At 67.3% G+C, this 900,686-nt stretch carries 774 protein-coding genes, 12 tRNA genes, 1 rRNA gene, 2 pseudogenes and 2 riboswitches (1 of these 791 running past the window's edge); of the genes and pseudogenes, 326 read left to right on the top strand and 463 right to left on the bottom strand.

The genetic code is table 11. The features are described 5' to 3' along the window. Both IBX22_RS23505 and murA read right to left on the bottom strand, forming a co-directional pair. A 16S ribosomal RNA gene (locus IBX22_RS23505) occupies window positions 1-388 on the bottom strand; the annotation flags it as partial. Between the two features lie 475 nt (window positions 389-863). Continuing rightward, entirely contained in the window at window positions 864-2,144 is a 1,281-nt protein-coding gene (murA, locus tag IBX22_RS23500; RefSeq protein ID WP_194817646.1) for a UDP-N-acetylglucosamine 1-carboxyvinyltransferase, read from the bottom strand. A gap of 420 nt (window positions 2,145-2,564) precedes the next feature. On the opposite strand from murA, the gene IBX22_RS23495 reads away from it, so the two are divergent. The 3 genes from IBX22_RS23495 to IBX22_RS23485 all read left to right on the top strand — a co-directional run bounded on the left by IBX22_RS23495 (window position 2,565) and on the right by IBX22_RS23485 (window position 5,064). Next, window positions 2,565-3,782, top strand: coding sequence for a globin domain-containing protein (locus tag IBX22_RS23495; RefSeq protein WP_194817645.1), 1,218 nt, complete (start codon window positions 2,565-2,567; stop codon window positions 3,780-3,782). After that, window positions 3,773-4,585: a DivIVA domain-containing protein gene (locus IBX22_RS23490; protein WP_194817644.1), complete on the top strand. Its 813-nt coding sequence runs from the start codon at window positions 3,773-3,775 to the stop codon at window positions 4,583-4,585. The genes IBX22_RS23495 and IBX22_RS23490 overlap by 10 nt, the downstream gene beginning before the upstream one ends. A 98-nt stretch (window positions 4,586-4,683) precedes the next feature. Further along, window positions 4,684-5,064 carry a group 1 truncated hemoglobin gene (locus tag IBX22_RS23485; RefSeq protein WP_194817643.1) on the top strand — a complete coding sequence of 127 codons (381 nt, stop codon included), beginning with the start codon at window positions 4,684-4,686 and terminating at the stop codon, window positions 5,062-5,064. Window positions 5,065-5,125: 61 nt separating this feature from the next. On the opposite strand, the gene IBX22_RS23480 is transcribed toward IBX22_RS23485, so the two are convergent. From IBX22_RS23480 to argS, 23 genes are all read right to left on the bottom strand, one after another. Continuing rightward, window positions 5,126-5,701: a cob(I)yrinic acid a,c-diamide adenosyltransferase gene (locus IBX22_RS23480; RefSeq protein WP_194817642.1), complete on the bottom strand. Its 576-nt coding sequence runs from the start codon at window positions 5,699-5,701 to the stop codon at window positions 5,126-5,128. A 57-nt stretch (window positions 5,702-5,758) separates the two neighbouring features. Beyond that, window positions 5,759-6,181, bottom strand: a complete 423-nt coding sequence (locus IBX22_RS23475) for a DUF2550 domain-containing protein (RefSeq protein WP_194817641.1) — start codon at window positions 6,179-6,181, stop codon at window positions 5,759-5,761. A 213-nt stretch (window positions 6,182-6,394) separates the two neighbouring features. After that, the gene (locus IBX22_RS23470; protein WP_194817640.1) at window positions 6,395-6,772 is read right to left on the bottom strand and encodes a F0F1 ATP synthase subunit epsilon; all 378 of its coding nucleotides are present in this window, start codon (window positions 6,770-6,772) and stop codon (window positions 6,395-6,397) included. A 6-nt stretch (window positions 6,773-6,778) separates the two neighbouring features. Next, window positions 6,779-8,227, bottom strand: coding sequence for a F0F1 ATP synthase subunit beta (atpD, locus tag IBX22_RS23465; protein ID WP_194817639.1), 1,449 nt, complete (start codon window positions 8,225-8,227; stop codon window positions 6,779-6,781). Window positions 8,228-8,250: 23 nt separating this feature from the next. Next, window positions 8,251-9,222, bottom strand: a complete 972-nt coding sequence (locus IBX22_RS23460) for a F0F1 ATP synthase subunit gamma (protein WP_194817638.1) — start codon at window positions 9,220-9,222, stop codon at window positions 8,251-8,253. Between the two features lie 53 nt (window positions 9,223-9,275). Continuing rightward, window positions 9,276-10,916 (bottom strand): F0F1 ATP synthase subunit alpha, encoded by a 1,641-nt coding sequence (atpA, locus tag IBX22_RS23455; RefSeq protein ID WP_194817637.1) that lies wholly within the window; start codon window positions 10,914-10,916, stop codon window positions 9,276-9,278. Between the two features lie 55 nt (window positions 10,917-10,971). Continuing rightward, window positions 10,972-11,781, bottom strand: coding sequence for a F0F1 ATP synthase subunit delta (locus IBX22_RS23450; RefSeq protein WP_194817636.1), 810 nt, complete (start codon window positions 11,779-11,781; stop codon window positions 10,972-10,974). Window positions 11,782-11,800: 19 nt separating this feature from the next. Further along, window positions 11,801-12,361, bottom strand: a complete 561-nt coding sequence (locus tag IBX22_RS23445; RefSeq protein WP_194817635.1) for a F0F1 ATP synthase subunit B — start codon at window positions 12,359-12,361, stop codon at window positions 11,801-11,803. Between the two features lie 5 nt (window positions 12,362-12,366). Continuing rightward, window positions 12,367-12,615 (bottom strand): ATP synthase F0 subunit C, encoded by a 249-nt coding sequence (locus IBX22_RS23440; protein WP_194817634.1) that lies wholly within the window; start codon window positions 12,613-12,615, stop codon window positions 12,367-12,369. A gap of 71 nt (window positions 12,616-12,686) precedes the next feature. Beyond that, complete coding sequence (atpB, locus tag IBX22_RS23435) at window positions 12,687-13,517, bottom strand: F0F1 ATP synthase subunit A (protein ID WP_194817633.1); 831 nt, start codon at window positions 13,515-13,517, stop codon at window positions 12,687-12,689. 269 nt (window positions 13,518-13,786) lie between these two features. Beyond that, on the bottom strand, window positions 13,787-14,236 hold the full coding sequence (locus IBX22_RS23430) for a hypothetical protein (RefSeq protein WP_194817632.1): 450 nt from the start codon (window positions 14,234-14,236) through the stop codon (window positions 13,787-13,789). A gap of 10 nt (window positions 14,237-14,246) precedes the next feature. Then, the gene (locus IBX22_RS23425; RefSeq protein ID WP_194817631.1) at window positions 14,247-15,392 is read right to left on the bottom strand and encodes a glycosyltransferase family 4 protein; all 1,146 of its coding nucleotides are present in this window, start codon (window positions 15,390-15,392) and stop codon (window positions 14,247-14,249) included. Window positions 15,393-15,396: 4 nt separating this feature from the next. After that, entirely contained in the window at window positions 15,397-16,062 is a 666-nt protein-coding gene (locus IBX22_RS23420; protein ID WP_194817630.1) for an L-threonylcarbamoyladenylate synthase, read from the bottom strand. A gap of 28 nt (window positions 16,063-16,090) precedes the next feature. Further along, window positions 16,091-16,963 (bottom strand): peptide chain release factor N(5)-glutamine methyltransferase, encoded by an 873-nt coding sequence (gene prmC / locus IBX22_RS23415; RefSeq protein WP_194817883.1) that lies wholly within the window; start codon window positions 16,961-16,963, stop codon window positions 16,091-16,093. Window positions 16,964-16,971: 8 nt separating this feature from the next. After that, the gene (prfA, locus tag IBX22_RS23410; RefSeq protein ID WP_194817629.1) at window positions 16,972-18,042 is read right to left on the bottom strand and encodes a peptide chain release factor 1; all 1,071 of its coding nucleotides are present in this window, start codon (window positions 18,040-18,042) and stop codon (window positions 16,972-16,974) included. A gap of 108 nt (window positions 18,043-18,150) precedes the next feature. Beyond that, a complete protein-coding gene (gene rpmE, locus IBX22_RS23405) occupies window positions 18,151-18,384 on the bottom strand; it encodes a 50S ribosomal protein L31 (RefSeq protein WP_194817628.1) in 234 nt (77 codons plus the stop codon). Between the two features lie 453 nt (window positions 18,385-18,837). Then, window positions 18,838-18,969: a hypothetical protein gene (locus IBX22_RS37960; protein ID WP_255526461.1), complete on the bottom strand. Its 132-nt coding sequence runs from the start codon at window positions 18,967-18,969 to the stop codon at window positions 18,838-18,840. Between the two features lie 34 nt (window positions 18,970-19,003). Continuing rightward, window positions 19,004-21,082, bottom strand: a complete 2,079-nt coding sequence (gene rho, locus IBX22_RS23400; RefSeq protein WP_194817627.1) for a transcription termination factor Rho — start codon at window positions 21,080-21,082, stop codon at window positions 19,004-19,006. Window positions 21,083-21,407: 325 nt separating this feature from the next. Beyond that, window positions 21,408-22,385 (bottom strand): homoserine kinase, encoded by a 978-nt coding sequence (gene thrB, locus IBX22_RS23395; protein WP_228538926.1) that lies wholly within the window; start codon window positions 22,383-22,385, stop codon window positions 21,408-21,410. 1 nt (window position 22,386) lies between these two features. Continuing rightward, window positions 22,387-23,478 (bottom strand): threonine synthase, encoded by a 1,092-nt coding sequence (gene thrC / locus IBX22_RS23390; RefSeq protein WP_194817626.1) that lies wholly within the window; start codon window positions 23,476-23,478, stop codon window positions 22,387-22,389. Then, complete coding sequence (locus tag IBX22_RS23385) at window positions 23,475-24,818, bottom strand: homoserine dehydrogenase (RefSeq protein ID WP_194817625.1); 1,344 nt, start codon at window positions 24,816-24,818, stop codon at window positions 23,475-23,477. The genes thrC and IBX22_RS23385 overlap by 4 nt, the downstream gene beginning before the upstream one ends. Then, the gene (gene lysA / locus IBX22_RS23380; RefSeq protein WP_194817624.1) at window positions 24,815-26,239 is read right to left on the bottom strand and encodes a diaminopimelate decarboxylase; all 1,425 of its coding nucleotides are present in this window, start codon (window positions 26,237-26,239) and stop codon (window positions 24,815-24,817) included. Before lysA ends, IBX22_RS23385 begins: the two co-directional genes overlap by 4 nt. Before the next feature lie 55 nt (window positions 26,240-26,294). Then, window positions 26,295-27,953 (bottom strand): arginine--tRNA ligase, encoded by a 1,659-nt coding sequence (argS, locus tag IBX22_RS23375; protein WP_194817623.1) that lies wholly within the window; start codon window positions 27,951-27,953, stop codon window positions 26,295-26,297. 94 nt (window positions 27,954-28,047) lie between these two features. Here argS and IBX22_RS23370 point away from each other — a divergent pair, with 94 nt between their 5' ends. The 4 genes from IBX22_RS23370 (at window position 28,048) to IBX22_RS23355 (ending at window position 31,267) form a co-directional block, all read left to right on the top strand. Beyond that, window positions 28,048-28,965: a DUF3105 domain-containing protein gene (locus IBX22_RS23370; RefSeq protein ID WP_194817622.1), complete on the top strand. Its 918-nt coding sequence runs from the start codon at window positions 28,048-28,050 to the stop codon at window positions 28,963-28,965. Next, on the top strand, window positions 28,966-29,664 hold the full coding sequence (locus IBX22_RS23365) for a DUF305 domain-containing protein (protein WP_194817621.1): 699 nt from the start codon (window positions 28,966-28,968) through the stop codon (window positions 29,662-29,664). A gap of 106 nt (window positions 29,665-29,770) precedes the next feature. Beyond that, window positions 29,771-29,843 (top strand) — tRNA-Arg (locus tag IBX22_RS23360). A 482-nt stretch (window positions 29,844-30,325) separates the two neighbouring features. Continuing rightward, a complete protein-coding gene (locus IBX22_RS23355; RefSeq protein ID WP_194817620.1) occupies window positions 30,326-31,267 on the top strand; it encodes a tellurite resistance/C4-dicarboxylate transporter family protein in 942 nt (313 codons plus the stop codon). A 344-nt stretch (window positions 31,268-31,611) separates the two neighbouring features. On the opposite strand, the gene IBX22_RS23350 is transcribed toward IBX22_RS23355, so the two are convergent. Together IBX22_RS23350 and IBX22_RS23345 are read right to left on the bottom strand one after the other, a co-directional pair. After that, the gene (locus IBX22_RS23350) at window positions 31,612-32,904 is read right to left on the bottom strand and encodes a reverse transcriptase family protein (protein WP_194817619.1); all 1,293 of its coding nucleotides are present in this window, start codon (window positions 32,902-32,904) and stop codon (window positions 31,612-31,614) included. 227 nt (window positions 32,905-33,131) lie between these two features. Continuing rightward, window positions 33,132-33,203 (bottom strand) — tRNA-Cys (locus IBX22_RS23345). Window positions 33,204-33,295: 92 nt separating this feature from the next. Here IBX22_RS23345 and IBX22_RS23340 point away from each other — a divergent pair. The 3 genes from IBX22_RS23340 (at window position 33,296) to IBX22_RS23330 (ending at window position 36,941) form a co-directional block, all read left to right on the top strand. After that, the gene (locus tag IBX22_RS23340; RefSeq protein ID WP_194817618.1) at window positions 33,296-33,844 is read left to right on the top strand and encodes a MarR family winged helix-turn-helix transcriptional regulator; all 549 of its coding nucleotides are present in this window, start codon (window positions 33,296-33,298) and stop codon (window positions 33,842-33,844) included. Window positions 33,845-33,972: 128 nt separating this feature from the next. Next, entirely contained in the window at window positions 33,973-35,019 is a 1,047-nt protein-coding gene (locus IBX22_RS23335; protein ID WP_194817617.1) for an Hsp70 family protein, read from the top strand. Window positions 35,020-35,099: 80 nt separating this feature from the next. Then, entirely contained in the window at window positions 35,100-36,941 is a 1,842-nt protein-coding gene (locus IBX22_RS23330) for an FAD-dependent oxidoreductase (protein WP_305082262.1), read from the top strand. A 32-nt stretch (window positions 36,942-36,973) separates the two neighbouring features. Here IBX22_RS23330 and IBX22_RS23325 read toward each other — a convergent pair whose 3' ends face one another. The 5 genes from IBX22_RS23325 to IBX22_RS23305 are packed head-to-tail and all read right to left on the bottom strand — an operon-like array spanning window position 36,974 to window position 42,346. Further along, a complete protein-coding gene (locus IBX22_RS23325; protein WP_194817616.1) occupies window positions 36,974-37,750 on the bottom strand; it encodes an enoyl-CoA hydratase in 777 nt (258 codons plus the stop codon). After that, window positions 37,747-38,643 carry a 3-hydroxyisobutyrate dehydrogenase gene (gene mmsB / locus IBX22_RS23320; RefSeq protein ID WP_194817615.1) on the bottom strand — a complete coding sequence of 299 codons (897 nt, stop codon included), beginning with the start codon at window positions 38,641-38,643 and terminating at the stop codon, window positions 37,747-37,749. Before mmsB ends, IBX22_RS23325 begins: the two co-directional genes overlap by 4 nt. Continuing rightward, window positions 38,640-39,707: an enoyl-CoA hydratase/isomerase family protein gene (locus IBX22_RS23315; RefSeq protein ID WP_194817614.1), complete on the bottom strand. Its 1,068-nt coding sequence runs from the start codon at window positions 39,705-39,707 to the stop codon at window positions 38,640-38,642. The genes mmsB and IBX22_RS23315 overlap by 4 nt, the downstream gene beginning before the upstream one ends. Beyond that, window positions 39,704-40,843 carry an acyl-CoA dehydrogenase family protein gene (locus IBX22_RS23310; protein ID WP_194817613.1) on the bottom strand — a complete coding sequence of 380 codons (1,140 nt, stop codon included), beginning with the start codon at window positions 40,841-40,843 and terminating at the stop codon, window positions 39,704-39,706. The genes IBX22_RS23315 and IBX22_RS23310 overlap by 4 nt, the downstream gene beginning before the upstream one ends. A 3-nt stretch (window positions 40,844-40,846) precedes the next feature. Then, complete coding sequence (locus IBX22_RS23305; protein WP_194817612.1) at window positions 40,847-42,346, bottom strand: CoA-acylating methylmalonate-semialdehyde dehydrogenase; 1,500 nt, start codon at window positions 42,344-42,346, stop codon at window positions 40,847-40,849. A 210-nt stretch (window positions 42,347-42,556) separates the two neighbouring features. Here IBX22_RS23305 and icmF point away from each other — a divergent pair, with 210 nt between their 5' ends. Continuing rightward, window positions 42,557-45,766 (top strand): fused isobutyryl-CoA mutase/GTPase IcmF, encoded by a 3,210-nt coding sequence (gene icmF, locus IBX22_RS23300; RefSeq protein WP_194817611.1) that lies wholly within the window; start codon window positions 42,557-42,559, stop codon window positions 45,764-45,766. 22 nt (window positions 45,767-45,788) lie between these two features. After that, entirely contained in the window at window positions 45,789-46,859 is a 1,071-nt protein-coding gene (locus IBX22_RS23295; RefSeq protein ID WP_194817610.1) for an amidohydrolase, read from the top strand. Here IBX22_RS23295 and IBX22_RS23290 read toward each other — a convergent pair. The 3 genes from IBX22_RS23290 to IBX22_RS23280 are packed head-to-tail and all read right to left on the bottom strand — an operon-like array spanning window position 46,856 to window position 48,574. Then, window positions 46,856-47,218, bottom strand: a complete 363-nt coding sequence (locus IBX22_RS23290) for a hypothetical protein (RefSeq protein WP_194817609.1) — start codon at window positions 47,216-47,218, stop codon at window positions 46,856-46,858. The two genes, IBX22_RS23295 and IBX22_RS23290, sit on opposite strands and share 4 nt — an antisense overlap. 46 nt (window positions 47,219-47,264) lie before the next feature. Continuing rightward, entirely contained in the window at window positions 47,265-48,050 is a 786-nt protein-coding gene (locus tag IBX22_RS23285; RefSeq protein WP_194817608.1) for a helical backbone metal receptor, read from the bottom strand. Continuing rightward, window positions 48,047-48,574 carry a TetR/AcrR family transcriptional regulator gene (locus tag IBX22_RS23280; RefSeq protein WP_309234744.1) on the bottom strand — a complete coding sequence of 176 codons (528 nt, stop codon included), beginning with the start codon at window positions 48,572-48,574 and terminating at the stop codon, window positions 48,047-48,049. The genes IBX22_RS23285 and IBX22_RS23280 overlap by 4 nt, the downstream gene beginning before the upstream one ends. A 61-nt stretch (window positions 48,575-48,635) precedes the next feature. Here IBX22_RS23280 and IBX22_RS23275 point away from each other — a divergent pair, with 61 nt between their 5' ends. After that, window positions 48,636-49,109 (top strand): hypothetical protein, encoded by a 474-nt coding sequence (locus IBX22_RS23275; RefSeq protein ID WP_194817888.1) that lies wholly within the window; start codon window positions 48,636-48,638, stop codon window positions 49,107-49,109. 316 nt (window positions 49,110-49,425) lie between these two features. Here the strand turns inward: IBX22_RS23275 and IBX22_RS23270 are convergent, their stop codons facing one another. Further along, window positions 49,426-50,193 carry an SWIM zinc finger family protein gene (locus IBX22_RS23270; RefSeq protein WP_194817606.1) on the bottom strand — a complete coding sequence of 256 codons (768 nt, stop codon included), beginning with the start codon at window positions 50,191-50,193 and terminating at the stop codon, window positions 49,426-49,428. Then, window positions 50,190-52,976 (bottom strand): DEAD/DEAH box helicase, encoded by a 2,787-nt coding sequence (locus IBX22_RS23265; RefSeq protein WP_194817605.1) that lies wholly within the window; start codon window positions 52,974-52,976, stop codon window positions 50,190-50,192. The genes IBX22_RS23270 and IBX22_RS23265 overlap by 4 nt, the downstream gene beginning before the upstream one ends. 169 nt (window positions 52,977-53,145) lie before the next feature. On the opposite strand from IBX22_RS23265, the gene IBX22_RS23260 reads away from it, so the two are divergent. Both IBX22_RS23260 and IBX22_RS23255 read left to right on the top strand, forming a co-directional pair. After that, a complete protein-coding gene (locus IBX22_RS23260; protein ID WP_194817604.1) occupies window positions 53,146-53,508 on the top strand; it encodes a hypothetical protein in 363 nt (120 codons plus the stop codon). Window positions 53,509-53,565: 57 nt separating this feature from the next. Next, window positions 53,566-54,267 carry an HNH endonuclease family protein gene (locus tag IBX22_RS23255; RefSeq protein ID WP_309234743.1) on the top strand — a complete coding sequence of 234 codons (702 nt, stop codon included), beginning with the start codon at window positions 53,566-53,568 and terminating at the stop codon, window positions 54,265-54,267. A 7-nt stretch (window positions 54,268-54,274) separates the two neighbouring features. Here IBX22_RS23255 and IBX22_RS23250 read toward each other — a convergent pair whose 3' ends face one another. After that, window positions 54,275-55,096: a sulfurtransferase gene (locus IBX22_RS23250; RefSeq protein WP_194817602.1), complete on the bottom strand. Its 822-nt coding sequence runs from the start codon at window positions 55,094-55,096 to the stop codon at window positions 54,275-54,277. Between the two features lie 152 nt (window positions 55,097-55,248). Here IBX22_RS23250 and IBX22_RS23245 point away from each other — a divergent pair, with 152 nt between their 5' ends. Together IBX22_RS23245 and IBX22_RS23240 are read left to right on the top strand one after the other, a co-directional pair. Then, window positions 55,249-55,530, top strand: a complete 282-nt coding sequence (locus IBX22_RS23245; RefSeq protein WP_194817601.1) for a hypothetical protein — start codon at window positions 55,249-55,251, stop codon at window positions 55,528-55,530. Between the two features lie 91 nt (window positions 55,531-55,621). Further along, complete coding sequence (locus tag IBX22_RS23240) at window positions 55,622-56,830, top strand: benzoate/H(+) symporter BenE family transporter (RefSeq protein ID WP_194817600.1); 1,209 nt, start codon at window positions 55,622-55,624, stop codon at window positions 56,828-56,830. Here the strand turns inward: IBX22_RS23240 and IBX22_RS23235 are convergent. The 4 genes from IBX22_RS23235 to pdhA all read right to left on the bottom strand — a co-directional run bounded on the left by IBX22_RS23235 (window position 56,814) and on the right by pdhA (window position 61,757). Then, the gene (locus tag IBX22_RS23235; RefSeq protein ID WP_194817599.1) at window positions 56,814-58,193 is read right to left on the bottom strand and encodes a uracil-xanthine permease family protein; all 1,380 of its coding nucleotides are present in this window, start codon (window positions 58,191-58,193) and stop codon (window positions 56,814-56,816) included. The genes IBX22_RS23240 and IBX22_RS23235 overlap by 17 nt on opposite strands. A gap of 151 nt (window positions 58,194-58,344) precedes the next feature. Beyond that, a complete protein-coding gene (locus IBX22_RS23230) occupies window positions 58,345-59,664 on the bottom strand; it encodes a dihydrolipoamide acetyltransferase family protein (protein ID WP_194817598.1) in 1,320 nt (439 codons plus the stop codon). 12 nt (window positions 59,665-59,676) lie between these two features. Next, entirely contained in the window at window positions 59,677-60,651 is a 975-nt protein-coding gene (locus tag IBX22_RS23225; RefSeq protein WP_194817597.1) for an alpha-ketoacid dehydrogenase subunit beta, read from the bottom strand. After that, window positions 60,648-61,757 (bottom strand): pyruvate dehydrogenase (acetyl-transferring) E1 component subunit alpha, encoded by a 1,110-nt coding sequence (pdhA, locus tag IBX22_RS23220; RefSeq protein WP_194817596.1) that lies wholly within the window; start codon window positions 61,755-61,757, stop codon window positions 60,648-60,650. Before pdhA ends, IBX22_RS23225 begins: the two co-directional genes overlap by 4 nt. A gap of 143 nt (window positions 61,758-61,900) precedes the next feature. Here pdhA and IBX22_RS23215 point away from each other — a divergent pair, with 143 nt between their 5' ends. Further along, window positions 61,901-62,407 carry an Lrp/AsnC family transcriptional regulator gene (locus IBX22_RS23215; RefSeq protein WP_194817595.1) on the top strand — a complete coding sequence of 169 codons (507 nt, stop codon included), beginning with the start codon at window positions 61,901-61,903 and terminating at the stop codon, window positions 62,405-62,407. A gap of 47 nt (window positions 62,408-62,454) precedes the next feature. Further along, window positions 62,455-63,258 (top strand): SDR family oxidoreductase, encoded by an 804-nt coding sequence (locus IBX22_RS23210; protein ID WP_194817594.1) that lies wholly within the window; start codon window positions 62,455-62,457, stop codon window positions 63,256-63,258. On the opposite strand, the gene IBX22_RS23205 is transcribed toward IBX22_RS23210, so the two are convergent. Both IBX22_RS23205 and IBX22_RS23200 read right to left on the bottom strand, forming a co-directional pair. Beyond that, window positions 63,255-63,656 carry a thioesterase family protein gene (locus IBX22_RS23205; protein WP_194817880.1) on the bottom strand — a complete coding sequence of 134 codons (402 nt, stop codon included), beginning with the start codon at window positions 63,654-63,656 and terminating at the stop codon, window positions 63,255-63,257. The two genes, IBX22_RS23210 and IBX22_RS23205, sit on opposite strands and share 4 nt — an antisense overlap. Before the next feature lie 26 nt (window positions 63,657-63,682). Further along, complete coding sequence (locus IBX22_RS23200) at window positions 63,683-64,678, bottom strand: AraC family transcriptional regulator (RefSeq protein ID WP_194817593.1); 996 nt, start codon at window positions 64,676-64,678, stop codon at window positions 63,683-63,685. An 80-nt stretch (window positions 64,679-64,758) separates the two neighbouring features. Here IBX22_RS23200 and IBX22_RS23195 point away from each other — a divergent pair, with 80 nt between their 5' ends. Continuing rightward, the gene (locus IBX22_RS23195; RefSeq protein ID WP_194817592.1) at window positions 64,759-65,616 is read left to right on the top strand and encodes an SDR family oxidoreductase; all 858 of its coding nucleotides are present in this window, start codon (window positions 64,759-64,761) and stop codon (window positions 65,614-65,616) included. A gap of 94 nt (window positions 65,617-65,710) precedes the next feature. Continuing rightward, on the top strand, window positions 65,711-66,931 hold the full coding sequence (locus IBX22_RS23190; RefSeq protein ID WP_194817591.1) for an MFS transporter: 1,221 nt from the start codon (window positions 65,711-65,713) through the stop codon (window positions 66,929-66,931). 38 nt (window positions 66,932-66,969) lie between these two features. Here IBX22_RS23190 and IBX22_RS23185 read toward each other — a convergent pair whose 3' ends face one another. The 4 genes from IBX22_RS23185 to IBX22_RS23170 all read right to left on the bottom strand — a co-directional run bounded on the left by IBX22_RS23185 (window position 66,970) and on the right by IBX22_RS23170 (window position 70,513). Beyond that, window positions 66,970-67,458: a hypothetical protein gene (locus tag IBX22_RS23185; protein WP_194817590.1), complete on the bottom strand. Its 489-nt coding sequence runs from the start codon at window positions 67,456-67,458 to the stop codon at window positions 66,970-66,972. A gap of 198 nt (window positions 67,459-67,656) precedes the next feature. Next, the gene (locus IBX22_RS23180) at window positions 67,657-69,075 is read right to left on the bottom strand and encodes an NAD(P)(+) transhydrogenase (Re/Si-specific) subunit beta (protein ID WP_194817589.1); all 1,419 of its coding nucleotides are present in this window, start codon (window positions 69,073-69,075) and stop codon (window positions 67,657-67,659) included. A gap of 2 nt (window positions 69,076-69,077) precedes the next feature. Next, window positions 69,078-69,395: an NAD(P) transhydrogenase subunit alpha gene (locus tag IBX22_RS23175; protein WP_194817588.1), complete on the bottom strand. Its 318-nt coding sequence runs from the start codon at window positions 69,393-69,395 to the stop codon at window positions 69,078-69,080. Continuing rightward, window positions 69,395-70,513 (bottom strand): Re/Si-specific NAD(P)(+) transhydrogenase subunit alpha, encoded by a 1,119-nt coding sequence (locus tag IBX22_RS23170; protein ID WP_194817587.1) that lies wholly within the window; start codon window positions 70,511-70,513, stop codon window positions 69,395-69,397. The genes IBX22_RS23175 and IBX22_RS23170 overlap by 1 nt, the downstream gene beginning before the upstream one ends. A gap of 280 nt (window positions 70,514-70,793) precedes the next feature. Between IBX22_RS23170 and IBX22_RS23165 the strand changes: the two genes are divergently transcribed. From IBX22_RS23165 to IBX22_RS23155, 3 genes are read left to right on the top strand one after another with little or no spacing between them, the layout of a single operon-like run. Further along, entirely contained in the window at window positions 70,794-71,255 is a 462-nt protein-coding gene (locus IBX22_RS23165) for an HIT family protein (RefSeq protein WP_194817586.1), read from the top strand. Then, entirely contained in the window at window positions 71,252-72,082 is an 831-nt protein-coding gene (locus IBX22_RS23160) for a maleylpyruvate isomerase family mycothiol-dependent enzyme (RefSeq protein WP_194817585.1), read from the top strand. Before IBX22_RS23165 ends, IBX22_RS23160 begins: the two co-directional genes overlap by 4 nt. Next, complete coding sequence (locus tag IBX22_RS23155; protein WP_194817584.1) at window positions 72,082-72,720, top strand: Type 1 glutamine amidotransferase-like domain-containing protein; 639 nt, start codon at window positions 72,082-72,084, stop codon at window positions 72,718-72,720. Before IBX22_RS23160 ends, IBX22_RS23155 begins: the two co-directional genes overlap by 1 nt. Here IBX22_RS23155 and IBX22_RS23150 read toward each other — a convergent pair. Together IBX22_RS23150 and IBX22_RS23145 are read right to left on the bottom strand one after the other, a co-directional pair. After that, complete coding sequence (locus IBX22_RS23150) at window positions 72,717-73,184, bottom strand: GtrA family protein (protein ID WP_309234742.1); 468 nt, start codon at window positions 73,182-73,184, stop codon at window positions 72,717-72,719. The two genes, IBX22_RS23155 and IBX22_RS23150, sit on opposite strands and share 4 nt — an antisense overlap. Window positions 73,185-73,240: 56 nt before the next feature. Further along, window positions 73,241-73,552, bottom strand: a complete 312-nt coding sequence (locus tag IBX22_RS23145; protein WP_194817582.1) for a hypothetical protein — start codon at window positions 73,550-73,552, stop codon at window positions 73,241-73,243. Between the two features lie 208 nt (window positions 73,553-73,760). Between IBX22_RS23145 and IBX22_RS23140 the strand changes: the two genes are divergently transcribed. Beyond that, window positions 73,761-75,119, top strand: coding sequence for an FAD-binding oxidoreductase (locus tag IBX22_RS23140; protein ID WP_194817581.1), 1,359 nt, complete (start codon window positions 73,761-73,763; stop codon window positions 75,117-75,119). Window positions 75,120-75,170: 51 nt separating this feature from the next. Beyond that, window positions 75,171-75,467 (top strand): annotated as a pseudogene (locus IBX22_RS23135) (GNAT family N-acetyltransferase); the annotation flags it as partial. Here IBX22_RS23135 and IBX22_RS23130 read toward each other — a convergent pair. The 6 genes from IBX22_RS23130 to IBX22_RS23105 all read right to left on the bottom strand — a co-directional run bounded on the left by IBX22_RS23130 (window position 75,460) and on the right by IBX22_RS23105 (window position 85,957). Further along, the gene (locus IBX22_RS23130) at window positions 75,460-81,120 is read right to left on the bottom strand and encodes a non-ribosomal peptide synthetase (RefSeq protein WP_194817579.1); all 5,661 of its coding nucleotides are present in this window, start codon (window positions 81,118-81,120) and stop codon (window positions 75,460-75,462) included. The pseudogene IBX22_RS23135 and the gene IBX22_RS23130 overlap by 8 nt on opposite strands. Window positions 81,121-81,142: 22 nt before the next feature. Then, window positions 81,143-81,808: a DUF6875 domain-containing protein gene (locus tag IBX22_RS23125; RefSeq protein WP_194817578.1), complete on the bottom strand. Its 666-nt coding sequence runs from the start codon at window positions 81,806-81,808 to the stop codon at window positions 81,143-81,145. Window positions 81,809-82,314: 506 nt separating this feature from the next. Further along, window positions 82,315-83,475, bottom strand: coding sequence for an acyl-CoA dehydrogenase (locus tag IBX22_RS23120; protein WP_194817577.1), 1,161 nt, complete (start codon window positions 83,473-83,475; stop codon window positions 82,315-82,317). Window positions 83,476-83,613: 138 nt separating this feature from the next. Next, window positions 83,614-84,282 carry a TetR/AcrR family transcriptional regulator gene (locus IBX22_RS23115; RefSeq protein ID WP_194817576.1) on the bottom strand — a complete coding sequence of 223 codons (669 nt, stop codon included), beginning with the start codon at window positions 84,280-84,282 and terminating at the stop codon, window positions 83,614-83,616. Beyond that, window positions 84,282-84,803, bottom strand: coding sequence for a 5-(carboxyamino)imidazole ribonucleotide mutase (gene purE / locus IBX22_RS23110; protein ID WP_194817575.1), 522 nt, complete (start codon window positions 84,801-84,803; stop codon window positions 84,282-84,284). Before purE ends, IBX22_RS23115 begins: the two co-directional genes overlap by 1 nt. Beyond that, window positions 84,785-85,957, bottom strand: coding sequence for a 5-(carboxyamino)imidazole ribonucleotide synthase (locus IBX22_RS23105; RefSeq protein ID WP_194817879.1), 1,173 nt, complete (start codon window positions 85,955-85,957; stop codon window positions 84,785-84,787). Before IBX22_RS23105 ends, purE begins: the two co-directional genes overlap by 19 nt. Before the next feature lie 90 nt (window positions 85,958-86,047). Here IBX22_RS23105 and IBX22_RS23100 point away from each other — a divergent pair, with 90 nt between their 5' ends. Next, on the top strand, window positions 86,048-86,596 hold the full coding sequence (locus IBX22_RS23100) for a GtrA family protein (protein WP_194817574.1): 549 nt from the start codon (window positions 86,048-86,050) through the stop codon (window positions 86,594-86,596). Here the strand turns inward: IBX22_RS23100 and IBX22_RS23095 are convergent. Genes IBX22_RS23095 through IBX22_RS23085 form a run of 3 tightly spaced genes read right to left on the bottom strand, consistent with a single transcriptional unit; the run spans window position 86,593 to window position 89,114 of the window. Beyond that, window positions 86,593-87,900, bottom strand: coding sequence for a HAMP domain-containing sensor histidine kinase (locus tag IBX22_RS23095; protein WP_194817573.1), 1,308 nt, complete (start codon window positions 87,898-87,900; stop codon window positions 86,593-86,595). The two genes, IBX22_RS23100 and IBX22_RS23095, sit on opposite strands and share 4 nt — an antisense overlap. 1 nt (window position 87,901) lies before the next feature. After that, window positions 87,902-88,579 carry a response regulator transcription factor gene (locus IBX22_RS23090; RefSeq protein WP_194817572.1) on the bottom strand — a complete coding sequence of 226 codons (678 nt, stop codon included), beginning with the start codon at window positions 88,577-88,579 and terminating at the stop codon, window positions 87,902-87,904. Between the two features lie 10 nt (window positions 88,580-88,589). Further along, a complete protein-coding gene (locus IBX22_RS23085) occupies window positions 88,590-89,114 on the bottom strand; it encodes a PH domain-containing protein (protein ID WP_194817571.1) in 525 nt (174 codons plus the stop codon). A 167-nt stretch (window positions 89,115-89,281) separates the two neighbouring features. On the opposite strand from IBX22_RS23085, the gene IBX22_RS23080 reads away from it, so the two are divergent. Continuing rightward, complete coding sequence (locus tag IBX22_RS23080; RefSeq protein ID WP_194817570.1) at window positions 89,282-90,235, top strand: acyl-ACP desaturase; 954 nt, start codon at window positions 89,282-89,284, stop codon at window positions 90,233-90,235. On the opposite strand, the gene IBX22_RS23075 is transcribed toward IBX22_RS23080, so the two are convergent. Beyond that, window positions 90,232-91,047 carry a biotin--[acetyl-CoA-carboxylase] ligase gene (locus tag IBX22_RS23075; RefSeq protein WP_309234741.1) on the bottom strand — a complete coding sequence of 272 codons (816 nt, stop codon included), beginning with the start codon at window positions 91,045-91,047 and terminating at the stop codon, window positions 90,232-90,234. The genes IBX22_RS23080 and IBX22_RS23075 overlap by 4 nt on opposite strands. Window positions 91,048-91,184: 137 nt before the next feature. On the opposite strand from IBX22_RS23075, the gene IBX22_RS23070 reads away from it, so the two are divergent. The 3 genes from IBX22_RS23070 (at window position 91,185) to IBX22_RS23060 (ending at window position 93,863) form a co-directional block, all read left to right on the top strand. Next, window positions 91,185-92,825 (top strand): acyl-CoA carboxylase subunit beta, encoded by a 1,641-nt coding sequence (locus IBX22_RS23070; protein WP_194817569.1) that lies wholly within the window; start codon window positions 91,185-91,187, stop codon window positions 92,823-92,825. 79 nt (window positions 92,826-92,904) lie between these two features. Beyond that, window positions 92,905-93,228 carry an acyl-CoA carboxylase subunit epsilon gene (locus IBX22_RS23065; protein WP_194817568.1) on the top strand — a complete coding sequence of 108 codons (324 nt, stop codon included), beginning with the start codon at window positions 92,905-92,907 and terminating at the stop codon, window positions 93,226-93,228. A 5-nt stretch (window positions 93,229-93,233) separates the two neighbouring features. Beyond that, window positions 93,234-93,863 carry a nucleoside triphosphate pyrophosphatase gene (locus tag IBX22_RS23060; RefSeq protein WP_194817877.1) on the top strand — a complete coding sequence of 210 codons (630 nt, stop codon included), beginning with the start codon at window positions 93,234-93,236 and terminating at the stop codon, window positions 93,861-93,863. Here IBX22_RS23060 and IBX22_RS23055 read toward each other — a convergent pair. Continuing rightward, the gene (locus tag IBX22_RS23055; RefSeq protein ID WP_194817567.1) at window positions 93,789-94,616 is read right to left on the bottom strand and encodes a metalloregulator ArsR/SmtB family transcription factor; all 828 of its coding nucleotides are present in this window, start codon (window positions 94,614-94,616) and stop codon (window positions 93,789-93,791) included. The genes IBX22_RS23060 and IBX22_RS23055 overlap by 75 nt on opposite strands. A gap of 166 nt (window positions 94,617-94,782) precedes the next feature. Between IBX22_RS23055 and IBX22_RS23050 the strand changes: the two genes are divergently transcribed. From IBX22_RS23050 to IBX22_RS23040, 3 genes are all read left to right on the top strand, one after another. Then, the gene (locus tag IBX22_RS23050) at window positions 94,783-95,733 is read left to right on the top strand and encodes a sulfurtransferase (protein ID WP_194817566.1); all 951 of its coding nucleotides are present in this window, start codon (window positions 94,783-94,785) and stop codon (window positions 95,731-95,733) included. 128 nt (window positions 95,734-95,861) lie between these two features. Beyond that, window positions 95,862-97,658: an acetyl/propionyl/methylcrotonyl-CoA carboxylase subunit alpha gene (locus IBX22_RS23045; RefSeq protein WP_194817565.1), complete on the top strand. Its 1,797-nt coding sequence runs from the start codon at window positions 95,862-95,864 to the stop codon at window positions 97,656-97,658. 115 nt (window positions 97,659-97,773) lie between these two features. Beyond that, window positions 97,774-98,700 (top strand): patatin family protein, encoded by a 927-nt coding sequence (locus IBX22_RS23040; RefSeq protein ID WP_194817564.1) that lies wholly within the window; start codon window positions 97,774-97,776, stop codon window positions 98,698-98,700. A gap of 160 nt (window positions 98,701-98,860) precedes the next feature. On the opposite strand, the gene IBX22_RS23035 is transcribed toward IBX22_RS23040, so the two are convergent. Both IBX22_RS23035 and IBX22_RS23030 read right to left on the bottom strand, forming a co-directional pair. Further along, window positions 98,861-101,143: a protein kinase gene (locus IBX22_RS23035; RefSeq protein ID WP_194817563.1), complete on the bottom strand. Its 2,283-nt coding sequence runs from the start codon at window positions 101,141-101,143 to the stop codon at window positions 98,861-98,863. Window positions 101,144-101,280: 137 nt separating this feature from the next. Continuing rightward, window positions 101,281-102,807, bottom strand: coding sequence for a serine/threonine-protein kinase (locus tag IBX22_RS23030; RefSeq protein WP_194817562.1), 1,527 nt, complete (start codon window positions 102,805-102,807; stop codon window positions 101,281-101,283). A gap of 146 nt (window positions 102,808-102,953) precedes the next feature. Between IBX22_RS23030 and IBX22_RS23025 the strand changes: the two genes are divergently transcribed. The 3 genes from IBX22_RS23025 to IBX22_RS23015 are packed head-to-tail and all read left to right on the top strand — an operon-like array spanning window position 102,954 to window position 104,327. Beyond that, complete coding sequence (locus IBX22_RS23025; RefSeq protein WP_194817561.1) at window positions 102,954-103,331, top strand: DUF1707 domain-containing protein; 378 nt, start codon at window positions 102,954-102,956, stop codon at window positions 103,329-103,331. Next, window positions 103,331-103,669 carry a hypothetical protein gene (locus IBX22_RS23020; protein ID WP_194817560.1) on the top strand — a complete coding sequence of 113 codons (339 nt, stop codon included), beginning with the start codon at window positions 103,331-103,333 and terminating at the stop codon, window positions 103,667-103,669. The genes IBX22_RS23025 and IBX22_RS23020 overlap by 1 nt, the downstream gene beginning before the upstream one ends. 4 nt (window positions 103,670-103,673) lie before the next feature. Beyond that, the gene (locus IBX22_RS23015) at window positions 103,674-104,327 is read left to right on the top strand and encodes a Uma2 family endonuclease (RefSeq protein WP_194817559.1); all 654 of its coding nucleotides are present in this window, start codon (window positions 103,674-103,676) and stop codon (window positions 104,325-104,327) included. Between the two features lie 5 nt (window positions 104,328-104,332). Here the strand turns inward: IBX22_RS23015 and IBX22_RS23010 are convergent, their stop codons facing one another. From IBX22_RS23010 to IBX22_RS23000, 3 genes are all read right to left on the bottom strand, one after another. Continuing rightward, on the bottom strand, window positions 104,333-105,517 hold the full coding sequence (locus tag IBX22_RS23010) for a hypothetical protein (RefSeq protein ID WP_309234740.1): 1,185 nt from the start codon (window positions 105,515-105,517) through the stop codon (window positions 104,333-104,335). A gap of 112 nt (window positions 105,518-105,629) precedes the next feature. Beyond that, on the bottom strand, window positions 105,630-106,961 hold the full coding sequence (gene lat / locus IBX22_RS23005) for an L-lysine 6-transaminase (protein ID WP_194817558.1): 1,332 nt from the start codon (window positions 106,959-106,961) through the stop codon (window positions 105,630-105,632). Window positions 106,962-107,025: 64 nt separating this feature from the next. After that, the gene (locus IBX22_RS23000; protein ID WP_194817557.1) at window positions 107,026-107,478 is read right to left on the bottom strand and encodes an Lrp/AsnC family transcriptional regulator; all 453 of its coding nucleotides are present in this window, start codon (window positions 107,476-107,478) and stop codon (window positions 107,026-107,028) included. Between the two features lie 79 nt (window positions 107,479-107,557). Here IBX22_RS23000 and IBX22_RS22995 point away from each other — a divergent pair, with 79 nt between their 5' ends. Together IBX22_RS22995 and IBX22_RS22990 are read left to right on the top strand one after the other, a co-directional pair. Beyond that, on the top strand, window positions 107,558-109,087 hold the full coding sequence (locus tag IBX22_RS22995) for an aldehyde dehydrogenase family protein (RefSeq protein WP_194817556.1): 1,530 nt from the start codon (window positions 107,558-107,560) through the stop codon (window positions 109,085-109,087). A 64-nt stretch (window positions 109,088-109,151) separates the two neighbouring features. Then, window positions 109,152-109,225: transfer RNA gene (locus tag IBX22_RS22990), tRNA-Met, on the top strand. A gap of 51 nt (window positions 109,226-109,276) precedes the next feature. On the opposite strand, the gene IBX22_RS22985 is transcribed toward IBX22_RS22990, so the two are convergent. From IBX22_RS22985 to betT, 3 genes are read right to left on the bottom strand one after another with little or no spacing between them, the layout of a single operon-like run. After that, on the bottom strand, window positions 109,277-110,827 hold the full coding sequence (locus IBX22_RS22985; protein ID WP_309234739.1) for a GMC family oxidoreductase N-terminal domain-containing protein: 1,551 nt from the start codon (window positions 110,825-110,827) through the stop codon (window positions 109,277-109,279). Then, window positions 110,824-112,338: an aldehyde dehydrogenase family protein gene (locus IBX22_RS37550; RefSeq protein WP_228538922.1), complete on the bottom strand. Its 1,515-nt coding sequence runs from the start codon at window positions 112,336-112,338 to the stop codon at window positions 110,824-110,826. Before IBX22_RS37550 ends, IBX22_RS22985 begins: the two co-directional genes overlap by 4 nt. Then, a complete protein-coding gene (gene betT, locus IBX22_RS22980; protein WP_194817554.1) occupies window positions 112,331-114,496 on the bottom strand; it encodes a choline BCCT transporter BetT in 2,166 nt (721 codons plus the stop codon). The genes IBX22_RS37550 and betT overlap by 8 nt, the downstream gene beginning before the upstream one ends. Before the next feature lie 138 nt (window positions 114,497-114,634). On the opposite strand from betT, the gene IBX22_RS22975 reads away from it, so the two are divergent. The 7 genes from IBX22_RS22975 to IBX22_RS22945 all read left to right on the top strand — a co-directional run bounded on the left by IBX22_RS22975 (window position 114,635) and on the right by IBX22_RS22945 (window position 123,392). Continuing rightward, the gene (locus IBX22_RS22975; protein ID WP_194817553.1) at window positions 114,635-116,884 is read left to right on the top strand and encodes a molybdopterin-dependent oxidoreductase; all 2,250 of its coding nucleotides are present in this window, start codon (window positions 114,635-114,637) and stop codon (window positions 116,882-116,884) included. After that, window positions 116,881-117,399, top strand: coding sequence for a helix-turn-helix domain-containing protein (locus tag IBX22_RS22970; protein WP_194817552.1), 519 nt, complete (start codon window positions 116,881-116,883; stop codon window positions 117,397-117,399). Before IBX22_RS22975 ends, IBX22_RS22970 begins: the two co-directional genes overlap by 4 nt. 121 nt (window positions 117,400-117,520) lie before the next feature. After that, entirely contained in the window at window positions 117,521-120,013 is a 2,493-nt protein-coding gene (locus IBX22_RS22965) for a nitrate- and nitrite sensing domain-containing protein (protein ID WP_309234738.1), read from the top strand. Then, the gene (locus tag IBX22_RS22960) at window positions 120,010-120,423 is read left to right on the top strand and encodes a roadblock/LC7 domain-containing protein (protein WP_194817551.1); all 414 of its coding nucleotides are present in this window, start codon (window positions 120,010-120,012) and stop codon (window positions 120,421-120,423) included. The genes IBX22_RS22965 and IBX22_RS22960 overlap by 4 nt, the downstream gene beginning before the upstream one ends. An 8-nt stretch (window positions 120,424-120,431) precedes the next feature. Beyond that, window positions 120,432-120,812 (top strand): DUF742 domain-containing protein, encoded by a 381-nt coding sequence (locus tag IBX22_RS22955; RefSeq protein ID WP_194817550.1) that lies wholly within the window; start codon window positions 120,432-120,434, stop codon window positions 120,810-120,812. Between the two features lie 75 nt (window positions 120,813-120,887). Then, window positions 120,888-122,999, top strand: coding sequence for a nitrate- and nitrite sensing domain-containing protein (locus IBX22_RS22950; protein ID WP_309234737.1), 2,112 nt, complete (start codon window positions 120,888-120,890; stop codon window positions 122,997-122,999). A 12-nt stretch (window positions 123,000-123,011) separates the two neighbouring features. Beyond that, the gene (locus tag IBX22_RS22945; protein WP_194817549.1) at window positions 123,012-123,392 is read left to right on the top strand and encodes a DUF742 domain-containing protein; all 381 of its coding nucleotides are present in this window, start codon (window positions 123,012-123,014) and stop codon (window positions 123,390-123,392) included. 37 nt (window positions 123,393-123,429) lie between these two features. On the opposite strand, the gene IBX22_RS22940 is transcribed toward IBX22_RS22945, so the two are convergent. The 3 genes from IBX22_RS22940 to IBX22_RS22930 form a co-directional block, all read right to left on the bottom strand. Continuing rightward, the gene (locus IBX22_RS22940; RefSeq protein ID WP_194817548.1) at window positions 123,430-125,382 is read right to left on the bottom strand and encodes a GMC family oxidoreductase N-terminal domain-containing protein; all 1,953 of its coding nucleotides are present in this window, start codon (window positions 125,380-125,382) and stop codon (window positions 123,430-123,432) included. A 126-nt stretch (window positions 125,383-125,508) separates the two neighbouring features. Then, window positions 125,509-126,348 carry an SDR family oxidoreductase gene (locus IBX22_RS22935; protein WP_194817547.1) on the bottom strand — a complete coding sequence of 280 codons (840 nt, stop codon included), beginning with the start codon at window positions 126,346-126,348 and terminating at the stop codon, window positions 125,509-125,511. After that, the gene (locus IBX22_RS22930) at window positions 126,345-127,289 is read right to left on the bottom strand and encodes a patatin-like phospholipase family protein (protein WP_194817546.1); all 945 of its coding nucleotides are present in this window, start codon (window positions 127,287-127,289) and stop codon (window positions 126,345-126,347) included. The genes IBX22_RS22935 and IBX22_RS22930 overlap by 4 nt, the downstream gene beginning before the upstream one ends. Window positions 127,290-127,357: 68 nt before the next feature. Between IBX22_RS22930 and IBX22_RS22925 the strand changes: the two genes are divergently transcribed. After that, window positions 127,358-127,963: a TetR/AcrR family transcriptional regulator gene (locus tag IBX22_RS22925; RefSeq protein ID WP_194817545.1), complete on the top strand. Its 606-nt coding sequence runs from the start codon at window positions 127,358-127,360 to the stop codon at window positions 127,961-127,963. Here IBX22_RS22925 and IBX22_RS22920 read toward each other — a convergent pair. Continuing rightward, window positions 127,960-128,505, bottom strand: coding sequence for a histidine phosphatase family protein (locus tag IBX22_RS22920; RefSeq protein ID WP_309234736.1), 546 nt, complete (start codon window positions 128,503-128,505; stop codon window positions 127,960-127,962). The two genes, IBX22_RS22925 and IBX22_RS22920, sit on opposite strands and share 4 nt — an antisense overlap. A gap of 57 nt (window positions 128,506-128,562) precedes the next feature. Here IBX22_RS22920 and IBX22_RS22915 point away from each other — a divergent pair, with 57 nt between their 5' ends. The 8 genes from IBX22_RS22915 (at window position 128,563) to IBX22_RS22880 (ending at window position 138,655) form a co-directional block, all read left to right on the top strand. Beyond that, on the top strand, window positions 128,563-133,182 hold the full coding sequence (locus tag IBX22_RS22915) for a DEAD/DEAH box helicase (protein WP_194817544.1): 4,620 nt from the start codon (window positions 128,563-128,565) through the stop codon (window positions 133,180-133,182). Between the two features lie 21 nt (window positions 133,183-133,203). Continuing rightward, window positions 133,204-133,983 (top strand): Fpg/Nei family DNA glycosylase, encoded by a 780-nt coding sequence (locus IBX22_RS22910; protein WP_194817543.1) that lies wholly within the window; start codon window positions 133,204-133,206, stop codon window positions 133,981-133,983. Window positions 133,984-134,098: 115 nt separating this feature from the next. Next, the gene (locus IBX22_RS22905; RefSeq protein WP_194817542.1) at window positions 134,099-134,281 is read left to right on the top strand and encodes a hypothetical protein; all 183 of its coding nucleotides are present in this window, start codon (window positions 134,099-134,101) and stop codon (window positions 134,279-134,281) included. Window positions 134,282-134,348: 67 nt separating this feature from the next. Then, window positions 134,349-135,710 carry a hydroxysqualene dehydroxylase HpnE gene (hpnE, locus tag IBX22_RS22900; RefSeq protein WP_194817541.1) on the top strand — a complete coding sequence of 454 codons (1,362 nt, stop codon included), beginning with the start codon at window positions 134,349-134,351 and terminating at the stop codon, window positions 135,708-135,710. Continuing rightward, window positions 135,707-136,327, top strand: a complete 621-nt coding sequence (locus IBX22_RS22895; RefSeq protein ID WP_309234735.1) for a helix-turn-helix domain-containing protein — start codon at window positions 135,707-135,709, stop codon at window positions 136,325-136,327. Before hpnE ends, IBX22_RS22895 begins: the two co-directional genes overlap by 4 nt. Window positions 136,328-136,420: 93 nt before the next feature. Then, the gene (locus tag IBX22_RS22890; RefSeq protein ID WP_194817540.1) at window positions 136,421-136,621 is read left to right on the top strand and encodes a hypothetical protein; all 201 of its coding nucleotides are present in this window, start codon (window positions 136,421-136,423) and stop codon (window positions 136,619-136,621) included. Between the two features lie 73 nt (window positions 136,622-136,694). Then, window positions 136,695-137,372 carry a response regulator transcription factor gene (locus IBX22_RS22885; protein WP_194817539.1) on the top strand — a complete coding sequence of 226 codons (678 nt, stop codon included), beginning with the start codon at window positions 136,695-136,697 and terminating at the stop codon, window positions 137,370-137,372. Beyond that, window positions 137,360-138,655 (top strand): HAMP domain-containing sensor histidine kinase, encoded by a 1,296-nt coding sequence (locus IBX22_RS22880; RefSeq protein WP_194817538.1) that lies wholly within the window; start codon window positions 137,360-137,362, stop codon window positions 138,653-138,655. The genes IBX22_RS22885 and IBX22_RS22880 overlap by 13 nt, the downstream gene beginning before the upstream one ends. Window positions 138,656-138,662: 7 nt before the next feature. Here IBX22_RS22880 and IBX22_RS22875 read toward each other — a convergent pair whose 3' ends face one another. From IBX22_RS22875 to glpD, 3 genes are read right to left on the bottom strand one after another with little or no spacing between them, the layout of a single operon-like run. Next, on the bottom strand, window positions 138,663-139,046 hold the full coding sequence (locus IBX22_RS22875; RefSeq protein WP_194817537.1) for a VOC family protein: 384 nt from the start codon (window positions 139,044-139,046) through the stop codon (window positions 138,663-138,665). Between the two features lie 4 nt (window positions 139,047-139,050). Beyond that, the gene (locus IBX22_RS22870; RefSeq protein WP_194817536.1) at window positions 139,051-139,332 is read right to left on the bottom strand and encodes a helix-turn-helix transcriptional regulator; all 282 of its coding nucleotides are present in this window, start codon (window positions 139,330-139,332) and stop codon (window positions 139,051-139,053) included. Between the two features lie 39 nt (window positions 139,333-139,371). Further along, window positions 139,372-141,105, bottom strand: a complete 1,734-nt coding sequence (gene glpD, locus IBX22_RS22865; protein WP_194817535.1) for a glycerol-3-phosphate dehydrogenase — start codon at window positions 141,103-141,105, stop codon at window positions 139,372-139,374. Window positions 141,106-141,227: 122 nt separating this feature from the next. On the opposite strand from glpD, the gene glpK reads away from it, so the two are divergent. Further along, on the top strand, window positions 141,228-142,727 hold the full coding sequence (gene glpK / locus IBX22_RS22860; RefSeq protein ID WP_194817534.1) for a glycerol kinase GlpK: 1,500 nt from the start codon (window positions 141,228-141,230) through the stop codon (window positions 142,725-142,727). Here the strand turns inward: glpK and IBX22_RS22855 are convergent. The 4 genes from IBX22_RS22855 to IBX22_RS22840 form a co-directional block, all read right to left on the bottom strand. Beyond that, window positions 142,709-143,902 (bottom strand): PLP-dependent aminotransferase family protein, encoded by a 1,194-nt coding sequence (locus IBX22_RS22855; protein WP_194817533.1) that lies wholly within the window; start codon window positions 143,900-143,902, stop codon window positions 142,709-142,711. The genes glpK and IBX22_RS22855 overlap by 19 nt on opposite strands. A 93-nt stretch (window positions 143,903-143,995) precedes the next feature. After that, a complete protein-coding gene (locus IBX22_RS22850; RefSeq protein ID WP_228538921.1) occupies window positions 143,996-145,138 on the bottom strand; it encodes a hypothetical protein in 1,143 nt (380 codons plus the stop codon). A gap of 73 nt (window positions 145,139-145,211) precedes the next feature. Beyond that, window positions 145,212-146,243, bottom strand: a complete 1,032-nt coding sequence (locus tag IBX22_RS22845; RefSeq protein ID WP_309234734.1) for a hypothetical protein — start codon at window positions 146,241-146,243, stop codon at window positions 145,212-145,214. Between the two features lie 220 nt (window positions 146,244-146,463). Then, entirely contained in the window at window positions 146,464-147,867 is a 1,404-nt protein-coding gene (locus IBX22_RS22840) for an NAD(P)H-quinone dehydrogenase (protein WP_194817531.1), read from the bottom strand. A gap of 218 nt (window positions 147,868-148,085) precedes the next feature. Here IBX22_RS22840 and IBX22_RS22835 point away from each other — a divergent pair, with 218 nt between their 5' ends. Beyond that, the gene (locus IBX22_RS22835; protein ID WP_194817530.1) at window positions 148,086-148,562 is read left to right on the top strand and encodes a gamma-glutamylcyclotransferase; all 477 of its coding nucleotides are present in this window, start codon (window positions 148,086-148,088) and stop codon (window positions 148,560-148,562) included. Between the two features lie 69 nt (window positions 148,563-148,631). Here IBX22_RS22835 and IBX22_RS22830 read toward each other — a convergent pair whose 3' ends face one another. From IBX22_RS22830 to IBX22_RS22820, 3 genes are all read right to left on the bottom strand, one after another. Next, window positions 148,632-149,924 (bottom strand): M20 family metallopeptidase, encoded by a 1,293-nt coding sequence (locus IBX22_RS22830; RefSeq protein ID WP_309234733.1) that lies wholly within the window; start codon window positions 149,922-149,924, stop codon window positions 148,632-148,634. Further along, a complete protein-coding gene (locus IBX22_RS22825) occupies window positions 149,921-151,162 on the bottom strand; it encodes a M20 family metallopeptidase (protein ID WP_194817529.1) in 1,242 nt (413 codons plus the stop codon). Before IBX22_RS22825 ends, IBX22_RS22830 begins: the two co-directional genes overlap by 4 nt. 69 nt (window positions 151,163-151,231) lie before the next feature. After that, a complete protein-coding gene (locus tag IBX22_RS22820; RefSeq protein ID WP_194817528.1) occupies window positions 151,232-151,936 on the bottom strand; it encodes an enoyl-CoA hydratase-related protein in 705 nt (234 codons plus the stop codon). A gap of 104 nt (window positions 151,937-152,040) precedes the next feature. Between IBX22_RS22820 and IBX22_RS22815 the strand changes: the two genes are divergently transcribed. Beyond that, entirely contained in the window at window positions 152,041-152,820 is a 780-nt protein-coding gene (locus tag IBX22_RS22815) for a purine-nucleoside phosphorylase (RefSeq protein ID WP_194817527.1), read from the top strand. Next, window positions 152,821-154,314 (top strand): phospho-sugar mutase, encoded by a 1,494-nt coding sequence (locus tag IBX22_RS22810; protein ID WP_194817526.1) that lies wholly within the window; start codon window positions 152,821-152,823, stop codon window positions 154,312-154,314. 21 nt (window positions 154,315-154,335) lie between these two features. Here IBX22_RS22810 and upp read toward each other — a convergent pair whose 3' ends face one another. Then, complete coding sequence (gene upp / locus IBX22_RS22805; RefSeq protein ID WP_194817525.1) at window positions 154,336-154,959, bottom strand: uracil phosphoribosyltransferase; 624 nt, start codon at window positions 154,957-154,959, stop codon at window positions 154,336-154,338. Window positions 154,960-155,081: 122 nt separating this feature from the next. Between upp and IBX22_RS22800 the strand changes: the two genes are divergently transcribed. The 5 genes from IBX22_RS22800 to IBX22_RS22780 are packed head-to-tail and all read left to right on the top strand — an operon-like array spanning window position 155,082 to window position 158,514. Next, window positions 155,082-155,402, top strand: a complete 321-nt coding sequence (locus IBX22_RS22800; protein ID WP_194817524.1) for a hypothetical protein — start codon at window positions 155,082-155,084, stop codon at window positions 155,400-155,402. 4 nt (window positions 155,403-155,406) lie between these two features. Next, entirely contained in the window at window positions 155,407-156,543 is a 1,137-nt protein-coding gene (locus IBX22_RS22795; RefSeq protein WP_194817523.1) for a C40 family peptidase, read from the top strand. Next, window positions 156,540-156,884, top strand: coding sequence for a hypothetical protein (locus tag IBX22_RS22790; RefSeq protein ID WP_194817522.1), 345 nt, complete (start codon window positions 156,540-156,542; stop codon window positions 156,882-156,884). Before IBX22_RS22795 ends, IBX22_RS22790 begins: the two co-directional genes overlap by 4 nt. Then, window positions 156,881-157,228 carry a YbaB/EbfC family nucleoid-associated protein gene (locus tag IBX22_RS22785; protein ID WP_194817521.1) on the top strand — a complete coding sequence of 116 codons (348 nt, stop codon included), beginning with the start codon at window positions 156,881-156,883 and terminating at the stop codon, window positions 157,226-157,228. Before IBX22_RS22790 ends, IBX22_RS22785 begins: the two co-directional genes overlap by 4 nt. A 26-nt stretch (window positions 157,229-157,254) precedes the next feature. After that, window positions 157,255-158,514, top strand: coding sequence for a primosomal protein (locus tag IBX22_RS22780; RefSeq protein ID WP_194817520.1), 1,260 nt, complete (start codon window positions 157,255-157,257; stop codon window positions 158,512-158,514). 51 nt (window positions 158,515-158,565) lie between these two features. Here IBX22_RS22780 and IBX22_RS22775 read toward each other — a convergent pair whose 3' ends face one another. The 4 genes from IBX22_RS22775 to IBX22_RS22760 form a co-directional block, all read right to left on the bottom strand. Beyond that, entirely contained in the window at window positions 158,566-159,222 is a 657-nt protein-coding gene (locus IBX22_RS22775; protein WP_194817519.1) for a hypothetical protein, read from the bottom strand. A gap of 89 nt (window positions 159,223-159,311) precedes the next feature. Further along, a complete protein-coding gene (locus IBX22_RS22770) occupies window positions 159,312-160,409 on the bottom strand; it encodes an adenosine deaminase (protein ID WP_194817518.1) in 1,098 nt (365 codons plus the stop codon). A 58-nt stretch (window positions 160,410-160,467) separates the two neighbouring features. Continuing rightward, a complete protein-coding gene (locus IBX22_RS22765; protein WP_194817517.1) occupies window positions 160,468-161,757 on the bottom strand; it encodes a thymidine phosphorylase in 1,290 nt (429 codons plus the stop codon). A gap of 96 nt (window positions 161,758-161,853) precedes the next feature. Next, on the bottom strand, window positions 161,854-162,255 hold the full coding sequence (locus IBX22_RS22760; RefSeq protein ID WP_194817516.1) for a cytidine deaminase: 402 nt from the start codon (window positions 162,253-162,255) through the stop codon (window positions 161,854-161,856). 292 nt (window positions 162,256-162,547) lie between these two features. Here IBX22_RS22760 and sdhC point away from each other — a divergent pair, with 292 nt between their 5' ends. From sdhC to IBX22_RS22740, 4 genes are read left to right on the top strand one after another with little or no spacing between them, the layout of a single operon-like run. Further along, window positions 162,548-162,949, top strand: a complete 402-nt coding sequence (gene sdhC, locus IBX22_RS22755) for a succinate dehydrogenase, cytochrome b556 subunit (protein ID WP_194817515.1) — start codon at window positions 162,548-162,550, stop codon at window positions 162,947-162,949. 1 nt (window position 162,950) lies between these two features. Continuing rightward, window positions 162,951-163,382 (top strand): succinate dehydrogenase hydrophobic membrane anchor subunit, encoded by a 432-nt coding sequence (locus IBX22_RS22750; RefSeq protein ID WP_194817514.1) that lies wholly within the window; start codon window positions 162,951-162,953, stop codon window positions 163,380-163,382. A 17-nt stretch (window positions 163,383-163,399) separates the two neighbouring features. Continuing rightward, window positions 163,400-165,166 (top strand): succinate dehydrogenase flavoprotein subunit, encoded by a 1,767-nt coding sequence (gene sdhA / locus IBX22_RS22745; protein WP_194817513.1) that lies wholly within the window; start codon window positions 163,400-163,402, stop codon window positions 165,164-165,166. After that, entirely contained in the window at window positions 165,166-165,939 is a 774-nt protein-coding gene (locus IBX22_RS22740; RefSeq protein ID WP_194817512.1) for a succinate dehydrogenase iron-sulfur subunit, read from the top strand. The genes sdhA and IBX22_RS22740 overlap by 1 nt, the downstream gene beginning before the upstream one ends. A gap of 67 nt (window positions 165,940-166,006) precedes the next feature. On the opposite strand, the gene IBX22_RS22735 is transcribed toward IBX22_RS22740, so the two are convergent. The 3 genes from IBX22_RS22735 to IBX22_RS22725 all read right to left on the bottom strand — a co-directional run bounded on the left by IBX22_RS22735 (window position 166,007) and on the right by IBX22_RS22725 (window position 168,509). After that, window positions 166,007-166,282 carry a hypothetical protein gene (locus tag IBX22_RS22735; RefSeq protein WP_194817511.1) on the bottom strand — a complete coding sequence of 92 codons (276 nt, stop codon included), beginning with the start codon at window positions 166,280-166,282 and terminating at the stop codon, window positions 166,007-166,009. Window positions 166,283-166,977: 695 nt separating this feature from the next. Continuing rightward, window positions 166,978-167,883, bottom strand: a complete 906-nt coding sequence (locus IBX22_RS22730) for a phenylalanine 4-monooxygenase (RefSeq protein ID WP_194817510.1) — start codon at window positions 167,881-167,883, stop codon at window positions 166,978-166,980. An 86-nt stretch (window positions 167,884-167,969) separates the two neighbouring features. Next, window positions 167,970-168,509: a DUF4396 domain-containing protein gene (locus IBX22_RS22725; protein ID WP_194817509.1), complete on the bottom strand. Its 540-nt coding sequence runs from the start codon at window positions 168,507-168,509 to the stop codon at window positions 167,970-167,972. A gap of 146 nt (window positions 168,510-168,655) precedes the next feature. On the opposite strand from IBX22_RS22725, the gene IBX22_RS22720 reads away from it, so the two are divergent. Next, window positions 168,656-168,862: a type II toxin-antitoxin system VapB family antitoxin gene (locus tag IBX22_RS22720; protein ID WP_194817508.1), complete on the top strand. Its 207-nt coding sequence runs from the start codon at window positions 168,656-168,658 to the stop codon at window positions 168,860-168,862. Here the strand turns inward: IBX22_RS22720 and IBX22_RS22715 are convergent. Then, entirely contained in the window at window positions 168,859-170,346 is a 1,488-nt protein-coding gene (locus tag IBX22_RS22715) for an alpha/beta hydrolase (RefSeq protein ID WP_194817507.1), read from the bottom strand. The genes IBX22_RS22720 and IBX22_RS22715 overlap by 4 nt on opposite strands. Before the next feature lie 151 nt (window positions 170,347-170,497). On the opposite strand from IBX22_RS22715, the gene IBX22_RS22710 reads away from it, so the two are divergent. Together IBX22_RS22710 and IBX22_RS22705 are read left to right on the top strand one after the other, a co-directional pair. Then, window positions 170,498-171,181, top strand: coding sequence for a RadC family protein (locus IBX22_RS22710; protein WP_194817506.1), 684 nt, complete (start codon window positions 170,498-170,500; stop codon window positions 171,179-171,181). A gap of 55 nt (window positions 171,182-171,236) precedes the next feature. Next, a complete protein-coding gene (locus IBX22_RS22705; protein ID WP_194817505.1) occupies window positions 171,237-172,157 on the top strand; it encodes an alpha/beta fold hydrolase in 921 nt (306 codons plus the stop codon). A 3-nt stretch (window positions 172,158-172,160) separates the two neighbouring features. On the opposite strand, the gene IBX22_RS22700 is transcribed toward IBX22_RS22705, so the two are convergent. Together IBX22_RS22700 and IBX22_RS22695 are read right to left on the bottom strand one after the other, a co-directional pair. Continuing rightward, window positions 172,161-172,763 (bottom strand): TetR family transcriptional regulator, encoded by a 603-nt coding sequence (locus IBX22_RS22700; RefSeq protein ID WP_194817504.1) that lies wholly within the window; start codon window positions 172,761-172,763, stop codon window positions 172,161-172,163. Beyond that, window positions 172,753-174,273, bottom strand: a complete 1,521-nt coding sequence (locus tag IBX22_RS22695; RefSeq protein WP_194817503.1) for a DHA2 family efflux MFS transporter permease subunit — start codon at window positions 174,271-174,273, stop codon at window positions 172,753-172,755. Before IBX22_RS22695 ends, IBX22_RS22700 begins: the two co-directional genes overlap by 11 nt. 136 nt (window positions 174,274-174,409) lie before the next feature. Between IBX22_RS22695 and IBX22_RS22690 the strand changes: the two genes are divergently transcribed. Further along, window positions 174,410-175,690 carry a D-alanyl-D-alanine carboxypeptidase family protein gene (locus IBX22_RS22690; RefSeq protein ID WP_194817502.1) on the top strand — a complete coding sequence of 427 codons (1,281 nt, stop codon included), beginning with the start codon at window positions 174,410-174,412 and terminating at the stop codon, window positions 175,688-175,690. Between the two features lie 153 nt (window positions 175,691-175,843). On the opposite strand, the gene IBX22_RS22685 is transcribed toward IBX22_RS22690, so the two are convergent. The 6 genes from IBX22_RS22685 to IBX22_RS22660 all read right to left on the bottom strand — a co-directional run bounded on the left by IBX22_RS22685 (window position 175,844) and on the right by IBX22_RS22660 (window position 180,739). Next, window positions 175,844-176,731 carry a hypothetical protein gene (locus IBX22_RS22685; protein ID WP_194817501.1) on the bottom strand — a complete coding sequence of 296 codons (888 nt, stop codon included), beginning with the start codon at window positions 176,729-176,731 and terminating at the stop codon, window positions 175,844-175,846. A 5-nt stretch (window positions 176,732-176,736) separates the two neighbouring features. Next, window positions 176,737-177,078: a hypothetical protein gene (locus tag IBX22_RS22680; RefSeq protein ID WP_194817500.1), complete on the bottom strand. Its 342-nt coding sequence runs from the start codon at window positions 177,076-177,078 to the stop codon at window positions 176,737-176,739. Continuing rightward, on the bottom strand, window positions 177,068-177,592 hold the full coding sequence (locus IBX22_RS22675; RefSeq protein ID WP_194817499.1) for a YbaB/EbfC family nucleoid-associated protein: 525 nt from the start codon (window positions 177,590-177,592) through the stop codon (window positions 177,068-177,070). Before IBX22_RS22675 ends, IBX22_RS22680 begins: the two co-directional genes overlap by 11 nt. 91 nt (window positions 177,593-177,683) lie before the next feature. Then, a complete protein-coding gene (gene yhjD, locus IBX22_RS22670) occupies window positions 177,684-178,712 on the bottom strand; it encodes an inner membrane protein YhjD (protein ID WP_309234732.1) in 1,029 nt (342 codons plus the stop codon). A 44-nt stretch (window positions 178,713-178,756) separates the two neighbouring features. Continuing rightward, a complete protein-coding gene (gene trpS, locus IBX22_RS22665; RefSeq protein WP_194817497.1) occupies window positions 178,757-179,788 on the bottom strand; it encodes a tryptophan--tRNA ligase in 1,032 nt (343 codons plus the stop codon). A 21-nt stretch (window positions 179,789-179,809) separates the two neighbouring features. Beyond that, entirely contained in the window at window positions 179,810-180,739 is a 930-nt protein-coding gene (locus tag IBX22_RS22660; protein WP_194817496.1) for an oxygenase MpaB family protein, read from the bottom strand. A gap of 147 nt (window positions 180,740-180,886) precedes the next feature. Between IBX22_RS22660 and IBX22_RS22655 the strand changes: the two genes are divergently transcribed. Next, entirely contained in the window at window positions 180,887-181,522 is a 636-nt protein-coding gene (locus tag IBX22_RS22655) for a TetR/AcrR family transcriptional regulator (protein WP_309234731.1), read from the top strand. Window positions 181,523-181,525: 3 nt separating this feature from the next. Here IBX22_RS22655 and IBX22_RS22650 read toward each other — a convergent pair whose 3' ends face one another. From IBX22_RS22650 to IBX22_RS22640, 3 genes are read right to left on the bottom strand one after another with little or no spacing between them, the layout of a single operon-like run. Beyond that, entirely contained in the window at window positions 181,526-182,029 is a 504-nt protein-coding gene (locus IBX22_RS22650) for a barstar family protein (protein WP_194817494.1), read from the bottom strand. Next, on the bottom strand, window positions 182,029-182,472 hold the full coding sequence (locus IBX22_RS22645; RefSeq protein ID WP_194817493.1) for a ribonuclease domain-containing protein: 444 nt from the start codon (window positions 182,470-182,472) through the stop codon (window positions 182,029-182,031). Before IBX22_RS22645 ends, IBX22_RS22650 begins: the two co-directional genes overlap by 1 nt. After that, window positions 182,469-183,248 carry an exodeoxyribonuclease III gene (locus tag IBX22_RS22640; RefSeq protein WP_194817492.1) on the bottom strand — a complete coding sequence of 260 codons (780 nt, stop codon included), beginning with the start codon at window positions 183,246-183,248 and terminating at the stop codon, window positions 182,469-182,471. The genes IBX22_RS22645 and IBX22_RS22640 overlap by 4 nt, the downstream gene beginning before the upstream one ends. A 50-nt stretch (window positions 183,249-183,298) precedes the next feature. On the opposite strand from IBX22_RS22640, the gene IBX22_RS22635 reads away from it, so the two are divergent. Together IBX22_RS22635 and IBX22_RS22630 are read left to right on the top strand one after the other, a co-directional pair. Next, complete coding sequence (locus IBX22_RS22635; RefSeq protein WP_228538919.1) at window positions 183,299-184,234, top strand: alpha/beta fold hydrolase; 936 nt, start codon at window positions 183,299-183,301, stop codon at window positions 184,232-184,234. Between the two features lie 88 nt (window positions 184,235-184,322). Further along, window positions 184,323-184,574 (top strand): hypothetical protein, encoded by a 252-nt coding sequence (locus IBX22_RS22630; RefSeq protein ID WP_194817491.1) that lies wholly within the window; start codon window positions 184,323-184,325, stop codon window positions 184,572-184,574. 11 nt (window positions 184,575-184,585) lie between these two features. Here the strand turns inward: IBX22_RS22630 and IBX22_RS22625 are convergent, their stop codons facing one another. The 6 genes from IBX22_RS22625 to IBX22_RS22600 form a co-directional block, all read right to left on the bottom strand. Further along, the gene (locus tag IBX22_RS22625) at window positions 184,586-185,443 is read right to left on the bottom strand and encodes an alpha/beta fold hydrolase (protein ID WP_194817490.1); all 858 of its coding nucleotides are present in this window, start codon (window positions 185,441-185,443) and stop codon (window positions 184,586-184,588) included. Between the two features lie 58 nt (window positions 185,444-185,501). Further along, entirely contained in the window at window positions 185,502-186,764 is a 1,263-nt protein-coding gene (locus IBX22_RS22620) for an acyl-CoA dehydrogenase family protein (RefSeq protein WP_194817489.1), read from the bottom strand. A gap of 27 nt (window positions 186,765-186,791) precedes the next feature. Continuing rightward, window positions 186,792-187,670 carry an SDR family oxidoreductase gene (locus tag IBX22_RS22615; protein WP_194817488.1) on the bottom strand — a complete coding sequence of 293 codons (879 nt, stop codon included), beginning with the start codon at window positions 187,668-187,670 and terminating at the stop codon, window positions 186,792-186,794. Between the two features lie 61 nt (window positions 187,671-187,731). Continuing rightward, entirely contained in the window at window positions 187,732-188,604 is an 873-nt protein-coding gene (locus IBX22_RS22610; RefSeq protein ID WP_194817487.1) for a MaoC/PaaZ C-terminal domain-containing protein, read from the bottom strand. Between the two features lie 22 nt (window positions 188,605-188,626). Further along, entirely contained in the window at window positions 188,627-189,070 is a 444-nt protein-coding gene (locus IBX22_RS22605; RefSeq protein WP_194817486.1) for an SRPBCC family protein, read from the bottom strand. 30 nt (window positions 189,071-189,100) lie between these two features. Next, complete coding sequence (locus IBX22_RS22600; RefSeq protein ID WP_194817485.1) at window positions 189,101-190,306, bottom strand: lipid-transfer protein; 1,206 nt, start codon at window positions 190,304-190,306, stop codon at window positions 189,101-189,103. 377 nt (window positions 190,307-190,683) lie between these two features. Here IBX22_RS22600 and IBX22_RS22595 point away from each other — a divergent pair, with 377 nt between their 5' ends. After that, window positions 190,684-192,336, top strand: coding sequence for a cytosine permease (locus IBX22_RS22595; RefSeq protein WP_194817484.1), 1,653 nt, complete (start codon window positions 190,684-190,686; stop codon window positions 192,334-192,336). Window positions 192,337-192,392: 56 nt separating this feature from the next. On the opposite strand, the gene IBX22_RS22590 is transcribed toward IBX22_RS22595, so the two are convergent. The 4 genes from IBX22_RS22590 to IBX22_RS22575 all read right to left on the bottom strand — a co-directional run bounded on the left by IBX22_RS22590 (window position 192,393) and on the right by IBX22_RS22575 (window position 195,440). Then, window positions 192,393-193,040, bottom strand: coding sequence for a TetR/AcrR family transcriptional regulator (locus IBX22_RS22590; RefSeq protein WP_194817483.1), 648 nt, complete (start codon window positions 193,038-193,040; stop codon window positions 192,393-192,395). A gap of 38 nt (window positions 193,041-193,078) precedes the next feature. Further along, window positions 193,079-194,233 (bottom strand): MFS transporter, encoded by a 1,155-nt coding sequence (locus tag IBX22_RS22585; protein WP_194817869.1) that lies wholly within the window; start codon window positions 194,231-194,233, stop codon window positions 193,079-193,081. A gap of 139 nt (window positions 194,234-194,372) precedes the next feature. Then, on the bottom strand, window positions 194,373-194,837 hold the full coding sequence (locus tag IBX22_RS22580) for a tRNA (cytidine(34)-2'-O)-methyltransferase (RefSeq protein WP_194817482.1): 465 nt from the start codon (window positions 194,835-194,837) through the stop codon (window positions 194,373-194,375). A gap of 57 nt (window positions 194,838-194,894) precedes the next feature. Continuing rightward, window positions 194,895-195,440, bottom strand: coding sequence for a carboxymuconolactone decarboxylase family protein (locus tag IBX22_RS22575; RefSeq protein WP_194817481.1), 546 nt, complete (start codon window positions 195,438-195,440; stop codon window positions 194,895-194,897). Window positions 195,441-195,567: 127 nt separating this feature from the next. On the opposite strand from IBX22_RS22575, the gene IBX22_RS22570 reads away from it, so the two are divergent. The 4 genes from IBX22_RS22570 to IBX22_RS22555 all read left to right on the top strand — a co-directional run bounded on the left by IBX22_RS22570 (window position 195,568) and on the right by IBX22_RS22555 (window position 197,151). Next, a complete protein-coding gene (locus tag IBX22_RS22570) occupies window positions 195,568-195,972 on the top strand; it encodes a RidA family protein (protein WP_194817480.1) in 405 nt (134 codons plus the stop codon). Window positions 195,973-196,109: 137 nt separating this feature from the next. Next, window positions 196,110-196,355, top strand: a complete 246-nt coding sequence (locus IBX22_RS22565) for a DUF3017 domain-containing protein (protein ID WP_194817868.1) — start codon at window positions 196,110-196,112, stop codon at window positions 196,353-196,355. A 4-nt stretch (window positions 196,356-196,359) separates the two neighbouring features. Then, on the top strand, window positions 196,360-196,707 hold the full coding sequence (locus IBX22_RS22560) for a helix-turn-helix domain-containing protein (RefSeq protein WP_194817867.1): 348 nt from the start codon (window positions 196,360-196,362) through the stop codon (window positions 196,705-196,707). Between the two features lie 129 nt (window positions 196,708-196,836). After that, window positions 196,837-197,151 carry a hypothetical protein gene (locus IBX22_RS22555; protein WP_194817479.1) on the top strand — a complete coding sequence of 105 codons (315 nt, stop codon included), beginning with the start codon at window positions 196,837-196,839 and terminating at the stop codon, window positions 197,149-197,151. A 1-nt stretch (window position 197,152) separates the two neighbouring features. Here the strand turns inward: IBX22_RS22555 and IBX22_RS22550 are convergent, their stop codons facing one another. After that, window positions 197,153-198,289 (bottom strand): homoserine O-acetyltransferase, encoded by a 1,137-nt coding sequence (locus IBX22_RS22550; protein ID WP_194817478.1) that lies wholly within the window; start codon window positions 198,287-198,289, stop codon window positions 197,153-197,155. Between the two features lie 48 nt (window positions 198,290-198,337). Further along, a riboswitch (SAM riboswitch) is annotated at window positions 198,338-198,448 on the bottom strand. 109 nt (window positions 198,449-198,557) lie between these two features. Beyond that, window positions 198,558-199,262, bottom strand: a complete 705-nt coding sequence (locus IBX22_RS22545; protein WP_194817477.1) for a TetR/AcrR family transcriptional regulator — start codon at window positions 199,260-199,262, stop codon at window positions 198,558-198,560. 150 nt (window positions 199,263-199,412) lie between these two features. Between IBX22_RS22545 and IBX22_RS22540 the strand changes: the two genes are divergently transcribed. Together IBX22_RS22540 and IBX22_RS22535 are read left to right on the top strand one after the other, a co-directional pair. Beyond that, entirely contained in the window at window positions 199,413-200,906 is a 1,494-nt protein-coding gene (locus IBX22_RS22540) for an MFS transporter (protein ID WP_194817476.1), read from the top strand. A gap of 286 nt (window positions 200,907-201,192) precedes the next feature. Then, complete coding sequence (locus IBX22_RS22535; RefSeq protein ID WP_194817475.1) at window positions 201,193-202,416, top strand: NADP-dependent isocitrate dehydrogenase; 1,224 nt, start codon at window positions 201,193-201,195, stop codon at window positions 202,414-202,416. A gap of 136 nt (window positions 202,417-202,552) precedes the next feature. Here IBX22_RS22535 and IBX22_RS22530 read toward each other — a convergent pair whose 3' ends face one another. The 8 genes from IBX22_RS22530 to IBX22_RS22495 form a co-directional block, all read right to left on the bottom strand. After that, window positions 202,553-203,944, bottom strand: coding sequence for an FAD-dependent oxidoreductase (locus IBX22_RS22530; protein WP_194817474.1), 1,392 nt, complete (start codon window positions 203,942-203,944; stop codon window positions 202,553-202,555). Window positions 203,945-204,022: 78 nt separating this feature from the next. Further along, entirely contained in the window at window positions 204,023-204,292 is a 270-nt protein-coding gene (locus IBX22_RS22525) for a DUF2798 domain-containing protein (RefSeq protein WP_194817473.1), read from the bottom strand. Window positions 204,293-204,435: 143 nt separating this feature from the next. Next, entirely contained in the window at window positions 204,436-204,669 is a 234-nt protein-coding gene (locus IBX22_RS22520; protein WP_194817472.1) for a DUF167 domain-containing protein, read from the bottom strand. Beyond that, complete coding sequence (locus tag IBX22_RS22515; protein WP_194817471.1) at window positions 204,623-205,594, bottom strand: DUF4349 domain-containing protein; 972 nt, start codon at window positions 205,592-205,594, stop codon at window positions 204,623-204,625. The genes IBX22_RS22520 and IBX22_RS22515 overlap by 47 nt, the downstream gene beginning before the upstream one ends. A 31-nt stretch (window positions 205,595-205,625) precedes the next feature. Then, window positions 205,626-206,192, bottom strand: coding sequence for a TIGR03086 family metal-binding protein (locus IBX22_RS22510; RefSeq protein ID WP_194817470.1), 567 nt, complete (start codon window positions 206,190-206,192; stop codon window positions 205,626-205,628). Between the two features lie 90 nt (window positions 206,193-206,282). Further along, window positions 206,283-207,356, bottom strand: coding sequence for a M48 family metalloprotease (locus tag IBX22_RS22505; RefSeq protein ID WP_194817469.1), 1,074 nt, complete (start codon window positions 207,354-207,356; stop codon window positions 206,283-206,285). A gap of 77 nt (window positions 207,357-207,433) precedes the next feature. Further along, a complete protein-coding gene (locus tag IBX22_RS22500; RefSeq protein WP_194817866.1) occupies window positions 207,434-210,802 on the bottom strand; it encodes an error-prone DNA polymerase in 3,369 nt (1,122 codons plus the stop codon). 52 nt (window positions 210,803-210,854) lie between these two features. Beyond that, window positions 210,855-211,322, bottom strand: a complete 468-nt coding sequence (locus IBX22_RS22495) for a hypothetical protein (RefSeq protein WP_194817468.1) — start codon at window positions 211,320-211,322, stop codon at window positions 210,855-210,857. Between the two features lie 156 nt (window positions 211,323-211,478). Here IBX22_RS22495 and IBX22_RS22490 point away from each other — a divergent pair, with 156 nt between their 5' ends. Next, window positions 211,479-212,450: an SDR family NAD(P)-dependent oxidoreductase gene (locus tag IBX22_RS22490; RefSeq protein ID WP_194817467.1), complete on the top strand. Its 972-nt coding sequence runs from the start codon at window positions 211,479-211,481 to the stop codon at window positions 212,448-212,450. 45 nt (window positions 212,451-212,495) lie between these two features. Here IBX22_RS22490 and IBX22_RS22485 read toward each other — a convergent pair whose 3' ends face one another. Further along, a complete protein-coding gene (locus tag IBX22_RS22485) occupies window positions 212,496-212,996 on the bottom strand; it encodes a hypothetical protein (protein WP_194817466.1) in 501 nt (166 codons plus the stop codon). A 26-nt stretch (window positions 212,997-213,022) separates the two neighbouring features. Further along, window positions 213,023-213,895 (bottom strand): VOC family protein, encoded by an 873-nt coding sequence (locus IBX22_RS22480; RefSeq protein ID WP_309234729.1) that lies wholly within the window; start codon window positions 213,893-213,895, stop codon window positions 213,023-213,025. An 86-nt stretch (window positions 213,896-213,981) separates the two neighbouring features. Between IBX22_RS22480 and IBX22_RS22475 the strand changes: the two genes are divergently transcribed. Further along, complete coding sequence (locus IBX22_RS22475) at window positions 213,982-214,926, top strand: Lrp/AsnC family transcriptional regulator (protein ID WP_194817464.1); 945 nt, start codon at window positions 213,982-213,984, stop codon at window positions 214,924-214,926. Here the strand turns inward: IBX22_RS22475 and IBX22_RS22470 are convergent. The 3 genes from IBX22_RS22470 to IBX22_RS22460 all read right to left on the bottom strand — a co-directional run bounded on the left by IBX22_RS22470 (window position 214,923) and on the right by IBX22_RS22460 (window position 216,928). Next, the gene (locus IBX22_RS22470; RefSeq protein WP_194817463.1) at window positions 214,923-215,078 is read right to left on the bottom strand and encodes a hypothetical protein; all 156 of its coding nucleotides are present in this window, start codon (window positions 215,076-215,078) and stop codon (window positions 214,923-214,925) included. The two genes, IBX22_RS22475 and IBX22_RS22470, sit on opposite strands and share 4 nt — an antisense overlap. A gap of 120 nt (window positions 215,079-215,198) precedes the next feature. After that, a complete protein-coding gene (locus IBX22_RS22465; protein ID WP_194817462.1) occupies window positions 215,199-216,107 on the bottom strand; it encodes a sucrase ferredoxin in 909 nt (302 codons plus the stop codon). Window positions 216,108-216,133: 26 nt separating this feature from the next. Next, window positions 216,134-216,928, bottom strand: coding sequence for an alpha/beta hydrolase (locus IBX22_RS22460; protein WP_309234728.1), 795 nt, complete (start codon window positions 216,926-216,928; stop codon window positions 216,134-216,136). A gap of 904 nt (window positions 216,929-217,832) precedes the next feature. On the opposite strand from IBX22_RS22460, the gene IBX22_RS22455 reads away from it, so the two are divergent. Next, window positions 217,833-218,531 carry a class I SAM-dependent methyltransferase gene (locus tag IBX22_RS22455; RefSeq protein WP_194817460.1) on the top strand — a complete coding sequence of 233 codons (699 nt, stop codon included), beginning with the start codon at window positions 217,833-217,835 and terminating at the stop codon, window positions 218,529-218,531. 403 nt (window positions 218,532-218,934) lie between these two features. On the opposite strand, the gene IBX22_RS22450 is transcribed toward IBX22_RS22455, so the two are convergent. Together IBX22_RS22450 and IBX22_RS22445 are read right to left on the bottom strand one after the other, a co-directional pair. Continuing rightward, window positions 218,935-220,548 carry a DNA polymerase Y family protein gene (locus IBX22_RS22450; protein ID WP_194817459.1) on the bottom strand — a complete coding sequence of 538 codons (1,614 nt, stop codon included), beginning with the start codon at window positions 220,546-220,548 and terminating at the stop codon, window positions 218,935-218,937. 445 nt (window positions 220,549-220,993) lie between these two features. Then, entirely contained in the window at window positions 220,994-221,743 is a 750-nt protein-coding gene (locus IBX22_RS22445) for a hypothetical protein (RefSeq protein ID WP_194817458.1), read from the bottom strand. Window positions 221,744-222,119: 376 nt separating this feature from the next. Between IBX22_RS22445 and IBX22_RS22440 the strand changes: the two genes are divergently transcribed. Continuing rightward, window positions 222,120-223,268 carry a serine/threonine-protein kinase gene (locus tag IBX22_RS22440; protein ID WP_194817457.1) on the top strand — a complete coding sequence of 383 codons (1,149 nt, stop codon included), beginning with the start codon at window positions 222,120-222,122 and terminating at the stop codon, window positions 223,266-223,268. 10 nt (window positions 223,269-223,278) lie between these two features. Here the strand turns inward: IBX22_RS22440 and IBX22_RS22435 are convergent, their stop codons facing one another. Continuing rightward, complete coding sequence (locus IBX22_RS22435; RefSeq protein WP_194817865.1) at window positions 223,279-223,914, bottom strand: response regulator transcription factor; 636 nt, start codon at window positions 223,912-223,914, stop codon at window positions 223,279-223,281. A 93-nt stretch (window positions 223,915-224,007) separates the two neighbouring features. Next, window positions 224,008-225,393: an ATP-binding protein gene (locus tag IBX22_RS22430; protein WP_194817864.1), complete on the bottom strand. Its 1,386-nt coding sequence runs from the start codon at window positions 225,391-225,393 to the stop codon at window positions 224,008-224,010. Window positions 225,394-225,726: 333 nt separating this feature from the next. On the opposite strand from IBX22_RS22430, the gene IBX22_RS22425 reads away from it, so the two are divergent. From IBX22_RS22425 to IBX22_RS22410, 4 genes are all read left to right on the top strand, one after another. Continuing rightward, window positions 225,727-226,383: an MspA family porin gene (locus IBX22_RS22425; RefSeq protein ID WP_194817456.1), complete on the top strand. Its 657-nt coding sequence runs from the start codon at window positions 225,727-225,729 to the stop codon at window positions 226,381-226,383. Between the two features lie 325 nt (window positions 226,384-226,708). Then, window positions 226,709-227,386 carry an MspA family porin gene (locus IBX22_RS22420; RefSeq protein ID WP_194817455.1) on the top strand — a complete coding sequence of 226 codons (678 nt, stop codon included), beginning with the start codon at window positions 226,709-226,711 and terminating at the stop codon, window positions 227,384-227,386. Window positions 227,387-227,450: 64 nt separating this feature from the next. Then, complete coding sequence (locus tag IBX22_RS22415; RefSeq protein ID WP_194817454.1) at window positions 227,451-228,977, top strand: PspC domain-containing protein; 1,527 nt, start codon at window positions 227,451-227,453, stop codon at window positions 228,975-228,977. Further along, window positions 228,970-229,173 carry a hypothetical protein gene (locus IBX22_RS22410; protein WP_194817453.1) on the top strand — a complete coding sequence of 68 codons (204 nt, stop codon included), beginning with the start codon at window positions 228,970-228,972 and terminating at the stop codon, window positions 229,171-229,173. Before IBX22_RS22415 ends, IBX22_RS22410 begins: the two co-directional genes overlap by 8 nt. Before the next feature lie 61 nt (window positions 229,174-229,234). Here IBX22_RS22410 and guaA read toward each other — a convergent pair whose 3' ends face one another. Next, complete coding sequence (guaA, locus tag IBX22_RS22405) at window positions 229,235-230,815, bottom strand: glutamine-hydrolyzing GMP synthase (protein ID WP_194817452.1); 1,581 nt, start codon at window positions 230,813-230,815, stop codon at window positions 229,235-229,237. A gap of 150 nt (window positions 230,816-230,965) precedes the next feature. Here guaA and IBX22_RS22400 point away from each other — a divergent pair, with 150 nt between their 5' ends. Continuing rightward, on the top strand, window positions 230,966-231,760 hold the full coding sequence (locus IBX22_RS22400; protein ID WP_194817451.1) for an alpha/beta fold hydrolase: 795 nt from the start codon (window positions 230,966-230,968) through the stop codon (window positions 231,758-231,760). A 132-nt stretch (window positions 231,761-231,892) separates the two neighbouring features. Here the strand turns inward: IBX22_RS22400 and IBX22_RS22395 are convergent, their stop codons facing one another. Together IBX22_RS22395 and guaB are read right to left on the bottom strand one after the other, a co-directional pair. Beyond that, window positions 231,893-233,053, bottom strand: coding sequence for a GuaB3 family IMP dehydrogenase-related protein (locus tag IBX22_RS22395; protein WP_194817450.1), 1,161 nt, complete (start codon window positions 233,051-233,053; stop codon window positions 231,893-231,895). Between the two features lie 154 nt (window positions 233,054-233,207). Beyond that, a complete protein-coding gene (guaB, locus tag IBX22_RS22390) occupies window positions 233,208-234,752 on the bottom strand; it encodes an IMP dehydrogenase (RefSeq protein ID WP_228538918.1) in 1,545 nt (514 codons plus the stop codon). A 197-nt stretch (window positions 234,753-234,949) separates the two neighbouring features. Between guaB and IBX22_RS22385 the strand changes: the two genes are divergently transcribed. Then, window positions 234,950-235,363, top strand: coding sequence for a DUF5319 domain-containing protein (locus IBX22_RS22385; RefSeq protein WP_036533470.1), 414 nt, complete (start codon window positions 234,950-234,952; stop codon window positions 235,361-235,363). A gap of 135 nt (window positions 235,364-235,498) precedes the next feature. Here IBX22_RS22385 and IBX22_RS22380 read toward each other — a convergent pair whose 3' ends face one another. The 3 genes from IBX22_RS22380 to IBX22_RS22370 form a co-directional block, all read right to left on the bottom strand. Further along, on the bottom strand, window positions 235,499-236,578 hold the full coding sequence (locus tag IBX22_RS22380) for an anti-sigma-D factor RsdA (RefSeq protein ID WP_194817448.1): 1,080 nt from the start codon (window positions 236,576-236,578) through the stop codon (window positions 235,499-235,501). Beyond that, window positions 236,571-237,149, bottom strand: a complete 579-nt coding sequence (locus tag IBX22_RS22375; RefSeq protein ID WP_194817447.1) for a sigma-70 family RNA polymerase sigma factor — start codon at window positions 237,147-237,149, stop codon at window positions 236,571-236,573. Before IBX22_RS22375 ends, IBX22_RS22380 begins: the two co-directional genes overlap by 8 nt. A 160-nt stretch (window positions 237,150-237,309) precedes the next feature. Next, the gene (locus IBX22_RS22370) at window positions 237,310-238,137 is read right to left on the bottom strand and encodes a hypothetical protein (protein WP_194817446.1); all 828 of its coding nucleotides are present in this window, start codon (window positions 238,135-238,137) and stop codon (window positions 237,310-237,312) included. 619 nt (window positions 238,138-238,756) lie between these two features. Between IBX22_RS22370 and IBX22_RS22365 the strand changes: the two genes are divergently transcribed. The 3 genes from IBX22_RS22365 (at window position 238,757) to IBX22_RS22355 (ending at window position 240,273) form a co-directional block, all read left to right on the top strand. After that, a complete protein-coding gene (locus tag IBX22_RS22365; RefSeq protein ID WP_194817445.1) occupies window positions 238,757-239,050 on the top strand; it encodes a WhiB family transcriptional regulator in 294 nt (97 codons plus the stop codon). 403 nt (window positions 239,051-239,453) lie between these two features. After that, entirely contained in the window at window positions 239,454-240,029 is a 576-nt protein-coding gene (locus IBX22_RS22360; protein ID WP_194817863.1) for a sigma-70 family RNA polymerase sigma factor, read from the top strand. Window position 240,030: 1 nt separating this feature from the next. After that, a complete protein-coding gene (locus IBX22_RS22355) occupies window positions 240,031-240,273 on the top strand; it encodes a hypothetical protein (RefSeq protein WP_194817444.1) in 243 nt (80 codons plus the stop codon). A gap of 161 nt (window positions 240,274-240,434) precedes the next feature. On the opposite strand, the gene groL is transcribed toward IBX22_RS22355, so the two are convergent. Both groL and groES read right to left on the bottom strand, forming a co-directional pair. Beyond that, complete coding sequence (gene groL, locus IBX22_RS22350) at window positions 240,435-242,045, bottom strand: chaperonin GroEL (protein ID WP_194817443.1); 1,611 nt, start codon at window positions 242,043-242,045, stop codon at window positions 240,435-240,437. A gap of 89 nt (window positions 242,046-242,134) precedes the next feature. Further along, window positions 242,135-242,434, bottom strand: coding sequence for a co-chaperone GroES (gene groES, locus IBX22_RS22345; RefSeq protein WP_194817442.1), 300 nt, complete (start codon window positions 242,432-242,434; stop codon window positions 242,135-242,137). 543 nt (window positions 242,435-242,977) lie between these two features. Between groES and IBX22_RS22340 the strand changes: the two genes are divergently transcribed. Continuing rightward, window positions 242,978-244,459 (top strand): Hsp70 family protein, encoded by a 1,482-nt coding sequence (locus IBX22_RS22340; RefSeq protein WP_194817441.1) that lies wholly within the window; start codon window positions 242,978-242,980, stop codon window positions 244,457-244,459. Window positions 244,460-244,556: 97 nt separating this feature from the next. Further along, entirely contained in the window at window positions 244,557-245,183 is a 627-nt protein-coding gene (locus tag IBX22_RS22335; RefSeq protein ID WP_194817440.1) for an RDD family protein, read from the top strand. On the opposite strand, the gene IBX22_RS22330 is transcribed toward IBX22_RS22335, so the two are convergent. From IBX22_RS22330 to alr, 8 genes are all read right to left on the bottom strand, one after another. Further along, window positions 245,109-245,528 carry a pyridoxamine 5'-phosphate oxidase family protein gene (locus IBX22_RS22330; protein ID WP_194817439.1) on the bottom strand — a complete coding sequence of 140 codons (420 nt, stop codon included), beginning with the start codon at window positions 245,526-245,528 and terminating at the stop codon, window positions 245,109-245,111. The two genes, IBX22_RS22335 and IBX22_RS22330, sit on opposite strands and share 75 nt — an antisense overlap. 71 nt (window positions 245,529-245,599) lie before the next feature. Then, window positions 245,600-246,643 (bottom strand): tRNA (adenosine(37)-N6)-threonylcarbamoyltransferase complex transferase subunit TsaD, encoded by a 1,044-nt coding sequence (gene tsaD, locus IBX22_RS22325; RefSeq protein WP_194817438.1) that lies wholly within the window; start codon window positions 246,641-246,643, stop codon window positions 245,600-245,602. Continuing rightward, the gene (gene rimI / locus IBX22_RS22320) at window positions 246,640-247,164 is read right to left on the bottom strand and encodes a ribosomal protein S18-alanine N-acetyltransferase (RefSeq protein WP_194817437.1); all 525 of its coding nucleotides are present in this window, start codon (window positions 247,162-247,164) and stop codon (window positions 246,640-246,642) included. The genes tsaD and rimI overlap by 4 nt, the downstream gene beginning before the upstream one ends. Then, complete coding sequence (tsaB, locus tag IBX22_RS22315) at window positions 247,161-247,844, bottom strand: tRNA (adenosine(37)-N6)-threonylcarbamoyltransferase complex dimerization subunit type 1 TsaB (protein ID WP_194817436.1); 684 nt, start codon at window positions 247,842-247,844, stop codon at window positions 247,161-247,163. The genes rimI and tsaB overlap by 4 nt, the downstream gene beginning before the upstream one ends. A 155-nt stretch (window positions 247,845-247,999) precedes the next feature. Further along, window positions 248,000-248,446, bottom strand: coding sequence for a tRNA (adenosine(37)-N6)-threonylcarbamoyltransferase complex ATPase subunit type 1 TsaE (tsaE, locus tag IBX22_RS22310; RefSeq protein ID WP_375540260.1), 447 nt, complete (start codon window positions 248,444-248,446; stop codon window positions 248,000-248,002). Window positions 248,447-248,506: 60 nt separating this feature from the next. Then, complete coding sequence (locus IBX22_RS22305; RefSeq protein ID WP_194817435.1) at window positions 248,507-248,701, bottom strand: DUF4236 domain-containing protein; 195 nt, start codon at window positions 248,699-248,701, stop codon at window positions 248,507-248,509. 51 nt (window positions 248,702-248,752) lie between these two features. After that, window positions 248,753-249,850 carry an alpha/beta fold hydrolase gene (locus IBX22_RS22300; protein ID WP_194817434.1) on the bottom strand — a complete coding sequence of 366 codons (1,098 nt, stop codon included), beginning with the start codon at window positions 249,848-249,850 and terminating at the stop codon, window positions 248,753-248,755. Between the two features lie 73 nt (window positions 249,851-249,923). Beyond that, on the bottom strand, window positions 249,924-251,054 hold the full coding sequence (gene alr, locus IBX22_RS22295) for an alanine racemase (RefSeq protein ID WP_194817433.1): 1,131 nt from the start codon (window positions 251,052-251,054) through the stop codon (window positions 249,924-249,926). A 111-nt stretch (window positions 251,055-251,165) separates the two neighbouring features. Between alr and IBX22_RS22290 the strand changes: the two genes are divergently transcribed. Next, window positions 251,166-251,585 carry a hypothetical protein gene (locus tag IBX22_RS22290; protein WP_194817432.1) on the top strand — a complete coding sequence of 140 codons (420 nt, stop codon included), beginning with the start codon at window positions 251,166-251,168 and terminating at the stop codon, window positions 251,583-251,585. A 59-nt stretch (window positions 251,586-251,644) separates the two neighbouring features. Here IBX22_RS22290 and IBX22_RS22285 read toward each other — a convergent pair whose 3' ends face one another. Both IBX22_RS22285 and IBX22_RS22280 read right to left on the bottom strand, forming a co-directional pair. After that, window positions 251,645-253,111, bottom strand: coding sequence for an NAD(P)H-hydrate dehydratase (locus IBX22_RS22285; protein WP_194817431.1), 1,467 nt, complete (start codon window positions 253,109-253,111; stop codon window positions 251,645-251,647). A 113-nt stretch (window positions 253,112-253,224) separates the two neighbouring features. Further along, window positions 253,225-253,434 carry a DUF4177 domain-containing protein gene (locus IBX22_RS22280; protein WP_194817430.1) on the bottom strand — a complete coding sequence of 70 codons (210 nt, stop codon included), beginning with the start codon at window positions 253,432-253,434 and terminating at the stop codon, window positions 253,225-253,227. A gap of 84 nt (window positions 253,435-253,518) precedes the next feature. On the opposite strand from IBX22_RS22280, the gene IBX22_RS22275 reads away from it, so the two are divergent. After that, complete coding sequence (locus IBX22_RS22275) at window positions 253,519-253,935, top strand: plastocyanin/azurin family copper-binding protein (protein WP_194817429.1); 417 nt, start codon at window positions 253,519-253,521, stop codon at window positions 253,933-253,935. 12 nt (window positions 253,936-253,947) lie between these two features. Here IBX22_RS22275 and glmS read toward each other — a convergent pair whose 3' ends face one another. Further along, complete coding sequence (glmS, locus tag IBX22_RS22270) at window positions 253,948-255,825, bottom strand: glutamine--fructose-6-phosphate transaminase (isomerizing) (RefSeq protein ID WP_194817428.1); 1,878 nt, start codon at window positions 255,823-255,825, stop codon at window positions 253,948-253,950. Between the two features lie 36 nt (window positions 255,826-255,861). Between glmS and IBX22_RS22265 the strand changes: the two genes are divergently transcribed. Then, on the top strand, window positions 255,862-256,719 hold the full coding sequence (locus IBX22_RS22265; RefSeq protein ID WP_194817427.1) for a dienelactone hydrolase family protein: 858 nt from the start codon (window positions 255,862-255,864) through the stop codon (window positions 256,717-256,719). A gap of 10 nt (window positions 256,720-256,729) precedes the next feature. Here IBX22_RS22265 and IBX22_RS38320 read toward each other — a convergent pair whose 3' ends face one another. The 4 genes from IBX22_RS38320 to IBX22_RS22245 all read right to left on the bottom strand — a co-directional run bounded on the left by IBX22_RS38320 (window position 256,730) and on the right by IBX22_RS22245 (window position 259,894). Beyond that, entirely contained in the window at window positions 256,730-257,365 is a 636-nt protein-coding gene (locus IBX22_RS38320; protein ID WP_309234727.1) for a 2OG-Fe(II) oxygenase, read from the bottom strand. A gap of 231 nt (window positions 257,366-257,596) precedes the next feature. Then, window positions 257,597-257,974 (bottom strand): hypothetical protein, encoded by a 378-nt coding sequence (locus tag IBX22_RS22255; protein WP_194817425.1) that lies wholly within the window; start codon window positions 257,972-257,974, stop codon window positions 257,597-257,599. 18 nt (window positions 257,975-257,992) lie between these two features. After that, window positions 257,993-259,504: a WXG100 family type VII secretion target gene (locus tag IBX22_RS22250; RefSeq protein ID WP_194817424.1), complete on the bottom strand. Its 1,512-nt coding sequence runs from the start codon at window positions 259,502-259,504 to the stop codon at window positions 257,993-257,995. Window positions 259,505-259,558: 54 nt separating this feature from the next. Next, window positions 259,559-259,894, bottom strand: a complete 336-nt coding sequence (locus IBX22_RS22245; protein WP_194817423.1) for a hypothetical protein — start codon at window positions 259,892-259,894, stop codon at window positions 259,559-259,561. A gap of 312 nt (window positions 259,895-260,206) precedes the next feature. Between IBX22_RS22245 and IBX22_RS22240 the strand changes: the two genes are divergently transcribed. The 3 genes from IBX22_RS22240 to IBX22_RS22230 all read left to right on the top strand — a co-directional run bounded on the left by IBX22_RS22240 (window position 260,207) and on the right by IBX22_RS22230 (window position 262,963). Next, window positions 260,207-260,989: a hypothetical protein gene (locus IBX22_RS22240; protein ID WP_194817422.1), complete on the top strand. Its 783-nt coding sequence runs from the start codon at window positions 260,207-260,209 to the stop codon at window positions 260,987-260,989. A 47-nt stretch (window positions 260,990-261,036) separates the two neighbouring features. Next, entirely contained in the window at window positions 261,037-261,963 is a 927-nt protein-coding gene (locus tag IBX22_RS22235) for a hypothetical protein (RefSeq protein ID WP_194817421.1), read from the top strand. A gap of 181 nt (window positions 261,964-262,144) precedes the next feature. Continuing rightward, window positions 262,145-262,963 carry an SDR family NAD(P)-dependent oxidoreductase gene (locus tag IBX22_RS22230; RefSeq protein WP_228538917.1) on the top strand — a complete coding sequence of 273 codons (819 nt, stop codon included), beginning with the start codon at window positions 262,145-262,147 and terminating at the stop codon, window positions 262,961-262,963. Window positions 262,964-263,009: 46 nt separating this feature from the next. Here IBX22_RS22230 and IBX22_RS22225 read toward each other — a convergent pair whose 3' ends face one another. After that, complete coding sequence (locus IBX22_RS22225) at window positions 263,010-263,318, bottom strand: DUF6802 family protein (protein WP_194817419.1); 309 nt, start codon at window positions 263,316-263,318, stop codon at window positions 263,010-263,012. 103 nt (window positions 263,319-263,421) lie between these two features. Next, on the bottom strand, window positions 263,422-263,613 hold the full coding sequence (locus tag IBX22_RS22220; RefSeq protein WP_194817418.1) for a PspC domain-containing protein: 192 nt from the start codon (window positions 263,611-263,613) through the stop codon (window positions 263,422-263,424). A gap of 230 nt (window positions 263,614-263,843) precedes the next feature. On the opposite strand from IBX22_RS22220, the gene IBX22_RS22215 reads away from it, so the two are divergent. Both IBX22_RS22215 and IBX22_RS22210 read left to right on the top strand, forming a co-directional pair. Further along, a complete protein-coding gene (locus tag IBX22_RS22215) occupies window positions 263,844-265,487 on the top strand; it encodes an ABC-F family ATP-binding cassette domain-containing protein (RefSeq protein WP_194817417.1) in 1,644 nt (547 codons plus the stop codon). Between the two features lie 163 nt (window positions 265,488-265,650). Continuing rightward, entirely contained in the window at window positions 265,651-266,094 is a 444-nt protein-coding gene (locus IBX22_RS22210; protein ID WP_375540275.1) for a hypothetical protein, read from the top strand. 42 nt (window positions 266,095-266,136) lie between these two features. Here IBX22_RS22210 and IBX22_RS22205 read toward each other — a convergent pair. The 7 genes from IBX22_RS22205 to IBX22_RS22175 all read right to left on the bottom strand — a co-directional run bounded on the left by IBX22_RS22205 (window position 266,137) and on the right by IBX22_RS22175 (window position 274,357). Then, window positions 266,137-266,214 (bottom strand) — tRNA-Met (locus tag IBX22_RS22205). A gap of 14 nt (window positions 266,215-266,228) precedes the next feature. Continuing rightward, window positions 266,229-266,921: a hypothetical protein gene (locus IBX22_RS22200; protein WP_194817416.1), complete on the bottom strand. Its 693-nt coding sequence runs from the start codon at window positions 266,919-266,921 to the stop codon at window positions 266,229-266,231. A 474-nt stretch (window positions 266,922-267,395) separates the two neighbouring features. After that, a complete protein-coding gene (gene glmM / locus IBX22_RS22195; protein ID WP_194817415.1) occupies window positions 267,396-268,772 on the bottom strand; it encodes a phosphoglucosamine mutase in 1,377 nt (458 codons plus the stop codon). Between the two features lie 157 nt (window positions 268,773-268,929). Then, a complete protein-coding gene (gene rpsI, locus IBX22_RS22190; RefSeq protein WP_375540259.1) occupies window positions 268,930-269,445 on the bottom strand; it encodes a 30S ribosomal protein S9 in 516 nt (171 codons plus the stop codon). Continuing rightward, window positions 269,442-269,885, bottom strand: coding sequence for a 50S ribosomal protein L13 (gene rplM / locus IBX22_RS22185; RefSeq protein WP_194817414.1), 444 nt, complete (start codon window positions 269,883-269,885; stop codon window positions 269,442-269,444). The genes rpsI and rplM overlap by 4 nt, the downstream gene beginning before the upstream one ends. 181 nt (window positions 269,886-270,066) lie before the next feature. Further along, entirely contained in the window at window positions 270,067-271,563 is a 1,497-nt protein-coding gene (locus tag IBX22_RS22180; protein WP_228538916.1) for a hypothetical protein, read from the bottom strand. A gap of 64 nt (window positions 271,564-271,627) precedes the next feature. After that, window positions 271,628-274,357: an FHA domain-containing protein gene (locus IBX22_RS22175; protein WP_194817413.1), complete on the bottom strand. Its 2,730-nt coding sequence runs from the start codon at window positions 274,355-274,357 to the stop codon at window positions 271,628-271,630. Between the two features lie 135 nt (window positions 274,358-274,492). Between IBX22_RS22175 and IBX22_RS22170 the strand changes: the two genes are divergently transcribed. Continuing rightward, a complete protein-coding gene (locus tag IBX22_RS22170) occupies window positions 274,493-275,920 on the top strand; it encodes a metallopeptidase (protein ID WP_309234726.1) in 1,428 nt (475 codons plus the stop codon). Here the strand turns inward: IBX22_RS22170 and IBX22_RS38315 are convergent. Continuing rightward, on the bottom strand, window positions 275,917-277,182 hold the full coding sequence (locus IBX22_RS38315) for an FHA domain-containing protein (RefSeq protein WP_194817411.1): 1,266 nt from the start codon (window positions 277,180-277,182) through the stop codon (window positions 275,917-275,919). The two genes, IBX22_RS22170 and IBX22_RS38315, sit on opposite strands and share 4 nt — an antisense overlap. A gap of 163 nt (window positions 277,183-277,345) precedes the next feature. Between IBX22_RS38315 and IBX22_RS22160 the strand changes: the two genes are divergently transcribed. From IBX22_RS22160 to IBX22_RS22105, 12 genes are all read left to right on the top strand, one after another. Continuing rightward, window positions 277,346-278,551, top strand: coding sequence for a hypothetical protein (locus IBX22_RS22160; RefSeq protein ID WP_194817410.1), 1,206 nt, complete (start codon window positions 277,346-277,348; stop codon window positions 278,549-278,551). Between the two features lie 76 nt (window positions 278,552-278,627). Next, entirely contained in the window at window positions 278,628-279,845 is a 1,218-nt protein-coding gene (locus tag IBX22_RS22155) for a hypothetical protein (RefSeq protein ID WP_194817409.1), read from the top strand. An 8-nt stretch (window positions 279,846-279,853) separates the two neighbouring features. Next, entirely contained in the window at window positions 279,854-281,077 is a 1,224-nt protein-coding gene (locus tag IBX22_RS22150; RefSeq protein WP_194817408.1) for a hypothetical protein, read from the top strand. 9 nt (window positions 281,078-281,086) lie between these two features. Beyond that, window positions 281,087-282,649: a serine/threonine-protein kinase gene (locus IBX22_RS22145; protein ID WP_194817407.1), complete on the top strand. Its 1,563-nt coding sequence runs from the start codon at window positions 281,087-281,089 to the stop codon at window positions 282,647-282,649. Window positions 282,650-282,686: 37 nt separating this feature from the next. Then, entirely contained in the window at window positions 282,687-283,910 is a 1,224-nt protein-coding gene (locus IBX22_RS22140; protein WP_194817406.1) for a hypothetical protein, read from the top strand. Next, on the top strand, window positions 283,910-285,085 hold the full coding sequence (locus tag IBX22_RS22135) for a hypothetical protein (protein WP_194817405.1): 1,176 nt from the start codon (window positions 283,910-283,912) through the stop codon (window positions 285,083-285,085). Before IBX22_RS22140 ends, IBX22_RS22135 begins: the two co-directional genes overlap by 1 nt. 47 nt (window positions 285,086-285,132) lie before the next feature. Beyond that, window positions 285,133-286,365: a hypothetical protein gene (locus IBX22_RS22130; RefSeq protein WP_309234725.1), complete on the top strand. Its 1,233-nt coding sequence runs from the start codon at window positions 285,133-285,135 to the stop codon at window positions 286,363-286,365. 7 nt (window positions 286,366-286,372) lie between these two features. Next, on the top strand, window positions 286,373-287,569 hold the full coding sequence (locus tag IBX22_RS22125; protein ID WP_194817404.1) for a hypothetical protein: 1,197 nt from the start codon (window positions 286,373-286,375) through the stop codon (window positions 287,567-287,569). A 17-nt stretch (window positions 287,570-287,586) separates the two neighbouring features. Further along, the gene (locus tag IBX22_RS22120; protein ID WP_228538915.1) at window positions 287,587-288,813 is read left to right on the top strand and encodes a hypothetical protein; all 1,227 of its coding nucleotides are present in this window, start codon (window positions 287,587-287,589) and stop codon (window positions 288,811-288,813) included. Between the two features lie 102 nt (window positions 288,814-288,915). Further along, complete coding sequence (locus IBX22_RS22115; protein ID WP_194817403.1) at window positions 288,916-290,532, top strand: serine/threonine-protein kinase; 1,617 nt, start codon at window positions 288,916-288,918, stop codon at window positions 290,530-290,532. 418 nt (window positions 290,533-290,950) lie between these two features. After that, the gene (locus IBX22_RS22110) at window positions 290,951-291,283 is read left to right on the top strand and encodes a WXG100 family type VII secretion target (protein WP_194817402.1); all 333 of its coding nucleotides are present in this window, start codon (window positions 290,951-290,953) and stop codon (window positions 291,281-291,283) included. A gap of 34 nt (window positions 291,284-291,317) precedes the next feature. Beyond that, window positions 291,318-291,605, top strand: a complete 288-nt coding sequence (locus IBX22_RS22105; protein ID WP_194817401.1) for a WXG100 family type VII secretion target — start codon at window positions 291,318-291,320, stop codon at window positions 291,603-291,605. A gap of 74 nt (window positions 291,606-291,679) precedes the next feature. On the opposite strand, the gene IBX22_RS22100 is transcribed toward IBX22_RS22105, so the two are convergent. Continuing rightward, window positions 291,680-293,170 carry a type VII secretion-associated protein gene (locus tag IBX22_RS22100; RefSeq protein ID WP_194817400.1) on the bottom strand — a complete coding sequence of 497 codons (1,491 nt, stop codon included), beginning with the start codon at window positions 293,168-293,170 and terminating at the stop codon, window positions 291,680-291,682. After that, window positions 293,167-297,219: a type VII secretion protein EccCa gene (gene eccCa, locus IBX22_RS22095; protein WP_194817399.1), complete on the bottom strand. Its 4,053-nt coding sequence runs from the start codon at window positions 297,217-297,219 to the stop codon at window positions 293,167-293,169. The genes IBX22_RS22100 and eccCa (IBX22_RS22095) overlap by 4 nt, the downstream gene beginning before the upstream one ends. A 173-nt stretch (window positions 297,220-297,392) precedes the next feature. Here eccCa (IBX22_RS22095) and eccD (IBX22_RS22090) point away from each other — a divergent pair, with 173 nt between their 5' ends. The 3 genes from eccD (IBX22_RS22090) to IBX22_RS22080 all read left to right on the top strand — a co-directional run bounded on the left by eccD (IBX22_RS22090) (window position 297,393) and on the right by IBX22_RS22080 (window position 300,838). After that, on the top strand, window positions 297,393-298,859 hold the full coding sequence (gene eccD, locus IBX22_RS22090) for a type VII secretion integral membrane protein EccD (protein WP_194817398.1): 1,467 nt from the start codon (window positions 297,393-297,395) through the stop codon (window positions 298,857-298,859). A gap of 41 nt (window positions 298,860-298,900) precedes the next feature. After that, window positions 298,901-300,271 (top strand): type VII secretion-associated serine protease mycosin, encoded by a 1,371-nt coding sequence (mycP, locus tag IBX22_RS22085; RefSeq protein WP_194817856.1) that lies wholly within the window; start codon window positions 298,901-298,903, stop codon window positions 300,269-300,271. 93 nt (window positions 300,272-300,364) lie between these two features. Continuing rightward, entirely contained in the window at window positions 300,365-300,838 is a 474-nt protein-coding gene (locus IBX22_RS22080; protein ID WP_194817397.1) for a hypothetical protein, read from the top strand. Here the strand turns inward: IBX22_RS22080 and eccB (IBX22_RS22075) are convergent. Next, the gene (gene eccB, locus IBX22_RS22075; protein ID WP_194817396.1) at window positions 300,835-302,322 is read right to left on the bottom strand and encodes a type VII secretion protein EccB; all 1,488 of its coding nucleotides are present in this window, start codon (window positions 302,320-302,322) and stop codon (window positions 300,835-300,837) included. The two genes, IBX22_RS22080 and eccB (IBX22_RS22075), sit on opposite strands and share 4 nt — an antisense overlap. Before the next feature lie 112 nt (window positions 302,323-302,434). Between eccB (IBX22_RS22075) and eccE (IBX22_RS22070) the strand changes: the two genes are divergently transcribed. Beyond that, window positions 302,435-304,093 carry a type VII secretion protein EccE gene (gene eccE, locus IBX22_RS22070; protein WP_194817395.1) on the top strand — a complete coding sequence of 553 codons (1,659 nt, stop codon included), beginning with the start codon at window positions 302,435-302,437 and terminating at the stop codon, window positions 304,091-304,093. 71 nt (window positions 304,094-304,164) lie between these two features. Here eccE (IBX22_RS22070) and IBX22_RS22065 read toward each other — a convergent pair whose 3' ends face one another. From IBX22_RS22065 to IBX22_RS22055, 3 genes are all read right to left on the bottom strand, one after another. After that, entirely contained in the window at window positions 304,165-304,725 is a 561-nt protein-coding gene (locus IBX22_RS22065; protein ID WP_194817394.1) for an NADPH-dependent FMN reductase, read from the bottom strand. 161 nt (window positions 304,726-304,886) lie between these two features. Further along, window positions 304,887-305,930 carry an NAD-dependent epimerase/dehydratase family protein gene (locus IBX22_RS22060; RefSeq protein WP_194817855.1) on the bottom strand — a complete coding sequence of 348 codons (1,044 nt, stop codon included), beginning with the start codon at window positions 305,928-305,930 and terminating at the stop codon, window positions 304,887-304,889. Between the two features lie 136 nt (window positions 305,931-306,066). After that, the gene (locus IBX22_RS22055; RefSeq protein ID WP_194817393.1) at window positions 306,067-306,876 is read right to left on the bottom strand and encodes an S-methyl-5'-thioadenosine phosphorylase; all 810 of its coding nucleotides are present in this window, start codon (window positions 306,874-306,876) and stop codon (window positions 306,067-306,069) included. 105 nt (window positions 306,877-306,981) lie between these two features. On the opposite strand from IBX22_RS22055, the gene IBX22_RS22050 reads away from it, so the two are divergent. After that, entirely contained in the window at window positions 306,982-307,947 is a 966-nt protein-coding gene (locus tag IBX22_RS22050) for an EamA family transporter (RefSeq protein ID WP_194817392.1), read from the top strand. Window positions 307,948-308,053: 106 nt separating this feature from the next. Further along, window positions 308,054-308,374, top strand: a complete 321-nt coding sequence (locus tag IBX22_RS22045) for a metal-sensitive transcriptional regulator (RefSeq protein WP_194817391.1) — start codon at window positions 308,054-308,056, stop codon at window positions 308,372-308,374. A 19-nt stretch (window positions 308,375-308,393) separates the two neighbouring features. Here the strand turns inward: IBX22_RS22045 and IBX22_RS22040 are convergent, their stop codons facing one another. From IBX22_RS22040 to infA, 16 genes are all read right to left on the bottom strand, one after another. Continuing rightward, window positions 308,394-309,299, bottom strand: a complete 906-nt coding sequence (locus IBX22_RS22040) for a TAXI family TRAP transporter solute-binding subunit (protein WP_194817854.1) — start codon at window positions 309,297-309,299, stop codon at window positions 308,394-308,396. A 26-nt stretch (window positions 309,300-309,325) separates the two neighbouring features. Then, window positions 309,326-310,963 (bottom strand): HAMP domain-containing sensor histidine kinase, encoded by a 1,638-nt coding sequence (locus tag IBX22_RS22035; RefSeq protein WP_194817390.1) that lies wholly within the window; start codon window positions 310,961-310,963, stop codon window positions 309,326-309,328. A 40-nt stretch (window positions 310,964-311,003) separates the two neighbouring features. Next, entirely contained in the window at window positions 311,004-311,663 is a 660-nt protein-coding gene (locus tag IBX22_RS22030) for a response regulator transcription factor (protein WP_194817853.1), read from the bottom strand. A gap of 137 nt (window positions 311,664-311,800) precedes the next feature. Next, window positions 311,801-313,195 carry an MFS transporter gene (locus IBX22_RS22025; protein WP_194817389.1) on the bottom strand — a complete coding sequence of 465 codons (1,395 nt, stop codon included), beginning with the start codon at window positions 313,193-313,195 and terminating at the stop codon, window positions 311,801-311,803. A 176-nt stretch (window positions 313,196-313,371) separates the two neighbouring features. Then, window positions 313,372-314,322 (bottom strand): nitrilase-related carbon-nitrogen hydrolase, encoded by a 951-nt coding sequence (locus tag IBX22_RS22020; protein WP_194817388.1) that lies wholly within the window; start codon window positions 314,320-314,322, stop codon window positions 313,372-313,374. A gap of 90 nt (window positions 314,323-314,412) precedes the next feature. Then, window positions 314,413-315,399 carry an AraC family transcriptional regulator gene (locus tag IBX22_RS22015; RefSeq protein ID WP_194817387.1) on the bottom strand — a complete coding sequence of 329 codons (987 nt, stop codon included), beginning with the start codon at window positions 315,397-315,399 and terminating at the stop codon, window positions 314,413-314,415. Window positions 315,400-315,426: 27 nt separating this feature from the next. Next, the gene (locus IBX22_RS22010; RefSeq protein WP_194817386.1) at window positions 315,427-316,383 is read right to left on the bottom strand and encodes a helix-turn-helix domain-containing protein; all 957 of its coding nucleotides are present in this window, start codon (window positions 316,381-316,383) and stop codon (window positions 315,427-315,429) included. 409 nt (window positions 316,384-316,792) lie between these two features. Then, window positions 316,793-317,620, bottom strand: coding sequence for an LLM class F420-dependent oxidoreductase (locus IBX22_RS22005; protein ID WP_194817385.1), 828 nt, complete (start codon window positions 317,618-317,620; stop codon window positions 316,793-316,795). Window positions 317,621-317,688: 68 nt separating this feature from the next. Then, a complete protein-coding gene (gene truA, locus IBX22_RS22000) occupies window positions 317,689-318,546 on the bottom strand; it encodes a tRNA pseudouridine(38-40) synthase TruA (protein WP_194817384.1) in 858 nt (285 codons plus the stop codon). Window positions 318,547-318,663: 117 nt separating this feature from the next. Continuing rightward, the gene (gene rplQ, locus IBX22_RS21995; RefSeq protein WP_194817383.1) at window positions 318,664-319,170 is read right to left on the bottom strand and encodes a 50S ribosomal protein L17; all 507 of its coding nucleotides are present in this window, start codon (window positions 319,168-319,170) and stop codon (window positions 318,664-318,666) included. A 52-nt stretch (window positions 319,171-319,222) separates the two neighbouring features. Next, a complete protein-coding gene (locus IBX22_RS21990; protein ID WP_067785162.1) occupies window positions 319,223-320,281 on the bottom strand; it encodes a DNA-directed RNA polymerase subunit alpha in 1,059 nt (352 codons plus the stop codon). Window positions 320,282-320,385: 104 nt separating this feature from the next. Further along, window positions 320,386-320,991 (bottom strand): 30S ribosomal protein S4, encoded by a 606-nt coding sequence (gene rpsD / locus IBX22_RS21985; RefSeq protein WP_194817382.1) that lies wholly within the window; start codon window positions 320,989-320,991, stop codon window positions 320,386-320,388. A gap of 21 nt (window positions 320,992-321,012) precedes the next feature. Beyond that, on the bottom strand, window positions 321,013-321,426 hold the full coding sequence (rpsK, locus tag IBX22_RS21980; protein WP_194817381.1) for a 30S ribosomal protein S11: 414 nt from the start codon (window positions 321,424-321,426) through the stop codon (window positions 321,013-321,015). A 9-nt stretch (window positions 321,427-321,435) separates the two neighbouring features. Continuing rightward, window positions 321,436-321,807: a 30S ribosomal protein S13 gene (rpsM, locus tag IBX22_RS21975; protein ID WP_194817380.1), complete on the bottom strand. Its 372-nt coding sequence runs from the start codon at window positions 321,805-321,807 to the stop codon at window positions 321,436-321,438. A gap of 205 nt (window positions 321,808-322,012) precedes the next feature. Next, complete coding sequence (gene rpmJ, locus IBX22_RS21970; protein WP_011207363.1) at window positions 322,013-322,126, bottom strand: 50S ribosomal protein L36; 114 nt, start codon at window positions 322,124-322,126, stop codon at window positions 322,013-322,015. Between the two features lie 135 nt (window positions 322,127-322,261). Further along, complete coding sequence (infA, locus tag IBX22_RS21965; protein ID WP_003418601.1) at window positions 322,262-322,483, bottom strand: translation initiation factor IF-1; 222 nt, start codon at window positions 322,481-322,483, stop codon at window positions 322,262-322,264. Window positions 322,484-324,288: 1,805 nt separating this feature from the next. On the opposite strand from infA, the gene IBX22_RS38545 reads away from it, so the two are divergent. Beyond that, window positions 324,289-325,977 (top strand): AAA family ATPase, encoded by a 1,689-nt coding sequence (locus tag IBX22_RS38545; RefSeq protein ID WP_375540274.1) that lies wholly within the window; start codon window positions 324,289-324,291, stop codon window positions 325,975-325,977. Between the two features lie 6 nt (window positions 325,978-325,983). Here the strand turns inward: IBX22_RS38545 and IBX22_RS21955 are convergent, their stop codons facing one another. Together IBX22_RS21955 and IBX22_RS21950 are read right to left on the bottom strand one after the other, a co-directional pair. Next, window positions 325,984-326,565: a GNAT family N-acetyltransferase gene (locus tag IBX22_RS21955; RefSeq protein WP_194817379.1), complete on the bottom strand. Its 582-nt coding sequence runs from the start codon at window positions 326,563-326,565 to the stop codon at window positions 325,984-325,986. 22 nt (window positions 326,566-326,587) lie between these two features. Continuing rightward, complete coding sequence (locus IBX22_RS21950) at window positions 326,588-327,397, bottom strand: GntR family transcriptional regulator (protein ID WP_194817378.1); 810 nt, start codon at window positions 327,395-327,397, stop codon at window positions 326,588-326,590. A 258-nt stretch (window positions 327,398-327,655) separates the two neighbouring features. Here IBX22_RS21950 and IBX22_RS21945 point away from each other — a divergent pair, with 258 nt between their 5' ends. Next, window positions 327,656-328,072: a DUF4254 domain-containing protein gene (locus tag IBX22_RS21945; RefSeq protein WP_309234722.1), complete on the top strand. Its 417-nt coding sequence runs from the start codon at window positions 327,656-327,658 to the stop codon at window positions 328,070-328,072. Window positions 328,073-328,144: 72 nt separating this feature from the next. Here the strand turns inward: IBX22_RS21945 and eccCa (IBX22_RS21940) are convergent, their stop codons facing one another. The 3 genes from eccCa (IBX22_RS21940) to eccD (IBX22_RS21930) are packed head-to-tail and all read right to left on the bottom strand — an operon-like array spanning window position 328,145 to window position 335,171. Continuing rightward, window positions 328,145-332,263, bottom strand: coding sequence for a type VII secretion protein EccCa (gene eccCa / locus IBX22_RS21940; RefSeq protein WP_194817376.1), 4,119 nt, complete (start codon window positions 332,261-332,263; stop codon window positions 328,145-328,147). 3 nt (window positions 332,264-332,266) lie between these two features. Beyond that, window positions 332,267-333,691, bottom strand: a complete 1,425-nt coding sequence (gene mycP, locus IBX22_RS21935; RefSeq protein ID WP_194817375.1) for a type VII secretion-associated serine protease mycosin — start codon at window positions 333,689-333,691, stop codon at window positions 332,267-332,269. A gap of 1 nt (window position 333,692) precedes the next feature. Beyond that, window positions 333,693-335,171, bottom strand: a complete 1,479-nt coding sequence (gene eccD, locus IBX22_RS21930) for a type VII secretion integral membrane protein EccD (protein ID WP_194817374.1) — start codon at window positions 335,169-335,171, stop codon at window positions 333,693-333,695. Between the two features lie 135 nt (window positions 335,172-335,306). Here eccD (IBX22_RS21930) and eccA point away from each other — a divergent pair, with 135 nt between their 5' ends. Continuing rightward, complete coding sequence (gene eccA, locus IBX22_RS21925) at window positions 335,307-337,124, top strand: type VII secretion AAA-ATPase EccA (RefSeq protein WP_194817373.1); 1,818 nt, start codon at window positions 335,307-335,309, stop codon at window positions 337,122-337,124. Between the two features lie 58 nt (window positions 337,125-337,182). On the opposite strand, the gene eccB (IBX22_RS21920) is transcribed toward eccA, so the two are convergent. Further along, window positions 337,183-338,628 (bottom strand): type VII secretion protein EccB, encoded by a 1,446-nt coding sequence (eccB, locus tag IBX22_RS21920; RefSeq protein WP_194817372.1) that lies wholly within the window; start codon window positions 338,626-338,628, stop codon window positions 337,183-337,185. Between the two features lie 96 nt (window positions 338,629-338,724). Between eccB (IBX22_RS21920) and eccE (IBX22_RS21915) the strand changes: the two genes are divergently transcribed. Then, window positions 338,725-340,497 carry a type VII secretion protein EccE gene (eccE, locus tag IBX22_RS21915; RefSeq protein ID WP_194817371.1) on the top strand — a complete coding sequence of 591 codons (1,773 nt, stop codon included), beginning with the start codon at window positions 338,725-338,727 and terminating at the stop codon, window positions 340,495-340,497. Between the two features lie 30 nt (window positions 340,498-340,527). On the opposite strand, the gene IBX22_RS21910 is transcribed toward eccE (IBX22_RS21915), so the two are convergent. The 21 genes from IBX22_RS21910 to IBX22_RS21810 all read right to left on the bottom strand — a co-directional run bounded on the left by IBX22_RS21910 (window position 340,528) and on the right by IBX22_RS21810 (window position 416,759). Continuing rightward, window positions 340,528-340,965, bottom strand: coding sequence for a hypothetical protein (locus IBX22_RS21910; RefSeq protein ID WP_194817370.1), 438 nt, complete (start codon window positions 340,963-340,965; stop codon window positions 340,528-340,530). After that, on the bottom strand, window positions 340,965-341,627 hold the full coding sequence (locus tag IBX22_RS21905) for a hypothetical protein (protein ID WP_194817369.1): 663 nt from the start codon (window positions 341,625-341,627) through the stop codon (window positions 340,965-340,967). The genes IBX22_RS21910 and IBX22_RS21905 overlap by 1 nt, the downstream gene beginning before the upstream one ends. Further along, entirely contained in the window at window positions 341,611-342,738 is a 1,128-nt protein-coding gene (locus tag IBX22_RS21900; RefSeq protein WP_194817368.1) for a hypothetical protein, read from the bottom strand. The genes IBX22_RS21905 and IBX22_RS21900 overlap by 17 nt, the downstream gene beginning before the upstream one ends. A 146-nt stretch (window positions 342,739-342,884) precedes the next feature. Beyond that, entirely contained in the window at window positions 342,885-343,166 is a 282-nt protein-coding gene (locus IBX22_RS21895; protein WP_194817367.1) for a hypothetical protein, read from the bottom strand. A 28-nt stretch (window positions 343,167-343,194) separates the two neighbouring features. Next, complete coding sequence (locus IBX22_RS21890; protein ID WP_194817366.1) at window positions 343,195-343,494, bottom strand: WXG100 family type VII secretion target; 300 nt, start codon at window positions 343,492-343,494, stop codon at window positions 343,195-343,197. A gap of 91 nt (window positions 343,495-343,585) precedes the next feature. Next, window positions 343,586-344,374, bottom strand: coding sequence for an ESX secretion-associated protein EspG (locus tag IBX22_RS21885; RefSeq protein ID WP_194817365.1), 789 nt, complete (start codon window positions 344,372-344,374; stop codon window positions 343,586-343,588). Then, window positions 344,371-345,354, bottom strand: a complete 984-nt coding sequence (locus tag IBX22_RS21880) for a PPE domain-containing protein (protein ID WP_194817364.1) — start codon at window positions 345,352-345,354, stop codon at window positions 344,371-344,373. Before IBX22_RS21880 ends, IBX22_RS21885 begins: the two co-directional genes overlap by 4 nt. Window positions 345,355-345,369: 15 nt before the next feature. Next, the gene (locus tag IBX22_RS21875; protein ID WP_194817363.1) at window positions 345,370-345,666 is read right to left on the bottom strand and encodes a PE family protein; all 297 of its coding nucleotides are present in this window, start codon (window positions 345,664-345,666) and stop codon (window positions 345,370-345,372) included. A 12-nt stretch (window positions 345,667-345,678) separates the two neighbouring features. Then, window positions 345,679-347,028 carry a hypothetical protein gene (locus tag IBX22_RS21870; protein ID WP_194817362.1) on the bottom strand — a complete coding sequence of 450 codons (1,350 nt, stop codon included), beginning with the start codon at window positions 347,026-347,028 and terminating at the stop codon, window positions 345,679-345,681. Further along, window positions 347,028-347,351, bottom strand: a complete 324-nt coding sequence (locus IBX22_RS21865; RefSeq protein WP_194817361.1) for a type VII secretion target — start codon at window positions 347,349-347,351, stop codon at window positions 347,028-347,030. The genes IBX22_RS21870 and IBX22_RS21865 overlap by 1 nt, the downstream gene beginning before the upstream one ends. A 140-nt stretch (window positions 347,352-347,491) precedes the next feature. Then, window positions 347,492-347,803, bottom strand: coding sequence for a YbaB/EbfC family nucleoid-associated protein (locus IBX22_RS21860; RefSeq protein ID WP_228538914.1), 312 nt, complete (start codon window positions 347,801-347,803; stop codon window positions 347,492-347,494). 1 nt (window position 347,804) lies between these two features. Beyond that, window positions 347,805-348,119 (bottom strand): hypothetical protein, encoded by a 315-nt coding sequence (locus tag IBX22_RS21855; protein ID WP_194817360.1) that lies wholly within the window; start codon window positions 348,117-348,119, stop codon window positions 347,805-347,807. 50 nt (window positions 348,120-348,169) lie between these two features. Further along, window positions 348,170-348,967: an ESX secretion-associated protein EspG gene (locus IBX22_RS21850; protein ID WP_194817359.1), complete on the bottom strand. Its 798-nt coding sequence runs from the start codon at window positions 348,965-348,967 to the stop codon at window positions 348,170-348,172. Next, the gene (locus IBX22_RS21845) at window positions 348,964-350,619 is read right to left on the bottom strand and encodes a hypothetical protein (RefSeq protein WP_194817358.1); all 1,656 of its coding nucleotides are present in this window, start codon (window positions 350,617-350,619) and stop codon (window positions 348,964-348,966) included. Before IBX22_RS21845 ends, IBX22_RS21850 begins: the two co-directional genes overlap by 4 nt. Before the next feature lie 108 nt (window positions 350,620-350,727). Further along, entirely contained in the window at window positions 350,728-351,528 is an 801-nt protein-coding gene (locus tag IBX22_RS21840; protein ID WP_194817357.1) for an ESX secretion-associated protein EspG, read from the bottom strand. Next, entirely contained in the window at window positions 351,525-353,669 is a 2,145-nt protein-coding gene (locus IBX22_RS21835) for a hypothetical protein (protein ID WP_194817356.1), read from the bottom strand. Before IBX22_RS21835 ends, IBX22_RS21840 begins: the two co-directional genes overlap by 4 nt. Before the next feature lie 209 nt (window positions 353,670-353,878). Then, window positions 353,879-354,535 (bottom strand): hypothetical protein, encoded by a 657-nt coding sequence (locus IBX22_RS21830; protein WP_194817355.1) that lies wholly within the window; start codon window positions 354,533-354,535, stop codon window positions 353,879-353,881. Beyond that, entirely contained in the window at window positions 354,535-413,958 is a 59,424-nt protein-coding gene (locus tag IBX22_RS21825; protein ID WP_194817354.1) for a sigma-70 family RNA polymerase sigma factor, read from the bottom strand. Before IBX22_RS21825 ends, IBX22_RS21830 begins: the two co-directional genes overlap by 1 nt. A 17-nt stretch (window positions 413,959-413,975) precedes the next feature. Continuing rightward, window positions 413,976-414,476 carry a YbaB/EbfC family nucleoid-associated protein gene (locus IBX22_RS21820; RefSeq protein ID WP_194817353.1) on the bottom strand — a complete coding sequence of 167 codons (501 nt, stop codon included), beginning with the start codon at window positions 414,474-414,476 and terminating at the stop codon, window positions 413,976-413,978. 87 nt (window positions 414,477-414,563) lie between these two features. After that, entirely contained in the window at window positions 414,564-414,881 is a 318-nt protein-coding gene (locus tag IBX22_RS21815; protein ID WP_194817352.1) for a hypothetical protein, read from the bottom strand. 285 nt (window positions 414,882-415,166) lie between these two features. Then, on the bottom strand, window positions 415,167-416,759 hold the full coding sequence (locus IBX22_RS21810) for a hypothetical protein (protein ID WP_309234721.1): 1,593 nt from the start codon (window positions 416,757-416,759) through the stop codon (window positions 415,167-415,169). A 405-nt stretch (window positions 416,760-417,164) separates the two neighbouring features. Here IBX22_RS21810 and IBX22_RS21805 point away from each other — a divergent pair, with 405 nt between their 5' ends. Then, window positions 417,165-417,857 (top strand): response regulator transcription factor, encoded by a 693-nt coding sequence (locus IBX22_RS21805; protein WP_194817351.1) that lies wholly within the window; start codon window positions 417,165-417,167, stop codon window positions 417,855-417,857. 41 nt (window positions 417,858-417,898) lie between these two features. Here IBX22_RS21805 and IBX22_RS21800 read toward each other — a convergent pair whose 3' ends face one another. From IBX22_RS21800 to IBX22_RS21780, 5 genes are all read right to left on the bottom strand, one after another. Next, window positions 417,899-418,786, bottom strand: a complete 888-nt coding sequence (locus IBX22_RS21800; protein ID WP_194817350.1) for a type IV toxin-antitoxin system AbiEi family antitoxin domain-containing protein — start codon at window positions 418,784-418,786, stop codon at window positions 417,899-417,901. Between the two features lie 231 nt (window positions 418,787-419,017). Beyond that, window positions 419,018-419,290, bottom strand: a complete 273-nt coding sequence (locus tag IBX22_RS21795) for a hypothetical protein (RefSeq protein WP_194817349.1) — start codon at window positions 419,288-419,290, stop codon at window positions 419,018-419,020. A 38-nt stretch (window positions 419,291-419,328) separates the two neighbouring features. Further along, a complete protein-coding gene (locus tag IBX22_RS21790; protein ID WP_194817348.1) occupies window positions 419,329-436,632 on the bottom strand; it encodes a hypothetical protein in 17,304 nt (5,767 codons plus the stop codon). A 14-nt stretch (window positions 436,633-436,646) separates the two neighbouring features. Beyond that, window positions 436,647-437,147, bottom strand: coding sequence for a YbaB/EbfC family nucleoid-associated protein (locus tag IBX22_RS21785; RefSeq protein ID WP_194817347.1), 501 nt, complete (start codon window positions 437,145-437,147; stop codon window positions 436,647-436,649). Next, window positions 437,144-437,452: a hypothetical protein gene (locus tag IBX22_RS21780; RefSeq protein WP_194817346.1), complete on the bottom strand. Its 309-nt coding sequence runs from the start codon at window positions 437,450-437,452 to the stop codon at window positions 437,144-437,146. The genes IBX22_RS21785 and IBX22_RS21780 overlap by 4 nt, the downstream gene beginning before the upstream one ends. 100 nt (window positions 437,453-437,552) lie before the next feature. Between IBX22_RS21780 and IBX22_RS21775 the strand changes: the two genes are divergently transcribed. The 4 genes from IBX22_RS21775 to IBX22_RS21760 all read left to right on the top strand — a co-directional run bounded on the left by IBX22_RS21775 (window position 437,553) and on the right by IBX22_RS21760 (window position 440,827). Beyond that, window positions 437,553-438,329, top strand: a complete 777-nt coding sequence (locus IBX22_RS21775) for a class I SAM-dependent methyltransferase (RefSeq protein ID WP_194817345.1) — start codon at window positions 437,553-437,555, stop codon at window positions 438,327-438,329. A 26-nt stretch (window positions 438,330-438,355) separates the two neighbouring features. Continuing rightward, entirely contained in the window at window positions 438,356-438,787 is a 432-nt protein-coding gene (dtd, locus tag IBX22_RS21770; protein ID WP_194817344.1) for a D-aminoacyl-tRNA deacylase, read from the top strand. Window positions 438,788-439,013: 226 nt separating this feature from the next. After that, window positions 439,014-440,561 carry a hypothetical protein gene (locus tag IBX22_RS21765; protein ID WP_194817343.1) on the top strand — a complete coding sequence of 516 codons (1,548 nt, stop codon included), beginning with the start codon at window positions 439,014-439,016 and terminating at the stop codon, window positions 440,559-440,561. 74 nt (window positions 440,562-440,635) lie between these two features. Continuing rightward, on the top strand, window positions 440,636-440,827 hold the full coding sequence (locus IBX22_RS21760; protein ID WP_194817342.1) for a hypothetical protein: 192 nt from the start codon (window positions 440,636-440,638) through the stop codon (window positions 440,825-440,827). 152 nt (window positions 440,828-440,979) lie between these two features. Here IBX22_RS21760 and IBX22_RS21755 read toward each other — a convergent pair whose 3' ends face one another. Then, window positions 440,980-441,867 carry an LLM class flavin-dependent oxidoreductase gene (locus IBX22_RS21755; RefSeq protein WP_194817341.1) on the bottom strand — a complete coding sequence of 296 codons (888 nt, stop codon included), beginning with the start codon at window positions 441,865-441,867 and terminating at the stop codon, window positions 440,980-440,982. 51 nt (window positions 441,868-441,918) lie between these two features. Continuing rightward, on the bottom strand, window positions 441,919-442,902 hold the full coding sequence (locus tag IBX22_RS21750) for a S9 family peptidase (RefSeq protein WP_194817340.1): 984 nt from the start codon (window positions 442,900-442,902) through the stop codon (window positions 441,919-441,921). Between the two features lie 49 nt (window positions 442,903-442,951). On the opposite strand from IBX22_RS21750, the gene IBX22_RS21745 reads away from it, so the two are divergent. Continuing rightward, window positions 442,952-443,482 carry a helix-turn-helix domain-containing protein gene (locus IBX22_RS21745; protein ID WP_194817339.1) on the top strand — a complete coding sequence of 177 codons (531 nt, stop codon included), beginning with the start codon at window positions 442,952-442,954 and terminating at the stop codon, window positions 443,480-443,482. A 62-nt stretch (window positions 443,483-443,544) separates the two neighbouring features. Here the strand turns inward: IBX22_RS21745 and map are convergent, their stop codons facing one another. The 9 genes from map to rpsH form a co-directional block, all read right to left on the bottom strand. After that, window positions 443,545-444,345, bottom strand: a complete 801-nt coding sequence (map, locus tag IBX22_RS21740; RefSeq protein WP_194817338.1) for a type I methionyl aminopeptidase — start codon at window positions 444,343-444,345, stop codon at window positions 443,545-443,547. Window positions 444,346-444,349: 4 nt separating this feature from the next. After that, on the bottom strand, window positions 444,350-444,895 hold the full coding sequence (locus IBX22_RS21735; RefSeq protein ID WP_194817337.1) for an adenylate kinase: 546 nt from the start codon (window positions 444,893-444,895) through the stop codon (window positions 444,350-444,352). Continuing rightward, window positions 444,892-446,214: a preprotein translocase subunit SecY gene (secY, locus tag IBX22_RS21730; protein WP_194817336.1), complete on the bottom strand. Its 1,323-nt coding sequence runs from the start codon at window positions 446,212-446,214 to the stop codon at window positions 444,892-444,894. The genes IBX22_RS21735 and secY overlap by 4 nt, the downstream gene beginning before the upstream one ends. 138 nt (window positions 446,215-446,352) lie before the next feature. After that, entirely contained in the window at window positions 446,353-446,796 is a 444-nt protein-coding gene (rplO, locus tag IBX22_RS21725) for a 50S ribosomal protein L15 (protein WP_194817335.1), read from the bottom strand. Between the two features lie 2 nt (window positions 446,797-446,798). Further along, window positions 446,799-446,978, bottom strand: a complete 180-nt coding sequence (rpmD, locus tag IBX22_RS21720; RefSeq protein ID WP_194817334.1) for a 50S ribosomal protein L30 — start codon at window positions 446,976-446,978, stop codon at window positions 446,799-446,801. Then, a complete protein-coding gene (gene rpsE, locus IBX22_RS21715) occupies window positions 446,978-447,643 on the bottom strand; it encodes a 30S ribosomal protein S5 (RefSeq protein WP_194817333.1) in 666 nt (221 codons plus the stop codon). Before rpsE ends, rpmD begins: the two co-directional genes overlap by 1 nt. 31 nt (window positions 447,644-447,674) lie before the next feature. Further along, a complete protein-coding gene (gene rplR / locus IBX22_RS21710; protein WP_228538913.1) occupies window positions 447,675-448,082 on the bottom strand; it encodes a 50S ribosomal protein L18 in 408 nt (135 codons plus the stop codon). 2 nt (window positions 448,083-448,084) lie between these two features. Beyond that, window positions 448,085-448,624 carry a 50S ribosomal protein L6 gene (gene rplF, locus IBX22_RS21705; RefSeq protein WP_194817332.1) on the bottom strand — a complete coding sequence of 180 codons (540 nt, stop codon included), beginning with the start codon at window positions 448,622-448,624 and terminating at the stop codon, window positions 448,085-448,087. Between the two features lie 14 nt (window positions 448,625-448,638). Further along, entirely contained in the window at window positions 448,639-449,037 is a 399-nt protein-coding gene (rpsH, locus tag IBX22_RS21700; RefSeq protein WP_194817331.1) for a 30S ribosomal protein S8, read from the bottom strand. A gap of 441 nt (window positions 449,038-449,478) precedes the next feature. Between rpsH and IBX22_RS21695 the strand changes: the two genes are divergently transcribed. Continuing rightward, on the top strand, window positions 449,479-449,997 hold the full coding sequence (locus tag IBX22_RS21695) for a GtrA family protein (RefSeq protein WP_194817330.1): 519 nt from the start codon (window positions 449,479-449,481) through the stop codon (window positions 449,995-449,997). Between the two features lie 73 nt (window positions 449,998-450,070). Here IBX22_RS21695 and IBX22_RS21690 read toward each other — a convergent pair whose 3' ends face one another. The 6 genes from IBX22_RS21690 to IBX22_RS21665 form a co-directional block, all read right to left on the bottom strand. Further along, window positions 450,071-450,310, bottom strand: coding sequence for a hypothetical protein (locus IBX22_RS21690; RefSeq protein WP_194817329.1), 240 nt, complete (start codon window positions 450,308-450,310; stop codon window positions 450,071-450,073). A gap of 191 nt (window positions 450,311-450,501) precedes the next feature. After that, window positions 450,502-450,687 carry a type Z 30S ribosomal protein S14 gene (locus IBX22_RS21685; protein ID WP_194817328.1) on the bottom strand — a complete coding sequence of 62 codons (186 nt, stop codon included), beginning with the start codon at window positions 450,685-450,687 and terminating at the stop codon, window positions 450,502-450,504. A 4-nt stretch (window positions 450,688-450,691) separates the two neighbouring features. Continuing rightward, the gene (rplE, locus tag IBX22_RS21680; RefSeq protein ID WP_194817327.1) at window positions 450,692-451,258 is read right to left on the bottom strand and encodes a 50S ribosomal protein L5; all 567 of its coding nucleotides are present in this window, start codon (window positions 451,256-451,258) and stop codon (window positions 450,692-450,694) included. A gap of 1 nt (window position 451,259) precedes the next feature. After that, a complete protein-coding gene (gene rplX, locus IBX22_RS21675; RefSeq protein ID WP_194817326.1) occupies window positions 451,260-451,577 on the bottom strand; it encodes a 50S ribosomal protein L24 in 318 nt (105 codons plus the stop codon). A 1-nt stretch (window position 451,578) separates the two neighbouring features. Beyond that, window positions 451,579-451,947 carry a 50S ribosomal protein L14 gene (rplN, locus tag IBX22_RS21670; RefSeq protein ID WP_194817848.1) on the bottom strand — a complete coding sequence of 123 codons (369 nt, stop codon included), beginning with the start codon at window positions 451,945-451,947 and terminating at the stop codon, window positions 451,579-451,581. Window positions 451,948-452,188: 241 nt separating this feature from the next. Next, window positions 452,189-454,042 (bottom strand): ABC transporter ATP-binding protein/permease, encoded by a 1,854-nt coding sequence (locus IBX22_RS21665; protein WP_194817325.1) that lies wholly within the window; start codon window positions 454,040-454,042, stop codon window positions 452,189-452,191. A 183-nt stretch (window positions 454,043-454,225) separates the two neighbouring features. Between IBX22_RS21665 and IBX22_RS21660 the strand changes: the two genes are divergently transcribed. The 5 genes from IBX22_RS21660 (at window position 454,226) to IBX22_RS21640 (ending at window position 457,661) form a co-directional block, all read left to right on the top strand. Further along, window positions 454,226-454,513: a hypothetical protein gene (locus IBX22_RS21660; RefSeq protein ID WP_194817324.1), complete on the top strand. Its 288-nt coding sequence runs from the start codon at window positions 454,226-454,228 to the stop codon at window positions 454,511-454,513. Further along, window positions 454,510-454,905: a PIN domain-containing protein gene (locus tag IBX22_RS21655; RefSeq protein ID WP_194817323.1), complete on the top strand. Its 396-nt coding sequence runs from the start codon at window positions 454,510-454,512 to the stop codon at window positions 454,903-454,905. The genes IBX22_RS21660 and IBX22_RS21655 overlap by 4 nt, the downstream gene beginning before the upstream one ends. A 21-nt stretch (window positions 454,906-454,926) precedes the next feature. Further along, entirely contained in the window at window positions 454,927-456,015 is a 1,089-nt protein-coding gene (locus IBX22_RS21650) for an MAB_1171c family putative transporter (protein ID WP_194817322.1), read from the top strand. A gap of 131 nt (window positions 456,016-456,146) precedes the next feature. Beyond that, window positions 456,147-457,088: an ABC transporter substrate-binding protein gene (locus IBX22_RS21645; RefSeq protein WP_309234720.1), complete on the top strand. Its 942-nt coding sequence runs from the start codon at window positions 456,147-456,149 to the stop codon at window positions 457,086-457,088. 9 nt (window positions 457,089-457,097) lie between these two features. Beyond that, on the top strand, window positions 457,098-457,661 hold the full coding sequence (locus tag IBX22_RS21640; RefSeq protein ID WP_194817320.1) for a hypothetical protein: 564 nt from the start codon (window positions 457,098-457,100) through the stop codon (window positions 457,659-457,661). On the opposite strand, the gene IBX22_RS21635 is transcribed toward IBX22_RS21640, so the two are convergent. Beyond that, window positions 457,600-458,574, bottom strand: a complete 975-nt coding sequence (locus IBX22_RS21635; protein WP_194817319.1) for a DUF6545 domain-containing protein — start codon at window positions 458,572-458,574, stop codon at window positions 457,600-457,602. The genes IBX22_RS21640 and IBX22_RS21635 overlap by 62 nt on opposite strands. Window positions 458,575-458,694: 120 nt before the next feature. On the opposite strand from IBX22_RS21635, the gene IBX22_RS21630 reads away from it, so the two are divergent. Then, complete coding sequence (locus tag IBX22_RS21630; protein WP_194817318.1) at window positions 458,695-459,408, top strand: siderophore-interacting protein; 714 nt, start codon at window positions 458,695-458,697, stop codon at window positions 459,406-459,408. Here the strand turns inward: IBX22_RS21630 and IBX22_RS21625 are convergent. Both IBX22_RS21625 and IBX22_RS21620 read right to left on the bottom strand, forming a co-directional pair. Beyond that, complete coding sequence (locus tag IBX22_RS21625; protein WP_194817317.1) at window positions 459,383-461,134, bottom strand: ABC transporter ATP-binding protein; 1,752 nt, start codon at window positions 461,132-461,134, stop codon at window positions 459,383-459,385. The genes IBX22_RS21630 and IBX22_RS21625 overlap by 26 nt on opposite strands. Then, window positions 461,131-462,972, bottom strand: a complete 1,842-nt coding sequence (locus tag IBX22_RS21620) for an ABC transporter ATP-binding protein (RefSeq protein WP_194817316.1) — start codon at window positions 462,970-462,972, stop codon at window positions 461,131-461,133. Before IBX22_RS21620 ends, IBX22_RS21625 begins: the two co-directional genes overlap by 4 nt. 153 nt (window positions 462,973-463,125) lie before the next feature. Here IBX22_RS21620 and IBX22_RS21615 point away from each other — a divergent pair, with 153 nt between their 5' ends. The 3 genes from IBX22_RS21615 to IBX22_RS21605 all read left to right on the top strand — a co-directional run bounded on the left by IBX22_RS21615 (window position 463,126) and on the right by IBX22_RS21605 (window position 466,837). Further along, the gene (locus IBX22_RS21615; protein WP_194817315.1) at window positions 463,126-463,563 is read left to right on the top strand and encodes a TIGR03667 family PPOX class F420-dependent oxidoreductase; all 438 of its coding nucleotides are present in this window, start codon (window positions 463,126-463,128) and stop codon (window positions 463,561-463,563) included. A gap of 68 nt (window positions 463,564-463,631) precedes the next feature. Continuing rightward, window positions 463,632-465,866, top strand: a complete 2,235-nt coding sequence (locus IBX22_RS21610; protein WP_309234719.1) for a hypothetical protein — start codon at window positions 463,632-463,634, stop codon at window positions 465,864-465,866. 35 nt (window positions 465,867-465,901) lie between these two features. Then, window positions 465,902-466,837, top strand: coding sequence for an RluA family pseudouridine synthase (locus tag IBX22_RS21605; protein WP_194817314.1), 936 nt, complete (start codon window positions 465,902-465,904; stop codon window positions 466,835-466,837). Here IBX22_RS21605 and IBX22_RS21600 read toward each other — a convergent pair. Continuing rightward, the gene (locus tag IBX22_RS21600) at window positions 466,834-467,232 is read right to left on the bottom strand and encodes a hypothetical protein (protein WP_194817313.1); all 399 of its coding nucleotides are present in this window, start codon (window positions 467,230-467,232) and stop codon (window positions 466,834-466,836) included. The genes IBX22_RS21605 and IBX22_RS21600 overlap by 4 nt on opposite strands. A 217-nt stretch (window positions 467,233-467,449) precedes the next feature. On the opposite strand from IBX22_RS21600, the gene IBX22_RS21595 reads away from it, so the two are divergent. The 3 genes from IBX22_RS21595 (at window position 467,450) to IBX22_RS21585 (ending at window position 470,516) form a co-directional block, all read left to right on the top strand. Further along, the gene (locus IBX22_RS21595) at window positions 467,450-468,193 is read left to right on the top strand and encodes a CPBP family intramembrane glutamic endopeptidase (protein ID WP_309234718.1); all 744 of its coding nucleotides are present in this window, start codon (window positions 467,450-467,452) and stop codon (window positions 468,191-468,193) included. Between the two features lie 165 nt (window positions 468,194-468,358). Then, window positions 468,359-469,912 carry a hypothetical protein gene (locus IBX22_RS21590; RefSeq protein ID WP_194817311.1) on the top strand — a complete coding sequence of 518 codons (1,554 nt, stop codon included), beginning with the start codon at window positions 468,359-468,361 and terminating at the stop codon, window positions 469,910-469,912. Window positions 469,913-470,018: 106 nt separating this feature from the next. Then, complete coding sequence (locus IBX22_RS21585; protein WP_194817310.1) at window positions 470,019-470,516, top strand: hypothetical protein; 498 nt, start codon at window positions 470,019-470,021, stop codon at window positions 470,514-470,516. Between the two features lie 51 nt (window positions 470,517-470,567). Here the strand turns inward: IBX22_RS21585 and IBX22_RS21580 are convergent, their stop codons facing one another. Further along, window positions 470,568-472,769 carry an MMPL family transporter gene (locus tag IBX22_RS21580; protein WP_194817309.1) on the bottom strand — a complete coding sequence of 734 codons (2,202 nt, stop codon included), beginning with the start codon at window positions 472,767-472,769 and terminating at the stop codon, window positions 470,568-470,570. A gap of 29 nt (window positions 472,770-472,798) precedes the next feature. Beyond that, the gene (locus IBX22_RS21575; protein WP_194817308.1) at window positions 472,799-473,227 is read right to left on the bottom strand and encodes an EXLDI protein; all 429 of its coding nucleotides are present in this window, start codon (window positions 473,225-473,227) and stop codon (window positions 472,799-472,801) included. A 216-nt stretch (window positions 473,228-473,443) separates the two neighbouring features. Between IBX22_RS21575 and IBX22_RS21570 the strand changes: the two genes are divergently transcribed. The 3 genes from IBX22_RS21570 to IBX22_RS21560 are packed head-to-tail and all read left to right on the top strand — an operon-like array spanning window position 473,444 to window position 477,097. Continuing rightward, window positions 473,444-474,628 (top strand): MFS transporter, encoded by a 1,185-nt coding sequence (locus IBX22_RS21570; protein WP_194817307.1) that lies wholly within the window; start codon window positions 473,444-473,446, stop codon window positions 474,626-474,628. A gap of 33 nt (window positions 474,629-474,661) precedes the next feature. Beyond that, a complete protein-coding gene (locus tag IBX22_RS21565; RefSeq protein WP_194817306.1) occupies window positions 474,662-475,477 on the top strand; it encodes a phosphatase in 816 nt (271 codons plus the stop codon). 51 nt (window positions 475,478-475,528) lie between these two features. Next, a complete protein-coding gene (locus tag IBX22_RS21560) occupies window positions 475,529-477,097 on the top strand; it encodes an esterase-like activity of phytase family protein (protein ID WP_309234717.1) in 1,569 nt (522 codons plus the stop codon). A gap of 6 nt (window positions 477,098-477,103) precedes the next feature. On the opposite strand, the gene IBX22_RS21555 is transcribed toward IBX22_RS21560, so the two are convergent. From IBX22_RS21555 to rpsJ, 14 genes are all read right to left on the bottom strand, one after another. Beyond that, window positions 477,104-477,595 (bottom strand): NUDIX hydrolase, encoded by a 492-nt coding sequence (locus IBX22_RS21555; RefSeq protein WP_194817305.1) that lies wholly within the window; start codon window positions 477,593-477,595, stop codon window positions 477,104-477,106. Window positions 477,596-477,672: 77 nt separating this feature from the next. Then, on the bottom strand, window positions 477,673-478,122 hold the full coding sequence (locus IBX22_RS21550) for a PIN domain-containing protein (protein ID WP_194817304.1): 450 nt from the start codon (window positions 478,120-478,122) through the stop codon (window positions 477,673-477,675). Next, entirely contained in the window at window positions 478,119-478,370 is a 252-nt protein-coding gene (locus IBX22_RS21545; protein ID WP_194817303.1) for a ribbon-helix-helix protein, CopG family, read from the bottom strand. Before IBX22_RS21545 ends, IBX22_RS21550 begins: the two co-directional genes overlap by 4 nt. A gap of 131 nt (window positions 478,371-478,501) precedes the next feature. Then, on the bottom strand, window positions 478,502-478,774 hold the full coding sequence (gene rpsQ, locus IBX22_RS21540; RefSeq protein ID WP_194817302.1) for a 30S ribosomal protein S17: 273 nt from the start codon (window positions 478,772-478,774) through the stop codon (window positions 478,502-478,504). Further along, entirely contained in the window at window positions 478,771-479,010 is a 240-nt protein-coding gene (gene rpmC, locus IBX22_RS21535) for a 50S ribosomal protein L29 (protein ID WP_194817301.1), read from the bottom strand. The genes rpsQ and rpmC overlap by 4 nt, the downstream gene beginning before the upstream one ends. Beyond that, window positions 479,010-479,426 (bottom strand): 50S ribosomal protein L16, encoded by a 417-nt coding sequence (gene rplP / locus IBX22_RS21530; RefSeq protein WP_040704375.1) that lies wholly within the window; start codon window positions 479,424-479,426, stop codon window positions 479,010-479,012. Before rplP ends, rpmC begins: the two co-directional genes overlap by 1 nt. A 4-nt stretch (window positions 479,427-479,430) precedes the next feature. After that, window positions 479,431-480,237 carry a 30S ribosomal protein S3 gene (gene rpsC / locus IBX22_RS21525; protein WP_194817300.1) on the bottom strand — a complete coding sequence of 269 codons (807 nt, stop codon included), beginning with the start codon at window positions 480,235-480,237 and terminating at the stop codon, window positions 479,431-479,433. Continuing rightward, complete coding sequence (rplV, locus tag IBX22_RS21520) at window positions 480,238-480,639, bottom strand: 50S ribosomal protein L22 (RefSeq protein WP_194817299.1); 402 nt, start codon at window positions 480,637-480,639, stop codon at window positions 480,238-480,240. After that, entirely contained in the window at window positions 480,636-480,917 is a 282-nt protein-coding gene (gene rpsS, locus IBX22_RS21515) for a 30S ribosomal protein S19 (RefSeq protein ID WP_019045020.1), read from the bottom strand. Before rpsS ends, rplV begins: the two co-directional genes overlap by 4 nt. A gap of 15 nt (window positions 480,918-480,932) precedes the next feature. Next, window positions 480,933-481,772, bottom strand: coding sequence for a 50S ribosomal protein L2 (rplB, locus tag IBX22_RS21510; RefSeq protein ID WP_194817298.1), 840 nt, complete (start codon window positions 481,770-481,772; stop codon window positions 480,933-480,935). Window positions 481,773-481,805: 33 nt separating this feature from the next. After that, entirely contained in the window at window positions 481,806-482,111 is a 306-nt protein-coding gene (rplW, locus tag IBX22_RS21505; protein WP_030522697.1) for a 50S ribosomal protein L23, read from the bottom strand. After that, window positions 482,108-482,782 (bottom strand): 50S ribosomal protein L4, encoded by a 675-nt coding sequence (rplD, locus tag IBX22_RS21500; RefSeq protein WP_194817297.1) that lies wholly within the window; start codon window positions 482,780-482,782, stop codon window positions 482,108-482,110. The genes rplW and rplD overlap by 4 nt, the downstream gene beginning before the upstream one ends. Beyond that, on the bottom strand, window positions 482,779-483,447 hold the full coding sequence (rplC, locus tag IBX22_RS21495) for a 50S ribosomal protein L3 (protein WP_194817296.1): 669 nt from the start codon (window positions 483,445-483,447) through the stop codon (window positions 482,779-482,781). The genes rplD and rplC overlap by 4 nt, the downstream gene beginning before the upstream one ends. Before the next feature lie 14 nt (window positions 483,448-483,461). Then, on the bottom strand, window positions 483,462-483,767 hold the full coding sequence (gene rpsJ, locus IBX22_RS21490) for a 30S ribosomal protein S10 (RefSeq protein WP_003938093.1): 306 nt from the start codon (window positions 483,765-483,767) through the stop codon (window positions 483,462-483,464). 463 nt (window positions 483,768-484,230) lie between these two features. Between rpsJ and IBX22_RS21485 the strand changes: the two genes are divergently transcribed. Beyond that, window positions 484,231-484,707, top strand: coding sequence for a hotdog fold domain-containing protein (locus IBX22_RS21485; RefSeq protein ID WP_194817295.1), 477 nt, complete (start codon window positions 484,231-484,233; stop codon window positions 484,705-484,707). Between the two features lie 132 nt (window positions 484,708-484,839). Beyond that, the gene (locus IBX22_RS21480; RefSeq protein ID WP_194817294.1) at window positions 484,840-486,039 is read left to right on the top strand and encodes a lycopene cyclase family protein; all 1,200 of its coding nucleotides are present in this window, start codon (window positions 484,840-484,842) and stop codon (window positions 486,037-486,039) included. A gap of 38 nt (window positions 486,040-486,077) precedes the next feature. Here the strand turns inward: IBX22_RS21480 and IBX22_RS21475 are convergent, their stop codons facing one another. From IBX22_RS21475 to IBX22_RS21465, 3 genes are read right to left on the bottom strand one after another with little or no spacing between them, the layout of a single operon-like run. Next, complete coding sequence (locus IBX22_RS21475) at window positions 486,078-486,941, bottom strand: ABC transporter permease (RefSeq protein ID WP_194817293.1); 864 nt, start codon at window positions 486,939-486,941, stop codon at window positions 486,078-486,080. Next, window positions 486,938-487,762, bottom strand: coding sequence for an ABC transporter permease (locus IBX22_RS21470; RefSeq protein WP_194817292.1), 825 nt, complete (start codon window positions 487,760-487,762; stop codon window positions 486,938-486,940). Before IBX22_RS21470 ends, IBX22_RS21475 begins: the two co-directional genes overlap by 4 nt. After that, on the bottom strand, window positions 487,762-488,763 hold the full coding sequence (locus IBX22_RS21465; RefSeq protein ID WP_194817291.1) for an ATP-binding cassette domain-containing protein: 1,002 nt from the start codon (window positions 488,761-488,763) through the stop codon (window positions 487,762-487,764). Before IBX22_RS21465 ends, IBX22_RS21470 begins: the two co-directional genes overlap by 1 nt. Before the next feature lie 274 nt (window positions 488,764-489,037). Between IBX22_RS21465 and IBX22_RS21460 the strand changes: the two genes are divergently transcribed. From IBX22_RS21460 to IBX22_RS21450, 3 genes are all read left to right on the top strand, one after another. Then, entirely contained in the window at window positions 489,038-490,555 is a 1,518-nt protein-coding gene (locus IBX22_RS21460) for an aldehyde dehydrogenase family protein (RefSeq protein WP_194817290.1), read from the top strand. Window positions 490,556-490,681: 126 nt separating this feature from the next. Then, window positions 490,682-492,286 (top strand): lipase family protein, encoded by a 1,605-nt coding sequence (locus IBX22_RS21455; protein ID WP_194817289.1) that lies wholly within the window; start codon window positions 490,682-490,684, stop codon window positions 492,284-492,286. A 7-nt stretch (window positions 492,287-492,293) separates the two neighbouring features. Next, complete coding sequence (locus IBX22_RS21450) at window positions 492,294-493,292, top strand: hypothetical protein (protein ID WP_194817288.1); 999 nt, start codon at window positions 492,294-492,296, stop codon at window positions 493,290-493,292. Here IBX22_RS21450 and IBX22_RS21445 read toward each other — a convergent pair. After that, window positions 493,245-494,495 carry a TetR/AcrR family transcriptional regulator gene (locus IBX22_RS21445; RefSeq protein ID WP_194817287.1) on the bottom strand — a complete coding sequence of 417 codons (1,251 nt, stop codon included), beginning with the start codon at window positions 494,493-494,495 and terminating at the stop codon, window positions 493,245-493,247. The genes IBX22_RS21450 and IBX22_RS21445 overlap by 48 nt on opposite strands. A gap of 132 nt (window positions 494,496-494,627) precedes the next feature. Between IBX22_RS21445 and IBX22_RS21440 the strand changes: the two genes are divergently transcribed. After that, complete coding sequence (locus tag IBX22_RS21440; protein WP_194817286.1) at window positions 494,628-495,428, top strand: enoyl-CoA hydratase-related protein; 801 nt, start codon at window positions 494,628-494,630, stop codon at window positions 495,426-495,428. A gap of 66 nt (window positions 495,429-495,494) precedes the next feature. Further along, window positions 495,495-496,523, top strand: coding sequence for an SDR family oxidoreductase (locus IBX22_RS21435; RefSeq protein ID WP_194817285.1), 1,029 nt, complete (start codon window positions 495,495-495,497; stop codon window positions 496,521-496,523). Here the strand turns inward: IBX22_RS21435 and IBX22_RS21430 are convergent. The 3 genes from IBX22_RS21430 to IBX22_RS21420 form a co-directional block, all read right to left on the bottom strand. Beyond that, a complete protein-coding gene (locus IBX22_RS21430; RefSeq protein ID WP_194817284.1) occupies window positions 496,520-497,767 on the bottom strand; it encodes an Nramp family divalent metal transporter in 1,248 nt (415 codons plus the stop codon). The genes IBX22_RS21435 and IBX22_RS21430 overlap by 4 nt on opposite strands. Window positions 497,768-497,867: 100 nt before the next feature. Then, complete coding sequence (locus tag IBX22_RS21425; protein ID WP_194817845.1) at window positions 497,868-498,860, bottom strand: alpha/beta hydrolase family protein; 993 nt, start codon at window positions 498,858-498,860, stop codon at window positions 497,868-497,870. Window positions 498,861-498,955: 95 nt separating this feature from the next. Next, window positions 498,956-515,707: an amino acid adenylation domain-containing protein gene (locus tag IBX22_RS21420; RefSeq protein WP_375540258.1), complete on the bottom strand. Its 16,752-nt coding sequence runs from the start codon at window positions 515,705-515,707 to the stop codon at window positions 498,956-498,958. A gap of 369 nt (window positions 515,708-516,076) precedes the next feature. On the opposite strand from IBX22_RS21420, the gene IBX22_RS21415 reads away from it, so the two are divergent. After that, window positions 516,077-516,619, top strand: coding sequence for a hypothetical protein (locus tag IBX22_RS21415; protein WP_194817282.1), 543 nt, complete (start codon window positions 516,077-516,079; stop codon window positions 516,617-516,619). Between the two features lie 4 nt (window positions 516,620-516,623). Here IBX22_RS21415 and IBX22_RS21410 read toward each other — a convergent pair whose 3' ends face one another. The 5 genes and pseudogenes from IBX22_RS21410 to IBX22_RS21390 form a co-directional block, all read right to left on the bottom strand. Beyond that, window positions 516,624-517,121, bottom strand: a complete 498-nt coding sequence (locus tag IBX22_RS21410; protein ID WP_194817281.1) for a hypothetical protein — start codon at window positions 517,119-517,121, stop codon at window positions 516,624-516,626. A gap of 100 nt (window positions 517,122-517,221) precedes the next feature. Next, window positions 517,222-538,896 (bottom strand): annotated as a pseudogene (locus IBX22_RS21405) (non-ribosomal peptide synthase/polyketide synthase); the annotation flags it as partial. Window positions 538,897-539,145: 249 nt separating this feature from the next. Beyond that, complete coding sequence (locus IBX22_RS21400; RefSeq protein WP_194817279.1) at window positions 539,146-546,426, bottom strand: non-ribosomal peptide synthetase; 7,281 nt, start codon at window positions 546,424-546,426, stop codon at window positions 539,146-539,148. 233 nt (window positions 546,427-546,659) lie between these two features. Next, window positions 546,660-547,643: a LuxR C-terminal-related transcriptional regulator gene (locus tag IBX22_RS21395; RefSeq protein WP_194817278.1), complete on the bottom strand. Its 984-nt coding sequence runs from the start codon at window positions 547,641-547,643 to the stop codon at window positions 546,660-546,662. A gap of 62 nt (window positions 547,644-547,705) precedes the next feature. After that, window positions 547,706-548,530, bottom strand: a complete 825-nt coding sequence (locus IBX22_RS21390; RefSeq protein WP_194817277.1) for a M23 family metallopeptidase — start codon at window positions 548,528-548,530, stop codon at window positions 547,706-547,708. A 278-nt stretch (window positions 548,531-548,808) separates the two neighbouring features. Here IBX22_RS21390 and IBX22_RS21385 point away from each other — a divergent pair, with 278 nt between their 5' ends. Then, window positions 548,809-549,837 (top strand): nitronate monooxygenase family protein, encoded by a 1,029-nt coding sequence (locus IBX22_RS21385; RefSeq protein ID WP_194817844.1) that lies wholly within the window; start codon window positions 548,809-548,811, stop codon window positions 549,835-549,837. A gap of 84 nt (window positions 549,838-549,921) precedes the next feature. After that, a complete protein-coding gene (locus tag IBX22_RS21380; RefSeq protein ID WP_194817276.1) occupies window positions 549,922-550,314 on the top strand; it encodes an SCO5389 family protein in 393 nt (130 codons plus the stop codon). Between the two features lie 412 nt (window positions 550,315-550,726). On the opposite strand, the gene IBX22_RS21375 is transcribed toward IBX22_RS21380, so the two are convergent. The 3 genes from IBX22_RS21375 to IBX22_RS21365 all read right to left on the bottom strand — a co-directional run bounded on the left by IBX22_RS21375 (window position 550,727) and on the right by IBX22_RS21365 (window position 554,079). Beyond that, window positions 550,727-552,364, bottom strand: coding sequence for a long-chain fatty acid--CoA ligase (locus tag IBX22_RS21375; RefSeq protein WP_194817275.1), 1,638 nt, complete (start codon window positions 552,362-552,364; stop codon window positions 550,727-550,729). 129 nt (window positions 552,365-552,493) lie between these two features. Then, window positions 552,494-553,615 (bottom strand): cation diffusion facilitator family transporter, encoded by a 1,122-nt coding sequence (locus IBX22_RS21370; RefSeq protein ID WP_194817274.1) that lies wholly within the window; start codon window positions 553,613-553,615, stop codon window positions 552,494-552,496. A gap of 77 nt (window positions 553,616-553,692) precedes the next feature. Beyond that, complete coding sequence (locus IBX22_RS21365) at window positions 553,693-554,079, bottom strand: metalloregulator ArsR/SmtB family transcription factor (RefSeq protein WP_194817273.1); 387 nt, start codon at window positions 554,077-554,079, stop codon at window positions 553,693-553,695. Window positions 554,080-554,216: 137 nt separating this feature from the next. Between IBX22_RS21365 and IBX22_RS21360 the strand changes: the two genes are divergently transcribed. Both IBX22_RS21360 and IBX22_RS21355 read left to right on the top strand, forming a co-directional pair. Further along, window positions 554,217-555,359, top strand: a complete 1,143-nt coding sequence (locus IBX22_RS21360; RefSeq protein WP_194817272.1) for an acyl-CoA dehydrogenase family protein — start codon at window positions 554,217-554,219, stop codon at window positions 555,357-555,359. A gap of 87 nt (window positions 555,360-555,446) precedes the next feature. Beyond that, a complete protein-coding gene (locus tag IBX22_RS21355) occupies window positions 555,447-555,635 on the top strand; it encodes a hypothetical protein (protein WP_194817271.1) in 189 nt (62 codons plus the stop codon). A gap of 5 nt (window positions 555,636-555,640) precedes the next feature. Here the strand turns inward: IBX22_RS21355 and IBX22_RS21350 are convergent, their stop codons facing one another. Continuing rightward, complete coding sequence (locus tag IBX22_RS21350) at window positions 555,641-556,801, bottom strand: hypothetical protein (RefSeq protein WP_194817270.1); 1,161 nt, start codon at window positions 556,799-556,801, stop codon at window positions 555,641-555,643. Window positions 556,802-556,920: 119 nt separating this feature from the next. Between IBX22_RS21350 and IBX22_RS21345 the strand changes: the two genes are divergently transcribed. From IBX22_RS21345 to IBX22_RS21330, 4 genes are all read left to right on the top strand, one after another. Continuing rightward, complete coding sequence (locus IBX22_RS21345) at window positions 556,921-557,268, top strand: hypothetical protein (protein WP_194817269.1); 348 nt, start codon at window positions 556,921-556,923, stop codon at window positions 557,266-557,268. 72 nt (window positions 557,269-557,340) lie between these two features. Next, entirely contained in the window at window positions 557,341-557,820 is a 480-nt protein-coding gene (locus IBX22_RS21340) for a MarR family winged helix-turn-helix transcriptional regulator (protein WP_228538912.1), read from the top strand. Between the two features lie 87 nt (window positions 557,821-557,907). Further along, window positions 557,908-558,228, top strand: coding sequence for a multidrug efflux SMR transporter (locus IBX22_RS21335; RefSeq protein WP_194817268.1), 321 nt, complete (start codon window positions 557,908-557,910; stop codon window positions 558,226-558,228). Between the two features lie 30 nt (window positions 558,229-558,258). After that, window positions 558,259-558,657 carry a multidrug efflux SMR transporter gene (locus IBX22_RS21330; protein WP_194817267.1) on the top strand — a complete coding sequence of 133 codons (399 nt, stop codon included), beginning with the start codon at window positions 558,259-558,261 and terminating at the stop codon, window positions 558,655-558,657. Window positions 558,658-558,721: 64 nt separating this feature from the next. Here the strand turns inward: IBX22_RS21330 and IBX22_RS21325 are convergent, their stop codons facing one another. Beyond that, window positions 558,722-559,198 carry a DUF1772 domain-containing protein gene (locus IBX22_RS21325; RefSeq protein ID WP_194817266.1) on the bottom strand — a complete coding sequence of 159 codons (477 nt, stop codon included), beginning with the start codon at window positions 559,196-559,198 and terminating at the stop codon, window positions 558,722-558,724. 35 nt (window positions 559,199-559,233) lie between these two features. Then, complete coding sequence (locus IBX22_RS21320) at window positions 559,234-559,875, bottom strand: hemerythrin domain-containing protein (protein WP_194817265.1); 642 nt, start codon at window positions 559,873-559,875, stop codon at window positions 559,234-559,236. Window positions 559,876-559,985: 110 nt separating this feature from the next. Between IBX22_RS21320 and IBX22_RS21315 the strand changes: the two genes are divergently transcribed. The 5 genes from IBX22_RS21315 to IBX22_RS21295 all read left to right on the top strand — a co-directional run bounded on the left by IBX22_RS21315 (window position 559,986) and on the right by IBX22_RS21295 (window position 566,568). Continuing rightward, entirely contained in the window at window positions 559,986-563,324 is a 3,339-nt protein-coding gene (locus IBX22_RS21315) for a BTAD domain-containing putative transcriptional regulator (protein ID WP_194817264.1), read from the top strand. Between the two features lie 256 nt (window positions 563,325-563,580). Continuing rightward, the gene (locus IBX22_RS21310; protein WP_194817263.1) at window positions 563,581-564,498 is read left to right on the top strand and encodes an NADP-dependent oxidoreductase; all 918 of its coding nucleotides are present in this window, start codon (window positions 563,581-563,583) and stop codon (window positions 564,496-564,498) included. A gap of 51 nt (window positions 564,499-564,549) precedes the next feature. Continuing rightward, on the top strand, window positions 564,550-564,975 hold the full coding sequence (locus tag IBX22_RS21305) for a DUF4267 domain-containing protein (RefSeq protein ID WP_194817262.1): 426 nt from the start codon (window positions 564,550-564,552) through the stop codon (window positions 564,973-564,975). A gap of 206 nt (window positions 564,976-565,181) precedes the next feature. Beyond that, the gene (locus IBX22_RS21300) at window positions 565,182-565,838 is read left to right on the top strand and encodes a type IV toxin-antitoxin system AbiEi family antitoxin (protein WP_194817261.1); all 657 of its coding nucleotides are present in this window, start codon (window positions 565,182-565,184) and stop codon (window positions 565,836-565,838) included. Further along, entirely contained in the window at window positions 565,819-566,568 is a 750-nt protein-coding gene (locus tag IBX22_RS21295; RefSeq protein WP_194817260.1) for a nucleotidyl transferase AbiEii/AbiGii toxin family protein, read from the top strand. The genes IBX22_RS21300 and IBX22_RS21295 overlap by 20 nt, the downstream gene beginning before the upstream one ends. Window positions 566,569-566,688: 120 nt before the next feature. Here the strand turns inward: IBX22_RS21295 and IBX22_RS21290 are convergent. Together IBX22_RS21290 and IBX22_RS21285 are read right to left on the bottom strand one after the other, a co-directional pair. Continuing rightward, window positions 566,689-566,759 (bottom strand) — tRNA-Arg (locus tag IBX22_RS21290). Between the two features lie 103 nt (window positions 566,760-566,862). Continuing rightward, window positions 566,863-566,935 (bottom strand) — tRNA-Gly (locus IBX22_RS21285). A 244-nt stretch (window positions 566,936-567,179) separates the two neighbouring features. Between IBX22_RS21285 and IBX22_RS21280 the strand changes: the two genes are divergently transcribed. The 3 genes from IBX22_RS21280 to IBX22_RS21270 all read left to right on the top strand — a co-directional run bounded on the left by IBX22_RS21280 (window position 567,180) and on the right by IBX22_RS21270 (window position 568,923). Beyond that, window positions 567,180-567,521: a hypothetical protein gene (locus tag IBX22_RS21280; RefSeq protein ID WP_194817259.1), complete on the top strand. Its 342-nt coding sequence runs from the start codon at window positions 567,180-567,182 to the stop codon at window positions 567,519-567,521. 12 nt (window positions 567,522-567,533) lie between these two features. Next, window positions 567,534-567,992 (top strand): hypothetical protein, encoded by a 459-nt coding sequence (locus IBX22_RS21275; RefSeq protein ID WP_194817258.1) that lies wholly within the window; start codon window positions 567,534-567,536, stop codon window positions 567,990-567,992. Between the two features lie 709 nt (window positions 567,993-568,701). Further along, window positions 568,702-568,923, top strand: coding sequence for a hypothetical protein (locus IBX22_RS21270; RefSeq protein WP_194817257.1), 222 nt, complete (start codon window positions 568,702-568,704; stop codon window positions 568,921-568,923). 596 nt (window positions 568,924-569,519) lie between these two features. On the opposite strand, the gene IBX22_RS21265 is transcribed toward IBX22_RS21270, so the two are convergent. The 4 genes from IBX22_RS21265 to IBX22_RS21250 all read right to left on the bottom strand — a co-directional run bounded on the left by IBX22_RS21265 (window position 569,520) and on the right by IBX22_RS21250 (window position 572,910). Next, window positions 569,520-569,592: transfer RNA gene (locus tag IBX22_RS21265), tRNA-Arg, on the bottom strand. A gap of 61 nt (window positions 569,593-569,653) precedes the next feature. Beyond that, window positions 569,654-570,358: a DUF1542 domain-containing protein gene (locus IBX22_RS21260; protein WP_194817256.1), complete on the bottom strand. Its 705-nt coding sequence runs from the start codon at window positions 570,356-570,358 to the stop codon at window positions 569,654-569,656. Between the two features lie 69 nt (window positions 570,359-570,427). After that, window positions 570,428-571,897: an NAD(P)/FAD-dependent oxidoreductase gene (locus IBX22_RS21255; protein WP_194817255.1), complete on the bottom strand. Its 1,470-nt coding sequence runs from the start codon at window positions 571,895-571,897 to the stop codon at window positions 570,428-570,430. 77 nt (window positions 571,898-571,974) lie between these two features. Continuing rightward, on the bottom strand, window positions 571,975-572,910 hold the full coding sequence (locus IBX22_RS21250; protein ID WP_194817254.1) for an alpha/beta hydrolase family protein: 936 nt from the start codon (window positions 572,908-572,910) through the stop codon (window positions 571,975-571,977). Here IBX22_RS21250 and IBX22_RS21245 point away from each other — a divergent pair. Both IBX22_RS21245 and IBX22_RS37955 read left to right on the top strand, forming a co-directional pair. Then, window positions 572,909-574,144, top strand: coding sequence for an MFS transporter (locus IBX22_RS21245; RefSeq protein ID WP_255526454.1), 1,236 nt, complete (start codon window positions 572,909-572,911; stop codon window positions 574,142-574,144). The genes IBX22_RS21250 and IBX22_RS21245 overlap by 2 nt on opposite strands. Beyond that, window positions 574,093-574,500: an MFS transporter gene (locus IBX22_RS37955; protein WP_309234716.1), complete on the top strand. Its 408-nt coding sequence runs from the start codon at window positions 574,093-574,095 to the stop codon at window positions 574,498-574,500. Before IBX22_RS21245 ends, IBX22_RS37955 begins: the two co-directional genes overlap by 52 nt. Here the strand turns inward: IBX22_RS37955 and IBX22_RS21240 are convergent. Further along, window positions 574,478-575,143, bottom strand: a complete 666-nt coding sequence (locus IBX22_RS21240) for a C40 family peptidase (protein WP_194817253.1) — start codon at window positions 575,141-575,143, stop codon at window positions 574,478-574,480. The genes IBX22_RS37955 and IBX22_RS21240 overlap by 23 nt on opposite strands. 330 nt (window positions 575,144-575,473) lie before the next feature. Here IBX22_RS21240 and IBX22_RS21235 point away from each other — a divergent pair, with 330 nt between their 5' ends. The 4 genes from IBX22_RS21235 to IBX22_RS21220 all read left to right on the top strand — a co-directional run bounded on the left by IBX22_RS21235 (window position 575,474) and on the right by IBX22_RS21220 (window position 580,766). Beyond that, complete coding sequence (locus IBX22_RS21235) at window positions 575,474-576,181, top strand: ParA family protein (protein WP_194817252.1); 708 nt, start codon at window positions 575,474-575,476, stop codon at window positions 576,179-576,181. Then, a complete protein-coding gene (locus IBX22_RS21230; RefSeq protein ID WP_194817251.1) occupies window positions 576,181-577,080 on the top strand; it encodes a ParB N-terminal domain-containing protein in 900 nt (299 codons plus the stop codon). Before IBX22_RS21235 ends, IBX22_RS21230 begins: the two co-directional genes overlap by 1 nt. Window positions 577,081-577,394: 314 nt before the next feature. Next, entirely contained in the window at window positions 577,395-579,725 is a 2,331-nt protein-coding gene (locus IBX22_RS38310) for a galactose oxidase-like domain-containing protein (RefSeq protein ID WP_194817250.1), read from the top strand. A 30-nt stretch (window positions 579,726-579,755) separates the two neighbouring features. Continuing rightward, window positions 579,756-580,766, top strand: coding sequence for an adenylate/guanylate cyclase domain-containing protein (locus IBX22_RS21220; protein WP_194817249.1), 1,011 nt, complete (start codon window positions 579,756-579,758; stop codon window positions 580,764-580,766). Here IBX22_RS21220 and IBX22_RS21215 read toward each other — a convergent pair whose 3' ends face one another. Then, entirely contained in the window at window positions 580,767-580,919 is a 153-nt protein-coding gene (locus IBX22_RS21215; RefSeq protein WP_194817248.1) for a hypothetical protein, read from the bottom strand. Between the two features lie 124 nt (window positions 580,920-581,043). On the opposite strand from IBX22_RS21215, the gene IBX22_RS21210 reads away from it, so the two are divergent. Beyond that, complete coding sequence (locus IBX22_RS21210) at window positions 581,044-581,805, top strand: RluA family pseudouridine synthase (protein WP_194817842.1); 762 nt, start codon at window positions 581,044-581,046, stop codon at window positions 581,803-581,805. A gap of 137 nt (window positions 581,806-581,942) precedes the next feature. Beyond that, entirely contained in the window at window positions 581,943-582,773 is an 831-nt protein-coding gene (locus IBX22_RS21205; protein WP_228538911.1) for a metallophosphoesterase, read from the top strand. Window positions 582,774-582,776: 3 nt separating this feature from the next. Here the strand turns inward: IBX22_RS21205 and IBX22_RS21200 are convergent, their stop codons facing one another. After that, window positions 582,777-583,835 carry an AraC family transcriptional regulator gene (locus IBX22_RS21200; protein ID WP_194817247.1) on the bottom strand — a complete coding sequence of 353 codons (1,059 nt, stop codon included), beginning with the start codon at window positions 583,833-583,835 and terminating at the stop codon, window positions 582,777-582,779. 117 nt (window positions 583,836-583,952) lie between these two features. Here IBX22_RS21200 and IBX22_RS21195 point away from each other — a divergent pair, with 117 nt between their 5' ends. The 4 genes from IBX22_RS21195 to IBX22_RS21180 all read left to right on the top strand — a co-directional run bounded on the left by IBX22_RS21195 (window position 583,953) and on the right by IBX22_RS21180 (window position 589,444). After that, the gene (locus IBX22_RS21195; RefSeq protein WP_194817246.1) at window positions 583,953-585,449 is read left to right on the top strand and encodes an NAD(P)/FAD-dependent oxidoreductase; all 1,497 of its coding nucleotides are present in this window, start codon (window positions 583,953-583,955) and stop codon (window positions 585,447-585,449) included. Window positions 585,450-585,731: 282 nt separating this feature from the next. Then, window positions 585,732-587,837, top strand: coding sequence for an ATP-binding cassette domain-containing protein (locus IBX22_RS21190; RefSeq protein ID WP_309234715.1), 2,106 nt, complete (start codon window positions 585,732-585,734; stop codon window positions 587,835-587,837). Then, window positions 587,834-588,571: an energy-coupling factor transporter transmembrane protein EcfT gene (locus IBX22_RS21185; protein ID WP_194817244.1), complete on the top strand. Its 738-nt coding sequence runs from the start codon at window positions 587,834-587,836 to the stop codon at window positions 588,569-588,571. Before IBX22_RS21190 ends, IBX22_RS21185 begins: the two co-directional genes overlap by 4 nt. 243 nt (window positions 588,572-588,814) lie before the next feature. Further along, window positions 588,815-589,444: an ammonium transporter gene (locus IBX22_RS21180; RefSeq protein WP_194817243.1), complete on the top strand. Its 630-nt coding sequence runs from the start codon at window positions 588,815-588,817 to the stop codon at window positions 589,442-589,444. A 62-nt stretch (window positions 589,445-589,506) separates the two neighbouring features. Here the strand turns inward: IBX22_RS21180 and IBX22_RS21175 are convergent, their stop codons facing one another. Beyond that, window positions 589,507-590,667: a lipase family protein gene (locus IBX22_RS21175; RefSeq protein WP_194817242.1), complete on the bottom strand. Its 1,161-nt coding sequence runs from the start codon at window positions 590,665-590,667 to the stop codon at window positions 589,507-589,509. A 512-nt stretch (window positions 590,668-591,179) separates the two neighbouring features. On the opposite strand from IBX22_RS21175, the gene IBX22_RS21170 reads away from it, so the two are divergent. Together IBX22_RS21170 and IBX22_RS21165 are read left to right on the top strand one after the other, a co-directional pair. Beyond that, on the top strand, window positions 591,180-591,818 hold the full coding sequence (locus tag IBX22_RS21170) for a cysteine hydrolase family protein (RefSeq protein ID WP_194817241.1): 639 nt from the start codon (window positions 591,180-591,182) through the stop codon (window positions 591,816-591,818). A 150-nt stretch (window positions 591,819-591,968) separates the two neighbouring features. Further along, on the top strand, window positions 591,969-592,823 hold the full coding sequence (locus IBX22_RS21165) for an aldo/keto reductase (protein ID WP_194817240.1): 855 nt from the start codon (window positions 591,969-591,971) through the stop codon (window positions 592,821-592,823). Here the strand turns inward: IBX22_RS21165 and IBX22_RS21160 are convergent. Beyond that, on the bottom strand, window positions 592,804-593,922 hold the full coding sequence (locus IBX22_RS21160) for an NAD(P)-binding domain-containing protein (protein ID WP_194817239.1): 1,119 nt from the start codon (window positions 593,920-593,922) through the stop codon (window positions 592,804-592,806). The two genes, IBX22_RS21165 and IBX22_RS21160, sit on opposite strands and share 20 nt — an antisense overlap. Window positions 593,923-594,044: 122 nt before the next feature. Between IBX22_RS21160 and IBX22_RS21155 the strand changes: the two genes are divergently transcribed. Genes IBX22_RS21155 through IBX22_RS21140 form a run of 4 tightly spaced genes read left to right on the top strand, consistent with a single transcriptional unit; the run spans window position 594,045 to window position 598,576 of the window. Further along, window positions 594,045-594,773 carry an enoyl-CoA hydratase gene (locus IBX22_RS21155; protein WP_194817238.1) on the top strand — a complete coding sequence of 243 codons (729 nt, stop codon included), beginning with the start codon at window positions 594,045-594,047 and terminating at the stop codon, window positions 594,771-594,773. A 12-nt stretch (window positions 594,774-594,785) separates the two neighbouring features. Beyond that, the gene (locus IBX22_RS21150; protein ID WP_194817237.1) at window positions 594,786-595,937 is read left to right on the top strand and encodes an MBL fold metallo-hydrolase; all 1,152 of its coding nucleotides are present in this window, start codon (window positions 594,786-594,788) and stop codon (window positions 595,935-595,937) included. Between the two features lie 49 nt (window positions 595,938-595,986). Beyond that, the gene (locus IBX22_RS21145) at window positions 595,987-596,205 is read left to right on the top strand and encodes an antitoxin (protein WP_194817236.1); all 219 of its coding nucleotides are present in this window, start codon (window positions 595,987-595,989) and stop codon (window positions 596,203-596,205) included. A 46-nt stretch (window positions 596,206-596,251) separates the two neighbouring features. Beyond that, complete coding sequence (locus IBX22_RS21140; RefSeq protein WP_194817235.1) at window positions 596,252-598,576, top strand: ATP-dependent DNA ligase; 2,325 nt, start codon at window positions 596,252-596,254, stop codon at window positions 598,574-598,576. A 42-nt stretch (window positions 598,577-598,618) separates the two neighbouring features. Here the strand turns inward: IBX22_RS21140 and IBX22_RS21135 are convergent, their stop codons facing one another. The 6 genes from IBX22_RS21135 to IBX22_RS21110 are packed head-to-tail and all read right to left on the bottom strand — an operon-like array spanning window position 598,619 to window position 605,456. After that, window positions 598,619-598,933 carry a hypothetical protein gene (locus tag IBX22_RS21135; protein WP_194817234.1) on the bottom strand — a complete coding sequence of 105 codons (315 nt, stop codon included), beginning with the start codon at window positions 598,931-598,933 and terminating at the stop codon, window positions 598,619-598,621. Further along, window positions 598,930-600,417, bottom strand: coding sequence for a carboxyl transferase domain-containing protein (locus IBX22_RS21130; protein ID WP_194817233.1), 1,488 nt, complete (start codon window positions 600,415-600,417; stop codon window positions 598,930-598,932). The genes IBX22_RS21135 and IBX22_RS21130 overlap by 4 nt, the downstream gene beginning before the upstream one ends. A gap of 13 nt (window positions 600,418-600,430) precedes the next feature. Beyond that, window positions 600,431-601,033 carry an ATP/GTP-binding protein gene (locus IBX22_RS21125; protein WP_194817232.1) on the bottom strand — a complete coding sequence of 201 codons (603 nt, stop codon included), beginning with the start codon at window positions 601,031-601,033 and terminating at the stop codon, window positions 600,431-600,433. Beyond that, window positions 601,014-601,388 carry a DUF742 domain-containing protein gene (locus IBX22_RS21120; protein ID WP_194817231.1) on the bottom strand — a complete coding sequence of 125 codons (375 nt, stop codon included), beginning with the start codon at window positions 601,386-601,388 and terminating at the stop codon, window positions 601,014-601,016. Before IBX22_RS21120 ends, IBX22_RS21125 begins: the two co-directional genes overlap by 20 nt. A 7-nt stretch (window positions 601,389-601,395) precedes the next feature. Continuing rightward, the gene (locus IBX22_RS21115) at window positions 601,396-601,809 is read right to left on the bottom strand and encodes a roadblock/LC7 domain-containing protein (RefSeq protein WP_011207200.1); all 414 of its coding nucleotides are present in this window, start codon (window positions 601,807-601,809) and stop codon (window positions 601,396-601,398) included. After that, a complete protein-coding gene (locus IBX22_RS21110; protein ID WP_194817230.1) occupies window positions 601,806-605,456 on the bottom strand; it encodes an ATP-binding protein in 3,651 nt (1,216 codons plus the stop codon). Before IBX22_RS21110 ends, IBX22_RS21115 begins: the two co-directional genes overlap by 4 nt. Window positions 605,457-605,758: 302 nt before the next feature. Between IBX22_RS21110 and IBX22_RS21105 the strand changes: the two genes are divergently transcribed. The 6 genes from IBX22_RS21105 to IBX22_RS21080 all read left to right on the top strand — a co-directional run bounded on the left by IBX22_RS21105 (window position 605,759) and on the right by IBX22_RS21080 (window position 611,529). Further along, window positions 605,759-607,762, top strand: coding sequence for an AMP-binding protein (locus tag IBX22_RS21105; protein WP_194817229.1), 2,004 nt, complete (start codon window positions 605,759-605,761; stop codon window positions 607,760-607,762). A gap of 111 nt (window positions 607,763-607,873) precedes the next feature. After that, window positions 607,874-608,257 carry a hemophore-related protein gene (locus IBX22_RS21100; protein WP_194817228.1) on the top strand — a complete coding sequence of 128 codons (384 nt, stop codon included), beginning with the start codon at window positions 607,874-607,876 and terminating at the stop codon, window positions 608,255-608,257. Window positions 608,258-608,304: 47 nt separating this feature from the next. After that, the gene (locus IBX22_RS21095) at window positions 608,305-609,003 is read left to right on the top strand and encodes a response regulator transcription factor (protein ID WP_194817227.1); all 699 of its coding nucleotides are present in this window, start codon (window positions 608,305-608,307) and stop codon (window positions 609,001-609,003) included. After that, complete coding sequence (locus IBX22_RS21090; RefSeq protein ID WP_194817226.1) at window positions 609,000-610,334, top strand: HAMP domain-containing sensor histidine kinase; 1,335 nt, start codon at window positions 609,000-609,002, stop codon at window positions 610,332-610,334. The genes IBX22_RS21095 and IBX22_RS21090 overlap by 4 nt, the downstream gene beginning before the upstream one ends. Window positions 610,335-610,380: 46 nt before the next feature. After that, the gene (locus IBX22_RS21085) at window positions 610,381-611,082 is read left to right on the top strand and encodes a YafY family protein (RefSeq protein WP_194817225.1); all 702 of its coding nucleotides are present in this window, start codon (window positions 610,381-610,383) and stop codon (window positions 611,080-611,082) included. A 69-nt stretch (window positions 611,083-611,151) separates the two neighbouring features. After that, the gene (locus tag IBX22_RS21080) at window positions 611,152-611,529 is read left to right on the top strand and encodes a VOC family protein (protein ID WP_194817224.1); all 378 of its coding nucleotides are present in this window, start codon (window positions 611,152-611,154) and stop codon (window positions 611,527-611,529) included. Window positions 611,530-611,616: 87 nt separating this feature from the next. Here the strand turns inward: IBX22_RS21080 and IBX22_RS21075 are convergent, their stop codons facing one another. Then, window positions 611,617-612,738 (bottom strand): citrate synthase 2, encoded by a 1,122-nt coding sequence (locus IBX22_RS21075; protein ID WP_194817223.1) that lies wholly within the window; start codon window positions 612,736-612,738, stop codon window positions 611,617-611,619. 152 nt (window positions 612,739-612,890) lie between these two features. Here IBX22_RS21075 and pdxH point away from each other — a divergent pair, with 152 nt between their 5' ends. Then, the gene (gene pdxH / locus IBX22_RS21070; protein ID WP_228538908.1) at window positions 612,891-613,619 is read left to right on the top strand and encodes a pyridoxamine 5'-phosphate oxidase; all 729 of its coding nucleotides are present in this window, start codon (window positions 612,891-612,893) and stop codon (window positions 613,617-613,619) included. A 34-nt stretch (window positions 613,620-613,653) separates the two neighbouring features. Here pdxH and IBX22_RS21065 read toward each other — a convergent pair whose 3' ends face one another. Further along, window positions 613,654-614,820 carry a transposase gene (locus IBX22_RS21065; RefSeq protein ID WP_228538907.1) on the bottom strand — a complete coding sequence of 389 codons (1,167 nt, stop codon included), beginning with the start codon at window positions 614,818-614,820 and terminating at the stop codon, window positions 613,654-613,656. Window positions 614,821-615,120: 300 nt separating this feature from the next. Here IBX22_RS21065 and IBX22_RS21060 point away from each other — a divergent pair, with 300 nt between their 5' ends. Both IBX22_RS21060 and IBX22_RS21055 read left to right on the top strand, forming a co-directional pair. Then, window positions 615,121-616,425: a citrate synthase gene (locus IBX22_RS21060; RefSeq protein ID WP_194817220.1), complete on the top strand. Its 1,305-nt coding sequence runs from the start codon at window positions 615,121-615,123 to the stop codon at window positions 616,423-616,425. A 33-nt stretch (window positions 616,426-616,458) separates the two neighbouring features. Next, window positions 616,459-616,818 (top strand): FKBP-type peptidyl-prolyl cis-trans isomerase, encoded by a 360-nt coding sequence (locus IBX22_RS21055; RefSeq protein ID WP_194817219.1) that lies wholly within the window; start codon window positions 616,459-616,461, stop codon window positions 616,816-616,818. 50 nt (window positions 616,819-616,868) lie between these two features. Here IBX22_RS21055 and IBX22_RS21050 read toward each other — a convergent pair whose 3' ends face one another. Beyond that, a complete protein-coding gene (locus tag IBX22_RS21050; protein WP_194817218.1) occupies window positions 616,869-618,044 on the bottom strand; it encodes a hypothetical protein in 1,176 nt (391 codons plus the stop codon). 71 nt (window positions 618,045-618,115) lie between these two features. Further along, on the bottom strand, window positions 618,116-618,691 hold the full coding sequence (locus IBX22_RS21045) for a hypothetical protein (RefSeq protein WP_228538906.1): 576 nt from the start codon (window positions 618,689-618,691) through the stop codon (window positions 618,116-618,118). 142 nt (window positions 618,692-618,833) lie between these two features. On the opposite strand from IBX22_RS21045, the gene serC reads away from it, so the two are divergent. The 3 genes from serC to IBX22_RS21030 all read left to right on the top strand — a co-directional run bounded on the left by serC (window position 618,834) and on the right by IBX22_RS21030 (window position 622,330). Further along, window positions 618,834-619,958, top strand: a complete 1,125-nt coding sequence (gene serC / locus IBX22_RS21040; protein WP_194817216.1) for a phosphoserine transaminase — start codon at window positions 618,834-618,836, stop codon at window positions 619,956-619,958. Window positions 619,959-620,182: 224 nt separating this feature from the next. Further along, a complete protein-coding gene (gene sepH, locus IBX22_RS21035; protein WP_194817215.1) occupies window positions 620,183-621,331 on the top strand; it encodes a septation protein SepH in 1,149 nt (382 codons plus the stop codon). 252 nt (window positions 621,332-621,583) lie between these two features. Further along, window positions 621,584-622,330 (top strand): DUF6928 family protein, encoded by a 747-nt coding sequence (locus IBX22_RS21030; RefSeq protein WP_194817214.1) that lies wholly within the window; start codon window positions 621,584-621,586, stop codon window positions 622,328-622,330. Window positions 622,331-622,332: 2 nt separating this feature from the next. Here IBX22_RS21030 and IBX22_RS21025 read toward each other — a convergent pair whose 3' ends face one another. Then, window positions 622,333-622,617, bottom strand: a complete 285-nt coding sequence (locus IBX22_RS21025; RefSeq protein ID WP_194817213.1) for a DUF2537 domain-containing protein — start codon at window positions 622,615-622,617, stop codon at window positions 622,333-622,335. After that, window positions 622,614-623,417: an RNA methyltransferase gene (locus IBX22_RS21020; protein ID WP_194817212.1), complete on the bottom strand. Its 804-nt coding sequence runs from the start codon at window positions 623,415-623,417 to the stop codon at window positions 622,614-622,616. Before IBX22_RS21020 ends, IBX22_RS21025 begins: the two co-directional genes overlap by 4 nt. Before the next feature lie 99 nt (window positions 623,418-623,516). Here IBX22_RS21020 and IBX22_RS21015 point away from each other — a divergent pair, with 99 nt between their 5' ends. Beyond that, window positions 623,517-624,722: a GNAT family N-acetyltransferase gene (locus IBX22_RS21015; protein ID WP_194817840.1), complete on the top strand. Its 1,206-nt coding sequence runs from the start codon at window positions 623,517-623,519 to the stop codon at window positions 624,720-624,722. 48 nt (window positions 624,723-624,770) lie between these two features. Then, window positions 624,771-625,184 carry a YccF domain-containing protein gene (locus tag IBX22_RS21010; RefSeq protein WP_194817211.1) on the top strand — a complete coding sequence of 138 codons (414 nt, stop codon included), beginning with the start codon at window positions 624,771-624,773 and terminating at the stop codon, window positions 625,182-625,184. A 3-nt stretch (window positions 625,185-625,187) separates the two neighbouring features. Here IBX22_RS21010 and IBX22_RS21005 read toward each other — a convergent pair whose 3' ends face one another. After that, a complete protein-coding gene (locus IBX22_RS21005) occupies window positions 625,188-625,625 on the bottom strand; it encodes a MarR family winged helix-turn-helix transcriptional regulator (RefSeq protein ID WP_194817210.1) in 438 nt (145 codons plus the stop codon). 62 nt (window positions 625,626-625,687) lie between these two features. Between IBX22_RS21005 and IBX22_RS21000 the strand changes: the two genes are divergently transcribed. Then, on the top strand, window positions 625,688-625,927 hold the full coding sequence (locus tag IBX22_RS21000; protein WP_194817209.1) for a DUF2530 domain-containing protein: 240 nt from the start codon (window positions 625,688-625,690) through the stop codon (window positions 625,925-625,927). On the opposite strand, the gene IBX22_RS20995 is transcribed toward IBX22_RS21000, so the two are convergent. After that, the gene (locus tag IBX22_RS20995) at window positions 625,924-627,972 is read right to left on the bottom strand and encodes a neutral/alkaline ceramidase (RefSeq protein ID WP_194817208.1); all 2,049 of its coding nucleotides are present in this window, start codon (window positions 627,970-627,972) and stop codon (window positions 625,924-625,926) included. The two genes, IBX22_RS21000 and IBX22_RS20995, sit on opposite strands and share 4 nt — an antisense overlap. Before the next feature lie 128 nt (window positions 627,973-628,100). Between IBX22_RS20995 and IBX22_RS20990 the strand changes: the two genes are divergently transcribed. After that, on the top strand, window positions 628,101-628,727 hold the full coding sequence (locus tag IBX22_RS20990; RefSeq protein WP_228538904.1) for a TetR/AcrR family transcriptional regulator: 627 nt from the start codon (window positions 628,101-628,103) through the stop codon (window positions 628,725-628,727). A gap of 3 nt (window positions 628,728-628,730) precedes the next feature. Here IBX22_RS20990 and IBX22_RS37525 read toward each other — a convergent pair whose 3' ends face one another. Both IBX22_RS37525 and IBX22_RS37520 read right to left on the bottom strand, forming a co-directional pair. Further along, window positions 628,731-632,030 carry a sacsin N-terminal ATP-binding-like domain-containing protein gene (locus tag IBX22_RS37525; protein ID WP_228539244.1) on the bottom strand — a complete coding sequence of 1,100 codons (3,300 nt, stop codon included), beginning with the start codon at window positions 632,028-632,030 and terminating at the stop codon, window positions 628,731-628,733. Beyond that, complete coding sequence (locus IBX22_RS37520) at window positions 632,027-633,442, bottom strand: DUF3027 domain-containing protein (RefSeq protein WP_309234714.1); 1,416 nt, start codon at window positions 633,440-633,442, stop codon at window positions 632,027-632,029. The genes IBX22_RS37525 and IBX22_RS37520 overlap by 4 nt, the downstream gene beginning before the upstream one ends. A gap of 17 nt (window positions 633,443-633,459) precedes the next feature. Here IBX22_RS37520 and IBX22_RS20975 point away from each other — a divergent pair, with 17 nt between their 5' ends. The 3 genes from IBX22_RS20975 to IBX22_RS20965 are packed head-to-tail and all read left to right on the top strand — an operon-like array spanning window position 633,460 to window position 636,629. Beyond that, window positions 633,460-634,233, top strand: coding sequence for a glutaminyl-peptide cyclotransferase (locus tag IBX22_RS20975; protein WP_194817207.1), 774 nt, complete (start codon window positions 633,460-633,462; stop codon window positions 634,231-634,233). A gap of 58 nt (window positions 634,234-634,291) precedes the next feature. Continuing rightward, entirely contained in the window at window positions 634,292-636,040 is a 1,749-nt protein-coding gene (locus IBX22_RS20970) for an MFS transporter (RefSeq protein WP_309234713.1), read from the top strand. Then, window positions 636,033-636,629: a DUF2771 domain-containing protein gene (locus IBX22_RS20965; RefSeq protein ID WP_194817206.1), complete on the top strand. Its 597-nt coding sequence runs from the start codon at window positions 636,033-636,035 to the stop codon at window positions 636,627-636,629. The genes IBX22_RS20970 and IBX22_RS20965 overlap by 8 nt, the downstream gene beginning before the upstream one ends. A gap of 81 nt (window positions 636,630-636,710) precedes the next feature. Here the strand turns inward: IBX22_RS20965 and IBX22_RS20960 are convergent, their stop codons facing one another. Beyond that, on the bottom strand, window positions 636,711-637,136 hold the full coding sequence (locus tag IBX22_RS20960) for a cold-shock protein (protein WP_194817837.1): 426 nt from the start codon (window positions 637,134-637,136) through the stop codon (window positions 636,711-636,713). A 157-nt stretch (window positions 637,137-637,293) separates the two neighbouring features. Between IBX22_RS20960 and IBX22_RS20955 the strand changes: the two genes are divergently transcribed. Beyond that, window positions 637,294-637,524: a hypothetical protein gene (locus IBX22_RS20955; RefSeq protein WP_194817205.1), complete on the top strand. Its 231-nt coding sequence runs from the start codon at window positions 637,294-637,296 to the stop codon at window positions 637,522-637,524. Window positions 637,525-637,892: 368 nt separating this feature from the next. Next, window positions 637,893-638,510, top strand: a complete 618-nt coding sequence (locus IBX22_RS20950; protein ID WP_194817204.1) for a resuscitation-promoting factor Rpf1 domain-containing protein — start codon at window positions 637,893-637,895, stop codon at window positions 638,508-638,510. A 121-nt stretch (window positions 638,511-638,631) separates the two neighbouring features. On the opposite strand, the gene IBX22_RS20945 is transcribed toward IBX22_RS20950, so the two are convergent. Beyond that, entirely contained in the window at window positions 638,632-638,820 is a 189-nt protein-coding gene (locus IBX22_RS20945) for a hypothetical protein (protein ID WP_194817203.1), read from the bottom strand. Window positions 638,821-639,018: 198 nt separating this feature from the next. Here IBX22_RS20945 and IBX22_RS20940 point away from each other — a divergent pair, with 198 nt between their 5' ends. Further along, the gene (locus IBX22_RS20940; RefSeq protein WP_194817202.1) at window positions 639,019-641,307 is read left to right on the top strand and encodes a helicase-associated domain-containing protein; all 2,289 of its coding nucleotides are present in this window, start codon (window positions 639,019-639,021) and stop codon (window positions 641,305-641,307) included. Here the strand turns inward: IBX22_RS20940 and IBX22_RS20935 are convergent. After that, window positions 641,304-641,789 (bottom strand): hypothetical protein, encoded by a 486-nt coding sequence (locus IBX22_RS20935; protein WP_309234712.1) that lies wholly within the window; start codon window positions 641,787-641,789, stop codon window positions 641,304-641,306. The genes IBX22_RS20940 and IBX22_RS20935 overlap by 4 nt on opposite strands. A 281-nt stretch (window positions 641,790-642,070) precedes the next feature. On the opposite strand from IBX22_RS20935, the gene IBX22_RS20930 reads away from it, so the two are divergent. Next, entirely contained in the window at window positions 642,071-642,895 is an 825-nt protein-coding gene (locus IBX22_RS20930) for a hypothetical protein (RefSeq protein ID WP_194817200.1), read from the top strand. Here the strand turns inward: IBX22_RS20930 and IBX22_RS20925 are convergent. From IBX22_RS20925 to IBX22_RS20895, 7 genes are all read right to left on the bottom strand, one after another. Further along, window positions 642,892-644,286, bottom strand: coding sequence for a M1 family metallopeptidase (locus IBX22_RS20925; RefSeq protein ID WP_194817199.1), 1,395 nt, complete (start codon window positions 644,284-644,286; stop codon window positions 642,892-642,894). The two genes, IBX22_RS20930 and IBX22_RS20925, sit on opposite strands and share 4 nt — an antisense overlap. A gap of 78 nt (window positions 644,287-644,364) precedes the next feature. Beyond that, entirely contained in the window at window positions 644,365-645,003 is a 639-nt protein-coding gene (locus tag IBX22_RS20920; protein ID WP_194817198.1) for a LysE family translocator, read from the bottom strand. Between the two features lie 29 nt (window positions 645,004-645,032). After that, window positions 645,033-645,701 (bottom strand): DUF3239 domain-containing protein, encoded by a 669-nt coding sequence (locus tag IBX22_RS20915; RefSeq protein WP_194817197.1) that lies wholly within the window; start codon window positions 645,699-645,701, stop codon window positions 645,033-645,035. Between the two features lie 40 nt (window positions 645,702-645,741). After that, window positions 645,742-647,400 (bottom strand): DNA repair helicase XPB, encoded by a 1,659-nt coding sequence (locus IBX22_RS20910; protein WP_194817196.1) that lies wholly within the window; start codon window positions 647,398-647,400, stop codon window positions 645,742-645,744. 191 nt (window positions 647,401-647,591) lie between these two features. Next, a complete protein-coding gene (locus IBX22_RS20905; protein ID WP_194817195.1) occupies window positions 647,592-648,683 on the bottom strand; it encodes a 3-deoxy-7-phosphoheptulonate synthase in 1,092 nt (363 codons plus the stop codon). A 233-nt stretch (window positions 648,684-648,916) separates the two neighbouring features. Further along, entirely contained in the window at window positions 648,917-649,825 is a 909-nt protein-coding gene (locus tag IBX22_RS20900) for a hypothetical protein (RefSeq protein ID WP_194817194.1), read from the bottom strand. 97 nt (window positions 649,826-649,922) lie between these two features. Next, window positions 649,923-650,393, bottom strand: a complete 471-nt coding sequence (locus IBX22_RS20895; RefSeq protein ID WP_194817193.1) for a carboxymuconolactone decarboxylase family protein — start codon at window positions 650,391-650,393, stop codon at window positions 649,923-649,925. Between the two features lie 130 nt (window positions 650,394-650,523). Here IBX22_RS20895 and IBX22_RS20890 point away from each other — a divergent pair, with 130 nt between their 5' ends. Then, complete coding sequence (locus tag IBX22_RS20890; RefSeq protein ID WP_194817192.1) at window positions 650,524-650,688, top strand: DUF5993 family protein; 165 nt, start codon at window positions 650,524-650,526, stop codon at window positions 650,686-650,688. 4 nt (window positions 650,689-650,692) lie between these two features. Continuing rightward, window positions 650,693-651,400, top strand: coding sequence for a disulfide bond formation protein B (locus tag IBX22_RS20885; protein ID WP_194817191.1), 708 nt, complete (start codon window positions 650,693-650,695; stop codon window positions 651,398-651,400). On the opposite strand, the gene IBX22_RS20880 is transcribed toward IBX22_RS20885, so the two are convergent. From IBX22_RS20880 to IBX22_RS20865, 4 genes are all read right to left on the bottom strand, one after another. Continuing rightward, on the bottom strand, window positions 651,379-652,263 hold the full coding sequence (locus IBX22_RS20880; protein ID WP_194817190.1) for an oxidoreductase: 885 nt from the start codon (window positions 652,261-652,263) through the stop codon (window positions 651,379-651,381). The two genes, IBX22_RS20885 and IBX22_RS20880, sit on opposite strands and share 22 nt — an antisense overlap. Before the next feature lie 15 nt (window positions 652,264-652,278). After that, entirely contained in the window at window positions 652,279-653,409 is a 1,131-nt protein-coding gene (locus IBX22_RS20875; RefSeq protein ID WP_194817189.1) for a triacylglycerol lipase, read from the bottom strand. 169 nt (window positions 653,410-653,578) lie between these two features. Then, complete coding sequence (locus IBX22_RS20870; RefSeq protein WP_228538902.1) at window positions 653,579-654,082, bottom strand: trans-aconitate 2-methyltransferase; 504 nt, start codon at window positions 654,080-654,082, stop codon at window positions 653,579-653,581. A gap of 44 nt (window positions 654,083-654,126) precedes the next feature. Next, a complete protein-coding gene (locus tag IBX22_RS20865; protein WP_194817187.1) occupies window positions 654,127-654,690 on the bottom strand; it encodes a GNAT family N-acetyltransferase in 564 nt (187 codons plus the stop codon). A 66-nt stretch (window positions 654,691-654,756) separates the two neighbouring features. Here IBX22_RS20865 and IBX22_RS20860 point away from each other — a divergent pair, with 66 nt between their 5' ends. Continuing rightward, window positions 654,757-655,653: a sigma-70 family RNA polymerase sigma factor gene (locus IBX22_RS20860; RefSeq protein ID WP_309234711.1), complete on the top strand. Its 897-nt coding sequence runs from the start codon at window positions 654,757-654,759 to the stop codon at window positions 655,651-655,653. 46 nt (window positions 655,654-655,699) lie between these two features. Here the strand turns inward: IBX22_RS20860 and IBX22_RS20855 are convergent, their stop codons facing one another. Then, window positions 655,700-655,909: a hypothetical protein gene (locus tag IBX22_RS20855; protein WP_194817185.1), complete on the bottom strand. Its 210-nt coding sequence runs from the start codon at window positions 655,907-655,909 to the stop codon at window positions 655,700-655,702. A 175-nt stretch (window positions 655,910-656,084) separates the two neighbouring features. On the opposite strand from IBX22_RS20855, the gene IBX22_RS20850 reads away from it, so the two are divergent. Further along, window positions 656,085-657,260, top strand: a complete 1,176-nt coding sequence (locus tag IBX22_RS20850; RefSeq protein ID WP_194817184.1) for a pyridoxal phosphate-dependent aminotransferase — start codon at window positions 656,085-656,087, stop codon at window positions 657,258-657,260. On the opposite strand, the gene IBX22_RS20845 is transcribed toward IBX22_RS20850, so the two are convergent. Together IBX22_RS20845 and IBX22_RS20840 are read right to left on the bottom strand one after the other, a co-directional pair. Further along, on the bottom strand, window positions 657,257-657,916 hold the full coding sequence (locus IBX22_RS20845; protein WP_194817183.1) for a trimeric intracellular cation channel family protein: 660 nt from the start codon (window positions 657,914-657,916) through the stop codon (window positions 657,257-657,259). The two genes, IBX22_RS20850 and IBX22_RS20845, sit on opposite strands and share 4 nt — an antisense overlap. Before the next feature lie 80 nt (window positions 657,917-657,996). Continuing rightward, the gene (locus tag IBX22_RS20840) at window positions 657,997-658,641 is read right to left on the bottom strand and encodes a LysE family translocator (RefSeq protein WP_194817182.1); all 645 of its coding nucleotides are present in this window, start codon (window positions 658,639-658,641) and stop codon (window positions 657,997-657,999) included. A gap of 165 nt (window positions 658,642-658,806) precedes the next feature. Here IBX22_RS20840 and IBX22_RS20835 point away from each other — a divergent pair, with 165 nt between their 5' ends. From IBX22_RS20835 to IBX22_RS20820, 4 genes are all read left to right on the top strand, one after another. Beyond that, window positions 658,807-659,220: an SRPBCC domain-containing protein gene (locus IBX22_RS20835; protein ID WP_228538901.1), complete on the top strand. Its 414-nt coding sequence runs from the start codon at window positions 658,807-658,809 to the stop codon at window positions 659,218-659,220. 105 nt (window positions 659,221-659,325) lie between these two features. Beyond that, entirely contained in the window at window positions 659,326-661,776 is a 2,451-nt protein-coding gene (locus IBX22_RS20830; RefSeq protein ID WP_194817180.1) for a glycerol-3-phosphate 1-O-acyltransferase, read from the top strand. After that, window positions 661,773-663,218, top strand: a complete 1,446-nt coding sequence (locus IBX22_RS20825) for an HAD-IB family hydrolase (RefSeq protein ID WP_194817179.1) — start codon at window positions 661,773-661,775, stop codon at window positions 663,216-663,218. The genes IBX22_RS20830 and IBX22_RS20825 overlap by 4 nt, the downstream gene beginning before the upstream one ends. A gap of 114 nt (window positions 663,219-663,332) precedes the next feature. Further along, complete coding sequence (locus IBX22_RS20820) at window positions 663,333-663,776, top strand: DUF6069 family protein (protein WP_375540273.1); 444 nt, start codon at window positions 663,333-663,335, stop codon at window positions 663,774-663,776. A gap of 60 nt (window positions 663,777-663,836) precedes the next feature. On the opposite strand, the gene IBX22_RS20815 is transcribed toward IBX22_RS20820, so the two are convergent. The 3 genes from IBX22_RS20815 to IBX22_RS20805 all read right to left on the bottom strand — a co-directional run bounded on the left by IBX22_RS20815 (window position 663,837) and on the right by IBX22_RS20805 (window position 665,306). After that, complete coding sequence (locus tag IBX22_RS20815; RefSeq protein WP_228538900.1) at window positions 663,837-664,556, bottom strand: polyprenol monophosphomannose synthase; 720 nt, start codon at window positions 664,554-664,556, stop codon at window positions 663,837-663,839. Window positions 664,557-664,673: 117 nt separating this feature from the next. Beyond that, window positions 664,674-664,850, bottom strand: coding sequence for a hypothetical protein (locus IBX22_RS20810; RefSeq protein ID WP_194817177.1), 177 nt, complete (start codon window positions 664,848-664,850; stop codon window positions 664,674-664,676). Between the two features lie 75 nt (window positions 664,851-664,925). After that, the gene (locus tag IBX22_RS20805; RefSeq protein WP_194817176.1) at window positions 664,926-665,306 is read right to left on the bottom strand and encodes a nuclear transport factor 2 family protein; all 381 of its coding nucleotides are present in this window, start codon (window positions 665,304-665,306) and stop codon (window positions 664,926-664,928) included. A gap of 82 nt (window positions 665,307-665,388) precedes the next feature. On the opposite strand from IBX22_RS20805, the gene IBX22_RS20800 reads away from it, so the two are divergent. Next, complete coding sequence (locus IBX22_RS20800; protein ID WP_194817175.1) at window positions 665,389-666,021, top strand: winged helix-turn-helix transcriptional regulator; 633 nt, start codon at window positions 665,389-665,391, stop codon at window positions 666,019-666,021. Window positions 666,022-666,078: 57 nt separating this feature from the next. Here IBX22_RS20800 and IBX22_RS20795 read toward each other — a convergent pair. The 4 genes from IBX22_RS20795 to IBX22_RS20780 all read right to left on the bottom strand — a co-directional run bounded on the left by IBX22_RS20795 (window position 666,079) and on the right by IBX22_RS20780 (window position 667,165). Further along, window positions 666,079-666,155: transfer RNA gene (locus tag IBX22_RS20795), tRNA-Phe, on the bottom strand. A 67-nt stretch (window positions 666,156-666,222) separates the two neighbouring features. Further along, window positions 666,223-666,296: transfer RNA gene (locus IBX22_RS20790), tRNA-Asp, on the bottom strand. A 29-nt stretch (window positions 666,297-666,325) separates the two neighbouring features. Next, window positions 666,326-666,398, bottom strand: a tRNA-Glu gene (locus tag IBX22_RS20785). Window positions 666,399-666,499: 101 nt separating this feature from the next. Next, a complete protein-coding gene (locus IBX22_RS20780) occupies window positions 666,500-667,165 on the bottom strand; it encodes a TetR/AcrR family transcriptional regulator (RefSeq protein ID WP_194817174.1) in 666 nt (221 codons plus the stop codon). Between the two features lie 826 nt (window positions 667,166-667,991). Here IBX22_RS20780 and IBX22_RS20775 point away from each other — a divergent pair. Further along, a tRNA-Lys gene (locus IBX22_RS20775) sits at window positions 667,992-668,064 on the top strand. Window positions 668,065-668,454: 390 nt separating this feature from the next. Beyond that, on the top strand, window positions 668,455-669,423 hold the full coding sequence (locus IBX22_RS20770) for an acyl-ACP desaturase (RefSeq protein ID WP_194817835.1): 969 nt from the start codon (window positions 668,455-668,457) through the stop codon (window positions 669,421-669,423). Window positions 669,424-669,539: 116 nt separating this feature from the next. Here the strand turns inward: IBX22_RS20770 and IBX22_RS20765 are convergent, their stop codons facing one another. After that, the gene (locus tag IBX22_RS20765) at window positions 669,540-670,181 is read right to left on the bottom strand and encodes a hypothetical protein (protein WP_228538899.1); all 642 of its coding nucleotides are present in this window, start codon (window positions 670,179-670,181) and stop codon (window positions 669,540-669,542) included. A gap of 168 nt (window positions 670,182-670,349) precedes the next feature. Between IBX22_RS20765 and dusB the strand changes: the two genes are divergently transcribed. From dusB to phoU, 3 genes are all read left to right on the top strand, one after another. Beyond that, window positions 670,350-671,471, top strand: a complete 1,122-nt coding sequence (dusB, locus tag IBX22_RS20760; protein ID WP_228539236.1) for a tRNA dihydrouridine synthase DusB — start codon at window positions 670,350-670,352, stop codon at window positions 671,469-671,471. Between the two features lie 316 nt (window positions 671,472-671,787). Beyond that, window positions 671,788-674,079 (top strand): LCP family protein, encoded by a 2,292-nt coding sequence (locus IBX22_RS20755; protein WP_309234710.1) that lies wholly within the window; start codon window positions 671,788-671,790, stop codon window positions 674,077-674,079. Window positions 674,080-674,147: 68 nt separating this feature from the next. Further along, a complete protein-coding gene (gene phoU, locus IBX22_RS20750) occupies window positions 674,148-674,816 on the top strand; it encodes a phosphate signaling complex protein PhoU (protein WP_194817173.1) in 669 nt (222 codons plus the stop codon). Between the two features lie 72 nt (window positions 674,817-674,888). On the opposite strand, the gene pstB is transcribed toward phoU, so the two are convergent. The 7 genes from pstB to IBX22_RS20715 form a co-directional block, all read right to left on the bottom strand. After that, window positions 674,889-675,665 (bottom strand): phosphate ABC transporter ATP-binding protein PstB, encoded by a 777-nt coding sequence (gene pstB / locus IBX22_RS20745; RefSeq protein WP_194817172.1) that lies wholly within the window; start codon window positions 675,663-675,665, stop codon window positions 674,889-674,891. A 9-nt stretch (window positions 675,666-675,674) separates the two neighbouring features. Then, window positions 675,675-676,580, bottom strand: coding sequence for a phosphate ABC transporter permease PstA (gene pstA / locus IBX22_RS20740; RefSeq protein ID WP_194817171.1), 906 nt, complete (start codon window positions 676,578-676,580; stop codon window positions 675,675-675,677). Further along, window positions 676,580-677,584 (bottom strand): phosphate ABC transporter permease subunit PstC, encoded by a 1,005-nt coding sequence (gene pstC / locus IBX22_RS20735; protein ID WP_375540257.1) that lies wholly within the window; start codon window positions 677,582-677,584, stop codon window positions 676,580-676,582. Before pstC ends, pstA begins: the two co-directional genes overlap by 1 nt. 93 nt (window positions 677,585-677,677) lie before the next feature. Further along, a complete protein-coding gene (gene pstS / locus IBX22_RS20730) occupies window positions 677,678-678,790 on the bottom strand; it encodes a phosphate ABC transporter substrate-binding protein PstS (RefSeq protein WP_194817169.1) in 1,113 nt (370 codons plus the stop codon). A gap of 226 nt (window positions 678,791-679,016) precedes the next feature. Further along, window positions 679,017-679,952: a hypothetical protein gene (locus IBX22_RS20725; RefSeq protein ID WP_194817168.1), complete on the bottom strand. Its 936-nt coding sequence runs from the start codon at window positions 679,950-679,952 to the stop codon at window positions 679,017-679,019. 76 nt (window positions 679,953-680,028) lie between these two features. Further along, entirely contained in the window at window positions 680,029-680,919 is an 891-nt protein-coding gene (gene mshD, locus IBX22_RS20720; protein ID WP_194817831.1) for a mycothiol synthase, read from the bottom strand. Window positions 680,920-681,028: 109 nt separating this feature from the next. Further along, entirely contained in the window at window positions 681,029-681,787 is a 759-nt protein-coding gene (locus tag IBX22_RS20715) for a response regulator transcription factor (protein ID WP_194817167.1), read from the bottom strand. Between the two features lie 191 nt (window positions 681,788-681,978). Here IBX22_RS20715 and IBX22_RS20710 point away from each other — a divergent pair, with 191 nt between their 5' ends. The 7 genes from IBX22_RS20710 (at window position 681,979) to IBX22_RS20680 (ending at window position 686,702) form a co-directional block, all read left to right on the top strand. After that, a complete protein-coding gene (locus IBX22_RS20710) occupies window positions 681,979-682,794 on the top strand; it encodes an LmeA family phospholipid-binding protein (protein ID WP_194817166.1) in 816 nt (271 codons plus the stop codon). Beyond that, window positions 682,791-683,228: a thioredoxin family protein gene (locus IBX22_RS20705; protein ID WP_194817165.1), complete on the top strand. Its 438-nt coding sequence runs from the start codon at window positions 682,791-682,793 to the stop codon at window positions 683,226-683,228. The genes IBX22_RS20710 and IBX22_RS20705 overlap by 4 nt, the downstream gene beginning before the upstream one ends. Window positions 683,229-683,577: 349 nt before the next feature. Continuing rightward, a complete protein-coding gene (locus tag IBX22_RS20700; protein ID WP_194817164.1) occupies window positions 683,578-684,060 on the top strand; it encodes a DUF4395 domain-containing protein in 483 nt (160 codons plus the stop codon). A gap of 29 nt (window positions 684,061-684,089) precedes the next feature. After that, the gene (locus IBX22_RS20695) at window positions 684,090-684,923 is read left to right on the top strand and encodes a sulfurtransferase (protein ID WP_194817163.1); all 834 of its coding nucleotides are present in this window, start codon (window positions 684,090-684,092) and stop codon (window positions 684,921-684,923) included. A 5-nt stretch (window positions 684,924-684,928) separates the two neighbouring features. Beyond that, window positions 684,929-685,234 carry a DUF1416 domain-containing protein gene (locus tag IBX22_RS20690; protein WP_194817162.1) on the top strand — a complete coding sequence of 102 codons (306 nt, stop codon included), beginning with the start codon at window positions 684,929-684,931 and terminating at the stop codon, window positions 685,232-685,234. A 180-nt stretch (window positions 685,235-685,414) separates the two neighbouring features. Further along, window positions 685,415-686,140, top strand: a complete 726-nt coding sequence (locus IBX22_RS20685; protein ID WP_194817161.1) for an FABP family protein — start codon at window positions 685,415-685,417, stop codon at window positions 686,138-686,140. A 331-nt stretch (window positions 686,141-686,471) separates the two neighbouring features. Further along, on the top strand, window positions 686,472-686,702 hold the full coding sequence (locus IBX22_RS20680; protein WP_194817160.1) for a hypothetical protein: 231 nt from the start codon (window positions 686,472-686,474) through the stop codon (window positions 686,700-686,702). Here the strand turns inward: IBX22_RS20680 and IBX22_RS20675 are convergent. The 5 genes from IBX22_RS20675 to IBX22_RS20655 form a co-directional block, all read right to left on the bottom strand. Further along, window positions 686,668-688,356, bottom strand: a complete 1,689-nt coding sequence (locus IBX22_RS20675; RefSeq protein WP_194817159.1) for an ATP-binding cassette domain-containing protein — start codon at window positions 688,354-688,356, stop codon at window positions 686,668-686,670. The two genes, IBX22_RS20680 and IBX22_RS20675, sit on opposite strands and share 35 nt — an antisense overlap. Before the next feature lie 190 nt (window positions 688,357-688,546). Beyond that, window positions 688,547-690,448, bottom strand: coding sequence for a thiol reductant ABC exporter subunit CydD (gene cydD, locus IBX22_RS20670; protein WP_194817158.1), 1,902 nt, complete (start codon window positions 690,446-690,448; stop codon window positions 688,547-688,549). Between the two features lie 3 nt (window positions 690,449-690,451). Next, window positions 690,452-691,501, bottom strand: coding sequence for a cytochrome d ubiquinol oxidase subunit II (gene cydB, locus IBX22_RS20665; RefSeq protein ID WP_194817157.1), 1,050 nt, complete (start codon window positions 691,499-691,501; stop codon window positions 690,452-690,454). A gap of 9 nt (window positions 691,502-691,510) precedes the next feature. Beyond that, window positions 691,511-692,974: a cytochrome ubiquinol oxidase subunit I gene (locus IBX22_RS20660; protein ID WP_194817156.1), complete on the bottom strand. Its 1,464-nt coding sequence runs from the start codon at window positions 692,972-692,974 to the stop codon at window positions 691,511-691,513. Between the two features lie 111 nt (window positions 692,975-693,085). Continuing rightward, window positions 693,086-694,006, bottom strand: coding sequence for an aminodeoxychorismate lyase (locus IBX22_RS20655; protein ID WP_194817155.1), 921 nt, complete (start codon window positions 694,004-694,006; stop codon window positions 693,086-693,088). A 167-nt stretch (window positions 694,007-694,173) separates the two neighbouring features. Between IBX22_RS20655 and IBX22_RS20650 the strand changes: the two genes are divergently transcribed. The 4 genes from IBX22_RS20650 (at window position 694,174) to IBX22_RS20635 (ending at window position 697,328) form a co-directional block, all read left to right on the top strand. Then, window positions 694,174-695,331, top strand: a complete 1,158-nt coding sequence (locus IBX22_RS20650) for a folate-binding protein YgfZ (RefSeq protein WP_194817154.1) — start codon at window positions 694,174-694,176, stop codon at window positions 695,329-695,331. After that, window positions 695,331-696,005: an MOSC domain-containing protein gene (locus IBX22_RS20645; protein ID WP_194817153.1), complete on the top strand. Its 675-nt coding sequence runs from the start codon at window positions 695,331-695,333 to the stop codon at window positions 696,003-696,005. The genes IBX22_RS20650 and IBX22_RS20645 overlap by 1 nt, the downstream gene beginning before the upstream one ends. Beyond that, a complete protein-coding gene (locus IBX22_RS20640; RefSeq protein WP_194817152.1) occupies window positions 696,002-696,952 on the top strand; it encodes an asparaginase in 951 nt (316 codons plus the stop codon). The genes IBX22_RS20645 and IBX22_RS20640 overlap by 4 nt, the downstream gene beginning before the upstream one ends. Window positions 696,953-697,127: 175 nt before the next feature. Continuing rightward, the gene (locus IBX22_RS20635; RefSeq protein WP_194817151.1) at window positions 697,128-697,328 is read left to right on the top strand and encodes a DUF3073 domain-containing protein; all 201 of its coding nucleotides are present in this window, start codon (window positions 697,128-697,130) and stop codon (window positions 697,326-697,328) included. Window positions 697,329-697,477: 149 nt separating this feature from the next. On the opposite strand, the gene purM is transcribed toward IBX22_RS20635, so the two are convergent. The 6 genes from purM to purF all read right to left on the bottom strand — a co-directional run bounded on the left by purM (window position 697,478) and on the right by purF (window position 706,080). Beyond that, window positions 697,478-698,557 carry a phosphoribosylformylglycinamidine cyclo-ligase gene (gene purM / locus IBX22_RS20630; RefSeq protein WP_194817150.1) on the bottom strand — a complete coding sequence of 360 codons (1,080 nt, stop codon included), beginning with the start codon at window positions 698,555-698,557 and terminating at the stop codon, window positions 697,478-697,480. A 128-nt stretch (window positions 698,558-698,685) separates the two neighbouring features. Beyond that, window positions 698,686-700,404 (bottom strand): ABC transporter ATP-binding protein, encoded by a 1,719-nt coding sequence (locus tag IBX22_RS20625; protein WP_194817149.1) that lies wholly within the window; start codon window positions 700,402-700,404, stop codon window positions 698,686-698,688. Then, window positions 700,397-701,365 carry an ABC transporter permease gene (locus IBX22_RS20620; RefSeq protein WP_228539234.1) on the bottom strand — a complete coding sequence of 323 codons (969 nt, stop codon included), beginning with the start codon at window positions 701,363-701,365 and terminating at the stop codon, window positions 700,397-700,399. Before IBX22_RS20620 ends, IBX22_RS20625 begins: the two co-directional genes overlap by 8 nt. Window positions 701,366-701,460: 95 nt before the next feature. After that, on the bottom strand, window positions 701,461-702,510 hold the full coding sequence (locus tag IBX22_RS20615) for an ABC transporter permease (RefSeq protein ID WP_375540272.1): 1,050 nt from the start codon (window positions 702,508-702,510) through the stop codon (window positions 701,461-701,463). Between the two features lie 77 nt (window positions 702,511-702,587). Continuing rightward, window positions 702,588-704,186 (bottom strand): ABC transporter substrate-binding protein, encoded by a 1,599-nt coding sequence (locus IBX22_RS20610; protein WP_194817147.1) that lies wholly within the window; start codon window positions 704,184-704,186, stop codon window positions 702,588-702,590. A 328-nt stretch (window positions 704,187-704,514) separates the two neighbouring features. Next, complete coding sequence (gene purF / locus IBX22_RS20605; protein WP_194817146.1) at window positions 704,515-706,080, bottom strand: amidophosphoribosyltransferase; 1,566 nt, start codon at window positions 706,078-706,080, stop codon at window positions 704,515-704,517. Between the two features lie 166 nt (window positions 706,081-706,246). On the opposite strand from purF, the gene IBX22_RS20600 reads away from it, so the two are divergent. Next, on the top strand, window positions 706,247-707,572 hold the full coding sequence (locus tag IBX22_RS20600; protein WP_309234707.1) for an ABC transporter permease: 1,326 nt from the start codon (window positions 706,247-706,249) through the stop codon (window positions 707,570-707,572). Here IBX22_RS20600 and IBX22_RS20595 read toward each other — a convergent pair. Continuing rightward, window positions 707,566-708,096, bottom strand: coding sequence for a helix-turn-helix domain-containing protein (locus IBX22_RS20595; RefSeq protein WP_194817144.1), 531 nt, complete (start codon window positions 708,094-708,096; stop codon window positions 707,566-707,568). The genes IBX22_RS20600 and IBX22_RS20595 overlap by 7 nt on opposite strands. A 57-nt stretch (window positions 708,097-708,153) precedes the next feature. Here IBX22_RS20595 and IBX22_RS20590 point away from each other — a divergent pair, with 57 nt between their 5' ends. Then, window positions 708,154-708,801: a dihydrofolate reductase family protein gene (locus tag IBX22_RS20590; RefSeq protein WP_194817143.1), complete on the top strand. Its 648-nt coding sequence runs from the start codon at window positions 708,154-708,156 to the stop codon at window positions 708,799-708,801. A gap of 15 nt (window positions 708,802-708,816) precedes the next feature. Here IBX22_RS20590 and IBX22_RS20585 read toward each other — a convergent pair whose 3' ends face one another. From IBX22_RS20585 to IBX22_RS20575, 3 genes are all read right to left on the bottom strand, one after another. Then, window positions 708,817-709,212: a sterol carrier family protein gene (locus IBX22_RS20585; protein ID WP_194817142.1), complete on the bottom strand. Its 396-nt coding sequence runs from the start codon at window positions 709,210-709,212 to the stop codon at window positions 708,817-708,819. A gap of 10 nt (window positions 709,213-709,222) precedes the next feature. Continuing rightward, window positions 709,223-709,801 carry a CPBP family intramembrane glutamic endopeptidase gene (locus tag IBX22_RS20580; protein ID WP_228538895.1) on the bottom strand — a complete coding sequence of 193 codons (579 nt, stop codon included), beginning with the start codon at window positions 709,799-709,801 and terminating at the stop codon, window positions 709,223-709,225. A gap of 89 nt (window positions 709,802-709,890) precedes the next feature. Next, entirely contained in the window at window positions 709,891-711,642 is a 1,752-nt protein-coding gene (locus IBX22_RS20575; protein WP_194817140.1) for an alpha/beta-hydrolase family protein, read from the bottom strand. Window positions 711,643-711,839: 197 nt separating this feature from the next. On the opposite strand from IBX22_RS20575, the gene IBX22_RS20570 reads away from it, so the two are divergent. Beyond that, window positions 711,840-712,127, top strand: coding sequence for a YiaA/YiaB family inner membrane protein (locus IBX22_RS20570; protein WP_194817139.1), 288 nt, complete (start codon window positions 711,840-711,842; stop codon window positions 712,125-712,127). A gap of 61 nt (window positions 712,128-712,188) precedes the next feature. Here the strand turns inward: IBX22_RS20570 and purL are convergent, their stop codons facing one another. Beyond that, the gene (purL, locus tag IBX22_RS20565) at window positions 712,189-714,483 is read right to left on the bottom strand and encodes a phosphoribosylformylglycinamidine synthase subunit PurL (RefSeq protein WP_194817138.1); all 2,295 of its coding nucleotides are present in this window, start codon (window positions 714,481-714,483) and stop codon (window positions 712,189-712,191) included. 328 nt (window positions 714,484-714,811) lie between these two features. On the opposite strand from purL, the gene IBX22_RS20560 reads away from it, so the two are divergent. Continuing rightward, the gene (locus IBX22_RS20560) at window positions 714,812-716,047 is read left to right on the top strand and encodes a glycosyltransferase 87 family protein (protein ID WP_194817137.1); all 1,236 of its coding nucleotides are present in this window, start codon (window positions 714,812-714,814) and stop codon (window positions 716,045-716,047) included. Here the strand turns inward: IBX22_RS20560 and IBX22_RS20555 are convergent. The 3 genes from IBX22_RS20555 to IBX22_RS20545 all read right to left on the bottom strand — a co-directional run bounded on the left by IBX22_RS20555 (window position 715,999) and on the right by IBX22_RS20545 (window position 718,857). After that, the gene (locus IBX22_RS20555; protein ID WP_194817136.1) at window positions 715,999-717,288 is read right to left on the bottom strand and encodes a M18 family aminopeptidase; all 1,290 of its coding nucleotides are present in this window, start codon (window positions 717,286-717,288) and stop codon (window positions 715,999-716,001) included. The genes IBX22_RS20560 and IBX22_RS20555 overlap by 49 nt on opposite strands. Window positions 717,289-717,311: 23 nt before the next feature. Continuing rightward, on the bottom strand, window positions 717,312-718,274 hold the full coding sequence (locus tag IBX22_RS20550; RefSeq protein ID WP_194817135.1) for a nitrilase-related carbon-nitrogen hydrolase: 963 nt from the start codon (window positions 718,272-718,274) through the stop codon (window positions 717,312-717,314). A 148-nt stretch (window positions 718,275-718,422) separates the two neighbouring features. Then, window positions 718,423-718,857, bottom strand: a complete 435-nt coding sequence (locus IBX22_RS20545; RefSeq protein WP_194817134.1) for a MarR family winged helix-turn-helix transcriptional regulator — start codon at window positions 718,855-718,857, stop codon at window positions 718,423-718,425. A gap of 63 nt (window positions 718,858-718,920) precedes the next feature. On the opposite strand from IBX22_RS20545, the gene IBX22_RS20540 reads away from it, so the two are divergent. Next, window positions 718,921-719,997 (top strand): substrate-binding domain-containing protein, encoded by a 1,077-nt coding sequence (locus IBX22_RS20540; protein ID WP_194817133.1) that lies wholly within the window; start codon window positions 718,921-718,923, stop codon window positions 719,995-719,997. 48 nt (window positions 719,998-720,045) lie between these two features. Here IBX22_RS20540 and purQ read toward each other — a convergent pair whose 3' ends face one another. Then, on the bottom strand, window positions 720,046-720,723 hold the full coding sequence (gene purQ, locus IBX22_RS20535) for a phosphoribosylformylglycinamidine synthase subunit PurQ (protein ID WP_194817132.1): 678 nt from the start codon (window positions 720,721-720,723) through the stop codon (window positions 720,046-720,048). Further along, a complete protein-coding gene (gene purS / locus IBX22_RS20530; RefSeq protein ID WP_054816548.1) occupies window positions 720,720-720,953 on the bottom strand; it encodes a phosphoribosylformylglycinamidine synthase subunit PurS in 234 nt (77 codons plus the stop codon). The genes purQ and purS overlap by 4 nt, the downstream gene beginning before the upstream one ends. A 94-nt stretch (window positions 720,954-721,047) precedes the next feature. On the opposite strand from purS, the gene IBX22_RS20525 reads away from it, so the two are divergent. Further along, window positions 721,048-721,692: an MBL fold metallo-hydrolase gene (locus IBX22_RS20525; protein ID WP_194817131.1), complete on the top strand. Its 645-nt coding sequence runs from the start codon at window positions 721,048-721,050 to the stop codon at window positions 721,690-721,692. Here the strand turns inward: IBX22_RS20525 and IBX22_RS20520 are convergent. Next, the gene (locus tag IBX22_RS20520) at window positions 721,689-723,050 is read right to left on the bottom strand and encodes a dipeptidase (RefSeq protein ID WP_194817130.1); all 1,362 of its coding nucleotides are present in this window, start codon (window positions 723,048-723,050) and stop codon (window positions 721,689-721,691) included. The genes IBX22_RS20525 and IBX22_RS20520 overlap by 4 nt on opposite strands. 295 nt (window positions 723,051-723,345) lie before the next feature. On the opposite strand from IBX22_RS20520, the gene IBX22_RS20515 reads away from it, so the two are divergent. Then, window positions 723,346-724,716 (top strand): glutamate decarboxylase, encoded by a 1,371-nt coding sequence (locus IBX22_RS20515; protein WP_194817129.1) that lies wholly within the window; start codon window positions 723,346-723,348, stop codon window positions 724,714-724,716. Here IBX22_RS20515 and IBX22_RS20510 read toward each other — a convergent pair whose 3' ends face one another. Continuing rightward, window positions 724,717-725,418 carry a DUF2334 domain-containing protein gene (locus IBX22_RS20510; RefSeq protein ID WP_194817128.1) on the bottom strand — a complete coding sequence of 234 codons (702 nt, stop codon included), beginning with the start codon at window positions 725,416-725,418 and terminating at the stop codon, window positions 724,717-724,719. Window positions 725,419-725,624: 206 nt separating this feature from the next. Here IBX22_RS20510 and IBX22_RS37515 point away from each other — a divergent pair, with 206 nt between their 5' ends. The 3 genes from IBX22_RS37515 to IBX22_RS20495 all read left to right on the top strand — a co-directional run bounded on the left by IBX22_RS37515 (window position 725,625) and on the right by IBX22_RS20495 (window position 726,789). After that, the gene (locus IBX22_RS37515; RefSeq protein WP_228538894.1) at window positions 725,625-726,029 is read left to right on the top strand and encodes a type II toxin-antitoxin system Phd/YefM family antitoxin; all 405 of its coding nucleotides are present in this window, start codon (window positions 725,625-725,627) and stop codon (window positions 726,027-726,029) included. Further along, a complete protein-coding gene (locus tag IBX22_RS20500) occupies window positions 726,026-726,424 on the top strand; it encodes a PIN domain-containing protein (RefSeq protein ID WP_194817127.1) in 399 nt (132 codons plus the stop codon). Before IBX22_RS37515 ends, IBX22_RS20500 begins: the two co-directional genes overlap by 4 nt. A gap of 71 nt (window positions 726,425-726,495) precedes the next feature. Then, window positions 726,496-726,789, top strand: coding sequence for a hypothetical protein (locus tag IBX22_RS20495; protein ID WP_194817126.1), 294 nt, complete (start codon window positions 726,496-726,498; stop codon window positions 726,787-726,789). A 51-nt stretch (window positions 726,790-726,840) separates the two neighbouring features. On the opposite strand, the gene IBX22_RS20490 is transcribed toward IBX22_RS20495, so the two are convergent. The 6 genes from IBX22_RS20490 to IBX22_RS20465 all read right to left on the bottom strand — a co-directional run bounded on the left by IBX22_RS20490 (window position 726,841) and on the right by IBX22_RS20465 (window position 733,889). Continuing rightward, a complete protein-coding gene (locus IBX22_RS20490) occupies window positions 726,841-728,988 on the bottom strand; it encodes a S9 family peptidase (RefSeq protein ID WP_194817125.1) in 2,148 nt (715 codons plus the stop codon). Between the two features lie 53 nt (window positions 728,989-729,041). Beyond that, on the bottom strand, window positions 729,042-729,995 hold the full coding sequence (locus tag IBX22_RS20485) for an alpha/beta hydrolase family protein (RefSeq protein ID WP_194817124.1): 954 nt from the start codon (window positions 729,993-729,995) through the stop codon (window positions 729,042-729,044). A 117-nt stretch (window positions 729,996-730,112) separates the two neighbouring features. Then, a complete protein-coding gene (locus IBX22_RS20480) occupies window positions 730,113-730,541 on the bottom strand; it encodes an HIT family protein (RefSeq protein WP_194817123.1) in 429 nt (142 codons plus the stop codon). A gap of 37 nt (window positions 730,542-730,578) precedes the next feature. Continuing rightward, window positions 730,579-732,000, bottom strand: a complete 1,422-nt coding sequence (purB, locus tag IBX22_RS20475) for an adenylosuccinate lyase (protein WP_194817122.1) — start codon at window positions 731,998-732,000, stop codon at window positions 730,579-730,581. A 3-nt stretch (window positions 732,001-732,003) separates the two neighbouring features. Next, window positions 732,004-732,645, bottom strand: coding sequence for a TetR/AcrR family transcriptional regulator (locus IBX22_RS20470; RefSeq protein ID WP_194817121.1), 642 nt, complete (start codon window positions 732,643-732,645; stop codon window positions 732,004-732,006). Window positions 732,646-732,776: 131 nt separating this feature from the next. Continuing rightward, a complete protein-coding gene (locus IBX22_RS20465) occupies window positions 732,777-733,889 on the bottom strand; it encodes a pyridoxal phosphate-dependent aminotransferase (RefSeq protein WP_228539226.1) in 1,113 nt (370 codons plus the stop codon). A gap of 132 nt (window positions 733,890-734,021) precedes the next feature. On the opposite strand from IBX22_RS20465, the gene IBX22_RS20460 reads away from it, so the two are divergent. Further along, window positions 734,022-734,972, top strand: a complete 951-nt coding sequence (locus IBX22_RS20460; RefSeq protein ID WP_309234704.1) for a M23 family metallopeptidase — start codon at window positions 734,022-734,024, stop codon at window positions 734,970-734,972. Window positions 734,973-735,024: 52 nt separating this feature from the next. Here the strand turns inward: IBX22_RS20460 and purD are convergent, their stop codons facing one another. After that, window positions 735,025-736,296 (bottom strand): phosphoribosylamine--glycine ligase, encoded by a 1,272-nt coding sequence (purD, locus tag IBX22_RS20455; RefSeq protein ID WP_194817118.1) that lies wholly within the window; start codon window positions 736,294-736,296, stop codon window positions 735,025-735,027. 110 nt (window positions 736,297-736,406) lie between these two features. Here purD and IBX22_RS20450 point away from each other — a divergent pair, with 110 nt between their 5' ends. Both IBX22_RS20450 and IBX22_RS20445 read left to right on the top strand, forming a co-directional pair. Next, the gene (locus tag IBX22_RS20450) at window positions 736,407-736,784 is read left to right on the top strand and encodes a PH domain-containing protein (RefSeq protein ID WP_194817117.1); all 378 of its coding nucleotides are present in this window, start codon (window positions 736,407-736,409) and stop codon (window positions 736,782-736,784) included. Between the two features lie 20 nt (window positions 736,785-736,804). Further along, window positions 736,805-737,230, top strand: a complete 426-nt coding sequence (locus IBX22_RS20445; RefSeq protein WP_194817116.1) for an HIT family protein — start codon at window positions 736,805-736,807, stop codon at window positions 737,228-737,230. Window positions 737,231-737,281: 51 nt separating this feature from the next. Here the strand turns inward: IBX22_RS20445 and IBX22_RS20440 are convergent. The 3 genes from IBX22_RS20440 to IBX22_RS20430 form a co-directional block, all read right to left on the bottom strand. Continuing rightward, window positions 737,282-737,353, bottom strand: a tRNA-Thr gene (locus tag IBX22_RS20440). A 115-nt stretch (window positions 737,354-737,468) separates the two neighbouring features. Beyond that, complete coding sequence (locus tag IBX22_RS20435; RefSeq protein ID WP_011207082.1) at window positions 737,469-737,711, bottom strand: MbtH family protein; 243 nt, start codon at window positions 737,709-737,711, stop codon at window positions 737,469-737,471. A gap of 150 nt (window positions 737,712-737,861) precedes the next feature. Next, on the bottom strand, window positions 737,862-738,695 hold the full coding sequence (locus IBX22_RS20430; protein ID WP_194817115.1) for an alpha/beta fold hydrolase: 834 nt from the start codon (window positions 738,693-738,695) through the stop codon (window positions 737,862-737,864). Window positions 738,696-738,796: 101 nt separating this feature from the next. On the opposite strand from IBX22_RS20430, the gene IBX22_RS20425 reads away from it, so the two are divergent. The 4 genes from IBX22_RS20425 to IBX22_RS20410 all read left to right on the top strand — a co-directional run bounded on the left by IBX22_RS20425 (window position 738,797) and on the right by IBX22_RS20410 (window position 743,015). Next, window positions 738,797-738,988: a hypothetical protein gene (locus tag IBX22_RS20425; protein ID WP_194817887.1), complete on the top strand. Its 192-nt coding sequence runs from the start codon at window positions 738,797-738,799 to the stop codon at window positions 738,986-738,988. A 112-nt stretch (window positions 738,989-739,100) separates the two neighbouring features. Beyond that, window positions 739,101-740,660, top strand: a complete 1,560-nt coding sequence (locus IBX22_RS20420) for a trehalose-6-phosphate synthase (protein WP_194817114.1) — start codon at window positions 739,101-739,103, stop codon at window positions 740,658-740,660. Window positions 740,661-740,814: 154 nt separating this feature from the next. Next, complete coding sequence (locus tag IBX22_RS20415; RefSeq protein WP_309234703.1) at window positions 740,815-741,492, top strand: response regulator transcription factor; 678 nt, start codon at window positions 740,815-740,817, stop codon at window positions 741,490-741,492. Further along, window positions 741,492-743,015, top strand: coding sequence for a cell wall metabolism sensor histidine kinase WalK (locus IBX22_RS20410; protein ID WP_194817113.1), 1,524 nt, complete (start codon window positions 741,492-741,494; stop codon window positions 743,013-743,015). Before IBX22_RS20415 ends, IBX22_RS20410 begins: the two co-directional genes overlap by 1 nt. A 16-nt stretch (window positions 743,016-743,031) precedes the next feature. Here the strand turns inward: IBX22_RS20410 and IBX22_RS20405 are convergent, their stop codons facing one another. The 12 genes from IBX22_RS20405 to IBX22_RS20350 form a co-directional block, all read right to left on the bottom strand. Beyond that, complete coding sequence (locus tag IBX22_RS20405) at window positions 743,032-743,523, bottom strand: h domain protein (protein WP_194817112.1); 492 nt, start codon at window positions 743,521-743,523, stop codon at window positions 743,032-743,034. Continuing rightward, the gene (locus IBX22_RS20400; RefSeq protein ID WP_194817111.1) at window positions 743,520-744,287 is read right to left on the bottom strand and encodes a hypothetical protein; all 768 of its coding nucleotides are present in this window, start codon (window positions 744,285-744,287) and stop codon (window positions 743,520-743,522) included. The genes IBX22_RS20405 and IBX22_RS20400 overlap by 4 nt, the downstream gene beginning before the upstream one ends. Next, window positions 744,284-745,699 (bottom strand): MCE family protein, encoded by a 1,416-nt coding sequence (locus IBX22_RS20395; RefSeq protein WP_194817110.1) that lies wholly within the window; start codon window positions 745,697-745,699, stop codon window positions 744,284-744,286. Before IBX22_RS20395 ends, IBX22_RS20400 begins: the two co-directional genes overlap by 4 nt. Continuing rightward, the gene (locus IBX22_RS20390) at window positions 745,696-746,919 is read right to left on the bottom strand and encodes an MCE family protein (protein WP_194817109.1); all 1,224 of its coding nucleotides are present in this window, start codon (window positions 746,917-746,919) and stop codon (window positions 745,696-745,698) included. The genes IBX22_RS20395 and IBX22_RS20390 overlap by 4 nt, the downstream gene beginning before the upstream one ends. Further along, a complete protein-coding gene (locus tag IBX22_RS20385) occupies window positions 746,919-748,160 on the bottom strand; it encodes an MCE family protein (protein ID WP_194817108.1) in 1,242 nt (413 codons plus the stop codon). Before IBX22_RS20385 ends, IBX22_RS20390 begins: the two co-directional genes overlap by 1 nt. Then, window positions 748,157-749,230: an MCE family protein gene (locus IBX22_RS20380; RefSeq protein ID WP_194817107.1), complete on the bottom strand. Its 1,074-nt coding sequence runs from the start codon at window positions 749,228-749,230 to the stop codon at window positions 748,157-748,159. The genes IBX22_RS20385 and IBX22_RS20380 overlap by 4 nt, the downstream gene beginning before the upstream one ends. Next, complete coding sequence (locus tag IBX22_RS20375; protein WP_194817106.1) at window positions 749,227-750,255, bottom strand: MCE family protein; 1,029 nt, start codon at window positions 750,253-750,255, stop codon at window positions 749,227-749,229. The genes IBX22_RS20380 and IBX22_RS20375 overlap by 4 nt, the downstream gene beginning before the upstream one ends. 1 nt (window position 750,256) lies before the next feature. Further along, window positions 750,257-751,447, bottom strand: coding sequence for an MCE family protein (locus tag IBX22_RS20370; RefSeq protein ID WP_375540271.1), 1,191 nt, complete (start codon window positions 751,445-751,447; stop codon window positions 750,257-750,259). Window positions 751,448-751,456: 9 nt separating this feature from the next. Then, the gene (locus IBX22_RS20365; RefSeq protein ID WP_194817105.1) at window positions 751,457-752,308 is read right to left on the bottom strand and encodes an ABC transporter permease; all 852 of its coding nucleotides are present in this window, start codon (window positions 752,306-752,308) and stop codon (window positions 751,457-751,459) included. A 4-nt stretch (window positions 752,309-752,312) separates the two neighbouring features. Beyond that, on the bottom strand, window positions 752,313-753,077 hold the full coding sequence (locus IBX22_RS20360; protein WP_194817104.1) for an ABC transporter permease: 765 nt from the start codon (window positions 753,075-753,077) through the stop codon (window positions 752,313-752,315). A gap of 294 nt (window positions 753,078-753,371) precedes the next feature. Further along, the gene (locus IBX22_RS20355) at window positions 753,372-754,274 is read right to left on the bottom strand and encodes a 3-oxoacyl-ACP reductase (RefSeq protein WP_309234701.1); all 903 of its coding nucleotides are present in this window, start codon (window positions 754,272-754,274) and stop codon (window positions 753,372-753,374) included. Window positions 754,275-754,318: 44 nt separating this feature from the next. Then, window positions 754,319-754,507: a ferredoxin gene (locus IBX22_RS20350; protein WP_194817103.1), complete on the bottom strand. Its 189-nt coding sequence runs from the start codon at window positions 754,505-754,507 to the stop codon at window positions 754,319-754,321. Window positions 754,508-754,661: 154 nt separating this feature from the next. Between IBX22_RS20350 and IBX22_RS20345 the strand changes: the two genes are divergently transcribed. Beyond that, window positions 754,662-755,855, top strand: a complete 1,194-nt coding sequence (locus IBX22_RS20345) for an acyl-CoA dehydrogenase family protein (protein ID WP_194817102.1) — start codon at window positions 754,662-754,664, stop codon at window positions 755,853-755,855. Between the two features lie 16 nt (window positions 755,856-755,871). After that, window positions 755,872-756,975, top strand: coding sequence for an acyl-CoA dehydrogenase family protein (locus IBX22_RS20340; RefSeq protein WP_194817101.1), 1,104 nt, complete (start codon window positions 755,872-755,874; stop codon window positions 756,973-756,975). Between the two features lie 54 nt (window positions 756,976-757,029). Here the strand turns inward: IBX22_RS20340 and IBX22_RS20335 are convergent, their stop codons facing one another. Next, window positions 757,030-757,572 (bottom strand): cupin domain-containing protein, encoded by a 543-nt coding sequence (locus IBX22_RS20335; protein WP_194817100.1) that lies wholly within the window; start codon window positions 757,570-757,572, stop codon window positions 757,030-757,032. 30 nt (window positions 757,573-757,602) lie between these two features. Between IBX22_RS20335 and IBX22_RS20330 the strand changes: the two genes are divergently transcribed. Beyond that, entirely contained in the window at window positions 757,603-758,076 is a 474-nt protein-coding gene (locus IBX22_RS20330) for a MarR family winged helix-turn-helix transcriptional regulator (protein ID WP_309234700.1), read from the top strand. On the opposite strand, the gene IBX22_RS20325 is transcribed toward IBX22_RS20330, so the two are convergent. Further along, a complete protein-coding gene (locus IBX22_RS20325; protein ID WP_194817099.1) occupies window positions 758,073-758,657 on the bottom strand; it encodes a TetR family transcriptional regulator in 585 nt (194 codons plus the stop codon). The two genes, IBX22_RS20330 and IBX22_RS20325, sit on opposite strands and share 4 nt — an antisense overlap. On the opposite strand from IBX22_RS20325, the gene IBX22_RS37510 reads away from it, so the two are divergent. Together IBX22_RS37510 and IBX22_RS37505 are read left to right on the top strand one after the other, a co-directional pair. Next, window positions 758,611-758,934: an FAD-dependent monooxygenase gene (locus tag IBX22_RS37510; protein WP_309234759.1), complete on the top strand. Its 324-nt coding sequence runs from the start codon at window positions 758,611-758,613 to the stop codon at window positions 758,932-758,934. The two genes, IBX22_RS20325 and IBX22_RS37510, sit on opposite strands and share 47 nt — an antisense overlap. Next, window positions 758,856-759,044: an FAD-dependent monooxygenase gene (locus tag IBX22_RS37505; RefSeq protein WP_228539214.1), complete on the top strand. Its 189-nt coding sequence runs from the start codon at window positions 758,856-758,858 to the stop codon at window positions 759,042-759,044. Before IBX22_RS37510 ends, IBX22_RS37505 begins: the two co-directional genes overlap by 79 nt. A gap of 22 nt (window positions 759,045-759,066) precedes the next feature. Here the strand turns inward: IBX22_RS37505 and IBX22_RS20315 are convergent, their stop codons facing one another. Both IBX22_RS20315 and IBX22_RS20310 read right to left on the bottom strand, forming a co-directional pair. After that, entirely contained in the window at window positions 759,067-759,903 is an 837-nt protein-coding gene (locus IBX22_RS20315; protein WP_194817098.1) for an acyl-CoA thioesterase domain-containing protein, read from the bottom strand. Between the two features lie 85 nt (window positions 759,904-759,988). Continuing rightward, window positions 759,989-761,638, bottom strand: a complete 1,650-nt coding sequence (locus tag IBX22_RS20310; RefSeq protein WP_194817097.1) for an acyl-CoA synthetase — start codon at window positions 761,636-761,638, stop codon at window positions 759,989-759,991. A 96-nt stretch (window positions 761,639-761,734) separates the two neighbouring features. Between IBX22_RS20310 and IBX22_RS20305 the strand changes: the two genes are divergently transcribed. Beyond that, entirely contained in the window at window positions 761,735-762,511 is a 777-nt protein-coding gene (locus IBX22_RS20305) for a crotonase/enoyl-CoA hydratase family protein (RefSeq protein WP_194817096.1), read from the top strand. A gap of 73 nt (window positions 762,512-762,584) precedes the next feature. On the opposite strand, the gene IBX22_RS20300 is transcribed toward IBX22_RS20305, so the two are convergent. Next, window positions 762,585-763,001 (bottom strand): VOC family protein, encoded by a 417-nt coding sequence (locus tag IBX22_RS20300; RefSeq protein ID WP_194817095.1) that lies wholly within the window; start codon window positions 762,999-763,001, stop codon window positions 762,585-762,587. Between the two features lie 210 nt (window positions 763,002-763,211). Between IBX22_RS20300 and IBX22_RS20295 the strand changes: the two genes are divergently transcribed. Next, window positions 763,212-764,207, top strand: a complete 996-nt coding sequence (locus tag IBX22_RS20295) for a sigma-70 family RNA polymerase sigma factor (RefSeq protein WP_194817094.1) — start codon at window positions 763,212-763,214, stop codon at window positions 764,205-764,207. Between the two features lie 87 nt (window positions 764,208-764,294). On the opposite strand, the gene fadD8 is transcribed toward IBX22_RS20295, so the two are convergent. After that, complete coding sequence (gene fadD8 / locus IBX22_RS20290) at window positions 764,295-765,902, bottom strand: fatty-acid--CoA ligase FadD8 (protein WP_194817824.1); 1,608 nt, start codon at window positions 765,900-765,902, stop codon at window positions 764,295-764,297. 48 nt (window positions 765,903-765,950) lie between these two features. Continuing rightward, window positions 765,951-766,985 (bottom strand): LLM class F420-dependent oxidoreductase, encoded by a 1,035-nt coding sequence (locus IBX22_RS20285; protein ID WP_194817093.1) that lies wholly within the window; start codon window positions 766,983-766,985, stop codon window positions 765,951-765,953. 204 nt (window positions 766,986-767,189) lie between these two features. On the opposite strand from IBX22_RS20285, the gene IBX22_RS20280 reads away from it, so the two are divergent. From IBX22_RS20280 to IBX22_RS20265, 4 genes are read left to right on the top strand one after another with little or no spacing between them, the layout of a single operon-like run. After that, entirely contained in the window at window positions 767,190-768,113 is a 924-nt protein-coding gene (locus tag IBX22_RS20280; protein ID WP_194817823.1) for a Zn-ribbon domain-containing OB-fold protein, read from the top strand. 13 nt (window positions 768,114-768,126) lie between these two features. Further along, window positions 768,127-769,161 carry a thiolase domain-containing protein gene (locus tag IBX22_RS20275; RefSeq protein ID WP_194817092.1) on the top strand — a complete coding sequence of 345 codons (1,035 nt, stop codon included), beginning with the start codon at window positions 768,127-768,129 and terminating at the stop codon, window positions 769,159-769,161. Next, window positions 769,158-770,330 carry a thiolase domain-containing protein gene (locus IBX22_RS20270; protein WP_194817091.1) on the top strand — a complete coding sequence of 391 codons (1,173 nt, stop codon included), beginning with the start codon at window positions 769,158-769,160 and terminating at the stop codon, window positions 770,328-770,330. The genes IBX22_RS20275 and IBX22_RS20270 overlap by 4 nt, the downstream gene beginning before the upstream one ends. Before the next feature lie 3 nt (window positions 770,331-770,333). Then, window positions 770,334-770,747 (top strand): nuclear transport factor 2 family protein, encoded by a 414-nt coding sequence (locus IBX22_RS20265; RefSeq protein ID WP_194817090.1) that lies wholly within the window; start codon window positions 770,334-770,336, stop codon window positions 770,745-770,747. Window positions 770,748-770,823: 76 nt separating this feature from the next. On the opposite strand, the gene IBX22_RS20260 is transcribed toward IBX22_RS20265, so the two are convergent. Continuing rightward, window positions 770,824-772,092 (bottom strand): cytochrome P450, encoded by a 1,269-nt coding sequence (locus IBX22_RS20260; RefSeq protein ID WP_194817089.1) that lies wholly within the window; start codon window positions 772,090-772,092, stop codon window positions 770,824-770,826. Between the two features lie 147 nt (window positions 772,093-772,239). Here IBX22_RS20260 and IBX22_RS20255 point away from each other — a divergent pair, with 147 nt between their 5' ends. Next, complete coding sequence (locus tag IBX22_RS20255) at window positions 772,240-773,406, top strand: steroid 3-ketoacyl-CoA thiolase (protein WP_194817088.1); 1,167 nt, start codon at window positions 772,240-772,242, stop codon at window positions 773,404-773,406. 361 nt (window positions 773,407-773,767) lie between these two features. After that, window positions 773,768-774,184 (top strand): helix-turn-helix domain-containing protein, encoded by a 417-nt coding sequence (locus IBX22_RS20250; protein ID WP_011207048.1) that lies wholly within the window; start codon window positions 773,768-773,770, stop codon window positions 774,182-774,184. Between the two features lie 266 nt (window positions 774,185-774,450). On the opposite strand, the gene IBX22_RS20245 is transcribed toward IBX22_RS20250, so the two are convergent. The 5 genes from IBX22_RS20245 to IBX22_RS20225 form a co-directional block, all read right to left on the bottom strand. Continuing rightward, window positions 774,451-775,482, bottom strand: a complete 1,032-nt coding sequence (locus IBX22_RS20245; protein WP_228538892.1) for a hypothetical protein — start codon at window positions 775,480-775,482, stop codon at window positions 774,451-774,453. Next, window positions 775,479-775,994, bottom strand: a complete 516-nt coding sequence (locus IBX22_RS20240) for an ImmA/IrrE family metallo-endopeptidase (RefSeq protein ID WP_194817087.1) — start codon at window positions 775,992-775,994, stop codon at window positions 775,479-775,481. The genes IBX22_RS20245 and IBX22_RS20240 overlap by 4 nt, the downstream gene beginning before the upstream one ends. An 11-nt stretch (window positions 775,995-776,005) precedes the next feature. After that, complete coding sequence (locus IBX22_RS20235) at window positions 776,006-777,310, bottom strand: hypothetical protein (RefSeq protein ID WP_194817086.1); 1,305 nt, start codon at window positions 777,308-777,310, stop codon at window positions 776,006-776,008. A 235-nt stretch (window positions 777,311-777,545) separates the two neighbouring features. Beyond that, on the bottom strand, window positions 777,546-778,457 hold the full coding sequence (locus tag IBX22_RS20230; RefSeq protein WP_194817085.1) for an SDR family oxidoreductase: 912 nt from the start codon (window positions 778,455-778,457) through the stop codon (window positions 777,546-777,548). Between the two features lie 30 nt (window positions 778,458-778,487). Beyond that, window positions 778,488-779,267, bottom strand: a complete 780-nt coding sequence (locus IBX22_RS20225; RefSeq protein WP_194817084.1) for an SDR family oxidoreductase — start codon at window positions 779,265-779,267, stop codon at window positions 778,488-778,490. Window positions 779,268-779,336: 69 nt separating this feature from the next. On the opposite strand from IBX22_RS20225, the gene IBX22_RS20220 reads away from it, so the two are divergent. From IBX22_RS20220 to IBX22_RS20195, 6 genes are all read left to right on the top strand, one after another. Beyond that, window positions 779,337-780,101 (top strand): enoyl-CoA hydratase family protein, encoded by a 765-nt coding sequence (locus IBX22_RS20220; RefSeq protein WP_194817083.1) that lies wholly within the window; start codon window positions 779,337-779,339, stop codon window positions 780,099-780,101. After that, window positions 780,102-780,977, top strand: coding sequence for a CoA transferase subunit A (locus tag IBX22_RS20215; RefSeq protein WP_194817082.1), 876 nt, complete (start codon window positions 780,102-780,104; stop codon window positions 780,975-780,977). After that, entirely contained in the window at window positions 780,974-781,732 is a 759-nt protein-coding gene (locus IBX22_RS20210; protein ID WP_194817081.1) for a CoA-transferase subunit beta, read from the top strand. The genes IBX22_RS20215 and IBX22_RS20210 overlap by 4 nt, the downstream gene beginning before the upstream one ends. Continuing rightward, a complete protein-coding gene (locus tag IBX22_RS20205) occupies window positions 781,729-782,820 on the top strand; it encodes a nitronate monooxygenase family protein (RefSeq protein ID WP_194817080.1) in 1,092 nt (363 codons plus the stop codon). Before IBX22_RS20210 ends, IBX22_RS20205 begins: the two co-directional genes overlap by 4 nt. Window positions 782,821-782,946: 126 nt before the next feature. After that, the gene (locus IBX22_RS20200) at window positions 782,947-783,216 is read left to right on the top strand and encodes a type II toxin-antitoxin system Phd/YefM family antitoxin (RefSeq protein WP_228538891.1); all 270 of its coding nucleotides are present in this window, start codon (window positions 782,947-782,949) and stop codon (window positions 783,214-783,216) included. Continuing rightward, complete coding sequence (locus IBX22_RS20195) at window positions 783,213-783,479, top strand: Txe/YoeB family addiction module toxin (RefSeq protein WP_305082261.1); 267 nt, start codon at window positions 783,213-783,215, stop codon at window positions 783,477-783,479. Before IBX22_RS20200 ends, IBX22_RS20195 begins: the two co-directional genes overlap by 4 nt. A 54-nt stretch (window positions 783,480-783,533) precedes the next feature. Here the strand turns inward: IBX22_RS20195 and IBX22_RS20190 are convergent, their stop codons facing one another. Beyond that, the gene (locus IBX22_RS20190; RefSeq protein ID WP_194817078.1) at window positions 783,534-784,292 is read right to left on the bottom strand and encodes an SDR family oxidoreductase; all 759 of its coding nucleotides are present in this window, start codon (window positions 784,290-784,292) and stop codon (window positions 783,534-783,536) included. A 102-nt stretch (window positions 784,293-784,394) separates the two neighbouring features. Here IBX22_RS20190 and IBX22_RS20185 point away from each other — a divergent pair, with 102 nt between their 5' ends. Continuing rightward, entirely contained in the window at window positions 784,395-785,303 is a 909-nt protein-coding gene (locus tag IBX22_RS20185; protein WP_194817077.1) for a helix-turn-helix transcriptional regulator, read from the top strand. 1 nt (window position 785,304) lies between these two features. Here IBX22_RS20185 and IBX22_RS20180 read toward each other — a convergent pair whose 3' ends face one another. The 5 genes from IBX22_RS20180 to IBX22_RS20160 form a co-directional block, all read right to left on the bottom strand. Beyond that, window positions 785,305-786,486 carry an acetyl-CoA C-acetyltransferase gene (locus IBX22_RS20180; protein WP_194817076.1) on the bottom strand — a complete coding sequence of 394 codons (1,182 nt, stop codon included), beginning with the start codon at window positions 786,484-786,486 and terminating at the stop codon, window positions 785,305-785,307. A 13-nt stretch (window positions 786,487-786,499) separates the two neighbouring features. Further along, entirely contained in the window at window positions 786,500-787,120 is a 621-nt protein-coding gene (locus IBX22_RS20175; RefSeq protein ID WP_194817075.1) for a TetR/AcrR family transcriptional regulator, read from the bottom strand. 76 nt (window positions 787,121-787,196) lie between these two features. After that, window positions 787,197-787,928, bottom strand: a complete 732-nt coding sequence (locus tag IBX22_RS20170) for a hypothetical protein (protein WP_194817074.1) — start codon at window positions 787,926-787,928, stop codon at window positions 787,197-787,199. A 251-nt stretch (window positions 787,929-788,179) separates the two neighbouring features. Next, window positions 788,180-788,974, bottom strand: a complete 795-nt coding sequence (locus tag IBX22_RS20165) for an SDR family oxidoreductase (protein WP_194817073.1) — start codon at window positions 788,972-788,974, stop codon at window positions 788,180-788,182. Next, window positions 788,975-790,165, bottom strand: a complete 1,191-nt coding sequence (locus IBX22_RS20160) for an acyl-CoA dehydrogenase family protein (protein WP_194817072.1) — start codon at window positions 790,163-790,165, stop codon at window positions 788,975-788,977. A gap of 76 nt (window positions 790,166-790,241) precedes the next feature. Between IBX22_RS20160 and IBX22_RS20155 the strand changes: the two genes are divergently transcribed. The 6 genes from IBX22_RS20155 to IBX22_RS20130 all read left to right on the top strand — a co-directional run bounded on the left by IBX22_RS20155 (window position 790,242) and on the right by IBX22_RS20130 (window position 796,705). Next, the gene (locus IBX22_RS20155; RefSeq protein ID WP_309234699.1) at window positions 790,242-791,798 is read left to right on the top strand and encodes a FadD3 family acyl-CoA ligase; all 1,557 of its coding nucleotides are present in this window, start codon (window positions 790,242-790,244) and stop codon (window positions 791,796-791,798) included. Next, window positions 791,795-792,667 (top strand): enoyl-CoA hydratase, encoded by an 873-nt coding sequence (locus IBX22_RS20150; protein ID WP_194817071.1) that lies wholly within the window; start codon window positions 791,795-791,797, stop codon window positions 792,665-792,667. Before IBX22_RS20155 ends, IBX22_RS20150 begins: the two co-directional genes overlap by 4 nt. After that, window positions 792,668-793,810: an acyl-CoA dehydrogenase family protein gene (locus IBX22_RS20145; protein WP_194817070.1), complete on the top strand. Its 1,143-nt coding sequence runs from the start codon at window positions 792,668-792,670 to the stop codon at window positions 793,808-793,810. Continuing rightward, window positions 793,807-794,838, top strand: coding sequence for an acyl-CoA dehydrogenase family protein (locus IBX22_RS20140; protein ID WP_194817069.1), 1,032 nt, complete (start codon window positions 793,807-793,809; stop codon window positions 794,836-794,838). The genes IBX22_RS20145 and IBX22_RS20140 overlap by 4 nt, the downstream gene beginning before the upstream one ends. After that, a complete protein-coding gene (locus IBX22_RS20135) occupies window positions 794,835-795,887 on the top strand; it encodes an acyl-CoA dehydrogenase family protein (RefSeq protein ID WP_194817068.1) in 1,053 nt (350 codons plus the stop codon). The genes IBX22_RS20140 and IBX22_RS20135 overlap by 4 nt, the downstream gene beginning before the upstream one ends. Before the next feature lie 68 nt (window positions 795,888-795,955). After that, window positions 795,956-796,705 carry a DUF427 domain-containing protein gene (locus IBX22_RS20130; RefSeq protein WP_194817067.1) on the top strand — a complete coding sequence of 250 codons (750 nt, stop codon included), beginning with the start codon at window positions 795,956-795,958 and terminating at the stop codon, window positions 796,703-796,705. Here IBX22_RS20130 and IBX22_RS20125 read toward each other — a convergent pair whose 3' ends face one another. After that, window positions 796,706-796,954 carry a hypothetical protein gene (locus IBX22_RS20125; protein WP_194817066.1) on the bottom strand — a complete coding sequence of 83 codons (249 nt, stop codon included), beginning with the start codon at window positions 796,952-796,954 and terminating at the stop codon, window positions 796,706-796,708. A 104-nt stretch (window positions 796,955-797,058) separates the two neighbouring features. After that, entirely contained in the window at window positions 797,059-798,384 is a 1,326-nt protein-coding gene (locus tag IBX22_RS20120; RefSeq protein ID WP_194817065.1) for a hypothetical protein, read from the bottom strand. Window positions 798,385-798,798: 414 nt separating this feature from the next. Here IBX22_RS20120 and IBX22_RS20115 point away from each other — a divergent pair, with 414 nt between their 5' ends. After that, window positions 798,799-799,329, top strand: coding sequence for a hypothetical protein (locus tag IBX22_RS20115; RefSeq protein WP_194817064.1), 531 nt, complete (start codon window positions 798,799-798,801; stop codon window positions 799,327-799,329). 27 nt (window positions 799,330-799,356) lie between these two features. Continuing rightward, window positions 799,357-799,767, top strand: a complete 411-nt coding sequence (locus IBX22_RS20110; RefSeq protein ID WP_194817063.1) for a cupin domain-containing protein — start codon at window positions 799,357-799,359, stop codon at window positions 799,765-799,767. Here the strand turns inward: IBX22_RS20110 and IBX22_RS20105 are convergent, their stop codons facing one another. Then, complete coding sequence (locus IBX22_RS20105) at window positions 799,768-800,097, bottom strand: hypothetical protein (RefSeq protein WP_194817062.1); 330 nt, start codon at window positions 800,095-800,097, stop codon at window positions 799,768-799,770. Then, a complete protein-coding gene (locus tag IBX22_RS20100) occupies window positions 800,097-801,302 on the bottom strand; it encodes a Rieske 2Fe-2S domain-containing protein (protein WP_194817061.1) in 1,206 nt (401 codons plus the stop codon). The genes IBX22_RS20105 and IBX22_RS20100 overlap by 1 nt, the downstream gene beginning before the upstream one ends. Before the next feature lie 198 nt (window positions 801,303-801,500). Between IBX22_RS20100 and hsaA the strand changes: the two genes are divergently transcribed. Genes hsaA through hsaB form a run of 4 tightly spaced genes read left to right on the top strand, consistent with a single transcriptional unit; the run spans window position 801,501 to window position 805,055 of the window. Then, window positions 801,501-802,670 carry a 3-hydroxy-9,10-secoandrosta-1,3,5(10)-triene-9,17-dione monooxygenase oxygenase subunit gene (gene hsaA, locus IBX22_RS20095; protein WP_194817060.1) on the top strand — a complete coding sequence of 390 codons (1,170 nt, stop codon included), beginning with the start codon at window positions 801,501-801,503 and terminating at the stop codon, window positions 802,668-802,670. 11 nt (window positions 802,671-802,681) lie between these two features. Further along, the gene (hsaD, locus tag IBX22_RS20090) at window positions 802,682-803,563 is read left to right on the top strand and encodes a 4,5:9,10-diseco-3-hydroxy-5,9,17-trioxoandrosta-1(10),2-diene-4-oate hydrolase (protein ID WP_194817059.1); all 882 of its coding nucleotides are present in this window, start codon (window positions 802,682-802,684) and stop codon (window positions 803,561-803,563) included. Window positions 803,564-803,565: 2 nt separating this feature from the next. After that, a complete protein-coding gene (gene hsaC, locus IBX22_RS20085; protein WP_194817058.1) occupies window positions 803,566-804,474 on the top strand; it encodes an iron-dependent extradiol dioxygenase HsaC in 909 nt (302 codons plus the stop codon). After that, window positions 804,471-805,055: a 3-hydroxy-9,10-secoandrosta-1,3,5(10)-triene-9,17-dione monooxygenase reductase subunit gene (gene hsaB, locus IBX22_RS20080; protein ID WP_194817057.1), complete on the top strand. Its 585-nt coding sequence runs from the start codon at window positions 804,471-804,473 to the stop codon at window positions 805,053-805,055. Before hsaC ends, hsaB begins: the two co-directional genes overlap by 4 nt. Window positions 805,056-805,109: 54 nt before the next feature. Here hsaB and IBX22_RS20075 read toward each other — a convergent pair whose 3' ends face one another. Continuing rightward, entirely contained in the window at window positions 805,110-805,343 is a 234-nt protein-coding gene (locus IBX22_RS20075; RefSeq protein ID WP_228538888.1) for an acyl carrier protein, read from the bottom strand. 77 nt (window positions 805,344-805,420) lie between these two features. Here IBX22_RS20075 and IBX22_RS20070 point away from each other — a divergent pair, with 77 nt between their 5' ends. Continuing rightward, a complete protein-coding gene (locus IBX22_RS20070; RefSeq protein WP_194817055.1) occupies window positions 805,421-805,822 on the top strand; it encodes a YdeI family protein in 402 nt (133 codons plus the stop codon). On the opposite strand, the gene IBX22_RS20065 is transcribed toward IBX22_RS20070, so the two are convergent. From IBX22_RS20065 to IBX22_RS20045, 5 genes are all read right to left on the bottom strand, one after another. Continuing rightward, the gene (locus IBX22_RS20065) at window positions 805,819-806,340 is read right to left on the bottom strand and encodes a hypothetical protein (protein WP_194817054.1); all 522 of its coding nucleotides are present in this window, start codon (window positions 806,338-806,340) and stop codon (window positions 805,819-805,821) included. The two genes, IBX22_RS20070 and IBX22_RS20065, sit on opposite strands and share 4 nt — an antisense overlap. Before the next feature lie 113 nt (window positions 806,341-806,453). Then, a complete protein-coding gene (gene dmpG / locus IBX22_RS20060; protein WP_194817053.1) occupies window positions 806,454-807,500 on the bottom strand; it encodes a 4-hydroxy-2-oxovalerate aldolase in 1,047 nt (348 codons plus the stop codon). Between the two features lie 12 nt (window positions 807,501-807,512). Continuing rightward, window positions 807,513-808,421 carry an acetaldehyde dehydrogenase (acetylating) gene (locus IBX22_RS20055; RefSeq protein WP_194817052.1) on the bottom strand — a complete coding sequence of 303 codons (909 nt, stop codon included), beginning with the start codon at window positions 808,419-808,421 and terminating at the stop codon, window positions 807,513-807,515. 28 nt (window positions 808,422-808,449) lie between these two features. Next, window positions 808,450-809,235, bottom strand: coding sequence for a 2-keto-4-pentenoate hydratase (locus IBX22_RS20050; protein ID WP_194817051.1), 786 nt, complete (start codon window positions 809,233-809,235; stop codon window positions 808,450-808,452). 1 nt (window position 809,236) lies between these two features. Further along, window positions 809,237-810,838 carry an FAD-binding protein gene (locus tag IBX22_RS20045; protein WP_194817050.1) on the bottom strand — a complete coding sequence of 534 codons (1,602 nt, stop codon included), beginning with the start codon at window positions 810,836-810,838 and terminating at the stop codon, window positions 809,237-809,239. 105 nt (window positions 810,839-810,943) lie between these two features. Between IBX22_RS20045 and kstD the strand changes: the two genes are divergently transcribed. After that, a complete protein-coding gene (gene kstD, locus IBX22_RS20040; protein WP_194817049.1) occupies window positions 810,944-812,626 on the top strand; it encodes a 3-oxosteroid 1-dehydrogenase in 1,683 nt (560 codons plus the stop codon). 42 nt (window positions 812,627-812,668) lie between these two features. Beyond that, window positions 812,669-813,529 (top strand): MaoC family dehydratase, encoded by an 861-nt coding sequence (locus IBX22_RS20035; RefSeq protein WP_194817048.1) that lies wholly within the window; start codon window positions 812,669-812,671, stop codon window positions 813,527-813,529. 90 nt (window positions 813,530-813,619) lie between these two features. On the opposite strand, the gene IBX22_RS20030 is transcribed toward IBX22_RS20035, so the two are convergent. Beyond that, window positions 813,620-814,408 (bottom strand): hypothetical protein, encoded by a 789-nt coding sequence (locus tag IBX22_RS20030; protein WP_194817047.1) that lies wholly within the window; start codon window positions 814,406-814,408, stop codon window positions 813,620-813,622. Window positions 814,409-814,484: 76 nt separating this feature from the next. After that, window positions 814,485-816,551, bottom strand: coding sequence for a CocE/NonD family hydrolase (locus IBX22_RS20025; protein WP_194817046.1), 2,067 nt, complete (start codon window positions 816,549-816,551; stop codon window positions 814,485-814,487). Between the two features lie 143 nt (window positions 816,552-816,694). On the opposite strand from IBX22_RS20025, the gene IBX22_RS20020 reads away from it, so the two are divergent. Genes IBX22_RS20020 through IBX22_RS20005 form a run of 4 tightly spaced genes read left to right on the top strand, consistent with a single transcriptional unit; the run spans window position 816,695 to window position 818,824 of the window. Then, a complete protein-coding gene (locus tag IBX22_RS20020) occupies window positions 816,695-817,354 on the top strand; it encodes a TetR/AcrR family transcriptional regulator (RefSeq protein ID WP_194817045.1) in 660 nt (219 codons plus the stop codon). Between the two features lie 51 nt (window positions 817,355-817,405). Continuing rightward, window positions 817,406-817,672, top strand: coding sequence for a type II toxin-antitoxin system RelE/ParE family toxin (locus IBX22_RS20015; protein WP_194817819.1), 267 nt, complete (start codon window positions 817,406-817,408; stop codon window positions 817,670-817,672). After that, entirely contained in the window at window positions 817,665-817,958 is a 294-nt protein-coding gene (locus tag IBX22_RS20010) for a helix-turn-helix transcriptional regulator (RefSeq protein ID WP_194817044.1), read from the top strand. The genes IBX22_RS20015 and IBX22_RS20010 overlap by 8 nt, the downstream gene beginning before the upstream one ends. A gap of 17 nt (window positions 817,959-817,975) precedes the next feature. After that, window positions 817,976-818,824, top strand: a complete 849-nt coding sequence (locus IBX22_RS20005) for a hypothetical protein (protein WP_228538886.1) — start codon at window positions 817,976-817,978, stop codon at window positions 818,822-818,824. A 5-nt stretch (window positions 818,825-818,829) separates the two neighbouring features. Here IBX22_RS20005 and IBX22_RS20000 read toward each other — a convergent pair whose 3' ends face one another. From IBX22_RS20000 to IBX22_RS19970, 7 genes are all read right to left on the bottom strand, one after another. Continuing rightward, on the bottom strand, window positions 818,830-819,285 hold the full coding sequence (locus IBX22_RS20000) for a hypothetical protein (protein ID WP_194817043.1): 456 nt from the start codon (window positions 819,283-819,285) through the stop codon (window positions 818,830-818,832). After that, entirely contained in the window at window positions 819,282-820,556 is a 1,275-nt protein-coding gene (locus IBX22_RS19995; protein WP_194817042.1) for a DUF58 domain-containing protein, read from the bottom strand. Before IBX22_RS19995 ends, IBX22_RS20000 begins: the two co-directional genes overlap by 4 nt. Further along, the gene (locus IBX22_RS19990) at window positions 820,553-821,557 is read right to left on the bottom strand and encodes a MoxR family ATPase (RefSeq protein WP_194817041.1); all 1,005 of its coding nucleotides are present in this window, start codon (window positions 821,555-821,557) and stop codon (window positions 820,553-820,555) included. The genes IBX22_RS19995 and IBX22_RS19990 overlap by 4 nt, the downstream gene beginning before the upstream one ends. A gap of 15 nt (window positions 821,558-821,572) precedes the next feature. Then, window positions 821,573-822,067, bottom strand: coding sequence for a hypothetical protein (locus tag IBX22_RS19985; RefSeq protein ID WP_194817040.1), 495 nt, complete (start codon window positions 822,065-822,067; stop codon window positions 821,573-821,575). Further along, window positions 822,064-822,978 (bottom strand): DUF4129 domain-containing protein, encoded by a 915-nt coding sequence (locus IBX22_RS19980; RefSeq protein WP_309234698.1) that lies wholly within the window; start codon window positions 822,976-822,978, stop codon window positions 822,064-822,066. Before IBX22_RS19980 ends, IBX22_RS19985 begins: the two co-directional genes overlap by 4 nt. Window positions 822,979-823,139: 161 nt before the next feature. Beyond that, window positions 823,140-824,096, bottom strand: coding sequence for a cell division protein ZapE (gene zapE / locus IBX22_RS19975; protein WP_194817038.1), 957 nt, complete (start codon window positions 824,094-824,096; stop codon window positions 823,140-823,142). A gap of 74 nt (window positions 824,097-824,170) precedes the next feature. Beyond that, window positions 824,171-824,608: an NUDIX domain-containing protein gene (locus tag IBX22_RS19970; protein WP_194817037.1), complete on the bottom strand. Its 438-nt coding sequence runs from the start codon at window positions 824,606-824,608 to the stop codon at window positions 824,171-824,173. 118 nt (window positions 824,609-824,726) lie between these two features. Here IBX22_RS19970 and IBX22_RS19965 point away from each other — a divergent pair, with 118 nt between their 5' ends. Next, window positions 824,727-825,785 (top strand): agmatine deiminase family protein, encoded by a 1,059-nt coding sequence (locus IBX22_RS19965; RefSeq protein ID WP_228538885.1) that lies wholly within the window; start codon window positions 824,727-824,729, stop codon window positions 825,783-825,785. A gap of 109 nt (window positions 825,786-825,894) precedes the next feature. On the opposite strand, the gene IBX22_RS19960 is transcribed toward IBX22_RS19965, so the two are convergent. From IBX22_RS19960 to IBX22_RS19935, 6 genes are read right to left on the bottom strand one after another with little or no spacing between them, the layout of a single operon-like run. Further along, window positions 825,895-827,070, bottom strand: a complete 1,176-nt coding sequence (locus tag IBX22_RS19960) for a lipid-transfer protein (protein WP_194817035.1) — start codon at window positions 827,068-827,070, stop codon at window positions 825,895-825,897. Beyond that, window positions 827,067-827,477, bottom strand: coding sequence for a MaoC family dehydratase (locus IBX22_RS19955; protein WP_194817034.1), 411 nt, complete (start codon window positions 827,475-827,477; stop codon window positions 827,067-827,069). The genes IBX22_RS19960 and IBX22_RS19955 overlap by 4 nt, the downstream gene beginning before the upstream one ends. Further along, on the bottom strand, window positions 827,474-828,433 hold the full coding sequence (locus tag IBX22_RS19950) for a bifunctional MaoC family dehydratase N-terminal/OB-fold nucleic acid binding domain-containing protein (RefSeq protein ID WP_309234696.1): 960 nt from the start codon (window positions 828,431-828,433) through the stop codon (window positions 827,474-827,476). Before IBX22_RS19950 ends, IBX22_RS19955 begins: the two co-directional genes overlap by 4 nt. Window positions 828,434-828,480: 47 nt before the next feature. Beyond that, window positions 828,481-829,650, bottom strand: coding sequence for an acyl-CoA dehydrogenase family protein (locus tag IBX22_RS19945; RefSeq protein WP_194817032.1), 1,170 nt, complete (start codon window positions 829,648-829,650; stop codon window positions 828,481-828,483). Then, on the bottom strand, window positions 829,635-830,699 hold the full coding sequence (locus IBX22_RS19940) for an acyl-CoA dehydrogenase family protein (protein ID WP_194817031.1): 1,065 nt from the start codon (window positions 830,697-830,699) through the stop codon (window positions 829,635-829,637). The genes IBX22_RS19945 and IBX22_RS19940 overlap by 16 nt, the downstream gene beginning before the upstream one ends. Window positions 830,700-830,715: 16 nt before the next feature. Then, the gene (locus IBX22_RS19935) at window positions 830,716-832,791 is read right to left on the bottom strand and encodes an acyl-CoA dehydrogenase family protein (RefSeq protein ID WP_228538884.1); all 2,076 of its coding nucleotides are present in this window, start codon (window positions 832,789-832,791) and stop codon (window positions 830,716-830,718) included. Between the two features lie 197 nt (window positions 832,792-832,988). On the opposite strand from IBX22_RS19935, the gene kstR reads away from it, so the two are divergent. The 7 genes from kstR (at window position 832,989) to IBX22_RS19900 (ending at window position 840,028) form a co-directional block, all read left to right on the top strand. Further along, window positions 832,989-833,639 (top strand): cholesterol catabolism transcriptional regulator KstR, encoded by a 651-nt coding sequence (gene kstR, locus IBX22_RS19930; RefSeq protein ID WP_194817029.1) that lies wholly within the window; start codon window positions 832,989-832,991, stop codon window positions 833,637-833,639. 270 nt (window positions 833,640-833,909) lie between these two features. Beyond that, window positions 833,910-836,480, top strand: a complete 2,571-nt coding sequence (otsB, locus tag IBX22_RS19925; RefSeq protein WP_194817028.1) for a trehalose-phosphatase — start codon at window positions 833,910-833,912, stop codon at window positions 836,478-836,480. A 208-nt stretch (window positions 836,481-836,688) separates the two neighbouring features. Then, window positions 836,689-837,555, top strand: coding sequence for a metal ABC transporter solute-binding protein, Zn/Mn family (locus IBX22_RS19920; RefSeq protein WP_194817817.1), 867 nt, complete (start codon window positions 836,689-836,691; stop codon window positions 837,553-837,555). Window positions 837,556-837,560: 5 nt separating this feature from the next. Next, on the top strand, window positions 837,561-838,448 hold the full coding sequence (locus IBX22_RS19915) for a metal ABC transporter ATP-binding protein (protein WP_194817027.1): 888 nt from the start codon (window positions 837,561-837,563) through the stop codon (window positions 838,446-838,448). Then, complete coding sequence (locus IBX22_RS19910) at window positions 838,448-839,314, top strand: metal ABC transporter permease (protein ID WP_194817026.1); 867 nt, start codon at window positions 838,448-838,450, stop codon at window positions 839,312-839,314. The genes IBX22_RS19915 and IBX22_RS19910 overlap by 1 nt, the downstream gene beginning before the upstream one ends. Before the next feature lie 71 nt (window positions 839,315-839,385). Next, window positions 839,386-839,595 (top strand): hypothetical protein, encoded by a 210-nt coding sequence (locus IBX22_RS19905; RefSeq protein ID WP_194817025.1) that lies wholly within the window; start codon window positions 839,386-839,388, stop codon window positions 839,593-839,595. Window positions 839,596-839,647: 52 nt separating this feature from the next. Continuing rightward, window positions 839,648-840,028, top strand: a complete 381-nt coding sequence (locus tag IBX22_RS19900; RefSeq protein ID WP_194817024.1) for a hypothetical protein — start codon at window positions 839,648-839,650, stop codon at window positions 840,026-840,028. A 10-nt stretch (window positions 840,029-840,038) separates the two neighbouring features. Here IBX22_RS19900 and IBX22_RS19895 read toward each other — a convergent pair whose 3' ends face one another. After that, on the bottom strand, window positions 840,039-843,191 hold the full coding sequence (locus IBX22_RS19895) for a BTAD domain-containing putative transcriptional regulator (protein ID WP_194817023.1): 3,153 nt from the start codon (window positions 843,189-843,191) through the stop codon (window positions 840,039-840,041). A 197-nt stretch (window positions 843,192-843,388) separates the two neighbouring features. Here IBX22_RS19895 and IBX22_RS19890 point away from each other — a divergent pair, with 197 nt between their 5' ends. Next, window positions 843,389-843,796: a hypothetical protein gene (locus tag IBX22_RS19890; RefSeq protein WP_194817022.1), complete on the top strand. Its 408-nt coding sequence runs from the start codon at window positions 843,389-843,391 to the stop codon at window positions 843,794-843,796. A 111-nt stretch (window positions 843,797-843,907) separates the two neighbouring features. Further along, window positions 843,908-844,306 carry a hypothetical protein gene (locus IBX22_RS19885; RefSeq protein ID WP_194817021.1) on the top strand — a complete coding sequence of 133 codons (399 nt, stop codon included), beginning with the start codon at window positions 843,908-843,910 and terminating at the stop codon, window positions 844,304-844,306. Between the two features lie 62 nt (window positions 844,307-844,368). On the opposite strand, the gene IBX22_RS19880 is transcribed toward IBX22_RS19885, so the two are convergent. After that, complete coding sequence (locus IBX22_RS19880; RefSeq protein WP_194817020.1) at window positions 844,369-844,890, bottom strand: hypothetical protein; 522 nt, start codon at window positions 844,888-844,890, stop codon at window positions 844,369-844,371. A gap of 227 nt (window positions 844,891-845,117) precedes the next feature. Between IBX22_RS19880 and IBX22_RS19875 the strand changes: the two genes are divergently transcribed. Both IBX22_RS19875 and IBX22_RS19870 read left to right on the top strand, forming a co-directional pair. Beyond that, window positions 845,118-846,287, top strand: a complete 1,170-nt coding sequence (locus IBX22_RS19875; RefSeq protein WP_194817019.1) for an acyl-CoA dehydrogenase family protein — start codon at window positions 845,118-845,120, stop codon at window positions 846,285-846,287. A gap of 56 nt (window positions 846,288-846,343) precedes the next feature. Next, a complete protein-coding gene (locus IBX22_RS19870; RefSeq protein ID WP_194817018.1) occupies window positions 846,344-847,153 on the top strand; it encodes an enoyl-CoA hydratase/isomerase family protein in 810 nt (269 codons plus the stop codon). Between the two features lie 3 nt (window positions 847,154-847,156). Here IBX22_RS19870 and IBX22_RS19865 read toward each other — a convergent pair whose 3' ends face one another. The 6 genes from IBX22_RS19865 to carD form a co-directional block, all read right to left on the bottom strand. Beyond that, entirely contained in the window at window positions 847,157-847,435 is a 279-nt protein-coding gene (locus tag IBX22_RS19865) for a DUF4190 domain-containing protein (protein WP_194817017.1), read from the bottom strand. Between the two features lie 59 nt (window positions 847,436-847,494). After that, a complete protein-coding gene (gene rlmB / locus IBX22_RS19860; RefSeq protein ID WP_194817016.1) occupies window positions 847,495-848,469 on the bottom strand; it encodes a 23S rRNA (guanosine(2251)-2'-O)-methyltransferase RlmB in 975 nt (324 codons plus the stop codon). Then, window positions 848,469-849,869 carry a cysteine--tRNA ligase gene (cysS, locus tag IBX22_RS19855; RefSeq protein ID WP_194817015.1) on the bottom strand — a complete coding sequence of 467 codons (1,401 nt, stop codon included), beginning with the start codon at window positions 849,867-849,869 and terminating at the stop codon, window positions 848,469-848,471. The genes rlmB and cysS overlap by 1 nt, the downstream gene beginning before the upstream one ends. A 66-nt stretch (window positions 849,870-849,935) precedes the next feature. Next, window positions 849,936-850,400 (bottom strand): 2-C-methyl-D-erythritol 2,4-cyclodiphosphate synthase, encoded by a 465-nt coding sequence (ispF, locus tag IBX22_RS19850; protein ID WP_194817014.1) that lies wholly within the window; start codon window positions 850,398-850,400, stop codon window positions 849,936-849,938. A gap of 2 nt (window positions 850,401-850,402) precedes the next feature. Beyond that, window positions 850,403-851,167, bottom strand: coding sequence for a 2-C-methyl-D-erythritol 4-phosphate cytidylyltransferase (ispD, locus tag IBX22_RS19845; protein ID WP_194817013.1), 765 nt, complete (start codon window positions 851,165-851,167; stop codon window positions 850,403-850,405). 6 nt (window positions 851,168-851,173) lie between these two features. Further along, window positions 851,174-851,662 carry an RNA polymerase-binding transcription factor CarD gene (gene carD, locus IBX22_RS19840; RefSeq protein WP_040686206.1) on the bottom strand — a complete coding sequence of 163 codons (489 nt, stop codon included), beginning with the start codon at window positions 851,660-851,662 and terminating at the stop codon, window positions 851,174-851,176. Between the two features lie 421 nt (window positions 851,663-852,083). On the opposite strand from carD, the gene IBX22_RS19835 reads away from it, so the two are divergent. Further along, complete coding sequence (locus IBX22_RS19835; RefSeq protein ID WP_309234694.1) at window positions 852,084-852,767, top strand: hypothetical protein; 684 nt, start codon at window positions 852,084-852,086, stop codon at window positions 852,765-852,767. An 88-nt stretch (window positions 852,768-852,855) separates the two neighbouring features. Next, window positions 852,856-854,352: a DNA repair protein RadA gene (gene radA / locus IBX22_RS19830; RefSeq protein ID WP_194817012.1), complete on the top strand. Its 1,497-nt coding sequence runs from the start codon at window positions 852,856-852,858 to the stop codon at window positions 854,350-854,352. 4 nt (window positions 854,353-854,356) lie between these two features. On the opposite strand, the gene IBX22_RS19825 is transcribed toward radA, so the two are convergent. Together IBX22_RS19825 and IBX22_RS19820 are read right to left on the bottom strand one after the other, a co-directional pair. Next, window positions 854,357-855,040 (bottom strand): hypothetical protein, encoded by a 684-nt coding sequence (locus IBX22_RS19825; protein ID WP_194817011.1) that lies wholly within the window; start codon window positions 855,038-855,040, stop codon window positions 854,357-854,359. A gap of 115 nt (window positions 855,041-855,155) precedes the next feature. Next, window positions 855,156-855,779, bottom strand: a complete 624-nt coding sequence (locus tag IBX22_RS19820; RefSeq protein ID WP_194817010.1) for a carbonic anhydrase — start codon at window positions 855,777-855,779, stop codon at window positions 855,156-855,158. 96 nt (window positions 855,780-855,875) lie between these two features. Here IBX22_RS19820 and IBX22_RS19815 point away from each other — a divergent pair, with 96 nt between their 5' ends. Then, window positions 855,876-856,751 (top strand): A/G-specific adenine glycosylase, encoded by an 876-nt coding sequence (locus IBX22_RS19815; RefSeq protein WP_194817009.1) that lies wholly within the window; start codon window positions 855,876-855,878, stop codon window positions 856,749-856,751. Here the strand turns inward: IBX22_RS19815 and IBX22_RS19810 are convergent. Further along, complete coding sequence (locus tag IBX22_RS19810) at window positions 856,748-857,488, bottom strand: alpha/beta fold hydrolase (protein ID WP_194817008.1); 741 nt, start codon at window positions 857,486-857,488, stop codon at window positions 856,748-856,750. The genes IBX22_RS19815 and IBX22_RS19810 overlap by 4 nt on opposite strands. 66 nt (window positions 857,489-857,554) lie before the next feature. Here IBX22_RS19810 and IBX22_RS19805 point away from each other — a divergent pair, with 66 nt between their 5' ends. From IBX22_RS19805 to IBX22_RS19790, 4 genes are all read left to right on the top strand, one after another. Further along, window positions 857,555-857,866 carry an antibiotic biosynthesis monooxygenase gene (locus IBX22_RS19805; RefSeq protein WP_194817007.1) on the top strand — a complete coding sequence of 104 codons (312 nt, stop codon included), beginning with the start codon at window positions 857,555-857,557 and terminating at the stop codon, window positions 857,864-857,866. Between the two features lie 100 nt (window positions 857,867-857,966). Beyond that, window positions 857,967-858,095: riboswitch (cobalamin riboswitch) on the top strand. 30 nt (window positions 858,096-858,125) lie between these two features. Continuing rightward, window positions 858,126-858,320, top strand: coding sequence for a CbtB-domain containing protein (locus IBX22_RS19800; RefSeq protein WP_194817006.1), 195 nt, complete (start codon window positions 858,126-858,128; stop codon window positions 858,318-858,320). Beyond that, window positions 858,311-859,063 (top strand): CbtA family protein, encoded by a 753-nt coding sequence (locus tag IBX22_RS19795; RefSeq protein ID WP_194817005.1) that lies wholly within the window; start codon window positions 858,311-858,313, stop codon window positions 859,061-859,063. The genes IBX22_RS19800 and IBX22_RS19795 overlap by 10 nt, the downstream gene beginning before the upstream one ends. Before the next feature lie 35 nt (window positions 859,064-859,098). Next, complete coding sequence (locus tag IBX22_RS19790; protein ID WP_194817004.1) at window positions 859,099-859,596, top strand: hypothetical protein; 498 nt, start codon at window positions 859,099-859,101, stop codon at window positions 859,594-859,596. Window positions 859,597-859,658: 62 nt separating this feature from the next. On the opposite strand, the gene IBX22_RS19785 is transcribed toward IBX22_RS19790, so the two are convergent. From IBX22_RS19785 to IBX22_RS19770, 4 genes are read right to left on the bottom strand one after another with little or no spacing between them, the layout of a single operon-like run. Then, entirely contained in the window at window positions 859,659-860,099 is a 441-nt protein-coding gene (locus IBX22_RS19785) for an OsmC family peroxiredoxin (protein WP_194817003.1), read from the bottom strand. Window positions 860,100-860,151: 52 nt separating this feature from the next. Beyond that, window positions 860,152-860,604 (bottom strand): SRPBCC domain-containing protein, encoded by a 453-nt coding sequence (locus IBX22_RS19780; protein WP_194817002.1) that lies wholly within the window; start codon window positions 860,602-860,604, stop codon window positions 860,152-860,154. 17 nt (window positions 860,605-860,621) lie between these two features. Then, window positions 860,622-860,942, bottom strand: coding sequence for a multidrug efflux SMR transporter (locus tag IBX22_RS19775; protein WP_194817001.1), 321 nt, complete (start codon window positions 860,940-860,942; stop codon window positions 860,622-860,624). A 1-nt stretch (window position 860,943) separates the two neighbouring features. Then, window positions 860,944-861,591 carry an FMN-dependent NADH-azoreductase gene (locus IBX22_RS19770; protein ID WP_194817000.1) on the bottom strand — a complete coding sequence of 216 codons (648 nt, stop codon included), beginning with the start codon at window positions 861,589-861,591 and terminating at the stop codon, window positions 860,944-860,946. 100 nt (window positions 861,592-861,691) lie between these two features. Here IBX22_RS19770 and IBX22_RS19765 point away from each other — a divergent pair, with 100 nt between their 5' ends. Further along, on the top strand, window positions 861,692-862,300 hold the full coding sequence (locus IBX22_RS19765; RefSeq protein WP_194816999.1) for a TetR/AcrR family transcriptional regulator: 609 nt from the start codon (window positions 861,692-861,694) through the stop codon (window positions 862,298-862,300). Here the strand turns inward: IBX22_RS19765 and IBX22_RS19760 are convergent, their stop codons facing one another. Together IBX22_RS19760 and IBX22_RS19755 are read right to left on the bottom strand one after the other, a co-directional pair. Next, on the bottom strand, window positions 862,301-863,149 hold the full coding sequence (locus IBX22_RS19760; protein WP_194816998.1) for an ABC transporter permease subunit: 849 nt from the start codon (window positions 863,147-863,149) through the stop codon (window positions 862,301-862,303). It lies immediately after the preceding gene. Next, window positions 863,146-864,045 carry an ABC transporter ATP-binding protein gene (locus IBX22_RS19755; RefSeq protein WP_194816997.1) on the bottom strand — a complete coding sequence of 300 codons (900 nt, stop codon included), beginning with the start codon at window positions 864,043-864,045 and terminating at the stop codon, window positions 863,146-863,148. The genes IBX22_RS19760 and IBX22_RS19755 overlap by 4 nt, the downstream gene beginning before the upstream one ends. Window positions 864,046-864,153: 108 nt before the next feature. On the opposite strand from IBX22_RS19755, the gene IBX22_RS19750 reads away from it, so the two are divergent. Continuing rightward, a complete protein-coding gene (locus IBX22_RS19750) occupies window positions 864,154-865,470 on the top strand; it encodes a histidine kinase (RefSeq protein WP_309234693.1) in 1,317 nt (438 codons plus the stop codon). Between the two features lie 16 nt (window positions 865,471-865,486). Further along, a complete protein-coding gene (locus IBX22_RS19745; protein WP_194816996.1) occupies window positions 865,487-866,149 on the top strand; it encodes a response regulator transcription factor in 663 nt (220 codons plus the stop codon). Window positions 866,150-866,225: 76 nt separating this feature from the next. Here IBX22_RS19745 and IBX22_RS19740 read toward each other — a convergent pair whose 3' ends face one another. The 19 genes from IBX22_RS19740 to ftsH all read right to left on the bottom strand — a co-directional run bounded on the left by IBX22_RS19740 (window position 866,226) and on the right by ftsH (window position 884,787). After that, window positions 866,226-866,897, bottom strand: coding sequence for a hypothetical protein (locus tag IBX22_RS19740; protein WP_194816995.1), 672 nt, complete (start codon window positions 866,895-866,897; stop codon window positions 866,226-866,228). A 204-nt stretch (window positions 866,898-867,101) separates the two neighbouring features. Next, window positions 867,102-869,663 carry an ATP-dependent Clp protease ATP-binding subunit gene (locus IBX22_RS19735; RefSeq protein ID WP_194816994.1) on the bottom strand — a complete coding sequence of 854 codons (2,562 nt, stop codon included), beginning with the start codon at window positions 869,661-869,663 and terminating at the stop codon, window positions 867,102-867,104. 347 nt (window positions 869,664-870,010) lie between these two features. After that, complete coding sequence (locus tag IBX22_RS19730; RefSeq protein WP_194816993.1) at window positions 870,011-870,667, bottom strand: DUF1772 domain-containing protein; 657 nt, start codon at window positions 870,665-870,667, stop codon at window positions 870,011-870,013. Between the two features lie 140 nt (window positions 870,668-870,807). Further along, complete coding sequence (locus IBX22_RS19725; RefSeq protein WP_228538882.1) at window positions 870,808-871,398, bottom strand: FHA domain-containing protein; 591 nt, start codon at window positions 871,396-871,398, stop codon at window positions 870,808-870,810. Between the two features lie 222 nt (window positions 871,399-871,620). Further along, on the bottom strand, window positions 871,621-871,980 hold the full coding sequence (locus IBX22_RS19720; protein ID WP_194817813.1) for an Lsr2 family protein: 360 nt from the start codon (window positions 871,978-871,980) through the stop codon (window positions 871,621-871,623). Window positions 871,981-872,131: 151 nt separating this feature from the next. Next, window positions 872,132-873,598 carry a lysine--tRNA ligase gene (gene lysS, locus IBX22_RS19715; RefSeq protein WP_194816992.1) on the bottom strand — a complete coding sequence of 489 codons (1,467 nt, stop codon included), beginning with the start codon at window positions 873,596-873,598 and terminating at the stop codon, window positions 872,132-872,134. Window positions 873,599-873,798: 200 nt separating this feature from the next. Next, on the bottom strand, window positions 873,799-874,230 hold the full coding sequence (locus IBX22_RS19710) for a rhodanese-like domain-containing protein (protein WP_194816991.1): 432 nt from the start codon (window positions 874,228-874,230) through the stop codon (window positions 873,799-873,801). Continuing rightward, entirely contained in the window at window positions 874,230-874,790 is a 561-nt protein-coding gene (locus IBX22_RS19705; protein WP_194816990.1) for a cysteine dioxygenase family protein, read from the bottom strand. The genes IBX22_RS19710 and IBX22_RS19705 overlap by 1 nt, the downstream gene beginning before the upstream one ends. A 170-nt stretch (window positions 874,791-874,960) precedes the next feature. Beyond that, window positions 874,961-875,755 (bottom strand): type III pantothenate kinase, encoded by a 795-nt coding sequence (locus IBX22_RS19700; RefSeq protein WP_194816989.1) that lies wholly within the window; start codon window positions 875,753-875,755, stop codon window positions 874,961-874,963. 27 nt (window positions 875,756-875,782) lie between these two features. Further along, window positions 875,783-876,202, bottom strand: a complete 420-nt coding sequence (gene panD / locus IBX22_RS19695) for an aspartate 1-decarboxylase (RefSeq protein ID WP_194816988.1) — start codon at window positions 876,200-876,202, stop codon at window positions 875,783-875,785. Window positions 876,203-876,214: 12 nt separating this feature from the next. Beyond that, window positions 876,215-877,120: a pantoate--beta-alanine ligase gene (panC, locus tag IBX22_RS19690; protein WP_194816987.1), complete on the bottom strand. Its 906-nt coding sequence runs from the start codon at window positions 877,118-877,120 to the stop codon at window positions 876,215-876,217. Further along, a complete protein-coding gene (locus tag IBX22_RS19685; RefSeq protein ID WP_194816986.1) occupies window positions 877,120-878,055 on the bottom strand; it encodes a Rossmann-like and DUF2520 domain-containing protein in 936 nt (311 codons plus the stop codon). The genes panC and IBX22_RS19685 overlap by 1 nt, the downstream gene beginning before the upstream one ends. A 139-nt stretch (window positions 878,056-878,194) precedes the next feature. Then, window positions 878,195-879,214, bottom strand: a complete 1,020-nt coding sequence (locus IBX22_RS19680) for a DUF6779 domain-containing protein (RefSeq protein ID WP_194816985.1) — start codon at window positions 879,212-879,214, stop codon at window positions 878,195-878,197. Window positions 879,215-879,284: 70 nt separating this feature from the next. Further along, a complete protein-coding gene (locus IBX22_RS19675) occupies window positions 879,285-879,755 on the bottom strand; it encodes a DUF3180 domain-containing protein (protein ID WP_194817812.1) in 471 nt (156 codons plus the stop codon). Next, window positions 879,752-880,294: a 2-amino-4-hydroxy-6-hydroxymethyldihydropteridine diphosphokinase gene (gene folK, locus IBX22_RS19670; protein WP_194816984.1), complete on the bottom strand. Its 543-nt coding sequence runs from the start codon at window positions 880,292-880,294 to the stop codon at window positions 879,752-879,754. Before folK ends, IBX22_RS19675 begins: the two co-directional genes overlap by 4 nt. Continuing rightward, the gene (gene folB, locus IBX22_RS19665) at window positions 880,291-880,656 is read right to left on the bottom strand and encodes a dihydroneopterin aldolase (protein WP_194816983.1); all 366 of its coding nucleotides are present in this window, start codon (window positions 880,654-880,656) and stop codon (window positions 880,291-880,293) included. Before folB ends, folK begins: the two co-directional genes overlap by 4 nt. A 38-nt stretch (window positions 880,657-880,694) precedes the next feature. Next, entirely contained in the window at window positions 880,695-881,570 is an 876-nt protein-coding gene (folP, locus tag IBX22_RS19660) for a dihydropteroate synthase (RefSeq protein WP_255526441.1), read from the bottom strand. Between the two features lie 44 nt (window positions 881,571-881,614). Continuing rightward, window positions 881,615-882,223 carry a GTP cyclohydrolase I FolE gene (folE, locus tag IBX22_RS19655; protein ID WP_194817810.1) on the bottom strand — a complete coding sequence of 203 codons (609 nt, stop codon included), beginning with the start codon at window positions 882,221-882,223 and terminating at the stop codon, window positions 881,615-881,617. Window positions 882,224-882,423: 200 nt separating this feature from the next. Continuing rightward, entirely contained in the window at window positions 882,424-884,787 is a 2,364-nt protein-coding gene (ftsH, locus tag IBX22_RS19650; protein ID WP_194816982.1) for an ATP-dependent zinc metalloprotease FtsH, read from the bottom strand. A gap of 422 nt (window positions 884,788-885,209) precedes the next feature. Here ftsH and IBX22_RS19645 point away from each other — a divergent pair, with 422 nt between their 5' ends. Continuing rightward, window positions 885,210-886,064 carry a hypothetical protein gene (locus tag IBX22_RS19645; RefSeq protein WP_309234692.1) on the top strand — a complete coding sequence of 285 codons (855 nt, stop codon included), beginning with the start codon at window positions 885,210-885,212 and terminating at the stop codon, window positions 886,062-886,064. 53 nt (window positions 886,065-886,117) lie between these two features. Here IBX22_RS19645 and IBX22_RS19640 read toward each other — a convergent pair whose 3' ends face one another. Next, window positions 886,118-886,918 (bottom strand): DUF1266 domain-containing protein, encoded by an 801-nt coding sequence (locus IBX22_RS19640; RefSeq protein WP_228538880.1) that lies wholly within the window; start codon window positions 886,916-886,918, stop codon window positions 886,118-886,120. A 189-nt stretch (window positions 886,919-887,107) separates the two neighbouring features. Here IBX22_RS19640 and IBX22_RS19635 point away from each other — a divergent pair, with 189 nt between their 5' ends. Then, entirely contained in the window at window positions 887,108-887,365 is a 258-nt protein-coding gene (locus tag IBX22_RS19635; protein WP_194816979.1) for a DUF2277 family protein, read from the top strand. On the opposite strand, the gene IBX22_RS19630 is transcribed toward IBX22_RS19635, so the two are convergent. Continuing rightward, window positions 887,366-888,652, bottom strand: coding sequence for a CdaR family transcriptional regulator (locus IBX22_RS19630; RefSeq protein WP_194816978.1), 1,287 nt, complete (start codon window positions 888,650-888,652; stop codon window positions 887,366-887,368). It abuts the gene before it with no gap. 151 nt (window positions 888,653-888,803) lie between these two features. Here IBX22_RS19630 and IBX22_RS19625 point away from each other — a divergent pair, with 151 nt between their 5' ends. The 3 genes from IBX22_RS19625 to IBX22_RS19615 all read left to right on the top strand — a co-directional run bounded on the left by IBX22_RS19625 (window position 888,804) and on the right by IBX22_RS19615 (window position 892,445). Next, the gene (locus tag IBX22_RS19625; RefSeq protein WP_194816977.1) at window positions 888,804-890,363 is read left to right on the top strand and encodes an aldehyde dehydrogenase family protein; all 1,560 of its coding nucleotides are present in this window, start codon (window positions 888,804-888,806) and stop codon (window positions 890,361-890,363) included. Beyond that, window positions 890,363-891,196, top strand: coding sequence for an SDR family oxidoreductase (locus IBX22_RS19620; protein ID WP_194816976.1), 834 nt, complete (start codon window positions 890,363-890,365; stop codon window positions 891,194-891,196). The genes IBX22_RS19625 and IBX22_RS19620 overlap by 1 nt, the downstream gene beginning before the upstream one ends. A gap of 370 nt (window positions 891,197-891,566) precedes the next feature. Beyond that, window positions 891,567-892,445, top strand: a complete 879-nt coding sequence (locus IBX22_RS19615; protein WP_194816975.1) for a LysR substrate-binding domain-containing protein — start codon at window positions 891,567-891,569, stop codon at window positions 892,443-892,445. 4 nt (window positions 892,446-892,449) lie between these two features. Here IBX22_RS19615 and IBX22_RS19610 read toward each other — a convergent pair whose 3' ends face one another. Continuing rightward, a complete protein-coding gene (locus IBX22_RS19610) occupies window positions 892,450-893,883 on the bottom strand; it encodes an amidase family protein (RefSeq protein ID WP_228538879.1) in 1,434 nt (477 codons plus the stop codon). Between the two features lie 165 nt (window positions 893,884-894,048). Here IBX22_RS19610 and IBX22_RS19605 point away from each other — a divergent pair, with 165 nt between their 5' ends. The 3 genes from IBX22_RS19605 to IBX22_RS19595 are packed head-to-tail and all read left to right on the top strand — an operon-like array spanning window position 894,049 to window position 899,602. Further along, complete coding sequence (locus IBX22_RS19605; RefSeq protein WP_194816974.1) at window positions 894,049-896,700, top strand: serine/threonine-protein kinase; 2,652 nt, start codon at window positions 894,049-894,051, stop codon at window positions 896,698-896,700. Continuing rightward, window positions 896,697-898,898: a protein kinase gene (locus IBX22_RS19600; RefSeq protein ID WP_309234691.1), complete on the top strand. Its 2,202-nt coding sequence runs from the start codon at window positions 896,697-896,699 to the stop codon at window positions 898,896-898,898. Before IBX22_RS19605 ends, IBX22_RS19600 begins: the two co-directional genes overlap by 4 nt. Beyond that, window positions 898,895-899,602 carry a cyclase family protein gene (locus IBX22_RS19595; protein ID WP_194816973.1) on the top strand — a complete coding sequence of 236 codons (708 nt, stop codon included), beginning with the start codon at window positions 898,895-898,897 and terminating at the stop codon, window positions 899,600-899,602. Before IBX22_RS19600 ends, IBX22_RS19595 begins: the two co-directional genes overlap by 4 nt. Window positions 899,603-899,607: 5 nt before the next feature. On the opposite strand, the gene IBX22_RS19590 is transcribed toward IBX22_RS19595, so the two are convergent. Next, complete coding sequence (locus tag IBX22_RS19590; protein ID WP_194816972.1) at window positions 899,608-900,540, bottom strand: DMT family transporter; 933 nt, start codon at window positions 900,538-900,540, stop codon at window positions 899,608-899,610. A gap of 57 nt (window positions 900,541-900,597) precedes the next feature. Further along, on the bottom strand, window positions 900,598-900,686 hold the final stretch of the coding sequence (gene hpt, locus IBX22_RS19585) for a hypoxanthine phosphoribosyltransferase (RefSeq protein WP_194816971.1). Its footprint extends 469 nt past the window's final position; the window shows 89 of its 558 coding nt (coding positions 470-558); its start codon lies beyond the right edge, outside the window — the gene reads right to left on this strand; it ends in the stop codon at window positions 900,598-900,600.

Raw genomic sequence — 900,686 nt, 5'->3', positions numbered from 1 at the left:
CGCTGCATCAGGCTTTCGCCCATTGTGCAATATTCCCCACTGCTGCCTCCCGTAGGAGTCTGGGCCGTGTCTCAGTCCCAGTGTGGCCGGTCACCCTCTCAGGTCGGCTACCCGTCGTCGCCTTGGTAGGCCATTACCCCACCAACAAGCTGATAGGCCGCGGGCCCATCCTGTACCGATAAATCTTTCCACTCCAAGACATGCATCCTGGAGTCATATCCGGTATTAGACCCAGTTTCCCAGGCTTATCCCGAAGTACAGGGCAGATCACCCACGTGTTACTCACCCGTTCGCCGCTCGTGTACCCCGAAGGGCCTTACCGCTCGACTTGCATGTGTTAAGCACGCCGCCAGCGTTCGTCCTGAGCCAGGATCAAACTCTCCGTTGAAGACTCTCAACCAACCCCGAAGGGTTAATCAGAAGAATAACTAGAGTCCGAAAACCTAGCAAAGCCAAACACCAGCAAAAAGATTTGCTGTTGTTAAATGTCCGATCCCGTCAACCGGGGGGTATGAGGAATCGGAACCAATAATAATATTGGCACTGACATTCATCGACACACTATTGAGTTCTCAAAGAACACACGCACACACATCCGCCACTCGATCTCTCGGGGGTTTCAGCGAGGCAACTTGAACAGCTTAGCTCAGCCAGTCTCCCAGATCCAAATCCGGGGTTCCAGTCGAGCTAGTGTGATCGTCAGGCGCTCCTCGTACGACCTCGTGTCCCTCGCTCAGCGTCTCCGCTCAGCCCCGGGTTGGTGTCCGTGTCGCTCTGACTCGATAAAAGTTACGTGGCGCGATGATCAATGTCAAATCGCCTGGTCAAGACCATCTTTCAGCGATACCGCGCCGCGCACAAGGTCAATTGGCGGCGCCGACGCGCTCCACCTGACCACCCAGCGCCTGCAACTTCTCGACGAAGTTCGGGTAGCCGCGGTCGATGTGGAAGACGTCGTGCACTTCGGTGACACCGTCCGCACACAGGCCGGCCAGTACGAGACCGGCGCCGGCCCGAATGTCGGAGGACCACACCGGCGCACTCGACAACCGCGGAATCCCGCGCACCACAGCGTGATGCCCGTCGGTCCGCGCGTCGGCGCCGAGCCGGATCATCTCTTCGACGAAACGGAAGCGGGCCTCGAAGATGTTCTCGGTGATCATCGAGGTGCCGTCGGCGATCGCGGCCAGGCCGATGGCCATCGGCTGTAGATCGGTCGGGAAACCCGGGAACGGCAGCGTGGAGAAGTTGACCGCGCGCGGCCGCTCCTGCTGCACGACGCGAAAACCGTCCACATCGAAGGAGATTCGCGCGCCGGCCGAACGCAACTTGTCCAGCACCAGCGAAAGATGCTTCGGGTTCACGCCGGTGACCTTCACATCGCCCATCGTCATGGACGCGGCGATACCCCAGGTCGCGGCGACGATGCGGTCGCCGATGACGCGGTGGTCGGTCGGCTTCAGGCTCTTCACACCCTGGATGGTGAGCACGGACGTGCCCGCGCCGCTGACCCGCGCGCCCATCCGCACCAGCATGTTGCACAGATCGACGATGTCGGGCTCGCGCGCGGCGTTGTCGATGACCGTCTCCCCCTCGGCGAGCACCGCCGCCATGAGGATGTTCTCGGTCGCGCCGACCGACGGGAAGTCGAGACGGATACGCGCGCCCTGCAATTGGTCGGCCTGGGCCACCACACAGCCGTGCTCGATCTCGCTGGTCGCGCCGAGTAGACGCAAACCGGTCTGATGCATGTCGAGCGGGCGGGAGCCGATGGCGTCACCACCGGGCAGCGCGACAACAGCGCGCTTGCATCGCGCCATCAGCGGCCCGAGCACGCAGACCGAGGCCCGGAACTGGGTCACCGCCGGGAAGTCGGCGTGATACTTCGGCTCGGCCGGAGTGTTGATGGTGACCACCGAACGATCGCCCGGGGCGTCGTCGGTAATGGTGACCTCGCAGCCGAGACCACGCAGCACCTCGGCCATCAGGGGCACATCGAGGATGTCGGGGCAGTTCGTGATCGTCGACGTCCCCTCCGCCAGGAGGGCAGCGGCCATCAGCTTGAGGACGCTGTTCTTGGCGCCACCCACCGTGACCTCGCCGACGAGCCGATTGCCCCCGGTGACCAGAAACCGTTCACTCACGCCCGCACCTCGCTGGCGCTCGGTTCCGGCATGAGCGACGCTGCTGTGCCCATGGTTCCCTCGCTTCGCTCACTCACACGGGTAGCTTATCCGCGCCCGACACAGCACACGCGTGTGTACGCGATCCCGGTGCACTGCTGAGCGGTTTGCGTGAAATGCGCTCGCTCGTTCCGAAGCCGAAGGGACTGTAAATCCGGGCCTCTCGTTCTGCGACACGCGTCCAGTTGGACTACGCTACCGGCGAGTCAGTTCGCTCGATGTCGACAGACCAATCCGCGGCGCAATGCGCCCACCCTGGTGTCGGCCGAGGTCGAAACCCCTACCGACACCACAGGATCGAGGACTTTTCCGTTGATCACCGGCATACCGGGTCGAGCAGTCCGACCCGGCGCTCTCCTATCCACCGCCTGCTGAGCCGCTATGGATATCCCCGCACTCCAAACGAGTTGGCGCGACGTCGAGAAGGTCGGCGACGAAGCGGTCTTGTACTTCTACTCACACCTGTTCATGGCGCACCCCGATGTGCGGGCCATGTTCCCGGTGTCGATGGCCGCGCAGCGCGGCAAGTTCTTCGCGGCGCTCGGGCGCATCGTCAGCAATGTGGACAAGATCGGCGCCGATCCGAGCTTCGTGCAGCAACTCGGCCGAGATCACCGCAAGTTCGAGGTCGTTGCTGATCATTACCCCGCCGCCGGTGCGTCACTGCTCGCGACCCTGCAGTACTTTCTGGGCGCGGCCTGGACCGACAGCCTCGCGGCGGATTGGGCCGAGGCCTACGGCATCGTCGCCAAGCTGATGGTGGTCGCCGCCGAAGACGACGAGGCGACCTCCCCCGCCTGGTGGGAAGCCGAAGTCATCGGAACCGACCGCCGCAGCATCGATGTCGCGGTGCTGCGGATTCGCCCGACCGAGCCGTACCCGTACGTGGCCGGCCAGTCGATGGCCCTCGAGATTCCGCAGCGACCCAAATTGTGGCGGTACTACACGCCCGCGAACGCGCCGCGAGCCGACGGCACCATCGATCTGAATGTGCAGATCGTGGCGGGCGGGCACGTCAGCGCGCCGCTGGCCCGGGAGATCCGGCCCGGTGACACGGTGAAGCTCGGTGCGCCGATCGGCACGGCGCTCACCCTGACCGACGAGCTGCACGGCGACCTGCTGATGATCGCCGGCGGCACCGGCCTCGCGCCGATGAGCGCGGTCATCGAACAGCTCGACGCGGACTGGCGGGAAACCGGCCGGACCACGAATGTCCATCTGTTCCACGGCGTCCGGACGCAATGGAACCTCTACGAACACCACTTCCTCAGTGAGATGGCCGACACCCGGCCGTGGTTCCGCTACACCCCGGTCGTCTCCGAGGATCCGACCTACCCCGGCGCCAAGGGTGTGGTCGGAACCGTCGCCACCCAGGCGCACCACTGGCAGGGCTACACCGCGCTGGTATGCGGATCCACACCGATGATCGAGCACACCACCACCGAGCTGGCCGCGGCGGGCATGCCGCGCTCGGCCATCAGATTCGAACAGTTCGACACGGTCGCGGAGCCAGAGCCCGCAGCGGCCGAGGCACTGGCAATGACCGGTGCCGACACTATTCCGGCGGGGACCGGACATGAGGTGACCACATGGCGCTGAAGCCACGCGATATCGAGAAGGCGAAGTTCAAGAGATCGGCGCTGGGCCGGCGCGGATACGACGAGAACGACGTCGAAGAATTCCTGGAGCGGGTCGCGCGCGAGGTATCGCGGCTCAATGCCACCAACAAGCGGCTCAGCCAGCAACTCGAGTTCAGCGGTGAGAAGTCGCTGCTGTCGGACAACGACTACCTGGCTTCCCGGGTCTCCGATCTGGAACGCCAGCTCGCGATGTACAAGTCCTCGACGCCCGCGGACACGTTCACCGTGGAGCAACTGCGGTCCGACCTCGCGGCGGTGCGCCGGGAGAACCACCAGTTGCGCGAGGAAGCCCAGCACGACCTGCTCGGGGTGAATATCCGCGCGGTGAACATGCTGAGCCAGGCGCAGCTGTCGGCGGAGTCGACCGTGGCCGAGGCCGAGGTCTACGCGCGCGAACTCGTCGCGGCGGCGCGGCAGCAGTACGCCGACATTCTGCGGCAGGCGCAGGAGTCCGCGGCGCAGGCCGCCGATGGGATCGCGTCGCTCACCACGGTGCCCAAGGGCGCTCCGGAGCCGGCGCCCGCGGAGATCGAATACATCCGCACCTACGCGCAGATCGCGCAGAAGCAGATGCACACGATCGTCGAGGCGCTGTTCAGCGAGATCGACAAGCTCGGGGAGCCGAAAGCCGCCCAGCCGCAGAAGGCTTCGCGACCGGTGCAGGCCGAGATCTCCATGCCTCCCGAGGTCGTGGACAAGCCCGCGCCGGTGTCGTACTGGAACCCGGCACAGCTCACCTCCTCCGACGACTTCAGCCACTAGCTCCGCCGCATCCAGGCTGCGAATTGAAATCGCTTGCGCTACAGTGCTTTTCGATTCGCGGCCGAGGTTCGAAACGGCCACGACGAATTGAGAAGGGGATGCCTGCAATGGCGGATTCCATTTATGACCAGATCGGCGGGGCCGAGGCCGTCGCCGCTGTCGTCGACGATTTCTACGTCCGGGTGCTGGCCGACGAACAGCTCGCCGGCTTCTTCACCGGGGTGAACCTGTCCCGGCTCAAGGGCCTGCAGGCGGAGTTCTTCTGCGCCGCGCTCGGCGGGCCGCAGACCTACACCGGCGCCCCGATGCGCGACGTGCACCAGGGCCGCGGCATCGGACAGGACCACTTCAACCTGGTCGCCGGACATCTGGTGGACGCGCTGACCGGCGCGGGCGTGCCGAAGGAACTGGTGGATCAGATCATCGGGGCGATCGCGCCGCTGTCGGATGACATCGTGAGCGCGGGCGTCAACAGCTGACAACGAGAAAGGCCCGTTCATCTTCCGGGATGAACGGGCCTTTTGTCGTTTCAGCACACGGCTACTTCTTCTCGCCGCCCGGCTTCCAGAGCACGTCGCCACCCGGATTGGTGACCCGGCTGAGGATGAACAGCAGATCCGACAGGCGGTTCAGGTAGCGCGCGGGCAGCGCGCTGGTGTCGTCGGGATGCGCGTCCACCGCTGCCCAGGCCGAGCGTTCCGCACGCCGGGCGACCGTGCGCGCGGTGTGCAGCAGTGCCGCCAAGGGGGTGCCGCCGGGCAGAATGAACGAATTCAGCGGGGCCAGTTCGGCATTGAACTCATCACACCAGCCTTCGAGGCGGTCGATGTAGTCCTGGGTGATGCGCAGCGGCGGATATTTGGGCTCGGCCACGACCGGGGTGGACAGATCCGCGCCCGCGTCGAACAGGTCGTTCTGCACTTGGCGCAGGACTACGAGGATCTCGGGTTCGGGATTGCCCAGGGCGACAGCCACGCCCAGGGCGGCATTCGCCTCGTCACAGTCGGCATAGGCCGCCAGCCGGGGATCGTTCTTGGAGACCCGGGAGAAATCGCTGAGACCGGTGGTCCCGTCATCGCCGGTACGCGTGTAGATCCGCGTCAGGTGCACGTTCACAACACTCAGCGTAGTGCTTGGATCCCGGCGTTCGCCGGGATGACGGAGGGGCCGCGCTCAGAGCCCGCCGAGGCGACGGGTGCGATCCGACGGACGGGACTCGACCCAGGATAGGAAGGCCGCGCGAGCGCCACGATCCAACGCGATCTCGAAGCCGCCGTGGGTATCGGACACACCGGTGACGATGATTTCGTCGGTCATGATGTCGTACTCGTCCCCGACCGGTCCGCGACGTTCACCGATCTCGATGCCCTGCCGGCGGATCACGGAATCAGGGCCCAGCTTCAAGCTGGTGAGTTTGTAGAAGACGAGGCGATCCTCGTCATAGCGGATCAGGCCGTGCCGCCAGCCCTGGCCGCCGTTGGCGGGGAGGACACGGAGTAGGGCGGAGGTGCCGCCGCGGCGCAACATGACCAGGCGGTAGGTAGAAATCAGGGCGAGCGCGACCAGCAGCAATACCAGGGTGATCAGAACAATCATCCCGGTCTGCAATGCGGTCCGTCCTTTCGACCGGCCACCCTGTGAGGTCGCCGTTACCCATCCGTTGCGATATTCAAACACGAGTCTACAAAGGGGCGGCCACGGGGGCGGCCCGAAAAACATTGTCGGCGGCGAAGATAGCCTTCGCCGCCGACAAGCCCATTCAATTATGGATCCCGGCGTTCGCCCGGACTGCGATTACCGTCGCCCTGGTCAGTGCTCGGCGAGCGCTTCGACCGCGCGCACCTGAGCCTGAGCCACAGTCCGGTCCTCCTCGGAGGCCTCCGCGTCGGCGAGCACCTTGCGGGCCGCGTCGACATCGACCTCACCGGCGAACTCGGCGGTCTCGGCCAGCACCCGGACCGTATTGGCCGTGACGGAGAAGAACCCTCCGTGCACCGCCGCGACGATCCGCTCACCGTCGACCGGGACGATGGTCACGGTGCCACCCTCGACCAACTGGCCGAGCAGCGGCTCGTGGCCCGGCATGATGCCGATCTGGCCCTCGGTGGTCTGGGCGCTGACGAACGAAGCCTGGCCGGACCAGAGCCTGCGTTCGAGAGCGACGAGATCAACTGACATCTCAGCCATGGATGACTACTTTCCGGCGATCTTCTTCGCGGCTGCCTCGACGTCGTCGAGACCACCGCAGGAGTTGAACGCCTGCTCCGGGAAGTGGTCGAACTCGCCCTTGCAGACCCGATCGAAGTCGTCGATCGTCTGCTCCAGCGGCACGACCGAGCCCGGCTGACCGGTGAACTTCTCGGCCACGATGAAGTTCTGGCCGAGGAACTTCTCCAGACGACGGGCGCGGCCGACGAGGACCTTGTCCTCTTCGGAGAGCTCGTCCATGCCGAGGATGGCGATGATGTCCTGCAGTTCCTTGTACTTCTGCAGGATCCGCTTGACCTCGTTCGCCACCGCGAAGTGCCGGTCACCGATGATCGAAGCCTCGAGGATACGAGAGGTCGAGGTCAGCGGGTCGACGGCCGGGTAGATGCCCTTCTGCGAGATCGGGCGGGAAAGCTCGGTCGTCGCGTCCAGGTGGGCGAAGGTGGTGGCCGGCGCCGGGTCGGTGTAGTCGTCGGCGGGGACGTAGATCGCCTGCAGCGAGGTGATCGAACGGCCACGGGTCGAGGTGATGCGCTCCTGGAGCTCACCCATCTCGTCCGCCAGCGTCGGCTGGTAACCCACGGCAGAAGGCATACGACCCAGCAGGGTCGAGACCTCGGAGCCGGCCTGGGTGAAGCGGAAGATGTTGTCGATGAACAGCAGCACGTCCTGGTGCTGCACGTCGCGGAAGTACTCGGCCATGGTCAGGGCCGACAGCGCGACGCGCATACGCGTGCCCGGCGGCTCATCCATCTGGCCGAACACCAACGCGGTGTCCTGCAGCACGCCCATCTCTTCCATTTCCAGGAAGAGGTCGGTGCCCTCACGGGTGCGTTCACCGACGCCGGCGAACACCGACGTACCGGAGAAGTTCTTCGCGATACGGGTGATCATTTCCTGGATCAGAACGGTCTTGCCGACACCGGCGCCACCGAACAGACCGATCTTGCCGCCCTTGACGTACGGGGTCAGCAGGTCGATGACCTTGATGCCGGTCTCGAGCATCTCGGTCTTGCCTTCGAGCTGATCGAAGCTCGGGGGCTTGCGGTGGATGCCCCACTGCTCGCCGTCCCGGCCCAGGCCCGGGCTGTCCAGGCAGTCACCGAGGGCGTTGAACACGTGGCCCTTGACGAGGTCACCGACGGGCACCGAGATCGGCTTGCCGGTGTCGGAGACGCTCGCGCTGCGGACCAGGCCGTCGGTCGGCTGCATCGAGATGCAGCGGACGATGCCGTCGCCGAGGTGCTGGGCAACCTCGAGGGTCAGCGTCTTGGCCACCGACTTCAGAGCGATGTCGGCGTGCAGAGCGTTGAACAGCTCAGGGATCGAGCCGCGCGGGAACTCGACGTCCACGACGGGGCCGATGACCCGGACGACGCGGCCTGCGGTGCCACCGGTCCGAGCCGTGTTGTCTTGAGAGACAGCTGCGGTCATTGGTTAGTTTCTCTTCCTGCGCTTTAGTCGCGGTCGCCGCTCGCGGCCAGCGCGTTGACGCCACCCACGATTTCGCTGATTTCCTGCGTGATCTGGGCCTGACGCACCGAGTTCGCCTCGCGCTGCAGCACACTGGCCAGCTCGTTGGCGTTGTCGGTGGCGGCCTTCATTGCGGTGCGCCGAGCCGCGGACTCGGATGCCGCTGCCTCGAGCAACGATGAGTAGATACGCGTGTTGATGTACTTGGGCAGCAGAGCCGCCAGCAGCACATCGGCGTCGGGCTCGAATTCGTACTGGGCCTTGATGTCAGCGGTCTCGGAATCCGAGAAGCTGTCCTCGCCCAGATCGAAGCTCTCTTCGATGAAGCTGACCTGGATCGGCGCCAGCCGGCGCACCTCCGGGGTCTGCGTCAGCATCGAGACGAACCGGGTGTAGACGACATGCAGTTCGTCGACACCGGCGATGGCGCCCTCACCGTTGGGTGCGGGCACCTCGCCGTCGGCTCCGGCCATGAACGCCTCGACCAGGTGGTTGCACGCGGCCGACGCATCGACGTAGGTCGGCTGCTGCGAGAACCCGGTCCACGCGGCCACCGGCGGACGGCTGCGGAAGGTGTAGTACGTGAGGCCCTTGTTGCCCATCACATACAGCACCGGCTCCTTGCCCTCGTTGCGCAAAGTGGTCATCAGCTCTTCGGCGCGCCGGAACACGTTGGAGTTGTATCCACCGCACATGCCGCGGTCACTGCTGATCACCAGAACCGCTGCCCGGCGCGGGTTTTCCCGCTCGGTCAGCAGCGGGTGCGCCAGGTTCTTCGACGCGCTCGCCAGCTCTGCCAGTGCCTTGGTGATCTCCTCGGCGTACGGCTTTGCGGCCGTGACCCGGGCCTGAGCCTTGGTGATACGCGAGGTCGCGATCAGCTCTTGGGCCTTGGTGATCTTCTTGGTCGAATTCACACTGCGAATGCGGGAGCGCAATTCACGCAAGCTTGCCATTGGTCACCCTCCCTTCATTCGCCAGTTCCGAATAGCGCATCAGCTCGTCCGACTTACTTCTCGACGTGCTTGCGGGTGACCGACAGCTTCTCGACCTCTTCGTGGTCGAGCTCGCCGGCCTCCGCCTCGTTCACCACACGACTGCCGTCCGAAGCGAGGAAGCCCGCCTTGAACTTGTCGGTCGCCGACGTGATGGCCTCGGCGTTGTCGCCGTCGAGCGGCTTGGCGCCACCCTGCAGCGAGTCGAACGCGTCCTGGGCGTTGCGGTGCAGGTCTTCGAGCAGCTCGCGGCTGAAGCGACGGATGTCGCCGACCGGAACCGAGTCGTAGTAGCCCTTGTCCACCAGGAAGATCGAGATGACCTGGTCCTCGACCGAAACCGGCGAGTACTGGTTCTGCTTGAGCAGCTCGACCCAGCGGGCGCCGCGCTCGAGCTGTGCCTTGGAGGCGGCATCCAGGTCGGAGGCGAAGGCGGAGAACGCCTCCAGCTCACGGAACTGGGCCAGCTCCAGACGCAGCGAACCGGCGACCTTCTTCATGGCCTTGGTCTGAGCGGCGCCACCGACACGGGAGACCGAGGTACCGACGTTGATCGCCGGGCGGACACCCTTGTTGAACAGGTCGGACTCGAGGAAGACCTGGCCGTCGGTGATGGAGATGACGTTGGTCGGGATGAACGCCGAGACGTCACCGGCCTTGGTCTCGATGATCGGCAGACCGGTCATCGAGCCCGAGCCCATGGCGTCGGACAGCTTCGCGCAACGCTCCAGCAGACGGGAGTGCAGGTAGAAGACGTCACCCGGGTACGCCTCACGGCCCGGCGGGCGACGCAGCAGCAACGAGATGGCACGGTAGGCCTCGGCCTGCTTGGTCAGGTCGTCGAACACGATCAGGACGTGCTTGCCCTGGTACATCCAGTGCTGGCCGAGGGCCGAACCGGTGTACGGGGCCAGCCACTTGAAGCCGGCGGAGTCGGAGGCCGGAGCCGCGACGATGGTGGTGTACTCCATCGCGCCGTGCTCTTCCAGCGCGGCCTTGACGCCCGCGATGGTGGAACCCTTCTGGCCGATGGCGACGTAGATGCAACGCATCTGCTTCGCCGGGTCACCGGAATCCCAGTTCGCCTTCTGGTTCAGGATGGCGTCGATGCAGACGGCGGTCTTGCCGGTCTTACGGTCACCGATGATCAGCTGACGCTGGCCGCGACCGATCGCGGTCAGGGCGTCGATGGCGGTGATACCGGTCGCCATCGGCTCCTCGACCGGCTGGCGCTCCAGCACGCCCGCGGCCTGAAGCTCGAGCACGCGACGCTCTTCGGCCTCGATCTCGCCCAGGCCGTCGATCGGCTGGCCGAGCGGGTTGACCACACGACCGAGGAACTTGTCGCCGACCGGAACCGAGAGCACGTCACCGGTGCGCTTGACTTCCTGGCCCTCTTCGAGCTCGGCGAACTCGCCGAGGATAACCGCACCGATCTCGCGGTCCTCGAGGTTCAGCGCGACACCGAGCACGCCGCCCGGGAACTCGAGCAGCTCGTTGGCCATTGCCGAAGGCAGGCCGGAGACGTGCGCGATGCCGTCACTCGCGTCGGTGACCGTACCGACTTCTTCGATAGAGGTCTCGGGGGTGTAGCTCTGTGTGTAGCTCTCGATCGCGCTACGGATCTCGTCGGAGGAGATCGTCAGCTCCGCCATGTTCTTCCTGCTCTCGCTGTGTGGGTCTCGAATGTCGGGGGGTGGGAGGCCGGGCTCAGGCGAGCTCGCGGCGCAGCCGCTCCAGTCGGCCGATGGCGCTGCCGTCGATCACGTCGTCGCCGACGCGGACAACCAGCCCGCTCAGCAGATTCGGATCGACCTCGACGTGCACTGCGACCGGCTTGCCGTAGATGCGCTGCAGGGAGCCGGCCAGCCGGTCCTGCTGCTGCTGGGTCAGCTCGATCGCAGCCTGCACATGCGCGACAATCTGTTCGCGCCGGGCGGCCGCCAAGTCGGACAGTGCGTCGAACGCGTCACCGATGCTGATCTTCTGCCGCGTGACGGCCTGTTCGGCGAGGGTCACCGTGATGTCGGTGGCCTTGCCGTTCAGCAACCGGGCGATCAGTTCGCGCTTGCCCTGTGCGGGCTTCGAGCGATCCGACAGTGCCTGCTCCAGTTCGGGGCTGTCGGCGATGATGCGACCGAGCCGGAACAGCTCGTCCTCCACCGCGTCGAGCTTGCCGCTGTCGGCCGCCGACTCCAGCAACGCTTCCTGCCCGAGCAACACCAGGGTGTCGACCAGATCGGCGGTGCGGGACCAGTCCTGGGCGACGGCGGTGGTCAGCACTGCCTGTGTGGCAGGACTGACCTTGCCGCCGAAGACCCGCTCGCTGAGCTCGGCTCGCGCCGAACCAGGCACCGACACGTCCGCGAGCGCAACACGCAGCGAACGCTGTTCGTCCAGCACGGCGACAACGGCGAACAGTTCAGAGCCCGTCGTGGCGGCAACGCTGTCGCTTCCGGTCAGGGCGGCGCGCAGCGCCTCCCGGGACCGGGCGCTTGCCTCACGGCTCGCTGCGTACATGCTTCTCACTTTCGCGTCGTTACCTTCCGACCCCGATGCCGGCATTCGACTCGTCGAGTTCGGTCAGGAACCGCTCGATCGATGCCGCCTGCTTGGCTTCGTCCGAAACCGACTGACCGATAACCTTCTCGGCCAGATCGACGGCCGTACGGCCGACTTCCGAACGCAGCTCGTTCTGGATCTGCTGGCGCTGGGCTTCCAGCTGGCTGTGGCCGGCGGCCACAATGCGATCGCTCTCGGCCTGGGCCTCCGAGCGCATCTGCGCCAGGATTTCCTGCCCCTGAGTCCGGGCTTCCTCACGGATGCGCGCGGCTTCCAGGCGAGCGTCGGCCAGCTGCTGCTTGTACTGCTCGAGTGTCTGCTGGGCTTCTTCCTGCGCGACCTCGGCGCGGGCCATTCCGCCCTCGATCTTCTCGGCACGCTCGTCCAGCACCTTCATCAGGCGCGGAACGACGTACTTGTAGAAGACGATGCCGATTACAAGCAGGCAGACTGCCGACCAAAAGATGTCATACAGCTCGGGAACGAGGGGATTACGATCCTCCCCCGCAGTCGCCGCGAGCACAGTCATGCCGGTCATCGCAATCAGAAGATGAAGCCGGCGACGAGGCCGATCAGGGCCAGCGCCTCGGTGAACGCGATACCGAGGAACATGTTGGTCCGGATCGTGCCCTGCAGCTCGGGCTGGCGGGCGATGCCCTCGATGGCCTTACCGACCACGATGCCGACGCCGATGCCGGGGCCGATGGCAGCCAGGCCGTAGCCGATGGCGCCGTAGCCCTTGACCTTTTCGCCGGTGGTGGCGGCTTCCTGGGCCAGGTACGCGAGGCTCATGAGTTTCTTTCCCTTTCTGTTGCACACACCGCCGGTCGGCGGGGAGCAGGTATCCAGTCGTAAGTTGTCGGTCAGTGAGAATCTGCGTGCTGCGCGAGCCCGATGTAGACGGCGGTCAGCAGGGCGAAGACGTACGCCTGCAGGAAGACCACCAGCAGTTCGAACAGCGTGAATCCGAGGCCGGCCAGCAGCGAGAACGGCGAGAAGATCTTCATCCACGCTACGGCGTCGAAGAGGAAGAACTGCGTCGCGCTGAAGAACAGGACCAGCATGATGTGGCCCGCCAGCATGTTCGCCATGAGTCGGACGGTCAGAGTGAACGGCCGGAGCACGAAGGTCGAGATGAACTCGATCGGGATCAGCAGCAGATGCAGCGCGGGCGGAACATTCGGAACCACGATGGAGCTGCGCATGTACTTGAGGAAGCCGTACTTCTTGATGCCCACGTAGTTGAAGGTGACGTAGGCGAGGACGGCCAGTACCAGCGGCATGCCGATGCGGGCGTTCGACGAGATGTTCAAACCCGGAATGACACCGGAGAAGTTCAGAAAGAGGACCGTGAAGAAGATGGTCGCGATGAGCGGGAAGAACTTGCGTCCGGATTCTTTACCGAGAACCTCGTCGCAAATCTGCTCCTTCACGAAGAGCAAGCCGTATTCGGCAACGTTCTGCAAGCCGCGCGGGACGATCTTCGGGCTGCGGAATGCCAGCAGCATGAAGCCGAGTAGCAGCGCCGTCATCAAGATGCGGACGAGCATCAAACGGTCGAGTTCGAAGAACGTTCCCTCGAACAGCACAGCTTCAGGGAAAAAGTCATCTAGCGAAGGCGCATGGAACTCGCCCGCCGCCAAAGTGGTGACGCTCAGCGTTCTCTCCCGTGTTCGGGCCGCGGGTACGGTCATATCCCGCGGTTCGATCGGACATTGACGATCAATTTGGGTCGACTAGGTCGGCTCGAAGTTCGTCAGCAGCTGAGCGGCAAACCGCTTGGGCGTCTGTACGTGTGTCGGCGACATCGTCGACATGCAGAACCGAAGCCCTCCGGGCCCGGTACGGCAGTAAGCATAGCGGCACTTGGCGGGATCTTGGTGACCCCCCCTACCTTGGGTGCTTGCTTACCAACACTTTACCAAGTTATCTACGACGCTGTGTAGGGGGGTGAGCATTTTTCCTACTCGCTGGTATCGGAGTCGCCCGCCGGGGTGGTCACATACGGAACCTTTTGGCGGAGAACGCCGTACGTCTCGGCGCCCAGAACGATCAGCAGCGCACCCACCACGGTGAGGAACAAAGCCACGCGGTTGTAGAAGTCGAATTGCTGCAGCACGGCCACCACCAACAGCACCACGAGCAGCTTGCCAACCCAGCTGACCAGGATGATCAGGCCCGCGGTGCTCGGCGGAAGCTTGGCGCCGAACAGCACCACGGCGGCCGTCGTGAGGATGAATCCGCCGCCGATCGCGGCGCCGATCAGGGCGCCCCACAGGCCGGGCATCCCGGCCGTCGCGGTCCCGATCGCGACGGCGAGCACGACCAGGACGGCCAACCCGACGAGGCCGTAACGCAGCGCCGACTTCAGCGGGGCGTCGGGTCCGGGGATCGGCTTCGGAGTAAAGGTCACGCCGAAAACTTTACCCGGGCGGCTGGTGCCCCTCGGCCGCCTCCCCGCGCCGCAGGCCCGGCACGGCGGTGACGATCAGGGCGAAAAGCAGGCCGGCGGCCATCAGCAACACCACCACCGTGCGGTCCATCAGCGAACTTCCGACCGCACCGAAAGCCAGCACGCCGACCCATAAATAGATGAGCAAAACCACACGCCGCTGCGAATGACCGATCTGCAGCAGGCGGTGATGCAAGTGCATTTTGTCCGGAGTCGAAAAACTCACGCCGGCCCGGACCCGGCGCACGATCGCCAGCACCAAGTCCAGGACCGGAATGAACATCACCGCGCCGACCAGCAGCAGCGGTGAGAGCAGACCGACGATGTCGCGCGGCCCGAAACCTTGAAGTGGAATCCGGCCGGACGCACTTGTGGACGCCGCGGCGAGCACCAGTCCGATCAACATGGAGCCGGAATCACCCATGAAAATCCGGGCGGGCGAAAAATTGTGCGGCAGAAATCCCAGGCACGCACCCGCCAAAGCGGCGGCGAGCAACGCGGGCGGATAGGTGTCGACCGAGCCGCCCTGTTCATTCATCAAACCGACAGCAAACACGAACACCGCACCGGCGCAAATCAATCCGAGCCCCGCGGCGAGACCGTCGAGGCCGTCGACGAAGTTCATCGCATTTACGAGCGTGACCGTCACCAGGACGGTAACCAGGCCACCCTGCAGTGCATCAAGCGAAATTGTCGAATTGCTGAACGGGTTGTAAATGCTGTACCAACTCAGCCCCATCACCGCCATCACGCCGGCGGCGGTGACCTGACCTGCGAATTTGGTGAGCGCGTCCAGGCCCCAGCGGTCGTCGACAATGCCGACCAGCACGATGATGGTGGCGGCGACGAGCACCGCCGGAATATCGGGCGCGTAGTCGAATCCCCGGCGCAGCGCGGGCAATTGGTGCGCGAAAAGCACCGCCGCCACCAGACCGATGTACATGCCGACGCCGCCCATCCGCGGGATCGGCTTGACGTGCACGTCCCGCTCGCGGGGTACAGCAACCGCGCCGAAAGCGATGGCGATGGTCCGGATTCCGCCGGTGGCCAGGAACGTGACAGTGGCCGAGATGAGCAGCACGAGCAATAGCTCGCGCAGCGGCACAACAGCACTCATCCGATCACCGGGCAGCGGGACTGGTGAGTTCGTCCGGCTTCATCCCGAGCACCTCGGCGATTTCGGCCACCGGCACCGCGCCCTCACGCAGGATCCGCGGCTGATCGGAGGTGAGGTCGACGATGGTGGAGGCGACGGCATGATCAGCGGGTCCGCCGTCGAGATACACATTGACCAGCGAACCGAGCTGATCGCGCGCCTCGGCCGCGGTCGTGGCGGGCGGCTGCCCGGACACATTGGCGCTGGACACCGCGAGCGGGCCCACCTCACGCAGCAACTCCAGCGCGACCGGGTGCAGCGGCATCCGCAGCATCACCGTTCCGCGCGTATCACCGAGGTCCCAGGCCAGCGAAGGCGCTTGCTGCACAACAAGACTCAGGCCGCCGGGCCAGAACGCCCGGATCAGCTCCCGAGCCTGCGGACGCACCGAGAACACCAGGCCATCGATGGTGTGCCAGGAACCGACCAGCACCGGCACCGGCATGTCCCGCCCACGCCGCTTGGCCGCGAGCAGCGAACTCACCGCGGTCGAGTCGAAGGCATCGGCAGCCAGGCCATACAGCGTGTCGGTAGGCAACACCACCAGCCGCCCGGACTTCAGGGCGCTCGTCGCTGCGGACAGTCCGGCGGCGCGCGAGTCGGTATCCGCGCAGTCGTAGACGGTACTCACGGCCCCATCCTGTCACGGGGCCTGAGAGCTAAGTACGGGTGGCTACTACGAAGCGGGGTTTTTCGGCGAGGTCGAGGTGTTCGGCGATATCGGTGAACTGGCCGGATTCGGCGAGGAGTTTGGCGGTGGCGGAGCCGTTGGTGTCGTCGTGTTCGATGGCGAGGGCGCCGGCGGGGCGGAGTAGGCGGGTGATCACGGGGATCATCGGGCGGATGACGTCCAGGCCGTCCGTGCCCGCGAATAGGGCGCGGTGCGGATCGTGTTCTGCCACTTCGGGATCCAGCTGCGCGCCGGCGGGGATGTAGGGCGGGTTGGAGACGAGCAGGTCGACGCGGCCGCTCAGGTCGGTGAGCAGGTTTGGGTCGGTGGCGTCGTCGGCGTAGAGGGTGATCGCGGTGTCGCCGGCGGCGATGCGGTCGTCGGCGTTGCGGCGGGCCCATTTCACGGCGTCGGGATCGATTTCGACGGCGTGCACGTCGGCGTCGGGGCGGGCGTGGGCGATGGCCAGGGCCAATGCGCCGGAGCCGGTGCACAGGTCGACGACGATCGGCTGGTGGTCGTGTGGCAGCGCCTCCAGCTGGGCGAGGGCCCAGGCGAACAGGACCTCGGTCTCGGGGCGCGGGACGAAAACGCCTGGGCCGACGGCGAGGTCGATCGCGCCCATAGCGGCAACACCGGTGAGGTGCTGCAGCGGGACGTGGTGCGCGCGGTGGTCGACCAGCGCGCGGAAGTCGGCGAGCAGGTCGGGTTCGACCAACGGAACCAGTGCCAGGCGGGTGCGTTCCACTCCGAGCAGGTGCGCCGCCAGCTGTTCGGCGTCGGCGCGCGGGCTGTGGATGCCCGCGGCCGCTAGTGCCTCGGTGGCTTCGTTGATCGCCGGGCGTAGAGCCACCCGGCGCACCTCGCTCATTACTCCGCCGCCATGCGGGCTTCGCGGTCCGCTTTGCCGAGCGCGTCGAGCAGGGCATCCAGTTCACCGTCGAGCACGGCGTCCAGATTGTGTGCCTTGAATCCGACGCGGTGATCGGCGATGCGGTTTTCCGGGAAGTTATAGGTGCGGATGCGCTCGGAGCGGTCCACGGTGCGGATCTGGCTGGCCCGGCCCGCGGACGCTTCCTGCTCGGCCTGCTCTTCGGCGAGCAACTGCAGACGCGCGGCGAGCACCTGCATGGCGCGCGCCTTGTTCTGCAGCTGGGAGCGCTCGTTCTGGCAGGTCACCACGATGCCGGAGGGCAGGTGGGTGATGCGCACGGCGGAGTCGGTGGTGTTGACGCCCTGACCGCCCTTGCCGGAGGAGCGGTACACATCGATGCGCAGATCGGTTTCGTCGATCTGCACCTCCTCGACCTCGTCGGGTTCGGGGTAGATGAGCACGCCCGCGGCGGAGGTGTGGATACGGCCCTGCGATTCAGTGACCGGCACGCGCTGCACCCGGTGCACACCACCCTCGAACTTCAGGCGCGACCAGACGCCGTCGCGGGCCGCGTCGCGACTCTTGATCGACAGCGTCGCTTCCTTGTAGCCGCCCAGTTCGGTGTAGGTGGCGCCGAGCACCTCCACCTTCCAGCCGTGCCGTTCGGCGTAGCGGATGTACATGCGGGCCAGGTCGGCGGCGAACAGCGCGGATTCCTCGCCGCCTTCGCCGGACTTGACCTCGAGCACGACGTCGTCGCTGTCGTGCGGGTCGCGCGGGGCGAGCAGGTCGGCCAGCGCCGCTTCCAGCTCCTCGGTCTGGCGCCGCAGCTCGGGAATCTCCGTGGCGAACGCCGGATCGTCGGCGGCCAGCTCCTGGGCGGCGGCGAGATCGTCGTGCGCGGCCTTCAGTTTGTTGTACGTGGACATCACCGGGGCCAGCTCGGCGAATCGCTTACCGACCCGGCGCGCGGCGCCCGCGTCGTTATGCAGCGACGGATCGGCCAACTGGGTCTCCAGGCCCTGGTACTCGGCCAGAATGTCGTCGATCGCGGACGGCTGCGTCATGATGCTTCCTTGTCTATTTCTGCAGTGCGGGGGCCTCTGGCATTGTCTTTGCCAAGAAATGCACCGACGCCCGGTCTGCATATGCAGGACCGGGCGTCGGGGAGGAAGCTAGGAGGCGTCTTCGGCCTTCTTGCCCGCACGCTTGCCGTAGCGAGCCTCGAAGCGGGCCACGCGGCCGCCGGTGTCGAGGATCTTCTGCTTGCCGGTGTAGAACGGGTGGCACTGCGAGCAGACCTCGACGCTGATGTGTCCGGACTCCTTGGTGGAGCGAGTCTGGAAGGTGTTGCCACAACCACAGACGACGGTGGTGTCGACGTAGGTCGGGTGGATTCCTGCCCTCATGGGTGTCCTTTCAAAATGGCCGCCGGGTCGCCCGCGAAGGAGCGTGAACCGGAGCCGACTAGGCGGGATTGTCTGCCGATGGGCAGACGCACAGCGATCCAGTATGCCAGAACCGCCGCTACGCTGCCAAAACGCCCCCTGCCTCCGGTCTATTCCCGGGCCAGGTAGGCCCCCCTCCTCCACCGCCCCAGAAAGTGCGGGCACGCAATTGGAGCGCTCTTACGGGAGCCTAAGACGGGTAGTTCGCTACTCAAGAATGCGAACACAGCTGTTCATAGAGTTTGGGGCCTGGAGGACAAGAGCACACCGGCGTGCCGACGACAGAGGGGAGAACGATATGAACAGCCGCATCGCCTTGGCGGTCTTCGGGTTGTTGACTCTCGCTGTCGCGGTGGGCTGGTTCGCGGTACCGGAGGCCACCCCCGTTTATTCGACAGCGGAAACAGTCGCCTACTACCAGGCCGAGCCCGCCGCCTCGGGCGACACCGTCAGCCCGGCCACCATCCTGCTGACCTTCATGATCTCCGGAGCCGCGCTGATCGGGCTGTTCTTCTTCCGCCCGAATACACCGAAAGGGCCTCGCATGCGCGAGACCCTTTCGGTGACAGTCGAGTTCGTACTACTCGTCGATCGCGCCACCCGGCGCTGTCTTGCTGACCGACATCAGGAACTCCAGGTTGTTCTTGGACTTCTTCAAACGGTCGATCAGCAGATCGATCGCCTGATGCGAATCCAGGCCGGACAGTACGCGGCGCAGCTTGTGCAGCACGGCCGCCTCGTCCGGGCTCAGCAGTAGCTCGTCCTTACGGGTACCGGACGGGTTGACGTCCACCGCGGGGAACACGCGCCGTTCCGCGATCTTGCGGTCCAGCTTGAGCTCGGCGTTGCCGGTGCCCTTGAACTCCTCGAAGATCACCGTGTCACCGGTCGAACCGGTCTCCACCATTGCGGTGGCGATGATCGTCAGCGAGCCGCCGTTCTCGATATTGCGCGCCGCGCCGAGGAACCGCTTGGGCGGGTACAGCGCGGTCGAGTCGACACCACCGGAGAGGATGCGGCCCGAAGCCGGCGAGGAGTTGTTGTACGCGCGGCCCAATCGGGTGATCGAGTCGAGCAGCACGACAACGTCTTTGCCCATTTCCACCAGGCGCTTCGCCCGCTCGATGGCGAGCTCGGCGACCGAGGTGTGATCCAGCGGCGGCCGGTCGAAGGTGGAGGCGATGACCTCACCCTTCACCGAACGCTGCATGTCGGTGACCTCTTCGGGACGTTCGTCGACCAGCACAACCATGAGGTAGACCTCGGGGTTGTTGATGGCGATCGCATTCGCGATGTCCTGCATGATCGTGGTCTTACCCGCCTTCGGCGGTGACACGATCAGCGCTCGCTGGCCCTTACCGATCGGCATGATCAGATCGATCACCCGGGTGGTCAGCTTGTTCTGCTGAGTCTCCAGGCGCAGCCGCTGATTCGGGTAGAGCGGGGTGAGCTTGTTGAACTCAGGACGCCGCTTGGCGCTGTCGACGTCACTGCCATTGACCGTGTCCAGACGCACCAGCGGATCGAACTTCTGACGCTGGTTGGTCTGCTCGCCGTCACGCGCCGCACGCACCGCACCTGTGATCGCGTCACCGCGGCGCAGGCCGTTCTTGCGGACGAGGTTCATCGACACGTAGACGTCGTTCGGCCCGGCCAGGTAGCCCGAGGTGCGAACGAACGCGTAGTTGTCCAGCACATCGAGGATGCCCGCGACCGGCTGCAGCACGTCATCCTCGCGGATTTCGAACTCGCGCGCCTCGCTGCCACCACCGGGGGCGCTGCCCTCGCGGTCACGCCCACGACGCCGCTCGCGGAAACGACGGCCCCGGCGGCCGCGGCCGCCTTCCTCGTCGTCGCCGCCACGGTTGTCGCGGTCGCGATCCTGGCCGCCACGGTTCTCGCTGCCACGGTTGTCGCGGTCGCGATCCTGACCGCCACGGTTCTCACCACGGTTCTCGCCACCACGGTTTTCGCCACCGCGGTTGCCGCTGTTGCCATTTCCGTTCTGGTTGCGCTCGCCCTGGCTACGGTCACCGGACTGGTTGCGATCACCCGATTGGTTGCGCTCCCGGCGACGCTCGCCCTGTTCGGCATCCTGCTTCGGCTCGTCACCACGCGCCTCGGCGTTCTCGCCGCCGGATCGCGCCTGGTCACGGCCGCGCCGCTGCCGACCACGGCCCCGCTGGCCGGATTCCCGACCGGCGTCCTCGGAGGCATCGCCCGGCGCGGCATCCGCCGGAGCGGCTTCGGTTTTCGCAGCCTTCGCCGGAGCAGCCTCGGGAGCGGCGGCGGCTTCGGGAGCGGCGACCTTGGGCGCCTCGGCCGGGGCCGCAGGCGTCACGTCGAGGGTCGCCTGCTCGGCCTTCGCTTCGCTACGCGCGGACTTTTCGGCCTTCTCGGCTTTCGCCGGGGCCGCCTTTCCAGCCTGATTTTCCTTGATGGCGGCGATCAAATCGCCTTTGCGCATTCCGGAGGTGCCTCGGATTCCGAGCTCCCCCGCAAGCTGGCGCAACTGCGGCAACAACATTCCAGTCAGCCCCGATCGTGCGACGTCGGTGTGTTCGCTCATCTTCGCAATCTGTCCGGATTCACTTTCGCGACCCGAGTTACTTGGGTTGTTTTCCACCCCGGGCGTCGCGAGCAGGTCCGTATCTGTCACGGAATTCCTTTCCTTCCCTCGACTGCCGTGTGCTGTTTCGAGGGTTCGTCCCGCAGTCCGGGCACTGTGCCGGACTCGGATGCCGTATATCACCTGCTCCACCGAACCCGGCGGTTACGCCACCGGTTGTGCAGGGCCCAACTCCAAAAAGGTGGGAGAGATCATTCCAGTTGCGCAGCTACGCAGCACCTCCATGGCCTGGAGGCTCGAGCCTGGAGCCTGCTGGAGCGATTGCCCTGATGAAGCACCGGCGTCTGATGCGCACGATGTACGGACTTGCCCAGGATAGCTGGATAGTGTGAAGCACGGCAAGGCAGACTCGCCGTTAGCTGACCTGGACTCCCTCGGCGAGTCCAGGCTCGACCACTCGAAGGCCGTCCGCGGCCGCGAGTTCGGCCAATTCCGCGGGGAATTCGCTGGTACACAAGGCCAGCACGGTCGGCCCGGCGCCGGAAACGGTGGCCGGAATTCCGGCTTCCCGCAAACGCGCGATCCAGGCCGTGGTCAACGGCAGCGCAGGGGCTCGCTGAGCCTGGTGCAGACGGTCCATGGTGGCGGACATCAGCAGGTCAGGGCGCTCGGTGAGGGCCACGACCGCGAGCGCGGCACGGCTGACATTGAACGCGGCGTCGCCGTGCGGCACGGTGTCGGGCAGCAAACCTCTGGTGTGCGCGGTGGACGAGCGCTCCTCCGGAATGAGCACCACCGGACGCAGTGTCGGATGGGCGTCCAGGCGCACGGCGCGATAACAGCGACCGTGCGAGCTGTCGGCCTCGACCGCGGATTCGGTCCAGGACACGACGATGCCGCCGAGCACGCTGGCCGCCGCGTTATCGGGGTGGCCTTCGAATTCCGAGGCCAGCTGCACCTGTTGCTCCAGGTCCAGACCCAGCTCGGGGTCGAGTTTCGCGGCCAGCGCGCTGCCGGCGGCCAGCCCGCCGACCACCGCGGAGGCCGAGGAACCGAGACCACGGGAGTGCGGAATCACGTTGTGGCACACCACATCGAGGCCGTCGGCCCAGACGCCGGCGGCCTCCAGGCCGCGCTCGATCGCGCGCACGACGAGATGCGAAGGGCCCCAGGGCACGTCATCGGCGCCCTCACCCTCCACCCGGATCGTAAGGCCGGAATCGGTAGTGCGCACCTGGATCTCGTCGAAGAGGCCCAAAGCCATTCCGAGCGAGTCGAATCCGGGACCGAGATTGGCGGTGGACGCCGGAACCCGTGCGGTGACGGCGATTCCGGGGGGCAGGGTCCGAACCCGAGCGGGGTCCGGAGCCAATTGGGTGTCGCGCGAGTTCAACTCAGGCCAGCTCGAGTTGGCGGGCGACGGCGACCGGGTCCACCGCGACAGCCTGCACTTCCAGCAGGCCGAGCAGGGCGGTGTCGGGGTCCTTGAGGCCGTTGCCGGTGACGGTGCAGACGACGGTGAGACCGGAATCCAGCCAGCCCTCCTTGCGCGCCGCGAGCACGCCGGCGACCGAAGCGGCCGAGGCGGGCTCGACGAAAACACCCTCGGTGGCGGCGACCAGGCGGTACGCCTCGAGGATTTCCTCGTCTGTGGCCGCGCGGAAGACGCCGCCGGACTGCTCCTTGGCCTCCATCGCGCCGTTCCAGGATGCGGGCGCGCCGATCCGGATGGCGGTGGCGATGGTCTCCGGGTTCGACACCGGGGCGCCGTTGACCAGCGGCGCGGCACCGGCGGCCTGCACGCCGAGCATGCGCGGCAGGCTCGTGGTGACGCCGTCGGCGTAGTACTCGCGGTAGCCGCGCCAGTACGCGGTGATGTTGCCGGCGTTGCCCACGGGCAGCGCGTGCACATCGGGGGCCTTGCCGAGCACGTCGCAGATCTCGAAGGCCGCGGTCTTCTGGCCTTCGATGCGGGCCGGGTTGACCGAGTTCACCAGGCCGACCTCGGGGAAGTCGGAGGTGACCTTGCGGGCCAGCTCGAGGCAGTCGTCGAAGTTGCCGTCCACCTGGATGATCTTGGCGCCGAGCATGACGGCCTGGGCCAGCTTGCCCATCGCGATCTTGCCCTGCGGGATCAGCACCGCGCAGCTCATGCCGGCGCGGGTGGCGTAGGCGGCGGCCGAGGCCGAGGTGTTACCGGTGGACGCGCACAGCACAGCCTTCTGACCGCGGTATTTCGCGTCGGTCATGGCCATGGTCATGCCACGGTCCTTGAAGGAACCGGTCGGGTTCGCGCCTTCGACCTTGAGGTACACCTCGCAGCCGGTCAGCTCCGACAGGTGCGGTGCGGGGACCAGCGGGGTGCCGCCCTCGAACAGGGTCACCGGCTCCCAGTCGGCCGCACCTTCGAGACGGTCACGGTATGCCGCAATCAGACCCGGCCAGCGCGAGTGCACTTTCGACTGCGGTGCGACGGGGATGCTCATTCCTCGGTGCCTTCCAATCTCAAAACGCTGGTCACGGATGTGACGGATTCCATCTCCGCCAGCGCGGCGACGGTGTCCGCGAGCGCCGATTCCAGGGCGTGGTGGGTGACCACGACCAGGCGCGCACCCTCGCCGTGCCCGGCCTGGCGGACGGTGGAGATGCTGACCCCGTGGTTGGCGAATTCACCCGCGACCTTGGCCAGGACGCCCGGGACGTCTTCGACCTGCAGGTTCACGTGGTAGCGGGCGGGTGTGTCGCCGATCGGCGCGATCGGTAGCTCAGCATAAACCGATTCGCCCGGAGCGCGGCCACCGTAGAACTTGTTGCGCGCGGCCATCACCAGATCGCCGAGCACCGCGGAGGCGGTCGGGGCGCCGCCGGCGCCCTGCCCGTAGAACATCAGGCGGCCGGCGTTCTCCGCCTCGACGACCACGGCGTTGAACGCGCCGGTGACCGCGGCGAGCGGGTGCTTGCGCGGGATCAGCGCCGGGTAGACGCGCACCGAGATGCGATCCTTGCCGCCCTCCGCCGCGGGCGGGTTCCCGGGCACACGTTCGCAGATGGCCAGCAGCTTGACCGTGCAATCCAGCGCGGAGGCGGTCTCCAGATCCTCGGAGGTGATCTTGGAGATGCCTTCACGGTAGACATCGGCGGCGGTCACGCGGGTGTGGAACGCCAGCGAGGCCAGGATCGCGGCCTTGGCGGCGGCGTCGTAGCCCTCGACGTCGGCGGTCGGATCGGCCTCGGCGTAACCCAGGCGGGTCGCTTCCTTGAGGGTGATCTCGTAGTCGGCGCCGGTCTCATCCATCGCGGACAGGATGAAGTTGGTGGTGCCGTTGACAATGCCGACCACCTTGTTCACCCGGTCGCCGGACAGCGACTGGATGAGCGGGCGCACCACCGGGATGGCGCCGGCGACGGCGGCCTCGAAGTACAGGTCGGCGCGATTGCGCTCCGCGGCGGCGGCGAGTTCGCCGGTGTAGTCGGCCAGCAGCGCCTTGTTCGCGGAGATCACGGACTTGCCCGCGTTCAGCGAAGCCAGGATCAGGCTGCGGGCCGGATCGATACCGCCCATGACCTCTACGACCAGGTCGACATCGGCACGCGCGACGAGCGCTTCGGCGTCGGTGGTCAGCAGTTCGGCCGGAAGCCCGCGGTCCCGCTCCAGGTTGCGCACGGCGACACCGCGCAGCACCACCGGAGCACCGACGCGCGACCGCAGGTCATCGGCGTGGTCCCGCAGAATCCGCACGACCTCGGTGCCGACATTGCCCATACCGAGCACCGCGACACCGATCGGACGATCGATGCCCCAGGTCTCGTTTCTCTGTTCGGTCACTGTTCCACCTCCAGGCTGAGCAAATCCGCCACCGTTTCCCGGCGCAGAATCAAACGCGGCTGACCATCCCGGACGGCGACGACCGCCGGACGGGTCAACTGGTTGTATCGGCTCGACATCGAATAGCAATACGCACCGGTCGCCGCGACGGCGATCAGATCGCCGGGGCCGACATCGGCGGGCATCCAGGTGTCGCGGATGACGATATCGCCGCTCTCGCAATGCTTTCCGACGACGCGCGCGACCACGGCGGGCGCGTCCGAGGACCGCGAAACCAGGCGGCAGTCGTAATCGGCCTGGTACAGCGCGGGCCGGATGTTGTCGCTCATGCCGCCGTCGACGCTGACGTAGCGGCGGCGGTTGCCGCCGTCGAGCGAGACGTCCTTGATGGTGCCGACCTCATAGAGGGTGACGGTGCCCGGGCCGGCGATGGCACGGCCCGGTTCCACCGCGATCTCCGGGGTGGGCAGACCAGCGTGTGCCGCTTCGGTCTCGACCAGGCCGCGCAGCTTGCGCGCGAACTCGTCCAGCGGCGGCGGATCATCGTTCGGCAGGTACGAAATACCAAGGCCGCCACCGAGATCCAGCGTCGCGATCTGCGCGGTGCGCTCCACGCCGAACTTCTCGATGGCTTCGCGCAGCAGGGCGAGCAGGCGGCGGGCGGCGATCTCGAAACCGTCGATCTCGAAGATCTGCGAGCCGATGTGCGAGTGCAGGCCGACCAGGCGCAGGTTGTCGGCGTCGAATACCCGGGCCAGCGCCTCCATGGCGTCGCCGCCGGAGATGGAGAAGCCGAACTTCTGATCCTCGTGCGCGGTCGAAATGTATTCGTGCGTATGGGCTTCCACGCCGACGGTGACGCGGATCAGGACATCCTGCACCACACCGGCCGCACCGGCGACGGCTTCCAGGCGCTCGATCTCGTACAGCGAGTCGAGCACCACGTGGCCCACGCCCGCGGCCACCGCGGCCTCGAGCTCGGCGACGGATTTGTTGTTGCCGTGCAACGCGATTCGCTCCGCCGGGAAACCCGCGTGCAGCGCGATGGCGAGTTCGCCGCCGGAGCACACGTCCAGGGACAGGCCCTCGTCGCGGATCCAGCGCGCGATCTCACCGCACAGGAAAGCCTTGGAGGCGTAGTGCACCCGGGCGTTCGGCCCGAAGGCGCGCACCATGTCGCGGCAGCGGGACCGGAAATCGTCCTCGTCCACCACGAACAGCGGGGTGCCGAACTGCTCGGCGAGGTCGGCCACGGGGACACCGGCCAGGCTGACCACACCGTCGTCGCCGCGAGAAGCGTTGCGGGGCCACACATTCGCGGGCAGCGCGATCATCTGCTTCGGATCGCTCGGGCGCTCCGGAAGATTCGGGGCGTGCGGGATTTCGGCATGCCGGGGTCCAGCGGGATGTGCGCCGCTCACTTCTGTTCCTTTCGGGGGTTCACGAGTGCGCGCGCGCACTTCGATAGGTGTGCGTTCACATCCGCTCCGGTGCGCTCACACCCAGCAGGGCGAGGCCGTTGGCCAGCACCTGACGGGTCGCCTTGACCAGCTGCAGCCGGGCGGCGTGGCGCGGGGTGACGGGTTCGTCGCCCTTGGGCAGCACGCGCATATCGTCGTCGGACTGGAACGGGTGGTAGGCGCCGGCCACTTCTTCCAGGTAGCGCACGACGCGGTGCGGTTCCCGCATGTCCGCGGCGGTGGCCACGACGCGGGGGAACTCGGCCAGGACGCCGATCAGCTTGGTCTCGCGTTCGGCGGTCAGCAGGCCGAGATCCACTGGCACCGAAGCGAATTCGAATTCCGCCGCGTTGCGGGTGATGCTGCAGGTGCGGGCGTGCGCGTACTGCACGTAGTAGACCGGGTTGACGCTTTCCTGCTTGGTCCACAGGTCCAGGTCGATATCGATGCTCGAGTTCACCGAGGAGCGCACCAGCGAATACCGCGAGGCGTCGACGCCGATGGCCTCCACCAGGTCGTCGAGCGTGATCACCGTGCCCGCGCGCTTGCTCATCTTCACGGCGGCGCCGTCTTTCACCAGGTTCACCATTTGGCCGATGAGCACCTCGACGGTGTCCGGGTTGTCGCCGAACGCCGCGGCGGCGGCCTTCAAACGGCCGATGTAGCCGTGGTGGTCCGCGCCCAGCATGTAGATGCACAGGTCGAAGCCGCGCGACCGCTTGTTCTGGAAGTAGGCGATGTCACCGGCGATGTAGGCCGAGGTGCCGTCGCTCTTGAGCACGACACGGTCCTTGTCGTCGCCGTACTCGGTGCTGGCGATCCACCAGGCGCCGTCCTTCTCGTACAGATTGCCCGAGGCCTTCAACTCCGCGACGGCGTTGTCGACCGCGCCGGAGGCGAACAGCGAGCTCTCGTTGAAGTAGACGTCGAAGTCGCAGCCGAAATCGTGCAACGTCTTCTTGATGTGGGCGAACATCATCTCGACGCCCTCGCCGCGGAACAGTTCGTGGCGTTCCTGCTCGGGCAGGCTCGCGGCGTCCGGGTGCTGCGCGACGATCGCGTCGGCGATCTCGGTGATGTAGGCGCCCGCATACCCGTCCTGCGGGGTTGGGGCGCCGGTCGCGGCTGCGACCAGGGAATTGGCGAACCGGTCGATCTGCGCGCCGGCGTCGTTGAAGTAGTACTCCCGGGTCACCGCTGCGCCCTGAGCGGACAGAATCCGGCCCAGCGCGTCACCGACGGCGGCCCAGCGGGTGCCGCCGAGGTGGATCGGGCCGGTCGGGTTCGCCGAGACGAACTCCAGGTTGATCTTGGTGCCGGTCAGCGACTCGCCAGTGCCGTAGCCGGCGCCCGCTTGCAGGATCTTCGCCACGATCGCGCCCTGCGCGGCAGCGGCCAGCCGGATGTTCAGGAAGCCCGGCCCGGCGACGTCCGCGGCGTCCACACCGTCGGCTTCGGCAAGGGCACTGGCAAGCCAGGTAGCGAGCTCGCGCGGGTTGGTTCCGACTTTCTTGGCAACCTGCATCGCCAAATTCGTGGCATAGTCACCGTGTTCCGGATTACGGGGGCGTTCCACACTGACCTCGTCGGGCAGGACCGCAGGGTCCAGTCCACGTTCGACAAGCACCTTCGCGGCGGTTGCGCGAAGGAGAGATGCAAGGTCAGCTGGAGTCACGAGTAACTATCCTATGGTCTGGGCAGGTGAACACCTTCGGGCGGGCACCGCGCAGCACTAGCGGAATCATCACGTCGAGAGAGCACAACGAGCGATGCCGAGTAGTAAGAGCGCCTCGAAATCGGCCAAGGCCGTCCGAGCCGCCGGGAAGGCTTCACCTTCCCTCCGCAAGGGGGGCGGCAGAGACCAAGTTCGACCCAAGCGCCAGATCCCGTGGCTGGCCATCGGTGCCGCCGCGGTAATCATCGCATTGGTCGGCGCCCTGGCCTACAGCCTGGTCCCGAAGTACCGCGAGCAGGCCGAGCTCGACAAATACACGCCGAGCGCGGAGAAGAAGGACCCGTCCGAGCAGATCCCGGGCGTGGTGAAGAAGGACTACGCCCAGGGCGCCGGCAAGCACATCCAGCCCACCCAGCGCGTGGCCTACGACACGACGCCGGCCTACGGCGGACCCCACGATTCGTCCTGGGCCGCCTGCACCGGTGTGGTGTACAGCAAGCCGATTCGCACCGAGAACGCGGTGCACTCGCTCGAGCACGGCGCGGTGTGGATCACCTACAACCCCGACAAGGTCGACGGGGCCGGGCTGGACGTCTTGAAGCGCAAGGTCGAGGGCAAGCAGTACACGATGATGTCGCCCTATCCCGGGCTGGAATCGGCGGTTTCGCTGCAGTCCTGGGGTCATCAGCTGAAGCTGGACGATCCGAACGACAAGCGCGTCGGGCAGTTCATCACCGCGCTGCGGCAGAACCCGTACGGCGTCTACCCCGAGATCGGCGCGGACTGCTCCAATCCGTACTTCGACCGGGACAACCCGGCGCCGTTCGATCCGGCGCCGCCGGGCCCGGACGCGGTTCCGGTGGACGGCACCGGCATCCCCACCGATCAGAGTGAGCTCGGCGGCGCCGGTCAGCCCACCATTCCCGGTGTGCCGAACATTCCGGGCCTGACCGGTGTGCCGACCGCACCTGCGGCGCCCATCGAACCCGTGGCACCCCCGGCGACGCAGTAGATGACGGCCGACAGCGAAACCGAGTCCGGATTCCGGACGCAGGTGCGGGGCCAGCGGACCGCACTGCTGGTCCTGGGCGTCATCGGGGCGATCCTGCTCGGTTTCGCCGTCGGCACCATGGCGCGCATCCCGCTGGACGGCGCGTCCGAACCCGATCCGGGCGCCGTCGACATCGGCTTCACCCAGGACATGTCCGCGCATCACGCGCAGGCGGTGGAAATGGCGGGCGTGGCATTGCTCCGCTCCACCGACAACGATGTGCGCCGGCTGGCCTACGACATCATGACCACCCAGCAGGCCCAGGTCGGCCGCATGCAGGGCTGGCTGCAGCTGTGGGGCAAGCCCGCCCAGAGCGTCGACGGCTATATGGCCTGGATGACCGAACCGTCCGCCGGACATCACGGCGGCGCGGCCACCGCCGCCCAGCACACCGGTCCGATGGCGACCATGCCCGGCATGGCCACCGCCGAAGAACTTGCCGCCCTGCGCCAGGCCCCCGAGCTGGACACCATGTTCCTGCGCCTGATGCTGCGCCACCACCAGGGCGGGCTGTCGATGATCCAGTACGCCGCCACACACGCGGAAACCACCGCCGTGCGCACGCTGGCGGAAACCATGGGCGGAACCCAGCAGAACGAAGCCCAGCTGATCACCCGCATGCTCACCACCCGCGGCGGCACCCCCCTCCCCCTCAACTGATCGCGAACTCCCCGGCCCGCCCTCCTTTTTGGCGGTAGGCCGGGGATGCGATACGCTTTCCCCGCCCGATCGGACGCCCTCCCGGCGCCCGATCGAGAACTATCCCGCCCTCGTAGCTCAGGGGATAGAGCGTCTGCCTCCGGAGCAGAAGGCCGCAGGTTCGATTCCTGCCGAGGGCACCGTTCCTCTCGTGCTTGGCTCATGCTCATCAAGAGCATGAGCCATTCTCGTTTCACTCGAATTTTGTGGGGGTGCAACCCCCACAACCCGCCCGGCGGGCTTCGCCCCCGGACCCCCGTTCACTTGCCGCGGATCACGGGCGGGCGGGGTCTGAGCTGATCAGCCTGCCCGGGGTCCGGCAGGGAGTCGATCCTCAGCCGCGTCCGAACCAGCGGCGCCAGCCGCGCCTAGCTGAAATGCTTTCGTCGGGCCAGCTCGGCGCCAGGTTGATGATGGCGAAAACTCTTCCGCCGCTGCGACTTACGCCCCGGCTCGGCCGCACCGACTGTTCCCCAACGCTGAATCCGTCTGGCTACGCCGATAAGCGACGGCGAGCGTCCGCGGTCGGCACGGGTCGGGTCGTCGCTGGCTATCAAGGCATCTTGGGGCTGTTGCCGACGTGTTGCTTGACCGGGGGTAGTGGGCGGGTTGAGATGGCGGGATGACACAGCAGTGGTGGCGGGAGTTGCCGCCGGCAGCGGGGGCGTTTGTTATGGCCACCGGGATTCTGTCGGTTGGCCTGCATCTCATGGATTTCGAGGTGGCGTCTTGGGTTACCCTCGCTCTCGCCGGCGGGGCGTGGGTGGTGTTGGCGGTCGACTTCGGGACTCGGTTGCTCGGGGATCACTCGCGTTGGGAGACCGAGGCTGCGACTGCGCCCGCGCTGACGGGGGTTGCTGCTACGACGGTGTTGGGGACTCGGCTGTCGTTGGCGGGGTGGCAGTGGGGGGCGGTGGTGTTGCTTGTGGTGGCGGTGGTGGCGTGGCCGGTGTTGCTGGGGTTTGTGGTTCGGCATTGGGGTAGGCGGATGCCGGGGGCCGCGTTTTTGGTTTGTGTTGCGACGCAGGGTGTTGCGGTGCTCGGTGCCACGCTGGCGCAGGCGGGGCGGGGTGGGTGGCTGATGTGGGTTGCGCTGGGGTTCTTCGGAGTTGGGATTCCGCTTTATGTGGTGGCGTTCGCGCATTTCGATGTCGCCCAGGTCTGGCGGGGGGCGGGGGATCAGTGGGTGGCGGCGGGGGCGCTGGCTATTTCTGCGCTCGCGGCTTCGAAACTCGCTGCGTGGCAACACTGGACGGGGGTTGGGCACACCGTGCTGCGGGTGGTCACGTTGGTTCTGCTCGGTCTCTGTCTGATGGGGTATGTCGTGTTGCTGGCGGCCGAGGTCTTCAACAAGCGGCCTGGTTACAACATCCGGCGCTGGGCGACCGTCTTTCCGCTCGGCATGACCGCGGTGGCTACCCTCTCCACCGCCGCCGCCCTGAAGATTCACCCGCTGCACGACCTCGGTGCGGTGCTGCTGGCGGGGGCCGCAGTCGTCTGGGTGATCGTCTTCGCGGAGCTGCTCTGGACATCGTGGGCGAAAACGCAGGGTTCTCGCGCGTGATCTATACCGAACTGCTCTTACCAAGTATCATTGCTTTGTCACGAAAGTGATGCCGAGCGGTGGGACGCCGCTGACACGACGCCCCACCTGGTGGGTTTACCTAGCCCGCACTCGGCGGACCAGGTAGATGATGATTACCCCGGCTGCTACGGCAACACTGACGTACGCGGTGCCGTAGCTGACCGGGGTCTCTCTCTCCCGGCGATGTTTCGCCATCCCCACCACCTCCTTCCTGGGCGCGATGTCAGACCAAGTCCATCGCCCCTCGGCAGGAGGTACAGCCACAATACGTCTTGGCTATGACAGAAGTCCTTGGAACAGAGCAGATTCCAGTGACTCGGTAGCTATTTCGACCAGTCGACCTGGTCCGCCATGGCGAGGAGACGGTCGCGGCGAGCTGGGCTGGTCTCGCCGACCCAGGAGATCAACCCGTAGACGTGGGCGCGGAAGTCGTTGTGGCCGTCGCGGTTCTGAGTGGCAGGGCCGGTGCGCAGGCAGTTGTGCAGGAGGGCGCGCAGGGCGTCGTAGCGGTCGCGTGGGACTGCGGGGTGGGTGTTGATGACCAGGCCCGCGAGGATCTGGCGCTGGTGCGGGCGGCGGATGCGGGTTTTGCCGGGGCGAATCGAGAAGCCTTCGGACTTCGCGATTTTGGTTGCCAGCCAGATGGTCCGACCCGGGTCGAGGTCGCTCTTACCGGAGATGGCCAGGTCGTCGGCGTAGCGGGTGTACACGAGACCATGCTGGGTCGCGTAACCGGCCAGACGGCGGTCCAAGCCGTGCGCGATGAGGTTGGCGAGGCGGGGTGAGGTCGGTGCGCCTTGCGGTAAGTGGCGGGCGCGCAGGAGGTTTCGCTGGTTGAAGTCGAGGGTGCGGAGTTCGGCGACCGGGGTGGCCGTGGTGCACAGGTCGGCCAGGACTTGGGCGACCGTGGGCGAATATCCGCAGGCTGCGAATACCGCACGGACTCGCGCGACGCCGATACTGGTGAAGAAATCGCGCAGGTCTACCCGGACAACGACTTCCGCGCCGGCGTGCGGTGCGGCGAAGGTTGTTGCACTGCGACCCTTTTCGAAGCCGTGACAGGCTGGGTGCGCCGGGATTTCGCTCAGCACGCGATGCAGGATGCGCCGCTGGATTTCGCGCAGGCGGACCTTCGGAGCCTCGACGAGGCGGACGCCGCTTGTTTTCGGCAGTTGCCGGTATCGATAGTGGGACAAGGGTTGTGCGGCACGACGGAGCCAGTTGCCGTGGTCGGCGAACCATTCGAGTTCGGCCGGTGTGACATTGAGCAACGCGCACAGCGCCGCGAGATCCGGAATGTCCACCGCACCGAAACGCGTACGCGCAGGCTGTGTTCGGGGAAGTTCATCGGCCAGCTCGTCGGCGGCGGGCGGAAGCGACACGACGATCGTCGCCAATTTCGGCAACTCCGCCAGGAGCCGTTGGAGAGTTCCGACCGGATCGAGTGGTTCGCTCGGCATCAAATCCGTGACCCGGCGCGCCAGTTCCTCGGCCCGGCCCGGTTCGACGATCTCCGCGAATGCCTCGGCCAGGTTCGACCGGCTCCACTCCGCACCGAGGAACTCGAAGGAGTAGGCCAGTTCCCGGGCCAGATCGGGCGGAACAGCACCGCTCATGAACGGAGAAATGCGACGGCGGCGAGGCGACCAGAACCCTTCGTCCTTCGTACCAAGATGCACGCGGAGCGTGCCCTGTGGTTTCGGACGCTGTGCCCAACTGACCTGCCTGACCCAGGGGTTACCCCTGAGACGGGTCGCATCGACCCACACTCGCCTCGCCGCTGTCGCACCGGAATACCCTGGCACACCCTGCACTCCGAGTCACCTCGGAGCTGCAGGCCTAGAGCGAGCGGCGGGAATCGAACCCACGTAAACGGCTTTGCAGACCGCTGCCTAAACCTCTCAGCCACGCCCGCCTCGCCTATCACTATCCCGTTTCGCGACACCGCGGCCCACAGTTGCGCTCACCGTGATTCGATTCCCGGATCGGCATGGAATGATCGGGTCCATGTCCCGGCCACGCCCGCTTCCGCTCGACCCGATCGAGGAGGCACACCGTCAGTGGGTCGGCCACGGCTGGGGCGCGGTGGCCGACGGCATGGCCGCAGTGACGTCTCTGGTGCGCGCGCAGCAAATTGTGATGGCCCGGGTCGACGAAGCGCTCAAACCAACCGGTCTGACTTTCTCGCGCTACGAACTGCTCGCCCTGCTGAGCTTCAGCAAGACCGGCGCGCTGCCGATGGCCAAGGCCAGCGCGCGCCTGCAGGTGCACCCCACCAGCGTCACCAACACCGTGGATCGCCTGGAGGCGGCACAGCTGGTGCAACGCGTTCCGCATCCCAGCGACCGCCGAGCCACCCTCATCGAAATCACCGAGGCGGGCCGGAAACTCGTCGCCGAGGCGACCGGGGAACTCAACGCGAAGGTGTTCGCCCAGCCCGGCCTGCCCCCGGATCGCCTGCACACCCTGTTGCAACTGCTCGCGGAATTCCGGCACGCCGCCGGTGATTTCGATACCGGCGACGAGCAGGCCCGCTGGACCGCTCGAGATCATTGACCGGCAATCGAACTGGACAGTCCCCTACGCGGCCGGATCGGCGTGTCCATAACGTTCCGGCATCCAACTAGCGAATTCCGCGGGCGCGCACCTTGGCAGCAGCCCGGAAAAGGTCCACCATGGAGCGCATGGTGCTGGTCTTGGGGGTATCGGCAGGCGCTGGTGGCGCCCGCGCGGTATTGACACATTCCGATCAGCCACATCTCCCGCCGATCGACCGCTGCCGCGTGCCCCGCCGGGCCGGCGGCGGAGTCGAAGAAGCCGTCTTCGAAGCGATCCGGCAGATGCGCCGATCGGCCGACCGGCGCGACGAACTCATCACCGGAACCGCGGTGACCTGCCGCTGCCCGCTGCACGCCGACGCCATCCGGGCCGCCGCGGGTTCCACGCCCCTCACCATCGTCTCCGAACCCGTTGCACAGCTGCGCTATCTGCGTTTCACCGGCCAGCTGCCCGAGGACGGCACGGTGCTGCTCTACGACCTCGGCAGTTCCGGCCTGACCATCACGCACTCGGACTGCCGCACCGATTCCGTACTGTCCAGCAAACGCAGCACGGTGCTCGGCGGCGATGGTTTCGACGCGCTGCTGCGCTGGCAGCTGGCGCGGGACGGCGTCCTCACCGACAAGATCACCTGCCGCCGGCACCGCGAGGCGCTCAGCGTCGACCGCGTGGTCACCGCGATGGACGACAATTCCGGCGGCCGCGCGGTGCTCACCCGCAGCGATATCGCCGAGCTGTGCGCCGCGGGCATCCACCATTCGGTGTCCTTCGTGCACCAGACGATCGAGCAGACCGAGACGCCGCCCGGAGCCATCGTGTTGCTGGGTGGTTGCGTCCGCAGTCCGAGCATCCAGGAAACGCTCGCCGAACTCATCGATCTGCCGATGATCTACGACCCGGAGCCCGAGGCGGTTTCGTCCCGTGGTGCGGTGCTGCTCGCCACCGGACGTCCGGCCGCGGAGCTGCGCACCACTCGCGCCAAACTGAGCGACCTCACCCCGGCGACCGTCGACCGCCGCAAACTCATTGCCGCACTTGCCGTCACAGCCGCGCTCGGCGCCACCATCGCGGGCGTACTGGCGATGGACCGCGATTCGTCCTCCAGCCACGACGGCACCCCACCCACCCCGGTCGAGGTCGTGGGCATTCCGCCGGTGGATTCCTTCCGATAGCTCCTTCCGCGCGCCGAACGGCAACCAGCACTATTTGCTATTAGTTTGCTGCGTATGCCTGAAGAAAAGGTGCGCTAGCCATGGCGTGGACACGCAGACAGATCCTGGCCGCGGGTGCGATGTTCGGCGCTACGGCCACGCTCGGTACGACCGCGGGACGCGCCACCGGCGCGCCTGGGCCCCATCGCGATACCGCCCTGTGGGACCGCTGCCTGAGCAGCGCCCGCGACATCCTCACCCTCGACGAGAACCACAACGACCTGAAGACCGGTTACCTGCGCAGCCTCATCGACGGGCCGCGCATCACGACGACCCCGAAGCAGGTGCTGGTGGTCGGCGCGGGCATCGCCGGGCTGAGCGCGGCTCGAATCCTGCAACGCGCCGGGCACGAGGTCACTGTGCTGGAGGCCGCGCGGGATCGAGTGGGCGGGCGCTGCAAGACATTTCGCGGCATGTGGGCCGACAGCACCTTGCATGCGGAGGCCGGCGCGATGCGGCTGCCGTCACAGCACGTGCTGGTCTCGGCCCTCGCCGACGACCTCGGGTTGCGGCGGCGGCCGTTCCATCTGATCGATGTCGCGGCCGAGCACGCGGCCGGTCCCCCGCTGGCGCCGCGGGTGGAATACGTCTCCTCGTCCGACCCCGGCGACACCTGGACAGGCGTGGGCCCCGACATCGCCTATGTCCCACCGAAACCGGTCGGGAACCGGCCGATCACCGTCAACGGCGTCACCGCCGCCAAATCCGCGTACCTGACCGGCCCGTCCGCGGTGCATTCGAGTTTCGGAGTCACCGGTGATCTGCTGCGCCGCACGGCCCGCGCCATGCTCGACGAGGCCCTGCTTCCGCTGACACAGCTCTACGCCGCGGTCCATCAGCAGAGCGAACCGTCGCGGTCGGCCACCGAATCCCGCGCGGAGGCTCTGGCCGACCTGCTCTACCGCTACGACAACTACTCACTGCGCCGCTGGCTGGTGGAAGAGGCGGGCTGGAACGAGGCGGATATCGACGCCGTCGGCACCATCGAGAACCTGACCTCACGACTCCCCCATGCCCTGCTGCACCAGCTCGGCACGTCTGCGGATCTGGCTCCCACCAACACTTTCTGGGAACTGACCGGGGGCACGGACACCCTCACCACCGCATTGGCGGCCGAGTTGACGCCCGGCACGATCGTGCAGGACCGCCGCCTGATCGAGGCCGACACCTCCGGCTCCGGCGTGCGCCTGATCTGCACCAGTCAGGACGGCGACCCGCTGGATCCCGACGATCGCCACGAGTACACCGCCGACGCCGCGATCATCACGGTGCCGTTCACCGGTCTGCGGTACGTCGGATTCACACCGCAGTTGTCACCGGACAAGCGCCGGGCCATCGCCGAACTGCACTACGACGCGGCCACCAAAGTGCTGCTGGAATTCGACGACCGCTGGTGGGGACCGAGTGTCGGCGGCGGCGCGGTCTCCGACCAGGCGAACCGGTTCACCTATTTTCCCTCGCACACCCCGCCGGGTTCGGCCGGTGGAATCGTCCTCGCGTCCTACACCTGGGCCGACGACGCCACCGCCTGGGACGCCGTCCCGCCCGACCAGCGCCCCGGCCGCGCCCTCGACGGTCTACTGGATACCTTTGTCCCCCACGGAATTTCCGCCGAATCGATCACCGGCTCCTATACCGGTCACTGGGCCACCGAATCCTGGATGACCGAGCCGCTGGCCTCCGGCGAGGCGGCGGTGTTCATGCCGGGTCAGGCCGCGGAATTGAGCGCCGCGATCCGTGTCCCCGAAGCCGGCGGCCGCCTGCTCTTCGCCGGTGACCACACCAGCCACAAGCACGCCTGGATCGAAGGCGCGCTGGAATCGGCCTGCCGGGCCGCCGCCGAAATCGGGGGGCTGCAAACAGCCGCGGCACCGCCATTGTGAATGGCGGTGCCGCAGTTGGATTTTCGCGAAGGTCAGCGGTGGTTGAAGTCCGCCGGCCGCTTCTCGACGAAGGCGGTCATGCCTTCCTTCTGGTCCTCGGTGGCGAACAGCGAGTGGAAGACGCGGCGTTCGAAGCGCAGGCCCTCGCCGAGGGTGGTTTCGAAGGAGCGGTTCACGGCTTCCTTGGCGATCATGGCCGAGGGCAATGACATCGAGGCGATGGTTTCGGCGACCTCGAGGGCGGTGGCGACCAGGTCGGCGGCCGGAACAATGCGCGAGACCAGGCCCGCGCGCTCGGCTTCCGCGGCGTCCATGTTGCGGCCGGTGAGGATCAGGTCCATGGCCTTGGCCTTGCCGACGGCGCGGGTGAGGCGCTGCGAGCCGCCCATGCCGGGGATGACACCGAGCTTGATCTCGGGCTGGCCGAACTTGGCGGTGTCGGCGGCGAGCAGGATGTCGCACATCATGGCCAGTTCACAGCCGCCGCCGAGGGCATAACCGGCGACCGCAGCGATGAGGGGCTTACGGAAGGCGGTCAGACGGTCCCAGCCGGCGAAATGGTCGGTGAGGAACATGTCCATGTAGGACTTGGTCTGCATTTCCTTGATGTCCGCGCCCGCGGCGAAGGCCCGCTCGGAGCCGGTAAGGACGACCGCGCCGATCTCGTTGTCGTTCTCGAGCTCGTCGAGGGCGGCCGAGATATCGGCGAGGACCTGCGAGTTCAGCGCATTGAGGGCCTTCGGCCGGTTCAGCGTGATGAGGGCGACGCGGCCCTTACGCTCCAGCAGAATGGTCTCGAAGTCACTCACGCCTGTTCTCCCTCGGATCGCTTACGGATATCGGTGACGATAGCCGAGAAGTCCTTGCCCGATTCCGCCTGGTTGAACCGGTTGTAGATCTCCGCAGCGAGCTGACCGACCTGACCGTCGACGCCATTGGCCTGCAGCGCGTTCGCGGCCAGGGTCAGGTCCTTGGTCATGAGCGCGGTGGCGAAGCCGGGCTGGTAGTCGTTGTTGGCCGGGCTGGCCGGGACCGGGCCGGGCACCGGGCAGTAGCTGGTCAGCGCCCAGGACTGGCCGGAGGCGGTGGAGACCACGTCGAAGAACTTCTCGTGGGTCAGGCCCAGCTTCTCGCCGAGCACAATGGCCTCCGACAGCGCGACCATGGAGATGCCGAGCAGCATGTTGTTGCAGATCTTGGCGGCCTGGCCGACGCCGGAGTCACCGCAGTGCACCACCTTGCCGCCCATGACCTCCAGCACGGCGAGGCCGTCGGCGAAGGCATCGGCCGCGCCGCCGACCATGAAGGTCAGCGTGCCCGCGGCCGCGCCCGCGACGCCACCGGAGACCGGCGCGTCCAGGACTCGATGTCCCGCTGCCACAGCACGTTCCGCCGCTTCCTTGGCATCGGCGACATCGATGGTGGAGCAATCGATGAACAGCGTGCCGGGGTTGGCGGCCGCCAGCACCTCCCCGTAGACATCGAGGACCAGCTTGCCGTTGGGCAGCATGGTGATCACGATGTCGCGGCCGGTGGCGGCGGCGACGGCCGAATCCACCACGGTGGCACCGTCATTGCGCGCCTGCACCTGCGCGGCCGGTACCGGGTCGAAGGCGAGCACCTCGTAGCCCGCCTTGACCAGGTTGGCGGCCATCGGGCCGCCCATATGGCCGAGGCCCAGGAAGCCGATCTTCTTGCTCATTCGCTCAACCCCAGTTCCTTGTCGCCCAATTCGGCGAAGTACGCGTCGACCTGCGCCTCGGTCACCTCGGTCAGCGTCGCGGGAGACCATTGCGGGTTACGGTCCTTGTCGATCACCTGGGCGCGGATGCCCTCGACGAGATCGTGCGAGGACAACGAGGCGATGGAGACGCGGTATTCCTCGTTCAGCACCGCCTCCAGGCTCGGCAGGTCGCGCGCGGTACGCAGCGAACGCAGCGTGACCTTCAGTGCCACCGGCGATTTCGAGAGCACATCGACGGCGGCCTGGTTCGCTTCCGGCGCATCGCTTGCCTGCAAACGGGCGACGATCTCCTCGACGGTGTCCGCGTTGTAGCAAGCGTCGATCCACGCCTGCCGGGCGATCAGACCGGATTCCGGTGCGGCCGTGGCGAATTTGGCGATGGCGATCTCGGCGGTCTCGGTCCGCAGCGTATCCAGCAGCGCCGGAATGTTTTCCGAGGCCACGTAGTAGTCCGCGAACCCGGCGGCGATGGCGTCGCCCGCGGTCATCCGGGCGGTGGTGAGCGCGACATGCGTGCCGAGCTCGCCCGGTGTACGCGAAAGCAGGTAGGTGCCACCGACATCCGGGATGAAACCGATCCCGACCTCGGGCATACCGATCTTGGAGCGTTCGGTGACGATGCGGTGGCTGCCGTGCCCGGACAGGCCGACGCCGCCGCCCATCACGATGCCGTCCATGACGACCAGGTACGGCTTCGGGTAGCTGCCGATCAGCGCGTTGAGGATGTACTCGTCGCGCCAGAACACGCCGGTCGGCGAATCCGCGTCGGCGGCACCGGACTTGGCGTCGTGGTGGATGGCGACGATATCGCCGCCCGCGCACAGCCCACGCTCCCCCGCACCGGTGACGACGACCGTGCGTACCTCGTCGTCGGTGGCCCAGGCGCGTAGTGCGGCCAGAATCTCCAGCGCCATCGCATGATTCAGCGCGTTGATGGCCTTCGGCCGATTCAGCGTGATCAAGCCCAGCCCGTCGCGCTTGTCGATCAGGACCTCGGCGGTACCTTCTGTTCGCTCGCTCATGCCGCTCCTACCACTGAGCGGGCGACAACCACCCGCATGATTTCGTTGGTGCCCTCGAGGATCTGATGCACGCGCAGGTCCCGGACGATCTTCTCCAGCCCGTATTCCGCCAGATAGCCATACCCGCCGTGCAACTGCAGCGCCTTGTTCGCCACCTCGAAACCGGCGTCGGTCGCGAATCGCTTCGCCATGGCGCACAATTCGACCTTGTCCGGCGCGTCGGCGTCGAGCGCTCCCGCGGCCCGCCACAGTAGCGTCCGGGCCGCCTCCAGTTCCGTGCGCATATCCGCCAGCTGGAACTGCAGCGCCTGATTTTTCAGCAGCGCCTGCCCGAAAGCGTTGCGCTGGGCCAGGTACGGCACGGTCTTGTCGAGCGCCGCCTGTGCGCCGCCGACCGAGCAGGCCGCGATATTCAGCCGCCCGCCGTTGAGCCCGTTCATGGCGATCCGGAAACCGTCGCCCTCGGCGCCGAGCCGGTTCGCGGCGGGGACGCGAGCGTCCTCCAGGATCACCTGACGGGTCGGCTGCGCGTTCCAGCCCATCTTCCGTTCGTTCGGACCGACCGACAGGCCGGGCGTATCGGCGGGCACGATGAACGCCGAAATACCGCGCGCGCCTTGCTCTCCCGTGCGCACCATCAGCACGTAGACGTCGTTGGCGCCCGCACCGGAGATGAATTGCTTGGCGCCGTTGAGGATGTAGTCGTCCCCGTCGCGCACCGCCTTGGTGCTCAGCGCCGCCGCGTCGGAACCGACGCCCGGCTCGGTCAGTGCGTAGCTGGCCAGCTGTTCCATCGAAGTCAGCTGCGGCAGCCACCGATTGCGTTGCCGCTCATCGCCGTAACTGTCGATCATCCACGCCGCCATGTTGTGGATGGAGATGTAGGCGGCGATGGCAGGGCAGCCGGTGGCCAGCTGCTCGAAGATGCGCACGGCGTCCAGGCGGCGCAGTCCCGAGCCGCCGACATCCTCGCCGACGTAGATGCCACCGAGCCCGAGCGGCCCGGCTTTGCGCAGTACGTCTACCGGAAAGTGCTTCTGCTCATCCCATTCCAGCGCGTTCGGCGCCAGGAACTCGTCGGCGAAGCCGCGCGCGGTGTCGCGGATCGCCTTCTCGTCGTCATCCAGTTCGAACATGGGTCAGTCCATCGTCGGGATGACGAACGCGTTGGACTCCTTCATGCCGGAAGGCCAGCGCTGGGTGACGGTCTTGGTCTTGGTGTAGAAGCGGATGGAATCCGGGCCGTGCTGATTCAGATCGCCGAAGCCGGAACGCTTCCAGCCACCGAAGGTGTGATAGGCGATCGGCACCGGGATCGGCACGTTGATGCCGACCATGCCGACCTGCACGCGCGCCGCGAAATCGCGGGCGGTGTCACCGTCGCGGGTGAAAATGGCGACGCCGTTGCCGTATTCGTGCTCGTTGGCCAGGCGCAGGGCCTCTTCGTACTCCTTGGCGCGCACGATGGCGAGCACTGGGCCGAAGATCTCCTCTTTATAGATCCGCATCTCGGCGGTGACGTTGTCGAAAAGCGTTGCGCCGGCGAAGTAGCCGTCCTCGCCGCCCTCGACGGTCAGCCCGCGTCCGTCGATGACCAGCTCGGCCCCCTCATCGATGCCGATCTGAACATAGGAGTTGACGCGGTCCACACCGTCCCGGCCGACCAGGGGGCCGAAGTCGGCGCCCGGGTCGTCGGAGCGGCCGACATTGAGCTTGTTCACGCGCTCGATCAGCTTCGCGCGCAGGCGATCCGCGGTCTCCTCGCCGACCGGCACCGCCACCGAGATCGCCATGCAGCGCTCGCCCGCGGAGCCGTAGCCCGCGCCGATCAGCTGGTCGGCGACGTCGTCGAGATCGGCGTCGGGCATCACGATGGCGTGGTTCTTGGCGCCGCCGAAGCACTGCGCGCGCTTGCCGTTCGCGGAGGCGGTCTCGTAGATGTACTGCGCGATCGGGGTGGAGCCGACGAAGCCGACCGCCTTGATGCGCGGGTCGTGCAGCAGCGTGTCGACGGCTTCCTTGTCACCGTTGATCACGTTGAACACACCGGCCGGCAGACCGGCCTGCAGGAATAGTTCGGCCAGGCGCAGCGGCACCGAGGGGTCGCGCTCGGACGGCTTGAGGATGAAGGCGTTGCCGGTGGCCAGCGCCGGACCGGCCTTCCACAGCGGAATCATGGCCGGGAAGTTGAACGGGGTGATGCCCGCGACCACACCGAGCGGCTGCCGCATGGAGTACACGTCGATGCCGGTGCCGGCCGATTCGGTGTACTCACCCTTGAGCAGATGCGGGATGCCGCAAGCGAATTCGATCACCTCGAGGCCGCGCTGGATATCGCCCTTGGCGTCGGCGATGGTCTTGCCGTGCTCCGAGGAGAGCAGCGCGGCCAGCGAATCCATCTCGTCCTGCACCAGCGTCAGGAACTTCATCAGCACCCGGGCCCGCTTCTGCGGGTTGAACGCGGCCCACACCTGCTGCGCCGCTTCGGCGTTCGCGATCGCCGCTTCGACCTCGGACTTGCTCGCCAGCGGCACCCGGGCCTGCACCTGGCCGATGTTCGGATCGAACACGTCGCCGAAGTTGCCGGAGGTGCCGGGGACGTGCTGCCCACCGATGAAGTGCGTGAGTTCGCGAACCATGCCAGTCCTGTCTCGTAAGTCGACGCTGTTCAGCCCGGTACGACTGATCTGCGGCCATCCTATAGTTGGACATCCAAGTAAATAGCTGGAGTGTGACCCATCACACGCCCACCTGGTCGGCGCGCGCCCGCTGGCGGAGTGACCCGCGTCACCGTAGGATTAGTTGGACGTCCTAGTATTGGGCGTTCCGCACCCCTCTCGGAGGTAGCCGTGCCCGACCTGCACCAGCCCAAGCACCCCGTTCGCTTCGTGACGTCGGCGGCCCTGTTCGACGGGCACGACGCGGCGATCAACATCATGCGGCGCATCCTGCAGGCGCAGGGCGCCGAGGTGGTCCACCTAGGGCACAACCGGGCGGTCAGCGAAGTGGTCGACGCGGTGCTCACCGAGGACGTCCAGGGCGTCGCGGTCAGCTCGTATCAGGGCGGCCATGTCGAGTACTTCGAATACCTGGCGGACGCGCTGCGCAAGGCCGGCGCCGGGCATGTCCGGATCTACGGTGGCGGCGGTGGCGTGATCGTCGCCGAGGAGATCACGCGGCTCGCCGACGCCGGGGTCACCATCTTCTCCCCCGAGGACGGCCAGCGACTCGGCTTGCCGGGCATGATCAATCAGCTGATCCGCGATTGCGACCGCGATCTGGCCGAGGAGCCGCCCGCGCTGGATGCGGTGCTCACCGGGGAACGGTCCGCGCTGGCCCGCGCCATCACCTGCCTGCAGGAGGACACGCTGCCCGCGCCCGATCGGCAGGCGCTGGACGAGGCGGCCGCCGCGCGCACCGTTCCGGTGCTCGGCATCACCGGGACCGGCGGGTCCGGAAAGTCCTCGCTCACCGATGAATTGGTGCGCCGGTTGCGCTCGGATCAGCAGGACAAGTTGCGGGTGGCGATCCTGGCGGTGGATCCGACGCGGCGGCGCGGCGGTGGCGCGCTGCTCGGTGACCGGATCCGGATGAACGCGCTCGACGGCGATCACATCTTCTTCCGTTCGCTGGCCACTCGCGGCGGGCGTGAGCTGCCGGAGAACATCGACGGGATCGTGAACGCCTGCAAGGCAGCAGGTTACGACCTGGTCATCCTGGAAACCCCCGGCATGGGCCAGGGCGACGCGGCGGTCACCGAGCACGTCGACGTGTCGCTGTATGTGATGACCCCGGAGTTCGGCGCGGCCTCCCAGCTGGAGAAGATCGACATGCTGGATTACGCGGATGCGGTGGCGATCAACAAGTTCGAGCGTCGCGGCGCCGCCGACGCGCTGCGCGACGTCTCGCGGCAGCTGCTGCGCAATCGGGAGGATTTCACCGCGAAGCCGGAGGACATGCCGGTCTTCGGCACCAGCGCCGCCACCTTCAACGACGACGGGGTGACAGCGCTCTATCAGCACCTGACCACATTGCTGGCCGAGCGAGGGCTGGCGCTGGAGCCGGGCGTGCTGCCCCGGGTGAACACTCGCGCGTCCACCCGGTTCGCGCAGATCATTCCACCGGCGCGGGTGCGGTATCTGGCGGAGATCGCCGAGGCGGTGCGCGACTATCACGCGGAGACGGCACGGCAAGTCCTTGCGGCACAGCGGGTTCAGCGGCTCGAGCTGGTGGCCTCGGAGCTGCCGGAGAATCCGGAGCTGGCAGCGCTGCTCGAGCAGGCCCGAGATGATCTCGGCGGCGCTGATGCCGAGCTGATCGCGCAGTGGCCCGCGCTGGCCGAGTCCTACCGGGGCGAGGAGCAGGTGATCAAAGTACGGGACAAGGAGATCCGTACTGCGCTGCGCCGGGAAACATTGTCCGGCAACAGCATTCCGCGCGTGGCACTCCCCCGGTTCACCGATCACGGTGAGCTGCTGCGGTTCCTGCGTGCGGAGCACCTGCCGGGCCGATTCCCGTTCACCGCCGGAGTTTTCCCGTACAAGCGCGATGGCGAGGATCCAGCGCGGATGTTCGCCGGCGAAGGTGACCCCTTCCGCACGAACCGTCGTTTCAAGGTTCTCAGCGAACACGCCGAGGCGAAAAGGCTTTCCACCGCCTTCGATTCGGTGACGCTCTACGGTCACGACCCCGCCGAACGACCCGACATCTACGGCAAGGTCGGCACCTCCGGGGTCTCGATCGCCTCGCTCGACGATATGAAGGCGCTCTACGACGGTTTCGACCTGACCGCGCCGTCGACCTCGGTCTCGATGACGATCAACGGTCCCGCCCCGACGATCCTGGCCTACTTCCTCAACACCGCGATCGATCAAGCGCTGGAACGGTTTACCGCCGCCGAAGGCCGAGAGCCGACTGAAGCGGAGGCGGCAGACATCCGCGCCCGCACCTTGGCGACCGTGCGCGGCACCGTGCAGGCCGACATCCTCAAAGAGGATCAAGGCCAGAACACCTGCATCTTCTCCACCGAGTTCAGCCTGCGGATGATGGCCGACATCCAGGAGTGGTTCGTGCGCAACAGCGTTCGCAACTTCTACTCCGTGTCGATCTCCGGCTATCACATCGCCGAAGCCGGGGCGAACCCGATCAGCCAGCTGGCCTTCACCCTGGCCAACGGATTCACCTATGTGGAGGCCTATCTCGCGCGCGGGATGGACATCGACGATTTCGCGCCGAACCTGTCGTTCTTCTTCTCCAACGGCATGGACCCGGAGTACTCCGTCATCGGCCGGGTGGCCCGCCGGATCTGGGCGATCGCCATGCGAGATCGGTACGGCGCCAACGACCGTTCGCAGAAGCTGAAGTACCACATCCAGACCTCCGGCCGCTCGCTGCACGCGCAGGAGATGAATTTCAACGACATCCGCACCACCCTGCAGGCGCTCATCGCGATCTACGACAACTGCAACAGCCTGCACACCAACGCCTATGACGAAGCGGTCACCACGCCCACCGAAGAGTCGGTGCGCCGCGCCCTCGCGATTCAGCTCATCATCAACCGGGAGTGGGGCCTGGCGATGAACGAGAACCCGCTGCAGGGCAGCTTTCTCATCGATGAGCTCACCGACCTGGTCGAGGAGGCGGTGCTGGGCGAGTTCGAACGGATCAGCGAACGCGGCGGTGTGCTCGGCGCGATGGAGACCGGTTACCAGCGCGGCAAGATCCAGGACGAATCCATGCGCTACGAGCAGCGCAAGCACGATGGGTCGCTGCCGATCGTGGGCGTCAACACCTTCCGCAATCCGCACGGCGAGCCGCACCACGTCATCGAACTGGCGCGTGGCACCGAGGCGGAAAAGCAGTCGCAGCTGGAGCGGGTTCGTGAGTTCCAGAACCGGCACCGCGATCCGGCGCACGAGGCGCTGGCCCGCCTGGAATCCGTTGCGCGGACCGAGGACAACATCTTCGAGGTCCTGATGGACGCCGCGCGCGTCTGCACGTTGCAGCAGATCACGGATACGTTCTTCCGCGTCGGCGGCCAATACCGGCGCAATGTCTGACCGCCCTGTGTGACAATCGGACATGGATCTAGCAGGTATTCGGATCATCGACACGCACGTACACCAGTGGGATCCGTTCACGACCCCGAGAGATTTCGGGGGAACGGCGAAACTCTTCCGGTATCTGCCGATTTCGGTGGATGTGGCCAAGAAGCTCGCACCCAAGCGGGATATGGACTTCACCGGGGATCCGACGGCGTACCTGAACAAGTATCTGCCGTCGGACTATCGGGCCGACGTGGCCGACATGCCGATCGACAACTTCATGCACATGGAGGTCGAGTGGGCCGGGAAAGGACCACTGGGTAAGGCCGAGGAAACCAAGTGGGTCGCGAATCTGCCTACTCCGGAGGAACTTCCGCTGTGCGGGATCATCGGTAGCGCCGATCCCGCCGCGCCTCAATTCTCCGAACTGCTCGACGCGCATCAGGCGGCCTCGCCACTGTTCCGGGGTATCCGCACGATGGTCGGACACCATCCCGACCCGGGCGTGCGGTCCTTCAGCAAGGTCGAAAGCGCCCTCACCGCACCGGCTTTCCTGGATGGCTTCGCACATCTGGCCGAGCGCGGGCTCTCCTTCGACGCCTGGGTGTACTCGCACGCGCTGCCCGATGTCACGGCTTTGGCCAAGCGATATCCCGAGGTGACGATCATCCTCGATCATCTCGCCACGCCGGCAGGTCTTTTCGGTCCGGTCGGCAAGCGCACCGGCAGCAATCCGAGCAAACGCCGGGAGCTGTTCCTGCGCTGGCGTGACGATTTCGCCGAACTGGCCGGCAATGCCAACGTCGTCACCAAATGCAGCGGTGCGATGATGCCGATCCTGGGACACCCGGTGCCGCCGCGCGGCACCTCCACCTCGGTGGCCGAGCTGCTCGACCGGATCGGGCCGCTGGTGCAGCACGCGCTCGAGGTCTTCGGCACCGAGCGCATGCTGTGGGGCTCCAATTACCCGGTGGACAAGCCGATTACCAGCATCGAGAACAGTGTGCGGACCATCGCCGAGGCGGTGACCGGGCACGGCGGCGGGCAAGCCGAACTCGAGCAGGTCTTCCGGAGCAACGCGCAGCGGGTGTACCGGCTCGCGGTCTAGGCGACCAGCGAGGTCACCAGCAGCCACAGCACGCCGCTGATCAGGACCAGGTTCGACCAGAACACCGCGGCCAGGACGATCTCGGTCCACAGCCGTTTATTCGGGACTACCTCGGTGCCCCAGGTGGATTGGTTGTCGGCCAGCTCCACGACACTGAAATAGACGCCCCACAGCAGGATCTGGTGACCGGCACAGAGCAGGGCGAGCAGGCGCGCGCCGATACTCGGTCCGGGCACGAATAGGAAGGCGAAGAGCACCGCCAGGAACGTGCCGAACAGCAGGATCGTGAGCCAGGGCGCGGCGTACTCGAACACCCGGTGCCAGAGGGTGGCGAGACGTCCGGAACGGTGCCGGAGCATGGTTCCAGTGTGCGCGAGGATCGCTGCGCGCGGGACGAATTGCTGGTCAGCGGACTGTGGCGGCGGCGAGTTGCGCGGTGAGGGCGGCGCGGGCCGTGGTCAGCGACGGGCCGTACCAGGTGAGGCTGCGGCCTTCGACCAGCGCGACCGGGATACCGGGAAAGGCGTCCGGGCCGTCGGTTTCGGTGAAGACGTACGGCTCGTCGGGGAGCACCGCGAGGTCGATGCCGCGGGTCAGCTCGTCCTCGGTGACGCGCGGATAGCGGTCGGGGCCGGTGGCGTGCACCAGGTCCAAGCCGAGACGGCGGGCCAGGTCGGCGGTGAAGGTGTCGCGGCCGACGACCATCCACGGATTGCGCCAGATCGGGATCACGGCCGTGCGGAGGTCTATGGGTGGTGTTGCGGCCCAGGCCTTTTCGGATTCGCTCAGCCAGGCCGGGACATCAATTCCCAGGGCGAGGGTGAACAGTCGGGCGAGGGCGGTGATGGCTTCGTCGACGGACTGAATCTTGGTGACCCACACCGGAATTCCCGCGTCCCGCAACCGTTCGACATCGATGCGGCGGTTCTCCTCCTGATTGCACAGCACCACATCGGGTGCGAGTTCGACGATGCGGCGGAGGTTCGGATTCTTGGTACCGCGGACCCGTTCGACGTCGAGATCGGCTGGGTGCGTACACCATTCGGTCGCGCCGACCAGGACTTCCGGGCAGGTCAGCGCCACCGACTCGGTGAGCGAGGGCACCAGCGAGACCACCCGCCGCACCGGCCGGGTCAGCGGAACCGCGCCGCCCAGATCGTCCTGCGCCCACCGCGCCTGCCGGGAATTCATTTCAGGATCCGCTCACAGAGCACCCGCAGTTGCTCAGGCGGGACTTCCGGCATGATGTTGCCCGCCCCGAGCACCAGCAGGTACAGGATCTGCGCGGTCTGCTCGGCGTCGGGCTCGGCATAACCGCACGCCAGCAACAGTTCTCGGAGAAATCCGAGGCGGGCCGCGTCGACCCGTTCCTTGGCGGCGGCCGCGACGGGGTCATCCAGCGCCCAGGCCCGGATCGCGACTTCCAGCCGCGCGGGTTCCGCGTCGGCGAGCACCAACTCCAGCAGCAACTGCAGCCGGGCGCGCGCGTCGAGGTCGGCGGCCGCTTCCACCTCACGGATGTAGCGCAGCGTGTGCAGCTCTTCGAAGTGCGCGAGCAGCGCCTTCCGGTACCCGGACATGCTCGAGAAGTGGTGATAGAACGACCCGGTACTCAGCCCGGCCGAGGCCACCAGTTTGTCGATGGTGAGGCCGTGCGCGCCCGCGGTCCCGAGGATCGCGAGTCCGGATGTCAGCCATGAGGTCTTGCCCGCCACGCCCTCGATTCTATAACATAACTTTTGTTCTGTTCTGAGAACCTCACCTCTGGAGGTCGCGATGACCGCGATGACATCCACTACCCACCGCACAATCGCCTGGGCCGGGCCCGTCCACACCGTGGGCGCCGGGTTGCTGGGCTTCATCGGGCTGGCGCATCTGCTGGTGGTGCACGCGTTCAATCCCCAGGACACAGCCAGCGAGGAAGTCGTCAACGAACTGTCCAGGAACACCGCCTCGCCGATGTTCGAAGGCGGGCGGGAGGTCACCGTGTTCGATCTCAATACCGGCTACAGCGTGGGAATGGGCCTGTTCGCACTGCTTTTCGGCGTGCTCGCAGTGGTCGCCGCCCGGCGTGCCCCGGAGTTGCTCGAGCGCTGGTCACTGTTCACCGCGGTGTGCACCGCGACCGCCGCGGGCACCTTCTGGATCGCATGGCTGTACTTCCCCGAACTGCCGATCGCGGTATCGGGCCTGGCCACGGCATGTTTCGCTGCGGTGCTGGTCGCCGGGCCGCGCGCCAAGGTCTCGTAGCGATTGCTCGCAGGTCGCTCGAAAGGGCCAGCGCAAGGGCAGCGAATGGACAGTAAACGGGCAGTTCCCCGGCCGAGCCCACGGCGCACACTGAGACATGGCACCCGGCGTCGGGAAGTCCCGGCCCACATCGCACCGGGCAGGGATCCAGCCAGACAAAGCCCGGGAAGCGTAGTCGGCCTCGGCTCCGGGTGCCTGGCGAGCAATCACTTGCCCCGGTGAGTGCATCCGCCATCCCACGGACGCCAGGTCCACTGCCCGCATCGGGATCCGCAGACACCGGATGCGCGGGCCTGGCGTCCCGGGGATGGCTGGGTCAGCGATCCAGCAGGGCGTAAAGGTCGCGCAGTTCGCGCAGGCCCGCCGCGGCGGCCGGTTCGTCCTCGCAGCTCATGCGCATGGCGCGGCGAAGCAGCGTGGGGTCGAGATCATCGAGCGCGGAACGGAATTCGAGTTTCGGCAGATCGGGTAGCACCGCGTTGTCGCCGTAGGGGTCGGCGGATTCGACCGGTTGCGGGTCGCGCTCGATCCCGGCGATCAGGGTGTCCAGGTCAAGGCCGCGCAGGGTCAGGATCTCGCGGGGGCGCTCGTCGAGGCGTTCGGCCAGCAGATAGCAGACCGCGGCCACGTGTTTACACGGCCAGCCCGGATCCGGGCAGGTGCATTCGAAATCCAGGTCGGCGGCGGTGGTCGGCAGCAGCAGCGGGCCCAGACCGGTGGGCAGCGCGCCGCCGGCGATGTCGGCGAGCATGCCCGGCGCGGTGCGGATGGTGTCGATCAGCATTTCCAGCTCCTCATCGCGCAACGCGCGGACGGTGAACACCGCGGTGAACGGACGTGGCTGGCTGCCTTGCACTTCCGCGGTCACCGCGCCCGGTTCGATGCGGTAGCTGACCACCTGGCCGGAGCGGGCGTAGGTGCGGCCTCGGGCCAGCCGGCCCGGTTCGGCCATGGCCTCCACGGATTCGATCAGGGCTTTGCCCCACCAGGTGCGGCCGAAACCGCCACGGCGGCTGCGGGCTTCGACACCGCCCCGGACGGGGAGGCGCTTGCCATACTTGCTGAAATCCTCCGCCGGGCTCATTCGCCGACCGCCTCCGCACCGAGGGTGAACAGTTCGCGCAGTTCATCGGTGCTCATCTCGGTGATCCAGTTCTCCCCCGCGCCCACCGCCAGCTCGGCGAGATGCCGTTTACCGTTGATCATTTCGTCGATGCGCTCCTCGATGGTGTCGACGCAGACCAGCTTGCGCACCTGCACATTGCGCTGCTGGCCGATCCGGAAGGCGCGGTCGGTGGCCTGGTTCTCGACCGCCGGGTTCCACCAGCGATCAAGGTGCACAACATGATTGGCGGCGGTGAGGTTGAGACCGGTGCCGCCGGCCTTGAGCGAGAGCAGCATCAACGGCGGGCCGTCGGCGGACTGGAAACGCTCGACCATGGTGTCGCGCCGCTTCTTGGGCACACCGCCGTGCAGGAACGGGACCTCGGTGCCGAACCGCTCGACCAGGTACGGGGCAATGATCTCGCCGAACTCCCGGAACTGGGTGAACAGCAACGCTTTCTCGCCGTCCGCGAGGACGGACTCCAGCACGTCCTCGACCAGGGCGAGCTTGCCGGAGCGGTGGTTGCCGCGCAGCAGCACGCCGGAACCGTCGCCCAAGAAATGCGCGGGATGGTTGCAGACCTGCTTGAGGCGGGTCAGCGCGCCGAGCACGGCGCCCTTGCGCGCCATGCCTTTCGCGCTCTTGATCTTCTCCAGCATGTCGTCGACGACCGCCTGATAGAGCGCCGCCTGCTCCACGGTCAGGTTGGCGCGCACCGTGATCTCCAGCTTCTCCGGCAGATCGGAGATGACGGCGGGATCGGTTTTCAGGCGGCGCAGCACGAACGGCTGGGTCAGGAAACGCAAGCGGGAGATGGCGTTCTGGTCGCGTTCGCGTTCGATCGGGACGGCGAAGCGGGCCCGGAAGGTCTGCGGGGTGCCCAGCAGTTTCGGCTGCGCGAAATCCAGAATAGAGCGCAGCTCCTCGAGACGGTTCTCGACCGGAGTTCCGGTGAGCGCCAAGCGATGCCGGGCAGGCAGGGCGCGGGCCGCGCGGGCCTGCCGGGTGTTCGCGTTCTTGATGTGCTGGGCCTCGTCCAGCACGATGCGCTCCCAGGGCTGGCGGCGGAATTCCTCGACGTCGCGGGCCAGCAGCGCGTAGGTGGTGATCACCAGATCCGCTTGCGCCACAGCGGCATCCAGCTCCGCGCCGGAGCGGCGGCCCACCCCGTGATGCACCAGCACCCGCAGGTCCGGGGCGAACTTTTCCGCCTCGCGTTGCCAGTTGCCGACCACCGACATCGGGCACACCAGCAGCGTCGGTCCTGGATCCGACTGCTCCGCGCCTTCCCTTTCGTGGAGCAGCAGGGCCAGCACCTGAATGGTCTTGCCCAGGCCCATGTCGTCGGCGAGCACTGCCCCGCAGTTCATGCGGTTCATGGTGGCCAGCCAGGCCAAGCCGCGCTCCTGGTAGGGACGCAACTGAGCCTGCAGGCTGACAGGTGCCGCAATCGGCTCCGGATCATGTTGGCGGTCCAGGATTTCGGCGGCCCAGCCGGTGGCGTTGACCTCCGTGACCGGGACCTGGGCGACGCGTCCGCTCGCGAGCTCACCGAGCATGTCGGCCAGGGTGATCGGGCTGGTATCGGTGTGCGCGGCGACATAGCGGGCCGCGGCCGCGAGCACCTTGTGGTCGGCCTGCACCCATTCGCCGCGCAGCTGCACCAGATCCGATTTCGAGCGCACCAGGCGTTCCATCTCGGCTTTGGTGAGGACCGTGCCGCCGAGCGCCAATTCCCAGCGGTAGGAGACCAATCCGCGCATGCCGACGGCGCTTTCGGCGGCCGGAACGGCGCTCGAGACCTCCAGGCGCATGGACGGTTCGGTGATGTTCCAGGCGCGGGGCAGCAGCAACTTGATGCCCGCGGCCCGCAAGGCGTGTGCGCCGTGTTCGACCAGGTCGGCCACCACCGCGGTGGGCAGCAGGAGATCCATGGTGTGGCTGTCGGTGGGCAGGTCGCGCAATCGCGGATAGGCCCGCCGTGCTTCCGCCAGCTTCTCGGCGGCGGTGTGCACCAGGCTCGGGTCCCCGCCGTGCAGCGGAACGGGAGCCGGCGCTTCGCCCTCGGTGCGCAGGCAGACCTCGAGCCGCCAGAGCACGAGTTCGTCGTCTTCGTCGCCCTCGGGTTCGAGCAGGCGCAGCACCAGTTCGGGTTCGTCGACGGTGAGGCTGGCCCGCCAGCGCTCCAGCATCTCCGACAGTTGATGGCTGCCGGTTTCCAGATCGGTGTCGCCGATGAGTGCTGCCAGCAGCGGATGGGTGAGCGAGGGAGAATCGATGAGCTCGCTGACGATCGGGTCGGTGAGTTCGCTGACGAGGTTGTCCAGTACCGCTGCCGGGCGGCCCGCTAGGCGCAGGGCGGCGGGCATCGCGACCGCCAATTCCGCGAGCCACGCCCGCTGCCGGGCACCGCCGATCAGTCGCCAGCGCACCCACCACTGGCCGTCCTCCCGGCGCAGTTCCGGCACCACGCGCCCCGCGCGGGCCCATCGTTCGATCCCGGCGGCGACGTGGGCCAGGAACCGCAGATCCCCGGCAATCTCGGTGGCGGGCAGTCGTTGCCGCAGCACGGACACCGCGGCGGACGGTGCCAGGGCGTGGGCCTGCACCTTCGTCGGCTCGCCGGCCAGCAGGACCTCGGCGCGATGCCGCCACTTCGAGGAACGCAGCACGCTGCCGAGCGGGTCCGGCAAATTTCCGGGCGCCACTGTGTCGGTCCACAGCAGCAACCCGGAACCCGGCGACCACAGCCCGTGCAGCATCCGCTCATCCAATCAGGTGGCACCGACAGCATCCAGCCCGCGTCAGGGAATTTCCGGGACTCTGGATTTCTCGGTCCAGGCAGCCCATAATTGAATATCCGCTGGTCATAGCATCAGAACCGCAAACTCGCGGTAATTCCCCCAGCCTCAAGAAAGGCAGGGCAGCAGCATGACGATTCTGCTCCAAGTTCTCGAGCAGAGCTTCACGCCGACAACTCCGTGGGAGCGGCGCAAATTCACCTTCGTCGATGCCGGAAAAATCGTCGGCATGCGCCTGGACGGGCAGTCCGGTGTCTGGCTGGATCTGTCCCGCCCCGGTGAATCCCAGCGTCTGGCCCGCACACCGACGCCGGGCGACGCCATCACGTTCCTGCTCACGACATTCGCGAAGATCGCCGAATGCCAGGAACGCGGCGGCTCGTGGGTGATCGGGCACGACGGATCCCGGCACCACACCATCCAGGCCACCCGATTCCCGCCGCGGGCGGTCGAGGTAGCCGAGGACGAACTGCTGACCAGGGCCTGGCTGTAATCGGTTCGCACAGCTGGGTTGCTCTGAATGTCAGTGCCTATGAGTACAACTGGGTCCGTGCGCACAGGCATTCGAGGGTCGCTGGTGGTGGCGCTGGTGCTCGCCGCGGTGGGCTGCGCCGAACTCGACGGCGCCCCGGTCGCGCCCGCACCCGGCAGTCCCACCCGGGCACAGGTCGAGCAGCTGCTCGCCTCGGTGCGGGTGATCGCGCAACGGCCACACCCCGGCGGTTACCAGCGGGGTTGTAAAACGGGGCAGGCCTGCGTTTTCGGGGAATCGTGGACCGACGATTACGACGGCCCCGGCGGCCACGACGGGTGCGACACCCGCAACAACGTGCTGGCGCTACAGCTCGCGGAGGTGGCGTTCCGGCCAGGCACGCGAGATTGCGTTGTGGTGTCAGGCGCCCTTGACGATCCGTACACCGGACGGCGCATCAGCTTCAGCAAGGAAGGCGCGCGGGACGTCCAGATCGACCATGTCTACGCACTGGCCGCCGCCTGGGATATGGGGGCGGCGATGTGGCCGCCGGAACGGCGCGTGGTGTTCGCCAACGACGTCGACGTCAACCTGCTGGCAACCGACGCGGGCACCAATCAGTCCAAGGGCGACAGCACTCCCTCGGAGTGGCTGCCGCCCGCTCGGGCCAATCACTGCTTCTACGCGGGCAAGTATTTGACGGTCGCGGTGCGGTACGACCTGCCGATCACGGCCGCCGACAATGCGGCCCTGACCGGAATCGCTCGCACCTGCCCGTAATCCGCGGTTATTCGGCGCCGACGGCGACGGGGCGTTTCGGGTCGTTGGACCATTGGGACCAGGAGCCCGGGTAGAGGGCCGCGTCGATACCCGCCGCCGCGAGAGCCGCGATCTGATGGGCGGCGGTGACGCCGGAGCCGCAGTAGACCGCGACCGGACCCGTCCCGAGACTGGTGAAGCGCTCCAGCAACTGGTCAGTAGTGCGGAAACGTCCCTCGCCGTCCAGGTTTTCGGCGGTCGGGGCACTGACCGCGCCGGGGACGTGGCCCGCGCGCGGGTCGACCGGCTCCACCTCGCCGCGGTAGCGCTCGCCGGCGCGCGCGTCCAGGAGCAGGCCGTCCCAGTTCGCGATCGTGTCGGCGTCGACGACCGACATGTGACCCGGACTCAAGCCGACATCACCGGGTTCCGGATCCGGCTCGGTGCCCGTCGCGAGTTCGCCGCCCGACTGCTCCCAGCCGGGCAGGCCGCCGTCGAGAATGCGCACGTCGGCGATGCCCGCCCAGCGCAGCAGCCACCAGGCGCGGGCCGCCGCCATGCCGCCGGTCGCGTCGTAGACGACGACCGCGTCACCATTGCGGATGCCCCAGCTACGTGCGCATTTCTCCAGCTGCGTGAGCTCGGGCAGCGGGTGCCGGCCGCGCGCGGGCGAAGCCGGTGCGGCCAGTTCGGTTTCCAGATCGACGAAGACCGCGCCCGGGATATGACCGTCGAGGTAGTGCTGCGGACCATCCGGATCACCCAGCGCCCAGCGCACGTCCAATAACCGAACCCGCTTGTCCGCCAACGCTTCTCGAAGCTCCACCGGCGAAATCAGTACGGCGCCCAACCCAGCTCCTCGTGTCGAAGTCCGCGATACCGCAACTGCTACGACCCGATGCTACGGCCCCGGCGCGGGGTCACGGGCGATCACGGTGGATCCGAGAAGCGGCCCGGGCACATCATGTGCGGATCGGCGGCAGCTGCGGCAGGATTCGGGGCGTGAATGCTCCTGCGGCTGGACCCGTTTTCGACGTCTTCGATGTGCTGAATGGAGTGGTCGACCTGCGGTCGTATCCGCGTCGCATCCTGGTGATCAATGTCCGGCAAACCGTCACCGCGGCCTTCGGCCCCAAGCAGGTCGAGCGAGCGTTACTGGAGCCGATCATCCATCTCACCAACGGCATCGAGTTCCTCGAAACCCAGGGGTGGCAGCTGGTCAGCGTGGTCAACCGCGAGCTCGGCGAGTGGTGCTACCCGTTGGCTTTCCTGCGCCGGACCTGATTTCGCCGGCATGGGCTGGCCTGGTTATTTCAGGCCAGTTTCGGGGGACTGGACGGGGACACCGGGCTGCGGCGCGGGCAGGATACGGGCAATGTCCGAGGTTTCCGCTCCGTCCGAAACGGTTGTCCAGCCCGACGCCGGAGTGGGGGTTGGGCAGCCGATCGGGGCCGGGGTGGTTACCGCGCTGGTGGGGTTCACCAGTTCCTTCGCGGTGGTGCTGGCCGGGTTGACGGCGGTGGGGGCCAGTTCGGCGCAGGCGGCGTCGGGGCTGCTCGCGTTGTGCCTGACGCAGGCGGTCGGGATGCTTCTGCTGAGTTATCGGTATCGGATGCCGATAACTCTGGCCTGGTCGACGCCGGGGGCGGCGCTGCTCGCGAGTACCGGTGCGGTGGCGGGAGGTTGGGCCGCGGCGGTGGGAGCGTTCGCGCTGACCGGGGTGTTGATCGTGGTCACCGGGTGGTGGCAGCGGCTCGGGAAGTTGGTGGCCTCGATTCCGGTGGAGATCGCGCAGGCGATGCTGGCCGGGGTGCTGCTGCCGCTGTGTTTGGCGCCGGTGCAGGCGATTCGGGTGAGTCCGGCGGTGGTGGTGCCGGTGATTCTGGTCTGGCTGGTGTTGCAGCGGTATGCGAAGCGGTGGGCGGTGCTCGCGGCGTTCGTCACCGCGGCCGTCGGGGCCGGGATCAGCATCGTGGTCGAGCATCGGCATCTGGATGTCTCCGCGCTCGCGCCGACGGTGGAATTGACGCTGCCGCAGTGGAATTGGCAGGCGATGGTCGGGGTGGCGATCCCGCTGTACATCGTCACCATGGCGTCGCAGAACATTCCGGGGACCGCGGTGATGAAGTCGTTCGACTATCAGGTGCCGTGGCGGGCAGCCATGACGGTGACCGGGATCGGTACCGTGCTCGGTGCGCCGGCGGGCGGACATGCCATCAACCTCGCCGCCATCAGCGCTGCGCTGTCCGCCGCACCGGCCGCCCATCCCGACCCGAAGCGCCGTTGGATCGCGGCCTACACCGCGGGCGGGATGTATCTGCTGCTCGCGCTGAGCTCGGCCGCCCTGGTCGCGGTAGTCGCCGCCGCACCCAAGGGAACCTTGGAAACCGTTGCGGGCCTCGCTCTTCTGGGCACGCTGGCCGCCGCTCTCGCCGGGGCGCTCCGCTCCGAACAACACCGCGAAGCCGGGATCGTCACCTTTCTGATCGCGGCCTCCGGTGTCGGCTTCCTCAACATCGGCGCGGCATTCTGGGCACTACTCGCCGGACTGGTCGTCCGGCAGGTCATCAAACCCCGGGCTTGACCTCCGAACCTGTTGGTTCGGTCGCGGGGACTGGGGCGGGCGGGGTTTCGCCGCGCGCCAAGGCACCGAGTTTCGTGTGATTGAAGAGCAGGTTGAGCACGAAAGCTGTTCCCGCACCCAGGGTTACGCCGCTGGTCAGGAGAATTTGGGCGGAGGACGGAAACTTGGTGAACATGTCCCCCGCCATTTCCGGGAGCAGGCCGACACCCACCGCGGCGGCGACGATGGTGGCGTTGATGCGATCGGAAAGGTCTGCGCGCAGCAGTGTTTGGACGCCCACGACGGTGACGGTCGCGAACAGCACCAGGCCGACGCCGCCGACCACCGGCTTCGGTACCGCCGCCACGACCGCACCGATGCGCGGCACTACGCCGAGCACGATCAGGATCACGCCGCTGACGGCGGTCACATAGCGACTGAAGACGCGGGTGGCGGCGACCGAGCCGACGTTCTGATTGAAGATGGTGTCGACGAAGGCGGTGAAGATGCCGCCGAGCACGCCGGACAAACCGTCACCCACCAGGCCGCGCGCCAAATCGCCCTTGCTGACGGGCTTTCCGGTGATCTCGCTGAGCGCCAGCATGCTGGCCGTGGACTCTGCGAACACCACCGCCATGACGATGCTCATCGCCACCACCGCGGTCACCGGGAACTCCGGGGACCCGAAATGGAACGGCTGCGGCAGCCCCACCCACGCGGTCTGCCCGATACCCTCGGCGCTGACCAGCCCCATCGGGATGGCGATGACAATGCCGACTGCCAGCGCGATCAGCACCCCGAGCTGCGACCACACGCCACGCCCGACGCAGATGAACCCGACCGCGATCAGCACGACCACGGCGGCCAATCCGATATGCGACGGCGAAGCGAAGGCCGGCGCCTTCGGGTTCGTGCCGATGATCAGCCCCCCGGCCACTCCGATCAGCGACACACCGACCACGGTGAGCACGGTCCCGGTGACCAGCGGCGGAAAGAACCGCACCACCTTCGCGAACGGATAGGCCAGCGCGACACCGACCACACCACCCACCAGCATCGATCCATAGACCGCTTCCAGCCCATACTCCTTGGCGATCAGGATCATCGGATTCAACCCGACGAACGTCGCCCCGCAGATGATCGGCAGCCGTGCCCCCGCGAGCTTGCCCACCCCCAAACTCTGGATAACGGTGATGATCCCGGCCACCAGCAGGTCGGCGCTGATCAACAGCCCCACCGTCGCCCGGTCCAGCCCCGCGGCCGCCCCGAACACCAGCGGCACCGTGATGCACCCGGTGTACATGATCAAAACGTGCTGGATACCGAACGCCAACTGCTGCCCGAACGGCAACCGGGTATCCACGGGATGCGCTGCTACTGCCATGTACAAGAGTTATCCGCCACGCGTTACGCCCAGCGCACATCATGTTTCCCGTACGTGAAGTCCCGGTATATCTCAGCCCGAACCCGCACACTGTGAGTACTACTTGCACACCCAGCCGCACTGGGTGTGCAAGTAGTCCAAATCCCAGAGGTCAGCTGCGGCTGAGCAGGGTCAGAGGATCTTCCAGGAGGCCGGCGACGGTGGCCAGGAAGCGGGCGGCGAGTTCGCCGTCGACCATACGGTGGTCGAAGCTGAGGCCGAGGGTGGTTATCGAGCGGATGGCCAGTTCGTCGCGGAAGACCCAGGGGCGCTTGGCGATCGAGCCGAGGCAGAGGATGGCGGCCTCGCCGGGGTTGACCAGGGGGACGCCGATGTCTACGCCGAAGACGCCGACGTTGGTGATGGTGAAGGTGCCGCCGCGCAGGTCGACGGGGGTGGCGTTGCCGGAGCGGGCGGTGTCGGCGAGCCAGGCGAGTTCCTTGGCGAGGTCGCGCAGGCTGGCCGAATCGGCGTCTTTGAGGTTGGGGACCAGCAGGCCGCGGTCGGTGGCGACGGCGATGCCCAGATTCACGTAGTGCTTGGTGATGATGAGCTGGTTGGCTTCATCCCAGGCGGCGTTGATGGCGGGGAAGTCCGTGATCGCTACCAGGACGGCTTTGGCGACCAGGGTGAGCGGGGTCAAGGTCAGGCCGTTGAAGGCTTTTGTGGTGCGCAGATGGTCGAGCAGTTCCATCGACGCGGTGCAGTCAAAGGTGACGAAGGTGCTGGCCTGCGGGATGGTGCGGGCACTGGCCACCATGGCGGCCGCGGTGCGTTTGCGGACGCCGCTGATCGGGGTGCGTTCCTCGCGGTCCGGTGGGCGGATGAGGCCGCCGTGCTGCCGCCCGCCCGAGCGGGGGTCGGAGCTCTGCGCGCCGTCTTCGGTGTGGGCAGCGGACTTTCGTGGTTGCGTGACCGGTACGGCGCTGCGCACATCCTCGACGGTGACCGCGCCCTCCGGGCCGGAACCGGCGACGTACCAGAGGTCGATGCCGAGCTCCTTGGCGAGCTTTCGGGCGGCGGGGGTGGCCGCGGCACGGGCGCTCGGTGCGTCCGAGTTCTGTTCCGGGACAGCATTTTCTGGGCGATCACGCTTGCGCCGACGCGAAACCGTTTCACCCTCCGGCCCGTATCCCACCAGCACCGAGGTGCGGCCGCTCGCGCCGTTCTCCGCGGGCTTCGCCTGATCACTGCGCACCCGGATGAGCGGCGCACCGACCTCGACGGTCTCCCCCGGCTCGGCCAGCAGCTCGACGACTACACCGGCGAACGGGGACGGCAACGCCACCACCGCCTTGGCCGTCTCCACCTCGGCGATGGTCTGGTTCAGCTCGACGGTGTCACCGACTGCCACCGCCCAGGACTGTAATTCGGCGTCGGTGAGGCCTTCACCGAGATCCGGTAGCCGGAATTCCAGCACATCGTCGGGCACAGAGGACACCTCTCAGGCGGCGAGCGATCGATCGACCGCGGCGAGGATGCGGTCGGGGTCGGGCAGGTGGTGTTTTTCGAGCTTAGCCGGGGGGTAGGGGATGTCGAAGCCGCCGACGCGCAGCACCGGAGCTTCCAGGTGATAGAAGCAGCGCTCGGTGATCCGGGCCGCGATCTCCGCGCCGAGGCCGCCGAACACCGGAGCTTCGTGCACCACGATGAGCCGGCCGGTCTTGGCGACCGATTCCTCGATGGTGTCGAAATCGATCGGCGAGAGGCTACGCAGGTCGATCACTTCCAGCGAATGCCCTTCCTCCGCAGCGATTTTCGCCGAGGTGAGCGCGGTGGCCACGGTGCCGCCGTAGGCGACGATGGTGGCGTCGGCGCCGGCGGTGCACACCCGCGCCCGATCCATCGGCAGCTCCGGTTCCACATGGAAGTCGACGTCCGCCTTGTCCCAGTAGCGGCGCTTCGGCTCGAAGAAGATCACCGGGTCGTCGAGCGCTATCGCTTGGCGGACAAGGTGATAGGCGTCGGCCGGGTTGCTGGGCGCGACCACCCGCAGTCCGGCGGTGTGCGTGAAATACGCTTCCGGCGATTCGGAGTGATGTTCCACCGAGCCGATTCCACCACCGAACGGAATGCGAATCGTCAAGGGTGCCTTGACTTTCCCCTTGGTGCGGTAGTGGATCTTGGCGACCTGGGAAACGATCTGGTCGAAGGCCGGGTAGACGAATCCGTCGAATTGGATCTCGCACACCGGCCGGTACCCGCGCAGGGCCATCCCGAAAGCCGTTCCGATGATGCCGGATTCGGCGAGTGGCGTGTCCACCACCCGGTTGTTGCCGAAATCCTTCTGCAGGGTATCGGTGACCCGGAACACCCCGCCGAGGCGTCCGATGTCCTCGCCCATCAGCAGGACCTTCGGGTCGTCCTCCAAGGCTTTGCGCAGGCCGGCGTTGAGCGCCGCGGCGAAGGTGGTGATCATGCGCGAACTCCTTCTTGCACAGGTTTTTCCCCGGGATCGCCGGTCAAGTACTCCAGGTACTCCTGCCGCTCGGCGGTGATGAGTGAGTGCGGGGTGGAATAGACGTGGTCGAACAGCTCCATCGGCTCGGGATCGGGCATCTCGATGGTGGCGCTGCGGATCTGGTGCGCGACCGCGTCGGCCTCGGCGCTGACGGCACGCTCGAAATCGTTGTCGTACAGTCCTTCCCGCTCGAGCAACCGGCGCAGCCGGTCGATCGGGTCGCGGCGCTTCCACTCCTCGGTCTCGGCGGCGGCACGGTAGCGGGAGGGATCGTCGGCGGTGGTGTGCGGGCCCATCCGGTAGGTCATGGCCTCGATGAACGACGGGCCGCCACCGGTGCGCGCCCGCTGGATCGCCTGCCGGGTCACCGCCAGCACCGCGAGCACATCGTTGCCGTCGACCTGGACGCCGGGAATCCCGTAGCCGTAGGCGCGCCGCACGATCGGGGTCGCACTCTGCACGCGAACCGGCGCGCTGATCGCCCAGCCGTTGTTCTGGCAGAAGAACACCACCGGCGCACTCCAGCTCGACGCGAAACCCAGCGCCTCGGCGATATCGCCCTGGCTGGTGGCGCCGTCGCCGAAGTAGGCGATGGTCGCGATCTCGGCGCCGTCGAGGTGGGCCGCGTAGGCGTAGCCGGTGGCGTGCAGCCCTTGCGCGCCGACGACGATGTTCGGGTTGGTCATGCGCACCACGTTCGGGTCCCAGCAGTGGTGAGCGACGCCGCGCCACAACCGGGTCAGCTCGCGGGGGTTCACGCCGCGGCAGTAGGCGACGGCGGCTTCGCGGTAGCTACAGAACACGTAGTCGTCGGGGTGCAGCGCGCGGGCGGAGCCGACCTGGGCGGCTTCCTGGCCCAGCATCGGGGGCCATAAACCCAGCTGGCCCTGCCGTTGCAGCGCGGTTGCCTCGGTATCGATGCGGCGGGTGACCACCAGGTCTTGATACAGCGCCCGTAATTGTTCGGGGCCGACGTCGGCGACCAGGGCGGCATGCTCCCGGTCCAGGACGCGGCGGCCGTCGGGCTGGATCAACTGGACCGGATACGCGAGCTTTTCTGGCATAGGGATCGCCTCCTACCAACTGGCGCAGAGCATTGTGTGCTCTTAATCACAGCATGCCCTTTCGAGCGAAGTGCGCAAGTGGTCAATATTGCCCTGAGCAGAATGCTCAAAAGTCGGCAGTACTGGAATGTCATACTGCGCATATGTCCAGTAGAGAACCCACCGACCCGACTTTGGACGCCACCGACGCGCGCCTGTTGCTCGAACTGGTGGCCAACCCGCGCGCCACCGGCGTGGAGCTCGCGACCCGGCTCGGACTGTCCCGCAATACCGTCCAGGCGCGGCTGGCGCGCTGGGAGGCGAGCGGGGTGCTCGGCAGTTTCGAACGACGGGTGCGCCCGCGCGCACTCGGCTATCCGCTGTCGGCGTTCGTGGCGGTCGTCGTCGATCAGCATCAACTGGACGCGGTGGTGGAGGCCCTGGCCGAGGTGCCGGAGGTGACCGAGGTGTGCGGCATGACCGGGCTGACCGATCTCACGGTCCGGGTGGTGGCGCGCGACGCCGACGACCTATATCGGATCGCCGGGCAGATCCTCAAAATCCCGGGCGTGGAACGAACCAACATGGCGCTGGTGATGCGGGAATTGGTGGGTCCGCGCACCGCACCGCTGCTCGATCGCCTCGCGGCCGGAAATCGCGAGAATCCCTGACCTCGAGGGTGCTGCCGCGCGCTCCCGGTCGGCGTTAAGGTGCGCGGGTGGACATTTCGGGCAAGGTTGCGATAGTTACGGGCGCCGGAGCGGGGATCGGCGCGGCATTGGCGCGGCGGCTGGCCGATGGCGGGGCTCGGGTGGTGCTCGCCGATCTGGATGCGGCCGGGGCCGCTCAGGTTGCCGCATCGATCGGGGCGAACGCGGTCGCCGTCGGCGGTGATGTGGCCGACGAGAAGGTGATTCAGAGTCTGATCGATCGCGCGGAGTCCGAATTCGGCCCCGTGGACCTGTATTTCGCGAACGCGGGTATCGGCGGTGGCCCAGGGCTGGACAGCACCGACGAACAATGGTCGGCCGCACTCGAAGTCAACGTGCTCGCCCATGTGCGGGCCGCTCGGCTGCTGACTCCGGGCTGGCTGGAGCGGGGCAGCGGGTATTTCATCGCCACGGCATCAGCGGCGGGCCTGCTGACCCAGATCGGTTCCGCCCCATACTCGGTCACCAAGCACGCGGCCGTCGGGTTCGCCGAATGGCTGTCGGTCACCTACGGGGACAAGGGCATTCGCGTCAGCTGCGTCTGCCCGATGGGCGTGGACACCCGCCTGCTGCACGGCGATCTGATCCCCGGCAGCCCCGAAGCCGCGGAACTCGCCGTCAAAGCCGTGAAAACCGCTGGGGCCGTGCTCACTCCGGAACAGGTCGCGGAGGTGGTGGTCGCGGGCGTGGCGGCGGAGACCTTCCTCATCCTCCCGCACCCGGAGGTCCTGAAGATGTACCGCCACAAGGGCTCCGACTACGACCGCTGGCTGGAGGGCATGCGCCGCTTCCAGGCGATGCTGCGGGGTTAGGCGTCGTCCGCGACGACCAGCGTCGCCGCGGCGGTGCGGATGACCTCGGGGATCTCGATCGGCTTACGGGTGTCGGAATCCACGTATACGTGCACGAAGACGCCGGTGGCGGCGAGTTCCAGGGTGCCCTCGGCATCGCGGAAGATCGCCAGGTCGTAGGTGATGCTGGAGCGGCCGAGGCGGGAGATCCGCAGGCCGACCTGCAACTGGTCCGGGAAGCTGAGGGAGCCCAGGTACTGGCACGAGGTCTGGGCGACCACGCCCAGCGCGGGCAGATCCCGGATGTCGGTGCCGGTGGCGTGCATCAGCCAGGCGTTGACCGCGGTGTCGAAGTACGAGTAGTAGGTCACGTTGTTGACGTGGCCGTAATGGTCGTTGTCGGCCCACCGCGTCGGCATCGGCCACAGGACCGGATACTGCTTGCTCACCCGGCAGACGATAGCTCAGCCGGGGTCGTACCCTGCCGGTGGTCGCGCGGGCTCACCCCGAAGTGCCGTTTGAACGCCGCGCTCAACGCGAAGGCGCTGCCGTAACCGACCTTGCCCGCGATCGATTCGATGGTCGCGTCGGTCTCCTGCAGCAGGTCGGCGGCCAGGGCGAGCCGCCATTCGGTGAGGAACGCCATCGGCGGCTCGCCGACCAGATCGGTGAACCGGCGGGCCAGCGCCGCGCGGGACACCCCGACGGCTTCGGCCAGGCTCGCGACGGTCCAGCCGTGCGCCGGGTTGTGCTGCAGCAGGCGCAGGGCCTTGCCGACCAGCGGGTCACTGTAGGCGTGGTACCAGGCGGGGGCGTCGTTGCGGGCGAACCAGGCGCGCAGCGCGGCGATCAGGACCAGGTCGAGCATGCGGTCGAGCACCGCGCTCTGGGCGGGTTCGTCCTTGGTGGCTTCGTCGGCGAGCAGGTCGAGCAGGCGGGCGTCGAAATCGCCGTGCGGCAGCACGATGATCGGCGGCAATGCCCGCAGCAGGCGCTGGCTGGCCGCGCCCGCGGACTCGTAGGTGCCGGTGACGACCATGGTGGCGCCGTCCGGGTCGGTACCCCATTGGCGGGTGCCGAGGCTCAGTGTCTCGCAGAGGATTTCACCGTCGGGGGTCTTGGTGACCTGGCCGGGGTGGATGATGATCTGCGGCGCGGTGGCCGGGTCGTCGGCGACCGTATATGGCTGCGGTCCACGGAAAATCGCGACGTCGCCGGCGGCGAGCTGCCGCGGACTCGTCGAATTCTGCCCGGCGGCACCGGTATTCGCGCCCCGCTTGGGCGCGTCCGGCACGATCCAGGCGGTACCGCGGATCATCGACACCACCGTCAGCGGCGCCTCGTCCTCGATACGCAGCGACCACGGCGGATCCAGCAGTGAGCACATGACGAAAGCACCTCGGGCGCGTGGCCCTTCGAGCAGGCTGGCTAGCGCATCCACACCTCCACCTTAGACGCACGCGCATGATCATGAGCGGCTCGACTATGTCGAGTCCGGGCCCGCGGCGATGTACTTGAGCCATGACATTCAACGACGCAAACCAGCCCCAGATCCTCGTCACCGGCGGCACCGGCAAGACCGGAGCCCGCGTGGCGGCCCGCCTCCAGCAGGCCGGTCACCAGGTCCGGATCGGCTCCCGCACAGCGGAAATCCCCTTCGACTGGACCGACCGCGACACCTGGTCCGCGGCACTGTCCGGCATCGACACCGTCTACGTCGCCTTCCAGCCCGACCTCGCCGTGCCCGGCGCGCCCGATGTCATCCAGGCCTTCACTACCGCCGCGAAGAACAGCGGTGTGGGCAAGCTGGTGCTGCTCTCGGGCCGCGGCGAACCCGAGGCCGTGGAGTGCGAGGAGATCGTGCAGCAGTCCGGCCTCGACTGGACCATCGTCCGCTGCAGCTTCTTCGCCCAGAACTTCAGCGAAGGCGCCTTCACCGACTACATCCTCGGCGGCCACGTCGCGCTCCCCAACGGCGACGTCCCGGAACCGTTCGTGCACGCCGACGATATCGCCGACGTCGCGGTCGCCGCGCTCACCGGCGAAGGCCACAGCCGGGAACTCTACGAACTCACCGGCCCCCGCGCCCTGACCTTCGCCGAGGCCACCGCCGAGATCGCCGAGGCCACCGGCCGCGACATCGCCTTCACCCCGATCACCCGCACGGAATTCGTTGCGAGCCTGACCGAATACCAGGTTCCCGCCGATGCCGTCAGCCTGCTGGACTACCTGTTCGGCACCATCCTGGACGGCCGCAACTCCGCCCCCGCGGACGGCGTCCAGCGCGCACTCGGCCGCGCCCCCAAGGACTTCCGGGCCTACGCGGCCGAAACCGCCGCCAGCGGTGTGTGGTCCGTCGAAGAAGCACCCGTGCGCTGAGCAGAACTCGAATGCGGCGGTCCCGCCCTGCGCAGGCGGGCCGCCGGTCGGCGCTTCCACCTCGGCGGATTTCCCGGGTCGGTACCGTCGAGTGATGCTGGATTCGATGATCGAGCGTCCGATGCGGCGGGCCCGGGTGGCGGTGTTCACGGTGTTCGCGCTCAACGGGTTCCTGCTGGCACTGTGGGTGGTGCACATTCCGGTCATCACCGACCGGACGGGCGTCGCGAAATCCACTCTGGGGACTTTCATCCTGATGCTCGCGGGCGCGGGGATCATCGGGATGCGGATCGCGGGCCCGCTGGCGGATCGGTTCGGCAGCCGCACCCTGGTCGGTGCGGCCGCCGCGATCACCGCCGCGACGGTCATCGGTCCCGGGTTGGCCACCGGGCCGGTCGCCCTCGCCATCGCGCTGGCCTGCTTCGGTTTCGGCAACGGAGCGCTCGACGTCTCGATGAATACCCAGGCCGTGCACGTCGAGCGGGCGTATGGCCGGCCGATCATGTCGGCCTTCCACGCCCTGTTCTCCGCGGGCGGTTTCCTCGGCTCGGTGCTCGGCGCCGCCGCCCAGCGTGCCGACTGGGATGTGCGTCTCACGCTCGGCGTGGCGGCGGTCGCCTGTTTGGCGCTCACCGCCGCGCTGGTGCCGCTGCTGCTCCGCGATACCAGCTCGACCACCCCGGAGGTCGTCGCCGACGGCAGGCCCGCACCTCAGGACGAAGCGGAACCGACCGGGTGGAGCCGGGTGCCGGAGCGCACCCGGAAAGTGATGGCGCTGGCCTTGATCGCGTTCGTGTTGCTGCTGTGTGAAGGGGCCGCTGCGGATTGGAGCGCCTTGCAGGTCCGCGAACACCTGGATGCCGACGAAGCTACCGCCGCACTGGCTTTCGCGGCTTTCTCGTTCACCATGACCGCGGGCCGTTTCGCCACCGACCGCATCGCGGGCGCCTTCGGCCGCGTGGCGGTGGTCCGCTATGGCAGTCTCATCTGCGCGGTCGGCCTCGGTGTGGTCATCGCCTCTCCGTGGGTCCCACTGACCCTGCTGGGCTGGGCCCTGTGCGGTATCGGCCTCTCCGGCGGTATCCCCCAAATCTTCACCGCCGCAGGCAATCTCGGCTCCAGCACCGCCGCCACCGACATGTCCCGCGTCTTCAGCCTGGGCTACCTGGGCCTGCTCGCCGGTCCTGCCATCATCGGCTGGCTCACGGCGCTGGTCCCCCTCACCACGGCTCTCGCCGCCCCGCTCCTGCTCCTGCTGCTGTGCAGCTGGAAAGCCGGAGTCGTGGCACCGCCGAAATCCAAGATCAGCGCGTGAGGCGGAGTTCCATCAAGCCGACGGCGCAACGACGCAGATTACTTCGGGGCGCCCAGGCAGAGGGTGATCGGCTCCGGCTCCGGGTAGAGGTAAGTGTTCTGCTCGGAACCCACAGGTCCGCAGGCCGAGCTGGCGGCGACGCCCCGCACAATCTTGTCGACCTTGAAGTCCGCGGCCGCGGTGCATTCCACCTTGATAGTCGGGCGGGACCGGCCGCCCGCGAAGCAGTCGCCTTCCTCGGCGTTCAGGCGCAGGCAAAGGGTGTATCCCCGCCTGCCATCCCGGTGGTAGCTGGTGTAATCCGCTGTCGCGCAGTCCGAATCGGCTCCGTCGAGCTGTTCCGCGACGACATAGTTGGCCTCGGGATCGCCGCAGTCCGCGAGCTCGAACTCCGCGGCCGCACTGCTGCCCGACAAAGTCCCGCACTGGCCGACCTCGGCCGGCTTGCCGGTCGCGTACACCAGCCAGACCACACCGGCGATCAGAAAGAGCACCACCGCCGGCGCGAGCACCTTCAGCCAGCTCATCACCTGCTCCCGTGTACTGCTCGGCACGGGCGGCGGGAAAGCGGGCGGATATCCCTGGTACGGACCGTGATTCACCGGTCCGGGGTGACCTTGATACGGGAAATTCGGCGGCGTGGTCATGCGTCTCTCGGGCAGCTCTCGGAACATACGACAGCGGCCCCCCGCTCGCGAAAGCGAAGGGCCGCCTCGTAAAACGATCTACAGCGCTTTCAATTCCTCGGTGACCGCACCGACGGACTTCTTCGCATCACCGAACAACATCGAGGTGGTGTCGGCGTAGAACAGCGGGTTGTCGATACCGGCGAAACCGGAGTTCATCGAACGCTTCAGCACGATGACGCTCTTGGCCTGATCCACATTCAGCACGGGCATGCCGTAGATCGGGCTGGAGGCGTCTTCGCGCGCCGACGGGTTGGTAACGTCGTTGGCGCCGATCACCAGGGCCACATCGGTGCGGCCGAATTCGCCGTTGATGTCGTCCATTTCCTTCATCGCGTCATAGGACACCTCGGCCTCGGCCAGCAGCACGTTCATGTGCCCGGGCATACGACCGGCGACCGGATGGATGGCGTACTTGACCTCGACGCCCTTGGCTTCGAGCAGCGCCGCCATCTCCTTGACCGCGTGCTGGGCCTGCGCGACGGCCATGCCGTACCCGGGCACCACGATGACCTGGTTGGCGTAGGCCATCTGGATCGCGGCGTCGGCGGCCGAGGTGGCCTTGGCCTGCTTGGCCTCGCCGCCACCGGCGCCGGGCGCGGTACCGCCGCCGCCGAACCCGCCGGCCACGATCGCCGGAATGGACCGGTTCATCGCCTTGGCCATCAGGTTGGTCAGGATGGTGCCGGACGCGCCGACGATCATGCCCGCGACAATCATCGCGGTGTTGTTCAGCGCCAAACCGGCTGCGGCGGCGGACAAACCGGTCAGCGCGTTCAGCAGCGAGATGACCACGGGCATGTCGGCGCCACCGATCGGCAGCACCACCATCAGGCCGAGAATGCCGGCCGCGACCAGCAGCAGCACCATCCACCACCACGGCGCGCCACCGTCGGCGGCGCCGATTCCGATGACGACCGCGGCACCCACCGCGACGACGAGCAGCAGCAGATTCAGCGGCTGCTGCAGCTTGCCGACACCGATCGGGCTACCGGGCAGGATCTCCTGCAGCTTGCCGAACGCGATCAGCGAGCCCCAGAACGAGATCGAGCCGATGATCGCCGCGAACAGCGAACCCACGATGATGTGCACGGTCGGCTCTTCGCCGTGTTTGAAGGCGGAAAAGCCGGTGGTGTCGAGGAACTCGGCCCACGCGATCAGCGCGACCGTGCCACCGCCGACGCCGTTGAACGCGGCGACCAGCTGCGGCATCGCGGTCATCTTGGTGCGCTGCGCGGGCGGCACGCCGAGCGCGACACCGACCACCAGGCCCGCGACGATCAGGATCCAATTGCTGGTGTCGCGCACCGAGATCAGCGTCGCGACCACCGCGAGGAACATGCCCACCGCGGCGATCCAGTTGCCGCGCACCGCGGTCTTCGGCCCGGTCAGGCCCATCAGGCCGTAGATGAACATGCCGAAGGCGATGATGTAGAGAATATTGACGAGATAATCCATGGCTACTTCTCCGCCTTCTCGACCGCGGCGGCCTTCTTGCCCTTGAACATGGCGAGCATGCGGTCGGTCACCACGAAACCACCGATGACGTTCAGGGTTCCGAAGACCAGCGCCACGAACAGAATGATCTGGATGCCGATGGAGGGGTCCTCCATCTTGCCCAGGGTGACCAGCGCGCCGAGCACGACGATGCCGTGAATGGCGTTGGTGCCCGACATCAACGGGGTGTGCAAGGTGTTGGGCACCTTGGAGATGACGGCGAAGCCCACGAACCCGGACAGCACCAGGATCGCGATATTGGCCAGAAGTCCGGTGTACATCAGGCGTCCACCTCACGAGTAACGCAGGAATCGGCGAGCACCTGGTCTTCGAAGTCGGGGACGAGCTTGCCGTCCACCAACATCAGTTCCAGCAGTGCCGCGATGTTTTTCGAGTACAGCTCCGAGGCGTGCTCGGGCATGGTCGCGGGCAGGTTCAGCGGCGAGCAGATGGTGACCTCGTGCTTGACCGCGGTCTGACCGGGCTCGGTCAGCTCGCAGTTGCCGCCGGTCTCACCGGCCAGGTCGACGATCACGCTGCCGGGCTTCATGCCCTCCACAGCGGCGGCGGTGACCAGGCGCGGAGCTGGACGGCCGGGGACGAGCGCGGTGGTGATCACCACGTCGAAGCCCTTGATCGCATCCTCCAAAGCCTGCTGCTGCTTGGCCTTTTCCTCGTCGGTGAGCTCGCGGGCGTAGCCGCCCTCACCAGCGGCGTCGATGCCGAGGTCGAGCCACTGCGCACCGACCGAACGCACCTGATCGGCGACCTCGGGCCGCACGTCGTAGCCGGTGGTGCGCCCGCCGAGCCGCTTGGCCGTAGCCAGCGCCTGCAGACCGGCGACACCCACGCCGAGCACCAGCACGGTCGCGGGCTTCACAGTGCCCGCGGCGGTGGTGAGCATCGGGAAGAAGCGAGTCGATTCCGAGGCCGCGAGCAGCACGGCCTTGTAGCCGGCGACGTTGGCCTGCGAGGACAGCGCGTCCATCACCTGGGCGCGCGAGATGCGCGGGATCGCCTCGACCGCGAAGGCTTGCACGCCCGCGGTTTTCAGCGCGCCGATCTGATTCTCGGCGTTGCGCGGCGCGAGGAACCCGATCAGCGTCTGCCCGTCGGACAGCTTCGCCACCTCGGCGTCGGAGGGCGGGGCGACCTTGACGACCACCTCGGCCGACCAGGGGTCGCCGATGCTCGCCCCGGCCGCGACGTAGGCCTCGTCGGGGATGAGCGCGCCGAGTCCGGCGCCGGCCTCCACGACAACCTCTACGCCCTGCTTGACCAGGGACGGAATGATTTTGGGCACCAATGCGACACGTCGTTCGCCCGCGGTGGTCTCGCGAACGACTCCGACACGCGCTCCGCGCGGCGACGAATCGCCTACGTTTTGCGTTGTCTCCACTTGTCAGACTTCCTTACTCGAACTGGCTCAGCGTTACCTACGACGAGTTGCTGGTGGGCAACTACGCCGCCAAACGAGGGCTGGACGATGCTACTTGTGAGTAAGTTCGCCCAAATCCTCGCAACTGTACCCGGGTTGCAGTGAGGGTAGTTGAGATGCCCATCACAAGCAGTGTCCGAAATCCGCTGAATGGGCGGTTCACCAGGTCAGGACTGCCCAGCGTGACGCGCATCATGCCGTGGACTGTCGAGTTCCCGTCGTACGCCGTATGGTCTGGCTCGTGAAGGATTGCGTCTTCTGCCGCATCGTGGCGGGTACCGCGCCGGCGACAAAGGTCTACGAGGACGACACCCTGTGTGCGTTTCTCGACATTCGGCCCATCGCCCGCGGTCACACACTGATCATTCCCAAGGCGCACGCCGCCGAACTCGAAGACCTCGACGCCGAAACCGGGGCGCGCATCTTCCGCGCCGGACACCGGCTGGCGCTGGCCATGCGCCGCAGTACCCTCGCCGCCAACGGCGCGAATCTGGTGATGAACGATGGCAAGGCCGCCTTTCAGACCGTCGCGCACGTGCACCTGCATGTCATCCCCCGCCGCAACGGCGACAAACTGAGTTTCGCCAAGGGGTTGCTGCTGCGCCGCCCGCATGATCCGGAGGGGACCGCCGCCGCGATCCGCACCGGAATCGCCGCGCTGGCAACCGAAGACACCGACCCCGTGGAAGGGACCCAGGCATGACGCTGGATCGAGCCGAGCTGACCACACTGCTGTCGCAGCAGTGGGACGCCATCGCCGCGCTGGTCACCGATCTGCCCGAAGACCGCTGGCGCACACCGTCGCCGCTGCCCGGCTGGACGGTGTTCGACGTGGTCGCGCATGTAGCCGGCACCGAATCCTGGCTGCTCGGGGAGCAACCGCCGCAGCATGATCCGATGCGGCCCAAGACCGATGTACGGACGCTGCCGCATGTGCGCAACGAGATCGCGGTGCTCAACGAGATCTGGATCGATCGGCTGCGGCCGCTGTCCGGCGCTCGGTTGTTCGAACTCTATGACGAGGTGACCGACCGGCGGCGGAAAGCGTTGTCGGAGATGAGCACCGAGGCCTGGACCGTGCCGACGCAGTCACCGATCGGGCAGGTGCCCTACGGGCGGTTCATGCGAGTGCGGTTATTCGACTGCTGGATGCACGAACTCGACCTGGCCGACGCGCTCGGCGTCAGCGTCGAGGAGGGCGGCAAGCGGGGTGCGGTGGCATTCGAAGAATTCCTTGTCTCCGTGCCGCGCGCGGTCGGCAAACTCGGCAAAGCCCCGGAAGGTTCCCGGATCTTGTTCGAACTGACCGGCCCGCATGCCCGGCCCCTGCGCATTCAGGTCGCCGGGCGAGCCGGCTACGTGGACGCCTTCGACGAGCCCCCCACGGTGCAGATCCGTTTGGACTCCAGACTTTTCGTGCGTCTGGGTGGCGGCCGGGCCACCGCTGACGAACACCTGGACGAGATCGAGATCAGTGGCGACGAGGAGCTCGGGAACAGGCTGGTCCGCAGTCTGGCCTTCACCCTCTGATGCGGCTGTTCCTGGCCAGCTATCGATTCGGGGCGCACGCCGACCGGCTCGCCGCGTTAGTGGGCGAGCCCGGACGGGTCGCGGTGATCCCCAACGCCTGTGACGCCTGGCCGGATGCCTGGGAGTCGGCGGTCACCAGCGATTTCGTGCCGCTGCGCAAGCTCGGATACACGCCGGAGGTGCTGGATCTGCGCGACTTCCTCGCGCAGCCAACGGAACTGGAGCGGGCACTGCGGGAGTTTCCGCTGCTGTGGGTGCGCGGCGGGAACACCTTCGTGTTGCGTGCCCAATTCGCCCGCAGCGGAGCCGATGTCGTGCTGCCCCGGCTGCTGGCCGAGGACGCGCTGGTCTACTCGGGGTACAGCGCGGGCGCCTGCCTGCTGACGCCGGATCTGCACGGACTGGAATCCAGTGACGACCCGGCCGAGGTGCAAAGCGCCTGCGGGATCGAAACACGCTGGGATGGACTGGGTTTGGTCGACCACCGAATCGTCCCGCACGTGGGTTCGGACCTCGATCCCGCCGACTTCGGCAATCGGCTCGTCGCCGACTACCGGGCCGCCGGGATCCCGCACTGGCCCCTCACCGATGACGGTGTGGTCGTCGTCGACGGGGACCGTCTGGAAGTACTTCCCTAGCGGCGGAACACAACCCAGCGCAGCGCCGAGTACATGTAGACCGCCTCACAAGCGCCCGCCAGCAGCCGGGACAGGCGATAGTCCAGGCCGAGGGCCGTCAGGCCGGTACCGACGCCGAGGATGAAGGCCAGGTAGTTGATGATCACGACCACGACGTAGACCGCGGCCTGCTTGCCGACCGGGGCGTGCGAGTGGAAGTTGAACGTCCGGTTCAGCACGAACGCCAGGCCGAACGCGCACAGATATCCCACGGTGATCGACAACCACAGCGGCAGGCCGAGCCCGCTGCGGCACAGCGTGAGCAGGGCCAGATCGACCGCGAAGGTGAAGCTGTTGATCAGCGCGAAGCCCAGGAAGGTCGGGGCGACAAAACGATTCAGGCCCCACGGCAGCCGGGCGACGGCCGCCGCGCAGGCCCGGGTGAACCGGTCCGCGAGGGTGTCGGTGGAAGCCGTCTCGAGCACAGGTCCACGCTGCCAGCGTGAGATGACGAGAAGGTGAGCAGCGAGCAAACCCGGGCTCAGCCGATCTGGCCCAGCGGCTCCGGGCGGTCCAGCGCCGACCATGCCATCAGCCAGCGCCGCCGGGTCACATCGTCGGAATCGCTGAGCAGCGCGTCCAGCAGCAGCCGCGGGTCACCGCGCCACTGGTCGCCGATGGTCGTGAGCGCGTCCTTGCCGAACAATCCGGACCGGTCGAGCGCGGTGAGCCACTCCCCGAATTCCCCCGCGTGGATGCGCCGCAACGCCGAGACGTCGACGCTGCCCTCGGCGAACTCGTCGGCGAAGAGCGCGGCCACCGACTCGCGGTAGTTCGGCGATTCGGCCTGCATCACGGTGATCCCTCCCGGTCGCGGCGCACGCGCGCGCCACTCGATCTCTCAGCGGTCCCCCGACCCTGAACCGGGAATTCCGACGTCGCGGTTTCCGGCGCTCCACCGGGCCACTCGCACAGCACATCCCGGCACCACCGTAACCGGGTCGGCGATTTCCGGTAAGCCCACAATTCGACCGTCCCCGCGAGCGACTAGCGTTTACCCCGTGGACCTGCATGACCTGATCGACCGGCTCCCCGACGGCACCGTGCTCACCGACCCGGATCTGCTCGCGTCCTACCGGCAGGACCGGGCGCTGGATCCGGAGGCCGGCACAGCGCTGGCGGTGGTGCGGGCGCGCACGACCGAGGATGTGGTCGCCACACTGCGGTGGGCGAGCGAGCACGGGGTTCCGGTGGTGCCGCGCGGTGCGGGCTCGGGGCTCTCGGGCGGGTCGACCGCGCTGAACGGCGGGATCGTGCTGTCCACCGAGCGGATGCGCGACATCACCGTCGACCCGGTCACCCGGACCGCGGTGGTGCAGCCGGGCCTGTTCAACGCCGAGGTGAAGCGGGCGGTCGCCGAGCACGGGCTGTGGTATCCGCCGGACCCGTCGTCGTTGGAGTTCTGCTCCATCGGCGGCAACGCCGCCACCAACGCTGGCGGCCTGTGCTGTGTGAAGTACGGCGTGACCACCGACTACGTGCTCGGCATGGAAGTCGTTCTGGCCGACGGCAAGGTGGTGCGACTCGGCGGTCCGCGGCTGAAGGATTCGGCGGGGCTGTCACTGACCAAACTTTTCGTCGGCAGCGAGGGCACGCTCGGCATCATCACCGAGCTGACGCTGCGCCTGCTGCCCGCGCAACCGCCGCAGAGCACCGTTGTCGCGAGCTTCGCGACGCTGACCGCGGCCACCGAGGCGATTCTCGCGATCACCGGCACGCTGCGCCCGTCCATGCTCGAATTCATGGACTCGGTCGCGATCAACGCGGTCGAGGACGAGATGCGAATGGGCTTGGACCGCAATGCCGCCGGGCTGCTGGTGGCCCGTTCCGACGCCCCCGGCGAGTTCGCCGCCCGGGAAGCCCAGATCATGCTCGAGGCCTGCGAAAAGGCCGGAGCCACCGAGGTTTTCCGCACCGATGACGCCGAGGAAGGGGAAGCCTTCACCGCCGCACGGCGTTTCGCCATCCCGGCGGTGGAGAAGATCGGCCCGCTGCTGCTCGAGGATGTCGGCGTACCGCTCCCCCGGCTCGGTGACCTGATCACCGGCATCGCCGCCATCGCCGCCCGCAACGACGTGCTGGTGTCACTGATCGCGCACGCCGGCGACGGCAACACGCACCCGCTGATCGTGCACGACCCCACCGACGCCGACAACACGGCGCGGGCGCACAAGGCGTTCGGCGAGATCATGGATCTGGCCATCGAACTCGGCGGCACCATCACCGGCGAACACGGCGTCGGCCGTCTGAAGAAGGCCTGGCTGCCGAACCAACTCGGCCCGGATGTGATGGACCTGACTCGTCGCATCAAGGACGCGCTGGACCCACAAGGCATCCTGAATCCGGGTTCCATCCTCTGACCTACACTCACGGAGCAAAACCCGTCCGCAGGACTTACCCACCCCGAGGAGTTCGCTCATCTCATGACCACCAGGCTCGAGCACAATGTCGCCGACACCCGTTTCGAGATCTACATCGACGACACCCTCGCCGGGTACGCCGACTACGCCGAGCGTGAAGGCGCGAAAGTCCGCGACTTCCACCACACCATGACCTTCCCGGAGTTCCGCGGCCAGGGCGTGGCGGCGAAGGTGGTCGAGTTCGCGCTCGAGGATTCGCGCGACAAGGGCTTCTCGATCGTCCCGACCTGCTGGTATGTCGAGAAGTACATCGCCGAGCACAAGGAGTACGCCGACCTGGTCAGCTGATCGGCTCCGCCAGGTGCGCCGCGAGGATCGGACCGATGACGGCGTTGGCTGCGGGGGTGGCCATTTTGTGGTGCTCGAACCCGGTCTGATGGTCGATGATCTCGCCGGTGATGTAGGGGCGCCAGGTGACGACGTTCGGGGTGTAGTCCGGGTGAGCGTTGTTACTGCTGAAGAAGATCAGGTCGCCGTCGAAGGGTTCCGGACGGTAGGAGGCGGCCTGGCGGATCAGGTTTCGGTAGTCGGTGTAGAGGTTTTCCAGGTCTTTCGCGGTCAAGGTGGACAGCGTGCTCGCCGATTCGCGCAGTAGTTCGGCGGCGCGGGCAGTCAGCGGCCCCAGCCTGGCGGGTGTGGGCGGCGCGGCATCGGGTTCGCCTGGGGTGTAACCGATTTCGGCTGGGTCGAGGCCGCCGAATTCCACCAGCAGTACCTCCGGTGGCGCCAGATACTGGGCGCTTTCGGGTTCGGGGTCGGCGCGGCCGTCCATCAGGACCAGGGTCGATACCGCCTCGCCGCGCCGCTGCAGCTCCACCGCGAGCGCGTGCGCGATGGGGCCGCCCGCGGAGTAGCCGAACAGCCGGTAGGGGCCGTGGGGCTGGGTGCGCTGGATCTCGTCGGCGTAGTAGGTGACCCGCGCCGCCAGGGGCTGTTCCGGTTCGGGGCCGCGAATCCCGGGCGATTGAATGCCGTACACGGGGTAGTCGCCGTCCAGATGTTGCAGCAAACCCGCATAGCCCCAGGCCAATCCGATGGCGGGGTGCACACAGAACAGTGCCGGGCCGGTGCCGCGCGGGCGCAACGGCAGGACGGTGCGCAACGCCGGATCCACCTCCGGGCGTTCCTCGGTCATGCGCCGCGCCAGCGCACCGGGGGTCGGATCGCCGAACATCCATTGCATCGGCATCGGGAAGCCCAGGCGCGCACGGATTTCGGTGATCAGGCGGGTGGCGACCATGGACGTGCCGCCGAGTTCGAAGAAGTTGTCGTCCAGGCCGATCCGGTCCGCGCCGAGCACCGCCTCGAAGGCCGCGACGATCGCCTGTTCGGCCGGGCCGACCGGTGGCCGGTACGGAAGATCGTTGCGGTGCACGGGCATCGGCGGGGCGGGATAGACGACGGTGCCGGGTGGCGCGGTGACATCCAGATCGTCCACGACCAGGGCCGGGTTCGCGGTGAGAATATCGAGGAGGTGAACGAACCTGTCCGCCATGGTTTGTGCGGTCGCGGGCTCGAACAGGTCGAGCGCGAAGGTGAGACTGCCGGTCATACCGGTGGGTGCACCGTGCTCGTCGACCTCCTCCGCCAGCATCCATTCGAGGTCGAATTTCGCTCCCACCGTGGGCTGCGGGAGGGGACGGATATCGATGCCGGGCAGGCTGACCGGTTCCCGGTCGAAGTTCTGGAACACCAGCAGCACCTGGAACAGCGGGTGGTGCGCGGTGGAGCGGGCCGGGGCGAGGTGTTCCACCAGTCGTTCGAAGGGCAGGTCGGCGTTGCCGAAAGCATCGAGGTCGACGTTCTTGATTGCCGCCAGGACACTTTCGAAACTCTGGCCGGACTCGATCCGGCTGCGCAGCACCAGGGTGTTGACGAACATGCCGACCAGGTCGTCCAATTCGCCATCGCCGCGGCCCGCGACCACCGAACCGATGGCCACCTCCGGTCCACCGGACAGCCGGGCCAGCAGCACGGCGAGCGCGGCATGGGCGACCATGAAGGTGCTCGCCCCGTACCAGCGGGCGGTGCGCTGAATCTGCTGTCGCACAGTCGAATCGATCGCGAATTCGACCCGGCCCGCGCGATGGGTCAGGACCCGCGGCCGTGGGTGATCGCTGGGCAGCGCCGACACCGCGGGGATGCCGTGCAGGGTGGCACGCCAGTAGTCGAGTTGCCGATGCGCCACACTCGCCGGATCGCGGTCCTCGCCCAGCAATTCGTGCTGCCACAGCGCGTAATCGGCGTATTGCAGTGGCAGCGGCGGCCATTGCGGTTCGACGCCGGCGCGGCGGGCGGCGAAGGCGACCATGAGGTCACGCGTCATGGGTGCCAGCGACCAGCCGTCGGAGGTGATGTGGTGCAGCACGACCACCAGCACCGATTCGCGGGGCGTCATCCGCAGCAGGGCGACGCGCACCGGTAGTTCGGTGGTCAGGTCGAAGCCGGTGGCGGTCACGCGGGCCACCTGGTCGCCGATCTGTGCGGAGTCGATCTCCGAGATCGGCATACCGACAGCGGGTTTCGGGAGGACGTGCTGGTAGGGCTCGCCGTCGGGGCCGACCGGGTAGCTGGTGCGTAGCGCCTCATGGCGGGCCAGCACGTCGATGATCGCGCAGTGCAGGACCTCTGGATCCAGCAGGCCCGAAAGTCGCACGGCGATAGGCACATTGTAGATAGGTGAACCGGGGTCGTATCGGTTGAGGAACCACATGCGCCGCTGCGCCGCCGACAGCGGGATTCGTGCCGGCCGGATGCGTGGGCCGGGGCGCGGGCCCCGCCGCGTGCCGGCGCTACGCACGGCCTGCGCGAGCTCGGCCACCGTAGGTGCGTCGAAGACCGTCCGGACCGAGATCCGGGTGCTGAGCTCCGCGCCGAGCCGGGCCACGCACCGAATCGCGATCAGCGAATTGCCGCCGAGGGCAAAGAAATTGTCGTCCCGGCCGACGCGCGGAACGCCGAGGAGTTCACCGAAGGTATCGGCGATGGCGCGTTCGGTGCGAGTGGCCGGCGGGCGGTAGCGGCCGGACCGGACCTCCGGTGCGGGCAGCGCACGGCGGTCCAGTTTGCCGTTGCCGCTCAGCGGGAGCTCCGTCAGCACGGTGATCGTGCTGGGCACCATGTGCGCGGGCAGCCTGCGACCACAGAACTCGCGCACCGCCGCTACATCGATTCGGTTGCCCGGCTGGCTATCTCGGCGATGATGGAGCACGACGTAGGAGGCCAGCACCATCGTGTCGGCCGCACCGGCCCGCGCCACCGTCACCGCCGCTTCCACCTCGGGATGGGCGGCCAGCACCGCGTCCACCTCACCGGGTTCCACCCGTACACCACGCAGCTTCACCTGGAAGTCGGTGCGCCCCACATACTCCAGGATCGGTGCGCCCCCCTCGGTCGAGGCTTGCGCGTGCCAGCGGACCAGGTCTCCGGTGCGGTACATGCGGTCGCCGGGCGCACCGAAGGGGTTGGCCGCGAATCGTTCGGCGGTCAGCACGGATCGGCCCGCGTACCCGCGGGCCAGGGCAGGCCCGGCCAGGTACAGCTCGCCGGGCATGCCCAGCGGCACCGGACGCAGCCGACGGTCGAGGACCAGCATGACCATCCCGGGCACCGGGTTGCCGAGGCCCGAGAGTTGGCCTACCGCCATGGGTTCGGTGAAGGTCGCGGCGATCGTGGACTCGGAGGGCCCGTAGGAATTCAGCAGCATCCGGCCTGCGGCGAAACGGGCCACCACCTCCGGTGGACAGGCCTCGCCACCGGTGGAGACCGCCTGGATCCCGTCGAGGGCGCCCTCGGGCAGCGTAGCGAGCACGGCCGGTGTGGAACACAGGTGGGTGATGGCGTTTTCGGCGATCACGGTGGCCAGGTCGGAGCCGGTCAGCACCTCGCCCTCGGCGATTACCAGGGTCGCCCCCGCGGTGTAGGCCACCAGTAGTTCCAGCAGGGCCGCATCGAAACTCGGGTTGAGGCAGTGCAGGACCCGGGAACCGGGCTCGGCTCGGTAGGAATTCCGCACGGCGGCAACGAGTCCCGCCAATCCGGCATGGGTTACGTTGACGCCCTTCGGAACACCGGTCGAGCCGGAGGTGAAGACGATATACGCCGAGTGGCCGGGATGTGGCGAGGGCGGTTGCCACGAAATATCGAGGGCGCGGGACAGATCCAGCTCGTCGAGCAGGATCCACCGCACGTCCGAAGGCAGGGCCGCACGGTGCGCGGACACCGTAATCCCCAGCCGTGCACCGGATTCGGCGGCCATCCGCGCGATCCGCTCGGTCGGGTTGCCCGTGCCGACGGGCACATAGGCGGCACCGGAGCGCGCCACACCCCAGAACGCGACGACACCGTCCACCGATCGGGGCAGCGCGACCAGCACACTGGACTCCGGGCCCACGCCGAAGCCGGCGAGGGTGTGGGCGAGACGATCGGCCTGGACATCGAGTTGGCCGTACGTCAGGACCCGGTGCGAGCCGGGTGTGACCACCGCCGGGGCATGCTTGCCCACCGCCCGCATGCCCTCGTTCAGCAACTCGGGAAGCAGTTTCGGTGGGGGTGCCGGGTCGCCGCGCATTCCTTCGAGCAGCCGAATTTCGTCGTCCAGAAAGCAGTTCAGTTCTCGCACCGGGGTTTCCGGGCCCGCAAGGAGCAGCGACCGGAACATTCGCAGGAAACGCTGATGATGCCTGGCCAGCGAAACCTCGTCGTACAGGTCGGGGTTGGCGTGGAAGTCCAGATGGAGCGGACTGTGCGCGCCGTGCTGGTAGAAGTTGACGAAGAGGTCTTCGATGGGCCCCGAGGTCAGTACCTCCAGGTCGGTGTCGACGCCGGTGAAGTCGACCTCGGTCGGGAAGAGCGCGATGTTCACCACCGGCCCGACCACTCCACGCCCACCCGCCGCGTCCGGGTCGGCGGCCGCACGCATCTCCTCGTAGCGAAAACGCTGATGCCGCAGCGCACCCGACACCTCGAGCCGAATGGCATCGAGCACCTCGCCGACGGTGCGGCGCTCGGTGACGTCCAGACGCAGGGGCACCATGTTGGCGAGCATTCCGCCCGAGCGCCGCAGCATGGCGGTGGTGCGCCCGGAGACCGGCAGGCTCAATACCACTTCCGGCAGGCCGGTCAACCGGCCGTAGTAGGCGGCGAGCGCGGCCATCACCAGGGCGGGCGTACCCACACCGAAGCGCTCCCCGGCGGCCACGAGCAGCTCGGTATGCCCCTGCGACAGCATCATTCGATGCTGCTGCGCCAGCGCCCGCGCGGGCGCCGCCGCTTCGACCAGGCTGCAGCGCTCGGGCATCCCGGCGACCCGCTGGGCCCAGTAGGCGGCATCGGAATCGAATCGGCTCGACGCGCGATAGTCCATCTCCGCGCGATAGACCTCGTAAAGATCAGCCGCCGCAGCAGGTTTCGGCTCCACCCCCGCGAGTTCGGCGTTGTAGATCTCGGCCACCCGGTACAACATCGTCACCGAGCCGAACCCATCGAGCGCCACATGATGGATGCGCGAGTACGACAGCACCCGCTCCGGCCCGACCCGTAACACCGCGATCAGTGCGAGTCGATCCGCCGAAAGATCTATCGGCGCAGCCACATCCGAGCGCATCCAGGCCATGGCTTCGGCCTCCGGATCGGCTGCGGCACGCAAATCCCGGTAAATGACCAGCGGCTCCTGCCGCGTGTCCACCACCTGATGCGGACCATCCGCGCGCTGCACCAATCGCACCAGCACCGAACCTATTTCGCGTCCCGCCCGGCGGGTGGCCCGCAACAGCGTGTCCACCTCCAGTGGCCCGCGCATCTCGATGTATTGCGCCTCGTACAGCGGCACCTGCGGGTCCAACTGCTGGGCGTACCAGAAGCCGAGCTGCGCGGGCCCCAGCGGAAACTCGGTGCGGATTCCGGAATCCGAGCCGCGGGTAGACGAAAATCCGTGCGTCATCAGGTGTTCCCCCCAAAAAAATCTAGTCGGCGCGACGCGGTCCGGCATGGACCGGTTTGCCATTGGTCCGGCCGGGCGCGGCAGGCGCCGGGTCGGGTTGCAGTTCATAGGCCGCGACGTCGCTACCCTGCGGCGCGGTCAATCGGCTCACCACGGCGTGCCGCACGTGCGCGGGCAGGCTGGGCGCGAACTTCTTCACGTAGGCCGTCATCCATTCCGGCCGCGCCAGCAGGAACGGGAAGTCGGTGGTCATCATGGTCCGCACCACCAGCATCGCGATCGGCGCATCCAACGGCCGAAAGTCCTTGTTCCACAGTCCGGGCTGGTCGCAGCCGGGATAGAACTGGCCGAGCATGGTGCCTTGCGCAACGAACTCGGTCTTGAGTTCCGCGTGCAGCTCATCGATGAGCGTGTAATCACGCACATCGGGCAGCACGGTGATCAGCGTGCGCAGCACCGCCGCCCCGCCCTCGGTGGGCGGCAACTCGGGAAAAAGCTCCAGCGCGTCGGCGAGCACCTGCCGCACGAATGACGGCCGCGGTTGTGCGCCGGGGATCTGCCCGATCCACATCAGGTCGCGCCGGATTGATGGTCCGACATATGGGCACACGGGCCCGTCCCGGCCGAGCGCGGGCGTGTGCTCGGTCAAATGATCTTCGGCCCACCCGCGGACAATATCCACCGTCACTCTCGTGAATGGGCAGGGTAAATCGCTCATGGACAGCGGGATCCAATTCATCCCCGACCGCGGTCCGATAACGATCTTGGTCATACGTCACCTCGTCACGTTACGAAGTCGAGTATCCACCCTTCTGATGCCGATTCACACCCATTATCAGGTCCCTAATTTTGGGGGCAGGGATTCGCAAAATTCGCCGACCGGAATCTGTAACGCGCCGCCAAGTTTTCTCGAAATACTCAGAATGGCCAGGTCACTGGCCATCTCGCGGCCAAGGTCATTTCCTGCCGTATTCCCTAACCCCGCAGGGGTTCACCCGCGCTACCGACTCGGTAAACCATTGTCTTCGCAGCGCTGGAACTGCTTTAGAAGGACACGAATAAAGAACTTATCGGCATCGGAATTATTGCGCTCCCGCAACGTTCGAGATCCGGGCACAAAAAAACCGAGTGGCCCGAGACTAATTCGCCCCGGACCACTCGGTCGGAAAGCTGATTGCGCAGCCGAACCTGGGCTCAGCCGCGCAGCAGCGCGCGCGACATGACGACGCGCTGGATCTGGTTGGTGCCCTCGTAGATCTGGGTGATCTTGGCGTCGCGCATCATCCGCTCCACCGGGAAGTCGGTGGTGTAGCCGGCGCCACCGAACAGCTGCACCGCGTTGGTGGTGACCTCCATGGCCACATCGGAGGCGAAGCACTTGGCGGCGGCGGAGATGAAGCCCAGGTTCTTCTCGCCCCGCTCGGCGCGGGCGGCCGAGGTGTAGACCATCAGGCGCGCGGCCTCGATCTTCATCGCCATGTCGGCCAGCATGAACTCGGTGTTCTGGAAGCTCGCGATCGTCTTGCCGAACTGCTTGCGGTCCTTGGTGTAAGCGATCGCGGCGTCCAGGGCGCCCTGCGCGAGACCGACGGCCTGCGCGCCGATGGTCGGGCGGGTGTGGTCCAGGGTCTGCAGTGCGGTCTTGAAGCCGGTGCCCGGCTCGCCGATGATGCGGTCGCCCGGGACCTTGCAGTTCTCGAAGTACAGCTCGGCGGTCGGGGAACCCTTGATGCCCAGCTTGTGCTCGAGCGGTCCGACGACAAAGCCCTCGTCGTCCTTGTGCACCATGAACGCGGAGATGCCGTTGGCGCCCTTGTCGGCGTCGGTCACCGCCATGACGGTGTACCAATCGGACTTGCCGCCGTTGGTGATCCAGCACTTGGAGCCGTTGAGGATCCAGCCCTCGCCGTCCTGCTTGGCGCGGGTGCGCATGGAGGCGGCGTCGGAGCCGGCCTCACGCTCGGACAGCGCGTAGGAGGCCATTTTGCCGGCGACGAGGTCGGCGAGCACCTTCTGCTTCAGCTCTTCCGAGCCGTTCAGGATCAGGCCCATGGTGCCGAGCTTGTTGACCGCGGGAATCAGCGAGGAGGAACCGCAGACGCGGGCGACCTCTTCGATCACGATGCAGGTGGCGACCGAGTCGGCGCCCTGGCCGCCGTAAGCCTCGGGCACGTGCACGGCGTTGAAGCCGGCGGCGTTCAGCGCCGTGAGCGCCTCCTGCGGGAAGCGGGAGTTGCCGTCCACATCCTTGGCGTGCGGGGCGATTTCCTTCTCCGCCAGCCCGCGGATCGCCGCGCGCAGTTCGTCGTGGAAGTCCTCGAGCTTGAACAGATCGAAATCCGGGTTTCCCGCCATGGGGGCACACTCCTGGGTCGTCAACGCAGAGCTTGCTGAAAGTTAGTAGGCACTGAGTGCCATGTTAGGTTCGAGTATACGCGTGCGCTTGGGAACTACATGCAGATTCTTCGTGGCACTGAGTGTCAGTTCACACGTTTAATCAGATTCCAGCGTACCCAGCTTGCGCGCCACAAGATCGGCTACCTGCCGTGACGGCATGTCCCGCGGAAACACCGCGACCACCATCTCGTCGGCGGAGCGCGCCGCCCCCGGCCCGCGCGGAATCGCCGCCAGCTCCACCCGCAAATCCGCGGCCCCCGCATCCGACTCCCCGCGCACCATCCGCCGCAGCAGATAGTTGTGCGTCGCCGTCACCGCGGCCGTGAACTGCACCCGCGCCAGATCCGGCGACTCCGGCAACCGCTCCCGCAGATAATCGGTGAACAACCGCTCATACCGGAACACCGTCACGATCTCGCGTTCCCGCAACGCCGGCACCCGCCGCACCACCCGATACCGCCGCGCCGCGATCTCCCGCCACTGCGTGAACCGCTCGAACACCCCCACCACCGCCGCGCACACCGCATCCCACGGATCCCCTTGCGCCGCCGCCAAATCCGCCGCCGCCCGCGCCAACTGCGACTCGTGATCAGCGAAGATCACATCCTCCTTCGACCGAAACTGCCGAAAGAACGTCCGCCTGCTGATCCCCGCGGCCTCCGCGATCTCGTCGACAGTCGTCGCCTCATACCCCTTCTCGGCGAACAACCGCAACGCCTGATCCACCACCGCCAGCCGGAACTGCGCGGCGTCGTCGGTGCTCATTAGCCCAGGAGTTTGGTGCGGAGGGCCTGGTCCTTTTCGAGGACCATTTTTTCCAGGCCGGCTTGGAATTGCTCCATGCGGGAACGGAGTTCGGGGTCGTGGGCGGCGAGGATGCGGACGGCGAGCAGGCCCGCGTTGCGGGCGCCGCCGATGGAGACGGTGGCTACCGGGACGCCGGCGGGCATTTGGACGATGGAGAGCAGGGAGTCCATGCCGTCGAGGTATTTCAAGGGGACGGGGACGCCGATGACCGGGAGGGGGGTGGCGGAGGCGACCATGCCGGGGAGGTGGGCGGCGCCGCCGGCGCCCGCGATGATGACCTGGATGCCGCGGCCGGCGGCGTCGCGGGCGTAGTCGAGCATGCGCTGGGGGGTGCGGTGGGCGGAGACGACGCCGACCTCGAAGCGAATACCGAACTCCGCCAAGGCTTCCGCGGCGGCTTCCATGGTGGGCCAGTCGGAGTCGCTGCCCATGATCAGGCCGACCTGCGGTCCAAGATTACTCACTGGTGGGGGTCCCATCCGTCGGTCCAAACCGCGTGCGACATCCAGTGCGCCGCTCGCTCTGCCTGCTCTCGCACCACCGCGACGTCGTCGCCGAGCACGTTGATGTGCCCGATCTTGCGGTCCGGGCGTTCGCTCTTGCCGTACATGTGCACCTTCGCCTGCGGCAGTCGCGCGAACAGGTGGTGCAGGCGCTCGTCCATCGACATCGCCGGCGCCTCGGGCGCGCCGAGGATGTTGGCCATCACGGTGACCGGGGCCAGCGGGCTGGTGTCACCGAGCGGGTAGTCGAGGACGGCGCGCAGATGCTGTTCGAACTGGCCGGTGCGGGCGCCGTCCATGCCCCAGTGGCCGGAGTTGTGCGGGCGCATGGCGAGCTCGTTGACCAGGAGTTCGCCGTCGTGGGTTTCGAAGAGCTCCACGGCCATCGCGCCGACGACGCCGAGTTCCTTCGCCAGGTTCAGCGCCAGCAATTCGGCTTGCGTCTCCTTGGCCTCGGACAAGCCCGGTGCGGGCGCGATGACGACGGCGCACTGACCGTTGCGCTGCACGGTTTCGACGACGGGCCAGGTCGCGGCCTGACCATAGGGCGAGCGCGCCACCATGGCCGACAGTTCGCGCTTCAGGTCCACCTTCGCCTCGGCCAGCAACTGCACGCCGCGCGCGAGCTGCTCGGTCACGATGGTCTCGGTCGCCGCGGCGTCCTCCGGCATCCACACTCCGCGCCCGTCGTAACCGCCACGCACCGCCTTCAGCACGAACGGCCAGCCGTGCTCGTCACCGAAGCGCACCGCATCGGCCACCGTGGTCACCGCGGTGAACGCGGGCACCGGCAGACCCAGCCCGGACAGCTTGACGCGCATCGCCAGCTTGTCCTGCGCGAACACCAGCGCGGACGGCGGCGGTTGCACGTTCACGCCCTCGGCGACCAGCGCTTCCAGATGCTCGGTCGGCACGCCTTCGTGATCGAAGGTGAGCGCGTGCGACCCGGTCGCCGCTTTGCGCAGCGCGGCCAGATCGGTGTGGCTGCCGAGCACCACCTCGGGGCTGACCTGAGCGGCCGGATCATCGGGATTCTCGGCGAGCACCCGCAGCCGCTGCCCGAGCGCGATCGCCGCCTGGTGGGTCATCCGCGCGAGCTGACCGCCACCGACCATGGTCACGGTGGGCATAGCAGATTGATCGGAGAATCGTGCGGGGGTCACGTCACGGAATCTTGTCATGTCGGGAGGGAATGATCGCTACCGGTACACTCGATCCTTGTGTCATTCGTCGACGGCGTGGTCAACGTTCTCCCCAGACCCCTGGCGGAGATCGCTTTCCGCCACCACGAGCTGATCAAGTTCGCCATCGTCGGGGGCATCACGTTCGTCATCGACAGCGGCATCTTCTACTTCCTGAAGCTGACCGTGCTGACCGAGAAGCCGGTCACCGCCAAGATCATTTCCGGCGTCATCGCCGTCATCGCGTCCTACATTCTCAACCGTGAATGGTCGTTCCGGAACCGGGGCGGACGCGAACGTCATCACGAAGCCCTGCTGTTCTTCGGCGTCAGCGGCGTCGGCGTGGTGCTGAGCTTCCTCCCGCTGTGGGTCTCCAGTTACGTCTTCGACCTGCGCGTTCCCGATGTCAGCCTGATGGTCGAGAACATCGCCGACTTCATCAGCGCGTTCGTCATCGGCAATCTGCTGCAGATGGCGTTCCGGTTCTGGGCCATGCGGCGCTGGGTCTTCCCCGACGAGATGAACCAGCTGGTCGAGGAGTTCGAGGACGAGTTCCTGATCGAGCAGGAGCAGCTCGGCCACAGCTAACGCGGTTCCGGAATCACCGCGTTCGATATCCGCGGCGCCGAAGCGCCCAGGAACACCGCGAACAGGGCCGGCCTGCGCCGCTGCAGCTCCAATCGCCCACCATCGGCCTCGATGAGTGCCCGGGCCAGCGCAAGGCCCACACCGGTCGATCCACCGGCCGAGAAACCACGATCGAAGATGTGTGGCGCGAGCTCGTCCCGCACGCCCTCGCCCTCGTCGGCGACCTCCACACACACCAGTGGCTCGCGCGCATTCCCGGGGCGGACCGTGCGCACCGATACCGTGCAGGTCCCGCCGCCGTGCATCAGGGCGTTGTCGACCAGCACCGCGACCGCCTCCCGCAGCCGTTGCGCGGTGATCGGCGCCGTCAGCATCTTGTCGCCGGTGAGGACCAGCTCCCGGCCCACGTCACTGAACGGATGCCGCCATTCCGCGACGACACCGCGCAGTTCGTCCATCACCGGGATCGGATCGCGGTCCGCGGCGTCCTCGTCGCGGGAGGCGCGCACCAGATCGTCGATCGCCTCGGTGAGCCGGTCGACCTGCGCCATCGCCTCCTCGGCCTCGTGCACGACCTCCGGATCGGTGTGCGTGGACAACTCGTCCAGGCGCAAGCGCACCGCGGTGAGCCGGGACCGCAACTGATGCGAGACATCCGCGACCAGTGCGTGCTCGCGCTGCAATCGTCCGGCGATCTCCACGGTCGCCGAGTCCAGCACATCGGAGACGCGATCCAGTTCGGAGATGCCGTGCCGGCGCGGATCGGGCCGGAAGTCACCCATCGCCAGCCGCGCGGCCCGCGCCGCCACATCGCGCAGCGGATCGGCCACCCGGCGCGCGGTCACCACCGCGACCGCCACCGCGGCACCCAGCGAAGCCAGCACCGCCAGCGCCACCGCCGCGACCGCCTGCCGCTGCTTGGCGTGCATCGGCCCGCTCGGCACCTCCAGCCGCAGTGATCCCGAAATGCCCATGGCCAGCGACTCCATCAGCGGATCCGCGACCGCGTCGGCGCCGATATCGATCCGCGAGGCACTGTCCTGTGGGGTCGGATAGACGATGGTGAGCTTGCCGTCCTTGGGCACCAGCGGCCGCACCGTCCGGATATCGAGGCCGCCGCGCACCAGGCCGTCGGCCTGCTCCTGCGCGATCACCTCCACCGCGATCCGGTCCAACCGGCCGCGCAGATCGGTACGGGTGATGTCCTCCACCCACAGCCACGCCGTATAGGTCAGCGGCACACCGAGCACCACCGTGGTGATGGTCAGCACGGTGAGCATGGACCGCAGGATTCGGCGGCGCACGTCAGTCGGTGTTCAGCCGGAAACCGACACCGCGCACGGTGACGATGCGGCGCTCCGCCATCGGTCCCTCGTCGCCGATCTTGCGGCGTAGCCACGACATGTGCATGTCCAAGGTCTTGGAGCCGCGCAATTCCGCGTCGCCCCAGACCTCGCGCAGGATGGTCTCGCGCGGCACCACCTGACCGGCCCGGTCGATCAGCACCTTGAGCAGTTCGTATTCCTTGTTGGCCAAGCCGATCTCGACGCCGTTGACCATGACCCGGCGCGCGGCCGGCTCCAGCCGGATCCCGCCGACCTCGACCGCTTCGTCGCCGATTCCGCTGCGGCGCAACAGGGCTCGCACCCGGGCCAGCAACTCGGCGAGCCGGAACGGTTTGCCCACGTAATCGTCGGCGCCCGCGTCCAGCCCGACGACAAAGTCGACCTCGTCGGTGCGCGCGGTGAGCATCAGCACGGCGAGATCGGCGCCGCGGGCACGGACCTGGCGGCACACCTCGAGCCCGTCCATCCCCGGCAACCCGAGATCGAGGATGAGCAGATCGTGCCCGCCCTCCAGCGCGCGCTGCAGTACGGCGGGGCCGAAACTCTCGACGGTGACCGAGTACCCCTCACGTCCCAGCGCCCGGGAAAGCGGTGCGGCGATGGCCTCGTCGTCCTCGGCCAGCAGTACGGCGGTCATAGGGAATAGGTTACGGTCCCCGATGCCCGACGCCGTTGTGGCGCTCCTCATCGAATACCTGGTGATAGAGGAGATTGTGCACCTCCTGCACCTGCGGGATGTCGTCGAACTCCAGCGGCTCCTCCGACGAGGACCCGATGATCAGGGTGCCGGTGCCCAGCAGCCGGTCGCCGAGCCCGTGCCGGAACTGCACACTCGAGATCCGGCTCATCGGGATATCGATGCCGGAGTGTGTGAGCACGCCCTGGCGCACCAGCACGCGGCGATCGGTGACGATGAAGTGCGTCGACTTCCACGCCAGCATGGGCGCGATACTGCGCCAGGCCAGAATCGCGATCCACAGCGCCAGGATCACCAGCAGCACCACCGTGCGCGCGGAACCCTCGACCTTCCGGGAGGCAAGTCCCCCAACGAATCCGGCGACCGCGGTGGCCAGGACCAGCGTCACGACGGGCCAGAACAGCATCTTCCAATGCGGATGCCGATGCAGGATGAGCTGCTCATCCGGTGCCAGCGCCTCCTCAGGGGAACCCATGATCGAACCCTACCGCTCGAAGATGCCAGAATGCCTGACACCGACCCCGGCGTGCTGCACAATCGTTCCCCTGCGACGGTCGATCTCGTTCGCGTCGGCAAGCTCTTGCACTTCCAAGTTCTGTCCTGCTCCTAAAACCATGCTCGACAACGACCGTGGAGGCGTGTGTGACCAGGGACCTGACCCAGCTGGAAATCCTCACCGAACTCGAGCCGGTGGCCGAGGAAAACCTGAACCGGCACCTGTCCATGACCAAGGACTGGCATCCGCACGACTACGTCCCGTGGGACGAGGGCCGCAACTTCGCCGCGATGGGCGGAAACGATTGGGACCCTGAGCAATCCCAGCTGAACGAGGTCGCCAAGGCGGCCATGATCACGAACCTGCTCACCGAGGACAACCTGCCCTCCTACCACCGGATCATCTCCGAGGCCTTCGACAACGGCGGCGCGTGGCGCACCTGGGTCGGCCGCTGGACCGCCGAGGAGAACCGGCACGGCATCGTGATGCGCGACTACCTGGTGGTCACCCGCGGCGTGGATCCGGTCGCGCTGGAGAACGACCGCATGGTGCACATGACCAATGGCGTGCATTCCCCGGAGAATTGGGGCGGGTTCCTGCTCAACATCGCCTACGTCACCTTCCAGGAACTGGCCACCCGGGTCAGCCACCGCAACACCGGCAAGGTCTGTCACGACCCGATCGCCGACCGCATGCTGCAGCGCATCGCCGCCGACGAGAACCTGCACATGATCTTCTACCGCAACCTGTGCGGCGCCGGCCTGGATCTGGTGCCGGACCAGGCGATCGAGGCGATCACCATCATCCTGGAGAATTTCGTGATGCCCGGTTACGGCATGCCGAACTTCCGCCGCAACGGTGCGCTGATGGCCAAGCACGGCATCTACGACCTGCGCCAGCACCGCGAGGAAGTGGTGCTGCCGGTGCTGAAGAAGTGGAACATCTTCGAGCGCAACGACTTCAGCGCGCGCGGCGAACAGGCGCGGGACCGGCTCGGCGTCTATCTGGAGAAGCTGGAGCAGGACGTGCTCAAGTTCGAGGAACAGCGCGACCGTTTGCTGGCGCGTGAAGCGGCCCGCGGTTTGCAGCCGGTGTCTTAATACTCGGCACGCAGGTGGGTGACGTCGCCCGCCGAGACGGCCCGGTCGCCGATCAGCAGGCGGCCGTGGTCGTCGACGCCGGCGGCGACCCCGGTCAGCACTTCGCCGCCCGGAAGTTCGGCGCGTACCTCGGCGCCGATGGTGGCGCAGCGTTCGCGGTAGGCCTCGATCAGGCCGGTGGTGTCCCAGCCCGCGGCGCGCCAGGTGTCGAAGCGGCGTGCGAATTCGGTGAGCAGGGACCGCACCAGCAGGGTGCGATCGATCTCCTTCGCACCCGCCAGCAGCAGCGAAGTCGCGTGCGGCACCGGCAGTTCCGACTCGGCGAGGCTCACGTTGACACCGACGCCGACCACCACCGCAGGCTCCCCGCCGCCCGATGCCACTTCGGCGAGGATGCCCGCGACCTTGCGGCCGCCGATCAGAACATCGTTGGGCCACTTCAAGTTCGCGTCCACGCCCGCCGTCGAGCGCAGCGCGTCCACCACCGCGACACCGGTCAGCAGAGGCAGCCAGCCGAGCACCTCCGGGGCGATCCCGCGCAGCCGCACCAGCACCGACATAGAGATCTGCGCCCGCGGCGGACTGACCCAGGTGCGCGCGTGCCGCCCGCGCCCGGCCTCCTGCGCTTCCGCGAGCAGGACCGCCTGATCGATACCCGGTTCGCCCGCGCGGGCGATCAGGTCGGCGTTGGTCGAGCCGGTCGACTCCACCACCTCGACCTGAGAGAAGAACGACAGCTCGGGCGTTTCGGCGACAGCGCGCCGCAGTTGCTCGACATCCAGCGGCGGGCGGTCAACGGAAGGCGTCTGCACAACGGGAACGCTACTCGGCGACCAGGAACTTTCCGTTATTGATAGGCCCAGAACATGATCTAGCTGCGCTTTTTATACTCACGGGTAAGCACTACTCAGTTAGTGAGGGCGACTGTCACTGGTTACACTCCGGAGCCATGACGAGTGTCCAGCAGCAGTCCGCGCAAGATCCGGCGGACTCCCCCGATATCCACACCACCGCTGGGAAGCTGGCTGACCTGCGGAATCGTCTGGAAGAAGCCCAGCACCCGATGGGTGAGGCCGCGGTCGACAAGGTGCACGCCAAGGGCAAGATGACCGCCCGCGAACGCATCCTGGCCCTGCTCGACGAGGGTTCCTTCGTCGAACTCGACGCCCTGGCCCGGCACCGCAGCGTGAACTTCGGCCTGGAGAGCAACCGCCCGCTGGGCGACGGCGTCGTCACCGGCTACGGCACCATCGACGGCCGCGACGTCTGCATCTTCAGCCAGGACGTCACCGTCTTCGGTGGCTCGCTCGGCGAGGTCTACGGCGAGAAGATCGTCAAGGTGATGGACCTGGCCCTGAAGACCGGCCGTCCGCTCGTCGGCATCAACGAGGGCGCCGGCGCGCGCATCCAGGAGGGCGTCGTCTCGCTCGGCCTGTACGGCGAGATCTTCCACCGCAACATCCAGGCCTCCGGCGTGATCCCGCAGATCTCGCTGATCATGGGCCCGGCCGCCGGTGGCCACGTCTACTCCCCCGCGCTCACCGACTTCGTCGTCATGGTCGATGGCACCTCGCAGATGTTCGTCACCGGCCCGGACGTGATCAAGACCGTCACCGGCGAAGACGTCACCATGGAAGACCTGGGTGGCGCGCACACCCACATGACCAAATCCGGTGTGGCGCACTATGTTGCCTCCGGCGAGCAGGACGCCCTCGACTACGTCAAGGATCTGCTGTCCTACCTGCCGAGCAACAACCGCGCCGAGGCCCCGCGCTTCCCGGCCACCGACCCGATCAACGGCGCCATCGAGGAATCGCTGACCGACGAGGACCGCGAGCTCGACACGATCATCCCGGACTCGCCGAACCAGCCGTATGACATGCACGAGGTCATCCGCCGGCTGCTCGACGACGACGAGTTCCTCGAGGTGCAGGCCGAGCGCGCGATGAACATCATCGTCGGCTTCGGCCGCGTCGACGGCCGCAGCGTCGGCATCGTCGCCAACCAGCCCACCCAGTTCGCGGGCTGCCTCGACATCGACGCCTCGGAGAAGGCCGCGCGCTTCGTGCGTACCTGCGACTGCTTCAACATCCCGATCATCACCCTGGTCGACGTGCCCGGCTTCCTGCCCGGCACCGGCCAGGAATACAACGGCATCATCCGGCGCGGCGCCAAGCTGCTCTACGCCTACGGTGAGGCCACTGTGGGCAAAATCACGATCATCACCCGCAAGGCCTACGGCGGCGCCTACGACGTCATGGGCTCCAAGCACATGGGCGCCGACGTCAACCTGGCCTGGCCCACCGCGCAGATCGCCGTCATGGGCGCCTCCGGGGCCGTCGGCTTCGTGTACCGCAAGCAGCTGGCCGAAGCCGCCAAGAGCGGCGGCGACGTCGACGCGCTGCGGCTCGAGCTGCAGAATGAGTACGAGGACACCTTGGTGAACCCGTACGTGGCCGCCGAGCGTGGCTACGTCGACGCCGTCATCCCGCCCTCGCACACCCGCGGCCAGATCGTGTCGGCGCTGCGGCTGCTGGAACGCAAGATGGTGACGCTGCCGCCGAAGAAGCACGGCAACATCCCGCTCTGATCGAGCGATAATTCCCGGGAAGCCGCACACTGGGAATTTCGGGAGACGCCGTGAAGCGCTACAGAGAGGATCTGGCACTGTGACGACCGTGGCAGAAGAAGATGTATTGACCGCCGTCGAGTTGGATCTCACAGTCGAGGAAATCGCGAACGAGGCCGAGGTCACCGCGGATGCGGCAGCCGAGACCCCGGCCGCGGCCGACCAGTCGCTGTTCCGAATCGTCAAGGGTTCGCCGACCGATGCCGAGGTCGCGGCGCTGGTCTGCGTGCTGACCGCGGCCGCGAACAGCGGCGGGGTGGCCGACTCCGGCCCGCAGGACATGTGGGGCCGTCCGACCATGCTGCATCGCGGGACATCTCCGTTCTCCCCGTACGCCTATCCGCAACTGTCACACCTGCGTTGAGCGAGCTGAAGCTCGTACTAGGTTCCGCGTCCCCCGCCCGCCGGGAGGTGCTCCGCTCCGCGGGCATCGATCCGGTGGTGCGGGTTTCCGACGTCGACGAGGACGCTCTCCAAGCCGCCTTGCCCGCCGATTCGGCTCCTGAGGTAATCGTTGTCGAGCTCGCGCGCGCGAAAGCGGAGACGGTCGCCGCCGCCGCGGATCTGCCCGCGAATTGTGTTGTCGTCGGCTGTGATTCGATGCTGCTGGTGGACGGTGTGCTGCAGGGCAAGCCGCACACCCCCGAGGTGGCGCGGGCGCGCTGGGCCGACATGGCCGGGCGCAGTGCCGATCTGCTGACCGGGCACTGTGTGCTGCGGGTCCAGGACGGCACGATCACCGCCTCGGCGGTCGATTGCAGCTCCACCACAGTGCATTTCGCGAAGCCGGACCCCGAGGAACTCGACGCCTACATCGCCACCGGCGAACCGCTGCAGGTCGCGGGCGCGTTCACCCTAGACGGGATGGGCGGCTGGTTCGTGGACCGGATCGAAGGCGATCCGTCCAGCGTCATCGGGATCGGATTACCACTGCTGCGCCGACTGCTTGGCGACGTTGGGGTCGGAGTTGCGCAGCTGTGGGGCCACGCGCCCCGCTGACGGCGTCGCCAGTGTCGGCTCTTCGGCACCCGCGTCGGCTCCGACCGCGACGGGAGTGACGTCACGGCGGGTGATCATCTCCAGGTGGGCCACGCACAGTTCCGGCTCCACGAACGGATGCAGCCGGGCGCTGATCGTGCCCCGGCCGCCGTTGCGGTCCAGCACTTCCTCGATCAATCCCAGATGCACGCCGCACACCACCTCGGAGTGGGTGCGCGCCAGCTCGCGCAGCGGGCAGGCCGTCATCCGGATCTCCACCTGCTCCTCGGGCCCACCCGTCGCCCGACCACCACCCCCCACGGAATCGCGAAGCGATGCTGCGTCTTTGGCCGCGTCCCGTTCCGGGGCGAAGCCGAGCTCCGAGAGCAGCGTCATGGTGACGTCTTTGGCGTCCTCGAGGGTTTCCACCCGGTGATCACCGGCGTCGAGCTTGGCGCCCCAGGCCCGGCCCGCGGTGATCGCGGCATCTGAGCGGCGGCGCGGATCGTTGCCCAGCTGGTCGGCGAGCACCTGCGCCAGCTCCTGATAACCCACCGAACGCTGCACGGCGCTGTAGCCGATGCGCGGACGGCCCCGGCCGCGCGGGGGTTGCTGGAACTGGCGCACCAGGGATTCCTTGGTGAGCACATCCAGGTGGAAGCGGACCGTGGTGACGTGCTGTCCGGTAATTCTGGCCAGTTCCTGGGCATCGAGAGGCTCGCTGGCGCCACGTAGGATCGCGAGCAGTCGCCGTCGCGGCCACGAATCGGACATAGCTCACCCCTCCTCCCGGGAGACTTTATCGGATGTGGGTGCGATTTATTCGCCCATTCAGCCGATTTGTGATCTGAAACGAGATTCACTCACGCAGCACACTTACCATCGTTATGCAGCACGAAACGCCAAAACCGCCGTCTACCTCGCATGAAGGACCCTCATCGTGCCCGTCGCCCCGGACCCAGCGCCCAACTTCGCAACTTTTGCACATCCTCACCGACTAGTAACCACAGAGTGGCTGTCGGCAAACATCGGCGCGCCGGGGCTGAAGATCATCGAGTCGAACGAAGACGTCCTGCTGTATGACATCGGTCACGTTCCCGGCGCCATCAAGATCGACTGGCGTGGCGATCTGAGCGATCCGGTCACCCGCGACTACATCGACGGCGACCGCTTCACCGAGCTCATGCGCGCCAAGGGAATCCAGCGCGACGATACCGTGGTGATCTACGGCGACCGGGACAACGCGCAGGCGGCGCACACACTGTGGCTGTTCACGCTGTTCGGCCACGCGGACGTGCGACTGCTCGACGGCGGGCGGGCGGGCTGGTTGTCCGAGGAACGCGACACCACCTTCGACGTCACGTATCCGGTGCGCAGCGACTACCCCGAGGTGCGGCGCGACGACAGCATCGCGCGCGCCTTCCGCGACGACGTACTGGCGCATTTGGGTAAGCCGGCCGCCGGCGATCGCTTGCGGGGCGCTCGAAAGGGTCTGCTCGACGTGCGCGCCGCCGAGGAATACGCGGGTGAGGTCGCGCCGAAACCGGACAGCCCGGAGGCCTCCGCCCTGCGCGGCGGCCATATCCCCACCGCGCGCAATGTCGAATGGACCCGGGCCATCGGCGCCGGCGGCCGCTTCCGGTCCCGCGCCGAACTCGATGAGATCTACGGCGACTTCACCGATTCCGACGATCTCATCGTCTACAGCCGCATCGGCGAGCGCTCCAGCCTGAGCTGGTTCGTGCTGACCTATCTGCTGGGGTTCGGCGCCGTGCGCAACTACGACGGTTCCTGGGCCGAATGGGGAAATTCGGTGGGGATGCCGATCGTCAAAGGCACTGAACCCGGCGAAGTTCCGGTAGCAGCCAAAGCAACGGGCAAGCGGCGCTAGCTCACATAGCGTATGCAGGTGTGATGTGCGACCTACTGCCGAGTAGGGCTATCCGAGTTCCGGATCTATTGGCACACTGCCTACACTCGCCCGAGACGTAAGTTGTCATTGCAAACCAGGAGGCTTCAGTGCCCAGCCATGCCAGCGCGCGGATCACGAAGGTCCTCGTAGCTAACCGAGGCGAGATCGCCGTGCGCGTGATCCGGGCGGCCAAGGACGCCGGAATCGGCAGCGTCGCGGTCTACGCGGAACCGGACGCCGATGCCCCCTTCGTGAAGCTCGCCGATGAAGCCTTCGCCCTGGGCGGCCAGACCTCGGCCGAGTCGTACCTCGTGTTCGACAAGATCCTCGATGCCGCCGCCAAGTCCGGCGCCGACGCCATCCACCCCGGCTACGGATTCCTCTCCGAGAACGCCGAGTTCGCCCAGGCCGTCATCGACGCCGGGCTGATCTGGATCGGTCCGTCCCCGCAGTCCATTCGCGATCTCGGTGACAAGGTCACCGCCCGCCACATCGCCGAGCGCGCCAGCGCGCCGATGGCCGCGGGCACCAAGGATCCGGTCAAGAACGCCGACGAGGTCGTCGCCTTCGCCAAGGAATACGGCGTGCCGGTCGCGATCAAAGCCGCCTTCGGTGGCGGTGGCCGCGGCATGAAGGTCGCCCACACCATCGAGGAGATCCCCGAGCTGTTCGAGTCCGCCACCCGTGAGGCGATCGCCGCCTTCGGCCGTGGCGAGTGCTTCGTCGAGCAGTACCTGGACAAGGCCCGCCACGTCGAGGCGCAGGTCATCGCCGACAAGCACGGCAACGTGGTGGTCGCCGGCACCCGCGACTGCTCGCTGCAGCGCCGCTTCCAGAAGCTCGTCGAGGAAGCCCCCGCCCCGTTCCTGTCCGACGCGGTGCGTGCCGCGATCCACGAATCCGCCAAGCGGATCTGCCGTGAGGCCGGTTACTACGGCGCCGGCACCGTGGAGTACCTGGTGCAGGGCGAGACGGTGTCCTTCCTCGAGGTGAACACCCGCCTGCAGGTCGAGCACCCGGTCACCGAGGAGACCGCGGGTATCGACCTGGTACGCCAGCAGTTCCGCATCGCCGAGGGCCACGAGCTTTCCATCAAGGAAGATCCCACCCCGCGCGGCCACTCCTTCGAGTTCCGCATCAACGGTGAGGACGCCGGCCGCGGCTTCCTGCCCGCCCCCGGCCCGGTCGCGGTGTACCGCGAGCCGTCCGGCCCCGGTGTCCGCGTGGACTCCGGCGTGGTGCAGGGCAGCGTGATCGGCGGCCAGTTCGACTCCATGCTGGCCAAGCTGATCGTCACCGGCGAGAACCGCGACCAGGCGCTGCAGCGTGCGCGTCGCGCGCTGGCCGAGTTCGAGGTCGACGGTCTCGCCACGGTCATCCCGTTCCACCGGGCCATCGTCTCCGATCCCGCCTTCGTGGGTGACGGCGAGAAGTTCGACGTCTACACCAAGTGGATCGAAAACGAGTGGGTCAACTCCGTCGAGCCGTTCACCCCGGGTGCGGTCGCCGCGGACGAGGACGAGGATCTGCCCCGGCAGAAGGTCGTCGTCGAGGTCGGTGGGCGTCGCGTCGAGGTGTCGCTGCCCGGTAACTTCACCGTCGGTGGCGGTGCCGGCGGCAACGGCGCCGGTGCGATCCGCAAGAAGCCCAAGCCGCGCACCCGTGGCGGCGCCGGCGGCGGTGCGGCCTCCGGTGACGCGGTCACCGCGCCCATGCAGGGCACCGTGGTCAAGGTCGCCGTGGAAGAGGGCCAGTCCGTCGAGGCGGGCGATCTCATCGTGGTGCTCGAGGCGATGAAGATGGAGAACCCGGTTAACGCGCACAAGGCGGGTGTGGTCACCGGCCTGTCCGTGGAGGCGGGCGCCGCGATCACGCAGGGCACGGTTCTGGCAGAGATCAAGTAAGTCATACCGACAACCAGCTAGAGCGGGCGTGGACGTCAAGTCCACGCCCGTTCTTGCGTTTGGGTGGGTAGAGGGACGACAAGACCGCCTCCAGGCTCGACGGTATGGTGGTCCGGTGACCAGCTCCAATGTTGCCGAGGTGATCCGGGGGCGTAGTGCCTCGGGTAGTCGTGCGGACGGGAACCGGCTGGTGCTCGTCATCGAGGGTGGGGGTAGTCGCGGGGTTTTCGCCGGTGGGATGGTGTGTGCGCTGGAGGAGCTCGGGCTCGGGGGGATCTTCGACGCGGTGTACGGCACCTCGGCGGGGGCGCTGAACGGGGCGTGGTTCTTGTCGGGTCGGGTGGTACCGGGGATGCGGACCTGGACCGATCCTGCGATCTTGCGGCGCACCGTGGATTCGGCGCGGATGCTGCGGGGGCGGCCCGCGTTCGATCTGAATTGGCTGGTCGATCAGGTCTACGATGGGATCGAGCCGATGGATTTTCCGGCGATCCTGGACAACCCCACTACTTTTCATCCGATCGCCACGGATATCCGCACGGGCCTCGCGGTGGACCTGCAGCCGTTCATAGTGGACAAACTCTCCTTGCAGACTGCGTTGCGCGCCTCCGCCGGGCTGCCGATCCTCGCTGGTCCGCCTGTCCCGCTGGGTGATTCACACTATTTCGATGGTGGTCTCGCCGAGTCGGTGCCGATCCGTATCGCGGTGCGCGACGGGGCGACGCATGCCCTGGTGCTGCGCACCCGCCGGGTTGACGAACCCCGCCCGCCGGTTTCCGTCCTGCACCAGGTTCTCGGCGGTGGCTACCTTCGACTGCGGGCGCCGGGTGCGTACCGCGCCTGGACCACTCGGCCGGACCAGCAGACCGTCGAGGACGAATTTCTCACCGGGCTCGGACCTACGGCGCTGCAGATCCATCCGCCCGCGGGCTCCCCCGACATCGCCAGCGCCTCGCGTGACACCGATCTACTCACCGCCGCGCTGGAAATCGGTCGTCACGCTGTCCTGGATGCCCTGGCCGAAACCGTCCGCGCCGCCTGATAATCGGCTTGATCCGAGCAGTCCGACGTGCACGCCGGACCGGGGCGCCAACTTCGGACCTATAGCCCAGCCGGACTGCGAAGACCTCCGGCACCCAATGCCGTGGCGCGTGTGGCGACCACCGAACACGCCCTGGAATCAGGACTCGTGAAACCGGCCGTCAGGTCAGAGCGACGGAGGCGCCGCCGGAGAACGGGGAGTCGTGCAGGGCGAGGCGACTCGGGGTGGCGCTGTCCGGAATGTCGAAGACCAGTTTGCCGGTGGCCGACTCGCCCGGTTCCAACTTGATGGTGTTGCGGTGCTTGTTGCCGCCCTGCAAGAAGGTGGCGAGCAGGTGCGGGTCGATCTGGTTTCCGTTGTCGTCGAACAGCTTCTGCCCGAACGGGGTGAACCATTTCGCCTCGTCGGAGATATTACGCACGGTCAGGGTGACGATCAGGAACGAACCGGCGGCTCTCTGCGAGCCGACCTTCCGGACCCCGGATTCGATATTGCCGACCGCGAATTCGAACTTCCCGTCGCGCACGGCGGCACCGGCGGGCGCGACCTCCGGTTCCGGTTCCGGCTGCGGCTCGGGTTCGGGGCTCGGCTCCGAGATCGCGGGCGGGTTGCCCACGGTCGAGCCACTGCTGCCGGAACCGCTGTTGGCGATCAGCGCGAAACAGCCTGCGGCGAAGGCGAACGGGGCCACGAAGATGATCACCAGCGCCCAGATCGTCTTGCGGAGAACACCGCGCTTGCGACGTGGGGCAGGGCGCGGAGGCGGAACGGCGGAGCCCGGTCCGCGTGACGGCCACACCTGGCCGCGCTTACGCACCGCCGCAGACCGCACCGGCTCTACCGGCCGGGCCGCTACGGGAACCAAGGCCGCGGGGCGAACTGGCTGCACAGGACCGATCGGCCGCGAAGGACGCACCTCGACACCCCGGCGCCGCAGATACCAGCGTCGCCGCCCACCTCCGGCTTCGAGCGCTGCCAGCTGGACCGGCGCCGCCCCTGCCATCGTCTGAGCGCGGGTCGGCACCAGGTTGCCCACCAACGTCTGAGCTCGAGTCGGCAGCGGGTTGCCCACCGACGTGTGGCCACGTGCCTGGGCACCGGTTGACGTCTGTGCGCGGGTCAGCGCTGGGCCACCAGCCAACGTCTCAGCGCGAGTCGGTGTGTGCGGGCGGGCCGGAGGCTGGGCGGGCGCCTGAGCACGCGCCGACGTCGGGCTCGATGCGGAGGACGTCTGTGCGCGAGTCGGCGACGGGCCACCAGCCAACGTCTCAGCGCGAGTCGGTGTCTGGCGGCGGACGGGAGTCTGGGCGGGCGCTTGAGCGTGCGTCGGCGTCGGGCTCGATGCGGGGGACGTCTGAGTGCGAGTCGGCGACGGGCCACCTGCCGACGTCTGAGCGCGAGTCGGTGTCTGGGCGGGGGCCGGAGGCTGGGCGCGCGTTTGAGCACGCGTCGGCGACGGGCTGGATACGGGGAGGGCCTTGGTCCCCGAGGGGCCGATTGGGGGCGGCGCGGTGGGCGCCGCGATGATCGGCGCTGCGACGGGCCGGATGGGGGTGCGCTGGACGGTTTCGCGCCTGGTCGGGGGAAGTCCGGGTGCTGGAAGCACTTTCGTCGGATGCGGGCTGCTGTCGCGGGCTGGAGTGAGGGCCGCGGCCGCGGCGGTGGCGAATTCGCCGGCGCTGGCGTACCGGTCGGCTGGGTCCTTGGCCATACCGCGGGCGATGACCTGGTCGAGGGCGGCCGGGATGGCCGTGTTGCGGATGGCCGCGCACGGTGGGGCGGCCATCAGGTGGGCGTGCATCTGCTGGGCCGGGTCGGTGTCGCCGAATGGGCGCGCGCCGGTGAGACATTCGTAGAGGACACAGGCCAGGGAGTACACGTCGGCGCGGGCGTCGCAGGAGGTCCCGGTGAAGCGCTCCGGCGCCATGTAGGCCAGGGTGCCGATCGCCATGCCGGTGGCGGTGACGCCGGACGCACCCAGGCTGCGCGCCAGGCCGAAGTCGATGAGGTAGCTGAAACCGTCCGGGCGCACCAGGATGTTGGACGGCTTGATGTCGCGGTGCACCAGCCCTTGACCGTGTGCGGTGTCCAGCGCGGTGGCGACCTGGCCGACGATGTCGACCGCGGTCCGTACCGGGAGTTCACCGCAGGCCAGGCGGGCCGCGAGATCGGTACCGTCGACGTAGGCCATTTCGATGAACAGGCGGCCGTCGATCGCGCCGTGGGCGTGGATCGGGACGATGTGCGGATCACGCAGCGCCGCCGCGAGTTCGGCTTCGCGCTCGAAGCGGACGCGGTAGGTGGCGTCCCTGGCATGCTCCGCGGCAAGAAGTTTCAAGGCGACGTGATGGCCGGTGCTGGTGGCGGCGAGCCAGACCTCGCCCATGCCGCCCTTGCCGAGCAGCCGTTCCAGCCGATATGGGCCGAATCGAACAGCGCCCATCCGCCACACCTCCCCGTGCTCGATGCAGCCGGTCCGACGGCCCGCCCGGCCTTTCTCGGAGCCTAACCCCGGTAGGTCACAAGAAATAGCACGAACACCTGTGAGCTGGCTGACGTGCGCCGAATCGGCAGGGCGGTCTACTTATTCGGTTTGGGCTTCCCGTTCCCGTGCCCGTTCCCGTTGCCATTGCCGTTCCCGTTGCCATGGCCCGGTTTGTCGGGTTTGTCCTCCACGGGTTTGGGGTTGTTCGGCTGCTCGACCGGCGCCAGCGCAGGCGACCAGATCGCGATCTGGCCGCCGATCTGGGTGCAGGACAGGGCGATCCCCTCGGCGGAGGCGCCGTTGCTGTCATACGCGGGATCACAGGGCTGGCCGATGACCGGGACGACCGGCGCGGTCGACCGCGGCAATACGGTCGGCTCCTGGGTCACCGGCACCGGGGCCGCGACCACCGCCGTTGTCGACAGCGCGGAGGTCACCGCCGGCCGCGGCGCGACCGATGGCGAGGAGCCCGCCGGCGCCGGGGCGCGGAGCACCACCTCCGATGTCGCGGGCGCGGCATCGATTTCGGCGGCCCCGTCGGATCGGTTGGCCGACCACAGCACCGCGCCGGCGATCGCCAGCAGCACGGCAGCGGTACCGGCGAGCAACTGTTCCCGGCGATGCGTGACCGACTGGGGTGCCGCTGGCGCCGGCGACGCGGGTTCGGTGGTCGCCGACGACTTCCCCAGAACATGCACATCCGTCTCGGGAGTTAACAGCCCCGGCCAGGCCAGGCGCTCCTCGTCCGGTGCGCCGGTCGCGACGAACGGTGCGACGGCCGCCGCCAGGCGAGCGGTGGTTTCCGGCGTCGTGGCGCCGACCGCCTCCTGCGCCGCCCGCGCCAGTTCCGCCGCACTGGCGAATCTTTCGTCAGGCTCCTTGGCCATTCCGCGGGTGATGACCTCGTCCAGCGCCTCGGGGACGGCGAGGTTGAAATCCGAGGCCCGCGGCGGCGGCATCCGCAGATGCGCATGCAGCTGCTGGGCCGGATCGGTGTCACCGAAAGGTCTTCGCGCGGTCAGACATTCATAGAGCACACAGGCCAGCGCGTAGACATCGCAGCGGGCGTCACCGCCGCCGGTGAACCGTTCCGGGGCGAGGTAGGCCAGCGTGCCGATGACTCGCCCGGTGCCGGTGATGGCGGTCTGGCCCGAGCGATAGGCGGTGCCGAAATCGATGAGGAAGGCGAACCCATCGCCGTCGACCACGATGTTGGACGGTTTGACGTCGCGATGCACCAGCCCGGTGCGATGCGCGGCATCGAGGGCCGCCGCGGTCTGGGTGACGAGGTCGACAGCAACACCCGGGGTCATCGAACCTTCGCAGGCCAGCAGTGTCGCCACATCCGCCCCGACGATCAGCTCCATATCGATGAACAGCCGGTCGTCGAGTTCACCGAACCGGTGGATCGGCACCACATGCGGGTTGCGCAACGCGGCGGCCGCGCGGGCCTCCCGCTCGAACCGCTGCCGATATTTCGCATCGCAGCTCAGTTCCGGCGCCAGAATCTTCAGTGCCACAAGACGTTCGGTCTCGGTGTCATGAGCCAGCCACACCTGCCCGGTGCCGCCCCGCCCCAATGGACGCTGCAGCAGATACGGGCCGAAGGACATGTCCCCCATGACGAACTCCTCGCGCTTACCTCTCACGGAGGAGCTACCCGCTCGCTCGTATTCCAAGCTCGAGACCGGGAATCTACCGACATTCATTCGGTTCTACCCCCGGTTTGGTGGACATAGTCGATCCCCGGGAGCGTTAGCCTTTGTCTATGAGCGAGGTTCCCGAAGTCCGCATCGGCACCGCCGAACGCGAGCAGGCGATGCAGCGGCTGTCCGACCATTTCGCGGCCGGGCGGCTCAGCGTGGCGGAATTCGACGAGCGCAGCGCCGTGGTCGCGGCCGCGCTCACCCGCGGTGACCTGGAACCGGTCTTCGCCGACCTCCCACCCGACCAGGTCAGCCTGGCCAAGACGCCCGCCAAGCAGAAGTCCGGTTTCCTCGACGACTGGCCGGAACGAGTCATGGCCGCCATCCCGATCATCGCCGTCATCCTCTTCTTCGCCACCGGCAGCTGGCTGTGGTTCCTGGCCATCCCGCTCTGTGGCGCCCTACTGATCGGCAAACGACGCAGCGAGGACAACGACTGATGGAACCCATCGAAATCAACGCCGGCAACTGGTATCTCCGCGCCCTGCGCGCCGACGAACGCATCGACGACCGCCCCGCCCTCGCCGCCGGCGGCATCACCGACCCCGACTACGTCACCCGCCGAGCCACCCAGTGGGACAACGAAATCCACTACTCCTGGGCCGTCTGCGAACCCACCACCGCCGAAATGGTCGCCGAAATCGGCGTCACCCCCACCGCCGACGGCGAAGCCGAACTCACCGGCTGGGCCCGCGAAGGCTACGACGCGGCCCTCGAAGCCGGCCTGACCACAGTCCGCCGCTTCGCCGAGGGAGCCTTGGGCTTGCGGATAGCATGAGGTCATGGCGATTCCGCACACCGAGCGGCCCGATCTCCCGGAGTATCTGACCTGGGAGCAGTTGGAGCGGCTTCCGGAGGAGATCGCCGAACAAATCGAACTCTGGGATGGACGTGTGGTGTGGCTCCGGCGCGGCCCCGGTGAGCATCAAACTTTCACTCGCCGACTGACCAACGAGCTCGAGCGGGCTGCGCGGAAGTCGATGGCGACCGAACCGGAACAGTGCTGGAGGGTCAACCTCGAGACGAATGTCTTCATGAGCCCCACCGGAAAGTCGAACTTCCTGACGCCGGACTTCGTCGTCCATCGGTGCCTTGATGGTCCGTACCAGGACCTGCGCGCCTCGGATGTCGTACTGGTCGGAGAAGTCCTGTCCCCCTCCAACACTCAATCCGATCTGGAAGCCAAGAAAGGCCGATACGCGAGCGTCGGGATTCCCTGGTACTGGGAGGTTTCGCTGGATCGCGACAGCAGCGCGATCGCGATGGTCCGGGCTTACGCGCTCGAAGTCGAGCACGGCCGCCTGACCGAGGGGGTTCGCCCGCTACGTCCGGCGAACTATCTCGCAGTGCGCGAGTGGACGCCCGCCGATCCCGGGGGAATCGAATTCGATTTCCCGTTCCCGATCACCATCCCCTGGACCGACCTCGAGTTCTGACCCGATCAGCGCATGACTCCCGTGTGCCCGGTGGAGTAGCGGCCGGGCTGGGGCCAGATGGTGAGGCCGTGGGCGCCGGTGCCGACGGGGATGCGGGCCAGCAGGTTCCAGTTGGCGATGTCGATGGCGTAGACCTCGCCGTGGTGGCGGCCGGAGACCCAGAAGACGTTGCCGTCAGCGGAGATGTTGCCCATGTCGGGGCTGCCGCCGCCGGGGATGAACCATTTGTGGACCAGTTCGTTGCGGGCGAAATCCCAGACGGAGATGCTGCCTTCGTGGCGGTTGGTGATGAGCATCTGCTTGGAATCGCGGGTGACGTAGAGGCCGTGGGCGCCGTGGCCGGTGGGGATGAAGCCCTTGCTCTCGAAGGTCAGGGCATCGAAGGTGTAGAGGCCGTTGGCTGTCATGTCGGCGACGAAGAAGGTCAGGCCGTCCGGGGACAGTTTCACGTCCTGCGGTTTGTCGGAGCGGCTGGGCAGGTCGATGGTCTTGACCACCGCGCGGGCGGCGACGTCCAGAACCAGCATGCGGCCGATGAATTCGCAGCTGGCCAGGGCGAAGCGGCCATCGGCGGTGAAGTCCATGTGATCGACGCCCGCGCAGTCCGGGACTGCGACAGCGTGCTTCTTCTCCCAGGTGCGCGGGTCGTAGAAGTCCAGTGACTTGTCGGCTTCGGCGACGACGAGCGCGTACTGGCCGTCGGGTGTGTAGTACATGTTGTAGGGGTCGCGGACCGGGAACGGCTCGCCCGGCTTGCCGGTGCGCGGGTCGATCGGGAGCAGGCTGCCGCTGCCGAGGGGCAGGTCGTTGGTGACGTAGAGCGTCTGCATGTCGTAGGAGGGCACGACGTGCTGGGGTTCGTCGCCGCCCGCGGAGAAGGTGTCGATCACCTGGAAGGTCGCCGGGTCGATCACCGACACCGTGTCCGATTCGCTATTGGGCACATAGACCAGCGTCCGGTGGTCCGCCACCGACGGATGCAGCTCACGGTTGGCGGCGTACACGTCGGTCGGTGACAGCGGCGGCGGCATGCCCGGCAACAGATTGGCGATGTGCGCGGGCGGTGCAGCGCTGCTAGCAACCGTCGAGCGCGTGGCATCGGCGGCCGAGCCCGAGGCACCGGCGCACCCGCTCGCGACAACCAGCGCGACTACCGGGCAGAGGATCATAGCTGCACTACGTCGGTTCACGCGCGGCACCGGACGTGGGTGCGGTAAGGACGGGACGCCATGGGTGCGAAGCGTAATGGCGGAGTCCAGATTTCAGACTCCGCCATTCCGGGCAAATATCAAGCAATTGGCCTTAGATCGCGGACAACACCCGATCCAACGCGTCCACCGCGGCGTCCAGTTCGGCGACACTCACGGTGAGCGGCGGCCGGAACCGAACACCACGCTCGCCCGTACCGAGGATCAGCAGATGCTCGCGTTCGCGCAGCGCGGTCAGGAGTTCGTCGCGCAATTCCGCCGACACCAGCGTGATCGCGCACATCAGCCCGCGCCCGCGCGGTTCACTGACCCGCGGATGTGCCGCCGCCAGCTCCTCCAGCCGGCGCAGCAGGTGCGCGCCGAGCTCTCGCGACCGCTCGATCAGCCGATCCTGTTCCAGCACTTCGAGAATGCGGCGGGTGCGCACCATATCGGTGAGGTTGCCGCCCCAGGTGGAGTTGAGCCGGGAACTGACCGCGAACACGTTGTCGGCCACCTCGTCGACGCGACCACCGGCCATGACGCCGCACACCTGGGTCTTCTTGCCGAACGCGATGACATCCGGTTCCAGCCCCAATTGCTGGTAGGCCCAGGTGGTTCCGGTCATCCCGACCCCGGTCTGCACCTCGTCGAGAATGAACAGCGCGTCGTTCTCGTGACACAGCTCCTGCATCGCGCGCAGGAATTCCGGCCGCATGTGCCGATCGCCACCCTCGCCCTGGATCGGCTCGGCGATGAAACAGGCTATGTCGTGCGGGTTTTCGGCGAACGCCCGCCGTGCCTGCTCCAGCGCCTGCGTTTCGGCCAGTTCGACCTCGCGACCGGCGGTCAGGTACGGGGTGTCGATGCGCGGCCAGTCGAACTTCGGGAATCGTGCTGTCTTCACCGGGTCGGTGTTGGTCAGCGACATGGTGTAGCCGGTGCGCCCATGGAACGCGCCTGTCAGATGCAGCACCTTGGTGCCGAGTTCCGCTGAGCGGCCATGGCTTTCGTTGTGCCGGCTCTTCCAGTCGAAGGCGATCTTGAGCGCGTTCTCCACCGCCAGTCCGCCGCCGTCGATGAAGAACAGGTGCGGCAGCCGCGGATCACCCAGCACGCGCGCGAAAGTGTCCACGAAGCGGGCCATTTCGACGGTGTAGATGTCGGAGTTGCTCGGTTTGTTCAGCGCGGCGGTGGTCAGTTCGGCGCGGAACTCGGCATCGTCGGCCAGGGCCGGATGGTTCATGCCGAGCGCGTTCGAGGCGAAGAAGCCGAACATGTCCAGATAGGTGGTGCCGTCACGTTCGTCGACCAGGCGGCAGCCGCGCGAATTCGCCAGATCGAGCACCAGGTCGAAGCCGTCGGCGAGGATATGCGCCGACAAGATCTCATGTACCCGGGTAGCGGGGGTGACCGCACCTCGGGTTTGCTCCAGTTCGAGGGTCACACCGGTAGGGTACGTAAAAAATCCGTCAGGATCTACAACATTTCGGATTAATTACCGTAAACCGCTACCTGTCGTAGAATGTCTGCAGAATGATGGTGCTTCGAGTTCTGACGTTGGCGGTCGCCCTGATCTCCTGCAGCAGCTGCTCCAAGTGCCGCGGTGAGGCCACCCGCACCAGCAACACGTAGCTCTCGTCGCCCGCGACGGAGTGGCAAGCCTCGATCCCCGGGATATGTTGCAGGACGGCAGGCGCGTCATCGGGCTGCGACGGGTCGAGAGGAGTGATCGCCACAAATGCCGAGAGCAACTGGCCCAGTGCTTCCGGATCGACGTGCGCGCTGTAACCGCGAATCACTCCGCGCGCCTCCAGCCGTCGCACCCGCGACTGCACCGCGGACACCGACAGACTGGCCTTCTCGGCCAGGTTCGACAGAGTGGCCCGGCCATCGGCCATCAGTTCACGAATCAGCAGTCGATCAGTGTCATCGAGTACGGGTCTTGCCGGTGTATCCGCCATCAGGGAAGGCTAACCCGGCGGACGCGACTCGGGGCACGAAAAGGCGACTGCGCGACAGAAGGCTACAGCGGAGCAAACGATGACAAACACCATCGGTGACCAGCTCACCAAGGAACTGACCGAGCGCGCGGCGACGCTGCTGCGTGGATTCGGTGCCGAAATCCCCTCCCCCGGAGAGTTGTCCGCGCGCACGCCGATCACCGGCGGCACGCTACTGACCTTGCCAGCCGACTCCACGGCTGCCGTCGACAACGCAATCAGCCGCGCCGCCAACGCTTTTCAGTCCTGGCGCACAGTGCCTGCGCCCGCGCGGGCGGCCCTGGTGCGCCGGCTCGCCGAGCTCCTGAGCGAGCACAAGACCGAACTCGGGGACCTGGTCACGCTGGAGGCGGGCAAGATCGGGCCCGAAGCCGTCGGTGAAGTGCAGGAAATGATCGACATCTGCGAGTTCGCCATCGGTTTGTCGCGTCAGCTCTACGGCTACACGATGCCCTCGGAGCGCCCGGGCCACCGGCTGATGGAAACCTGGCATCCGCTCGGCGTGGTCGGCGTGATCTCGGCATTCAACTTCCCGGTCGCGGTATGGGCCTGGAACACCGCATTGGCGCTGGTCTGTGGCGATACCGTGGTCTGGAAGCCCTCGGAGACGACCCCGCTCACCGCGCTCGCCTGTCACACCCTGCTGCGCCGGGCCGCCGCCGATGTCGGCGTGGATCCCGAAGTGCACCAACTGATTCAGGGCGGCGCCGAGGTGGGCGCCCGGCTGGTCGACGACGAGCGGGTAGCGCTGGTGAGCGCGACCGGCTCGGTACGCATGGGCAAGATCGTGGCCCCGCGGGTGGCGGCGCGCTTCGGACGGTGCCTACTCGAGCTCGGTGGCAACAATGCGGCGATCGTCACGCCCTCGGCCGATCTGGAGCTCGCGGCGCGCGGCATCGTGTTCTCCGCGGCGGGCACGGCCGGGCAGCGGTGCACCACGCTGCGGCGCCTGATCGTGCACGCCGATGTGGCGGGCCCGCTGCTGGACCGCATCGCGAAGGCGTATGACCAACTGCGCGTGGGCAATCCACTCGACGACGGCGTACTCGTCGGGCCGCTGATCAACCAGCAGTCCTACGACGGCATGCGTGCCGCGCTGGACCGCGCCCTGGCCGACGGCGGCGAATTGATCTGCGGCGGTACACGAGTCGACGACTTCGGCGAGGACGCGTTCTACGTGCGCCCGGCCGTCGTCCGCATGCCCGCGCAGACCGCGGTCGTCCGCGAGGAGACCTTCGCCCCCATCCTCTACGTCCTCACCTACCAGGACCTCGACCACGCCATCGAGCTACACAACGGTGTGCCGCAAGGCCTTTCGTCCTCCATCTTCACCGCCGACCAACGCGAGGCGGAACGCTTCCTGGCCGCGGACGGTTCGGACTGCGGCATCGCCAACGTCAATATCGGCACCTCGGGCGCGGAGATCGGCGGCGCCTTCGGCGGCGAGAAGCAAACCGGCGGCGGCCGCGAATCCGGCTCGGACTCCTGGAAGGCCTACATGCGCCGAGCCACCAACACGATCAACTACTCCGCCGATCTCCCCCTGGCCCAAGGCATCCAGTTCGGCTGAAACCCCTCCCGACCAGGCGATTAGGCACTCCCCCCACCCCCTGTGTAAGGTTGTGAATACCCAACGCGGGGTGGAGCAGCTCGGTAGCTCGCTGGGCTCATAACCCAGAGGTCGCAGGTTCAAATCCTGTCCCCGCTACTACGAAAAAGGCCCGGAACCATTGGTTCCGGGCCTTTTTCATTCCGTCGATCAGCGGGCCGCGGTGACCAGTTCGGCACAGCGTTCGCCGACGAGCATTACGGTGATGTTCGGGTTCACTGTGGTGTGGGCGGGGAAGACCGATGCGTCGGCGACGCGTAGGGCGGTGATGCCCTTTACGCGCAGTTCCGGGTCCAGGGGGCTCATCGGGTCGTCGGGTGCGCCCATTCGGACCGTTCCGACCGGGTGGTAGACGGTGTTGTGGGTGCGGCGGATGTAGTCGGCGAGTTCGAGGTCGGTTTGGGCATTCGGGCCCGGGTACAGTTCGCGGGCTACCCAAGCGGACAATGGTGCGGCTGAGGCTATTTCGCGGGCCTTGCGGAGTCCGGCGATCATTACGCGGAGGTCGTGGCCCTCGGGGTCGGTGAAGTAGCGGGGGTCGACACGGGGCTTGTCGCGGAAGTCGCGGGAGCGCAGCCGGACGGTGCCGCGGGAACGGGCCTGGGTGACATTCGGGGTGAGACAGAAGGTGTTCTCCGAGGTCGGGTAGCCCTGGCGCAGCGTGTGCATGTCGAAGGGCACGCTGCCGTAGTGCATCATCAGGTCCGGCCGGTCGAGGCCGTCGACGGTCGTGGTGAAGATTCCGGCCTCCCACCATTGCGTCGAGGTGCGCACCATCGGCCGGGTCGTCTCGAAACCGATGAGGCCCTCCGGATGGTCCTGTAGGTGCGCGCCGACGCCGGGTGAGTCGGCGAGCACGTCGATTCCGTTCTCGCGCAGGTGTTCCGCCGGTCCGATGCCCGAAAGCATGAGCAGCTTCGGTGAGTCGATGGCGCCGGCGGAGACGATGACCTCGCGGCCGGCCGAGATGCGGGTGGTGCGGCCGAAGGCGTTGTCGGTGATGTCGACGCCGACGGCGCGGCCGTTCTCGATGACGATCCGCTTGGCCCAGGAGCCGGTTCGGATCGTGAGGTTCGGCCGGTCCAGAATCGGGTGCAGGTAGCTCACCGAGGAGGAGGCGCGGGTGCCGTCGGCGCGCCGGTTGATCTGGAAGAAGTTGGCGCCGTTGACAACTGTTTGCCCCGAATTGAACTCGACTCGTGGAATACCAACGGCCGCACAGGCATCCAGCAGGGCGACGCCGCACGGGTCGTCCGGCGGCACCGTCATGATGTGGACGGGTCCGCTGCGGCCGTGGTGATCCCCGGGGGCGTCGTTGGTTTCGATCCGGGGGTACAGCCGATACACCGAGTCCGAACCCCAACCGGTGCAGCCGTGGTCGCGCTCCCAGGAGTCCAGGTCCTCGCGCGGCGCCCAGAACGCGATGCAGCTGTTGTGCGAGGAGCAGCCGCCGAGCACCTTCGCGCGGGCGTGCCGCATGAAGGAGTTGCCGTTCTCCTGCGGTTCGATGGGATAGTCCCAGTCGTAACCCGATTCGAGCAGCTCCATCCAGCGGTCCAGCCGCAGGATGGCGTCATCGCCGACATCGGACGGTCCGGCCTCGAGCAGGCAGACCGTCACCGACGGGTCCTCCGACAACCGCGCCGCGACAGCCGCGCCCGCGGAACCGCCGCCCACGACCACATAGTCGTACTCGTTCACTTCCGCTCCCCTCGCTCGGCGAACCAGCCGGTCACGCCCGGCCGGAGGTTCTCGTAGACGTGCTTGGCCTCGCGGTACTCGTGCAGCCCGGACGGACCGAGTTCGCGCCCGACGCCGGAGTGGCCGAATCCGCCCCATTCGGCCTGCGGCAGATAGGGCCCGAAATCGTTGACCCACACCGTGCCGTGCCGCAGCTTGGCGGCAACGCGGCGGGCGCGGGCGGCGTCGCCGGACCACACCCCACCGGCGAGGCCGTACTCGGTGTCGTTGGCGATGGCGACGGCCTCGTCCTCGGTCGTGAACGTCTCGACGGTGACGGTCGGCCCGAACGCCTCGTCGTGCACGCACGCCATATCCCTTGTGGCGCCGTCGATCACGGTCGGCGGGTAGAACCAGCCGTCGTCGAGGCTGCCGGAACCCTGGTCCCCCGTGGCGAAGGCGCCGCCGGTGCGGATGACGGCGCCCTCGGCGCGCGCCTGCTCGACGTAGGCGTGCACCTTGTCCCGGTGGGCGGCGGAGATGAGCGGACCGGTCTCGGTGCCCGCGGCGAACGGCAGCCCGAGCCGGATCTGCTCGGCCCGCCGCACCAGCTCGTCGACGAAACGGTCGTGCACCGAGGCTTCGATGACGAGTCGCGCACCGGCCGAGCACACCTGGCCGGAGTGCAGGAACGCCGCGTTCAGGGCATTATCGACCGCGGCAGCCAGCCGTTCGCCGGTGTCGCAGGCATCGGCGAAGATGACATTGGGGTTCTTGCCGCCGAGCTCGAGGGCCACCTTCTTGACGGTCGCCGCCGCCTCGCGGGCAATGACTTTGCCGGTGGCCAGGCCGCCGGTGAAGGAGACGAGGTCGACGTCCGGATGCGCCGACAGCGGAGCGCCGGCGGTGGCGCCCGCGCCGAGCACCAGGTTGGCCACGCCCGGCGCCACGCCGAGGTCGTCCAGTACCGACAGCAGCAGGATCGCGGTGTGAGGTGTCAGCTCCGCCGGTTTGAGCACGAACGTATTACCCGCCGCCAGCGCCGGCGCGATCTTCCAAGCCGCCTGCAGCAGTGGGTAATTCCACGGCGTGATGAGCCCGCACACCCCGACCGGCTCGTACACGATCCGGGAGTCGATGTCCGGTGAGCCGGCGTCGACGACGCGGCCGCCGTCCTCGGCCGCCAGCTTGCCGAAATACCGGAAGCAGTTCGCGATGTCGGACATGTCGATGTCCGACTCATAGGGCCGCTTTCCGGTGTCGAGGGTCTCGGCGCGGACGAACTCGTCGCGGCGCGCCTCGATCCCGTCGGCGACCCGCAGCAGCAGGTCGCCGCGCTCCGCCGCCGAAGTTTGCCGCCAGGAGCCGCTGTCGAAGGCCCGGCGGGCGGCGGCGATGGCCGCCTCGGTGTCGGCGGTCCCCGCCTCGGCGACCACCCCAACAACGGAATTATCTGCTGGGCAGCGGATTTCGCGGGTCTCACCGGATAGGGCGGCGCGCCAAGCGCCGTCGATGTACAAAGTCTCACTCATGCCTGGATGTCCCTTCAGAATTGCCGTCGGCGCTCGGTTTCGACTCGTGGTGTTCGGTCGCCGAGCGGCGCAGGTGCAGATATCCGAGATGGCGTTCGTATTGGTCGAGGATGTCGCCGATGACCTGCTCGCGGCTGTAGCCATTGAGCGAATAGCCCTGCGAACCCTCCGTCAGATACACCTCGCAGCGGAAGTAGCGGTCGGCGGAGCGTTGCGACAGCACCGCGTAGGTCGGTGTCGGCGCCGAGACCGGCCAAACGCAGTACTCGAACCCGGGCTCGGTCGCCTGGTCGACGAGCAGCCGTGGCGACGGTATGTCCTCGTGGCGGGCGGACTCGTCGACGGTCGCGTTGACACCCGCGCGCGCGAACTCCGCGGCGACCTCGTGCATGGCCGGAACGACGGTGTTCGCGACGAACTTTCGCGTCGACACCGCTCCCGGGTACTGGATGGTGGCGAGCAATCGGCGGCGCCAACTGCCCAGCTCCGACGGCCCGCGCCCGACCGCGATCGCCTTCGGCAGCGTCGTGCGATAGCTGTCGAGCTTGAAGGACTCGTTGCGCACCGCCCGCAGCAGCGCGATACCGATCAGGGCGAGGATGAACGAGAACGGCAGCCCCATGATGATGGTGGCGTTCTGCAGGGTCTTGATCGACCCGCTCGCCCCGGCGAACAGCATCGACAGTGTCAGCAGGCCGATCGCCGCCGACCAGAAGATGCGCACGCCGCGTGTGCAGTCGGCCATCGGGTCGGCCAGCTTCGAGGTGAAGTTACCCATGACCAGCGAACCCGAGTCGGCGCTCGTGACGTAGAACAGCAGGCCGGTGAAGGTCGCGATACCGAGCAGCAGCGTCGCGCCCGGGTACTGCTCGAGCAGCGAATAGAACCCGACCTCGGCCTGCGCGGCCGTGGTTTCGGCAAATGCGGTGTCGTCCCGGGCGAGTTCCAGCGCGCTGTTGCCGAAGACCGAGATCCACACCACGACGAAACTGAACGGCACGACGAGCACGCCGAAGATGAACTGCCGCAGGGTACGGCCGCGGGAGATGCGCGCGAGGAACAACCCGACGAACGGCGCCCACGCCACCCACCACGCCCAGAAGAACAGTGTCCAGGAGTCCATCCACGTGCTCGGTGCGTTGGCGGTCTCCGGATTGCGGTCCCACGCGAAGGTGTCCAGCGTCCGGTCGAAGAACGTCGAGAGGTAGTCACCGATGTTCTGGGTGAGCCCGTTGAGCAGGAAATCCGTGTGCCCTGTCACCAGGATGTAGACCAGCAGGACGATCGCCATGATCACGTTCAACTCCGACAGGAGCCGAATACCCTTGTCGACGCCCGTTGTCGCCGAGATCGTCGTGATGGCGACCGACAGTGCGATCAGGCCTATCTGCGCGGCCTTGCCCTGGGGGACCCCGAACATCTCGTGCAGGCCGTAGTTGAGCTGCACGATGCCGATGCCGAGCGAGGTCGCGATGCCGAAGATGGTGCCGAGCACCGCGGCGATGTCGATGGCATCGCCCCAGCGTCCTTCCACCCGCTTGCCGAAGATCGGGTAGAGCGCCGCGCGGATGGTGAGCGGCAGATTGTGCCGGAAGGCGAAGTAGGCCAGCGCCCCGCCCATCAGCGCGTACATCGCCCAGCCGGTGATGCCGTAGTGGAAGATCGTCCAGGTCGTGGCCTCGCGGGCCGTCGCGTTGGTCCCGGCCGGCCCGGTGGGCGGGTGCAGGTAGTTGTAGACGGGTTCGGCGACCGAGAAGAACATCAGGTCGATGCCGATACCGGCGGCGAAAAGCATTGCCGTCCACGAGAAGAGGCTGTATTCGGGGCGGGATTCGTCCGGGCCCAGCCGGTAGCTCCCGTATTTGCTGGCACCGAGGAATACGACGAGACCGACGAGGACGGTGCCGAGAATGAAGTACCACCAGCCGAACCAGGTGGAGATGAAGGTTTTGACCTCACCGACCACCGACTCGGCGCTGGTGGGCGAGGCAAGCGCCCAGATCGCGAAGGCCAGCACGATTCCGGCGGAGGCGAGGAACACCGGTTTGTTGACCGACCCGCGGCTCGCCTCGGGGTGCGACGTGCCGACGGTTTCCCCTGGTCCGCCGCTGTCGGCGGACCCGGTTCCTGATGGCCTGACTCCGGTCGGCTCATTCATTCGACGAACGATAACCCGCTGAACAATGTTTGCGGCCCGTTAGCCCAGTGCCGGGCGTGTGTCGCTCGGCCGCTTCGGGTCCGGACGAATTTCGCCGAGTTAGTAGCGCAAGTGAACTTACTTGCCTACGCTCATCGCATGACGGAGTGGCAGCCAACGGCGTGCATCCTGTGTGAGTGCAACTGCGGCATTCAGGTGCTGCTCGGGGCAGATGGGCGCTCCTTCGAGAAAATTCGCGGCGACAAGCTGCATCCGGCGTCCGCGGGTTACACCTGCAACAAGGCGCTGCGGCTCGATCACTATCAGAACGGGCGCACCGGGCGGGTGACCACGCCGCTGCGCCGCCGGGCCGATGGCGAGTTCGAGGAAATCGATTGGGAGACAGCGATCTCCGAGATCACCGCGCGGATGCAGGAGATCGGGCTGCGCTACGGCGGTGAATCGATCTTCTATTACGGCGGTGGCGGGCAGGGGAATCACCTGGGTGGCGCGTACGCACCGGCGACGATGGCGGCCTTCGGGATGCGGTATCGGTCCAGCGCGCTGGCGCAGGAGAAGACCGGTGACTTCTGGGTCGGGGCGCGGATGGCGGGGCACCCGATCCGGGCCGATGTCGAGCATGCCGAGGTGGCGTTCTTCATCGGCAAGAATCCCTATCAGTCGCACGGGTTTCCGCGGGCGCGAACGGTGTTGAAGGAGATCGCCCGCGATCCCGGACGGTCGATGATCGTGCTGGATCCGGTGCGCACCGAGACCGCGGAACTCGCCGACTTCCACCTGCAACTGCGGCCCGGGACCGACGTGTACCTGCTGTCGGCGATGGCCGCGATCCTGGTGCGCGACAACCTGATCGACGAACCGTGGCTGGCCGAACACGCCGACGGCGTCGCGGCGGTGCTCGCGGTCCTACGAGCGGTGCCGATCGAAAAGTACTGCGCCATCGCCGATGTCGACCTGGACCTGGTGACACGAGCGACCCGGCGGCTGGCCGAGGCGGCGTCCGTGGCGGCGCTCGAGGATCTCGGCGTGCAGATGAACCGGTACTCCACGGTGGTCAGCTACGTCGAGAAGCTGGTCTGGCTGCTGACCGGGAACCTGGGCAAACCCGGTACCCAGTACGCGTTCACCGGGTTGGCCGCGCTCGGCCACGATCGCGGGCATCCCGCGGGCGAAGGGCCGCGCAGTCCGGTCGCGGGCGCGCCGATCATCAGCGGTCTGGTGCCGTGCAACGTGATCACCGAGGAGATCCTCACCGATCACCCCGCCCGCTATCGGGCGATGTTCATCGAAAGCAGCAATCCCGTGCATTCCCTGGCGGATTCGGCGCGGATGCGCGCGGCACTGGAAGCGCTGGAACTGGTGGTGGTCGTCGACGTGGCGATGACCGAAACGGCGCGCCTGGCCGACTACGTGCTGCCGGTGCCCACCCAGTTCGAGAAGTACGAGGCCACCTTCTTCAATTTCGACTTCCCGCGCAACATCTTCCATCTGCGGCATCCGGTGCTGCCCGCACCGGCGGGCGTGCTCGCCGAACCGGAAATCCACGCCCGCCTGGTCGAGGCCGCCGGCGTGCTCACCGAGGCCGACTACGTGCCGCTGCGGGCCGCGCTCGCCCAGGGCCGGGAGGCCTTCGCCATGGCTTTCCTCGGCATCCTCGCCGACCCGAGCAAGTCGAAACTCGTTCCGGTGCTGCTGTATCGGACGCTGGGACCGACCCTGCCGGACGGCGCCGCGGCGGCCGCACTGCTGTGGGCGGCGGCCTACAACTGCGTGCGCAAGTTCCCGGACAGTGTCGAACGAGCCGGGTACGGCACCGGATTGGCGGCCGGTGAGCGCCTTTTCGACGCCATCCTGGCCGGTAAGCACGGCATCGTGATCACCGAGGACGACTACGAGGTGACCTGGAGCAGGTTGCGCGGCAACAAGATCCAGCTCCATCTCGAGGACCTGCTGCAGGTCGTGGCGACCCTGCCCGAGCCGTCCGACGAGCCCGGTGAGTGGCCGTTCGTACTCTCGGCGGGCGAACGCCGCGCGTTCACGGCCAACACCATCGTCCGCGATCCGGCTTGGCGGAAGCGGGACAGCGCCGGGACACTGCGCATGAGTAGTTCCGACGCCGAGCGTCTGGGCTTGGATCCGGGTGACCTGGTCCGCGTCACCACCCGCCGCGGCAGCACCGAGGTCCCGGTGGAACCCACCGACCGTATGCGCCCGGGGCACCTGTCGCTGCCGAACGGTTTCGGCCTCTCGGTCACCGACCCCGACGGCGTCACCGTCACCACCGGTGTCGCCCCCAATGAACTGACCGAATTCGACTCCCGCGACGAATGGGTCGGCACCCCGTGGCACAAGTACGTGCCCGCCCGCCTGGATACCGTTGGCGCATGAAACGCACGACTTTCGCCGACTGGCCGTGCACCGTGGCCCGCACGGTCGATCTCATCGGCGATTGGTGGACACCGCTGGTGCTGCGGGAGGCCTTTTACGGAGCGCGCCGCTTCGAGGAGTTCGAGCGCGTGCTCGGCCTCAGCCGGAATGTGCTGACCCAGCGCCTGACCCGCCTCACCGAGGAGGGTCTGCTGGAACGGGTCCGGTACCAGGACCGTCCGCCGCGCCACGAGTACCGCTTGACCGACAAGGGCCGTGACTTCTTCCCGGTCATCGCCGCCATGATGCGCTGGGGTGACCGCTGGCTGGCTCCGGACGGTCCCCCGATCGTGCTGCACCACGACACCTGCGATCACGACACCCACGCCGAGGTGGTCTGCGCCCACTGCCGTGAGCCGTTGCGTCATCCGGAGATGTCGGCCCGGCTGGGTCCCGGCTTTCCGGACCGGCTGCATGAACGCGCGCTCGCCCTCGGTCGATTCGACGACCCGGCCGCACCGCGTGACCTCGAATGAGGCTTGCCGCACTGGGGCCAGCCCAGTGCGGAAGATGTTGCAGCTGTGAACTTTCAATGATTAAGTTTGCTGGAACCACTGGTTAGTGGGCGCGTATGCCCGGGAGTAGGCAAGACATTCGGTGATCGGCAGTAGATTCCCCCGCATATCCCCGGCGCACCTCAGCCGGACCGTTGGCGTCCGTACCCGGCTGCTCGCGATCGTGCTGATTCCGAGCATCGCGCTGCTGGCCACCGGTATCGGCGGCGCCGTCTACCTGGTGCGCGACGGCCAGAAGGCGAACGACTGGGCTGAGCTGGCGGACGCGACGGGCAAGCCGGTGGCCCTGATGGTGCAGGCCTTTCAGGAAGAGCGCCGAATCTCGTTGCTGCACCTGGCCGGTGACGGCACCGCGGTGGCGCATCTGCCGGCCGCCCGCAAGCAGTCCGACGTGGCGCTGGCGGCGGTGCACGAGGGCGCGGTCGCGGCACGCAAACTGCGCCCCGACACCAAGGACGAGCTCGACGACTACCGCAAGCTCTTCGACAAACTGACACAGCTACGCGGCGGCATCGACGCCCGGATGGTCCCCACCGCCCTGGCCTTCGATGCCTTCAACAAGGTCATCGACACCGTTTCGCTGGTGGTACTGCTCGCCGCGGACATCGCGCCCGACGCGAAAGTCGCGGTGGAACTCTACAAATCGACGCACTTGCTGCGGGCCGCGGAATCGCTCTCCCGCATCACCAGCCTCGGTTCGGTGGCGCTGCTCACCGAACAGCTGCCCGCCGCCCAGATCCCCGAGCTGGCCCGCTACATCGGCGACGCCCGCGGCGAGGTCTCCTACCTCAGCTCGGTCCTAACCGGCGCGCGGCAGGAGGAGCTGAAGCAGCTCGTCGCCAGCACCGAATGGCAGCGCAACGTCGCGATGGAGAACGCGCTCGTGCAGCGCGGCCCGGTGGCGCCCAAGAGCAATACCACCACGCGCACCAGCAGAACCGAGCCCGCGGCACTTCCCATGGACGTCACCGAATGGCAGCAGGTGGCGGGCCATGTCCGCGGCGGACTGCTCAAGGTGTGGGTCGACCAGACGACCGACGCCCAGACCGCCGCGCAAGAGCTCGGCGCCCGACTCGCCAAGCGATCCATGCTCGGTGGGGCCGCGGTGCTCGCTGTCACCCTGATCGCATTCCTCGCGGCCTTGCTGCTGGCCAATCGATTCGTCGGCCGGATGAAACGACTACGCCGCGACACCCTGGAACTGGCCGACGAGCGACTACCGGAGACCATCCGCCAGCTCAGCAGCGGTCAAGAGCTCGACGCGGTCGACGAGCTCGCGAAACTGGATTACGGCGCCGACGAAATCGGCCAGGTCGCCGATGCTTTCAACCGTGCGCATCACGCCGCCGTCTCGGCCGCGGTCGCCGAATCGAAGACCCGCGCGGGCGTGAACGCGGTGTTCCTCAATATCGCGCATCGCAGCCAGGTGGTCGTGCATCGCCAGCTGGTGCTGCTCGACAAGGCCGAGCGGGAGGAAGAGGACCCGCAGCGCCTGGATCTGCTGTTCCAGCTCGATCACCTCGCCACCCGGTCCCGGCGCAACGCCGAAAACCTGATCATCCTCGGCGGCGAACAGCCCGGCCGGAAATGGCGCAACCCGGTGCCGCTGGTCGACGTGATCCGCGGCGCGGTCGCCGAAAGCTTGGACTACACCCGGATCGATATCGGTCAGCTGCCGCAGACCCAGATCACCGGCAGCGCCGTGGCCGACATGATCCATCTGCTCGCCGAGCTGGCCGACAACGCCACCGCCTACTCGCCGCCGGAAGCCAAGGTGGAGATCACCGGCAATCTGGTCGGCAAGGGCGTCGCGGTCGAGATCTCCGATCAGGGTCTGGGCATGTCCGTCGAGGAGTTCGGCGAACGCAACACGCTGCTGGCCAACCCGCCGGACTTCAGCGTCGCGGCGCTGTCCAGCGATGCCCGTCTCGGCCTGTTCGTGGTCGCGAAACTCGCTTCACGGCACGGTATTTCGGTGCGGTTGGCGGAATCCGACTACGGCGGCGTGAAAGCGATCGTGCTGATCCCGGTGGCACTGACCACCAGTGAGCTGGAGCCAGGTCCGAGCGCGAGCCGTCCGGCGTTGACCGGCGGCGCCGAGTACGCGCTCACCGGCCAGGTCGCCGCCGTCGGGAAGTCCGGCAGCTTCGACGCGTTCGGTACGGGTGGAGTGATCGGCGGGGCCGAGCTCCCGGCCCGGACCAGCGGGCTCGTCCGCTCGGAGGCCTACGGCCAGAGCGCAGCGAGCTCCGGCGAAGGTCCGGGCACGGGGCAGCTCCCGAGCTTCGGCCCGCGCGAGTCCGCCGGTCTCGACCTGCCCGCGATCTCGAATCCGGCGGAAACCACTGGGCGCCACCAAAAGCCGGATCTGCCGCGGCGGCGCCGCACCACCGCCGGCCCCGCCGAATCCACTCCGGCCCTGCCCGAGCCCCCGCCGACGCCGCGCCAGCGCTCGGCCGAGGAAGCGCGAAACCTGATGTCGGCCATCGAGAACGGCACCAAGCAGGGTCGCTTGAACCGGGTCGATTCCGACCAGACTCCCAGCAATCCCGATCTCCACGAAGGGCGGTGGTGACGATTTCCGTGTCACGTAATCTCGACTGGCTGCTCGACGATCTCTTACAGCGGCTGCCCGATGTCCGCGACGCCGTTGTGCTGTCCACCGACGGGCTGCTGCTCGGCAAGAGCAGCCCGATGGACCGTTCGGATGCCGAGCGCTTCTGCGCGATGGCGTCCACGCTGCACGGCGTGGCCCGCAGTGCCGGAACGCATTTCGACGCGGGCGGCGTCTGCCAGACCGTGGTGGAGCTGGACCGGGCCGTGCTGTTCATCACCGCCGCGGGCGCCAACGCCTGCCTTGCGGTGCTGACCTCGGAGACAGCGAATCTCGGTATGGTTGCTTACGAGATGAACCAGACCGTGCAGCGGGTCGGCAGCCACCTCTCGGTGGACCCCAGACCCCAAGCTCTCGATCAAGTGGGTTAGAGGCAGTCATGAACAGTCCGCGTGAGTCCTGGTACGACGACGAAGCCGGGCCCGTCGTCCGGCTGTTCGCGGTCACCCGCGGTCGCTCGGACACCCGCCGGACCGACATCGACATGCTCACGCTGGTGGTCACCTCGCCGTATGGCGCCCTGCGCCGCCACGAACCCGAGTACGCCGCGATCGTGCGCCTGGCTCAGACGCCGCAGTCGGTGGCCGAGCTCGCCGCGCAACTGCGCTTGCCGATAACGACCACCAAGATCCTGGTGGGAGACCTGATCGGGGACGGCGTGCTGGACTTCCGGGCACCGGTCGCCACGGCCGAGAACGGCGCGGGCACAAGCGATGTCACCATGCTGCGGGCCCTACTGGAGGGCATCCGAGCGCTGTAACCAGCTTCGAAGTTTCTCAACATTCTCCAAAGTTTTCGATTGGGCCGCCGCGCCCAGAAGTAGGCAAGTACATCGGTGATCGGCAGTAAATTTCCCCGCATTCGCGCTCCGCGCACAGTCGGTGTCCGCACCCGATTGCTCGCCATCGTGCTGATCCCGAGCCTGGCGCTGCTGGCCACCGGCATCGGCGGCGCCACCTACCTGGTCCAGGACGGCCGCAAGGCCAACCGTTTCGCCGAATTGGCGAGCGGCACAACGGCTCCGGCGATCATGATGGTCGAGGCGTTCCAGGAGGAACGCCGGATCTCGCTGCTGCACTTGGCCGGTGACAACAGCGCGGCGCCGCTTTTGCCCGCCGCCCGCAAGCAATCCGACCTGGCGCTGGCCGCGGTCGCGGCCCAGGGCGAAGCGGTCTCCGAGCTGCGACCCGACCTGGCCAGCAATATCGACGGCTACAACGAGCTGTACAAACAACTTCCGGGGCTGCGCGGCGGCATCGATGTCCGCGCGCTCCCGGCGCCACAGGTCTTCGCCGTGTACAGCCAGATCATTCAGGTCATCACGCTCGCTTCGCTGCTCGCGGCCGAAGTCGCCCCGGACGCCGGGGTCGCGGTGGAGCTCTACAAGGCGGTGCACGCCCTGCGCGCCGCCGAGGCGGTCTCCCGGACCAGCAGCCTGGGCTCGGTCGCGATCCTCACCGAAGAGCTGGCACCGGAAACACTGGCCGAGCTGAGCGGCTACATCGGCGACGGTCGCGGCGAAATCGCCTATGTCGGCTCGGTTTTGACCGGCGTCCGGCTCGAACAGTGGAAGCAGCTCACCGGCAGCCCGGAATGGCAGCGGGTAGTCGCGATGGAAGACGCGATGCTGCAGCGCGGGCCCGTCCCGGCCGTCGACCGCAAGGCCTCCGACATCGAACTGCCCATGGATGTCACCGGATGGCAGACCGCCGCGGGCAAGGTGCGCACCGATCTGCTGCAACTCTGGGAGGACCAGAGCGCGGATGCGCATGTCACCGCGACGAACTCCGGTAACCGCATCTCCCGGGACTCGATTCTCGGTGGCGCGGCGGTCTTTTCGCTCGCCCTGCTCGCCTTCATCGCGGCCTCATTGCTGGCCAACCGGTTCATCGGACGGATGAAGCGGCTGCGCCGCGACACCCTCGAGCTCGCCGACGAACGCCTCCCCGAGACCATCCGCCAGCTCAGCAGCGGCCAGTCGGCCGGAGCCGGCGAGGTGGCCAAGCTGGATTACGGCACCGACGAAATCGGCCAGGTCGCAGACGCTTTCAACCGCGCGCACGGCGCCGCCGTCGCGGCGGCGGTCGCCGAATCCCAGACCCGGGCCGGCGTCAACGCGGTGTTCCTCAATATCGCGCACCGCAGCCAGGTGGTCGTGCACCGCCAGCTCGGCCTGCTCGACCAAGCCGAACGCGAGGAAGAAACCCCCGAGCGTCTGGACCTGCTCTTCGAACTCGACCACCTGGCGACCCGCGCCCGGCGCAACGCCGAGAACCTGATCATCCTGGGCGGCGAACAGCCCGGACGACGCTGGCGCAACCCGGTGCCGCTGATCGACGTGATCCGCGGCGCGGTCGCCGAAAGCCAGGACTACACCCGGATTCACATCGGCCGCCTGCCCGACACCCAGATCACGGGCACCGCGGTGGCCGACGTCATCCACCTGCTCGCCGAGCTCGCCGACAACGCGACCGCGTACTCGCCGCCGGAGTCGCGGGTCGAGATCACCGGCAATCTGGTCGGCCGGGGCGCGGCCCTGGAGATCTCCGACCAGGGCCTCGGCATGTCTGCCGAGGAACTCGCCGAGCGCAACGCGGTGCTGGCCGACCCGCCGGACTTCAGTGTCGCGGCGCTGTCCGGTGACGCCCGGCTCGGCCTGTTCGTGGTCGCCAAACTGGCGGTCCGGCACGGTATTTCGGTGCGGCTGTCGGAGTCCGACTACGGCGGCATCAAAGCTATCGTGCTGATCCCGTCGGAGCTCACCGCCCCGGAGATCACTTCCGCTCCGCCACAAGGCTTCCAGGGCCTCGGCAGCTTCTCCGGCGGCAGCGCTTACGCCGAGCCCGCCGGCATCACCACCGCACCCGAACAACCGGCGGCGCTGACCCAGCGTCCCGGATTGCCTCGGCGCCAACGTACTACCGACACCTATCCTGGAAACTCATGAACGCTGTAAGACATGAATGATCCGCACGAATCCTGGTACGACGACGACGCCGGGCCCGTCGTCCGATTGTTCGCGCTGACCCGCGGCCGGTCCGGTAGCGCGCGCACCGACGTCAATATGCTGACGCTGGTGGTGACCTCGCCGATGGGGCGGCTGCGGCGGCATGAACCGGAGTACGCGGCGATCCAGCACCTGGCCCGGACCCCGCAGTCGGTGGCGGAGATCGCCGCGCATCTGCACCTGCCGATCACGACCACCAAGATTCTGGTGGGCGATCTGATCGGTGACGGCGTGCTGGACTTCCGTGCGCCGGTGGCGACGCCGGAAAGCGGCACGGGCACAAGCGATATCACCATGCTGCGGGCGTTGCTGAAGGGTATTCAGTCGCTGTAGAAAAGGCCGGAACGAGATGCTCGTCCCGGCCCTCCCGTCACTTCAGCCGTGCGACAAGCCGTTTCGCGTTCATGTACGCGATCGCCTCGATCGTCACCATCGGGTTCACCCCGGACGATGTCGGGAAGCAAGACGCATCGGCGACAACGATATTCGGCACGTCCCAGGTGGCCCCGTCGGGATCGGTGGCCGAGACATCGCGCGAACCACCCATCCGCGCCGAGCCCATAATGTGCAATGCGCCCATGCTGCAGCGACCCGGAGCGTAGCCCGCGGCGCGCGCCGCAGCCTCGAATTCGGCATGCGAGCCGCGGACACCGGGCTCGTAGGACACACCGGCCTGGTGCGAGGACGTGATCGTCTTCGCCCCGGCGGCCTCCAAAATCTCTGCCGCACCGACAATTCCGCGATGTACGTGCGCGGCGTCGCGTGCCGACACCACATACTTCACGATCGGCTCACCGGCTTTGTCCAGCGCCACGCTGCCGTGGTCGCGATCGCGGGTGATCACCGCGACCGCCGCGGTGTGCGCCAGATTCCGCATGAAGGCGCGGTGTTCGGCGGACCCACGCCAGCTCACCAGCCCCATGATCGGACCCGGGTGCAGCGGCATCGTTTCGAAGATGACGCCGTAACCGGCGCCGTCCAGGTCGCTGTGCTGCCGGGACAGCCGGGTCTGCAACCCGCCCTCCCACGGCCGGATCTCCTCGTCGAAGGTGCCGAACACGGCGGTCGCCGGATGCAGGCGGAGATAGTCGCCGATGTTCTTGTTGCGCAGTCCCGAACGGCGCAGCAGCGCCGGAGTCTGGATGGCGCCCGCGGCGACCACCACCGCCTTGGCCCGCACGGTGATCTCGTGACCGGCGGCGGTCACCGCCCGCACGCTCTCCGCGTTGCCCGCCTTGACCTCGATGGAACGCACATCGGCTCCGACGACGAGGCGCGCGCCCTTGGCGGCCGCGTCGGCCAGCCAGGTCTTGGTCACCGACTGCTTGGCGCCCAGCCGGCAGCCGGAACCGCAACGGCCGCATTCGATCCCGGCATCGCAGGCATCGGTGACATTGCGGGGCAGCGTGCCGACGTCCCAGCCCAGTTTCTGCAGGCCACGTTCGAGCACGCTCTCCCGGCCGGACAGCGGTGACCGGTCGAAGTTGACGCCGAGGCGGCGCTCCACCGCCGTGAGCGCGTCACCGAACTCGTCGGTGTCGAACTGCTTGGCGCCCAGGCTCGCCCATTCGGCGCGCACCTCGTCGGGCGTGCGCACCGAGGTGCTCCAGTTGACGACGGTGCCGCCGCCCAGGCAGCTGCCCGCGCCGAGCGACATCTGACCTTCGGCGGTGGACACCGGCCCCGGCGCGTAGAACTTCGCCATCGCCTCGAAATCGCCTTGGCCGAAGTCTTTGTCGTCGAAGTATTCGCCGCGCTCCAGCACCACGACATCGAGCCCGGCCTCGGCCAGCACCGCGGCCGCGGTACCGCCACCGGCGCCCGAGCCGACGATGACGACATCGCAGTCCAGCGTGGTGTTCTCGGTCGGACGCAACGGCGTCAGCGCGGGCTTCGGAGCGGAGTCGAGCGCGCCGGGCGGAGCTGGGTAGCCCATCGCCTGCCACATCGGGTTGCCCTGCGGCCCGGCCTGACCGTAGTACGGGAGCAGCGCGGAAGCCTTGAGCGCCTGGAACATCGCGCGCATCGCGCCGATCCGCGAACCGCCCAGGCGCAGCAGCATGCGCTCGCGGTCGGCCACGGACCGGGCCGAGAAGCGGCGCGGACTCATGCCGGCCAGCACGCCGAACAGCGGTGAATCCCACAGGCCGAGTAGGGTGGTTAATTGCTTGGCGTCTTCGGGGCGCGGGCCACGGGCGATCATCTCCAGCACGGCGTCGGCGACCGCTCGCTCACCGGCGCCGGGTAGGCCCGATCCGTCACCGGGAGCGAATGTTTCGCAGATCATTTCCAGCGCCGCGCGCTGGCGTGCCGTAACTTCCATGGCGTCTCTTCCCCAAACCGCAGTCCAGAATCACGGCTCACATAGAGCCGCCGAATACGGACCATACTCTGGGTTGTTATCGCCGTAAAGCCGAGTCGCAGCGTTGATTTGGGCCTTACTTTTTGTTCACTTGGTGATGGAACGAACCTGCTCTTCGTACTTGGCGCGGACCTCGGCGTCGGCGGGGTGCAGAGCGCGGTCGCCGCCGAAGAGCTTGCGCACCAGCTGCACCGCCCGCTCCGGGGTGGCGGCCAGCGCCACATCCAGCGCGCCGAGGTAATTCGGCACGGCCACTTCGGCTTTGCGGGTGTCGCAGGTGCCGACGATGGCCTCGGCCACGTCCTCCGGATCGACGGTGGGCATGCCCTTGCCGAGCGCCATGCCGGAGGACAGCCGGGTGCGCACGGCCGAGGGCAGCACCGTACTGACGCTGACGCCGTGCTCGGCGAACTCCAAACGCGTTGCGGCGGACAGGCCGACGGCGGCGAACTTGCTCGCGTTGTAGACCGCCAGGCCGGGCACCGGCAGCTTGCCCGCCAGCGAGGCGACATTGACGACGTGGCCGTGGCCGCGCTCGATCATGCCGGGCACCACCGCGCGCATGCCGTGGATGAGGCCCCAGACATTGATGTCCATGGTGGCCTGGCCGACCGCGTCGGGTTCGTCGAGGAACGCGCCCGCGGGCATGACGCCCGCATTGTTGACGAGGATGTCGACCCGGCCGAGATCGGCGACCGCCTTGTCCCACTGGTCGCGGGCGCGCACATCGAGTTCCACAGCCCGCGCACCGATTTCGGCGGCCGCGGCTTCGGCGGCGGCGGTGTCCACATCGGCGATGACGACATCGGCGCCCCGGTCGGCGAACAGACGCGCGGTGGACTGCCCGATGCCGCGCCCGGCGCCGGTGATCAGCACCCGCGCGTGCTTCAGGTCGATGGCGGGGTAACCGTGGCCGAGGATCCTCATGCGAAAACTCCTTGTTCGAGCGCCGCGCGCGTGCTGCGCAGGCTGTGGCGGAACGTGTCCAGGCGGCGGCTGCCGTCCATGAAGTTGGGGCCCATCACCGCGAGATCCTCGGCGGTGGCGCCGAGCAGCAGCACCTTGGTGCCCGCGGCGCGCAGTGCGGCGATCTCACCGGCGAGCTTGGCGCTCATCCGGTTTCGCATCTGCCGTTCCAAGAAGTGGCCCGCGCTGGTGGCCGGGATCCGGCCCGCCGAGGCCATCGGCGCGAGCACCACCACCTCGTCGAGGCCCTGTCCGGCAAGCAGATCCACCGAGGCGGTCGATCCGGCGCCGCCGTCGATGAAGCGGCGGCCGGCGATCGGCACCGGCGGCAGCCAGCCGGGCACGGCCCAGGAGGCGCGCAGGGCTTCGCCGAGCGTGGCGGCGGGCGCATCGGGGGAACCGAACGGAACCCGTTGTCCGGTGGCGTAATCCATGCTCACCAGCCAGGTCGCCGGATGTGGCACCCAGGTGCGGCCGGGGTTGAGCTGCTCGGCCAAGCGCTGCAGCCAGCTCGCGTCACCGCCGCCGACCGGCAGCAGGCCGCTACCCGCGGTGAGCAACCGCTGGCCGGACGGCGCGCGCAGCGGCAGCAGCGGCGCGCCCAGGCGCGGCTTCGGCAGCGGCGGGAATTTGCCGGGGCCGGAGCGCATGTGCTCGGTCAGGATCGGATTCGCGCTGCTCCCCTCCTGCATCGCGACCAGCTCGTCGACGGAGATTCCGCTGCCCAGCATGGTCACGTACTCCGCGCCCGCCGAGGTGCCGATCATCAGGTCGGCCGTGCGCGGATCCCAGTCCAGCACGTCGCGCACGGCGGCCAGCGCCCCCACGATCCAGGCCGCACCGATGGTGCCGCCACAGCCGATGGCCAGGCCACGTCGCTGTGACCCGTTTTCGTTACCCATGGTTCCGACACTAACAGAATTCAAATACTAACGGTATCTGGAATCTACTAGTACGTAGAATCGCTGACATGGCCCGACTGACCCGCACCGAAAGCCAGGCGCGCACCCGCGCCGATCTGGTTGCGACGGCGCGCGACCTGTTCCTGACCGAGGGATACGCGCGGACCAGCCTGGAGCGGGTGGCCGAGGCGGCCGGCTACTCCAAGGGTGCCGTGTACTCCAACTTCCGCACGAAGAAGCAGCTGTGCCTGGAAGTCCTCGACCTGATCCATGCCACCAAGTTCGAGGAGGTGACCGAATTGGTGTCCACCGCCGACAGCTTGGAGAACCGGCTGGCGAAGCTGCAGGAATGGGCCGAACGCACCCTCGGTGATGTCGGCTGGACCATGCTCGAATTCGAGTTCGCCACCGTCGCCCGGGATGATCCGGAGCTGCAAGCGGCCTTGGTGTCCAGCCTCGGGGCGGTGCGCGGCGCCGTTGCCGCGCAACTACAGACCCTGACCGATTCGCTGGATATCGAGTTGCCGATGTCCGCGGAGGACGCGGCCACCTCGGTGCTGAGCCTCGGCCTCGGGCTCGGCATCCAGCGCGCCATCGATCCGACGATCTCGGCGCGGCTCATCACCGATGCCGTACGCATGCTCGTCACCCTCGGCGAACGCGCCCGGGCCTAGCTGGCGAAATGTACCGTCCACTCGCCGCGGTAATGCAGGCGGGTGACATGGCCCGGCGGAATATCGATGCGCCAGAACGATTTCGGCGGCGCGTCCAAGGTGACCAGCAACGCGGCGCGGACGACGGCCGGATGCGTGACCGCGACGGTGGACATGCCCTCCGAGGCGATCTCGGTCATCCATAATCGGGTCCGCGCGATCACCTCGCAGACCGATTCGCCGCCGTGCCCCTTGAACGTCGGGTTGGTGAGCCAGGCGTAGAGCTCATCCTGCGGGACCGACATGAGTTCCCCGCCACGCCAGGCGCCGGCGTCCAGGTCGCGGAGGCGGTCGTCCTCCTCGCCGGGTAGGCCCATCAGTGCGGCGGTCTCGACGGTTCGTCTTTCCGGTCCGGTGAGCACGCGCGCCGCGGTCAATCGCGTGACGGCGGCGATGGCGCGGCGGCCGGCCTCGGTCAGCGATTCGTCGACTGGAAAACGTGCTTTTCGCATCGCCTCGGTCATGCCATGGCTGACCAGGTCGAGTCTGAGCACCTTTTGCACGACTGGAAGCGTACGGCTATCGGTTAGTTGTCGGTGGCCGGGTGCAGACTGAGGTACATGGCCAAGTTGTCGACTGCTGGGTTCTCTCCGGCGACTCGTGAGTGGTTCGACGGTGCGTTTCCCGCGCCGACGTCTGCTCAGCTCGGCGCGTGGCAGGCCATTGCCGGTGGGGAGCACACGCTGGTGGTGGCGCCGACCGGGTCGGGTAAGACGCTGTCGGCGTTCCTGTGGGCGATCGACCAGCTTGCCGGGCGGGAGGAGCCGGTCGCGGGGACTTCGGTGCTATATATCTCGCCGCTCAAGGCCTTGGCCGTGGATGTGGAGCGGAATTTGCGGGCGCCGCTGGTCGGGGTCACCCAGACCGCGAAACGGCTGGGGTTGGATCCGCCGGAGATCACCGTCGGGGTGCGCTCGGGCGATACCAGTGCGAAGGATCGCCGGTCCATGCAGCGGACACCGCCCGACATTTTGATCACCACGCCCGAGTCCTTGTTTCTGATGCTCACCTCGGCGGCGCGGGAGACGCTGCGCACGGTGGGCACTGTGATTGTCGACGAGGTGCACGCCATCGCGGGCGGTAAACGCGGTGCGCACCTGGCGTTGTCGTTGGCGCGGCTGGATCAGTTGACGGAGCGGCCCGCGCAGCGGGTCGGCCTGTCGGCGACGGTGCGGCCGCCGGAGGAGGTCGGGCGGTTCCTGGTCGGGAACGCGCCGATCACCATCGTGAATCCGCCCGCGCCCAAGACCTTCGATCTCTCGGTGCGGGTGCCGGTGCCGGACATGACCGATCTCGGAGATTCCGATCAGCCCGGGTCGATCTGGCCGCATGTCGACGAATCGATCGTCGACCTGGTGCTCGAGCATCAGTCCTCGATCGTGTTCGCGAACTCGCGGCGGCTGGCCGAGCGGTTGACCGCCCGCTTGAACGAGACCTACGCCGAGCGGCTCGGCGACCCGGTGGCGACCGACCATGCCGCACCCGCGCTGATCGGTCCGACCACCGAGGTGAACCACGGTGCGAGCCCGCTGCTCGCGCGCGCCCACCACGGTTCGGTGAGTAAGGAGCAGCGCGCGCTCATCGAGGACGACCTCAAGAGCGGGCGGCTGCGCTGTGTGGTCGCCACCTCGAGTCTCGAACTCGGCATCGACATGGGTGCGGTGGATCTGGTCGTGCAGGTGGAGGCGCCGCCTTCGGTGGCGAGCGGGCTGCAACGCGTCGGACGAGCCGGACATCAGGTCGGTGAGATCTCGCGCGGTGTGCTGTTTCCCAAGCACCGCACCGATGTCATCCACTGCGCGGTCGCCGCCCAGCGCATGCTCACCGGGCAGATCGAAGCGCTGCAGATCCCCGCCCATCCGCTCGACATCCTCGCCCAGCAGACGGTCGCGGCCTGTGCGCTGGAACCGATCGATGTCGATGCCTGGTTCGACACCGTGCGCGGCACCGGCAGTTATTCCGCGCTCCCCCGCTCGGCCTACGAATCCGTGCTGGATCTGCTCTCCGGGCGCTACCCCTCCGACGAATTCGCCGAACTCCGGCCACGATTGGTCTGGGACCGGGACGCGGGCACCCTCACCGGCCGGCCCGGCGCGCAGCGGCTCGCCGTCACCTCCGGCGGCGCGATCCCCGACCGCGGCATGTTCGCGGTGTACATGGTGGGTGAGAAGAACTCGCGCGTCGGCGAACTCGACGAGGAAATGGTCTACGAATCCCGCGTCGGCGATGTCTTCGCGCTCGGCGCCACCAGCTGGCGGATCGAGGAGATCACCTTCGACCGCGTGCTGGTGACCCCGGCCTTCGGGCAACCGGGCCGCCTACCTTTCTGGCACGGCGACGGACTCGGCCGTCCCGCCGAACTCGGTGCGGCCCTGGGCGAATTCATCCGCAAGGCCGGTAAATCCGGTGACAGCGGCCCGGCCGATGAGCTCGTGCGCACCGCGGGTTTGAACGACAACGCGATCGCGAATCTGTTCGCGTTGCTCGACGAACAGCGCACGGCGACAGGACATTTACCCACCGACAAGACGCTGGTGGTGGAGCGGTTCCGGGATGAGCTGGGCGACTGGCGGCTGGTGCTGCATTCGCCCTACGGGTTGACGGTGCACGCACCGTGGGCGCTGGCGATCGGGGCCCGGTTGCAGGAGCGGTTCGGGGTGGATGCCACACCGAACGCCTCCGACGACGGAATCGTGGTGCGGCTCCCCGACACCACCGACGACCCGCCCGGCGCCGAGCTGTTCGTCTTCGAGCCCGACGAGATCGACGACATCGTCACCGAACAGGTCGGCGGCTCAGCGCTTTTCGCCTCCCGCTTCCGCGAATGCGCGGCCCGCGCCCTGCTCCTGCCCCGGCGCGATCCGGGCAAGCGCGCACCGCTGTGGCAGCAACGCCAGCGCTCGGCGCAGCTGCTGGATGTGGCACGCAAGTTCCCCGATTTCCCGATCCTGCTCGAGACGGTGCGCGAATGCCTCCGCGATGTCTACGACCTCCCCGCCCTGCGCGACCTGCTCGGCCGCGTCGCGCGCCGCCAGCTGCGCCTGGTCGAAGTCGAGACCGCGACCCCGTCCCCCTTCGCCAACGCCTTGCTGTTCGACTACATCGGCCAGTTCATGTACGACGGCGACAGCCCGCTCGCCGAACGCCGCGCCGCCGCCCTGTCCCTGGACTCCAGCCTGCTCGCCGAACTACTCGGCCGCGTGGAACTGCGAGAGTTGCTCGACGCCGGCATCCTCGAGGAGGTCGAGCGCGAACTACAGCGCCTCACCCCCGAACGGCGCGCCCGCGACGCCGAAGGATTAGCCGACCTGCTGCGACTACTAGGACCGCTGACTCCGGCAGAAGCGGGAGCACGCTGCGCGCTCGGCCCTGTTGGTTCACATGATGGCGGAGACACACTCGTCGAGGACTCAGGGCAGCCCGGAGATACTCCTGGCGCTGAGGAAGACACACCCGCCGAGGACCTGGGAACGGTCGGCGCACACCATGAATGGTTCGCCAGTCTGCTGAAAGCCCGTCGTGCACTGGAGGTTTCGTTCGCAGGGCGCACTTGGTGGGTCGCGGTCGAAGACGCGGCCCGGTTGCGCGATGCGCTAGGTGTGCCACTGCCCATCGGCACCCCGGCGGCCTTCATCGAACCGGTTCCGGACCCGCTGGGCGACCTTGTCGGCCGCTATGCCCGAACGCACGCCCCGTTCTCCACCGAGGCGGTCGCCCAGCGCTTCGGCCTCGGCGCTGCCGTCGCGGGTACCGCACTGCATCGTTTGGTGACCGAAAAACGCGTGGTGGAAGGTGAATTCACGCCCGCCGCCAGCGGCTCGGAATGGTGCGACACCCAGGTGCTGCGCCGACTCCGCCGCCGCTCGCTGGCTGCCGCTCGTCACGAGGTCGAGCCCGTCGCGATCACGGCGTTCGGCCGCTTCCTGCCCTCCTGGCAGCACATCTGCAGCGGTGAACTGCGCGGCGTCGACGGCGTCGCGACCGTGGTGGAACAGCTTGCGGGCGTACCGATTCCGGCCTCGGCATGGGAATCGCTGATCCTGCCCGCCCGCGTCCGCGACTACTCCCCCGCGATGCTCGACGAACTGATGGCCACCGGAGAGGTGATCTGGTCCGGGCATGGCTCGATCACTTCGAAGGACGGCTGGATTGCCCTGCATCTGACCGACCAGGCCCCCTTCACTCTCGCACCTCCGGACGACATCGAGCTCACCGAAAGCCATACCGCGCTGCTCAACGCACTCGGTGGTGGCGGCGCGTACTTCTTCCGCCAGCTCTCCGACTCCACCGGGCTGCTCGACGACACCGCCGCGGCCGCCGCACTGTGGGACCTCGCGTGGGCGGGCGTTGTCGCGGGCGACACCTTCGCCCCGGTCCGCGCCTTGCTTTCTGGGACGACGCGCACCACCACGGCCCATCGCACGCCACGCCGCGCACCGCGCGGGCGCGCGTTCCTGCCGCGGCAGACCCTGCCGACCCGCTCCGGCCCGCCCGCGGTCGCCGGACGGTGGTCGCTGCTGCCGGATCGGGTGTCGGACAACACCGTTCGCGCCCACGCCACCGCGGACATGTTGCTGGAGCGCTACGGCGTGCTGACCCGCGGCTCGGTGCAGAACGAAGGTGTGCCCGGCGGATTCGCCCTGATGTACCGGGTCCTCACCGAGTTCGAGGACCGCGGGCGGTGCCGCCGCGGGTATTTCATCGATTCGCTCGGCGGTGCACAGTTCTCCACAACCGATGTGGTGGACCGGCTGCGCACCTTCGACACCGACCGCATCCGCGCCGCCGACGGCAGACAGCGACCGCCCGAGGCTTTGGCGCTGGCCGCCTGCGATCCGGCCAATCCGTACGGCGCGGCGCTGCCCTGGCCCAAGGGTGACGGCGACAGCGGCCATCGCCCCGGGCGCAAAGCCGGAGCGCTGGTCGTCCTCGTCGACGGTGACCTGGTGCTCTACCTGGAGCGCGGCGGCAAGACCCTGCTCACCTTCACCGAGGACCCGGACGCCCGCCAGGCCGCGTCCGCCGCGCTGGCCGGGCTGGTCCGCACCCGCCGCGTCGACTCCCTCGTCATCGACAAGGTCGATGGGGAAACCGTGCACGGCAACACCTTCGCCACCTTCCTCACCGAGGCGGGTTTTTCCGCGACCCCGCGCGGTCTGCGGCTGCGGAGCCGGCCATGATCCGCTCGGTACGGTTGTCCCATGCCTGAAGGCGACACGATTTTCCTGGCGGCGCACCGGCTGCGGCTGGCGCTGGTCGGGAAGACGCTGGTGCGCAGCGATTTCCGGGTGCCCCGGTACGCGACGGTGGATCTGGCGGGTGAGCTGATCGAGGAGGTCGGCAGCTACGGCAAGCACCTGTTCATCCGCACACCCCAGGTGAGCATCCACACCCATCTGAAGATGGAGGGAATATGGCGCACCTACTGCATCGGTGAGCGGTGGACGCGCCCCCGCGTGCAGGCCCGGGTCGTGCTCACCACCGACGACACCGAGGCGGTCGGTTTCGATCTCGGCAAGGTGGAGGTGCTGCGCCGCTCCGAGGAGCACACCGCCATCGACCATCTGGGCCCGGATCTGCTCGGGCCGAACTGGGATGTCACCGAGGCGGTCCGGCGGCTGGAGTCGCATCCGGCGCAGCCGATCGGGGTGGCGCTGCTGGATCAGCGCAATCTGGCGGGCATCGGCAATATCTTCCGCAGCGAAGTCTGTTTCCTGCGGAAGGTGCATCCGGCGACACCGGTGGCCGAGGTCCCCGATCTGGTCGCGCTCGTCAACGAGGCGCACCGGATACTCGGCAAAGCCGCGCACGAACCACCCCGGCGCCCGCTGGTGTACGGCAAGCAGCGACGCCCCTGTCCGCGCTGTGGCGCCACCATCATCGTCCGCATGCTCGGCGACTCCGAGCCCGCCGACCGCATTTCCAAGCGCGAGCGCGGCATCTACTTCTGCCCGCGCTGCCAGCCGGAGCCGGGCGGGTAAACCACCCATTTCGCTCGCGTGCGATGTAATTTGCCGTCGCATTGCTAACACCGCGCCCTCGCATCCCGACAGCATCTGTGGCTATCGGAATTCAACAGCGTAGGAGCAGGCGGACATGTTGCGGCACTCGGCAGTGAGCCGACGCCTCGCGATTGCCGCGCAGCTCGTCGTCGCGGTGCTCGCGCTCGCCGCGACGGTGGTCTTCATCTATCTCCTGCTGCAATCCGCGCCGTCGCCGGGCACCTCGGAGGCGCCGCGCCCCGCGATCACGCAGGGACATCCTCACCGCAGCATGTGAAACCCTTGACGACTCAACCGAATCCGCTTAACTTACATCTCGTCAGTTACGACGAGGGAGTGACGCCATGGGCGATCCAAGGCGATATGTGGTCATCGGCGGCGGACTGGCCGGACTCGCGTCCGCGGTCTGGCTCGCGGAAGCGGGCAAGCAGGTAACGCTGCTGGAACGCCGCGGCAGACTGGGCGGCCGGACGCACGCGATGAAAGCCGAGGCCGTCGACGATCTACCCGACAACGGCCAGCACGTCATCGCCAGCGGCTACGACCACCTGTTCCGCTATCTGGAAAGCGTCGGCACCCGCCACTACGTCGCGTTCCCGCACGGGGCCACGCTGCGCTGGCCGGACGGCCGCAAGGTCGCCATGCGCACCAACGGACTGAGCGCCTGGCGCACCTTCACCGGCGCCCATCCCGACTCCAGCCTGCTGGACCGATTGCGCGCCGCCGTCGCCACCACCCGCCTGGGCTGGCAGTGCCTCAACCAGCCCGCAGATCTCGCCGACATCACCTCCGAGCAGTGGTTCCAGCGCATCGGCATGCCCGCCAAAGCCCGTGAGGCACTGTGGGATTGGCTTGCCCTCGGCGTCGCCGCGGAACCGGTGCAGCAGGAGTCGGCGAAGGTCCTGGCCGACGTGCTCGCCACCGGAATCCGGCTCGGCATGAAGCACCGCCGGCCGGTCACCATCGGCTACCCCACCACCGACCTGGACACGCTCTACATCACCGGCGCGAAGGAGGTCTTCGCGCGCCACGGCGTCGAGGTCCGCCACCGCGCGGTAGCGCGACGCATCAACATCGCCGACGGTCACGTCACCGGGGTGGCGCTGGCCGACGGCACCGTCGTCCCGGCCGACGCGGTGGTGTGCGCGGTACCCAACTCCAATGTCGGGGGTCTGCTCGACGATCTGCCCGAGCACGCCGAAATCTACGCCGCCGCACAGAAACTCGGCTACACCCCGATCGTCAGCACCAACCTGTACCTGGACCGCCCGCTCGGCACCGAAGCCGAATTCGAGGCGCTGATCGGTGGCGGCGGCGTCATCGACGAGGTCTTCGACCGCCAGCGCATGACCGGCCGCAGCACCGACAAAGCCTGGCTGTACTGCCTGACCACCAGCGGCGCCTACGAGCAGATCCACAAGAGCCACGACGAGGTCGTCGCCGAGCAGATGGCGCTGCTGCGCCGCTACTATCCCGCCGCCGCCGAAGCGAAAATCGTGCAGGCACAGGTGGTTCCGATGCCGAAGGCGACCTTCTCCCAGATCGTCGGCACACACGGGCTGCGCCCGGACCAGCGCACCTCCATCCCGACCCTGGTGCTGGCCGGCGACTGGACCGCCACCGACTGGTCGGCCACGATGGAAAGCGCCGTGCAGAGCGCTGCGCGGGCGGTGGACCTGCTGCTCGAGTTACCGTCTGTGCCGTGACCACGCAGCGCGCTACGGCAGCGCCCGCAAAGAAAACCGGTAAGCGGCGAATGCCGGCGGCCGAACGGCGCGCCCAACTACTCGATGTGGCACGGGATATCGCGGGCGCGGAGGGATTCGCCGCCGTCACCATCGAACGGGTGGCCCGCGAATCCGACGTCGCTCGCGCCCTGATCTATCAGCAGTTCACCGATCTGTCGGGTCTGCTGACCGCGCTGCTGGACCGCGAGATGGGCATCGCGCTGGCGGGCGTCAGCAGCGTCGACCTGGACATCGACGACGTCGACGCCCTCGCCCGCGGCATGCTCACCTACTTGCACGCCGCACCGACCAGCTGGCAGATCATGCTCAGCCCGCCCGATGGCGGCCCCCCGGGCCTGCGCGAACGTCTGGAGCTGGGCCGCACCTACGCCCGCGAGATCGGCGCCCGGCACCTCTCGCGCTTCGCCGGTGTCACCGTCGACCCCGCTGGCGCGACCGAGCGAATCATGCTGTGCGCCATCGAGGAACTCGCCCGCCTGCACCTGGCCGACCCGCAGCGCTACCCCGACGAGCTTTTCCTGTCTTACATCCGCGCGCTCACCGGCTGGGCGGTCTCCGTGGAAACCGGTCGCTGACCTGCCCTTTCGCGACCATCATGAAATTCTCACGGTCGGATTGGTTTTCTTTCCCCAGCGCGGACAACCCGCGCCGGAACGAGAGGAAATCCCATGAAGATCAAGACCGCGATCGTCGCCGGAATGCTCGCCCTCGGCACGGTGGCCGCCGGCGCAGGCGCCGCCAACGCGACCTACATCGGCACCTACGCCACCTACGAAGCCTGCGCGGCCGACGGCCAGTCCTGGTACACCGGCGGCACCCAGTGGGAGTGCGTCGCCTACAACGACGGCTGGGATCTACACACCTACTGATTCGCGCACGCCGAGTGGCTCACGGGGGTCGAGCCACTCGGCCGCAATTTGAAATAGCCTATTCTCTGACCTCGTGCGTGTATTGGTGGTGGAGGACGACGAAGGTCTCGGGCTCGAAATCGCGGCGGGGCTGCGGTCCGCCGGATTCGCCGTCGATCTCGCGAACCACCTCGCCGACGCGGATTTCAAGATCTCGGTCAACAGCTACGACTGCCTGGTCGTCGACCGCGGCCTGCCCGACGGCGACGGCCTCTATCTCGTAGCGGCGCAACGCAACCGGGGCATGCGGGTGCCAGTGCTCATGCTCACCGCCCGCGACGCCATCGCCGACCGGGTCGCCGGATTCGAGCACGGCGCCGATGACTACCTGGTCAAGCCGTTCGCCCTGGCCGAACTGGTGGCCCGGGTGCGCGCCCTGTGCCGCCGCCGCGAACAACCCGCACCGGCTCGGATCGTGCTGGGTGACATCGACATCGACCTGCCGCGCCGCCGGGTGCAGCGCGCGGGCATCCTGCGCTCGCTCAGCCCGAAGGAGTTCGCGGTGCTGGAACTGCTCGCCGCCCGCGCGGGCAGCGTCGTCTCGCGCAGTGAGCTCATCGAATGCTGCTGGGACGAAATGGCCGAACCCGCCTCGAACGTGGTCGACGCGGTCATCGCGCAACTGCGCCGCAAATTGGGCGCGCCGCCGGTGATCGAGACCGTGCGCGGCGCCGGCTTCATGATCGGAAGTACTGAAACATGCGCACGCTGAGTCCCGCGCACCAGATCTCCAGCGGCACGGCGCGACCCACCGTCGCCCGGATGCGGCGTACCCGCTGGCAGTTGACCGGCTTGATCACGGCGGTCACCACCGTCTGCCTGATCGTTCTCGGTGTCGTCGCGGCGGTCATCGACGCGCGCTCCCGGGACCAGTCCGTGGACGACGCGGTCAACCGGGTCGCCACCGGCGTGAGCCGCAGCATCACGCTGGACACCGACGACGTGCTCGACCTCAGCGATGTGAAGTCCTACGACCTGGCCAACGGCGAGACCGCGGTGCTGGTGGTGGGCAAAGGTCCCGACGGCAAATGGAGCGAACTCTTCGGGCACCTACGGTCCTGGCTGCCCCGCGAAGACGTCGCCTCCGGCATCGTCGACGACGCGATCCTGGCCGAGGACAGCATCTTCCGCGACGGCGTGGACAGTCAGGGCCGCGCGGTCCGCCTGGTCGCGCAGCCGCTGTTCTGGGAGGACTCCGAGGTCGAGGCGGTGGTCTTCGCGGGCACCAATCCCACTACCTTCGACCGGGATCGGGCGCTGCTGGTGTGGGGCCTGATCATCGGCGGCCTGCTGCTGGTGCTCTGTTCGGCGGTCGCGGCGCACTGGCTATCCGGGCGCAGCATGCGCCAGGTCACCGTGATGGTCGACGAGCAGGAGAAGTTTCTCGGCGACGCGGCGCACGAACTCCGCACCCCCTTGTCGACACTGCGCTTGGTCACCGAACCTCGCCGCCGCAACCCGCACGAGATCGAGCGGGCACTGATCGAAGCGCGCGGGCTCGGCGACCGGATGGAACGGGTCGTCTCGGGCTTGCTGGCCCGCGCTCGCATGCAGTCCGGCACGGCCGACATGGAACGTGTGCAGCTACTGCTGGATCAGCTGACCGAATCCGTGGTCGAGGGGTTCCCGCACGCGAACGTCATGATTCAGACCTTTCCGAGCGTCGTCGTCGGCGATCCCGGCCTGCTCGGCCTGGCCATCCGAAACCTCTTGGAGAACGCCATCACCCACGGCGCGGTGAACCGCGGCTCTCCCGTCGAGGTGCATGTCGCCGACGGCCGGGTCAGCGTCCGCGATCACGGTCCGGGGCTGAACCCGCAGCTGTCGAGCAGCCCCTTCGAACGCGGCGTCACCGCGGGCCGGGGCAGCGGCATCGGACTGGCGCTGGTGGCCTGGATCGCCGAATTGCACGGCGGCGCGGCCACTATGGAGCCCGCGGCCGGCGGCGGCACCATCGCCACCCTCACCCTGCCGCCACCGCCGATGTCGTCCTGACCGCGCTTCAGGCGTCGACGATCTGGATGAAATTGCCGCAGGTGTCATCGAACACCGCGGTGGTTACGTCCTCCATCTTCAAGGGTTCCTGCGTGAACTGGACCCCGAGTCCGCGCAGGCGCTCGAATTCGGCTTGCACATCGTCGACCGCGAATTGGGTCGCGGGAATCCCGTCCGCTCGCAGCGCCGCCTTGAAGGGGCCGACGGCTGGGTGTCCTGAGGGCTCGAGCAGCAACTCGGTGCCCTTCGGGTCCTCCGGCGACACCACCGTCAGCCACTTGTCGTCGCCGATCGGGACGTTGTGTTTCACCTGGAATCCGAGCACCTCGGTGTAGAACCGCAGGGCCTGGTCCTGATCGTCGACGAAGACGCTTGTTATCGAGATCCGCATGTCATCAATCCTTTTCGGGTGTCCCGAGCCAGCGGTCGGCGAGTCCGCGCAACGGCGCCGTCTCGAGGTAGTGGAATTTAGAACGGCCGTCGCGGGTGGCGCGGACCAGGCCTGCCGCCTCGAGCAGGTCGAGATGCTGCGAGATGGCCTGCCGCGAGGAGCTCAGCCCGTGCTTCATGGTCAGCCGGGTGCAGAGCTCGAACAACGTCTGACCGTCCCGGTCGGCCAATTCGTCGAGAATTGCCCGCCGGGTCGGATCAGCCAACGCCTTGTACACGTCACCCACAGGGCAACGATAGGCAAGTATTTACTTGCATGTCAATGCTCAGCCGTCCGAGGGCACGGGCTCCAGGATCTGCGGGCGCGGCTCGGGGGCGGCGATGCGCAGCGCGTCAGCCGCGGCATCGTCGGGCTGGGTCTGGGACTGGATCTCGGCCTCGACCCGGGCCAGATAGGTGCGGATCTCCCGATCGATATCGGCCTCGTCCCAGCCGAGCATCGGCGCGACCAGCTGCGCCACCTCCTCGGCACAGTCGCGGCCGCGGTGCGGGTACTCGATGGAGATGCGGGTGCGGCGGGCCAGGATGTCGTCGAGATGCAGCGCGCCCTCGGCGGCCGCGGCGTAGACCGCCTCCACCCGCAGATACGACGGCGCGTCCGTAATCGGTTGCAGCAGTTCGGGATAGCCGTCGGCCAGCGCGATCACCTCGTCGATGAGCGAGCCGTAGCGGTTCAGCAGATGCTTGATCCGGTACGGGTGCAGGCCGTATTCCTCGCCCAGTTGCACCGTCTGGTTGACCAGCGCGTGATAGCCGTCGGCGCCGAGCAGCGGCACCTTCTCGGTGATCGACGGCGCCACCTTGTCCGGAATGTCTTGCGCCGCTTCGTCTACCGCGTCGTAGGCCATCACCCGGTAGGTGGTGTACTTGCCGCCCGCGATCGCGACCAGGCCGGGCGCGATGCGCGCGACCGCGTGTTCGCGGGAGAGCTTGGAGGTGGAATCGTTCTCCCCCGCCAGCAGCGGCCGCAACCCGGCGTACACGCCGTCGATGTCCTGGTGGGTGAGCGGGGTGACCAGCACCTGGTTCACGTGGTCGAGCAGATAGTCGATATCGGCCTTGGTCGCCGCCGGGTGCGCGAGGTCGAGATTCCAGTCGGTGTCGGTGGTTCCGATGATCCAGTGCGCGTCCCACGGAATCACGAACAACACCGAGGTGGGCGTGCGCAGAATGATCGCGGCCTCGCTGATGATCCGGTCGCGCGGCACCACGATGTGCACGCCCTTGGACGCGCGCACATGGAAATGCCCTCTGGTGTGCGCGAGCGACTGCAGTTCATCGGTCCAGACGCCGGTCGCGTTGATCACCACATGGGCATGGATCTCACCGGTGGTGGCGTCGTCGCTGTCGCGGATCTTCACGCCGACCACGCGATCGGCCTCCCGCAGGAAGCCCACCACCTGGGTGGAGGTCCGGATGACCGCGCCGTAGTGCGCGGCGGTGCGGGCCACGGTCATGGTGTGGCGGGCGTCGTCGACCACCGTGTCGTAGTAGGTGAGCCCGCCGATCAGCGCGTCACGGCGCATGCCGGGGGCCAGTCGCAGTGCGGCCGAACGGGATAGGTGATGCTGTCCCGGAACGGATTTCGCACCGCCCATGCGGTCGTAGAGCAACAGTCCGGCAGCCACATAGGGCCGCTCCCAGACCCGATGGGTGAGCGGGTAGAGGAACCGCAACGGCTTGACCAGATGCGGCGCGAGCGAGGACAGCGCGAGCTCGCGCTCCTTGAGCGCCTCGCGCACCAGCCCGAACTCCATCTGCTCCAGGTAGCGCAGGCCGCCGTGGAACATCTTCGAGGACCGGCTCGAGGTCCCCGAGGCCAGATCCCGCGCCTCGACCAGCGCCACCCGCAGCCCGCGGGTCGCCGCGTCCAGCGCGATGCCCGAGCCGACCACACCACCGCCCACCACGACGACGTCGAAGTGTTCCTTGCCGAACCGCTCCCACGCCTCACGGCGCTGCTGCGGGCCGAGGAACTGGGTTTCCGGTTTCTTGGTCATGCTCGACTCCTCGTTCTGGGGGTCCACTGCGCAAGATCGAGCTCCGGCTACAGGCTATGCGAGGAACCCGTGTCGCCACGATCTTGACGCGCGGACTCCGGAACGTTTAGTAACCTGCACCAATGCGTCGCTATGTGGCCGCCATCGATCAGGGCACGACTTCGTGCAGGTGCATCGTCTTCGACCGGCAGGGCCGCGTCGTCGGGGTGGCCCAGAAGGAGCACGAGCAGATCTTTCCGCGCGCCGGCTGGGTCGAACACGACCCGGAGGAGGTCTGGCGCAACACCGAGCACGTCATCGGCGAGGTGCTGAAGAAGCACGACCTGACCGCCGGCGACATCGCCGCCGTCGGCGTGACCAACCAGCGCGAGACCACCGTGGTGTGGGAGCGGGCCACCGGTAAGCCGATCCACAACGCCATCGTCTGGCAGGACACCCGCACCGGCAAGCTCGTCACCGAGCTCGGCGGCGACGCGGGTCCCACCCGCTACGCCGAGCGCACCGGCCTGCCGCTGTCCACCTACTTCGCCGGGCCGAAGCTGCGCTGGATCCTCGACCACGTCGAGGGCGCGAAGGAACGCGCCGAGGCGGGCGAACTGTGCTTCGGCACCATGGACAGCTGGGTGCTGTGGCACCTCACCGGCCTGCATATCACCGACGTTACCAATGCTTCCCGCACCATGCTGATGGATCTTCGTACGCTGCAATGGGATTCGGAGATCTGCGCGGAATTCGGCGTCCCGGAAGCCATGCTGCCCGAGATTCGCAGTTCCTCCGAGGTCTACGGCGATATCGAATCCGGTGCGCTGCAAGGCGTTCCGGTCGCGGGCATCCTCGGCGACCAGCAGGCCGCCACCTTCGGCCAGGCCTGCCTATCCCCCGGCGAAGCCAAGAACACCTATGGCACCGGCAATTTCATGCTCCTGAACACCGGCACCACCCCGATCGTCAGCAAGCACGGCCTGCTCACCACCGTCTGCTACCAGCTCGGTGACCAGCCCGCGGTCTACGCCCTGGAGGGCTCCATCGCGGTCACCGGCTCGCTGGTCCAGTGGTTCCGCGACAACCTCGGCATCATCTCCTCCGCCGACGACATCGAACCGCTCGCGCGCAGCGTCGAGGACAACGGCGGCGCCTACTTCGTCCCCGCGTTCTCCGGCCTGTTCGCCCCGCGCTGGCGCCCGGATGCCCGCGGCATCATCGCCGGGCTCACCCGGTTCGTCAACAAGGCCCACCTGGCCCGCGCCATCCTGGAATCGACCGCTTTCCAAACCCGCGAGGTGGTCGACGCGATGCGCGCCGACGCCGAATCCGAGCAGCTGGATCTGGAACTCACCACCCTCAAGGTCGACGGCGGCATGACCGACAACGACCTGCTGATGCAGTTCCAGTCCGACATCCTCGACGTCCCGGTGGTCCGCCCGGTGGTCAAGGAAACCACCGCGCTGGGGGCCGCCTACGCCGCGGGCCTCGCGGTGGAATTCTGGGCGAACACCGATGACATCCGCGCGAACTGGGCCGCCGACAAGACCTGGGAACCGGCCATGCCCGAAGCGGATCGGGAAGAGCGCCTGAAGGAATGGAACAAGGCCGTCGAGCGCACCTACAACTGGGTCGACTGACCGTCGACGGCCCCGGCCAGCCGGTCCACGGCCACCGCCAGGGTTGCCGGGTCGGAGTTGGTGAAGCAGAGGCGCATCGAATTCTGGTGGCCGGTGGTCGCCGCGAAGGCGTAGCCCGGAACGTAGGCGACGCCGGCGTCGAGGGCATGCGGCAGTAGGGATTCGGCGTCGGTGCCGTCGGTGAAGTCGGCCCAGACGAACATGCCGCCGGTGGCGTCGGTGCAGACGAGGCGGTCGCCGAAGCGATCTCGCAGGGCGTGCACCAGAGCTTTGGCGCGGGTGCCGTAGGCATTGCAGACAGTGGCGATATGGGCGGCCAGCCAGGATTCGTCGGACAGCAGGTCGGCGGCGATCTGCTGGGTGAGGGCCGAGCCGCAGAGGTCCGCGCCCTGCTTCAGGAGTTCGACGCCGCGGAAGACGTTGGGCGGAGCGATCATCCAGCCGGTGCGCAAGGTGGGGGCGATGATCTTCGAGGAGCTGGATAGGCGGATCACGTTGCGGGAGTAAGTCGCGACGGGCTCCGGGGCGGGGCGATCGAACCAGAGTTCACCGTAGGGGTCGTCTTCGATGACCCAGAAGCCGTGCGCGTCAGCGAGTTCGGCGAGGGCGCGGCGGCGAGCGGAGCTCATGGTGACACCGCCGGGGTTGTGGAAGTTGCTGACCGTGTGGACGGCAGTGGGCCGTTCGCCGGACGCGAGCAACTCGGCCAGCAGATCGACGCGCATACCCTCGGAATCCATGGGCAGGGCGATGATTCGAGCGCCCGCGGCCCGGAAGACTTGCAGTGCACCGACATAGGCGGGGTCTTCGACGACGACCAGGGCGCCGGGATCGAGCAGGACCTCGGCCAGCAGCGACAAGGCCTGCTGGGAACCGTGGGTCACGAAGACCTCGTCGCTGCCGACAGGGCGGCCCAGCCGGGCAGATTCGCGCTCGGCGAGCACCGCGCGCAGCGGACCCCAGCCCGGAGATTCGGTGTACTGCAGGCAAGCCGAGCCGGCGAGGGCGTTCTCGGCCGCTTCGGCGATGCGTTCGCGGGGCATCAGGTCCGCGTCGGGCAAGCCGCCGGCCAGGCTGATCACTTCGGCGCGGGCGGTCAGCTTCAACAGATCCCGGATTACCGAACTCTGGAGGCCGCCAAGTTTTTCCGCCAAGGCTGGAGTGGTCGGTGGCATGCGAGAACCTCCCTGGTGACGCCGGTATCAGCGTCACCAGAGTCGCATAATCTGACCAGGATGTGAAATGGCTTTCTCAGTATATGAGACTACTCAGGGGCGTTCCTTGATCGCGAACCAGAGGATCTTGCCGTCGCGGTTGGCCGTGATGACGGTCTGGCGGTAGACCGTGGTCGTGCCGTCCGGACGGTGCTCGGTCAGATCCACATCGAAGGCGTCCGGATGCACCTCGGTGATGCGCAGGCAGTGCGTGGTGCCGAACGGGATCTGCTCGTTGATCGCCTTCTGGATGATGTCGGCGGTGGAGATGTTCTCCGCGTCCGGCGCCACGAAACCGCGCACCTTCTCGCCGCTGCGTTCCACGTAGAAGGCGTACTGGAAGCCGAGGATGGCGCCCGGCCCGCTGGTGGTGTTGCCCGCGCCGTTGCCCACGGTCACCTTGCCGTCGGTGCTGGCCGGGCAGCTCAGCGCGGCCGTGGTGGTGGGCGGCGGGGCGGCCGTCACCTTGCCGTCGTCGGCGCCGCCGGGGTTGCGGTTGAGCGCGATGATGGTGGCTACCAGCCCGATCACCACCGCGAGCGCGCCCGCGAGACCGAGGGCGATCCAGCGGCCCTTGGAGCTCGAAGCGGGCGGCTTGGCCACCGGAGCGCCGGGAGCCAGGCGCTGGGCGATGGGGTCGTCGGCCCAGGACATGCCGGAGGCGCGGGACGAGGTGGCGGGTTCATCGTCGTCGTCGAGGTTGTACTCGGTGGCCGGGGTGGTCCACCACTGCTCGCGTTCGGCAGACGGCGCGACCGGCGTGGCCGCCGCCGGCGTCTGGTAGCGGGTCGTGGCAGCCGAGGACGGCTCGGCGCCGACCTCCGGACCGAAGTCGGCGGGCGCCTGCGGCTGCGGGTGCGCCGGCGTCTCCGGCGCCCGATAGGTCGGCGTGGACGGGGGCGTGGACGTCTCACTCGCCGGTCGCCACCCCAGATCCGGCTGATCGGGCGCGGGCTGCACGGTCCAGCGCGGACCGGTCTGATCCAGCGGCGGACCGCCGAACTCCTCGACGGGCGGGCCGAAATCGTTGACCGGCGCACCGAAGTCGTTGACGGGCGCGCCGAAATCGCCTACCGGAGGACCGAAGTCATCCACCGGCGGACCGAAGTCATCCACCGGCGGCCGTCCCCCTAGCGGAGGCCCGAATTCCGACCGGGACTGGCCGGACTCGTTGTCCTTTTCACCCTCGGAGCCCACAACCAATCCTTTCCCCGGGACACACGTGTGGGGCGGTCGCGAACGACCGCCCCACCCGTTGAAACAGCTCGGTTCAGTACTGGACCGAACCACCCCACTGAGTGGTGACACCGCCGACGTTCACCGTCTGTGGCGTCACGTCGCCCGCCGGGATAATCGACGGCAGTGTAACGCGCGCGGCGGCCTCGAGGGCAGCGGCTCCGCCCGGCTGTGCCGCGATCCACTGCTCGACCGCGGCCTTGGCGGCGTTGGCCTGGGTGGTGTCCAGGACGAAGGAGTTCTTGTTGTCGGCCAGGCCCTCGCCACCGGTGTAGCTGGTGATCTTGATGCTGTTGGCGTCCAGGTACTCCACCGCGACACCGGCTTCACCGGCACCGGTGGGGGTGCGGTAGCCGATGGTGCCGACGTAGCCGGCCTGGTTGTTGAAATGGTGGGTGTTGGCCACGAAACCGGGCAGCAGTGCGCCACCGTCGACGTTGGCTCCGACCTCGGTGCGCGGGCCCTCCATCTCGACGACGGGCGCGGCGGGCGCGGCCTGTAGTCGCGGAGCCTGCCAGCGCGGCGGCTCCTGCACCAGATTCTCCGGCGAATCCGGCTGCACCGCGGGGACATTCGACTGCGGCTTGGGCTGAACGGTGCCCGGCTGCGCGGGCGTGCCCGGCTCGGCTGGCTTCGGCGCGTTCGGGTCGGCCGGATCGACGGCGACGGCCGGCAGGTCCTCGGCCTTCTGGCCCGGCACCGGCAGCGGGGCGACGCGCGGGGTGGTGACACCCGGCTGGGTCGGGGCGGCCAGCTTCGGATCCTTCTTCGGATCCGGCTTCACCTCATCGGGATCCGGGGTGGTGATGCCCGGCTGACTCGGAGTCGGCTTGCTCGGCTGCTGTTCCTCGGTGGGCGCGCCCGGCTCGGGAGCGGTGGTCTCCGGGGTGGGCTCGGTGGTGCCCGGCTGGGCCGGGGCGGGTGCGGGCGTGGTGGGGGTGGTCGGTTCGTTCGGAACAGCCCCGGCCGGCGCCGCGAGAAGAGTGGCCACGACAGCGGCAGCCGCCAGCGGCATCGAAGTGCCCGCCACCGCCCGCTGCGCCCCGTTCGGCTTACGGTGTTTCACTTTTCGCAATCCCTTTCGCACACGATCCCCGACGACCCGTGGGCCGTACGCCGTTCCTGTGGTGAAAGGACTTGCTCCCCCGCAACAGCAACCACGCGACCGCCCGCCGATCGCATCTCTGCGGGGAGTCAACCATAAGATCGTGGTATAGGCAACGCGACGAAATCCCCGCAGCGCCAAGCACACTGGGTAAAGTGCCGCGGGTCACCTCAAGAGAGTGTTAATCCAGGTCGTCGTGGCGCATCAGCTGGCGTGCCGCCTCGGTGACCGAACCGCTCAGCGAGGGGTATACCGAGAAGGTCTGGGCCAGGTCGTTGACGGTCAGATTGTTCTGCACCGCAAGGGCGATCGGCAGGATCAGCTCCGAGGCGATGGGCGCGACCACCACGCCGCCGATGACCACACCGGTCGCGGGGCGGCAGAAGATCTTGACGAAACCCCTGCGCAGTCCGGACATCTTGGCCCGCGGGTTGGTGTTCAGCGGCAGCATCACCGTGCGCGCCGGGACCTCGCCGTTGTCGATGGCGGTCTGGCTGACGCCGACGGTGGCGATCTCCGGGCGAGTGAACACCGCGGAGGCAACGGTTTTCAGCCGAATCGGCACCACGCCCTCACCGAGCGCGTGGTACATCGCGATACGGCCCTGCATGGCGGCCACCGAGGCCAGCGGCAGCAGACCGGTGCAGTCGCCGGCGGCGTAGATGCCGGGCACCGTGGTACGCGAAACCCGGTCCACGCGAAGGTAACCGCCGCGGTCGAGCTCGATGCCGACGCGCTCGATGCCCAGGCCCTCGGTGTTGGGGGTCGAACCGACCGTCATCAGCGCGTGCGAACCGGTGACCGTGCGCCCGTCCGACAGCTTCACCACGATGCCGTCGGCCGTGCGCTCCACGGCGTCGGCGCGCGCGTGCTTGACCAACTCGACGCCACGCTCGGCGAGCGCGTCCTCCAGCACCAGCGCCGCGTCGGCGTCCTCGCCGGGCAGCACCCGGTCGCGGCTGGAAACCAGCTTCACCTGCACGCCCATCTCGGTGTACGCCGAGACGAATTCCGCACCGGTGACACCGGACCCGACTACCACCAGCGTCTCGGGCAGCTCCTGCAGGTCGTAGAGCTGACGCCAGTTCAGGATGCGCTCGCCGTCGGGTTCGGCGCCGGGCAGCACGCGCGGGCTGGCGCCGGTGGCGATGAGCACCACTTCGGCTTCGATGATCTGCTCGGTGCCGGTGGCGAGCTTGGCCAGCACCCGGTGCGCGGCCAGCGGCCCACCGGCATCCAGGATCTCACCGCTGCCCTGCAGCACCGACACCCCGGCGGCCTGCAACTTCGAGCGGATATCGGCGGACTGGGCCAGCGCCAGCGCCTTCACGCGCGCGTTCACCTCGGGCATGTCCACGGTGGCCTGCTCCGGGTCCAGCGTGATGCCCAGATCCTTGGCGCGGCGCAGCGAGGTGCGCACGCCGGTGGAGGCGATGAAAGTCTTGGAGGGCACACAGTCCCAGAGCACGCACGCGCCACCGATGCCGTCACAGTCGATCACCGTTACCGACGCCCCGTGCGCCGAGGCCACCAGCGCCGCCTCGTAACCGGCAGGGCCGCCACCGATGATGGCAATGCGGGTCATGGGTTCCTCCGCTCGAGCAGTCGACCGGGATCTCCGGTGCTGACCCCTACCACGTTATCCGGCGAGCGCCCGGCAACCTTATAGACCCCGAGCTCGCTCCCGGGGGACGGCCCCCGGACCCCCGACAGGCCGCCGCCACGCCGCGCCCCGCGCGGGAAAAAACACAGTCTGGGCCGGATACGGGCGGTAAGGGTCCATTATTGGCTACCCTTTGCTACGTGCCGATCTACGCCGCTTACGGGTCGAACATGGACTCGTCCCAGATGCTCGAGCGCTGTCCGCACTCCCCCATGTCCGGAACGGGCTGGTTGGAGGGCTGGCGGCTCACCTTTGCCGGCGACGATATCGGCTGGGAAGGGCCGCTGGCCACGGTCGTCGAGGACCCGGGATCCCGGGTATTCGTGGTGCTCTACGACGTGTCCCCGGAAGACGAGCAGAGTCTCGATCGCTGGGAGGGTTCCGATTTCGGGATCCACAAGAAGATCCGTCTGCGAGTCACCCGCAATCCCAACAACACCGCTGAAACCACCCTGGCTTGGTTGTACGTCCTGGACGCCTACGAGGGCGGCCTGCCCTCGGCCCGCTACCTCGGGGTGATCGCCGACGCAGCCGAGAAGGCCGGCGCCCCCGAGGATTACGTGCACTCCCTGCGCACCCGCAACAGCAAGAACGTCGGCCCCGGCACCTTCGGGTAGACAACTCCGAAAACCACCGAAGGCCGCCCTCCTGGATCAGGAAGGCGGCCTTCGCCGTGTCAAGGGGATCTAGCCGGCTTGGAGGATGATGTTGCTCAATACCCGCACGCCGACCGACAGAGCTCGCTCATCGATGTCGAAAGTCGGCTGGTGCAGATCCAGTTGCTCGCCCCGACCGGACCAGACGCCCAGGCGCGCCATCGCACCCGGCACCTCCTCCAGGTACCAGGAGAAGTCCTCGCCGCCGCCGGACTGCATGGTGTCGGCCAGCGCGTCCGGGCCCAGGGCACGGATCGCGGACTCGAACATCCGGGTGGACTGCTCGTCGTTGACCACCGGCGGCACGCCGCGCCGGTAGTTCAGCTGGTACCGCACGCCCGTCGGCGCGAGCAGGCCGTCGACGATCTCGTGCACCATCGGCTCCAGCAGCGACCAGGTCGCGTGATCGCCGGTGCGGACCGTGCCGGTGAGCATGCCGGTCTGCGGAATCGCGTTGGGCGCCTTGCCCGCCGAGACCGCACCCCACACCATCACGGTGCTGGTGCGCGGGTCGATGCGGCGGCTGAGCAGACCTGGCAGGCCGGTGATGACGGTGCCGATCGCGTAGACCAGATCGCTGGTCAGGTGCGGGCGCGAGGTGTGCCCGCCCGGCGAATCCAGCACCAGCTCCACGGTGTCGGCGGCGGAGGTGATCGCGCCGACCCGGATGCCGACCCGGCCCACTTCCAGACGCGGGTCGCAGTGCACCGCGAAGATCCGGTCCACGCCCTCCATCGCGCCGGCGGCGACCATGTCGATCGCGCCGCCCGGCATGACCTCCTCGGCGGGCTGGAAGACGAACCGCACGCCGACCGGCAGATTCATCTCCGAGAGCGCGAGCGCGGTGCCGAGCAGGATGGTGGTGTGCGCGTCGTGCCCGCAGGCATGCGAGACACCCGGCACGGTGGAGGCGAAGGACAGACCGGTGAACTCCTGCAACGGGAGCGCGTCCATATCGGCGCGCAGGCCGATGCGCGGCCCGTCGGCCGGGCCGATGTCACAGATCAGGCCGGTGCCGCCGGGCATCTTCTGCGGATTGAGCCCGGCCTTGGTCAGCCAGGAGGAAACGAACTCGGTGGTGCCGAACTCGGTGCGCGACAGTTCCGGGTTGGCGTGAATGTGGCGGCGCCACCCGACCAGGTCGAACGCGTGCTCGGCCAGCCAGGCGTCCACGGCGGCGCGGCCGGCGGCCACGGTGTCGATGACGGCGCGCGGCCCCTTCGGCGTGCGTAGGAACGCCTCCGCGGCATCCACGCCGGCCACCATGGCCTCGTGACCTGCCGCGGTCCCCGTCACCGGGCTCGACCCGCCGGTACTACTCACCGAAACTCCTCCTGTCGTTGAACCAGCCGTTGCAACAACCTGTCTCTCTGTACGTCATCGCGAGCTATCGCCACAGCGGTACGCGCGAGCGCGATCGCACCGTCGAGAACGGCGCGATCCGCCGAGGCATTGATGCTCGCCGCGGCGAAACCGGGCTGATGCGTCACCGCCCCATCGGCCTCGATGCCGATAACCGGGTGGATGCCCGGAATGACGTTGGTGACATTGCCCATATCCGTGCTGCCGAGCGGTCGCTGCGCCTCGAGTTCCGGTGCGATCGGCACCCGTCCCAGGTCGGCGATCTGCTCGCGATAGGCACACAGTAGTGCCGGATCAGGCGTCAGCTCGGTATATGTCGGTGCGAGCGTCCGGATTTCGTGGGTGCAGCCGGTCGCGAGGGCGCCCGCCTCGAAACAATCCGAGCTGCGTCGCATCAGTTCTTCGAGGGATGCGGAGTCACCTGCGCGTAGGTAATACAGCAGTTCCGCACGTCCGGGCACGATGTTCGGGGCTATGCCACCGTTGCCGACTATACCGTGAAGTTGCTGGCCCGGCCGGATATGTTGACGCAGCAAACCAATCGCAACCTGCGCGACGGTGACCGCGTCACCGGCGTTGCGGCCCAGTTCGGGGGCGGCGCTGGCATGCGCTTCCACGCCGTGGAACACCACCTCGATATCGGCCAGCGCCAGCGAGTGCGCGCCCGCGATATCCCGGGGCCCGGGGTGCACCATCATCGCCATCGCGACATCGTCGAAGACGCCCCGATCGAGCATCAGGACCTTGCCGCCGCCACTCTCCTCGGCCGGGGTGCCGAGCACCAGAATGGTGAGGCCCAGATCGTCCGCGAGCTCCGCGAGACCGAGGGCCGCGCCCACCGAGGCGGCGGCAATGATGTTGTGCCCGCAGGCATGTCCCATGCCGGGGAGCGCGTCGTATTCGGCGCAGAGCGCCACCGTCAGCTCGCCGCTGCCGTAACTGGCGCGGAAGGCGGTGGGCAGATCGGCGACACCGGTTTCGATGTGGAAACCGCGTTCGGCCAATGGCTCGATGGTCTTGGCGGCGCTGCGGTGCTCTTCGAACGCCAGCTCGGGTTCGGCGTGAATGCTGTGTGAGAGATCGATCAGTCGGCTCGCGGCCGCCTTGATCGCGACATCCGATCGAGTGCCATCCACCGGAATACGCCCGGCGTCGAGCTCGCCGGGCGACTCATGATGACCGCTGCGCGGTGATGGCATGGAACACAGTGTCGCACTGGTGTGCAAATCGGGCACGGGTAGCGGCCCGTGCCCGGGTCCGGCAGTGAGTTATCCGGCGGCGAACGCCAGGTTCTCCGGGGTGGTCTTGACCGCGAGGCCGTCGAGAGCCTGGGCGTGCAGCGCCCGCTTGATGACCGGCAGGTTCGGCTTGCGGTTGCCGGACAGTGCCGCGGCACGCGCGATGGCGGTGCTCAGCAACGCTTCGGCATCGGCTTTGTCGTCCACGATGCCCGCGGCGATGGCCTGGTCGGCCGCGAAACGGTGGCCGGTGGTCATGGCCAGCACACACACCTGGTTGGTCAGGCGCTCGGTCAGCAGCGCGTTCATGCCGATGGTGAAAGGCATGCCCAGGTTCACCTCGGGCAGGCACCAGAAACCGCGATCGGCGCGCATGACGCGGAAGTCGCAGGAGGTGGCCAGCATCGCGCCCGCACCGAAGGCGTGGCCGTTGAGCGCGGCGACGGTCGGCATCGGGAAGGTCAGCAGCCGGGTGTAGATCGAGTGCACGCGGTCCAGGTACCAGTGCATCTGGTCCAGATTGCCGAACAGCCAGTCGGTGTCGAGGCCGTTGCTGAAGAACTTGCCGGTCGCGGTGGTGACCAGTGCGGCGGGCCCCTCCGACGCCTCGACCTCGTCGAGCAGGGCGTGCACCTGATCGATCCAGTCCGGGTGGAAGCGGTTCTCGTTGTCTGTCTGGCCCTCGGTTCCGAGGTACAGGACGAACACATCACCTTCACGTTCCAGGTACGGCATGCGTGCAGACTATCCCGGCTCGCGGCGCTCCCCTACTCGTGGGTAGCAAGTTTTTCGGAAGTGGGGGCGGGCACGGGTGATGCGACCCGACTATCGTGACTTTCATGCTTGCCGAAGAGGCCGCTCAGGCGATCGCCGAACGTACTGGAGTCCACCGCCACCGGGTCGCGGTGGTGCTCGGATCGGGCTGGCAGGAGGCGGCCGCGGAAATCGGCACGCCCACCGCGTCGGTGCCGATGCCGGAGCTGCCCGGGTTCGGAACACCCAGCGCGCAAGGCCATGTCGGGATGGTGCATTCGGTGCCCATGCATGACAAGTCCGTGCTGCTGCTGATGGGACGTCAGCATTTGTACGAGGGCTATCAACCCGCCGAGGTGGTGCATCCGGTGGCGGCCGCGATCGCGGCGGGCGCGGAGATCGTGCTGCTCACCAATGCCGCGGGCGGAATCCGCGCTGGCCTCGATGTCGGTGAGCCGGTATTGATCAGCGATCACCTCAACCTCACCGGGCGCACGCCGTTGGCCGGGGCCACCTTCGTCGATCTGGTCGACGCGTGGGATCCCGAATTGCGGGCGCTGGCACGTGAAGTCGATCCCAGCCTGACCGACGGCGTCTACGCGGGGCTGACCGGTCCGCAGTACGAGACCCCGGCCGAGATCCGGATGCTGCGCACCATGGGCGCGGATCTGGTCGGTATGTCGACGGTGCTGGAAGCCATCGCCTGCCGGGCGCTGGGCGCACGGGTGCTGGGCATCTCGCTGGTCACCAATCTGGCCGCGGGCATCTCCGGCGCGCATCTGTCCCATGCCGAGGTGCTGGCCGAAGGACAGGCCGCCGCACCGCGCCTGGGCAAACTGATGCGTGGCGTGCTGGAGCGGCTGTAGATGCTGCGGTTCGGCACGGCCGGTCTGCGCGGTCCGCTGCAGGACGGCCCGGACGGCATGAACGTGGAGACGGTGTCGCGGGCGACCGCGGGACTGTGCGTGTGGTTGCGCGGGCGCTGCCTGGGCGGCGGCACGGTAGTGGTGGGGCGCGACGCCCGGCACGGCTCCGCCGAATTCGCCACCGCGACCGCGGAAATCTTTGCGGCGGCGGGTTTTCCGGTGCTGCTGCTGCCGGAACCGGTGCCCACGCCGGTGGTCGCCTACGCGGTCCGTGAGCTGGGCGCGGTGTGCGGGGTGCAGATCACCGCGTCGCACAATCCGCCCGCCGACAACGGGTACAAGGTGTACCTCGACGGTGGTTCGCAGTTGATCGCGCCCGCCGACGCCGAGATCGAACGCTGTATCGAGGCCGTCGCCGAACCCATCGAACGGCTGCCCGTGGTTCCCGCCGACGACGATCTGGTGCGGCGCTACCTGAATCGAGTGGGGCGGCTGCGCGAGCTGATCGGCGGGACCGGAGCCCGCGCCGATATCCGCATCGCCCTGACCGCGCTGCACGGCGTCGGCGGCGCGATCGCGGTGCAAGCGCTTGCGGCAGCGGGCTTCACCGATGTGCACGTGGTGGCCGAGCAGTTCGAACCGGACCCGGACTTCCCGACGGTCGCGTTCCCGAACCCGGAGGAGCCCGGCGCCACCGACCTGCTGCTCGCGCTGGCCGAAAAGGTCGATGCCGAGGTGGCGATCGCGCTCGACCCGGATGCCGACCGGTGCGCTGTCGGGATCCGCGGGCCTGCGGGGTGGCGGATGCTGCGCGGAGACGAAACCGGTGTGCTGCTTGCCGATTGCGTGCTGGGCACGGCGGCTCCGGACTCGTTGGTGGCCACGACAATTGTCTCCTCGCGGCTGTTGTCCAAGCTCGCGCCCGCCCGCGGCGCCCGCTACGCCGAAACCCTGACCGGCTTCAAATGGCTGGCCCGCGCCGGCGACCGCCTCGCCTATGCCTACGAGGAAGCGATCGGGCACTGCGTCGATCCGTCCGCGGTGCGCGACAAGGACGGTATTTCCGCCGCCGTGGTCACCGCCGACCTGGTCGCGCGCCTGAAGGCCCGTGGCCGCACGCTCCAGGACGAACTCGACGACTACGCACTGGAATTCGGCCTGCACGCGGGCGCACAGGTGTCCTTGCGCCTGCCCGATGTGACCGCTGCCGCCGCCGTAGTGGGTCGGCTGCGCACCGACCCACCCAGCGAAATCGCGGGCGAGCCGGTGAAATACACCGATCTGCTCCAGGCTCGGGGCCGAATGCACACCGACGCACTGGTTTTCGAAGGCACTACCTTCCGGATCGTGGTCCGGCCGTCCGGCACGGAGCCGAAGCTGAAGTACTACCTGGAAGTCGTCGAGCCCGTCCCGGAGCGCGCCGCCCTCGGCGCGGCGAAAGCCGCCGCCGCGGAACACCTCTCACGACTGCGAGAATTCACTCGGAATTCGTGATCCGGAGCGATCGGTATCCGCTCAGCGGGGGCCGAATTGGCGGTCGCCCGCGTCACCCAGGCCCGGGACGATGTAGGCGTTCTCGTTCAACCCCGCGTCGACCACGGCGGTGACCAACCGCACCGGCAGGCCCGAATCTGCCAGCGTGGCAACGCCTTCCGGAGCGGCGACGACACAGACCGCGGTGATGTCGGTGGCGCCGCGCGCGACGAGCAGCTCCAGGGTGTGCCGCATCGAGCCGCCGGTGGCCAGCATCGGATCGAGCACATAGACCGGCAGGCCCGCCAGGTCCTCGGGCAGCGACTGCATGTACGGGACCGGCTGATGGGTGTCCTCGTCCCGGGCGATGCCGACGAAACCGACCCGGGCATCGGGGATCATCTCCACGGCCGCGTCGATCATGCCCAGCCCGGCCCGCAGCACCGGTACCAGCAGCGGCGGTTGCGCCAGCCGCACACCCTCGGTGAACGCCACCGGGGTGGAGATCTCGAAAGTGGTGACCGGGGCCTCCCGCAGCGCCTCGTAGATCAGTACCCGGGTCAGATCACGCAGGGCGGCACGGAAGGCCGCGTTCGGGGTCCGCGCGTCGCGCATGGTGGTCAGCAAGGCGGCGGCAAGTGGGTGCTCCACGGTGTGCGTACGCATGCCGAAACGATAAGGTCGTAGAAAGTTTTTTTCGACCAGCTGGAACCGATTCACAAGGCCGCGCGTCGAACTAAGTGGATGACGTACTCTGCCTGGGAAGAAACGGATGGGGGAAGCACTAAATGGCTAAGAACTTTTCGGCCGACGCCGAGGGCATCGCCACCTACAGCGCGACCGCCGAGGTGATGGCCACCGAGATGACCGCCGCGGCCGCGAGCGCGGCCGGCGGGAACCCGGCGCTCCTCGGTCCGATCATGGGGTTGATCGGCGGTGATTTCATGGCCGCCTATGCCGCGGCGCATGCCGGGCAGGTCGCCACCATCGCACAGCTTTCGGCGGTGCTGTCGAGTATGGGCCTGGCCACGGGGACCGCGGCCGCCGCGATCACCGAGCAGGACCTGAGCGCCGCGGCCGGATTCAAGTCCGCCGACCTGGACGGGTGATCCGGTGATCGACATCAATCTGCTGGCCCAGCCACTGATCAACCTGCTGAGCAGTTTCGGCTCCGGCGTGATCCCGTCCGGCGGCCCGTCCGACTCGCTGACCTCGGCGTCCTCCGCCCTCGAGCAGCTGCATCTGCTGGGCAAGAACAGCATCAACCAGCTGAACACCGCGCTGGACGGCGCCACCGCCGACTCCGCCACCGCGAAGGCGCTGCGGGTGCAGACCTCCTCCGCCCAGACTTCGGACCTGCTGACCGAGATGGCCACGGTCGTCAATCAGGCCGCCGCACAGGTCGAGACCGGTCAGAAGGAACTCGACACCGTCGTCCAATCCTTCGTCAGCAACGCGACCAGCCTGCTGCCCACCCTCACCACCCCGGTCGGTGTGACGGCGCTGGTGAGCACGGCGATCGATCACCTCAATCAGGGCATCGGCGTGGTCAACAAGACGCAGACCGAGCTGAATACCTCGACCGCGAGCATGAAGGAGCTGACGCCGGCACCGTCCACCACGCCCGCGTCCACCAACACCAACCTGCTCTCCACCGCCAAGTCCGCACTGGACAGCTTGACCAGCGGCACCGGCGGCCTGGCCAACACCGCGCTGAGCACCGGCACGTCCTTGCTGACCAGCGCCACCAAGGGCTCGACGAGCAAGACCGCGACCTCGACCCCGAGCAGCTCGAACACCTCGACCGCCAAGCAGAACACCGGCGAGGTCAAGACCGAGAAGACAGAGAATGGCGGCGTGAAAATCACTCTGCCGGACGGCAGCGTGGTGGAGGCGCCGAACGAGAAGGCCGCCAAGGCGGTCACCTCGGCCCTGTCCGCCGTCGGCACGCCGTACGTATGGGGCGGCAACGACCCGAAGAACGGCATCGACTGCTCGGGCCTGACGAAGTGGGCCTACAGCGAGGCCGGCGTGGAACTGCCGCGCCTGGCCCAGGAACAGCACATCGGAAAACAGCAGATCTCGCCCGGTGACCTGCAGCCCGGCGACCTGGCCGTGTGGGACGGCCACGTCGCCATGGTGGTCGGCAACGGGCAACTCGTCGAGGCCGGCGATCCGGTCTCGGTCAGTTCCATCCGAACGGAGAACATAGGTATGGAGTTCTACGGCTTCTATAGGCCTACCGAATGAGCCAGCCGCAGGAGATCCCGAACGTCACCGTGGCGGCCAGCCAGAATCGGTCCGGCACCATCGCGGTGCGCGCCACCGACCAGGGCATGCCGGTCGAGATCAAGTTCGAGCGCAGCGAATACCGTTACGGCGCACAGGCTCTCGCGGCCGAGATCCTGCGCCTGACGAAGCGCTCCGCGATCGCCGCCCGGGCCCGCCGCCGCGAGGTGCTGGCCGAGACGGGCATGTCCCCCGAGGTGCTGGACAAGCTCGGCTTGCCCACCCGGCAGCAGGCGGTCGACGAACTGGACCGGATGGACGACGAGGACACGGGTCCTACGAGCTGGATGAGGCCGGTATGAGTGCCGAGATGGACGCGCTGGTCGCCAACGCGACGGCGAAGCTGGAGGCCCTCGAGGCCGCGCTGTACGGCCTCAAGCAGGTGCGCGGGGCCTTCACCACCGAGGACGGCGCGGTCAGCGTCGAGGTGGACAGCGACGGCGCGCTGACCGGGCTGAAGCTGTCGGAGGCGGTCACTTCGATGGCGCCGGCCGACGTCAGCCAGCTGATCGTGTGGGCCTGCCGGCAGGCAGCGGAGGACGCCGGCGGGCAGCGCTCGAACGTCATTGCCGCACTGAACGAGTCGTTCGCACCCGCCGCGGAGGCCACTCCGGGGTCCGTTGGGGGCGGTCGAGATAGTGCCTGACGCGGCGAGTCGTTAGGCTTCCGCTCATGGCTTCTGGAGACATCGTCCCGATCGAGCTCGGCCTGACCGACGGCGATCTCGTCACACTGTGGGCACCGCGCTGGCGAGACGGTGACGACGAGTGGGAGGCGTTCCTCGGACACGAGGATTCGCTCTATGGTTTCGAGTCGGTCGCGGAGCTGGCCGCGTTCATCCGGACCGACTCCGACAACGACCTCGTCGACCATCCCGCGTGGAAGGTCGTCGCCGGTCTGTCGGCGGCCGAACTGGAGCCCGAGGATACGCACTCCTACGATCTGGTCGCGGTGCCGGAGCTGGCGGCCGGTGATCCCGATATGGACACCGTCGCCGAGCTCGAGGACACCCTGTCGATGGTGCGCAACATCGGTGAGGTGTGCGAGCTGGAAGTCGTCACCAAGTTCTTCGGCTCGCATCCGGCGCTCGGCGCGCTGGCCGCCGGTGCGAGCTTCTTCGCCGACCGCGAGGGCGAGGAGATCTGGGACCAGATCGGCGCCGCCATCGTCAAGGATTGGGACAACGTCCTCGACGCCGTCGACTCGGTCGTCTCGGTCCCCGAGGTCGACAAGGCGGCCGTGGCGGTCGCCGAGGCGGAACTGCTCGCTGCCGAGGAGAACGTCGTCGACGCCGACGACGTAGCCGACAGCGAAGAGGAAGAAGAGTTCGAAACCGTCGACCTGACCAAGGACGACGAGGACGAGGAAGAAGACGAGGACGACTCGTTCTGGCACGAGGTCGGCATCGACCCGGTCAAGATCATCACCTCCGAGAGCACCTACTTCACGCTGCGCTGCTATCTCGACGACGAACCGATCTTCCTCGGCAAGGACGGCACCATCTCGGTGTTCGGTAGCGAGCGGGCCCTGGCCCGCTACCTGGCCGACGATCACGAGCACGACCTGTCCCGGGTGAGCACCTACACCGATGTGCAGACCGCGGCGGTGGACGGTTCGCTCGAGGTCGAGGTGACCGACGAGAACGTCTACGTGCTGCCCGGTCTGACCGAGGATCTGGGCGAGGGCCCGGGCGCGGTCGACTTCGAGCAGCTCGAACTGGCAGTGGAATTGTTCACCGACGCTTCCGATTACGCCGAGGACGACGCGGTCGAGCAGGCGCTGGCGGTGTCCACCCCGCTGGGCTGGTATGTGTCCTACCTGCTCAACCCGGATCCGACCCGGATGGCGCCGAACCCGCCGTTCGACGCGGAATCCAAGGCGTGGCGCGAACTCGAGCGCAATTTCGAGTCGCGGCTCGACCCGCAGAAGTAGCAGATCGTTCGAGGAGCCCGGCCCCATATCCAGGGGCCGGGCTCTTTCGCGTCAGCGGAGGCGGATCCAGATCTGTTCGGCGCGGCCGAGTAGGCGGTGGTCAGAGCCGTAGATGGCGGTGGAGGCGTAGGACTTGCGGCCCTGGTCGCCGTGGTTCTGGCCGATGACGACGCATTTCTCGCCGACTGCGGGGAGGTCGAAGACGGTTGCGGTCATCGAGCCGAGGAGTGCGGGGCGTTCGAACATGGCGTCCAGTGACCAGCCGCCGGGGCAGTCCATGGCGGCCCACAGCAGGGGGGTGTCGATGGGCAGGGTGTCGTCGGGTGACCAGGGGGCGGCGACCAGTCCCTCCGATACTGGTCCGGCTTCGATCCGCAGCCCATCGGTGCGGGCGCTGCCGCAGACGAAGCAGGACGCGAACATCTCGTTGGCCTGATACGAGCTGGATGCTGCCTCGGCCGTTCCGTATGGAACCGCTTGCGGCACATCGCGTTCGAACGCACCGGGGCGAGATTCGGCGATCAGCGTCGCCCCGTCGAAGAGCTTGCCGTCACTTAGTTGCAGCGGTGTCTCCAGCGGAGGCTTGTTCCGCAGCATCACAGTCACTGCGGCGTCGGGGTGTTGCTCCGCCAGCAGTCCGCCCACGTAACCGCCGTTTCCGGAGCCGGGCGGCCCGTTGAAGCGACGTGAAATCTGCAATGCCGTCATGTTCACCCACGCTAGATCCTTCGCTTCGCTCAGGATGACAGGGGTTGTCGTCCGAGCGCAGCGAAGAATCTTCCCGCGGCCCGGCGGCGTTAACCGAGCAGCACCGCGTAACCGGGCTTGATGATGTCGTCGATGATGCGCAGACGTTCCGGGAACGGGATGAACGCCGACTTCATCGCGTTGATGGTGAAGCGCTCCAGATCCGACCAGCCGTAACCGAAGGTCTGCACCAGCTTCAGCATCTCCTGGCTCATGCTGGTGTCGCTCATCAGGCGGTTGTCGGTGTTGACGGTGACGCGGAACCGCAGCCGGGCGAGCAGGTCGAACGGGTGCTTGTCCAGGGACGGCACCGCGCCGGTCTGCACGTTGGACGACGGACACAGCTCCAGCGGGATCCGCTTGTTGCGGACATAGTTCGCGACCAGGCCGAGCTGTGCGTCCTCGATGGCTCCGGGCACCTTGATGTCATCGGTGATCCGCACACCGTGGCCCAGGCGGTCGCAACCGCAGAAGGCCAGCGCCTCGTGGATCGACGGCAGGCCGAACGCCTCACCGGCGTGGATGGTGAAGTTCGCGCTGTTGGCCCGCATGTATTCGAAGGCGTCCAGGTGCCGGCTGGGCGGATAACCGGCTTCCGCGCCGGCGATATCGAAACCGCCGACACCCCGATCGCGCCACCGCACCGTGAGCTCGGCGATCTCGCGTGAGCGCGCCGCATGCCGCATGGCGGTGAGCAGGCAGGTCACCACGATCGGGTGCCCGTCGGCGGCCGCGAGCTTCTCGCCCTCCCGGAAACCGGCGAGGGTGTGCTCGACCACCTCGTCCAGGGAGAGGCCACGTTCCAGGTGCTGTTCGGGGGCGAAGCGCACCTCGGCGTAGACGACACCGTCCGCGGCGAGGTCCTGCGCGCATTCGCTGGCGACGCGGCGCAGCCCCTCGGGGGTCTGCATGACCGCGACGGTGTGGTCGAAGGTTTCCAGATACCGTTCCAGCGAACCGCTGTCGGCGGCGTCCCGGAACCAATTGCCCAGGGTGACGGCATCATTGGCGGGTAGTTGGTCGTAACCGCAATCGGCGGCGAGCTCCAGCACGGTCGCGGGCCGCAGACCACCGTCGAGGTGATCGTGCAACAGCGCCTTGGGAGCTTGGCGGATCGAGGCAAGCGTCAAAGGCATCGGTCCTGTCATGTACACACGCTAGCGCTCGCCGCCCCTTCCGGCACCCCGGTTCGTGTGGGTGATCACATCATCGGGCGATCCGGTCCAGAAGTACCGGCGGCGCGGTCTTCTGGTCCAGGTCGCCGATGTCGATCGCGGCCGTCAAGGCGGACTGCGCGCCCGCGAATGCTTCCGGGGTATCGCTGTGCAGCGTGAGCAGAGGTTGGCCCGCGGTAACGGAATCGCCGGGCTTGGCGTGCATTTCGATGCCCGCGCCGAATTGCACCGGGTCGCCCTGGCGCGCCCGGCCCGCGCCCAGCCGCCACGCGGCGATGCCGACGCCCATGGCGTCGAGGCGGGTGAGCACGCCGTCACGATCGGCGCGCACGACCTCGGTGTGCCGCGCCCTGGGCAGCGCCGCATCGGGGTCGCCGCCCTGGGCCTTGACCATCGCACGCCAGTGGTCCATCGCGCGGCCGTCCGCGAGGGCAGCCGCGGGATCGACATCCAGGCCCGCGAGCGCCACCATTTCCCGGGCCAGCGCGATGGTCAGCTCGACGATGTCGGCGGGACCACCGCCCGCGAGCACCTCCACCGATTCGGCGACCTCGAGCGCGTTGCCCGCGGTGCGGCCGAGCGGGGTATCCATCGAGGTCAGCAACGCCACGGTCCGGACACCGGAATCAGTGCCCAGTTCGACCATGGCCGTAGCCAATTCGCGCGCGTCCGCCAGGGACTTCATGAAGGCGCCGGTTCCGACCTTCACGTCGAGCACCAGTGCCGCGGTGCCTTCGGCGATCTTCTTGCTCATGATCGAACTGGCGATCAGTGGAATGGACTCGACTGTCCCGGTGACGTCCCGTAACGCGTACAGCCGCTTGTCGGCCGGAGCCAGATCCGCCCCGGCCGCGCACACCACCGCACCGATCTCCGGGTCCGCCAGCATCTCCCGCATCCGCTCGACCGAGACATCGGCCCGCCATCCCGGAATCGACTCCAGCTTGTCCAGCGTCCCGCCGGTGTGCCCGAGCCCCCGCCCGGACAGCTGCGGCACCGCGGCCCCGCACGCCGCCACCAGCGGCGCCAACGGCAACGTGATCTTGTCCCCCACCCCGCCGGTCGAATGCTTGTCCACGGTCGGCCGCGGCAGATCGGTGAAATCCATCCGGCTGCCGGAGGCGATCATCGCGGCCGTCCACCGCGCCGTCTCCCGCCGCGTCATCCCCCGCCACACGATCGCCATCGCCAACGCGCTCATCTGCTCGTCGGCGACTTCGCCTTTGGTGAATCGATCGATCACCCAATCGATTTGGGCATCCGAGAGTTCCCCGCCATCCCGCTTGGCCGTAATGATCGAAACCGCATCCACCGCCGTCATCCGGCCAGTCTCGCACGGGACACCCGCGGGCACTGGTCCTTGCCGGTGCCCTCCGATAGCCTCGCTGCATCATTCGTTCGGAGCGAACTGCTGAGCCTAGAGCTGCCCGGCGTCCAGGTCGTCTGGGCCGAAGGCGTCGGGCAGTAGCTCGCGCAGCGGCTTGGCCCCGGCTCTGTGGTCGACCAGAAGGTCGGGTCCGCCGTGTTCGTAGAGCAGCTGACGGCAGCGGCCGCAGGGCATCAGGATTTCGCCGCGGGAATCGGTGACGGAGACCGCGAGTAGGCGTCCCCCACCGCCGGAATGGAGGTTACCGATGAGTACACATTCGGCGCAGAGGCCCAATCCGTATGAGACATTCTCCACATTGCACCCGCTCACAATTCGACCATCGGAGCTGAGAGCTGCGGCCCCGACCGGAAACCGCGAGTACGGCGCATAGGCATTTCGCATGACTTGAATTGCGTTGTCACGCAGGACATTCCAGTCGATTTCCGGCATCGGAAACCCTCCGTTCGCCGAGCCGGGCGCGGCCGCGAGAGGGCTGCGGCGCACCCCTTTACGCATTGAATGAGGTAAACCTAAGTCGCCTCAATGTAGCGCAACGCACGGCACGCCGAATTAGTTCCGGCATTAGTAGGGGATTAGAGTCCACAACAGATCGGTTCAGGTTCCCGGCGGCGGGCCAGCGCTTCAGGAACAAAGCGCGCCCACCTGGGCATTAGCCCCCTCCCGCAGTCGGAAACAGGGCCTGTTACCGGGTCCATCAACGACGTTGGAGGCACCGCACTCTATGACCACGATAGAAGCTCCGGCCCCGCCGAAGCGGAAGTTCACGCTGTATCGAGGCGACCCGGGTATGTGGTCCTGGGCGCTGCACCGGATCACCGGTGTCACCATCTTCTTCTTCCTCTTCGTGCACGTCTTGGACACCGCACTGGTCCGGGTCAGCCCCGATACCTACGACCAGGCCATCGAGACCTACAAGACCCCCATCGTCGCCCTGATGGAGATGGGCCTCGTGGTCTGCGTGCTGTTCCACGCCCTCAACGGCGTTCGCGTCATCCTGGTCGACTTCTGGTCCAAGGGCCCGAAGTACCAGACGGTGATGCTCTGGGTCATCCTCACGCTGGTGGCCCTGCTGGCCATCCCCGCTATCGGCCGCATGTTCTTCTACCTGTTCACGGAGCACTGATATGTCGGCACCTGTTATCGGGAAGTCCTACGACCGCCCCGCGAGCCTGGACCTGCCGCGCTCGCCGCGCGCCCGCTCCAACAACAACTTCGAGAAGTACGCGTGGCTGTTCATGCGCTTCTCCGGTGTGCTGCTGATCTTCCTCGTGCTCGGCCACATGACGATCATGCTGCTGCTCGACGGCGGCGTGAAGCGCCTGAACTTCGCCTTCGTGGCGGGCCGCTGGTCCTCCCCGTTCTGGCAGATCTGGGACCTCACCATGCTGTGGCTGGCCCAGCTGCACGGCGGCAACGGCCTGCGCACCGTCATCGACGATTACTCGCGCAAAGACTCCACCCGCTTCTGGCTGAAGGCCGCGCTGGCTGTCTCCATGATCCTGGTCATGGGTGTCGGCACCTATGTCATCTTCACCTTCGACCCCAACATCAGTTAGGAACAGGCGAACTCGCAATGAGTGATTCCCGCATTCAGGAGCATCGCTACGACGTCGTGATCGTCGGTGCCGGTGGCGCCGGCATGCGCGCGGCGATCGAAGCAGGCCCGCGTGCCCGGACGGCTGTTCTGACCAAGCTGTACCCGACCCGCAGCCACACCGGCGCGGCCCAGGGCGGCATGTGCGCCGCGCTGGCGAACGTCGAAGAAGACAACTGGGAATGGCACACCTTCGACACCGTCAAGGGTGGCGATTACCTCGTCGACCAGGATGCCGCGGAGATCATGGCCAAGGAGGCCATCGACGCGGTGATGGACCTGGAGAAGATGGGTCTGCCGTTCAACCGGACCCCCGAAGGCAAGATCGACCAGCGTCGTTTCGGTGGCCACACCCGCGATCACGGTAAGGCGCCGGTCCGCCGCGCGTGTTACGCCGCCGACCGCACCGGCCACATGATTCTGCAGACGCTGTACCAGAACTGCGTCAAGCACGACGTGGAGTTCTTCAACGAGTTCTACGTGCTCGACCTGGTCATGACCGACTCCGACCGCGGCCCCGTGGCCACCGGTGTGGTCGCCTACGAGCTGGCCACCGGCGACATCCACGTCTTCCACGCGAAGTCGATCGTGTTCGCCACCGGCGGTTCGGGTCGCATGTACAAGACCACTTCCAATGCCCACACCCTCACCGGTGACGGCATGGCCATCGTCTTCCGCAAGGGTCTGCCCTTGGAGGACATGGAGTTCCACCAGTTCCATCCGACCGGCCTCGCGGGTCTGGGCATCCTCATCTCCGAGGCTGTCCGCGGCGAGGGCGGCATCCTGCGCAACGCCTCCGGTGAGCGCTTCATGGAGCGCTACGCCCCCACCATCAAGGACCTCGCGCCGCGTGACATCGTCGCCCGCTCGATGGTGCTCGAGGTGCTCGAAGGCCGTGGCGCCGGACCGAACAAGGATTACGTCTACATCGACGTGACCCACCTCGGCGAGGACGTGCTGGAGGAGAAGCTGCCCGACATCACCGAGTTCGCCCGCACCTACCTGGGTGTGGACCCGGTGCACGAGCTGGTGCCGGTCATGCCGACCTGCCACTACGTGATGGGCGGCATCCCGACCCGCATCCGCGGCGAGGTGCTGCGCAACAACACCGACGTGGTGCCCGGCCTGTACGCCGCCGGCGAATGCGCCTGTGTCTCGGTGCACGGCTCGAATCGTCTCGGCACCAACTCGCTGCTCGACATCAACGTGTTCGGCCGGCGCGCGGGTATCGCCGCCGCCGAGTACGCGCTGCGCACCGAGTTCGTCGAGATGCCGGAGAACCCGGCGGCGATGGTGCAGGACTGGCTGGCGCTGATCCTGTCCGATCACGGCAACGAGCGGGTCGCCGATATTCGCACCGAACTGCAGTACACGATGGATATGAACGCCGCCGTGTTCCGCACCGAGGACACCCTCAAGCAGGCGCTGACCGATATCCACGCGCTCAAGGAGCGGTACACGCGGATCACGGTGCAGGACAAGGGCAAGCGCTACAACAGCGACCTGCTCGAGGCCGTGGAGCTGGGCTTCCTGCTGGAGCTGGCCGAGGTCACCGTGGTCGGCGCGCTCAACCGCAAGGAATCGCGCGGCGGCCACGCCCGCGAGGACTACCCGGACCGCGACGACACCAACTACATGCGCCACACCATGGCGTACAAGACCGGTCCGGATCTGATCTCCGATATCCGCCTGGATTACAAGCCGGTGGTGCAGACCCGTTACGAGCCGATGGAGCGTAAGTACTGATGACTGCCACACTCGACAAGGCGGATACGCAGAAGCCCGCTCCGGTCCCCGAGGGCTCGGTCATGGTCACCGTCAAGGTGGCCCGGTTCAACCCGGAGGACGACAAGGGCGCGCACTGGGAGTCCTTCCAGGTGCCGGTGCTGTCGACCGACCGTTTCCTGAACGTGCTGATCTACATCAAGTCCTACCTGGACGGCACGCTCACCTTCCGCCGCTCCTGTGCCCACGGCGTGTGTGGTTCGGACGCCATGCGGATCAACGGTGTGAACCGGCTGGCCTGCAAGGTCCTGATGAAGGACATGCTGCCCAAGAACGGCAAGCCGCTCACCATCTCCGTCGAGCCGATCCGCGGCCTGCCCGTGGAGAAGGACCTCGTGGTGAACATGGAGCCGTTCTTCGACGCGTTCCGCGCGGTGAAGCCCTACCTGATGACCTCGGGTAACGAGCCCACCCGCGAGCGCATCCAGAGCCAGGCCGACCGCGCCCGGTTCGACGACACCACCAAGTGCATCCTGTGCGCCTGCTGCACCACCTCCTGCCCCGTGTACTGGAGCGACGGCAGCTACTTCGGCCCGGCCGCGATCGTGAACGCCCACCGCTTCATCTTCGACAGCCGCGACGAAGGCGCCCGCGAACGCCTCGACATCCTCAACGACGTCGAAGGCGTATGGCGCTGCCGCACCACCTTCAACTGCACCGACGCCTGCCCCCGCGGCATCGAGGTCACCAAGGCCATCCAGGAAGTCAAGCGTGCCCTGCTCTTCACGCGCTAAATCTCCAAAAGCGAAGGCCGCCCGCTTCTCCGGAAGCAGGGCGGCCTTTGTCGTTCCCGACCGCCGTCTAGGTCCGCGGGAAGTTCTCGATGTGATCCACCAGTTTGGCACCAAGAACCGAAATGATCATGAAGCTCCCGAACCAGTTCACCGTTCGTTCCGCCGCACCCCACAGCCAGCTGTCGCGCCAATCGGAAGGGTTGTCCGGCTCCGCATCGCCGGCCGCCTCCGCCCAGATACCGGTCCGCGCAACGGCATAGCCGGCAACGAAGGTGAAGGTGGCGATGTAGTTGACCCAATGACCAGGGCCGAGATTGCGCCACACCACCACCCCGACCAGCACAAGCCCTCCCACGGCGAACAGCAGTGTCAGCCGGGTAGCCCAGATCACTCGAGTCAGCCGATCCGCGACACCCAAGCGTGCAGACGAGGACGCCGCTCCCGTGAACAACGCTCGCAGATTGAACGCCCCTTCAGCTCGTAACAATGCGACCAGCTTGACCAGATCGTCCCTGCGCTCACTCAGCCATGTCCATCCGAAGGCAGCGACATTCCACGGTGGTCGCGCGAAACCTCGGTAGTACAGCAGGCCTCGGACGTGCGAGCGGTTCCGCAGAAACCCCCGGCCGCGGAGATCGTCTCGTTCGACAGTCCGGCCGCCACGCCGGGTCTGCCATCGATTCAGCTTCTGGACTCGCCTACCGTTGCGACGCCGAGCGGGCCTATGGTGATGGCAACGCTTCCACTCGCCCAGGACCCGGTTCCGGCATGGGTGACCGGTGGTCGTCAGGGGATACTCACAAATCACCGGCCATACGGTGCCGCGCGACCACCACACCGCTGTTGCCAATACTCCGGCGACAATCGGAAAGACGACGGCGAATGACACCGGCCACGGGATCCCTGACGGGCTCACATCTTCGAACCATCCCCCGGCGCGCCCCCACAGGTCCGCGAGGTGTTTGATTACCTCCGCCATAGCGAGAGCATACGGACCTGCGGCCAGGGTCGTAGGACGATCGAGTCAGTGTTTCAGTTTTACTGTGCCCCTGCAACTTTCGAGCGGGAGTGGGCGGCGCGCTCGGGGGTGTCGTCGTCCATGGTGGCGAAGAACGCGCCGACGACGTCCTCGATCTCCGAGATCGATTCCGCGCAATACAGAATCGGCTGGTAGTGGGTGATGTCGTAGGTGGCGGTGCCCATTTCGATCACGTCCAGGGGGCGGAGGTCGGCGTCGCGGAATTCGGTGATCTCGCCGAAGGAGGAGAGGAGACCGGCGCCGTAGCAACGGATTTCGTCGCGTTCGCGGACTACGCCGAATTCCATGGAGAACCAGAAGACGTCGGCGAGGAATTTCAGGGCCTTGTCGGTGGTCAGGCGGTTCACGGCTTCGCCGACGGTTTGGTAGATGGCGGCGAAGCGGGGGCTGGCGATCTGGTTGGCGTGGCCGATGATTTCGTGGATGGCGTCGGGCTCGGGAGTGTAGAGCGGGGCGGAGTGGTGACGGATGTACTGGGTGGAGTGGAAGATTCGGTCGGCGAAGGAGCCGAAGAACTCGCGCAGCGGCACCAGGCCGGCGGCTGGTACGTAGCGGAAACCGCTGAGCGGGAACAGTTTCTCGGAGACTTCGTCCAGTTGCGGGATGCGATCGCCGGGCAGGCCGAGCCGGGCGGCGGCGTCGAGCACCTCCCGGCAGGCGAAGGTCTCGTGCTTGCGCGCGAGCTCGTAGGAAACCGTTCGCCACACCTGTTGTTCTTCCTCGGTGTAGGCGATGCGGGGCAGCGGCTGTCCGGGTGCGTACTCGAGCGCCAGCGCGGCGATGGCGTTGCGACGGGTGCGGTAGTCGGGATCGCCGACACCGGGGTGCTCGTCGCTGAGGTGCACCGTCACATCGCCGTCGCCGCTGCGGGTTACGGGGGAGTACAGCTGAGCTTCGGTGAACATGCCTCAAGGCAAGCACCGCCCGACCGCCGCGACAACGAAAGCCCGTCCAGGTGCGCAATCTGCCTAGGAAACGCGGGTCGCACTGGTCAGTGGTAGGCGTGCACCACCGCATGTCCCTTGCCGCGGCCGATCAACCATTTGTTGACCGGCGTGGTGATGACGAACGCGACCGCGAAGGCCACCGCGAGGGCGCCCCAGAAGAGCAGGTCGCCGAGGCCGGCGTGCATCGCGCCGGGAATCAGCAGCAGCATCGCGTTGTCGACGATCTCCATGACGGTGATCGAAACGGTGTCCGCGGCCAGCGCGATCGACAGCGCCGCACCGAAGGCGACCCCGGCCTTCATGACCCCGCGCATGGTCAGGGCGTACCCGAAGACGAAGGCCAGCACGATCGCCAGCGCCATGGTGGCGGTGTTGTTCCAATTCAACGCGGTACCGATCACCATGCCGAGTACCTCGCCGATGGCGCAGCCGGTGAGACAGTGCAAAGTCGCCTGCGCGGCCATTTGCCAGCTCGCTGATCCGTGCTGCGTAGTGTGCGCGGCATGGTCGTGCACGGCGTGCCCCTGAGATGCGTGTCCGGAGTCTTCGACATGCTCGGCGGGGGTCCCGTGCTCGTGATCCATGCCGGGAACTATACCCCCCTAGGGTAATTGGTCAAGTTGTCTTCGCAACCTTCACTGCCGGATTTGCCGCATATGAGCGGGGTCATGGCGCAAGATGGCGAAAGTCCTGTGGACGACTACGGCCGGCCACAACGAAGGAGGACGCCTTGCGCACCGTTCGAATCGATCTCGACCAGAAGTTGCTGGCCGCGGCGGCCGCCATCATGGGCACCGCCGAGACCAACGCCACCGTCAACGAGGCCCTGCGCCGAATCGTGGTGCACGAGCGGCAACTTCACAATCTGGAGCGCATCGCCTCGGCGGCACTGTGCCCGCTCCCGGCGCTGGACTCGGGTGCCGTGGTCGACGGTTAGGCCGGTTTGGCGCACCGGGTATCGGGTGGTGCGACGAGTTCGTTCAGATATTTCATGACCGGCTCGTCGATGCACGGCACTCCGTCAAAGACCGCGCCGTGCTGGAAGCCCTCGAAGGTGAGCAATGATGCGCCGAGGGCTTTGGCGAGATTCACCCCGCCTTGATAGTGCGTCGCCGGATCGCCGGTCGTCGCCACCACCACCGTTTTCGGCAGACCCGGCGCAGTGAGCTGATGCGGCTGGGAGTTCGGCGGCACCGGCCAGAAGGCGCAGACGTCCAGCGCGATTTCCGGCGCCAGCTCGCCCGGGTCGAAGATCGGCCCGGCCGCGCGGTAGCGGCGTTCCAGGTCGGTCGCGACGGCACGATCGGTGACGCGCGCGTCCTCCAGGCAGAGCACGGCCTTGAACACGTAGTCGCCGTTCTCGCCGCCCGGACTGAGCGTGCCCTCCTCGAAGGGGAACGACTCCCCCCGCTTGACGATCCCCAGCACATTGGTGAGCTCCGGCCAGAACCTCGGGTGGTAGAGCGCGTTGATGGTGATGCTCAGCACGTCGGAGTACCCCAGCTTGTCGGGGTCCAGCAGCACCGCGGGCTCACGCAGCGTCTTCAACAGCGCGCGGAACACCTCGGTGCTGCGCGCCGGATCGGTGCCGAGCGGGCAATCGGGGGCCTTCGCGCAGTCGGCGGCGTAGGCCTCGAAGGCGCGCTGGAACGCGGCGCCGTCGACGACCGAGTCGTCGATGTTGCGCGCGGGGTCGATACCGCCGTCGAGCACCATCGCGCGGACCCGAGTGGGGAACAACTCGGCGTAGGTGGACCCGAGGCGAGTGCCGTAGGAGACGCCGAAATAGGTGAGCTTCTCGTCGCCGAGCACCGCGCGCACCACATCGAGATCGCGGGCCACATCGACGGTTCCGATATGCGCGACCAGGTCCAGGCCGGACCGTTGCACGCACGAGGTGGCGAAATCCTCGTGCTCCTCCTCGATCTGATCGATTTCACCCCAGGCATTGCTGAAGCCGAGGAGTTGCCGCTCCACCGCCAGCTGTTCGCTGTCCTGGCAATCCAGGCGCGGTGTGGAGGCGCCGAGACCGCGCACGTCCATGCCGATCACATCGAAACGTTCGCCCAGCGGCGACTCGGCCAGGCCGACCGGCATGGTCAGGCCGGGCCCGCCCGGACCGCCCGGATTGGTGACCACCGATCCGATCTTCGCGCCGCGAGCCCGTAAGCGGGACAAGGCGATCAGCGCGGTATCACCGGCCGGGTCGGCGTAGTCGATGGGCACCGTCACCCGGGCGCATTCCAAGGCGACCTCGACCTCGGCGGTGCCCTCGTAGCCCGCACAGGAACCCCAGCTGATCTGCTGCTGGTAGAAGCGGTCCAGCGTCGGCCCCGGCGACGGCGTGACGGCGGGTGCGCTGGAGCAGGCGGCCGCGAGCAGTGCGGCCGCGGCGACGATTGCCTTGCGGCGTATCAACATTCACTATCCCTCGGATCCGGCTGTGCACAGTCTGCCCGACCGCCTGCCGGCCGCAATCGGAGAGGCCCCGGCCGCCCGCCCGCCGACCCGCCCAGAGCTGTCGGTGGGGCCTGGCATGATCCGAGTTCTCCAACACGCGAGGGGGTCCGAGATGTCGGTACCGATTGCGAATCTGCCGTTCCGGCAACGGCCGCGGGAGCGGTTGCTGGAGCTGGGCCCGCACGCGCTCAGCGACAGCGAGCTGCTGGCGCTGCTGCTGGGCCAGGGGCGGCGCGGGGCGAGCGTGCTGGATCTGGCCGCCGAACTACTCGCCGAGCACGGAGGCGTCGCCGGGCTGGCCGCCGCGCGGCCCGAGGAGCTGGCCCGCCGCACCGGGATCGGCGCCGCCAAGGCCGCCACCATCATCGCCGCCTTCCACCTCGGCGCCCGGGCCCGGCACAGTGTCGACACCGCCGTCCGGCTGGAGTGCGCGGCCGATGTGGTGGGCGTGGCCCGGCCGCTGTTCGCGGGCGCCCGGGTGGAACGGCTGCTGGTGCTGGTCTGCGATGCCCAGAACCGCTTGCGCCGCCAGGTTTTCGTCGCCGAAGGCGCCATCGATCAGGTGGCCATTCCGGTCCGGGAAATCCTGAACACGGTGCTGCGGCACGACGGCCGCGCCTTCGCCCTGGTGCACAACCATCCCTCCGGCGACCCCGACCCCAGCCTCGACGACCGGCGCGCCACCGCGCTGCTCATCGATGCCGCGCACACCGTGGGCCTGCGTTTCCTCGATCACGTGGTGCTCGCGGGCGAGCAGTGGACCTGCGCCGCGCCACTGTTGCGCGTCGCGGACTGAACAGCGTCATAAAGCGATTCAATGAGGGGCGGTCGGAGATGAACAGGAGGCGGTCATGAAGGAGCCGAAGGACACGCGGGAACTCGGCAGGCTGGGCGAACCACCCATCGGGCAGCGCTACGAGCTCGCGGGGCGGCGGCTGTACCTGCACCGGTCCGGCAGCGGCGGCCCGGCGGTGGTGTTCCTCCCCGGCGCCGGCGCCGTCGGCTTGGACTACTTGAACATCCACGACCGGGTCGCCGAATTCACCACCTCGGTGCTCTACGACCGCGCGGGCACCGGCTGGAGCGACCCGATCCCCTTGCCGCGCACGGCAACCGAGGCCGCCACCGAACTGCACGCCCTACTGCGCGTCGCCGAGATCCCGGCCCCCTACGTGCTGGTGGCCCACGCCCTCGGCGGCGCCTACGCCCGCCGCTTCACCCAGCTCTTTCCCGATGATGTCGCGGGCCTGGTCGCCCTGGAGTCCTTCCACGAGGACTGGGACGACTACCTGCCCGATCCCCTGCATCTGGACAACTCCCCCACCGCCACCCCCGGCCGCGTCCAGACCACATTCCTCCGTGTCCTCTCGAAACCGTTCTACCGCAAGATGTTCGCCGCCTGGCCCGCCGAAATTCGCACCGCCCTCGTGGCCGGGCACGTCACCCCCGAATGGATGATCAACGGCGCCAAGGAACGCAGCAACCTGCCCGCCCTGCGTGCCGAACTGCACTCCGGCGGCCCCCTCCCCGACCGCCCTCTCATCGCCCTGGGCACCCTCGCGCCCGACCCCGCCCAACGCCTCGGCTTCTCGAAAAACTCCACCGCGGAACTGAACTCGAGCAAATCCCGCCTCTACACCGCCATGGCCGCTTCGGTATCGAACGGCGAATACCGCGAACTCCCCAGCGCCAAGCACAGCACCATCCAGCTCGATGCCCCGGACGAAATCGTCCAGGCAATCCGCGACGTGATCGCCCGGGCCGCGGGGTAGGTCCTACTCGCTCAGCGGCAGGCCCTCGTCGAGGAATTCGAGGGCGCGGCCGACATTCTCGGAGTTGACCGGGTGGACCAGGGAGATGGCGACGCCGGCGCCGGCCAGGGCACCGGCGGCGACCCGGATTTCGAAGTCGTCGACGGAGCGGCCGGTGCGGGCGGCGAGCAGGCCGGCGATCATGTCGATGCCGCGTTCCAGTTCGACGCCGATGGCGGGGCGGAGTTCGGGGACGTGATACAGCAGGGCTTGGCGTTCCTGTTCGAACGCGATTTCCTCCGGGGTCAGGGTGGCGTAGACCGCGCTGATCGCGTTGCGCAGCGCCAGGAACGGGCGGACTTCCGGGGGTTGGGCGTGGAATTCGGCGATCATCGGGGGGTCGAGGTCGTCGGCTACCACCAGCTGTTCCTTGCTGGGGAAGTAGCGGAAGAAGGTGCTGGGTGAAACCTCCGCGGCCGCGGCGATCTGTTCGATGGTGGTCTCGCTGTAACCCTGTTCGCGGAACAGGCGGAAGGCCTCGGTCCGGATGGTGCGGCGGGTGCGTTCCTTCTTCCGCTCGCGCAAGCCCGGGACCGCGGGGGCTGCACCTGGTAGCTCAACCGACATGTGTCGATTCTGACGCATGAGCCGCGTCGTGGGTCGCATCGAACGGTTGCACCGGGCGGCGCGGCAACACCCAGAGGGCCAGCGGTACCGCGAGCAGGCAGATGGCGGTGCACACCCACAGCATCAGGCTCATGCCGCTGACGAACGCCGACCGCACGGTTTCCAGTGCCGCCGGGTCGCTCCCGGCGGCCGCGACTCCGCTGCTCACCCCGTCATCGAAGGGGGCGCGGTCGAGGGCGCCGAGTTCGGCGCGGTAGCGGGTGGCCAGGATGGTGCCGAGCAGCGCGACACCGATGGTGCCCGCGGCCTGGCGCAGCGCCTGCAGCAGTGCCGAGCCCACGCCGGCGCGGTCGACATCCAGGTCGTCGACGGCGACCGCCATGCCGACCGGCATGCCCAAGCCCATGCCCGCCCCGACCACGGTGGTCCAGCAGGCATTGAACCAATAGGGGCTGCCGGTTTCGGTCAGCGCGCCGAGGCCCAGCCCGATGGCCAGCGCCGCCAGCCCGATGGTCAGCACGACGCGCGGACCGGCTTTCGGCAACAGCCGGCTGCCGATCCGAGCCCCGACGACCAGGCCGCCGATCAGCGGCAACAGGCGCAGACCGCTACCGAGCGCGTCGACACCGAGAACGGCCTGGAAGTACTGCGGCACCGTGAAGAACATCCCGAACATCGCGAATGTCATGAGCACGGTAAAGGTTGCGCCCCAGCGGAATCCGGCACTCGCGAACAGGCCGAGGTCGATCAGCGCGAATCGGCTGCGCCGCTGCCAGATCAGGAAACCCGCGAGGATCACCACGCCGGCCGCGAGCACCAGCCAGGCGAACCCGTCACCCCAGCCCTCGTCTCCGAAACGAATGAATCCATAAGTGAGCGCGAGCATTCCGGCCATCGACAGCAGCACACCCGCGAGGTCCAAGCGGCGCCGCTCGGGGTTGCGCGATTCCGGTACCAGCCACAAGACCGCGGCGGCGCCGATGACTGCGATCGGCACATTGATCAGGAATACCGAACCCCACCAGAAGTTGTCGATCAGCCAGCCGCCGAGGACCGGACCGAGAGGTAGCCCGAGCGCTGTGGCGGTCACCCAAATCGACAGGGCGCGAGCGCGTTCCGCTTTGTCGGGGAACAGCACCGGCAGCACCGCCAGCGACAGCGGGGTCATCGCCGCGGCGGCGACGCCGAGCAGCACGCGGGCGGCGATGAGCTGACCCGAGGTGGTCGCGAACGCGCAGGCGAGCGAGGCCGCACCGAACAGCAGCATCGCGCCGAACAGGATCTTCTTGCGGCCGTACCGATCGCCGAGCGCACCGGCGGGCAGCATCACCGCGGCCAGCGCCAGCGTGTAGGAGGTGCTGAACCATTGCAGCGCAGCGGTATTCGCGTTCAGGTCGACCGCCAGGGTGGGCAGCGCGATGGTCAGCACGGTGATGTCCAAGCCGATGACGAGCATCGAGAACGCCAGCGCGCCCAATGCCAGCCAGCGGCGGGTCGCTTCGGTCTTCATGACCCCTCCAAAAAATGGTAGCTACATTATTTTGATAGTAACCCCCATTTTGTAGTCGATGTCAATATCTTCGGCGCGCCGGAAGGCACCGCGCAGCGCAGGCCCAGCTCGCCCCGCACCGTTAGGCTCGCTACCGATGAAGATCCAGGGCACCTCACTCCTCGCCGCACTGAGCGCCGGCGCCGTGCTGGCCGTCTCGGCCGTGACCGGTGGCGCGTCCGCGCAACCCGCACCGCCGAGTTCGGTGACGACGACACCGTTCACCACCCCGAATACCGACGGCTGCCCGCAGAAGACCACGCCGCCGGCGCCGGTCGACTCCTCCGAGGTGCCCGCGCCGGGCTCGACGACACCCAAGCCGCTGTCGATCCCGACCCCCGCGGTCGGCGGATCCCGGCTCGGTGACTGCGGATTGGTGCTGCCGAAAGGCGCGCCCGCTGTCCCGCAAGACATTTCGTCGACCGCGTGGCTGGTCTCGGACCTGGACACCGGTGCAGTGCTGGCCGCCAAGGACCCGCACGGCCGCTACCGCCCGGCCAGCACCATCAAGGTGCTGCTCGCCATCGTCGCGCTGCGCACCCTGGACCTGGACACCGTGGTCACCGGCACGCAGGCCGACGCCGACGTCGACGGCACCCGCGTCGGCATCGGGCCCGGTGGCCGCTACACCAACCGCCAGCTCATGCAGGCGCTGGTCATGGCTTCCGGCAACGACGCCGCGCACGCCATCGCCACCCAGCTCGGCGGCGACGACGCGGCGGTAGCGAAGATGAACGAGCTGGCGAAGTCGTTGTACCTGTTGGACACTCGCGCCGCGACGCCCTCCGGGTTGGACGGCCCCGGCATGAGCACCTCGGCCTACGACCTGTCCGCGGCGTTCCGCGAGGCCATGACCATCCCGCTGTTCGCCGAGCTCATCCACACCGAGCAGGTCGACTTCCCCGGCTATCCCAAGAACCCGAAAATTCCTGAGGACAAAGACCATCCGGGCTTCGTCGTCGCCAACGACAACCACCTGCTCTACAACTACGACGGCGCCTTGGGCGGCAAGACCGGCTTCACCGACGACTCCCGCCACACCTTCGTCGCCGCCGCCGAACGCGACGGCCGCCGCCTCGCCGTCACCCTCCTCAAGGCCGAGGTCCTGCCCATCCGCCCCTGGCAACAGGCCGCCCGCCTCCTGGACTACAGCTTCGCCCTCCCCCGCGGCTCCGAGGTCGGTACCCTCCCGAGCCGCAACGGCAACCCCGCCAATCCCTCTGCCGCCCTTGCCTCCCCGCCCCCGCGCGAGGACCCCGCCCCCGCCGCCGAATCCAACGGCAGCAGCACGATCCGCACCATCGCCCTGGCTGTCGGCATCCTCGCCGTCCTGGGCTTGGTCCTCTACATCCACCGCCTGACCAGCCGCCGCCGCTGACCCCTCCCCCAACGAACACCGCGGTCGGTGCCCTCCCCACTCCGGGCACCGACCGCCCCCCGACGCCCGCTCCCGACCAACCTCGGAAGCGTGTCGTCAAAGAGTTGGACGCGCCCCGGTCCCGATCGGTTCCATCGAATTTCCGCGACTCAGCTACTGAGTCGGCAGGTCGAGGCTCGAACCCTCGTCCTTCGTCGATGGCTGCTGCTCGGTGCTCGCCGGTTCCGTCAGAGCCTCGACGATCTTCGTCCGGACGTACTGTTCACCAGCGGTCTGCGCGGTATCCAAGCTGCGTCCGACCAATCCGGACTCGTTGCCCCAGACCAGATCCGCGACCTTGTCGCCGACCAAGCCCGCTACGACGGTGTCGCCCAGTGCCTTCTTGATCGGGTTCTTGATCGCGTTGTGTACACCCTTCGACGCGATGTCGGTCAGGTCGTATCCGTCCCGCAGCCCCAGCTTGATTTCGGCGCTCTGGAATGCGAACTCCTGGGTGACTCCGAGTACCGCGCCGATGGCCGCCTGCTTGGCCACCCACTTGACGATGGTCCGGACCAGGATGTCCTGTACCAATTTCTTGAGTGCCTGGGTGATCACCAACCGCACCGATACCTGCACGGCCGCGCCGGCGGCCACACTCGTACCACCCGACGGCACCGCAGCCGCGGCGGCGATCGCCAATTGCACGACGAGATAGACCAGCATCGCGATGATGAAGAGCTTCACCGCGAGGACCAGGAAGGCCATCATCCGCAGGACGAACGCTAGTTGCCTGCAGAATTCCGCGAGGTCGGCGAGTGCGCCGTCTGCCCCGCCCGCCTTCGCCCAGAACTGCTCGATCGCGTCGTGCGTGTCGCCCTCGGTGTTGGCGAGGACAACTTTGATGACATCGTCGCCGTAGTCATTGAGCTGTTCGAGCAGCGAGGCCATCTGGTCCCACTTGTCGGCAGCGCCACGCAGGCCGGTTTCATCCGCCTCAGGCCATTTGTAAACTACCAGTGCGGCAACGGATTTCAGTTCATCGGGTATTTCCAGTCCCACGCCGCTCAGTCCTTGTCCTGGATCTGGCTGGTGATCTTCGTCAGCGCGGACTTGAATTCCTCATCGAGGTTCTCGAAGGTCTTTCCGGTGGTGTCGACGCCCTTTTCGAGGAACTCGAACATCGACACCGCACCCTGAATGAGTTCGAGCGCTTCGGTTGCTTTGCCGGTGTAGTTCGTTGCGAAGCTCGCACCGAATTCGTCGGTGCCCCAGACTTCCCCGAAGCTGTCCAGCCCGGATTTCAGCTCCGACAGCCCGCTGGAAAGGTCGGTGGCCAGTTCGGCGAGCTTGGGCGCCTGCGCCTTGACCTTTTCCGGGTCGATCCCGAAATTGCTGTCACCAGCCATGGTTGGCCCCCAGTCCCTTCCAGTGCGGTCCTTCGTCCTCGTCGTCCGCGGGCAGCAGCGGCTCCGGGGCCGGTGCGACCGCGGCCGGCTCGGGCGGACTGGGCAGGATGTCGCCGATCGGCTCGCCGATGAACGGCAACTCCTCGTAGAACTGTTCCGGTGGCGTGAACTCGGCGGCGGCCGCGGTGACCGGCGCCAGCAAAGTGTCCATCGCCGATTTGGCGGAGTGGGCCGCCACCTGCGAGGCCTGTAGGAACGAGGCGGCGAGCTGCTCCGGCGTAGAGCGTTTGAAAGCCCCTGGGTCGACGAAGACCTCGACGGGTACCCCCGCCGCGTTCGTCGTCACCCGGATCATGTTGTCGTCGGACCAGCCTTCAGAGGTGCTGGCCGCCAGCGCGTCCCGCGCGTTCGCGATGTCGCGCAACTGCTGCTCGTAGGTGGAAAGCATGGTGTCGACCTGCCCTTGCAGCGCGTCGGTGCGCGCTCGCAGCCGGTCCTGCTCAAATGAATTCATAGTGAACCCTCAGATCGAATGTCTCGTCAGAAGGTTGGACGCTACAAATGCGATCTCGGTTCCATCGGATTCGGACGAACAGATCACACCCTCAACGCCGGCGGCGGCTCAGGGCGGAGAGGACGGCGGTGGTGAGGGCGCCGGCGCTGAAGAGGGCGAGGCCGGTGCCTTTGGGGAGGGTGGGAGTGATGACGCGGGGGCGGATTATGGCGGGGGCCGGGGTGGGGGTGGATTCGTCGGTGGTGGGGGTGTTTTCGCTGGCTTCGGCGGCCCAGGCGGTGGCGAAGAGGATGATCCGGTAGGTGACGTAGCTGAAGACCATGAGGCCGATGATGGAGCCGAAGGTGGCGCCGGCGGGGCTGCGGAGCACGGTCCGCAAGTACAGCGAAGCGACGAATTTGAAGATCTCGAAGGCGACGGCGGCCATCAGGCCCGCTTTCGCGGCGCTGGCCAGGGAGATCGGTTCACGGGGCAGGCGGGCGATGATCCAGGCGAAGACCGCCCAGGTGGCGAGGAGCGCGAGGACCAGCGAGACGAGCGAGAGGGCCAGGCGGGCGCCGGGCAGGTCAGCCAAGCCGAGCTTGCTCAGCAAGCTCTTGCCGAGGTTGCTGGAGGAGAGGGCGGACAGGCCGAGGGAGACGCCGAAGGCGAGGGCCAGGCCGACCAGGGCGCCGAGGTCGGAGAGTTTGGCGAGGAACCAATTGGCTTGTTCGGTCTTCTGTTCCCACTGTTCGGTAAGTGCCGCGCGCAGATTGGCCATCCAGCCCAGACCCGCGTAGAACGCGCCGAGCAAGCCGAGGATGCCGACGGTGCCGCGGGAGTCGACGGCCTGCTCGATCAGATCGTTGACCTGGTCACCGAATTCGCCCGGGATGTTCTCGATCACCTTCTGCTGGATTTCGCCGAGCGATTCCGGGTGGCTGTGCAGCACGAAACCCGCGATCGCGAACGCCACCATCAGCAGCGGAAACAGCGACAGCACAGTGAAATAGGTGATCCCGGCGGCGTAGTAGTCACCGCGCTGCCGGTTGTACCGCCCGCCCGCGCGGACCAGGTGGTCCAGCCACGGGCGGGCCTGGATCTGCCGTTCGATTCCAGCTTTGATCTTGTCGATCTGCACCTGTCCGCCTCCGAGCATGTCGCGCGCAACAGGTGCGGTGCGGGCTAGCGCGTCAGGAAGCCAACCCGCTCGTAGACCTGTGCGAGAGTGTTGCCGGCGATCTCGCGCGCCCGCTCGGCACCGGCGGCGAGGATGCGGTCGAGTTCGCCCTGATCCGCCAAGTACTCTTCCACCTTCGTGCGCAACGGCGTGACAAATTCCACCAGCGCGTCGGCGACGTCGGACTTCAGGTCGCCGTAGCCCTTGCCCGCGTAATCCTGTTCGAGCGTGACGATCGGGGTCCCGGTCAGCGAACTCATGATCACCAGCAGGTTGCTGACGCCCGGCTTGTGCTCGGTGTCGTAGCGGATCTCGCGCTCGGTGTCGGTGACCGCCGACTTGATCTTCTTGGCCGTCACCTTCGGATCGTCGAGCAGGTTGATCAGGCCGGCATCGGTGGAGGCCGACTTGCTCATCTTCGCGGTCGGATCCTGCAGGTCGTAGATCTTCGCGGTGCCCTTGACGATGTGCGCTTCCGGCACCACGAAGGTCTTCTTGAAACGGGTGTTGAAGCGCTGCGCGAGGTTGCGGGTCAGCTCCAGGTGCTGGCGCTGGTCCTCGCCGACCGGCACCTGCTGCGGGCGGTACAGCAGGATGTCGGCGGCCATCAGGACCGGGTAGGTGAACAGGCCGACGGTCGCGTTCTCCGCGCCCTGCTTGGCCGACTTGTCCTTGAACTGGGTCATCCGGCTGGCCTCACCGAAACCGGTGATGCAGGACAGCACCCAGCTCAGCTCGGCATGCTCGGGCACCTGGCTCTGCACGAACAGCGTCGACTTCTTCGGGTCGATGCCGAGCGCGAGCAGCTGGGCCGCCGCCGCCTTGGTCCGGCCGCGCAACACCTTGGGGTCCTGCGCCACGGTGATGGCGTGCATGTCGGGGATGAAGTAGAGCGCGTCGTACTCGTCCTGCATGGTCACCCAGTACTGCAGCGCGCCAAGGTAGTTGCCGAGATGGAAGGACTCGCTGGTGGGCTGGATCCCGGAGAGCACGCGCTGTTTGCGTTCAGCGGCCGGGGCCTGTGCAGGACTGGACATACTCCGATCTTTTCATGCCCATCAAGCGGAATTTCTAGCCGCCCAGGTCTCGGGCTGCACACCGGGCATACTCGGCAGCCCCGCCCGCGCCAGCTCCTGTTCCCGCTTCGCGACGATTCGGTAGAGGGGCGCACTCGGACCGGCCAAACTGTCTCGCAGCACCGGCGGGACAAGCGGCAGTTCGATGTGGGCGGTCCGGATGCCCTGAGCGAGCGCGCGGTAGGCGACCTCCTCGGCCATTCCCCAGCGCATGCCGTAGATCTCACGGACCCCGGACGGCAGACTGCCCTGCACCAGCAGGAAGAAGGCCGAAGTGACCTGCTGCATGGGTGGGCGCTGCGGGTAGGCCACGCGCGAACCCGCGAGATAGGAACCGACCAGGTGCGCTTCCTCGGTCAGGAACGGCTCGTCGGAGGCCAGGTAGTCGTCGAAGTACTTCCGGAACGCCGGATAGTCGGCGGGGGCGGCGTCGGCGGGCATGCCGAACAGCTCGGCCCAGCGGACGTAATCCTGATACAGGCCTTCGCGTTCACCGGCGGTGAGTTTGCGGACCAGCAGGTCGTACATCACCTCGGCGGAATCGAAGGTGAAGGCCATCGTCATGAACATCAGATGTGGATCGCGCGCGGAGTAGGCCGTGCCCGCGGGGTGCGTGCCCGCGTCTTCGGGAAGCGCGCCTTGCACGGGCGCGTGCTTCTTCCGGGTGAACTCCAACGCCCGATCGGCTTCGTCCTTGCTACCCAGGAAGACCGCTTCGAACAGCTTGCCGGTCAGTGCGAGCCGCGTGTACGGGGTCATCCGATGGGCGGAATTCTCGGCGGTCCCGACGTAGAGCAGCGGGTGCACTGCCCCGATGACCAGCGCGCGCTGGCCATAGGTGAGTCCTACCGCACGCTTGCGCATGACCCGCCGGATCATCGAATTGTCGGCGAAATATCCCGGAGCGCTCACAGCTGCCTCACCTCATCGCTGGAGTCTCCGCATCGAGACCCGCTCACACCAGGATCGCGCCGAATCCGACTTCTGGCAAGAGTTCATGCCAGATTGATGATCAGCACCCGCGCCCCGCACCCCCGCCGGCACTGCAACAATCGTGGAGTGGCAGCACAGCGGACCTACGGTGGAATCTCCGCGGACGAGCGGCGCGCGCAGCGGCGCACGGCCCTGCTGGATGCCGCCCTCGAAGTCATCGGCACCCAGGGGCTGACCAAGCTCACCGTGTCCGGCCTGTGCGCACAGGCGGGGTTGAACGAGCGGTACTACTACGAAAGCTTCGACAGCCGCGATGCCGTACTCACCGGACTGATCGACCGGATCACCGAGGAACTCGCCATCGCCATCGCCGCGGGCCTGCGCGAGGCGCCGGCGGACACCCGGGGCATGGCGCGATCCGCGATCAGCGCCGGCATCCGCCTGCTCACCGACGACCCGCGCAAAGCCAAGGTGGCGCTGATCGTGGGCCAGGCGACGCCCGAATTACGGACCAGGACTACCGAATCCATCCGGCTGTTCACGCGCATCGTCGCCGCGCAGGGCATCGACTTCTACGGCATGACCGAACCACAGCCGGACCCGGTGATCGATTTCCGGGCGACCTACCTGGTCGGCGGACTGGTGCAGACGCTGACCGCGTGGTTGCAGGGTGAGCTGCCGATCTCCCGGGACGAGCTGATCGAGTACACGACCGATGTGTTCGTGCTGCTCGGTGAGGATCTGGCGCAGCGGCTGAAATGACGCTCAGTCGAGGGACAGCGGAATCACCTGCGGTGCGACCGAAGCGGGCGCGGTGGGCACCGGTCCTTGGAGTACGACCCGGAAGCTGATGCCCCGGCGCGCCCAGTAGTCCGCACAGTCGGCGATGGCCTCGGTGAACCACGCCCGCTCCCGGGGCTGCTCGGCGAGCAGCTCGGACGAATCCCGCACCACCGCCACGTATCCCGCCGCGTCACCGAGGAATTCGCCCAGATCGCGCAGGCATTCGTCGAAGGCGTCCTTGTTCTCGCCGAAGTAGTACGGGAACTGGAACGCGGCCGCGAACTCGTCGAAAACGCCTGCGGTGGTGCGCATCTTGACTCCGCGCAGCTCCCGGACCAGGAAGCCGGGCGGTGCGTCGTAGCGCAGGCCGCTCAGGTCGGCGGCGTCGATATCGAGCGCGCCGAGCGCGGGTTGTTGTGCCGCAGCCGCTTTCGGCGGCTGCGCGGCAGGACTCAGGAACTGCGACAGCGGGACCGATCGGGTCATCAGCGCATCCTCTTGAACGTCTTGTAGTGGTCGCCGGTGTACCACGCCGAGCCGTCACTACCGGTGACGATGCGTTCGGCGTCGCGGGAACGGTTGCGCTGCTTGGGGTTCACATCCCATTCCCGATAGGTGATGGCCTTGCCCGCGGCGTCGGTGCGGGCCAGCGTGCCCTCCCGGTTCATCCACCGTTCGCCGCCCTGAGTGCCGGCCGCGTTCGCCGAGCCGGGCCAGCGACCCGCGTCGATCTCCCGCAGGGTGACATAGGCGTGTTCCGGCACGCCGGGCGCCTTCGTTCCCGGCACCCCGCTGACACTCGACGCCGCGCCGACGCCCGGCGCCGATTGCGTGCTGCTGTCGGTGCCCCGCGCCGCGAAGAACGCCAGCAGCACGACAACCACCACCGCGACGAACCCGGCGATCGCCCGAGGCGGAGTGAGTTTCACCGGTACTGCACCGTCACCGGCGCATGGTCGGACCAGCGCTGGTCGTAAGCGGCGGCACGTTCCACCACAGCCTGCTTGGCGCGCTCGGCCAGGTCACTCAGCGCCAGGTGATAGTCGATGCGCCAACCGGAATCATTATCGAAGGCGCGGCCGCGGTAGGACCACCAGCTGTAGGGGCCGTCTACGCCGGGATGCAGTTGACGCACCACGTCGGTGTAGCCCGCCGCGAGCAGTTCCTGGATCCAGGCCCGCTCCTCTGGCAGGAACCCGGCGGACTTCAGGTTGCCCTTCCAGTTCTTCAGATCCAGTTCGGTGGGCGCGATATTCCAGTCGCCGCTGACCACGTACGCGCCGGTGCGCGACTTCAGGTAGGCGCCGAATTCGGCCATGAAGCGGTACTTTTCGTCCTGGCGCGGGGTGTTCTCCTCCCCCGAGTGCACATAGACGCTGGCCACGGTGGCGTCGTCGAAGTCGGCCTCGATGTAGCGGCCGGACGCGCCGAACTCGGTGCTGCCGAACCCGATCCGCACCCGCTGCGGCTCCCGCCGAGACAGGATGCCGACACCGGCGCGGCCCTTGGACTCCGGTTCGGCGTGCGCGAGGAACCAGCCGTTGTCCAGCGCCGGGGCCAGGGCGGCAAGGGTCTGCTCGTCGGTTGCGCGTGTCTCCTGCACGCAGACGATGTCCGCCTCGGTGACCGCCAGCCATTCGAGCATTCCCTTGCCCGTGGCCGCGCGGACACCATTTACGTTCACGCTCGAGATGATGTACGGCACCTGACGACCGTACAATGCTGGTCAGACGAACTCCCGAAAGGGCGACGACGATGATGTCGGATTCCAGCAAGCCCACGTCGCGAACCGGAAAAATTTCGCGCATCGGACAATCCACGCGCCCCGAGCCGGACCGGCCCGCTCCGCCCGAGAAGAAATCCGCCCGGCCGGCGCCGATCAAAGCGCTGCACCTGGGTTCCGGCGATCCCCTCCTGCTGTTGCACGGTTTCATGCTGTCGCCGCACTGCTGGGAGCAGACGGCCAACCGCTTGGCCACCCAGTGCGAGGTATTCGCACCGGCCTTCGCGGGCCACTGGGGCGGCGCGCCGGGTGACGGCTGGTCCACCGACATCTACACCCTGGCCGACCGCATCGAAGATCAGCTCGACGAAATGGGCTGGCGCACATGCCATATCGCCGGGAATTCGCTCGGCGGCTGGGTCGGTATCGAATTGGCGCGGCGCGGCCGTGCCCGCACTCTCACCCTGATCGCGCCCGCCGGCGGCTGGAATGCCCCGTCCCTCACACAATTCCGCGTCGGCCTGAAGTTCCTGTCAATGGTGCCGATCATCGAAATCGGTAAGCACGTCGGCGGTTTCGTCAAACACAACCCGATCACCCACCGCCTCACCAAACTGCTGCTGGTGAAGAACTCCGCGGCCGTCTCCCACGCCGACACCACCGCGGTCATCGAAGCGGCCGTGCACTGCCAGGCCATGATGCCGCTGATCCTCGGCACCTTCCGCGCCCCGGCCATGTCGGACCTATCCGACCTGCCCACCCCGGTTCGCCTGCTGCTGGCCGAATACGACCGCATCATCCCCAACCGCGTCTACGCCCGCCGCTACCTGAAGGAACTCCCGGACTCCGCCGATCGCATCCTGATGAACCGGGTAGGCCACATCCCCATGCTCGAGGCCCCCGACCGCATCGCCACCCTGATCGCCGAACACGTCTACGCCAGCCGCGGCCACCTCCGCGCCATCTGACCTGCTGCATATCCACAGCTCGGAAAGTTATCCACAATCGGCATAAGTGGCTAGACCGCGGCGCGGCGACCCTCTACCGTTGCACGTCATGGGGAGCACTCCGAAAAGCCGGGAGATCGAACAACTTCGCAACGATTTCTTCGATATTTTGGCAGCAATGCAGGTCAAGGCGGTGAGCACCGACGCGAACCTCCGCCATACTTACCGCCGAGTGCGCCGGGGTAACCGTCAACTAGGCCTCGTCATCGCGGCCCAGCGCCAGCACACCATGAAGCTGGATGCGATCACCGCCACTCTCGGCGAAGTACTCGACTTGCTGAAGAACCCGCCGTCCGAGTAACCCGGTGGGGCCTATCCGGTTTCGGACTGACCGTCCGCCGTTCGCGCGATGAAAGACAGCACCATCCGGGTGACTTCGGCCGGCGCATCGAGTTGGGGGCAGTGGCCCACGCCCGGGAGCACGACGAGTTCGCTGCTGGGGAGGAGGGCGTGCAGGGCGCGGCTGGCGGATACCGGGATGATGCGGTCTTTCGCGCCGTGCACGATGAGGGCGGGACAGGTAATCGCCAAAGGGCCGTGGCCGCTGGGGTTTTCGCGGGCGTAGCGGACGGCGTCGGCGCCACGGGCGGCGGCTGCCCGCATGTTCGGGATCGAGCGGATTGCGGTGGCGAGGAAGTCGGGGTCGGCGGGGAAGCCCGGGCCGTAGACGAAGAGGCGGACAGCGCGACGGATGCCCCAGTGGAAGACGCGTTCGGGGACCGGGAGCGCCGCGACAATGCGGAAGAACCCGGCGTAGTCGCCGCGGTGGGCGAGGCGGGCCAGCCAGTGCTGGGCCATCACCGGTTCGTCGAGCGTGATCAGTGCCGCGACCGCGCCGGTGGTGTCGCGGGCGGCGGCGCGCAGGGCAGTAGCCGCACCGAGCGAATTGCCTACCAGCACAACGGGCCCGTGCTCGGCGATGATCGCGTCCACGAAGGCTTCGAACTGGGGTGTGAGCGGGCCCGGCAGGCGTGGATCGGCCAGGCCGAAGCCGGGGAGGTCTACCGCGAAGGCGGCGTGACCGGCTCTCCCCAGTTCACCGAGCACCCCTCGCCAGGTGTCCGCGCTGTCGGCATACCCGTGTAGCAACAGGATTGGTGTGCCGGTACCGGCGACGGACAGCACGCGGGTGCCGACGTCGTTGTACCGAGTGGTGGTTTCGCTGATCACGTCCGGTCGCCCCTTTGCGACGGAACCCGGGTGCGCGGTGCGCACCCGGGTTCAGAACTCACTGGGCCAGCAGGCCTTTGGCGATGTGGGTCACCTGGATCTCGTTGCTGCCCGCGTAGATCATCAGCGACTTGGCGTCGCGGGCGAGCTGCTCGACGTGGTACTCGGTCATATAGCCGTTGCCGCCGAACAACTGGACGGCTTCCATCGCGACCTCGGTGGCCGCTTCGGAGGCGTACAGCTTGATCGCCGAGGCTTCGGCCAGGCTCGGCGGCTTGCCGGCGCGGCCCCGCTCGAGCACGTTGAACACCATGTTCTGCACGTTGATCCGGGCGATCTCCATCTTGGCCAGCTTGAGCTGAACCAGCTGGAAGCGGCCGATCTCCTGGCCCCAGAGCTTGCGGTTCTTGGCGTAATCCAGGCAGAGCCGGTGACATTCGTTGATGATGCCCAGCGCCATGAACCCGACGCCGATGCGTTCGGCGGTGAAACTCGAACGGGCGCTTTCGCGTCCGTCGCCGCCCTTGTGCTCCTCGGTCTCGCCGAGCAGGCGATCCTTGCCCAAACGCACGTTGTCGAAGAACAATTCGCCGGTCGGCGAGGAGTGCAGGCCCATCTTCTTGAACGGCTTGCCCTGGGTGAGGCCGTCCATGCCCTTGTCCAGGACGAAGGTCAGGACCTTGCGCTCGCGCTTGTCCGCGCCGTCACCCTCGTCGAGCTTGGCGTAGACCACCATCACATCGGCGAACGGGCCGTTGGTGATGAAGGTCTTCTGGCCGTTGAGGATGTAATCATCGCCGTCGCGCTTGACGTAGGTCTTCATGCCGCCGAACGCGTCCGAGCCCGAGTCGGGTTCGGTGATCGCCCAGGCCGCGACCTTCTGCATGGTCACGATGTCCTTGATCCACCGCTCCTTCTGCGCGAGCGTGCCGCGCGAGAGGATGGTGGTGGCGCCGAGACCGATGGATACGCCCATGGCGGTGACCAAACCCATGCAGACTCCGGACAGTTCGCCGATCAGCACCGCCATCAGCGATTCCTGACCCGCGAACGGGCTACCGCCGGAGGACTTCTCCTTCTTCTCCGGCTTCGGCTCACCCGCCGCGATGGCTTCCTCGATCTTGCGCTGCCGGGCCAGCAGTTTGTCGACCGCTTCGCCGCCCATGGCGTCGATCCCGAACTCGCTGAACAGCTTCCGGATCACTGGGTACGGCTGCATTTCGCCGCTGTCGAGGGCGTCGAGGTTGGGGCGCACTTCCTTGGCGATGAAGGCGCGCACGGCATCGCGGATCATGACATCGGTCTCGGACCATTCGAACATCGTTGTTCTCCTACCAGTTTCGGCGGATCAGGGGAGGCGGGCGGCGATGTCGTCGATCAGCCACGGGCCCTCGGTTTCGATCGTCTTCACGTCGTGCCAGCCCGCCAGCTCGGAGATGGCGCCGCCCTGCACGGCGAACACCTTGCCGGTGATCGCGCACTTGTCCGAAGCCAAGTATGCGACCAGCGGGGAGATATTGGCGGGGCTGAAGGCATCGAAATCGCCCTCTTCCAGGTATTCGGCCTCCGCGGCCATGATCTCGCCCATACCGGGGGTGGCCAGGGTGAGCCGGGTCCGCGCGATGGGCGCGATGGCGTTGACCCGGACGCCGTAGCGCTGCAGCTCGTCGGCCGCGACCAAGGTCAGCGCGGCGATGGCGGCCTTGGCGGCGCCGTAGTTGGCCTGGCCCGCGTTCGGCACGGTGACGCCGGACGCGGAGGCGGTGTTGACGACCGCGGCGTTGGGCTGGTTGCCCGCCTTGCTCTGCTCTTTCCAGAACGCGGCGGCGTGATGCAGCACCGCCGCGTGCCCCTTCAGGTGCACGGCGACGACGGCGTCCCACTGGGCTTCGTCCATGCCCGCGATGAACGCGTCCCGCAGGATGCCCGCGTTGTTGATCACGATGTCGAGGCCGCCGAACTCCGAAACCGCCTGGTCGACAAGCTTCTTCGCGCCGTCCCAACTGGCGATGTTCTCGGTGTTGGCGACCGCCCGGCCACCCGCCGCGATGATCTCGTTCGCGACTTCCTGGGCGGGGCCGATGTCGGTACCCTCACCGGCGTTGCTGCCGCCGAGGTCGTTGACCACGATGGCCGCGCCTTCGCGGGCGAACAGCAGCGCGTGTTCCCGGCCGATTCCGCGGCCCGCGCCGGTGATGACGGCGACTTTTCCTGCAAGAGCACCCATGGTGTGCGGCTCCTAGGTTGCTGTGGATCCCGGCGTGTGCCGGGATGACGGGAGAGGGTGGTCAGTCGGCGATTTCGGCGAGGCCGTCGCTGAGCACGACATCTGCTCCGCGCACTGTCTCGAAGGCATAGGTGGTCACGCCATCGGCGGAGCCCACCTTCCAGATGCGGGTCTCCAGGTCGTCGCCGGGGAACACCATCTTGGCGAAGCGCACCGCGAATCGCTCGAGCCGGTTCACATCCGAACCAGCGACCTCGGTGAGCACAGCCCAGGACGCGAACGCCTGGGTGCACAGACCGTGCGCGATGATGCCGGGCAGCCCGGCATCCTTGGCGACCTGCTCGTCCAAGTGCAGCGGCACCGGATCGCCGGAGGCCGGCGCGTAACGGTAGGTCTGGTCCAGATCCACGTGCTGTGGCACCACGGCCACCGGATCCTGTTGCCGCAGCGCCTCGTCGAACTTGTGCGCGGGCGCGGCCTCGCCGACCGTCTTGCCCGCGTCGATGCCGCGGAAGAACGCCGTCAGATACTGCTCGTTGACGAGTTCGCCTGCCTCGGTGCGGCATTCGATGAGGATGGTGATCGTGGTCCCGTTCGACCTACTGGTGTAGCCGACAGCCTTGGCCCGCGAGACCAGCTGGTCCCCCGGCTGGATCGCGCGGTGGAAGTGAAAGTCCTGCTCCCCGTGCACGACCCGGCCGAAGACGTCCATCGGCGCGACGTCGATCACCGGCATCATCATCGCCTCGAACACCGGGACGATGGCGAAGACCGGCGAGGCGACCTTGCCCGTCAGGTGGGCTTCGATGGGATCGTTGGTGGCCGCCGCGTATTCGGCGATCCGTTCCCCGGTGACTTCGAATCGTTCGTCGTCGCACCAGGTTTCCAGCCCGGAGTCGTCGAACTCCACCAGGCGGGGGGTCGTTTCCGTCATCGCGCTCTCCTCAGCTCGGCTATCAGGCAGCCGTGGCGGCCAGTGCGTCCAGCTGCTCCAGCGACTTGTCGAGCTGCTTGAGGCCGTCCTTCTCGACCGCCTTGCCGAGCGCACCCTTGATCAGCGCACCCTCGAAATCACCGGACACCTTCACCACGGACCCGCCCTCGGCCTTGGGCTGGATGTCGAAGGTGAATTCGGTCTTCACACCGGCCATGCCGACACCGCCGAGGGTCAGCGTGTTCGGCGAATCCACCGCCACCACAGTCCATTCCAGCTTGTTGGCCATGCCGAGCATGACGATCTTGGCGACCAGCTTGGAGCCTGCGGTCAGCGTGGCCGGCGGCTCCTCCATGAAGCGCTCGTGAATGGAGAACCACTTGTCCCAGCTCTGCGGGTCGGCGACGACCGCCCACAGCGCCTCGGGGGTGGCGTTGACGTCTTTGGTGGCTTCGATGTGTCCCATGAGATGACTCCTTCGTCGTTGGTGGATGATTCAGCGGTCGGCGCGCTGGTAGGCGGTGACAACCGCCGCGCCGCCGAGGCCGATGTTGTGCTGGAGTGCGGCGGTGACGTTGTCGACCTGCCGCTTGTCGGCGGTGCCGCGCAGCTGCCAGGTGAGCTCTGAACACTGCGCCAAACCCGTTGCGCCCAAAGGGTGTCCCTTGGAAATGAGTCCGCCGGAGGGGTTCACGACCCACTTGCCGCCGTAGGTGGTCTGGTTCTCGTCGATGAGCTTCCCGGCCTCACCCTCACCGCACAGCCCCAGCGCTTCGTAGAGCAGCAGCTCGTTGGCGGAGAAGCAGTCGTGCAGCTCGATGACCTGGAAGTCCTCGGCGCCCAGCCCGGCCTGGTCGTACACCTTGCGCGCGGCCTGGACATTCATGTCGTAGCCGATCAGGTTCTTGGCGGTGCCGTCGAAGGTGGAGGCGAAGTCGGTGGTCATGGTCTGGCCGACGATCTCCACTGCCTGAGCCGCGAGATCGTGCTTATTCACGAAGTCTTCGCTGGCCAGGATGACCGCGCCGGACCCGTCGGAGGTCGGCGAGCACTGCAGCTTGGTCAGCGGCTCGTAGATCATCCGCGAGCTCAGGATGTCCTCGAGCGAGTACGCGTCCTGGAACTGCGAATACGGGTTGTTGACCGAGTGCTTGTGGTTCTTGTAGCCGATCTTGGCGAAGTGCTCGAGCGTGGTGCCGTACTGCTTCATGTGCTCGCGGCCGGCCGCGCCGAACATCCACGGCGCCACCGGGAACAGCACCTCGGAGATCTCGGCGAGCGCCATGATGTGCTTGGCCATCGGCTGTTCCCGGTCGTCCCAGGTGGAGCCGAGCGAGCCGGGCTGCATCTTCTCGAAGCCCAGGGCGAGGGTGCATTCGGCGAGCCCGCCCCGAATCGCCTGCGCCGCAAGGTAAAGCGCGGTGGATCCGGTGGAGCAGTTGTTGTTGACGTTGACCACCGGGATGCCGGTCATGCCCAGTTCGTAGACCGCGCGCTGACCGGAGGTGGATTCGCCGTAGACGTAGCCGACGTAGGCCTGCTCGACCTCGCGGTAGTCGATCCCGGCGTCGGCGAGCGCCTTGGTGCCCGACTCCCGCGCCATGTCCGGGTAGTCCCAGTCGCTGCCGTCTTCGTTCTTGCGGCGGCCCGGCTTCTCGAACTTCGTCATGCCGACGCCGACGACGTAGACCTTGTTCGTCATCGAACTCCTCAGGTTCCTGGTCGTCCACACCCCGCTGGCGGACGACGTTGAGCGATCCGTGCGGACCGAACTGTCACAAACATACAGAGATGCACGTAACCACACAAGGGTCGCCGGTACTCGTCGCCCGGAATTGGCCATTTAGCCAGGCTGTAGCCACCAACGGCACATACAGCCGAACGTGTATGTACGCACCGAACTCGCCCGTCGTCTCGTCGCAACACAGTCGATCGGAGCTCGCAAACCGGGCGAATGTGACCTCACTCACGACTGAGCCCGATTAACAGCGGCGTAATGGTTCGGAAATTCCCCGTCCACATCGGCACGCGAAGTTCACAGGGTTGCTTTGTGTCTGGTGAGGGGACGAGGAGAAGAACGTGGTCGATGTAGACACCCGCTCGACGAACTCAGATGGAATAGCGGCGGCGAAGGAAACGCTGGAGGATTACACCCTCCGGTTCGCGCCGCGCAGTTACCGGAAGTGGAGCCCGGCGGTGGTCGGCATCTCGGCCCTGGGCGGTATCGCCTACCTGGCCGACTTCGCCATCGGCGCGAATATCGGAATCGCGCACGGCACCGGAAACGCGCTGCTCGGCATCGCCATCTTCTCGATTATCGTCATGCTGACCGGCTTTCCGCTGGCCTATTACGCGGCGCGCTACAACATCGATCTCGACTTGATCACGCGCGGTAGCGGATTCGGCTATTACGGCTCGGTGATCACCAATATCGTGTTCGCGTCGTTCACCTTCATCTTTTTCGCGCTCGAGGGTTCGATCATGGCGCAGGGCCTGGAACTCGGGCTCGGAATTCCCCTATGGCTGGGTTATCTGCTGTCCACGGTGCTGATCTTCCCGCTGGTCATCTACGGCATGAACACACTGGCCAAACTGCAGGTGTGGACCACCCCGCTGTGGCTGCTGCTGATGGTGCTGCCGTTCGGCTTCCTGGTGGTGCGCCATCCCGAGTCGGTGGACGCGTTCTGGTCCTACGGCGGCAAAGACGGTGCGGGCGTGAGCATTTCGGGCACCCTGCTGGCCGCCGGGGTGTGCCTGTCGCTGATCGCGCAGATCGCCGAGCAGATCGACTACCTGCGCTTCATGCCGCCGCGTACCCCGGAGAACTCGCGCAAGTGGTGGACCTGGATGCTGCTGGCCGGCCCGGGCTGGGTGCTGTTCGGCGCGATCAAGCAGGTCGTCGGACTCTTCCTCGCGGTCTACCTGATCGCGAATCTGCCTGCGGCCCAAGGCATCGCGAACCAGCCGGTGCACCAGTTCCTGGAGATCTACAAGGACATGGTGCCGGGCTGGCTGGCCATGACGCTGGCGGTGGTGCTGGTCGTGATCAGCCAGATCAAGATCAACGTGACGAACGCCTACTCCGGCTCGCTGGCCTGGACCAACTCCTACACCCGGGTCACCAAGACCTACCCGGGCCGGCTGGTCTTCCTGGGCGTGAACCTGGCGATCGCGCTGATCCTGATGGAAGCCAACATGTTCGACTTCCTGAACAACATCCTCGGCTTCTACGCCAACTGCGGCATCGCCTGGATCGTCACCGTCGCCACCGATATCGCGATCAACAAGTACGTCCTGAAGATCTCGCCGAAGGTGCCGGAGTTCCGGCGCGGCATGCTCTACGACTTCAATCCCGTCGGCCTGGTCGGCTTCGGGTTGTCGGCGGTGCTGTCGATCATGACCTTCTTCGGCCTGTTCGGTGAGCTGCTGAAGCCGTACTCCCCCATCGTCGCCGTGCTCGTCGCGTTCGTCGCGACACCGCTGACCGCGATCCTCACCAAGGGCAAGTACTACCTGCGCCGCACCGACGACGGCATCGAACTGCCGATGTTCGACGAGCACGGCAACCCGACAGGCGAGACGCTGACCTGCGTGGCGACCGGCATGGAGTTCGAGCGCCCGGACATGATCGCCTCGGCGGTGCCGGGCCCGGCGGGCGAGATCCAGTACATCAGCTCGCTGGCGCTGTCTACGGACAAGCACGGCGTCCACCTGCTGCCCCGCCAGCACTAGCCACAACGAAGGCCGCGGCAGCCGAACACGATTCGGCGGCCGCGGCCTTTGTCGTTTCAGTCGACGAGCCGGATGCCCGGCAGCGAGACCTTCGCGGCCTCGCGCAGATGCACCGTCGCGCGCTGCCAACGCCGGTGCGCGCGTTCGGGATCGGAGTCGATGAAGCTGGAGACCAGGATGCCGCGCAGGGCGTCCATCGCGGTGTAGACGAAATCGCGGGCGTCCCTGCGGGTTACCTCGTCCGGCACATACTGGGCCAGCGCCATCAGCACGGCATTGTTGACGAACGGCTCGACCTTGCCCGCCGCGGCCGCGAGCACCGGGTCGGTGCGTCCGGCCACCCACAGCTCCATCGCCGCGATGAACAGCGGGCCCTGATGCAGTTCCCACAGGAAATCGAGCACGGTGGCGATCGGGTCAGGCCCGGCCTTGATCCGGCCGATCTCCTGCATGGCCGCTTCGGTGCGGCGTTGCGCGAGATGGCTGATGGCCGCCACGACCAGGTCGTTCTTGGATCCGAAGTGATGCACCTGGGCACCGCGGGTGACACCCGCGCGCTCGGCGACCCGCGGCGTTGTCGTTCCGGCGTAGCCGAATTCGACCAGACAGTCGATGGTGGCGTCGAGCAGCCGCGTGCGCATCTCGCTGCTACGCTGCTCCTGCGTCCGGCGCGGCTTCTTCGCGCCACCTAAGATCCTGGTCATCCGCGAATTCTAACACTTACATACAGATCTGTATGTTCTCAGTGGTAGGCCGGCGGTGGCGCCGACCGGCGAGCCGCCCACACCGTGACGGTGAACAGCAGCACGCCCGCGACCGCCAGACCCGCGCCGACCACGGCCGGTGCGGTGTACCCGAGCCCGGCGGCGATGACCAGCCCACCGAGCCACGCACCCGCCGCATTCGCGATATTGAGCGCGGCATGGTTGAGCGCGGCCGCCAGCGTTTGCGCGTCGGCCGCCACGTCCATCAACCGGGTTTGCAGGCCGGGCGCCAATGCCGCGCCGGAAGCCCCGACCAGGAACGCGCCGATGCCCGCGGTGATCGGATTGTGCGCGGCGGCGACGAAGGCGGCCAGAATCACCGCCATCGCGATCATCGCCAGGAACACCGCGCGATCCACACCCCGGTCGGCCAGCACGCCGCCGATGATGTTGCCCGCGATCATGCCCAGGCCGAACAGCATCAGCACGATCGGGACCAGCGCCGCGCGCATGCCGGCCACGTCGGTGAGCGTGGTGGTGATGTAGGTGTACACGGCGAACATGCCGCCGAAGCCGACCGCGCCGACCGCCAGGGTCAGCAGCACCTGCGGACGGCGCAGGGCGCCGAGCTCGGTGAGCGGGCTGGTCGTTTTGAATCCGGTGAGGTCCGGGACGAAGGCGAGCAGGGCGGCGATCGTCGCCAAGCCGATGATCGCGACCACCAGGTACGCATCACGCCAGCCGAGATGCTGGCCGAGCCAGGTGGCGCCGGGAACGCCGACAACGTTGGCGGCGCTCAACCCCAGCATAACCGCGGCAACCGCCTTGGCCCGCTGACCGGCAGGTGCGAGGCTGGCCGCGGCCAGCGAAGCCACGCCGAAATAAGCGCCATGCGGGAGCCCGGAAACGAACCGTGCGGCCAGCAGGGTCTGGAAGGTCGGCGCGAACACGGTGGCGGCATTGCCGATGGTGAAGGCGATCATCAACAGCACCAGCAGCCGTTTGCGCGCCATCCGCGCGCACGACGCCGCGATCAGCGGTGCGCCCACCACCACGCCCAGCGCATAGGCGGAAACCGCGTGCCCGGCCGTCGGCTCGGAGACATCCATGGCCTCGGCAATGTTCGGCAGCAAACCCATCGACACGAATTCGGTGGTGCCGATCCCGAACCCGCCGAGCGCGAGCGCCAGCATGGCGGGGACATGCCAGCTGGTCCGCTCGGGCGCGGGCGGGGCGAGGGTCGACGAAGTCACACAGTGGTCAACTACTCGGCAGCCGGATTCGCTCCCCGGATGCCGGTGAGCTTGCCCACGCGTCGCGCCGGGATCTCGACTACACGCCGCCGGGAAAGCCGAGCTGCCGCCAAGCCTCGTACGTCACGACTGCTGCCGCGTTCGAGAGGTTCATCGAACGCCGCCCCGGCAGCATCGGGATGCGCAGGTGCGCGGTGAGGTGCGGATCATCGAGAACCTCGGCGGGCAGACCGGTAGGCTCGGTACCGAACAGCAGAACATCCCCCACCTGGTAATCGACCTCGGTGTAGTGCGTAGCAGCCTGGGTGGTGAAGGCGAAAACCCGCTCCGGCCGCAATGCCTCCCACGCCGAGGCGAGATTCTCGTGCACCGTCACCGACGCCAGATCGTGGTAATCCAGCCCGGCCCGGCGCAGCTTCGCCTCGGACAGATCGAATCCGAGCGGTTCGATCAGGTGCAGTTCGCACCCGGTCCCCGCGACCATGCGGATCGCGTTGCCGGTGTTCCCCGGAATCGCGGGCTCATGAAACATCACTCGGAACACTCGATCAGTCAACCAGATGGCAGGGCCGCGCCCGACGAGCCGGTTCCGGTGCGAGTGCTACTGCGTCGGCCGTTCCGGCAGGGCGCAGACTCCGCCCTCGGCCATGCCGGTGGGGCGGACACCGAGGCCCTGGTTGATCCGGGCGCGCTGGTTCTCCCAGGCGATGGCGGCGGCCAGCTCGGCGAGTTGCGCCTTGGACAGGTGGGTCAGCAGCTCGGTGCGCACGTTCTCGAGGTCGATCGCAGGTGTGGCTGTCATGGCTTCGGCGAAGGAGATGACCAGTTTCTCCAGGTCCGTGTAGGCGGCGCTGGTCCGGTAGCGCGGGAGATCGATGAGCTGTTTTTCGGACAGCCCCGCGGAGTGCGCCAGCGCGGAGCCGATATCGAGACAGAACTCGCAGTTGATCAGGCCCGCGACCTTCAGTTCGGCCAACTCCTTGAGCTTCGGGTCCAGCCGGTTGCTCAAGAGCAGCATGGTCTCGTATACCGCGACCGCGAAGCCGATCAGCGGCCGCCGCGCCAGCCAGCCGGGCAGATCCGACCGGTTGCGCTTCGCTTGCCGAAAAGCACTGGCGTAGTGGCGGATTCGGGTGAGTGCACGCATTGATCCATACCCCCTGTACTGGTTTCGTCTTCTCACCGTACGCCTGAACTACGCGCGGTAGTAGCCCTTTCGGTGCGGCGGCGGTTGTCGTACCGCACACACCCTGGGACCGGATAGGCTGCATCCCATGCCGAGCACCGCACACAATCCGGCCGGATCCGAGCCGCCCGCACCAGGTTTCGCGCACGCGACGGTCGCCACGGGCAGCCGCATCGTGCATCTGTCCGGGCAGGTCGGCGTCGACGCCTCCGGTCAGGTGGTGCCGGGCGGGCTGGCCGCGCAGACCACGCAGGCCCTGATCAACCTCGGGCGTGCGCTCGAGGCGGCGGGCGGCAAAGCCTCCGATCTGGTGAGCGTCCGGTTCTATGTCGTGGATTGGGATCCGTCGAAGTTCGAAGCGCTCGGCGCGGCGGGCGCGGCGGCCCGGGAGCACTACGAGTTCCCGGAAACCGCCGTCACACTGGTCGGCGTGGCCGCACTGTTCACGCCCGAGCATCTCATCGAGATCGAAGGCGTCGCAGTGTTGGATTAGACACGTCTGCAAGAATCGCTGACGTGAGCGACGACGACTCCGCCGAACGGCACCCGGGCCCTGGGGGATGGCAGGAGGCGCAGCCGACGGGGCGGGTGAACACAGCGGGCGCGCAATTCCTGCGTGTGCACCTGCCCATGGTGCTGGTGGCCGTGGTCATCGTCGTGGCCGTGGTGTTCGTGGCCTGGGATCGCTGGCGCCGTGGCGCCTTCTTCTTCGGCGGCGCAACCCTGCTCGCCGCGGCCCTGCGCCTGGCCCTCCCGACGCCGCGGGTCGGCTTGCTCGCGGTGCGCAGCAAGCCTTTCGACGTCGCCGCCCTGACACTGCTCGGCACGGCCATCCTCTTCATCGCCGCCACCATCAAGACCCTCGGCGTGCAATAGGGGTATACCGCAACAGAACTCCGCCGAATGCCCCACGCGTCAAGTGCTCGACCGCGTCGCGGGCAAATGGACCGTGCTCATCGTGGACGCGCTCGCCGACGGCACCCTGCGCCATACCGATCTGCGACGCCGCGTCGAAGGCGTCTCCGAGAAGATGCTGACGCAAACCCTCCGCCAACTGGAGTGCGACGGATTCGTCTCACGCACAGTGCATCCCACCGTGCCGCCGCGCGTGGAGTACATCCGCACCGAACTCGGCCACAGCCTGCGCACTCCCATCGCGGCACTGCGCGAGTGGATCGAAACCAATATCAACCGGATCGAGCAAGCGCGGCGCGAGGCAGCGAAATGACCATGGAAGGTCAGTTCAGAGGCATCGCTGCGGCGACCACCCGGCGTAAAGTCGAGCCATAGCCTAATAAGGTGCCGTCCCAGACCTCGGCGGCCGGTCCGATGCACCGACCCAGCGTAGGGAGACGGCATGCCAGGCAAGTTCGATGGCATCGACTGCGGCTTGTTCCCGTTGTGGACAGTCGCCGCCTTCATCTGCGGCGACGGCGAGGCGCCGGTCGGGACGGCCAGCGCCCGGGACCTATCGATGGCAGCCGGCCTGGTATGCGCGTATCTGCCTGTCCCCCAGGCGGATTTCGCGGGCTACTACTTGATCGCCACCCGCGCCGACTCCTACAAAGACCGCTTCACCAACGGCGCGGCGACACCCGTATGGCGCAGTACACCGCTACACGAACCCGACGGCTGGGCCGCAGGTCCGTGGAGCGCCCTCGAAACGTCTTGAGCTACCGGTTCTCTCGCGCCAGTCGCATGGTCTCGATGAGCAGCTTGGATACCGCCGCCGCCTCGGTGAGGAACCCGTCGTGGCCGTCGCGCGAGTGCACGACCTCGAGCCGGGCACAGCCGGGCAGCAGGTCGGCGAGTTCCTGCTGGGTGCGCAGCGGGTAGAGCCGATCGGAGTCGACGCCGCCGACCACACACGGCACCGGAGTCGCGGCCAGCGCGGCCTCGACACCGCCGCGCCCGCGGCCGACATCGTGCCGGTTCATCGCCTCGGTGAGCAGCACATAGGTGGCGGGATCGAAACGGCCGCACAGCTTTTCGGCCTGATGCTCCAGGTAGCTCTGGACCGCGTAGCGGCCGCCGCGCCACGGATCCTCGGCGCCCTGGGCGTGGTTCTCGAAGCGGTGATCCAGTTCGCCTTCGGTGCGGTAGGTCAGGTGCGCGATGCGCCGCGCCAGCCCCATGCCGGTCATCGGCGCGCGATCGGTGCCGTGATAGTTGCCGCCCTGCCAATCCGGATCGGCCTTGATGGCGGCGATCTGGGTGGTCTGGGTGCCGATCTGATCGGCGGTGGCGCGCGCGCCGACCGCGAGCACCAGCGCGGCGGCCACCCGCTCGGGGGCGCCGACCATCCATTCCAGGACGCGCATGCCGCCCATCGAACCGCCGACGACCGCGGCCAGCCGGTCGATGCCGAGCAGATCCATCAGGGCGATCTCCGCGGTCACCTGATCGCGGATCGAGATCTCGGGAAAACGTGCGCCCCATGGCTTTCCGTCCGGCGCCAAGGTAGCCGGGCCGGTGCTGCCCTTGCAGCCGCCGAGCACGTTGGTGGCGATGACGCACCATTCGTCGGTGTCGATCGGCGCGCCGGGGCCGACCATGCCGTCCCACCAGCCGGGCAGCTGGTGCAGATTGTCGGGGGCGCCGATCACGTGCGAGTCGCCGGTCAAGGCATGCTCGACCAGCACCACGTTGTCGAGGGTGGGCGAGAGTTCGCCCCAGCGTTGCACCGCGAGCTGGACGTCCGGGACCACAGCCCCGTTCTCCAGGCGCACATCGCCGATCGGGATCAGGCCGAGCCGGCCGTCCGGGGCGGGTAACAGGCGTCGGGTGTTCGGTTCGGTCTGCACGGTCACGCCGTCTGACCGATCACATGGGTTGCACACATGATGAGGACCTCCTGAACAGCGCGCTTGCTCCCGTCTTTCGAGAGCCAGGTCATCACCCGGAGCACCCCACCGCTGCTGGAGGGTTGCCGACCAGCGAGCCGGGGCTTCGCGCTGGCACTCATGACCTGAGGAACATGGTAGCTGGCGGTCGGTCGACGGTAGAAATCACGTCGACAAGATCACGCGAGCACCGCTGGTCCCGGTCGGAAACCGCCGGGACGACACAGCGTGGGAACTACTTGGACAGCGGGGCGCTACACAGCGCGCGGAGCTCGTCGAACGCGCGGAGCACGATCGTCCGGGTGGCACACGCCGCGGTCTGGGGATCACCGGTCAGGATCAGGTCCGGGTCGGCGTCGAAGGCGATGTGACACATCATCTGCCAGGTCGCGACGGCCAAACGCACTTTGAGTGAATCGGATTCCACCCCGAGCCGTTCGGCCAGCGCCGCGGTGACGGCTTCGCCCTTGCGGTCGCCGAATTCCATCGCGCGCGCGTTGACCGCCGGGCTGCTGCGCACGATCCGCTGCATCTTCTGGAACCGGCGGAAGGAGATGAGCTCATCGGCGTCGTTGCCCGCGGCCAGGTCGACCATGTGCAGATAGGCGTCACACATCGCCTGCAGCGGGTTGTCGATGCTCGGCCGGGCCCGCAGCAGTCCCGCGATGGCCTGCCCGAAATCCTCGACCGGGCCCAGGACGATGTCCTCTTTGATCTCGAAGTACCGGTTCACGGTGCGCGGCGAGACATCGGCGGCGTTCGCGATCTGTTCCACGGTCGTCGCCTCGAAGCCCTGCTCATCGCATAGATCGAGCGCTATTTCGATGATCCGCGACCGGGTTTGCTGCTTCTTGCGCTCCCGCAATCCGGCGGCCGGCGCCTTGGCACCCGGCGCTGGTTCGGGATCGGCGGTGGGGCCGGTCGATGAGTCGTCGAGCATGTCGCCACCATAACGCAGCTCATTCCGCCACTTGGCCGAATGAGTCAAATGTCGCACTACGACATTTTTCCCTTGACGCCAAATGTCGCACAGTGCCAGGATCGTCTGCGTACTTCTGAAACAGCTCGTCCCAGATGAGGGAGAAAACCCGTGACCCGAACTGCGCCAGCGGCGGATGTTCTTGAAAAACAAAGCGGCTCGGCCCGGTGGTGGGCGCTCGGCGTGATCGCCTTGGCCCAGCTGATGGTGGTGCTGGACGCCACCATCGTCACCATCGCGCTGCCCTTCGCACAACGTGATCTGGACATCAGCGACGGCAACACCCAGTGGGTGCTCACCGCCTACACGCTGATCTTCGGCGGCCTGCTGTTGCTCGGCGGACGCCTCGCCGACTACCTGGGGCGGCGCAAGATCTTCATGATCGGCCTGATCGGCTTCGCCGCCGCCTCCGCGCTGGCCGGTCTCGCCCAGAACGGCGCACAGCTGTTCGCGGGCCGTGGCCTGCAGGGCGCGTTCGCCGCACTGCTCGCCCCTGCGGCGCTGTCGCTGCTGTCGGTGACGTTCACCGAGACCAAGGAGCGCGCCCGCGCGTTCGCGGTGTTCGCCGGCATCTCGGCGGGCGGCGCGGCCATCGGCCTGATCGCCGGTGGCGCGCTCACCGAATACGCCTCGTGGCGCTGGACGCTGCTGGTCAACACCCCGATCGCGATCCTCGCCCTGGTCGGCGCGTTCGCCTTCGTGCTGAAGGACGTGCCGCTGCCCCGCACCGGCGGTTACGACGTGCCCGGCGCGATCACCGTCACCCTGGGCCTGATCGGCATCGTCTACGGCTTCAGCCGCGCCGCCGAGCACGGCTGGACCGACGGCAGCACCATCGGCTTGATCGTCGCCGGTGTCGCACTGCTCGCCGCGTTCGTCTTCATCGAATCGCGGACCGCGAATCCGCTGCTGCCGCTGCGCATTCCCGGTGAGATCAACCGGGGCGGCGCACTGCTGGCCGCGCTGCTGATCCCGATCGCGATGTTCGCGATGTTCCTGTTCCTGAGCTTCTACTTGCAGAACGTGCTCGGTTACACGCCGCTGAAGGCGGGTGTCGCATTCCTGGCGTTCCCGGCCGGTATCGCCATCTCCGCGGGCGTCACCAGCGCGCTGCTGCCGAAGTTCGGCCCGCGTCCGCTGATGATCGTCGGCGCCGCGCTGGGTGTGATCGGACTGGTGTTGCTGGCCCAGCTCAGCTTCGGCGACAGCTTCGCCACCAGTGTGCTGCCCGCTCAGTTCCTGATCGCGCTCGGCATGGGTCCGCTGTTCGTCGGCATGCAGGCCGTCGCACTGCACCAGGTGGACGAAGAGGACTCGGGCGTGGCCAGCGCACTGCTGAACGCGGCCCAGCAGATCGGTGGCGCGGTCGGCACCGCCTTGCTCACCACGATCTCGGTGCAGGCGGCCAAGGACTACGTCGCCGAAAACCCCGGTATCGACAACTTGGTCGCCCGGGCGTCCATCCACTCCTACGACGTCGCCTTCTATGTCGGTGCGGGCTTCTTCGCGCTGGCCATTCCGATCATCGCGCTGATGATCCGGGACAAGCCGGAGAACCTGATCGAGGGCGCCGAAGACGAAGTGAAAATCCCCGTCGGAGTCTGATTCGGGTAAACGGTCCGTGTATCGCGAGCGACTCGCGATACACGGACCTTGTCTTTCTCAAATAATGGACAAAAGTACTAATGAGTAACTTTCGTCACCATTCTCACTCAGGGGTACTGGCGCGCGGTGAGTTCGTTAGCAGCAGTACGCTTGTCTTGTTTGACCACATGCCTCGCCGACCACGCGGGGCATATACGTTGTCTGTTGGAACAGCTGGGGTCCGCTCACAAGCGTGTTCGCCTGGCCGTGCAATGAGGGCACCATCCTTAGGAGGACCCGCAGAACTATGTCCAAAAAGATCAAGGTTGAAGGCACCGTCGTAGAACTCGACGGCGACGAGATGACCCGGATCATCTGGCAGTTCATCAAGGACAAGCTGATCCATCCGTATCTCGACGTGAACCTCGAGTACTACGACCTGGGCATCGAGTACCGGGACAAGACAGACGACCAGGTCACCATCGACGCCGCCAACGCCATCAAGCAGCACGGCGTCGGCGTGAAGTGCGCGACCATCACCCCTGACGAGGCGCGCGTCGAGGAATTCGGGCTGAAGAAGATGTGGCGGTCGCCCAACGGCACCATCCGCAACATCCTCGGCGGCACCATTTTCCGGGCCCCGATCATCATTTCCAACGTGCCCCGGCTGGTACCCGGCTGGACGAAGCCGATCATCATCGGCCGTCACGCCTTCGGTGACCAGTACCGCGCCACCGACTTCAAGGTGCACCAGGCCGGCACCGTCACGCTGACCTTCACCCCGGAGGACGGCAGCGAGCCGATCGTGCACGAGGTCGTGAAGATGCCCGAGGACGGCGGCGTCGTCATGGGCATGTACAACTTCAAGCAGTCGATCGTCGACTTCGCGCGGGCCTCGTTCAACTACGGCCTGCAGCAGAACTACCCGGTGTACCTCTCCACGAAGAACACCATCCTGAAGGCCTACGACGGCATGTTCAAGGACACCTTCCAGGAGATCTTCGACAGCGAGTTCAAGACCCAGTTCGACGCGGCCGGGCTCACCTACGAGCACCGCCTCATCGACGACATGGTCGCCTCCTCCATGAAGTGGGAGGGCGGCTACGTCTGGGCCTGCAAGAACTACGACGGCGACGTGCAGTCCGACACCGTGGCCCAGGGCTTCGGCTCGCTCGGCCTGATGACCTCGGTGCTGCTCACTCCGGACGGCAAGACCTGCGAGGCGGAGGCCGCACACGGCACCGTCACCCGGCACTACCGTCAGCACCAGCAGGGCAAGCCGACCTCGACCAACCCGATCGCGTCGATCTTCGCCTGGACCCGCGGCCTCGAACACCGCGGCAAGCTGGACAACACCCCCGAGGTGATCGGCTTCGCGCAGGCACTCGAGGACGTCGTCATCAAGACCGTCGAAGGCGGCCAGATGACCAAGGACCTCGCGGCGCTCGTCGGCGGGGACCAGGGCTACCTGAGCACCGAGGAGTTCCTCGGCGCGCTGGACGTCAACCTGGCTCGCGCACTGCGTAGCTGAGAATTATCGCCGGGCCGAGCTGAGACGCTCGTCCGTCACCCCGGCGCTGGGCTCGAACCCCAGCGCCGGGTCGAACGGAATCGGGCACCCGCCCACCGCTTTTCGGTGCACGGGTGCCCGGACTGTTTTCTGGGTCTCATCGGACCGACATGCGGCCGTGCGGATCCACAGCCGAGCGGATCTCGGTCAAACGGTTCGTGTTCGCGGCGAAGTAGCGGTCGGCGGGCTGTGCCGGTTCGAGGTAGTTGACGTAGCCGCCTGCCGAATGAGGGGCTACCAACCGGTGTGCTCGGTCGATCCACGCTGCCCCATCGTCGAGGGCATCCGTGGCAATCCATTGCAGGACCGCGCTGTGGTCGCGCCACGGGCACGCGGTGGCGTCGGGAAGCAGATCACGCACGGCGCCGTCGAGCGGATCCACCAGCACCATGCCCCGACCGCCCGCGCTCGAACGAGCGGCGACGGCTTCGACCACCGCGTCCGCGAGGGCGGGCGAGAATTCCGCGACCACATCGGATCCCGCCACCGTGCTCGTGCGGGGCATATCGGACTGCCCGCCGGCGAGACTCAGGACCGCGTCGAGATGACCGAGGGTCCGGTGGTGCGTGCCGACGGGCGCGGCCCCCACGATTCCGGCCAGCCGCGCCGCCGTCGTGGTGCCGGTGCCAGCGGCGCAGACCAGCAGCACCGCACAGTCGACCGCGCCGGTGCCGTCCGCGCTCACTTCGACCGAGGCCCAGGCCGTCCGGCCGGTCTCGGGCAGCCAGCGCGCCCAACCGGTCAGCACCTGTTGCGCCACCGCCCCGGGAAAAGTCAGTCGCACAATGTCTTTCGGGGCGGCGGGGCAGGTGCGGAAGGTCAACGAGGTGAGCACGCCGAGGCCACCGCCACCGCCGCGCAGCGCCCAGAACAGCTCCGGCCGGTCCGCGGCCGAGACCTTCGCGACCGATCCATCCGCCAGCACGAGCGTGGCCTCGATGAGCCGGTCGCAGGTGAACCCGTACAGCCGCGTCTCCACGCCGAGGCCGCCGCCGAGGGTGAGTCCGGCGATGCCCACCGTCGGGCAGGTGCCCAGCGGCAGGGTCTGACCGTGGCGGGCCAGGTCGGCCTGGATCCGGTAGAGCGACGCGCCCGCGCCGATCACCGCGACGCCGTTGTCATAGGTGATGTCGTCGAGCTGCCGCAGGTCGAGGACCAGCGCGTCATCGGCGGCCGAGGCTCCCACATAGGAATGCCCGCCACCGCGGACCGCGATCGGCAGATCATGGTCGTTCGCGAAAAGAACGGCTGCCCGCACGTCCTCGGTGGCCGTCGCCCGGACCACGGCGGCGGGGTGCGCACCATCGAATCTCGGATCGAAAAGCTGTTTGGCTGTTGCGTATTCACTGTCGGCCGGGAGCAGGAGCGGCTGGTGCAAGCGGGCACTCAAGCGCGACCAGTCCGGCGCGGGGCCTTGCCGCGCAATCGGTTCGGCCTCGATGCGCGCGGCGAACCCGGAGCTGACCGCCGCGGCCGCTCCGGCTCCCACCGCGGCGCGTAGAAACGCCGCTCGCGACAGTTGACGGCTGATGCTTGCGAGCCTATCCGAGCGACCGGTGGTCTTCGGTCACCTTCGAACCGACGGCGCGTGGACCAATGCCGCGGTGACTCGGCGGACGACGGGAAGCACGAGCAGCAGGGTCGGAAACGCGATGGGCCAGGACACTGCCCAGGAGCGCAACCAAACCCCAACGGCGAGACCGTCGCTCATCAGCGTGCTGATGAACGACACTATGCAGGTCATCAGGATGGAAAGCAGCATCGGCAGGATCACCGCCGAATACCGGGCGGGCAGCTTGCCGAAAGCGTTGCGGGAGTTGGTGTTCGCGGAATTCATCGATCGCTCCGTAAGGTTCCGTCAGGCAACGACTCCGCCGAATTGGCGGGGCCGGTGCGTTGGTTGACGTGAACGCTTACGGCGACGCGATGTCGCGGGGCCGAGCATAGGACAGCCGCAGAGGGCGGCGCAAGCACGGGGTTTCAGACGTCGATTTCGAAGCGTTTGAAGCGGGACGTAGCGCCCGCGGCGAGGCGGACCGAGCTCTTCGGCACCGCGTAGTGCCCGGCTAAGAGTTCGATGGCGGCCTTGTTGGCCTTGCCTTCGACGGCGGGCGCGCGCACGTAAAGGGTGAGGGTGCCGTCGTCGGCGGTCTCGACCAGCGGGCCCTTACGGCTGTTCGGCTTTATCGTCGCCCTTACCACCGTCGGGTGCACGCGATTCTCCTGTCACGACACTGGTTTCCGCGGGCTTCGATGCTGCCGTAGGCACCACCGTGTGCCGCGGGCGACGCGGTCGCCGGATCAGTTTGACCAGACCCCACAGGGCCGCGCCGAGCAGCACCAGGAAACCGAGCCACGGAATCGCCTTGCCGGTGAAGACAACCGCGTCCTTCAGCCAGTCCACCAGGGAATTCCAGCCTTCGACGATGCCGTCCCAGAAGTTGCTGGGGCCGGCGTCGGAATGCTTGGCGTCGGTGCTGAGGGAGATGGTGAGGGTGGACAGGGCGACCTGATCGTCGAGGTGCCGCTTCTGCGCGGTGAGGCTGTCGAGCTCGCCCTGGCGGCTGGACAGGGCCTGTTCCGCCGCGATGAGGTCGGCGGTGTTGTTCGCGCCGGCGATGAGTGCCCGCAGCCGATCCACCGAGGCCTGCAGGGCCTTGATCCGGGCGTCCAGATCTTCCCACTGCATGGTGACGTCATCGCGGTTCGTGCTGATCTCGGTGACCTCGCCGATCTTGCCGAGACCGTTGATGAACGCATCGGTTTTGTCGGCGGGCACCCGTACGGTCAGCGACGCGCTGGGCTGGTCGTCGTCGTCCTTGGTGCCGGGTTGCTCTGTGCGCGAATCGATCCGGCCGCCCGCGGCCCGCACCTGATCGGCGACCTTGCCCGCCGCGGCGATCGGATCACCGGCCACGATCTCGACATTGCCGGTCACAACCTCCTTGCGGGACAACACCTCCCCGCTCGGCTGCTTGCTGTCGCCGGGCGCCTGCTCGCGGAATCCGGGCGGCGCGACCGCCGGTGCCGCGGTCTCGAACGCCCTTCCGGCAGTGCCGGAATCCTTGTCGTCGGCACCGCAGCCCACAAGCAGTGTCAGGCTCAGCAGGCCGATGCACAGAAGCGCAAGCTTTCGCATGCCCGCAGCGTAGCCGCTGTGGTGGCGCAGGTCACTCGACATTCTCTGGGGACTCGGCGGTCCAGCGCGGATTCCGGCCCGTGATGGCCACGATGCGGTCGATGAGGGGCGCGTCGCCGGGAGTCGGGACGGCAGGGCTCCACAATTCGGGGACGGGACTGTTCGGGATGAACTCGGCGACATGGTCGAGGCAAGCGCGCAAGGTGTGGTCGGGCAAGATGAAGGGCCGGTCGAGCGCACGCGCCAGATCCCAGCCGTGCACCACGATTTCGGTGAACGCGATGCGGGCCCAGAGTTCGTTGGCGAGTTCGAGGCTCCCGGCCGGTGTCGCGCCCTGCCACGCCGCCGGGTCGTCCCAGGCCACGCCGAGCAGCTGCACACGCTCGGCGAGCACGGCGGGACCCGGCACCGCGGCGGAGGCGACCGGCTCCTGCTCCTTACGGGCGAGGGCGGCGGATCCTCGCACTACCTCGTCCAGGTGCACGAGGAGGTCCTCGACGCGATACTTGCTGCACGGTGTCGGCAGTGTCAGCTGGGCGTCGGTGATCTCGGTCAGCAGTTCGATCATGGCCGCACAGGCCGGCTTCAGGTCGATCATTCACGCACTCCTCGATGACGGCACGGGTCGGGCACGCCCCGCTCCCGTCAATACCGACTCTCCGGCGCGCCGAAAGTCATCGGCCGCCGGTCACTTGCCGAAGTGCCGGTGTTCGTGGATGCGGGCTTCGACAGCCTCGATGCGGGTATCGGACAACGGGTGGGTGCTGAACCAGCGGAGATAGACCGCCAGCGACGAGTCGTCGTGTTCGCCCAGCCATTCGTCGTGGACCTCGCGGCATTCGCGACCGTATCCGAGGTCGACGGCGACGCGGTCGGCGCGAAGTTCCTCGCGTTGCGAAAGCTGGGCCTGGCCAAGGGGTTCCACTACGACGAGCAGGCCGAGCAGTGCGAATGCGGCGAGCGGGCCGATCAGCAGGATCAGCGCCGCGACCAAGGGCAGCAGGAGCAGAACGGAGGTGCCCAGGCCACCGATCAGCAGGATCGCCGAGGCCATCCCCGGCGCGTCCTCGGCCACAGACTCCGCGAGGGCCAGCACCCTGGCCAGGCCGAAGTGCAGCACCCGGCCGAGCAGCTTGACCGGCAGCGAGTACCAGCGGGCCAGGGTCGCGGTGCGCTTCTTGCCCTCGAGGTGGTGGCCGAGTTCGTGGGCGAGCACGCCTTCGAGCTGGCGGCTGTCCAATGCGTCCAGAGCCCAGGTGGTGACGCCGACGATGCCGCCGGGGGCCGCGAAGGCGTTCAGTTCATCGGAGTCCTGCACCCACAGGGAATAGGCCGCGCCCTCGACTCCCGCTGTGCGCGTGACGTTTTCCCACGCCTTCGCGAGGATCGCCTGCTCCCGCGGCTGCGGGCGGCGGAAACCGTAGGCCACCCTCGCGAGCACCGCGTCGTCGTCGGGCAGGAACGCGAGCGCGCCCGAGGCCAGCCACAAGACACCGGCCGTCAGTGCACCCCACACCCCGAAAACGGCGAACGGCACGCACACCAGCACCGTGCTCAGCACGATCGAGGGCAGCGAAACGAGTAGTACCGCAGCCGATTCCACCCGCCGCCGCCAGGTTTCCACCGGCCACAGCAACGGGTTGGGCGTGTATTCGAGGAACTCGTAGATCGGTTCCGGGCGTTGCGATCTCGGCTCCGGCCGGAGCACGGCGACGATCCGGTCCCAGAGCGTGGACCCGAAGCTCTTTCCCCCGTGTGACATAGCGCCGCACTCCCCCAAGTAGCAGGTGCAATTGTTTGCCAGGGTACCCACGGAAAATCGCTGGGGAACCTGGTTTTTCAGCGGAAGTCGCGAGACTTGGCCTCGATGCGGAGGTTCAATTGCTGGAGGTGTTCGGCGACCACGCTGACCGCGCCCTCGGCGTTCTGCACCCGGCCGCGGATGAGCAGAGCGGGCGCCGATTGGGCGAGGCGGCGGTAGCGGGTCCACAGGCCGACCGAGCAGACGATATTGATCATGCCGGTCTCGTCTTCGAGGTTGATGAAGGTGACGCCCGCCGCGGTGGCGGGGCGCTGCCGATGGGTGACGGCGCCGCCGACCAGGACGCGGGAACCGTCGGGGACCGACAGCAACTGGTCGGCCGGGATGACGCCGAGCGCGTCGAGTCGCGAGCGCAGGAACTCCGTCGGGTAGCTGTCCGGCGAGACGCCGGTGGCCCACACGTCGGCGGCGGCGAGTTCGAGGTCACTCATGCCGGGCAGCACGGGGGCCGTGGTAGCCGCGCCGGTGCCGGGCAGTCGATCCGGGCGTTCGCCCGCGGCGGCCCCGGCGGACCAGAGCGCCTCGCGGCGGGTGACGCCGAGGCTGCCGAGCGCACCGGCGGTGGCGAGGGATTCCGCTTGCGGGACAGTGAGTTCCACCCGGCCGGTCAGGTCGAGAAAGGACGTGTACCGCCCGTGCGCGCGGGCCGCGACGATCTTCTCGGCGAGCTCGGCGCCGATGTGGCGGACCGCCGCCAGCCCGAGGCGCACCTCTTTGCCCTCGTTCTCCAGATCGGGTTCGGCACGGCTGGCGTTGATGTCGGGGCCGTGCACCAGCACCCCGTGCCGGCGGGCGTCGGCGACCAGCGACTGCGGGGAGTAGAAACCCATCGGCTGCGCACGCAGCAGACCGGCGCAGAACGCTGCCGGATGGTGCAGCTTGAACCAGGACGAATAGAACACGATCGAGGCGAAACTCTGCGAATGACTTTCCGGGAAGCCGAAATTCGCGAAAGCGTAGAGCTTCTCGTAGATGCGGTCGGCGACCGCGCCGATAATGCCGTGCTGGTCGCGCATGCCCTGGTAGAAGCGATCCTTGAGGCGCTCCATGCGCTCCGGTGAACGCTTGGAGCCCATCGCCCGGCGCAGCTGATCGGCTTCGGCGGCGGAGAATCCGGCCACGTCGACGGCCATCTGCATGAGCTGTTCCTGGAACAGCGGCACGCCGAGGGTGCGCTTCAGCGAATTCTTCAGGGCGTCATGGTCATAGGTGACTTCTTCGCGCTCGTTGCGGCGGCGGATGTAGGGGTGCACCGAGCCGCCCTGAATCGGTCCAGGACGGATCAGCGCGACCTCCACCACCAGGTCGTAGAAGTTGCGGGGCTTCAATCGGGGCAGGGTCGCCATCTGGGCGCGGGACTCCACCTGGAAGACGCCGATCGAGTCGGCGCGGCACAGCATGTCGTAGACGCCTTTTTCGGTCAGGTCGAGCTGGTGCAGTTCGACGGTCTTGCCCTCGTGCTCGCGCACCATGTCGATCATGTAATGCAGCGCCGAGAGCATGCCCAGGCCGAGCAGGTCGAACTTCACCAAACCCGCTGCGGCGCAATCGTCTTTGTCCCACTGCAACACGCTGCGGTTGGCCATGCGCGCCCACTCCACCGGGCAGACATCGGCGATGGGGCGGTCGCAGATCACCATGCCGCCGGAGTGGATACCGAGATGTCTTGGCAGACCCTCGATCTCGCTCGCCAAGTGCAGCACCTCGGTGGGGATGTCGGTCTCGGTTTCGTTCGCGACGCCGGTCCAGCGGCTCACCTGTTTGCTCCACGCGTCCTGCTGGCCCGGCGAAAACCCCAGCGCGCGTGCGGCATCGCGCACCGCGGACTTACCGCGATAGGTGATCACGTTCGCCACCTGGGCGGCGTAGTCGCGCCCGTATTTGGCGTAGACGTGCTGGATCGCCTCCTCGCGGCGATCGGATTCGATGTCGATATCGATATCGGGCGGGCCGTCGCGTTCCGGGGACAGGAAGCGTTCGAACAGCAGCTCGTTGGCGACCGGGTCGACATTGGTGATGCCGATGGCGTAGCAGACCGCGGAGTTGGCGGCCGAGCCGCGGCCCTGGCAGAGGATGTCATGGTCCTTGCAGAAGGTGACGATGTCGTGCACCACCAGGAAGTAGCCCGGGAAACCGAGTTCGGTGATGATCGCGAGCTCGTGCTCGAGCTGCTGGTAGGCCTTCGGGTTTCGCTCCCGCGGGCCGTAGCGCTCGCCCGCGCCGCGCAGGGTGAGCGCGCGCAGCCAGGAGTTCTCGTCGTGGTCCGGCGGTACCTCGAACGGAGGCAGTTTCGGCGCGATCAACCGCAGATCGAAGGCGCATTCCCGGGCCAGCGCAACGGCATTGGACACCGCCTGCGGGCAGGCCGCGAACAGCTGCGCCATCTCCGCGCCGGAGCGCAGGTGCGCGCCGCCGGTGGGCGCGAGCCAGCCGGCGATGTCGTCCAGGCTGGAGCGGGCCCGGATCGCGGCCAGCGCCATGGCGCGGCGGCGCTGCGGCGGTGCGGCGAAATGCGCTCCGGTGGTGGCCAATACGGGCAGGCCGCAGCGGTCGGCGAGGGCGATCAGATAGGCGTTGCGTTCGTCGTCGGTGGGAATACCGTGGTGGGTCAGTTCCACGCTCACCCGGTCGTCGCCGAAGCGTTCCATCAACTCGCGCAGCGCCGCCTCGGCCTGTGGTAGCCGAGTGTTTCCCACCTGAAGGTCTTGCTCCAGCGCTTGGCGCACATGGCCTTTCCGGCAGCCGGTCAGGATGTGCCAGTGCCCGCCCGCGGCAGCGGTGAGGGTGTCGAGGTCGTAGCGGAGGATGCCCTTCTCCCCTGCCGCGAGGTGCGCGGCGGCGATCTCCCGGGAGAGTCTGCGGTAGCCCTCCTGACCACGCGCGAGCACCAGCAGGTGCGGACCGGCGGGGTCCGGCGCTCCGGTTCGCGGCGCGGAATCCGGCGCGTCGGCATGTCCGCCTTCGGTTTTCGCCGACCGCTGCTGCGCCGCCATCCCCTTGCGACGCAGCACGGCCGACGTGGGGTCCGAGCCCGGCAACCCGGTCCCCAGCGACAGCTCCGACCCGAACACGGTCGGCATATTCCATTCCTTGGCCGCCTCGAAGAAGCGGACCGTCCCGTAGAACCCGTCATGGTCGGTGAGCGCGATCGCCTCCAGCCCGAGCCGCACCGCCTCCTCGACCAGTTCCTCCGGCTGACTCGCGCCGTCCAGGAAGCTGTACGCCGAATGCGCGTGCAACTCGGCGTAGGGCACCGTCGGACCGTCGGGCCGCGCAATCGGCTCGGCCTGATATTCGCCGCGCTTGCGCGACCAGGCCGGGCTGTCGCCGCCGTCCCCGGAAGGCATTGCCTCCGGTTTGGGCCGGCCGGACAGCACCCGCTCCATCTCCGCCCAGGTCGGCGGCCCGTCTCCCCAGCTGCTCACCTCCTCGACCTGCTCATTGCGGCACAGTCCCGCTCGGCAGACGCGCCGTGGAACCGGCGTCGAGGGCGGCCTCCACCCGGTCCAGGCCGGAGCGGATCATCGTGCCGTAGGCGTCGTAGACCAGGACCGCGAGATGGCCGCGCGCGATCGTCAGCTGCATGCGGGCGGTTTCGAAATCCCCGCAGCGGCGGTGGCTGTCGGCCAGGTTGAGATACAGCGAGGGCAGGAAGCAGCGCAGACCCTCGTCCAACGGGATGCCCGGACCGAACACCGAGGCCAGGGCGCGCTGATCCCAGATCAGCGCGGCCGGGTCGTCGTCTTGCAGGACAGCCAGATGATGCGCGATCACGCAGCGCTGCAACGGATCTCCGGCTATGCCGAGCTCGTCCCACAACTGTTCGAGCGCGTGCCGCGCCGCCTTCCGGTTGTCGCTGCCGAGCCGCACCGCGGCAAAGATGTCCGCCATCCGATCGTCCGCCATGCGCAGAAGTATCGCACATATGTTCGAGGGTTTCGAGGGTGATTCGAACGGGGTTGCGAACATTTTGCGACCCACCCGAAATGTGGGCCGCCTCACTTGGCGGGTAAACTTACTTCGGAGTAAGTTCGTGCCAATTCGATCTGCAAAGGAGCAGCGATGACACACGCTGACCAAGCCGACGGGAAACGGCGCAACCGCCGTGACCTGACCGGCAGGCACGTCCTGATCACCGGCGCGTCCTCCGGCATCGGCCGCGCCGCCGCCCTGGCCGTCGCCGCCAAGGGCGCCACCGTCTTCCTGCTCGCGCGCCGCGGCGACGAGCTCGCCGGCGTCGTCGAGGAGATCCGCGCCGCGGGCGGCAAGGCCTATGGATACCAGTGCGATGTCACCGAGACCGATTCCGTCGACCAGGCCGTCAAGACCATTCTGGACGAGCACGGCCACGTCGACATGCTGGTGAACAACGCGGGCCGCTCCATCCGCCGCGCCATCCACCGCTCCACCGACCGGATGCACGACTTCGAGCGCACCATGGCGGTCAACTACTTCGGCGCGCTGCGCATGACCCTGGCGCTGCTGCCCCAGATGCGCGAGCGCAAGTTCGGCCACATCGTGCAGATCAGCAGTGCCGGAGTGCAAGTCGCGACCCCGCGGTTTTCCGCCTATCTCGCGAGCAAGGCCGCACTGGATAAGTTCACCGAGGTGGCCGCGGTCGAAACCATGGCCGACGGAGTCACTTTCACCACCATCCACATGCCGCTGGTGCGCACCCCGATGATCACACCCAGTGGAACGCAGGGGCCTTCGGAATCCCCCGAGTGGGCCGCCGCCACCATCGTGCGCGCGCTCACCGAGCGCCCCAAGCGCATCGACGTGCCGCTGGGCACCCTCGCCGAATACGGCGCGCTGGTCACCCCGAAGATCCGGGACCGCATCCTGCACCGGTACTACCGCGCGCTTCCGGACTCCCCCGCCGCCAAGGGCGAACACCTCGAGCCCAGTAACGAGGACACCGAAGGCGAAGCGCCGCAACCGGAATCGACGCCGCGCCCGCAGTCCGCGGCCCGCAAGGCAACCGGCACCGCGTTACGCCGCGCCGCGCGCTGGGTACCCGGCACACACTGGTGAAACCTCCGGGGCCCGTCCCGCAGGGGGCGACGGGCCCCGGACCCGTTATGCCACTTGCGCTCTGACGCGAGCCCGTGCGGACACCGCGCCGGAGCCCCACAGCGCGACCGCGATGTATCCGATCTGTTCGGGAATCCGGAACCACAGCGGCGTCGCGGGGTCGCCGTTCAGTGGGATGTCGTTCAGCGCCACATGCACATTGGCGGGCAGCATCAGCACCAACAGCAGCGCGAGGCCCAGCCCGGCGAACGGCCGGGTCGCGGGTATCAAAAGCCCTATCGCTCCGGCTAATTCGAGGACCCCGGTGGCGTAGACGGTGAAGTCGGCGAAGGGCACCAACGCGGGCACCATTGCCACCAGGTCGGCATGGCTCGGCATCACCGTCACGCTGTCGGGGACGAAATGTGCGCTGCCGGTCATCAGCAGCAGGACCGCCAGGCCGTGGATGGCGCTGGAACGCCATGTGCTGAAACGGCTTACGCCGAACGCGCCGAGGGCGCGGAACAGCAGGGCGGGGACTACGAGTAAAAGCAGAGTGTCGAACATGAACCGTCTCCTGGGAAATGTATGGACTAGCCGGTGAAGAACAACCCGGCGCCGCCGGCGTCCCGGGCCGAGACGAAGAACCCGTCGGCCGTGGGATGCGTGGCCGTACCGCCGTTTTCGACGATCGCTCGCGCTCGCGCGGGATCCTCGACGCGGATCGTCATCGCGGCCAGATACGACGCCGCGGGCGCGGGCTCACCGGGCAGCACCTGCTCGGCCTCGGTGGCGTCGACGAATTCGAGCCGGGCGGAACCGATTTCGAGTACGGTGCGCGGGCCCTCTCGATCGGGGCGACGACCTGCGAGCTGCGCGTACCTATCGACGATCGCCGCGAAGTCCGCGGTCGCCGCGACGATCAGCACCGCGCCGATGCCGCGGGCACCGTTCTTGTGGTCGAGATAGCGCGGCTGGTGCACGTATTCACGGGTGAGGTGCTGTGCGAGACCAAGGTACGACTCTGGTGTCGAACGCGGGTCGACATGCACGGCGCGCGCCCGCATGGTGCGCGCGCCGTTCTCGGTGTCGACCTCGCGTTCCAGGTCGAGCACGCCGGAAGTCTGTAAACCCGCGGTCCGCAACAACTCGTCCGCGGCGTCGGCGTCGGTGGTGTCGAGGTTGAGCAGGCGGAAGCCCTGGTATTCCGCGGCTATCGCCCGGGTGCGCCAGGGGTCAGGTGCGGTGTCATCGACTATGCCGAGCAGTTCGATATAGGAATCCCCGAACAACGCACAGTGATTCGCGGTACAGCCCGGCACCGGCGGCTCGCCGGGTCCCGCGCTCAGCAGGTGCCGGGAGCGCGGGCTCAGTGTGAAACCGAACGACGCGTAGCGGCGCTCGAGATCGTCGAGATCGCGGGTGAGGATGCCGGTGTGGTGAAAGCCGTTGATGCCGTTGGTCACGGCACCGATCCTCGAGGCGCGCGCACCACGTTGTCCACGACAAACGGTGGCTACGCCGGTATCCGACACTGTCGTAGCCTGTGCTGGTGGATTCGGTCAGGCTGGACACCGTCGACCTGGCGTTGCTACACGCGCTGCAGATCGACGGGCGCGCGCCGTTCAGCCGGATCGCCGAGGTACTCGACGTCTCCGACCGCACCATCGCGCGGCGATTCGCCCGGCTGCGCGCGCAGAGTCTGGCGCGGGTCTGCGGGGTGCCCGACAGTTCCCGCATCGGCCAGTCGGAATGGTTGGTGCGCTTGCGCGTCCGGGCCGGCGGTGCGGACATCGTGGCCCGGGACCTGGCGCGCCGGCCGGACACCGCGTGGGTGACCGTGCTGGCGGGCGGCGCGGAAGTGATGGCCACCCTGCGGGTCGACGGTGAGCGGCCACTGCCCGCGCTGTCCGTGCATTCGCAGGTGCTGGCGGTCGACACACAGCGGCTGCTGCGGCACCTCACCGAGCTGCGCTGGCGAGGGCGCACCAGCGCGCTGTCCGCTGAACAGGCGGCCGCACTCGGTGCACCGGAACCCGATGCCGCCGAAACGATCACGCTGACCGACCTGGACCGGCGGCTCCTGCCCGCGCTGGCCCGGGACGGCCGCGCCGACTATCCGAGCCTGGCGCAGGCGGCCGGCTGGTCCGAATCCGCGGTCCGGCGCCGCCTGGATGAACTGCGCCGGCAGCGCGTCGTGCGGTTCGACGTGGAAATCGATGCCGCCACACTCGGATTCCCGGTGCATGCGCTGCTCTGGCTGAACGTCGCCCCCGCCCGTCTGGCCGGTGTCGCCCAGACGCTGGCCGGACACTCCGAAGTCGCCTTCGCCGGTGCGACCACCGGTGCGCACAATCTCCTCGCCATCGTGGTCTGCCGGGACGCCGCCGCCCTGTTCGACTATCTGACGGTCCGGATCGGCGCGATCGAGGGCATCGAGCACATGGAATCCGCGCCCATCACCGCCATCACCAAACGGGCCGCGCCGACCGCCTAACCGGGAAGCTGGCGGGGTTCCGGGAGGAAGTCGCGCGCCTTCGAACGGACGCTGCCCCAGATCGCCATTCCGATGAACGGCGTATTGGCGGCGACGTGCAGTTGGCGTTGCCCGAGGTCCACCACCGCGTGCGCGCCGCCCTTCATGACCATCGCGCTCTGGCGGCGCAGCGGCTGAGCGAATTGGTCTGTCTGACGGGCGAAGCGCCCTGTCTGTGCCGCGAACCAGCCGGCGATGTCCGGGGGTAGGAGAGATCCGACTACGTCGGACCCTCAGGCGAGGCGGCGGACCGAGTCTGCGATGAGGGCGGTGGCGGGTTTGGGGGCGGCGCCGCAGCTGGCTTGGCGGGGAGCGAAAGCCACGGTGCGTGCGGTGACGTGCCAGCGGCGGCCGTCGCGGTGGGTGACCACCGCCGCGCCCGCGACGGCAGGATCGGTTGTGGTGAAGTCGGTTTCGAGGCGCACGGTGAGATCGTCGAGGGCAGCCGGAACCTGTTCGCGGACGGCTATTTCCGCGACCTGCTCGATCGGCTTGTGGCCGCTGCGGCCGCGGAAACCGGTCAGTGTGAACCCGCCGCGGCGGAGGGCTTCGACTGCCGCCGTGGCGGATTCGGTATCGACGCGGCCATAGGTGAGGCCGGAGGGCAGCAGCACCATCGCGGGGGCGAAGCGATGACCACCGGTGTGCGAGCATTCCCACACCTGGTCGGGGTAGTCGGCGGCCAGGTTCGCGGCGATCGGGCGGCCGAGCAGTGCGCAGCACTGGTCGCGTTTGCCGTGCGCGCACACCAGGATCACCGGATCATCCACGCGCGCACCGATTCCCGGCGGCGGGCCATTCAATAGATGCAGGTCGACGTCGAGGAGTTGCTTCAAGTCGGTGATCTCGAAGCGTTCGCACCAGAAGCCCTCGGGGCGGGAGTTGGCGATCAGAACCGTTCGGGTGCCGGTGAATTCGTTGCGGCCGGGACGGCGGATCAGAGTCGGGCGGACGTGCGCGGCGGCGGTGCGGGCCGCCAGCTCGGGGGTGATCTCCGGGCCGAGGACTTCGTCACCGATCACATCGCGGCCCCAGGCGCCCGGCTGTTCCACGCACAGCCATGCACCGACCTTGGTCGCGCTGCCCGGCAACGGCACGTCGATCGCGGCAGCCGCGGAGCAGGTCAGACCCTCGAAGTTCACCGTTTCACTGTAGGACCCGGGCGCGCTCACGCCGGCAGGTCGGCCCGGCCGTCCAGCGCCGGCCGGCTCAGGAACGGCAGCACCGTGTGCTCGAACTCCCGGTACCGGTCGCGGTGGATGCTGTGACCGCAGGTGAAGTCGGCGACCGTGCAGTCCTGGATGGCCTCGCGCATGATGGCCAGCTTCACCGGGTCCACCATCCCGCCCGGACCGCCGCGCAGGACCAGGGTGGGCGCGGTGATGTCGGCCAGCCGGTCCCACCACTCTGGATTCGGCTTACGGAACTGTTCCAGCGCGGTGCGCGTCATCGTGCGGTCGAAGGCCAGCACCGCCCGCGGATGCCGGACCACGCTGCTGGTGGCATGCCACAGCTCCGGCACCGACGGAAACCGGCGGGTCAGCGTCTGCTGCTCGGCACCCGACCGCAGCGGCAACGGACACTCCTCCATGACCAGCCGCCGCACCAGCTCAGGCCGCTCCTGCGCGACGCACGACACCGCGTAACCACCCAGCGAATGCCCCACCAGGTCCACCGAGGTCACCCCCAAATGGTCGACCAGTCGCAAGACATCCGCCCCGAACTCCCCGAACAAATAAGAATCAGTGTGCGCACTGCGCCCATGCCCCCGCAGATCCGGAACGATCACCCGCCGCCCAGCCCGCAGCAACTTCCTTACGAACCGATCCCAGGTATATCCGTCCCCACCCATCCCGTGCACCAGCACCACCGGCACATCGCTGCCCTCCAGCGAGCAGGACGCGCCCGAATCGCGATAAGCGATCCGCACGCCCCCCAACACCACATCCCGAGTCAGCTCCACGATGTCCGAGGATACTGACAGTCCCCCACCCTTCACCGAGGATTTGTCGGGCATCACAGGCATCTACACCCCGAACCCGCCGTCATCGCACCCGACCAATCAAGATCATCAGGCACTGGCAGCGGGACTTCTCGCACAACGCCACCATGAGCGCCTGATGACCTTGAAAACACCCCGAAACCCACACGATCCGACAGCACCCCACAGACCCACCAAGATCACCAGGCCCTGGTGGCGGGTCCTCTAGCACGACGCCGCCACGAGCGCCTGATGACCTTGAAGACGCCCCGAAACTCACGCGACCTCCCAGACTCACCAAGATCACCAGGCCCTGGCGGTGGAGTTTCTCGCACGATGCCGCCATGAGCGCCTGATGACCTTGAAGTCACCCCGAAACTCACGTGAACCGAAGCCCACGGGCTCACCGAGATCACCAGGCCCTGGTGGCGGGTCCTCTCGCACAACGCCACCATGAGCGCCTGATGACCTTGAAAACACCCCGAAACCCACACGATCCGACAGCACCCCACAGACTCACCAAGATCACCAGGCCCTGGTGGTGGGTCCTCTCGCACGACGCCGCCACGAGCGCCTGATGATCTTGAAGTCACCCCCGAAACTCACGTGAACCGAAGCCCGCGGGCTCACCAAGATCATCGGACACTGGTGGCGGAGGCTCTCGCACGACGCCGCCATGAGCGCCTGGTGACCATGGAGACGCCCCAAACTCGCGTGATCCGAGAGCACCCCGCGCACTGGCCAAGATCATCAGGCACTGGTGGTTGATGGTCTCGGCCGATGCCGCCAATAGTGCCTGGTGATCTTGAAATCCACCCGCGTGGATTCCGTTGGGGGTGGCGTAAATCCTTGGCGGTGGCTGGGGATTCGGGAAATACTGCCGGGCATGCCGACTTTCGCGGATTTCGATCGACGCAACTATCCGACCGTGGACGTGGCCACCGGGTATGACGGGTGGGCGCCGACCTATGAGCGGACGGTCTTGGACTCGATGGATCTGGCGTTGCTCGAGCGGTTGCGGCGGCCGCGGTGGGCGGAGGTGCGGCGGGCTGCGGATCTCGGGTGCGGGACCGGGCGGACCGGGAATTGGCTGCGGCAGCAAGGGGTCTCGCATATCGACGGGGTGGATGTGAGTGCCGGGATGTTGGAGCGGGCGCGCGAGCGTGGCGTGCACACTTCACTCACACAGGCGGATGTGCGGGAAACCGGCCTCGCGAGCGGGGCTTACGACTTGGTGATCGCGTCCCTGATCGATGAGCACCTGCCCGATCTCGGGCCGTTCTACGCCGAGGCCTGGCGACTGGCCGCACCCGGCGCCACCTGCGTCATGGTCAGCTACCACCCGCAATTCATCATGGTCACCGGCATGCCCACGCACTACACGCCCGCCTCGGGCGAGCCGGTGGCGATCAGTACCCACCTGCACCTGCTCAGCGAACACATGACGGCAGCCCTGAACGCGGGCTGGGTCCTCACCGAGTTCACCGAGGCCCTGGTCGACGACACCTGGCTCGCCGCCAAACCCAAATGGTCCGAACTGCGCGGCCAGCCCTTCTCCCTCGCCCTCGTCTGGTCGCGCCCCTGAACCAAGATCACCAGGCATTCATGGCAGCATCGCGCGCGAGGCCCCACCACCAGTGATCTTGCAGTAGGTCGATGCACCTGGCGCACAGGCGCGCACCTCCGTGCGGCGCGGATCAAGATCACCAGGCACTGGTGGCGGCGGCCAGTTGCGCGATGCCGCCGCCAATGCCTGATGATCTTGATCAGGGGGACAGGCGAAGCAAGATCACCAGGCTTTCATGGCGGCATTGCGCGCGTGGCCGCACCACCAAGTCCTGATGACCTTGCAGCAAGTCAATGCCCCGATTCGCCTGGCGCGCAGACGCTCACGTGCGGGAGGGTCAAGATCATCAGGCATTGGTGGCGGCATCGGCCGAGTGGCATGCGCCCGCAGTACCTGGTGATCTTGATGGGCTGAGCGGCGGTCAGTCGTAGATGCCTTCGGCGTGCCAGGTTTCGGTGCGGTAGATGAGGAGTAGGACGCGGGTGTCGGAGGGGGCGCCGTCGAGTTGGACTTGGGCGCGGGCGGTGATGGTGGAGTCGGGGGTCCACCAGTGGTCGTCGATGGGCCAGGGGCCGGCCCAGCCGGCGAGGGGCCAGTGGCGGCTGCCCCAGGTGAGGCGGGTGGGGGGTGCGGTGAAGAGGCCGCGGTCGGTGAGGTGCACCGGGGCGCCGTCGGCCGCTTGCAGCAGGACCGCGGGGCGGTTCAGCAAGAGCATGGCGGGGGCGGGTTGTGGAAGGCTGCCGGGCCACGGCTGATCCGGGTCGGCGGCGGGGACGGGTTCGTCGCCGAGCACGACCATGGTGATGCGTTCGGCGGGGCCGCGGCCGCCGCTGAGCACGCCGAAGCGCACCGCCTCGCCGCCGAGCAGGCCCTGCACCCGGACCAAGGCGCGGCGGGCGCGCTCGGTTTCCTCGCCGACGCCGCCCCAGAGGCCGAGCTGGAGAGTGCCGGCCCGCGCGATCTCGACAGGTTCCAGGCGGAGCAGGGTGATGGGGGCGGTCGGGCGGTCGCGGCGGGTCAACCAGCCGTCGAGCTGCCAGCGCACCCGGTCGGCGGTGCCTTCCGGCGTCAGCGGTTCCGCGCAGCGCCAGATCCGTGAGAGTTGCTCGCCCGCTTCGGTTTCGGCGAACACCGACAGCCGCGTGCAGGACACCGACGCGGCCGACAGCACGGCATGCAGCCGGGCGGCGAGCATGCGCCCGGCGAAGGCGGCGGCGTCGACGCGGTCGATCGGCGGATCGCAACGGAGCTCCACGTGCAATTCCGGCGGCGGGCGGCGCGCGGAGGGCGGACGTTCCGGCACGGCGCGGGCACAGCGATGCGCCAGCACCGCGTCATTGCCGAATCGCGAGGCAACCTCGACCGAGGTCAGCGCGGCGAAATCACCGATGCGGCGTAACCCCAAGCGGTGCAACAGATCCACCAGGTCGGCGCGTTCCGGCGCGGCCAGGCTCGGTTCGACGGCGAGTTCGGCGATGGCCAGCGGCGCCAGGAAGGCCGCGCCCTCCCCCGGCGCCACGATCGCACCCCGTTTGGCGGCGAGCACCGCGGTGGACAGCTCGTCGGCGATCCCGATCTGCGCCTCCACTCCGACCGCCGCCACCGCGTCGACGAGCCGCTCGGCCGCCGCCTCCTCGGACCCGAAAAACCTTGCGGCCCCACGCGCCCCGAGCACCAGCAGCCCCGGCCGCAGCACCTCCACCCCGGGCACCGTCTCGTCCACCGCCGCCACCACCGGCTCGAACAATCGTGCGTCCCGATCCGAATCCGCCTGCACCAGAAACAGTTCCGGGCATCGCGCCTGCGCCTCCCGCCGCCGCAACCCGCGCCGCACCCCCTCGGCCCGCGCCACCGCCGAACACGCCACCACCCGATTCCCGTGCAGCACCGCCACCGGCCGCGTCGCCGGCAACTCCGCCATCGCCGCAGCCGCCACCGCGGGCCAATCCAGGCACCACACCGCCACCACCCGCGCGGCACCCGCGTTGCTCACGCCGACGATCGCAGCACCGCAGCACACGAAATGCCCTGCCATACACAGAACTTCCGAGCGAAAGCAACTCCGGCGAGTGGAAGCGACAGTTCATATCGCCCGACTCGCGAGTGTCGCCTCGGCCGAGCCTCTCGGCAGCTCGAGATCAAGGGCACGCACGAATACATCGGCCGCACACGAACCATCCGCACGAAAGCGAGAGCATCGAGCCGAACCCGGTACGACAGCGTGCAGCGCCAAGATCGCGGGAGTCGACTCGGCAGCGCACCTCGGCAACCCGGCCCCTGCTTCTGCGCCGCGTGGTGCGCCAACCTGTCGAAGCCCCCGAGTTGGTTCGACTTCACGACGGTATCCAAGCCGGACAGACCCGCCCGATGATCGATCCGCTGGCACACCGTGATCTTGCTCGGGTAGCAGGCCGACGGCATGCACGAACACGCCTGTGAGGCAACGGCTATGCGGTCGACGATCGGCAAGGTTCCCCACATCATGAGGCGGCGCCCCGGGCGCGGAGTGGGAGCTCGGCGATGGAATCGATGTGCTGCGGGAACCATCGGACGCGGCCGGCGCTCGGGCGCAGGTCGAGGTGACCGTGGTTGGGGGTGCCGGTTTTGCCGCGGACTTCGACTTCCAGGGTCAGGGAGTGCAGGCGGCCGTGGCCGGTGCCGAGGCCGACGTAGCCGGCGATGCGGGCGTCGATGCGCAGGGCGGGGTTGGGCCAAGTTCCGTCGGTGACGACGAGGGTGGCGCCCTTGTTGCGGGCGCGGGCGGCGAGGACGCGGGCGCGGGAGGGCACGACGGAGGCGCCGTCGAGGCCGAGGACGACCAGATCGAGGCCATCCAGCAACACGGAAGCAACCTCGATGGGGTCGGGGCCGGGGTCGGCGACCACGGCGAGGCGTTCCAGATCCGCGCCCATCTCCGCGGCGGCGAGCAGGCCGAATCGGGGGACGCCCACCACCGCGGCGTGACCGCCGCTCTCGGTGACCGCGGCGAGCAAACCGGCGAGCAGCGAGCGGGCGCCCGCGTAGGACACCACCGACCCCTTGACCAAGCCGCCATCCGGCAACAACTCCGCAAGCGCGGCGGGGACAGGCAGGGCTTCGCGGCGCAGTTCGGCGGCGTGCGGCGCCCGTTCGACGGCGGATTCGCCGCGACCGGGTATGGCGGCCATTTTCCTGCGGAGCTCGGCCACCTTCTGTTGTTGTGCCTCCCCCACGCGCGCGTCCGAACCCATCACAACCACCTACTTCCCACGATGGACTGGGCGAAGCGAGCGGACCAGCTAGCACCGATCCAGCTATCGATTCGTATCGAATATACGTTCGATATCTCTCTAGTAGAAACCCACCCCCGGAATCCGTCAAGCGCGCCGCGCGGACGGGGCGTTCAGCGCTGTTGTCCGAGCTCAGGGGCGGCCCACGCGCAGACACGCCAGCGACCGGCGAGCCATCCCCGCGCTCGACCGCCACCAGCATTCCGCCGACGGGACCGCCCCCGTCCTGCGGTGCGCATCACGAGACTGGACGGTTCTGTCCGAAATCACTTGGCACGTTTCGCCTTATCACGGTTCGGCGGGTGCGTAGGTCGGTGCGTCGGATACCCTGCAACCCATGATCGAGCGCCCCCGACCCATCGTCGGCCCGGACTATCTGGTCGCCGGCCGCTACCGCCTGCAATCCAAAGTCGGTGGCGGCGGCATGGGCGCGGTCTGGCTGGCGCACGACCGGCTGCTCGACCGCGACGTCGCCATCAAGCAGGTACTCTCCACGGCCGGGCTGGACGAACGCCAGGCCACCGAGATCCGCAACCAGATCATGCACGAGGGCCGAGTCGCGGCGAAGCTGTCGCACGAGCACGCCATCGCCGTCTACGACGTCGCGCTGGAGGCCGGCGAACCCTGGCTGGTGATGGAGCATCTGCCCTCGCGCAGTGTGGCCAAGGCGATGGCGGTGTTCGACACGCTGCCGGTGATCGAGGTGGCGCAGATGGGCGCGCAGGTCGCCGACGCGCTGGCCGCCGCGCACGCCGTGGGCATCACGCACCGCGACATCAAACCCGGCAATATTCTTGTCGCCGACCGTGGTCCGGGCGTCGGCATGGCCAAGCTCAGCGACTTCGGTATCTCCCGGGGCGCGGGCGACCTGTCCGACGAACCCGACGGCGTCATCACCGGCACCCCCGCCTACCTGCCGCCGGAGGTGGCGCGCGGCGCGCAGCCGACCGAGGCCAGCGATGTGTTCTCCCTCGGCGCGACGCTGTACACCGCGATCGAGGGCCAGCCGCCATTCGGCCTGGACGAGGACGCCAACGTCCTGGTCGAGCGGGCCGCGATGGCGCAGATCATTCCGCCGCAGCGCTGCGGGGTGCTCACCAACGCGCTGCTGCACATGATGGAACCCGCGCCGCAGCGCCGCCCGACCATGGCCGAGGCGCGCGACGAAATCCTCACCGCCGCTTTCGGTCCCGGCACCGGGCCCTACATTCTCGGCGCGCCGGTCCGCACCGAGGACGGAACCATTCCGGCGTGGGCGACCCGCAATTCCGCGGCCGGCACGCGCAGCCCGCACTCAGCGCCGCTGCCGCGCCCGCACCGCCCGCAGCAGACCGGAGCGCAGCAAGCTCCGGCGGGTCAGCGGCCAAGCGGCCAGCGCACCATCGGTCAGCGCCCGCCGCAGGCCAGCAACGCTCCGCTGGCCATCGCGATCGGTCTGCTGATCGGCCTGGTGCTGATCATCGCCATCATCATCGCGCTGATGTGAGCTGCCCGCGCTAGTCGATGCGGCGGCGGTGGGCCCAGCGGGTCAGCGCGTTGCGGTTGGACTGCTGGGTTTTGCGAAGCACGTTGGAGGCGTGGGTTTCCACAGTCTTCACCGAGATGAACAGGTTCTCGGCGATCTCGCGGTAGGTGTAGCCGCGGGCGAGCAGGCGCAGCACCTCGAGTTCGCGGGGTGTCAGCGAATCCAGCTCGGGATCCAGCGGCGGTTCCGGAACCGGGGACTTCCCGGTGAAGGAGTCGAGCACGAAACCTGCCAGCCGCGGGCTGAACACCGCGTCCCCGCCGGCCACCCGGCGCACACCGGCCGCCAGCTCGGAACCCGAGATGGTTTTGGTGACGTAACCGCGGGCGCCGGCGCGGATCACCGCGATCACGTCCTCGGCGGCGTCGGAGACGCTGAGCGCCAAGCACACCGGCCCCTCTTCGATGCCCTGCAGCACCGCTACCCCGCCGCCGTCGGGCATATGCACGTCGAGCAGCACCACATCCGGAGTGGTCACCTTGATACCGGCGATCGCCTCGGCCACCCCACCGGCCTCGCCGACCACTTCCATGTCGACCTCGCGACTCAATTCCGCCCGCACACCCGACCGGAACACGGCGTGATCATCGACGAGAAAAACCCGCACGGTCACCTACTTCTCCTCCATTGCACGTTGAGATCCTGCGCTGCGCAGGATGACGTCAGGCCGTGCGGCGCACCGGGAATCGGTCCGCACTCGCTATTCTCCCAGCACCGGGCGCGCGATGCGGGCGGTCGGGGCGTCGGCGGAGATCGGCGAGAACTCCGGTACGCCTTCGGAGCCCGTCTCGTCGACTTCTTCGGCCACTCCGGAATCGGTGCGCGGCATGATGATTCGCACCTCGGTCCCCCGGCCCAGGTGGGACAGAATCTCTACCTGACCACCCCGCCGCTCGATCCGGCCGCGAATGGATTTCGCCACACCCTGCCGATCCTGCGCCACCGCGTTCACATCGAAACCGGTGCCGCGATCGCGCACGAAAATGCTGACCTGGTGCGGTTCGGCCTCGGCGAACAGGTCGATCTCCGGCACGCCCGCGTGTTTGGCGGCGTTCACCAGCGCTTCCCGGCTCGCACCGAGTAGCGCCGTGAAATGTTCCTTGGGCAGGCCGTTTCCGCTGTCGTCGGTGTCCATCGAGACATCGCCGACGGTCACCGGAGTCACCTTCACGCCGTGCTGGTCCTCGACCTCGCCGGCGATGGTGCGCAGCGCGGCGGCCAGACTCGACTCCGCCGGACCGGCATCCTCGAACAACCATCTCCGCAGTTCGCGTTCCTGGCTGCGGGCCAGCCTGGTCACCTCCTGCGGGTCGGCGGCCTGGCGCTGGATCAGCGCCAGCGTCTGCAGCACCGAGTCGTGCAGATGGGAGGCGATCTCCTCGCGTTCCTCGTTGCGAATACGCGCGGCGCGTTCGGTATTCAGCGCGCGCATCATGCGCAGCCACAGCGGCACTGTCAGCAGACCCGCACCGACCAGCGTCACCGCCACCGCGATCAAGGCCGAGCCGAGCGAGCTCAGGTCGATCCGGGCCAGTATGACCACACCCAGCCCGGCCACGATCATGGTGGCCCCGGCGACGATGCGCGCCCACGTCACCACGGAGGAGCGCGCGGGCAGCCCGAGCAGCGAGCGCGGACCGTCGGTGTCGTACTCGCGCCAGACCAGCGCCGCACCGACGGCGACCACGATGATCGGCACGATCACCTTCGCCGCCACGGTCCCGTTCATCAGCCAGGACACCGCGATCGTCAGCCCGAGCCCGAGCAGCGCCAGCCCGATCGACCGGCGCCGTTCCGTGCTGGACGGCTTCACCTGATCGGAACCACCCGGCGTAAAAATCCACAGCAGCCCATAGGCCACGATGCCCGCCCCCGCCAGCGCGGACAGCAGCACGAACGCCATCCGCACCTTGAACGCGTCGAGCCCGAGGTGATCGGCGATACCGCCCGCCACCCCGCCGACGATCCGCCCGCCCGAACGCCGCTCCAACTTCGGCCGCTCCGCCCCGGCGTGAAAGACCAGCGTCGGCTTCCCGCGTGGATCTCCACTTCGGGCAGCGTCGAACGCGGGCATGGACGGGTACATGCCTTCGATACTGGCACGCGCCACCGACAACCAGCATCAGGAATCACCCTGATCTTCGGGTGGCGTCCGGTCCGGAAATCGGACCGGGCCTGACCTGCACGGCTGAGCATGCTCTCAGGAAGCGGCGCCGGACCGAGCATGAGCTACGGGCGCACAATGGCCGCCAGCCGCCCCTCCGGTCCGGATTACTCGCAAATACCGCCCCTACCTGCGGTTTCGAAACGCCTGCGGTGGCCGGGACGCGGCCCGAACCGGGTCCGGCTCATACGTTTCTTCCGGACCACAAAGCAATCGGCCCCGCTCCACACAGGAGCCACCGCAGGGGAGGCAATCATGTCCATCAAGTCCGCAGCCACCATCGCCGCCACGCTCACCGGGATCACCGTGGCCGCTGCCGCTTTCGGCGCCGCGCCCGCCAACGCGTTCGTCTACGCGGCACATGAGAACAGCTATGCCACACCGACCGGTTTCGGGTTCACCGTCGGCCACACCGATATGGCGGCGCACCCGGTGGCCCCGCAGAACGGCTTGCCGACCACGCGGGAGGTGTTCCTGAACAACACTTCCTACGGCCGCGTCGACAGCCCGGGCACGGGCACGCTGAAGTCCGGCTACCTCGTCAGCTGCATGGTCGGCATCGAGCTCACCTTCGGGGCGCATGCCGGCGCGGGCATCGACGCCGGCGTGACGCTGAGCGTCGGCGGTAGCCCCGACGCGCTGGAGCCGAGCCTGGACGCCGGAATCGGGCCGGAGATCTCGGCCTCGGTGGACCTGGATCTGGAAATCACGCCCGGCGTCATCAAGCGCATCGAGACCGGAACCAAGGAGCTGTCCGGCAACCGGACCGGATATGTGATGAGCCGCGATTTCCACCTGATCGCGGAGGGCTGCGGCGGACCCTTGACCATCCGCCCCTTCACCACGATCGATGTGGAATCCCCCGAGGCCACGACCAACGGCGCGGTCTACGGGGATCCGATCGTCTTCTGATCAGGCGGCGCGGTAGGTCCGGATCACTCCTTGGGGAATCCGATGGAGAACAGCCCCGCGATCGCGATGCAGCTGACGACGGACGAAACGGGGATGATCCACATAGCCATGGATGGAAGACTACAGAGTGTAGTAGGTCACACTACATCTAGTAGCACAAAACGGATGTTCCACGCACCGCCGCGCCCCCTGCACGCCCTGGATGTGAACCCTGATTCCGCGTGAATCATACTGTCGTGCAGGCACTTTCCAAGCTTTTCTTCAGGTTGCTCCAGAAAGCTGTTGAGTGCGAACACTTTCGGCGGAGGCGCCGGGTGCGCTCCGCGTGAGGGACGCGGAGCAGGAATGGGGAGGGAATACCCGTGAGTGGAAATCTGGGCTGAGTGCTGCCGTCATCACGGTCGGCTGCATTCTCGGGTCGGCTGGGCAGGCCGGCGCGGTGCAGTTGGCGCCGCATGAGAAAACCTACGCCGCACCAGGCGGTTTGGAATTCACGGTGGGGCACAGCGACCACGTGGCCAATCCGGTCGGGTCGCTGAACGGGATGCCGACGAATCGGGAGGTGTTCCTCGACAACACCTTCTACGGCAAGGTGTCGACCGGCATCGGGACCTTGAAGGCCGGGTACTACGTGGCCTGCGCGGTGGATATGAAGGTGGACCTCGATATCGGCGCGAGCATCGGTTTCGACGCCGATCTCCAACTGGGCGTCTCCATCACCCCCGAGGAGCTGTTTCCCGGCGCGAACGTCAGCGTCGGACCGTACCTCGACGCCGGGATGGGCATCGACCTGTCACTCACCCCGGGCAAGGTGGTCGACCTGCCGGTCGGGGAACGCGAACTGCTGCCCGGCAGCACCGGATATGTGTTCAGCCGGGACCGTCGCGTCCACGTGGAGAACTGCGCGGGGCCGCTGACCATCCGGGCCTACGCCATCGTCACCGTCGACTCGCCGGAGGTCACCGCGGACGGTGCGGTCTTCGGCGATCCGTTCGTCATGTAATCCCGGAGATCAGGACCGGATTCAGGGTTCACCCCGATGCGCCGAGGCTATGGTCACAGCCACCATGGATGGCATGACGAAATCGAGCTTCGGCGATCAGCTCCGGCAGATGTGGCAGACCCGCCCCGTCCGGCTGCCGCGGCAGGGCCCGGTCGCCGGTGTCGCGGCCGGGTTCGGCCAGCGGTACAACATCGACCCGGTCCTGGTCCGGGTCGCGTTCGTGGTGTCGACGATGTTCGGCGGCGCCGGGATCGTGCTGTACCTGCTGGGCTGGCTGTTGCTGAGCTCGCCGGGCGGTGAATCCTCACGTGCGGAAGGGCTTTTCGGCAAGGGCCAGAGCTCGCAGTCGCACACCAAGACCATCGTGCTGATCGTGGCGCTGTGCATCGCGGTGAGCTCGATGGGCCCGTTCAGCTCGGGCCTGGCCGGGTCCGGAGTGATCAGCTTGGCGCTGATGCTGGCCGGCTGGTGGATGCTGCACATGCGGGTGCCGAATCCGCCGCCCGGCACCAGCGAGCTCGACAGCGACTTCGATTTCGGCACCGGCGGCGGGCTGACCGCGACCGGGTATCCGGGCGCCGCGTTCCCGACCACCGGGAACTACTACGCCGATGTCATGCCGGTGTATTCGCCGTACACCAAGCTGCCGGACGCCTACGTCCCGGACAGGCCGGTCGAAAAGGCTATGCCCGCAACAGATGACGAGCCGACCACGCTGCTCGAGACATCGGCGCCCGCCGAATCCCCAGCACGAGTGGATGTCTCGAAGTCCGATAGCGGATCACCCGCGAACGAATCCGCGGCGGGCACTCCCCCGTCGCTGATCAAGCAGCGGGAAACGAGCGAATCCGATTCCGGCACCGCGCAATTCCTGCCCACCCGGACCGCGAACGCGGAGCACCCGAACGTCTTCGGCGTCACTCCGCCGTCCTGGGATCCGCTCGGTGTCGCACCGCTGGCTTGGGACCTGCCCGATCCCGCCCCGGCTCGTACCGTGGTCGCCCCGCCGCAGAAGCGTCCCCGCTCCCGGCTCACCCCGACGGTGCTCGGCCTGGCCATCCTCGCCGCCGGCGGCGCGGGTGCGGCCGCGGTCTCCGGCGTGGAGTGGATGACACCCGCCCGGATCGCCGCGATCGCGCTGGCCGTGATCGGCGTCGGCCTGGTGATCGGCGCCTTCATGCGCCGCGGCGCGGGTCTGCTGGTGGTAACCGCCCCGCTCGCCGGTTTCGTCCTGCTGGCCTCGATGGTCGGCCCGATCGACTTCAACGAGGCCACCATGGGCGACCACACCTGGACCCCGGCCTCGGTGAGCGACCTGCGGCCCGAGTACGTGTTGTCGATGGGCGCCGGCACCCTGGACCTGCGCTCACTGAACCTGACCGAGAGCCGCACCGTCGACGTCTCCGTGCAGATGGGTGAGGCCAAAGTCCTACTCCCACAAAACATGACCGTCGATACCAAATGCACTGTCAGCATAGGCGAGGTGCTCAGCTGCCCGACGGGCGTCACCGGCCCGAACAACCCGAACGCACCGGTGCTCCACCTGAACGTGGACGTGCGGATGGGCGAAGTGGAGGTGACCCGTGGCTGAGCAACCCGAAACCAAGCGTGGATTCTCCCCGTCGCTGCTGATCGTCGGCCTGCTGGCCCTCGCGGTCAGCGTCTGGGCCCTGATCGGCCCGGCGACGATGCCCCTCAGCGGCGCGATCTCCTTGGGCTGGATCCTCGTGATCACCGCCATCGTGGTCGGCGTGCTGCTGGTGATCTCACCCCGCAAACGCCGCTAGACCACCTGAATAGCGAAAGGCCCGCCCCGGGAGGCGGGCCTTTTCTATGTCTGCGAGAGGATCACTCCCACTCGATGGTGCCCGGCGGCTTGCTGGTCACATCGAGCACCACGCGGTTGACCTCGGCCACCTCGTTGGTGATCCGGGTCGAAATGCGTTCCAGCACTTCGTAAGGCAGCCGAGTCCAGTCGGCGGTCATGGCATCCTCACTGGACACCGGGCGCAGCACGATCGGATGACCGTAGGTGCGGCCGTCGCCCTGGACGCCCACGCTGCGCACATCGGCGAGCAGCACCACCGGGCACTGCCAGATGGACTTGTCGAGTCCGGCGGCGGTGAGTTCCTCGCGCGCGATGGCATCGGCCTGCCGCAGCAGTTCGAGCCGGTCGAAGGTCACCTCGCCGATAATGCGGATGGCCAGGCCCGGACCCGGGAACGGCTGGCGCGCAACAATTTCCTCGGGCAGGCCGAGCTCCCGGCCGACCGCGCGGACCTCGTCCTTGAACAGCAGCCGCAGCGGCTCGACCAGATCGAATTCCAGATCGTCGGGCAGGCCACCGACATTGTGGTGCGACTTGATGTTCGCGGTACCGGCGCCGCCGCCGGATTCCACCACGTCCGGGTAGAGCGTGCCCTGCACCAGGAACTCGACCTTCGGCATGGCCCCGTCCTCGGCGCCGTGCTCGGCGACGACCCCGGCCACCGCCTCCTCGAAGGACCGGATGAACTCCCGGCCGATGATCTTGCGCTTCTCCTCCGGATCGGTGACGCCCTTCAGCTCACCGAGGAACTTCTCGACCGCGTCCACGGTCACGAGCTTCGCGCCGGTGGAGGCGACGAAATCCTGCTGCACCTGCTCGCGCTCCCCGGCCCGCAACAGGCCGTGATCGACGAACACACAGGTCAACCTGTCACCGATGGCGCGCTGCACGAGCGCGGCGGCGACGGCGCTGTCCACACCGCCGGACAGGCCGCAAATGGCGTGGCCGTCACCGATCTGCTCACGCACCTGCGTGACCAGAGCGTCGGCGATATTGGCGGGCGTCCAGGCGGCCTTGATCCCGGCGATCTCGTGCAGGAAGCGGCTGAGCACCTGCTGCCCGTGCGGCGAGTGCAGCACCTCCGGGTGGTACTGCACACCGGCCAGGCGGCGGGCCCGGTCCTCGAACGCGGCGACGGGAGCGCCCGCGCTGGTGCCGGTGACCTCGAACCCGGCCGGCGCCTCGGTGACCGCGTCACCGTGGCTCATCCACACCGGCTGGGTGGCGGGCAGGCCACCGTGCAGCAAACCGCCCTCGACCTTGAAGTCGGTGCGGCCGTACTCGCGGGTGCCGGTGTGCGCGACGGTGCCGCCGAGCGCCTGGGCCATGGCCTGGAAGCCGTAGCAGATGCCGAAAACCGGGACGTCGAGGTCGAACAGCTTGGCGTCCAGCTGCGGCGCGCCGTCGGCGTACACACTGGACGGGCCGCCGGACAAGATCACCGCGAGCGGCTGCTTCTCCGCGATCTCCGACACCGACATGGTGTGCGGGATGACCTCGGAGTAGACGCTCGATTCGCGGACTCGACGAGCGATCAGCTGGGCGTACTGGGCACCGAAGTCGACGACGAGGACCGGTCTCTGGGAATCTGCCACCGCCATAGTCTAGAGCGGCCTGTCAGCGCCGCCGTGCGGGGCAGTCGTCGGGCCCGGCCAGGTGACAGAGCCCACTGATCAACAGGCAGGCTATGCGGGAGCAGCAGCCCAGCAAATCGCCCCGCGTGCCGTGGCGGCGCTGGTTATCCTCTGCTCGTGCCATTCGCCCGCGCGATAGACGCCGACATCCACTACGAGGACAGCGGCGGAGACGGTCCGGTGGTGCTGCTCGCCCACGAGTTCTTCATGGACCGCACCATGTTCGCGTCCCAAATGGCCGCGCTGGCACCGGAATTCCGCATCGTGTCCTGGGACGCGCGCGGCCACGGCCGCACCACCGATCAGGGCCTGCCGTTCACCTACTGGACCGCCGCACGCGACGCCCTAACTGTCCTGGACCATCTCGGCGCCGAGCGCGCCGTCATCGGCGGCACCGCGCAAGGCGGCTTCACAGCCTTACGCACGGCCCTCATTGCGCCCGAACGGGTTTCCGCACTCATCCTGATCAGCACCGAGGCACACGGCCCCACCCCCGAACAGTCCACCGCGACCCAGAAGTTCCTGGACGAGTGGTACGACGACGATTCCCGCCACCGCGCGGTAAATCAGTTGGCGCACTGGCTCATCGGCGACGACGACTGGTACCGCGAGATCTGGACCAAACGCTGGCTCACCCGCGACCGCCGCGGCATCGAAGTCGCCGCCGGCTGCCTACTGGCCCGCGACTCGGTACTCGACCGCCTGACCGAAATCACCTGCCCCGCTTTGGTAATCCACGCCACCAACTCCGGCATCGCCCACCACCGAGCCCGCCAGCTCACCCGCGGCCTAGCGCACTCCACCTACGTGGAAATCACCGGCGCCCGCCTCGCAGTCACCATGACCCACCCCGACACCGTCAACCACGCAATCCGGCAATTCCTCCGCGACCGCCTCACCCACGCCCGCTGACACCACAGCACCTCAGGGCGAACGCCGAGCGCAGCGAGGCAAGCCCGAAGCAGTGCAGCACCGGGGAAGCGAAGCGCCCCCGGTGCTCCTCCGGAAACAATCGGCAGGACGAAAGCCGAGCGACAGCAAGGATTACGCCCGAACGGACAAGCCGACCTTTTGGAATTCTTTGAGGTCGGAATAGCCAGCCTTCGCCATCGAACGGCGCAGCCCGCCAACCAGATTCAGCGAGCCGAACGGATCGTCAGACGGCCCGTAGAGCACACGCTCCAGACTCGGCCGGGCCGGTTCGGTAGCCTCCCCGCCAAGATCCCACGGATCATCCACATGCAGCATGGAACCGCGCGGCACCGACGGGTGCGCGGCCGAGGACGGCCAGTACCAACCGCGGCCCGCCGCCTCGGCGGCCACGGCCAGCGGCACGCCGAGCATGGCGGCGTCGGCGCCACAGGCGATGGCCTTGGCCAGCTGGCCCGAGGTGGCGATGTCGCCGTCGGCGATGACGTGCACGTAGCGGCCGCCGGTTTCGTCGAGGTAGTCGCGGCGCGCGGCGGCGGCGTCGGCGATCGCGGTGGCCATCGGCACGCCGATGCCCAGCACTTCGCCGGTGGTGGTGGCGCCCGGGTAGGAGCCGTAGCCGACGATGACGCCGGCCGCGCCGGTGCGCATCAGGTGCAGCGCGGTCTTGTGATCGCTCACGCCGCCCGCGACCACCGGCACATCGAGTTCGGCGATGAAGGTCTTCAGGTTCAGGGGCTGGCCATCTCCCACGTGCTCGGCGGAGATGATGGTGCCGTGCACGACCAGCAGGTCGACGCCCGCCTGCACCAGCGCCGGGGTCAGCGCCCGCGCGTTCTGCGGGCTGACCCGCACCGCGACGGTCACGCCGGCGGCGCGCACCTGGGCCACCGCGGCGGCGAGCAGGTCCGGCTGCATCGGCGCGGCGTGCAGTTCCTGCAGCAGCGCGATGGCCCGTTCGTAACCCCCCTTGGCAACCAGCTCGAGCAGCTGATCGATCTTGGCTTCGACGTCGGCGTGCCGGGCCCACAGGCCTTCACCGTTGATCACGCCGAGGCCGCCGAGGCGGCCGAGCTCGATGGCGAACTTCGGCGACACCAGCGCGTCGGTCGGATGCGCCAGGCACGGGATCTCGAACCGGTAGGCATCGAGCTGCCAGGCCAGCGATACCTGCTTGGACGAGCGGGTCCGCCGCGAGGGCACGATGTCGACATCGTCCAGCTCGTAGGTACGCCGGGCGGTCCGGCCCATGCCGATCTCGACCATGTCGCGCACGTGTGTACTCCCTTTGCTGTGTGTGATTGCCGCGCCCGCGCGCAGCTGAGCTCGCCCGCCATCGAGGTGCGTCGTGTGTTGCGGGCCGGGCGCGGTCCGATCCGCAACTCCCCGAACAGGTTAATCGCGCGCTGACGCGCGACCGTCAAGCCTTCTAACCGCGACCAGTGTAGTTCGGGGCCTCGACGGTCATGGTGATGTCGTGCGGGTGGCTTTCCTTCAGGCCCGCCGCGGTGATCTGCACGAACTGCGCTTCCTGCAGATGCTCGATGGACCCGGAGCCGGTGTAGCCCATGGCCGCGCGCAAGCCGCCGACGAGCTGATGGATGACCTGGCTGACCGGGCCGCGGAACGGCACCCGCCCCTCGATGCCCTCGGGCACCAGCTTGTCCTCGGCGAGCACGTCGTCCTGGAAGTAGCGGTCCTTGGAGTAGGACTTGGCCTGCCCGCGGCCCTGCATGGCCCCCAGCGAGCCCATGCCGCGGTAGCTCTTGAACTGCTTGCCGCCCACCAGGATCAGCTCACCCGGGGATTCGGCGGTGCCCGCGAGCAGCGAGCCGAGCATCACGGTTGAGGCGCCCGCGGCGACGGCCTTGGCGACGTCACCGGAGTATTGGATGCCGCCGTCGGCGATCACCGGCACGCCGTGCGGCTTGCAGGCGGCGACGGCCTCGAGGATCGCGGTGATCTGCGGCGCGCCGACACCGGCGACCACGCGGGTGGTGCAGATGGAGCCGGGGCCGACACCCACCTTGACGGCGTCCGCGCCGGCCTCGACCAGCGCGAGCGCGCCGGCCCGGGTGGCCACGTTGCCGCCGACGATTTGGATGCGCTCGCCGACCTCGGCCTTGACCTTGGTGACCATCTTCAGCACGCCGGCCTGATGCCCGTGCGCGGTGTCCACGATCAGCACGTCCACACCGGCGTCGGCCAATGTCATTGCGCGCGACCAGGAATCCTCGCCGACGCCGATGGCGGCGCCGACCAGCAGGCGGCCGTCGCGGTCCTTGGTGGCGTTCGGGTACTGGTCGGTCTTGACGAAATCCTTGACCGTGATGAGCCCGCGGAGCTTGCCGTTGCCGTCCACGATGGGCAGCTTCTCGATCTTGTGGCGGCGCAGCAGACCCAGCGCGGCCTCGGCGGTGACGCCTTCCCGCGCGGTGATCAGCGGCGCCTTGGTCATCACGTCGGCGACCCGGCGGTTCTGGTCCACCTCGAAGCGCATGTCGCGGTTGGTGATGATGCCCACAAGCGCGCCGACCTCATCCACGACCGGCAGGCCGGAGATGCGGAACCGGGCGCACATGGCGTCCACCTCGGCGAGAGTGTCGTTGGGGCGACAGGTGACCGGGTCGGTCACCATGCCGGCCTCGGAGCGCTTCACCGTCTCCACCTGCGCGGCCTGATCGGCGGCGGCGAGGTTGCGGTGCAGCACGCCCATGCCGCCGGAGCGCGCCATGGCGATGGCCATCCGGGCCTCGGTGACGGTGTCCATGGCCGAGCTCACCAGCGGGGTGCGCAGGCGGATGTCGCGGGTCAGCTGGCTGGAGGTCTCCACCGAGCTGGGGATGAGATCCGAGGCGGCGGGCAGCAGCAGCACGTCGTCGAACGTGAGGCCGAGCATGGCGATCTTGTTCGGGTCGTCGCCACCCGTAGGGGGGCGGACTGCGAGCCGTTCGCCCGGTACGGGATTACTCATTCGGATCGACCCCTCCTGGACGCTCACACAAACTGATGGGATGGACGGCAGCGGCGCCGGGCTGAAGCCCTGGAGCCTGGGCACCATGGTATCTGCCGAGCAAACCTCCGTTTCCCGCAGGCGTGGTTCTAGCACTCGGCGAAACTTGCCCTCCACATAGCTGGCGCAGACCGCACTGTTCTGCGTACCGTGGGTGTGTGCGTGACCATCTACCACCTGGCTTGCCGCCGGATCCCTTCGCCGGAGACCCCTCCGACCCGTCCGCCGCGCTCGATGCCATCGAGCCCGGCGAACCGCTGGATCCCCACGAGCGCCTTGCGGTCGAGGAGGATCTCGCTGATCTCGCGGTCTACGAGGCTCTCCTAGGGCACCGCGGTATCCGCGGGCTCGTGGTCAGCTGCGAAGACTGCAGACAGGACCACTACCACGACTGGGACATGCTGCGCGCCAATCTGCTGCAGCTACTCGTCGACGGCACGGTGCGCCCGCACGAACCCGCCTACGATCCGACGCCGGAAGCGTATGTCACCTGGGATTACTGCCGGGGTTACGCGGACGCCTCGATGAACGAGGCCTTCCACGGCGACGGCTTCGACGGTTTCGACAGCTGAGCTCCCCCGCCTCTTCGAACCGGACCCGAGTGCGGAGATAGTCGCGCACACGGCTGCCGGTCAGTGCTGAGTCAGCCCCTGAATACAACAAATCGCCGACCAATCCTCAGGTCGGCGATCGTTGTTCTGTGACGTCTAGCTACTCGGCCCGGGCAGATTCGGCATGCTCGGGATCTGGAACGTGGCGGTCGTGCCGGGAATCGAAGGCAACGACGGCTGCGTGGGGATTGTCACATCCCCGCCGGCCGTGGGCGTCACCGCCGAGGGCGGCGGCGCGATGGTGGTCGGGATCACCGTCGACGGCACCGTCGGCACCGTCGAAGGGTCCACTGTCACCGGCGGCGGCGTCGTCACGGGCGGCACGGTCGTCACCGGAGGTTCCTGCGTCACCGGCGGCACGGTAACCGCCGCGGACGAACCCGGATCCGTCGGCTTCGTGGTGACATCGCCGGGGCGCGTCGGGGCCGTGGTTACACTCGCCCCCGGCAGGGTGGTGATGTCCGTCACCGGATCCAGCTGAGCCGCCAGCGCTCTGCCCTCCGGTGAGGAGCCTCGCAGCTCCTCGACCAGCTTCTTCCACTCGGCTTCCAGCTCTGTCTTCTTGTCCTGGTCGCTGACCTGCGCAAGGTTCTCCTTCGCCCGCCCCAGCTGAGCCGCGGCCTGCGTCGGATTCGATTGCTGCAGTGCCTGTTGCGCTTCACCCATCTGACCGTCGGCCCGGTTCACCACGGTGGTCAGGGCCTGTTCGCTGAACACGACCTCCTTGACCTTCCACAGCGGGTTGCCCGGCTCGGCGTTGTAGGAGAAAGCGGTAACACCACCGAAGACCAGCGCGAGAGCGGCAGCGGTGCCGAGGATCGGACGCACCAGCCGCAAATGCCCGCCGGCCTGCGCGCCCACACGCACTTTTCGCGCGCCTATTTCCTGGTTGACCGCCGCGACAACCTCGTCCAGATCCGGGCTACTCGGCAGCGGCGGCGCGATGAGTTCACTGCGCCAATCCGCCAGTAGCGTCGCGAGCTGGTATTCCTGCTCGCTGTCGGTCTGTACTGGGCCGTCACTGGAGATGGCGTCGATCAGCGCGTCATCCCGGCGTACCGCCGCGATGTCCACCGGTCCGGTGTCGCCACCATTTCCTTCGGCGTAGGGACCGCTGTCTCGCGATCCACGTCGCGCCTTCCAGTCGCCCCGACCGCGCTCGCCATCCCTAGCCATACATTTCACCTGCCCTCGCCACTTGAGACTTGAGTTTCGCGAGCGCCCTGTGCTGGGCCACTCGTATCGCACCCGCCGTACTGCCCACGGCGACTGCGGTTTCTTCTGCTGACAAACCCATGACCAAGCGGAGGACCAGGATCTCCCGATGCTTTTCAGGCAACGTGGCAAGCAGGCGGTTCATCTGCCTGCTCGCTTCCGATTCGAGAGCTCGTTGTTCCGGGCCGTGGTCGGTGGATATGACATCTGGTACTTCGGCCATAGCCTCCGCCTTGTTACGGGCGGCGTTGCGATGGGCGTCTGCGACCTTGTGTGACGCGATTCCGTATACGAAAGCCATGAAGGGCCGGCCCTGGTCTTGATACCTGGGCAAGGCTGTCATCACGGCCAGACATACCTCCTGCGCGACGTCGTCGGCGGAGAGCTGTCCGCGCTCCGCGGCACCGATACGTGCCCGGCAGTAGCGGACTACCAACGGTCGGACCAGTGCGAGTACCTGAGCTAAAGCTGCCCTGTCGCCCTGCGCAGCGGCAGTGACGGCGAGGTCCAACTCTTCGCCCGTGTTCGTCATCGTCAGCGAGATTCCTGGCGTTACAAGTGGCACCGGCCCGATGACCTGTGCTTCCACCGACCGGCGGAACGGCTCTAACAATAGCGATAGACCGCCGCGAACCGGTCAACACGGTGGGTTGTGGCGTCAACCGAGCGGGGTTGCCCCGCACCCGGTGCGGTTACCGAAAGTGCCCGCCACGACGGGAAATAACGTCTGAACAGGCCTGCGCCTCGGCACTCGCGGCGGTGTCGAAGAGACCTGTTCGCAACATCGCGCAGGCCCAGCGCAGCGGCACCAAAGCGTTTTCGCGGCACTGCGCGGCGACGATGTCGGCCTGAGTCCGGGCAAGATCCAGATCGCCCGCGGCCATGCTCGCCGCGGCGAACAGGAGCCGGGATTTGACCTGGTGCCGCACCGAGGGACACGCCTCGGCAAGTTCCAGCCCGATCTCGGCGTGTTGACGCGCGTGCCGGCCCGCGCCCAGGGCGAGCGCGGTTTCCGCGCTGACCCAGTGCCAGCGGATCCGGGCCCGCCAGTGCACCGCGGACGGCTCGGCGTCGAGGGCCACCTCGCCGCGTCGCAGCAGGCGCTCCGACAACGCGAGCCGGCCGGTGCCGAGCGCGTCGGCGGCGAGACCGGTGAGCGCATCGCAGACGGCCGCGGTCCGGCCCGGGGTCCGGGGGTCGAGTGGCAGCGCCAGCGCCGCGGCCCGGCCGTCGAACGCGGAAGCCTCGGCATGCCAGCCGAGTTGACGCAGCAGTGAACCTTCGGTGCTGGTGGCCAGCGACCGCAGCACCGGATCGGTAGTGCGGGTGCGCAGCCGGCGCAACTCGGCGCGGGCCGCGGCGTAATGCCCCTGCCCGCCCAGGGCGACCGCGCGGTGCCAGGAATCGAGGCCGCCCGAGGCAGTCGGCAACTCGGCAGCGGCACGACCCGGCGTGGCGCCGAAAGCTGCCGAAGCGAGGACTTCAGATCGGGTATCCAGGGACGAGTCCGGCGCGAGCATCGGCAAACCCTATCCCGGGGCGCGCACGGCACTCGGAACTCGGCTTCGCATTCCGTCCTGGCAACCATCCAGCATTTCCGGGATCACGCCGTGTTTCTATCAGGTAAATCTCCACCGACAATGCGCAGACACCAGCGACGCATATTCACATGCGTTTCTCGCAATTAACCTGGCCGCCCCGTTTCGGCCATCTGCGCCATCCTCGTCCAGAACGCTCAGGGTGGCTCGGATCACCGCCGGCGCACGGCAGCTACCAGTCGAGACGGCGCCCACAAGCCCCCAAAAGCCTTGGCTACCAGCGCAAATGATGATGCCCACAGGCCATGCCGGGGCCGGACGCGAACTGACCAACCGAACAGTATTACCGGCAATGGTGTTAAAAGTAAACAGCTGGGAGGTTAAATCTCACCATTGAAGATTTCTCGAACCGGTGCGTCGAACTATTGACGGAATTTCGCGGCTGGACCTAACGTAGCTCATCGCCATGGTCGGCGCCGCGCGAAATTGTGGCGACCGGGAAGGCGAGTCTCGGGGCACCGCCGACCCGGCCGTGGTCCGACTACTTTGCAGAACCAACTGCTCGACATAGCTGACGAGCTCGCATCTTGAGGAGTTCACCGTGCCCATGCCGACCCACCTCCCGGGGCCGAATGCCGATGTCTGGGACTGGCAGATGCGAGGATCCTGCCGCGGACAAGACTCCGCGGTGTTCTTCCACCCCGACGGCGAGCGGGGCCGCGCCCGCACCGCGCGCGAGATGCGCGCCAAGGAGATCTGCCGCGCCTGCCCGGTGCTCATGCAGTGCCGCAGCCATGCGCTGAAAGTGAGCGAGCCCTACGGCATCTGGGGTGGCATGTCGGAGACCGAGCGCGAGATGCATGCCCGCCGCAATCGGCGGCGACTCGCGGTCTAACACAGGGCGGCTCGGCCCGCCAAGTTTGCTCCCATCCATACGGCGCGGCGCGCCGAATGCCTAGCAAACAACCGGCCACTGCAACACCATCGACAAAGCCCCGGCAGCACGCGGTTACCACCGATACGCCTGCCATCGGGGGCACCGATGGTCGAGCAGTTGACGGTTCAGCGTTTCGCAGCCGCTATCGGCGTGTCACGGCGTGTTCTTCAAGAACTGCCAGGCGTGTCGAAAGTTACCGCAAAGTCGCTGGGCCACAGCCGGTTTCCTCGCCACCCCACCGGAAGGGAGTCGATAGCAGCCCGCTACGGTGGTGACCGATGACACAGAATGGAGCGTTGTGACAACGCGGCCGCCGGCCGCAGAAGGCGACTCGTACCGAAGAGAAGCCGTTCCACCGAGCGTGGATTCTGCGGTATCGGCACGCGCAGCCGAAAGCATCGAGCTCGCCGCCCTTTTGCATCGTTGCGGCAAGTCCGACCAAGAAGCTTTCGCCGAACTGTACGACCGGACGTGTGCGCGCGTCTTCGGTCTGGTGCTCCGGGTGCTACACGACCCGGGGTACGCGGAAGAGACCACCCAGGAGGTCTATCTCCAGATCTGGCGTACCGCAGCCAGTTTCGACTCCGCCAAGGGATCGGCGGTGACCTGGTTGATGACGCTCGCCCACCGGCGCGCGGTCGATCGAGTGCGCGCCGAGCAGGCCCACACCCAGCGCGAAGTCGCCTACGGGATAAGGGTTCTCGGTAACGAATTCGACGAAGTCACCGAAGAGGTAGAGCGAAGGCTGGAACAGCAGGCGGTCCTGGCAGGACTGTCGACTCTGACCGAAACCCAACGGGAGGCGATCTCCCTCGCCTACTACGGCGGGCGCACATATGCAGAGGTGGCGACCTACCTTGGCGTAGGGTTACCGACCGTTAAGTCCCGTATTCGGGATGGACTCACTCGACTGAAGAAAAGTTTGGGGGTGACGTGAGATGACCGAAGGCCAGATCGATCTCGCGCACGCCGTCGCGCTCGGATCGATCGACGACGAAGACCACAATTCGGTACAAGAACTGCTCGACAGCGAAGACCCTGCGCTACGTGCAGCATTCATCGCCGACGTGCACGAAACAAGTGATGTCTTGGCGGCGCTCGCCGAGGTGACGGCAACGGCGCCGCCCGCCTCGCTGCGCGAGAAGCTGCTCGCGAGCGTCAGCGCCAGACCACGCCTGTAGTAGTTCACAACGCCGCCCGGTACCGCTGACGCGCGAACCGGCCTCCCCGTGGCCCCCAGAGCCACCCCTGCCTTCACACGCGCACGTGCCGACGCCGTGTGCCCGGAATCACAAAGGCCCCCTGGACGACTCGTCCAAGGGGCCTTCGCTGCGTTTCAGCCTCAGTGCGAATGACCGTGGTGGCCGTGGTCGTGCGCCGCCTCGGCGGGCTTCTCCACGATGGCGGACTCGGTGGTGAGCACCATCCGCGCTACCGACGCCGCGTTCACGACGGCGGAGCGGGTCACCTTGACCGGGTCCACGACACCGTCGGTGAGCAGATCGCCGTAGGTCAGGGTGGCGGCGTTGAAGCCTTCCTTGCCTTCGGAGACCTTGCTGACCACGACAGCGCCGTCCAGGCCCGCGTTCGCCGCGATCCAGAACAGCGGCGCCTCCAGTGCCTTGCGCACCACCTCGACGCCGACGGCCTCGTCGCCGGACAGCGAGTCCCGCAGTTCGACCAGCTTGCCGGCCGCGTGCACCAGCGCGGTGCCGCCGCCGGGCACAATGCCCTCCTCGACCGCGGCCTTGGCCGCGCTGACCGCGTCCTCGACCCGGTACTTGCGCTCCTTGAGCGCAGTCTCGGTGGCCGCGCCGACCTTGATCACCGCGACGCCACCGGACAGCTTGGCCAGGCGCTCTTCCAGCTTCTCCCGATCCCAATCGGAATCGGTGGCCTCGATCTCACGACGCAGCTGCGCGCCACGGGCCGCGATGTCCTCGGCGGTGCCGGCGCCATCGATGATGGTGGTGTCGTCCTTGGTGACCACGATGCGACGGGCCTTGCCCAGCACCTCGAGGCCGGCCTCGCGCAGCTGGATGCCCAGATCGGGGTTCACCACGGTGCCCGCGGTGACCACGGCCAAATCGTCCAGGAACGCCTTGCGGCGGTCACCGAAGAACGGCGCCTTGACCGCGACGGCCTTGATGGTCTTCCGGATCGAGTTGACGACCAGGGTGGACAGCGCCTCACCCTCGACGTCCTCGGCGATGATCAGCACGGCCTTGCCGGACTCGGCGATCTTCTCCAGCAGCGGCAGCAGGTCCGGCAGCGAGCTGATCTTCTCGCGGTTCAGCAGGATGAAGGCGTCCTCCAGGACGGCCTGCTGGGTGTCGGTGTCGGTGACGAAGTAGGGCGAGAGGTAGCCCTTGTCGAACTGAACACCCTCGGTGACAACGAGTTCGGTCTGCAGCGTCGAGGACTCCTCGACGGTGACCACGCCGTCCTTGCCGACGACGGTCAGCGCCTTGCCGACCATCGCGCCGATCTCCTCGTCGCGCGAGGAGACGGTGGCGACCTGGGCGATGGCCTGCTCGCCGGAGACCGGGGTGGCCAGCTCCAGCAGCGCCGCGGAGACCGCCTCGGCGGCCTTCTCGATGCCCTTGCCGACCACCATCGGGTTGGCGCCGGCGGCGATGTTCTTCAGGCCGCCGCGGATCAGCGCCTGGGCCAGCACGGTCGCGGTGGTGGTGCCGTCACCGGCGATGTCGTTGGTCTTGGTCGCGACGCTCTTGACCAGCTGCGCGCCCATGTTCTCGAACGGGTCCTCGAGCTCGATCTCACGCGCGATGGTGACGCCGTCGTTGGTGACGGTCGGGCCACCGAAGGCCTTCGCGAGCACGACGTGGCGGCCGCGCGGGCCGAGGGTGACCTTCACGGCGTCGGCGAGCTTGTCGACACCGCGCTCCAGAGCCCGGCGAGCCTTCTCGTCGAACTCGATCTGCTTTGGCATAAGTCCTTTTCCTCTGGGTTTGAAGAGCCGGAAACGGCACTGCCCCGGCCCCGCTTCAGCGGAAACCGGGGCAGCACACGTTTACTGGGTCACTTGGTGACGACAGCCAGCACGTCGCGCGCCGACAGGATGAGGTACTCCTCGCCCTGGTACTTGATCTCGGTGCCGCCGTACTTGCTGTAGATAACGGTGTCACCCTCCTTGACGTCGACCGGGATGCGGTCACCCTTGTCGGTGACGCGGCCCTGGCCGACGGCGATGACGGTGCCCTCCTGCGGCTTCTCCTTCGCCGTGTCGGGGATGACCAGGCCGGAGGCCGTCGTCGTCTCGGCCTCGTTGGCCTGGACGAGGATCTTGTCCTCGAGCGGCTTGATGTTCACGCTCGCCACGTTGAGCCCTCCACTTTCAGGGGATTATGGCCCGGGACTGTTATCCCGGACCATCGTTCGGTCATGGGTGCTGACCCTGCGCATAGCCCCGTCGTCGCGGGTGCCGAGACCCTGCTCAGATGTCAAACTTGGCACACGGCAATCGTGCCGACTAGCACTCTATACACCAGAGTGCCAGCGCTCAAGGGCGGGGGACTGCCAACACTCGCCGGGGGCAGAACCCCACGCCATTAAGGTCTTTCTATTAGTTCGGGAAAACTGTAACGTTCGGATAACGGATTGTGACAGTATGGACGACGGTCGCTTGTCCGGCCGCCAGGTTCGATCTCGAACCGGCGTCGCCCCGAGCACCTTCCGCTTTACCAAGCATCCCAGCGTTACCGCATCACCACTCAGTTTCACAGCGTCACCAGCTTCACCAGAGGGCAAGTCCACACGTGAGCCGAGGCCGTTACCCGCACCAGGCCGGGGGCCGGCTGGTTCACGAGTCCATTCGAGATGGTCGGCGACACCGGGACCATCCGCTCGAAGGGAGGTGAACACATGCGAACGTCTCTTGGCATCTCGGCCGGGAACGAGGTCGTCTGCTCGGCGCTGGTCGCCACCGCGCCCAACGGCGCCCAAAGTTTCGACTACCGCGTCGTTTCCGCCGACGCGGCCCACTCCGACCTCGGCGATCTGGTCGCTTCCTCGATCGAGCTGATGACCAACCAGCTGCCGTCCGCCCAGCACGTGTCCTTCGACATCGCCTGGCCCGCAACACCTGTCGCGGTCGGCTTCACCGGGCAGCCCAACCCCGCGGCCGTGGGCCGGCCCACCAATGTCGCCGTGGCCTACCGCAGCAAAGAACAAGCACAGGTGATCCGTTCGGCCACCGGCAAACAGCGCGACCTGCGGCTGGTTCCGGAAAGCACTGCGGCGCTGACCTTCCTGCGGCACACCGGGCTGCTGGATCGCTATGAGACGGTCGCCATCGTCGACCTCGGCGCCACCGGCCTCAGCGTCACCGTCGCCGACCAGGCCGACGGCACCGTGCTGCGGTCTCAGCGCATCACCACGATCAGCGGCAACGCCATCGACGAGCTGATCTACCACCACCTCGTGGACCTGCACTACGCCCGGCGCGGCACCCGCCCCAACCGCGGCATGCTGACCAATCGTGGTCGCGCCGCCAAGGAGCACCTCTCCGTCTCGCCCGCCGTCACCATCGATCATGTCGCCGGTCGGCCGCTGAAGCTGACCAGAGCCGACTTCGAGGCCCTGATCGCCACCCTGCTCGACGATCTCGCCGAGTTCACCGGCGTGGTGTTCGCCAGCGTGCCCAGACAGCCCCAGGCGATCGCGGTGATCGGCGGCGGCGCGAACATCCCCGCGGTCCTGACCGCGCTGGCCGACGAGTTCGCGGTGCCGGTGCTCAGCGTCGACGACCCGGAGGCGGTCATCGCCAAAGGTGCGGCGCTGGTGGCCGATGCGGCTCAGCCGTCCATGTTCCCGGTTGCCGCGCTGGCCAACGACGCGCCCGTCGGCACCTTCACCAAGGTGGTCGGCACCCTCGCCGGCGCGATCGTGGTGGTGGGCTTGGTCATCGGCTACGGCGTGAAGACCTTCGCCCCGACCTCCGACGACGAGGTCTCCCCCGCCGGCACCACCAACAGCTCGCAGCTGACCACGGCGCCGGCGACGCCCGCCAACACCGGCGACGGCACAACCCGCACCGGCGGCAATATCCCGCCCATCACGCAGGACCGGAGCACCCCGCCGTCCCGCACCAGCACACCCACCAGCCCGACGCCCGCCCAGACCAGCCAGCAGCCCACCCTGCGCCCGGATCCGAACCTGCCGCCGATCCCTTTCCCGGAGCTGCTCGGGCCGCTGCTCGGCAATCAGCCCGCACCGGGTTCGTCCTCGGATCCGTCCCATCAGCGCGCGGAAACGCAAGGCCCGACCACCGGCCCCGCCCAAACGAGGATCCCGCTCCCGCTGCCGCGCAACAACTCCGGGTCCTCCAGCGGCAACAACCAGTAGCTACCGGCCGTTTCGCGCAGCGGGAGTCAGGCCGCGTCGCGGTAGGTTGTGTTTGCCCCTGCCCGATGGGGTTTCGATTGGCTGAAAGACACCGCACATGAGCTCGCCTGGCGCACCGGCGTTTCCGCCGCCACCCCCGTACGACCCTTACGCCAGTTCTCCGCCGGTGTTGCCGCCGCGTCCGGCCGAATTCGGGTCACGCCTCGTGGCCCGGCTACTGGATGCCGTGTTCGCGGGCCTGATCATGGCCCTGGTCAATTTCGTCATCATCGGAGTGGGCGCGGCCGTCGACGGCGCCGAATCCGACGCCTGGGGAGTCGCGTTGGCGATCAACATGATCGTGCTCCCGCTGACCTACGAGTGGCTTCAGTTGGCGCTGTGGGGAACAACGCTGGGCAAGCGGGTACTCGGGCTGACGGTGCTGCGCACCGACGGCAGTCCGCTGTCTTGGCCGGTGGCCGCGGCGCGCGCCCTGCTGAACGCGCCCTACGTCTCCTTCATGCTGCTCCTGCTCCCGCTTCCGGTGCTCAATCTCGGCTTCATGCTGGCCGATTCGCCGCGCCGGCGCGGGCTGCATTCCCGGGCGACCGAAACGATCGTGATGGACACCCGGCCACGATTCGGATACCCGCCGATGTCTCCGGCGGTTTCAGGCGCTGGCGAGCGCCAGGAACCGGGTCGGGGTAACGGTGATCAGGATGCGGTCGTCGTCGTTAGGGATTAGGTCGGCGCTGGCGCGTAGGTACTTCTCTCGGATGCGCGCCGTCCATTGGCCGTGGCGATCTTCCGTGAGCTCAGCGTCGCCGATGATGCGGATCTGCCGGTTGGGTCTCTGGCCGTCGGCGCGTAGGCCGAGTTCGCGGTCGACCACGACACCGACGCGGGAGTTCATGCGGATGCGCCGCACGTGCGGCCGGTCGGCAAGACTGGTCAAGCGGAAAGCGCTGCCGTCCCAGAGGAACCAGATCGGGGTGACGTGCGGGTATCCGGACGGGTCGATGGTTGCCAGGTGGGCGATGGTGTCGTCGGCCAGTAGGCCGGCGATTTCGGCCTGGCGGAGCGGTCGCATTGTCCGCACCTCCCCAGACTCGTAATCGAACCTATGTTCGATTCTAGCTCGAGTCCGGAGGGTGTCAGTGCTCAGATGACGCGGCTGACGGAGACCGGGAGGCCGGGGTCGGTGGCGACCGTGAGCGGGGACGGACCGGCGCCGCCCGCGATGACGTGGGCGCCCAGGGCGGCGATCATCACACCGTTGTCGGTGCAGAGCCGGGGCTTGGGCACGCGCAGGGTCAGACCGGCTGCGGCGCAGCGTTCTTCGGCCAGCGAACGGATCCGGGAGTTGGCGGTGGCGCCGCCGCCGAGCACCAGGGTGTCGACGCCGATGTCCTGGGCCGCGCGGACCGCCTTCATGGTCAGGACGTCGGCGACCGACTCCTGGAAAGAGGCCGCTATATCGGGGATCGGCAGCTGGTCCGGGGTAATGCCTTGGCGCTGCGCCGCTTCGACGTGCCGGGCGACGGCGGTCTTCAGGCCGGAGAAGGAGAAGTCGTAGCGCGGGTCGCGGGGGCCGGTCATGCCACGCGGGAAGGCGATGGCTTTCGGGTCGCCGGTTTGAGCGGCCGCGTCCAGCGCCGGTCCGCCGGGGTAGCCGAGGCCGAGCAGGCGGGCCACCTTGTCGAAGGCCTCCCCCGCCGCGTCGTCCACGGTGCTGCCGAGTTCGAGGATGGGCGCGGCCAAGTCGTTGACGTGCAGCAGATGGGTGTGGCCGCCGGAGACCAGCAGTGCCACGCACGGCGGCATCGGGCCGTGCTCCAGCGTGTCCACCGCGACGTGGCCACCGAGATGATTCAGCGCGTAGAACGGGATATCCCAGGCCGCCGCATAGGCTTTCGCGGCCGCGACCCCGACCAGCAGCGCACCGGCCAGGCCGGGCCCGATGGTGACGGCGAGCGCGTCCGGCTTGGCGATGCCCGCGACGGCCAGCGCCCGGCGCATGGCGGGAACGATGGCTTCCAGGTGCGCCCGCGAGGCGATCTCCGGGACCACGCCGCCGAAGCGGGCGTGCTGGTCGACGCTGGAGGCGACCTCGTCGGCGAGCAGCTCACAGGTGCCGTCGTCGTGCCAGCGGACGATCCCGACTCCGGTTTCGTCACACGAGCTTTCGATGCCCATCACGATCATGACAGCACCTCGTCCGGGAGCGGCAACGCCGACAGTTCGGGGCGGCGCATGGTGTACGCGTCGGCGCCGCTGGGGTGGTAGTAGTTCTTGCGCAATCCGATGATGTGGAAGCCGTGCTTGGCGTACATCGCGATGGCGGGTTCGTTGTCGGTGCGCACCTCGAGGAACACCGGGCCGCCGCGCTTGCCCGCCTCGGCGAGCAGCGCCTCCAGCAGCTGGGTGCCGACGCCGCCGCGGTGACAGACCGGGTCGACGCCGATGGTGTGCACCTCGGCCTCGGGATGCTCGGCGTCACCGAGCAGCGCCACGCCCGCGTAGCCGACCATGCGGTCCTGGTCGTCGCGGGCGGTGATGTAGAGGTTGTGCTTGGCCGCGAGTTCCGACCGGAACGCGACCGCCGGCCACGGATCGTCCTCCGGGAACAGCAGTTGCTCGAGTTCGGCACAGCGCTCGATGTCCCGGTCGGTCATCGGCTCGATACGGATGTGCCCGGGACGGGTGCCCTGGTTCACCGGCGTCATGCTCCCGTCCGGTCGAGGGTGCGGAAGCTGTTCTCGACGGCGTCGGGCCGGCGCAGGTACAGCGGCACGAGGGGCTCGGGCACGGCGCGGCCGAGCACATCCGGCGCGGCGGCGCTGACCAGCCCGGCCGGCGAGGGCGTCTCCACCGGCAGCACGGCCAGGTCGAAAAAGTCGACGTGCGAAGCCGATCCGGCGATGGCCGTGGCCTCGCCGCTGTCCAGCTCGCCCGGCTTGATCACGCCGGGCCCGGCCACCCGGACGCCGTCGCGGTAGCGGGCCCAGTACACCTCGCGGCGGCGCGCGTCAGTGACGACGAGCAGTTCCCGGCCGGGGTTGAGGTCGGGGGCGGCGTCGGCGGCGATCGCGTCCAGACTGCACACGCCGTACACCGGGATGCCGAGCGCGTCACCGAAGGCGGCGGCGGTGGCCATGCCGACCCGCAGCCCGGTGAACGGGCCGGGGCCGATACCGGCGACGACCGCGGCGATATCGGTCCTGGAACGGCCTGCCTCGGTGAGGCATTCGAGGATCTGCGGGGTCAGCACCTCCGCGTGCGCTCGGGGATCCACCCGAACACGCGAGGCGACCGTGCGCAGCGCCACCGCACCGGCGCCCTGCTCCAGTTCCACCAGTCCCGCCGTAACGGCAGGTGTCGCGGTGTCGACAGCTAGTACAAGCATGATTGGCCCAACGATACCGGGTGGTACCTCGCCGCGGTGCGGTGCTACCTGCTCGGCGGATGTCGCCTGTCCTGAGCCCGGCCCAATCCCATTGACGCAGGTCACTACTGGTGGTCAGGGGTGTCCTGGCACACGCTGCGGACCGAGCCGCGCGATCAGGAGCCGGCCGCGATCCACACCCAGACGGCGGTACGGACCTCGGATTCGGGCTCGCGCGAAAGCTGGACCCGCAGATGCCGGTCGGCCAAGTGCTCGACGACGCCGAGCCCCCACTCGACCACGACGACCGCGTGATGCAGATCGGTGTCGAGATCGAGGGCGTCGAGTTCGTCGAGATCACCGCCCAGGCGGTAGGCGTCGACGTGCACCATCGGCACGCCGCGCTCCCCCGCCCGATGCTGCCGGGCGATGATGAAGGTCGGAGAACTGACCCGGCCCTGGACGCCGAGCCCGGCCGCGATCCCGCGCGTCAGTGCGGTCTTCCCCGCACCGAGCGGCCCGTCGAGCACGACCAGATCACCGGCCTTCAGCTCCTCGGCCAACTCGCGCCCGAGCGCCTCGGTATCGGCGACCGCCGGAAGCACCCGCGTCTGCTGCACCACCGCCGACCTCCGATCTCCGCGTTTTCCGTCGATCGGAGCCTACCGGGGCGGTGCTGTGCGTCAGCGCCTACGGCGACGGGTACGCCGCCAGCCGAAGGGGCCGGGGAGATCCATCGAGGTGGTTTCGCGGCCGGAGGTGCTGGTGGTGTGCCGGGGGCCACCGCGGCCGCCGGTGGTGATCGACATGGAGCGGCGGTTGATGTTGAGGCGCACGCCGGGGAAGATCTTGAAGCTCTTGCGGAACGTGAAAGGCATTCGAGCCTCCTTTCGTAGGAGGCGGATACCCGCGAAATGCCAAGTGAATCTTCAGCTTCCGATGGGCTGCGGGGTGGCGGCGCGGTCGGGGGTCAGGGCGCCGGCACGAATCAGCAGGTGGTGCAGGGCCTCGTTGACGATGTCGGGGAATTGCAGGTGCGGCATGTGGGCGGCGTCACGCAGCAGGATGAGTTCGCTGGCGGGGAGGTCGCGGTGCAGCGCACGGGAGTTGCGGAACGGAATCACCAGGTCGTGCAGGCCCGTGACGATCAGCACCGGCAGGTTGGCCAGGGCCGGGAGCGCGGCCGATTCGTCGTGCAGCTCGAAGACTTTCAGGAACTTGACGACAGTTTCGATCGGGGTGCGGTCGATCATCAGTGTCGTGAAGCGGGACAGGGTGGGACTGACCGGGCCGCGGTAGGAGCTCACATGCAGGATCGGGGTGATGACCTGGCGGACGATGCTGCGGCCCGCCTGCACCAGGGTCGGTGCGGTGTGCACGGCGAGGCGGAAGCCGTCGACCGCGGGGTTGCGCAGGAGCTGGGTGACACCGGCGGCGGTGACCTCGGCGGCCGCGGTGGACAGCAGGCCCACACCGATCACGCGGGAGGCGAACAGCTGCGGGAATTGCGCGGCCGCGGCGAGCACCGCCATGCCGCCGAGGGAATGACCAACCAGCACAACAGGTCCCGTCGGCGTGGTCGACTCGATAACGGCGGCGACATCGCGACCGAGCTGGGCGACGGTGCAGCTCTCCGTGCTCGGCGCACCGGAGTGACCGTGGCCGCGCAGGTCGAAGAACACCAGGCGAACACCTGCGCCCCAGCGCTTTTCGAGGTCGCGACGCTGGAAGTGGAAGGACTCCATGCTGTTACAGAAGCCATGCACGAAAATCACGGTGACGGGAGCGTCGTCGGGGCCGCAGGTGCGGGTGGCGAGGGCCACGTCGTCGTCGGCGCGCACCGTGCCCGCGCGGTCCCGGTCGAACAGGGTGAAATCCTCGTCCCGGTATTCGTCGCGGCGTGCGGGCCAGAGCACTCGCGCGCCGATTCGCCGCAGCGCGTGCGCGCCCGCGAGAGCGCCGACAACTCCCGCCGTCGCCATCCCACCCCGCATGACGGTGCTGCGATTCGTGCGTCGCGATCTCATCGGGAACCTCTCAGACCATGCCTGACTACGTTTCGAGTCGAACACACGCTGTGGGTGCAGGCAATGTCGGGGGTCACACCTCGCCGATGTGGCGGCGGCGGACTCGGCCCTTGGGCGCGCAGACGATTTCGTAGTGGATGGTGCCGAGCAGGTCGGCCCACTCCTGCGGGTGCGGGCCTTCGGGACCGAAGAGAACGGCGGTGTCACCCTCGGTGACGCCGACGGCGTTATCGCCGAGGTCGACGACGAACTGGTCCATGCAGACGCGGCCGATATTGGGGCGGCGGACACCGCCCAGGATGACCTCGAAGCGCCCGCTCAACGGCCGGAAGACGCCGTCGGCGTAACCGGCGGGGATGAGCGCGACCGTGGTGTCGTGCGGGGCGGTCCACTGGTGGCCGTAGGAGACGCCCTCCCCCGCGGCAACCGGTTTCACCAGGGCGACGCGAGCCTGCAAGGTCATCGCGGGACGCAGACCGAAATCGTCGGGGACGGGGCTGAGGCCGTACACGGCGATGCCCGGGCGAACCAGGTCGAAGGCCAGGTCGGGGCGGGTGAGGGTGGCGGCGGAGTTGGCCAGGTGCACCAATTCCGGTTCCAGGCCGTGCGATTTCGCCGCGGCGATGGCTTCCAGGAATCGGTCGCGCTGCACGTCGATGAACGGGTGCTCGGGTTCGTCGGCGTGCGCGAGGTGGGAGAAGATCGCGCGCAGGCGCACCACCTGATCATCCACAAGCGTCCGCAGGGCCGTGAGGACCTGGGGATATTCGGCGGGGGCGATGCCGTTGCGGTTCAGGCCGGTGTCCACCTTGAGCGTGACGATCGCCTGTTTGCCCAGCGTGCGGGCGGCGTGCTCGACGGCCCGCAGCTGCTGCGGCGACGACACCCCGATCTCGATGTCGGCCGCGATGGCCGCGGCGAAATCGGCGTCGGAGTTGTTGAGCCAGCACAGGATCGGCGCGGTGATCCCCGCCTCCCGCAGGGCGAGCGCCTCACCGACCGTGGTCACCCCCAGCTCGGCCGCCCCCGCTGCCAGCGCCGCCCGGCCGACCTCGACCGCACCGTGGTTGTAGCCGTCGGCCTTCACCACCGCCATCACCGCCGCGTCCCCCGCGTGCTGCCGCAGGATCCGCACGTTGTGGGCAATGGCATCCAGATCGACGACCGTCTCCACTTGCGCATTCACATTGACCGATCCTGCCATCCCCGCGCGGGCGCCCCGCGCAACCCTCCACCGGATGGCGCAGGTCACGTGGTGGCTGCCCGTTTTGTCGGTACCGTGGCGTTCAGGTCGGGGCCGACGAGTAGGAGTCACATGGGTCTGCGTCTGACATTCGCCTTCAGCGTCGCCGCGCTCGGCCTTACCGCCCTCGCCCCCACGGCGGCCGCATCGGAACTCGCGCCTGGCCTCTGGTGCGAAAACTACTCCTGCCGCAACGACACCGACGACGTCTACCGCGTCGAAGCCGAAGTCACTTGCTGGAACGGGATTTCCACGGAAATCAGGTACGTCGGGCGACGCACCACCGAGCCTCTCGCCTACATGTGCGCACCCCAGATCGACCCCGGCACCTGGGAGCAGCAGCCGCCCGAGTTACGTGACGGAAAATACGAGCACGTGCCGCCGAAATGGGTTCCGGGACAGACGTTCCCGCAGTCACCGTTCAAGATCGAATACCGCAGCGCGGTAGTCGACAACAACCCGCGCCCGGCGCCCTCCGGTTCCGGAAGCTGATCCCGCGCCGGGCAGGCGGTCAGCCGTGTACCGGCAGGTTCCGAATGGCTCGGCGGGTTCTACGCGTCCGATGCGCTGAGTGCGCGCAGGGTTCGAATCGCGGAGCGGAGCTGAGCCAGGAGCGGGCTCGCCGAGATCGGAGCGGGAGCCGAGTCTCCGTCGTAGGCAGCGAGATTGGCGGCAAGAGCGTGGGCCCGGGCTGCTGCGGCGGCGGCCCACTGCGGGTCCTGGCCCGCCGCGAGGAGGCTGCCGATGATGCCGGACAGGACGTCGCCGGAGCCTGCGGTCGCGGACCAGGAGCCGCCCGCCTCGTTGACGAGTACCGGGCGACCAGGGGCGGCAACGAGGGTGGCACGGCCTTTGAGAAGCACTGTCAGGCCCCAGGATTCGGCCAGATCGCGAACTGCCCCGACGCGATCCGGCCCCAGCTCATGGCCGGTCAGGCGGGTGAACTCTCCGGCGTGCGGTGTCAGCACGGTCGGGGCCGAGCGGCCGCGAACCAGGCCGGGGTCCGCGGCGAGCATCGTGAGCCCATCGGCGTCGACGACCACCGGAAGGTCGGTCGCGAGAATTTCGCCGAGGCGTTTGTGCGCGTCGGAATCGGTGCCCGCACCAGGGCCGAATACCCAGGCCTGCACGCGACCGGTGGCCGAGATGGTTTGACTGGCAATGACTTCCGGGAAATGTGCGAGCACGTCGTGGGCGCCGGTCCCGACGTAGCGCACCATGCCGGAAGTGGCTGCCACCGCCGCACCCGTGCACAGGACGGCCGCTCCGGGGTAGGTCGCGCTGCCCGCGCAAACACCGGTGACGCCCTGCGTGTACTTATCGTCGGTCGCGTGCGGCACCGGCCATTTCGCGCCGATCGCCGCCGGTTCCAGCGCCGCAAGCCGGGGTTCGGGCAGCCGTAATCCGATCGGCACCAACTCAATTCGACCACACCAGGGCGCGGCGAGCGCGTGCACCGGTTTGTACGCACCGAACGCGACGGTGACATCGGCGCGAACGGCCGCGCCCTCGACCGCCCCGGTGTCCGGATCGACGCCACTGGGCAGGTCGGCGGCGATGATCGGGACATCGATGCCCGCAACGAGTTCCGCGGCATCGGGCCGGAGCGGACCGCGACCGGAGATTCCCACGATGCCGTCGATCACAAGGTGCGGGTCGCCGAGGTGGTCCTGGATGCGGCCGCCGGTTTTCCGCAGCGCGGCAAGGCCTTTCGCGTGCGCACGCTCGGGATTCAACAGCACCGCCGAGACGGACACACCCCGCCGCCGCAACATCGTTCCCGCCCACAGCACGTCGCCACCGTTGTCCCCGGAGCCCACCAGCAACGTCACCGACCGGCCGGCGACACCCCTGGTCCGGGCCCGCAACTCCTCCGCCACGACGGTCGCCAATCCATGCGCCGCCCGCTGCATCGGCACCCCGTCCGGCACCCGGGTGAACAGCTCCGCCTCCGCCGCACGAACCTCGTCGGCAGAGAAATATCCGCGCCGGTCAGCGGCGTTCGGATCCTCGGACATACGCGCTCGCCTCCACAACGTCGATCGGCTACGTGGCCAGGCTCATCGCCCCGACCCTACCGCCGACCGCACGACGGTCCGCCGATCCGGCGAGCCGGTTCGCCCGGCGAGACTCAGCCGATCGGGCGCTCGAAGGTGATGAGCAGGCCTTCGACGCCGCCGGGACCGACGCGCCCCTTCACCTCCGCCGCGGTGATTGTCTTGAGTTGCCAGCCCTGCCCGGCGTGGTCGTTCAGGATCTTCTCCAGTTTCGAACCAGAAAGTTTCCCCCCGATCAGGCCTTCCCGGATTTCGACGACCTTGTACTCGAATCGCGCAGTCATATCGTCAGATCATCCCGGGCATGCCCCGGTCCCGCAACGGTTCGCCGACCGGGGCCGCGCACCTGGCGACTAGGCTTCGGATTCATGCCGCTAGACAGTCGCGTGAAGTCCTTCCGGGTCGCAACCGGGTTCGCTGTGGTGGGGATGCTGCTGGCTGGATGTGGGTCCGGGGACTCGGGGTCGTCGTCCACGACGACGACAAAAGCACCGTCGAGTTCGGCTACCGTGCCTGCCGACACCAAGCCCGCCACGGTCACGGTGGATGTGGCCGACATGAAGTTCTCGCCTGATGCCGTGACGGTGAAGGTCGGCGACACCGTCAAGTGGCAGTTCGACGACAAGGTGCCGCACTCCGTGCAGGGCATCGGCGACAAGGCGATGGGAATCAACAGCCCGATCTTCACCCAGGGCGAGTGGAGCTACACCTTCACCATGCCCGGCACGTACCGCTACTTGTGCTCGCTGCATCCGGAGATGCGGGGAACGGTCACCGTCAACTGAACTGCGTACTGCTCACTCCACGGTGACGGATTTCGCCAGGTTGCGCGGCTTGTCCACGTCGTAGCCGCGGGCCTGGGCGATCTCCGCGGCGAAGACCTGCAGCGGGATCGTGGACAGCAGCGGCTGGAACAGGGTTGGCGCGGTGGGGATTTCGATCAGGTCGTCGGCGAAGGGACGCACGGTGTCGTCGCCTTCCTCGGCGATGACGATGGTGCGGGCGCCGCGGGCCTGGATCTCGCGAATGTTGCTGAGCAGCTTGGAGTGCAGCACCGCGCGGCCCTTCGGGGAGGGCATCACGATGATCACCGGAAGGCCGTCCTCGATCAGGGCGATCGGGCCGTGCTTGAGCTCGCCCGCCGCGAAACCCTCGGCGTGCATGTAGGCGAGTTCCTTGAGTTTCAGGGCGCCTTCGAGGGCCACCGGGTAGCCGACGTGGCGGCCGAGGAACAGCACCGTGGGGACGTGCGCGAGTTCGCGGGCGATGGCGCGGACCTGGGGAGCGGTCTCCAGGACGCGCTCGACGAGTTTCGGCATGGCTTCGAGTTCGGCGAACTCGCGGGCCACCTCGTCGGGGTACTTGGTGCCGCGGGCTTGGGCGAGGGCCAGGCCCACCAGGTAGTTGGCGGCCACCTGCGCGAGGAACGCCTTGGTGGACGCGACACCGATCTCGGGTCCGGTGCGGGTGTAGAGGACCGCGTCCGACTCGCGCGGGATCTGCGCACCGTTGGTGTTGCAGATGGCCAGAACGCGCGCCTTCTGCTCCTTGGCGTGCCGGACCGCCTCGAGGGTATCGGCGGTTTCGCCGGACTGCGAGATCGCGACGACCAGGGTGGAGCGGTCCAGAACCGGGTCGCGGTAACGGAATTCGCTGGCCAGCTCGACCTCGACGGGCAGGCGGGTCCAGTGTTCGATGGCGTACTTGGCCAGCAGGCCCGCGTGATACGAACTGCCGCAGGCCACGACGAAGACCTTGTCGAATTCGCGGAGTTCCTGGTCGGCGAGGCGCTGTTCGTCCAGGACGATGCGGCCACCGTGCTCGTCGATGACGAAGTGCCCGATCAAGGTGTCCGCGACGGCGGCGGGCTGCTCCTCGATCTCCTTGAGCATGAAGTAGTCGTGGCCGCCCTTCTCGGCGGCGGCGAGATCCCAGTCGATGGTGAAGGGACGGGTCTCGACATCGGTGTTGCCGGCGAAGTCGGTGACCTCGTAGCTGTCGGCGGTGATCACGACGGCTTGGTCCTGGCCGAGTTCGACGGCCTCGCGGGTGTGCTCGATGAACGCGACGACATCGGAGCCGATGAACATCTCGCCCTCACCGACACCGATGACCAGCGGCGTGTTGCGGCGCGCCGCGATGATCTTGTCGGGGTGGTCGGCGTGCGTGAAGACCAGGGTGAAGGCACCTTCGAGCCGTTGCAGCACCGCCAGCGCGCTGGCGACGAAATCACCCTTGGTCGGGCCGTCGGCGTACGCGCGGGCCACCAGGTGCACGGTGACTTCGGTGTCGGTGTCGCTGGTGAGCTCGACGCCCGCGTCTTCCAGTTCCTTACGCAACGGCACGAAGTTTTCGATGATCCCGTTGTGCACGACCGCGATCTTGCCGCTGACATCGCGGTGCGGGTGCGCGTTGCGATCGGTCGGCGCACCGTGCGTCGCCCAGCGGGTATGCCCCATCCCGGTGCTGCCGGCGAACTCGGATTCCCCGGCTTCGGCCAGCTCAGCCTCCAGATTCGCGAGCCGCCCAGCCTTCCGTTCCACCGCCAGCGCACCCGCGCCGTTGAGGATCGCCACACCCGCGGAGTCGTAGCCGCGATATTCCATGCGGCGCAACGCGTCAACGACAACGCCGAGCGCGTCCCGGTACCCGACGTAGCCAACGATTCCGCACATGGCTCACCAGACTACTTATCGGATAACGTTCATGCCGTGTCGGCGTCTGTGAAATCGCTACTGAGCACCCTGACCAGCCGGGGACCGCACCGAGTGCTGCGCGGAAACCTGGCCATCGCGGGTCAACCGGGGGTGGTGTTCACCCCTGAGTCCGGCAAGGACCTCCCCTGCGTTGCCTTCGGTCATGGCTGGCTGACCGGGGTTTCCCACTACCGCGGGACCCTGGAGCACCTAGCGTCCTGGGGTTTCGTGGTCGCCGCGCCCGACACCGAACGCGGGCCGATTCCGTCACACCTCGGTTTGGCGACCGACTTGCTCACCACATTGGACATCTGCACCGGAGTCCGCCTGGGCGACGGCATGCTCAGCGTCCACCCGCAGCGGCTGGCACTCGTCGGCCACGGCATGGGAGCCGGCGCCGCAGTGATCGCGGCCACACAACGTTCCGTCGGCGCACTGTGCGCGATCGCTCCCGCCCCCACCGCCCCGTCCGCGGAGTCGCTGGCATCCAACCTGTCGATCCCCGCCCTGATCCTGTCGAGCGCGTCCGACATCGACACGGTCAGCTGCAACGCGATCCCCTTGACCGCCGCCTGGGGCGGCCCGGCGATCCTGCGCGCCCTCGACGGAGCCTCCAACAATGGGATCGTCGAGGGGCGACGCGCACTGGGGGCTCTCGGAGTCGGCAAGTACGAGCACAAGACAGCCCGGGCCGTCCGCGGACTGCTCACCGGATTCCTGCTGTCCACATTGCTCGAGGACAAGAAGTATCAGCCGTTCGCCGACCCGGACGCGCAGATCCCGCACACCCAGGTCATCGATCCGAACGCGCCTCGGGACGAGGAGAAGCCGAAGGTCGGGATCGGGGCGATCGCGTCGTTGCTGCGAAAGTAGCCCCGCCGCATCAGAACCCGCGCTGACGCATCCACTTCGTCATGATCCACTTCTCCCCGGCGTTCACCATCTCACCGCAATGCCGGGTCAGCGGGTCCAGCTGTCCCTCGCCGTTGCAGTACCGGAAGTAAAGCGCCCCACCCTTTTTCGGAGTCACCGACAGCCCGGCCTCCGGAAAAGCTGTCGCACCACCGGATTCGACGTCGTTCAGGTAGACGATCAACGTCGAAATCCGCTGCCCCGGTATCGAAACATGCTGCCAGCTACCGGGATCCTCCGGCGGGAAGTAATCGAAATGCGGCTTGTACTCACCCCCGGGGCCGTACCGCAGAATCTGCAGCCCTTCCCCATTCTCCAACGGCCAGTTCATCAAAGCCGAAGTCCGCCGATCGATCCGATCGATCAGCGAATCCTCCCCGCGCTGAAACACCGCACCCTCACTGGTCCGATTACTGATGACCTCGTCGACACCGGTCGTGCCATTGACGGTGGTAGACCGCTTGAGCCGGTCGCGCGAACGCTCGATCATCTGATCGCACTCGTCTTCCGACAGCACGTCGGCGAACAGAATGACCTGAGGCTGCTGCACCCGCATCACAACCCGGATATCGCGGTCGAACGCGCGAATCACGTTGCTCTTAGGCACCGGACAATCGTCATAGACGTAAACCGGATTCGGTTCCCGCACAACAGGTTGCGCGGACTCACCCCCCATAAACCGCTGCACAGCCTTGTTAGCAGCCTCTTCGGTGAACCCGGCCCCGACCATCGACCCGACGATCGTCTCCACGGTACAACCGCGATCCACGTTCTCTGCCAGCCAGTTTCGCCAGTCAGTGTCTAGCTTCATAACCATTTTCTTTTGTGTCCCCGGTGATTAAACAAGCCAGCTGTCACGCCGGTAGTACTGCGAATCCGGATCATCCCACTCGTCATCGTCGCTGGGCGGGACGAAGCCCGCGGCGTGGCGCGCGGAAGCCGAACGTGTCATCGCCTCCAGCTTTTCGCGCGCTTCCGCCGCCAAACGTTCACGCTCTGAGCGGGCTTCGAGTTCCAGACGTTCGCGCTCTTCAGCTTCCTCGCGAGCCCGCTCTTCTTCCTCCGCCTCGACACGCTCGATAGCAGCCAGGATTTCAGCGCCGTTATGGTCCTGGCTCAAGCGCCGATTCATCTCTGCGAGTTCGTCTTCGAGGCTCGCGACCCTTCGCAAGTGTTCAGCTACCAGGGCCTCGGTTTCATAATCCACGGCGATCACTACTTTGCTTCATCAGTTTCACAGGGGACCCGCCTCGGATAGCTCCGCCCCGGTTTGGACCGGCGCCTGCTGCTGTTGCTCACCGGTGACCGGGGCGGTCTTCGGGGTGTGCTCGCCGTCCTCCCCACCCTTCTTGGTGCCCGCTGGCGGCACCGTGGCGGTCGGATTGCCCGAAGTCGGAGTACCCGCGGCGGGAGTGCCGGCGGCCGGCTTCGACTCTTCCTTCTTCTCCTCACTGGAGATGATCGGATTGCCGTTCGAGTCCAGCTTCACACTGAGCTCGCGAGTCTTGCCCTCCGAGTCGGTCTCGACCAGCTTCGGCTGCCCATCCGCGCCGACCTCGAGCTTGTAATGCTTACCGGCAAGGTCGAATTCGGTCGACTTGGTCTTCTCGCCGTCCTTCTTCTCGCCGTCGTCCTTACCGTCGTCGTCCTTGTCGTCGTCGTCCTTCTCGTCATCTGTGAAGTCTTCGATGGCTTCGGAAATGGCGGTTCCGAGCGCAGTCAGGCCCGTCGTCGCGGCTGTGGCGAGCGAGCTCACCGCTGTGGTGAGCGCTGTCGCGAGGGTGGATGCCAGACCACTCAGCGCAATATTGGTCGACGCCGGTACGGTGCTGCTCGGTGTCGGTGTCGTGCTGGGCGTGATGCTCGACGTGGGCGTGACACTCGGCGTGGGCGTGATACTCGGCGAGGGAGTCGTGCTCGGGCCCGGCCCAGGATTGGTTCCGGTCGGCGACGGGGCCTGGACAGTCGACGGTGGAGTGCTCGGGGAAGTGGTGTCCGCAGGCATCGGATACGCCGCAGTGTCCAGTTTGGCCAACTCAGAGCTGAGCTGGTCGTAGAGCCCATTCACTGTGGTCTCAGTTTCGGTGCACAGAGTTTCGAAGTTACTGATGGTATTTTCTACGGCTGGTTGAAATTTTGTTTCCAGCCACCTCTTAGCGGAAAGGCCGGGCTCGGCGTATTCATTCATTATCGCGTGCATAATGAATGCATCTATCGACTTTCGGCCGAGACCATTGGAATCAGGGATATCCGGCTGCGTAGGATGCCAATACTTCTTCACGGCCTGAGCTTTCGCCTTGACCGCTGCTCGCAAGCCTTCCGCCGTAGACGCAAGTTTCGTCGAGATACCCGAGACGTCCACCTGATCCTCGGTTGCCCGAACGACCTGGGAGTTGAGCATCGTCAGCGCGGCATCCGCCGCCGTCCCTTGCCAAACCGAAGGCAGTGCGTTGCGCTGCGTCTCCTGCTTGGTCAACTCCTCCTTTGCGGACGTGAGGACCTTCGCGAGTGTGGCTGCCATCCGCTCCAGCGCCGCGATATCCATTTGCCGTTCCCAGTCATACTTGGCGTAGAGGGAAGAAACATTCAGGCTCGCAATTTCGGCGCGTCCGATTTTGAGACTCGAGTAGCACGTTGCGTATCGTTCCAGATACTCCTTGAAATATTGAAGTCCGGTCGCGCCGTCGTTCAAAATCTCATCCGCAGTCGCATTTCCGGCAACAGACAGATCAGTAGTTTCAGCCATACGACACCTCCCCTAACGGGCAGCGACTTGAATTCGTTCCGGCAACCCGAGCGTTCAACCGAGATTCACCCCAGCTGCTGTGATCTTCTTGACGTTGGAATCATCAACGGAGGCGTAGCTGGTAGCACTCGTGGTGATGTTGGCCCCGGTCTTGTCGATCGCCGTCTGCCAATTCTTCAGCCAAGTCGCGATCCGCCCGATCTCGTTGCCGACCTTGGTGCCGGCGACGTCGTACTTCCGGCCGGCCTGCGCCGCCCCGAACTTCCAATCCTTCACATCCGCCGTCTTGTTCCCGACGTTGGCGGCCGAGGTCTTCAGGTTGCTACCGATCTTCTGCAAGTTCGTCGTGTCTACCGTTACCTGGTTGCTTGTCGCCACGAAGCCCTCCATCCGTCCCTGATGACCCGGCGGCCCAGCGCCGCCCCTACCTCCTTCGACGCATGTCGCCGGGTTTCGGTTCCATCGAAACCCCGACCAGCCTGCCCCCAAGTCTTATGCCGGAAAATCTACTGGGTGCAGCGGGAAGGTTCAATCGCGGTGGCGGTTGCGAGCACAGGCGGCGAGGCCCGGCCGGCAACGGCGGCGCGCGCGGCCATGCCCGGTCGTGGGAGTATGCGGGCGAGAAGCGCGGCGGGTTCCACGGACGCTGAATGGCACCTGGCGCTTCACCGTGGGGTGACACGAGCAGAGGAACGGGGCGGGATGGAGTCGATCAGCGGTGTCCACGATCTGGTGATCGCGCGCTACAACGAGTCTCTCGACTGGGTGTTGCAGGTGCCCGACACCTACCGTGTGCACATCTACAACAAGGGGGATGCGACCGTCTCGCCGGAGGTGCGTGAGCGCGCGGAAACCTTTACCGCACTTCGCAATGCCGGTCGCGAATCAGACACCTACCTGACCCATATGCTCGAATATGGGCCTGGTACAGGCGAATTCACCGTGTTCAGCCAGGGCGACCCTTGCGAGCACAGTCCAGACTTCCTCGCGTTACTGGCCACTCCGGACCGTTGGTCCGACGTGCAGACGTTGACCTGGTGGTGGAAAGCGGAAAGCCACATACCGCCACCGATCCTGCTCACTCCCGAACGGTCGATCCTCCAGGGATTGCGGGCGCGTGAGGAACTGTTCGCACTCAATACATTTCAAGCACTGGAATGGGTCGATATCGCCGCCGAAAGTATCGGACGGGAGTACCGGCTGTTGCACCGGTTGCCCGAGGGCGTCAACATCGCCGCCCACTTCTTGGAGATGTGCGAACTGCCGGAAATCGCCGACCAAGCCGCGCAGCACGTAGTGGGACGCTATGGCATCGGTGCCATTTTCGGAGTTCGCACGCACTTGATCGAGAAGCTCCCCACACGCGCCATGGTGCGGCTGCGGCAGGCGGCCATGGGCCCGGCTCCGCACGGATTCTTCTGCGAGAAACTCTGGCTGCACATCTTCGGCGAACCCTTCATGATGCCTCTCGCACCATCCATGTGATGCAACCTCTGCAGACCGAAGGGGACGCGGCTGGCTACCATCGGCCCGTGTCCGACAACCCCACGCCGGCGGCGCGCAATCGCTTGCTCATTTGTGCAACGATGCTGAATCCCGTTCCCGGCTATAGCTTTTGGCTGGATTTTCATCTGCGGCAAGCCGCGCTGATCATGGTCTTCCTGGATGACCCGGCGAAGCGGCCGATGTTCGAAGCGCATGCGCAGGCCGGCCGGGTGCTCGTGCTGGACGGCGTAGGCGACCGCAGCGACAACACGCCATCTGCTGTGATGCGGCGACAAATGGCCAACGCCCAGACTGCGGTGGCGTATGCCCTCGACCACGGATTCGCCTGGGTTGCCGCTTTGGATGCCGACGAACTGCTCTACGACGAAAGCGATGGCGCCTGGCGAACTCAGGAAAACGTGGGGCAGGTCACGTTCGCGAATCATGAAGCGGTGCCTTTGGCACATGAGCCGGAGAACTGCTTCGCTGAATGCACCCTGTTCCGGGTCAATGGGCGCACCGATTTCATGGCGTACGGCAACGGGAAGAGCGCCGTACGAGTTTCACCCGGGGTGCGGGCGGGAATTCACGAGTTTCACGACTATGTGGGCGAACACCATTACGCGATCGGGCCGGTGGTCCTGCACTTCCCGAATCCGTCGTTCGAGAGCTGGGTTGCCAAGTTCCGGAACCACGGGGGGTTTTCGAACTACTGGTGGGATGAGCCAGGGCTTCCGATCGAGTTGCAGTTCATGTTGCGGTCCCGGGATCTGATCCGTGCGGCGGATGAGACCGGTGAGTGGGATGAGGCGCGGGACTACTTCCGCTCGTGGATTCCGGATGATGAAGCCCGCGCCAAGATGCTGGCGGCCGACGAGTTGCGGGTGTACAGCCCGGTGACGGAGTTGCTGCGATCGGATCCGGATCGCTTGAAGGAAGCGTTGCTCGCTTCGCTGGCCCAGCGCTCGGGGTGAAGCTCCGCAGGTTCCGATGATCCGCACGGAAGTGCGCGGATCATCGCAGCCTGCGGCCGGAGTTGCCCCTCGAAGGGGCCGGAGTGCGGGGGCCGTTGCAACGAGTTTAACTCTGCTGGAGTCGAATCCGCAGTGCCTACAACCTAAGATCAACCTGCCGCTGGTTGGGGAGGAGACGGAATTGTCGAATGGTGGACGGGTGCTGAGTGACCGGAGGGTCGCGCTGATCACCGGTGCGGGCGGGCTGCTCGGCAATGCGTTCTGCCAGGCTCTTTACACGGAGTACGACATCGTGGCGGTGCATCGGGACCGGACCCCGGGCGTGCCCACCCAGTACGAATGGTTTGTCGACCCGTTCGACCCGGAAGCCGAACTGCCGGAGAACCGCTCGCAGGCTTATCTGCTGCGCGCCGACCTGACCGAGAAGGGCGAGGTGGAGCGCGTCGTCGATCTGGCCCTCGCGCGGTTCGGCACGGTGGACCTGCTCATAAACAATGCCGCGCACATGGTGTGGCACGGTCAAGGCGTGGTCGACGGGGACGCCGCGCTGGACGACTTCGACAACCACTTCCGGACGAATGTCGAAGTGCCGCTGCGGTTGGCGACGCGACTGGCCCAGAAGAGCTGGCTGCATGATCGGGACCGGAACCGGTCTCGCAATCGCAACATCGTCAACGTATCCAGCCTTGCGGGCACGGGAGTTTATCCAGGCGGGCAGGCGCTGTACGGGTCGTCCAAGGCCGCGCTGAATCATCTGACGCGCCATATGGCAGTGGAGTTCAAGGAGTTCGGGGTGCGGGCGAACGCGATCGCGCCCGATAGTTTCCCTGCGCTGGTGCCCACCGAGAAAGTGCTGTTGTCGATCCTGGAGTTGGACCGCGGCGGTATGACCGGCGGCGTCTACGCGATCGAGGGGCCACTCGAGCTGGAAACCACCGGGGGCAGGCACGCGCTCACCACCACGCCCGCACCATTGACCACCACGCCCACGCCGCACTGACGCACGCGAACCTGGCCGGTGCCGCCGGCCAGGTTGCGGGTGGGAACTACTTGCCGAGAGTGCCTTCGTCGGTGCGAACCCATTCCTGGGTGCCGTCCGGGTGCTGGTGGAATTCCCAGGCGGCGTAATCGCCGTCCTTCTCCACCACTTTGACGTGGTCGGCGATGCCGTCATTGTCGAAATCCGACCAGACCTGCATCGCTTCTTCGCCGGTGGTGGTGACGCTGTCGAAGTAGCCGTCGCCGTTGATGTCCTGGGTGGGGTTGTCGAGTTCGACGGCGCCTAGGCCGTCGAGGGAGGTGTGGGCGTCGATGGTGGGTAGATCCAGGCCGGAGAATTCTCCAGGAATGACCATGACTCCTCCTCAACAGGCTGCGGGCGACGCCCGCGAAGCGCGGGGCCACCCCATCCTGTCATCCGCGGGCGCGCGGCGCAGCCCCCTTACCGATAGGCGAGGATCACTTTTTCGGGATGACCAGCCACAGCACCAGGTAGACGACGAACTGCGGGCCGGGAAGCAGGCAGGACAGGACGAACAGCAGCCGGACTACGTTGGGGCTCCAGCCGAAGTATTCGGCGAGGCCGCCGCAGACTCCGGCGACCCACTTGTCGTGGGTGGAGCGGGTGAGGCGGCGGGCAGGGGCGGTCATTGTGATTCCTTTCGTCTTCGTTCAGCGACTTTGCGGGCATCCACGCTGACGCCGTTTGAGCGGCATCCCCGTTGATGTCGGTCGCTCTGTGTTCCACTCTGCTCCGGAAATAGCCACCTGACATCGGTCCTCAGCCCGATCCCCACCCTGATTTCCGCGTCCCCCACCCTCAGGGTCTCCCCTGAAGGCCGGTTGTCGCGCTCGCACCGGCGACCGGCAGAATTGCGCTGGTGAGTAGCACTCTGCATGCGCGTGGACTGGCCGCCGGACACGGGGAACGGACGTTGTTCGAGGATCTCGATCTGACGCTCGCGCCGGGGGACGTGATCGGGCTGGTGGGCGTGAACGGGGCGGGGAAGTCGACGTTGCTGCGGATGCTGGCGGAGCGGAACGCGCCGACCGGGACCATTACGTTGAGTCCGCCGGATGCGACGGTGGGGTACCTGGCGCAGGAGCCGGAGCGGATCGCCGGGGAGACGGTGCTCGAGTTCCTCGGGCGGCGAACCGGGGTGACCGAAGCGCAGCGGCAGATGGACGCGGCGGCGGAGCGGCTGACCGACGGCGGCGAGGACGATTACACGCCGGCGCTGGAGCGGTGGCTCGCGCTGGGCGGGGCGGATCTGGATCAGCGGGCCGAGGAAGTGGCGGCGGATCTCGGGCTCACCGATTCCCTTGTGACCGGACTGAATACGCCGATGACCGGACTGTCCGGTGGGCAGGCGGCCCGGGCGGGGTTGGCGTCGGTGTTGTTGTCGCGCTTCGACATTCTGCTGCTGGACGAGCCGACCAACGATCTCGATCTGGATGGGCTGGCGCGGCTGGAGCAGTTCGTCACCGGGGTGCGGGTGCCGTTGATGGTGATCAGCCATGATCGGGAGTTCTTGGCGCGCACCGTGAATCGGATCGTGGAGCTGGACCTGGCGCAGCAGCAGGTGGGGGTTTACGACGGGAGTTACGAGTCGTATCTGGCGGAGCGGGAGATCGCCCGGCAGCACGCGCGCGAGACGTACGACGAATACGCCGACACCAAAGCGGGTTTGGAGTCCCGGGCGCAGATGCAGCGCAACTGGCTCGAGCACGGGGTGCGGAATACGCGGCGTAAGGCCAAGAACGGGGACTCCGACAAGATGGGGCGCAAAGCGCGCGCCGAATCGACCGAGAAGCAGGCGGCGAAGGCGCGGCAGACGCAGCGGCGGATCGAGCGGCTGGACGTGGTGGAGGAGCCGCGCAAGGAGTGGGAGCTGCGGATGGAGATCGCCGCGGCCCCGCGGAGCGGAGCGGTGGTAGCGACGCTCTCCCAGGCTTCCGTCACGCGCGGCGACTTCACGCTGGGACCTGTTACGACGCAGGTGGATTGGGCCGACCGGATCGTGCTGACCGGGGCGAACGGATCCGGAAAGTCGACACTGCTCGCTTTGCTGCTCGGAAAGATTCGGCCCGACAATGGAACTGCCGCTTTGGGGTCTGGTGTCCAGATCGGCGAGGTGGATCAGGCGCGCGGGCTGTTCAGCGGAAGTACCTCGCTCGCAGCAACTTTCGGTGCCGAGATGCCGGATTGGCCGGATGCCGAGGTGCGCACGTTGCTGGCGAAATTCGGGCTGCGCGGCGCTCACGTGAGCCGTGCCTGCGAAACCCTCTCCCCCGGTGAACGGACCCGCGCGGCGCTGGCACTGTTGCAGGCGCGCGGGGTGAACCTGCTCGTCCTCGACGAACCCACCAACCACCTCGACCTGCCCGCCATCGAACAACTGGAGCAGGCCGTCGAATCCTTCACCGGAACAATGATTCTCGTGACCCACGACCGCCGCATGCTGGGTTCGGTCAGCGCCACCCGCCGCTGGCACATGAACGCCGGGCAACTCACCGAAGCCTGAGCGCACAAGATCACCAGGCACTGATGGCGGCATCGGCCGAGTAGCCGCGCCATCAGGGCCTGATGATCTTGAATTCAGGGGCTTTCAGGTCCAACTAGAACTGGTTACAGTTCCGAATAGTGCGACGAAGTGACTGAGGGAGTGCACAGTGCATCAGATCGAACTGACTTCTATGGCGATCGAATTCGGCATCGATACCCGGATCACGCTGGCGGCGGCCGGATTGCTGTTCATCCTGGCGCTGGTGCTCGGTGTGTGGAAGTACCAGCAGATCAGCACCTCCCCCGACGCCACCGCACACATCTATGTGGACATCGCGCACCGCGCCACCCTGCTGTACTCGTTCGCCACGCTGCTGCTCGCGGTCTTCACCGAACTCAGCGCGTGGCCGACCGCGGTGAACCTCGCCGCCGACATCGTGATCCTGATCTTCTTCCTCGCCGCCATCGCGGCCTACATCGTGCACGGCTGGCGGCGTGACACCACCAACCAATTCCACGGCCAGACCAGCAAGGCCGGCACCCACATCTCCATGATCGCCTTGATCATCGGCGAGATCGGCGGCTTCCTGGTGCTGTTCACCGGCTTCCTCGTCGGCCAGTTCTGAATATGGAAAGCCGGATCATCCTGAGATGACCCGGCTTTCACCTGGTTGCGGGGACAGGATTCGAACCTGCATAACCCGACTTATGAGACCGGTGGGCATCCTAGTTGCCTCCACCCCGCGTCGGTGAGTCCAGGTTACGAGGGCGGAACACCGGCTGACAACTGATTATTCGGCTCGGCTATCGACGGGAACAGAGGCCGCCCGCGACCAGACCGCAGGTCGATCCGGCTGACACACTCCCGCGTCCGTTCCACCGGGGATTCGGCGCGTCCGGCAAGTTCGATCAGCTCCACCGCTTGGCCCCAGCCCAGTCTGCGCTCATGCCGAGCGACTTCGGCGACCAAAGCATCCCGGGAAACCCCCTGCCCCAGAGCGGCTTCTAAGGTCGCAGCGGCCGCCGACCGGTCCAGCGTTCGCACCACATCGACCACGGTACGAACCGCACTCGTGACCACCACCCCCTGAACCAACTCGAGCTCCGCCTGATCAACTCGATCGTGATGCACGATCAACCGTTTGGACCGCGACGCCCGCGCCCCGAGCACATGCGTCGCCTCGTCCTCCCGCACCGAAAACCCGTGCAGCTCAGCGGCAGTGCAGTAGGCCGCGGTCACCGACTGCAAGCCCAGCAACAGCCGCGCCGCCTCGACCCGCAATCGCGGAGTGGACGGCGTGCAAGCCTCCCGATAAACCCCACGGAAGACCCGCACCCATTCCCCGCCATCGAGCCGCGTGCGCATCTCCGCCCGCGTGTACTCGCAGAGCACCTGCCACGAGGTGAACACCCCGAACTGCTTGTCCCGCACCTCATCGAGTCCTGGTCGCATGCGCCAACATTGGCCTATCCGCGCTGCACCCCGATCACCGCGACCTGGGGAAATACAAAAGCTGTGGATAACTGAAATCCTGTGGATAACCCACCCATCAGCGGCCAGCCTCGAATTCCCGGCGATGTATCCTCCGCCTTGGCGACACCCGGTGGACGCCAAGGTGCACTGACCCGCCGGGCGCACTCACGCACCGCGCACTCAGCGGGCATGCGATTATGGCGCGGCGGGTTCGGGGGACGCGTTCGGTACGCAACCGTCATCGGCGGAAACCGGCTCCTGTTACCGAAATGGTTGCGCGCGAGCGTCGGCGGATTGCTCTTCGGGTTGGTGGAGATTCGCGCTAGCGACGGCAACCAGCCCGGCTGGCGAGACCTGTTGCGGGGGTACGGGAGTAAGCGCACCGGCGTGCCGGAACTCGAGACCGTACGCCGGTGCGACATCAAGATCTAGCCGTCACACCGGCCGGAGCAGTTACACCGCGGCGACGCGCTTGGCGAGGTCGTCGGCGAGTTGCTGGGCGCGCTCGGGGTCGGTGGCTTCGACCATGACGCGGACCAGTTGTTCGGTGCCGCTGGGGCGCAGCAGGATTCGGCCGGTGTCGCCGAGGATGGCTTCGGCTTCGGCTACCGCGTCCTGGACTTCGGGGGCCGCGGCGACGAGGGCCTTGTCGGTGACCGGGACGTTGATGAGGACCTGGGGGACGGTGCGCAGGACCGCGGCGAGATCGGCGAGGGGGCGGCGGGTTTGGGCCATCCGGGCCATCAGTTTGAGGCCGGTCAGGATGCCGTCGCCGGTGGTGCCGAAAGCAGGGAGGACGGTGTGGCCGGATTGTTCGCCGCCGAGGGTGTAGTTGCCGCGGCGGAGTTCTTCCAGGACGTAGCGGTCGCCGACGGCGGTGGTGCGCACCGTGATTCCCGCTTCGCGCATCGCGATGTGCAGGCCGAGGTTGCTCATGACCGTGGCGATGAGGGTGTTGTCGCGCAGGGTGCCGGCATCTTTCATGGCGATGGCGATGATGGCCATGATGGCGTCGCCGTCGACGACAGCGCCGGTGCTGTCGATGGCCAGGCAGCGGTCGGCGTCGCCGTCGAAGGCGAGACCGAGGTCGGCGGCGTTTTCGACAACTGCCTGCTGCAGCTTGCCCAAATGTGTTGATCCGCAACCGTCGTTGATGTTGAGGCCGTCGGGCTCGGCGTGGATCGCGATGACGGTGGCGCCCGCTTCGCGCAGGGCGGCGGGGCCGACTTCGGAGGCGGCGCCGTTGGCGCAGTCGACCACCACGGTCAGTCCGGACAGGTCGGTGCCGGTCGCCTCGACGAGGTGCTCGACATAGCGCTCGTGGGTGCCTTCGAGGCTGTACTGGTCGGGGATCGCTTGGCCGTGGTCGCGCGCTCCGGCGGCATTCAGCACGCGGCCGATGCCCGCACCGGTCGGGCGGATCGGATTGTTCTCGGCGATCAACGCTTCGATGCGGTCTTCGATGGCGTCGTCGAGCTTGTGCCCGCCCGCGGCGAAGATCTTGATTCCGTTGTCCGGCATGGGATTGTGCGAGGCGGAGATCATCACGCCGAGGCACGCGTCGTAAAGGCCGGTCAGGTAGGCGACGGCCGGCGTCGGAAGAACGCCCACGGGAAGCACATTCACACCGGCGGCGGTCAGCCCGGCGACCACGGCCGCTTCGAGCATCTCCCCCGAGGCCCGCGGATCACGGCCGACGACGGCCAGCGCACGCTTCTTGCCCCTGCCGAGAATCTGCGCGGCCGCGCCCGAAACTTTAAGCGCCAGTTCCGGACTCAGTGATTCGTTGGCGAGCCCGCGTACACCGTCGGTGCCGAACAAACGTCCCATAACCTCGTCGCCCCTGTAAGTAGTGCCGTACCGGGAATAGCACGAGAGCAGGCGACCAGCGCGATGCTGGAAGCCTGCTCTCATACAGCTGCCGCGCCGACCGGGCCACCCCCGACACCACCAGGGTGACGGAAGCGGACCGGCAGCGAAGCCAAAATCAGCGCTTCGAGTACTGAGGCGCCTTACGGGCCTTCTTCAGGCCGTACTTCTTACGCTCGACGGCACGCGGGTCACGAGTCAGGAAGCCGGCGCGCTTGAGGGCGGGACGGTCGTCCGGGGTGACCTCGATCAGCGCGCGGGCGATGGCCAGACGCAGAGCGCCGGCCTGACCCGAGGGGCCGCCACCGTGCAGCAGGGCGACGATGTCGAAGGACTCGGCGCGCTCGACGAGCACCAGCGGGGACTTGACCAGCTGCTGGTGCACCTTGTTCGGGAAGTAATCCTCGATGGTGCGGCCGTTGAGGGTGAAGTTGCCGGAGCCGGGAACCAGTCGCACGCGGACGACGGCTTCCTTACGACGGCCGACGGTCTGCACCGGGCGGTCGATCAGGACGGGGGCGAAGGTTTCGGGCTCGGCGTCGTAGCCGTATTCCTCTTCCACGACCTCCACGACGGTATCGCCGTCGGCGACCTCCGCGGTGAATTCTTCGGTGTATTCCTCAGGAGCGGTCACTGGGCCACCTGCTTGATCTCGAAGGGAATGGGCTGCTGGGCCGCATGCGGGTGGTTCGGGCCTGCGTAGACCTTGAGCTTGCCGGCGATGGCGTTGCCCAGCTTGTTCTTCGGGATCATGCCCTTGACGGCCTTCTCCACGAGACGGTCGGGACGCGACTCCAACACCTGACCGACAGTGCGGCTCTTGAGACCGCCCGGGTGGCCACTGTGGTGGTGGATCAGCTTGTCCTGCTTCTTGTTGCCGGAGATGGCAACCTTGTCAGCATTGATGATGACGACGAAGTCGCCACCATCGAAGTTCGGCGCGTAGGTCGGCTTGTTCTTGCCACGCAGCAGGCCAGCGGCCTGCACGGCAAGACGGCCGAGCACTACGTCAGTGGCATCGATGACGTACCACTTGCGGGTCACGTCACCAGCCTTGGGGCTGTACGTAGGCACAGTGATTCCCTGTCTGTAGTCGGTGTTGCCGGCCAGCGTGCGGTCGAGCGATGGTGTAAAAATTTTCAAGCCCCGGCGGCCGGTGGAGACCCGGGACTCGGTGTCGGCCCAGACCGAAGCCTGAGACGTCTACACGCCAACGAGCCACGATACCGGACCGGCATCAATTCACCGAATCGGGTCAGATCTCCCGCGGAGGGCCTGGGTCGATGCCGTCCTGCGGCCCCGGAATGACGTAGCGGAGGTGGTCGATGCCGGGTTGCTCACACTCCCGCTCGCCGACCGGCCGCTCGTTCGCCGTGGCGATGCCGGGCGGCTGCTCGTTGAGGATGTAGGGAGTGCGCGTGCAGCCGGCGAGCGTCGAATCGCCCGCCGTGGGCACCCCGGTCGCCGTGAGCATCAGCCCGCCGAGCACGGCTCCCGCCCCGAACAGCTTGCCCTTGGTCTTGCCCCACAGTTTGCTCTTGCGCTGCGGGTGCTCGGCATCGTCGTCCTCGTCGCTGTGCACCGGGTCGCCCCACGGCTCCCTGGCACTGTGGCTCGGCGGCGGCGGATACGGCGACCGCGGGCCCGCCGGGCTGGGCGTGACGGGCGGACGGGTGAACCGGCTGCCCACCTCGCTCACATCCGGCGGCTGGGTCTGCTGCCCCATCTCCTCCCGGGTGACCCGGGTGGTGGGCCCGTCGACCGGCGGCGTCGACGGATAGCCCGGACCGTAGGTCACCACCGGCGCACCGGAGGCGGTGGCGGGCTGTGCGGGGACATCCCGGCGCACCGGCGGGGGCGGCGCGGACTGCTCGGCATGCCGCCCGGAAGACACCGGTTCCCCGGACTCGTTGTCGGTGACCAGCAGATGCGTGGCCCCGAGTACCAGCGCGTGCATCGGATGATCGGCGACCTGCAGCCGATGGCCCAGATGATTCTGGAACGCCAGCCGCAGCGCGTCGTTGAAACAGACATTGCCGCACAGCAGCACCGTGGAGGTGTCCGCACCGATCGAACGGGCCGCGGCCATCACCTCGATCACCACGTTGTCGGCCGAGCGGGCGTCCCGCATGGCTTCGGCGTCGACCGGCACGTCCACCGACTCGGTCGGCATCTCGTCGTCGCCGTGCACCGCGACCACCAGCATGGTGCGCCCGTCGGAGTAGACACCGGTGGCGCCGATGCCGCGCGGATCCCGCTCGTCGGGGCGGCGGACCAAGCCGAGGGCGCGGACATAGCCGGACAGCGCGACGCTCTCCGGCAGCGGTTCCACCGTCACATCGAGCTGTTCGACCAGCTCGGCGTAGATGTCGACTTTCTCGTCGGGCCACGGGTCCGGATACGGCAGCGCCACCACGTCGGGCTTGCCGCGCAGATGTTTGCCGATCGCGGCGAGCGGGTTGTAGAGCCGGGCCCGGAAGACCAGCTCGGCCGGCCAGGTGGCCCCGGCGACCACGATCTGCGGATGTCCGAGGATGTCGCGGACGTCGGCAATGGCGCGCCCCAGATCCGGGCGCGCCTGTTCCACCCCCGCGGTGTGCAACCGGCCCTGGGCATCGGCCAGCAGATACGCCGGCGGGGTATAGGTACCTTCGACCTGCACGGGACGGATGGGAACTCCGCCACCGCCCGCAGCCACGGACACCACATCCCAGCCGAGATGTACTGCCCCTACACGCACTGTCACAGGCATAAGTGTGCCTGCTGTCCGAACCGAACGCTCGCGGTGCTCGACGTGCCCAGGTCAGCCACGGGTTTCACGAGACGGACTTCTTCTTCAGGCGCAGCCGCTGCCAGATGATGAGCGACAGCAGCGCGGCGATGGCCACGAGCGCGCCCACGTTGAGGGCCCACGAGAAGATGTCGTGATCGAAGAAGGTGTCGTCATCCTTCTGCAATCCGACGACCAGCCGCTTCAGATCCACGGTCGACGCACTCGCCGCATACCCCCAGCGCGACGGGAACAGCCAGGACATCTGCTCCAGGCCGACCCGCTTGGTGACCGGGATAAAGCTGCCCATGGCCACCAGCTGCACCACCAGGGCGAGCACCAGACCCGCCATGACCTGCTCGTTCGACTTCACGAACGAGGAGATCAGCAGGCCGAGCACCACACTGCAGATGGCCAGCAGGGTCAAATCGAGGAACAGTTCGGCCGCGCCCAGCCCGTTGTACAAACCGAAGCTGTCGGAGGCAGCGACCGCGGCATCGTCGGGCTGCGGGAAGAGCACACCCTCCTCGGGCGGGTTCTTGAGCAACAACACCATGCCGACCATGGCCGCGATCTGATAGATGGCGGCGATCGCGAAAACGCTGATCTTCGACCACAGGTAGGCGAACGAAGACAGGCCCACCGCGCGTTCGCGCTGGTAGATGGTGCGCTCCCCGACCAGGTCACGCACGCTCAGCGCCATGCCCATGAAGAACGCGCCGATCACCAGGAACGACAGCAGCGTGGCCGCTTCGCCGCTGGAGGGAATCTTGAAATCACCGGTGATCGGATCCTGCGCCATGGCGGGCTGCTTGAACCCGTTGGAACCGGGCGCGGCGAGGGTCAGCAAGCCGATGACGAGCGGCATGAGCAACAGTTGCAGCATGTACACCCGGTCGGCGAACATGAGCCTGATCTGCCTGCGCGCCAACGTCGAGAACTGTTTGCGCGTATTGGTTTTCGGCGGTTTGCCGGCCTGGCCGTTGCGCACGGCGGGTGGCGGCGGCGCCGGGGCGGCCGCCTGCCGGGACCGGTAGGCCGCGAACGCCTGATCCGGATTGGCCGCGACATCGCCGAAGATCTTGGCCCAGTCGCTGGTACCCATCGCGCTGCCGACTCCGGACGGGTGCCCGCGGAACGCGGTCTTACCGCCGGGTGCCAGCAGCAGCACCTGGTCACACATGTCCAGGCAGGCCACCGAGTGGGTGACCACGATGACAACGCGACCGGCGTCGGCCAGTTCCCGCAGCATCACCATGACCTGACGGTCCAGCGCCGGGTCCAGGCCCGAGGTCGGTTCGTCGAGGATGAGCAGCGACGGGCCGGTGAGCAATTCCATCGCCACCGACGCGCGTTTGCGCTGACCACCGGAGAGCCGGTCGACGCGGGTGTCGGCGTGTTCGGTGAGCGAAAGTTCTTTCAGCACACCGTCGATCACCTTCTGGCGATCGGCCTTGTTCATATCGGGCGGCAGGCGCAGTTCGGCGGCGTAGCCGAGGGCTTGGCGCACAGTGAGTTTGGTGTGCAGCACGTCGTCCTGCGGGACCATGCCGATGCGGGAACGCAGCGCCTCGTATTCGCCGTGCAGACTGCGGCCCTCGAAAGTGACCACACCGATGGACGGATTGTTGGCGCCGGCAATGAGTTTCGCCAGCGTCGACTTGCCTGCACCGGACGGTCCGATCAGCGCGGTCAGCGACCCCGGACCCGCCTGCATGTTCACATCGACGAGCAGGTGCTTGTTGCCTTCGACGGTGAATCCGACACCGTGCACGCCCAGGCCCTGCTCGGCGGCCGGCTTCTTGCGGTGGACGAGCGTGCCGTCCTGCACCTCGAAGTCGACGTTGCCGATGGTGACCACGTCGAGCTCGCGCAGCACCGTGCTCTGTTGCCGGTGACCGTTGACGAAGGTGCCGTTGGCCGAGCCGAGGTCCTCGATGACCAGCTCGCCTTTGCGCGCGACCAGGCGGGCGTGCTTGCGCGAGGCCAGTGGATCGTTGACGACGATCTGGTTGTCGGTGGTGCGGCCGATACCCAGGCCGCTGGGCGGGATTCGATCCGCCTTGGCGATGGGTTCGGTGGAAGCCTTGGGGCGCTTGGGCGGAACGATCGGGCGGCTCTTGAAATCCGCCTTCATCGTCATGTTGAAGTTCGGCTGCTCCGGCTCCGCGGCCGTGGGCGGCGGTTGCGGCGGCTGGTAGGACACCGGAGGCTGGGGCGGGACCGGCTGGTGGTGCGGCGGAATCGGTTGCTGCGGTTGCTGATACGACGGCCGCGGCGGCTGGTACTGCTGATAGGGCTGTTGCGGCCGCGGGGGCTGCGGCGGCTGCGGCCGTTGTTGCATCTGGGAGGGCTGATAGTTCTGCGGCTGCATCGGCGGCGGCTGCGGCGGTCTGTGTTGCTGCGGCGGCGGCTGGTAAGCCTGGGGCTGCGCGGGCGGCTGCGGCGGCCTGGCCTGCGGACGCGGCCCCGGCGTCAGACTGAGCAGCGGGCCCGTGACCGCATCGCCGAGCCGAACCTGTGTGGGCCGGTCGATCGTCACCGGCTGACTCAACCGGCGCGCGTCCACGAAAACCCCGTTGGTGCTGCCGTTGTCGGCGAGAACCCAGCCGTGCCCCTGCCAGACCAGCGTCGCATGCACCCGCGAGACCAGCGGACTGTTGACGTACAAAGTCACCTCGGGCGCGCGGCCCATGGTGATGTTCTGCGCGGAATCGAAGACCCGTTCGATTCCATCATGGCGCACGGTGATGGTCTGCGCCCCCGGTGAAGACATGCAGCGGATACTATGCCATCACCCAGACATCGGCGGTGCCCCCGACGCGCCTGCAGCCGGTTGTTAAGCGAATGACAAGTGAGTGTTGTGTTAGTGAGACCGGCCGACTTAGGGGGAGCATTGCCGAAACTTCCAGTGACCGCTGTCGTTACGGTTCTGCTCTGCACGGTGGCGTTACTGGCCGGCTGTACCCGGTCGGTGGACGGGCGCGCGGTGTCGGTCTACGACGACCCGTTCAAGGTCGCCGGCCTGCCTACTACCCAGGGTCCCAGCGGGCCGCGCCAAGGCGTCGCGGACAGCACGCTGAAGGCGACCAACGGTGACGGCGGCGACATCGACAAGCTCGCCCTCAACGCCGTCGACGACATCCAAAGTTACTGGGCCGGGGAATACCAGAAGTTCTTCGACGGCGATTTCTCCCCGGTCGACAAGCTGATCTCCTGGAGCGCGAAAGCCCCACGCGCGCAGGCTCCAGAGTTCTGCAAGGACACCACCTATCGGCTGGTGAACGCCGCCTACTGCCGCCTGGACAACTCCATCGGCTGGGACCGTTCGGTGCTGCTGCCGACCATGGTGGAGACCTTCGACAAGATGGCCGTGGTGATGGTGCTGGCGCACGAATACGGGCACGCCATCCAGACCATGTCCAAGATCGTCGGCACCAAGGACCCGGTGATCGTCAAGGAGCAGCAGGCCGACTGCTTCGCGGGCGCGTTCATTCGCCATGTGGCCGAAGGCAAAGCGAAGCACTTCACCATCAACACCTCCGACGGGCTGAACAAGGTACTGGCCGCGACGGTCGCGATTCGCGACTCCAACCCGGACGATCCGGAGAGCGTGCACGGTTCGGCGTTCGAGCGGGTGACGGCCGTGCAGATCGGGTTCACCGACGGCCCCGCCTCCTGCAAGCGCATCGACGCCGACGAAATCACTTCCCGCCGCGGCAATTTGCCGCAGACCTTCGGCGGCCAGTCCGGCGAGTACCCGGTCAACAAGGAGACGCTGGTCGAGCTCAGCAAGGCGCTCGCCTCGATCCTGCCCGTGGACAAGGCCCCTACCTACGACTATTCGACAGCGAAGATCGACTGCAAGGACGGCACCACCACCAACCCCGTGTCGTATTGCCCCGCAAAGAATCTCATCGCCACCGACATCCCGGAGCTGTCCAAACGCGGCACCCGCAGCGACGAGGACGAGGAAAATCCGCTGCCGCTCAAGGTGACCGGCGATTACAACGGATACGTGGTGTTCATCGCGCGGTACGCCCTCGCGGTGCAGAAGTCGCACGGGCAGTCGCTGACCGGGGCGAAGACCGGATTGCGGGCAGCCTGCCTGGCTGGGGTGGTGACCGGCAAGCTGGCGGACCCGAGCCGTTCCCGGGAGAACGGCGATATCGCTTTGGCCGCAGGCGATTTGGACGAAGCGGTGTCCGGTTTGCTGACCGACGGCCTGGCGGCCAGCGACGCCCGCGGGCAGACGGTGCCCAGTGGGTTTTCGCGGGTGGACGCGTTCCGTGCGGGCGTGCTCTACGGCGAGAACACCTGCATGTCGCGGTACTCCTAGCCGAACGGCGGCGGGGCCGCCGGTTCGTAACGCAGCACGCGGTTTCCGATCATCACCTCGGCGCCCGGGACCAGGATCATCGGCTGGTTCGGGGTGAGTCGCACCCAGTCGCGGTAGCCGGGCATGCGGGTGCGGGTGCCGTTGGTGGACCCCCGATCCACCAGTGCCACATCCCAATTCATCAGGTGGATCTCGGCGTGCGCGCGAGACATGCCGCCGGAGGAATCCTCGATCTTCAACGGCACCAGGCCGCGGTTCTGCGCGGCGTCGGAATGCTCGGGATCGCGGCCGAGCACGGCGTCGGCGGCCAGCATGTAGGTCATGCCGTCGTCGAGGATCAGCATCCCCAGCGGTGGGCGGACCACCTCGCTGATCGCCTGGGTCTGATCCACCGGCATCCCGCAGACGGTGCAGAAGGCCGAGCGCGGATCACTGGGATGCGCTCTGGCGCACTTGAATCCCCGCACCTTGACGACCAGCGACGTGGCTTTCGCGGTGGCTTCCAGGCGGGCCTGCAGGTCGGGATCCGGGCGGGGCGCCGGGTTGGTGCCGCTGTCTTCCAGATCGCCTTGTTCGGTGAGCGCGTGGTGCCGATCATGGTCGTGCACCGAGGTTTCGGCGTGCTCGCGCGGATCCGGTTGCGGCTCCCGAGGTTCGGGGTCGATGCGCGCGGTGGGCAGCGGATAAGGCTGGGCGGCAGGAGGTTCTGTGGGTAGCCGGGCCGCTCCCGCTGACCACACGATCGCCCCGGCGCCCTGCGCGATCCCTTCGACCAGACGGCCGATGCCGCGGTCGGCGGGGAGTTCCGGGATCCGGCCCTGCGCGTCGTCGGCGAACAGCGCGAGGGCGTGCGCCGGGACCGAGGCGACTCTGTCGACGGTGAACGCGGCGTCACTGCCCCGGTACTGCTCGATTCCCGCGGCCCCGGCCAGCACCGCGGTGACGTTGCCGTGCAGGAAGATCGCCACTCCGCCGTTCTCGGCCGCGGACAGGATGCCGAAATCGATGGGCACCCCCGGGCTGATCTGCTCGGCATCCTTCATCAGCCAGCGCGTCGACTGGCGGGCCACCAGGGCGCCGGGCCCGCGCGGGGATTGCCGAGCCGCCTCGCGAACAAGCCCGGCCAGCGATTCCAAGGCTCGGACAGCGGCGGATTCCGGGCCCAGCCGTCCACTTTCGCGATGCGCGACGACCACCACCGCACCCGCCACCCGGGCTACGGCATGCGCGCCCGCGACCACCTCGACCTGCTGATCCTTCACCGGAATCGGCCTCCGCCGAGTACGTGGTTCTGGATCGCGGTCATGTCACACAGGGTAGTGGGCCGCAGCAGCGCCAGGGGAGGCAGCGGACATTTCGGTCGCTCGCGGACCCCGTTTTCCGGTAACTTCGAAGGGCACATACGGGAGGAACGAGGGGCCTGTCATGGTTCGGATGTCGCGCATCGCGGCCGGTGCGGGGTGCCTGCTGGTGACCGCAATGCTCACCGCGTGCAGCGGAGTAGCCGGCACCCCCACCGCCGGGGAACTGGATGTTCGCAAGCTGGAAGTCGGGCCCTACCCGGTGGACCGGCACAAATACGACCAGAACTCGAGCGGTAAAGGCGCGCTGCTGGAAGGCATGCGGATGTCCGACGCCGTCCCGCCGGCGGTGAAGGTCGATTCCTCGCTGATCCACGGCCGCGGAAACACGGTCTTCGCCGATACCGAAAAGGCGATCGACTTCCTGGCGAACGTGTCACAACCGATTCTGGAGAAACGGAAGATGGTCGCGGGTTATGCCGCAAGCGGCGCCGACCAGCCGGATCCGGAAGGCTCGACCCGGCCCGCGGCCGGCACCACCGCCATCACCACGGTGGTGTTGCGTTTCCCGGACGAGTCCGCTGCCAAGAACGCCGCCAAGGAACTCGAGGACGCCGATATCGGCGTCTCCCCCGACAACCGCAAGCTGCTGTCCACGAAATATCCGGACGCGTTTCTGCATTGGCGCCCCGGCATCGCCAACGCCGGCGCGTTCTACGCCCACAAGAGCTTCGTCATCTCGCTGTTCGTGGCGCGGCCCCGGGCCGACAGCAGCGACCTGATCAGCTGGGTGGACAAGACCTTGGCCGTGCAGATCCCGGTGCTGGACAGTTTCCAGGCCACCCCGGCCGACAAATTGGATTCGCTGAAGGTCGATCCCGACGGCATGCTGGCGCGCGTCGCCGTACAGGACCGCAAAGAGCACACACCCGACCCGCAGAAGTTCGCCATTTTCGGCCCGAACCATTTCGTCCACGATTCCGATGACGAGGGCCGCGCCGCGAAACTCCTGGCGGAAACAGGCGTGGACAAGACCGCGCACGTCTCGGCCGGCTCGGTGTTCCGCGCGCGCGACGACGCCGCCGCACAGCAGCTGCTCCCCGGCCTGATCACCGAGGCAGGCGACAAGTTCGACTCGATCAGCGCACCCGAAGACGTGCCGGGCGCGAAGTGCCTGAAACTCAACAGCAAAGGCGATACCGAGCGGGACTACAAGTACCGCTGCTACGTGCAATACAAGCGGTACGTGGCTTTGGTGACCAGCGACAAGGAGCCGGATGTGCGGCAGAAGGTCGCCGCACAGTACGCGTTGCTGGCCAACAGCTTGTAACCAATCCGCCAACTGGCACAGACCGTTTGGTCGCCTGTAGCATCCCCCGCGGGAGTTGGCTCGGTGGAGGGGAAGCATGCGTTTCGGCGTGGGGTGGAAAGCAATTCGCATCGCGAGTGCTGTCGTAGTGGTGGCGCTGGGCGCCGGTGCGTGCGGGTCGGATCAGCCGATGGCGGCGGCAGCGTTGCCGCCGGAGCCGGTGATCGATCTGAGCACGCTGGATGTGGGCAACCACCCGGCCAAGCCGCGCGAGTACGGCGTGGTCAAGACGATCGAGCAGGCGAAGATCATCGAGGCCGAGCGGCTGGCGAATTTCCTACCGCTCACCTCCGAGATCGACCCGCGATTCCAGTTCGGGCACAAACTCACCTCGCGAGTGTTCTTCGATCCGCGGCACTCCGACCTGAGCGACGCCATCAAGCTGGACAAATTCGCCGAGGTCGCACCGGATTTCGTCACCGGATTCGCCAGCGGCGGCACCACCGACCTCAATGTCCAGGGCATCGACCTGATGAACGTGGTCATGGTGTTCCCGGACGAGCAGAAGGCCGCCGAGATGGCGGTCGCGCTGGAGTTGTCCGACCGGGGCTACAACGATCAGAACGTGCCGGTGGAGATTCCGAAATATCCAGCGGCCAAGGCGCATTGGGTCCCGACCACGCAGTCCATCGGTTCCTGGTTCGCGACCGGAAAACTGGTCATCTACAGCTGGGTCTACGACTACCTGCGGATTCATGCCGAAGTGGTCGATCAGAACGAATTACTGACCCTGGTGCAGAAGAGTCTCGATGCCGTCGTGCCCGCCGTCGCGAAATTCACGCCGACGCCGGCCGATCAGTTGATGAACCTGCAACTGGATATCGATGGGATGCTCGGGCGCACGCTGCCACGCATCAACGAGGAGTTCAACACGAACCCGCCCGGGGTGTATACCGGCCTGGCCGGGCTGCATTTCAGCACGACACCGGGTGCGGCTCGGCCGAATTGGGAAGCGGCGGGGGTGGATCGCTATGCCCAGGATCAGGCGCGCGTCTACCGGGCCCGGGATCGGGCGGCCGCACTGCGCTTGTTCGAGCAGCACACCGAGCTGAGCAAGAAGGTGCGCACTGCCGCCGCACCGAAGAATTTGCCGCAGGCCAAGTGCTGGGAGTACGTCGGAAAGGACAAGCTCGCCATCCGTTTCTATTGCGCGGTGTCCTACGACCGCTACACCGCGCTGGTCCCCTCACAGCAGTTACTCGATGCACAACAACGGATTTCGGCTCAGTACGCACTGCTGGTGACGGCGAAATGAGGGGCCTGATGCGACGCGGCGGAACAACGGCTGCCGTCTTCCTGATGGCGGCGGCGCTCACCGCCTGCGGATCGACCGTTTCCGGTACTTCGACGCCCGGCGAAATCGATGTCCGCACACTGAATGTGGGCAAATACGCGACGGTGCCCTACCACGCGCACAACGACGAGATCGTGCCGATGTTCCACGTCAAGCGGGACATCGCGGCGATGCGGCTGGCCGACCATGTGGCGACCGCCTATGACATCGACCCACGTCTGAAGACCGGCTACTGGCCCTATGCCATCACTACCGGGGTGCTGCCCGAGGCGCTCGGGCGCCGGGCGGATCTGGAGCCGATCGCGGTCCGCCACAAGCTGGCCTATGGACTGGAGACGAACGGTTCGGACAAGAGCTTCAGCCTGTCGGTCGGTACGGACGACTGGGCGACGAAGTCCGCCGCCGACGAGACGATTGTCGTCTCCATGGTCATGCAATTCCCGGATGCCGACCGCGCGAAGCTGGCCGCGAAAGAGTTCTACGACGCGGATTTCGCCGCGAGCCCGGACAACCAGCCGGTGACGTTGTCGAAATACACTGGCGCGCATTCGTATTGGCGGCCCGGATCGCCGTTTCTGCGCACGATGCTGGCGCACGGTTCCTTCGTAGTCGCCTTCCTCGTCTCCACTCCCACGGCAAACCTGGATCCACTACAGGCGCTGGCCGAGAAGTCCTACGAAACCCAGCTGCCGATGCTGGACCGGTTCCGGCCGATCCCGCTCATCGACGTGTTTCAACTGCGCTGGGATCCGGACAATCTGGTCAGCCGGACGCTGGCCGACGATGACCTGACACCTCGCCCGAGTTACAGCAATCGCCTTGTCACCGCCGGCCGCCAAGGCATGCTGCATTTCGCCAAGAACCGGGAAGCTGCCAAGGCCGCGCTGGCCGCGCTGAATTCGGACGCCTTCGGCATGAACGAGGAGAACCTGGTAGCCCGCACCCCGGATGCCGCGACCGCCCGGAAAATCGTTGCCGATCTGACTGTTCCGTACGAGAAGGTGCGGGTGGCGGCAGCCCCGGCGAATGTCCCGAACGCGGCGTGCGCGGAGACCAAGAACCCGAGATTCAAGAACAGCCACTTCACCTGCGTCGTGGCCTATCACGAGTACGTCGGAATCGTCAGTTCGGCCAAGATCGACGACGTGCACCAGCGGGCAGCGGCGCAGTACGCGCTGCTCGCGAACAGCTGAGGAGAATCAATGCGCCCGGGCACCATCGTCGGCGGCTACCGGATCGAGCGGGTACTCGGTGCCGGCGGCATGGGCACGGTCTACCTGGCCCAGCACCCCAGCCTGCCGCGCACCGACGCCATCAAGGTGCTCAGCGTCGAGCACACCGCCGACGACGAGTTCCGGGCGCGTTTCGAGCGGGAAGCCAATCTCGCTGCGGGACTGGATCATCCGAATATCGTCTCGGTGTACAACCGCGGCGAGGAGCACGGTCAGCTGTGGATCGCCATGCAGTATGTGCGGGGCACGGACGTGGCCGCCGTCCTCGAGCGTGACCCGCGGTCGATGAATCCCGTTCGCGCCCTGCGGATCATCACCGAGGTCGGCAAGGGGCTGGATTACGCGCACCGGAAAGGGCTGCTGCACCGGGACATCAAGCCCGCGAACTTCCTGCTCTCACATGAGGACGACGACGAAGAGCGCGTACTGCTCACCGATTTCGGGGTGGCGAAGTCCTCCGACGACGCCAACGAGCTGACCCAGACCGGCACCTTCCTGGCCACCATCGCCTACGCCTCGCCGGAGCAGTTGTCCGGGGAGCGGCTGGATCCGCGCTCGGACATCTACAGCCTGGCGTGTTCGCTCTACAAACTGCTCACCGGCCAGAACCCTTACCCGGGTGCGCAGCCGGCGATGGTCATGATGGGGCACCTGCAGCAACCGCCGCCGCGGGCCAGCGCAGTGCATCCGGGATTGCCGGTCGCGCTGGACCAGGTGTTCGCCCGAGCGATGGCGAAGAATCCGGCCGAAAGATACGCCACCTGCCGGGAATTCACCGATGCCGCTGCCCGGGCACTCGGCGGCGAGGCGCCGCCGCAGACCTCCCCTACCTACCCGATTCAAGCCGCCGCACCCGGTTACCCGGCGCATTCGATGGCGGCCCCGCCCACGGATCGATGGACCTCGACAGCGCTGTCTCCCAGCGAAACCCGCGCATCATCGAAGCGCTGGATCGCGATTGCCGCTGCAGTCGTCGTGGTCGTCCTGGCGATCGGCGGCAGCATCTGGTTCGCCGGCCGCGACAACTCCCCCGCCGCTACCGCGGCCACGCCGTCGGCCGAACCCAGCAGCTCGCTACCCCCGAAAGAACAAGCACGCAGCGACAATCCGAAGTTCGCGGGCAAACAAATCCTGATGGTGAACATCTCCGGCACCGGCCGCGAGGAGGAACCGGAGATGGAGATCTTCCTCCCGTCCAGCCGCCCTACCGACTTCCTCGCCGAACTCGGCTTCGTCTACAACCAGTTCTACGTCCGGAAACGCGACGAGCAAACCCTCCGGGCCGTACCCAAGGACCAGTACTCCACCGCCTTCAACGCCGTGACCTCCGGCTACATCCTCGCGGTCCGCAGCGACGCCCGCGCGGGCGGCGGCGGGCTGCTGGGCCTCCCGCACGGCCTGCTCACCGCCCGCGCCACGGTCCTGGTCGTGGACGACGCGCAAGCGGTCAACGCGCTCCGCTACTGGTCCTCGGATTCCGAACAAGTGCTGCTCAGCAAGCTGGTGCCGGTGTTGAAAGCGGGGGTCCAGTAGTATCGCGGCAGCTGAACGAGTACCGGGGAGGAGCGCCGTGGCCAGGGGATCGCGTGCGGGCGTGCGGGTTTGGGGAGCCGCGCTCGTCCTGCTGATTTCCGGCTGCACCGCGGTGCAGGGGCAGGCGTTGCCCGGCATGACGCCGGTCGATCTGGCGCGGCTGAATATCGGTGTGTTCGAGGCGAAGCCGGTCGATCAGGTGCCCGTAGCCGACGACAAGGGCGCGGTCTTACAGATCGAAGCCCGGCGGATGCTCGGATCGCTCGTCGCACCGTATGAGGTGGACGGTGAGCTGGATGAACTGCTGGGCACCCACGTGCTCGCCGCCCATGAGGTCAAGATCTACGGCGAACACGGGGCCGGTCTGCCATCGCAGTTCCAGCCGGTTTTCGACCGTAACTACTTCATTTCCGGCGCGATGACGACCCGCACGAATGGCAATCCCCGGACGCTGAAAGCCCTTGCGCTGGGGATCCTCCGGTTCCCGTCGGACGCCCTGGCCCAGATCGCCGCCAACGAATTAGACGCCGCTACGGGCGAATTCAAGCCCGATCGGCACGGGATGGCCGTCCCGGACTACCCGCAGGCGCGCGCGTCCGCGGCGGAGGCCGATCGACAAGGCTACGTGTACGCGGCCCGCGGGCCCTTCGTAGTGCTCATCAAGGTCACCATCCCGGTGTCCGACCCGAATACCCTTGCGGCGCAAGCCAAGAAAGCACTCGACCAGCAACTTCCCAAACTCGACAAGCTGATGCCGACCCCGCTCGACGACATCCTCGACCTGCCGACCAACCCCGACGCGATCATGCGGCGCGTGCTACCGGGGGAAGCAATCGCCAATGACCTATCGGTACCGCCCGAGTCGGTCGGCGTGTACGACCCGGCGGCACATCTGCATTACGAACGTGACGGGTTCGCAATGAAGCAGGTCTACGCGAACACCGGAGTCGACCTCGTCGCGCGAAACGTCGGAGTCGTCTACCGGACAAGGGATCTCGCTTCCGCGTTCGCACTCCAAAAGGCACTGACCGAGCTGGGCCCCGGTGACGAGGTCATCCAGAATCCCTCCGGCATCGCCGACGCCGCGTGCGTGAAACTGGACCAGAGCACACCGCCGCTGGCGGTCCGATATCTGTGCGCGGTGGTCTACGGCAGATACGTCGCCGTCGTCGGATCCCGCGGAAACTCCCGCGGAGAGTTCGACGCCACGCTGTATCAGCGTGCCGCCGCGCAGTATTCGATCCTGGCGAAGAGCGAATGATGAACCACTCTCGCCACGGAATTCGAGCCGCACTCGCGGGGATCACGGCGCTAGCGCTACTCGCCACCGCATGCGGCGGCGGCCAGGATTCCAACCCGAGCGGCCCAGCCGACCTGGCGAAGCTCGACGCCGGAAACTATCCGATTAGCCCCCGTGACCTGGAGAAGGAACGCACCGCGGAAACGGGAGCCATCCAAGAAGCCATCAAGCTGGGCAGTTTCGTCCCGCTGATCACAGACCTCGACAGCCGCCTCGTCCACGGGCGCATCACAGCGGCCGGAAAAATCACTCCACAGCACCCACCCACCACCTGGGTCACGCCCTCCGAGAAATTCACCGAGTTCGTCCCGGGCCTCGTCGCCGGCTGGCGCACCGCGGGCTCCCGCCGCGAGAACCCCAACCTGGGGCTGAACGTCGAACTCGCCCTGCTGCGCTTCACGAGCGCGGAGCTCGCAGTCAACGCGGCCCGGGTACTCGCCGAGGAAACCCACAAGACGAACCCGCCGAAGCATCCCCTGGAAATCGCCGGATACCCCGGCCACACCTTCCTCTCCTACAACGACGCGGTCGAAACCTGGCTGCCCCGCGGCGATTACGTCGTAAAACTCTTCATCCGCAACGTCCTCGCCACCCCGCCCGATCCGGCGCCACTGCTGGATTTCGCCAAGAGAGCTCTCGACAAACAGTTCGAGCTCCTGCAGGGATACGCCCCGACAGCGGCCGACAAGCTCTCCGAAAACCCGATCGACCCCGAAGGCCTACTCGCCCGCACCCTCCCCTCCCCTGACCTCGGGACCGACGAGGACCACACCGGCGTGTATCCCGTCGCCGCCGAACTCCACCTGCGCAGCCGGCCCGACATGATGAAGCGAGCCTACGACGACGCGAAGGTCGACCTGATAGCCACCGCGGGCTCCCAGATCTACCGCACCGGCGACCCGGCCGCCGCGGAACGACTGTTGGCGGCACTAACCGAAGGACTCACGGCGTCCTTCTATCCCTACGACAGCCCACCCGGCCTCCCGGATGCCAAGTGCTACAAGGCCAAGAGCGGATCCACCTTTGGGTGTTATCTCACCTATGAACATTTGCTGGCCGAGGTCGTGGCGAGCCAGCCGCAGGATTTGAATCAGAAGATGGCGGCGCAGTACAAACTGCTGACGCATGGGCGGTAGGGCGGTCACGTAAGATCGCGCCGAGATTAGGCGAAGGAGGGGGCGAGGTGGAGTTTGCCGGACGGATGAGGGCGGGTGCGCGCGCACGAATCCTGGCGTTGCTTGCCATCGTGGTCGCGGCGGGGGTCGGGTGTTCATCGGTGACAGTTGGCGGGCATCCGCGGCCGATGTTGACGCCAGTTGAACTGACGACATTGAAGACCGGGCCGCACCCGCGGGAACCAACCCAGTACGATCCCAAGATCAGTGGGGTGGCGGACATTCGAGAGATCGAAGCGCGGCGCATGCTCAACTATCTGGTGCTGCCACCCGAAATCGACAGCGAGATCTCGGAAATCGGCGCGGTTGAGTTGTTCTCATCGCCTGCGGATCCATTCATCCAAGAAGTACTCCCAGAAAAGTATCGGCCGGCGACCGTGGACAACAATCTACTCGCCGGAGTGTACGAATCGCGGATCAACAGCAGCCTGCGGAATCGCAAGAAGTTGATCATCTCCGTACTTCGGTTCCCGACACCAGCCGCCAGCCAGAAGGCAGCCGACGATTTCGATCGCATCGCCAACGAGGATGCGGGACGCCACCGCCTCCCGATCGAGGGTTACCCCGATGCGCGCGCCTCGTCGGCCGATGACGTCACAGGACTGTCGTTCATCGCACGCGATCAATTCGTGATCCTGACGAATGCCGGAGTACCACAACCAGATCAGACCACCCTGTCCGGCGTCATCAAGAAGACCGTTGAGACGCAGATCGCGCGTCTGCAACAGCTGCATCCCATGGCGTTCGACGACGTGTTGGATCTACCGACCGACCCCGACAGCATCCTGCGACGCGCTCTCCCGGCGGCAGCCGATTACAGCGATCCATTCATCCTGACCTACGACTTCGGAGCCTTCCAGCCAGCGGCAGACCTGCACTACGAACGTAATCCGCTGGAGCTGAAGAAGGCATTCGAGGCGAGCGGAGTCGATCTGATCGGCCGGCGGGGCGGGATCGTCTATAGAGCACGCGATCTGACGGGCGCGTTCCACCTTCAATCGGCGCTCGTCAAAACGGGAAAGAATGACGAGGAGCTACCCTCGCCGCCCGGCCTGCCCGACACTCGGTGCATCAGACTGGATGAGGTCGACGTAGTTCGAAAATTCGATGAGATGTGCGCGGTGATCTATGACCGGTATGTCGCGGTCGTAGTCACAAAATCGAAGCTCAGCGGAGCGATGAACCCCGATCTCTATCAGCGAGCCGCCGCCCAGTACTCGGTTCTTGTGAAGAGCGAATGAGCAACTCATGATTTCACGAAATGCAGTGGCCATCGCCGTCGCCGTCGCACTGATGGCTGTCTCCGGATGCGGCGGCGACCCTGGTGTGGACCCCGCCGTCATCGATGTTTCGAAGCTGGACTCGGGGAACTATCCGGCGGTTCCACGTGATGTCGAAAAATCCCGCACGCCACAGACCGGAGCAGCGCTCGAAGGTGTACGGATCAGCAACGCCATGGCCTTGACCTTCGAAATCGACGGCAGATATCCGTACCAGCGACTGCTATCCCCTGAACGGCGAATAACGGAGAGCACTTTACCCGAGATATACAACCTGAGTTCCGAGGAAATTCGCGAACTAGCAGCAGGATTCGTCGCGGGCGCCGACACGAGTGCCGAGCGCCGGAAAATTTCGCCCCTGATCAGCAGCAGTGTAGCGATGACTGCCCTGCGCTTCCCAGACGCCGCTCAGGCCGAGGCAGCGACACGTCGGCTGGCCGAACGACAAGCCATGAACCTGGCCGGAGAAGCTGTCCAAATCCCTGGCTTTCCCCAATCCCGCGCAAAATGGTCCGACAGCAAGAAGTATCTTGATGCCTGGCTCACACATAACGCGATGGTTCTGTACGTGCATATCGGGGATCCGGCCAACGAACCTTCCGACATCACTGCGCTCGCCGAGTTGGCGAAACGCGCGTTCACCGGACAGATCGACAGGCTGGCCGGCTACACCGCCACTCCTGCCGAGCAACTCGGCTCGCTGCCGCTCGATACCGATGGCCTGCTCAGCCGGACGCTGCCCTGGGATGGACAGCAGCAGCGAAACAAGGCATGGGACCAGTCCGCAGTCATGCCACCGCAGGCCGCATTGCACTTCGATACGGCCCCCGCCCTGACAAAGGCGGCGTTCGACGACGCCGGTGTCGATCTTGTCGCCTACTCCCAATCAAGGGTGTATCGAACGCGGGACTCAGCGAGCGCGACCCGACTGATCTCGGCGCTGACAGATCAGCGAGCCGAGGGCTGGGATCCGATGGACAGTCCACCGAATTTGCCCGGAGTCCAGTGCTTTACCACCAAGCCGAAAATTTCCAATTCGGACCGCTACCCTCCGACGTGCTTCCTCGCCTACGACAGGTTCGCAGCGCAGGTCACCGGAAAGAATGCCCAAGAGCTGTATCAAATGGCCGCCGCACAGTACAAGCTGCTTGCCTACAAGCCGTAGATGATGGACGGGGACGCATGAAGCTCACCATCGGATCCAGACCGACCGCTGTCGCTGGGGGCCTACTCATCACTGCCGCCCTGACCATCGCTGTCACCGGGTGCGGCGCGGAGGTGCCCGGAAACCCGCTTCGCGTGCAGCCCGATCTGTCGAAGCTCGATGTCGGCAACTACCAGACGAAACCACGGCAGGTCGGAAACGCCAAGAACGAACGGCAAGCTCGGGCTCGCGAAGCGCAGCGATTGGCCGACTACGTCGTCCTCCCCTACGAGGCCGACCCCGCCTACGTGGAAGACACCTGGCTCATGCGCTCCCACATCGTGCTCAACCGCAAGACGCTTGGCAACCTGGTCATCAACGATACCTTCGACGAGGTGGCAAAGGATCTGGTGGCCGGGTGGGTGAATGCCTGGTCCACAGCGACAGTCGAGGACAAACAACGCACGGCGAACGTCGCGGTGCTCATGTTTCCCGATGCGAAGACAGCACAGGAGGTCGGTCCCGCGCTCGAGCACGACGACTTCACCTACAACCCGGACAATCAACCAGTCCCGATCACCAAGCACGCCAACACCTATGCACATTGGCGGCCAGGCATCTCTTCCATCGGCTCGTGGACCGTGCACGACCGCTATGTCGTCTTCATCAAGGTTGACGACAAGACGTCCGCGCCCGACCTGCCCGCCTTGACCGGACACGTCGAGAGGTTGCTCGACGCCCAGATTCCACTGCTCAGCCAGTTCGTTCCCACACCCGCGGCCGAACTCCCACGAATCCGACTCGACCCAGATGGTGTGATGGGCCGGACGCTGCCCGGCGACCCCGAGGCCCCGTTCCGTCCGGAGCCCGATGGCTACTACGCGGGCCGCGGTGCGGTCAGTCTGTTCTCCCAACCGGACTCGAAGACGCTGCCGGAGATGCAGCAGCACGGGTTCGAGTTCGTGTCGTTCGGTGATGCCGTTGTCTTCCGCGCTCGAACCGCCAAGGGCGCCGACATGCTGTGGCAGAACTGGAAGTTTTCCACCAGCCTCGGCGAGAACGAGAAACTGGTCGACGCGCCCACAGGTCTCGCCGAAAACGCCGAGTGCAGAGCGGAATACGCAGGATCCGGCGAAAACCGGACCCTCACCGGGCACCTGTGCATTCTGCGCGTAGATCGGTACGTCGTGCAGGCCCGGAGCAAGCAGCTGCCGGATCTGCATCAGCGGATCTCCGCGCAGTACGCACTGCTCACCAGCAACTGAGACGTGCGCATCCGTAAACTGCGGCTCGAATACGGCGCGGCGGCTTGCTAGATTTCTCCGGACGCTCGCTCATTGGGCGCTCGACATCGCAAGGAGGACCGAATGGCGTTGCGGCCCGGCGCAATCGTGGGTGGGTACCGGGTAATTCAGCAGCTGGGCAGTGGCGGCATGGGCACGGTGTACCTGGCTCAGAACCCGATCCTGCCTCGTCGCGACGCCCTGAAGGTTCTGAGCTCCGAACTCTCCGAGGACGCGGAGTTCCGGGCACGTTTCGAGCGGGAAGCGAATCTCGCGGCAGGACTGGACCATCCGAACATCGTCGCGGTGTACAACCGTGGCGAAGAGGACGGTCAGTTGTGGATCGCGATGCAGTACATCGAGGGCACCGATGCCGCTGAGGAGGCGAAAAAAGGGGCGGCGTTCATGACGCCGCAACGGGCGCTGCGCATCGTGTCCGAGGTGGGGAAGGGCCTTGATTACGCGCATCGGCGCGGGCTACTGCATCGCGATGTGAAACCGGCCAACTTTCTGCTCTCCGCGCCCGAAGATGGTGACGAGGAACGGGTGCTGCTCACCGACTTCGGTGTCGCCAAATCCGCCGAAGACGGTCAAGACCTGACCCAAACCGGAAACTTCATGGCCACCGTGGCCTACGCCCCGCCGGAACAGCTGGTCGGCACCAGCCTGGACCCGCGTGCCGATATCTACAGTCTCGGCTGCGCCTTCTACAAACTGGTCACCGGGCAGAATCCCTACCCGTCGACGATGCCGGCGGTGGTCATGATGGGCCACCTGCATGAGCCGCCCCCGAAGATCAGCGCGGTCCGGCCGGGACTTCCCCCCGCGCTTGACAGTGTCATCGAGAAAGTGATGGCCAAGGACCCGGCTGACCGGTACAACACCTGCCGCGAATTCATTCTCGACGCCCAGGCCGCGCTGTTCGGGACCTCTGCGCATCTGCGGGCGCCCGGGTACGAGACCGATCCGCGGGCAACGCTGCCGACCTACTCGGCCGACCCGCGGACACCGTCCACCGGATATCAGACCGAGCCGCACACGCCACCGTCGTACTACCATTCCCAGCACTCCGCCAGCCCGGTCGGCGACCCCGCGGCGCACACGGAACGAACCGACCCGGCGCTGGTAGCAACCGCGCGCAACGGTCATTCCGGATCGCCCTCGCGTTTGCGGAAATTCCTGCTTCCGGGTGCCGTCGTGGCCGTGATAGCCGTCGCCATCGCGGCGGGGACATTCTTCCTGAACCAGTCCGATCCCCCCGCTACCGGTGGGTCCTCGCTGGCCACCGTCCGCGAGCAGAATCCGGCGTTCGATGGCAAGACGGTCAGCGCGATCAACTACGGCAACGCGACCCTGTCCGCGGTATTGAATCCGAGTTCGCAGTCCAAATTCCTGCAAGACATCGGCTTCCGATACAACCCCAAATACAAAGCGGTGGGAGACGAGAAGTCACCCCGTCAATTGTCGATCAACGCTTCGTCGTCGGAAATCGACTCCGAAGTCATCATCGTATTTCGAACCGACAAGGACGCCGGTAATGGCGGCTTCCGGGGACTGCCGAGCGCCATTGCCAACAGCTCAGCCAAGATCGTCGTCGTCGACGAGCTCTCGACCGTACAGGCCTTTCAGGTCTGGACCGACCAGTCGCCCGGAGTGCTGATCGACAAGTTGGTTCCGGTTATCGCCAAAGTTGTGAAGTAGGACTCCCGCCCGCGCTGAGCGGTGCCACCCCAGGTCGCGCGACGTTGGCGTCGGTGACCTGGGGATAGCGGTCATGTGCTCGGCGAATCGCTGTAGCGCGCGGAGATCGCATTGGGTAGGGTGATGCCCAGCCAGCCCACTCGCGGACAAGTTGTAGCGAGCAGGGGGAAGGAGGGGATCACGCGCTGGCTAGCGACCGATGCGACGGCACCGCGGTCGAGATGTCCGGGGGGATCTCATCTAGACCCCCGTCCTCGGTGTAGCTGGTCGACTTCGCGCCGGGCCACGAGTCATGACGAACTCCGCCAAATTTCTTCGGAACTGGATGGAACCGATCGGGCCCAGGACGCGTCCAACAATATGAAACCAGTCAACTGACACCTCGGACGTTGACAGTGAGCAGGAGGAGGAAGCCCGCATGGGTAACCAGCAATTCGTTGCAACAACTGAAGAGATCAATGCGAAGGCGAAAGAGTTCCAGGAGCAGCACGACCGCTTGATGCAGTCGATCCGGACGCTCAAGGCCGACGAGGACAACGTCACCAACGGCGCCAACTGGCAGGGCGCCGCTCGCGATGCGTTCAACTCGTTCATGGAGCGTTACTACGTCCAGGCCGACAAGATGAACGACAAGCTCATGGAGACCTCCGAGAAGCTCCTCAAGATGAGCAACTCGTTCGACGAAAACGTCAACGATCACGCATCGAAGGTCCAGGCTCAGATGTCCAGCCTCGATCTGCCCGCGCTCTGATCCCAGACTTCATTCTCACTCAATAGGAGCCAACATGAGCAAGCCTATCTCCGCTAATTTCGAGGGTGTCGAAGCCGGCGCGCAGCAGATCGTCGCGCGCGCCGAGTCCATCGGCCAGGAACTGCAGGACTTCCACAAGAAGGTCGATGCGTTCTTCCAGACCCAGGGCGGTGCTGCTAAGGAAGCTGCCCAGCAGTTCCAGGCCACCTGGAACCAGCACGTCCAGCAGCTGCAGGACACCCTGCGTGGCGCCGGTCAGCTCGTCAGCAGCGGCAATTCCGAGCTGCAGAGCACCGATACCGCCATGGCGAACCTCTTCTGACATTCGCTCAGAACTGTTCAGGCCCCCAGCATCAGCTGGGGGCCTGAATTATTCAGTACCACTCGATCCGTTTGCTATCGCTCCGGCATCACGTGCACGGACCCCGCGAACTTCTCGCAGGTCTCCTTCAGATCATCCCAGCCGTCGTCCTTGAACTGACACCCGATATTGACCTGAATCCCGTACTCCACCAACACAAACCAGCGAACAGTCGAACCGTCACCGGGCTTTTCGGTATATCCGAGCCCGGAGCGTCCCCCGAAGACGTAGTCGCGCTTCAAGTCCGAGAGAGCTGGCTTGGTCTTCATCTGGTTCTCGAGATCAGCCGCGATCTGCTGGTAACCGGCGCCCGGGGCGATTTTTCGCTGGGTCACGACAAGGCGCTGCTTGGTGCCGTCGAAGGGGGTCAGTTCGACGCGGTTGCCGTCGGCGGAGGGCTTGATGGTCCACAGGTCAGGGCCGACGAAGGTGATGCTGCCGAACTTTTCCTGGCCTTCTGGGCCCGGGGGTGCGGGCTTGTCCGACGGGCCCGGCTTGCCGGACGGGCCGGGTGGCGGGGCCGCGCTGGTCGCTACCGTCGCCGAAGTGGTCGCTGCAGCCGCGGTAGTGCCCGGGTCGTCGTCCGAGCCACCCATCAGCACAACGGCGGTGATGGCAGCGATGACGAGCACGAGAACCGCTGCGGCAGAACCGAATATCAGTGCCGTCTTGCGGCGGGCGGGGGCCTGCTGAGCGGCGGCGCGTTCGCGCAGCGGCTGCATCCACTCGTTGGAGGGCATGACCGGCGCGGACGGGGCCGCCGGGCGGCGTTCCGGCTCGACCTGCTGCGGGCCGCGTACCAAGTCCACTCCTGAGATCGGCCGCAGATCCACCTCGGGTCCGCACGCTTGCTGCACTACCGACCTGATCAGGTCGAGCTTGGAACGGTCTGAAACACCGAGGATTTGGACGACATCCGCGGGGCGGCCGTCGAGCAGGCGGCCGAGGAGATCGCCCAAGCGATCCAAAGCGCCGGGTTCGACGCCGGTGCCGGCCAGGGTGAGTTCCGGTTCGAATTCGGTGGATTCGATGTGCACGCCCTCGTGGCTGCGCACCACCGTGGTCGCGGTGGTGGACACCATGCCGAATTCGACGACTACGGTGCGGCGGCTGCGAGCGGTGCCTTCGTCGGCGGACACAGCCCGAAATGCCATGTCCTCGAACACGACATCGTGGGCGAAGCGGCGCACGGCGTCATCGAGCATGCCGCGGCGGGCAGAGCCCCACTCGGTCGGGCAGACCACGGTCACTCGGTCACAGGGCACCGCGACGCCGAGGTTGTCGAAAATGGTGCCGACCACATTGGTCAGGGCTTCGGCAACCGTGGGCACCCGCGGGAGCAGCGCGATGCGGTCCGCCGGGACGAACTGCACCGCGGACGAAACCTGGGTCGGCGGCGTCAGCGGCTCGCCGACCACCAGATTTCCGTTGCTGCCCAGCACAACTGAGGGCGGCACATCCCAGTGGGTGGTCGGCCCGACAGCCCAGATGCGGGTGTCGGTCACGACCAGTTCGACCGACATCATTCGGCCTGCGGCATCCAGGCGGTCTGGATGAGGCCCTGGGAATTACGCGTGATGAAGGTGCCTCGACCGGGCGGCAGCGGGGTCGGGCGAACCGTTCCCAGCAGCACACCCTCGTCCTTCGGGCAGCTCATCAGCAGGCCCGCCGATCCGAGATCCTTCATGCGCGCGAGCGCGCCACCGTACATGGCGCGACCGGCGCCGCCGGCCCGACGGGCGATGATCAGGTGGAAACCGACATCCCTTGCATGCGGGATGTATTCGACCAGAGGCGAGACCGGGTCACCCATGGAGGTGGCGACCAGGTCGTAGTCGTCGATGATCACGTACAGCTCAGGTCCGGTCAGCCAGGCACGGTCACGCAGCTGCTGCGGGGTCACATCGGCGGGAGCCTGACGCTTCTCCAGGTAGCCGGCTAGATCGGCCATGTTCTGGGTGAATTGCGGCGCGGTGGACCCGTAGCCTGCCTGGTAGCCCTGCGGAATCATTCCGAGCAGGCCGCGGCGGTAGTCGCCGACGATGAACCGAGCCGTATCCGGCGTATTCGACGCCGCGATGCCCTCGATGATCGAGCGCAGCAGCGTGGTCTTCCCGGACTCCGTATCGCCCAGGATGATGAAGTGCGGTGTCTCGTTGAAGTCGAGATACACCGGCGCCAGTTCGGCCTCGTTGATACCGATCGGGATGCGCGCATTCCTGCGACTCCGATCGACCTGCGACGGGAAGTTCCCGGCCGCCTGCAGCAGCTGCTCGCGGTGCAGCAGTTCGGGCAGCATGCGCGCGGCTGGAGCGTGCCGGCCTGGCGTGAGCCGTGCGATCGTCGAAACCGCTTCGGCGACAGCCTGACCCAGCGTGGTGGGGTCCGAGCTGCCGTCGATACGCGGGAGACCGGTCAGCATGTGCAGGGTTTCCGGGGTCATACCGCGGCCCGGGCGGCCCTGCGGGACCAGCGCGGCGAACTTGCGGCCGAAGTCGGAGTCCATCGGGTCGCCGAGGCGGAGTTCGATGCGGGTGCCGATCTGGTCCTTGAGTGCTGGGCGGGCTTCGGCCCAGCGCGCCAGTGCGATGACGACGTGCACGCCGTACGAAAGGCCTTGCACCGCAAGGTTCATGATCGGCTGCTCGAGCGGGTCGTAGTCCTGGCGGATCGAGCCGAAGCCGTCGATCACCAGGAACACGTCGCCGAACGGGTCCTCGTGCGCGCCGGCGGCGGCCGGGCTGCTGGTCGGATCCAGGGACCGCAGGCGGCGGAACTCCTGCATCGACTCGATGTTGAGCGCGCGGAACCGCTGCTCACGCGAACGCACGATCGAGGTCATCTCGGCGATGGTGCGCCGGACCTTGTCCTCGTCCATACGGCCCGCGACGGAACCGACGTGCGGCAGGCCCTCGAGGCTGGCCATGGTGCCGCCACCGAAGTCGAGGCAGTAGAACTGCACCTGTTCGGCGGTGTGGGTCATGGACATCGACATGATCAGGGTGCGCAGTGCGGTGGACTTACCGGACTGCGGACCACCGACGATGGCCACGTTGCCGCGGGCGCCGGCCAGGTCCACGATCAGGTTGTCGCGCCGCTGGTCGTACGGGCGGTCGACGATGCCGATGGGGGCGCGCAAGGTGGCGATCGCCGAGTATTCGCCGGTGAGCAGGGAACGCGGGTTGAGGGCGTCCAGGGTGGGCGCCTCGTCCAACGGCGGCAGCCAGATCTCGTGCGCGGGCCGGCCGTGGCCCTTGATGCGCGAGACGAGCATGTTGACGTTGGAGATCTGCTCGCCCTCCTCGTTGACGTGCTCGGTCTCCTCGCCCGTGGAACTGGTGGGCAGCGGCATCCGGTCGATGGCCCGGAAGTCGACGTGGTGAGCGGTGAAAGGCCTTGCCTTCACGTCGATCTCGCCACCGGCGACACCGGCCTGGGTGACATCGCGCTGCGAACCGCCACCGACGTAGGGGCCGGAGACATAGGACGCCTGGAAGCGCTGGATCTCACCCGAGTCGGACTTGAGGTAACCGCCACCGGGGACACCGGGCAGGTTGTAGGCGTCGGGGACACCGAGGACCTGGCGGGACTCGTTGGCGGAGAACGTCTTCAGACCGATCCGGTAGGACAGGTGCGACTCCAGGCCCTTGAGCTTGCCCTCTTCCAGACGCTGCGAGGCGAGCAGCAGGTGCACGTGCAGTGAGCGGCCCAGGCGGCCGATCATCACGAACAGTTCCGCGAAATCCGGGTGCTGGGTGAGCAATTCGGAGAACTCGTCGAGCACCACGAACAGGGCCGGCAGTGGGTCCAGGTCGGCGCCGGCGGCGCGGGCCTTCTCGTATTCGGAGACGTTGGCGAAGTTACCGGCTTGGCGCAGGACTTCCTGGCGGCGGTTCATCTCACCGGCCAGGGCGTCACGCATACGGTCGACGAGGTCGGCTTCCTCTTCGAGGTTGGTGATGACCGCGGCCACGTGCGGAACGCCGTCCAGGCCGAGGAAGGTCGCGCCACCCTTGAAGTCGACCAGGACCAGGTTGAGCTGATCCGGCGAGTGCGTGGCGAGCAGCGAAAGCACCAGGGTGCGAAGGAATTCCGACTTGCCGGAACCGGTCGCGCCGATGCACAGGCCGTGCGGGCCCATACCGCTTTCCGCGGCTTCCTTGATGTCGAGTTCGACCGGCAGGCCGTCGGCGCCGACACCGAACGCGACACGCAGCCGCTCCCGGCCGTAGCGCGGACGCCAGGCGTGCTCGGGATTGAAGGTACCGATGTCGCCCAGGTTCATCAGCTGCGACCAGGTCGAAATGACCTCGGCCTCACTGGATTCCACGTCGGACGACCGCTGGGTGGCGGCGCGGTAGGGGGCCAGGCGGCGCGCGACTTGCTGGGCCTGCTGGCTGCTGATCCGGTCGATCGTGGCGAAGCGTTCCTGGTTGCCGGTGGCGCCGCGGCCGATGCATTCACCGTTCTCGATGACCATCTTGATACCGCGCGAAACCGCCAGGCGCGGAGCGTAAGCGCACAGGTCGATGATGGTGACGCCCTCGTAGCCGGACTCGCGCAGCTGATCGTCCTCGGCCTCGAGCAGGCCGCCGTCGACGATGATGACGATGTGCACCAGGTTCGCGTTCGCGGGCTGGTTGCGGGAGTAGCGCACGCGGGTGGCCAGCAGGGGATGCAGGCTGGCCATCGCTTCCCGGATAGAGCCGTAGAACATGCGCTGGGTGCCGATGCCGTCCTGGGCATCCGGATGCTGGGTGTGCGGGAGCCACTTGGTCCACTCCCACTCGCGCGCGGTGTCCGGACCGGCCACGACGGCGACCAGAACCTGGTCGGGGGCCTGGAACATGCACAGCTGCAACAGCATTGCGCGGGTCATGTCGCGGGCTTCGGCACGGTCGCCGTCCAGGGCGATGGTCGCGAAGCCCTTCACCGCGATGGCGGTGGGCAGGTCGGGAACCGTGGAGTGCGCGCGCACGAAGCGCCGAAGCGACACTGCCGCAATGGGTTCCAGCTCTTCGACCGGGCCGGTTTCCGGCGCGACCAGGCGGGTGGCCAGGCGCTGACCGCCGATGCCGATGCGGGCGTGGCAGAAATCCTTGTCCCCGGCGCGGCGCTCCCACATGCGGCTGGTGCCGGCCAGCATCCAGATCAGCGCCGGCTCCGGGTGGCTCCACTCGACCGAAGCGCGCTGCTGAGTGGCGGTTTCGTTGACATCGCGGCGGACCTGATCGAGGTAGCGCAGGTAATCCTTGCGGTCCTCGTTGGCCTCGGCCGCCTTCTGGCCCTTGCCGCCGCCCTGACCGGCGAACATGCCGACCATGGAGAACATCATCATGAGCGGGAACATCATGGTCATCGGGTTGGAGCCGATGGATCCCAGGCCGCCCTGGTTGGTGATGAGCAGGGCCATCATGCCGACCATGCCGATGATCATCACGACGGGCATCAGCTTCATGAGCAGATTGCCCGGTGTGACCCGGGGGATCTCCGGTGGTGGCTGCAGCGTGACTTCGCCGCCGGGAGTGCGTGGCATCTCACGACGCGCACGCCGCTGGAACCGGACCGTACTCATGCTGAAGCGAATCCCCCTCTTGAAAGCTTACAACTTCGGCCTCAGTGTAGAGGCCACCGCCGACATGTCGTAGAGTTCGACCAGCATTCTGCTGCCCAGATGATGGGTTCGCAAGCTCGCCCTCTGCGCGCGAGCATGCGGAAAGACAGAGGTTAGACCGATTTGGGGGAAGCTTGACGCACGCGCGACTTGACCACATCGAAGAAGATTCCTCGCGCGGCATCGTCCGTGCGCCGGACCTGGCTCGGGTCACCATCCTGGCGAAGCACACCCAGGTGGACATGGCGATTCCGGTGGACGTGCCGGTCGCCCTGGTGATTCCCAGCGTCGTCGATATGGTCGCCCAGCACAGCCGTTCCAACGACTTCGACAACGAGGGCGAGCGCTTCGAGCCCGCCGAATGGGTGCTGGCCCGCATCGGCCATCCCCCGTTCTCCAACTCGCTGAGCCTCGGGGAGCACGGCGTCCGCGACGGCGAGCTGCTCATGCTCGAGTCGGCCTCGCACACCGCGCCGGTGCCGCTGTTCGACGACATCATGTACAACGTCGCGATCGCCGACGCCGACCATTACCGCAGCTGGACGCCCAAGACGGCCCGGGTCACCGGCTCGGTGCTGGCGGCGCTGACGATGATCGTCGGCTGTCTCGGCCTGCTCATGTCGCCCGGCTCGATGCCGGAATGGGTCAGCGGTTCCATCGCGCTGGGCGTGGCGATCCTGCTGGTCGTGGCGGGCATGGTGCTGAGCCGGATGTACGGCGACACCGCGACGGCGCTGGTGATCGGCGGCTGCGCGCTACCCCCGGCGTTCACGGCGGGCATGCTCTACGTCCCCGATCACTACGGCTGGGCGCATCTGCTGCTCGGCTCGGTGTTGCTCGGCGCGACCGCCATCCTGGCGTGGCGTGTGACCGGCGTCGGGCTGGCGCTGTTCATCGGCACGGCCACCCTCGCGATGTACGCGGTGCCGGCCGCGCTGGTGGGATTGCTCACCGATCAGTCGACCAAGGCGATCGGCGCGGTCGCCGCGGCGATCGGCCTCGCGGGTCTGTCGCTCTCGCCGCGCATTTCGATGGCGCTGTCGAAGCTGCCGCTGCCGCCGGTGCCCTCCCCCGGCACCCCGATCGACCCGACCGAGGACGACCCGGACGACCATCGCGCGCTGCCCACCATGGAGGCGTTGCGCCAGAAGTCCGAACGCGCCCGCATGTACCTCGGCGGCCTGGTCACCGCGACCACGCTGGTCACCGTGGTCGGTGCGCTGGCCGGCACCGATCCGGACGCGAAGGGCGCGTACTGGCCCGGCATCTCGCTCGCGCTGGTGTGCGCGGCCGTGCTGATGTTCCGCAGCCGCACCTACGCGGGCGCGGAGCAGGCCGTGGTGCTCATCGTCGGTGGCGCGTCCATCGTGCTGATCATGCTGACCGGCGCGGGCATGGAGATGGAGATGCCGCTGGCGATCTTCGGCGCGGCCATGCTGATCCTGATCGTGGCGCTGATCCTCGGCATCATCATCCCGAACCAGGAAGCCACCCCGCCCATGCGCCGCGGCGTCGAACTGCTCGAGTACGCCTTCGTGGCCGCCGTGCTGCCGCTGGTCTTCTGGGTGGCGTCGCTCTACTCGCTCGTGCGCGGGCTGTGAAGCGGCCGCTACGGGTCGCCGCGGTCGCGGTCACGCTAGGACTGAGCGCATCGTTCGGTATCGGCGCGAATGCTGGTGTGGCGCAAGCCGATCGACCGCCCGCAGTGAATCCGACCCTGCTGCCCGCGGGTGATCCGGCGGCGCCGCGCGACAAGACCGAGCGACCGTCCAGCGGCACCTGCAACAGCACCGTGAAGGGTGGCGAGGGGGCCTCGATCCCCACTGCGCAGCGGTCCCTGGATCTGGAGCGCGCCTGGAAATTCTCCAGGGGCGCGGGACAGATTGTCGCCGTGATCGACACCGGCGTAGTGCGGCATCCGCGCCTGCCCGGGCTGCTGTCCGAAGGCGACTATGTCGCGAACGCCGGTGACGGCACCGAGGACTGCGACGCGCACGGCACCTTCGTCGCAGGCTTGATCGCGGCATCACAGGTAGAAGGTCAAGGCTTCGCCGGTGTCGCACCGGAAGCCCAGATCATGACGATCCGGCAGACCAGCACCAAGTATCAGAAGGAAGGCGCGTCGCGGGACAAGAGCCCCGACGAATTGCCCGAGGGCTACGGCAATCTCGCGACCATGGCCTCGGCGATCGTGCGCGCGGTCCAAAAGGGCGCGACCGTCATCAACATCTCCGAGGTCTGGTGCGGGCCGCAGAACGACGTGGACGGGGCGATCGGCGCGGCTTTGCAGTACGCGGTCGATCAGAACGTGGTTGTCGTTGCGGCAGCGGGCAATACCGACACCTGCAAGACCGAGAACAAGGTCATCGATCCGCTCGATCCCACCGCGGATCCGTGGAGCAAGACCAGCATGAACGTCGTCCCCGCCCGCTGGGACGACTACGTGCTGTCGGTCGGCTCCATCGATTCCAACGGCGCACCGTCGGCGTTCACCGTGGCCGGACCGTGGCTGAGCGTGGCCGCGCCCGGCGAGAACATGACCTCGCTCAACCCCATTCAGGACGACAAGGGCCAATGGGGCACGGCTATCGGCAAACTCACCGAGCGTGGTGAACAGCAGGCGATCAGTGGCACCAGCTTCGCGGCGCCGATCGTGTCGGGTGTGGTCGCGCTGGTGCGGGCCCGGTTCCCGGAGTTGAGCGCGCGCGAGGTGATGAAGCGGATCCAGGCGACCGCGCATGCGCCCGCCGAAGGGTGGAACAAGTACATCGGTTATGGCGCGGTCGATCCGATCGCGGCGCTGACCGAAGTGGTGACCGCCGACCTGCCGCCCAAGCGTCCGACTCCCGCCAAGAGCCAGCAGCTGGCGGTGCCGAAAGCACCGACGCCGCCGGACAATACGGCGCGGAACGTGGCATTGATCGGGACCGGTGTGATCGGCGGGGCGCTGATCCTCGGATACCTGGCGTCGTTCCCGATTCGGCGACGGTTCGGCGTCGGCCGAGACGAGTAAGCCACCGCACGCTGCGCGGTGCGAACGGTCCGCGAGTGCGACGATCTACGCGCGGCCCATGTTCGAGGTGGGCGAAGAGTGATCGGGTTTGGCATGAGCGGTATCGGGGCAACGGCCGGGCGGCGGGGGTATCTGCCGAATCGGGAGGCGGCGGCAGTCACGCTGGCGGCGCTCGGGGCGATCGTCTGGGGATTCGAATCCTTGACGGCCTGGGACAAGTCCACGCATCCGAAGTTCCAGGCGGGCACATACATTCACCTGGGCGCGATCGAGCTCAGCACGTATCGGGTGCTGGTCGCCGCGATGTACTCGTTCGGAGTTGTCGCCGGGTTGCTGCTGCTCGGCGGGCTGTTGATGATCGGGCGCTACCAGATCGGCCGGGTCCTGGTGGCTTCTGCGTGCGTGCTCGTGCTGCTCGGGCAGACGATCGTCCTCATCCTGACGCTGCTGCGCTACGACGCGTTCTATAGTCCGCCGTCGAGCCTCGCGACCAGCGAACTGCTCATGCTCTGCCCGCTGCTCGCGCTCTGGTGCGTCGCGGGACGCACCAGAGCGGTGCACAACTAGCCGCTGGCCTTGCCGACGGTCTGCTTGGCCGGCGTCGCGTCCGGGGCGACGCCGTCGTGCGCGACCATCGCTTCCTCACGGCCCAAAGTCGGTCCGTTGGCGAGCAATCCGACGATCGGCCAGGGCGCCGGTTCGGGTTTCACGCCCGAATCGGTGTCCATACCCAAGGCCTTCCGAGCATCGGCGTTCTTGATGCCGAAGCGGACGCCGGTGTCGGCGACGTAGAACATGCTGTCCTTGCGCCGGCTGTCGGGTTCGATGCCGGTGGTCTGGACGAAGGCGCCGGTGGCCGGCGGGATGTAGACGGAATCGGCGTTGGCGCCGGAGCCGTCGGCCTGCGCCAGCGAGACGGTTTTCGCGTTGTCCGGGATGGGCAGCTTCACGCCGGTGAGGATGTTGAGGTCGGCGCGCTTGCCGTCCTTGTTGTCCGCGGCCTCCGGGATCGGCTTCCAGGACATGCAGCTGACCAGCTGGTCGTCCTGCGGCACCAGTTTCGGCGCGACCCTCGGGTAGTCCTCGACCTGCAGCGCCTTCGAGGGCGGCGCGTTGGTGCGTTCGGCCTGGCTGATCCGGGTGTCGTCGGACTGGGTCGGGTTGGAGTTCTTGATGATGTCGGCGGTCAGCGCCGAGATCTGCTGCAACCCATCGCTGAGCACCACGTAGTACTTGTCGGCCTCCGAGGGCACCTGCACCACATCGCCGACACGGTGGTTGTTGATCGTGTAGCTCACCGTGCCGCCGCGATTGTCGAACTTGGGCGTCTTCAACGGCAGCACCTCGGGGATCGAGTTCAGCAGGCCTTCGCTGACCTTCTGCACCTTCTCGCCGGTGATGCCCAGGGCGTCGGTGACGGCGCGCTCGTTCATGTCGACCTCGGCGCGCTTGCTGTCGTACACCAGGTAGGTCTTGTCCTTGGCCTTCACCAGCAGCGCTTTGTCGCCGGGCATGATCGAGGCCTTCGCGCCGAGCTCCGGGTTGCCGGCGATCACGGTGGTGGTGAGGTCGGTGCTGCCGGCGCCGGTGCGGACATCGCACACCGACCAGGTGCGGCCCTTGCCGTCCTTGTCGAAACGCAAGGTGGCGGGCGCGCCGGGGATGCCGATCAGCTGGCCGCGGGGCTTCTTGCCGAGCTCGGATTCCTTCACGGTGGCGGCCTTGCCCGATTCACCGGAGGCCAGGCGGGCCGAGGCGAGGTTCAGCGCGGGATGCACGACGTTGTCGATCACCACGTAGACGCCGCCGGATTCCTTGCCGATCAGCAAAGTGTTGCTGCCGATTTTGTCTTGCGGGCGGAGCAACGCGAGAATGCCACAACCGGCCAGTACGACAATGCCCAGCACCAAGCCGACGGCATAGGCCCGGGACTGGGAACGCATCGGGTCGTGCAGCATGCGCACATCCCGGCGCACCAAGGCGTGCTCCATGCGGCGCACCAGGAAGCGGTAACCGCTCACCTGCCAGCGCGTAGTGGGTTTTGAAGGCATCTTTCCTCCCCCGAACAGTGCTCTCGTCCGGGCAACACAGTACAGTTCCCGGGGAGTCTTGTTCAGCTCGGCCGGTAGATCGCGGCCGATACCGGGTTATTGGGGGACGATAATGGCTGAATCCACCGGGGCCGGACCGCGCCCGCTCTTTGGTCGGATCTCGCTGCAGAACCTGCTGGTAGCGCAGGTCTTCGCGCTGGTTATCGGCCTGGTAGCGCTGATCTTCGGACTCGATAAATGGATCGCGCTCGGCATTGCCGTTGTCTCGGCGCTGATTCCGCTGATCCCGATCGCCAAGCGCACCGTGCTCGACTGGATCGCGACCTGGTGGCGCTACCTCACCAAGTCCGACTACGAGATCGGCGACACCGTCGACTTCCGCGGCCCCGACGACCGCTCCCTCGGCCTGTACTGGGACGGCAGCCGCGTCGTCACCGTCGTCGAGGTGCTGCCCCCGCGCGGCGGGCTGACCCGGATCTCGTCCTCCACGGTGCACGCCTCGCACCTGCTGCCGCTGCCCGAACTGGCGAAATGCCTCAACCAGCACGACATTCTGCTGAGCGGCATCGACATCATCAGCCACGGCCACCGCAGCCGGGCCGGCACGCCCGCCGGCAAGATCTACGAATCGCTGCTCGGCCCGCTGCCCGCCACCGCGCACCGCGCCGTCTGGCTGGCCATCAGCTTCGACGCCATCGCCTGCCCGGAGGCCTCGGCCCGGCGCGGCGGCGGCACCGAAGGCGCGTCCCGCGCGGTAACCATTGCGACGCAACGGATTATGCGCGCGCTGGAAGACGCCGACTGCAACGCCCGAATCCTCACCGCCCCGGAAATCCGCAAGGCCGTCCTGCAGATCACCGCGGGCTTCGACCCGCGCAACCTGACACATCGCTGGCGCTACGCCGAAATCGGTAATGCCGTGAACATCGGTGCGGCCGTCGACCCGAAGCGGCTCGGCTCCGATCTGCTCGCCCAGCTGTGGGTCGCGCCCTCGCGTGGCACCACCGTCGCGGTGCGGTTGCGTGCGGGCAGCTCCGCGGAAACCGTAAGCATCGGCGCCGCTTGGCGTTTGACCGCGCGCGAACTGCCGGAACGCTCCAAGCTCAAGGGCATGATCTCGATGGCCGGCCGGCACCGCGACGGGTTGCTCGCACACATGCCGCTGGCCGCGCCCGGCGTCGATGACACCGTCCCGATGACCGAGTACCCGATCGATGTCATCGCCGCGCTGCACCTGCCGTCCTCCGGCTGCGGTCAGCTGATCGGTTCCGATGAAGAGAACCAGGGTGTGGCGGTTCGCATTATCGGCCAAGGCATTTCGACCGTCTATGTGGCGGGCGAGCTGTACTTGGCCCAGCAGCTGGTGTTCCGCGCGCTGGCCGTCGGCGAGCGCATCCTGATCCGCACCGACCGCGCCCACGCCTGGGAGCAGCTGGTACAGACCGTCGGCAACCCGGAACGTCTCACCATCGCCGTCGAAACCCACCAGTCCGACGCGGGTTTCACCGCTACCGTGGTCGACGGCGTCCTCGCGCCCGCCCCCCACGCCGGTGTCACCACGATCTACGTCACCGGTGACCCGATGGGCTGGCCCGCCACCCGCCCCGACCTGTCCATCCACCAGCCCGGCGCCATCGGCAACCACGTCATCCTGCGGACCGGCACCGCCCAGGTCGACCTGACCCTGGTCTCGATCCCCCGCGAAGCCACCTACATCGGGCATCCGCGCGGGCGCCAGCGTCAGATGCAGGGCGCGGGACCGATGCACTAGTTCACCGAACTCACAGAGCAGTGTCGAGAGCACCTACGCGATTGCGTGGGTGCTCTCGACATTTGATGGGGTCAACCTGGGTACGGGGTGGTGGTGCGGGCTGACCGGAGAGTCGTTGCCCACCAAGCCAATTGGGTGAGGAGACGGTCAGCGGCGTCGATCGCGGCACCGTCTTGTGTCTCCCCCGCCTTATCGAACTGCTTCTTGGCCTGATGGAAGCTCACGGTTTCCCGGGCCGAGACCATGTGAAGTTCCGAGACGACCTGGCGGAGTTGTTCGACGGCGCGCAGACCACCGGAGAGGCCGCCGTAGGAGACGAACCCGATGGGCTTGGCCCGCCATTCGCGTTTCGCGGTGTCGAAGGCGGTCTTCAGCGAGGCCGGGTATCCATGGTTGTACTCGGACGTAACCGCGACGAACGCGTCCGCGGCAGCCAAGCGGGCCCGGAAGGCTTGCGCCTCAGGAGTGTCGGTGAGGTTCTCCGGCAGCCCGGTGTCGATGAGATCGATTACGCCGGTGTCGAATTCGGGCCTGGACCGCGCAGCGCGCAGAAACCAGTCGGCGACCACCGGCGCGAAACGCTCCGGACGCGTACTGGCGACGATCACCTCGAGCCGCAACGGGTTGTCCACACGGGGAGCCTAGCCCGGGTCTGCGCGCCGATAGCCGGGACATGAGCGAGGGCCCTACTCGGACGATGCCACGACCATGTCCCGATTGCCGAGTCGACTAGGGCAGCCATGGCGGAGACCAGCCATTCGGAAGGTGGCGGCGTTGACGGTTGGGGCTGTGATCACGGCTCGCTGGCGACTGGGCGGGTGGTTTCGATTGCCGAAAGGGGCTGGGCGGTGGCGTAATCGGGGAGGCCGGTGCGGGGCGGGGTGGTGGCGGTGAAGCCGAGGGCGTGGTGGGCGCGGACCGGGGCGGCGACGAAGTGGCGGACATCCGGGAGGTGGTATTGGCCGGTGACGATGGGTTCCGGACCAGCCAGCGCCTTGGCCATGACGGAGGCGAGCTCCCAGCAGGTGATCGGGTTGCCGGACGCGATGTTCAGGGGGACGAAGCCGGGGAGGGCGCGTTCCACGGCGGCGAGGGTGGCGGACACGGCGTCGCTGATGTGGACGAAATCCCGCACCTGGCCGCCGTCTTCGAAGACGCGCGGTGCGGTGCCGGCGGCGAGGGCGTCGCGGAACTGGGCGGGTAGACCGGAGTGCGCGCCTTCGCCGTACACCGAGTGGAATCGCAGGACGGTGACCGCGGCGCCCGTCGACAATCCCCAGGCGAATGCGTAATTCTCCTGCGCCGCTTTGCTTGCCCCGTAGTAGCCGCGAGGGCGGAGCGGCGCGTCCTCGGTGACCGGTTCCCAGGTCAGGATCTCGCCGGTGCGCGGAGCGCGATGGTCGAACATGCCGCGATCGAGGTCGGCGCGCAGGCGCAGGCCGGGGAAGAACGGGCCGCCGCGCACCGTGCGGTAGCGGCCTTCGCCGTAAACGGTGATCGAGGAGGCGAGCACCAGGCGGCGGATCTTCGCCTCGCCCATCGCCGCCAGCAGCACGGCGGTGCCGTGGTCGTTGTTCGCCGCGTAATCGCCTGGGCTGTAAGCGGATCCGGTCGCCGCGGCGAAATGGCAGACGACCTCCACATCGCGTAGCAGCGGCGCGAGCGCGTCCGCATCGCGCACGTCGACCCGCGCGACCCCCTCCGGCGGTTCCGCGCCCGCGCCGTGCACCGCCTCGGTCAGCGAGTCGATCCCGGTGACGTCATGTCCCGCTTCGGCCAGCGCCCGGCAGACGTGCGATCCGATGAAACCGGCAGCCCCGGTTACCAGCACCTTCATCATGTCCACCCGTGTTCCCGGCGCCGGATGGCTTCCGGCTAGCTCACCGGATCATGGTAGATCGCATCGCGACGCAACTCCGGCAGTAAGCCCGGACAGGCGGCCGGACAATCCGATGTCCAGCCGCCCCAACGGTTTACGGGAGTTCGAAGGGCAGGGAAACGCCGGTGTGGACGGTGCAGCGGTCGCAGGTGCCGGTGCCGTCGACCGCGGCGACGGCACCGCGGATCAGCTCCTTGAACGGGCCGAGGTTGCGCTTGAACTCGGCGAAGACGTCGGCCGCGTGCACGCCGTCGCCCTCTTCCAGGCCCGCGTCCAGGTCGGTGACCAAAGCGACTGCGGCGTAGCACATTTCGAGTTCACGAGCGAGGACTGCTTCCGGATGGCCGGTCATGTTGACCAGATCCCAGCCCTGGCCGGCGAACCAGCGGCTCTCGGCGCGGGTGGAGAAGCGGGGCCCCTGCACGACGACCATGGTGCCGGACGGTTTGACCGTCAGCGCGTCGGATTCGGATTTGATTGCGGCGGTGCGGAGTTCGTCGCAATACGGGTCGGCGAAGGAGACGTGCACGCCGCCGCCGTCGAAGAAGGTCTGCGGGCGGCCCGAGGTGCGGTCGACCAGCTGATCCGGCACCGCGACCGTGCCCGGCCCCCAGTCGGCGCGCAAGCTGCCCACCGCGCACGGCGCGAAGATCCGCCGCACCCCCAGCGCGCGCAGCGCCCACATGTTGGCCTGATACGGCAGGGTGTGCGGCGCGAACTCGTGCTGCTTGCCGTGGCGCGGGATGAACGCCACCGCCCGGCCCTCGACCGCACCGATCGCGACCGGCGCGCTCGGCTTGCCATACGGGGTGTCGACCTCGACATGCGTCGCGTCGTTGTCGAAGAAGTCATAGAAACCACTGCCGCCGATGACAGCGAGGGCGGGCCGGGCCGGGATTCTCATGCATGCGATTCTCTCGTTTCACATCTTGGAACGCGCATCGGGGCTGCCGACCCGGACGATTCCGGGCCACGCCCCTCAGCAAAGATGGGATGACTTGGTTTTCGGATGAGGTGGGTTGTGGCGCGGGCGCAAGCAGGTGTGTGGCTGACGGTGGCAAGCGGGCTGGCGTTCGCAAGTTCGGGGTCGTTCGCGAAATCGGTACTGGGGGCGGACTGGTCACCGGGCGCGGTGCTGGCGATTCGACTGACCGGGGCTGCGGCGGTGCTGATGGCGCTGGCGGCGTGGCGAGACCCGATCGGGTTACGGGCGAGCGTGCGGCATTCCCGGGCAATCATCGCCTTCGGCGTGATCGCGATTACCGGCGTGCAGGCGACGTTCTTCTTGTCCCTGGAGTATCTGCAGGTCGGAGTGTCGCTGATGATTCAGTTCCTGGCGCCGATCGCGGTGCTCGGGTGGAACTGGCTGGTGCGTGCGCAGCGGCCGAGCGTTGCGACGATGGTGGGCGCGGTCCTCGCGGTCGGCGGGGCGGCGCTGGTCATCAATGTGTTCGACGCGGGCGGGCTGAGTTTGCCGGGACTGGGCTGGGCCGGGCTGTCGATGGTGTGCAACGCGGCGCTGTTCCTGTTGTCCGAGCGCACGACGGCCGAGGTGCGGCCGGTGGTGCTGCTCGGGACCGGGCTGACCGTCGCGGCCGTGACCAGCTGGATTCTCGCGGTCACGCAGGTGCTGCCGGTGCACTTCGGGGCCGGCACCGTCACGCTGGCCGAGCATCGAATTCCCGCGCTGCTGTCGTTGACGCTGCTGATTCTCATCGCCACGGTGATCGCCTACCTGTGCGGTGTGGCGGGTGCGGCACGAATCGGGTCCACGCTCATGTCGTTGATCCTGCTCAGCGAGGTCATGTTCGCGGTGGCGCTGTCCTGGCTGCTGCTCGGCGAGGCGGTCGCGCCGATCCAGCTGGCCGGCAGCGTGGTGGTGATCGTCGGGATCGTCCTGGCACAGCAGGGCCGGAACGAGGATCTCGACCCGCACGGACTCACCGACGTACTGGACGAACCGGCGCGCACCTGACAACCCACACATCCGCATGTACCCTAGGTGGGTATCACGACACGACCGGAGCGCCCCGCGTCTGCGAAGATTCAACCCGGCCACTGCTAGGACGAGGAGAACACCGGTGACAACCACCCCGGAAACCGGCGGACACGACCACTCCGCCCACGGTTACATCACCGCCAAGGACGACTACCTCAAGCGGCTGCGCCGGATCGAGGGTCAAGCCCGCGGCCTGCAGCGCATGGTCGAAGAAGAGAAGTACTGCATCGACATCCTCACCCAGGTCTCGGCGATGACAAAGGCCCTGCAAGCCGTCGCCATGGGCCTGCTCGAAGACCACATCAGCCACTGCGTCGTCGACGCCGCCGTCGCGGGCGGCCCCGAAGCCGAAGCCAAGATCAAGGAAGCCACCGACGCCATCGCGCGCCTGGTCCGTTCCTGAAGCGGGGCCTGCCGCCCGCTCAGCCGTGGTGGCGGCGGTAGACCTCGGCCGCGCCCGGGTGCAGGGCGATCGAGCTGGTGCCGGTGAGGGAACGGGCATCGAGGAATTGGGTGCCCGCGGCCTCGGCCGGGACCAGCGCGTCGGCGCGGGACAGGAGCAGGTCGACGATGGCGGCCGCGGCGGCGTCCGGCAGGGTGGGCGCGGCGAGCAGCAGGTTCGCGACACCGATCGTGTGGACGGCGGAACCGCCCGGGTAGGCGTCGGCGGGGATCTGGACGCGGTCGTAGACATGTCCGAAGCGCGAACGTAGCGGCGCCGCAAGCTCATCCAGATCCAGCAGGCGCAGGCGGGGCACGGCCAGCGCGGCAGTCGGAACGCCACCGGCCCACAGCAGTGCGTCCACGCCCCCGGAATCCAGCGCCGCCACCGCGTTCCGCAGCCCACGGTGCTCGACAGTGACGTCCACGCCCGGCTCGAACCCCGCCGCCCACAGCAGCCGCTCGCCGGTCAGCGCGGCCCCGGACCCGACCGCGCCCAGATTCACCCGGGTCCCCCGCAGATCGGCCACCCGCTGGATCGGACTGTCCGCCCGCACCGCCAGCTGCAGATAGTTTTCGTAGACTCGCCCCAGCGCCAGTACCTGCTCGCCGCCTTCGATCGAATCCACCAGCGCCAGTGCGGCATCCACTTCCCCGCGCACCAGCATCGTCAGATTCGTCCGCGACCCATAGGTATCGATCGGATCGATCCGCACCGTCCCCGCCTGATCCGCCACCTCAGCCAGCAACCGCGCAAACGCGTTATAGAACCCACCCGGCTCCCCCGACCCGAGCCGCACCGTCCCCACCCCAGAACTCACCCCACACCCAGCCACCCCCGCCGCCACCCCAGCAACGGCCAGCCCCAAAAACCCACGCCGATCCATGCGCCGCCCGGGGGAAGTCACTTGTTTCATGCGGCGACCACCGCGGGGAGGCGGAGGATGATGGCGAGGCCGTTGGGGTGGGCGGGTTCGACAGTCAGGGTGCCGCCGCGGGATTGGGCCAGGGCGGCGGCGATGGGGAGGCCGAGGCCGGAGCCGCCGGCGGGGGCGGAGGAGCCGCGGAAGAAGCGGGTGGTGAGTTTGTCGATTTCTTCGCGAGGGACGCCGGTGCCGTTGTCGCAGATGGTGATGGTGACCCAGCCCGGGTCGGTGGCGACGGTGACGGTGGTGTGGGCGCCGGAGCCGGCGTAGCGGCAGGAGTTGCTCAGGGGGACGTCGAGGATCTGGGCGAGGATGTCGGCGGGCAGAGCCACCTCGGTGCGGGCGGTGGTGCGGGTGGCGGGGGCCGGGTTGCTTTCCCAGTTCGGCGCGGCGGTGTCGGGGTTCATCTCGGTGGTGTCGAATTCTTGTCGGGCGCTTCGTGATTCCCAGTCCGAGTCGTCGCGCAGCGTGAGTCCCCCACGCGCCATCGCCGACTCCGACCCGGCCCGGATGCTGTCGGCGCGGACGAAACGCTCCGCGGAGGGCTCCGCCGGCACCTGGTGGCGGATCGTCTCGGCCCGCAACTCCATGCCCGCGGTTTCGAACGCGGAATGCCAGGCGTCGATCCGGTCGGCCACGACTTGTCCGGCATCGCAGTGGTTTTCGGGATCGTTGGCGGACAGGTCGAAGGCGGTGGGCGTCTCCGCGACGGCGAGCGTGAGCAGGCCGTCGAGCAACGCCGTGATGCGGTCGACCTCGGCGCTGGCGCGGCGGAAGATCGGCGCGGCCGTGTCGGGAATGTCGAGTTCGAGGGAATCGAGTCGGATCGCCAGGGCCGCCAGGGGGTTTCGCATGGCGTGGGCGGTATCGGCGACGAGTTGCCGTTGCGCGTCCACGGAGTCGGCGACCGCCAACGCCATGGCATCGAAAGAATTTGCGACAGCGCGCATCTCGGGCGGACCACCGTAGTGCCGCGCGATCGATACCGGAGCCGCCGCGCCCGTCCTGGGTTTCGGCAGTGTCGCGGTCAGCGCGGCCACCGCGGCCGACAGCGCCGCCAAAGGTCGCAGGACCCAACGGCTCAGGGTCAGCGCGAGCATGGTGAATACCGCCATCGCGACAACACCACCCGCACCGATCACGGCCCACGCCTTGGCGATATCGCTGCGCGCTCGCTCCGTCGACGCCTCGATCACCACCGCACCGTTGACCTGAACGCCCGTGCCGACCGGCCGGGCCACCAGCATCGTCGACTTGCCCCATGGCGCCAGTCGCTGCTCCGGATGCGGCCGGAGGTTGCGCCGCGCGCCCGCGACCGCGGCGGCGATCACCGGGTCGGTGATATCCACCCCGGCGTTCACCGTCGTCGCACCACGCGCATCCACGACCAGCACGTTCTCGCCGTATAGCTCGTGGTAGCGCACGATCTCCTCGATCAGCGCCCGCGGATCCCGTTCCGCCACAGCGGCATCGGCGATCGTCGCGAACCGGTCCGCATCACCGTTGCGCCCGAGGACCAGCTCTTGGGTCCGGCTCGTCGCATACGTCAGCGACAGCGGCACCGCGAACGCCAGCACCGCGATCGCCGCGAAAACCGTCAGCGCGAAGAGGAGCCTGCGCCGCACCGCACTTCCCTTCGCACCCGGGTCTCGAGCTGCCCCCGAGTCATTCGCCCCACCGATAGCCGTAGCCGCGGATGGTCGTGATCAAGCCGGGCCGGTCCAGCTTGGCGCGCAGTGCCGTCATATGGACGTCGAGGGAGCGGGAGACGGCCACGAAGGCGTCACCCCAGATCCGGTCCATGAGCTGCTGCCTGCTGACCGCCGAGCCGGGACGTTCGACGAGCGCTTCCACGAGTTCGAATTCCTTGGGGGTCAAGGAAATCGGCTTTCCCGCGACCTCGACGACGCGGGTCCCCAGATCGACCCGCACGTCTCCGGTGACGACGACCGGCGGTGTGGGCTGGGTGGCTACCGCCGCCCGGCGCAGCACCGTTTCCAGGCGGGCCATCAACTCCGCGATGCGGGGCGGCTTCACCAGGTAGTCGTCGGCGCCACCGCGCAGGCCACGCACGATCGAGCGTTCGTCGCTGCGAGCGGTCAGCACCAGAACCGGGACCGAACTGACCGCGCGCAGCTGGCGCAGGATCTGCAGACCGTCCGCGTCGGGCAGGCCCAGGTCCAGGATGACTGCGTCGTAGCCGCGGTGGTCGAGCAGCAGGTCGCTGCCGCGGCGCTTGCGTTCGGCGCGGTAGCCGCGGGCGTTGAGAGCCTCGACCAAGGCGTCGCCAACGCCATCATCATCTTCGACAACCGCAAGCCGCACGCGCCGATCCTCCCATAGCGGGCGGATCGGCGCGGCGGCCGGTTGATCAGCGCGCGGATACGAGGTCACGCTCCGCACCGTTCGACCAGGTTGCCGACGGACGCGCGCAACACATTCGCAACCACGCGGCGCTCGTCCTACGAGACCCGAGCCGGTGTGGTCGACTCGTTCTTCGGCTCGAAGGCGTGACCGGCCTCCCGGTCGAGCTCGGTGGTCGACTTGTTCTTCAGGCAGAAGATGTAGACCAGGAGCGAGCCCGCGATGAGCAGGGTGACGTAACCGATGAATTGTGGAACCATATCGGACTTCTTCATGGCCTGATAAATCACCGGCGCGGTTCCACCGAAGGCGGAGTTGGCCAGCGCATAACCCATTCCCACGCCCAGCGCCCGGATGGAAGCCGGGAACAGTTCGGCTTTGACCAACGCGTTGATCGAGGTGTATCCGGTCAGGATGATGTACCCGATGGCCAGCAAGCCGAAGGTGGCAAAGGGATTGGAGGTCTTCGGCAGGAAGGTGATCAGGAAGTAGGTGTAGATCACTCCGCTGGCGCCGAAGAACACCAGCAATGGCTTGCGGCCGACCCGGTCACTGATCCAGCCGCCCACCGGCTGCAGGCACATCAGGAAGATCAGGCCGATCAGGTTGATCCAGGTCGCCACCATGGCGTCGTTCTTGTACGCCGTCTTCACGATCGCCGGAGCGTTGACGCTGTAGGTGTAGAACGCCACCGTGCCACCCATGGTGATCAGGAAGCACAGCAGCAGCGGCCGCCAGTACCGGGTCACCAATTCCTTGAGCGACCCCGAGGAACGGTCGGCTCCCGAGCGGGCGGCATCGAGGTGTTCCTGAGACAGCGACTCGTCCATGTCCCGCCGCAGCCAGAACACTACGACCGCCGCCAGTCCGCCGATGGCGAAGGGGATGCGCCAGGCCCAGTCCTCGATCTGCCCCTTCTCCAGGAATGTGGTCATGATCAGCAAGGTTGCCTGCGCCAGCACGTGGCCGCCGACCAGCGTGACGTACTGGAACGAGGAGAAGAAGCCACGTTTGCCGGCGGTCGCCACCTCGGACATATAGGTCGCCGAGGTGCCGTATTCGCCGCCGGTGGCAAAGCCCTGGATCAGCCGGAAGACAATGAGAACCGCCGCAGCGGCCACACCGATACTCTCCCGGGTGGGCATGATCGCGATGCCGAAGGAACAGGCCGCCATCAGGGTCACGCTGAACACCAGCGCGGAGCGGCGGCCGTGCCGGTCGGCGTAGCGCCCGAAGTACCAGGAGCCGATCGGGCGCATCAGGAAGGTGACCGCGAATATCGCGTAAACATAGACCGTGGAGTTCTCGTCCTCCGGCGCGAAGAACTGATTTTGGAAATAAGTCGCGAAGACGGTGTAAATATAGACGTCGTACCACTCGACGAGGTTTCCCGAAGAACCCTTGAGCGTATTCAGAATCGCCCGGCGGGTACTGGTTGGCGCCGATAGTGGAGCGGGATTCGGCTCCGGCGTCTTACTCAACACTGTGGACATTGACCTACCTCCTTCGACGCTTCTTCGCGCCATCGGGATCGAGTGTGTCGGTCACCACAGTTGTTACGGAAGTGTGCCGCGCGCTTCCTAACAGTTCGTTAGGACGATCCCCCAGTTGCCTGCCAGCAAACCGTCCAGGCCCCGGCGCCTCCGGCCGGGGCCAGCTGCGAACGGCGTCAGAACGAGCGCCTCAACATCCGTGCGGCGACCTGATTTCCGGCCGGCCCCCGATAGATCTCCGGGTTCAGATGGGTGCTGACCGGATAGGCCGGACGCGGCTTGCCGAGCGCGGCGAAGTCCAGGTCGGCGTAGACCAGGCCGGAGCGCTTCTCGCTGGGCGCGGCGCCGAGCTCGTGGCCGTCGGGCCCGTAGATCGTGGTGAGGCCACCCGGGTTGTGCAGCAGGCGCGTCTGCGGACCGGTCGCGCCGTCCAGCTCCCAGCCCGCGACATCGACGATCGCGGTCGGCGCGATCACGAAGCTGGCGCTTTCCACCGAATACAGCAGGCTCGCGGAGGCATTGGCCCAGTGCCCACGCCCCCGGGTGGCGCCGCGGTAGATCGCGAAGCCGGGCCAGGAGGCGATGTGGATCTGCTCGCCGGTCCGGTACATCTGCTGGCGCGTCACGGCCTGCAAATGCTCGCTGCCACTGAGCATTCCGATCCGGCCGAGCTCGGTGTCGTAAGCGCGGGGCTGATCGCCGCCACCGGGCTCGAAGACCTGGCTTTCCAATCGATTCAGCTCCCGTTTTCGGCGGACCGCGCGGAGCAGCCCGTGCTGATCGATCAACGCCTGGGACATGAACAGCTGGTCGCCCGCCCGCTCGCTGAACCCGAGAACGACGTGGATCCGGTGCGCCCGTGCGGCTTCGAGGACGGCATGGATTTCGTCACCTTCGCGCGTCATCGAGGCGTCGCGATACCGGGCGGCGAATTCCGCACCCCAGCCCTTGGTGTTCAGCCACATCCACCAGGGGTACCCGGGCACGAAAGTTTCCGGAAATGCCACCAATTGAGCCCCGATGCGAGACGCTTGCGCGATCAACCCGGTGACTTGCTCGATGCCCTCCTGCAGGCTGAGCCACCTCGGCTCGGCTTGGACCGCGGCGACCCGTACCCGTTCCGACATAGAAGACTCCCGTTTCCAGTAAGTGAGCGGACAATGTTTCACTAACTGTTCCGGTTAGGTTGAAGCTTCACACTGGCAGCCCGTGCCAGGCTACGGACAATGCATGCCACAATCGCATCGAGTGCGGTATTCGCCTGGGGTAACACCGTTTTCGTTGCGGAAGGCGCGATAGAACTGACGTTCGGTAGCGAACCCGGAAGCCATCGCCACCGCCGACAGCGGCCACTGCGGGGCCGCGCACAGCAGCCGCTGCGCCTGCTCCACCCGCATCCGCCGTAGCACCGCGCCGATTCCGCCGTCGGTGCCCTCGAACAGGCGATAGAGCGTGCGGCGCGACACCGCACAGGCCTGGGCGATCGCGTCCACCGTGAGCGCGGGATCGGTGCACTGCCGGGACATGAAGGCCAGCACCTGCTCTCGGGTCACACCGAGCGCGGCGGGGGCGCCGGGACTCGCCCCGGCCGCCAGCTGCACCGCCGAAGCCAGCAGCGCCACACTGTCCACGGCGAGCTGAGCCGCCTGCTGCGGCGCGGTGCGCTGCACCCGCGCCAGGCCACTGAAGAATTGCGCGGCCACCCCTGCGGCACTCGATGCCGCTATGCCGATCGCCGTCGGAATATCCTGGGGCGCAACGCCACTGCGCTCACACAGGGTGCGCAACGGAACTCGCACGATGACCTGCTCCCAGTCGGTGTCGATCTCCCAGCGGAACGGACGCGCGCTGTCGTAGAAGACCATGGCGCCCGGCGTCATCTCCGCCGACCGCCCGCCCTGCTGCAATCGCCCGACCCCCCTGGTCTGGATGGCGGCGACCAGGAATGGCGCTGCGGCGCCCGCGATCATCCGTTCCGTGCGGCGGATGACCTGCGCGACCGATCCGCGCAGGGAGAGCTCCAACTCCTCGTCATAGCGGCCGACGCTGACGTAGCCGTGGAATGCCGCGGCGGGGCGCAGCGAAACCGCTTTCGGCACATATATTTCCGCGAGCAACCCGGTCCAGCGCTCGACGGCCGCGCCCACCGAAACCCCGGGCCCCGAGCGCAATTCGACCGATCTGATGGGCTCGGAATCTCCCATGACACCGCCAGTACCAGCGGGCACGGGTCACCGAAGGCTGAAGCGATACTCGCCCGGGGTCATACCGGTCTCTTGCCGGAATGCTCGATAGAACTGCCGCTCGTTGACGAAACCGGCGGCCTGCGCGATCGCGGACAGCGTCCGAGTCGGGCTGACGCGCAGCAGGTTTCGGGCGTGACGCACCCGCATCCGGCGGAGTACCGCACCGATTCCGCCGTCGAACGCCTCGCACACGCGATACAGGGTGCGCCGCGAAACCGCGCAACCCGCGGCGATCCGGTCGACGGTGAGTTCCGGGTCGGTGTATCTGGCGCGGATAAAAGCCAGCACCTCCTGCGCGGTCAGCGCCGGCGGTTCGGTGGACTGCGCTGTCGACATCAGCAGCGCCGAGGTCAGCATCGGTACGGCGTGGGCGGCCAGCGCCGCCGCCTGCTCCGGATGGGTGAGCTGCTGGTAGGCCACGCCGCGCAGGAACCGCGCGACCACACCCAGCGGACTGTCCGGCGAAACCCGCACCGAGCCGGGCATTTCCAATCGACGCAGCCCGCTGTGCTCCCGCAAGCGCCGCAACGGAACCCGCACCGACACCTGCTCGAAATCGTCATAGGCCGCCCAGCTCGCCGGGCGCATGCTGTCGAACAGCACCATCTCCCCCGGGCCGACCTCGAAGGTCCGGCCGTCGGCCTCGAGCCGGGCCCACCCGGCGGTTTGCACGTACGCGCACAGCCGATGGTCGCCCGAACCGCCTATGTGCCAACGGGTTCGGCGCGCTTCGAACGCCGAGGCGCGCGCCAGCGCCACCTCGACATCGTCGTACCGGCCGTAACTGACCGCGCCGCGAAACGCGTCGACCCGCGCCGGGCCCCATCGGGTCAGTGGCACCTGCAGGTCGTCGATCAACTCCCGCCAGTAGTCGAAGGCATGGTCGGCGGCGGCATCGAGCAGACCGCCGGGCGCCACCGGACCGGACGGCTCAATGCTCATCTGCACTGCCGGCCCACCTTCGACCTGCCGCGGACCGCGCCCGCACTCCTCGACAGGTGGTTATCACCCAGCAATGTTGCCACCACCGCACCACCCGAACCAAACCGACCCACCCTGCGCGACAACACGTTTCCCGCCGGGCACCCCTACCCCAGCGAAATCAGCAGTAAGACCACTCACCGCCTCATGTTCCCACCCAGCCCCCGGAATACCGTCGCCCTGACAGTTAATAGCCGGTTTCAGTCGGTCCATACAGGCACAATAGCCAGCAATCCGCCGAACCGAGCTTCATAGCAAACCATCAGCGACACACCGGTTCTCGCCAACCACCGCGCCGGCGTCAGCGAACGCGCCCCTTGCAGTGCGCTCGCCGACACCGACCTGCTCGGTGCCGCGTACCGAGTAAGGGCTACTTCAGCAGGGGCGCCAGCGTGCGCAGTGCCGGGAGGGGGTCGTCGCTGAGAGGCTGGATGGCAACGTGGTCGGCGCCGGCCAGCAGGTGTGCGCGGAGTTTCTCGGCGACGGCCTCGGCGGTGCCGTGAGCGACCACCGCGTCGTAGAAGCGATCGCTGCCGGGCTTGGCCAGGTCTTCGTCGGTGAGGCCGAAGCGGCGCAGGTTCGTTACGTAGTTCTGCAGGCCGAGGTAGAAGGATGTGCGGGGCTCGGCGGTGGTGCGGGCGCGTACCGGGTCGTCGTCGATGACGACCTTGTGCTCGGTCGCGAGCAGCGTGCCGTCGCCGAGGATCGCGCGGGCGCTGGCGGTGTGCTCCACCGGCACCAGGTACGGCAGGGCGCCGAGGGAGCGGTCGCGGGCCAGTTTCAGCACTCGCGGGCCGAGAGCGGCCAGGGCGCGGCGCTCCTTGGGAACGCCGGCCGCGTCGAGTTCGTCGAAGTATTCGACCAGAGCGTCGTAGGGCGTGCGGTAGGTGGCGTTCGCCTCCGGATGGCCCGCGCCGATACCGAGGAGGAAGCGACCCGGATAGGCCGCCTCGATGCGGTGGAAGACCTCGGCCACCTTTGCCGCGGGCGACTTCCAGATGTTCACGATGCTGGTCGCTACTGTGAGGTTTTCCGTTGCCGCCAGAAGGTTCTCGGCGACGACGAGGTCGTCCTCCCCCGGTGAGCTACCCAGCCACAACGCGCCGTACCCCAGCTCCTCCACCTCACGCGCCTGCTCCGGGCTGATCGCGTTGAAGGGAAGCCAAACTCCGTACCGTCCAAGTTCGTCGAATGCCATGCCCTCCCCAACGCGACCGGCACCTACGTTGTTCCGCCCTGACTAGCCGGGGCTCGGGAAAGCGGTGCTCAGTCGCCGCAGCAGCCGGCGGCGGGGACGGTCCGGACTTCGCGGGTTTGGCGGTTGCGGGCGGCGAGGTCGGGTTCGGCGGGGTAGTCGACGGCAATCAGGGAGAGGCCGTGGGCGGGGGCGACCGTCACCGAGCTGGAGCGCTCGGTTTCGTGCAGGAGGCTGCCGACCCAGTCAGGGGTGCGACGGCCTTCCCCTACGGCGAGGATCGCGCCGACCAGGCTACGGACCATGGACCAGCAGAAGGCGTCGGCGCTGACGTAGGCGATCAACAGCTCGCCCCGGCACTCCCAGTCGAAGCGCTGGAGTTCGCGGACCGTGGTGGCGCCCTCACGGCGGCGGCAGAAGGCGGCGAAGTTGTGCAGCCCCAGCAGCTTCTGGGATGCCTCGCGCATAGCCTCCAGATCGACGTTGCTGCGGCAGCCGACGACGCTGCGAGCCTGGAGCGGTTCGGCGCCGTACGGGGCGGTGGTGAGGCGATAGGCGTAATGCCGGCGGATCGCGGAGAAGCGGGCATCGAATTCGGGGGGCACGATGCGGGCGTCTTTGATCCGGACGTCCTTCGGCAGGAACCGTGCCATCCGGTGCACCAGTCTGCCGCCGTCGAAGTCCGTTGCGGTGGTGTCGAAGTGGGCAACCTGGCCCTCGGCATGCACACCCGCGTCGGTCCGGCCGGCGACCGTCAGCTGAATGGGTTCGCGATAGACCTTGCTCAGCGACTCCTCGAGTACACCCTGCACCGTCCGCAGCTCCGGCTGCCGCGCCCACCCGGTGAAATCGGTTCCGTCATACGAGATGTCGAGCCGCACACGAACCGTCGCGGCGACGGCCACCGAGCCCACCGCGTCGGACGTCATCGAATCCTCCACGCTCTGCACCTCACTGATCGCTGGCTCGAAGTTGCTCGGGGTAACGCGAACGAGCCCGCCGACCCAAACGGGTGGCGGGCTCGTTCCGGAAGTCCGACGCGAACGTCAGGCGTCCTTCTTGTCCTCGTCGGCCGGAGCCTCGGCAACCTCGTCGGTCGCCTCGGCCGCAGGGGCCTCCTCGGTGACCTCGGCCGCCGGGGCAGCCTGCTGCGAAGCGGCCACGCGGCGGGCGCGATCGGCTTCGTTGGTCACGGTCTTCTCGCGAACCAGCTCGATGATCGCCATCGGAGCGTTGTCACCCTTGCGGGGGACGGTCTTGGTGATGCGCGTGTAGCCACCCTCACGACCCTCGAACGACGGGCCGATCTCGGCGAAGAGGCTGTGCACGACATCCTTGTTACGGATGACCTTCAGCACCTCGCGACGGTCGGCCAGCGTGCCGGCCTTCGCCTTGGTGATGAGCTTCTCGGCGTAGGGGCGCACGGCCTTGGCCTTGGACTCGGTGGTCGTGATCCGACCGTGCTCGAAGAGCGCCGTCGCCAGATTGGCGAAGATCGCCTTCTGGTGCGACGACGACCCGCCGAACCGGCGACCCTTCTTGGGAGTGGGCATTTTGTTTGTTCTCCTTGAGTAAGGCGCAGTGGGGTATGCCTACCCCAACGGCCTAAAGCTGTTCGGTCTCGGCGTAGTCCTGCTCGCCGCCATCGGTGTCACTGAACGTGCCGCTGTCGCTCCACGTTCCGGTGCTCGCGTCGTAACCCACCACGGAAGAGGGATCGAACGAGGCCGGGCTGTCCTTCAGCGAGAGACCAAGCGCATGCAGCTTGACCTTGACCTCGTCGATGGACTTCTGGCCGAAGTTGCGAATATCCAGCAGATCCGACTCGGTGCGGGCAACGAGCTCGCCCACGGTGTGCACGCCTTCGCGCTTGAGGCAGTTGTAGGACCGGACGGTGAGGTCCAGGTCCTCGATCGGCAGACCGAACGAGGCGATGTGATCCGCCTCGGCCGGCGAGGGGCCGATCTCGATGCCTTCGGCTTCGACGTTGAGCTCACGGGCCAGGCCGAAGAGCTCGACGAGGGTCTTGCCCGCCGAAGCGAGCGCGTCCCGGGCGCTGATGGAGTTCTTGGTCTCCACGTCCAGGATCAGACGGTCGAAGTCGGTGCGCTGCTCGACACGGGTGGCCTCGACCTTGTAGGTCACCTTGAGCACCGGCGAGTAGATCGAGTCCACCGGGATCCGGCCGATTTCCGCACCCGAGGCCTTGTTCTGGACGGCGGGGACGTAGCCGCGACCGCGCTCGACAACGAGCTCGATCTCCAGCTTGCCCTTGTCGTTCAGGGTGGCGATGTGCATGTCCGGGTTGTGCACGACAACACCGGCGGGCGGCACGATGTCACCAGCGGTGACGGTGCCGGGGCCCTGCTTACGCACGTACATCGTGACCGGCTCGTCCTCTTCCGAGGACACGACCAGACCCTTGAGGTTCAGGATGATGTCGGTGACATCTTCCTTCACACCGGGAACGGTGGTGAACTCGTGCAGCACGCCGTCGATGCGGATGCTGGTGACGGCGGCACCCGGGATGCTCGAGAGCAGGGTGCGACGCAGCGAGTTGCCGAGGGTGTAACCGAAGCCCGGCTCGAGGGGTTCGATGGTGAACTTCGAGCGGTTCTCCGCCACGACCTCTTCGGTCAGCGTGGGGCGCTGGGAAATCAGCATTTTGGATCATCCTCCTGTACGGGCACCCACTATTTGATGCCCACGTTATGGGGGTTGTGCGTAATCCCTTGACTAGCAAGGGATTACGCACTCAGCAGAGCTGATTACTTCGAGTAGTACTCGACGATCAGCTGTTCCTGCAGCGGCACATCGATCTGCGCGCGCTCGGGGAGCTGGTGCACCAGGATCCGCAGACGGCCCGGGATCACCTGCAGCCAACCCGGAGCCGAGCGGTCGCCGACGGTCTCACGCGCGACCTGGAACGGCAGCGTCGGGAGCGACTTCTCCTTGACATCGATGATGTCGTACTGGGTGACCTGGTAGCTCGGGACGTTGACCGCGACACCGTTGACGATGAAGTGGCCGTGCGAGACGAGCTGACGGGCCTGACGACGGGTACGAGCCAGACCGGCGCGGTACACGACGTTGTCCAGACGGCACTCGAGCAGACGGAGAAGGTTGTCACCGGTCTTGCCCTTGAGGCGGTTGGCCTCGTTGTAGTACCGGCGGAACTGCTTCTCCATGACGCCGTAGGAGAAGCGAGCCTTCTGCTTCTCCTGCAGCTGCATCAGGTACTCGGATTCCTTGATCCGCGCGCGGCCGTGCTGGCCGGGCGGGTAAGGACGACGCTCGAACGCCTGGTCTCCGCCGACGAGGTCGACGCGAAGACGACGCGACTTGCGGGTGATGGGGCCTGTATAACGTGCCATTTGTTATCTGTTCCTTTCCCGCTAGACGCGACGACGCTTGGGCGGACGGCAGCCGTTGTGCGGCTGCGGGGTGATGTCGGAGATCGTGCCGACCTCGAGGCCAGCGGCCTGGAGCGAACGGATCGCGGTCTCACGGCCCGAACCCGGGCCCTTGACGAACACGTCGACCTTCTTGACGCCGTGCTCCTGCGCCTTGCGGGCAGCGTTCTCGGCAGCGAGCTGCGCGGCGAACGGGGTGCTCTTACGCGAACCCTTGAAGCCGACGTGACCCGAGGACGCCCAAGCGATGACGTTGCCCGACGGATCGGTGATCGACACGATGGTGTTGTTGAACGTGGACTTGATGTGCGCGTGGCCCAGCGGGACGTTCTTCTTATCCCGGCGACGCGACTTCTGGGTCTTCTTAGGACCCGAGGTACGACTCTTCGGAGGCATCGGTTATCCCTACTTCTTCTTGCCGGCGACGGTGCGCTTCGGGCCCTTGCGGGTACGCGCGTTGGTCTTGGTGCGCTGGCCACGCACGGGCAGGCCACGACGGTGGCGCAGACCCTGGTAGCAGCCGATCTCGATCTTGCGACGGATATCGGCCTGCACCTCGCGGCGCAGGTCACCTTCGACCTTGAGGTCCGAACGCTCGATGTAGTCACGCAGCTGCGTGACCTGGTCGTCGCTGAGGTCCTTGGAACGCAGGTCCGGGCTGACGCCGGTGCCTTCCAGGATCTCCTTGGCGCGGGTACGCCCGATACCGAAAATGTAGGTCAGCGCGATCTCCATGCGCTTTTCGCGCGGGAGATCAACGCCCATGAGACGTGCCATGTGGCAGGTTCCTTAATGTTGCGGAGGTCTGCTCCCTGTCCGTTCCCCATCGTCTTGGCGGGGCACCGGCCTCCGTACCGGTGGTTGGCACACACGCCCCCGGGCTATACCCGGATTGTTCCGCAGCGTGCGGCTGGAGCTGGGAGTTCTTCTTTAGCCAATCCGAACTGCGTCGGTGCTTGGCTGGTGATCACACAGGCTTGAATCAGCCCTGACGCTGCTTGTGACGCAGGTTGTCGCAGATCACCATGACCCGGCCGTGGCGGCGGATCACCTTGCACTTCTCGCAGATCTTCTTGACGCTCGGCTGAACCTTCACGTCCGTCCAATCTTTCTTTGGTTCACACGGGTGTGAACACAGTTTTTCCCCAGCCGGAAGACTGGGGAAGTTCTGTGGCCCGGCTCGCACCGGGAAGACGGCGTGCTGGACGCCGTCCGGATGATCAAATGACGATCACTTGTAGCGGTAAACGATCCGACCCCGGGAGAGGTCGTAAGGGGAAAGCTCAACGACCACCCGGTCCTCGGGAAGAATACGAATGTAGTGCTGCCGCATCTTTCCGCTGATGTGCGCGAGAACCTTGTGACCGTTCTCGAGCTCGATCCGGAACATCGCATTGGGCAGCGGCTCGACAACTCGACCCTCGACCTCGATGGCCCCGTCTTTCTTCGCCATGTCCTCCGCGATCCCGGTTCAACGAGCGTTTCGGCTCGAACCTGGTTTGATTGCCTGGTGTCTGTTTGGATGAACCGGCTTCGGTGAAGCCAGGCATGCAAACAGTCGGTGCATAGGTGCACCGCCGCCCCAGCTTACCGGCAGGCGTCCGATCAGGCAAAAATGGGCCCGCGTCAGGCGAGGTGACCGGCCCCACGACGGGCCGGGAGTGTCGCGTAAACTGGGCGCGATCCAGAAATCGATCGAGCAGATCTAGGGGGATGTGTGAACGAGCGTACCGAGTCGATCGCCATCCCTGTAGTCAGTGAGGCAATGTCGTGAGTCGTAATAACGACAGCTTGCCCATGCTGCCGCCGTGGCTGGCCGAGTCCGATGGTGGTGGCGCCGGGTACGAAGAGCCGGTCCAGAATCTGCCGCACGAAGACTTGATCGACGACTCCCCCAGACGCAAGGACAAGAAGAAGCGGAAGGGACTGTTCGGGCGCGACAAGGACAGCGCCGCCGAGCAGGCTCCCGAGCGCGGGTCCGATTCCTGGTCCCAGCCGCAGCCGGGCCCCGATCCCCGCACCCAGTCGCGACCGCGGCAGTCGGCTCCCGACGCCGGTCCTACTTCTTGGTCGCAACCGCAGCCCGAGGTCTCGCGCGATCCCTGGGGTCAGCAGCAGCCCGGTCACCCGGTTCCGCCGCACACCGCACCCGGTCTGCCCACCCGTCAGCCCGGCGAGCACCGCGGTTCCTTCCAGCCGCTGGGCCAGCCGCCGGCCGGCGACGCTCCCGACCCGATGCCCTCGAACGAGGCCACCACCCGCTACACCCGGCCGGAGCCGGACGCGCCCGTCGCCGAACGCCCGCCGCTGCCGCCGGCGCGACTTCCCGAGCCGCCCGCCCACCTGCCGGATCCGCCCGCGCCCGGCGACCGCCCGTATCTGTCCGGGCCATCGACCGGTGCGCAGCCGAGCACTCCCGAACCCCGCCCGCGCGAATTCGACGGTCCGCCCGCCGGTGCGCGACCAGAACTTCCCGGTCCCCCGCCCGGGTTCGGCAACCCCGAATTCGACAGTGCGCCACCGGTATCCGGCGGTCGGCCGCCGCTCCCTGAACCGCCCTCGACGGTCGGCGATCAGGGATCCGCGGAGCCGCACAGCCGCCGCGAATTCGACGGGCCGCCGCCCTGGCTCGCGGGTCCGTCCGACCCGGGCCACCTCGGCCTGGATCCCGAAGAGTCGCAGGCCGATCCGGCGCAGTCCGGCTCCGGCCCGATCCCCCGCGGCCGGCATTGGCTACCTCCGGATCACAAGGACAACGCACAGCCGAACGACCCGGCTTCCGCTTCGCAGGCCGGTGGCGAACAGCCCGGTAGCCCTGGGGCTTTCGCGCCCGGCGACCAGCGCGGACCGGATGGACGCCGCATTCCTGCCGCGTTCGCTCCCCCCGCCGCCGGAACCCGCGCACCCGTCAGCGATCAGCTCGCGCCGGGCGAACGCCGTGACCCCGGCGTCTTCAATCAACCGCCGAGCCAGCCCTTCACCGGACAGTCCGGCGACCCGAACACGTTCGCACCGGCTGCAAGTGGTCAGCCCGGCCCAGGCGAACGCCGCGACCCCGGCATGTACGACCAACCGCCGAGCCAGCCCGTCAGCGGACAGCCCGGCGACCCGAACGCCTTCGCCGGTAGCGGCCAGCGTGCGCCGGTGGGCGATCAGCCAGCCCCCGGCGAACGGCGTGATCCCGGCGTGTTCAACCAGCCGCCGAGCCAGCCCTTCACCGGACAACCCAGCGCCGCAAACAATTTCGCGCCACCCGCAATGGGGCAGCGCGCCCCGGTCAGCGATCAGCTCGCGCCGGGCGAACGACGTGACCCTGGCGTCTTCAACCAACCGCCGAGCCAGCCCATCAGCGGACAGCCCGGCGACCCGAACACATTCGCACCAGCTGCAAGTGGGCAGCCGGGCCCGCCCGAACGCCGCGATCCCGGCATGTACGACCAACCGCCGAGCCAGCCCATCAGCGGGCAGCCCAGCGGCACAAACAACTTCGCGCCCGGCAGCGGCCCGGCCGGATCGAATCCGCCGTTCAACGGCCAGGCCAATGCCTACGCGCCGCCCGCGAGCGCCCAGCGTGCGCCGGTCGGCGATCAGCCCGCGCCTGGTGAGCGGCGCGACCCTGGCGTCTTCAATCAGCCGCCGAGCCAGCCGTTCACCGGTCAATCCGCCCCCGGTGCTTACGCCGCACCGGCAAGCGGGCAACGTGCACCCGTGGGCGATCAGCCCGCGCCTGGCGAACGACGCGACCCTGGCGTCTTCAATCAGCCGCCGAGCCAGCCGTTCACCGGGCAGCCCAGCGACGCAAGCAATTTCGCTCCGACGGGCCAGCCCGGGCCTGGCGGCCAAGCACCTGGCGGCTACGCACCCAATGGACCCGGGCAGGGCACCGGCCCGCAGCCCTCGGGCTGGGATCAGCCGCAAGCGCCGAATCAGCAGCAGCCGAATCAGCAGCACTGGCAGCAGGGGCCCGGCCAGCAGCAGGGCGGGCAGTGGAGTAATGGCCCGCGGCCGAATCATGGCGGCCCACAACCGTCGCTGGACGATGTCCCGTTGCGCCGGGCCAAGAAGGCGCCCGGTGGCGGCTGGCGCAAGGCTGTGCACCACATGTCCGGTGGCGCGATCAATCCCGGGATGTCCGCGGAGGAGTTGCGGCTGCAAGAGCTGGTGGCCAGGATCCGTCAGCCCGTGCGCGGCGACTACCGAATCGCGGTGCTGTCGCTCAAGGGTGGCGTCGGAAAGACCACCACCACAATGGGTCTCGGCTCGATCTTCGCCTCGATCCGCGGTGACCGGGTGATCGCCGTCGACGCCAACCCCGACTTCGGCACGCTGTCCCAGCGCGTCCCGTTGCAGACCCGCTCGACCGTGCGCGATCTGCTGCTGGACCCGAACGTCGAGCGTTACTCCGACGTCCGCAAGCACACCTCCCAGGCCACCAGCCGCCTGGAAGTGCTTGCCTCGGAACGGGATCCGGCCGCTTCGGAGCAGTTCGACGAGCACGAATACCGGGCCGTCGCGCGCATCCTGCAGCGTTACTACAACATCATCCTCACCGACTGCGGCACCGGTCTGACGCACTCGGCGATGAGCGGCGTCCTCGACCTCGCACACTCACTGGTGCTGATCTCCTCGGCCGCGATCGACGGCGCCCGCAGTGCCGCGGCCACGCTGGACTGGCTGTCCCTGCACGGCCACGACCACCTGGTCCGCAACGCGGTCGTCGTGATCAACCTGCCCCGTGAGGGTTCGGTGAACGTCGGCATCCAGCAGCTGCGCGAGTACTTCCTCTCGCGCTGCCGCGCGGTGCACATCATCCCCTTCGACGACCACCTCTCCGAGGGCGCCGAAATCGACCTGCACCGGCTGAGCAAGCAAGCCAAGCGCGCGTACGTCGAACTCGCCGCCACCGTCGCCGACGAGTTCAACATCGAGCACCGCCGCTACAACTGACCTGCGTCAGGTGATGCGGTAGGCGGTGAGAACCGGCTCGGGCAGGCGGGTGCGGGGCGCGAAGGACCAGGAGTCGGTGCGCCTTTCGAACAGCGCGCGGGAGGGGCCGGTGGCGATCGGGCCGGCGATGCGGGTGCGGTGAAAGCCGGCGCGGCGGTAGTAGTCGTGCAGATCCGCGTTCGTGGTCCAGGCGTCCAGGCGGACCCAGTTCCGATCCTGCTGGTAGGCCAGCCAGCCCGCGTGTGTGAGCAGGCGAGTTCCGATGCCGTGGCCGGCGAAGCGCAGGTCGACGATCATGTAGTGCACGATCACGGCGTCGTCCAATTCCCATGGGGACCAGAGATGCGGGTCGGCATGGTGATCGACGGTGATGGTGCCGGCGGTTTCGCCGTCGACCTCGGCGACCCAGGTTTCGCCTGCCGCCAGTGAGCTTTCTACGGCGTGGGCGAAGGTTTCGATGGGTTTGCCGCGGCCCGCTACCGACCACTGGTCGGAGCCGCGGGCGGTGAGCCAGGCGGTGCGCTGCAGACGTAGGCGGCAGATGGCGGCGAGGTCGCCGAAGGTTGCCTGACGGATGACGGTATTCATGGCAACACAGTGTTCTCTCTCGTCAAGGGAGGGAGATGCCACGCCGGTATGCGCTGCCCAGCGTGTCGCGGATGACGGCGATGCCTTCGTCGTCGCCGATCTCGTAGGACAGGCGATTACGGGTGGCGATGGAGCGGTGCCGGGTGGCGCGGGTGACGCGCTGGTGGTTCGCTCCGATCCGAAGATGGTCCAGCAGAATGGTTCCCGTGGCGACGCCCAGCACGATCGCTTCTTCGGCGGTGGCGGGGCGGGCGCACAGGGTGTCGCGATGGGCGGTCTCGGCGTGGCCGCGGTCGGCCAGGCGGCGGGTGGTGCCCTCCGGGATGTCGTGCGGGGAGTCGATGCCGGTGGCTTCGGCCAGGTCCCGCGGGTAGAAGCTGACTTCCCAGGACCACGGTTCGTTGTCGAGATACTGGACAACGGTCCGGGCCAGCACCCAGGAATCCTCCGGAACCCCGAGCCATAACGCAACTTCCGGTGCGGCAGGCTCCATCCGAGCACTGAATTCCTTGGTCGGCTCCCGATTCGCCGACCGCGCGATCTCTTCGAAGATATCGTGGGTCGCGCGCGGGCGATCCGGACGAATGTGGTCGGTGACCACGGATTCCAGAACTTCCTGGTTTCGGACGATCGTTCCGCGGGAAGTAGCTGTGTAGACAAGATTTTCGGTAACCAGGACCTGAATGGCATTCCGGGCAGTGGTAATCGAGACCTGCATCTGATCGGCAAGCTCGGTGTGGCTGGGAAGCCGATCACCTGGGTTCCACTTGCCCCCGCGGATCTCCTCACGGAGGAGGTCTGCGATCCGGTGGTATGTCGGACCCTCCGCCATCGTGCTCCTCGGTTGGTCGGGCAGGTAACGAAGTGTACTCTTCGTCGTTTTCTACGGCCCGGTAACGCTTGACAGGTGCCTTCAGAGGTTTATTGTAATCAACGTCCTGATCCGGTGTTGTGCGGCGATGAACGGCGAGGCAACGTGGCAGGTTCGGATTCATCAACGGTAGTTATGGCTCTTCCCGGCGCACAGCGTTGCGCCGAATCGGCAACGCAGCCCGCGATTTCGGGGCTATTGCCGACCTCGGATCTACTCGTGAGAGCGTGCCGCGGACATCGCGTCGTCGGTGGGCCGTTGCTGTGGTTTGCCCGCGATCTCGCGGTCCTGCACGAGCGACGCCTGGTGGGCCGCGGCGGCTCCATCGACACCAACCCGATCGTCGTCCTCGAAATCGAGCGTCGCCGAACCGAATTGGTCATGGCGGTAGACGACTGGGTGACCCGCAGCGTGCCCCAGCATCGGCTCGGCGCCACCCTGCATACCGAGACCGTCGGGTCTGTCATCGATCGCCTGGCCGAATCCTCGGTACGCGCGCATCACGCGTTGATGACCCTGGACGCGCACGACGAGATGCTGCACGGGGCGTGGCATCACCTGGCCGAATTGGCCGACGCCTATGACGATTTGGTGCGCGACATCGTCGCCGGCCGGCGCCGGCTCCCGGAGTGGTAAGCCCCGGCTGACGATCAAGATGTGAAAGCCCCGCAGTTCTGAAAAGAACTGCGGGGCTTTGTGTATGGGTCCTTACAGCGGCGGCAGGTAGGCGACCTGCATCATCTCGACGCCGGTGCGCGAGATCATCGAGCCGCGCCCGGGCGGCAGCTTGGCCGCCCGGATGTCGCCGATGATCTTGCCCTCGTCCTTGGGCGCGCTCATCAGCAGCGCGTCCACGCCCATGTCCTTCAGCGTGCCGATCACCTTGTCGAACATGGCCCGGCTCGCACCGCCGGCCCGCCGGGTGATCACCACGTGCAGACCGATGTCGCGGGCCTGCGGCAGGAACTCGATGAGCGGCTCCAGCGGGTTCTTGCCGGCCGAGACCACCATCTCGTAATCGTCGACCACGACATAGATTTCGGGCCCGGTCCACCAGCTGCGATCGCGCAGCTGCTGCGGCGTGATGTCGTTGCCCGGGATCCGCTTCTGCAGGTAGCCCGCGACCTCCTTGACCATGCCGAAGGAGGTCTGCGAAGAGGTGGAGTACCCGGCCAGCTGCGCCCCTTCGATCACGCCGAGCATCGTGCGCCGGTAGTCGATGAGGATGACGCGCGCCTCCTCGGAGGTGGAGTTCTCCGTGATGCCGGCGACGATATTGCGCAGCAGTGTGGTCTTGCCGCATTCCACATCGCAGAAGCTGAAGAAGTGCGGCTGCACCTCGAAATCCAGCACTATCGGCTGCAGTTCGGATTCACCGATGCCGATGACAGCCTTGGTCTTGCTCTGGTGGATACCCTGCCGGGCCGCCTCCGCGACCACGGCTTCGCGCGACAGCTCGTCGGGCAGCATCCGGACATCGGCGGCGCGCCGGCCGCCGTAGAGCTCGTTGAGCTGCTGCTTGGCCGCATTGACACCCTCGGACAGGGTGCGCGGATCGGAGTCGGAGTCCAACCGCGGCAACGCGATCAGCAGGTGCAGCTTCTGCGCGGTCAGACCGCGGCCGGGCCGACCGGTGGGCACCAGCACCGCGGTGCGCCGATCCATTTCGGAGTCGGACGGGTCGCCCAGGCGCAGCTCGATGCGGGTGCCGATGAGGTCCTTGATCTGCGGCCGGATCTCCGGCCACCGGGTGGTCGAGATCATCATGTGCACGCCGTAGGAAAGACCCTGCGCGGCAATGGCGTTGAGCTGCGGCTCCAGCATGTCGTAGTCGGCGCGGATGGTGGGCCAGCCGTCGATCACGAGGAAGACGTCGCCGTGCTGGTCCTGCCAGAGCGGATCGGCCTCGCGCTCGGCCGGCGACAGCTCGGCCAAACGTGCTTTGCGCTTGCGGAATTCGATGATCGAGTCGATGCCGAGATCCCGGAAGAGTTCTTCGCGCCGGCGCAGGATGCCGGTCACCTCGGCGATGGTGCGGCGGATCCGGTCCACCTCCATGCGGCCCGCGACGGAGCCGACGTGCGGCATGCCCGACAGACCCGAGAGCGTGCCGCCACCGAAGTCGAGGCAGTAGAACTGCACCTGCTCGGGAGTGTGGGTAGCCGCCGCGGCCATCACGATGGTGCGCAACGTCGTCGACTTGCCCGACTGCGGACCACCGACGACCGCGACATTGCCCTGGCCCGCGGACAGATCCACGATCAGCACGTCACGACGCTGCTCGTAGGGCTTGTCGATGACGCCCAGCGGCAGCCAGAGCTGACCGTGCCGATTCACCGGGGAACGCCAATCCGGGTCGGGCAGCAGCATGTCCACCGACGGGGACTCGTCCAGCGGCGGCAGCCACACCTCGTGCGCCGGGCGGCCGTGGCCGCGCAGGCGATCGACGATAGTGGTCAGCAGCGTCGCGGGGACGGCCTCGGCCACCGGCACCGGGGTGTCGTCCGCTTCGTCTTCCTCGTCCACGTATTCCCCGGGCGGCGGCGGCAATTCGGGCAGACCGAGGCGGTTGGGCGGCGGCGGCAGTTCGGGCCGGCCAGGCGCGGCGGCCACCGGGGCGGCTTCGATGACCTCGGGCATCTCGACCAGGGATGCGGTGAACACCGCCGGCGACTGCCCGCCGACCGTCTTGCCGTCCACCTGCCGAGTGCCGCGTGGCGAAACATACGGTCCGGACACATAACTGGCGTTGAAGCGCAGCGGATCATCGGCGTCGCTCTTGAGATAACCGGAGCCGGGCACGCTGGGCAGGTGGTAGGCGTCGGTGATGCCGAGCACCGCGCGAGATTCGTTGGCGGAGAAGGTACGCAGACCGATCCGGTAGGACAGATGCGAGTCCAGGCCGCGCAGCTTGTTCTCCTCCAGGCGCTGCGAGGCCAGCAGCAGGTGCACGCGCAGCGAGCGGCCCAGGCGGCCGATCATCACGAACAGGTCGGCGAAATCCGGTTTCTGCGACAGCAATTCGGAGAACTCGTCGACCACGACGAACAGCGCGGGCAGCGGATCCAGGTCGGCGCCGGCGGCGCGGGCCTTCTCGTATTCGGTGACGTTGGCGAAGTTTCCGGCCGACCGCAGCAGTTCCTGGCGGCGGGTCATCTCACCGGCGAGGGCGTCCTTCATACGGTCGACGAGCGCGAGCTCCTCTTCCAGGTTGGTGATGACCGCGGAGACGTGCGGCAGCGAGTCCAGGCCGAGGAAGGTCGCACCACCCTTGAAGTCGACCAGGACCAGGTTGAGCAGGTCCGGCGAATGCGTGGTCACCATGGACAGCACCAGCGTGCGCAGGAACTCCGACTTACCCGAACCCGTTGCGCCGATACACAATCCGTGCGGGCCCATGCCGTTCTCGGCGGACTCCTTGATATCGATCTCGACCGGCGTGCCGTCGGGGGTGACGCCGATCGGCACCCGCAGCCGCTCCCGGTCGCTGCGCGGCCGCCACACCACCGCGGGATCGATCTGCGCGGCGTCGGGGATCTTCAGCAGCGACATCAGGCCGGGGTCGGAACGGGTTTCGTCGCCCAGGCTGACCATCTGAGCCGCGGTCGCGATGCGATACCGGGCCAGATCCCGGGACAGGGCTGTGGCCTCGGCCCGCGTCACGGTGTCCGCGGTGGCGAACTTCTCCACGCCCGCAGCTGATTTCGCGGCCACCATGCCGTCGTCGGTGACCACCAGCTGCAGGCCGCGGCGCACGGCCAGGCCGCTCTGCGGCGCGGTCAGGTCGAGCACGGTGACCGAGTCCAGGCCCGCGTCGCTGACCACGCGCTCGGACCCGCTGACATACCCGTCGTCGATGATGACCAGCAGGTGGATCCGGCCCGCGGTGGGCTGCGCGTTGCGCATGAACCGGCCACGCTCGACCAGCTCGGCCGACATCGAGGTTTCCAGCTCGGCCAGCGAGCGGTACATCATCCGGGCCGAGCCTATGCCGTCGCGGTCCACCGGATGTTGCAGGTGCGGCAGCCATTTCGCCCAGACCCAGGCCGGGGCGTCGGGGTCGGCGCAGATGATGGCGACGGCGGTGTGATCGGGGCCGTGGAAGGTGGTGAACTCCATCAGCATCGAGCGCACCAGCGTCAGCGCGGCCTCGCGGTCGCCTTCGATGTTGATGGCGGGGAAGGCGCGCAGCGAGATCGCGGTGGGCAGGCCGTGCACCACCGAATGGGTGCGCACGAACCGGCGCAGCGCCACGGTGGACACCGGTTCCAGGTCTTCCAGCGGACCGGTCTCGGGACGGGCCAGCTTGGTGGCCAGGCGATGGCTGCCCACCCCGACCCGGACGTGCCCGAAATCGGGATCGTTGGGGCGGCGCTCCCACATCCGGCGGGTGCCGATCACCGACTGCAGATCGCTGGGTTCGGGATGACTCCACAGCAGCGCGTTCAGCTGCTGGTTGCCGGTCTTGCGCACGTCCTTTCGGACCTGGTCGAGGTAGCGGAAGTAGTCCTTGCGTTCCTCGTTCAGCTCGGAGGCCTTCTTCGGCCCGCCGCCGCCGCGCATGCCCGCCATCATGCCGACCATCGACATCAGCATCATCATCGGGAACATCATCATGAACGGGTTGGCCAGCAGGTTGCGGCCCATCATGACCATCATCGCGATCATGCCGACCACGGCGACCACCATCACCAGCGGCATCAGCTTCATCAGCAGACTGCCGGCGGTGGGACGGTCGAGCTCGGGCGGCGCGGACAGCGCGACCTCGCCGCCCGGCGGGCGTGGCGGTGCGATCCGCGGGCGGCGCACGAAGCCTTCGGTTGCCATGTCCTACAACCCTTCTCGAGTTTCGGGCTCCGCACCCGGGTCCACGCTCACCGTGCGACCCCGGCGGTACGGGATCGAGGCGGCGTAACCGAGCCCGAGCAGGGCCAGCAGCGTGAGCGAGCCGATGGTGGCGACCAGGCGCGGCATCGGATCGACGTATGGCGGCGGGGTCGGCCCGGCGATCTTGTGTGGCACGTCGGAGCCGACGGTGACCGGTTTCGAGGGCAGTTGCGCGGTCAGCGCGGCCAGCGGATCGACCAGGCCGTTGCCGATCTGGTCGTTGCGGCCGTTGCCCGGCGCCTGCGCGGTCTGCTTGATCCGGTCGATCACCTGGGCGGCGGTCAGGTCCGGGAAGCGGGACCGGACCAGCGCGGCCAGTCCGGAGACGTAGGCGCTGGAGAAACTGGTCCCGTCGATGGTGGAGAAGCCCTCGTTGGTCTGGGTGGCGTTGACCAGCCCGGCACCGCCGGGTTTGCTGTCCAGCGAGACGATCTCGCGTCCGGGTGCGGCGACGCCGACCCACGGACCGTGCAGCGAGAACGGCGATACCGAGCCGTCGGGTTCCACCGAGGCCACCGACAGGACGTACGGCGTGAACCAGGCCGGGGTGACCACGGTGCCCACCGCCGGCCAACCCGAGCGCTCGTTCTGCTTCTCGCAGGCGCTGCCCTGCATGATGTTTCCGGCCGCGGCGACCACGACCACGTTCCGGTCGTAGGCGTACTTCACCGCGGCGCCCAGGGCGCCGTCGGCGAAGGTGGCGCTGGCGACCGCGCACGCCACCTCGGAAATATTGATCACCGTCGCGCCCATGTCGACCGCGCGCACGACGCCGGCGGCCAGGGTATTGACCGTGCCGTAGCCCTCGCGGGTGATGACGCCGGGCTCTTCCCGGCGATTGCGATCTTTGGCCTCGTAGGCCGAACTCAGCTGCCGGATCGCGAGGATCTCGGCATCCGGTGCGACACCGGCGAATCCGTCCTCCAGGCTGGGCTGGGCGCCGATGATCCCGGCCACGAAGGTGCCGTGGCCGTCGCAGTCGACGGTGCCGTCGGTGTCGGAGACGAAGTCGCCGCCGGGTTGCAGCGCGGGCAGCCGCCAGTGCCGGTTCACGCCGGTATCGATGACGGCGACCTTCTGGCCCGCACCGCGGCTGAACTGCCAGGCTTCTTCCAGGCCCAGAACCCGTTGCGCCAGTGGCGGATCGCGGGGCACACCGCCGCGCAGGGTGGGCTCGGCGCAGACCTTCGCCTGCTCGGTTTCGTCCGGCGGTTTGCCGGCGGCGGCCAGGCCGAGTACCGCGCCGAGGGCGCCGTCGTCGACCTTGGGCGGGGCCACCGCCAGTGCGGGCGAGGGTGATCCGGCGGTCAGGGCGAGCACCGCCGCCACCGTCACCGCGTGCAGCAGCCGCCGTAGGAGCGGAGCCATCTCAGATGTTCCGGGCGGCCGAGTAGACGTCCATGATCCACAGCACCAGCGGAATGATGGTGCAGATCAAGATGTATTCGAAGATCTCACCGGTGCGCCGCATGGGCGGCGACATCTCGGTCTTCGGGCCGACGACACCGAAAACCACCGCGGCCGCGGCAATTACGAGCAGCATCCACGCCAGCGGCACGATCCAGTCGGAGTTGCCGAGCGCGGCGCCGATGCCCAGCACCATCAAAGCCGTTGCGCCACCGGCGATCAGCGTGCAGGCCTGCACCAGGTCGGCGAAGGCGCGCCCGCGCAGGCAGAGAATGAGCGAGACCACGACGCCGAGCGTGATGCCCTGCCAGCGGGCCGCGCCGAGCGGGTCGGCGGCCAGCACCACACCGATGACGGCGGCGATGGTGCAGCCCAGAATCATGCCGGACTGGTATTCGTTGGCCGCGCGGGCCCGGTGCTCGAGGCCGGCCGCCGAGGGCAGCGCGGTCGCGCCGATGGCGCCGATGTCCTCGATGGTGGGGCGGGGTTCGTGATCGGCGGGGTCGATGGCGGCGCCGGCGGTCGGCACCGGCGGCACGGGTAGTCGCGCGGCGGCCACGGCCAAGCGCGGCACCAGGGTGATCACGATCAGCGCGCCGACCAGGACGCCGGCGGCGATCTTGGACAGCGCCGGATCCCAGACCATGCGCACCATCGCGGCCACGCCGCCGAACAGCGCCAGGGTGATGACGGTGGCGAACATGGTCGCCCCGGCCCGGGCCGTGCTGTAGAGCACCGCGGCGGCGAACAGGGTTGCCACACAGGCGAACATCGCGTGCGGACTGCCGAAGTCGTTGGGCACGAACAGCGCGGTGCCCGCGAAGATCAACAGCAGCGCGTACAGCGACAGCATGATCACCGGCAGGGTGGCCTCCGCCTGATAGCGCCGGCCGACGAGCACCGCCGCTCCCCCGAAGATCAGTCCGGCGCCCAGCGCGATGAAACCGACTACGGAACCGGCGCCGTCGTGCTTGGCCACCGCCAGCAGGTACATGCCGGCCAGCACCGCGACCAGGCCGACGAGCAGCCCGAGCCAGCGCGCCGAGACCGGCGACCAGTGCCGGAACGAGGTCGAGGTCAGTTTGGAGACCGCGTCGATGACGTCGTCGAACAGCGCCGGGGACTCCTTGGCGGTCACCGAGCGCAATACCAGCAACTCACCGTCGAAAACCTCGGCCTCGGTGAGCGATTGGTTTGCCGGGATCGGGTCGCGGCCGATCCGGGCGAGCGTCCAATGCTGCGTCTGCAGCGGCGCGCCGTCCTCGTGCTCGGTGAGATCGGGGTTGCGGGATTCGATCAACTCGACCACGTCGGTGATGAACGCGGCAATCGGAACTGTGGCAGGCAAACCCAGATCGAGCTGGGTATTGCCGCCGATCACCGAGACTCGGCACAACTCCGGATCAACGGCAGCCACAGTGCTGCTAGACGGATCGGTCACAGCTCGGACGACTCCCTACCTAGAACACACTTCAACGCCATGCAACGTACTCAACTTAACGGAGAAGTCCCGTACTCGCAGCGGCTATGCTTGGCGAGAAACAGCACATCCGTTTGTTTTTAGGGGCCAACCCGTATGACCGGCAACCGCCAAGCACAACGCGCATTCGACGCTGGTGTCTTGTCCTTGGGCATTGTGATCGAGGGCCAGGAATCTGCCCGCGATCTGGAATACGCTCAGCTAGCCTTCCAGCGCGCCACCGAATGGGACCCCGGGATGTGCGACGCCTGGCTCGGGCGCGCGGCCGCGGGCGAGCACACCCGGGAGGTGATCTTCAACCTCTACAAGACCAGCACCACAACGCTTTTCCGGGAGCAGCGCCGGCTCGGGCTGCCCGCCCGGGCGCTGGCCGGACGGTTCACCCTCGGGAATTACATCGACTACCCGCTGGCCAGTTACGCCGAGATCTGGCTGGCGCAGGCCGCGCAGCTGATGACCGACGGCGACTACGACGAGGCCGAGAAGGTGCTCGACGAGCTGGCCAAGCACCGGGCCGCGCAGGTGTCCTCCGGAGACCGCGAGATCGACGACCGGATCTGCGCGTATGCCCGAGGGGTGCTGCACTTTACGACCCAGCGCTGGCCGGATGTGATGACCGTGCTGGCCGGTTCGGCGGGCTGGGAGGATCCCTACCTGGCCGCCGGCGCGCACGTCATGGTCGGCACCGCCTGTGCCCAGCTGGGTTTGTTCGGCGAGGCCATCCGCCGCATGGAAGCCGCTGAGGCGGGCCCGATTGCGGCCGCGGCCACCACCGCCCGGTTCTGCCGCGGGCTGTGCCTGCGCGAGACCGGTGAGGAGGAGCAGGCCCAGGCGCTGTTCGAGAAGGTCTTTTCCGAGGCCCCCGGCTTCGAGGCCAACACTATGGCCATGCGGGACCGCAAGTACCGGCTCACGGTGACCACCAAGGAAGTCATCGACGCGCGCACCAACAAGTGGGATCCGGCCTCGGCGCCGACGCTGGAGCAGATGGGCCAGGAGGAGCGCGACGACAAGGCCAAGCTGACCCTGGAGAAGGCGCGTAACGAACTCGATGAGCAGATCGGCCTGGCCGGCGTGAAAATGCAGGTTGCCAAGTTGCAGGCAACCGCTCAGCTAGCCCGGATCCGTGCCGAAAAAGGAATGGCGAGCGGGTCTCGTGGACAACATCTAGCATTCACCGGCCCGCCAGGTACCGGTAAGACCACCGTTGCCCGTGTGGTGGCAAAAATTTACTGTGGCTTAGGAATTCTGAAGACCGATAAGCTGATCGAAGCCAAACGTTCTGATTTCGTCGGCCAGCATTTGGGCAGTACCGCGATCAAAACGAACAAATTGATCGACTCCGCCATGGACGGCGTGTTGTTCATCGACGAGGCCTACACGCTGATTCAAACCGGCCTCTCCGGTGGTGACGCATTCGGTCGCGAGGCCGTGGACACGCTGCTGGCGCGGATGGAGAACGACCGCGACCGGCTGGTGGTGATCATCGCCGGATACGACGGTGAGATCGACCGGTTCCTGGCCTCCAACGACGGCCTGGCATCCCGGTTCGCCAAGCGCGTGAAGTTCGATTCGTACTCCCCCGAGGAGCTCGGCGATATCGGTACTTTCATTGCGCGCAAGCGGGATTCGCAGGTGTCGGAGGAGGCGCAGGCGCTGCTGGTGGCGGCGTGTGCCGCGCTGTACCAGAAGCAGGCCACCGATCAGAGCGGTGAGATCCGGCGCGGCATCGACATGGCCGGCAACGGCCGGTTCATCCGCAATGTGATCGAGGCGGCGGAGGAGGAGCGGGAGTTCCGGCTCGCCAACGACATCAACCTGGATCTGAGCGCGGTGGACGAGTCGGTGCTGATGCGGATCGAGGCCGAGGACATGCAGAACGCGCTGGACAACGTGCTGGCGACGTTGCGCTGACCCCGTACGCAACTACGGCCCCCGAGGTTTCGGGGGCCGTATTGCGTTGCGGGGAGCGTCAGTTGCTGGTCGGCAGGGTGTCGTAGGCGACGAGGGCTTCATCGCGCGACAGCGTCGGCCCCGGCACCAGCTGGCCGATGATGGGCCACGGTGCGGGACGGGGCTTCTCGGCCAGGCCGAGGATGGCCGCGGTCTCCGCGTCCGGAATGCCGTAGCGAATGCCGTTGTCGGAGATGTAGAACAGGCTGCCCTTGCGCACGCTGTCCGGCGCCATGCCGGTGACCTGCAGGTACTCCCCCGAGTTCGGCGGGATGTAGGCGTTGTCGATGCGGTCGCCGGTGCCGTCGCCGCTGGCCAGGTCGACCACCTTGGCCGAACTCCGCAGCGGTAGTGCGCGTCCGGCGTACACCGTGATCGAGGCGACCGGGTCCGACGACTTCTTGGCCCACTGCATGCAGCTGACCGGATTGTCCTCGGGGGTGAGGATGCGCGGGATGGGGCCGGGGAACTTGTCCACCGGCAGCGGGCTCACCACCGGCACGCCGACCACGCGGTCCGGCGGCACCGAGATGATCTCGTTCATCTCCTGCGAGTTGGCATTGCGGATCACCTCGGCGGAGAACGGTGAAAGCCGTTGCACGCCATCGGTGAGCACCACGTACAGCTCCTCGGAGCCGACCCGCTGCACCCGGATCACGCCGCCGATCGGCACGCCCGAGAGGCGGCCGGGGCCGGGCTCGCCGAGCCGGTCGATCTTCGGCGGGGTGAGCGCGGGCACCTGGGTGGCGGAGTTGAGCAGGCCGGCGCTGACCGGGCGCGGGTTGTATTCGCGCAGGCCCAGCGAGCGGGACAGCACCGAATCATTCGGGTCCACCTCGGCGCGCTTGCCGTCGAACATCAGGAACGTCTTGCCGCCCCGGCTCACCAGCAACGCCTCGTCGGCGTGCAGCGGGCGGGCGGTTCCCGGCGCGCCGGAGTCGAGCGCGCCGGCGATGACGGTGGATTTCGAGCCGGGCGAGCGGGCGGCGCTGCCCGCCGCGGACAGCTCCACGGTGTCGCACAGGCTCCAGATCGAGTCGGGCGAGGCGGCGCCGGGCAGCGATGCCGGGACGCCGGGAATGCCCACCAGCGGCCCGCGCGGCATGGTCAGCTTGGATTCCTTGACGGAGGCCGGTTTTTCGTTGCTGGCGGCGATGAGGCGGGCGGAGGCCAGGTTCAGCGCCGGGTGCAGGGTGCCGTCGATGATCACGTAGAGCGCGCCGGTTTCCTTGCCCATCACGATGTTCGCGTCGCCGATCGCACCGACCGGGCGCAGGAAGCCCAGGATGGCCGCGCCCGCGACCACCAGGATGCCGAGCACGGCTCCGACGACCAGCGAGCGGAACTGCGAGCGCATCGGATCGTGCAGCATGCGGACATCGCGGCGAATCAGCGCGTGCTCATACCGTTTCAGCAGAAACCGGTAGCCGTTGACTTGCGCCTTGGTAGTCAACTGTGCGGGCACAAACGCCTCCGTACTGACGCGGGTATTGCGGATGAATGATTCACTCGGTGCGGCTTACAGTAGCGAAGCTGATCGAGTTCGGTCCATTATGTCCGCATGGGTTCCACCACAGCCGACGGCGAAAATCGCGATACCGCGCCGCAGAGTTCACCCACCCCGTCGACTGACGCTCCTGCCACCCCCCTGCACTCCCCTTACTTCTGGCTTTTCCGAATCCTGCCGCTGCGCTGGGTAATTCCGGTGGCGCTGGTGGCGGTCGCGTCTTCGCTGGTCGCGGTGATCTTCGATGCCTCGGTGTGGGTGACAGCGGGGGTGTGCGCGGCCGTGCTCGTGCTGGGCCTGACGCCATTGCCGCGCCGCAAGTCCCTGGCGGGCTGGCTGGACGAGGAACTCACGTTCCGTTGGCGAGCGTTCCGCAATCGTTCGGCAACTGTTAATCAGGCGCCGTTCGATGTTCCGCTGCCCGAGGGCGGCACCTATGGAATGCGCTGGGACGGCTCACGTTTGCTCATCATGCTGCGGATCGAGGCGCATCCGCGCACGGTGACGCTGCTGAGCCCGCAGTCGCTGATCTCCGACGACATGATGCCGCTGCCCGAGATCGCGCACTGCCTCAACCAATTCGACATCGAGCTGGCCTCGATCGATGTGATCAGCTCCGGAGCGCGCACCGCCGGTCCAGGGCGGGTCTCGCATCTCTACGAGCAGATCCTCGGCCCGCTGCCCGCGGTCGCGCACCGCACGGTGTGGGTGGTGCTGCGGCTGGATCCGCTGGCCAATGCCGCAGCGGTGGCGCGACGCGGCGGCGGGGCCGCGGGCACCCTGCGCACGGCCATCGTGGCGACCCGGCGGGTAGCGAATCGACTTGCTGCCCAGGGCATCTCGACGACAGTGCTCGCCGCTGCCGAGATCACCGCAGCGGTGAACCAGCTCACCCGGCACACACCGCTGGAGGAGTTCACCGAGACCACGCAGAGCGTGGAACGGGACGGTGTCCACTACACCACCTATCGAATGGCCCCGGAAGCCTTGGGGCCGCGCGGGTTCGCCGCGGTGTGGTCCACGCCGACCTTGGCGACGACCGTGACCATGCGGCTGCAGCGGGGCGCACAGGCGCCCCGCGAGTCCGCGGTGCAGCCCGGCGCCGCGGGGATCGAGGTGACCGCCGTGGTCCGTTTCGATACCCGGGACAAGCCGGCCGACGTCCAGGCCGAGGGCCTGGTTCCATTGCCCGGCAAGCAGTTCCGCGCGCTGCTCTACACCTTGCCGATCGCCGCACGGGGCCGGCGCTTCACGCCGGAAACCTATCTGGGCAAGCCGGACTCGCTCGCGGCACTGCCGATGCCGATCGCCGGCTGCGGGCAGCTGATCGGGGCCGACACCTCGGGTCAGGGTGTGGCGCTGCCGCTGGTCGGGCATCAGGTGCGGCGGGTGGAGGTGATCGGCTCGCTGCTGGTCGCCCAGCAGATGATCCTGCGAGCCATCGCGCTCGGCGCGTCGGTCGTGGTGCACACCAACCGGCACGACGCCTGGCGGCAGATGGTCACCGATGTCGGTGTGCCGCAGTCGCTTACGGTGGCGGCATGGTCCGCGGCCGGACAGCAGGCCAGCGCGCACCGGTTCGCGAATGTCGTTGTCTACGACGGCATTCAGCCCTCCGGGCACCACTCCGATGCCACCATCGTGCTGCTGCGCAGTGCGCCCGCGGTGATCGATGACCATTTCGAGCCAGATGTCACTCTGGCCGAGGACACCGAGACCGCGAATCTGGTCACCGTGCAGACGGCGGGCGTGACCACGCGGGTGCACATGGTGGCCACACCGGACGAAATGCAGTACCTGCACACGGCTTTGGCCGCAGCGCGCTGAGGTTCGCCCGAGCGGATCGTGCGGCTACTGTCAGCACAATCCGCGGGCGAACACCATGCTCTTGTCGCCGCCGAGTTCGTGCACAACGACTTGACGGCCGTTCTTGCCGTCCCATTCGGTGTAATGCTCGTTGCCGGCATCGGCCTGCAGCGCGTCCGCCATACCGCTGCCCTGCCAGTACTGGCTCTTCCAGTTGCTCGGCACTCCGGCTTGGAATTGGCCGAGCCGGGACTTCGCTTTGAAGGAGTCCAGGTCGGCGCGCGGTAGTTCGACGACCACCTCGACGAGCTGATCGTTGAGGCCGGCCGTCGCGCCCTTGGCTGTGACGACTTTCGCGCTTTCCGGGAAATGGATGCCGCCGCATCCTCCGATCCGCTCGACATCGGAGGGGTCGTCGCCACAAGCCGTCAGCGCCAGCAAGCCGATCAGCACCGGCGCCCAAGCGGCCCGGCTCCGAATTCGCCTCATCAGAGTTCCCCCGACCATGTGTAGTCACCCAGCGATTCGGTGTTGCCACGCGCTTTGAAACTGCGCGCCCACCCCGCTTCCTCCAGCTGCCGCATATCGTGGTTGAGGCCCTTCTTGACCGCCAACTCGGGATCCGAAGACCACCAGTCGACAGTCTTGTCGAAATCGTACAAGTCATAAACGTAGACGCGATACCGGATGTCGGCTGTCAGCTTGTCACCCGATTTCTGCACGGTGGTGTCGCTGCCGACCGCCACCGAGAAGGTGCCCAGCGCCAGTACGACATCGGAGTCGTCTTCCACCACCACCGGTTCCCAGGCCGCGGTGATTTCCTGCACGGCGCCGCCACGGTCTCCGTTCCGCTTGGCCTCACCCTTGATCCACGTCAACTGGCTCTCGACGGCGGCTTTGATGGCGCCCGTCTTGACGATCTGCGCGACATTGACCGGGCGAATGATGTATTCGTAGTCGGGGCCATGACAGGCCAGGTACTGGTCCAGGATGTCCCCGGCGAAGTCGTAGCCCTTGTGATCGAAGTAGAGCTGCACGGACGGGGCCGTCGTCGTGCTGATCAGCCCGGCTTCGGATCGGTTGGCAATGCTGCGATTGGAGCCGAACTGCGGGTGGCTGGACGGGATCGCGGGATCAGCCGGCGGATGCAATGCTGCTCTCCCACCAGATGTTGTTTCCATACCCGTACCGGAGCGCGCCCACATCGACGACGACTTTGTCGGGAACCTCGAATTCGCTTGCGTTGTACGCGGGTACGCTTTGCCCCGGCGTGTAGTCCAACGCTTTCGAGATGCGTTCGAGCATCGTGGTCAGCGCCCCTTTCCTGGACTCGGCTGCTTTCTTCAGTGCGTCGACCGCGGCGGTGATCCCCGATCGGATCGATTCCCGCATCGGGTCGTTGATCAGTTGCGCCCATTCCCCAAGCGGGAGGGTGAAATTGAGGAAGGTCATCGGCTGTGCGAGCCCGCTGACGAGTCCCATGGTCTGGTTGAAGACCAGCCGGTCGAGCACCGTGCCGCCGTTCTCGACGATCTTCGAGATGGTCTCCAGGTCGGTGCTGCGCCCGGCGATCGATTGACCGAGGCTGGTCGCGCTGGTGCCGAAGGCTGTTGCCGCCTCGCCGGACCAGAGGCTTTGCAACCAGCGCGTGCCGCCGGTGAGGTTCTCCGAGGCGACGAAGTCGTTGATGCCGAGCAGCCCGATACGTTTCCCGATGGCCTGTAGCGCTTCCCAATCCGCTTCCAGCGGGGCCAGGTAGTCGGCTGCGGGTTTGATGCCGATCGCCTGGCTCAGTGCCTCGTCGTATTTGCTGATCGAGGTGATGCCCGCGGTCACGACCTGGCGCGTCGCGTATTGCTCCTCCTGCACGTCCGGCAGGGTGGGTAGCTGCAAACCACTGAACCGCTTGACACCTTCGGCGTTGCCGGTTCCGGAGCCGCCTGTGTCACCGAGCCCGGTCGCCGCGGCCTGGCTCAGCTGCTTCGCCGAGTTATCGTCTGTTGCTTGGTATTTCGTGCTCGCCGTGGCGAGATTGTCGCCGAGCGTGCCGAGGGCGGACAGATCCTTCTGATGTGCCGAAGTGATCGCCGTCGTGAGCTTCTCGATCGAGGGCGCCAGCGTGGCCAGGAGTCCCGCCGTCCCGGCAGGTAGCGCGACCCCCGGCAGCAGCCGCGAAGTATTTGTCGTGAAGTTCGTGCCGAGATCTTGCAGATCCAGCTTGAATCCCGCGAGACCCGATACGTCGACCGTGAAATCGACCATAGCTCACCCACCCCCAATAGCTCTGTCCGCAGAGTAGCGGGTACGCCGGGTAATACCCAACACCACAAGGGAATTGGCCTGGTGCGGGAACGCGCCAGCCCCGGCAATCGAGAGGATTGCCGGAGCTGGTGTTGTCCGAGCGCGGATCAGAAGGAGTTGTAGACCTTCTTGTCGGCGTCGAAGGCGTGGTTGAACGCGCCGTCGACGGCGTCACGCAGCCGCTGGATCTTGGTGTGGGTGTCGCTGAGCTCCTCCAGCAGGGTGTTGGCCTTGTCCTGGAAGGACACCAGCGCCTCGTTCTCTTCCCACGCGACGTTGATCAGCTTGTCCTTGGCCGCGACGAACGCGTCCTTGTAGCCGTCGAGATCCTTGTAGTACTGATCCATTTCATTGATCAGCTGGTCGTGGACCGCCTTGGTGTACTTCATGGCGGGTACTCCTTTCGAATAGCGTGCGTCAGATCAGGTTGGTCAGGGCGTCGACGTTGGTCGGGTCGACGTTCTCGAGGGTCTTGTTGCCCTCGGAGATGGTCTGGTTCAACTCGTCGATCTTGGTGTTGATGTCGGTGGCTTCCTGCTGCCAAGCCTCCGAGGCCTTCTGGCCCGCGACCGCGGCGTCACCCTCCCAGCCCGCACGGGCCGAGTCGAAGGTTTCCTGCACTGCCGTGATGGTCTTCTTGATGCCGTTGACGGCGTCGAGGTACTCGTTGACGACCTCGGCTGCCTGTGCCGCTGTATAGCTGGTCTGTCCGGACATTGTTCACCTCATCTGGTAAGTGGGGTATTCGGTATTTCCGCTGCGCTGGGGCCGCGGTGGTTCGGTCGGTTCGTGAGTTCCGATGCGTTAACTAGGGCATCCACCTTCCTCCGGGCAGGGTTTCGATCAGGGCCGAAATCGCCTGTGCGATACGGTGATCGGTACCCGGGGTGAAGGTCGACCAGACCCTCAGGTCCGGCGCAGCGCCGGGGCTGGCGGCGATACGACCCCGCGAGGTGTCGTAGATCGCTACCGCTCCGGACGTTCTGGTGGTCACGCCGTCGTCGTAGGCATAGGCGACGATTTCGGCGTGTCCGTGGCAGCTGGACATGGCGAGACCGAACTCGATGGCATCGCGTTCGGCCACGCCCCGGCCATAGAAGATATCGGCGTAGTCGCTGGATCTTGTTGCTCTGTCCAGTCTTTCACGCAGTTCGTCGACGGGTGAGCTGATGCTCGGGATGGCCGCGGACTCGGCCCGGCCCAGTGCGTCGAGCACCGGTCGGGCCAGCGAGGCCCCGCCGCCGTCGCACCAGAGCGTGCCCACCTCGAAGGTGTCGCCCGACCGGGTGGCGACCGCGTGCCGAGATCCCTTGCGCGCCACGCAGACCTGACGCACACCGGACTCGCTGTAGATCCGGGCCGCGAGCTCGCGCTCCGGATTGGCCAGGATGAACAGCGCGTCGGCCAGGTCGGCCGTGACGTCGTCATAGCTGCTGACCAACCCCGCTCCGCGCAGCTCCGCCATCGCCTCGAGCCGTGCGGCCTGCCAGGCTTCGACCGAATCCTGTTGCGGTCCAATGCCCAAGACGAGTGGCAGGGTCTGCACGCCCAGCAGGTCGGACACCGCGAGGAGCCCGTCGTTGGTCATCGTGGTCATGCCGCCCCCGGTGCCGTAGCTCTCGGTGCGGGTTCGGCCGGGCCGCCGAGAACCGGTGGGGCAGCTGTGAATCCGGATTCCACCTCGAACGGCTTGTCCGGCTGGACCGAAGCCGCACCGGCCCGCAGTGTGCTGCGGTCGTCGTCCTGCATGGCCGAGGCGGGCGCCATCGCGCCCGGGGTGGTGCCCATGCGATTCGACGCGGACGAGTCACCGGCGACCGGAGTCGGTTCCACCGGAACCGGTTTCGGATCGGTGGCCGCCGACGCCACCGCCTGCGTGGTGAACGCGGACTTCGCCCGCGGCATCGGCGTGGCCCGCCCGAACGCCGCGGCGAACGAGGTGGGCAGCGCCATCGCCGGCATTTGCGCGGCCGGTTTCACCTCTGCCGCGGTACGTTCCGCTTCGAGGGCAGCCGCATTGGCGATCACCGGCGGCGTGGACTGCAGCCACGGCGTCTCCAGCGGCTTGGTCGCCTCCTCATAAACGCGCATGACCCGGGCCGCATTGGCCTTGGCCAGATCCTGTTCGGCGTCGATGTCGGCGGCCGCGCCCACCAGGGGCGCGCCCAGACCCATGCCGATCGCCTCCACCGTCTTTTTCGCCTGCTCCAGCGCGGCGACCTCGGTGACGTGCGGCATCGCCAGCTGCGCCACCTGATAGGCCAGCGCCTGGGTGCCGGTCTTGGTGGCGTTCTGGGCCGCGGACCCGGCCGCTTCCAGCAGCCACTCGCGCAGCTTGGTGATGCGGTCCAGGATTTCCGGGCTCGTCTCCGAACGCCAGGACTCCCCGATGGCCTTGATGATCTGGTCGTACTCGACCACGGCGCCACCGAAACTCGCGCCGAGACGCGTCCATGCCTGGGCCGCCTCGGCCATCGGCACCGCGCCGCGACCGGTGCTCAGATCCTGCGCCAGTTTCTCCGTGGGCCTGGCTTCCCAGACCACGCCGGTGAAACCGGGGATCGGCGGTTCGACCATACGTCCGCCTTCGCGCTAGACCGACGCCCCGAGACCAGCGGCGTTCTCGGTGTCCATCACCACTAGCGACTGCGACTGCGAACGCAGTGCCGCCGCCAGCTTGCGTAGCTCGAGAATGCCCGCGGTCGCGGCTTCGTCATAGGAGGTGGCCACGCCGCGCAAGGTCTCGGCAGCACGCTGCGAAACCTCGTCCAGGCCTGCGGCTTCCACGGCCAGAGCGGGAGTGTTGGCCTTCAGGTCGGCTTCCAGCCGGTCTGCGAGAGCGTCCAATGCGGTGGCGGACTTGACTGCCCCGGCGCGATCGAATTCCATGACGTCCTCCTATCAGAGGGTGAGTGCCTGGTCCGGCGGTTCGTTGAGTCCATCGGCGGCGGCCGCCCCGACCACGGGCAGCGAGACGCCTTCGATATCGCCCACGACCTCGTTGCCGTGCGACGCGGATACCAGTTCGTCGCGCATGCCGGCCGAGGCCTCTTCGGCGCCGCGGCCCATGCCGGCCGCCATCGGCGACATCGGCATCATGCCGGGCGAACTCGCGCCCGTGGTGGTGGCGCTGCGTGCGGCCGAGCTGGCGCCGGGCTGCATCGCCGAGGCCGGATTGCCCGCGCCGTTCGTACCTGCCGCGCCCAAATTGCCCGCGGTCCGTCCGTCGACCCACGGGGTGAGCTGTCGCGCCGCCGCGGCCGCGCCCAAGCCACCGCCCAGACCGCCACCGCCGCCGCCCGCTCCGGACTTCGCCACGCTGCTCTTCTCCAGCTCCGGCTTGTTCAGCTTGTCCTTCTCTTTGGACAGGTCCGTGGCGGAGGCCGGGCTCAGCGTCTTGTGCAGGGAGACGGCCGATTGCATGCCCTGGGTGACCGCGGAGGTCAGGGTGGGGATCATCTGCATCAGCTGCGAGAGCATCTGCATCTGGTCCATGCCCTTGGGCGCGTCGGTGACCGGCACCTTCTGGCCCGTCGCCGTCATTTCCGCGCTGTGCGCGGCCACTTCGGTACGGGTCTTGGCGACCACCGCGGTGGCCTCGGCCATCGTCTCGATGGTGGCGGCGACCAGGAAGGCCTGTCCGCCCGGCAGCGACAGGAACGGCGCGGCAGCCGCGACCTGCGCCATGTATTTGGCGATGACACCGGCCATCAGGGCGCCACCGGTGAAGACCGAGCCCGCGGCGGCGGCGACGCCGGCCGATTCCTGCGCGGCCTGGGTGGCGATCTTGCCGCCGTCTTTCTGTGCCTCTTTGCCCTTGTCCGCGGCCTCGGCGGCGGCCTGGCTCTGCCACAGCTGCATCGCCATGGTGAGCGCGGTGCTGCCCAGCTGCACCGCGGTCGAGACCACGCTGGAGACCTGGGACAGCACCTCGGTCGGGTCGACGACGGGCGCGGTGGACGGTTGTGCCGCCGCCGGTTCACCGTCGGCCGCGGGCGCGGCAGCAGCTGCGGGAGCGGGGAATTGGCCGGTGCCGAAGGTGGCGGCCAGATCGGTCAGCGGCTTGGCCAGCAAGGACAGGTCGATCACCGGCAGCGGCGGCAACCCGGGCATCGGTGGCAGCAGCGGGATTTCGGGCAGCTGCGGCAGGCCCATGTCCTTGAGGACGTCGTTCACCGGCCGGTCCAGCATCGGGCCCAGCGCGCTTTCGCGCAGCATGCCCATTACCGACTGATCGACCAGGTCCGTCATCAGGATCTACCGACCACATCGATGTCGGCGCCCGAAAGCGCGTCTGTCGCTTGGTACTCGGTGGCCGCCTGCTGACAGGTGACCGCGGTCATGCCGTGCACGTAGGCGAGCTCGGCGACCGAGGTGAGGTGATTGGCCTGCGCGACCGCGAAGGAGGCGAGGAAATCCTGGCCGATCAAACCGAATACCGGAATGGCGGCGGCCATGGTGGCGGCCTGATTCACCGAGCCGGCCGTGGCGACGCTGGCGGCCATGCCGGCGCAGGTATCCGCATAGGCCCGAATCGCCTCAGGCTCGGCGGCTACATGAGGCCAGGGATTCATGTCTGTACCGTGAGGCATCGGAAACACCCTCTGCGAGAAAACGATTGGGAACTGAATCGAATCTACCGGATCATGTGATGTGTCGCGCAGTGAATATTCGGGTCGAATCTCTTAAGGGAGAGTAAATCTTTGGTGTCGCACTAGGCCTGAGCTGCGGATTCCTCGTTGAACTCGGTAATCAGCTCGCCCATTCGCCCCATCGCGGCGGCCGCCGCCCGCTGCGCGGCCGAAACCACGGCCTGCTCGAATTCACTGGGTGACATTCGCGATACCGCACTGGTAAATCGCAAGTCCACCAAGGCCCCATTGCCATCCACCTCGACGGTGACCGCACCGTCCGCCGCGCTCTCCTGGCCGCGGACCTTCGCCATATCGTCACCGAGATCGCGCAGCCGGTTCAGCGCCCGATGCGCCCGCGCCTCGATCTCGTCCATCACGGGATTCGTACTCATATCAGGCGTCCCTCAACCAGCTCTGCGGCTCTTCCTCGTACTCTTCTTCCTCGACCCACTCCTGCGCCGCGACGTCTTCCGGCTTCGGCAGCCCGGTCAGCGCGAGTGCCTGACTGCTCAGCCCCGCCTCCTGCAACTGCTCCCGGCGCGCCAGCCCGGCCCGGTTCGCCGCCTGCCGGCACAACCGCAGGATCTGATTCGCGAGCTCGGTCGGGTCCCGTCGCAATTCGCCCGGCTCGACCGAAATAGCCAGTGGCAGACCCTGTTCGGTGGTCTTCACCGAGATGGTGCCACTGATGTTCGCCGCTGTGGACATCACATCAACCCTTCATCACTCGTTGCTCAGTGTAGGTGCCGGGGCGCGCGTCATGCGCGCTCGTCCTTGATCACCCGGATCACCTCGGCGATCTCGGTATTGATCAGGGCCGTGAGGCGAGCCGGATCCGCCGCTACGGCTACCGACGGATCGTGCTCGGCCGTCGCGTAGCGGCCGTCGCCTTCCAGATCACGCCAGCGGATCCAGCGACGGACCATACCGCGTGGGCCGAAAAGCGAACTGCCCTGGGTGATTTCGATGCTCCCCGAACCGACTACGGCAGTCTGGTTAAAGCGTTCGGCGTATTCCCGGGTGCGGTCCTCGGTCAGTTCCTGCGTGCGACCGCGGCGCGGCGAGTAGTCCATATCGGCCTTGGGCACCGGCAGCACGATGCGCCCCAGCTGCCCTGGCCGGCGCTGCGGCAGCGCCTCGGCGACCACTCGCCCCAGAGCCAGTGCGTCACATGCCGTGAGCGTGAAACCACGCGCGTGCCAGAGTGTTTCGCCGGGCAGCTGGGTGGCGAGACAGCCTTTGTCACCGCGACGGGCGGCCAGCATCCGGACCACACCGCCCGGGTCCGCCGGATCCGCCGCCTCGGTGCCGGTGACCAGCACCCGAAGGTCGGGACGTGCCAGGGTATCCAGCAACCCGCGCACATCCTCGTCGAGCTCGGTCTGCTGCCGAGCTCGGACTTCGGCCTTGCGGCGCCGGAATTCGTCGAAGTCGGGGATCCGGCTGGTGACGATGAACGGGCTCGGTACCGAGCGGTTCTTCATCGGCTCCCACGCGACCACGAACTCCAGGTCGGTGAAATGCCAAGTCCTGGCGGCCACTTGCGGGTGGCTCACTCGTCGACCGTGGGCCGGGACACCACCTGCGGGGCTCCCATCGCCGCATTCAGGGCCTCTTCCGAGATGAGGCAGGACGGCGTCTTGCGCGCCTTCTCCTCGCCACCGGCATTGCGGCCCGCGGCGCCCGCCGCCCCGGGCGAACCTGGCATGGCCGAGGTCGAGGCGGCGGCCGCCCGAGCTGCGGTAGCGGCCAGCGGGGCCTGGCTCATGGCGCCCGCACGGGGGAATCCGGCGGTCGGCTTGTTCGCCTCCTTGGCCAGGCTCGCCGCGCCCTTCGCGGCGCCGAGACCGGATCCGGCTGCGCCGGAGCCGGTTCCGGTGGGCTGTGTGCTCGCGGCCATCATGGCCGGGCTGTTGGAGCTCGACGGCGACGATGCCGGGCTGGTGCTCGACGGTGACTGCAGCGCCGAGGCGGCCTGCTCGGCCAGTCCGGACAGGGAGCTCAGCGGATTTCCACTGCTGTTCGACGACGACGACGGCGTGGCAGCGGCGGACGGATCGGCGACCGGCGTCGTCGGCAGCCCCGGCCGTGGCGCCTGGAGGCCACCCAGCGGAGATCCCCGGTTCGCCCCCGGACCGGCCGGCGACGTCGGATCGCCGGGCGGCCGCGGCGGATCGTCCTGCTTGAACTCCGGCGTGGTGAGCGCGGGAATCGCGGCGGCCGAAGCCTGCACGGACGGCACATAAATCGCGTCGATCACCGCGCGTGCGTCCTCGACGATCTCCGCCAGCTGGGTGTAGCTCTTGCCCGAGATCTCGTCGTAGCAGCCCGCGTCGGTCAGGCGGTGCGCGAGGATGTAGCGCCAGCCCGCCACGTTGACCAGGCCGTCGCTCATCGACACCGTCTCGTTCGCCAGCGCGACCGTGGAGCCGATGTAGGCGCCGGTGGCCGCGTCGGCGGCTTGGCGGCCGTCGCCCTCCCATTTGCCGTCGAGGCCGTTCATCAGCGTGAACAAGGCCTGCGACTCCCGGGCCAGGGTGTTGCCGGTCCAGCTCCAGAGTTTGGCGGCGTCCTCGATCGGAGTGTTCTGGTAGCCGTCCGCGCGCATCTTGAACAGTTCTTCGGCACCGAAGTACATGCCGTAGTAGTCCTGGGTGAGGCTGGCCGGCTCGAACTTCACGCCACCCTGGGTGTAGCGCGAGGTCGGCGGGAGCAGCTTCAACAGGTCGTCGGGCTTGCTCGTATTCTTCACCCGCTCCCAGAACGCGAATTCGTCGTAGATATCGGGGGCGAACAGCTCGTAGCTGGTCATGTCGTACTCGAGTTGCTGAGAACCGTAGGAGGCCAAGCTGTCCCGGTTCGCGTTGAGCACATTGAGCTCGTACGCCGAATCCGTGTCGGCCCCGGTCAGCACCTTGCCGGCGTTGATGAACGTGGCCCGCATATCCTCGAGCACGGCGACGTGCGCGCCGAGCAGCTCCTTGATCCGGTCGCCGCGACCGTTCATCGCGTTCGCCAGGTCGGCGCCCGACAGCTTCGGCACGAACGGCTCCAGCTTGGGCAGATTCTCCTCCACCGTAGACTTCACCGCGAGCACCCGGGCGAGCAGCTCACCGGTCGCTGTCGCCAGATTCGTCGCCAGACCCGTTTCGAGCGTCAGGTTTTCGCTCTTGGCGAGTGCGTCCCAGGATGGTGGTGTGTCGACCATCGGTAGAGCTCCTTCCCGCGCACCTCGGTGCGCCCCCCGGCTACCACCGCACAGAATCGCATCGATAGGTGTGCGGCGCTAGCGAATTAGCGGCACCGAAGGTTCTCTTCACACACCGTTTCGGTGCGAGACTCGCTCATCCCTGATGGTCTGGACGATTTTCGCGATCTCCCTATTTATCGCGACGACGAACGTCTTCTCGTCGGCGGGCTGAGCGACCGGTGGCAGATCCGAGCCGATGATGTATCGGCCGTCGTCGGGCAGATCCCGCCATTTGATCTCCCGCTGGATCCGGCCGCGCGGCCCGTAGACCGAACGGCCCTGGATGGCCAGCACCGATCCGCGGGACGCGGCGACCGTATTCAGGAACCGATCGCCGGAAACCGGGTTGCCGTCGTGGTATGGGTCGTCCCACAATCCGGAGCTGCTGGTGTCCACCATCTCCTCGCCCTTGGGCACCGGGAGCTTGATACTGCCCTGCTTGCCGGCCTTCACCTTCGGCAGTTCGGCCACCACCCGGTCCGCCAACGCCAGCGGATCGCATTCGGTCACCGTGTAGCCGGCAGCACGCTCAAAAGTCCTGCCGGTCACCTGCTTCAGCACATAGCCGCGGTCGTCGCGCCGGACAGCGAGCACCCGCACCCAGCCCTCCGCGCGCTCGTACTCCCGCTCGTCGAATCCACGCACTTGCAACGCGATATCCGGCTGCAGCACCGCCTCGGTGAGCTGATCCAGGAACCGATCCTCCTTGCCCCGCCATCGTTCGCGAACGAGGTACAGGGCGCGCTCGAACTCATCGCCCGACTGCATGTCGGTGACATAGGTGAACGGACGTGGGAGCAGCGTGCCCTCGATCCGTGACCACAGCGCCATGAACTCGGTATCGGTGAATTCCCAAGTGCGGCTCACTGTTCGACCACCGGGCGGACGACCTTCGGCGCCTCGCCCAGCAATTCGTCCAGATGTGCGTCGGAATCGAGGTAGGCGGGACGCTTGTGGGCCTGGTTGGCGCCCTCGGCGCCACGACCGGCCGCGCCGGGCGAACCGGGTGAACCGGGGGTGCCGCCGGCCATCGGCGAGGCCGCCCCGGCCCGGCCGAGTGCGCCCAGACCGGTCCCCGCCGCCGTCGCCGCACCCGCGCGCGGGAACAATTTGGCCGCTTCGGTCAAACCCAATCCCTTTGCCAGAGAACTGGGGCCGGGTCCGGGGCCACCGAGCTTGGCTGCCAGGTCGCCCGGTTTGATGGGGAGGCCGGAGTTCTGCAGACCCGACATCGCATTCTGGGCGGCCTGCTGGGCAGCGGACATGGCCTCGCTCGCGCCCTTCTGCCCGGCCGCAAGCGCTTCCTGCACAGCCTTTTGCGCCGCCTCCATACCTTGCTGGGCGGCTTGCTGCGCTGCCTGCATGCCCTCCTTCGCGGCAGCCGCGGTGGCCTGCTGCTTGGCCCGATCCGATGCTTCCTTCTGCGCGGCTTCCTGCTTCTTGGCCGCATCCTTGGCGCGCTGTTCGTTCGCGGCCGCTATCTCCTTGGCGCGATCGTCCTGTTCCTTCGCACGCTTCTCGGCGGCCTCGCGGGCATCCTTGTCGGCTTTGATGCCGTCCTTGATGCGCTTCTCGTTCAGGTCCGCGATCTTCTTGGCCTGCTTCTCCGCGTCTGCCTGCGCCTTCTTCTGTGCCGCTGTCAGGCCGGGGGGCGTGCCACCGGGTTTGCCGCCCGGTTTGCCGCCGGGAGTGCCGCCTGGAGGGCCGCCGCCGGGGTTCTCCTTTGCCTTCTGCTCCGCCAGCTCTTTCTGTTCGTTCTCGTCGACCTTGCCGTCGTTGTTCTTGTCCCCGGGGATCTTCTCGTCGTCGCCGATCTTGCCGTCTTTGTTCTTGTCCCGGGGGTCGTAGATCGGGGGAACGCCGTTGAACGCTTCGGTCGGGGAAGGCAGTTTCGGCATCTTCCCGGACACGAAGTTGACACCACGCACGTAGGTCTGGCCGAACACGTGCTGGTGGTCGCTCAAGTAGTAGCGTGGGTCCTCTTCCTCCTTCGAGTAAGGCCGGAGCCAAGATTTCGTATCGACCAGGACACCCGACATGTGCTCGAGCAGGATTTTTTGCTGCTCGGCCGCCCCCGCCAGCGGATCGATGGCTAGGCGGTATTTTTCGAGTGCGGCTTTCATCGCCGCCGCGCCTTCGCCCTCCCAGATCTTACCGTCCGCCGCAGCCGGATTCAGCACGTCATTGATCTTGTTGCCGAAGGTCGAGGTCCACTCTCGGAGCTTCTCGCCCATATGTTTCCATTCAGCGGCGTCGTCGGCGATCATGTCGGCAACGACACCGCTGTCCAAGTAAAGCTTATTCTTGTACAGCGTGTCCCAGTCATAATATTGCATTTCACTGACGCCGGCCGAGAACGTCCCCGACTTGATATCGGGCTCCTTTCGATTATCCTTGATATCGAAATTGCCCTTGTCAGATCGCCCCGCTTGGTTGCTTACATAGATAGGGTTTCCATCGTCATTCTTTTTTTGTGCGCGCCCCTGCCACTGTTTGCTTTTATCAGTGTGACTACCGTGGCGATCCTCGGAGGAGCGGCCGGGAGCCTTGCCATCCTGGTATGTCGAACCTTTGAGTTCGGACTTGATCTCGTTCAGCTTCTTGTTGAGCTCCTCGACGTTCCCCTCCTCGGCGCTGACCATGTTCTTGCCCGCCGCGATGACAGAGTCGAGCATGTCATCGAGGATCTTGTGGTGCGCACCGAGGATTTGATACATGTACTCGCCCTGTTTGCCGAACGCTTTGGCGAGCGAGGAGCCCGAGGAGATCTGATCCACAGCCAGGTTGGGCACCGAACTGACCGATGTGGCATTGCCCCGCAGGGAGAACAAATTCCATTGGAAATTCGAGATCGCCTGCCCCAGATCGGCTGCCGCCTCCGGCTTGAACTTGAGCCAGCCCTTGTCACCCGAACGTTTCGCGATGTCCGGCCAGGGGTTTCCGGGTAGCTCCAGCTCCGGGGGGCCCGGGGTCCCGCCGCCGTACTCGTCTGGGTCCCTAGGGGGCATGACTCGTTCTCCTGACTATCTCCGAAACTCCGGGACTGTCACGTTCGCCTGTCGGCGAACTCGCATCCATCTTGTCATGGATCAGACCGCGCAACATCTCGACCCAGCCCGTATGCGCAAGCCGCACAACGAATCCAAGCGTGCGGTCATTATCGCTCGTCCGTTGATATCGGAACATGGTGTCCACCAAGGAAAGTGCTAAGAAACGGTTAGGGAATTTGCGGATAGCGGGCGCGGTCGATCTCGGACAGTTCGGTGATGCGGAGCTCGCCCGCTCCCCCGCAGATCGGGCAGAACCGGGAGCCCAGGCAGGTGCGGCAGCGGTGGCGGCCGGTGGGGCCGCCCTTGGTCCAGCCGAGGCCGCGGCAGGTGGGGCAGCGGCCGCGGCCGTCGCATTCGTAGCAGAGGACAGCGTCGTCGCTGAGCGTTTCCGGGGTGACGGAAGGGGGTGCGGGTGGGAGCGGTTCCTCTTTGTAGAGGGGGATGTTGGGGGTTTCGCCGAGCAGAACGATGCCGGGGTAACCCTCTTCGAAACGCGCTTGCAGGACGTAGCTCTCGCGTTCGCCGCGAACGGTGACGACCGTCGGGAAGTGCGGGTCACGCAGCACTTGGACCGTCCAGCCAGAGGCGTGTAGCGCGTTGGCGGCGCGGTCGATGCGGTGCGGATCGGGCGGGCCGGTGAGGTTGGCCAGGGCCTCGAAGCGGTAGCGAGGCGGGTCCTGCCAGTCGACCTGGGTGGGGTCGGCCGGGATGACGACATGAGCCGTCGCGCCCGGAACGACCTGGGTCGCGAACCACTGCAGCTGGGTGCGCAGGAAGTCGGCGGCGCGGTCCAGCCAGGGGCGGACGCCTTCGATCTCCGCCATTACCGTGCACCTCCTGCCGGGTTCGCGCCGACCGGACGGCGGTCCGGCCGGTACCTGATCACCATACGGTCGGTGGGCTGCGGCGGTGAGTACCTGTCCATGGCATCGGGATTGACGTCGTTGCTGACCGAGGCGTCGATGGTGAACAAGTACTCGTCGCTGCCATCGCCCCGGAACACCGTGTGCTCGGCCTCCTCGAAGGCCGCGGCCAGCGAGGGCGGCAGCACCCGATTGATCGCCAGCATGAGGCGGTCGCCCTGAATGTGGCCGCGGTCGCCGGGGGTGCCGCCGACCTTCAGCTCCGACTTGGTGTCCCACCGGATTTCGATGTGCGCGCCGGGCGCCAGGGTGCGGGGCAGTTGGCGGGCGAGAGTGTCGTAGTCGGCCTGCCCGTAGTGCGCGCTGACGTTGTTGATGACGTAGCGGGCGACGCCGCCGTTGCCGCCGAGGTTCAGGATTTCGCCCTGCAGCAGCAGATCCGCGAAGACCATGAGGGCGCCGGGTCGGGTCATCGGGCCGGCGTCGACCGCGCCGAGGTTGCGGCGGCGCTGGCCGGCGGCGGCGTAGTTCCCGGGCAGTTCGGTCTGCAGGATCAGGCCGCCGCCGGAAGTGTCCGCGGCCGGGACCAATTCGACGACGAACCCGCCGCGGCCGACGCCCACTTCCACGGTGTGCCCACCATCGACCGCGGCGGGCACCGACGGCCGCGGCTCGTACAGCACCGGATGGTTCTGCTGGGCCGGCAGGCGGTACTGCGGGCGGGGCCGGGACAGTAGATCGACGCTGGCATACCCGTTCGCGGCCTCGTGGATGACCACCATGTATTCGAGGTTCAGTCCGTAGGCTTCGGCGCCGCGGTTGGCGCGGTCGACGGCGTGGAAGAACTCGACCAGCGACATGTTCGCGTCGCCCCGGATGGGGGCGAGGTTCGGGAAGTACACCTGGCCGGTGGCGCGGTTCAGCAGGCCGCCGGTACGTTCCGGCAGCGCGGCGTAAGTGTGTGCGGCATGGCGTATCTCGGCGAAGTCGATCTCGGCGAAGATCTGCTGGATCGGGCCGGGAGTTTCCCGCACGGCCTGAATCGCGCGTTCCAGCGCGACCAGCCGCTCGGCGTGCGGCATCGGGTCGTTGAAGGCGCGCGAGATCGGGTCCAGCGCTGCGACGAATTCGTCGCCGCTGAGCACCTTCGCGTCTTCCAGTTGCTTGCGGACGGTGCTGGCCGCCGCGGCGGAGAAGATCGGATCGAACAGGCGGCGGCACTGCTCCTCGCGCATCCTGGCATTGAGCGCGAGGCCCTCGGCCATCAGCACATCGGCGGCGTGCTCACCCGTCACCTGCAGCGCGAGCGCGCTCAGGTGCCGGTACGCGGCATCGTCGAACACGGGGTCGGTCAGCGCCGTGCCGAAGACCGGGCGGTCGCGCAGGGTGCCGCCATACTCCAGTCCGATGCGGCGGGCCAGTTGCGGATCGTGTGCGGCCAGCGCCCGCGAGGCCGGGCCGCCGGGCTGCGCGATCAGGCCCAGGTCGCCGAGCACGTCGCGCAGATCCTGGCGGATACCGGCGATCAGCTTGCTGCGTGACGGATCGAAGATCGCCTGATCGAGCTGGGTGGCAAGGACTTTCAGTTCGGCGAAGCGCGGGTTCGGATGCCGGAACGTCGGGTCGGTGACCTCCCGGATCCGGGTGAGCAGCACGGCCGCGGCACGCGGGATATCCCGGTTGCGCAGACCCTCGGACAGGGTCATCTCGATGACGCCGTCCGGGCGCAGGTAGAAGCCGCCGATCGCATTGTCCGGGACCGTGCCGACCCGGAACTGGACCCGGCCGCCGGTCGGCAACAGGAACTCGTGGTTGTCACGATGCCAGGCGGTCTGCGCGGGCATGATCGGGCGGAGCATCTTCTCCACCAGCTGCCGGGCGGTCTTCGGCGTCAGCGTGCCCTCGTTCGCGAGGCGGGCGCTGCCATGGAATTCGCCGAAGCCGGAAAGGGTTTCGGGGGCGATGGGCAGCACGCTGTCCGCTGGGGACGCGGTAAGAGAACTGTCGAGGTACTCCGGTTCCCCGCCGAAGACGGTCTCCTCGGGGCCGAGGACCTCCGGGCCTTCGGTCGATGGATCCGGCACGAACAGTTTCGGCAGCGATGCATCCTCGTCGAAATACTGTGGAGTCTCGCTGTTTTGGACCACCGTCGGATCCGCCGGTGTCGTAGGCAGAATCTGGGTTGGCGGCAACGGCTTCGGTCCGCCCTGGCTCGAATCACTCGATTCCGCAGTGGGTCCCGACACGAATTGCTGTTGACCCGGCGTGGCGTCAGCAGTACCGGGCAGCGCGACACCGGGCAGCGTTTGTGCCTGCTCGTTCTGCTCCTCGGCGACCGCGCTGGTGTCGATCATGGTCGGCTCGTGGGGCATCACGGGCGTGCCAGGCACCGGGATCGCGGTCTGGGTCTCGGCCGCGGAATCCGGCCTGGCCGGGCGAAAGACGATCACCATACGATCGGTGGCCGCGCCGCCGCGGGAGGTGCTTTGCTCGGCGATCTGGAAGGCGGCGGCGTCCGAGGGCGGCAGCACCCGGTTGATGGCGAGTAGCAGGCGGTCGCCCTGGATGTGGCCGCTGCTGTCCCATTGGGTTTCGATGTGCGCACCGGGCGCCAGGATGCGGGGCAACTGCGCGGCCAGGGCGTCGTAGTCGGCGTCGTTGTAATGGGCGCTGACGTTGTTGAGGTAGAAGCGGGCGACCCCGTTGCCGGGCTGATCCGCCCACACCTCCCGGAGCTTGATGTGGTCGACACCGTCGATGACCTGGTGGCCGACGACCTCGAAACGAGTGTTGCGGTCGAAGAGCACTTCGTCCTCGAGCAGCGGCATCCCTACCGGTACAAGGTATTTCCCGGTTCGGTGTTCGATGACGAATCGGGTGTTTCCGAGGCTGGGTCTGCTGATCGATGTGCTGACGAAGAATGGCTCGGTCACCACTGCGCCCGGCCGATACTTCGCCAGCTGTTCGTCCGACAGATCAACCCCGCGCAGCACGATGCCGGGGTGTGGGGGCAGCTTCGCCAATGCTGCGGAAATCGCCAGGGAACGAGCCTCGAGGTCGTTCGCGGCCTCCGGCGTGAAACTTCCCTTATCGAGGTTGTATGTGTTGATCGCGTAGTGGCTGGTGGAGATGTAGTCGTCGAGCGCGACGACATTGGCGCTGGTCAGGGCCATCGGGTCGACCGGCGCATGCGCCACCGGCTGATCGATGTCGAACTGCCGGCTTTCGTACGCGTCGAGAAGTTCCTGGGTGCCGACTCCGTCCACCGTTACCTGACTGACCTGCGCCCGCACCAGCACATATTCGATCGTTCTGGATCCCGGGTCGGTGAGATGCCGGGCCAGCCTACGGTCGACTTCGGACTGGGAGTTCCGCATTGCCTCGATCGTGGCATCGAAATAGCCGCGGGTGCCTTCCCGATAGTGCAGCCCCTGCGCCCCGGCCCGGACTTTCAGTTCCTCGCCCGGGCCCTTTTCGGCGATGACCAGGAGCTTGACCTTGCCACTGACCCGGTCGATGATCTCGTAGACGCTGTCGAAAGCCGTGTCCTTGGTGGCTGGGTCGTTGACCTGTTCGATGTCGAAGGCCTCGGGCGGGTAGTTGTCCCGGAGCATGTGCTGGCGCGCGAGCGTGCCGAGTCCGGTGGCGCCCGGGACGCTGACCGCGGAGTCACTGTCGATCAGGGTCGGTTCGTGTGGGACCGGAGGCGTCGGGATCGCGGACTGCGTCTCGGCATTCGCGATCTCATCCTCGTTGTGGGTGATGAGCGCATTCGGGTGGGCGGCCGGGTCGGCGTCGTACACGGCGGTGGGCAACAGCGGTTTGCCGTTGGCCAGGTAGACGATCGCGGAGCGCATGTGCACGTCGAGTGACTCGCTACCGGGCACGTACTCCCGCCAGGCGCCATTGTCGACATTGAGATCGCTGACCATGACCTTGCCGTTGCGCAGCTGCCACATCGTCATGTGGGCGACGTCCATATCGCCGATCGAGAATTCCTCGAAGACCAGCATCGAGGTCGCCGGATCCCCGGGATTCATCAGGCGGTCGTAGATCCGGTCCAGGGAACCGACGAGGTCCATCCGGCCGCCCGCATACTCCTCTTCCACCTCGGTCGCCGTCCGGCCCGAAAGCTTGGCTTCGGTCGGCACGGTGACGTCGAGCCCGTTCTCCTTGCCGGTGCGCATGGTGAACATGACGCAGTCTTCGGGCTGCGACACCTGTTGCGGAACACCGAGATCGGGGGTGGTGAAACTCGAGCCTCCGTCGACGGTGCCGTATGCGGAGGCATCGCGATACCCACCGTCGTGCGGCTGGGCCGAAGGCGGCGGTGGTCCGGCCTGTTGTCCGCTCAGTGCGCTCGGGTCCGGGCCCGGCGCCGGTTCGGCCGAGCGCCCGAAGCGGTCGGTGAAGCGCCGGAAGAAGCCCTTCCGCTCGGGGCTCGGGCGCTCGGGCTCGGTGCTGCCGCGATCGGGCTCGACAGCCTTGGGTGACGCAGGATCGGCACTGGACGCCGCGCTGCCCAGCTCGGCCCGGGGCGTGCGCGACTGGATCATTCCGGGAGTGACGTGCGGCGACAACGGGGCCGATCCGTCCAGCAGAATCCGGGCGATCCGCTCGGTCAATTCCTTCGGGTCGGTGCCCGCCGTGCCTTCGAACCACCGCGCGAGCACATCGGCGGGATGTCCGGAGGTGGTGGGCGGGGCGACCCGCCAGCCGCCCGCGCCGTCGGCTTGCAGCCGCAGGACGAAGTGGTCTGCCGCGATAGGCAAGATCTGTTCAACGATTCTGCCCGGCGGCCGGGAAGTCTCGCCGTACTCGCGAATCGGCAGCGCCACCTGCCGGGTGACCAGCCGGCGGGCGGCGGCGGCCGGATGGGGCTCGGTAATCGACGGATCAGACTCGGTCATCTGGAAGCCGAGCCAGTGATAGTCGTGGACCAGCCGGCCGTTGGTATCGCCGGTGCCGAGGAACGCGGACTCCCCGAGTTGGGCCAGCCATTGCTGAATTCCGAGCTCGAAGTCGAACTCCGGATCCGTCTCACTACGCAGCCGATAGTTCAGATATTGATCCAGCATCTGGGGCGCGACCTCGTCGTAGCCCGCCGCGCGATACATGCCCTCGGCCTGCTCCGGCCGCAGATCCACGACGTCGACCGTGCCGTCGGATCGTTGTGTGACCGAATAATATTCGACATGGTGCGTTCCTCGCCAGAGCACACCGGTCCACTCAGGATGTGCGATTTCCAGCTCGTGCAAGATGTCGAGATGCCCGCCGAGTTCGGCCAGGACCAGTAGATACGGCCTACTGATGCCGACAGGGTCCCGGAGCAGGACGAAGCGATCGGCGAACGGCCCTGTCTCGAAGAGCCGTTTCCCTCCGGCGTCGCCAAGGACAAAAGCCATAGCCTGGCCGAAGGTGGCGTCGTCGAGAGCCGCCGTCGGCTCGACCGGGCCGGCCTCGGCCGCCGCGAGAGCCGCGTCGAGTGGGTCGACTGCTGCGTCCGGGGCGGGGCCGGTCTCCCAGGGCAACCGGGCGCTCAGATAGTCGTGCGCGGAGCTCGCCAGTTCGAAGGCGATCTCGGCGTCATGCAAGCCGGTCTCGGCGAGGTAGGCACGCACGGCGTCGACCCGCTCGTCCACGTCGGCGTCGGGACCGGCCGCCAGATAAGCCTTTTCGGCTGGGCCGCTGGGTACGAACCGGCCCGCGGCCCGTAGCCCCCGCAGCCAGGTGATGTCTTCCACGAACTGCCGGGCACGCGCGTCCAGCAGCGCCTCGGGGATCGCGGCGGCGCTGTCCGGCTCCGCCACGGCGGCGTCGGGAGTTGCCACACCGGACTCTTCCACCGGCGAAATACCATGTGCGCGATCCCATTCCGCGGCGAAGAAGCTCTCCAGATCGAGACCTTCGAGCAGCGGTCCGTGCTCGGCCAATCCCCCCCGGACCGCCCGAACGGCAGCCCGGTAGGCCACCGCCTGCACCGCCGAGTTCGGCACGTGCGCTTCGCTGCCGAGCCCCTCATAGTTCGATTGCACCTGGTAGGCGTTGCGCAGCAGGTTTTCGGCCCGGTCGTAGGCGGCGTTGTAGACGCGCTCCAGCGAGTCGCCGGCATAGCGGGCCCGGTTCGGCGTCTCGCGCAGATGGTGCAGCCGGCGGGCCGCGGCCTCGGCGTGCTGAACGAGCATCCCCTGCACGTAGTCGTCTCGCGATTGCGTCAACCCGGCCAGCGCGTCACTGGATCCCGACTGCGCCTGCTCCGCGAGGTAGGCCGCCGCGACCAGTTGACCGGCCCGCACCCGGCCGCCGAGGCTGAACGGCAGCACGATTGTGTTGGTGGTGGCGTCATAGCCCAGTGTGCGCGGGAGGTCGCGGCGGCCGTCGGTGGCACCGGGCCGATCGAAGCTGAATCGCACACGCACCTGCAGTCGCTCCAGCGTGCGGAGGGCAGCGCGACCCGCCTCGGTCTGCTCCAATCCCCCTCGAGCGGTTCGCATTTGGTCGGCCGCGAGATCATCCAGCGAGGGCAACGCCTGTCGATCGGTGATCCGCAGATCAGCTTCCGGCACCTCGATGTGCTGGCGCGGCATGCCGTTGATGTCGCTGATGGCGTGGTCGATCGCCGCACGGCGCGCCTGTGCCTGTTGCCACAGCTCGGTGAGCTCGGTCAGCGCACCCATCTGCTGTCGCAGCGCCGGGCTCCAGTTGAAGGGCGTCACACCCTGGTAGGCGCCGTTGATCGCGCGCACGGCGTGGCGCAGCTGCCGGACCAGATCGCTGGTGGCAGGCGCCGCCCAGACTCCGTCGGCGGGCAGAGTGATCCGGCTGTACACCTGCTCCCAGACCGTCTCGAGGGCTTCGATCTCCCGGCCTAGCGCCAAGTGCTCCCGCATCAGCCGTTGCCGTTCCCGAACCTGCTCTACGGACAGCTCTATGGCACCAGCGCTGTGCTGCCGTTTCTCCCACTCGTGTTCGATGGCAGCGCGCATATCGGCGTCCTCGATCGCCAGCAGAGCTTCGACCCCGGCCTCCCGGCGAATGCTGGCGGCATCGGCGTCCGGCGCCACCAGTGCACCGTTGTACGCGGCACGGTAGTGAGCGAACAGCGCTTCCTGGATGCCCGTATCGAATTCGTCGGCGCCGAGCTGATCGGTGCGGGCGAAACCGGCCCGTACCTGCTCATCGAACTCGCTACGCCAGCCGATCGCGGTGGCCTCCGCACGCATCCACTGCGACACGAAGACGTCGCGTTCCATCCGCTGGATCAGCATCGGCTCGGTCTCCACCGCCCCGGCCGCGATCGCCTGCACGCGCGCCGCTTGCTCCAGCACCTTTTCGGCGATGCTGATCAGACCCCGTGGCGGCGGAATTTCCTGATCGCTCACGTCGCCAGGGTCGTCATCGCGAGGATTCCTGCTGGGCTCGGTGGTACTCACCATGATCGTACGGAGGCGTCCGTTGAAGGCGTCTCGATCACCGAACCGAACCTGTGCACCGGCGTTGTGCAGGACCTCCATGGCTTCGCGGCCGATCTCGGTGCGGGCCAGCAGCGCCCATACCGGGTGAGCGGCGGCGGCGGACGGGCCGATGACCGGCGGACCCAGTAGCGGGTCGGGCGCCTGCGGCACGCGTTGGATCCGGTGGGTTCGCGGCGCGTCCTCGAACACATCCGAATCTGGTTGGGCCGGATCATGATTCGACGGATCTTTGCCGATCCGCAGGTCATCGGCGGGCAGCGGAGTGTTGGGATCGCCGACACCGGTGACGACCACACCGTTGCGCCACACCACCGCGCGGGTGACCGCGGTTTCCGCGCGGGAACCATTGACCAGGTCGAGCAGCGCCTCGGCATCGGGCCCGCCGTGGTATTCGAATTGCCGGCCGTCGACCTCGAATATGTTGTTGCCCAGGTACTTCAACGCGTACGCGTGCGCACCGATCCCGGTCCGCCCGTCTGGCGTGGTGCGCTCGTCCAGCACCCAGGCGATCGCACCCGGACCCGCGCGATCGATCATGTTCTGCAACAGATTCGCGTGCGCCCCATGCGGACCGGCGGAATCGAAACCCTCTGGACGCGCACCGCGCAGCAGCGACCGGACCGCGCTCCAGGCCCGCCCGAACGGACTCTTGGTCGCCGGATCGGGCAGGTCGGCGACATCGCCCTGATCCGCGACCACTCCACCCAGCGATCGGTCCACGCAGTCGGCGATCGGGAGCGCCGAATCCTGCTGTGCTGCACGCAGTCCGAACTGTTCGGCAGCCGCCCGGTACAGCGCGCCCACATCGCCGCTGCCACTGGGGAAGATCGCCGGGTCGACCATCGAGATGCCGGCCATCCGCATGCCCTGCACGATCTCGTACAGCGAGTGATGGTGCGGAAGCATGAATGCCGTTACCGCACCGACGAAATCAGCGGTCGAGACGCCGCTCGGTTGCAGCCAATCCAGGCGCACCATCATCCGGGTGGCGGTCCCGGAAACCCCGGCGGCCACCGGCATGCCGCTTTCCGCGGCTTGCTGGAACCACTCCAGGTCCGCTCCGAAATTCACCAGCGCCACACCGGGCCGCCAGGGCAGCGGGACGGTGTAGATGTCGGGGTCCAGAGTCAGTGCCGTCGCGGCGTCGACCACCCGCTCGAGACGGTAGACCAGCACACCGTCGACCACCGCGTTTCCGTCGGCGTCACGTACCCGCCCCCGCGGGCCGTACTGGTATAGCGGAAGCGCATAGCGGACACTGGGATCCTCAGCCTTCAGCTGGGCTTCCAGAGCGTTGATGTCGACCCGGCGGCGATCGTCGCGCGGTAGTTCGCGGCCGGGATCCAACCGGTCCTTGCGAAGGGCCTCGAGATCGTCGGGCACCGCCTCCAATTCCCGTTGCGAGAGCGGCATTCCCATCAGGGCCCAGTCGTGCACCGTGAGGTGACGGCGCAGTGCCTCCTCCTTCGTGCGGGGCGGGTTGTCCTCGCGGCTGCGCTCGTACTCGCCGAGCAGCTCGCGGACCTCGGGGGTGTCCGCGACCTGGTAGCTGACATTGCGCAAATCCTCGGCCACGATGACCTCGCCGGGCTTGGCCGCTACGATCCGGGCCCGCATCTGCGCCAGCGCGTCCACGTTCAAACCGAGTTCCGCCGCGCGGGCGGGACCCAGTCCGGGAATTCGGTTACTGCCCGGCTCCCACCCCGGCTCGTTGAGCAACTTGGCGATGCCGTCATTCATCGTGGTGCCCGCCGGGTGGTCCAGCTCGGCATTGCGGATGGTCGCGTTGAGGATGGCCGACATCAGCTCCCGCAGATTGCCGTCCCGGCGCAGTTCCGCCAGCGACACCGAGGGCAGCACCATCCCGCCCCACAGCGGATTCTCGTGCGCGTAGAACGCGGCGTCGATCTGCGCCGGGGTGGCATCGGGATGCAGCCCCACCAGCACTTCGCGCAGCCGATCCAGCACCGCGAGCGCCGCCTCCCGGCTCTGCGGCCGGTTGTAGAGCATCCGGGCGAGCTCCAGCTCGTCCTGCATGCGCCGCTGCCGCCAGGTCGGATCCGGTTCGGATGTCGGATCCTGATGTGGCGCAGCATTATCCGGCGGAATGAACCCGTGCCCACCGTCGGGGACCGCAGTCGGGTCGCCGGTACGAGGAACCATCCGACCGGTGCGCGGATCGTGCGACGCCGCATCCTGAATGCCGAAACCTGTTGTCGCCGACTCGGATCCGGCGCGTGTCGGCACCGGCGCGGCCTGCGGCGGGTTCGGCTCGGCATAGACATGGACCAGGCTGCCCTGCTGGTTGACGGCGATGACCTCGATCAGACCCGGCACCCGGGGTTCGCGTCCCAGCCGCGCAGCCAGCTCGGCCGGTGTGATGGTGCTGTTGGAGAGGTTGACCACGAACCGGGCGGCCTGGCTTTTCCCTACCTTCTCCGACAAACGGACCATGACCGAATCGATCAGGTTTGTCCGTGGCGCATAGTGCTCGAAAATCCGGCCCTCGACCCGATATTCCGGCATCGTCCAACCGGGGGCATCCGGGTTCTGTTCGACCCGGAAACCGGCCTGGGCCAGCAATTTCGCCGCGTCGTTCGTCAGCTTCAGCTGTGCCTTCGTGACGGGATCCGCGTTCTCGTGAACGGTGGCGGGGCGCCCCTCCGGGCGGGCGTCGTCATCTGGCGCCTGCGAAGGCCGAGTGAACGCCTCGGGAGCTTCGCTGACGGTCGCACCGGGCAATGGGCCTCGATACAACCACTTACTCCGACGCAACCTCGCGTAGAGGATCTGTTGCGCTTTAGTCGCCGTCGCGGGATTGCGCCGGACCGCCGCGTATGCCTCGGCATAGGTTTCGTTCCTGCTCGAGCTGCCATCGGCCCTGAAGCAATAGCCGGTGAACTGGACTTTCAGCCACAGCCGGAAGAACGTTGGGAACCCATTATCTGCGGCCTCCGCGCCGATTGTGGCCACCAACTCCGCACGGCAGGCTGCTTCCAGCTCTTCCAGCGCCTCCGACCAGTCCGCATCGAAAGCCTCCTCGGTGAGCGCGCCGCCGGCCACGGCATGCATCGCGTGTCCGATCTCATGGGTCATCACCGCCCGCACCGGCGGGTCGGCTGGGCCGACCGAGAAACGACATGCCACGTTCTCCTCCACCGCCAGGCGGAGCAGATCCGGGTTGATGGCGTAGCGCTCATTCAATGTGAGAACCACTGCGGTGGAGCGCATCCCGGGTCCATATTGCGACAGATAGTGCGTGGCGCCGAGGACATGATCCCCGAGCGGGGCGATATCGATCGCGACGATATCGAGCTCCGGATTGGCGAGCAGTTCGTCACGAACCGTCTGCACATATTCCCGGAAGGTGTCGATGCCGACATCGGGGATGACGGCGCTCGAGGCGCTGATATTGAACTCGGTTGCGAGCTCACCGGCCAGTGCCAGCGCCTCGCGGCGCTGCTCGGCGAACCCGGGATCGGTGGGTGCGGACGCATCATACGGAGTGCGACGGTGCCATGCGGCGGCCTCGCGCTTCAGCAGGTCGAACAACACCTGCTGGCCCTCGCCGGCCCGACTGCCGCCGATCGGGTCGCCCTGCACGGCCTCGAACGAATCCGACAAAGCCGAAGGGACATCGAGGGAATTGGCGTCCTCAGTGTGGAACTGGATCGGGCGGAACTGGCGGCGCAGCCACGCCTCGAACGGCACAGCGCTCTGGTAGTTGTCCGCGTGATAGCGGCGCAAGGCGTCCATCGCGTGAGCTTCGGCGCGCCACCGCCCGGCGTAGACCATCGCTCGACCGAATGCTTGGACAGTAGCCCGATATACGTCTCCTGCAATGAGATTCGGGCCCGCGGCGAAATCTGGGTGCATCATGATCCGTAGCGTGGACACCTCTCGACCGAGCCTGGGGTCAATGGAGACAGTGTTGCCGGGGTCCTCGTCCACCAGCGGGACGCTGATGGCGCCCAAATCGATCTCCGGGTGGTCGGTCAGCATGTCGTGCACCGCCTGCACGAACTCCCGGATCCGATCGAGGTCGATATCGGGACGGTGGAACATATACACGATCAACTTGGGGTGATACGCGTACAACAGCTCCTCGAGTTCGGGCGCATCGCGGGCCGCGCGCACATCCCATGTCGGCAGCACCTTCGGGCTCGGGGCTGCGTCGCCGTCGGCCGGCGTGAAGACAGCCGAGACCGCCTTGCCGGTTCCGTCCGCCAGAACAGAGAAATCCCAGACGTCACTGTCGCGATGCAGCATCTTCAGGCCAAAGCCCCGAGCGGGGGCCCCGCGGGCCGGTGGGTGTTCGGGGTTGTTGTCGAAGACCTGCAGCACCAGCTGACCGGTGCCGGGGAGCACCCGCACCGCGATGCGCACCGGGCCGGTGCTGTAATCGAGCGCGTTGGCAATCACCTCGCTGGACAGCTCCCACAGGTTGTCGCGCTGCGGAGCATCACCCCAGTGCAACGCTTCGAGCTGGCGGTAAACCCAGGCACGGCCATCGCCTGGGTGCCGGGACAGATCCTGTTCTCCCACCGTGGTTTCGGCATGCCCGCCGGGATGCCCGAGGAAGGTGGCGCCGGTTTCGGCCAGCCACGGCAGGAACACCGCTTCATGCAGCTCCGCGAAAGCTTCAGCCATACGGTGCAGATCCGGGCCCGGCTGGAAATCTCGATTCTTGGTGTAGATGCCCGCGTAACCCAGGTCCAGGTTCTGGTACGACATCGTGGTGCCGTCGGGGCCACGGGTGATTTCCAGCGTGACACGGCCGGAGACACCGCGAACGAGGTCGATCGACATCGTCACCGAGAGGGTCTCGGTCGGACCCGCAGCGGATTCGGTGCGGACCAGGTCGACGTTCTCGACACGGGTCGAGTAGCCGGTGCGGTATCCGGTCAGCAGCTTGTGGGCCTGCTCGCCGCCGCCGTCGAGCAACTCCTCGACCGAGATCGACGGCGCGTCGGGGTGTAGCAGGTTGAGCTCGACAGCATCGACCATGAACTGGATGGCGTCGACATCCACGTTGTGGCGGGCCAATTCGAAGCGGAGTTGCGCGGCGAACCTCGGGTCCTCGCTCGCCGCCATGAATGACGCACTGAACGGGTTGACCGCGATCAGCTTGCCGTTGACGATCTTCCATTTGCCGAACGCGGCCGGGCCCTCGCCGATATCGCTGTAGGTGCTGTAGAGGGACGCATGCTTCGAGCTCGGTGAAGTCCGGAATCCACCGTTGCGGTCCATGATGAAGAAGTCGCCATCGGGGTCGACGGTGTTGTATAGCACGTCGCCCGGGCCGCGGAAGAGGCCGTCAGCACCCAATACGGGGGTCCGGAAGTCCGTTCCGCTGGACTTATGTGGCTGGTAGGCATTGGGGTGGGTCGGCGATGCGACCTCGTATTCGTCCTGGGTGGGCACGGGACCCGCCAAAAGTTCCGGTGCGCGCTCAGGTGCGGCAACCGGCACGGGATCCGGTGCGGCAGGCGGCTTCTCGTCGAATTCGAACCACACCGTCTTGCCGCCGGCGGCGTCGCCGCGCGCGGCAGGCGCAACATCGCCGTCATCGATCAGGTCCCACCCGGACCGATGCGTCAGTGACTTCAGCTGCGCGATGCCGGTGCGGGCATCGGCCGGCGGCTCGATCGGCAGTTGCCAACTGCTATCGGTCATTTCGACGCTGATGAGCCGGTCGCCGGTCGCACCGGACACCCGCACCGCGAGCACGCCGTCACCGAGGGTGTGGGTGCGGGTGTTTCGGGCCAGCTCCTCGGCCAGCATGCCCGAGATGCTCGCCTGCTCCGGCACCGCCCAGCCGGGGATCAGCTCCGGCGTCAACCGGCCCGCCAGCTCGGCGTCGGCCGGATTGTCTTGCCGCACCGGCATTTCCAGGTCGATAAAGCGGGTTTCCGCGGTGCCGCTTACGGCGAGGACAATCGCAGTCTCGCTACCGGTTGGCGTGATCTCCACCCGCAGCCGCCCGCGCACCGGATCGCCGAACGCCTCGACCGTCACCCGGCCACCGTCGTCCAGCACGGTGCGCACCAGTGCCGCGGCGATCGCGTCGACCTCGGCGTCACCGCGCACCCCGGTGGCCTCCGACACCTCGGACAGCGCAATAGCGAGGTCCTGCTCCGGCCCTTGCGCAGCCGGTTCCGCGGTACCGGTTTCGGCGAAACCGTCGAAGACCGCCTCTGCCGCCCTGAGGCGCATTCGGGTGTAGAGCAGGCGCTGGGCCTTGGTCGCCAGCTCGGGGGTGAGCCGTACCGCGGCGTGGGCCTCGGCGTAGGCCTCCGGCGCAAACAGGGCACCGTCGGGTTTGAGGCTGTAACCGGTGAGCTGGAGCCGCAACCACACCTTGAAGCGGTCGGACAGCGAAACGCTCACCGTCGCAACGGTTCCGATCACCTCCGCGGTTTCGGCGACGTAAAACTTGGCCAGCGCGTCGATCACAGCTGCCTGGTCGGCCTGGCGGGCAGCATGCGACGCGAGATCGCCCGTTGCCTCGTGCAACCCGTGACCCAATTCATGGGTGATCGTCGTACGCACCGGCGCGTCGGCCAGACCGGCCAGGAAACCAGCCGCAATCTGCTCGGCGATAAGGCGACGGTGCAGGTCCGGATTGATGGCGAAGCGCTCGTTGAGCACGATCACCACCGCAGGCCCGTCCTCGGCGTTTTCACTCCGCAGCATGTGGGTGTGCGCGGCGACATGATCCTCGAGCGGGGCGATCTCGATGGCGACCAGTTTGATCCAGGGATGCGCGTCGAGCTCGTCGCGGATCGTCTGCGCGCATTCGCGGATGGTGTCGAGGCCGACATCGGGGATGCCGAAAGACGGTGCGCAGACCCGATAGTCACGCTGCAGGCCGTCAGCGATGGCCAGCGCTTCCCGCCGCTGGCGCGCGAGTTCGGGATCGGCCGGTTCGCCGAAGTCGTGCGGGGTGCGGTTGTGCCAAGTGGCGGCCTCGGTTCGCAACAACTCGAACAGGACGCGCTGGCCATCGGTTTCGGGAGCCAAGAACGAATCCCGCAGGGCGGTAAGCGCAACGAGTTGACCATCGAAGCCGGAGGCGAAGGCCTCGGGCCGGAACTGGCTTCGCAACCAGTCCCGGAAGGGGACGTCGCCCTGATATTCGTGCTCATGGAATTGCCGCAACGCATCCATCGCGTGGGCTTCGGCGCGCCAGCGTCCGGCGTACACCATCGCGATGCCGAGAGCGTGGATGGTTTCCGAAAAAACCACTCCAGGAGAGAGATTCGGGTCTAGGGCATGTTTCGCGTTCAACGTGAGCAGTTCGGTGAACGGAATCCGATCGACGCCCAGCTTGACGCTGACAGCGGGGTCGCTATCGTAAGGCTCCGTGCCAATGGCGATCCCGCGCAGGTCGATCTCGGGGTATGCGGTGAGGATAACGTGCACTGCCTGCGCGAACTCCCGGGCCCGTTCGATATCGATTTCGGAGTTCCAGAACGGCAGATCGAGGTAAAGCCCGGGGTGGTGTGCCTTCAGCATCTTGTAGAGGTCCAGGACGGAGACCGCCTTGCCCACATCCCATTCCGACACGTCGAGGCCGCGCCGATCTCCAGAGTCCGGTGCGGACGGCACCGGCACGGGATGCGTTGCAGCAGGCGGATTTTCGTCGCTCGGTCGCGCCGCGGACTCGTCGGCGCCGATGTTGTGCGCGGGGCGCGCCGAGGGGTCGGACGGGTATAGCAAAGTGGAGCGCTCAGCGTTCCCGTTCGCATCGAAAGCCATGGCGGACAGGGCAACCGCGCCGGGGCGGGTGGAACCCCACTGGTAGGGCTTCCAGGTCTTGGTGCGCGGATCGAACTCCATGATCTGGCTGCCGCGCATCGCGATGACATAGGCGTGGGCGCCGACGCCGTACTGGTCGGAGTCTTCGTATTGTTCGACGACCAGGATTTCCGACGCCGGGTCCTTGGGGTCGAGCACGCGCAGCGCGGCTTCGTCGCGAGAGCCGAGGGGGACGAGCCGACCGCCGCCGTGCTCCTCAGACGTCTCCGCGCTGCGGCCCGCCAGACCCGCCGGCTTATCGAAGGCCCGGATGGTCTTGCTCTTGGTCGATCGGGCGATTTCGCCCAGCGAGTTGTCGACACAGTCAGCGTCCTGGTCGGGGTTATGCACGTGCGGGACGTCGGTCGGCACGGCAGTCTCGGTGCCATCGGAGACCGCTGATTCGGGGGTGACGGCGTCGTACCGGCCCGTGCCGACTCGCGCGATATTCCACAATCCCTCAGTGGGCGTGTGCGTTTCGGGGTTGGCGAGTCCGAACCAGCGCAGGTGCGCCGCCTCGGCGAGCCGGCTCACCGCCGCGGCGGGCAGGGCTGTCCGCGGGATCTGCGTACTGCCGAGCACGCGACCGTCGAAGCCGGCGAGCAGCTGTAGGCCCAGCCGCTGCACGAACCAGGACGGCCCGACAAAGAGCTGGTCCGGCTCCAGACCAGTCTCGGCAGCCCGTGGCGTGTCGGCCAGCCGTGGCGGATCCAAGGACTGGACGGACGCGATGTCACCGGCCAGCGCGCCGCCTGCGAGCGCGTCCTTGGTTACCGCGACATCGGTGTGCATGGCCACAATGTGGTTCTGCGGCATGGCATTCGGATCACTCGACACAATGCTGTCGTAGGCGCGGACCGCGTTGTAGGCGGCGATCCGATCCTGCAGGTTCAGCACCGGATCCCCCGTGCGGAAACCCACCTCGGCGATCACCGCGACCGCGCTGCTGCCGTGCAGGACCGCCGCCGCCTCGTACAGGTTCACCATCGAATAGAGGTACTTTTTCGCATCGGTCAGGTTGGTTTCCCCGAACTGCACCCACAGCACGTGATCGGCGGAATCCACTGGGCCGACGCTGAATTCGGCCAGCGCCCCGCCCGCGATCAGGTCTCCGCGATACGAGCGGATCTGCACCTGCGGCGGCACCAGCGGCGCGCGCACCTGCGCCGCCAATTGCTGGCCACGGAACAGCGCCTTCCACATGAGACCGGCGTGCGCCACCCGGATGGAATCGCGCTCGCTCATCACCGGCCGCGGCGAGGTGTTGGCCCAGTCCAGCAGCCCGCGCAGCAGCCGCTGATGGCCCACATCGCGGGCATCCGCGGGCAAGCCCACCCCATTGCCGATCGAATGCGGGTGATCGTACAGCATCGACAGCCGCTGCTGCGGGGTCAGACCGTGCCACCACTGGGCCCGCTGCAGCGCGGGCTTGGGACCGGCGGTGCTGGCGAGCTGCGCGTTGGTGTCGCCACCTTGGCCGCCGTAGCCGAGGAGGGTCTCCAAGGCATGGACCGCGTTGGCGCTCTCCTCCTCCGCCGGGACCGGGCCTTCCAGCTCGTGCAGCACCCTCCGATAGTCGAAGTCGTCGAGCTCGGGGCCGTCGGGTGGACGATGGAACGGAGTTCCGGGCGGGCCGTCCGGGTAGCTCACCCCGATCTCGTCGGCGAAGTTCGGTTTGGTCGTATCGGTGGAGTCCAGGTCGGGCCGGAGCGCGGCGCTCGACTGCCAGCCCTGTGGGTCCTCGGTCACGGTCATGCCCAAACCGGCGGCGATCAGCGCGAGCTTGTGCTGGGTCGCGTTCGGGATGCGGGCCTGGACGTCGACGAAGCCGTGGTGGCGGTTGATCGGCTGTGGACCGGCCGCGGCTCCGGCCATCCGCTGCGCCCCGAATTCGGCGATCGACATGCCGACGCCCAAGCGGCTCAGCAGGATTTGACGCAGGCCCGGCGGACGGCCACCCTCCCAGGCGACCAGATCACCGGACGGGGACACGACATAGACCGGGGCGCCGAGGCTTTCGGCCTGTTCGGTGGCGGTGACGAAATCGGTGACGTCGTCGAGTTCGGCGGCGACAGCAGCGGCGAACCCGAGTTCGCCGACGGAGCGAATCGGGCCGGTCCCGGCCGGTTCGACGAGTGCGACGGCTGCGACGAGCCGGGCGTGGGTAGCGGCGCCGGAAAGGCGGCCCGCCAGGAACCGTCCGCCTTTTCCGGCGGCGGTGATGACGGTTGCGCCCGTGCCATGCCCGATAAGGTAGTTCAACGGCGACGCACCGAGGGTCCTGCTCATCTGGAACCCGGCGAGATCACGCAGTAGCAGGTCACCGGCCTGTTGGGTGCGCGCGGCCACGGTCTCCGGGCGGACCCCGAGGTCTTGATCGGTGCCGATCCAGGCGATCACCGCGGCCGGAACCTCGCTGGGCTTTTCCCGGTTTCGTAGCGTGCGGGTGGTGACGTCGTAATGGTTACGCGCCGCGAGCAGCACTGGATCCAGGCCGCGCACGGTGGTGCCCGCCTCAGGCACGATCCAGCTCACCGACTGAGCCTTGCCGAGGTCACCGTAGGCGATAAGCGCCCGACCTTCGCCGTAGGACAGCAACTGGACCTGCGGCGGAGTCAAGCTCCGATGCACGGTCTGCGCCAAAGCCTGTGCGCGCAACAATGATTGCGCGCTGGCCCGCAGGTCCGCGAGCCGCGCCCGCTGGGGCCGAGTCAGCTCGTTGTCCGCAATGGTGTTGAGCTGGCGCAACTCTCGCGCGATGGCGAGACGGTTGGCGTAGTCACGCAGGGTGGTGCGCTGCTCGTCGCGCACCGTCGGCACCTCGGCGTCCAGGCCGTCAGCGTTACCGATGACCTCCGGGTAGACCACCAGCAGCAGGTCCCGCTCGGACGGGGTCAGCGCTATCCAGAACACAGTGTTCTGGAAGGTCAGGTCGCGCGTATCGCCCACCAGATCCGACGACGGCTGTTCCGGGTGTAGCAGTGCCGCCGTACCCGGGAACTGGGCGCTGGACGCATGCCTGGCCAACAGCTCGTCCGCGCGAGCGCGATCGGCCTCGGTGAAACCGGGATCGGTCGGGAACAGACGGCTGTCGTCCGGATCGATCGGGGCCACCGAGTCCATTCGGGCGATCCGGCTGCCGGTGCGAGTCGCCACGTCGATGTGGTGTTCGGCGTTGGGCTGCAACGGTTTACCGTCGACGCCGTAGCCGATCGCCGTCGTGAAGGCGACGTCCGGCGTGGACTCGTTCCGGGAGTACGGCCGCCAGGCGCCGTCGTCGACATTCGGGTCGCTGATCATGACCCGGCCGCCCGCGCGGACCATCGTCCCGTTCTCGTCCACGTTGGCCATCAGGAACATATGGGCGGGGCCGGAATACCCGTAGTAGTGCACTACCACCAGCGCGGCGGTCATCGGAGCCTTCGGATCTGCGAGCTGGTCGGCGAGCGCCTTCCGATCGTCGTGCACTCGCAGGCGGCCACCCGCGTAGAACTCCGCCTGATCGGCGGTGCGTCCGACCAGCCCGGCGGTGTCGTCGGGGACATCGACCTCCAGGCCCAGGTCGTCGCGTCCGGTGGTCAGCGACAGGTCGACGCAATTGCCGATATGCCCGTCGTACCGGGTACCCAGGGGCGGCTCGGAATCCCACTCGAATTGTTCTTCCAGAACCGTTTCGGCGGTGTCGGAGCCCAGGTCCGGGCCGAGCTCGACGATCCGGCCGTTCGCGGGATCGATCGGCATGTCGATGGTGGTGCGGGATTCCAGCGGCGTCGGATCCGCGATACCAGGACGGTGCTCGTCGAAGGTGAGCTCATCGGCCTTGCCGGCGGCGATGCGGCCGAGGTTGATAAGCGCTTCGGTGTGGGCGCCGGTGCGCGGGTCGAAGTCGAAGTAGCTGCTGTGCACCATCTCCTGGCTGACGTAGTCCGCGGCCGAAGAGATTTCCGCGGCCACTCGCTTGGCTCCGAAAGCCGCCGTCGCCGGGTCCAGGCCGGTGCCGCGGCCGGGGTATCGGCCCTGGGCACCGGGTTCGTCGGCGCCCAACCAGGTCTGCTGATCCCGGGAAGCGGCTGCGACATAGACGTTTTCGGCGTCGATGCCGGTCTCGGCGGCATGCGCGAACGGAACGCCCGCCGAGCCGACGATGACGAGATCGGTGACCTGGGCGTGGCCCGCCGGGAGGCTGGACCAGGCGGTAGCGGCGACCAGTGAGCCCGTGTCGTCCAGGCCGAAGACATGCATCTGTGGGGCGGGCGTGGACTCCTGCGCGCGCAGTGCGTTGATCGCGGCGATATCCCGGGCCAGCAGCTGGGCGTCCGCGGCCACAGAGTCGCCGTACCCGCGCCAGGCCACCACCGCGTACTCGCGTTCCGCATCAGCCATGGTCGCGGCGTCGAACAGCAGCGTCGCGGGGATCAGGTTGTCCGACTCCCTGGTGTCCGCCGCGACGGGGACCGACACCATGGTGGACACCGAATCCGCGGTGTCGAGGTCGCCGACGACCACGACGGTCCGCAGTTGTCCGTCGAGTGCCGGCTCGTAGGTGCGTAGCCGCACCTCGGGGAAGCCGACCAGATCCTCGCTGACCGCGGCCATCTCGTGCATGTCGTAGGTCAGATCGGTCAGCGACTTCAACAGCTTCTCGGCGCCCGGATTCAGCGCGGCCTGGTCCGCGAGCGCACTCCGGTCGTGATCCAAGAGGCCCCGGTTGACCTGGTCGCGCAACGACTCGGGAATACCGTCGGCCATGCCGATTTCGCGCGGCGCCAGTTTGATCAGCGCCGCCTGCTCGGCCGGATTCAGCGCGGCCCACCACTGTCGGTTGCGGGTGGCGCGGTCACCGCTCTCGCCGATCAGATCGGAGTAGTGCCCGGCGTGCAACAGGATGCTCGGATCGGCGTCGGCACCCAAGCGGGACAACGCGTTCCGGACCAGCAACTGCTCGTCGACAGTGCCCTCGGGGGGCATCCAGAGCTGCGGCTCGACCGCGTTGTCGGCAGGGAGCGACACCTCCGGCGCGGCAGACAACGCCGGCGCGTCCGCGCTCTCGTGCGCGACCGTGACGACGGTCAGGATCCGCTCGTCCTGCACGATGAACCGGCCCGACATCTTCCGCACCGGCGGGCCGGACAGGGCGGTGCCGTCCCTGGAGATGTCGACCTCGAAGGTGCCCTGAGTGCCGGTGGCGTCGATAGCGAAGGTGAGCAGCGCGTCCTGGAAGCTGATCTTCGAGCCGGTCAGCTGGAACCAGGCCTTGTACACGGCTTCCTTGGCGGAGAAGAGGACTCCGTCCCAGTGCACACCGTTGCTGACACCGACCTTCGCGAGCCAGACCTGCTCCTCCGGCCGCGCGATATCCTGCCGCGTACCCGGCAACAGCGACTCGTTGCGATCCGCGTCGATCCCGACCGACCGCACTCGCGTCGCATCCGCCACCACGGCGGCGTAGTAACCCTGCATGTGGGTGATGGCGCCGACCACACCCGACGGCCACAGCGGCTCGCCCTTGGGGCCACGGAGAATCGGCGCATCCGGGGCACCGAGATCGTTCAATGCGACGTGCGCAGCGGTGCGGGCGTTCGCCGAATTGACCGCCCCGACGTTCGCCGGATCACGGACCTTCAGTGCTTCGAGTTCCGCGGGCAGCAGCTGCGCCATCGGATCCACGCCGACGATTTCGATGCCGTGCACCCCGGTGCCGGCCATCAGGGCACCCAGCGTGCCCGGCACCGGCTGCGGCGTCGGCAGCATCGGAACCGTCAGTTTCGCCACATACTCGGCCAGTTGCCGGACCGTGTACTCCGGCCGCCCCATCACCTCGGCCGCCTCTGCAGCCGAATTGCCCTCGACGACAAGCAGTTCCACCATCGTGCGCTCGTCAAGGCTGAGCTGGCGCAGCACGGCGGGCACCGCACCCGGGTCCAGGCGATGCAGTTGCCGCAACTGGCCCAGCGGGTCACCGTACCTGAACGCCTTCGGTCGCCCGTTCTGCGCCGCGACGGCCTCGGCCAGCGGCCGCTCGAGTAGCTCAGCCACCTCACGATGCCGCTGCTCGACCTCAACCGGGGTGAGATCCAGCTTCGCGGCGATGTCTGCGACCGAACGGCCGTGCAGCACACTGAGTTCGGCGAAGGCGGCGGCATCGGCGGGCAGTGCACGCACCGTCTTGCGCAGTGTGTAGAAGTACTCGGCCTGCGCGACCTGGATCGCGGCGGGAGTCGAGGGCCGAGGCGGGGGCGCACGGTCGGCATTCGACTCGTCCGGGTCGGTGGAGCCGATGTCGAACTGTGGGTGGGCATCCGGGTCGGCCGGGAATTCGGCGATGTGGCGCAACGGGTTTCCGGATACGTCGAAGCCGATGATGGAAATAGCCACCGTCGCCTTCGGCGCTGCTTCGCCGCGGACATAGGGCCGCCAGGCGCCGTTGTTGTCGTTCAGATCCCGCATCATGACCTGGCCGTTGCGGTTGGCCATCACCCAGGCGTGCGCACCGATATTGTTCGCTTTCGGGGAGGCGTAATGGTCGACCATGATGGCGATGGACAGCGGGTCGTCCGCGTCTGCCAGCCGATCGTGCACCTCGTCCCGGCTGTCGACGCGCTGCAGTCGTCCCTTCGCCTTGTTCTCCAGTTGCTCGCCGGTCCGGCCACCCAACCCTGCATCATCGGTAAACGGCTCTGCGACAGTACTTTCCGTTTCCTCGATCACCGTCTCGACCGAGAAGTCCGCGCACCGCTGCTGGGCCGCCGCCGGTTCGGACTGCACAACCTGACTCGGAACAGTCTGTGGTGCGGCATTCTCCGGCTCGGTGAAACCTTGCCCGCCATCGACGGTCGCCGGGTCCGTCGCGCTGCGCGGAACGCCCACACCCGCGGGCCGCGGCGGCCCCGGACGCTCCGCCTCGGCGCCGGGCACACTGTCCCCCTCGGTCTCCGAGAAAGCCGTCCGGAGCCGAGCACCGGCCGTCACCACGGTTTGCTGAACTTCCGCACGAGAAATCCCGAGCCGCGCACTCACATCCGTGACTTCGAGCCCCTCGAGGAAATGCAGGCGGATCACCCGCAGGGCCAGCTCCGGATCCGGGAGGTCCGACAGGGCCGTCTGCAGTGTCTGCTCGAATTCGACGTCGGTGAACGGTGACTGGTCCGGGTCCGCGATGTCGTGCTGACCGGTTCGGGAGTCTTCGGACAGCCCGGCGCTGAGCGATGTCTCGCGCTGTCCCGTGATAACACGAGCGGTGACAACCTCGGCCGGATCGAGGTTCAACGCCTGCGCGATTTCGGCGTCGGTCGGCGCCCGGCCGGTCTCACCGGTGTAGCTATCGATATAGCTGTTGACCGAATGCAGCAGATAGCGAGTCGCCTTGTCGACACCGGGGTACTTCTGCTCGAAATAAGCCTCACGGATGGTGGCATGCGCGGTAGTCCAGGCCAGTGTGGTGAAGGTACCGCCTGCCGGTTCGAAAACGAGAATGGCCTTGAATATCGCCTCACTGGCCCGTTGCATCAGGTCCGCATACTCACCGGAATTCGACCACCGGCGTGCTGCCCGGGGTGCGATCCACGCATAGCTCTCGAAGATCTGCCGTTGCAAGGCCAATTCCGCATCCGACCCGGGAGCGGTATCGATGAGGTTCCAGAACATTTCGTATTCGACCGCGTCGATTACACCGGCGTCGGGACGCCCGTAGAACTGACGGACCACGGCCCGGAATGTGCCTTGCGGAATATCCAGCGCGTCGCGAATTCTGCGCAAGCGGCGTATCTGAGGCAGGTGATCATCCTCTGTCACCCGGTTCGAGCGCGTACCGTCACCCTCGCCGATGCGAGCGACGAACTCCTCCGCGGTCAATCGCTTATACAGGCGTACCGCCTGCATCCACCTGTGCACCGAATCGAAATCCGCAGGGTCGGGCCAGGTTTCGCCGTAAGGATCCATCCGATAGACGTATCCGTGCTGGGCAGCGGACCCCCACGCTTCGGCGATTTCGTTCCACGCCCCCGCGCGGTGCAGCACCTGGTCGTAGGTGCTCAACAGGTTGAGCTCGTATAGCGCGGCGATACGACCGGATTCATGAGCTCGGATGGTCGACTCAGCCATTTCGAATATCCGGGCTTTATCGGAGATGCTCAGGTTGTTCAAACGGCCGAATTCGACCAGGTATTCACCGAAGGATGCGTGGGCGCCCGGACTCAGCTGTTCTGCCAGCACGGCCGCGGCCTCGGCTTGACGTTTGTAGACCTCACTTACATCCAGGCCCAGCTCAGCCGCCACCTCGGTGCGCACCCGCTGCTCGATGATCAGCATCCGCGCGATCTCTCGCAGCTTGGGGCTCAGCTTGGGCAACAGCCGCAGGATCGCTTCCGGGTCAGCCGAATGAGTGGCCTGCACCAACCGCAACGCCGGACTCGCCACACCATGGCCCCCGCGAGGAACTGATGGCGACCCGGTCAGCAATGCCAGCAAGCGCTTGACATTTCGGGTCTGCAGGATGGCGAGGGCCCTGGGCGTCTGCCCAGTGATTTCGGCTATCTCAGCAGGTGTTTTCCCTTGGAAGAAGCGCAGTTCCACGAATCGCTGGGCTCCCGGCAACAACTGTCGGCTGGCTCTGCGCACGGCGTCAGGATCGTTGCGCACAAACTCCTGCAAACGCTCTATCGCGTCGGTCTGGCGAGTGACAGTTACGGTCTCGGCTGTCAGACCGTCGGCTTCGAGCCACTGGGCAAGCTGCGTGAACGCAATTTCCCGCAAGCGCTGGACAGACTTTGTGGTGCGGTCCATGCGTGCAGCGATCTGACCCGTTGAATCGCCCTGCAACGCGGCAACAACCACTGCACGTTGGTCATCGGCAAGCCGATCGAAGTAGCGCTCGACGGTCTCCGCGTGCTGGCGATACCCCGCCTCGACAACAGCCACCGCCTCAGCCACAGAGAAGACACGCCTGCCCGCCAGTCGGTTGGCCAACTCGCGAAGCGCATTCGAGCGGCCTGTTCTGACCGACCGGTCGGATAGCCCAGTCGCGGTAGCGATCTGCCCCGTCGACTGCCCGTCGAGAGTGAGCTCGACGATCCTGCGAGACCCTGGCGTCATCTGCTCCAGATGACGCCGCACTCCAGCGGGGTCGTCGTGGTAGGCATTTTCCACTTCGGTCCAGGCCGGGCCCTTGCCATTGCGCCCCGAAGGGGCCAGCTGTGGGTCGGAAAGCCAGGTCGCCAGGCTGAGGGTAGCTCTGGGAAGGACGTCGCGAACGTGCTTGGGCGTCCAGCCGAGCGCGGCCGCCGCGTCAGCGTTGGACAGTCCCTCTATCAGGGACTTCTGAGCGATCGCGCGCTGCTTCGGAGTCAGCCAGTGCAGCAATGCTTTCAGCGTGGCCGGATCGTCCTGCATGGCTCGCTGGACGATCGAGCGTGGATCGTCCGATCGACTCTGCGCCGAATCTCTGGTTTCCGCGGGTCCACTGCCCGGCGCCCGGAGCGCATCCCCTGATCCGTCGCCGTCCCGATCGTGGGCATAGACGGTCCCCGGATCGGGGCGGCGGCGGGGGTGCCGCAGGTCGGCGGGATCCACACTCGCCCTGGGGAAGCCGTGCGTGCCGTCGGCTACCGCATTGTCGGTGCCGGCCTGAGTCCGCTGGTCGGGCAGGCCGCTGCGGTACGGCCAGTTCTCGCCGGTGATCATCCCGTGTTCCAGGATTTCCTCGAGCCTCACGATCCCGCCCTCGATCGCCTCGGGCTCCAGGCCCGACAGAAGGGCGACCAGATCCTCCGGGTCCTTCGCGGCGATCAGTTCCATCACCCATGGTTTGATCGGGCGGCCGATGGCGTCGGCGACGAAGAGCGACTTCGGTTCCAGCAGGCTGAAGGAATCCGCGTTGATCGGCCAGGTACCTTCGTCGTCTTTCGAGACCACCTGACCGTCGGGGGTGACGATGGTGTCACCCTCATGCTTGTCGCGGTTGCCCGCGATGTAATCCTCGATCGCGAGCATGTCCCGCACACCCTCGTCGTACGCGCGGACGGCACGTCCGGTGGTACCGGGCACATACGCCAGCAGAATGCCCTGGCCCAGGCTGCCTTCCCACAGGTAGGTGGGCGTTTTGAGACCGAAGCCCAGCCACTGGTCGAGCAGGTAGGTCTTCACCTCGCGGATCGGGCGGCCCGAGGGTGGGATGTTCCCGCCCGAACTGGTGTCGCCATGGAACGGCTTATACACCCAGACCGTGTCGCTGCCGGGGAAGGTCACCTTGATCAGGCGATGCCCTTGGAATTCGATCTCGGTGAACGCCGATTCCTTGGCCGCCCCCAGGGTTCGCGGGTCCGGGAGTTCAGCCAGGCCTTGCAGGTCCGATGAGGCGTCGCCATCGGAGTCCACGTCGAGATCGCCCGCGTAGTCGCCGTTGATCCGCCCGCTGTCGCGGACTTCGGTGAGCCGGTTGAGAACCGCCTCGACATCCGCGTCGGCGAGCCCGCGCTGCCGCAGCTGCTGCGCGAGTTGCTGCGGATCGATCGCCTCCAATTGCGCCAGGACGGTCGCATCGATGGGCCGGAACAGCGACGAGGCGACGAAATCCGAACTCTCCCAATAGCCCGCGAGGTAGTCCACCACACCGTGGGTACTGCGCTGGGTCCGCGATGCGTCGTCGAAGTCGAGGCCGGGTACGTAGTCGGCGAAGGACTCGGCCAGCACCGCCCGGACGAGAGTGCCGGTACCAACCGATTGCGCGCCTTGGGCGGGCTTGGCCCCTGAGCCCGGGAGCTGGTGCGCGTGCGCGTTCGGATTTTGTTGGTCGTAGGCGAAAACCGTCCCCGGTGGGCGGGGGTCGCGGGACTTCCGCTTGGGACTGTCCAGCACATCGGCGTCGGTGACGGGCTGGTTCCTGGCTGCCGGGCGTTCCATGTCATCGGCGTCGGGCGAGTCGTCGAATGCGGAGAGATCGAATCCGTCCAGGAGCGCATCCAGCGCGGCGCCTTTCAGGACCGGCCCACCGTTATCGATACCGGCGGCAGGGTCGCCACCGTTCTCGTCGAACTCGAACCAGATCGTTTTCGCCCACGGGCCGGACTCTTCGGCGCGCATCCCCCAGCGGTGGGTCAGCGTCTCCAGGAAGTTCATTCCCCGCCCGGACTCCGCCCCGGCTGCCGCGTCCCGGCGCGCGGGCAGCGTGGGATTGCGGTCGGAGACCTCGACCCGCAGAACACGCTGGCCGTTGCGCTCCACGAGAGTCACCACAGCCTGGCCGTCGGTGCGTGCATGCCGGGGCACATTGCCGGCGATTTCCGAGGCGACCAGCTTGGCGGTTTCGACGAGCGCACGATCCGACCAGTCCTGGGTGAGATCCGCGACGGCATGTTGCGCACCGGCCGCATCCGATTCGGTGCGGATCGGGATTTCGACCCGGCGCAGCACCACATCTCCGGAATCGGGTGCGATCACGTCACCGGAGCTGGTCGCCGCTTCCTCGCCCGGCGTAGCTTGATTCGAATCGGCGAGCCCGGTGGCGAGCTGCTCCATGGCCGCCCGGTGCTCCACGAAGATCGACGACACGGTGCCGCCCACCTGCCTGGCCACCTCGGAATAGCGCAGCCCCTCGAGGGTGCGTAGTCGCACGATCTCCTGCTGCCGCTCGGTCAGCTGGGATAGCAGCGGATCCGGGTTCGCAGCCAGCGCCCGCTCCACCGCCGCGAACGGGTCGGTGTCCAGCTGCGACGTCGTCTGGGTGTTCAGCGCGGCGGGCGCGGCCGTCAGCTCCAAGCCCGGGACCGGCTCGAGTTCGGCCAGGGCCACGAGGCGTTCGTTGTAGTCGGCCGCGGCGTTGACCAGCGCGCCGATTTCCAAGAAGCGTTTCGCGAGGTCGAGGGCATCGACGAGCTGCGTCGAATCCGGCTGCGCGGCCAGCTGTCCGAGCAGCTTGTCGCGGTGGCGCTCGACCCGCGTCGAGTCCACCCGGGCGGGATCGATGCCGATCAATTCGGCCAGGGTCAGGACCGCCGCGTCGTACTCGGCACGCAGCCCGGGCAGCGCCTGCGATCCCGGTCCGAAATCCGCATGGCCCAGCTGCATCGGGTCGGCCAGATTGTCCAGCTGCTCGGCGACGATCGCCAACTCGGCGCGCGCCCGCTCCGGGTCGGTCGGCAGCACCCGCGTCGCCTCTTCGAAAACCGTTGGGGCCGAGTTCTGTTCGGCGATCTGCTGGGCCGCGCGGGCCGCGCCCGGTACGGCGGACAGGACCGCGTCGGTGGTGGCCGACCAACTCACATCGGACGCGGCCAGCCAGGTGCTCAGCTGGTGGTGCAGCCGGTGCAGGATCACGCCGGTGCGCTCTGGATCGAGACCGAGGTCGACAGCGGTGATCTCGGCGCCGTCGGGCGTGAACGAGAGTGCTACCTCGGCCACCTCGTCGGCACGGGCCAGCACCGGATGCAGGCGCAGTGTTACCGCGACTACTGCGTCCGCCTGCGCGACCTCGGTGACGTGCACCCAGAAGTCGTCACCGAAACCAGCCACAAACTTTGTCGCGCTATCGATTCCACCGTCGATCAGCTCGGCAACGGTCGGCCCGGCGGGGTCGGGCGACCACACCGTGCCCTGGCTATCCGCGGTGAACCGCACGCCCGACAGGTCCACTCCGCGGCCGATCAACTCGGCACGCAGCTGTGCGGGGTACCTCGGATCGAGATGCCCGCCGAGGAACGCTTGACTGTAGACATCGACCGTCGTCAACCGGCCGTTTACGATCTTCCAGTTCCCGAACGCCGCAGGGCCGTCGGAGGGGTCGTCGTAGGTGCTGTGCAGCGCGTCGTGCGTGGCGGACGGCGAGGTTCGAATGTCACCCGGCTGTGCGCCGATGATGAAGTAGTCGCCGACGTGATGACTGTTGTAGGGCTGCAGGTTCTCGTCGAGGAACAGCCCGTCCTCGTCGACAGTCAGGTTGGCGAACGGAACCGGGTCTTTTTCGTTCAGATTCCCGATCGCGTCGATGTGGAGCTGCGTGATGTCGTAGCGGGTACGGCTACCCCCCACCGCATTGTTGTCGATGGGCGTCGGGGCGCTGGATATCACCGGGGGGGCGGCCGGGTCACTTGGTTCGACCTCGGAGTCGCGGGGTGCCGGTGGCGCGCCGATTTCGACGGGAGCTTGGGCGACGGGCTCCCGCTGCTGCGCGCTTTCCTGCTGTTCGGTCGCAACCAGATCGTTCAGGTGGTCGGCGGCCTCGATCACGGCGGTGTGGGTCAGCCACGTGTTGTAAAGCTCGAGCATGTCCTGCGAGCTATCGGGGTCGCTGGACGGATCCCGTTCTTCGACAACCACTTCCAGGTTCTCGACCGATGTGTCCAGAGCCTGTGCCAGATCGGCTGCGAAGCCATCGCGTTTAGTACGCAGGTCGGCGAGAACCGGTCCGTCCGGGCCCAGATCCTGCGGGTCCAGGCGCAGGAGGGCGGCCATGTCGCGGAGGTTCTGGTCAGCTGCTGCCAGCTGGTCGGAAGTCACTCCATCGGCCGGCGCCGACTGGGCGCGCTCGAGCACATCGGCGCACAGTTCAGTGAACCAGCCCAGCCCCAGTGAACCGGTTTCCGCGGCGGCGCGGCGCAGGTCGGCGACCGGGTCGTCGGAGGTCCGCGCCGGCGAGTCGACCAGCTCCGGCACCGAAAGTATCTGGGCCAGTTCCTGTTGCAGCTGGACGTGGGTGCGGTGCAGTTCCTGTTGTACGGCGGTGTCGAGTTCGCCGGTCCGATGCTCCCGGACCTGCAATTCCTGGGTCGCACTGTCCCACATCATGCGGCGGCCGATCCACTGCCGTAGCTCCGGCAGGCGTCCGGCATCGACGGCGCGCTGCCATCCGTCGGAATCCAAGGCGCGCAACTGCTCCTGGACGACATCCACTGCTTGACGGAGCACTCCGGGGAACCGCATCAGCTCGGCGGGTACACCGAGGGCTTGGACCAGGTCGCGCGGTGCGACGTCGGAATCGCCCGGTGACGGCGGCGCATCGGGTTCGGCGGGCGGCTGGGTGTGATCGATCAGTTCGACGCGGTGGTCGGTGAGCTCCCTGCCGTTCTCGTCCTGGATGCGCAGTGTCTCCAGCCGCTCGCGCACGGTGGGGTCGATGCCGTTGATGAAGTGCCACTTGATCTTCGGTGGCGCGCCGTCCACCCAGTGGGCCTGGTCGAGGAAGGAGACGAGCAGTTGCCGGCGGGCCTGGGATTCCAGCAGGTCCAGCTTCGACTCCTGGTAGGCGATGGCGTTGGTCTTCACCTCGTGCCAGGTGGCGCCCGCATCGGCGATGAGGTCCACCTCGCACCGAACCCGCTTGCGCCCGACCGGCATCCGGACCTCGTCGGTGATCAGATCGACGGCCTGGATGGCCCCCACCTGCCCGGCCACCCAGATCTCGGCGAGCGCACCCTGGATGAGACCGTGGTGCCCCTCCAAGAAGGTCACGTCGAGGTCCCTGGTAATCAGGACGCCATCCGGGGTTTTGCCTTCGAAGTAGTCGGCCGAGATTTCCGCAAGAGTGTCGCGACGATCGGACAGCACCCGCTGCCAGTGGTCAGCACCACGGTCGAGCAGCTCCGGCTGCTGCTGTACCAGCGCGTCCAAAGCCTGTTCGGCACGGGCGATCTGGCGGCGCATCTGGTCGAGCCACTGGTTGACGACCCGTTGGCTGCCGGGCAGCGCCGGGTCGAACCCCGCGGGCAGCCCCTGCTGGAATCGCTCGATCTGGGCCAGCCGCTCGGCGAAGCCGGATTCCGCCTGCTCCGCGCGTGCACGAACGGTCTGCACCCACTGCTCGACGCGGGTGGCCGCCAGCCGGTTGACGGACAGCCGGCCGCGATCGCCGTCGATGTACTCATCGGCCAACTGCCGGGCGGCGATTTCGGCTTCTGCCTGGGGGATTTCCTGCGCGACGAGGTCGCGCAGCTTGTTGTTCAAGTAGTTGTTGTAGTTGCTTTCGGCCACCTCCGCGCGGATGGTCTCGTAGCGCCGGATAACTGCATTTCCGGCCAGTGCAGCGACATCGGGATCACCTACCGCACTGTCTATTTCGGTACGCAGGGCTTGCAAACGCGCGGGCAGATCTGCCGGGACCGACAGGAACTCGGGGGTGCGCACTCGAGGTGCGGCGGGCAGATCCACGACTCGGCGTGCGATAGTCTTCGGCGCGCTCTCCCTAGCGGCCGTCTGCGCCTCGGTGCGGAGAAGTTCGGGGATTGCCTGCTTCGCCCACTGTTCGAGGCGAATATCGACGGCGCGGGTGAGGGTGCGTTCGGCCTTGGTGCCGGTGATGTATTCGTTGGCGAGCTGCCGTGCTGCGGATTCGGCCTCCGGTGTGCCCTTCGAGACGAGATCGTCACGTTTGTTGTTCAGGTATTCGCGATACAGGCTCCCGGCACGCTCGGAGTAGAACGATCGATACTGCTCGCGCACAGCGTTTTTGGCGCGCTCTACGACTTCCGGGTCAGTGGCCGCCCGGTCGATCTGGTCCAGCAGTTGCTGGACGCGCTCGGGCAGCGTGGCCGGCGGTTCCGGCAGCGAGGTGGCTGGTTCGGCGGCAGCGACCGAGGCGACGACAGGCTGGGCTCCGACTACGCCGTCCCAATAGACGACGTCCATGATGTGCTCGCCGAGGTGCTCGTTGTCACCGGTCAGGGCTACGACTTCGCTCGGTGACGGATAGCCCTCGACCGGCCCCTCGAACCGGCGCACGAGATCTTCGAGGAGCACCCGGTCGCCCGGGGTAGCGGTGTCGAGCAGCACATCGATCCGCGCGGTAACGGCGTTCGCCGCCGCGCCGACATGAAGCGAATTCCAGCCGTAATCCAGTCGCGCCCAGAAGATTCTGCTTTCTGGTTCACCCGCCGTCATCAAGACGCGGGCGGCGCCGTTGGCCAGATACGCGGCGTCCGTCGCTTCGACGAACGCGCGACCGAAACCTTGCTGCTGGAACTCCTCGTCCAGCCGCAGGCTGACGTGATGCACGCTCACCGAACCATCGGCCTCGAACATGTACGACTCGATCACCGAGCCGACCGCGGTGCCGGCTTCGTCGACAACGGTGCCGCGTACCTCGAAGCCACCGGCAGGCAGCAGCCCCACTTCAAGGTTCGTCACACCGAAGGGGCCGTACTGCCGCTCCAGACCGCGCAGCATATCCGCCAGCTCTGCGACATCAACCCCCGCCGCGGCCGCGTCCAATACCTCGCGCAGCGACGGGATCGGCGGCTGATTGCCATCTTCGAACTCTGCCGCGGCGAGCATTGCGTCGAAGGCGGAGATGTCGAACTCGTCAGGCAGAGCCGCCTCGGCCGCCTTCAGGGCGTCGCCTTTCAGCAGCCCGGCGGCGGGGTTCGGCGCCTCCGGACCGGAATCGGCCGGCTGGGCGGTATTCGGAGCGCCCTCGGCCTCATCGATCTCGAACCACACGGTCTTGGCCCACGGTTCGCCGTTCTCGACCCGGACGCCATAGCGGTCGGTCATCGCCTCGACGAGAAGCATGCCCCGGCCCGATTCGGCGTCCTCGTCGGCATCGCGGCCCTTGGGCAGCGTGGTGCTGCGATCGGACACCTCGACCCGCAACACCCGCTGCCCGTCCCGCTCGACGACGGTCACTACGAACAAACCATCGGTCTGCGCGTAGCGCCGCACGTTCTGCACGATCTCCGAGGCGGCCGTCAGCGCGTCGGGGTCGATCTGACTCGGAGTCGCCCAGTCCTGGGCGATGTCGCGCAGGGCCTGACGGGTCAGACCAGCATCCCTGTCGCTCAGGATCGGGACCTCGGTCCGGCGCAGCACCACCTCGCCGGCATTCGGGGCGGGGACCTGCGCTGCGGTTTCCGCATCAGCTGCGGCGAACAGCGGCTCGACGGCGCCGTCCCACCAGGTGTTGCGCATGATGCGGTCGCCGAGGCGACCGTCCTCGCCGAGGGTGGCGATTTCGCGGGGAGTCGGGTTGTCCGCGGCCGGATCTTTGAAACGGTCCCGGATCTCCTCCAGCAACGACCGTTCGGCCGGGGTCGCGGTGGCGAGGACTTCATCGATCTTGGCGCGGACATAGTTCACCGCCTCCGGCATTCTCTCGACGTCCCAGCCGTAATCGACCATCGCCCAGAACTTTCCGCCGTCCTCCTGGGTGGTGGTGACGATGCGGTCGGCGCCGCCGCGGAAGTACAGGGCGTCGACGGCCTGCACGAAGGACCGGGCGAAATGGCGGCCCTGGAAGTCCGCGTCGATCCGCAGGTTCTCGTGCCGGACGATGACGCGGCCGTCGGGGTCGAGCTGGATCACCTCGGTGAGAGTGCCTGCGTCCCGGTCATTTTCGTCGACGATGACGGCCTCGACCGAGATGCCGTCGGTCATGTACCGCACCGTGATATCGGTGACCGAGAGGCCGCCGTACTGCCGCTCCAATCCGCGCAACATGTCGGCCAGGTCGCTGCTGCTCGCCCCCTCCATGGCGGCTTCCAGCACATCCCGCAGCGGCGGAATCGACGGCGGCTCGGGCGTATTCGACGGGCTCATGCCGAAGTAGTCGTGCGCGGCGGGCGGAGCCGCGTCCACGCTGCCGGTGGTCAGGACGATCGGCAGACCGTTCTTCCATACCGCCGCCCACAGATCGACGGCACCTTCCCTGGTACCCCCGGCCAACTCAGCCAGGGACACCTGATTCGGTGTCGGCTGGGCGCCGCTGGTGAGCTGCGGGACCGAGGTGTCGGACGCCGGGTCGGTGAACCACTCGTGACCGTTCTCGTCGATCCGCTGCAGCGTGACAAACTGCCCGTTGAGTCTGAAAACGTGTGTGCCGTCAGAGTTTTGGCGAACGTAGGTGAGGCCGCCCGCGTGGCCGACGGAACCGTGCCGGTCGGGGGCGCCACGCTTCTCGAAGAACAGGGCGGAACTGCCCGGCCCTGCGGCGATCAGGCCTCGGAGGAGGCCGGCCGCGGCACTGAGGTTCGCGGTGGCGGAAAAACCCTGCACGGGTGCGCCGTGCAGGGTCGGGACGATATCGCTCCACAGGACACCGGCCAGCCCTGCTTTCAGCAGGTGCGCGGTGGTCACGATGCGGCCCTGCTCGTGGTTCACCGAGCGAGCGCCTACCTCCACGCAGTCGTTGTCGTGCTGGTCCAGGTAGTAGCTGGCGCGCCCGAAAGCCCCTGTGACGGTGACTTTGAGCACCTGCGAACCGGGTCGGCCAGTGACGCTGCCGGAGACTTCCAAGTCCGGCGCCAGGTCGCGATCACCGGTGTAGGACTGGGTGGCCTTGGTGACCAGCTTCTTCACCCCGGCCAGCGCCTCGTCGACCTTCGCCGGCGGCCAACCGCCCATCATGGCGCGCGTTCGGCTGTACACCGGGTCCAGACCTTGCATCCCGGCGTTCATCGGGATCCCGAAGCGGCGGGTGCGGGCCGGATCGTTGATGTCGGGGAACAGCTCGGAGGTGAAGCCGAGTGGGTCGGCGCGGCGGCCGGTCAGGCGCTGCAACAGGGTGCGTTTGCGCGGCAGGTGCGGCCGGTTGGTATCCCAGTCGTAACCGGCCTTCTTGGCCGCCTCATGCGCGTCCCAACCGGTCTTGTCCGGGTGGCGCGCCAGGAATTCCGCTTCGAACAGCGCGCCCTCGAGCGCGATGACGTCCTCGCGCAACGGTTTCCCGGCGATCAACCGATTCCACATCGCGGCGACATCGGCGATCTGGTTGAGATCGGAATTGCGCAGCAGGTAGTCGCGCGCCCGGACCAAAGTCCGCACGATCTCATCGGGGCTGCGCGTCTTGCCGGCGTGGTCGCGCAGCCAGGTCGAGCCGTCGGAGCGCTTGGGCAGCAGCGCGCCCTTCGGATCCCGCACCCAGGCGTTGCCTTTGCCGCGCACCCAGCTCTTCGGATCGCCACCGGAGTACCGATCCGGGTCCGTCATCGCCTGGTTGGCGATATGGGCGAGATAGCTGTCGTGTTGGAATTCGCGGTTGAACTCGAACAAGGCGTAATCGGCGGCAGTCTCCCGCTGAACTCCCTGGCGCTCTTCCTCGTTGGCGTTCCAGCGCTCTTCCAGCGCGGCCGGGATATCGACCGAGTCACCCGCGAACGGGTAGACCACCGTGCCGTCCAAGCGCGCCATTTCCGAGTTCAGCGGCGGCTTGGCGAACTCCTTGCGGTGCAGCGACTGGGGATCGGGCTGAGCGTTGGCGAACCACGCGTAGGTACGGACACCACGCGCCACGGGCACCAGATGGATCCATTTGCCGTCGCGGACGGCGGGGATCCAGGTGGTTACATCGGCCAAGGTCCAGGCCAGACACGGGTGCCGATTCGCGAAGTCCGCCGACAGCGGCAAACGCGCGGACTGGCCATGTGCGGTGTTGGCGGGCAGCCACTGGGTGGCCGCCAAGATGGTGTTGCCCAACCCGGGATAGTTCTGAACGAACGGCGCCAGATACTTCGTCAGGTTCTGCAGAACGCCGACGATCAGGATGCGGGCGTGGAACAGGTCGAGCCCGACCGAGGAGGTCCAGGCGTTCACGCCCTCGGGCACGATGTAGCTGCCACCCGGCGACAGCGGCGGCTTCTGCGGGAACAGGAACCCGGGGACTTCGCCCTGCTCGAACTCGTGCAGCCCGGCCATGATCTTGTCGAAGGTCGGCACTGAGGAGACCTTGAGCAGGAACGGCGGCTGCGGGGTGGTCCACTTCTCCTTCTCCCACTTGCGTGGGTGCTTGCCCGGCTCCCAGGAAATCTTGCCCGGCCCCTCGGTACCCCCGCGCTGGGTCACTTCGGCGGCGGTCGACGGCAGCGCGACCGACTGCTGGTACCGGCCGTCGGCGTCTACCTGCACCTGACGGAACTCCACCTGACGGAACCGCATCTGCACCGGACCGGTCGACACGTTGTTCGCCAGTCCGAGAACCAGATTCAGGTCGGTGTCGGCCGGCAGCACCGCATGCAGGGCCCGGCGGTAGCTGTTGGTCGCGGTGTCGGTGCCGACGACCACCATCTGGGCATCGAAGTTCGTCGAGCCGGGAGCGGGACGCACCCCGACCCGCTCCGAGACCGGCAGCAGGCCCAAATCATTCAGCGCGGCCAGCGCGGCCCGCTTCTCGGCGATCTGCTCGTCGATCATCTCGGCGAGCTGATCCTGCTCGGTCTCAGCCTGTTTCATTTGCGCGATCAGCTCGCGCAGCTGCTGGATCTGCTGCACGCCCGGCTCCAGCGGGCCCTGATACGACGGGTCCAGCTGGTTCACGTCATCGATCTGGTACACCGTCGACAACGCGTTGCGGGCCCGGGTGCCCGCCAAGATCTCCTGGGTCAGCGCGGCGCGCAGCTCGATCAGCGGGCCGGGCGGCACCTTCTCGAGCATCAGCTTGTGGCTGGTTTCCAACTGCGCGAGGGTGTGTACCGCCTCCCGCAGTTTCGTGCGCAGCACCTTCAGGTCGGCCTGCTTGGCACGCGAAGATTCCCGCGTATCAACGGGTTCGGCTTCCAACTCCCGGATGCCCTCGCGCAGCGCCTGCGCCGCCTTCGCGCCGCGGTCGATCTGCGCTTCCAGGGTGCGCTGCGCCTGCTGGGCGAACTCGACACGATCCCGCAGCGCGAACGCGTCGGCCATGCTGTCGACGAGTTCCAGATCGCTACGGAACTGCGCGCTTTCGGTCTCGCCGCCGATCTCCGCGGCCAACCGCTGCTGCAGATCGGCGACCTGGGTCTGGAGCTCGGCGATCCGTGTCCGCGCATCCTGCTCGGCCGCGGTAAGCGCGTCCTGGCGTGCCTGCACAGCGGCGGCGCGGGCCGATTCCGCTTGTACGGCAGCACGTTCCGCGGATTCGGTGCGCAGCTCCGCCTGCTCGTCCAAGGCCAGCGCGCGTTCGTGCAGACCTTCGGTGCGCGCCTGCTGGGCCTGCGCCACCAGCTGTGCGGCTTCGTTGCGAGCCGCGGCTTCACGACCCAGTTCCTCGGCCATTTCCGTACGCGCCACGGCGATTTGCGAATCCGGCGGACCATGGGCGGGCGGCTGCCGGTGCGCGGGGGTGGGCACGTTCTGGTCCGGGGTCTGGCCGATGCGCAAGTCGCCGTCGGGCTGCGCGACGCGTTCACCGATGCCCTCGATCACCTTGTTGTTCTTGAAGGTCACCGCATAGGTCGCCGAATTGGCGTTCGTCGCGCTGCCGGTCAACGCCGCCAGCGTGGTCCGCTCCCCACTGGGCAGCGTGAACTCCACCTCGCCCGCGCTGTTGACGCCCTCATAGGTGACCGGGACGCCGTCGATCAGGAAGTTATTGCCTTCCAGATACTTCAGCGTCCAGGCGTGCGCGCCGATCTCGTTGTGGTCCGGCGTCTGCCGCTGATCCAAGACCCAGGCCATCGCGCCGGGGCCGCCCCGCTCCATCAGGTTCTGGATCAGGGTGGCGTGCGCGGATTCCGCGGGGCCGAATCCTTCCAGGCGCGCATTGTTCAGGAACGGCTGCGTCTGCGTCCACGTCGTGCCCGACAGGTTGCCCGGCCGTACCTTGGGTACGGAGACGACGTCCGGCTGGCCCGGCATGTGCTGATCGGCGGCTACCCGGCCCAGGGAATCCGGGACGCAGGTGTTGATCGGTGGCGCGTCCGCGGGCTCTTGCGGCGGGGCCGTGGTGCCGTTGGCGTCGCCGGGCGTGTTCGTCGCGGTGCCGTCCTGCGGTACCGCGGGTTGCGCGACACCGTGTGCGCGATCCCACGCGTCGCCGTAGATATCGGTGTACCTGCTACCCGTCTCGTTCGGACCGGCCCGGCCGCTCAGGAGTTCGACGAGGGCGTCGACACCGGCCAGGAATCCGCGTTGCCGAGCGGTTTTCGGATCCGACGGATCGGCGCTGAGCGCCGCGTCCCGAGCCTGGCTGAAAGCGTGATCGTAAGCCTGCTCCAAGGCGTCGACAGGCAGGACGTAGCCGAGGTCCTGGAGGTCTTGGAGGTCCCGGAGTTGCTGGCGCAGCTCGATCTCCACGGCGTGGGCCCGGCTCTCCTCCCGCACCATCGACTCGACGTAGTCATCGCGCGTCATCGAGAGGCGGCTGCGAGTGTTGCTGGCTGACTTGTTCCGACTCGTCGCATCGGCGTGCATCGCCGCATGCGCCAGAGCGACGGCCTGCTCGAGATCGGAGGCGCCGATATCGAGGACGATGGCCCCGCGCTCGGGCAGGAAGAGGGCTTCCGCACCGGATTCGTGGATGATTTCCACCCCGGCGCGCTCCAGCATGTCGTTGATCCAGGTACCGATCTCGGTGCCGCTCAACAGGTTTCGAACATCGTCGGCGCGCCGCGCGGATTCCTGGCGGGCCAGATGCCTGGAGGACGGCGCGTCCGCGGGCAGAGCGGGCGGCTTCGCGGTCACGCGGACCCCGGTCGCCTTCGCCTCGGGGACGACCTTGGCGGTCACCACCGCGTATCTGTCGACGGAGACCTCGAGGTAGGTCACCCGATGCGCGGGGTCGGCCACCGCCGCCGCGACCGCCGGATCGAGCGCGACCGCGGCGGCCAGCGGTGTCGCGTAGTCGCCGCGCAGGCCGACGACCACCAGGTGCGGCGGCTCGCCCTCGACGAGACCGACCCGGTCGGTCACCACCCGGGCGTCCTGGTCGAGGGTGACCGTGTCTGCTTCGGTGGCACCGAAGAACATGGATTCGCCGAGCACGTCGCGAGCGGCCAGCCCCGTCACCGCATCCGCGGCGCGCAGTAGCTGTGCGAGCGCGTGCTGGTGGCGGTCCACCGCATCGGCCAGGCGCAGCAGATCGAACTCGCGGCGCAGCAGATCCGCGCGCTGTTCCGCGTCTGCTCCGGACAGCGGCACCCTGACCAGTTCCGCCTCGTCGATGGACAGCGACTGCACCATATTCACGCGCTCGAGGGCGTTCCACTGGCGCATAAGATCGGCCTGCGCCGCCGCGGTTTTTGGATCGCGCTGTCCGGCAGGCAGTCCCAGCGCCTCCGCCAGATCCGCGATCTCGGCGATGATCGCCTGCTGGCGGGCCTGGGCGGCCCGGCCCTGATTGAGGAGCTCATACAGCTGCTGCTCGACCTGCTGATTGGACGGTTCGTGAATCGACAGCAGATCGAGGCGGTTCTTGGTGCCCTTCTCCCAGGCCTTCGTGTAGTACTCCTGGTAGCTCCGGCCGTCGTTCCACTTCGACGTCGCGACGTCGTCGCGGATCGCATCGATACCCGCGCGCCTGGCCAGGTCGCGGACCTGCGACGGATCCAGATTCGGGTCGCTCTGGTTGATCTGCGCGACCTCGGCGTCATAGGCGGCCAGATACGCGACATGTCGCGGGGCCAGCGTCAGGCCGTAGCCCGCTTGTATTGCCTGGTTCGCGAATTCGGCTTCCATCCCGAACGCCGCGGATTCCTCGCGCACCATGGCGTCGACATAGGCCTCCTGCGACCACACCTTCATGTGGAACGGGGTATTGACCCCCTCGCCGGTCAGCCGGGCGCGAGCGTGCACCGCTTCGTGGACCAATATCAGCGCCTGCACCAGATGTGTGCGACCCGTCTGGCGGATCATCGCGGTCAGGCGCTCTTGGATGTACTCACCGTCGGCATGAGCGGACAGACTATCGGAGTAATCGATGGTGATCGCGTAACGCTCCAGCATGGCCATTATTTCGTGGCCGACCTCGGTCTCGACCAGCAAGGCTCGCACCTGCTGCGGGTACCGGTCCAGCGAGGTACCGAAGTAGTCGCTGTCGGCCGGGGGTGCGGCGTTCACGTCGCCGGTGGTCAGGACGATCGGCAGACCGTTCTTCCACACCGCCGCCCACAGATCGACGGCGCCTTCCCTGGTACCACCGGCCAACTCAGCCAACGACACCTGATTCGGCGCCGGCTGGGCGCCGCTGGTGAGCTGCGGGACCGAGGTGTCGGACGCATGCTCGGTGAGCCATTCGCGGCCATTCGGATCGATCCGGACCAGCGTGACTTCTTGCCCGTTGAGCCTGAAACGGTGTGTGCCGTCCGAGTTTTGGCGAAGGTAGGTGAGGCTGCCCGCGTGGCCGACGGAACCGTGCCGGTCGGGGGCGCCACGCTTCTCGAAGAAGAGGGCGGAGCTGCCGGCGCCCGCGAGGATCAGGCCTCGGAGGAGGCCGGCCGCGGCACTGAGGTTCGCGGTGGCGGGGAAACCCTGCACGGGTGCGCCGTGCAGCGTCGGGACGATATCGCTCCACAGAACACCGGCCAGTCCAGCTTTCAGCAGGTGCGCGGTGGTCACGATGCGGCCCTGCTCGTGGTTCACCGAACGGGCACCGACCTCCACGCAGTCGTTGTCGTGCTGGTCGAGGGTGTAGCTCCGCGGGCCGAGCAGGCCCTCGCCGTGGGAAACCACGCTGAGGTCCAGCCGCTGGAAACCAGGATGCCCGGTGACGCGGCCCGCGACTTGGACGAGATTACGGGCGTTGCCGTGGTCACCGGGGTAGCTGTGGGTCGCCGCGGCGACCAGCTTGGTCACCTCGGCCTGCGCCTGATCGATCTTGGCTTGCGGCCAGCCGCGCATGATCGTGTTCAGGTGCGCGCGGATTTCGTGCAGACCCTGCAACCCGTAGTTCGGTTCGGACTGGAAGTAGCCGGTGCGCGCCGGATCGTTGACGTCGGGATCCAGCTCGGAGGTGAAGCCGAGCGGGTCCGGGCGGCGGCCGGTGAACCGCTGCCACCACGTGCGCTTGGCCTCCAGGTGTGGGCGGTTGGCATCCCAATTCAGGCCCGCTTCGATCGCCGCCGCATGCGCCTGCTGCCCGGTAGCGCCGGAGTGCTGGGACAGGAACTGGATCTCGTAGCGTGCGGCCTCGAGCGCGATGATGTCCTCGCGCACCGGCTTTCCGGCGATCAACCGCTTCCACATGGCGGCGACATCGTGATTCGGCAGGATCTCGGAGTTGCGCATCAGGTAGTCGCGGACGCGCTTCAGGGTCGCGACGACCTCGTCCTCGGAACGGAGCTTGCCCGTGTCGTCCTTGAGCCAGGTGGACCCGTCCGGATTCTTCGGGACCGTCGTGCCCTTGGGGTCGGCGGCCCACGCGCCATCCTTGCCGCGCACCAGACGCTTCGGGTCGCCACCGGAATACGCGTCCGGGTTGGCCATGGCGTGCGCCGCGATCTCGGCGATGTAGCTGTCGCCTTCGACTCGATTGCGCTCGAAGGTCGCGTAATCGACCTCGGTCTGCACCCGAATCGCTTCGCGCGCAGCCTCGTTGGCGGCCCACCGGTCGCCGAGGCCCTCGGGGATCTCGACGCTCTGACCGGCGTAGGGAATGGTGGCGGTGCCGTCCAGGCGTCCCTGTTCAGAATTGTGGGTCGGGCGAGCAACCGCCGGGTTGTGCAGCGGCATCGGGTCGGGCTGTGCGTCGTTGAACCAGCCGTATTTGTGGCGGCCGCGCGCCAGCGGCACCAACTGCAACCATTGACCGTCGCGGACCGCCGGAATCCATTGCTCCGCTTCGAGGATCGCCGCTGTCAGCCCCTCGTGGTTGCGGACGAAGTCGGCGGACAGCGGCACCTGCACCGACTTGAATTTGGTGACGCCGGGCAGCCACTTCGTCGCGGTCAGCACGGTCCGGCCGATCCACGGCCGGTTGTGCACCAGGCTCTTGGTCCATCGGTGCCCGGGGATTCGTTCCAGGATGCCCGTCATCCAGATGCGGATATGGAACAGGTTGAGCCCCACGTCGGAGGTCCACGCGTCCAGTCCCTCGGTGTTGATGTAGACACCGTTGCCCAGCGGCAGGTTCGGGGCGAGCAAAAACCCCGGAACCTCGTTCGGCCCGAATTCGTGCAGCGGAGCCAGCATCTTGTCGAAGCTCGGCACGATCGAGACCTTGAGCAGGAACGGCGGCTGCGGCTCGGTCCAGCGCTCCTTCTCCCACTTGCGCGCATGCTTCTTCGGATGCCACGGGATCTTCTTGTCCACCAGCTTGTTCGGATCCGGCAGGGTACTCGAGCGCTCGGTCAACTGCGCGTCGGTCGAGGGCAGATCGACGGTGCCCTGATACCGGCCCTCGGCGTCGACCGCGACCTGAGCGAAACGCACGGAGACCGGCATTGTCTGCGAACCAGCCAGGCCCAGAAGCATATTCAAGTCGGTGAATGGAGACAGCTGGGCCTGCAACGCCTGCCGATACCCGGCGTTATCGGTGCCGGTACCGACCACCACGATCTCGCTGTCGCCGAACAACGGCGACGGCTGCGTCGCCGGCCGCACACCCACCCGCTCGGCGATCGGCAGCAGGCCCTGGGCATCGAGCGCGTCGAGGGCCGCCTGCCGCTCCGCCAGCCGGTCCAGCTCCGCCTCGGCCCGCTCCAACCGAGTCAGGTTGTCGCGCACCAGATTCAGCTCACGAGCGCCCGGTTCCAGCGCCCGCCCGTAGCGCGGGTTCACCTGTTGCACATCGGCGATCCCGAAGACCCGGGCCAGCGCGTCACGAGCGCGTGTGCCGGCCTCGAGGTCCTCGACCAACGCGTCGTGCACCTGTTGCAGTTCGGCCGGCGGCAGCTTCTCGATCAGCTTGCGGTGCGCGATCTCCAGCTTGGCCAGCGCCTGTTCGGCCTCGGCCAGCTTCACCCGGGCGGCGCCCATGTCGTGGCGGCGATTGAGTGCCGAGGCGTGCGAGTCGACCGAGGTGTTGACGACGTCGCGCAGTGCCGCTTTCAGCTTGTCGACCGTCTGCTGCCCGCGTTCGATCTGTTGCTCGAGCGTCCGCTGCGTCTGCTGCGCGATCTCGGTGCGCTCGAGCAATTGCGCCGCGCCGTCGATGTTCTCGACCAGATCCACATAGTCGTGAACTTGCAGGATCTCGGTGTCGCTACCGAGGCGGGCGTCCAGCCGCGCGAGCAGGCTATCGATCTCGGACTGCACGTCCTGGCGCGCCTGATCGAGCGCGGCTTGGTGCAGCTCCACCGCACCGGCACGAGCCGACTCCGCGGCGGCGAGAGCGGAGTCTGCTTCCTGAACACGCTGCAGCGCTTCGGTTTCCAGCCGCAGCGCACGCTCGTGCAGACCCTCGGTGCGGGCCTGCTGAGCCTGGGTGTTGAGTTCTGCCGCCGCGGTGCGGGCACCTTCTTCCTGGGCCAGCGCCGCGGCCATCGCCTGGCGCGCCCGGGCGATCTCGGCGGCGGGCGGGGCGTGGGCGGGTGGTTGCCGATTCGCGGGGACCGGCGAGTTCTGATCCGGGGTCTGCCCGATGCGCAGGCCGGCATCGGGCTGAGCGACAGCCTCGCCGACGTTCGCGACTACCTTGCCGGCGTGGAAGACCACGGCATAGGTGGCGGAGTTCGCGATCCGCACGCTGCCGGTCAGCGCCGCCAACGTATCCCGCTTGCCGCTGGGCAGGGTGAACTCCGGCTCACCGTCACTGTTGATGCCCTCGAAGGTGACCGGGATGCCGTTGAGCAGGAAGTTGTTGCCGTGCAACCGCTTCAGCGCCCAGGCGTGCGCGCCGATGTTGTTCCGGTCCGGAGTCACCCGTTGATCCACAACCCAGGCGATCGAGCCTTCTGGGGCACGTTCCATCATGTTCAGCACCAGTCGGGCGTGCGCCGTGCTCGGATCGCCGAAGCCTTCCAGTTGCGCCCCATGCAGTAGCGGCTGTGTTTGCCCCCAGGTGAAACCGGCCAGGTTCTTCGGATCGACCTTCGGCACGGTGACGACGTCGGGCCGGTTCGCCGTGTGCTGATCGGCGGCGATCACGCCCAGCGAATCCGGGACGCAGGTGTTGATCCCGGTCCCCTGCTCGGAGAGCATGTCGCTGGTGAGGTGCAGTGCCGGGAAGTCCCGGCCCAGCAGCGGCAGCAGGAAACCGCCGACCCGCATCGCGATATTCGCCGCCGAGCTGTGGCCCTTGGTCCGGATCCCGCGCTCATCGAAGGCCAGCTGCAGCTGCTCGATGGGTGCGACCGCGTCGCCGTCCGGCTTGATGCCGACGAAGCCCGGGCAGACGCCGTTGCGGGTGTTCTTGCGAATCTCCTTGGTATCACCGGTGATTCCCACCTTGGTGATCCGCTGCGCCGCCCGATCGATCTCGATCGCGAATTCCGGCGGCTTGTGCGGCGTGGTGAACTTGCCCAGCGTGCTGAAGGTGACACCGGCCATCACGCTGAATTGACTGGTGAATTCGAACAACGCTTGCTGAACACTGGCCCAGGACCAGCCCGCGACATCGGGATGCTGGGCGAGACTGGTGAGGAAACCACGCAGCACCAGCGCGATGCTCTCCATGTTGGTGGCGGCGCTGAGCACCGTCTTGTCGCCGCGCGCGTTGTAGACGCCCTCCGAGGTCGCGGGCAGATCCAGCGCCTGTCGCATCGCGTCCGGGACGCCTGCCAGCAGCGGGTCGCGGGCCCGGGACCGCTCGTTCTTGATCTCCGCGAGCTTGTGCCACTTCGGGTCGTCCATCTGTGGCCAGGTCGCGGTCAGATGCTCGACCGCCGCCTGCATGAAGGCGTGCATACCGGAATCGCGCGGGTAGCCATCGTGTCCCACCATCACGTATTCGGTGGTGCTCTTCATCGTCGTGGCGTAGTACCCCGGCTCGGTGCCGGAGTAGTCGGCCCGCAGGGCCGCGGCGATCCGCTCCGGATGCGCCATCATCTCCTGCAGCGCGAGCTGAGTCAGCTTGTACTGCAACACACCCGAGGCGATCGACCGCTCCAGCGAGAGCCGCAGGTAGGTGAGCTCGGGCTCGGGGAACACGTCCTGGATCGTGCGGTCCGGACCGTGCACCTTGTCCGGGACATTCGCGGCCAGGAACTTCTGACCGATCTCCTCGATCACGGCCTCGGCCTGGCTCGGATCCGCCAGCACCCGCGACTGACCCTCGACCATCAGTTCACGGGTCACCGACACCGCGGTTCGCGGGACGTCCACCGACAGGATCCAGCCCTCCGGCGTCTCCAGCAGCCCTTCGAGCTCGCCTGGATCGGCGTCGGCCTCGTCTTCGTCTTCCTGGCGGTCGGCCTCGAGTTCGGTGGCGTTGCGCTCGTACATCACGTACATCCCGGCGATCTGGAGGCGCACGTGCGCGATCCGATCGGCGTAACCCACGGGCTGTTCGCGCTGCAGCCGGTCGAGTTCGGCGTGCACGTCGGTGATCGCGCCTTCGAGCACCCGGGCGCGCTCCTGGGCGATCTCCACCCGCTGGGCCGGGGTGACGTGCACCAGCACCGGCGGCCGCCCTGGACGGAACAGCACGAGCGGCTCACCACCCGCGCCGTGCTGATCCATCATCCCGACATAGGCATCCCACTCCACGGCCACCAGCGGATTCCAATACGCCAGCGGCGGATGCTGCACACCCATATCCGCGACGATCATCTCGTCGACGAAGTGGAAGTTCTCCGACGGCGACAGGCGAGTGCCGTCGGCATGCCGGACGTCGAACAGGTCGTGGTCGCCGGTCAGGGGCGCGAGATCGCCGGTCCTGGTGCGGCCCTGGACAACTCCGTCGACGACGGCGAACCGGCCCTGCTCGATGTAGTTGTCCATCTTCCCGCGCAGCACCTCGTACTCGTGCACACGCTGGCGGTACCGCGCCTCGAGTCCGGCCCAGATCAGGTCGGATTCGTTGGTACGCTGCGGCATTCGCAGTTCGTGATGGCCACCCTCCGGGAATCGGAAGAAGCCGACCAGGCCGATCGAGTTCGCGGGCGCGCCCAGCATCACGTCGTAGCGGTTGATGGTCTTGGCCTTCATCAACTCCGGCTTGTCAGCCGCGCCCTCGTAGATCCAGGGCACCGAGTCGGCGTTGGTCGGGCGCACCCAGACCTGGAAGTCGTTCTCCTCGACGAAGTTCTGGATCTGCTCCTGCCGGTGTAGTGGAATACCGCGTTCGGCTTCGAGTTGCTCTGGCGTGACCGGTGTTTCGGCCGGGGGTTCGACCGCCGGATTCGACGGACTCATGCCGAAGTAGGCGTTGTCGGCCGGGGGTGCGGCGTCCACGTCGCCGGTGGTCAGGACGATCGGCAGACCGTTCTTCCACACCGCCGCCCACAGATCGACGGCGCCTTCCCTGGTACCACCGGCCAACTCAGCCAACGACACCTGATTCGGTGTCGGCTGGGCACCGCTGGTGAGCTGCGGGACCGAGGTGTCGGTCGCATGCTCGGTGAGCCATTCGCGGCCATTCGGGTCGATCCGGAGCAGCGTGACTTCTTGCTCGTTGAGTTTGAAACGGTGTGTGCCGTCCGAGTTCTGGCGAAGATAGGTGAGACTGCCCGCGTGACCGACGGAACCGTGCCGGTCGGGGTTGCCGCGCTTCTCGAAGAAGAGGGCGGAGCTGCCCGGCCCTGCGGTGATCAGGCCTTGGAGGAGATGAGCCGCGGCGCTCAGGTTCGAATCGGCGCGGAAACCCTGTACGGGTGCGCCGTGCAACCTCGGCACGATATCGCTCCACAGGACACCGGCCAGCCCAGCTTTCAGCAGGTGCGCGGTGGTCACGATGCGGCCCTGCGCGCGGTTCACCGAGTCGGCGCCAACCCGCACGCAGTCGTTGTCGTGCTGGTCCAGGACGTAGCTGGCGCGCCCGAAAGCCCCAGTGACGGTGACCGTGAGCACCTGCACACCGGGTTTACCGGTGACCTTGCCCGTGACCTCCAGGCGGGGCGCCAGGTCGCGATCGCCGGTGTAGGACTGGGTGGCCTTGGTGACCAGCTTCTTCACCCCGGCCAGCGCCTCGTCGACCTTCGCCGGCGGCCAGCCACCCATCATGGCCCGCGTCTGGCTGTACACCAGGTCCAGACCCTGCATGCCGCTGTCCAGCGGGAGCCCGAAACGGCGGGTGCGGGCCGGATCGTTGATGTCGGGGAACAGCTCGGAGGTGAAGCCGAGCGGGTCGGGCCGACGCCCGGTCAGCTTCTGCCACCAGGTGCGTTTGCGCGGCAGGTGCGGCCGGTTGGCATCCCAGTCGTAACCCGCCTTCTTGGCCGCCTCGTGCGCGTCCCAACCGGTCTTGTCCGGGTGGCGCGCCAGGAATTCCGCCTCGTACAGGGCGGCCTCGAGCGCGATGATGTCCTCGCGCACCGGTTTTCCGGCGACCAACCGGTTCCACATGGCGGCGACATCGGCGATCTGGTTGAGATCGGAATTACGCAGCAGGTAATCGCGCGCCCGGTTCAGCGTCCGCACGATCTCGTCGGGAGTGCGCGTCTTGCCGGCGTGGTCGCGCAGCCAGGTCGAACCGTCGGAGTGTTTGGGCAGCAGCGCGCCCTTCGGATCCCGTACCCAGGCGTTGCCTTTGCCGCGTACCCAGCGCTTGGGATCGCCACCGGAGTACCGGTCCGGGTCAGTGAGCGCATGGTTGGCGATATGGGCGAGATAGCTGTCGTGTTGGAATTCGCGGTTGAACTCGAACAAGGCGTAGTCGCCAGCAGTCTCCCGCTGGATACCTTGGCGCTCTACTTCATTGGCGTTCCATTGTTCTTCCAACGCGGCCGGGATGGCGACCGAGTCACCCACGAATGGATAGACCACGGTGCCGTCCAGGCGCGCCATTTCCGAGTTCAGCGGCGGCTTGGCGAACTCCTTGCGATGCAGCGACTGCGGATCAGGCTGACCGTCGTTGAACCAGGCGCGAGTGCGGGTACCGCGCGCTATCGGCACCAGATGGATCCACTTGCCGTTGCCGACAGCGGGGATCCAGGTGCTCACGTCCGCCATGGCCCAAGTCAGGCGCGGATGCCGGTTCGCGAATTCCACAGATAGGGGCAGGTGTACCGACTGGCCGTGCGAAGTATTGGCGGGCAACCACTGGGTTGCACGCAGGATGAAATTGCCGATCCCCTTGTGGTTCTGGATAAACCTGTGCATCGCCGGATGGCCCAGCATCGGGCCGAAGATTCCGATGAACAAGATGCGGGCGTGGAACAGGTCGAGCCCGACCGAGGAGGTCCAGGCGTTCACGCCCTCGGGCACGTTGTAGGAGCTCCCCGGCGACAGCGGCGGTTTCTGCGAGAACAGGAACGCGGGGACTTCGCCCTGTTCGAATTCGTGCAGTCCGGCCATGATCTTGTCGAAGGTCGGCACCGAGGAGAACTTGAGCAGGAACGGCGGCTGCGGGGTGGTCCACTCCTCCTTCTCCCACTTGCGCGGGTGCTTGCCCGGCTCCCACGAAATCTTGTCCGGTCCCGAGGTACCGCCGCGCTGGGTCACTTCGGCGGCGGTGGACGGCAGTGCGACCGACTGCTCGTAGCGGCCGTCGGCGTCCACCTGCACCTGACGGAACTCCACCTGACGGAACCGCATCTGCACCGCACCGGTCGACGAGTTCGACGCCAGTAGGAGAACCACATCCAGGTCGGTGTGCGTCGGTAAAACCGCATTCAGGGCTTGGCGGTAGCTGTTGGTTGCGGTGTCGGTGCCGACGACCACCATCTGGGTGTCGAAGTTCGTCGAGCCGGGCGCGGGACGCACCCCGACCCGCTCCGAGATCGGCAGCAAGCCCAAATCATTCAGCGCGGCCAAGGCTGCCCGCTGCTCGGCGATCTGCTCGTCGATCATCTCGGCGAGCCGACCCTGTTCGGTCTCAGCCTGTTTCATTTGCGCGATCAGCTCGCGTAGCTGCTGGACCTGTTGCGCGCCCGGTTCCAACGACCCCTTGTACAACGGGTTCAGTTGGTTGATGTCATCGATCTGGTACACCGCGGCCAGCGAGTTACGGGCCCGGGTGCCCGCCAAGATCTTCTGAGTCAGCTCGGCGCGCAGCTCGATCAGCGGGCCGGGCGGCAGCTTCTCGAGCATCAGCTTATGCGAGGCTTCCAGCTCCGCGAGGGTGTGCAGTGCGTTGCGCAGGCTGGTGCGCAACACCTTCAGATCGGCTTGTTTGGCACGCGAGGATTCCCGGGTGTCAACGGGTTCCGCTTCGAGCTCCCGGATACCCTCACGCAGCGGCTGTACCGCGCGCTCGCCGCGCGCTATCTGCTCTTCCAGGGTGAGGCGCGCCTGCTGGGCGAACTCGACACGGTCCCGGAGCGCGAATGCCTCGGTCAGGTCGTCGACGAGTTCCAGATCTCTACGGAACTGGGCACTTTCGGTCTCGCCGCCGAGCTCTGCGACCAGCTGCTGCTGCAGGTCGGCGACGTGGTTCCCCAACGCGGCGATCCGGGCCTGGGCATCCTGCTCGGCTGCGGTGAGCGCGTCCTGGCGGGCCTGCACCGCCGCCACGCGCGCCGACTCTGCCTGCGCAGCAGCATGTTCCGCGGATTCGGTGTGCAGCTCCGCCTGCTCGTCCAAGGCGAGCGCGCGTTCGTGCAGACCTTCGGTGCGCGCCTGCTGCGCCTGCGCCACCAGCTGTGCGGCTTCGTTGCGAGCCGCGGCTTCACGACCGAGTTCCTCGGCCATCTCGGTTCGCAGCGCGGCAATTCGGGCCGGGGGCGGGCCATGCGCCGGTGGCTGCCGATGCGCGGGGACGGGCGAATTCTGGTCCGGCGTCTGGCTGATGAGCAGGTCCGCGTCGGGCAGTGCCGCATTCGTGTCACCGAAGCCCTGCACCAGTTGACCGTCCGGCCCCCAGGCGATGGCCCAGGTGGCGCGTGTGTCGGCGCGGGTCCCGCCGGTCAGGTCCGCCAGCGCCACGTTGATGCCGTCGGGGGTGGTGAACACCTCCCGATTCGTCCGCTCGGACTCGGCCTTGTTGTAGGTCACGCGGCGGCCGTCCACCTCGAACTGGTTGCCGCCCAAGTTCTTCAGGGCGTACGAGTGCGCGCCCACGCGGCGCTGATCGAGCACCCATGCGATGCTGCCCGGGCCCTGCGCCTGCAGTGCCGCGATGAGGTTCGCGTGACCGCGGGCGTCGCTGTTGTCGAAGCCACCCGGCTGGGCGCCGCGGAACGCCGGCAGCGCGTCGGCCCACCGCACGCCGGAAAGGTTGCCCCGCACCGGGATCAGGAAATCGACGACGTCACCCAGGTAGCCGCGGATACGGCTCAGCGAGTCCGGGAAACAGGTGCTGATCGCGGGCGGACCGGCCGGGTCGATCTCGCTGGTGTAGTGGTTCATCAGTGCCTCGAGGGCATTGATCTCCGCCCCGGTCCGGCGGACCTCGGCGCGCAGCTGCTCGTGCAGCGCGCTCAGCGCCGCGGGGTCGCGCACGAACAGCTCGGTGAACTTCTCCACCTTGAACTTGCCGAACGCCGCTTTGTACTGCGCGTTGGTCATGCTGTAGACGTCCGCCCCGTGCAGCCGGATCCAATCCTGGTCCGCCACAGGCACTCCCGGCACCGCGGCCGGCGGCACGACCTGCAGCTGCCGCAGCAGCAGGTCGACGTTGCCGATGAGGGCGGCCAGGTGCGCGGGGGCGTCGGCTTGCCGGATCGGGGCGATGTCTTCGGCGACCCGCGGGTCGTCGGTGAACAGCGCCGGGTTGGCCTCGAGACGTTGCAGCAGCGCGTCGATGTCTTTGGCCAGCTTGGGTTTTGTGGTCTTGAGGGTTTCCAGCGTCGCCTTGGGGTTGGTCGCCAGCTCCGCGCGGGTCAGGTTCAGCGTGTTCAGCGTGGTGTCGAGCTTGTGGTAGGCGTCCAGATCATGCATGATCCGCGCGTATTCGGCCAGCGCCTCGATCTGCACGGCGCGCACCTCGTTGTCGAAGCGCAGCCGCTCCAGGGTGGCGTCCAGGTGGGCGGGGGTCAGGTCGATCCGGCCGATCGGCAGGCGGCCCACCAATTCGGTGATGGCGGACTCGATTTCGACGCGCGACATCCGGGCCAGATCGAGTTCCGCGGGACTCGGCTGGGCCGGCGCCGGTTCGGTGACGGCCTGCCACGGGCCGCCCTCGTAGCGCACCATGGTGACGGTCAAGTTCCGGCCGTCGAAGTCGGTCGAGATGTGGCGCACCTCCGGCGATTCCACGACCGCGCTGAACACCTTCCAGGTGCTGCCGATCTGCTGGCCGGTGGCATCGAGCACCGGCACCTCGCGCGGCCACACCAGCCGGTTCTCCACCTGGAGGGTGCCCGCGTTGAATTCGGCGACGAGATTCGCGTGGGCGGGGTCGGCGAGCAGTTTCGCCAGCGTCTGATCGTGATCCAGCGCGTTGTCGATGACGACCAGCGCGTCGCCGATGCGGCCGATGCCCGGGTGGTCGACCGGGTCGATCAGTGTGCCGCCGTTGTCCTGCAGCCAGGCGTTGCGGGCGGTGTCGGTCGCCATCTCGGCGTATTCGCCGAAATTGTCACCGGCGTCGAGGAACCGCTCGGCCTGCTGTTCGAATGCGGCGACCTTCCGCTGCAGGTCGGTCAGGCGAGTTTGCAAGTCCGCCAGCACATCCGGGTCGGTGGCGGCGACGCCGAGCAGATGCGCACGGTGCTCGAGTTCGGTGCGAATGTGGTGCCGCCGCAAAGCTTCTTCGTTGAAAAGACGGCCGGCGGGCGTATCGCGATGCGACAGGTCGTACCACATGCGGCCGCCCTGCATGTTGTTGTTCACCCCGCCCCAGCGCAGCACGCCGGTGCGGCCCTCCTCCGCGGCGACCTCGGCCGCATACCGCTCCAGCGGGCTCGGGCGGTTGACGACCGCCGCCGGTAGCAGATGCGACAGGTCGACCTCGACCTGGAACGGGATATCCGCGTTCTCGACCTCGTAGCGGGCCAGCGCCGCCTCGAACGCCTCGGTCGAAACCGCTTGGCGGGTTAGCAGATACTGAGCCTGCTGGATGGCGGTGCGCACCGACTCCGGGCTCAGATCGGGCAGCTCGAGCCCCAGTGTGCCCAGTAGGGCGAGCAGCGCCCGTGCTTCTGTGTCGAGCTCTGTAGCGGCTTGCTCGATCTCCGCGCCCCACTGTGCGAGCTCGTCCTGCACCTGCGCCGACGGCGCGTGCTCGGCGTCGGGTGCTACCGGCGGCTCCAGCGATGCATCGATACCGGGCTGCGGCGGCGACGCCGGAAGTTGTGGGGGTGCGGGTGGTTTCGCAAGGAACCGGTCCTTGATTCCGTGCCGGTCGAACTCTGCTTCGTTCTCGCGCAACGCCTTCGGGTCGGCGTCCTCGCGGGCGTAGTCGTAGACCTCCCCGGTCCGTGAGACGGGCCCGTGCGATTCCGCCGAGTTGACCCGGCCTCGCATGAAGTTCCAGATCTTGGGCCAGTTGCGCTTCAAGTTGACCAGCTCGCGCAGTGTCAGCGCCGGGTTGGCCTCGAAATTGATCAGGAAGTCGTTGTCGACGATGTGCCCGACGCCTGCGACGGCGGCGGACTGGCCTTCCGGCACCCACTCCGAGGGCGGGTGCACCGGGTTTGTGACATCGCGCTTCATCATGCGTGCGCGGGCGCGCTGGAACCGGGTCAGCGGCCGTTCGGGCTTCGTGGCGACCTCGGTGGAGGGCACCTCCGGCGCGGCCAGGCGTTCGGCCGGTTGCACGGACCAGCCGCCGGAGCCATCCGGTGTCAGCCGGACCGGAATCCGCTCGCCGCCGACTTCCAGGTCGATGCGCACGGGCGCGCCCGGCGTGCTGCTCGTCTGCAGCACCTGGGTGACGTCGGCCAGGTCGGCGACCGCCTGGGCACGGGCGAGGGTCTCGGCCCGCAAACGCGCGAGCGTGTCATCCAGATTCGCTTGCGACAGGCCGTTTCCGGGCACCTCGAGCAGCCGTGCCCAGACCTCGACGATCTTCTCGATCTCGGCCCGCTGATCCGGATCGAGGGCCACCCGGTGCCGCTCCATGGCGGTATCCAGCGCTTCGATCGCGCCCGCCCGCAACAGGATTCGATAACCCTCCTGGGCGACGGTGGTCGCGAGGTTCGCCGGATCACGCTGGGCTGTATCGAGATTCAGCTGATCCGCGAGCGACTCGTGCACCTGCTGCAGGGTCAGCGGGCGCGGGGTGTCGGTGCGGGCCGGCGGCGACTGCAGCGGACCCGCGACGGCGTCCGGGTGCGCGAGCGGAATCGGCGGCGCGGCCTGTGCTTCCGGCGCCTGGCCGATGGACCGCTGGAACGCCTCGACCGCATCGCGCTGGGCGAGGAAGTCGGCCTGGTTGGCCGGGTCGGCCGGGTAACGCCAGTACCGCTCGCCGGGGAGCTGCTCGTCGGCGGTCAGCATCTGGAAGTTCGTCGGGAACAGCATGTGCTGGTTCGCCAGCCCATCCGGCGAGGCGTCCAGGAATTGGCGCGCCAACGCCATCTGCGACATGTCCTGCAAGGCGGCCTGCGGATCCGGCAGTGCCCCAAGGGTTTCCGAGAGTCCGAGGCGATCGGCCAAGGCTTGCGCGTAGGTAAGGCCCCGTTGTGCGGGCTGATTCTGCTGATCCGGTTCGACACTCAGGTCCGGGGTTTCGGCGAAGAACCGTCCCGCCTGATGCATCGGATCGTTGGGCCGGCGCACCGCCGGCGGATCCTGGCCGATCCGCAGGTCGGCATCCAGCATCGTCCCGGTACCGACCAGGCGTGGCCGAACATGCTGGTCGTTCTCGAAGAAGCTCGCCCAGGTGGCGTCGGTCTCCTCCGGTGTGGAGCCGATCAATTCGGCCAGCGATACCGGACCGGCGTCGGGATCGGCGTCCGGGCTCAGATCGATCAGCTGCTCCTGGCCGTTGTCGTCGATGCCGACGAGAAGCGCCCGCTTGCCGTCCACGTCGAAAACATTGTTGCCCAGGTTGGTCAGCGTGACTTGGTGTCCGCCGACGCCGTAATCGTCGACGGTGATGCGCCGGTCGACCATGACGGCCGAGGCGCCCTCTTTCAGCCCGCCCAGGGTGATCAGCAGGTTCGCGTGCGCGCTGCGGGCGGCCGTCGCCCAGATCATCGTGGGTTGCGCGTCTCCGAAATGCGCCGCCACCTCGCTCCCCGCGACACCGCCGAGCCGGCCGGGATCGACGACGAACGGGCCGACCACAGAGGGATGCCGCAACGCCAGCCGCTCGAAAGATCGTGTCACGCAATGGTTGATCGGCACACCGCCGGTCGGCAGACGGTAGTAGTTGTCGGCCAGCGCTTCCAGAGCGGCGATGTCGGCGGCGGCCTGCCGCACTTCGGCGCGCACCTCGGCCAGCGCCTCGGCGATCTGCTCGGGGGTGCGCTGCGGCACCGCGTCGAGATTGCCGGCACGGAAATCCTGATAGATCGCCTCCGCCTCGCTCGGGGTGGCGTTGGCCAGGTCGATGCCGAGCAGGCGCACCCAGTCGCCGTTCAGGTCCGGGGTGGTCGCCGTCTGCCCGGCCCGCGGGGGCGCGAGGAGGTCGGCGAGATCCGCGACCAGCGGCGAGATCTGGTCGTCCGCGTCTGCCTGCGACTGGTTGTTCGCGTGCAGCCGGGAGAGGTCGGCAAGCGCTTCGATACGGGCCGCGCGCAGGGAGTTCGCGGTGCGGGCGGCGTCGAGAGCGGGGCCGATCTGGGCCGGAGCCACATCGGCCAGGGACACGTCGAGGCGGGCCGCTGCGTCCTCGACCCGGGCCACCAACTGGGCGTTCGACAGAGCGGCGGGATCCGGCGCGCGGCTCGCCGGGCCCTGCAGCGCGTGCACCGCCTGCGCCGCCGCGGCCAGGTCGTTCAGAGTGACGGCCCGGGCCAGCACTTCGTCGCGCAGCCGCTCCAGGGTCGCCTCGACCTGCCCCTCAGCCAGGTCGGTGGCGGGGAGCTGCAGCAAACCTGCCCAGTGGTCGGCGATCTCGGTCAGATCGGCCCGCCAGAGAAGGTCGGCGGAAGCCTTGATCCGGGCGAGCGTGCGGGCGAGTGCCTCGATCGCGGCGGCCCGCAGGAGCGTCCGGAACTGCTCCATCGCAATGGTTTCCGAGAGATTCGCCGCGGCCACTTGGTCGGCGGATAGGTCCAACCGATGCAGCAGCTGCAGCTGCGCCAACCCCGGCGGCAGCGGCTGGGTACGGGAATCCGACCCGGCGGGGGCGGGGCCCAGCGCGGAAGCGATCGCCGCCGGCACGGCGATCACCCGCTCGGGACCCTGACCATAGGGGTCGAATCCAAGCTCGGCGACCGTTTCAGGCGAGCTGTAGAAGTGGCGCTCACCCAGATGCCGCTCGTCGATGCTCAGCGGGCTGAAGTCGTCGGGACCCATGGGTTCGCCCATGTTTCCGATGAGGGGTGTCGGGTCGAGAAAGCCTCGTGCCCAAGCTATTTGGGCCAGATCCGCCAAGGCGGAGCGCGGGTCCGGGAGCGTCGACAGCGCGTCGCCGAGGCCGAGCGGCTCCGCCAAGGCAACGATGCGGGCGCGCTCGGAGTCGGTCAGTTCGGGGAATGGGACCGGGGCAGGCGGGAGTTCGGGGTCCGGGGTGGGACCGTTCTCCGGTTCCGGCGCGAGCTCGGGGTCCGGGGTGAGAGCAGGTTCCGGCGCGAGCTCGGGGTCCGGGGTGAGAGCAGGTTCCGGCGCGAGCTCGGGGTCCGGGGTGGGAACGTTCTCCGGTTCCAGCGTCGGGGTTGGTTCCAGCTCGGCATCCGGGTCCGGTTCGGGAGCCGGTTCGGGCTGGTTTTCCGGATCGTCGGTGCGGCGCTGCTCTTCTTGCTGACGCCGCTGCTCGTCGAGGTAACGCCGCACCTCGCGCATCGGATCGGTCGGGCCGACGGGATCGCGGAGCGGGGGCGGCAGCTCATCCTCTTCGCGGCCCTGCACGGTGCCGCGCCTGGGCTGGAACGGAGTGGTCGATTGCGGGCGCACCGCGTTGCCGTGCTCGTCATAGGCCATCACCCAGGTCTTCTGGGGAGTGAGCGACATGGTGTCGGGATCGAACTCGACCGGGCCGTTGGGGTACCGCAGCGGGTCGTCGACCATGATCTTGCCGGTATCGGGGTCGATGTACCGGGTGTGGGCGTGCGAGCCGACGCCGTGCTCGTCCACGTCCGGGTTCTTTTCGACGACGATGATCGCCGCCCTGGAGTCCGTGCCCTCGGGGGCGCGGTTGTGCATGAATTCCAGCGCCGCGTTGATCGCCGCGTTCGGGTCCACGCCCTTGCGGGTCTTGGCCAGTACGAGCTGTGAGCCGCCGTGCTGCTGCATCAGCTCCGAGTTCAGGCCCGTGACATCAAGGTTGGTCGGCAGGGTGATGTTCGGGTTGCCCGTGCGCTGGCGGGCCACCCACAGCGCCTGCTCGGCACAGCCGTTCTGGCGCCACTCGGGACGATCGCCGTCGAGCCGCGACTCGTTGTCGGGCGCTTGGAAGGTGCTGGTTCCGGCGGCGATGTCCTCCAGCAGGTACATGCGGTCGGTCGGAACGCCCTTCGGCGGCTTCGGGCCGTCGGTCTCCGCGTTCCACTGTTTGAACAGCCCGTTGGTGCGATCCTGGACGTGGACCTTCACGTCGTCGCCGAACCGGCCCTTCTTGAGGAGCGGCTCCCCTTCCATGCCCATCAGGACGATGTGGTCGACCACGTTCTTCAGGCGGCCCTTGTGCCCGGCCGATTCGGCGACATCGACACCGTAACCACTGGCAACGACCGTGTTCGAGGCCTTGGGATGACCATTCGCGGTCCGAGACGCGTTGAACCCGGCCAGATCTCGGGACAACAGCTGAGCGCCCTGCCGGGCGTGCCAGGTGAACACGGACTGGCCCCGGCCGGGCGTGTTGTAACCGACCCACGCGACGGACACCGCCGACTGGCCGTCGCGTAGTCGTCCGACGGTGGCCCGATGCTCCCGCAGCGCGCTGTCCACGGTACTGCCGATATTCGCCAGCGAACCGTCCCGGCCCGGGACATGCCAGGCCGCCTTGGTCGCGGTGTCCGGTTCGCCGAAAGCGATTGCTGCCCTGCCACTTCCGTTGAACGCGGTGGAGTCGAAGGCGAGCATGTAGACGGACGGCGCCGGCCTGGTAGCGGCTGCCCGTTCCTTTGCCTGCAGCAAGGCCTGTTGCGTGTGCCGCAAGTTCGCCAGCTGCTTGTGCCCGGCCGAATCCAGGTTGCTGCTGGACATCAGACTCTTCAAGTCCGAGTTGACTTCCTTCAGAGCCGCTTTCGCCTGCTTTCGGGCAGCGTTGATCTCCCCTTGCTTTGCCCGGTGCTCCTGTACGAGGGCGCGGTGGGCAGCGGCTCGCTCCTTCCGAGGGGACTCCGGATCCACCCTGATGCTCGTCTGCGGCCGCGCCCTCTTCGCGCTGGCCAACTCGTTCTGCAGCCGCACCTGCAGGTTCAGCAGCGTTTTCAGGTCCTTTTGCTGGTCGGCGTCGAGGCCGCTACGAGTTATCAGCCGGTTCTTTTCCCGGGCCAGTTGCAGCCGGTTCGCCTTGTCGACGGCGGGCGCGGGGATACCCTTGGCATTGCCGATCACGTCCGGGTGCACCCGGATCAGCACGTTGATCTCGGTCTCCGACAGCGCCGCCCACCGCTTGGAGTTCTTGGTCGCCACGGCTTCCGCGTCAGCGTCGGAGGCGTTCTTGCCGGGGAGGAAATCGGCGGGCTTCGTCTGGCCCGCGGGATCGCCGATTCGCTCGGCGAGCTCGTTGAGGATCTGGGCGGCGTCGGTCTTCTCCGCGTCCGTCGCCTCGCTGGAATCCGCGGGCAGGACGCCGTCAGTGTCGTCGTCGGTGTTGGTGTTGGTGTCGTCGTTGCTGTCGGTGTCGTCGTTGCTGTCGGTGTCGTCGTTGGTATCGGTGTCGTCGTTGGTATCGGTGTCGTCGTTGGTATCGGTGTCGTCGCTGGTATCGGTGTCGTCGCTGGTATCGGTGTCGTCGCTGGTATCGGTCGAATCATCCGGATTGGGCTGGTTTTCCGGATCGGCGTCGGGGTCTTGGTTCGTGTTCGTGTCGCTGCCCGGCCGGGCAGGTGCGGGCGCCGGGTTCGCCGGAGCGGGCATCGGTGCGATCGGCGCCACCAGCGCGGGGTCCACTTCGCTGTCGGGCCGCGACTGGTTCACGTCGACCGGCGGCTGCACTTGGTGGTCGCCCTGCTCGGGCACCTCCACCTCGGAGTCCGAGCGTTCGCTTGTATTCGTTTGCAGCGCTTCGTTTTCCGAAAGCCGAGTCTGTAGCGGACCGGTCTGGCCCGGCGTCGCGGTCTGCGCGGCGGCACCCGCGCGGCTTTCGGGCGCCACCGGATCCACGTCGGTGCTCGGAGCCGGAACCGAGCCGTCGGAGAAACCGTCGGGGATGTGGCCCATCGTCCGTGGCAGGCCCGGAACGCCGGGGGCGGTGGGGGCGGTCGCCCGTCCAGTGTGCTGACCGGCCGCGGAACTCGACTGTCCGGCAGCCGGATTCGTCTGCCCGGTGGCCGGGGCCGAGCTCGCGGCCGACGAGCTGCCCGGCGCGACGCTGGACGAACCCGGAGTCGCGGTCGAGCCGGGGGTGGACGAGCCGACCGAGCCGGGCGCCGCATTGGGTGCGCTGGTCCCGACGCCCGGGGCGGCGCCGGGCGTGGCAGCAACACCCGGCGCCGCGGTGCTGGCAGCTCCGTTGGTGGTGTTCGTTTGCAGGTTCGAGTTGGTGTCGCCTGAAGTATCTGTGTGCGAGGTGGTTTGGACCGGGTCGGACAGCGGGGCGGAGAAGTCGTTGACGACGCCGGGGTCGGCGACCGGGGCAGCCGCGGCAGCGGGCCCGGCTACCTGCGCACCGGTATCCGCCACGGGCGCAGGGGAATCCGCGACGGGACGCTCGGCTGCCGGCGTCGCATCGCCTGCCGCCGGCGCCTGGGTGTTCGCACCATTCGACGCCTCGGTCGAACCTCCGGTGTTCGCACCGGTTTCCGAGTTCTGCTGGCTCGCTTGCGGTCCGGGTGCGGCCTGCTGGTCGCCGCCCTGCTGGCTCGCGCCCGGGTCGGCGGCCTGGGCCTGCGGCGCGGCCTGCGCGGGTGGTGCGGTGTCGGTGGCGCTGGCCGCGGTGGTGCCCGGGCTTTGGTCGGTTGTGCCCGGGCTGTGGTCGCCGGGGCCACCATTGGTCGCGCCATTGTGAGCCCCGGCGCCATCCTGGTTCGCACCGGTATTCGTCGGGTCCCCGCCACCATTCTGGTTCGCGCCACCGGTATTTGTCGGGTCCCCGCCACCATTTTGGTTCGCGCCACCGGTATTCGCCTGGCCGCCGCCACCATTTTGGTTCGCGCCACCGGTATTCGTCGGGTCCCCGCCACCATTTTGGTTCGCGCCACCGGTATTCGCCTGGCCGCCGCCGGGATCGGTCGATGTGCTGCCGGTGGTCGGCGAGGTAGGCGCGGTACCGTCCGGGAAGGTCGGCGAGTTGAAACTGGTTTCGCCGCCGCCGGCGGCGGCCGGGTCCCCGCCACCGATATTGGGCGCACCCAGGAACTGCCGTCCGCCGCGCAAACTGGACGCACCACTGGGAATCGCGCCGGAAAGTCCACCACCGACGAAGGATTCCGGGGTCCATTGCCCGGTCATCAGCGCCGCGGCCGTCGCGCCCACCACGCCCGCGCCGGCACCGACGATCGAGCCGCCCATGAACCGGGTGAATCTGCTGGGGCTCTCCATCATCCGGTTCAGTCGCGGGATGTAGCCCGCGCCGACGCCCGCGCCACCACCGGCGGCGCCGGCCACGAAGGCGACACCCAAGCTTTCCTTGAACTGGTCCATGTTGAAGTCCTGCGAGTGCAGGCCTTCCGCCTTGAGGATCTGGTACTTGAGGCCTTCCTCGATGGTGGTCTGGGCGACCTCGACCATGCCTTCCTGGATCATCTCGTAGACGACCTTCTTGATGACACCGCGCGCGGTCTCCGACAGGAAGCGCCGAGCCAGGATGCGAGTGATCGCCCACTCCAGAATCCGGCCGATGAATCCCATCGCAATCCGGGTACTCGCGATCGCGCCGGCTTGCACCGCGGGTGCGGCCGGTCCCGCGGCCAGCGACCAGGCCAGTTCGATCACCAGCCAGCCGAGCGCGAACATCGTGCTCAGATGGTTGCCATGCACTTCACCGGTGAAATCGTCGACGGCGACGGCCAAGTCGTCGAAGGATTTACCCATCAGCTCGATCGAGCCGTGTTTCGGGTCGTCGCCGTGGATTACGCTCTGCAGCGCGACGAAGATCTTCTCGCCGCCATCGCCCTGCGGGTAGGACACGCGCACGGAATTACTGGCGGTATCGGCTTCCCCGATCGCGAATTCGAGGATCTCCTTGCCCACATCGCGCAGCACATCGGAGATCCCGTCCAGATCGTTGGGATCGATATGCGTGACTTCCGCGCCCGCGACCCAGCCCACCCAGGCCAGCTCGTCGGGAATATGCCAGTAACCCATCTATATCCGCGCGCACGTCACCAAACGGAGTCGGTGACGCCCTTCCCGGATTCTGCGCCATCGTTGCGGATCTCGACATCGGTGAAGACCAGTTCGTCCTCCGCGCGCTCGGCCGAGCCGGGCGGTGCGACGGAAACCGGCGGCGCCAGGGGGATTTCGCTCTGCACATCCGGCATGCCGGGGATGACATCGGAGAGCTTGGGCAGCCGCGCGCGCTCGGCGGCCAAGGGCGCCATGACTTCCTGGCTCTGGCCGAACACGTCCTCGGCGGCTTGCTGCGCCAGCCGGGTGATCGCCTTGGCGATGTCGTCGTAGCTGTATTCGTCGATGCCACTGCCGAATTTGGTTTCGATGACCACGCCGTTCGCGTTCACCGTCACCGAGATCTGCCGGTCCTTGGTGGTCGCGGTGGCGACGAGCTTGACGCGCTGCTGCTGCATCTCGGCGATATCGCGCATGCGGGCACGGAACTCCTCCAGCATGCCGCTGAGTTCGGCGTCGCGCCTGCTGCTGCTCATCTGGTTCACCCGCTCCACACACTCTGCGGCGGCCCGAGGGTCCGCCGGTCAATCACCACCGACCGTTAAGACTGGCTCTGCGGAGGATCAGGCCTCCAAGATCTGAGCTTCGCGCTTCTTCTCTTCGATCTCGTTGTTCCTGGCGGCTTCGAACTGGCCGTCGGAGAGCTTCCCCCAGGATGCGGCCATCGTGCGGGTGCCTTCGACCGCGCCCTCGAGCTGGTACTTCAGGCCCTTCGCGTCGTCCATGAACTTCGAGCCGAAGACCGGATCGGAGCGGACGATCGCGATCAGGTTGTCCAGCTGGGTCTGCACTCGATCGGCGAGCCCGTTCATCCGGTCCCGCACCTTGGCGGTGTCGGTGCCGGCGGTCCGCTGCTTCTCCGAAAACCTCTCGAGCGTCATCACGCACCTCTCATTTCGCAAGACTCACAATCGATCTTCGCATGAACTCCGGCCGACCAGAAGCCGAAGTTCGCATGAACACCGGGGTTTCGCTGACAAGACAGCAAACCCGCTGGTGTGCAGGCATTTCCGATAATTCTGGCAGCTGCGCACGGCGTTCGGGCCGATTGCACGGGGTTATAAGCTAAAGAACCCGTTAGGAATTGGCCATCGCGCCGACCTCCACTGTTCACCCGGATGCGTAAGCACCGTTCCGGGAACCGTAGCGGTGCGACACGTCCGGGGTCAGGCGTCGACGAGCCCGTTGCGCTCCTGGAAGCGCTTCTCGAACTCCTCGATGTAGCGCGACGGCGCGATCGAGGACGAAGACTGTTCCAGCACACCGTCGTCGGCGATGTAGAACAGGGCGCGGCCGATCGCGATCTCGCCCGGCGCGGTCGGCACATAGACCATCCAGCCGCAGCTGATGCGGTCCGCGCGCAGCTGGTCCAGCGGGTAGCCGGTGGTGTCCAGTTCGCGTTCGAGGATGTAGCGGCGCACCTGCTCGATGGCCTCGTCCTCGGCCATCGGATCCGGCAGCGTAGTCGCCACGCCGGCCAGGGTGAGCTGGTAGAAGGCGCTGTCGATGTCGAACTCACCGTCGTCGCCGAAGACGCTGATCAGCGTATCCCGGGTCACCACACCGGCTTCCGCGGCCGAGACCAAGATGGCTACCGCGGCGACCTGGCCGTCGGACGGCTCGGCGGAGATCAGTCCGGCGATCACATTCGTGACGGTCTGCGCGGTCCAGATGCCGGGGACGGCCTCGCTGAGCTGATCCGCGGTGGGCGAATCGGCGCGATGCCAGCGACCACCCTCCCACCAGTAGCAGAACGACAGCAAACCGCTGGCAGCACGAGGATTCAGCACCGGGTTCGCGACCCAGGCCGGAGCGCCGGCGTAGAACGCGGGCATCTGCGCACCTTGGTTGTAGGCGGCATCCAGGGTGGGGGCGTTCCAGACGCCACCGGAAAGCACGGCACGTCCGCCGGGCAGCATGTACAGCGTGGAGCCGCCGCGCTTGGCGCCTTCGAACCAGCCCAGCGCGGGCAGAATCCGGGGACCCCACTCGGATCCGATGGCGACGAAGGCCGCGGCCAGCACCGACCAGCGGGCCCACAGCGTGGGCAGGGCCGGGAAGTCGCGCTCCGAAACCGTGCCGCGCACACCGGCTTCCCGATCGGCGCGAGCCCAGGCCGCGGCCTCGGCCGGGGTACGGGACTGACGGTTGCCGTGACCGACATAGGCGGCCAGCCACACCGGCAGCCGATCGCGCGGATGCGTCTGCAGGTCGGCCTGGTAGACCTCGGGCGGGAACAGGTGATCGTCCGGGAACGGCTCGTCGCCGTAGTCGTAGTCGATCTCCAGCTGGCCGGCCGGGTTCAGTTGCAGCAGCAACCGCCACCACGGGCCGTCACCCAGTTCGGCGGACACCGCGCGATGCCGGCGCACCAGCTCCAGCACCGGCTCCGACGGCTGGATCCGGACCGAGCGCTCTTCGTCGTCGCTGAACACGATCTGCGCGACCTCGGCGACCTCGGTGAACGCGAAGACCGCGTCCAGCCGGGACCAGCCCTGCGGGCCGGACGTGGCGAGTTCGCGAGCGAGATTGTGGCCGATCTCGCGGGCCTGCTCGGCCGGGTCGGCGCCTTCGGGGGCCGGCGCGGGGGCGGCCGAATCGCCCAGCGAGAACTCCACATCGGGTTCTTCGCTGGTCTCCTCGAAGGCGGCCTGGAATTCCTGCAGGAACGCCTCGTCGGCCTGTTGTTCGGGATTGAGATTCGGCTGCTCGTCGCCGTTGGCCTGGTTGTCGCGGGCCTCGTCGTCTGGGCTGGTCACGTTGCAGCTATCTCCTCATCCACGCACCCGCGACCGGAAACCTGGGCGGGTACGCGGTTGCGGGTTAGAGCCGACTTGCTGTTCCTCATCCTGGCACAGGATGTCGAAATGCGACCCGGCAAGCCGAAACCCTCACCCCTCAGGAGGATTCACGACCCCGCCTTGGCGGACCTCGACCCGCCTTCGTAGGGCTGGACGAGGCCGCGATGCTGCTGGCGGACCGGGGTGCTGGTCAACGGCTCCTTCGAAGGAAGCAGCTGGGAAAGAATTCTCGCGCACCATTTGGTCGTTCGTCTCGCTCATGAGCGGTAACTTCCCTAAGAAGATGTCAAGGTCTCGAGTACGCCGCTCCCCTGCCACCCCATACCCCTGCGGGCGGAAGCTCCGATTTGCGAGGATCGCTCCGTGAGACTTGCGATAGTCGAAGACGACCTGGGAGTCGGCGACGCCCTCGTCGCGGCGCTGCGTGCCAAGGACTATCAGGCCGACCATATTCGGCGAGGGGCCGACCTGCTCCTCACCCACGACCGCTACGACGCCGTCATCCTGGATCTGGGCTTGCCCGACATGGACGGCCTCGACGTGCTGCGCAAACTCCGCGAAGTCAGCTCTGTCCCGGTCCTGATCCTCACCGCGCGCAGCGGTGAGCGCGCCGTCATCCGCGGCCTGCGCGCCGGCGCCGACGACTACCTGACCAAACCCCCGCGCGTCGGCGAACTCGTAGCCCGTCTGGAAACCGTCACCCGCCGCGCCGGCACCCCCACCGCGCCCGTCCAGCAAATAGTTGTCACCGGCGACGTCCGCGTCGACCTCCAGGCCCGCACCATCGAGGTAGCCGGCACCCCCATCACCCTCACCCACAAAGAATTCGAACTGGTCCGCATCCTCGTCGAACGCCCCGGCTCCGCCGTCAGCCGCCAGCAACTGATGGACCGCATCTGGGGCGACGCCTTCGCCGCCATCTCCCGCGCCCTCGACGTCCACATGGCCGCCCTCCGCTCCAAACTCCAACGCCCCGAACTCATCACCACCATCCGCGGCTACGGCTACCGCTGGGAAACCGGCCCGCACAGCGCCGAGTCCGACTCGACCCGTTAGTCGAATGGCGGCTGGTCACCGGCGTGTCAACCGCCATTTGCCTAACGGGTCCGAGCTGCCGCCATCGCGCGGTAGATGGGGTCGGTGAAGTGGTGCGGGTGGTGGTAGACGTCGGCGCCGGTGGCGTAATAGATGCGCCAGCCTGCGGTGGCGAGGGCGTTGTGGCGGGGGAAGTCGCGGTGGGCCGCGTGCGGGCCGGAATGCCAGGCGGCGCTGTCGTATTCGAGGCCTATCTGCCAGGCGGGCCAGCCCAGGTCGAGGCGGCGCGGGCCAGTTGCGGTCCACACCCGGAACTGAGGCTGGGGGTGGGGCAGCCCCGCGTCGATGCAACGTAAGCGGGTCCGGGACTCCATGGGAGATTCCGCGCGGGCATCAGCCATCTCGATCAATTCGGCCGCTTGGCGGATACCCGGGCGGCGCCGGTGCTGTTTCGCTGCGGCGGCCAGCGCTTCCCGCGAGATGCCATGGCGCAAGGCGGCGTCCAAGACAGCCAAAGCGTCCAGCCGGCTCACTCTTCGGGCCATATCGACCGTGGTTCGGACCGGATTAGTGGTGCGAGTGCCGTGCGCGAGTTGCAGCTCCCCAGGATCCACCCGGTGGCGGTGCACGATCAGCTGACCGACACGTGACGCTTGCACTCCGAGCACATGCGTCGCCGGGTCGTCCAGCACCGAAAACCCATGTAACTCAGCAGCGGTGTTGTACGCGGCCGTCAACGACCGCACTCCCATCGACAGCCGCGCCGCCTCAACCCGCAATTGAGGTGACGGCGGGATTTCTGACTCCCGATACACCGCATGGAACACCCGCACCCACTCCCCCCGCTCCAGACGCCCCCGTAGCTCCGATCGGGTGTACTCACGCAGCACCTGCGCTGTGGTGAACACCCCGAACTGCTTGTCCCGCACTTCCTCCAGCCCTGGTCTCATACGACCACCTTCGCCGAAGGTACGACCCCACTGATTCGGCTGACCAGGGGAAATAGAAACCCTGTGGACAACCGGATTCCTGTGGACAACCCCGTGCCCACGACACCGGCCAGCGTCCGCCCATCAGTACCATGCACCCCCACCGAACGTGGAGCCGCGACTCGTTAGGCAAATGGCGGTCAACACGCCGGTGAGCGACCGCCATTTGTCTAACGGTGTTAGGGCTGCGGCCTACTGGAGGCCGTGGGATTGGAAGAGGCGGAGGCGGGCGGCTTTTCGGGCGGCGGCGTTGGTGCCGTCGAGTTGGCCGGTGAAGGCGGTGCGGGCGGTGGTGATCAGGGGGTTGGGGATGTTGGGGTAGGCGTTGGTGATGGCCCAGAGGGCGTTTTCGGTTTCGGTGTCCAGGGCGTTGTCCGAGGGGACGGCGGCGCCGGTGCGGGCGGCGGCGAGCAGGGTTTCGAAGGTGGCCCGGAGTTCGTCGGGGGTTGGATCGCTGTCACGCATGGGTGCTCCTCACTCTCGGGTCATTGTGCGGGGGTGGGTCAGGCGGTGAAGATGCGGGTGCGGCGGGCGGGGTCGGTGAGGACGTCGCGGATCAAGAGGCCGAAGTCGAGATCCGGGAGCACGGCTCGGTAGTAGACGTCGCAGACGACGGCGCCCTCCACGGTGAGAACGAAGCGGGTCGTCTGGTCGTCGGTGCGCTGCCAGTGGACACCGATCTGCTGGGTGTCCAGATCGATCACGCGCCCGCCGACGCGCAGCAGCAGGCGGCCACCGTCTCGATAGAAGACCATCGGCAGATCACCGACGTTGCCGTAGAGGCCGGACACCGCGCCGAGCCCCAGAGTGCCGTTGCGCAAGGCCCCGGTGCGCGGGTCGAATTCGGCGAACTCGCCGACACCGGCATGGGATCGCACAACAAGGCCGGTGGTGGTGCGGTTTCCCTCGTCGACCGGCGGGCGGCCGTTGCCGTAGGCGGTCATGCGCGGGAACGCGTGCGAGGACCGGGACCGGGACTGGGGCGCGGGGGCCGCCGGAGCGGGCGGGAGCGGAGGCGGGCTGACCGGAGCCGGCGGTGCCTGGGTCTGATCCGTTGGCGTGGGGGCAAAGCCGTTCGCGCCATCGCCATTCGGTGTCTGAGCTTGCGCCGAGTACATCGACGGCGCGGACGGCGAATGGTTTGCCGACCCACCCGACGTCTCGTTGCCGCCGGACGGCGGCTCCCATGCGCGCGGTGCCTCGGGTAGTACCGGCGCACCTGGCGCCGTCGGATCTCCTTGCGGCGCGGGCCAACCCGACGGGGGTGCGGGCAACGACGAATCGCCCGACGGCACAGGCCAACCCGACGGCGGCACGAACGACGACAAATCACCCGACGGCACAGGCCAACCCGGCGGCGGCACAGGCATCGACGGATGACCTTGGGGTGCGGGCCATCCCGGTGGCGGCGGGAACTCCGGAGGAGCCAAAGGTTGCGGCAGATCCGGCAGATCCGGCAGATCCGGAAGTTGCGGCAGATCCGGCATAGGCGGTCCCGGTTTCGGCGGTCCCGGTTTCGGCGGCTCCGGTTTCGGCGGCTCCGGCTTGGGCGGTTCCGGTTTCGGCGGCTCCGGTTTCGGCGGCTCCGGCTTGGGCGGCTCCGGTTTCGGCGGCTCCGGTTTCGGCGGCTCCGGTTTCGGCGGCTCCGGTTTCGGCGGCTCCGGTTTCGGCGGCTCCGGCTTGGGCGGCTCCGGTTTCGGCGGCTCCGGCTTGGGCGGCTCCGGCTTGGGCGGCTCCGGTTTCGGCGGCTCCGGTTTCGGCGGCTCCGGCTTGGGCGGCTCCGGCTTGGGCGGCTCCGGCTTGGGCGGCTCCGGTTTCGGCGGCTCCGGAGGTTTCGGGGGTACCGGAGGTTTCGGGGGTACCGGAGGTTTCGGGGGTACCGGAGGCTTTGGGGGTACCGGAGGCTTCGGGGGTACCGGAGGCTTCGGGGGTACCGGAGGCTTCGGCGGCACCGGGGGCTTCGGGGGTGGCACGGGGTACGGCTGAGCTGGGACCGCTTGATGAACCTCGATGTCGGGGGCCTCGAGGTCGTAATCCTTTGGCGGATGCGGGATGTGCGAGCGCGCGTTTCCGCTCGGGACTGGCGCACGCCGGGGCTCAGTTTCGGGATCGCCGTTGGTTTCTGGCGGTTCCTGCCCACCGGTTTCGCCGCGGCGCTCGCGCTCGGCAGTCTCGGGCACATCGCGACCGCCGTCCGGCTGGCCGGGCTCTGCGGGCTCGTCGCGGCCGGAATCCGTTTCAGGCTGTGTGGTGCCGCCTTCCGGCTCATCCGTAGAGGGATTTTCTGCCGCCTGCGGATCGGAGGGCTCGGCAGTTGACGCCAAGCGTGTCGGATCCGCAGGCGACGCAGGAGTGGTGGGCGCGAGTTCCTCGGCAACTGGCGCACTTTCGGTCGACCGCAAGGTCGAAGGCCCGCCAGTCGGTGCCGTACTCGGCAGATCAACCGGCGATGCGGGAGTCGCAGGCGCCAGTTCCTCAGCAACAGGAGCACTTTCGGTCGACCGCAAGGTCGAAGGCCCGCCAGTCGGTGCCGTACTCGGCAGATCAACCGGTGGCACGGGAGTGGTCGGCGCGCGTTCCTCAACAACAGGCACGCCTTCGGACATCTGTGGTGCGGATCGGTCGCCGGTTGGTGCGGAGCGAGATGGATCTCCAGGCAACGCAGGGGTGAGCGGCGCACGCTCATGGGCACTTTCAGGCGTCCGAGGAGTTGCCGACTCGCCGACTGGCGCAGTGCGCGGCGCAGCCACAGGCGACGTCGGAGCAAGCGGCGAAGGTTCTGGCACACTTTCGGACGTCCGCGGAGTTGCGGGCTCACCGACTGGCGCAGTGCGCGGCGGAGGCACAGACGACGTCGGAGCAAGCGGCGCAGATTCTGGCGCACTTTCAGGCGTCCGCGGAGTTGCCGACCCACCGACTGGCGCGGTGCGCGGCGGAGGCACAGACGACGTCGGAGCAAGCGGCGCAGATTCTGGCGCACTTTCAGGCGTCCGCGGAGTTGCCGACCCACCGACTGGCGCGGTTAGCGGCGAAGCCACAGGCGACGTCGGAGCGAGCGGCGCAGGCACTTGCGCACTTTCAGGTGACCGCGGAGTTGCGGGCTCGCCGACTGGCGCAGTGTGCGGCGGAGGCACAGGCGATGTCGGAGCGGGCGGCGCAGGTTCTGGCGCACTTTCAGGCGTCCGCGGAGTTGCGGGCTCATCGACTGGTGCGGTGCGCGGTGGAGCTGTGGGGGGCGGAGGTGCGGGTTGCTGGTGGTGGGTGGTCGGCTGGTTGGGGGCTCGGGTGAAGCGTTCTGTGATGCGTTGGCGCAGAGGCTTTTTGGTTGGTTCGGGGGTGGGGTCGGGGGTTGGGGTTTCGGGGGTGGGGATGGTGCGGTTGCGGGCGGCGGTGAGGAAGTCGGGGTCGAAGGTGATGGTGTCGAGGTCGATGGTGGGGGGTGGGTCGAGGTAGGGGCGTTTGGTGGTGTTGCGGGCTTCCTCGAGGAGGAGGCGGTGCAGGACCTGGGCGGGTTCGGAGGCGTTGGGGCCGTTGCGTTCTACGTCGAGGAAGGCGTCGCCGAGGGCTTCGGCGGGGTCGAAGTGGCCGTTCTCGTCGAAGCTGTAACCGCTGAGTTGGCGAACCCATGTGCGGAATTCGGCGGGATCGACGTGGGGGCGGGTGGCCGCGTAGTGCTCGCGCAAGGCGTCCATGGCGCGGTGCTGGGCGTAGCGCTGGCCGGCCAGGTCGAGGGCGTGGCCGAGTTCGTGGACGATGGCGGAGTAGACGACGCGGTCCGCGCCGTTGGGCCAATAGCCGTCGCGCAGCGCCCTTTCGGCGAACTCGGCGCGGGCGGTGGGGTCCGTGGCGTAACGCTGGTTGAAAGTGATCCAGCGGGTGTTCAGGTAGAAGCCGCGGCCGCGAGCTCGGGGGCTGGTCGGGAAGGCGACGCCGGGGGTGGTCTCGCCGAGGATCCGGGCGTCGACGCGCGGGCCGCGCAACGGGCCGAAAGCGAAGTTCTCCATTTCGATTTCGTGGTACTTCGAGAGCTTCTCGTCCAGTGCGCGGGCCGCTTCGCGGGCGGTATCGATGTCGATACCGTCGAGGTCGAAACCGTCGAAGTCGAAACCGTAGCGTTCGCGGAGTCTCCGGGCGATCTCGGCGCGGTCGTCGATGCGGGACCATTCGTCGTCGAAGCGAGACGCCGACTGGTCCGGAACCTGTTGAGCGAGAGGTTCTTCCACACGGGCCGGCTCGGTTGCCGCCGCGTCCTCCGAGCCCGGCCGCCGCGTAGCCGACTCCGGCGCGACACTTTCACGGATCGGGTCGCCCACCCGGGTTGCGTCCGGAGCCGGATTCCGCACCGCCGGTCCGGAATCCGATGATCCGGTTGCACGCTGCGGCTGCTTGACCGGGTCGGTGGTGACCGCTGGCCGCACGGACGTGACAGGCGATTCGCCGGCGGGGCGCGGACTGGTGGTGCCGTCCCCGGGCCCCTCCCCCGGAACGACCGTCGCACGGACATACCAATATCCACCGTTGCCGCGGTCTTGGACACTGTCGACGCGGAAGGTCAGCCCGCGAGCCAGGAGCAGGCCGGGAATGCTGGACTGTCTGGGCGACAAGCCGGTCAAGAACAGCGCGGGTGTGCCGGCCGGGACCGTCAACTCGAGATGGAATGGCAGACCCTGCATCGCGGGGATCTGCCCGAGCACGACCTGCGGGAACTCCGGCAGACGATGGGTGATGCCAGTTTGGTCGACAGTCGGGTCCAAGCGATTCCGTTCGCCGCCATAGGACACCACCACCGTCTCCGGTAGTGGATGCCGCGCCAAGACCTCGTCGAGGATCGCGGCGATCCGTGCCACCTGTGGCGGCAGGTCACCCCCAGCCTGCAGAGCATCGCTGACCATGGTGACGAAGTCGACGTCGGAATCGGCCGCCGAAGCGAAATGCGCCAGCACCTCCCGCTCTTCTGCCCCGAGCCCAGCAATCACCTCGTCCCAAGCCCGGCCGAACTCCAGCCGATCGGTGAAGTCGAAAACGTTGCGTTCATCCAGGAATCGAACCCGCGGCGAATCGTTCGCGCCAACGGCATTCCCCTCCGGAGCCGCCTGATCCACAGCACCCGGACGCAGAACCGGCTGAGTCGCAAAACCATCCCGCGACACCGCAGACGGCAACTGGACCATCGGATCGCCGACACCCGAAGAGCGCGGAACCGGCTGAGTCACAACCTCATCCGGCGACACGGCAGGTGGCAACCCCACCGTCGAATCACCACCACCCGAAGGACGCGAAAGCGGCTGGGTGGCGACGTCGTCCGGAGACGCCGCAGGCGGCAACTCGACCGTCGGATCACCAACACCCGAAGGACGCGGAACCGGCTGAGTCACAACGTCGCCCGGCGACGCCGCAGGCGGCAACTCGACCGTCGGATCACCAACACCCGAAGGACGCGGAACCGGCTGAGTCACAACGTCGCCCGGCGACGCCGCAGGCGGCAACCCGACCGGCGGATCACCAACACCCGAAGGACGCGGAACCGGCTGAGTCACAACGTCATCCGGAGACGGCAACTCGACCGTCGGATCGCCCACACCCGGAGGACGCGGAACCGGCTGGGTGGCGACGTCGTCCGGCGACGCCGCAGGCGGCAACTCGATCGTCGGATCACTAACACCCGAGGGGCGCGGAAGCGGTTGAGTTGCAATGTTGTCCGGCGACGTCGGCAGTTCGAGGGTCGGGTCGGGGCGTGGGAGGGGCTGGGTCGCGGTGTGGTCCGGGGATTCTGGTTCCGGGGCGCGGTTGGCCGGGCCTTGGGGGTTGGGCGGGAGTTGGGGGCGGGGGCGCGGGCCTGGGGGGAGGGAGTCCGGGTCGTCGGGGTCGACTTCGGGGCGTGGGGGTAGGGGGGTGTCGGGGCCGAAGGGGGTGGGGGCGTATTTGATGCCCTTGCGCCAGCCGGTTAGTGGGGGGCGGACGGCGTCCCAGTCGAAGCCGATGCGGATCGCGTACTGGTTGGCGTCGCGCCAGGCGGTGGCGAAGGGGTGGGCGCGGAGGAAGTTGGTTTCGGCGAGGGCGTCCTGAAGGAGGAGGATGTCGGCGGGCAGGATGTTGTCGCCGCCGGCGATGAGGCGGTTCCAGGCTTCGGCGACATCGGCGACCGGATCCAGGGTCAGGTAGCGCGGGGCGCTGTCACGGGGATCGATGCGCAGGTGCTCGGCGCGCATCAGGTGGTTCTTGATTCGCTCGATTTCTTCGCGGCTGAACGCCCGGTTGGCGTTGTCGAGGCGTTCGGCGACGGCGCGGGCGATGTCGCCGCGGTTGGGGCGCAGCGAGGTCAAGGCGTCGGCGATGTCGTTGACCAGCCGGGATGCGTCGCCGGGCCGTTCGTGGTGCAGGTGGCCGGTGATGGCGTCGATGGCGCCGCTGAGGTCGGGCCCGGGATCGGTGGGGCTGCGGTGTGTCTTCTCGGAGAGGCCCTCGCGATGGCTGTCGAGAATGTTCGCGATCACGTCGACGAGGACCGCGGCCCGCACCGCACGCGCCGCACCCTGCGCCAGCGGGTGGTCGTCGAGGTTGCGGTGAATGGTGTCGATGTCGCTGTCGTCACCGATGAAACGGTTGTATTCGCCGTCGGCCCACTCCTGCACCTCGCGCCATGCGGCCTGCTCTTCCCGCTGCCGCTGCTGGTACAGCTCGCCCAGTTCACCGTTGTCGGGCGTCCGAGTGGGCAGGTTGTATTCCTGCGCCATCGGCTGCACGTCGCGGATCGGCGGCCGGAACCACGGATGCTTTTTGAACCCGGGCGCGATCCGGCCCGGGTGCTGCTTGTCGTTGAACCAGGTGAAGCCGGACAGTTTCGCCGGTTCCAGGGTCAGCCGCAGAATGTGGTACAGCAGGTCGTTGAACGGCAGGGCGTAGGTTTCCATGCCGTTGCCGAGCGGGTCGCCACCGGGGATGGCGGGGAGGAACGCCTCGTTGACGCCAGGCCCGTTGTCGATGAACGGATCCGTGATGGCGCCCACAACGGGGGCCATACCCCACCCGCTGACACCCTCTGGAAGGACGCGTTCCTCGTACTCCTTCGGCACGGTCGGGCCACCGCGGTCACCGTTTCCGGGGCGCGAATCGATGGTGCGCACCTGGCCCGTTCCGTCGTGCCAGTGCACCAGATCCATCGGCGGACGCCCGGCGATCCCGGGGAAATGCACGAATCTGCGCTGCGGTCCACCCATCTGCTCGGCGCGCACCGGCGCGTCCCGTTCGGCCACGATCCAGCGATACTCGATGCGGGTCTCTCGCCGCGTCATAGCCTGCGCGACAGCGGGATTCGCGCGGATCGCGGCGGCCAGCGCGGCATCGTGATCGACCCGAGGATGGCCGTGCGGACCGATCGGCGCGACCACGATGATGCGGGGGCTCGCACCGTCGATGAGCCCGACCCGCGGATGCGCCGAATCGCCGGTGAGGATCGGGCGCGCCCCGGCCTCGCGCAGCAGATCGCGACCCGCACCCGCCAATTCGGCCATCTGACCCTGGATTCGATGGACGCCCTGTTCGGCCGCGTTCACCCGGGTCGCGGCTTCGTGCAGCAAGCCGATATTGCGGGCGTGTTCGTCGACTTCGCCGGCGCGGACGGTCCGGTTCGCCACCTCTTGCAGCGTGGAGTCCAAATCGCCTGGACCGAGCAGCCTTTCGTCGACCTGCAGCCGGTTCGCGAGATCGGTGCGCATCAGCCGCCAGGGTTTGGCTTCGAGCACGGCCCGGGCACGGTCCTGCGCCAGCTGGTCCAGTTCGGCTTGAACCTGTTGCGACAATTCCGGTTCCGCGACACCCACCCGCCCGAGCGCCGCGATCTGGCGATCGATGTCGGTCAGCGCGGAATCCGCGTCGATGAACCGCTGCGCGGCATCCTGCAGGTTGAAGATCTGTTCGCGGCGTCGCGCTATCTCATCCGGGCCCACCAATTCCGTTGCCCGAGTGGCGCTTTCCTCGCCGATACCGCCGATGTCGCGGGTGCGCACGATTCCGTTGTCCAGCGCCTGCAGCGTGGTGGCGAGGTTCGCATCGTTCAGCGCGTCGTTCGGATTGCGCACCGGCAGCGGGATATCGCTGAACCGGGAGAATCGGTCGTTCCGCTTGGCGCGCCAGAATTCGCGCTCGGCGGCAAGTTGCGCGCGCCTGCGCAGCAGGTCCTGGTAGACGGCTTCCGGCGTACCCGCGAGTTCCTGCTCGGCGATCTCCGCGTCGAGGCGTGCGACCTCGGCTTCGGCGGCGTCGAAGCGTTCGGTCGCGCGTGTCAGGGCTGCGGCTTCCGGGCCGTCGGGCAGCGCCGCGGCGAGCAGTTCGGCTGCGGCACGGCGGATGTCGCGCAGTTCCTCGCGCAGGGCGACCGCTTCGCCCCGCTCGGCGCGCAGGCGTTCCAGTTCCGCGCGCGCCTCGGGCGTGAGGTCCTCCGACCGGACCGCGGGAACGGCATTGTCCGCACCCTCGGCTTCCGGATCCGGCCGCGCCGCCGCACCGGTATCGCCCGGATCGGAGCCCGACGGCTTCGGCTTCGGCGCAGGCGGTGTCGCATCCCCATCGTCGTCCGGCTCACCGAGCGCCCGCTCCAACTCCGCGAACTTGCGCTCGTGCTCAGCCATCGCCGCATCGAACTGGCGCATACGGGCATCGAGATCGCCGTCCGGCTGCGGACCCTCGAGCGACTCCTGCAGCTCCTGGAATCGCCGCTGATGCTCGGCCAGGTCCGCGTCGAACTGCCGCAACCGGGCCTCGAAGTCGCCGGAATCCCGTGCTGTCCTGGACAATTCCGCGAGCCGGCGCTGATGATCGGCCATCGCCGCATCGAACTGCCGCAGCCGCTCTTCGAACGCACGCTGCCGCTGCGAATCCGAAGTCTCCTCGGCTCGCGCCTGAACTTCATCGAGTGCCCGCTGCGCCGCTTCGACCTGCTGTCGTACCGCGTTCATAGCCTCGTTGAAGCCCCGCTCGGTCTGCTGCCGCAGGGCCTCGAAGTCCGCGGCCGCCTGCGGATCCCGCAAGCCGACGCCCGGTTCCCCCGGCATAGCGTCATCCAGTTCCGCCATCCGGCGTTCCTGCTCGGACAGCGACTCCTCGAGTTGCCGCATGCGCCGGTCGAAATCGGTGTCCTGGGATTGCCGCGCCTCGTCGGCCCGGCGCTGAACCGCATCCAGCGCCTCCTGCGCCCGTGCTGCGGCGCGCTGACGCATGGCTTCGAAGGTCGCGTCGGGGCCGGGCCGCCGTCCTTCCGGACCGAAGTCGGTGTGGAGGTGGGTGATTCGGCCGTCGTCGGTGTAGGCGATCTCGATGTGGCGGACGAGGACCTCGGGGCGGGCCAGCAGCGGGCGTAGTTGCGGGTAGTCGGCGGCGAGCTGGGTACGGACGTCGCCCGGGGCGTTCCAGCCGACCACGACGATGCGCGGCGGGTCGCCGGAGACGACGCCGACCGTGTTGTCGATGCGGACGGCGCCTTCCTCGGCCAGTGCTTCGCGTTCCATCGCCTGGGCGACGGCTCCGTCGAGCACTTCGACTTCGGATTCGGCCCGGTTGAACCGAATGGCGGCGTCCCGCAGGGCGGCGATACGCGCTGCCTGGTCGGGCATTTCGTTCGTCAGACGCCGGATCGTTCCGGCCAAAGCGTCATCGGTCAGGTCGCCTTCGCGGACCGGGAGACCGGCTATCGCTGCAGCGCGAGCGGTCCTCGCCGCATCCAATTCCCGGACAGCCGCGGCATTTTCCGTGGCAAGTCGGTTCGTGACCCGACGCGCCAGGTCCGGGTCGGGGCGATCGCCGGGGCCGTCCGGTTCGGGCGTGGGCACCGGCGGGTCAACGGGCGGCTTTTTCGCCCCGCCAGCGCCACCGGCCACCGGTTCCGTCCGAGCCGCGCCACCGGAACCCGGTTTGTCGGGTTCGGGCCGCACCGCGGCGGCCGGCGGTGCATCCGGCGGATTCTGCGGCCGGGTCGCCGCCAGCTCGGCCTCCAGACGGGTCACCTCGGCCTGAGCGTCGGTGTACCGCTTGGCTGCCGCGCCGAGGTCCGCCGCGGCCTCGTCGCCTGGGTCCTGCCGGAAACGGGAGGTCGCGGCATCCAGCGCCGTGCGAGCCGCATCCCGCTGGGCTACCGCGGCGTCCCGTTCGGCCAGCAGCTGGGCGATCCGGGCCGGGCGCTGCGCGTCGGCTTCGAGTTGGTCGGCGCGGCGGTTCAGTTCCGCGAGCTGGTCGAGATCGTCGGAACGCTGCTGGGTTTCGGCCCGGAGCTCGGCCTGTACCTCGGCCAGCTGGTCCGGAGTGAGACGTTCCTTCTGATCGATCTTGCCGTCGCGATAGACCTCGTAGACCTTCGCCCACCGCTCGGCCTTCTTGGCCGCCTCCTCGGGAGTATCGCCGGGCCGGACCGGGTCGGGCAGCTCGACGCCGACGGTGCGGGTGAAGTCGGGGTTGGCGCGGGGTTCCGGGGCCGGTCCGGTGTGCTGGCCGAGAATGCCGAAACGGTCCAGGATGTCGGCGCCGTCGATGGCGTCGGTGAGGATGTCGAGGTCGCCGACGACATCGAGCAGGTGCGCGATCGCCTTGTCGTGCACCGGGAATTCGATATCGGTGACGCGCGGGTCGACGGCTTGGTCGCCGCGGCTGACCGGGTCGAAACGGTCCAGGCCGTTGATGGTGCGGTAGTACTCGGCGAGAGCGTTGATCAGGTTCGCGCGCTCGCTCTCCTTGCCCGCGAGCTTGGAGATCGCCTTGTGCAGCCGCTTCGGGTCCAGGCCGGAAGTGTCCGGCAGGTACTTCTTTTCGGCGTTCTTGTAGTTCCGGGGGTACAGGTCCTTCGGGAACCGGCCCCGGCGGGTGCCGACACCGAGGCGTTCGGCCAGCCGATCCCGGGCCGCGTCGACGAGCGCGGAATCGTTGCCACGCAACAGTTTCGCGTAATCGACGAGGTCCTCGACCGCCTGATGCCGGCGCGCCGTGCCCAGGCCCGGATCGACCAGGGCGCGCGCCATCCGCTCGGGCGTCAGCTGATCCGGATGCATCCCGAGACGGTGCGCCAGCTGCGAACGGGCGTCGTCGTGGGCATGGAAATCGTCGATGTCCCAGGCCGTGCGGCCGTAGTCGATGATGGCTTCGATCTGGGCGGCGCGGATCGCGTTCTCGGCGCGCAGCTGTTCCATCCGCTGGGCGAGCGCGTCGGGATTGTCGAGCTCGTCCTCCGGAATGCCCAGGCGGCGTGCGAGTTCCTGCCGTGCGGCTTCTACTTCGCTGCGGGACAGGCCTTCCGGAAGTTGGCCCGGGCGCTGGCTGACATCCCCGGTCGGGGTGTCGAACACCGGACGCCAGGGGCTGTCACCTTCGCGCATCACCGTCACATCCAGCGTGCGACCGTCGACATCTTGCCGGATGTGCTGCACCGCAATGGGTTCACTGTCGAGCAGCCGGATGGTCCCGTCCAGCTCGACGTGTGCGACTCGGTGCACCACATCGACCAAACCGTCGTTCACTGCCTGCGCGAGATCGGGATGATCCCGCAGCGCGTCCGCCAAAACCCGTTCGTGGTCCAGGTTTCCGTCGTAGACGAGCAGCCTGGGCTTCTGACCGGCCTCGCCCGGCAGGATCCCGATGCCGTCCACATCGGGTAGCAGGAACCCGTTGTCGGATTCGATGGACGCGCGCAGCCCCAGATCAGCCAGCTTGCCGGTGATTTCGGCGACCTTGTCGTCCGCACGCAGGAAGTTCCGCAGCTGCTGCTGAACATCCGCGAGCCCCTGTGCGTGCGTGCGGATCTGGTCGATCACCTCGGCGAGCGCATGCCGGGGATGGGCGTCGAGCGTCGCGAGATCCACCCCGAGCAACTGTGCCCAGACGGCCCGCTCGTCCCGGATCTGGTCGCGCCGCAACGCATTCTCGAAGTAGCTCGGGTTGCCTTCGTCGCGACCCGGCTGATCGGTGTACCCGAGATCGCCCCAGTCCCGGCCCGGTTCGCCGCCGTTGTTGACGCCCTCCCATTCCAGCATGGTGGCGGGACGGTCGTTGGCGCGAATCACCTCGCGCAGGAAACGGGTCATCGGGTCGGCGTCGAAGAAGCTGACCTGGTCGATGTACGGAATGCGCCGGTTCTCGGCGTCGTAGCGGGCGGCGGCCTCGGCGAGCCCCGCAAGCGCGCCGATGCGGCGGGCCTGCTGATACCGCAGCGTTTCGAACGCCTGCCGCGCGGTCTCCGACGTCACCTCGGGGCCCAGTTCGCCGCCCAGGGCGCGGACCGCGGCGATCAGGTCCGCGCCGAGGTCGGTGCGGTGGTTCGCCGCGTCGGCCAGATCGCGGGACAGCTCACCGAACAGACCGGTGGCATTCGGATTCGGCTGGTGCCGAACCGGTTCCGGCGCGGGGGCTTCCGGTGCCTTCGGCGGCTGCTCGGCCTCGGCCTGGCGGCGCAGGTCATCGAGGTCGACGCCGAGTTCGCGGCGCACCAGATCCGGATCGGCCTCGTCCAGCCAGGGCCGGTACTCCTCGCCGTTGCGGGTGCGCGCCGGCGGCGGATCGCCCGCCTGATCCGGGATGCGGCTGGTCAGCTTCTTCAGGAACGGGATGAGTTCCCGCTTCTGCCACATCGTCACACCCTCTTTGAGGATGCGAGCCGGGTTGAATTTCGTCTGCAGCACATCGCCGTCCGGCGTGCTTTTGACCACGGGCAGGTTCGCTTCATGGGCGATCACCGATTGCCCGGCACCGTCGAAGCCCGAGCCCGACCCGTATTTCGGTGTGTGCGCGGTGAATCCGTCGCGCAACTGGGTCCACAGGCGCCGCAACAGGTTCGGGCGGCGGTCCGGGGTGGCGGGCGGCTCGGCGGTGGCCAGCTCCGGACTGCGCTCGGGCGCAGCGGCTTCCGGTGGCTCGACCCGCCAGCTGCCTGCGCCGTCGTCGACCAGCCGGACCGGAACCTGCTCGCCGTCGACTTCCACGGTGTGCGGCCGGGATTTCGGATCACGATTTTCGCGCGTGGGATCGGGGGTTCCGGCACCATCGGGATCCGGCGGTTCGGCGGCCGCGGGTGGCGGCTCGTTCGGCGGCTTCTTGGCTCCCCCACCGGCATTCGGATCCGGTGTGGGCTCCTCGGAATCGCCGAGCCGGTCCGGCCGGTCGCGTCCCGCCTGATCACCCCGAGTGGCCCGCTCGGCCGCTTCGGTCAACAGCTTGTGCATGATCTTCGCGGGCTCGCTGGCGTTGTCGCCGTTGAGCTCCACGTCGAAGAATGCTTCCGGCAGCGCCTCTTTCGCGTTCAACATGCCGTCGCCGTCGAAGCTGTAGCCGCTGAGCTGGCGCAGCCAGGTCTCGTAGCCGTCGATGGTGGCGGGCGAATGGTTGGCCATGTAGTGCCGCAGCAACGCGTCCTCGACCGTCCCGTGCACGGACCGACCGCCCGCGTAGTCGACGGCGTGGCCGAATTCGTGCAGGAACGCACCGTAGCCCGGACGGGCCAGGATGCTGGGATGGAAGCGTCCCTGATCCACTCGCAACTGCAACCGTTCCCGGAAGTGCGACAGATCCGAGGCGAAGCGGTAGTTGAGTGTGATCGACTCGGTGTGGATCTTCCCGGTGGTGCGATCGGTGCGCGGTTGGGCTTGGGCGAACGCGCCGCCGTCCAGCGGCCCGATACCGACGCCGCGCAGATCGACGTGCGGATAGGCGGCGCGCTGTTCAGCGACCGCGCGCGCGAAATCGCGCACGGTGTCCGGGTCGAGATTCGGCAGGTCGAAGCCGAACACCTGCAGCCCGGTCACTTCCTTCAGCCGGGCGCCGACCTCCGCCGGCGTCAGGTTCGACCACTCGTCGTCGACCGGCGTGACATGGCGATCCGGCTCGGCGGCGGGCTCGGGCCGAGGCCCGACCTCATCGCCCAACCGTTCCGGTGTTTCCGTCGGCCGCCGCTCCTCCTCGCCGATACGTGCTTCGTCCTCATCGTGCGTGCGGTCGCCGAAGCGCACGGGAGTGTCGGCGCCGGCCGGGTGCACCGGGTTGCCCGCGGCGTCGAAGAGGATGGCGTAGGGGCGCTTCACCTCGCGCGGCAGCGTCGGCGGGAAACCCTGCACCCGATCGGCGCCCGGATCGCGCACCACGATGCCGCCGTTTTCGTGCACCAGCACGTACGCGTGTGCACCGACGCCGTATTCGTCACGCGCACCGGCATATTCGTCGACCACGAGTGCGGAGGACCCCTCCGGCATGGACAGCAGCTGCCGCGCGATCGCCTCGTGATCCCCGAACGAACGCAGCTGTCCGCCGGCTGCGGCCTGCACCTCGGCCGCCGTCATACCGTCCAGACCGACCGGAGCATCCGGCGGACGGATCACCGTGCTCCCGGTCATCCGCTGAATCAGCCGCAACGCGAGTTCGGCACAGCGACCCCGATTGGCCGCCGGGATACCGTCCGGGCCGTCGGAAGCGGGCGGTTGATCGCCATCACCCGGATCGCGGGTCGGCGCCCGTTCCGGACCGTTGGCATCAGGCCGAGCCGAACTGCGCAGATGCTGCTGTCCCCCTCCAGGATCAGCAGGCGGCGGCGCGACCAACAGCCCTTCCGGCGGCACCTCCGCACCATCCCGCCTGGTCCGCGGCGCATCGACATCCGCCTGCCGAACCGGCCCGGAATCCGGCGCCCACGGCCGATGCGGAGCCTGCGGATCCCGCGCCGCCGGACTCGGAACCCGATCCGCCGCCGGACGGGTCGGCCCGTCACCCCGATCCGGCCGGACGCTCGGATCGGCGCCATTCCGCTGCGGCGCTCCAGTATCCGGACGTGCCTGTGCCGATACCCCATCCGGTTCTGCCCGCGGCGCTGCAGCTGGCTGCTCGCTGCGGGGCTGAATGGGACGGGATTCGGCAGCCTTCGGATCCGGCCGGACGCTCGGATCGGCGCCATTCCGTTGTGGCACCGCAGTATCCGGTTGACCCCGATCCGGGCGAATGCCATTGGAGTCAGCAGATCGCGCAGCTTCCGGCGACTGCTCGCCACGCAACGGTGTCGGGCGGGGCTCGGCGGAACTCCGATCCGGCCGAGCGGTCGGATCAGCGGTATTCCGCTGCGGAGCAGTGGAATCAGTGCCAGCGCGGCCTGGATTGTTCGCGTCCGGATCGTCGGGTCGCAAGGCAGATGGCTGCTCACGACGAGGTGCGTCCGGTCGAATCTCAGTGCTGCTGCGGTCGGGTCGGCCGTTCGAGTCCGTGTCATCTCGCTGCGGCGTGGCGCTATCCGGGCGAGCTGGGGTCGAGTCCGTGTCATCCCGCTTCGGCGTACCGCTATCCGGGCGAAGTGGGGTCGCGTCAGCGGTCGAGACGGTGGGCTGGCGGTCGCCCTGGAGCCCATCGGGTCGGGGCGCTGCATCGGCGGAGCGCTCTGCCCGCGGGCCCGCGTCACCGTCGGGTTGCCATGGGCGGGTCCCCGATTCCGCTGCGCGGGTGCGCGGTTCGGTGTTGCGCTGAGGGGCGTTGTCGGTGCGGGGCTCGGCGCTCGGACGAGTTTCCGGCGCGGCCGTGCGGACCTCGGGACTTCCGGCGCGGGGTTCGGAGGACTTCGGTGCCGAATCCGACTGTGGTCGTGTTGTTTCGGCGTTGGCCGGGGACTCGGTGCGGGGGCGCGCTTCGCCGGTGAGCGGGGCATTGCTGCGGGGTGCTGGGCGAGGATCGGTACGTGACTCGCCACCGGGGCGGGTGTCGGATGCCGGGGCGGGGTTGTTCTGGGCGGGGCCGGTCGCTGCGGGCGAATCCTGGTGCAGCGCAGAAGTACCTGGATCGGCGGCGCGAATACCGTTGGCGGGCGCTGCATCGGGTGTGGCGGCGTCAACTCGCGGGGCGGATTCCGGTCCCAGCGATCTGGGTTGCGACGTTTCGCCTGCGGCGGGTGTGCGGTGCTCGGCAGCCGGGTCGTTGCTCGTATCCGATTGCTGCGGGCTGGTTTCCAGGCGCTGGTTCGGGTTGCTCGCCGCTGGGTCGGTAGCCGGATCCGATTGCTCCGCAGTGGGTTCCGCTTGCGGCGGGGGCGCGGTGTCCGGCTCGCTGGCGTCGATGCCGAGCTGCGGGGTCTCCGCGGCGGCGGGGTGCGTCGGGTTGCTGCTGTCCGCGGGCCCGTTAGTTGTGTTATCGGCTTGGGGCTGTACGGCTGCGGTTTCCGGTGGCCCGGTTCGCGTGCTGGGATCGGTGTCCGCCGCGTCCTCGACCTCTGGGCGGGTTTGAGCGCTGCCGTCGCCAGGCGAAGACGTGTCGCCGTGCTGATTCGATTCGAGATCCGTAGCAGGTGAATCCGGCGGCGCTACAGCCTGTTCCGGCGTAGCGGGGGTATCGGCGGTCGTTTCGGTTTCGCCGGTGGCGGGCTGGTTGGCCGCCTCGGGTGCGGGTCCGGCTTGCGGGCCCGCCTCAGGCGTTCCGGCCGGAGCCTGGCCTGGATCGGTCGGCGCGGCCCCCGCACGACTGTCCCCCGGGTCGGTGCCGACGGGATCCGTGGTGTCGATGTTCGGCGGTTCCGTTCCAGCGCCGGGCGTGGGATCGCCTTCCTGCAACGGGTTGTCGTCGCGGGTGCGGGTCGGCTCCGCTGCCCCGGCCTGCGGCCGGGCTCCTGTACGGTCGGCCACGCCGGTGCTGTTGTTGCTGGACGGCGCTCGACTGCTCGATGAATTATCCCCTGCGGCAGGAGCATTCGGCGACGCGGCCGGGCCGGCGCCGCCATACCCGTTGGCCGGCGCATTCGCCGGACCGGTGTTGTTCGGCCCCTGGTACCCGATCCGCGGCCCCGCGGGCGCGTACAAATCCGGATTCCGGTTCTGCCAGCTCCGGTCCGCCAGTGAGCGGCTCACCCCCGACAGCGCGCCATTGGTAGCGCCCGCGCTGAGCATGCGCCAGTCGAACTGCTCGGTGGCGTTCTTCTTGGTCTGCTCCCAGGCCTTGTCCCAGTTCCAGGACCCGTCGTCCTGGTGCGCGGCCTGCACCATCTGGTATCCGAGGCTGCCGCCGAAGCCGGCGACGCCGCCCACCAAACCCGCGGTGCTGCCGGTGATCGCCGCGTTCACAGTGGGGTTGAACATCGGGGTGTCCCGGCCGCCGCGCGGGGTGTTCAGGAACTTCCCGAGCTTGTCGCCGATCGGGCTGGCGACGGCCGCGCCGACCGCGGAGCTGACCGCGGTCATCTTGACCTGGTTCCAGTCGATCGCTTTCCGGTGGCCCGCATCCACCTGGTAGGCCTGGATGCCGAGGTCCTGCCCGGTGCCGATGACGGTGTCGATAGCGACGTGCCGGATCAGGAAGTTGGCCAGCTTCTTGCTGATCAGCTTCCCGGCCAGCTGCACGATCTTGTTCATCACCCGCTGCGCGAGCATCCGGATGGCGATCCGGGTGAAGCCCATGGCGACGGCGGTGGCCGCGGGCGCGGTGGGCGGGAAGATCCAGAAGATAGCGATCTCGGCAGCCAGGAGGGCCAGCGAGGTGATCACCATCAGCTTGGCGTATTCGATCTCCATGCCCAGGCCGTCGGCGCTTTCGGCAATGGTCTCGAAGTCCTTGGCCAGCTTCTCCAGCGACTGCTCCCCGTCGCGATAGAGCTGGAGGTCCGCGATCATGCCCTGGCGGGCTTCGCCCTCCGGATACGCGGCGTTGACCGCGGCGACGGCATCGTCGATGTCGGCGAGGACCTGGCGCAGGTCCGACGCGGCGGCACGCCAATCGTCGGCCACACCCCAGACACCGTCCTCGTCGCCCTCGGGGTACTCCGATCCGGCTACCGCTTCCAGCAGCCACATCAGGGCACCGGGGACCTCAACACCCATCGGTCGTTACCGGCTCACCAGCTGGTATCGGTTAATCCGGGACCGCGGTCCGGCGCGTAGGCCTCGACGTTGCTGAATTCCATCGCCGCGCTGCCGGTCTCGTCGTCCGCGTCGGCACCCGGCGGCACCATGGTGACCGGCGGCGCGACCGGCGCCGGTGGCTTGATCTCGGCGAACCCCTCGAGCAAATCGGTCAGCTTGGGCAGCCGGGCCTGCCGCTCCTGCACCGGCGCCATCAGCTCCAGCCCGAGCTTGTTCACCTCGGTGACGGCCTGCTGCGCGGCCTCGGTGACCGCCTTGGCGATGTCGTTGAGGGAGGCGTCCTCGGCGTGCGGCCCGAACCTGGTGTCGATCACCGTGCCGTTCGCGTTCACGGTGACCGTCGCGAGCTTCCGCACGGTCGCGCTCGCGGTCAATTGCGCACGCGCCTGCTGGATTTCGGCGATCGCCCGGAACTGCTCCTGGACTTCCTCCAGCACGTTCGCGAGGTCGGCCTTGGCGTACTCGTTGGTCATGACCAGGTCAGACCGTCGCGGTTCGCCTGATCCTGTTTCTTCATGGTGTCGGCCGTCTTGACCTGCCCCAGCATGAAGTTGTTGAAGCTGGTGGAGGCGTTGGTGATGTTGGTGGTCGCGTTGGCGCGCGAGGTCTCGTAGTTGCCGTAGAACTGGGTGCCGAATTTGTCCTGGCCCCAGGGCTTACCGCGCGCGGCCAGCATGCTGTCGAGATTCTTCAGCACACCGTCGAGGCGGTCCCGCACGTTCGACGTTTTCGTCTGGGCGGCTTTGCGCAACAAATCCGGATCATTCTCGACCGTCATAGCTGCCGACGATGACAGCCCATAGCAACTCGTCAGTAGCGTTAAGTTGAACTAAAGATGTTGTGGCAGTGACGTACAGCCGTACCGCTACGGTGGGAGCATGGCCGGTTTCGATGATCTCCCGACCGACGACCAGGCACTCCGGGCGTTGCGTGCCAGCTCTTTCGGGGCACATGCGGCTGCCTACGCCGAGCACCGTCCGGACTATCCGCTAGCCGGAATCCGTTGGGCGCTCGGCGATGTCGAACGCCAGACGGTGCTGGATCTCGGGGCGGGCACCGGCAAACTGACCGAGGGCCTGCTGGCGGCGGGCGCATCGGTGATCGCCGTCGAACCCGACGCGGAGATGCGTGCCGAGTTCATCCAGAGGTTTCCCCGAGTTGTCGCCTATCCTGGTGCGGCGGAATCAATTCCACTCCGCGACGGCTCGGTGGACGCGGTCGTCGCCGGGCAGGCGTTCCACTGGTTCGATCCGGAGGCCGCATTCCCCGAGATCGCCCGGGTGCTGCGCCCGGGCGGGGTATTCGCCGCCTTCTGGAACGATGACGACCGCAGCGTCGGCTGGGTCGCGGGCCTGCACCGCGTCGCACGTTCGGCTGCCACTCTCCCGGGAATCCGGAACCTCGAAACGATCCCCAGCCATCCACAGTTCACCGATTTCGAGCGAGCCGATTTCCCGCATACCTATCGCCGCACCGCCGAATCCCTCACCGCCACCATCGGCACCCACTCGCATACCTTGGTCGTCACCCCGGAGCAGCGCGCCCACGTCCTCGGCGCCATCGCCGACTACCTGCACAGCACCCCCGAAACCGCCGCCGGCGAATTCGACTTCCCCATCGTCACCACGATCATTCGCGCCACCGTCCGCCCTTGATCCTGGCAGGTGGAAGGATCAGGCCCATGCGAGTACTGGTGCAGCGGGTCACCTCGGCGCGAGTGACAGTGGACGGCGAAACCGTGGGCGAGATCAGCCCGAATCCGCAAGGCCTGGTCGCCCTCGTCGGCGTCACCCACGCCGATACCGAGGCCACCGCGAAAACGCTGGCGGACAAGCTCTGGCGGCTGCGCATCCTCGACGACGAGCGCTCCGCCGCCGATGTCGACGCGCCGATCCTGGTGGTGAGCCAGTTCACCCTCTACGCCAATACCGCCAAGGGCAGGCGCCCGTCCTGGAACGCCGCCGCCCCCGGCGCGGTCGCCGAACCGCTCGTCGACACCTTCACCCAGGCCTTACGCGATCTCGGCGCGACCACCGCCACCGGCAAGTTCGGCGCCCACATGCACATCGAGCTGAGCAACGACGGCCCGGTCACACTGCTCCTGGAAGCCTGACCTGCTACAACGCCCCCGCTACCGAGCGCAGTGCGGAACAGACGGGCGAATGTTAACTCCAAACTTGCTGGAGCGCCGTGGGATCGGGCTCGCCAACCCGCCGGAATACCCGATCGCCTCCGCATTGTCCTGGGCGTAGACCCCCGATTTGTGGCAGACTCACCCGCACACGAATGCGGCCGATCGACGACCGTATGTGGCAGGTGATGCGGGAGTTGGGTTCGCGATGACGTTGAGTTCCATCGAACCGGGCACAGCCAACGATGTGGGGACGCTCGAACGCCGGGTGGCCGCCGATCGCAGCGTGGCACGAGACCGGACAGCGGAATCCGAACTGCGATTGTCGGCCTCCCTGGTCGAGCTAGCCAAGGCGATGCTCGCGACCAAGACCGACAAGAATGCCCGCCGCGACCGCACCATCGAGGCGCTGTCCCCGTCCCAGGAAGCGGTCGGTTTGCGGCTGCACTGGTTCGCCAACGGGAACGTCTCCGCCCGGTCTGCCGGTGAATTGCAGGAAGCGCTGCGGGTTTTCGAACAGGTCACCCGCGCGACCAGCCGCCGCGAACTGGCCACCAGCACGATCAAGAGCGCGTGCGCGGTGTATCTCAACGCCGCGCAGACGGATTCGTATGTCGCGGGCATGTGCGCCGACTGCCTCGGCAAGTGCGGAGTCTGGCTGGGCCGCCTCGACCAAGAGGCCGCCGTCGCCGCCACCGAAGAGGCCGCGCGCATCAGAAGCGAACTGGCAACGTCGAATCCGGAGCTGGCGGGCAAGTACCTGCAGAGCCTGAGCACACTGCTACGCACCCTCATGGTCGGCCGCTCCCGCAAGCAGGCACTGTCCATGTACCGCGAACGGTATGCGGCGTTCACCTCCACGGGCATGGCAATCCGGCTGCGCGCCTGCGGAATCCGCGATCTGGATCTCACGCCGAAGTCCTACAACGCCCTGCTGGAACTGGAGTGCCGCACCCTGGAGCAGGCCGGGCGGCTCACCCAGCAGCAGATCCTGCGCAAGACCTCCGGGGACCTGTCCACCGTCGAGGAGATCAACTGGCGGCTGGCGCTGGTCGGCTTGCGCCCCATGGCTCCGGGTGAGGATCCGGATCCGCCGTCGGCGCCCGTGGAAATCGGCCCGACCTTCGGCGCGCTCGGTGTCCGCTGCCCCGACCGCGACGCCATCGCACAGATCCGCGCCGCCATCGTCGCGGCCTACGCGGCCGACGACATCCAGCTGGTGGACAGCGCCACCTACCTCAACGCCGACGAAAAAGACTGGCGGATAGCAGATCCCGAGTTCAACACCGCGCGCACCCTCGGCGACGACGTAGTGCTGATCGAGATGTCCTACGGCGGCTGGGTCACCGTCATGAGCATGAACTGGGAGCTCACCCCGATCGGCAAAAACCCACTGGCCCTGCATCTTTCCACAAAGTGGCCGGTGCTCAGCGTGACCGCGACGGCGAACTCCTCCTACGAGCTATGCCGTTACGAGCACGGCAAGCCCACCCAGTACGCCGCCCTCGGCCTGCCCGCGGGCCCCGCCTCGGCGCTCGATGAACCGTTGGGCCCCTTGGATTTCGGCGTCCTCGCCGCGTACGGCGCGAACGGTGCGACCGAGACGAAGCTGCGCTCCGCCTTCGGCAATACGCACTCCTTCGCCAACCTGACCTACCTCCCCGCCGGCGGCATTCGCCAGGTCCGCAAAACCATGCCGCTGATCGATCACGACCACGTGCTGTTCTTCCGCAGGGCCGCCCAGCCCGAACAGTGACTGTCCGGTCGGTCAATTCGTGCGATTGGGACCGGCAGCGGCGGGTATTAGCCCGGTAACCATAGGAGGTTGCCATGTTGGCCTTTGCCGCTGCCGCCGCATTCGCGATTGCACTGCTGCTCGATCTCGTCGATGAAACCATCGGCTCCGTCACCGACCACACGCTGATCACCCTCGGCCTGCTACTCGCCGCCCTGCATCTGGCCGGCGTCGGCTCCGGCGCGCGCACCGGCGGCGGTCGTTCCTGGCGCCGTCGCCGGGTCTAGCAAACCCGCAACTGCGCAGCGCTCCAACTGAATTCGAGTAGTTCCCTACTCACGCGGCCACCCCCGCCCCGGACATACGGTCGGTGCATCGTAAAGGTTCACCGACCGAGTCCAGGAGGTTTCAAACCCACTGCACGACCCGACAACTCAGGTCAGGCGCAGAGGGCGCGGGTGTAAGGAACGACGTCACCGATCCAGCGTCGCAGCTGGGTATCGTCGGCTGTTTCCGGCCAGTACACGAATGTGTCGAAGCCGGTCTCGACGGCGAGATCGGCCAGAATGCGGGCCCAGCCCGCGGCGTCGGTGCGAATCGGTTCCTCGCCGCGCAGCGTCACCGGACCCGGGGCTTCGGAGATGTGCCCCACCAGCTGCGCCATTCGGGCAACGGCGCCCGGATCCCGCCCCGCGTCAACGGCTGCCGCGGAGATAAGGTGTTGCGCCCCTTCCCATTTCTCGTAGGGCAGGTAGTGCGGGATCGGCGCGGCCCAGCCGTCGGCGATGCGGCCGGTCAAAGCGTTGGCCTTCGGCCCGACACTGCCGAACCAGATCCCGACCGAATGTGCGGGAGCCGGCCCAGACTGCACACCGTGCACAGCGTAGTAGTCGCCAGGAACCTCAGCCTTGGCACCGGGTTTCCACATCGCCCGAATCACGGCGGTGGCCTCCTCGAGCGCCTGCAGCGCTTCGGGATTCGATCGTCGAGGCCCACCCATCGCCGCGATCGCGGGCCAGTACGCGCCCGCGCCCAGCGCCAGCTCGAATCGTCCGTTGCTGAGCAAATCCAAAGTGGCAGCTTGCTTTCCGAGCATCGTCGCCCCGCGCATCGGCAAGCTCGCCACATCCGGGAACACTCGTAGCCCGGAGGTCTCGGCGAGCACTGTCGCGATCACCGCGAAGGTATCGGCCAACGGCCCGGAATAGGGATGGTCCTGCATCCCGAGCAGATCCAGCCCTTCGCGATCAGCGAATCGAGCCATCTCCCGAATCCGCTGCAGTTCCTCCGCCACCGGCGCCAACTGAATCCCGAAACGAAGCTCCATCCCCAAGATCATTGCAGGACATGGGGACTTCGGGGCAATCGGACGACGTAATCAATGGTTCCGCACCGTTGTCAGCCAGTCGGCGACATCCGCGATCACCGCCGGGTCCAGGTGCTGAGGGCGCAGGTAGTCCGCCCCAAGCGACGGTCCGGAACCCGGGAAGAACATGTGGTCGTCGGCATCGTAGATCCGAATGGTCACCTCCGCGCGATCCGCCAGACCCGCCTGCCAGCCGGACAGGTCATCGGCCACCGTCACCTGGTAGTCGCGCCCGCCCTGAGCGATGAACATCGGCTTATCCAACGCCGCCGCGGTCGCCACCGGATCGTAGGAGCGCAGGTCCAGCCAATAGGACCCGGGCGCACCGAACGGCAGATCGCTCCGCGGCGTCGAGAGCGAAAGTTCCGGACTGTCCACCAGTTTCGCCTGTTCGATGGCGTCATCGATGGACGGCAATCCCTCGAGAGACTCCGGATCGTTGTCGGCTAGATGCCGGAGCACCCGCACGATGGACCATTGCAGCGGGTGGGTGTCGCCGGCCAGGATCACCAGCCCGGCCACCGCCGGGTCGGCCGCCGCGACCCGGGGCGCCATCTTCCCGCCCATGCTGTGCCCGAGCACGAAGATGCGCTCCGTGTCCACGCTCGGCAGCCGACGCAGTGCCTCGATCGCCGAGATCGCGTGCGGCACATACTCATCCGCTGGGGTGCAGTCGGCGCCCCAGAACGACTCGGCCTGGGTGTGGGTGACCTTGTCGAAGCGCAGCACCGCGATCCCGCGGCTGGCCAGTCCCCATGCGAGGTCCTTCAAGACCTTGTTCGGGCCGACCGTCGCATCGCGATCGAACGGCCCGCCGCCGGCCAGCAGCACCACCGCCGGATGCGGGCCCGCGCCGCGCGGCACAGTCACCGTCCCCGGGACCGCGAACTCACCGTCTCCGAGTGTCACCGGCCGCTCGTCGAAAGCGGTGGGGTCGATGTACTCGGCGGGCTGCCATGCGATCGTGGGCGTTTCCATCATGTCCTCCAACGGCATCGATTATTCTCAACTTTGAGAAAGGTATCAGAGATGAGAACATCAGGGAATGGACACAGTGGAATTGCTCGCACATCCGGTACGGCTGCGAATCGTGCACGCCATGTCGGGCGGGCAGTCCATGACGACCGCACAACTCTGCGTCCGCCTCCCTGACGTTTCCAAGGCCACCGTCTACCGCCACGTCGAAATCCTCAGCACCGGCGGAATTTTGGAGGTCGCCGAGGAACAGCGCATCCGCGGCGCGGTGGAACGCACCTACCGGCTCCGCCGCGAACGCGCGATCATCGATGCCGAGCGCGCGGCCGCCGCCACCCCGGCGGAACACCGCCGCATCTTCGCCGCCGCCATGGCCACGCTGCTGGCCGAGTTCAACGCCTACCTCGACACCGAAAAAGCCGATCCCACAGCCGATCTCGTCGGATACCGGCAACATGCCGTGTGGCTGAGTCCGGACGAGGTGGCCGCCCTGATCGAAGACCTTCGCGCCGCTATCGTGCCCCGCCTGACCAACGAGCCCACCATGGAACGCGCGCCATACCTGTTGAGCCCCATCCTCTTTCCGACGGTCCGCCCCTGAAAAACAACGCACCTCCGACCCTGGCGGGTGCGGAGGTGCGTCGAAAGAGCAAGCGGGAGTGGCTACTCCGGGCGCAGCGTTAGGATGCGCGGGCCGTCTTCGGTGACCGCGACGGTGTGCTCCCAGTGCGCGGAACGCGAACCGTCGAGGGTGACGACGGTCCAGTCGTCATCGAGCACCTTGGATTGGGTGGTGCCCAGGGTGAGCATCGGCTCGATCGCGAGGACCGATCCCACCACGAGTTTCGGGCCCTTGCCGGGAGGACCCTCGTTCGACAGGAACGGGTCCATGTGCATCTCGCGGCCGATGGCGTGGCCACCGTAGCCGTCGACAATGCCGTAGGAGCGGCCGTGCAGTTCCTCGGCCGCGCGGGTACCGAGCTCGATGGCGTGCGAGACGTCGGTGAGCCGGTTGCCCGGAAGCATCGCCTCGATGCCGGCTTCCATCGACAGCTTGGTGGCCTCGCTCAACAGGCGATCGGCTTCGATGATGTTGCCGACGCCGAACGTCCACGCCGCATCACCGTGCCAGCCATCGAGAATCGCGCCGCAGTCGATCGAGACCAGATCGCCCTCGACCAGAATGTCGTCGGCGTTCGGAATCCCGTGCACGATACGGTCGTTCACCGACGAGCAGATCGAGCCCGGGAACCCGTGGTAGCCCTTGAAGGACGGCACCGCACCCGCATCGCGGATGAGCTGCTCGGCCACCTCGTCCAACTCCAGGGTCGACACCCCGGGCTTGGCGGCCTCCCGCACGGCGACCAGGGCGCGACCGACGATCGCGCCCGCCGCCGCCATGGCGTCGAGTTCACCCGCGGTGCGGAAGGGCACCACCTTCTTGGACTTGCGGCCGAAGACCATCAGGTCAGTGCCCCAGAGCCCGGAGCGCGCGGGCGTTCACGTCATCGACCTCACCGACACCGTCGACGGACACGACGAGACCGTCGTAGTGGGTCAGCAGCGGCTCGGTCTCCTCGCGGTACACGCGGAGCCGGTTACGGATGACGCCCTCGTTGTCGTCGCCACGGCCACGGGCCAGCATGCGCTCGACCACGGTGTCCTCCGGCACGACGAAGCACAGCACGGCATCCAGCTTGGTGTCCATGTCGCCGAGGATCTTCTCCAGCGCGTCGGCCTGATCGACCGTGCGCGGGTAGCCGTCGAGGATGAAGCCGTTGGCGGCGTCGGGCTCGTTCACCCGGGCCTCGACCATGCGGTTGGTGACATCGCTGGGCACCAGGTCACCGGCGTCCATGTACTTCTGCGCTTCGCGGCCCAGCGGGGTCTGCTGGGAGATGTTGGCGCGGAACAGGTCCCCGGTGGAGATGTGCGGGACACCAAGCTTGTCCGACAGGAGATCGGCCTGAGTACCCTTGCCGGCACCCGGCGGACCGAGCAGTACAACTCTCACTTGAGGAACCCTTCGTAATTTCGATTCATCAGCTGGGACTCGATCTGCTTCACGGTGTCCAAGCCGACGCTCACCATGATCAGCACCGCGGTGCCGCCGAACGGGAGATTCTGCATGCCACCGGAGTTGCCGATGTCCAGGAACAGGTTGGGCAGGACGGCCACGAGACCGAGGTAGAGCGAGCCGGGCAGGGTGATGCGGCTCAACACGAAATTCAAGTAGTCGGCGGTGGGCCGGCCGGGACGATACCCGGGGATGAAGCCACCGAACTTCTTCATTTCGTCGGCGCGTTCCTCCGGGTTGAAGGTGATCGCCACATAGAAGTAGGTGAAGAAGACGATCAGGCCGAAGTAGATGGCGATGTAGACCGGGCTGCTCGGATTCACCAGGTACTTCTGGATGATGTCCTGCCACCAGCTCGGGTCCGGGTTGTTCGTCGACGACGTCAGCTGCGCCACCAGGTTCGGCAGGTACAGCAGCGACGACGCGAAGATCACCGGGATGACGCCGGCCTGGTTCACCTTCAACGGCAGGTAGGTCGAGGAGCCGCCGTACATCTTGCGGCCCACCACGCGCTTGGCGTACTGGACCGGGATCCGGCGCTGGCCCTGCTCGACGAAGATCACCGCGGCGATGATGGCCAGCGCGGCCACACACACCAGGCCGAAGACCACGCCACCGCGGCTGTCCAGGATGTTCTTGCCCTCGCTGGGGATACGCGCGGCGATACCGGCGAAGATCAGCAGCGACATACCGTTGCCGATACCGCGCTCGGTGATCTGCTCGCCGAACCACATGACCATCGCGGCGCCGGCGGTCATCACCAGCACGATGATGATCATGCCGAAAATCGAGGTGTCGGCGAGAATATCCTGCTGGCAGCCCTGCAGCAGCTGACCGCGGGCGGCCAGCGCGACAAGGCCTGTGGCCTGCAGAATCGCCAGTGCGATAGACAGATAGCGCGTGTACTGCGTCATCTTGTTCTGGCCGGATTGGCCTTCTTTACGCAGTTCCTCGAACCGCGGAATGACGACAGTCAGCAGCTGAATAATGATGCTGGCGGTGATGTAGGGCATGATGCCGATCGCGAAGACCGACAATTGCAGCAGCGCGCCGCCGGAGAACAAGTTGATCAGCTGGTAGATACCAGCGGAATCACCGCCGGAAACCAGGTCGATGCATTCCTGCACGGCCTGGTAATCCACACCGGGGGACGGCAGCGCGGCACCGAGTCGGTACAGCGCGATCAACCCCAGCGTGAAGAGAATCTTCCGCCGTAAGTCCGGAGTCCGGAAGGCCGATACGAAGGCGGAAAGCACAGATCCTCCTGGCGAACGACATGGTCATGCCACGGCTTTGACACCATGACGGGGCTTGGCAGGCAATAAATGAACTCTAACAGTGGCACCGGACGAGCTCTCACTCGTCCGGTGCCATTGTCTTACTGCAGAGTACCGTCAGCCCAGTTCGGTGACAGTGCCACCGGCGGCGGTGATCTTCTCCTTGGCGGAGCCGGTCACCTTGTCGGCGGTCACCTGGACCGCCACGCCGATGTCACCATCGCCGAGAACCTTCACCAGCTGGTTCTTGCGAACCGCGCCGGCAGCCACGAGCTCGGCCTTGCCGACCTCGCCGCCCTGCGGGAACAGCTTGGCGATGGCCGAAACGTTGACGACCTGGTATTCGACACGATTCCGGTTGGTGAAGCCCTTGAGCTTGGGCAGCCGCATGTGCAGCGGCATCTGCCCACCCTCGAAGGAGGCCGGAACGTTCTTGCGAGCCTTGGTGCCCTTGGTACCGCGGCCCGCGGTCTTGCCCTTGGAGCCTTCACCGCGACCCACACGGGTCTTTTCGGTCTTGGCACCGGGGGCCGGACGCAGGTGATGAATCTTGATGGTCATGCTTAGACCTCCTCAACTGTTACGAGGTGGCGCACGACGTTGATCAGGCCACGGTTCTGCGGGGTGTCCTCGCGAACCACGGTCTGCCGGATCTTACGCAGGCCGAGCGTGCGCATGCTGTCACGCTGGTTCGCCTTGGCGCCGATCGTGGACTTGATCTGGGTCACCTTGAGCTGTGCCATTACTTGCCACCTCCAGCGGCCAGAGCGCGCGCACGCAGCATGCCCGCGGGGGCAACATCCTCGAGCGGCAGGCCACGGCGAGCCGCGACCTCTTCCGGACGCTGCAGCATCTTCAGTGCGGCGACCGTCGCGTGCACGACGTTGATGGCGTTGTCACTACCCAGCGACTTCGCCAGAATGTCATGAATGCCAGCGCATTCCAGCACGGCACGGCACGCGCCACCGGCAATGACACCGGTACCCGGCGAGGCCGGACGCAGCATGACGACACCGGCCGCGGCCTCACCCTGAACCGGGTGGACGACGGTCGAGCCGATCATCGGGACGCGGAAGAAGTTCTTGCGAGCCTCTTCGACACCCTTCTGAATCGCCGCGGGAACTTCCTTGGCCTTGCCGTAGCCGACGCCGACCAGACCGTTGCCGTCACCGACGATCACGAGGGCGGTGAAGCTGAAGCGACGACCACCCTTCACGACCTTGGAGACGCGGTTGATCGCGACTACGCGCTCGAGCTGGTTCTTATCGGCCTGCTGGTCACGACGGTTGTCGCCACCACCACGACGATCGCGGCCACCGCCACGGTTGTCGCCGCCGGCGCCACCAGCGGCGCCATTCTGCTGTCCGGCGGGTCCGTTGCCGCCGTCACGCCGTTGACGTCCCGGCATCAGACGTTCCCTTCGTTCTTGTTTGCAGTCATCAGAACTTCAACCCCGCTTCACGAGCGGCATCCGCGAGCGCCGCGATACGGCCGTGGTAATCGTGACCACCACGGTCGAACACGACGGCCTCGACACCGGCGGCCTTGGCACGGGCGGCGATCAGCTCGCCGACCTTCTTGCTCTTGGCCGACTTGTCGCCGTCCACAGCGCGCACATCGGCTTCGATGGTCGACGCGAAGGCAATGGTCTTGCCGACGGAGTCGTCCACGAGCTGAGCGTGCAGGTGCCGCGCGGAGCGGTTGACCACCAGGCGCGGACGCTCGGTGGTGCCTTCGACCTTCTTGCGCAGACGGAAGTGACGGCGGGTCTTCGACAGACGACGCGCCGTCGACGCGTCCTTGCCGCGCGGCTTGCGCTTGGCAATCTGATTTTCGGTTTGCGCCATGATCACTTACCCGTCTTTCCGACCTTGCGGCGAACAACCTCGCCGGCGTAGCGGATGCCCTTGCCCTTGTACGGGTCGGGCTTACGCAGTCCGTGGATGACAGCGGAGATCTGGCCGACCGCCTGCTTGTCGATACCGGACACGGAGAACTTGGTGGGCGATTCCACCGCGAAGGTGATGCCGGCCGGGGCCTCGATCGGCACCGGGTGGCTGTAGCCGAGGGCGAACTCGAGGTTCGAGCCCTTGGCGGCCACACGGTAACCGACACCGAAGATTTCCATCTTCTTCTCGTAGCCCTTGGTGACGCCTTCGATCATGTTGGCGACGAGGGTACGGGTCAGGCCGTGCAGCGAACGGTTCTGCCGCTGGTCGTCCGGGCGGATGACCTCGAGCTGGCCGTCCTCACCCTTGGAGATGGTGATCGGCTCGGCGACAACGTGGGTCAGGGTGCCCTTGGGACCCTTGACCGAGACGTTCTGGCCGTCGATGTTCACCTCGACGCCGGCAGGGATTGCGATGGGCTTCTTACCAATACGCGACATTTGTCCTACCTCCCTTACCAGACGTAGGCGAGGACTTCTCCGCCCACGCCTTGCTGCTTGGCCTGACGGTCGGTGAGCAGGCCGGTCGACGTGGAGATAATCGCCACGCCGAGGCCGCCCAGGACCTTGGGCAGGTTGGTGGACTTCGCGTACACACGCAGACCCGGCTTGGAGACGCGGCGCAGGCCCTGCAGGGAGCGCTCACGGCTGGGGCCGTACTTGAGGTCGACGATGAGGGTCTTGCCCACGGTCGCGTCCTCGGTCCGGTAATCGGCGATGTAACCCTCACGCTTCAAGATCTCGGCGATGTTCACCTTGAGCTTCGAGTGCGGAGCCTTCACCTGATCGTGGTACGCCGAGTTGGCGTTGCGCAGACGCGTCAAGAAGTCTGCGATCGGATCAGTCATGGTCATGGTTAGACCTCGACACCTTTCTCGCTACGGTTCCCATGCAGCGCCGGCACATGACACGCCAACGGTGGGCCTATAGCAATGGGGCTGGTCCGGCCGACATTTGCCGACCGGATGAGAGCTCTTGATGAGTCCTCGGGGTCCGGGCCGCCCGCAGGGCACGAGGCAGAAACACCACCTCAGCCACCTGCGGACACAGATGTGCCCAGACAACCGCTCAAGTGTATGCAAAGCCCAGCTAGACGCCAAATCCGGCCCCGCACTCAGGGCTGTGAGATTCGCCGCCGGTGAGTTTCTCCCGGCCGCGCCGTCCAAAAAGTAGCCACTGCCGCTGCCCGCGACGACCTCAAAGATGCTCCCACCTGGGCGTCTTGTATACGTATACATCTACGTATAGTGTGAGCGGCACGCCATAGCGCGACCCAAACCGATGAGGAGAACCCGATGGACCGCCCCCTACGCAGCCTGCTGACCGGCTCCGGTCCCGTCGCCTCGTTCCTGCGCTACACCGCCGTCGGCGGCAGCAACGGTTTGCTCTCCAGCGTCGCTGTGACCCTGCTCGGGCTTGCCATTCCGTTCGCCCTGGCCAACGCCCTGATCACGATCGCCTCCACCGTCCTCGGCACCCATCTGCACGCCCGCTTCACCTTCACCGCCCGCGAACCCGCCGGCTGGCGGCAACACCTCCAGTCCGCGGCCACCGCCGCGGGCGCCTACGCCTTGACCAGCGCCGCGATGCTGCTACTCCCCCTGGTGTGCGCGAACCCGAATATCTGGACCCAGCAGGTCGTCTATCTCACCGCCTCAGCACTGGCCGGCGTCCTGCGCTTCCTGGTCCTGCGCGCCCTCGTCTTCGGGGCCACGGCGGCCGCACCGCGCCGGATCGCCCTACCGAAACCGCCTGTGCGCCTGAATCCCTCGGGATTCCTCTATACCGGCGCCTTCGCCGCAAGCCCCGCATAAGGGCGCCCGCACATAGATACGCGCGTGGGCGCGGACTCAGAGAGTCCGCGCCCACGCCGGTTATCCAAGGTGCTCAGCGGCAGCTCGGGTTCGGGTGCGGCTGCGTGCTGCCCCAGGGGCCGCACATGATGAGTTTGAGGAGCCCCAGGGGGAGGTCGATGAGCGACGAGCCGGTGCCCGAGGAACCGGACTCGGCGACCGCGGTGGCCTGCGGAGCCGCCGGGGCGGGGGCGGCGATCGCGGGCGCGGCGCCGGCGAACATGATCGCCGCGGCGGCGGTGGCGACGGCGAATTTTGTTGCGAGACGGTTCATTTCGACCTCCATAGATGTTCGTTCGGGATGGAGATCGGGGTTTGCGAACAAAACGTTTCATAAGGTCTTGTAAAGCTCGGCCGCCGAATACCCTTGCACCCCAACCGAAGACGCCGAAGGGCACGGACTCACATGGAGTCCGTGCCCTCGAACGATTTCAGTTGTCGTGCACGCTCAGGAAGAGCGCAGGCTCACCAGGAGCTCTTGTGCACGCCCGGGAGCTCGCCCTTGTGGGCCATCTCGCGCAGGCAGACACGGCACAGGCCGAACTTGCGGTACACCGCGTGCGGACGGCCGCACTTCTGGCAGCGCGTGTAGGCGCGGACCGCGAACTTCGGCTTGGCGTTGGCCTTGTTGACCAGTGCTTTCTTAGCCATGTGCTCAGTTCTCCTTGAACGGGAAGCCGAGGTGCTTGAGCAGCGCGCGGCCTTCTTCGTTGTTGGTCGCGGTGGTGACCACGGTGATGTCCATACCGCGCGGGCGGTCGATGGAGTCCACGTCGATCTCGTGGAACATCGACTGCTCGCTCAGGCCGAACGTGTAGTTGCCGTTGCCGTCGAACTGCTTCGGCGACAGGCCGCGGAAGTCGCGGATACGGGGCAGCGCGATGGAGACCAAGCGATCCAGGAACTCCCACATGCGATCGCCACGCAGCGTGACCTTCGCACCGATGGGCATGCCCTCACGCAGCTTGAACTGCGCGATCGACTTGGTGGCCTTACGGATCTCGGGCTTCTGACCGGTGATCAGTTCCAGATCCTTGACGGCGCCGTTGATCAGCTTCGCGTCACGGGCGGCGTCGCCGACACCCATGTTCACGACAACCTTCACCACGCCCGGGATCTGCATCACGTTGGCGTAGTCGAATTCGCCGTTCAGCGCGTCCTTGATCTCGGCGCGGTAGCGCTCCTTCAGGCGAGGCTGAACCTTGTTCTCAGTGGAGGTCATGTCAGATGTCCTTCCCGTTCTTACGGGAGATCCGGACCCGCTTGCCGCTCTCCTCATCGGTGCGGTAACCGATGCGAGTGGGGTTGCCATCCGAATCCACGACCATCACGTTGGAGACCTGGATCGGGGCTTCCTGGGTCACGATGCCGCCCGAGGAGGCGCCGCGCTGATTGGCGGAGTTGGCAACGTGCTTCTTGATACGGTTCACGCCTTCGACAAGGACCTTGCCGGTCGCGGGGTAGGCCTGAATGACCTTGCCCTTCGCGCCCTTGTCCTTGCCCGAGATGACGAGAACGGTGTCACCCTTGTGCACCTTCATGTCAGAGCACCTCCGGAGCCAGCGAGACGATCTTCATGAACTTCTTCTCACGCAGCTCACGGCCGACCGGGCCGAAGATGCGAGTGCCGCGCGGATCGTTGTCCGGCTTGATGAGAACGGCGGCGTTCTCGTCGAACTTGATGTACGAGCCATCCGGGCGACGGCGCTCCTTGACGGTGCGCACGATGACGGCCTTGACGACCTCACCCTTCTTGACGTTGCCACCGGGGACAGCGTCTTTAACGGTGGCGACAATGATGTCGCCGATACCGGCATAGCGGCGCGACGAGCCACCGAGCACGCGGATGCAAAGGATTTCCTTCGCTCCGGTGTTGTCGGCGACGCGCAAGCGCGACTCCTGCTGAATCACTTCAGCCTCCTTGACCTGGACGTATAAGCCACGCCGGATTGCCGACCCGACGGGCATGGTCATGTGCCACCCGAACGCGCGCCTGCCAGCGGTTTCAGCGGTCTGAGTAAGCAAACTCGGACCCCACTGCTGGGGGTTCGCGGCCGAATCGCGGGCATAGCTCCCGCAGGCAACCGGTCTAGTGTAGGGGAAAGCCCAGGTCGACCCAAATCGGGGGTCGGCCTGGGCTGAGTTCACTCCGCTAGGCGTCGGCGGTGACCGCTTCGAGGTTCCACGGGCCGTTACCCTCCAACGTCAGGACTTGGGTGTGGTGCTGGTCCACGGTACTGCGGTGCGCGACGCTGACGACCATGGTGTCCGGAAGCTCGGTTCGCACCAGCTTGTACAGCGAATACTCCAGGCCTTCGTCCACCGCCGAGGTGGCTTCGTCCATGAAGACGACCTTCGGCTTGATCAGCAGAATGCGCCCGAACGCCAAGCGCTGCTGCTCACCCGGGGAGAGGATCTTCGCCCAGTCGGCCTCTTCGTCCAGCCGGTCGACGAGATGGCCGAGGTGGACCTTGGCCAGGACTTCACGCACGGTGTCGTCGCTGATCTCGGCCGGCTTGCCGGGGTATTCGGCCGCAGTGCGCAGATCGCCGAGCGGGAGATACGGGATCTGGGACAGGAACAGGGTGTCATCGCCGGCCGGACGACCGATCTCACCGTCGGTGTAGGGCCACATTTGCGCCAGCGCGCGCAGCAACGTGGTCTTGCCGCTGCCCGAGGCGCCCTTGACGACCAACGCGTCGCCCGGGCTCAACTGCAAGGTCAGGTCGTCGATGAGCACTTCACCGTCCGGCTTGCGCACATCGACCTTGTCCAGCCGAACCGAGTTCTCCAGATCGGCGACTGCGATCTTGGGCAGGTCGCGTGAGTCGTCGCTGGCGATCAGAAGACCGTCGAGACGGATCAGGGAAGCCCGGTAGGCCGCGAAGTCGTCATACGACTCACGGAAGAACGACAGGGAAGTCTGGATCTCGCTGAAAGCCGAGGCTGTCTGGTTCATACCACCCAAAGACACTGCGCCGCTGAAGAAGCGGGGTGCCTGGATGAGGTAGGGGAAGAGGTAGGCGGACTGGCCGACGACAAAGTTCCAGCCGGCGAACTTCATGTACCGGTAGACGTAAGCCCATTGCACCTGAATTACCTCGGCGAAACGGCTGAGCAGTCCGTCCCGCTCGGCATTCTCACCACGATAGAACGCAACGCTCTCGGCGGAATCTCGCACACGCACCAGTGCGTAGCGGAAGTTGGCGGTCATCCGCTCTTTCAGGAAGTTGATCCGAATCAGCGGGCGACCGATCCAGAAGGCGATCACGGTAGTCACCAAGACATAGGTGAGGACGATGACCAGTGCGGCCCGCGGAATCGTGACCCCCAAGATGGTCATCGGCCCCGACAGATCCCACAGGATCTTCGTGAACGACACGACCGAGACAACAGCTTCCACCGCGCCGAGCGACAGCGTGCGTGACTGCTGCGTGAACACCGTGATATCGGCTTCCACACGCTGGTCGGGGTTGTCGATGGTGTTGTCGATGAACCGGGACCGATAGAACGCGCGATCACGCAGCCAGTCGGTAGTGACGTGCTCGGTCAGCCACACCCGCCACCGAATATCGAACGCCAGCTTGCCGTACAGATACACCAGTTCTTTGACCATCCAGATGGTGATCAGCACGACGAACAGCTTCGCCGAGTTCCAGAACCCGGTTTTGGCTTCCGAAACCTTCGCAGCATCCCCGGCACTCAGCCCAGAACCGCCGAGCTGGAAGGAGCTGAACATATCGTTGCCCCAGTAGCTGAGCAGCACACTCAGCCGGACACTCAGGAGTGCCAGAAGCAGCAGCGCCGCGACAAAGAGCCAGGTACGCCAAGCCCCGGGGCCGCGGAAGTAGCCGCCGCTAACCGCCCAGAACTGACGCCCCCACTTCGTGAGCGTGAGCAACAGCGCAGCGATGACCACGAATGCCACCGCGGTAATCGAGAACGCGATCGCGAGCCATTTAAGGCTCTCGAGCCACTCGACGCTCCAGTCCCTTGACGTCTTCACACAGGCTTCCCATCCCTGAACAGCTGAAAGTCGGCGCAGTCTAACCCGATTCAGGTGATGCCGCCGCGCATCACCCGCCCGGGCGGTGTGCGGCCAGGGCGCGAGGCCCTCCCTTCACGTCGGCTGCCGAGAGCGGGGCGAAAATCCCGAGCTGTTTGGCAAAACTTTTGTTAAAGTGCAGGCATGGCGAATCCAGGTGTAGACGTTCAGTTCATGCCGGGTGAGGGACCAGCACGCAGCGTCAGCGTGTCGTTCACAACCGGGACGTATGAGGCGATTCGGAAACGCGTCGGCAAGCGCGGGGTATCGAAGTTCGTCGAGGAGGCGACCGTTCGGGCACTGAGCCGAGAGTTGTTGTCAGAGCTGATCGACGTGATCGAGGCCGAGGCCGGCCCGTTCGACCAGCAGGAAGTCGCCGAGAAGGCGGCAATCCTCAGGGGCGGGACGGCTCGAGCGGCGGGTGCGGCATGACATTGGTGCTGGATAGCGAAGGGCTGAGCCGTGCGGTACGGCGCGATCGCGCGGTCGGCGTCTGGCTTGCGGCAGCGCGCGATGAAGACCGACCCGTGATCACGTCGGCGGCAGTATTGGTCGAGGTCGCGCATCCCGCGATGAATCGGTCGGCGTTCGCCTGGACGCTGTCCCGAATCGAGGTCGAGCCCGTCACCCGCGCTGTCGCGATGACCGCGTCAGACCTGCTGGCCGGCGCGGGATTGCACGGCCACAAGTACGCGATCGACTCCATGCTGTGCGCAACGGCTTTGGACAGACCCGGCCTCGTCACCATCCTGACTTCTGATACCGACGACATCGACCGTCTGATCGCGAAGGCGGGCCGCCGGGTGCAGGTGATGCGGCTGTAGCCACCATTAGGGTCGACGGCGATGACCGCTCTGCCCCTCCCGATCTCCGTGGTTCTGGTGACGTTGACCGCCGCCGTCGTCCTCGGCCGGTGGTGGCTGGTCGACGATCAGCTCATCGATCGGCTCCTCAACTGGGCGTTGACCTGGGAAGCCCTGGGTTTGACGTGCTTCGTCTGCCTGGCCGGGATCAGTGGCCCGGAGCTGGCCGAGTATCTGTTTCTGGCATGCGGCCCTATGACGATCGTCAATCTGTACGGGATGGCCCGGCTGCTCGACGGCGCCGATCCGGCGGCAGCGGCCCGGCGGCAACGCCGCTATAACCGATTCGGCGCGGCCGCGGCGCTCCTTATCGCGTTCGGCGCGGTGACCGGCCGGACCGAACTCGCCGAATGGGTGTGGGCAGTTTGCAATTCGGTGACCATCGCCGCCGGCCCCCTGGTGATCCGCGCCTGCGTGCGGGAACTGCGATCCGGCACGACGCGGCGGGAACGCTGGGCGTATTCCGCGTTGCTGGTGGTGAGTGCGTACCTCGCCGTCGGCTCGGCCGTGGTGGCGGTGCGAGCGGTCATGGGCCTGCCGACCGCTGTTCCCGGAACGGTCTACGCGATCATCTCGTATCTCGTCCTGGTCCTGTTGTGCCTGCTGATCGCGATTCCCCTCCTGCTGGCACTGGTGAAACGCGCAGGCTGGGACCGTGACTCCCGTCGCTATCGCCGCCTGCACGCACTGTGGCGCGACCTCACCGCCGCGGTTCCGGAAGTCGTCCTGGCCCAGGGCGTTTCCTACACCGGCGACCCCACCCTACGCCTGTACCGCACCACGGTCGAGATCCGCGACGCCCTACTCCAGCTGAAGCTCTATACCGAGGACACGTCGAATCCCGGAACCGGCATCCACCACTACGCCCTGCGGATAGCGGAAGCGGTGCAGGCCAAGTCGCGGGGTTTGCCCGCGCCCGGCTCCGCGGACCCCGTCGCCCTCGCCGCTCCCGCCGACCGGACCGCGGAATTGCGAGCCCTGCTCGACCTCGCTGCTGCTTGGCCTGCCGCGAAGGCCGCGATCAGCGGTCCCCCGACGGGTGCGCGGACGGGGGCAATGTGGGTGACGTGAGTGACGCGCGCAGGAAGATCGGGGCGGGCATGGGCGCTACTCGCAAAATAGGTTAGCCTTGGCTGACTTGCTTCGAAGAAGGGTTGGGGATGAGGACTGTTCGAGCGTCTCACGTGTGGAGGCGGGCCGCGGTGGCAGCGGTCGCCTGCGCTCTCGCAGTGGGTATCACCGCGTGCGGCGGCTCGGGCGAGGCCACCGGGTCCGGTGGCGAGGCCGTCACCATCACGCATGCGCGTGGCGAGACCACGGTCGAAGGGACGCCGAAGAAGGTTGTCGCTCTCGGCAATCAGTGGCTGGATTCCACGTTGGCGCTGGGGGTGACGCCGGTCGGGTATATCGACAATGTGGCGGTGCTGTCCAAGTCCACGCCGCCGTGGGTGCCGCAGTCGCTGCTGGCCGCCGGGAAGGCCTTGAACACCACGGGAAATGTCGCCGAGCAGGTCGCGGCGCTGGAGCCCGACCTCATCCTGGCGGACCCGTTCATCGCCGACCAGAAGACCTATGACGAGCTGTCCAGGATCGCGCCGACCCTGCCGGGCTTGACCGCCGCCGTGGTGACGCCGTGGCAGGACCAGGTCGCCGCGCTCGGCAAGGTGCTGCGGAAACCGGATGAGGCGAGCAAGGTGATCGCCGGCGTCGACGCGAAGATCGCCGCGATCGCGGCGGCGAACCCGGGGCTGAAGGGCAAGACTTTCGCGAGCACCTGGCTGGCGGCCGCCACCCAGATGATGGTGCTGACCGACCCGAACGACGGCTCGGCCAAAGTGTTCACACAGCTGGGGCTGAGCATCCCGAAGAACCTCATGGAGCTGCCCTCGAATCAGGGCCGGCTGGCGTTGTCCCCGGAGCGGGTCGACGAGATCACCGCCGACGTGCTGCTCGCCGGCTACGCCCCCGGCATGGATGAGAAGTACCGGCAGCTGCCCGGTTACGCCGATCTGCCTGCCGTGCAAAAGGGTTCGGTGGTATTCCTGACGACCCAGGAGATCAGTGCCGTGAACCAGCCGACCGCGCTGTCGGTGCCCTACATCCTCGACAAGCTGGGCCCGGCTTTCACAGCGGGCGCGAAGTAGCAGGTCACAGTGTCCGCCTATCCCGATGACACCCGCTTCGCACTGCGCGAGGGCAGTACGGTCTCGGTCACCGCGGCCGACGCCGTCCTGCGGCATCCCACCCGCGCGGAAACGCTCACGGACCTGACCGAGGCACAATCGCGGCTGCTGCACCGCCTGCCGCAGCGACCCGCGACGCTCTCCGAATTGACCTCCGGCACCGACGATCCCGAGGCAGCCGACCTGATCGAGCGGCTGATCGACGGCGGCTGGCTCGCCGTCACCGTGCGGGTCGGCTATCGCGATCTCTACACTCTGCACCCGTCCGGCCGCCCGCCCGCGCGGCCGGTGGGCGTCCCCTGGGCCACCACACTGTCGGCCTACGCGACCTTGCGCCGGGATTCGGTGAGTTTCCTGCTCGAGCATCCGAAAGCCTGGTGCGAGTTGCGTATTCACGACCCCCGGCTGCTCGCCTTGCTCGACGGGCCCGGCGCGGCCGATTCGAGCGTGCCGATCGCGATCAAGACGCAGTTCACCGAAGATCTGCTGTGGGGCGGCTTCTTTGTCGGAGATCCCGATACCGAGGATCATTAGGCCAGTCCCGGGCCAGGGCGAGCAGGATATCCAGTTCGGATTCGACGTCCTCGCCACAGGGCACGTCCAGGCGCAACTGGGTGAGGGCGTCGCGAATTTCCACGACCATGCGATAGAGCCGGTACCCGGAATCGCTGTCCGGCGGTCCCGGTAGGACTACGCCGGGGACGAGCGCCGTCAGATCCCGCCAAAGCGGTTGCAGGCTGCGTATTTTCCGGCCATCCTGATCCCAGCCCCGGCGGGCCGCGGCGGTCCCCGCGAGCGGGATGACGGTCAGGGTGATCAAGGCCACGAAGCCGGCGCACGACTCGGCCGTCCAATGCGGCGCGGGGTTGGTGAGCGGCCCGCCGATCAGCAAGACGATTCCGCTCGCGGCTGCCGAATACACCCAGCCGATCGCGCCCACGAGCAAGGCGCCGAAGGCGAGTTTCTGTCGCGGCGAGGCCGCCTCGGACCGCAGGTCGCGCAGGCACGCCCGCACCGTGAGACATCCGGCGACCGTTACCGGCACACTGAAAATCGCCCACAGCGTCCAGGACTGCCACATCGGCGCCGATTCATCCGGATGGCCGAGCAGCAGCGGCAGCACAGCTCCGGCCACCGCCCAGCGGGCATACCGCTGCTGCCGCCGGCGCGCGTGTTCGGGATTCACCCCGGCGAACAATAAGGCCATGCCGACGATCGCGACGTTGACGAACACTCCGATCGCGAGAAACACCCGGTAGGTCAACTCGGCGAATTCGGTTCGGCTGCCGCATTCCTCGATCAAGGTGGCGACGACCATCAGGCTCAACGCCCGATTGATCATCCGCTCGCTGTCCGTGGAGTTGGCGTAGCGCCACCGCAACCCGATGACGGCGGCGGCGTAGGCGAGCGCGGGCAGCGAGATCCACAGCGCAACCGGGCCTGTCATCGCATCTCCACGAAACTCATCATCGCCGACCGTATACGCCTGCGCCGATCGCTGCGGGGCGGACCGGGAGAGGCACGATACACATGGCTTCGAAAGTATCCTTAGGCTAACCTAATGCCCATGGGTAGAGGATTCAACGGCGTCATGGTCAAGGCGTGGGGCGGCCAGGATTACCGCCTCACCGTGCGATCGAGCGAGTTCGTCACCGACGACTACGTCCGGCTCGGCTTCGATGCGAACGGCCTGCTGGCCCAGCATCCGCAATACCCGACGCAGTACGTCCGCGTGTGGATTCCGGACACCGGCACCGACAAACTGCACCATCGCGCCTTCACCCTGATCGACCAGGACGCCGACAACGATCGCCTCTTCATCGAGTTCGCGCTGCACCACGGCCCCGCCGCGGACTGGGCCCGCAACGCCGCCGCGGGTGATCAACTCGAGGTGACCGTGCTGAACTACGACGCCAAATCCCGTCTCCCCGAGACGGTCACGAGCGAGTACGTCATCTTCGGCGATACCGCCTCGCTGCCCGCCATCAACTCGATCCTCGACACCATCGGCGACACCCCGGCCCGGGTCTTCCTGGAGTGGCAGCACGAATCGGATCGGAGCTTGCCGCTACGGAACAAGCCCCACCACGAGGTGACTTGGCTGCAGCGCGTCGACGACGGTCGCCTGATGCGCGAGAAGGCACAGGAAATCACCTGCCCGGCAGATGCTTTCGCCTGGGTCGCCTGCTGTGGGCAGACCACGCGTTCGATCGTGAAGACCTTCAAGACCACTCATGGCCTGCCCAAGACGTCCCTCAAATACCAGGCGTACTGGAAGTAGCGGGTTCCAGCCGCCAGCCGCTCGCGCGGGAGCGCTCGTTCCAGAACGCGGCGTAGCGTCCGCCGAGCTCGAGCAGTTCGGCGTGCGTGCCGCGTTCCACGATGCGCCCGCCGTCCAGGAACAGGATCTGGTCGGCGTGGGCGATGGTCGTCAGCCGGTGTGCCACCACGAGAACCGTTCGATCCCTGGTGAGTTCGTGCACGCCACGCACCACCACGGCTTCGCTGTGCGGATCCAGCGCGCTGGTCGCCTCGTCCAGCAGCACGATCGGCGCCTCCTTCAGCAGTGCCCGGGCGATCGAAACACGTTGGCGCTCACCGCCGGACAGTGCGGCGCCGCCCTCCCCCACGCGGGTGTCGTAGCCGTCGGGCAGGCGCTCGGCGATCTCGTCGACCCGTGCCGCCTCGGCCGCGCGCAGCACCTCGGCCGCGGTGGCGGCGGGCCGGCCGATCCGGATGTTGTCGGCCACCGAGCGATCGAAGAGGTAGACGTTCTGGAAGACGAGTGACAGCTGATCCAGCAACGTCGCCGACGGTTGTGCGCGCACGTCGTGTCCGCCGACCTCGACCCGCCCGGAATCGACGTCGTAGAACCGGGCCACCAGGCGCAGCAGCGTCGTTTTACCCGCGCCGCTCGGTCCGACGATGGCCGTGGTGGTCCCCGCGGGCACGGTGAACGACAGGTCCGACAGCACCGGTTCGCCTGGGCGGTAACCGAAGTCGACCTTGTCGAAGGTCACGCTCGGGGCACCCGAGGTCACCGGCTCGGCGGCCTCCGGCAGCACCGGCTCGGCGAGCAACGCGGTGATCCGATCCGCGGCGGACGCGGCCGAGCGCAGTGCGTTGCCCACCTGCGCGGCCTGATTCACCGGTTCGATGAATCGCGAGCTGACCGCGACCAGCGCGATCGCGGCCGCCGCCGACATCGCACCGCCGGTCACCCGGCCCACCACCACGTAGACCAGCACCAGGAACACGGCCTGCACGAACAGCGCGAACACGATCAGGCCCGGCACGCTGGCGACGATCATCCGCAGACCCGCGGCGCGCTGCCCGGCCAATGCGGCATCGAGGGCGCGGTTGCCGCGCGCGACCGCGCCGAAAGCTCGCAGCACCGGCTGTGCCTGCGCGAATTCGATGACCCGCGAATCGGATTCGGCAGCGGCGGCGTGCAGGCGCTGATCCGCGCGCACATAACCGCGGTTGGCCAGGCCGTTGATCAGGTAGAGGACGGGTGCGGCGAGCAGCATGGTCAGCGCGACGCGCCAGTCGATGAACAGCATGCCGAGCGCGACCGCGAGGGGAACGAGGATGCCGGTGAGCACCTTGGCCAGCAGGTAGGCGACCAGGCCCTGGGTCTCGCGTACCTGCTCCACGACCAGGCGGGACAGGCGGCCGGTGTCGCGTTGCTCGAACCAGCCCAGCGGCAACGCGTTCAGGTGATCGCCGAGCCGGGTCTGCAAACCCTGCTGCATGCCCACACCGATGCGTAGGCCGATGGCGGCCTGCAGGTAGCCGAACACCACTACGCCGGTCACGGCCAGCACCATGCCCGCCATCCACAGCCAGGCGCGCCCGAGTTCGTCGTCGAACAGCGCCTGCAGCACCGGAACCAGCAGCAGGTAGGCGGCCGCCTGGCTGAGCGCCTGCGCCACGATCGCGGCGAAGAGTTTCGGTGCGAGAGGGGCGAATTCGGCCGGAATCAGGCCCAAAACCTTGCGAATCATCGTGCCTCAGTTTCGATCATGGCCAGCTCACCCAGCGCCGCCTCGTTGATTTCCCAGAGCCGCTGATACGTGCCGCCCGCGGCGCGCAGGGTGGCGTGGTCACCCTGCTCGACCAGGCTTCCGTTCTCCAGCACCAGAATTCGGTCCACGCCGGTGATGGTGTGCAGGCGATGGGCGATGACGAGGACGGTGCGCCCGGCGACCAGTACCGCCAATGCGTCCTGCACCGCGGCTTCCGATTCCGGATCGGCGAAGGCAGTTGCTTCGTCCAGCACCAGCACCGGAGTGTCGGCGAGCAGCGCGCGGGCGATCGAAAGGCGTTGTGCCTCACCGCCGGACAAGCTCGCATCGATACCGATCTCGGAGTCGTAGCCGCGCGGCAGGGCCAGGATGCGGTCGTGAATCCGGGCGGCGCGGGCCACCCGCTCCAGTGCGGCATCGTCGGCATCGGGCCGGGCCAGCAGCAGGTTCTCGCGCACGCTGCCGCGCACCAGCCGGACATCCTGGAAAACGAATCCGACTGTGCGGTAGAGCTCTTCGGAGGAGAAGTCGCGAATATCGCGGCCACCGATGGTGATCCGGCCGGAGCCGACGTCATAGAAGCGCGGCAACAGCTGCGCCAGGGTGGATTTGCCGGAACCGCTCGGACCGACCAGCGCCGTGATCGTGCCGGGTGCCAGCTCCAGATCGATATCGCGCAGCACCTCGTGGCCCGCGCGGTAGGCGAACCCGACGCCCTCGTACCGCACGGCGCCCGCGGGCGCGGCCTCGGCACCGGCGTCGGCAGGTCTGCTCAGCTCCGGAGTCTGTTGCAGCTCATGCAATCTCAGCGCCGCCGCGCCCCCGGAGCGCAGCGCTTGCGCGCCGTACCCGAGGCCCGTCAGCGAACTGCCGATCCCCAAGCCGACCAGCAGGAACGGCAGCACGTCCAGTGCGGGCAGCCAGCCCGAGCCCACCGCGGCCAGCCCGGCCATCAGCACCACGAGCATGACGAACACCGGCATCACCACGATGTCGGATGCCGACTGCACCTTGATGATCGGCGTCTTCATCCGGTCGACGCTGCGCGCCTGATGGTCCACCGCGGCCTGGAACTCGCTGTGCGCCTTGCCCGCCTGACCGAATGCCCGCACCACCTGGATGCCGTCGACGAACTCGATCAGGGCCTGCTGGGTGCGCTGCTCGGACCGGTTGTAGACCACCAACCGGTCCCGGCCGTCCACATCCAGCATCCGGCTGTAGAGCATCGCGAAAGCGAGCACCGGAAGCAGCAGGACCAAGGTCAGCCGCCAGTCGACGGTGCACAGATAGCCGAGGGTGATCAGCGGGACGGTGAGCGCGCCGACGAACTCCAGCCGCGCGTGCGCCACCAGATAGTGCAGCGCCTCCACGTCGTCGGACAGGAACCGTTTCACGCCGCCGGAGGAGCGCTCGTCGAACCAGCCGAGCGGCACCCGGGTCAGCTTGGCGGCCAACAGCCTTCGCAGGGTCAGCTGGTAGCTGCCGTCCACCAGGTGTGACCAGGTCAGCGCGACCGCCTGCAACAACGCACGGGCGCCGAGCACCAGTCCGGCGATGGTCAGCAGACGCCAGACCCGGTCGGTACCGACCTGGTCGGCGAGCAACTCACGGCAGGCCTCGACGATCAGCACGAAGGGCAGCACCGTGCACACCGAGGCGACCGCCATGATGACGCTCGCCAGCAGCAACGGCGTGCGCACCGGCGCGAGAATCTCCTTGCGCGCCTGCGCTTCCTGCTGTTTGCGCGTTTTCAGTTGCGCTCTGGTTTTGCGGTTCCCCGTCTCCGCCGCGGCTAGCGGCTCGACCTCCACCGTCATAGCAATCCCCTTCTCGACCTTGCAGGCCTGAACACCTGAAGCCAGAAGGAAGGCTAACCTAAGTCATTCGGCCGCGGGGATCTGCGTTGGCGTAATTCGGACAGCGTCGGCATTCCTGGAATCCGCGCCGGACCCGCGATGTTATGCACAGGCATGACCACCACGGCAGATCGTCCCGTAGTCGACCCCGCGACTCCCCTGGGCGCCAAGGTCGCACCCCGCCTCGAACAGGAGGGCCTGATCTGGCTGACCACCGTCGGCAGCAGCGGCACCCCGCAACCCAACCCGGTGTGGTTCCAGTGGCGCGACGGCGAATTCCTCATCTTCAGCGAGCCCGGACAGGCGAAACTGCGCAACATCAAGCGCAATCCCCGGGTCTCGCTGAACCTGAACACCGACGGCGGATACGACGTCGGCGTCCTCACCGGCAATGCCCGCATCGATGACAGCGCGCCGTCGGCGGCGGAACTCGAGGCCTACGCGATCAAGTACGCCGCGGGCTTGAAGTCCTTGGGGATGACCGCGGAGAAATTCTTCGCCACCTACTCCGTAGCGATTCGCGTCGCGCCCGACCGTTTGCGCGGTTTCTGACGCGGTTGGACCGACCAAGCGGTCCCCGCCTTTCGGTGTTCACCATTTAGCTCTACGATCCCGCAATTGTGAGCACCGGCGGGGACACCGAAACAAAGCGCGACAGACGACTGTGGGGGGCGGCGACGGTCGCCGGGGTCATCGCCGGATATCTGGCCGTACTCCTCGGCGACCCCCGGCATTACTACACCGACGACACCGAGGCGCAGTACGCGCCGATGTGGGTCGCGCTCGGTAACCGATTGCGCAACGGTGAATTTCCCTGGTTGATCCCGCACGAATGGATGGCGGGCAACTACACCATCGAGGAAGCCGGGCTGTACAACCCACCGCAGCTGCTGGTGCACTTCCTCGCACCCTCGTTCGACAACCTCGCGCTCTACGCGACGCTGGCCAAACTGGTGTTCTCGATCATCGCGGCGCTCGGCGTGTACCGGATCTGCCTGGCCTACGGGGCGCGCGCGTACTGGGCGGCGGTGGCGGGCATCGCTTTTCCGTTGAGCGGCTGGTTCCTGTTCTTCGACCAGGCCAGCTGGATGACCTGCCTGACGGCCACCGCGTGGATGGTGCACGCGTGGGCCTCCGCGGTGCGGTACGTGCGCGGGGAGAGCGGGCCGATCTCGCTGTTCGTGTTCCTATATCTGGCGCTGACCGTCCAATACGCCTTCCCCGCGGTGGAATCCGGTCTGCTGATGGCCACGATCGCCGCCGGTGAGTACATCCATCAGCGGCAATGGCGGCCGGTCCTGAATCTGATGCTCGTCTCGGCGCTGGCCGCGTCGGCGGCACTGATCGCGAATCTGCCGGGCCTGCTGTCCTCGCAGTACACCTGGCGCGGCAACGCGCGCATCCACAACGATCCGTTCCTCACCGTGCCGTGGTCGGAATCGCTGAACGCCAGCCTGCCCAGCACCACGCCCGCGTTCACCGCGTGGTGGGGGCACGTGCAGCCGCTGCCGATGGTCTACATCGCGTGGTTCCTGATTCCGGCGCTGGCCTTCGTCGACTGGCGGGCGGCGGCGAAATCCGCGCGCGAACTCAGCAGCGTCGCACTGTTCGCGACCGCGGTCCTGATGTGGACGGCCGGACCTGGCGCGATCGGGCCGCTGCGCTGGCCGGCCCGGGTGCTGCCCATGGTCGCGCTCGCGCTGCTCGTGCTGGTCTGTGTATTGCTCAGCCGCCACGGCACTTTCGCCTTGACCCGGAACCGGATCTTCGCGGCCGCCTGCTTGATCGGCTTGCTGTTCATCCGCTCCTTCTCGGCCGCGCCCGTGATCGTGGTCCGGCATCTCGTCGCGGTCGTGGTGGTCGCCGGACTCGGGGCCGCGGCGGTCTGGCTGGCACGCAACCGGGGACCGGCCCTGGCCTGCGCGTTCATCGCGGTGGTCATGTTCCCGATCGCCTACACCCAGGTGGCGATCGCGCCGCACACGCCGATGTCGTACAACTTCCCGGAGAAGCGGTCCGAAATGACCGCCGCCTTCCCCGATTTCGAGGGCGTCACCTTGCAATTGGCGGACCGCGCGATCCTCGGGCCGCAGGATCGCGACGTCAGCGCCGCCTACGGGTCCCTGGCCATCGGCAACTACGCGAAAGCCCTCGGCCTGGACTACGTCAACGCCTACACCCCGATCGGGCACGCACCCTTCGCCGGGCAACTGTGCATGGCCTGGGACGGCAGCACCTGCCCGGACGCGTTCCGGCGCGCGTTCAGCGCCGAACCCGAAACCGGCGCGCGGCTCGTCGATCTCATGAAGGTCGATCGGGTGGTGCTGCACCGGGCGCAATATCCGGACGCGGGCCACCATCCCGCGCCCACCGGATGGAAGTGGGTCGACTATCCCGGCCACGAGCGCTACATCTGGGTGCTGGAACGCGAAGCCGGCCTGCTCTCCACCGTGAACGGACTGGTCGCCCACACCACCGACGCCACCGCCACCTCGCGGGCGAGCGACGAGGCGGCGGCCCAGCTGCGGGTCAGTTCCCGGGACGGCGGACGCGTCGTGTTCGCCCGGCTCTACTGGCCCGGCTACCGCATGACCCTGAACGGCGAAGAGATCCCCGTGAGCGCGGTGGCGAAAACCTTCGTCGCCGTGGATGTTCCGGCCGGCACCCAGAACGGGCTCCTAGAGCTCACCTGGCGACCGCCGGGCTGGAAGGCCGGGATCGTCGGCGCGGTGGTGGGCGTCGCCGGAACCGGGCTGCTGCACTGGGCTTATCTGCGCAACCGCCGCAGGGACGCGCAAGCGCCGCCGATCGAACCCGTGCCCGAGGTGCGCGAACCGGCGGTCGCCCCGATCTGACCAGCTCGTTCCGGCACGGCATAGGGTCAGTGCCGATGAGAAGAAGACAGCAGCCGCCACTGCCCAAGCGGTTCGGGTTGGATCCGGCGCGCCTGCGGCTGCCGGAGGACGGCGCCTGGGCGACGATCCGCGACCACCTGGTCGAGCGGCTGCCGCGGGTCGATCCGGCGCGCATCGATGAGCTGCTGCGGCAGGGCGGGATCGTCGATCTGGACGGGCCGATCGCGCCGGACGCGCCGTATGTGCCGGGCGGGGCGGTGTGGTTTCACCGGGATCTGCCCGAGGAGACCGATGTGCCGTTCGAGATCACCGTGGTGCACCGCGACGACGATCTGCTCGTCATCGACAAGCCGCACTTCCTGGCGACCATTCCGCGCGGGCAGCACATCCGGCAGACGGCATTGGTCCGGTTGCGGCACGACCTCGGGCTCCCCGACTTGATTCCGGCGCATCGGCTGGACCGGGTGACGGCGGGGCTGATCCTGTTCGTGATCAATCCGGCGCGCCGCGGGGCGTATCAGACGATGTTCCACAAGCGTTCCGTGCGTAAGGAATACGAGGCGATCGCGCCCTACAACCCGGCTCTGGTACTACCCCGGACGGTGCGCAGCCGGATCATCAAGGAGAAGCACGTGCTCGCCGCGCAGGAGGTGGCGGGTGAGCCGAACGCGGAGACCGTGGTGGAGTTGCTGGAACATCGCGACGGGCTCGGCCGGTATCGCCTGAAGCCGCACACCGGGCGAACCCACCAGCTGCGACTGCACATGAACGGTCTCGGGGTCCCGATCCTCGGCGACGATTTCTATCCGGTCATCACCGACAAACCGGTGGACGATTTCACCCGGCCGCTCCAGTTGCTGGCCGCGGCGCTGGAATTCACCGATCCGCTCAGCGGCGAGCCGCGACGCTTCGAAACCACGCGCGCCCTCCAGGCCTGGACCGACCCGGAGGGCTGGGCGGGTAACTCCTAGGACCCCATGAAGCCCAGGGGTCCCGCGCCACAGGTGGCGCTACCGGTGAGCGTCGGCTCGGCGACGTTCACCTTGATCTCGATGTGCGAACCCTGCAGCGCGGACAGGGTGTGGGTGCCGGACTTCTTCGGCTTCCATTGAATGGTCGCAACCCCGTTGGCCGGCTTGACCGGGCTGCCCGGGATGACCAGTGCGTTGTCGTAGAACCACACCTCGAACCAGTGGTTCACCTTGGCGGTGATCTCGTAGGTGCAGGCGGCGTGGATGGTCCGGCCCGAAACCTCCAGCTCGGTGGGTGTTGCCGAGGCGTACGGCGCGCTCAGGACCGCCGCACAGCTCATGGCGGCCAGCGCGGTGAGGCCGGCGCCGACCCGACGACCAGGGGCTTTACTCATACAGAAACTCCTTGTAGCCACGCACATCGGTGCGATTGGGCGAACTGTATCGAGCGTCCAGTTCCCTGCGGGCGCGTTTCGGGAAAATACTGAAACGCGTTCCAGTCACATTTGCGGGCAGGTGGCCATGAGGGCGCGCAGACGGGGTATGGCGTTAACGATGACGGGTCTTCCGGGGGATACAGCGGGTGTGGGATCGATCCGTACACTGGGCCGGGTGCTTCAGACGGTCGCCGAAGATCCCGCCCCGGTTCGCCGCAAAGTGCACGCCTATATCGATGTCGCCGTGGTCGTCCTCGTGCTGGCCGGAACGAATCTGATCGCGCACTTCACCACCGCGCTAGCGAGCATTCTCGCCGTCCCCATCGCGGCCGTCATCCTGCTCGCCCTGATGCGCAAACGCGGCCTCGGCTGGTCCGAGCTCGGCCTCTCCCCGCGCCAGTGGCGCCGCGGCACCGTCTACGCCCTGGCCGCCGTCGGCATCGTTCTCACCGTCGTAGCCATCGGTGCGCTACTCCCCCTGACCCGTCCGTTCTTCCTCGCCGACCGGTACGCCACCTTCTCCGGCGCGCTCATCGCCTCCATGATCGTGATCCCCCTGCAAACCGCGATTCCCGAAGAACTGGCCTTCCGCGGCGTGCTGCACGGCACCCTGGACCGCGTCTACGGGATTCGCGGCGTATTCGCCTCCGGCTCCCTGCTTTTCGGGCTCTGGCATATCGCCTCCTCACTGGGCCTCACCAGCACCAATCGCGGCCTCACAGACCTACTGGGCGGTGGTCTCCCCGCTCAGCTCGCGGGCATCGGGCTCGCCGTCCTCGCCACCGCCGCGGCCGGGACGCTGTTCACCTGGCTGCGCCACCACACCGGCAGCCTGCTCGCCCCCATCGCCCTGCACTGGTCGGTCAACGGCGCCGGAGCCCTGGCCGCCGCGCTCGTCTGGCACACCACCGTCGCCTGAGCCGCGCGAAAGGCCTTCTCCACCAGCGAAAACGGGAGTCGGCCGGGCGTTGGCGTTGACGTTCGAGGGGAGCCGGTTTACGCTCGCTGCGATCAAACGTATGTTCGAGCAAACTTGTCGCCACCGGTCCGGTGGGCACGTTACCTGGTTCAGGGAAGGTTCGCGATGCTCGACGAACAGTCGAACGGCGGAGCCGGCAGTTCTGAAATTGCCGCGTTGGCGGAGCGGGTCGCGACGGCGCGCGGCAAGCTGCCGTTGCAGCACGACGCGGCGCTGGTCGAGGTGCTTTCCGAGGAGGAGATCGCGGCCGAACGCGATCTCGCGGAATGGATTCGCGCGCAGCGGCGGGGGCAGCGGCGACGGGCCGTGCAGGACGAGATCGCCACGGAAAAGCGGGATCGGCGGACCTCGGCGGCGATCAAGCGGGTCGAGGAAGCCGACGCGCGATGGCATCGGCGGGCCCTCGCGGCGCGCCGCCGGGTCGCCAATCAGGATGCGCGGCTGGCGCAGTTGTATCGGCGGGCGGAATGGTCTTCGCGGGCGCTGATCGCGGTCGTGGTGCTCGGCATGGTCTGGGCCGGGGTGAACGTCCAGCACAATCTGGTGCCCAGCGGGGACATGTCGGATCCGCTGTACTGGCTCAGCTACGGCATCGAGGCGATGATCTCGATTCCGATCATCACCATCATGGTGGTGGCGACGACCGCGGCGCGATGGGGTCGCGAGCTGCCCCGGGGCAAGATCGTATTCTTCGAAATAGCGTTGCTGGGCACCACGATCGGGCTCAACGCGGGGCCGCATCTCGCCGCCGGACACTGGGGCAAGGCCGCGGAATACTCGATCGCGCCGGTGATGGTCGGTGTCGTGATCTGGTTGCACGCCTGGGTTTCCGCGCGGTACGCGCAGCTCATCGACAGCGTGGAAATCGTGGACGACAACGCCCGCGACCTGCGCCGGGAGCCGCCCAACAGCGCTGTGCCCCAGTCGAAGACGAACGGCCACAGTTACGAGCCGTGGTTGCACCTCAACGGAAATGCCCGCAATGGCAGCGAGATTCCGCTGCATCGTCTCAATGGGCATGCGGTGCAAGAGTTTCCAGAATCTCGTTCGGTGCCCAAGGTTCGGCACAACGGTCACGAGCGCAACGGCTATGAGTACAACGGTCACCAGCACAATGGTCACCAGCACAACGGTCACGAGTACCCCGCGGCCAACGGCGGGAACGGAACCAACGGGCACGCGGCCACCGAAACCCGAGTCAGCTCCCACGCCAACGCCTCGAGCCCCGCGACCAGCCCCTCGGCCCCGCGACCCACTGAAACCCAGCCGGAGCCCGTCGCCGCACCCCAGCCCCGGCCCGCGCGCACCGAACCCGTGGTCGAACAACTCACCCTCGACGCGGACCCGGGACCTGAACCCCGTCACCCCAGAATCACTCTCGACGCCATCGCCGCAGCCCGCGATGCCGTCGAGGAAACCCTCGACACTGCCCCCATCGTCGAACCCGACGAGGTAGACGGAGTCTGGGCGGTCGCGCGCGCCATCATCGAGCGCCGCGTGTCGAAGCTGCCGGTCGAGCAGGTCGCGGAAATATTGACCCTCGCCGACCAGTCCTTGACCCCTTCCGGCATCGGCAACGAAGTCGGCATCTCCTCAGCCGCCGTCTCCCGAATCCTGGACGCCGCCCGCAAGCTCCGCAATCCCTACGCCGTGGCCTGACCACCAACTCACCGAGACCTCGCAAACGGAGCAGACGGGTCAACACGCACCGCTGGACACGCGACGAGTTAGGTTGCTGCTTGCAGCGTGTGCAACGATCCGACGCGTGATGCGCAGCGTGGAGATCACCGCCGCCCTGACGGGACCGATCGACCGAGAGCATCGGTCGAGGCTGTACTGGGAGCGGCTGATCGAGTTGAGCCTGGATTGCTTCATCTGCGAAAGAACCGGGCGCACAATGATCTTGAAGTATGGCGCCGAGCGCGCGATCTGCAGCGGCGACACCGAGCAGGGCCAGCATTTCAGCGCGGCCCGCATCTCCTCCTTCGACCACACCCACGGCAACGATCGCATCGTGCTGCGCTCCATCGTGGATTTCTGGTGGGCGCCGTTCGACGACACCAAGCGGGATCTGCAAGCCGTCGCGCCGACTAAATCCCCTTGGGTCCGTTTACATCTCGGCTATTCCTGCCCGCACCGGGACGAGTCCGGCAAGGAATCGATCCAGACGAATCTGGACCGCCCGTACGAATTGACTTGCGCCCATTGCGAAACCGTCATGGCGGTCAACGCGGAAACACCCACGATCCGGCTCCTGCCCTGAACACGCCGAAGGTCCGCCTCCGAATCCGGAAGCGGACCTTCGTCTTTCATCTCACTTGCGCCGTTGCCCGGTGTTCGACCAGGCCCAGCCGGACCAAGAATCACCGACCCCGGAATGTTCCGGGTCGTAGTAAGTCTCGGCATACTTGCCCGGGCCGCCGCCCTTGCCACGACCACCGCGCCCCGGCCACCACGCCGCCCGCCCGATCAGCGCGGTCACGGCCGGCGTGAAGAACATCGCCATCACGAACGCGGCGATCCCGATACCGACGGAGATGGCGAACCCCATCTGCGACAGTGTGTTGTTGCCCGCCAGCATCATCGAGGCGAAGGTGCCCGCCAGAATGATCCCGGCGGCCGCCACCGTGGGCCCGGTGTGCCGCAGGGCCAGCGCCGCGGCTTCCCGCGGACTGCGCCCTTCCCGCGCTTCCTCCCGCAACCGGGCGACCATCAGGATGTTGTAGTCCGTGCCGAGCGCGACGACGAACAGGTACATGATCACCGGCAGCGTGAAGATCAGCCCGGAATCACCCTGAATGTGCTGGAACACAAGCACTGTCGAGCCCAGTGTGGCGGCGAATCCGAGGAACACCGACACCATCAGATACCAGGGCGCCACCAGGCTGCGCAGCAGCAACGCGAGCACCAGCATGATGAGCACCGCGGCCACCGGGAACACGATCTTGTAATCGTGATTCATCGCCGCCTTGAAGTCGACGAACACCGAGGTGATGCCGCCGACCAGCGCCGTCGTACCCGGCGGCGCGGCCTCGTGGGCGGTATCGCGCAGCGGTCCCTGCACCGTATCGAGGGCCGCGTCGGATTCCGGCGCGTCGGCCAGGGTCACCTGGAAATTGGCCACCGTCTTGTCGCCCGACAACTGGGCCGCACCGACCTGCCCGACGCCGGGCACCTGGGCCAGCGCGGTGCGGTAGCCCTCCAGTTGCTTGCCGGTCAGCGGACCATCCGATCGCAACAGCACATCGGACGGCTGCGTCGCACCGGCGGGCAGGCCCTTGAGCAATTCCTTGTTGTAGACCACGGATTCGGAAGCATTCGAGGTCGACCCGGAACCGAGGTCGAAGGTCGGGTTGAACCCGACGGCCAGCACGCTCAGCGCCACCAGCACACCGCCGGACACGACCGCGAACAGGCCGGGCCGCCGCCCCATCGCCTTGCCGACCGCCGCGAACCGCGCGCTCTTGGGCTCCGACCGCCACGCCTTCGACGGCCAGAACACCTTCGTCCCGAGCAGTGAAACCACCGCGGGCACCAGCGTCAACCCCGCTACCAGCGCCACCGCGACGGCGATCGCCAGCGCCGGACCGAGCGCCCGGAACATCCCGAGGCTGGACAGCACCAGCGCCATGAACGCGATGATCACCGCACCGGCCGCGGAGGTGATCGCCTCACCGACCCGGGCGACGGCGCTGACCATGGCGGTCTTCGGATCCTCGCCGGCGCGCAGCCGCTCCCGGTACCGGAACATGAGGAACAGGATGTAGTCGGTGCCGACGCCGAACAGCACGACCAGCAGGATGGCATTCACCGAGGTGTCCATCTCCAGGTCGAATGCCTTGGCCGCCATGGCGATCAGGCCACCGACGGTGCCGGAGATCGCACCGATGACGACGATCGGCAGCAGCGCGATCACCGGGCTGCGGAAGATCACCAGCAGCAGCACCAGGATCAGCACGATCGTGGCGATGCCGATGATGGCCATGCCCTTCTCACTGGATTCGGTCTGATCCAGAGTCGAGGCCGCCATACCGGTGATGCCGGCCTTCAGGTCGGTGCCCGCCACCCGCTGTTTCAGCTGCTCGCGCAGTTCTTTCACCGCCTCGCCCTGCGTCTTGTCCGCGGGATTGGTGACCTTGTCCATCTGCACCGCGATCACCTGGATCAAGCGGTTCTCCGACGGTGGTGTGGCCTGCACGCCGGTGACGCCTTTGACGTGTTCACCGGCGAGTTCGGTCGCCGTGGCCATTACCGACGCGGAATCGGCTTCGGACAGCGGGGCGCCGTCCGCGCGGGCCACCACGATCAGCGCGGCCGGTGCCGAGTTCTGCGGAAATGCCTGCTCCTGCAGCTGCATTGCCTGGATGGATTCGTAATGCGAAGGCAGGAACGAGGATTGGTCGGTGGTGGAGGCGAATTCCGGCGCCGAGGCCAGGACCGCGACGATGGCGACGACCCACAGGCCGATCACCTTCCACGGGTGATGGACGACGACACGCCCGAGTCGAGCAAACATGAGGGAGAGATCCTTTCGAGGTCTCGACGTCAGACGTCGAGGTCCTGGGTGCTCGGGTGCTGCACGACATCGGCCACCTCGCGGTAGGTCCGGGCGGGAACGTGCTCGCGGAGTTGCTCGAGCGTGTCGAGGATTTCGACGGTGTAGTCACCCGTTTCTGGTTCGTTGCCCAGGGGGTTGATGGATTGCGAAACCCAGGCCTTCCAGTCCGTCTCCCAGTTGCGCACGTCGGCCAGCTCGACCCAGTTCGACTGCCGCTTGTGCACCACGTACTTGCCCTTGCGGCTGCGGTAGACGCGAGTCACGGCGACGCCGGCCCTGCTGGCCTCGTACGCCTCGGCGATCTGCTTACCGAAGAATCGCTGTGCGCGGTGGCCGCCGGGGCCGACCTTCAAGGTGATCTGTTCGAGGTCCTCGGGTGCCTTGGTGACGTCGACGGGCTGTGGATCGGTGGACATGATTCCCCTCATTTCCATTAGCGAATGCGCAATTTTGCATAGGTCTAGTAGCGCCGGTGCCCCTTGCTTTCGGCCCGTCGTACCTGTTTGATCTGCGGTTTTCGTCTATCGTCACTATAAGTAGATGTATACGTATAACGCAAGCCCTACTCGGGCGGTCGGATTCATGGGATTAATCGGTGGCGGCCGGACAGCGCCCATGACAGGCTCTCCAGAGTGCGGGCCTATCTGGATGTGCTGACCAATCCGGCAGCGCGAAATGTGCTGATCCTTGGGGCGCTCGTCCGGATCCCGTTCTTCGCCGGCAGCGTCCTGCTCGCCCTGCATGTGGTGCAGACACTGCACGGCTCCTACGCCCAAGCCGGTGCGCTGACCGCGGTCGTCACCGGGTGCCGGGCCGCGAGCGGGCCGTGGCGCGGGCGGTTCCTCGATCGGATCGGCCTGCGGCGCACGATTCTGCCGTCCATTCTGGTCGGAGCGGTGTGCTGGTCGATCGCGCCGTTCGCCGGATACTGGGTGCTGCTGGGCCTCGCGGCCCTCGCCGGGTTGTTCGAGATTCCGATCTTCAGCGTGGTCCGCCAGGCCGTGATCGGGGCGACCACCGAGCGCACCCGGCAGTCCGCGCTGGCCTTGGAGTCGGTGTCGGTGGAGGCCGCGTTCATGATCGGGCCGGTGCTCGGCGTCGCCATGACCGTGGTCATGTCGACCACCGTCGCGCTGTTCTGCATGGAGATGGCGCTGGTTTCGGCCGGTGTGTTGATGTGGGTGCTGAATCCGCCGCTGCGTTCCCCGGATCAGCAGGCCGGCACGCCCGCTGTCCCCCGGCGCGCCTGGTTCCGGACCGAATTCGTCGCGCTCTGCGCCGGCGGCTGCGCGGCGATCACCATGCTCGCCGCCTGCGAGCTGACCTTCGTCGCCGCGATGCGCGACTTCGGCGAGCAGCGCTGGCTCGGTGTGGCCCTGGCGATCTGGGGTTTCGGCTCACTGGTCGGCGGCCTCGCCTACGGCGCGCTGCACCGGCAGATCTCGACCTATGTCCTGCTCATCGCGCTCGGCGCGGTCACTGTGCCGATGGTCTTCGTCACCGGAGCCGTGTCCCTCGGGATCACTGGCTTCTTCGCGGGATTGCTCTGCGCCCCAACGCTTGTCGCCTCGATCGACCAATTGAGCCGGATCGTGCCCGAGGGCGGGCGCGGCGAGGCGATCGGCTGGCACGGCGCGGCCATGACCCTCGGCAACGGGCTCGGCAGCGGACTCGCCGGCGTCGCGATCGACCTGGGCGGATACCGAGCCGGATTCGCCGCCTCCGCAGTCTTGGGCATCGGCCTCGGCGTGGGCTTGTCGCTGATGGTCAGCGCGGCGCGCAGCCGTACAGCGGTGAAACAGGACGCGATGTCCTAGCGCGCCCGGGGTCGCCCGGGGCACAGTGGAGGTATGGCGGTGGCGAGCGGTTCCCGAATTGATCGAGAGACGTTGCGAGAGCACCTGGTTCGTACCAGGATTGCCGGCGAGGTAGCCACCTCGCGCGAGGCGAACCTGGCGAACTTCCGGCTGATGGTCGCCCGCGACCCCGGCTACCAGTTCGGAATCCGCCTGCGCGACTGGACCTTCGAGGAAACCCTCGCCATTATGGCCCGCCTCTGCGGTGTCAGCCCCGACCCTGCGCACGAGCGTGGCGTCGACACCATCGACCCCGACCGCACCATCGATGCCCTCGACGCGATGGCCGAGCGCCTCGCGCACGCGGCTCGCCGCCGCTCCACAGTTCTGTTCGCCACCGGCCACCCGGCCACCTTGATGGGCATCTACCGCGCCGTCGCCGACAAACTCCGCACCGCCGGCTGCGCGATCCCCACCCCCGCCGAGAACTGGAGCTACGCCTCCTCCACCGACGGCCTCAAATACCGCGAAATCGCCTACACCTCAGGCGTCGCCGCCCTGGTCAGCAAGGACGGCGAATACCGCCACACGCACGACCCGCAACCGATGCAAGCCATCCTTACCGAACTCCGCGGCACCGGCACCTGGCCCGACCTGGTCATGGCCGACCACGGTTGGGCTGGGGCGGCCGGTGAAGCGGGCATCGAAACCGTGGGCTTCGCCGACTGCAATGACCCGGCCCTCTTCGCAGGGCAAGCCGAAGGCAAAATCGCGGTCACGGTCCCCCTCGACGACGGCGTCCTTCCCAGCCACTACCGCCCCCTCATCACCTACCTCCTGGACCGCGCGGGGCTCGGCGACACACCCTGATGTTCAGGTACCGGCCAACTCGATGTCGGTCGGGGACGGTAGGCATCGTGGGTGAGAATTCGCCGTAGTACCCGAAGCGCGCAGTTCGTCGCCGTCGCCGTGTGCGCCTCCGCCCTGGCCGCGGGCTGTTCGTCCGACCCGGCCGCGGACTTCACCGCCGCCAAGGACAGGCCCCTGGTGATCAGCCTGGACGAGTTGCTGGCCAAGAGCGGCGGAACCGCGGCGGTCGCCATCGCGAATCCGGAGCACGGCACCATCACCCGGCAGACCGACGGCGCGCTGGTCTACACGCCGGCCGCCGGGTACACCGGATCGGACAGCATCGAGGTGACGACGACCGATGCCGTGCGGCTGTACACCACCGACATCAAGCCTCTCGGCGAGTTCGGTGGCGTGACGGTGCAGGGCAGCGCGTACGGGTCGGCGCTGGTGCCGGTGCCGGGTGCCAAAGACGAGTTCTACGGGCTGACCGATCGCGGGCCGAATGTGGACGGCAAGGCCAAGAACGAGAAGCTCGCCGTCATCCCGGATTTCACCCCTCAGATCGCCAAGTTCAAGCTGGTCGGCAACAAGGCCGTGGTGCAGTCGACCATTCTGCTGCGCAATCCGGCCGGGCAGCCGTTCAACGGACTCGTGGATCGGTCGGCCGACACCGGCGAGACCATGAAGGACCTCAACGGGAACGTGCTCACGCCCACCGATCACGGCATCGACAGCGAGGGCCTGGTGGCGCTGGCCGACGGAACCTTCTGGGTCTCCGACGAATACGGCCCGTTCCTGGTCCATTTCGACGCCAAGGGCACCGAGCTGGAGCGACTCTCGCCGGGCCAAGGATTGCCGAGGGAGCTGCGGCTGCGGACCCCTAATCAGGGCATGGAGGGCCTCACCGTCACACCGGACGGCAGCACCCTAGTGGGCATCGTCCAGAGCGGCCTGACGACTGCCGGATCGAGTTCGCCCCGTGAGGTGCCGATGACCCGCATCGTCACCGTGGACCTGAAGACCAAGGCGGTCAAGGAGTTCGCGTACCCCCTGGAGAACCCCAAGGAAAAGCTCGGCGTCTCCGAGATCACCGCCCTGAGCAACACCACCTTCCTCGTGGACGAGCGCGACGGCGGCAAGGCCCCCAAAGCGAACAAGAAGCTGTGGACCATCGACATCGCCGGCGCCACCGACATCGGCCCGCAGTCCACAATCGCTGGGGCGCAATACGATCCGGACCAGGGCTTGCAGATCGACGGCAAGCCGCTGGAAACCTGGGTCGGCACCGTGCCCACCACCGACGGCGTAGCCGCGTTGCAGAAGGCCGGAATCACCCCGGTCACCAAGAAACTCGGTCTCGACCTGGGCGGCCTGGTCGACCGGCTGAGCCCCGACGGTAAGTTCTTCGCCCACGACAAGATCGAAGGCCTCGCCACCACCGACGGCGGAAAGACTCTCTACATCGCCAACGACAGCGACTTCGGCCTGGAAGGCTCGAAAGGCGACCAGCCGCCGTACACCTTGAAGGCCAAGACCCTGCCCAACGGCGTCCAAGACTCCGGCGAAATCCTCGCCGTCGACACCACCCGCCTGCCCGCCAAAACCGAAACCAAGACCATCCGGATCACGGTGCAGTAAACGCGACTACCGCCAGGGCAAGCGCAGCGGCTCGTCCGGAATATCACCGGCGAGCAGCCGTTCCAGCAGCCCGGCCAGGCCGAGCGGGAAAACGTGATCGGACGTAGCGCGCAACTCTGGCAACGCCCACCAGCGGTGTCCGGACAGCGCGTTGCGTTCGACCTCCTCTTGACCGGAGATGTCCACCTCGAAAGTGTCGGCGCGAACGAAGAAATAGGAGTCGGTCGCGTCATACACGGTGCCGTCGTCAGCCGACCACTGCCCGGCACTGACCGCGACCACCGGGCTCAGCTGTGCACCGTCGATCCGATATCCGGTCTCCTCGAACAGTTCTCGCACGGCACCGTCCACAGTGCTTTCCCCAGGATCGAGCCCGCCACCCGGGGTGAGCCAGCCAGGGTCGGGATCGAACGGTGCGGGTGGATTGAACCGGAACAGCAACACGCGATCCTCCGAGTCGACGAGGATCACCCGAGCCGTGGGTCTCTGAATTCCCATGTGAACGACCCTATTCGGCGCGGTACGTCAGGACTGATCGGTGGGCCGCGTCACAAATGATGTCTACGGCGAAGCACTCAGGAAGTGCCGTCATCGGGCAGGGCACGGAACGGGTTGCGCACCTCCAGCCCGAGGAACTCCCGGCCATGCTGAAGATCCTCGGAGAGTAGATACTTCGCGCCGGACTGGCCTGCTGCCTCGATGATCAATGCGTCCCACCATGAGACCGAGTGTTGTTCATGGAGGAAGGAAGCGTTGACGAGCACCAGCGGATCGGTGTCGATGGTGCACCACTCGCTGTAGGACGCGATGATGTTCCGCGCCTTGGGTGGGCTCATCCGCGGCGTGAATTTGCGGGTCGCGACGTTATAGAACTCCTGAAGCACCTGGGCACTCAGCAGACCGGTGCCATTTGCCCAGAGGTCCGAGAGGACATCCCGAGCGATCACATGCCGTGCGCCCGCCTCGGTGTCATGCGCGTAGACGAGGATATTGGTGTCGATGAAGGTCGGTTCGTTTACGGTCACGGATTCGCCCGCTCGCCGCGGTCGTACAGATCCTCACGCCGCCAACGAATCCCACCATGCCCGCCCGCCTCCGCCATCGCCTGGAGCGCACGCTCCCTTGCATATTCGTAGCGGTCCACATCCTGGGCCAGCTCACGGAGCTGCCGAGCCAGGAGAGCACTGATAGACGTCCCTTGCCGCGCCGCGATCACACGCACCTGCGTGATCACCTCTTCATCCAGTTGAACGGTCACATTCCGCTTTGCCATGACCACAGTCTACTGCGTGGAGCACAGTGATACGCGTGGAATCTCGTCAGACCCAGGAACAAGCAAAAGGCCCGCTTCCCAAAGGGGAAGCGGGCCTTTGCTTTATCGACTTGTCAGCCGTAGAGAGTGCCTTACTTGGCCTTCTCCAGGACCTCGACCAGACGCCAGCGCTTGGTGGCCGACAGCGGGCGGGTCTCCATCAGCTGAACGCGGTCGCCGACAGCGGCGATCTCGTTCTCGTCATGCGCCTTCACCTTGGAGGTGGTGCGGATGATCTTGCCGTAGAGAGCGTGCCGGTGCCGGTCTTCCAGCTCGACGACGATCGTCTTGTTCATCTTGTCCGAGACAACGTAGCCGCTGCGAACCTTGCGGCTGTTGCGCTGCCCTTCGATTTTCTCGCTCATGCCGCATCTCCCTTGCCAGCGGGTGCCGTGGCCAGGCCGAGCTCGCGCTCACGCATGACCGTGTAGATGCGCGCGATCTCGTGACGGACGACGCGCAGACGACGGTTGTTGTCGAGCTGACCCGTCGCCATCTGGAAGCGCAGGTTGAACAGCTCTTCCTTCGACTCACGCAGGCGGGAAACGAGTTCCTCTTCGTTGAGCTCGCGGAGCTCTGCGGCTGGTTTTCCGGTAGCCATCAGAACTGCTCCTCCCTGGTCACGATCCTGCACTTCATGGGGAGCTTGTGCATCGCGCGGCGCAGGGCCTCGCGAGCGGTCTCCTCGTTGGGGTACGACATTTCGAACATCACGCGACCGGGCTTGACGTTCGCGACCCACCACTCCGGCGAACCCTTACCGGAACCCATGCGGGTTTCGGCAGGCTTCTTGGTCAGCGGGCGATCCGGGTAGATGTTGATCCAGATCTTGCCGCCACGCTTGATGTGGCGGGTCATCGCGATACGAGCCGACTCGATCTGCCGGTTGGTCACGTAAGCCGGCTCCAGAGCCTGGATACCGAACTCACCGAACGCCACCGAAGTGCCGCCCTTTGCCATTCCGGAACGACCCGGGTGATGCTGCTTGCGGTGCTTGACCTTGCGAGGCATCAGCATGGCGTCAGCCCTCCTGATTCTCTGCCGGAGCGGCTGCTTCCGCGGAAGCGGCCCGACCGGCCTCGGTGCTGGTGGCCGTGGTACCGGCCGACCCGGACCGACGCGGGCGAGACGGACGCTCGCGACGCGGACGGTCGTCACGACCGCCGGCCGGAGCGGCGGCGGCGACGAGCTCACGCTTGCCACCGACGATGTCGCCCTTGTAGATCCAGACCTTCACGCCGATGCGACCGAAGGTGGTCTTGGCCTCGTAGAGGCCGTAGTCGATGTCCGCACGCAGGGTGTGCAGCGGCACGCGACCTTCACGGTAGAACTCCGAGCGCGACATTTCGGCGCCACCGAGGCGGCCCGAGCACTGCACACGGATGCCCTTGACGTTCGGCGAACGCATGGCCGACTGGATGGCCTTACGCATCGCGCGACGGAACGCCACACGGTTGGACAGCTGCTCCGCGACACCCTGAGCAACGAGCTGCGCATCCGATTCGGGGTTCTTGACCTCGAGGATGTTCAGCTGCACCTGCTTCTTGGTGAGCTTCTCCAGCTCGGACCGGATGCGATCGGCCTCGGCGCCACGGCGGCCGATGACGATGCCCGGACGAGCGGTGTGGATGTCGACGCGAACCCGGTCACGGGTGCGCTCGATCTCCACCTTGGAGATGCCGGCCCGCTCCATGCCAGTGGCGAGGAGCTTGCGGATCTGGACATCTTCCTTCACGTATTCCGCGTACTGCTTGTCCGCGTACCAACGCGACTTCCAGTCGGTGGTGATACCGAGGCGGAAGCCATGGGGATTGATTTTCTGTCCCATTTACTTTGCCCCTCCCTTCCGGCGGTTGCGAGTGGCGCCACCGGCGGTGGGAACGCTCTCGACCTCGATGGTGATGTGGCTGGTGCGCTTGCGGATCCGGAACGCGCGGCCCTGGGCCCGCGGCTGGAAACGCTTCATGGTCGCGCCCTCGTCGACATACGCCGTCGAGATGACCAGGGTGGCCGGGTTCAGGCCGAGGTTGTTCTCGGCGTTCGCCGCGGCACTGGCCACGACCTTGGCGACCGGCTCGCTCGCTGCCTGGGGCGCGAACTTCAGGATCGCCAGGGCGTCCTCGACTCGCTTGCCGCGGACCAGGTCCACGACACGACGAGCCTTCATCGGGGTCACGCGAACGTGCTTGGCCGTCGCGCGCGCAGTCGGATTCTGAGTCTCAGTGGTCATCGCCGCTTGCTCTTCCGGTCATCCTTGACGTGGGACTTGAACGTCCTGGTGGGCGCGAACTCACCCAGCTTGTGCCCGACCATGTTGTCCGAGACGAACACCGGCACGTGCTTGCGACCGTCATGGACGGCGAAAGTGTGACCGATGAAGTCGGGGATGATGGTCGAACGACGGGACCAGGTCTTGATGACCTGCTTGGTGCCCTTTTCGTTCTGAACGTCCACCTTCGCGAGGAGATGGTCGTCGACGAACGGGCCCTTCTTAAGGCTGCGTGGCATTTCTTACCTCCTCCTTCAGCGCTTGTTCTTGCCGGATTTCCGGCGGCGGACGATGAGCTTGTCGCTCGGACGATTGGGCTTGCGGGTACGGCCTTCCGGCTGACCCCACGGCGAGACCGGGTGGCGACCACCGGAGGTCTTACCTTCACCACCACCGTGCGGGTGGTCGACCGGGTTCATGACCACACCACGAACCGTGGGACGACGGCCCTTCCAGCGCATACGGCCGGCCTTGCCCCAGTTGATGTTCGACTGCTCGGCGTTGCCGACCTCGCCGACGGTGGCGCGGCAGCGCACGTCGACGCGACGGATTTCACCGGAGGGCATACGCAGCGTGGCGTAGGGGCCTTCCTTACCGAGCAGCTGGATGCTCATGCCGGCCGAGCGGGCCATCTTGGCCCCGCCGCCCGGACGCAGCTCCACCGCGTGGATGGTGGTACCGGTCGGGATGTTGCGCAGCGGCAGGTTGTTACCCGGCTTGATGTCGGCCGTGGGGCCGGACTCGATCGGGGAACCCTGCGTCACACCCTTGGGGGCGATGATGTAGCGCTTCTCGCCGTCCTTGTAGTGCAGCAGCGCGATGTTGGCGGTGCGGTTCGGGTCGTACTCGATGTGAGCGACCTTGGCCGGGATGCCGTCCTTGTCCAGCCGACGGAAGTCGATCAGACGGTAGGCACGCTTGTGACCGCCACCGCGGTGACGAGTGGTGATGCGGCCGTGCGCGTTACGGCCACCCGTGCTGTGCAGCGGGCGGATCAGCGACTTCTCGGGGGTCGACCGGGTGATCTCGGCGAAATCCGAGACGGAAGACCCGCGGCGGCCCGGGGTTGTCGGCTTGTACTTACGAATTGCCATGAGTTCTTCTCTACTTTCTGGATTCCCAGGCGCTTACGCGACCGGGCCTCCGAAGATCTCGATGGGCTTGCTGTCGGCCGAGATGGTCACGAGCGCGCGCTTGGTGTCCTTGCGCTTGCCGTAACCGAAGCGGGTCCGCTTGCGCTTGCCCTGACGGTTGGCGGTGTTGACGCTGGTCACCTTCACGCCGAAAACCTTCTCGACGGCGATCTTGATCTGCGTCTTGTTGGAGTCCGGGTGCACGATGAAGGTGTAGGTGCCTTCTTCGATCAGTCCGTAGGACTTCTCGGAGATGACCGGCGCCAGCAGGATGTCGCGGGGGTCGGCGATGGTGCTCACTTGCTCTCCTCCTGTGCAGCTTCGGCCGGGCCGTGCACGAAGGCGTTGAGAGCCTCGACGCTGAACACCACTTCGTCGCTGTTGAGGACGTCGTAGGTGTTGAGCTGGTCCGGAGCAATCGGCAGCACGTTTTCCAGGTTCGCCACGCTCTTCCACGCGGCCAGGTCCTCGCGTCCGACGACAACCAGGAACTTCTTGCGGTCCGAGATCTCGGCCAGGAAGGTCTTGGCGATCTTGGTCGACGGGGCCTGCCCGGCAACCAGTTCGGTGATCACGTGGATGCGCTCGTTGCGCGCCCGATCGGAGAGGGCACCACGCAGGGCGGCGGCCTTCATCTTCTTCGGGGTGCGCTGGCTGTAGTCACGCGGCTGCGGGCCGTGGACGGTGCCACCGCCGACGAACTGCGGTGCGCGGGTCGAACCCTGACGGGCGCGACCGGTGCCCTTCTGGCGGTACGGCTTCTTGCCACCACCGCGCACCTCGCCACGAGTCTTCGTGGAGTGCGTGCCCTGGCGTGCGGCAGCGAGCTGCGCGGTCACGACCTGGTGCATCAGCGAGATGTTGGCGGTGACGTCGAAGATCTCCGCGGGGAGGTCGACGGTGCCGTTGGTCTTGCCACCGATCTCACGGACCGGCAGCGTCAGGTTGGCCTTCTTCTCGAGGCTGGTCATGCGTGTGCACCACCCTTCACGGCGCTCTTGATCACCACGACGTTGCCGCGACGACCCGGGACAGCGCCCTTGATCAGCAGCAAGCCGTTTTCGGCGTCCACCTTGTGAACCGAGAGGTTCTGCGTGGTGACGCGGTCGTTGCCCATCCGGCCCGACATGCGCATGCCCTTGAACACGCGGCCGGGGGTGGCGCAGCCACCGATGGAGCCGGGACGACGGTGCACAGCCTGCGCACCGTGCGAGGCGCCCTGACCGGCGAAGCCGTGACGCTTCATGGTGCCGGCGAAGCCCTTGCCCTTGCTGGTACCCGTGACGTCGACGTAGGTGCCCTCTTCGAAGACGTCGGCCGAAAGCTCCTGGCCGATCTCGAAGGTGGACGCATCGGCGACGCGGATCTCGGCAACGTGGCGGCGCGGGGTGACACCGGCCTTGGCGAACTGGCCGGAAACCGGCTTGTTCACCTTGCGCGGGTCGATGGCGCCGAAAGCGATCTGAACGGCGCTGTAGCCGTCGCGCTCCTCGGTGCGGATCTGGGTGACGACGTTCGGTCCGGCCTTGATGACGGTCACGGGGACGACGCGATTGTTCTCGTCGAACACCTGGGTCATACCGAGCTTGGTGCCCAGGATGCCGGCCGCAGGCCTGCTCTTGTTATCAATAGTCATGTCTCGAGTCCCCGTCACTGAATGTTGACGTCGACGCTGGCCGGCAGGTCGATACGCATGAGCGCGTCAACCGTCTTCGGCGTCGGGTCGAGGATGTCGATAAGCCGCTTGTGCGTGCGCATCTCGAAGTGCTCGCGCGAGTCCTTGTACTTGTGCGGCGAGCGGATAACGCAGTACACGTTCTTTTCGGTGGGCAACGGCACCGGGCCGACGACGCGGGCCCCGGTACGGGTCACCGTCTCGACGATCTTGCGCGCAGACGCGTCGATCGCCTCGTGGTCGTAGGCCTTGAGCCTGATGCGGATCTTTTGTCCCGCCACGCTAAGTGTCCTTTTCTCCGCTTTCGTTCGTGATCCCGGAAGCCCTGAGGCGTTCCGTACCACCCTGCATTTACACAGCCCGAACACACGAAGACGTCTCACATTGAGACCACGATCGAGGCAATCGCCCGATCTCTCGCCGCTGTTCATCTGTCATGGTTCTCCGGTCCACGCGGTCGGGCGTGTCGCCCTTTTGCTGAGTCCCCAGCGCTGGATAAAACTTCATCTCAGGCTCGGAACAGTGTCCCGGACGTACTCACACCGGATTCCCGGTGAAGTACACGATGTTGGTACTCGCCTCGCTGATCCACCCCTTCCGCAGAAGTGGGCACGACCCTGTGCAAGGCAACCCGAACAGTATGCCCGACGCGATCCGCCAACTCAAATCCGCCCCCCGATCCCCGGTCAGACCGGCCTGAGCTGGCTCTATCGCTTTGAACTGACTCTTGAGTAAGATACGGGCATGACCAAGGAAACCGCCACTTATCGCGGCTGGAAGAAGCTGCCGGACAACCGGCTGGGCCACACGCTGTTCTCGCTGGGGATGGTGGCGCGGGTGCCGTATTTCGGCACGGTGCTGCCGAGTGTGGTGCGGCTGGAGCCGGGGCTGTGTGAGGTGACCTCGCCGAAGTGGTTCGGGATTCACAATCATCTCGGGACGTTCCATGCGATCGCGGCGTGCAATCTGGCCGAGGTGGCGATGGGGATGCTGAGCGAGGCGACGGTGCCCGCCACCCACCGCTGGATCCCGAAAGCGATGAATGTGCAGTACCTGGCGAAGGCGGAAACCGGGCTGCGAGCGGTAGCGAAGCTGCCGGAGGTTCCGGATTTCACGCAGATCACCGAGGGCACGAACATCGTCGTCCCGATTTCAGTGTTCGACAAACACGGGCTCGAGGTCGTGCACGCCGAGATCACCACCTGGGTCACCCCCAAGTAAGGCCGACTTCAAGATCATCAGGGATTCCTGGCGGCGTTTGCCGAGTAGGGCGCGCCACCAGGGCCTGATGATCTTGATAACTCGGGCGGCAGGTTGTTGCCAGTGGGCGCGCGAAGCGGATTGAATGCAGGTATGAGTGGCAGCGTGGGCGGGGAATTCGATCTGTGCGTGGTCGGGCTGGGCCCGACCGGCCGGGCGCTGGCACACCGGGCTATGCGGGCTGGGTTTCGGGTGGCGGCGATAGATCCGCGGCCGGAGCGGTTGTGGCCGGAGACGTTTTCCTGCTGGATCGACGAGCTGCCTGAGTGGCTCCCTTCCACTGCCATCGCCCAGCGCATCGAGGCGCCGGTGGTGTGGACCAAGACCGCGCACCGGATTCCGCGCCCGTACTGCGTGTTGTCCAAGCCGGGGCTGCGGGCGGCACTCCCCCTCGACGACGCCACCGTCATCACCGGCCGCGCGGCGCGCGTCGAGGCCCGCGAGGTCGAGCTGCAGGATGGCACAATCCTCAGGGCCGCAACGGTTTTCGACACTCGCGGCCTGCCGACGCTGGGTAAGCGCCGGGCCGCGAGCGCGCACGGGATTTTCGTCTCCGCCGAGACCGCCGCGCCGATGATCGCCGAGGGCGAAGGGCTGCTATTGGATTGGCGGCCGGAGAACGGCGCGGGGCCGGACGAGCCACCGTCGTTCCTCTATTCGGTGCCGCTGGGCGACGGCACGGTGATCTTCGAGGAGACCAGCCTCGGCCTGCGCGGCGGTATGCCGCAACACGAGCTACGCAGACGCACGCTGAATCGTCTTGCCGCGCACGGCATCCGCATCAAAGGCACCGAGCCCAGCGAGGCCGCGCACTATCCGATCGATCAGGCGCCGCCGAAGAAGGGTGTGGCGCAGGCGATTCCGTTCGGCTCCCGGGGCGGGATGATGCATCCCTGTACTGGATACAGCGTTGCCGATTCGCTAGCCCTGATCGACACCGCGATCGAAGCACTGCAAACCGGCCGTGATCCGATCGAAGCGCTCTGGCCATGGCGCGCCCGCCTCGTCTACTGGATGCGCATGCGCGGGCTGTGGGGCCTGGGCCGCCTGACCACCGATCAGGCCATCGCCATGTTCGAGGCGTTCTTCACCGAATCCGACCGTGGACAACGCGCGCTGCTCTCGGCGCACGACGACTACACCGCACTCGGCGCGGTTCTGTTCAACACCGTCGCGCACACCTGGCCGTTCCGCTGGCGCTACGACCTCGTCGGCTGGACCAACCGCGACCGCTGGGTCGACTTCGACTTCACCTCAGCGGCAGAGCAAGATTCCGCACTGCGCTCAGGATGACAGCGGCGGACCACTTGTCACCCTGAGCGCCGGCGAAATCAGGCGCCGGTCTGAGCCGCGCGCTGGTAGCCGCGGATAGCGGGCCAGCCGAACAGCAGGATCAGCCCGAACGTCCAGGCGATCGTCTTCCACAGAGCATCGGCGACCGGGCCGCCGTAGGACAGCCCGCGCATCGCGTCGATGGCACAGCTCATCGGCTGGTTCTCGACGACACCCTGCAACCAGATCGGGTACGCCATCTTCGGCACGAACCCGGTGTTGAAGAACATCAGGAGGGTGTTCACGATGCTCACCAGGCTGACCAGCATGACGCCCTCGGTGACGGTCGCCAGCGCGGTGACGAGCACGGCGAAACCGACACCGAACAGCACCGGCAGCGCGATCAAAGCCAGGCCCGCGACCCAGCCCTGATCGAACCGGAAGCCGAGCAGCATCCCGACCAGCAGCACGAACACCGTGGTGATGAGGACGCGCACCGCTTCGGCGAGGATCCGTCCGGTCAAGCCGGCGGCCCGGTGCACGGGCATGGTCCAGAACCGGCCGAGCAGACCGGTGGCCTTCTCGGTCTTGAAGCCGAGCGCGCTGACCACCGCGCCGGACATGGCCGCCACCAGCGTGATCATCGCGACCTGACCGTAAATGGCGGGTTTGCCGGTGGCACTGGTGATCGAATTGCCGAGCACCACATCGAACATCAGCAGGGTCAGCGCCGGGTAGATGAGGGTCTGAATGGTGGTCGCGGGGTCGCGCGCCCAGCCGAACAGCAGCCGCTTGCATTGCAGCAGGCTGTGCGACATCAGCGTCGCCAGTGCGTTTTCCGACGGTGTCGCCACCTCGGGCAACGCCGTCCAGTGCTCCGTCTCGATCGCCGGCGGCGCCTCGGTGGTCCCCAAAGAACTCATGACCGCCTCACACTCGCCCAGATCGCAAACGGAATGAACACAAAGGCCAGGCCGACCAGCCAGATCAGCGGCACCCACAGCTCCTGCAAGGTGACACCATGCTCGGCCATCGCCCGCATCGCACCGGACCACTGCGAGATCGGCTGGTTGCGCGCGAACGGCTGGATCCATTCGGGAAAACTGCTTTCCGGCACGAACCCGGTGGACAGCATGCCGAAGATCAGGGTCGGCAAGGTCAGCGCCTGGCTCAGCGATTCGGGGCTCTTGGTGAGCGAGCCGAGCCCGTCGGCGCCGATCGCGAGCACGGTGCCGACCGCCAAGGCGAAACCGCAGAACAGCGCGGCCTGCCAGAACCCGGACAGGAATCGGAAACCGATCATGTGCCCGAACAGGATCGCCGCGATCAGCGATGTGACCGAGCGGATCAGGCCCGCGGAGATCCGCGCGGAGAATGGTACGAGGATGCCGATCGGCATGGTCTGCAGGCGGGTACTCAAACCCGTCAACGCCTCGAAAGCCGCGAGCTGCGCGTTCGACATCATGGTGAAGGCCATGGTCTGCAGCACGATCACCGCCATGACGAACTGCTCGTAGTTGATGCCCTGGAACTGCATCACGAACTTCAGCGGCAGATAGAAACCGACGGTGAACACCAGCGGCGTCACGAAGGCGACGATCAGTTCGCCCTTGGTCGCCATGGTCCACACGATGCGGCCGGTCAATGCGCGCCACTGCGCGAAGGACGACGGCTTGGCCGTGGGGAGCTGCGCGAACAGCACTGCCGGATCGGTCTCGAAACCGGTCTGTTCAGTCGTTGTCACTACTTGCCGCCCGAATGCCCGGTGAGCGACAGGAACACGTCGTCCAGCGACGGCCGGCGCAACCCGATGTCGGCGAGGTCGACGCCCACGTAGTCCAGGCGCCGCAGCGCCTCGGCCAGCGTGGTCGCGCCGTCGGGCGCGGGGAAGGAGATCCGATCGGAGGAACCGAGATCGGCCAGCACCGCGGCGGGCACCAGATCACCCAGCGCGTCGGCGGCGGTCTGCAGCCGGCTCGGATCCAGCGGCACCACCTCGCAGTAGCTGCCGCCCGTCTTCTCCTTGAGCTCGTCGGCGGTGCCCTCGGCGATCACCGTGCCCTTGTCGATGACGATGATGTTGTCGCTCAGTACGTCGGCTTCTTCGAGGTACTGCGTGGTCAGCAGCACCGTGATGCCCTGGGACTTGAGCACCTCGACCAGATCCCAGACGCCCTGGCGGCTGCGTGGATCCAGGCCGGTGGTGGGTTCGTCGAGGAACACCACCTCGGGCCGGACCACCAGGCCGCAGGCGATGTCGACGCGGCGGCGCATACCGCCGGAATAGTTGCGCACCGACCGGCGGCCCGCGCTGACCAGGTCGAACTGCTCGAGCAGATCGTCGGCGCGCTTGCGGGCGGCGGACTTGCGCAGGCCCATCAGGCGGCCGAACAGTTCCAGGTTCTCGCGGCCGGAGAGGTTCTCGTCCAGGGCGGCGTACTGGCCGGTCATCATGATCGAGCGGCGCACCCCGGCCGGATCCTCGTTGACGTCGTGACCGGCGACGACGGCGGTGCCGGAGTCGGGGGTCAGCAGCGTCGACAGGATCTTGACCATGGTGGTCTTGCCCGCGCCGTTGGGACCGAGAATGCCGAGCACGCTGGCTTTTTCCGCGGTGAAGCTGATGCCCTGCAGGGCATGGACGTCCCCGAAGGACTTGCGCACGTCCTTGACGAGGACCGTCGTCTCGCGTTCCGGCCCGCCGGGGGTATCCACGTGCGATTCTGGCTTGGTCAAGCTCGGCATCAACTCTCCACTATCGGCGGGGCGGCAAGGCGTCTCCGGAGGAGATCCGTCCCAATGGGCGTGATGTTACCGGCTGGGTGAAACCGGCCGCGGCGCCAGCGCTGTACCCAGTTCCGCTTCGGGTTAAGTGTGTTGTTGCTCACAGCTGCCGAATTCCATTGGCGCAATTCGGAATCGGCGCTGGTCGGGCCACCAAGGGCAGTGCGGTGGCGGCGGCAGCGCCTTGTCGGGCCGCGAACACGCCCATACCCTGCAATTCAGGGAGGTGAGACCAATGGCCGAGTCTGCGCAGTCACGAGTGGCGGGGCATCGGGGTGGCTCGAATGTGCTGACCTCATACGACCCCCGCACGGGTGAAATCGTCGGAAACTACGCGGTGATGGGGCACGGCGAACTCAACCGCACCGTCCGCTCGGCCCGCGCCGCCGAGAAGTGGTGGGCCGGTCTGGGTTTCGGCAGCCGCAAACGCTGGCTGCTGGATTGGAAACGCAGCATCGCCAGGCAGGCCGGCGACCTGGTGGACATCGTCTGCGAGGAAACCGGGAAGCCCGAGGCGGACGCGGCCATCGAGGTGATGCTCGCGGTGGAAACCCTGGATTGGGCCGCCCGCAACGCCGCCCGCGTCCTGGATCGCCGCAAGCTCGGCTCCACCTGGCTCACCCGCAACCAGCACGCCTCGGTCGGTTACCTGCCGCTCGGCGTGATCGGCGTCCTCGGTTCCTGGAACAATCCGGTCTTCACACCCATGGGGTCGATCGCCTACGCCATGGCCGCCGGCAACGCGGTGGTGTTCAAACCGCACGAGCTGACCACCGGCGTCGGCGTGTGGCTGGCCGAGAGCTGGAGCAAACTGGCGCCGAGCCAGCCGGTGCTGCAGGCCGTCACCGGCGAGAAGGGCACCACGAACGCGCTGTGCCGGGCCAAGCTCGACAAGATCGCCTATGCCGGCTCGGATCCCGGTGCCCGCGAGGTGATTTCGCTCTGCGCCCAGACCATGACGCCGGTGGTCATCGAACGCGGCGGCAAGGGCACCATGGTCGTGCACGTCGACGCCAAACTGGACGATGCCGCCGAGGCCGCCGTCTTCGGCGCGATGGCGAACGCGGGGCAGAACCCCACCGGCATCCAGCGCGCCTATGTCGCCGATTCGGTGTACGACAGCTTCCTGGAGCTGGTCATCGAGCAGGCGCGCAAGCTGCGCCCCGGCGCGGACAAACGGGCCAGCTATGGGCCGATGATCCTGGAATCGCAGGTCGACGTGGTGCGCAAACAGGTGCGCGATGCCCTGGCGCGCGGCGGCAAAGCCGTTGTCGGCGGGCTGGACTCGTTCCGGGAGCCCTATATCGAGCCGATCGTGCTGGCCGAGGTACCGGAGGAAAGCGTCGCGGTCACCGGTGAGGCGTGCGGTCCGGTGCTGGTGGTGAACCGGGTGCCGTCGATGGAGGAAGCCGCCCGGCGGATCAATGCCACCGGCAACGGCGTCGCGGTGTCGGTCTTCACCCGGGACGTGGCGACCGTGCCCGGTTTCGCGGAACGGTTGCGGGTCGGGGTGGTGACCATCAATTCGTCCAGCCTCTACGCCGGGATACCGGCGCTGCCCTTCGGCGGGCTCGGCGAGTACGGGCAGGGGCACAGCCATGGTGACCAGGGCTTACGCGAATTCAGCCGGACGCTGTCGATCGCGCGCAAGCGCTACCGCGCGCCGGTGAACCTGTCGACCTTCGACCGGCAGGGACGTCATCTGCGTATGGCGCGCACCATGTTTCGCATCCGGCACGCGCGTCGCACCTGAGCCGCGCCGCGGCGGTGACGCGCCGCGATTCGGCCATTTCACATCCCGACCAGTCGGTCTCCTCTAGGCTCGAAGCCAGCTCGTCCCGCACCTGATCGGTCAGTTTCTGGCACATCGGAGGTCGGCGTGACTTCAGTACTCGATTGCTCGGATCTCGACAACGGCACCCTGCTCACCGTCGACCCGCTACCGCGAGAGCTGTGGCCGGAAGGCACCGAACAGGGCTACCGCATCGAATACGTCGCCTCCAATTTCAGTGGCGGAAAGCGCGCGGTCGGCGGCTCCGTCTTCGTCCCGGAATCCGGCTCCGCGGGCGCGCCTGTCCTCACCTGGGCGCATTGCACCGTGGGCAGCAACGAGCACAACGCGCCCTCCAAGGTCGGACTGATCCCGGAAGAGCGCAAGCACCTGAGACATTGGCTGGCCGCCGGATTCGTCGTCGCCGCTACCGATTACGAGGGTCTGGGCACGAAGGAACCGCACCCCTACCTCGATGGCGAGGCCATCGCCGACGACATCATCGACATGGCGCGGGCCGTGCACGGCATGGACCTCGGCGTCGACAACCGCACCATCATCGGCGGCTTCTCCCAGGGCGGCCACGGCTCCTTGTTCGCCGCGGCGATCTGCACGGCTTACGCGCCGGAACTGGATCTGCGCGGCACGGTGTCGCTGGCCCCGCCGGTCCGCTTCCTGGAATTCGTGCGGCCCTACACCGAAGACGGCAATGGCTCCGTGCACGCGCTCGTCCCCACCATCCTTGCCGGACTACACACCCGGCGACCGGAATTCGACGCCGGACCCCAGCTCAGCCCGACCGGCCGCACGCTGATCGACGCGGCGTTGCGGAAATCCATGAAGGACCTGGACGAACTGTGCTGCGCCACCACCAACGACCAGGCGGGGGTCACCGGCATCGCGGCCTGGCAACCGCTCATCGACGCCTTGGACTCGACGAGCCCCCCGGTGACCAAGTACGACCGGCCGATCTTCCTGTGCGCGGGCGGAGCGGACCCGGTCTTCACTTCGCATCAGGGCAGCGAATTCTCGAAAGAACTCGCCGAGTGTGGTACGGACATCACGTTCCAGGACTTCGAAACACTGGACCACTTCGGGTTGCTGGAGCCGGCGGCGCACAGCGCGACCCGCTGGGCCACCGAGCTGATCAGCGCGCCACGCACCGCGGTCACCGAGGCGGATGAGCAGGTCAGCGACCAAGATATTCGCTTCCGGATCCTCGACGCCACGGGTGACGGCCGGATCGGCCCGGACGATTTCCGCGCCCACGCGCTGCGGCTGGTGCAGAGCTTCGGGCATCCGCTCGGCGACCCGATCGCGGTGCGGGTGCGCGCGGGCTACGAGCAGCTGGCCCGGCAACTGATCCAGCATTACGACAGCGACGGCGATGGGCACATCGATCTGACCGAGTTCCTCGCACCCGAGGCCCGCGCTGTTCCGGCGCAGTTGACCGAGTGTGTCCGCGAACTCGTCGCCGCCGTCATGGAGCTCATCGACACCGACGCCGACGGGCACATCTCGCGCTCGCGCTTCCATGCGGTGACGCACGGTCTGGATATCGCCGACACCGAGTCCGACGAGATCTTCGACCTGACCGACACCGATGGCAGCGGTTTCATCCTCGCGGAAGAGCTGGCCGCCAGCGTCATCCACTTCCTCACCGGCGACGACCCGCGATCACCTGGATACTGGCTGTTCGGCCGGTCGAAGTGAATCCACGATGACACAGTGGACCCACCTGGTCGACGCGTGCCCGATCGCGCCGGAACTGTGGCCGGCCGGAGCAGGGAGCGGCTATCGCATTCGCTATCACGACGACGGCCGGATCAGCTCCGGGTCGCTATTTCTACCGTCACCGGACCGGGCACCGGCCAGCATGCCGCTCCTGACCTGGGCGCACTGCTTCGTCGGACTGGATCACCACAACGCACCCTCGCTGCGCGGCCTGCCCGGCATCGAGCTGAAATTCCTATCTCGTTGGCTGGCAGCAGGATTCGCGATAGCGGCGGCCGATTACAAAGGTCTCGACGGCTGCGGCCTCAACCCGTTTCCCGGTGCGCGCCAGATCGCCTCCGACATCATCGCCATCTGCCCGGCCGCGCGAGAACTCGACGAACGAATCGAAAAGACCGTGGTAGCAGCAGGATTCTGTCAGGGCGGCGTGGCGGCCCTGCACACCTCGCATCCCGGGCCGGAACTGAACTACAAGGGCGCCATAGCCCTCGCTCCCCCGGACTACCTCTCCTACTTCAGCATGGTCACCCGCGATGCCGAGCTACCCGCCGACGCGTTCATCCTCGCGTTGCTGGCCGGCGTGCGCATCAGCGATGAGCGCTTTCATCCCGAAGAGTTCCTCACCCGCAAGGGAGCCGAGCTACTCGAGGCCATTACGCCGCTGTCGGTGCCGGAGATGCGTCAGCTCTTGACGCCCTACACCGTCGGAGATCTCGGCGCGCAGCGGCTGACGCTGCGGAAACCGGTGGCCGCCGCACTCTCGCACTGCCAGCGCATCCCGTCGGTAACCGCCAAGTCGTTGCTGGTGTGCACGGTCGGCGCGGATCCGCTGGCGCCCCGCACCGCCGCCCAGCACTACTGCGAGGAATTGACCAGGCGGGGTGCCGAGGTCACACACCGGTCGTACACCACCGGCGGGCACATGGACATCCTGAATCTAGCGGCCGCTGACGCGATCGACTGGGCCGTCGAACGCGCCGTCTGACAGCAGCACGGCTTCCATCAGCCTGCTGACCCGCGCCAATTGCTCCGGGCGGGAATCGAATCGGACCAGCCGGCCGACATCGATGACCTGGCCGATGGCCGCGTGCACCCGGAACCGGGCTTCCACCGGATCGCCGTCGAGCAGGTTCGCCCACTCCAGCACGTTCTGGCGCTGGATGGCGCGCAGCTTGTGCTGTTCGGCCTGCGGCAGATTCGAGAATTCCGCGTAGTAGACCGGCATGATCTCCGGCATCGCGAAGGTCAGCTTGGCCTGCCGTTCGGCGATGCGGCGCACCGCGTCGGGACGGCTCGTGGCTTCGGCGAGCGCCTCGGTGATGGCCATGGCGACGCGGTCGCCGGTGCGGTAGAACGCGGCGGCCAGCAGGTCGGCCTTGCTGGTGAAGTACCGGTAGACGCTGGAGGCGTTGATGCCGACGGCCGCGCCGATCTCCTCGATGCTGGCCTCGTGGTAGCCCTGCCGGCCGAAGATCCGGATCGCCTCGGTGAGGAGCTGTTCGCGTTTCGAGGTGACCGGCAGGCCGCGCACGGCGGGGCCCGGATCGGGTTCGGGTGGGGCGGGCGGCAATTCGACGCGCAGCACGGCCCAGGCCATATCGTGCAGCAGCGGGAGCATGCGGGCGCCGGACAGCGCGGTGCGGTGCGCGGAGATGCTGGCGACGGCGCTGAGTACCGCGGCGGCGCGCATCGCGACATCCGCGGGCGGGTCCTGCGGCCGGAGCAGCGCGATCGGCGCGGCGAGGGTGGCGTTGAGGTCCTCGTAGATCTTCCGGATCCGGATCCGGTCGTCGCGCTCCAGGTAGCGGCGTTCCCAGCGGTAGAGCCCGGCCTCGCGGCGGATCTCGATGGTGTGTTCGGCGATCGCGCGGATCAGCGCGTCCAGACGCTCGGTCGGCGGCAGCTGCGCATCGTCGGCGGCGAGGGCGACCTTCAGCAGATGCTTGGCGCCCTCTTCCGCGGCCGCGACCAGCAGCGCGTACTTGTTGGTGAAGTGCCGGTACAGCGCGGGCCCGGAGATGCCGACCTCGGCCGCGATCTCGTCGACGCCCACGGGGTAGTAACCGCGTTCGCTGAAAGCCCGCGCGGCGGCCCGGATGATCTGTACTTTGCGGTCCTTGGGACGACGGCGAACGGTGGTGGCAGGCTGCGCAGGCGCGAGGTCTACCTCGCTGCGATCCGCCACCATGTACCTCTCCCGTTCTGCGGCGGCACTGCTTGTTGACAGCGCCGGACAAGTGCACCTAAGTTAACCACAATTCGCAAAGTTAACCACTATTCATGGCCGCGAGCCCGTTGAATGCCAGACCAGGAGCACAGAATGAGTAATCCGGATTCCAACCGACCGGCGGGTTTCTCAGCGGTCCACGACGGCAAGATCCTGCGCCTCACCCTGACCAAGCCCAAGCGCAAGAACGCCATCGACTACGACACCATGCTCGCGCTCGGTGACGCGGTTTCGGCCGCCGCCGCGGACCGCTCGGTCCGGGTAATCGTGCTGACCGGCGAGGGTGGCGACTTCTGCACCGGCGCCGACCTGGCCTCCGGCCCGGAGGAGGCGGCGCGCGGCATCACCTCCGACATGGTGATGGACGCGGCCAACCGCCTGGTGAAGGCCATCGTGGACGCGCCGGTGCCGGTGATCGCCCGGATCAAGGGCGCGGCCGCCGGTGTCGGCGTTGGCATGGCGCTGGCCGCGGACCTGGTCTACGCGAGCGAGGACTCCTACCTGCTGCTGGCGTTCATCAACATCGGCCTGATGCCCGACGGCGGCGCCGCCGCCATGGTCGCCGCGGCGGCGGGCCGTCCGCTGGCCGCCGAGATGGCGTTGCTCGGGGAGCGGCTGCCCGCCCCGGCCGCCAAGCAGGCCGGGCTGTTCACCGCGGTCGTCGGCGCAGACGAGCTGGACGCGAAGGTCGAAGCCGCCGCCGCGAAGATCGCCGCCGGTCCGCGTCGCGCGCTGGAGCTCACCAAGCAGGCGCTCAACGCGGCCACCCTCAGTGCGCTCGACACCGCGCTGGCAGCCGAGAAGGCCGGGCAGAGCGAGCTTTTGCAGTCCCCCGACTTCATCGAAGGCGCGACCGCGATGCTGACCAAGCGCAAGCCGGTCTTCCAGGATTGAGCCGCGCCGCGCCCAAGTCCGGCCTAGAAGCGCTAAGCGGCGAGCCGCGGACTATGTTGAACGGCTATGGCTTACCTGGTTACCGGCGCAACTGGGTTCATCGGTCGATTTTTCATCCCTGAGCTGCTGAAGCGTCAGGGCGATATCCATGTCCTGATCCGGCCCGGCATCGACTCCGAGGACCGGTACGCCGCCTGCGCGCGGGAGTGGGGCGCGGGCGATCGAGTGCGGCCGGTGCGCGGTGACCTCGGTCAGCCGAAGCTCGGGATCGACGCGAGCTGGCTGGCCGAGCATCGCGGATCCATCGAGCATGTCGTGCATTTGGCCGTCGGCTTCGACGCGGTCGAGCCGGGCGGCGGCACCCGCAATGTGGTGGCCGCCGCCGAGGATCTGAAAGCCGGGCTGCTGCATCACGTCTCGACGGTGGAGGTGGCGGGCAAGAAGTGCGAGGGGCTGTTCACCGAGGAGATGTTCGAGGTCGGCCAGGTGCTGCCCACGCCGGTACTGCAGGCCAAGTTCGACGCCGAGAAGATCGTGCGCGAATCCACGCTGCCGTGGCGGATCTACCGGCCCTCCATCGTGATCGGGCACTCCGAGACCGGGGAGATGGACCGGATCGACGGGCCGTACTACTTCTTCCGATCGTTGCGGATGGCCGCGCAGCTGCCGCGGCTGCTGCCGGTGATCGCGCCGAAGCTCGGCGAAACCAATATGGTTCCGGTCGACTACGTGGCCCGCGCGCTGGACCACATCGCGCACCACCCGGGCGCGCATTCGACCACCTACCACCTGGTCGACCCGCGCCGGTTCCGCGCCGCCGAAGCGCTGAACCTATTCGCCGACGAGGCCGGAGCGCCGCACCTGGTCGAGGTGATGCCCAAGCCCACCTTGGCCATGACGCTGCGGGTGCCCGGCGCGAACTGGCTGCTCCCCCGGGTCGGCGTGCCGCTGGAGGTCTTGGAGCACAGCGAGTTCAGCTGCCGGTTCGACTGCCGCAACACCACCGAGGCGCTGGCGGGCACCGATATCAAGGTGCCGCCGCTGGACGCCTACGCGGCGCGGATCTGGAAGTACTGGATCGAGAACTGGGTCTAAGCGCCCGTGACCGTCAGGTAGATCAGCACCACGTTGAGCACGCTGATGATGGCCGCTACCAGCCAAGCCAACCCGGTGGTGACACGGTGGTTGACGTCCGCGCCCATGAGCCCGCGGTCGCTGGTGAAGCGCACCAGGGGAATCAGCGCGAACGGGATGCCGAAGGACAGCACCACCTGCGAAATGATCAGCGCGCGCGTCGGATCGATGCCCGCGGCGAGGATCACGATCGCGGGGATAAGGGTGATCAACCGGCGCAACAGCAGCGGAATCCGGCGCTGGATCAGGCCTTCCATGATCATCGCTCCGGCGTAGGCGCCGACCGAGGTGGAGGCCAGGCCGGAGGCGAGCAGGCCGATCGCGAGCAGCAGCGCGGCGACGGGCCCCAGCACATCCTGGACCGCTGCGTGCGCGCCTTCGAGGGTGTCGACGTTCTCGCGGCCGCGCAGCGTGTTGGCGGCCATCAGCAGCATGGACAGGTTGACCGTACCCGCGAGCACCATCGCCAGTCCCACATCGACTTTGGTGGCCTTGAGCAGCCGCACCCGCAGCGGGCCGCGTTCCGGGCTGCCGTGCCGGTCGCGCGCCAGACCCGAGTGCAGATACACCGCGTGCGGCATGACGGTCGCGCCGATCATGGCCGCCGCAAGCAGGACGCTCTCCGCGCCGTCGAATTTCGGCACCAGGCCGCCGATGGTGTCGCTAGCCGAAGGCGGTGAGATCACGACGCTGGCCAGGAATCCCACCGCGATGATGGCGAGCATGCCCGTGATCACACGCTCGAAGGGCCGCTGCCCGCGCCGGTCCTGAACCAGCAACAACACCATCGACACCGCGCCGGTGATCAACCCGCCGACCACCAGCGGCAGTCCGAACAGCAGCTTCAGCGCGATCGCCCCACCGACCACCTCGGCCAGATCGGTGGCCATCGCGACGGTCTCGGCCTGCCCCCAGTACGCCAGGCGCACCGGCCGGTTCGCCTTGTCCCGCACCGCTTCCGGCAGCGACATGCCGGTGACCAACCCGAGCTTCGCGGACAGGAACTGCACCAGCCCCGCCATCACGTTCGCCATCACGATGACCCACACCAGCAGGTACCCGAATTCGGCGCCCGCGCTGATATTGGACGCGACGTTGCCGGGATCCACATAGGCGATGGCGGCCACGAACGCGGGGCCGAGCAGCGCGAAGAACGAACGCGCACGCCGCGCGGTCGACTCCGGCGCACCGAGGGTTGTACTCACGGAACACAATTTTACGGGTAACCGAACTTTGCGTTCAGCTAGCCCCGACAAAACAAACCGCCCTGGTCACGAGGGGTGACCAGGGCGGCGTGCGGGAAACTCAGAGGCCGAGACCCCGGGCCAGCACCGGCCAGGACTGGTGCAGATCGTCCTGCCAGTAGCCCCACGAGTGGGTGCCGGAGCCGCGGAAGTTGAACGTCGCCGGGATGCCCAGCTCGTTCAGCTTGGTCTGCATGTTGCGGGTGCAGTAGTTGGTGCCCGCCTCGATGATGCCGCCGATCAGCAGCTGGTTGCCCAGGCCGTAGGAGCCGGGCAGGGCGTAGGGGCCGTCGAGGGTGTCGTACGGGCCGGGCAGGCCGTTGCCGGTGGAGAGGTAGAGCTCCACTCCGCGCAGACCCTCCGCGTTCACGTACGGGTCGTTGCGCTTCCACTCCTCGGAACCCTGCGGGCCCCACATGTTCTCGGTGTCGCCGCCGCCCCAGACCTCGACCGTGAGCCGGACGAACTCGGCGCCGACCGGATCGGAGGTCTGCGCGCAGCCGCTGTAGGCCGCGGCCGCCTTGTACAGGCCGGGCTTGGCGATCGGCAGCGCGAGCACGGTGGTGCCGGAGGTGGACAGGCCGGCGATCGCGTTCACGCCGTTGGTGCCCAGCGCGCCGTCGATCAGCGGGGGCAGTTCCTCGGTGAAGAACGTGGTCCACTTGTTGCGGCCCAGCGTCGGGTCGTCCTTGATCCAGTCGGTGTAGTAGCTCCACTTGCCGCCGATGGGCTGCACGACGTTGACGTTCTTGTCGCCGAGGAATTTCAGCGCGTCGGTCTTGGCGTTCCAGGAGGCCTGGTCCTCGCCGCCGCCGGCGCCGTTGAGCAGGTACAGGGTCGGGCGCGGCACCGAGGCGTCGGCCGGGCGCTGCACGTCGACCGGGAAGGTCTCGTCCATCGCCGCGGAGTAGACGTGCAGGCGGATGCTGCGCGAATCCTTGATCTCGGCCTTGGTGATCTTCGAACCGTCGGGCGCGACCGGGTTGGCCAGCAGCGACTTGTTGTCGATCACCGGGTCGGCGGCCGAAGCCGGTGACGCGCCGAGTCCGGTCATGACGCCCGCCAGTAAGGCGGAGGCCGCGAATATCACCGTGGCCCGGGAGCCACGACGCCGGTTCTGACGACGAATCACAGTGCACCTACTTTTCTTCAGAATGAATCCTTCATCGGCTCGCGCAGCAGTTTATCCAGAACCGGCCCGATATCGCTCAACGCCTCGGGCTGCGTCATCAATTCGTGCCTGGTCGGAACCGGATGGTCTACTACCGCCGCAGCGTACGGACGCCAGGCCTCGATCACATCGTGGGTGCGCCGGTCGTCGTCGGCGGCCCGGAAGTATTCGATGGTTCCGTCGAATACGCCCGGCTCGTAATCCTGGGTGAGACCGACCGAGCGCATGGCGCTGGTGTAGATCCGCTGCAAACGATCCTGGGTGACGCCGAGCATTTCCGCCGGAATCAGTTCGTGCAGTTTCCCGAAGTCGGCCTCGGACAGTTCGTCGAGCTGATCGATGTCGAGTCCGGTGATGCCGAGTTCGGCGAGCATCTCGACCATCGTGGTGCGCCAGGTGGTCAGGTCGAAGCTGTGGTCGCTGTCGAGCATGGCCAGCAGCGCCACCTCGCGGCCGGCGGCGCGCAGGCGCACCGCGATCTCGTGGGCGAGGACACCGCCGAGGGACCAGCCGATCAGGCGGACCGGGCCGTCCGGCTGCGCCGTCATGATCTCGCCGGTGTAGCGCTCGGCCATGGCGTACAGCGATTCCGGCGGCGGCCCGTCCTCGGACAGGGCCGCGGCCTGCACGCCGATGATCGGGCGCTGCTCGTCGAGGTACTGGGTCAGGCCGGTGTAGCACCAGGCCAGGCCGTACATCGGGTGGATGCAGAACAGCGGGTCCTCGGTGCCGCGCGCCCGGATCGGGAGCAGCAGGCCCAGCGCGGCATCGGATTCGGCGTCGTAGTCGAGTCCGCCGTCCTGCGCTTCGGCGATCCGCGCGGCCAGCGCCTGCACGGTGGAGCCGAGGAAGAACCACTGCACGCGCAGCTCGACGCCGGTCCGGGTGCGCAGCAGGTGCACGGCCTGGCTGGCGACGAGGCTGGTGCCGCCGAGGGCGAAGAAGTCGTCGTCGAGGCCGACCTGGTCCAGGCCCAGGACCTCTTCGAAGATCGCGGCGACCGTGCGCTGCACCTGGGTCACCGGTGCGCGGAAGGCGCGGGCGGTGAATTCCGGTACGGGCAGGGCCTTCCGGTCGAGTTTGCCGCTGGCATTGAGCGGCAGGTGCTCGAGGGTGACCACGACCGAGGGGACCATGTAGGCCGGGAGGCCGCGGCGGGCGTGCTCCAGCAGCTGGGTCTCGCTGGTCGAGTGACCGGGCGCGGGAACCACGTAGGCCACCAGGCGATCCGGATCCTTGACCACGGCGACGGCCGCGTGACCGACCGAATCGTGTTGCAGCAGCACCGCTTCGATCTCACCGAGCTCGATGCGCTGGCCGCGGATCTTGACCTGGAAGTCGGCGCGGCCGAGGTATTCCAGGCCGCCGCGGGTCAGGCGGACGATGTCGCCGGTGCGGTACAGCCGCTCCCCCGCCTGATACGGACTGGCGACGAACCGCTCCGCCGTCAGCGCGGGCGCGTCGAGATAGCCGCGGGCCAATTGCACACCGGCGACATACAATTCGCCGGGCGCACCGACCGGCACCTGGCGGAGTTGCCGGTCCAGCACGTACACCTGAGTGTTCGCGACGGGGGTGCCGATCGGGACCGCACCGCTGGTATCGGAGGGCCGGGTCCAGTAGGCGGTGACCACGGTGGCTTCCGCGGGGCCGTACCAGTTGTGCAGTGCGCCAGGCAATGTCGAGCCGAACCGGGCGACAGTCGAGCCGCTCAGCGCCTCACCGGCCGCGAACACGCGGTACGGCGTGGCGGGGAGTTCGGCGCCGAGGTCCAGGAACGCGTCGAGCATGGTCGGCACGAAATGCACAGTGCTGACCTGCTCCTGCTCCATGATCTCGGCCAGGTAGCGCGGATCGCGATGCCCGTCGGGCGCGGCGATGACCAGGCGCGCGCCGGTCTGCAAGGGCCAGAACAACTCCCACGTGGAGATGTCGAAGGTGATCGGCGTCTTGTGCAGCACCACGTCGGTGCTGTCGTGCGGATAGGCCGATTGGGCCCAGCGGAATTGGTTCATAATCTGCCGGTGGGTGATCATCACACCCTTCGGCCGACCGGTGGAGCCGGAGGTGAAGATGACGTAGGCCAGGTTCTCCGGGCGCGGTTCCGGCAGATCCGTCGGGATCGGCTGCAGCGCGGCGATATCGAGAACCTCGGTGCCGGTGCCGGTTTCGAAGCCGTCGGCGGCGGTGGTGAGCACGAAACGCGGCCGCGCACCGGCGAGCACGTGGTCGTTGCGTTCCACCGGATGGTCGGGGTCGACCGGGACATAGCCCGCGCCGGATTCCAGCACCGCGTAGATCGCCACCACCAGATCGATGGAGCGGCGCATGGCGACGGCGATCAGCGTCTCCGGGCCCGCGCCGTGCTGAACCAGCGCGCCCGCAAGGTTTCTCGCGCGGTAGCGGAGTTCGGAGTAGCTGAGGGTCTCCGCGCCGAAGGTGAGCGCGGGGGCGTGCGGCGTGCGGGTGCACTGCTCGTGGAACAGCGACACCAGGGTCGCGTCGGCGGCCAGCACCGGCGCTTCGGTGTCGTTGAGCGAGGCCAGGATTCGGCTTTCCGCGCTCAGCAGCAGCGTGGTCTCGGCGAGGGTGCGCTGCGGCGCCGCGACGAAGCCGGTGATCAGCATTCGCAGGCGCTCGGCGACCGCGTTGGCGATCGCACTGTTGAGCATGGACCGCTGGTGCAGCACCTCGACGTGCAGCTGCGAGTCGAGGTTGATCAGGACGGTGAGCGGATAGTGCGTGAAGTTCACCGCCTTCAGGTCGGTGACGTTCATGCCGTCGATGCTGCTGGCCTGGGCCAGGCCCTCGGTGTCGACCGGGTAGGACTCGAAGGCCATCAGCGAGTCGAACAGGTTGTCCGCACCGATGCCGCGCTGGATGTCGGCGAGGCCGACGTAGTGGTGGTCCAGCAGCGCGGCCTGCTCGGATTGCAAGCGGCTCACCAGGTCTCGCACCGTCCAGCGCGGATCGAACCGCACCCGCACCGGAAGCGTGTTGACGAACAGGCCGACCATTTCGTCGACGCCGTCGAGCTGGGGCGGTCGGCCGGAGACGGCGGCGCCGAACACGGCCTCGTCCCGATCGGTGCAGCCGGCGATGACCAGGCCCCACGCGGCCTGCATCACGGTGTTGATGGTGACACCGGACGCGGTGGCGAACGCGGACAGCGCGGCCGTTTCCTCTTGCGACAGTTCGAATTTCGTCGAGCCGACGCCCTCGCCCGGCACCGGCGCGGCGGGCAGCGCGGGCGCGAGCGGAGTCGGCTCGAGCCCGGACAGCGCTTCGGTCCACGCCCGCAGCGAGGCCGCGGGATCCTGGCGCGACAGCCACGCCAGATAGTCGCGATAGGGCCGCACGCGCGGCAGCACCGTCGCGTCACCGCGGGTGGCGTAGAGCGCGAGCAGGTCCTTCATCAGCAGCGGCATCGACCAGCCGTCGACCAGGATGTGGTGCGTGGTCAGGGTCAGGAAGCTGCGGCCGGACAGGGTGCGGTGCATGGCGAAGCGCACCATGGGCGCGGCCGCGGGGTCGAAGCGGCGCTGTTGTTCGGCGGCGAGCACGTCGGCCAGCTGCTCGTCGGGCACGCCGTCGATGGCCTGCCACGGGACCTCTACCTGATCGAGCACCAGCTGCACGGGTGCGCCGTCGGCGGCGGTGACGAAGGCGGTGCGCAGGTTGGCGTGCCGGTCCAGCACGCCCTGGGCGGCACGCTGCATGCGGTCGATGTAGATGCTGCCGGTCAGTTCCAGGGTGAACTGGATGACGTAGTCATCGCCCTGCCGGTTATCCGCGGCGCTCAGTTCGGTGAGGAACAGCAGACCCGCCTGCAACGGCGACAGCGGAAGGACATCGGACAGACTGGGATACGCGCGCTGCCAGGTGTCGATCTCGGCCTGGGTGACGTGCACCAGCGGCACATCCGAGGGGGTGAGGCCGCCGGAGGCGGGGTGTTCGGCGTGCCAGGCGAGGGCTTCCAGCGCGGACAGCCAGTCCTGGGCCAGTTCCCGCACCTGCGCTTCCCCGATGATCTCGGCGGCGTAGAGGAACGTGACGTCCATCCGCGGGCCGTCCGCGCCGTCGTTGACGATGGCGTTGATGTCGACCACCGCGCCGGCGGGCATGGCCTCGTCTTGGTCCGGACTGTGTTGCCCCGCTTCACCGGTCGGCATCCAGCCGAGCGCGGTGAGACCTTCGGGGACGCCGCCGGCGGAGACCCGGCCGAGGTAGTTGAAGCTGATCTGACCCAGGTGCTCCGGGAGTGCATCGGCGGTCTCGGGGTCCAGGTGCCGGAGCAAGCCGTAGCCGATTCCCTTGTCCGGCACGGCAAGTAGCTGTTCCTTGATGGCCTTCACCGCGTCACCGGTGGCTTCGCCGCCGTCGAACGCGGCGTCGATGTCGATCGCGCTGAGGTCGAGGGCCACCGGGTAGACGTTGGTGAACCAGCCGATGGTGCGGGTCAGGTCGCTGCCGGGCAGCACCTCCTCCTCGCGGCCGTGGCCTTCGAGTTTCACCAGCGTGGACTGGGCGCGGACGCCGCGGCGGGCGCGCCAGGTGTAGACCGCCAGGGCGAGCGCGGTCAGCAGGCCGTCGTTGACACCGCCACGGTAGAGGGCGGGCACCTTGGTCAGCACGGTCTCGGCGATGTCGGTGGGCACCTGGATCTGCACCCGCTGGACCGTGGTCTGGGTGTCGACCGCCGGGTCGAGCGCGCGGCTGCCGAGCAGCGGATCCGGCGTCGCCAGGACGGTTTTCCAGAAGTCGAGTTCGTGGCGGCGGGTGGCGGCGAGCTCGGCCAGGCCGTGCGCCCAGCGCCGGAACGAGGTGCCGTTGGCGGGCAGGCTGACCGGTTCCCCGGCCGTGCGCTGCGACCAGGCGACGGCCAGGTCCGGGATGACGATGCGCCAGGAGACGCCGTCGATCGCGTAGTGGTGCGCGGCCACGGCGAGCAGGTCACGGGCGTCGGGGCGGTGCAGCCAGGTGAACGCGATCATCTTCGCCGCACCCGGATCCAGTTCCGCGACAGTGGCTTCCATCGCCTCGCCGGCGATCCACTGCAGGTCCTCGGTGCTGACACCGGCGGGGACATCGGTCCGGGTGATCAGGTCTGCCATTTTCAGCGCGCCCGGCGGCAGTGTCTCGAAGGTCCACTCCCCGTCGACATGCCGCACCCGGGAGCGCAGCACGTCGTGGTGATCGACCACGGCCGCAATCGTTTCCACCAGACCGGCCTCATCGATGTCCTCGGGCAGGCCGAGCATCATCGACTGGAAGAACCGGTCGAACGGCCCGTGCCGGAGGAACTCGGCGAGCACCGGGGTGAGCGGCACCGCGCCGATGCCGCCACCCGGGAGTTCTTCCAGCACAGCGGCTTCGGCGGCCTGCGCGGCGACCTGGGCCAGCCCGGCCACCGTGCGCTGCTCGAACACATCGCGCGGGGTGAAGACGATGCCCGCGGCCTTGGCGCGCGAGACCAGCTGGATGGACAGGATGCTGTCGCCGCCGACGGCGAAGAACGAGTCCTCCACGCCGACCTCGTCCAGGCCGAGCACCTGCGCGAACAGTTCCGCCAGGCGGGCCTCGATGTCGCCGATCGGCTCGCGGGACACGGTGGTCGCGAAGACGGGTTCCGGCAACGCCTTCCGGTCCAGCTTGCCGACCGGGGTCAGCGGGACCGCGTCCAGCACCATGATCGAGGACGGCACCATGTAGGCGGGCAGCCGCTCCTCGACATGCGTGGTCAGCGTGGCGATATCGATCGAACGGCCCGGCGCGGCAACGACATAGGACACCAGCGTGGCGGCGCCCGCCGCGTTCTTGTGGCCGACGGTGACCGCGAAGTCGACGGTCTCGAACGAGGCGAGGGCGGCGTCGATCTCACCGAGTTCGATGCGGAAGCCGCGAATCTTCACCTGGAAGTCCGAGCGCCCGACGTATTCGACCTCGCCGGTGGCGGTCCAGCGCACCACGTCGCCGGTGCGGTACATGCGCTCGCCCGCGACATACGGGTTGGCCACGAACCTTTCGGCGGTGAGCCCGGGGCGGGCGTGGTAGCCGCGCGCCAGCTGGATGCCCGACAGGTACAGCTCACCCGCGACACCCACCGGCACCGGACGCAGCCCGGCGTCCAGGATCAACGACTGCATCCCCCGGATCGGGCCGCCGATGGTGACCGGCGCTCCGGCGGTCAGCGGGGCGCTGATATTGGTCATGATGGTGGTCTCGGTCGGACCGTAACCATTGTGGAACGCGCAATCCGGCAGGGCGGCAGCCCATTTCGCGACCAGTTCCGGCGGGCAGGCCTCGCCGCCCGCGACCACCGCGCGGAAGCTGTCCAGCCCGGCCGGGTCGAAGGTGGCCAGCGCGGACGGGGTGATGAACGCGTGCGTGACGCGCTCGTTCCGGATCAGCTCGTAGAGCTCCTCGCCGCCGTACATGCGCGGCGGCGCGACCACCAGGGTGCCGCCGCGCGCGATGGCGAGCAGGAACTCCAGGATCGAGGCGTCGAAGCTCGGGGACGCGAAATGCAGTGCCCGCGAGTCGGAGTCGAGGTGGTAGCGCTCGAGCTGTTCGACGCTGAAGTTGGCCAGGCCGGCATGGGTGATCAGCACGCCCTTCGGCACACCGGTGGAGCCCGAGGTGTAGATGACATACGCCGGGTGCGCGGGGCGCAGCGGACGGACGCGATCGGTGTCGGTGATCGGGCCGCGGTCCAGGTGGTCGGTATCCAGCTCCTCCAGGACCAGCCAGCGCACGGTGTCGGGCAGGTCGTCCCGCACCGAGGCGACCGTAATGCCCAGGGCCGAGCCGGAATCGGCGACCATGTGCGCGATCCGGTCGGCCGGGTAGGTCGGGTCGACCGGAACGAACGCGGCCCCGGTCTTGGCCACTGCCCACGCCGCGAACACCGACTCCGCCGAACGCGGAATCGCGACGGCGACCAGGTCCTCGGCCCCGAGACCTGCGGCGATCAGCAAGCGGGCCAGTCGATTCGAGCGTTCGTCGAGTTCGCCGTAGGCCAGGGTGGTGTTTCCGGAGACGACCGCGGGCGCGAAGGGATCGATCGCCGCGGCCTCGGCCAGCAGCTCGGGCAGGGTGCGTGCGGGGATCGCGGGCCATCCGGTGCGGGAGATCAGGTCCGCGCGTTCGGCGGCATCGAGGACTTCGATGGCGCCGACCGCGATCGCCGGGTCGGTGGCGATCGCCGCGAGCACGCGCTGCCACCGGGCCGCGATCGCGGCGGCGGTCGAGGCGTCGAACAGGTCGGTGGCATACGACAACCGGCAGGCCAGGCCCTCGGGCCCCTCGTGCACGGTCACCGACAGGTCGAACTTCTCCACCTCGGGATCGAAATCGACGGTGCCCACCGTCAATCCGGGCATTTCGAAGCTGCCGCCAGGCAGGTTCTGGAAGGCCAGCATCACCTGGAACAGCGGGGTGCGGGCGGTGGAACGCTCGGGGTCGAGCACGTCGACGAGACGCTCGAACGGGATGTCGGCGTGCGCGAACGCGGCCAGATCCGTTTCCCGTTGCCGGGCCAGGAGTTCGGCGAACGACTCCCCCGGTTCGATGCTGCTGCGCAGCACCACGGTGTTGACGAACATGCCGATCAGGTCGTCGATCGCGGCATCGCCACGACCCGCGACCGGGGTGCCGATGGCCACGTCGTCGGCGCTGGACAGCCGGGACAGCAGGACCGCCAGGGCGGCGTGCACCACCATGAACAGGGTGGCGTTCTGCGTGCGGGCCAGCTCGGCGAGCGCGTCGCGGATCGCGGGGTCGACGACGAAATCGACTGCGCCGCCGTGGAAGCTCGGTGTACCGGGGCGCGGGCGGTCACCCGCCACCGTGGATTCCTCGGGCAGCCCCGACAATTCGCGCTGCCAGAACTCGATCTGCTTGGTGGCCAGGGATTCCGGGTCGTCCTCGGATCCGAGCACCGCGCGCTGCCAGATGCTGAAGTCGGCGTACTGCACCGGCAGCGGCGCCCAGCCGGGGGCCGAGCCGTGCGAACGCGCGGCGTAGGCGCCCATGAAATCGCGGGTCAGCGGGCCCATGGACCAGCCGTCACCGGCGATGTGGTGCACGACGAACACGATCACGTGGTCCTCGGCATTACCGTCCACGCGTAGCAGCGCGACCCGCAGCGGCACCTCGATCGCCACGTCGAAGCCGGTGTCGACCAGCGCGGTGACACGGTCGATCAGCTCGGCCGCGGGCACATCGACCGGTGCCAGCGACGGAACCGCCGCTGCCGCGGGCTGAATCGCCTGGATCGGTCCGCCATCGGTCTGCGGGTAGAAGGTCCGCAGGATTTCGTGCCGGGCAACGACGTCGGCCAGCGCCAGCTTCAGCGCGTCCAAGTCGAGGGCACCGGTCAGGCGAACGGCGACCGGGATGTTGTAGGCCGCCGACGCGGTGTCGAACTGGTTGAGGAACCACATCCGCTGCTGCGCCAGCGACAGCGGGATCCGCTCCGGGCGCGGCTCGGCGACCAATGCGGGCTTACCGGAGGCGGTTTCGTCCGAGGCCGCCAGCAGGGCGGCGAGCGCCTCCACCGTCGAGGCCTCGAACAGCAGGCGCACCGGCACCTGGATGTCCAGGGCGGCCGCCAGACGGGCGGTGACCCGGGTGGCGCTGAGCGAGTTGCCGCCGAGCGCGAAGAAGTCGTCGTCCACGCCGACCTGCTCCAGCCCGAGCACCTCGGCGTACACCTCGGCGACGGCCTGCTGCTGCGGGGTGACCGGCGCCCGGTACAGCGAGGTCTCGAAGACCGGCTCCGGCAGGGCTTTCCGATCGAGCTTGCCGACCGGGGTCAGCGGGATCTCGTCGAGCACCATGATCGAGGTCGGCACCATGTGCGCGGGCATCCGCTGCTGCGCGTAGCCGGTGAGCTCGGCGACCTCGACGGTCTGCCCCGCCGCGGCGTGCACGTAGGACACCAGCATGATGGTGCCGCTCGCGGACTTGCGGCCGACGGTCACAGCGAAGTCGACGGTGTCGTGGTCGGCGAGGACGGCGTCGATCTCGCCGAGCTCGATCCGGAAGCCGCGCACCTTCACCTGGAAGTCGTTGCGGCCCACGAACTCGATCTCGCCCTTACGCGTCCAGCGGACCACGTCACCGGTGCGGTACATCCGCACCCCGGGCAGCCACGGGCAGGCGACGAACCGACTCGCGGTCAGGCCGGGCCTGCGGTGGTAGCCGTTGGCCAGCTGGTCACCGGCGATGTAGAGCTCGCCGACGACGCCGGCGGGCACCGGATGCAGCCGCTCGTCGAGCACCCATTCGGTGATGCCGCGGATCGGCCCGCCGATGGTCAGGTCGTCCCCCGGCGCCAGCGGCTCGCTGAAGTTCACGATGATCGTGGTTTCGGTGGGGCCGTAGGCGTTGTGGAACTGCCTGCCGTCGATGGCCCAGCGCCGCACCAGATCCGGCGACCAGGTCTCGCCGCCGGTGAAGACCGCGCGCAGGTCGGTCAGCCCGGCCGGGTCGATCGAGGCCAGCGCCGCGACGGTGATGAACATGTGGGTAACCCGCTGGGCCCGAAGCAGTTCGGCCAGGTCGGCGCCGCCGTAGACGTCGGTCGGGACGATGACCATGGTGCTGGCCGCGCCGGTGGCGAGCAGCAGTTCCAGCACCGCACCGTCGAAGCTCGGAGTCGCGGCGTGCAGGGTGCGGGATTCCGGTGTGAGCGTGAATCTTTCGCACTGTTCTGCGCTGTAACCCGCGAGACCGGCGTGGGTGACGGCCACGCCCTTGGGTACCCCGGTGGAGCCGGAGGTGTACACCAGGTAGGACACGTTCGCCGCGCGCAATGGGCGGATTCGGTCCTGGTCGGAAATCGGTGCGGCACTGTGCTGGTCGAGGTCGAGGTCATCGAGCACCAGCCAGTCGACGGCGTCGAGCAGACCGGCGCGAACGCCTTCGACTGTAAGCCCGAGGGCGGCACCGGAATCGGTGAGCATGTGCGCGATGCGCTCGGCCGGATAGTTCGGGTCCACCGGCACGAAACCGGCACCGGACTTCGCCACCGCCCAGAACGCCAGCACCGACTCGATCGAGCGCGGCACGCCGACGGCCACCAGATCACCCGGGCCGACACCGCGCGACATCAGCTCCCGCGCCAAACGCGAAGAGCGCGCGTCCAATTCGGCGTAGGTGAGCGATTCCTCGCCGCACAGCACGGCCACCCGCGCGGGTTCCCGCGCCGCCGCCGCGGCGAGAATGTCGGGCAGCGTGCCGGACGCGGCGACCGCCGGACCGCTCATCCTGGTGAGCCGGCCCGTTTCGGTGTCCGACAACAGCCGCAGATCACCGACGGCGATGGCGGGTTCGGCGACGATCTCGCGCAGCAACCGCACGAACCGTTCGGCGAACGCCCGGATCGTGGCGACGTCGAAAATGTCGCGGGCATAAGTAAGTTCGCCCGCCATGCCCTCGGAGCCGCCCGCCGCGCCCTCGGCGAGGTTCAGCTGCATATCGAAGCGTTCGATATCGACGGGCGCGTCCAGCCCGCGAATGCTGAGGCCGGGCAGTTCGAAATCGCCCGCGGGCAGGTTCAGGAAGGACAGCGCCACCTGGAACAGCGGGGTGCGGCCGGTGGAGCGGACCGGCGCGAGCACCTCGACCAGCTGCTCGAACGGGATGTCGCCGTGCGCGAACGCGGCCAGGTCGGCTTCGCGCTGCCGGGCCAGCAGCCCGGTGAACGGTTCGGCGGGATCGAGGTGGCTGCGCAGCACCACGGTGTTGACGAACATGCCGATCACGTCGTCGAGTTCGGCCGCGCCGCGACCGGCGACCGGGGTGCCGATGGCGACGTCGTTGCGCCCGGCCATGCGGGCCAGCAGCACGGCGAGGGCGGTGTGCACCACCATGAACACGGTGGCGTTCGCGGCGCGGGCCAGCTCCCGCAGGCCCCGATGGGTCTGCGCGTCGACCCGGAAGCTGACCGCGCCACCCTGATAGGACTGGGTGGCCGGGCGTGGCCGGTCCAGCGGCAGCGTCGATTCCTCGGGCAGCTCCGCCAGCGCCGTCTTCCAGAAGTCGAGTTGCGCGGCGGCTATCGACTGCGGGTCCCCGGCATCGCCGAGCAGAGCGCGCTGCCACAGCGCGTAGTCGGCGTACTGCACCGGCAACGGGGCCCAATTGGGTTCGGAGCCTTGCGATCTAGCGGCGTAGGCGGCCATCACGTCGCGCGTGAGTGGGCCCAGGGACCAGCCGTCGGCGGCGATGTGATGCACCACGACAAGCAGCACGTACTCGTCCGGGCGGTCCGCGACCTGGAACAGCGACATCCGCACCGGGACCTCGGCCGCGACATCGAAACCGGTGCCGGCCAGTTCCGAGACGCGCTCGTAGAGCTCCTCTTCCGGGACGACGATCGGGCGCAGGTCCGGGGTCGCCTCGGCCGGGGCCAGGATCACCTGGGTCGGGCCGTCCGCCGTTTGCGGGTAGACGGTGCGCAGGGTTTCGTGGCGGGTCACGATATCGCCGGCCGCGGCGGCCAGCGCCTCGACGTCGAGGTTCCCGGACAGCTGCACGGCCACCGGCAGGTTGTATGCGGCTGCGGCGGTGTCGAATTGGTTGAGGAACCACATGCGCTGCTGGGCCAGCGACAGCGGAATCGGATCCGGTCGCGGGCCCGCGACCAGGGGCAGGCGGCCGTCGTCGGTGATTTCGATGCGGGCGGCCAGCGCGGCGACGGTGGACGCTTCGAAGATCAGCCGGACCGGCAGGCGGGTGTCGAAGGCCGCGCCGAGGCGGGCGGCGACGCGGGTGGCGCTGAGCGAGTTACCGCCGAGGGCGAAGAAGTCGTCGTCGCGGCCGATGCGCTGGATGTCCGGGCCGAGGACTTCCGCGAACACCTCGGCCACGGCGGCTTCCAGCGCAGTGGCGGGCGCGGCGAAGGTGGTGGTCTCGAAAACCGGTGCGGGCAGGGCTTTCCGGTCGAGCTTGCCGGAGGTGTTCAGCGGTAGCTCGGGTAGGTGCATGATCGTCGCGGGCACCATGTAGGGCGGTAGCGCCTCGGCCAGGGCGGTGCGCAGCTCGATCACGTCCGGCGTACTGCCGGGCGTCGCGACGATATAGCCGGCGAGCTGGTCGCCGGTGGGTCCGGTGGACACGATCACGACCGCCTGGCTGACCGAATGCTGTGCCAGCAGTGCGGTTTCGATCTCGCCGAGCTCGATGCGCTGGCCGCGGAACTTCACTTGGAAGTCGGTGCGGCCGATGTACTCCAGGCGGTGCGGGGAATCGCGCCACAGCACCAGGTCGCCGGTGCGGTACATCCGGTCGCCGGTGCCGAAGGGATTGGCTACGAAGCGATCCGCGGAGAGATCCGGTCTGCGTACGTAGCCGCGGGCCAGCTGGACGCCAGCCAGATACAGCTCGCCCGGCACACCGGCGGGGACCGGCTGGAGACGCGAATCCAGCACGTACACCTGGGTGTTCCATTGCGGAACACCGATCGGCACGGTCCGCACATCGGTGACCGAGGCGGGCCAATAGGTCACCGAGACAGCGGCTTCGGTCGGGCCGTAGAGGTTGTGCAGCGGTGCGCCCGACACCGTGCGCCAGGCGGCGACGGTTTCCGGGGGCAGGGCTTCACCGATCACGAAGACGTGGCGCAGCGCGGGATAGGCGTCCCAGTAGCGCTGCGGCGAATTCTCCCGGCGGTTCGGGGAGCGGCGGGAGCCGTCGGCGGCGAATTCGGCGGTGTGCGAAGCGAAGACGGTCAGCATCGACGGCACGAAGTCGGTGGCCGTGACCTGCTGGGCGACCAGGGTTTCCGCGACGTACTGCGGATCGCGGTGGCCGTCCGGGGTGGCCACGAGCAGCTTCGCGCCCACCCGCAGCGGCATGAAGAAGCCCCACAGCGACACGTCGAAGGTCGTCGCGGTCTTCTGCAGATACACGTCGTCGTGGCCGAGCGGGTAGGCGGCCAGCATCCAGGTGATCTGGTTGTGGATCGCCGCGTGCGAGATCGCGACGCCCTTGGGGCGGCCGGTCGAGCCCGAGGTGAAGATGACGTAGGCCAGGTGCTCGGGACGGATCGGACACTGAAGTTCTTCGGGGCGAACGGGTTCGGTGTCGAAGGCGGTCAGGTCCACGGTGTCGAGCAGGACCGCCGGGATGTCCGCGGGCAGCGATCCGGCGGCGTCGGTGGTGCTCAGTACGCAGACCGGTCGCGCGGTCTCGAGGATGTGCCCGATGCGCTCGGCCGGGTGGTCCGGATCCAGCGGCACGTAGGCGCCGCCCGCGGTGAGGACCGCGTACATGCCGACGACCAGATCCAGCGAGCGCCGGATCGCGAGACCCACCAGGGCTTCCGAGCCGACACCCTGCGAGATCAGCAGCCGCGCGAGCCGGTTCACCCGGTCGTCGAACTCGCGGTAGGTCAGCTGCGTGCCCTCGTACTCGACGGCGACAGCTTCCTGGTGCGCGGCCACCGCGCGCCGGTAGCCGTCCAGCAGCAGTTCCGACGGGACCTCACGACGAGTGTTGTTCCAGCCCAGCAGGATACGGTTCCGCTCGGCGGGTTCCAGTACCTCAATCGCGCCGACGGTCCGCTGCGGATCCGCCGCGACCAAGGCGAGCAACCGGGTCAGCCGGTCGGCGAACTCCGCGACGGTCGGTTCGTCGTACAGGTCGATGGCATAGGTGAACAGCGCCGAAAGACCGCTGGGCGCACCGTCGCGCATGTGCGGCACCAGGGTCAGTTGGAGATCGAACTTCGCGATAGCACCGTCGAAATCGACTACGTCCGCGGTCAATCCGGGCAGTTCCAGGGTCGCGCGCTCCATGTTCTGGAAGAACAACGCGACCTGGAACAGCGGGTGATGTGCCTGCGAACGGACCGGGTCGAGGATCTCCACGAGGCGTTCGAACGGAAGCTCGGCGTGCGAGAACGCGGCCAGGTCGGTCTCTTTGGTGACCTCCAGGAGTTCGCGGAAGGAGGCGCCGCGATCGATCCGGGTGCGCAGCACCAGCGTGTTCACGAACATGCCGATGAGGTCGTCGAGCGCGCGTTCGCCACGGCCCGCGACGGGGGTGCCGACAGCGATGTCGTCGGTATTCGACAGGCGCGCAAGCAGAGTCGCGAGTGCGGCGTGCACCACCATGAACAGTGACGCGCCGGTCTCGTTGCCCAAATCCTCGAGCCGGCGATGGGTCTCGGCGGGGATCTCGAACCCGAACACCGCGCCCCTGCCGGTGGCCACGCCGGGCCGGGGCCGATCCGCGGGCAGGTCGATGCGTTCCGGGAGACCGTCCAAAGCTGTTCGCCAGTAGGCGATCTGGTCGGCGGCGACCGACTCCGGATCCTGCTCGTCACCCAGGATCTCGCGCTGCCACAGCGTGTAGTCGGCGTACTGCACCGGCAGCGGCGTCCAACTCGGAGCGGCGCCCGCGACGCGAGTGGCGTAGGCGGTCATCAGATCCCGCACCATGGGCGCGACGGATGCACCGTCGGCGGCGATGTGGTGCACCACCACGATGATCACGTGCTCGTCGGCGCTGAACCGGGCCAAGCCCATGCGCAGCGGTACCTCGGTGGTGACGTCGAAGCCGGTCAGGGCGTAGCCGAGCAGCCACTCCTGCAGTTCGTTCTCGGCGACGGGTTGCGGGGTCAGGTCGGGCAGCACCCACAGGGTGGGCTGGATCGACTGGTAACCCGTGCCGTCCACAGCCGGGTAGACGGTGCGCAGCGATTCGTGCCGGTCGATCAGGTCCGCGACCGCGGCCTGCAGGGCTTCCACGTGCAGGTCGCCGGAGAGCCGGATGGCGAATGGAATGTTGCTGGCGGCCGAGTCCGGGTCGAACCGATTGAGGAACCACATGCGCTGCTGGGCCAGCGAGAGCGGGATCCGCTCCGGGCGCGGCATGGGCTCGAGGGTGCGGTGACCGCCGGACCCCTCGAACTCCCGCAGGCGTTCGGCCAGCCCGGCGACGGTGCGGGTGTCGAAGAGCAGGCGGGCTGGGATCTGCGCGTCCAAAGCCGCACCGAGACGGGCGATCACCCGGGTGGCGATCAGCGAATTGCCGCCGAGGGCGAAGAATTCGTCGTCGGCGCCGACCGGTTCCGTGGCGGCCAGGAGTTCGGCGAAGATGTCGGCGACCAGGATTTCCAGCCGGCCCTCGGGCGCGCGGAATTCGCTGGCGCGCAACTGCGGTGCGGGCAGCGCGTTGCGGTCGAGTTTGCCGACCGGGGTCAGCGGGATCTCGTCGAGCACCGTGAGCGTGGTCGGCACCATGTGCTCGGGGAGCCGGCGCGCGGCGAAGGCGAGAAGCTCGTCGGCATCGATGCGCGCGCCGTCGGCGGCATGCGCGTAAGCGGCGAGAATCGTTGCGCCCGTGTCGAGCCGGTGCCCCACCGTGACCGCGAAACCGACGGTCGCGTGCGCCGCCAGCACCGCGTCGATCTCGCCGAGTTCGATGCGGAAACCGCGGATCTTCACCTGGAAGTCGTTGCGGCCCACGTACTCCAGCTCACCGGCCGGGGTCCAGCGCACCAGATCGCCGGTGCGGTACAGGCGGGGGCCGTTGGTGTCGAACGGATTCGCCACGAACCGGGTGGCGGTCAGCGCGGGCTGCTCCAGGTAGCCGCGCGCCAATTGCGCTCCCGCTACATACAATTCGCCGACGACGCCGTTCGGTACCGGGGCCAGCCGCTCATCGAGGACGTACTCGCTGACGCCGCGGGTGGGAGCGCCGATGGTCACCGGCTTGTCCGGCGACATCGGGCCGGTGCAGTTCGTCATGATCGTGGCCTCGCTCGGGCCGTAACCATTGAAGAACTCGCGCTCGGGCGTGGCCCAGCGGCGCACCAGATCCGGCGGGCAGGCTTCCCCGGCGACCATCACCATGCGCAGGTCGTCCAGGCCTTCGGGGTCGACCGAGGCGAGCGCGGCCGGGGTGATCACGGCGTGCGTGACCGCTTCCCGCCGCAGCAGGGCAGCCAGATCGGGTCCGCCGTAGACCGACGGCGCGACGACCACCATGGTGGCGGCGGCGCCGACCGCCATCAGCATCTCGAAGACGGAGGCGTCGAACGAGGGCGAGGCGAACATCAGCACCCGCGACGCGGTGGTCGCGCCGTAGCGGGCGCGTTCCTCATCGCAGAGCGCGCCCAGGCCGGTGTGTGTGACGACGACGCCCTTCGGCAGACCCGTCGAACCGGAGGTGTAGATGACATACGCCGGGTGCTCGGCCTTGAGCGGGCGCGCGCGATCGGCGTAGGTGATGCCCTCCGCGGAGTATTCGGCGAGCGCGCGCACCTGCTCGGGGCTGTCGACTTCCAGCCACCGCACCCACTCGGGCAAGCGGTCACGCTTGGCGTGCGAAGTCAGGCCGAGCACGACACCGGAGTCGGCGACCATGTGCTCGATCCGGTCCACCGGATAGTTCGGGTCCACCGGCACGAAACCCGCACCGGTCTTGGCGACCGCCCAGACCGCCACGATCGAATCCACCGACCGCGGCACGCTGACCGCGACCAGATCCTCGGGTCCGACCCCGCGATCGATCAGCAACCGCGCCAGGCGGGTGGAACGCGCATCGAGTTCGGCGTACGAAAGCTGGGCCAGAGTGGCCTCGGCGTCGGCGAAACGCACTGCGACGCCGCCGGGATTGGCCTCGACCGCGGCGCCGAGAAGCTGCGGCAGCGTTTTGACGCGCGACCGCTGACTGCGAGATGCGGGCCGCGCCCTGGTGGGCCGGGTCATGCGCACACCGGTCCTGTCAGCACGTACCGGCAACCCAAGTCGACCCGAACCATGTAGCAGCTCACCTATCTATCCAGCTGTCAGTCGAATCTTGTGCTCCCCTTCACAGCGACTACCTGGAACAGCATCGTAGAGACACTGGCCGCTCGTTACCAGATTCGCTGGACAGGCCCACTCCTCGAGATGTCCCGGCGAGCGTCGCTGCCCGGGAAACAGCGTTGCCACTGGCATGCTGAGTCGGTGAAAATTCGGACTTTTGGCAAGTCATTGCTCATCTGCACGGGATTGCTGATGACTGCTTGCTCGAGCATCAGTGGCGGTTCCGACAACAAGCTGGTACTGACGGATTCCGATTTTCCGGCGGACGAGAAAAAGATGGACATACCCGACGACCAGGTGCGCGACCGCATGATCGACGTTTTGTCGGTGCAGGCTATCGATTCCGTCACACCTGCGGACTGCCAGGGCCGGATCGAGGACATGACCGATCAGGCCAAGAAGGTGACCGATGACGCGAGCTTCGCGGCGGCCTCCGGCGGCGCACCCCCGTCGGTCTACTTCGAAGCCGTCTCCTCCACCAAAGTGGATCTCTCCGTCTTCAGCACGGCCGTCGACAAGTGCCCCAGCCTCCAGGTCACCAGCACCAGCCCCGACCGCCAGCACCTCTCCTCGCAGGTAACCCTGGAGCCGCGCAAACCTCCAGCAGCCATCGCTGGGGTCGACGCCGTCGCCTACCGCACCACCACCGTCTCCTCTGTCCCCGGCTTCGGCGCCTTCACCATCAAGGCCTACCTCGGCTGGGCTCTCGTCGACAACAAGACCGTCGCCATCCGGGCCGCCGTGCAAACCGCCAATTTCGACGAGGCCGCCGCGGAAAAGTTCTTCATCGCGGCCGTCGACAAGGTCCGCAAGAAGTGACAGCTCAGCGGTATTGGTCGGCCAGGTCCGGAAGGTGCGGGGCGATGGGGGCCTGATCGCGGGCGTAGGCCTGGAAGTGGGTGCGGGCCTCGTCGAGGGTCATGCCGAGGGCGGTTTCGACGAAGACTCGGTCGCCGCCTACCAGGATGAAGTCGTCGGTGGAGATCAGGACGGCGGCCATGTGGTCGGGGGCGGCCAGGAGAACATCGGTTTTGCCGGGCCAGGGCCAGGCGGCGATGTCCTCGAGGTTGGCCAGGACGGCTTGGTCGGTCTTGCTTTTGCCCTGGCGTTCGGTGGTCAGGCCGTAGATCTGTTCGTATCCGGCCCAGGAGAAACCGTTCAGGATGTGGGCGGCGCCCGGGTCGCTGGCAAGGGCGCCGACGCCGGGGCCCGGAACGACGAAACGGCCGGAGCGCCCGGCCCATTCGGGGTCGAACTCCCGGCGCGAGGCGAGGAAATGGTCTCGTAGGCGAGCGCTTTCTTCCTTGGTCAGATCGTGCATGCCGCGCCTCCTGCTCGGTCCACACCGGAACGGCAATCGAACCATGCGGTACGCAACAGGTCCGGCACCGTCACCGGTGTGGCATCGAGATCGCCCGGGTTCAGGCGGGCGGGCGCGGATCGAGCAGGTTCGCCACCTTCGGTCCGAGGACTGTCAGCACTTCCGGGGAGGTGAGTTGTTCGTGCTTGGCGGCGATCGGGTGGACGACGAATTCGCCCTCGATGTGCGGACGCCACGCGTCGAGGACATCGTTGCCTTCGGCGCTGAAGTAGTCGACTCGGCCCCGGAAGACGCCGACCTCGAAACTCGACTTCAGTTGAATCGCGCGAGCGGCGTTGCGGTAGACCCGGCGCAGCCGATCCTTGGTGATGACGGCCAGCTCCGCAGGGATGCCGGCATGCAACGTTTCCAAAGCTGCTTCGCTGAGATCGTCGAGGTCGTTGTCGATGACCACCGCGTCCGGTCCAGCGCCCAGCTCAGCGAACATTTCGCCGATTTCGGTGCGGAACTCGGCGATATCGCCTGCCACCCGGCTGTCCAGCATGGCCAGGGTTTCGACCTGCGCGCCCTGCGCCTGGAGTTCGACCGCGACCGCGTGCGCCAGCAGACCGCCCATCGACCAGCCGAGCAGGTGGTACGGGCCTTCCGGCTGGGCCGCCCGGATCTCGGCGACATAGCGCTGCACCATGTCGTCGAGGGAGCCGGGCAGGTAGTCCGGTTCCGTCCACGCCGGCGACTGCACACCGATGATCGGGCGGTCAGTACTCAGATAGCGGGCGAAACCAGCGTAGGGCCAGGCCAATCCGGACAGCGGGTGGATGCAGAACACGGGTTGCCGGGTACCGCCCGCGCGGATGGGCAGTAGCACCCGCAAGGCCGCTTCCGAATCTTCGTTGTAGTCGAAGCCGTCCGAGAGCGCTGCCACGATGCGGCGGCTCAACGCCTCCACGGTGGAGTCGGTGAAGAACCACTGCACGCGAACCTGGGCGCCGGTTACAGTGCGCAACCTGCTCACCGCCCGGGTGGCCGACAACGAGGTGCCGCCGAGCTCGAAGAAATCATCGTCCGCGCCGACGCGCTCGACCTCGAGCACTTCGGCGAAGACTCCGGCTACGGCCCGCGCCAGCGGTGTCGACGGTTCCCGGTACTGCCGCTCCACGAGCTGTGGGGCCGGCAAGGCCCGGCGATCGAGTTTGCCGACCGGGGTCAGCGGAATCTCGTCGAGCACCACGACCGCCGCCGGCACCATATGTGTCGGCAGGCGCTGTGCGGCGAACTCCGTGAGGTGAATCGGGTCGAGTCGGCCCCCATCCACCGCACGCACATAGGCGACGAGCATGGTGTGACCGGAGTCGGTGTCGCGGCCGAGGGTGGTCGCGAAGTCCACGTCCGGGTGGCTGCGCAGTACCTCGTCGACTTCGCCGAGTTCGACGCGGAAACCGCGGATCTTCACCTGGAAGTCCGTGCGGCCCAGGTATTCCAGCGCCAGATCCCCGTCCGGGCCGACCCAGCGGACCAGGTCGCCGGTCCGATACATCCGGCTACCGGGTTCGGCCCACGGATGTGCGATGAACCGCTCGGCGGTCAGGTCCGCGCGGTTGAGGTACCCGCGGGCCAGCGCCGGACCCGACAGGTACAGCTCACCCGCGACACCCGGGGGCACCGGGTTGAGGCGGGCGTCGAGCACCAGCGCCGCCGTGCCCGGCACCGGCCGGCCGACGGTGATCCGCTCCCCCGCCTGCAACTCGGCGTAGGTGGCGACAATCGTTGCCTCGGTGGGGCCATAGGCATTGAGGTAGACCCGGCCCGGCTGCCAGCGAGCGAGCAATTCCGGTGTGGTCACGTCGCCACCCGCGTGGATGACTTCGAGATCGTCCAGATCCTCAGGCTCCATGGTGGCGAGCACGCCCGGCGGAATGATCGCGTGCGTCACTCGCTCCGCCCGCATCAGGTCGCTCAGTTCCACGCCACCGATGACGGTGGCCGGGGTGATGACCAGCGTCGCCCCATTCGCGAAGGCGCACAACCATTCCAGCACCGACGGGTCGGCGATCGGGTTGCGCACGTGCAGCACGCGATGGCTCGCGTCCAGGCGATAACGCTCGGTCGCGTGCGCGAGCAGGCCACCCAGGCCGGCGTGGGTGACGGTGACGCCCTTCGGCCTGCCGGTCGAGCCGGAAGTGTAGATGACGTATGCCGGATGTTGACCCCGTACCGGGGTGATCCGGTCCGCGTCGGTCACCGGGTGTGCGGAACGACCGGCGCACAACTCGGCGACCTCGGGGTCGTCGAGCCGCAGCCACGGCAGGTCTTCCGGCAATCCGGCCTGCTGCTCGGCGAGGGTGAGGCCGAGGATCGCGCCCGAATCCAGCAGCTGGAACCGCACCCGATCCGCCGGATGCGACGGATCGATCGGAACATGCGCGCCACCGGCCTTGGCCACCGCCAGCACCGCGAGGACCATTTCGTAGGACCTCGGGATAGCCAGTGCCACTACCTTTTCCGGACCGACACCGTGCTCGATCAGCACTCGGGCCAGTCGGGTGGACTCGATGTCGAGTTCCCGATAGGTGATCGTGCGGCCCGCGTAACGCACGGCCGGTCGATCGAGATCGGCGCTCCGCGTCAGCAGTTCGGGGAACAACGCGACGGGCGCGCCCGGCACGGCGGGCACCCTGGTCAGCGCCGCACGCTCGGCCGAGTCCAGCAGCGGCAGGTCACCGACCGCTGTAGTCGGATGTGCCGCAATAGCTTCCAGCAAACGGGTGAATCGTTGCGCGAAGTCCCGAACGGTCGACTCGTCGAAAAGGTCCCGCGCGTAGGTGAACTCCGCGAGCATGCCGATGCCTTCGGTATTCGGCCCGGCATCCCGAATCGTCAGCGAGAGATCGAATTTCGAGATGTCCACCTCGAAATCGACGCCGCCCACCCGCAATCCGGGCAGCTCGAAACTGTCCTGCGGCAGGTTTTGCAGCGACAGCGACACCTGGAAGAACGGGTTCCGGGAGGTGGAACGCTCCGGGGACAGCACGTCCACCAGCCGCTCGAACGGAATGTCCGCGTGCGCGAACGCCGCCAGATCGGTGGCCTTGGCCTGCGCCAGCAGATCCCCGAAGCCGAGCTCGCCGCGCACCCGGGTGCGCAGCACCAGCGTGTTGACGAACATGCCGACCACGTCGTCCAATTCGGCCTCGCCGCGACCCGCCACCGGCGTACCGATGGCGATGTCGTCGGTCCCCGACATCCGCGCCAGGAAAAGCGCCAGCGCGGCGTGCAGCACCATGAACGTGGTCGCGTGGTGTTCGCGCGCCAGTTCGTTGAGCCGGTCGCGCAGCGCCGCGTCGACGGTGAAGGGCACCTGGCCACCGGCGAAGGACTGCAGTTTGGGCCGCGGCCGGTCGGCGGGGAGGTTCAGCTCGTCCGGCAGGCCTGCCAGCGCGGTCCGCCAGTAGTCGGCCTGGGCCGAGATGAGGCTCTCCGGGTCCGATTCCGAGCCCAGCACTTCGCGCTGCCACAGCGCGTAGTCGGCGTACTGCACCGGCAACGGCGACCAGCCGGGCGCCGCACCCGCGGACCGGGCCGCGTAGGCGATGACCACGTCCCGGATGAACGGTCCCATCGACCAGCCGTCCGCGCTGATGTGATGCGCGACAACCACCAGCACGAACTCGCCCGGGGCGTCGGTGAGCCGCAGCAGAGCCGCCCGCAGCGGCAGCTGGGTGGTCACATCGAACCCGGCCGACACCAGCTCGACGATCCGCGTGCGCAACTCGGTCGCCGCCACGAGCTCCGGCGTGAGCTCCGGCGTTGCCTGCTCCGCGGGCAGGATCACCTGGTAGGCGGTGCCGTCGGACTCCGGGTACACGGTGCGCAGGGCCTCGTGCCGGGCGATCACGTCGGCGAGCGCTTGACGCAGCGCGGGCACATTCAGGTCGCCGGTCAGCCGGACCGCGCCCGGCACGTTGTACACCGCCGAATCCGGGTTGAACTGGTTGAGGAACCACATCCGCTGCTGCGCGAGCGACAGCGGAATGCGTTCCGGGCGTGGGCCGGCGGTGAGGGCCTTGCGTCCGCTGCCCGCGTGCTGTTCGACCTTGACGGCCAGTCCGGCGACAGTGGAGGCCTCGAAGACGGTGCGCACCGGAACATTGGTGTCCAGTGCTGCGCCGAGGCGCGCGGCGACCTGCGTCGCCAGCAGCGAGTTGCCGCCGAGGTCGAAGAAGTCGTCGTCGGCGCCGACCCGGTCGCTGCCCAGCAGGTCGGTGAAGACCTGCGCCACGATCTCCTCGATCGGAGTCGACGGGGCACGGTAGGCATGGGTTTCGAACTCCGGCTCCGGCAACGCCTTTCGATCCAGCTTGCCGTTGACGTTGAGCGGGAGTGCGTCCAGGACCACGAAAGCGCTGGGCACCATGTAGGACGGCAAAGCGGCACTGAGCGCCGACTTCACCTGCGCCACATCGATGTTCGTACCCACCAGGTAGGCGACCAGGCGGTCCCCGGTGCGTGGGTCGGACTTCGCGATGACCGCGGTCTGTGCGATCTCGGGCAACGCCAGCAGGGCGGCTTCGATCTCGCCGAGCTCGATACGGAAACCGCGGATCTTCACCTGGAAGTCGGTGCGGCCCCGGTACTCCAGCTCACCAGCGGTGTTCCAAGCCGCCAGGTCACCGGTGCGGTACATGCGCTCACCCGTGCCGAAGGGGTTGGCCACGAAACGATCCGAGGTCAAATCCGGGCGGCCGAAGTAGCCGCGCGCCAACTGCGCACCCGCCAAATACAACTCACCGGAAACACCCATCGGCACCGGCCGCAGGCGGGCGTCCAGCACATAGACCTGGCTGTTCCACTCCGGCGCGCCGATCGACACCGACACCTGATCAGCATCGGTCACCAGATGGTTGGTGATCGAAACCGCGGCCTCGGTCGGGCCATACAGATTGAACAGATCAGCCCGATTACCCTTCCGGAACTTGCGCGCGGTCGCCGCGGGCAGCGCCTCACCGATCGCGAGCACGCGGCGCAATGAAACCGGCAGCCGCCCTTCGCCTTCGGTGAGCAGGGCATCGAGCATCGACGGAACGACATGCAGAGTGGTGACACCGGTGGAGCGCATCAACTCGTTCAGATACGCCGGATCCCGATGGCCTTCTGCGCTTGCGATGACCAGACGGCCACCACTGACAGCTGCCGACCAGAACTCCCACACCGACAAGTCGAAGGTCGCGGCAGTCTTCAGCAGGACCGCGTCCGTACCGCCGAGACCGAATTCAGCCGTCTTCCACAGCAACTGGTTGACGATCGCGGCGTGCGACACCGCGACACCCTTGGGCCGACCCGTCGAACCCGACGTGAAGATCACATAGGCGGTGTGCCCGGCCCGCAATGGCGCCACCCGATCCGCGTCGGTCACCGGGTTATCGGACAGTCCATCCAGACGCAGGGCATCCAGATGCACCAGAGGAGCTGACGCGGTACGGAATCCGGTGCCGGAGGTAGTCAGGACCAGCACCGGTGCAGCCGTATCGAGGATGTAACCGGTCCGGTCCGCGGGCTGATCAGGATCCACCGGCACATACGCGCCACCGGCCTTGGTCACCGCGTACATCGCGATCACCAGATCTGCCGAGCGGCGCAGCGCCAGCACGACCCGTGACTCGGGGCCGACGCCCAGCGAGATCAGCAGGCGGGCTAGGCGATTCACACGGGCATCCAGTTCCGCGTAGGTCAGCGCGGGACCATCGGCCGCGAGCACAGCCAGCGCGCCGGGATCGGCCGCCACCGTCGCGTCCAGTAGCGACACCAGGGTCGCGGACCTATCCGTCGCGTGCGCGGTCGCGTTGCGCTCGACCAGGAGCGCCTGCTGTTCACCGACATCGAGAAGTTCGATGTCGCCGACGGCGGTGCGCGGGTCCGTCGCGATCGCCGCGAGCAGCCGGGCGAACCGATCCGCGAAGCCCTGCACCGTTTCCCGGTCGAACAGCGCGCTGGCGTAGGTGATGCCGCCGCCGATGCCCGCCGGTGCGCCGTGCTCGTCGTAGGTGTCGGCCACGATCCAGTGCAGATCGAATTGCGAGATGGCCGTGTCGAATTCGGTGCCCGAGACGGTGAGGCCGGGCAGTTCGAGGCTGACCTGCCCGAGGTTCTGGAACGACAACCCGACCTGGAACAGCGGATGCCGGGCGGTCGAGCGCACCGGGTTCAGCACCTCGACCAAGCGCTCGAACGGCACGTCGGCGTTGGCGAAGGCCTGCAGATCGGTTTCGCGCTGGCGCGCCAGCAGCTCGGTGAACGCCGCGCCCGGGTCCACCCGGGACCGGAACACCAGCGTGTTGACGAACATGCCGATCAGATCGTCGAGCTCGGCCTCGCCGCGGCCCGCGATCGGGGTGCCGATGGTGATGTCGTCGGTGCCGGACAGCCGCGCCAGCAATACCGCGAGTGCCGAATGCACGACCATGAACAGCGTCGCGCCCTCACGCCGGGCCAGGTCCGCCAGGGCCTGATGTACCTGGGCATCGATACGCACGTCGACTTGATCACCGGCGACGGACTGCAGCGCCGGGCGCGGCCGATCGGTGGGCAACTCCAGCTGATCCGGCAGTTCGGCCAGGGCCTCGCGCCAGTAGCCGACCTGCTTGGCCGACAGCGAGAGCGGGTTGTCCTCGCTGCCGAGGAGTTCGCGCTGCCACAGGCTGTAATCCGCGTACTGCACCGGCAGCGGCGCCCAATCCGGGGCCGTCCCCGCCGAGCGCGCCGCGTAGGCGACCATCAGATCGCGGGTCAACGGCGCGATCGACGAGCCGTCGCCGGAGATGTGGTGGATCGCCAGCGCCAGCACGAATTCGTCCGGGGCACTGTCGAGCTGGAACAGCCCGACGCGCAACGGCACTTCGGCGGTGACGTCGAACGGTGCCGACATCAGCGCGACCACGGCCGCTTCCAGCTCGGACGCCGCGAGCGTGCGCACGTCCAGCTCCGGAACCGCCTGCGCCGCAGGCAGAATCACCTGCACCGGGCCGTCTTCGGTCTTCGGGTACACCGTGCGCAGCACTTCGTGCCGGTCGATGAGGTCGGCGATGGCGCGGCCGAGCGCGGCGACGTCGAGCGCGCCGGTCAACCGGACCGCCATCGGGATGTTGTAGGCCGCCGATTCGCCGTCGAACTGGTTGAGGAACCACATGCGCTGCTGCGCGAGCGACAACGGAATGCGCTCCGGTCGTGGCGCCGCCACCAGCGCGCGCCGCCCACCCGTGCCGACATGCTGCTCGACCTCGCGGGCCAGGCCCGCGACCGTCGAAGCCTCGAACAAGGCTCGCACGGGCACCCGAGCCTCCAGTGCTGCGCCGATGCGCGCGGCGACCTGAGTCGCCAGCAGCGAGTTACCGCCGAGAGCGAAGAAATCGTCGTCTGCGCCGACTTGCTCGGCACCGAGCACCTCGGCGTACACCCGCGCGACGATCTGCTCGATCGGAGTCGACGGGGCACGGAAGGCTTGCGTCTCGAACTCCGGCTCCGGCAACGCCTTTCGATCCAGCTTGCCGTTCACGTTGAGAGGAAGCGCGGCCAAGACCACGAAAGCACCGGGCACCATGTACGACGGCACAGCCGCGCTCAGTGCCGACTTCACCTGCGCCACATCAATATCCGTACCCACCAGATAGGCCACCAGGCGATCACCGGTGCGCGGGTCGGACTTCGCGATCACCGCGGTCTGCGCGATCTCCGGCAACGACAACAGCGCCGCCTCGATCTCACCGAGCTCGATCCGGAAACCACGAATCTTCACCTGAAAGTCCGTACGACCCCGATAATCCAACTCCCCGTTGGCGTTCCAAGCCACCAGGTCACCGGTGCGATACATGCGCTCACCGGTCCCGTACGGGTTGGCCACGAAACGATCCGCGGTCAGATCCGGGCGGCCGAAGTAGCCGCGCGCCAACTGCGCACCCGCCAGGTACAGCTCACCCGAGACGCCGATCGGCACCGGCCGCAAACGTGCGTCGAGCACGTAGACCTGGCTGTTCCACTCCGGCGCACCGATCGACACCGACACCGCATCAGCATCGGTGACGCGATGGCTGGTGATCGACACCGCAGCCTCGGTCGGACCGTAAAGGTTGAACAGCTCCACCCGCGGCAACTCCCGCCGGAACCGCTGAGCCAACGCCCCCGGCAGAGCCTCACCGATAGCCAGCACCCGCCACAACGAATCCGGCAGGTCACCGGCACTGAGCAGCGCATCGAGCATGGACGGCACCACATGCAAAGTGGTGACCCACTCCCGCGCCAACAGCTCATTCAAGTAAGCCGGGTCGCGATGACCATCCGGCGCCGCGATCACCAGACGGCCGCCACACACAACAGCCGACCAGAACTCCCACACCGACAGATCGAACGTCGCCGGAGTCTTCAACAGGAACGCATCCGCGGCGTCCAGTCCGAACTCGGTTGCCTTCCACAGCAACTGGTTCGCGATCGCACCATGCGGAACGGCCACGCCCTTGGGGCGGCCGGTCGATCCGGAGGTGAAGATCACGTAGGCCGTGTGCTCGGGACGCAACGGCGACACACGGTCTGCGTCGGTGATCGAAGTGGCGGCGAGCGCCAGGTCCTCGATGACGTCCACCCGCACCGTCGGCGCGAGTTCCGTCTCAAAAGAGGTAGCGGCGTCGGTCAGTACACAGACCGGTGCCGCGGTCTCGAGAATGTAATCGGTCCGCTCGGCGGCCTGATCCGGATCCACCGGCACATAGGCGCCACCGGCCTTGCTCACCGCGTACATCGCCACGATCAGGTCCACCGAACGGCGGATGGCCAACGCCACCCGCGCCTCGGGACCGACGCCCAGCGAAATCAGATGCCGGGCCAGGCGATTCACCCGCGCGTCGAGTTCGGCGTAGGTCAGCTGCGCGCCGTCGTCGGTGACCAGCGCCACCGCAGCGGGGGCCGCGGCGACCGTCGCGTCCAGCAACGACACCAGGGTGGCGTCCGGATCGACCGGGTGCCCGGTGTCGTTCCAGCCGTGCAGGATTCGCGTCCGCTCGGTCGGAGCCAGGAGCTCGATCTCGCCCACCGGGACCGACGGAGCCGTGGTCACCGCTTCGAGCAGGCGACCGAACCGGTCCGCGAAACCTTGCACCGTCGCGCGGTCAAAAAGCGCTGTGGCATAGGTGAAGTAGCCGCCGAGACCGATCGGCTCGCCGGCTTCGTCGTAGCCGTCGGCCACGATCAGATGCAGATCGAACTGCGACACCTGGGATTCGACGTCGACGCCGGACAGGGTCAGCCCGGGGAGCTCGAGTTCGACCTGCCCGAGGTTCTGGAAGGACAACCCGACCTGGAACAGCGGATGCCGGGCCGTGGAACGAACCGGGTTCAGCACCTCGACCAAGCGCTCGAACGGCACGTCCGCGTGCGCGAACGCCTGGATATCGGTTTCGCGCTGGCGCGCCAGCAACTCGGTGAACGCCGCGCCCGGGTCCACCCGGGACCGGAACACCAGCGTGTTGACGAACATGCCGATCAGATCGTCGAGCTCGGCCTCGCCGCGGCCCGCGATCGGAGTGCCGATGGCGACGTCATCGGTTCCGGCGAGCCGGGCGAGCAGCACGGCCAGCGCCGAATGCACGACCATGAACAGCGTCGCGCCCTCGGCGCGAGCCAGCTCGGTCAGCGCCCGGTGCACCCGGGCATCGACCCGTACCTCGACGCGATCGCCCGCGAAGGACTGCACCGCGGGGCGCGGCCGATCCGCGGGCAACTCCAGTTGATCCGGCAGCCCCGCCAGCTCGGCACGCCAGTAGTCGAGCTGCTTGGCCGACAACGAGTCCGGATCCTCCTCGCGACCGAGGAGTTCGCGCTGCCACAGGCTGTAATCCGCATACTGCACCGGCAGCGGCGCCCAACCCGGCGTCTGGCCCGCCGCCCGCGCCGCGTACGCGATCGCCAGATCGCGGGCCAGCGGGCCGTCGGACACGCCGTCACCGGCGATGTGGTGAACCACCATCGCCAGCACGTAATCCGCCGGAGCACCCGCCTCGGTGGTGATCCGCAGCAACGTAACCCGCAACGGCACCTCGGTGGTGACGTCGAAGGAGGTGGCCAGCAGACCGGCTACGGCGGACGCGATGTCCGCCGGCGCGACCTGCCGCTCATCCAGCTCCGGAATAGCTTGCGCCGCAGGCAGAATCACCTGTACCGGGCCGTCCGGGGTCTGCGGGTAGACGGTGCGCAGAACTTCGTGCCGGGTGACGATGTCCCCGATGGCGGCGCGCAGCGCGGCCACGTCCAGCTCGCCGGTCAGGCGTACCGCGACCGGCAGGTTGTAGGCCGCGGAACCGCCGTCGAACTGGTTGAGGAACCACATGCGCTGCTGCGCCGGCGACAACGGGATACGGTCCGGCCGTGGGCCGGCGACGAGCTGCTTGCGTCCGCCGGAACCGGATTGCTCGGCCAGCCGGGTGGCGAGCGCGCCGACCGTCGGCGCTTCGAAGAGCAGCCGCACCGGCACCCGGGTGTCGAACGCGGCGCCGAGCCGTGCGATCAACTGGGTGGCGATCAGTGAGTTGCCGCCCAGATCGAAGAAGTTGTCGTCCACCCCGACCCGTGCGACACCGAGCAGATCGGCGTACACACCCGCGACGATCTCCTCGATCGGCGTGGCCGGAGCCCGGAAGGTGGCCTTCTCGAAGGCGGGTTCGGGCAAGGCTTTACGGTCCAGCTTGCCGACCGGGGTCAGCGGGACCTGGTCCAGCACCACGATCGCGGCCGGCACCATGTGCGCGGGCAGCTTGCCGCCCAGGAACTCGCTCAGTCGCGCCGGATCCACCGTGGCGCCGGGCGCTGCTGTCACATAGGACACCAGAACCTTGGCGCCGCTGTGGTTTTCGCGGCCGATGGTGGTCGCGAAATCGACATCGGGGTGGGCGCCGAGCACGGCGTCGATCTCACCGAGTTCGATACGGAAGCCGCGGATCTTGACCTGGAAGTCAGTGCGGCCCAGGTAATCCAGCTCCCAGCCGACGGGCGCGCCGTCGGCGAGCCGGTCCGCCCGAGCCGGGGCGGGCACCCAGCGGACCAGGTCACCGGTGCGGTACATGCGCAACGCGGGCTCGAACGGGTTGGCCACGAAGCGATCCGCGCTCAACCCGGCCCGGTTGTGATAGCCGCGGGCCATCGCGGCGCCGGCCAGGTACAGCTCTCCGGCCACGCCCGGGGGGACCGGATGCAGCCGAGCATCCAGCACCACGGCCGACATGCCGTGCACGGGTTTGCCGATGGTCAGGCGCTGACCGGCGACCTGCGGACCGAAGAACGCGCCGATCGTCATCTCCGTCGGGCCGTAGCCGTTGACGTAGCGGCGGCCGGGCTGCCACTTCGCGAGCAGCTCCGGCGTCGTCGCCTCACCGCCGGTCGCCACCAGCTCCAGCTGATCCAGGCCCGCGGGGTCCAGGGTGCCCAGCAGCGCGGGCGTCAGCACGGTGTGGGTGACGGCTTCGGCGCGGATCAGCTCGGCCAGCTCGTGGCCGCCGACAATCCCCGCCGGGACGATCACCAGCGTGGCGCCCGCCACGAAGGCACTGAGCCATTCCTCCACCGACTGGTCGAAACTCGGTGAGGTGACGTGCAGTATCCGATGGTGCGCGGCCAGCTGGTACGCGCCGATCACGTAATCGGCGTAGCCGCCGAGTCCCGCGTGCGGGACGGTGACGCCCTTGGGCAGACCGGTTGAACCGGAGGTGTAGATGAGATAGGCCGGATGCGCCGGCCGCAGCGAACGCAGCCGATCCGCGTCGGTGACGGGCGCATCGGACCGGTCGGCCAGCAGTCCCTCGGTCGCGGGGTCGTCCAGCACCAGCCAGGACACGTCATCGGGCAGGGCGGCAACATGCTCCGCGGTCGTGATGCCGAGCACCGCGCCCGAGTCGGTGACCATGTGCCGGATCCGGTCCGCCGGATACCCCGGGTCCACCGGCACGAAGGCGCCGCCGGATTTCGCCACCGCGCAGAGCGCGGCGATCATCGCGTAGGAACGTGGCAGTGCGAGTGCGACAAGGCTTTCCGGCCCGACACCACTGTCGATCAGCACGCGCGCCAAGCGAGCGGAGTACGCGTCGAGCTCGCCGTAGCTGATCGAGCGGCCCGCGTAGCGCACCGCGGTCCGGTCGGCGCCGAGCCGCGAGCCGCGAGCCAGCAGCTCCGGCAGCACTTCGCCGGCGGCCGGTTCCGCGCCCCGTACCGGCGCCAGCAGCCGGTATTCGGCCTCGGACAACAGCCCCAGATCACCGATCGGCCGGCGCGCTTCCCGGACGATCGCACCGAGCAGGCGGGTGAAGCGCTCGGCGAACACCCGCACCGTGGACTCGTCGAAAAGGTCACGGGCGTACTGGAATTCCGCGTACAGGCCCGCGGCCGCGCCGGCGGACTCCGCCTCGCGGATGGTCAGCGAAAGGTCGAACTGCGCGGTGTCGATCTCGAAATCGACTGCGCCGATCCGCAATCCGGGTAGCTCGAAGTCGGTGTCGGGGAGGTTCTGGAACGACAGCTCGACCTGGAACAGCGGATTGCGGGCGGTGGAGCGCTCCGGATTGACCAGTTCCACCAACCGCTCGAACGGCAGGTCGGCGTGCGCGAAGGCTTGCAGGTCCACGTCTTTGACCTGGGTCAGCAGCTCGGCGAAGGTCCGCTCCCCCGGCACCTGGGTCCGCAGCACCAGCGTGTTGACGAACATGCCGATCACATCGTCGAGCGCGGCATCGCCACGGCCCGCCACCGGAGTACCGATGGCGATGTCCTCGGTGCCCGACATCCGCGCCAGGAACACCGCGAGGGCGGTGTGCACGACCATGAACATGGTCGCGGTCTGTTCTCGCGCGATCTCCCGCAGGCCCTGATGCACCTCGGCGTCGATCACGAATTCGACCCGGCCGCCGGCGAAAGACTGCAGGGCCGGGCGCGGCCGGTCCGTGGGCAGGTTCAGCTCATCCGGTATTCCGGCCAGGGCGGTAAGCCAATAGCCCGCCTGCTTGGCGATCAGACTCTCCGGGTCGGACTCGGCGCCCAGCACCTCGCGCTGCCACAGCACGAAGTCCGCGTACTGCACCGGCAACGGCGCCCAGCCCGGCGCCGCGCCCGCCCCGCGCGCGGCGTAGGCGGCCATGATGTCCCGGGTGAGCGGCCCCATGGACCAGCCGTCGGAACTGATGTGATGCGCCACCAGCACCAGCACGTACTCGCTGCTGCCGTCGACCTGGAAGAGCTTGGCGCGCAACGGAACTTCGGCGGTGACGTCGAACCCAGCGGCGAAAGCCGCGACCACTCGGTCGCGCAGTTCGGCGGCGTCGACGAGTTCGGGCGTCAGATCGGGCACCGCCGCGTCCGCGGGCAGGATCACCTGGTAGGCGACGCCGTCCTGCTCGGGGTAGATGGTGCGCAAGGTTTCGTGCCGGGCGATGAGATCCGCGACGGCCTGCTGCAGCGCGGCGACGTCCAGGTTGCCGGTCAACCGCACGGCGGCCGGGAGGTTGTAGGCGGTGGAGGTGCTGTCGAAGCGGTTCAGGAACCACATGCGCTGCTGCGCGAGCGACAGCGGGATCCGTTCCGGCCGGGGGCCGGCGACCAGCGGACGCTGGTCTCGCTCGGTCCGGGCGGAGTGTTCCAGCTTGGCTGCCAACCCGGCCACCGTCGAGGCCTCGAACAGGGCACGCACCGGGACCCGGGTGTCCAGGGCGGCGCCGAGCTGTGCGGCCACCCGGGTCGCGACCAGGGAGTTGCCGCCCAACTCGAAGAAGTCGTCGTCCGCGCCGACCTGATCCAGGCCGAGCACCGTCGCGAAGACCTCCGCGACGATTTCCTCGATCGGGGTGGCCAGAGCCCGGAATTCCCGTGCCGCGAAGGTCGGTTCGGGCAGCGCCTTGCGGTCCAGCTTGCCGCTCGCGTTCAGCGGGAACTCGTCCAGCGCCACGATGGTCGCCGGAATCATGTAGGTGGGCAGGGTTTCCGAGATCGCGGCCAGCAGCGCCTGCTGATCGATCGCCTGACCCGGCGCGGAAACGGCGTAGGCGACGAGCTGATCGCCCAGCGGTGACGGCACCACCAGTGCGGCGGCCTGAGTCACCGAATCCTGTGCCAGCAGCGCGGTTTCGATCTCGCCGAGCTCGATCCGCTGGCCGCGGAACTTCACCTGGAAGTCGGTGCGGCCGATGTACTCCAGACGCACGGGGTTGTCCCGCCACAGCACCAGGTCGCCGGTGCGGTACATGCGGTCGCTGGTGCCGAAGGGGTTGGCCACGAACCGATCCGCGGACAGATCCGGTCGGCGGACGTAGCCGCGGGCCAGCTGGACACCGGCGAGGTACAGCTCGCCGGGCACACCGGCGGGCACGGGCTGCAGGTGCGAATCCAGCACGTAGACCTGGGTGTTCCACTGCGGGACACCGATCGGGACGGTGCGGATGTCGGCTTCCGAAGCGGGCCAATAGGTGACCGACACCGCGGCCTCGGTCGGACCGTAGAGATTGTGCAGCGGCGCGGCCGAGACCGCCCGCCACGCGGCGACGGTTTCCGGCGGCAACGCCTCACCGATGACGAAGACGTACCGCAGCGACGGATAGGCCTCCCCCGCCGGCGCGTGCGTGGCGAACACCGTCAGCATCGACGGCACGAAGTCGGTGACCGTCACGCCTTGGGCGGCAATGGTTTCCGCGACGTACTGCGGATCCCGATGCCCGTCCGGCGTCGCGACCACGAGCTTCGCCCCGGCCCGCAGCGGCATGAAGAAGCCCCACAGCGACACGTCGAAGGTGGTCGCGGTCTTCTGCAGATAGACATCGCCGGGCTCCATCGGGTACTCGGCGAGCATCCAGGCGATCTGGTTGTGGATCGCCGCATGCGAGACCGCCACACCCTTGGGACGCCCGGTGGAGCCCGAGGTGAAAATGACGTAGGCGGGGTGTTCCGCCCGCACCGGGCGCAGCAGCTCCTCGGCGCGTACCGGCGCACCCGGGTAACTGCTCAGGTCGAGGGAGTCCAGTGCCAGCGCCTCGGTACCCGCGGGCAGGCACGACGCCGCGTCGGTCGTGGTCAGCACGCCCAGCGGCTGCGCGGTGTCGAGGATGTGGCCGATCCGCTCGGCCGGATGGTCCGGATCCAGCGGCACATAAGCGCCACCGGCGGTGACGATCGCATACATCGCGACCACCAGGTCCACCGAACGCCGAATCGCCAAGCCCACCAGCGTTTCCGCGCCCACACCCCGCGAAATCAGCAGGCGCGCGAGGCGGTTCACCCGCTCGTCGAACTCGCGATAGGTCAGCGACACACCCTCGTAGGCGATCGCGACCGCCTCCGGATGCGCGGCCACCGTCCGGCGGTAGCCGTCCAGCAGCAGCTCCGGCGCGACCGGATGCCGAGTGTCGTTCCACTCCAGCAGAATCCGGTCCCGCTCGGCATCCTCGAGCAGCTCGATCGCACCGACGGGGCGCTCCGGCTCGGCCGCGACAGCGGCGAGGACCCGGACCAGCCGTTCGGCGTACCGCACGATGGTCGGCTCATCGAAAAGATCGGTGGCATAGGTGAACACCGCGGCCATACCGCCCAGGTGCTGCTCACCCTGCTGCGGCACGATCGTCAGCTGCAGATCGAATTTCGCGATGGCGCCGTCGAATTCGAGCGCGCGCACCGACAACCCGGGCAGCTCGAGCTCGGCCTGGTCCATGTTCTGGAAGAACAGCGCCACCTGGAACAGCGGGTGGTGCGCCTGCGACCGCACCGGGTCCAGCACCTCGACGAGCCGCTCGAACGGCAGTTCCGCGTGCGAGAAGGCCCCGAGGTCGGTCTCTTTCGTCGCCGCCAGCAGATCCAGGAACGACGCACCGGAATCGACCTGGGTCCGCAACACCAGGGTGTTGACGAACATGCCGATCAGATCGTCGAGCTCGCGCTCGCCGCGACCGGCGATCGGGGTGCCGATGGTGATGTCGCCGGTGCCGGACAGCCGGGCCAGCAGCAGCGCGAACGCCGCGTGCACGACCATGAATTCCGAAGTGCCGGAACGCTGGGCGAGCGCGCTCAGCCCCGCGCGCACCGAGGCGTCCACCTCGAACTCGAACTCCCCCGCCGCGCCGGAGGCTACGAGCGGGCGCGGGCGGTCCGCGGGCAGGTCGAGCCGATCCGGGATCCCGGCCAGCGCGTCGCGCCAGTACGAAATCTGCGCGGCCGCCAGCGATTCCGGATCGTCGGAGTCCCCGAGCAGCTCGCGCTGCCACAGCGTGTAGTCGGCGTACTGGATGCGCAGCGGCGACCAGATCGGCCGCGAGTCCTCGCGCCGGGCCAGGTAGGCCATCATCAGGTCGCGGGCCAGCGGCGCGAAGGACGCACCGTCGGCGGCGATGTGGTGCACCACCATGGCGAGCACGTGCTCGCCGGGCGCGACCTGGGCGACACCGACGCGCAACGGCACCTGCTCGGCCACGTCGAAGCCGGACAGCAGGATTTCGCTCAGCCAGCGCGGCAGTTCCGCCTCGGCCACCTGGGCCGGCGCCAGCCGCGGAGCCACCTGCGCCGCAGGCAGAATCACCTGGTAGCCGGTGCCCTCGACGGCCGGGTACACCGTCCGCAAGGTCTCGTGGCGTTCGATCAGGTCGGCCAGCGCGCACTGCAGCGCGCGCAGGTCGAGCTCGCCGGTCAACCGGATCGCGAACGGGATGTTGTTCGCCGCCGACGCCGGGTCGAACTGGTTCAGGAACCACATCCGCTGCTGCGCGAGCGAGAGCGGAATACGCCGCGGCCGTGGACCGGCCGTGAGTGCCTTGCGGGCGCCGGTGTCGGCGTGCTGTTCGACCTTGATCGCCAGCGCGGCCACGGTGGACGCCTCGAACAGCAGGCGCACGGGCACGCGCGCGTTGAGGGCCGCGCCGAGGCGCGCGGCGACCTGGGTGGCGAGCAGCGAATTACCGCCGAGCGCGAAGAATTCGTCGTCCAGGCCGATCCGCAGGTGCTCGTCGCCGCCGTCGACCTGCAGCACCTCGGCGAACGTCCCGGCCACGATCTGCTCGATCGGGGTGACCGGCGCGCGGAACACGGCCTTCTGGAAAGTGGGGGCGGGCAACGCTTTCCGGTCGAGTTTGCCGTTGACGTTGAGCGGCAGCGCGTCCAGAACGATGAACGCCGAGGGCACCATGTAGGACGGCAGCTCGGCGCTCAGGGCAGAGCTCACCTGTGCCACATCGATATTCGTGCCGACCAGGTAGGCGACCAGGCGGTCGCCGGTGCGCGGATCGGAGACCGCGAGCACCGCGGTCTGCGCGATCTCGGGCAGCGCCAGCAACGCGGCCTCGATCTCACCGAGTTCGATCCGGAAACCGCGGATCTTCACCTGGAAGTCGGTGCGGCCCCGGTAATCCAGTTCACCCGTACGGTTCCAGGCGACCAGGTCACCGGTGCGGTACATCCGCGCGCCGGACTGGAACGGGTTGGCCACGAACCGATCCGCGGTCAGATCGGGTCGGCCGAAGTAGCCGCGCGCGAGTTGCGCACCTGCCAAATACAATTCACCGGAGACACCCACCGGGACCGGGTTCAGGCGCGCGTCCAGCACATACACCTGACTGTTCCACTCGGGACGCCCGATCGGCACCGACGCCTGATCGTCCGCGGTGACCCGGTGGCTGGTGATCGACACCGCAGCTTCGGTCGGGCCGTACAGGTTGAACAGCTCGACCAGCGGGCGGTCGGCCCGCAGGCGCTGCGCGAGCGCGGCGGGCAGCGCCTCGCCGATGGCGAGCACGCGCCACACGCATTCCGGCAGCCCGGCGGTGACGAGCGCGTCCAGCATGGACGGCACCACGTGCAGGGTGGTCACCCATTCGCGGGTGATCAGCTCGTTGAGGTAGACCGGATCCTTGTGGCCATCTGGGACGGCGATGACCAGGCGGCCACCGCAGACGGCCGCCGACCAGAACTCCCAGACCGAGAGGTCGAAGGTGGCGGCGGTCTTCAGCAGCACCCCGTCCTTCGGGCTCAGGCCGAATTCCTCGGTCTTCCACTGCAATTGGCTGGCAATGGCGACGTGCGCGACGGCGACGCCCTTGGGGCGGCCGGTGGAGCCGGAGGTGAAGATGACGTAGGCGGTGTGCTCGGGACGCAGCGGCGCCAGGCGGTCGGCGTCGGTGATCGGGGCCGAGTCGCCACCGGCGAACGCGTCCAGAGACAGCACGGGCGCGATCTCGGTGCGGAAATCGGCGTCGGCGTTGGTCAATACACAGACCGGTGCCGCAGTCTGGAGGATGTAGTCGATGCGTTCGGCGGGCTGATCCGGGTCCAGCGGCACGTAGGCGCCGCCCGCGCGGGCCACCGCGTACATCGCGACGACCAGATCGACGGAGCGCCGAATAGCCAGGGCCACCCGCGCTTCCGGGCCGACGCCCTGGGCGATCAGCTGCCGCGCGAGACTGTTCACCCGCGCGTCGAGTTCGGCGTAGGTGAGCTCCACCCGGCCCGACGGCTCGTCACCGACCAGCGCCACCCCGTCCGGGTTCGCCGCGACCGTCGCGTCGAGCAGCGACACCAGCGTGGCGTCGGTATCCACCGCGTGCGCGGTGTCGTTCCAGACCTCCAGGATTCGGTCGCTCTCGGCGGCCGCGAGCAGGTCGATCGCGCCGACCGGCGCGGCCTGATCGGCGATCACGGCGTCCAGGACCCGCACGAACCGCTCGGCGAAGCCCTGCACCGTCGACGCGTCGAACAGGTCTGTCGCGTAACCGAACTCGGCCCGGATCTCCGCGGGCGTGCCGTCCTCGGCGTACTGGTCGGTGAGCGTGACGTGCAGGTCGGTTTTGGCCAGCCAGGTATCGAAATCGACGCCGCTGACGGTCAATCCGGGGAGTTGGAAGGTGGTCTGCGCCAGGTTCTGGAACGACAGGCCGACCTGGAACAGCGGGCTGCGCGCCGCCGAGCGCACCGGGTTCAGCACCTCGACGAGCCGCTCGAACGGCACGTCCGCGTTCGCGTAGGCTTCCAGGTTGCGTTCGCGCACCTCGGCCAGCAGTTCGGTGAACGAGGCCTCGGGTCGCACGTGCGTGCGGAACACCAAGGTGTTGACGAACATGCCGATCAGATCATCGAGTTCGCGTTCGCCGCGGCCCGCGATCGGGGTGCCGACGGCGATGTCGTCGGTCCCGGACAAGCGGGAAAGCAGCACCGCCAGAGCGGCATTGCACACCATGAACAGGGAGGCGTTACCGGCCCGCGCGATCTCCTGTAGTCGGGCGTGCCGGCGCGGCGAGATCTGGAATCGCACCGTCTGCCCGCGGAACGAGCGGGCGGGCGGGCGCGGGCGATCCGAGGGCAGCTCCAGCTGATCCGGCAGCCCCGCCAAAGCCTGCTTCCAGTAATCGATCTGGCGGGTCGCCAGCGAATCCGGATCCTGCTCGGACCCCAGCACCGCGCGCTGCCACAGCGCGTAGTCGGCGTATTGCACCGGCAGCGGCGCCCACTCCGGTTCGGTACCGGCCGCACGCGCCGTGTAGGCGATCATCACGTCGCGGGCCAGCGGTCCCATCGACGAACCGTCCGCCGAGACGTGATGCACCACGAACCCGATGACGTGCTCGTCCGGCGCGAGCCGGAACAGCGCCACCGCGACCGGAACATCCACGGTCACATCGAAAGTCGTCAGCGCCAGCTCGACGATGTGCGAGACGACCTCGTCCGGGTCGACCTCGACCGGCACCAGCGTGAACGGCTTGTTCGGCGCCGGATGAACCACCTGGTAGGGCCCGTCGGGCGAGCCCGGGTACACCGTGCGCAGCGACTCGTGGCGAGTGAACACATCGCCGATCGCCGAACCCAGTGCGGCGACATCCAATTCACCCGACAGGCGCACCGCGAGCGGGATGTTGTCCACCGCCGACGCCGCCGGATCGAACTGGTTGAGGAACCAATACCGTTGCTGCGCGGGCGAAAGCGGGATCCGCTCCGGCCGCGGCATGGACGTCAGCGCCAGCCGCCGCCCCGAACCCTTCGTCTCCTCCAGCCGCGCCGCCAGCGCCGCGACCGTCGGCGCTTCGAACAGCAGCCGCGCGGGCACCTGGGTGTCCAGCGCCGCACCCAGGCGCGCGATCACCTGCGTGGCGATCAGCGAGTTGCCGCCGAGTTCGAAGAAATCGTCGTCCGCGCCGACGGCATTCGGCGGATCCAGCAGTTCGGTGAAGACGCCGGCGACCATCTCCTCCAGATGGGTCTGCGGCGCCCGGAACTCCTTGACCCGCAACTCCGGCGCGGGCAGCGCCGCCCGGTCCAGCTTGCCCACCGGGGTCAGCGGGATCTCGTCGAGCACCATGATGGTGGTCGGCACCATGTGCGCGGGCAGGCTGGCTTGCGCGTGCTCGGTCAGCACGTCGGCATCGGCGACAGCGCCCGGCGCAGCGTGCACGTACGACACGAGAATCGTTGCGCCCGTGTCCAGGTCATGGCCGACGGTGACCGCGAAATCGACAGACTCGTGCCCGGCGAGCACGGCATCGATCTCGCCGAGCTCGATCCGGAAGCCGCGGATCTTGACCTGGAAGTCGTTGCGGCCCAGGTACTCCAGCTCGTGATCGGCGGTCCAGCGCACCAGGTCACCGGTGCGGTACAGCCGGGAACCCTTGGGATCGAACGGGTTCGCCACGAATCGGGCGGCGGTCAGCGACGGCCGCTGATGGTAGCCGCGAGCCAGCTGGGCGCCGGTGACGTAGAGCTCGCCGACCACCCCGTTGGGTACCGGCGTCAACCGGTCGTCGAGCACGTATTCGGTGATCGCCCGGATCGGCCCGCCGATGGTGACCGGTGCACCCGGCACCATCGGTGCACTGATGTTGACCATGATCGTGGTCTCGGTCGGACCGTAACCGTTGAAGAACTCCCGGCCCGGCCCCCAGCGCCGCACCAACTCCGGCGGGCAAGCCTCGCCACCGGCCACCACGACCCGGAATTCGTCGAGCCCGGCCGGATCCACCGACGCCAGCGCCGCCGGGGTGATGAAGGCATGGGTCACCCGCTCACGCCGCAGCAGCCCGGCCAGCTCCGCACCGCCGTACACCGTCGGCGCGACCACCACCATGGTCGCCGCGCCACCCACGGCCAGCAGCAACTCCAGCACCGACGCGTCGAACGAGGGCGAGGCGAAATGCAGTGTGCGCGAATCGTTGGTGACCCGATACCGGTCGCGCTGCTCGTCGCAGAAACTCGACAGACCGGCCTGGGTGACCACCACGCCCTTGGGCAGACCGGTCGACCCGGAGGTGTAGATGACATAGGCCGGATGCTCGGCCCGCAACATCCGCACCCGATCGGCATAGGTCACCGGCTCCGGCGAGAACTCCGCCAGCTGAACCAGGAACGCCGGGTCATCGAGAACGACCCACTCGACCTCGCCGGGTAATTCCTCGGCGACGGACTCGACCGTCAGGCCCAGCACGGCACCGGAATCCGACACCATGTGCGCGACCCGGTCGGCCGGATAGTTCGGGTCCACCGGCACGAAGCCCGCGCCGGTCTTGGCGACCGCCCACACCGCGACCACCGAATCCACCGACCGCGGCACACCGACCGCGACCAGATCCTCCGGTCCGATACCGCGCGCGATGAGCAGCCGGGCCAGCCGCGTCGAGCGCTCATCCAGCTCGGCGTAGCTCAACTGCGCCAGCGACGTCTGCGCGTCGGCGAACACCACCGCGGTCCCCGAAGGGTTCGCTTCTACGGCCGCCGCCAGTAGCTGCGGCAAGGTTTTGACCCGGGAGCGCTGCGGACGGGCGGGCCGGGTGCGGGTCGGACGCGACATCAGCGCACGCCCCCAGCAACCACGGTCAACTGCCAGCCCTGCACCATCAACGCCACTCCCTCATCAGTTTCTTTCAGCCTCGGCGCACCGACCACTGTCGTTCACTGTCATTGCCGTGCCGCGTCCGAAGCGGATGCCATTCTGCCCTGCCGAACGCACCGAGCGGTATCTCGCGAGGTGAGCATTTACCGGGCATTGAGGTCAGCCGATCCGGCTCGACACCTCGGTTCCCAGCAAATCCGCCAGCGGAATTATTTCGACGGTATCGCCGCCCGCGGCCGCGGCACTGCCGGTCAGCACCACGGTGCGCAGATCTTCGAGCTCGCCGAAGTCCACGCTGCCCAGTCCGGCCTGATCGGTGAGCAGATGTGTCACCCACTCGTCGGCGAGCAATCCGGTCAGGTCGCCACTCGCGGCGACCACCACCGACGCACCGTTGGACCCGGCCGCCACCACTTCGAGCAAACCGGCGGCCGAACCCGGACGGCCGGTGCCGTAGGTGCGGGATTCGAAGGTCAGCTCGGCCCGGCCGGTGAACCGGTCGACCGCGGCCGCCAGCTCGTCGTAGGTGAGCGTGCTGCCGTCGTCGATCAGGGCCGGATCGCTGCCGCGCAGGGTGCGCAGCCGGTTCGCGTAGGTGACCGGGCGCGGCGACTGCGCGTCGATCTCGGCGCGTACGGCCGCGTCCTCGAGCGCGAGCCAGTCCAGGTCCTCTACCCCGGAGCCGAGCCCGATCTTGACCTCCAGTCCGCCGGGCAGGCCCGAGGGCACCAGGGCCGCACCGGTTTTGAGCACGGCCCAGCTCGCCACCGCCGCGTCGACGCCGCGCTCGAGCCGGACCGCGACACCCGTGCCGGGACCACAGCCGCGATCGATCAGCACCCGCGCCAGTTTCGACGAGCGCGCGTCCAGCTCCTGGTAGCTGACGGCCTGTTCGCCCCACACGAGCGCGGGACCTTCCGGGTCGTCCTCCACCGCGGCCGTCAGCGACTGCGTCAGCGCGGCGCCGGCGGTGCTGGTGTTCTCCACGGGCTCGGCGTGGGCGGTCTGCCCGGCCTGGCCGCGGTCGCGTTCCTCGGCGTCGAGGATGTCGATATCGCCGACGACGGTGTGCGGGTCGGTGGCCACCGCGGCCAGGATCCGCTCGAAGCGGCGGGCGAACGCCTTGGCCGTCGACTCGTCGAAAATGTCGGTCGCGTAGCTGAATACGACGTTCAGCTCACCGGAGGTGCGCGGATCGACGATCACTTGCAGGTCGAACTTGGCCGCGATGGCGCCGGCATCGAGCCCGGCGATGGTGAGGCCGGGCAGTTCGAGGGTCGGCGCGTCGGTGCTCTCGAAGGACAGCACTACCTGGAACAGCGGGTTGTGCGCGCTGCGACCCGCGGCCACCTCCTCGACCACCCGCTCGAACGGCACGTCGGCATTGCCGAAGGCCGACAGGTCGGTCTCCCGGGCCTGCTCGACCAGTTCGGCGAAGCTGGAACCACTTTCGACGGTGGTGCGCAGCGCCAAGGTGTTGACGAACATGCCGACGAGATCGTCGAGCGCCCGTTCCCCGCGGCCCGCGATGGCGGTACCGATGGCGATATCGGAGCTGCCGGACATGCGCGCCAGCAGCACCGCCAGCGCCGCGTGCACGACCATGAACAGCGTCGAATTGTGCTCGCGCGCAATGCGGACCAGGTTCTCGTGCACCTCGGTGGGCACACTGATCCCGGTCGCCGCACCACGCATGGACGGCACCGGCGGACGCGGGCGATCCAGCGGCAGCGCCAGTTCCCCGTTCAGTCCGCTCAGGCGCTTGCGCCAGTACGCCAATTGCTTTGCCGCCACCGAGGTCTCGTCGTCGTCGGCGCCGATCGCGGCGCGCTGCCAGAGCGCGAAGTCGGCGTACTGCACCTCCAGCGGCACCCAGGCCGGCGAACGGCCCTCGACGCGGGAGACGTAAGCGGTCGCCAGGTCGCGAGCCAGCGGCGCCATCGAGACACCGTCGGCCGAAATATGGTGCACCACAACGACGAGCAGATGCTCCTCGGGATTGTCGGCGGAGTTCAGCAGCACCGCGCGCAGCGGCACCGCCGAGGTGACATCGAAACCGCGCGACATCATGTCGGTGATGTGGGCGATCGGGTTCGAGGTGGTCTCCACGTCCAGCCCGCCCGGCAGCGCCTCGGCCACCGAGACGATCTCCTGGTACGGCAGCCCGCCCGGTCCGGTGACCGGGTAGCGGGTGCGCAGCGCCTCATGCCGTTCCAGCACGTCGGCGACGGCGTAGCGCAGCGCGGACACATCGAGCACGCCGGTGAGCCGGATCGCGAGCGGAATGTTGTAGGCGGGCGAGGCCTGGTCGAGCTGATTGAGCACCCACATCCGCTGCTGCACCAGCGACAGCGGAATCCGGGCCGGACGCTCGCCCCGGGCCAGCGGCGGCCGGGTCGAGTCCCCGGTGCCCACGACGACGCGCGCGGCCAGCGCCGCGACGGTGGAGGCCTCGAACAGTTCGCGCACCGCGAGATTCGCGTCCAAGGCCTCGTTGATCCGGGCCACCGCGCGGGTCGCCAGCAGCGAATTACCGCCGAGGGCAAAGAAATCGTCGTCCAGCCCGACCTCGGCACCGTTGAGCAAACCGGCGAAGACCTCCGCGACGGCCAGCTCGATCGGCGAGGACGGCGCCCGGAAGGCGGCCGTGCTCACGAATTCCGGTGCGGGCAGGGCCTTGCGGTCCAGTTTCCCGTTCGGGGTGAGCGGCAGCGCGTCCAGCACCACGATCGCGTCCGGCACCATGTAGGCGGTCAGGAATTCGGCTGCCTTGGTACGCAATTCGATGGGGTCGAGGTGTGTGTCGGTGTCGGGCACGGCGTATCCGATGAGCCGGTCGCCCGCGTGCTCGTCGGAGCTGACCAGCACCACGGCCTGGCTCACGCCCGGGCAGCGCAGCAGCGCCGACTCGATCTCACCGAGCTCGATCCGGAAGCCACGCAGCTGCACCTGCTGGTCGCTGCGACCGGCGTACTCGAGGTTCGCGCGCCCGCCGAAGCCGGCCCAGCGGCCGACATCGCCGGTGCGGTACATGCGAGAACCGGGCTCCCCGTAGGGGTTCGCGACGAAACGGGTCGCGGTGAGCCCGGGCCGGCCGAGGTAGCCGCGCGAGAGCTGGTTACCGGCGACATTGATCTCACCCGCGACGCCGACCGGCGCCGGGTGCAGGCGCTCGTCGATGACGTAGGCGTCCAGACCCGGCAGGGCCCGGCCGATCACGCTGGCCGCGTAGTCGACCATCTGCTCGTTCAGTTCCAGGAACGACACGTGCACCGTGGTCTCGGTGATGCCGTACATGTTGACCAGCCACGGGGCGTCCACGGCGTGCCGCTCGTACCAGCGCTGCAGCTGGCGCAGGTCCAGCGCCTCGCCGCCGAAGACGACGTAGCGCAACGCGAACTTGCCCGCGTCGCCCGAGTGCGCGGCGCGATCGGCCTCGGCCAGTTGGTAGAACGCCGACGGCGTCTGGTTCAGCACCGTGACCTGCTCGCGAATCAGCAACTCGCGGAACAGTTCCGGTGACCGCGAGGTCAGGTAGTCGACCACGACGACGGTGCCGCCGTTGGCCAGCGCGCACCACAGTTCCCACACGGAGAAGTCGAAGGCGAAGGAGTGGAACAGCGTCCACACGTCGGTCTCGTCGAAATCGAACAGCGCCTGGGTGTTGGCGAACAGCTCCACCACATTGCGGTGCGCGACGCCGACGCCTTTGGGCACGCCGGTGGAGCCGGAGGTGTAGATGACGTAGGCCAGGTTGTCCGGGTGCAGGGGTGCGAGGCGGTCCCGATCGGTGATCGGGGCATCCGGCAGGTCACCGGTCTGCTCCAGCAGCACTACCGGCACGTCACCGGAGGGCACAGCACCGACCACGTCGGCGGCGGTCAGAATGCAGGCGGGCGCGGCGTCGGAGAGCATGAACTCCAGGCGCTGCGCCGGGTAGGTGGTGTCGATCGGCAGGTAACCCGCGCCGGTCATCAGCACCGCGAGCAGGCCGACCGGCAGTTCCTCGGTGCGCGGCAGGGCCACGGCGACAAGGGTTTCCGGTCCGGCGCCGCGCGCGATCAGCGCCCGCGCTACCCGGTTCGCCCGGCGCTGCAACTCACCGAAGGTCAACGCGGTGTCACCGAAACGGACGGCGATGGCGTTCGGGCGCCGGTGCGCCTGTGCCGCAATGAGATCCACCAGGGTGACCTCGGGGACCTGCGCGCCCGGAGTGTTCCACTCGCGCAACACCAGGTCCCGCTCACCGGGGGCGAGCAGGTCGACATCGCCGACCACGGCCGCGGTGTCGGCGGTGAGCGCGGACAGGATCCGGCGGAAGCGGTCCGCGAAATCCTCGACGGTCGGCTCGTCGAACAGATCGGTCGCATAGGTGAAGGCGAGCGAAAGGCCCTGCGGCGTGCCGTCTTCGGCGGTCTGCTCGACCAGCTCCAGCTGCAGGTCGAACTTCGCCAGCGGCACGTTCAGCTCCGCGCCCGCCACGCTCAGCTCGGGCAACTCCAGCTGCGTGCGCTCCATGTTCTGCAGCACCAGCAGCACCTGGAACAGCGGGTGCCGGGCGGTGGACCGGACCGGATCCAGCAGTTCCACCAGGCGTTCGAACGGCACGTCGGCGTGGCCGAACGCCTCGATATCGGCCTGGCGGACCTGGCCGAGCAGGTCTTCGAAGCTGGCGCCCGGCGCGATCTCGGTGCGCAACACCAGCGTGTTGACGAACATGCCGATCAGGTCGTCCAGCGCGGCCTCGCCGCGGCCCGCCACCGGGGTGCCGATGACGATGTCGCGGGTGCCCGACAGGCGGGACAGCAGCACCGCGAGCGCGGTGTGCGCGACCATGAACAAGGTCGAATTGTGCTGCTGGGCAATCTTTTGCAGGGCCGCGTGCAGGTCGGCGTCCACGGTGGACCGGAACGTCGCGCCGCGGTTCGAGGCCGCGGCGGGCCGGGGCCGGTCGGCGGGCAGGTTCAGCTGCTCGGGCAGCGCCGCCAGCTGGGCCTGCCAGTACGCGATCTGCTGCGACAGCAGCGATTCCGGATCGTCCTCGGAGCCGAGCGTTTCCCGCTGCCAGATGGCGTAATCGGCGTACTGCACCTCCAGCGCCGGCCATTGCGGGCGGCCGCCGCGGGTGCGCTCCACGTACGCGGTCATCAGGTCCCGGGTCAGCGGGCCCATGGAGAAACCGTCACCGGCGATGTGGTGGATGACGCACACCAGTACGTGCTCGTCGTTGCGCAACCGCAGCAGCTGCACCCGGATCGGCGGCTTGGCGGTCACGTCGAACTTGGTCATCGCCACCCGGGTGACGAACTCCGCCACCTGCTCCGGGGCCGAGTCCAGCGTCGGAAGCGGCGGCACCGCACGGGGATCGGTCATCGGCAGCACCGACTGCACCCCGGCGCCGTCGACCTCGGGGTAGACCGTGCGCAGCACCTCGTGCCGCTCCACCAGATCCCGCATCGCCGACTGCAGGGCCACCACATCGAGTCGCCCGGACAATCGGACCGCGACCGGAATGTTGTTGACCGCGCTGGCCGGATCGAAGCGGTTCAGGAACCACATGCGCTGCTGCGCGTAGGACAGCGGCACCAGTTCGGGCCGCTCCACCGCGTGCAACGCCCGGCCCGCGGGAGTCGCCGCCTGCTGCAGCACCCGCTCGGCCAGCGCCGTCACCGACGAGGCCTCGAACAGCAGTTGCACCGGGACGCGCACGTCGAGCGCGGAACCGATGCGGGCGGCGGCCTGCGCGGCGAGCAGCGAGTTGCCGCCGAGGGCGAAGAAGTCGTCGTCAGCGCCGATCTGGGCGTCCGCACCCGACATCAGCAGTGCCGCGTACACATCCGCGACGACCTGCTCGGCGGGGGTTGCGGGAGCACGGAATTCGCGCGTGGCGAAAACCGGCTCGGGCAGCGCCGCACGGTCGAGCTTGCCGACCGGGTTCAGCGGGATCTCGTCGAGCACCATGATCGACGCCGGAATCATGTGCGCGGGCAGCGATTCCGCGAGGTACTCGGTCAGCGCTGCGGTATCGACCTCGGTGTGCGGCAGCACGTAGGACACCAGCGCGGTCTGTCCCGAGGGCAGCGTCTTGCCCAGCGTGGCCGCGTAATCGATGGCGGGATGCGCTTCCAGCGCGTTGTCGATCTCGCCGAGTTCCACGCGGAAACCGCGGACCTTGATCTGGAAGTCGACGCGGCCCAGGTATTCGATGATGCCGTTGTCGGCACGGCGCACCAGGTCGCCGGTGCGGTACAGCCTGGCCCCCGGAGTCTCGGCGTCCGCGCCGAACGGGCTGGCCACGAACCGTTCAGCGGTCAGGCCGGGGCGGCCCAGGTAGCCCTGGGCCAGCGCGGGGCCGGATAGGTATAGCTCGCCGATGACCCCGGCGGGCACCGGTCGCAGCCGCGCATCGAGCACGAACGCGCCCACACCCGGGATCGAGCTGCCGATGGTGACCGGCTCGTCGCCGCGCATCGGCGGCGTGCTGGTCGCCAGAATGGTGGCCTCGGTCGGCCCGTATCCGTTGTAGAACTCGCGGTCCCCGGTGGCCCATCGACCCACCAGTTCGGGACCGAACTTGTCGCCCGCGACCACCACGACCCGCAGGTCGGGCAGATCGGCGGGATCCACCGACTCCAGCGCGCCCGGGGTGATCAGCATGTGCGTGACACGTTCGGAGCGCAGCAGCTCGGCCAGCTCGAAACCGCCGAACACCGTCGGCGGCGAGATCACCAGCGTCGCGCCGGTGGAGAACGTGAGCAGCATTTCCAGCACGGAGACGTCGAAGTTCGGCGAGCAGACGTGCAGGACCCGGGAATCGTCGGTGACCTGGTAGTGCTCGGCCTCGGCGGCGACCAGCCCGGCCAGGCCGGTGTGCGTCACGACAACACCCTTGGGCTTGCCGGTGGAGCCGGAGGTGTAGATGACGTAGGCCGGATGGCGCTCGTCGAGCGGGCGGACCCGGTCGGCGTAGGAGATCGGGTGCTCCGGGCGATCGAGGATCCGCTGCGCCACGACCGGATCGTTCAGTTCGATCCAGTAGATATCGGAGCCGAGCTTGCGCCGGTGCTGTGAGGTGGTGAGACCGATCGCGGCGCCGGAGTCGCCGACGATGTGCGCGATCCGCTCGGCCGGGTAGGCCGGATCGACCGGCACATACGCCGCGCCGGTCTTGGCGATGGCCCACACCGCCAGCACCGATTCGATGCCGCGCGCGATGCCGATGGCGACCACGTCACCGGGGCCGATACCGCGTTCGATCAGCTCCCGGGCCAGCCGCGAGGAGTCGGCGTCCAGCTGGCGGTAGGTGAATTCCTCGGCGCCGGCCCGCACGGCCACCGCATCGGCGGCGGACTCCACGGCCGCGGTGAGCAGTTGACCGAAGGTAGGGCTGCCCGACCTGCGGCGACGGGTACCACGACCGGAACGACGGGCAGTATCCATTCGGGTGTAATCACCTCTCGCGTCTAGCGCGGCCGCACGGCCGTTCATCTCATCGGCCGCTCGGCCTTGTCTGTTCAGCCCCACCCCGGAGATCGTCGTCCTGGGCCAGCGCGGTCCGGGCAATCATATCGGGCTCCCCGAACCACAAAAGGCGACCGGAAATGATCGCAGTCGCCTTCCGGCACATCGGTAGCTCGAGGCGGGATGTTGCAGATGTGCGGCCGTGAGACTTCTCATAGCCAGCCGCGCCGGGTGGCCTGCACCCCGGCTTGGAATCGGGTGCTCGCGCCCAGGCGCTCCAGCAGCCGGGCGGTGCGGCGCACCACGGTGCGGCGGGACATGCCGAGCCGGCGGGCGATGGTGTCGTCGGTGGCGCCCAGGCCCATCAGGGTCAGGATCGCCTTGTCGCGTTCGTCGAGTTCCTCGGCGGAGGGATTCACCGAGATCGGCGCGGCCAGCGACCACAGCACATCGAAGGTCTTGATCATCAAGCGCAGCGCGGGCGAACCGGAGACTCTGATCCCCATCGGGTCCGGTCTGCGTTCGTCGGCGTGCAGGACCAGGATGCCGCGTTCGTCGTCGACCACGATCATCTTGAACGGCGGCTCCGGCAGCGTGCGGGCCTGCGCGCCACTGGCATTGGTGGCCAGTGCGTGACGTAGTCGTTCCGCGTCCTGGTAGATGGTGTCCTGGTACAGCGTCTGGTAGCGGATGCCCTCGCCGAGGCGGGCCCGCTTCAGCTGGAACTGGCGCTGCTCGCGCTCGGAATCGCTGAGGTACGGGCCGCGTTCGATGAGCTTCACCGAAGTGCGTGCGGCGGACTGGATTTCCTCGAAATCGGCCAGCATCTCGACCCGCTCGAAGACCGGCACGATGGCGCCGTTGGTGCGCGGGGAGCGCCGCACCGAACGGAACGTCTCACTGAGTCGCGCTGCGGCGGCGTGCATCTGGCTGATCTCGTGCTGGCGGCGGCGCGCCTCGGATTCGGACAGCGATTCCGGGGCATGGGCATCCCAGATGGGTGCGCCGTCGCCGTTGGAAAGCTGTACCGCCGCTTGGAGTTCGCACAGCACCTTCAGCGAGGCGGCCGCGGATTCCTCCGAAACATCCAGATAGCGCGCGATATCGGCCAGTCCGGAGCGCGGATGATGCACCAGCACGGCGTAGGTACGCCCGTGTGGAGATCCCGGTTCGAAGATATCGCCCAGCTCGGTCACGACAGGAGCCTAACCAGCGTTCTGCTGCTCTGTAGGTGAGATGTCAAGCTGGGCAACGAAGATCAGTGCTTGGACGGGCCCCACTGCATCGGGACGCCCTTGGCGGCCAGATACGGCAGGGGATCGATTTTCGCGCCACCCTGGTCCCAGATCTCCAGGTGCAGGTGCGGGCCGCTGGAGTTGCCGCGGTTGCCGACGGAGGCGATCACATCGCCCGCCTTCACCCGCTGGCCTTCTTGCACGAACATGTCGTTGACGTGGCCGTAAACGGCGGTGGTGCCGTCGTCCTGCAGCACCCGGACCCAGAGGCCGAAGCCCGAAGCCGGGCCCGCCTCGATGACGGTGCCGTTGCTGACGGAGTGGATCGGGGCGCCGAGGTGGTCGGCGAAATCGACGCCGTAGTGCATGGTGCCCCAGCGGGCGCCATATCCGGAGCTGATCTGGCCGGCCACCGGGCGCACCGCGGTCGCTGGGGCGACCTGCTGGGTCACACCCTTGAGGACCTCCTCGACCTGGGCCAGCGGGCCCGCGATCTCCGGCGGCAGGTTCTGGATGCCGAACGGCTGCGCGACCGGGGCGGCGACCTGAGCCGCGACCGGAGTCGCCTCGGGCGCGACGTCGGCGACCGGGGTCGCGAACTTGGCCTGAGTGGAGGAGATTTCGCCGGCGCCCTTGAACGTGATGGGCTCGGCGGCCTTTTCGTCGGTGTCGTGGTGCGGCGAGAGCGGCGCGGCCAGGGCCGGCGCGACCTGCGTCGCGGTGCCGACCAGAGCGCCCGCGGCGACCGCGAAGGTGGCGACGCGCTTGACGCGATCGGTGGAGGGCGACTCGGCGCGATGCCGCGTCCGGCGCTCCGATACCGAAACTTCGTTGCCCAGAAGGCTCATGACGGTGATGGAACTGGGGCCAACCCGGTGCTGCGACAAAGCTTCGTCCTAGCGTCCGACCTACAGGGAAACGGAGTACCGTTACGACCGGTTTGCACCGATCTGCGCGGTTCCGAAATTTGTAACGTTTCGGCTTCCGTTGTGACGGGAACTCTACCCCGTCGTGACCATTCCGCAACCTTCTCTTATGTTTACGCAGGTCGCGGGCAGGGAAGGGTCCCGAACTTCGTAACTTTCGGCTGTTATCCGTGACCTTGACAAGTGCCAGACTGGGTCTCGTGATCCTCGACGAGTTGCAGACGCCGATCGTGCTCGCGCCGATGGCGGGTGGACCTTCTACGCCGGAGCTGACCGCGGCCGTGTCCGAGGCCGGTGGGCTCGGGCTGCTGGCCGCCGGGTATCTCAGCGTCGAGGAGACAGCGGCGCGGATCGAGAAGACGCGGGCGCTGACCGGTAAGCCGTTCGGCGTGAATCTGTTCGCGCCAGGTGCGCCGACGCCGCCTGGCGAGTTCTCCGACTATGTGGATGCGTTGGCGGCCGAGTACGAAGTCGGTGCGCCGAAGTACGACAGCGACGCCTGGGACGCCAAGATCGATCTGCTTGTCGCGGCGCCGGTTTCCGTCGTCACATGCACGTTCGGTTGTTTCAGCGCCGCGGAGGTTTCGCGGCTGCACGCGGCCGGCTCGGAAGTCTGGGTGACGGTCACCTCGGTGGCCGAGGCGTTGACTGCCGCCGAAGTCGGCGCGGATGTACTTGTCGCGCAAGGGGCCGAGGCCGGCGGGCACCGCGCCACCTTCGTCGACCGGGTCGCCGATGACGTCACCGATCCGCTCGGGCTGCTGTCGCTGCTCCAGTTGCTCACCGCCGCTGTCGATCTGCCGCTGGTGGCGACCGGCGGTATCACAACCGGCGCCGGTCTCGCGGGCGTTCTGGCCGCCGGGGCGCGGGCCGCGCAATTGGGCACCGTCTTCCTGCGCTGCCCGGAAGCCGGTACCAATTCGATACATAAGGGCGCACTGGGTTCGGCGACCCCGACCATGCTCACCCGAGCATTCACCGGGCGTCGAGCCCGCGGCATACGCAACCGATTCCTGTTGGACCACACCGACGCTCCCGCCGCGTACCCTGAGATCCATTATGCGACCGCACCATTGCGAGCCGCCGCCCGCGGCGCCGGGAACTCCGAAGAGGTGAACCTCTGGGCCGGGCAGACCCACTCGCTGGCGCCCGAGTTACCGGTCGGCGAACTGGTCGCGAAACTGACCACTGAAGCGAAAATTGCTCTGACCAAGGCACTTTCGCGCTGAATCCAGGGTTGTTGACAACGACTTTCGAATAGACTTCAGGGGCATCGCAACCGCCATCCACCCCACCCCCGGAGGAGAGCGCCCATGTCCCTCGATGTCCCCACCGCCTTGCTCGAACGCGCCGAACGCGGCGAGATCGACGACGCCGACTTCGTCGAATGCGTCCGGACCTCACTCCCCTACGCCTACGAGGTAGTCAGTCGCGTGGCCGCCGACCTGCATTCCGGCACAGCGGAATACGCCGACAACCTCATCCCCCCACCGGACGAGGTAGCCCGCGGCCAGCTGCTGCGCGCCATGGCCTCGGATGCCATCCGCGGCGGCCTGGAACGCCACTTCAACATCAAACTGGCCTTCCAGAACTGCCACCGCGTAGCCGCTTTCCCCCTCGCGGCAGTAGGCGGCGACACCTACAGCACCTTCATCAGCACCCGAGCCCAGCTCCTCAACCAGAGCCCGGAACTCCGTAACTGCTGATACCGCAACAGCACACGGCCCGCCCAGCGTCACCCGCCGGGCGGGCCGTGTTCTGGGCCGCGGCCTTGCGCCGATCAGCGATAAAGCACTCTGAAATGCCCACACTTCGGATAGTGTGCGCGGGTATGACCAGGTCACATCTAGTACGCCTCGGCTTTGCGAGTGCAACCCTTACCGCAGCGATCGTTTTGGTGGGGGCGGCTCCGGCGGCTGCCGATACCGGCTCTGCCGCGAGCGGATCCGCGGCTGGATCCTCCCAGGCTTTCAGCCAGCTTTACCCACGTCTTGCCTGCCTGATCAATCCGCAGTCCAGCAATTGGGGCGGCGCCCCGTTCTGTAGCTGGCCGGGCGTCTGACCGCACTGAACCTGTCGGCCCGCCCGCCATCAGCGGCCAGGCGGGCCGAATTCGGCTCAGGACAGCTTGGTGACCTGTAGTTCGCCGTCGGCGTACTGGGCGCGCAGGCGCTTCTTGTCGAACTTGCCGACGCTGGTTTTCGGGACCTCGGCGATGAAGGTCCAGCGTTCGGGGAGTTGCCATTTGGCGAACTTGTCGGCGAGGAAGTCGCGCAGTTCCTCCGGCTTGGCGTCGGCGCCTTCCTTGAGAACGATGGCGACCAGCGGGCGCTCGTCCCACTTCTCGTCCGGGACGCCGATGACGGCGGATTCGGCGACCGCCGGGTGGCCCATGACCGCGTTCTCCAGGTCGACCGAGGAGATCCACTCGCCGCCGGACTTGATGACGTCCTTGGAGCGGTCCACCAGGGTGAGGTAGCCGTTCGGGGTGATCTTGCCGACGTCGCCGGTACGCAGCCAGCCGTCGTCGAACTTGTCCGGGTCGACCATCGCCCCGTCCGGGGAGTAGTAGGAGCCGGTGATCCAGGGGCCGCGAACCTCCACCTCGCCCAGGGCTTCTCCGTCGTTCGGGACGACGCTGCCGTCGTCGCCGACCAGGCGGGCCTGGACGTTGGCGGGGAACCGGCCCTGGGTGTAGCGGTAAGCCCACTCCTCCGCACCGGTGACGCCGACCGGCGGATGCGCGACCGAGCCGAGCGGGGACGTCTCGGTCATGCCCCAGGCATGCAGCACCTTCACGCCGTGTTTCTCCTCGAAGGCATGCATCATCGCCGGCGGCACGGCCGAGCCGCCGACCACGACGGTGCGCAGGTGGGCGATGTCCTGCGGGGCCGCCGCGAGCTGGGCCAGGACGCCACCCCAGATGGTCGGGACCGCGGCGGCGAAGGTGGGCTGCTCGGCGGCCATCATCTCCAGCAGCGGTCCGGGCTGCAGGAAACGGTCGGGCATAAGGACATTCGCGCCCGACATCAGCGCCGCGTAGGGCAGGCCCCAGGCGTTGGCGTGGAACATCGGGACGATCGCGAGCACATTGTCGGCGCCGCTGAAGCCCATGCTGCTGGGCTGGCAGACCTGCATCGCGTGCAGCCAGTTCGAGCGGTGCGAGTACACGACGCCCTTCGGGTCACCGGTGGTGCCCGAGGTGTAACACATGGCGGCGGCGGAACGCTCGTCGATCACCGGGAAGTCGAAGGAATCCGACTGTGCGGCAAGCCGTTCGGTGTAGGAGTGCACCTGCACGCCTTCGGGCGCCGGCAGCGCGGCAGCATCGCCGTTGGCGACGATGACGTGGCGGACGGTCTTCAGATTCGGCAGGTACTGGGCGAACATCGGCAGCAGGGTGCCGTCCACGATGACGACCTGATCCTCGGCATGGTTGGCCACATAGACCAGCTGCTCCGGGAACAGCCGGATGTTGAGCGCGTGCAGGACCGCACCCATCGCAGGCACACCGATGTAGGCGACCAGGTGCTCGTTGTTGTTCCACATGAAGGTGCCGACCCGGTCACCCTCGCCGATCCCCATGCCGCGCAACGCATTCGCCAACCGTGCGGCGTCGGCCCCCACTTCGCGGTACGTCATGGTGCGCACGCCGGTCCCGGTCCAGGTCGACACCGTGCTGTCGCCTTGGAAGGTGGACGCGTACTTCAGCAGCGTCGCCAGCGACAGCTGTTCGTCCTGCATGGTGCTCAACATCGGGGTACTCCTCTTTTCCTGCCTGTGGCGATAGAGAGCCACATCACATCCGCGGATGCTACCCAAAGGTAGTCAAGCCGGAATCCCGGCGGCCCAGAATCTGAAACTGGGGAGCATCAAATTCCGCGTTCAGCCCGAATGCGCAGGGTAGGCATGCACCAGAGCGGTCTCCAGCTTCGCGACGGCGTGGGTCAGCGTGTGCTCGGCTTCGTGCGCCACGCGGTGCGCGTCGGCCAGCGTGATGGTCGGCACCACATCCACCTCCACATCGGCGTGCAGGCGGTGCCCGATCCAGCGCATCCGCACGCTGCGCACACTCTGCACACCCGGCTCGGCGGCGAGCGCGCGCTCGGCGGACGCCACCAGCGCCGGGTCGACGCCATCCATCAGGCGGCGGAAGACATCACGGGCGGCAGTGCGCAGGACAGCGAGGATCGCGAGGGTGATCAGCAGACCGACGACGGGGTCGGCGAGCGGGAAACCCAGCGCGACACCGCCCGCGCTCAACAGCACTGCCAGCGAGGTGAATCCGTCGGTTCGCGCGTGCAATCCGTCAGCGACCAGCGCGGCCGAGCCGATGCGGCGTCCCACCCGAATGCGGTACAGCGCAACGGTTTCGTTGCCGAGAAAGCCGATCAGCCCGGCGGCGGCGACCCAACCGAGATGCTGGATCGGGGCGGGCTCGATCAGCCTGCGAACTGCTTCATAGCCCGCGACCAGCGCGGACAGCGCGATCATCGCGACGACGAAGAGCCCGGCGAGATCCTCCGCGCGGCCGAAACCATAGGTATAGCGACGGGTGGCCGCCTTGCGGCCCAGAGCGAACGCGATCCACAGCGGGACAGCGGTCAACGCGTCGGAGAAGTTGTGAATTGTGTCCGCCGCCAAGGCAACCGAGCCGGACACCGCGACGACCAGCACTTGCAGTACGGCCGTGATCCCGAGCACGACCAGGCTGATCTTCACGGCACGAATGCCGATCGCGCTGGACTCCAGTGCGTCATCCACACTGTCAGCGGCGTCGTGGCTGTGCGGCGCGAAGATCTCGCGCAGCAGTCCACGCAGGCCAGTGGGGTGCGTGTGGCCGTGACCAGGGTCGTGGGCGTCGCCATGGGCAGGGGCGTGGCCGTGCGGGCGGCCGTGGCCGTGATGTTGGCCGTGCCCACGGCCGTGGTCGTGGGCACGGTCGTGAGCGTGGGCGTGCGGGTCTCGATCGCCGCCAGGTGAATGCTCCTGACCGAGCGGATGCACTCCGTGGCGCGAATGCTCATGACTATGCGTCTGGGCGGTTCCCGAAAGCCCTTGTGCGGGACTCTTTCTCGTGTGACTCACTCCGCGACCGCCTGATCTCGCGCCGGCAGTTCCCGAACGGCGTCGGTGCGGTGGTGCGGCGGAATCCCCGGCCCCGCGTGCTCCGCGTTGTGCACAGCGTCTACCACCAACTGGCGCACGTGCTCGTTCTCCAAGCTGTAGTAGATCGTCGTCCCGGCCCGCCGAGTTCGGACCAGCCGCGCCATCCGCAGCTTCGCCAGATGCTGCGACACCGACGGCGCGGGCTTCCCGACCTGTCCGGCCAGATCGTTCACCGCCAGTTCCCGATCCACCAGCGCCCACAGCACCTGCACCCGTGTGGGATCCGCCAGCATCCGGAACACCTCGACGACAAGTCCCACCTGATCCTCATCAAGCGGTCCTTGCTGCCTATCTGCATTCATACGCAGATAATAAGGGTTCCCGCTTCTGCGCGCGAGCACTTCGTTTGCCAATGCCGCAACCTGCGCAAACGCCAGGACCGCGAGCAAGAAGGAGCAGTCCCGTCCGCGCCGGTTGGGCGGGCGGGTAGAACAGGGGCATGCCAGTTGATCGGATGCTGCCCACCCCCGAGGCCCGCGACCTCATCGAGCTCACCCGCGATATCGCCGACAAGGTGCTGGAACCGCGGGTGGTCGAATGCGAGAAGACCGGGACCTTCCCCGACGGGGTGTTTCCCGCGCTCGGCGCGGCCGGGTTGCTGAGCCTTCCGTACCCGGAGGAATTCGGCGGCGGCGATCAGCCCTACGAGGTGTACCTGCAGGTCCTCGAGGAACTGGCGAGCCGCTGGGCTGCCGTGGCGGTTGCGGTGAGTGTGCACAGCCTCTCCTGCCACCCACTGTTCACCTTCGGCACCGACGAGCAGAAGCAGCAGTGGTTGCACGGCATGCTCTCGGGCGAAACCGTCGGCGCCTACAGCCTTTCCGAGCCGCACGCCGGTTCCGACGCCGCCGCGCTGCGCTGTCGCGCCACGAAAACCGAGGGCGGATACCGCATCACCGGCTCCAAGGCCTGGATCACCAACGGCGGCCGCGCCGACTTCTACACCCTGTTCGCCCGCACCGGCGAAGGCTCCCGCGGCATCTCCTGCTTCCTCGTGCCCAAGGACACCGCGGGCCTGAGCTTCGGCAAGCCCGAGGAGAAGATGGGCCTGCGCGGCATCCCCACCACCACCGCCGCCTACGACGACGCCCTGCTCCCCGCCGAACGCCTCATCGGCGATGAGGGCCAGGGCCTTTCGATCGCCTTCAGCGCCCTGGACTCCGGCCGCCTCGGGATCGCCGCCGTCGCAACAGGTCTCGCCCAGCGCGCGCTCGACGACGCCGTCGCCTACGCCAAGGAACGAGAAGCCTTCGGCCGCCACATCATCGACCACCAGGGCCTCGGCTTCGTCCTCGCCGACATGGCCGCGGCCGTAGATTCGGCCCGCGCAACATATTTGGACGCCGCCCGCCGCCGCGACGCGGGGCTGCCCTATTCCCGGCAGGCGAGCGTGGCGAAACTGATCGCCACCGACGCCGCCATGAAGGTCACCACCGACGCCGTCCAGGTCTTCGGCGGCTACGGCTATACCCAGGACTTCCCCGTCGAGCGCTACATGCGCGAAGCCAAGGTCATGCAGATCTTCGAGGGCACCAACCAAATCCAGCGCCTGGTCATCGCTCGCGGCCTCGCCGGAAAGTAATTCGCGTGGACACCCCGCCCCGCGAGACCTATTGTCCTGGACTGGAACAGCGCGCATCGGGCGCGCAGCTAGGCACGGGGGAATCACGTGGTACAGATCGGTATCTGGCTTGCCATTTTGGGCTTCGGCTCGCTCATCCTGGAACAGATGAACATGGAGTTCATCATTCTTTCGTGGGCCGATGACATGCAGCCCGTCTTCGGGATCGGCCTCGGTGTGATCGGCGTCCTGGTCGCCCTGGCGGGCGGCGTCATGTCGGCACAAAAGAGGACCTGACCAACTCAGCCCACGGTCGGCAGCTCCCAGATCCGGATCTCCTCGATCAGGAAGCTGGAGCTGGCGCCCGGCTCCAATAGCCAGGACCAACCGACTACGCCCACCGTCCCACTGGTCAGCTGCGATTCCGGATCCAAATGCCGCAGCCGGTGGCCGTTTACGCTGATCACCAGATCGACCCCGTCGGGCGCGGAGCGGCAGGACGCACCGATCCGGGTCTCGCGTTTCAAATCCAGTCCGGGCAAGCTGTCCCGTCCGGCGAGCACAGCCACTCTCGCCTCCACGGGTTGCCCCATCGCGATGCTCCAGTGCCCAGTGATACCCACCGCGAAGAAGTAGCGGCGAGCGAGATCCCCTTGTTCGGCCCGGCACCACAGCGCGACTCCCCCGAATCCCGCCTCCATCCGCACCACGGCTTCCATACACGAATTCGTCAACGACGGAATGGGAGCGCTGGCGTGGACTTCTTGAATGCCGGATGTGGCCGTCAAACGGTATGCGCCGGAGTCGTATTCGAGCTTGCCACCATGTTGCGGCCAGCCGGTATTCGGGTCGGTGAAGCTGTCTTCCAAGACCAGCTTTCCGCCCAGCTCGGCGCAGAGCGACGGAGCCGATTCCGTTGCGGCGCTGCCGAGTTCGGGCTCGTCCTCGTCGGCCACCTGCCAGACAAGCAGGGCCGCCACCAACGCCAGCACCGTAGCGGCCGTGAGCCACACCGGCCAGCGCCCGCGCCGCGGCGGAGTTCGCGCACTGTCGCGGACCGAATCCGGCTCAGCCACACCGGACGTCGTAACCCCCGCGGATTCGTCCGCCGCATCATCGAGGGTGTCGCCCGGATCGCCGTTGTCGCCCAGGGCATCTCGTACCTGGATGTATCGCAGCCGCCAGACCTGTAGATCACGCCCATCGGCCGGCGGCTCGGCTCCGGCGCGGTCGATGAGCCGCAGGCAGGTATCAATGAAGATCTCGTAGGTCTCCCACCGCGGCATCGTCGAGTTGTCCGGGTTGATGACGTTGCCGATGGTGGCCTTGCTGATGCCGCCCCGCGCGCCCGGCCCCCGGGCGGATTCCCGCGCCAGCGTCTTGAGGGAATCGACCTGTGTGGTCCAACGAAGTTCGCGCAGTTGCGTTTTGAGAATGCGCAATTCGTCCAGCGGATCGGCCATGCGAACCTCCCTGGTCGCATTGTGACCAATCCCGTCCAAAGTTGTCCAGATTATCTCGTAACCATCGCTGACCACGTGATTCTGGAGCCGCATCACACCCGAGACGACGGAGTTCGACCATGAATACGATCCGTGCCCGCCTGGGCATCGCTACCGCCACGCTCGCGGTAGCCGGCGCCCTGACACCACTCGCGGCCCCCGCACAGGCAGCCCCGAACTGCCCTTGGCCGTTCGTCTGCCTCTACGACTTCGCCGGCGTGAAGAAGGGCGCCTTCCAGGACATCACCGCCGGCTACCAGCCGGTGAATTTCGCCGGGGGCACCGGCCACAACGCCCGCCGCGACGACGTCGTCTACCTGCTCGACAGAAACGGCACCGTGGGCTGCATCGAACCGGGCAAGACCGCCAGCCTCCCGACCCCCATCAAAGGCCTGCGTATCTCCCGCGAGGCACGCTGCTTTCAGTGAGTGATTCCAGCCGAGGGGTGGTCCGCGGCGCCGGCATTGGCGTCGGCGTCGCGGATCTGTTACGGTACATGCATGCACATGCAATCAACTGAGCCGAAGCGGCCGGAGCTGAGCGACGTCAGCACCGCCTGGTCGAAGGTTGCCGGGCTGGCCTCCGCCGTGGACGCGAACCTCGATCGGTGGCTTGCCGATACCTATCGCGTCGGGCTGACAGAGTTTCGTGCGCTGAGTTTCGTGAGCCAGACCTCCGAAAAGGAGCTGCGCGTCAACGATCTCGCGCAGAGCGTCGGCCTGAATCAGAGTTCGACGACGCGCTTGGTGAGCCGCCTGGAGTCGAAGGGGTATGTGCGCCGAGATCTCTGCGCGGACGATAAGCGCGGCGTCTATGCGGTCATCACCGAGGAAGGCGAGGCACTGGTCCGCAGCGCGCGATCCCCGTACGAGGATCGCATCACCGAACTCCTGACCGAGGCCACAGCACACTTCCCGGGCACCGAAACCAGGCAGCTCGGGTCGGCCTTGCGCGAGATTGCGGCGCTCCTCACTTCCTGAATCACACGCTGTCACAGCATCTTTCCTTGCCGTCCATATATCTGCATGTACATGCATTAATATCTCCACCATCGAAAGGAACACGTCATGAGCTGGCTCTACCTGGGTATCGCGGTCATCTTCGAGGTCGCCGTCGGCATCGCGGCAGGCAAGGCGCAGGGCTTCACGAACCTGCGGTGGACGATCGGCACGCTCGTCAGCGGCGCGATCGCCACCTTCTTCCTCAGCCTCGCCCTACTGACCTTCGACGTCGGTGTCGGATACGCACTGTGGACCGCACTGGCCGGAGTCGCGATCGTCGTCATCGGCGCACTGTTCCTCTCCCAGCGCCTGACCTGGAAAAAGCTTCTGGGCATCGCCATCGTCATCGTCGGCGTCGTCGGACTCAACCTCGCCGGAACCGTGTAGCACCCCCGTCACTTCGAAAGGACACCTCTCATGACCACCGCAACGCACCTCCCCGCACCCGAAGCAGTCGAACACAAGACCGCCCCCTGGCTGGCACTACTGGCCGCCGGCGGCTTCGAGATCGGCTACGCCCTCAGCGTGAACGGCAGCGAAGGCTTCACCAACCCCCTCTGGTCGACCGTCGCCATCGTCTTCTTCCTCTTCACCCTGTTCTTCCTCAGCGTCGCCTTGAAGAAGATCGACGTCGGGATCGGATACGCCGTATGGGCGGGTATCGGCGCGGTCGGCGCCGCGCTCCTCGGCCCGGTCTTCTTCGACGAAACCCTGACTCTGGCAAAGGCATTCTGGCTCGCGGTCATCATCGGCGGAGTCATCTGGCTCAAACTCGCCGACAGCGCCGAGCTCACCCCTGACACCGCTCCCGCATGAGGGCGACGTAAGACCAAGCACCGCCACGTGATTCACCACGCGGCGGTGCTTTTCTTCGAAACAATCAGAACAGGATCAGCGCGGCGCACAGTCCGGCGATGGCAATGAACTGCAGGGGGACGCGGTACTTCAGAATGCTTTCCCATTTGTCCTGCAGCGCACGGGCATTGGCCGGAATGATGCCGCTCTGTGCGGCGGCGGTCTGCTGGGAATTGATCGGCTTGGCGATGCGGGCGTAGAGGGCGAGCCAGGTGAGCAGCGACGCGACCGTGATCCCTGCCGCGACAGCAGCGCCGATCTGCCCAGCCACCAATGCGATCAGCAGCGTGAGCACTGCGGTGACCACACCGCCCGCCCCGAAAATCGGCATGCGTTTATCCGCGTAGTAGTGACCCCATCCCGCGCTGATGGTCACGGTCGCATCATCGAGCTTGCGGTTCACGGAGCGGGTGACAACTGCCGCGCAGACATCGGTGCCGTAGACGACGGCATTGGCGAGAATGGCTACGGCGGCGATGATTTGGCCGGTGATGATGAGCATTTTCGGCTTCCCTTCCTAAGATTTCGTGTTCTACGTCAGGCCGCGCGGATGCGGCGGATACGGCGGGCGTAGCGGGGGCGACCGATCACGTGCCAGAGGGCGCGTACCGGTGTCGGGAGGCCACCGAGGAGCGCGGCGCGTTCCGCCCGGTCGGCTTCCTCCAGGACGAGGCCGAAGAGCGTGAACAGGGTGCGCTTGGGAGTGTTGGCCACCAGGTGGTCGCCCAGGGCAGCCCATTCCTTTTCGGTGAGGTACTCGGCCGCGAGGGGAAGAAGAGTGGCCTCTTCGTCGTCGAGATGTTCGAGCAGGACCGCCCGGTGCTCGACGAGGACCGCTACGGCGGTGTCGCGTTCGTCGGCTCCGGCCGTGGTCTCCCAGACCGGAACCGCAGCGTCCAGCCTGGTCAGCGTGGCTTCGATGCGCTCGTGCTGGGCTTGCATGCGCAGGACGATGTCGGCCTGCAGATCGACCCGGGCCAGCAGCGGTGGCCACAGCAGCTCGTCCTCGCCCTCGTGGTGGTTCTGCAGTCCCAGCCGGTAGTCGCGGAAGTGATCGGCGATCACCTCGGCACGCGCGGTGTTACCGAGGGGGGCCGCTGCGACGAGCTCGATCAGCAGCCGTGACTCGCGGCGGAAGGCGCGGTGGACGACCTCCATGTCCTGGGTGTTGACGCTCATCTGTTGCTGCCCTTCATCTCTCGTCTGTTCGATGTGTACGAGCCTGCTCCCGGGGGTTTGGAAGGCACTTGGAGCCGACTTGGAAACCTCGTGCGTACGATGTGCAAGTCATGGTCTTGATCCGGGTTTTGGGCTCGTTCGCGGCGGAGGCGAGCGGCGAATCCCTTCCCCTCGGCGGACCGCGGCAGCGTGGTGTGCTGGCTTTGCTGGTGGCCGCGCGCGGGCAGGTCGTATCGGTCGACCGGATGGTCGAGGACCTGTGGCGCGGCGAACCGCCGGCCCGCGCGCTGGCGTCGTTGCAGGCGTATGTGTCCAATCTGCGCCGTCTCCTGGAACCCGCCCGCCCGCCGCGGACCCCGCCCCGCCTGCTGGTGAGCGCTTCACCCGGCTACGCATTGCGGTTGCCGCAGGAGGCGGTGGACGCATGGCGCTTCGAGCAACTACTCGACGAGGCCCGCACGCTCACCGATCCCCGTGCCGCTCGCGTCCGGCTGGACGAGGCGCTGGCGCTGTGGCGGGGACCTGCGTTCGCCGAGATCGCCGACGAACCGTGGGTCGCCGCCGAGACCGTCCGGCTCAACGAAATGCGCCTGGTCGCCCGCGAATTGCACATCGCGGCGGGACTGCGGCTCAGCCACCCCGCGGCGGTGGTGCCCGAGACGGAAATCCTTACGCACGACAATCCGCTGCGCGAGGAGGGCTGGCGCCTGCACGCCCTCGCGTTGTGGAGCAGCGGCCGCCAAGCCGACGCCCTGGCCGCGCTCCGTCGCGCCCGCGCCCTCTTCGCCGATGAGCTGGGCCTCGACCCCGGCCCGGACCTGGTCGAATTGGAAGAGGCGATTCTCGCCCAGCGCACGGATTTCCTGCGCGCGGCGGTCCCACCGGTGCCGTCTCGACCATGGACGACCCCCGACAGCGGGCCGGACGCGGTCACGCAGGCGGTGTCGCAGAATCTCGTCAACGCTTCCGGCACAGAGACTTTCGAATCCCTGCCGTCGGTGCTGGATGACAGGCCGATACCCGCAACGTTCGTGGGTCGGCAGGGTGAGTTCGAGGCGCTGCTGGCGGCCGCTGGGGAGGCTGTCACGGATGGGGCGCGTGTCGCGCTGGTCACCGGCGAGGCCGGGCTCGGCAAGTCGACGTTGCTGGAGCATCTCGGTGCGCGGCTCGAGCGGGACGGGTGGCTCGTGGCCGCCGGGCGCTGTCCCGACGTGGACAGTGCCCCGCCCGCGTGGGCGTGGGTCGAGGCGCTGCGGAAATTGGCCGTGACCGTTCCTCCCGGGGAGTTCGCCGATGACCTGACACCACTGCTCTCCGACTCCGCGCCGGTGAACGGTGACGCGGCGGCCGGGCGGTTCCGGCTGCGGCAGGCTGTGTGGAATTGGCTCTCGGCGGCAGCGGCCGACCGTCCGGTCGTCGTCGTCCTGGACGACCTGCACTGGGCTGACGCCGCCACGCTGGAACTGCTTGGCGGCGGCGTCGACACGCGCGCCCCGATCTTGGTCATCGCGGCATACCGCGCGGACGAAAGCGAGCGCCTCACCGAAACACTCGGGTCCCTCGCCCGCACCGCGCCGCTGCGCCTAGACCTGCCCGGACTCGATCGCGACACCGTCGCGGAGCTCGTCCGCGCCGAGTGCGAGGCCGACGACGCGACAGTGGCCGGGATCGCCGAGCGCACCGGCGGCAACCCGTTCTATGTGCGGGAGAGCGCGCGGCTGCTCAACGGCGAGGGCGCGCTGATCGCGCTCTCGCAGGTCCCCGAGGGCGTACGGGACGTGCTGCGGCGCCGGTTCGCAAGGCTGCCCGAGAGCGGCGTGTCCGTCCTGCGATTGGCGGCTGTGGCCGGGCGGGAAAGCTCGGTGGAGGTGCTCGTGCAGGCCGCCGACACCGACGAGGACGGCGTGCTGGACGCGCTGGACGCGGGCGTCATCGCCGGACTGCTCGACGAGCCCGGACCCGGGCGCGTGCGGTTCGTGCACGCGCTGGTCAGGGACACGCTGATCACCGATGTCAGCCGACTGCGAATCACCAGGATGCACGCCCGGATCGCCGCGGCCCTGGAGGGCTCCGGCGACGTCGCGGCCCTGGCCCATCACTATGCGCGCGCGCGGTCACCGAAGGCCGTCGGTTATTGCGTGCGGGCCGCCGAGCTGGCCGAGGCGCGCTATGCCCACGACGTGGCGGCCGCGCTCCTCACCGACGCCGTCACCCACTCCAGCGACCCGGACGAGCGCGTCGGCCTGCTCGGCAGGCTGCTGCGCGCGCAGGTCCGGGCCGGGGCCTTCGCCGCGGCCAGGGACACGCGCCAGCAGGCCGTGGAGTACGCCGAATCGATTGGGCGCGACGACCTTATGATCGCCGCGTTCACTGCTTGGACCGAGCCGACGCCGTGGCAGTCCCGCACCTACGGCACGGTCGACCGTCCCATCATCGACCGCCTCAGCCGTTTGCTCGAGCGGACCGGCCTCGCCGCCGACGTGCGGTCCCAGCTTCTAGTCGCGTACGCCCACGAGCTGGTGGGCGAGGGCGATCCGACTGTGATGGCGGCCGCGCGGGAAGCGCTCGATCTCGCCCCCACGCCCCATTTGCGGGCCGCGGCGCTGCTGGTGCTCGCGCGCGAGTCCGGGCGGGCGGAGTACTCCCGCGAGCTGGTGCAGATCGGCGTCGAGCACGACCTGCCGGTCTACCGCGTGACCGGCCTGATCGATCAGGCCGCGAACGCCGCCGCGGCCAACGACCCGACGACCATGCGCCGCCTGACCGAAGAAGCACTCGACCTCGCCCGCGCGTACCGGATGCCGGAGGCGATCGGCGCCGCCGAGATCGCGCTGGCGTCGCTGGTGCTCATCGAGGGCCGGTTCGCCGAGGCCGAGCACCTTTACGCCGAGGCCACCGAACGCATGGGACGCGCCGGATCGGTGCACGCCACGGGCTTCCTCCGCCTCGCGCTGGCGGTGGCCTGGCTCAACGACGGCACGCTCGGCGACCACCTGGACGACGTGCGATCGCTGCACGAGGCGCTCGGCCCGATGGTCGCGGACGTGCTCGCCCTCGCACTGCACGCCGCCGGGCGCGGCGATGAGGCCCGCACGTCACCGTCCCCGATCCGGCCCGACTTCTTCTTCACCTTCATGACGAGCCTGCGGGCGATGGCGGTTGTCGCCTCGAGCGACCGCGATGCTGCCGAGCAGATCTACGCGGATCTGCTGCCCCACCGAGACGGTCCGCCGGCGGGCGCGGCGAGCCTGTCGCTGGCCGTGCGCCCGGTGGCGCACACACTCGGCGAGCTCGCTCTCCTTCTGGGCCGCGACGACGAAGCCGCCGCCCACTTCGCCCGGGCGGCCGTCATCGCCGACCAGTGGAATGCGCCCCACTGGTCCGCCGAGGCCCGAGCACACGCCGATCGTGTTCTCGGCGTCCATGTTTCGGCCCCGCCGCAACGCTGATAGCAAGAGCGGCGTAGCGGTGCTGCGGCCCGCGTCGTCGGGCCGTTAGCGCATCGAGCGCTCCGCATCCCGCGCCCGCTGCGCAGATTTGCCGCGAGCCATTGATCGAAAAGCTATGCGTAACAGGCGATTTCAGCACGCCGCATGGCCGCGGTCCGCTGCGCTGCGTCGAGTGTTCCAAGTCGGCTCCAAGTGTCTTCCAAAACCCCGGGAGCAGTCTCGAACACATCGAACACCAGCAACGAAGGAGCAAGACATGAGCACCCACACCTTCCAGGCCGCAGTCGTCCGCACACCGAGCGGGCCCAACTCGATCGAAATCATCGACGTCCCCACCACCGAGCCCGGCCCCGGCGAGGTCCGGGTCGCGGTCGCGGCAGCGCCGGTCAACCCCACCGACCTCGGAGTCGTGGGCGGCTTCTTCCACCAAATGGGCATGATCAACCAGCCCGAGCACACCGGCCTGGGCTGGGACTTCGCCGGCACCGTGCTCGCCACCGGCCCCGGCGTGGACCTGGCCGTCGGGACCCGGGTCGCCGGTGTCGTCCTCGGTTTCGACCGCGACTTCGGCACCTACGCCGAACAACTCGTCGTGCCCGCCGCCGATCTAGCCGTAGTCCCCGACGAGCTCGACCTGGTCGCGGCATCGACGGTGCCGCTCAGCGGCTTGGCCGCGGCGCAGATCGTCGACCTGCTCGGCGACGCCCCCGCCGCCGGCGCCCGGTTGCTGGTCACCGGCGCGGCCGGTGCGATCGGGGCCAACGTCGCCGCACTCGCCGCCGACCGCGGCTGGCAGGTGACCGGTCTGGCCCGAGCCGGGGACGAGCAGTTCGTCCGCGGCCTCGGCGCGCACTTCGTCACCGAGGCCGAGCCCGGCTGGGACGCGGTCGTCGACACCACCTCGCAGCAGGCCTGGGGCCTGACCCCGGTCTGCGACGGCGGAACCTTCGTCGGCGTCCGGCCCAACATCGTGCCCGCGGCCGAGCGAGGGATCACGGTGAACGTCCTGATGGTGCAGTCGGACGGTCCTCAATTGGGGCAGCTGCTGACCCGCGCCGCCTCCGGCCGACTGTCGACTCGAGTGCATGCCGTCATGCCATTGGCCCAAGCCGCTGATGCCCACCGCGCCATGGCCAAGGGCGGAACGCGCGGTCGCTACGTGCTCCAGCCCTGACCGACTCTGCCCATCCGATATCGCTCACAAAGACTCACAAGGAGAAGAACAATGTCCCTGAAGAACGTCAACACCGCCCTGACCGCCACCTTCATCCTCTTCATGCTCTGGTTCGGCGGGCAATACATCCTGAGCCCGGAAATAATGGCCCCGGGCTTCGGCCTACCGAGCTGGCCCTCCGGCGACGGCGACGGCTTCCTGATCATCAAGGGAACCCGCGACGTCGTCATGGCCCTAGTCCTCACCATCCTGCTGGCGACAGGCCACCGCCGAGCCCTGGGCTGGGTGCTGCTGGTGGAAGCCCTCGCCGCCTACGGCGACATGACAAACGTGCTGTCCCACAACGGCTCCGCCGCCACCGCCCTCGGCGTCCACGGCCTGACCGCAACACTGATGGTCACCAACGGCCTACTCATGCTGCGCGAGACCCGCAAGACCGCGGCCGCTCCGGCCCTGCCCGCCCCACAGCCTGCCTGACCTGGTGCAGGTGCCGATGGGTGATGATTCATATACCGATCTTCAGGCACTTTCTTGCCAATGATCGTTATATGAATCATTTCGGTTTACTCACCTCCGAGCATGGTGCAGCCGGTCAATGCCGCTCAGCGACTCCCATCCATCCGGTACTATGCAAATAGTTGGGTTATAGCCAACTACTTGCATACCTTCGAGAGGTGGCGCTGATGGCTGAACGTCGCGGCACCGGCCTGCCCAGTGAACTCTGGCGGGCGCCGCTTCAAACCCTGCGGCCGCAGGACTTGGCCGGCATCTACGCCCAACCGCGGCCCGAGGTCGCGCGGCTCGTCGATCGGGGCGTGCTGCACCGCGTTGCTCATGGCTACTACATCGTCGTCCCGCCGGACTATGTCGGCCGGACCTGGCTGCCCCAACTCGAGGCGGCCGCCGCAGGTATTGCTTCATCGATTTACGGGCCGGATCACGCCATTGTCATGGGAATCAGTGCGGCCCGCGTACTGGGAGCCATACCTCGTGCACTGGCGACCGCGGTTGTCGCGGTTCCGAGCCAGCACCGGCCGATCGCGCTGACCGACCGTGCGGCACAAGTCCGGTTCGTCCGCCGCGATACTGAAGCGCTTGACGCGGAGCGTGTCGAAACGCCGCTAGGCCAGGTGCTGGTCACGACGCCGGAGCAGACCGTGCTAGATCTTGCCCGGCGCCCGGAACTAGGCAACGCCGAAATGGAGGTTCGTCCGGCGATCGAGACGCTCTACCGTCGTAGTGATCTGGCGAGACTTACACAGCTTGCAACAGACCAGCGACGGGGTGCAGCGCTACGACGTGCGGAAAGTTGGGTGGGACATGAGCATCGACGAACATGACAGTGCCGCAGTTCAATTCGGAGTTGCCTCAGAGCAGATCGAGCGCGACCATCTAATCTCCCATTTGCTGGCCGCAATCAGCCGCGGGTTCGGCGACCGACTCACATTCATCGGTGGAACTGCTCTCGCCCGTACACATCTGACGAGCGGCAGGCTCAGTGAAGACATCGATCTGGTCGCGCTGGACAACCGGTCGACCCTGGCAGCCGAACTCGACGCCGCTTTGCCGCGCTCGGCCGCGCGAAGCTACGGCCGACTGGAATGGGCACCGTCATTGACCGATGTCCCGGATACCGGCTCCGCCCACCTCCGCTCCGCATCCGGCGTGTCCGTCAAGATCCAACTGCTGTCAGCACGTGGCAGACCGGCGTGGCCAACCGAACTCCGCGACCTCCACCAGCGATACAGCGACGTGCCACCGGCCGAACTTCGCGTACCCACATTGCCGGCTTTCGTTGCAGGGAAAACCGCAACATGGCACGACCGCCGCGCATCACGCGACCTGTGGGATCTCTGGGCGCTGAACGATATCGGCGCGATCGACGGCGCCGCGGGAACGTTGTACCAGAGGTACGGCCCAACCAACCGCCTCCCCACCCCACAACTGTTCGATCGCGCACCGCACGAGGACGACTGGAACGCACAATTGGCCGGACAGACCCGACTGACGATAGGCGCCGATAGCGCGCTGTCCCTGGTTCGAGACGCCTGGGCACGTATTGCGGAGTGACCGGCAGGACTGACGAGGTCTTCTTGTTAGCTGCTCAGTCATCGAAACCGATTCGCCCTGACACGTACCTGCGAACCACACATCTCATCTGACCTGGGTAATGCGATTACCGTCCTGTGCCCTCGGCAGGATTCGAACCTGCGACACCCGCTTTAGGAGAGCGATCTTGAACCATTTTGCCTGGTAAGGACATTATGGGGAGCGTTGGCGGCGATGGCGTGAACTGGGAAAACGAGGTTGGTTGCGTGGTGCGTGATGGCCCTGAATGAGGCTACTGCGCACCGAAGGTGGCGGCCATGGAGGCAGGAATCGAACCTGCGACCTCCTCTTTGGTCAAGAGGCGCTCTACCAACTGTGCTACTCCATAGCCACGGCGACTCTACCAAGTGAAACCCACTATCCGACAACCACTTTCCCCGCTTCCTCATACTGGCCATCCTGTGCTGAGGGATGGCTAGTCAAGGGGGCCGTGGCCATCGCGTAGCGACGCGTAGCGCCCTCTACTCGCCCGCAGTGAAGTCAGATACTCGGGCCATGGGAGGAAGCCGGGCTGACGCCGCAACCAGACCGGGCGGTACTGTTGAATCCTGTTCGTTGATAGGGGATCCCGCATGGCCGCGCCGAAAACTCATCCGGTCGTTGAGTGGTGGTTGAAGGGATCGGACGGCTGGTGGGACGTTCCCATCATGCTGCTGTTCGTGATTGGCGGAGGCTTCGCTGGGTTCGGCGCGTTCGAAGCCTGGAATCAAGGGCATTGGCCGCTGTTCGTGCTGCTCGCACTTGCTGCGACCGCCTGCTTGGTGGCCGCCGGTCCGCAGTTGCTCGGGGAACTACTCGTCTACCTGGTGGTCGCACTCGCGGTGCTGACCGCGCCTCTGCTCCTGTTCCCGAGGACGCGGGTCTGGTATCAGCGGGTGTGGGGCGGCGTGAACAAGGAGCTGTCGACGAAGTAGCGCGCCACCGAGATGCCCGCAGCGGGAGAGGATTTCGCTGCGGGCATCGTCGTGTCCCTGGCGACCGTCGACGTTGACAGCTCGCTTTCCATGGCACATGGTTGGACTCCTGCGGTGCAGCGAGTCGGTGCCTTTGGGGAGGTTCTAGTTTTGATGGATTGGATTGCTTGGCGTTCGACCGACTTGGCCGGGGGGCCGGTGGACGAGATCTTCGCATCCCTCTGGGCTCGATTTCCTGGGCTGAGCATGAGACGTCTGTGGTTTTCGAATCCAAATGATGACGACAATGTTTGGCGGATTCTGCGCGAAGACACAGGGCTAGACGTGCAGGTCGATACGTGTCCTGACGGCGCCCCGCCATTCCTCCTTGAATCAGATTATTCACAACGACACGTTAATTCGGCGGACGAGGCGGTCGAAATATTAGTGGAATGGTTCGACACGATGACGGGAACGCCGTGGCATATGTGACCACAGCCGGTTGACCGTCGCCGTTGACGGTCCGGCTGTCCGGCGTCGTTGCCGGTGGCCGGCATGACGGGGGTCAGCCGACGCGTAGCGCCCTGGATTCCCACCGCGGCTGTGATAGCCCTTGGTTCGACAGACCGAACCGCGCAATGAGGGACCAAGCCGCGGCTGACCCGATGCGCTGATCGTGTGCGACGGCACACTTCCCCGGTCGTTGAAAGAAGCGGCCAGACAGGAACAGTCCACGGTAATACCACGGTCCCAGGGCGGGCCGTCTCCCCGACTGGCGGTTATCTGGCGGAAGAATTTCCTCTGCAGGCGAGGAGCGTTTCGCCGTACGCTCCACAGGTGACGGCGGCAAGTGGGGGTGTGATCGGATGAATTCCCCAGCGGAGTGGTTCGATGCAGGGGACCCGGCGGCTTCAGGAAGTCCGTCCAGGGTTCAGGAGAATCAGGAGCTACTGAGAGCATTCATGGCCGATGCCGGAATCAGCCGCCATCCCACGGCCAGTAGCTCCGAAGCACTAGCGACAACCGTGTCCAAGCTTGACGAAATGATTGCCCAGCTGAGAAAGTCGCCTGCCCACCGGATCAGGGTGCGGTCGGCGGACGGCCATTTTGAACATCTGGAGCCAGATCTGCTCCTCAAGTATCTTTTGGCCGTGCGAAGGCGCTACCTGACGCACCTGGGACTGCTGCAACAGCAAGACAGATGGCTGAGTTCAAGGGCGCTCGGTGGGAGGCGCGGAAAGTGATGCTGGAACGAGAGCCCGCGGCGGTCCTCGTCGGCGGTGTCCTTCTCGTAGTAATTTCCATCGCTCTGATCGTCGCGATGTTTGCACATACTCCGGTGCCGGAGATCGTATCGAGTGGCTTTCTACTGATCCTCGGATTCTTCTTCGGGCAGAACAGTAGTCGAGGCGGCGGGAGCTGAAGTTTCGTCTGACCAGGGCGATCCGCATCTTTCCGTTGGTGTCGGCACCCGGGTTATTGCTGCCGCCATGTCCGACACGGTGGCCTTCTAAGATCTGACGACTTCCGATCTCACCCTTGAGACGGTGTATTTAGCTGGTACGCAAGGTAATACAGGTGAGGATGCCCTCGCTGAGCTCCTGCCTTTGCAACCAGGGCGGCTTCCGCTATCAGGGTTCACCGGTGAAGGACAGGGTCGTCTCTCGTGGCGATCTGGCGCAGTAGGAACAAGATGAGGTTCCAGAACTACCGGGCGAAGTCAGCGTGCTCGACGTCGGGAAGATCGAGCGTGCGTGGATCGACGATCTCATCGCCGGCACGGCACCGATGGCAAGTTCACATTGCCCGCCGGTATGGAACGCATGGGTGAAGGGTCGCAGCTATGACACGCCAATCGCTCCGTCGACCACGATCATCCGGAGCAAAGCCGATCAACTGCCGGCCAGCCAAGCTGGACTCCGCGCGGACCAAATTTGCTACTGCGTACTCTCTGCGTACCCGACCGGGGGGCGCAGTCGAAGAGTTCAGGGATGACCCGCGTGACCTGCGGAAATGAAGTGCCCTCGGCAGGATTCGAACCTGCGACACCCGCTTTAGGAGAGCGGTGCTCTATCCCCTGAGCTACGAAGGCTGGGCTAGATGGTTTCGGAGTCTACCGGGTGGGGTGGCGTGGGGCTGAATCGTGTGGGGCGTTAGATGTTGCCGTCGGCGGAGGGGCGCTGGTCGTGCTGTTCGAACTCGCGGGTGCCGTCGGCGAAACCGTGCTCGAAGGTGTGGGAGTCGTAGTTGATGCCGGGCATGTTGGTGAACAGGGCGGTGAAGAGGAGGGTGGAGCCGGGGCTCCAGGTGCCGGTGATCAGGGCTGTGCGCCACCAGGGTTCGGAGTACCAGCCGCCGGGGACTGGGCGGCCGGCGACCATGCCGCCTGGGTAGAAGTTGGGTGTGAGGGCTGAGGGGTGTGGGGAGGCTGCGATTCGGCGGCCGTCGTAGTTGGCTATGCGGTCCTCGGTGACTCGGCCGGCCCGGTTCTGGTTGGCCAGTTGTGGGATGGACGGGCCCGGGTCCATGCCCATCGCGGTGCGGGCGGCTCGGATGTAATGGAGGCCCTCGATGGCGGATACCTTGGCGAGGCGCGCCTGAGCAGGGGTTTTGGCTCGGTCGAGTTGGGCGCCGGCGGCGGTGTGGCGTTCGGAGGCATCAGCCAGTGCTTGATTTGCTGCATCGTTGCTGGGCATCAGGTTGTAGACCTGTCCGCCGAGCCGCTCGTTCTCCCGGCGGGCGTCGGCGAGGGCAGCGTCGAGTTCGATCCCGGCCAGGTCCCGAACCCCGGTTTTGGGGCGCATCACGAGAAGAAGCACGACGATGAAGAGCACCAGGAGGAGCAGCCACCACACCATCGTTCGCTCGCCTTCCGTCCGCGGAATTCGGAACGGAAGCGAGTTTACTGGGAATTTGCTGGAACTTAGCTACCGCAGGTACGCGGGCGGGGCTTCGTCATAGTCGGCTGCGTCGAAGGACCGGGTCTTCCAGCGGTAGAGGACCGTCGCGCCGGGCCAGTTGTTGGTGATCCGGCCTGCGGCGTTGCGGTACCAGCTGGAGCAGAAGTTCCAGGGGGTGTCCTTCAGGCGGCGCTGCAGCCAGTCGTCCCAGTTCTGCTCGGCGCCTGCGCGGGCGGCGAGATGACGGCCCGGCCGCGCGGTCAGGTACTCGACGACCTGACGGATGTAGCGGGCCTGGGATTCGAGCATGTAGATGATGGAGCCCGAGCCGACGTTGGTGTTCGGCCCGTACATCATGAACAGATTCGGGAAGTGCGGCACCGACAGCCCGAGATAGGCGCGGGCACCCTCGTCACCCCAGACATCGGCGAGCTTGCGCCCGCCGATTCCGTAGATGTTCATCGGCGCGAGGAATTCGGTGCCCTTGAATCCGGTGCCGTAGACGATGACGTCGACCGGATGCTCGACCCCGTCGGCGGTGCGGATGCCGTTCGGGGTGACCGCCTCGATCGCCGTGGTCTCGACCGCCACATTCGGCTGGGCCAGCGCCGGGAAGTACTCGTTGGAGAACAGTCCGCGCTTGCAGCCCGCCGCGTAATCGGGCGTCAGCTTCGCGCGCAATTCCGGGTCGGGGACCTGCTTTTCGCGATGCCGGTCCGCGAGCGCGATCACCGGGGCCTTCATCGCCGGGATATCGGTCAGCGCGAGCGCGAGCACCTCGAAGAACGACCAGATCGCGAACCGCTCGGCCAGCCGCGTCGGCGGCAGGTACTTGAACAGCGCGTGATGCACCGCGCTGTACTCGGTGTCGAACTTCGGCAGCACCCAGGCCGCCGACCGCTGGAACAGCGTCAGGTGCGCGACCTTCGGCTGAATCCGCGGAATGTATTGGATCGCACTGGCTCCCGTGCCGATGCAGGCCACCCGCTTACCGGTGAGGTCGACGCTGTGATCCCATTCGGCGGAGTGGAAGGCCGCACCGGTGAAGGTGTCGATACCCGGCAGATTCGGCATGGCCGGTCGCGAGAGCTGACCGACCGCGGGCACGAGAACGTCTGCGGTGAGCCGGGTTCCGTCACCCGTGGTGACCGTCCACTGCCCGGACCGCTCGTCGAATTCGGCGTCGGCCACCTCGGTGCCGAACCGGATGAAGCGCTGCAGATCATGCTTCTCCGCGACACCGCGCATGTATTCGTGGATGTCGGCCTGCTCCGAAAACCGCCGCGGCCAATCGGATTTCGGCTCATACGACCACGAGTACAGGGGTGAGGGCACGTCGCAGGCCGCGCCCGGATAGGTGTTCTCCCGCCACACTCCACCGAGGTCGGCGGCCTTCTCCAGGATGGTGAAGTTGTCGATCCCGGCGCGGCGCAACTCCAGGGCCATGCCGAGGCCGGCGAATCCGGCGCCGATGATGAGGACGGACGGCGTTGTCATACTCCGAGCGTAGTGGGCGTGGCCTGGGCCGCTAAGAGATCAGCGGACAGGAAATCGGCATTTTCGGCCACGCGACCTCACTTCACCCCGAGCGCGTCGAGGATCATCGGCCGGGCGTTGGCCAGGGACTGCTGCCAGTACGGCCAGGTGTGGGTGCCGTTGACGATGTCGACCTTGGCACGAATCCCCAAGGCCGCCAGCCGATCTCGGAAGATCTGCGCCGCGGTCAGCGACATCGCCTCCAGGCCCATCGCATTCACGGTGTTGCCGAGACCGTTGGCCAGGTCCAGCACTCCGGGCACGCCGTTGCCCGTCGTGACGTAAATCGGTAAGCCACGCAGCTTTTCGGCCTGCAGCGTGGCGTCGTTGCGCTGCCATGCCGGGTCATTGGCCGGACCCCACATGTCGTCGACGTTGAACATGCCTTCGTCCCACATCGCGGCGCGCATGGCCTGGTTCCAGGCCGGGAAGGTCGGGTTCACGAACCCGGAGAACGATCCGGCGAACTTGAACTGGTCGCGATGGTGCGCGGCGAGGGTGAGCGCGGCGTTGCCGCCCATGGACGCGCCGACGACGGCGTTGTTGGTGCGCGATACCCCGTACCTGGCCAGGTAGGCGGGCAGCTCGCGGGTCAGGAAGGTCTCCCACTTGTAGGTCGACTTCTGGCCGTTGGTGCTGCTCGGGCGGTACCAGTCGGTGTAGAAGCTGGAACGGCCGCCGACCGGGAACACCAAAGTGACGTTGTCACCGGCGAATTGGCGTAGCGCGTCGGTGTCGGAAACCCACTGGCTGTGATCGCCCGGCGCCCGGAGCCCGTCGAGTACGTAGAGGGCGGCGCTGCCGCCGCGAGATGCCCATTGCACCTGAACCTTGATCGGCCCCATGCTCGACGGGACCACCAGGTCCTCGCGTCCGCCCGAGGGCGCCGCCGTGGCCACCGCCGCGCCGAGCGTCGACAGAATCCCGGCCGCCGCCACCACGGTGACGATCTTTTTTATCCAGTGCACCCGCATGCCTCCCACCTTCTCCTCTGAGCAAGTTACCGAAAAGACGCGAATTCCGCTGTCACACAGTCCCAAATACGCCAGCACGACACGCCGAGCGCAACCCGCGAAGGAAAAGGACGGCACCCAGCGCATCGCACCGGGTAGGTTCGCAGCGTTTGCTTCATGTTCGCTACGCGGGGGTATCGGCGAGGAGGCTCTGATTTCCACCACCGTCATCGATGACGCACCCTTCACCGGATTCCACGCGCGGCTCGCGCTCGCGTGCTCGGGTGGTCCGCTGCTCGACGGCTATATCCTCAGCATCGTCGGCACCGCGCTGATCGGGATGACCGACGAGTTGGATTTGAGCACCGGAGAAATCAGCCTGATCGGTGCGTCCGCTCTGATCGGCATGTTCATCGGCGGCGCGCTGTTCGGTGTGCTGACCGACAAGATCGGGCGCGAGTTCATGTACACCGCCGACCTGGTGGTGATGGGCGCCTGCTCGGTGCTGTCGTTCTGGACCGAATCCGTGTGGCTGATCGTGATCCTGCGCTTCGTCCTGGGCATGGCCGTGGCCGCCGACTATCCGATCGCCACCTCATTGCTGAGTGAGTGGTTACCGCGGAAGCAACGCGGCACGTTGCTCGGATTCCAGATTGTCGCGTGGTACCTGGGATCGGTCCTCGCATATCTCGTCGGATATTTGTGCCTGACGTTCTTCGGCAACGGCAGCTGGCGCTGGCAGTTGGCCAGCGGCGCGCTGCTGTGCGCGTTCTTTCTCATCATCCGGCAGTCCACCGCTCCGGAATCTCCGCGCTGGCTCGCCCAGCACGGCCGGGCCGACGAGGCCGCGGACATGATCGACAAATACCTCGGGAAACGGGTCGCGCCGGAAGATTTGATCGAGCCGTCCGAGGCGACGCACCAGGGCTCCATTCGAGAATTGTTCACGCCGGCCTTCCGTAAGCGGACGGCCTTCTGCTCGGGGTTCTTCCTCTGCCAGGTCACGGTCCTGTTCGCCATGCTGACTTTCGGCCCGCGCATTCTCGAAGGTTTCGGCATGCCCAAGGGAACCTGGATGGACACCCTCGGCGTCGCGCTGATCAGCATCGTGTTCCTGGTCGGCTGCCTGCCCGCCATGCGTCTGATCAATACCGTCGGTCGCCGCCCCACCATCGTCTGGTGCTTCGGCCTGATGATCATTCCGTGCTGGCCGTCGGCATCTGGCCGCACATGCCGGTCGGCCTGGCCCTGGTGATGCTGTGCCTGTACGCCTTCTTCTGCGGCGGACCAAACGTGCTCGACTGGACCTATCCGAACGAGCTGTTCCCGACTCACATCCGGGCTACCGCGGTCGGTTTCGCCACCTCGATCAGCCGGGTCGGCGCGGCGCTCGGCACCTTTCTGCTGCCCTGGTCCCTGGACCATCTCGGCCTGGGGACAACCTTCCTGTGCGCCGCCGCGGTCACCGCCATCGGCTTCCTGATCTGCCTGTGGGGTGCGCCGGAAACGAAGGGCCGGGATCTGACCGCGGCTTCCGCCGATATCCGGACACTCGAGACTTCGTCGAATCTTCCCCAAGCTCGACGAGTTACAGGCGGCGGGCTCCCGTAACCGGCATGGAATCGATCGGTGAGATCTCCACGCCCTGGCCTTCGGTCGAGGCGTGGATGACCTCGCCGTCACCGGCGTAGAGCGCGGAGTGGCCGCCGCCGTAGAAGGTGACGAGGTCGCCCGGTTCCAGTTCATCGATCGCGACCGGGGTGCCGGTGGCCGCTTGTTCGTAGCTGGTGCGCGGGACGTCGACGCCGGCCTGCTCGTAGGACCACTGCACCAGGCCGGAGCAGTCGAAGGAATCGGGTCCGTTCGAGCCGGCGCGGTAGTCGGCGCCGAGCCGGGACCGGGCGGCTTCGAGAGCGGTCAACCGCATCGACTCTTCTTCGGAGAGCACCGGCGACTCGGGTTCGGCGGGGCCGATCACCAGTGGGCCGACGGGAACGTCGTATTGGGGTCCGGTCTCGGTCTGCAATTCGATCCGCAGCGGGGCGGTCGACATCGGCCGTTCGAATCCGGGCCGGACCTGAATGCCGGGCAAACCGGCGGGGATCTGAATCTCGTTCGGGAGCTCGATAATTCCTACGCCGGGGATCTCCACTTCCTGAGCGGCTGCGGTTCCCGCGGTGCAGAGCATGATGCCTAGGGCGCCGGCGGCGATGAGCAGACCACCAACGATGAAACGCCACAAATGTCTAGCCATGAATCGGTCCTCCGATGCTCGCATCGAGGCCGTCGGCTGCTTGGAGATTCGATCACCAACGCCTCGAATCTGATTCGAAAACCATCACGGTGACTCATTCGCACAGCTGTTCCATTACCCATATGACACCGATGTAATTCATGCACCTAATGCAACACACGCGCGTTTCGATAACAAAGCAATAACTGTCTGCATTTCCGCCGCGTCACACCCTCGGGCGATTCGTCCCGGTTTAAGTTCGAAAGTGCCGCATATATATACGGCGGCATTCCCTCGAAATCCGAAGTAGCCCACCTCAGGTGGGTGAAGCAAACGGAGGTGACCGCGCATATGCCGAATGCCGAAGTCGAGCTGATCTTGAATCAGAAAGGCGGGGTGGGTAAGTCGACACTGTCGATGAACCTGGCCGCGACCACCGCCGAGGTGCTGGCGAGCGATCCGGACGAACCCTCCCCCGTCGCCGTGGTCAGCATCGACCCGCAGGGCTCGGCGGCTTGGTGGGCCGAGCGCATGAAAGTGCTGCCCTTCCATATCGTGCAGACCCACGACGACGTGGACGGCCTGCGCCGACTACGGGAATTGGACGGCATCAAACAGGTTTTCGTCGACACCCCCGGCTGGATGGGGCACGAAGGCACCGCCGAGGACCCGCTGCACGGACTGGCCTACGCCGACGCCCTGCACGCCGCCCTGGATTCGGCGACCCACGTACTGGTTCCACTCGAACCGGAGCCGCTGAGTTTCGATCCGACGGCCCGCACCATCGAAACGCTGATCAAGCCACGCGGGCTGGATTACCTGGTCGTCATCAACAACTGGGATCCGCGCGACGGCGATGTGGACCTGGAACAGACGAAAGCCTTCGCCAAGGCCAATGAATGGCCGCTCGCCAATACTGTTGTGCGCCATTACAAAGTGCATACTCGGGCATCCGCCGACGGCGTCGTGGTCACCCAATATCCGAAGAACCGCGTCTCACTGGAATGCCGTCAGGACTTCGCGCGGCTGGCGCTGGAACTGAAGACGGGGGGTCGCTGATGGCCCGCGGCAAGCGCACCGATCTCGCGTCGCTGGTGCATTCCACCGGAGCGAATTCGCCGGTGGACGGAAAGAATTCGGCGCACGCACCGAGTGACAAACCAGCCAACCCGCCGGGCTGGACGGACGCCCTGCTGAGTCCGGCGCCGCTGACCTCGGCGCCGCTGGCGGATCTGGTCGCCAATCCCCGCAACCCGCGCGAGGGCGACCTGAATCTGGAGGATCTGGAGTCGATCGCCGAACTCCAGTTGCAGCCCGCGCTGGTGGTGTCCCGCGACGCGTATCTGCGGCTGTGGCCGGAGGACGAGCCGGAGCTCGGCGCGGCGAAACTGGTGGTCATCAACGGCTGCCGGCGCTTGGCGGCCGCGCAGAAATATGGGTGCGAAAAGCTCGAGCTCGTCGTCAAGGACGAGGTCGCCGCGAGCCGGGCCGCCCTGCGCACCGCGGCCATCCGGGAGAACGTGGAGCGGGAGAACCTCGACGTGATCGAGGAGGCGCGGGCGGTCGAGGCGCTCGTCGCCGACTGCGGAACCGCGGCGGCCGCGGCGGTGGCGCTCGGCAAGACCGAGGCCTGGGTGTCGCAGCGGCGAGCGCTGCTGAAGCTGGCGCCGCAGTTGCAGCAGAAGCTGCGGGCGGGCGAGCTCGCGATTCGGGTGGCGCGCAACCTCGCTCAGGTGCCCGTGGCCGAGCAAGTCGCGCGCTGGCAGGCGTCGCTGGCCAAGCCCGAGGGCGAAAAGGCGGAGCGGAAGCAGCCCGCACCCATCGGTGTCGACCAGTTGACCCGGTCCTTGAAGAAGTGGGATGTCGGTACCGACACCCTGGCCCCGGCGCTCCTCGCGCATCTCGACCGGCCGGGCGTGCACGCGTTGATCGCCGAACTCCGCCAGCTGGTTTCCTGAACCGAACCTTCGATCGCCCCTCCCCGCCAAGGGAGGGGCGATCGTTGGTTTCGGGCCTTAACCGCGGTTAAGACCAGCGGTGAACCGGCGATCAGCGGGCCGACGCCGAGACACCTATAATGATATGGATTGAAATTTGTTGTGCCACAAGCTATTTCATCGACCTTTCTGGAGGCTTCCCAGCTCGAGCAGGTATAGAGGATGCACCTTCCCGATGCCGCCGACAGCACACTTCGCGTTGTGCAAAAGCGGACATCGGCGGACAACTACCTGCGAACCTGGCGAGATCACCGTCGACAGCCGAGTATGGAACGGTGGCAGGAGAATTCGTTCCCATTCCCGATTGGTTCGCGTCCGAGAATCAGGACTGTGGCATCGCGATCGCCGACGTAACCGGCGATGGCACACCGGATGTCGTGGTTCTCATGGTCGACGACCCGGAAGGCCAGAACGCCGGGCTGTACCGCGTCGGCACTTCGCTGGCGACCGATGGCACGGTCGCGCGGTGGGGCCCGTGGCTCGACATCCCGGAGTGGTTCGGCTGGCAGAACCAGGGCGCCGGTCTCGCGCTCGCCGATCTCAGCGGCAACGGTCAGCTGGACCTGGTCGTCTTCGTGGTCGACAACCCCCCCGATCAGAACCAGGGCTACTTCCGAATAGGTCGCGACCTGGCTCCCGATGGCACGGTCACCGGCGGCTGGACACCCTGGCAGCCCGTGCCCGACTGGTACGGCTGGGAGAACCAGGGCGCCGATATCGCGCTGACCAGAATCGACGGTCAGCCGACGCTGGTGGTGTTCACCGTCGACAATCCCCCCGGCCAGAACACCGGTCAGTTCCGCCTGGCCAAAGGCCTGACCGCGGACGGCGCGGTGCGGAAGTGGACGCCGTGGGTGGCGGTCCCGGACTGGTACGGGTTCGAGAACCAGGGCGCCGGAATCACAGTGGCCGACAATCCGCTAGGGGACGGTCGCCCCGCACTGCTGGTGTTCGGGGTCGACAATCCGGGCGGCGTGAACTCGGGCGTCTACACCATCGGCTGGGGTCTGGACGGCACCGGACACTGCCTCGACGGCTGGAGCACCTGGACCAAACTCCCCTGGGGCTTCCACGAAAACCAAGGCGCGGCAGTAGCTTTACGGCCCACCGGCGGGATCCCCGAGCTGGTGATCTGCACCATCGACAACCCGCCGGGCCCCAACGCCGGTTACCTCCAGGTCCTCGAGATACAGACCGACCTGGAACATGCTGCGCACATGGGCATTTGGCGCATCCTCGATTTCGGCACCGAGATCAACCCGGTACACGCCGCCCTGCTACACACCGGCGATGTGCTGTTCTTCGCCGGCTCCGGCAACGACCCGGATCAGCACAACGCCCATCAATTCCGCACGCGCGTCTGGCATTACCCGCGGCCCGGGTTCACCGCACCGGATACCCCCATCGACCTGTTCTGCGTGGGCCAGACGTTCCTGCCTGACGGTCAACTGCTCGCCGCCGGCGGCACCGAACGCTACGACCCGTTCTATGGCCTCAAGGACGCGCTTCTCTTCGATCCAGCCGCACTGACCTGGAATGCCGTGCCGGACATGGCTTTTGGGCGCTGGTATCCATCGCTGGTCACCCTGCCCAACGGCAACGCGGTCGCGGTGTCAGGCCTCGGTCACGACAACTTCCTGTCCGTGGTCCCGGAACTGTTCGACCGCGCGACCCACACCTGGACCCAACTCCCGGTGCCCGGCCCGATCCCCATGTACGGCCACCTGGTCCTACTCGCCGACGGCCGCATCTTCTACACCGGCGGCCAATACGGCGGGAACAACGGCATGCGCCCCAGCATTTGGGATCCCGCCACCGGAACCATCCAGGAAGTACCGGGATTGGCCGAACCAGGCTCCCGCAACCAGGCCACCAGCGTCCTGTTGCCACCGGCACAAGACCAGAAGGTCATGATCCTCGGCGGCGGCGGCTTCGATATGCACAGCCCCGCACCGGCTTTGGCCGACACCCGGATCGCCGATCTCAAAGGTCAGTTCCCGCAGTATGTTCCGGGCCCACCAATGGATCACGCACGCATGCACCTGTGCGCGGTCCTGCTCCCCGACCGCACGGTGCTGGCCACCGGCGGCTCCGGCATGGAGGAAATGGCCCACGCCGCGCCACCGCACGCCGAGATCTACGACCCGGCCCACGGCACCTGGATGCACACCGGCCCGTCCCGCATCCCGCGCCTCTACCACTCGATCGCCCTGCTCACCCCCGACGGCAAGGTGGTCACCGCAGGCTCCAACCCAGCCCGCAAGACCGAGGAACTGCGGATCGAAATCTTCTGGCCCCCATACCTTTTCCAGGGCAGCCGACCAGATCTCACCCTCGGCACCGACTCCGCCACCTACGGCAGCCCCGTCACCGCCACGATCAGCGGGACGATCCGCGAGGTCAACCTCGTCCGCCCAGGCGCAACCACACACTCCAGCGACAACGAACTGCGCCTCGTCGACATCGAATTCACCAGCACCACACCGAATTCGCTCACACTGACCATGCCGTCCAACCCGGCGCTGGCCCCGCCCGGGTGGTACCTCGTATTCGTCGTCAATACCGAGGGCATTCCCTCGGTCGGCAAGTGGTTGCAGCTGAACTGACGGAGTCGCCATAGAAGTAGGGTGACGAGAATGGAGGACAAGCAGATGTCGGAGCTCGTCCAGCAGGTGGTGGAGTCCTATCTGCTGGACGGAACACGCCGGTACAACCGGCGCGAAGTAGCCGAGCGCTCGGGCGTGCCGACCGAGGCGTCCAAGCGGCTGTGGACGGCGCTCGGCTTCCCGGCCAACCCCGATGACGGCGCGGTGGAGTACACCGATGCCGATGTCGAGGCGGTTCGCAGCTTCCGCGGCATGAGCGTGGTCGCGGCCGCCGATGTGCGCCAGCAAGCGGCCGCGGCGCGCACCCTGGGTCAGAGCATGGCGCGGCTCGCGGAGTGGCAGTCCGATCTGGTGCTGTCGGAGATCGTCAACCGGATCACCCAGGCCGCGAACAACGGCGAGGACACCGACCTCGCCGAGACCGCCCGCGCCGCCACCGAGGCCACCATCGCGGTACTGGAGGATTTGCAGACTTACGCCTGGCGCCGGCACCTGGCCGCCGCGCTGGCCCGCTCCATCGATGGCGGCACCCCGGCCGAGGATTCCACCCGGGAACTGGCCGTCGGCTTCGCGGACATGGTCGGCTACACCCGGCTCACCCGCCATCTGCACCCTGACGAGCTGTCCATGCTGCTGGAGGCCTTCGAATCCACGACCACCGCCGCGATCACCGACAACGGCGGCTGGGTCATCAAGAACGTGGGTGACGAGGTCATGTTCGCGGCGGAGACGCCCGCCGCCGCCGCGCGCATCGCGCTGTCCATCCAGGAGTCCACCATGATGGTCGGCGGCACTCCCGACCTGCGGGTTGCGCTGGCCTACGGCCCGGTCCTGCAGCGATTCGGCGATCTGTACGGCTCGGTGGTGAACACGGCCTCGCGGCTCACCGGCGTCGCGCGGCCCGGCACCATCCTGATCGATGACGGCGCCGCCGCGGCGCTGGCCGGTGAGCCCGAGTTCGACATCCGGAACTTGCGCAGCGTGCGGGTCCGCGGTTTCAACCGCCTGCGGCCACACGTGCTGCGCAGCAAGAACGGCTGATCAGTCAGGCTTCTTACGCGGCATCATGCTCGGTTTCGGACGGGCGTTCGAGCTACTGGACGGGCGCTGCCCCACATCCTTCTTAGGCGCGTCCTTCTCCCCCACGCCGTTACCGGCCTGCTTCCTCCCCGCTTCGGTATCGCTACTGCTCATGCTGTCTCCTACTCGCGGCCGAGACACTGTCTCGGAATTCGGAAAAGCGGGCAGGGCCCAGGATAGGTCCGCTACGGCGCACAGCGAGGCATTTCCGCCTGCCGATTAGGCTCACCGGGTGGAGATGAACTGGGCAGAGCTGCGCGAACGGTATCTCGTCAGCGAAGACGCGGCGATCCTCGCGTTGAACAAGCCCGCTGGGATCTCGGTCACCGGAGAGCGGCACGACACCGATCTCGTCGAGCTGGCCGCGGCGGCGGGCGAAACGCTCTACCCCGTACACCGAATCGACAAGGTGACCTCCGGGCTGATCCTGCTGGCACGCGAACTCGGCGCGCACGGACAGCTGACCCGCCAGTTCAACAAACAGACCGCGGACAAGGCGTACCTGGCCATCGTCGAGGGCGCGGATCTGCCCGACCGCGGTGTCCTCGATCTGCCGCTCAGCGTCGGGCGCAAGAACCGGGTGCGGATCGCCGCACCGCGCGAGGCGATCCGCGAATCGGGTTCCGGCCGTTGGTATGTCGACGACGCGGACCTGCTCGCCACCAAGAACTATCCATCGCTCACGCATTTCGCGACGGTGGCGCGCACCGAGGAGCACGCGGTGCTGCTGCTGCGTCCGGTCTCCGGGCGGCGTCATCAAATCCGCGTGCACCTGGCGTGGATCGGTCATCCCATCGTGGGCGACCCGCTGTTCGACAAGTCCGGGACCCATCCCCGGGCGCATCTGCATTCCTGGCGGCTCGGTCTTGCCGCGCCCTGGCGCACCCCGCCCGAACTCGCGCTGGAGGCCACACCCGGCCCGGATTTCTGGACCCCGGTCGAACTCGATCCGGCTGCCGTGCTACACGCGGCGCAGGATCTCGCGCGGTCCCTGGTGTGATTGTGATCACTGCTCATCTACATCGAAGCCGCGCGTGGCGAGCCTCACGACGACGGATAATGCCCAGGTCACTTAGCCTGAAGAGGCGCCTCGCGGGCGCACTCTGAACGCAATGTAGCGATCCCCAGAGAAAGCGGATGCCGATGATCCTGGTGGCTCAGGTCAGCGATACACACTTCGATCTCGGCGCCCGCAACGCCGAACGCGCCGAGCGGGTGATGGCATTCCTGGCCGGCCTGCGGCACCGGCCCAATGCCGTTCTGGTCACCGGCGACGTCACCGATTCCGGCCGCGCGGCGCAATACTCGCAGGCCGCGGCGACCCTGCGCACCGAGATTCCGGTGCACTTCCTGCCCGGCAATCACGACGACCGCGCCGCCTTCCGCACCGGCCTGCTCGGCGAACCCGGCACCGGCGAGCCGATCAACCAGGTCGCCTGGATCGGGGACGGCACGTCGGCGACGAGTGTGACTGTGGCCCTGCTGGATTCAACAATCCCCGGTGAGCCGAACGGACGGATCGCCCCGGAGACCTACGACTGGCTGGCCGAGGTCCTGCAGGGCGCGCCCGCCGGCAAGCCGATCCTGCTGGCGCTGCACCATCCGCCCGCGCCGCTGTTCAGCCCGGTCGTCGATGCGATCGCGCTGGAGGATCCGGACCGCTTCGCCAAGCTCGTCATGGACGACGACCGGATCCTCGGCGTCCTCACCGGCCACGCGCACTCCGCGGCGACAACGACTTTCGCGGGCAAGCCACTGCTGATCGCGCCGAGCACCGCGTCTGTTTTGGGTGGGGAGTGGGAACTCGAACTCCCGGACCACGTCATGGATTACGCCCCGGACCCGTCGGTCGCGCTGCACATCATCGAAAACAATCGGATCACAACCCATTTCCGCACCGTCCCGATGGGCGGCCGGATCGGCGTGCTGCCCACCGAACCGAGCCCGGAACCCACCCTGCACGTGTGAGCCTCACCGGGCCGGCGCGCGTTCCCTGCGGTAGACGGCGGGAGTGCTTCCGGTCCAGCGCTTGAACGCGTAGATGAACGTGGACGATTCGGCGTAACCCAGGCGAATCGCCACATCGCTGACCGACAGCGGTGTGGCGGTGAGCATTTCCTCCGCCAGCGCGCGCCGGACCTCGTCCAGCAGTGCCCGGTAGCTGGTCCCCGCGGCGTCGAGATGGCGGCGCAGCGTGCGCGTGCTCATATTGAGATGGCCTGCGACAGTGTCGATTCCGGGCGGTGCGCAGAACCCGTCGGCGCCGCCGGGCACCAGCAGTTCGCGCACCTGGGCCGCGATGCCGGTGCGGGCCCGGCGGCGATCGACCAGCTCGCGGCACTGCGCCAGGCACATCGCCCAGGTGTGCTCATTGGCTTGCGGCAGTGGCTGTTCCAGCACCGCGGGGTCGAGCGCGAACAGATTGTAGGGCTGCCCGAACCGCGGCTGGACGCCCGTGACGTCCTGGATTCGGTCTGCGTAAGCCGGTGCGGGGAAACGGAATTCGGCCCGGACCAGGCGCAGCGGAGCGCCCATCAGGTCACTCATCACCTGGTTCATCGCGGTCACATCGCGCTCGACGAGGAACTGCCGCACGTCGGCGGGCACCCCTTCGTCGTGCACCCACGCCACGAACTCACCCGCGTTCCATTCCGCGACCGGCAGGCAGAAGGTGAAGCTCAGATCCAGGTAGCGCAGCGCGAACGCGATCGCCTCGCCCAGCGTCGGACTGCTGACGCAGGCGAAACCGAAGATCCCGAAGGTGGTGATGCGGTACCGGCGGCCGACCTCCACGCCGAGGGCGGGCACCTCGGCGAGTTCGCGGACCAGGTTGCGGATGACCGCGAGCTCGATGTGCGCGTCGATCTGGGCGTCGGGATTGTGCAGCGTCGGCTCGCTCAGCCCGGTCCCGGCCAGCATGCGCGCGACCGGCACCCCGTGTTCGCCCGCGTAGCCGACCATCAGCGCCACGCTGGCGATACCGCGCGGGAAGTTCCAGTCGCGTATCCCCGGATCAAGAAGACGCTGCATGTGACCCATTATGGCCGAATTTGTCGATCGGCCTGACGCCCGCCCCTAGAGTGGAGGATGGAGTCTGTGGGGTGGATCACAGACCGGTAGGCAGCATCGAACAGCAGGCAGCGGCACATGACCAAGGACACGGATCCCTCGATCCTCATCATCGGCGCCGGGTTCGGCGGCATCGGCATGGCGATCGAATTGCGGCGCAACGGCTTCGGCGATATCGCCATCCTGGAGCGAGCCGCCGACATCGGCGGGGTGTGGCGGGAGAACACCTACCCCGGCGCGGCCTGCGACGTGCCCTCACCGCTCTACTCCTATTCCTTCGAGCCGAAACCGGATTGGCCGCAGCGCTATTCAGGCCGGGCCGCCATCCACGACTACCTGCGCGGAGTCACCGAGCGCCACCGTCTGCTCGACGCCATCGTGTTCGGTGCGGAAGTCACCCACGCCGAATTCGACGAGGCCACCGCCCGCTGGACCGTGCACACCACCGACGGCGCCGCCCGGACCTGCGACATCCTCATCCCCGCGGTCGGCCAGCTGTCCCGCCCCGCGCTGCCCGCCATCCCGGGCCTGGATACCTTCGCGGGCCAGGCATTTCACTCCGCCGAATGGGACGACAACGTCGAACTGACCGGCAGGCGTGTGGCCTGCATCGGCACCGGAGCCAGCGCCATCCAATACATTCCGGAGATCCAGCCGAAGGTCGAGCAGCTCACGCTGTTCCAGCGCACCCCCGCCTGGGTGATCCCCAAATTCGACACCGACTACTCCCCCATCCAGCACAAACTCTTTGCCCGCCTGCCCGGCGCCCTGCTCGCCGAACGCTTCGGCTGGTGGGCCATCGCCGAGTTCGTTTCCCTGGGCCTGGTGGAGTTTCCGGCGATCGCGCGCTTGGTGGCAGCACTCGCCACCCGCCACCTGAACAAACAGGTAGAGGACCCCGAACTGCGCGCCAAACTCACCCCCGACTACCCGATCGGATGCAAACGCGGCCTGTTCTCCAACGACTACTACCCGGCCCTGACCCAGCCCAACGTCCACGTCGAAACCGCGACCATCACCGAAATCACCCCCGCCGGCGTACGCACCGCCGACGGCACCGTGCACGAAGCCGACATCATCATCTACGGCACCGGCTTCAAGGGCACCGAATTCCTCTGGCCCATGCAGATCTTCGGCCGCAACGGCCACAAACTAGCCGACACCTGGTCCGACGGCGCCCACGCCTACTACGGCATCACCGTCCCCAACTTCCCAAACATGTTCATGATCTACGGCCCGAACACCAACCTCGGCGTCGGCTCGATCATCTACATGATGGAATCCCAATCCCGCTACATCCGCCAAGCCATCGAACTCCTAGCCGACCACCCCCACCACACCCTCGACGTCCGCCCCGACCGAGAAGACCAATACAACACAACCCTGCAAAAACGCCTATCCCGCACCCCCTGGAACTTCTGCACCAGCTGGTACCGCAACCCCTCCGGCCGCATAACCAACAACTGGCCCGGCTCCCAAACCAGCTACCGCCGCAAGATCCGCAAACTAGACCCCGCCGACTACACATTGACGCCGCCCCCGAATCCCCACGCTCCAACCCACCCCACCCTCTGACTCAACCCACAGCCTCATCCACCCACCTGACCAACCGAGGTCCGCAACGCGAATGGCGAAGGCGCGCTGGCGACGTCGAGCGACCGATCCACGCCTTCACTCACCCGCCTCCCACGGTCAATGCATCACCTCAGGGCGAACGCCGAGCGCAGCGAGGCAAGCCCGAAGCAGTGCGGCACCGGGGAAGCGAAGCGCCCCCGGTGCCCATCCGAACCAAATCGGCAGGACGAACGCCGAGCGGCAGCGAGGTGTCGTCCTGGTGATTACGGCAGACTTGGACTCGTGCATGAACTGACGACCGTGCCTCCGCCCGGTTCCCCAGAACACGGCCCGCTGCGGCCGATCGAGCTGGCGACCGGGGCGGTGCTGGGCGGGGTCACTGTCGGCCTGGTCACCGTCGGCTCGGTAGTTCCATTCGCAGCCGCCCTGCAACTGGTGGCCGCCGTCCCAATGGGCATGCTCGCGCACCGGCACCGCTTGCGGGCGGTCACCGGCACCGCCGTCGCGGCCACCCTGGTCACCTTTGTCGCCGCGGGCCTGATGCCCGCCCTCGGCATCCTCATGACCGCCACCATCGGCGGCATCATCGGCGGCGTGAAGCGCCGTAACGGCGGCTTCTTCTCCGTCTTCGGCCTGGCGCTGCTGGCGGGGCTGGCGTGGGGGTTGCAGTCCGTCGTCCTGCTCCTGGTTTTCGCGCAGACCCGGATGCTGGTCTTCAACTCCATTCGCGACACCGCGCAGGGCACCCAGAAGATCATCGGGCGCTTCTCGGAGCTGGCACCGGCCGGCCAGGCCGTGGCCGATCTCACCGACGCGATTTTGCGCTGGTGGTGGCTCTACGTCGGCGGTGGCGTCGCCTTCGGTGTGGCGGTGAGCGCGCTGGTGTCCTGGTTCATTCTCGGTTCGGTGCTGGATCGGCTGGCGTGGCTGCCCAGCACGGATCGCCTCGACGCACCGGTCGACGAGCGGCCGATCGCACCGTTGCCGGTGACGTTGCGCCGGGCCGGATTCCGGTATCCGGGGGCCGACACGGACGCGCTGCGCGACATCGATCTGTCGGTTGAGGTCGGCGAGTTCGTCGCGGTGGTGGGGCACAACGGGTCCGGCAAGTCGACGTTGACCCGGCTGCTGGCCGGGCTGCCGCCCACTTCCGGCGTCGTCGACCGGCCCGGCTCCGCGGGGCTCGGGCATCTGGGCGGCACCGCGCTGGTCCTGCAGCGGCCGGAGAGCCAGACGCTGGGCGTGCTCGTCGCCGATGACGTGGTGTGGGGCTTGCCGGAAGAACTGTCCGGGCAGGTGGATGTCGAGGCCTTGCTCGCCGAAGTGGGGCTGGCGGGCATGGGCGGTAAGGAAACCGCCGCGCTGTCGGGTGGGCAGCAGCAACGGCTCGCGGTGGCGGCCGCGCTGGCTCGCCGGCCCGCGCTGCTCATCGCCGACGAGGCGACCTCGATGATCGACCCCGACGGCCGCCAGGAATTGGTCGCGCTGCTCGCCGGTTTGCCCAGGCGGCATCCGATGGCGGTGCTGCTGGTGACCCACCACGAAGCCGATGCCGCCGCGGCCGACCGGGTGGTGCACCTGGCCGAGGGACGCGCGGTCGAGCGGCTGCCCGACTGGCCCCGTCCGGTGTGGGACACCAGGCGCCGGCCGATGGGCCCGCCGCTGCTGGAACTGCGCGACGTGCACTACAGCTACAACCGCCGAACGCCCTGGGAGACAGCGGCTTTGCACGGCGTCGACCTCTCGGTCCGGCGCGGCGAAACGCTACTCGTGGTGGGCGGCAACGGATCCGGAAAATCCACGCTGGCCTGGATCCTGGCCGGCCTCATCGAGCCCACCTCGGGCACTTGCGAACTCGAGGGCAAGCCGGTGAGCCGGCAGATCAGGCGAGTTCAGCTGGCGTTCCAGCATTCCCGGCTGCAATTGCAGAAGCAGACCGTCGGCGAGGAGATCGCGGACTGGGGCGGGCGCGCCAAAGGCACCGGCGCGGTCGGCCGGGCCCTGGATGCGGTGAGCCTGGATCGGTACATGACCACGCACTCCATCGAGCGACTCAGCGGCGGCCAGGCCAAACGGGTCGTGCTCGCGGCGATCGTGACCTGCCGGCCGGAGGTTGTCGTCCTCGACGAGCCGTTGGCCGGACTCGATCCCGAAGGCCGCGCCGATATCGTGGAACTTCTTGCGCGGCTCCGGGATTCCGGCTTGACGCAGATCGTGATCTCGCACGACGTCGCGGATATGGCGGCCGTCTGCGACCGTACGGTGCATCTGGAGGCGGGACGCATCCTGGAGGCCGATCCGGTGCACAGTGCCGCGCGGCACTCCGATTCACCCCGGCCACGCGGCTCCGACGCGGTGTGGCGGCTCGAGCAGGGAGGCCAGGCATGACCATGGTGTTGTTCCGTCAGGTGCCGGTTGCCAGCCCGATACACAGCCTGTGGGCGGGTACGAAGATGATCGCGGCCTTTCTGCTCAGCCTGGTGCTGATGTTCTGGCCGACCTGGCTGGTGCTCGGGGCCGTCATCGTCTTCCTGCTGGTGATCGGCGTGGTGGCCCGGCTGCCGCTGAATACGCTGCCGCGGCTGCCATTGGTGTTCTGGGTCCTGATCGCCATCGGCGCATTGTTGAACGCGCCGGTGGGAAGTCAGTCGGTACTCAACTACTGCCGGATTCTGGTCTTCGGCTTGGTCCTGGTCACCGCGTCGTTCCTGATCGCGTGGACCACACCGATGGGTGAAATCGCGCCCGCCCTCGCGAAATTGGGCGCTCCGCTCCGTAAACTCCGGCTGCCCGTGGACGAATGGGCCGTCGTCGTCGCGCTAATGCTGCGTAGCCTTCCGCTGCTCCTGGAGGAGATCCGAATCCTGCGCGCGGCACGCAAACTTCGCCCCAAGGACCGCCTGCTCGAACGGGCCGCCGATGCCGCCCTGATCGATATCCTCACCGCTGCCATGGCCGTTGCCACCCGCCGGGCCAGCGAACTCGGCGAGGCCATCACCGCGCGGGGCGGCACCGGGCAACTCACCGCGCACCCGAGCTCCCCCACCCGCCGCGATGCCGTCGCACTCGCCGTAGTCGTCGCGGTGTGCCTGGGTTCGGTCGCGCTCGACTGGGTGATCTGAATTGGCAATGCCGAAATATCAGATGTGAAATCCTCGTTTTGCCAATTTGATTCGCAAGTACTCCAAACCTGCTGGTATGCCCCCGATTCCGGGGTTCATTCGGGCTATGGCACGGTAAATTGACCTTCGGCGCCACTGTTGCCTGGATCAGATCCGACCTGCATGGCTTCGGGGGGAAAGATTTTCGGCTCGCAGGGCGTTGGTAGGGCTTGCAAGAATCTGATGAAGATTGGAAACCGGGAAATGTTCCTCCGTAAGATCACCGCGGCCGCGGTACCCCTCGTACTCGCGGTCGCCGTTGGCTCCGGCACCGCCTCCGCGGAGCCGGCGACCGCACCCCCGATCGGGTATGAAACGAAACTGGTCGGCGAGAAGGTCATCACCACCCTTACCGGGGGCTCGTTCGAGATCGCCGGCAACTCGGTGGATATCAACGACGCCAACGGCAACGCGGTGGTCACACTGCCGCTGTCGTTCCGGCACGACGGCCTGGAATTCCCGCTGCCGCACGCGATTCAGGATGGGGGCAAGACGCTCGAGCTGACCGCGGTCAAGGACTTCACCAAGGCCACCCCGGTCACTCCGATCGCCTCCCCGATGGAGAATCGGCGCGCGATGGACCAGTTCAGCTCGCAGTTCGCGGTCGCCTCCACCATCGGTGGTTTCATCGGCACCGTGATCGGCGCGGGCATCGGCCTGATCGGGTTCCTCGGTGGCGCCTTCGGCATCGCCACCATCGTGACCGGTGCGGCCATCGGCGGACTGGTCGGCACCATCCTCGCGGGCGGGCCCACCCTGATCGTCGCCGGCATCGAGCTCATCCAGACGCTCAACGCGCCGGACGGCACCTCCAAGTGGGCCGAGAACAAGTAGACCAACTGCCCCACCCCTCGGATGCGGCGCGTACCGGTTACCCGGTACGCGCCGTGTCTATTTCAGCGGGCGTGGCAGCCCGCCGAAACCGGGACTCCCGCAAAGCGATCCCCGAGATAGTTCATCGCGCCGAAGGCCTCGCCGATGGCGGCCGGGTTGTGCCCGGGCAGCGCGGAGTGGATCACTGTGATGTCGGCGCCCTGCGCGCAGTAGCGATCGGTCAGCGCGGTGAAGCCCGCGACGGGAATCACGCCGTCGGTTGTGCTGTGGTACAGGTACATCGGCGCGGAAGGAGCGGTGCGGCCGAGCTCTTGCCGGGCGGTAGCAGCCAGAAATGCCGGATGCGACAGCAGATCCGGGACCGACGCGAAATCGGCCACGCGGGCGCCGTTGTATTTGAAGACCAGCTCCTCACCACAGGCGTCGGCGTCCTCGATCAGCATGGCGCGGCCGCGATCGTTGAGTAGCTCCGCCACACCGGCTTCCGGCGTATTGCGGACCGTGGTGTGCACGATGAGCAGCGCCAGCCCCGCCTGCACGCCACCTTCGACGCCGCGCGCGATGGCGGGCAGATCCGCGGGGACACCACCGGCGGTGACGCCGGCGAACCGCACTTCCGGCGCATAAGTCGGCTGCAACTGAGCAGCCCACAGCGTCGCGAACGCGCCGCCCGAATAGCCGTACGCCCCAAGTGGACTCGCCGCATCGACCCCATCCGGCGCGAAGTTGCGGGCCGCGCGGATGCCGTCGAGCACGCCGCGCCCCGAGGTCACGCCGTCGAAGAAACGCGACTCCGGACCCTCGTAATCGCTCGTCACCACCGCCCAGCCGCGACGCAGCGCGTCGGCCATGAACGGCGCGTCGAGCAGGGTGTTCAGCCCGACCGGCCAGCCACCGCGCAGCGCGTAGGACGGCGCGCACCGGGTGCCCAGACTGTCCTCGGCGATCTGGTACGACAGCAGCGGACGCGACCCCGGGCCCAGCCACGGCGTATTCGGTATCAGCACCGTGGTCATGTTCGCCGTCGGCCGGCCCGCCGAATCGCTGGTGCGATACAGCAATTGCCACGTCTCGACGGGCAGTGGCAGGCCGAACAGCGCGATCTGCCGGGATTTCAGGACCGCGCCGTTCTGGACGGAACCCAGACCGGCCGTCGCCGCGTAGAACGGGTCGGCGTCGGGATGCAGCAGCGCATCCGCATGCGCCGGTGCTCCACCCAGCATTAGCGATGCACTCGAAACCAGCACTGCGGCAAGCATTGCCGAGGCCCTCGACCACAGACTTCGACGGAGAACCTTGCTGGTAGAGGGTGTTTCAGATAATTCACGAACAGTCTTTTTCCCGAATAGTCGACAAGTAGCTATACGGTTGCCGTTCACTGGTTCGAGGGTACGCGCCAACCTCGCCCGCACGGCTGAACGTAAACGAAGTGTCGCCGCCTGAATCAGCGCCGCGGGTGTGAACACCGCGTGCTTCAGCGCGCGTCGGCGAGGTGACGTGCCCATCCTCGGCTCCAGCATCGATCGAGGCCGGCCGTCGGGGACACGGACGACCTGCACCTCGAGGTCACTCGACCGTAGCTCCCGGCATGACCTGCGACAACGGCTGATTCGCGGCAGGCGAACCGGCTGCGGGATCCATCGGTCTCACGACCGGGCTACAGTGATCGAAAGTGCGCCGCGTGCAACGGATTCGACGCGGCAGCGCGGTGGAATCAAGTGAGGAGCTACCGACGATGCGGTTCGGCAACGGCCTTGACATCCCCGAGGGACACGCCGACCTGTGCGCCCCGGAAAAGCTCGCCTTGGTCGTCTACGACATGCAGGTCGGCGTCCTCTCCCAGCTCCCCGACGGCCCGGACATCATCGAACGCGTCGTCCGCGTCGTCGAAGCCGCCCGCGCCGGCGGCTACCCCATCATCTTCCTGCGGCACTTCTTCCTCCCGCACCGCCTCAGTGGCCGCTTCGCCCTGCGCATGGCGATGACCTGGCAGGGCGCCGACTCCGTCGACGACCTGAAACCCATTCTGCAGCGCGACACTCCGGCCTTCGAGCTGGTCCCCGAACTCCAGCCCCGCCCCGACGAAGTCGTCTTCGACAAGACCACCATGTCCGCCTTCGAAGGCACTCCCCTCGCGGCCACCCTGCGCGATCTCGGCATCCACGCCTACGCCATCGTCGGCGTCGCCCTCGAAATCGGTATCGCACCCACCGTCACCCACTCCACCGACCTCGGCTTCGTCCCGATCGTCGTCAGTGACGCCGTCGGCGGCCGCGACCAGGCCGCAATGACCCGCGCCTACGAGGATTTCGAATTCCAGGGCCACGCCATCGTCACCGACAGCGCCACCTTCATCCCCGCCCTGAAGGGCTAGAGCCCGGCCGCAAGCACGTGCGCGCCGACTGCTCGGCGGCGTGTGGGCGGCGGCACGTCGGTGCGGAAAGTGCTGGTCGGACGGTTTTGGCAGGGCAACACGCCCGGGGGTTCGTTGACGGGCGGGCGTCGCACTTCTACGGTCGGAACAGTGACTTTCAAAAGCGAGACCTGCGCTATTCCCTCGATCATCCTCAATGACGGGAACGTCATCCCGCAGCTCGGGTTCGGTGTGTTCCAGGTGCCGTCGGATGAGGTGACCGAGGTGGTGACGGCCGCGCTGCAGGCGGGGTATCGCAGTATCGATACCGCCGCCATCTACGCCAACGAGGAGGGCACCGGGCGGGCGATCCGCGAGTCGGAGCTGGCTCGGGACGAGGTGTATGTCACGACCAAGCTGTGGAATTCGGAGCAGGGCTACGACTCCACATTGCGGGCGTTCGACGCCAGCATGGAAAAGCTGGGTCTGGATTATCTGGACCTCTATCTGATCCATTGGCCGGTGCAGGCGGCCGGGAAGTTCGTCGATACCTTCCGCGCGTTTCAGGCCTTGAAGACGCAGGGCCGGGTTCGGTCGATCGGGGTATCGAATTTCACGGTGCCGCAGCTGGAGCGGTTGATCAGTGAGACCGGCGAGGTTCCGGCGGTCAACCAGATCGAGCTACATCCGCGGCTCGGACAGCGCGAACTACGCGAATTCCATACCGCCAACGCGATCGCCACCGAAGCCTGGAGTCCGCTGGGCCAGGGCACTTTGCTCGACCACCCGACCATCACCGCCATTGCCGGGGAGCTGGACCGGACGCCGGCGCAGGTGATCATTCGCTGGCATCTGCAGCGCGGCACCATCGTGATTCCGAAGTCGGTGACGCCGGCGCGTATCGCGTCGAATTTCGACGTCTTCGGGTTCGAACTCAACGAGGGCCAGATGTCGGCGATCGACTCGATGGACGCCGGCGAGCGCATCGGCCCGGACCCGGACACCTTTACCGCGGGCTACCAGTGAGCCGCAGATAGTCGGCGAGTTCACGCGCCGCGGCCCGGCCCGCGCGGTTGGCGCCGATGGTGCTGGCCGACGGGCCGTAACCGATCAGATGGATGCGCGGGTCGGCGGCGACCTGCGTGGCCAGCCGTCCGGTCATGGTGATGCCGCCACCCGGTCCGCGCAGGCGCAGCGGGGCGAGATGGTCCAGGGCGCTGCGGAATCCGGTGGCCCACAGAATCACATCGGCGGGCTGGAACGACCCGTCCGCCCAGCGCACCCCGCCGGGTTCGATGCCGGCGAACATCGGCAGCCGCTCGAGCGCGCCACGTTCCTGGGCGGCCCGTAACCGCGCGTCCCAGCGCAGACCGGTCACCGACACCACCGATCCGGGCGGCAGCCCGCGCCGCACCCGGTCTTCCACTTCGGCCACCGAGGCGCGCCCGGCCTCCGGACCGAATTCCTCGTCCCGGAAGGTCGGTTCGCGGCGGGTCACCCAGGTGGTCGTGGTGATCTGGGAGATCTCATCGAGTAGCTGCAGCGCCGAGATTCCGCCGCCGACGATCACGACGTGCTTGCCGCGGAATTCCTCGGCGCTGTGATAGTCGCGGGTGTGCAGCTGCCGCCCGGTGAAGGTCGAAGCGCCGGGATAGACCGGGATGAACGGGTGCTCCCAGGTTCCGGTCCCGTTGATCAGCCCGTGCACCCCCAACGTTCCGGCCGAGTCGGTCTCGGCGCTCAGGATCTCGCCGCGGCCATCGCACCGCTTGCCGTCGGCGGTCCGGTCACACACCACCTGCACGCTGACCTGCCGCCGCACCCGCAGATCGAATTCCTTCTCGTACAGCGCGTAATAGTGCGGTACCGCCGTCGCCGCGGGCGCCGATTCCGAGCCGGGAGGCAATGTTTCGGCGAATGACATCCCCGGTAGGTCGTGCACCCTGTTGACCGTGGTCAGCGTCAGGGAAGGCCACCGGAACTGCCAGGCGCCGCCCGGGCCCGGCGCGTGGTCCACAATCAGGAAGTCGCGCTCCGGCTCCAAACCGAGCCGCCGCAAGTGATAACCCGCCGACAGTCCAGCCTGACCAGCACCGATCACCAGGATCTCGAAATCTCTCGGCACGAGTGGTGATCGTAACGCGCATGGCACATGATTCGGTCGCGTCGCTCCCTCATGAGCGAACACCGCCTTGGCCTGTGGCACAGTAAAGGTAATCAATCAACACGTTGAGCCGGGGAGTGGGCATGCTCGGAGTTAGCCGCGATGGTGATGTGGTCACCATCGAATTGCAGCGTGAAGACCGTCGCAACGCGCTCAACAAGGAACTGGTGAACCTGCTGCGCGAGGCGGTGCTCGCCGCCGTCGAGGATGGCGCGCGGGTCATCGTCCTCACCGGCCGCGGGCCGCTGTTCAGCGCGGGAGCCGACCTGACCGGGGTCTACTCCGAGGACTTCCTGTCCGACCACATGGACATGCTGCACACCCTCGAATCCGCGCCGATCCCGGTGATCGCGGCGATCAACGGCGGCGCCATCGGCGCGGGCGTGCAAATGTCGATCGCCGCGGATCTGCGGGTCATGTCGCCGGAGTCCTACATCGCGATTCCCGCTGCGAAGCTTGGCATTTCGGTGGATCGGTGGACGATCCGCCGCCTGGTGTCGCTGATCGGCGGCGGGCCCGCCCGCGGCATCCTGATGGGCGCGCAGAGCGTGCCGGCGCAGGACGCCTACAACTTCGGCTTCGCCAACCGCCTCGGCACCCTCGCCGACGCCCAGGAGTGGGCGAAGTCGATCGCCGAACTCGCCCCGCTGTCGCTGCGCCACCTCAAACTGGTGCTCAACGACGACGGCACCCGGGAGCCGGAGACGGCGCAGCAGCGCGCGGCGCTGGAGGCGGCGTGGACCAGCGCCGACGCCCAGGAGGGCCGGTTGGCCCGGGAAGAAAAACGTGCGGCGAAATTCGTTGGGCGATAAGGGGATACGGCGATGAAAGTGAAGAAGGTACTGGGCGCCGCAGCCGGCGCCGTCGGTATCGGCTGGCTGGCCCGCGCGATATGGGATATCCCGTCGGCGATCGGCGCCTCGATGTCGGCGATCGCGCCGACCGCTTCGGGCGCCGCGAGCTACCGCAACCGGCAGTTCCACAACAGCGAGCCGAGCAGCCAGATCGCGCCGGGTTCGGCTCCGTCCCTGCTGTATTCGGCACTGACCCGCCGTAATGCGGGCCGCCCGCGCGGCGTGGTGCCGCTGCAGACTCCGCCCGCCCCGGCGGAGGCGGCCGATCTGGCGGTCACCTGGTACGGCCACGCCTCGGCGCTGATCGAGGTGGACGGCTACCGCATTCTCACCGATCCCGTATGGAGCGAACGGGTTTCGCCGTCCGCGCTGGTCGGCCCGGCCCGGTTGCACCCGGTGCCGATGCCGCTGTCGGAGCTGCCGCCGCTGGACGCGGTGGTCATCTCCCACGATCACTACGACCACCTGGACAAGGCGACCATCCGGGAGCTGGTGACCGGTCAGTCGGTGCCGTTCCTGGTGCCGATCGGGATCGGCGCGCACCTGCGGCACTGGGGTGTGCCCGAGCATCGGATCATCGAATTGGATTGGGGCGGTTCGGTTTCCCTGGCCGCGCTGGGCCGGGAACGGGACGGCACCGATCTGGTGCTCACCTGCACCGAGGCCCGGCATTTCTCCGGCCGCGGCCTGGTGCGCAACACCACGCTGTGGGCGTCCTGGTCCATCGCCGGCCCGACCAAGCGGGTGTACTTCGGCGGCGACACCGGGTTCACCAAGGTGTTCGCCGACGCGGGCGCGGCCCTGGGCCCGTTCGATCTGACGCTGCTGCCGATCGGCGCCTACGACACCCGCTGGCCGGACGTGCACATGAACCCCGAGGAAGCGGTGCGCGCGCACGCCGACCTGTGTGGCGGCGACGCGCAGCACGGCCTGCTGGTCCCGATCCACTGGGCGACCTTCAACCTCGCCTTCCACGGCTGGTCGGAGCCGGTGCGGCGGATGGTGCGGGCGGCCGGACAGGCCGGCACCAAGGTCGCCGTGCCCATGCCCGGCCAGCGCATCGATCCGCAGGCGCTTCCCGGTATGGCAGAGGAAAAGGCCTGGTGGGAGGATATTGGTTGAAACCAGTCGGTTTCGACCACAGAGCTCGATCGACAGGAAGGACCCGGGAATGAGTTTCGCGGACAGTCTCAAAGGCCTGGTCGGCAAGGGTAAGGATATGGCGACCAAGAACGCCGACAAGATCCACGGCGCGGTCGACAAGGCCGGCGATTTCGTCGATAAGAAGACCCAGGGCAAGTACACCGACAAGATCGACAAGGTGCAGGAGGCCGCCAAGAAGGCGGTGCCGCCGGAGCAGCCCGGTTCCCAGCCCGGCTCGCAGGCCTGACGCGCGGCGGGGACCGATTGTCGGTCCCCGCCACTAGAATTCAGGTATGTCTCCCCGCCGCGAGTTCGGTGGCAGCCCGGGCCAAACCCCCGTCGAGGTTGATCTGACCAACCTCGACAAGGTGCTGTATCCGGCCACTGGGACGACAAAGGGCGAGGTCATCGCCTATTACACGGCCATCGCGCCGGCCATGCTGCCGCATATCGCGTGCCGCCCGGTGACGCGCAAACGCTGGCCCAACGGGGTCGAGGAATCCTCGTTCTTCGAGAAGAACCTCCCGTCGCACGCGCCGGACTGGATGGAACGGCATGTCGTCGAGCATTCCTCCCGGCGCGCCGAATATCCCGTTATCGATTCCGAGGGCGGGCTGGCCTGGCTGGCGCAGCAGGCGGCGCTGGAAATCCACGTGCCGCAGTGGCGTTTCGACGGCGATCAGATCGGTTATGCCACGCGGATCGTCTTCGATCTGGATCCGGGCCCGGGGGCCGGGTTGCCCGAGTGCGCGCGGGTGGCGCTGCTGGTGCGGGACATGGTGGAGGGTATCGGGCTGCGCACGTTCCCGGTTACCAGTGGCAGCAAGGGAATTCACCTCTATGTGCCGCTGGACAAGACGTTGAGCCCCGGTGGGGCGTCGACGGTGGCCAAGCAGGTGGCCACGAATCTGGAGAAGCTGCATCCGGATCTGGTGACGGCGACGATGGCCAAGAACGTCCGGGCCGGAAAGGTTTTCGTCGACTGGAGTCAGAACAATCCGTCGAAGACCACCATCGCGCCGTACTCGTTGCGCGGGCGGGCCGAGCCGAATGCCGCCGCGCCACGCAGCTGGGACGAGATCGAGAATCGGAAGAAGCTGCGGCACTTGCGTTTCGACGAGGTGCTCGCGCGCTGGCGCGACGACGGTGATCTGCTCGCCGATCTCGATCCGCCGCTGCACGGCTCGAAAAGCGATGCGCTGACCAAGTATCGGTCCATGCGCGATCCCGAGCGCACGCCGGAGCCGGTGCCCGCGACGCCACCGCAGGCCACGGACGGCAATCGGTTCGTCGTCCAGGAACATCATGCCCGGCGGCTGCACTGGGACGTGCGGCTCGAACGCGACGGAGTGCTCGCCTCGTGGGCGGTGCCGAAAGGCCCGCCCACCACCTCCGACCAGAACCGGCTCGCGGTGCACACCGAGGACCATCCACTGGAATACCTGCACTTCCACGGCGCCATCCCCAAGGGGCAGTACGGCGCGGGTGAGATGACGATCTGGGATACCGGTACCTACGAGACCGAGAAGTGGCGCGACGACGAGGTCATCGTCCGATTCCACGGCGAACGGCTCAACGGGCGCTTCGCGCTGATCCAGACCAACGGCAACCAGTGGCTCATGCATCTGATGCGCGACCAGAACCCGGACGCGTCCGACGGCGCGGAGAAGAAGCCGAAAGGTGCTGCGGCAGAGCCGAATGGGATTCGGCCGGAGAAGGTCTCTCGACAGGGCGCGGCTCCCTTCCCACGCGGACTCGAACCGATGCTGGCCACCGAAGGCGACGTCACCGAACTCGCCGACGACGAGTGGTCGTTCGAGACCAAGTGGGATGGCTTCCGCGTGATCGCCGAAGTGTCCGGCGGCAGACTCACGCTGCGCAGTCGCCGCGGAATCGTAGTCACCGATAGATACCCGGGGATCGGTCCGCTCGCTGACGAACTGTCGGCCCACGACGTCGTGCTCGACGGCGAGGCGGTGGTCTTCGACGACCACGGCCTCGCCAATCTCGGTCTCCTGCAAGCGGATGCGGCCCGCGCCGTCTTCGTCGCCTTCGACGTCCTCTACCTCGACGGCACGTCCCTCATCCGCAAACGCTATGCCGACCGCCGCCGCGTCCTCGAAGCCCTCGCAGCCACCGTTCCCTCGATGCAGGTCCCGCCCCGTCTCGACGGCCCCGGCGCAGCCGCCCTCCAATACAGCCAGGACCAGGGCCTGGAAGGCGTGGTCGCCAAACGCAAAGACTCGGTCTACCTCCCCGGCAAACGCGGCCACTCCTGGGTCAAGCAACGCAACTGGCGCACCCTCGCTGTGGTGGTCGGCGGCTACCGGCGCAGCGAAGCCCGCAGCTTCAAATCCCTGCTGATCGGCATCCCGCACGAGGGCAGGCTGATCTACGTCGGCCGCGTCGGTACCGGCTTCGGCGACGAGGGCATGCGTGACCTCGCCAAACGCCTGAACAAGCTCGAGCGCAAAACCAGCCCCTTCGACAACGACCTCACCGCCGACGAACGCAAAGAGGCCGTCTGGGTAACCCCCAAAATCGTCGGCATCGTCCGCTTCATGAACTGGACCGAAACCGGCCGCCTCTGGCACCCCGCCTGGCTCGGCGAGGACTGACTACACGTCGATGTGCCGACCATGCGGGCGCTGCGTGAGAGTTCAGGGTGGTTCGAATTGCAGGCCCGTGAACTCGGCGTTGGCCTGGTCTATCGCGTCTTCGACGGTCTCATGCCAAGTGTCGGTGAGCACTGACCAGTTGGCGTCGCAATAGAAGAGATAGCAACCGGCGGAGGCGTCCTCGTTGTACTTTGCGATCGCGAGGGCGAGGAACTGTGTTCCGGGATCGAGGATCTGGGTTACGGAGCCGCTGATCAAGGAATGCCGGGTGACGCCTGTTGCCTGCGCACTCTTCGTGAATGCGAACAGCTCGACGATGGCACCGTCGAGTGCCTTAGGCGGTGGCTGATCGCTCATTGCAGGCCGAGTCGGCGGTAGCGGTGGTGGCGGAGGCGGTGGAGGTGTTCTTCCGGCTGGGTGCGGAGGTGGGTCAGTTCGTCGGCGATGGCGAGGACCATGCGGCGGGCGAAGTCGACGGGTTCGTCGGCGGCGTCGGGGTTTTCGGGGACGATGCGGTCGACGATGCCGTCTGCGAGTAAGTCGGTCGAGCGAATGCGTTGGGCTACAGCTAAGTCCGCGGCGTGGTCGGTGTCTCGGTAGACGATGGCGCTGGCGCCTTCGGGAGGTAAGGGTGCGAGCCAGGCGTGGGACGCGGCGAGGACGCGGTCGGCGGGGAGTAGGGCCAGGGCGCCGCCGCCGGTGCCTTGGCCGAGTAGGACTGAGACCGTCGGAGTGTTCAGCGTGGTGAGATCGGCCAGGCAGCGGGCGATTTCGGGGGCCAGGCCGCGTTCTTCGGCCTCCTTGGACAACGCGGCGCCGACCGTGTCGATGACCAGCACGAGGGGGACGCGGAGTTCTTGGGCGAGGGCCATGCTGCGGCGGGCTTCGCGTAAAGCCGCGGGGCCCATGGTGGTTTCGCCGTGCTGGCCGGAGCGGTCGTGGCCGAAGACGACGCAGGGCTGGCCGCGGAAGCGGGCCAGGGCGTGGACTACGGTGCGGTCGGATTCGCCTTGGCCGGTGCCGCTGAGTGGGACCCGTTGGGTGACGTGGCGTAAGAGGTCGCGGATGCCGGGGCGGTCGGGGCGGCGGGAGGACAGGACCGATTGCCAGGCCGGGATGTCGGCGGGTGCGGGGCGCGGAATCTCCTGGGCCGCTGGAGGACTCGGGAGGATATCGCCGCTGAGGACGCTCAGGGCGCGGTGGGCGATGCGGCGGAAGACCGAGATCGGGACGACGCCGTCGATGACACCGTTGCGGTAGAGGTTCTCGGCGGTTTGCACGCCCTCGGGGAAAGGCTTGTCGTACAAGGCTTTATAGACGCGCGGGCCGAGGAAGCCGATCAGCGCGCCGGGCTGGGCGAAGGTGATGTGGCCCAGCGAGCCCCAGGAGGCGAACACTCCACCCATGGTCGGGTCCCGCAGGTAGACCAGGTAGGGATGGCCCGCCGACTTGTGTACCGCGACTGCGGCCGCGATCTTCACCATCTGCACGAAAGCGACTGTGCCCTCTTGCATTCGGGTGCCGCCGGAGGTCGGCGAAGCGATCAGCGGCAGGCCCAGTTCGGTGGCGCGTTCGACAGCGGTGACGATGCGTTCCGCCGCCGCCACACCGATAGAACCCGCCAGAAATCCGAACTCGCAAGCGATTACGGCGACCCGGCGACCGCGCAACAGACCTTCTCCGGTCAGCACCGACTCGTCGGTGCCCGCGGATTGCGCGGCCCGGCTCAACGCGTCGCGATACCGCGAAGTACCGGCCACCGGTAGCGGTGGCCGGTCCCAGCTGACGAATGATCCCGAATCGAGCAGCTGCTCGAGTAATTCCCCGGCCGAAATGCGCACCGAGGGAGCGTACTCAGTACCCCTGCATCACCTTGCGCAGGGCGTACTCGGTGAGCGAGACCAGCGCCTGCTTGGCGGGCTCGCGCCGGCGGGCGTCCATCGAGAGGATCGGCACATCCGCGGAGACCGCGAGGGCCTGCCGGATGTCCTCGATCGGGTAACGCGGTGCGTCGTCGAATTCGTTGAGCGCCACCAGGAACGGTAGGTTGCGCGCCTCGAAGTAGTCGACGGCCGCGAAGCTGTCCTCGAGCCTACGGGTGTCGACCAGCACCACCGCGCCGATGGCGCCGCGGATCAGGTCGTCCCACATGAACCAGAATCGGTACTGGCCAGGTGTACCGAACAGGTACAGCACCAGGTCGTCGGCGAGGCTGATCCGGCCGAAGTCCATCGCCACCGTGGTGGTCGACTTCATCGGGATGCCGGTCAGATTGTCGATTCCGGTACTGGCGTTGGTCACCAAGGCCTCGGTGCGCAGCGGAACGATCTCCGAAACAGCACCGACCATTGTGGTCTTGCCGACACCGAAACCACCCGCGACCACGATCTTCGCCGAGGTCGGCTTGCTGGTGCGGGTATCGACATGCGCCGTCGAATCATATACGCCGGAGTCCACTGAGAACCCTTTCGATCAGCTCGCGACGTTCATCGTCGCTGGAATCGTCTTTCAAAGTCGCCGAAACTCGGACATGCCCGGCTTCGATCAGGTCGGCCACGAGAACCCGGGCCACTCCGATCGGAATACTCAGGCGCGCCGCGAGTTCGGCAACGGACGGCGATTCTCTGCACAACTCCACGATTGACGTCTCGATGTTGGTCAGTTCGAACTGCCGCTCCAGGGCGACCGGATGCGATGCGACGAGAGCCTCCAACGCCAACTCCACTGTCGGCCGGGTGCGACCGGCCGTCAGCGAATATGGGCGAACGAGGCTCGGCTCGGCGCTCCCCACGCGGTGATCTTCTATGTCCATCCCACCATCAGGAACCCATCGTGACGCGTGGTGTGGCCTGCACTGTCTGGCCCACACGCTCGACCAACAAAGCCATTTCGTAGCCGACCTGTCCGATGTCGCAGGACGTGTTGGTCAGCACCGCGAGGTAGGACCCGTCGCCGACCGCCATGAGCAGCAGGTAACCGTGCTCCATCTCGACGACCGACTGCAGCACGGTGCCGCCCTCGAACAGGTTCGAGACGCCCACCGAGAGGCTCGCGAGCCCCGCGGTGACAGCCGAGAGCTGCTCGGCACGGTCGACGGGCAGCTGTGCGCTCGCGGCCATGAGTAGGCCGTCAGCCGAAACCAGGACGGCATGGGCTACGCCAGGAACCTCGTTGGCGAAGTTCGAAACCAGCCAATCCAGTTGACGATTCGTACCACCTAGATCGGGGTTCATCGGTCTCCTTCTCCGGTTAGGGGTGCTTTCATTGAGCGGCCATCCCGGACGCCCTGCTGGTGACGACTCAAGCTGGACCTGATCATTTCCGGATCGCGGCGGGGTGCCCGTTCCCTGGCGGCACCGGTGACACCGCCGGGGACCAGCCTTCCGCCCGGATCGCGTTGCGGCAACCCGGCGGCGGTCTTTTTCTCGGCTTGCGCCTCGGAAGCCCGGCGCGCGGCCTGCCAACCTTCGTCACCCGGTGATTCGAAGGCGGCGGCCACCTGGGACCGGTCCGGATTCGGATCCGACAGCCACGCCGACATCATCTCGGCGAAGATCGGGCTGTCCATCGCCGATCCGGTTTCGACCGCGGGCTGCAGTCGAGTCTGGAAGAACGAGGCCGCCTTGGCCGGATCCGAGCGCATGCTGTGCTTGCCGGGGTCGCGGGCAGGCGCCAGCGAATCCGGTGTGCCGGAAGACAATGCGCTGTCGGCCACGTCGGCCGCGCCCCGCTCCCGCTGTGAGAGACCGGCAGCACGCTGCGGCAGGTCGGTCGGGGCAGGCTCCCGTCGCGGGAGGCCACCGCCGAGCGGCGAAGCACCGGGCTCACGCTGCGGCAGACCCAGCGGCGAGGCACCCGGCTGACGCTGCGGCAGGCCACCAGGCTCACGCTGCGGCAGTCCGCCGGGCTCACGCTGCGGCGGAGTGGACGCGGCGGGCTGACGCTGTGGCAGACCGGTCGAGGCCGGATCACGCTGCGGCAAACCGGTCGAGGCCGGATCACGCTGCGGCAAACCGGTCGAGGCCGAATCACGCTGCGGCAAACCGGTCGAGGCCGAATCACGCTGCGGCAAACCGGTCGAGGCCGAATCACGCTGCGGCAAACCGGACGAGGCCGAATCACGCTGCGGCAAACCACCCGCGGACGGATCCCGCTGCGGCAAGCCTGACGGCTGACGCTGCGGCAAACCGGTCGAGGCGGCCGGACGCTGCGGCACCGAACCCGCGCCCGGTTCCCGCTGCGGCAGCGCGGTTTCCCGCGACACCGGCGGGTTGACCCGAGGCGGCGGCACTGTCGCGCCCTTGACCGTGGGACCGTTCACACCCGGCTCGCGCTGCGGCAGACCGCTGGCGGCCGGTGCGATCGGGTTGGCGTCCCGCTGCGGCATGCTCGGAGCCTGACGCGAGGGCAGACCACCGGCGGACAGATCCCGCTGCGGCAGACCGGCATCCGGCTGCCGCCCGGGCGCGCCGTTGGCGCCGGGCTGCCGCTGCGGCAGCCCACCACCCGTCGGCTGCGGCGCACCATTGCCACCCGGCTGACGCTGCGGCAGACCGCCGTTCGCGTCGCGCGGGGGCAACCCGCCGGACGCGCTGGACACGGCTGGATCGGGCGTACCCGGCTGACGCGGCGGCGGACCACCGGCGAGGTTGCGCTTGGGCAGGCTGGCCGCGGCGAGCTTGCCGCGCTGCGGACCGTTCTGCGCCTGACCCGGCGCCGGACGCAAGGTCGGACCGGACTGCGCGCCTTCTTGGCGCATGCCCGCGGCGGCCGCGGCCGAACCCGGCTGGCGCTGCGGCAGACCGCCACCGCCGGCCGGAGTGCCCGGCGGTTGCGCGCTCGGCGCGTCGACCGGGCCGCTGACGCCCGGATCCACCGTCACCATGACGTTGCCCTGCGGCGTGCGCTGGATCGCCCGCATCTGCATCGACGAAGCGGCCGACGGACGCGGGCGCTCCGCGGCGACCGGAGCCGCCGGAGTGGTTTGCTGGACGCTTGCTTTGCCGTGCACGATCAGGCCTACCGGGACATGGACGGTCACCGTTACACCCGGATCGCGCGCGGTGTCGAAGGTCGGGCGCAGCCGCACGGTCAAACCGTGCCGCTCGGCCAACCGGCCGACCACGAAAAGACCCATGTGGCGGGCGGTATCGGGGCCCGGCTCCGCGGTCTGCTCCAAACGCCGGTTGATCTCGACCATTTCGGCCGGCGGCATACCGATGCCGCGGTCGGCGACCTCGATCAGCAGGCCCTGGTCGTGCGCCTGCGCGAAGGTGAACTTCACGTCCGTTTCCGGCGGCGAGGCACGCAGCGCGTTGTCCAGGAGCTCGGCGAACAGGTGCGCCAGGTCGGAGGCGGCGGGCTCGATCAGCGAACCGCGCGGCGTCGCGCCCAGTTTCACGCGCTCGTAGTCCTCGACCTCGGAGATCGCGGCACGCAGCACGTCGGCGATCTCGACCGGGGCGGACTTGGCGCGGCGCTGCTTGGTGCCGGCCAGAATCAGCAGGTTGTCACCGTTACGGCGCATACGCGCGGCGAGATGGTCCAGGCGGAAGAGGTTTTCGAGCAGGCGCGGGTCCTTCTCGTCGTACTCCATCGCCTCGATCAGGCTGAGCTGATGGTCGACGAGCGACTTGGAGCGCCGCGCCAAGGTCTCGAACATGTCGTTGACCTGCGAACGCATCTGCGCCTGATCACTGGCCAAACGCAGCGCCTGGCCGTGGATATCGTCGACGGCGCGAGCCAGCTGGCCGATCTCCTCGGAGCTGCGCACCGGCATCGGTTCCAGCGGCACGTCTTCCGGGGCGGCGCCGTTACGGAGCTGGGCGACCTCGTGCGGCAGGTCGCTTTCGGCGACGCGCAGGGCCGCGAGGCGCAGGCGGTGCAGCGGCACGATCATCGAGCGGGCGACGAACACCGCGAGCAACAGCGCCGCGAGGATGGTCGCGAGCACGACCGCGGTGTAGGTCCAGGCGTCGGTATTGGCCTTACCCGACAGCCGCGACATCGCGGCTTCGATGTCCTTGGTGGCCTTGGCGATAATCCGATCGTAGACGTCCAGGCTGGTCGTCATCGAGTTCTTCAGCTCGCCGATCGGGATCTTGCCCGCGGTGATGTCCGGGCTGCTGACCAGCGAGATCCGGGTATCCACACCGGCCCGGAGGTCGGCGATCGCCGGATCCCCGTCGGGGAACCGGTGCGCGAGCATGTTGAGCAGCTGCCGCTCGGTATTGGCGGTGGTGAAGAAGTTCGACAGGCCCGTCACATGCGAACCGCGCAGGAACTCGCTGAACGCCGCCAGCTCGGGAACCAGGGTGCCTCGGGTGTTGATCGAATCGACAAGGCGCAGCTTCGCGGCGTCCAACCCCGGGTCGCTGACCTGCGAGGTAGCGGTCTCCAGGATGGTGACCGACTCGTTGGTCGCCTTGTCGATCTGGGCTAGTGCTTCCGCCGCGTTCGGCGTCGGCGCCTTGCCCTGGGCCCGAGTGGTTTTCGCCTGGGTGATCATGCTCTCGAAGGCGGCGCGCGCCTTCGGCAGATTGTCCAGGGCGCTGATCGAGGCCTCGGCCTCGACCAGGGCTTTGTCCAGATCGGTCAAGTTCTGGTCGGTCACGATGGACGTGCCCGGCGCAAGCGAAATCAACTGCGAACCCACAACGGTGTTGTAGGTCGAACGCAACCCGGTTACGGCCGGGATGACCTCGATGTTCTCCGAAATCGCCTCGAGCCGACCGGCTTCGGAAAACTCTGAGGTAATCCTCGACACGCCGAGCCCAACCGCGACCGCCAGCGGCACGGCAAGGACCGCCGTAACCTTCCAGCGCAGGTCCCAATTGCCAAGCGCCCAGCGCTTCTTGCCGGACCTAGCGGCGTCACGCATCTCCCACTCACTTTCCAAACTGGCCCCAACCATGCGCCATCACATGCTGGCTCGACAGGCGAAGCTGGCCGAGAACTGCGGCTGGCCGAGAAATTGCGTCTATGACGGCCGAAATAAGTGACATCAGATTCTAACGGATCAATAACTTCTTGGTTGACCCCGAGGTGGACTACGGGCCTTGACCAGCCCATTCCAGGCAAAAGCAAAGGTCACGACACCCACCCGGGTGTCGCGTGAAGTCTGCCACAATCATCCAGATCTATCGAGGCGGGTATCGAGGCGAGGGCTAGGGAGTCACAGCAGTGGGTGCGCAGCACGACTACCGACCGGTCTATCAGACCAGCTTGGTGGATCCCGCCGAGTTCTGGACCAGCGCTGCCGAGGCGATCGACTGGGATGTGCCGCCGACTCAAATTGTCGACACCGCAGCGCGACCGGTGCCTCGTTGGTTCCCGGATGCTCGCCTCAACACCTCCTACAACGCCCTGGACCGGCACGTGCTCGGCGGCAGCGACAGCCGAGCGAACCAGCCCGCACTAATATACGACTCGGCTATGACCGACACCAGGGGTCAATTCACCTACGCCGAATTGCTGGACGCGGTAGCCCAATTCGCCGGCGCGATGGCCCGGCTCGGCGTCAAGGTCGGCGACCGCGTGGTCATCTACCTGCCGATGATCCCCGAAGCCGTGATCGCCATGCTGGCCTGCGCGCGCATCGGCGCGGTGCACTCGGTGGTGTTCGGCGGCTTCGCCGCACCCGAGCTCGCGGCCCGCATCGACGACGCCGAGCCAGTGCTCATCGTCACAGCTTCCGGCGGCCTGGAGCCCGGCCGCAAGATCGATTACCCGCCGATCGTGTTGCAGGCGTTGGACCTTGCCGAGACCACCGCGCCGCGGCACGTGATCGTCAAACAGCGGCCGCAGTTCCCGACCATGAAGTTCGCGGAGATGCAGGAGGCGACCGAGTCGCTGCCGAGTTCCGCGGCGACCGTGGCCGTGCGCTGGCTGGACTGGGCCGACGCGGTGCGCGACGCACCGTTCGCCGACCCGGTGTCGGTGGCCGCGACCGACCCGCTCTACATCCTCTACACCTCCGGAACCACCGGAAAACCCAAGGGCGTGGTGCGCGACAACGGCGGGCACGCGGTGGCGCTGGCCTGGTCCATGCGCAATATCTATGACGTCGGCCCGGGCGAAGTCATGTGGGCCGCTTCCGATGTCGGCTGGGTCGTCGGGCACTCCTACATCGTTTACGCACCGCTGCTGGTCGGGGCGACCACGCTGCTCTACGAGGGCAAGCCGGTCGGCACCCCGGACGCGGGCGCGTTCTGGCGCGTCGTCGAACAGCATCAGGTGCGGGTGCTGTTCACCGCGCCGACCGCACTGCGCGCCATCCGCAAGGCCGACGCCGAGGCGACCCTGGCGCACCGCTACGACCTGTCCTCGCTGCGCGCCCTGTTCTGCGCGGGCGAGCGGCTGGACCCGGCGACCTTCGAGTGGGCCACCCACACCCTGCTCGACACCCGCCCCGACTGCCCCGTGGTCGACCACTGGTGGCAGACCGAGACCGGCTGGCCGATCTGCGCCAACCCGCTCGGCCTGCAACAACTTCCGATCAAGGCGGGCTCGGCCTCGGTGCCGGTGCCCGGTTACCGCCTGCGGGTGCTCGACGCCGAGGGCAACCCGGTGCCGCCGGGTGTCGAGGGCAATATCGTGATCGGCCTGCCGATGCCGCCCGGCACGCTGACCGGGCTGTGGCACGACGACGAGCGCTTCACCCGCTCCTACCTGGAGGCCTTCCCCGGGCACTACCTCTCCGGCGACTCCGGCTATTTCGACGAGGACGGATACCTGTTCGTCCTCGGCCGCAGCGACGATGTGATCAACATGGCCGGCCACCGCCTGTCGGCGGGCAGTATCGAAGCGGCCATCGCCGGGCATCCCGCGGTCGCCGAATGCGCGGTGATCGGGCTGCCGGACGAACTCAAAGGCCAGATACCGATCGCCTACGTGGTGCTCAAGGAGAACATCTCGGTCGATCCCGGACAGTTGCGAACGGACCTGACCCGCCGGGTGCGCGACCAGGTCGGCGCGATCGCGCAGCTGGCCGACGCGGTGATCGTCGCGGGTCTGCCCAAGACCCGCTCGGGCAAGATTCTGCGCAAGACGATCCGTCAGATCAGCGCGGGCGACCACTACGACGTGCCCTCGACCATCGAGGACCCGTCCGTGCTGGTGGCGCTGGCCGATCAGATCATCACCACCAAGGCCGACACCGGGGAATTCCCGCGCATCACACCCTGAGCGAATCCCGCTCTCCTCAGAGGTTTCTCATTCGGGGTTAAGACACGGGCCAGAGCGAGGGAATAGCGTCGAGGTGATCAGCAACCCCCTCGATTCACGGGAGTGACCTTCATGAAGCGTTTTTCTGCTCGCCCTGCTATCGCCCTGCTCGCCGGCGGTGCGGGTGCGGTCGCCGTGCTGCTCGCGCCGGGCGTGGCCAACGCGGGCCCGATGGAACTGGCGGCCCCGCTGCTGAATTCGACGTGCACCTTCGAGCAGGTCGACGCCGCGCTGCACGCCAAGGCGCCCGCCCTGGCCAACATCCTCGACAACAACCCGTCCCAGAAGGCCGAGCTGAAGGCCAAGTTCGATCTGCCGGTGGAGCAGCGGCGCGCCGAGTTCCAGCGGATCATCGAGGAGAACCCGGACCAGGCCGCGCAGGCCCAGAACGATCCGCGGGCGGCGGGCATCGCCAACACGATCGCCGAAGTAGCGGCCGTCTGCCACACCTACTGAGCCTCACCTTGACCGATCCTGCCGAATGGGCGCGGCACAATGACCCTGTGACGGCTAACCCAACGGTGCTTGTTGTCGACGACGACGAGGATGTGCTCGCTTCGGTCGAGCGTGGACTGCGGCTGTCCGGTTTCCGGGTGCTGGTCGCCCGGGACGGGGCAGCCGCCCTGCGCAGCGTGAACGAGCACGCGCCCGACGCGATCGTTCTCGATATGAATATGCCGGTGCTCGACGGGGCCGGGGTGGTGACGGCGTTGCGGGCCATGGGCAACGAGGTGCCGATCTGCGTGCTCAGCGCCCGCGCCTCGGTCGACGATCGGATCGCCGGACTGGAATCCGGCGCCGACGACTATCTGGTGAAACCGTTCGTGCTGGCCGAATTGGTGGCGCGGATCCGGGCGCTGCTGCGGCGGCGCTCGGACACTCCGGCCCCTGAAACTCCTGGTGCGATCACCGTCGGACCGCTCGAGATCGACGAGGCGGGCTATCGGGCACTGCTGAACGGCCACGAAATCGAGCTCACCAAAAGGGAATTCGAACTCCTGTCCACGCTGGCCCGCAATGCCGGCGTGGTGCTGAGCCGGGAGCGGCTGCTGGAATTGGTGTGGGGTTACGACTTCGCCGCCGACACCAATGTGGTCGATGTCTTCGTCGGTTATCTGCGGCGCAAACTCGAAACCGAGGACACCCCAAGGCTTCTGCACACGATACGCGGCGTCGGATTCGTGCTGCGGCCGCCGAAATGAAGGCATTTTCGCTGCGCACCCGCGTCGCGGGCGCGGCGGCGATGGGCGCGATCATCATCGTTACCCTGTTGAGCCTCATCAGTATTCGCGCGATCGAGCGCAATAATCTGCAGCAGAGCGATCAGCAACTGCGGCTGGCTTCGCGCCTGGTGCTCATCGACCCGGTGGTGGCCGTCCGGCTGATCGGATTGACGGGTTTGAACAACGACATCGCCGTCACCGTCCGGGACAAGGGCACGGTCGTGGCCAGCAGCCAGGTCCAATTGCCGCAGGGCCCAATGGGTTTCCGCACCGCGATGGTCGGCGGCAGCTCGTACCGGTTGCTCGCCACCACCGAGAACCAGCCCTCCGGACGGGTGGTGACACTCGGCATTCCGGCCGAGGAGGCCGCGCGGGCCACCGCTGAACAACGGCAGTGGGTGCTGGCCGGTGCGCTGATCGCCATCGCCGCGGCCGCCGCACTGGGCTGGCTGCTGGCCGGACGCGCGGTCCGCCCCATCGTCCGCCTCACCCGGCAGGTTGCCGGGCGCAGTGGTTTCGCCGATCCCGCCGATCCGCCTGCGCCCGTTGACGGTTCGGGCGTCCGGGAGGCCGAGCAACTGGCCGATGCGGTGAACACGATGCTGGCCCGCGTCGACGAAGCCCAGGCGGAGACCGCCGCCGCACTGGAGACGGCTCGCGATTTCGCCGCCGTCTCCGCGCACGAACTGCGCACCCCGCTCACTGCCATGCGCACCGACCTGGAGGTGCTGCGCACCCTGGACCTGGACGAGGCCCAGCGCATCGAGATCCTCGTCGACCTGCAGCGCAGTCAGGGCCGGGTGGAGACCACCCTCGCGGCGCTGGAGCGTTTGGCCACCGGCGATCTCACCAATGAACGCGATCATGTGGACACCGACGTGGGCGACCTGTGCGACCAGGCGGCCCACGACGCGATGCGGCATTTCCCCGGCTTGAAGGTCAGCATCGACTCCGATGCCGAGCTCATCACCCGCGGCCTGCCCGCCGGGCTGCGACTGGCGATCGACAACGCCCTGGCCAACTCGGTCAAGCACGGCCGCGCCACGCACGCGCTGGTCTCCGCGCACCGAACACCCAACGGGCACATCATGATCACCGTCGACGACGACGGCCAAGGCATCCCGGCCACGGAACGCGAGGCCGTGTTCGATCGGTTCTACCGCGGCAGCCAGGCCAGCAAGGGCGGCTCCGGACTCGGCCTCGCGCTGGTCGCGCAGCAGGCCCAGCTCCATGGCGGCCGAGCCTATTTCGACGACAGTCCGCTGGGCGGGGCGCGCCTGGTGCTGGATCTACCCGAACGGGAACGCTGACCGGCGCTGGGCAAAAGATGTCGGTGGGCAGGTCTACGGTGACTGCGTGAACCGGACGGATCGGTTGTACGCGATCGTCGAAGAGCTCCGGGCGATTTCGCCCCGCCTGCGCACGGCTCGGCAGCTCGCCGAGCGCCATGGGGTGAGTCCGCGCACCATCGAACGCGATATCGCCGCGCTGCAACAGGCGGGCATCCCCGTCTACGCCGATGTCGGGCGGCGCGGCGGCTACGCGCTCGAGAAGAGCATGTCGCTGCCGCCCTTGAACTTCACCGCGGCCGAAACCGTGGCGCTGGCCTTGGCTTTGGCGCGCAACCGAGGTGGGCCGTTCGACCATGCCGGCCGCAGCGCCCTGGGCAAGGTGCTGGCCGCCATGCCGGAACGCAACGCCGCCGCGGCCCGTGATCTCGCCGCCCGGGTGCGGTTGGTCGATCCACCCGGCGCACCGGCGGTGCCGGAGATTCCGCCGGTGATCGGGCACGCCATCGAGCGCCGGCTGGTGCTGCGCATCGGATATCTGGACCAGCACGGGCAAGCCAGCGAGCGCACGGTCGAGCCGGTGGAACTCTTGAACGGCACCCACGGCTGGTATCTCATCGCCTGGTGCCGATTGCGCGACGGGTTCCGGGTCTTCCGGCTGGACCGCATGCGCACGCTGACGCTCACCGATACGCCCGCGCCGATCCGGCCGCGCGACGGCTACCCTGCCAGTCCGGCGGACCACGAGGTCCGCGCGGTCGCACTCTGAGCCGGCCCGGAAAAAGAATTCTGGAAACACCGACAGGGGGTTGTCGCCGGCCCGGGTGAACGTTGTCCTATGACAACTCCCGCCATCAATACCGTTTCGTGGTTCCAGATCGGCAGCGACCGACCGGAGCAGGCCCAGCAGTTCTACGGCGAGCTGTTCGGCTGGAACTTCACCGCCGACCCGAACCTCGAGGGCTACGACCTCATCAACTACCCCGGCAGCGATATCCCGAGCGGCGGCATCGCCCACTCCCCCGACGCCTCGGCCAACCACGCGATCTTCCTGGTCCTGGTCCAGGATGTGGCCGCCACCGTCGCGCACTCGGAACGCCTGGGCGGCAAGGTGATCCAGCCACCCACCACCTCCCCCGACGGCCTGGTCTTCGCCTACCTGGACGACACCTCCGGCAACCGGTTCGGCGTCTTCACCCCAGCGCCCAAGCCCTGACCCGTTCGTCTACTCGAGCCGATACGAGACGAGCCGGGCACTCGGGAATCCTGTCCCGAGTGCCCGGCTCGCCGGTTCAGATATGAATCAGGCGTGCGCGATATTCGCCCAGCCCGCAACCTCTTCCGGCTTGCGGGGGGCCGGGCCGGTGTAGATGGCCGCCGGACGCACCAGCTTGCCGAGCTGCTTCTGCTCGAGGACGTGCGCGCACCAGCCGGCGGTACGGCCGCAGGTGAACATCGCGGGCATCATGTGCGCCGGGACCTCGGCGAAGTCCAGGATCACCGCGGCCCAGAACTCCACATTGGTCTCGATGGCGCGATCCGGGCGACGCTCACGCAGCTCGGCCAGCGCAGCCTGCTCCAGCGCCGCGGCCACCTCGTAGCGAGGGGCGTTGAGGCGCTTGGCGGTGGCGCGCAGCACGCGGGCGCGCGGGTCCTCGGCCCGGTAGACCCGGTGCCCGAAGCCCATCAGCTTCTCCTTGCGGTCCAGGATGCCCTTGACCAGAGCCCGTGCGTCACCGGACTTCTCGACCGCTTCGATCATCGGGAGCACACGGGCCGGGGCGCCGCCGTGCAGCGGGCCGGACATGGCGCCGATCGCGCCGGACAGCGAGGCCGCCACGTCGGCGCCGGTGGAGGCGATGACGCGGGCGGTGAAGGTGGAGGCGTTCATGCCGTGCTCGGCGGCGGAGACCCAGTAGGCGTCGATGGCCTCGGTGTGAGCCGGATCCGGGTCACCCTTCCAGCGGGTCATGAAGCGCTCGGTGACGGTGGAACACTCGTCGATCTTCTTCTGCGGCACGGCGGGCTGGTAGATGCCGCGCGCGGACTGCGCCACATAGGACAGCGCCATGACCGAGGCGCGCGCCAGGTTCTCCCGGGCGGTTTCGTCGTCGATGTCGAGCAGCGGCTCGTAACCCCAGATCGGGGCGAGCATCGCCAGGCCGGCCTGCACGTCGACGCGCACGTCACCGGTGTGCACGGGGAGCGGGAACGGCTCGGCGGGCGGCAGGCCGCGACCGAACTCACCGTCGACCAGCAGGGCCCACACGTCGCCGAAGGTCACCCGGCCACCGACCAGGTCCTCGATGTCGACGCCGCGGTAGCGCAACGCACCGCCGTCTTTGTCGGGCTCGGCGATGTCGGTGGTGAACGCCACCACGCCCTCGAGGCCGCTGACGAAATCACTGGGGACGGCGGTAGTCATGTTGGGACTCTCCTTGCACTACGGATCCGTAGCGACTGCTTGCAGGTCGCTCGAAATGGTCAGCATGGTTTCTCGTCGATGAGATGGCTCGCCGAGCACATGCCGATCAGGAAAACGATAACTCTTTGCTACCCCGGAGTAACGTCTGGCCCATGCAGGCGGAGGACAATTTCCCGGTCGGCCGCAACCCGGCCGACAACGTCTCGACCACCGACCTCGCGGGCATGCGCGTGGACTACGGGGTACTGCACTTCGGCAGTGGCGAGGACACCGATCTCGACGAAACGTGGCTGGCCGGGGGCTGGGAACCCTTGTTACGGCACTGGATCGAGCAGGCCACCGCAGTCGGCATCGCCGAACCCAACGCCATGGTTCTGGCCACTGTCGCACTGTCCGGGGGTACCCCGCGCCCGGTAGCCAGAACCGTGCTGTGCAAGGGTCTCTCGCCCGCGGGTGTGACTTTTTACACCAACTACGACTCGGCCAAGGGCACCCAGCTGGCCGGGGTACCGTTCGCGGCGGCCACCTTCCTCTGGCCCGCGCTCGGCCGTCAGGTCCATGTGCGCGGCGCGGTGGCGAAGACGCCCATCGAGACGACCACTGTCTACTGGCGCTCGCGCCCTCGCGATTCCCAGCTCGGGGCCTGGGCCTCACACCAATCCCAGCCTGTCGGCACCCGCGCCGAGCTGGACCGGATCCTGGCCGAGACCACCGAGCGCTTCGCCGATGTCGACGACATCCCGGTGCCGCCGCACTGGGGCGGCTACCTGCTGCGACCCGACGAGGTCGAGTTCTGGCAGGGCCGCCGGGGGCGGCTGCACAACCGGATCGTGGCGCGCATCGACGCCGAAGGCATGCAGGTGCAACGACTACAACCTTGATTCCTCCCCCGCCTAATAGCGGGGGATTCCTGGCTCATGCTGCCTGAACGCTCGGCGAGCGTCCAGGTCTTGCGCAATCAGCACCAGCAGGGCGGAAACCAGCCCTATTCAGTATCACATGCGCGGAGTTCTTGTCCCTGGGGGAGGTGAACCCGCAGTGCTCGCATCCGTAGGTGCGTTCGGACAGCGGGAGGCGGTGCTTGGCTCTCGCCCCGCACATCCGGCAATCCATAGTCGTATGCGCTGGATTCACCAGTCGCATATCCCGGCCGTGCTTGCGTCCCATCTCGAGCAGCGCGGTCTTCGTCGCTCCGATCGCCGCATCCGCCGCCTTTCGCGCCATCGTCGACTTCGCCAGGAATTTCGGCCGGAAGTTCTCCACCGCGATCTGATCGAACTCCCGCGCAACGCTTTTCGCCCATTTACGTGCGGTGTCCTGGCGTTGCCGTGCGATCTTTTTGTGCAGCTTCGCCGTCTGCCGTTTGGCTTTCTTGTAGCCGCGCGAGCCGGGCTGACCCTTCTGCGGTCTCCGCCGGGCCATCAGCTTCTGGTAGTGGGCGAGTTTGGCGGCGGCTCTCCTACCATGCTGCGGGTGGGGCAGATCGTGAGCGTCGCTGGTCGTGGTCGCGATTGTGGTGACGCCCCAGTCGATTCCGATCGAGCGTCCCGTCGGGGGCAGCGACTCGGCCTGGGCGGGGATCACGAAGCTGGCGTACCAATGACCGAGACCGTCTCGAAACACCCGGACACTCGAGGGGGTGGCGGGTAGTTCCCGTGACCACACCGGACGCACCACCACACCACCCGCGAGGTGCAGGAGGCCACCTTTGATCCGGAACCCGCGAAGCGTGTAGTTCAGTGTGGGGGCGGCGAGATCCTTCTTCTTGAACCGGGGCATACCTGCCCGGCGCTGCTGCGACACACGGTCTTTTATGTCTTTGAGCGCCTTCGCGCGAGAGCGCCCGAAGTCCCGGATGATCTGCTGCTGCGGGACCGACGCTCCCGCGGAGAGCCAGTCCCGCTCCGCGCGCCAGCCGGTGAGTTTTCGATCAAGTGCGGCGGGACCTATTGCCTCCCCGGCCTGGTGGGCAGTGCGAGATTCGGCAACGCACTGGTTCCACACCCACCGGCATCGGCCCCACTCCTGGCCGAGTGCCCGGCGGGCTGTCGCGCTGAGGCGGAGCCGGTATGTGTACCGCATGCTCCCGACCTCCGGGGCTTCGCTCACACGTTCGAGCATATGGGGCTCGATCATGGGCCGGTGCAGATTTCGTCAAGTGGAGGCATCCACTCCACGTAATCACTAGTGATCAATCCAACACACCCGATGCCGCTGTCGGCGTAGCGGGCAAACCTCACGCCTTCACGCGAGGTTTGTGAGGTTCCGCGGTGGGCACCCTCGTTCTCGGGCCGCGTGGACAGCGACTAGCGTCTAGGTAATCGCACCGCCGTGCCGACCGCACTTCGATGCCGACGGTCCTAGCCTGAGAGGGATCCTTCCGTGCCCGAGAAAGACCACATCAACGACGCCAAGCCGGTGCTGAGCTACCCCGGTGGCGAGTACCCCATGACGATCGCCGAAGCCGAAGTAGGCAACGACGGCATCGATCTGGGCAAAATGCTGGCCAGTACCGGGTACGTGACCTACGACCCCGGCTTCATGAACACCGCGTCGACCAAGTCGGCGATCACCTACATCGACGGTGAGCAGGGCATTCTGCGCTACCGCGGCTACCCGATCGAGCAGCTGGCCGACTCCTCCACCTTCATCGAGGTCAGCTACCTGCTCATCTACGGCGAGCTGCCGACGCAGACCCAGCTGGAAGATTTCACCGACCGGATCCGCCGGCACACCCTGCTGCACGAGGATCTGAAGCGGTTCTTCGACGGCTTCCCGCGCAACGCGCACCCGATGCCGGTGCTCTCCTCCGCGGTCAACGCCCTCTCGGCGTACTACCAGGATTCGCTGGACCCGCGCGATCCCGAGCAGGTCGAGCTATCCACGATCCGACTACTCGCGAAGCTGCCGACCATCGCGGCTTACTCCTACAAGAAGTCGGTCGGCCAGCCCTTCCTCTACCCGGACAACTCGCTGTCGCTGGTGGAGAACTTCCTGCGCATGACCTTCGGCTTCCCGGCCGAGCCGTACGAGGTCGACCCCGAGGTCGCCGCCGCGCTCGACATGCTGCTGATCCTGCACGCCGATCACGAGCAGAACTGCTCCACCTCCACCGTGCGCCTGGTCGGCTCCTCCGACGCCAACCTGTTCACCTCGGTATCCGGCGGCATCAACGCGCTGTGGGGTCCGCTGCACGGCGGCGCCAACCAGGCCGTGCTGGAAATGCTGGACGACATCAAGGCCTCCGGCGGTGACGTCAAGGAATTCATCCGCAAGGTCAAGAACAAGGAAGACGGCGTGAAGCTCATGGGCTTCGGGCACCGCGTCTACCGCAATTACGACCCGCGCGCCGCGATCGCCAAGAAGCACGCCGACAACATTCTGCAAAAGCTGGGCGGCGACGATCAGCTCTTCGACATCGCGAAGGCGCTGGAAGAGGCCGCGCTGACCGACGAGTACTTCATCTCGCGTCAGCTGTACCCGAACGTCGATTTCTACACCGGCGTCATCTACCGGGCCATGGGCTTCCCGACCCGGATGTTCACTGTGCTGTTCGCGATGGGCCGACTGCCCGGCTGGATCGCGCACTGGCGCGAAATGCACTCCGAGCCGCTGAAGATCGGCCGTCCGCGCCAGGTCTACACCGGCTACGGTGAGCGCGACTATCAAGCCATCAACAACCGCTGAGTAATCCATCACCTATCGAAGGGGATAGACCGAATGTCGAAGCCGGAGATCGAATTCCAGGCGGGCCCCGCGCCCACCGAGCTCGTGATCAAGGACCTCATCGAGGGCGAGGGCAAGGAAGCCGTGCCCGGCGGCACCGTCGAGGTGCACTACGTGGGCGTCGAATTCGAGTCCGGTGAAGAGTTCGACTCGTCGTGGAACCGCGGCGAATCCCTCTCCTTCCCGCTGCGCGGCCTGATCCAGGGCTGGCAGGACGGCATTCCCGGCATGAAGGTCGGCGGCCGCCGCCAGCTGACCATCCCGCCGAAGCTGGCCTACGGCGATGCCGGTTCCGGCCACAAGCTCTCGGGCAAGACCCTGGTCTTCGTGATCGATCTGCTCGACGCGCAGTAAGTCGAAACCGCATTGCGGCCCGTGTTCCCACCGGAACACGGGCCGTTTTGTCACTTCCGGACGATCTCGACCGGGTCGGTGAGCGCCAGCGCGAGCGCGGACTGCTGGGCGGTGCTGCGCATCGGTAGCGTTTCCATAGCCTTACCCGTCTGGGTATTCAGGTTGTTCACGATGGTCTGCAACTGACCGACCCCGGCGGTCAGCTGCGAGATGGCGCTGGTGACCATCTCGCCGCCCTGTTCGGCCAGCTGCGGCAGGCCCTCGGCGAGTTTCGCGCCCTCGTTCAATTGCGCACTGGCGCTCTGCAATCGGCCGACCACGGTGCGCAGCAGGGTGCCCAGGTCGGTGTTCGGGTCGACCGCGCCGCCGACCAGGAGGTCCAAGCCCGCCAGCTGGCTGCCCGCCTGACCCGAAACAGTCCGCAGCCCTTCGAGTTTGGCGATGATGTCGGCGACCGCCGGATCACCGGCGAAGGGCAGGGCGCGCAGCATCGGCAGGATCTGCTCCAGACCGGTACTCACCGCGGCCGCCGATTGCTGCACCTGGCCGATCGTGACGCCGGTCGAATCCAGGGCGGCGGCAAGCTGATTCGCCTGGAGGGCCGCACCGTCGACGGTGTCGTTGAGGATCGCGATCGCCGAGGTCAACTGCGCGGAGCCGGATTTGGCGAATTCCAGGAAGCCGAGCATTTCCTCCGCACCCGAGCCGAACTGGTCGGCGCTCGCGGCCGCGGAGTTCACACCGGCGGCGAGCAGCTGGGCGGTGAACTGCACGCTCGACAGTTGTGTGCGGGCCTGGGCGACCGCCGCCAGCGCGGCGTCCACCCCGGTCGCGCCGATCAGGTGCGTCACCTCGTTCGTCGCCCCGTTGACCAGGTTGGCGTCCGCGTCGTCGTGGGTGGCCACGGTGACCTCGGCACGTTTGGGTTGCGGGCCCGCGAGCGAGCCGATGGACGTGGTCAGGTCGGCGGGCAAACTGATCACGGCCGCGTAGTCGTCGGTGCTCGCCTCCCCCGGCCGCGCCATGGTCCATTCGTACCCCCGGCCGTCCTGTTCCAGCGCTTTGATCACGCGGTCACCGGTGGGTCCGGTATCGGCATTGATCAAGGCGATTCCGGTCGGCGCGTCATCGGCGAATATCGCGCACGCGGTGACCGTCCCGCCGACCGCTCCGGCCAGCAACAGCGCAACAGTGAAAATGGCCAGGCGGGAGCGTTGTTCGATCACACCGAAAACCGTAAGGGTACGAATTAATGTCCGGGTCGGCGTTTCTCTAAAAGTTCGGTAAGGCGTGCGCCCTATTCCTCGCCCAGCGACGCCGCCCAGTCCACGGCCACGGTTTCCCCGTGATCGACCGTGAAGAACGCGACTTCCAAATGCTGGCCCAGATCGACCAGGCCGATCGCGGTCAGCGGCACCGGCTGGATCAGGCGCACATGCCACGGTTTCGGTTCGTCCCAGGCCCGCAATTCCAGGTCCAGGCGCAGCACCGGGTCCTCACGCCCCGCGTAGTCGGCGGCCACGGGCGCGGTGGCGAGTACCGTGCCGTCGGCCCGGCGGCCGTTGGCGAGGATCTTCGAAACACTCACGGTGGTGGCATCTCCGGAGTCCGGCACGTAGAGCACCAGGCGGTCCGGATCCCCCGGGTCCACCCGGCAGCACACCACGTCACCGGGCTGCATCCCCTCGAGGTCCGCTACGCGCACCCGCTGCCGCACCCGGGTGTCGTAGGGCCGCGCCCCGTCCAGCTGCACCTGCACCGTGAACACACACTCGGATTCCGTTCCGCCGGAAGTACTCTGGCGCACCCCCAGCACGGTCGCGGAGCCGGCGGCACCGTGTAGCAGCAGTTCCCGTCGCGCAGAGTCGGACAACGTTCCGTTCCGCCCGCCGAAGGCGCGAGATCGTCGTGCGCGCAACAGCCACCCCGAGTTAGCCGACGCCAGGTCCATGGGCGGCTACGTTAGCTGGAGTGTGGTCTCGGGCACAGCAATACCACCATCTAGTCTGTTCGCCATGACCACTGCGCTCCCGACCATCCCCGCCGACCTCAAGCCTGCCGACGGACGGTTCGGCTGTGGCCCCTCCAAGGTGCGCCCGGAACAGCTGCAGTCTCTAGTCGACACCGGCGCTTCCGTATTCGGCACCTCGCACCGGCAGAAGCCGGTCAAGGACGTGGTGGCGCGGGTGCGCGGCGGTCTGCGCGAGCTGTTCGCGTTGCCCGAGGGCTACGAGGTGGTGCTGGGCAACGGTGGCACCACGGCGTTCTGGGATGCCGCGGCCTTCGGCCTGATCCGGGAGCGTTCGCTGCACCTGACCAACGGTGAGTTCTCCTCGAAGTTCGCCGCGGTCGCCAAGGGCAACCCGTTCATCGGCGACCCGATCGTGGTGAAATCCGAGCCGGGCAGCGCGCCGGCCCCGACCTCCGACCCCTCGGCCGACCTGATCGGCTGGGCGCACAACGAGACCTCCACCGGTGTGGCCATCCCGGTGCAGCGCCCCGCGGGCTCCGAGCACGCCCTGATCGCCATCGACGCCACCTCGGGCGCGGGCGGTCTGCCGGTCAACATCGCCGACTCCGACGTGTACTACTTCGCGCCGCAGAAGTGCTTCGCCGCCGACGGTGGCCTGTGGGTCGCGCTGATGAGCCCGGCGGCCCTGGCCCGGGTCGAGGAGATCAAAGCCTCCAACCGCTGGACCCCCGAGTTCCTTTCGCTGCCGATCGCGATCGACAACTCCACCAAGGACCAGACCTACAACACCCCGGCGCTGGCCACCCTGCTGCTGTTCGCCAACCAGATCGAGTGGCTGAACGGCAACGGCGGTCTGGACTGGGCGGTCAAGCGGACCCTGGATTCCTCGTCGCGCCTGTACTCCTGGGCCGAGTCCAGCGAATACGCCACCCCGTACGTGGTCGATCCGGCACACCGCTCGCAGGTCGTGGGCACCATCGACTTCGCCGAGTCGGTGGACGCGGCGCAGGTCGCGAAGGTGCTGCGGGCCAATGGGATCGTCGACACCGAGCCGTACCGCAAGCTGGGCCGCAACCAGCTCCGCGTCGGCATGTTCCCGGCGATCGACCCCGAGGACGTCTCGCAGCTGACCCGCTGCATCGACTGGGTCGTCGAAAGCCTCGCCTAGCAAGTAGTAGCCAGCGGTAGTGCACAGTTGATTTCCTGCGACACACCGGAATTCGACACGCCGTAGATCGATTTCTCGCGAGTCGAACAGAGCAGATTAGCGGGTGTAGCGCGTTCTGGGCCGACATTCGGCCCGCGTGTCCTGCCTCGAGAACAACAACTGTGCACTACTGTGGCGCAAGAGCAGTGGGCGGTGTCGCGAGCCGACGCGATAAGGAGGTAACGGTGCGTGAACTTCGAGTGATCGGGGTGACGCCCGACTCCACGCACATCGTGTGTATCGACACCGAGACCGGAAATAAGTACCGGCTGCCCGCCGACGACAAGCTTCGAGCCGCAGCCCGCGGAGACCTTGCCCGATTCGGCCAGATTGAGATCGAGATGGAAGCAACTATGCGTCCCCGCGATATTCAAGCTCGTATTCGTGCCGGGGCCTCCGTAGAACAAGTCACCGAAGAATCCGGCATGCCCGCCAGCCGGGTCGAGCGGTTCGCCTACCCGGTGCTGCTGGAACGCGCCCGGGCCGCCGAGCTCGCACAAAAAGCGCATCCGGTGCGGCCCGACGGGCCCGCCGTGGAAATCCTGATCGATATCGTCACCGCCGCGTTCACCGAGCGCGGGCATACCCTCGACAATGCCGAGTGGGATGCCTGGAAGGACGAAAAGGGCTACTGGGTCGCCCAGTTGCAGTGGCAGAACGGTCATTCCGAGATCGCCGCGCACTGGCGCTACCAGCCCGACGCGCACGGCGGCTCGGTCTCCCCCCTCGACGATCCCGCAGCCGACCTGGTCGATCCCGATTTCGGGCGGGCCCTGCGCGGGCTCGCGACCATCCTGCCCGCCGCGGCCGAAATCGAAGCGCCCGTGGCGGAGCCGGAGCCCGTGGTGGCCGAGTCGCCCTCGCCGCGCCCCGCCGAGACCCGGCCGGCCACGCGCGAAGCCATCGTCCCGCCGCGTCCGGCGGCCCGCCAGAGCCAGCCCGCGCTGGACGAGTACTACGAACCGCAGCGCGCTGTCGCCGCGGGCGGTACCGCCGCCGCCGTTCCGGCTGCGAGCACCCCGCCGCCGGCCGCACCCACAGTGCCTGCCGCACCCGCCGCACCCGCTCCCGCAGCGGCGAGCACCCCGGCCGTCGCCGCGGGCACCAGCACCACTCCGGCTGTCGGCGGCACCGCTCCCGAACAGCCCGCCGCCCCGCCGCCGAGCACCCCGGCCGCACCCCCGGCCGCCGCCGCTACTTCGAATCCCGCTCCGGCGGCCGAGAAGAAGCCCGCCAAGCCGGCTCCGGCCAAGGCCGCGCGCAACAAGCGCGGCAAGGCGCCGATGCCGTCCTGGGAAGACGTGTTGCTCGGCGTCCGCAGCTCCGGTCACTGAGTAGTCCGTACCCGATTCGCGCGCAGCTGTCCCGAGTTGCTGGCAGCTATCTGAAACTCGAATTTTTGAGTCTGCCTGGCGTGTTCGCATGCCGAACCGGCGGCATTGACCGATTTGTGCGGGTAGATTTTGATGTGAGCCTTCGACACACCAGTCGGTGGCGGGCAGTTCGCGGTAGCCGGAAGGGGTTCGCCGACGCCGAGAGTTGCTAAGTGTTTGCGTCGCTGGTGCAACCATCGGGAGGTACCGTCAATGCTGTCCAAAGCCTCGACTCTCTGGTACGTCGACGCCCCAGACCCGTTGGCGGTGTTGCGGGATCACCGCGACCCCGACCCGGAAGCCGCCCTGGCCTTGGCCAAACAGCTGCATGCCGACCGCGACGTGCTGCCGATCATGGTCGGCACCCTCTCCGGTTGCGCCGGACCGCCCGTCGGCGAGGTGTACATCGGCTGCTATCCCGGTGTGACCGTGGTGTGTTCGGCGCAGGCCGCGATGATCCGCCCGACCGCGCTGCCGGAATTGCTGGTGCGCCCGCTCGCCTCGGAACACACCTACCTGATCGCCTTCGACTCCGCCTACAGCTGGGGCGCCTACGCGCATTGGGAGCGTGGCGAATTCCGCCGCGCCTTCAGCTCCACCCGGGTGAACATCCTGGAAGACGAAGGCCTGCCGCTGGTGTGGGAACGGCCGTTCTGGGCGGGCGAGCATCCGGTGCGCTGGCGCGCGGGTGAACTACCCGACCCGCAGTTGCTGCCCTTCGATCCCCCCGATTTCGCCGACGCCGCCAACAACGAGTGGCTCGGCTTCCGCTACCGCGCGCCCGCCCCGGCGGAAGCACTGACCCCGCGCGATATCGCGGTCTGCGGATTCACGCTGTATCCGAAGGGGCAGGCGCCGGACCCGGCCACCCTGCTGCCGCCGGAGGAACCCGATCTAGCCGTGCGGCCCCAGCGCCGCAGCATCTTGCACTGGATCCGGGGCCGCGACCGCGTCTCCTGACCTCAGCCGAAGACGAGGCCGAGGAACAGCGCGAACCAGGCCAGCAGCACCCCGGCCGCGATCCCCGCGACCACCCACCTGGTGACCGGCGCCGCGCGCCAACGCCAGGCGGTGGGTGCGGCGCCGCCCGCCGCGACCAGGTTCACCACGATCGACAGCAGCGGATGCACCCGTGCGAGCGCATCGCCGAAGGAAAAGACGGCCGCCGCGGTCAGCAGCGCGACCAGCACCGACACGGTGATCCCGGACGCCCACGGTGTCGGATCTCGATACTCCCCTGGATTCACGATGTCCTCACCCGCTCATAGAACGCCATCGCGGCGGCCGTCGCCACATTCAGCGAATCCGTGCCCGGCGACATCGGGATCCGGGCCCGGATGTCGGTGGCCCGCATGGCTTCCTCGGTCAATCCCGGCCCCTCCGCCCCCAGCAGCAATGCCACCCGCTCCCCCGTCATCGCGGCGGCCAGATTCACCGCGGCCGGGTCCGGGGTCAGCGCGATGATCTGAAAGCCTTTGCGGCGCAGTATATCCAAACCACCAGGCCAGTCCGGGACGGACGCGAACGGTACCCGCAGCACGTGTCCCATGGAGACCCGCACGCTGCGCCGATACAGCGGATCCGCGCAACGATCCCCGAACAGCACCGCCTCCGCGCCCAGCCCCGCCGCATTGCGGAACATGGACCCGAGGTTCTCGTGGTCGTTGACGCCCTCCAGCACCGCGACGGTGCGCGCGTCCGCGAGGACCTCATCCAAGGTCAGTTCCGCCGGCCTGGGCGCGACTGCGAGCACGCCCCGATTCAGATGGAACCCCACCACTTCGGCCATCACCTCGGCACTGGCCCGGTAGTACGGCACATCCATCCCGGCCAGGTCATCGGCCAGCAGCTCATACCGCTTCCCCACCCCGAGCAGCGCGCTCGGCGTGAACCGCGAATCCAGCATCCGCTGCACCACGACCACCCCCTCCGCGATCACCAGCCCCTTCCGCCCGGGCAGATCCGGCCTGCGGTCGGCGGAGGAGAGATCGCGGAAATCGTCGACCCGCGGATCCGCGGGATCGTCGATATCGATCACTTCAGCCACGGCCCTATCCTGCCTGGTCGGCAGCTCGAGCCCGCACACCGGTGGCCGCGCCGCGAGAAAGCGGGTGCGCGCCCGAGTGAGGCATGGGATGGTCGGATGATGACGATGGGATCCGAGGTCACTATTCGTTCGGCCGAGCCTGCCGATGAGGATGCGGCTCGGCTGCTGCATGCGACGGCATTCACTATGCATTCCGACCCGGAGTACCGGGAGCGGTCGGCTCGGCTGTTCGCGCCGGCCGACGATATCGTCGCGGTCGAGGGGGACCGGGTGGTCGGCCGGACCAAGGCACGGACGATGACGCTGACCGTGCCGGGTGAGCGGACGGTACCGGCGACAGGCATCGCAGGGGTCGCGGTGGCGCCGACACATCGGCGACGCGGGATCCTGCGGGCGATGTACACCGAACAGCATCGGCGCACGGAGGCGGCGGGGTTGCCGTTGACGATCTTCACCGCCAGTCAGGCCGGCATCTACGGGCGCTTCGGGTATGGGCCGGCGATCCGGGAGAGCCGGGTCACCATCGACCGGCGATTCGCCGAATTCCTCTCTACCGCACCGGATCCGGGTGGTGTCGACCTCAGCGAACTGCCGGTGGCGGGCACGCGGATCAAAGAGATCTACGACCGGTGGCGCAGGCTCACCCCTGGCGCGCAGGTCCGTCCGGACGCGTCCTGGGAGATCCGGTTCAGCGACCCGGAGGCGTGGCGTGGCGGTGGCACCGCCCTGTTCGTGCTGTTGCACCCGGACGGGTATGTCCTCTACCGATACCACCATCGCGACGCCGGAACGGCGGTCGAGATCGTCGAGATGCGGACGGTGACCACCGACGCGCACGCCGCGCTCTGGCGCGCACTGTTCGGCCTGGAACTCGTCACCCACATCGAAGCGTTCCTCCCCGACCACGACCCGCTCCCCTACCTGCTGACCGACCTGCGGCTGGTCCGGACCGAGGGCCGGCACGACACCCTGTGGCTCCGTCTCATGGATGTCCCGGCCGCCCTGACCGCCCGTGCCTACCGCGCCGATCTGGATGTTGTTCTGGCCGTGCGCGATCCGTTCCGCGAAGCGGGCGGCACCTTCGCCCTCACCGTCCGCGACGGTCACGCCGAATGCGCGCCGACCACCCGAGCTCCGGATATCGAACTCGGCATCGACGTGCTGGGCAGCCTGTACCTCGGGGCCTATCCGGCACGGGTGTACGCCGCGGCAAACCGCTTGCAGGCCAAGGATTCCCGGCATGTCTACGACCTGGAACACGCCTTCTCGGCGGAACGCGAGGCGGAGCTCGGCTGGCACTTCTGAGACCAACATCCCAGGTTCCTGTCAGCATCCAGTCGTATCCTGGGGCTCATGAAGCCGATTCAGCTGGTTCTCAACATCCTCTGGCTCATCTTCGCGGGGTTCTGGATGGCGATCGGCTATGTCATCGCCGGTGTCATCTGCTGCATCCTGATCATCACGATTCCGTGGGGCATCGCGTCCTTCCGGATCGCGGCCTACGCGCTGTGGCCGTTCGGGCGCAGCGCGGTGGAGAAGCCGGGAGTGCGGCCGGGCTCGATGATCGGCAACATCATCTGGTTCGTCTTCGCGGGCTGGTGGCTGGCGCTGGGTCATCTGCTGACCAGCATCCCGCTGTTCGTCTCGATCATCGGCATCCCGTTCGGGTGGGCGAACCTGAAGATGATCCCGCTGTCGCTGTTCCCGCTGGGGCGCGAAATCGTCGACAGCGACCAGCCTTTCGGGGCGCGGGAGTACGCGCGGTGACTCCTATTCGGAGTCGGTGACGATCTGCTTCATGATGCCGACGGCCCGGGTGAGGACGACCAGTTGCTCGTCGGTGAGCTGCGAGAGCTGCTCGGTCATCCAGGCTTCGCGGGCGCTGGCTTCGTCATCGATGAGGGCGCGGCCCGCGTCGGAGAGCGAGACGATGATCTGCCGGCCGTCGGTGGGGTGCGGTTTGCGCTCCACCAGTTCCAGGTCGGTGAGCGAGGCGATCACCCGGGTCATCGACGGCGGCTGCACCCGCTCTTTCGCGGCTAGCGCGCCCGGGGTCATGGCGCCGTCGCGATGCAGGGTGGCCAATGCGGACAGCTGGGTCAACGAGATCTGTGCATCGGCGCGGCGGCCCCGCAGATGTCGCGTCAGCCGTACCACGGCGAGCGAGAGCTCGCCCGCGAGGGCTCGAACATCCGATGGCGTTGTCACAAGGGCAAACGATACGGGACCTGCGGAGGGCGGGCAGGCGGTTCGGTAGCTACGCTTGCTAGGTGACCCAGAAAGTTCCGGAGATCCCGCCGCGCTTCACCGATCCGCGGCCCGTGCTGGCGGTCGGAAGTGCGCTGTGGTTCATCGCGACCATCGTGGTGTGGGTCAGCGGGGACCGCTGGGAAACGTTGCGGCCGGTATGCCTGATGGGGATGGGTGTCGGCCTGCTGGGCCTGACGATCTTCCTGATTCAGCGGCGAGGCGCGCGCCGCGGCGACAAAGGCGCGCAGACCGGGCTCTAGGTCACCGCGAATTCGCTGCTGGTGCCGGTGAAGGGACGCAGTGCGCCGTCACCGCCCAGGCTGTCGGCGAAATGCACGAAGCGGTACGCGCCCGTTTCGGCGTCGGCCGGGATGTCCCAGGTGAACCGGGCCACGGATTCGGAGCTGCCGCGTTTGCTCCAGTGGTAGCGCACCGCCCATTCGCCCTCGTTGGCTACCCGCACCCAGTCACCGGAGCTGTTGCGGCGCTGCACTTCCAGGAAGGTGCCGTTGCGGCGCGGGCTGTGTTTCGGGTGGGCGGAGACGAATTCGGCGGCCGCCTGGTTGCCGCGCTGGTAGGACGCGGCGGGCTGGGTCAGTACATCGCCGAAGGCACGACCCGCCGGGGTGGTGTCCGGGCCGGGCGCGGCCGCGAAGTTCGGCTGCATATTCGACACGTCGCGCGGTGCGGGACCGCGCGGGATCTGCTGTCGGGCCACGAAGGCCCCGGCTAGTCGGGTGAATTCCTGGAGGTAGGCCGGAAGTGTGTAGCGGCCGAACAGGGTTGAGCCGCCCTCGTACTGCTGGGCGTCGTATTCCTCAGGGGTGGTGACGTATTCGTGATAGGTGTTCGCGTATCCCTGTAGCAGGACCTGCTCCAGCGGCACGCCAAGTGTGTCGGCGACAACGCGGCGGATACGCAGCCCGGACACGATGGTGAACTCGCCGCCCGCGGCGGCCAGGTACAGCTCGCCGAGGCGCATGATCTGGATCGGCACCACACTGGGCACCCATCCCAGTAGGCCCAGCGGCGCCACAATCGCCTTGGGCGCCTGGGCATCCGCGAGCCAGCGTGGGGCGGGTTGCCGCGGGTCGCCGACCGCGTCCAGGAACGGATTGCGCACGCCTTCCGGGATCGGGATGCCGGGCAGGCCGGGCCCGTCCTCGGTGCTGCCCGCGATCAGCGCGACGCCGGCCGCGGCGGGCGAGGTGCGCTTGGGTAGCCCGTCGCCGGTGTAGCGCCCGTCGACCGCGATATCGGCCAGATCGATGTAGCAGAGCATCGAGTCGACCGTGCCGCCGATCGTCCGGGCCTGCGCCAGTGCGGTTTTCGAGGCCCGATACTGACGCTCACCGATGATGCGGGTGTTCTCGAACTCGTCCTCGGTGGGCCCGGAGGTGGGGCCCAGGTTCAGATTCGGCGACATGTCGCCGGAGTTGGTCTGTGCGAACGCGGACACGAAATCCGGCTGACCGTCGAGGTATCGGACGCCGTGCTCGGTGTGCTCGTGCGCGAACGAGGCGTAACCCTTGTTGTCACCGCTGATCAAGCGATTCTTGTTGCTCATCGAGGTGTTGTGCGTGGCGAACCAGGTGATGGCCCCGACCTGCTTGCCGCCCTTGGTGATCGAGAGCGCAGTGACCGCCGGGTCGATGCCGGCCGGCGGGAAGTAGTTCTTGTCCGCGTCGGGGTTGCGGTCGTAGGCGATGCGAGACCGGTTGACACTCGCGTCGTGCAGTTCGCCGCGGCCCAGTGCGAGCGTGCCCGGGCTCAGATCGGCGTGCGCGGCGGCGATGGCTTCCACGATGCCGTTCACCTCGGCGTCGTAAACCTGTTGCTGGAAGCCGAGAATCGCGAGGTTGTAGGCGTGGTCGTGGCTGGATCCGCCGCAGGTGGCGTGCGAATGGGTGGAGGTGAGCAGCACGTTCTGCTCGGAGTAGAGATCACCGAAACGCCGTGCCAGCTCCAGCATTACGCCGCGATGCACCGAGCCGAAGATCATGCCGTTGTCGGCCACGACGAAGGCGACGCGCTTGTCGCCGTCGGCAATGATGTACGCCCGCACCCTCGGACGCAGGTGGATGCCCGCCGTGGTCTGCTCCAGCTGGGAGTAGCCCATCATGCCGCATTCGGCGGCCGGACCGGTGATATCGGACAGACCGATGCCGATCAGGTAGCCGCCGGCGGGCGCGGCCGCGGCGGTGGCGCTCAGCGCACCCGGAATACTGCCTGCCGCCGCGACGGTGGCCAAACTCGCCGACCCCACTACGGTCCCAGCGAGAACGGTCCTGCGCGACAACGACATACGTGCACTCCTTAGTCTTCCGATGGCACTGAACCACAGAACTGGACGATCGTCCAGTGTAAGTTTTTCAAGCCAGCGAATTGACTGCACGCGCCACGAGCGCTTAACTCCCTGGGGTGTCCTCCCGATTGAGCGTCGAAGAACGACGGGCCCACCTTATCGAGGCGGCCATTGGGCTAGCCGAGAAAAAAGGCGTTGCCGGTGTGACCACACGCGATGTGGCTCAGGCGGCAGGTGTCTCGCTCGGTGTGGTGCATTACTGTTTCGAAAATAAGGACGCGCTGATGACCGAGCTGGTCAAGGCGCTGGCGATGGAATTACGCGATTCCGTCGACGCCAATGAAACGGTATGGCAAGACGTCGGAAGTGGAAAAGAAGCACTTCAAAAATTGGTGCGCGCGGCACTCGAACTCATGTGGCTCAACATTGAAGCCACACCCGAGCGTCAACTACTCACCTACGAAACCACTACTTACGCCTTGCGAGAAGGCGAGCAAACCCCCGCGAAACTCGCAATCGCGCGCGAACAGTACGCGTTCAACGACGCCACCGTGGCCGACATCCTCGACCACGCCCGCGATGCCACGTCCAACCAGTGGACGGTCCCGGTGCAGTCGCTGAGCCGATTCGTGCTCGAGGTCATCGATGGCATGGTGCTGCGCTGGCTGGTCGACAACGACAGCGAAGCCGTGCGCGGGCAGCTCGACCTGCTCAGCGAAATGCTCACCAACTACACGGTTCCCACCGGTCGCTGAGCTTCAGCGCCCCTCGGGGACTCGGACGTGCGTCGTGGTTCCCGCCTGCCACCAGGGCACCTCGACGGTGCCCTGCGCCGCGCCGCCGAGGCGGACTCGCAGCTCGTCGTGCAGTACCAGGTCGCCGTCTTGCGTTGGCAGCGTGAACATCTCGCGCAGGACCACGCCCAGCGGCGCCGCGGCCCAAGCGGCGCGGCGGCCTTCGCCGAGCACCTCCGCGGTGACCGCCTCGGAGGCCAGCGGCAGGTCCAGCAGGGTCGCCAGCGCGGGTGCGTGCTCGGTACCGCCGAACACCAGGCGCTCCGGTGGGAGTGCCAGGCCGAACCAGGGCTGATCCAGGACCAGTGCGTCGCCCGGATCGATAACCGCGCCGGACAGGGCGCGCACCCGATCCGGTAGGTCGAGAACGGCGACGTCGAGCCGGTCTGTGGCGATCGCCGTCGCCAGCCTGCGATGCGCCCGCGAAATCACTTCGGGATCAGGTGTTTTCGCGGTATCCGCGAGTGCCTCGAGCAGCGCGGCGGCCAGCTCCGGAGACATGCTCCGCGGATCGGCGAAGACCGCACGCAGTGCGTCGAGGTCGGTTCGGCCGAAGCCCTCGAACCCGAATTCGTCCAAGAGACCGGCGAATTCGGTGTCGGCCGGGTGCCGCAGCAAGCCCAGCGGGGTCCCGTCGATGCGGGCATGCTTGCGCAGCCACCACGCGGTGTATCCGTTCGGGTCGGCCAGCAGGCGGCGGGTGTGCGGCTCGGATACCAACTGCAGCAACGCATCCGGCCAGGCGACCTCGTCGACCAGATCCAGGTCACGCACCGCGGCCAGCTCCCGCGGGTCGTCCGCCAGCCCGGCCCACCACTGCGCTTCGTCATCGAGATCATGATCGGGACCGGTCGGATCCTCCTCGGTGACCACACCGAAATCCCAGCCGACACCGATCGCCCGAAGCGCCTGCGCGCCATAGGCATCCACCACTGCCTTGTCGACGGTGCCGAACGGCGCGTCCGCGACCAGCAGCGGATACAGCGGCGCGTCCGGGAGCAACAGCTCATCGGCGGACCGCAGTTCCCCTGCGGCATCCGGCAATTCGAGCATGCCGAGCCAATCTGGCAGGACCGCCGGGTTGGCGTGCACCGCCAGCCGCAGCACCGCATCGACGGTGTCCTCGTCGTCCGGTCGATCTTCCAGCTCCGCCCGCAACCCAGGATCGCTGAGCAGATCCTCGGCCGTCGCCGAACGCGCCCCCAACCGGGCCAGCAGCGGATGCGCCGCCTCCGGATGCACCAGCCGGGCCCAATGCACCGGAATAGCCATCTCCAGCTGGTCATCCAAAATCACAGTGCGCGGCCCGGTCACCACCCTGCCATCGGCCAGCGGCACCGCCAGGGCACCCAACTCCTCGGCTGCCAGCGGATCCATCACAAACGGCTCCAGCGCGTCGTACAGCCGCCGCCACCAACCGGGCTCCCGCTCCAGCCCACCCGAAAGTTCCGCAAGCCGCGCTAATCCCAGCCGATGCACGTCGAGCACGCCCAACACCTCGACGTGCTTGCGCCCGGACAGCTCCGGAATCACCAACGGCCCGACGACATCAGCGAGCAGCTCGGCCAACTCCACTGTCAGCCCGGTGAATACGCTCGCCCGCGTAGGCACGGCGGTAGCGCGCGGTGCTGATCCCGCGGAAGTACCTCTTGTCGGGCGGCCCTGCCCGAAAAAATCGTCGCTCCAACGCGACTCGTCCTCATCCGACGCAATCCCATCGGCGCGTGCGTCGACAGCGCCCAACACTTCAAGATCCGCAGCGTCCCCGGTCGAGTCGACATCCCGCTCGGAGTGGCCGGGGTCGGGGCGTACGTCGACCACAGGCAGCCAGGAGGCCGTTTGCAGCTCTCGCACCACCGCTTCACGTATCAGGCCGTCGGCCTCGCTGCGGGCGAAGCCCGGCGACGGGACCAGGACGAGACGGTCACCGGGCGGCAGTGCACGTGCGAAATCGGCGTAACCATTGGCCAATTCGCCGATCCGGGCGCCGGGCAACAGTCGACGGCGATCCGGCTGCATGGGGATATCGGCGATCAGGATCGCGGGGAGGGACAGTTCCTCGTCGGACCGGGTAGGCGCCCGCAGCACGTCGTGCCCGGCCGGTACCGGCTTGCCGGCGCGCACTGGCAGCAGCCAGCGGGACCGAGATGTCCGGTACTGCCACCAGATCCGGCGTTCGATGCCGGGGCCGTCGATACGCAGTTCATGCAAACCGTTGCCGAGCGGACTGACGGCACTGGCGATTTCGTCGTCACCGATCTGGATGCTCTGCAACGCGGGCAGTTCCAGCAGCAGATCGGCTGCCTCGGCGCGCATGCCTTCGAGCAGTGCGTCGGCATCCACATCACCACGAAGGTGCAACACCACTTCGGTGTCCGCGCCTGCTTCGGGTTCGTCGATGATCGGCCACGCCAGGCGCAGCGCCGGAGGAGTCAATCCCGGTGCACCAGCGGATAATCCACGGCTCCCGGCAAGACCGGGTACAGCGCTCTCAGACGATTCAGCTGACTCGGAGCCGAGCTCGGCGGGCTCGCGGTTCTGGGCAGACGTGGCGGCAGCGCCCAGCGCGCGATGATCACCCACCGTTGCCGACGCGTCTAGCTGAGAACCCGGCTCGCGGTTCTGGGCAGACGTGGCGCCAGTGCTCAGCCCGTGAAGATCACCCACCGTTGCCGACGCGTCCGGCTGGGGATAATCCGGATCCACTGCCGCACCGTCGGAGGGTGATCCGCCGCCGGCAGAGGAGAAGGCTCCTGCCGGGTTGTGCCCCGCATTCCGCTGATCGACGGTACGGCTCGATCCACCTGGGATCTGGATCCCGTTCTCCCGCAAAGCGTTCGCGGTGAGCTCTCGGGAAAAGCGCAGCGAGCCGGTGGTCGAGCGCACCTCGATGTCATCACTCACCGACAGCACAGCGGTGAAGCCGACGCCGAAGCGGCCGACGCTCGTGCCGTGGTCGGCTTTGCCGGAGGCGCGCAGTGCGGTCAGGGCGTGGACGCCCGAGAGGTCCAGGGGCGCGCCGGTATTCGTGATGCGCAGGGCCCGGCCATCGAGCCGGACGGTCACCCGCCCCGGTACGCCGGCCTTCGCCGCGGCGTCGGCAGCGTTCTGAGCCAACTCGGTGAGCAACCGGTCGCGGTAGCCCGCGCGCACCAGGTCCGCCTCGGTGGCGGCGTCCTCACGCAGGCGGGTCGGCGAATCGCGCCAGGCGGCAAGGACTCCCGCGCGTAGCTTCGAAGTGCCGAACGGGTCGGCGGCGCTCAGTTGCGCGATGACTCGGACTCCGAGCCCTCGACCGCGGCGTCGCCCAGCATCTCGACCTGCTCGGCCACTGCGACTTCGCCCGTGCTGTCGGCCACATAGGTCACGGACTCCTGCGGCGCGGACTCGGCGGACTCGCCCGCCTCCCCGCCCGCGACGACCTCGCCCTTGCTGTCCGCCACGTAGGTCACGGACTCCTCGGCACCGGATTCGGATTCGGACGCGTCCGCGCGAACAGCGACATCCGCCTTCGGCCGAACGCTCACCACGGTGGACGTAGCCTCGGCCTCGAGTTCGCTTGCCGCAGGATCCGTCGCTTCGGCCCCCGCTACTGAGTTCGCCTGGGCCACACCGTTCTTCGACGAGGCCTTGCTAGCTTCGGCACCGGGCTCAGCAGCTGCCTCGGACTCGACCGCAGTCGCGGACTCGGTCGAGTCGGCGGCGGGCTCGCTCGCGAGTGCAGCAGGCGCTACAGCTTCCACACCCGGCTCGAGGGCTTCGGTCTCGGCAGTCGCGACCGCCTCGACACCCGGCGCAACGGCCGCGTGTGACTCCACTTCAGCGGCAGGCTCGACGGTCGCTTCGGACGCGGCGGGCGCGGCAGTCGCCTCGGGCACGGCAGTTGCCTCGGCGCTGGAATCACTGGCTGCCTGCTGCGGCTTCTTCAGCGCCTCGGCCGGGATCACGTCGTAGGCCGCGTCGTCGAAGGCCTCGTAGAGCGGCGATCCGCCGCCGGTCGGGGCCTCGACGTCGGAGTGCGCGCCGCAGCCGTATTCGTTGTGGACGACGCGCCCGTCGGCGCCCATCGAGTTCGCGCAGACGCCGAAGGCGGCGCGCAGGGCGCCGGCCAGGGGCAGGTAGAAGCCGCAGAGGCCGCAGGTGGAGGGGGCCGCCTTGGCCATGTCGGTGTCGGGGCCGAGTTCGGCGTACCAGCGGTCGGCGGCTTCGGCGCGGCCTTCCAGGCTGAGCACCTGGGTGCGGCCGAGGCCGACCTCGTAGGCGACCTCGTCGACCACCGGGTCGCCGGTGGCGACGTAGCCGGGCACCAGGCGCGGGTCGTTCGGGATGGGGGCGAGCAGGTCGCCGGGGGCCAGATCGCCGGGGCGGACCCGCTGGTCCCACGGCACGAAGTCGGGCGCGACCAGGGCGTCGGGCCCGGGCAACAACGCCGATTCGCTGACGGTGACATGGTCGGCACCCGGCGGGGCCGCCACCACGACCGCCCACTGCCAGCCGCGATAGCCGGGCAGGGTCGCCTCGAAACGATGTGTCGCCGCGCTCTCGTCCTCGGCGGACACGCCGAGGTGGGTGCCGACCGCCGACGGTTCCAGCTCCAGGAGCGCACGGCGGGCCACGTCCACGGCATCGGCCAGCAAGGGCCTTACACCGGGCTCCGAAACACTAACTGCGCTCACGGCCTACATTTTGCCGTATGGAACGCAATCCGCGTTCGTTGGCCATGGCTGTTCTTTTCTGCCTGCTCACAGTGGGCGGTTGCGGCGGCGCCGACGATGACCCCGAACGGCTTCGAATCGAGGTCGTGGGCACCCGCCCGCACGACCCGCGGGCCTTCACGCAGGGCCTCGAGGTGCACGACGGCGTGCTGTACGAGAGCACCGGCCTGTCGGGCGCGTCGTGGGTGCGCGCCAGCGACCTCGACACCGGCGCGGAGCTGGCGCGCGCCGGCGTTCCCGACGACGTCTTCGGTGAGGGCATCACCCGGGCGGGCGCCACGCTGTGGCAGCTGACCTGGAAAGACCACATCGCCTACGCCCGCGACCCGGACAGCCTCGCGCTGCGCGGCCAGGCGGATTACGACGGCGAGGGCTGGGGTCTGTGCACCCGCGACGGCCGCCTGGTGATGAGCGACGGCACCGGCACGCTGACCTTCCGCGACCCGGTCAGCTTCGCCGTCACCGGCTCGGTCACGCTCGGCGGCTACCGCGGCGCACACCTGAACGAACTCGACTGCGCCGCCGACGGCACGGTCTACGCGAACGACTACCCCACCGATCAGATCCTCCGTATCGATCCCGAGTCCGGGCGTGTCCTCGCGGTGATCGACGCGCGCGGGCTGCTCACCCCGGCCGAACGCGCGCGCACCGATGTCCTCAACGGCATCGCTCACCTGCCCGGCACCGACCGTTTCCTGATCACCGGCAAGTACTGGCCGACGATCTTCGAGGTGCGTTTCGTCCCGGTGTGAGACACCGAACCGGACGGCCTGGATACCTCACAGTTGCCGATCAGTCAGAATTGAGCGTGTGACTACTCCTCGCGATCCCACCGGTCCCGACCGTGGTCCCTGGGATGGCGCGGAGGAACCACCGTTCCATCGGCATCCCGGGTTCGACAGTTATCCGCCGCCGACCCGCCCCATGCCGTTGCCACCGCTGGGCTCCGAGCACCGCACCCCGCGTCGCGTGTTCCCCAATCGGCCGAAGCCGCAGCCACTCCCGGAGACGCGGCCGCACCACCAAACTCTGCCGCCGCTCCCGGAGACACGGCCACACAACCAAACTCCGCCACCGGATCAGACCCAGCAGATCCCGCAAGCCGAACCGGCCGCGCAACGCGTGCCGCGCAAACTGACCGTCACCCGCGTCGCCGTCATGCGCGGCCGCGAGCTGACCGGGAAGGGCATCGCGACTTTCCAGCGCGCCGCGAAAGCCGACGGCGCCGACAAGTCCGGTCTCACCGCGCTCACCTACGCGACCATGACGAACTTCGCTTTGGACGCGGCGATCGCGGTGGCGCTGGCCAACACCCTGTTCTTCGCCAGCGCGACCGCGGAGAGCAAATCCAAGGTCGCGCTGTATCTGCTGATCACCATCGCTCCGTTCGCGGTGATCGCCCCGCTGATCGGCCCGCTGCTGGACCGGTTGCAGCGCGGCCGGCGACTGGCGCTGGCGACCTCGTTCGCGGTGCGCGCGGTGGTCGCGGTGATGCTGATCTTCCAGTTCAACAACATCGCGCTGTATCCGCTCGCGCTCTGCATGATGATCGGCAGCAAATCGTTCTCGGTCCTCAAGAGCGCGGTGACGCCACGCGTGCTGCCACCGGAAATCGACCTGGTCCGCACGAATTCCCGGCTCACCGTTTTCGGCCTGGTCGGCGGCACCATCGGCGCGGGCGCGCTGGCCGCGCTGGCCGCTTACCTCGCGGGTTCCAACGGCGCGCTCATCCTGGCCGTACTGATCGCGCTGGCCGGCGCCTATTTGAGCCTGCGGATTCCGCGCTGGGTCGAGGTCACCGAGGGCGAGGTCCCCGCGACACTGGGCTACCACGGCGAAGACGCCCGCACGGAAGTCATCCGCGAGGTCCCGCCCGACGTTCCGCCGCGCCGCCGCCGGCAGCCGCTGGGCCGGGCCGTGGTCACCGGCCTGTGGGGCAACAGCGCCATCCGCGTACTGACCGGCTTCCTCACCTTCTATGTGGCCTTCGTCGCGAAGGCCACCGAGCACCGGCCGACGCAGCAGGCCATGATGCTGCTCATCGTCGGCGCGGCCGCCGCGGTCGGCAATTTCACCGGCAACGCCACCGGCGCCCGCCTCAAACTGGGCCGCCCCTCCCTGATCGTGGTGGGCTGCACCGCGGCCTGCACCCTGGTGGCCATCTTCGCGATCCTCGCCGATAACCTGCTGGGCGCGGCCATCGCGACGCTGGTCGCCTCCGGCGCGAGCGCGCTGGCGAAGGTGTCACTGGACGCCGCGATCCAGGACGACCTGCCGCCGGAGTCGATCGCCTCCGGTTTCGGCCGGTCCGAGACCGTGCTGCAGCTGTCCTGGGTGATCGGCGGCGCCGCCGGCGTGCTGATGCCGACCGAGTGGTGGAAGGGTTTCGCGCTCGTCTCGGTGATACTCGTGCTGGGCCTGGCGCAGACCTACCTCAGCTACCGCGGCCATTCACTGCTGCCCTTCATGACCGGCAACCGGCCGCAGCACGTCGAGCAGAAGGTGCCCGGCACAACGACATTCATCCCCCGACCGACTGGAGATCCCCTCAGTGAGTGAGCGACGCAAGCTCAGTGGCCGCACCATCATTGCCCTACTCGCGGTGGGTGCGCTGGTCGTCGGCGTCGCGGTCGGAGCAGTGGTGTTCAACGCTGTCCGCAACGCGCCGTGGCACGCCCCGGAGCTCACCGCCTACGCGCACGGGACAACCGTCGACGTCACGCCCTTCGCCTACTGCGCCGTCACGATGCGTGACTGCCGCGTGCTGCCGCAGAATCCCGCCGACGCCGCGGGCTCGGTGTTCGACGGACTGCCCTGTAAGGAATCGGACTGCCAGAAGGGCCGGACCGCCTTCCTCGACGTGCCGCCCGGCTACCCGTTGCAGGTGTCGCTGCCGAGCCAGATCGTGGATGCACCCTGGCTGGCGACGCTGGTCTACCTCAGGGAGGACGGGAAGCTCGTGGTCGAGGAGAAGTGGCGCGACAAATACCCGGAGGGTGCACGGGCCATCACGATCGATTCGCGGCCGCTCCCGGAGCTGCGGTTGATCGGTATCGAGATCCAGCTGCCGATCCTGGCGCGCGACGAGATGGGTCGCGAGGGCTGGGTGCCGCACGCCGCCTGGTCCATCAGCACAGCCAAGGCCTAGAGAACAGAGAAAAAGGGAGCCCATCCGCGGATGGGCTCCCTTTTCGTTTGTGGGTCCCGGCGTTCGCCGGGATGACGGGACCTAGTGGTCCAGCTCGCGCGCGACGGCCCGGACGACCTCCGAAATACGCTGCGCCATCTTGCGATCCGGGTACTTGCCCTTACGCAGATCCGGCTGCACCTTCGTCTCCAGCAGGGTGATCATGTCCTCGACCATCCCGTGCAGCTCGTCGGCCGTGCGGCGCGGCGCGGCGGGATCCTTTTGCGGGCCCCGCTCGCGTTCCTGTCCGCGGCCTACCGACGGCGGCGCTTCCAGCAGCTTCAGGCTCAGTGCCTGCGGCCCGCGGCGACCCGCGGCCATTCCGAATTCGACACGCTGTCCCGGCTTCAGGGATTCGATGCCCTGCGGCAGCGCCGAGCTCCGGACATAGACGTCCTCCCCCTCATCCTGGGAAAGGAAGCCGAAGCCCTTTTCGACGTCGTACCACTTCACCCTGCCGGTCGGCACTGCGCTCACCCGTTCATCATCGGCACTCGGAACCCCAACGGCCCGAGCAAATTTTCTGCTTGCGAAAAGAACGCGCCCCACAAGCCTGCAGGACGCGATTGCCCCAGAGTCTACCCCGGTGGCATCCCCCAGAGCACACCAGTTTTACGGTCGTCCGGTGACGAACCCTTCCGCACCACAACCTCCGCGCCGGCCCAGCGACTGGTTTCTGCGCATGGCGCTCGGGTTGTTCGCGCTCGGGTTGCTGGCGGTCGTCGCCATCTTCCTGATCCCGATCCTCAGCGATGGCTCCCCCGGACTCTGGCTGTACCTCGCCGCGATGCTCGCCCCGCTCGGTTTCATCCTCGGCCTGGGGTACGCGCTGTGGTCCGGGCGGCGCGCCAGGTGAGTTACCCGAGCCGCTCGTTACCGAATCCTAGATGTGATCCTGATCACATAACGGAGCGGTCACGGGGCGGCATCGGACCGTTACCGGGCAATGCGATCCGCTTCTAGCTGCGCAGAAGCACTTTCGCGCCATCGGCCCCCGCGCCGAGACTTTCGCATACACGCCGGTTATCAAATAGTGATTTTTCGCGGAGATCGTCGTACCGTCTATTCCAGCCGGGGCACCCCGGCACCACCGGCCCGCCGCACCGAGCCTCACCCCGCGGGTACCGGACCCCGACTGGATCAGGGGTGAGGGCGGGACGGACGACCTCTCAGTCCGTTTCCGAGCGAGATCTCGCAGGTGCGGACGAGAGGAAGACACCGGATATGAGTGGACGCCATCGCAAACCGACCTCCACCGGTCGCACCGTAGCCAAGGTCGCCGTCACCGGCGCCATCATCGGCACCGCAGGTGTGGCCCTGGCCGGAAATGCCAGCGCGGCACCCGACTCCGACTGGGATCGTCTCGCGCAGTGCGAGGCCGGCGGGAACTGGGCCATCAACACCGGCAACGGTTTCCAGGGCGGCCTGCAGTTCTCCCCCAGCACCTGGAACGCCCACGGCGGCAAGGAATACGCCCCCACCGCGAACCAGGCCAGCCGCGAAGAGCAGATCGCCGTCGCCGAGAAGGTCCTCGCCTCGCAGGGCTGGGGCGCCTGGCCCTCCTGCTCGTCCTCCCTGGGCCTGCGCAGCGCGCCGACCCCGCGCGACGTGCCCGCCGAGCCCACCACCCCGAAGTGGAACCCGACCCAGGTGCAGGCTCCCGACACGCACCAGGAGATCTACCAGGCTGTCGACCGCGCCGTCGCGCTGGTGCAGCAGCAGGGTGTGCAGATCCCGCAGCCGGCCCTCGACTTCTTCAATGCCGCCAAGGGCAACGGAGCCAAGCTCGACCCCGCGATCGTGAACTTCTACGAGGCGAACAAGGGGCTGCTCCCCTCCTGACCCGACGTTCGTCAGCAAACAAGGCCCCCGCATCACTGTCGATGCGGGGGCCTTGTTTGGTCTGGGTCCCGGCGTTCGCCGGGAGACCCGCGCTGGGCGCGGGCCCTTTCCAGCCCGGAAGTCAGCGGTTGATCACCGTGTGCGGGTGCATGTACGGCAACTGCTCGGCCGGGACCGGAAACTCGGTGTCCTCGCCGAACGGCGAAAGCCCACCGGAGCGGGACGACGACAGTTCGGTGACCGCGTGGTCACCCTCGGCCAGCTTCGGCCAGCCATTGTCGACATACGGTTTCTTCGATTTGTTCACCACGGCCACATGTTAGCGGGGCTACCCCGTCCTGTCCCGCTGCGGCCCCACAGCTAATGTCGATAAAGCAACATCTGATTTCGATAGCACATGGGTAACTCGTCGGGGACGGGCTAACGCACCCGCCGCCAGACCGCCGGCCGCCCGCGCGACCGGTGTGGCACCTAGGTCTGGCCTGAAGACGCGGAGAGGCGGATAAGCATGAGCGCGACCTCTTTGGCTGGGTGGCTAGGTGCCCGGTCCGACGCCCAGCTCGTGGCATTGCTGCAGTTGCGGCCCGATCTCGCGGTGCCGCTGCCGTCGTCCATGCAGGTGCTCGGGGCGCGGGCCGAACAGCGGGCCTCGGTGCTGCGCGCCACCGACGATCTGAACACGCTCGAGTTCGCGATCGTGGAAACCCTTGCCGTGCACAAGGCCTCGAACGAGGCGGCTCCGCTGGGCCGTAAGGCGTTGCAGGCGCAGCTGAAGGGCCGGGTCACCAAAGTCGCGCTGGACGCGGCGCTGGAGCGGCTGACGGCCCGTGCGCTCGTCTGGCTCGACGATGACGACCTGCACCTGGTCGCGGCCGCCGTCGAAGCGCTGCCGTGGCCGATCGGAGCCACCACCGAGATCCCGGACGCGCTCACCGAACCCGAGGTGATCGAGGCCCTGCGGGATCTGCCGCACGCCGCCCGCGCGCTGCTGGACAAGCTGGCCACCACCAGCCCGCTCGGCCGCACCAAGGACGCCGCGCCCGGTACCCCCGCCGACCGTCCGGTGCCGCAGTTGCTCAGCCGCCGGCTCCTGCACTGGATCGATGACGAGACCGTCGAGCTGCCGGTCACCGTCGGCCAGGTGCTGCGGCGCGAACCCGTCACCCATCCCCATGCGCTCACACCGCCGAAACCGGAACTGCGCAAGCAGACTCCCGCCGAGGTGAACGCCGTCGCGGCGGGCGAGGTCGGCGAGCTACTGCGGCACTGTGAAGACGTGCTCGAGGCGCTCGGTCAGGGTCCCGCGCCGGCCTTGCGCGCGGGCGGGCTCGGCGTGCGGGAGTTGCGCCGCATCGCCAAGCAGACCGGTGTCGACGAGACCCGCGCCGGGCTGCTGGTCGAATTGCTCGCTGCCGCAAAGCTGGTCGGGAAGGGCCTACCGGAACCCGCGCCGGGCTACGACAACGCCGACGACTACTGGGCGTCGACACCGGCCGCCGACGGCTGGCTCGACTCGCCGCCCGCGCGGCGCTGGACCGCGCTCGCGCTGGCCTGGCTGGAGCTGGATCGCATGCCGTGGCTGATCGGCATGCGCGACGCCAACGACAAGCCTCTGGCCGCACTGTCTTTCGAGCTGCGCATGCCGAACGCGCCACGCGACCGCCGGACCATTCTCGCGCTGCTCGCCGAATTCCCGACCGGCACCGCGCTCGAACCCGCCGACATCGGCCGCCTGCTTGCCTGGCGGCAACCGCGCTGGCGCAGGCATTTCCGGCTGGAGGCGGTCGAGCACACGCTGCGCGAGGCGGCCGAGCTCGGTTTCATCGGGCGCGGCGCGCTGGCCTCGGCGGCCCGGGCGCTGCTGCACGGTACCGCGACCAGTGCCGCGGACGCCGAAGCGGAGATGGAAGCCACGCTGCCCGCGCCGCTGGATTACGTTCTGGTGCAAGCGGATCTGACGGTCGTCGCGCCGGGGCCGCTCACGCCCGAGTTACAGCAGCGGGTCGCGCTCGTCGCCGATGTCGAATCCGCGGGCGCGGCAACGGTTTACCGGATCGGTGAGGCTTCGGTGCGGCGCGCGCTGGACGCGGGGATGACCGCCGCCGAACTGCATGCCCTGTTCAGTACGCACTCCCGGACGCCGATCCCGCAGGCGCTGACCTATCTGATCGACGACGTCGCACGCAGGCACGGTCAGTTGCGGGCCGGGATGGCGCAATCCTTTGTGCGCAGTGACGATCCGGCGCTGCTCGCGCAGGTGCTCGCGGCTCCGGTGGCGAGCGCGCTGGCGTTGCGGGCCATCGCGCCCACCGTGGCCATCGCGCAGGCGCCGCTCGGCGAGCTGCTCGAACAATTGCGGGCCGCCGGATTCGCGCCCGCCGGTGAGGATTCCTCCGGCACGATCGTCGATCTGCGCCCGCGGGGCGCGCGAATCACGGTGCGCCCCAACGCCCGTGCGCCCTACCGGCCGACGCCGCCGAGCACCGAACAGCTGGAACTACTGGTCGCGGAATTGCGAGCCGGGGACCGTGCGGCCAGTGCGAAATCCGGTCAGGCGGTGCGCGCCGACGGCACCCGCACCAATACCGCCGCGACCCTGGCGCTGCTGCAGCTGGCGGCGCGGGTGCGGCGGCCGGTGAACATCGGATACGTCGACGCGCAAGGCGTGGCGTCACAGCGTGTGGTGGAACCGCTGAAGGTCGGAAACGGTCAGCTCGACGCGCTCGACCCGGTGACCGGCTCGGTCCGGCACTTCACGCTGCACCGGATCGCGTCGGTCGCACTCCTGGATGCTTAGGGCTTACCCAGGCAGAACACGGTTTTCGGGTCCGCGATGGTGATGAAGTTGGAGTTGCCGCTGCACTGGAACTCATCGGCGGAACCGTCGATGCGCTTCACCACCTTGATGGTGGCTTCCTTGGAACCGCATTCGGCCCACTTGTACGGCGCGGAACCGACCTCGTTGTAGCAGGAATCCTGCTTGAAATTAGGCGCCAAGCACATGAAGGCGGTACCGCCGTTCGCCGCCGGCTGGGAGAACCTGGTGTATCCCTGGGCACACGCGGTGTCCTTGTCGAAGGTCTGGAAGACCTTGTAGACCGCCTTCGGCGCGGAGCAGTCGATCGCCTCCCCCTTGCTGGCGTTTGGTGCGTTGTCGGTGATGTTGATGCAATCACCGACTTTGGTCCCGGCCACATCGGATTTGCTCGCATCGTCGGAACAACCGGTCACCGCGACCGCGATTGCGGCCACCGCCAGGAGGGCGCCTGGGAATCTCACGGAAAAACCTCTCTCACCGAACCTGTTCACGGTTGATCGTGAACGCGGTGAGGATACCGTCACGCCCGCGGTGGCCGCATCTGCCGGCGACGCTTAGAGCATGCCCAGACCGAGCATGCCCAGCAGCGAGAAGCTCAGCAGACGCGAGGGCAGATTGGTAAGCAGTTGAAGTCCAAAATTGTTCACTAGCAATGCCTTCCACAGGTCGTCCACTTTGTGGACGATTGTCCAATTCACGGAGTCTGTCGTTTCGAGGCCTCAGGTCGTTACGCTTGGAAAGTATGACGGTCGACGACGTTGCCCGCGACTTGTACGGGCTGGATCCCGCGGAGTTCGTAGCGGCGCGGACGGAGCAGGTCAAGGCGGCCAAGGACGCCGGAGACAAGGCGCTGGCCACGGCTATCGGCAAGCTACGGAAACCCACGGTCACCGCTTGGACGGTGAACCTGCTGGCCCGCTCGGCGCCGAAGGACGTGGACGCCCTGCTGCAACTCGGCGCGGCACTGCGGTCGGCGCAGCGGGAACTGTCCGGCGAACAGCTGCGGGCGCTCACCACGCAACGGCAGCAAGTCGTCAACGCCCTGGCCAAGCAGGCCGCAGCACTGGCCGCCGAGCACGGGCACCCCGCCAGCGAGTCGGTGCTGCGGGAGGTGGGTCAGACCCTGACCGCGGCGCTCGCCGACGACGAAGTGGCCGAGCGGGTGCACACCGGGACGCTGGCGACCGCCGCCACCTACGACGGATTCGGGCCGGAGAGTCCAGCGCTGGTCTCGGTCGGCGGCACCGAGCACAAAGGCGCCAAGAAGAAGGCGCCCGAGCCCGACACCGAAACCGCGCAACAGGAGCTCGACGACGCCCTCGAGGCGCTCGAATCAGCCCAGGCAGCAAGGGATTCCGCGCAGGAGGACACCGATCAGGCGGCACAGCGCCTGGCCGATACCGAAGCGCGGATCGCCCAGCTGCGCGCGGACCTCGAGCATGCCGAACAGGAGAAGCAGTTCGCGAAATCCACCGAACGCACTGCGCAGGAACAACTTCGGTCCGCCCAGCGGCAGCTCGACCGGGTCGAACGCTGGGTCGAGCGGGCCCGCGAACGCGTCGACTAGACGCGCAGCGCGCCCGGATACAGGTACTCGTCCGCCGGCGGCTCCTCGACATCGAGCCAGGCGTGGAAGAACCCGGTCAGATCGGGGTGGTACTTCGACTGGATGAACGTGCGGAACTGCGCGATCGACGCGTTGCCGTAGGCATGGTCGTGCAGGAATTCCTTGACCGCGCCGAAGAACACCTCGTCACCGATCTGCTTGCGCAGCGCGTGCAGGAACAGCGGGCCGCGGTAGTAGACCGAGGTGAATTCCCTTCCGGCGCCGGGATTGTCGAGCGGGATCTGCCAGAACTTCGGGTTGCCGAGGTATTTCGCGAGCGTCTCGCGGTATTTGGCGTCGACGTCGACGCCTTCCTTCTGCTCCGGCCACAGATAGTCGGCGGTGTAGCTGGCGAAGCATTCGTTCAGGCAGATATCGGACCACTGGCGCACCGACACCGCGTCACCCCACCACTGGTGCGCGATCTCGTGCACCACGGTCTGCAGGTCGGTCCAGGGCGCGTAGATCGGGCGGGTCTGGGTTTCCAGCGAAAACTCCAGTTCGGCATCCACATAGATGCCGCCCGCGGCATCGAACGGGTATGGGCCGTACAGGTTTTCGGCGAAATCGAGGATCTCGGGAAGCCGCTGCTCGGTCTCCCGGTTGCCTTCCGCCTCGGGCGCGAACGCACTGAGCAACGGCGTCCCGTCGGCGCGCTGCTGCTCCAGGAAGCTGAACTTGTCGATGGCGACGGTGGTCAGATACCCGAGCACGGTGTGCTTCGATTCCCAGCTGACGACGCGTTTGCCGTCGCGCACCTCGTTGCGGGTGCGCCGCCCGTTGGACATCACCTCCCATTCGGCGGGCACGGTGGCGTGCAGCGCGAAAGTGGCCTTGTCCAAAGGGGTGTCGTTGAGCGGGTACCAGGTGGCGGCCGAATGCGGTTCCCCCGCAACGAAAGCGCCGCCGCTGGGTGCGATGGTCCAGCCCTCGCCCACCGCGTCCACCGCGGGGCCCGCGTAATCGATGATCGCGACGAACGGCAGGCCCGGCAGCAACGGCAGCAACGGGGTGACGGTCAATTCGTGCTCGCCGTTGCGATCCCAGCCGGCGGGCTGGCCGTTCACCGTCACCATCTGCACGTCGGGGCCGCTGAAGTCGAGGTTGAACGCGCGCAGCGCCTGGGTGGCGCGCGCTTCGACGCGCACATTCCCGATCAGGTGCCGGCTCGGCGGGTCGTAGTCGATGGCGACGTCGTAATGCCCGACGTCGTAGCCGCCGTTGCCGTCGAGCGGGTAGTACGGATCACCCAGGCCCGGTGCGCCGAGGAACGGATCCGGTTGCGCCGCAGCCGGTGACGCGACGACTAGGACCCCGGCGACGACCGCACAACACAGGCCGGACAACCTCATTCGACCAACCGCCTCTCTCGATCACCTGAACTTCGGGATCGTGCCGGCGAGCATTGGCACAGCGGCGATGGTAGCCGGTTACTTGGCCGCGCCGCTGAGCGCCACCGACGCGCCGAGCCCCACGATCATCGCCCCACCGGTCGCGCCGACCGCTTCCAGCCGGCGCGGCGAGCGGGCGAACCAGCCGCGCGCGGCGGCGGCGCCCAGCGCCCACGCGCTATCGGACACCAGCGCGATCGCCAGGAAGATGCCGCCCAGGATCAGCAGCTGCACCACATACGCTCCCGCCGCCGGATCGATGAAGTGCGGCAACACTGCCGAGAAGAAGATGACGGCCTTCGGATTGGTCAGGCCGACAATGATGCCCTGCCGGATGACCTTGGTGTCCTGCACCGACGGCGCCTCGACATGCAGGGCGTCGCGCAACGACTTGCGGTCCCGGATCGCCTGGACGCCCAGGTAGATCAGGTACAGGGCACCGGTGAACTTCACGATGGTCAGCGCCAGCGCCGACGCGGTGAGGATGGTGCCGAGGCCGATCGCGACCAGCAGCAGCGAAACCAGCACGCCCACCGAATGTCCGATGACCGACAGCATCGCGGCGCGGCGCCCGAGCGCGAGGGCCCGGCCGATCGCGAAGAGCACACCGGGGCCCGGCACGACGATGATGATGAAGGCGGCGGCCGAGAAAGCCAGCAGATTTGCGACCGGAATCATCAATCGAGTCTAATCCGGGTAGTCGGGACTTAGCTCCCCAAATCGTCTGGCAGCTGCTGCGGATCGAGCAGCAGGCGTTTGTTCGAGGTGCGGCGCACCTTGGACGCGAGGCCGAGATTGTTTGTGAGCAAACGCCATTCGGTCTCGCTGATGGCGGCGCGGGCGCGGTCGATGACCGCGCCGTCGGTGGTGCCCCAGGCGATCGGCATCGGGTGCACCGTTTGCCACCGCTCCCCCACCTGGCGGGGTGCTCGCTCGCTGCGCACCGCGACCGACGGCACCCGCTCTCCGGCGCGCTTCTCGTGGCCGGGCAGGTCGCGGACCTTGCGAATCACCAGTGCGTAGAGCGGGTCGGCGGCGGTGGGTTTGGCGACGTCGACCAGGGCGAGCAGTACCACGCCGCCCGGGTGCGTCTCCGAGACCACCGCGGGCACGAGTTCCCCGGTGGCGTAGAGCTTGTCGATGCTGAACCGGCGTGGGGCCCAGACCGTCACCCAGAGGGCTACCACCGCGCCCAGCACGAACGCGATGGCCAGGAGGTAGGACCAGGCGTTGCCCAGCCAGATCAGGTAGGCGGCGATCAGCCCGGCGACGAGCGCGCCGGCGATCGCCAAAACCCGCAGGCGGCGCACGTCGGCGAGGACTTCGTTCACCGCATGGGCGTGCCTGTGGTCCACCGGGAATTCGAAGCGTCGCACGTATTCTTCCTAGCACACGTAGCGGAGAGAATTCCTCCGCTTATCCGATGGCCGGCCCCAGCAAGTCGTCGGCATCCGTTATGCGATAGGCATACCCCTGTTCCGCCAAGAAACGCTGCCGATGCGCGGCATATTCGGCGTCCAGCGTGTCACGCGCGACGACCGAATAGAAGTGGGCTTGGCCACCATCGTGTTTCGGCCGCAGCAGCCGGCCGAGCCGTTGCGCCTCCTCCTGGCGGGAGCCAAATGTGCCCGAAACCTGCACTGCCACAGAGGCTTCCGGGAGATCGATGGAGAAGTTCGCGACCTTGCTGACCACCAGAACCGGGATCTCACCCTGCCGGAACGCCTCGAAAAGTTCTTCGCGCTCTTTGGTTTTCGTCGATCCCTGGATCACCGGCGCGTTCAGCGCGGCGCCCAATTCGTCCAGCTGATCGAGGTAGGCGCCGATCACCAGCGTCGGCGCGCCCGGGTGCTTGGCCAGAATCGACTGCACCACCGGGATCTTCGTACGTGCCGTAGAACACAGCTTGTAGCGTTCCTCGGGCTCGGCGGTCGCATAGGACATCCGCTCGGCGTCGGTGAGGGTGACCCGCACCTCCACGCAGTCGGCCGGGGCGATCCAGCCCTGCGCCTCGATGTCCTTCCACGGCGCGTCGTAGCGCTTCGGGCCGATCAGCGAGAACACATCGCCCTCGCGGCCGTCCTCGCGCACCAGCGTCGCGGTCAGGCCGAGCCGGCGGCGCGACTGCAAATCGGCGGTCATGCGGAAGACGGGTGCGGGCAGCAGATGCACCTCGTCGTAGACGACCAGGCCCCAGTCGCGGCTGTCGAACAGCTCGAGGTGCTTGTATTCGCCCTTGGTGCGGCGGGTGATGACCTGATAGGTGGCAATTGTGACCGGGCGGATCTCCTTGCGCTCACCGGAGTATTCGCCGATCTCGTCCTCGGTCAGCGAGGTGCGCGCCAGCAACTCACGCCGCCACTGCCGACCCGCGACAGTGTTGGTGACCAGGATCAACGTGGTGGCCTTGGCCTTTGCCATGGCGGCCGCGCCGACCATCGTCTTACCGGCGCCACACGGCAGCACCACCACACCGGACCCACCGGCCCAGAACGAATCCGCCGCCATTTTCTGATAATCGCGCAGCTCCCAGTGCCCGCCCTCGTAGTCGAGGTCGATCTGGTGCGCCTCACCGTCGACGTACCCGGCGAGATCCTCGGCGGGCCAGCCGATCTTCAACAGCATCTGCTTGATCCGCCCACGCTCGGACGGATGCACCACGACAGTGTCGTCGTCGATGCGCGCGCCCAGCATCGGCGCGATCTTCTTGTGCCGGAGCACTTCCTCGAGCACCGCGCGATCGAAGCTGTTCAATACCAGCCCGTGCGCCGGGTGCTTCATCAACTGCAAACGTCCGTACCGTGCCATGGTGTCGACGATGTCGACGAGCAGCGGCTGCGGCACCGCGTACCGGGAAAAATTCACCAGCGCGTCCACGACCTGCTCGGCGTCGTGCCCGGCGGCCCTGGCATTCCACAGCGCCAGAGGCGTCACCCGGTAGGTGTGCACATGCTCCGGCGCGCGCTCCAGCTCGGCGAACGGCGCGATCGACTGCCGCGCCGCATCGGCCAGCTCGTGGTCGACCTCGAGCAGCAGCGTCTTGTCACTCTGAACGATCAACGGACCATCGGTCACAGATCTCTCCCTTGTTGGCAACAGCTGGACCATCCCCGGCCCGAACGCTCTCGCGAGGTCGCCTTATTCTCCCTGACCCCACCGACAACCAGCGGCCCGCGCTACTTCAGCGTCCACCCGCACCGATTTGTTCCCCGCTGCGCCGCCCTGCCCGGATGTTCGCCGGGGTCGGGCGGCGTCGGAGGCGGGGCTCAGCTGTCGCGGCGCTGCTGGACGGCGTCGGCGAGACGGTCCAGCTGGGCGGCGGTGGTTTCCCAGTCGAGGCAGGCGTCGGTGATGGACTGGCCGTGGGTGAGCTCATCGGAGCGGCCCAGGGTCAGGTCCTGACGGCCCGCCACCAGGAAGCTTTCCAGCATCACGCCGACCACGCCCCGCTCACCGGCGGCCAAGCGACCGGCGATATCGGTGACCACGTCGACCTGACGGTTGTGGTCCTTGTTGCTGTTGCCGTGGCTGGCGTCGACGACCAGGCGCTGGGCCAGACCCGACTTCTCCAGGCGCAGGCAGGCTTCGGCGCAGGACTCCGCGTCGTAGTTGGTGCCGGTGCTGCCGCCGCGCAGGATGACGTGGCAGTCCGGGTTGCCGCTGGTGCGGATCAGGGCGGCGCGGCCGTCCAGGTCGGTGCCGGGGAAGACGTGGCTGGCCGCGGCGGCGCGCACGCCGTCCACCGCCACCTGCACGTCACCGTCGGTGCCGTTCTTGATGCCGACCGGCATCGAGAGTGCGCTGCTCAGCTGCCGGTGCACCTGGCTGGCCGCGGTACGCGCGCCGATCGCGCCGTAGGAGACGAGGTCCGCGATGTACTGCGGGGTGATCGGATCGAGGAACTCGCACGCCACCGGCAGTCCGAGACCGGTGATGTCCACCAGCAGCTTGCGGCCGATGCCGAGGCCGGTGTTGACGTCGAACGATCCGTCCAGGTGCGGGTCGTTGATCAGACCCTTCCAACCCAGCGTGGTGCGCGGCTTCTCGAAGTACACCCGCATCACGACGTGCAGGCGGTCGTTCAGCTCCGCGGCCTTGGCGGCGAGCAGCCGCGCGTATTCGATCGCGGCGGCGGGATCGTGCACCGAACATGGGCCGACGATCACCATCAGGCGGTCATCGTCCCCGTTGAGCACGTCGACAGTGGCTTTACGGCCCGCACGCACGGTGTCGGCAAGGGCATCGGTGATCTGGTGCACCCGGCGAACCTCGGCCGGCGAGCGCAACGGGCTCACAGACAAGGTCCGCTGGTCATCCAGATCAGAGTGCCGCGCATCGACATCAACTGCGGTGGTCATAGTGTGGGTTCCTTTTCATCAGGCCGGCCCACGGAATTTGGAGAACCCGTCGAGCCGGTCATCATCCGGCTCGGGGTGGAGGTTGGTCAGCGCAGGCAGGTGCCGCAGACCGGCCCACCCAGGGCCGGCTTGCTAAACCAAAAATATGCGCGCTGCACGTCGCTTACTGTAGCAGGGACAAACCAGGCACGATCGACGAGGCGCTGAAGGTCACATTCGCCGGTGTCGCGGGCCTACGGCTTGGCGAGCTGAGCCGACCGGGAGACCGGAAGGCCCGACAGGGCAGCCGCGGATTCGGCGATCACGTCGATCGACTTGTCGACCAGCGGGTCCGTCATGAGCATCGGGGACAGGTAGGTCCGGGTGTTCATGTTCGCGATCATGGCCTGCCACCGCGGTAGTTGCCGCAGGTAGACCTGGTTGTCGTGGAGCAGGAACGCGATCACCCGGCGGGTGTCGTTCGGGTTCGCGCGCAGTGGAATGACCCTGATCTCGCGAATCGATTCCCACTCGACCCGAACCCCGTTCTTCGGGGTGTGCATCCCCTGGGTATCCAGCACGAACTGCGGATGCCCGGGAAGCGACCAGGCCAGGAGATTGCCGAGGTACGCGAGGACAGGAATTCCTACCAGCACGCCGATCCCGGCCAGCGGGGCTCCCAGCCCCGCCATACCAGCCACCATGCAGGCCAGTCCCAGCATGACAAGAGCAATGGTCACGAATAGGAGCGGCACGGCGAAGCGTAAGACCCCGCCGACCGGGATCCGCACCTCGAGCCGCTCACGTGAACCGGGGGCGATGTCGTACTTCGGTGCTTCGCGACTGACGTTCAAGATGCGGATCAGAGCGAGCTTCCGGCGGGTCGAGACGATGACCATCGCCAGCATGATGAGAAATATGCCCGCGGCCTGCAGCGCCACCGTCACTCCGGAGCTCAGATTCGCGGTCCCCGAGGCGTATCCCAGCAGCCCGCCGAGAGCGATGCAGACTGGGGCGGCGACCAGGAGCGTCCGAACAGTCCCTTGCCGAAGCATTTTCTCGGCATAGACCTGGGCGGCCCAATCGGTCTCCGGGTCCGCGGCAGGTTCCCCGCGTAGCAATGCTTTTCGGGTGGCCCGGTCCAGATCGCGCCAGGTTTTCATTCGCCCCTCCTTCAGAGGGACGTACCTTAACCGACCGATTTGTCTGTTTCATCCTCGCGGCTGCCGGACCCGCTGAGAGTCCGGCCGCCGCGGGTCCTCACCACTGGCCGGGCTGGTAGTCACCTGCCGGGATGCGGGCGATGACGTTCATGCGGTTGTAGGCGTTGATCAAGGCGATGAGGGAGATCAGGGCGGCGATTTGGTCGGCGTCGTAGTGCTTTTCGACCTGGGCCCAGGTTTCGTCGGTGACGCCGTGGTGGGCGTCGGCGAGGCGGGTGCCCTCCTCGGTGAGGGCGAGGGCGGCGCGTTCGGCTTCGGTGAAGACGGTGGCTTCGCGCCAGGCGGCGACGAGGTTCAGGCGGACCTGGGTCTCGCCGGCGTGCGCCGCGTCCTTGGAGTGCATGTCGGTGCAGAAGCCGCAGCCGTTGATCTGGCTGGCGCGCAGCTTCACCAGTTCCTGGGTGGGCTTGGGGAGGGTCGAGTTGTCCACGACCAGACCGGCGTTGCCGATGCGCTTGGTGAACTTGGCGCCGTTGTCGTTGCCGTAGTAGTTGAAGCGAGCGTCCATGATGTGGCCTTCTTCCGTGCTGTGTTTGTTGGCTTCATGGAGACGACGAAACGGTGCCGCGAAGTGTGACATCGGTGCGCGAGCGTGTCATTCCCGCTGGTCAAGGCAAGACGGAGTAGCGTCCCGAAGCATGGACACGCTAATTTTCGGCGGGTTGCTGTTCACCCTTTTCGCGATCTACACACAGCGGTCCCGGCGGCTGGTGATCGCCGCCTGGTGGGTTGTGCTGATCGCGTCCCTGGTGCTGCTGAAGCATCACATCACCAGCGGCCTCGGCCTCGGATTGACGTGGTGACCCGATGACCGATCCGGAACCCACCGGCCGCCACCATCGAGTGGTGACCGAAACGGTCGTCACCGAAACCGTCGTTCCCGAGACCGCCGCGGGCCTGCGCTCGAGCTTCGCGGGACAGTTGCAGTACTGGCTCGCTTGCATTTTCGTCGTCGGCTGGACCGGCGTCATCTGCGGCGGCCTCGCGGTGCAGTTCGGCACCTGGGATTACCCGTGCCCGCTGTGCATGCTGCAGCGCATGTTCATGGCGCTGGCCGCGCTCGGCGCCGCGATCATCGTGCGCAAGGGCATGCTCGGCATCATCACCGCCCGCGACTACATGACCGGCTGGGGCCTGGCCCTGCTGGGTTGTGTCGCAGGCGGTTTCACCGCGTGGCGGCAGACGATGCTGCACATCAACGACTGGCAGAAGCCGGACGGCCCCGTAGGTTACGGCGGCACCGTGCTCGGTCTGCACCTGTACGTCTGGGCGTGGGTGCTGTTCGTAGCCGCGGTGTTCGCGATCGGCCTTGCGCTGTCTTTCGGGCACTACACCGCGGCATCCGGCTTCGCCGCCACCGGCGGACACCGCGTCATCGGCCAGTTGGCGCTGTGGTTCCTCGGCGTCGTGCTGGTCGTCAACCTGGTCTCGGTCTTCTTACTGGAGGGTCTGCACTGGTTCTTGCCGGATGACCCGGACAAGTACCAGCTCTTCTACGACCTGGGCATCTTGTAGGTGACGCCGGTCAGCTTTTCCGACAGTTCCCACAACTCGCCCGCCATCCGCTCATCGCGCGCGCCCGAGCTGGATCCGCAGCGGACCGGATAGCCGCGCAGGCCCGCGATCCCTTCCGGCCCGTAGTACCCACCCGGTTCGGCGTCCGCGGCGACAGCGGCGAAAAGTTGTGGCAGCGCGCCCATTTCGGCGCTCTGCGCGATGAGCCGGTCGCCGAGGGAAACGATGGAGCCGAAGAACGATTCGGTGTGGGTACCCAGTTCGGTGGAGGCGTAGCCGGGGTGGGCGGCGGTCGCGAGCCGCGGCGAACCGGCGGCGGCGAACCGGCGCTGCAGCTCGGCGGTGAACAGCAGATTCGCCACTTTGGACTGCCCGTAGGCGAGCCAGCGGTCGTAGCGGCGGCGTTCCCAGTTCGGATCGTCGAGGTTGATCCGGCCGAAGCGGTGCGCCCAGCTGGACACGGTGACCACCCGGTCGCTGATCTTGTCCAGCAGCAGCCCGGTCAGCGCGAAGTGTCCGAGATGGTTTGTCCCGAACTGCATTTCGAAGTTGTCGGCGGTGCGCTTCGCCGGAATCGCCATCACCCCGGCGTTGTTCATCAGCACATCGACCCGGTCCACCGACGCCGCGAACTCCCGCACCGAAGTCAGATCCGCCAGATCCAGCTTCCGCACTTGCGCCCGCTCGCCGATCTCGGCGGCCACCTTCGCGGCCTTGTCGAGATTCCGGCAGGCCAGGATCACCTCGGCCCCCGCACCGGCCAGCGCCCGTGCCGCCGCGGCCCCCAATCCACTGTTCGCGCCGGTGACGATGAACCGCCGGCCCGTCTGATCAGGGATGTCCGAAATGTCCCAGCCACTCATACCGGGCAAGTCTAGTTAGATTGCGCCGCCGCCGCCGATCAGCCAGGGATTGAAGGAGCACTCCAGCTCCGGATATCCGGCCGGATCCAGCGCGCGCAGCGTAATCGACGCTGTGCGAGGGGAATACATCATCGTGAGGTGATCGGAGAAGTCCTGCTCACACCCGTCCTGCAGGGTGATGTTGTCGACCGTTGCGTCCGGCCCAGCCGCCAGGAAGGTCAGCTGGTACGGGTTGGTCACCTCGTCGTAGCGCGAACCGACTGCGGTGTAGGCGATTCCGGGCACGGTGTCGCCATCCCGGTTCAGGTTGACCAGGAACGGCGAGCCGACGGCCTGCTGAATATTGGCGTGCCCGACGAAGATCTCGTTGAAGCCGAGAATATCGATGCCGAGGTTGTTGATCATCCGGCCGAGCGTCGCGATCCCGAGTAGTGAGGTGCCGTGATAGGTGGCGCCGAAGGCGATCAGCCGTTCCACTTTCGGCGCGCCGTTCTCGAACTTCAGGTACTGGTTGGCGACGGTGCCGCCTTGCGAATGCGCGACCACGTCGACCTTCGCCGCTCCGGTGGCCGCGAGCACTTGATCGACGAAGCCGGCCATCTGCTGCGCGGAGGCCTCCATGTACCCGACACCGTTGCGTCCGGGCAGGATCGCTCCGAATCCGCCGCCCTCCAACAGGTTCGACTGACCGTAGTTCATCGCGAAGACGCAGAATCCGGCTCGTGCCAGGCGCGGCGCCAGATAGGCGAAGCTGTCGAAGGCGTTCATCCAGCTGCCGTGCATCAGCACCACCGGGCGCGGATGCGCTTGGCTCGGTCGGCAATTCCAGTCATTGACCCCGGCGGGGGCAGCGTTCGGATGCAACAGTCCATAGCCGAAAGCGGCGATGGCGGCACTGAATTCGGGTCCGGAGCCGAGGGCAACGGATGCGCGACTTCCAGACGATCCGGAACTGCTTCCGGAGTTCGCGACCGCGACCGGGCGACGGCCTTGGTTGATGTAATCGGCGAGCCCCTGTTCGGTCAGGACCTCGGATTCGTCCGCGCTCGCGCCGGGCGCCTCGATCCCGATCAGCAGCGCGGCGGCCGCCGTGATCACCGCGCCGATAAGCGCTCTGCCTCGCACTAGTCCGTTACGTCGTGTCATCTCGCAAACCTCCTCGGACGCCACCGTTGGCGTCTTGCCGGAAGCTGAGGCTAACGGTGTTAGGTTCCGGAAACGCCCAGCCCGGAGGGAGCTCTGGAGCTTTCCATCAACTCCACATATCGGGATGTGAGCTATGCACAACAAGTTAGGGAGAATTCCAGCGCTGCAGTCAACGTGGCCGGGCGATGATGCCGAGCAGGTCGCCCGCGACTATTGCGCGTGCGGTGAAGTCCGCCGCCGCCAAATGCTGAACGAGCTTGCCGGGCGGCACTTTCGGGCTCGTCGCAGCCGCGTCGGGACTGCCGTAGCCGTAGAACAGGTTGAGTGTTCCGTCAGGGCCGAGCAGCTGCCGGAGCACGGCGAGTTCGGCGGTCGGCTGTTTGGTCCAGAACAGATTCACGTTGACAGCGAGTACCTTGTCGAAATCGCCTGGGGCAAAGGCAATTCCGTCTATCGTGTGATCCAGTCGCAGCTCTTCGAGGCCCACTTGCGCCAGCCGCACCCGGCCCGAATCGATCAGCGCCGCATAACGTTTGACGGCACGGGCGATCGCCGTGGCGGAGCGGTCGATGCCGACGTAGTGCCCGTCGTCCAGGCGTTCGGAGATACACGCGATCGAATCGCTGGAGCCCGGCCCGATTTCGAGCACCCGATCCGCAGGCCCCACATCCATGGTTTCGACGATCCACCGGAACCGCGCGTCATCCGCCATCGCGATCAGACCGGCCAGTCCATGACCGGCAGTCCGGGATCAGTGGACAGCCGCCCCGCGACCCAGGTATCCCGGCGCGCTCCGCGCTGCACGCTGCCCAGTCGCATCATGCCCTCGTACCGGAACCCGTTGCGCGCCGCCACCGCCGCCGACGCGCGATTGCCGGCGAACGCGCGCCAGTTGATTCGTTGCAGCCCCAACGTCCCGGGGTCGAAACCGTAATCGCAGACCATGCGCAGCGCCCGCGACATCAGCCCGCGCGAACGCTGCTCGGGGACAAGCCAATAGCCGACCTCGGCGGCCGAGGCATCCAGTGCCTCCAGGCTGATCATGCCGATCACGGGGCCGTCCTTGTCCGGCCGTAGCGCCCAGGTGGGGCTGCGGTTGGCCCAGCCGGGACGAACCCCGTCCTCGATGAAGGCCTCGGCGTGTTCGCGCCGGTACGGGATCGGGATGGTCACCCATGCGCCGATCGAGGGGTGCTGGCAGCAGGCGGTGATGGTGTCGATATCCGCCTCGGTGGGCGGCGACAGCACCACGGCGCCGTCAGAGAGCGTGCGTTCCTCCACAGCATTCATGGTGTCATGCGCATCCGGTGCGCCGGGCGGATCTCCGGGCCCCGTAGAATCCCAGCGGTGGTAGCCGCTTTTCTCGCTGATCTGTTCGAATCGCATCGGGCGCATCTACTTTCTGTCGCCTACCGGTTGACCGGCAGTGTCAGCGACGCGGAGGACGCGGTCCAGGAGAGCTGGCTGCGGCTGGCGGGCGTGCACCAATCCGAGATCGACGATCTGCGGGCCTGGCTGACCACCGTCGTGACCCGAATCTGCCTGGACCGCCTGCGCAGCGCCGCCGCACGGCGCGAAGCATATGTGGGGCAATGGCTTCCGGAGCCGGTCGTCACCGGCATGACCGCGTCGCGCGCGCCCGACCCCCTGGATCAGGTGGTGCGCAAACAGGAATGCCGGTTGGCGGCCATGGTCGTGCTGGACACCCTGACACCGCCGCAGCGCGTGGCTTTCGTACTGCACGACGGACTTTCGGTGCCCTTCGACGAAATCGCGGACATCCTCGGAATTTCCGCCGATGCCGCGCGTCAGCTGGCGGTACGGGCTCGCAAAGCGGTGGCGGGAGTTCCGGAGCCGGTGCCGGATGCCGAGCACGAGGCCGCGGTGCGCCGCCTGCTCGACGCGCTCTCGGCCGGTGATGTCGCGGCGGTAACCGCTGCGCTGCACCCGAATTCGCGCATGGTCGGCGATGCCAACGGCACCACGTCCACGGCGGTCAATGTGATCGACGGCGCGGAGCGGATCGCCCGATTCCTGCTCGGCCTGACCGCCAAGTACGACCTCGGCGACGCCGAAAATGCCACCATGCATTACGAATTCGCCTTGGTGAACGGCCAGTTGGGTCTGATCCTGAAGCGGGACGACGGACCGGCCCGGGTCGTCGGCTTCACCGTCAGCGACGGGACCGTCTGGGGCACTTACGATCACGCCAATCCCGCGAAACTGTCCGGCGTTCGCCTGTAGGTGACCAGGCCGGACCCTCATCGCCCGGCCCGGCACCTACTCGTGACTACGGCGTGGTCGAGCCGGTGAAGAAATCACCCGTCGAGGATCCCGTGCCGTGGTTGCCGGTCGAGGAACCGCCGAAGAAATCTCCGGTGGCGGATCCGAGGAAGGTTCCGCCGATCAGGTCGTGCGCGATGTCGCGGAGGTAACCCAGTACTGATCCGGCGACCTCCGACGCGGCCGGCTGCAGTACCAGGTCGAGATACGAGGCCATGAGCGCCCCTTTCGAGAATTCCGCCCGACGGGCGGTATGTGAGATAGAACACGGCGAGGCTAGCCGCCCTCCAGAAACCGCACAACCATGCAGGTAGAGGCGTCAATTCAAATGTGAAACATAGCCTTTCGCTATCGCATGGCAACGATAGCGACCGCTGGGCTACTCTTCGAGGGTGCCCACCAGCTCCGCGACCGTTGCCCGCCTGCGCCCTTTCGCCTCGACGATCTTCGCCGAGATGACCGAACTCGCCGTCCGCCACGGCGCGGTGAATCTCGGCCAGGGCTTCCCCGACACCGACGGACCCATCGGCATGCTGGAAGTCGCCCGCCAGGCCATCGCCGACGGGCTCAATCAGTACCCGCCGGGCCGCGGCATGCCGGTGCTGCGCGGCGCCATCGCCGGCGACCGCGCCCGCCGCTACGGAATGCGCTACGACCCCGACACCGAGGTGCTCGTCACCGTCGGCGCCACCGAGGCGATCAGCGCCGCGCTGCTCGGCCTGGTCGAGCCCGGCCAGGAAGTCGTGCTGATCGAGCCCTACTACGACTCCTACGCCGCCTCGGTCGCACTCGCCGGCGCCACCCGGCGCACCGCGCGCCTGGTCGCCGACGGCGACAGCTTCGTCCTCGACCTGGACAGCCTGCGCGCCGCCATCACCCCGGCGACCCGGATGATCGTGGTGAACTCCCCGCACAACCCGACCGGCACCATCCTGGACCGCTCCGATCTCACCGCCATCGCCGAACTCGCCTGCGAGCACGACCTCCTGGTGCTCACCGACGAGGTCTACGAGCACCTCGTCTTCGACGGACGCGAGCACATCAGCATCGCCACCCTGCCCGGCATGGCCGAGCGCACCGTCGTAGTGTCCAGTGCCGCCAAGACTTTCAGCGTCACCGGCTGGAAGACGGGCTGGGCCTGCGGTCCCGCGCATCTGATCGACGGCGTGATCGCCGCCAAGCAGTTCATGTCCTTCGTCGCGGGCGGGCCGTTCCAGCCCGCCGTCGCGCACGCGCTCGAGCACGAACTGGGCTGGGTCGCGGCGCTGCGGGACACCTTGTCGGACAAGCGACTCCGGCTCGCGGCCGCCCTCGCCGCCACCGGCTTCGACGTGAAGTCCAGTGCGGGCGGCTATTTCGTCTGCGCCGACATCACGCCGCTGGGCAGCACCGACGGGCTCCAGTTCTGCCGCGAGCTGCCCGAACGGCTCGGCGTCGCGGCCGTGCCGGTCAGCGTCTTCGCCGATGACAAGAAGTCGTGGGATCCGCTGGTGCGCTTCACCTTCTGCAAGAAGGACGCGACCATCGACGAAGGCGTGCGCCGACTGCGCGCGGGCGCTCGCGTCTAAGCCGTGGTGTGGCGCGCTTGCGGTGCGCGCCACTGGAATCGGCGCGCGAGCAGCCGGAACACGATGGCCAGCGCGGCGGCCAGGAATCCGGTCCAGGCCTGGTACACGCCGAAATGCAGCAGTACCGCGGTGGTGGCCGCACCGAAGAGCGCGGGCACCGCGTACAGGTCTTGATCGGGGCGCAGCACGCTCGGCACCTGCCCGCCCAGCAGATCCCGGATCACGCCGCCGCCGATGGCGGTGACCATGCCCAGCAGCGCGGCCGACGGTGCGCCGACGCCGTGCGCGAAAGCAACGACGGTGCCGGTCACGCAGAACAATCCGAGGCCGATCGCATCGGCGATCTCCAGCGGGCCCCGGGTCAGCCGCGCCGAGGGATGCCGGAAGAAGATGACGAGCGTGACGAGCAACGCCGCGGTCAAGTAGGTCAGATCCGTGAACGCGGCGGGCGGTGTGCGCCCGATGAGCAGATCGCGGATCACGCCGCCGCCGAGCGCTGTCGAGCAGGCCAGCACGGCCATGCCGAAGATATCGAGGTTCTTGCGAACCGCCAGCAACGCACCCGAGGTCGCGAACGCGATGACCCCGAGCAGCTCACCGCTGCGCTGCGCAGCCTCCACCAGCTGCCCAGCCATGAGGTCGGCCCCAGCGCTCATCTATCGCTCCCTTCGTGCGCACCTGCCCTGCAGGTTGGCACGTGGGACTCGCCGTGAGCTCCGCGACACCCGGGTTCGGCTCAGGCGGGAACGGGGCGAGCCTTGTCGGTGGCCAACTTGATCGCGATCGCGCCGAGCATCGAGCCCATCACCCACCGCTGCGTCCGCAACCAGAGCGGCCGCCCCGACAGGAACCCGGAGATCCCGCCGGCGCCGGCGACGATCAGCCCGTTGACCGTCAGCGCCACCACGATCTGCACCGCGCCCAGGCACAGGCTCTGCAACCACACCTGGCCGCGCTCGGGCGCCACGAACTGCGGAATCAGCGCCATATACATGATCGCGATCTTCGGATTCAGCAGATTGGTGACCAGCCCCATGGTGAACAGCCGCCGCGCCGGATCCGCGGGCAACTCACCGGGCGCGAACACCGAGGTCCCGCCGGGCCGGATCGCCTGCCAGGCCAGCCACAGCAAATACGCCGCACCAAGCAATTTCACCGCCACGTACAGCCCCGGCACCACGGCGAACACTGCGGTGATCCCAGCCGTCGCCGCGGCGAGGTACACGCCGAACCCGGCCGCCACCCCGCCGAGGGAGATGAACCCGGCCCGTCGCCCCTGCGACACGGTCCGCGACACCAGATACATCATGTTCGGCCCCGGGGTCAGCACCAACCCCAAGGCCGCAGCCGTCACTCCGAGAATCGCCGCCGTCTCCAACATGATTCGATCCTGGCCTGCCGACCCGCCGTCGTCTCGGTCCACTTGCAGGTCGGTGGCCTTGGACCGGAGATGTGATGCAGGCCACTCGGATTCGCGATAAGTTCGCCCCGGCTTCGCCGTCCTAACAGCGAACCCACTCGATGAAAACAGAAAGAGATGATGACAATGAGCGACTTCTCCTACCGCCTGACCCGCACCATCGCCGCGCCCGTGGACACGGTGTGGCAGGCCTGGACCATCGCCGACCAGTACCAGCAGTGGTCCTACGCCGAGGCCGGCTCGGTCCACCTGGATGTCCGCGTGGGCGGCGAATGGTCCGCCGCCATCGTGGATCCGGAGGGCAACCGCACGGAGCTCGGCGGCACCTACCTCGAGGTGCAGCCGAAGGAGCGTCTGGTGCTGAGCATGCAGACCCCGATGGGCGAGACCGCCATGGAGCTCGACCTGACCGACAAGGGACAGAGCACCGAGGTGGTGCTCAGCCAGAACTGCGGCTCCGCCGAGGAACGCGATATGGCCGAGCAAGGCTCGACCATGCTGCTGGACTCGCTGACCGCGTTCCTCGCGGGCCGCGCCTGAATTCGCCGGCTTCGGCGGCTCGGTGCCACTCGGGAGCCCGAGATACCTGCGGGATCCGTTCGGTGACGCTTGAATAGGGGGATCGCCAGTTTCCGGAGGGACATCATGATCGATCACGGCCGAGGTGCATCCACACCGGCTCAGCGCACGACGCCCGAATCGGTGGTGGCCCTGATCGAAGCGTCCTCACCCGTCGAACGGCAGATCATCGGGGACTGGCTGAACGCCGGCGGCATCGCCCAGGAGTTCGGCGGCGCGGTGCCGGTCACCCAGTTGGATCTGGACGCGGGCGCCATCGCCACCCGGCTGGTCGGCCGGCACGACGATCCGCTGGTGGTGCCGGTGCGGGTGCTGTGGCTGCCGCCGGAGCGAGATGGCGTGCGGCGCATCACCTTCACCGACCTCGCGACGATGACCAACCCGCGCAAGCCGAATCGCCTGGCGCAGCGGCGGCTGGCGCGCAAGGACCCGGACCGGCATGTGGTCCTCACCGGCCAGCCCGCCCTGCTCAGCGAACTTCGAGCGAATAATCGCGAAGCGACCGCGATGCTGTCGGCCGGCTCCGGGGAGCCGCTCGCCCGCGCCATCGTGCGCGCCGGCGTGGTCGCGCTCGAACGGGCCGAGCGCACCATCATCGGCGACCGGTACAAGGTGCCGCGGCTGGTGGCCGAGGAGATCCTGGATCGCCCCGAGTTCCTGCGGCGGCTGGAGTTGATCGCCGACCAGATCGATACGCCGACCCACGAGGTGTACCGCCGCGCCGAGAAAGGGCTCAACGAACTCGTCGCCGCGCAGTCCCGGATGGTGTCGGACCTGTTCACCCAGGCCATGCGTCCGGTGCACGCCTCCACCTGGAAGGTCGAGACCGACGAATCCGGCCTGACCAGCCTCAAAACGCTGAACCGGCGCTACCCGCTGGTGTTCCTGCCCTCGCACCGCTCCTACGTGGACGCGTTCGTGCTCGGTGACGTGCTGGCCCGCAACGACTTTCCGCCGAACCACGTCATCGGCGGCGCGAACCTGAGCTTCTGGCCGATGGGACCGATCGCCCGGCGCACCGGCACGGTGTTCATCCGCCGCAGCTTCGGCGACGACGAGGTCTACAAGGCGGTGGTCGAGGAGTATTTCGCCTACCTGCTGACCAAGCGCTTCAACCTGGAGTGGTACTTCGAGGGCGGGCGCACCCGCACCGGCAAGCTCCGCCCGCCGCGCTACGGGCTGCTGAATTACCTGGCGGCCGCGGTCCGCCGGAACCGGGTCGACGACGTCCTGCTGGTGCCGGTGTCGATCACCTACGAGCGGCTCAACGAGCTCGGCGCGATCGCCCACGAACAGGTCGGCGGGAAGAAGAAGCCGGAGGGCCTGGCCTGGCTGGCCCGCTATGTCCGCAGCCAGCAGCACTCCGCCGGGCACGTGTATGTCCGCTTCGGTGAACCGCTTTCGGCCCGCGACCGGCTCGCGGCCCACGGTGACCCGATGACCGATCCGCCCACCTCGATTCCACTGCACCGCACCGACGCCCAAGGCGTGGACAGTGTTTCGGGACCGGACGCCGAGATCGACGCGCTGGAGCGGAAAGCCGTACAGCGGTTGGCCTTCGAGATCGCCGTCGGCATCAACGCGGTCACCCCGATCACCGTCAATGCCCTGGCCACCCTGGCGCTGCTCGGCGTGCACGACCGCGCGCTCACCCTCGGCGAGGTGCGGGCCGTGCTGGACCCGGTGCTCTACTACATCGACAAACGCGGCCTGCCCAGCGGCGAACTCGCGGCGCTGCGCGACGAGCAGAGCCTCGCCGTTGTGCTGGAACAACTTTCGCTGGCCAACGTGGTCACCATCTATCGGGGCGGGCTGGAACCGGTGTACTCCATCGAACCCGGCGCGCACCTGGAAGCCGCGTTCTATCGCAACAGCGGCGTGCACTGGTTCGTCAACCGGGCCATCCTCGAACTATCCATCCTGGCCGCGATGGCCTCCGAGGGTTCCGACCAGTTGCAGGCCGGCTGGGAGGAGGCCTTCCGGCTGCGCGATCTGCTCAAGTTCGAATTCTTCTTCCCGGACCGCAGCGAATTCGCCGCGCAGATGACCGACGAGATGCTGCGGGTCGACCCGGAGTGGCGCAGCCACACCCGCGAGGACACCTTCGGCACCGACATCCTGGGCAAGCTCACCGATTCCGGATTCATGATGGCGCACCGCGTGCTGCGCTCGTTCTTCGAAGCGCAACTGGTGGTCGCCGAACGCCTGGAGGCCCGCGACCCCGGGGTGGAGGTGGATCGCAAGCAGTTCATCGACGAATGCGTGAAGGTCGGCAAGCAGATGATGTTGCAGCAGCGGCTGCACAGCCCCGAGTCGGTCTCCACCGAACTGTTCACCAGCGCACTGAAACTCGCCGACAACCACGGCCTGCTGACGCCGGTTGGAGCGGAGTCGGCCACGGATCGCGCCGAATTGTCCGAGCGCCGCGGCGACTTCGCCCGGCAGCTGCGCACCATCACCGCCCGCATCTCCCGGGCCGCCGCACTGGACCCGTCCAACCGGGAGCCCGCGCGGTGAACCTCGAGGAGACTATCGACGCGATCCGCACCGGGCCGCAGGGCCCGCAGATCGCGGCCGTGTTCGACTTCGGCGCCGTGGCCGACGGTTTCGTACGGCCCCGGCTGTATCGGCGGATGTTCCAGCGCGGAGCGACCGCCGCGGCGACCCTGCTCGGCGGCATCCGCAACGGGCTCACCGACGGCGAGTACAGCCGGTTCCTGCAGCAGGCCTCCTTCGCGCTGGCGGGTCAGCGGGAGGACGAACTCGACGAGCTGGGCGCGAAGCTGTTCAAGAGCACCATCTATGGGCACCTGTATCCCGAAGCGTGGCAGCTGATCCGGACCCACGAGGCCGCGGGCCACACGGTGCTGCTGGTCACCGCGCTGACCCGCTTCCAGGTGGCGCCCGCCGCCGCGGCGCTCGGCATCGCTCACGTGCTGTACACGCCGATGGCCACCGTCGACGGTGCGCTCACCGGCTATGCGGCGGGCAAGACCCTGTGGCGCAACGGCAAAGCCGATGCGGTGCGCACGTTCGCGGCGACGCGGGGCCTCGACCTCACCCGGAGCTACGCCTACAGCGACGGTGTTTCCGACCTGCCGCTGCTGGCGCTGGTCGCGCATCCCACAGCGGTCAACCCGGAGCGCAAGCTCACCGTCGCCGCCACCGAACGCCTTTGGCCGACACTGACCTTCCGGCCCCGCCAGTCTCCGCGCCCCGCCGACTACGTCCGCACCATCGCGGCGTTCATCGCGCTGCTCGGTGGCGCGTTCGCGGGCGTGCTGAGCAAGTCCTACACCCGCCAGCGCCGCAAAATGGCCGACGCCCTGATGGATTACGGCACCAGCGCCACCCTGAAGGTGCTCGGCGTGCGCCTGCGGGTGACCGCCGGCGCCGAGTACGCGCACGATCCCCGGCCCGCGGTGTTCCTGTTCAACCACCAGAGCCAGTTCGACGTGATCATCGTGCCCAAGGTGCTCGACGGCGGTGTCACCGGCATCGGTAAGAAGGAGCTGACCAGGAATCCGATCTTCGGACCGCTCATGCGTTTCGTCGGCGTCACCTTCATCGACCGCAGCAACGCCAGCCAGACGCGAGCCGCGCTGGCGCCGGTGGTGCAGACGCTGCAGGCCGGGCTGTCGATCGCGATCTCGCCGGAGGGAACCCGGTCCTACACACCGGAAGTCGGCCCGTTCAAGAAGGGCGCGTTCCATATCGCGCACCAGGCCGGGGTTCCGGTGATCCCGGTGGTGATCCGCAACGCGGGTGAAATCTCCTGGCGTGACTCGATGATCGCGCGCAAGGGCACGGTCGATGTCGCCCTGCTGCCACCCATCGATGTCAGCGGCTGGGATCCGGCCGATATGGACGACGAGGTCGCCGCGGTCCGGCAGCTCTACCTCGATACCCTGCTGGACTGGCCTGATACCGAAGTAGCGCGGGACGAGGCGGCTCGCTAGGAACATCTCCAGAGTGAAGTGGGACACAGTGCGGCCCAACGGGATTGACCTCGACAATTGTTGAGGTTTCAGGATAGGTCTCACACGAACTTCACAGCTTCACCACAGGAGATCATCATGAGCACCGCGACCGCCATCACCGGAACCACCGCCCGCATTCCCGCCCTCAGCCGTCCCGTCGCCGTCTTCGGCGCGATCGGCGCCGCACTGCTGGCCAACGTCCTCGTCTGGCTGATCGGCGCGGCCGCCGGCGGCACCTTCGAAATGACCGACGCCGGCCAGACGGCGAGCGTCGCACCCGGCGGCATCATCGTGCTGACCATCGTCCCGCTGCTGATCGGCCTCGGCGCCGCCGCGCTGCTGTCCTACAAGTGGGTCGGCGTGCTGCGCGTCGCCGCGGTGGTCGGCTCGGTACTCGCCGTCGGCACCATCGCCATGACCATCAGCGCCGACTTCGACACCGCGTCCACCATCGCGCTGTCGGTCACGCACCTGACGCTGGTGCCCGCCCTGGTCGTCGCCACCGAGGGCCTGCGCCGCAAGCTGATCGAAGGGTGACACCTGCGAACGAGAAGGGCCCTGCATCCCATGGATGCAGGGCCCTTCTCGTTGCCGAAGCTAAACCGAGCGGCCGAACAGCAGCTTCCACGGCATCAGCGCCGATTCCAGCTGCACCTTCAGGCTCATCTTGGACGCACCGAGGGTGCGCTCCTCGAACCGGATCGGCACCTCCGCGATGCGGAAGCCCTTCTTCACGGTCCGGTAGTTCATCTCCACCTGGAACGAGTAGCCGTTGCTCTTGATCGAGGCAACGTCGATGGCGCGCAACGTATCCGCCTTCCACGCCTTGAACCCGGCGGTCGCGTCTTTCACGCCGAGCCGCAGCAGCAGGTTCACATAGAAGTTGGCCCACGCCGAGAGCGCCTTGCGGTACCACTTCCACTCCGAGGCGGTCGAGCCGCCGGGGACGTACCGCGACCCGAGCACCACGCCCGCGTCGGTGGTCTCCAGCTTCTCCAGCATCGCCGGAATGACCTCGGCGGGATGCGACAGGTCGGCGTCCATCTGGATCACCACGTCGGCGCCTTCGTCGAGCGCGCGGGTGATGCCCGCGATGTATGCGCGCCCGAGCCCGTCCTTCTCGGTTCGGTGCAGCACCCCGACAACGTTCGGCAGCTCGGCCGCCAGCTTGTCGGCCACCTCACCGGTCCCGTCCGGGGAATTATCGTCAACCACGAGCACATGCAGGTCGGACACCGGAAGCGCCGTCAGCCGCTCCACCGCCACCGGCAGATTCTCCCGCTCGTTGTAGGTCGGCACAACAACGGTAACCCTCAAGGGTCGCCCTCCCTGCTCACCAGCATTCGTCGGATTCCTACGAAACTTACCGAGAAACCGTACTTGATCGATCTGACCGTGCCCTGAGCAGTTCCACCTAGACCCCGCAGAACTCCGTCAGTTCCCCCACGAGTCCTTGGCATCCTCGCGCTCATTGCGCGCCTTCACGATCTCCAGCGCCCGCTCGGCAGTCGCCTGATCCGGGTACGGCCCCAACCGATCCCCGAACCAGCACTTCTTCCCCTGCTCAGCCCGATGATGCTTCATGCAGTAGTACCACTGTTCATCAGCCATACCCCCAGCATCCCACCGAACAACGGAAAATCCCGCGACTACGACGCGGGATTCCGAGATGACGCCGGAGTGCGATCAGGCGCCGCCCTTGGCGAGGTAGTCGGCGGGGTCGTACAGGATGCACAGTCGCTGAATTTTCCCCTCGGCGAAGGTGAAGAACTCGGTGAGCCGGGAGGCGCCTTCGGGCAGGTGGGCGTCGTAGAGCACGGCGGTGCCGTTCGGGCCGTGGACCTCCTGGATCAGGTCGATCTTCTGGACATTGGCGATGAACCCACGCACCCCCTGCAGAAATGGCGCCGACCCCGTCACCTGCCCCGCGATCGGCCCTTCGAAGTGGAGGTCGTCGGCCAGCAGCGGCGCCAGATCCCGGCCGTCCCCATAGTTCTCGATCCCGCCCGTGAGGATCCGGTAGTACTCCCTGAGCACGGCGGGTGCGTGGTCGTTGACGACGGTCATAGCGATCTCCCTTACCTAGAAATGTGATTGAGAAACTAAACCAGCTGATAGAGATTTTAAACCACCTTGCTAGTCTGTGGATATGCGTTCGTACAACCAGTACTGCTCGATGGCCCGCGCTCTCGACCTGGTGGGCGACCGCTGGGTCCTGCTGATCGTCCGCGAGCTGCTCACGCAGGGGCCCTGCCGCTTCTCCGACCTGCGCCGCGGGCTGCCCGGCATCGCCAGTAACCTGCTGGCCGATCGCCTCCGCGACATGGAGAGCACCGGGCTCATCACCCGCCACGACGAACCGCCGCCGGTCGCTGCCACGCTGATCAGCCTGACCGAACGCGGCCGGGATCTCGGGGGCGTGGTCCGCGAGCTGACCCGGTGGGGCGCCCCGCTGATGGTTGTCCCACCCGACGACAACGCTTTTCGGGTGCACTGGTTTTCGCTCCCGCTGCGCCACCTGTGCAGGGACTCCACTCCCGACAAGCCGGCGAGCGTCGTTCGCCTCGGCGACCTGAGCGACGGCTGCGACATCATCGCCGACCGCGGCCGGATCGATGTGCGCCCCTGCTCGACCGAACGCCGGCCCGACGCTACGGTCACCGCGCCGCCGCAGGTGTTCGTCGCGCTCTTCACCGCGGCGGTGACCTTGCGGACGGCGATGACGATGGGACTTGCCGTCGACGGCTCCGTCGCGGCCCTCGAACGCGTGCTACCCGGGTAACCAGACGGGTATAGACGCAAAAAAATCCCTCCGACCCAGAATGGATCAGAGGGATTGTGGTGGCCAGAGCCGGGATCGAACCGGCGACCTACCGCTTTTCAGGCGGTCGCTCGTACCAACTGAGCTACCTGGCCGCAGGCACCCGGAACGAATGCCATGCTTAATGCGAAACGCCGGATTACTCCGGCGTTCACACACTTGCGACCCTGACGGGACTCGAACCCGCGACCTCCGCCGTGACAGGGCGGCGCGCTAACCAACTGCGCCACAGGGCCTTACTGTGCTACCAACAGTCCGAAGACCGTACCCCCTACGGGATTCGAACCCGCGCTACCGCCTTGAAAGGGCGGCGTCCTAGGCCGCTAGACGAAGGGGGCTCGTCCTGGATTACTCCAGACCGGCTTTCAACGGTGTGTTGCGTTCCGTTGGGAGCTCGCATAGCTTATGACAGGCCGTGTGAGAGTTCCAAATCGGCTGGTCAGAGCGCCAATCCGAGCTCTTCGAGCCGCGCGGAGGCACGCCAGCCGTCGGCGCGGAACTTCTCGGTCCACTCCGGAGTGGCCATCGACTCGACGATCACCTCCAGCGCTTCGGCGAACCGAGCCCGCAGATCAACACCGCCACCGAGGGTATCGACCAGCCAGCGCTGGCCGGCCAGGGCGGCGGTGAGGGTGCGGGTGAACCGGTCCGGGTCGGCGTCGGTGCGTAGCTGCCCGTGCTCGATGGCCCGCACCGCGAGGGTGCGAGTCGCCCGGGCCAGGATGCGGCCGCCACCGGACTGCACGTCCCGGTAGAAGTCCGGTTCGATGATGAGCCGATTCTCGGCTTGCACGATGATGTCGTGCTCGAGTCGCAGCGCCATCTCGTCGATCATCCCGTGCAGGGTGTCGAGGGGACCGAGATCTGTTCGTGCGAGCCAACGTTCGGCGGAGGCGCGATAACGCTCCACCGCCGTCTCCAGGACCGCACGCGCCAGGTCTTCCTTGGAATCGAAATGGAAGTACATGGCGCCTTTGGTCGCGCGGGAACCTTCCAATATGCGGTTGAGCGATGCAGCGGCATAGCCGCTCTTCCCGAACTCAACGGCGGCGGACCTGATTATCGCCGCACGTGTCCGGCGGGCCCGCTCTTGCTGCCGTGCCATGCTCGAAACGCCTCCGAAGCCTTATCGCCGCCAATCGAACCCCCCGAAATGGAACGGACCCTTGGCGCGAAGTTATGGGATTTTTCAATACTTCAAACCGGTTTATCGCCCAGGTTTCAAACTTTTGGTATGAAAACTTGTCGAAAACCTGAAACACACCAGCTGGTATAGTTTTCCTGCCCGGGTGCGCTGCAGGGGGTGCGCACCCGGGTTCGCCTTCTTCTCGGATCAGCCTCCTGCGGCGTCGCTTGCGACTGGCCGCGATTGGTGCGTACCAGTCGCGACACGTTGGGGCACAACAACGATAAGCCGAATTCCGGACCACCGGCCGCGCCGACGATTCGTCCGGAATTCACCAATGCGTAACGGTACCTGGAATCGACATCCGACACGCGGCAAACTGAAGAGTCAGATAGCCAGGATGCCGAAGTTAGCGTTACAGCAAATGATCCGCAAACCTCAGGGCCGGTGCCGCTGGTGTCCCAATTCGCCAGCGCCGCAGCGCTGTTCATTCGAACCGGCCGACGCGGTCCCCGCCGGCCCGAGCCACGCGCGCCTGCGCCGCGCGTTCCAGCCATCCGCCCCCGGACTTCGTCTCCACACCCCCAACGGCTTCAAAGCCTTTGGTGCACAACATCTTTCGATGATATCCCGGACTTGCGGGAATGAACAAAGCTGGGGGGCAACCAGTTACCGCCAAGATCGTTACGACCGGCCCGGGCGTTACCCCGCACCGTGCGGGCGCCCCGCCGGCCCGCGCCGCAACCGAACCCGACCACTCCCCCGGTTATGGGTTCCGCCCCACGCCTATTACACTGCCCCTCGCGCCCCTATAGCTCAGTTGGTAGAGCTACGGACTTTTAATCCGCAGGTCGTAGGTTCGAGCCCTACTGGGGGCACTCCCGCAGGCGCCCGGTATCCCACCGGGCGCCTGACTCGTTTCCTGGTCCGGACAGCCGATCTCGGCACCGCGAAGCTCTCGCCGCGCCTGCCGGGGAGCCGTCCACAGCACGCGCCACACCCGGCGCGCTAACAACTTCCGGTGCGCGCCGATAGACCACCCGATGCCCGCAAGGCTCGATCCGGTGCCACCGGGGAATTCACCGTGGAGGCATACACTCGGGCTCACGCGGTACGCCGACGATGTCGTATGAGGTGCATCACCGGGCTCGATTTGTCAGGTGTATGCGTTTCGCATCACACCTACGGTGCCGTAAGGTATGGCCGCATCGGCATGGTCTACTCGGGGAAGACCTGCAAGCGTGGACGCACTCATGAAGGGCTATTACATGGCAAGGGATCTGACTCAACTCGAGCTGCTCACGGAGTTGGAGCCGGTTGCCGAAGAAAACGTCAACCGGCACCTCTCCCTGGCAAAGGAATGGCATCCGCACGACTATGTCCCGTGGGATGAAGGCCGCAACTTCGCGGCACTCGGCGGGGTGGATTGGGATCCGGAGCAGTCCCAGCTGAACGAGGTCGCGAAAGCGGCCATGATCACGAATCTGCTCACCGAGGACAACCTTCCGTCCTACCACCGCGAGATCGCCGAGAACTTCTCCATGGACGGCGCCTGGGGCACCTGGGTCGGTCGCTGGACCGCCGAGGAGAACCGGCACGGCATCGTGATGCGCGACTACCTGGTGGTCACCCGCGGCGTCGATCCGGTCGCGCTGGAACAGGCCCGGATGATCCACATGACCAACGGATTCGCCTCCCCCGCCGAGGTCGACGCCGGCTTCCTGTACTCCGTCGCGTACGTGACGTTCCAGGAACTGGCCACCCGGGTCAGCCACCGCAACACCGGCCGGGTCTGTGACGACCCGATCGCCGACCGCATGCTGCAGCGCGTCGCCGCCGACGAGAACCTGCACATGATCTTCTACCGCAACATGTGCGGCGCCGCCCTGGATCTGAGCCCTGACCAGACCATCGAGGCGATCACCCTGATCCTGGAGAACTTCCAGATGCCGGGCGCGGGTATGCCCAACTTCCGCCGCAACGGCGTGCTGATGGCCAAGCACGGCATCTACGACCTGCGCCAGCACCTCGAGGAAGTGGTGCAGCCGGTGCTGAAGAAGTGGAACATCTTCGAGCGCACCGACTTCACCGCACGCGGTGAGGAAGTGCGCGAGCGCCTGGGACTGTTCCTGGAGAAGCTGGCCGGCGACGTCATCAAGTTCGAGGAACAGCGCGACCGCATGCTGGCCCGCGAGGCCAAGAAGCGCGAACTCGTGGAGTCCGGCGCACGGAGCTGAAAAGCCCGCTCCCAGCAACACAATCGAATACGAAACGAGCCGCCCCGGATTCTCCGGGGCGGCTCGTTCGTCAATCCATTAACGCCGCGACGAGGTTATTGCTTCAACCTCGAAGATCACTTCAACGGCAATGCGCCGTCCACGCCACCCACATCGGTGATCTTCCAATCCGACTTCTGGTCCAGAGTCACGTTGTAGGTGACCGTGGTTTGTGCGCCCTCGGGACTCTGCGCATTAGTCGAGGAGACGTTGACGAATACGTTCACCTTGTAGACGCCATTGTCGTCGGAGATCACCTTGGCGGTGATCGGCGTCGCGGTCGAGGTCCACTTCAACGGGACCAGGATCTGTTCGAGTTTCGGCGCGGTCGCATCGAATTTGTTGGCCAGCTGCGGGGTCGTATTGGCTTTCAGCTTGGCGACCCAGGCATTGATGTCCTGATAGTTGACCGTGGCCGCGCCGACCGCGTAATCGGTGGCGATCTGTTCGGCATGCCGATCGTCGGCGGCCTGGGCGTTCTTCTCGTCCAGATCGCCCTTGGCCGAGATCCACAGGAACCCGAATACAGCGGCCAGCACCAAGAAGAGGGTGGCTACAGCACCCATCAGGACCGAGGACACCGGCAGCGACACCGTGGCGCCGGACTGCCGGGCCGGAGCGGGGTGCGCGGCGCCGGAGACGGGCGCGGCTTCCGGGGCCGGGCCGGCGCTGTTCTGCTTGTCCAGCTTCACCGTCTGGTCGGCTTCGTTGTCTGCCATTGGGTCCTCTCCGATGGGTGTTCCGTGCGCAATGTCCCAGGTACAGGCTACTGAGGTCACCTGGGGGCACTTTGGGCCCCCGGGAACCACACCGATGGCATTCGGCCAGGCCGATCACCATTTGAGACACTGGACGGTGTGACTGTGACTGCTGAAGCGGAGACCAAGCTGGCGATCGGGCCGTATCCGGTCGATCCGCCGGTGGTGCTCGCGCCGATGGCGGGCATCACCAATCGAGCGTTCCGCAGGCTGTGCCGCGAGTTCGGCAGCTCCACCTCCATCTACGTGTGCGAGATGATCACCGCCCGCGCGGTGGTGGAACGCAACGAGAAGACGCTGCACATGATGTCCTTCGACGCCGATGAACATCCGCGCTCGATGCAGCTCTACGGCGTCGATCCGGTGACCCTCGGCGAGGCCGTGCGGATCATCGTCGGCGAAGGCTGGGCCGACCACATCGATCTCAATCTGGGTTGCCCGGTCAAGAAGGTGACCCGGCTCGGCGGCGGTTCCGCGCTGCCCTACAAGCGCCGGCTGTTCGCCAACATCGTGCGGGAGATGGTCAAGGCCGCCGAACCCGCCGGTGTCCCAGTGACATTCAAGTTCCGGATCGGCATCGACGACGAGCACCACACCTACCTCGACACCGGCCGGATCGCGGAGGCCGAAGGCGCCGCCGCGGTCGCGCTGCACGCCCGCACCGCCTCACAGCTGTATTCGGGCACCGCGGACTGGTCCGCGATCGCCCGCCTCAAGGAAGCCGTCACCACCATTCCGGTACTCGGCAACGGCGACATCTTCTCCGCCGCGGACGCGCTGCTCATGCGGGATCAGACCGGCTGCGACGGTGTGGTCGTCGGCCGCGGTTGCCTGGGCCGGCCCTGGCTGTTCGCCGAGCTGAGCGCCGCCCTGCGCGGTGAGCCCATCCCGACGGGCCCCACCCTGGGCAAGGTCGGTGAGGTGCTGTACCGGCATACCCGCCTGCTCGTCGAGCACGACGGCGCCGACAAGGCGATGCGCGATATCCGCAAGCACATGGCCTGGTACCTGATGGGCTTCCCGGTCGGCTCCCAGCTGCGCCGCGAGTTCGCCACCGTCTCCAGCCTCACCCAGCTGGAAGACCTGATCGCGCAACTACCGCCCGACATCCCGTTCCCGACCGAGGCCACCGGCCCGCGCGGTAGACAGGGGTCGCCGCAGGCCAAGGTCGCGCTGCCCGAGGGCTGGCTCGACGACCCGGAGGACGACACCGTCCCGACCGCCGCCGACGTCATGCACAGCGGCGGCTGACCGAGCGGTATTGCACTGTCGGGCAGATCACACCTAGGTACCGAATGGGCGGTCTGTCCATCCGGTAGCACTCTGGCCAGGGGTAGTTGTTCCAGCAAACTCGAGCCCGTGGCTACGCCTCAGCATCGGAGATATCACTCGGCCGATCGCTAATATTCAGCAAACGAACGGCGGCGAACCGGGTAACAGCATTGCGGCGTCTTCGATTTCGTACTCGGCTGGCTCGCTGTGGCGGAATCGTTATCATTGGCGGAATCGGTCATGCCGGGTCGAGCTCGACCCGGACGACGGCGAAGACGAAAAGCGAGGTTCGTTGGTGGGTGACGATCGGCACGGGCAAGCGCCACGGCCCGGAGATCGCGCCCCGTGGGAGCGCTATCCCACGGCGGATTACACCGAACGAGACGGCTCCACTACGTCCCGTCGCGCCCGGCACACCGACACGGCGGCCGAATCCGGGTCCGCACCTCTGACGGTTCAGGATCTCGTTCAGAAGGTCGACAACGAACGCGGCGGCCGCCGGCGCCGCGCCGAAGGTGGCGCACGCGCCGCCCGCCGCGCGGAGACCGCACCCGCCCATCCCGCCGAGCGCGCGCACCGCACACCGGAATCCGCGCCCCGATCGACCGGATCCGTCGCACGCCCGGTCGAATCCGCCGGACGCGCCGCCGACCCCGCGCCGCACCCCAGCGCGCGCACACCCCGTCCAGCTTCCTCCGCGCAACGTCCGGACAAGCCCGCAAAGGCCGTGCCCCAGGCCCCGGCCCGGACCCCCGGCAACCCGCCCGCCACACCCGCCGGCGACACCGCGCGGCCCGCCACCTCCCGCCAGCGCGCCGCGGCGCGTCCCTCCGCGGTCGTCGACGACATCGCGGGCACTCCCGCGACCGGTCTGCCCGCACCGAAGCGGAAAGCCCGGCGCCCCGAGCGGCCCGAAGAAGTCACCGACGTGATGGCCCCGCTCGCCGAGGCCGAAAACCCGGAGCCCGCCAAGTCGAAGCGACCCGGCAAGGCAGCCTGGCCCACCACCGGAAAGTCCAAGACCGCACCGAAAACCGCCGCGCCCAAAACAGTTGGCAGCCCGTCCCTGTCCCGGCTGGCCGCGAGCAAGAAGCGGCGCACCCGCCGGCTCCAGACCAGCGGCCGCGTCGGCGCCGCGCTGGTCGCGGTGCTGATCCTGCTGATCACCGGCGGCGGCTGGAGCTATGTGCGTTCGGCCGGCGACAGCTTGACCAAGGTCGCCACCGGCCTCGGCGACAACCCGCACGACGTCGTCAACGCCGACCTGCAACTGGGCGACGAGAACTATCTGATCGTCGGCACCGACACCCGCGCCGGCCTGAACGGCGGGATGGGCGCGGGCACGCTCGACGACGCCGAAGGCGCCCGGGCCGACACGGTCATGCTGGTGCACATTCCCAAGAATCGGAAACGTGTTGTCGCGGTGTCGTTCCCGCGCGACCTGGACGTGACCCGGCCGCAGTGCAACGGCTGGGACAACGACAAGGGCGATTACACCAAGGAGACCTTCCCCTCGGCGATCGGCGACAAGCTCAACGCTGTCTACGCCCTGGCCGGCCCCAAGTGCCTGGTGAACGTGATCCGCAAGATGACGGGTCTGAGCATCGGCCACTTCATCGGCATCGACTTCGCCGGCTTCCAGAGCATGGTCGACACGATCGGCGGCGTCGAGGTCTGCGCACCCAAACCGATCATCGACGGCGTCCTCGGCACCGTGCTGGAGAAGGGGGGCAAGCAGCGGGTCAACGGCGAGACGGCACTGAACTATGTGCGCGCCCGCCACGTCTACGGCGAAGAGCGCAGCGACTACGACCGGATCAGCCGGCAGCAGCGGTTCATGGCATCTCTGCTCCGCGGAGCGATGTCGAGCAAGGTGCTCTTCGATTTCCCCACGCTGAACAAATTCGTCAACGCGTTCAAGGACCACACCTTCGTCGACGGGGTCACCCCGAACGATCTGCTGACGCTGGGCCGTTCGCTGCAGAAGATGGAAGCCGGAGCGGTCACCTTCCTGACCATCCCCACCGCGGGCACCACCTCCTACGGCAACGAGATCCCGCGCGAAACCGATATCAAGGCCATCTTCAGCGCGATCCGGGAAGATCGTCCGCTGCCCGGCGAGAAGACCGCCGAACCCGCGTCTGCCCCGTCGACCCCGGCCACGCCGCCGACCTACACCGCGGTCGATCCCGACACCATCTCGCTGCTGGTCTCCAACGGTTCCGACGTGCAGGGCCGGGCGTTGCAGGTGTCGAACAAGCTCGGCAACCAGGGCTTCAATATCTACAACGTCGCCACCTTCACGGGTGGGTCGCAGACCACCAAAGTCCGGTTCGCCCCGGGTCACGAGGCCGAGGCCGCGACCGTGGCCTCGGCGGTGCCCGGCGCCAGCCTCGAGGCCGACGCCGAACTGGAGGGCATCATCGAGGTGGTCCTCGGTAGGGACTTCACCGGCACCATCCGCACTCCCGTGCCGGTCGGCGACTCGATCACCAACGTGCCGACCACGTCCGCGACGAACGCCACAACCGTGGCGCTGCCCTCGGATCTGGAGCACGTCAACGCGGCCGACGAGACCTGCAAGTAGGGCTTCGGCACCTGCCATTTACCCACTGTTGGTGACGCGGTCAGGGACGAGAACTAATGTTCTGTTCCATGCGTGTCATCTACAACGAGCAAATGGCCGATCTTGCCCACCTGCTGGGCGAGATGGCCGGACTGGCCGGCTCGGCGATGGAGCGGGCCACCCAGTCGCTGCTCCAGGCCGACCTCTCCCTCGCGGAGCAGGTGATCAGCGAAGGCGACCGGATCGCCGACATGATCACAGACGCCGAGGAGCGCGCGTTCGCGCTGCTCGCGCTGCAGGCCCCGGTCGCGGGTGACCTGCGCCAAGTCGTCAGCGCGATCCAGATCGTCAACGACGTGAACCGGATGGGCGCCCTCGCCCTGCACGTCGCCAAGACCACCCGCCGGCGCCATCCCAACCCCGCCCTGCCCGAGTCGGTGCACGGCTACTTCGCCGAAATGGGCCGCATCGCGGTGAACATGGGCGCGGGCGCCAAGGAAGTCCTCGAGACTCGCGATCCCGAGCGCGCCGCCCAGCTCAATCAGGACGACGAAGCGATGGACGACCTGCACAAGCACCTGTTCACCCTGCTGATGGACCGGGACTGGAAGGACGGCGTCGCCGCGGCCGTCGACGTCACCCTGCTGGGCCGCTACTACGAGCGCTTCGCCGACCACGCCGTCGAGATCGGCCGCCGCGTCATCTTCCTGGTCACCGGCGTGCTGCCCCCGGACACCGACCCGGAACCCGTTGTCTGAGAGTCACCTCCACCGACACGACAGAAGGCCCGCACCAGATCCTGGTGCGGGCCTTCGTCATACAGGGAGCTTTTAGCCGAAGCGGCCCGAGATGTAGTCCTCGGTCGCCTTCTTGCCCGGGTTGGAGAAGATCTTCTCGGTGTCGTCGATCTCGACCAGCTTGCCCGGCTTGCCCTGGGCCTCCAGGTTGAAGAAGCCGGTCTGGTCACTCACGCGCGCGGCCTGCTGCATGTTGTGGGTGACGATGACGATGGTGAATTCCTTCTTCAGCTCGGTGATCAGGTCCTCGATCGCCAGCGTGGAGATCGGGTCCAGGGCCGAACAGGGCTCGTCCATGAGCAGCACGTCGGGCGAGACCGCGATGGCGCGGGCGATGCACAGCCGCTGCTGCTGACCGCCGGAGAGGCCGCCGCCCGGCTTGTCCAGACGGTCCTTCACCTCGTTCCACAGGTTCGCACCGCGCAGCGAGCGCTCGGCGACCTCGTCGAGTTCCTTCTTGCCGCGCACGCCCTGCAACTTCAGCCCGGCCACCACATTGTCGCGAATCGACATGGTGGGGAACGGGTTCGGGCGCTGGAACACCATGCCGATGGTGCGGCGCACACCGACCGGGTCGATGGCGGCACCGTAAATATCCTCGCCGTCGAGCGCGACCACGCCCTCGACGCGGGCACTCGGGGTCACCTCGTGCATGCGGTTCAGCGAGCGCAGCACGGTGGACTTACCGCAGCCCGAGGGACCGATGAAGGCGGTCACGCTGCGCGGCAGCACGGTCAGCGAGACATCGGCCACGGCGTGGAACTTGCCGTAGTAGATGTTGAGGTCTTTGACGTCGATCCGCTTGGCCATCAGAGTTTCCTATCGGTTCCGCGTGAGCAGCTTGTTGACGACCGCGGCCGCCGCGTACAGCAGCGCGATGAGCAGGATCAGCGTGAGGGCGGCGCCCCAGACGCGTTCCCGGCCGGCGGCTTCGGGGTTGGCCAGCTCCTGGTAGATCAGCAGCGGCAGCGAAGCCATGTTGCCGTCGAAGAGGTTGGAGTTGATCGACTTGGCGTAGCCGACGAGCACCAGCACCGGCGCGGTCTCACCCATGACGCGGGCGAGCGAAAGCAGGATGCCGGAGATCATGCCGGGCAGCGCGGTCGGCACCACGATCTTGACGACGGTCTTCCACTTCGGAATGCCCAGCGCGTAGGACGCCTCGCGCAGTTCGTCGGGGACGAGTTTGAGCATTTCCTCGGTCGAACGCACCACCACGGGCAGCATCAGCAGCACCATGGCCAGCGACACCGCGAAGGCACTCTGTGGGAAGCCCAGGGTGGCGATCCACAGCGCGAAGATGAACAGCGCGGCCACGATGGACGGCACGCCCGCGAGGATGTCGACCATGAAGGTGGTGACCTTGGCGAGCCGGCCCCGGCCGTATTCGACCAGGTAGATCGCGGCCATCACACCGAGCGGCACCGCGATCACCGCGGCCACCGCGGACTGCACGATGGTGCCGTAGATCGCGTGGTACACACCGCCGCCGGTCTGGTCGGGCAGGATGCCCTTCTGGGAATTGGTCCACCAGGTGGCGGATGCGATCGCGGTGATGCCCTTGCTGATCACCATCCACAGCACCCACACCAGCGGAATCATCGCGATCGCGAAGCAGGCGGCGAAGGCGCCGGTGGCGAGGTTGTTCTTGATCCGGCGGCCGGTGCTCACATGCCGGAACGTCGGCGCCTTGATCGGCTTCTCGAGCGTGGTCGTCGTCGCCATTACTGGTTGACCTTTCCGCCGGCCGCGAGCCGCGCCAGCGCGTTCACCACGAAGGTCAGCGCGAACAGCACGAAGCCCGCCGCGATGTAGGCGCCGGTGGGCAGCGGGGAGCTGAATTCCGAAGCCGCCGAGGCGATCTTGGAGGCGAAGGTGTAGCCGCCGTCGAACAGCGACCACTGCCCGGCCTGCGCGGCGGTACGCAGCACGACCAGGACCGCGATGGTCTCACCGAGCGCGCGGCCCAGGCCGAGCATGGAGCCCGCGATGACACCGGAGCGGCCGTAGGGCAGCACCGTCATCCGGACGACCTCCCACTTGGTGGCGCCCAGCGCCTGCGCGGCCTCGATGTGAGTGACCGGAGTCAGGTTGAAGACCTCACGCGACACCGAGGTGATGATCGGCAGAATCATCACCGCGAGCACCACGCCCGCGACGAAGATGGTGCCGCCGCCGCTGATCGACACGTTGCCGTCGGCGAAGAGCGGGAACCAGCCCAGGTTGTCGTTGAGGAAGGTCTGGACCGGGCCGAGTTGCGGCGCCAGCACCAGGAAGCCCCACAGGCCGAAGACGATCGACGGCACCGCCGCCAGCAGATCGACCAGCATGGCGGCCGGCTTGGCCACCGCCTTCGGCGCGTAGTGGGTCAGGAACAGCGCGATGCCCACGCCGATGGGCACCGCGATCACCAGCGCGAACACCGAGCTCAACACCGTGACCATGAACAGGTCCTTGATGCCGAAGCGCAGGTTGTTCGCATCGGTGGTGGCGAATTCGGTACTGGTGAAGAAGTTCGCCTCGTCCGCCCGGAGTGAAGGGATCGCGCGAATCAGCAGGAACAGCGCGATCAACGCGATGGAAGCGACGATGATCGCGCCCGCCGCGGTGGCGAGAGACCGGAAAACAGTCTCCGCCCGCTGACTGTGGGGCCGACGGACCGCGACAGTCGACTCCGGTTCGGGAGCCTCCTTCGTGAGGTTCACGTCGTCTTGGGGTTCGCTCGGCATATGCGCAGTATCTCCGGCCGCGGCCGGGCCCGTCGAATTCGACGAGCCCGGTGCGGTCACCTCAGGGTGCACGGTCATGACTTTCGGATCAGATCAGGAAATGGCGTTGATCGCGGTGGTCAGGCGGGTCTTGAACTGGTCGGGGATCGGGATGTACCCGTTCTCCTCCAGGCCCTTCTGGCCGTTGCTGGTGGCCGAGGTCAGGAACGCCTTGACCGCCTTGGCGGTGTCCGCGTCGCTGTACTTCGAGCACACGATCTCGTAGGTCGGCATCATGATCGGGTAGGAACCCGCCACGGTCGGCTTGTAGAACGAAGTGGTGTCCAGGATCAGGTCGTTGCCCTCACCCTTGATCTTCACGCCGTCGATGGCCTTGCCTGCGGTCTCCACGGTGAGCTTCACCGGGGTCTTGTCCGCCGAGGTGACGACCTGCGCGACCGAGAGGTTCTGCGCCTTGGCGAAGGACCACTCGTTGTAGGTGACCGAGCCCTTGGTGGCCTTGATGGCGGCCGAGGTGCCCTCGTTGCCCTTCGCGCCTTCGCCGACACCGCCGTTGAAGATCTTGCCCGCGCCCTTGCCCCAGGCGCCCTCGGAAGCAGCGTCGAGGTAGAGCTGGAAGTTGTCGGTGGTGCCCGACTCGTCGGAGCGGGAGATCACGTTGATCTTGTCCGCGGGCAACTTGGCGTTCGGGTTGAGCGCCTTGATCTCCGGGGCATCCCAGGTGGCGATGGCGCCGTTGAAGATCTTGGCGGCGGTCGGGCCGTCCAGCACGAGGTCGGTGACGCCGTCGACGTTGTAGGTGATGGCGACCGGGCCGAACACGACCGGCAGGTTCCAGGCCGGCGACGCGCAGCGTTCCTGCGCCTTGGCCGGCTCTTCCTTCTTCGAGCTCAGCGGGGAGTCGGAGCCACCGAAGTCGGTCTGGTTACCGATGAATTCGTTGACGCCCGCACCGGAGCCGCTGGAGGTGTAGTTGAGGGTGTAGCCGTCGCAGTTGGCCTCGTAGGCGGCCACGAAACGCTCCATGGCGTTCTTCTGCGAGGAGGCGCCACTGGCCTTGAGGGCCTTCTTGCCGCCACACTGCACGTCGCTGTTGGCGGCGGTCCCGTTGCCGGTACCGGTGTTGTCGTCGCTGCCACAGGCGGCGAGCGGCATGGCAACGGCGGCCAGCACTCCGACGAAGGCGCTGCTGCGCTTGAACTTCACTATTCCTCCGGGGAATCGCATCCGAACTCGCCCGGTCCCTCACCGGCCCGGGCGGGTGTTGTGGTGCCGTTCGCGGGGAACTTGCGCACCAGGCAGCTGAGCCACCCATAAGTAACGTAGGGTCACCCGGTTGACAGTCGGCCCGAGCTGGGTGAACGGAAAGTGAACAGCCCGGCGCGATTGCGCACGATGCGGTGTGACGTTTGCCGCAGTGTTACCAGAGGCGCTATTTCGCACGGACGCTATCGAGAATTATGCCCACTTCGTCGAGGGTCATCTGACCCGTGGTGTTCCGGTCCGATTCGATGGCAAGCACCAGCGTCTCACCTTTCGGCCCCTCGAAGGCGAGGCTGTAGACGGCGTAGCCGTCGGTCGTACATCCAGGTGCTGAGGGCTGCCATGGGCCGGTGCCGAGCACGAATCGAGCGGCAAGGCCGGCGCGGGTGGTTCTGGAATTCGGCTGGGTGTAGTTGCGGTCGCCCGAGTTCGAGTTCGAATATCCGGTCTCGGCGGCGATCTCCGCCACCCGCTGGGCGGCCGCCGTGAGGTCGGAGAGCTCCGACCGGACAACGAAACTCAGCGTCCGGTAGGCCGACCCGGGGCAATACTTCGCACCCTCGCCCGCCTGGCCGTATGCGGTCAGGCCGCCGTGTGAGCTGGGACCGGCGCCCGCGGACCACCCGGACGGCACCTCATAGGCGATGCCGAGTGCCGGGACCTCGATGGTCTTGAAGCCGGGCTGCGCTACGACGGCGGGCGTGGTCTGGGTGACTGTCGTAGTCGCCGCGACCTGGTTGGACGACGAATCGCTACCACCGAGTGCGACCGCGGCGATGCCCGCGCCGACCAGGGCCACGACCGCCAGCACGATGCCGACGATCAAACCCGCCTGATTGCTTCGCGGGGGTGGCGGATATCCCGGAAACGGCTGCTGAGCAGGGTAGTAAGGCTGCTGCGGCACCTGCTGCGGGTAGCCGGGCCACTGCCCGCCGGGGCCGGGGACCTGATATCCGGGCGGTGCCTCGGGAGGCGGATAACTGGGCTGCTGGGTAGTGGGGGCGGTCTGCCACCAGGGCGCCGGTTCCTCCGTTTCCGGGAACACCCGGGTCTGCTGCGGATCCGGTGGCGACTGGCCGTCCGGCCCGGTTGCCTTGTCTGTCACGCTCTTTGCCCCCTCATCCCCGCTCGGTACCGGGCTCCATCTTGCTGGCCGGAGGTGGACGAGCGCTAGTCGAGGATCAGGAGGCGGCGTAGGCGGCGTCGATGTGCGCCGGGGCGAAACCGAGTTTGGTGTAGGTGTTCACGGCGGCGGTGTTGTCGGCCTCGGTGTAGAGCAGGACCTCGCCGAGCTCGCGTTCCCGCAGGTAGTGCAGACCCGCGAGGGTGAGCAGCCGGCCGAGGCCGCGACCCTGGGCGGCGGGATCGATGCCGACGACGTAGACCTCACCGATAGCGGGATCCTCGTCGAGGTGCACCTTGGTCCAGTGGAAGCCGAGGATGCGGGCCGGATCCGCCGGGTCGGCCGCGATGAACAGGCCCTTCGGGTCGAACCAGTCGGCGTCGCGGCGGATCTCGATGTCGCGTTCGGTCCAGCCGCCCTGCTCCGGATGCCAGGAGAAAGCGGCGGCGTTGACGCGCAGCAATTCGGCGTCGTCGGCGGGGCCGGCATAGGTGCGCAGGACGATGCCGTCCGGGACGGCAAGTTCCGGTAGCTCCGGTGTAGCCAGCGGGCGGCGCATCTGCCAGAGTTCGCGCGCTGTCACCAAACCCAGCCGGGCCGCGACGGCCTTGGCGGCCGGGCGGTCGCCGTGTGCCCAGACCCGGGCGCCGGGGCCGCCTTCGGCCAGTACCGCGGACACCAATTCGGCGCCGATGCCCTGACCACGGAACTCCGGATCCACCGCGACCTCGGCCATGGCGGAGTGCTCGCCGTGCGCGGGAACGAGATTCGCGTAACCGGCGACCGCTCCGGCCCGCCGGACGAACAGATGCCGGGCCGGAGCGTCGGCGGTGAGCGACAGCACGGCCTGCTCGGAGATCGGCGCCACGCCGTCCGCGGCGGTCGCGCGCGCGAGCACGCCCCGCACCTCCGGGACGAGATCCTCGGGCAGCCGCTCCACCCACTCCAGCGCAGCCTCGTTCACGGCCGTACCCCTTTCGCGTTCGCGCGCCACCGAGCGTGCACGCCTGATGTCCTACAGCACCGCACACGCTCGCGGCATTCCGGCGCGGAGCGAGTTACGGGAAGGAATTCTTGACCGGACTCAGCGGCGCGTCGTCGCCGTCGATGTCCTCGTCCGGGAACACCTGCTCGCCCTTGCTGGCCGCACGCGACGGGCGCACCGCCTTGTAGCCGACGTTGCGCACGGTGCCGATCAGCGATTCGTATTCGCTGCCGAGCTTGGCGCGCAGGCGCCGGACGTGCACGTCGACGGTGCGGGTGCCGCCGAAGAAGTCGTAGCCCCAGACCTCCTGCAGCAGCTGGGCGCGGGTGAAGACCCGGCCCGCGTGCTGCGCGAGGTACTTGAGCAGCTCGAATTCCTTGTAGGTCAGATCGAGTGGGCGACCGCGCAGCCGCGCGGTGTAAGTGCCCTCGTCGATCACCAGCTCACCCAGGGTGATCTTGCCGGTGTTCTCCGGGCTCGCCACGCCGCCGTTGCGCCCGACCAGCAGACGCAGGCGGGCATCGAGTTCGGCGGGACCGGTCCCGGGCAGCAGGATGTCGTCCAGGCCCCAGTCGGCGTTCACGGCTACCAGCCCACCTTCGGTGAGCACGGCGACCACGGGCACCGACGAACCGGTGCTTCCCAGCAAACGGCACAGACCGCGGGCCGCGGCCAGGTCCGTCCGCGCGTCGACGAGCGCGACATCGGCCGTGCCCGCCTCCAGTAGTGACGCCACCTCGGTCGGTGCCGGCCGCACATTGTGCGCAAGCAGCGCCAAGGAGGGCAGGACCGACTCGGGGTTGGGGTCGGAGGTCAGCAGGAGCAGCTCCACAAGCCCTCCTCCCATCTCATAGCCATGGCTACGCAAGTCACCAGCAACACTGCTGTTGGCCACGTCGCTGATCGCAGGTAATCGGATGCAAGATTAGCGCGTGAACCCCCGAGACCACGCGATGCGGTGACCGTTATGCCAGGAACGACACAGTTCATCCGGCAAACCCGCCGCCCGATAGGGTTTCTGTCATGCGCAAGCTGATCATCGGGTTGCTGGTACTCGCCGGGCTGGCCGTGGTTGTCGACTTCACGGCCGCCGCCTATTCGGAGTACCGCGTGTCCCGCGCGCTGCGCGCCGGCGCCGACCTCACCGCCGATCCGGAGGTGACGATCCACGGCTTCCCGTTCCTCGGCCAAGCCCTCGACGGCGAGTACGAGAACGTGGACATCCGGGCGCGCTACATGCGGCCCGATATTCCCGGTGAGATCTCGGTCGAGGCGAACCTGCGCGACGCGCGCCTGCCGTTCCGGGATCTGGCCGACGGCAATGTGCGCAACGTCCCGGTGAGCCGGGTCACCGCGTTGATGCGGGTGGAGCCGGTCGAGCTCGGCCGGCTCTTCAAAATCCCTGACCTGCAAGTTCATTCGCGCCCGGCGGATAAATCCGACGGCACCGGCGGGTCCGGCGGAACGGGGATGACCACGGCGGGCGCGCTGGTGCTCACCGGCACGCTGCCGACGAGTTTCAACCTCACCGATGTGTACGGCAAGCCGCTCGGCGGCCAGAACGTGAAGGTGAAGGCCGACCTCTTGCTCGACGGCGATCAGGTGAAGATCCTCGCCACCGGTTTCTATGTCGAGAAGAGCTCCGACCCGAACCCGGCCGCGCGCATCCCGGAGACCGGCCAGGCGGTGGTGCTGGAACGTTTCACCCACACCATCAACACCAAGGAACTGCCCTTCGGTCTGGAGCCGAAGCGGGTGTACGCGCTCGGCGGGCAGATCGTGGTCGAGGGTGAAGCCGAGAACGTCGTCCTCGATCTGGATCGGTTGCAGCAGCCATGACCGAAATCACAATTCTGATCGTCGTACTCCTGGCCGCGATAGTGGTCGGAGTGTTGTGGCGGCGCCGCGAAGGCAAGGTGCGCGACACCGCGGCGCCCGCCGCGGATACCCCGACGCGCGCGGAGTTGCTCTCCGCCACCGGCTTTACCGGCTCGGGTCCGCTGGTGCTGCACTTCTCGGCCGACTGGTGCGGACCATGCGTGGCGGTGCGGCGGGTAGTCGCCACGGTCGCAGGGGAATTGGCCGAGACGGCCCGGCCGCCGCAGGACATCGAGGTCGATATCGACGCCGAACCGGTGCTGGCGCGGGAGTTGAACGTGCTGTCGCTACCGACCACATTCCTCTTCGACGCCGAGGGCAAGGAGCGCTTCCGCATCTCCGGCGTACCCAAGGCCGCGGACCTGCGCACCGCCCTGGCTCCGCTGACCGTTTGAAAATTTTTGTGGCGCTGCGGGTTTCCCACCGGAAAATCACCCTTCCGAGCCCGGAAAATCCGGGTACGTGCCCGCACTCGGACAAGTGTGACGAACCCCGGGTCCAATTCTCCGGAAGAACCGGGTAAACTCGCTCTCGTGCAAACCAACCACGAGCTGATGCTCACCCGACGCCGCACAGTAGACCTGTGCCGCCTCGGTGGTTGTTGCTGCCTGTGTGCCTGATCGGTCGGCCTCCCCAATTTCCTGACGCCGACCTGTTGTCTCTGCCGCGCGAGTGATCTTCGGATCCCCGGCCAATTGGCAACGTCCCCGCTAATCAGACATATTCAGCGCAGGAGTATCTCCAATGCCTTTCGACACCCGTACAGCCATACCTCCCGACAGCGTCGACGTCCGTGGCCCGCGTTTCGCGGCCTGGATCACCAGCGCCGTGCTCGTGCTGGTCCTGGTTCTCGCTGTCGTCTCCCCCGCCGCTGCCGCGGTATTGATCGCACTGCAGGCAGTCGTGTTCGCGCTCGGCGCTTTGAACGGCCCGCGGCGCTCCCCCTACGGCCGGATCTACGCGGCGGTCATCGCGCCCCGCAACGGTCCGGTAACCGAAACCGAACCCGTGGCTCCGCTGCGGTTCGCGCAATTGCTCGGCCTGGTCTTCAGTGCCGTCAGCCTGCTGGGATTCCTGGCCGGCTCCACCGCGGTCGGCGGGGTGTTCGCCGGCTTCGCCCTGTTCGCCGCGTTCTTGAACGCGGCGTTCGGGATCTGCCTGGGCTGCCAGATCTACCCCTTGGCCGCCCGTCTCCGCCGGACCACCCCGTCCCCGGCACCGAACTGACCATCACAAGTCTTTCTGAAAGGAACAACATGGCTCGCTCCGATGTCCTGGTCTCCGTTGACTGGGCCGAAGAGAACCTCAACACCCCCGGCGTCGTTTTCGTCGAGGTCGACGAGGACACCTCCGCTTACGACGGTGGCCACATCGAGGGCGCCGTGCGCCTCGACTGGAAGAACGACCTGCAGGACCAGGTTCGCCGCGATTTCGTGAACCAGGAGCAGTTCTCCGATCTGCTCTCCACCCGCGGCATCGCCAACGACGACACGGTCGTGCTCTACGGCGGCAACAACAACTGGTTCGCGGCCTACGCCTACTGGTACTTCAAGCTCTACGGCCACAACGACGTCAAGCTGCTCGACGGCGGCCGCAAGAAGTGGGAGCTCGACGGTCGTCCGCTCTCGCGCGACGCAGTCAACCGCCCGGTCACCACCTACAAGGCCGCCGCGCCCGACATCACGATCCGCGCCTTCCGTGACGAGGTCATCGCGGCCATCGGCACCAAGAACCTGGTCGACGTGCGCAGCCCCGACGAGTTCTCCGGCAAGATCCTGGCGCCCGCGCACCTGCCGCAGGAGCAGAGCCAGCGTCCCGGCCACATCCCCGGCGCCATCAACGTGCCGTGGAGCAAGGCCGCGAACGAGGACGGCACCTTCAAGTCCGACTCCGACCTCGCCGAGCTGTACAAGGAAGCGGGCCTGGACGGCGAGAAGGAAACCATCGCCTACTGCCGGATCGGCGAGCGTTCCTCGCACACCTGGTTCGTGCTGCAGGAGCTGCTCGGCCACAGCAATGTCAAGAACTACGACGGGAGCTGGACCGAGTACGGCTCCCTCGTCGGTGCACCGATCGAGTTGGGAGCGTAATCAATATGTGTGCAGCACCTACCCAGGGTCAGGCCATTCCCGCGGGCGTCGATGTGGAGAAGGAAACGGTCATCACCGGCCGCGTTCTGAGCACCGACGGCCAGCCGGTGGGCGGCGCGTTCGTGCGCCTGCTCGACGGCAACGGTGACTTCACCGCCGAGGTCGTTGCCTCGGGCACCGGTGATTTCCGGTTCTTCGCGGCTCCGGGCGCGTGGACCGTGCGGGCGCTTTCCTCGGCCGGTAACGGCTCTGCCGAGGTCCGCCCCGAGGGCACCGGCATCCACGAGGTGGAAGTCGCCGTCGCGCGCTAGTCACCCTGTTCTACGTCTGCGGCCCCGGAGGTTTCGAACCTCCGGGGCCGTTGCTTTGCCCGGCGCGAGGAGTCGTTAGACTCGCACTGTGGTCCTCCTCTTCGAAGTTCTGCTGGTCCTCTGCTCGGTGCTGATCGCCTGGTTCGGCATTTACGTCGCCTACCGGCTGTTCACCGAGTCATGAGTGATCTCGCGAGCGAAGGTTCCGAACCGGCCGAGCGAGCGAGCGAGCATATGAACGAAAACGGTCAGCCCGCCGCGGCGGGTGATGACGTAGTAGAAACACGCCGCAGTGGCGATCAAGCGGTCGCCGAGGCGGCCGAGCGCGCCAAGTCCACGGCCGGCCGCAACATCCCGATCCTGCCGGATCTGCCGCTGCCCGAGGACACCGCGAACCTGCGCCTGGGTCCCGACCTGAGCTCCTCCATGCTGGCGCTGCTGCCCATGGTCGGCGTGTGGCGTGGTGAGGGCGAAGGCAACTCCGCCGAACGCGGCGACTATCGCTTCGGTCAGCAGATCATCGTCGCCCACGACGGCGGCGACTACCTGTCCTGGGAATCCCGCTCCTGGGTGCTCGACTCCGAAGGCGCCTACAGCGGTCCGGACCTGCGCGAGAGCGGTTTCTGGCGGGTCGGCACCGATGGCGACGACGAGGTCATCGAACTGCTCCTGTCCCATTCCAGCGGCATCGTGGAGCTCTTCTACGGCACGGCGCTGACCCAGTCTTCCTGGGAGCTGGCCACCGATGTGGTGATCCGCTCGCAGTCCGGCATTGTCGTCGGGGGCGCCAAACGCCTGTACGGCATCGTCGAAGGTGGCGACCTGGCTTACGTCGAGGAGCGCGTCGTGGCCGACGGTCCGCTCGAGCCGCGCCTGTCGGCTCGTCTTCAGCGCTACATCGGCTGATCTCTCCCCAGACCTCCCCAGCTGTACCTTTCCCAAGAAATGGGACGACCCCCGAGCCATACCGGTGCGGATTGCTCCTGCACGGGTCCCGGTCGGACAAGACCGGGGGCTCGGGGGCCGGGTGACTGCCTGGAATTTCGCCAGCGCTCGCGCGGGGAATCCACCAGCAGCGGTGGCGCTAGCGGACAGCCACCTCACGCGTCCGTTGGAAATACATTTCTCGAACCACCTCCTTCCTTGTGTACCGATGAAGTTAGTGGAATCCTCCTTGCCCGGCAACGGAATTAATTCAGGTCCCTGACCTGCGGCGATCCGGAGCTACGATGATTCGATGAGCGAGCCGACCACCATCACCGGGCGCATCAATGCGGAAGCCCTCGCGCTGCTCGATCGGAATCCCGCCGGTCTGCGGTGGTCCGAGCTGATCGCGCAACTGGAGGCCACCGATCCGAGCTGGCATCCGAAGACCGTCAACGGGTGCGTGTGGAAGCTTGTGGAGAACTTCCCCGACCAGGTGTACAAACCGGCTAAAGGGCTGTTCCAGCTACTGAAGTACCGCTGATTACGCGAACCTGCCCGGCGGCGTCGACGTGGACGACGGCGTCGGCCTCGTGCTCCCCCGGGAGTTGGTGGGTGACAACGACAACCGTGCGTTCGGGTTCGACCAGGCCGGAGGCGGGGTCGAGGAGATCGCGCAGGAGTTGTTCGCCCGCTTCGGCTTCCACGTGCTCGGTGGGTTCGTCCAGGAGCAACGCCTGGGCCGGGGAGATCAGGGCGCGGGCCAGCAGGATGCGGCGGCGCTGACCGCCGGAGACCGCGGCCGCGCCACCGATCAGGTCGGTGTGCAGGCCGTCGGGCAGTGACTCCAGCCAGTCACCCAGACCGACTGCGCGCAGGGCCTTCTCGGCTTCCGCTTCCGTGACATCGCCGCGGGCGACGCGCAGGTTCTCCAGGACAGTGGTGCCGAAGAGATGGGCGTCCTCGGCGAAGAACGTGACCCCGGGCCGCGGGGTGTCGAACAAGCCCGCCCAGTGCATCAGCAAGGTGGTCTTGCCCGAACCGCTGGGTCCGACTACCGCGATGCGACGACCCTCCGGCAGCTCCGGCAGGTCCATTCGCGGCACGGCGGATTCGCCGTTCTCGAACTGGGTGATCCGGCGCAGCGCCGCACGCCCATTGGTGAGTGCCTGCGCTGCGGCCGGGAGGACGCCGACGGCTTCGAAAGCCGATAGCGGCACCAGCACGAGCACGGTCAACGCCATGGGCGAGATGCCGCCGGGCGCGATGGTCTGGAAACCGGCCGTGGGTGCGCCGGAACCCGTGCCGTACAGCACGATTCCGATGAGTAGCGCGCCGAGGACGGTCACGCCGATGGACAGCGGGATCGCCGCGGCCGCCCACGCACTGCGCGAGGCGGCCCGATCCTCCGCCGCCACCGCCCGCTGCCCGGCGGCGGAGGCGGCTGCCAGCGCCGCGTCCAGTCGCCCGGCGACGCGCAGTTCCGGCGCGTGATCCAGCACGGTGAGCGACGCGGCCGTGAACTCTGTCCGGTCGGTGCGCACCGCCAGCTCGGCCTCCCGCGCCGCCCGAGCCGAAAGCCACGGCGCGACAATGCCCGCCACCGCCAGCGCCGCCGCGAGGATCAGCGCGGCAGGCACCGATATCGGCAGCAGCAAACCGACCCCGAAGAGTCCGAGAATCACCGCCACGGCGATGGGCACGAACGCCCGCACCACCACCGCCCCGAGATCGTCGATGTCCCCCAGCACCCGGCCGAGTAGCTCGCCCCGGCGCAGATCAGACGAATCGCCCTTCCGCACAACGCCTTCCGAACCGGCCACCGCGGTCGCACCGACGGTCGCGCCCACAGCCGAACTACGCCGCGGCCGCCAAATATCAGCTGCCGCCAACGCTCGATACGTAGTCGTGCGAGCGGTATTCATGGCCCGCAGCGCCATATCATGGGTGGCGAGTCGTTCCAGATACCGACAGAGCCCGCGCGAAATGCCGAGCGCGCGAACGGTTACGACAGCAATGGTCAAATCCAGCACCGGCGGCATCTGCCACGCCCGCGCGATCAGCCAGGCAGCCAGCGCCGCCAACCCCAGCCCACTACCGAGCGCCAGCGTCCCCCAGCCGATAGACACAGCCATCCGCCACCGCGACAGCTCCAGCAGTTCCCGAATCCGGCGAAAGTCGGCAAACAAGGCCTTCATCGCAAAGCCACCTCGGAATCAGTCCCGCGCAGCGCCAACCGGCTTGTGCCGCCGATCGGCTCGGAATCCGTTGCCCGGCCCGAGGTTGCGCAACCACGCACCCCGAGCCCCCGGTTAGTAGCGATCAGCGGACACGGGCGGCGGCCGACGATCACCCCGGCCGACCGGAAGTCGGCGAATAGGGCTCGCATCACACCACCACCTCGGCTGTGCCCACCCGGTCCCCTGCGGCGACCTTCTCAGGATCGAAATCCGCGATCGACGTAGCGGCCCGCACGCGAACGACGTGATCGCCGATCGCGAGCACGCTCGGGCGGTGGCCGACGATTACCACGGTGGCACCGGCGCGGGCGCGGGCTGCCAGGGCGGCGAGAACTGTTGTCTCGCTGGTGTCGTCGAGGTGGGCGGTGGGCTCGTCGAGCAGCAGCACCTGGCGGGGTGCGGCGAGAGTTCTGGTGAGGGCGAGGCGTTGACGTTGGCCCAGAGACAGGCCGGTGCCACCGTTTCCGACGGTGGTCTCCCAGCGGTCGGGCAGGCTGTTGAGGACGGCGTCGAATCCGGTTGCGGCGCAGGCTGCGTCCACCTGGTCCGGGCCGGCCGGTGCGCCGAGGAGCTTGAGGTTGTCGCGCAGGGTGCCGGGCACCAGGACCGGGCGCTGTGGCAGCCACGCTACTTGCGACCACCACCAGTCGGGATCGAGTTCGCGGACATCGGTGCCGTCGACAGTCACCGAACCGCTGTCCGGCGTGATCAAGCCCAGGATCGCCTGCACCGCAGTCGATTTCCCGCTGCCGTTCGGGCCGGCGAGCACAGTGATCGCGCCTGGGCGGAACACCGCCGACAGGCCCGACGGGGCCATGCCGTCGCGAGCCCGTACGCCGAGGTTTCGAACTTCGACGCGGCCAGCCCCGTCGCCCCGTCGCATATTCGGCCGCGACTCAGGCGGTACTGCTGCGTCCCAGCCAAAAGCACTCCCGGACGACAGGGAGGGTTCATGCTGCGACGACGAGGCGGGTATCTGCTGCGACGACGAGGCAGACGCCTGCGGGGACGACGGGACGGATGCGTGCGGAGACGACGTTTTGGGTGTCTGCGGGGACGACGGGTCCAATACCGCGAATGCCTTGTCGGCGGCGGCTATTCCGTCTTGTGCGGCGTGGAATCGCTCCCCCACCATGCGCAGTGGCAGGTAGACCTCCGGCGCGAGGATCAGCGCGACCAGGCCCGCGTACAGGCCCATGTTGCCGAAAACCAGTCGCATGCCGATGGATACGGCGATCAGGGCGACGGACAGGGTGGCGAGCATTTCCAGCACCATCGAGGACAGGAAGGCGATGCGCAGGGCCGACATGGTGCGCTTGTGCAGTGCGTCGCCGAGGTTGCGGACGCGGCCCGCCATGCTGGTGCGTGACGAGTCCGGGTGCGCATCGGGGCCGCTCTCGCGGCCGAGGGCGCGCAGGGTCGGCATGCCCGCGAAGAGGTCCAGGAGTTGATCCGACAGCCGGGTGGTGGCCGTCAGGGTGTCCTGGGCCTTGCCCTGGGTGAGCAGCCCGATCAGGATCATGAAGATCGGGATGAGCGGCAGGGTCACCAGGACGATGCCGCCGGAGATCAGATCGTGAAAGGCGATGACAGCCAAGACGATCGGCGGCACCAGCATCGAAAGCAGCAGGGCGGGCAGGTATCCGGCGAGGTAGGCGCGCAGGCCGCTCAGTCCGGAGGCCGCCACGACCGCCAATTCCGTTCGCCGCGTCTCCAATTCACGCGGCGGGAGCTGGGCTCCGGCGGCCACCACGGCCGTCTCCAGCTCCGCCACCACCTGCGCTCCGGCGCGGTGCGCCAGCCGGGATTGCCACCAGGTGGCGGCGGCCCGGCACCCCACGGCGATCGCGAGGATGACCAGTTCGGTTGTCCACGAGCCGATCTCACGCCGGGACGGGTCGGTGATCACACCGGCCAGCACCCGCGCCAGGGCCAGGGCCGCGGTCACGATGCAGATCGTGACCGCCAGCGACAACGCCACGCTCAGAACGAGATACCTGCGTGCCGAGTGGGCGTGCCGCCACAGGCGCGGGTCGACCGGTCGAGCCATGATTCAGTTCCGTGCCTTCTCCGGGAGCAGTCCGATCGGGTTCGGAATGTGGTCCATGGTGAGCCGCGCGCGGAACACCCAGTAGGTCCATGCCTGGTAGACGAGCACCACCGGCACCATGACTCCCGCCACCCAGCTCATCACCACCAGCGTGTAGTGCGTGGACGAGGCGCTGACCGTGCCGTCGCGACCGTCCACGGAGAGGCTGAAGGCCGGGTCGATGTTCGAGGGCAGCACGTCGGGGAACAGCGAGCCGAACAGCAGTGCACCGGCCGACAGGATGGTGAGCGCGGTTCCGGTGAAAGCCCAGCCGTCCCGGCCCCGGGTGTAGGCCAGCCCGGCCACCACGAGCCCGATCACGGCCAGCGCCAACGGGATCCAGGTCCAGCCATGCCCGTAGGCCAGCTGGGTCCAGATACCGAACGCCGCCACCACGACCGCGGTCGGAATGAAAAGCTTCCGCGCCACAGCCTGGGCGTCGTCGCGCACCTCGCCGCCGGTCTTGAGGCGGAGGAAGATCGCGCCGTGCAACAGGAACAGCAACAGCGTGGTGAGACCGCCGAGCAGCGCGTAGGGGTTGAGCAGATCGATCAGGTTGCCTTCGATCTGCCGCTTCTCGTTGAGTTGCACCCCGCGCACGATATTGGCGAACGCCAAACCCCAAGCGATAGCCGGGATCCAGGAGCCCAGCCCGATACCGACGTCGCACCAGCGCCGCCACTTGTCGTCGTTGATCTTGCTGCGCCATTCGATAGCGCAGGCTCGGGTGATCAGTCCGACGAGGATCAGCAGCAGCGCGAGGTAGAAGCCGGAGAACAGGCTCGCGTACCACTCCGGGAAGGCGGCGAACATGGCGCCGCCCGCCGTGATCAGCCACACTTCGTTGCCGTCCCACACCGGCCCGATGCTGTTGAGCACCACGCGCCGCTTCACCTCGGACTTGCGCCCGATGATGGGCATCAGCATCCCGACGCCGTAGTCGAAGCCCTCCAACACGAAGTAGCCGATGAAGAGCACGGCGACCAGCAGAAACCAGAACACTTGCAGACTCATCCGGGTCTCCTAGTAGGCGAAGGAAAGCTTGTCGACGGATTCGCCGGTCAGCTCCGGGTTGTCGGATTCGGTGGCCGCGGGTTCCGGCCCGGCCATCACATAGCGCCGCTGCAGGTAGAACCAGGCGATCGCGAGCAGGCCGTACAGCAGCGTGAAGACGATGAGCGAGGTCAGGATGGTGCCCGCGGATACTCCGGATACGCCCTGCTGCACTGTCATTCGAATGTTCGGGTCACCGGTCGGGTTGGGTGCGACCACCCACGGTTGCCGGCCCATCTCGGTGAAGATCCAACCGGCGCTGTTGCCCAGGAACGGCGTGGCGATGGCCAGCAGCGACAGCCATCCGAACCATTTCTGGTCCGGCACCCGCCCGCGCCGGGTCAACCAGAAGCCGACCAGCGCCAGCAGGATCGAACCCGCCATCCAGGTGATCATGGCCCGGAAGGTCCAGTAGGTGACGAACAGGTTGGGCCGGTAGTCACCGGGGCCGTACATCTCGTTGTAGGACGCCTGGAGATCTTTGACGCCGTCGAGGGTTACGCCGCTGAACTTGCCCTCGGCCAGCCACGGCAGCACGTAGGGCACCTCGATGAGGTGTTCGACGCTGTCGCAGTTATTGTGGGTGCCGACGGTGAGGACGGAGAATTCGGGATCGGTTTCGGTGTGGCACAGCGATTCCGCCGACGCCATCTTCATGGGCTGCTGCTCGAACATCAGCTTGCCCTGCACGTCGCCGGTGTAGATGAGCGCGATGCAGGAGACCGGGATGAGCCACAGGCCCACGCGTGCGGCCGGTCGCCACATGATGCGCGCGTCTTCGATACCCGCCGGATCGCCCTTGCGCATCGTCCGGACCATCCACCAACCGGCGATACCCGCCATGAAAGTGGCCGAGGTGAGCAGGGCCCCGGCGATCACGTGCGGGAAGGCTGCCAACGTCGTCACATTCGTGATGACTTCCCAAATGCTGGTCAGTTCAGCGCGTCCGGTCTCGGGGTTGAAGCGCGCGCCGACCGGATGCTGCATGAACGAGTTGGCCGCGATGATGAAGTACGCGGAGGCGTTGACGCCGATGGCAACCAGCCAGATGCACGCCAGGTGCACCTTTTTCGGCAGCCGGTCCCAGCCGAAGATCCACAGACCGATGAAGGTCGACTCCAGGAAGAAGGCGACCAGCGCCTCCATCGCCAGCGGTGCGCCGAAGACGTCGCCGACGAAGCGGGAGTATTCGCTCCAGCCCATGCCGAATTGGAATTCCTGCACGATGCCGGTGGCGACACCGAGCGCGAAGTTGATCAGGAACAGCTTGCCGAAGAACTTGGTGAGACGTTTCCAGTGCTCCTTGCCCGTGATCACCCAGGCCGTCTGCATGCCGGCGATGAGCGGCGCCAAGCCGATCGTGAGCGGCACGAAGATGAAGTGATAAACGGTGGTGATTCCGAACTGCCAACGCGCGACGTCGACGACGTTCATCCGACCTCCAGCCGATCTACGACATGTCGTAGTAAACGATACGCCGGAAGGTGCCCGGTTCAACGTGCGCTGCGACACGACACGCCAGCAATTTGCTAGCGTGCGGCCAGGTCACCAGTCGCGGGCCGATCCCGTCTTCTCGACAGCCCGATCTACCAGGTCGATGATCACTTGGGCATTGTCCGGCGCCGACATCCGCAGCCCGTCCAGCGAGTTCACCCGGGCAGCCAGGGTGATGCTGGACAGCAACCAGACGCTGTCGCACGTGAGCAAATCCGCAGTGAACAGAGATTTGTAGACGCACTCCCAGCCGGCCTTCTCCGCCTCGGCGAACAACGCGCGCTGCGTGACACCCGGCAGCACACCGTTCTTCGCGGGCGGCGTCAGCAACTGCTTGTCGCGCGCGATCACCACCGTCGAACGCGGACCCTCCAGCACCCGGTTCTCATTGCTGGTGAAGATCACGTCGTCGGCGCCCATCCGCTGCGCGAACCGCAGCGCCGACATGTTCGTCGCGTAGGACAGCGTCTTCGCGCCGAGCAGCTGCCACGGCGCGGCCTGCGCCAAATCGATCGAAATCCCCCGGGCCAGCGAAACCACCTTGATGCCCTCGGTCCGGGCCTTGGCCACCCGTGCCCCGACCGGCAACACCAGCACGTACGCGGTAGGCACCGGCACCGCGGCCGCCAGATCCCCCGAAGTGACACTGTCTTTCACGCCGGGCAGATCGCTGTCGCGCCCCCGGGTCAGCACCATCCGCAGCACGCCCTCGCGCTCACTGCCCCACTCCTTGGCGGCGGTCTCGACCGCCTCGCGCCAGCGCGCCAGTTCCGGCTCGGGTAGGTCCAGCGCCTGCGCCGAGTGGCGTAGCCGACCTAGGTGATGTTCGATCGCACACGCTTTACCGCTACGCACCAGCACCGTCTCGAAGACACCGTCACCGCGCAGCACACCGATATCGTCGGCAAACAGCAACGGCGCGTCCGCATCCCGGACCGCGCCGTCGAGTGTTACAAGAACTCGATCTACCATGCCTGGAGCCTAATCGGCAGGACGACACCTCGCTGCCGCTCGGCGTTCGTCCTGCCGATTAGCTTTTCCGGAGGAGCACCGGGGGCGCTTCGCTTCCCCGGTGCTGCGCTGCTTCGGGCTTGCCTCGCTTCGCTCGGCGTTCGCCCTGAGGTTATGTAGTTCTTGTCATGGTGAGCGGCGCTCGGGGTGGGGCGGGGCCTAGAGTGGTTTACGTGTCCGTGGTCGTTGTGCCCAGTCCTCTTCTTTCCGTCTCGGATGCTGTTGCGGGGGTTCCGGGGTCTCCGGATGCCGCGGTGGCCTGGCATTACGGGGATCCGTTCGGGGAGCAGCGTGCTGCTGCGCAGCGGGTGGCTGTTGTTGATCGGTCGCATCGGTTCGTTCTGAACATCACCGGTAAAGAGCGCCTGAGCTGGTTGCATACGATCACCAGCCAGCATGTTGCGGATCTTGGGGATGGGCAGTCTGCCGAGAATCTTGACCTCGATCTCAACGGGCGGGTGCTCAACCACTTCGTGCTGACCGAGCTCGATGGGACCGTGTGGATCGACACCGAGGCCGAGCGTGGGCCCGAGCTGCTGTCGTTCTTGCAGAAGATGGTGTTCTGGGCTGATGCGAAGCCGGTTGCTGCCGACTTCGTGGTGCTGAGCCTGCTTGGTCCCGGTGTCGCCGGCCTGACCTCGGCGCTGGGGATCGCCGAGCTGCCTGATGTTCTGAAAGCCGTGCCGCTGCCCGATGGTGGGTTCCTGCGCCGTATGCCGTGGCCGACCGAGGATTCCTTCGATCTGGTTGTTCCCCGCGAGCGCCTTGCCGACTGGTGGGCCACGTTGACTACGGCCGGTGCCGCACCCGCGGGGATGTGGGCCTTCGAAGCGCTGCGGGTGGCTGCCGTGCGTCCGCGTATCGGTCAGGACACCGACGACCGCACTATTCCGCACGAGGCGCGTTGGATCGGCGGGATCGAGGAGTATGGCGCGGTGCACCTGAACAAGGGGTGCTACCGGGGGCAGGAGACCGTCGCGCGGGTGCATAACCTCGGCAAACCGCCGCGGCACCTGGTGCTGCTGCATCTGGATGGGTCCGCTGATGAGCGGCCGGTGCCCGGTGACGATGTGACCGCCGGCGGGCGTACGGTCGGGCGGCTCGGCACCGTTATCGATCACTTCGAATTCGGGCCGATCGCACTGGCTTTGATCAAGCGCGCCGTTCCCGCCGACACCGCACTCACCGCGGGGCCGACCGCCGCCGCGATCGACCCCGACTCGGTCCCGGTCGATGACACTCCACAGGCGGGGCGGCTCGCCGTCGATCGCTTGCGCGGCCGGTGATGACGGCCGAGGTTCTCGCGGTCTGTGTGGTGCACGCCGAGCTCGAGGTTCCGGGCCGCGTCGGGCGGACCGCCATCGACAAACGGCCGGTGCCCGGCCGGGTCGGGGTGCGCAGGCTCGGACTGGCCGGTGACCATGTCGCCGACACCAAGTTTCATGGCGGCATCCACCAGGCGGTCTACGCCTACGGGGAGGCGGATGCCCAGCGTTGGGCCCAGGAACTCAGCCGGGAACTGCCTGCCGGATGGTTCGGCGAGAACCTGCGGATCGACGGGCTCGCGGTCAGTGACGCGGTGCTCGGTGCCCGCTGGGCGATCGGCGACACTCTCCTGGAGGTCAGCGCCCCGCGCGTGCCGTGTGCTGTCTTCCAGCACTGGGCCGGCGAGGCGCACTGGGTCAAGCGCTTCGCGCTGCGCAGCGATACCGGCGCCTACCTGCGCGTATTGACCGAGGGCAGTGTCGGCGCGGGTGACGAGGTTCGGGTCGTGCACGTTCCCGAGCACGGCATCACCGCCCGGGACCTGTTCGCCGGTGCGGACATGGATCGCCTGAACCTGCTGCTCGAGGTGGAGCCGTCGCTCTCCGACGACGTCCGCATGCAGATCGAACGACATGCGCGCCGGCACGCGAACGCCGCCCGCGCCGTAGCCCAGCGAACGGAGGCAGTGTCTTGAGTGTCGAACTGGTCGAGGTTGTTCGGTCCGGGTTCCGTGAGTGCGTGCACCGTGGTTCGGTGGTCATCCTCGGCGCCGACGGCGAGGCCACCTTGGAACTCGGCGAGGTGCACCTGCCGATCTTCCCGCGCTCGACCAACAAGCCGATGCAGGCGATCACGCTGCTGCGCAACGGTTTCGAACCCGTCGATGATGCCGAGCTGGCGATCACCACGGCCTCGCACTTCGGTGAACCCGATCATGTCGCCCTGGTCGAGCGGCTGCTGGCGCGTTTCGGCTTCGACGAGAAGCAGCTCGAATGCCCGGCCGACTACCCGTTCGAGGACCGCGCCCGCGCCGCCGCCGTCACCGCCGGCCAGCCGCGCAAGGTCTACATGAACTGTTCCGGCAAGCACGCCGCCATGCTCGCGACCTGCCAGATCAACGGCTGGCCGACCGAGGGGTATCTGGCCGAGAGTCACCCGCTCCAGCAATCGGTGATCGCCACCATCACCGAGCTCACCGGTGAACCCGAAACCGATCTCGGCATCGATGGTTGTGGCCTGCCGATCATTCCGGTCTCGCTGGTGAATCTGGCCCGCGCGTTCGCGGCCATGGCCACCGCCGCGCCCGGCTCGCCCGAGCGCCGTGTCGCAGACGCGATCCGATCGCATCCGCGAGTGATTTCCGGCACGAACGCTCCGGACTTGCTGGCCATGCGAGCCACACCCGGCCTGGTCTGCAAAATCGGCGCCGACGGCGTGCACGCGGGCGCGCTGCCGGACGGCTCGGCGTTCGCCTACAAGATCGATGACGGCCACGACCGGGCGCGAATGCCCTTGACGCTGGCCATTTTGCAGCGCATGGGTATCGAATGGACCGACGCCCACACCGAACTCGCGGCGCTGCCGATCATGGGTGGCGGCGCCCGGGTCGGGGTGATCCGAGCCATCCCCGGCACGCTCTAGGCACCTGGCCGGACGGCGACAACCGGGCAAACAACCCCACTTCCGGAGTACTTCCCCCACTCCTGGAAGCGCGAGCGCCTGACACACGCTAAAGTGTCTGTCAGGAAGAGTATTAATTCGAACGGGGCCGCCAACACACCCCAGGCCGCCCCGCAGTGACGCGAGGGGGTCAGCCATGGGCCGTGGCCGGGCTAAGGCAAAGCAGACCAAGGTTGCACGCGAGCTGAAATACAGCACGCATAACACCGACTTCGCGAGCCTTCAGCGCGAGCTCGCGGGTAGCCCCAACACTCCGATGAGTGGTGGAGTGCTGTCCGACGAGCACGACGCAGACGAGCCGTCATCTCGATGGGATGACGACGACTGGCGTCGCTGAGATTCGCAGCGCTAGAGGCTTGCATATCGACACCAGCGCCCTCATCGTTCCGATGCGGGGCGCTGAGTCGTCAGCTCAGCGAAAGTGACTGACTCTCAACACAAAAGCCCCGGCCTTCCGGCCGGGGCTTTCGGTGTCTTCGCAGGTTTCTAAAAGCGCGGGTGCTCGCCCACCAGGATCGAACGCACCGCGTCGGCGTCCTTGGCCTTCTTGACCGTGCCGAGCGTCCAGCACTCGATGTGGCGGGCGGTGAGCACCGCCAGCGCCCGGTCCACGTCCTCCGGCGCCACGACGGCGACCATGCCGACGCCCATGTTGAAGGTCTTCTCCATCTCGACCCGCTCGACACGCCCGCGCTGCGCGATCATCTTGAACACCGGCGCCGGGCTCCAGGTGCCGCGGTCCAGCTCGGCCACCATGCCCGCGGGCAGCACCCGGCCCAGGTTCGCGGCCAGGCCGCCGCCGGTGACGTGCGCGAAGGTGCGGACATCGGTTTCGGCGATCAGCGCCAGGCAGTCCTTGGCGTAGATGCGGGTCGGCTCGAGCAGTTCCTCACCGAGGGTGCGACCGAATTCCTCGACGTGCCCGGTCAGCGACATCCGGTCGATGTCGAGCAGCACCTTGCGGGCCAGGCTGTAGCCGTTGGAGTGCAGGCCCGAGGAGCCCATGGCGATGACCACGTCGCCGGGGCGCACCCGGTCGGGGCCGAGCACCGAGTCGGCCTCGACGACGCCGACGCCGGTCGCGGACAGGTCGTAGTCGTCGGGGTCCATCAGGCCCGGGTGCTCGGCGGTCTCGCCGCCCAGCAGCGCGCAGCCGGCCTTCACACAGCCCTCGGCGATGCCCGAGACGAGCTCGGCGACCTTCTCCGGAACGACCTTGCCGATGGCGATGTAGTCCTGCAGGAACAGCGGCTCGGCGCCGCAGACCACCAGGTCGTCGACGACCATCGCGACCAGGTCGAGCCCGACGGTGTCGTGCTTGTCCATCGCCTGTGCGACCGCGATCTTGGTGCCGACGCCGTCGGTGGAGGCGGCGAGCAGCGGTTCGCGGTAGCCACCCTTGAGCGCGAACAATCCGGCGAATCCGCCCAGACCGCCCTGCACCTCGGGACGGCTGGCCTTCTTCGCCAATGGTCCGAACAACTCGACTGCGCGGTCACCGGCTTCGATGTCCACGCCGGCCGCGGCGTACGAAGCTCCAGCGCCGGAGGGGGTCTGTTCAGTCATTTTCGGGGAAAGCTCCAAACCGAATCGGCGGATAGATGCCTGCTCACGCTACCGGAACCGGATAACGGCCCCGCAGCGGAGTTGGCTCGTTCCCTTGACAACACTCCGCAACGGGGCCGCATTCGAGATCAGCCGGCGCTGTCCGTGGCGAACAGCGCCGCGGTTTCGGCCCGCCGGCGGCGCTGCTCGACCGGGTCCGGGACGGGCACCGCGGCGACCAGGCGCTGGGTGTACTCCTGCTGGGGATCGCGCAGGATGCGGTCCCGGTCGCCCTGTTCGACTACCGCGCCGTTGCGCAGCACCACGATGCGATCCGACAGCTGATCCACCACGGCCAGGTCGTGGCTGATGAACAGGCAGGCGAACGAACTCTCGCGCTGTAGCTCGGCGAACAAGTCGAGCACCGCCGCCTGCACCGAGACGTCGAGCGCGCTGGTCGGTTCGTCGGCGACGAGCAGATCCGGATTGGTCACCAGGGCCCGGGCCAGGCTGGCGCGCTGGCGCTGGCCGCCGGACAACTCGTGCGGGTACCGGCGTTCAGCGCCCGCGGGCAACTGGACCTCGTCGAGCATGCGCCGCACCCGGTCCCGGATTTCGGCGGCGCTGCCCATCTTGTGCACCAGGAGCGGTTCGGCCACGCAGTCGCCCACGGTGAGCCGCGGGTTCAGCGAGGTCGCCGGATCCTGGAAGACGAAACCGAAGCGTTTACGGATCGGCCGCAGCTGCCGCTGCGACATCGCCGAGATCTCCTCGCCCCGCACCCGCACCACGCCGGAGCTGGGTCGCTGCAGCGCGGCCACGCACCGGCCGATGGTGGATTTTCCGGAGCCGGATTCGCCGACGAGACCGAGGGTTTCGCTGGCCGCGACGGTGAAGCTCACCGTGTCGACCGCCCGGAAGCGGGGGCGGCCGAACGGGCCGGGAAATTCCACGACCAGATCGCACACCTCGAGCACGGGCGTGCTGTCCGGTGCGACCTTGGGCTCTGATTTCCCGAGGGTGGGCTCGGTCACCTGAACCGGCTCTTTGCGTGCGCCCAGGTGCGGTACCGCCGCAAGCAGCTTGCGGGTGTACTCCTCCTTGGGATGCGCGAAAAGCTCGTCCACCGGCGCGGTTTCGACGACCTTGCCGTTCCACATCACCACCACGCGATCGGCAAGGTCGGCGACCACGCCCATGTTGTGGGTGATCAGGACGATGGCGCTGCCGATGCGATCGCGCAGATCGCGCAGCAGCTCCAGGATTTCGGCCTGCACGGTGACATCGAGGGCGGTGGTGGGTTCGTCGGCGATGATCACCTTGGGTTCACAGGCGATGGCGATGGCGATCATCACGCGCTGTTTCTGCCCGCCGGAGAGCTGGTGCGGGTAATAGTCCACCCGGTGCTCCGGATCGGGCAGCCCGACCAGCCGCAGCAGTTCCACGGCGCGCGCCTTGGCCTGCTTCTTGTTCATATCGCTGTGCGCGCGAAGGGCTTCCGAGATCTGGAAGCCGACGGTGAACAGCGGATCCAGCGCCGAGCCCGGCTCCTGGAACACCATCGAGATGGCGCCGCCGCGCAGGGCGGTGAGCTGCTTCTCGCTCATCTTGGTGATGGCCTGGGTACCCAGGGTGACCAGGCCGGTGACCTGTGCCGTGCCCGGCAGCAGGCCGATGGCGGTGCGCGAACTCACCGATTTGCCGGAACCGGACTCCCCCACGATGGCGAGCACCTCGCCGGGGAACACCTCGTAGGACACGTTCGAGACCGCGTGTACCGGACCGGCATCGGTGGCGAAAGTAACCGACAACCCCTGGATGGACAGCGCGGGTCCATCCGCCGCCGGGACCGTGTGCTGGCTACTCATCGCCACCCTCCTTGACCGGATTCTGCTGCACCGCAGTGCCTTCGGGAGTCCCGGCGTCGCTCACGATGACATCGGTGCCGACCGTGGTCGGCCGAGCCGTGCGCCGGGTCCGCAGCAGCGGGTTGAGCACCTCGTTGAGGCTCTCCCCGACCAGCGTCATCCCGAGCACCACGAGCACGATGGCGGTGCCGGGGAAGATCCCGGTCCACCAAATGCCGTTGGAGACATCGGAAATCGCCTTGTTCAGGTCATAGCCCCACTCCGCGGCCTGGGTGGGTTCGATACCGAACCCCAGGAAGCCGAGCGCGGCCAGCGTGAGGATGGCCTCGGCGCCGTTGAGGGTGATGATCACCGGCAGCGACTGGGTGACATTGGCGAAGATGTGCTTGAACAGGATCCGCGTGGTCGACGCGCCGGTGACCCGGGCGGCGTCCACATACGGTTCCTGTTTCACCGCGATGGTGGCATTGCGCACCACCCGGAAGTACTGCGGCACAAAGATCGCCGTGATGGCGATCGCGGCCGACAGCACACCGCCGAAGCTGCTGGATTGCCCGCCCGCGACCACGATGGACACCACGATCGCCAGCAGCAGCGTCGGAAAGGCGTACATCGCGTCCATGAACAACACCATCACGCGATCCGGCCAACGTCCGACATAGCCGGACACCAAACCCAGTGGCACGCCGACGAACAGCGACAAGACCAGCGAGGTCAGAATCACGTACAGCGCGGTCCGGGCCCCGAACAGCACGCGGGAGAACACATCCTCGCCACGCACCGAGGTGCCGAACCAGTGCTCGGCCGAGGGCGCCTGGTGGCGCACGAAATCCGTTCCGTTCTCCTGGATTTGGGAGAAGCCGTACGGTGCCAGCAGCGGTGCGAAGATCGCCGCGAGCACGAAGATCGCGATCAGCGCGAGACCGAAGATCAGGGTCACCCGCTGCAATCCCGAGGTCATCGTGAACAGGCGCAATCCGGGTATCCCGCGCTTGCCGACGACCGGCGGAACCGGGGCCGTGGCGACCGGTTCGTTGAGTAGTTCCGGTGTGGCCATCAGAACCTCACCCTCGGGTCGATCATCGCGACCACCATGTCGACCAGAAAGCTCGCCACCGCGATCATCACCGCGATGAACGCGACAATCCCTTGTACCGCAATGAAATCGCGGGCCTTGAGATATTCGGCGAGCTGGTAGCCGAGCCCCTTCCATTCGAAGGTGGTCTCGGTGAGCACCGCGCCGCCGAAGTGCATGGCGATGTACATGCCCATCACCGTGACGATCGGAATCATCGAGTTACGGAAGGCATGTCGCCCGGTGACCACCCGCGAAGACAAGCCGCGGGCGCGGGCGGCTTCGACATAGCCGGACCGCAAGGTTTGGATCAGATTGATCCGTACCAGGCGCAAGAACACGCCCGCGGTCAGCAATCCCAGCGTAATCGACGGCAGCACAGCGTGTTTGAGCACATCGATCAGATAATCGTTGTTCCCGTAAAGGATCGCGTCGACCACCATGATGTTGGTTTTCGGCTCGACATGCTGCAGCCGCAATTCGACATTGGTGCTGGCCCGGCCTGCCACCGGCAGCCAGCCCAGCTTGATCGAGAACACCAGCTTCAGCAGCAGCCCGACGAAGAACACCGGCGCCGCGTAGGCCAGGATCGCGAACATTCGCAGCCCGGCGTCGGCAGCCGAATCCCGGTGCGTCGCAGCGTATCTGCCCAGCGGAATACCCACCGCGAACGCCACGATCAGCGCCCAGAACACCAGTTCCAGGGTCGCCGCGCCGTAGGTCGTGATGACCTCGCTGATCTGCCGATTGTCTTGGGATTTGCCGAAATCGAAGCGCAGCAGCCCGGACAGATACTCCCAGTACTGGGTCAGGATCGGCCGATTCAGCCCGGCCGCCTCCTTGCGCGCGTCGATCTGCTCCGGAGTCATGCGGCCACCCATGGCCGCCGTGATCGGGTCACCGATTACCCGCATCAAGAAGAACACCACGGTCACCAGGATCCACGCGGTCAGCGGGATCATCAGCAACCGAACACCCACATAGCGCAGCAGGGCAGCGTGGCGAGAATCGCCCGAAACCCATTGCGGCAGCCCGAACCGCCGGGTCCGGATCGGAGTCGAGTTTTCGGTCTCGACTGCCGATTCGGACCCGGTCTTTTCGACTGAACTCACTTGCTCAGCGTGGTGTATCGGAACTTGAAGGAACCGTCCAAGGTGATGCCCTGGACGTCTTTACCGGACACCGCGATCTGCTTACCGACCAGCAGCGGAAGGGTCGGAATGTGCTTGTCCGCCAGTTCCTTCTGCAGCTGCGACAGAATCTCGAGCCGCTTGGTCTTGTTGGTCTCGGTGCGCTCCGCACTCAGCAGGGCGTTGATCGCCGGGTCCTCGAAGTGCGACTGCAGGAAGTTGTTCGGGCCGAAGAACAGGTAGTTGTCCGGGTCCGGGAAGTCCGGGAACCAGCCGAGCTGGTAGATCGGGTAGGCATCCCGGGTGCGTTCCCGGTTGTAGGTGACCCACTCGGTGGACTGCAGGTTGACCTTGAACAGACCCGAGGCGTCCAGCTGCGACTTCACCGCGGCGTACTCCTCCGAGCTGGAGGGACCGTAGTGGTCGGGGTTGTACTGCAGGTTGATCTCGACCGGAGTCGCGACGCCCGCGTCGGCCAGGTACTTCGCGGCCTTGGCCTTATCCGGCTTCTCGCCGTAGAGGTCCTTGAACGGCTCGGTCGCACCCGGCTGACCCTGCGGCACATGCGAATACGCCGGCGCGAAGGTGCCCTTGTAGATGTTCTGCGACAGCGCGGCGCGGTCGACAGAGGAAGACATCGCCTTGCGGACAGCCAGCTTCTGCTCCGGGGTGCCGCCGGGCATCGTGTGCATGTTGAACACGATGTAGCGCAGCTCGCCACCGGGGCCCTCGGTCACCTTCAACTTGTCCGAGCCGCGCAGCGATTCGATATCGGTGGGGGTGAAGGAGCGGTAGGCGGCGTCGAGTGCGCCGTTCTGCAGATCCAGCTTCATGTTGTCGGCGGTCGCGTAGTACTTCGCCGAGACCCGCTTGGTCTTCGGAGTACCCAGGATGCCCTTGTAGTCGGGGTTCGCCTGGTAGTCGACCAGCTGATTCTTCTGGTAGCTGAGGATGGTGTACGGCCCGGAGTAACCCTTGTTCGCCACCACTTCCTCGTCGGGGATGGTGCGGTCCGCGGGGAAGACCTTTTCGTCGACGATCGGGCCGGCGTTGGTCGGCAGGATCGCCGGGAAGGTCTGATCGTTGGCTTCCTTCAACGTGAAGTTGACGGTCAGATCATCCGGGGCGTCGGTCTTCTCGAGATTCGCCAGCAGCGCGGCCGGACCGTTCGGGTCGTTGATCTTGACCACGCGGTCGAAGGAGAACTTGACGCTCTTGGCGGTCAACGGGTTTCCGTTGGCGAACTTCAAGCCCGGCTTCATCTTGCAGCTGTAGACGGTCGGCGAGGTGAACTCGCACTTCTCCGCCGCGTCCGGTTTGGGCGTGGTATCGCCCGGTTCGAAATTCAGTACATACGAATAGATCTGGGTCTCGGCAACCAGCGAACCGTTGTCGTAGACGGCCGCGGGGTCCAACCCGACAACCTTGTCCGTCGTACCGACGAGCAGTCCGGCGTCGCCGCCCTCATCCTTGTTCCCGGAACCACAACCCGCCACGACCGACGTCGTCAGCGCGGCCAGACCGACCGCCGCGACCCATTTCGTTCGGGCGCGCCGCCCCGGCGTCCTTGAAACCATCAACTCAGGCCCCATCTCGAGCATGTGGCCGCACCGCGGATTCCTGGATCACAGGCGCGGCACGGGCACGGTGAACTACCGATATATCCGGGGAACCTACCCAGGAACCATTTCCGGCGAGTTGCGTTTTCGAAGAAAAAATCACCGGGGTGTTAGCAGACGTACTGAGTCCTGCGGCGGCAGAGCCCCCTTGACAGGTCATATGTCCAGGTTGGCCCGGATTTCCCATTTTCCGTGTCTCGAGTAGGCCACGACACCGGGGCTGACATGGTGCCGGAAACGAACGAAGGCGCCCCCGCGGGGACGCCTTCGATGTATGGACTCGGTATTACGGGCGGCTCAGTGCGCTCGCATTCGCGTTCTCGCTCAACAGCATTGCCTCGGACTGGCCGCTGAGCATGCCCTCCAGGACGTTCTTGCCGATGGCGGCCTCGGTGGGCAGCGGGATGGGGTACTCGCCGTCGAAGCAGGCGGAGCACAGGCGCGAGCGCGGCTGCTCGGTGGCGGCGATCATGCCCTCGGTGGAGATGTAGCCGAGACTGTCGGCGCCGATGGAGCGGCGCACGGCCTCGATCATGTCGTCGTAGCTGTCGTCGGCGCCGGCGCCGTTGGCGATCAGCTCCGCGCGCGAGGCGAAGTCGATGCCGTAGAAGCACGGCCACTTCACCGGCGGCGAGGCGATCCGGACGTGGATCTCCAGGGCGCCCGCTTCGCGCAGCATGCGGACCAGCGCGCGCTGGGTGTTGCCGCGCACGATGGAGTCGTCGACGACGATGAGCCGCTTACCGCGGATCACCTCACGCAACGGGTTCAGCTTCAGCCGGATGCCGAGCTGGCGGATGGTCTGGCTGGGCTGGATGAAGGTGCGGCCGACGTAGGCGTTCTTCATCAGGCCCTGGCCGTACGGGAGGCCCGAGCCCTGCGCGTAACCGACCGCGGCGGGAGTGCCGGACTCCGGCACCGGGATCACCAGATCGGCATCGATCGGATGCTCCTTGGCCAGGCGACGGCCGATCTCGACGCGGGTGGCGTGCACCGAGCGGCCGGAGATGGTGGAGTCGGGGCGCGCCAGGTACACGAACTCGAAGACACAGCCCTTGGGTTCCGGATTGGCGAAACGCATGGACCGCACGCCCTCGGCGTCGATCGCCAGCAGTTCGCCCGGTTCGATCTCGCGGACGAATGCGGCGCCCACGATGTCCAATGCTGCGGTTTCGCTGGCGACCACCCAGCCGCGGTCCAGGCGGCCCAGGCAGAGCGGGCGGACACCGTGCGGATCCCGCGCGGCGTAGAGGGTGTGCTCGTCCATGAAGGTCAGGCAGAACGCGCCTTTGAGGGTCGGCAGCAGTTCCATCGCGGCCTGCTCGATGGACGAATCGGCGGCGGCGTGCGCAAGCAGGGCCGTCACCACGTCGGAGTCGGAGGTGGCGCCCACCGGCTGCGGCCGGCCGCCCTGTATCGGCGCGCCTACCAGGCCGAGTTCCCTTGCGCGGGTCGCCAATTCGGCGGTGTTGACGAGATTTCCGTTGTGGCCCAACGCAAGTCCGGAACCCACGGCGGTGGTGCGGAAGATCGGCTGCGCGTTCTCCCAGGTGACACCGCCCGTGGTGGAGTAGCGGCAGTGGCCGACGGCGATATGACCCGGCATCGCGGCAAGGGTCTGCTCGTCGAAGACCTGGCTCACCAGACCCAGATCCTTGAACACCAGAATCTGCGAACCGTCGGAAACCGCGATACCCGCCGCCTCCTGCCCGCGGTGCTGTAGCGCATAGAGCCCGTAGTACGTGAGCTTGGCCACGTCCTCGCTCGGGGCCCAGACACCGAAAACGCCACACTCTTCGCGTGGTTCGTTCTCGTCCTGATCGGGAATGACTGCCTGGCTGACGTCGGTCAACGTTTGCTCCCTATTCGGGCGGGCTGGGGGCAAGTTCATTCTACGGATGGAAATCCCGGGCGGAGCACCGCCACCGCATACCGGCGGCAATCCACCGGACAGAGTGACCCGGGACACCGGCCGGAGGTACCGAATATCGGCTTCATCGGCTGTTACGGTCCGGGACGTGACGACATCGGAGGAAGTGGAGATCACCCGGAACCCTCGACTGCGGCCGCGCGCCTGGCTCGCACCGATCGTGGTGCTGACCTTGTTCATGGCCCTGCTGGGCACCATGTACCTCGACTACGTGGTGGACCCGGAAAAGAATCTGCACGACTTCCCGATCGCGCTCGTCAATCAGGACGAGGGCGACGTCACCGGGCCACCGGACGCCCAGCAGAAAGTGAACTTCGGCGACCAGATCGCCGCGGCCCTGAAGCAGGGCATCCCCGCGGACAAGGTCGAGCTGCGCGAGCTCGGCATCAACGAGGCCGAACTGCAGATGCAGAACGGCAAGGTCTACGGCACCATCGTGATTCCGAGCGACTTCAGCAAGCGACTCGGCATTCTCGGCGTCGGCAGCGTGATACCCGGTGACATTCAGAAGCCGACCATCACCCTGCAGACCAACCCGCGTACCGGGGCGTTCGTCACCAATATCGTGCAGAAGGTCGGCAACGAAGCCCTGACACAGGTCGACAAACAGGTCGGCGAGCAGCTCACCCAGCAGGTGAAGACCCAGCTGATACCGCCCGACGGCGGGCCGGCCCCCGAGCTGACCGGCGCCACCCGGCTCGCCCTGGCCAATCCCGTCGACATCATCGTCGAACCGTTCCGCCAGCTGCCTTCGGGCACCGGCGAAGGTTTGACGGCCTTCTTCTACGCGCTGCTGTTGTTGCTCGCCGGTCTGGTCGGCTCGATGACGATTCACACCATGCTCGACGCGGCGCTCGGCGTCGTACCCACCGAATACGGGCCGTGGTTCGTGCACTATCCGCGCACACGCATCTCCCGCTTCAAGACCCTGCTGATCAAGTGGGGTGTGATGGTCCTGACATCGTTGGTGGTGTCGGGGGTCTTCGTCCTGGTCGGCAAGGGCCTCGGCATGTCGATCAGCAATTCGGCGGAGCTGTATCTGTTCGGCGTCCTCGCGATCGCGGCCGTCGGCATCACCGGCCTGTCCATCCTCGCCGCGATCGGTTCCGCGGGCCTGCTGGTGAACCTGATCCTGTTCATCATCCTGGGCCTGCCCTCCTCGGGCGGCACCGTCCCGATCGAGGCGACTCCCCCGTACTTCGGCTGGCTGGCCGAGTTCGAGCCGATGCACCAGGTCTTCCTCGGCGTGCGGTCGATCCTCTATTTCGACGGGAACTACCAGGCAGGTCTGGCGCGCGGGCTCTGGATGTCACTGCTGGGCTTGGCCATCGGCCTGGTCCTCGGCCTGCTGGTCACCCGGTTCTACGACCGTAGGGGCCTGCATCGCGGCTCGGAGGTCGTCGTCGGTCAGTAGCCCTGGCTCTCGCCAACTGCTCGGTGATAGGCGGCGGTCAGTTCCGCGAGCACGCCATCGGCGGGCGCCGGCGCTCCGGCCAGGTGGGTGCCGCGGAGTTCGGCCATGAATCGCTCCCACAGTGCGGGACCGCCGGCGGCCAGCAGTTCGGCTCGCACGGTCAGTTCCGGCGTCGTGTCCAGCCAGCGGGCACCCCACGCGCCCAGTTGGGCCAGCAGCGGGACGAGCTGGATCGCCGCCTCGGTGAGGTGGTATTCGACCTTCTGGCGGTGGCTCGGGTCGTCGTCGCGGGTGAGCAGGCCCGCGGCGACGAGTTTCGCGAGGCGGTTGGCCAGGATGTTCGATGCGATGCCCTCGATGGAGCCGGCGAGCAGTTCACGAAAGTGGGTGTTGCCGCCGAACATGATGTCGCGCAGCACGATCAGGCTCCATCGGTCGCCGAGTAGCTCGATCGTCATGTTGATCGGGCAGCCCGACTTGCCCGGGGGAACCGGGAGCTTGTCATGAGCAACTGGTTGCGCCATGGGATCAGTCTAGGTAGGTTGCTAACCGCTTGCATATTGCAACCAGAAGGGCTTCCGATGACACAGTTGGTCCGCGTTCACAACTTCGCCGTTTCCAGTGACGGCTACGGCGCCGGGGAGGGGCAGAGCTTCGAGCGCCCGTTCGGCCACGCCGATCCGGCCGATCTCATGTCCTGGGCGGGTGCTACCGCGCACTGGCCCAACCGGACCGACCCCGGCGGAACCTATGGCCTCGACGACTACATGACTCGCGACTTCGCCAACAACATCGGCGCGGAGATCATGGGGCGCAACAAATTCGGTCCACAGCGCGGGCCATGGGAGAACCATGACTGGCAAGGATGGTGGGGTGCCGAACCCCCGTTCCGCACGCCGGTCTTCGTCCTCACCCACCACGTGCGGCCTTCGTTCACGCTGGCGGACACCACGTTCCATTTCCTCGATGCGGCTCCGAAGGACGCACTGGCGCAGGCATTCGAGGCCGCCGCGGGCAAGGACGTGCGAATCGGCGGCGGTGTCGCCACGGTGCGGCAGTTCCTCGACGCCGACCTGATCGACACCATGCATGTCGCCGTGGCGCCGACGGTCGAACTCGGTCGCGGTGAAAGATTGTGGACGAGTCCCGAGGAACTTGCCGACCGTTTTCACCTGGAGCAGATCCCGAGTCCGAGCGGCGTGGTGCATCACCTCTTCTGGCGACGGTGATCGGGGCGGGCGGCCTCAGCCGGCGGCCGGTTTGGCTATCGGAAGCCAGTGGGCGACTTCGGGTGCTCGGCTGCCGGAGGCGGTGAGGGTGCCCGCGTCGACGGCCGAATCGAAGTCGAGTAGGCCGGTCGCCAGCAGCAGCCAGGTGCGGGGGTCGGTCTCGACGACGTTGGGTGGGGTGCCGCGGGTGTGGCGGGGGCCCTCGATGCATTGCACCGCGACGAAGGGCGGAACGCGGACCTCCACCGAGTGGCCGGGCGCGGACGCGGCAAGGGTGCGCGCGGTGGCGCGGACGGCCGCGGCCAGCGCGGATCGGGGCGGGGCGTCGAGGGCGTCGTCCACCAGCCAAGGGGTCACTGCCGCCACGGCTGCTCGCAGCTCGGCGGGGTCAACGGTCGTTCGTCCTGCCACCTGGGCGAGATTACTGCGCGGGTCCGACAGGCCCGAAGCGGCGGGCCAGGCGCGGGGCGAGGACGCCGCCCGCGTTGAGGGCCCAGTGGTGCAGGAAGGGAGCGGTCGTGCTGCCGCCGCGGCGGCGGAGCCAGCTGAAGGCCAGACCACCGAGGGTGGTGAGGGCGACGGTGCCCGGGACGCTGTCGCCGGCGGTGCGGGCCGGGTGGATGTGCCACAGGCCGAAGGTCAGCGCACCAAGCATGGGACCGGTGCGCGGGCCGAAAGTGTTGGCCAGCAAGGGTTCCAGGGTGCCGCGGAAGATCAGTTCCTCGCTGTAGGCGGTGCCGATCGGGATGTGCACTGCCGCCCATTCGATGGGTGAGACCTCGGGCTCCTGATCGGCGAACTCGATCAGCTTCGCACGCAGAGCCGGAACAGACAGCGCCACACCGTATCCGGCGGCGGCGACACCTGCCGATGCGAGCCCGACCCGCAATCCGCGAGCCGAAAGCCATTGCGGTGCACCATGAAACACCAGGGCATAGCCGGTGGCGAATGCGGCATTGGCCGCCGTGCGCCCGCGCAGATTCAGGCGCAGGCCAGGCAATAGGACGTTGTTCCAGAGCAGTGGAATACCAACGGCAGCAGCAGTTTCCGCCGGGCCGCCGACTCCGGACGCTAACGAAGAGTAACCGTTCATTTCAGCTCGCGCTCGAGGTCCTCGGCGGCCTCGAGTTGGGTGCGGATCTTGTCGGAGAGGTCGGCGGTCCAGCCGGGCGGCTCGGCGATGGCGACCCAGCCGTCCAGGACCAGGGAGCCGTAGCGGTGCCCGTGGCCGTCGGTGACGCCCTGGGCGTTGGTCAGGTCGGCGGCCACCTGCCAGAAGGTGACGAAGGGCCACCAGCGCATCTGCGAGGACACATCGGAGCCGCGCGTTTCGGCGAGCCAATCCGGTTGGGAGAAGATCAGATCCGTGGACCACCAGACGATGGGGTCGGAGGGGTGCTGCAGGTAGGCGATGCGCGGGGGCCGCCACTCGGTGGTGGGGCGGGCGAGATCGGAACTGCCGGCGGCGAAGCGGACGACCAGCCCGTCGGCGTACATCGGCTCGACTTCGCGGGAACCGGGGTCACGGCGCGAAACCAGTTGCTTCCACATCTGATTCGAGTTGGGTGGGCCCACCCAGAGCGCGCCGTCGACCTTCGCACGGAGGTCGGAGAGGCCGTCGAAGGCGGCTTCGGAGCCCTGCGAGCCGAGACTCTCGCCGTAGACGAGGAGTTTCGGGCGCGCCCCCGAAGGGCGGGCCGACCAATGTGTGTGCACCGCGTCGAACACCAGCTTGCCCGCGGTGGCGGCCTTGCCGCGGTCGGCGAGGAAGGACAGGACGCTGGGCAGATAGGAGTACTGCGAGGCGATGATCGCGGTGTCGCCGCCGTACATGTATTCGACGGAGCCGGCCGCGAGCGAGTTCACCCAGCCGGTGCCGGTCGTGGTGACGACCACGATGACCTTGCGGTCGAAGGCGCCGGTCCGTTCGAGTTCGGCGGCGGCGAGCTGGGCCCGGGCCTCGGGGTCGGCCGCGGATTCCAGCCCCACGTAGGCGCGGATCGGTTCGCGGGCAGGCTTTCCCGTGACCTCGGCGATCTGGGCCGCGGTCGGTCCGTGCGAGACGAACCAGCGGCCTTCGAAGCCGAGGGTTTCCCACCGCGCCAGGGAGTCGGGGCTGCCGGACCGTTCGGTCAGCTGCGGTTGCACCGCGTTCACGGAGGTGTGGTCGTTGCGGACGCTGAAGGCGGAGTTGGCGACGGCGAAGAAGGCGCGGGAAGCAACACCGTTGACGACCGTCAAAGTGAAGATCGTCAGCAGCAGCAAGCCGAGGGCCGGGGCGAATTCGCGCGGCACCCGGATCCAGCGGTTGAGCTGACGGGCCAGGGCGAGCACGATTTCCCGGATGGTGCGGTAACCCGCGACCACGGCGGCGCCGACCGCCAGGCTGAGCAGGCCGGTCCGCAGGTAGGCCGGGGTGGTGGTGCCTTCCATACCCATGAGCGCGGTGATCTCCCGCTGCCAGCGCGCCGACTGCACCAGCATCAGTCCGGCGGTCAGCGCGGCGGTGAGCAGAATCGACGACTTCACCGAATAGCGCACCCAGGTCGGCGGAATGGCCGCAAGCAACCGCGGCCCGAGCTTGGGCGAGTGGTGCATCCAGACGCGGAACAGCCACTCCAGCACACACCCCACGCCGTACCCGAGGGCGGCATTGATCCCACTGATCAAGCCCTGGAACATCCAGTCCCGCGGCACCAGCGACGGTGTCACCGACAGCGCGAAGAACAGCGTGGCGAAGATCAACCCGACATAGTTGAGATCGATGATGTCCTCGACGCGGCGCACCACCACGACGCCACGCGTACGCAGCCTCGTCAGGGCACCAGCCTTCTCGAGCACCCGAACAGTATGCCGGGGTAGGCCTGGCGACACCTCGCTGCGCTCGGCTTTCGCCAGGCCTACCAGACGTGAGGTGGTTATCGGGGGCGCTTCGCTTCCCCGATAACGCGCTGTTCGGGCTGGTCGGGCGGCACTACGCAGATGACTCGAGTAGTTCCACAGGGTTGTGGCGCAATGGTTTTCGGGATGCTGTGGTTATGAGCACACCTAACGCACAGCCGAAGACCACGTCGGCATTCATCGCGCAGGCCGCGATCGCGTTCGGCATCAGCTTTTTCGGGGCGGGCGTCGGCGTTTTTTATCTTCCCCTGGACGCGTGGCAGCGCGGGTTCCTCGGTATGTCGCTGTTGTTCCTGGTGACCAGTACCTTCACGCTGGCGAAGGTGATCCGGGACAAGCACGAATCGGAGAACCTGCACACCCGGATCGATCAGGCGCGGATGGAAAAGCTGATGGCCGAACACGATCCGTTCAAGACGATCTGACTACAGCGAAAAGGCGGGTCCGGTACACGAGGGGTGTACCGGACCCGCCTTTCGTTGCGTATCAGGCGGTGTGTGCGCCGAAGAGTGCGGGCAGCGTGCCTTCGTAGGCCGTGCGCAGTTCCGCCAGCGGAACCGTGAACTGGCCCTGCACCTCGAGCTCGTCGGAGCCCTGGTCGACCACGCCGATGCGCACCCACGGCAGGCCGCGGGCGTCGCACATCTTGGTGAAGCGGGTCTCCTCGGTGCGCGGCACCGCCACCAGCACGCGGCCGGCGGACTCGGAGAACAGCTGGACGAACGGGTCGGAGCCCTCGGGAAGCAGGATGCGGCAACCGGTTTCACCGGCCAGTGCGGCCTCCACCACGGTCTGCGCCAGGCCGCCCTCGGACAGGTCGTGCGCGGCGCTGATCATGCCGTCGCGCGAACCCGACTTCAGGACCTCGGCGAGCAGCTGCTCGCGCTCGAAGTCGACCTTGGGCGGCACGCCACCGAGGTGATCGTGGGCGACCTGCGACCAGATGGAGCCGCCGAGCTCGTCGCGGGTCTCGCCGAGCAGGATCAGCGTCTCGCCGGGCTCCAGGCCGAGGCCGGTGGGAATGCGGCGGTGCACGTCGTCGATGACGCCGAGCACGGCGACCACGGGGGTCGGCAGGATGGCGTCCTGGCCGGTCTGGTTGTAGAAGCTGACGTTGCCGCCGGTGACCGGAATGCCCAGGGCCACACAGCCGTCCGCGAGACCGCGCACGGCCTGCTGGAACTGCCACATCACGCCCGGATCTTCCGGCGAACCGAAGTTCAGGCAGTTGCTGACGGCTTTCGGGGTGGCGCCGGTGGTGGCGACATTGCGGAACGCCTCGGCCAGCGCGAGCTGCGCACCGGCGTAGGGGTCCAGCTTGGTGTAGCGGCCGGAGGCGTCGGTGGCCAGCGCGATACCGCGGCCGGACTTCTCGTCGATCCGGATGACGCCCGCGTCCGCGTTCTCGGCGAGCACGGTGTTGCCGCGCACATAGCGGTCGTACTGCTCGGTGATCCACTTGCGGCTGCACAGCTGCGGGCTGGCCAGCATCTGCAGCAGCGTGGCGCGCAGTTCGTCGCCGGTCTTGGGTCGCGACAGGTTGTCGGTGCTGTCGGCGATCAGCGCGTCCTGGTAATCGGGACGCTGCACCGGGCGCTCGTACACCGGGCCCTGATGCGCGACGGTACGCGGCGGCACGTCCACCACGGTCTCGCCGTGCCAGGAGATGACCAGGCGCTCGCCGTCGGTGACCTCACCGATGACGGTGGCCAGCGTGTCCCACTTCTTGCAGACGGCCATGAACGCGTCCACGTTCTCCGGGGTGACGACCGCGCACATCCGCTCCTGGGATTCGCTGGAGAGGATCTCGGCGGGGGTCATGTTCGCGGCGCGCAGCGGGACCTTGGTCAGGTCGATGTGCATGCCGCCGTCGCCCGCGGCCGCGAGTTCGGAAGTGGCGCACGAGAGTCCGGCGCCGCCGAGGTCCTGGATACCGACGACCAGACCGGCCGCGTACAGCTCCAGACAGCACTCGATGAGCACCTTCTCGGTGAACGGGTCGCCGACCTGCACAGCGGGCAGCTTCTTACGACCGCTGCCGGACTCGTCACCGGAGAAGGTGTCCGAGGCGAGCACGGAGACGCCGCCGATGCCGTCGAGGCCGGTACGCGCACCGAACAGGATGATCTTGTTGCCGGTGCCGGACGCGAAGGCCAGGTGCAGGTCCTCGACCCGCATGACACCGGCGCACAGCGCGTTGACCAGCGGGTTGCCCTGGTAGGAGGCGTCGAACACGGTCTCGCCGCCGACATTCGGCAGGCCGAGCGAGTTGCCGTAGCCGCCGACGCCGCGCACCACACCGTCGACCACGCGCCGGGTGTCCGGGTGATCGGCCGCGCCGAAGCGCAGCTGATCCATCACCGCGATGGGCCGCGCGCCCATGGCCATGATGTCGCGCACGATGCCGCCGACGCCGGTGGCCGCGCCCTGGTAGGGCTCCACGTAGGACGGGTGGTTGTGCGATTCCACCTTGAAGGTGACCGCCCAGCCGTCGCCGATGTCGACCACGCCGGCGTTCTCGCCGATGCCCGCGAGCATCGAGGCCTTCATCTCGTCGGTGGTGGTCTCACCGAAGTAGCGCAGGTGCACCTTCGAGGATTTGTAGGAGCAGTGCTCGCTCCACATCACCGAGTACATGGCCAGCTCGGCATCGGTGGGCCGGCGGCCGAGGATCTCCTTGATGCGGGTGTACTCGTCGTCCTTGAGGCCGAGTTCTTTGTACGGTTGCGGCGCATCGGGGGTTGCTGCGGCTGCGCTGACGGTATCGACCTGCGGAGTCACGGAGTACCTGGGTCCTTTCGGCCTGGCCTGGGGAATACGGCGAGGTGCCTGCGGCTCAGTCTAGAGGGAGCGCCTCGCTCGGCCTGTGCCTACCCGGGTAGAGCACCGGGGGGCATTTGCCCTTAGATTGCCCTGCGTCTCGAGGTTTTTCGCAACGACCGCTGTAACCCCTTGTCAGGAGCCATTATTTGCTTGCGAAACGCCCGGTTGCGGAAGACGCTACAGCGCGGGTGAGCGCCATTACGCTGTCGGCCGTGAGCGCACGCAGCGAAAGTCACACGGTGGCTCACTCAGTCATGATGGAACCCAGGGGCAGCGAGGCGGAGTCATGAGCGATCGAGCGGTGCCGAATTCGAGCGGTCAGCCGGACGTGACGCCGGTCCGCCAGGGCTGGTGGTTGCTCCTTGCCGTCGTGGCGTTCGCCGCTTCCGTGCTGGTCTCGCTGCGCGCGCAGTGGTGGCGCGGCTACATCGATCTGCTGGTCTATCGGAACGGCGCCCAGGCCTGGCTCGACGGCAACGACCTCTACGGCGAGCTGCCCCAGGTGCTGGGCATCCACCTGCCGTTCACCTATCCCCCGCTGGCCGCGCTGTTCTTCACGCCGCTGGCGTTGCTGCCGCTGACCGCGGCCGCGGTGGTGATGATCGCGCTGTCGGTGCTGAGCCTCGGGGTCACGCTGTGGCTGGTGCTCGTCCGAATCCGGCCCGAGCTGCCGCGTGCGGCCGTCCTGGCGCTGGTCATCGGCGCGGTCGCGGTGGCGCAGTTGCTGGAACCGGTGCGGCAGACCCTCGGGTTCGGCCAGATCAATCTGCTGTTGATGGCGGCGGTCACCGCGGATTGCCTGGTGCGCAAACCGTTCTGGCCGCGCGGGATGCTGATCGGGATCGCGATCTCGATCAAGCTGGTCCCGGCCGCGTTCCTGCTGTACTTCCTGCTGCGCCGAGACTGGCAGGCGCTGCGGAACATCGGGATTTCCGCGGTCGCCGCGGTGGGTGCCGGATTCCTGCTGTTTCCGAAGGATTCGGTGCAGTACTGGTTCCACACCGTCACCGACACCGGCCGCATCGGGTCGCCGCACTTCGCGGGCAATCAGTCGCTCAAAGGCATGCTGTTCCGGCTCGGGCTCGACACACCGGTGGCGACCGCGCTCTGGCTCACGCTCTCGGCGGTCGCCCTCGCGCTCGCGGTGGTCTGGATGCGCCGGCTGCTCGACGAGGGCGCGACGGTGACCGCGCTGTTGGTGAATGCGTTTGCGCTGCTGCTCGTTTCGCCGGTGTCCTGGTCCCACCACTGGGTGTGGACGGCGCCCGCCCTGCTGGTCGCGGCGAGCGCCATCGAGCGCGGCAACCGCAACCCGTGGTTCCTCGGTGCGGTCGCCGCCTTCGCGGCCCTGCTGCTGATCGGGCCGCAGTGGCACCTGCCGTGGCAGCGCGAGCTCGACTGGACCTGGTGGCAGCAGCTCGTCGGCAGCAGCTACGTGCTGGCCGCGCTCGCGGTGCTGATTTTCGCGGCCGTTCAGTCCTCGGCGGTGGGCGTGAGGAAGGCGGCGAGCGCGGCGGCGTAGGCGGGCACGTCGGCCGTTCCCATCATTTCCCGGGCCGAGTGCATGGCCAGCTGCGGTGCACCGACATCGACGGTGGTCATGCCGGTGCGCGCGGCCGTCATCGGGCCGACGGTGGAGCCGCACGGCAGATCCGCGCGATGGACGTAGCGCTGCAACGGAACTCCGGCCTGCGCACAGGCCAGCGCGAAGGCGCCGGCACCGGCGGCGTCGGTGGCGTAGCGCAGGTTCTGGTTCACCTTCAGCACCGGTCCGCCGTTCACCTCGATGCGGTGCGCGGGCTCGTGCCGATCCGGGTAATTCGGGTGCGTCGCGTGCGCCATATCGCCGGACGCGACGACGGAACCGGCCAGCGCCGTGAGGAATTCGGAGCGGCCGCCGCCGCGGGCCAGCACGATTCGCTCCAGCACCGTCGGCAGCAGATCCGATTGCGCACCCCGGTCGGACTGGCTGCCGACCTCCTCGTGATCGAACATGACCAGAACCGGCACGGCCGCGCCGGGCTCGGCGATCGCGGCGAGGAAGGCGTGCAGGCCCGCGTAACAGGTGGTCTGGTTGTCCAGGCGGGGCGCGCTGAGCAGGTCCTGATCGCGGCCGACCAACCGGCTCGGGGTCAGGTCGTGGGTCATCAGTTCCCAGCCGAGCACCGCCTCCGGATCGACGCCCGCCCGTTCGGCGACGAAATCCAGGAACGGCTGCGGCCGGGCGGCCACACCCCACACCGCGTTCACGTGCCGCTGCGGATCGAGTTGCACACCGCGCCGATCCTCGGACAGGTGGATGGCCAGCTGCGGCACCCGCAGGATCGGATCATCGATGCGAACCAGCTTGTCGCGCAAGGCATTTCCTTCGCGCACACTCAGCCGCCCGGAGATACCGAGCTCCCGGTCCAGCCAGGAGTTCAGCCACGCCCCGCCGTAGGGCTCCAGCCCGACCAGCTGCCAGCCCGCGCTCGACAGATCCGGCTGCTGCTTGACCCGCAGGTTCGGGCTGTCGGTGTGCGCGCCCAGCACCCGGAACGGCAGGGTGGTGTCGTCGGTGCTCACCCAGGCGATCAGCGAACCGCCGCGGACCACGTAGTACCGGCCCGCGGCCGCGGGCCACGCCGCCGCCTCCGCCAGCCGGGTGAACCCGTGCGCGTCCAGTTCCGCCGCGACGGTCTGGCACACGTGGAACGGGCTCGGCGAGGCATCGATGAACTGGCACAGGCCCGAGGCCGTGGCAGCGGTAGTTGTCGCGGGCATGATCACGATCGTAGTTCGGCGCGCTAGCTCCCGGCGATCTCCGCGACCTGCTCCTGCGCCTTGACCGGGTCGTTGATCCAGGTCCGATAGAACTCGAGCGGGCAGTCGGCCACCCCGAACGCGTCCGCGCCGCGCGATTCGCCGCGGTGCAGCAGGCTGTAGGGACCGAAGTGGTCGCGGTCGTAATGGCGGGCTTCCCGGATCGAGCGCAGCGACAGGCGGGCGGCGCGCAGCTCGTTCACTTCCGATCCACATTCGCCCAGGGTGCGGCCGTCGTGGTCGATGAGCGCCGAGCGCCCCGCATACGAGTGCACCCCATCGAATCCGGACGCACCGGCCACCGCTACGTAGACGTTGTTGGCCCAGGCCATCGCCTTGGCCATGCCCACCTGCTGCTCGGTCTGGCAGCCGCGCAGCACCTGGCTGTGCACCACCAGTTCGGCGCCCTTGGCCACGCAGTCGCGCCACACCTCGGGGTAGTTGCCGTCCTCGCCGATGATCAGCGCGAGCTGGATTCCCTTGGGCCCGTTGCAGACATAGGTGGTCTCCCCCGGATAGCAGGGCCCGCCCTCGGGGGCCGGCGCGAGCTTGCGGTAGCGCTGCACGATCTCGCCGAGGTGGTTGATCAGCACCACGGTGTTGTAGGGCGGACGCAGCGGATGTTCCTCGTGCCGCTCACTGAGCGAGAAGACGCCCCATACCTCGTTGCGGCGGCAGGCCTCGGCGAAGACCTCGGTCTCCGCACCCGGAATCACCGTGGCCGTGGAGTACAGCTCGGTTTCGTCGTACATCACGCCCATCGTCGAGTATTCGGGCAGGACAACGAGATCCACGTCGCGGTGGCCGAGTTTCAAGCCATCGATGAGGTGTCCGATCCGGTAGCAGTTGGCCAGCACCTCCGGGCGCGAATGCAGGCGCGGCATCGCGTGATTGATCACCGCGACATTGACCGTGTCCGGGTTCGACACAACCGATTCGTTTCCCATCGTCTGCTCCTCGCGTCCATCAAAGTAATTCCATATGGAAATGAAATGTAATGGAAGAAGATCAGTTGCGGGAGGCAGGCGATTCGAGAGGGGACTTTTGGGACATATGAGTCCCGAGCGAAAGCGCACCGAGACCAACGGCGTGGGATTATGGCACCTCGGTGCCGGATATGAGCTCGAGCACACGCAGCAATTCGCTGTAGCGACGGGCGCCGACCCGGGCGCGCAGCTCCTGTTCGGCCCGCGCCTCCTCGGCCCGCACCGACTCGACCAGTTCCGCACCGAGCGTGCTGAGCCCGATCAGGATGCGCCGCCGATCTTCCTCGGCTGCCACCCGGAAGATCAGGCCACGTTCGGCGAGGTAGTCCGCATGCCGGGTGGCCGAGGACGGAGCCAACTGCGAGCGCACCGCCAATTCGCTCATAGTGACCCCGGTAGCACTGGACAAATTGCACAGCATCGACCATTGATCCGGCGAAAGTCGCCTGGCACACAATGCGTCGTCGAGGTGTTGCAGCCAACGGCGTTCCGCGGCTCGCAGCGCTCCATGCAGCGTGGAATGTCGGCCTACAATGGTCGTCATTGTTTCCTGCCCGCCATGCTGTTCATTTCAAAGATTGTGCTCGAACGAGAAGAAGAGTACCGAATGCCTCCGTTCGGCGAGAGCCCAGACGGCATCATCGAGATCCTCGACATCGTCCCGCGCCAGGGACCCGGCGGGATCGTGGCTCCCTCCTGCGATGCGGCGATTGCCCTCGCGGTACACGAAATCAACAGCGGCAGCGGAATTCTCGGGCGCGAAATTCGCACCACGCATATCGACGGCGGCCGCCCGCCGCACGAGGTGGCCGACGAGGTCGCCGCCTTTCTGGCCACCGGAATGGTGCACGCGATCACCGGCTGGCACACCTCGCCGGTCCGGCGAGCGGTGGCCAGGGCCAATGCCGGGCGGGTGCCCTACATCTACGCCACTGCGAACGAGGGCCGGACCGACGAACTCCCCGGCGTGCTGCTGCTGGGCGAGCACCCGGGCAGCCACACCCTGCCCGCCGTGCACTGGATGCAGCGCGAGTACGGCATCGGGCGCTGGGCGATCATCGGCAACGACTACATCTGGCCCCGCGAGACCGCCGACGCCGTCCGCACCAGTCTGGCGGATCCGAATGCCATTGTGCTGGAACGGTTCGTGCCACTCGGCAGCCCGGATTTCGGCAGCTTCCTGGCCGAACCCGCGCTGGATCGGGCGCAGGGCGTCATCATCCTCATGGTCGGCAACGATGTATCCCGATTCAACCGGCAGTTCGCCGCGACCGGCCGCGCGGCCGCCCAGGTGCGGGTGAGCCCGGCAGCCGACGAGAACGTGCTGCTGGCCGGCGGCGTCGGAGCCAACCACAACCTGTTCGTCCCGTCCAGCTTCTTCCTCGATGGGCAACTCGTCGACGGCATCGAACGCAAGGCCCGCTACCGGCGCCGGCACGGCGGTTTCGCCCCCGCTATGACCAGTTTCGGCAACGCCACCTACGAGGCCGTGCACACCCTGCGCGGCCTGGCCGACGCGGTGGGCTCCCTCGACGTGCCCAGCATCCACCGCGCACTGCTCGACGGCGTGCGGTACGAAACTCCCGGCGGCGTGCGCGGATTCCGCGGCAACCAGGTGATCCAACCGGGCTATATCGCCCGCGCGAACGGCGTCGACTTCGAGATCATCGACCGCATCTGCTGAACGAGAAACACCCCGCCACCATGGGTGACGGGGTGCTCTTCGAAGGAACTAGGCCGAGACCAAGCTGTCCAGCACGGACAGGAACATGCCCATGCCGTCGTCGCTCGGACCGGTCAGCGGTTCGGTCGCGTGCTCGGGATGCGGCATCAGGCCGACGACCCGGCCGTTGGCCGAGGCGATGCCCGCGATCCCGCGCTGCGAACCGTTCGGGTTCTCCCCGGCGTAGCGGAAGACCACGCGGCCTTCGCCTTCCAGCTCGTCGAGCACCTGGGTCGAGGCCTGGAAACGGCCCTCCCCGGACTTCAACGGAACCAGGATCTGCGCGCCCGCCTCGTAGCGCGAGGTCCAGGCCGTGTTCACCGACTCGACCTGCAGCCACTGATCGCGGCAGATGAAGTGCAGGCCCTCGTTGCGGGTCAGCGCGCCGGGCAGCAGACCGGCCTCGCACAGCACCTGGAAGCCGTTGCAGATGCCGAGCACCGGCATACCGGCCTTGGCGCCCTCGACGACCTTGCCCATCACCGGCGCGAACCGGGCGATGGCGCCGCAGCGCAGGTAATCCCCGTAGGAGAAGCCGCCGGGCACGACGACCGCGTCGACACCCTTCAGGTCGGCGTCGGCGTGCCAGAGACTGACCGCTTCGGCGCCGGACCTGGTCACCGCGCGGGCCGCGTCGACATCGTCGAGCGTGCCCGGAAAGGTGATCACACCGATTCGAGCCGTCACAGCCGGACGACCTTCCACTCTTCGATCACGGTGTTGGCGAGCAGTGCTTCAGCGATCTGCTCGAGCTCGGCGTCGCTGACACTGTCGTCCACATCGAGTTCGAATCGCTTGCCCTGCCGCACATCCGAGATACCGGCGAATCCCAGACGCGGGAGCGCACCGACGATTGCCTGCCCCTGCGGATCCAGGATCTCGGCTTTCGGCATCACCTCGACCACGACTCGTGCCACGCGTTGCTCCTCAGGTGTGGTGGTGGGGGGTATATCTGAGCAGCGTAGTTGTTGACTTCGTCCGGCCAGGCTCCGGGGTCAATACGATGGCGGCATGCGCATAGCCCACTTCGGCCACTCGTGTCTCCTCGTCGAGCTGCACGGCAAGAAGGTGCTGTTCGATCCCGGTACCTTCGCCCACGGCTTCGAGGGCATCACCGGTCTGGACGCGATCGCGGTCACCCACCAGCACCCCGATCACATCGATCCGCTGCGCATCGACGCGCTGATCGACGCCAACCCCGGCGCGCGCCTGTTCTCGGATCCGCAGACCGCCCAGCAGCGCGGCGGCAAGTGGGAGGCGGTGCACGCGGGCAATATCGTCCAGCTCGACGACCTGCGGATCACCGGTGGCGGCGGCCGGCACGCGGTGATCCACCCGGAGATCCCGGTGGTCGACAACACCGTCTTCCAGCTCGGCACCGCCGACGATCCGGCCGAGCTGGTGCATCCCGGCGATTCGCTGTGGGTGCCGCCGGTGCCGGTCGGCGTGCTCGCGATTCCGGCGGCCGCGCCGTGGATGCGGCTCAGCGAGGCCGTCGACTATCTGCGCGCGGTCAATCCGCGCACTGCCTTCCCGATCCACTACGGGATCATCGAGCCGGCGGCGCAGGGTATCTACTTCGGCCGCTTGAACGAAATGGGGCCCGCCGGAACCGAATTCACGGTGCTCGAGCCCGAAGACCACCGCGACTTCTAACGTTTCGCGTAGGCCCGCAGGAACAGCGCCTCGGCCAAGGCCATCTTCTCGATCTCGTTCGGATCCACGCTCTCGTTGGGGGCGTGGATCAGGCACTTCGGCTCCTCCACGCCGAGCAGCATGATCTCCGCGTCCGGGTAGGTGTCGGCGAAGACGTTGCACAGCGGGATCGAGCCGCCCTGCCCCTGCGTGGTCGCCGCTCTGCCGTAAGCCGCCGCGAGCGCCGCCTCCATCGCGGTGCGCGCCGGTCCGCCGCGGCCGGACCGGAACGGCGCGCCGATGGCCTCGGTCTCGACCGTCAGTTTCGCGTGCCAGGGCACGTTCGCGGTCAGGTGCTCGGTGAGGGCGTGCAGGGCGGCCTTCGGGTCGGTGCCCGGCGGGATGCGCAGGTTCAGGCGCGCGCGGGCCGCGGGCTGGATGGCGGCCGTGGAACCGACCACCGGCGGAGCGTCGATGCCGAGCACCGTCAAAGCCGGTCGGGCCCAGAGCATGTCGGCGACGGTGCCCTCGCCCAGCAGATCGACCCCGCCGAGGACGCCGGCGTCGGTGCGGAACTGCTCGGACGGGTACTGCACGCCGGAGCAGCGCTGGTCATTGGACAAGCCGTCGATGGTGGTGTTGCCGTGCTCGTCACGCAGTGTGGCCAGCAGGTGGATCAGGGCGGCCAGGGCATCGGGCGCCGCGCCACCGAACATGCCCGAATGCAACGGTCCGGCAAGGGTTTCCACCGTCACGACGACATTCACGTTGCCGCGCAGGGTTTCCGTGAGCGTCGGAACACCGACCGCGAAGTTGCCGCAGTCGCCGACCACGATCGCGTCGGCGCGCAAGAGGCCGGGGTTGGCTTCGACGAAGCGCTCCAGGCCGCCCGTGCCCTGCTCCTCGGAGCCCTCGGACACCAGCGTGATGCCAAGGGGCAGATCGGGACCGATGGCGCGCAGCGCGGTCAGGTGCATGACGATATTGCCCTTGCAGTCCGCGCTGCCACGGCCGTACCAGCGGCCGTTCCTCTCGGTCAGCTCCCACACCGGCGTGCGCCAGGCGGCATCATCGAGGGGCGGCTGCACGTCGTAGTGGCAGTACAGCAGCACGGTCGGCGCGCCGGGGGGTGCGGGGCGGGAGGCGATGACCGCCTTACTGCCGTCCGGGGTTTCGTGCAGGCCGACTTTCGACAGCCCGACCGAGGCGAACGCGTCGGCCACCCACTGCGCGGTGCGCTCGCACTCCTCCGGCGGGAACTGCCGCGGGTCTGCCACCGATTTGAACGAGACCAGCTGGGTCAGATCCTTTTTCGCCTGCGGCATCAAAGCGGCTATGCGCGTGCGTAATTCGGCGGTCTGCGGCCCATCGGCGGTCATGCCGGTATCTCCTGTGGTTGTCCGGATTTCCAACTCGGCTTGCGGAATCGGTAGAACAGGTGGGGAATCAGCAGTCCGACAATACCCATGCGGCTTCCGACGGCCCGGAAGTATCGGATCAAACCACCTATAGCAATCAACTCGCTATCTCAATTCGAGCCGCGGCGGCCAGCCCTTCGAGTGCCCATATCGGACCGAATGGTCCGTGTCGCGAACGATTGGCAATACGACGACCGCCGGATATGCGATTCTGGGTCGGCCAACCATCGCGGCGAGTGCTCCTGGAGGCGTGTGGATGCTCGATAATCCGGATTCCGACGACCTGTTCGCCATGCCCGGCCTGCGGCGTGGCGCGCCCCGGGCGGGTTTCCCTGCCGCGGAGATGTTTCCGCAGGCGGCCTACGAGATCGTGCACGACGAGCTGCTGCTCGACGGCGTCTCCCGGATCAACCTGGCGACCTTCTGCACCACCTGGCTCGACGATCAGGCGCGCCGGTTGATGGCCGAATCGCTGGACAAGAACATCGTCGACAAGGACGAGTACCCGCAGACCGCCGAACTCGAAAAGCGTTGCGTGCGAATGGTTGCCGACCTGTGGCACTGCCCCGATCCGGAAGCGACGCGGGGCACCTCCACCACCGGATCCAGTGAGGCCGCCATGCTCGGCGGGCTGGCCGCCAAATTCCGCTGGCGCCAGCGCGGCGGCACCGGGACACCCAATTTCGTCTGCGGCCCGGTGCAGGTGTGCTGGGAGAAATTCGCGCGCTACTTCGACGTCGAAATTCGCCAATTACCGTTGCGGGGTGACCAATTCACGTTGCGCCCGGAAGACGTGGCCGCCGCCTGCGACGCGAACACCATTATGGTGGTGCCCACCTTCGGCCAGACGTTCACCGGGCTGTTCGAGGACGTGGCCGGTGTGAGCCGGGAACTCGATCGGCTGGAAGAGCAGACCGGCCTGGACATTCCCATCCATGTGGACGCCGCCAGCGGCGGATTCCTGGCCCCGTTCTGCGCGCCGTACCTGGTGTGGGATTTCCGGCTGCCGCGGGTGAAGTCGATCAATGCGTCCGGCCACAAGACCGGGCTCGCGCCGCTCGGCGCGGGCTGGGCGATCTGGCGCAGCGCCGCCGACCTGCCCGATGAACTGGTCTTCGACGTCGACTATCTCGGCGGCTCGATGTCCACCTTCAATCTCAATTTTTCCCGGCCCGGCGGCCAGGTCATCACCCAGTACTACGACTTCATCCGGCTCGGCCGTGCGGGCTACAACCGGGTGCAGTCCGAGATCTACCGGGTCGCACGGCATTTGGCGAAGCGACTGGTGCACCTCGGAATGTTCGACATGGTCCACGACGGCGACCCGGCCAAGGGCATCACCGCGGTCTCCTGGCGGCTGCGCAGCGGCCACGACTACAACCTCTACGACCTGTCCGACCGGCTGCGCACCCGCGGCTGGACCATAGCCGCCTATCCCCTGCCCGCCGACCGCGGCAACGAAACCATCATGCGCGCTGTCATCCGGCACGGCTTCTCCGTCGACATGGCCGACCTGCTGATCGACGACATCGAGCGCTGCCTCGGCCAACTCGGCAAACACCCGATGGGACTCAGCCAGGAGGAGGCGGGTGGTTTCACCCACGACGCGCGCCCCGTCGTCCCGTAATCAGGCCGCGCGCGCCGCGACGAACGGCTCCCAGCGGTAGACCTCGCTCTTCGCGCCGTGGAACAACGCCAGATCCACCGCGTCCACCATCGCCTGCCGCGGTCCGGGCCGCTGCAACTGGGCGGCCGAAATCGCAAGGCGCAGCACACCTCCACGCCGAGCCGTGCGGGCCGCACCCAAAACCAGTGCCCGGCACCACCACGGCTCGGCGCGGAACCCCTCACCGATCCCGTAAACACGGGTCTTCTGCGCGGCATTGCGTTCCAGATCCAGGATCGACGTCAGCCCCAGCGCCAGCCGGAATCCGACATCGGGCAATGCCGCGATCGCGCCGCTGGACGCGTCCCAGCGCGGCGCGGCGAACAATCGAGTCCGGAGCTCCACCTGCTCCATCACCCGATCCGCCGCGGTCAACCGCAACCGCGCCTCGTGCCGCGGCAGCGTCGCGAACTCCGCCCGCCGCCGCTTCGTCGCCGCCTGGTCGTACCCGTGCAGCACAATCGCGTCTTCGCGAGCTCGCCGCCCGCGCAGCCAGGACTGCGTCGCCGGATCCGCGGCCAGCCGATACCCGCCCTTCAACCGCGGCGCGACCAGCAGCGACAACCTGATGTCCCGCTGATCCATCTCGGCGGCGAATTCGATCGCCGCATCCCGGGTGGTGTCCCGGATCCCCGATATGGATACGAGCAACTCAGCGTTCATGAACCTACGGTGCCAAACGGAAATGTACTCAGCGTGCAGGGCACGTGACCAAGTGGCGAACTCCCCGTCACGATGTTTGTCCAGGGCCCTTACCAGGCCTTTCGTCGAGTACCTACACGTTGTACCCTCAGGTAGGTACGTTTCCCTCGGTCTCGATCTCCACCCATGTGAGTCCCGAGTCGGCCCTCGTGAGAGAGGGAGTCACAGTGCGAAAAGTTTCCGTCCGAGAGTTCTCTTACAACCCGAGCGCGATATTCGCTGCCGTTGAGCAGGGGGAGACGATCGAAGTGACCAAACATGGAAAGACCATTGCCGTTATCGGACCGCCGGCTCCGGCGGAGAAGGACGGCTACGACAGGTTGGTGGAGCAAGGGATTCTCATCCCACCGAAAGGCGGGCGCCATAAGACCGCCGGTGACATGCTCGACCGCTGGAAGGACCTGTACAAGGACGTTGTCGTCGACCACGCCGCAGGCGATGCCGCAATGGAGCAATGGGATAGAGAAGAAGACCAGCGAGAGGAGCTCCTCGACCGGCTCGCGCGCGGCGAGGACCCGCGAGAGGCCAACGCCGCTGTCTACGGCGACGAGTACAAAGACTGGGATCGATGATCCTCTACCTCGACGCATCGGCGATCATTACGAAGGTCACGAAGCGCAGACATGTGCATGCGCTGAACAACTACATCGAGGAAAATCGGACAGCGAGGCTCGCCACCAACGCCATCGGATTCGTCGAATCCGTCTTGCGAAGTGATCGTTACGGCGACTACCCGAACCTGATCAGCGAGTTGTCGGTGGAATACGCCAGAATCTCTGTAAGTGACAGCATCTGCGATTTGGCAATGTACATGCCGCGCGGGCTCAAGGCAGCGGATGCCATTCACGTCGCCAGTGCCATGCAATTGGGCCGAGAACTTCTCGCACTGGTCACCTATGACGAGCAGATGGCCAATTTCGCGCACCAGCAGGGCCTACCGGTGGCGATGCCGGGTGCACGACCGTAGCTCGAGTCGCAACGGATTCCGCGTCCGCAGACAGAATCCGTTGTGCGCGAACGATGTCTAGGATTGCGGAGGTGAGAACAGCATTGTTGAGCGCATTGGTCACCCCGCTACTTCTACTCGCACCCGGCGCGGCGCTGGCCGACGAGGGCGATCCGCCGCCGATCTTCACGCAGGAGGAGAAGTGCGCGGCGGCAAAGGCTTTCGCGGACAAGGTGCGGGCGCAGCGGCCGGATGCGACGCCGCAGCAGATCGCGGACGTCTACATCGCGGTGTTGGATTCGAAGGGGGCTTATCGGGGGATCGAACATATTCGGGAGCAGAACCGGCAGCAGATGGTCGACGACATCGTGAACTGCGGAGTCTGACAGCACTGATCCCGGCCTGCCACGCAGACCGGGATCAGTTGCCGCACAGTGTTATTCGCTGGCCAGGCCGACGGTGTCGAGCAGCCAGGCGAACTCGAAGGCGATTTCCTTCCACTTCTCGTAGCGGCCGCTGACGCCACCGTGACCCGCGCTCATTTCGGTCTTGAGCAACAGCTGGGAGTCGCCGGTTTTGGTGGCGCGGAGTTTGGCGACCCACTTGGCCGGTTCGACGTAGAGGACGCGGGTGTCGTTGAGGCTGGTGATGGCCAGGATGGCCGGGTAGTTCTTGGCCTCGACGTTCTCATACGGGGAGTAGGACTTGATGTAGTCGTAGACTTCCTTGTCCGCCAGCGGGTTTCCCCACTCCTCCCACTCGGTGACGGTCAGCGGCAGCTCCGGATCCAGGATGGAGGTCAGCGGGTCCACGAACGGGACGTTGGCCATGATGCCCTGGAACAACTCCGGCGCCATGTTCGCCACCGCGCCCATCAGCAGGCCGCCCGCGCTGCCGCCGTCGGCCACCATCCGGTCGGCCGTGGTGACCCCGGTGTCGACGAGATGCCGTGCGCAAGCGATGAAGTCGGTGAAGGTGTTCTTCTTCGACAGCATCTTGCCGTGGTCGTACCAGAGCCGACCCATTTCGCCGCCGCCGCGCACGTGCGCGATCGCGAACACCATGCCGCGGTCCATGATCGACAGCCGGGGCACCGAGAAATACGGATCGATCTCGGATTCGTAGGACCCGTATCCGTAGAGCAGCAACGGCTTCGGACCGTCGGCGACCGCGTCCTTCTTCCACACCAGCGAGATCGGGACCCGGGTGCCGTCCTCGGCGACCGCCCAATCACGTTGCTGCACATACTCGTCCGAGTTGTACCCGCCGAGCACCGGCTGTTCCTTACGCAACAGCAGCGCATCGGTGGCGGGGACATAGTCGTAGACCCGCATCGGCGTGAGGAACGAGGTGAGCCCGATCCGCAGCGTCGGCTGCTCCCACTCCGGGTTTCCGCTCGCGCCGACGGTGCACAGCTCCAGATCGAATTCCAGTTCCCGCCGCTCGCCGTAACCGGCTTCGGTCAGCGGCCATACCGCGATCCGGGGCAGCGCCTCGCGCCGGTAGCCGAGCACCAGATGGTCGCGGAAGGCGCCGACGCCCTGCAGCCGGACATCGTCGCGGTGCCCGATCAGCAGCGTCATGTTCAGCGGATCGTCCACCGGGGCGTCGCAGAGGACGAAGTTGACCGCCTTCACCCCGTCGACGACGTCGTTGTGCTGGATCAGGAAGCGGTCCTCGCCGCCGATCACCGCGTGTTCGACGGAGTATTCGACGCCTTCCCGGCGCGGCAGGATGACCCGGAATTCGCCTTCCGGATCATCGGATTCGAGCAGCCAGATCTCGCTGGTCAGCTTGGAGGACAGCCCGATCATCAGGTACTTCTCCGAGCGGGTGCTGTCCATGCCGACCCAGAACCGCTCGTCGGGCTCGTGGAACACCTTGACGTCCTGCGCGCGCTCGGTGCCGAGGCGGTGCCGCCACACGGTATCCGGACGCCACGACTGGTTGACCGTCAGATAGAAGATGTGGGTGCCGTCGTGCGACCAGGTGACGCTGCCCTCGGTCCCCGGGATTTCATCGGCCAGCTCCGCACCGGTGCGTAGATCCTTGAAGCGCAGGGTGTAGCGCTCGTCGCCGACGATGTCGACCGAATAGGCGAGCAGGTTGCCGTCGCGGCTGACCGCGACCGTGCCGATGGAGATGAACTCGTGCCCCTCGGCCAGCACGTTCTGGTCCAGCAGCACCTCCTCCCCCGGAATCTCCACGCCCGGTTCGAGTTGCGGCGGCGTCCATGCCTCGATGCCCTCGGCCGTCGCGTCGATCGGGCACCGGCAGCTCGCCCCGTACTGCTTGCCCTCGAAGGTGCGCCCGTAGTACCAGTAGTCGCCGATCCTGGTGGGCACGGACAGGTCCGTCTCCAGGGTCCGCGATTTGATCTCGTCGAAGATCTTCTCCCGGAGCCCCTGCTGGTGCGCGGTCTGCGCCTCGGTGTAAGAGTTCTCCGCCTCCAGATAGGCGATGACCTCCGGGTCGTCCTTCTCGCGCAGCCACTCGTACTCGTCGACGAAGACATCTCCGTGATGCTCGCGCTCCGCCGGCACCTTCTTGGCGACCGGCGCCGCCACCACACTCTCCACAGACATGGGCCCTACCCTACTGTTCGAAGCCCTGAGACCTCGGGCGATGCAGCCTTCCGCTAGCTTCCCAGGGCCCGGGCCAGGGTGGGCCAGGAGGCGTGCAGGGTGTCCTGCCAGTAGGACCAGGAGTGGGTACCGGTGAGGCTGCGGTCGATCTCGGCCGGGATGCCGACGCCGTGCAGACGCTGCCCGAAGGACAGCACGCAGGCGTTGACGCCCGCCTCGATCGGGCCGCCGAAGACGACGTTCTCGGGCAGCTGCGGTTTGATCTCCAGCTCGTGCTGGCCGGGCAGGCCGGTGCCGGTGGAGAGGTAGATCGTCTTGCCGCGCAGGCGATCCGCCAGGGCCGCGGGGTCGTGCGCTGCCCATTCGGCGCTGCCGGGCGCGCCCCACATGTTCACGGGGTTGCCGCCGCGATTGGCGATCGAGAATGTGACCGCCGAGCTGGCCATACTCATGTCGGGGCAGGCGCTGTAACCGGCGACCGCGCGGTAAAGCCCTGGATTGCGCGCGGCGAGGGTGAAGGCCGCCATGCCACCCATGGAGAGTCCGCCGATCCCGTTGACGCCGTTGCCATCGAACTCCGCGTCGATGAGGGGCGGCAGTTCCGCGGTGAGGAAGGTTTCCCACTTGTAGCGGCCGAACCGCGGATCATCCTGCTGCCAGTCGGTGTAGTAGCTGGCTTGACCGCCCACGGGCAGCACCACATTGACCCGCTTACCCGCGAAGAACGCCTCGGCGTCGGTCGCGTTGGTCCAAGTGCTCTGTCCCACACCGGGATCGAGCCCGTCGAGTAGGTAGTACGAGGGGCGCGCGGCACTGTCGGCCGGATGCAGCACATCCACCTGAATGGTCCGGCCCATCGCCACGGAGTCGATGAAAACCGCTGACCGGGTGGGGCTCTTCGCGTCGATCCGCACGATCCGCGCGGCCGAGGCGGTCGCGGGCCCGACTATCACCTGCCCCACCACCGCGAGGGCGAATATCAGCACAGCAACTAGCGGTCGACGCATAGCCCACCTCCATCAGCGCATCCTGTTGCCCTCCAAGCTATCTGATATACCCCCAGCCTGGGCGGATTTACCGGATAGCAGCATCCATTCAGCAAACTCCTTGGTACGTAACTGCCCTCAGACCGAGCGCCCGAGCGCGCCCCGGATCGACCCCGCGAGGTAGTCCAGGTCGTCCCGCCGCGGGCTCGTCGGCCGCCCACGCAGCCCGAACCCATCCCCCGGCGTCCGCGGGATCACATGCAAATGCACGTGGAACACCTCCTGCCCCGCCGTCACCCCGTCCGCAAGAAAGAAATTGACCCCATCGCACCCGACTTCGCTCTCCCGCAAAGCCGCGGCCAATTTCTGCCCCACCTGGAACAGCTTCCCGCCGACCGCGGGATCCAACTCGGCCAGACTCCGCGCCGCCACCTTCGGCACCACCAGCAGGTGCCCGGGCGTCATCGGCCGAATATCCATGAACGCCAGCACATCATCGTCCTCATAGACCTTGCTGGCCGGCGCCTGCCCGGCGACGATGTCGGCGAAAATCGTGTACGGATTCACCCCGCGACCCTAACCTGCGGGGTTTTCCGTACGGGGACTACAGGATTGGCGAGGGGCTGTAGTGAGCCGCGTCCGGGTAGCGGTCGACGAGCTTTTCGACCGCCGCGAGGACGTCGGTCACCTGGGCTTCGGCGGCACCGATGAAGGCGGACTTGTCGGCCAGGGCGGTATCGAGGGCGGCCCGGTCGAGCGGCAGGCGGGAGTCCGCGGCCAGCCGATCGAGCAGGTCGGGCTCGCGGCCCTGCTCGCGCATCGCCAGCGCGACGGCGACGGCGTGTTCCTTGATGACCTCGTGCGCGGTCTCACGGCCGACACCGGCGCGGACCGCGGCCATCAGGATCCGGGTGGTGGCCAGGAAGGGCAGGTAGCGGTCGAGTTCGCGGGCGACGACGGCCGGGTAGGCGCCGAATTCGGCGAGCACGGTGAGGAAGGTTTCCATCATGCCGTCGATGGCGAAGAAAGCGTCCGGGAGGGCGACGCGGCGGACCACCGAGCAGAAGACGTCGCCTTCGTTCCACTGCGCACCGGCGAGTTCGGCGGCCATCGAGCCGTAGCCACGCAGCACGACCTGCAGGCCGTTGACACGTTCACAGGAACGGGTGTTCATCTTGTGCGGCATGGCGGAGCTGCCGACCTGGCCGGGCTGGAAGCCCTCGGTGACCAGCTCGTGGCCGGCCATCAGGCGGATGGTGTGCGCGAACGAGGACGGACCCGCACCCAGCTGCACCAGCGCGGAGAGCACATCGTGATCGAGCGAGCGCGGGTACACCTGGCCGACGCTGGTCAGCACGTTCGCGAAGCCGAGGTGGCGGGCGACCTGCTGCTCCAGGGTGGACAGCTTGGCGGCGTCGCCGTCGAGCAGGTCGAGCATGTCCTGGGCGGTGCCCATCGGGCCCTTGATGCCGCGCAGCGGGTAGCGGTCGATGAGCTCACGCACGCGCTGCAGCGCGATCAGCACCTCGTCGGCGGCCGAGGCGAACCGTTTGCCGAGGGTGGTGGCCTGCGCGGCGACATTGTGCGAACGACCCGCCATCACCAGCGCCTGGTACTCGCCGGCCCGCTCGGCCAGGCGCGCGGCGACCGCGACACCGTGGGCGTGCACGTGCTCCAGCGAGAGCCGGATCTGCAACTGCTCCACGTTCTCGGTGAGGTCGCGGCTGGTCATGCCCTTGTGCACGTGCTCGTGCCCGGCGAGCGCGTTGAACTCCTCGATGCGGGCCTTCACGTCGTGGCGGGTGACCCGCTCGCGTTCGGCGATCGAGGCCAGGTCGACCTGGTCGATGACCCGCTCGTAGTCCTCGACGACCCCGGCCGGCACGTCGATGCCGAGCTCGGATTGCGCCCGCAGCACCTCCAGCCACAACCGGCGCTCGAGCACGATCTTGTTCTCGGGCGACCAGAGGTGCACGAGTTCCGGGCTGGCGTACCTGGTGGCGAGGACATTCGGGACAAGGCTCACGTTCTATGAGTCTAGTGCCCGGTACCTGTCCGCTTGCTGGGGCGTCGCGGGCGCGACGATGTCGATGATTTCCAGCAGCGCGCCGCGCGCCATCCGCCGCGGTTCCGGGTCGAGTTCGGTGAGCGCCGCGACCACCGCGCCGTCCACCACCGCGACCAACCGGCGGACCTGTTCGTGCCGGACCAGCCGGTCCGAGCGGCGCAGTACATCGCCGAGTAATTCGTCGAGTTGCGCGCGCAGGCGTAGTTGCACCTCGCGCAATTCCGGATGTCGCGCCGAGGCCACCGACCGCTCGTAGCGGGCGATCAGCTGACCGCGCGCGCCCTCGTCGTGCCCGTCGGTACCCACCAGGAGATCCAGCAGCAGATCGACCGTGGCCTCCGCGCCACGGCGGCGGTGCGAGACCTCGCCGACCCGGCGGCGCATCGCGTCCAACTCCGCGTTGCCGCTGAACTCGACCGCCCGCGCGATCAGATCTTCCAGCGACTCGAAGTAGTACGTGGTCGACGCCAACGGCAGATCGGCGCGCGTGGCCACCGACCGATGCCGCACCGCATCGAATCCGCCTTCGAGTAACAACTCGGCGGCAGCCGCTACCAAAGCCTGGCGACGCCGTTCACCTTTGGGGGTCGTCGCGGTTATCACCGTGCCATCGTGCCAGTCGTCATCGGTTCACCCGTGCGAAATCGTTAGAGGGAATCCCAGCCATCGATGTTTTACCGCATTCACCCCGCCGAGGTGCGAGTCTCGGCAAACTTGTTGCCCGGCACAGGTCTTCAGCCGCGCAGGTAGTGCCCCAAGCGAACAAGTGCTTCCTCGATGTCGGATGTGGCTCCGGCGAAAGAGAACCGAACGGTCCGGTGCCCGTTGGCGGTGTCGAAGTCGATACCGGGCGCCAAGGCTACTCCGGTGGCTTCGAGCACCTCCGCGCACCACTTGCGCGAATCCTCGGTCAGGTGACCGATATCGGCGTAGGCGTAGAACGCGCCGTCGGCCGGAGCCAGATCGGTGATGCCGAGCGCGGCCAGGCCAGCCAGCAGCAGCTCGCGGTTGACTGCGTAGCGCGAGACATGCCCGTCCAGTTCGGCTTTCGCCTCCGCGCCGAAGGCATGTAGCGCCGCGTACTGCGAGATCGCGGGCGGGCACACCGTCATGTTCGAGGCCAGCCGCTGCAGCGCGGGACGCAGATCGGCCGGAGCCAGCATCCAGCCCAGCCGCCAACCCGTCATCGAGAAGTACTTCGAGACCGATCCAATGACGACCGAGTTGCGGGAGGTCTCCCAGGACGACGAGGTGCCCTCCTCGCCGTAGGTGATGCCGTGGTAGATCTCGTCGGAGATCAGCAGGGTGCCGTGGTCGTCGCACCAGCGCGCGATGGCGGCCAGTTCCTCGGGTTCGATCATGGTGCCGGTCGGGTTGGCCGGGCTCGCGATGATCAGGCCCTTCGGCGGCTCCGGCAGTGCTTCGAGCATGGCGACGGTCGGCTGGAATCTGGTGTCGGCCCGGCAGTCCAGCTCGATGACCCGGCAGCCCAGCGCGTTCAGCGTGTTCCGGTAGGCGGGGTAGCCCGGACGGGCCACCACGACCGTGTCGCCGGCGTCGAACGCGGCCAGGAAGATCAGCGTGAACGCGCCCGAGGAGCCGGTGGTCACCACCACGTCGTCGGCGTGCACCGCATAGCCGTAGGTCTGGCGATGGTGCTCGGCGATCGCCGCCCGCAGCGGCAGGATCCCGAAAGTCTCGGTGTAGCCCAGCAGTTCCGCGTCGATCGCCTGCTTGGTGGCCCGTAGCACCGGCGCCGGCGCTGGCGTCGAGGGCTGCCCGGCCGCGAGAACGAGCACGTCACCATGGGTGCGGGCGCGTTCGGCGGCGGCCTTCCAAACATCCATCACGTAGAAGGTGGGAATGATCGACCGGCGAGATTCTGTGGACACCCGAGAGACCGTAATCGCTCCGGCCGTAGGACACCACGGGCGCGGACAACCTTTGTCACCCGCGCGACAAAGGCTAAGGTCGGCCTAGTGCGCCGCGCGGGGCTGGACCAGGTACGCGGAGTGGGTGGCATCGGTGTCATTCCACCCGATTGGCGTGCCCGCTTCCAGGACCGCCCCAAGCCCCCGAATCTGCGCGACTGGACGAGACGGGTCCGGCGGCAACTCGACGAGCTAAAGCGAAGACCACGCCCGGACCTACACAAGCTCTGGAATCAGCAGAAGCAGCGCGACTATCGCGCACTGCTCTACAAGCACCGGGTGAAGCTGGCCGTCTTCACGGCCGTCGCGCTGTTCGCCTCCGCCGACTCGTCGTTCGACTGGGGCGTCAGCGACCGCACGCCCGGCCCCGGCGAGGCACAGCGCGTCGCCTTCGCCCACGAACAACTCGTCCAATCCACCGTCCCGTCGGTGAAGCGGTATCTCGCCGCCATCGCCAACGGTGAACGCATCCGTGAACAAGCGGTGGTCGCCGCTGCCGCCCGCGCCACGCTGGACCGCGCCAAAGCCGAAGCCGCCGCGGCCGCCTCGGGCGAATACCAGCCGTGGATGTCGGCCGGTACCCCGCTACCGCCGGGCGCGATCCTGCCCGGCATCGGCGGCATGGTGCTCCCCACCCGCGGCACCTTCACCTCCGGATTCGGCTCCCGCTGGGGCACTTTCCACAACGGCATCGACGTCGCCGGCCCGATCGGCACGCCCATCTACGCCGTCGCCAACGGCACCGTCATCGACGCCGGCCCCGCCCAGGGCTTCGGTCTGTGGGTGCGCATCCGCCACGACGACGGCACCATCACCGTCTACGGGCACATGTACGACTTCTTCGTCTCGGTCGGCGAACGCGTCCCGGCGGGCATGCAGATCGCCCGCATGGGCAACCGCGGCGACTCCTCCGGCCCGCACCTGCACTTCGAAGTCATCGCGGGCGGCCAGCACGTCGACCCGCGGGCCTGGCTGGCCGTGCACGGCCTCGGCTTCTGACGCCCACACCGTCATCCCGGCACGGTTTTGGCCGGGATCCAGCGGTTCCGGGTCAGACGGTTATGCGGTTCTCGACGGCGGCCAGGCCGATATCGGTGCGGAAGTGGCTGCCCGCGAGCTTGATTCCGGTGATGCGGGCGTAAGCGTTCGCGCGGGCCTCGGACAGGTCCCCGCCGATGCCGACGACATTGAGGACGCGCCCGCCCGCGGAGACCAGCGCGCCGTCTTCACGCAGCGCGGTCCCGGCGTGCATCACCGAGGTGGTTTCGTCGGAAGCGCTCTCACCGGCGCCGTTGATCACATCGCCCAGGCGCGGCCGACCCGGGTAGTTCTCGGCGGCGATGACGACGGTGATGGCGGAGCCGTCGCGCCAGCGCGGCGGGGCGACCTCGGCGAGGGTGCCGGTGGCGGTGGCGTTCAGAAGTTCGCCGAGCGGGCTGTCCAGCAGCGCGAGTACCGCCTGGGTTTCCGGATCGCCGAAGCGGCAGTTGAATTCGACGACCGCGGGACCGGCCGCGCCGATCGCGAGACCGGCGTAGAGCAGGCCGGAGAACGGGCAGCCGCGGCGCACCATTTCGGCGGCGACCGGCTTGACCACGTCCTCGACGATCGCGGTGACGGTTTCCTCGGGCAACCACGGCAGCGGGGTGTAGGCGCCCATGCCGCCGGTGTTCGGGCCGGTGTCGCCGTCGCCGACGCGCTTGTGGTCCTGCGCGGGCAGCAGCGGGACCACGGTCTCGCCGTCGACGAGGCAGAACAGCGACACCTCGGGTCCGTCGAGGAACGATTCCAACAGCACTGGATGACCCTGCTCCAGCAGTTCGGCGCCGTGGTCGCGGGCCGCCAGCCGGTCGGCGGTCACCACCACGCCCTTGCCCGCGGCCAAGCCGTCGTCCTTGACCACCCAGGTGGGCCCGAAACGGTCCAGCGCGTCGTCGAGTTCGGCCGGGGTGTCCACGATTTCGCTGTGCGCGGTCCGCACACCCGCCGCCGTCATCACATCCTTGGCGAAGGCCTTCGAGCCCTCGATCCGCGCGGCCGCGGCCGACGGGCCGAAGCACGCGATGCCCGCCGCGCGCACCGCGTCGGCGACGCCGAGCACCAGCGGCACCTCGGGCCCGACCACGACCAGGTCGGCCGACAGCTCGGCGGCCAGCCCCGCGACGGCTTCCCCGGAGGACGGATCGACCGGATAGTTCTGCGCGTGCAGCGCGGTCCCCGGGTTGCCCGGCGCCGCGAACAGCGCGGTCACCGCGGGGTCCTTGCGCAGGGCAAGAACAAGAGCATGTTCACGGGCTCCGGAGCCGATCACGAGTACGCGCACGGCCAACAGCTTAAGTGGGCACGTCCGCGGCGCACCAAGAGGATGATGGTTGGGGACAGGTGTGGATTAAACGCACTGATCCCCAACACATCTGAAGGATGTGGTCAACCGTGGGTCTGATCGACGGAATCATGGGCAATGCCGGGCGGCTCGATCCGGCCAAGGCACAACACGAATACGCGCGGCTGTTCGGCCAGGACGAACAGATCTATGCCGCGTACCTCCTGGTCCGTGATGCCATCCTGTTCACCAACCGGCGGCTGATCCTGGTGGACAAGCAGGGCATGACCGGCCGCAAGGTGAGCTATCACAGCATCCCGTACCGGGCCATCACGCATTTCTCGGTGGAGACCGCGGGCACCTTCGATCTGGATGCCGAGCTCGTCATCTGGATCGCGGGCACGGCCGAGCCGCTACAGAAGCGGTTCAACCGCCAGGTCGACATCTACGAGGTGCAAGGCATCCTGTCGCACTTCGCAGCTGCTTGACCCGGGTTACGCTGCGAGGCATGGCTTCTGTCTTCAGCGCGATCATCGAAGGTCAGCTCCCCGGTCGATTCGTCTGGGCGGACGACGAATTCGTCGCCTTCCTGACCATCGCCCCGGTCACCCCGGGCCACACCCTGATCGTCCCGCGCAAGGAAATCGATCAGTGGCAGGACGTCGACGGCGCGACGTTCGCACGCCTGAACGGTGTCGCCCAGATCATCGGCAAGGCGGTGCGCCAGGCCTGGGACGCGCCGCGCGCCGGTCTGCTGATCGCCGGCCTGGAGGTCCCGCACCTGCACGTGCACGTCTTCCCGGCGTTCACCATGGGCGATTTCGACATCTCCGGCGCCGACCCGAACCCCTCCCCCGAATCCCTCGACGAGGCCCAGGCCAAGATCAAGGCGGCCCTGCGCGATCTGGGCCACGGCGCGAACATCCCGGAGTAGTCCGGCAATACGAAAGGGTGGTCACCATTGGTGACCACCCTTTTCCGTGTGAGCCCCCTGTCAGGATTGAACTGACGACCTTCGCTTTACAAGAGCGGTGCTCTACCACTGAGCTAAGGAGGCGGGTTAAGCGGAAGCCATCATAACCGGGCGCGCCGCCCGCACGACACCGAGTTAACGGTGCCGCGCACGGCGGCGGCTCAGCATAAGTCCCCTGCGCAGCATTCAGATACCGCCGTCAGGACTGGGCGCCCTGACGGGCCGCATCATCGGCGGCCATCGCATCACGCAGGCTCTTCGGACGCATATCCGTCCAGTTCTTCTCGACATATTCAACGCACGCGGCGCGGCTGTCCTCACCGAACACGACCCGCCATCCGGCCGGGACCTCGGCAAACGCCGGCCACAGGGAATGCTGCTCTTCGTCGTTGACCAGAACGAAGAAGCGGCCGTCTTCGTCATCGAAGGGGTTGGTGCTCATTTCACCTCACTGGATACTGGCGCTGTGTACGGGAAGGCTCCTGGGCCCGTCCGGCGCCCCGCTTGTGCCACAGCACAAGTGGAAGCGCCGGATGACTCCCCGAGCGTGTGTCGACACTAGCAAGGCCGACGTTACCTGTAGGGGGTTACCTCATCCCGCGAAAAAATCGAGCAGGATCTTGTTGACCGCCTCGGGTCGTTCCAGGTAGCCGAAGTGCCCCGCATCGGGAATCTCCTGGTAGCGCGCGCCCGGGATGGCTTCGGCAACCTCCCTGGACAGATACGGCGGAATCATCCGGTCATCGGCGAACCCGATCGACAGGCACGGCACGGTGATGCCGCGGTAGGCGTGCACCCGGTCGAAATCGTGGTCCATGCGGCGCTGGGCGCGGATACCGGGAGTGACGGGGCCACCGGTGAACTCGAACAGATCCAGCCAGTCGCGCGCGGCGTTGGTGTTGGCCATGGTGGCCGGCGACAGGTTCATCACAGCGGTCATCGCGGCCTCGTACTTGGCGGGCAGCTGCACCCCGCTGCTGTCGAGTTCATGCTCGCCGAGCGAGAGCGTCTTCTGGAACTGGTCGAGCCGTCCGTGCCCGGCCATGAACACCGCTTTACGCACCAGCTCCGGCCGGGCCAGCGCCAGCTCCTGGGCTACGCGCGCGCCCATCGAGGTGCCTGCGACCAGCGCCGGACCCTCGTCGAGCAGTTCGATCAGGCCCGCGGTGTCGGCGACCATGTCCGCGATGTCGATGCCGGAGGCGGCTTCGAAGGAGGGCGCGATACCGCGGTTGTCGAAGGTGCAGACCCGGTAGCCCGCGGCGACCAGCGCGGGCACCTGGTGTAGCTCCCAGACCCGGCCGGGGCTGCCGGTACCCATGATCATGACGACCAGCGGACCGCCACCTTTGCCGTCGGTGCCCTTGGCCCGGTCACCCTTGACCTGGTAGTTGAGGGGAATTCCGTTTACCGTGGCCAGCGGCATTGTCGACCCTTTCGTGGAGTTTGATGCTGGCCCCCACGGTATAGGGAGCCGCGAGCGGCCGCCGAGGCCATATACCATTGACTATTCGCAGGTACGAGCGTATGAGCCGGGAGGACAAGAAGATGGCCGCGAAGGGCAGCGCGAACGACATCGCGGACGACGAACTGGAGCCGCTCGCCGACGAAACCGCACGTCAGGCTCAGAAAGTAGTGGCGGCTTACGCCGAAGACGCGGACGAGTGCCGGATGCTGCTGTCGATGCTCGGCATCGTTCCGGTCGGCCGGGGCGAATAACGGACTGGGCGGGCGGGTAACACCCGACCACGTTCGACGACAACGGCGCCGTCGACCTCTAGCTTCCTGGCGACACCCCGACGGGAAAACGCGACGCGCGAAGGATCCGTGAATGGACCAGATGACCGACCAGCCGTCCTCCGACTCCGACAACGCCGACCCCAACTCCGGCTTGGAACCTGTCGAATCCAATGGCGCGGGCTCCGGCTTCGTCGTCGTCGCCAACCGGCTGCCCGTCGACCTGGAGCGACTACCCGACGGCACCTCCCGCTGGAAGCGCAGCCCCGGCGGCCTGGTCACCGCGCTGGAGCCGGTGCTGCGGATGAACAAGGGTTCCTGGGTCGGCTGGGCAGGGGTCCCCGATGTGGACGTCGACCCGATCATCGAGGACGGCCTGGAATTGCATCCGGTGCCGCTGACCGCGGAGGAAGTCGCCGACTACTACGAGGGCTTCTCCAACGGCACGCTGTGGCCGCTCTACCACGATGTGATCGTCCGGCCCACCTACGACCGCAAATGGTGGGCCGCCTATGTCAACGTGAACCGGCGCTTCGCCGAGGCCACCGCCAAGGTGGCCGCTGAGGGCGCCACCGTCTGGGTGCAGGACTACCAGTTACAACTGGTGCCGAAAATGCTGCGCATGCTGCGGCCGGATCTGACCATCGGTTTCTTCCTGCACATTCCGTTCCCGCCGGTCGAGCTGTTCATGCAGATGCCGTGGCGGACCGAGATCATCGAGGGTCTGCTCGGCGCGGATCTGATCGGTTTCCACCTCCCCGGCGGCGCGCAGAACTTCCTGTTCCTGGCGCGCCGGCTGGCGGGTCAGCCCACCTCGCGCGGCAATGTCGGGGTGCGCTCCAAGCTGGGCGTGGTGCAGGTCGGTTTCCGTACCGTGCGGGTCGGCGCGTTCCCGATCTCGATCGCCTCGGCCGAGCTCGACGAGCTCTCCCGGCGCAAGTCGGTCCGCGACCGGGCCGCGAAAATCCGTGCGGAGCTGGGTAATCCGAAGCACATCATGCTCGGTGTGGACCGGCTCGACTACACCAAGGGCATCGACATCCGGCTCAACGCGCTGGAGGAATTGCTGATCGAGCGCCGCATCGATCCGGCCGACACGGTGATGGTGCAGCTGGCCACTCCGAGCCGGGAGCGCGTCGAGTCCTACATTCAGATGCGCGGCGACATCGAACGCCAGGTGGGCCGGATCAACGGCGAGTTCGCCGAGGTCGGGCACCCGGTCGTGCACTATCTGCACCGGCCGATCGCACGGGACGAACTGATCGCGTTCTTCGTAGCCGCCGACGTCATGCTGGTGACGCCGCTGCGCGACGGCATGAACCTGGTCGCCAAGGAGTACGTGGCCTGTCACAGCGGCCTGAACGGCGCCCTGGTCCTGAGCGAATTCACCGGTGCGGCAGCCGAATTGCGGCAGTCCTACCTGTGTAACCCGCACGATCTGGACAGCGTGAAGGACGCCATCGTCTCCGCCATCGAGGACGAACGCGACACCAAACGCCGCCGGATGCGCTCGCTGCGGCGGCAGGTGCTGGCTCACGACGTGGACCGCTGGGCCCGCTCGTTCCTGGAGGCGCTGGCACAGGACCAGGTCGCGGGCAGCGCGCTGCTCACCGACGACGACGTCTACCCGGAGGACCGGACGCCGCGCCGGTAGGGCGTTCACAGGAACCTCCCAGCTGGGGTCCAGGGACTTCGCAGTAGGGGGGCGCAGGATGTAGGTCGTGACAGCATCGCGAAGCGATTCCGTGAGGGGTGGCGGTCGGGCGACGGGTGGGCCAGCTGCGTCCACGGAAAGCCCTGAGGCGAAGGTGCTGGTCGTCGACGACGAGCCGATGATCGTCGAACTCCTCGCCGTGAGCCTGCGCTACCAGGGGTTCGAGGTGGAGACCGCCGCCGATGGCGCGCAGGCGCTGGACAAGGCCCGGGTCTTCCGCCCGGACGCGCTGATCGTCGACGTGATGATGCCGGGCATGGACGGCTTCGGGCTGCTGCCCCGGCTGCGCGCCGACGGCATCACCGCGCCGGTGCTGTTCCTGACCGCGCGCGACGAGGTACAGGACAAGGTCGCCGGGCTGACCCTGGGCGCCGACGACTACATCACCAAGCCGTTCAGCTTGGAAGAGGTGGTGGCCCGGCTGCGGGTGGTGTTGCGCCGGGCCGGGCACAGCGCGCCGGAGCCGGCGAGCTCGCGACTCCGCTTCGAGGACATCGAATTGGACGACGACACCCACGAGGTGTGGAAGGCCGGCGAACCGGTTGCCCTGTCCCCCACCGAGTTCACGCTGCTGCGCTACTTCATGGTCAACGCGGGCACGGTGCTGAGCAAGCCGCGGATCCTGGATCACGTGTGGCGCTACGACTTCGGCGGCGAGGTCGGGGTGGTGGAGACCTACGTGTCGTATCTGCGCAAGAAGGTCGATACCGGTGAGCAGCGTTTGATTCACACCCTGCGCGGTGTCGGTTACGTGATGCGGAAGCCGCGCTGATGGGCCGGCGACAGGACGCCTCCCAGGGTGGACGGCTGCAGCGGGTGCGGCAGCGGGTTGGGCGGCGGTTCGGGTCGATTCCGTTGCGAATCACTTTGGTATTGGCGCTGGTTGCGTTGTCGGCGTTGGGTTTGCTTGCTTCGGGGGCGGCTGTCACTTCGGCTTTCGAGAAGTCGCTGCTCAGTCAGACCGATCAGCAGTTGCGCGAGGCCGGGATGTCGCGGGTGACCGTCGCACGTCCGGCGCTGCCCGCTCCGCTGGTCGATCAGCGCATGCCGCCGAGCCCGTTCTACATCGTCACCGAGAACACCAACGGCGCGGGCGCGCTCATCCTCAAACCGTTCGACGTCGAAGCCCGGCCGGACCTCACCCAGATCCATGGTCCGCGGGCGGCGACCATCGGCTCGCTCGACGACTCCCCCGTCCAGTGGCGCGCCCTCACCCTGCACGCCGGCGATACCACCACCACCGTGGCCGTGCCGCTGACGAAGAATGACGACACCATCAATCGACTCATCAAGTTGCAGTTGATGATCGGGGCCGTGGTGCTGGCCGTGCTCGCGGTGCTCGCCTACTTCGTCATCCAGCGCAGCCTGCGGCCACTGAGCCGGGTGGAGAATATCGCCGCCGCCATCGCCCGTGGCGACCTGTTCCGCCGAGTTCCGGTGCGCGGCACCAACACCGAGGTCGATCGCCTGTCCCAATCGCTGAACGGCATGCTCGCCCAGATTCAATCCGCCTTCGCCGCCACCGAAGCCTCCGAGGCGTCGGCACGCGAATCCGAAGCCACCATGCGACGTTTCGTCGCCGACGCCAGCCACGAACTCCGCACCCCGCTCACCACCATCCGCGGTTTTGCCGAGCTGTATCGCCAAACGGGGACGGCAGGAGGCGCAGCCGACGGGGTGGGTGAGCGCAGCGCCACCGACGATCCTGCCCGCTTCATGGGCCGCATCGAACACGAGGCGCAGCGCATGGGCTTGCTCGTCGAGGACCTGCTCATGCTGGCCCGCCTCGACGCCCAGCGGCCCCTCGAGCTCGGTCCCGTCGACCTGCTCACCCTCGCCAGCGATGCCGTCCACAATGCCCGCGCCCGCGCGGCGGCCGCCGATCCGGCGGGCCCGCGCCGCCGGATCGAGCTCGAAATCCATTCGGGTGAGGGCACATTGGAAATCACCGGCGACGAGATGCGGCTCCGTCAGGTGCTGGCGAACCTCGTCGACAACGCGCTCACCCACACCCCGAGCGACGCCGCGGTCACCGTCCATCTGACTCCGGAGTCCAACGAGGTGCTGCTCCGAGTCGCCGACACCGGCCCGGGTCTCCCCGCCGATCAGGCCGCCCGCGTCTTCGAGCGCTTCTATCGCACCGACACTTCACGCACGCGCACCAGCGGCGGCACGGGCCTGGGCCTGTCCATCGTGCAAGCTCTCGTCGCCGCGCACCGCGGCAAAGTCACCGTCGACAGCGTCGAGGGCGAAGGCACCACCTTCACCGTCCGTCTCCCCCGGGAGAACGCCTGAGGGATGCAGGGCGTGGTCAGATCGGGTCGACGTCCGCCACCAGCCAGCGGTCGTTGTCGTTCTCGAGCTTGACCCGCAGGCGGCTCGAGTCGAAGGTGCCCTTGGATGGATCCTTGCCGATGCTCTTCTGGTTGAGGAAGATCATGACCTCGGCCCTGTCCGCATCGGCGGAGATGATGCCGCTTTCGATAACGGTCGCCGTAACGGCCAATTCCTTTTCCTTGGCGCCGGGGGCGAGGACGGTTTGGGTGACCTTGGTCCAGTCTTCCTGGAAGTCCGAGGTCATGTCTTCCATGACCTTGGGCATCTGGGTGTCGATGGTCCGGAAGTTGTAGCCGAACATGCCCTGGACCGCGCGGCGGGCGACCACCAGCGACTCGTCGCGGGCGGTATCGGCCTGGCTGTCGCGCCACCAGCCGTAACCGGTCCAGGAGGCGGCGCCGGCACTGAGGACCAGCAGCAACGAGGCGACGAGCACGATCAGCCGGCCACTCAATTTCGTGGTCATACCACCATCTCCATCGACGTTGCCGTGAAACCGTTGTCGCCGCGGGCGATGGTCACCTTGAACCGGTACTGCCGCTGCTGCTGACCTTCCGCGCCCACGTTGGTGACGATTTGCTTCACCGCGACGAGCACGATCGCCGAATGCTCATCCGAACTCTGCAGGGCCGCTTCGATGATCTCACCCTTCGCGTTGACCTGCGCCTTCTTCACGATGGCGGCGTAATCGTCCTTGCGCGTGGTGTATTCGTTCTTCAGATCGCCGGAGGTCACCGCGAGCACGCGGTTGATGTCGTCCGGCGCGGTGTCGGCGCTGATGTTGGTGATGTTCAGCATCGCCTGCTTGGCCGCCTGGACATAGTCCGCGCCCATGGCTTGCTGGTCGGCGATATTGTTGCGCTGGACCGTCATCCAGACGGTCGCCGACACCAGAGCCACGCTCAGCACGAGCGCCGCCGCCGCGAGGATCCAGGACCGCCGCGACGGTGTGCCGTCGTCGGCGGCCGCATCCGAATCGCCTTCGGCCGCATCCGAATCAGCTTCGGCCGCTGCCGGTTTCGGCTCATCATCGGCCGGGGATTCGTCCGGTTCCTTCGTGGACTCCGCCTTCTTCGTGAGCTCCACTGTCGCGGTCTCGCTGATCACGGGATCGGCCTCGAGCTGCACCGTGCCGGCGGACTCGGCGGATTCCTCGGACTCGACCTGCTCGGTCACTGTCTCTGGCAGCGCCGCTTCCTTGGCCGCCTCGGCGGGCTCGGCTTCCTTCATCGCATCTGCTCCTGAACCATTGCTGTCAGACTTGCCGGAACTACGCCGGAGCCATCGCTTCCGATATTAGCGATTCGGTAGCTACGACCGTCTTGTCCCAAAATTGTTCCGGTACCCGGATCGTACGGACGGATCTCCACCGACGCGGGCCGGACCCCATCCGGTTCGCCAATGGGCTCGCCCGACGGGGTCACCGGATTGGGCGGGCCGGTCTGCGGGTTGTCGCCCAGAGGCAGGTAGCCCTGCGGGTCACGGCACAATTCCGGGGTGGGTGCGCGCTTGCCCGGGAATTCCATACACGGCGTATTGCGAATGCCGCGGACATCGAACGGCGCGTTCTGCGCAATCCTGCAGTACAAGCCGCCGGGGGTCGGGGGTGCGTCCCGAAGGGCGGGCGAGCGGCGCTCTTCAGCGGTGAGGAAGCCGGTGGTGCAGCCCTGCGGATCGTTGACGCCGACCTTGAAGTCGACCTTCGCCCCGTATTCCAGCGGTCCGCTGGTGGCCGCCGTCAGCAGCGCGGCGACCAGCGGCGGAAAGGTAACCAGCAGCTGTTCGACGCCCGGGTCGTACAGGTAGGTGACCTGGCCGATGCTCATGAGATTGCGCGCCAGCATGGGCAGGGTCGGATTCAGATCCTGGAACAGCTGAGTGGCGCTGGCGGCGGCCCCGGGCGTCTTGTCGATGACATTGCGCAAGGCCGGATCGTGTTCCCGCAGCTGATCGGTGAGCGTGGCCAGATCCTGGGTCCACGACCGAATGGCGGTATCGGAGTCGATCTGGGTGTCGAGCAGCGGTCCGATCTTGTCGATCAGGTCCTTGGTGACCTCGGTGTTGTCCTTCGCCTCCTGCACCAGCAGGGCCGCGGAGTCGATGAACTTCTGCAAGTCCGGTCCGGCGCCGTTGAAAGCCGTGAACGCGTCGTCGATGACCTGGCGCAGTTTGGTGTCGGCCACGCTGTTCAGCAGCCGGTCGGTCTGGTCGAGCAAGGTACCGACATCCTGTGGCAGCTTGGTGCGCTCGACCGGGACCACCGAACCGTCGGACAGGTTGCCGCCCTTGGGTTTTTCGGCCGGCACCAGATCCACGTACTGCTCGCCGATCGCCGAGACGCTGCGCACCCAGGCATCGACATCGGCCGGAATCTTGTAATCGCTGTCGATGGACAGGTGGGCGTCGACGCCCTCGGGGGTGAGCCGGACCTCTTCCACCTTGCCGACATTGGTCCCGCGATAGGACACGTTCGAGCTCTCGTAGAGCCCGCCGGTGGCCGCCAGTTTCACCGTTACGTCATAGCGGCCGATCCCGGCCATCGCGGGAATGCCGACGTACCTCCCGCCCATCACCGAAAGACCGATGACGGTCAGGACGGAGAAGATGATGAGCTGAATCTTGACGAAACGGGAGAGTTTCACTTCCCACTCCCTTCGGGAACGGTGATGCCCGGAATGGCGGGAAGTCCGGGAATCGGGCCCAGCCCAGGCAGACTCGGCTGCTGCGGGTTCTCTGCCTTCGGCTCGCGCATCGGCGCCGTGGTCGGATCGATCGGATCACCGTCGGTGCCGCCGGCCTGGCCGAGCACCCCTTCCACACCCGCGTAGCGCTTGCCCAGCGGGGTGCCGGTGAGGAAGTTCTTCGACAGCCGCTCGGAGGTGAGGTCGTAGGTGATCTTCACATTGAGGTAGTCGCCGCGTACCGCGCCGTCCATGTGGTGCATCGAGAACGGGAAGGTCAGCAGCATCCCGAGCGTCGTACTGAGATGGTTTCCGGTATTGGCGACCTCGTCCAGCAACGGCCACAGGTTCGCCAGGTCGGTGGTGAGGTTGTCGCCACCGTTGTCGACGATCCTCGACACCACATCGCTGAGCCCGCCGAGAGCGGTGAGGGTTTGCGTGATGGTCTCGCGCCGGTCGGCGAGCACGGTCAGCGCCGGATGGATGTTCTCGATCGCGGAGGCCAGCTGATCCTGTTGCCGGGCAAGGATTCCCGAGAACCGGTCCAGTCCGCTCATGGCGGCGATGATGTCCTTGGTCTGGGTATCCAGGGTGCCGATCAGGGTGTTCAGCTGCGGCAGCAGATCGCGGATGGCGTCGGTGTTGCCGACCAGGGCCTTGTTCAGTTCGCCGGTGATGTTCTGCAACTGGCTGATACCGCCGCCGTTGAGCACCACCGACAGTGAGGACAGCACTTGCTCGGTGGTGGGGAACGCGCCCGCCCGCTCCAGCGGAATCAGGCCACCGGGCTGCAAACGACCCTGGGCCGCGACATCTTTCGGCGCGGCCAACTCCACGTGGTTGCTGCCGAGCAGACTGGTCTGCCCGATCTTGGCGGTGGCATTGGCCGGTAGCGTCACATCTTTTTCGAGGCTCACGGTCACCAGCGCATGCCAGCCCTCCACCTCGATCCCGGTGACGGTGCCGACGGTCACATCATTGACGCGGACCGGCGAATTACGGTTCAGCGTCGTGACATTCGGCATCTGGATCTTGACTTCCCAGGCGCCTTCGCCGGTGCCCTTGGCGCCCGGCAACGGGAGCGAGTTCAGGCCGTCCCATTGGCAACCGGTGGCGCCGAGGGCGATCGCGAGTCCGATCGCCAAGCCGGCTACGCGTTTACGACCACGGATGGTCTTCATCAGTTGTCTCCCGGAAGGGCAAGTTCGGCAAGGCTTTCGGGCACGGAGACTTCGCCACCCATGCGCGCCCCCACCTCCGGGGTGCTGGGGATCAGCTGCTCCGGGTAGGCAGTCGCATTAGAGCCCGGGTTGAGCATCAACGGCGGGTAGTTCATCGCCAGGTTCTGCAGCACCGGTCCCAGCATCTGGGCGCACAGGTCCGCGCTCTTGTCGGCCTCGTTGGCACCCAGCGCCTCGACCGAACCGCACAGGAAGCTGACCGGATTGGCGAAGTTGGTGAGCACGGGGTAGCCACCGAGGCTGCCCTGGGCGGGGTTGTAGATCTGGTAGAAGTTCGTCAAGGCGGTCGGGCCGGAATGCAGTACTCGCTCGACCTCGGGTCGCTTGTCCACCAGCAGTTGGGTGACGTCGGTCAACCGTTGCAGACCCTCGGTCAACGCGCCGCCGCGGTCCTCGATGAAGCGCTGCACATCGGCAACGGCGATATCCAGGTTGTCCAGCCCCGCACCGAGATCGGTCGAGACTCCGGCCAGCACCGACGACACCGAAGCCAGGCGGCCACCGAACTGCACGATCTGATCGTTGCTCTTGGACAGCACGTCCACGAACTGCTGCAGATTGCGGATAGTGGCGAAAAGGTCGGTACGTCCATCCGACAGGGTGTTCAACGCACCGGACAGTTCCCGCAGCGTGTCGCGGAAGGCTTGGCCGTTGCCGTCGAGATTGTCGGCGGCGGTGTCGATGAAACGGCCGAACGACCCCTGCTCGTCCGTGCCGACCGGACCGAGACTGGTTGCCAGCTTGGACAATTCGGTCTTGATGTCGTCCCATTCGACCGGGATGGCGGTGCGCTGGATCGGGATGGTCGCGCCGTCGCTCATCTTCGGCCCACCGGTGTAGGCGGGGGCCAACTGGATGAACCGTGCCGACACCAGCGACGGCGATACGATCACGGCCTTGGCCTCGGCGGGCAGATCGATGCCGCGGTCGACCGTCATCTTCACCGTCACCTGCTCCGGGCCGGGTTCGACGGAATCGATGGTGCCTACCTGCACGCCGAGTACCCGGATCTCGTCACCGACGTACAGGCCGCTGGTGGACGGGAAATGCGCGGTGATCTGTTTGGTGCCGACGCGGGTCACCGCCGAGTATCCGACGAAGGCCACTATCGCCACCAAGGCCACGAGCGCGACAACTCGCGTCCAACGAGGCAAATTTCCCACGTTTTTCAGAGCGTTCATTTACCTGGCTCCGTTTCTGCCGGGTAAAGGCCTGGGGCCCGATGGTTTCCGTTGTCGAGGTAGGACCTCAGGTCAGCGGGCAGATGCTCCGGCCAGACCAGGGCGTCGACCAGGGGCTGCAGGCCTTTACTTGTCGCATTGACGATGTACGACTGGAAGTACGGGCCACTGCCGACCTGCTCGCCCAGCGCCGCCGCATACGGGCCGAGCGCGTCGAGCGCGTCGGACAGGTTCTGCTTGTTGCGCTGGAGCAGACCCAGCACCGAATTCAGGCGGTCCAGTGCGGGTTTGAGCTGCGCCTCGTTGTCGTTGACGAATCCGGTGATCTGCTGGGCGAGACTGTTGACGTAGGTGATCAACTGTCCGATCGCGGCCCGGCGGGCGTCGAGTTCGCCGAGGAGTTGATTGCCGTCGACGAGCAGAGCACTGATCTTCGCCGCCCGATCGGAGAGCACCTTGGTCACGCCTTGCGCCTTGCCCAGCAATTCGGTGAGCGCCTGATCCCGAGTATTGATGCTGCGAGAAAGCGCGGAAACGCCCTCCAGCGCGGACCGCAGCGGCGCCGGGGTATCGGCGAAGGTCGCCGACAACGCGTCCAGGGTCGTGTTGACCTGGTTCATGTCGAGCCCGTGCACGGTGGTGGCGAGTTCGCTGAGCGCCTCGTTGAGCGAGTAGGGAGAAGTGGTGCGCTCCAAGGGAATCGGATCGTACTTTCGCATCGTGCCGTTGCCCAGCGGGGTCACCTCGAGCGACTTGCGCCCCAGCACCGTATTCGTCTTGATGGCCGCTGTGGTCTTCGTCCCCAGCACGATGTTCTCGTCGAGGTTGAAGCGCACGAGCACCTTGGCGCCGTCGAGGCTGACCTCTTCGACCCGACCGGATCGCACACCGGCGACCTGTACGTGATCGCCGGGCACCAGACCGCCCGCGTCACCGAAGTACGCCGAGTATCCGACGCCGGAGGCGATGAAGGGCAGTCGATCGAACTGCAGGGACGCCAGCGAGATAGCCACGGCCAGGACGATGCCCACGATGCCCATATTGATCAGGGGCGAGCGATTCTCGTTCACTTCTCGCACCTTCCGGTGGTCTGCGCGCCCGGCAGCTTGACGAGCAGCGGCTTGCCATCCGGACCGTCGACCAGCAGGTCCGTACCGCACACGAAGGTGTTGAGGAACGACCCGTAGGAACCGATACGAACCAGCTTCTTGTAGGCGTCCGGCAGATTCTGGATGATCCACTCGATCTCGGCGGACTGGTCGTCCACCTGCTGCGAGACGCGACCGAGTTGGTTGAAGGTGGCCTTCAGGTCCGGTCGCGCCTGCATCAGCAGTTCGGTCAGGTCGCCGGTGGCTCCGGCCAGCCGCGGAATCGCGTCGCCGATCGGATCCTTGTCGGCGGCCAATCCGCTGACCAGGCGCTGCAGTTCATCGAGTGTGGTGCCGAACTGCTGATCACGATCGTCGATGGTGGTCAGCACGGTCTTCAGGTTCTCGATCACGCTGCCGATCAAGGCATCTCGTTCGGCGAGCGTCTTGCCGAACGAGCCGGAACTGTTGAGCAGCGACACCAGCGTGCCGCCCTGGCCTTGGAAGATCTGCAGCAGCGCCTCGGTCAGATCATTGACCTGCGCCGGGTCCAGGCCGCGCAGCAGCGGTTTGAACCCGCCGAGCAGCATGTCCAGATCCAAGGCCGGCTTGGTGCGATCGGTGCCGATGGTGGACCCTTCGCGCTGCACCTCGGAGGTGCCCGGCCCTTCCAGCAGTTCCATGTACCGATCGCCGACGAGATTCTCGTAGCGGATCGCCACCTTGGTACTGGCGTAGAGCTTGTACTTGCGATCGACATCGAACTCGACGTGCGCGAGGTTGTCCTTGCCGACCGAGACCTCGTTGACCGTGCCGACCGGCACACCGGCGATGCGCACCTTGGCGCCGGGCAGCATGCCCGACGAGCTGGTGAACACCGCGCGGTAGCCATTCTCCATCGAGAAGCGCATTTGGCTGAAGATCACGCCGAGCATGCCCAGCACCAGCACCATGACAAGGGTGAACAGGCCGAGCTTGACGGTTACCGCGCGCGGTTTGAGCGCCATATCATTTCACCCCCGGAAGTCCGGCGAACAGCAGCTGGAACACGGTGGAGTCCAGGTTCGGCCTGGTCTCCGGCGTCCACACCCGACCTTCCGAGGTATCGGTGACCAGGTACGGGTGGATCTGTCCGGGCTGATGGTCGAGCGTTCCCTCGCAGTGCGGGCCGCCGGTGGCGTTCACCTTCGGTAGATCCTCCGGGTACTTGTAGGGCTCGCCGGCGGGCATGATGCTGGCGTTGAACGAGACCGCCGGGTACCGGCCACCGAAGATCGAGCCGTAGATCGGCATCATCTGGCCGAGGCCGACAACGGTGCAGTAGACCGCGGATCGGTACTCGTACAGCGTCCCGGTGGTGGCCGTCAGTAGTGAAAGCGCTTCCACCAGTGGCGATTCGGTTTCGTTCAGAATCGGGGTGGCGGTGTCGGCCAGCCCGATGAGGTTGCTCAGCAACAAATCGAGCTGCTGGGCGGACTCCGAGATGGTGGCGCTGGTGACGACCGTGTTGTCGGTGGTGCGCAGCAGATCCGGCACGGTGTCGGCGTACAGGCCGGTCACCTGCGCGGTCTTGTCCAGGTCCTGCTGCAAGGTGGGCAGCATCGGGTTGATCTCGCGCAGGAACGCGTCACTGTCGACGAGCAGCTTCCCGAGCTTCTCGCCACGCCCTTCCAGCGCCGAGCCGAGCGCGGTCAGCGTGGCGTTCAGCTTCTCCGGCTCCACCTTCTGCAGCACATCGTTGAGATGCTGGAAAATCGTATTGAATTCGACGGTCACCGATTTGGCCGCCACGAGCGCGCCCGGCTTCAACGATTCACGCGATGGTGATTCCGGGGCGACGAAGTTGATGTATTTCGCGCCGAAGACGGTGGTGGACCGAATATCGACCAGGGCGTTGGCCGGCACCAGTTTCAACTGGTCCGGATCCATCGCGAGTTCGATGTCGGCACCGTTCGCGGTCTCCTTGATCCCGGCCACCCGGCCGATTTCCACGCCGCGGATTTTCACCTTGGCGTCCGGATCGAGCACCAGACCGGCGCGCGGCGCGGCGACGGTCACCTTGGCGGTGGAGGTGAATCCGCCGAGGAAGCTGACCAGGCAAAAGGTCACGATCAGGACCAGGCTGAGAATGAAGCCGAGCCCGATCAGTTTGATGAACCAGCCTTGTTCGACAGTTCTTGTGGGTCTTGTTGTCACGATGTCCCGCCCCTAGCCGGAGAGATGGAAATTGCCGGAGGTGCCGTAGATGGCCAGCGACATCAGCAGTGTCACCGTGACCACGGTGACCAGCGAGGCCCGAACCGCGTTCCCCACCGCGATTCCCACACCGACCGGTCCGCCCGCGGCGTGATAGCCGTAGTAGGTGTGGATCATCATGACCGCGATCGCCATGATGATCGCCTGCCCGAACGACCAGAGGATGTCGCTGGGAATCAGGAAGGTCGAGAAGTAGTGGTCGTACACGCCGGCCGACTGCCCGTAGATCACCACGGTCGCGAAACGACTGGCGACGAACGAGGCGATGACGGCCAGAGAATAGAGCGGAATGATGGCGATCATGCCCGCGAGGATCCGGGTGCCGACCAGGAAGGGCACCGGACGGATGGCCATGACCTCGAGCGCGTCGATCTCCTCGGCGACCCGCATGGCGCCCAATTGCGCTGTCGAGCCGGCGCCGATAGTGGCGGCCAAGCCGATGCCGGAGATCACCGGGGCGGCGATGCGCACGTTGATGAAGGCGGCGAAGAAGCCGGTCAGCGCCTCGACGCCGATATTGCCCAGCGAGCTGTAGCCCTGCACCGCGATGGTGCCGCCGGCCGCCAGGGTCAGGAAGCCGACGATCACGACGGTGCCGCCGATTACGGCGAGAGCGCCTGTGCCCATGGAGATTTCGGCGATTAGTCGGATGGTCTCGGCGCGGTAGTGCAGGAATGCCCGCGGCACCGAGCCGATCGACTGGCCATAGAACAGCGCGTGCTTGCCCACCGAGTCGAAACCATCGGACATCCGGCGCACCCGCCGGACGAAACGGGGGAAACGGGAATTGATTACAAAGGCCATGTGATCACCGCGCCGCGAATTTGATGCTGACCGCGGTGGCCACCACGTTGATGACGAACAGGGCCATGAAGGCGAAGACCACGGTCTGGTTGACCGCGTCGCCGACGCTCTTGGGTCCGCCCTTGACGTTCAGCCCGAGGTAACAGGCGACCAGTCCGGCGACGAGGCCGAACAGCGCGGCCTTGATCTCGGCGATGATGAGTTCGGGCAGTTTGGTCAGCAGCGTGATGCCGTTGACGAACGCACCCGGATTGACGTCCTGCAGGAAGACCGAGAACAGGAAGCCGCCGAGGATGCCGACGGTGCAGACGAGTCCGTTGAGCAGCGCCGCCACGAACATGGAGGCGAGTACGCGGGGCACCACCAGGCGCTGTACCGGGTCGATGCCCAGCACGCGCATGGCGTCGATCTCCTCGCGAATGGTGCGCGCGCCCAGATCCGCGCAGATCGCGGTGGCGCCGGCGCCGGCCACGACGAGCACGGTGACCATCGGCCCGATCTGAGTGACCGCACCGAAGGCCGCGGCCGCACCGGCGAGGTCGGCCGCGCCGATCTCGCGCAGCAGGATGTTGAGCGTGAAGATCACCAGCACCGTGAACGGAATCGCCACGAACAGGGTGGGGAAAATGGAAACTCGGGTGATGAACCAGGCTTGATCGACGAATTCGCGCCGCTGGAATGGTGGCCGCACCGTGGCGCGGGCGGCAGCGGCGGTGAGCTCGAAGAACCCCCCGACTGCCCGCAACGGTACGGCGAGGACATCATTCATTCCTGCGATTCCTCCTGCGCGGCAAGGACGTCGTGCATCCGCGATCCTCCTTGCTCAACGTGCTCGTGTTGCTGACGGCACGGCCCCACCCGGGAGCCGCATCGCTCGGAACGATTAGAACATGTTCACTTAATAGCCGTGAGGTTTTGGTCACTTTTGAACTGCGCTTATCCCCGGAATCAGCCTATGTATTTGCAACGTGTGTCAGTTTTGTCTGCTTAAGGCCTTGTGAGCCGTCACACACATCGACACCCATGTCTAACAAAGTCGAGTGCGGTGATCAACGTTTGTGCTTCAGCCCAACTCGCGCAGCGCGGGGCCCGCGGAGAAAGTCTGGTCGGCGGGACGATCGGCGAAATAGCCGCCGAGGGTCGCCGCGAGGTCGTCGGCGGCCCACTGATCGCCACTCGCGTCGAAGCGCTGCTCCACCACCGGGGCGGCCATCAGCGCCACCATCGGCCCGTAGACCACGAACAACTGACCGCTCACCTGCTCGGCCGCGGGCGCTGCCAGGAAGGCGACCAACCGGGCCACATGATCCGGCGAGAGCGGATCCACCGATCCTTCCGGAGCCTCGGTGAACACGGCCTCGGTCATCGCGGTGCGCGCGCGGGGCGCGATCGCGTTGGCGCGCACGCCGTATTGGGCCAGCGCTCGCGCGGCCGTCAGGGTCAGCGCGGTGATACCCGCCTTGGCGGCACCGTAATTGGCCTGACCCGCCGGGCCCAGCAGGCCCGCCTCCGAGGAGGTGTTGATCAGGCGGCCGTAGACCGGAGCGCCCGCCTCCTTGGACTTGGCGCGCCAATAGGCCGCGGCATTGCGGGTCAGCAGGAAGTGCCCGCGCAGGTGTACGGCGACGACCGCGTCGAACTCCTCGTCGGACATGTTGAACAACATCTTGTCGCGGGTGATGCCCGCGTTGTTCACCACGATGTCGACGCTGCCGAAGGATTCTTGCGCGGTGCGGAGCAGCGCGTCGGCGGTGCTCCGCTCGGCGATGCTGCCCGCGACGAACTCCGCTTTCGCGCCCAAAGCCCTTATCTCGGCGAGGGTTTCGGCGACGGCCGGGCTCTCGGCGAGATCGTTGACCACCACTGCGGCGCCCGCGGCGGCCAAGGCGAGCGCCTCGGCCTTACCCAGTCCGGCGCCGGACCCGGTGACGATCGCTACTTTGCCGGCCAAGTTAAGTTCACTCACCGGGCCGACTCTAGAACGTGTTCCTGTTACGTGGCAAGCATCGATCAGATGAGCTTCAGCGCCGCCTTCGGGCACTGCGCCACGGCGTCCTTGACATCCTCGAGCTGGTCGGCCGGTACGTCGTCCACCTGAACGTGCAGCTGATCCTCGTCATCGAGTTCGAACACGTCGGGAGCGAATCCGACACAGATTCCGTTGGCCTCGCACTGGTCGAAATCGACTGCGACCTTCATGGTTACTCCTTACATCGGGCCTGGCCCGAAGCCTACAAGCGATGACGGCGGGCTGTGCCGCCATCGAGGGGATCGGAACTCAATACTGGAACATGTTTCAGTCCATATGCAATCATCGGTCTTACTAGATTCGAACGAAGGCTGAGGTACTGCCATGCGCATTGCGTACACGCAGCAGCAGGAGGAGCTCCGCGCCGAACTGCGCGACTACTTCGCGCGGCTGATCACACCGGAGCGCCGGGCGGCGCTGAGCTCCACCACCGGTGAGTACGGCGAGGGCAACGTCTACCGCGAAGTCGTCCAGCAGATGGGCAAGGACGGCTGGCTCACCATGGCCTGGCCCAAAGAGTACGGCGGGCAAGACCGGACCACCATGGATCAGTTGATCTTCACCGACGAAGCCGCCATCGCGGGCGCTCCGGTGCCGTTCCTGACCATCAACTCCGTCGCGCCGACGATCATGCACTACGGCACCGAGGAGCAGAAGAAGTTCTTCCTGCCCAAGATCGCCGCGGGCGAATTGCATTTCGCCATCGGCTATTCCGAGCCGGGCTCGGGTACCGACCTGGCCAGCCTGCGCACCTCCGCGGTGCGCGACGGCGACGATTACGTCATCAACGGCCAGAAGATGTGGACCAGTCTCATCGCCTACGCCGACTACGTGTGGCTGGCCGTGCGTACCGACCCGGCCGCGAAGAAGCACAAGGGCATCAGCATGCTCATCGTGCCGACCGACGCCGAGGGCTTCTCCTGGACGCCGGTGCACACCATGGCCGGCCCCGACACCAGCGCCACCTACTACCAGGACGTGCGCGTCCCGGTGAGCTCGCTGGTCGGCCCGGAGAACGGCGGCTGGTCGCTGGTCACCAACCAGCTCAACCACGAGCGGGTCGCACTCACCTCCGCCGGACCGCTGCTGGTCGCGTTGAACCAGACCATCGAGTGGGCGCGGGATACCAAGGCCGCCAACGGGAATCGGGTCATCGACCAGGAATGGGTGCAGATCAACCTGGCCAAGGTGTACGCCAAGGTGGAATACCTGAAGCTGCTGAACTGGCAGGTCGCCAGCGGCGCCGACCACGGCGGCGAGGCCGCGCCGAAGATGTGGGACGCCTCCACCTGCAAGGTCTACGGCACCGAACTCGCCACCGAGGCCTATCGCCTGCTGATGGAAATCCTCGGCCCGCAGGCCTACCTGCGCCAGGAATCCCCCGGCGCCGAACTGCGCGGCCGCCTGGAGCGCTTCCACCGGGCCGCGCTGATCCTGACCTTCGGCGGCGGCACCAACGAAGTCCAGCGCGACATCATCGCCATGACCGCGCTGCGCCAGCCGGCCTCCGCGCGCTGAGAACAGGGGTATACCAATGGATTTCACTCCCACCGAAGCCCAGAACGACCTGGCCGGCCTGACTGCGGAGGTGTGCGGCAAGCTGGTCACCGCCGACCGGCTGCGCGCGCTCGATACCGAAGGCCGCTACGACGAGCCGCTGTGGAACTCCCTCGCCGAGACCGGCGTGCTGGCCGCCGCGCTGCCGGAAGCCCTGGGCGGCGGCGATTTCGGCATCCTGGAGCAGACCGCGGTACTGCGTGAACTCGGCAAAGCCGTTGCGGCAGTGCCGTATCTGTCCTCCATCGTGGTCGGCGCGGGCGTGCTCGCCGCGTATGGTTCCGCGGCACAGCGGGAATGGGTCGGCAAGGCCGCGTCGGGCGAGGTCATCCTGACTGCCGCGCTGTCGGAAGAACACAATTGGGAGCCCGCCAAGCCCACCACTGTCGCGCGCGAGGCGGACGGCGGCTGGCGGCTGGTCGGCAACAAGACCACCGTTCCCTACGCGGATCGCGCCGCTCGGATCCTGGTGCCCGCCACCGTTTCCGGTGCGCCGGCGCTGTTCCTGGTCGATCCCGCCGATGCCTCGGTGAAGGTAACCGGGCAGCGCGTGGTCGACTTCAGCGCCGAGTTCGAGGTCGAATTGCACGACACCCCGGCCGAATTGGTCGGCACGGTGGAGTCCGGCGCGGAGATCCTGGACTGGATCCTCACCCGGGCCTGGATCGGCCTGGCCGCCCAGCAGCTCGGCACCCTGGAGAAGTCACTGGAGCTGGTCGCCGACTACGCCCGGGAACGCGAACAGTTCGGCAAGCCGATCGGCGCCTTCCAAGCCGTCGCTCAGCGCCTCGCCGACGCCTACATCGACATCCAGGGCCTGCGCCTCGCGGTCACCCAGGCCGCGTGGCGGCTGTCCGAAGGGCTGCCCAGCAGCGAGGCGGTGCACACCGCCAAGTTCTGGGCCGCCGATGCCGGCCACCGGGTCGCCCACACCGTTGTCCACGTGCACGGCGGCGTCGGCATCGACCGCGACCACATCGTGCACAACTACTTCACCGCGGCCAAGCACAACGAGTTCGCCCTGGGTGCGGGCACGGACCACCTGCGCGCCATCGGCGCGGCGCTGGCCAACCCGGCCTGATCCCTAGAACACGAAGCGGCCCGGCGGTTTTCACCGCCGGGCCGTTTCCGACTGTCAGACAGCCTGATTCATCGTGCCCAGCCAGCGCCGCTCGCTCCCCACCCGGCGAGCGATACCGGCCAAGCCACCCAGAATCAAGCGCTGTAGCCCGGCGGGAATGCCGCCGAGGTAGCCGTCCTGGTAGTCCCACAGCAGCCCCAGCGCGAGCGGGTTGCGCGGAATACCGCCTTTCGTGGTTTTGCCGGCCGCGTCCAGTGCGTGCCAGAGCCGGAACATGTCCCAGTGCCGCAGCGGCGGCCGGATCTCGTGGTCGATGATCGTTCCCGCCTCCTCACACCAGAATTCGTGCACCACCCCCGCGGCCGCCGCGGCCGTGCCGCCCGGTCCCACCATCAGTTCCGTGCCGTCGATGCGGAACCGGAGCCGCCCGCGCCGAACGGTCCAGGTTTCGGCCAGCACCGGGTGCCAGTGCGGCCCAGCCTGACGGCCTGCGGGCAATTCGTGCTCGAGCCGGAGGTAGCGGCCGCGCTCGTCCACACCTTCCTCGACGAAGGTGACGCGGTGGCCATTGCGGAATGTGAGGGACCGGCTCTCCATGGGCTCCAATATGAAGGTAACCTTTGTATTGTGTCAATAGCCGCCGACCCGCCTATCACCCTGTTGAAGCTGCTCGTCCAGACCACACGCACCTTCGAAGACGAGCTCAACAGCCGATTGCACGCCGACCTGCACGGCGACTTGCGCCCCGCGCACTACGCGGTCTTCCGCTACCTCGACCCGGCGGGTTCGCGGATCAGCGCCCTCGCCGAAGCCGCGGGCATGACCCAGCAGTCGATGGGTGAATTGATCACCCACCTGGAGCGCTGCGGGTACGTCGAGCGTCGTGTCGACCCGGCCGACCGCCGCGGCCGCCTCGTCGTCCTCACCGAGTCCGGCGAGACCGCCCTCCGGGTGGCCGCGGGCCACATTCGGTCGATCGAGAAACAGCTGACCCGCACCCTCGGCGCCGATGGCCTGGCCACCCTCCGCGACCTGCTCGCCCGAACCGGCGAAAGCCTTTCCGGCACCGCCGATCCCGCCAACTCGGCCGTGCCTTCCTAACCGGGGTGCGAGGTCAGATAACCCTGAAGCGTGGGAGCGATGTCGGCAATGAGCTGATCGGGAGTCATCGCGACAACCGGCGGCAGCTGCAGGACATAGCGGCAGAGCGCCAGGCCGAGCAGCTGACTTGCGATGAGTCCGCTGCGCCGGGGCGCGTCGGCGGGGTCGCCGTAGCGCAGGACGGCGGGCAGCACCTGTTCGGCGAAGACAGCGCGGGCGCGGTCGGCGAGCGCGTCGTCGGTGATGGCGGCACGGAGCAGGGTGAGCATGACCTCGTTGCCCGGCGGTTCTTCCCAGACCGCCAGGAAGCGATGAATCAGCAACTCGCCCAGGCTGTCCGGAGCGGCCGCCGACAGGTCGGGCAGCTCCAGAGCGATGTCGACGGCGGCCGCGAACAGGCCGTCCTTGTTGCCGAAGTAGCGCATGACCATGGACGGGTCGATCTCGGCGTCCGCGGCGATCGCGCGCACCGTCGCCTTGCGAAAGCCTTCGGCGGCGAAACGCGCCCGGGCAGCTTCCAAGATCTTCGCGCGCGTGGCATCCGAGCGGCGCGCAGGGGTTTCGTCAGGCTCGACAGTCACGCCAACGAGTGTAGGCCAACACCCGTTCACTTCCCCAGCCGACCGGCCTACCGTTCAAGCCAACAAGCGTTGGCTGGATCGACTAGTCGAGGGCGCCAACACTTCTCGCGCCGCCGTCGTGCACGCCCGGACCTTGGAGGTGCTCGAAGAAATCGGCCTCGCCGACGAACTGATCGGCCGCGGGATCGTGGTGCCGACCTGGACGAGGCTCCCGAGCACCCGGCAGCCGAGGACATCCAGTCGATCCTCGACAAGCGCGGCCCCGGCGGGGACGTGAAAGTCACCGAGGTGCTGTGGTGCTCGCGTTTCCGGGTACACCACCGGGTCGCCGATCGGTACCGCTCGGGCCGGATCCTGCTGGCCGGCGACGCCGCCCAGTCCCGCTGATCCACTCCCCCAACAGCTTCGCCTACTGCGCGGCGATTTCCGCGGGGTGGCGGTAGCCCTCGCCGAAGTTGACCGCGCGCTGCGCGTTCGCCAACGCCGTCACCACACACGTACCGAACGCCCCATGACGATCGAACAGGGTCGCGCTACCCACGGCCACGCCGTCCGCGCTGATGTGGTTGTCGGCCTCCAGGCCGATCTCCAGCCCCTCCGACGGACGGGCCAGCGCGATGGTCAGGTCGGCGTTGATGAAGCCGACGCCCTCGCTGCCCCAGTTCGTGAGCAGACTGGTCGACTCACCGATGATGGCCGCACCGACGAACGAGGACGGCGCCTCGCCCAGGACCGCGGAAATCGGTGTCTGCCACATCTTCTTGTGGCCGTCGTTCTGATGGTCCCGGATGCGATTGGTCCAGCCGTCGGCGCTGTCGCTGCTGTTCCACCACGGGACGCTCAGGCCGTCGGCGGGCGGGACGTCCGGCGGCTGCGGCGCCTCGGCGCGGGTCCAGCGCTCCCCCGGCGGCTGCTCGGACTGCTTCAGGAAGATCGCGGTCGCGCGCGCCATGTCCTGCCCGTCCTGCTGCAGGACCGCGTCGGCCACCACGATCCGGTTGCCTTCACGCACCACCTTGGTCACCACGGTGGCCGTCTTCTTCAGCGGCGGCCGGAACATGTCGACCGTCAGCCGCGACGGCAGGAAGCCCTCCGGACAGAACTGGCTCTCCAGCTCCCGGGCCAGCAGACCACAGACGGCCGGTCCGTTGATCATGGTGGGCGACCAGGCGCTCTGCGCGAACGGCAGCGGTTCGAAACCATCCGAGGTGGCCTCGAAGAAAGCCAGCGGCGGCAACTCTTCCATTTTCGTTCTCCAGTTCCGGGCGGCGAAAAAGCGGCAAGGGCTGCCGCTCACGCGACAGCCCTTGTCCGGTGATACTTAGCCGAACTTACTTGCTGCTGGCATCGGCATGCTCGTCGGCCGGGCGCGACTCGGTCTGCTCCTTGGCCCAGCGGTAATCCGGCTTGCCCGCCGGCGACCGCTTGATCTCGTCGACGAACCACAGGCTGCGCGGCAGCTTGTAGGCCGAGATCTCCTTGTTCAGGATCGGGCGCAGGTCCTCCAGGGTCGGGCGCTTGTCACCGCGGCACTGCACGACCGCCGTAACCCGCTGTCCCCAGCGCTCATCCGGCACGCCGACGACGAGCGCGTCGAAGACGTCCGGGTGCATCTTCAGCGCGCCCTCGACCTCTTCGGGGTAGATCTTCTCGCCCCCGCTGTTGATGCTGACCGAACCGCGGCCGAGCATGGTGACAGTGCCGTCCGCCTCGACCCGGGCGTAGTCGCCGGGGATGGAGTAACGCACCCCGTGGAACTCCTTGAACGTCGCCTTGGTCTTGGCTTCGTCGCCGTAGTAGCCCAGCGGGATGTGGCCCTTGCGCGCGATGAAACCGATCTGGCCCGAACCCGGCTCGACCGGGTAGCCCTCGTCGTTGAGCACCTCGGTGGAAGCGTCGATCTTCACCCGCGGACCGCCGGTGTGGGTTTGACCCTTGGTGACCACGGCCAGGCCGCCGAAGCCGGTCTCCGAGGAGCCGATCGAGTCGGTGATCATGGTGTTCGGCAGCTCTTCCATGAACTGGTCCTTGAGCGTCGGCGAGAACAGCGCCGCGCTGGAGGCCATCGCCCACAGGGTCGAATGCTTGTAGGGCTCACCGGTTTCCGGGTTGCCCTCCTTCAGTGCGTCGAGCATCGGGCGGGCCATCGCGTCGCCGGTGATGAAGATCAGGTTCACGGTGTGCTTGTCGATGGCCTGCCAGACGCCGTGCCCGCTGAACTCCGGCAGCATGATCGCCTTGCCGCCGTCGAAGAGGGCGTGGAACACCGCGCACTGCGAACCGCCGTGGATCAGCGGCGGGATCGGGTAGCGCACCATCTGCGCGTTGCCGGCGCCGGTCTTGGCCTGCTGCCACTCGTCCTCGACGCGATCGCCGGTGACGAAGTTGATGCCGCCGCCGAGCACTCGCCACCAGTCCTCCTGGCGCCACATCACGCCCTTGGGCAGGCCGGTGGTGCCGCCGGTGTAGAGCATGAAGATGTCGTCGCCGGAGCGTTCGCCGAAGTCCCGCTCGCCCGAGGACTCGGCGAGCACTGTGGCGTAATCCACTGAATCGGCTGCGGTCGCGATCGTTCCGGTCGTATCGTCGTCGACGACGATGACGGTTCCCAGCTTGGGGGTGTTCGACCGGACGGCGGCGACCTTGTCGGTGTAGCGACGCTCGTGGATCAGCGCGACCATGTCCGAGTTGTCGAAGATATATTGCAACTCGTTCTCGACGTATCGGAAGTTCACGTTGATCAACACCGCGCGGGCCTTGAAGACCGCCACCATGGCGATCACGGCCTCGATGGTGTTGCGCGAGTAGAGACCCACCTTGTCACCTTGCTGGACACCATGTTCCAGCAGGTAGTGGGCCAATTTATTGGCCTGCTCCTCCAGTTCCGCGTAAGTCACCTCGCGGGCGTCGTCGACCAGCGCGACGCGATCCGGCATGAGGTCGATGGCGTGTTCGACAAGGTCCGCTATGTTGTAGCTCACAGGCCTAAAATAGAACGTGTTACTGTCCCTGGCAAGCACCCGCTAGTGACTGCTTGTCAGGTCACTCGAAAAGGCCAGCAAGTCAGGAGAAGGTCTATGCCGCACTGCCTCGTTGAAAAGCGCGATCATGTTCTCATCGTGACGATGAATCGCCCCGAGGCTCGCAACGCCCTGTCCGCCGAGATGATGGCGATCATGCGCGACGCCTGGGACCAGGTCGATAGCGATCCCGACATTCGTGTGGCCATCCTCACCGGTGCAAGCGGGACGTTCTGCGCGGGTATGGATTTGAAGGCGATGAGCGCCAACCACCCGGGTGACAACGAATCCAGTTTCGACCCGGCCAATCTCCCGGCGCTGCTCAAAGGCCGCCGCCTGACCAAGCCGCTGATCGCGGCCGTGGAGGGCGCGGCCATCGCGGGCGGCACGGAAATCCTGCAGGGCACCGACATCCGGGTGGCCGCGGAAAGCGCGAAATTCGGTGTCTCCGAGGCGCGCTGGGGCCTGTTCCCGCTCGGCGGGTCGGCAGTGCGCCTGGTACGCCAGATTCCCTACACCGTCGCCGCGGAGATCCTGCTGACCGGCCGGCACATCACCGCCGCCGAAGCCAAGGAATACGGGCTGGTCGGGCACGTGGTGCCGGACGGCACCGCCCTGGACAAGGCGCTGGAACTGGCGCAGCAGATCTCGAACAACGGCCCGCTCGCCGTGCAGGCGATCCTGCGTACGCTGCGCGAGACCGAGGCGATGCACGAGCTGGACGCCTTCCAGATCGAGGCCAAGATCGGCATGTCGGTGTTCCGGTCCGCCGATGCCAAGGAGGGCCCGAAGGCCTTCGCCGAGAAGCGCAAGCCGAACTTCACCGGCCAGTAGTAGATCCTTCCCGGCGAGCGCTAGGACCCTCCGCAGTTGGGTCCTGGCTCTCGCCGGGAAAGCTTCTCGGTGCTCAGGCGGCCTGGTACGCCATGTAGAACGGTTCCCACTGATGGCCGTCCGGATCGATGAAGGTCCGGCCGTGCATCCCGACTTCGGCCTCCTGGGCGCGCTTGTCCGGGCAGTGTTCCTCGGTGGCGCCCGCGGCCACGGCCGCGTCGGTGAGCACATCCACCTCGTCCGCACTGGCCAGCGCGAGCGCGTATGCGGCGGCGGTGGCGGCGACCGTGTCGGCGATCGGGCGCTGGCTGAAGGTGGTGAAGAAGGTCTTGGTCAGCAGCATCAGGCAGATGTTGTCATCGACCACGATGCAGGCCGCGTTCTCATCGGTGAAATCCGCGTTCACCTTCCAGCCGACCGCCTCGTAGAAGGCCTTGGACCGGTTCAGGTCCTCGACCGGAAGGTTGATGAAAATCATCTTGGTGCTCATGTTTTCGTCCTCTCGCGCGCGTCGGTGGTGACACGAATAAGGACGGACGCCCGCACCGAAACTCATCGCTCTTCCGCAAAGTCCTGAGCGAAGCGAAAGACCTACACCGGTGAATGATCTTGAAACCGCTGGTCGGGACGCCTTACGGATACCCACTTCGGGCGAATTGCCCTCTGTGACTTGTCGGTGGGCTGTGGCATCGTGACATCCATGAACGACTCGGCCAGATCCGCCACCCTCACCCCCGACGTGCTCGCGTCGTTCGAGGGGCACCGGCGCGAGTTATGCGCCTACGCGTACCGCATGCTCGGTTCCTCCTTCGAAGCCGAGGACGCCGTGCAGGAGACCTTCACCCGCGCCTGGAAGTCCTACGACTCGTTCGAGGGCCGCGCCAGTCTGCGCTCCTGGTTGTATCGGATCGCCACCAATGTCTGCCTGGACATGCTCGACGGTCCGCAGCGCCGGGCCCGGCCGATGGACCTCAACGGTCCCAGCAGCCCGGATTCGACACTGCCGCCGCCGCAGCCGGATTACGTCTGGATCGAACCGATCCCCAACGCCCTGGCCTTCGGGGCCGATCCGGCCGAGCACGCCTCCGCCAAAGACACGCTGCGCCTGGCCTTCGTCGCCGCCTGTCAGCACCTGCCGGCCACTCAGCGCGCCATCCTGATCATGCGCGAGGTGCTGCGCTTCTCGGCGAATGAGACCGCCGAGGCGCTCACCATGTCCCCCGCGTCGGTGAACAGCGCCCTGCAGCGGGCCCGCGCCACCATGTCGAAGGTGCAGCCCAGCGATTTCGACGACTTCGACGAATCCGACGAGAACCAGCGCCGGCTCGTCGACAATTTCGTCTCGGCCTTCGAGGCCTACGACATGGACGCGCTCACCACCTTGCTGAAAGCCGATGTGGCACTGTCCATGCCGCCGTTCGACCTCTGGATCTCGGGCCCGGAGAACGTCGCCGAGTTCATGCTCGGCACCGGCAGCGCGTGCAAGGGCTCCAAGATGATCCGCCTGGAGGGCGCCAACGGCCACATCGCCTTCGGCCACTACAAGCCGGCCGACGAACCGGGCGTCTACATCCCGTGGTCGATCACGATCCTGGAACTCGACGGCGACGCCATCGCCGGGCTCAACTTCTTCCTCGACACCGAGAAGCTGTTCCCGCTGTTCGACCTGCCGCTGGAACTGCGCGAAAACGCCTGAGATACCACGGAATCTGCCCCCGTCCTGGCTCTGGACGGGGGCAGATTCATACGGGCAACTCGACCACCAAGCAACCCGCAGTCTGTGTCAGGCGATACCCAGGCGCTCGTTGGCGAGGATCCGGATGGCCTTCTTGTCGGGCTTGCCCAGACCGGTGAGCGGCAGCTGGTCGACGACGATGTAGTGCTTGGGCACCTGCACCGAGCCCTTGCGCTGCTTCACGGTCCGCGAGATCTCGGCGGTCACCTTCCGCACCGCGGCTTCGTCGGCGGCGACGGCCGGGTCGAGCACGATGACGGCGGTGACGGCCTCTTCCCACTGCGGGTCCGGGACGCCGACCACGGCCACGCCGAGCACGCTGTCATGTTCCGCGACAACGTCTTCCACCTCGCGCGGGAAGACGTTGAAGCCGCCGGTGACGACCATGTCCTTGCTGCGGCCCACGATGTGCAGGAAGCCGTCCTCGTCCTGGCGCGCCAGGTCCCCGGTGCGCAGCCAGCCGTCCTTGAAGGTTTCGGCGGTCACCTCGGGGAGATTCAGGTAGCCCGCGGCCAAAAGTGGCCCGGAGACACAGATTTCGCCGACTTCGCCGGGGGCGACGACCTTGTCCTCGGTGTCGAGCAAAGCGACCCGCAGGGCGGCCGACGGGCGGCCACAGGAGGTGAGCCGTTCCTTGTCGTGCTCCTCTTTGCCCAGGTAGCTGATCGCCATCGGGGCCTCGGACTGGCCGAAGTACTGGGCGAAGATCGGCCCGAACTTCTCGATGGCCTGGGTGAGCCGGGTCGGATCGATCGAGGAGGCACCGTAATACACAGTTTCCAGCGAGGACAGATCCCGCTTGTCCACATCGGGATGGTCGAGCAGCGCGTAGATCATCGACGGCACCAGCATGGTGGCGCTGATCTTGTACTCCTCGATCGCTTTGAGCACCTCGCCCGCGTCGAAACGCGGCACCACGATGCACTCGCCGCCGAGCAGCACCACGGGCAGGAAGAAGGCCGCCCCCGCGTGCGAAAGTGGCGTGCAGATCAGGAATTTCGGCCGCTTCGGCCATTCCCATTCCGAGAGCTGGATCTGGGTCATGGTGGCCATCGCCTGCGCCGTGCCGATCACGCCCTTGGGCTTGCCGGTGGTGCCGCCGGTGTAGCTGACCGAGATGACATCCTCGGGCCGCAGCTCCACGGCTTCGACCGGTCCGGGCTCGTACTTGGCCACCTCGGCGAGGAAATCCACACCGACATCGGATAGTTCGTCCGGCACCGGACCCAGGACCAGCACCTTGGTCAAGCCCTCGACACGGTCGACCAGGTCGCGGGCGCGCTGCACGAACATCGGCACCGGATCCAGGATCAGCGTCGAAATACCCGCGTCGGCAAGCACATACGCGTGATCGTCGAGGCCGCCGATGGGATGCAGCGCCGTCCGCCGATGGCCGCGCGCCTGCCCGGCCGCGATGGTGAACAGCACCTCGGGGCGGTTCAACGCGAGAACGCCTACCGGAGAGCCGGTTTCGATGCCATTGGCTTCGAACGCGGCGACGTACTGACTGATCGCGTCGAGCACGTCCGCGCCGGTGAGCACGGTGTCCCCGAGCGTCACCACCGGCGCGTTCTTGTGCCGCCGCAGTCCGGCGAGCAGGCTGAACCCGTTGTGCACAGGCATCCGCAGGCGGGTATCGGGATCGATAGTGGTCATCGTCACCTCAATGAATTTAGAACGTGTTCTATCAATGAACAAGGGGTATCACGACGCGAGTGCGGCCAGTTCGCACACCTGCTCGGCACTGTTGGCCGACACCAGCATCATGGTGACGCCCGCCGCCTCCCAGACCTTGATCTGTTCGCGGACGTGTTCGGCGGTGCCGATGATCGCGGTGTCGAGGATGAGCTCGTCCGGGACCACCGCCGCGGCTTCGGCCTTCTTGCCCGACAGGAAGAGCTTGCCGATCTCGTCGACCTCGCGCTCGTAGCCCATCCGCTTGTAGACCTGGGCGTGGAAGTTCTGCTCCGGTGCGCCCATGCCGCCGATGTAGAGCGCCATGATCCAGCGCATCTTCTCCAGTTCGCTCTGCGGATCGTCGGTGATCACCACCTGGCAGCTCGCGGCGATCTCGAAGGTCTCGCGGGTGCGGCGCGCACCGGCCCGGGCGAAGCCCTCATCGAGCCAGTCGTTGTACATGTTCGCCAGGCGCGGGGCGTAGTAGATGGCCAGCCAGCCATCCGCGATCTCGGCGGTCAGCGCCACATTCTTCGGGCCTTCGGCGCCCAGCCAGATCGGCAAATCCGCACGTAGCGGATGCACGATCGGCTTCAACGGCTTCCCGAGACCGACCGCGCCCGGCCCGGTGTAGGGCAGCGGGTAGTGCGACCCGTCATTGGTCACCGGCGCCTCGCGCGCGAGCACCTTGCGGATGATGTCCACGTACTCCCGGGTGCGCGCCAGCGGCTTGGCGAAGGGCTGCCCGTACCAGCCCTCGACCACCTGCGGACCGGAGACGCCGAGGCCGAGCACCGCGCGGCCACCACTGAGGTGATCCAGCGTGAGCGCGTGCATGGCGGTCGCCGCCGGCGTGCGTGCGGACAGCTGCACCACCGAGGTGCCCAGCCGCACCCGTTCGGTCTGGGACCCCCACCAGGTGAGCGGACCGAAGGCATCCGAACCCCACGATTCGGCGGCGAACACCGCGTCGAAGCCCGCAGTCTCGGCGGCCTGCACCAACTCCCCGGCGTTCGCCGGCGGCTGTGCCATCCAATACCCGAGCTGTAGTCCGAACTTCATCAGGTGTCTCCTTCTCCGTCGCCCGCTACCGCCGTGGCCGAGCTCACATCGGACCCTATGCCGTCCCGGTGCTTGCCACCAGAATAAGAACCTGTTCTACTCGATGTCGTGACTCAGGGGAATACCGCATCCGGCGTAGTTACGGATGAGAAAGGGGCGGAATTGAACACAGCGACGCCCGATGTACTCAGTGCGCCCCTCCGGATGCACTTCGACTACACCCGCTCCGTCGGACCGACCATCGGCAAGTTTCTGACCGGTCTGCGCGGGCATCAGGTGATCGGCGTGCGCGGCTCGGACGGACGAGTGCTGGTGCCGCCACCGGAATACGATCCGGTGACCGCCGCGCCGTTGACGGAGTTCGTGCCCGTCGCCGACGTCGGCACCGTCGAATCCTGGAGCTGGGTGGCCGACGTACTGCCCGGCCAGCCCTTCGACCGCCCCTTCGCCTACGCGCTGATCCGTCTCGACGGCGCCGATACCGCGCTGCTGCACGCCGTGGATGTCGCCGCGCCGCAGGATATTTCGACCGGCATGCGGGTGCGGGCCCGGTGGGCCGCCGAAACCACCGGCAGCATCAAGGACATCGCCTGCTTCGAGCCGGGCGAAACCTCCACCGCGCCAGCGCCTTCCGAGGACGACCGGGAGCCGATCACCGAGCTCGTCACCCCGGTCGACCTGCACTACAGCCACAACGCCTCCCCGCAGGAGACCGTCTACCTGCGCGGCTTGGCCGAGGGCAAGCTGCTGGGCGCCCGCTCCGGCGACGGCGACAAGGTCTACTTCCCGCCGCGCGGCGCGAATCCGACCAACGGCCTGCCGACCAACGACTATGTCGAGCTGTCCGACCACGGCACGGTCACCACCTTCTGCATCGTCAACGTGCCGTTCCTGGGCCAGCGCATCAAGCCGCCGTACGTGGCCGCCTACGTGCTGCTGGACGGCGCCGACATCCCGGTGCTGCATCTCGTACTCGGTTGCGAGGCAAGCGAAGTGCGCATGGGCATGCGCGTGCAGGCGGTGTGGAAGCCGCGCGCGGAGTGGGGCTTCAGCCTGTCCAACGTGGACCACTTCGAGCCGTCCGGCGAACCCGACGCCGACTACGACACCTACAAGCATCACCTCTGAGAGGCCGCGTACGTTGACTGACAATTCCACCGACATCGCGGTGGTGGGGTTCGCCCACGCGCCGCATGTACCGGAGACCTTCGGCACCACCAACGGTGTCGAAATGCTGGTGCCCTGCTTCCAGCAGCTCTACTCCGATCTCGGCATCGCCAAGTCCGATATCGACTTCTGGTGCTCGGGCTCCTCGGATTACCTTGCCGGACGTGCTTTTTCGTTCATCTCCGCGGTCGACGCGATCGGCGCGGTGCCACCGATCAACGAGTCGCACGTCGAGATGGACGCGGCCTGGGCGCTGTATGAAGCCTTCGTGAAATTGAAGTCCGGCCAGGCGCAGACCGCGCTGGTATACGGCTTCGGCAAATCCTCGGCGGGCACTCTGCGCCAGGTCTTGACCATGCAGCTCGACCCCTACACCGTCACGCCGCTGTGGCCGGATTCCTATGCGATCGCCGGTTTGCAGGCTCGGGCCGGACTGGCCGCGGGCCGCTGGACGGAGCGGGATATGGCCGCGGTCGCCGCCGGTGCGGACGGCGATCTCGAATCTCTGCTCGCCACACCGTATGTGGCCGATCCCCTGCGCGCCCACGACATCGCGCCGGTCACCGACGGTGCGGCCGCGATTGTGCTGGCCGTGGGCGATCGCGCCAAGGAACTGTGCGAGCGCCCGGCCTGGATCACCGGGATGGCGCACCGCATCGACACCCCGATGCTGGGCGCGCGCGACCTCGCCGCCTCGCCTTCCACCGCCGCGGCGGCACAGGCGGTGACCGGTGGCGACACCACCGGTTTCGATATCGCCGAACTGCACGCACCGTTCAGCCATCAGCAGCTGATCCTCGCCGAGGCGATCGGATTGAAGCCGGAAACTCGGGTCAACCCGTCCGGTGGCGCACTGGTAGCAAACCCGATGTTCGCCGCCGGATTGGAGCGCATCGGATTCGCCGCGCGGGCGATTATGGCGGGCTCAGCTAACCGCGCACTCGCCCACGCGACCAGTGGCCCGGCGCTGCAACAGAACTTGGTTACCGTCCTGGAAGGCACCCGATGAGTCTCCCCGCTGCGGTGCTGGGCACCGGCCAAACCCATCACGTGACGAAACGAACCGACGTCTCCATGTCGGGGATGTGCCGCGAAGCAATCGATCGTGCGCTCGAAGACGCCGGCCTCACCATGGCCGATATCGATGCGGTCGTCGTGGGCAAGGCGCCGGATATGTTCGAGGGCGTCATGATGCCCGAGCTCATGATGGCCGATGCCCTCGGCGCTACCGGAAAACCCCTGCTCCGCGTGCATACGGCCGGCTCGGTCGGCGGCTCCACCGGTGTCGTGGCCGCCAACCTGGTGCAGGCGGGCATGCACAAGCGGGTGCTCGCGGTGGCCTGGGAGAAGCAGTCCGAATCGAATGCCATGTGGGCGTTGTCGATTCCGGTGCCGTTCACCATGCCGGTCGGCGCGGGCGCGGGCGGCTACTTCGCACCGCACGTGCGCTCCTACATCCGGCGCTCCAGCGCCCCGAACCATATCGGCGCACTGGTCGCGGTGAAGGACCGGCGCAATGGCGCCAAGAACCCGCTCGCGCACCTGCATCAGCCCGACATCACCGTCGACAAGGTGCTGGCCTCGCAGATGCTGTGGGACCCGATCCGTTTCGACGAGACCTGCCCCTCCTCGGACGGCGCGTGCGCGCTGATCATCGGTGACGCCGAAGCCGCCGCCGTGGTCGAAGCCGAAGGCAAGAAGGTCGCGTGGGTGCACGGCACCGCCATGCGCACCGAGCCGACCACCTTCGCCGGACGCGACCAGGTCAACCCGCAGGCCGGCCAGGACGCGGCCGCCGCACTGTGGAAAGCCGCGGGCATCACCAATCCGATCGAAGAGATCGACGCCGCCGAAATCTATGTCCCCTTCTCCTGGTTCGAGCCGATGTGGCTGGAGAACCTCGGTTTCGCCGCGCCCGGTGAGGGCTGGAAGCTCACCGACAAGGGTGAGACGGAGATCGGCGGCAGGATCCCGGTGAACCCCTCGGGTGGCGTGCTCTCCTCGAACCCGATCGGCGCCTCCGGCCTGATCCGGTTCGCCGAGGCCGCCAAGCAGGTCATGGGCCGGGCCGGGGACTACCAGGTCAAGGACGCACGCAAGGCGATGGGCCACGCGTACGGCGGTGGCTCGCAGTACTTCTCCATGTGGGTCGTGGGCTCCGAGAAGCCGAAAGGGTAGACGATGAGCACCGAACATCCGGCGCGTGCCGCCGGCCAGGCATCACAGGCCGCCGTGCGGGCGCGGGACAAGGACGCGTGGGTCGCCCTGTTCGCCGAAGACGGGATCGTCGAAGATCCCATCGGCCCTTCCGGATTCGACCCCGAAGGCAAAGGCCACCGCGGCCACGAAGCGATCGCCGCGTTCTGGGACATGGCGATCGCGAAGACCGAATCGATCGAATTCCTGTTCGGCGACTCGTTCGCCTGCGGTCACGAGGTGGCTTACACCGGCATGATCCGCACCCGGATCGCCGGCCGGCAGATCGATGCCGAAGGTGTCTTCACCTACAAGGTGAACGACGCCGGAAAGATCGCGGCGCTGCGCGCGTTCTGGGAGACCGAGCGCGCCATGGCCACCATGAAGGCCGCCGAGTAAGGACCGCTGACCTCCGGGTCAGCACACGAAAGGCCCCGAATCGCATGGGACGTGCCGATTCGGGGCCTTCTCGTTCTCAGTGCGCGACCGGGCAGCCGCCACCGCCCTTGGTCTGGTAGTCGACCTGGAACTCCTTGATGCCGTTCAGCCAGCCCGAGCGCAGCCGCTTCGGGTCACCCAGCTTGCTGATGTCCGGCAGGTGATCGGCGATCGCGTTGAAGATCAGCTCGACTTCCAGCCGGGCCAGGTTCGCGCCGATGCAGAAGTGGGCGCCGGTGCCGCCGAAGGACAGGTGGTCGTTGTTCTTGCGCAGGATGTCGAATTGCTCCGGGTGCTCGAAGACGTCCTCGTCGAAGTTGGCCGAGCGGTACAGCATGACGACCCGCTGCCCCTTCTTGATCTGCACTCCCCCGAGTTCGGTGTCCTCGAGCGCGGTCCGCTGGAACGAGGTGACCGGGGTGGCCCACCGGATTATCTCGTCATAGGCGGTGGCCGGACGTTCTTTCTTGAACAGCTCCCATTGCTCGGGGTGATCAAGGAATGCCATCATGCCGTGCGTGATGGCATTGCGTGTCGTCTCGTTGCCCGCGACCGCCAGCAGGATCACGAAGAAGCCGAACTCCTCCGGCTTGAGCGAATCGCCGTCGATGTCGGCCTCGATCAGCTTGGTGACCAGGTCGTTGGCGGGACATTGCTTGCGCGCCTCGGCCATCTCGTAGGCATAGCTCAGGATCTGCATGGACGAGGCCATCGGATCGACACCGGCGAACTCGGGGTCGTCGTATCCGGTCATCTCGTTGGACCACTGGAAGACCTTCATCCGGTCCTCCTGCGGCACGCCGATCAGTTCGGCGATGGCCTGCAGCGGCAGTTCGCACGAGACCTGGGTGACGAAGTCGCCCGCGCCTTCTTCGGCGGCGCGTTTGACGATCCCCTCGGCGCGCGCGGACAGTTCGGCGCGCAGGCCGTTGATCACGCGTGGGGTGAAGCCGCGGGAAATGATCTTGCGCAGTTTGGTGTGCTCGGGCGCGTCCATGTTCAGCAGCACCAGCCGCTGCATGTCGATGTTCTCGCGTGGGATGTCGTCGTTGAAGCGCGGGAGCGCGGTGTTCTCGAAGGTGGAGAAGACCTCGCTGCGCCGCGAGACCTCCTTGACTTCGGCGTGCTTGCTCACCACCCAGAAGCCGTCGTCGTGGAAGCCGCCGATTTCCGGTGGCTGCGGATTCCACCAGATCGGCGCGGCCTTGCGCAGTTCCGCGTACTCCTCGACCGGCACTCGCTGCGCGTAGATGTCCGGATCGGTGACGTCGAAACCTTCGGGCAGATCAGGACGAGTGTGAACCACCAGTTGTCTCCTTTGAGAACTGAAACACGTTCTACACTCATTGCAGCACAGGGGGTATTACTAGTAAAGAAGATCTAGGGGACCTACTAACACGCGTTCCAGTTTTCCGTCCCGAACACCGGGTCTGAGCAAAAGAAGGATTTGGACATGGGCACACCCGTAATCGTTGAGGCAGCTCGCACCCCGATCGGCAAGCGCAACGGCTGGCTCGCCGGATTGCACGCCGCCGAACTGCTCGGCGCCGCCCAGCGCGGCATCCTCGACAAGGCAGAACTGGATCCGATCCTCGTCGAGCAGGTCATCGGCGGCTGCGTCATGCAGGTCGGCGAGCAGGGCAACAACGTCACCCGTACCGCCTGGCTGCACGCCGGACTCCCCTGGCAAGCCGGCGCGGTCACCATCGACAACCAGTGCGGTTCGGCCCAGCAGGCCGTCGGCCTGGTCGCCGGGCTGATCGCCACCGGGGCCATCGAAACCGGCCTGGCCTGCGGCCTCGAGTCCATGAGCCACGTCCCGCTGGGCGCGAACGTCGGCACGCACGCCGGGCCGCGCCGGCCCGCTTCGTGGGATATCGGTATGCCCAATCAGTTCGAGGCCGCCGAGCGGATCGCCAAGCGCCGCGGCATCACCCGCGACGATGTCGAGGAGCTGGGCGAGCGCTCCCAGCGCCTGGCCGCGCAGGCGTGGGCCGAAGGTCGTTTCGACCGCGAGGTGCTCACCATCAAGGACGCCCCGCAGGTGGACAAGGAAGGCAACCGCACCGGCGAGACGATGGACGTCAGCCGCGACCAAGGCCTGCGCGAAACCTCCCGGGAGGGCCTGGCCAAGCTGAAGCCGGTCCTGGAGGGCGGCATCCACACCGCGGGCACCTCCTCGCAGATCTCCGACGGCGCCGCCGCCGTGCTGCTCATGGACGAAAAGGCCGCGCAGCGGCAGGGTTTGCGGCCGCGCGCCCGGATCGTGGCGCAGGCACTGGTGGGCGGCGAGCCCGAGTTCCACCTGGACGGCCCGGTGCAGGCGTGCCAACGGCTGCTCGACAAGTCCGGCATGAGCATGTCCGACATCGATCTGTTCGAGATCAACGAGGCGTTCGCCTCGGTGGTGTTGTCCTGGGCGTCGGTGCACAAGCCGGACATGGAGCGGGTGAACGTCAACGGCGGCGCGATCGCGCTCGGCCATCCGGTCGGTTCCACCGGATCCCGGCTGATCACAACGGCTTTGCACGAGCTGGAGCGGACCGGCAAGAGCACGGCCATGATCTTGATGTGCTGCGGTGGCGCCCTCGCGACCGGCACCATCATCGAGCGGCTTTAGCGCTCAACAGGATTCCGGCCCGCTTGTTGAACGTTCATCCCAGAAGCGCCAAAACGTGTCGTACGCCACACAATCGGCGGTACAGAGAAGTAGATGAGACGTCAGCTAACATGCGGCTATCATTGGTCCGTCGCGGAAGACCTCTGCGACGGGCCAGAACCGGTGCTTGCCACGTCTCCACCAGAGACCTTGGGGTGACCCGCAAACGCTACGGTCCCAGTGACTTCGCTCGAGGCACACCTAGAAGCTTCAAGGAAATCCGGAATCAGGCGTAGGTTTTCAGTTACTGAGCCGCTAATATCAATGATACGTATCCGAGATAACGACTGTTAGTACAGCGAAGGGAATTGGGCGGCTCACAATGGCTGATTTCGCGGCGCGGCTGAACAAGCTGTTCGAAACCGTGCATCCCCCGGGGCGCAAGCCGCACACCAACGCGGAGGTTGCGGCTGCGCTGACAGCCTCCGGGCATCCGATCTCGAAACCGTATCTCTCGCAGTTGCGGTCGGGACAACGGACGAACCCGTCGGACGAAACGGTGGCTGCACTGGCCAAGTTCTTCAAGGTCAAGCCGGACTACTTCTTCAACGACATCTATGCCGCCAAGATCGATCACGATCTGGAGCTGCTGTCCCAGCTGCAGGGCTATGGACTGCGACGGCTGTCGAGTAGAGCGTTCGACCTGTCCGAAGAATCACAGAACCTCCTCACCTCGATGGCGGAGAAGCTTCGTGCAAGTGAAGGCTTGCCCGAAATCCCGCCGGACGGAACCGAATAGGGGCCAGTAAGGTCACCGCCCGACGGCTGTCGGGGGCGTCGGCGGTGGTGTGTGTAAGGCGGGCTCCTTTGGGGTGCCCGACGTATTACCCATGTGTCTTCGAACTCAGTTGGCCAGGGGGGTATGCGTCGTAGCAGCTGAGTCCGGCTCGGCCATAGGCCGTGCCGGATTTTCTGCTGCCCGAGTCGAATTCGATTCCGACGCTAGATCAGACCAATTGGGCTGTTCCGGCAAACTCGGCCGAGATGTACTTGCAAATGAAATCGTCACCCGTGCGCGGAGTTCCGCGCCGGCGCTTCCACACCGCTGTAGGCGTCGAAGGAGCGGGCGATGGCCTGCACCCAGCCGCGCGGGCTGATACCCTCCGGCGGCGCGATCCAGCGCGAGTCACACACGATGTCGCCCAAGGGGTTTCGGGCCCACTCGGCCACCAGGTCGGCTCGCTCGACGATCGAGGCGGGCGGCTTACCCGCTGCCACCAGCTCGACACCGCCACCGGACTGCAGATACAGCGCGTCCATGATCTGGGCGACCTGATCGGAAGCCTTGAGCTGCGTGGAGGTTCCGGTCTGATCGTGCGCGAGCACCTCGGGGAAGCGGCCGATCATCAAGCGGTGCAACTCCCGGATCTGGCGCAGCAGCACCCGCGCGCGCAGCCACAGCTCCACCACGATCCAGATCGCACCGAAAGCTATTAGCAGCGCGGCGATTTCCCACACCGGCCAGCCCCATGTCGGCAGACCCGGTGCGGCACGGGGCGCTTCGATGAGCGCGCGCCGAATGTTGAAGGCCGACAACACCGCAACGACCGCGGTGCCGGTCGTATAGATGGCGATGCCGCGCCCGAGGGTGGTCCAGTCGAGATTGCGCACACCGGTGGTGACGATGAACAGGCAGGCGATCACCACATACGCCCAGCCGAAGGTGTAGGACCAGGCGAGCGCGACGATCATGGTGAGGACACCGCCGGCGTAGATGTAGGACGCGATGCGCCCCAGGTTCCGCCGCGATACCACCGGCCAGGCCGCCGCCGCGACCACGGAGGTGGCGGTCGTGAACAGGATCCACGCAGAAACCACGACGCCGTCGGAAAGCAGGCCCGCGTGCAGCCCGCGCGGCAGCAAATTGTCGATGGCCAAAGCGATTTCGGGCACGGCGACGGTGGCGGCGAGGGCGACGGACGCGACCGCGACCACGATCGCCACCCGCGCCGTGGTCGCCGGTTTGACCAGCACCCGGCCCACCCGCGCACCGGCGGCCATCCACACCAGCATGGCTGTCAACCACAAGGTCATCATCCGAGTGCCTCGTCGAATCGAAGGACCGAGACGCCTGCGCCCCGGGTGTTGAACACACGCAGCCGGGTCATCAGCATGGCCGCGAAGGTCTCGGCCTCCCATTCGGCCTGTTCGTCGGCTCCGTCGTCGAGGATCTGCTGGTGCGCCCGCTGGCTGAGCATGTAGGCGATCAGATCGTCGCTGGCCTCCAGGGTGACCTCGGGGGCCGGTGCGCCCTCGTGGTCGAAAATGATGTGGCCGAGTTCGTGCGCGAGGGTGTGCTCGCGGCTGGGCAGCGCCGCCGCCAGCACGATCACGTCGCGGTCCGGATAGAGCCGTCGCTGTCCGCAGACGCCGGGACCCAAATGGGCACTGGCGATTTCGATCTCCCGATCACGTTCCCGGGCGATCGCCTCGACCACTTCGTCGAGGGTGCAGGCATCGAAATCGGCGGCGACCGCGCACACCGCGTCGACCGCGGCGGCCACCCGGCGGTAGGACCGCGCGCTGTTCTGAATCTTGCTTTCACTCATGCCGTTGCCCCTCACGACCTGGGTCCGAAGAACTCGGCACGTGCGGCATCGATGCGCGCCTGAGCTGCCGACGCGCTCTGGAAACTCACTGCGCCCGAACCGGTTCCGGCCAGTGCGAGCGCGATCAGGCCGCCGATGACGGTGAGCGCGTTCGGCTCGGGCAGCCCGTCGTTCGCCGAGGTCGGGCGGACATCAGGGTTCGGTTTCGCCGGGGCGGCGGGCGGCGCCGGCGGAGGCGGTGGTGGCGGAGGCGGCGCGGGTGCTTCCGGCGGAATCTGTTGTGGCGCAGGCGCGGCCACGACGGGAAGCGGGAGCTGCGGTACCGCGGGTACGGGCACGGACGGTGCGGGCGGGATCACCATCGGCACGCTCGGCGCGGGCGGGGCGGGCACGGGCACCGGCGGGATCGGAATCAACAGCAGCAGAAGCGGAGTCGCGGAACCGACCGCGGCCGAACCGACTGCGGCGGAGCCCACCGCGGCGGAGCCGACACCGGCCGAACCGACAGCGGCGGAACCTACGCCCGCCGAACCAACTGCGGCAGAACCGGTTCCGAGCACCGCCGAGCCGGTGCCGGCGAGTGCCGCCGAGCCCGTCCCGAGGATTACGCCCAATCCGGCCGAACCGGAGCCGAGGACGACGCCGAGTCCGGCGGAACCGGTACCGAGCGCCAGACCCAGCCCAGCCGAACCGGTACCGAGCACTACGCCGAGACCGGCCGAGCCGGTACCGAGGACGACTCCCAAACCGGCGGAGCCGGTACCGAGCACCGCACCGAGACCAGCAGAACCGGTACCGAGCGCCAGACCCAGCCCGGCTGAACCGGTACCGAGCACCGCGGCCGTACCGGCCGAGCCGGTGGCGAGGGCGGCAGAACCGGTACCGAGCACGGTGCCGACACCGGCCGAGCCGGTGCCGACGACCGCGGAGCCTGCCGCAGAACCGGTGCCGAGGATTACGCCGAGACCGGCGGAGCCCGTGCCGAGCAGCGCACCGAGTCCGGCGGCCGAGCCGGAGCCGACCGCCTGGGTCGGCTGAATCGGGCTCTCGGCTACGTCGGTGGGTTCGGAGACGACGGGCGCCTGCTGCCCCGGAATCGTCATCGGCGTCCACTGTTCCGCGATTTCCGGTGCATCCGGCTCCGGACAACCAGCGCTCAACGAACATCCGGGCTGTGCCAGCACATCGGCCTGTGCCGGTGCCTCGGGACTGACGCGGCCGTCGGGCTGCGCCAAGGCGGCCACGGGCCCGAGTAGCGCGAAGCCGGAAACCAGCCCAGCTACCGCGACAACTCGCATCGTGCGACCAATGGCCATGCGCCAGCCTTCCCCTTCATCACATACAGCGCAGTTTCACTTGCCCGGTCGCAACACTCTCCGGGACTTATACGGACGGGATATAAGACTAGTCGGCCCTGCGATCTTGCGCAGAGAGACCGCGGAACTGTGACGGGGCCCGCTAGCTGCGCCGCAGGCGATTTGCGTCACACAAGCGTCGAGCCCCGCGCACGAAAGGTGCGCGGGGCTCGAAGAAGTGGGCGTTGACCGGGGATCAGGCGCCGTAGACCGGCTCGGGCGGCACAGCTTTCGCGAGCAGATCCTGGACCACGGGGCCGAGTTCGGCGGGCTCCCAGCGGGCGCCCTTGTCCACCGCCGCGCCGTGCCGCCAGCCGTCGGCCACGGCGATCTTGCCGGCTTCGACCTCGAACATCCGCCCGGTGATGCCCGCGGACTCGCCGCTACCCAGCCAAACCACGAGCGGCGAAACGTTTTCCGGCGCCATGGCGTCGAAGCCGCCCGCCTCGGGCGCGGCCATCGTCTCCGCGAACACGGTTTCGGTCATGCGGGTGCGCGCGGCCGGGGCGATCGCGTTCACGGTCACGCCGTAGCGCCCGAATTCGGCGGCGGCAGTGAGGGTCAGGCCCGCGATGCCGGCCTTGGCGGCGCCGTAGTTGCTCTGGCCGACACTGCCCTGCAGACCCGCGCCGGAGCTGGTGTTGATGATGCGCGCATCGACCGGATTGCCCGCTTTGCTTTCCGCGCGCCAGTATTCGATCGCGTGACGCATGGTGGCGAAGTGGCCCTTGAGGTGCACGCGAATCACCGCGTCCCACTCGTCCTCGGAGAGGTTGGCCAGCATCCGGTCGCGCACGAAGCCCGCGTTGTTGACCAGCACGTCCAACTTGCCGAAGGTGTCGATGGCGGTGCGGATCAGATTGCGCGCGCCGTCCCAGTCGGCGATGTCGTCGCCATTGGCCACGGCCTCGCCGCCGAGCGCCTTGATCTCCGAAACCACCTGCTGGGCCGGGGTTTCGGCGGTCGCGTCGCCGTTCAGCGCGGAGCCGAGGTCATTGACGACCACCTTCGCGCCCACGGCGGCGAAGGCCAGCGCGTGCGCCCGCCCGATGCCGCGGCCCGCGCCGGTGACGATAACGACGCGCCCGGCGCAGATCTGGGTGCTCATACCTGTTGTCCCTCTTTCGTATTCATTGATTCAGCGGTGCTCGACCGTGGCGGCCGCGAGGAAGGCCGGGCGCTCACCGCCGCCGTGCACCAGCAGGGTCGCGCCGCTGACGTAGGCGGCCAGCGGTGAGGCGAGGAAGGCGGCGCAGTGTCCGATGTCCTCGGGGCGGGCCAGCCGGCCCAGCGGAATGGTCTCGGCGACCGCGGCGATGCCGTTCTGGTCGCCGTAGTGCAGTTCGCTCTGCTCGGTTTCGACCAGCCCGACGACCAGCGAATTCACCCGAACCTTCGGCGCCCACTCCACCGACAGCGACTGGGTCAGGCTGTCGATGCCCGCCTTGGCCGCGCCGTAGGCCGCGGTGCCCGGCGAGGGCCGGTGCCCGCTGACGCTGGAAACCATCACGATCGAGCCGCCGTCCGGCTGCTCCTGCATCACCGCGTTGGCGATTTGCGAAACCAGCAGCGGAGCAAGCAGGTTCAGCTCCACGATCTTCGAATGGAAGTTCTTGCTGGCCTGTGCGGCGAGCGCGAAAGGCGCGCCGCCCGCATTGTTGACCACGTGATCGAGGCGGCCGTGCTTGCGCACGATGGTCTCGATCAGCCCGTTGACCGAATCCGCGTCCCGCACATCGCAGGGCAGATATTCGATTTCCCGTCCGTCGCTGGACACCGGCGCTTCGGCCGGGCGGCGCGCACAGGCGATGACGGTCGCGCCCGCCGCGAGGAAGGCCTTGCTCACTCCGGCGCCGACGCCTCGCACACCGCCGGTGACGAGAACAACGCGGCCGGACAGGTCGATTTCGAGAGCCACCGTGCTAACCTACCAAGCAACTGCTTGCTTCGGCAATGCTCAGGCCTCCACAGCACGATGGGACATTCGATGGGGATCAACCGTCACACCGAAACCGCAGGCGTTGAAGTCGTCACGGTCGACTATCCGCCGGTCAATGCCCTGCCTTCGGACGGCTGGTTCGCCCTCGCCGACGCCATCCGGGCGGCCGGGCGCGACCCGGAGACCCGGGTCGTCGTGCTGCGCGCCGAGGGGCGCGGCTTCAACGCGGGTGTCGACATCAAGGAAATGAACGAGGACGTCGGCCACGCCAAGCTGATCGCGGCCAACCACGGCTGCTTCGAAGCCTTCGCCGCCGTCTACGACTGCCAGGTTCCGGTGGTCACCGCCGTCAACGGCTTCTGCCTCGGCGGCGGCATCGGCCTGGTCGGCAACTCCGATGTCATCGTCGCCTCCGACGACGCGACCTTCGGCCTCCCCGAGGTCGATCGCGGCGCGCTCGGCGCGGCCACCCACCTGGCCCGGCTGGTCCCCCAGCATCTGATGCGGACCATGTTCTACACCGCGGGCAAGCTCACCGCCCAGCAGCTGCATCACTTCGGCTCGGTCTACAAGGTGGTGCCGCGGGCCGAACTCGACGCCGCCGCAATGGAAGTCGCGAAGAACATCGCGAACAAGGACCGCCGCGTCATCCGCGCCGCCAAGAAGGCGCTCAACGGCATCGACGTGCAGGACGTGCACCGGTCCTACCGCTTCGAGCAGGGCTTCACCATGGAGCTCAACCTCGCCGGTGTGGCCGATGAGATCCGGGCGCGCTTCGACGACGACCTGGCCGCACAGAAGAAGGGGAAGTAGATGCGCGACAAGCGAATGTCGCTCGACGATGTGGTCGGCGAGCTGCGCAGCGGGATGACGATCGGCATCGGCGGCTGGGGTTCCCGGCGCAAGCCGCTCGCCTTCGTCCGCGCGCTCTTGCGTTCGGACATCAAGGATTTGACCGTCGTCACCTACGGCGGGCCGGATCTGGGTCTGCTGTGTTCGGCGGGCAAGGTGCGAAAGGCCTACTACGGCTTCGTTTCCCTGGATTCCGCGCCGTTCTACGATCCGTGGTTCGCCAAGGCGCGCACCGGCGGCGAGATCACCGTGCGCGAAATGGACGAGGGCATGGTCAAGTGCGGCCTGCAAGCCGCCGCGGCGCGGCTGCCCTTCCTGCCCATCCGCGCCGGATTGGGTTCCGCCGTAATCGATTTCTGGGAGGGCGAGCTGCGGACCGTGCAGTCGCCGTACCCGACCGACGGCAAGACCGAAACCCTGGTCGCCATGCCCGCGCTGAACCTCGATGCCGCGTTCGTCCATCTGGATCTGGCCGACAAGCACGGCAATGCCGCCTACACCGGCGTCGACCCCTACTTCGACGATCTGTACTGTCTGGCCGCCGAGCGCCGCTATCTGTCGGTGGACCGGCTGGTGGAGACCGAGGAGCTGGTGAAAGCCGTTCCGCAGCAGTCGATCATCCTGAACCGGATGATGGTCGACGGCGTGGTCGAGGCGCCGGGCGGCGCGCACTTCACCTTCTCCGGCAGCTACGGCCGCGACGAGAAGTTCCAGCGCCACTACGTCGAAGCCGCCAAGACGCCCGAGTCGTGGGCCGAGTTCAAGGCGCGGTACCTGGATGTGTCCGAGGACGAATACCAGGCCGCCGTCCGCGCTTTCGCCGAGGAGCAGAAGTGAGCACAACTGAGACGATCACCCGGGCCGAGGTCTGCGTCGTCGCCGCGGCCGAAATCTTCCGTGGCGCGGGCGAAATCATGGCCAGCCCGATGTCCACCGTCACCACCATCGGCGCGCGCCTGGCCCGGCTCACCTTCGAGCCGGATCTGCTGCTCTCCGACGGTGAGGCGCTGTTCTTCGCCGAGGTGCCCGCGATCGGCGGCAAGGCTCCGATCGAGGGCTGGATCCCGTTCTCCAAGGTGTTCGACGTGGTCGCCTCCGGCCGCCGCCACGTGGTGATGGGCGCCAACCAGATCGACCGGCACGGCAACCAGAATCTGTCGGCTTTCGGTGCGCTGCAGCAGCCTTCGCGGCAGATGTTCGGTGTGCGCGGCGCGCCCGGCAACACCATCAACCATGCCACCAGTTACTTCGTGCCCAAGCACAACCGGCGCGTGTTCGTGGAGGCCGTGGATATCGTCTCCGGAATCGGTTACGACAAGATCGATCCCGAGAACCCGGCTTACCGGTTCCACCATCTGCACCGGGTGGTGTCCAACCTGGGCGTCTTCGACTTCAACGGCCCGGACCACACCCTGCGCGCGCTGTCGCTGCACCCGGGTGTGACCGCGGGTGAGGTCGCCGAGAACACGTCGTTCGAGATCGCCGGGCTCGGCGAAGCTGGCGAGACCCGTTGGCCCACCGACGAAGAGCTGCGGATCATCCGTACCGTCCTCGATCCCAGAGGTTTCCGGGAGAAGGAGGTCCAGGCATGACCGGGCGTCTGCACACGCCGCTCACCGAGCTGGTCGGCATCGAGCACCCGATCGTGCAGACCGGCATGGGCTGGGTCGCCGGACCGAGCCTGGTGTCCGCCACCGCCAATGCGGGCGGGCTGGGCATCCTGGCCTCGGCCACCATGACCTTCGAAGAGCTCGAAGCGGCCATCGCGAAGACCAAGTCGCAGACCGACAAACCGTTCGGCGTGAACATCCGCGCCGACGGCTTCGACGCCGCCGAGCGCTGCGAGCTGATGATCCGCGAGGGTGTGAAGGTCGCCTCCTTTGCCCTTGCGCCCAAGAAAGAGCTCATCGCGCGGCTCAAAGACAATGGCGTGGTGGTGGTTCCCTCCATCGGCGCGGCCAAGCATGCGGTGAAAGTCGCATCCTGGGGCGCCGACGCGGTGATCGTGCAGGGCGGTGAGGGCGGTGGGCATACCGGCTCCGTCGCGACCACGCTGCTGCTGCCGTCCGTGCTCGACGCGGTGGACATTCCGGTGATCGCCGGTGGCGGCTTCTTCGACGGACGCGGCCTGGCCGCCGCACTCGCCTACGGGGCGGCCGGCGTCGCCATGGGCACCCGATTCCTGCTCACTCAGGAGAGCAGCGTGCCGGAGGCGGTCAAGCGGGAGTACCTGACCCGTGGCCTCCAGGACACGGTCGTCTCCACGAGGGTGGACGGCATGCCGCACCGCGTGCTCAACACCGAACTGGTGCAGAAGCTGGAGCACTCCGGCCGGGCCCGCGGATTCGCCGCCGCTGCCGCCAATGCGCTGAAGTTCAAGGGCATGACCGGCATGAAGTGGTCGACCATCGTCAAGGATGGTCTCGCCATGCGTAAGCACAAGGACCTCACCTGGTCCCAGGTGATCATGGCCGCCAACACACCCATGCTGCTCAAAGCCGGTCTGGTGGACGGCAATACGCAAGCGGGTGTGCTGGCCTCCGGCCAGGTCACCGGCATAATCGAGGATCTGCCCACGGTCGAGGAACTGATCGACCGCATCATCACCGACGCGCTGGCCCGCATCAGCGCGATCTCCGCACTTCCCGTCGAATCCCCAGCGGCCGCAACCCAGCCCTGAACAATCCGAAAGGCTCCTCCGATCCACGAGAGCGGAGGAGTCTTTCACTATGACGTACTGGATCAAGTACTGAATTGCTACGATGGTGTGGTTACCGCGAAGCTGAGAGGACCCACCATGCAGGCCATGCACCAGAGCGCCGCGCGGGAGAATTTCACGGCGATACTCGATGCCGCGACCGAAGACCACGACGAAGTGATCATCACTCGGTCCGGTGGCAAGAGTTCCGCTGTCGTGATCTCGCTGGCCGAATACAACTCGATGAAGGAAACCGCCCATCTGCTCGGCAATCCCGCAAACGCCGCGTGGCTGGCCAAGGGCATTGCGCAGTACCGGGCAGGTGAAGGCGAGGTGCGGGAACTGGTCGATGTCGAGACCGAGGACACCGACGAATGACCCGCAAAGTGATCTTCATGAGCACCGGATGGGCTGACTACAAGTCGTGGCTTGCCGATGACCGTCGAATGGTAGGGAAAATCAACCGCCTGATCGACGACATCGTGCGCAACGGCAACGCCGAGGGTATCGGTAAGCCTGAACCGCTGCGCGCGAATCTATCCGGATTCTGGTCGCGGAGAATCGACCAGGAGCACCGGCTGGTGTACGTGGCTACCGACGACGATGTCTCGATCATCGCCTGTCGCGGCCACTACGAATGACAGACTCCGCGATCAAGGGCGCCTCCGACCCATAGACCGGAGGCGCCCTTTCGGTTACCAGGGCAGGGTGCCGAACACCGTGTCGTCCTCCGCGCCCCACCGGTAGCCCCAGAGCTGGCCGGTCGGTCCGTCGGCGGGCAAGGTGGCCAGCTCGACGCTGACCTGAGCGCCCTGTTCGGCGGTGCGGAAGCCGCTGTTGCCGTTGAAGTCGGTGGCGCAGTAGCCGGGGTTGGCGGCGTTGACTTTGATCGGGGTGTCCCAGAGTTCCTTGGCGTACATGGCGGTGACCATGTTGAGCGCGGCCTTGGAGGCGGGGTAGGAGATGGCGGCGGCAGACCACATCGGGCTCTGCTGGTCCATCAGGAACCCGATAGAACCGACCTCACTGGACACCTGGACGATGCGGGCAGCCGGGGCGTTGCGCAGCAGCGGCAGCATGGCGTTGGTCACCGCGACGATGCCGAAGACGTTGGTTTCGAAGACCTCCCGCAGGCTGTCCAGGTTGGTTTCCGACGGCTTGTCGAAACTGCCGCCCGAGATACCGGCGTTGTTCACCAGGACGTCCAAGCGGCCGAATTCCGCCGCGATCCAGGCGGCGGCCCGGGTGCTGGAATCGGTGTCGGTGGCGTCGATTTCGAGCACCCGCGCATCGATCCCCGCGGCGCGCAATTTATCCGCGGCCTCGGCGCCGCGTGCCGCCGAGCGGGCCCCCACCAGGACGGTGAATCCGCGCTCGCCGAGCAGGCGGGCGGTCTCGTAGCCGATGCCCCTGTTGGCACCGGTAATCAGGGCGATCTGCTTCGTTGTTGTCATGGGACCAAGCCTGGCACCGCGAGAACACCCTGGGGAGGACCACTTCAGCCTGGTACAGGCTGTACCACCCAGCACCGTGCCGATGCCCCCGATACTGGAGAGGTGACCGATCGAACCGAGCTCGCGAAGTTCTTGCGTGCCCATCGCGCCAAGCTGCACCCGGCCGACGTAGGCCTGCCCGAAACCGGTCAGCGCCGCACACCCGGACTGCGCCGCCAGGAAGTGGCGCAGTTGGCGGGTATTTCGGTGGATTACTACATCCGGATGGAGCAGGCGCGCGGCGCGAAGCCCTCGCGGCAGGTACTGGCCGCGGTCGGGCGGGCGCTGCTGCTCAGTACCGACGAACGCGAGTATCTGTTCCGGATCGCCGGCGAGAATCCGCCGGCCGTGGTCGGGCCGAATCGCACTGTCGCGCAACCGGTCCGGGTGCTGCTCGACAATATGGCAGTGCCCGCCTACGTGGTGGACGCCTGCTACGACATCCTGGCGTGGAATCGGATGGCCGTCCCGTTCATCGGCGATCTCGCGCGGGTTCCCGAAGCCGACCGGAACATGGTGCGCTGGATGTTCCGGCTGCCCGACGACGCCGAACCGTGGTCGGAACCGGCGTCGGTGAACTTCGCCCGCTCCACCGTCGCCGACCTGCGCGCGGTCTACGCCCGCCACCCGGGCAATCCGGCCCTCGCCGCGCTGGTCACCGAATTGCTCGGTACCTCGCGACGTTTCGCGCAGATGTGGGCGGATCAATGCGTCGAGGTGCGGCGCGGGCACCACAAACGGATCCGGCATCCCGAGCTCGGCGAACTCGCCTTCGACTGCCAGGTACTGACCATCTCCGACAGCGATCAGCGCATGATCGTCTACTGCCCGGAGCCCGGCTCCCCCACCGCCGCCGTCTTCACGCACATCGCCGCCTCGGTCGCGGCGCCGCACGGCCCGTCGATCTGCCCGAACGCCACACCGGGCGCGTTGTCCACCGCCGACGCGACGTTCGGGGTCGACATCACCTAGCTCAAAGACGCTCGATAATGGTGACGTTGGCGGTGCCGCCACCCTCGCAGATGGTGAGCAGGCCGTAGCGGCCGTTCACCCGCTCCAACTCGTTCAGCAGCGTCGCGAAAAGCTTCGCGCCGGTGGCGCCCAGCGGATGGCCGAGGGCGATGGCGCCGCCGTTGACGTTCACCTTCTCCGGGTCGATGCCGGTTTCCTTGATCCAGGCCAGCACCACCGGGGCGAAGGCCTCGTTGATCTCGGCGACATCGATGTCGTCGATGGACAGACCGGTCTTCTCCAGCGCCCACTTGGTGGCCGGGATGGGTCCGGTGAGCATCATGATCGGGTCGGCGCCGCGGGCGCTGACGTGGTGGATGCGAGCGCGCGGCTTCAGGCCGTACTCCTGCACCGCCCATTCGGAGGCGAGCAGGGTGGCGCTCGCGCCGTCGGAGATCTGGCTGGCGACGGCGGCGGTCAGCGAGCCGCCCTCGGCCAGCACCTTCAGCCCGGCCATCTTCTCCAGGCTTGTTTCACGTGGGCACTGGTCGATGCTGAAGTCGCCGACCGGGACGATCTCGTTGTCGAAACGGCCGTTCTTGATGGCGTCGCGGGCCCGGTCGTGGCTGCGCAGCGCCCACTGCTCCATCTCCAGCCGGCTGATGCCCCACTTGTCGGCGATCATCTGCGCGCCGTTGAACTGGGACACCTCGCCGGTGCCGTAGCGGTGGTCCCAGCCCTGCGCGCCGACGAACGGGGAATCGAACCCGTACTCCTTGCCCGCGAGCATGGCGGCGGAGATCGGGATGGCACTCATGTTCTGCACACCACCCGCGACGATCACTTCGGCGGTGCCGCTCATGATGGCCTGCGCGCCGAAATTGATGGCCTGCTGGGAGGATCCGCACTGCCGGTCCACCGTGACGCCCGGCACTTCCTCGGGGAAGCCCGCGGTCAGCCAGGCGGTGCGGCCGATGTTGCCGGCCTGCGGGCCGATGTTGTCGACGCAGCCGACGATCACGTCGTCGACCTGGCCCGGGTCGATCGTGCTGCGGTCCAGCAGGCCCTTCAGCACGGCCGCGCCGAGATCGGCCGGGTGCACAGCGGCCAGCGCGCCGTTCTTCTTGCCGACCGGCGTGCGCACAGCGTCGATGACGTAGGCGTCCAGGGCCGGGGCGTACGGGCGGCGGGTGGGTGCAGACATGTGAAGCTCCAAACTACTTGTGCGCGACCGTAAGTCCGTCGAGCACGATGGTCAGATACTGCTTGGCGAGGTTTTCGACGGTGATGGGCCCGCCCGGCTGATACCAGCGGACCGCGACCCACACCGTGTCCCGCAGGAACCGGTAGGCCAGTTCGACGTCGAGTTCGGCCCGGAAACTGCCGTCCGCGACACCGTTGGTGAGCACTTTGTGCCAGAGTTCGCGGAATTCGTTGTTGTATTCGTCGATGTAGGCGAAGCGTTCGGCGCCGCGCAGGCGCTTGGCCTCGGCCTGGTAGATGGCGACCGCGGCGTGGAAGTGGTCGAACGACTCGTAGGAGGCGAGGACCAGGGCTTCCAGGGTGTCGCGCGAACTCAGCCCGGACGTCACGATCTCCCGGTACCGTCCGAACAGATCGTCGAGGAAGCCGCGCAGGATCTCGTCCACCATGGATTCCTTGGAATCGAAGTGGTGGTAGAGGCTGCCGGATAGGATTCCGGCCGCGTCCGCGATATCGCGGACGGTTGTGGCACGCAGCCCGCGCTGGGCGAACAGGTCGGCCGCCAGCAAGAGCAGTTCGTTGCGCCGTGCCGATTTCGAGGCATCTGCTGATTTCGAGGCGTCAGGTGCGGTCACATAACCGATCGTACAACCAAGCATTTGCTTGGTCTAGGGCGGTACGTGTCACCTCGATATTCGCCGGGGCGGGTGCTCAGCGGAACGAGTAGCGTAGGGGCGAGGAAACGGACAGATCGGCCAGCAGCCGATCGCAGATGACCACCGGCGAAATCCCCGCTCGCGCCAGCCGGGCGACCAGCGCCAATCTTCGTTCCGGACTGTCCCATTCGACCGTCAGCGACCCGCGTCCAGGGCCCGCGTCGACTGTCGCCATGACGCGGGGCGGTCCGTCCGGCGTGGGTTCCTCGATCAGCTTGAGGATCATGCCGCGCTGCCACGCGTGATAGGTGTCCATGTCCGCACCGATCACCAATTTGTCGGTGGCAGCGCACAATCCCTGCGCGATCTCGTCGGCGAAAGCCACCCGATCGAAACGGAACTGGCGGCAGCGGCGCACCACCTCGAGCAGATCGGCCCGCACCTCACGCATCAGCGCGGCTTGGCGTTGCCGGCGCCGATCCTGTTCGGAGCCGGCACCGGGCGCATGCTCGAGTCCGATCCGCTTGGCGCGCTCGTGATCTCGCTGCATGTCCTCGCGTAGCGCACCGCGCGGATCGCGCGCGACCTCGCCTTCATCGATCGCGTACTGCTCGAGTATCTGCGCGGCCCGGGTAGCTGTGGCCCGCTCGGAACGGTGGTCCATGAGTTCGGCGCCGAAAGTCAGCGCGGCGAGGACCATGCTGTCCAGTCTGCGCCTGGCCAGCACGACTTCGCGCACCAAATCGAGTTCCAGTTGTTCGCGGGCATGTGGGCGATCCAGGCCCATAGCCATCGCCCCTCACGGGAGTTTGCGGGATCCGACCATCCCCAGCATGGCACACGAAAGGCATCGACACGCAATGGTTTTTCAGCTGAGCGCGTGCCTATAAGCAGCGCAAATAGCGGATGTAGATGGGCGTTCGCACTATTGCGCCGGAATGTTGCGGGACGCCTGGATGACGGACAGAAGGCGCACGGGCCGACCGCGGACAGCGCACTCGCCCCGCGCGGTCGGACCCGCGAACAACCGCTATGAGATCAGGCGCGCTGACTACTGATCGACACCACTTCACCGGTCAGATAAGTCGTGTAATCGCTGGCGAGCATGGCGATGGTGGCCGCCACCTCCCACGGTTCGGCGGCCCGGCCGAAGGCCTCACGCTCGGACAGCGTGTCCAGCAGTTCGGTGGAACTCACCTTGTCGAGGAACGCATGGCGAGCGATGCTCGGTGAAACAGCGTTGATCCGCACACCCAATTCGGCGGCTTCCACGGCACTGCACCGGGTCAGCGCCATCACACCGGCCTTGGCGGCCGCATAGTGGGCTTGACCGTATTGCGCACGCCAGCCGAGCACACTCGCGTTGTTCACGATCACACCGCCGTGCCCGGCCTCGCGGAAGTATCCCAAAGCGGCTCGGGTGCAACGGAAGGTGCCGTTGAGGGTGATGTCGAGGACGCGGTCCCACTGCTCATCGGTCATGTCGACGACGGGGGTCTCGCCGCCGAGCCCGGCGTTGTTGACCATGATGTCGACCCGGCCCAGCGCCTGGGCGGCCCCGCGCACCAGCGCGTTCACCTGCTCGGTGCTCTGCACGTCACACGCGATGGCCGCCACCCGGCGGTCCGGGAATTCGCCCTTGAGTTCGACTTCGGTTTCGGCGAGCCGTCTTTCGTGCCAGTCCGAGACCACGACATCCGCGCCTTCGGCGAGCAGCCTGCGCGCGGTGGCCGATCCGATACCGGTGCCGGCGGCGGCGGTGATGACAGCGGTGCGTCCGGTGAGCAGCCCATGACCGGAAACCGGCTGCGGCGCAACAGAAAGATCGGGCATTTAGCGAGCCTCTCGAGGAAGTCCGAGCACCCGCTCGGAAATGATATTGCGCTGTACCTCGTTCGACCCGCCGTAAATCGTGTCCGCACGGGTGAACAAATACATGCGCTGCCATTCGTTCAAATCGTCGTTGTCGTCGGCGATCAGGCCCTTGGGCCCGAGCACCGCCATGGCGAGTTCGCCGAGGCCGCGATGCCAGTTGGCCCACAGCAGTTTCGACACCGAGGCCTGCCCGCTGTCGTCCACTGCGGCGGTCGCCATGGTGCGCATGGCGTGGGCGCGCATCACCCGCAGGCCGACCCACGCCCGGTCGATCCGGTCCGCGATCAGCGGGTCCTCGGCCGCCCCGGTGCGCCGGGCCAGCGCCTCGATATCGGCGAGCTCCCGCGCGAAGCGGATCTGCTGGCCGAGGGTGGAGACGCCGCGCTCGAAAGCCAGCGTGCCCATCGCGATGCGCCAGCCTTCGCCGGGTTCGCCGACCACGAGATCGGCGGCGGCGCGGGCATTGTCGAAGAAGACCTCGTTGAACTCCGAGGTCCCGGTGAGCTGGATGATCGGGCGCACCTCGATGCCCGGCTGATTCATCGGAACCAGCAGGTAGGACAGGCCCTTGTGGCGGACCGATCCCTTCTCGGTGCGGGCGATGACGAAGCACCAGTCCGCGACATGCGCCAGCGAGGTCCAGATCTTCTGGCCGTTGATGGACCACTCGTCGCCGTCCAGGTGCGCCGAGGTGCTGACCGCGGCCAGGTCCGAGCCGGCGCCGGGTTCGGAGTAGCCCTGGCACCACAGCTCGCTGACGTTGCGCACGCCGGGCAGGAAGCGGTCCTTCTGCGCCTGGGTGCCGAAGGCCAGCAACGTGGGCCCGAGCAGTTCCTCACCGACGTGCGAAACCCGGGCGGGCGCATTGGCCTTGGCGTATTCCTCGTGGAAGATCACCTGCTGGGCGACGGTGGCCTCGCGGCCCCCGTACTCCTTCGGCCAGCCCAGGCAGGTCCACCCCGCCGCGGCCAGGTGCCGGTCCCAGGCCAGGCGCTCATCGTGCGCCTCGTGCTCGCGGCCGGGGCCGCCGAGACCGCACAACTCGCGGAATTCGCCATTGAGGTTCTCGTCCAGCCACTCCCGCACTTCAGCGGAAAAGGCCGCATCCTGTGCGGCGGTACTGGAATCTGAGGTCTGGATCGCAACCACGACGGTAGGATAACCTACCAAGCACTTGCTTTGTTAGCCTCTAGGCGGAACGGCCCAGCGGACGGTGAGGACAACCGTGACAACCCCTGCACAGACGACACCGATGGCACTGCACGACGCCGCGCGGATATATGGCGACGCACCCGCCCTCGCCGACGGCGCGGTCCGGCTGGATTGGAACCAGCTGCTCGGCGCGGTCCAGGAGGTGGCGCGCGCCCTGATCGCGCGCGGGGTACAGCCCGGCGACCGCATCGCCATGTGGGCCCCTAATACCCAGCACTGGGTGGTGGCGGCGCTCGGCGCGCACTACGCGGGCGCAGCTTTGGTCCCGCTGAACACCCGGTATGTGGCCGACGAGGCCGCCGATGTGCTGGAACGGGTGCAGGCGAAAGCGCTGTTCATCGCGGGCACGTTCCTCGGCCGGGATCGGCTGGCCGAATTGCGCGCGGCAGCCCCGGCTTTGACCATCGAGACAGTCGTCGTGATCCCGGTCGAGCCCGAAACTTCGGTGCCGACCGACGCGCACACCTTGAACTTCTCGGATCTGGCGGACATCGCATCGGCGGTATCCGTGGCCGATGCGCAGCAGCGGGCCGAGGCCGTCGGTCCCGACGATCTGTCCGACATCCTCTTCACCTCCGGCACCACCGGGCGCAGCAAGGGCACGCTGGTCGCGCACCGGCAGGCGCTGTCGGTGGTCCGCGCCTGGGCCGAGTGCACCACGTTGAATGCGGACGATCGCTATCTCGTGGTCAGCCCGTTCTTCCATAACTTCGGTTACAAGGCAGGCATGCTGGCGTGCCTGGTGAGCGGGGCGACGATCGTCCCGCAGGTGACTTTCGATGTACCGCAGACGATGCGGCTGGTCAGCGAGGAAAAGATCACCGTGCTGCCCGGGCCGCCGACGATCTATCAGACGATTCTGGACTTCCCGGACCGGGACAAGTTCGATCTGAGCACCCTGCGGGTGGCGGTCACCGGCGCCGCGACGGTGCCGGTGGTGCTGGTCGAGCGGATGCGCTCGGAGCTCCGATTCGATGTCGTCATCACGGGTTACGGCCTTTCCGAGGCCGCCGGGTTCGGGACCATGTGCCGCGCCGACGACGATGCCGAGACCATCGCGAACACCTGCGGACGGCCGATCGCCGATTTCGAACTGCGGCTCAGTGACGGCGGTGAAGTACTGCTGCGCGGGCCGAACGTGATGCTCGGTTACCTCGACGATCCCGAAAGCACCGCGGAGACCATCGATTCCGAGGGCTGGCTGCACACCGGCGATATCGGCACGCTCGACGAGCGCGGATATCTCAAGATCACCGACCGGCTCAAGGACATGTACATCTCGGGCGGGTTCAACGTGTACCCGGCCGAGGTCGAACAGGCGCTGGCGCGGCTCGACGGTGTCGCCGAATCCGCGGTCATCGGCGTGCCCGACACCCGGATGGGTGAGGTCGGCAAGGCGTATGTGGTGCGCAAGCAGGGTGCCGCGCTGACCGAAGAACAGGTGCGCGCCCACGCCGCCACCGTGCTCGCCAATTTCAAGGTGCCGCGGTTCATCGAATTCCGGGACCAGTTGCCCTATAGCGCCGCCGGGAAAGTGCTCAAGCGGCAGTTACGTGAGGAGATCAAATGACGGACGGTGTTCCCGACGAGGGCGAGGTCGTCACCTATGAGGTCCGGGGGCGGGTCGCGATCGTCACGCTGAACCGGCCGGACTATCGCAATGCCCAGAACTCGGTGATGACCTACGCCCTGGACGCGGCTTTCGAGCGCGCCGTCGAAGACCCGGAGGTCGGCGTAATCGTGCTGGCGGGCAACGGGAAACACTTCAGCGCGGGCCACGACATCGGCACGCCGGGCCGCGATCACCATGTGCGGTACCCGAACAAGGCGGCGCTGTGGTGGGACCACACCGACAAGGCCGGCGGCGACCAGCGTTTCGCGCGCGAGACCGAGGTGTACCTCGGTATGTGCCGGCGCTGGCGCGAGATTCCGAAGCCGACCATCGCGATGGTGCAGGGCGCGTGCATCGCGGGCGGGCTGATGCTGGCCTGGGTGTGCGATCTGATCATCGCCTCCGACGACGCGTTCTTCTCCGATCCCGTTGTCCGGATGGGTATTCCGGGTGTCGAGTACTTCGCGCATCCGTGGGTGATGGGCCCGCGTGCGGCCAAGGAATTCCTGTTCACCGGCGACCGGTTCGATGCCGCGCAAGCCAAGGAGTGGGGCATGGTCAACCGCGTCGTGCCGCGCGCCGAACTCGAGGCCGAGACGCTGGCACTGGCCGAAAAGATTTCTGCCATGCCGCAATTCGGATTGGCGCTGACCAAGAAAGCCGTGAACCAGGCCGAAGACCTGATGGGCATGCGCAACGGCATGGACTCGGTGTTCGGTCTGCATCACTTCGCGCACGCGCACAACGCCGAGGTCGGCGCCGATTCGCTGGGCGGGATGAACGCCAAGTCGATGAAGGCCACCGCAACGCAGAACGGGACAACGTAAGTGGATCTGGATTTCGACCAGGCGACCCAGGAATTCCAGCGGGAAGTACGGGATTTCCTGGCCGCCAACAAGCCGTCTACCCCTTTGGCTTCGATGGACACCAAGGCCGGGTTCGAAGCGCACCGCGACTGGGAACGCACTCTCGCCGACGCGCGCCTGTCCGTGGTGTCCTGGGAAGAGAAGTACGGCGGCCGTAGCGCCTCGCTGCTGGAATGGGTGCTGTTCGAGCAGGAGTACTACGCCGCGGGCGCGCCCGGGCGGGTCAGCCAGAACGGCATCTTCCTGCTCGCGCCGACGCTTTTCGAGCACGGCACTCCCGAGCAGCTGGAACGCATCATGCCGCGGATGGCGCGCGGTGACGACATCTGGGCGCAAGCCTGGTCCGAGCCCGAAGCGGGCAGCGATCTGGCCGGCATCCGCTCCACCGCGCGGCGCACCGACGGCGGCTGGCTGCTCAGCGGGCAGAAGACCTGGAGTTCGCGGGCGGCGTTCGCGGACTGGGCCTTCGGGCTCTTCCGCAGCGATCCGGAAGCCGAACGGCACCGCGGCCTCACCTATGTGATGTTCCCGTTGAACGCCGACGGCGTCTCGGTACGCCCGATCCCGCAGCTCGACGGCGAGCCCGGGTTCGCCGAGATCTTCCTCGACGACGTCTTCGTGCCCGATCGCGACGTGATCGGCGCGGTGAACGAGGGCTGGCGGGTGGCCATGAGCACCTCCAGCAACGAGCGCGGCCTGTCGCTGCGCAGCCCCGGCCGGTTCAGCGCGACCGCGCAGCGCCTGGTCGACCTGTGGCTGGAAACCGGGGATCGCACCAATACCGCGCAACGGGACGCGGTGGTGGACGCCTGGCTCGGCAGCGAGGCCTACCGGCTGCACACCTTCGGCACCGTCACCCGGCTCAACGAGGGGGGCAAGCTCGGCGCGGAATCCTCGATCACCAAGGTCTTCTGGTCCGAGCTCGATATCGCCATGCACGAGACCGCCCTGGACGTCCTGGGTTCCGCGGGCGAGCTGGCCGGGCCCTGGACCGACGGCTACCTGTTCTCGCTGTCCGGCCCGATCTACGCCGGTACCAACGAGATTCAGCGCAATATCATCGCCGAGCGGCTGCTCGGACTACCGAGAGGGAGCAGCCGATGAGGTTCGCGCTCAGCCCGGAACAACTCGATTTCGGCACCAGCGTCCGCAAGCTGCTCGACGCCGGGCAGACACCCGCCGCGATCCGCGCCTGGGCGGCCGGTGATCCGCGCGCCGGACGTGCGCTGATCCGTCAGCTCGCGAACTCCGGTGTGCTCGGGCTCGCTATCGACGAGGACAACGGCGGGGTCGGCGCGGAGCCGATCGACCTGGTGGTCGCATTCCTGGAGCTCGGCCGGGCCGGAGTGCCCGGGCCGCTGGTCGAGACCGCTGGCGCGATTCCCGCACTGCTGCAAGCACTTCCGGATGCCGAACTGGCCCAGCGCTGGCTGCCCGGGTTCGCCGAGGGCACCGCGCTCGGCACCATCGCGTTCGCCGCGCCGGACCAGGAACCCGTCGTCCTGGACGCCGATACGGCCGAGGTCGTGCTGGTGGTGGACGGGGCCGAGCTCTGCCAAGCCGAGCACCGGACGCTCGTACGTTCGGTCGACCCGGCACGACGGTTGTTCACCGTCAGCCCGGGCGAGCCGGTGGCCGAGGGCGAGACGGTGGTCGACGCGGCCGCTGTCGCTTTCGACACCGGTGCGCTCGCCTGCGCCGCCCAGCTGCTCGGCGCGGGCCGTGCCCTGCTGCACCAGGCCACCGAATATGCCAAGCAGCGCAAGCAGTTCGGCAAACCGATCGGTGAATTCCAGGCCGTGAAGCAGAAGCTCGCCGACGTGCTGATTGCCTTGGATCTGGCCGAGCCGCTACTCTTCCGAGCCGCACTGACCATGGGCGAGTCCACGCGCAGTCGCGACGTCTCGGCCGCCATAATCACCTGTGGCGACGCGGCTTACGCGGCGGCGCGGGCGGCCCTGCAGGTGCACGGTGCCATCGGCTACACCGCCGAATACGACCTATCGCTGTGGCTGACCAAGGTAACCGCCCTCCGATCCGCTTGGGGCACAACAGACCTACATCGCTCCCGAATCGCCCGCGCCCTACGCGACGAAGCGATCCAAGACCGCGCCCTGCGAGGCGAAGCATGACCAGCGCGGAACACCAGGAATTCACCGCCTCCGTGCGCGCGCTGCTCACCAAGCACGCGGGCAGCGCCGCCGTGCGTGCCGGGAGTGAGTCCGACCTCGGTTACGACGCCGCGCTGTGGCAGCGGCTCTGCGAGCAGATCGGCGTTGCGGCGCTCGCGATTCCGGAGGAGTACGACGGGATCGGGGCCTCGCTGCTCGAATCTCTGTTGGTGGTCGGCGAATTGGGCCGCACCCTGGCCGATGTGCCGATGCTCGGTTCCGCCGTGCTGGGCGCGCAAGCGGTGCTGCTTTCCGGTGACACCGAGGCGTGCGCCCGGCTGCTGCCGGGCGTGGCGGAGGGCAGCCGGACGATCACCGTGTGCTGGGCCGGGGCGAACGGCTGGGACGAATTCGGCGTCCACGCCGTTGGCGAGACCCTGAGCGGGGCAGCCCATTACGTGCTCGGCACACACGCCGACACACTGATCGTCGTCACCTCGGACGGTTTGTTCGAGGTCGCCGCCGACGCCGTCGGTGTCACCCGGCGTGCGGTTGCCACCATGGATCCCACGCGCAAACTGGCCGAGATCACCTTCGACGGTGTGACCGGTCGGCGCCTCGGCACCGCGGAGCCCGCCGCGATCATCGCGCGGCTGCGCGAAATCGCCTGGGCCGCAGTCGCTGCCGAGCAGGTCGGTGCCATGGAACAGTGCTTGGAGACGACGGTCGAATACACCAAGTCCCGGGTCCAGTTCGGCCGCGCCATCGGCAGCTTCCAGGCGCTCAAGCACCGCATGGCCGACATGTACGTGCTGCTGGAGTCGGCGAAGTCGGCCGCGCAGGCGGCGGCCGTCGCCGTCGCCGAGAACAGCCCGTCGGCCGCGGAAGACGTGTGGGCCGCCCGCCTGCACTGCTCGGAGGCGTTCACCCAGATCGTCGCCGAAACCGTGCAGTTGCACGGCGGCATTGCCATCACCTGGGAACACGACGCGCACCTGTTCTTCAAGCGCGCCCACGGGGACGCACAGCTTTTCGGTAATCCGCGCAGGCCTCTCGCCCACACCGCGTAGCTCCCGTCGTCCCGGCGTGCCGTTCGCTTGCGCCGGGACGACGGGCCGCAGGCGTACGGTCGAGAGGTATGAGCGATGCGACTGGCGCCGTGAAGATAGAGCACATTCACAAGCGGGTCCGGGTGTATCTCGGTGGCCATCTGGTGGCCGACAGCCGCCGGCCAGCGCTGGTGTGGGAGCACCCTTATTACCCGACCTATTACCTGCCCGCGGTGGACCTGCACGCGAAACTCGAGCCGAGCAGCGGTGCGAACCACTCCCCCGCGCTCGGCACGGGTACGGGATACGACGTGGTCGTCAACGGCATCACCGCCGAGAATGCCGCACTGCGCTACCACGATTCGCCGGTGCCCGGCCTGAACGAAATGGTCCGGCTGGAGTGGAATGCGATGGACGAGTGGTTCGAGGAAGACGAACCGGTCTACGTCCACCCGCGCGATCCGTATTCGCGGGTCGACATCCTGGCGAGCTCACGCCATGTCCGAGTGGAAATCGACGGTGTCACCGTCGCCGATTCCCGTGCACCGCGCATTCTCTTCGAAACCGGCTTACCGCCACGGTATTACCTGCCGCTGACCGATGTCCGCATGGATCTTCTGCAAGACTCCGACACCCACTCCAGCTGCCCGTACAAAGGCAACGCGGACTACTGGAACGTGCGCGTCGACGACAACGAATACGCCGATTACGTGTGGATCTATCGCACCCCGGTGCCGGAGAGCCAAAAGATCCAAGGCCTCGCCTGCTTCTACAACGAAAAGGTCGACATCTACCTCGACGGCGAACTACAGGACCGCCCGCACAGCCCCTTCTCCTGATCAGCGACGCCGGCAGCGCCAGCGCGGTGGGCGCGGCGCGCGGCGGTAGACGTCCGCGGTGATGCGAGCGCCCTGGGAGTTGGTCACGTGGAAGTATTGGCCGCCGATTTGGGCAGCGGCGCGGGCGATTTCGTCGATCGAGCCGTGAAAGTCCCCGGCGCCGATCCGGGACAGTTTCAGCTCGACCGCACCCACCCGATCGAAACCGCGCTCCGGCGCCTGGTCGAGTTCTTCCGCCATGGTTCGCACAGCTCCACTGTCGACCGGAATGCGCGGCGCAGTCAAGGTGCTGGGCTGGAAATAGTCGAAGGCCCGGTCGCACGACCGGGCCCTCGCAGGGTTGAGCTAACGCGTCAGAGCACGGGCAGCGGCCCGGCCAGCTCGAGCGTCTGCGCCGTCTGTCCCGGCTGTTCGGCCAGCCAAGGGAACACCGGGGTCAGCTGCTCGGAGAGACCGCTGACGGTGACCACCTTCGCGACCTCGCCCTCGGCGACTCGCTTCGCCACATCGCCCTGCAGCCTCAAGGTGTTGTAAGCGTTGATGCCCGAGGCGATTCCGACCGGGATACCGAGCAGGAGCGCGCCCGCCGTAGTGCCGATCGTGCCGAGCAGTGCGGCGCCGGCAAGGCAGCCACCGAGCGTGCCGACCGCGATACCCGGGATGGAGGACAGGCTGCCCGCTCCCGCGCCGCCGAAGAGGCCGATCAGACAGCCGATGGACAGACCGGCAGCGCCGCCGATGAGCCCGCCGATACTGACCGCCAACCCGAACTGGGTGGCCACGGCGCTGTAGGCGTCATTGATGTCCTTCTGCCGCTGCACCGCCGGATTGTCGTCGATCTCCTGGTTGCCGCTGAGCGGCACCGTAGCGGGCACCTGGCAGATCGGCGGCGGCAACTCGTCGGCCGTCAGCGCGGCCTCGACGTTCTCCTTCGTCAGCTGCGAAACCGGCACGGTGCCGGGCGGGCACGGCACCGCCGCGTTCGGCCAGATCGCCATCGGCGAACCGAAGGTGAGGGTGTTGCCCAGCATGTAGCGACCCTGCGCGTCGAGCACCTGGAAATTGTTGATCGGCTGCCAGCGGCGTTCACCGTCGGGCCCGGGCATGAGGTGGTCCGGATCCGGGCCGGTTCCCGGGGCCTGCACGGTGACGCTGCCCATCGGAGTGTTCAGGAATGCCGAGTTGTCCGAGAGATCACCGGTGTAATCCCAGCCCGGAAGGGGCGAAACCTGGACCCGGGACAACCCCTCCCGCACCGCCCGGTCGTGCGGCGTCTCCTCCGGCAGCACCTGCGGCAGCGGCGGCGGGACCTCGTGACCGAAGGGCACATGGTGCAGGTCCTGACCCTTTTCGCCGAGCAGCACGTTGCCCGCGCGATCCCGCACCTGGAAGTGCTCGCTGCCGACGAAGGTGACCGAGCCGTCCGGGCCGTAGATCGTGGACACCCGGTTGTAAGCGCTGCTGCGCATCCGGACTCCGGGCAGGAGCTCCCAGTCGTCCTCCCCGCACTCCGCGGGACGCGGCGGGATCGGGGCCGCGGGATTTCCCCAATCCTCCAGTGGCGGACAGTCGATCGACGCCGGGCCGGTGATCGGCGGCACCGCGTAGGCGGGTGCCGCGGCAACGGTGATGGCCGCGGCGGTCATCGCCGCGATACCGATAGCTGGGCCAATTCTCAACGGAACCTCGCATCCATTACGCAGTGGGAATACCTCGAGCGGAACGAACTTCAGATAAACCGGAGAACCATTTCGGACATCAGGCCGACAGCGCCTGAACGGTACCGCACGAGCAGCCGCCAGACCGCGATCAATGGCGGTTTTGCTCCGGCGCGTCGGTATTGTCTTGGAGCCCGGCCGTATTCACGTTTGAAGGCTTTGCGAATTCGAATTCGAACTCTCGCGACCGTCGCGGAGAAACTCTGGGCGAGGGTCGCACGGGAGCGGCCCTCGCATCGGGGTGCGCCCGCTCCTATACTGCAAGGGCAACCCCGGGTCGCTCGGGCTCACGCCCGACGGCCGGTTTCACCGATAGGACAGCGGCCGCTCCCTGGTCCAGCCGAGTGGTCGAAGCCTCCCTCGAAGGAGGGCACCATGGCTGATCCGACGCACACCAAAGTCTGTCTGACCTGCCGCGAGTATCCGGACCCGGCGCTGGCGCTCTTCCTGGCGCCCGAACCACTGGTCCGGGGCGGCTGCATCCTGCACCTCGTGGAACAAGTCCCCGTCAGGGCCGCCGGAACAACGCGTCTGGCCTCCGAACTCACGCAGCTGATGCAATCCCAGGTCGACCCCAACAGCTCCGTCCGCGCCGAATTCCGCACCTTCACCGGCACCCTGGCCGACGCCGCCCGCACCCGCGCCGTCCTGCACGATCACCTGATCAACGACCCCGAACCGATCGGCCTCGACACCACCGACGCCGACGAAATGACCCGCCTGGCCACCCTCCCCGAACAACCCATCGGCCCCCGCCGCGTCGACGACTTCCAAGACCACGCCGTCCGCATGGCCATGCTCGCCGTCTACCGCCACTTCGACGTAGACCAGCGCATCCCCGTCCTCTACCACGGCTACGCCGACCCCACGACCGGCTGGTTCGCCCTCCGCGCCAGCTCCGCGTAATCGCCGAGCGTGCGGCATCATCGGACAATGACCGACAATAGACCGGCATTGGCCGTAGCGCTCGATCTGGAGCCGCATCCTGAGGGTGGGTGGTTTCGCGAAACCTGGCGCAGTGCCGTGGAATTCGAGCCCGACGGGTACGCGGGAAAGCGGGCTGCCGCCACGGGGATCTACTTCTTGCTGATGCCCGGCGAACGATCCGCGCCGCACACCGTGCGGTCGGATGAAGTGTGGCTGTGGCATCGAGGTGGGCCGCTGGTGCTCGACATCGGGGGCGAGGAGATCGTTCTCGGTCCCGATGTCGAGCGCGGCCAGGTGTTGCAGGCGGTGGTGCCGGGCGGAGTCAGTCAGGCCGCGCGTCCGGCTGGTGCGGAATACGTGCTCGTGAGTTGTGTTGTCGCACCCGGATTCGACTTCGCCGACTTCCGGATGGACTGATCACTCCTGGATTTCGAGCACGCCCTCGTCCAGCGCCCACTGGATGGTGCGTTCCAGGTCACCGCAGGAGTCCGGGCGGCCCGGTTGACTGCCCGCGGCACTGAGTTTCGCGAACACGGGGCAGCGGGCGGCGGGGTCGCCGGTCCACTGGACCGAGGTCTGGTGCGCGGAGTATTTGCGCACCAGAACCTCGCTCGCACAGGCCTGACACTTCAGCGGCGTCATGCCGCTTTCGAGATAGCGCTGTTTGTCGACCACGGTTTGGGCCTGCACCTCGGCCCGCCGCGCCGGCTGGTCGGCAAAGTCCGGTGCTTTAGCCCATCGGATCATCAGACACCCGCCTCCGCTTGATCGGCCTTGGCCGCTTCCTCTTCCGCCCGCCGCTTCAGATTCTCCGCGACTTCGGCTTCCCAGGCGATATTCGCCTTGGTGGTGTCGACCTCGAACTCGAAACGGTCCGTGGACTTCGGGTTGACGTCGGCGAGGTCCACGTAGAACTGGTCGTACCAGCGGCGCAGCTGATAGACCGGGCCGTCTTCCTCACAGAGCAGCGGGTTTTCGACCTTGGACTTGTGCTTCCAGATCTCCACGTCGCCGAGGAAGCCGACGTTGATGCCTTCCATCATCTTTTCCGCCAGCTTGGTGCCGCCCGCTTCGTCGAGCCCCTCGGGGCGCTCCGCGGTCAGACCCCACTGCAGCATGAAGGAATCCTGCGAGACCGGATAGTGGCAGTTGATCAGCATCGTCTTGACTTCGAACCCGCCGTAACTGTTGACCAGCGAGTTGAGCATCCAGGACGGGCCGTAGTAGGACGCCACCGATTCCAGCAGCACCTCGCCGTATTTCTGAGTTCCGTAGTCCTGCCGGTTCTTCGACTCCAGGAACTGGGTGGCGATGTGCCCCTCGAAGACGTTCTTGAAGAAGGTCGGGTAGGCGTAGTGGATGTAGAAGAAGTGCGCCATATCGACCACATTGTCGATGATCTCGCGGCAGTTGGCGCCCTCGATGAGCATCGTGTTCCACACCCACGGGGTCCAGCGTTCGCCGAGCTGCTCGCTCGGGTTGCCGTCGGCGTCGGTGTAGGCCCCGTCGATGTAGGGGATGGTGACTTCGTCCTGCGGCTTGTTGCCCTCGACGTCGTGCCAGACGAACAGCTGGCCGTTGCGCTCCAGCGTGGTCCAGGACCGGGTGCGGGCCAGCGGCGGGACGCGCTTGCCGTAGGGGATCGCCGTGCATTTGCCGTTGGCACCCCAGCGCCAGTCGTGGAACGGGCAGGCGATGTCGTCGCCCTTGATCGAGCCCATGCTCAGATCGCCACCCATGTGCCGGCAGTAGCCGTCCAGCACGTGCAGTTCGTCCTTGCTATCGGCCCAGATCACGAGCTTGGTGCCGAAGGCCTGAACCGAATGCGGCTTGCCGTCGCGGAACGATTCGGCCAAGCCCAGGCAATGCCAACCCCGCGCATAACGGGTAGGCGTGGAGCCCACATCGAGCTCTCGAACCTTGCCACCGCTCCCCTTGGGGGTAACTGCCATCGCGATTCCTCCTCCTTCTGTACTAGAACACGTTACAAAACGAGCGCCGTTCACGCCAGCGATTGAGTCCACTTGCTGGGCGAACTCGAGACACACTGGTTACGGGCACCTGTTCTCGACAGAAATAAGAACCTGTTCTAGTCTCAGAGGCAAATGACTACCGGTAACCAACCCGACCAGGCAGGAGCAGGTCCCACGATGACGCAAGAAGTGACCGACAAGGTCGAAGCACTGTTGCCCTTCCTGCGCGAGCAGGCCCAGGCGGCCGAGGACCTGCGCCGTATCCCCGACGAAACCATGAAGGCGCTGCAGGGCACCGGGTTCTTCAAGCTCGTACAGCCCACACAGTGGGGCGGCTACGCCTGTGACCCGGTGATCTTCTACGACACCGTCCGCAAGATCGCCGGCGCGTGCGGCTCCACCGGCTGGGTCGCGGGCATCCTCGGCATCCACAACTGGCACCTGGCGCTGTTCAGCCAGCAAACCCAGGAAGAGGTGTGGGGCAACGACACCGAGGTCCGCATCTCCTCCTCCTACGCGCCCATGGGTGCGGGCACCGTCGTCGAGGACGGCTCGGGGTACCGCGTAAGTGGTAGCTGGGCTTGGTCTTCCGGCTCCGACCACGCCGACTGGACCTTCGTCGGCGGACCGGTGATCAAGGACGGCCGCCCGGTCGACTTCGGCAGCTTCCTCATCCCGCGCAGCGAATATCGCATCGACGACGTGTGGAATGTGGTGGGCCTCAAGGGCACCGGTTCCAACACCCTCGTGGTCGAAGATGTCTTCGTGCCCAAGCACCGGTTCCTCAGCTACCGGACGATGAACGAACTGAAATCGCCTGGCCTGGAACAGAACACCGATCCGCTGTACAAGATGCCCTGGGGCACAATCCATCCCAGCACCATCACCACGCCGATCGTCGGTATGGCCTACGGCGCCTACGCCGCGCACGTCGAACACCAGGGCAAGCGGGTACGCGCCGCCTACGCCGGCGAGAAGGCCAAGGACGACCCGTTCGCCAAGGTGCGGATCGCGGAGGCTTCCAGCGATATCGACGCCGCCTGGCGTCAGGTGTCGGGCAATGTCGCCGACGAATACGCCTATCTGCTGCGGGGCGAGGAGATTCCGGTCGAGCTGCGGCTGGCCGCCCGGCGCGATCAGGTCCGCGCCACCGGCCGGGCGATCGCCTCGATCGACAAGCTGTTCGAGAGCTCCGGCGCCACCGCCCTGGCCAACGGCACTCCGCTGCAGCGCTTCTGGCGCGACGCGCACGCCGGACGAGTGCACGCCGCCAACGATCCCGAGCGCGCCTACACGATGTTCGGCTCCGGCGAATTCGGCGTGCCGATCACCGACACCATGTACTAGGAGGGGATTTCGTGACTTCGACGGTGGAACTAACCTACGAATCGACTTCGCGCTTCGCGCAGGTGCGGCCGGATCTGCGGCTGCACTACCACGAGGCCGGCGCCGGCAACGGGCCGACGATCGTGCTGCTGCACGGTGGCGGGCCGGGCGCGTCGTCCTGGTCGAACTTCGCGCGCAATATTCCGGTGCTGGCGCAGAACCATCACGTCATCGCCGTGGATCAGCCCGGGTTCGGTCAGTCCGACAAGCCGGTCGATCATCCGCAGTACTTCTCGCACAGCGCCTCCGCGCTGAAGGAGCTGCTGGATCACCTGCAGATCACCGATCGCGTACACCTGCTGGGCAATTCGCTCGGCGGCGGCGCGGCAGTTCGGTTCGCCCTGGATTACCCGGAACGCGCGGGCAAGCTGGTGCTGATGGGCCCGGGCGGGTTGAGCGTCAACGTGTTCGGGCCGGACCCGACCGAGGGCGTCAAGCATCTGGCGAAGTTCAACTACGAACCGACGCGGGCGAATCTGGAAGCGTTCCTGCGGATCATGGTCTTCGACCAGTCGCTGATCACCGAGGCCCTCATCGACGAGCGGTTCGCCTCGGCGAGCACCCCGGAGTCGCTGGCGGCGACCCGGGCGATGGGTAAGTCGTTCTCCGGACCGGACTTCGAGCTCGGCATGCTCTGGCGCGAGGCGTACAAGCTGCGTCAGCCGGTGCTGTTGATCTGGGGCCGGGAAGATCGGGTCAATCCGCTGGACGGCGCGATCGTGGCGACCAAGATGATCCCGCGGGTGCAGTTGCACGTGTTCGGTGGTTGCGGCCACTGGGCACAGCTGGAAAAGTTCGACGAATTCAACCGGCTCGCAACCGATTTCCTCGCCGGATCCCGCAAGGAGAAGTAATCATGAGCATTCGTGCACTCGGCTACATGCGCATCGAGGCCACCGACATGGCGGCTTGGCGCGAGTACGGCCTGAAGGTGCTCGGCATGATGGAGGCGCCGGGTCCCGACCCGAACGCCCTCTACCTGCGTATGGACGAGTTCCCCGCCCGGCTGGTGATCGTGCCGGGTGAAAAGGACCGGTTGCAGGTGTCCGGCTGGGAGGTCACCAATGCCGGTGGGCTGCAAGAGCTTCGGGAGCGGCTGTCCGAGGCCGGCGTGGCCTTCAAAGAGGCCACCAAGGAAGAGCTCACCGACCGTCGCGTCGAGGGCATGATCCGGTTCGAGGATCCATCCGGCAACGTGCTCGAGGCGTTCTACGGTGCGCAGTACGTCGCCAAGCGGTTCGTCAGCCCTTACGGCCACAGGTTCGTCACCGCCGAGCAGGGCCTCGGCCATGTCGTGCTGACCTGCACCGATGATGCCGCGGCGCAGGAGTTCTACCAGGGCGTCCTCGGTTTCCGGCTGCGGGATTCGATGCGGCTGCCACCGCAGTTCGTGGGCCGCCCGGCCGACGGGGATCCGGCCTGGCTGCGCTTCTACGGCTGCAACCCGCGGCACCACTCGCTGGCGTTCCTGCCCATGCCGAACCCGACCGGCATCGTGCACCTGATGGTCGAGGTGGAGAACTCCGACGATGTCGGCCTCTGCCTGGATCGCGCGCTGCGCAAGAAGGTGAAGATGTCGGCCACGCTCGGACGGCACATCAACGACAAGATGCTGTCGTTCTACATGAAGACGCCGGGTGGATTCGATATCGAATTCGGTACCGAAGGACTCGAAGTCGAAGACGATCTGTCCTGGATCGCCCGGGAGTCCACGGCGGTGAGCCTGTGGGGTCACGACTTCTCGATTCAGGCCCGACAGCAATGAGTGAGGCAGCACCCGAGGAGGTGCCGGCGATCGATGCCCGCGCGTTCCGAAATGTGCTGGGGCAGTTCTGCACCGGTATCACCGTCATCACCACCTTCGACGAGGAGAAGGCGCCGGTCGGCTTCGCGTGCCAATCTTTCGCCGCGCTCTCGCTGGACCCGCCGCTGATCCTGTTCTGCCCCACCAAGACTTCACGGTCCTGGGCGGCGATCGAACAGGCGGGCAAGTTCTGCGTCAACGTCCTCGCCGAGGAACAGCAGGCCGTCTGCGCCCGGTTCGGCTCGCGCGAACCCGACAAATTCGCCGGAACCTCCTGGCACACATCCGAATTGGATGTCCCGGTGCTCGCCGACTCGCTGGCCACCATCCAGTGCACGGTGGACAGTGTCGTCGACGGCGGTGATCACTACATCGTGATCGGCCGGGTGCAGGCCCTGTCGGAGTCCACCGACTCCGGCCGGCCCCTGCTCTTCTACCGGGGCCAGTACACGGCCATCGAACCGGAGAAGACCACGCCCGCCCCCTGGCGCGCGGACCTGGAGCACTTCCTCACCACGACCACGCTCGACACCTGGCTCTGAGCCGGTAACCAGAACGGCCGGGAGCAGCGCTCCCGGCCGTTCTTGCCGTCCGAATCAATTCACCTTTGCTACAACGTAATTGACGATATCGCCGACAGTCCGCCAGCCGGCGGTGTCTTTTTCGGGAATCCGGACTCCACAGGCGTCCTCGACCTGCACGAAGATCTCCACGATCTGCAGCGAATCCAACCCGAGATCCGTCATCAGATCGCTGTACGGCCCGATGTCGCCCAGTGGACGCCCACTCTGCTCGGCGACAATCACTCTGATCTTCTCGACGGTATCCATACCCATATCCACCACCCGAACCTACCGCCGTCAAAAAGTGCTCAATTGTTGAGCACTTAACCCGCCATGCTGGTCTCATGGAACAGCTCAACGGCACCCCCGTCCTCACCTGCACCGACGCCACCGAATGGGAATCCTGGCTCGCCGCCCACCACGCCACCGCCCCTGACGTCTGGATCCTGATCGCCAAGAAGAACTCCCCCGAACATTCCCCCACCATCACCGAAACCCTCGACGGCGCACTGTGTTACGGCTGGATCGACAGCATCCGCCGCACCCACTCCCCCGACTACTACCTCCAGCGCTACTCCCCCCGCCGCCCCCACAGCCCCTGGTCCGCCATCAACATCGCCAAAGCCGAAACCCTCATCGCCGCAGGCCGCATGCAACCCGCCGGCTTCGCCGCCATCGAGAAAGCCAAAGCCGACGGCCGCTGGATAAGTCCCACCTCGGTCTCCGCCGCGGAGCGCACCGATTAGTTCGGAGTGGTCGGGACTACTTCCCAGAATCGCGCTTCTTCGGCGGGCGACGGGGTTCCGTTCCAGGGGTGGAGATGGAAATTGGCATCGCGAACTTCCAGGCGGCTGGACAGGTTCGGGCCTACATAGGCGATCGACAGCGCGCTGGTGCGGGAACCGAGGTCGTGTTGTTTGAGTGCGTGGGCGATCTCGGTCGCGACTGAGATCAGGCCATCCAGGCCGGGTGAGCCGGAGAGGCAGAGGTCGAGCGATAGTGCGACGTGGTGCGGGCTGTAGGTGGAAATCGTTGATCCCCCGGAGGCGATCTGCGCGTCGCTTCGCAGCCGAAAATCAGACATGAACGCATACAAGGCTGGGTCGGTAATCATCTGCGGGCCGGTCGCCATGGTGCCGTCGCAGGTCGCGACAGGCGACTCCGGAGTTATGTCGTCGGGTGTCTGACAGCTCGAGAGAACGGCCGCCGTGGCGAAGACCAGCGCTGCTCTCATCGACCGGCGTCCAGCCAGTAACGCGCCCATCAAGTCCTCCTCCAGCCCACCCCTGTTCGACAGTAGTCCGGGAACGAGCGAGCACCCCGGGTAGCGGTGTCCACTCGCTACCCGAGGTGCTCGCTCGAAAACTCGAATCAGGGTCAGGCCGATGCCTTTTCGCGCTGGAGTTCCAGGGCGATGTCGATGAGCTGGTCTTCCTGGCCGCCGACGAGTTTGCGCTGGCCGGCGCGGACGAGCATTTCGGCGGCGGACACTCCGTAGCGTTCGGCTTGGCGTTCGGCGTGGCGGAGGAATGAGGAGTAGACGCCCGCGTAGCCCATCATCAGGGCTTGGCGGTCGAGGAGGCATTCCGAGGGCATGGCGGGGCGGACGACGTCTTCGGCGGCGTCGGTGACGGCGAAGAAGTCGACGCCGGTTTTGATGCCGAGTTTGTCGCAGACACCGATGAAGGCTTCGACCGGGAGGTTGCCGGCGCCCGCGCCGAAACGGCGTGCGCTGCCGTCGATTTGGGTGGCGCCGGCGCGGACCGCGTAGACCGAGTTGGCGACGGCGAGGCCGAGGTTCTCGTGGCCGTGGAAGCCGACCTGGGCGTCATCGCCGAGTTCGGCGACGAGGGCGGCGACGCGGTCGGTGACCTGCTCGAGCACGAGCGCGCCGGCGGAGTCGACGACGTAGACGCACTGGCAGCCCGCGTCGGCCATGATGCGGGCCTGCTTGGCGAGGTTCTCGGGGGTGGTGCTGTGCGCCATCATCAGGAAGCCGACGGTTTCCAAGCCTAGTTCGCGGGCCAGGCCGAAGTGCTGGATGGAGACGTCGGCTTCGGTGCAGTGGGTGGCGATGCGGCAGATGGAGCCGCCGTTGTCCTGGGAGATCTTGATGTCTTCCTTGACGCCGACGCCGGGCAGCATGAGGAAGGCGATCTTGGCCTGCTTGGCCGACTCCGCGGCGGCCTTGATCAGTTCCTGCTCCGGGGTTTTGGAGAACCCGTAGTTGAACGAGGAACCACCGAGGCCGTCACCGTGGGTGACCTCGATGACCGGAACACCGGACGCGTCGAGGGCGGTGACGATGTCACGCACCTCCTGCACGGTGAACTGGTGGCGCTTGTGGTGAGATCCGTCCCGCAGCGAGGTGTCGGTGACGCGTACATCGAGCTCGCCCGAGTAGGGCTTCAGCACATCGGTCATTGGTGAAACTCCTTACACCCGAGCGGAAATGATTTGATTGGCGAGTACTTCGCCGACGCGGGTGGCCGCGGCGGTCATGATGTCGAGATTGCCCGCGTAGGGCGGCAGGAAATCGCCCGCGCCTTCGACCTCGACGAAGATCGAAACCTTCGCCATGCCACCGGAAACCAGCGACGGGTCGTCGAACTGCGGTTCGTTCAAGAGCCGGTAGCCGGGCACGTACTCCTGGATCGACTTCTCCATGTTGTGAATGGATTCGGTGATGGCGTCGCGGTCGGCGTCCTCGGGGATCGCGCAGAAGATGGTGTCGCGCATGATCATCGGCGGTTCGGCCGGGTTCAGGATGATGATGGCCTTGCCGCGCTTGGCGCCGCCGATGGTCTCCACCCCTTTGGAGGTGGTCTTGGTGAATTCGTCGATGTTCGCGCGGGTACCGGGCCCGGCCGACACCGAGGACACCGACGCCACGATCTCGGCGTATTCCACTGGGACAACGCGAGATACGGCCGCGACCATGGGGATCGTCGCCTGGCCACCACAGGTGATCATGTTGACGTTCGGCGCGTCGGCCAGCGATTTCAGGTTGACCGGCGGGATCACGGCCGGGCCGACCGCCGCGGGGGTCAGGTCGACGGCGCGGATACCGGCGGCTTCGTACTTCGGCGCGTACGCGCGATGCACGTAGGCGGAGGTGGCCTCGAACAGCAGGTCCGGCTTCTCCGGCAGCGCCAGCAGCCAGTCCGCCCCGTCGGCGGAGGTCTCCAGACCCAGTCCGCGAGCCCGCTTCAGCCCCTCGGAATCCGGGTCGATACCGATCATCCAGCGCGGCTCGATGTGCTCCGAACGCAGCAGCTTGTACAGCAGGTCGGTGCTGATGTTGCCGGAGCCGACGATGGCCGCGGTGACTTTGTTGGCAGTCACGACTTTCTCCTACTCGGTGTGGTCGGTGTCAGATGAAACGCAGACGGACGGAACCGAGTCCGGCGAACTCGGCATGGAAGCTGTCGCCCGGGTGGGCGTCGATGGCGCGGGTGCAGGAACCCGGCAGCACGATGTCGCCGGCCTTCAAACGAACCCCGAAGGAGGCGACCTTGCGGGCCAGCCAGGCCACCGCGATGACGGGATCGCCGAGCACCGCGTCGCTGCGGCCCTCGGCGACGACCGCGCCGTTCTTGGTGAGCACCGCGTCGATAGCCTTGATGTCGATGTCCTCGGGCGCCACCCGTTCCGGGCCGAGCACCCAACCGGCGGAGGACGCGTTGTCCGAAATCGTGTCGCAGAGACCGATTTTCCAGTCCTTGATCCGGGAGTCGATCAGCTCGATGGCGGGCGCGTAGGCGACGGTGGCGGCCAGCACGTCCGCCTCCGTGCAGTCTTCGCCGGGCAGATCCGCGCCGAGCACGAACCCGACCTCGACCTCGACCCGCGGGAACAGGTAGCTGCCAGCTTCGACCGGCTTGTCCTCGAACACCTCCATGTTGTCGAGGAGGTGACCGTAGTCGGGTTCGTCCACACCCATCATCTGCTGCATGGCCAGCGAGGACAGACCGACCTTGTGCCCGATCACCTTCGCGCCGCCCGCCAGCTTGCGCCGGATATTGATCAGCTGGATCTCGTAGGAGTCGACCACGTCGATCTCGGAGTGCCGGGACACCAGCGGATCGATGGCGACCCGATCGCGTTCGGCGACTTCGAGTTCGTCGGCCAGTTGGATTCGTACCGCATCGGACAGCACGCTAGTTTCCTTCCGCTGTGGATGAAGCGGCCGCGTGCGCGCCTGCGCGCCGGCCGGAGAAGATGCAGTCGGCCAGGGACAGGCCACTGACGTAGGAGTCCGAGCAGATGCCGACGGCGGTGCGTCCCGCCGCGTAAAGGCCCGGAATATCGTGTCCGGCTTCGGATTTCACCGCGCCGGAGTCCTCGTCGACGACGACGCCGCCGAGGGTGAGCATCGGGCACGGGTTGGTGAGGCTGGGCTTGATGCCCACATCCAACAACCAGAACGGCCCGCTACGTACGGATTTGGCGAATTCGGCCGGTTTGCCCACCGGGTCCGGGCGACCCTCGGCGATCGCGGCGTTGTGCTCGTTCACCGTCGCCCGCAGCCCGGCCGGATCGATACCGGCTTTGAGTGCGGCCGCCTCGATGCTGTTCTCCCGCACCGCGCCCCGCCGCATCATTTCGAACTGGGCGCGCTGGAACCAGGTGCCCTGGCTGCCGATCTGCGCGATGGCGGTGCGCATGAGGATGTCGTCGACGAGCAGCCAGCCCTTGCCGTCATGGTCGGCGATCAGCTTGTGCCCGACCGCCGCACCGTAGCGGGTTTCGTCGATGACGCGGCGCCCCTTGGTATCGACGAGCACCGAACCGGTGAAAGCGCTGGGCGGCAGGATGAATCGCCACGCCGAGATATTGCCCATCCGGTCGGTGGCGGCGCCGGCCTGGCGCGCCATCTGGATACCGCTGCCGTCGTCACCGGTGGTACCCAGGCACAGGCCGTTGCGGAACTGTGGTCCGTGCTCGGCCACCATCGCGCGGTTGGCGATGAATCCTCCGGCGCTCACCACGACACCGCGGCGCGCCTGCACCCGGATGGTCGTGCTGTACCGAGCGGCCAGCCGGGCCATCCGCCGCTCCAGCATCTTGCGCAGCGGCGGGTAGTAGATACCGGGGTTGGCCGCCATCTTCGCCAGCCTGGTGTACCGCTCGCGGATCGAGCCGGGTGCGTCGCGCAGCGTCCGGCATTCGGCGCCGATCACGGCCCCGTTGTCGTCGGTGATCAATGAGGTGACCTGCGTGAGGGTTTCCACTCGCACCCCGCGCCGGGAGGCCGACGCCGCGAGCGGTCCGGTGAGCATGCGGCCCGAAATGCCCTTACCCTTGACCCGATGCCCACGCTGTGCGGGTTCGGCGACCTCGCGCCCGAAACCCGACACCTCGCTGCCCGAGTAGTAGAGGTAGTAGCTGTCGTTCGGATACGAGGTCTTGTACGGGCACAGCGATGCCTCGAACGGCACCCCGTGACCCTTCAGCCATTCGATCATCGCCGGGCTCTCGTCCACGAAGCGCCGCAGCGTGTCCGGCTTCACGGCGTCGCCGACCTCGCGCTCCAGGTACGCGAGCATCTGTTCGGGGGTGTCGCTGACATTGCCCGCCTGCTGCACCGAGGTGCCGCCACCGGCGTAGATGATGCCGCCGGAGATGGAGGAGGCCCCGCCACCGGCGAAGCGCTCCAGCACGAGCACCTGCGCGCCCGCGGCCGTGGCTTCCAGCGCGGCAGCCGCACCCGCGGCTCCGTATCCGACGACAACGACGTCGGCGGTTAGGTCCCATTCCATGTACTGAGCTCCGGATCTGAAACTGAAACGAGTTTCTCGGCAAGTGGTACGCCAAGTAGGTCTTCTGCCACTCAACATAGACCAAAGGCGCGTTCATTCTATAACGTGTTCTACATGACTGATCGGGAATACGACGTCGTGGTGGTCGGCAGCGGGGCTGCCGGCATGACCGCCGCGCTCACCGCCGCGCACCACGGGCTCAAAGTGGTGATCATCGAGAAGGCCGCGCACTACGGCGGGTCCACTGCCCGCTCCGGCGGCGGCGTGTGGATTCCCGGCAACAAGGCGCTCAAGGCCTCGGGCCGTCCCGACGATCGCGAAGCGGCACGCACCTACCTGCACAGCATCATCGGCGATGTGGTGCCCAAGGAGCGCATCGATACCTATATCGACCGTGGCGCAGAGGCTTTCGACTTCGTCCTGGACCACTCGCCGCTGAAGATGAAGTGGGTTCCGGGCTACTCCGACTACTACCCGGAGGCCCCGGGCGGTCTGGCCGAAGGACGTTCCTCCGAGCCGAAGCCGTTCAACGCCAAGGTCCTTGGAAAAGAACTCGCGAACCTGGAACCGCCGTACGCCAAGGCGCCGCTGAATGTTGTTGTGATGCAGGCCGATTTCGTTCGCCTGAATCTGATCAAGCGGCACCCCAAGGGCATTGCCCGCGCCCTGCGGGTCGGCGCGCGCACCTACCTGGCCAAGTGGACCGGCAAGCACATCCTCGGCATGGGCCAGGCCATCATCGCCGCCATGCGCAAGGGGCTCCTGGACGCGAATGTTCCGGTGCTGCTGAACACTCCGATGACCAAGCTGATCATGGAGAACGGCGCCGTCACCGGCGTCGAGGCCACCCAGGACGGCGAGACCGTCACCTTCACCGCGCGCTACGGCGTCGTCCTCGGCAGTGGCGGTTTCGAGCACAACGCCGAAATGCGCACCAAGTACCAGCGTCAGCCGATCACCACCGAGTGGACCACGGGCGCGACCGCGAACACCGGCGACGGGATCGTCGCGGGCATGGAAGCCGGCGGTTCGGTCGACTTCATGGAGGACGCGTGGTGGGGGCCGACCATCTTCAAGGGCGGCAAGCCGTGGTTCGCCCTGGCCGAGCGCAACCTGCCCGGCACCATCATGGTCAACGCCGACGGCAAGCGATTCGGTAATGAGTCCGCTCCTTACGTCGAGGCTGTACACACCATGTACGGCGGCGAATACGGGCAGGGTGCGGGGCCGGGCGAGAACATTCCCGCCTGGCTGGTGTTCGACCAGCGCTACCGCAACCGGTACATATTCGCCGGGCTACAGCCGGGCCAGCGGATTCCGTCCCGGTGGATGGAAAACGACTACATCGTCAAGGCGGACACGCTCGAGGAACTGGCCGCCAAGATCGGCGTACCGGCGGAAAACCTCGACTCGACCGTCGAGCGGTTCAACGGTTTCGCCGCGACCGGCAAGGACGAGGACTTCGGTCGCGGCAACAGCCACTACGACCGGTACTACGGCGACCCGACCGTGAAGCCGAACCCGTGCCTGGCGGCGCTGGTGCAGGGGCCGTTCTACGCGGCCAAGATCGTGCCGGGTGACCTGGGCACCAAGGGTGGTCTGATCACCGATACCGCCGGGCGCGTGCTGCGCGAGGACAAGACGGTCATCGAAGGCCTGTACGCCTCCGGTAACTGCTCCTCGCCGGTGATGGGTCACACCTACGCCGGTCCCGGCGCGACCATCGGCCCCGCGATCACCTTCGGTTACCTTGCCGTCAAGGACATCGTCGAGCGCAAGCAGGCCTGATCCCGCGCAGGATTATCCCCAAGCATCCCCAAGGAGTACCTGATGCCTATTGATCTGAACGCCGCGCTCGGCGCGGAGATCCCCGGCCGCGAATTCGCCTGGTCAGCCACCGATGTCCAGCACTACAACCTGGCTCTCGGCGCGGGCAACCGCTGGACCGAGCCCGCCGAACTGCGGTACCTGCACGACCAGAACCCACAGGTGCTGCCCTCGTTCGCGACGGTCGCGCCCAGCTTCCACGAGACCGATCCGCCGAAGGTGCAGTTCACCGGCGTCGACATCGATCTGGCGAAGGTGGTGCACGGTTCGCAGGAAATCACCGTGCACCGCCCGATCCCGGCCGCGGGCAAGGCGACCACGGCCGGCCGCGTCACCGACATCTGGGACAAGGGTTCGAACGCGGTGGTCTGGCGCGAGGATGTCGTCACCGGCTCGGACGGCGAACCCCTGTGGACCGCACGCTCGTCCATCTTCGCCAAGGGCGAAGGCGGCTTCGGCGGCGACCGCGGACCCAGCGTCAAAGCCGAACTCCCGGACCGGGCACCGGATTTCGATGTACTGACCCCCACCCTGCCGCAACAGGCGCTGCTTTACCGCATGTGCGGCGACCGCAACCCGCTGCACTCCGATCCCGAATTCGCCCGTGCCGCAGGTTTTCCCAACCCGATCCTGCATGGCCTGTGCACCTACGGCCTGGTGCTGAAGACCGCCACCGACACGGTGCTGGATTCGGATGCCGCTCGGGTACAGAGCTTCCGGGCCCGGTTCGCCGGTGTGCTGTACCCGGGTGAGACCATCCGCACCCGAATCTGGCGTGGCGAAGGCGAATTGGTCATGGCGGCGTCGGTCGTCGAACGTGACGACGCCCCGGTTCTCGGAGATGTCGTACTTCGGTTCCAGTAAGAACTGCTGCTCCGATAAGAGCGCTCAGGCCGCGACCGGTGCTGTACCCGCCGGTCGCGGCCCGGCTTGCTTGCTGCCCGCCCCGCGCTCTCAATCCGCCCCGGGCAGTCGCAACGGGACCCGGAAGCTCTCGCCGAAGATGTGCAGCCACAGGCGTTCACAGAAGTAGCCGTGCACGGAGGCGCCGAATGCCGCCTGTCGCAGGCGTTCGAGTGCGCGGCTGGGCACCTTTTCGATCAGGTGGCTGCGGGCGGCGAAAATGGCTCCGTAACTGTGTGTTCCAGTCATGTGCTGCTCGGCGAGTTCGGCGATATCCGGTAACTCGCACATGTCGAGAAAATGCGCGCACATGTTGACGCCTTCGGGTAACCGGTGCAGCTCCCGGTACCCCCGGCCGATCCCCTCGGCCCCGCTGTCGACCCACTCCAACGGTTGAAAGGTATTGAGCGAGAACAGCTCCGGGCGCACACGCAGACCCGGCAGGATGGACCGTTCGGGGGTGAGCAGGGTCGCCGGCGGATACCCGATTTGCTCCTTCCAGCACCACGCCAGCGCTTGCACATCGGACCAGTCCGCGTGCCGGGCCAGCAGCTGCAGGAAGTCCGGGCTGTGCTCGAACGGATCGCCCTGCGTGAACACAGTGAACTCCCCTGCACCCGGCCCGTATTCGAGCATGTGAGTCAGATAGGTATCCGACTCACGCCCGGCATTGCGCAGCAACACAAAGGTTTCCGCCCGCTCGCGTACCGCCTTGGAGACCGGTCCCGCGCCCTTGTCATAGATGTGCACCCGAAAGGCATCGGGCACATCCAGCACCCAGTCGAGCGATTCGTGATAGCGCGCGACCACCAGATCGTGCGCACCGCTAATGGATTCCATTCGATTTTCCCCTCCTGCGAACAGCAGGTCCGAGGCTACTGGGGCGAGCGGTTCCAGCTCCAGCGGGAGCGTTCGGTCAGGACAGTGGGCGGCTCAGTGGCAGGTTGACGAAGCTCGGCTCAGCGGGGTCGAGGAGTACATGCTGGTTGGACAGGCTGTTTTCCAGCCACAGTGGGGGCAGCAGCACACCGCGGGGGAAGTTGCTGGCGTAGACGTCGATGCGCAGGCGGTGGCCCGGTTGCAGAACGGCTTCGATCGGGTTGACGCCGATGTCGATGACGGTCGGCGCGCCGGGGACCAGGGGTTGCCTGGTGTCCAGGGTCAGCAGGTAGCTGGTTTCGGTGTAGTCACCGTCGGCGTCGCGCTTGCTTTTGGCCTCGTCGACCGCGCGCAGGGACGCGGTGAGCTGTCCGCTGGACAGGACCGTCGAAACCCCGTTCGGTGCAACGTCGTTCACGGTGACCGCCCAATAGCCTTCGCTGGTGTCGTAGGCGGTGTTCAAGTGGACGTTGATCGGGCCGGAGAGGGTGGTCGGCTCCGAGACCGGCGCGCTGGTGAAGGTGAGGCCGCCGAGTTCGTGGATGCGATCGTCCTTGGCGCAGAACGGCAGCACCGAGAGGGCTCCGGCGGATTCGACGGCCGCGTCGCGCGAGCACAGTGACGTGATGCCGGTCAGGGGTGAAACAGTCAGCCGGGCATGGGCATCCGAGGGGTCGGCCGCCAAGGATCCGTCGTACACGCTGTTCGCGGTGCCGCTGCGTTCCGGTGTCAGATACATGCGCTGGTAGTCGATGGTGTTGCTGCTGTGCGGGTATCGGTCGGTGGTGATCCAGCCGCCGCCCTGCTGCCACAGCACCACCGGACCGTACTGCTCGATGCCGTTGTCGATGCCTTTGAGCCACTTGTCGAACCAGGCCATCTGCAGGACATCCAGCCGCGGTGGCGCGGACGGCCGGCCCATTCCCGAGGACGGATTCATGTGGTACGTGTTGCCCATGATCAGTTTCTTCTGCTCGGCGGGCAGCGGAATCCGGTCGAAAGTCATTGCGCTGGACGAGGAGAAGATGTCCTGCCAGCCGCCGTAGGCGAAGGTCGGGACCTGGATGTTCTCCGGATGACTGTCACCGAACGCGTCCCGCAGCTCGCTGCCCGGTTCGAGGGCCTTGCGCAGCGGTTCCGGGAGCGCGTCCACCGACGGCGAGAAAGCCATCAGGATGTAGTCGAAAAACTCGAAAGGTGTTGCGACACGGTCGAGTAGCCACTTCAGGTCGTGGTGACCGAGCAGCACGCCGACCGGGTCCGGGATGTTCTGAATGATGTCGACCAGGGCGATGTACACCGGCGCGAAGAGCCCGAGCCCGCCGCCGGGCGCGGCCACATCGTCGATCTTGTCGGTGCTGCCCTCGACCGGGAAGATCGCCTTCAGCGCTGGCGGGTTCTGCGCGGCCACCATGTACTGGTTGATGCCGGAGTAGGAGATACCGGTCATCCCGACATTGCCGTCCGACCAAGCCTGCTTGGACGCCCAGTCGATCATCTCTACGGTGTCCTGGGTTTCGCGGGACTGGAAGAACTGCCACGCCCCCTGCGAATATCCGGTACCGCGGACGTCGACCACGATCTGGGTGTAGCCCTGCTGGATCAGCTTGCGGTCCACGCCGAAGCTCCGGGCCGCGCCGCCGCCGAGCGCCTTGGTGATGTCGGTGATCGATTCGAGCGGGGTGCCGGTGAGGTCGGCATCGCCGATCAGCTGGACCAGCGCGTCGGACAGCCACGGCACCGAGAGCGCCACATCCGCCAGCCAGGACGCGAATTTCGTATACGGCGTCATGTTCAGGACGGTCGGCAGCGGCGTGTTCACCGGCTGGCCGGTGGCGTCGACGGGCCGATAGATGTTGGCCTTCAAGACGGTTCCGTCGCTCATGGTGATCGGCACATCGAAGTCGATGAACACCTCACCCGGGTAGCGGCCCGGATATTTGGCCGGGCCATCGTGCGCGGCGAGCCATGTCTGGGCCAGTGCGCCGCCGTCGGGTGCAGTCTCGGCCGATACCTGAGCCGGGGTCACCCACAGCGTCGTCAGCGCCACTGCCATGGTGGCAATGCCGGCGCGGGCCAGGCCGCGGCGAACTCTCCCGATCATGCAACACCCCTTCTTCCCCGGACAGGCACCGTCCGAGTTATAAACATTGGCGTACCCATGATCTATCTGAGACAGCCGCCGGTCACGGCATTTCCGGATTCTGTGGTTCAGCTCACAACTGGTACGGGATCTATGCTCGCGCTATGGGATTGGAATCAGGCTTCGACCGGGCCCGCCTGCCGCGCGGCACGCACGGCCTCGCGCCCGGCGACGTCATCCACTCCCAGCGGATGCGGATGTACATCGGCGTCCTCGAAGTCGTCGCCGAACGCGGCTACAACGCCACCACCGTCGCCACTATCGTCGCCCGCGCCAACGTCTCCCGCCGCACCTTCTACCAGCAGTTCCGCGACCGCGACGACTGCTTCCTCGCCGCTTTCGGCCAAGCCGTCGACCTGGTGATCGAGGTGCTCGACGCCAGCATCGCCACCACCCCGCCCGCGGACTGGCGCGCCCTGATCCGCACCACCCTCGCCGAATACCTGAAGGCCCTGGCCGACAACGTCTTCTGCGCCCACGCCCTGCACATCGAAGCCCTCGCCGCCGGCCCCGCCGTCGCCGAAAAGCGCCGCCAGATGAAAGCCCGGCTGGCCCAGCGCATGCAGGCCGCCTTCCGCATCGGCCGCGACACCGGCGACATCCCCGCCGAAATCCCCCCCGAAATCTTCGACGCTCTCATCGGCGCCATCGACGACCGCATCCGCGACTGCCTCCAAGGCCCCGGCGCCCCCGCCCTCCCCACGCTCACCCCCCACCTCGTCCAAATCACCCTGGCACTCTTCGGAGTTCCGGACTGGGACTAGCCGCTCACCCGCACCGGACAATCCAAAACGAGTTATGCAGAAACTGCATAGATCACCAATCTGGCTGCCAACGGACCACTGCTCGGCGAGCCTTACACACTCCAGCTCGACGGAAAGTTGCGCGAGCTGCGGTTCCATCTCGAAGGGCAGTCTGTCCGCGTGACCTACTGGATCGCACCGGGTCGGCGCATCATCCTGATGACGGTCTTCGCGAAGACCAAAATGCGGGAGCGTGCAGAAGTCAGGCGTGCGCGCCTAGCGCTGCAGCGGTGCGTTGCGGAACAGCACACAGCCGAGGAGGACGAGAGCGATGTCTGAACGTAGTGACTGGGGGGAGATCCGGGACCGTCGTATGCGTGAACCCGGTGCCAAGGAGGCGTACGAGGCGGCTCGTTTGGCCTATGAACTCGGCCGGACGATCCGGCAGATGCGCGAACAGCGGGGGTGGAGCCAGTCCATTCTGGCCGATGCAGCTGGTATGACCCAGTCCGCAGTCGCACGATTCGAGGCGGGCGGGACCGTCCCGAGCCTTCAAGTTCTCGAACGGCTGGCCTCCGCTTTGGACGCCGACCTCGTAGTCGAGGTGAGGCCTCGCGTGGCGTAAGAGGCCAAGGTTCTCGGATGATGTTCCGCCGCAGCGGGGTTGGCTACGGTGAGGGCGTGTCTGTCGATCGTTCTGCCGCGTCCGCGCGGGCCGGGGCTTCCAGGGGCGCGCCGGCCGTGCTCGTCGCCTGTGCCGTGGTGCTCGGCGTTGGGTTTGTTGTCGGTCCGCGGGCGTTGGTGGGCGGGGGCTTCGCCGATGAGGAGGCGTTGCGTGAGGGCTTTCGGGCGGCGTTCGTCGAGTACTGGGGTGCTGGTGGGTCGGAGTTCACGCCGGATTTGGCGGCGGTTGTCGATTACTGGTTCCGGTATCACTCGGTCAAGGCGGTGTTCGCGGCCGGGTTGGTGATTGCGCTTGTCGCGCTTGGGGTTTTGCTGTGGAAGGGGTTTCTGCGGGTTGGTGGCGGAGTGCGCGCGATGGGCGGGGTGGGGGCTACGGCGGGCGGGCTCGTCTCATTGGTGTTGGTGATTGCCAATGTTCAGGGGGCGGTGGCGCCCTTTGCTTCACTTTTTCCGATGTTGACCGGGGAAGGTGGGCCGAACGACACGCTCGATCAGGTTCGGGAGCAGTTGAGTACGGGTGGGCCGAGTACACCTGCTCTCGAGACAATGGTCGGGGGCTTTGCGCGGTATCACGTGGCGATGGCCATGGAGGCTGGTGTTCTGGCGGTCGCCTTCCTCGGGCTGAGTGTGGTGTTGTGGATGAGATTCGCGAAGACAGCCGAACGTCGTACCAAGCACGTCCTGGGGGCATACGGTGCGCTCGCCACGTTGTTGATGCTGGGCGTAATCGTTGTGGCCGTGGCTAATACGACGAACGCGGCCGACCCGGAGGCGGGGCTGCTGGCGCTCTTCAGCGGCGGATGGTGAGGCCGCTAATCTGCGGGCTGGACGTCGGCCTCGGTGTCGCCCCGGCGCATCGCCACTCCTTGAATCACCATGGTGTACAGCAGGATTACCAGGATCGGGGCGGCGACGGGGGCCCAGGCCAGGTGTAGTGGGGTGAAGGCGGCGGCTACCGCGCAGGCGGTGAAGAGGACCGCGCCCGCGACTGAGGCCACTGTTGTCGGGACCACCCCGGTGGGTGCGGTGACGGTGGCGGTGTTGAGTAAGTAGGTGGTGGCGACCAAACCTGCTGCGGCGGCGGCCAGTACGGCGGTGTCGGCGAATGCCAGGATGCCTGCGGCCAAGAGGACGGCGAGCACGGCTGCGGAGCGGAACCACCAGCCGGTGGCGACCAGGATGACGGCAGGAATAGCGGCCCAGGGGTTCATCAGGGCGACCGAGAGGATCAGTAGGAGGCCGGAGAGGACGGCCAGGAATCTCGTCATCGGCGGACCCGGGCGGTGCGGCGGTGTTCGGGGATCAGGCGCATGACCTGGTCGAGGCGGGCGCCTTCGGGCCAGGCGACGATGTCGACGCCGACGGTGCCCATGTCGCGGTACATCGAGGAGCGTTCCAATTGCCACATGCGGGACAGGGTTTCGTCGAGACCGTCGCGGAAAGGTGTGCCGCGCAGGACATCTACGACTACGACGACGTGGCCGCGCTTGCGGAGGTCGATCAGCGCCAGGGCGAACTGCGTGTCCAGCAACGTGGAGAACGCGATGATGATGGCGCCCAGCGGAACTGCCGCGTGCGGGGCCAAGGTGCCGGTCGTCGGGATGTGTTCCTCGCCGACGCCTAGCACCGCGTCGATGATGCGATAGAACTGGCGGCGGCCGATGTCGGGCCGGAGCCAGCGGGGGGCTTGGCCGAGGCAGACGACGGCGGTGCGGTCGCCGGCCTGCAGCGTGGATTGCACCACCTGTGCCGCGCCACGCACCGAGAGTTCCAGCGAGTCGGTGGCCGGTCCAGGCGCCTGTTCCGAAGTATCGACCAGCACAACCACATCCGCGGACCGGTTGGTCAGCCGCTCGGTGACATAGAGCCGCCCGCGCCGCGCGCTGACCGGCCAATTGATCGTCCGCAGCTGATCGCCGGGCGCGTAGGCGCGGATGTCGGCGTACTCCACGCCGGGCCCGTGCTTGCGGGTGAGGTGGGTGCCGAGCCGTTCGGGAAACTCGGTGCGCGGCAGGCCCATCAACTGCGGATCGGCGATCGGATAGACGTAGAGCTGCCCCGCGGGCAGCAGCGCGGTGGCGACAGCGAGACCCGCCGGGCTGAGCGCGGACACCCGCACCGTCGCGGGATACCGGCCCCACCGATCGGCGGTGAGGGCCAGCCGCAGCCCGGCGGGGGCTGCCCCGGAATCGCTAGCCTCCTCGATCGTGATCCCCAGTCCCGGCGCCTGGACCGGTTTCATGCGCAGCAGCGCGTGCCCGGCGTCGACGAACGCGGCGACGGTGAGCACCACTTCCTCGGTTTCGAAGCAGCGCAGGGTGCCGCCGCCGTCGATCTGGATCCGGGTGCGCGACAGCTGCCACGGCGCCGTCGCGAGCACGCCCAGCAATGGGGCCGCGAACACCACCAGCTGCCAGCGCCCGAGCACCACCGCGCCGAACAGGGCCGCCGCCGCGCAGATCGCCAGCATGTACACCAGCGGGGCTGGGCGCCACCGCAATTCGGCGTCGATGGTGGCGGTGGCGTCGCGGTGTCTCATGTGCCAGGGGGCAGGTAGGCGGCGCCGCCGCCGGGGTGGGTAGGCGCAGCGGCGCGTGGGACCGGCAGGCGGCGCAACAGTTCGGAGATGACGTCCTCGCCACGGATGCGACGCACCCACATCTCCGGCCGCAGGGTGATCCGGTGCGCCATTGCCGGAATCGCCAGGGCCTTCACGTCTTCCGGGATCACATAGTCGCGTCCGAGCAGCAGTGCCCGGGCCCGCGACATCTGCACGAGATCCAATTCCGCACGCGGGCTGGCGCCGACCTCCACCTGCGGGTGCCCGCGCGTCGCTGTGGCCAGCGCGACCACGTAACTCACGACATCGGGATGGACCGTCACGAATTCGACCGACTGCCGCATCTCCATCAACCCCTGGGCGTCCACGACCTGCCCGACCTGCGGCGGCACCGAGCCACGCTCCAATCGGCGCCGGATCATCGTGGTCTCGTCGGCCTCGGACAGATACCCGAGCCGCAACTGCATCGCGAATCGGTCCAGCTGCGCCTCCGGCAGCGGATAGGTGCCCTCGTACTCGATCGGATTGTCGGTAGCCAGCACGATGAAAGGGTCCGGCAGCAGGAAGGTTTCGCCGTCGATGCTGACCTGTCCCTCGGCCATCGCTTCCAGCAGCGCGGCCTGGGTCTTGGGCGGTGTCCGGTTGATCTCGTCCGCGAGCAGCACATTGGTGAACACCGGCCCGCGCCGGAAGTTGAACCGGCCCGAATTCATGTCGTAGATGGTGGATCCGAGCAGATCCGCGGGCAGCAGGTCGGGCGTGAACTGCACCCGGGTGAACTGCAAACCCAGTGCCGCGCTGAAGGATCGGGCGATCAGTGTCTTGCCCAGCCCGGGTAGGTCCTCGATCAGCACATGCCCGCCGGACAGCACGGCGATCATGATGAGCTGCATCTCGTCGCGCTTGCCGACGATGACCCGGGACAGTTCCCGGAGTATCGCCTCGCTGCGCTGGACCGTCACGTCCATCGGCATCGTCATAAACTCAACCCAATCTCACATTCGCTGCAGACGGCGCAGGATCTCGTCCAGCGCCGCCCGTCCAGGTGCGCGCGTCGTCTGATCGCGCAGCGCCGAATTCGCCGGATCCACCCAGCGCCACAGGTCGGCGCCGAACTGGTGTTTCCCGGCGGCTTCGATGGCCTTGCGGTTCTTGGCGACTCGCATGCCGGCCGACAGTTCGAATTCCTTGGCCAGCAGAGGCCGCAGGTGCCGGTCCCAGTCGGCGCGGGTGCCGTCGGCACGATCGGCGAGCATCTGGGCCCGCGCCTGCCAGCGGCTCAGCATTTCCGCGGGCCCGTTGTCGATTTCGTCGTGCTGCTGTCCGGTGCCCGGCGACCGGTCCCGCAGGTTCCAGATCAGGGTGATCATCAACAGCAGCACCGGAATTCCGGCGAGGGCCAGCAGCGCACCCCGCGCCTTCCCGAGGGTGATCACTTCGAGCACGATCACGACGAGGATCGCGCTCACCACGACGGCGGTCCGATTCATGCCACGATCTCCCCTTGCAGGTCGGCCAGCACGATGCGCAGCAGTTGTTCGGCGCGTAGCCGCTGCCACTCCAGCATGTCGTGCGGGCTGAACCGGGCTTCCTCGAAGAGCGCGACGAGCTCGCGGGCGGAGGCGTCGTGCAGGGCGCCGTGCTCGAAGGCGCGAGCCAGCACCTCCATCGGCGTGTCCGAGGCCAGCGGTGCGGCGGCACGGTCGAAGGCCAGTCCGCGTTCCATCGCGAGATAGCAGGCGATGATCGCGGTGCGGGGATCCTGGCCGGGCGCGTTCATTGCGGCCAAGCCCATTTCGGCGGCGCGCGCCAGCGAGTCCGCCGGGGTCGCCTCGCCCGTGGGCATCGGGAGCGGGGCATCGGGGCGTTTGCGCCGCGACGTCACCGCGACCACCACCAGCCCGGACAGGGCCACCACGATCAGGACGATCGCGGCGATGGTGGCCAGCAACAGGGCCGTTCCGGTCAGCGCCTCCGGCGCCGGATTGGGATGGGGCGGGCTCGCGGGCGTCTGCTCGGCAGGTGTTTCTGTCACCGTCCGCGGCACGGAGCCCTCGGGTGCGGCCTCGGGTCCGACCCCGAGATAGAACACCGCCGTAGACACCGCGATCAACAGCCCGAACGCCGCCAGCAATGCCAGGATCAGCAATCCGATCCGGCCCAGCCGCCAATTGCCCTGTTCGGTAGCGCGATCCGGCTCCGGCATGGACAGCGGCAGCCGATGCTGGCTGGCGATCACCCCCGCCAGCAGGATCACCACCGACACGGTGAGCAGCACCGGCATCAGCGCGACGGCCACCGCGTTCGGCACCGGAGCCCCGCGGCCGGGCGCGCCCGCACCGGGGATGTAGCCACGCAACGCGATGGCGGCAAACACGAGCAGCGCGATCAGAACGATCACGCGTGCTATCGGCGTGCGCGCACGGACCACCCCGTTACCACCAGTTCTTCGAACAGCCTGAAACAGGCACATAGTTACATGCCGGGCGGTCCGCTCGGAGGCGAATCGGCGAGTTCGAATGTCCCACCGCTGGATCGATATTGGGGCTTGTTACTTCCAGGTCACGGCGATTGCCCGACTGGGACAGCCCGATTTTGTGAGAGCTCACCAAGACGACTGTGCGTTCGCACCAGATCCGGCACCGCGGCCACCCCCGCGACCAGGTCCGCCAACGCCACCCGGGCAAACACGTTCAACGCCAGGTCCGCGTCGTACAGCACGTCGACCAGGTTGACGAAACGCATCGCCCAGTCCGCGGGCACCTCACGCAGCGGCGGAACCTCGTACAACGTCCAGTGCTGGTACCGCCGAGCCAGTTCGACATAGTCGGCGGCCGAGGTCGCGGTGCCACACAGCGCCGCGAAATCGAAACTGATCGCCGCACCGTCGACCGATCGAGCGCGAATGCTGTGCGCGCCGATCCGGACGTCGATCGCGCCCGCTCCCCCGGCCGCTTCGACGACATACCGCCCGGACCCGAAGCCTTCGGTCCGGTCCTGCGGTGCGCGAGTGCGGTAATCGACCTCGCCGTCCACCGGCACCACCGCCAGGCGCTCGACGATGCGTGCGATGGCCGGTTCGAACCGGTCGTGAAACAGCGGGTTCGGCAACAGTCCCTGGGGCGGATAGTTCGAGGTGACCACCAGCACGATGCGCCGGGCGAACAGCGCGTCGAGCAGCCGCGCGATCAGCATGGCGTCGCCGATATCGTGCACGTGGAATTCGTCGAAGCACACCAGCCGCGCTTTGCCGAGCAGACGATCGATCCCTTTGTCGATCGAACCGAATTCATGTGTCGCTGCATGCAGTTGCGCGAAGAAGTCGTGGAAGTGAAAGCGGCGCTTCCGATCCGAGGCGACCGAGCCGTAGAAAAGATCCATCACCATTGTCTTGCCCCGGCCCGGACGGCCGTGCAGATAGAGCCCACGCCCTCGTCCGACCGGGCGGCCGTGCCTATCGACCAGCTCGGACAACCGTGTCAGCGCCCGCTGCTGATCGGCGTCCAACTCGATGCTCACCTGATCAGCTGTAGCGGATCAACCGAGCCCGGGAACAGGGATGGTGATGTTGTCCACAACCGTCCACAGTGGGCTCAGTGCCAGCCGCGCTCGCTGTAGGTCGCGCCGGTGCTGCGGGCTCGGATACCCGCCAGCGGGTAGCCGATGATCTCGGGTTCCGGGAGGCGGGCGAGTGGGAACCATTGCAGTCCATAGGATTTGTCCGGTTCGCGGTTGGCCGGTTCACCGGTCCAGCGGCGGACCTCGAAGAACAGGCCGAGGCGGGCCTCGTGTCCGGGGCCGACCACGTGGGCGGTGTGGATGTGACGCAGATCCACCGGATCGATGACCACGCCGATCTCCTCGAGTGCCTCCCGCGCGGCGGCGGCGGTGGCCGACTCACCGACTTCCAGCTTGCCCGCGGGTAGGTGCCATAGACCGTCGAACTCGTCTTCGCCGCGGCGTTTGCTCAGCAGCAGTTGCCCGTCGCGGATCAGCAGAACGTGCACATCGACGAGGTGACGGCTGGTCATCGCACTCCTCTCGTACCGGGAACGCGCGGGCCGTCCGGCGGAAGCGCGGAGCGAGGCGGCGGCCGGGCTAGAGTCACCCGCATAGCAGATCGTCGGAGCCATCGAGATGGAGAAGCTCATGTCCCGCGGTTCGTTCTCGCCTACCCTAGCTCCCCCGCTCCCCGAGCCGACCGGCGTGGGCCGCCGCTTCGGCGCCGAATGGGAGCCGCACACCCGCACTTTCATGTCCTGGCCCGCCCGCGACGACGTGTGGGACGGCTACCTCGACGACGTGCGCTGGAATATCGCGGAACTCGCGCGCGCCATCGCCTATCACGAAGCGGTGGTCATGCTGGCCCGCCCCGAGCAGGCGGACGCGGCGCAGCGCGCCTGCGGCACCGGGGTCCAGGTCATCCCGCTCCCGGTCGACGATCTCTGGGCCCGCGACACCATCCCGGTGTTCGTGCGCGAAACCGGCGGCGTGGTCGGGGTGGATCTGAACTTCAACGGCTGGGGCGCCAAGCAGCCGCACGGCGACGACGCACTGGTCGGCCGGGAACTGTTGTCCCGCTGCCGGATTCCGCGGACGCGCGCGCCGTTCGTAGCCGAGGGCGGTGCGCTGGAGACCGACGGCGAGGGCACGCTGCTGGTCACCGCGAGTTCGATGGTCAACGAGAACCGCAACCCCGGCAAGAGCCGGGAGGTGCTGGCGGCCGAGCTGTGCGACACCCTCGGCGTCGAGCAGGTCATCTGGCTCGACGGCGTGCGCGGCGAGGATGTCACCGACGCCCACGTCGACTGCCTGGTGCGCTTCGTCGCACCCGGAGTTGTGCTGCTGGACACCGCTTTTCCCGGCGCTCCGGCGGACTCGTGGTCCCGCTCCTCGGATCAGGCCCGGCAGCTGCTCGCCGAGGCCACCGACGCGCGCGGCCGCCGCTTCGAGGTCATCGATCTGCCGCAACCCGACCCGGCCGTAATCACCGGCGACGGTGCTGAATTCGTCGCCAGCTATGCGAATTTCTACATCGCCAACGGCGCGGTCTTCGTCCCGCGCTTCGGCGACCGCAAGGCCGACGAACGTGCCCGCGCCATTCTGAAAGAGCATTTCACCGACCGCGACATCGTGCCTGTTTCCGTCGATGAGATCGCCGCCGGTGGCGGCGGTATCCACTGCGCCACCCACGATCAACCGGCCTGACAGCGCGCTCGTCATCCCGGCGAACGCCGGGGATCCAGGGGACACAGACGCCACGCCTTGTGCTGGTGCCCGGCATTCTCCGAGATGACGAGAACGGTTGTCGTGCCGCCTAATTCGCGGTGAGCACCAACCCTGAGGTCGGAACGCCGGTGCCGGCGGTGACCACGATGCGCTCCAGCCCGTCGACCTGATTGACCGACGCCCCGCGGATCTGGCGAACGCCTTCGGCGATGCCGTTCATCCCGTGGATGTAGGCCTCACCGAGCTGTCCGCCGTGGGTGTTCAGCGGCAGCTTGCCGCCGAGCTCGATGGCGCCGTCGGCGATGAAGTCCTTGGCTTCGCCACGGCCGCAGAACCCGAGTTCCTCCAGCTGCATGAGGACGAACGGGGTGAAGTGGTCGTAGAGAATGGCGGCCTGCATATCGCCTGGGCGCAAACCACTTTGGGCCCAGAGCTGATCGCCGACCAGACCCATTTCCGGCAGACCGGTCATGGCGTCGCGGTAGTAGGAGGTCATGACGTATTGGTCCGCGCCGGAACCCTGTGCCGCGCCGGCGATCAGCGCCGGTTTCTGCGGAAGATCCTTGGCGCGTTCGGCGCTGGTGACGACGATGGCGACGCCGCCGTCGGTCTCCTGGCAGCAGTCGAGCAGGTGCAGCGGCTCGGCGATCCACCGGGAGGACTGGTGCTCCTCCAGGGTGATCGGCTTTCCGTAGAAGTGCGCGGCCGGATTCACGGCGGCGTGATTACGGTCGGCGACAGCGACGAGTCCGAAATCCGCACTGGTGGCACCGGATACGTGCATGTAGCGGCGCGCCACCATCGCGACCTGGGCGGCGGGGGTGCCGAGTCCGTGCGTGTAGGAGAAGGCGTTGTCCACCCCGGAAGAGGTGGGGTTACTGGTGGCGAGATGCGTGGCGAACTGGCCGAAGCGGTTTCCGGAGCGCTCGTTGAACGCGCGGTAGGCCACAACGACATCCGCGACACCGGTGGCCACCGCCATCGCGGCCTGCTGGACGGTGGCTGCCGCCGCGCCGCCGCCGAAGGGGATGTTGGAGAAGAACTTCAGGCTCGGGATACCCGCGGCCCGCGCTACGGCAGCCTGGGTGTTGGTGTCCATGGTGAAGGTGGTGAGGCCGTCCACGTCGGCGGGCGTCAGACCCGCATCGGCCAGTGCCGCGGTGACGGCTTCGGCGGCCAGGCGCAGTTCGCTGCGGCCGGAGTCCTTGGAGAAATCGGTGGCGCCGATACCGACGATGGCGGCCTTGCGGCTCAGACCCGTCACGAGTTCGCCTCCTGCATGCGGATGACGGCTTTCGCCGTGATGTGGTCGCCGAGGCTGTCCTTGCCGATCACCTCGATGGTGATGTCACCGTCCTCGATGGCGGTGACGGTGCCGGACAGGGTCAACCGGTCGTTGGCGTACAGCGGCACACCCAGGCGCAGGGCGATGGATTTCACGACGGCGCGCGGACCCGCCCAATCGGTGACGAACCGCTGGACCAGACCGGTGTCGGTGAGGATATTGACGAAGATGTCCTTCGAGCCGCGCTCGACCGCCTTGTCGCGGTCGTGGTGCACGTCCTGGAAGTCGCGGGTGGCCAGGGCCGTGCTGATCACGAAGGTCGGGTCGGCGTGAATCACCAACTCGGGCAAGACAGTTCCGACCTGCACTTCGGTTGTCGCGGTCATCGGACGGCCTTCCAATAGGGCACAGTGTTGTCGTCGTCGAGCTTGTCGAAACCGGCCTCGACCGCCTGGCCGATCGCGACCTCGGCCGGGTCGATACCGCGCAGCTCACCGAGCATGCGCACACCCTCCTCGAGTTCGACCAGTGCCACCACATAGGGCAGCTGACGGCCGGGAACCTTGGGCGCGTGGTGCACGACGAAGCTGAAGACGGTGCCGCGGCCCGAGGCCACGACATAGTCGGTCTCCTGCGACTTGTCCTGCCAGATCGCGGGAACCGGCGGATGCTGGAGCGTGCCATCCGGCCGCCGCTGGATCCGCAGCTCACCGAGCTGGGTTCCCGCCCAGAAGAATTCGGTGTCCTTGGACACCGTGGGCCGCACCCGCTTGGCGAGATCGTCACCCCCTGGACCATCGGGCTTCGGCGCCCGCTTGCCGGTGCCGGGCGCGAATTTCAGGATCCGGAACAGCATTTCGGTGACCAGCTCGTCCCCGACGTACCACTTGGTGCGGTAGGTGACGAACCAGCCTTCGCCCAACCCCGTGCGCTTGGGCCCGAAGATCTCGTCCAGCTTGCTGGTGGCGTGCACCTGCTCGCCCGGCTGCAGGTAGCGGTGGTAGACCTGCTCGCAGTTGGTCCCGACCACCGAGGTGAACCCGGCGTCGTCGAGCATCTGGTTGGTCGCCACCATCGGATCGTCGTCCGGCCGGACCCCGCTGAGCCCCAGCATGGTCCACACCTGCGCCATGGCGGGCGGCGCCACGATGCCCGGAAAACCGGCCGCGCGGGCCGCCGCCTCGTCGACGTAGATCGGGTTCGTGTCGCCGAGCGCCTCGACCCAGTTGTTGATCATCGGCTGGTTCACCGGGTCGCGGGCGAGCCGCGGCGCGCACTCGCCCGCCGCGATGATCTTCTCACCGGCGGCCTTGATCGCCTCCGGTGCAATACTTTCCGGCACGCCGGGCCTCCTTGCTGGACTGGTTCCCGGCCTGCGCCGGGACATGGTTAGCGGGGTACCTTCGGCAACTTCAACCCGGCGGTGGCGACGAGTTCACGCATGATCTCGTTGACGCCGCCGCCGAAGGTGATCACCAGGTTCTGCTTGGTGCGCCGGTCCAGCCAGGTGAACAGCTCCGCGGTCTCCGGATCGGCCGGATCGCCATAGCTGCCTACTACCTCCTCGGCCAGCCGGCCGGCCTCCTGCACCGCTTCGGTGGAGTAGACCTTGGTCGCCGACGCGTCGGCGATCACGCCCATCGGATCCTCTTCGGCGCTGTCGGCTTTCGCCGCGACCTGCCAGTTGAGCAGTTCGTTGAGCCGGGTCATGGCGTGGATGCGGCCGAGCGCGCGCTGCACATCGGGCTTGCCGAGCAGTCCGCGCGGCTGCGCCCAGTCCCGCACCCGGTCGTAGAGCTGTTCGATCTTGCCCGACGGCCCGAGCCCCACCCGCTCGTGATTGAGCTGGGTGGTGATCAGCTTCCAACCCCGGTTCTCCTCTCCGACAAGCATGTTCGCGGGCACGCGAACGTTGTCGAAGTAGGTGGCGTTGGTGTGGTGGGCGCCGTCGCAGGTGATGATCGGCGTCCAGGAGTAGCCCGGATCCTTGGTGTCCACGATCAGGATCGTGATGCCGCGGTGCCGCGACTCCACCGTGCCGGTACGGCAGGCCAGCCAGATGTAGTCGGCCTCGTGCGCGCCGGTGGTGAAGGTCTTCTGCCCATTGATGATCCAGTCACCGTTCGCGTCGCGCAACGCGGAGGTGCGCAACGAGGCCAGGTCGGTACCGGCGTCCGGTTCGGAATAGCCGATCGCGAAATGGATGTCACCGGACAGGATTCCGGGCAGGAACTTCTGCTTCTGCTCGTCGGTACCGAAGGTCTGCAGCGTCGGGCCCACGGTCAGCAGGGTCACCAGCGGCAGCGGCACATCCGCGCGGACCGCCTCGTTGTAGAAGATCTGCTGCTCGACCGCGCCGAAACCCTGGCCGCCGTACTCCTTCGGCCAGCCCACACCGAGCCAGCCGTCGGCGCCCATCCGGCGCACCACCTCGCGGTAGGCGTCGCCGTGCCGGTTGATCCGCATCGCGGCCTCCTCCTCGGGAGACACGAGACCGGTGAAATAGGAACGCAATTCGTTGCGCAGACGGCGCTGCTCGGTGGTCAGGTCGATGAACATCTGGCCCCCAATCGGTCGAGTCGGAACGACGCGCCGCCGAGCCAGCGGGCGATGTCCTTGGCCTGTGAGTAGTAGCGGTGCATCGAATGCGTCACGTCGACGCCGATACCGCCGTGCAGGTGATGGCACTTCTGCATGGCCGCGGGAAGTTCCGAGGCCACGGTGTAGGCCAGCACTTCCAGATCGTCGTCGATCCGTTCCTGATGCAGCGGGCTCGGATCCTGCTGCGCCAGCGCCCAATTCGCGGACACCGCCGCCACATGCAGGGTGCGCGAGACCACGTAGAGGTCGGCGATCTGCTGGGCCACGGCCTGGAATTCGGCCAGCGGCCGGTTGAACTGGTGCCGGGTGCGCAGGTGCTCGGCGGTGAGCACCAGCGCGCCCCTTAGCAGGCCGTCCGCGACCGAACCGATCGAGGCGACCGCGATCCGGTGCAGGTCGGCCAGCCCGCCGGGCAGCAGCTGCTCGACCGGGATGACCACCTCGTCCAGATGCACCGAGCACTCCGGCATGCCGCCGGACACCGGCGAGGAGATCCGGGTCAGGCCCTGGGCGTCGGAATCGACCAGCGCCAGACCGGAATTGGTCGGAATCAGCAGCCAGCGCGCTTCCTCGGCATACGGCACCGCGACCTTGTGCCCGGTGATCCGCGCGGTATCGCCCTCGATGACCGCGGTCGTCTCCGGCTTGACCACGAACGGCGCGCCGGGTTCGCTCAGCGCCACGGTCAGCACCGCGCCCTTGGCCACCTCGGGGAACACCCGGTCGGCGACCTTGTCGGGCAGCGCCGCGATCAACGGCAGCAGCGCGAACCCGAGCGAGGGCAGCGCCGGCACCGCGACCGCGTCGGTGGCGAGTTCGGTGAGCATGACCGAGATTTCCGGCAGCCCCATATCGTCGCCGCCGAAGCGTTCCGGCAGCGCGACCGCTAGCAGCCCGCTGTCGACCAGACTCGGCCACAGCGCGTAGTCACGCGCCGATTCCCGCTCCAGCAAACTCACGACGACTTCGGCTACCGCGTCGGGGCCTTCGTCCCTGGTGAAATCCATAGTGTTCTCCAGTTGCCTAGCTGCCCGCGTCGCGCGGCAGGCCGAGAATCCGCTCACCGGCGACGGTCAGCAGAATCTGCTCGGTCCCGCCGGCAATCGATAGACAGCGTGTGAGCAGGAATTCCTTGACTACATCGGTGTCCTGGGCACTGGTGATACCGGCCGCCTCCACGGCGAATTCGGCCACCGCCTGCCGGTGCCGCACGCCGACCAGCTTGCGCACGCTGCTCTGCGGGCCCGCGTCGCCACCGGCCAGCGTCTTGACCAGAGCGCGCTGCTCCAGCAACAACCCGGCGATGGCTTCGGCGACGAAGCCGCCCAGCTTGTCGTTGTTCAGCTCCGCACCCGGACCGGACGCGGGCAGTTTCGCGACGAGCTCCTCGAGCGCCGGCCCGAGGCCGTTGCCGCCCATGGCGATCCGCTCCGCCGACAGCGTGGAACGCGCGATCTTCCAGCCGTTGTTCAGCGCGCCGACCAGACAGTCGTCGGGGACGAACACGTCATCGAGGAACACCTCGCTGAAGCGCGCCTCACCGGTGATCTGCTTCATCGGCCGCACATCGACACCCTTGCCGTGCATGTCGACGAGGAAGTAGCTGATGCCACGGTGCTTGGGTGCGTCGGCATCGGTGCGGGCCAGGCAGATGCCCCAATTCGCCTTGTCTCCAAGGGAAGTCCACACCTTCTGCCCGTTCAGCACCCAGCCGCCCTCGACCCGCTTGGCAGTCGTGCGCAACGCGGCCAGGTCCGAACCGGCGCCCGGCTCCGAAAAGAGCTGGCACCAAACGACTTCCTCGCGCAGCGTCGGCCAGGCGAAGCGCTCCACCTGATCGGGGGTGCCGTGCTGCAACAGCGTCGGAATGGCCCAGCCGGCGACGGCCAGGTCCGGCGCCTGCAAGCCGTGCTTGCGCAGCTCCTCCGAAATCACCAGTCCCGTCATGGGATTGGCGCTGCGGCCGTATGGCGCGGGCCAGTGCGGCATGGCCAAACCGGCCGCCACGATCGCGGGACCCTGCTCTGCCACCGGCAGGGCGGCGATCGCGGCCACCTCGGCGGCGAAGTCCGCGACAGGCGCGTCATCCACCGCCGCGAAAACCTGGTCGGCACCGGTGGTCCGGCGCTGTCCGGCGCGGGTCAGTTCGGTCACCCGCGCCCGCCAGCGCGCGGAACCGCCGAGCAGCGCACGCAGTGCGGTCGCCCGGCGCAGATAGAAGTGCGCGTCGTGTTCCCAGGTGAATCCGATTCCGCCGAGCACCTGAATGCAGTCCTTGGCGGTCTCCACCGCGGCATCCAGCGAGATAGCTGCCGCGATGGCGGCGGCGATCGGCAACTCCGCGCCGTCGTCCACCGCGGCGGCGGCGTCGGCGGCGACCGCGCGGATCAACTCGGTGCGGCACAGCATCCATGCGCAAATATGTTTGAGCGCTTGGAAAGAACCGATTTTGCGGCCGAATTGCTCACGCACCTTGGCGTATTCGACGGCGGTCTCCAGGCACCAGCCGGCCAGGCCGGCGAGCTCGGCGGTGGCCAGCACGACGACGAGATCCTCGACGTCGTGCGGGGAGACGAAGACTCGGTCGGCCGGCACCGCGACGTCGGTGCAGTGCACCCGGGCCAGTGGCGTGCTCGAGTCGAGCGAGGGCAGCGGCTCCACCCGCAGACCCTCGGTATCCGGCGGCATCAAGCACCATCGGGGCCCGTCGGGAGTCTGGACGCCCAGGATCACCGAAGTACCTGCGGCAGCGCCGAGTACCGAATTCCAGGAACCATTCAGCAACGCGGACCCGGATGCGACTTGTACACTCGGCGAGTCGAGCGCGACACCGCACGGCATGTCTTCGTCGAGGCCGCCCGCGGTGATCAGGTTCGCCAAAGCCGTTGCCAGTACGGGTCCGCCGACCAGGTCGTGGGCCGCCTGTTCCACCAGCACGGCGAGATCGGTGACCGACGCACCGGCACCACCCGCGTCCTCGGCGACCGCGACCCGGAAGATCCCGAGGTCGGCCAGCGCGGGCCAGTAGGCGCGCCAGAAGTCCGTACCCTGGTCTCGCATTGTTGCAATTGGACGCACCGTTCCGGCCCATCCACGCATCGACTCCTGAACGGCTTTATGCTCGTCAGTGGTGGCGATGGTCACACTCCGTACCGCCTCTCCGGCGTGACTCCCACACCTAGAACATGTTCTAATATCCTAGCCCGGCGGAAGTCAAGAGACGTACCCTCCTACCGGACCCAACCGCGCATGCCAGCTAGCCGACGAAACGACGTTTCTGGAAAGGACTTTCACCTATGGCCAGTCCATCCCGATCGCAGGCCGCCGACACGAACTCAGCGCGGCCGGCGACGGTGAGCACACTCAGCGAGGACGAACTGAGTTCGGCGGCACAGCGCGAACGGCGCAAGCGGATCTTGGACGCGACGCTGGCACTGGCCTCCAAGGGCGGATACGACGCGGTGCAGATGCGTGCCGTCGCCGAACGCGCGGATGTCGCGGTAGGCACGCTGTACCGGTACTTCCCCTCCAAGGTGCACCTGCTGGTCTCGGCGCTCTCGCGCGAGTTCGAGCAGATCGAAGGCAAACGCCGCCAGCTGGCCGGCGAGACGCCGCGCGAGCGCATGCACCTGCTGCTCACCTCGATCACCCGGATGATGCAGCGCGATCCACTGCTCACCGAGGCCATGACCCGAGCCTTCATGTTCGCCGACGCGTCGGCGGCCGCCGAGGTCGATCGGGTCGGCAAGGTGATGGATCGGGTGTTCGCGCGCGCCATGAACGACGGCGAGCCGACCGAGCGCCAGCTAGCCATCGCGCGCGTCATCAGCGACGTGTGGCTGTCTAATCTGGTGGCCTGGCTCACCCGCCGGGCTTCTGCGACCGATGTCACAGACCGGCTCGAACTGACCGTCGATCTGCTGCTGGGCGACCAAGCTGCGAAATAGCTGGAACAGCTGAACCGGGCCGATACGGACATTCGGTAGCCCCGTGACCGCACAACTGTGCGGCAGCGGGGCTACCGTGGTTTTATGCTGCTGCACGTGAGACGCGCAGGTCGCCGGTTACCGGCGGGTTACCTGCTTGTTAACTGGGATTATAGGTTTCCGCGCGCGCAATCCTGCGCACGCACACCGGCGCGCTGCCGTGCGGCAAATTCAACACAGTATTGTTCTGCCCGCCCCCGTATTAACTCCTCCGATTACTAGGTTGGATGCGTGAGCGCACAGGATCTGCCACAAGAACTTCGCCGTGCTTTGTCCACGGTCGCGCGCGAGCCACGGCTCTTGGTCGCGTCGGACTACGACGGGACCATCGCGCCCATCGTTTCCGACCCGGCAAAAGCGTATCCCCACCGGGAATCGGTGAGCGCGCTACGCGCTCTCGCCGGCCTGACCGGGACCACCGCCGCTGTCATCTCCGGTCGTGCGCTGCGCGATCTCGCTGCCCTGTCCCGGCTTCCGGTCGAGGTCCAGCTGATCGGTAGTCACGGTTCGGAATTCGATGTCGGCTTCGTGCACGCGATCGACAACGACGCCAAACAGCTACTGCAAGAAGTACAGACGTCGCTGACCCAGATCGCCGAGAACAACCCCGGCGCCTCGGTCGAAACGAAACCGGCCAGCGTGGCCCTGCACGTCCGCAACGCCAGCCCTGAAATCGGCCGTCGCGCACTGAATTCCGTGCGCCAGGGCCCGGCCTGCTGGGTCGGCGTGCAGACCACCGAGGGCAAACAGGTCATCGAACTAGCCGTGATCCCGACCGACAAGGGCACCGCGCTGGACACCATCCGGCATCAGGAAGGTGCGACCGCGGCGGTCTTCTTCGGCGACGACGTCACCGACGAGAAGGCCTTCCGCGTGCTGTCCGGACCAGACGTCGGCATTAAGGTCGGCGAGGGTGAAAGCCTGGCCCGGTTCCGGGTCGACAGCACCGAAATGGTTTCCAAGGCACTGGCTTTCCTGCTCGAGGAGCGCCGCACCTGGTTGGCCGGTGCCAGCGCCCCCCGAATCGAACGGCTGACCATGCTGGCCAGCCCCCGTTCGGTCGCCCTGCTCACCCCCGACGCCACAGTGACCTGGTTCTGTCATCCGGAACCGGATTCGGCCGCGGTGTTCGCACACCTGCTCGGCGGGCCCCAGGCCGGCCACTTCAGCATCGCGCCGGAACGCACCGGTCTGCCGCTGTCGCAGCGCTACATCGACGGCACCATGACCGTCGAAACCCGTTGGGCGAGTCTGGGAGTCATCGACTACCTGCCGCACGACGTGAACACCGACCGCACCGACCTGACCCGGGTGATCACCGGTGACGCGAAGGCCGTCGTAACCTTCGCGCCGCGACCGGAATTCGGTCAGGTTCCGGTGAGCATCCAGTGCGAGCCCACCGGCCTGCGCGTGCTCGGCACCAACGATCCGATGGTGCTGCGCTCCCCCGGCGTGGAATGGCGGATCGACACCGACGGCACCCACGATGTCGCGACCGCGGTCGTGGATCCCTCGCGTGGCCCGATCGTGCTGGAACTGCGTTGCGGTACACAGGATCTGGCACCCGCGATGACTCCGGAGCCACAGCGCCGGCAGCAGGCCGAGCAGTATTGGTCGCAGTGGGCGAGCGGACTCGACCTGCCCTCGCTCAAGCCGGATCTGATGAAGCGCTCGGCGCTGACGCTGCGCGGCCTGGTGCACGCGCCCTCCGGGTCCATCCTCGCCGCGGCCACCACGTCGCTGCCGGAAGACCTTGGCGGCGTGCGCAACTGGGACTACCGCTACTGCTGGCTGCGCGACGCCGCGCTGACCGCGCAGGCGCTCGTCTCGCTCGGATCCCGCACCGAGGCAGAGGATTTCCTCGGCTGGGTGCACAAGGTCCTGGAAACGCTGCCCGGCCCCGAGCGGCTGCACCCGCTGTACACGATCTACGGCGAGACGCTGCCGCCGGAAGCCGTCATCGATCAGCTGCCCGGCTATGCCGGATCGCGGCCGGTGCGCGTCGGCAACGCGGCCAACATGCAGGTGCAGCTCGACGTCTTCGGCCCGATCGTGGACCTCATCGCCGCGCTGGCGCACGCTCGCGAGCGCCAGGGCATCACCGATCCGGCCAAGGCCCTGCCGGACGCCGACTGGGAACTGGTGCACGCCATGTGCTCGGCGGTGCAGCGGCGCTGGACCGAACCCGATCACGGCATCTGGGAGATCCGCGGCAACCCGCGGCACCACGTGTACTCGAAGGTGATGGGCTGGCTCACCGTCGACCGGGCCATCACCCTGGCGCAGAAGTTCGACCGGACCGTGGACCCGGCCTGGGTCGAACTGCGCGACATCATCGCCGACGAGGTGAAGACCAAGGGCTGGAACGACGAGGTGCAGTCCTACACGGCGGCTTACGACGGCACCGACCTGGACGCGGCCACCCTGCACATCGGCCTGAGCGGTCTGATCGATCCGTCCGACCCGCGGTTCGCCGCGACCGTCGTGGCCACCGAGGCGGAGCTGCGCAGCGGCTCGACCGTCTACCGGTACCACCACGACGACGGACTGCCCGGCGGCGAAGGTGGCTTCCACCTGTGCGCGGCCTGGCTGGTCGAGGCCTATCTACTGATCGGCAAACGCTCCGACGCCGAGGCGCTGTTCGCGCAGCTGGTGGATGTGGCGGGTCCGACGGGCCTGCTCAGCGAGGAGTACGACCCGGTTGCCGAGCGTTCCCTGGGTAACCATCCGCAGGCCTACAGCCACCTCGGCCTGCTGCGCTGCGCCCAGTTGCTGGGGCAGCCCGCCGACGTGCTGGTCTGACGCCACGCGATAGACGCCACGTCCGGCCGCCATCGAGCGGCTGGGCGTGGCGTTCGGCATTGGCGGGGCGGTGAAGGGGCAGCGGCTTGGCGGTTATCGATTTGCGGTGCCCTGGTAAAGTTAAATGGTAACGGTTTCCATTATGATCTAAGCCACTTCGTAGATCCCGCAATTCCAGGAGCACCCCCACGTGAACACCCGTTTTGCCATGAAGCTCACCGGCGTCGCCGTAGGGGTCGCGACCGCACTCACCCTGACGGCCTGCGGTAGCGCCGAGGACTCTTCTGGCAAGCCGAGCGTGGTGGCCTCCACCAACGTGTGGGGATCGATCGCGTCCCAGATCGCCGGTTCCGACGCCGACGTGGAATCGATCATCACCGACCCCGCCGCCGACCCGCATTCGCACGAGACCTCGGCCGTCGAATCCGCCAAGATCAGCGACGCCGACCTGGTCGTCTACAACGGCGGCGGCTACGACGAGTTCATGGACAAGGCCGTCGAGGGCAAGAACAAGAAGACCGTCGACGCCTTCTCCTCGCGCATCGACCAGAGCGACGAGAACGAGCACGTCTGGTACGACGTGGAAACCGTGAGCGCCGTGGCCGACCAGATCGCCGGCGCCCTCGGCGACATCGACGCCGCGCACAAGCAGGGCTACGCCGACCGCGCCGCCGCGTTCAAGGCCAAGCTGAGCGCGATCTCCGCCATCACCGGTCAGATCGCCGCCCAGAACCCGAACACCCCGGTGCTGCAGACCGAGCCGCTCGCGCACTACCTGCTGCTCGACGCCGGCGCCAAGGACCTGACCCCGCACGACTTCCAGGAAGCGATCGAGCAGGAGACCGACCCGTCCCCCGCCGCTGTCGCCCAGACCCGGGACCTGCTCACCGCCAAGCAGGTACGGGCCCTGATCTACAACATCCAGACCGAGGACAAGATCACCAAGGACCTGCGTGGCCTGGCCGGCTCCGGTGGCACCCCGGTCGTCGAGGTGACCGAGACCCTGCCCAACGGCACCGATTACATTCAGTGGCAGACCAAGAACGCCGAGGCGCTCGCCTCCGTCCTCAAGTAGCCGTCATGACCAAGGGAGTCGCGCTGTCCGAGCACACCGAGCGAGTTCAACCGCTTTCGCTCGACAGCGCGCCCGCCGTCCGTCTCGACGGCGCCACGCTGGCCTTCGGTGAACGCACCCTCTGGGACGGGCTCGATCTCGAGGTCCAGCCCGGTGAGTTCATCGCGGTCCTCGGACCCAACGGCTCCGGCAAGACCTCGCTGATGCGGATCCTGCTCGGGCAGCTGGCGCTCAGTTCCGGTTCCGCGTCGATCGCGGGTTCGCCCGCACGGGTGGGCAATCCGGCTATCGGCTACATCCCGCAGCAGAAGACGATCGATGCGGGCGTGCAGTTGCGCGGGGTCGATCTGGTCGGGCTCGGTGTCGATGGGCATCGCTGGGGCCTGGGGCTGCGTGGCCGCGCGGAACGCAAACGCAAGGTGGCGGCGGCGATCGCCGATGTCGGCGCGGAACGGTTCGCGCACGCGCCGCTGGAGACCATGTCCGGTGGCGAGCAGCAGCGGCTGCGCGTCGCCCAGGCCCTGGTCGGCGATCCTAAGGTGCTGCTCTGCGACGAGCCGCTCCTGTCCCTGGACCTGGCCAATCAGCGGCTGGTGTCGGAACTGATCGACAAGCGCCGCCGGACCCATGACACGGCAGTACTTTTCGTCACCCACGAGATCAATCCCATTCTGCCGCTGGTGGATCGGGTGCTGTACCTGGTCGACGGCAAGTTCCGGATCGGCAAGCCGGACGAGGTGATGACCTCCGAGGTGCTCTCCGAGCTGTACCAGACCCAGGTCGACGTGCTGCGCGTCCGCGACCGCCTGGTCGTCGTCGGCACCGGCGACACCCTGGACGCGCTCGGCGCGGCGGGCGCCCAGCACTGCAAGGCCGACGAGGTGCACGCCTGATGGAAAAACTCTCCGGCGTGCTCGAGAAGATGTTCGACTTCTCCACCACCGCACACCTTTTGACCTACCCGTTCGTGCTGCAGGCGCTGCTGGCCGCGGCGCTGCTCGGCCTGCTCGCGGGCGCCATCGGACCGCTGATCGTCAGCCGGCAGATGTCCTTCGCCGTGCACGGCACCAGTGAGCTGTCGCTGACCGGCGCGGCCGCGGCACTGTTGGCGGGTATCGGCGTCGGCGTCGGCGCCATCCTCGGCTCGGTCGTCGCGGCCGTCCTGTTCGGCCTGCTGGGCACCAAAGCGCGCGAACGCGATTCATCGATCGCAGTCATCATGTCCTTCGGCCTGGGCCTGTCGGTGCTGTTCCTCTGGCTCGGGCCCGAGCGCGCCGGCTCGAAGTTCTCGCTGCTCACCGGCCAGGTCGTCAGCGTCGGCTACAACGGCCTCGCACTGCTGATCACCTGCAGCGCCGCCGTTCTCGCAGTTCTCGCGGTCGTCTATCGCCCGCTGCTGTTCGCCAGCACCGACCCGGAAGTCGCGGTGGCGCGTGGCGTCCCGGTCCGCGCGCTCTCGGTGATCTTCGCCGTAATGGTGGGCGTCACGGCCGCATTCGGCGTCCAGCTCGTCGGCGCCCTGCTGGTCCTCTCGCTCCTCATCACCCCTGCCGCCGCGGCCGCGCAACTCACCGCGAACCCGGTGCGCGCCACCGTCCTCACCATCATTTTCGCCGAGTTGGCCGCGGTCGGCGGCATGCTGCTGTCCCTCGCTCCCGGCGTCCCGGTGTCGACCTTCGTCACCACCATCTCGTTCCTGATCTACGTGATCTGCCGCGTTATCGGCTCCCGGCAGCGCAAACTCGCCAGCGTCCGCTGAGCGCCGGGTCCGTCGGGCCCGGTCGATGCACGCCGACCACCCAAGATCGGCTCGTGGATTACTGTGGCGGCGTGGGCATTACGGAATATGCGGCCGGCGACGTCATCTATTTCCCGGAGGGACCGTTCAGCGGTGTCTGCGGAGTCGTGCGGGAAGTCCACGCCCGTCGCGCCGAGCTGCGCATCGAATTCGGCGAGGGTCTCGCCCATCGTGAAGGGGGCGTGCTGCGCGAACAGCGGCACAGCATGACGGTCGGATTCGACGAAGTCGAGTTGGTCTAGAAAGTGTCACCCGCCGGTGGTCGCCACCGGCACTACGAGGAGTTGGTACTTGATGAGCAAGCTACGTAACACCGCATCCGTCGCGTTCGCGATCGCCGCCGCCGGTCTGGCATTGGCCGCCCCGCAGGCATCCGCCGAGATCGGGACGTCGGTCATCATCGCGGGCGGCGGGCTGAGCAATGGGTACGGCACCGGCTGCACCTACTCGGTGATCGCGAACAGCAATTCCACCGCGCGCCTCGACGTCGCCGACAATGGCGTCCTGATCGGCTCGTCGGAGGGCAGTTCCAGCCCGAAGACGCACAACGTCAAGTGGACTCCCGCGACGCCCGGTACGCACACCCTCCTGGTCACCCAGGGCGCGGACAGCAAGAACATCGTCCTCACCGTCGGCACCGGGATCAACGGCGGAAGTTCGTGCCTGGTGATCTAGCGCGGTCCCGCTAGAGCTCGGCGAGGCGCTCCAGCGCTCGATCCCGGGGCAGATCCGCACCGTCCCGGTAAGCGTGCTGGTAGGCGTCCTCGCCGAGCTGCTCGGTCAATGTCGAAATCAGCACGGCAAGTTGGGGTTCGCCGTCATCGAAGGCCCCCCGTATCGCCTCGCTCAGGCCGAGGGCGGTGGCCGCCGCCTCCGGATTGCCTTCGAGGAGAAGCAATTCGGCGAGCAGCTCGGCGGAGTGGGCGACCCCGGCCGAAATGCCCCAGGCCGACAGTCCGGCCAAAGTCTGCGGCAGCAGTCCGCGGGCTCCGGCGGCGTCGCCTGCGGCCAGTAGATTCGCCATCCGGGCCCCTGCGATCAGATCAGCGGCCATGTCGCCGGGGAGCTGCAACCGGTCGGCCAGGGTTTCCAGTTCGTCTACCGCCTGGTTCGCCGCATCGAGTTCGCCTGCACGCCGGTGTAATTCGGCTGCGCTGAACAGGATCTCGGCGGCGAGTCGCCGGTACCCGAGTTCCTTGGCCCGCCGCTGGATGGCCTCGATATCGCGCCGCGCACCGGACAGGTCTCCGCTGCGCATGCGCTCGGCAATCAGCTGGGTGCGGTTCTGGAAAATGTCGGCCTCGCCGCCTAATTCGGCGCTGACCGCGACACCGCGCTCGAAAAGGGCCAGGGCGTCGGCATATTCACCGCGCAACGAGTGGATACGACCGACGGCCAGCAGGGCCATGCCGAGGCCCCAGCGGTCGCCGACCTGCTCGAAATCACGCAGGGCGGTCAGGCGGGCTCGAGCGCCGGTGGCGAGGTCGCCCTGCTCGGTGTGGACGTAGTCGCGCATCCACTGCGCGCTGGCCCGCACCCAGGGGTCCGGTGCCTGCAGAGCTCGCTCCAACAGCCGGTCGCCCAGGTCGATATCGCCTGCGGGATAAGCGAGTTGAGCAGCGAACATCAGCAAGGCCGGGTGGTAGTCCAGTGCGCCCGCGACCTCACAGTCGGCGATCAGATCGAGGATTGGGGATTCCGTCGGCGGGGTGCCCGCCAGCAATCGGATCAATCGGAACGCCGCGCGAGTGCGCTCCGAAAGCCGATCCTCGAAGCACAGCACCTGCTCGAGATAGGTTTCGAACTGGGTGGTCATGCCGCGAATTCCCCAGTACCAGAACAGCGCGGTGACGAACCGGGACGACGACTCCGCATCTTTGCGAGCGAGCGTGGATCGCAGTGCGGCAACGAGATTTTCATGTTCGGCGTCGAATATCGCGAGTGCCCGGAGCTGATCCCGGGTGCGTAGCAGCGGCTCGTTCGCTTCGGCGACAGCGAGATAGTGAGCGGCGAAGCGGGTGTCGAGATCGTCTCCAGCACTGGTGAATTGGGCGGCGGCGTAGGCGCGGATGGTTTCCAGCATCCGATACCGCTCCGCGCCCGCGACCTCGACCACGGACTTCTCGACCAGCGCGCCGATCACATACACCACGTCGTCGGCGGGCAGCGCGTCATCGGAGCACACCGCTTCCAGCGCGTCCAGCGTCGCGCCACCGGGGAACTGCGAAAGCCTGCGCGCCAGTGCGCGTTCCGGCTCGTCCAGCAGATCCCAACTCCATTCCACGAGCGCGAGCAGGGTGCGCTGGCGCGGCAGCGCGGTCCGGCTGCCGGTGGTGAGCAATCGGAATCGGTCATCGAGGCGCTGGGCGATCTGGTCGGCGCTCATCGACCGGAGTTTGGCCGCGGCGAGTTCCAGGGCCAGCGGAACACCGTCGAGACGGCGGCAGATCTCCAGCACCGGGTTCACCGTGGCGGCATCGAGGACGAAATCCGGGCGGACCGCGACAGCGCGGTCCACGAATAGTCGCACCGCCGGAGATTCGGCGGCATCGACCAAATCCGGTGTCCCACTGGGGATCCGCAAAGGACCCAGCGGGAACAGCGACTCGCCGGTGATGGCGAGCGGCTCCCGGCTGGTCGCGAGGATCCGCAAATCCGGCAGTTCCTCGAGCAACTGATCGGCGAGCTCGGCGGCCGCCTCGATGTGGTGCTCGCAGTTGTCCAGCACCAGAATCGCCTCGCCGACATCGAGCAAACCGATGATCCGATCGATCCCCTGCGCCGCGGCATCGGAGGTCCGCTGATCGCGCGCGCCGACCGCCCCGACCACCGCATCGGCCAGCTCACCGGCATTCCGCACCCCGGCCAGCGGCACGAACCACACCCGCCCACGCTGGGCGGCCCGATGCCGCGCCACCACCTCCGCCGACAGCCGGGTCTTACCCGCGCCGCCAGGACCGACCAGCGTCACCAGGCGAGACTCGGCGAGTAGCGCGGTCACCCGCGCCAGTTCCTCCTCGCGCCCGACGAAACTGGTGCGCTGCACCGGGATTCGGCTCACTACGGCCTCAGACACCACCGTCCGGGTCATCGCCGACCGGTCCAGCTCACCCCGCAACAATGCGAGATGAATCTCCCGCAACTCCGCCGACGGGTCCACCCCGAGTTCGTCGCCCAGCCGCTCCCGTATCTGCTCGTACACCGCAAGCGCATCGGACTGCCGCCCTGCCGCCGCCAGCGCCCGCATCCGCAGTCCCGCCAGCCGCTCACTCAAAGGCCTTTCCGCCCCGGCGGTTTCGAGATCAGCCAGCACCTCGGCGTACCCGCCGGACCGCAACTCCGCATCGAACCGGTCCGCCGCCGCACTCCCCCGCAAGTCCGCCAGCCGACCGGCCGCGAGCTCCGCGAACGGCGCATCCCGCACATCCGCCAACGCCGGCCCCCGCCACAGCTCGAGCGCACCCCGCAACACCGAAGCCGCGGCTTCGATTCGCCCCGCTGCCAACTCCCGACGCCCCTGTGCCGCCAGTTCCTCGAATCGATGCGCGTCCACGTCCTCGGCCCGCACCGACAGCCGGTACCCGCCCGCCACCAACTCGACTGCCCCTACCCCGCGCAACGCCTTCCGCAACCGCGAAACCAACGCCTGCAACGCCCCCGCGGCCTCTGCCGGCGGCTCCTCCCCCCACAACCCGTCCACCAGCAAGTCCACCGAGACCGGCCGCCCCGCCGCCAACGCCAACCGGGCCAGCAGCATCCGCACCCGAACCCCACCGACCTCCACCAGCATCCCGTCATCGCCATACACCGAGACGGCACCGAGCAACCCAATCCGCACCCGCCAAGCCTCCCAGAACCCGCCCCAATCGGAGCAACCCCACCCCATCCGCTCCATGCTTGCGCACGCCCCCGCCCTGCCCACCTCGCAACGCCAGCGACTGCCGGAGCCGCAGGCAGATGCGCCGGGCTGACCGCGACACGCGAGTGAGCGTTTGCTGTTCGGCCGGGCAGGCCGGACCGGGCAGGATCTGGACCATGGGTATGCGACGCGCTTTCGCCCTTGTCGGGCTCACCGTGCTGGGCGCCACCCTCACGGGCACGATCCAAGCCGGGTCCGCCACCGCGGCGGTGCCCTTCGCCGATCCGAAATACGGACTCTTCTTCGGGCTGATCCTGAACCATGACGAGACCGTCGCGTTGAGTAACAGTCAGCTGCCGAACCAGCTGGACGGGATGTACATGTCCGGCGCCCGGGTCGCCCTGCTGGATGTGGACGCGGCCGAGACCGACGAGCACACCCCCACATTGGCGCTGCCGGAAGACTCACTTCCGGAGGTGGTCCGCGCTGCCGCCGCCACACCGGCGGGCATGTTCGGGTTCACGATCGTCAATCCGATGCTCAACGAGGGCCGGCTCGTTCGGGTGATAGCCATCGTCGAGTAACGGTTGACCGATTTGAACCAACCGTCCGGTTTGCTGATAGGTTGAGCCGCTGCGTCAGCGAGGTGCGGTTGGTCCGGCGCCATCTCGCCGGCTGGTCGGGGGATCGGAGAAATGGAAAACATGGGTATGCGACGCGCTTTCGCGACTGTCGGGCTCGCCGTTGCGGGTGCTGCCGTTGCCGGGATGATGCAGGCCGGATCCGCTGCCGCGGTGGAGCCGGTCGTCGATCCGGCCCGGGGTCTCTACTTCGGCGTGGTGCTGAACGAGCAGGAGACCGTGGCGCTGAGCAACAGCCCGCTGCCGGCGATGCTGGACGGTGTCTACATGTCCAGCGCTACGATCCGCATCCTCGGGGAGTCGTACCTGGACGAAGACGACGAGAACGTTTACGCCGACCTCCCGGAGGTGGTCGACACGGCCGCCGCACTGGACGGCATCGTCGGTTTCGCGCTGGTCGATCCCGCGGGCAATGGGGGCCGCCCGCTGCGCGTGGTCGCGGTATTCCCCTAAGAGCATCCTGCACACCGAAGGCCCGGCGCTCCGTAAGGGGCGCCGGGCCTTGTGGTTTCGGGTCAGGCGGTGATCAGGGCGATCAGGACCAGCAGTGAGCCGCCGAAGACGATGGTGTGGCGGGCGTAGGTCAGCTGCTTCATCACCCAGCGCGGGAAGCCGTGGTCGGCGGCGTCCAGGAAGGCCTTGACGTCGATGCGGGCCAGTTCGGGGTCGCCCTTCTTGGTGAAGGCGGCGGTGACGCTGGAGACGGCGGTCAGGTTGCTGTAGACGATCAGGACGTTGGCCAGCAGGATCACGATCTGGAAGACCCAGGAGATCGGTTCGGCCCAGCCCGCCGCGGTCAGGTTGAGCCCGGCCGCCACGACCATCAGCGCGGCGAAGGTGACCGGGGCCCAGGTCTCGTGGCCGCTGGCATCGAAGCGAAGACCGTTCTCCCGCAGCACTTCCGGGCGGACACCCTGGCGGGCCAGTTCCTTCTCGGCGGCAACCTGGGCGTCCGCGCCGTAGCGGTGGCGAACCAGGGGGATGCTCACGAAGGCGAGGGCGATCAGGATCTGGGCGATAGCGGCGGCGGTGAACATGTCGGTGGTCTCCTCATCGGGTGGTTCTCGGCGGGGCCGCTGGGGCCCTCGCTGTTGCTGAACCAAACGATGCCGAGACGCGCTGACAGTGCACCGATAGTCCGCTGACAGCGGCTGTTTCCGCAGATCAGTCCGGCCGCGACCTCAGTGATGGCAGCCGCCTTCAGTCACCCTTGCCCGATTTCGTATGCTGACCACAAACGCCGCCTAACGAATGGTGACCACCGATGATCGACTTCACGCTCCCCGCCGACCTCGCCGCCGAACGCGACCGCGTGCGGCAGTTCGTCATCGACAAGATCGTCCCGTTCGAGAAGGATCCACGCCTGACCTCGCACGGCCCGACCGACGAATTGCGCCAGGAGCTGGTCGAACTCGCGCGCGCGGAGAAGCTGCTGACCGTGCAGGCCCCGGTGGAATTCGGCGGCCGCGGCCTCACCCACGTGGAGCAGGCGGTGATCTACGAGGCGGCGGGCTGGTCCACCCTCGGCCCGGTCGCGATGAACTGCGCCGCCCCCGACGAGGGCAATATGTACCTGCTCGCCAAGATCGCCAACCCGGAGCAGATCGAACGCCACCTGGTACCGGCCATCAACGGTCTACAGCGCACGGTATTCGCGATGACCGAACCCGACGGCGCGGGCTCGGACCCGAACCAGCTCACCACCGAGGCTGTCTTCGACGGCGAGAACTTCACCATCAATGGCCGCAAGTGGCTGATCACGGGCGCGAACGGCGCGAAGAGCTGGATCATCATGGCCCGCGTCGCCCCGAATCCGCATGTGCCCGAAGGTCCCACGCTGTTCCTCACCGACGGCGACCAGCCCGGCATCATCATCGAACGCACCATGAACACGATGGACCGCAACTATGTCGGCGGCCACGGCGTGGTCCGCTTCGAGAACCTCACGCTGCCCAAGGAAGCACTGCTCGGCGATACCGGCCAGGCCCTGCGCTACGCCCAGCTGCGGCTGGCCCCCGCCCGCCTCACGCACTGCATGCGCTGGCTCGGCGCCGCCGAGCGCGCGCAAAGCATCGCCGTCGACTACGCCAAGACCCGCACCGCCTTCGGCAAGCCGATCGGCGAGCACGAGGGCGTGTCGTTCATGCTGGCCGACAACGAGATCGCGCTGCACCAGTGCCGCCTGACCATCTGGCACGCCTGCTGGCTGATGGATCAGGGCGAAAAGGCCCGGCACGAGAGCTCGATCGCGAAAGCCTTTGTCTCCGAGGAACTGTTCAAGGTGACCGACCGCTGCGTGCAGGTGCTGGGCGGCATCGGCATCAGCGACGAGACGGTGGTCGAGATGATCTTCCGCGACATGCGCGCGTTCCGGCTCTACGACGGCCCCACCGAGGTACACAAGTACGCGATCGGCCGCCAGGTCTTGCGCTGAAAAGATCCAGCTGAGGCGTAGTCGTGGCCGGTCCGGCCCGGCTACCATGCTGTGTCATGAGTTCGGAACTGCTCGTCGATGTCTCCGCGGGCATCGCCGTGCTCACGCTCAACCGGCCCGCCCAGCAGAACGCCTTCACTCCGGCGATGGCCGCCGAACTGAGCGCCGCGCTACATCGCTGCGACGCCGAGGACGCGATCCGCGCGGTGGTCATCACCGGGACCCCACCCGCGTTCTGCGCGGGCGCGGACCTGTCCAACCGCACCGGCGAGGTCAGCGCCACCATCGACCCGCCGCCGTGGCAGGTCCGTAAGCCCGTCATCGCGGCGGTGAACGGGCACGCGGTCGGCATCGGGCTGGCGCTGGCGCTGCAGTGCGACCTGCGGTACATGGCCCGCGACGCGGTCTACGGCCTGAACCAGGTGCGCCGCGGCGTCCTCGCCGACGGGTACGCGCACTGGACGCTCCCCCGGCTGGTCGGCATGGCCAACGCCGCCGACATCATGCTGACCGGGCGCACCTTCGACGGCGAGGAAGCCAAGGCGATGGGCCTGGCCAACAGCTGCCTGGAGGCGGGCGAGGTGCTGCCGACCGCGCTCGCGGTGGCGCACGACCTCGTCAACGGGTCGGCGCCGCTGCCGGTAGCGCTGACCAAGCGGCTGATGTGGGAGGGGCTCGGCATGAGCCCGACCATGGTGGGTCAGCTGGAGACCGACCTGAACTCCCATGTCGGCAAGAGCATCGACGGCGGCGAGGCGATGGCCGCCTTCCGCGATCGCCGCCAGCCCAACTGGACCGGCAGCGTCAGCACGGAATGGCCGGCCTGGGACACCAAGTCCGGCGCCGAGCGCCCCGTACTGGACTGAGCCTCAGGCCCGGCCGCTCAGGGCGACCAGAATGAACAGGATCGCCATGATCACCATGAGAACGGTGCCGACGATGCCGAGCATGTACCCGATCATCACCTGAGCGCGACCACCGAAGGCACCACCCGACGCCTCGATCTGATCGAGCGCGCGCTTGCCCAGCGCCCATGCCACCGGACCCAGTGCACCACAGCAGAAAATGCTTGCCGCACCGAGAAACAGCACCGTGTTGGCATGGGGATGCTCAACCGGTTGACCAATAGGCACCTCGGGTATCACCACACCCGAATTCTACGGTGGCGCCGCCGATTTGCTGCCTAACGCCGTATCCCGATTCGCGATCAGATGCGGCGCTGGCGAGCGACTTCGGACAGGACGACACCCGCCGCCACCGACGCGTTCAGCGACTCCACCGGACCGGCCATCGGGATGCTCAGGATGGAATCGCAGGTTTCGCGGACCAGGCGGGAGAGACCCTTGCCCTCGGAGCCGACCACGATCACCGTGTCCACGCTGCCGTCGAAGGTGTCCAGGGTGGTGTCGCCACCGGCGTCGAGGCCGACGATCTGGAAGCCCTTCGACGCCCAATCCTTCAGCGTGCGAGTCAGATTCGTGGCGCGAGCGACGGGGAGGCGGGCCGCCGCGCCGGCGCTGGTGCGCCAGGCGACCGCGGTGATGCTGGCGGTGCGCCGCGACGGGATCAGGACGCCCTGGCCACCGAACGCGGCCACCGAGCGGACGACCGCGCCGAGGTTGCGGGGGTCGGTGATGTTGTCCAGTGCCACCAGCAGAGCGGGCTCGGCCGAGCTACGCACGCGGTCCACGAGGTCGTCGGGGTGGGCGTAGCGGTAGGGCGGGACCTGGAGCGCGACGCCCTGGTGCATGCCGTTCGCGCTGAGCCGATCCAGATCGGTGCGCGGCACCTCCAGGATCGAGATCCCGGCGTCCGCGGCGATTTTCACGCTCTCGGTGAGCCGGTCGTCGTTCTCGGTGCCGACCGCGACGTACAGCGCGGTGGCGGGCACACCGGCGCGCAGGCATTCGACGACCGGGTTGCGGCCGAGCACCAACTCGGGCCCGTCGTCGGTCTTGCGGGTGCTCGGGCGACCGGCCGGGCCACGGCCCGAGGACTTGGCCGCGGCCTTCGCCTTGGCGGCAGCGCGTTTCGCCGCGGGATGCTTGGTGCGCGCCTCCGCGGGCGGGGTCGCGCCGCGGCCCGCGAGCCCGCGCCGGTGCTTGCCGCCGGAACCGGCTACCTGACCCTTTTTGGTGCCGTCCTTGCGAACTGCCCCTTTGCGCTGTGAGTTGCCTGCCATCAATCGGCCTTTCCAGGTGTGCCCAGAGACCATTCCGGACCGTTGGGTGTGTCGGTCACTTCGATACCGGCGGAGATCAACCGGTCCCGGGCCGCGTCTGCACTCGGCCAATCCTTGTTCGCGCGGGCTTGCTGGCGGCGCTCCAATTCGGCGCGCACCAGCACGTCGAGGGCGTCCAGGGCCGCCGAGGAGTCGGCTGCGGTATGCCACTGCGGGTCGAGCGGGCACACGCCGAGGATGTTCAGCATGGCCCGGACCTGGCCACACAGCTCACGCGCGCCGCCGAGATCGCCGTTGTCGAGCGCCTTGTTGCCCTCGGTCATCACGCGGTGCACCTCGGCACGGGCGCGCGGCACGGCGAGGTCGTCGTCCATGGCGTCGGCGAATTCCTGAGTCCACTTGCCGACCGGGACTTCACCGGCGCGCTCGATCACCCGGTGCACGAAGGCTTCGATGCGCTGGTATTCCAGCGCGGCGTCGTTGAGCGCCTTGTCCGAGTACTCCAGCATGGAGCGGTAGTTGACGCCACCCAGGTAGTACCGAAGTTCAACGGCGCGAACACGTTTGAGCACGTTGGGCACCGAGAGCACATTGCCCAGCGACTTGGACATCTTCTCGCCGCCCATGGTCACCCAGCCGTTGTGCAGCCAGTACCGGGCGAACCCGTCTCCGGCCGCCTTCGACTGGGCGATCTCGTTCTCGTGGTGCGGGAACACCAAATCTGTTCCACCGCAATGGATATCGAACTCCGGGCCGAGGTAGGCCTCGGCCATCGCGGAGCACTCCAGATGCCAGCCGGGCCGGCCGGGACCCCACGGCGAGGGCCAGTGCGGCTCGCCGGGCTTGGCTGCCTTCCAGAGCGTGAAGTCACGCGGATCGCGCTTGCCCATCCCGGCGCTCTCGCCCTGGTGCACGTCGTCGAGCTTGTGCCCGGACAGCTCGCCGTAGGCCGGGTAGCTGACCACGTCGAAGTAGACGTTGCCCTCCGAGGCGTAGGCGTGCCCGCGGTCGATCAGGCGCTGCATCAGCTCGACCATCTGGGTGATGTGCCCGGTGGCCCTGGGCTCGATGGAGGGCGCTTGCACGCCGAGCAGCCGGTAGGCCTCCTGGAACGCGCGCTCATAGGTGGCGGCCCACTCCCACCAGGGGCGGCCCGCCTCGGCGGCCTTGTGCAGAATCTTGTCTTCGATATCGGTGACATTGCGGACGAACAGCACGTCGTAGTCGTGTGCCTGCAGCCAGCGCCGCAGTACGTCGAACGCGACTCCGCTGCGCACATGCCCGATGTGCGGCTCACCTTGCACGGTGGCGCCACACAGGTACACCGACGCACGTCCGGGGACCAGCGGCGCGAAATCGCGCTGGGTCCGCGTGGCGGTGTCAAAAAGGCGCAGAGTCACGGCATTCGATCCTAGTCGGTGGAACAGGGTGTTCGTGGCCCGGCTCGGATGAGCGGGCGGTAGGCGTCAGCGGCTACAGAGCAAAGCCGTGGCAATTGCCGCGACGCCCTCGCCGCGGCCGGTCAGGCCGAGCCCATCGGTGGTGGTCCCGGACACCGAAACCGGTGCGCCGAGCAGTTCGCCGAGCACTTCTTGGGCCTCGGCACGGCGCGGACCGATCTTGGGCCGGTTGCCGATTACCTGTACAGCCGCATTGACAACATCGAATCCGGCTTCGTCCAAGATCCGCCGGACTTCTTTCAGCATGGCGGCGCCGGAGACGTTCGCCCACTCCGGCCGGCCGGTGCCGAAGACCGCGCCGACATCGCCGAGCCCGGCGGCCGACAGCAGCGCGTCGCACAGCGCGTGCGCTGCAACATCGCCGTCGGAATGCCCGGCGCAGCCGTCTTCACCGTCGAATAACAGCCCGGCCATCCAGCACGGACGGCCCGGTTCGATCGGATGTACATCGCTGCCGATACCCACTCGCATGTTCACGACGATCGCACACCCGTCGTCCGCAACTGCTCGGCCAGCAGCAGATCCAGCGGGGTGGTGATCTTGAAGGCCAGCGGGTCACCGGGAATGGTGCGGACCTTGGCGCCGAGCATTTCGACCAGGCCCGCGTCGTCGGTGGTCTGCACATCGCGTGCGTACGCGGCGCGCAACAGCTCGGCGGAGAAGCCCTGTGGTGTCTGAATGGCGCGCAGCTCGGATCGATCGGGAGTGCCGGTCACGATGCCGGTCGCGTCGACGGATTTGATCGTGTCGACAACGGGCAGCGCGGGCACGACCGCGGGGTGCCCCGCGCGCAGCTCGGCGGCAACCCGGGCGATCAGCTCGGGCGGAGTGAGCGCGCGAGCGGCATCGTGGACCAGGAAATAGGAGGCGTCGGGTGCGGCGGCGATACCGGCCCGCACCGAATCGGTGCGTTCGGCCCCGCCGACCACGACCTGCACTTTGCTGCGCGGGAGAAAACCTCCACAGCCACTTGCCTGTGCGGACGTTTCTCTGGAACCCCCGGCGGGATCGAAGGCCGGCAGCAGGGCGACTGCGGCCTCGACCAATTCGGCAGGGACCATGACGATGATCCGGTCGACCGCCCCGGAGGCGATCAGACCGTCGACAGCGAGCCGGACCATAGGTGTGCCGCCGACCGCGACGAACGCCTTGGGTGTTGCTTCACCCAAACGTACGCCGCGACCGGCGGCAGGAACCAAGGCAACGACAGCATCGCCGTTGTCAGAGTTATTGCTCATCCCAGGCTAGGAAGCCGCTGCGAGAACCTCATCGAGCAGCGTCTCGGCCTTGCCGTCGTCGGTGCCCTCGGCAAGCGCGAGCTCACCGACCAGGATCTGACGGGCTTTGGCCAGCATGCGCTTCTCGCCGGCGGACAGCCCACGATCCTGCTCACGCCGCCATAGATCGCGAACGACCTCGGCCACCTTGTTCACATCGCCGGAGGCCAGCTTTTCCAGGTTGGCCTTGTAGCGCCGCGACCAGTTGGTCGGCTCCTCGGTGTGCGGCGCCCGCAGCACCTGGAAGACTCGGTCGAGACCCTCCTGGCCGACGACATCGCGCACACCGACATATTCGGCGTTCTCCGCAGGAACCCGAACAGTCAGATCGCCTTGTGCGACCTTTAGGACCAGATACTCTTTCTGCACACCCTTGATGGTGCGAGTCTCGATTGCTTCGATCAGCGCCGCTCCGTGGTGGGGGTAAACGACGGTGTCTCCGACCTTAAAAATCATGTGTCCCGTGCCCCTTTCGATGTTCACAGTTTAACATGCGACTCGGTAACGGCGCGATCAACTGTGCAGGTCAGGGCCACAACGAGCATATCGCGGGGGTTGACAGAACGGGCGTGGTGTGCATTACGTTGTGCCAGAACAAGTTACCCGCACGCACATTCCCCGCCCAGCCCCCTGAACCCTTCCGGCAGCCGCTCGGCAACCGGAACAGACGGTAGCGAACCGTTATCCAAAGTTTGCCCGGCGCCCGGGCGCGGCAAACGGTTCGTGACCGATGCCACGGGTGCAACACAACCCGACATTCGAGGACTCGGAGACGACTACTACGCTTCTGGCCTACTACTCTCTGTAGCGGAGTGGGCCCGGCACCGCTTGCGACTGCTCGCAGGTCGCTCGAAAAGATCGGACATGGAGGACAACCGTGACTGCCCTGAATGCTGTGAACCGTCGCATGGTCGCGGTTGCCGCACTCGCCGCGAGCGCGGCGCTGACGCTGACCGGCTGTAGTGCGGGGCAGATCTCGCAGACCGCCGACCAGGTCGCCGCGGTCAACGGCAACAGCGCCGACGTCGAGAAGATCGCGCTGCGCAATGTGCACATCGTCTTCCCCGGCAACGGCTACACCAACGTCAAGGGCGAGAAGGCGCTGATCGCGCTGTCCATCGTCAATATCAGCGAGACCGTCGCCGACGAGCTGACCAGCGTCGACACCGACCTGGGCCCGGTCAAGATCACCCCGCCGGCCGGGCAGTCCGCCTTCGTGCTGAAGCCGCAGCAGAACGTGGTCACGGCCACCGCGCCGGCCGGTGCCGCTGACGCCGCCGATTCACACGGTGCGGACTCGCACGGCACGCCGACCACCACGGCCGCACCGAGCACCACGGCCAAGCCGGCCACCGACGACCCCGCGGCCAACCCGGCGCTGATCGAGATCACCGGCTTGACCAAGGACATCACCCCCGGCCTCACCTACAAGGTCCGGTTCAACTTCAAGAACGCCGGCACCGTGGTTGTCGATGTGCCGGTCGACGCGGCCGACGCCGAGCGCAAGGTGACCGACAAGTCCGGCCCCGCCGAAGAGGGCCACGGCGGCGGCGGGCACTGAGTCTCCGCACCGAACTTCACCAAGGCTGCCGCACCCCCCGGGGTGCGGCAGCCTTCGTTTTGTCGGTAGGCCTCCGTAGGGTGCGCGTGTGGCCAAGACCAAGCCGATCTTCCGGTGCTCCGCCTGCTCCCACGAGGTAGCCAAGTGGCTGGGCAAGTGTCCCGACTGCGGCGCCTGGGGCACCGTCGACGAGGTGGTCATCTCCGCCGCCGCGGCGAGTCCCGCGCGGCGCGCCATGCTGCCCAGTACCGCGGCCGCGCCGATCTCGCAGATCAATTCCAAAGTCACCCAGGCGCGTTCGAGCGGAGTCAGCGAACTGGACCGGGTGCTCGGCGGCGGTGTCGTCGCCGGTTCGGTGGTGTTGCTCTCCGGTGAGCCCGGAGTCGGCAAGTCGACCTTGCTGCTCGAGGTGGCCTACCGCTGGGCCAGTCAGCGCGACGAGACGGCGCTGTACGTCACCGCGGAGGAATCGGCGGGGCAGGTGCGCCTGCGGGCGGACCGGACCAACGCGGTGCACGAGCGGGTGTATCTGGCCGCGGAATCCGATCTTTCGATCCTGCTCGGGCATGTCGAGCAGGTGCGGCCCACGTTGCTCGTCGTCGACTCCGTGCAGACCATGCTGGCGCCGGAGGTCGACGGCGTGATCGGCGGCGTCACCCAGGTGCGCGCGGTGACCTCCGCGCTCACCTCGCTGGCCAAGTCGAGCGGGATCGCGGTGCTGCTGGTCGGGCACGTCACCAAGGACGGCAATGTGGCGGGCCCGCGCACGCTGGAGCACCTCGTCGACGTGGTGCTGCAGTTCGAGGGCGACCGGAACTCGACGCTGCGCATGCTGCGCGGCATCAAGAACCGTTTCGGCAGCGCCGACGAGGTGGGCTGCTTCGAGCTGCACGAGGACGGCATCTCCTGTGTGGACGACCCGTCGGGGTTGTTCCTGCACCACAAGACCGAGTCGGTGTCGGGCACCGCGGTCACGGTCGCCATGGACGGCAAGCGACCGCTGGTGGCCGAGGTGCAGGGCCTGACCGTGGAAACCGAGCAGCCGCAGCCGCGCCGTGCGGTGAGCGGCCTCGATTACAACCGGGTCGCCATGGTGCTGGCCGTATTGCAGAGCCGCGCCAAGGTTTTCATCGGCAAGCACGACGTCTACGCGGCTACCGTCGGCGGCATGCGGCTGGTGGAGCCGACGGCCGATCTGGCGATCGCGCTGGCTTTGGCGAGCGCGGTGTCGGAGGAGGCGCTGCCCGCCGGCTGGGTCATCCTCGGCGAGGTCGGATTGGCGGGCGAGGTGCGCAAGGTGACCGGCATCGGCCGCCGCCTGGCCGAGGCCGAGCGGCTCGGTTTCACCGACGCGGTGGTGCCGCCGGGCACCGAGCGGATGAAGGGCTCCAAGATCAAGATCCACGAGGTGGCCGATCTGAGCGCGGCCATCCGGGTCACCGGCCTGCCGCGCGGCAAGCGCAAAGCGGCGAAGAAGGACGAACGCCCGAAGCAGAAGGCGGCCACGCCGCAGGTGGAGGAACGACCGCGCCTGGCCGCCGTGCCGGACGACATGGACGTCTTCGACGAGCAACCGACGTTCTAGAACCTCAGGCGATATTGAACGGCTCAGCCGCGCTGCGCACCGAACCGAGCTGCGCCACAACCGAATACGCGCCGGACTGGACCGGGACCCGGGCGCCCGCGCAACTGGGCTGCGAGGTGGACCCGGACCAGGTGACCTGGAACGCGGCCTGCTCGCCCCGGTTCAGCATGCGCACATCCGGCTGCCCGTCCGGGTAGCAGTCGGTGCTCGACCACAGCCGCTTCTGGCCGTCCAGGGAGTACACCGAAATCTGCTGCAGCCCCGACCCCACGTCCCGCGAGCACGCGGTGGCGGAGATATTGGTGATCACGATGCCGAAGACCGGCTGCTCACCGGACTTGTAGGTGGGCTGCTCCACCGTCACCTTCACCGCCAGCGACTGGTCCGGGCACTGGCCCTGGGCGACCGGCGCTCCGCTGGCCGGCGCCGACGGGCCGGGCGCCGCGCTGGAAGCGCCCGCGACGGCGGCATCGGGAGTGAGGGCGGGTTTGGTCTCGCCCGCCTGCTTCTCCGTCGTGGTGGTGGCGCTGGCCGCGGCCGCTTTCGGATCGCCGGTGGAACCGCCGCCGCGCGCGATCATCACCGCGAGCCAGATCACCACCGCGATCGCGACGACCAGTATTCCGATAGCGAAAACGCGACGACGCCAGTAGATCTCCGGAGGCAGCGGTCCAGTCGGTTCCAGCACTACTCAAAGGTAAGGGCAGCACTGGGCAACCGGTCTCTCCGACCTCGGCGTGTCGAGTCGAGACCGGTTGCCGCGTCAGCGAAGATCCGGCGACCGCCTCCGGAAAAGGGGTGCGTCAGGCCGATTCGCCGATATTGCCGACCACTCGGTGCAGGTTGACCTTGCCTTCGGCGAGTTTGTAGGTGACACAGGCGATCGCGAGTTCACCGGTCGCGACCCGGTTGGAGATGATCATCGACCGCTGGGTCAGCAGCCGGGCGGTTTCTTCCACGTGGCGGGCTTCCAGTTCGTCCACCGTGGCGAGGCCTTCGCGGCGGCCGATCAGGATCGACGGCGTGACCTTCTCGACCACGCTGCGAATGAACCCGCCGGGTACCTCGCCGCCGTCGAGGGCGTCGATGGTCGCCTTCACCGCGCCGCAGCTGTCGTGGCCGAGCACCACGATCAGCGGCACGTTCAGCACTTGTACGCCGTACTCGATCGAGCCGAGTACGGAACTGTCCACCACATGGCCGGCGGTGCGCACCACGAACATGTCACCGAGGCCCTGATCGAAGATCAGCTCGGCGGCTACGCGGGAATCGCCGCAGCCGAACAGGATCGCGGAGGGGTGCTGGCCGTCGACAAGTTTCGCCCGGTCGGCAGCCCCTTGGCTAGGATGCAGCAGCGTGTCGCTTACGAAACGCTCGTTGCCTTCGCGCAGGGACTTCCAGGCACTGATCGGATTGGAATCAGGCATACCGTTCATTGTGCACAAGGGAACGGGTTACCAGCGAGTCCGTCGCGTTACGGCACGGCAAATATCGACTCGCCGCGGGGCGGCAGGGATGGTGAAGTGATCGACGCTGAGGTGTTGCTCGATTGGTACTCCGAGTCCGCGCGCGACCTTCCGTGGCGGCGGCCCGGCGTCACGGCCTGGCAGATCCTGATGAGCGAGATCATGCTGCAGCAGACGCCGGTGGTGCGGGTGCAGCCGATCTGGCTGGAGTGGGTGGCCCGGTGGCCGGTGCCGTCGGCGATGGCGGCCTCGTCGCAGGCCGAGGTGCTGCGGGCCTGGGGCAAGCTGGGTTATCCGCGCCGGGCGCTGCGACTGCACGAATGCGCGCGGGTGCTCGCCGCCGAGCACGGCGACGAAGTGCCGGCCGATGTGGACGTGCTGCTCGGGTTGCCGGGAATCGGGGCGTACACCGCCCGCGCGGTGGCCTGCTTCGCCTATGGACAGCGAGTCCCGGTGGTGGACACCAATGTCCGCCGAGTGGTGGCGCGGGCGGTGCACGGGCGGGCGGAGGCCGGGAATCCCGCCTCGCGCGACCTGCCCGAGACCGAGGCGCTGCTGCCGGTGGAGATCGACCGGGCCGCGAAGTTCTCCGCCGCGCTGATGGAGCTCGGCGCGACGGTGTGCACGGCGCGTAGTCCCGAGTGCTCGGGGTGCCCGCTGCCGCGCTGCGCCTGGGTCGAGGCCGGGCGGCCCGCCTCGGACGTCGTTCGCCGGGTGCAGAAGTACGAGGGCACCGACCGGCAAGCCCGGGGACGGTTGCTGGACGTGCTGCGGGATTCGAGTGGGCCGGTCGAGCGGGTGCGCTTGGACCTCGCGTGGACTCGCGATCCGGGACAGCGGGATCGGGCGCTGGATTCGTTGCTCGTCGACGGGCTGATCGAGCAGACCGCGGACGGGTTGTTCGCGCTGGCCGGCGAAGGCAGCCCGGTCTAGAGCACCCGGTTCAGAAAGGCCTCGACCTGGGCGCGGTAGACCGCGGGCTGATCGTCGTGGACGAGGTGTCCGGCGTCGGGGATCAAGGCGTAGGTCGCATTCGAATTGGTGGCGGCCATCTCCCGCATCTGCCCCGGTGGCGTGATGGTGAATTCGCCTTCGAGAAGTAGCGTCGGCGCACGCACCGCGCGCCATTCGGTCCAGAAATCGCGGGTCCCCCACTCCTCGGAGATATCGCGGAAGGTGCCGACCGAGCCGTGCAGCCGGTAGCCGTCGGGGCCGTGCTCGAAGGAGTTCAGGAAGTAGCGGCCGGCGACCGGGCCGAAGAATTCCAGCACCGCGTCCGCGTCCGGGAACGGCTGCGGCCAGGCTTCGATCATGGCGGCCCAGTGGGCGGCGGTGCGGCCCTGGAAATCCGGAGCGATGTCCTCGACCACCAGCGCACGGACCCGTTCGGGATGCTGCGCGGCGAAGACCCAGCCGTGCAGCCCGCCCATCGAATGCCCGACGACAACCATCGGTTCGGCGATGCTCGCGGTGGCCGCCGTCAGGTCGGTCACGAACGCCTCGGTGGTCAGCTCCGCAGGCGCGGGGCGCCCGTGCCCAGCCGCGTCGAAGGTGTACACGTGCCCATACCCGCGCAACCAATCCAGGTGATCCCCCCAGGTCCGCGCACTACCCATCAACCCATGCAGCAGCAGGATCGGCACCCCGGCCCCGCCCTCGTCAAACAACACAGCCAGATTCTGCCCCATGCGCCCTGGGAGGGGTCCTATCGCCGACCCCGCGAATACACTCGAATCATGGCTGTTGTGAAGATCAACGCGATCGAGGTTCCGGAGGGCGCGGGCCCCGAATTGGAGAAGCGGTTCGCCCATCGTGCGCACGCGGTGGAGGGGTCGCCCGGGTTCCTCGGCTTCCAGCTGCTGCGCCCCGTCGCCGGGGACAACCGGTACTTCGTTGTCACCCAGTGGGATTCCGAGGATTCCTTCGCGGCCTGGCGGGACGGCCCGGCGCGCGCCGCGCACGCGGGCAGCGGCGACAAGAAGCCGGTCTCGACCGGGGCGTCGCTGCTGGAGTTCGAAGTCGTCATGGACGTCTCCCCCAAATCCTGATCTTGTTTCACGAATCGCCCGGCAAGCCATGGCTCGCCGGGCGTTCCCATATGCCGGATATGCCGTGTTGACGGCAGCCGTAAGGGCCTGTCACAGTTCGAGGGACAGACGCGAGGGGTGCTGCGGTAATTCCGGTGTGATTCCGGAGCGGTCGCGCCACTGTGATCCATGCACCGGGTTGTCCCAGGTGCCGGGAAGCCAGACACCGGCACCCATCGCACGGACCACTCGATGGGACGCGTATCCCTAGGAGGAACTCATGGCCATCGCGCATATCCCCAGCCGCGCAACCGATTCGCTGGCTACCGTGCTCGTCACGGTGGGTGTCGTTCTGCTCGCACTGCTCACGCTGTACCTGGTCGGTTTCGATCAGGGGGCCATCTCGCGCAGCGGGATGTTCATGCATGAGCTGATGCACGACGGACGCCATCTGCTGGGGCTTCCGTGCCACTGAACGAATCCCTCAAAACCCTCCTATTGCGCGGCCTGCTGGCCGGATTGATCGCGGGCCTGCTGGCCGCGACGGTCGGCTACTTCGTCGGCGAGCCGAAAATCGAAGCGGCCATTGCCATCGAGGAAGCCGCCGCGGGCGGCCATTCGCACGGCAGCGAGGAAGAACCACTGGTCAGCCGCGGCGGTCAGAAGGCCGGGCAATTCCTGGCACTCGGCCTGGCAGGCCTGGCACTCGGCGCGATCTTCGCCGCGGTCGCGCATTTCGGCCGCCGCTACACCGCGCTGTCCGGCCCCCGATTCGCCATTGCCTCGGCGATCGGCGGCTGGGCCGCGATCGTCGCGGTGCCGTTCTTCAAGTACCCGGCGAACCCGCCCGCGGTCGGCGATCCGGAGACCATCAGCGACCGCACCTGGTTGTGGGTGGCCGCCGTGGTCCTCGGACTGGTCGCTGTCGGCGCGGCCGTCTTCGTCTACAAGCTGCTGCACACCCAGCTCGACAGCTTCCGGCTGATCGGCGGCGTGGCCGCGTTCGTCGCGGTCGTCACCGTCGGCTATATCGCGCTGCCCGGCGTCGACGAGGTCAAGGCCGACTTCCCGGCCAGCCTGCTCTGGCAGTTCCGGGTGTCTTCGCTCGCGGTGTCGGCGACGCTGTGGGCCTGCCTCGGCCTGGCTTTCGCGGCGCTGACCGAGTTCGCCACGCGCTCTAGCTCTCCCGTACGAGAACCGGCTGCTACCGCGGGTTGATCCCGGTCTGGAACTCGAAAGGCAGTGTCGGTCCCATGACCGCCACTGCCTTTTCCGTTTGGCCGCAAAACCTTTCACTAGCACCGATCCGGGAACCCGCGCGGGCGCCGCGCCCGGTCGCGCTGGCTTTCGGTGCGCTCGTCGTCGCCCTGCTCGCCGGCGTCGCCGAGGCGCTCGCGCAGACCGCGCTGCTGCTGGAACGCTCCGACGCCGATCTGGGTGGCCTCGCGACCGGACTCGCCATGCGCGCCGTGCTCTATCTGGTGGTGCTGGCCGTCGCCATCCGGATGACGCACGGCGACCGCTGGGCCCGCGTCGCCCTGACCTTCGGGATCGGCGTCCTCGGCCTGGCCTCGCTGCTCGTCGAGCCGATCCGGGCCGTGCTGTCCACCGACGACATCGGCACCCTCTTCGACGGCGTCACGGCGAGCGGCGTCGGTATCGCGATCTTCCGTGCCATCCACGTGGCGGCGGTCCTCGTCGCGATCCCAGCGATGTACCACCGCATCGCCCGCCCCTACTTCCGCGCCTGACCCGACCGCATGGCTCCCCACGTACCGACATCGGCACGCGAAGAACCAAGCGGCAGACTCGATTACGCGAGAGCGGCGTCGAGCGAGATGTTGTCCACGCCCGCCAAGGCCTTGCTCACCGGGCAGCCCGCCTTGGCGGCGGCCGCGGCGGCGGCGAAACCGGCAGCGTCCAGACCCGACACCCGGCCGCGCACCGTCAGCTTGATGGCGTTGATCCGGAAGCCACCGGCCGGGTCCGGGCCCAGGGTGACATCGGCGGTCACGTCCAGGCTCTCCGGGGTGCCGCCCGCGTTGCCGATCTGCGCCGAGAGCGCCATCGCGAAGCACGACGAATGCGCGGCGGCGATGAGCTCCTCCGGGCTGGTCGTGCCGTCGGCGTCCTCGGCCGAACGCTTCGGGAACGACACGTCGAACTTGCCGACGCCGGAGCTGGCCAGGTCGACCTGCCCGGAGCCGTCCTGCAGCCCGCCGGTCCAGGCGGTGCGCGCGGTACGTGTTGGCATCACGGTCCTTTCAGATGATTCGATCCGTCGGCAACGAACCTACTCGCCGCGATCAGACTGTGAGGCCGGTACGACGATCGAGCTGTTCGAGTACCAACGGCCAGGCGGCGCGATGCCGATCGCGTGCCTTCTCATTCGGAAAACCCGAGTGCCGCAAGCGAAGTCGGATACCGCGCGGCTGATGCACGAACTCGATGTTGACCACGGTTTCGGCGCCCTCGGTGCCGTCCGCCCCGGTAACCCAGGTGAATTCCACCAGCCGTTCCGGTTGCAACCGTAGAAACCGGCCATAGTGCGGGCTGCGTTTGCCCTCGAATTCGGTTTCGAAGAAGAACGGCTCGTTCACCGCGGGTTTCATCAGCACCGAGCCCGGCGCGGCGAACCAGATGTCGAAGCCTTGCGTCAGGGCCGCGTACAGCAGACCCGGGGACGCTGCCATCACCCGTTCGACGGTGAGCTGGTGCGGTCGGTCGGACAGATCCGGTATCCGAACTGGCTGATCCATTCGACCGACCCTACTCATCACTCGGGGTTGGTGACCCGGGCCAGCACAATGCCGCCGAGAATCAGTGCGAGGGAAAGCATTCGGCCCGCGCTGAGCGGATCCCGGTGCACCAGCACACCGAGCCCGATGGCGCCGAGCGCGCCGATACCGGTGAAGACGGCGTAGGCGGTGCCGACCGGCAGCGTCTGCATGGCCCGCGAGAGCAGATACACCGCGAGCGCGCCCAGCACGAAGCAGACCAGCGTGGGCAGCGGCTTGGTGAAGTTCTCGGTCGGTTTGATGCTCTGCGACCAGATGATCTCCACCAGTCCGGCGAAACCGAGGACGACCCAGCTCATGTCAGTACTCCTTGCCCAGCCGCCGAGCCGCCGCCAGCGCCGCCTGATAGGAATCGTCGTGCTGGGCACGCAGGTGCGCGAGGTGCGGATCCTGGCGCGAGTTGGCCAGTTCGGCGTTGAGGAACACCGTGTCCTCGACGGCGAAGTGACCCGCGAAGAAGTCGCGCAGGTAGCGCTCCTGGTAGTCGAAGCGTTCCTTCGGCGCACCCGGCGAGTAGGCGCCGCCGCGGGCCGACGCGACCACGAAACGGGTGGGGGCCAGCGACATTCGCGGGAACGTGATCTGGTCCAGCCAGGCCTTGAGGCTCGCGGGGATCGAGTAGTTGTACATCGGGGCGCCGATCAGGACTACGTCGGCGGCGCGGACCTCGGCGAGCAGTGGCTCGACGACGGCCCAGGCGGCGCGCTGCGCCGGGGTCTCGGCCAGATCCGCCAGTCGATCGAGATCCGTTGCGCCGTTGGCCAATACGCGATCGCAGAGTTCCGCCCAGGCCTCGTCGATGAACGGAATCGGGTCGGCCGCGAGGTCCCGGTAGCGGTAGTCGCCCTCCGGGTGTTCACCTCGCCAGGCTTCGGCGAACGCGGAACCGAGTTCGCGGCTGAGGGAATTGCGGCGGGCGCTGGCGTCGAGGTGCAGCAGGGCGGTCATGAGAGCCTCCGAAGTAAGTGGACACAATGTCCGTTTCGTGCTTACGGTAGAGCAGAACCGGACATTGTGTCCACTTATTCCGGAGGTTACGGTGATCGCTATGAACCCAGCCGATCGCGACCTGCTCGCCGCGCCCGGCGACTCCGCGCCACCCGAGCGCGCCGACGCGGCTCGGAATCGGGGAAAGATCCTCGCTGCCGCCGCGGAGCTGTTCGCCGGCCGCGATCCGCGCACGGTGACGATGGACGACATCGCCAAGGCGGCCGGAGTCGGACGGGGGACGCTGTACCGGCGGTTTCCGAGCGTCGGGGCGATCGCGGTGGCGCTGCTGGACGAGCACGAGCGCGTCATCCAGGAACAGTTGCTGCGCGGGGATCCGCCGCTCGGCCCGGGCGCACCGCCCGCCGAACGGCTCGCGGCCTTCTACGCTGCCATGGTCGAATTGCTCGACGGCCATGCGCATCTCGTGCTCGGCGCGGAAAGCGGCAGTGCACGCTTCGCCACCGGCGCCTACCAGTTCTGGCGTGTGCACATTCATTCCCTGCTACGCGAAGCCGCTGTCCCGGAAGCGGATTCACTGATCGAACCGTTGCTCGCACCGTTGACCGCCGAGGTCTACCTGAACCAGCGCGAGCGCGGGCTCGGCAATGAGCAGATCACCGCCGGGCTGCACAGACTTGCCCACGCGATCCTGGATCCACCCCCGTGATCAGACGAGGTCCCGCCTGTGGACCAGCCACATCGTGCCCACCGTGAACACCAACAGGTAGATCCCCAGCACGATCAGCGATTCGCTTCGAGACAGGATGTCCAGCACCCCGGGCGTCGCGGGCCCGTCCACCGTGCGCATCGCCCCGGCCAGCGAGCCGGCCGCCGTACCGGGCAGCCGATCGGTCACCGCCTCCAGCGGGCCGAAGATGCCCGAGACGCCACGCAGCAGGTTCTCCACCACCAGCACCCAGACCAGACCCAGTCCGACGGCCAGCGCGGGCCCGCGGGCAATGGTGCCGATCAACGCCCCCGCCAGCGTCCACATGCCGAGAATCATCGCGCCGGTGAGAATGCCGTGCAACGACTGGGACAGCGCCGGCAGCGCGAGCGATTGCGACTGCGACACCGCGATGAGTGAAGCCACCGCCACGTCGGCCAGGAAGGCCACGACGACCAGCGACCCGACCACCACGGCCAGGCTCACCAGCACGCCGCCGACCGCGGTGATCCGCGACGGCCCCTGGGTCAGCACCGTTTTCCAGGTGCCCCAGCCGTAGCCGCTACCCATGACCAGCGCACCGAGAATAAGCATCAGCGCGCCGCCGAACATCGCCATGCCCTGGGTGAACACCTCCGGCACCGCCGCGGGCAGCATCTGTTGCAGCAGTACATCTTTCGGGAGATTGTCCGACATCGAATTCTGTTCGCCGCCGGTGTAATCCAGATAATTGAACAGGTAGCTGAAGGTCAGATTCAGCAGCACCCAGGTGCCGAGAATGATCCAGAACGCGGGCCACTTCCGCAGCCGCAGCATTTCCGCCATTGCACTCGCCAGCAGGTCTCTCATAGCACCGTCTCCATTTCCGTCAATTCGAAAAAGACTTCTTCCAGGGATTTCTCGTCGACCCGCAGTTCCAGCAGGTCCGCGCCCGCCTCGACGACCGCGCGCGCCACCTTGGGCGCCGCGTCCGGTCCCGCCTCGATGCGAATTCCGCTGGAAGTCAGCAGCGCGTTGCCGCCCACGGCGTTGCGCACCGCCGGTAATGCCAGTTCGATCGGCTCGGCACGCAGCAGAAGTGAAGCCGCGCCGCGCAATTCGGCCACCGTGGACTCGGTGCGCAACTTGCCGCCGGAGATCACGCCGACTCGGTCGCAGATCTCCTGCACCTCGCTGAGCATGTGACTGGAGAGCAGCACGGTGTGGCCGTCGCCGGCGAGAGCGGTGATGAGTTCCCGCATTTCGGCCATGCCCGCCGGGTCCAGACCATTGGTCGGTTCGTCCAGGATCAGCAGGTCGGGGCGGCCGAGCAGGGCCGCACCGACACCGAGCCGCTGTTTCATGCCGAGGGAGTAGGTGCGGAATTTGTCCTCGGCGCGGTTGGCCAGGCCGACCCGGACCAGGGCCTCGGCGACATCGTCACGTCCGAGGCCGCGGTATTTCGCCAGCACACGCAGGTTGTCGCGGCCGGAGAGGTACGGGTAGAAGCCGGGACCCTCGATGAGTACGCCGATGCGGCGCACCGCGTCCGGATCACCCGGGGCGTGCCCGAGTACCGTCGCCGAGCCCGCGCTCGGACGGATCAAGCCGACCAGCATGCGCAGCGTGGTCGTCTTCCCGGCCCCGTTCGGACCCAGAAAGCCGTAGATCTCGCCGGCTTCGACGCGCATGGCGACGCCGTCGACGGCAGTGTGGGCGCCGTAGCGTTTGGTCAGCCCCGCGGTGACCACGATGGAATCTGTCATGCACCGAGAATCCCGCGCAGGGCGCTCTGCCACATCCGTCGCGCGGCGACGTTCGACATACGTACTGCGGCGCACGCTGAACGGGCCAGATCCGCATAGGCTGAGGGCGTGAAGGCGCCGGACATTACGAAACGTGGCTGGGTCGGTTGGGATTTGGTTCTCGCCCTGGGCTTGGCGGTCGTGCAGGTCTTGGGTGGTCGCGGCGCCAATCTCGGGCAAGCCGGGGCCCAGTCGCTGGACTGGCTCGGCTACCTCCTGCTGCTCGTCGGGCCGGTCGCGCTGCTGTTCCGCCGACGTTTCCCGATGGCGGTGCTGCCGGTCGCGTTCGCCGCGTGCGTGCTCTACCTGGCGCTCGGCTACGGCTACGGGCCGATCTTCTTCTCCCTGATCGTCGCGTTCCTGACCGCCGCGGTGGTCGGATCCCGCTGGTGGACTTATCCCCTGGTACCGCTGGGCTATCTGCTGCTGGTCTGGCCGGTGCCCGGCTGGTTCGGGCACGAGACCAACGGGTGGCAGGTATTCGGCCTGATGGCCTGGCTGACGGTGCTGGTCGGCATCGCCGAGGGCATCCGGCAGCGGCGGGCCGTACTGGACGCGCGCAGACAGCGGGCCGAGGCCGCCCGCAGAGACGAGGAAGCGCAGCGCGAACGCCGGGCCGGGGAAGAGCGGCTCGCCATCGCCCGCGAACTGCATGACGTTCTGGCACACAGCCTTTCACTGATCAACGTGCAGTCCTCGGTGGCGCTGGAGCTGTTCGACCGCAGACCCGAGCAGGCCGCCTCCGCGCTGGCGGCGATCAAGACCGCGAGCAAGGACGCGCTCGCCGAAGTCCACACACTGCTGCAGACCATCCGCACCGGCACCGTCGCTGATCCTGTTGTAGAAGAACAGGATTCGAAGGTCGACGAGTTCAGCCAGCGCCGCATGGCTCGGGAGGCCGCGCAGGAGCGCCCCGTCGAACCCCGCCCGGCGCCGAGAGCACCCGCCCCCAGCATCGAAGACATGGACGCGCTCCTGCAGCGCACCCGCACCGCGGGCTTGGCGGTCAGCACTCGAATCATCGGCGACCCGCAGAAACTGCCGAGCGTCATCGACGTCGCCGCCGCCCGCATCATCCAAGAATCCCTGACCAACGTCGCCCGGCACGCACCCGGCGCCGACGCCACCGTCACCGTCCGCTACGCGGCGGAATCGGTCGACATCACCATCGACAACACCCGACCCTTCGGCAACCAGCCGCGCGCCGGGACCTCCGGCGGCAACGGCATCGTCGGCATGCGGGAACGCGCCCACGCCCTCGGCGGCGCCCTGACCGCCGGCCCGCGCCCCAGCGGCGGATTCCGGGTCGCGGCCCGCCTGCCCATCCGCGCTCTGGACCGCGCCGAATCCGCGACGTCCAGCGGCTCGTCAGCGCAGGATCGGTGAGCTCGGGAGGGCATTTGTGAACGTACGAGTATTGGTCGCCGACGATCAGGCGCTGGTCCGCGGCGGTTTCGTCGCGCTGCTGAACGCGCAGGACGGCATCGAGGTGATCGGCGAAGCCGACAACGGTGAACAAGCGGTCCGCATGACCCGCACCCTCGCCCCCGATGTGGTCCTGATGGATATCCGCATGCCCATCCTCGACGGCCTCGCCGCCACCAGGATGATCGCCGAGGACCCGAAGCTCGCCGAGGTGAAGGTCGTCGTCCTGACCACATTCGAACTCGACGAATACGTGTTCGAGGCAATGCGTTCCGGCGCAACGGGTTTCCTCGTCAAACACACCGAACCCGCCGACCTGGTCCGCGCCGTTCGGGTGGTGGCCGCCGGCGACGCACTCCTCTCCCCCGGCGTCACCCGCCGCCTCATCGCCGAATTCTCCGCCCACGCCAAACAGCCCCCACCCGCCGAATTTGCCGAGCTGACCGACCGCGAACGCGAAGTGATGACCCTGGTAGCTGAGGGCCTCACCAATGCCGAAATCGGCGAGCGTCTGTTCATGAGCCCCGCCACCGCCCGCACGCACGTCAGCCGCATTCTGATGAAACTCGGCGCCCGCGACCGCACCCAGCTCGTCGTCATGGCCTACGAGTCGGGGATGGTCCGGCCCGGCTGGCAATAGCAAAAAGGGCCCGCCCCACTGGATCTCCAGTGGGGCGGGCCTTTTCGACTGGCCTTATCGGCCGGTCAGCTGATCATCAGGGCAGGATCTGCGGGATCACGTGGGGGGCAACCGCGCCCACGATCGCGCCGATCACGGCGGCCCACAGCACGTTGCCGAGCAGGCTGACCGCGCAAACCGGAATGGCGACGATGGACAGGACCATCGGCACACAGAAGATCCCGCCGATGACGAGACCGACCACCGCGCCGGCGGCGGCGCCGTTCGCGATCGGATCCGAATTGCCCGCCCCCGGGTTGGTCGCGATGTTCTTCAGGTCGGCGGCGTTCAGCTCAGCCGCCAATTCCGGGGACACCTTCGGGGTGACCACCAGTGTCTTGCCGTCCGCCGAAATCTGCGGGGCCAGCGGAATGGTGTTGCCGGCGACCGTCTTCAGCGACAGCGGGAACTCGGTGACCTTGGCGCCCGAGGTGGATTCGACGTTCACGGCCGAGGAGTCCGCGGTCAGCTTGAACGTGCCGTTGTGCACCGCGGTGGAGATGGTGCTCAGATCCGGAGCCACCGTGGTCTTGAAGTCGATGCCGGCGGCGGTGGCCGACACCGCCAGGTTTTCCGCCCACCGCGCCTGCTGCGCGGCGTAGTCGGTCGCGGACGCGGTGCCCGCACCGGCGAAAGTGGCCACCACGGCAAATGGCAGCACGCCGGTGAGGACCTTACGGCCTGCGCGCATGACTGTTTCACGGAACATGATGAATTTCCCTCCCGACCCCGATCCCCCTGGATTGCTTTGTGCCCCAGTCGAATCGAAGTATTAAAACTAGATCGACAGGAATATTCATAGCCGAGAACGCTCTTGAAACGACGACATTGTGATGCGCGACACAGTGCAGTCCGACAAAAAAGAGCCCGCCCCCACTGGAATCCCAGTGGGGGCGGGCTCTTTCGGCTGTTCCTACTCGCCCGAAGCGGCGGCAGCTTCACCTTCGCCGGCACCGGCGACCACGACCATCTCGGCCGCCTTGTCGTCGATGGTGGTCTTGGTCAGCTTCGCCTTCGGGGTGAAGGTGAACTTGGCCTTGTCGCCGGAGCCTTCGCCGTCCCAGCCTTCGACGTCGACGAAGACGGTCTGGCCGGGGCCGATCTCGCCGAAGAGGATCTTCTCCGACAGCTGATCCTCGATCTCGCGCTGGATGGTGCGGCGCAGCGGCCGGGCACCCAGGACGGGGTCGAAGCCACGCTTGGCCAGCAGCGCCTTGCCCTGCTCGGACAGCTCCATCGACATGTCCTTGTTCTTCAACTGGACGCCGACGCGGCCGATCATCAGGTCCACCATCTGCACGATCTGATCGGTCGTGAGCTGGTGGAAGACGATGACGTCGTCGATGCGGTTGAGGAACTCGGGCCGGAAGTGCTTCTTCAGCTCGTCGTTGACCTTGAGCTTCATCCGCTCGTAGTTCGAGCCCTCGGCGTTGGACTGAGCGAAGCCCAGGCCGACCGCCTTCGAGATATCCGAGGTACCCAGGTTCGAGGTGAAGATCAGCACGGTGTTCTTGAAGTCGACCGTGCGGCCCTGGCCGTCGGTGAGACGACCGTCCTCGAGGACCTGCAACAGGGTGTTGTAGATCTCCTGGTGGGCCTTTTCGATCTCGTCGAACAGCACCACGGAGAACGGCTTGCGGCGCACCTTCTCGGTGAGCTGGCCGCCCTCTTCGTAGCCCACGTAGCCCGGAGGGGCACCGAAGAGCCGCGAAGCGGTGAAGCGGTCGTGGAACTCGCCCATGTCGATCTGGATGAGCGCGTCGTCGTCGCCGAACAGGAAGTTCGCCAGCGCCTTGGACAGCTCGGTCTTACCGACACCGGACGGACCGGCGAAGATGAACGAGCCCGAGGGGCGCTTGGGGTCCTTCAGGCCGGCGCGAGTGCGGCGGATCGCCTTGGACACGGCCTTGACCGCGTCTTCCTGGCCGATGATCCGCTTGTGCAGCTCGTCCTCCATGCGGAGCAGACGGGTGGTCTCCTCCTCGGTGAGCTTGAAGACGGGGATACCGGTCCAGTTGGCCAGCACCTCCGCGATCTGCTCGTCGTCGACCTCGGCCACGACATCCAGATCGCCCGAGCGCCACTGCTTTTCGCGCTCGGCCCGCTTGGCGACGAGCTGCTTCTCCTTGTCGCGCAGCCGCGCGGCCTTCTCGAAGTCCTGCGCGTCGATGGCGCTTTCCTTCTCCCGGCGCGCATCGGCGATCTTGTCGTCGAATTCGCGCAGGTCCGGCGGAGCGGTCATGCGACGGATGCGCATGCGCGCACCGGCCTCGTCGATCAGGTCGATCGCCTTGTCCGGGAGGAACCGGTCGTTGATGTAGCGGTCGGCCAAGGTCGCCGCGGCCACCAGCGCGCCATCGGTGATGGAAACCCGGTGGTGCGCCTCGTAGCGGTCACGAAGGCCCTTGAGGATGTTGATGGTGTGCTCGACCGTGGGCTCGCCCACCTGCACCGGCTGGAAGCGGCGTTCCAGGGCGGCGTCCTTCTCGATGTACTTGCGGTACTCGTCGAGGGTGGTGGCGCCGATGGTCTGCAGTTCACCGCGGGCCAGCTTGGGCTTGAGGATCGAGGCCGCGTCGATAGCGCCCTCGGCCGCGCCCGCACCCACCAGGGTGTGCAGCTCGTCGATGAACAGGATGATGTCGCCGCGGGTGTTGATCTCCTTGAGCACCTTCTTCAGGCGCTCTTCGAAATCACCGCGGTAACGGCTGCCCGCGACCAGGGAGCCCAGGTCGAGGGTGTAGAGCTGCTTGTCCTTCAAGGTCTCCGGGACCTCGCCGTTGACGATGGCCTGCGCCAGGCCCTCGACGACCGCGGTCTTACCGACACCGGGCTCACCGATCAGGACGGGGTTGTTCTTGGTGCGGCGGCTCAGCACCTGCATGACGCGCTCGATTTCCTTCGAGCGGCCGATGACCGGGTCGAGCTTGCCTTCCAGCGCCGCCTGCGTCAGGTTGCGGCCGAACTGATCGAGCACCAGCGAGGTGGACGGCGTACCGGCCTCACCGCGCGGACCGGACTCGACCGGCTCCTTGCCCTGGTAACCGGACAGCAGCTGAATAACCTGCTGGCGCACGCGATTCAGATCGGCGCCCAGCTTCACCAGCACCTGCGCCGCGACACCCTCACCCTCACGGATGAGGCCGAGCAGGATGTGCTCGGTGCCGATGTAGTTGTGACCGAGTTGCAACGCTTCACGCAGCGACAGCTCGAGCACCTTCTTGGCGCGCGGGGTAAACGGAATGTGCCCGGACGGGGCCTGCTGGCCCTGGCCGATGATCTCTTCCACCTGGCTACGCACACCTTCGAGCGAAATGCCGAGCGATTCCAGCGACTTCGCCGCGACGCCCTCGCCCTCGTGAATCAACCCAAGCAGGATGTGCTCGGTGCCGATGTAGTTGTGGTTGAGCATCCGGGCCTCTTCTTGGGCCAGGACAACGACACGCCTCGCGCGGTCGGTGAACCTCTCGAACATCGCTCCCTCACTCTCCTGCTCAAGCCTTCACTGGCGTCCGACGCTTCAGTGCATTCAACCTGTGGTCGTCAGCCTGCCATGAAGCCCGGGGGTTGCGGCCCCTGCCTCCCACTCTAGTTGGCAGGGGTACAGGCCGCCTCCAGTCCACCCTATTGGTGACCAGCGACAGCACGGTCATTCACTCATAACGTGAGCGTTGCGAGTTTCGTTTCCGACCAGGTTTTGCCTACAGCGAACATCGACCTGGGATCTCGCGTGCGCGGAGCCGACCGGACACCTACCTGCATACACCGAGCTCCCCGCGCCGTCCACAGCGCGGGGAGCAATCGGCAGGGATAGTTTTCCGGCTAGATCCGGCCATAGCCCGACCGTGGCGGCTGCGACTGCCCGCCGCCGTGCTGCCCGATGTTCTGCTGAGCGCTGAACGGCAGGGTCGGCGGATTCGACGGCGCCGAGAACTGGCCGGGCACCGCACCCGGGGCCGGGGCTGCCGCGGTGGCGCCCTTGCCGTGCTGGATACCGGCCACGAACAGCGCACCGCACAGCACCAGGAACGCCAGCGTGTGCAGCACCGCGCGGACGATATTCCAACGCACCCAAGTGGATTCGAAATCGGCGCGGACCTGCGCCAGATTCTGGATCTGGCCCACGTCGCCGGCGGCGGCCAGCTGGTCGTTCAAGGGCACGTTCAAGCCCGCGGTGACCGCGAACGCGATCACGTTGAGCACCAACGCGATTGCGATCCAGACCAGCGTGGCCCGGTGATCCTTACCGAGGTGCAGCGCCGCCGCGAGAATGCTGAAGCCGACGGTGCCCATGAAGCCGAGCATGAACCACGGGTTGATGATCACCACGTTGATCTTCTGCATGACTCCGACGATGGTGCGGTCGTCGCTCTGGTTGAGCGCGGGCATCACCGAGATCGCGTAGGCGTAGAAGACACCACCGATCAAGCCCGAAGCCAGCGCGGCCGCAACGAGCGCGGCGATACGAAGCGCGTTCATAGAAAATCTCCTGCCTGAGAAGCCCGGACCTGGCCGTTTCGTTCGGTCCGGCGATGAGATAAGTCAACCGTTTTCCGGCGGGAGCAACCATGGTTCAGGCGCTCGGCTACTTACGTCATCGTCCACGCGGGTGGCGTGGCTCAGAGATCTCTATCAGAGATGAGGCCACTCTGCATGGCCAACGCCGCCAGGCGAACTCGCTTCTGGTTCTGCGGCAGGCTCTCCACCCCGAACTTGGCGAACAGCACCCGCAGGTGGGTCTTGATCGCGTCGACGCTGAGGAACAATTCCTCGGCGATCTGCTGATTGGAGGCGGGCGTGGCGAAACCGGCGCCGTTCTTGTACGGACGGCACAGCGCGACCAGCACCGAACGCTGGGTATCGGTAAGCGAGCGCAGGGTCGGCATGGTCCCGGTGGTGGTGCGGGTGGGGTCGTCGGCGACGGCGCCGTAGTGGCGGAATTCCACCATGGAGCTGCCGACGCGGATCTTGTCCCCGGCCATCAGGCGGCGCCGGCCCGCCAGGCGGTCCCCGTTGACGAAGGTGCCGTTGCGGGAGAGCCCGTCGTCGACGATGGTCCAGTGCGCGCCCAGGTATTCGACGGCGGCGTGCAATCGGGACACCTCGGCGTCCCAGGGCATGGACAGATCGGCGTGGATGGAGCGGCCGATGGTGATGCGCTGCTGCTCGGGCGCGAGCATGAACTCCTGCCACGTGCCCGTCTCATCCATGAACCGGAGCAATGAACCGACGAAAGAACCTGTCACTGCGCAGGTACCTCAACTCTCCATACGATCAGTGACCACGACACAGTACCCATGGTGCCGCCTGGAGGTACCCACTAGCAAGATCGCAGCGAACCGGATCTGGGCGGCCATGCCGACCGCCTATGGATACAACACTGCCGCCCCGGCGTCGCACGATTTGCCCGGGCGGCAGTTGAAGAAAAAATTTCAGCCCTTCGATGCCTTGTTGTAAGCATCGGTGATGTCGGCCGAGATGCGGCCGCGTGCGGACACCTTGTGTCCATTCCGGCGCGCCCACTCGCGAATTGCCGCGCTTTGTTCACGATCGATGGAAACCCGGCTCTTCGGGGCAGCGGTAGCACCCGCGGCAGCCTTCACCCGGCGACGTCCGCTCACCCGGCGAGCACTGGAAACCCACTGATCCAGTCCATCGCGCAGCTTCGCCGCATTTGCTGTCGACAGATCGATCTCGTACGACACACCGTCGATCGAGAACTCGATGGTCTCGTCCGCGATGGACTCACCGTCGACATCGTCGATCAGGCTAACGGTGACCTTCTTTGCCATGAGATGAACGTCCTCTCGAAATCGTGCGACCCGCATACTAGGCCGATTACCCGAGGCAAGAATACCTCGAATTCGGAAATTTCCAAGACGGGATCCAAACTTTTGAATCCGACCTTTTCGAGCGACCTGACAAGCAGTCGCTACGGTGTGCTCAGCGCGTGACCGGACGCACAATTGGGAACAGTATCGTTTCGCGGATTCCCAATCCCGTCAGTGCCATCAACAAGCGATCGATTCCCATACCGGTTCCCGTCGTCGGTGGCATACCGTACTCCATCGCGGCAAGGAAGTCTTCGTCGAGGACCATAGCTTCGTCGTCACCCTGCGCGGCGAGCCTCGCTTGGTCGACGAACCGCTCGCGCTGGATGACCGGATCGACCAACTCCGAATAGCCGGTTGCCAACTCGAAGCCGCGCACATAGAGGTCCCATTTTTCGGTAACTCCAGGTTTGCTGCGATGCTGGCGAGTGAGCGGCGAGGTCTCCACCGGGAAGTCGCGCACAAAAGTCGGTGCATACAGTTTGTCGCCGTAGACATGTTCCCACAGTTCCTCGACAAGTTTGCCGTGACCGTAGCCTTTGCCCTCCGGAATTTCCAAACCCACCCGATCGGCGAGCGTCAGCAATTCCTGCACAGTTGTTTCCGGGGTAACCGAAACGCCGATCGAATCGGACAGCGAGGGGTACATCTCGACGGTTGCCCACTCGCCGCTGAGATCGTATTCGGTGCCGTCGGCGAGCGTCAGCACCTGGGTGCCGAACGCCTCCTGCGCGACTTCCTGAACCAATTCCCGGGTCATCACCGCGGAGGTGTCGTAGGTGCCGTACGCCTCGTAGGTTTCCAGCATGGCGAACTCCGGCGAATGCGTGGAGTCGGCGCCCTCGTTCCGGAAGTTCCGGTTGATCTCGAAGACCTTCTCCAGGCCGCCGACGACGCAGCGCTTGAGGAACAGCTCCGGGGCGATACGCAGGAACAGATCCATATCCAGCGCATTGGAATGGGTGACGAACGGGCGCGCCGCGGCGCCGCCGTGCAGCGTCTGCAACATGGGGGTCTCGACCTCGAGGAAACCGCGCCGCTCCAGCGCGGTACGCAGCGCCCGCACCACCGCGACCCTGGTCCGGGCCATTTCCCGGGCCTCGGGACGCACGATCAGGTCGACATAGCGCTGCCGGACCCGCGATTCCTCGTTCATCTCCTTGTGCGCGACCGGCAGCGGGCGCAACGACTTGGCGGACATGGACCAGGAATCGGCCATGACGCTCAATTCACCGGTGCGCGAGGAGATGACCTCACCGTGCACGAACACGAAGTCACCGAGATCGACATCGGACTTCCACGCCGCGAGCGCTTCCGCGCCGACACCGTTCAGGCTGATCATCGCCTGCAGCTTGGTGCCGTCACCTTCCTGCAGCGTCGCGAAACACAGCTTTCCGGTATTGCGCACGAAAATGACGCGGCCGACGACACCGACCTGCTCGCCGGTCTCGGCGCCCGGCTCCAGTTCCGGATGGGCGGCGCGGATTTCGGCGAGGGTGTGCGTGCGCGCGACCACCACCGGATAAGCCTCGGTACCCGCGGCGAGGAGCCGCGCGCGCTTGTCCTGGCGAATCCGCATCTGCTCCGGAACATCTACTTCCGGAGCGGGTCGACTGGATTGCCCCGCAGGATCCTTACCTGCGGAGCGACCGGACGAAGGCGGGTTTTCGGTGCTCACGTCCGCTAACACTAGCGGGCACCGGAAATCGTTTTAAAGGTGCCCGGGCAGTTTGCGGGAATTAGCGATCCCTTAACGAAAACCCTTGTCCCGCCAGCGGATTACAACGAGGCCAGCGCCTGCACCTCACGAGCGAAGTGCGGGGCGGTGACGGCGATGCTGAGCAGCCCGGCCGCTTTGAGCGCCTGATAGCCGCCGATCAGATCGGTCGCGCGGTGCAGACCGAGTTCTTGCAGCGAGGCCGCGGCAAGGCTGGAGGTATAGCCCTCGGAGCAGACGATGATCCATTCCACGTCATGGTCGGCGGCCAGCGCCAGCCGCGCGGAACTGGTGGGATCGAGGCGCCATTCCAGAACATTCCGTTCGATCACCAAGGCGCCGGGCAGGGTGCCCTCGCGGTCGCGCTGCGCCTGCGGCCGGATGTCGACCAGAATCGCGCCGCGGCCCAGGGCCTCGGGCAATTCGAAAACGTAGCGCCGGCGCAGCCGGGTGCGGGCCTTGTCGAGCATCTGATCAATGGTCAAATGCGTCATCAGATATCACCTTCGGGCTGGTCGGTGAGGACGGTGTGGGTGCGCCGCAAGGTGCCGTGCTCGGTCACCTGGTAATACGACATGGCGGTCAGCGGCGGGGAATAGGCGTGCACGCTGAGCGTGGGATCGCCCAGCCCCGCGGGCTCGGGGGCGTGCTCGACGTCGTGCACCCAGCCGATCGGGAAAGCGGCCTGATCACCGGCGGACAAGGTGCGCTGCCGCAATTGCGCGCCATCCCAGCGGAATTCCGCGAGCGCGCCGCTCAATACGGTGAGTGCGCCGAGCGAGCCGGCATGGTCGTGCAATTCGGTGGACTTACCGGGGGTCCAGCTGATCAGCCAGACATCGACCTCGTCGTCGGTGACCAGGCGGGTGGCCCAGCGGTTGTCGACGGGCCAGACACCATCGGCGGGTAGTAGATGGTCGAATTTGCCCGCGAGGACGTCGTTGGCGCCTTCATCGGTGAGCCGCAGCAGGTCGGCCGGGCGCAGCCGGGTGGGCAGCGCGGGCGCCGGAGAGGTTCTACCCGAGACAGGGAGGGAAAGAACAGAAGAACGCATGAGCGAATCTCCAGGAGTTTGATCGGTCGAGGGACTTGAAGTCAGCCTCGAACGGTCGAGGCTTGATCAGCCTCGACAACACTCCTGGGTGCGCACGCGGAACGACATGCCAGCGACTATAACAACAGCCCGCCGGTCGGCGCCAGCCTCGGTTCCAGTGATGCGCGCCATCACGGTTTGCGGCGCTGCTGGTTGCGCTCGTAGACCAGGCGCAAGCCGGTAGAGGTCAGGTGCGGCTCGTGGTGCTCGATGGTCTCCGATTCCGGGACGATGAGCGGCGCGCTGATGCCGGTCGCGACGATCGCGACGTCGTCACCGGAGAAGGCGTCGAACTCGTCGCGGATCCGGTCGATCAGCCCGTCCACCAGGCCGGCGAATCCGTAGATCGCGCCCGACTGGATGGCCTCGACGGTGTTCTTGCCGACCACCGAACGCGGGCGGGCCAGCTCCACCCGGCGTAGCGCGGCCCGCTCGATCAGCGCCTCGCTGGAGATCTCCACGCCCGGCGCGATCACCCCGCCCAGGAATTCGCCCTTCGCCGAAACCAGGTCCACGGTGGTCGCGGTACCGAAATCGACGACAATCGCCGCTGCGCTGAATTGATGATGCGCCGCAAGGGTATTCACGATGCGGTCGGCGCCGATTTCTTTCGGATTGTCGACCAGCAGCGGAATTCCGGTCCGCACACCGGGTTCCACGACGATGTTGGGCACATGGTGCCAATACCGCTCCAGCATGAGCCGGATCTCGCGCAATACCGGCGGCACCGTGGACAGCGCGGCGACGCCCGTCACCTGGTCCACCTGATCGCCGACCAGGCCGCGCACCTGCATGGCGAATTCGTCGGCGGTCAGCAATGGGTTGGTATGTAACCGCCAGTGCCGCACCAGCTTCGCGTGATTACCGGAGCCCGAGAACAGTCCCAATTCGACGTGGGTGTTCCGGACGTCGATGGTCAGCAGCATTGCTCACCCGATCCCGAGGTTTGGTCGTCAGTTGAAGGTCAGCGCGCGTGGGGAAATGAGATCCGAGCCCGCCGGGGCGTGCGCCGGATCCGAACCCAGCTCGACCTGGCGGTTGCGGTCGTCGACGAAGACCACCTTCGGGTCGTACTCGCGGACTTCCTGCTCGTTCATCTGGGCGTAGGCGATCAGGATGACCAGGTCGCCCGGGTGCACGAGATGCGCCGCGGCGCCGTTGATTCCGATGACGCCGGAACCGCGCTCACCGGCGATCACGTAGGTCTCGAGGCGGGCGCCGTTGGTGATGTCGACGATCGCGACCTGCTCGCCCTCGAGCAGATCGGCGGCGTCGAGCAGATCCTGATCGACGGTCACCGAACCGACGTAGTGCAGGTCGGCGTGGGTGACGGTGGCCCGGTGGATCTTGGACTTCATCATGGTGCGCAGCATGGGAGTGGCCTTTCAGGAAACAGCGGCTTCGACAGCGGCGCTGGTCGGAGTAAGCACGAGGGGGACGTTGTCGATCAGGCGGGTATTGCCGACCTTGGCCGCGACCAGCAGGCGGGCGTTGCCGGTGACAGGGGCGGGGCCGAGGGTCGTGGACCGCAGTTCCAGGTAGTCGACCTCGACGCCGGGAGCGGCGTCGAGCACCTGCCGGGCCGCCGACAGCACCCCGTCCGCACCGAGCCCGCCGGCCAGCTTGCCCGCGAGCAGCGCCGCCGACAACGCCAGCGCCGATTCCCGTTGCGCCGCATCGAGAAAACGGTTGCGCGAGGACATCGCCAGCCCGTCGGCCTCGCGCACGGTCGGCACCGGCACGATCGTGGCGTCGAAGTTCAGATCCCGGACCAGCTGCCGGATCAGGGTGAGCTGCTGGTAGTCCTTCTCGCCGAAGAACGCCTCGGTCGGGCGGACGATCTGCAGCAGCTTCGCGACCACGGTCAGCATGCCCGCGAAATGCGTGGGGCGGCTCGCGCCCTCCAGCTCGGCGCCGACGGGGCCGGGCTGCACGGTGGTGCGAGGGCCGTCGGGGTACATGTCCAGGGCGCTCGGAGCGAACACCACATCGACGCCCTCGCCGCGCAGCAGCTCCACGTCGGCTTCCAGGGTGCGCGGGTATTTGTCGAGGTCCTCGCCGGCGCCGAATTGCAGCGGGTTGACGAAGACCGACACGATGACGATGCGGTTGCGCCGCTTGGCCTCGCGCACGATGGCGAGGTGGCCCTCGTGCAGTGCCCCCATGGTGGGGACGAAGCCGACGGTGCGGCCGACCGTGCGCATCGCCTTGCTGATCGCCGACACCACCGCGGGATCGTGGTGCACGGTCAGCTCGCCGGGACGGTACGCCTCGCGCAATTTCGGATCCATCAGGGGCGTCCTTCCAGCAATTCGATCAGGGCGGGATTGGTCTGCGCCCGTTCGGCCGTGCGCAGCGACATGGCGCGGTAGCCCGCAGCCAGCCGAGGGTCCATGGCTTGCAGCGCGTGCAGGTGCGCGGCGACTGCCTCGGCGTCACCGCGTGCCACCGGCCCGGTCAAGGCGGCCTGGCCACGGCGCAGCGCGTTGTCCAGCGCGGCCGAGGCGAGCGGGGCGAGCAGGCGTTCGGCCAGCCCGTTCGGCTGCTCGTCGACGATTTGCTGACCGAGCAGGCCGGGACCGGCCAGGGCCTGCCGCAGCGCCGCCACCGCGTCCACGATCACGGTGACCAGGTGATTGCTGCCGTGCGCCAGCGCGGCGTGGTACAGCGTGCGATTCTCCTCGGCGACCCGGACCGGTTCGCCGCCCATCTCGATCACCAGCGACTGGGCGATGGCGTAGCCGATGTCGTCGGCGGCGGTGATGCCGAAGCAGGCGTTGCCCAGCCGGGCGACGTCCTCGTCGTGACCGGTGAAGGTCATGGCGGGATGAATGGCCAGCGGCAGCACGCCGTTCGCGGTGAGCGGGGCGAGCACGCCGACGCCGTTGGCGCCGGAGGTGTGCGCGACGATCGTGCCCGGGCGGACCACACCGGCGGCGGCCATGCCGCGCACCAGGCCGGCCAGCTCGGCGTCCGGGACAGCCAGCAGCAGTAGTTCGCTGCGCGCGGCCACGTCCTCCACCGGGAGGATTTCGGAATCGGGCAGGCGGGTACGCGCCCGGTGCACGGAGGCGTCGGAAATGGCGGAGACGCCGAACACCACGTGCCCGGCGCGTTCCAAGGCGACACCGAGGGCCGAACCGACGCGTCCCGCCGAGACGATTCCCACCGTCAGGCGTGCGGGCGCGGGGTCGAAGTCCTCGGCTCCACCACCGTCAGAAGTCATGCTTCTAGAGGTCAACGTTGTCCTCTCGAGATGTCGTTCCAGTCCCGGCAAGCGGGTACCAGACGTTACGTGTAGAGGATATCGGCCCGGGGTTCGCCGACGCCACGGCGGGCGGGCGTGATCTGCGGCACCAGCCGGGTCAGGCTCGGCCGTTCTCCTCGGATTGGAGGTTGGCCATGATCTCGGCGACCGAGAGCTTGCGCGCACCGGTGCCCGACTCGGCTTCGGCGTCGACGCGGCGGCGCCGGCGTGATGTCGGGGTGCCGACATGCGGGCTGGGGGCGGCCGTGGTGGTGGGTCGCGGGCGCGGGGCGGCCGGCGGGCGCGGCTCGGCCGGTTGATCCGGCGGCGGCAGGCGCAGCGGGGCCGGCTTGGGCTCGGCGGCCTTGGCGGGCTTGGCTTCGGTGAAGGCGCCGGCCCACGTCGACCCGGACCGGTCCGGGTCGGGGTAGCGGCGCTCGTCGGTGATCTCGGCGTCTTCGATGTTGTCGTATTCGCGTGGGACGGCCTGGGTTTCGGCGGTCACCGGCTCGTCGAACGGGCTCGCGAACTGCGGGGCCTCCGGATGATCCGGCGAGAAAACGGGGGTCACACTGCTGCGCATTTGCTCACCGATGGTGCCCGGTAGGCCCATCACCCAGGGGTCGGCATTCGCGGAGCTATTGTTCGCCGGATTCGTCGAACCGCCCGGCAATTCCTGGATTCTGGTGGCGTCGGCACGCAGTGCGGGCCGCTCCACGGGTAGCTCGCCGTCGAAGAGCCGCTGCAGACTGTGCCGCAGCACACTGAGCTCGGCTCTGAGGGCGGCCATTTCGGCGGCGTCGGCACCGACCTCCTGGCGCACCCGCGCCTCGAGGCCGAGCTCGTATTCGCGGCGCGCGGTGACCTCGCGCTCCAGCTGCAACTCGTAGACCTTCTGCAGGTCGCGTGCCTTGGCCTTATCGATCGTGGCTTCCTTGCGGTACCGGGTCGCGGCTAATGCGCCGATCACGGCAGCCCAGAGCGCCGCGACCAAGCCGATCCTGACAAATTGCAAGCTGTTGCTGAAGACCAGGAAAACGCTGGCAACCAGACCGAGCAGAATCAGCGAACCGATGAACAATTTTCCCGCTTGGTCCCGTCGCGACCGGGAAGTGCTGGTACGGGAGGGTGAAACCATGCCCGCCAGGGTAGCTCGGATGACGCGACAGGCACAGGGACTATCGGAATTATTCCGACCGCCCTGCTTGCTAGGTAGTTGCGGCGTCGTCGGAAGGGTCGTCGGGGGCCCTGCAGCAATACTCGAGCCACAACGCCGCCGCCGCCAGCGCCAGGCCCGCGAGCAAACCGACGATGGCGCCGGGCGAATCCGCGGCGGCCACGCGCAAGGTCCCGCGCTGCGGGAGGACCCAGCACAGGAAACCGAGCCAGACACCCGCGGCGATCGAACCGACATGCACCGACGCCTTGGCCAATGCCACAGCACGGGCTGCCGTGATCGGATGCAGCCGATTCCGGCCGTCCCCGATCTCGTCGTTGTTGACCTTGGCCCGGATCATGAACGCCAGCACCGCCTCGAGCACCGCCACCGGAAACAGCGAGGCCCCGGCGAAAATCGAGATCGACGGGAAATTGCCGTACGCCACGCGGGTGGCGGCCCAGGCGACGACCGCCGCGATCAGCAGATTCGCGACGAGATCCAGGATCCGGGTCGGCTTCAGTTGCACGGCTCGCCCTTGCTGGTCGTGATGGCCAGGATGTGCTCGGTCCGGCGGACGCCGTCGCGCTCGGCCGGGTCCAGTCGCCGCAGCAGCTCACGCACCGGGTGCGCTTCGCCGTCGACTTCGAGTTCGGCGGCCGGGTCCACGTCCAGCCACGGCACCAGCACGAACGCGCGGTTGTGCGCCTGCGGATGCGGGAGCGTCAGTTCGGGGGCGGCGCTGCGCAGGGGCTTTTCGCCCGCGGCGCACCAGACCACGTCGACATCGAGGGTTCGCGCGCCCCAGCGCACCTCGCGCACCCGATCGGCGGCCTGCTCCAGCCGTTGACCGGCGCGCAGCCAGTCCATGCAGCCGAACGCCGGGTCGTCCACCAGCACAATGGCATTGAGGTAGTCGTCCTGTTCGACACCGCCCCACGGTGGGGTCGAGTACACCGGGGACACCGCGCGCACCCGCTCCCCCAGTCCGTCCACGACGCTGCGGAGATGCGCGAGCCGGTCCCCGAGATTCGAGCCGATCGACAACACCGCGCGCGTCACTCGCGAGCCCTCTTGGTCACGACGCGGACGTCGGCGAAGGTGTGCGGGATCGGCGCGGAGGGCTTGTGCAGCACCACCTCACAGGCCTGCACCCGCGGATCGGTCATCACCTCGTCGGCGAGTTCGGCGGCCACCGTCTCGATCAGGTTGCGCGGCGTGCCCTGCACGATCCGCACCGCCAGCTCGGCCAGTTCGCCGTAGTGCACGGTGTCGGCGATGTCGTCGGACTTCGCGGCGGCCGCGAAGTCGGTCCACAGCGTGAGATCGACGATGAACTCCTGGCCGTCCCGGCGCTCGAAATCGAAAACTCCGTGATGGGCGAAGACGCGCAGGCCGCGCAGCTCGATGCGGTCTGCGCTCACCCGCCCCGCCTCCTCCGTCGGCTTCCATCCCCCAGTGCTCAATGCCGTACTTCCCTCCGGGACCACAGCCCGTTTTCGGGGCGCCGATGCTTTTCCCGCACCCGGGCGGCGGCCCGAGTACAGGCGTCGGTGACCGCGATGGCGTCCAGCGAAGCACGCACGTCGTGCACACGTACACCCCATGCACCGTGTTCGGCGGCCAGCGCGGAAATGGTGGCGGTCGCGATCTCCCGGCCGTCCGGCGGGCGCGGCCCGTCGGCGTCGGCCAGCAACGAACCGAGGAAGCGTTTCCGCGAAGCCCCGATCAGGATCGGCAAACCCATGTCGGTCAGCTCGGACCCGGCCGCCAACGCGCCCAGCAACTCCCAGTTGTGGTCTGCGTTCTTGGCGAAACCGATGCCCGGATCCAGGATCAGCTTGTCGTAGTCGACACCGCCGGCCACGGCCATTTCGACCTGCTGCCGCAACTCCCGCGCCACCTCGGCGACCACGTCGTCATAGTGCTCGGCGGGACCGGTGTGCTGGTAGTTCGCATCAGCGCGCCAATGCATCAGAACCCATGGAACCTTGGCCGCCGCAACGACTTTCACCATGCCGACGTCGGCGCGCCCACCGGAGACGTCGTTCACCATGGACACACCCGCGGCGATGGCGGCCTCGGCCACGCTCGCCCGCATGGTGTCCACGCTGGTCGGCACGCCCGCCGCCGCGAGACCGCGGATCACCGGAACCACCCGGGCCGCCTCGGTTTCCGGATCAATCCGAGCCGCGCCCGGCCGAGTGGATTCACCCCCGACGTCGACAATGTCGGCACCCAGCTCGTGCAGCGAGATCCCGTGTGCCACAGCCACATCAGGATCCAGATAGCGGCCACCGTCGGAAAACGAATCGCTGGTGACGTTCACAACGCCCATCACCACACACGACCGCCCCCCACGCGGAGCCACCATCGACGACTTCACTTCCGGAGGATGAGGTCCAGCGCCTCGGCACGCGAGGCGGCGTTGGACTGCAGCATGCCGCGCACCGCCGACGTCGTGGTGCTCGCGCCGGGCTTGCGGATGCCGCGCATGGCCATGCACAGGTGCTCGGCCTCCACCACCACGATGGCGCCGCGCGGATCCAGCTTGCGCATGATGGCATCGGCGATCTGACTGGTCAGCCGCTCCTGCACCTGCGGGCGCTTGGAGTACAGGTCGACCAGCCGGGCCAGCTTGGACAGACCCGTCACCCGGCCGTGCGTGCCGGGGATATAGCCGACGTGCGCGACACCGTGGAACGACACCAGGTGGTGTTCGCAGGTCGAATACATCGGGATATCGCGGACCAGCACCAATTCCTGATGACCTTCGTCGAAGGTGGTGTTGAGCACCGCGTCCGGCTCCTGGTAGAGCCCGGCGAACATTTCGCGGTAGGCGCGCGCGACGCGGGACGGGGTGTCGATCAGACCGGGACGGTCCGGGTTCTCCCCCACCGCGAGCAGCAATTCGCGGATCGCGGCTTCGGCGCGCGGCTGATCGAAGGTGCGCCCGGTTTCGAGTGCGACCAGGTCTTTCACCGGTGCCACGCCGTTGGCTCCGTTGACGGGCGTCTGATCGACAGCACCGTTCGCGACGCCGAGCGAGTGGCTGTCACTGTGCTGGTTGGCCGACAATCGAGACACCTCCAAATCCCGGGACGCCGGCAATCTCTCGGCACCCACCGTACGAGCGTAAATGGCGCCCGATCCCGTTGATCACAACGGGTCCGGGCCGCGCATTAATCCGCTCAGTGCCGGCTGTTCGGGCCATCCCAATCGCGGTTCTCGCCCTCACCGGAGGACGGCTCGTCGTAACCGCCGCGGTCGTAGCCCCGATCCGGCTGCTGACCCTGCGGTTGCTGACCCTGCTGCGGCTGGCCCGGCTGCGGGTTACGCCACTGCTGATAGGGCTGACCGGGCTGCTGCTGCTGCGGCTCCTCGCGCGGCGGCCAGCCCGGCGCGGACCAACCGGCGGGAGCGCCGTAATCCGGACGCGAACCCTGGGTGCCGCCCGCGGGACGCGGGAAACCCTGGGTCGGCTGCGGACGGTAACCGGGATCGGCCGCGGGCGGGTACTTGTACTGCGGCTGACCCGTGTACCCCTCCGGCGGATAGCCGTTGGCCGGTGCGGGCTCACGCTGCGCCGCCGCCGGGGCGGGCAGCGACTCGGCGGGCGGCCACGGCTCGCCACGTTCCTGGGCCAGCTCGCGCGGCGTCTTCACCGGCGGCTTGTCCGAGGGCATGCGATCACCGAAATCGTTGAAAGCGGTGATACGCGGGCGCTTTTCGACCGCGGCGAGCAGTTCCTCGAGCTCGCGGCGGTGCAGCGTTTCCTTCTCCAGCAGCGCGGTGGCCAGCACGTCCAGCACATCGCGGTACTCGTTCAGGATGGCCCACGCCTCGGTGTGCGCGGCCTCGATGAGGTTGCGCACCTCCTCGTCGATGGCGCCGGCGACCTCGTGCGAGTAATCCGAATGCTGACCCATCGACCGGCCGAGGAACGGATCCCCGCCCTCCTGGCCGTAGCGCACCGCACCCAGGCGGGCGCTCATGCCGTACTCGGTGACCATCGCGCGGGCGATCTTGGTGGCCTGGTCGATATCGGAGGACGCACCGGTGGTCGGCTCGTGGAACACCAGTTCCTCGGCCGCGCGACCACCCATGGCCATGACCAGGCGGGCGATCATCTCCGAGCGGGTCATCAGGCCCTTGTCGTCCTCGGGGACCGTCATGGCATGGCCGCCGGTGCGGCCGCGCGCCAGGATGGTGACCTTGTAGACGGGCTCGATATCGGGCATCGCCCAGGCCGCCAGGGTGTGGCCACCCTCGTGGTAGGCGGTGATCTTCTTCTCGTGCTCGCTGATGATGCGGCTCTTGCGGCGCGGGCCGCCGATCACGCGGTCCACCGATTCCTCGAGGTTGGCGCCGGTGATGACCGAGCCGTTCTCGCGGGCGGTGAGCAGCGCGGCCTCGTTGATGACGTTGGCCAGATCGGCGCCGGACATGCCGACGGTGCGCTTGGCCAAGCCCTCGAGGTCGGCGTCGGGCGAGATCGGCTTGCCCGAGGAGTGCACCCGCAGGATGGCGCGACGGCCGGCCAGGTCCGGGTTGCTGACCGGGATCTGGCGGTCGAAGCGGCCCGGGCGCAGCAGCGCCGGATCCAGGATGTCGGGGCGGTTGGTCGCCGCGATCAGGATGACGCCGGTGCGGTCACCGAAGCCGTCCATCTCGACGAGCAACTGGTTCAGCGTCTGCTCGCGTTCGTCGTGACCGCCGCCGAGGCCGGCGCCGCGCTGGCGGCCGACCGCGTCGATCTCGTCGACGAAGATGATGCAGGGGCTGTTCTGCTTGGCCTGATCGAACAGGTCACGCACGCGGGAGGCGCCGACACCGACGAACATCTCGACGAAGTCGGAACCGGAGATGGTGAAGAACGGGACACCGGCTTCACCGGCGACGGCGCGCGCCAGCAGCGTCTTACCGGTACCGGGGGGACCGTAGAGCAGCACGCCCTTCGGGATCTTCGCGCCCAGGGCCTGGTAGCGGACCGGGTTCTGCAGGAAGTCCTTGATTTCGTAGAGCTCTTCGACGGCCTCGTCGGCGCCGGCCACATCCGCGAACGTGGTCTTGGGCATGTCCTTGGACAGCTGCTTGGCCTTGGATTTACCGAAGCCCATCATGCCGCCGCGGCCGCCGCCCTGCATGCGTCCCATCACGAAGACGAACAGGCCCAGCAGGATGATCATCGGCAGCACGAACAACAGGATCTGGGTCAGCCAGCCTTCGGTCTTGACCACCGTGTTGTACTGCGTACCGGTCGACTTCACCGCGTCGAAGATCTGGTTGGAAGTACCGCTCGGATACTTCGCGAGGATCTTGTTCGAGCCTTTGGTGGCGTCGTTGCCGTTGTTCAGTTCGATCCGGAGCTGTTGCTCGCGGTCATCGATCTGCACGTTCTTGACGTTGGCCTTGTCGTTCAGCTGCTGCAGGGCCACGGAGGTGTCGACGTTCTTCCACCCGCGCGTGTCGTTGCCGAAATAGCTGAACGCATAGACCACGAGCAAGATGCCCGCGATTATGGCCAGGGTGCGAAACACTGTCTTGCGGTTCATAGAGCGTCGGCCGGTCGGCCAGTCCTTTCCGTGGTCTCCGGCCCCGCTCGGACGGGGTTCGGATGCGGACATGCCACGTTACCGCGTACGGTTCTACTCGATACATCGCGCAGCTCGGCACTTGGTGCAGTTCGAGGGTTAAACGGCCGGAGGACCTCGTCGGTTCCCGATCTCACCGGTCCGGGTTAACTCAAGTGCTCACAATCATGGCATGTTCGGCCTATCGTGGGCGACGACACATCAAGAGCACGACATGAGAGGTCCGGCCCGGAGAAGGCGTAGGTGTAACCGTGGAGGGCCCCGATCATGCCGAACCGAACGCAGGGGGTATGGACATAGTCGAGCTACGGACACCCACAGCGATAGTGCGCCACGGCCGCGGACGTTTGATCGTCTTGAGACCGGGGACCGATGGCGAGCGCGTGCTCGACGTTCCGGTCACCGATCTACTAAAGGTCCGATTGAACCGGCGTGCCGACGACGCGGTCGTCATCGAGATCTACCTGCGGTACCCGACCCCGGTCCTCACCGGCGTCCCCGCCGACCGCACTCCCCTACCAGTTCTGATCGCCGAGCACGATGTGCCGCAGGCGAGCGAGATCGTCGACAAGATCAACGCCCAGATTCTGGCGACTCAGCGCATCGATGTCGCCGCCCCCGATCTGCATCCGCCGGATCCGACCTGGGACAAGAACGGCCCCGTCCGCGCCGACGTGGACCGCGCCGTGCACCGCATGGCTGCCAAGCGCGAAGCCAAGTCCGCCGTCGCCGCGCTGCATCGATTCGTCACCTCCGAGGAATACGTGCTGGAAACCGCGGTGGCCGTGGCCCATCCGCCCGCCGGCAACGGACCGGGTTTGCTGGCCGCCACCACCGAGCGGCTGCTGTTCATCTCCATCGGCAGCGGCACCCGCTACGCGCACGAGCTGCCGATCGCGGCCGTGCTCTGGGCGCACAGCACCGACGGCACCAAGGCCTCCCCCGGCGAGATCGGCACCACCCGCCACGAACCCGCGCTCGAGGTGAACGACGGCAAGATGACGCTGCGCTTCACCGGCACCGACCGTGCCGACACCGAGCGGGTCAGCCTGGCCCTGAACTTCGCGGTCCGCCGCTCCGCCACCGACGGCGCCATGGGTCCGGCGGATCCCAGTGTGTCGCAGCTGTATTCGGAGTGGGAGCTGCTGGTCGAGCGGCATTCGCTGGGCATGGTGGACGACACCCAGTTCCAGCGCTACGGCCGCGGCATCCTGCGCTCACTGCCCGACGGGCTCTGACAGACAAAGAGAAGCGCCGCGCGGATTCCGCGCGGCGCTTCCTTATATCCGGGTCAGGCCGGGTCGTTGAGCTGGACGCGGCGCCAGGGACTGGTCGGGCGAGTCCACAGGCGTAGCAACTCCATTCGGCGGTCGACGCCGCCGTTCTTGAGTTCGGCCAGATCCTCGCAAGCCTGCCAGTACGTCCAGCCGGTCAGGTAGGCATCGCCGAATTGCCGCCAGTTCTTGTATTTGCGCTGTGCGATGGGCAGCGCACGCATCAGATAGGCCCACGCCACATCGGCTTCGAGGTAGCCGGCGGTGAAGGCCATGCGGGCTACCGCCACGACGCGGGCCAGATCCCAGGCGTGGATATCGGTGGGCAGCGGCTTGGACAGGTGGTCGGTGAAGCCGATCTTGATGGCCTGGGACCAGATGTCGTAATCGCGCACCAGCGCCTCGGGATTGTCCATGCCGCGGAACGAACCGACCTGGCGCAGGAAGGCCCGGTGCCGATCGGCGCGCTCGCCGAAGCGATCCCGCTCGCTGGCATTGATGGAGGCCATCACCAGCGGATGCACCAGCGCGTAGAGCGGGCCGTGCATACCGTCGAGCAACTGCTCCATCGACGCCTGCGCCTCGGTGCTGTCGGTGATGCCCCAGGCGCCGGTCAGGGTGTCGATGGCCAGCTCGCGGCGGTCACCGAGCGGGTGTTCGCGCTCCGGGCCGAGCAGCAGCGCATCGTGGAAGGCGTCCCAGCGGGCCGAGTAGAAGCCGCCGAGCGCCAGGGCGCGCAGTTCGTCATCCGATACTGCGGCCCCGGACCAATGGTCTTCTTCCCGCTTGTCGAGCTCTTCGTAGGGGAAGGTTGTCAAGGTTGGTATCCCGCGGGCAGGCATGCCTCCGATTGTTCCCGAAGATTGCTGCCAGAGCTCGTCTTATCGAGAATGCGATCATCGTGTTCGCCGGGCAATCCCCGCCGAGGGCAGGCACCGGCCCGAGTATTTACCCCATCTTGAATTCTGACCCTGCCGGATTCGGGTGCAGAGGGCTAATCTGCACGCATGCGTGAAAACATCACCCTCCTCCGTGGCCTGGAACCTGCCCCGACCGAACAGGAAATCTATGCCGCCGCACTGCAGTACGTGCGGACGGTCGGTGGTGTTTCCGGTTTGAGCAGCACCACCAAGGTGGCTGTCGACAAGGCCGTCGCCGCGATCGCCGCGGCCACCACCCAGTTGCTGGCCGACCTACCCGATACCCGGGTAGCGCCGCCCACCGAACCGCTACGCCGGGTTCCGGCCCGGGACGCCCCGGCCTGATCAGGGCAGCACATCGGGGCCGTACGCGGCCACACAAGCCAGCGCCGTCTCCAGTGCGAGACTGCGCTCTTCGATCGGGTATCCCAGCAGCTCTTCGATCCGCTGGATTCGATAGCGGACCGTATTCTTGTGTACACCAAGCAGTTTCGCCGTAGCCTCGGGGCTGCGGTGGCACTGCAGATAGGCGTGCAGGGTCGCACGCAGGCGCACGGCATTGCCGTCCCGGCCCGCCAGGGCGCGCAATTCCCGGCCGATCAGGCCACGCATCGCCGCATCGTCGGCGCCTGCGAGATAGGCGATTTCGACAGCCCGGTAGGCGTATACGCGGCTGCCCACAGGTCCGCGGTCGGCGACCTGCCGGGCCGCGACCGCCTCCCGATGACTGTCCCGGAAACCTGCCACCTGGGCGGCGGGGACCCCGAACGCCACCCGTACGGGCGCCTCCACCAGCTCGGCCATGCGCGAAAGTTCCCCGGGCTCGGCCAATTTCGCGGCCTGCGCCGCGTCGTCCAGGCCGACCCAGGCCCACATTCCGCTCGCGCCGGACGGCACCGTGAGCACCCGGGCGCTGCCGAGTGCCCCGGCCAGCCGTCCGGCCACCCGGTCCAGTAATCCGATGGCTTCGCCTTCGCCCGCGATTTCCCCGCCGGGCTCGTCGGTCCACAGCACGAAGGCCAAATGCTGGCCGGCCAGCCGGTAGCCGAGCCGGATCGAGGCCTGCTCGGTATCCATCACCGCGCCGGCGGAATCGGCGTCCAGCAGGGCGTGCACGGTCTCGGTGCGCCGGTTCAGCGCGGCCCGGAAGACGCGCTCGCGCTCCTCCATATAGGTGTCGGTGAGCACTTCCACCGAGGTGCCGACCCACCGGGAGGAACGCTCGAACAACCGCATCATCACCGCGCGCTCGACCTCGGGCGGCGCCACCCGCTGATCGATGGCGTCGGTCATGTAGTCGTGGATGGCGTCCTGGCCGACGTGATAGATCCGCAGCAGCAGCCGCAGCTCGAAACCGCGCCGGGCGATGGTGCGCGCGAGGGCGTGCGCCTCCTCCGGGATCGTGAATTCGAAAGTGTCACTGGTCAATCCGGGCAGCATGGCGCGGGCGTGCGCCCGGGTGCTGGCGGTGAGGTCGCGGCGCATATCGCGATCGGCGAGTTCCGGAACGCGCGCGATGATGGCGGAATTGAGCCGGTCGACCAGCTGCTCCAGCGACTCGGTGCGCATCGTCTCGAAGACGTACTCGGTCAGCCATTCGCGGACCACCTCGCTGTTCGGCCCCGGCCGCATTACGCCTCCATTTGTACTCAGAGTACAAAACAGGCCACGGCTGTTGACAGATTGAGCCAAGAACGTCCGGCCGAATTGTGCCACGATCATATACCAGTGAGTTGAAGCACAGTGCTTAGCGGGTTCAGCACAACGCAGTGGGAGAACAAGCGTGACCAATACCGAATCGAAAACCGAAGCCCCCTCCGTCATCGAGGTACACAACCCCGGTACCGGTGAATTGGTGGGCACCGTGCCCGTCCAGTCCGCCGACGAGGTCGCCGCCACGGTGCGCGAGCTGCGGCTGTACCAGCCGGAGTGGGAGGCCATCGGCCCCGACGGCCGTAAGGAGTGGCTGCTCAAGCTGCAGGACTGGCTGATCGACAACACCGAACGCCTGGCCGACGTACTGCAGTCGGAGACCTCCAAGCCGCGCGCGGACGCCCTCATCGATCCGGCCTTCGGCTGCGATCTGATCGGCTACTACGCGCGCCGTGCCGGTGGGTTCCTCACCGACGATCATCCGTCGCCGCACAGCCCGCTGGCCCGGGTCAAGAAACTCACCATCACTTACAAGCCGTACCCGGTGGTCGGCGTGATCACCCCGTGGAACTTCCCGCTGGCCATGCCGATCATGGACGTGATCCCGGCGCTCGCCGCCGGCGCCGCGGTCATCCTGAAGCCGTCCGAGGTGACGCCGCTCTCGGCGCTCGAATTGGCAAGGGGCTGGGCCGAAATCGGCGCGCCGCCGGTCCTCGCGGTGGTCACCGGCGCGGGCGCGACGGGCGCCGCGGTGGTCGGCAACGCCGACTACATCCAGTTCACCGGGTCGACCGCGACCGGCAAGAAGATCGCCGCCGCCTGCGTCGAGCGACTGGTCCCGTACAGCCTGGAGCTGGGCGGTAAGGACCCCGCGATCGTGCTGGCCGACGCCGACATCGATCGGGCCGCGCACGGTATCGCCTTCGGCGGCATGTTCAACGCCGGTCAGGTCTGCATCTCCGTGGAGCGCGTCTACGTCGAGGCCCCGGTCTACGACGAGTTCGTCGCCAAGCTCACCGCGAACGTGAAGGCGCTGCGCCAGGGCATCGATGGCCGCGAAATCGCCCATGACGTAGGCGCTTTGGCCAACGAGAACCAGGTGAGCATCGTGCAGCGGCACGTCGAGGAGGCCGTCGCGGCCGGGGCGAAGGTGCTGACCGGCGGCAAACGCACCGGGCAGGGCACCTTCTTCGAGCCGACCGTGCTGGTCGATGTGGACCACACCATGTCCTGCATCATCGAGGAGACCTTCGGCCCGACCCTGCCGGTGGTCAAGGTGGCCGACGAGGCGGAAGCCGTTCGGCTGGCCAATGATTCGATCTACGGGCTGTCGGCCTCGGTGTGGACCGGCGACAAGGATCGTGGCGAGCGCGTCGCCCGCCAGCTGACCGCGGGCGCGGTCAACATCAACGACGTCTTCTCCAACCTGTTCAGCTACGCGCTGCCGATGGGCGGCTGGGGACAGTCCGGTGTCGGCGCGCGCTGGGGCGGCGCGAACGGGGTACGCAAGTACTGCCGGGCCCAGGCCATCACCAAGCCGATCCTGCCGACCCAGCAGAAGGAACTGTTCTGGTACCCGGCCAAGCCGGCCAATCTGCTGTTCGCGCTCGGCGCGATGCGGGCCGCGGGTGCGCGCGGTCTGCGCCGGATCGATATTCCCGCGCTGCTGAAACTCAAGGGAGACAAGTAATGCCAGACGCCACGAAAATCCGCGGCAAGGTCGTCGTCATCACCGGTGGCGCACGCGGTATCGGACTGGCCACGGCCACCGCGCTGCAGGCGCTGGGCGCGAAGATCGCGATCGGCGACATCGATGAGACCACCGTCAAGGAGTCGGGCGCGGCCCGCGATTTCGACCTGTACGGCAAGCTCGATGTCACCGATCCGGCCTCGTTCGAGGCTTTCCTGGACGAGGTGGAGCACACCGTCGGACCGGTCGACGTGCTGATCAACAACGCGGGCATCATGCCGACGGGCAAGCTGGCCGACGAGCCGGATCAGATCACCCGCCGCATTCTCGACATCAATGTCTACGGCGTGATTCTCGGTTCCAAGCTGGCGCTGAACCGGATGCTGCCGCGGGGCAGCGGGCACATCATCAATATCGCGTCGCTGGCCGGCGAGACCCACATTCCGGGGCTCGCGACATACAACGCCAGTAAGCACGCAGTGCTCGGATTCACCGACACCCTGCGCGAGGAGTATCGGGAGACCGGTGTGCGGTTCTCCTCGGTGCTGCCGACGCTGACCAATACCGAACTCGGCGCGGGCGTTACGGCGCCGAAGCTGCTGCGCCCGGCCGAGCCGGAGGAGATCGCCGACGCCATCGCGGAGCTGATCGTGTCGCCGAAGTCCAAGGTCCGGGTGACCGCGGTGGCGGGAATCATCTCGCAGGTGGTCGGGCTGCTGCCGGAGGCCGTGGGCGACGGCATCGCGCGGGCGCTCGGGGCGAGCCACGCCTTCCTCGAGGATGTCGACGCGGAGCAGCGCAAGGCGTACGAGGACCGCGCGCGCAACGCCTGAGCGGTCGAGTTTCGGGTTCGGCGGTGGCTCATTTGAGCCACCGCCAAACCATTTGTGATGAATCTCACAATGTACCAAGGACACTGATCACCGGTCGCTCATCGATCGTTTTCCAGCCGGTCACTGGGTGTTCGCGGAGCCCCCGAGGCCATTGCGCTGCGACCACATCGCCGCTGGTCACACGTCCAAGAGGCATTTTCCGATCCGCAGGAGACCGGAATGCCAGCGATTCGCGGACGCGATGGTGCATACGACCTGGCAAGGGAATATGCTGTCCCTAACAAACCTGTCGTTTGTTTCGGTACCCGTATCCGAACTTTCTGGCCTGATAAGGCTGGAAATTCAGGACTGATTCTGATAGCAAGGGGCTATGGACCCGCATTTGCGCGACCTGCGGTATTTCGTCGCCGTCGCTGAAGAACTGCACTTCACCAACGCGGCACAACGCCTGCACATCGCTCAACCCACCCTTTCGCGTCAGATTCGTCAGCTGGAACGCCAGCTCGACGTGGTCCTGTTCGACCGCAATCAGCGCAGTGTCGCGCTGACTGTCGCCGGTAAGGAACTGCTCGAAGGCGCCCGCAAGATCCTCGAGCTCTGGGAAGTCACCAACGTCTCCCTGCAGGAAGCGGGCGAGGTGCTGCGCGTCGGCATCCAATCCGCGCTCGGGCGTGGCCTGCTCAACGATCTGGAAAGCGCCAGCGGCCACCGCCTGGCCCTGCACGCCGCATCCTGGACCGACCCGTCCAGCGGACTGTCCGGCCGGCAGGCCGACCTCTCGCTGGTGTGGCTGCCGCTGCCGGATCAGAACCGCTACCGCTGGCAGGTGCTGCGCACCGAACAGCGCTGGGTCCTGCTGCCGGAGAACCACCCGCTCGCCGAACAGGAGAGCATCGCGTTCGCCGATCTGCTGGACGAGCCGTTCGTCGCGCTGCCCTCGGAAGCCGGTGCGGTGCGCGACTTCTGGCTCGGCAACGACGCTCGCAACGGGCGCCAGGCCAAGATCGGCGCCGAAGCGGCCACCACCGAGGACAAGCTGGAGGCGGTCGGCCTCGGGCTCGGCGTCTGCCTGCTCGCGGAGAACAACGTGCCGATGTACCGCTGGCCCGGCCTCACCGCGCGGCCGGTCACCGGGCTCGCCCCGTGCGAGCTCGCGGTGGCCTGGCGCGCCGACGACACCCGCCCGACCATCCTGGAATTCGCCGGACGGGCTGCCGCAGGCGGCTTTTCGGCCACCGCGGGCGAGTAACGCGTCAGTGCACCGTGCGCGCCCAGGGGCGTAGTTCTTCCAGTTGCGCCGACAGGCGCAGCAGGGTGGCTTCGCTACCGGGCGGGCCCGCCAGCTGGGCGGCGACCGGGGTATTCGAGCGCGTGTGCCGGCCCATCGGGATCGAGGCGGCCGGCCAGCCGACCAGGTTCCAGATCGGGGCGAATGGCGAGAAATGGGTGGCGGTCAGCACATTCGCGAGCCAGCCGTGCACACTCCAGGCCCGGGCCTTCGGTGGCGGCGCGGCCAGCGCCGGTGTGATCACGACGTCGTAGCGCTCGAAGAATTCCAGCAAACGCGCCTCGATTCGATCGATCTGCGCGGGGCGCACCAGCCGCAGGCGCAGGACCAGGCGGCCGAGTGCGAGGTGCTGGCGGGTTCGCGGCTGCAGGCGTTCGGGATGAGTGAGTCGCGCGGCCGCCGGCAGTGGGGCGGCCAGCCAGCGCAGGAGCAACGCCAGCAGGGCGCTGCCGTAGGGCAGGGTGGTCAGTTCGACGCGATGTCCGGCGGCCGCGGCCACGGCCGCCGCGGTGCGGGCCGCGGTGGCCCATTGCCGATCGACTCGCAGGAAACGCAACGGTGGATCCACGGCCAGGGCGATGCGTAGTCGTCCGGGTGGATCCACCTCGGCTAGGTTCGGGCGGGCCGCCATCACCGAGAGCATCAGCGCCGCATCGCCGACAGTGGTTGCCAGGACCCCGTTTTCGGACATTCCGGACCAGTCGTCCAGGTTCGGCACGATATGGCGGCCGGGCTTGAAGCCGTAGACGCCGCAGCAGGCGGCGGGGATGCGGACCGAACCGAATCCGTCGGCGCCGTGCGCCACCGGTACCAGTCCGGCGGCCACCGCGGCCGCCGCGCCACCGGAGGCTCCGCCCGCAGTGCGCTTGGGGTTCCACGGGTTTCGGGTGATGTGCCCCGCGCCGTCGGTGGTCGCCCAGAGGCCCAATTCCGAAACCGAGGTCAGGCCGACGATGATCGCGCCGGCCGCGCGTAGTCTCCGGACCACCTGATCGTCGGTCCGCGCCGAGGTCGGATCGACCGCGGCCGACCCCGCCAGTACCGTCTCACCCGCGACCGCGAGGGAATGCTCGATCGCGACGGGCACGCCCGCCATCGGCAGCTCTTCCAGATCGGAGCGGTGCTCCAGGTCGGCGGCCTCGGTCTTGGCCTGCTCGGTGCGGATGACGCTGAAGGCGTTGGTCTTCCGGTTCTGCTCAGCGATCCGCCACAGGGCCGTGTCGACCACCTCGGTCGGGGCCACGGCGGCCTCGTGGACGCCCGCGGCGATCGCCGCAGCGGGGCCGTTGTTGTCAGGGGAAGGGTTTCCGGCGATTACCTCTTCGGAAGCCGAGTTCCCGGCAACCGAGTTGTCCACAATCGCCGTACGCTCGTTGTGCATGTGTTGAATCGCCCCCATCGCTCGTAGTCGAAATCGGGTGATTGCTATAGAGCCGCAAGTTATCATTTCGAATACTGCTCGAGGGACGATGGCGTCGGGTGTGGCGGAGATTTTTCTCCGGCGCATCCCACAGACCGAGAGAGCGGACACTGTGAACATCCGCCGAGTCAGTAGGTCCTGAGAATGAGTGCCGAGCCCGAAAGAAATTCCAGTCCCGACACCGGTTCAGATCCGTTCGCCGGCAGCGCAGGCGCGGTCAGAGCCGACTTCGGCGCGGTGGAAGCCTTCTCCGCCGCATGGGAATCCGCTGCTCGCGCCGTCGCGGCGGGGCAGCCTACACCCGATGTTCCACAGATCGCCGAATACTTACCCGACGCGCAGACGCTGCGCCGCGAAGCCCTGATAGAGCTCATCCGGGTCGATCTGCGGCACCGTTGGCTCCGCCGCCCGGGCGCGTCGGACACCGTTCGACGGCGTAAACGCCTGACCGAATACTGCTCGGAATTCCCGGAACTCGATCAGCACGGCCTGCCCGCCGGATTGGTCTACGAGGAATTCGTCGTGCGCCGGCACAGCGGCGAGCGCGTGGATCCGCGCGATTGCCTGCGCGAATATCCTTCCCAGGCCGGGGAGTTGCGTGAACTGCTCAATTCCGATGACGTGGACCAGAGCACCCGGCGGGCCGCACCGGATGACGAACCGAGTCTCGAGACACGCGCCGCGCCGAACGGGAACATTTCGGCCGCAACGCTGGATGAGACGCAGGCGACGCCGCTGGAGGACACCCGCACCGCGGCCTACGAGGGCACCCAGGCCATGGCTCCGGACGGCACCGCCGCGGTCGCACCGGACTTCAGCAGCACCGCCTTCGACGAGCCGACCGGGGCCGACCCGGATGCCGTCGACCCGCTCGACCGGATCGAAATCGGTCAGCAGATCGATGATTTCGACCTGCTGACCGGGCTGGGCAGCGGCGCTTTCGCCCGTGTGTTCCTGGCGCGGCAGCGGTCGCTGCAGCGGCTGGTCGCGGTGAAGATCTCCGCCGATCACGGCACCGAACCGCAGACGCTGGCCCAGCTCGACCACGACTACATCGTGCGCGTCTTCGACCAGCGCCTGCTCGATTCGGGTGGCGCCCGCGACGGCCGGTCCCGTCGGCTTCGCCTGCTGTACATGCAGTTCCTGCCCGGCGGCACGCTGCTGGGCGTACTGCGCTGGGTGCGCGCCACCCCGCCCGCCGAGCGCAGCGGGCGGCTGCTGCTGGACGCGGTCGACGCCGCTATGGAGGAGAAAGGTGAGATCCGGCCCACGGATTCGAGTGTGCGGGCCGAAATCGCCGCGCTCTCCTGGCCGGAAACGGTCGCTTGGCTGGGGCGCAGGCTGGCCGAGGCGCTGCACTACGCCTCCGAGCACGGTGTGCTGCACCGCGACGTGAAGCCGGCCAACGTGCTACTCACCGCCGAGGGAGTTCCGAAACTGGCTGATTTCAATATCAGTTTCAGCCGCAACGTGGAGGGGACGAGCCCGGTCGCGTACTTCGGCGGGTCGCTGGCCTACATGTCGCCGGAACAGCTCGAGGCCTGCCACCCGGGCAAGGGCCGCTCGGCAGCGGACCTGGACACCCGAGCCGACATCTACTCGCTCGGCGTCGTGCTGTGGGAACTGCTGACCGGCGCGAAACCCTTCGACGACGTCACCGCGGGCGCGAACGCGCACGGTGACGACACAACGCTCGAAGCCATGCTGGAACGTCGCAGCTCCGGCGTGGAAGCGGCTGCGCTGCAAAGGGTTCCGTCCGACTGTCCGGCCGCGCTGTGCCGAGTTCTGCTGACCTGCCTGGAACCCGAGCGGGACAAGCGCTGGTCCAGCGGAGAGGTGCTGGCCAAACAATTCGACCTGTGCCTGGACGCTCGCGCGCGGGAACTGGTCGACCCGAAGGCCGGCAGCTGGCGGCTGCGGTTGCGGCCGTGGATCATGCCGGTGCTGCTGGCGTCGATCGGGCTGCCGAATGTGCTTGCGTCGCTGTACAACATCCAGCACAACCAGACCTTGATCGTAGAAAGGATGACCGAGGAGGCGCAGCGGACATTCCTGATAGTCACCGGCGCGGTGAACTCGATCTTCTTTCCGCTCGGCTTTCTCCTGGTGGTGTACCTGTCACGATTCATACTGACGGTGCCGCGCGGGTTGCGGCACGGAAAGCACTACGACCCGGAAACCTTGCGCCGGGCCAGGGCTGACGCGCTCCTGCTCGGCGAACGCGCTGTGGCCATACCGTTTTGTCTATGGGTGATCTCCGGCATCACTTTCCCGTTAGCGCTGCAACTGGCGACCGGTGAGATCACCGGACGATCGGTAGTCCATTTCCTGGCCTCGATCGTGGTGTGCGGCGCTATCGCCGCGTCGTATCCGTTCTTCCTCGCGACGTTCTATATCGTCCGGTGTGTGTATCCGGTGTTCTTGCGGCACGGCGAGATCAGCGCTGACGACGCGGTCTGGCTGCGTGGGCTGGACCGGCGCTGCAACGGATATCTGGCTGTCGCCGCGTCGGTACCGCTGCTGGCGGTGGCCGGGGTGACGTTCCTGCCACCCGCTGACATCCCCATGGTGATCGTCGCGGTGCGCGTGCTTTGTGCGGGCGGGATCATCGCGTTCGTCGGGTCCTACCTGCTGTTCCGGGAGTTGGAGGCGGATCTGCAGGCGCTGGAGCGGGTGGTCGCGCCGACGCTCACCGAGGACGCGGTACCGGTCAAAACCGTTGGCCTGGGGCCACTTCGACCGGTTCCGACCGAACCGACGGAGGCGGCGACCACGGTGGCGGAGCCGCCCCGGTGACCGTGCGCCTGGCCGACAGCATCGCCCGGTTCTCGGCCGACTGGCGGCAGGCGCTGTCCGGTGGCCGCAACGACCCGCCGGAGCTCGGGGCTTACGTTCCCGACGAGTCGGAGGCCCGCCTCGCGGTGCTCTCCGATTTGGTGCGCATCGATATCCGGCACCGCTGGGAGCGCCCCGGGCTCGGTAAGCGAATCAACGAGTACAGCAACGAGTTTCCCGAGGTCGAAGACAGCCCCGAGTTCGTGGATCTGCTGCGCGAGGAATTCGTGGCGCGACGCCGGAGCGAGGCGCTGCAGGTCGAGGACTTTCTGGCCGAGTACCCCGAACTGGCCGACCGGGTGCGCGAGCACCTGGCCGCCACCGGCGCGGATCGGATGGACGCCAACGTCTTACGGATCGATCGAGCGCTGCCGGATATCGCGCCGGGCCAGCGGATCGATGACTTCGATCTACTGACCGAGCTCGGGATCCCGCGGGGACACCACTCCGCATCGAGCCGGGTCTTCCTGGCCCGGCAGCGATCCATGCAACGGCTTGTCGCCGTCAGGATTTCGACCGGCGGGCGCAATGAGCCACACACCATGGCCCGTCTGGATCATCCACACATTGTGCGGGTGTTCGACCACCGGATAGTGGCCTTCGGTGGAGACGCCGAGTTCGGTCGCCTGGTGTACATGCAATACCTGCCCGGCGGTACCGCGACGGAAGTACTCGAACAACGCAGGAACAGTTCGGGACCCACCGGCGGACGACTGCTGCTGCGTGCGATCGATGCGGCGATGGAATCAAAAGGTGAGATCCGGCCTGCGGATTCACGGGTTCGGGCTGAGATCGCCGAACTCAGCTGGCCGGAAACGGTGGCGTGGGTGGGTCGGCGACTGGCAGACGCGCTCGACTATGCCGATCGGCGCGGGGTGCGACATCAGGCGATCAAACCCTCGAATGTGCTCTTCACCTCCGAGGGAGTACCGAAACTGGCAGACATCGCGCATACGGATTCCGCGGGCGGTTCCGATTTTTCGCCCAGGTCTGGGGTCTATTGCTCACCTGAGGAGCTGGCGCGCCAGCTCGATTCGGAGGCCCCCGAGCCGGACACACGCAGCGATATCTACTCGCTCGGACTCCTGCTCTGGGAATTGCTCACCGGCACCCTGCCTTTCGAAGACGATGCCAGGACAGCGGTGGCTCTCGACCACCGCCGCGAGGGCGTGCCGTCCACTGCGCTGGAACGGCTCCCCGCCGACTGCCCGGCCGCACTACGCCGCGTACTCCTGACCTGCTTGGAACCGGATACGGATCGGCGCTGGAGCAGCGGGGCGGTGCTGGCCCAGCAGTTCGATCTCTGCTTGGACGCACATGCCCGGGATTTGGTGGATCCACCGCGACGCAGCGTGCGGCGACATATGCGCCACTGGCGGGTCCTGGTGATCGCCCTGGCCATCGCCGTACCGAATGCCCTTGCTTCGCTGTACAACATAGAGCACAACCGAAAATTGATTACCGCACAGATGACGCCGGAGGCGCACGACCGTATCGACTTCGTCACCGCGGTGGCGAACATCATCGACTTCAGCCTTGGCGCGGTGCTGCTGTTCTATTTCGGACGGCGCCTGATCCTGGTCCCGCACGGGCTGCGCGCGGGGACCCACTATTCGCCGGAAACGCTGCACCGCACACGAACGGACTCGATCCTGCTCGGCGACCGCGCGGTACTGATCATCTTCTCCATGTGGCTGGTCTCAGGGATTTCTTTCCCGATCGGGATGGCGGACGTCGACGTTCACATCTCTGCCTACGCTTATGTGCACTACTTCGTCTCCCACGCCATCTGCGGCGCGATAGCGCTGGTGTACCCCTTCTTGCTGATGAACTTCTACATCATTCGATGCATTTACCCAATGTTCCTGAGCCACGGGGAAATCAGCGCGCGTGATGCCGTCCTCCTGCATCGACTGCGGCGGCGCTGCGGTGCCTGGATGCTCGGTGCGGCGGCCATTCCGCTGCTCTCCGTGGCCGGCGCCACCCTCCTGGTACCGGCAGATCTCGCCGAAATCATTGTGGTGCTGCGGTTCCTGGCGATTGGCAGCCTCGTGGCCTTCCTCGGCGTCTATGTTCTGTTCATGGCACTGGAGAAGGATCTGCGGGCACTGGGGCGGGTGCTGGCTCCCGAAGCCGCGGCTGGACAGGTGAATCCGTGAACCCGCCGTTCGGGCGGCCGGTCAGCCTGTCGCATGTGCATGATCCGTCGACCACTCCCCTGTTTCCGGGGGATCCGGAGTTCCGCATCGATATCGCGGCCACCATCGCCAACGATGGTTACTACCTGCGGTATGTGCAGCAGGGTGAGCACACCGGAACCCATTGGGGCGCACCGATTCACTTCCATGCCGACGGGCTGGCCGCCGATCAACTCGAGCTTGCCGATCTGATGTTGCCCGCGGTGAAGATCGATGTGCGTGAACAGTGCAAGGCGAACCGCGATTACGCGATCACTGTGGCCGACCTGAAGCAGTGGGAATCGCGGCACGGGCGGATTCCGGGTGGGTCGGCGATCATCGCGTGGACCGGATGGGATGCGTTCTGGGGGACGCCGGAATTCATCGGGGAAGGCGAATCTGCCTACCATCAGCCGGGTTTCGCGGTGGAGACCGCGGAGTGGTTGTTGCGGACCGGGCGATTGGGTCGCCGGGGCGCGCTCGGCATCGATACCTTCGGACCGGATCTGGGCACGGACGACACCTACACCGTTTCCAAGTTGCTCTATCAGGACCACCGGATCAGCTTGGAGTGTCTGGCCAACCTGGCCGAGCTACCCGCGACGGGTGCCTGGATCCTCGTCGGCGGTGCGCTCTATCGCGGTGGGTCCGGTTCCCCTGCAACGATATTCGCGTTTCTCACCTGAGCGCCCTACAGCGGCGCAGGCGGTTCGGTTTCGGGACGACGAGACGGGGCCGCGTTGACCATCAAGGCCACCATGACCAGCAGGATGCCGATGACCTCCATAGGCTCCGGGCGCTGCGTGAGCATGATCGCGCCGACGACCGCGGCCGTCGCCGGAAGCAGCGCCAGCAGCAGCGCGAAGCGAGCCCGGCCCACTCGGGCGAGCACCACCTGATCCAGCGCGTACGGCACCGCGCTGGACAGGACGCCGACACCGACACCGAACAACCAGGTGCGCGGGTCGGCGAAAATGCCTGCGTCGATGGCCAATTGCGGAATCAGCACGAACGGCGCGAGAATCACGGCGGCCGCCGCCATTCCGACTGCGAGCGAATCCAGCCCCTCCCCCGCATCGGCGACGCGCTTGCCGATCAGAATGTAGGCCGCCCACGCCGCCGCCGCGGCCAGCGCGAACCCGACGCCGACCGGCTCTACATCGATCCGGACCCCGGCCAGCAGGAACACCCCGAGCGCCACCAGCACCACCGCGACGACATCACGCGCCTTGCGTGATCCGAGCGTCGCCACCGCGACCGGCCCGAGGAATTCGATCGCCACCCCGGTACCCAGCGGGATCCGCGCAATAGCCTCGTAGAACACCACATTCATCAACACGGTGACGATCCCGAACCCCGTCGCGATCAGCATCCCGCGCCGAGTCCACCGACTGCGGCGGCGCTTACCCGCCCCGTCGGCTTCGCCTCCTGCCATCCCCCAGGGCCGCCGCCACGCCAGCAGCACCACCGCGGCCGCCGCCGCCCGCAGCCAGGCCACCGTCGACGGCTCGGTCGTATCGAACAGGAACACCCCGATCGCGGCGCCCACGTACTGCGAAACGGCCGCCACCACAAAGATCAGCGGCACCGACCACCCGGGGAGGCGGGTGGGCGCGGCTGTCATCGTCGAATCCACGAACTCACTATCGCGCGCGGGTGCTGCGGCGCGCGTTTCGAGCGGTTACTCGCCGCCGTAGACGCGGGGGTGCAGGGTGCCGATGTAGGGCAGGTCGCGGTAGCGCTCGGCGTAGTCCAGGCCGTAGCCGACGA

This window comes from Nocardia sp. XZ_19_385, assembly GCF_015355755.1.
GTDB lineage: Bacteria > Actinomycetota > Actinomycetes > Mycobacteriales > Mycobacteriaceae > Nocardia.
This window is presented reverse-complemented; position numbering and strand designations above follow the sequence as displayed.

Excerpts from the sequence above, each read along its gene's own strand:
- IBX22_RS22675 (WP_194817499.1), bottom strand. The coding sequence starts at position 177,592 with ATGAATTCATTTGAGCAGGACCGGCTGCGAGCGCGCACCGACGCGCTG.
- IBX22_RS23370 (WP_194817622.1), top strand. The coding sequence starts at position 28,048 with ATGCCGAGTAGTAAGAGCGCCTCGAAATCGGCCAAGGCCGTCCGAGCC.
- IBX22_RS20405 (WP_194817112.1), bottom strand. The coding sequence starts at position 743,523 with ATGACCACGAAATTGAGTGGCCGGCTGATCGTGCTCGTCGCCTCGTTG.
- IBX22_RS21335 (WP_194817268.1), top strand. The coding sequence starts at position 557,908 with ATGAGCTGGCTCTACCTGGGTATCGCGGTCATCTTCGAGGTCGCCGTC.
- phoU (WP_194817173.1), top strand. The coding sequence starts at position 674,148 with ATGCGTGTCATCTACAACGAGCAAATGGCCGATCTTGCCCACCTGCTG.
- IBX22_RS22630 (WP_194817491.1), top strand. The coding sequence starts at position 184,323 with ATGGGGAGCACTCCGAAAAGCCGGGAGATCGAACAACTTCGCAACGAT.
- IBX22_RS20545 (WP_194817134.1), bottom strand. The coding sequence starts at position 718,857 with ATGACGACCATTGTAGGCCGACATTCCACGCTGCATGGAGCGCTGCGA.
- IBX22_RS21205 (WP_228538911.1), top strand. The coding sequence starts at position 581,943 with ATGCCGATGATCCTGGTGGCTCAGGTCAGCGATACACACTTCGATCTC.
- IBX22_RS23240 (WP_194817600.1), top strand. The coding sequence starts at position 55,622 with ATGTCCGAGGTTTCCGCTCCGTCCGAAACGGTTGTCCAGCCCGACGCC.
- IBX22_RS22725 (WP_194817509.1), bottom strand. The coding sequence starts at position 168,509 with ATGGATCACGAGCACGGGACCCCCGCCGAGCATGTCGAAGACTCCGGA.
- IBX22_RS20655 (WP_194817155.1), bottom strand. The coding sequence starts at position 694,006 with ATGGTAGATCGAGTTCTTGTAACACTCGACGGCGCGGTCCGGGATGCG.
- IBX22_RS19610 (WP_228538879.1), bottom strand. The coding sequence starts at position 893,883 with ATGGGGGCGATTCAACACATGCACAACGAGCGTACGGCGATTGTGGAC.
- IBX22_RS20570 (WP_194817139.1), top strand. The coding sequence starts at position 711,840 with ATGAGCACACCTAACGCACAGCCGAAGACCACGTCGGCATTCATCGCG.
- glpD (WP_194817535.1), bottom strand. The coding sequence starts at position 141,105 with ATGACCAAGAAACCGGAAACCCAGTTCCTCGGCCCGCAGCAGCGCCGT.
- IBX22_RS22770 (WP_194817518.1), bottom strand. The coding sequence starts at position 160,409 with ATGACAGGACCGATGCCTTTGACGCTTGCCTCGATCCGCCAAGCTCCC.
- IBX22_RS21135 (WP_194817234.1), bottom strand. The coding sequence starts at position 598,933 with ATGAGCGATCAGCCACCGCCTAAGGCACTCGACGGTGCCATCGTCGAG.
- IBX22_RS19710 (WP_194816991.1), bottom strand. The coding sequence starts at position 874,230 with ATGACGCATTTGACCATTGATCAGATGCTCGACAAGGCCCGCACCCGG.
- IBX22_RS22615 (WP_194817488.1), bottom strand. The coding sequence starts at position 187,670 with ATGGGTGCTCTTGCAGGAAAAGTCGCCGTCATCACCGGCGCGGGCCGC.
- IBX22_RS20190 (WP_194817078.1), bottom strand. The coding sequence starts at position 784,292 with ATGACAACAACGAAGCAGATCGCCCTGATTACCGGTGCCAACAGGGGC.
- eccE (WP_194817395.1), top strand. The coding sequence starts at position 302,435 with ATGGCTGAATCCACCGGGGCCGGACCGCGCCCGCTCTTTGGTCGGATC.
- IBX22_RS19985 (WP_194817040.1), bottom strand. The coding sequence starts at position 822,067 with ATGAATCGGACCGCCGTCGTGGTGAGCGCGATCCTCGTCGTGATCGTG.
- rpsC (WP_194817300.1), bottom strand. The coding sequence starts at position 480,237 with ATGGGACAGAAAATCAATCCCCATGGCTTCCGCCTCGGTATCACCACC.
- IBX22_RS22050 (WP_194817392.1), top strand. The coding sequence starts at position 306,982 with ATGAGGTGGGTTGTGGCGCGGGCGCAAGCAGGTGTGTGGCTGACGGTG.
- rplO (WP_194817335.1), bottom strand. The coding sequence starts at position 446,796 with ATGACCATCAAGATTCATCACCTGCGTCCGGCCCCCGGTGCCAAGACC.
- IBX22_RS20940 (WP_194817202.1), top strand. The coding sequence starts at position 639,019 with ATGAGCGCGACCTCTTTGGCTGGGTGGCTAGGTGCCCGGTCCGACGCC.
- purE (WP_194817575.1), bottom strand. The coding sequence starts at position 84,803 with ATGGGACCCCCACCAGTGAGTAATCTTGGACCGCAGGTCGGCCTGATC.
- IBX22_RS20250 (WP_011207048.1), top strand. The coding sequence starts at position 773,768 with ATGGCTGATTTCGCGGCGCGGCTGAACAAGCTGTTCGAAACCGTGCAT.
- rpsH (WP_194817331.1), bottom strand. The coding sequence starts at position 449,037 with ATGACCATGACTGATCCGATCGCAGACTTCTTGACGCGTCTGCGCAAC.
- IBX22_RS23015 (WP_194817559.1), top strand. The coding sequence starts at position 103,674 with ATGGCGATTCCGCACACCGAGCGGCCCGATCTCCCGGAGTATCTGACC.
- IBX22_RS21375 (WP_194817275.1), bottom strand. The coding sequence starts at position 552,364 with ATGTTGAGCACCATGCAGGACGAACAGCTGTCGCTGGCGACGCTGCTG.
- IBX22_RS21150 (WP_194817237.1), top strand. The coding sequence starts at position 594,786 with ATGAAAGTGAAGAAGGTACTGGGCGCCGCAGCCGGCGCCGTCGGTATC.
- IBX22_RS21465 (WP_194817291.1), bottom strand. The coding sequence starts at position 488,763 with ATGCCGAGCTTGACCAAGCCAGAATCGCACGTGGATACCCCCGGCGGG.
- IBX22_RS20900 (WP_194817194.1), bottom strand. The coding sequence starts at position 649,825 with ATGAAAACCTGGCGCGATCTGGACCGGGCCACCCGAAAAGCATTGCTA.
- IBX22_RS23120 (WP_194817577.1), bottom strand. The coding sequence starts at position 83,475 with ATGGCGGGAAACCCGGATTTCGATCTGTTCAAGCTCGAGGACTTCCAC.
- eccCa (WP_194817376.1), bottom strand. The coding sequence starts at position 332,263 with ATGGCAACCGAAGGCTTCGTGCGCCGCCCGCGGATCGCACCGCCACGC.
- cydD (WP_194817158.1), bottom strand. The coding sequence starts at position 690,448 with ATGGCTCGACCGGTCGACCCGCGCCTGTGGCGGCACGCCCACTCGGCA.
- IBX22_RS20840 (WP_194817182.1), bottom strand. The coding sequence starts at position 658,641 with ATGTTGGAGACGGCGGCGATTCTCGGAGTGACGGCTGCGGCCTTGGGG.
- folP (WP_255526441.1), bottom strand. The coding sequence starts at position 881,570 with ATGGGCGTTGTGAACGTCACCAGCGATTCGTTTTCCGACGGTGGCCGC.
- rpsE (WP_194817333.1), bottom strand. The coding sequence starts at position 447,643 with ATGCCGGGACGTCAACGGCGTGACGGCGGCAACGGACCCGCCGGACAG.
- IBX22_RS21845 (WP_194817358.1), bottom strand. The coding sequence starts at position 350,619 with ATGGTCGACACACCACCATCCTGGGACGCACTCGCCAAGAGCGAAAAC.
- rimI (WP_194817437.1), bottom strand. The coding sequence starts at position 247,164 with ATGACGCCGGTGAACCAGGGCACCCGTCCCGGGCACATCCGTATCGAG.
- IBX22_RS22930 (WP_194817546.1), bottom strand. The coding sequence starts at position 127,289 with ATGGGTAACGAAAACGGGTCACAGCGACGTGGCCTGGCCATCGGCTGT.
- IBX22_RS23155 (WP_194817584.1), top strand. The coding sequence starts at position 72,082 with ATGCGGCTGTTCCTGGCCAGCTATCGATTCGGGGCGCACGCCGACCGG.
- rplD (WP_194817297.1), bottom strand. The coding sequence starts at position 482,782 with ATGACCAGCCTCGAGAAGAAGGCCAACCTGACGCTGCCGGTCCGTGAG.
- IBX22_RS21185 (WP_194817244.1), top strand. The coding sequence starts at position 587,834 with ATGACCATGGTGTTGTTCCGTCAGGTGCCGGTTGCCAGCCCGATACAC.
- IBX22_RS22750 (WP_194817514.1), top strand. The coding sequence starts at position 162,951 with ATGTCGGCACCTGTTATCGGGAAGTCCTACGACCGCCCCGCGAGCCTG.
- IBX22_RS21955 (WP_194817379.1), bottom strand. The coding sequence starts at position 326,565 with ATGAATACCGTCATCCGTCAGGCAACCTTCGGCGACCTCGCCGCCATC.
- IBX22_RS21115 (WP_011207200.1), bottom strand. The coding sequence starts at position 601,809 with ATGAACCCCGATCTAGGTGGTACGAATCGTCAACTGGATTGGCTGGTT.
- rplE (WP_194817327.1), bottom strand. The coding sequence starts at position 451,258 with ATGACCTCCACTGAGAACAAGGTTCAGCCTCGCCTGAAGGAGCGCTAC.
- IBX22_RS21695 (WP_194817330.1), top strand. The coding sequence starts at position 449,479 with ATGGACCGCCCCCTACGCAGCCTGCTGACCGGCTCCGGTCCCGTCGCC.
- IBX22_RS21365 (WP_194817273.1), bottom strand. The coding sequence starts at position 554,079 with ATGAATGCAGATAGGCAGCAAGGACCGCTTGATGAGGATCAGGTGGGA.
- IBX22_RS20680 (WP_194817160.1), top strand. The coding sequence starts at position 686,472 with ATGAGCGAGCCGACCACCATCACCGGGCGCATCAATGCGGAAGCCCTC.
- IBX22_RS20350 (WP_194817103.1), bottom strand. The coding sequence starts at position 754,507 with ATGAAGGTCGCAGTCGATTTCGACCAGTGCGAGGCCAACGGAATCTGT.
- IBX22_RS20685 (WP_194817161.1), top strand. The coding sequence starts at position 685,415 with ATGAGTGATCTCGCGAGCGAAGGTTCCGAACCGGCCGAGCGAGCGAGC.
- IBX22_RS22890 (WP_194817540.1), top strand. The coding sequence starts at position 136,421 with ATGAAGATCAAGACCGCGATCGTCGCCGGAATGCTCGCCCTCGGCACG.
- IBX22_RS19965 (WP_228538885.1), top strand. The coding sequence starts at position 824,727 with ATGTCCCGCGGTTCGTTCTCGCCTACCCTAGCTCCCCCGCTCCCCGAG.
- IBX22_RS22710 (WP_194817506.1), top strand. The coding sequence starts at position 170,498 with ATGTCGGTACCGATTGCGAATCTGCCGTTCCGGCAACGGCCGCGGGAG.
- IBX22_RS21195 (WP_194817246.1), top strand. The coding sequence starts at position 583,953 with ATGACCAAGGACACGGATCCCTCGATCCTCATCATCGGCGCCGGGTTC.
- IBX22_RS20115 (WP_194817064.1), top strand. The coding sequence starts at position 798,799 with ATGGCTGATCCGACGCACACCAAAGTCTGTCTGACCTGCCGCGAGTAT.
- IBX22_RS21260 (WP_194817256.1), bottom strand. The coding sequence starts at position 570,358 with ATGGTGTGGTGGCTGCTCCTCCTGGTGCTCTTCATCGTCGTGCTTCTT.
- IBX22_RS20400 (WP_194817111.1), bottom strand. The coding sequence starts at position 744,287 with ATGAAGGAAGCCGAGCCCGCCGAGGCGGCCAAGGAAGCGGCGCTGCCA.
- IBX22_RS20110 (WP_194817063.1), top strand. The coding sequence starts at position 799,357 with ATGACCGACAATAGACCGGCATTGGCCGTAGCGCTCGATCTGGAGCCG.
- IBX22_RS20845 (WP_194817183.1), bottom strand. The coding sequence starts at position 657,916 with ATGAGCGCTGGGGCCGACCTCATGGCTGGGCAGCTGGTGGAGGCTGCG.
- IBX22_RS22600 (WP_194817485.1), bottom strand. The coding sequence starts at position 190,306 with ATGACGAACAAGGTCTACGTCGTCGGCGTCGGCATGACGAAGTTCGAG.
- ftsH (WP_194816982.1), bottom strand. The coding sequence starts at position 884,787 with ATGAACCGCAAGACAGTGTTTCGCACCCTGGCCATAATCGCGGGCATC.
- IBX22_RS20230 (WP_194817085.1), bottom strand. The coding sequence starts at position 778,457 with ATGAGCACCCAGATCTGCGCCGGGCGCGTCGTTATCGTCACCGGCGCG.
- IBX22_RS20280 (WP_194817823.1), top strand. The coding sequence starts at position 767,190 with ATGCACTTCGACTACACCCGCTCCGTCGGACCGACCATCGGCAAGTTT.
- IBX22_RS22100 (WP_194817400.1), bottom strand. The coding sequence starts at position 293,170 with ATGATGTCGGTCGAACTGGTCGTGACCGACACCCGCATCTGGGCTGTC.
- IBX22_RS22110 (WP_194817402.1), top strand. The coding sequence starts at position 290,951 with ATGGGTAACCAGCAATTCGTTGCAACAACTGAAGAGATCAATGCGAAG.
- IBX22_RS20780 (WP_194817174.1), bottom strand. The coding sequence starts at position 667,165 with ATGGCACGGCAGCAAGAGCGGGCCCGCCGGACACGTGCGGCGATAATC.
- IBX22_RS21325 (WP_194817266.1), bottom strand. The coding sequence starts at position 559,198 with ATGCTCATCATCACCGGCCAAATCATCGCCGCCGTAGCCATTCTCGCC.
- IBX22_RS21275 (WP_194817258.1), top strand. The coding sequence starts at position 567,534 with ATGCCCGCAGCGGGAGAGGATTTCGCTGCGGGCATCGTCGTGTCCCTG.
- IBX22_RS20365 (WP_194817105.1), bottom strand. The coding sequence starts at position 752,308 with ATGGCCTTTGTAATCAATTCCCGTTTCCCCCGTTTCGTCCGGCGGGTG.
- IBX22_RS21815 (WP_194817352.1), bottom strand. The coding sequence starts at position 414,881 with ATGACGCTCGAGAGGTTTTCGGAGAAGCAGCGGACCGCCGGCACCGAC.
- IBX22_RS21760 (WP_194817342.1), top strand. The coding sequence starts at position 440,636 with ATGTTGGCCTTTGCCGCTGCCGCCGCATTCGCGATTGCACTGCTGCTC.
- IBX22_RS20515 (WP_194817129.1), top strand. The coding sequence starts at position 723,346 with ATGCTCGATAATCCGGATTCCGACGACCTGTTCGCCATGCCCGGCCTG.
- IBX22_RS20035 (WP_194817048.1), top strand. The coding sequence starts at position 812,669 with ATGCCTATTGATCTGAACGCCGCGCTCGGCGCGGAGATCCCCGGCCGC.
- IBX22_RS20995 (WP_194817208.1), bottom strand. The coding sequence starts at position 627,972 with ATGTCGTTGTCGCGCAGGACCGTTCTCGCTGGGACCGTAGTGGGGTCG.
- IBX22_RS22375 (WP_194817447.1), bottom strand. The coding sequence starts at position 237,149 with ATGACGAACACGGGCGAAGAGTTGGACCTCGCCGTCACTGCCGCTGCG.
- IBX22_RS21175 (WP_194817242.1), bottom strand. The coding sequence starts at position 590,667 with ATGCTGGGTGGAGCACCGGCGCATGCGGATGCGCTGCTGCATCCCGAC.
- IBX22_RS22700 (WP_194817504.1), bottom strand. The coding sequence starts at position 172,763 with ATGTCGGTTGAGCTACCAGGTGCAGCCCCCGCGGTCCCGGGCTTGCGC.
- alr (WP_194817433.1), bottom strand. The coding sequence starts at position 251,054 with ATGGCAGGATCGGTCAATGTGAATGCGCAAGTGGAGACGGTCGTCGAT.
- rplB (WP_194817298.1), bottom strand. The coding sequence starts at position 481,772 with ATGGCAATTCGTAAGTACAAGCCGACAACCCCGGGCCGCCGCGGGTCT.
- IBX22_RS21305 (WP_194817262.1), top strand. The coding sequence starts at position 564,550 with ATGTCCCTGAAGAACGTCAACACCGCCCTGACCGCCACCTTCATCCTC.
- IBX22_RS21075 (WP_194817223.1), bottom strand. The coding sequence starts at position 612,738 with ATGACTACCGCCGTCCCCAGTGATTTCGTCAGCGGCCTCGAGGGCGTG.
- IBX22_RS23215 (WP_194817595.1), top strand. The coding sequence starts at position 61,901 with ATGTCCAGTAGAGAACCCACCGACCCGACTTTGGACGCCACCGACGCG.
- IBX22_RS20770 (WP_194817835.1), top strand. The coding sequence starts at position 668,455 with ATGGCAAGGGATCTGACTCAACTCGAGCTGCTCACGGAGTTGGAGCCG.
- IBX22_RS21450 (WP_194817288.1), top strand. The coding sequence starts at position 492,294 with ATGACACAGTGGACCCACCTGGTCGACGCGTGCCCGATCGCGCCGGAA.
- IBX22_RS22995 (WP_194817556.1), top strand. The coding sequence starts at position 107,558 with ATGACAAACACCATCGGTGACCAGCTCACCAAGGAACTGACCGAGCGC.
- IBX22_RS22765 (WP_194817517.1), bottom strand. The coding sequence starts at position 161,757 with ATGACGGCGGTGGATGCGGTTTCGATCATTACGGCCAAGCGGGATGGC.
- IBX22_RS22300 (WP_194817434.1), bottom strand. The coding sequence starts at position 249,850 with ATGAGATCGCGACGCACGAATCGCAGCACCGTCATGCGGGGTGGGATG.
- IBX22_RS21485 (WP_194817295.1), top strand. The coding sequence starts at position 484,231 with ATGACCAAGGAAACCGCCACTTATCGCGGCTGGAAGAAGCTGCCGGAC.
- atpD (WP_194817639.1), bottom strand. The coding sequence starts at position 8,227 with ATGACCGCAGCTGTCTCTCAAGACAACACGGCTCGGACCGGTGGCACC.
- IBX22_RS20010 (WP_194817044.1), top strand. The coding sequence starts at position 817,665 with ATGTCTGAACGTAGTGACTGGGGGGAGATCCGGGACCGTCGTATGCGT.
- IBX22_RS21605 (WP_194817314.1), top strand. The coding sequence starts at position 465,902 with ATGAGAAGAAGACAGCAGCCGCCACTGCCCAAGCGGTTCGGGTTGGAT.
- IBX22_RS22945 (WP_194817549.1), top strand. The coding sequence starts at position 123,012 with ATGAATGATCCGCACGAATCCTGGTACGACGACGACGCCGGGCCCGTC.
- IBX22_RS21080 (WP_194817224.1), top strand. The coding sequence starts at position 611,152 with ATGACAACTCCCGCCATCAATACCGTTTCGTGGTTCCAGATCGGCAGC.
- IBX22_RS22785 (WP_194817521.1), top strand. The coding sequence starts at position 156,881 with ATGAGTGCCGAGATGGACGCGCTGGTCGCCAACGCGACGGCGAAGCTG.
- IBX22_RS22020 (WP_194817388.1), bottom strand. The coding sequence starts at position 314,322 with ATGTCGGAACGGGTACGGGTCGCCGCGGTCCAAGCCGAGCCGAGGTGG.
- IBX22_RS22285 (WP_194817431.1), bottom strand. The coding sequence starts at position 253,111 with ATGTCCGAGGATCCGAACGCCGCTGACCGGCGCGGATATTTCTCTGCC.
- IBX22_RS19775 (WP_194817001.1), bottom strand. The coding sequence starts at position 860,942 with ATGAGCTGGGTCGTCCTCGGTTTCGCCGGACTGGTGGAGATCATCTGG.
- IBX22_RS22330 (WP_194817439.1), bottom strand. The coding sequence starts at position 245,528 with ATGCGACCGCTCCGCCAGGCCGAAATCGCCGGCCTACTGGCCGACGAC.
- IBX22_RS20635 (WP_194817151.1), top strand. The coding sequence starts at position 697,128 with ATGGGCCGTGGCCGGGCTAAGGCAAAGCAGACCAAGGTTGCACGCGAG.
- IBX22_RS20420 (WP_194817114.1), top strand. The coding sequence starts at position 739,101 with ATGGACCAGATGACCGACCAGCCGTCCTCCGACTCCGACAACGCCGAC.
- IBX22_RS22455 (WP_194817460.1), top strand. The coding sequence starts at position 217,833 with ATGCCGACTTTCGCGGATTTCGATCGACGCAACTATCCGACCGTGGAC.
- IBX22_RS20235 (WP_194817086.1), bottom strand. The coding sequence starts at position 777,310 with ATGGCCATTGGTCGCACGATGCGAGTTGTCGCGGTAGCTGGGCTGGTT.
- IBX22_RS19900 (WP_194817024.1), top strand. The coding sequence starts at position 839,648 with ATGAGCAAGCTACGTAACACCGCATCCGTCGCGTTCGCGATCGCCGCC.
- trpS (WP_194817497.1), bottom strand. The coding sequence starts at position 179,788 with ATGTCCAGTCCTGCACAGGCCCCGGCCGCTGAACGCAAACAGCGCGTG.
- IBX22_RS23195 (WP_194817592.1), top strand. The coding sequence starts at position 64,759 with ATGACATTCAACGACGCAAACCAGCCCCAGATCCTCGTCACCGGCGGC.
- IBX22_RS21625 (WP_194817317.1), bottom strand. The coding sequence starts at position 461,134 with ATGATTCGCAAGGTTTTGGGCCTGATTCCGGCCGAATTCGCCCCTCTC.
- IBX22_RS21140 (WP_194817235.1), top strand. The coding sequence starts at position 596,252 with ATGTCTCCCCGCCGCGAGTTCGGTGGCAGCCCGGGCCAAACCCCCGTC.
- IBX22_RS19755 (WP_194816997.1), bottom strand. The coding sequence starts at position 864,045 with ATGACAGATTCCATCGTGGTCACCGCGGGGCTGACCAAACGCTACGGC.
- IBX22_RS21440 (WP_194817286.1), top strand. The coding sequence starts at position 494,628 with ATGAGTAATCCGGATTCCAACCGACCGGCGGGTTTCTCAGCGGTCCAC.
- IBX22_RS20265 (WP_194817090.1), top strand. The coding sequence starts at position 770,334 with ATGAGCACCGAACATCCGGCGCGTGCCGCCGGCCAGGCATCACAGGCC.
- IBX22_RS20105 (WP_194817062.1), bottom strand. The coding sequence starts at position 800,097 with ATGATCCGATGGGCTAAAGCACCGGACTTTGCCGACCAGCCGGCGCGG.
- dtd (WP_194817344.1), top strand. The coding sequence starts at position 438,356 with ATGCGAGTACTGGTGCAGCGGGTCACCTCGGCGCGAGTGACAGTGGAC.
- IBX22_RS23485 (WP_194817643.1), top strand. The coding sequence starts at position 4,684 with ATGCCTGCAATGGCGGATTCCATTTATGACCAGATCGGCGGGGCCGAG.
- IBX22_RS20180 (WP_194817076.1), bottom strand. The coding sequence starts at position 786,486 with ATGTCTGCACCCACCCGCCGCCCGTACGCCCCGGCCCTGGACGCCTAC.
- IBX22_RS22575 (WP_194817481.1), bottom strand. The coding sequence starts at position 195,440 with ATGCGTGCACTCACCCGAATCCGCCACTACGCCAGTGCTTTTCGGCAA.
- IBX22_RS23035 (WP_194817563.1), bottom strand. The coding sequence starts at position 101,143 with ATGGGCGCTGTTCGATTCGGCCCATATCGGCTGGAACGGCTGCTCGGC.
- rpsS (WP_019045020.1), bottom strand. The coding sequence starts at position 480,917 with ATGCCACGCAGCCTTAAGAAGGGCCCGTTCGTCGACGACCATCTCCTC.
- IBX22_RS23275 (WP_194817888.1), top strand. The coding sequence starts at position 48,636 with ATGACCGCGATGACATCCACTACCCACCGCACAATCGCCTGGGCCGGG.
- IBX22_RS21120 (WP_194817231.1), bottom strand. The coding sequence starts at position 601,388 with ATGGACATAGAAGATCACCGCGTGGGGAGCGCCGAGCCGAGCCTCGTT.
- IBX22_RS19630 (WP_194816978.1), bottom strand. The coding sequence starts at position 888,652 with ATGCGGCCGGGGCCGAACAGCGAGGTGGTCCGCGAATGGCTGACCGAG.
- IBX22_RS22510 (WP_194817470.1), bottom strand. The coding sequence starts at position 206,192 with ATGATCGACCTGAAGCCGGCCTGTGCGGCCATGATCGAACTGCTGACC.
- IBX22_RS20510 (WP_194817128.1), bottom strand. The coding sequence starts at position 725,418 with ATGAACGCTGAGTTGCTCGTATCCATATCGGGGATCCGGGACACCACC.
- eccE (WP_194817371.1), top strand. The coding sequence starts at position 338,725 with ATGGGTTCCACCACAGCCGACGGCGAAAATCGCGATACCGCGCCGCAG.
- IBX22_RS23460 (WP_194817638.1), bottom strand. The coding sequence starts at position 9,222 with ATGGCAAGCTTGCGTGAATTGCGCTCCCGCATTCGCAGTGTGAATTCG.
- upp (WP_194817525.1), bottom strand. The coding sequence starts at position 154,959 with ATGCGTACGCACACCGTGGAGCACCCACTTGCCGCCGCCTTGCTGACC.
- IBX22_RS23000 (WP_194817557.1), bottom strand. The coding sequence starts at position 107,478 with ATGGCGGATACACCGGCAAGACCCGTACTCGATGACACTGATCGACTG.
- IBX22_RS22450 (WP_194817459.1), bottom strand. The coding sequence starts at position 220,548 with ATGGCAGGGCATTTCGTGTGCTGCGGTGCTGCGATCGTCGGCGTGAGC.
- IBX22_RS19885 (WP_194817021.1), top strand. The coding sequence starts at position 843,908 with ATGGAAAACATGGGTATGCGACGCGCTTTCGCGACTGTCGGGCTCGCC.
- IBX22_RS22635 (WP_228538919.1), top strand. The coding sequence starts at position 183,299 with ATGATGTCGGATTCCAGCAAGCCCACGTCGCGAACCGGAAAAATTTCG.
- IBX22_RS23160 (WP_194817585.1), top strand. The coding sequence starts at position 71,252 with ATGACGCTGGATCGAGCCGAGCTGACCACACTGCTGTCGCAGCAGTGG.
- IBX22_RS19785 (WP_194817003.1), bottom strand. The coding sequence starts at position 860,099 with ATGCCAACACGTACCGCGCGCACCGCCTGGACCGGCGGGCTGCAGGAC.
- IBX22_RS21620 (WP_194817316.1), bottom strand. The coding sequence starts at position 462,972 with ATGACGGTGGAGGTCGAGCCGCTAGCCGCGGCGGAGACGGGGAACCGC.
- IBX22_RS19685 (WP_194816986.1), bottom strand. The coding sequence starts at position 878,055 with ATGACTTCTGACGGTGGTGGAGCCGAGGACTTCGACCCCGCGCCCGCA.
- IBX22_RS20255 (WP_194817088.1), top strand. The coding sequence starts at position 772,240 with ATGGGCACACCCGTAATCGTTGAGGCAGCTCGCACCCCGATCGGCAAG.
- eccCa (WP_194817399.1), bottom strand. The coding sequence starts at position 297,219 with ATGAGTACGGTCCGGTTCCAGCGGCGTGCGCGTCGTGAGATGCCACGC.
- IBX22_RS23020 (WP_194817560.1), top strand. The coding sequence starts at position 103,331 with ATGGAACCCATCGAAATCAACGCCGGCAACTGGTATCTCCGCGCCCTG.
- IBX22_RS21270 (WP_194817257.1), top strand. The coding sequence starts at position 568,702 with ATGGCTGAGTTCAAGGGCGCTCGGTGGGAGGCGCGGAAAGTGATGCTG.
- IBX22_RS20690 (WP_194817162.1), top strand. The coding sequence starts at position 684,929 with ATGTGTGCAGCACCTACCCAGGGTCAGGCCATTCCCGCGGGCGTCGAT.
- rpsM (WP_194817380.1), bottom strand. The coding sequence starts at position 321,807 with ATGGCACGTCTCATGGGCGTTGATCTCCCGCGCGAAAAGCGCATGGAG.
- IBX22_RS20550 (WP_194817135.1), bottom strand. The coding sequence starts at position 718,274 with ATGGGAAACGAATCGGTTGTGTCGAACCCGGACACGGTCAATGTCGCG.
- IBX22_RS20560 (WP_194817137.1), top strand. The coding sequence starts at position 714,812 with ATGAGCGATCGAGCGGTGCCGAATTCGAGCGGTCAGCCGGACGTGACG.
- IBX22_RS22775 (WP_194817519.1), bottom strand. The coding sequence starts at position 159,222 with ATGACGGCATTGCAGATTTCACGTCGCTTCAACGGGCCGCCCGGCTCC.
- IBX22_RS23130 (WP_194817579.1), bottom strand. The coding sequence starts at position 81,120 with ATGACGCACGGATTTTCGTCTACCCGCGGCTCGGATTCCGGAATCCGC.
- dmpG (WP_194817053.1), bottom strand. The coding sequence starts at position 807,500 with ATGACCGATGTGCTGAAGCCCTACTCGGGCGAGCTCGATGTACGCGTC.
- IBX22_RS20045 (WP_194817050.1), bottom strand. The coding sequence starts at position 810,838 with ATGGAATGGGACCTAACCGCCGACGTCGTTGTCGTCGGATACGGAGCC.
- IBX22_RS22880 (WP_194817538.1), top strand. The coding sequence starts at position 137,360 with ATGCGCACGCTGAGTCCCGCGCACCAGATCTCCAGCGGCACGGCGCGA.
- IBX22_RS20895 (WP_194817193.1), bottom strand. The coding sequence starts at position 650,393 with ATGGACGCTCGCTTCAACTACTACGGCAACGACAACGGCGCCAAGTTC.
- IBX22_RS19820 (WP_194817010.1), bottom strand. The coding sequence starts at position 855,779 with ATGCCTGATTCCAATCCGATCAGTGCCTGGAAGTCCCTGCGCGAAGGC.
- IBX22_RS20490 (WP_194817125.1), bottom strand. The coding sequence starts at position 728,988 with ATGTCTGTGGAGAGTGTGGTGGCGGCGCCGGTCGCCAAGAAGGTGCCG.
- cydB (WP_194817157.1), bottom strand. The coding sequence starts at position 691,501 with ATGAGTCTGCAAGTGTTCTGGTTTCTGCTGGTCGCCGTGCTCTTCATC.
- IBX22_RS22690 (WP_194817502.1), top strand. The coding sequence starts at position 174,410 with ATGAAGATCCAGGGCACCTCACTCCTCGCCGCACTGAGCGCCGGCGCC.
- rplC (WP_194817296.1), bottom strand. The coding sequence starts at position 483,447 with ATGACTATTGATAACAAGAGCAGGCCTGCGGCCGGCATCCTGGGCACC.
- IBX22_RS20270 (WP_194817091.1), top strand. The coding sequence starts at position 769,158 with ATGAGTCTCCCCGCTGCGGTGCTGGGCACCGGCCAAACCCATCACGTG.
- IBX22_RS20100 (WP_194817061.1), bottom strand. The coding sequence starts at position 801,302 with ATGGCAGTTACCCCCAAGGGGAGCGGTGGCAAGGTTCGAGAGCTCGAT.
- map (WP_194817338.1), bottom strand. The coding sequence starts at position 444,345 with ATGGTCTTCGGCCGCAAGTCCAAGAAGGTGGTGCCCTTCCGCACCGCG.
- IBX22_RS22555 (WP_194817479.1), top strand. The coding sequence starts at position 196,837 with ATGCCAGGCAAGTTCGATGGCATCGACTGCGGCTTGTTCCCGTTGTGG.
- pstA (WP_194817171.1), bottom strand. The coding sequence starts at position 676,580 with ATGGCGACGACGACCACGCTCGAGAAGCCGATCAAGGCGCCGACGTTC.
- IBX22_RS23310 (WP_194817613.1), bottom strand. The coding sequence starts at position 40,843 with ATGTTCGAACTGGATGACGACGAGAAGGCGATCCGCGACACCGCGCGC.
- IBX22_RS19970 (WP_194817037.1), bottom strand. The coding sequence starts at position 824,608 with ATGACCAGCCGTCACCTCGTCGATGTGCACGTTCTGCTGATCCGCGAC.
- IBX22_RS22855 (WP_194817533.1), bottom strand. The coding sequence starts at position 143,902 with ATGCCACCGACCACTCCAGCCTTGGCGGAAAAACTTGGCGGCCTCCAG.
- betT (WP_194817554.1), bottom strand. The coding sequence starts at position 114,496 with ATGAATGAGCCGACCGGAGTCAGGCCATCAGGAACCGGGTCCGCCGAC.
- IBX22_RS23105 (WP_194817879.1), bottom strand. The coding sequence starts at position 85,957 with ATGCCCACCGTGACCATGGTCGGTGGCGGTCAGCTCGCGCGGATGACC.
- IBX22_RS19920 (WP_194817817.1), top strand. The coding sequence starts at position 836,689 with ATGAAGCTCACCGGCGTCGCCGTAGGGGTCGCGACCGCACTCACCCTG.
- IBX22_RS22160 (WP_194817410.1), top strand. The coding sequence starts at position 277,346 with ATGGTTCGGATGTCGCGCATCGCGGCCGGTGCGGGGTGCCTGCTGGTG.
- IBX22_RS23235 (WP_194817599.1), bottom strand. The coding sequence starts at position 58,193 with ATGGCAGTAGCAGCGCATCCCGTGGATACCCGGTTGCCGTTCGGGCAG.
- IBX22_RS21475 (WP_194817293.1), bottom strand. The coding sequence starts at position 486,941 with ATGAGTTCTTTGGGGACCACCGAGGCGCCGCCGGCGATCGAGACGGAG.
- IBX22_RS20005 (WP_228538886.1), top strand. The coding sequence starts at position 817,976 with ATGATGTTCCGCCGCAGCGGGGTTGGCTACGGTGAGGGCGTGTCTGTC.
- IBX22_RS21765 (WP_194817343.1), top strand. The coding sequence starts at position 439,014 with ATGACGTTGAGTTCCATCGAACCGGGCACAGCCAACGATGTGGGGACG.
- IBX22_RS21555 (WP_194817305.1), bottom strand. The coding sequence starts at position 477,595 with ATGGGAATTCAGAGACCCACGGCTCGGGTGATCCTCGTCGACTCGGAG.
- IBX22_RS21755 (WP_194817341.1), bottom strand. The coding sequence starts at position 441,867 with ATGGAGCTTCGTTTCGGGATTCAGTTGGCGCCGGTGGCGGAGGAACTG.
- IBX22_RS20595 (WP_194817144.1), bottom strand. The coding sequence starts at position 708,096 with ATGGCGCAACCAGTTGCTCATGACAAGCTCCCGGTTCCCCCGGGCAAG.
- IBX22_RS23340 (WP_194817618.1), top strand. The coding sequence starts at position 33,296 with ATGTCCCGGCCACGCCCGCTTCCGCTCGACCCGATCGAGGAGGCACAC.
- IBX22_RS21280 (WP_194817259.1), top strand. The coding sequence starts at position 567,180 with ATGGCCGCGCCGAAAACTCATCCGGTCGTTGAGTGGTGGTTGAAGGGA.
- IBX22_RS20315 (WP_194817098.1), bottom strand. The coding sequence starts at position 759,903 with ATGGAAGAGTTGCCGCCGCTGGCTTTCTTCGAGGCCACCTCGGATGGT.
- IBX22_RS23265 (WP_194817605.1), bottom strand. The coding sequence starts at position 52,976 with ATGCTGCACGGGCTGTGGTCGCCGGGTTCCGGGTTGCTGCTGTGGACC.
- pdxH (WP_228538908.1), top strand. The coding sequence starts at position 612,891 with ATGCAGGCGGAGGACAATTTCCCGGTCGGCCGCAACCCGGCCGACAAC.
- IBX22_RS21745 (WP_194817339.1), top strand. The coding sequence starts at position 442,952 with ATGGACACAGTGGAATTGCTCGCACATCCGGTACGGCTGCGAATCGTG.
- IBX22_RS21240 (WP_194817253.1), bottom strand. The coding sequence starts at position 575,143 with ATGGCTAGACATTTGTGGCGTTTCATCGTTGGTGGTCTGCTCATCGCC.
- IBX22_RS21790 (WP_194817348.1), bottom strand. The coding sequence starts at position 436,632 with ATGGGTGTTGAGGTCCCCGGTGCCCTGATGTGGCTGCTGGAAGCGGTA.
- IBX22_RS23115 (WP_194817576.1), bottom strand. The coding sequence starts at position 84,282 with ATGAGCACCGACGACGCCGCGCAGTTCCGGCTGGCGGTGGTGGATCAG.
- rpmC (WP_194817301.1), bottom strand. The coding sequence starts at position 479,010 with ATGGCTACCGGAAAACCAGCCGCAGAGCTCCGCGAGCTCAACGAAGAG.
- IBX22_RS21170 (WP_194817241.1), top strand. The coding sequence starts at position 591,180 with ATGCGGTTCGGCAACGGCCTTGACATCCCCGAGGGACACGCCGACCTG.
- glmS (WP_194817428.1), bottom strand. The coding sequence starts at position 255,825 with ATGTGCGGAATCGTTGGCTACGTCGGGTACCGGGACGCGCTCGGCGTT.
- IBX22_RS21860 (WP_228538914.1), bottom strand. The coding sequence starts at position 347,803 with ATGAGTACGAATCCCGTGATGGACGAGATCGAGGCGCGGGCGCATCGG.
- pstC (WP_375540257.1), bottom strand. The coding sequence starts at position 677,584 with ATGCCGAGCGAACCCCAAGACGACGTGAACCTCACGAAGGAGGCTCCC.
- IBX22_RS22910 (WP_194817543.1), top strand. The coding sequence starts at position 133,204 with ATGCCTGAAGGCGACACGATTTTCCTGGCGGCGCACCGGCTGCGGCTG.
- IBX22_RS21100 (WP_194817228.1), top strand. The coding sequence starts at position 607,874 with ATGAAGCGTTTTTCTGCTCGCCCTGCTATCGCCCTGCTCGCCGGCGGT.
- IBX22_RS21230 (WP_194817251.1), top strand. The coding sequence starts at position 576,181 with ATGGCCCGCGGCAAGCGCACCGATCTCGCGTCGCTGGTGCATTCCACC.
- IBX22_RS20705 (WP_194817165.1), top strand. The coding sequence starts at position 682,791 with ATGACCGAAATCACAATTCTGATCGTCGTACTCCTGGCCGCGATAGTG.
- IBX22_RS23330 (WP_305082262.1), top strand. The coding sequence starts at position 35,100 with ATGGCGTGGACACGCAGACAGATCCTGGCCGCGGGTGCGATGTTCGGC.
- IBX22_RS23055 (WP_194817567.1), bottom strand. The coding sequence starts at position 94,616 with ATGTCCGATTCGTGGCCGCGACGGCGACTGCTCGCGATCCTACGTGGC.
- IBX22_RS22490 (WP_194817467.1), top strand. The coding sequence starts at position 211,479 with ATGACACACGCTGACCAAGCCGACGGGAAACGGCGCAACCGCCGTGAC.
- IBX22_RS20810 (WP_194817177.1), bottom strand. The coding sequence starts at position 664,850 with ATGGCTGATGAACAGTGGTACTACTGCATGAAGCATCATCGGGCTGAG.
- IBX22_RS22695 (WP_194817503.1), bottom strand. The coding sequence starts at position 174,273 with ATGAAGACCGAAGCGACCCGCCGCTGGCTGGCATTGGGCGCGCTGGCG.
- glpK (WP_194817534.1), top strand. The coding sequence starts at position 141,228 with ATGCGTCGCTATGTGGCCGCCATCGATCAGGGCACGACTTCGTGCAGG.
- IBX22_RS22545 (WP_194817477.1), bottom strand. The coding sequence starts at position 199,262 with ATGCTCGACGACTCATCGACCGGCCCCACCGCCGATCCCGAACCAGCG.
- IBX22_RS21235 (WP_194817252.1), top strand. The coding sequence starts at position 575,474 with ATGCCGAATGCCGAAGTCGAGCTGATCTTGAATCAGAAAGGCGGGGTG.
- IBX22_RS20880 (WP_194817190.1), bottom strand. The coding sequence starts at position 652,263 with ATGAGTGGCTGGGACATTTCGGACATCCCTGATCAGACGGGCCGGCGG.
- IBX22_RS21575 (WP_194817308.1), bottom strand. The coding sequence starts at position 473,227 with ATGTCCACCGATCCACAGCCCGTCGACGTCACCAAGGCACCCGAGGAC.
- IBX22_RS19875 (WP_194817019.1), top strand. The coding sequence starts at position 845,118 with ATGATCGACTTCACGCTCCCCGCCGACCTCGCCGCCGAACGCGACCGC.
- IBX22_RS19940 (WP_194817031.1), bottom strand. The coding sequence starts at position 830,699 with ATGGATTTCACCAGGGACGAAGGCCCCGACGCGGTAGCCGAAGTCGTC.
- IBX22_RS21855 (WP_194817360.1), bottom strand. The coding sequence starts at position 348,119 with ATGTCCACAGCGGCGAACATCAGTGGCACCATCTCGGTGAAGACCACC.
- IBX22_RS20435 (WP_011207082.1), bottom strand. The coding sequence starts at position 737,711 with ATGAGCACCAACCCCTTCGATGACGAAGACGGCCGCTTCTTCGTTCTG.
- IBX22_RS22620 (WP_194817489.1), bottom strand. The coding sequence starts at position 186,764 with ATGTTCGAATGGTCCGAGACCGATGTCATGATCCGCGATGCCGTGCGC.
- IBX22_RS21015 (WP_194817840.1), top strand. The coding sequence starts at position 623,517 with ATGACGATGGGATCCGAGGTCACTATTCGTTCGGCCGAGCCTGCCGAT.
- IBX22_RS21895 (WP_194817367.1), bottom strand. The coding sequence starts at position 343,166 with ATGAAGTACACCAAGGCGGTCCACGACCAGCTGATCAATGAAATGGAT.
- IBX22_RS22335 (WP_194817440.1), top strand. The coding sequence starts at position 244,557 with ATGAGCTCGCCTGGCGCACCGGCGTTTCCGCCGCCACCCCCGTACGAC.
- IBX22_RS21030 (WP_194817214.1), top strand. The coding sequence starts at position 621,584 with ATGCTGTCCAAAGCCTCGACTCTCTGGTACGTCGACGCCCCAGACCCG.
- IBX22_RS21870 (WP_194817362.1), bottom strand. The coding sequence starts at position 347,028 with ATGACGGACCTGGTCGATCAGTCGGTAATGGGCATGCTGCGCGAAAGC.
- IBX22_RS20410 (WP_194817113.1), top strand. The coding sequence starts at position 741,492 with ATGGGCCGGCGACAGGACGCCTCCCAGGGTGGACGGCTGCAGCGGGTG.
- IBX22_RS19800 (WP_194817006.1), top strand. The coding sequence starts at position 858,126 with ATGGCCATCGCGCATATCCCCAGCCGCGCAACCGATTCGCTGGCTACC.
- IBX22_RS22200 (WP_194817416.1), bottom strand. The coding sequence starts at position 266,921 with ATGCGACCAGGACTCGATGAGGTGCGGGACAAGCAGTTCGGGGTGTTC.
- IBX22_RS19680 (WP_194816985.1), bottom strand. The coding sequence starts at position 879,214 with ATGGTTTCACCCTCCCGTACCAGCACTTCCCGGTCGCGACGGGACCAA.
- rpsQ (WP_194817302.1), bottom strand. The coding sequence starts at position 478,774 with ATGAGCGAGAAAATCGAAGGGCAGCGCAACAGCCGCAAGGTTCGCAGC.
- IBX22_RS20905 (WP_194817195.1), bottom strand. The coding sequence starts at position 648,683 with ATGACCACCGCAGTTGATGTCGATGCGCGGCACTCTGATCTGGATGAC.
- pstB (WP_194817172.1), bottom strand. The coding sequence starts at position 675,665 with ATGGCCAAGCGGATCGACGTCAAAGACCTCAACATCTACTACGGCAAG.
- IBX22_RS21090 (WP_194817226.1), top strand. The coding sequence starts at position 609,000 with ATGAAGGCATTTTCGCTGCGCACCCGCGTCGCGGGCGCGGCGGCGATG.
- IBX22_RS21435 (WP_194817285.1), top strand. The coding sequence starts at position 495,495 with ATGGCTTACCTGGTTACCGGCGCAACTGGGTTCATCGGTCGATTTTTC.
- IBX22_RS22590 (WP_194817483.1), bottom strand. The coding sequence starts at position 193,040 with ATGACCAGGATCTTAGGTGGCGCGAAGAAGCCGCGCCGGACGCAGGAG.
- rplP (WP_040704375.1), bottom strand. The coding sequence starts at position 479,426 with ATGCTGATGCCTCGCAAGGTCAAGCACCGCAAGCAGCATCACCCGGGT.
- hpnE (WP_194817541.1), top strand. The coding sequence starts at position 134,349 with ATGGGCGATCCAAGGCGATATGTGGTCATCGGCGGCGGACTGGCCGGA.
- IBX22_RS21010 (WP_194817211.1), top strand. The coding sequence starts at position 624,771 with ATGAAGCCGATTCAGCTGGTTCTCAACATCCTCTGGCTCATCTTCGCG.
- IBX22_RS22115 (WP_194817403.1), top strand. The coding sequence starts at position 288,916 with ATGGCGTTGCGGCCCGGCGCAATCGTGGGTGGGTACCGGGTAATTCAG.
- IBX22_RS20135 (WP_194817068.1), top strand. The coding sequence starts at position 794,835 with ATGACCAGCGCGGAACACCAGGAATTCACCGCCTCCGTGCGCGCGCTG.
- rpmD (WP_194817334.1), bottom strand. The coding sequence starts at position 446,978 with ATGGCACAGCTCAAGGTGACCCAGATCAAGTCCACGATCGGCGCCAAG.
- IBX22_RS22445 (WP_194817458.1), bottom strand. The coding sequence starts at position 221,743 with ATGGGTTCGGACGCGCGCGTGGGGGAGGCACAACAACAGAAGGTGGCC.
- guaA (WP_194817452.1), bottom strand. The coding sequence starts at position 230,815 with ATGGCGGTGGCAGATTCCCAGAGACCGGTCCTCGTCGTCGACTTCGGT.
- groL (WP_194817443.1), bottom strand. The coding sequence starts at position 242,045 with ATGCCAAAGCAGATCGAGTTCGACGAGAAGGCTCGCCGGGCTCTGGAG.
- eccB (WP_194817396.1), bottom strand. The coding sequence starts at position 302,322 with ATGCCTTCAAAACCCACTACGCGCTGGCAGGTGAGCGGTTACCGCTTC.
- rplR (WP_228538913.1), bottom strand. The coding sequence starts at position 448,082 with ATGGCGCAAACCGAAAATCAGATTGCCAAGCGCAAGCCGCGCGGCAAG.
- IBX22_RS22585 (WP_194817869.1), bottom strand. The coding sequence starts at position 194,233 with ATGCTGGCGCTCGCGCTCGGCGGGTTCGGGATCGGCACCACCGAATTC.
- IBX22_RS22290 (WP_194817432.1), top strand. The coding sequence starts at position 251,166 with ATGGGTCTGCGTCTGACATTCGCCTTCAGCGTCGCCGCGCTCGGCCTT.
- IBX22_RS21825 (WP_194817354.1), bottom strand. The coding sequence starts at position 413,958 with ATGGGTTACTGGCATATTCCCGACGAGCTGGCCTGGGTGGGCTGGGTC.
- IBX22_RS23070 (WP_194817569.1), top strand. The coding sequence starts at position 91,185 with ATGACGAGTGTCCAGCAGCAGTCCGCGCAAGATCCGGCGGACTCCCCC.
- panC (WP_194816987.1), bottom strand. The coding sequence starts at position 877,120 with ATGGATCCGAAATTGCGCGAGGCGTACCGTCCCGGCGAGCTGACCGTG.
- ispD (WP_194817013.1), bottom strand. The coding sequence starts at position 851,167 with ATGAGCAATAACTCTGACAACGGCGATGCTGTCGTTGCCTTGGTTCCT.
- IBX22_RS21630 (WP_194817318.1), top strand. The coding sequence starts at position 458,695 with ATGGGTAGAGGATTCAACGGCGTCATGGTCAAGGCGTGGGGCGGCCAG.
- IBX22_RS23225 (WP_194817597.1), bottom strand. The coding sequence starts at position 60,651 with ATGATCACCACCTTCGCCGCGGCGCTCAACGCCGGCCTGCGCAAAGCC.
- IBX22_RS21425 (WP_194817845.1), bottom strand. The coding sequence starts at position 498,860 with ATGACCGGACTCGGCGCGTCACCGGCTTCGGCCGCCGACCCGGTGATC.
- IBX22_RS20555 (WP_194817136.1), bottom strand. The coding sequence starts at position 717,288 with ATGCCCGCGACAACTACCGCTGCCACGGCCTCGGGCCTGTGCCAGTTC.
- IBX22_RS22055 (WP_194817393.1), bottom strand. The coding sequence starts at position 306,876 with ATGAGAATCCCGGCCCGGCCCGCCCTCGCTGTCATCGGCGGCAGTGGT.
- IBX22_RS22040 (WP_194817854.1), bottom strand. The coding sequence starts at position 309,299 with ATGGATCGGCGTGGGTTTTTGGGGCTGGCCGTTGCTGGGGTGGCGGCG.
- IBX22_RS21145 (WP_194817236.1), top strand. The coding sequence starts at position 595,987 with ATGAGTTTCGCGGACAGTCTCAAAGGCCTGGTCGGCAAGGGTAAGGAT.
- IBX22_RS22500 (WP_194817866.1), bottom strand. The coding sequence starts at position 210,802 with ATGGAGCGGGTGCTGTCCGGCCGGCCCAAACCGGAGGCAATGCCTTCC.
- IBX22_RS21780 (WP_194817346.1), bottom strand. The coding sequence starts at position 437,452 with ATGACGGTCGAGAATGATCCGGATTTGTTGCGCAAAGCCGCCCAGACG.
- IBX22_RS23180 (WP_194817589.1), bottom strand. The coding sequence starts at position 69,075 with ATGGATTATCTCGTCAATATTCTCTACATCATCGCCTTCGGCATGTTC.
- IBX22_RS20800 (WP_194817175.1), top strand. The coding sequence starts at position 665,389 with ATGCGTTCGTACAACCAGTACTGCTCGATGGCCCGCGCTCTCGACCTG.
- IBX22_RS20835 (WP_228538901.1), top strand. The coding sequence starts at position 658,807 with ATGAGCGACTTCTCCTACCGCCTGACCCGCACCATCGCCGCGCCCGTG.
- IBX22_RS20305 (WP_194817096.1), top strand. The coding sequence starts at position 761,735 with ATGCCGCACTGCCTCGTTGAAAAGCGCGATCATGTTCTCATCGTGACG.
- glmM (WP_194817415.1), bottom strand. The coding sequence starts at position 268,772 with ATGGGACGTTTGTTCGGCACCGACGGTGTACGCGGGCTCGCCAACGAA.
- atpA (WP_194817637.1), bottom strand. The coding sequence starts at position 10,916 with ATGGCGGAGCTGACGATCTCCTCCGACGAGATCCGTAGCGCGATCGAG.
- IBX22_RS21245 (WP_255526454.1), top strand. The coding sequence starts at position 572,909 with ATGCCTCCCACCTTCTCCTCTGAGCAAGTTACCGAAAAGACGCGAATT.
- IBX22_RS20200 (WP_228538891.1), top strand. The coding sequence starts at position 782,947 with ATGCACCAGAGCGCCGCGCGGGAGAATTTCACGGCGATACTCGATGCC.
- IBX22_RS21875 (WP_194817363.1), bottom strand. The coding sequence starts at position 345,666 with ATGGAATTCGATCGCGCCGGGGCAGTCAAGTCCGCCACCGCATTGGAC.
- IBX22_RS21660 (WP_194817324.1), top strand. The coding sequence starts at position 454,226 with ATGGCGAATCCAGGTGTAGACGTTCAGTTCATGCCGGGTGAGGGACCA.
- IBX22_RS22155 (WP_194817409.1), top strand. The coding sequence starts at position 278,628 with ATGCGTTTCGGCGTGGGGTGGAAAGCAATTCGCATCGCGAGTGCTGTC.
- thrC (WP_194817626.1), bottom strand. The coding sequence starts at position 23,478 with ATGAGCATCCCCGTCGCACCGCAGTCGAAAGTGCACTCGCGCTGGCCG.
- IBX22_RS22525 (WP_194817473.1), bottom strand. The coding sequence starts at position 204,292 with ATGAATTCCGCGAACACCAACTCCCGCAACGCTTTCGGCAAGCTGCCC.
- pdhA (WP_194817596.1), bottom strand. The coding sequence starts at position 61,757 with ATGCCAGAAAAGCTCGCGTATCCGGTCCAGTTGATCCAGCCCGACGGC.
- IBX22_RS21340 (WP_228538912.1), top strand. The coding sequence starts at position 557,341 with ATGCACATGCAATCAACTGAGCCGAAGCGGCCGGAGCTGAGCGACGTC.
- IBX22_RS21880 (WP_194817364.1), bottom strand. The coding sequence starts at position 345,354 with ATGGTCGAACCGCCGATCCCCGGTTTCACCGGCGTGGTCTGGGAAGCC.
- IBX22_RS38545 (WP_375540274.1), top strand. The coding sequence starts at position 324,289 with ATGGGGCAGCGCGCCCCGGTCAGCGATCAGCTCGCGCCGGGCGAACGA.
- IBX22_RS21410 (WP_194817281.1), bottom strand. The coding sequence starts at position 517,121 with ATGCACGATCTGACCAAGGAAGAAAGCGCTCGCCTACGAGACCATTTC.
- rpsD (WP_194817382.1), bottom strand. The coding sequence starts at position 320,991 with ATGGCACGTTATACAGGCCCCATCACCCGCAAGTCGCGTCGTCTTCGC.
- IBX22_RS21345 (WP_194817269.1), top strand. The coding sequence starts at position 556,921 with ATGAATACGATCCGTGCCCGCCTGGGCATCGCTACCGCCACGCTCGCG.
- IBX22_RS21820 (WP_194817353.1), bottom strand. The coding sequence starts at position 414,476 with ATGAGCAGCAGCAGGCGCGACGCCGAACTCAGCGGCATGCTGGAGGAG.
- IBX22_RS22135 (WP_194817405.1), top strand. The coding sequence starts at position 283,910 with ATGAACCACTCTCGCCACGGAATTCGAGCCGCACTCGCGGGGATCACG.
- IBX22_RS22025 (WP_194817389.1), bottom strand. The coding sequence starts at position 313,195 with ATGTCCACAGTGTTGAGTAAGACGCCGGAGCCGAATCCCGCTCCACTA.
- IBX22_RS22535 (WP_194817475.1), top strand. The coding sequence starts at position 201,193 with ATGTCCAAAAAGATCAAGGTTGAAGGCACCGTCGTAGAACTCGACGGC.
- IBX22_RS20540 (WP_194817133.1), top strand. The coding sequence starts at position 718,921 with ATGCCTCCGTTCGGCGAGAGCCCAGACGGCATCATCGAGATCCTCGAC.
- IBX22_RS22250 (WP_194817424.1), bottom strand. The coding sequence starts at position 259,504 with ATGGCTGAAACTACTGATCTGTCTGTTGCCGGAAATGCGACTGCGGAT.
- IBX22_RS22820 (WP_194817528.1), bottom strand. The coding sequence starts at position 151,936 with ATGCCGTACCTGGAACGTGAAGGTGATGTGTTCGTCCTGTACCTCGGA.
- IBX22_RS20360 (WP_194817104.1), bottom strand. The coding sequence starts at position 753,077 with ATGAATGATGTCCTCGCCGTACCGTTGCGGGCAGTCGGGGGGTTCTTC.
- IBX22_RS20620 (WP_228539234.1), bottom strand. The coding sequence starts at position 701,365 with ATGACCTCGGGATTGCAGCGGGTGACCCTGATCTTCGGTCTCGCGCTG.
- IBX22_RS21690 (WP_194817329.1), bottom strand. The coding sequence starts at position 450,310 with ATGAACCGTCTCGCAACAAAATTCGCCGTCGCCACCGCCGCCGCGGCG.
- IBX22_RS22355 (WP_194817444.1), top strand. The coding sequence starts at position 240,031 with ATGACCGAAGGCCAGATCGATCTCGCGCACGCCGTCGCGCTCGGATCG.
- sdhC (WP_194817515.1), top strand. The coding sequence starts at position 162,548 with ATGACCACGATAGAAGCTCCGGCCCCGCCGAAGCGGAAGTTCACGCTG.
- IBX22_RS20030 (WP_194817047.1), bottom strand. The coding sequence starts at position 814,408 with ATGGAATCCATTAGCGGTGCGCACGATCTGGTGGTCGCGCGCTATCAC.
- IBX22_RS20695 (WP_194817163.1), top strand. The coding sequence starts at position 684,090 with ATGGCTCGCTCCGATGTCCTGGTCTCCGTTGACTGGGCCGAAGAGAAC.
- IBX22_RS22015 (WP_194817387.1), bottom strand. The coding sequence starts at position 315,399 with ATGGGAGATTCCGAGCCCATCAGATCGGTCGAATTGCGCTCGGGGCCC.
- IBX22_RS21545 (WP_194817303.1), bottom strand. The coding sequence starts at position 478,370 with ATGGCAAAGCGGAATGTGACCGTTCAACTGGATGAAGAGGTGATCACG.
- IBX22_RS21255 (WP_194817255.1), bottom strand. The coding sequence starts at position 571,897 with ATGACAACGCCGTCCGTCCTCATCATCGGCGCCGGATTCGCCGGCCTC.
- IBX22_RS22440 (WP_194817457.1), top strand. The coding sequence starts at position 222,120 with ATGATCGAGCGCCCCCGACCCATCGTCGGCCCGGACTATCTGGTCGCC.
- IBX22_RS19910 (WP_194817026.1), top strand. The coding sequence starts at position 838,448 with ATGGAAAAACTCTCCGGCGTGCTCGAGAAGATGTTCGACTTCTCCACC.
- IBX22_RS21155 (WP_194817238.1), top strand. The coding sequence starts at position 594,045 with ATGCTCGGAGTTAGCCGCGATGGTGATGTGGTCACCATCGAATTGCAG.
- atpB (WP_194817633.1), bottom strand. The coding sequence starts at position 13,517 with ATGACCGTACCCGCGGCCCGAACACGGGAGAGAACGCTGAGCGTCACC.
- IBX22_RS22780 (WP_194817520.1), top strand. The coding sequence starts at position 157,255 with ATGGCTTCTGGAGACATCGTCCCGATCGAGCTCGGCCTGACCGACGGC.
- IBX22_RS20805 (WP_194817176.1), bottom strand. The coding sequence starts at position 665,306 with ATGACCGTCGTCAACGACCACGCACCCGCCGTGCTCAGGGAGTACTAC.
- IBX22_RS21590 (WP_194817311.1), top strand. The coding sequence starts at position 468,359 with ATGCTCGACGAACAGTCGAACGGCGGAGCCGGCAGTTCTGAAATTGCC.
- IBX22_RS19805 (WP_194817007.1), top strand. The coding sequence starts at position 857,555 with ATGGCTGTTGTGAAGATCAACGCGATCGAGGTTCCGGAGGGCGCGGGC.
- IBX22_RS22565 (WP_194817868.1), top strand. The coding sequence starts at position 196,110 with ATGGTGCTGGTGGCCGTGGTCATCGTCGTGGCCGTGGTGTTCGTGGCC.
- IBX22_RS23295 (WP_194817610.1), top strand. The coding sequence starts at position 45,789 with ATGGATCTAGCAGGTATTCGGATCATCGACACGCACGTACACCAGTGG.
- IBX22_RS19735 (WP_194816994.1), bottom strand. The coding sequence starts at position 869,663 with ATGTTCGAGAGGTTCACCGACCGCGCGAGGCGTGTCGTTGTCCTGGCC.
- IBX22_RS22380 (WP_194817448.1), bottom strand. The coding sequence starts at position 236,578 with ATGGCTAGGGATGGCGAGCGCGGTCGGGGCGACTGGAAGGCGCGACGT.
- IBX22_RS19720 (WP_194817813.1), bottom strand. The coding sequence starts at position 871,980 with ATGGCAAAGAAGGTCACCGTTAGCCTGATCGACGATGTCGACGGTGAG.
- IBX22_RS19765 (WP_194816999.1), top strand. The coding sequence starts at position 861,692 with ATGAACCCAGCCGATCGCGACCTGCTCGCCGCGCCCGGCGACTCCGCG.
- IBX22_RS22280 (WP_194817430.1), bottom strand. The coding sequence starts at position 253,434 with ATGACTGCGCGATTCGAGTACAAGGTCGTCGAAATCCGGGAAGGCCTG.
- IBX22_RS21635 (WP_194817319.1), bottom strand. The coding sequence starts at position 458,574 with ATGACAGGCCCGGTTGCGCTGTGGATCTCGCTGCCCGCGCTCGCCTAC.
- IBX22_RS23030 (WP_194817562.1), bottom strand. The coding sequence starts at position 102,807 with ATGGGGGACATGTCCTTCGGCCCGTATCTGCTGCAGCGTCCATTGGGG.
- IBX22_RS22125 (WP_194817404.1), top strand. The coding sequence starts at position 286,373 with ATGATTTCACGAAATGCAGTGGCCATCGCCGTCGCCGTCGCACTGATG.
- IBX22_RS23185 (WP_194817590.1), bottom strand. The coding sequence starts at position 67,458 with ATGAGCTGGCTGAAGGTGCTCGCGCCGGCGGTGGTGCTCTTTCTGATC.
- IBX22_RS19790 (WP_194817004.1), top strand. The coding sequence starts at position 859,099 with ATGACCGCCACTGCCTTTTCCGTTTGGCCGCAAAACCTTTCACTAGCA.
- IBX22_RS22225 (WP_194817419.1), bottom strand. The coding sequence starts at position 263,318 with ATGGTCATTCCTGGAGAATTCTCCGGCCTGGATCTACCCACCATCGAC.
- IBX22_RS21900 (WP_194817368.1), bottom strand. The coding sequence starts at position 342,738 with ATGGTCGATTTCACGGTCGACGTATCGGGTCTCGCGGGATTCAAGCTG.
- IBX22_RS22080 (WP_194817397.1), top strand. The coding sequence starts at position 300,365 with ATGAGCGGTATCGGGGCAACGGCCGGGCGGCGGGGGTATCTGCCGAAT.
- IBX22_RS21310 (WP_194817263.1), top strand. The coding sequence starts at position 563,581 with ATGAGCACCCACACCTTCCAGGCCGCAGTCGTCCGCACACCGAGCGGG.
- IBX22_RS21890 (WP_194817366.1), bottom strand. The coding sequence starts at position 343,494 with ATGTCCGGACAGACCAGCTATACAGCGGCACAGGCAGCCGAGGTCGTC.
- IBX22_RS23085 (WP_194817571.1), bottom strand. The coding sequence starts at position 89,114 with ATGGGTTCCCCTGAGGAGGCGCTGGCACCGGATGAGCAGCTCATCCTG.
- IBX22_RS22220 (WP_194817418.1), bottom strand. The coding sequence starts at position 263,613 with ATGACCGCCCCTGCCCGCCGCCTCACCCGCTCCACCCACGACAAGTGG.
- IBX22_RS20025 (WP_194817046.1), bottom strand. The coding sequence starts at position 816,551 with ATGATCGGGAGAGTTCGCCGCGGCCTGGCCCGCGCCGGCATTGCCACC.
- IBX22_RS22760 (WP_194817516.1), bottom strand. The coding sequence starts at position 162,255 with ATGCCGGAAATCGACTGGAATGTCCTGCGTGACAACGCAATTCAAGTC.
- IBX22_RS22505 (WP_194817469.1), bottom strand. The coding sequence starts at position 207,356 with ATGTCACACGGGGGAAAGAGCTTCGGGTCCACGCTCTGGGACCGGATC.
- IBX22_RS22970 (WP_194817552.1), top strand. The coding sequence starts at position 116,881 with ATGAAACGCACGACTTTCGCCGACTGGCCGTGCACCGTGGCCCGCACG.
- IBX22_RS20765 (WP_228538899.1), bottom strand. The coding sequence starts at position 670,181 with ATGGCAGACAACGAAGCCGACCAGACGGTGAAGCTGGACAAGCAGAAC.
- IBX22_RS22730 (WP_194817510.1), bottom strand. The coding sequence starts at position 167,883 with ATGTTCACCGAAGCTCAGCTGTACTCCCCCGTAACCCGCAGCGGCGAC.
- rpsK (WP_194817381.1), bottom strand. The coding sequence starts at position 321,426 with ATGCCTCCGAAGAGTCGTACCTCGGGTCCTAAGAAGACCCAGAAGTCG.
- IBX22_RS21580 (WP_194817309.1), bottom strand. The coding sequence starts at position 472,769 with ATGTTTGCTCGACTCGGGCGTGTCGTCGTCCATCACCCGTGGAAGGTG.
- IBX22_RS21600 (WP_194817313.1), bottom strand. The coding sequence starts at position 467,232 with ATGAGTAAAGCCCCTGGTCGTCGGGTCGGCGCCGGCCTCACCGCGCTG.
- carD (WP_040686206.1), bottom strand. The coding sequence starts at position 851,662 with ATGATTTTTAAGGTCGGAGACACCGTCGTTTACCCCCACCACGGAGCG.
- IBX22_RS23190 (WP_194817591.1), top strand. The coding sequence starts at position 65,711 with ATGCTGGATTCGATGATCGAGCGTCCGATGCGGCGGGCCCGGGTGGCG.
- IBX22_RS21885 (WP_194817365.1), bottom strand. The coding sequence starts at position 344,374 with ATGACCACGATGACCAACGACGGGCTCCTCGCGGTGTCCGACCTGCTG.
- IBX22_RS19740 (WP_194816995.1), bottom strand. The coding sequence starts at position 866,897 with ATGTTCCGTGAAACAGTCATGCGCGCAGGCCGTAAGGTCCTCACCGGC.
- IBX22_RS19780 (WP_194817002.1), bottom strand. The coding sequence starts at position 860,604 with ATGGATCAGCCAGTTCGGATACCGGATCTGTCCGACCGACCGCACCAG.
- IBX22_RS20950 (WP_194817204.1), top strand. The coding sequence starts at position 637,893 with ATGAGTGGACGCCATCGCAAACCGACCTCCACCGGTCGCACCGTAGCC.
- rplX (WP_194817326.1), bottom strand. The coding sequence starts at position 451,577 with ATGAAGGTGCACAAGGGTGACACCGTTCTCGTCATCTCGGGCAAGGAC.
- IBX22_RS20385 (WP_194817108.1), bottom strand. The coding sequence starts at position 748,160 with ATGAACGCTCTGAAAAACGTGGGAAATTTGCCTCGTTGGACGCGAGTT.
- IBX22_RS21615 (WP_194817315.1), top strand. The coding sequence starts at position 463,126 with ATGACCACCACGGCAGATCGTCCCGTAGTCGACCCCGCGACTCCCCTG.
- IBX22_RS21180 (WP_194817243.1), top strand. The coding sequence starts at position 588,815 with ATGTTCCTCCGTAAGATCACCGCGGCCGCGGTACCCCTCGTACTCGCG.
- mmsB (WP_194817615.1), bottom strand. The coding sequence starts at position 38,643 with ATGAGCAAGAAGATCGGCTTCCTGGGCCTCGGCCATATGGGCGGCCCG.
- IBX22_RS21215 (WP_194817248.1), bottom strand. The coding sequence starts at position 580,919 with ATGAGCAGTAGCGATACCGAAGCGGGGAGGAAGCAGGCCGGTAACGGC.
- rplF (WP_194817332.1), bottom strand. The coding sequence starts at position 448,624 with ATGTCGCGTATTGGTAAGAAGCCCATCGCAATCCCTGCCGGCGTCGAG.
- IBX22_RS22610 (WP_194817487.1), bottom strand. The coding sequence starts at position 188,604 with ATGACGGAAACGACCCCCCGCCTGGTGGAGTTCGACGACTCCGGGCTG.
- IBX22_RS23365 (WP_194817621.1), top strand. The coding sequence starts at position 28,966 with ATGACGGCCGACAGCGAAACCGAGTCCGGATTCCGGACGCAGGTGCGG.
- IBX22_RS20520 (WP_194817130.1), bottom strand. The coding sequence starts at position 723,050 with ATGACCGCCGATGGGCCGCAGACCGCCGAATTACGCACGCGCATAGCC.
- IBX22_RS19995 (WP_194817042.1), bottom strand. The coding sequence starts at position 820,556 with ATGAGACACCGCGACGCCACCGCCACCATCGACGCCGAATTGCGGTGG.
- hsaA (WP_194817060.1), top strand. The coding sequence starts at position 801,501 with ATGACGCAAGAAGTGACCGACAAGGTCGAAGCACTGTTGCCCTTCCTG.
- IBX22_RS22975 (WP_194817553.1), top strand. The coding sequence starts at position 114,635 with ATGACGGAGTGGCAGCCAACGGCGTGCATCCTGTGTGAGTGCAACTGC.
- IBX22_RS22705 (WP_194817505.1), top strand. The coding sequence starts at position 171,237 with ATGAAGGAGCCGAAGGACACGCGGGAACTCGGCAGGCTGGGCGAACCA.
- IBX22_RS20285 (WP_194817093.1), bottom strand. The coding sequence starts at position 766,985 with ATGAAGTTCGGACTACAGCTCGGGTATTGGATGGCACAGCCGCCGGCG.
- rplV (WP_194817299.1), bottom strand. The coding sequence starts at position 480,639 with ATGACCACTGAGACTCAGAATCCGACTGCGCGCGCGACGGCCAAGCAC.
- IBX22_RS20170 (WP_194817074.1), bottom strand. The coding sequence starts at position 787,928 with ATGGGCCTGGATCGCCCACATGCCCGCGAACAACTGGAACTCGATTTG.
- IBX22_RS22605 (WP_194817486.1), bottom strand. The coding sequence starts at position 189,070 with ATGGGACACATCGAAGCCACCAAAGACGTCAACGCCACCCCCGAGGCG.
- IBX22_RS20625 (WP_194817149.1), bottom strand. The coding sequence starts at position 700,404 with ATGAGTAGCCAGCACACGGTCCCGGCGGCGGATGGACCCGCGCTGTCC.
- IBX22_RS21320 (WP_194817265.1), bottom strand. The coding sequence starts at position 559,875 with ATGAGCGTCAACACCCAGGACATGGAGGTCGTCCACCGCGCCTTCCGC.
- IBX22_RS21250 (WP_194817254.1), bottom strand. The coding sequence starts at position 572,910 with ATGCGGGTGCACTGGATAAAAAAGATCGTCACCGTGGTGGCGGCGGCC.
- IBX22_RS21655 (WP_194817323.1), top strand. The coding sequence starts at position 454,510 with ATGACATTGGTGCTGGATAGCGAAGGGCTGAGCCGTGCGGTACGGCGC.
- IBX22_RS22175 (WP_194817413.1), bottom strand. The coding sequence starts at position 274,357 with ATGTCTTCACCGGGGGCGCAGACCATCACCGTGCGCCATGATGGAATC.
- IBX22_RS22925 (WP_194817545.1), top strand. The coding sequence starts at position 127,358 with ATGGCCCGACTGACCCGCACCGAAAGCCAGGCGCGCACCCGCGCCGAT.
- IBX22_RS21110 (WP_194817230.1), bottom strand. The coding sequence starts at position 605,456 with ATGCGTGACGCCGCTAGGTCCGGCAAGAAGCGCTGGGCGCTTGGCAAT.
- IBX22_RS22740 (WP_194817512.1), top strand. The coding sequence starts at position 165,166 with ATGACTGCCACACTCGACAAGGCGGATACGCAGAAGCCCGCTCCGGTC.
- IBX22_RS22010 (WP_194817386.1), bottom strand. The coding sequence starts at position 316,383 with ATGAGCATTGAGCCGTCCGGTCCGGTGGCGCCCGGCGGTCTGCTCGAT.
- IBX22_RS21835 (WP_194817356.1), bottom strand. The coding sequence starts at position 353,669 with ATGCCCCCTAGGGACCCAGACGAGTACGGCGGCGGGACCCCGGGCCCC.
- IBX22_RS21565 (WP_194817306.1), top strand. The coding sequence starts at position 474,662 with ATGGCGGTGGCGAGCGGTTCCCGAATTGATCGAGAGACGTTGCGAGAG.
- IBX22_RS20430 (WP_194817115.1), bottom strand. The coding sequence starts at position 738,695 with ATGCCGCTGGCCACGGTAAACGGAATTCCCCTCAACTACCAGGTCAAG.
- IBX22_RS20875 (WP_194817189.1), bottom strand. The coding sequence starts at position 653,409 with ATGACACGACGTAACGGACTAGTGCGAGGCAGAGCGCTTATCGGCGCG.
- IBX22_RS21415 (WP_194817282.1), top strand. The coding sequence starts at position 516,077 with ATGGACATACCCGACGACCAGGTGCGCGACCGCATGATCGACGTTTTG.
- IBX22_RS20885 (WP_194817191.1), top strand. The coding sequence starts at position 650,693 with ATGACCGATCCGGAACCCACCGGCCGCCACCATCGAGTGGTGACCGAA.
- IBX22_RS20645 (WP_194817153.1), top strand. The coding sequence starts at position 695,331 with ATGACGGCCGAGGTTCTCGCGGTCTGTGTGGTGCACGCCGAGCTCGAG.
- IBX22_RS19890 (WP_194817022.1), top strand. The coding sequence starts at position 843,389 with ATGGGTATGCGACGCGCTTTCGCCCTTGTCGGGCTCACCGTGCTGGGC.
- rlmB (WP_194817016.1), bottom strand. The coding sequence starts at position 848,469 with ATGGCAGGCAACTCACAGCGCAAAGGGGCAGTTCGCAAGGACGGCACC.
- IBX22_RS20485 (WP_194817124.1), bottom strand. The coding sequence starts at position 729,995 with ATGCGTCGACCGCTAGTTGCTGTGCTGATATTCGCCCTCGCGGTGGTG.
- IBX22_RS19700 (WP_194816989.1), bottom strand. The coding sequence starts at position 875,755 with ATGCTGCTGACCATCGACGTCCGGAACACCCACGTCGAATTGGGACTG.
- IBX22_RS22425 (WP_194817456.1), top strand. The coding sequence starts at position 225,727 with ATGTCCATCAAGTCCGCAGCCACCATCGCCGCCACGCTCACCGGGATC.
- IBX22_RS19990 (WP_194817041.1), bottom strand. The coding sequence starts at position 821,557 with ATGACGATGCCGATGGACGTGACGGTCCAGCGCAGCGAGGCGATACTC.
- IBX22_RS22800 (WP_194817524.1), top strand. The coding sequence starts at position 155,082 with ATGGCTAAGAACTTTTCGGCCGACGCCGAGGGCATCGCCACCTACAGC.
- IBX22_RS20220 (WP_194817083.1), top strand. The coding sequence starts at position 779,337 with ATGGGGATCAACCGTCACACCGAAACCGCAGGCGTTGAAGTCGTCACG.
- fadD8 (WP_194817824.1), bottom strand. The coding sequence starts at position 765,902 with ATGACCACTATCGATCCCGATACCCGCCTGCGGATGCCTGTGCACAAC.
- IBX22_RS19955 (WP_194817034.1), bottom strand. The coding sequence starts at position 827,477 with ATGACCGCGACAACCGAAGTGCAGGTCGGAACTGTCTTGCCCGAGTTG.
- IBX22_RS20465 (WP_228539226.1), bottom strand. The coding sequence starts at position 733,889 with ATGGATGTTTGGAAGGCCGCCGCCGAACGCGCCCGCACCCATGGTGAC.
- IBX22_RS20335 (WP_194817100.1), bottom strand. The coding sequence starts at position 757,572 with ATGGAGAGCCGGTCCCTCACATTCCGCAATGGCCACCGCGTCACCTTC.
- IBX22_RS20710 (WP_194817166.1), top strand. The coding sequence starts at position 681,979 with ATGCGCAAGCTGATCATCGGGTTGCTGGTACTCGCCGGGCTGGCCGTG.
- IBX22_RS22485 (WP_194817466.1), bottom strand. The coding sequence starts at position 212,996 with ATGTTCGACACTCTGCTTTTACTCGTAGTCCCCGCCCTGCTGTTCCGC.
- sdhA (WP_194817513.1), top strand. The coding sequence starts at position 163,400 with ATGAGTGATTCCCGCATTCAGGAGCATCGCTACGACGTCGTGATCGTC.
- IBX22_RS21200 (WP_194817247.1), bottom strand. The coding sequence starts at position 583,835 with ATGCAGCGTCTTCTTGATCCGGGGATACGCGACTGGAACTTCCCGCGC.
- IBX22_RS20610 (WP_194817147.1), bottom strand. The coding sequence starts at position 704,186 with ATGGTTTCAAGGACGCCGGGGCGGCGCGCCCGAACGAAATGGGTCGCG.
- IBX22_RS22150 (WP_194817408.1), top strand. The coding sequence starts at position 279,854 with ATGCGACGCGGCGGAACAACGGCTGCCGTCTTCCTGATGGCGGCGGCG.
- rplQ (WP_194817383.1), bottom strand. The coding sequence starts at position 319,170 with ATGCCCACTCCCAAGAAGGGTCGCCGGTTCGGCGGGTCGTCGTCGCAC.
- IBX22_RS20930 (WP_194817200.1), top strand. The coding sequence starts at position 642,071 with ATGACGGTCGACGACGTTGCCCGCGACTTGTACGGGCTGGATCCCGCG.
- IBX22_RS23025 (WP_194817561.1), top strand. The coding sequence starts at position 102,954 with ATGAGCGAGGTTCCCGAAGTCCGCATCGGCACCGCCGAACGCGAGCAG.
- IBX22_RS21220 (WP_194817249.1), top strand. The coding sequence starts at position 579,756 with ATGGAGGACAAGCAGATGTCGGAGCTCGTCCAGCAGGTGGTGGAGTCC.
- IBX22_RS23490 (WP_194817644.1), top strand. The coding sequence starts at position 3,773 with ATGGCGCTGAAGCCACGCGATATCGAGAAGGCGAAGTTCAAGAGATCG.
- IBX22_RS21390 (WP_194817277.1), bottom strand. The coding sequence starts at position 548,530 with ATGAGCCTTCTGGGCAACGAAGTTTCGGTATCGGAGCGCCGGACGCGG.
- IBX22_RS21800 (WP_194817350.1), bottom strand. The coding sequence starts at position 418,786 with ATGAGACCAGGGCTGGAGGAAGTGCGGGACAAGCAGTTCGGGGTGTTC.
- infA (WP_003418601.1), bottom strand. The coding sequence starts at position 322,483 with ATGGCGAAGAAAGACGGGGCCATCGAGGTCGAGGGTCGAGTTGTCGAG.
- IBX22_RS22825 (WP_194817529.1), bottom strand. The coding sequence starts at position 151,162 with ATGCCATCACCGCGCAGCGGTCATCATGAGTCGCCCGGCGAGCTCGAC.
- IBX22_RS20855 (WP_194817185.1), bottom strand. The coding sequence starts at position 655,909 with ATGGCCTCGTATCTCGACCTGGTACTGCAGCCGGCCGCGTCGGAGGTC.
- IBX22_RS19880 (WP_194817020.1), bottom strand. The coding sequence starts at position 844,890 with ATGTTCACCGCCGCCGCTATCGCCCAGATCCTGATCGCCCTCGCCTTC.
- IBX22_RS22245 (WP_194817423.1), bottom strand. The coding sequence starts at position 259,894 with ATGGAGGGCTTCGTGGCGACAAGCAACCAGGTAACGGTAGACACGACG.
- IBX22_RS21400 (WP_194817279.1), bottom strand. The coding sequence starts at position 546,426 with ATGGATACTGCCCGTCGTTCCGGTCGTGGTACCCGTCGCCGCAGGTCG.
- IBX22_RS21460 (WP_194817290.1), top strand. The coding sequence starts at position 489,038 with ATGGCCGAGTCTGCGCAGTCACGAGTGGCGGGGCATCGGGGTGGCTCG.
- IBX22_RS23335 (WP_194817617.1), top strand. The coding sequence starts at position 33,973 with ATGGTGCTGGTCTTGGGGGTATCGGCAGGCGCTGGTGGCGCCCGCGCG.
- IBX22_RS22810 (WP_194817526.1), top strand. The coding sequence starts at position 152,821 with ATGCTGCGGTTCGGCACGGCCGGTCTGCGCGGTCCGCTGCAGGACGGC.
- IBX22_RS20130 (WP_194817067.1), top strand. The coding sequence starts at position 795,956 with ATGAGCGATGCGACTGGCGCCGTGAAGATAGAGCACATTCACAAGCGG.
- IBX22_RS23450 (WP_194817636.1), bottom strand. The coding sequence starts at position 11,781 with ATGTACGCAGCGAGCCGTGAGGCAAGCGCCCGGTCCCGGGAGGCGCTG.
- IBX22_RS22940 (WP_194817548.1), bottom strand. The coding sequence starts at position 125,382 with ATGGAAGTTACGGCACGCCAGCGCGCGGCGCTGGAAATGATCTGCGAA.
- tsaB (WP_194817436.1), bottom strand. The coding sequence starts at position 247,844 with ATGCTTGTACTAGCTGTCGACACCGCGACACCTGCCGTTACGGCGGGA.
- IBX22_RS37550 (WP_228538922.1), bottom strand. The coding sequence starts at position 112,338 with ATGAGTGAGACTTTGTACATCGACGGCGCTTGGCGCGCCGCCCTATCC.
- truA (WP_194817384.1), bottom strand. The coding sequence starts at position 318,546 with ATGACGTCCGACGCGGTGGGCTCGGTGGCCGTCGCCGCGACGGTTCGT.
- lysS (WP_194816992.1), bottom strand. The coding sequence starts at position 873,598 with ATGCGGATTCGCCAGGACAAGCGCGCGCGGCTCCTCGCCGCGGGTACC.
- IBX22_RS20925 (WP_194817199.1), bottom strand. The coding sequence starts at position 644,286 with ATGAGGTTGTCCGGCCTGTGTTGTGCGGTCGTCGCCGGGGTCCTAGTC.
- IBX22_RS22305 (WP_194817435.1), bottom strand. The coding sequence starts at position 248,701 with ATGCCTTTCACGTTCCGCAAGAGCTTCAAGATCTTCCCCGGCGTGCGC.
- IBX22_RS19935 (WP_228538884.1), bottom strand. The coding sequence starts at position 832,791 with ATGCGTGGATGGGCCGGAACGGTGCGTCCAATTGCAACAATGCGAGAC.
- IBX22_RS20195 (WP_305082261.1), top strand. The coding sequence starts at position 783,213 with ATGACCCGCAAAGTGATCTTCATGAGCACCGGATGGGCTGACTACAAG.
- IBX22_RS22650 (WP_194817494.1), bottom strand. The coding sequence starts at position 182,029 with ATGACCCGATCGGTCCCGCTGTCGCAGTTCCTGAGTCCTGCCGCGCAG.
- IBX22_RS20525 (WP_194817131.1), top strand. The coding sequence starts at position 721,048 with ATGCGCATAGCCCACTTCGGCCACTCGTGTCTCCTCGTCGAGCTGCAC.
- IBX22_RS22340 (WP_194817441.1), top strand. The coding sequence starts at position 242,978 with ATGCGAACGTCTCTTGGCATCTCGGCCGGGAACGAGGTCGTCTGCTCG.
- IBX22_RS20340 (WP_194817101.1), top strand. The coding sequence starts at position 755,872 with ATGGATTTCACTCCCACCGAAGCCCAGAACGACCTGGCCGGCCTGACT.
- IBX22_RS20650 (WP_194817154.1), top strand. The coding sequence starts at position 694,174 with ATGGTGAGCGGCGCTCGGGGTGGGGCGGGGCCTAGAGTGGTTTACGTG.
- IBX22_RS23425 (WP_194817631.1), bottom strand. The coding sequence starts at position 15,392 with ATGAGTGCTGTTGTGCCGCTGCGCGAGCTATTGCTCGTGCTGCTCATC.
- IBX22_RS23495 (WP_194817645.1), top strand. The coding sequence starts at position 2,565 with ATGGATATCCCCGCACTCCAAACGAGTTGGCGCGACGTCGAGAAGGTC.
- IBX22_RS22430 (WP_194817864.1), bottom strand. The coding sequence starts at position 225,393 with ATGTACCCGTCCATGCCCGCGTTCGACGCTGCCCGAAGTGGAGATCCA.
- IBX22_RS22240 (WP_194817422.1), top strand. The coding sequence starts at position 260,207 with ATGGAGTCGATCAGCGGTGTCCACGATCTGGTGATCGCGCGCTACAAC.
- IBX22_RS20425 (WP_194817887.1), top strand. The coding sequence starts at position 738,797 with ATGAGCCGGGAGGACAAGAAGATGGCCGCGAAGGGCAGCGCGAACGAC.
- IBX22_RS20390 (WP_194817109.1), bottom strand. The coding sequence starts at position 746,919 with ATGAAGACCATCCGTGGTCGTAAACGCGTAGCCGGCTTGGCGATCGGA.
- ispF (WP_194817014.1), bottom strand. The coding sequence starts at position 850,400 with ATGCGAGTGGGTATCGGCAGCGATGTACATCCGATCGAACCGGGCCGT.
- IBX22_RS22915 (WP_194817544.1), top strand. The coding sequence starts at position 128,563 with ATGGCCAAGTTGTCGACTGCTGGGTTCTCTCCGGCGACTCGTGAGTGG.
- IBX22_RS23305 (WP_194817612.1), bottom strand. The coding sequence starts at position 42,346 with ATGGTTCGCGAACTCACGCACTTCATCGGTGGGCAGCACGTCCCCGGC.
- IBX22_RS20975 (WP_194817207.1), top strand. The coding sequence starts at position 633,460 with ATGGAACGCAATCCGCGTTCGTTGGCCATGGCTGTTCTTTTCTGCCTG.
- IBX22_RS23090 (WP_194817572.1), bottom strand. The coding sequence starts at position 88,579 with ATGACCGCCGTACTGCTGGCCGAGGACGACGAGGCCATCGCCGCACCG.
- IBX22_RS19770 (WP_194817000.1), bottom strand. The coding sequence starts at position 861,591 with ATGACCGCCCTGCTGCACCTCGACGCCAGCGCCCGCCGCAATTCCCTC.
- IBX22_RS22370 (WP_194817446.1), bottom strand. The coding sequence starts at position 238,137 with ATGCTCGCGCCGGACTCGTCCCTGGATACCCGATCTGAAGTCCTCGCT.
- IBX22_RS21865 (WP_194817361.1), bottom strand. The coding sequence starts at position 347,351 with ATGAATCCCTGGCCTCATGTAGCCGCCGAGCCTGAGGCGATTCGGGCC.
- IBX22_RS19605 (WP_194816974.1), top strand. The coding sequence starts at position 894,049 with ATGAGTGCCGAGCCCGAAAGAAATTCCAGTCCCGACACCGGTTCAGAT.
- kstR (WP_194817029.1), top strand. The coding sequence starts at position 832,989 with ATGGCCAGTCCATCCCGATCGCAGGCCGCCGACACGAACTCAGCGCGG.
- IBX22_RS20295 (WP_194817094.1), top strand. The coding sequence starts at position 763,212 with ATGAACGACTCGGCCAGATCCGCCACCCTCACCCCCGACGTGCTCGCG.
- IBX22_RS23440 (WP_194817634.1), bottom strand. The coding sequence starts at position 12,615 with ATGAGCCTCGCGTACCTGGCCCAGGAAGCCGCCACCACCGGCGAAAAG.
- hsaB (WP_194817057.1), top strand. The coding sequence starts at position 804,471 with ATGAGTGAGGCAGCACCCGAGGAGGTGCCGGCGATCGATGCCCGCGCG.
- IBX22_RS23290 (WP_194817609.1), bottom strand. The coding sequence starts at position 47,218 with ATGCTCCGGCACCGTTCCGGACGTCTCGCCACCCTCTGGCACCGGGTG.
- IBX22_RS21830 (WP_194817355.1), bottom strand. The coding sequence starts at position 354,535 with ATGGCGGAGATCGAAGGCGTCCGCCCCTGGCTGGACCGCGCCGCCGAC.
- IBX22_RS20020 (WP_194817045.1), top strand. The coding sequence starts at position 816,695 with ATGGGATTGGAATCAGGCTTCGACCGGGCCCGCCTGCCGCGCGGCACG.
- IBX22_RS20000 (WP_194817043.1), bottom strand. The coding sequence starts at position 819,285 with ATGACGAGATTCCTGGCCGTCCTCTCCGGCCTCCTACTGATCCTCTCG.
- IBX22_RS22815 (WP_194817527.1), top strand. The coding sequence starts at position 152,041 with ATGCTTGCCGAAGAGGCCGCTCAGGCGATCGCCGAACGTACTGGAGTC.
- IBX22_RS22415 (WP_194817454.1), top strand. The coding sequence starts at position 227,451 with ATGGATGGCATGACGAAATCGAGCTTCGGCGATCAGCTCCGGCAGATG.
- IBX22_RS23270 (WP_194817606.1), bottom strand. The coding sequence starts at position 50,193 with ATGAGCCCGGCGGAGGATTTCAGCAAGTATGGCAAGCGCCTCCCCGTC.
- IBX22_RS21350 (WP_194817270.1), bottom strand. The coding sequence starts at position 556,801 with ATGGCCGATCCGCTGGACGAATTGCGCATTCTCAAAACGCAACTGCGC.
- IBX22_RS21750 (WP_194817340.1), bottom strand. The coding sequence starts at position 442,902 with ATGCCGTTGGAGGACATGATGGAAACGCCCACGATCGCATGGCAGCCC.
- IBX22_RS20660 (WP_194817156.1), bottom strand. The coding sequence starts at position 692,974 with ATGAACGTCGTCGACGTCGCGCGTTGGCAGTTCGGAATCACCACCGTT.
- IBX22_RS22905 (WP_194817542.1), top strand. The coding sequence starts at position 134,099 with ATGTTGCGGCACTCGGCAGTGAGCCGACGCCTCGCGATTGCCGCGCAG.
- IBX22_RS20890 (WP_194817192.1), top strand. The coding sequence starts at position 650,524 with ATGGACACGCTAATTTTCGGCGGGTTGCTGTTCACCCTTTTCGCGATC.
- IBX22_RS22060 (WP_194817855.1), bottom strand. The coding sequence starts at position 305,930 with ATGAAGGTGCTGGTAACCGGGGCTGCCGGTTTCATCGGATCGCACGTC.
- guaB (WP_228538918.1), bottom strand. The coding sequence starts at position 234,752 with ATGAGTAATCCCGTACCGGGCGAACGGCTCGCAGTCCGCCCCCCTACG.
- IBX22_RS22120 (WP_228538915.1), top strand. The coding sequence starts at position 287,587 with ATGAAGCTCACCATCGGATCCAGACCGACCGCTGTCGCTGGGGGCCTA.
- IBX22_RS22275 (WP_194817429.1), top strand. The coding sequence starts at position 253,519 with ATGCCGCTAGACAGTCGCGTGAAGTCCTTCCGGGTCGCAACCGGGTTC.
- IBX22_RS22470 (WP_194817463.1), bottom strand. The coding sequence starts at position 215,078 with ATGGTCATGAAGGGCGGCGCGCACGCGGTGGTGGACCTCGGGCAACGC.
- IBX22_RS22875 (WP_194817537.1), bottom strand. The coding sequence starts at position 139,046 with ATGCGGATCTCGATAACAAGCGTCTTCGTCGACGATCAGGACCAGGCC.
- IBX22_RS20070 (WP_194817055.1), top strand. The coding sequence starts at position 805,421 with ATGGAACAGCTCAACGGCACCCCCGTCCTCACCTGCACCGACGCCACC.
- IBX22_RS22680 (WP_194817500.1), bottom strand. The coding sequence starts at position 177,078 with ATGGCTGGTGACAGCAATTTCGGGATCGACCCGGAAAAGGTCAAGGCG.
- IBX22_RS22955 (WP_194817550.1), top strand. The coding sequence starts at position 120,432 with ATGAACAGTCCGCGTGAGTCCTGGTACGACGACGAAGCCGGGCCCGTC.
- IBX22_RS22790 (WP_194817522.1), top strand. The coding sequence starts at position 156,540 with ATGAGCCAGCCGCAGGAGATCCCGAACGTCACCGTGGCGGCCAGCCAG.
- prfA (WP_194817629.1), bottom strand. The coding sequence starts at position 18,042 with ATGACGCAGCCGTCCGCGATCGACGACATTCTGGCCGAGTACCAGGGC.
- IBX22_RS21685 (WP_194817328.1), bottom strand. The coding sequence starts at position 450,687 with ATGGCTAAGAAAGCACTGGTCAACAAGGCCAACGCCAAGCCGAAGTTC.
- IBX22_RS23355 (WP_194817620.1), top strand. The coding sequence starts at position 30,326 with ATGACACAGCAGTGGTGGCGGGAGTTGCCGCCGGCAGCGGGGGCGTTT.
- IBX22_RS23260 (WP_194817604.1), top strand. The coding sequence starts at position 53,146 with ATGACGATTCTGCTCCAAGTTCTCGAGCAGAGCTTCACGCCGACAACT.
- IBX22_RS23475 (WP_194817641.1), bottom strand. The coding sequence starts at position 6,181 with ATGATTGTTCTGATCACCCTGGTATTGCTGCTGGTCGCGCTCGCCCTG.
- IBX22_RS20675 (WP_194817159.1), bottom strand. The coding sequence starts at position 688,356 with ATGAAGGCCTTGTTTGCCGACTTTCGCCGGATTCGGGAACTGCTGGAG.
- IBX22_RS21650 (WP_194817322.1), top strand. The coding sequence starts at position 454,927 with ATGACCGCTCTGCCCCTCCCGATCTCCGTGGTTCTGGTGACGTTGACC.
- IBX22_RS20375 (WP_194817106.1), bottom strand. The coding sequence starts at position 750,255 with ATGGCGCTCAAACCGCGCGCGGTAACCGTCAAGCTCGGCCTGTTCACC.
- IBX22_RS21360 (WP_194817272.1), top strand. The coding sequence starts at position 554,217 with ATGCCAGTTGATCGGATGCTGCCCACCCCCGAGGCCCGCGACCTCATC.
- IBX22_RS21795 (WP_194817349.1), bottom strand. The coding sequence starts at position 419,290 with ATGCGTGACAGCGATCCAACCCCCGACGAACTCCGGGCCACCTTCGAA.
- IBX22_RS22105 (WP_194817401.1), top strand. The coding sequence starts at position 291,318 with ATGAGCAAGCCTATCTCCGCTAATTTCGAGGGTGTCGAAGCCGGCGCG.
- IBX22_RS19725 (WP_228538882.1), bottom strand. The coding sequence starts at position 871,398 with ATGGATGAGACGGGCACGTGGCAGGAGTTCATGCTCGCGCCCGAGCAG.
- IBX22_RS23205 (WP_194817880.1), bottom strand. The coding sequence starts at position 63,656 with ATGCCGACGCGGTGGGCCGACAACGACCATTACGGCCACGTCAACAAC.
- IBX22_RS21065 (WP_228538907.1), bottom strand. The coding sequence starts at position 614,820 with ATGCGGTACACATACCGGCTCCGCCTCAGCGCGACAGCCCGCCGGGCA.
- IBX22_RS20205 (WP_194817080.1), top strand. The coding sequence starts at position 781,729 with ATGACCGGGCGTCTGCACACGCCGCTCACCGAGCTGGTCGGCATCGAG.
- IBX22_RS22515 (WP_194817471.1), bottom strand. The coding sequence starts at position 205,594 with ATGCGAAAGCTTGCGCTTCTGTGCATCGGCCTGCTGAGCCTGACACTG.
- mycP (WP_194817375.1), bottom strand. The coding sequence starts at position 333,691 with ATGGCTCCGCTCCTACGGCGGCTGCTGCACGCGGTGACGGTGGCGGCG.
- IBX22_RS21910 (WP_194817370.1), bottom strand. The coding sequence starts at position 340,965 with ATGAGGCGAATTCGGAGCCGGGCCGCTTGGGCGCCGGTGCTGATCGGC.
- IBX22_RS19705 (WP_194816990.1), bottom strand. The coding sequence starts at position 874,790 with ATGCGTTCTTCTGTTCTTTCCCTCCCTGTCTCGGGTAGAACCTCTCCG.
- IBX22_RS23145 (WP_194817582.1), bottom strand. The coding sequence starts at position 73,552 with ATGCAGGCCGAATCGCCGAACTACCGCGAGTCGGTGGCCGCGCTCTTC.
- IBX22_RS22180 (WP_228538916.1), bottom strand. The coding sequence starts at position 271,563 with ATGCCTGTGACAGTGCGTGTAGGGGCAGTACATCTCGGCTGGGATGTG.
- eccA (WP_194817373.1), top strand. The coding sequence starts at position 335,307 with ATGACCGGCAACCGCCAAGCACAACGCGCATTCGACGCTGGTGTCTTG.
- IBX22_RS20920 (WP_194817198.1), bottom strand. The coding sequence starts at position 645,003 with ATGATTCCGGTCGCAAATCTGCTGGCTTTCTCGGCCGCCGCCTTCATC.
- IBX22_RS20870 (WP_228538902.1), bottom strand. The coding sequence starts at position 654,082 with ATGGATGTGGGGCCTGCGGATCGGGTGCTCGAAATCGGGCCGGGCTCC.
- IBX22_RS20065 (WP_194817054.1), bottom strand. The coding sequence starts at position 806,340 with ATGGGCGCGTTACTGGCTGGACGCCGGTCGATGAGAGCAGCGCTGGTC.
- panD (WP_194816988.1), bottom strand. The coding sequence starts at position 876,202 with ATGCTGCGCACCATGATGAAGTCCAAGATCCACCGGGCCACCGTCACC.
- IBX22_RS20445 (WP_194817116.1), top strand. The coding sequence starts at position 736,805 with ATGGCTTCTGTCTTCAGCGCGATCATCGAAGGTCAGCTCCCCGGTCGA.
- IBX22_RS21445 (WP_194817287.1), bottom strand. The coding sequence starts at position 494,495 with ATGGTGGCGGATCGCAGCGAGGTAGACCTCGCGCCTGCGCAGCCTGCC.
- IBX22_RS20075 (WP_228538888.1), bottom strand. The coding sequence starts at position 805,343 with ATGGATACCGTCGAGAAGATCAGAGTGATTGTCGCCGAGCAGAGTGGG.
- IBX22_RS19945 (WP_194817032.1), bottom strand. The coding sequence starts at position 829,650 with ATGTTCATCGACCTGACCACCGAGCAGCGCCGTCTGCGCAACGAATTG.
- IBX22_RS21300 (WP_194817261.1), top strand. The coding sequence starts at position 565,182 with ATGGCTGAACGTCGCGGCACCGGCCTGCCCAGTGAACTCTGGCGGGCG.
- IBX22_RS20830 (WP_194817180.1), top strand. The coding sequence starts at position 659,326 with ATGATCGATCACGGCCGAGGTGCATCCACACCGGCTCAGCGCACGACG.
- IBX22_RS21775 (WP_194817345.1), top strand. The coding sequence starts at position 437,553 with ATGGCCGGTTTCGATGATCTCCCGACCGACGACCAGGCACTCCGGGCG.
- IBX22_RS20300 (WP_194817095.1), bottom strand. The coding sequence starts at position 763,001 with ATGAGCACCAAGATGATTTTCATCAACCTTCCGGTCGAGGACCTGAAC.
- IBX22_RS19635 (WP_194816979.1), top strand. The coding sequence starts at position 887,108 with ATGCGTGAAAACATCACCCTCCTCCGTGGCCTGGAACCTGCCCCGACC.
- IBX22_RS21950 (WP_194817378.1), bottom strand. The coding sequence starts at position 327,397 with ATGGCGGAGGGTCCGACATACCACCGGATCGCAGACCTCCTCCGTGAG.
- IBX22_RS20500 (WP_194817127.1), top strand. The coding sequence starts at position 726,026 with ATGATCCTCTACCTCGACGCATCGGCGATCATTACGAAGGTCACGAAG.
- IBX22_RS20140 (WP_194817069.1), top strand. The coding sequence starts at position 793,807 with ATGAGGTTCGCGCTCAGCCCGGAACAACTCGATTTCGGCACCAGCGTC.
- IBX22_RS23445 (WP_194817635.1), bottom strand. The coding sequence starts at position 12,361 with ATGACCGGCATGACTGTGCTCGCGGCGACTGCGGGGGAGGATCGTAAT.
- IBX22_RS19870 (WP_194817018.1), top strand. The coding sequence starts at position 846,344 with ATGAGTTCGGAACTGCTCGTCGATGTCTCCGCGGGCATCGCCGTGCTC.
- IBX22_RS22840 (WP_194817531.1), bottom strand. The coding sequence starts at position 147,867 with ATGACCCGCATTGCCATCATCGGTGGCGGCCCTGCCGGTTACGAGGCG.
- IBX22_RS20215 (WP_194817082.1), top strand. The coding sequence starts at position 780,102 with ATGCGCGACAAGCGAATGTCGCTCGACGATGTGGTCGGCGAGCTGCGC.
- serC (WP_194817216.1), top strand. The coding sequence starts at position 618,834 with ATGACCACTGCGCTCCCGACCATCCCCGCCGACCTCAAGCCTGCCGAC.
- tsaD (WP_194817438.1), bottom strand. The coding sequence starts at position 246,643 with ATGATCGTGATGGGCATCGAAAGCTCGTGTGACGAAACCGGAGTCGGG.
- IBX22_RS23285 (WP_194817608.1), bottom strand. The coding sequence starts at position 48,050 with ATGAATTCCCGGCAGGCGCGGTGGGCGCAGGACGATCTGGGCGGCGCG.
- IBX22_RS23350 (WP_194817619.1), bottom strand. The coding sequence starts at position 32,904 with ATGAGCGGTGCTGTTCCGCCCGATCTGGCCCGGGAACTGGCCTACTCC.
- IBX22_RS20700 (WP_194817164.1), top strand. The coding sequence starts at position 683,578 with ATGCCTTTCGACACCCGTACAGCCATACCTCCCGACAGCGTCGACGTC.
- IBX22_RS23175 (WP_194817588.1), bottom strand. The coding sequence starts at position 69,395 with ATGTACACCGGACTTCTGGCCAATATCGCGATCCTGGTGCTGTCCGGG.
- IBX22_RS22145 (WP_194817407.1), top strand. The coding sequence starts at position 281,087 with ATGCGCCCGGGCACCATCGTCGGCGGCTACCGGATCGAGCGGGTACTC.
- IBX22_RS21055 (WP_194817219.1), top strand. The coding sequence starts at position 616,459 with ATGTCGAAGCCGGAGATCGAATTCCAGGCGGGCCCCGCGCCCACCGAG.
- IBX22_RS20150 (WP_194817071.1), top strand. The coding sequence starts at position 791,795 with ATGACGGACGGTGTTCCCGACGAGGGCGAGGTCGTCACCTATGAGGTC.
- IBX22_RS21480 (WP_194817294.1), top strand. The coding sequence starts at position 484,840 with ATGAGTGGCAGCGTGGGCGGGGAATTCGATCTGTGCGTGGTCGGGCTG.
- purM (WP_194817150.1), bottom strand. The coding sequence starts at position 698,557 with ATGACTGAACAGACCCCCTCCGGCGCTGGAGCTTCGTACGCCGCGGCC.
- IBX22_RS20240 (WP_194817087.1), bottom strand. The coding sequence starts at position 775,994 with ATGAGTGAAAGCAAGATTCAGAACAGCGCGCGGTCCTACCGCCGGGTG.
- rpmE (WP_194817628.1), bottom strand. The coding sequence starts at position 18,384 with ATGAGGGCAGGAATCCACCCGACCTACGTCGACACCACCGTCGTCTGT.
- IBX22_RS19590 (WP_194816972.1), bottom strand. The coding sequence starts at position 900,540 with ATGACAGCCGCGCCCACCCGCCTCCCCGGGTGGTCGGTGCCGCTGATC.
- IBX22_RS19620 (WP_194816976.1), top strand. The coding sequence starts at position 890,363 with ATGCCAGACGCCACGAAAATCCGCGGCAAGGTCGTCGTCATCACCGGT.
- hsaC (WP_194817058.1), top strand. The coding sequence starts at position 803,566 with ATGAGCATTCGTGCACTCGGCTACATGCGCATCGAGGCCACCGACATG.
- IBX22_RS21315 (WP_194817264.1), top strand. The coding sequence starts at position 559,986 with ATGGTCTTGATCCGGGTTTTGGGCTCGTTCGCGGCGGAGGCGAGCGGC.
- IBX22_RS23470 (WP_194817640.1), bottom strand. The coding sequence starts at position 6,772 with ATGGCTGAGATGTCAGTTGATCTCGTCGCTCTCGAACGCAGGCTCTGG.
- IBX22_RS20165 (WP_194817073.1), bottom strand. The coding sequence starts at position 788,974 with ATGCCCGATCTTTCTGTTGCGCCGCAGCCGGTTTCCGGTCATGGGCTG.
- IBX22_RS19615 (WP_194816975.1), top strand. The coding sequence starts at position 891,567 with ATGGACCCGCATTTGCGCGACCTGCGGTATTTCGTCGCCGTCGCTGAA.
- IBX22_RS21785 (WP_194817347.1), bottom strand. The coding sequence starts at position 437,147 with ATGACCAACGAGTACGCCAAGGCCGACCTCGCGAACGTGCTGGAGGAA.
- IBX22_RS22495 (WP_194817468.1), bottom strand. The coding sequence starts at position 211,322 with ATGGCGGACGATCGGATGGCGGACATCTTTGCCGCGGTGCGGCTCGGC.
- IBX22_RS22570 (WP_194817480.1), top strand. The coding sequence starts at position 195,568 with ATGCCGAGCACCGCACACAATCCGGCCGGATCCGAGCCGCCCGCACCA.
- IBX22_RS21210 (WP_194817842.1), top strand. The coding sequence starts at position 581,044 with ATGAACTGGGCAGAGCTGCGCGAACGGTATCTCGTCAGCGAAGACGCG.
- IBX22_RS20590 (WP_194817143.1), top strand. The coding sequence starts at position 708,154 with ATGACACAGTTGGTCCGCGTTCACAACTTCGCCGTTTCCAGTGACGGC.
- IBX22_RS22715 (WP_194817507.1), bottom strand. The coding sequence starts at position 170,346 with ATGTTGATACGCCGCAAGGCAATCGTCGCCGCGGCCGCACTGCTCGCG.
- IBX22_RS23315 (WP_194817614.1), bottom strand. The coding sequence starts at position 39,707 with ATGAGCGAGCGAACAGAAGGTACCGCCGAGGTCCTGATCGACAAGCGC.
- IBX22_RS21380 (WP_194817276.1), top strand. The coding sequence starts at position 549,922 with ATGTCCCTCGATGTCCCCACCGCCTTGCTCGAACGCGCCGAACGCGGC.
- IBX22_RS21990 (WP_067785162.1), bottom strand. The coding sequence starts at position 320,281 with ATGCTGATTTCCCAGCGCCCCACGCTGACCGAAGAGGTCGTGGCGGAG.
- IBX22_RS37960 (WP_255526461.1), bottom strand. The coding sequence starts at position 18,969 with ATGCGAGGCCCTTTCGGTGTATTCGGGCGGAAGAAGAACAGCCCGATC.
- IBX22_RS19915 (WP_194817027.1), top strand. The coding sequence starts at position 837,561 with ATGACCAAGGGAGTCGCGCTGTCCGAGCACACCGAGCGAGTTCAACCG.
- IBX22_RS21330 (WP_194817267.1), top strand. The coding sequence starts at position 558,259 with ATGACCACCGCAACGCACCTCCCCGCACCCGAAGCAGTCGAACACAAG.
- IBX22_RS22005 (WP_194817385.1), bottom strand. The coding sequence starts at position 317,620 with ATGGCATTCGACGAACTTGGACGGTACGGAGTTTGGCTTCCCTTCAAC.
- IBX22_RS22935 (WP_194817547.1), bottom strand. The coding sequence starts at position 126,348 with ATGAGGATCCTCGGCCACGGTTACCCCGCCATCGACCTGAAGCACGCG.
- IBX22_RS19730 (WP_194816993.1), bottom strand. The coding sequence starts at position 870,667 with ATGAACGCGCTTCGTATCGCCGCGCTCGTTGCGGCCGCGCTGGCTTCG.
- IBX22_RS20345 (WP_194817102.1), top strand. The coding sequence starts at position 754,662 with ATGCGCATTGCGTACACGCAGCAGCAGGAGGAGCTCCGCGCCGAACTG.
- IBX22_RS20245 (WP_228538892.1), bottom strand. The coding sequence starts at position 775,482 with ATGATGACCTTGTGGTTGACAGCCATGCTGGTGTGGATGGCCGCCGGT.
- IBX22_RS19760 (WP_194816998.1), bottom strand. The coding sequence starts at position 863,149 with ATGAGAGACCTGCTGGCGAGTGCAATGGCGGAAATGCTGCGGCTGCGG.
- IBX22_RS21295 (WP_194817260.1), top strand. The coding sequence starts at position 565,819 with ATGAGCATCGACGAACATGACAGTGCCGCAGTTCAATTCGGAGTTGCC.